The organism is Rhizobium etli 8C-3 (assembly GCF_001908375.1).
Lineage (GTDB): Bacteria > Pseudomonadota > Alphaproteobacteria > Rhizobiales > Rhizobiaceae > Rhizobium > Rhizobium etli_B.
Genome location: NZ_CP017241.1, coordinates 742,168 through 1,641,480 on the forward strand (window position 1 = coordinate 742,168; position 899,313 = coordinate 1,641,480).

General features: G+C 60.6%; 891 protein-coding genes, 13 tRNA genes and 16 pseudogenes (2 of these 920 cut by a window edge). 532 read left to right on the top strand and 388 right to left on the bottom strand.

Annotated features, from left to right (window positions below; genetic code table 11):
• The 3 genes from AM571_RS03775 to AM571_RS03790 form a co-directional block, all read left to right on the top strand.
• Position 1: a 1-nt sliver of a methyl-accepting chemotaxis protein gene (locus AM571_RS03775; protein ID WP_074060253.1), read on the top strand. 2,531 nt of this gene lie to the left of the window's left edge; only 1 of the gene's 2,532 nt is visible here; its start codon lies off the left edge, out of view; its stop codon straddles the left edge of the window (only 1 of its three bases is visible, at position 1).
• Positions 2-200: 199 nt separating this feature from the next.
• Complete coding sequence (locus AM571_RS03780; RefSeq protein ID WP_074060254.1) at positions 201-2,045, top strand: methyl-accepting chemotaxis protein; 1,845 nt, start codon at positions 201-203, stop codon at positions 2,043-2,045.
• 306 nt (positions 2,046-2,351) lie between these two features.
• The gene (locus AM571_RS03790) at positions 2,352-3,221 is read left to right on the top strand and encodes a LysR family transcriptional regulator (RefSeq protein ID WP_074060256.1); all 870 of its coding nucleotides are present in this window, start codon (positions 2,352-2,354) and stop codon (positions 3,219-3,221) included.
• 3 nt (positions 3,222-3,224) lie between these two features.
• Here the strand turns inward: AM571_RS03790 and AM571_RS03795 are convergent, their stop codons facing one another.
• The 3 genes from AM571_RS03795 to aceA all read right to left on the bottom strand — a co-directional run bounded on the left by AM571_RS03795 (position 3,225) and on the right by aceA (position 5,996).
• Complete coding sequence (locus AM571_RS03795; protein ID WP_074060257.1) at positions 3,225-4,316, bottom strand: helix-turn-helix transcriptional regulator; 1,092 nt, start codon at positions 4,314-4,316, stop codon at positions 3,225-3,227.
• Positions 4,317-4,423: 107 nt separating this feature from the next.
• Positions 4,424-4,660 (bottom strand): hypothetical protein, encoded by a 237-nt coding sequence (locus AM571_RS03800; protein WP_022717214.1) that lies wholly within the window; start codon positions 4,658-4,660, stop codon positions 4,424-4,426.
• 22 nt (positions 4,661-4,682) lie between these two features.
• Positions 4,683-5,996 carry an isocitrate lyase gene (aceA, locus tag AM571_RS03805; RefSeq protein ID WP_420493365.1) on the bottom strand — a complete coding sequence of 438 codons (1,314 nt, stop codon included), beginning with the start codon at positions 5,994-5,996 and terminating at the stop codon, positions 4,683-4,685.
• Positions 5,997-6,155: 159 nt separating this feature from the next.
• On the opposite strand from aceA, the gene AM571_RS03810 reads away from it, so the two are divergent.
• The 5 genes from AM571_RS03810 to AM571_RS03830 all read left to right on the top strand — a co-directional run bounded on the left by AM571_RS03810 (position 6,156) and on the right by AM571_RS03830 (position 11,780).
• Positions 6,156-7,568 (top strand): helix-turn-helix domain-containing protein, encoded by a 1,413-nt coding sequence (locus AM571_RS03810; protein WP_074060258.1) that lies wholly within the window; start codon positions 6,156-6,158, stop codon positions 7,566-7,568.
• 139 nt (positions 7,569-7,707) lie between these two features.
• Positions 7,708-8,805, top strand: a complete 1,098-nt coding sequence (locus tag AM571_RS03815; protein ID WP_074060259.1) for a polyamine ABC transporter substrate-binding protein — start codon at positions 7,708-7,710, stop codon at positions 8,803-8,805.
• A gap of 96 nt (positions 8,806-8,901) precedes the next feature.
• Complete coding sequence (locus AM571_RS03820; protein WP_074060260.1) at positions 8,902-10,044, top strand: ABC transporter ATP-binding protein; 1,143 nt, start codon at positions 8,902-8,904, stop codon at positions 10,042-10,044.
• Between the two features lie 2 nt (positions 10,045-10,046).
• On the top strand, positions 10,047-10,958 hold the full coding sequence (locus AM571_RS03825) for an ABC transporter permease subunit (RefSeq protein ID WP_074060261.1): 912 nt from the start codon (positions 10,047-10,049) through the stop codon (positions 10,956-10,958).
• Between the two features lie 3 nt (positions 10,959-10,961).
• On the top strand, positions 10,962-11,780 hold the full coding sequence (locus tag AM571_RS03830) for an ABC transporter permease (RefSeq protein ID WP_074060262.1): 819 nt from the start codon (positions 10,962-10,964) through the stop codon (positions 11,778-11,780).
• A gap of 3 nt (positions 11,781-11,783) precedes the next feature.
• Here AM571_RS03830 and AM571_RS03835 read toward each other — a convergent pair whose 3' ends face one another.
• On the bottom strand, positions 11,784-13,673 hold the full coding sequence (locus tag AM571_RS03835; RefSeq protein WP_074060263.1) for an AsmA family protein: 1,890 nt from the start codon (positions 13,671-13,673) through the stop codon (positions 11,784-11,786).
• A gap of 164 nt (positions 13,674-13,837) precedes the next feature.
• Here AM571_RS03835 and AM571_RS03840 point away from each other — a divergent pair, with 164 nt between their 5' ends.
• Complete coding sequence (locus AM571_RS03840) at positions 13,838-15,790, top strand: acetoacetate--CoA ligase (RefSeq protein WP_074060264.1); 1,953 nt, start codon at positions 13,838-13,840, stop codon at positions 15,788-15,790.
• 212 nt (positions 15,791-16,002) lie between these two features.
• Here AM571_RS03840 and AM571_RS03845 read toward each other — a convergent pair whose 3' ends face one another.
• Positions 16,003-19,539, bottom strand: a complete 3,537-nt coding sequence (locus tag AM571_RS03845; RefSeq protein WP_074060265.1) for a PAS domain-containing sensor histidine kinase — start codon at positions 19,537-19,539, stop codon at positions 16,003-16,005.
• Positions 19,540-19,753: 214 nt separating this feature from the next.
• Here AM571_RS03845 and AM571_RS03850 point away from each other — a divergent pair, with 214 nt between their 5' ends.
• From AM571_RS03850 to AM571_RS36855, 5 genes are all read left to right on the top strand, one after another.
• Positions 19,754-20,203 carry a phasin gene (locus tag AM571_RS03850; protein WP_039844018.1) on the top strand — a complete coding sequence of 150 codons (450 nt, stop codon included), beginning with the start codon at positions 19,754-19,756 and terminating at the stop codon, positions 20,201-20,203.
• 130 nt (positions 20,204-20,333) lie between these two features.
• Positions 20,334-20,410: transfer RNA gene (locus AM571_RS03855), tRNA-His, on the top strand.
• Between the two features lie 206 nt (positions 20,411-20,616).
• A complete protein-coding gene (locus tag AM571_RS03860; protein WP_074060266.1) occupies positions 20,617-20,862 on the top strand; it encodes a helix-turn-helix domain-containing protein in 246 nt (81 codons plus the stop codon).
• A 135-nt stretch (positions 20,863-20,997) separates the two neighbouring features.
• The gene (locus AM571_RS03865; protein ID WP_074060267.1) at positions 20,998-21,435 is read left to right on the top strand and encodes a DUF4174 domain-containing protein; all 438 of its coding nucleotides are present in this window, start codon (positions 20,998-21,000) and stop codon (positions 21,433-21,435) included.
• A 25-nt stretch (positions 21,436-21,460) separates the two neighbouring features.
• Positions 21,461-21,637, top strand: coding sequence for a hypothetical protein (locus AM571_RS36855; RefSeq protein ID WP_165921961.1), 177 nt, complete (start codon positions 21,461-21,463; stop codon positions 21,635-21,637).
• Here AM571_RS36855 and AM571_RS03870 read toward each other — a convergent pair.
• Both AM571_RS03870 and AM571_RS03875 read right to left on the bottom strand, forming a co-directional pair.
• Entirely contained in the window at positions 21,622-22,503 is an 882-nt protein-coding gene (locus AM571_RS03870; protein WP_074060268.1) for a LysR family transcriptional regulator, read from the bottom strand. The two genes, AM571_RS36855 and AM571_RS03870, sit on opposite strands and share 16 nt — an antisense overlap.
• A 32-nt stretch (positions 22,504-22,535) precedes the next feature.
• Positions 22,536-22,868 carry a putative quinol monooxygenase gene (locus tag AM571_RS03875; protein WP_074060269.1) on the bottom strand — a complete coding sequence of 111 codons (333 nt, stop codon included), beginning with the start codon at positions 22,866-22,868 and terminating at the stop codon, positions 22,536-22,538.
• 197 nt (positions 22,869-23,065) lie between these two features.
• Between AM571_RS03875 and AM571_RS03880 the strand changes: the two genes are divergently transcribed.
• The 9 genes and pseudogenes from AM571_RS03880 to AM571_RS03920 all read left to right on the top strand — a co-directional run bounded on the left by AM571_RS03880 (position 23,066) and on the right by AM571_RS03920 (position 32,240).
• Positions 23,066-24,562 carry a CoA-acylating methylmalonate-semialdehyde dehydrogenase gene (locus tag AM571_RS03880; protein WP_074060270.1) on the top strand — a complete coding sequence of 499 codons (1,497 nt, stop codon included), beginning with the start codon at positions 23,066-23,068 and terminating at the stop codon, positions 24,560-24,562.
• A 300-nt stretch (positions 24,563-24,862) separates the two neighbouring features.
• Positions 24,863-25,099: pseudogene (locus AM571_RS03885) on the top strand (M48 family metalloprotease); the annotation flags it as partial.
• A gap of 182 nt (positions 25,100-25,281) precedes the next feature.
• A complete protein-coding gene (gene rirA, locus AM571_RS03890) occupies positions 25,282-25,758 on the top strand; it encodes an iron-responsive transcriptional regulator RirA (protein ID WP_074060272.1) in 477 nt (158 codons plus the stop codon).
• A 342-nt stretch (positions 25,759-26,100) separates the two neighbouring features.
• Positions 26,101-27,696: an ABC transporter substrate-binding protein gene (locus tag AM571_RS03895; protein WP_074060273.1), complete on the top strand. Its 1,596-nt coding sequence runs from the start codon at positions 26,101-26,103 to the stop codon at positions 27,694-27,696.
• An 87-nt stretch (positions 27,697-27,783) separates the two neighbouring features.
• A complete protein-coding gene (locus AM571_RS03900) occupies positions 27,784-28,788 on the top strand; it encodes an ABC transporter permease subunit (protein WP_074060274.1) in 1,005 nt (334 codons plus the stop codon).
• A gap of 27 nt (positions 28,789-28,815) precedes the next feature.
• Positions 28,816-29,712, top strand: coding sequence for an ABC transporter permease subunit (locus AM571_RS03905; protein ID WP_074060275.1), 897 nt, complete (start codon positions 28,816-28,818; stop codon positions 29,710-29,712).
• Positions 29,712-30,728, top strand: a complete 1,017-nt coding sequence (locus AM571_RS03910; protein WP_074063057.1) for an ABC transporter ATP-binding protein — start codon at positions 29,712-29,714, stop codon at positions 30,726-30,728. Before AM571_RS03905 ends, AM571_RS03910 begins: the two co-directional genes overlap by 1 nt.
• On the top strand, positions 30,725-31,678 hold the full coding sequence (locus tag AM571_RS03915) for a peptide ABC transporter ATP-binding protein (protein ID WP_074060276.1): 954 nt from the start codon (positions 30,725-30,727) through the stop codon (positions 31,676-31,678). Before AM571_RS03910 ends, AM571_RS03915 begins: the two co-directional genes overlap by 4 nt.
• A gap of 28 nt (positions 31,679-31,706) precedes the next feature.
• Complete coding sequence (locus AM571_RS03920; RefSeq protein WP_074060277.1) at positions 31,707-32,240, top strand: gluconokinase; 534 nt, start codon at positions 31,707-31,709, stop codon at positions 32,238-32,240.
• Between the two features lie 24 nt (positions 32,241-32,264).
• Here the strand turns inward: AM571_RS03920 and AM571_RS03925 are convergent, their stop codons facing one another.
• The 3 genes from AM571_RS03925 to AM571_RS03935 form a co-directional block, all read right to left on the bottom strand.
• On the bottom strand, positions 32,265-33,512 hold the full coding sequence (locus AM571_RS03925) for an NAD(P)/FAD-dependent oxidoreductase (protein WP_074060278.1): 1,248 nt from the start codon (positions 33,510-33,512) through the stop codon (positions 32,265-32,267).
• A 76-nt stretch (positions 33,513-33,588) separates the two neighbouring features.
• Entirely contained in the window at positions 33,589-34,092 is a 504-nt protein-coding gene (locus AM571_RS03930) for an isoprenylcysteine carboxyl methyltransferase family protein (protein ID WP_074060279.1), read from the bottom strand.
• Complete coding sequence (locus tag AM571_RS03935; RefSeq protein WP_074063058.1) at positions 34,089-35,141, bottom strand: type III polyketide synthase; 1,053 nt, start codon at positions 35,139-35,141, stop codon at positions 34,089-34,091. The genes AM571_RS03930 and AM571_RS03935 overlap by 4 nt, the downstream gene beginning before the upstream one ends.
• A gap of 167 nt (positions 35,142-35,308) precedes the next feature.
• Here AM571_RS03935 and AM571_RS03940 point away from each other — a divergent pair, with 167 nt between their 5' ends.
• The 6 genes from AM571_RS03940 (at position 35,309) to AM571_RS03965 (ending at position 39,948) form a co-directional block, all read left to right on the top strand.
• Positions 35,309-35,854 (top strand): tetratricopeptide repeat protein, encoded by a 546-nt coding sequence (locus AM571_RS03940; protein ID WP_074060280.1) that lies wholly within the window; start codon positions 35,309-35,311, stop codon positions 35,852-35,854.
• Positions 35,855-35,893: 39 nt separating this feature from the next.
• Positions 35,894-36,499: an RNA polymerase sigma factor gene (locus AM571_RS03945; RefSeq protein ID WP_074060281.1), complete on the top strand. Its 606-nt coding sequence runs from the start codon at positions 35,894-35,896 to the stop codon at positions 36,497-36,499.
• Positions 36,496-37,290 (top strand): anti-sigma factor family protein, encoded by a 795-nt coding sequence (locus AM571_RS03950; protein WP_074060282.1) that lies wholly within the window; start codon positions 36,496-36,498, stop codon positions 37,288-37,290. The genes AM571_RS03945 and AM571_RS03950 overlap by 4 nt, the downstream gene beginning before the upstream one ends.
• A 78-nt stretch (positions 37,291-37,368) precedes the next feature.
• On the top strand, positions 37,369-37,896 hold the full coding sequence (locus tag AM571_RS03955) for a hypothetical protein (RefSeq protein WP_074060283.1): 528 nt from the start codon (positions 37,369-37,371) through the stop codon (positions 37,894-37,896).
• A gap of 77 nt (positions 37,897-37,973) precedes the next feature.
• Positions 37,974-38,138: a DUF1328 domain-containing protein gene (locus AM571_RS03960; protein ID WP_022717247.1), complete on the top strand. Its 165-nt coding sequence runs from the start codon at positions 37,974-37,976 to the stop codon at positions 38,136-38,138.
• Between the two features lie 187 nt (positions 38,139-38,325).
• Positions 38,326-39,948 (top strand): ABC-F family ATP-binding cassette domain-containing protein, encoded by a 1,623-nt coding sequence (locus AM571_RS03965; protein ID WP_074060284.1) that lies wholly within the window; start codon positions 38,326-38,328, stop codon positions 39,946-39,948.
• Between the two features lie 28 nt (positions 39,949-39,976).
• Here AM571_RS03965 and pepT read toward each other — a convergent pair whose 3' ends face one another.
• The 5 genes and pseudogenes from pepT to AM571_RS03990 form a co-directional block, all read right to left on the bottom strand.
• The gene (pepT, locus tag AM571_RS03970; RefSeq protein ID WP_074060285.1) at positions 39,977-41,209 is read right to left on the bottom strand and encodes a peptidase T; all 1,233 of its coding nucleotides are present in this window, start codon (positions 41,207-41,209) and stop codon (positions 39,977-39,979) included.
• A gap of 301 nt (positions 41,210-41,510) precedes the next feature.
• Complete coding sequence (locus AM571_RS03975) at positions 41,511-42,569, bottom strand: adenylate/guanylate cyclase domain-containing protein (RefSeq protein WP_074060286.1); 1,059 nt, start codon at positions 42,567-42,569, stop codon at positions 41,511-41,513.
• Between the two features lie 221 nt (positions 42,570-42,790).
• Positions 42,791-43,240, bottom strand: a complete 450-nt coding sequence (locus tag AM571_RS03980) for an SRPBCC family protein (protein ID WP_022717253.1) — start codon at positions 43,238-43,240, stop codon at positions 42,791-42,793.
• A gap of 239 nt (positions 43,241-43,479) precedes the next feature.
• Positions 43,480-43,716 (bottom strand): annotated as a pseudogene (locus tag AM571_RS03985) (hypothetical protein); the annotation flags it as partial.
• Positions 43,697-44,533, bottom strand: coding sequence for a DUF899 domain-containing protein (locus AM571_RS03990; protein WP_074060288.1), 837 nt, complete (start codon positions 44,531-44,533; stop codon positions 43,697-43,699). The pseudogene AM571_RS03985 and the gene AM571_RS03990, both read right to left, overlap by 20 nt.
• A 122-nt stretch (positions 44,534-44,655) precedes the next feature.
• Here AM571_RS03990 and AM571_RS03995 point away from each other — a divergent pair, with 122 nt between their 5' ends.
• Positions 44,656-45,876 carry a helix-turn-helix domain-containing protein gene (locus AM571_RS03995; protein WP_074060289.1) on the top strand — a complete coding sequence of 407 codons (1,221 nt, stop codon included), beginning with the start codon at positions 44,656-44,658 and terminating at the stop codon, positions 45,874-45,876.
• Between the two features lie 48 nt (positions 45,877-45,924).
• Entirely contained in the window at positions 45,925-46,566 is a 642-nt protein-coding gene (locus AM571_RS04000; RefSeq protein ID WP_074060290.1) for a PQQ-binding-like beta-propeller repeat protein, read from the top strand.
• 181 nt (positions 46,567-46,747) lie between these two features.
• Here the strand turns inward: AM571_RS04000 and AM571_RS04005 are convergent, their stop codons facing one another.
• From AM571_RS04005 to AM571_RS04025, 5 genes and pseudogenes are all read right to left on the bottom strand, one after another.
• On the bottom strand, positions 46,748-47,794 hold the full coding sequence (locus AM571_RS04005) for an adenylate/guanylate cyclase domain-containing protein (RefSeq protein WP_074060291.1): 1,047 nt from the start codon (positions 47,792-47,794) through the stop codon (positions 46,748-46,750).
• Complete coding sequence (locus AM571_RS04010; protein WP_074060292.1) at positions 47,791-48,168, bottom strand: response regulator; 378 nt, start codon at positions 48,166-48,168, stop codon at positions 47,791-47,793. The genes AM571_RS04005 and AM571_RS04010 overlap by 4 nt, the downstream gene beginning before the upstream one ends.
• The gene (locus AM571_RS37240; protein WP_420493377.1) at positions 48,161-49,681 is read right to left on the bottom strand and encodes a hybrid sensor histidine kinase/response regulator; all 1,521 of its coding nucleotides are present in this window, start codon (positions 49,679-49,681) and stop codon (positions 48,161-48,163) included. Before AM571_RS37240 ends, AM571_RS04010 begins: the two co-directional genes overlap by 8 nt.
• A 3-nt stretch (positions 49,682-49,684) precedes the next feature.
• A pseudogene (locus AM571_RS37245) lies at positions 49,685-51,379 on the bottom strand (PAS-domain containing protein); the annotation flags it as partial.
• Between the two features lie 86 nt (positions 51,380-51,465).
• Positions 51,466-52,560 (bottom strand): branched-chain amino acid ABC transporter substrate-binding protein, encoded by a 1,095-nt coding sequence (locus AM571_RS04025; RefSeq protein ID WP_074060295.1) that lies wholly within the window; start codon positions 52,558-52,560, stop codon positions 51,466-51,468.
• Positions 52,561-53,028: 468 nt separating this feature from the next.
• Between AM571_RS04025 and AM571_RS04030 the strand changes: the two genes are divergently transcribed.
• Both AM571_RS04030 and AM571_RS04035 read left to right on the top strand, forming a co-directional pair.
• Positions 53,029-54,423 (top strand): selenium-binding family protein, encoded by a 1,395-nt coding sequence (locus tag AM571_RS04030; RefSeq protein WP_074060296.1) that lies wholly within the window; start codon positions 53,029-53,031, stop codon positions 54,421-54,423.
• 29 nt (positions 54,424-54,452) lie between these two features.
• Positions 54,453-55,082 carry a hypothetical protein gene (locus AM571_RS04035; protein ID WP_074060297.1) on the top strand — a complete coding sequence of 210 codons (630 nt, stop codon included), beginning with the start codon at positions 54,453-54,455 and terminating at the stop codon, positions 55,080-55,082.
• Positions 55,083-56,182: 1,100 nt separating this feature from the next.
• Here AM571_RS04035 and AM571_RS04045 read toward each other — a convergent pair.
• Both AM571_RS04045 and AM571_RS04050 read right to left on the bottom strand, forming a co-directional pair.
• Entirely contained in the window at positions 56,183-56,686 is a 504-nt protein-coding gene (locus tag AM571_RS04045; protein ID WP_074060299.1) for an SRPBCC family protein, read from the bottom strand.
• Positions 56,670-57,026 carry an ArsR/SmtB family transcription factor gene (locus AM571_RS04050; RefSeq protein WP_074060300.1) on the bottom strand — a complete coding sequence of 119 codons (357 nt, stop codon included), beginning with the start codon at positions 57,024-57,026 and terminating at the stop codon, positions 56,670-56,672. Before AM571_RS04050 ends, AM571_RS04045 begins: the two co-directional genes overlap by 17 nt.
• Positions 57,027-57,511: 485 nt before the next feature.
• On the opposite strand from AM571_RS04050, the gene AM571_RS04055 reads away from it, so the two are divergent.
• The 6 genes from AM571_RS04055 (at position 57,512) to AM571_RS04080 (ending at position 64,396) form a co-directional block, all read left to right on the top strand.
• The gene (locus AM571_RS04055; protein WP_074060301.1) at positions 57,512-58,282 is read left to right on the top strand and encodes a FadR/GntR family transcriptional regulator; all 771 of its coding nucleotides are present in this window, start codon (positions 57,512-57,514) and stop codon (positions 58,280-58,282) included.
• A 63-nt stretch (positions 58,283-58,345) separates the two neighbouring features.
• Complete coding sequence (gene kdgD, locus AM571_RS04060; protein WP_074060302.1) at positions 58,346-59,251, top strand: 5-dehydro-4-deoxyglucarate dehydratase; 906 nt, start codon at positions 58,346-58,348, stop codon at positions 59,249-59,251.
• A gap of 88 nt (positions 59,252-59,339) precedes the next feature.
• Positions 59,340-60,848 carry an ABC transporter substrate-binding protein gene (locus tag AM571_RS04065; RefSeq protein WP_081377027.1) on the top strand — a complete coding sequence of 503 codons (1,509 nt, stop codon included), beginning with the start codon at positions 59,340-59,342 and terminating at the stop codon, positions 60,846-60,848.
• A gap of 79 nt (positions 60,849-60,927) precedes the next feature.
• Positions 60,928-61,842, top strand: coding sequence for an ABC transporter permease (locus AM571_RS04070; RefSeq protein WP_074063060.1), 915 nt, complete (start codon positions 60,928-60,930; stop codon positions 61,840-61,842).
• 11 nt (positions 61,843-61,853) lie between these two features.
• Positions 61,854-62,771 carry an ABC transporter permease gene (locus AM571_RS04075; RefSeq protein WP_074060303.1) on the top strand — a complete coding sequence of 306 codons (918 nt, stop codon included), beginning with the start codon at positions 61,854-61,856 and terminating at the stop codon, positions 62,769-62,771.
• Positions 62,768-64,396 (top strand): ABC transporter ATP-binding protein, encoded by a 1,629-nt coding sequence (locus AM571_RS04080; protein ID WP_074060304.1) that lies wholly within the window; start codon positions 62,768-62,770, stop codon positions 64,394-64,396. Before AM571_RS04075 ends, AM571_RS04080 begins: the two co-directional genes overlap by 4 nt.
• A 346-nt stretch (positions 64,397-64,742) precedes the next feature.
• Here AM571_RS04080 and AM571_RS04085 read toward each other — a convergent pair whose 3' ends face one another.
• A complete protein-coding gene (locus AM571_RS04085) occupies positions 64,743-64,904 on the bottom strand; it encodes a hypothetical protein (RefSeq protein ID WP_155774408.1) in 162 nt (53 codons plus the stop codon).
• Positions 64,905-65,304: 400 nt separating this feature from the next.
• Between AM571_RS04085 and AM571_RS04090 the strand changes: the two genes are divergently transcribed.
• Positions 65,305-66,288 (top strand): substrate-binding domain-containing protein, encoded by a 984-nt coding sequence (locus AM571_RS04090; RefSeq protein ID WP_074060306.1) that lies wholly within the window; start codon positions 65,305-65,307, stop codon positions 66,286-66,288.
• 93 nt (positions 66,289-66,381) lie between these two features.
• Here the strand turns inward: AM571_RS04090 and AM571_RS04095 are convergent, their stop codons facing one another.
• The 6 genes and pseudogenes from AM571_RS04095 to AM571_RS04120 all read right to left on the bottom strand — a co-directional run bounded on the left by AM571_RS04095 (position 66,382) and on the right by AM571_RS04120 (position 73,856).
• Positions 66,382-67,662: an ABC transporter substrate-binding protein gene (locus AM571_RS04095; RefSeq protein ID WP_074060307.1), complete on the bottom strand. Its 1,281-nt coding sequence runs from the start codon at positions 67,660-67,662 to the stop codon at positions 66,382-66,384.
• 55 nt (positions 67,663-67,717) lie between these two features.
• On the bottom strand, positions 67,718-68,566 hold the full coding sequence (locus AM571_RS04100) for a carbohydrate ABC transporter permease (protein WP_074060308.1): 849 nt from the start codon (positions 68,564-68,566) through the stop codon (positions 67,718-67,720).
• Complete coding sequence (locus tag AM571_RS04105) at positions 68,563-69,495, bottom strand: carbohydrate ABC transporter permease (RefSeq protein WP_420493378.1); 933 nt, start codon at positions 69,493-69,495, stop codon at positions 68,563-68,565. The genes AM571_RS04100 and AM571_RS04105 overlap by 4 nt, the downstream gene beginning before the upstream one ends.
• A 1-nt stretch (position 69,496) precedes the next feature.
• Positions 69,497-70,666, bottom strand: a complete 1,170-nt coding sequence (locus AM571_RS04110) for an ABC transporter ATP-binding protein (protein WP_074060310.1) — start codon at positions 70,664-70,666, stop codon at positions 69,497-69,499.
• A complete protein-coding gene (locus AM571_RS04115; RefSeq protein WP_074060311.1) occupies positions 70,663-71,505 on the bottom strand; it encodes a metallophosphoesterase family protein in 843 nt (280 codons plus the stop codon). Before AM571_RS04115 ends, AM571_RS04110 begins: the two co-directional genes overlap by 4 nt.
• A gap of 615 nt (positions 71,506-72,120) precedes the next feature.
• Positions 72,121-73,856, bottom strand: a pseudogene (locus AM571_RS04120) (adenylate/guanylate cyclase domain-containing protein).
• A gap of 470 nt (positions 73,857-74,326) precedes the next feature.
• On the opposite strand from AM571_RS04120, the gene AM571_RS04125 reads away from it, so the two are divergent.
• Both AM571_RS04125 and AM571_RS37250 read left to right on the top strand, forming a co-directional pair.
• On the top strand, positions 74,327-75,763 hold the full coding sequence (locus tag AM571_RS04125) for an adenylate/guanylate cyclase domain-containing protein (RefSeq protein ID WP_074060312.1): 1,437 nt from the start codon (positions 74,327-74,329) through the stop codon (positions 75,761-75,763).
• A 146-nt stretch (positions 75,764-75,909) separates the two neighbouring features.
• Positions 75,910-76,020: pseudogene (locus tag AM571_RS37250) on the top strand (EamA/RhaT family transporter); the annotation flags it as partial.
• A 309-nt stretch (positions 76,021-76,329) separates the two neighbouring features.
• On the opposite strand, the gene AM571_RS36860 reads toward AM571_RS37250, so the two are convergent.
• Positions 76,330-76,551 carry a hypothetical protein gene (locus tag AM571_RS36860; protein ID WP_074060313.1) on the bottom strand — a complete coding sequence of 74 codons (222 nt, stop codon included), beginning with the start codon at positions 76,549-76,551 and terminating at the stop codon, positions 76,330-76,332.
• A gap of 228 nt (positions 76,552-76,779) precedes the next feature.
• On the opposite strand from AM571_RS36860, the gene AM571_RS04140 reads away from it, so the two are divergent.
• Genes AM571_RS04140 through AM571_RS04155 form a run of 4 tightly spaced genes read left to right on the top strand, consistent with a single transcriptional unit; the run spans position 76,780 to position 82,099 of the window.
• Complete coding sequence (locus tag AM571_RS04140; protein WP_074060314.1) at positions 76,780-77,445, top strand: hypothetical protein; 666 nt, start codon at positions 76,780-76,782, stop codon at positions 77,443-77,445.
• A 7-nt stretch (positions 77,446-77,452) separates the two neighbouring features.
• The gene (locus tag AM571_RS04145) at positions 77,453-80,518 is read left to right on the top strand and encodes an OmpA family protein (RefSeq protein WP_074060315.1); all 3,066 of its coding nucleotides are present in this window, start codon (positions 77,453-77,455) and stop codon (positions 80,516-80,518) included.
• A 15-nt stretch (positions 80,519-80,533) separates the two neighbouring features.
• Complete coding sequence (locus AM571_RS04150; protein ID WP_237358528.1) at positions 80,534-81,025, top strand: Rab family GTPase; 492 nt, start codon at positions 80,534-80,536, stop codon at positions 81,023-81,025.
• Between the two features lie 3 nt (positions 81,026-81,028).
• Positions 81,029-82,099 carry an adenylate/guanylate cyclase domain-containing protein gene (locus AM571_RS04155; protein WP_074060317.1) on the top strand — a complete coding sequence of 357 codons (1,071 nt, stop codon included), beginning with the start codon at positions 81,029-81,031 and terminating at the stop codon, positions 82,097-82,099.
• A gap of 650 nt (positions 82,100-82,749) precedes the next feature.
• Here AM571_RS04155 and AM571_RS04160 read toward each other — a convergent pair.
• Entirely contained in the window at positions 82,750-84,435 is a 1,686-nt protein-coding gene (locus AM571_RS04160) for an adenylate/guanylate cyclase domain-containing protein (protein ID WP_237358547.1), read from the bottom strand.
• A 1,108-nt stretch (positions 84,436-85,543) separates the two neighbouring features.
• Complete coding sequence (locus AM571_RS04165; RefSeq protein ID WP_074060318.1) at positions 85,544-87,316, bottom strand: adenylate/guanylate cyclase domain-containing protein; 1,773 nt, start codon at positions 87,314-87,316, stop codon at positions 85,544-85,546.
• Between the two features lie 297 nt (positions 87,317-87,613).
• Between AM571_RS04165 and AM571_RS37255 the strand changes: the two genes are divergently transcribed.
• Entirely contained in the window at positions 87,614-87,700 is an 87-nt protein-coding gene (locus AM571_RS37255; protein WP_237358548.1) for a hypothetical protein, read from the top strand.
• A gap of 410 nt (positions 87,701-88,110) precedes the next feature.
• Here the strand turns inward: AM571_RS37255 and AM571_RS04175 are convergent, their stop codons facing one another.
• From AM571_RS04175 to AM571_RS04190, 4 genes are read right to left on the bottom strand one after another with little or no spacing between them, the layout of a single operon-like run.
• Positions 88,111-88,794: a transporter substrate-binding domain-containing protein gene (locus AM571_RS04175; protein ID WP_074060319.1), complete on the bottom strand. Its 684-nt coding sequence runs from the start codon at positions 88,792-88,794 to the stop codon at positions 88,111-88,113.
• Positions 88,781-89,572, bottom strand: a complete 792-nt coding sequence (hpaI, locus tag AM571_RS04180; protein ID WP_074060320.1) for a 4-hydroxy-2-oxoheptanedioate aldolase — start codon at positions 89,570-89,572, stop codon at positions 88,781-88,783. The genes AM571_RS04175 and hpaI overlap by 14 nt, the downstream gene beginning before the upstream one ends.
• An 8-nt stretch (positions 89,573-89,580) precedes the next feature.
• On the bottom strand, positions 89,581-90,363 hold the full coding sequence (locus AM571_RS04185) for a fumarylacetoacetate hydrolase family protein (protein WP_074060321.1): 783 nt from the start codon (positions 90,361-90,363) through the stop codon (positions 89,581-89,583).
• A 24-nt stretch (positions 90,364-90,387) separates the two neighbouring features.
• Entirely contained in the window at positions 90,388-91,281 is an 894-nt protein-coding gene (locus tag AM571_RS04190) for an intradiol ring-cleavage dioxygenase (RefSeq protein WP_074060322.1), read from the bottom strand.
• Between the two features lie 252 nt (positions 91,282-91,533).
• Here AM571_RS04190 and AM571_RS04195 point away from each other — a divergent pair, with 252 nt between their 5' ends.
• Genes AM571_RS04195 through AM571_RS04240 form a run of 10 tightly spaced genes read left to right on the top strand, consistent with a single transcriptional unit; the run spans position 91,534 to position 98,903 of the window.
• Entirely contained in the window at positions 91,534-92,271 is a 738-nt protein-coding gene (locus AM571_RS04195) for a GntR family transcriptional regulator (protein WP_074060323.1), read from the top strand.
• Positions 92,271-93,092 carry a sugar phosphate isomerase/epimerase family protein gene (locus AM571_RS04200; protein WP_074060324.1) on the top strand — a complete coding sequence of 274 codons (822 nt, stop codon included), beginning with the start codon at positions 92,271-92,273 and terminating at the stop codon, positions 93,090-93,092. Before AM571_RS04195 ends, AM571_RS04200 begins: the two co-directional genes overlap by 1 nt.
• A gap of 46 nt (positions 93,093-93,138) precedes the next feature.
• Entirely contained in the window at positions 93,139-93,807 is a 669-nt protein-coding gene (locus AM571_RS04205; protein ID WP_074060325.1) for an amino acid ABC transporter permease, read from the top strand.
• A gap of 9 nt (positions 93,808-93,816) precedes the next feature.
• Positions 93,817-94,467: an amino acid ABC transporter permease gene (locus AM571_RS04210; RefSeq protein ID WP_074060326.1), complete on the top strand. Its 651-nt coding sequence runs from the start codon at positions 93,817-93,819 to the stop codon at positions 94,465-94,467.
• Between the two features lie 41 nt (positions 94,468-94,508).
• Positions 94,509-95,333: a transporter substrate-binding domain-containing protein gene (locus AM571_RS04215; RefSeq protein WP_074060327.1), complete on the top strand. Its 825-nt coding sequence runs from the start codon at positions 94,509-94,511 to the stop codon at positions 95,331-95,333.
• Positions 95,334-95,339: 6 nt separating this feature from the next.
• Entirely contained in the window at positions 95,340-96,113 is a 774-nt protein-coding gene (locus AM571_RS04220) for an amino acid ABC transporter ATP-binding protein (RefSeq protein ID WP_074060328.1), read from the top strand.
• 18 nt (positions 96,114-96,131) lie between these two features.
• Positions 96,132-96,992, top strand: a complete 861-nt coding sequence (locus AM571_RS04225; RefSeq protein ID WP_074060329.1) for a shikimate dehydrogenase — start codon at positions 96,132-96,134, stop codon at positions 96,990-96,992.
• Between the two features lie 14 nt (positions 96,993-97,006).
• Positions 97,007-97,375 carry a 5-carboxymethyl-2-hydroxymuconate Delta-isomerase gene (locus tag AM571_RS04230; protein WP_015886723.1) on the top strand — a complete coding sequence of 123 codons (369 nt, stop codon included), beginning with the start codon at positions 97,007-97,009 and terminating at the stop codon, positions 97,373-97,375.
• 33 nt (positions 97,376-97,408) lie between these two features.
• Positions 97,409-97,858, top strand: coding sequence for a type II 3-dehydroquinate dehydratase (aroQ, locus tag AM571_RS04235; RefSeq protein WP_074060330.1), 450 nt, complete (start codon positions 97,409-97,411; stop codon positions 97,856-97,858).
• A 7-nt stretch (positions 97,859-97,865) separates the two neighbouring features.
• Positions 97,866-98,903 carry a Gfo/Idh/MocA family protein gene (locus AM571_RS04240; protein WP_074063062.1) on the top strand — a complete coding sequence of 346 codons (1,038 nt, stop codon included), beginning with the start codon at positions 97,866-97,868 and terminating at the stop codon, positions 98,901-98,903.
• Between the two features lie 832 nt (positions 98,904-99,735).
• Here AM571_RS04240 and AM571_RS04245 read toward each other — a convergent pair.
• The 3 genes and pseudogenes from AM571_RS04245 to AM571_RS04255 form a co-directional block, all read right to left on the bottom strand.
• Complete coding sequence (locus tag AM571_RS04245; RefSeq protein ID WP_257788691.1) at positions 99,736-100,845, bottom strand: sulfite oxidase; 1,110 nt, start codon at positions 100,843-100,845, stop codon at positions 99,736-99,738.
• Between the two features lie 182 nt (positions 100,846-101,027).
• Positions 101,028-101,699, bottom strand: a complete 672-nt coding sequence (locus tag AM571_RS04250; protein WP_074060332.1) for a DUF938 domain-containing protein — start codon at positions 101,697-101,699, stop codon at positions 101,028-101,030.
• Positions 101,700-101,947: 248 nt separating this feature from the next.
• Positions 101,948-102,320: pseudogene (locus AM571_RS04255) on the bottom strand (EamA/RhaT family transporter); the annotation flags it as partial.
• Here AM571_RS04255 and AM571_RS04260 point away from each other — a divergent pair.
• Entirely contained in the window at positions 102,301-102,780 is a 480-nt protein-coding gene (locus AM571_RS04260) for an SDR family NAD(P)-dependent oxidoreductase (RefSeq protein WP_237358529.1), read from the top strand. The pseudogene AM571_RS04255 and the gene AM571_RS04260 sit on opposite strands and share 20 nt — an antisense overlap.
• A gap of 60 nt (positions 102,781-102,840) precedes the next feature.
• Here AM571_RS04260 and AM571_RS04265 read toward each other — a convergent pair.
• Positions 102,841-102,914 (bottom strand) — tRNA-Gln (locus AM571_RS04265).
• 244 nt (positions 102,915-103,158) lie between these two features.
• Between AM571_RS04265 and AM571_RS04270 the strand changes: the two genes are divergently transcribed.
• From AM571_RS04270 to AM571_RS04280, 3 genes are read left to right on the top strand one after another with little or no spacing between them, the layout of a single operon-like run.
• Positions 103,159-104,727: a Ppx/GppA phosphatase family protein gene (locus AM571_RS04270; RefSeq protein ID WP_074060333.1), complete on the top strand. Its 1,569-nt coding sequence runs from the start codon at positions 103,159-103,161 to the stop codon at positions 104,725-104,727.
• A 7-nt stretch (positions 104,728-104,734) separates the two neighbouring features.
• Complete coding sequence (locus AM571_RS04275; protein WP_074060334.1) at positions 104,735-105,454, top strand: RlmE family RNA methyltransferase; 720 nt, start codon at positions 104,735-104,737, stop codon at positions 105,452-105,454.
• 58 nt (positions 105,455-105,512) lie between these two features.
• Complete coding sequence (locus AM571_RS04280) at positions 105,513-105,896, top strand: VOC family protein (protein ID WP_074060335.1); 384 nt, start codon at positions 105,513-105,515, stop codon at positions 105,894-105,896.
• Positions 105,897-105,902: 6 nt separating this feature from the next.
• On the opposite strand, the gene AM571_RS04285 is transcribed toward AM571_RS04280, so the two are convergent.
• Positions 105,903-107,324, bottom strand: coding sequence for an MFS transporter (locus AM571_RS04285; protein WP_081377030.1), 1,422 nt, complete (start codon positions 107,322-107,324; stop codon positions 105,903-105,905).
• 527 nt (positions 107,325-107,851) lie between these two features.
• Here AM571_RS04285 and guaB point away from each other — a divergent pair.
• From guaB to AM571_RS04310, 5 genes are all read left to right on the top strand, one after another.
• Positions 107,852-109,336: an IMP dehydrogenase gene (gene guaB, locus AM571_RS04290; protein WP_074060337.1), complete on the top strand. Its 1,485-nt coding sequence runs from the start codon at positions 107,852-107,854 to the stop codon at positions 109,334-109,336.
• Positions 109,337-109,338: 2 nt separating this feature from the next.
• On the top strand, positions 109,339-109,899 hold the full coding sequence (locus tag AM571_RS04295) for a hypothetical protein (RefSeq protein ID WP_074060338.1): 561 nt from the start codon (positions 109,339-109,341) through the stop codon (positions 109,897-109,899).
• Between the two features lie 67 nt (positions 109,900-109,966).
• The gene (locus AM571_RS04300) at positions 109,967-110,386 is read left to right on the top strand and encodes an MAPEG family protein (RefSeq protein WP_074060339.1); all 420 of its coding nucleotides are present in this window, start codon (positions 109,967-109,969) and stop codon (positions 110,384-110,386) included.
• 82 nt (positions 110,387-110,468) lie between these two features.
• The gene (locus AM571_RS04305; RefSeq protein ID WP_074060340.1) at positions 110,469-111,341 is read left to right on the top strand and encodes a dienelactone hydrolase family protein; all 873 of its coding nucleotides are present in this window, start codon (positions 110,469-110,471) and stop codon (positions 111,339-111,341) included.
• A 269-nt stretch (positions 111,342-111,610) separates the two neighbouring features.
• On the top strand, positions 111,611-112,240 hold the full coding sequence (locus AM571_RS04310) for a TetR/AcrR family transcriptional regulator (RefSeq protein ID WP_074060341.1): 630 nt from the start codon (positions 111,611-111,613) through the stop codon (positions 112,238-112,240).
• A gap of 3 nt (positions 112,241-112,243) precedes the next feature.
• On the opposite strand, the gene AM571_RS04315 is transcribed toward AM571_RS04310, so the two are convergent.
• Positions 112,244-113,200 (bottom strand): LysR substrate-binding domain-containing protein, encoded by a 957-nt coding sequence (locus AM571_RS04315; protein ID WP_022717281.1) that lies wholly within the window; start codon positions 113,198-113,200, stop codon positions 112,244-112,246.
• Between the two features lie 198 nt (positions 113,201-113,398).
• On the opposite strand from AM571_RS04315, the gene AM571_RS04320 reads away from it, so the two are divergent.
• A complete protein-coding gene (locus tag AM571_RS04320) occupies positions 113,399-113,698 on the top strand; it encodes a DUF1127 domain-containing protein (protein WP_074060342.1) in 300 nt (99 codons plus the stop codon).
• An 88-nt stretch (positions 113,699-113,786) separates the two neighbouring features.
• Here the strand turns inward: AM571_RS04320 and AM571_RS04325 are convergent, their stop codons facing one another.
• The 6 genes from AM571_RS04325 to AM571_RS04350 all read right to left on the bottom strand — a co-directional run bounded on the left by AM571_RS04325 (position 113,787) and on the right by AM571_RS04350 (position 120,268).
• Entirely contained in the window at positions 113,787-114,647 is an 861-nt protein-coding gene (locus AM571_RS04325; RefSeq protein WP_074060343.1) for a DUF937 domain-containing protein, read from the bottom strand.
• An 83-nt stretch (positions 114,648-114,730) separates the two neighbouring features.
• Positions 114,731-116,104, bottom strand: coding sequence for a glutamate--cysteine ligase (locus tag AM571_RS04330; protein ID WP_074060344.1), 1,374 nt, complete (start codon positions 116,102-116,104; stop codon positions 114,731-114,733).
• 148 nt (positions 116,105-116,252) lie between these two features.
• Positions 116,253-116,990, bottom strand: a complete 738-nt coding sequence (locus tag AM571_RS04335; protein WP_074060345.1) for a 16S rRNA (uracil(1498)-N(3))-methyltransferase — start codon at positions 116,988-116,990, stop codon at positions 116,253-116,255.
• Between the two features lie 15 nt (positions 116,991-117,005).
• A complete protein-coding gene (locus tag AM571_RS04340; protein WP_074060346.1) occupies positions 117,006-118,502 on the bottom strand; it encodes an inorganic phosphate transporter in 1,497 nt (498 codons plus the stop codon).
• Positions 118,503-118,566: 64 nt separating this feature from the next.
• On the bottom strand, positions 118,567-119,079 hold the full coding sequence (locus AM571_RS04345) for an NUDIX hydrolase (protein WP_074060347.1): 513 nt from the start codon (positions 119,077-119,079) through the stop codon (positions 118,567-118,569).
• A gap of 292 nt (positions 119,080-119,371) precedes the next feature.
• Positions 119,372-120,268, bottom strand: a complete 897-nt coding sequence (locus AM571_RS04350) for a LysR family transcriptional regulator (RefSeq protein WP_074060348.1) — start codon at positions 120,266-120,268, stop codon at positions 119,372-119,374.
• A 136-nt stretch (positions 120,269-120,404) separates the two neighbouring features.
• On the opposite strand from AM571_RS04350, the gene AM571_RS04355 reads away from it, so the two are divergent.
• The 4 genes from AM571_RS04355 to AM571_RS04375 all read left to right on the top strand — a co-directional run bounded on the left by AM571_RS04355 (position 120,405) and on the right by AM571_RS04375 (position 125,031).
• Entirely contained in the window at positions 120,405-121,844 is a 1,440-nt protein-coding gene (locus AM571_RS04355) for an FAD-linked oxidase C-terminal domain-containing protein (protein WP_074060349.1), read from the top strand.
• A complete protein-coding gene (gene glcE, locus AM571_RS04360; protein WP_074060350.1) occupies positions 121,841-123,040 on the top strand; it encodes a glycolate oxidase subunit GlcE in 1,200 nt (399 codons plus the stop codon). The genes AM571_RS04355 and glcE overlap by 4 nt, the downstream gene beginning before the upstream one ends.
• Positions 123,041-123,250: 210 nt before the next feature.
• The gene (gene glcF / locus AM571_RS04370) at positions 123,251-124,561 is read left to right on the top strand and encodes a glycolate oxidase subunit GlcF (RefSeq protein WP_074060352.1); all 1,311 of its coding nucleotides are present in this window, start codon (positions 123,251-123,253) and stop codon (positions 124,559-124,561) included.
• Between the two features lie 38 nt (positions 124,562-124,599).
• Entirely contained in the window at positions 124,600-125,031 is a 432-nt protein-coding gene (locus AM571_RS04375) for a hypothetical protein (protein WP_074060353.1), read from the top strand.
• Between the two features lie 85 nt (positions 125,032-125,116).
• Here the strand turns inward: AM571_RS04375 and AM571_RS04380 are convergent, their stop codons facing one another.
• Entirely contained in the window at positions 125,117-125,788 is a 672-nt protein-coding gene (locus tag AM571_RS04380; RefSeq protein WP_074060354.1) for a L,D-transpeptidase, read from the bottom strand.
• Between the two features lie 115 nt (positions 125,789-125,903).
• Positions 125,904-126,641, bottom strand: a complete 738-nt coding sequence (locus tag AM571_RS04385) for a L,D-transpeptidase (protein WP_074060355.1) — start codon at positions 126,639-126,641, stop codon at positions 125,904-125,906.
• A gap of 210 nt (positions 126,642-126,851) precedes the next feature.
• Between AM571_RS04385 and AM571_RS04390 the strand changes: the two genes are divergently transcribed.
• Positions 126,852-127,481 (top strand): DNA-3-methyladenine glycosylase I, encoded by a 630-nt coding sequence (locus tag AM571_RS04390; RefSeq protein ID WP_074060356.1) that lies wholly within the window; start codon positions 126,852-126,854, stop codon positions 127,479-127,481.
• Between the two features lie 32 nt (positions 127,482-127,513).
• Positions 127,514-127,981, top strand: coding sequence for a PPC domain-containing protein (locus AM571_RS04395; RefSeq protein WP_074060357.1), 468 nt, complete (start codon positions 127,514-127,516; stop codon positions 127,979-127,981).
• Between the two features lies 1 nt (position 127,982).
• On the opposite strand, the gene AM571_RS04400 is transcribed toward AM571_RS04395, so the two are convergent.
• On the bottom strand, positions 127,983-128,687 hold the full coding sequence (locus AM571_RS04400) for an HAD family hydrolase (protein WP_074060358.1): 705 nt from the start codon (positions 128,685-128,687) through the stop codon (positions 127,983-127,985).
• A gap of 238 nt (positions 128,688-128,925) precedes the next feature.
• Here AM571_RS04400 and AM571_RS04405 point away from each other — a divergent pair, with 238 nt between their 5' ends.
• The 4 genes from AM571_RS04405 to hisG all read left to right on the top strand — a co-directional run bounded on the left by AM571_RS04405 (position 128,926) and on the right by hisG (position 133,939).
• Complete coding sequence (locus AM571_RS04405) at positions 128,926-129,975, top strand: aldo/keto reductase (RefSeq protein WP_074060359.1); 1,050 nt, start codon at positions 128,926-128,928, stop codon at positions 129,973-129,975.
• Between the two features lie 389 nt (positions 129,976-130,364).
• On the top strand, positions 130,365-131,957 hold the full coding sequence (hisS, locus tag AM571_RS04415) for a histidine--tRNA ligase (RefSeq protein ID WP_074060361.1): 1,593 nt from the start codon (positions 130,365-130,367) through the stop codon (positions 131,955-131,957).
• Positions 131,958-132,125: 168 nt separating this feature from the next.
• Positions 132,126-133,247 carry an ATP phosphoribosyltransferase regulatory subunit gene (locus AM571_RS04420; RefSeq protein WP_074060362.1) on the top strand — a complete coding sequence of 374 codons (1,122 nt, stop codon included), beginning with the start codon at positions 132,126-132,128 and terminating at the stop codon, positions 133,245-133,247.
• Positions 133,244-133,939 carry an ATP phosphoribosyltransferase gene (hisG, locus tag AM571_RS04425; protein ID WP_074060363.1) on the top strand — a complete coding sequence of 232 codons (696 nt, stop codon included), beginning with the start codon at positions 133,244-133,246 and terminating at the stop codon, positions 133,937-133,939. The genes AM571_RS04420 and hisG overlap by 4 nt, the downstream gene beginning before the upstream one ends.
• A gap of 72 nt (positions 133,940-134,011) precedes the next feature.
• Here hisG and AM571_RS04430 read toward each other — a convergent pair whose 3' ends face one another.
• Positions 134,012-134,458: a DoxX family protein gene (locus AM571_RS04430; RefSeq protein WP_074060364.1), complete on the bottom strand. Its 447-nt coding sequence runs from the start codon at positions 134,456-134,458 to the stop codon at positions 134,012-134,014.
• Positions 134,459-134,676: 218 nt separating this feature from the next.
• On the opposite strand from AM571_RS04430, the gene AM571_RS04435 reads away from it, so the two are divergent.
• Entirely contained in the window at positions 134,677-135,387 is a 711-nt protein-coding gene (locus AM571_RS04435) for a glutathione binding-like protein (protein WP_074060365.1), read from the top strand.
• Positions 135,388-135,746: 359 nt separating this feature from the next.
• On the opposite strand, the gene AM571_RS04440 is transcribed toward AM571_RS04435, so the two are convergent.
• The 3 genes from AM571_RS04440 to groES form a co-directional block, all read right to left on the bottom strand.
• Entirely contained in the window at positions 135,747-136,208 is a 462-nt protein-coding gene (locus tag AM571_RS04440; protein ID WP_074063063.1) for a hypothetical protein, read from the bottom strand.
• Positions 136,209-136,837: 629 nt separating this feature from the next.
• The gene (groL, locus tag AM571_RS04445) at positions 136,838-138,478 is read right to left on the bottom strand and encodes a chaperonin GroEL (RefSeq protein ID WP_074060366.1); all 1,641 of its coding nucleotides are present in this window, start codon (positions 138,476-138,478) and stop codon (positions 136,838-136,840) included.
• 57 nt (positions 138,479-138,535) lie between these two features.
• The gene (gene groES, locus AM571_RS04450) at positions 138,536-138,832 is read right to left on the bottom strand and encodes a co-chaperone GroES (RefSeq protein ID WP_074060367.1); all 297 of its coding nucleotides are present in this window, start codon (positions 138,830-138,832) and stop codon (positions 138,536-138,538) included.
• 356 nt (positions 138,833-139,188) lie between these two features.
• On the opposite strand from groES, the gene AM571_RS04455 reads away from it, so the two are divergent.
• The 4 genes from AM571_RS04455 (at position 139,189) to AM571_RS04470 (ending at position 144,942) form a co-directional block, all read left to right on the top strand.
• Positions 139,189-140,037: a TIGR01459 family HAD-type hydrolase gene (locus tag AM571_RS04455; protein WP_074060368.1), complete on the top strand. Its 849-nt coding sequence runs from the start codon at positions 139,189-139,191 to the stop codon at positions 140,035-140,037.
• Positions 140,038-140,051: 14 nt separating this feature from the next.
• Positions 140,052-141,035, top strand: coding sequence for a bifunctional riboflavin kinase/FAD synthetase (locus AM571_RS04460; RefSeq protein WP_074060369.1), 984 nt, complete (start codon positions 140,052-140,054; stop codon positions 141,033-141,035).
• 244 nt (positions 141,036-141,279) lie between these two features.
• The gene (ileS, locus tag AM571_RS04465; RefSeq protein WP_074060370.1) at positions 141,280-144,180 is read left to right on the top strand and encodes an isoleucine--tRNA ligase; all 2,901 of its coding nucleotides are present in this window, start codon (positions 141,280-141,282) and stop codon (positions 144,178-144,180) included.
• Between the two features lie 138 nt (positions 144,181-144,318).
• Positions 144,319-144,942 (top strand): hypothetical protein, encoded by a 624-nt coding sequence (locus AM571_RS04470; protein ID WP_074060371.1) that lies wholly within the window; start codon positions 144,319-144,321, stop codon positions 144,940-144,942.
• Between the two features lie 309 nt (positions 144,943-145,251).
• On the opposite strand, the gene AM571_RS04475 is transcribed toward AM571_RS04470, so the two are convergent.
• On the bottom strand, positions 145,252-145,689 hold the full coding sequence (locus tag AM571_RS04475) for a nucleoside deaminase (protein ID WP_074060372.1): 438 nt from the start codon (positions 145,687-145,689) through the stop codon (positions 145,252-145,254).
• 91 nt (positions 145,690-145,780) lie between these two features.
• Between AM571_RS04475 and AM571_RS04480 the strand changes: the two genes are divergently transcribed.
• From AM571_RS04480 to AM571_RS04490, 3 genes are read left to right on the top strand one after another with little or no spacing between them, the layout of a single operon-like run.
• Complete coding sequence (locus tag AM571_RS04480; protein WP_074060373.1) at positions 145,781-147,682, top strand: pseudouridine synthase; 1,902 nt, start codon at positions 145,781-145,783, stop codon at positions 147,680-147,682.
• A complete protein-coding gene (rsmD, locus tag AM571_RS04485) occupies positions 147,663-148,223 on the top strand; it encodes a 16S rRNA (guanine(966)-N(2))-methyltransferase RsmD (RefSeq protein WP_074060374.1) in 561 nt (186 codons plus the stop codon). Before AM571_RS04480 ends, rsmD begins: the two co-directional genes overlap by 20 nt.
• A gap of 57 nt (positions 148,224-148,280) precedes the next feature.
• A complete protein-coding gene (locus AM571_RS04490; protein ID WP_420493379.1) occupies positions 148,281-149,132 on the top strand; it encodes a patatin-like phospholipase family protein in 852 nt (283 codons plus the stop codon).
• Here AM571_RS04490 and AM571_RS04495 read toward each other — a convergent pair.
• Positions 149,129-150,937 carry a monovalent cation:proton antiporter-2 (CPA2) family protein gene (locus AM571_RS04495; protein WP_074060376.1) on the bottom strand — a complete coding sequence of 603 codons (1,809 nt, stop codon included), beginning with the start codon at positions 150,935-150,937 and terminating at the stop codon, positions 149,129-149,131. The genes AM571_RS04490 and AM571_RS04495 overlap by 4 nt on opposite strands.
• Before the next feature lie 119 nt (positions 150,938-151,056).
• On the opposite strand from AM571_RS04495, the gene AM571_RS04500 reads away from it, so the two are divergent.
• The 6 genes from AM571_RS04500 (at position 151,057) to lpxK (ending at position 157,099) form a co-directional block, all read left to right on the top strand.
• On the top strand, positions 151,057-152,403 hold the full coding sequence (locus AM571_RS04500) for a TldD/PmbA family protein (RefSeq protein ID WP_074060377.1): 1,347 nt from the start codon (positions 151,057-151,059) through the stop codon (positions 152,401-152,403).
• 33 nt (positions 152,404-152,436) lie between these two features.
• Positions 152,437-153,246 (top strand): 3'(2'),5'-bisphosphate nucleotidase CysQ, encoded by an 810-nt coding sequence (locus AM571_RS04505; protein ID WP_074060378.1) that lies wholly within the window; start codon positions 152,437-152,439, stop codon positions 153,244-153,246.
• A 61-nt stretch (positions 153,247-153,307) separates the two neighbouring features.
• On the top strand, positions 153,308-153,556 hold the full coding sequence (locus AM571_RS04510) for a DUF4170 domain-containing protein (RefSeq protein WP_074060379.1): 249 nt from the start codon (positions 153,308-153,310) through the stop codon (positions 153,554-153,556).
• 177 nt (positions 153,557-153,733) lie between these two features.
• Positions 153,734-155,053, top strand: a complete 1,320-nt coding sequence (gene waaA / locus AM571_RS04515) for a lipid IV(A) 3-deoxy-D-manno-octulosonic acid transferase (protein ID WP_074060380.1) — start codon at positions 153,734-153,736, stop codon at positions 155,051-155,053.
• Complete coding sequence (locus tag AM571_RS04520; RefSeq protein WP_074060381.1) at positions 155,053-155,781, top strand: HAD family hydrolase; 729 nt, start codon at positions 155,053-155,055, stop codon at positions 155,779-155,781. The genes waaA and AM571_RS04520 overlap by 1 nt, the downstream gene beginning before the upstream one ends.
• Positions 155,782-156,055: 274 nt before the next feature.
• Positions 156,056-157,099 carry a tetraacyldisaccharide 4'-kinase gene (gene lpxK, locus AM571_RS04525; protein WP_074063064.1) on the top strand — a complete coding sequence of 348 codons (1,044 nt, stop codon included), beginning with the start codon at positions 156,056-156,058 and terminating at the stop codon, positions 157,097-157,099.
• A 340-nt stretch (positions 157,100-157,439) separates the two neighbouring features.
• Here lpxK and AM571_RS04530 read toward each other — a convergent pair whose 3' ends face one another.
• Positions 157,440-157,670, bottom strand: a complete 231-nt coding sequence (locus AM571_RS04530) for a DUF2093 domain-containing protein (RefSeq protein WP_022716573.1) — start codon at positions 157,668-157,670, stop codon at positions 157,440-157,442.
• 64 nt (positions 157,671-157,734) lie between these two features.
• Positions 157,735-159,549: a DNA mismatch repair endonuclease MutL gene (gene mutL / locus AM571_RS04535; RefSeq protein ID WP_074060382.1), complete on the bottom strand. Its 1,815-nt coding sequence runs from the start codon at positions 159,547-159,549 to the stop codon at positions 157,735-157,737.
• Positions 159,550-159,733: 184 nt separating this feature from the next.
• On the opposite strand from mutL, the gene AM571_RS04540 reads away from it, so the two are divergent.
• Entirely contained in the window at positions 159,734-161,455 is a 1,722-nt protein-coding gene (locus AM571_RS04540; protein ID WP_074060383.1) for a response regulator, read from the top strand.
• A gap of 114 nt (positions 161,456-161,569) precedes the next feature.
• Positions 161,570-162,934: a putative bifunctional diguanylate cyclase/phosphodiesterase gene (locus tag AM571_RS04545; protein ID WP_074060384.1), complete on the top strand. Its 1,365-nt coding sequence runs from the start codon at positions 161,570-161,572 to the stop codon at positions 162,932-162,934.
• Between the two features lie 200 nt (positions 162,935-163,134).
• Here the strand turns inward: AM571_RS04545 and AM571_RS04550 are convergent, their stop codons facing one another.
• The 5 genes from AM571_RS04550 to AM571_RS04570 all read right to left on the bottom strand — a co-directional run bounded on the left by AM571_RS04550 (position 163,135) and on the right by AM571_RS04570 (position 167,559).
• Positions 163,135-163,734 (bottom strand): PRC-barrel domain-containing protein, encoded by a 600-nt coding sequence (locus tag AM571_RS04550; RefSeq protein ID WP_074060385.1) that lies wholly within the window; start codon positions 163,732-163,734, stop codon positions 163,135-163,137.
• Between the two features lie 578 nt (positions 163,735-164,312).
• Positions 164,313-165,200, bottom strand: a complete 888-nt coding sequence (locus tag AM571_RS04555; RefSeq protein WP_074060386.1) for an SMP-30/gluconolactonase/LRE family protein — start codon at positions 165,198-165,200, stop codon at positions 164,313-164,315.
• Positions 165,201-165,204: 4 nt separating this feature from the next.
• Positions 165,205-165,837: a 2-dehydro-3-deoxy-6-phosphogalactonate aldolase gene (locus AM571_RS04560; protein ID WP_074063065.1), complete on the bottom strand. Its 633-nt coding sequence runs from the start codon at positions 165,835-165,837 to the stop codon at positions 165,205-165,207.
• 13 nt (positions 165,838-165,850) lie between these two features.
• The gene (locus AM571_RS04565) at positions 165,851-166,768 is read right to left on the bottom strand and encodes a 2-dehydro-3-deoxygalactonokinase (RefSeq protein WP_074060387.1); all 918 of its coding nucleotides are present in this window, start codon (positions 166,766-166,768) and stop codon (positions 165,851-165,853) included.
• Entirely contained in the window at positions 166,768-167,559 is a 792-nt protein-coding gene (locus AM571_RS04570; RefSeq protein WP_420493366.1) for an SDR family NAD(P)-dependent oxidoreductase, read from the bottom strand. Before AM571_RS04570 ends, AM571_RS04565 begins: the two co-directional genes overlap by 1 nt.
• A gap of 77 nt (positions 167,560-167,636) precedes the next feature.
• On the opposite strand from AM571_RS04570, the gene AM571_RS04575 reads away from it, so the two are divergent.
• A complete protein-coding gene (locus tag AM571_RS04575; protein WP_074060388.1) occupies positions 167,637-168,431 on the top strand; it encodes an IclR family transcriptional regulator in 795 nt (264 codons plus the stop codon).
• A gap of 234 nt (positions 168,432-168,665) precedes the next feature.
• On the top strand, positions 168,666-169,397 hold the full coding sequence (locus AM571_RS04580; protein ID WP_074060389.1) for a helix-turn-helix transcriptional regulator: 732 nt from the start codon (positions 168,666-168,668) through the stop codon (positions 169,395-169,397).
• 63 nt (positions 169,398-169,460) lie between these two features.
• Here the strand turns inward: AM571_RS04580 and AM571_RS04585 are convergent, their stop codons facing one another.
• Positions 169,461-170,435, bottom strand: a complete 975-nt coding sequence (locus AM571_RS04585; RefSeq protein ID WP_074060390.1) for a small ribosomal subunit Rsm22 family protein — start codon at positions 170,433-170,435, stop codon at positions 169,461-169,463.
• 501 nt (positions 170,436-170,936) lie between these two features.
• On the opposite strand from AM571_RS04585, the gene apbC reads away from it, so the two are divergent.
• The 12 genes and pseudogenes from apbC (at position 170,937) to AM571_RS04650 (ending at position 181,140) form a co-directional block, all read left to right on the top strand.
• Positions 170,937-172,094 (top strand): iron-sulfur cluster carrier protein ApbC, encoded by a 1,158-nt coding sequence (apbC, locus tag AM571_RS04590; RefSeq protein WP_074060391.1) that lies wholly within the window; start codon positions 170,937-170,939, stop codon positions 172,092-172,094.
• Positions 172,095-172,505: 411 nt separating this feature from the next.
• Positions 172,506-173,483, top strand: coding sequence for a magnesium transporter CorA family protein (locus AM571_RS04600; protein WP_074060393.1), 978 nt, complete (start codon positions 172,506-172,508; stop codon positions 173,481-173,483).
• 18 nt (positions 173,484-173,501) lie between these two features.
• Positions 173,502-175,400 (top strand): potassium transporter Kup, encoded by a 1,899-nt coding sequence (locus tag AM571_RS04605; RefSeq protein ID WP_074060394.1) that lies wholly within the window; start codon positions 173,502-173,504, stop codon positions 175,398-175,400.
• Between the two features lie 147 nt (positions 175,401-175,547).
• Positions 175,548-176,726 carry a cell wall hydrolase gene (locus tag AM571_RS04610; protein ID WP_074060395.1) on the top strand — a complete coding sequence of 393 codons (1,179 nt, stop codon included), beginning with the start codon at positions 175,548-175,550 and terminating at the stop codon, positions 176,724-176,726.
• 283 nt (positions 176,727-177,009) lie between these two features.
• Positions 177,010-177,354, top strand: a complete 345-nt coding sequence (locus tag AM571_RS04615) for an AtpZ/AtpI family protein (protein WP_074060396.1) — start codon at positions 177,010-177,012, stop codon at positions 177,352-177,354.
• A gap of 70 nt (positions 177,355-177,424) precedes the next feature.
• On the top strand, positions 177,425-178,177 hold the full coding sequence (locus AM571_RS04620; RefSeq protein ID WP_074060397.1) for a F0F1 ATP synthase subunit A: 753 nt from the start codon (positions 177,425-177,427) through the stop codon (positions 178,175-178,177).
• A gap of 68 nt (positions 178,178-178,245) precedes the next feature.
• On the top strand, positions 178,246-178,473 hold the full coding sequence (locus AM571_RS04625) for a F0F1 ATP synthase subunit C (protein WP_027507791.1): 228 nt from the start codon (positions 178,246-178,248) through the stop codon (positions 178,471-178,473).
• Between the two features lie 78 nt (positions 178,474-178,551).
• Complete coding sequence (locus AM571_RS04630; RefSeq protein ID WP_074060398.1) at positions 178,552-179,193, top strand: F0F1 ATP synthase subunit B; 642 nt, start codon at positions 178,552-178,554, stop codon at positions 179,191-179,193.
• A 3-nt stretch (positions 179,194-179,196) separates the two neighbouring features.
• Positions 179,197-179,682 carry a F0F1 ATP synthase subunit B gene (locus AM571_RS04635; protein ID WP_074060399.1) on the top strand — a complete coding sequence of 162 codons (486 nt, stop codon included), beginning with the start codon at positions 179,197-179,199 and terminating at the stop codon, positions 179,680-179,682.
• 160 nt (positions 179,683-179,842) lie between these two features.
• A complete protein-coding gene (locus AM571_RS37260; RefSeq protein WP_237358530.1) occupies positions 179,843-180,151 on the top strand; it encodes a hypothetical protein in 309 nt (102 codons plus the stop codon).
• A gap of 102 nt (positions 180,152-180,253) precedes the next feature.
• The gene (locus tag AM571_RS37270) at positions 180,254-180,697 is read left to right on the top strand and encodes a hypothetical protein (RefSeq protein WP_074060400.1); all 444 of its coding nucleotides are present in this window, start codon (positions 180,254-180,256) and stop codon (positions 180,695-180,697) included.
• 2 nt (positions 180,698-180,699) lie between these two features.
• Positions 180,700-181,140, top strand: a pseudogene (locus AM571_RS04650) (DUF4168 domain-containing protein).
• A gap of 100 nt (positions 181,141-181,240) precedes the next feature.
• Here AM571_RS04650 and AM571_RS04655 read toward each other — a convergent pair.
• Together AM571_RS04655 and AM571_RS04660 are read right to left on the bottom strand one after the other, a co-directional pair.
• Complete coding sequence (locus AM571_RS04655) at positions 181,241-181,960, bottom strand: ribonuclease HII (RefSeq protein WP_074060401.1); 720 nt, start codon at positions 181,958-181,960, stop codon at positions 181,241-181,243.
• A 186-nt stretch (positions 181,961-182,146) separates the two neighbouring features.
• On the bottom strand, positions 182,147-183,304 hold the full coding sequence (locus tag AM571_RS04660) for a PA0069 family radical SAM protein (RefSeq protein WP_074060402.1): 1,158 nt from the start codon (positions 183,302-183,304) through the stop codon (positions 182,147-182,149).
• Positions 183,305-183,440: 136 nt separating this feature from the next.
• Between AM571_RS04660 and AM571_RS04665 the strand changes: the two genes are divergently transcribed.
• Complete coding sequence (locus tag AM571_RS04665; protein ID WP_074060403.1) at positions 183,441-183,959, top strand: glycosyl transferase; 519 nt, start codon at positions 183,441-183,443, stop codon at positions 183,957-183,959.
• A 183-nt stretch (positions 183,960-184,142) separates the two neighbouring features.
• Positions 184,143-184,457: a hypothetical protein gene (locus AM571_RS04670; RefSeq protein WP_074060404.1), complete on the top strand. Its 315-nt coding sequence runs from the start codon at positions 184,143-184,145 to the stop codon at positions 184,455-184,457.
• Between the two features lie 42 nt (positions 184,458-184,499).
• Here the strand turns inward: AM571_RS04670 and moaB are convergent, their stop codons facing one another.
• The 4 genes from moaB to AM571_RS04690 form a co-directional block, all read right to left on the bottom strand.
• Positions 184,500-185,051 carry a molybdenum cofactor biosynthesis protein B gene (gene moaB, locus AM571_RS04675; RefSeq protein ID WP_074060405.1) on the bottom strand — a complete coding sequence of 184 codons (552 nt, stop codon included), beginning with the start codon at positions 185,049-185,051 and terminating at the stop codon, positions 184,500-184,502.
• The gene (locus tag AM571_RS04680) at positions 185,051-185,938 is read right to left on the bottom strand and encodes a 4-(cytidine 5'-diphospho)-2-C-methyl-D-erythritol kinase (protein WP_074060406.1); all 888 of its coding nucleotides are present in this window, start codon (positions 185,936-185,938) and stop codon (positions 185,051-185,053) included. Before AM571_RS04680 ends, moaB begins: the two co-directional genes overlap by 1 nt.
• 6 nt (positions 185,939-185,944) lie before the next feature.
• Positions 185,945-187,777 carry a tetratricopeptide repeat protein gene (locus AM571_RS04685; protein ID WP_074060407.1) on the bottom strand — a complete coding sequence of 611 codons (1,833 nt, stop codon included), beginning with the start codon at positions 187,775-187,777 and terminating at the stop codon, positions 185,945-185,947.
• A 132-nt stretch (positions 187,778-187,909) separates the two neighbouring features.
• The gene (locus AM571_RS04690) at positions 187,910-188,926 is read right to left on the bottom strand and encodes a polyprenyl synthetase family protein (protein WP_074060408.1); all 1,017 of its coding nucleotides are present in this window, start codon (positions 188,924-188,926) and stop codon (positions 187,910-187,912) included.
• Positions 188,927-189,034: 108 nt separating this feature from the next.
• Here AM571_RS04690 and AM571_RS04695 point away from each other — a divergent pair, with 108 nt between their 5' ends.
• Positions 189,035-189,262 carry a DUF2007 domain-containing protein gene (locus AM571_RS04695; protein ID WP_028739850.1) on the top strand — a complete coding sequence of 76 codons (228 nt, stop codon included), beginning with the start codon at positions 189,035-189,037 and terminating at the stop codon, positions 189,260-189,262.
• Positions 189,263-189,269: 7 nt separating this feature from the next.
• A complete protein-coding gene (locus tag AM571_RS04700; protein ID WP_074060409.1) occupies positions 189,270-190,061 on the top strand; it encodes a tRNA1(Val) (adenine(37)-N6)-methyltransferase in 792 nt (263 codons plus the stop codon).
• Here AM571_RS04700 and AM571_RS04705 read toward each other — a convergent pair.
• On the bottom strand, positions 190,039-191,379 hold the full coding sequence (locus tag AM571_RS04705) for an Nramp family divalent metal transporter (RefSeq protein WP_074063067.1): 1,341 nt from the start codon (positions 191,377-191,379) through the stop codon (positions 190,039-190,041). The two genes, AM571_RS04700 and AM571_RS04705, sit on opposite strands and share 23 nt — an antisense overlap.
• A 164-nt stretch (positions 191,380-191,543) precedes the next feature.
• Here AM571_RS04705 and AM571_RS04710 point away from each other — a divergent pair, with 164 nt between their 5' ends.
• The 8 genes from AM571_RS04710 (at position 191,544) to AM571_RS04745 (ending at position 199,925) form a co-directional block, all read left to right on the top strand.
• The gene (locus AM571_RS04710) at positions 191,544-192,404 is read left to right on the top strand and encodes a S49 family peptidase (RefSeq protein ID WP_074060410.1); all 861 of its coding nucleotides are present in this window, start codon (positions 191,544-191,546) and stop codon (positions 192,402-192,404) included.
• 19 nt (positions 192,405-192,423) lie between these two features.
• The gene (locus tag AM571_RS04715) at positions 192,424-192,615 is read left to right on the top strand and encodes a membrane protein (protein WP_027507774.1); all 192 of its coding nucleotides are present in this window, start codon (positions 192,424-192,426) and stop codon (positions 192,613-192,615) included.
• A 234-nt stretch (positions 192,616-192,849) separates the two neighbouring features.
• On the top strand, positions 192,850-193,809 hold the full coding sequence (locus AM571_RS04720; protein ID WP_074060411.1) for a glycine--tRNA ligase subunit alpha: 960 nt from the start codon (positions 192,850-192,852) through the stop codon (positions 193,807-193,809).
• Between the two features lie 326 nt (positions 193,810-194,135).
• A complete protein-coding gene (locus tag AM571_RS04725) occupies positions 194,136-194,687 on the top strand; it encodes a LemA family protein (protein WP_074060412.1) in 552 nt (183 codons plus the stop codon).
• A 93-nt stretch (positions 194,688-194,780) separates the two neighbouring features.
• On the top strand, positions 194,781-196,043 hold the full coding sequence (gene aroA, locus AM571_RS04730) for a 3-phosphoshikimate 1-carboxyvinyltransferase (RefSeq protein WP_074060413.1): 1,263 nt from the start codon (positions 194,781-194,783) through the stop codon (positions 196,041-196,043).
• Positions 196,044-196,085: 42 nt separating this feature from the next.
• Entirely contained in the window at positions 196,086-198,020 is a 1,935-nt protein-coding gene (locus AM571_RS04735) for a DUF2207 domain-containing protein (protein ID WP_074060414.1), read from the top strand.
• Positions 198,021-198,086: 66 nt separating this feature from the next.
• The gene (gene purD, locus AM571_RS04740; protein ID WP_074060415.1) at positions 198,087-199,358 is read left to right on the top strand and encodes a phosphoribosylamine--glycine ligase; all 1,272 of its coding nucleotides are present in this window, start codon (positions 198,087-198,089) and stop codon (positions 199,356-199,358) included.
• 105 nt (positions 199,359-199,463) lie between these two features.
• Positions 199,464-199,925: a plant virulence effector HPE1-like domain-containing protein gene (locus AM571_RS04745; protein ID WP_074060416.1), complete on the top strand. Its 462-nt coding sequence runs from the start codon at positions 199,464-199,466 to the stop codon at positions 199,923-199,925.
• Positions 199,926-200,272: 347 nt separating this feature from the next.
• On the opposite strand, the gene AM571_RS04750 is transcribed toward AM571_RS04745, so the two are convergent.
• Both AM571_RS04750 and glyS read right to left on the bottom strand, forming a co-directional pair.
• Complete coding sequence (locus AM571_RS04750) at positions 200,273-200,767, bottom strand: DUF523 domain-containing protein (RefSeq protein WP_074060417.1); 495 nt, start codon at positions 200,765-200,767, stop codon at positions 200,273-200,275.
• 204 nt (positions 200,768-200,971) lie between these two features.
• Complete coding sequence (gene glyS / locus AM571_RS04755) at positions 200,972-203,284, bottom strand: glycine--tRNA ligase subunit beta (RefSeq protein WP_074060418.1); 2,313 nt, start codon at positions 203,282-203,284, stop codon at positions 200,972-200,974.
• Positions 203,285-203,620: 336 nt separating this feature from the next.
• Here glyS and AM571_RS04760 point away from each other — a divergent pair, with 336 nt between their 5' ends.
• The 5 genes from AM571_RS04760 to ubiA all read left to right on the top strand — a co-directional run bounded on the left by AM571_RS04760 (position 203,621) and on the right by ubiA (position 209,525).
• Positions 203,621-205,930 (top strand): Tex family protein, encoded by a 2,310-nt coding sequence (locus AM571_RS04760; protein ID WP_074060419.1) that lies wholly within the window; start codon positions 203,621-203,623, stop codon positions 205,928-205,930.
• A 136-nt stretch (positions 205,931-206,066) separates the two neighbouring features.
• Entirely contained in the window at positions 206,067-207,326 is a 1,260-nt protein-coding gene (locus AM571_RS04765) for an SAM-dependent methyltransferase (RefSeq protein ID WP_074060420.1), read from the top strand.
• Between the two features lie 50 nt (positions 207,327-207,376).
• On the top strand, positions 207,377-207,958 hold the full coding sequence (locus tag AM571_RS04770) for a histidine phosphatase family protein (RefSeq protein WP_074060421.1): 582 nt from the start codon (positions 207,377-207,379) through the stop codon (positions 207,956-207,958).
• A 73-nt stretch (positions 207,959-208,031) separates the two neighbouring features.
• The gene (locus AM571_RS04775; RefSeq protein ID WP_074060422.1) at positions 208,032-208,517 is read left to right on the top strand and encodes a class I SAM-dependent methyltransferase; all 486 of its coding nucleotides are present in this window, start codon (positions 208,032-208,034) and stop codon (positions 208,515-208,517) included.
• Positions 208,518-208,568: 51 nt separating this feature from the next.
• The gene (ubiA, locus tag AM571_RS04780; protein ID WP_074060423.1) at positions 208,569-209,525 is read left to right on the top strand and encodes a 4-hydroxybenzoate octaprenyltransferase; all 957 of its coding nucleotides are present in this window, start codon (positions 208,569-208,571) and stop codon (positions 209,523-209,525) included.
• 58 nt (positions 209,526-209,583) lie between these two features.
• Here ubiA and AM571_RS04785 read toward each other — a convergent pair whose 3' ends face one another.
• Positions 209,584-210,150, bottom strand: a complete 567-nt coding sequence (locus AM571_RS04785) for a DUF6101 family protein (RefSeq protein WP_074063068.1) — start codon at positions 210,148-210,150, stop codon at positions 209,584-209,586.
• A 311-nt stretch (positions 210,151-210,461) separates the two neighbouring features.
• Between AM571_RS04785 and AM571_RS04790 the strand changes: the two genes are divergently transcribed.
• On the top strand, positions 210,462-212,675 hold the full coding sequence (locus AM571_RS04790; RefSeq protein WP_074063070.1) for a DUF1217 domain-containing protein: 2,214 nt from the start codon (positions 210,462-210,464) through the stop codon (positions 212,673-212,675).
• Positions 212,676-212,687: 12 nt separating this feature from the next.
• On the opposite strand, the gene AM571_RS04795 is transcribed toward AM571_RS04790, so the two are convergent.
• From AM571_RS04795 to AM571_RS04805, 3 genes are read right to left on the bottom strand one after another with little or no spacing between them, the layout of a single operon-like run.
• A complete protein-coding gene (locus AM571_RS04795; RefSeq protein WP_074063069.1) occupies positions 212,688-214,118 on the bottom strand; it encodes an FAD-binding oxidoreductase in 1,431 nt (476 codons plus the stop codon).
• A gap of 19 nt (positions 214,119-214,137) precedes the next feature.
• Positions 214,138-215,112, bottom strand: a complete 975-nt coding sequence (locus AM571_RS04800) for an L-threonylcarbamoyladenylate synthase (protein WP_074060424.1) — start codon at positions 215,110-215,112, stop codon at positions 214,138-214,140.
• A gap of 55 nt (positions 215,113-215,167) precedes the next feature.
• A complete protein-coding gene (locus AM571_RS04805) occupies positions 215,168-215,776 on the bottom strand; it encodes a DUF6656 family protein (RefSeq protein WP_074060425.1) in 609 nt (202 codons plus the stop codon).
• A 382-nt stretch (positions 215,777-216,158) separates the two neighbouring features.
• Here AM571_RS04805 and AM571_RS04810 point away from each other — a divergent pair, with 382 nt between their 5' ends.
• Together AM571_RS04810 and AM571_RS04815 are read left to right on the top strand one after the other, a co-directional pair.
• Entirely contained in the window at positions 216,159-217,403 is a 1,245-nt protein-coding gene (locus tag AM571_RS04810) for an aromatic ring-hydroxylating oxygenase subunit alpha (RefSeq protein WP_074063071.1), read from the top strand.
• 154 nt (positions 217,404-217,557) lie between these two features.
• The gene (locus AM571_RS04815) at positions 217,558-218,037 is read left to right on the top strand and encodes a BA14K family protein (RefSeq protein WP_074060426.1); all 480 of its coding nucleotides are present in this window, start codon (positions 217,558-217,560) and stop codon (positions 218,035-218,037) included.
• A gap of 204 nt (positions 218,038-218,241) precedes the next feature.
• Here the strand turns inward: AM571_RS04815 and AM571_RS04820 are convergent, their stop codons facing one another.
• Positions 218,242-219,237 (bottom strand): transporter, encoded by a 996-nt coding sequence (locus AM571_RS04820; protein ID WP_074060427.1) that lies wholly within the window; start codon positions 219,235-219,237, stop codon positions 218,242-218,244.
• A gap of 200 nt (positions 219,238-219,437) precedes the next feature.
• On the opposite strand from AM571_RS04820, the gene AM571_RS04825 reads away from it, so the two are divergent.
• Positions 219,438-221,216, top strand: a complete 1,779-nt coding sequence (locus AM571_RS04825; protein WP_074060428.1) for an acyl-CoA dehydrogenase — start codon at positions 219,438-219,440, stop codon at positions 221,214-221,216.
• Positions 221,217-221,224: 8 nt separating this feature from the next.
• Positions 221,225-221,977 (top strand): crotonase/enoyl-CoA hydratase family protein, encoded by a 753-nt coding sequence (locus AM571_RS04830; RefSeq protein ID WP_074060429.1) that lies wholly within the window; start codon positions 221,225-221,227, stop codon positions 221,975-221,977.
• A 349-nt stretch (positions 221,978-222,326) separates the two neighbouring features.
• Here AM571_RS04830 and AM571_RS04845 read toward each other — a convergent pair whose 3' ends face one another.
• Both AM571_RS04845 and AM571_RS04850 read right to left on the bottom strand, forming a co-directional pair.
• Positions 222,327-223,577, bottom strand: a complete 1,251-nt coding sequence (locus AM571_RS04845; RefSeq protein ID WP_074060432.1) for a class I SAM-dependent RNA methyltransferase — start codon at positions 223,575-223,577, stop codon at positions 222,327-222,329.
• A complete protein-coding gene (locus tag AM571_RS04850) occupies positions 223,574-224,320 on the bottom strand; it encodes a TlyA family RNA methyltransferase (protein WP_074060433.1) in 747 nt (248 codons plus the stop codon). The genes AM571_RS04845 and AM571_RS04850 overlap by 4 nt, the downstream gene beginning before the upstream one ends.
• A gap of 317 nt (positions 224,321-224,637) precedes the next feature.
• On the opposite strand from AM571_RS04850, the gene AM571_RS04855 reads away from it, so the two are divergent.
• The gene (locus tag AM571_RS04855; protein WP_074063072.1) at positions 224,638-226,563 is read left to right on the top strand and encodes a methyl-accepting chemotaxis protein; all 1,926 of its coding nucleotides are present in this window, start codon (positions 224,638-224,640) and stop codon (positions 226,561-226,563) included.
• 440 nt (positions 226,564-227,003) lie between these two features.
• On the opposite strand, the gene dxs is transcribed toward AM571_RS04855, so the two are convergent.
• From dxs to AM571_RS04880, 5 genes are all read right to left on the bottom strand, one after another.
• On the bottom strand, positions 227,004-228,920 hold the full coding sequence (gene dxs / locus AM571_RS04860; RefSeq protein ID WP_074060434.1) for a 1-deoxy-D-xylulose-5-phosphate synthase: 1,917 nt from the start codon (positions 228,918-228,920) through the stop codon (positions 227,004-227,006).
• A gap of 101 nt (positions 228,921-229,021) precedes the next feature.
• Positions 229,022-229,945 carry a pirin family protein gene (locus AM571_RS04865; protein ID WP_074060435.1) on the bottom strand — a complete coding sequence of 308 codons (924 nt, stop codon included), beginning with the start codon at positions 229,943-229,945 and terminating at the stop codon, positions 229,022-229,024.
• Between the two features lie 72 nt (positions 229,946-230,017).
• On the bottom strand, positions 230,018-230,785 hold the full coding sequence (locus AM571_RS04870; protein WP_074060436.1) for an SDR family NAD(P)-dependent oxidoreductase: 768 nt from the start codon (positions 230,783-230,785) through the stop codon (positions 230,018-230,020).
• 75 nt (positions 230,786-230,860) lie between these two features.
• The gene (locus AM571_RS04875; protein WP_022716503.1) at positions 230,861-231,112 is read right to left on the bottom strand and encodes an exodeoxyribonuclease VII small subunit; all 252 of its coding nucleotides are present in this window, start codon (positions 231,110-231,112) and stop codon (positions 230,861-230,863) included.
• Positions 231,113-231,114: 2 nt separating this feature from the next.
• Positions 231,115-232,050 (bottom strand): histone deacetylase family protein, encoded by a 936-nt coding sequence (locus AM571_RS04880; RefSeq protein WP_074063073.1) that lies wholly within the window; start codon positions 232,048-232,050, stop codon positions 231,115-231,117.
• Between the two features lie 161 nt (positions 232,051-232,211).
• Here AM571_RS04880 and AM571_RS04885 point away from each other — a divergent pair, with 161 nt between their 5' ends.
• Positions 232,212-232,613, top strand: a complete 402-nt coding sequence (locus AM571_RS04885; protein WP_074060437.1) for an acyl-CoA thioesterase — start codon at positions 232,212-232,214, stop codon at positions 232,611-232,613.
• 9 nt (positions 232,614-232,622) lie between these two features.
• Here AM571_RS04885 and AM571_RS04890 read toward each other — a convergent pair whose 3' ends face one another.
• The 3 genes from AM571_RS04890 to AM571_RS04900 are packed head-to-tail and all read right to left on the bottom strand — an operon-like array spanning position 232,623 to position 234,493.
• On the bottom strand, positions 232,623-233,186 hold the full coding sequence (locus AM571_RS04890; RefSeq protein ID WP_074060438.1) for a biotin transporter BioY: 564 nt from the start codon (positions 233,184-233,186) through the stop codon (positions 232,623-232,625).
• A 24-nt stretch (positions 233,187-233,210) separates the two neighbouring features.
• Complete coding sequence (locus AM571_RS04895; protein ID WP_074060439.1) at positions 233,211-233,819, bottom strand: energy-coupling factor transporter transmembrane component T family protein; 609 nt, start codon at positions 233,817-233,819, stop codon at positions 233,211-233,213.
• On the bottom strand, positions 233,819-234,493 hold the full coding sequence (locus AM571_RS04900; protein WP_074060440.1) for an energy-coupling factor ABC transporter ATP-binding protein: 675 nt from the start codon (positions 234,491-234,493) through the stop codon (positions 233,819-233,821). The genes AM571_RS04895 and AM571_RS04900 overlap by 1 nt, the downstream gene beginning before the upstream one ends.
• A 98-nt stretch (positions 234,494-234,591) precedes the next feature.
• Between AM571_RS04900 and AM571_RS04905 the strand changes: the two genes are divergently transcribed.
• Complete coding sequence (locus tag AM571_RS04905) at positions 234,592-235,782, top strand: winged helix-turn-helix domain-containing protein (RefSeq protein WP_074060441.1); 1,191 nt, start codon at positions 234,592-234,594, stop codon at positions 235,780-235,782.
• A gap of 92 nt (positions 235,783-235,874) precedes the next feature.
• Here AM571_RS04905 and ribB read toward each other — a convergent pair whose 3' ends face one another.
• Both ribB and aroC read right to left on the bottom strand, forming a co-directional pair.
• A complete protein-coding gene (ribB, locus tag AM571_RS04910; RefSeq protein ID WP_074060442.1) occupies positions 235,875-236,978 on the bottom strand; it encodes a 3,4-dihydroxy-2-butanone-4-phosphate synthase in 1,104 nt (367 codons plus the stop codon).
• A 10-nt stretch (positions 236,979-236,988) separates the two neighbouring features.
• Positions 236,989-238,086, bottom strand: coding sequence for a chorismate synthase (aroC, locus tag AM571_RS04915; protein WP_074060443.1), 1,098 nt, complete (start codon positions 238,084-238,086; stop codon positions 236,989-236,991).
• An 88-nt stretch (positions 238,087-238,174) separates the two neighbouring features.
• Between aroC and AM571_RS36075 the strand changes: the two genes are divergently transcribed.
• Complete coding sequence (locus AM571_RS36075; protein ID WP_132552031.1) at positions 238,175-238,426, top strand: hypothetical protein; 252 nt, start codon at positions 238,175-238,177, stop codon at positions 238,424-238,426.
• 6 nt (positions 238,427-238,432) lie between these two features.
• Here the strand turns inward: AM571_RS36075 and AM571_RS04920 are convergent, their stop codons facing one another.
• The gene (locus AM571_RS04920; protein ID WP_074060444.1) at positions 238,433-241,612 is read right to left on the bottom strand and encodes an EAL domain-containing protein; all 3,180 of its coding nucleotides are present in this window, start codon (positions 241,610-241,612) and stop codon (positions 238,433-238,435) included.
• A 245-nt stretch (positions 241,613-241,857) separates the two neighbouring features.
• Between AM571_RS04920 and AM571_RS04925 the strand changes: the two genes are divergently transcribed.
• Positions 241,858-242,118: a DUF1344 domain-containing protein gene (locus tag AM571_RS04925; protein ID WP_022716492.1), complete on the top strand. Its 261-nt coding sequence runs from the start codon at positions 241,858-241,860 to the stop codon at positions 242,116-242,118.
• A gap of 7 nt (positions 242,119-242,125) precedes the next feature.
• On the opposite strand, the gene AM571_RS04930 is transcribed toward AM571_RS04925, so the two are convergent.
• The 4 genes from AM571_RS04930 to AM571_RS04945 all read right to left on the bottom strand — a co-directional run bounded on the left by AM571_RS04930 (position 242,126) and on the right by AM571_RS04945 (position 245,547).
• A complete protein-coding gene (locus AM571_RS04930; RefSeq protein WP_074060445.1) occupies positions 242,126-242,716 on the bottom strand; it encodes a histidine phosphatase family protein in 591 nt (196 codons plus the stop codon).
• A gap of 28 nt (positions 242,717-242,744) precedes the next feature.
• Positions 242,745-243,563, bottom strand: coding sequence for an enoyl-ACP reductase FabI (gene fabI / locus AM571_RS04935; protein WP_074060446.1), 819 nt, complete (start codon positions 243,561-243,563; stop codon positions 242,745-242,747).
• A 122-nt stretch (positions 243,564-243,685) separates the two neighbouring features.
• A complete protein-coding gene (locus AM571_RS04940) occupies positions 243,686-244,837 on the bottom strand; it encodes a DnaJ C-terminal domain-containing protein (RefSeq protein WP_074060447.1) in 1,152 nt (383 codons plus the stop codon).
• 251 nt (positions 244,838-245,088) lie between these two features.
• Positions 245,089-245,547 (bottom strand): RT0821/Lpp0805 family surface protein, encoded by a 459-nt coding sequence (locus AM571_RS04945; RefSeq protein ID WP_074060448.1) that lies wholly within the window; start codon positions 245,545-245,547, stop codon positions 245,089-245,091.
• A gap of 66 nt (positions 245,548-245,613) precedes the next feature.
• Between AM571_RS04945 and pdxH the strand changes: the two genes are divergently transcribed.
• Positions 245,614-246,234 carry a pyridoxamine 5'-phosphate oxidase gene (gene pdxH, locus AM571_RS04950; RefSeq protein ID WP_074060449.1) on the top strand — a complete coding sequence of 207 codons (621 nt, stop codon included), beginning with the start codon at positions 245,614-245,616 and terminating at the stop codon, positions 246,232-246,234.
• 4 nt (positions 246,235-246,238) lie between these two features.
• Here pdxH and AM571_RS04955 read toward each other — a convergent pair whose 3' ends face one another.
• Positions 246,239-247,285 carry a polysaccharide deacetylase family protein gene (locus AM571_RS04955; RefSeq protein WP_074060450.1) on the bottom strand — a complete coding sequence of 349 codons (1,047 nt, stop codon included), beginning with the start codon at positions 247,283-247,285 and terminating at the stop codon, positions 246,239-246,241.
• Positions 247,286-247,505: 220 nt separating this feature from the next.
• Here AM571_RS04955 and AM571_RS04960 point away from each other — a divergent pair, with 220 nt between their 5' ends.
• Both AM571_RS04960 and AM571_RS04965 read left to right on the top strand, forming a co-directional pair.
• A complete protein-coding gene (locus tag AM571_RS04960) occupies positions 247,506-248,771 on the top strand; it encodes a D-alanyl-D-alanine carboxypeptidase family protein (RefSeq protein ID WP_074060451.1) in 1,266 nt (421 codons plus the stop codon).
• 73 nt (positions 248,772-248,844) lie between these two features.
• Entirely contained in the window at positions 248,845-249,144 is a 300-nt protein-coding gene (locus tag AM571_RS04965) for a pyrophosphatase (protein WP_074060452.1), read from the top strand.
• Positions 249,145-249,348: 204 nt separating this feature from the next.
• Here AM571_RS04965 and AM571_RS04970 read toward each other — a convergent pair whose 3' ends face one another.
• The 3 genes from AM571_RS04970 to AM571_RS04980 form a co-directional block, all read right to left on the bottom strand.
• The gene (locus tag AM571_RS04970) at positions 249,349-249,837 is read right to left on the bottom strand and encodes a GNAT family N-acetyltransferase (RefSeq protein ID WP_074060453.1); all 489 of its coding nucleotides are present in this window, start codon (positions 249,835-249,837) and stop codon (positions 249,349-249,351) included.
• A 17-nt stretch (positions 249,838-249,854) separates the two neighbouring features.
• On the bottom strand, positions 249,855-251,270 hold the full coding sequence (gene tldD, locus AM571_RS04975) for a metalloprotease TldD (RefSeq protein WP_074060454.1): 1,416 nt from the start codon (positions 251,268-251,270) through the stop codon (positions 249,855-249,857).
• A gap of 75 nt (positions 251,271-251,345) precedes the next feature.
• Positions 251,346-251,966 carry an invasion associated locus B family protein gene (locus AM571_RS04980; protein WP_074060455.1) on the bottom strand — a complete coding sequence of 207 codons (621 nt, stop codon included), beginning with the start codon at positions 251,964-251,966 and terminating at the stop codon, positions 251,346-251,348.
• A 340-nt stretch (positions 251,967-252,306) separates the two neighbouring features.
• Here AM571_RS04980 and coxB point away from each other — a divergent pair, with 340 nt between their 5' ends.
• The 6 genes from coxB (at position 252,307) to AM571_RS05005 (ending at position 257,626) form a co-directional block, all read left to right on the top strand.
• Positions 252,307-253,197, top strand: a complete 891-nt coding sequence (coxB, locus tag AM571_RS04985; protein WP_074060456.1) for a cytochrome c oxidase subunit II — start codon at positions 252,307-252,309, stop codon at positions 253,195-253,197.
• Positions 253,198-253,215: 18 nt separating this feature from the next.
• Positions 253,216-254,913, top strand: a complete 1,698-nt coding sequence (gene ctaD, locus AM571_RS04990) for a cytochrome c oxidase subunit I (RefSeq protein ID WP_074060457.1) — start codon at positions 253,216-253,218, stop codon at positions 254,911-254,913.
• A 67-nt stretch (positions 254,914-254,980) separates the two neighbouring features.
• Positions 254,981-255,937: a heme o synthase gene (locus tag AM571_RS04995; RefSeq protein ID WP_074060458.1), complete on the top strand. Its 957-nt coding sequence runs from the start codon at positions 254,981-254,983 to the stop codon at positions 255,935-255,937.
• Positions 255,937-256,074, top strand: coding sequence for a hypothetical protein (locus AM571_RS36865; protein ID WP_165918512.1), 138 nt, complete (start codon positions 255,937-255,939; stop codon positions 256,072-256,074). Before AM571_RS04995 ends, AM571_RS36865 begins: the two co-directional genes overlap by 1 nt.
• A gap of 4 nt (positions 256,075-256,078) precedes the next feature.
• Positions 256,079-256,687: a cytochrome c oxidase assembly protein gene (locus AM571_RS05000; RefSeq protein ID WP_074060459.1), complete on the top strand. Its 609-nt coding sequence runs from the start codon at positions 256,079-256,081 to the stop codon at positions 256,685-256,687.
• 60 nt (positions 256,688-256,747) lie between these two features.
• Positions 256,748-257,626 (top strand): cytochrome c oxidase subunit 3, encoded by an 879-nt coding sequence (locus AM571_RS05005; protein WP_074063074.1) that lies wholly within the window; start codon positions 256,748-256,750, stop codon positions 257,624-257,626.
• 54 nt (positions 257,627-257,680) lie between these two features.
• On the opposite strand, the gene AM571_RS05010 is transcribed toward AM571_RS05005, so the two are convergent.
• Complete coding sequence (locus tag AM571_RS05010; protein ID WP_074063075.1) at positions 257,681-258,322, bottom strand: chloramphenicol phosphotransferase CPT family protein; 642 nt, start codon at positions 258,320-258,322, stop codon at positions 257,681-257,683.
• A 127-nt stretch (positions 258,323-258,449) separates the two neighbouring features.
• Between AM571_RS05010 and AM571_RS05015 the strand changes: the two genes are divergently transcribed.
• The 11 genes from AM571_RS05015 to AM571_RS05065 all read left to right on the top strand — a co-directional run bounded on the left by AM571_RS05015 (position 258,450) and on the right by AM571_RS05065 (position 266,859).
• Positions 258,450-258,833, top strand: coding sequence for a DUF983 domain-containing protein (locus AM571_RS05015; RefSeq protein ID WP_074060460.1), 384 nt, complete (start codon positions 258,450-258,452; stop codon positions 258,831-258,833).
• A complete protein-coding gene (locus AM571_RS05020) occupies positions 258,826-259,581 on the top strand; it encodes an SURF1 family protein (protein WP_074063076.1) in 756 nt (251 codons plus the stop codon). The genes AM571_RS05015 and AM571_RS05020 overlap by 8 nt, the downstream gene beginning before the upstream one ends.
• A 61-nt stretch (positions 259,582-259,642) precedes the next feature.
• Positions 259,643-260,647, top strand: a complete 1,005-nt coding sequence (ispH, locus tag AM571_RS05025) for a 4-hydroxy-3-methylbut-2-enyl diphosphate reductase (RefSeq protein WP_074060461.1) — start codon at positions 259,643-259,645, stop codon at positions 260,645-260,647.
• Between the two features lie 173 nt (positions 260,648-260,820).
• On the top strand, positions 260,821-261,786 hold the full coding sequence (locus AM571_RS05030; protein WP_074060462.1) for a homoserine kinase: 966 nt from the start codon (positions 260,821-260,823) through the stop codon (positions 261,784-261,786).
• The gene (gene rnhA, locus AM571_RS05035) at positions 261,783-262,223 is read left to right on the top strand and encodes a ribonuclease HI (RefSeq protein ID WP_074060463.1); all 441 of its coding nucleotides are present in this window, start codon (positions 261,783-261,785) and stop codon (positions 262,221-262,223) included. Before AM571_RS05030 ends, rnhA begins: the two co-directional genes overlap by 4 nt.
• A 25-nt stretch (positions 262,224-262,248) precedes the next feature.
• On the top strand, positions 262,249-263,052 hold the full coding sequence (locus tag AM571_RS05040) for an endonuclease/exonuclease/phosphatase family protein (protein ID WP_074060464.1): 804 nt from the start codon (positions 262,249-262,251) through the stop codon (positions 263,050-263,052).
• Positions 263,053-263,214: 162 nt separating this feature from the next.
• Positions 263,215-263,961, top strand: a complete 747-nt coding sequence (locus AM571_RS05045) for a GntR family transcriptional regulator (protein ID WP_081377031.1) — start codon at positions 263,215-263,217, stop codon at positions 263,959-263,961.
• A 4-nt stretch (positions 263,962-263,965) separates the two neighbouring features.
• Positions 263,966-264,751, top strand: a complete 786-nt coding sequence (locus tag AM571_RS05050; RefSeq protein WP_074060465.1) for a transporter substrate-binding domain-containing protein — start codon at positions 263,966-263,968, stop codon at positions 264,749-264,751.
• Between the two features lie 77 nt (positions 264,752-264,828).
• Positions 264,829-265,497, top strand: coding sequence for an amino acid ABC transporter permease (locus AM571_RS05055; RefSeq protein WP_074060466.1), 669 nt, complete (start codon positions 264,829-264,831; stop codon positions 265,495-265,497).
• A complete protein-coding gene (locus AM571_RS05060) occupies positions 265,497-266,156 on the top strand; it encodes an amino acid ABC transporter permease (protein WP_074060467.1) in 660 nt (219 codons plus the stop codon). The genes AM571_RS05055 and AM571_RS05060 overlap by 1 nt, the downstream gene beginning before the upstream one ends.
• Complete coding sequence (locus tag AM571_RS05065) at positions 266,134-266,859, top strand: amino acid ABC transporter ATP-binding protein (RefSeq protein ID WP_074060468.1); 726 nt, start codon at positions 266,134-266,136, stop codon at positions 266,857-266,859. The genes AM571_RS05060 and AM571_RS05065 overlap by 23 nt, the downstream gene beginning before the upstream one ends.
• Positions 266,860-266,875: 16 nt before the next feature.
• On the opposite strand, the gene AM571_RS05070 is transcribed toward AM571_RS05065, so the two are convergent.
• Positions 266,876-267,655, bottom strand: coding sequence for an alpha/beta fold hydrolase (locus AM571_RS05070; RefSeq protein WP_074060469.1), 780 nt, complete (start codon positions 267,653-267,655; stop codon positions 266,876-266,878).
• Between the two features lie 256 nt (positions 267,656-267,911).
• On the opposite strand from AM571_RS05070, the gene AM571_RS05075 reads away from it, so the two are divergent.
• The gene (locus tag AM571_RS05075; protein ID WP_074060470.1) at positions 267,912-268,598 is read left to right on the top strand and encodes a GntR family transcriptional regulator; all 687 of its coding nucleotides are present in this window, start codon (positions 267,912-267,914) and stop codon (positions 268,596-268,598) included.
• 86 nt (positions 268,599-268,684) lie between these two features.
• On the opposite strand, the gene AM571_RS05080 is transcribed toward AM571_RS05075, so the two are convergent.
• A complete protein-coding gene (locus AM571_RS05080) occupies positions 268,685-269,884 on the bottom strand; it encodes an NAD-dependent formate dehydrogenase (RefSeq protein ID WP_074060471.1) in 1,200 nt (399 codons plus the stop codon).
• Positions 269,885-270,160: 276 nt separating this feature from the next.
• Here AM571_RS05080 and AM571_RS05085 point away from each other — a divergent pair, with 276 nt between their 5' ends.
• A complete protein-coding gene (locus AM571_RS05085; protein ID WP_074060472.1) occupies positions 270,161-270,469 on the top strand; it encodes a Dabb family protein in 309 nt (102 codons plus the stop codon).
• A gap of 18 nt (positions 270,470-270,487) precedes the next feature.
• Here AM571_RS05085 and AM571_RS05090 read toward each other — a convergent pair whose 3' ends face one another.
• Genes AM571_RS05090 through AM571_RS05100 form a run of 3 tightly spaced genes read right to left on the bottom strand, consistent with a single transcriptional unit; the run spans position 270,488 to position 273,013 of the window.
• A complete protein-coding gene (locus tag AM571_RS05090) occupies positions 270,488-271,387 on the bottom strand; it encodes a metal ABC transporter substrate-binding protein (protein WP_074060473.1) in 900 nt (299 codons plus the stop codon).
• 16 nt (positions 271,388-271,403) lie between these two features.
• A complete protein-coding gene (locus AM571_RS05095; protein ID WP_074060474.1) occupies positions 271,404-272,276 on the bottom strand; it encodes a metal ABC transporter permease in 873 nt (290 codons plus the stop codon).
• Positions 272,273-273,013: a metal ABC transporter ATP-binding protein gene (locus AM571_RS05100; protein WP_074060475.1), complete on the bottom strand. Its 741-nt coding sequence runs from the start codon at positions 273,011-273,013 to the stop codon at positions 272,273-272,275. Before AM571_RS05100 ends, AM571_RS05095 begins: the two co-directional genes overlap by 4 nt.
• Before the next feature lie 474 nt (positions 273,014-273,487).
• Here AM571_RS05100 and AM571_RS05105 point away from each other — a divergent pair, with 474 nt between their 5' ends.
• A complete protein-coding gene (locus AM571_RS05105; protein WP_074063077.1) occupies positions 273,488-273,970 on the top strand; it encodes a cupin domain-containing protein in 483 nt (160 codons plus the stop codon).
• 221 nt (positions 273,971-274,191) lie between these two features.
• Here AM571_RS05105 and AM571_RS05110 read toward each other — a convergent pair whose 3' ends face one another.
• The 3 genes from AM571_RS05110 to AM571_RS05120 form a co-directional block, all read right to left on the bottom strand.
• Positions 274,192-274,629 carry a winged helix-turn-helix transcriptional regulator gene (locus AM571_RS05110; protein WP_074060476.1) on the bottom strand — a complete coding sequence of 146 codons (438 nt, stop codon included), beginning with the start codon at positions 274,627-274,629 and terminating at the stop codon, positions 274,192-274,194.
• A 282-nt stretch (positions 274,630-274,911) separates the two neighbouring features.
• A complete protein-coding gene (locus AM571_RS05115) occupies positions 274,912-275,397 on the bottom strand; it encodes a peroxiredoxin (protein WP_074060477.1) in 486 nt (161 codons plus the stop codon).
• 69 nt (positions 275,398-275,466) lie between these two features.
• The gene (locus tag AM571_RS05120) at positions 275,467-276,309 is read right to left on the bottom strand and encodes a protein-disulfide reductase DsbD domain-containing protein (RefSeq protein WP_196776307.1); all 843 of its coding nucleotides are present in this window, start codon (positions 276,307-276,309) and stop codon (positions 275,467-275,469) included.
• A gap of 141 nt (positions 276,310-276,450) precedes the next feature.
• On the opposite strand from AM571_RS05120, the gene AM571_RS05125 reads away from it, so the two are divergent.
• Together AM571_RS05125 and AM571_RS05130 are read left to right on the top strand one after the other, a co-directional pair.
• Entirely contained in the window at positions 276,451-277,056 is a 606-nt protein-coding gene (locus tag AM571_RS05125) for a YqgE/AlgH family protein (RefSeq protein ID WP_074060478.1), read from the top strand.
• Positions 277,057-277,190: 134 nt separating this feature from the next.
• A complete protein-coding gene (locus AM571_RS05130; RefSeq protein WP_074060479.1) occupies positions 277,191-278,276 on the top strand; it encodes a zinc-binding metallopeptidase family protein in 1,086 nt (361 codons plus the stop codon).
• A gap of 157 nt (positions 278,277-278,433) precedes the next feature.
• Here AM571_RS05130 and AM571_RS05135 read toward each other — a convergent pair whose 3' ends face one another.
• The 4 genes from AM571_RS05135 to thrC are packed head-to-tail and all read right to left on the bottom strand — an operon-like array spanning position 278,434 to position 284,702.
• Positions 278,434-281,346 (bottom strand): sensor domain-containing phosphodiesterase, encoded by a 2,913-nt coding sequence (locus AM571_RS05135; protein ID WP_074060480.1) that lies wholly within the window; start codon positions 281,344-281,346, stop codon positions 278,434-278,436.
• A complete protein-coding gene (locus AM571_RS05140) occupies positions 281,343-281,957 on the bottom strand; it encodes a GNAT family N-acetyltransferase (protein ID WP_074060481.1) in 615 nt (204 codons plus the stop codon). The genes AM571_RS05135 and AM571_RS05140 overlap by 4 nt, the downstream gene beginning before the upstream one ends.
• A gap of 29 nt (positions 281,958-281,986) precedes the next feature.
• On the bottom strand, positions 281,987-283,285 hold the full coding sequence (locus AM571_RS05145; RefSeq protein WP_074060482.1) for a M16 family metallopeptidase: 1,299 nt from the start codon (positions 283,283-283,285) through the stop codon (positions 281,987-281,989).
• A gap of 25 nt (positions 283,286-283,310) precedes the next feature.
• Positions 283,311-284,702 (bottom strand): threonine synthase, encoded by a 1,392-nt coding sequence (gene thrC, locus AM571_RS05150; RefSeq protein WP_420493367.1) that lies wholly within the window; start codon positions 284,700-284,702, stop codon positions 283,311-283,313.
• Between the two features lie 205 nt (positions 284,703-284,907).
• On the opposite strand from thrC, the gene AM571_RS05155 reads away from it, so the two are divergent.
• Positions 284,908-285,558 (top strand): hypothetical protein, encoded by a 651-nt coding sequence (locus tag AM571_RS05155; RefSeq protein ID WP_196776325.1) that lies wholly within the window; start codon positions 284,908-284,910, stop codon positions 285,556-285,558.
• A gap of 22 nt (positions 285,559-285,580) precedes the next feature.
• Here the strand turns inward: AM571_RS05155 and AM571_RS05160 are convergent, their stop codons facing one another.
• Positions 285,581-286,270, bottom strand: coding sequence for an HAD family hydrolase (locus tag AM571_RS05160; protein ID WP_074060485.1), 690 nt, complete (start codon positions 286,268-286,270; stop codon positions 285,581-285,583).
• Positions 286,271-286,391: 121 nt separating this feature from the next.
• Positions 286,392-287,078, bottom strand: a complete 687-nt coding sequence (locus tag AM571_RS05165; protein WP_074060486.1) for an ArsR/SmtB family transcription factor — start codon at positions 287,076-287,078, stop codon at positions 286,392-286,394.
• Positions 287,079-287,150: 72 nt separating this feature from the next.
• Between AM571_RS05165 and AM571_RS05170 the strand changes: the two genes are divergently transcribed.
• The 3 genes from AM571_RS05170 (at position 287,151) to AM571_RS05180 (ending at position 289,100) form a co-directional block, all read left to right on the top strand.
• Positions 287,151-287,480 (top strand): NIPSNAP family protein, encoded by a 330-nt coding sequence (locus AM571_RS05170; RefSeq protein WP_074060487.1) that lies wholly within the window; start codon positions 287,151-287,153, stop codon positions 287,478-287,480.
• Positions 287,477-287,824, top strand: a complete 348-nt coding sequence (locus tag AM571_RS05175; RefSeq protein WP_074060488.1) for an antibiotic biosynthesis monooxygenase family protein — start codon at positions 287,477-287,479, stop codon at positions 287,822-287,824. The genes AM571_RS05170 and AM571_RS05175 overlap by 4 nt, the downstream gene beginning before the upstream one ends.
• A gap of 145 nt (positions 287,825-287,969) precedes the next feature.
• On the top strand, positions 287,970-289,100 hold the full coding sequence (locus AM571_RS05180; RefSeq protein WP_074060489.1) for a site-specific DNA-methyltransferase: 1,131 nt from the start codon (positions 287,970-287,972) through the stop codon (positions 289,098-289,100).
• A 120-nt stretch (positions 289,101-289,220) separates the two neighbouring features.
• On the opposite strand, the gene AM571_RS05185 is transcribed toward AM571_RS05180, so the two are convergent.
• Together AM571_RS05185 and mutY are read right to left on the bottom strand one after the other, a co-directional pair.
• Positions 289,221-289,838: an HAD family hydrolase gene (locus AM571_RS05185; RefSeq protein ID WP_074060490.1), complete on the bottom strand. Its 618-nt coding sequence runs from the start codon at positions 289,836-289,838 to the stop codon at positions 289,221-289,223.
• A 3-nt stretch (positions 289,839-289,841) separates the two neighbouring features.
• A complete protein-coding gene (gene mutY, locus AM571_RS05190) occupies positions 289,842-290,933 on the bottom strand; it encodes an A/G-specific adenine glycosylase (protein ID WP_074063079.1) in 1,092 nt (363 codons plus the stop codon).
• A gap of 97 nt (positions 290,934-291,030) precedes the next feature.
• On the opposite strand from mutY, the gene AM571_RS05195 reads away from it, so the two are divergent.
• The 4 genes from AM571_RS05195 to ppdK all read left to right on the top strand — a co-directional run bounded on the left by AM571_RS05195 (position 291,031) and on the right by ppdK (position 299,068).
• Complete coding sequence (locus AM571_RS05195; RefSeq protein ID WP_074063080.1) at positions 291,031-291,519, top strand: DUF721 domain-containing protein; 489 nt, start codon at positions 291,031-291,033, stop codon at positions 291,517-291,519.
• Between the two features lie 241 nt (positions 291,520-291,760).
• Positions 291,761-292,453, top strand: a complete 693-nt coding sequence (locus tag AM571_RS05200; protein ID WP_074060491.1) for a DsbA family protein — start codon at positions 291,761-291,763, stop codon at positions 292,451-292,453.
• A gap of 78 nt (positions 292,454-292,531) precedes the next feature.
• Positions 292,532-295,993 carry a chromosome segregation SMC family protein gene (locus AM571_RS05205; RefSeq protein WP_074060492.1) on the top strand — a complete coding sequence of 1,154 codons (3,462 nt, stop codon included), beginning with the start codon at positions 292,532-292,534 and terminating at the stop codon, positions 295,991-295,993.
• A 402-nt stretch (positions 295,994-296,395) separates the two neighbouring features.
• Entirely contained in the window at positions 296,396-299,068 is a 2,673-nt protein-coding gene (ppdK, locus tag AM571_RS05210; protein ID WP_074060493.1) for a pyruvate, phosphate dikinase, read from the top strand.
• Here ppdK and AM571_RS05215 read toward each other — a convergent pair.
• Both AM571_RS05215 and AM571_RS05220 read right to left on the bottom strand, forming a co-directional pair.
• The gene (locus AM571_RS05215) at positions 299,056-299,325 is read right to left on the bottom strand and encodes a hypothetical protein (RefSeq protein WP_074060494.1); all 270 of its coding nucleotides are present in this window, start codon (positions 299,323-299,325) and stop codon (positions 299,056-299,058) included. The genes ppdK and AM571_RS05215 overlap by 13 nt on opposite strands.
• An 86-nt stretch (positions 299,326-299,411) precedes the next feature.
• The gene (locus AM571_RS05220; RefSeq protein WP_074060495.1) at positions 299,412-299,801 is read right to left on the bottom strand and encodes a hypothetical protein; all 390 of its coding nucleotides are present in this window, start codon (positions 299,799-299,801) and stop codon (positions 299,412-299,414) included.
• Positions 299,802-300,029: 228 nt separating this feature from the next.
• Here AM571_RS05220 and AM571_RS05225 point away from each other — a divergent pair, with 228 nt between their 5' ends.
• Positions 300,030-300,935: a DUF1499 domain-containing protein gene (locus AM571_RS05225; RefSeq protein ID WP_074060496.1), complete on the top strand. Its 906-nt coding sequence runs from the start codon at positions 300,030-300,032 to the stop codon at positions 300,933-300,935.
• Positions 300,936-300,944: 9 nt separating this feature from the next.
• Here the strand turns inward: AM571_RS05225 and AM571_RS05230 are convergent, their stop codons facing one another.
• Genes AM571_RS05230 through AM571_RS05245 form a run of 4 tightly spaced genes read right to left on the bottom strand, consistent with a single transcriptional unit; the run spans position 300,945 to position 304,308 of the window.
• Positions 300,945-302,639, bottom strand: coding sequence for an SDR family oxidoreductase (locus AM571_RS05230; protein WP_074060497.1), 1,695 nt, complete (start codon positions 302,637-302,639; stop codon positions 300,945-300,947).
• Positions 302,636-303,088 carry a thiol-disulfide oxidoreductase DCC family protein gene (locus AM571_RS05235; RefSeq protein ID WP_074060498.1) on the bottom strand — a complete coding sequence of 151 codons (453 nt, stop codon included), beginning with the start codon at positions 303,086-303,088 and terminating at the stop codon, positions 302,636-302,638. Before AM571_RS05235 ends, AM571_RS05230 begins: the two co-directional genes overlap by 4 nt.
• Positions 303,085-304,008 (bottom strand): MBL fold metallo-hydrolase, encoded by a 924-nt coding sequence (locus AM571_RS05240; RefSeq protein ID WP_074060499.1) that lies wholly within the window; start codon positions 304,006-304,008, stop codon positions 303,085-303,087. The genes AM571_RS05235 and AM571_RS05240 overlap by 4 nt, the downstream gene beginning before the upstream one ends.
• Positions 304,009-304,011: 3 nt before the next feature.
• Positions 304,012-304,308: a cupin domain-containing protein gene (locus tag AM571_RS05245; protein ID WP_074060500.1), complete on the bottom strand. Its 297-nt coding sequence runs from the start codon at positions 304,306-304,308 to the stop codon at positions 304,012-304,014.
• Between the two features lie 163 nt (positions 304,309-304,471).
• On the opposite strand from AM571_RS05245, the gene AM571_RS05250 reads away from it, so the two are divergent.
• Positions 304,472-304,546 (top strand) — tRNA-Gln (locus tag AM571_RS05250).
• Between the two features lie 292 nt (positions 304,547-304,838).
• On the opposite strand, the gene AM571_RS36080 is transcribed toward AM571_RS05250, so the two are convergent.
• Complete coding sequence (locus AM571_RS36080; protein ID WP_155774410.1) at positions 304,839-305,081, bottom strand: hypothetical protein; 243 nt, start codon at positions 305,079-305,081, stop codon at positions 304,839-304,841.
• A gap of 828 nt (positions 305,082-305,909) precedes the next feature.
• Here AM571_RS36080 and AM571_RS05260 point away from each other — a divergent pair.
• On the top strand, positions 305,910-306,620 hold the full coding sequence (locus tag AM571_RS05260) for a Fic family protein (protein WP_237358549.1): 711 nt from the start codon (positions 305,910-305,912) through the stop codon (positions 306,618-306,620).
• Positions 306,610-307,188, top strand: coding sequence for a hypothetical protein (locus tag AM571_RS05265; protein WP_074060503.1), 579 nt, complete (start codon positions 306,610-306,612; stop codon positions 307,186-307,188). Before AM571_RS05260 ends, AM571_RS05265 begins: the two co-directional genes overlap by 11 nt.
• 733 nt (positions 307,189-307,921) lie before the next feature.
• Here the strand turns inward: AM571_RS05265 and AM571_RS05270 are convergent.
• Complete coding sequence (locus tag AM571_RS05270) at positions 307,922-308,332, bottom strand: hypothetical protein (RefSeq protein WP_074060504.1); 411 nt, start codon at positions 308,330-308,332, stop codon at positions 307,922-307,924.
• Between the two features lie 271 nt (positions 308,333-308,603).
• Between AM571_RS05270 and AM571_RS05275 the strand changes: the two genes are divergently transcribed.
• Positions 308,604-308,680, top strand: a tRNA-Pro gene (locus AM571_RS05275).
• Between the two features lie 139 nt (positions 308,681-308,819).
• Here the strand turns inward: AM571_RS05275 and cysN are convergent.
• The 3 genes from cysN to AM571_RS05290 form a co-directional block, all read right to left on the bottom strand.
• Positions 308,820-310,304 carry a sulfate adenylyltransferase subunit CysN gene (gene cysN, locus AM571_RS05280; protein WP_074060505.1) on the bottom strand — a complete coding sequence of 495 codons (1,485 nt, stop codon included), beginning with the start codon at positions 310,302-310,304 and terminating at the stop codon, positions 308,820-308,822.
• Between the two features lies 1 nt (position 310,305).
• Complete coding sequence (cysD, locus tag AM571_RS05285; RefSeq protein WP_074060506.1) at positions 310,306-311,259, bottom strand: sulfate adenylyltransferase subunit CysD; 954 nt, start codon at positions 311,257-311,259, stop codon at positions 310,306-310,308.
• Positions 311,260-311,358: 99 nt separating this feature from the next.
• The gene (locus AM571_RS05290) at positions 311,359-312,099 is read right to left on the bottom strand and encodes a phosphoadenylyl-sulfate reductase (RefSeq protein ID WP_074063081.1); all 741 of its coding nucleotides are present in this window, start codon (positions 312,097-312,099) and stop codon (positions 311,359-311,361) included.
• Between the two features lie 421 nt (positions 312,100-312,520).
• On the opposite strand from AM571_RS05290, the gene AM571_RS05295 reads away from it, so the two are divergent.
• The 3 genes from AM571_RS05295 (at position 312,521) to AM571_RS05305 (ending at position 313,958) form a co-directional block, all read left to right on the top strand.
• Entirely contained in the window at positions 312,521-312,967 is a 447-nt protein-coding gene (locus AM571_RS05295) for an RrF2 family transcriptional regulator (protein WP_074060507.1), read from the top strand.
• Between the two features lie 123 nt (positions 312,968-313,090).
• The gene (locus AM571_RS05300; protein WP_074060508.1) at positions 313,091-313,477 is read left to right on the top strand and encodes a DUF6152 family protein; all 387 of its coding nucleotides are present in this window, start codon (positions 313,091-313,093) and stop codon (positions 313,475-313,477) included.
• Positions 313,478-313,481: 4 nt separating this feature from the next.
• Positions 313,482-313,958, top strand: coding sequence for a DUF6644 family protein (locus AM571_RS05305; RefSeq protein WP_074060509.1), 477 nt, complete (start codon positions 313,482-313,484; stop codon positions 313,956-313,958).
• 202 nt (positions 313,959-314,160) lie between these two features.
• Here AM571_RS05305 and betA read toward each other — a convergent pair whose 3' ends face one another.
• The 3 genes from betA to betI form a co-directional block, all read right to left on the bottom strand.
• Positions 314,161-315,810, bottom strand: coding sequence for a choline dehydrogenase (gene betA, locus AM571_RS05310; protein WP_074060510.1), 1,650 nt, complete (start codon positions 315,808-315,810; stop codon positions 314,161-314,163).
• A gap of 62 nt (positions 315,811-315,872) precedes the next feature.
• Positions 315,873-317,336 (bottom strand): betaine-aldehyde dehydrogenase, encoded by a 1,464-nt coding sequence (betB, locus tag AM571_RS05315; protein WP_074060511.1) that lies wholly within the window; start codon positions 317,334-317,336, stop codon positions 315,873-315,875.
• Between the two features lie 62 nt (positions 317,337-317,398).
• Positions 317,399-317,983, bottom strand: a complete 585-nt coding sequence (betI, locus tag AM571_RS05320) for a transcriptional regulator BetI (protein WP_074060512.1) — start codon at positions 317,981-317,983, stop codon at positions 317,399-317,401.
• Between the two features lie 143 nt (positions 317,984-318,126).
• Here betI and AM571_RS05325 point away from each other — a divergent pair, with 143 nt between their 5' ends.
• From AM571_RS05325 to AM571_RS05345, 5 genes and pseudogenes are all read left to right on the top strand, one after another.
• Positions 318,127-318,681 (top strand): HdeD family acid-resistance protein, encoded by a 555-nt coding sequence (locus AM571_RS05325; RefSeq protein ID WP_074060513.1) that lies wholly within the window; start codon positions 318,127-318,129, stop codon positions 318,679-318,681.
• Positions 318,682-318,863: 182 nt separating this feature from the next.
• Complete coding sequence (locus AM571_RS05330; protein ID WP_074060514.1) at positions 318,864-319,106, top strand: ribbon-helix-helix domain-containing protein; 243 nt, start codon at positions 318,864-318,866, stop codon at positions 319,104-319,106.
• 148 nt (positions 319,107-319,254) lie between these two features.
• A pseudogene (locus AM571_RS05335) lies at positions 319,255-321,060 on the top strand (bifunctional diguanylate cyclase/phosphodiesterase).
• A 76-nt stretch (positions 321,061-321,136) separates the two neighbouring features.
• On the top strand, positions 321,137-322,135 hold the full coding sequence (locus AM571_RS05340; protein WP_074060515.1) for an NAD(P)H-quinone oxidoreductase: 999 nt from the start codon (positions 321,137-321,139) through the stop codon (positions 322,133-322,135).
• A 162-nt stretch (positions 322,136-322,297) separates the two neighbouring features.
• Positions 322,298-323,071 (top strand): class I SAM-dependent methyltransferase, encoded by a 774-nt coding sequence (locus AM571_RS05345; protein WP_074060516.1) that lies wholly within the window; start codon positions 322,298-322,300, stop codon positions 323,069-323,071.
• A 56-nt stretch (positions 323,072-323,127) separates the two neighbouring features.
• On the opposite strand, the gene AM571_RS05350 is transcribed toward AM571_RS05345, so the two are convergent.
• A complete protein-coding gene (locus AM571_RS05350) occupies positions 323,128-324,549 on the bottom strand; it encodes an MFS transporter (protein WP_074060517.1) in 1,422 nt (473 codons plus the stop codon).
• 104 nt (positions 324,550-324,653) lie between these two features.
• Here AM571_RS05350 and AM571_RS05355 point away from each other — a divergent pair, with 104 nt between their 5' ends.
• The 3 genes from AM571_RS05355 to AM571_RS05365 all read left to right on the top strand — a co-directional run bounded on the left by AM571_RS05355 (position 324,654) and on the right by AM571_RS05365 (position 327,255).
• Positions 324,654-325,274, top strand: a complete 621-nt coding sequence (locus tag AM571_RS05355) for a helix-turn-helix transcriptional regulator (RefSeq protein ID WP_074060518.1) — start codon at positions 324,654-324,656, stop codon at positions 325,272-325,274.
• Between the two features lie 95 nt (positions 325,275-325,369).
• Positions 325,370-326,377, top strand: coding sequence for an asparaginase (locus tag AM571_RS05360; RefSeq protein WP_074063082.1), 1,008 nt, complete (start codon positions 325,370-325,372; stop codon positions 326,375-326,377).
• A gap of 140 nt (positions 326,378-326,517) precedes the next feature.
• Positions 326,518-327,255 (top strand): hypothetical protein, encoded by a 738-nt coding sequence (locus tag AM571_RS05365; RefSeq protein ID WP_074060519.1) that lies wholly within the window; start codon positions 326,518-326,520, stop codon positions 327,253-327,255.
• Here the strand turns inward: AM571_RS05365 and AM571_RS05370 are convergent.
• Positions 327,230-327,985, bottom strand: a complete 756-nt coding sequence (locus AM571_RS05370) for a DeoR/GlpR family DNA-binding transcription regulator (RefSeq protein WP_074060520.1) — start codon at positions 327,983-327,985, stop codon at positions 327,230-327,232. The two genes, AM571_RS05365 and AM571_RS05370, sit on opposite strands and share 26 nt — an antisense overlap.
• Positions 327,986-328,103: 118 nt before the next feature.
• On the opposite strand from AM571_RS05370, the gene AM571_RS05375 reads away from it, so the two are divergent.
• From AM571_RS05375 to nadC, 7 genes are all read left to right on the top strand, one after another.
• Positions 328,104-328,469 (top strand): DUF4406 domain-containing protein, encoded by a 366-nt coding sequence (locus tag AM571_RS05375; protein WP_074063083.1) that lies wholly within the window; start codon positions 328,104-328,106, stop codon positions 328,467-328,469.
• 89 nt (positions 328,470-328,558) lie between these two features.
• On the top strand, positions 328,559-329,179 hold the full coding sequence (locus AM571_RS05380) for a glutathione S-transferase family protein (protein WP_074060521.1): 621 nt from the start codon (positions 328,559-328,561) through the stop codon (positions 329,177-329,179).
• Between the two features lie 423 nt (positions 329,180-329,602).
• Positions 329,603-330,499 (top strand): LysR substrate-binding domain-containing protein, encoded by an 897-nt coding sequence (locus AM571_RS05390; RefSeq protein ID WP_074060523.1) that lies wholly within the window; start codon positions 329,603-329,605, stop codon positions 330,497-330,499.
• Positions 330,500-330,605: 106 nt separating this feature from the next.
• Positions 330,606-331,493: an NUDIX hydrolase gene (locus tag AM571_RS05395; RefSeq protein ID WP_074060524.1), complete on the top strand. Its 888-nt coding sequence runs from the start codon at positions 330,606-330,608 to the stop codon at positions 331,491-331,493.
• A gap of 68 nt (positions 331,494-331,561) precedes the next feature.
• On the top strand, positions 331,562-332,533 hold the full coding sequence (gene nadA / locus AM571_RS05400; RefSeq protein WP_074060525.1) for a quinolinate synthase NadA: 972 nt from the start codon (positions 331,562-331,564) through the stop codon (positions 332,531-332,533).
• A complete protein-coding gene (locus AM571_RS05405) occupies positions 332,530-334,068 on the top strand; it encodes an L-aspartate oxidase (RefSeq protein WP_074060526.1) in 1,539 nt (512 codons plus the stop codon). Before nadA ends, AM571_RS05405 begins: the two co-directional genes overlap by 4 nt.
• Position 334,069: 1 nt before the next feature.
• Positions 334,070-334,939 carry a carboxylating nicotinate-nucleotide diphosphorylase gene (gene nadC / locus AM571_RS05410; RefSeq protein WP_074060527.1) on the top strand — a complete coding sequence of 290 codons (870 nt, stop codon included), beginning with the start codon at positions 334,070-334,072 and terminating at the stop codon, positions 334,937-334,939.
• A gap of 10 nt (positions 334,940-334,949) precedes the next feature.
• Here nadC and AM571_RS05415 read toward each other — a convergent pair whose 3' ends face one another.
• The 3 genes from AM571_RS05415 to AM571_RS05425 all read right to left on the bottom strand — a co-directional run bounded on the left by AM571_RS05415 (position 334,950) and on the right by AM571_RS05425 (position 338,066).
• Complete coding sequence (locus AM571_RS05415; RefSeq protein WP_074060528.1) at positions 334,950-335,609, bottom strand: glutathione S-transferase family protein; 660 nt, start codon at positions 335,607-335,609, stop codon at positions 334,950-334,952.
• A gap of 98 nt (positions 335,610-335,707) precedes the next feature.
• Positions 335,708-337,033, bottom strand: coding sequence for a TIGR03808 family TAT-translocated repetitive protein (locus AM571_RS05420; RefSeq protein ID WP_074060529.1), 1,326 nt, complete (start codon positions 337,031-337,033; stop codon positions 335,708-335,710).
• A gap of 85 nt (positions 337,034-337,118) precedes the next feature.
• On the bottom strand, positions 337,119-338,066 hold the full coding sequence (locus tag AM571_RS05425; RefSeq protein WP_420493380.1) for a glycerophosphodiester phosphodiesterase family protein: 948 nt from the start codon (positions 338,064-338,066) through the stop codon (positions 337,119-337,121).
• 162 nt (positions 338,067-338,228) lie between these two features.
• On the opposite strand from AM571_RS05425, the gene AM571_RS05430 reads away from it, so the two are divergent.
• The 6 genes from AM571_RS05430 to AM571_RS05455 all read left to right on the top strand — a co-directional run bounded on the left by AM571_RS05430 (position 338,229) and on the right by AM571_RS05455 (position 344,148).
• Positions 338,229-339,239 carry a ligase-associated DNA damage response exonuclease gene (locus tag AM571_RS05430; RefSeq protein ID WP_074063085.1) on the top strand — a complete coding sequence of 337 codons (1,011 nt, stop codon included), beginning with the start codon at positions 338,229-338,231 and terminating at the stop codon, positions 339,237-339,239.
• A gap of 169 nt (positions 339,240-339,408) precedes the next feature.
• The gene (locus AM571_RS05435) at positions 339,409-341,055 is read left to right on the top strand and encodes a cisplatin damage response ATP-dependent DNA ligase (protein WP_074060530.1); all 1,647 of its coding nucleotides are present in this window, start codon (positions 339,409-339,411) and stop codon (positions 341,053-341,055) included.
• Positions 341,056-341,146: 91 nt separating this feature from the next.
• A complete protein-coding gene (locus AM571_RS05440) occupies positions 341,147-342,073 on the top strand; it encodes an alpha/beta hydrolase family protein (protein ID WP_074060531.1) in 927 nt (308 codons plus the stop codon).
• A gap of 53 nt (positions 342,074-342,126) precedes the next feature.
• Positions 342,127-342,336 carry a hypothetical protein gene (locus AM571_RS05445; RefSeq protein ID WP_237358531.1) on the top strand — a complete coding sequence of 70 codons (210 nt, stop codon included), beginning with the start codon at positions 342,127-342,129 and terminating at the stop codon, positions 342,334-342,336.
• 115 nt (positions 342,337-342,451) lie between these two features.
• A complete protein-coding gene (locus AM571_RS05450; protein ID WP_074060532.1) occupies positions 342,452-343,258 on the top strand; it encodes a L,D-transpeptidase in 807 nt (268 codons plus the stop codon).
• 176 nt (positions 343,259-343,434) lie between these two features.
• Complete coding sequence (locus AM571_RS05455) at positions 343,435-344,148, top strand: L,D-transpeptidase (RefSeq protein ID WP_039844261.1); 714 nt, start codon at positions 343,435-343,437, stop codon at positions 344,146-344,148.
• Positions 344,149-344,198: 50 nt separating this feature from the next.
• Here AM571_RS05455 and AM571_RS05460 read toward each other — a convergent pair whose 3' ends face one another.
• Together AM571_RS05460 and AM571_RS05465 are read right to left on the bottom strand one after the other, a co-directional pair.
• A complete protein-coding gene (locus tag AM571_RS05460; protein ID WP_074060533.1) occupies positions 344,199-345,071 on the bottom strand; it encodes a cell wall hydrolase in 873 nt (290 codons plus the stop codon).
• A 151-nt stretch (positions 345,072-345,222) separates the two neighbouring features.
• Positions 345,223-346,188, bottom strand: coding sequence for a LysR family transcriptional regulator (locus AM571_RS05465; protein WP_074060534.1), 966 nt, complete (start codon positions 346,186-346,188; stop codon positions 345,223-345,225).
• 115 nt (positions 346,189-346,303) lie between these two features.
• Between AM571_RS05465 and AM571_RS05470 the strand changes: the two genes are divergently transcribed.
• The gene (locus AM571_RS05470) at positions 346,304-347,707 is read left to right on the top strand and encodes an MFS transporter (protein WP_074063087.1); all 1,404 of its coding nucleotides are present in this window, start codon (positions 346,304-346,306) and stop codon (positions 347,705-347,707) included.
• 40 nt (positions 347,708-347,747) lie between these two features.
• On the opposite strand, the gene AM571_RS05475 is transcribed toward AM571_RS05470, so the two are convergent.
• Complete coding sequence (locus tag AM571_RS05475; protein ID WP_074060535.1) at positions 347,748-348,215, bottom strand: MarR family winged helix-turn-helix transcriptional regulator; 468 nt, start codon at positions 348,213-348,215, stop codon at positions 347,748-347,750.
• A 123-nt stretch (positions 348,216-348,338) separates the two neighbouring features.
• Here AM571_RS05475 and AM571_RS05480 point away from each other — a divergent pair, with 123 nt between their 5' ends.
• Positions 348,339-348,761 carry an organic hydroperoxide resistance protein gene (locus tag AM571_RS05480; protein ID WP_074060536.1) on the top strand — a complete coding sequence of 141 codons (423 nt, stop codon included), beginning with the start codon at positions 348,339-348,341 and terminating at the stop codon, positions 348,759-348,761.
• A 201-nt stretch (positions 348,762-348,962) separates the two neighbouring features.
• Here the strand turns inward: AM571_RS05480 and AM571_RS05485 are convergent, their stop codons facing one another.
• Positions 348,963-349,409, bottom strand: coding sequence for a MarR family winged helix-turn-helix transcriptional regulator (locus tag AM571_RS05485; RefSeq protein WP_074060537.1), 447 nt, complete (start codon positions 349,407-349,409; stop codon positions 348,963-348,965).
• 89 nt (positions 349,410-349,498) lie between these two features.
• Between AM571_RS05485 and AM571_RS05490 the strand changes: the two genes are divergently transcribed.
• The 4 genes from AM571_RS05490 (at position 349,499) to AM571_RS05510 (ending at position 352,565) form a co-directional block, all read left to right on the top strand.
• On the top strand, positions 349,499-350,224 hold the full coding sequence (locus tag AM571_RS05490; protein ID WP_074060538.1) for a DUF899 domain-containing protein: 726 nt from the start codon (positions 349,499-349,501) through the stop codon (positions 350,222-350,224).
• Positions 350,225-350,255: 31 nt separating this feature from the next.
• Positions 350,256-350,723, top strand: coding sequence for a DUF1579 domain-containing protein (locus AM571_RS05495; protein WP_081377032.1), 468 nt, complete (start codon positions 350,256-350,258; stop codon positions 350,721-350,723).
• A gap of 47 nt (positions 350,724-350,770) precedes the next feature.
• Positions 350,771-351,559, top strand: a complete 789-nt coding sequence (locus AM571_RS05500) for a VOC family protein (RefSeq protein WP_074060540.1) — start codon at positions 350,771-350,773, stop codon at positions 351,557-351,559.
• 550 nt (positions 351,560-352,109) lie between these two features.
• On the top strand, positions 352,110-352,565 hold the full coding sequence (locus AM571_RS05510) for a hypothetical protein (RefSeq protein WP_074060542.1): 456 nt from the start codon (positions 352,110-352,112) through the stop codon (positions 352,563-352,565).
• A gap of 122 nt (positions 352,566-352,687) precedes the next feature.
• On the opposite strand, the gene AM571_RS05515 is transcribed toward AM571_RS05510, so the two are convergent.
• Positions 352,688-353,299 carry a GGDEF domain-containing protein gene (locus tag AM571_RS05515; RefSeq protein ID WP_237358532.1) on the bottom strand — a complete coding sequence of 204 codons (612 nt, stop codon included), beginning with the start codon at positions 353,297-353,299 and terminating at the stop codon, positions 352,688-352,690.
• A 364-nt stretch (positions 353,300-353,663) separates the two neighbouring features.
• Complete coding sequence (locus tag AM571_RS37275) at positions 353,664-353,816, bottom strand: hypothetical protein (RefSeq protein WP_237358533.1); 153 nt, start codon at positions 353,814-353,816, stop codon at positions 353,664-353,666.
• A gap of 101 nt (positions 353,817-353,917) precedes the next feature.
• Between AM571_RS37275 and AM571_RS38000 the strand changes: the two genes are divergently transcribed.
• Positions 353,918-354,046, top strand: coding sequence for a hypothetical protein (locus tag AM571_RS38000; RefSeq protein ID WP_257788692.1), 129 nt, complete (start codon positions 353,918-353,920; stop codon positions 354,044-354,046).
• A gap of 86 nt (positions 354,047-354,132) precedes the next feature.
• On the opposite strand, the gene AM571_RS05525 is transcribed toward AM571_RS38000, so the two are convergent.
• The gene (locus AM571_RS05525) at positions 354,133-355,674 is read right to left on the bottom strand and encodes an ABC-F family ATP-binding cassette domain-containing protein (protein ID WP_074060544.1); all 1,542 of its coding nucleotides are present in this window, start codon (positions 355,672-355,674) and stop codon (positions 354,133-354,135) included.
• Positions 355,675-356,121: 447 nt separating this feature from the next.
• Here AM571_RS05525 and AM571_RS05530 point away from each other — a divergent pair, with 447 nt between their 5' ends.
• Complete coding sequence (locus tag AM571_RS05530; protein WP_074060545.1) at positions 356,122-356,424, top strand: alkylphosphonate utilization protein; 303 nt, start codon at positions 356,122-356,124, stop codon at positions 356,422-356,424.
• A 111-nt stretch (positions 356,425-356,535) separates the two neighbouring features.
• On the opposite strand, the gene AM571_RS05535 is transcribed toward AM571_RS05530, so the two are convergent.
• Complete coding sequence (locus tag AM571_RS05535; RefSeq protein ID WP_074060546.1) at positions 356,536-358,101, bottom strand: helicase HerA-like C-terminal domain-containing protein; 1,566 nt, start codon at positions 358,099-358,101, stop codon at positions 356,536-356,538.
• Positions 358,102-358,330: 229 nt separating this feature from the next.
• On the opposite strand from AM571_RS05535, the gene AM571_RS05540 reads away from it, so the two are divergent.
• Positions 358,331-358,720 (top strand): hypothetical protein, encoded by a 390-nt coding sequence (locus AM571_RS05540; RefSeq protein WP_074060547.1) that lies wholly within the window; start codon positions 358,331-358,333, stop codon positions 358,718-358,720.
• 48 nt (positions 358,721-358,768) lie between these two features.
• Here AM571_RS05540 and zwf read toward each other — a convergent pair whose 3' ends face one another.
• The 4 genes from zwf to AM571_RS05560 all read right to left on the bottom strand — a co-directional run bounded on the left by zwf (position 358,769) and on the right by AM571_RS05560 (position 363,243).
• Positions 358,769-360,280, bottom strand: coding sequence for a glucose-6-phosphate dehydrogenase (zwf, locus tag AM571_RS05545; protein WP_074060548.1), 1,512 nt, complete (start codon positions 360,278-360,280; stop codon positions 358,769-358,771).
• 90 nt (positions 360,281-360,370) lie between these two features.
• Positions 360,371-361,141 (bottom strand): trans-aconitate 2-methyltransferase, encoded by a 771-nt coding sequence (tam, locus tag AM571_RS05550; RefSeq protein WP_074060549.1) that lies wholly within the window; start codon positions 361,139-361,141, stop codon positions 360,371-360,373.
• A 316-nt stretch (positions 361,142-361,457) separates the two neighbouring features.
• Positions 361,458-362,189: a metallophosphoesterase gene (locus AM571_RS05555; protein WP_074060550.1), complete on the bottom strand. Its 732-nt coding sequence runs from the start codon at positions 362,187-362,189 to the stop codon at positions 361,458-361,460.
• A 13-nt stretch (positions 362,190-362,202) separates the two neighbouring features.
• Positions 362,203-363,243, bottom strand: a complete 1,041-nt coding sequence (locus AM571_RS05560) for a zinc-dependent alcohol dehydrogenase family protein (protein ID WP_074060551.1) — start codon at positions 363,241-363,243, stop codon at positions 362,203-362,205.
• Between the two features lie 247 nt (positions 363,244-363,490).
• On the opposite strand from AM571_RS05560, the gene AM571_RS05565 reads away from it, so the two are divergent.
• Positions 363,491-364,384 (top strand): branched-chain amino acid aminotransferase, encoded by an 894-nt coding sequence (locus tag AM571_RS05565; RefSeq protein ID WP_074063088.1) that lies wholly within the window; start codon positions 363,491-363,493, stop codon positions 364,382-364,384.
• A gap of 34 nt (positions 364,385-364,418) precedes the next feature.
• Here AM571_RS05565 and AM571_RS05570 read toward each other — a convergent pair whose 3' ends face one another.
• Positions 364,419-364,997, bottom strand: coding sequence for a hypothetical protein (locus tag AM571_RS05570; RefSeq protein ID WP_074060552.1), 579 nt, complete (start codon positions 364,995-364,997; stop codon positions 364,419-364,421).
• Between the two features lie 24 nt (positions 364,998-365,021).
• Positions 365,022-366,290, bottom strand: coding sequence for an adenylate/guanylate cyclase domain-containing protein (locus tag AM571_RS05575; protein WP_074060553.1), 1,269 nt, complete (start codon positions 366,288-366,290; stop codon positions 365,022-365,024).
• A 567-nt stretch (positions 366,291-366,857) separates the two neighbouring features.
• Here AM571_RS05575 and AM571_RS05580 point away from each other — a divergent pair.
• On the top strand, positions 366,858-368,951 hold the full coding sequence (locus AM571_RS05580) for a catalase (protein ID WP_074060554.1): 2,094 nt from the start codon (positions 366,858-366,860) through the stop codon (positions 368,949-368,951).
• Between the two features lie 142 nt (positions 368,952-369,093).
• On the opposite strand, the gene AM571_RS05585 is transcribed toward AM571_RS05580, so the two are convergent.
• Both AM571_RS05585 and AM571_RS05590 read right to left on the bottom strand, forming a co-directional pair.
• On the bottom strand, positions 369,094-370,317 hold the full coding sequence (locus tag AM571_RS05585) for an MFS transporter (RefSeq protein WP_074060555.1): 1,224 nt from the start codon (positions 370,315-370,317) through the stop codon (positions 369,094-369,096).
• Positions 370,318-370,664: 347 nt separating this feature from the next.
• Complete coding sequence (locus tag AM571_RS05590) at positions 370,665-371,396, bottom strand: sulfite exporter TauE/SafE family protein (RefSeq protein WP_074060556.1); 732 nt, start codon at positions 371,394-371,396, stop codon at positions 370,665-370,667.
• Between the two features lie 118 nt (positions 371,397-371,514).
• Here AM571_RS05590 and AM571_RS05595 point away from each other — a divergent pair, with 118 nt between their 5' ends.
• From AM571_RS05595 to AM571_RS05605, 3 genes are all read left to right on the top strand, one after another.
• A complete protein-coding gene (locus AM571_RS05595; RefSeq protein WP_074060557.1) occupies positions 371,515-371,763 on the top strand; it encodes a hypothetical protein in 249 nt (82 codons plus the stop codon).
• Positions 371,764-372,017: 254 nt separating this feature from the next.
• On the top strand, positions 372,018-372,167 hold the full coding sequence (locus AM571_RS36085; protein WP_155774411.1) for a hypothetical protein: 150 nt from the start codon (positions 372,018-372,020) through the stop codon (positions 372,165-372,167).
• A 74-nt stretch (positions 372,168-372,241) separates the two neighbouring features.
• Positions 372,242-372,565, top strand: coding sequence for a GCG_CRPN prefix-to-repeats domain-containing protein (locus tag AM571_RS05605; RefSeq protein WP_074060559.1), 324 nt, complete (start codon positions 372,242-372,244; stop codon positions 372,563-372,565).
• A gap of 60 nt (positions 372,566-372,625) precedes the next feature.
• Here the strand turns inward: AM571_RS05605 and AM571_RS05610 are convergent, their stop codons facing one another.
• The 3 genes from AM571_RS05610 to AM571_RS05620 form a co-directional block, all read right to left on the bottom strand.
• Positions 372,626-373,429, bottom strand: a complete 804-nt coding sequence (locus AM571_RS05610; protein ID WP_074060560.1) for a hypothetical protein — start codon at positions 373,427-373,429, stop codon at positions 372,626-372,628.
• Positions 373,426-374,727 carry a hypothetical protein gene (locus AM571_RS05615; RefSeq protein WP_074060561.1) on the bottom strand — a complete coding sequence of 434 codons (1,302 nt, stop codon included), beginning with the start codon at positions 374,725-374,727 and terminating at the stop codon, positions 373,426-373,428. Before AM571_RS05615 ends, AM571_RS05610 begins: the two co-directional genes overlap by 4 nt.
• Before the next feature lie 116 nt (positions 374,728-374,843).
• On the bottom strand, positions 374,844-375,173 hold the full coding sequence (locus AM571_RS05620) for a hypothetical protein (RefSeq protein ID WP_074063089.1): 330 nt from the start codon (positions 375,171-375,173) through the stop codon (positions 374,844-374,846).
• A gap of 211 nt (positions 375,174-375,384) precedes the next feature.
• On the opposite strand from AM571_RS05620, the gene AM571_RS05625 reads away from it, so the two are divergent.
• The 3 genes from AM571_RS05625 (at position 375,385) to AM571_RS05635 (ending at position 377,509) form a co-directional block, all read left to right on the top strand.
• Positions 375,385-375,987 (top strand): superoxide dismutase, encoded by a 603-nt coding sequence (locus AM571_RS05625; RefSeq protein ID WP_074060562.1) that lies wholly within the window; start codon positions 375,385-375,387, stop codon positions 375,985-375,987.
• A gap of 106 nt (positions 375,988-376,093) precedes the next feature.
• The gene (locus tag AM571_RS05630) at positions 376,094-376,939 is read left to right on the top strand and encodes a metallophosphoesterase (RefSeq protein ID WP_074060563.1); all 846 of its coding nucleotides are present in this window, start codon (positions 376,094-376,096) and stop codon (positions 376,937-376,939) included.
• A 78-nt stretch (positions 376,940-377,017) separates the two neighbouring features.
• The gene (locus AM571_RS05635; protein ID WP_074060564.1) at positions 377,018-377,509 is read left to right on the top strand and encodes an anthrone oxygenase family protein; all 492 of its coding nucleotides are present in this window, start codon (positions 377,018-377,020) and stop codon (positions 377,507-377,509) included.
• A 33-nt stretch (positions 377,510-377,542) separates the two neighbouring features.
• On the opposite strand, the gene AM571_RS05640 is transcribed toward AM571_RS05635, so the two are convergent.
• Positions 377,543-378,244, bottom strand: coding sequence for a helix-turn-helix transcriptional regulator (locus AM571_RS05640; RefSeq protein ID WP_074060565.1), 702 nt, complete (start codon positions 378,242-378,244; stop codon positions 377,543-377,545).
• 121 nt (positions 378,245-378,365) lie between these two features.
• Here AM571_RS05640 and AM571_RS05645 point away from each other — a divergent pair, with 121 nt between their 5' ends.
• The 3 genes from AM571_RS05645 to AM571_RS05655 all read left to right on the top strand — a co-directional run bounded on the left by AM571_RS05645 (position 378,366) and on the right by AM571_RS05655 (position 380,677).
• Positions 378,366-379,004 (top strand): LysE family translocator, encoded by a 639-nt coding sequence (locus AM571_RS05645; protein WP_074060566.1) that lies wholly within the window; start codon positions 378,366-378,368, stop codon positions 379,002-379,004.
• A gap of 212 nt (positions 379,005-379,216) precedes the next feature.
• A complete protein-coding gene (locus AM571_RS05650; RefSeq protein WP_074060567.1) occupies positions 379,217-379,663 on the top strand; it encodes a c-type cytochrome in 447 nt (148 codons plus the stop codon).
• 102 nt (positions 379,664-379,765) lie between these two features.
• Complete coding sequence (locus AM571_RS05655; protein ID WP_074060568.1) at positions 379,766-380,677, top strand: c-type cytochrome; 912 nt, start codon at positions 379,766-379,768, stop codon at positions 380,675-380,677.
• Positions 380,678-380,817: 140 nt separating this feature from the next.
• On the opposite strand, the gene AM571_RS05660 is transcribed toward AM571_RS05655, so the two are convergent.
• On the bottom strand, positions 380,818-381,396 hold the full coding sequence (locus AM571_RS05660) for a type 1 glutamine amidotransferase family protein (RefSeq protein ID WP_074060569.1): 579 nt from the start codon (positions 381,394-381,396) through the stop codon (positions 380,818-380,820).
• 34 nt (positions 381,397-381,430) lie between these two features.
• Positions 381,431-381,925, bottom strand: a complete 495-nt coding sequence (locus tag AM571_RS05665) for a GNAT family N-acetyltransferase (RefSeq protein ID WP_074060570.1) — start codon at positions 381,923-381,925, stop codon at positions 381,431-381,433.
• Between the two features lie 286 nt (positions 381,926-382,211).
• Between AM571_RS05665 and AM571_RS05670 the strand changes: the two genes are divergently transcribed.
• The 4 genes from AM571_RS05670 (at position 382,212) to bla (ending at position 386,664) form a co-directional block, all read left to right on the top strand.
• A complete protein-coding gene (locus AM571_RS05670) occupies positions 382,212-384,041 on the top strand; it encodes a phospholipase D-like domain-containing protein (RefSeq protein ID WP_074060571.1) in 1,830 nt (609 codons plus the stop codon).
• Positions 384,042-384,435: 394 nt separating this feature from the next.
• On the top strand, positions 384,436-384,708 hold the full coding sequence (gene dmeR, locus AM571_RS05675) for a Ni(II)/Co(II)-sensing transcriptional repressor DmeR (RefSeq protein WP_074060572.1): 273 nt from the start codon (positions 384,436-384,438) through the stop codon (positions 384,706-384,708).
• A 20-nt stretch (positions 384,709-384,728) separates the two neighbouring features.
• Positions 384,729-385,697 (top strand): CDF family Co(II)/Ni(II) efflux transporter DmeF, encoded by a 969-nt coding sequence (gene dmeF, locus AM571_RS05680; protein WP_074060573.1) that lies wholly within the window; start codon positions 384,729-384,731, stop codon positions 385,695-385,697.
• Between the two features lie 76 nt (positions 385,698-385,773).
• A complete protein-coding gene (bla, locus tag AM571_RS05685) occupies positions 385,774-386,664 on the top strand; it encodes a class A beta-lactamase (protein WP_081377035.1) in 891 nt (296 codons plus the stop codon).
• 270 nt (positions 386,665-386,934) lie between these two features.
• Here bla and AM571_RS05690 read toward each other — a convergent pair whose 3' ends face one another.
• From AM571_RS05690 to AM571_RS05705, 4 genes are all read right to left on the bottom strand, one after another.
• Entirely contained in the window at positions 386,935-389,274 is a 2,340-nt protein-coding gene (locus AM571_RS05690; RefSeq protein WP_074060574.1) for a glucose/quinate/shikimate family membrane-bound PQQ-dependent dehydrogenase, read from the bottom strand.
• Positions 389,275-389,847: 573 nt separating this feature from the next.
• The gene (locus AM571_RS05695; RefSeq protein ID WP_074060575.1) at positions 389,848-391,350 is read right to left on the bottom strand and encodes a protein adenylyltransferase SelO; all 1,503 of its coding nucleotides are present in this window, start codon (positions 391,348-391,350) and stop codon (positions 389,848-389,850) included.
• 66 nt (positions 391,351-391,416) lie between these two features.
• Positions 391,417-391,659: a hypothetical protein gene (locus tag AM571_RS05700; RefSeq protein ID WP_074060576.1), complete on the bottom strand. Its 243-nt coding sequence runs from the start codon at positions 391,657-391,659 to the stop codon at positions 391,417-391,419.
• A 9-nt stretch (positions 391,660-391,668) separates the two neighbouring features.
• Entirely contained in the window at positions 391,669-392,625 is a 957-nt protein-coding gene (locus tag AM571_RS05705; RefSeq protein ID WP_074060577.1) for a homocysteine S-methyltransferase family protein, read from the bottom strand.
• A gap of 207 nt (positions 392,626-392,832) precedes the next feature.
• On the opposite strand from AM571_RS05705, the gene AM571_RS05710 reads away from it, so the two are divergent.
• Positions 392,833-393,462, top strand: coding sequence for a TetR/AcrR family transcriptional regulator (locus AM571_RS05710; RefSeq protein ID WP_074060578.1), 630 nt, complete (start codon positions 392,833-392,835; stop codon positions 393,460-393,462).
• A 223-nt stretch (positions 393,463-393,685) separates the two neighbouring features.
• Here the strand turns inward: AM571_RS05710 and AM571_RS05720 are convergent.
• Together AM571_RS05720 and AM571_RS05725 are read right to left on the bottom strand one after the other, a co-directional pair.
• Positions 393,686-394,209: pseudogene (locus tag AM571_RS05720) on the bottom strand (DUF1697 domain-containing protein).
• A gap of 201 nt (positions 394,210-394,410) precedes the next feature.
• Complete coding sequence (locus tag AM571_RS05725) at positions 394,411-396,519, bottom strand: S9 family peptidase (protein WP_074060580.1); 2,109 nt, start codon at positions 396,517-396,519, stop codon at positions 394,411-394,413.
• 245 nt (positions 396,520-396,764) lie between these two features.
• Here AM571_RS05725 and AM571_RS05730 point away from each other — a divergent pair, with 245 nt between their 5' ends.
• Positions 396,765-397,154, top strand: coding sequence for a DUF930 domain-containing protein (locus tag AM571_RS05730; protein ID WP_074060581.1), 390 nt, complete (start codon positions 396,765-396,767; stop codon positions 397,152-397,154).
• 316 nt (positions 397,155-397,470) lie between these two features.
• Here the strand turns inward: AM571_RS05730 and AM571_RS05735 are convergent, their stop codons facing one another.
• Complete coding sequence (locus AM571_RS05735; protein WP_074060582.1) at positions 397,471-398,637, bottom strand: AI-2E family transporter; 1,167 nt, start codon at positions 398,635-398,637, stop codon at positions 397,471-397,473.
• 174 nt (positions 398,638-398,811) lie between these two features.
• On the opposite strand from AM571_RS05735, the gene AM571_RS05740 reads away from it, so the two are divergent.
• Positions 398,812-399,873, top strand: a complete 1,062-nt coding sequence (locus AM571_RS05740; RefSeq protein ID WP_074060583.1) for a class I SAM-dependent methyltransferase — start codon at positions 398,812-398,814, stop codon at positions 399,871-399,873.
• A gap of 24 nt (positions 399,874-399,897) precedes the next feature.
• On the opposite strand, the gene AM571_RS05745 is transcribed toward AM571_RS05740, so the two are convergent.
• Complete coding sequence (locus AM571_RS05745) at positions 399,898-400,758, bottom strand: VOC family protein (RefSeq protein WP_074060584.1); 861 nt, start codon at positions 400,756-400,758, stop codon at positions 399,898-399,900.
• A 274-nt stretch (positions 400,759-401,032) separates the two neighbouring features.
• Here AM571_RS05745 and AM571_RS05750 point away from each other — a divergent pair, with 274 nt between their 5' ends.
• From AM571_RS05750 to AM571_RS05760, 3 genes are all read left to right on the top strand, one after another.
• On the top strand, positions 401,033-401,443 hold the full coding sequence (locus tag AM571_RS05750) for a universal stress protein (protein ID WP_074060585.1): 411 nt from the start codon (positions 401,033-401,035) through the stop codon (positions 401,441-401,443).
• A gap of 105 nt (positions 401,444-401,548) precedes the next feature.
• On the top strand, positions 401,549-402,217 hold the full coding sequence (gene trhA, locus AM571_RS05755) for a PAQR family membrane homeostasis protein TrhA (protein ID WP_074060586.1): 669 nt from the start codon (positions 401,549-401,551) through the stop codon (positions 402,215-402,217).
• Between the two features lie 86 nt (positions 402,218-402,303).
• Positions 402,304-402,810 (top strand): GNAT family N-acetyltransferase, encoded by a 507-nt coding sequence (locus tag AM571_RS05760; protein WP_074060587.1) that lies wholly within the window; start codon positions 402,304-402,306, stop codon positions 402,808-402,810.
• 142 nt (positions 402,811-402,952) lie between these two features.
• Here the strand turns inward: AM571_RS05760 and msrB are convergent, their stop codons facing one another.
• Positions 402,953-403,363 carry a peptide-methionine (R)-S-oxide reductase MsrB gene (msrB, locus tag AM571_RS05765; protein WP_074060588.1) on the bottom strand — a complete coding sequence of 137 codons (411 nt, stop codon included), beginning with the start codon at positions 403,361-403,363 and terminating at the stop codon, positions 402,953-402,955.
• A 355-nt stretch (positions 403,364-403,718) separates the two neighbouring features.
• Between msrB and AM571_RS05770 the strand changes: the two genes are divergently transcribed.
• From AM571_RS05770 to AM571_RS05820, 10 genes are all read left to right on the top strand, one after another.
• Positions 403,719-403,925 (top strand): hypothetical protein, encoded by a 207-nt coding sequence (locus AM571_RS05770; protein ID WP_237358572.1) that lies wholly within the window; start codon positions 403,719-403,721, stop codon positions 403,923-403,925.
• Between the two features lie 111 nt (positions 403,926-404,036).
• Positions 404,037-406,403, top strand: a complete 2,367-nt coding sequence (locus tag AM571_RS05775; RefSeq protein ID WP_074060590.1) for a putative monovalent cation/H+ antiporter subunit A — start codon at positions 404,037-404,039, stop codon at positions 406,401-406,403.
• A gap of 451 nt (positions 406,404-406,854) precedes the next feature.
• The gene (locus AM571_RS05780; RefSeq protein WP_074060591.1) at positions 406,855-407,274 is read left to right on the top strand and encodes a Na+/H+ antiporter subunit B; all 420 of its coding nucleotides are present in this window, start codon (positions 406,855-406,857) and stop codon (positions 407,272-407,274) included.
• Positions 407,274-407,651: a Na+/H+ antiporter subunit C gene (locus AM571_RS05785; RefSeq protein WP_074060592.1), complete on the top strand. Its 378-nt coding sequence runs from the start codon at positions 407,274-407,276 to the stop codon at positions 407,649-407,651. The genes AM571_RS05780 and AM571_RS05785 overlap by 1 nt, the downstream gene beginning before the upstream one ends.
• A gap of 268 nt (positions 407,652-407,919) precedes the next feature.
• On the top strand, positions 407,920-409,470 hold the full coding sequence (locus AM571_RS05795; protein ID WP_074060594.1) for a Na+/H+ antiporter subunit D: 1,551 nt from the start codon (positions 407,920-407,922) through the stop codon (positions 409,468-409,470).
• Entirely contained in the window at positions 409,467-409,940 is a 474-nt protein-coding gene (locus AM571_RS05800; RefSeq protein ID WP_074060595.1) for a Na+/H+ antiporter subunit E, read from the top strand. Before AM571_RS05795 ends, AM571_RS05800 begins: the two co-directional genes overlap by 4 nt.
• Complete coding sequence (locus AM571_RS05805) at positions 409,937-410,296, top strand: cation:proton antiporter (RefSeq protein WP_074060596.1); 360 nt, start codon at positions 409,937-409,939, stop codon at positions 410,294-410,296. Before AM571_RS05800 ends, AM571_RS05805 begins: the two co-directional genes overlap by 4 nt.
• Positions 410,293-410,625 carry a monovalent cation/H(+) antiporter subunit G gene (gene mnhG, locus AM571_RS05810; RefSeq protein ID WP_074060597.1) on the top strand — a complete coding sequence of 111 codons (333 nt, stop codon included), beginning with the start codon at positions 410,293-410,295 and terminating at the stop codon, positions 410,623-410,625. Before AM571_RS05805 ends, mnhG begins: the two co-directional genes overlap by 4 nt.
• A gap of 431 nt (positions 410,626-411,056) precedes the next feature.
• Positions 411,057-411,488, top strand: a complete 432-nt coding sequence (locus AM571_RS05815) for a MucR family transcriptional regulator (protein ID WP_022714520.1) — start codon at positions 411,057-411,059, stop codon at positions 411,486-411,488.
• Between the two features lie 371 nt (positions 411,489-411,859).
• Positions 411,860-412,801, top strand: a complete 942-nt coding sequence (locus AM571_RS05820; protein WP_074060598.1) for an ornithine cyclodeaminase family protein — start codon at positions 411,860-411,862, stop codon at positions 412,799-412,801.
• A 317-nt stretch (positions 412,802-413,118) separates the two neighbouring features.
• Here AM571_RS05820 and AM571_RS05825 read toward each other — a convergent pair whose 3' ends face one another.
• Entirely contained in the window at positions 413,119-414,012 is an 894-nt protein-coding gene (locus tag AM571_RS05825; RefSeq protein ID WP_074060599.1) for an NAD(P)/FAD-dependent oxidoreductase, read from the bottom strand.
• 175 nt (positions 414,013-414,187) lie between these two features.
• On the opposite strand from AM571_RS05825, the gene AM571_RS05830 reads away from it, so the two are divergent.
• The 4 genes from AM571_RS05830 (at position 414,188) to AM571_RS05845 (ending at position 415,916) form a co-directional block, all read left to right on the top strand.
• On the top strand, positions 414,188-414,646 hold the full coding sequence (locus AM571_RS05830) for an Rrf2 family transcriptional regulator (RefSeq protein ID WP_074063091.1): 459 nt from the start codon (positions 414,188-414,190) through the stop codon (positions 414,644-414,646).
• A 365-nt stretch (positions 414,647-415,011) separates the two neighbouring features.
• Positions 415,012-415,317 carry a hypothetical protein gene (locus tag AM571_RS05835; protein ID WP_074060600.1) on the top strand — a complete coding sequence of 102 codons (306 nt, stop codon included), beginning with the start codon at positions 415,012-415,014 and terminating at the stop codon, positions 415,315-415,317.
• Between the two features lie 2 nt (positions 415,318-415,319).
• Positions 415,320-415,556 carry a hypothetical protein gene (locus AM571_RS05840; protein ID WP_074060601.1) on the top strand — a complete coding sequence of 79 codons (237 nt, stop codon included), beginning with the start codon at positions 415,320-415,322 and terminating at the stop codon, positions 415,554-415,556.
• A 3-nt stretch (positions 415,557-415,559) separates the two neighbouring features.
• Positions 415,560-415,916 (top strand): hypothetical protein, encoded by a 357-nt coding sequence (locus AM571_RS05845; RefSeq protein WP_074060602.1) that lies wholly within the window; start codon positions 415,560-415,562, stop codon positions 415,914-415,916.
• 7 nt (positions 415,917-415,923) lie between these two features.
• Here the strand turns inward: AM571_RS05845 and AM571_RS05850 are convergent, their stop codons facing one another.
• Together AM571_RS05850 and AM571_RS05860 are read right to left on the bottom strand one after the other, a co-directional pair.
• Positions 415,924-416,346 (bottom strand): SufE family protein, encoded by a 423-nt coding sequence (locus tag AM571_RS05850; protein WP_074060603.1) that lies wholly within the window; start codon positions 416,344-416,346, stop codon positions 415,924-415,926.
• Positions 416,347-416,745: 399 nt separating this feature from the next.
• On the bottom strand, positions 416,746-417,237 hold the full coding sequence (locus AM571_RS05860; RefSeq protein WP_074060605.1) for a DUF5330 domain-containing protein: 492 nt from the start codon (positions 417,235-417,237) through the stop codon (positions 416,746-416,748).
• A gap of 452 nt (positions 417,238-417,689) precedes the next feature.
• Here AM571_RS05860 and AM571_RS05865 point away from each other — a divergent pair, with 452 nt between their 5' ends.
• The 3 genes from AM571_RS05865 to AM571_RS37280 all read left to right on the top strand — a co-directional run bounded on the left by AM571_RS05865 (position 417,690) and on the right by AM571_RS37280 (position 420,547).
• Positions 417,690-419,231 carry a sensor histidine kinase gene (locus AM571_RS05865; protein ID WP_074060606.1) on the top strand — a complete coding sequence of 514 codons (1,542 nt, stop codon included), beginning with the start codon at positions 417,690-417,692 and terminating at the stop codon, positions 419,229-419,231.
• Positions 419,203-420,132 (top strand): peptidoglycan-binding protein, encoded by a 930-nt coding sequence (locus AM571_RS05870; RefSeq protein WP_074060607.1) that lies wholly within the window; start codon positions 419,203-419,205, stop codon positions 420,130-420,132. The genes AM571_RS05865 and AM571_RS05870 overlap by 29 nt, the downstream gene beginning before the upstream one ends.
• 178 nt (positions 420,133-420,310) lie before the next feature.
• Positions 420,311-420,547 (top strand): hypothetical protein, encoded by a 237-nt coding sequence (locus AM571_RS37280; RefSeq protein ID WP_074060608.1) that lies wholly within the window; start codon positions 420,311-420,313, stop codon positions 420,545-420,547.
• Between the two features lie 83 nt (positions 420,548-420,630).
• Here the strand turns inward: AM571_RS37280 and AM571_RS05880 are convergent, their stop codons facing one another.
• Together AM571_RS05880 and AM571_RS05885 are read right to left on the bottom strand one after the other, a co-directional pair.
• Positions 420,631-421,596, bottom strand: coding sequence for a hypothetical protein (locus AM571_RS05880; RefSeq protein ID WP_074060609.1), 966 nt, complete (start codon positions 421,594-421,596; stop codon positions 420,631-420,633).
• 212 nt (positions 421,597-421,808) lie between these two features.
• Positions 421,809-423,149: a calcium-binding protein gene (locus AM571_RS05885; protein ID WP_074060610.1), complete on the bottom strand. Its 1,341-nt coding sequence runs from the start codon at positions 423,147-423,149 to the stop codon at positions 421,809-421,811.
• Between the two features lie 163 nt (positions 423,150-423,312).
• On the opposite strand from AM571_RS05885, the gene AM571_RS05890 reads away from it, so the two are divergent.
• The 3 genes from AM571_RS05890 to AM571_RS05900 all read left to right on the top strand — a co-directional run bounded on the left by AM571_RS05890 (position 423,313) and on the right by AM571_RS05900 (position 426,543).
• Positions 423,313-423,951 (top strand): class I SAM-dependent methyltransferase, encoded by a 639-nt coding sequence (locus AM571_RS05890; protein ID WP_074060611.1) that lies wholly within the window; start codon positions 423,313-423,315, stop codon positions 423,949-423,951.
• Positions 423,952-424,337: 386 nt separating this feature from the next.
• The gene (locus AM571_RS05895; RefSeq protein ID WP_155774412.1) at positions 424,338-425,114 is read left to right on the top strand and encodes a hypothetical protein; all 777 of its coding nucleotides are present in this window, start codon (positions 424,338-424,340) and stop codon (positions 425,112-425,114) included.
• Positions 425,115-425,445: 331 nt separating this feature from the next.
• A complete protein-coding gene (locus tag AM571_RS05900) occupies positions 425,446-426,543 on the top strand; it encodes a porin (protein WP_074060613.1) in 1,098 nt (365 codons plus the stop codon).
• Positions 426,544-426,628: 85 nt separating this feature from the next.
• Here AM571_RS05900 and AM571_RS05905 read toward each other — a convergent pair whose 3' ends face one another.
• Positions 426,629-427,207: a TetR/AcrR family transcriptional regulator gene (locus AM571_RS05905; RefSeq protein WP_074060614.1), complete on the bottom strand. Its 579-nt coding sequence runs from the start codon at positions 427,205-427,207 to the stop codon at positions 426,629-426,631.
• Between the two features lie 320 nt (positions 427,208-427,527).
• Here AM571_RS05905 and AM571_RS05910 point away from each other — a divergent pair, with 320 nt between their 5' ends.
• The 3 genes from AM571_RS05910 to AM571_RS05920 all read left to right on the top strand — a co-directional run bounded on the left by AM571_RS05910 (position 427,528) and on the right by AM571_RS05920 (position 430,050).
• The gene (locus AM571_RS05910) at positions 427,528-428,145 is read left to right on the top strand and encodes a TetR/AcrR family transcriptional regulator (protein WP_074060615.1); all 618 of its coding nucleotides are present in this window, start codon (positions 427,528-427,530) and stop codon (positions 428,143-428,145) included.
• Positions 428,146-428,219: 74 nt separating this feature from the next.
• Positions 428,220-429,656, top strand: coding sequence for a methyl-accepting chemotaxis protein (locus AM571_RS05915; protein ID WP_074060616.1), 1,437 nt, complete (start codon positions 428,220-428,222; stop codon positions 429,654-429,656).
• A 37-nt stretch (positions 429,657-429,693) separates the two neighbouring features.
• Positions 429,694-430,050 carry a DUF1491 family protein gene (locus AM571_RS05920; RefSeq protein ID WP_074060617.1) on the top strand — a complete coding sequence of 119 codons (357 nt, stop codon included), beginning with the start codon at positions 429,694-429,696 and terminating at the stop codon, positions 430,048-430,050.
• Between the two features lie 4 nt (positions 430,051-430,054).
• On the opposite strand, the gene AM571_RS05925 is transcribed toward AM571_RS05920, so the two are convergent.
• Together AM571_RS05925 and AM571_RS05930 are read right to left on the bottom strand one after the other, a co-directional pair.
• Positions 430,055-431,095 (bottom strand): DUF2336 domain-containing protein, encoded by a 1,041-nt coding sequence (locus AM571_RS05925; RefSeq protein WP_074060618.1) that lies wholly within the window; start codon positions 431,093-431,095, stop codon positions 430,055-430,057.
• A gap of 230 nt (positions 431,096-431,325) precedes the next feature.
• On the bottom strand, positions 431,326-431,532 hold the full coding sequence (locus tag AM571_RS05930) for a hypothetical protein (protein WP_074063092.1): 207 nt from the start codon (positions 431,530-431,532) through the stop codon (positions 431,326-431,328).
• 521 nt (positions 431,533-432,053) lie between these two features.
• Here AM571_RS05930 and AM571_RS05935 point away from each other — a divergent pair.
• Positions 432,054-432,233 carry a hypothetical protein gene (locus AM571_RS05935; RefSeq protein WP_074060619.1) on the top strand — a complete coding sequence of 60 codons (180 nt, stop codon included), beginning with the start codon at positions 432,054-432,056 and terminating at the stop codon, positions 432,231-432,233.
• A gap of 9 nt (positions 432,234-432,242) precedes the next feature.
• Here the strand turns inward: AM571_RS05935 and AM571_RS05940 are convergent, their stop codons facing one another.
• Positions 432,243-432,794: a DUF1254 domain-containing protein gene (locus tag AM571_RS05940; RefSeq protein ID WP_074060620.1), complete on the bottom strand. Its 552-nt coding sequence runs from the start codon at positions 432,792-432,794 to the stop codon at positions 432,243-432,245.
• Positions 432,787-433,374 carry a DUF1214 domain-containing protein gene (locus AM571_RS05945; protein WP_074060621.1) on the bottom strand — a complete coding sequence of 196 codons (588 nt, stop codon included), beginning with the start codon at positions 433,372-433,374 and terminating at the stop codon, positions 432,787-432,789. Before AM571_RS05945 ends, AM571_RS05940 begins: the two co-directional genes overlap by 8 nt.
• Before the next feature lie 3 nt (positions 433,375-433,377).
• Between AM571_RS05945 and AM571_RS36090 the strand changes: the two genes are divergently transcribed.
• Positions 433,378-433,518 carry a hypothetical protein gene (locus AM571_RS36090; RefSeq protein ID WP_155774413.1) on the top strand — a complete coding sequence of 47 codons (141 nt, stop codon included), beginning with the start codon at positions 433,378-433,380 and terminating at the stop codon, positions 433,516-433,518.
• Between the two features lie 98 nt (positions 433,519-433,616).
• Here AM571_RS36090 and AM571_RS05950 read toward each other — a convergent pair whose 3' ends face one another.
• Positions 433,617-435,755, bottom strand: coding sequence for a transglycosylase domain-containing protein (locus AM571_RS05950; RefSeq protein ID WP_074060622.1), 2,139 nt, complete (start codon positions 435,753-435,755; stop codon positions 433,617-433,619).
• A 183-nt stretch (positions 435,756-435,938) separates the two neighbouring features.
• On the opposite strand from AM571_RS05950, the gene AM571_RS05955 reads away from it, so the two are divergent.
• Positions 435,939-436,415, top strand: coding sequence for a YcgN family cysteine cluster protein (locus tag AM571_RS05955; protein ID WP_074060623.1), 477 nt, complete (start codon positions 435,939-435,941; stop codon positions 436,413-436,415).
• Positions 436,416-436,778: 363 nt separating this feature from the next.
• Here the strand turns inward: AM571_RS05955 and AM571_RS38005 are convergent, their stop codons facing one another.
• On the bottom strand, positions 436,779-436,910 hold the full coding sequence (locus AM571_RS38005; RefSeq protein WP_257788693.1) for a hypothetical protein: 132 nt from the start codon (positions 436,908-436,910) through the stop codon (positions 436,779-436,781).
• A gap of 129 nt (positions 436,911-437,039) precedes the next feature.
• Here AM571_RS38005 and AM571_RS05960 point away from each other — a divergent pair, with 129 nt between their 5' ends.
• Together AM571_RS05960 and AM571_RS05965 are read left to right on the top strand one after the other, a co-directional pair.
• Complete coding sequence (locus tag AM571_RS05960) at positions 437,040-437,681, top strand: hypothetical protein (protein WP_074060624.1); 642 nt, start codon at positions 437,040-437,042, stop codon at positions 437,679-437,681.
• 72 nt (positions 437,682-437,753) lie between these two features.
• Entirely contained in the window at positions 437,754-438,062 is a 309-nt protein-coding gene (locus AM571_RS05965; RefSeq protein ID WP_074060625.1) for a Dabb family protein, read from the top strand.
• A 214-nt stretch (positions 438,063-438,276) separates the two neighbouring features.
• On the opposite strand, the gene AM571_RS05970 is transcribed toward AM571_RS05965, so the two are convergent.
• Positions 438,277-439,491, bottom strand: a complete 1,215-nt coding sequence (locus AM571_RS05970; protein WP_074063093.1) for an MFS transporter — start codon at positions 439,489-439,491, stop codon at positions 438,277-438,279.
• A gap of 599 nt (positions 439,492-440,090) precedes the next feature.
• Here AM571_RS05970 and AM571_RS05975 point away from each other — a divergent pair.
• From AM571_RS05975 to AM571_RS06015, 9 genes are all read left to right on the top strand, one after another.
• Positions 440,091-440,339, top strand: coding sequence for a hypothetical protein (locus tag AM571_RS05975; RefSeq protein ID WP_022714559.1), 249 nt, complete (start codon positions 440,091-440,093; stop codon positions 440,337-440,339).
• A 52-nt stretch (positions 440,340-440,391) separates the two neighbouring features.
• Entirely contained in the window at positions 440,392-441,063 is a 672-nt protein-coding gene (locus AM571_RS05980; RefSeq protein ID WP_074060626.1) for a response regulator transcription factor, read from the top strand.
• Positions 441,053-442,456 (top strand): sensor histidine kinase, encoded by a 1,404-nt coding sequence (locus tag AM571_RS05985; RefSeq protein ID WP_074060627.1) that lies wholly within the window; start codon positions 441,053-441,055, stop codon positions 442,454-442,456. Before AM571_RS05980 ends, AM571_RS05985 begins: the two co-directional genes overlap by 11 nt.
• Before the next feature lie 118 nt (positions 442,457-442,574).
• On the top strand, positions 442,575-443,000 hold the full coding sequence (locus AM571_RS05990; protein ID WP_074060628.1) for a hypothetical protein: 426 nt from the start codon (positions 442,575-442,577) through the stop codon (positions 442,998-443,000).
• Positions 443,001-443,115: 115 nt separating this feature from the next.
• Complete coding sequence (gene ccmI / locus AM571_RS05995; protein WP_074060629.1) at positions 443,116-444,246, top strand: c-type cytochrome biogenesis protein CcmI; 1,131 nt, start codon at positions 443,116-443,118, stop codon at positions 444,244-444,246.
• Positions 444,243-444,695 (top strand): cytochrome c maturation protein CcmE, encoded by a 453-nt coding sequence (ccmE, locus tag AM571_RS06000; protein ID WP_074060630.1) that lies wholly within the window; start codon positions 444,243-444,245, stop codon positions 444,693-444,695. The genes ccmI and ccmE overlap by 4 nt, the downstream gene beginning before the upstream one ends.
• A complete protein-coding gene (locus AM571_RS06005) occupies positions 444,692-446,680 on the top strand; it encodes a heme lyase CcmF/NrfE family subunit (protein WP_074060631.1) in 1,989 nt (662 codons plus the stop codon). The genes ccmE and AM571_RS06005 overlap by 4 nt, the downstream gene beginning before the upstream one ends.
• The gene (locus tag AM571_RS06010; protein ID WP_074060632.1) at positions 446,677-447,132 is read left to right on the top strand and encodes a cytochrome c-type biogenesis protein; all 456 of its coding nucleotides are present in this window, start codon (positions 446,677-446,679) and stop codon (positions 447,130-447,132) included. The genes AM571_RS06005 and AM571_RS06010 overlap by 4 nt, the downstream gene beginning before the upstream one ends.
• Before the next feature lie 93 nt (positions 447,133-447,225).
• Positions 447,226-449,442, top strand: a complete 2,217-nt coding sequence (locus AM571_RS06015; RefSeq protein ID WP_074060633.1) for an adenylate/guanylate cyclase domain-containing protein — start codon at positions 447,226-447,228, stop codon at positions 449,440-449,442.
• A gap of 1 nt (position 449,443) precedes the next feature.
• On the opposite strand, the gene AM571_RS06020 is transcribed toward AM571_RS06015, so the two are convergent.
• The gene (locus AM571_RS06020; RefSeq protein WP_074060634.1) at positions 449,444-449,965 is read right to left on the bottom strand and encodes a YHS domain-containing (seleno)protein; all 522 of its coding nucleotides are present in this window, start codon (positions 449,963-449,965) and stop codon (positions 449,444-449,446) included.
• 41 nt (positions 449,966-450,006) lie between these two features.
• On the bottom strand, positions 450,007-450,597 hold the full coding sequence (locus tag AM571_RS06025) for an ankyrin repeat domain-containing protein (RefSeq protein WP_074060635.1): 591 nt from the start codon (positions 450,595-450,597) through the stop codon (positions 450,007-450,009).
• 252 nt (positions 450,598-450,849) lie between these two features.
• On the opposite strand from AM571_RS06025, the gene AM571_RS06030 reads away from it, so the two are divergent.
• The 4 genes from AM571_RS06030 (at position 450,850) to AM571_RS06045 (ending at position 457,674) form a co-directional block, all read left to right on the top strand.
• Complete coding sequence (locus tag AM571_RS06030) at positions 450,850-452,406, top strand: Do family serine endopeptidase (RefSeq protein WP_074060636.1); 1,557 nt, start codon at positions 450,850-450,852, stop codon at positions 452,404-452,406.
• Between the two features lie 151 nt (positions 452,407-452,557).
• A complete protein-coding gene (locus AM571_RS06035) occupies positions 452,558-453,235 on the top strand; it encodes a response regulator transcription factor (RefSeq protein ID WP_196776326.1) in 678 nt (225 codons plus the stop codon).
• Positions 453,232-454,638, top strand: a complete 1,407-nt coding sequence (locus AM571_RS06040) for a sensor histidine kinase (RefSeq protein ID WP_074060638.1) — start codon at positions 453,232-453,234, stop codon at positions 454,636-454,638. Before AM571_RS06035 ends, AM571_RS06040 begins: the two co-directional genes overlap by 4 nt.
• Positions 454,639-454,719: 81 nt before the next feature.
• Positions 454,720-457,674 (top strand): bifunctional [glutamine synthetase] adenylyltransferase/[glutamine synthetase]-adenylyl-L-tyrosine phosphorylase, encoded by a 2,955-nt coding sequence (locus AM571_RS06045; RefSeq protein WP_074060639.1) that lies wholly within the window; start codon positions 454,720-454,722, stop codon positions 457,672-457,674.
• On the opposite strand, the gene AM571_RS06050 is transcribed toward AM571_RS06045, so the two are convergent.
• The 3 genes from AM571_RS06050 to AM571_RS06060 form a co-directional block, all read right to left on the bottom strand.
• Positions 457,671-459,989 (bottom strand): PAS domain-containing sensor histidine kinase, encoded by a 2,319-nt coding sequence (locus tag AM571_RS06050; RefSeq protein WP_074060640.1) that lies wholly within the window; start codon positions 459,987-459,989, stop codon positions 457,671-457,673. The genes AM571_RS06045 and AM571_RS06050 overlap by 4 nt on opposite strands.
• A 183-nt stretch (positions 459,990-460,172) precedes the next feature.
• Positions 460,173-462,821, bottom strand: a complete 2,649-nt coding sequence (pepN, locus tag AM571_RS06055; protein WP_074060641.1) for an aminopeptidase N — start codon at positions 462,819-462,821, stop codon at positions 460,173-460,175.
• 176 nt (positions 462,822-462,997) lie between these two features.
• Complete coding sequence (locus AM571_RS06060; RefSeq protein WP_074060642.1) at positions 462,998-464,101, bottom strand: methyl-accepting chemotaxis protein; 1,104 nt, start codon at positions 464,099-464,101, stop codon at positions 462,998-463,000.
• Between the two features lie 303 nt (positions 464,102-464,404).
• On the opposite strand from AM571_RS06060, the gene AM571_RS06065 reads away from it, so the two are divergent.
• The gene (locus AM571_RS06065) at positions 464,405-465,343 is read left to right on the top strand and encodes a DMT family transporter (protein ID WP_074060643.1); all 939 of its coding nucleotides are present in this window, start codon (positions 464,405-464,407) and stop codon (positions 465,341-465,343) included.
• Positions 465,344-465,556: 213 nt separating this feature from the next.
• Positions 465,557-466,447, top strand: a complete 891-nt coding sequence (locus AM571_RS06070; RefSeq protein WP_074063094.1) for a hypothetical protein — start codon at positions 465,557-465,559, stop codon at positions 466,445-466,447.
• On the opposite strand, the gene AM571_RS36870 is transcribed toward AM571_RS06070, so the two are convergent.
• The 7 genes from AM571_RS36870 to AM571_RS06100 all read right to left on the bottom strand — a co-directional run bounded on the left by AM571_RS36870 (position 466,444) and on the right by AM571_RS06100 (position 474,808).
• Positions 466,444-466,593, bottom strand: a complete 150-nt coding sequence (locus AM571_RS36870; RefSeq protein ID WP_165918507.1) for a hypothetical protein — start codon at positions 466,591-466,593, stop codon at positions 466,444-466,446. The genes AM571_RS06070 and AM571_RS36870 overlap by 4 nt on opposite strands.
• Positions 466,594-466,636: 43 nt before the next feature.
• Positions 466,637-466,828, bottom strand: coding sequence for a hypothetical protein (locus AM571_RS06075; protein ID WP_074060644.1), 192 nt, complete (start codon positions 466,826-466,828; stop codon positions 466,637-466,639).
• Positions 466,829-466,962: 134 nt separating this feature from the next.
• Entirely contained in the window at positions 466,963-467,838 is an 876-nt protein-coding gene (locus tag AM571_RS06080) for a uracil-DNA glycosylase (RefSeq protein WP_074060645.1), read from the bottom strand.
• Positions 467,839-467,895: 57 nt separating this feature from the next.
• On the bottom strand, positions 467,896-469,188 hold the full coding sequence (locus tag AM571_RS06085; RefSeq protein ID WP_074060646.1) for an Hsp70 family protein: 1,293 nt from the start codon (positions 469,186-469,188) through the stop codon (positions 467,896-467,898).
• A 297-nt stretch (positions 469,189-469,485) separates the two neighbouring features.
• Positions 469,486-472,599, bottom strand: a complete 3,114-nt coding sequence (locus AM571_RS06090; protein ID WP_074060647.1) for an efflux RND transporter permease subunit — start codon at positions 472,597-472,599, stop codon at positions 469,486-469,488.
• A complete protein-coding gene (locus tag AM571_RS06095; RefSeq protein ID WP_074063095.1) occupies positions 472,596-473,858 on the bottom strand; it encodes an efflux RND transporter periplasmic adaptor subunit in 1,263 nt (420 codons plus the stop codon). Before AM571_RS06095 ends, AM571_RS06090 begins: the two co-directional genes overlap by 4 nt.
• Positions 473,859-474,019: 161 nt before the next feature.
• Entirely contained in the window at positions 474,020-474,808 is a 789-nt protein-coding gene (locus tag AM571_RS06100) for an SDR family oxidoreductase (RefSeq protein WP_074060648.1), read from the bottom strand.
• Between the two features lie 252 nt (positions 474,809-475,060).
• Between AM571_RS06100 and AM571_RS06105 the strand changes: the two genes are divergently transcribed.
• On the top strand, positions 475,061-476,722 hold the full coding sequence (locus tag AM571_RS06105; protein ID WP_074060649.1) for an electron transfer flavoprotein-ubiquinone oxidoreductase: 1,662 nt from the start codon (positions 475,061-475,063) through the stop codon (positions 476,720-476,722).
• A gap of 74 nt (positions 476,723-476,796) precedes the next feature.
• Here AM571_RS06105 and AM571_RS06110 read toward each other — a convergent pair whose 3' ends face one another.
• The gene (locus tag AM571_RS06110; protein ID WP_074060650.1) at positions 476,797-477,699 is read right to left on the bottom strand and encodes a DMT family transporter; all 903 of its coding nucleotides are present in this window, start codon (positions 477,697-477,699) and stop codon (positions 476,797-476,799) included.
• Positions 477,700-477,793: 94 nt separating this feature from the next.
• On the opposite strand from AM571_RS06110, the gene AM571_RS06115 reads away from it, so the two are divergent.
• On the top strand, positions 477,794-478,315 hold the full coding sequence (locus AM571_RS06115; RefSeq protein WP_420493368.1) for an Lrp/AsnC family transcriptional regulator: 522 nt from the start codon (positions 477,794-477,796) through the stop codon (positions 478,313-478,315).
• Positions 478,316-478,610: 295 nt separating this feature from the next.
• Here the strand turns inward: AM571_RS06115 and mgtE are convergent, their stop codons facing one another.
• Positions 478,611-479,987, bottom strand: a complete 1,377-nt coding sequence (mgtE, locus tag AM571_RS06120; RefSeq protein WP_074060652.1) for a magnesium transporter — start codon at positions 479,985-479,987, stop codon at positions 478,611-478,613.
• A gap of 269 nt (positions 479,988-480,256) precedes the next feature.
• Entirely contained in the window at positions 480,257-481,270 is a 1,014-nt protein-coding gene (locus AM571_RS06125; protein ID WP_074060653.1) for a zinc-binding alcohol dehydrogenase family protein, read from the bottom strand.
• A gap of 104 nt (positions 481,271-481,374) precedes the next feature.
• Here AM571_RS06125 and AM571_RS06130 point away from each other — a divergent pair, with 104 nt between their 5' ends.
• On the top strand, positions 481,375-481,767 hold the full coding sequence (locus AM571_RS06130) for a winged helix-turn-helix transcriptional regulator (protein ID WP_074060654.1): 393 nt from the start codon (positions 481,375-481,377) through the stop codon (positions 481,765-481,767).
• Here AM571_RS06130 and AM571_RS06135 read toward each other — a convergent pair.
• Positions 481,738-482,955 (bottom strand): MFS transporter, encoded by a 1,218-nt coding sequence (locus AM571_RS06135; RefSeq protein ID WP_074060655.1) that lies wholly within the window; start codon positions 482,953-482,955, stop codon positions 481,738-481,740. The two genes, AM571_RS06130 and AM571_RS06135, sit on opposite strands and share 30 nt — an antisense overlap.
• A gap of 310 nt (positions 482,956-483,265) precedes the next feature.
• Between AM571_RS06135 and AM571_RS06145 the strand changes: the two genes are divergently transcribed.
• Positions 483,266-484,210 carry a diacylglycerol/lipid kinase family protein gene (locus AM571_RS06145; protein ID WP_074060657.1) on the top strand — a complete coding sequence of 315 codons (945 nt, stop codon included), beginning with the start codon at positions 483,266-483,268 and terminating at the stop codon, positions 484,208-484,210.
• On the opposite strand, the gene AM571_RS06150 is transcribed toward AM571_RS06145, so the two are convergent.
• Both AM571_RS06150 and AM571_RS06155 read right to left on the bottom strand, forming a co-directional pair.
• Positions 484,176-485,042: a nickel-binding protein gene (locus AM571_RS06150; protein WP_074060658.1), complete on the bottom strand. Its 867-nt coding sequence runs from the start codon at positions 485,040-485,042 to the stop codon at positions 484,176-484,178. The genes AM571_RS06145 and AM571_RS06150 overlap by 35 nt on opposite strands.
• A 95-nt stretch (positions 485,043-485,137) precedes the next feature.
• Entirely contained in the window at positions 485,138-486,493 is a 1,356-nt protein-coding gene (locus tag AM571_RS06155) for a glutamine synthetase family protein (RefSeq protein ID WP_074063096.1), read from the bottom strand.
• Between the two features lie 80 nt (positions 486,494-486,573).
• Here AM571_RS06155 and AM571_RS06160 point away from each other — a divergent pair, with 80 nt between their 5' ends.
• Positions 486,574-487,941, top strand: coding sequence for an aspartate aminotransferase family protein (locus AM571_RS06160; protein WP_074060659.1), 1,368 nt, complete (start codon positions 486,574-486,576; stop codon positions 487,939-487,941).
• Here the strand turns inward: AM571_RS06160 and AM571_RS06165 are convergent.
• Positions 487,938-489,446: a glycosyltransferase family 39 protein gene (locus AM571_RS06165; RefSeq protein ID WP_074060660.1), complete on the bottom strand. Its 1,509-nt coding sequence runs from the start codon at positions 489,444-489,446 to the stop codon at positions 487,938-487,940. The two genes, AM571_RS06160 and AM571_RS06165, sit on opposite strands and share 4 nt — an antisense overlap.
• 126 nt (positions 489,447-489,572) lie before the next feature.
• Complete coding sequence (locus tag AM571_RS06170) at positions 489,573-490,586, bottom strand: glycosyltransferase family 2 protein (protein ID WP_074060661.1); 1,014 nt, start codon at positions 490,584-490,586, stop codon at positions 489,573-489,575.
• Positions 490,587-490,660: 74 nt separating this feature from the next.
• Here AM571_RS06170 and AM571_RS06175 point away from each other — a divergent pair, with 74 nt between their 5' ends.
• Entirely contained in the window at positions 490,661-491,623 is a 963-nt protein-coding gene (locus AM571_RS06175) for a lysylphosphatidylglycerol synthase domain-containing protein (protein ID WP_074060662.1), read from the top strand.
• Here the strand turns inward: AM571_RS06175 and AM571_RS06180 are convergent.
• The 3 genes from AM571_RS06180 to AM571_RS06195 all read right to left on the bottom strand — a co-directional run bounded on the left by AM571_RS06180 (position 491,591) and on the right by AM571_RS06195 (position 493,823).
• Positions 491,591-492,835 carry an RNA polymerase sigma factor gene (locus AM571_RS06180; RefSeq protein WP_074060663.1) on the bottom strand — a complete coding sequence of 415 codons (1,245 nt, stop codon included), beginning with the start codon at positions 492,833-492,835 and terminating at the stop codon, positions 491,591-491,593. The two genes, AM571_RS06175 and AM571_RS06180, sit on opposite strands and share 33 nt — an antisense overlap.
• Before the next feature lie 266 nt (positions 492,836-493,101).
• Complete coding sequence (locus tag AM571_RS06190) at positions 493,102-493,461, bottom strand: YciI family protein (protein WP_074060665.1); 360 nt, start codon at positions 493,459-493,461, stop codon at positions 493,102-493,104.
• 11 nt (positions 493,462-493,472) lie between these two features.
• Entirely contained in the window at positions 493,473-493,823 is a 351-nt protein-coding gene (locus AM571_RS06195; RefSeq protein WP_074060666.1) for a YciI family protein, read from the bottom strand.
• 154 nt (positions 493,824-493,977) lie between these two features.
• Between AM571_RS06195 and AM571_RS06200 the strand changes: the two genes are divergently transcribed.
• Positions 493,978-494,196, top strand: coding sequence for a hypothetical protein (locus AM571_RS06200; RefSeq protein ID WP_074060667.1), 219 nt, complete (start codon positions 493,978-493,980; stop codon positions 494,194-494,196).
• A 6-nt stretch (positions 494,197-494,202) separates the two neighbouring features.
• On the opposite strand, the gene AM571_RS06205 is transcribed toward AM571_RS06200, so the two are convergent.
• Positions 494,203-495,708, bottom strand: a complete 1,506-nt coding sequence (locus tag AM571_RS06205) for an AMP nucleosidase (RefSeq protein ID WP_074060668.1) — start codon at positions 495,706-495,708, stop codon at positions 494,203-494,205.
• A 62-nt stretch (positions 495,709-495,770) separates the two neighbouring features.
• Complete coding sequence (locus AM571_RS36875) at positions 495,771-495,941, bottom strand: hypothetical protein (protein WP_165918550.1); 171 nt, start codon at positions 495,939-495,941, stop codon at positions 495,771-495,773.
• A 164-nt stretch (positions 495,942-496,105) separates the two neighbouring features.
• Here AM571_RS36875 and AM571_RS06210 point away from each other — a divergent pair, with 164 nt between their 5' ends.
• Positions 496,106-496,807, top strand: coding sequence for a glutathione S-transferase family protein (locus AM571_RS06210; protein ID WP_074060669.1), 702 nt, complete (start codon positions 496,106-496,108; stop codon positions 496,805-496,807).
• 421 nt (positions 496,808-497,228) lie between these two features.
• On the opposite strand, the gene AM571_RS06215 is transcribed toward AM571_RS06210, so the two are convergent.
• Positions 497,229-497,567: a DUF2147 domain-containing protein gene (locus tag AM571_RS06215; protein ID WP_074063097.1), complete on the bottom strand. Its 339-nt coding sequence runs from the start codon at positions 497,565-497,567 to the stop codon at positions 497,229-497,231.
• A 441-nt stretch (positions 497,568-498,008) separates the two neighbouring features.
• Here AM571_RS06215 and AM571_RS06220 point away from each other — a divergent pair, with 441 nt between their 5' ends.
• Positions 498,009-498,275, top strand: a complete 267-nt coding sequence (locus tag AM571_RS06220) for a sel1 repeat family protein (protein ID WP_074060670.1) — start codon at positions 498,009-498,011, stop codon at positions 498,273-498,275.
• Positions 498,276-498,415: 140 nt separating this feature from the next.
• Here the strand turns inward: AM571_RS06220 and AM571_RS06225 are convergent, their stop codons facing one another.
• Both AM571_RS06225 and AM571_RS06230 read right to left on the bottom strand, forming a co-directional pair.
• Positions 498,416-499,528: a pyridoxal phosphate-dependent aminotransferase gene (locus AM571_RS06225; RefSeq protein WP_074063098.1), complete on the bottom strand. Its 1,113-nt coding sequence runs from the start codon at positions 499,526-499,528 to the stop codon at positions 498,416-498,418.
• Positions 499,529-499,620: 92 nt separating this feature from the next.
• A complete protein-coding gene (locus AM571_RS06230; RefSeq protein WP_074060671.1) occupies positions 499,621-500,028 on the bottom strand; it encodes a pilus assembly protein PilZ in 408 nt (135 codons plus the stop codon).
• Positions 500,029-500,286: 258 nt separating this feature from the next.
• Here AM571_RS06230 and AM571_RS06235 point away from each other — a divergent pair, with 258 nt between their 5' ends.
• Positions 500,287-500,733 carry a host attachment protein gene (locus AM571_RS06235; RefSeq protein WP_022714615.1) on the top strand — a complete coding sequence of 149 codons (447 nt, stop codon included), beginning with the start codon at positions 500,287-500,289 and terminating at the stop codon, positions 500,731-500,733.
• A gap of 43 nt (positions 500,734-500,776) precedes the next feature.
• Here the strand turns inward: AM571_RS06235 and AM571_RS06240 are convergent, their stop codons facing one another.
• Positions 500,777-501,643 carry a LysR family transcriptional regulator gene (locus tag AM571_RS06240; RefSeq protein ID WP_074060672.1) on the bottom strand — a complete coding sequence of 289 codons (867 nt, stop codon included), beginning with the start codon at positions 501,641-501,643 and terminating at the stop codon, positions 500,777-500,779.
• Between the two features lie 276 nt (positions 501,644-501,919).
• Positions 501,920-502,270 (bottom strand): hypothetical protein, encoded by a 351-nt coding sequence (locus tag AM571_RS06250; protein ID WP_074060674.1) that lies wholly within the window; start codon positions 502,268-502,270, stop codon positions 501,920-501,922.
• A gap of 340 nt (positions 502,271-502,610) precedes the next feature.
• On the opposite strand from AM571_RS06250, the gene AM571_RS06255 reads away from it, so the two are divergent.
• Positions 502,611-503,063 carry a glyoxalase superfamily protein gene (locus AM571_RS06255; RefSeq protein ID WP_074063099.1) on the top strand — a complete coding sequence of 151 codons (453 nt, stop codon included), beginning with the start codon at positions 502,611-502,613 and terminating at the stop codon, positions 503,061-503,063.
• On the opposite strand, the gene AM571_RS36095 is transcribed toward AM571_RS06255, so the two are convergent.
• The 6 genes from AM571_RS36095 to AM571_RS06280 form a co-directional block, all read right to left on the bottom strand.
• Positions 503,042-503,206 (bottom strand): hypothetical protein, encoded by a 165-nt coding sequence (locus AM571_RS36095; RefSeq protein ID WP_155774415.1) that lies wholly within the window; start codon positions 503,204-503,206, stop codon positions 503,042-503,044. The genes AM571_RS06255 and AM571_RS36095 overlap by 22 nt on opposite strands.
• Before the next feature lie 77 nt (positions 503,207-503,283).
• On the bottom strand, positions 503,284-504,081 hold the full coding sequence (gene iolB, locus AM571_RS06260) for a 5-deoxy-glucuronate isomerase (RefSeq protein ID WP_074060675.1): 798 nt from the start codon (positions 504,079-504,081) through the stop codon (positions 503,284-503,286).
• A 164-nt stretch (positions 504,082-504,245) separates the two neighbouring features.
• Positions 504,246-505,145 carry a myo-inosose-2 dehydratase gene (iolE, locus tag AM571_RS06265; RefSeq protein ID WP_074060676.1) on the bottom strand — a complete coding sequence of 300 codons (900 nt, stop codon included), beginning with the start codon at positions 505,143-505,145 and terminating at the stop codon, positions 504,246-504,248.
• A 22-nt stretch (positions 505,146-505,167) separates the two neighbouring features.
• Positions 505,168-507,012 carry a 3D-(3,5/4)-trihydroxycyclohexane-1,2-dione acylhydrolase (decyclizing) gene (gene iolD, locus AM571_RS06270; protein ID WP_074060677.1) on the bottom strand — a complete coding sequence of 615 codons (1,845 nt, stop codon included), beginning with the start codon at positions 507,010-507,012 and terminating at the stop codon, positions 505,168-505,170.
• Positions 507,013-507,036: 24 nt separating this feature from the next.
• Entirely contained in the window at positions 507,037-508,971 is a 1,935-nt protein-coding gene (locus tag AM571_RS06275; protein ID WP_074060678.1) for a bifunctional 5-dehydro-2-deoxygluconokinase/5-dehydro-2-deoxyphosphogluconate aldolase, read from the bottom strand.
• Positions 508,972-509,063: 92 nt separating this feature from the next.
• The gene (locus AM571_RS06280; RefSeq protein ID WP_074060679.1) at positions 509,064-509,936 is read right to left on the bottom strand and encodes a MurR/RpiR family transcriptional regulator; all 873 of its coding nucleotides are present in this window, start codon (positions 509,934-509,936) and stop codon (positions 509,064-509,066) included.
• Positions 509,937-510,145: 209 nt separating this feature from the next.
• Between AM571_RS06280 and AM571_RS06285 the strand changes: the two genes are divergently transcribed.
• The 3 genes from AM571_RS06285 to AM571_RS06295 all read left to right on the top strand — a co-directional run bounded on the left by AM571_RS06285 (position 510,146) and on the right by AM571_RS06295 (position 512,737).
• Positions 510,146-511,261 carry a Gfo/Idh/MocA family protein gene (locus AM571_RS06285; protein ID WP_074060680.1) on the top strand — a complete coding sequence of 372 codons (1,116 nt, stop codon included), beginning with the start codon at positions 510,146-510,148 and terminating at the stop codon, positions 511,259-511,261.
• Between the two features lie 85 nt (positions 511,262-511,346).
• Positions 511,347-512,564, top strand: coding sequence for an NAD(P)/FAD-dependent oxidoreductase (locus AM571_RS06290; RefSeq protein WP_074060681.1), 1,218 nt, complete (start codon positions 511,347-511,349; stop codon positions 512,562-512,564).
• An 82-nt stretch (positions 512,565-512,646) separates the two neighbouring features.
• Positions 512,647-512,737: transfer RNA gene (locus AM571_RS06295), tRNA-Ser, on the top strand.
• A gap of 53 nt (positions 512,738-512,790) precedes the next feature.
• Here AM571_RS06295 and AM571_RS06300 read toward each other — a convergent pair.
• Entirely contained in the window at positions 512,791-513,978 is a 1,188-nt protein-coding gene (locus AM571_RS06300) for an IS481 family transposase (RefSeq protein WP_074060682.1), read from the bottom strand.
• A gap of 107 nt (positions 513,979-514,085) precedes the next feature.
• Positions 514,086-514,630 (bottom strand): annotated as a pseudogene (locus AM571_RS38325) (IS481 family transposase); the annotation flags it as partial.
• Between the two features lie 873 nt (positions 514,631-515,503).
• Between AM571_RS38325 and AM571_RS06315 the strand changes: the two are divergent.
• The gene (locus AM571_RS06315) at positions 515,504-516,559 is read left to right on the top strand and encodes a porin (protein WP_074063100.1); all 1,056 of its coding nucleotides are present in this window, start codon (positions 515,504-515,506) and stop codon (positions 516,557-516,559) included.
• Between the two features lie 98 nt (positions 516,560-516,657).
• Here the strand turns inward: AM571_RS06315 and AM571_RS06320 are convergent, their stop codons facing one another.
• Positions 516,658-517,551 carry an alpha/beta fold hydrolase gene (locus tag AM571_RS06320; RefSeq protein ID WP_074060684.1) on the bottom strand — a complete coding sequence of 298 codons (894 nt, stop codon included), beginning with the start codon at positions 517,549-517,551 and terminating at the stop codon, positions 516,658-516,660.
• A gap of 58 nt (positions 517,552-517,609) precedes the next feature.
• The gene (locus AM571_RS06325; protein WP_074060685.1) at positions 517,610-519,685 is read right to left on the bottom strand and encodes a lytic transglycosylase domain-containing protein; all 2,076 of its coding nucleotides are present in this window, start codon (positions 519,683-519,685) and stop codon (positions 517,610-517,612) included.
• 215 nt (positions 519,686-519,900) lie between these two features.
• On the opposite strand from AM571_RS06325, the gene dapA reads away from it, so the two are divergent.
• The 3 genes from dapA to AM571_RS06340 all read left to right on the top strand — a co-directional run bounded on the left by dapA (position 519,901) and on the right by AM571_RS06340 (position 521,797).
• Positions 519,901-520,785, top strand: a complete 885-nt coding sequence (dapA, locus tag AM571_RS06330) for a 4-hydroxy-tetrahydrodipicolinate synthase (RefSeq protein ID WP_074060686.1) — start codon at positions 519,901-519,903, stop codon at positions 520,783-520,785.
• 112 nt (positions 520,786-520,897) lie between these two features.
• Positions 520,898-521,377 (top strand): SsrA-binding protein SmpB, encoded by a 480-nt coding sequence (smpB, locus tag AM571_RS06335; RefSeq protein WP_022714633.1) that lies wholly within the window; start codon positions 520,898-520,900, stop codon positions 521,375-521,377.
• A gap of 3 nt (positions 521,378-521,380) precedes the next feature.
• Entirely contained in the window at positions 521,381-521,797 is a 417-nt protein-coding gene (locus tag AM571_RS06340; RefSeq protein ID WP_074060687.1) for a DUF3830 family protein, read from the top strand.
• A 3-nt stretch (positions 521,798-521,800) separates the two neighbouring features.
• Here the strand turns inward: AM571_RS06340 and AM571_RS06345 are convergent, their stop codons facing one another.
• Positions 521,801-522,382: an NYN domain-containing protein gene (locus AM571_RS06345; RefSeq protein WP_022714635.1), complete on the bottom strand. Its 582-nt coding sequence runs from the start codon at positions 522,380-522,382 to the stop codon at positions 521,801-521,803.
• A 295-nt stretch (positions 522,383-522,677) separates the two neighbouring features.
• Between AM571_RS06345 and rpoZ the strand changes: the two genes are divergently transcribed.
• The 11 genes and pseudogenes from rpoZ (at position 522,678) to AM571_RS06400 (ending at position 532,013) form a co-directional block, all read left to right on the top strand.
• Positions 522,678-523,082: a DNA-directed RNA polymerase subunit omega gene (gene rpoZ / locus AM571_RS06350; protein WP_022714636.1), complete on the top strand. Its 405-nt coding sequence runs from the start codon at positions 522,678-522,680 to the stop codon at positions 523,080-523,082.
• Positions 523,083-523,202: 120 nt separating this feature from the next.
• Complete coding sequence (locus AM571_RS06355) at positions 523,203-525,410, top strand: RelA/SpoT family protein (protein ID WP_074060688.1); 2,208 nt, start codon at positions 523,203-523,205, stop codon at positions 525,408-525,410.
• A gap of 164 nt (positions 525,411-525,574) precedes the next feature.
• Positions 525,575-525,724, top strand: coding sequence for a DUF3563 family protein (locus AM571_RS06360; RefSeq protein ID WP_074060689.1), 150 nt, complete (start codon positions 525,575-525,577; stop codon positions 525,722-525,724).
• Between the two features lie 149 nt (positions 525,725-525,873).
• On the top strand, positions 525,874-526,464 hold the full coding sequence (locus tag AM571_RS06365; RefSeq protein WP_074060690.1) for a DUF2062 domain-containing protein: 591 nt from the start codon (positions 525,874-525,876) through the stop codon (positions 526,462-526,464).
• Between the two features lie 25 nt (positions 526,465-526,489).
• Positions 526,490-526,894 (top strand): holo-ACP synthase, encoded by a 405-nt coding sequence (acpS, locus tag AM571_RS06370; protein ID WP_074060691.1) that lies wholly within the window; start codon positions 526,490-526,492, stop codon positions 526,892-526,894.
• A gap of 114 nt (positions 526,895-527,008) precedes the next feature.
• Positions 527,009-527,752: a signal peptidase I gene (gene lepB, locus AM571_RS06375; RefSeq protein WP_074060692.1), complete on the top strand. Its 744-nt coding sequence runs from the start codon at positions 527,009-527,011 to the stop codon at positions 527,750-527,752.
• Complete coding sequence (gene rnc, locus AM571_RS06380; protein WP_074060693.1) at positions 527,749-528,468, top strand: ribonuclease III; 720 nt, start codon at positions 527,749-527,751, stop codon at positions 528,466-528,468. Before lepB ends, rnc begins: the two co-directional genes overlap by 4 nt.
• A 7-nt stretch (positions 528,469-528,475) precedes the next feature.
• Complete coding sequence (gene era, locus AM571_RS06385) at positions 528,476-529,417, top strand: GTPase Era (RefSeq protein WP_074060694.1); 942 nt, start codon at positions 528,476-528,478, stop codon at positions 529,415-529,417.
• A gap of 242 nt (positions 529,418-529,659) precedes the next feature.
• A pseudogene (locus AM571_RS35625) lies at positions 529,660-530,085 on the top strand (response regulator); the annotation flags it as partial.
• 54 nt (positions 530,086-530,139) lie between these two features.
• Positions 530,140-530,919: a DNA repair protein RecO gene (gene recO, locus AM571_RS06395; RefSeq protein ID WP_074060695.1), complete on the top strand. Its 780-nt coding sequence runs from the start codon at positions 530,140-530,142 to the stop codon at positions 530,917-530,919.
• Positions 530,920-531,017: 98 nt separating this feature from the next.
• On the top strand, positions 531,018-532,013 hold the full coding sequence (locus AM571_RS06400) for an aldo/keto reductase (RefSeq protein ID WP_074060696.1): 996 nt from the start codon (positions 531,018-531,020) through the stop codon (positions 532,011-532,013).
• On the opposite strand, the gene AM571_RS06405 is transcribed toward AM571_RS06400, so the two are convergent.
• The 3 genes from AM571_RS06405 to AM571_RS06415 all read right to left on the bottom strand — a co-directional run bounded on the left by AM571_RS06405 (position 532,010) and on the right by AM571_RS06415 (position 535,381).
• A complete protein-coding gene (locus tag AM571_RS06405; protein WP_074060697.1) occupies positions 532,010-532,861 on the bottom strand; it encodes an MOSC domain-containing protein in 852 nt (283 codons plus the stop codon). The genes AM571_RS06400 and AM571_RS06405 overlap by 4 nt on opposite strands.
• A gap of 9 nt (positions 532,862-532,870) precedes the next feature.
• Positions 532,871-533,515, bottom strand: coding sequence for an HD domain-containing protein (locus AM571_RS06410; protein ID WP_074060698.1), 645 nt, complete (start codon positions 533,513-533,515; stop codon positions 532,871-532,873).
• 72 nt (positions 533,516-533,587) lie between these two features.
• The gene (locus AM571_RS06415; RefSeq protein WP_074060699.1) at positions 533,588-535,381 is read right to left on the bottom strand and encodes a putative bifunctional diguanylate cyclase/phosphodiesterase; all 1,794 of its coding nucleotides are present in this window, start codon (positions 535,379-535,381) and stop codon (positions 533,588-533,590) included.
• Between the two features lie 80 nt (positions 535,382-535,461).
• On the opposite strand from AM571_RS06415, the gene AM571_RS36100 reads away from it, so the two are divergent.
• The 3 genes from AM571_RS36100 (at position 535,462) to AM571_RS06425 (ending at position 536,792) form a co-directional block, all read left to right on the top strand.
• A complete protein-coding gene (locus AM571_RS36100; RefSeq protein WP_132552105.1) occupies positions 535,462-535,719 on the top strand; it encodes a hypothetical protein in 258 nt (85 codons plus the stop codon).
• A 101-nt stretch (positions 535,720-535,820) separates the two neighbouring features.
• Entirely contained in the window at positions 535,821-536,150 is a 330-nt protein-coding gene (locus AM571_RS06420) for a hypothetical protein (RefSeq protein ID WP_074060700.1), read from the top strand.
• 126 nt (positions 536,151-536,276) lie between these two features.
• Positions 536,277-536,792 carry a superoxide dismutase family protein gene (locus AM571_RS06425; protein ID WP_074060701.1) on the top strand — a complete coding sequence of 172 codons (516 nt, stop codon included), beginning with the start codon at positions 536,277-536,279 and terminating at the stop codon, positions 536,790-536,792.
• A 22-nt stretch (positions 536,793-536,814) separates the two neighbouring features.
• Here the strand turns inward: AM571_RS06425 and AM571_RS06430 are convergent, their stop codons facing one another.
• The 9 genes from AM571_RS06430 to AM571_RS06470 form a co-directional block, all read right to left on the bottom strand.
• Positions 536,815-537,390 carry a hypothetical protein gene (locus AM571_RS06430; protein ID WP_074060702.1) on the bottom strand — a complete coding sequence of 192 codons (576 nt, stop codon included), beginning with the start codon at positions 537,388-537,390 and terminating at the stop codon, positions 536,815-536,817.
• Between the two features lie 66 nt (positions 537,391-537,456).
• Positions 537,457-538,356 (bottom strand): mechanosensitive ion channel family protein, encoded by a 900-nt coding sequence (locus AM571_RS06435; protein WP_074060703.1) that lies wholly within the window; start codon positions 538,354-538,356, stop codon positions 537,457-537,459.
• 32 nt (positions 538,357-538,388) lie between these two features.
• Positions 538,389-538,919, bottom strand: coding sequence for a tyrosine phosphatase family protein (locus tag AM571_RS06440; RefSeq protein WP_074060704.1), 531 nt, complete (start codon positions 538,917-538,919; stop codon positions 538,389-538,391).
• Complete coding sequence (locus tag AM571_RS06445) at positions 538,916-539,491, bottom strand: YfbR-like 5'-deoxynucleotidase (RefSeq protein WP_074063101.1); 576 nt, start codon at positions 539,489-539,491, stop codon at positions 538,916-538,918. The genes AM571_RS06440 and AM571_RS06445 overlap by 4 nt, the downstream gene beginning before the upstream one ends.
• A 26-nt stretch (positions 539,492-539,517) precedes the next feature.
• Positions 539,518-540,357, bottom strand: a complete 840-nt coding sequence (locus tag AM571_RS06450) for a YgfZ/GcvT domain-containing protein (protein WP_074060705.1) — start codon at positions 540,355-540,357, stop codon at positions 539,518-539,520.
• Positions 540,358-540,436: 79 nt separating this feature from the next.
• On the bottom strand, positions 540,437-541,186 hold the full coding sequence (locus AM571_RS06455; RefSeq protein ID WP_074060706.1) for a hypothetical protein: 750 nt from the start codon (positions 541,184-541,186) through the stop codon (positions 540,437-540,439).
• Between the two features lie 11 nt (positions 541,187-541,197).
• A complete protein-coding gene (locus AM571_RS06460; protein WP_027507415.1) occupies positions 541,198-541,455 on the bottom strand; it encodes a hypothetical protein in 258 nt (85 codons plus the stop codon).
• A gap of 100 nt (positions 541,456-541,555) precedes the next feature.
• Entirely contained in the window at positions 541,556-541,987 is a 432-nt protein-coding gene (locus tag AM571_RS06465; RefSeq protein ID WP_074060707.1) for a TIGR02301 family protein, read from the bottom strand.
• Positions 541,988-542,035: 48 nt separating this feature from the next.
• Positions 542,036-542,464: an NUDIX hydrolase gene (locus AM571_RS06470; RefSeq protein WP_074060708.1), complete on the bottom strand. Its 429-nt coding sequence runs from the start codon at positions 542,462-542,464 to the stop codon at positions 542,036-542,038.
• Between the two features lie 81 nt (positions 542,465-542,545).
• Between AM571_RS06470 and AM571_RS06475 the strand changes: the two genes are divergently transcribed.
• Together AM571_RS06475 and AM571_RS06480 are read left to right on the top strand one after the other, a co-directional pair.
• The gene (locus AM571_RS06475) at positions 542,546-542,866 is read left to right on the top strand and encodes a YnfA family protein (RefSeq protein ID WP_074063102.1); all 321 of its coding nucleotides are present in this window, start codon (positions 542,546-542,548) and stop codon (positions 542,864-542,866) included.
• 44 nt (positions 542,867-542,910) lie between these two features.
• Positions 542,911-543,672: an SOS response-associated peptidase gene (locus AM571_RS06480; RefSeq protein WP_074060709.1), complete on the top strand. Its 762-nt coding sequence runs from the start codon at positions 542,911-542,913 to the stop codon at positions 543,670-543,672.
• A gap of 236 nt (positions 543,673-543,908) precedes the next feature.
• On the opposite strand, the gene AM571_RS36885 is transcribed toward AM571_RS06480, so the two are convergent.
• The 5 genes from AM571_RS36885 to AM571_RS06500 form a co-directional block, all read right to left on the bottom strand.
• Positions 543,909-544,058: a hypothetical protein gene (locus AM571_RS36885; RefSeq protein WP_165918551.1), complete on the bottom strand. Its 150-nt coding sequence runs from the start codon at positions 544,056-544,058 to the stop codon at positions 543,909-543,911.
• 167 nt (positions 544,059-544,225) lie between these two features.
• The gene (pssA, locus tag AM571_RS06485) at positions 544,226-545,071 is read right to left on the bottom strand and encodes a CDP-diacylglycerol--serine O-phosphatidyltransferase (protein WP_074060710.1); all 846 of its coding nucleotides are present in this window, start codon (positions 545,069-545,071) and stop codon (positions 544,226-544,228) included.
• A 17-nt stretch (positions 545,072-545,088) separates the two neighbouring features.
• Positions 545,089-545,787 carry a phosphatidylserine decarboxylase gene (locus AM571_RS06490; protein ID WP_074060711.1) on the bottom strand — a complete coding sequence of 233 codons (699 nt, stop codon included), beginning with the start codon at positions 545,785-545,787 and terminating at the stop codon, positions 545,089-545,091.
• A 141-nt stretch (positions 545,788-545,928) separates the two neighbouring features.
• Entirely contained in the window at positions 545,929-547,806 is a 1,878-nt protein-coding gene (locus tag AM571_RS06495; protein ID WP_074060712.1) for an ABCB family ABC transporter ATP-binding protein/permease, read from the bottom strand.
• A 213-nt stretch (positions 547,807-548,019) separates the two neighbouring features.
• Positions 548,020-550,020 carry a LysM peptidoglycan-binding domain-containing protein gene (locus AM571_RS06500; protein WP_074060713.1) on the bottom strand — a complete coding sequence of 667 codons (2,001 nt, stop codon included), beginning with the start codon at positions 550,018-550,020 and terminating at the stop codon, positions 548,020-548,022.
• A gap of 155 nt (positions 550,021-550,175) precedes the next feature.
• On the opposite strand from AM571_RS06500, the gene AM571_RS06505 reads away from it, so the two are divergent.
• The gene (locus tag AM571_RS06505; RefSeq protein WP_074060714.1) at positions 550,176-550,799 is read left to right on the top strand and encodes a TIGR00730 family Rossman fold protein; all 624 of its coding nucleotides are present in this window, start codon (positions 550,176-550,178) and stop codon (positions 550,797-550,799) included.
• Between the two features lie 9 nt (positions 550,800-550,808).
• Here the strand turns inward: AM571_RS06505 and rarD are convergent, their stop codons facing one another.
• From rarD to cysS, 7 genes are all read right to left on the bottom strand, one after another.
• Positions 550,809-551,723, bottom strand: a complete 915-nt coding sequence (gene rarD, locus AM571_RS06510) for an EamA family transporter RarD (RefSeq protein ID WP_074060715.1) — start codon at positions 551,721-551,723, stop codon at positions 550,809-550,811.
• A 256-nt stretch (positions 551,724-551,979) separates the two neighbouring features.
• The gene (gene cimA, locus AM571_RS06515) at positions 551,980-553,596 is read right to left on the bottom strand and encodes a citramalate synthase (RefSeq protein ID WP_074060716.1); all 1,617 of its coding nucleotides are present in this window, start codon (positions 553,594-553,596) and stop codon (positions 551,980-551,982) included.
• A gap of 92 nt (positions 553,597-553,688) precedes the next feature.
• Positions 553,689-554,645 carry a prolyl aminopeptidase gene (gene pip, locus AM571_RS06520; RefSeq protein WP_074060717.1) on the bottom strand — a complete coding sequence of 319 codons (957 nt, stop codon included), beginning with the start codon at positions 554,643-554,645 and terminating at the stop codon, positions 553,689-553,691.
• Positions 554,642-555,118 carry a GFA family protein gene (locus AM571_RS06525; protein ID WP_074060718.1) on the bottom strand — a complete coding sequence of 159 codons (477 nt, stop codon included), beginning with the start codon at positions 555,116-555,118 and terminating at the stop codon, positions 554,642-554,644. The genes pip and AM571_RS06525 overlap by 4 nt, the downstream gene beginning before the upstream one ends.
• Positions 555,119-555,129: 11 nt before the next feature.
• Positions 555,130-555,621: a GFA family protein gene (locus AM571_RS06530; protein WP_155774416.1), complete on the bottom strand. Its 492-nt coding sequence runs from the start codon at positions 555,619-555,621 to the stop codon at positions 555,130-555,132.
• Complete coding sequence (locus tag AM571_RS06535) at positions 555,600-556,073, bottom strand: GFA family protein (RefSeq protein ID WP_074060720.1); 474 nt, start codon at positions 556,071-556,073, stop codon at positions 555,600-555,602. The genes AM571_RS06530 and AM571_RS06535 overlap by 22 nt, the downstream gene beginning before the upstream one ends.
• Positions 556,074-556,272: 199 nt before the next feature.
• On the bottom strand, positions 556,273-557,664 hold the full coding sequence (cysS, locus tag AM571_RS06540) for a cysteine--tRNA ligase (protein ID WP_074060721.1): 1,392 nt from the start codon (positions 557,662-557,664) through the stop codon (positions 556,273-556,275).
• Between cysS and AM571_RS36105 the strand changes: the two genes are divergently transcribed.
• Both AM571_RS36105 and AM571_RS06545 read left to right on the top strand, forming a co-directional pair.
• A complete protein-coding gene (locus tag AM571_RS36105; protein WP_132552114.1) occupies positions 557,663-557,980 on the top strand; it encodes a hypothetical protein in 318 nt (105 codons plus the stop codon). The genes cysS and AM571_RS36105 overlap by 2 nt on opposite strands.
• The gene (locus tag AM571_RS06545; protein ID WP_074060722.1) at positions 557,977-558,726 is read left to right on the top strand and encodes a GH25 family lysozyme; all 750 of its coding nucleotides are present in this window, start codon (positions 557,977-557,979) and stop codon (positions 558,724-558,726) included. Before AM571_RS36105 ends, AM571_RS06545 begins: the two co-directional genes overlap by 4 nt.
• Positions 558,727-558,729: 3 nt before the next feature.
• Here the strand turns inward: AM571_RS06545 and AM571_RS06550 are convergent, their stop codons facing one another.
• The 4 genes from AM571_RS06550 to radA all read right to left on the bottom strand — a co-directional run bounded on the left by AM571_RS06550 (position 558,730) and on the right by radA (position 563,370).
• Entirely contained in the window at positions 558,730-559,470 is a 741-nt protein-coding gene (locus AM571_RS06550; protein WP_074063103.1) for an SDR family NAD(P)-dependent oxidoreductase, read from the bottom strand.
• Positions 559,471-559,564: 94 nt separating this feature from the next.
• Entirely contained in the window at positions 559,565-561,055 is a 1,491-nt protein-coding gene (purF, locus tag AM571_RS06555; RefSeq protein WP_074060723.1) for an amidophosphoribosyltransferase, read from the bottom strand.
• Between the two features lie 175 nt (positions 561,056-561,230).
• Entirely contained in the window at positions 561,231-561,869 is a 639-nt protein-coding gene (locus tag AM571_RS06560) for a CvpA family protein (RefSeq protein WP_074060724.1), read from the bottom strand.
• Positions 561,870-561,966: 97 nt separating this feature from the next.
• Entirely contained in the window at positions 561,967-563,370 is a 1,404-nt protein-coding gene (gene radA / locus AM571_RS06565; protein ID WP_074060725.1) for a DNA repair protein RadA, read from the bottom strand.
• A 141-nt stretch (positions 563,371-563,511) separates the two neighbouring features.
• Between radA and AM571_RS06570 the strand changes: the two genes are divergently transcribed.
• Complete coding sequence (locus AM571_RS06570) at positions 563,512-564,147, top strand: LysE family translocator (protein WP_074060726.1); 636 nt, start codon at positions 563,512-563,514, stop codon at positions 564,145-564,147.
• Positions 564,148-564,155: 8 nt separating this feature from the next.
• Here the strand turns inward: AM571_RS06570 and alr are convergent, their stop codons facing one another.
• Complete coding sequence (gene alr, locus AM571_RS06575) at positions 564,156-565,316, bottom strand: alanine racemase (RefSeq protein ID WP_074060727.1); 1,161 nt, start codon at positions 565,314-565,316, stop codon at positions 564,156-564,158.
• 105 nt (positions 565,317-565,421) lie between these two features.
• The gene (locus AM571_RS06580; RefSeq protein ID WP_074060728.1) at positions 565,422-566,918 is read right to left on the bottom strand and encodes a replicative DNA helicase; all 1,497 of its coding nucleotides are present in this window, start codon (positions 566,916-566,918) and stop codon (positions 565,422-565,424) included.
• Between the two features lie 315 nt (positions 566,919-567,233).
• Here AM571_RS06580 and AM571_RS06585 point away from each other — a divergent pair, with 315 nt between their 5' ends.
• Positions 567,234-567,677 carry a MarR family winged helix-turn-helix transcriptional regulator gene (locus tag AM571_RS06585; RefSeq protein ID WP_074060729.1) on the top strand — a complete coding sequence of 148 codons (444 nt, stop codon included), beginning with the start codon at positions 567,234-567,236 and terminating at the stop codon, positions 567,675-567,677.
• A gap of 104 nt (positions 567,678-567,781) precedes the next feature.
• The gene (locus tag AM571_RS06590) at positions 567,782-569,152 is read left to right on the top strand and encodes an IS1182 family transposase (RefSeq protein ID WP_074063104.1); all 1,371 of its coding nucleotides are present in this window, start codon (positions 567,782-567,784) and stop codon (positions 569,150-569,152) included.
• A gap of 156 nt (positions 569,153-569,308) precedes the next feature.
• Here AM571_RS06590 and rplI read toward each other — a convergent pair whose 3' ends face one another.
• The 5 genes from rplI to AM571_RS06615 all read right to left on the bottom strand — a co-directional run bounded on the left by rplI (position 569,309) and on the right by AM571_RS06615 (position 573,259).
• Positions 569,309-569,887 carry a 50S ribosomal protein L9 gene (rplI, locus tag AM571_RS06595; RefSeq protein ID WP_074060730.1) on the bottom strand — a complete coding sequence of 193 codons (579 nt, stop codon included), beginning with the start codon at positions 569,885-569,887 and terminating at the stop codon, positions 569,309-569,311.
• A 20-nt stretch (positions 569,888-569,907) separates the two neighbouring features.
• On the bottom strand, positions 569,908-570,882 hold the full coding sequence (locus AM571_RS06600) for a DUF2232 domain-containing protein (protein ID WP_420493381.1): 975 nt from the start codon (positions 570,880-570,882) through the stop codon (positions 569,908-569,910).
• Positions 570,883-571,044: 162 nt separating this feature from the next.
• Positions 571,045-571,293 carry a 30S ribosomal protein S18 gene (gene rpsR, locus AM571_RS06605; RefSeq protein ID WP_004680498.1) on the bottom strand — a complete coding sequence of 83 codons (249 nt, stop codon included), beginning with the start codon at positions 571,291-571,293 and terminating at the stop codon, positions 571,045-571,047.
• A gap of 13 nt (positions 571,294-571,306) precedes the next feature.
• The gene (gene rpsF, locus AM571_RS06610) at positions 571,307-571,768 is read right to left on the bottom strand and encodes a 30S ribosomal protein S6 (RefSeq protein ID WP_022714687.1); all 462 of its coding nucleotides are present in this window, start codon (positions 571,766-571,768) and stop codon (positions 571,307-571,309) included.
• Between the two features lie 447 nt (positions 571,769-572,215).
• Positions 572,216-573,259, bottom strand: a complete 1,044-nt coding sequence (locus AM571_RS06615) for an aldo/keto reductase (RefSeq protein WP_074060731.1) — start codon at positions 573,257-573,259, stop codon at positions 572,216-572,218.
• Between the two features lie 201 nt (positions 573,260-573,460).
• Between AM571_RS06615 and fabD the strand changes: the two genes are divergently transcribed.
• The 7 genes from fabD to gmk all read left to right on the top strand — a co-directional run bounded on the left by fabD (position 573,461) and on the right by gmk (position 579,954).
• Positions 573,461-574,405: an ACP S-malonyltransferase gene (fabD, locus tag AM571_RS06620; protein ID WP_074060732.1), complete on the top strand. Its 945-nt coding sequence runs from the start codon at positions 573,461-573,463 to the stop codon at positions 574,403-574,405.
• Between the two features lie 30 nt (positions 574,406-574,435).
• Entirely contained in the window at positions 574,436-575,173 is a 738-nt protein-coding gene (fabG, locus tag AM571_RS06625) for a 3-oxoacyl-[acyl-carrier-protein] reductase (RefSeq protein ID WP_074060733.1), read from the top strand.
• Between the two features lie 287 nt (positions 575,174-575,460).
• Positions 575,461-575,697: an acyl carrier protein gene (locus tag AM571_RS06630; RefSeq protein WP_022714691.1), complete on the top strand. Its 237-nt coding sequence runs from the start codon at positions 575,461-575,463 to the stop codon at positions 575,695-575,697.
• Between the two features lie 88 nt (positions 575,698-575,785).
• A complete protein-coding gene (fabF, locus tag AM571_RS06635; RefSeq protein ID WP_074060734.1) occupies positions 575,786-577,048 on the top strand; it encodes a beta-ketoacyl-ACP synthase II in 1,263 nt (420 codons plus the stop codon).
• A gap of 117 nt (positions 577,049-577,165) precedes the next feature.
• The gene (mltG, locus tag AM571_RS06640) at positions 577,166-578,386 is read left to right on the top strand and encodes an endolytic transglycosylase MltG (RefSeq protein WP_074060735.1); all 1,221 of its coding nucleotides are present in this window, start codon (positions 577,166-577,168) and stop codon (positions 578,384-578,386) included.
• 14 nt (positions 578,387-578,400) lie between these two features.
• The gene (locus tag AM571_RS06645) at positions 578,401-579,288 is read left to right on the top strand and encodes a YicC/YloC family endoribonuclease (protein ID WP_074060736.1); all 888 of its coding nucleotides are present in this window, start codon (positions 578,401-578,403) and stop codon (positions 579,286-579,288) included.
• 3 nt (positions 579,289-579,291) lie between these two features.
• Positions 579,292-579,954 (top strand): guanylate kinase, encoded by a 663-nt coding sequence (gene gmk, locus AM571_RS06650; RefSeq protein ID WP_074060737.1) that lies wholly within the window; start codon positions 579,292-579,294, stop codon positions 579,952-579,954.
• Here the strand turns inward: gmk and rsmA are convergent.
• The 7 genes and pseudogenes from rsmA to AM571_RS06685 form a co-directional block, all read right to left on the bottom strand.
• A complete protein-coding gene (gene rsmA, locus AM571_RS06655) occupies positions 579,951-580,778 on the bottom strand; it encodes a 16S rRNA (adenine(1518)-N(6)/adenine(1519)-N(6))-dimethyltransferase RsmA (RefSeq protein WP_074060738.1) in 828 nt (275 codons plus the stop codon). The genes gmk and rsmA overlap by 4 nt on opposite strands.
• The gene (pdxA, locus tag AM571_RS06660; protein WP_074060739.1) at positions 580,778-581,800 is read right to left on the bottom strand and encodes a 4-hydroxythreonine-4-phosphate dehydrogenase PdxA; all 1,023 of its coding nucleotides are present in this window, start codon (positions 581,798-581,800) and stop codon (positions 580,778-580,780) included. Before pdxA ends, rsmA begins: the two co-directional genes overlap by 1 nt.
• A 5-nt stretch (positions 581,801-581,805) precedes the next feature.
• A complete protein-coding gene (locus AM571_RS06665) occupies positions 581,806-582,753 on the bottom strand; it encodes a SurA N-terminal domain-containing protein (protein WP_074060740.1) in 948 nt (315 codons plus the stop codon).
• A 175-nt stretch (positions 582,754-582,928) separates the two neighbouring features.
• Positions 582,929-585,295, bottom strand: coding sequence for an LPS-assembly protein LptD (locus AM571_RS06670; RefSeq protein WP_074060741.1), 2,367 nt, complete (start codon positions 585,293-585,295; stop codon positions 582,929-582,931).
• Entirely contained in the window at positions 585,295-586,383 is a 1,089-nt protein-coding gene (lptG, locus tag AM571_RS06675; protein WP_074060742.1) for an LPS export ABC transporter permease LptG, read from the bottom strand. Before lptG ends, AM571_RS06670 begins: the two co-directional genes overlap by 1 nt.
• On the bottom strand, positions 586,380-587,558 hold the full coding sequence (locus tag AM571_RS06680; RefSeq protein WP_074060743.1) for an LptF/LptG family permease: 1,179 nt from the start codon (positions 587,556-587,558) through the stop codon (positions 586,380-586,382). Before AM571_RS06680 ends, lptG begins: the two co-directional genes overlap by 4 nt.
• Positions 587,559-587,656: 98 nt before the next feature.
• Positions 587,657-588,431, bottom strand: a pseudogene (locus AM571_RS06685) (phosphatase PAP2 family protein).
• A 166-nt stretch (positions 588,432-588,597) separates the two neighbouring features.
• Between AM571_RS06685 and AM571_RS06690 the strand changes: the two are divergent.
• Together AM571_RS06690 and AM571_RS06695 are read left to right on the top strand one after the other, a co-directional pair.
• Entirely contained in the window at positions 588,598-590,091 is a 1,494-nt protein-coding gene (locus AM571_RS06690) for a leucyl aminopeptidase (RefSeq protein WP_074063106.1), read from the top strand.
• Between the two features lie 10 nt (positions 590,092-590,101).
• Positions 590,102-590,551, top strand: coding sequence for a DNA polymerase III subunit chi (locus AM571_RS06695; protein ID WP_074060745.1), 450 nt, complete (start codon positions 590,102-590,104; stop codon positions 590,549-590,551).
• A 9-nt stretch (positions 590,552-590,560) separates the two neighbouring features.
• On the opposite strand, the gene AM571_RS06700 is transcribed toward AM571_RS06695, so the two are convergent.
• The 3 genes from AM571_RS06700 to AM571_RS06710 form a co-directional block, all read right to left on the bottom strand.
• A complete protein-coding gene (locus AM571_RS06700; protein WP_074060746.1) occupies positions 590,561-591,112 on the bottom strand; it encodes a GrpB family protein in 552 nt (183 codons plus the stop codon).
• Between the two features lie 83 nt (positions 591,113-591,195).
• Positions 591,196-592,122, bottom strand: coding sequence for a Gfo/Idh/MocA family protein (locus AM571_RS06705; protein WP_074060747.1), 927 nt, complete (start codon positions 592,120-592,122; stop codon positions 591,196-591,198).
• A 117-nt stretch (positions 592,123-592,239) separates the two neighbouring features.
• A complete protein-coding gene (locus AM571_RS06710) occupies positions 592,240-594,123 on the bottom strand; it encodes an ABC-F family ATP-binding cassette domain-containing protein (protein ID WP_074060748.1) in 1,884 nt (627 codons plus the stop codon).
• 199 nt (positions 594,124-594,322) lie between these two features.
• On the opposite strand from AM571_RS06710, the gene AM571_RS36890 reads away from it, so the two are divergent.
• Both AM571_RS36890 and ndk read left to right on the top strand, forming a co-directional pair.
• A complete protein-coding gene (locus tag AM571_RS36890) occupies positions 594,323-594,481 on the top strand; it encodes a hypothetical protein (protein ID WP_196776310.1) in 159 nt (52 codons plus the stop codon).
• A 272-nt stretch (positions 594,482-594,753) separates the two neighbouring features.
• The gene (gene ndk, locus AM571_RS06715) at positions 594,754-595,176 is read left to right on the top strand and encodes a nucleoside-diphosphate kinase (RefSeq protein WP_022714709.1); all 423 of its coding nucleotides are present in this window, start codon (positions 594,754-594,756) and stop codon (positions 595,174-595,176) included.
• A 73-nt stretch (positions 595,177-595,249) separates the two neighbouring features.
• Here ndk and AM571_RS06720 read toward each other — a convergent pair whose 3' ends face one another.
• Positions 595,250-595,756 carry a hypothetical protein gene (locus AM571_RS06720; RefSeq protein ID WP_074060749.1) on the bottom strand — a complete coding sequence of 169 codons (507 nt, stop codon included), beginning with the start codon at positions 595,754-595,756 and terminating at the stop codon, positions 595,250-595,252.
• Positions 595,753-596,298, bottom strand: a complete 546-nt coding sequence (locus tag AM571_RS06725; RefSeq protein WP_074060750.1) for a CGNR zinc finger domain-containing protein — start codon at positions 596,296-596,298, stop codon at positions 595,753-595,755. Before AM571_RS06725 ends, AM571_RS06720 begins: the two co-directional genes overlap by 4 nt.
• Before the next feature lie 65 nt (positions 596,299-596,363).
• Between AM571_RS06725 and AM571_RS06730 the strand changes: the two genes are divergently transcribed.
• The gene (locus AM571_RS06730; RefSeq protein WP_074060751.1) at positions 596,364-597,260 is read left to right on the top strand and encodes a branched-chain amino acid ABC transporter permease; all 897 of its coding nucleotides are present in this window, start codon (positions 596,364-596,366) and stop codon (positions 597,258-597,260) included.
• On the opposite strand, the gene AM571_RS06735 is transcribed toward AM571_RS06730, so the two are convergent.
• The 5 genes from AM571_RS06735 to AM571_RS06760 form a co-directional block, all read right to left on the bottom strand.
• Positions 597,261-597,722 (bottom strand): molybdenum cofactor biosynthesis protein MoaE, encoded by a 462-nt coding sequence (locus AM571_RS06735; protein WP_074060752.1) that lies wholly within the window; start codon positions 597,720-597,722, stop codon positions 597,261-597,263.
• A gap of 247 nt (positions 597,723-597,969) precedes the next feature.
• A complete protein-coding gene (moaD, locus tag AM571_RS06745) occupies positions 597,970-598,224 on the bottom strand; it encodes a molybdopterin converting factor subunit 1 (RefSeq protein WP_074060754.1) in 255 nt (84 codons plus the stop codon).
• A complete protein-coding gene (gene pgsA / locus AM571_RS06750; RefSeq protein WP_074060755.1) occupies positions 598,221-598,811 on the bottom strand; it encodes a CDP-diacylglycerol--glycerol-3-phosphate 3-phosphatidyltransferase in 591 nt (196 codons plus the stop codon). The genes moaD and pgsA overlap by 4 nt, the downstream gene beginning before the upstream one ends.
• A 110-nt stretch (positions 598,812-598,921) precedes the next feature.
• Complete coding sequence (gene uvrC, locus AM571_RS06755) at positions 598,922-600,961, bottom strand: excinuclease ABC subunit UvrC (RefSeq protein ID WP_074060756.1); 2,040 nt, start codon at positions 600,959-600,961, stop codon at positions 598,922-598,924.
• Positions 600,958-601,725 (bottom strand): SDR family oxidoreductase, encoded by a 768-nt coding sequence (locus AM571_RS06760; RefSeq protein WP_074060757.1) that lies wholly within the window; start codon positions 601,723-601,725, stop codon positions 600,958-600,960. The genes uvrC and AM571_RS06760 overlap by 4 nt, the downstream gene beginning before the upstream one ends.
• Positions 601,726-602,089: 364 nt before the next feature.
• Here AM571_RS06760 and AM571_RS06765 point away from each other — a divergent pair, with 364 nt between their 5' ends.
• The gene (locus AM571_RS06765) at positions 602,090-602,725 is read left to right on the top strand and encodes an outer membrane protein (RefSeq protein ID WP_074060758.1); all 636 of its coding nucleotides are present in this window, start codon (positions 602,090-602,092) and stop codon (positions 602,723-602,725) included.
• Between the two features lie 95 nt (positions 602,726-602,820).
• On the opposite strand, the gene AM571_RS06770 is transcribed toward AM571_RS06765, so the two are convergent.
• Together AM571_RS06770 and AM571_RS06775 are read right to left on the bottom strand one after the other, a co-directional pair.
• Entirely contained in the window at positions 602,821-603,417 is a 597-nt protein-coding gene (locus AM571_RS06770; RefSeq protein WP_074060759.1) for a glutathione S-transferase, read from the bottom strand.
• Between the two features lie 54 nt (positions 603,418-603,471).
• Positions 603,472-604,341: a 23S rRNA (adenine(2030)-N(6))-methyltransferase RlmJ gene (locus tag AM571_RS06775; RefSeq protein ID WP_074060760.1), complete on the bottom strand. Its 870-nt coding sequence runs from the start codon at positions 604,339-604,341 to the stop codon at positions 603,472-603,474.
• Positions 604,342-604,424: 83 nt separating this feature from the next.
• Between AM571_RS06775 and AM571_RS06780 the strand changes: the two genes are divergently transcribed.
• The 3 genes from AM571_RS06780 (at position 604,425) to AM571_RS06790 (ending at position 608,479) form a co-directional block, all read left to right on the top strand.
• Positions 604,425-606,563 (top strand): molybdopterin-containing oxidoreductase family protein, encoded by a 2,139-nt coding sequence (locus AM571_RS06780; protein WP_074060761.1) that lies wholly within the window; start codon positions 604,425-604,427, stop codon positions 606,561-606,563.
• On the top strand, positions 606,560-607,153 hold the full coding sequence (locus tag AM571_RS06785) for an NUDIX domain-containing protein (RefSeq protein WP_074060762.1): 594 nt from the start codon (positions 606,560-606,562) through the stop codon (positions 607,151-607,153). Before AM571_RS06780 ends, AM571_RS06785 begins: the two co-directional genes overlap by 4 nt.
• Before the next feature lie 162 nt (positions 607,154-607,315).
• On the top strand, positions 607,316-608,479 hold the full coding sequence (locus tag AM571_RS06790; RefSeq protein WP_074063107.1) for an alpha-D-ribose 1-methylphosphonate 5-triphosphate diphosphatase: 1,164 nt from the start codon (positions 607,316-607,318) through the stop codon (positions 608,477-608,479).
• A 4-nt stretch (positions 608,480-608,483) separates the two neighbouring features.
• Here AM571_RS06790 and purN read toward each other — a convergent pair whose 3' ends face one another.
• Entirely contained in the window at positions 608,484-609,146 is a 663-nt protein-coding gene (gene purN / locus AM571_RS06795; RefSeq protein WP_074060763.1) for a phosphoribosylglycinamide formyltransferase, read from the bottom strand.
• Positions 609,143-610,216: a phosphoribosylformylglycinamidine cyclo-ligase gene (gene purM, locus AM571_RS06800; protein ID WP_074060764.1), complete on the bottom strand. Its 1,074-nt coding sequence runs from the start codon at positions 610,214-610,216 to the stop codon at positions 609,143-609,145. Before purM ends, purN begins: the two co-directional genes overlap by 4 nt.
• Positions 610,217-610,455: 239 nt before the next feature.
• Here purM and AM571_RS06805 point away from each other — a divergent pair, with 239 nt between their 5' ends.
• From AM571_RS06805 to ppx, 4 genes are all read left to right on the top strand, one after another.
• A complete protein-coding gene (locus tag AM571_RS06805) occupies positions 610,456-611,577 on the top strand; it encodes an AI-2E family transporter (RefSeq protein WP_074060765.1) in 1,122 nt (373 codons plus the stop codon).
• Positions 611,574-612,272, top strand: coding sequence for a DnaA regulatory inactivator HdaA (gene hdaA / locus AM571_RS06810; protein WP_074060766.1), 699 nt, complete (start codon positions 611,574-611,576; stop codon positions 612,270-612,272). The genes AM571_RS06805 and hdaA overlap by 4 nt, the downstream gene beginning before the upstream one ends.
• A 65-nt stretch (positions 612,273-612,337) precedes the next feature.
• Complete coding sequence (locus AM571_RS06815; protein ID WP_074060767.1) at positions 612,338-614,542, top strand: RNA degradosome polyphosphate kinase; 2,205 nt, start codon at positions 612,338-612,340, stop codon at positions 614,540-614,542.
• Between the two features lie 12 nt (positions 614,543-614,554).
• Positions 614,555-616,078 (top strand): exopolyphosphatase, encoded by a 1,524-nt coding sequence (gene ppx / locus AM571_RS06820; RefSeq protein ID WP_074060768.1) that lies wholly within the window; start codon positions 614,555-614,557, stop codon positions 616,076-616,078.
• A 217-nt stretch (positions 616,079-616,295) separates the two neighbouring features.
• On the opposite strand, the gene AM571_RS06825 is transcribed toward ppx, so the two are convergent.
• The 4 genes from AM571_RS06825 to AM571_RS06840 form a co-directional block, all read right to left on the bottom strand.
• Positions 616,296-617,654: an esterase-like activity of phytase family protein gene (locus AM571_RS06825; RefSeq protein WP_074060769.1), complete on the bottom strand. Its 1,359-nt coding sequence runs from the start codon at positions 617,652-617,654 to the stop codon at positions 616,296-616,298.
• A 53-nt stretch (positions 617,655-617,707) separates the two neighbouring features.
• Positions 617,708-618,772 (bottom strand): adenylate/guanylate cyclase domain-containing protein, encoded by a 1,065-nt coding sequence (locus AM571_RS06830; RefSeq protein ID WP_074060770.1) that lies wholly within the window; start codon positions 618,770-618,772, stop codon positions 617,708-617,710.
• A gap of 91 nt (positions 618,773-618,863) precedes the next feature.
• Complete coding sequence (gene rnd / locus AM571_RS06835) at positions 618,864-620,009, bottom strand: ribonuclease D (protein ID WP_074060771.1); 1,146 nt, start codon at positions 620,007-620,009, stop codon at positions 618,864-618,866.
• A 203-nt stretch (positions 620,010-620,212) separates the two neighbouring features.
• Positions 620,213-621,604, bottom strand: a complete 1,392-nt coding sequence (locus tag AM571_RS06840; protein ID WP_074063109.1) for a multicopper oxidase family protein — start codon at positions 621,602-621,604, stop codon at positions 620,213-620,215.
• A 258-nt stretch (positions 621,605-621,862) separates the two neighbouring features.
• Here AM571_RS06840 and aspS point away from each other — a divergent pair, with 258 nt between their 5' ends.
• Positions 621,863-623,653, top strand: coding sequence for an aspartate--tRNA ligase (gene aspS, locus AM571_RS06845; protein WP_074063108.1), 1,791 nt, complete (start codon positions 621,863-621,865; stop codon positions 623,651-623,653).
• A gap of 57 nt (positions 623,654-623,710) precedes the next feature.
• On the opposite strand, the gene AM571_RS06850 is transcribed toward aspS, so the two are convergent.
• Complete coding sequence (locus tag AM571_RS06850) at positions 623,711-624,898, bottom strand: hypothetical protein (RefSeq protein WP_074063110.1); 1,188 nt, start codon at positions 624,896-624,898, stop codon at positions 623,711-623,713.
• Positions 624,899-625,119: 221 nt separating this feature from the next.
• Here AM571_RS06850 and parC point away from each other — a divergent pair, with 221 nt between their 5' ends.
• Positions 625,120-627,375 (top strand): DNA topoisomerase IV subunit A, encoded by a 2,256-nt coding sequence (gene parC, locus AM571_RS06855; protein ID WP_074060772.1) that lies wholly within the window; start codon positions 625,120-625,122, stop codon positions 627,373-627,375.
• Between the two features lie 154 nt (positions 627,376-627,529).
• Positions 627,530-627,985: an SRPBCC family protein gene (locus AM571_RS06860; RefSeq protein WP_074060773.1), complete on the top strand. Its 456-nt coding sequence runs from the start codon at positions 627,530-627,532 to the stop codon at positions 627,983-627,985.
• 375 nt (positions 627,986-628,360) lie between these two features.
• On the opposite strand, the pseudogene AM571_RS06865 reads toward AM571_RS06860, so the two are convergent.
• The 4 genes and pseudogenes from AM571_RS06865 to hemB form a co-directional block, all read right to left on the bottom strand.
• A pseudogene (locus tag AM571_RS06865) lies at positions 628,361-629,217 on the bottom strand (DMT family transporter); the annotation flags it as partial.
• Positions 629,218-629,991 carry an arginyltransferase gene (locus tag AM571_RS06870; protein WP_074060774.1) on the bottom strand — a complete coding sequence of 258 codons (774 nt, stop codon included), beginning with the start codon at positions 629,989-629,991 and terminating at the stop codon, positions 629,218-629,220.
• A gap of 169 nt (positions 629,992-630,160) precedes the next feature.
• Positions 630,161-630,619: an RDD family protein gene (locus AM571_RS06875; RefSeq protein ID WP_074060775.1), complete on the bottom strand. Its 459-nt coding sequence runs from the start codon at positions 630,617-630,619 to the stop codon at positions 630,161-630,163.
• A gap of 71 nt (positions 630,620-630,690) precedes the next feature.
• Positions 630,691-631,704 (bottom strand): porphobilinogen synthase, encoded by a 1,014-nt coding sequence (hemB, locus tag AM571_RS06880; RefSeq protein ID WP_074060776.1) that lies wholly within the window; start codon positions 631,702-631,704, stop codon positions 630,691-630,693.
• A 133-nt stretch (positions 631,705-631,837) separates the two neighbouring features.
• Here hemB and AM571_RS06885 point away from each other — a divergent pair, with 133 nt between their 5' ends.
• The 7 genes from AM571_RS06885 (at position 631,838) to AM571_RS06915 (ending at position 638,658) form a co-directional block, all read left to right on the top strand.
• On the top strand, positions 631,838-632,275 hold the full coding sequence (locus tag AM571_RS06885) for a DUF6163 family protein (protein WP_028739575.1): 438 nt from the start codon (positions 631,838-631,840) through the stop codon (positions 632,273-632,275).
• Positions 632,276-632,406: 131 nt separating this feature from the next.
• Positions 632,407-632,922 carry a transcriptional regulator LdtR gene (ldtR, locus tag AM571_RS06890; protein ID WP_074060777.1) on the top strand — a complete coding sequence of 172 codons (516 nt, stop codon included), beginning with the start codon at positions 632,407-632,409 and terminating at the stop codon, positions 632,920-632,922.
• 450 nt (positions 632,923-633,372) lie between these two features.
• On the top strand, positions 633,373-634,674 hold the full coding sequence (locus AM571_RS06895; RefSeq protein ID WP_074063111.1) for a L,D-transpeptidase family protein: 1,302 nt from the start codon (positions 633,373-633,375) through the stop codon (positions 634,672-634,674).
• A 322-nt stretch (positions 634,675-634,996) separates the two neighbouring features.
• A complete protein-coding gene (gene glyA / locus AM571_RS06900; protein WP_074060778.1) occupies positions 634,997-636,295 on the top strand; it encodes a serine hydroxymethyltransferase in 1,299 nt (432 codons plus the stop codon).
• Positions 636,296-636,304: 9 nt separating this feature from the next.
• Positions 636,305-636,781 carry a transcriptional regulator NrdR gene (nrdR, locus tag AM571_RS06905; protein ID WP_022714748.1) on the top strand — a complete coding sequence of 159 codons (477 nt, stop codon included), beginning with the start codon at positions 636,305-636,307 and terminating at the stop codon, positions 636,779-636,781.
• Positions 636,782-636,784: 3 nt separating this feature from the next.
• A complete protein-coding gene (ribD, locus tag AM571_RS06910) occupies positions 636,785-638,038 on the top strand; it encodes a bifunctional diaminohydroxyphosphoribosylaminopyrimidine deaminase/5-amino-6-(5-phosphoribosylamino)uracil reductase RibD (protein ID WP_074060779.1) in 1,254 nt (417 codons plus the stop codon).
• Entirely contained in the window at positions 638,038-638,658 is a 621-nt protein-coding gene (locus tag AM571_RS06915; protein WP_074060780.1) for a riboflavin synthase, read from the top strand. Before ribD ends, AM571_RS06915 begins: the two co-directional genes overlap by 1 nt.
• On the opposite strand, the gene AM571_RS06920 is transcribed toward AM571_RS06915, so the two are convergent.
• The 3 genes from AM571_RS06920 to AM571_RS06930 form a co-directional block, all read right to left on the bottom strand.
• The gene (locus AM571_RS06920) at positions 638,621-639,157 is read right to left on the bottom strand and encodes a GNAT family N-acetyltransferase (protein WP_074060781.1); all 537 of its coding nucleotides are present in this window, start codon (positions 639,155-639,157) and stop codon (positions 638,621-638,623) included. The two genes, AM571_RS06915 and AM571_RS06920, sit on opposite strands and share 38 nt — an antisense overlap.
• 18 nt (positions 639,158-639,175) lie before the next feature.
• Positions 639,176-639,670, bottom strand: a complete 495-nt coding sequence (locus AM571_RS06925; RefSeq protein ID WP_074060782.1) for a cupin domain-containing protein — start codon at positions 639,668-639,670, stop codon at positions 639,176-639,178.
• A 111-nt stretch (positions 639,671-639,781) separates the two neighbouring features.
• Complete coding sequence (locus AM571_RS06930) at positions 639,782-640,141, bottom strand: hypothetical protein (RefSeq protein WP_074060783.1); 360 nt, start codon at positions 640,139-640,141, stop codon at positions 639,782-639,784.
• A 310-nt stretch (positions 640,142-640,451) separates the two neighbouring features.
• Between AM571_RS06930 and AM571_RS06935 the strand changes: the two genes are divergently transcribed.
• From AM571_RS06935 to AM571_RS06945, 3 genes are all read left to right on the top strand, one after another.
• A complete protein-coding gene (locus tag AM571_RS06935; protein WP_074060784.1) occupies positions 640,452-640,913 on the top strand; it encodes a 6,7-dimethyl-8-ribityllumazine synthase in 462 nt (153 codons plus the stop codon).
• Entirely contained in the window at positions 640,910-641,392 is a 483-nt protein-coding gene (gene nusB, locus AM571_RS06940; protein ID WP_074060785.1) for a transcription antitermination factor NusB, read from the top strand. The genes AM571_RS06935 and nusB overlap by 4 nt, the downstream gene beginning before the upstream one ends.
• Before the next feature lie 198 nt (positions 641,393-641,590).
• Complete coding sequence (locus AM571_RS06945; protein WP_074060786.1) at positions 641,591-643,726, top strand: sodium-translocating pyrophosphatase; 2,136 nt, start codon at positions 641,591-641,593, stop codon at positions 643,724-643,726.
• Positions 643,727-643,798: 72 nt separating this feature from the next.
• Here AM571_RS06945 and AM571_RS06950 read toward each other — a convergent pair whose 3' ends face one another.
• On the bottom strand, positions 643,799-644,323 hold the full coding sequence (locus tag AM571_RS06950; RefSeq protein ID WP_074060787.1) for an outer membrane protein assembly factor BamE: 525 nt from the start codon (positions 644,321-644,323) through the stop codon (positions 643,799-643,801).
• A 189-nt stretch (positions 644,324-644,512) separates the two neighbouring features.
• On the opposite strand from AM571_RS06950, the pseudogene AM571_RS06955 reads away from it, so the two are divergent.
• The 6 genes and pseudogenes from AM571_RS06955 to AM571_RS06980 all read left to right on the top strand — a co-directional run bounded on the left by AM571_RS06955 (position 644,513) and on the right by AM571_RS06980 (position 648,976).
• Positions 644,513-645,102 (top strand): annotated as a pseudogene (locus tag AM571_RS06955) (ubiquinol-cytochrome C chaperone family protein).
• Positions 645,103-645,112: 10 nt separating this feature from the next.
• Complete coding sequence (locus AM571_RS06960; RefSeq protein WP_074060789.1) at positions 645,113-645,667, top strand: YceD family protein; 555 nt, start codon at positions 645,113-645,115, stop codon at positions 645,665-645,667.
• Between the two features lie 104 nt (positions 645,668-645,771).
• Positions 645,772-646,818, top strand: a complete 1,047-nt coding sequence (gene plsX, locus AM571_RS06965) for a phosphate acyltransferase PlsX (protein WP_074060790.1) — start codon at positions 645,772-645,774, stop codon at positions 646,816-646,818.
• A 19-nt stretch (positions 646,819-646,837) separates the two neighbouring features.
• Entirely contained in the window at positions 646,838-647,809 is a 972-nt protein-coding gene (locus AM571_RS06970) for a beta-ketoacyl-ACP synthase III (RefSeq protein ID WP_074060791.1), read from the top strand.
• Positions 647,810-647,920: 111 nt separating this feature from the next.
• Complete coding sequence (locus AM571_RS06975) at positions 647,921-648,259, top strand: integration host factor subunit alpha (RefSeq protein ID WP_074060792.1); 339 nt, start codon at positions 647,921-647,923, stop codon at positions 648,257-648,259.
• Between the two features lie 180 nt (positions 648,260-648,439).
• Positions 648,440-648,976, top strand: a complete 537-nt coding sequence (locus AM571_RS06980; RefSeq protein ID WP_039844517.1) for a MerR family transcriptional regulator — start codon at positions 648,440-648,442, stop codon at positions 648,974-648,976.
• A gap of 76 nt (positions 648,977-649,052) precedes the next feature.
• On the opposite strand, the gene AM571_RS06985 is transcribed toward AM571_RS06980, so the two are convergent.
• Positions 649,053-649,367 carry a DUF1236 domain-containing protein gene (locus AM571_RS06985; protein WP_074060793.1) on the bottom strand — a complete coding sequence of 105 codons (315 nt, stop codon included), beginning with the start codon at positions 649,365-649,367 and terminating at the stop codon, positions 649,053-649,055.
• A 302-nt stretch (positions 649,368-649,669) separates the two neighbouring features.
• On the opposite strand from AM571_RS06985, the gene AM571_RS06990 reads away from it, so the two are divergent.
• The gene (locus AM571_RS06990) at positions 649,670-650,284 is read left to right on the top strand and encodes an HAD-IA family hydrolase (RefSeq protein WP_081377138.1); all 615 of its coding nucleotides are present in this window, start codon (positions 649,670-649,672) and stop codon (positions 650,282-650,284) included.
• Between the two features lie 244 nt (positions 650,285-650,528).
• Here the strand turns inward: AM571_RS06990 and AM571_RS06995 are convergent, their stop codons facing one another.
• From AM571_RS06995 to AM571_RS07060, 12 genes and pseudogenes are all read right to left on the bottom strand, one after another.
• Entirely contained in the window at positions 650,529-651,686 is a 1,158-nt protein-coding gene (locus tag AM571_RS06995; protein WP_074060794.1) for a tyrosine-type recombinase/integrase, read from the bottom strand.
• A gap of 65 nt (positions 651,687-651,751) precedes the next feature.
• Positions 651,752-651,871: pseudogene (locus tag AM571_RS37295) on the bottom strand (DNA-binding protein); the annotation flags it as partial.
• A gap of 280 nt (positions 651,872-652,151) precedes the next feature.
• Positions 652,152-653,279 (bottom strand): DNA polymerase III subunit beta, encoded by a 1,128-nt coding sequence (gene dnaN, locus AM571_RS07010; RefSeq protein ID WP_074060797.1) that lies wholly within the window; start codon positions 653,277-653,279, stop codon positions 652,152-652,154.
• Complete coding sequence (locus tag AM571_RS07015; protein WP_074060798.1) at positions 653,266-653,685, bottom strand: DUF4326 domain-containing protein; 420 nt, start codon at positions 653,683-653,685, stop codon at positions 653,266-653,268. The genes dnaN and AM571_RS07015 overlap by 14 nt, the downstream gene beginning before the upstream one ends.
• Before the next feature lie 2 nt (positions 653,686-653,687).
• A complete protein-coding gene (locus AM571_RS07020) occupies positions 653,688-654,641 on the bottom strand; it encodes a DUF2303 family protein (RefSeq protein ID WP_074060799.1) in 954 nt (317 codons plus the stop codon).
• 29 nt (positions 654,642-654,670) lie between these two features.
• Positions 654,671-655,012 carry a hypothetical protein gene (locus AM571_RS07025; protein WP_074060800.1) on the bottom strand — a complete coding sequence of 114 codons (342 nt, stop codon included), beginning with the start codon at positions 655,010-655,012 and terminating at the stop codon, positions 654,671-654,673.
• Positions 655,013-655,030: 18 nt separating this feature from the next.
• On the bottom strand, positions 655,031-655,540 hold the full coding sequence (ssb, locus tag AM571_RS07030; RefSeq protein ID WP_074060801.1) for a single-stranded DNA-binding protein: 510 nt from the start codon (positions 655,538-655,540) through the stop codon (positions 655,031-655,033).
• Positions 655,540-655,908 (bottom strand): hypothetical protein, encoded by a 369-nt coding sequence (locus tag AM571_RS07035; protein WP_074060802.1) that lies wholly within the window; start codon positions 655,906-655,908, stop codon positions 655,540-655,542. Before AM571_RS07035 ends, ssb begins: the two co-directional genes overlap by 1 nt.
• A complete protein-coding gene (locus tag AM571_RS07040; protein WP_074060803.1) occupies positions 655,905-656,603 on the bottom strand; it encodes a hypothetical protein in 699 nt (232 codons plus the stop codon). Before AM571_RS07040 ends, AM571_RS07035 begins: the two co-directional genes overlap by 4 nt.
• Entirely contained in the window at positions 656,603-656,818 is a 216-nt protein-coding gene (locus AM571_RS07045; protein WP_074060804.1) for a hypothetical protein, read from the bottom strand. The genes AM571_RS07040 and AM571_RS07045 overlap by 1 nt, the downstream gene beginning before the upstream one ends.
• A gap of 74 nt (positions 656,819-656,892) precedes the next feature.
• Positions 656,893-657,096, bottom strand: coding sequence for a hypothetical protein (locus AM571_RS07050; RefSeq protein ID WP_155774417.1), 204 nt, complete (start codon positions 657,094-657,096; stop codon positions 656,893-656,895).
• Positions 657,097-657,503: 407 nt separating this feature from the next.
• The gene (locus tag AM571_RS07060; protein ID WP_237358534.1) at positions 657,504-658,097 is read right to left on the bottom strand and encodes a LexA family protein; all 594 of its coding nucleotides are present in this window, start codon (positions 658,095-658,097) and stop codon (positions 657,504-657,506) included.
• 156 nt (positions 658,098-658,253) lie between these two features.
• Here AM571_RS07060 and AM571_RS07065 point away from each other — a divergent pair, with 156 nt between their 5' ends.
• From AM571_RS07065 to AM571_RS07200, 28 genes are all read left to right on the top strand, one after another.
• Complete coding sequence (locus AM571_RS07065; RefSeq protein WP_074060808.1) at positions 658,254-658,505, top strand: helix-turn-helix domain-containing protein; 252 nt, start codon at positions 658,254-658,256, stop codon at positions 658,503-658,505.
• 101 nt (positions 658,506-658,606) lie between these two features.
• Positions 658,607-658,682: transfer RNA gene (locus tag AM571_RS07070), tRNA-Met, on the top strand.
• Between the two features lie 136 nt (positions 658,683-658,818).
• Complete coding sequence (locus AM571_RS07075) at positions 658,819-659,328, top strand: hypothetical protein (RefSeq protein ID WP_074060809.1); 510 nt, start codon at positions 658,819-658,821, stop codon at positions 659,326-659,328.
• A 4-nt stretch (positions 659,329-659,332) separates the two neighbouring features.
• Entirely contained in the window at positions 659,333-659,554 is a 222-nt protein-coding gene (locus tag AM571_RS07080; protein WP_074060810.1) for a hypothetical protein, read from the top strand.
• The gene (locus AM571_RS07085) at positions 659,551-660,069 is read left to right on the top strand and encodes a GcrA family cell cycle regulator (protein ID WP_074060811.1); all 519 of its coding nucleotides are present in this window, start codon (positions 659,551-659,553) and stop codon (positions 660,067-660,069) included. Before AM571_RS07080 ends, AM571_RS07085 begins: the two co-directional genes overlap by 4 nt.
• A 52-nt stretch (positions 660,070-660,121) precedes the next feature.
• The gene (locus AM571_RS07090; protein ID WP_074060812.1) at positions 660,122-660,556 is read left to right on the top strand and encodes a hypothetical protein; all 435 of its coding nucleotides are present in this window, start codon (positions 660,122-660,124) and stop codon (positions 660,554-660,556) included.
• Positions 660,556-661,083 (top strand): hypothetical protein, encoded by a 528-nt coding sequence (locus AM571_RS07095; protein WP_074060813.1) that lies wholly within the window; start codon positions 660,556-660,558, stop codon positions 661,081-661,083. Before AM571_RS07090 ends, AM571_RS07095 begins: the two co-directional genes overlap by 1 nt.
• A gap of 3 nt (positions 661,084-661,086) precedes the next feature.
• Complete coding sequence (locus AM571_RS35630; RefSeq protein WP_081377041.1) at positions 661,087-661,590, top strand: hypothetical protein; 504 nt, start codon at positions 661,087-661,089, stop codon at positions 661,588-661,590.
• Positions 661,584-661,787 (top strand): hypothetical protein, encoded by a 204-nt coding sequence (locus AM571_RS07105; RefSeq protein WP_074060814.1) that lies wholly within the window; start codon positions 661,584-661,586, stop codon positions 661,785-661,787. Before AM571_RS35630 ends, AM571_RS07105 begins: the two co-directional genes overlap by 7 nt.
• 26 nt (positions 661,788-661,813) lie before the next feature.
• Positions 661,814-663,640 carry a DNA cytosine methyltransferase gene (locus tag AM571_RS07110; RefSeq protein WP_074063114.1) on the top strand — a complete coding sequence of 609 codons (1,827 nt, stop codon included), beginning with the start codon at positions 661,814-661,816 and terminating at the stop codon, positions 663,638-663,640.
• Positions 663,637-664,866: a DUF7146 domain-containing protein gene (locus tag AM571_RS07115; protein ID WP_074060815.1), complete on the top strand. Its 1,230-nt coding sequence runs from the start codon at positions 663,637-663,639 to the stop codon at positions 664,864-664,866. The genes AM571_RS07110 and AM571_RS07115 overlap by 4 nt, the downstream gene beginning before the upstream one ends.
• 8 nt (positions 664,867-664,874) lie before the next feature.
• Entirely contained in the window at positions 664,875-666,698 is a 1,824-nt protein-coding gene (locus AM571_RS07120) for a DNA primase family protein (RefSeq protein ID WP_074060816.1), read from the top strand.
• 313 nt (positions 666,699-667,011) lie between these two features.
• Positions 667,012-667,806: a hypothetical protein gene (locus AM571_RS07125; RefSeq protein WP_074063115.1), complete on the top strand. Its 795-nt coding sequence runs from the start codon at positions 667,012-667,014 to the stop codon at positions 667,804-667,806.
• A gap of 173 nt (positions 667,807-667,979) precedes the next feature.
• Positions 667,980-668,726, top strand: a complete 747-nt coding sequence (locus AM571_RS07130) for a hypothetical protein (protein ID WP_074060817.1) — start codon at positions 667,980-667,982, stop codon at positions 668,724-668,726.
• A 160-nt stretch (positions 668,727-668,886) separates the two neighbouring features.
• Positions 668,887-669,504 carry a hypothetical protein gene (locus tag AM571_RS07135; RefSeq protein WP_074060818.1) on the top strand — a complete coding sequence of 206 codons (618 nt, stop codon included), beginning with the start codon at positions 668,887-668,889 and terminating at the stop codon, positions 669,502-669,504.
• Positions 669,501-671,543: a phage terminase large subunit family protein gene (locus tag AM571_RS07140; protein ID WP_074060819.1), complete on the top strand. Its 2,043-nt coding sequence runs from the start codon at positions 669,501-669,503 to the stop codon at positions 671,541-671,543. The genes AM571_RS07135 and AM571_RS07140 overlap by 4 nt, the downstream gene beginning before the upstream one ends.
• A gap of 9 nt (positions 671,544-671,552) precedes the next feature.
• Positions 671,553-671,789, top strand: coding sequence for a gpW family head-tail joining protein (gene gpW, locus AM571_RS07145; protein ID WP_074060820.1), 237 nt, complete (start codon positions 671,553-671,555; stop codon positions 671,787-671,789).
• Complete coding sequence (locus tag AM571_RS07150; RefSeq protein ID WP_074060821.1) at positions 671,786-673,516, top strand: phage portal protein; 1,731 nt, start codon at positions 671,786-671,788, stop codon at positions 673,514-673,516. Before gpW ends, AM571_RS07150 begins: the two co-directional genes overlap by 4 nt.
• Positions 673,513-674,403: a S49 family peptidase gene (locus AM571_RS07155; protein WP_074060822.1), complete on the top strand. Its 891-nt coding sequence runs from the start codon at positions 673,513-673,515 to the stop codon at positions 674,401-674,403. The genes AM571_RS07150 and AM571_RS07155 overlap by 4 nt, the downstream gene beginning before the upstream one ends.
• Before the next feature lie 24 nt (positions 674,404-674,427).
• On the top strand, positions 674,428-675,000 hold the full coding sequence (locus tag AM571_RS07160; RefSeq protein WP_074060823.1) for a hypothetical protein: 573 nt from the start codon (positions 674,428-674,430) through the stop codon (positions 674,998-675,000).
• Positions 675,001-675,002: 2 nt separating this feature from the next.
• Positions 675,003-675,359, top strand: coding sequence for a head decoration protein (locus AM571_RS07165; RefSeq protein WP_074060824.1), 357 nt, complete (start codon positions 675,003-675,005; stop codon positions 675,357-675,359).
• Positions 675,360-675,387: 28 nt separating this feature from the next.
• Positions 675,388-676,419 carry a major capsid protein gene (locus AM571_RS07170; protein WP_074060825.1) on the top strand — a complete coding sequence of 344 codons (1,032 nt, stop codon included), beginning with the start codon at positions 675,388-675,390 and terminating at the stop codon, positions 676,417-676,419.
• A 65-nt stretch (positions 676,420-676,484) separates the two neighbouring features.
• The gene (locus AM571_RS07175) at positions 676,485-676,916 is read left to right on the top strand and encodes a hypothetical protein (RefSeq protein ID WP_074060826.1); all 432 of its coding nucleotides are present in this window, start codon (positions 676,485-676,487) and stop codon (positions 676,914-676,916) included.
• The gene (locus AM571_RS07180) at positions 676,916-677,275 is read left to right on the top strand and encodes a head-tail joining protein (protein WP_074060827.1); all 360 of its coding nucleotides are present in this window, start codon (positions 676,916-676,918) and stop codon (positions 677,273-677,275) included. Before AM571_RS07175 ends, AM571_RS07180 begins: the two co-directional genes overlap by 1 nt.
• Before the next feature lies 1 nt (position 677,276).
• On the top strand, positions 677,277-677,576 hold the full coding sequence (locus AM571_RS07185) for a hypothetical protein (protein ID WP_074060828.1): 300 nt from the start codon (positions 677,277-677,279) through the stop codon (positions 677,574-677,576).
• Between the two features lies 1 nt (position 677,577).
• Positions 677,578-678,042, top strand: coding sequence for a hypothetical protein (locus AM571_RS07190; protein WP_074060829.1), 465 nt, complete (start codon positions 677,578-677,580; stop codon positions 678,040-678,042).
• Positions 678,043-678,074: 32 nt separating this feature from the next.
• Positions 678,075-678,485: a phage tail tube protein gene (locus tag AM571_RS07195; protein ID WP_074060830.1), complete on the top strand. Its 411-nt coding sequence runs from the start codon at positions 678,075-678,077 to the stop codon at positions 678,483-678,485.
• A gap of 13 nt (positions 678,486-678,498) precedes the next feature.
• A complete protein-coding gene (locus tag AM571_RS07200; protein WP_074060831.1) occupies positions 678,499-678,900 on the top strand; it encodes a hypothetical protein in 402 nt (133 codons plus the stop codon).
• A gap of 242 nt (positions 678,901-679,142) precedes the next feature.
• Here the strand turns inward: AM571_RS07200 and AM571_RS36115 are convergent, their stop codons facing one another.
• On the bottom strand, positions 679,143-679,448 hold the full coding sequence (locus AM571_RS36115) for a hypothetical protein (RefSeq protein ID WP_074060832.1): 306 nt from the start codon (positions 679,446-679,448) through the stop codon (positions 679,143-679,145).
• Positions 679,449-679,598: 150 nt separating this feature from the next.
• On the opposite strand from AM571_RS36115, the gene AM571_RS07210 reads away from it, so the two are divergent.
• From AM571_RS07210 to AM571_RS07260, 11 genes are all read left to right on the top strand, one after another.
• Positions 679,599-681,428 carry a phage tail tape measure protein gene (locus tag AM571_RS07210; protein ID WP_237358535.1) on the top strand — a complete coding sequence of 610 codons (1,830 nt, stop codon included), beginning with the start codon at positions 679,599-679,601 and terminating at the stop codon, positions 681,426-681,428.
• Positions 681,428-682,087, top strand: coding sequence for a hypothetical protein (locus AM571_RS07215; RefSeq protein ID WP_074060834.1), 660 nt, complete (start codon positions 681,428-681,430; stop codon positions 682,085-682,087). The genes AM571_RS07210 and AM571_RS07215 overlap by 1 nt, the downstream gene beginning before the upstream one ends.
• A complete protein-coding gene (locus AM571_RS07220) occupies positions 682,077-682,658 on the top strand; it encodes a DUF2163 domain-containing protein (RefSeq protein ID WP_074060835.1) in 582 nt (193 codons plus the stop codon). Before AM571_RS07215 ends, AM571_RS07220 begins: the two co-directional genes overlap by 11 nt.
• Positions 682,655-683,059 carry a DUF6950 family protein gene (locus AM571_RS07225; protein WP_074060836.1) on the top strand — a complete coding sequence of 135 codons (405 nt, stop codon included), beginning with the start codon at positions 682,655-682,657 and terminating at the stop codon, positions 683,057-683,059. Before AM571_RS07220 ends, AM571_RS07225 begins: the two co-directional genes overlap by 4 nt.
• Positions 683,060-683,064: 5 nt before the next feature.
• Positions 683,065-685,515, top strand: a complete 2,451-nt coding sequence (locus AM571_RS07230) for a phage tail tip fiber protein (protein ID WP_074060837.1) — start codon at positions 683,065-683,067, stop codon at positions 685,513-685,515.
• Positions 685,515-687,071 carry a hypothetical protein gene (locus AM571_RS07235; protein ID WP_074060838.1) on the top strand — a complete coding sequence of 519 codons (1,557 nt, stop codon included), beginning with the start codon at positions 685,515-685,517 and terminating at the stop codon, positions 687,069-687,071. The genes AM571_RS07230 and AM571_RS07235 overlap by 1 nt, the downstream gene beginning before the upstream one ends.
• 78 nt (positions 687,072-687,149) lie before the next feature.
• On the top strand, positions 687,150-688,919 hold the full coding sequence (locus tag AM571_RS07240) for a pyocin knob domain-containing S74 family peptidase (RefSeq protein WP_074060839.1): 1,770 nt from the start codon (positions 687,150-687,152) through the stop codon (positions 688,917-688,919).
• A 178-nt stretch (positions 688,920-689,097) separates the two neighbouring features.
• A complete protein-coding gene (locus AM571_RS07245; RefSeq protein ID WP_074060840.1) occupies positions 689,098-689,598 on the top strand; it encodes a TIGR02594 family protein in 501 nt (166 codons plus the stop codon).
• Entirely contained in the window at positions 689,588-689,875 is a 288-nt protein-coding gene (locus AM571_RS07250) for a hypothetical protein (RefSeq protein ID WP_074060841.1), read from the top strand. Before AM571_RS07245 ends, AM571_RS07250 begins: the two co-directional genes overlap by 11 nt.
• Complete coding sequence (locus AM571_RS07255) at positions 689,872-690,342, top strand: hypothetical protein (protein WP_074060842.1); 471 nt, start codon at positions 689,872-689,874, stop codon at positions 690,340-690,342. The genes AM571_RS07250 and AM571_RS07255 overlap by 4 nt, the downstream gene beginning before the upstream one ends.
• Before the next feature lie 98 nt (positions 690,343-690,440).
• Positions 690,441-690,791 (top strand): DUF1515 family protein, encoded by a 351-nt coding sequence (locus AM571_RS07260; RefSeq protein WP_074060843.1) that lies wholly within the window; start codon positions 690,441-690,443, stop codon positions 690,789-690,791.
• A gap of 212 nt (positions 690,792-691,003) precedes the next feature.
• Here AM571_RS07260 and AM571_RS07265 read toward each other — a convergent pair whose 3' ends face one another.
• From AM571_RS07265 to AM571_RS07275, 3 genes are all read right to left on the bottom strand, one after another.
• Positions 691,004-691,894, bottom strand: coding sequence for a hypothetical protein (locus AM571_RS07265; RefSeq protein ID WP_074060844.1), 891 nt, complete (start codon positions 691,892-691,894; stop codon positions 691,004-691,006).
• A 384-nt stretch (positions 691,895-692,278) separates the two neighbouring features.
• Complete coding sequence (locus tag AM571_RS07270; RefSeq protein ID WP_155774418.1) at positions 692,279-693,466, bottom strand: hypothetical protein; 1,188 nt, start codon at positions 693,464-693,466, stop codon at positions 692,279-692,281.
• 8 nt (positions 693,467-693,474) lie between these two features.
• Positions 693,475-694,206 carry an SOS response-associated peptidase family protein gene (locus tag AM571_RS07275; protein WP_074063116.1) on the bottom strand — a complete coding sequence of 244 codons (732 nt, stop codon included), beginning with the start codon at positions 694,204-694,206 and terminating at the stop codon, positions 693,475-693,477.
• A 671-nt stretch (positions 694,207-694,877) separates the two neighbouring features.
• Here AM571_RS07275 and AM571_RS07280 point away from each other — a divergent pair.
• Both AM571_RS07280 and ligD read left to right on the top strand, forming a co-directional pair.
• Positions 694,878-695,108, top strand: coding sequence for a hypothetical protein (locus AM571_RS07280; protein WP_074060846.1), 231 nt, complete (start codon positions 694,878-694,880; stop codon positions 695,106-695,108).
• 54 nt (positions 695,109-695,162) lie between these two features.
• Positions 695,163-696,209, top strand: a complete 1,047-nt coding sequence (ligD, locus tag AM571_RS07285; protein ID WP_074060847.1) for a non-homologous end-joining DNA ligase — start codon at positions 695,163-695,165, stop codon at positions 696,207-696,209.
• 37 nt (positions 696,210-696,246) lie between these two features.
• Here ligD and AM571_RS07290 read toward each other — a convergent pair whose 3' ends face one another.
• The gene (locus AM571_RS07290) at positions 696,247-696,762 is read right to left on the bottom strand and encodes a hypothetical protein (protein WP_074060848.1); all 516 of its coding nucleotides are present in this window, start codon (positions 696,760-696,762) and stop codon (positions 696,247-696,249) included.
• A 26-nt stretch (positions 696,763-696,788) separates the two neighbouring features.
• Positions 696,789-697,073 (bottom strand): Arc family DNA-binding protein, encoded by a 285-nt coding sequence (locus AM571_RS07295; RefSeq protein ID WP_074060849.1) that lies wholly within the window; start codon positions 697,071-697,073, stop codon positions 696,789-696,791.
• A gap of 247 nt (positions 697,074-697,320) precedes the next feature.
• Between AM571_RS07295 and AM571_RS07300 the strand changes: the two genes are divergently transcribed.
• A complete protein-coding gene (locus AM571_RS07300) occupies positions 697,321-697,728 on the top strand; it encodes a hypothetical protein (protein WP_074060850.1) in 408 nt (135 codons plus the stop codon).
• A 161-nt stretch (positions 697,729-697,889) separates the two neighbouring features.
• Here AM571_RS07300 and AM571_RS07305 read toward each other — a convergent pair whose 3' ends face one another.
• A complete protein-coding gene (locus tag AM571_RS07305) occupies positions 697,890-698,531 on the bottom strand; it encodes a hypothetical protein (protein WP_074060851.1) in 642 nt (213 codons plus the stop codon).
• A 900-nt stretch (positions 698,532-699,431) separates the two neighbouring features.
• Here AM571_RS07305 and AM571_RS07310 point away from each other — a divergent pair.
• Positions 699,432-699,656 carry a hypothetical protein gene (locus tag AM571_RS07310; protein ID WP_074060852.1) on the top strand — a complete coding sequence of 75 codons (225 nt, stop codon included), beginning with the start codon at positions 699,432-699,434 and terminating at the stop codon, positions 699,654-699,656.
• Between the two features lie 14 nt (positions 699,657-699,670).
• Here the strand turns inward: AM571_RS07310 and AM571_RS07315 are convergent, their stop codons facing one another.
• Positions 699,671-700,177: a hypothetical protein gene (locus AM571_RS07315; RefSeq protein WP_074060853.1), complete on the bottom strand. Its 507-nt coding sequence runs from the start codon at positions 700,175-700,177 to the stop codon at positions 699,671-699,673.
• 283 nt (positions 700,178-700,460) lie between these two features.
• On the opposite strand from AM571_RS07315, the gene AM571_RS07320 reads away from it, so the two are divergent.
• Positions 700,461-700,534, top strand: a tRNA-Pro gene (locus AM571_RS07320).
• 309 nt (positions 700,535-700,843) lie between these two features.
• Here the strand turns inward: AM571_RS07320 and AM571_RS37300 are convergent.
• Positions 700,844-701,107: a hypothetical protein gene (locus AM571_RS37300; RefSeq protein ID WP_074063117.1), complete on the bottom strand. Its 264-nt coding sequence runs from the start codon at positions 701,105-701,107 to the stop codon at positions 700,844-700,846.
• A 302-nt stretch (positions 701,108-701,409) separates the two neighbouring features.
• On the opposite strand from AM571_RS37300, the gene AM571_RS07330 reads away from it, so the two are divergent.
• The gene (locus tag AM571_RS07330; protein WP_074060854.1) at positions 701,410-701,622 is read left to right on the top strand and encodes a hypothetical protein; all 213 of its coding nucleotides are present in this window, start codon (positions 701,410-701,412) and stop codon (positions 701,620-701,622) included.
• Positions 701,623-701,628: 6 nt separating this feature from the next.
• On the opposite strand, the gene AM571_RS36895 is transcribed toward AM571_RS07330, so the two are convergent.
• The 6 genes from AM571_RS36895 to AM571_RS07355 all read right to left on the bottom strand — a co-directional run bounded on the left by AM571_RS36895 (position 701,629) and on the right by AM571_RS07355 (position 706,785).
• The gene (locus AM571_RS36895; RefSeq protein WP_196776312.1) at positions 701,629-701,778 is read right to left on the bottom strand and encodes a hypothetical protein; all 150 of its coding nucleotides are present in this window, start codon (positions 701,776-701,778) and stop codon (positions 701,629-701,631) included.
• Positions 701,779-701,852: 74 nt separating this feature from the next.
• Positions 701,853-702,146, bottom strand: a complete 294-nt coding sequence (locus AM571_RS07335) for a helix-turn-helix domain-containing protein (protein WP_074060855.1) — start codon at positions 702,144-702,146, stop codon at positions 701,853-701,855.
• Between the two features lie 31 nt (positions 702,147-702,177).
• The gene (locus AM571_RS07340) at positions 702,178-703,428 is read right to left on the bottom strand and encodes an O-antigen ligase family protein (protein WP_074060856.1); all 1,251 of its coding nucleotides are present in this window, start codon (positions 703,426-703,428) and stop codon (positions 702,178-702,180) included.
• On the bottom strand, positions 703,425-704,975 hold the full coding sequence (locus AM571_RS07345) for an undecaprenyl-phosphate glucose phosphotransferase (RefSeq protein ID WP_074060857.1): 1,551 nt from the start codon (positions 704,973-704,975) through the stop codon (positions 703,425-703,427). Before AM571_RS07345 ends, AM571_RS07340 begins: the two co-directional genes overlap by 4 nt.
• A gap of 46 nt (positions 704,976-705,021) precedes the next feature.
• Positions 705,022-706,203: a glycosyltransferase gene (locus AM571_RS07350; RefSeq protein WP_074060858.1), complete on the bottom strand. Its 1,182-nt coding sequence runs from the start codon at positions 706,201-706,203 to the stop codon at positions 705,022-705,024.
• 6 nt (positions 706,204-706,209) lie between these two features.
• A complete protein-coding gene (locus AM571_RS07355) occupies positions 706,210-706,785 on the bottom strand; it encodes a polysaccharide biosynthesis/export family protein (RefSeq protein ID WP_022714777.1) in 576 nt (191 codons plus the stop codon).
• Between the two features lie 194 nt (positions 706,786-706,979).
• Between AM571_RS07355 and AM571_RS07360 the strand changes: the two genes are divergently transcribed.
• On the top strand, positions 706,980-709,115 hold the full coding sequence (locus tag AM571_RS07360) for a GumC family protein (protein ID WP_074060859.1): 2,136 nt from the start codon (positions 706,980-706,982) through the stop codon (positions 709,113-709,115).
• Here AM571_RS07360 and AM571_RS07365 read toward each other — a convergent pair whose 3' ends face one another.
• Together AM571_RS07365 and AM571_RS07370 are read right to left on the bottom strand one after the other, a co-directional pair.
• Entirely contained in the window at positions 709,116-710,339 is a 1,224-nt protein-coding gene (locus AM571_RS07365; protein WP_074060860.1) for a GNAT family N-acetyltransferase, read from the bottom strand.
• A gap of 123 nt (positions 710,340-710,462) precedes the next feature.
• Complete coding sequence (locus AM571_RS07370; protein ID WP_074060861.1) at positions 710,463-710,672, bottom strand: DUF2842 domain-containing protein; 210 nt, start codon at positions 710,670-710,672, stop codon at positions 710,463-710,465.
• Between the two features lie 111 nt (positions 710,673-710,783).
• Here AM571_RS07370 and AM571_RS07375 point away from each other — a divergent pair, with 111 nt between their 5' ends.
• Entirely contained in the window at positions 710,784-711,887 is a 1,104-nt protein-coding gene (locus tag AM571_RS07375) for a COX15/CtaA family protein (RefSeq protein ID WP_074063118.1), read from the top strand.
• A 21-nt stretch (positions 711,888-711,908) separates the two neighbouring features.
• Here the strand turns inward: AM571_RS07375 and AM571_RS07380 are convergent, their stop codons facing one another.
• The 4 genes from AM571_RS07380 to AM571_RS07395 form a co-directional block, all read right to left on the bottom strand.
• On the bottom strand, positions 711,909-712,700 hold the full coding sequence (locus tag AM571_RS07380; RefSeq protein WP_074060862.1) for a sulfite exporter TauE/SafE family protein: 792 nt from the start codon (positions 712,698-712,700) through the stop codon (positions 711,909-711,911).
• Positions 712,701-712,721: 21 nt separating this feature from the next.
• Entirely contained in the window at positions 712,722-713,654 is a 933-nt protein-coding gene (argC, locus tag AM571_RS07385; RefSeq protein ID WP_074060863.1) for an N-acetyl-gamma-glutamyl-phosphate reductase, read from the bottom strand.
• A gap of 49 nt (positions 713,655-713,703) precedes the next feature.
• Positions 713,704-714,684, bottom strand: a complete 981-nt coding sequence (gene speB / locus AM571_RS07390; RefSeq protein ID WP_074060864.1) for an agmatinase — start codon at positions 714,682-714,684, stop codon at positions 713,704-713,706.
• Positions 714,685-714,769: 85 nt separating this feature from the next.
• The gene (locus AM571_RS07395; protein ID WP_074060865.1) at positions 714,770-715,561 is read right to left on the bottom strand and encodes a phenylalanine 4-monooxygenase; all 792 of its coding nucleotides are present in this window, start codon (positions 715,559-715,561) and stop codon (positions 714,770-714,772) included.
• A 151-nt stretch (positions 715,562-715,712) separates the two neighbouring features.
• On the opposite strand from AM571_RS07395, the gene AM571_RS07400 reads away from it, so the two are divergent.
• Positions 715,713-716,174 (top strand): Lrp/AsnC family transcriptional regulator, encoded by a 462-nt coding sequence (locus tag AM571_RS07400; protein WP_039844539.1) that lies wholly within the window; start codon positions 715,713-715,715, stop codon positions 716,172-716,174.
• 76 nt (positions 716,175-716,250) lie between these two features.
• Here the strand turns inward: AM571_RS07400 and rpsI are convergent, their stop codons facing one another.
• The 3 genes from rpsI to AM571_RS07415 form a co-directional block, all read right to left on the bottom strand.
• Positions 716,251-716,718 carry a 30S ribosomal protein S9 gene (gene rpsI, locus AM571_RS07405; protein ID WP_022714787.1) on the bottom strand — a complete coding sequence of 156 codons (468 nt, stop codon included), beginning with the start codon at positions 716,716-716,718 and terminating at the stop codon, positions 716,251-716,253.
• A gap of 2 nt (positions 716,719-716,720) precedes the next feature.
• Positions 716,721-717,185, bottom strand: a complete 465-nt coding sequence (gene rplM, locus AM571_RS07410) for a 50S ribosomal protein L13 (RefSeq protein ID WP_022714788.1) — start codon at positions 717,183-717,185, stop codon at positions 716,721-716,723.
• Positions 717,186-717,414: 229 nt separating this feature from the next.
• Positions 717,415-717,840, bottom strand: coding sequence for a PaaI family thioesterase (locus AM571_RS07415; RefSeq protein WP_074060866.1), 426 nt, complete (start codon positions 717,838-717,840; stop codon positions 717,415-717,417).
• A 74-nt stretch (positions 717,841-717,914) separates the two neighbouring features.
• On the opposite strand from AM571_RS07415, the gene AM571_RS07420 reads away from it, so the two are divergent.
• On the top strand, positions 717,915-718,745 hold the full coding sequence (locus tag AM571_RS07420) for an enoyl-CoA hydratase (RefSeq protein ID WP_074060867.1): 831 nt from the start codon (positions 717,915-717,917) through the stop codon (positions 718,743-718,745).
• Positions 718,746-718,996: 251 nt separating this feature from the next.
• On the opposite strand, the gene AM571_RS07425 is transcribed toward AM571_RS07420, so the two are convergent.
• Together AM571_RS07425 and AM571_RS07435 are read right to left on the bottom strand one after the other, a co-directional pair.
• Positions 718,997-719,833 (bottom strand): EamA family transporter, encoded by an 837-nt coding sequence (locus AM571_RS07425; protein WP_074060868.1) that lies wholly within the window; start codon positions 719,831-719,833, stop codon positions 718,997-718,999.
• 460 nt (positions 719,834-720,293) lie between these two features.
• The gene (locus tag AM571_RS07435) at positions 720,294-720,617 is read right to left on the bottom strand and encodes a hypothetical protein (protein ID WP_074060870.1); all 324 of its coding nucleotides are present in this window, start codon (positions 720,615-720,617) and stop codon (positions 720,294-720,296) included.
• A 97-nt stretch (positions 720,618-720,714) separates the two neighbouring features.
• Between AM571_RS07435 and AM571_RS07440 the strand changes: the two genes are divergently transcribed.
• Positions 720,715-721,143, top strand: coding sequence for a CoA-binding protein (locus AM571_RS07440; protein WP_074063119.1), 429 nt, complete (start codon positions 720,715-720,717; stop codon positions 721,141-721,143).
• Positions 721,144-721,246: 103 nt separating this feature from the next.
• A complete protein-coding gene (locus AM571_RS07445; RefSeq protein ID WP_074060871.1) occupies positions 721,247-722,530 on the top strand; it encodes an O-acetylhomoserine aminocarboxypropyltransferase in 1,284 nt (427 codons plus the stop codon).
• A 127-nt stretch (positions 722,531-722,657) separates the two neighbouring features.
• Here the strand turns inward: AM571_RS07445 and AM571_RS07450 are convergent, their stop codons facing one another.
• Positions 722,658-722,921 (bottom strand): hypothetical protein, encoded by a 264-nt coding sequence (locus AM571_RS07450; RefSeq protein WP_074060872.1) that lies wholly within the window; start codon positions 722,919-722,921, stop codon positions 722,658-722,660.
• A 329-nt stretch (positions 722,922-723,250) separates the two neighbouring features.
• On the opposite strand from AM571_RS07450, the gene AM571_RS07455 reads away from it, so the two are divergent.
• Entirely contained in the window at positions 723,251-724,033 is a 783-nt protein-coding gene (locus AM571_RS07455) for a DUF1194 domain-containing protein (RefSeq protein ID WP_074060873.1), read from the top strand.
• 17 nt (positions 724,034-724,050) lie between these two features.
• On the opposite strand, the gene AM571_RS07460 is transcribed toward AM571_RS07455, so the two are convergent.
• A complete protein-coding gene (locus AM571_RS07460) occupies positions 724,051-725,295 on the bottom strand; it encodes a cytochrome P450 (protein WP_074060874.1) in 1,245 nt (414 codons plus the stop codon).
• 51 nt (positions 725,296-725,346) lie between these two features.
• Positions 725,347-726,600 (bottom strand): diguanylate cyclase, encoded by a 1,254-nt coding sequence (locus AM571_RS07465; RefSeq protein WP_074060875.1) that lies wholly within the window; start codon positions 726,598-726,600, stop codon positions 725,347-725,349.
• A 367-nt stretch (positions 726,601-726,967) separates the two neighbouring features.
• Between AM571_RS07465 and clpP the strand changes: the two genes are divergently transcribed.
• The 5 genes from clpP to AM571_RS07490 all read left to right on the top strand — a co-directional run bounded on the left by clpP (position 726,968) and on the right by AM571_RS07490 (position 735,011).
• Positions 726,968-727,597 (top strand): ATP-dependent Clp endopeptidase proteolytic subunit ClpP, encoded by a 630-nt coding sequence (gene clpP / locus AM571_RS07470; RefSeq protein ID WP_074060876.1) that lies wholly within the window; start codon positions 726,968-726,970, stop codon positions 727,595-727,597.
• Positions 727,598-727,899: 302 nt separating this feature from the next.
• Positions 727,900-729,177 carry an ATP-dependent Clp protease ATP-binding subunit ClpX gene (gene clpX, locus AM571_RS07475; protein WP_022714809.1) on the top strand — a complete coding sequence of 426 codons (1,278 nt, stop codon included), beginning with the start codon at positions 727,900-727,902 and terminating at the stop codon, positions 729,175-729,177.
• 399 nt (positions 729,178-729,576) lie between these two features.
• Entirely contained in the window at positions 729,577-731,994 is a 2,418-nt protein-coding gene (gene lon, locus AM571_RS07480) for an endopeptidase La (RefSeq protein WP_074060877.1), read from the top strand.
• Positions 731,995-732,199: 205 nt separating this feature from the next.
• Entirely contained in the window at positions 732,200-732,475 is a 276-nt protein-coding gene (gene hupB / locus AM571_RS07485; RefSeq protein WP_074063120.1) for a DNA-binding protein HupB, read from the top strand.
• A 325-nt stretch (positions 732,476-732,800) separates the two neighbouring features.
• Positions 732,801-735,011 carry an esterase-like activity of phytase family protein gene (locus AM571_RS07490; protein WP_132661245.1) on the top strand — a complete coding sequence of 737 codons (2,211 nt, stop codon included), beginning with the start codon at positions 732,801-732,803 and terminating at the stop codon, positions 735,009-735,011.
• Positions 735,012-735,066: 55 nt separating this feature from the next.
• On the opposite strand, the gene AM571_RS07495 is transcribed toward AM571_RS07490, so the two are convergent.
• A complete protein-coding gene (locus AM571_RS07495; RefSeq protein WP_074060878.1) occupies positions 735,067-736,053 on the bottom strand; it encodes an aldo/keto reductase in 987 nt (328 codons plus the stop codon).
• A gap of 210 nt (positions 736,054-736,263) precedes the next feature.
• Between AM571_RS07495 and AM571_RS07500 the strand changes: the two genes are divergently transcribed.
• The 26 genes from AM571_RS07500 to AM571_RS07625 all read left to right on the top strand — a co-directional run bounded on the left by AM571_RS07500 (position 736,264) and on the right by AM571_RS07625 (position 760,966).
• On the top strand, positions 736,264-736,665 hold the full coding sequence (locus tag AM571_RS07500; RefSeq protein WP_074060879.1) for a cupin domain-containing protein: 402 nt from the start codon (positions 736,264-736,266) through the stop codon (positions 736,663-736,665).
• Positions 736,666-736,882: 217 nt separating this feature from the next.
• Positions 736,883-736,959 (top strand) — tRNA-Asp (locus AM571_RS07505).
• 46 nt (positions 736,960-737,005) lie between these two features.
• Positions 737,006-737,082, top strand: a tRNA-Asp gene (locus AM571_RS07510).
• A 246-nt stretch (positions 737,083-737,328) separates the two neighbouring features.
• Positions 737,329-737,694 (top strand): NADH-quinone oxidoreductase subunit A, encoded by a 366-nt coding sequence (locus AM571_RS07515; protein WP_028739579.1) that lies wholly within the window; start codon positions 737,329-737,331, stop codon positions 737,692-737,694.
• Positions 737,685-738,269, top strand: coding sequence for a NuoB/complex I 20 kDa subunit family protein (locus tag AM571_RS07520; RefSeq protein WP_074060880.1), 585 nt, complete (start codon positions 737,685-737,687; stop codon positions 738,267-738,269). Before AM571_RS07515 ends, AM571_RS07520 begins: the two co-directional genes overlap by 10 nt.
• A gap of 18 nt (positions 738,270-738,287) precedes the next feature.
• Entirely contained in the window at positions 738,288-738,890 is a 603-nt protein-coding gene (locus tag AM571_RS07525; RefSeq protein ID WP_074060881.1) for an NADH-quinone oxidoreductase subunit C, read from the top strand.
• A gap of 385 nt (positions 738,891-739,275) precedes the next feature.
• A complete protein-coding gene (locus AM571_RS07530; protein WP_022714819.1) occupies positions 739,276-740,466 on the top strand; it encodes an NADH-quinone oxidoreductase subunit D in 1,191 nt (396 codons plus the stop codon).
• A complete protein-coding gene (locus tag AM571_RS07535) occupies positions 740,466-740,738 on the top strand; it encodes a hypothetical protein (protein WP_074060882.1) in 273 nt (90 codons plus the stop codon). The genes AM571_RS07530 and AM571_RS07535 overlap by 1 nt, the downstream gene beginning before the upstream one ends.
• Before the next feature lie 16 nt (positions 740,739-740,754).
• A complete protein-coding gene (locus tag AM571_RS07540) occupies positions 740,755-741,885 on the top strand; it encodes an NADH-quinone oxidoreductase subunit E (RefSeq protein ID WP_074060883.1) in 1,131 nt (376 codons plus the stop codon).
• A 12-nt stretch (positions 741,886-741,897) separates the two neighbouring features.
• Positions 741,898-743,202, top strand: a complete 1,305-nt coding sequence (gene nuoF / locus AM571_RS07545; protein ID WP_074060884.1) for an NADH-quinone oxidoreductase subunit NuoF — start codon at positions 741,898-741,900, stop codon at positions 743,200-743,202.
• Between the two features lie 4 nt (positions 743,203-743,206).
• The gene (locus AM571_RS07550; RefSeq protein ID WP_074060885.1) at positions 743,207-743,815 is read left to right on the top strand and encodes a 5' DNA nuclease; all 609 of its coding nucleotides are present in this window, start codon (positions 743,207-743,209) and stop codon (positions 743,813-743,815) included.
• A gap of 222 nt (positions 743,816-744,037) precedes the next feature.
• A complete protein-coding gene (gene nuoG, locus AM571_RS07555; protein ID WP_074060886.1) occupies positions 744,038-746,119 on the top strand; it encodes an NADH-quinone oxidoreductase subunit NuoG in 2,082 nt (693 codons plus the stop codon).
• A gap of 11 nt (positions 746,120-746,130) precedes the next feature.
• Entirely contained in the window at positions 746,131-747,174 is a 1,044-nt protein-coding gene (gene nuoH / locus AM571_RS07560) for an NADH-quinone oxidoreductase subunit NuoH (RefSeq protein ID WP_039844561.1), read from the top strand.
• A gap of 40 nt (positions 747,175-747,214) precedes the next feature.
• Positions 747,215-747,706 (top strand): NADH-quinone oxidoreductase subunit NuoI, encoded by a 492-nt coding sequence (gene nuoI / locus AM571_RS07565; RefSeq protein ID WP_028739580.1) that lies wholly within the window; start codon positions 747,215-747,217, stop codon positions 747,704-747,706.
• A gap of 141 nt (positions 747,707-747,847) precedes the next feature.
• Positions 747,848-748,462, top strand: coding sequence for an NADH-quinone oxidoreductase subunit J (locus tag AM571_RS07570; RefSeq protein WP_022714827.1), 615 nt, complete (start codon positions 747,848-747,850; stop codon positions 748,460-748,462).
• Between the two features lie 24 nt (positions 748,463-748,486).
• The gene (gene nuoK / locus AM571_RS07575) at positions 748,487-748,795 is read left to right on the top strand and encodes an NADH-quinone oxidoreductase subunit NuoK (protein ID WP_074060887.1); all 309 of its coding nucleotides are present in this window, start codon (positions 748,487-748,489) and stop codon (positions 748,793-748,795) included.
• A 7-nt stretch (positions 748,796-748,802) separates the two neighbouring features.
• Positions 748,803-750,803, top strand: a complete 2,001-nt coding sequence (gene nuoL / locus AM571_RS07580) for an NADH-quinone oxidoreductase subunit L (RefSeq protein WP_074060888.1) — start codon at positions 748,803-748,805, stop codon at positions 750,801-750,803.
• Positions 750,803-752,314, top strand: coding sequence for an NADH-quinone oxidoreductase subunit M (locus AM571_RS07585; RefSeq protein WP_074060889.1), 1,512 nt, complete (start codon positions 750,803-750,805; stop codon positions 752,312-752,314). Before nuoL ends, AM571_RS07585 begins: the two co-directional genes overlap by 1 nt.
• A gap of 18 nt (positions 752,315-752,332) precedes the next feature.
• Positions 752,333-753,778, top strand: coding sequence for an NADH-quinone oxidoreductase subunit NuoN (gene nuoN, locus AM571_RS07590; RefSeq protein WP_074060890.1), 1,446 nt, complete (start codon positions 752,333-752,335; stop codon positions 753,776-753,778).
• Positions 753,775-754,539, top strand: a complete 765-nt coding sequence (locus AM571_RS07595; RefSeq protein WP_074060891.1) for a biotin--[acetyl-CoA-carboxylase] ligase — start codon at positions 753,775-753,777, stop codon at positions 754,537-754,539. The genes nuoN and AM571_RS07595 overlap by 4 nt, the downstream gene beginning before the upstream one ends.
• 8 nt (positions 754,540-754,547) lie before the next feature.
• On the top strand, positions 754,548-756,218 hold the full coding sequence (locus AM571_RS07600) for a ribonuclease J (RefSeq protein ID WP_074060892.1): 1,671 nt from the start codon (positions 754,548-754,550) through the stop codon (positions 756,216-756,218).
• 3 nt (positions 756,219-756,221) lie between these two features.
• On the top strand, positions 756,222-756,626 hold the full coding sequence (mce, locus tag AM571_RS07605; RefSeq protein WP_074060893.1) for a methylmalonyl-CoA epimerase: 405 nt from the start codon (positions 756,222-756,224) through the stop codon (positions 756,624-756,626).
• Positions 756,627-756,749: 123 nt separating this feature from the next.
• The gene (locus AM571_RS07610; protein WP_074060894.1) at positions 756,750-757,025 is read left to right on the top strand and encodes a DUF1467 family protein; all 276 of its coding nucleotides are present in this window, start codon (positions 756,750-756,752) and stop codon (positions 757,023-757,025) included.
• Positions 757,026-757,619: 594 nt separating this feature from the next.
• Positions 757,620-758,942 (top strand): proline--tRNA ligase, encoded by a 1,323-nt coding sequence (gene proS / locus AM571_RS07615; RefSeq protein ID WP_074060895.1) that lies wholly within the window; start codon positions 757,620-757,622, stop codon positions 758,940-758,942.
• A gap of 17 nt (positions 758,943-758,959) precedes the next feature.
• Positions 758,960-760,267 carry a lipoprotein-releasing ABC transporter permease subunit gene (locus AM571_RS07620; protein WP_074060896.1) on the top strand — a complete coding sequence of 436 codons (1,308 nt, stop codon included), beginning with the start codon at positions 758,960-758,962 and terminating at the stop codon, positions 760,265-760,267.
• Positions 760,268-760,282: 15 nt separating this feature from the next.
• Positions 760,283-760,966 (top strand): ABC transporter ATP-binding protein, encoded by a 684-nt coding sequence (locus AM571_RS07625; RefSeq protein WP_074063122.1) that lies wholly within the window; start codon positions 760,283-760,285, stop codon positions 760,964-760,966.
• Here AM571_RS07625 and AM571_RS07630 read toward each other — a convergent pair whose 3' ends face one another.
• Positions 760,967-761,431 (bottom strand): DUF5680 domain-containing protein, encoded by a 465-nt coding sequence (locus AM571_RS07630; RefSeq protein ID WP_074060897.1) that lies wholly within the window; start codon positions 761,429-761,431, stop codon positions 760,967-760,969.
• A 503-nt stretch (positions 761,432-761,934) separates the two neighbouring features.
• Here AM571_RS07630 and dnaE point away from each other — a divergent pair.
• Complete coding sequence (dnaE, locus tag AM571_RS07635; protein WP_074060898.1) at positions 761,935-765,417, top strand: DNA polymerase III subunit alpha; 3,483 nt, start codon at positions 761,935-761,937, stop codon at positions 765,415-765,417.
• A 37-nt stretch (positions 765,418-765,454) separates the two neighbouring features.
• On the opposite strand, the gene AM571_RS07640 is transcribed toward dnaE, so the two are convergent.
• From AM571_RS07640 to AM571_RS07655, 4 genes are all read right to left on the bottom strand, one after another.
• Entirely contained in the window at positions 765,455-765,961 is a 507-nt protein-coding gene (locus AM571_RS07640) for an HIT family protein (RefSeq protein ID WP_074063123.1), read from the bottom strand.
• A 44-nt stretch (positions 765,962-766,005) separates the two neighbouring features.
• Positions 766,006-766,476 (bottom strand): hypothetical protein, encoded by a 471-nt coding sequence (locus AM571_RS07645; RefSeq protein ID WP_074060899.1) that lies wholly within the window; start codon positions 766,474-766,476, stop codon positions 766,006-766,008.
• A 188-nt stretch (positions 766,477-766,664) separates the two neighbouring features.
• Positions 766,665-767,903: a L,D-transpeptidase family protein gene (locus AM571_RS07650; RefSeq protein ID WP_074060900.1), complete on the bottom strand. Its 1,239-nt coding sequence runs from the start codon at positions 767,901-767,903 to the stop codon at positions 766,665-766,667.
• 139 nt (positions 767,904-768,042) lie between these two features.
• Complete coding sequence (locus tag AM571_RS07655) at positions 768,043-769,335, bottom strand: DNA polymerase IV (RefSeq protein WP_074060901.1); 1,293 nt, start codon at positions 769,333-769,335, stop codon at positions 768,043-768,045.
• Between the two features lie 78 nt (positions 769,336-769,413).
• Here AM571_RS07655 and AM571_RS07660 point away from each other — a divergent pair, with 78 nt between their 5' ends.
• The gene (locus AM571_RS07660; RefSeq protein WP_074060902.1) at positions 769,414-770,028 is read left to right on the top strand and encodes a GNAT family N-acetyltransferase; all 615 of its coding nucleotides are present in this window, start codon (positions 769,414-769,416) and stop codon (positions 770,026-770,028) included.
• Here AM571_RS07660 and AM571_RS07665 read toward each other — a convergent pair.
• Together AM571_RS07665 and AM571_RS07670 are read right to left on the bottom strand one after the other, a co-directional pair.
• Positions 769,976-770,621, bottom strand: a pseudogene (locus tag AM571_RS07665) (hypothetical protein). The gene AM571_RS07660 and the pseudogene AM571_RS07665 overlap by 53 nt on opposite strands.
• A 5-nt stretch (positions 770,622-770,626) precedes the next feature.
• Positions 770,627-770,935, bottom strand: a complete 309-nt coding sequence (locus tag AM571_RS07670) for a DUF3572 domain-containing protein (RefSeq protein ID WP_074060903.1) — start codon at positions 770,933-770,935, stop codon at positions 770,627-770,629.
• A 132-nt stretch (positions 770,936-771,067) separates the two neighbouring features.
• On the opposite strand from AM571_RS07670, the gene AM571_RS07675 reads away from it, so the two are divergent.
• The gene (locus AM571_RS07675) at positions 771,068-771,439 is read left to right on the top strand and encodes a response regulator (RefSeq protein ID WP_074060904.1); all 372 of its coding nucleotides are present in this window, start codon (positions 771,068-771,070) and stop codon (positions 771,437-771,439) included.
• Positions 771,440-771,457: 18 nt separating this feature from the next.
• Positions 771,458-772,831: a PleD family two-component system response regulator gene (locus AM571_RS07680; protein WP_074060905.1), complete on the top strand. Its 1,374-nt coding sequence runs from the start codon at positions 771,458-771,460 to the stop codon at positions 772,829-772,831.
• 749 nt (positions 772,832-773,580) lie between these two features.
• Here the strand turns inward: AM571_RS07680 and rpmG are convergent.
• The 8 genes from rpmG to AM571_RS07720 form a co-directional block, all read right to left on the bottom strand.
• Entirely contained in the window at positions 773,581-773,748 is a 168-nt protein-coding gene (gene rpmG / locus AM571_RS07685; protein ID WP_003547442.1) for a 50S ribosomal protein L33, read from the bottom strand.
• A gap of 93 nt (positions 773,749-773,841) precedes the next feature.
• On the bottom strand, positions 773,842-775,026 hold the full coding sequence (locus AM571_RS07690; protein ID WP_074063124.1) for an MFS transporter: 1,185 nt from the start codon (positions 775,024-775,026) through the stop codon (positions 773,842-773,844).
• 232 nt (positions 775,027-775,258) lie between these two features.
• The gene (locus AM571_RS07695; protein WP_074060906.1) at positions 775,259-775,717 is read right to left on the bottom strand and encodes a DUF983 domain-containing protein; all 459 of its coding nucleotides are present in this window, start codon (positions 775,715-775,717) and stop codon (positions 775,259-775,261) included.
• A 106-nt stretch (positions 775,718-775,823) separates the two neighbouring features.
• Entirely contained in the window at positions 775,824-778,196 is a 2,373-nt protein-coding gene (gene rnr, locus AM571_RS07700) for a ribonuclease R (RefSeq protein WP_074060907.1), read from the bottom strand.
• A 2-nt stretch (positions 778,197-778,198) separates the two neighbouring features.
• Positions 778,199-780,859: a type I DNA topoisomerase gene (gene topA / locus AM571_RS07705; RefSeq protein WP_074060908.1), complete on the bottom strand. Its 2,661-nt coding sequence runs from the start codon at positions 780,857-780,859 to the stop codon at positions 778,199-778,201.
• A 161-nt stretch (positions 780,860-781,020) separates the two neighbouring features.
• Complete coding sequence (plsY, locus tag AM571_RS07710) at positions 781,021-781,641, bottom strand: glycerol-3-phosphate 1-O-acyltransferase PlsY (protein ID WP_074060909.1); 621 nt, start codon at positions 781,639-781,641, stop codon at positions 781,021-781,023.
• A gap of 143 nt (positions 781,642-781,784) precedes the next feature.
• A complete protein-coding gene (locus tag AM571_RS07715; protein ID WP_074060910.1) occupies positions 781,785-783,077 on the bottom strand; it encodes a dihydroorotase in 1,293 nt (430 codons plus the stop codon).
• Positions 783,074-784,015, bottom strand: coding sequence for an aspartate carbamoyltransferase catalytic subunit (locus tag AM571_RS07720; protein ID WP_074060911.1), 942 nt, complete (start codon positions 784,013-784,015; stop codon positions 783,074-783,076). The genes AM571_RS07715 and AM571_RS07720 overlap by 4 nt, the downstream gene beginning before the upstream one ends.
• Before the next feature lie 177 nt (positions 784,016-784,192).
• Between AM571_RS07720 and AM571_RS07725 the strand changes: the two genes are divergently transcribed.
• From AM571_RS07725 to AM571_RS07740, 4 genes are all read left to right on the top strand, one after another.
• Positions 784,193-785,842, top strand: coding sequence for an acyl-CoA dehydrogenase family protein (locus AM571_RS07725; RefSeq protein WP_074060912.1), 1,650 nt, complete (start codon positions 784,193-784,195; stop codon positions 785,840-785,842).
• Between the two features lie 260 nt (positions 785,843-786,102).
• Positions 786,103-786,762, top strand: coding sequence for a TetR/AcrR family transcriptional regulator (locus AM571_RS07730; RefSeq protein ID WP_074060913.1), 660 nt, complete (start codon positions 786,103-786,105; stop codon positions 786,760-786,762).
• Between the two features lie 120 nt (positions 786,763-786,882).
• The gene (locus AM571_RS36900) at positions 786,883-787,053 is read left to right on the top strand and encodes a transposase (RefSeq protein WP_074060914.1); all 171 of its coding nucleotides are present in this window, start codon (positions 786,883-786,885) and stop codon (positions 787,051-787,053) included.
• Positions 787,050-787,376, top strand: coding sequence for a DUF6105 family protein (locus AM571_RS07740; RefSeq protein ID WP_074060915.1), 327 nt, complete (start codon positions 787,050-787,052; stop codon positions 787,374-787,376). The genes AM571_RS36900 and AM571_RS07740 overlap by 4 nt, the downstream gene beginning before the upstream one ends.
• Here AM571_RS07740 and ruvX read toward each other — a convergent pair.
• On the bottom strand, positions 787,319-787,807 hold the full coding sequence (gene ruvX / locus AM571_RS07745; RefSeq protein WP_074060916.1) for a Holliday junction resolvase RuvX: 489 nt from the start codon (positions 787,805-787,807) through the stop codon (positions 787,319-787,321). The genes AM571_RS07740 and ruvX overlap by 58 nt on opposite strands.
• Positions 787,808-787,922: 115 nt before the next feature.
• Here ruvX and AM571_RS07750 point away from each other — a divergent pair, with 115 nt between their 5' ends.
• From AM571_RS07750 to AM571_RS07765, 4 genes are all read left to right on the top strand, one after another.
• Entirely contained in the window at positions 787,923-788,627 is a 705-nt protein-coding gene (locus AM571_RS07750) for a metal-dependent hydrolase (protein WP_074060917.1), read from the top strand.
• Between the two features lie 70 nt (positions 788,628-788,697).
• Entirely contained in the window at positions 788,698-788,985 is a 288-nt protein-coding gene (gene gatC, locus AM571_RS07755) for an Asp-tRNA(Asn)/Glu-tRNA(Gln) amidotransferase subunit GatC (RefSeq protein ID WP_074060918.1), read from the top strand.
• A gap of 49 nt (positions 788,986-789,034) precedes the next feature.
• Positions 789,035-790,516: an Asp-tRNA(Asn)/Glu-tRNA(Gln) amidotransferase subunit GatA gene (gatA, locus tag AM571_RS07760; protein ID WP_074060919.1), complete on the top strand. Its 1,482-nt coding sequence runs from the start codon at positions 789,035-789,037 to the stop codon at positions 790,514-790,516.
• A gap of 199 nt (positions 790,517-790,715) precedes the next feature.
• Complete coding sequence (locus AM571_RS07765) at positions 790,716-790,991, top strand: hypothetical protein (protein ID WP_074060920.1); 276 nt, start codon at positions 790,716-790,718, stop codon at positions 790,989-790,991.
• Between the two features lie 54 nt (positions 790,992-791,045).
• Here the strand turns inward: AM571_RS07765 and AM571_RS07770 are convergent, their stop codons facing one another.
• Positions 791,046-791,303, bottom strand: coding sequence for a YjhX family toxin (locus AM571_RS07770; RefSeq protein WP_074063125.1), 258 nt, complete (start codon positions 791,301-791,303; stop codon positions 791,046-791,048).
• Between the two features lie 296 nt (positions 791,304-791,599).
• On the opposite strand from AM571_RS07770, the gene AM571_RS07775 reads away from it, so the two are divergent.
• From AM571_RS07775 to AM571_RS07800, 6 genes are all read left to right on the top strand, one after another.
• Entirely contained in the window at positions 791,600-792,115 is a 516-nt protein-coding gene (locus AM571_RS07775) for a GNAT family N-acetyltransferase (protein WP_074060921.1), read from the top strand.
• Positions 792,116-792,197: 82 nt separating this feature from the next.
• Complete coding sequence (gatB, locus tag AM571_RS07780) at positions 792,198-793,700, top strand: Asp-tRNA(Asn)/Glu-tRNA(Gln) amidotransferase subunit GatB (RefSeq protein ID WP_074060922.1); 1,503 nt, start codon at positions 792,198-792,200, stop codon at positions 793,698-793,700.
• 5 nt (positions 793,701-793,705) lie between these two features.
• Positions 793,706-794,209 (top strand): GNAT family N-acetyltransferase, encoded by a 504-nt coding sequence (locus AM571_RS07785; protein WP_074060923.1) that lies wholly within the window; start codon positions 793,706-793,708, stop codon positions 794,207-794,209.
• Between the two features lie 218 nt (positions 794,210-794,427).
• Positions 794,428-794,628, top strand: coding sequence for a hypothetical protein (locus AM571_RS07790; RefSeq protein WP_074060924.1), 201 nt, complete (start codon positions 794,428-794,430; stop codon positions 794,626-794,628).
• A gap of 102 nt (positions 794,629-794,730) precedes the next feature.
• A complete protein-coding gene (locus tag AM571_RS07795; protein ID WP_074060925.1) occupies positions 794,731-795,129 on the top strand; it encodes an NADH:ubiquinone oxidoreductase subunit NDUFA12 in 399 nt (132 codons plus the stop codon).
• Positions 795,130-795,244: 115 nt separating this feature from the next.
• A complete protein-coding gene (locus AM571_RS07800; protein WP_074060926.1) occupies positions 795,245-795,676 on the top strand; it encodes a DUF2155 domain-containing protein in 432 nt (143 codons plus the stop codon).
• Between the two features lie 160 nt (positions 795,677-795,836).
• Here AM571_RS07800 and aat read toward each other — a convergent pair whose 3' ends face one another.
• The 5 genes from aat to AM571_RS07825 form a co-directional block, all read right to left on the bottom strand.
• The gene (gene aat, locus AM571_RS07805) at positions 795,837-796,451 is read right to left on the bottom strand and encodes a leucyl/phenylalanyl-tRNA--protein transferase (RefSeq protein ID WP_074060927.1); all 615 of its coding nucleotides are present in this window, start codon (positions 796,449-796,451) and stop codon (positions 795,837-795,839) included.
• A gap of 5 nt (positions 796,452-796,456) precedes the next feature.
• Entirely contained in the window at positions 796,457-797,803 is a 1,347-nt protein-coding gene (gene accC / locus AM571_RS07810) for an acetyl-CoA carboxylase biotin carboxylase subunit (protein ID WP_074060928.1), read from the bottom strand.
• A gap of 10 nt (positions 797,804-797,813) precedes the next feature.
• Positions 797,814-798,290: an acetyl-CoA carboxylase biotin carboxyl carrier protein gene (accB, locus tag AM571_RS07815; RefSeq protein ID WP_074060929.1), complete on the bottom strand. Its 477-nt coding sequence runs from the start codon at positions 798,288-798,290 to the stop codon at positions 797,814-797,816.
• 20 nt (positions 798,291-798,310) lie between these two features.
• Positions 798,311-798,748: a type II 3-dehydroquinate dehydratase gene (gene aroQ, locus AM571_RS07820; protein WP_074063126.1), complete on the bottom strand. Its 438-nt coding sequence runs from the start codon at positions 798,746-798,748 to the stop codon at positions 798,311-798,313.
• A 144-nt stretch (positions 798,749-798,892) separates the two neighbouring features.
• Complete coding sequence (locus AM571_RS07825) at positions 798,893-799,651, bottom strand: DsbA family protein (RefSeq protein ID WP_074060930.1); 759 nt, start codon at positions 799,649-799,651, stop codon at positions 798,893-798,895.
• A gap of 210 nt (positions 799,652-799,861) precedes the next feature.
• Here AM571_RS07825 and AM571_RS07830 point away from each other — a divergent pair, with 210 nt between their 5' ends.
• The gene (locus tag AM571_RS07830) at positions 799,862-801,016 is read left to right on the top strand and encodes a pyridoxal phosphate-dependent aminotransferase (protein WP_074060931.1); all 1,155 of its coding nucleotides are present in this window, start codon (positions 799,862-799,864) and stop codon (positions 801,014-801,016) included.
• Positions 801,017-801,213: 197 nt separating this feature from the next.
• On the opposite strand, the gene AM571_RS07835 is transcribed toward AM571_RS07830, so the two are convergent.
• The 3 genes from AM571_RS07835 to AM571_RS07845 all read right to left on the bottom strand — a co-directional run bounded on the left by AM571_RS07835 (position 801,214) and on the right by AM571_RS07845 (position 805,002).
• Positions 801,214-801,882: a hypothetical protein gene (locus AM571_RS07835; RefSeq protein WP_132552185.1), complete on the bottom strand. Its 669-nt coding sequence runs from the start codon at positions 801,880-801,882 to the stop codon at positions 801,214-801,216.
• Positions 801,883-801,971: 89 nt separating this feature from the next.
• A complete protein-coding gene (locus AM571_RS07840) occupies positions 801,972-802,214 on the bottom strand; it encodes a hypothetical protein (RefSeq protein WP_074060933.1) in 243 nt (80 codons plus the stop codon).
• On the bottom strand, positions 802,162-805,002 hold the full coding sequence (locus AM571_RS07845) for an Rne/Rng family ribonuclease (protein WP_074060934.1): 2,841 nt from the start codon (positions 805,000-805,002) through the stop codon (positions 802,162-802,164). The genes AM571_RS07840 and AM571_RS07845 overlap by 53 nt, the downstream gene beginning before the upstream one ends.
• 726 nt (positions 805,003-805,728) lie before the next feature.
• On the opposite strand from AM571_RS07845, the gene AM571_RS07850 reads away from it, so the two are divergent.
• From AM571_RS07850 to AM571_RS07870, 5 genes are all read left to right on the top strand, one after another.
• The gene (locus AM571_RS07850; protein WP_420493382.1) at positions 805,729-806,889 is read left to right on the top strand and encodes an N-acetylmuramoyl-L-alanine amidase; all 1,161 of its coding nucleotides are present in this window, start codon (positions 805,729-805,731) and stop codon (positions 806,887-806,889) included.
• A gap of 238 nt (positions 806,890-807,127) precedes the next feature.
• Positions 807,128-809,587, top strand: a complete 2,460-nt coding sequence (locus AM571_RS07855; protein ID WP_074060936.1) for a penicillin-binding protein 1A — start codon at positions 807,128-807,130, stop codon at positions 809,585-809,587.
• Between the two features lie 99 nt (positions 809,588-809,686).
• A protein-coding gene (prfB, locus tag AM571_RS07860; RefSeq protein WP_132552188.1) for a peptide chain release factor 2 occupies positions 809,687-810,818 on the top strand; the annotation gives its coding sequence in 2 pieces (ribosomal slippage) (positions 809,687-809,755 and positions 809,757-810,818; 1,131 coding nt in all).
• A gap of 121 nt (positions 810,819-810,939) precedes the next feature.
• Positions 810,940-811,752, top strand: coding sequence for an APH(3') family aminoglycoside O-phosphotransferase (locus tag AM571_RS07865; protein ID WP_081377043.1), 813 nt, complete (start codon positions 810,940-810,942; stop codon positions 811,750-811,752).
• Positions 811,753-812,237: 485 nt separating this feature from the next.
• Complete coding sequence (locus tag AM571_RS07870) at positions 812,238-814,076, top strand: ABC transporter ATP-binding protein (RefSeq protein WP_074060937.1); 1,839 nt, start codon at positions 812,238-812,240, stop codon at positions 814,074-814,076.
• Positions 814,077-814,141: 65 nt separating this feature from the next.
• Here AM571_RS07870 and AM571_RS07875 read toward each other — a convergent pair whose 3' ends face one another.
• Positions 814,142-815,563 carry an MFS transporter gene (locus AM571_RS07875; protein ID WP_074060938.1) on the bottom strand — a complete coding sequence of 474 codons (1,422 nt, stop codon included), beginning with the start codon at positions 815,561-815,563 and terminating at the stop codon, positions 814,142-814,144.
• 237 nt (positions 815,564-815,800) lie between these two features.
• Here AM571_RS07875 and AM571_RS07880 point away from each other — a divergent pair, with 237 nt between their 5' ends.
• Positions 815,801-816,730, top strand: coding sequence for a LysR family transcriptional regulator (locus AM571_RS07880; protein WP_074063128.1), 930 nt, complete (start codon positions 815,801-815,803; stop codon positions 816,728-816,730).
• On the opposite strand, the gene AM571_RS07885 is transcribed toward AM571_RS07880, so the two are convergent.
• The 7 genes from AM571_RS07885 to AM571_RS07905 form a co-directional block, all read right to left on the bottom strand.
• Entirely contained in the window at positions 816,705-817,205 is a 501-nt protein-coding gene (locus AM571_RS07885; protein WP_074060939.1) for a hypothetical protein, read from the bottom strand. The genes AM571_RS07880 and AM571_RS07885 overlap by 26 nt on opposite strands.
• Before the next feature lie 4 nt (positions 817,206-817,209).
• Entirely contained in the window at positions 817,210-817,983 is a 774-nt protein-coding gene (locus AM571_RS07890; RefSeq protein WP_074060940.1) for an NAD kinase, read from the bottom strand.
• A 118-nt stretch (positions 817,984-818,101) separates the two neighbouring features.
• Entirely contained in the window at positions 818,102-818,437 is a 336-nt protein-coding gene (locus AM571_RS07895; protein WP_074060941.1) for a hypothetical protein, read from the bottom strand.
• Between the two features lie 25 nt (positions 818,438-818,462).
• Positions 818,463-818,600: a hypothetical protein gene (locus AM571_RS36120; RefSeq protein WP_155774419.1), complete on the bottom strand. Its 138-nt coding sequence runs from the start codon at positions 818,598-818,600 to the stop codon at positions 818,463-818,465.
• The gene (locus AM571_RS36125; protein ID WP_155774420.1) at positions 818,597-818,770 is read right to left on the bottom strand and encodes a hypothetical protein; all 174 of its coding nucleotides are present in this window, start codon (positions 818,768-818,770) and stop codon (positions 818,597-818,599) included. Before AM571_RS36125 ends, AM571_RS36120 begins: the two co-directional genes overlap by 4 nt.
• Before the next feature lie 102 nt (positions 818,771-818,872).
• Entirely contained in the window at positions 818,873-819,097 is a 225-nt protein-coding gene (locus tag AM571_RS07900; RefSeq protein ID WP_074060942.1) for a hypothetical protein, read from the bottom strand.
• A gap of 86 nt (positions 819,098-819,183) precedes the next feature.
• Positions 819,184-819,444, bottom strand: coding sequence for a hypothetical protein (locus AM571_RS07905; RefSeq protein WP_074060943.1), 261 nt, complete (start codon positions 819,442-819,444; stop codon positions 819,184-819,186).
• A 190-nt stretch (positions 819,445-819,634) separates the two neighbouring features.
• Here AM571_RS07905 and AM571_RS36905 point away from each other — a divergent pair, with 190 nt between their 5' ends.
• Entirely contained in the window at positions 819,635-819,808 is a 174-nt protein-coding gene (locus tag AM571_RS36905) for a hypothetical protein (RefSeq protein ID WP_165918553.1), read from the top strand.
• 81 nt (positions 819,809-819,889) lie between these two features.
• Here the strand turns inward: AM571_RS36905 and AM571_RS07910 are convergent.
• Positions 819,890-819,965: transfer RNA gene (locus AM571_RS07910), tRNA-Thr, on the bottom strand.
• Between the two features lie 182 nt (positions 819,966-820,147).
• Here AM571_RS07910 and AM571_RS07915 point away from each other — a divergent pair.
• Positions 820,148-820,465 carry a hypothetical protein gene (locus tag AM571_RS07915; protein ID WP_074060944.1) on the top strand — a complete coding sequence of 106 codons (318 nt, stop codon included), beginning with the start codon at positions 820,148-820,150 and terminating at the stop codon, positions 820,463-820,465.
• A gap of 136 nt (positions 820,466-820,601) precedes the next feature.
• Here AM571_RS07915 and AM571_RS36910 read toward each other — a convergent pair whose 3' ends face one another.
• Positions 820,602-820,760, bottom strand: coding sequence for a hypothetical protein (locus tag AM571_RS36910; RefSeq protein WP_165918554.1), 159 nt, complete (start codon positions 820,758-820,760; stop codon positions 820,602-820,604).
• A gap of 98 nt (positions 820,761-820,858) precedes the next feature.
• On the bottom strand, positions 820,859-821,749 hold the full coding sequence (gene rlmB / locus AM571_RS07920; RefSeq protein ID WP_074060945.1) for a 23S rRNA (guanosine(2251)-2'-O)-methyltransferase RlmB: 891 nt from the start codon (positions 821,747-821,749) through the stop codon (positions 820,859-820,861).
• A gap of 201 nt (positions 821,750-821,950) precedes the next feature.
• Here rlmB and AM571_RS07925 point away from each other — a divergent pair.
• The 14 genes from AM571_RS07925 (at position 821,951) to rpoC (ending at position 837,831) form a co-directional block, all read left to right on the top strand.
• Positions 821,951-822,035, top strand: a tRNA-Tyr gene (locus AM571_RS07925).
• Positions 822,036-822,060: 25 nt separating this feature from the next.
• Positions 822,061-822,134, top strand: a tRNA-Gly gene (locus tag AM571_RS07930).
• Positions 822,135-822,254: 120 nt separating this feature from the next.
• Positions 822,255-822,557: a hypothetical protein gene (locus tag AM571_RS07935; protein WP_074060946.1), complete on the top strand. Its 303-nt coding sequence runs from the start codon at positions 822,255-822,257 to the stop codon at positions 822,555-822,557.
• Positions 822,558-822,881: 324 nt separating this feature from the next.
• Positions 822,882-824,057, top strand: coding sequence for an elongation factor Tu (gene tuf, locus AM571_RS07940; protein WP_039844630.1), 1,176 nt, complete (start codon positions 822,882-822,884; stop codon positions 824,055-824,057).
• 329 nt (positions 824,058-824,386) lie between these two features.
• The gene (locus AM571_RS07945; RefSeq protein ID WP_074060947.1) at positions 824,387-825,280 is read left to right on the top strand and encodes an NAD-dependent epimerase/dehydratase family protein; all 894 of its coding nucleotides are present in this window, start codon (positions 824,387-824,389) and stop codon (positions 825,278-825,280) included.
• 143 nt (positions 825,281-825,423) lie between these two features.
• Positions 825,424-825,499: transfer RNA gene (locus AM571_RS07950), tRNA-Trp, on the top strand.
• A gap of 186 nt (positions 825,500-825,685) precedes the next feature.
• Entirely contained in the window at positions 825,686-825,886 is a 201-nt protein-coding gene (secE, locus tag AM571_RS07955; protein ID WP_039844632.1) for a preprotein translocase subunit SecE, read from the top strand.
• Between the two features lie 17 nt (positions 825,887-825,903).
• The gene (gene nusG, locus AM571_RS07960; RefSeq protein WP_074060948.1) at positions 825,904-826,434 is read left to right on the top strand and encodes a transcription termination/antitermination protein NusG; all 531 of its coding nucleotides are present in this window, start codon (positions 825,904-825,906) and stop codon (positions 826,432-826,434) included.
• A 177-nt stretch (positions 826,435-826,611) separates the two neighbouring features.
• Positions 826,612-827,043, top strand: a complete 432-nt coding sequence (gene rplK, locus AM571_RS07965; protein ID WP_022719203.1) for a 50S ribosomal protein L11 — start codon at positions 826,612-826,614, stop codon at positions 827,041-827,043.
• A 4-nt stretch (positions 827,044-827,047) separates the two neighbouring features.
• Positions 827,048-827,740: a 50S ribosomal protein L1 gene (gene rplA, locus AM571_RS07970; RefSeq protein ID WP_022719202.1), complete on the top strand. Its 693-nt coding sequence runs from the start codon at positions 827,048-827,050 to the stop codon at positions 827,738-827,740.
• A 328-nt stretch (positions 827,741-828,068) separates the two neighbouring features.
• Positions 828,069-828,587 carry a 50S ribosomal protein L10 gene (gene rplJ / locus AM571_RS07975; RefSeq protein ID WP_022719201.1) on the top strand — a complete coding sequence of 173 codons (519 nt, stop codon included), beginning with the start codon at positions 828,069-828,071 and terminating at the stop codon, positions 828,585-828,587.
• A gap of 58 nt (positions 828,588-828,645) precedes the next feature.
• The gene (gene rplL / locus AM571_RS07980; RefSeq protein ID WP_022719200.1) at positions 828,646-829,029 is read left to right on the top strand and encodes a 50S ribosomal protein L7/L12; all 384 of its coding nucleotides are present in this window, start codon (positions 828,646-828,648) and stop codon (positions 829,027-829,029) included.
• A gap of 257 nt (positions 829,030-829,286) precedes the next feature.
• On the top strand, positions 829,287-833,429 hold the full coding sequence (gene rpoB, locus AM571_RS07985) for a DNA-directed RNA polymerase subunit beta (RefSeq protein ID WP_074060949.1): 4,143 nt from the start codon (positions 829,287-829,289) through the stop codon (positions 833,427-833,429).
• A 190-nt stretch (positions 833,430-833,619) separates the two neighbouring features.
• The gene (gene rpoC / locus AM571_RS07990) at positions 833,620-837,831 is read left to right on the top strand and encodes a DNA-directed RNA polymerase subunit beta' (protein WP_074060950.1); all 4,212 of its coding nucleotides are present in this window, start codon (positions 833,620-833,622) and stop codon (positions 837,829-837,831) included.
• A 351-nt stretch (positions 837,832-838,182) separates the two neighbouring features.
• Here rpoC and AM571_RS07995 read toward each other — a convergent pair whose 3' ends face one another.
• Both AM571_RS07995 and AM571_RS08000 read right to left on the bottom strand, forming a co-directional pair.
• Positions 838,183-838,614: an NUDIX hydrolase gene (locus AM571_RS07995; RefSeq protein WP_074060951.1), complete on the bottom strand. Its 432-nt coding sequence runs from the start codon at positions 838,612-838,614 to the stop codon at positions 838,183-838,185.
• Between the two features lie 4 nt (positions 838,615-838,618).
• Complete coding sequence (locus AM571_RS08000; RefSeq protein ID WP_074060952.1) at positions 838,619-838,912, bottom strand: transcriptional regulator; 294 nt, start codon at positions 838,910-838,912, stop codon at positions 838,619-838,621.
• 501 nt (positions 838,913-839,413) lie between these two features.
• Between AM571_RS08000 and rpsL the strand changes: the two genes are divergently transcribed.
• From rpsL to AM571_RS08160, 32 genes are all read left to right on the top strand, one after another.
• Positions 839,414-839,785 carry a 30S ribosomal protein S12 gene (gene rpsL / locus AM571_RS08005; protein ID WP_022719193.1) on the top strand — a complete coding sequence of 124 codons (372 nt, stop codon included), beginning with the start codon at positions 839,414-839,416 and terminating at the stop codon, positions 839,783-839,785.
• 76 nt (positions 839,786-839,861) lie between these two features.
• Positions 839,862-840,332: a 30S ribosomal protein S7 gene (rpsG, locus tag AM571_RS08010; protein WP_022719192.1), complete on the top strand. Its 471-nt coding sequence runs from the start codon at positions 839,862-839,864 to the stop codon at positions 840,330-840,332.
• A 29-nt stretch (positions 840,333-840,361) separates the two neighbouring features.
• The gene (gene fusA / locus AM571_RS08015; RefSeq protein ID WP_074060953.1) at positions 840,362-842,461 is read left to right on the top strand and encodes an elongation factor G; all 2,100 of its coding nucleotides are present in this window, start codon (positions 840,362-840,364) and stop codon (positions 842,459-842,461) included.
• 68 nt (positions 842,462-842,529) lie between these two features.
• Complete coding sequence (tuf, locus tag AM571_RS08020; protein WP_039844630.1) at positions 842,530-843,705, top strand: elongation factor Tu; 1,176 nt, start codon at positions 842,530-842,532, stop codon at positions 843,703-843,705.
• 259 nt (positions 843,706-843,964) lie between these two features.
• Positions 843,965-844,273: a 30S ribosomal protein S10 gene (gene rpsJ / locus AM571_RS08025; protein WP_003547547.1), complete on the top strand. Its 309-nt coding sequence runs from the start codon at positions 843,965-843,967 to the stop codon at positions 844,271-844,273.
• 34 nt (positions 844,274-844,307) lie between these two features.
• Positions 844,308-844,949: a 50S ribosomal protein L3 gene (rplC, locus tag AM571_RS08030; RefSeq protein ID WP_022718392.1), complete on the top strand. Its 642-nt coding sequence runs from the start codon at positions 844,308-844,310 to the stop codon at positions 844,947-844,949.
• 12 nt (positions 844,950-844,961) lie between these two features.
• Positions 844,962-845,582: a 50S ribosomal protein L4 gene (gene rplD, locus AM571_RS08035; RefSeq protein WP_022718391.1), complete on the top strand. Its 621-nt coding sequence runs from the start codon at positions 844,962-844,964 to the stop codon at positions 845,580-845,582.
• Positions 845,579-845,872 carry a 50S ribosomal protein L23 gene (locus tag AM571_RS08040; RefSeq protein WP_022718390.1) on the top strand — a complete coding sequence of 98 codons (294 nt, stop codon included), beginning with the start codon at positions 845,579-845,581 and terminating at the stop codon, positions 845,870-845,872. The genes rplD and AM571_RS08040 overlap by 4 nt, the downstream gene beginning before the upstream one ends.
• Before the next feature lie 11 nt (positions 845,873-845,883).
• Positions 845,884-846,720 (top strand): 50S ribosomal protein L2, encoded by an 837-nt coding sequence (rplB, locus tag AM571_RS08045; protein ID WP_074060954.1) that lies wholly within the window; start codon positions 845,884-845,886, stop codon positions 846,718-846,720.
• A 15-nt stretch (positions 846,721-846,735) separates the two neighbouring features.
• Positions 846,736-847,014, top strand: a complete 279-nt coding sequence (gene rpsS / locus AM571_RS08050; RefSeq protein ID WP_007531666.1) for a 30S ribosomal protein S19 — start codon at positions 846,736-846,738, stop codon at positions 847,012-847,014.
• Positions 847,015-847,016: 2 nt separating this feature from the next.
• Positions 847,017-847,406 (top strand): 50S ribosomal protein L22, encoded by a 390-nt coding sequence (gene rplV, locus AM571_RS08055; RefSeq protein WP_074060955.1) that lies wholly within the window; start codon positions 847,017-847,019, stop codon positions 847,404-847,406.
• Positions 847,406-848,125 carry a 30S ribosomal protein S3 gene (rpsC, locus tag AM571_RS08060; protein ID WP_022718387.1) on the top strand — a complete coding sequence of 240 codons (720 nt, stop codon included), beginning with the start codon at positions 847,406-847,408 and terminating at the stop codon, positions 848,123-848,125. Before rplV ends, rpsC begins: the two co-directional genes overlap by 1 nt.
• Before the next feature lie 36 nt (positions 848,126-848,161).
• Entirely contained in the window at positions 848,162-848,575 is a 414-nt protein-coding gene (rplP, locus tag AM571_RS08065; RefSeq protein ID WP_022718386.1) for a 50S ribosomal protein L16, read from the top strand.
• 10 nt (positions 848,576-848,585) lie between these two features.
• A complete protein-coding gene (gene rpmC, locus AM571_RS08070; protein ID WP_022718385.1) occupies positions 848,586-848,786 on the top strand; it encodes a 50S ribosomal protein L29 in 201 nt (66 codons plus the stop codon).
• A gap of 12 nt (positions 848,787-848,798) precedes the next feature.
• Positions 848,799-849,038 (top strand): 30S ribosomal protein S17, encoded by a 240-nt coding sequence (rpsQ, locus tag AM571_RS08075; protein WP_003547557.1) that lies wholly within the window; start codon positions 848,799-848,801, stop codon positions 849,036-849,038.
• 264 nt (positions 849,039-849,302) lie between these two features.
• The gene (rplN, locus tag AM571_RS08080) at positions 849,303-849,671 is read left to right on the top strand and encodes a 50S ribosomal protein L14 (RefSeq protein ID WP_018900268.1); all 369 of its coding nucleotides are present in this window, start codon (positions 849,303-849,305) and stop codon (positions 849,669-849,671) included.
• A gap of 12 nt (positions 849,672-849,683) precedes the next feature.
• Positions 849,684-849,992 (top strand): 50S ribosomal protein L24, encoded by a 309-nt coding sequence (gene rplX, locus AM571_RS08085; RefSeq protein ID WP_022718384.1) that lies wholly within the window; start codon positions 849,684-849,686, stop codon positions 849,990-849,992.
• Entirely contained in the window at positions 849,985-850,542 is a 558-nt protein-coding gene (gene rplE, locus AM571_RS08090; RefSeq protein WP_022718383.1) for a 50S ribosomal protein L5, read from the top strand. The genes rplX and rplE overlap by 8 nt, the downstream gene beginning before the upstream one ends.
• A 32-nt stretch (positions 850,543-850,574) precedes the next feature.
• Positions 850,575-850,880 carry a 30S ribosomal protein S14 gene (rpsN, locus tag AM571_RS08095; protein WP_074060956.1) on the top strand — a complete coding sequence of 102 codons (306 nt, stop codon included), beginning with the start codon at positions 850,575-850,577 and terminating at the stop codon, positions 850,878-850,880.
• Between the two features lie 12 nt (positions 850,881-850,892).
• Positions 850,893-851,291: a 30S ribosomal protein S8 gene (rpsH, locus tag AM571_RS08100; RefSeq protein ID WP_022718381.1), complete on the top strand. Its 399-nt coding sequence runs from the start codon at positions 850,893-850,895 to the stop codon at positions 851,289-851,291.
• 42 nt (positions 851,292-851,333) lie between these two features.
• Entirely contained in the window at positions 851,334-851,867 is a 534-nt protein-coding gene (rplF, locus tag AM571_RS08105) for a 50S ribosomal protein L6 (RefSeq protein ID WP_022718380.1), read from the top strand.
• A gap of 12 nt (positions 851,868-851,879) precedes the next feature.
• Positions 851,880-852,242: a 50S ribosomal protein L18 gene (gene rplR, locus AM571_RS08110; protein ID WP_074060957.1), complete on the top strand. Its 363-nt coding sequence runs from the start codon at positions 851,880-851,882 to the stop codon at positions 852,240-852,242.
• Positions 852,243-852,373: 131 nt separating this feature from the next.
• On the top strand, positions 852,374-852,943 hold the full coding sequence (gene rpsE, locus AM571_RS08115; protein ID WP_022718378.1) for a 30S ribosomal protein S5: 570 nt from the start codon (positions 852,374-852,376) through the stop codon (positions 852,941-852,943).
• A 14-nt stretch (positions 852,944-852,957) separates the two neighbouring features.
• Positions 852,958-853,167: a 50S ribosomal protein L30 gene (gene rpmD, locus AM571_RS08120; RefSeq protein ID WP_022718377.1), complete on the top strand. Its 210-nt coding sequence runs from the start codon at positions 852,958-852,960 to the stop codon at positions 853,165-853,167.
• 16 nt (positions 853,168-853,183) lie between these two features.
• The gene (gene rplO, locus AM571_RS08125; protein ID WP_074060958.1) at positions 853,184-853,657 is read left to right on the top strand and encodes a 50S ribosomal protein L15; all 474 of its coding nucleotides are present in this window, start codon (positions 853,184-853,186) and stop codon (positions 853,655-853,657) included.
• Between the two features lie 236 nt (positions 853,658-853,893).
• On the top strand, positions 853,894-855,234 hold the full coding sequence (secY, locus tag AM571_RS08130) for a preprotein translocase subunit SecY (RefSeq protein WP_074060959.1): 1,341 nt from the start codon (positions 853,894-853,896) through the stop codon (positions 855,232-855,234).
• Positions 855,231-855,881 (top strand): adenylate kinase, encoded by a 651-nt coding sequence (locus AM571_RS08135; RefSeq protein WP_074060960.1) that lies wholly within the window; start codon positions 855,231-855,233, stop codon positions 855,879-855,881. Before secY ends, AM571_RS08135 begins: the two co-directional genes overlap by 4 nt.
• A gap of 227 nt (positions 855,882-856,108) precedes the next feature.
• Positions 856,109-856,477: a 30S ribosomal protein S13 gene (rpsM, locus tag AM571_RS08140; protein ID WP_022718373.1), complete on the top strand. Its 369-nt coding sequence runs from the start codon at positions 856,109-856,111 to the stop codon at positions 856,475-856,477.
• A gap of 132 nt (positions 856,478-856,609) precedes the next feature.
• Positions 856,610-856,999: a 30S ribosomal protein S11 gene (rpsK, locus tag AM571_RS08145; protein WP_022718372.1), complete on the top strand. Its 390-nt coding sequence runs from the start codon at positions 856,610-856,612 to the stop codon at positions 856,997-856,999.
• Positions 857,000-857,102: 103 nt separating this feature from the next.
• Positions 857,103-858,113 (top strand): DNA-directed RNA polymerase subunit alpha, encoded by a 1,011-nt coding sequence (locus AM571_RS08150; protein ID WP_022718371.1) that lies wholly within the window; start codon positions 857,103-857,105, stop codon positions 858,111-858,113.
• 45 nt (positions 858,114-858,158) lie between these two features.
• The gene (rplQ, locus tag AM571_RS08155; RefSeq protein WP_022718370.1) at positions 858,159-858,581 is read left to right on the top strand and encodes a 50S ribosomal protein L17; all 423 of its coding nucleotides are present in this window, start codon (positions 858,159-858,161) and stop codon (positions 858,579-858,581) included.
• A 130-nt stretch (positions 858,582-858,711) separates the two neighbouring features.
• Positions 858,712-859,092 carry a DUF4440 domain-containing protein gene (locus tag AM571_RS08160; RefSeq protein WP_081377044.1) on the top strand — a complete coding sequence of 127 codons (381 nt, stop codon included), beginning with the start codon at positions 858,712-858,714 and terminating at the stop codon, positions 859,090-859,092.
• Between the two features lie 10 nt (positions 859,093-859,102).
• Here the strand turns inward: AM571_RS08160 and msrQ are convergent, their stop codons facing one another.
• The gene (msrQ, locus tag AM571_RS08165) at positions 859,103-859,759 is read right to left on the bottom strand and encodes a protein-methionine-sulfoxide reductase heme-binding subunit MsrQ (protein WP_074060961.1); all 657 of its coding nucleotides are present in this window, start codon (positions 859,757-859,759) and stop codon (positions 859,103-859,105) included.
• Positions 859,759-860,706 (bottom strand): protein-methionine-sulfoxide reductase catalytic subunit MsrP, encoded by a 948-nt coding sequence (msrP, locus tag AM571_RS08170; RefSeq protein ID WP_074060962.1) that lies wholly within the window; start codon positions 860,704-860,706, stop codon positions 859,759-859,761. Before msrP ends, msrQ begins: the two co-directional genes overlap by 1 nt.
• A gap of 330 nt (positions 860,707-861,036) precedes the next feature.
• Between msrP and ilvD the strand changes: the two genes are divergently transcribed.
• Complete coding sequence (gene ilvD / locus AM571_RS08175) at positions 861,037-862,875, top strand: dihydroxy-acid dehydratase (RefSeq protein ID WP_074060963.1); 1,839 nt, start codon at positions 861,037-861,039, stop codon at positions 862,873-862,875.
• A 93-nt stretch (positions 862,876-862,968) separates the two neighbouring features.
• On the opposite strand, the gene AM571_RS08180 is transcribed toward ilvD, so the two are convergent.
• Entirely contained in the window at positions 862,969-863,319 is a 351-nt protein-coding gene (locus AM571_RS08180) for a lysozyme inhibitor LprI family protein (protein WP_074060964.1), read from the bottom strand.
• 32 nt (positions 863,320-863,351) lie between these two features.
• Positions 863,352-863,726: a YkvA family protein gene (locus tag AM571_RS08185; protein ID WP_074060965.1), complete on the bottom strand. Its 375-nt coding sequence runs from the start codon at positions 863,724-863,726 to the stop codon at positions 863,352-863,354.
• 117 nt (positions 863,727-863,843) lie between these two features.
• On the opposite strand from AM571_RS08185, the gene AM571_RS08190 reads away from it, so the two are divergent.
• Positions 863,844-865,247 (top strand): DegQ family serine endoprotease, encoded by a 1,404-nt coding sequence (locus AM571_RS08190; RefSeq protein ID WP_074060966.1) that lies wholly within the window; start codon positions 863,844-863,846, stop codon positions 865,245-865,247.
• Positions 865,244-866,560 carry a replication-associated recombination protein A gene (locus AM571_RS08195; protein WP_074060967.1) on the top strand — a complete coding sequence of 439 codons (1,317 nt, stop codon included), beginning with the start codon at positions 865,244-865,246 and terminating at the stop codon, positions 866,558-866,560. Before AM571_RS08190 ends, AM571_RS08195 begins: the two co-directional genes overlap by 4 nt.
• A 16-nt stretch (positions 866,561-866,576) precedes the next feature.
• Here AM571_RS08195 and AM571_RS08200 read toward each other — a convergent pair whose 3' ends face one another.
• The 3 genes from AM571_RS08200 to AM571_RS08210 form a co-directional block, all read right to left on the bottom strand.
• Positions 866,577-866,882 (bottom strand): DUF1883 domain-containing protein, encoded by a 306-nt coding sequence (locus AM571_RS08200; protein WP_074060968.1) that lies wholly within the window; start codon positions 866,880-866,882, stop codon positions 866,577-866,579.
• Positions 866,883-867,283: 401 nt separating this feature from the next.
• The gene (locus AM571_RS08205) at positions 867,284-868,282 is read right to left on the bottom strand and encodes a ketopantoate reductase family protein (RefSeq protein WP_074060969.1); all 999 of its coding nucleotides are present in this window, start codon (positions 868,280-868,282) and stop codon (positions 867,284-867,286) included.
• A 99-nt stretch (positions 868,283-868,381) separates the two neighbouring features.
• Entirely contained in the window at positions 868,382-868,600 is a 219-nt protein-coding gene (locus AM571_RS08210; protein ID WP_074060970.1) for a hypothetical protein, read from the bottom strand.
• Positions 868,601-868,798: 198 nt separating this feature from the next.
• On the opposite strand from AM571_RS08210, the gene ftsZ reads away from it, so the two are divergent.
• Positions 868,799-869,818 (top strand): cell division protein FtsZ, encoded by a 1,020-nt coding sequence (ftsZ, locus tag AM571_RS08215; RefSeq protein WP_074060971.1) that lies wholly within the window; start codon positions 868,799-868,801, stop codon positions 869,816-869,818.
• A gap of 62 nt (positions 869,819-869,880) precedes the next feature.
• Here ftsZ and AM571_RS08220 read toward each other — a convergent pair whose 3' ends face one another.
• Positions 869,881-870,726: an oxidoreductase gene (locus AM571_RS08220; RefSeq protein WP_074060972.1), complete on the bottom strand. Its 846-nt coding sequence runs from the start codon at positions 870,724-870,726 to the stop codon at positions 869,881-869,883.
• Between the two features lie 128 nt (positions 870,727-870,854).
• On the opposite strand from AM571_RS08220, the gene AM571_RS08225 reads away from it, so the two are divergent.
• Positions 870,855-871,742: a LysR family transcriptional regulator gene (locus tag AM571_RS08225; RefSeq protein ID WP_074060973.1), complete on the top strand. Its 888-nt coding sequence runs from the start codon at positions 870,855-870,857 to the stop codon at positions 871,740-871,742.
• 222 nt (positions 871,743-871,964) lie between these two features.
• Here AM571_RS08225 and AM571_RS08230 read toward each other — a convergent pair whose 3' ends face one another.
• The 3 genes from AM571_RS08230 to AM571_RS08240 all read right to left on the bottom strand — a co-directional run bounded on the left by AM571_RS08230 (position 871,965) and on the right by AM571_RS08240 (position 875,674).
• A complete protein-coding gene (locus AM571_RS08230) occupies positions 871,965-872,558 on the bottom strand; it encodes a carboxymuconolactone decarboxylase family protein (protein ID WP_074060974.1) in 594 nt (197 codons plus the stop codon).
• 133 nt (positions 872,559-872,691) lie between these two features.
• On the bottom strand, positions 872,692-875,079 hold the full coding sequence (locus tag AM571_RS08235) for a phosphoketolase (protein ID WP_074060975.1): 2,388 nt from the start codon (positions 875,077-875,079) through the stop codon (positions 872,692-872,694).
• Positions 875,080-875,338: 259 nt separating this feature from the next.
• Positions 875,339-875,674 carry a hypothetical protein gene (locus tag AM571_RS08240; RefSeq protein WP_074060976.1) on the bottom strand — a complete coding sequence of 112 codons (336 nt, stop codon included), beginning with the start codon at positions 875,672-875,674 and terminating at the stop codon, positions 875,339-875,341.
• A 357-nt stretch (positions 875,675-876,031) separates the two neighbouring features.
• On the opposite strand from AM571_RS08240, the gene AM571_RS08245 reads away from it, so the two are divergent.
• Both AM571_RS08245 and AM571_RS08250 read left to right on the top strand, forming a co-directional pair.
• Positions 876,032-876,691, top strand: a complete 660-nt coding sequence (locus tag AM571_RS08245) for a phytochelatin synthase family protein (protein ID WP_074060977.1) — start codon at positions 876,032-876,034, stop codon at positions 876,689-876,691.
• Between the two features lie 73 nt (positions 876,692-876,764).
• Positions 876,765-877,013, top strand: coding sequence for a hypothetical protein (locus AM571_RS08250; RefSeq protein ID WP_074060978.1), 249 nt, complete (start codon positions 876,765-876,767; stop codon positions 877,011-877,013).
• 231 nt (positions 877,014-877,244) lie between these two features.
• Here AM571_RS08250 and AM571_RS08255 read toward each other — a convergent pair whose 3' ends face one another.
• A complete protein-coding gene (locus AM571_RS08255; protein WP_074060979.1) occupies positions 877,245-877,886 on the bottom strand; it encodes a dihydrofolate reductase family protein in 642 nt (213 codons plus the stop codon).
• Positions 877,887-878,034: 148 nt separating this feature from the next.
• Here AM571_RS08255 and AM571_RS08260 point away from each other — a divergent pair, with 148 nt between their 5' ends.
• The 11 genes from AM571_RS08260 to AM571_RS08310 all read left to right on the top strand — a co-directional run bounded on the left by AM571_RS08260 (position 878,035) and on the right by AM571_RS08310 (position 886,000).
• Positions 878,035-878,370: an ArsR/SmtB family transcription factor gene (locus AM571_RS08260; RefSeq protein ID WP_074060980.1), complete on the top strand. Its 336-nt coding sequence runs from the start codon at positions 878,035-878,037 to the stop codon at positions 878,368-878,370.
• A gap of 3 nt (positions 878,371-878,373) precedes the next feature.
• Positions 878,374-878,853 carry an SRPBCC family protein gene (locus AM571_RS08265; RefSeq protein WP_074060981.1) on the top strand — a complete coding sequence of 160 codons (480 nt, stop codon included), beginning with the start codon at positions 878,374-878,376 and terminating at the stop codon, positions 878,851-878,853.
• A 54-nt stretch (positions 878,854-878,907) separates the two neighbouring features.
• Positions 878,908-879,213, top strand: coding sequence for a hypothetical protein (locus AM571_RS08270; protein WP_074060982.1), 306 nt, complete (start codon positions 878,908-878,910; stop codon positions 879,211-879,213).
• A 297-nt stretch (positions 879,214-879,510) separates the two neighbouring features.
• Positions 879,511-879,816, top strand: coding sequence for a hypothetical protein (locus AM571_RS08275; protein ID WP_074060983.1), 306 nt, complete (start codon positions 879,511-879,513; stop codon positions 879,814-879,816).
• A gap of 22 nt (positions 879,817-879,838) precedes the next feature.
• The gene (locus tag AM571_RS08280) at positions 879,839-880,213 is read left to right on the top strand and encodes a hypothetical protein (protein WP_074060984.1); all 375 of its coding nucleotides are present in this window, start codon (positions 879,839-879,841) and stop codon (positions 880,211-880,213) included.
• Positions 880,214-880,322: 109 nt separating this feature from the next.
• Positions 880,323-881,798, top strand: coding sequence for a multicopper oxidase family protein (locus AM571_RS08285; protein WP_074060985.1), 1,476 nt, complete (start codon positions 880,323-880,325; stop codon positions 881,796-881,798).
• A 56-nt stretch (positions 881,799-881,854) separates the two neighbouring features.
• Positions 881,855-882,118, top strand: coding sequence for a DUF2933 domain-containing protein (locus tag AM571_RS08290; RefSeq protein WP_074060986.1), 264 nt, complete (start codon positions 881,855-881,857; stop codon positions 882,116-882,118).
• Positions 882,111-882,791, top strand: a complete 681-nt coding sequence (locus tag AM571_RS08295) for a methyltransferase family protein (RefSeq protein WP_074060987.1) — start codon at positions 882,111-882,113, stop codon at positions 882,789-882,791. Before AM571_RS08290 ends, AM571_RS08295 begins: the two co-directional genes overlap by 8 nt.
• Positions 882,784-885,003, top strand: coding sequence for a copper-transporting P-type ATPase (locus tag AM571_RS08300; protein WP_074060988.1), 2,220 nt, complete (start codon positions 882,784-882,786; stop codon positions 885,001-885,003). The genes AM571_RS08295 and AM571_RS08300 overlap by 8 nt, the downstream gene beginning before the upstream one ends.
• Positions 885,004-885,098: 95 nt before the next feature.
• Positions 885,099-885,539 carry an EF-hand domain-containing protein gene (locus AM571_RS08305; protein WP_074060989.1) on the top strand — a complete coding sequence of 147 codons (441 nt, stop codon included), beginning with the start codon at positions 885,099-885,101 and terminating at the stop codon, positions 885,537-885,539.
• Positions 885,540-885,634: 95 nt separating this feature from the next.
• Positions 885,635-886,000 (top strand): hypothetical protein, encoded by a 366-nt coding sequence (locus AM571_RS08310; protein WP_074060990.1) that lies wholly within the window; start codon positions 885,635-885,637, stop codon positions 885,998-886,000.
• Positions 886,001-886,112: 112 nt separating this feature from the next.
• Here the strand turns inward: AM571_RS08310 and AM571_RS08315 are convergent, their stop codons facing one another.
• Entirely contained in the window at positions 886,113-886,616 is a 504-nt protein-coding gene (locus tag AM571_RS08315) for a cytochrome b (RefSeq protein ID WP_074060991.1), read from the bottom strand.
• 516 nt (positions 886,617-887,132) lie between these two features.
• On the opposite strand from AM571_RS08315, the gene AM571_RS08325 reads away from it, so the two are divergent.
• From AM571_RS08325 to AM571_RS08335, 3 genes are all read left to right on the top strand, one after another.
• Entirely contained in the window at positions 887,133-887,564 is a 432-nt protein-coding gene (locus tag AM571_RS08325; protein WP_074060993.1) for a DUF305 domain-containing protein, read from the top strand.
• Between the two features lie 11 nt (positions 887,565-887,575).
• Positions 887,576-887,908 carry a four-helix bundle copper-binding protein gene (locus AM571_RS08330; RefSeq protein WP_074060994.1) on the top strand — a complete coding sequence of 111 codons (333 nt, stop codon included), beginning with the start codon at positions 887,576-887,578 and terminating at the stop codon, positions 887,906-887,908.
• Between the two features lie 104 nt (positions 887,909-888,012).
• Entirely contained in the window at positions 888,013-888,567 is a 555-nt protein-coding gene (locus tag AM571_RS08335; RefSeq protein ID WP_074063130.1) for a cytochrome c, read from the top strand.
• A gap of 95 nt (positions 888,568-888,662) precedes the next feature.
• Here AM571_RS08335 and cueR read toward each other — a convergent pair whose 3' ends face one another.
• From cueR to AM571_RS08355, 4 genes are all read right to left on the bottom strand, one after another.
• Positions 888,663-889,127: a Cu(I)-responsive transcriptional regulator gene (gene cueR / locus AM571_RS08340; protein ID WP_074060995.1), complete on the bottom strand. Its 465-nt coding sequence runs from the start codon at positions 889,125-889,127 to the stop codon at positions 888,663-888,665.
• A 57-nt stretch (positions 889,128-889,184) separates the two neighbouring features.
• Positions 889,185-891,659, bottom strand: coding sequence for a heavy metal translocating P-type ATPase (locus AM571_RS08345; RefSeq protein WP_074060996.1), 2,475 nt, complete (start codon positions 891,657-891,659; stop codon positions 889,185-889,187).
• A 116-nt stretch (positions 891,660-891,775) separates the two neighbouring features.
• A complete protein-coding gene (locus AM571_RS08350; RefSeq protein ID WP_074060997.1) occupies positions 891,776-892,942 on the bottom strand; it encodes an FAD-dependent monooxygenase in 1,167 nt (388 codons plus the stop codon).
• 184 nt (positions 892,943-893,126) lie between these two features.
• On the bottom strand, positions 893,127-893,330 hold the full coding sequence (locus tag AM571_RS08355; RefSeq protein ID WP_074060998.1) for a heavy-metal-associated domain-containing protein: 204 nt from the start codon (positions 893,328-893,330) through the stop codon (positions 893,127-893,129).
• A 329-nt stretch (positions 893,331-893,659) separates the two neighbouring features.
• On the opposite strand from AM571_RS08355, the gene AM571_RS08360 reads away from it, so the two are divergent.
• The 6 genes from AM571_RS08360 to AM571_RS08385 all read left to right on the top strand — a co-directional run.
• Complete coding sequence (locus AM571_RS08360) at positions 893,660-893,950, top strand: hypothetical protein (RefSeq protein ID WP_155774421.1); 291 nt, start codon at positions 893,660-893,662, stop codon at positions 893,948-893,950.
• Positions 893,951-894,195: 245 nt separating this feature from the next.
• The gene (locus AM571_RS08365) at positions 894,196-895,188 is read left to right on the top strand and encodes a sugar phosphate isomerase/epimerase family protein (RefSeq protein ID WP_074061000.1); all 993 of its coding nucleotides are present in this window, start codon (positions 894,196-894,198) and stop codon (positions 895,186-895,188) included.
• A gap of 45 nt (positions 895,189-895,233) precedes the next feature.
• Entirely contained in the window at positions 895,234-896,298 is a 1,065-nt protein-coding gene (locus AM571_RS08370) for a substrate-binding domain-containing protein (RefSeq protein WP_074061001.1), read from the top strand.
• Between the two features lie 53 nt (positions 896,299-896,351).
• Positions 896,352-897,890: a sugar ABC transporter ATP-binding protein gene (locus AM571_RS08375; RefSeq protein ID WP_074061002.1), complete on the top strand. Its 1,539-nt coding sequence runs from the start codon at positions 896,352-896,354 to the stop codon at positions 897,888-897,890.
• Positions 897,883-898,857, top strand: coding sequence for an ABC transporter permease (locus AM571_RS08380; RefSeq protein WP_074061003.1), 975 nt, complete (start codon positions 897,883-897,885; stop codon positions 898,855-898,857). The genes AM571_RS08375 and AM571_RS08380 overlap by 8 nt, the downstream gene beginning before the upstream one ends.
• Positions 898,854-899,313, top strand: partial view of a MurR/RpiR family transcriptional regulator gene (locus AM571_RS08385; RefSeq protein WP_074061004.1) — the 5' portion only. 413 nt of this gene lie beyond the right edge of the window; the window shows 460 of its 873 coding nt (coding positions 1-460); its start codon is at positions 898,854-898,856; its stop codon lies off the right edge, out of view. The genes AM571_RS08380 and AM571_RS08385 overlap by 4 nt, the downstream gene beginning before the upstream one ends.

The following is an 899,313-nucleotide window of genomic DNA, read 5'->3' on the forward strand; positions in this document are numbered from 1 at the left end:
AACGCATCCGTCCGGCAATCACGTAGCGGCTTCGTTTCGGCAGGGTGCTTCCTGTGGTTGCAAATGGGCCGTACTTGTGGCGGGCACGAAAGCAGCTGTCAGAAGGCCCGTTGCGACTTTTTTCACGCAAAGCAACTGCTGGACAGATCCTTAACGCTTTTTGCCTATTCTTACTGTGGTTGTAAACACCGGAGGTCTTCATGCCGCGATTCTTTTCGACATCCATCGTGCGTCAGGTGGTTGCGATCACGCTTGCTCTGCTCGCCATCAGCACCGCGGCGATCGTCGCTGTCACACACCACAATCTCAGCCGATACGTGATGGAAAGCGCCGTTTCGGACGCAAGGGGTGCAAGCCGAACGATGGCGGTACTCTATGGAGCGGCGAATGCGAACGCGTCTGTCGGCGTAACGGCAGGTGAGCTTCTCGCCGTGACGGAAGATGACATTCCCGAATTCAAGGATCATGCCCTCGTCGATCGCACGGCCCAGTCGATCGCCGGTGTCGCGACGGTCTTTCAGAAGCAGGGCAATGACTATGTCCGGGTTTCGACCAACGTGAAGAAGGAAGATGGCAGCCGCGCTGTCGGCACCAAGCTTGCAGCCGATCATCCCGCGCAACCGGTTCTCGCCAACGGCAGGGCCTACTACGGTCCGGCGCAGCTCTTCGGCCGGAATTTCATGACTGGCTATTTCCCGGTCAAGAGTGCCGCCGGCGCCCATGTCGGCATCCTCTTCATCGGCATTCCGATGGAAGTCTATTTCGCCCGCACCAATCACCTGCAGACTATGGTCCTCGGCGTCGGTGCTGCCGTCATGCTGCTTGTCGGCGCGCTTGCGTTTTTTGCAATCCGCGCCTGCGTGAAGCCGCTTGTTGCGCTGACGCAGACCGTTCATTCGATCTCGGCCGGCGATCTTGACGGCACAATTCCCTGCCACGACAAGAAGAACGAATTTGGTGAGATCGGACGTGCCTTGGCCGCCTTCCGCGACAGCGCCCGCGCCCGGCAGGGTCTCGAGGCGCAGGCTGCAGAACAGCGGGCGCTGAGCGAAGCCGAGCGTGCCCGCAACGATGCCGAAAAGCGTTCGCTCGATGGTCAGATCGACTTTGCCGTGGACCAGCTCGCGGCGGGCCTCGGACGCCTCGCAAGGGGCGACGTCTCCCAGACCATCGAGACGCCGTTTGTTGGCCGGCTGGAGCAATTGCGCGTCGATTTCAACGCATCGCTTGTGCGACTGCAAGATACACTCGTCCAGATTCGCGAAAATGCCAATGCCATCCAGCGCAATAGCGGCGCGATGCTGACGTCAGCCGGCGAGCTTTCCAAGCGAACCGAAGCGCAGGCGGCCAGCCTGGAAGAAACGGCAGCCGCTGTCGAAGAGATCACCGTGACGGTGCGCTCGTCTGCAGGGCGTGCTCGCGAAGCAAACAACGCAGTCACTGCCACGAAGAAGACCGCCGATAGCTCCGGGGTCGTCGTCAGCGAGGCCGTGGCCGCCATGGGGCGCATCGAGCAGGCTTCTCGGCAGATCGAACAGATCATCGAAGTCATCGATGATATCGCTTTCCAGACGAACCTTTTGGCCCTCAATGCCGGTATTGAAGCAGCGCGAGCAGGCGAGGCGGGCAAGGGCTTTGCGGTCGTCGCCCAGGAAGTCCGCGAATTGGCGCAGCGCTCGGCAGATGCCGCCCGCGAGATCAAGGGTCTGATCGAAAAGTCCAGCCGGGAAGTGACGGCGGGCTCTGCGCTGGTGCAAAAGACCGGCAGCGTGCTCGCCTCGATCAGCGAGGAGATCATTGCAATCAGCAAGCATGTCGAAACCATTGCCACGGCGAGCCAGGATCAGTCGGCGGCGCTGCAGGAGGTCAATGGTTCGGTCAATGCCATGGACCAGATGACCCAGAAGAACGCTTCGATGGTCGAGGAAACCACACAAGCAAGCCGCCAGCTTGCCGACGAGGCCGACACGCTGATGAGCCTGCTGCAGCAGTTCCGCATCGAAGCGCATGCACAGTCTCATGGCCGGGCAAGGCAGGCTGCCTGATCCGGTTTGCAGCTTGAAGACATGGAGGAGGATCGCGCCGGTAAAGTGCGATCCTTCTGCTTTCTACGGCTGATGTTTGAAAGCCACGCGGTGAAGATTACGAAAGGCGAGCTTCCAAAAGTCCTGTAGAAGTCGTCCTCGGTCCTCTCCCGCCTTTGGATTGGTTGGCAGTTCTGCGAAAGGCCGATCAAATTGGCTATCATGATCTGCTCGATCATCGGTGATGTCCTCCGTTAAAGACATCCCTTCAACTACACATCAAAAATAGCTTCATAAACATCAAAGATCCGGCTATGTTTTTCACCAATGAAAAATACGCCATGGGACTCCTATCAGCTTTTCCTGCAGGTCGCGCGCCGCGGCGGGCTGACCGGCGCGAGTGTCGCGACCGGCTTGAGCCCGGCCACGATCGGACGGCGCATGCTTGAACTGGAGCAGGAGACGGGACGGATGCTGTTTGCCCGCAGCCAGACCGGCTACCGTTTGACCGGAGACGGTCAGACGCTGCTCGGCCATCTCCAGGAGATGGAAGCGGCGGCCCGGAAAGTCGATGCCTGGCGCCAGGCGGGCGAGGGCGGCGCAGCGGTAAAGATCGCAGCCGGGACCTGGGTGGCCTGGCTGCTGACAGAAAACTTCTCCGCAATCCGCATGCCCGCCGATGCTTTCAACATTGTGTTGACGATCGGGGAGGCGCGGGCCAATCTCGCCTACCGCGAGAGCGATATCGGCATTCGCGCTTTCGAGCCGGACGAAGCCAATCTCGCCGCCCGGCTTCTGGGCGAGGTCGCTTATGCGGTCTATGTCCGGCGCAATGCCAGCGAGCTGGAGAACCGATGGATAGCGGTCGCTGAGGACGAGGCCATTTCTGCCTATCTCCGATGGCCGTACCGCCAGACGTGGGAGCCGATCGTGGCGACGGTCAACCGGCCCCGTTCGCTGCCGGACCTCGTGCGTGCCGGTGCGGGAAAAGCGGTGCTCCCCTGTTTCGTGGGCGATCTCGATCCGGAATTGCAACGGCTCGGCGGCGAGCTTGCGGAGCTGCGCCACCGGCAATGGATCGTGTTGAACAACGAGGATCGCCATCGTCCGGAAATCCGAACTGTCGCGGATCGCATGACGAAGCTTTTGAAAAGCTATGCCGATCTCTTCGCCGGCAAGCGCGCCAGCCGCAGCTGAATTCTACGGCATCAGACGCCGCACAAGCGCGACCTGGCTGTTCACGCCGAGTTTTGAATAGATGTTCTTCAGATGCGTCCGGGCCGTCTCGTAGCTGATGCTATGCAGCTTGGCCGTCTCGCGCGGCGACAGACCCGCGGCGATGGAGGAGGCGATCCGCAGTTCGGCAGCAGTCAGTTGCAGCTTTGCAGGCAAACGATCGTTCAATTCGGGGCGCGCCACGGCCACCTGCTCGATGACGACCGCTGCGGTTGGCCCCTGCAGAAACTCGGTCATGAAATCGGAAGTGAGGCGCACGAGCGTGCATTTGAACGAGGCGCAGGAAGAACTGAACTTCGCGATGTACGGTCCTGCGGCGGCGGGGGGGCGGTAGCGTGAGAAAGAGGAGAGATGCTCGAGGAAATTTCGATCGCTGGAAATCAGACGTCCTGTTGGTGCGATGCTCAATCCGGCATCTGCGGCGAGCATCCTTTCTGCGGCAAGGTTCATCGATCGGACATGGCGGCCTTCACTGATATAGATGAGCCCGACGCCGATGGCGTCGAACAGCGAACGGCCTGTCTCATTGTCTGCTTTATCCCGGCGCATGAAGTCGAAGGCCCGCTGCAAATGCGGCGCGAGCCTTGTCAGGAGATCGGCGTTGATCCGGTTGAAGCCGGTGTCGGTGCTCGATGTTAGCGTCGACAGATTGAAGGACCGGTTTTTCTCGCGAAGGATCGTTACGCCAACGCTGCTGCGGCAGCCGATGCTGCGCAGAAAGTCATTGTAGAATTCCGTTTTGACGAGTTCGGCATGCGGCAGCATCTGGTCGGCGATGACGCCGAGGCCGACTGGCCGCACGGCTGCCTTCGGCATCCACGGGTTGATGGTGCAATAGTACCGATTGTAGCCTTCCAGGCCGGTATCGTCCAAGCCCGATGAGAGCGAAAAGGCACCGGCGCCCGCCACACTGTCGTGGTAAAAAAGCGTCGTCTTCGCATCAGGCATTCTCGTATTGAGCGTGTCGAGAAAGTCCTGCCAGTCCGTTTCGCCAAACAATGCGCCGTAGACCAGGTCCGTCAGAGATTCAAGATTGGCGTGTGTCGTGGCGGGCATCCGGCCTCTCATATGAGCGGAAGCTTATTATGCCCGCCTTTCGTGACAGTGACAATTACGTCGAATAGCGCAGATGGCGGCGCCAAAGGGCGCCGCCATCCTTGATCCTACATCCTGTTGGCGACGACGACAGGGATCAGGAGATCGCCCCAATTGCCGTCTCCGCCGTGGTGGCGGGCGGAGCGCACCAGTTCGACCGAGACCCCGGCCTCGACGGCCTTCATCACGGACTGATTCAGCCGGTGCAGGTCGTTTGCGAGCATGCGGATCGTGGCCTGCTGATCGGCGCTCATGCTGGAGGATTGTTCTTCCGCTCTTTCGCGGACACGTGCGATGGAAGCCATGGCCTTTTCTCCTTTGGTGTGGCTACTCGGCTGCGGGTTTGAATTGGGCATGTTCGGTCGATTCCTTCATTGCAGTCGTCGAGGACTTGCCGCCGGTGATGGCGAGCGAGACGGCATCGAAGTAGCCGGTCCCGACTTCACGCTGGTGCTTGGTCGCCGTATAGCCCCGTGCCTCGGCGGAAAACTCGGCCTGCTGCAGTTCCGAATAGGCAGCCATCTGCCGGTCCTTGTAGCCGCGCGCCAGTTCGTACATGCCGAAGTTCAGCTGGTGGAAGCCAGCGAGCGTGATGAACTGGAACTTGTAGCCCATCGCGCCGAGTTCCCGCTGGAACTTGGCGATCGTCGCGTCGTCGAGATTTTTCTTCCAGTTGAACGAAGGCGAGCAGTTGTAGGCAAGAAGCTTGCCGGGATGGACCTTGTGCACGCCCTCGGCAAATCGTCGTGCCTGCTCCAGATCGGGTTTGGAGGTTTCGCACCAGATGAGATCGCAATGCGCCGCATAGGCAACGGCACGGGCAATGCAGGGCTCCAGGCCATTGCGCACCTGGTAGAAGCCTTCGACCGTGCGCCCGGCATCGTAGTCGACGAAGGGCCGGTCGCGCTCGTCGATGTCCGAGGTCAGGAGCTTTGCCGCTTCTGCGTCCGTACGGGCGATGACGAGTGTGGGAACCCCCATGACGTCTGCAGCAAGACGCGCCGCGTTCAGATTGCGGATGTGGGCCGCGGTCGGAATCAACACCTTGCCGCCGAGATGCCCGCACTTCTTTTCAGATGCCAGCTGGTCCTCGAAATGGACACCGGCAGCGCCAGCTTCGATATAGGCCTTCATGATCTCGAAGGCATTGAGCGGTCCGCCGAAGCCGGCTTCGGCATCGGCAACGATCGGCGCGAACCATGTTTCGACGGATAGGCCGCGATCCTCCGATGTCTCGATCTGGTCGGCGCGCTGAAGCGTGCGGTTGATCCGCTTGGCGAGTTCGGGCCCGGCATTGGCGGGATAAAGCGATTGGTCGGGATACATTGCCGACGCTGTGTTGGCATCGGCTGCGACCTGCCAGCCGGACAGGTAGATTGCCTTCAGACCGGCACGCACCATCTGCATCGCCTGATTGCCGGAAAGTGCTCCGAGCGCGTTGACGAAATCGTCCTGATGCAGCAGTTGCCACAGCCGGTTCGCGCCGATCTCGGCGAGTGAATAGCGAAGTTCGACGGAGCCCCGCAACCTCTTCACGTCCTCAGGCAGATAGGGTCGTTCGATACCGTCAAAACGGCCTGCCGGAACATTGCGGATAAGCTTGTCAAATTCTGTCACGATTTCCTCCTTCGCGGTAGACATGGCTTCATGAGCTGTGTGACATAATTTACAAAACCGCGGGCAATTGCCAGGAAAAGCTTGATTTATAGGGGAGAATTGAGGTTAGGTTGCGGGAGCATTTACAAAGTCGTCGTGTAAAATTGTGAATGTTTGTAAATGTGTCGATACGGGAGCCGCCGAATGGTCGAGCGGAAGATATTTGCAGGTCCGAAGGTACGCCGGATTCGCAACGGCCTGGCGGTCACGCAGACGGCGATGGCCGAGGCATTGGGAATTTCGCCATCCTATCTCAATCTGATCGAGCGCAATCAGCGGCCATTGACGGTGCAGCTCCTCTTGAAGCTGGCCTCGGTCTACAAGGTCGACCTTGAGGAGCTGCAGAGTGAGCCTGGAAACAATCTTGCGCAGTTGCGCGAGGTTTTTGCCGATCCGCTGCTTTCGGGCGAACTGCCCGGAGACCAGGAACTCGTCGAAGTCGCAGAAGCCGCGCCAAATGCGGCAAGCGGTGTCGTGAAGCTCTATCGCGCCTATCGCGAGCAGGCTATGCGGCTTTCCGATCTGACGGTCCTGATGGCCGGAGAGGGGCAGGCGCCGGCCGCTGGCGCGCGGCTGCCGGCAGATGAAGTGCGCGACGTGCTGGAGCGCCGTTCTGCCTATTTCGGCGCGCTTGAAGAGGCTGCCGAGGCCTTTTTCGTGACTCTGCCGGCAGGTGAACGCGCGCAGGTTCTAAAGGACTGGCTGCAGAAGGAGCGTGGCATCGGCGTCCGCATCCTGCCGGTGCACGTCATGCCCGATCTGCGTCGCCGCTTCGACCGGCATTCCATGCGGCTTTTTATCTCGGAGCGCCTTGCGGCTGCCGATCAGCTCCAGGAAATCGCCATCGAGGTCTCGACGCTGGCGCTTCGCGATGCCATTGCGCGGGAACTGGAAACACTCAGCCTCTCGACGCAGGAGGCGAGACGCATTGTCCGTTTCGAGCTCGCACGTTACGCAGCACTTGCGCTGATGATGCCCTATGACGCGTTCCTTTCTGCAGCAAAAGCATCGCGCTATGACATCGATATCCTTTGCGCGCGCTTCGGCTGTTCGTTCGGCCAGGCTGCGACACGGCTGACGATGCTGCAGCGGCCAGCCAATGCCGGCGTTCCGTTCTTTGTCATGGAGGTCGATGCCGCAGGTCATCGGCTGCGGCGGGCAGGAGCGGCAGGTTTTCCCCACGCGCGCTTCGGCGGCGGCTGTCCCAAGCTCAACATCCACGCCGCCTTTCTCCAGCCCGGCCAGGTTCTGGCCGAGGCTGCCGAGATGCCGGACGGCTCCACCTATCTTACCATCGCGCGGACGCTTGACGGGCCGCATGCGCCCTTTGGCGAACGGGTCCGGCGCACAGCACTTCTGCTCGGCTGCGAGATCGCCCTCAAAGACAGCACCGCCTATGGCCAAGCCCTCTCTGCGACCCCGCATTCGGTGGCGATCGGGCCTGCCTGTCGCCTTTGCGAGAGGAAGGGCTGCCTTGCGCGCGCCGAACCGCCCGTTACCCGCCCGCTTGGGTTAGATGAGATGGTAGCAGGGCTCAGCGCCTTCGATTTTCAGTGACCGGTGAAATCATTGACAGTGCAGGATTTTGCGCTTGTCGCCTCACAAAATCCTTTCTAGTCTACCCGCAAATCCAGAGGGAAATGGTGTCCGGGGTGATGCCTGCAGCGCTTATAATAAATAACCGACAGGAGATAATATGAGGTCAAGAATCGCAGGACTTGCGGCCACGGCCGTCGTTGCCGTTTTCGCTGCAGCGCCGGGGTTTGCGCAGGAGCGTGTCGTCAACGTCTATAACTGGTCGGATTATATCGACAATTCCATCCTTGAGGATTTCACCAAGGAAACCGGCATCAAGGTCGTCTACGACACCTTCGATTCCAATGAGACGCTTGAAACCAAGCTTCTTGCAGGCGGGACCGGCTACGATGTCGTGGTGCCGACCGCCGACTTCCTGCAGCGCCAGATCCAGGCTGGCGTTTTCCAGAAGCTCGACAAGTCGAAGCTGCCGAATATCTCCAACATGTGGGATGTGATCCAGCAGCGCACTGCGCAATACGATCCGGGCAACGAATACGCCATCGACTACATGTGGGGCACCAACGGCATTGGCTACAACGTCAAGAAGGTTGCCGAAATTCTCGGTCCTGACGTCAAGCCGGGTCTCGAGGTGATCTTCGATCCGAAGGTTGCCGAGAAGTTCAAGGATTGCGGCATCTATCTGCTTGATGCGCCGAAGGACGTGCTCTCGGCTGCCTTCCAGTATATCGGCGTCGATCCGAACACGACCAGCGCGGAGGACTTCAAGAAGGCCGAGGACCTGATGACCTCGATCCGCCCCTTCGTCCGCAAGTTCCATTCGTCCGAATACATCAACGCGCTCGCAAACGGCGATATCTGCATCGCCTTCGGATATTCCGGCGACATGCTGCAGGCACGCGACCGCGCTTCCGAGGCCAATAACAATGTCGAAGTCGACTACTCGATACCTACTCAGGGCGCCCAGATGTGGTTCGACATGATGGCGATTCCGGCCGATGCGCCGCATGTTGCCGAAGCGCACGAGTTCTTGAACTACATCATGAAGCCGGAGGTCATCGCCAAGGCGAGCGACTATGTCTTCTACGCCAACGGCAACAAGACTTCGCAGCAGTTCATCAGCAAGGAGGTGCTCGAAGACCCGGCGATCTATCCGACCGAGGACGTGATGAAGAAACTCTTCACGGTTTCGCCCTGGGACCCGAAAACCCAACGCACAGCGACCCGGCTCTGGACAAAAGTTGTCACCGGCCAATAAACGAAATTCAGGCCCGGGCGGAAACGTCCGGGCCTTTTCTTGGCGACTGCCGGCCGTGGGGAGGGCCGGTTCTCAAATCATGTCTCGGGGAACCAAATGAAGTCACTTGGCAATATTCGCCGCACCTTCGCGCCTTGGGCCGATCCGGCTTCCAAGCCGTTTATCTCCTTCAAGAACGTGACGAAGAAGTTCGGCGACTTCACCGCCGTGAATGACCTGTCGCTGAATATCTATCATCGCGAATTCTTTGCATTGCTCGGCGCATCGGGCTGCGGCAAGTCGACATTGTTGCGCATGCTCGCCGGCTTCGAGCAGCCGACCTCCGGCGAAGTGATCCTCGACGGCACGAACCTGGCAGGTACTCCGCCCCACAGGCGGCCGGTCAACATGATGTTCCAGTCCTACGCGCTCTTCCCCCACATGACGGTCGAGAAGAACATCGCTTTTGGCCTGCGCCAGGACGGCATGCCGAAGGACGAAATCATCGAGCGCGTTATGCAGATGCTGAAGATGGTGAAGCTGGAGCAGTTTGCCTCCCGCAAGCCGAACCAGCTTTCCGGCGGTCAGCGTCAGCGCGTGGCGCTCGCCCGCTCGCTTGCCAAACGCCCCAAAGTATTGCTGCTCGACGAACCGCTTGGCGCACTTGACAAGAAGCTGCGCGAGGAAACGCAGTTCGAGCTCATGGATCTGCAGCAGAATCTCGGCCTCACCTTCGTCGTCGTGACCCATGACCAGGAAGAGGCGATGACGATGGCAGATCGCATCGCAGTCATGAGCCACGGCAAGGTCGTCCAGGTGGCGACGCCGGCGGAAATCTACGAAGCCCCGAATTCGCGTTTCGTGGCGGATTTCATCGGCGATGTGAACATCTTCGACGGCCAGGTTGCTTCCACCGAGGCCGGTACGGTCGAGATTGCGGTCGACAGCGGTTTCACCATCAAGGTCACGACATCCGATAAGCCCGCGACGGGCAGCAATGCCGGCTTTGCAATCCGACCTGAAAAAATGAAGGTGCTTCGTCATCCGCCGCGGAACTCTTCGGTAAATGCAGCGTCCGGCGAGCTTTGGGATATCGGCTATCTCGGCGATATGACGGTTTTCCATGTCAAGCTGAAGAGCGGAAAGGTCGTGAAGGCTTCCTCCCTCAATGCGCAGCGTGCGGTCGATGATCCCTTCACATACGACCAGGAAGTCTGGATCTCCTTCGCCGAAGATGCCGGCGTGATTTTGAGGGATTGACCATGGGCAGGCTTGGTTCCGCGATCTACAGCCGCCTCGTGATCATCGTTCCCTATGCTTGGTTGCTGATCTTCTTTCTCGCGCCGTTCTTCATCGTCTTCCGTATCTCGATGTCGGCAACGGCGATCGCGATGCCGCCCTATACGCCCGTCTTTTCGTTCGGCGATGGCTGGACGGGCTTTTGGGACAAGGCATCGACCTTCTCCTTCGAAAATTACAATTACCTCATCGACGATCCGCTGTATTTCAACGCCTACATCTCAAGCGTCGTTATCGCCGCGATCTCGACATTCCTGACGCTTCTCATCGCTTATCCGATTGCCTATGGCATGGCGCAGGCCCCTCGCAGCATTCGCCCGACACTGCTCATGCTCGTCATCCTGCCCTTCTGGACGAGCTTCCTGATCCGCGTCTATGCCTGGATCGCGATCCTGAAGCCGGAGGGCCTGCTAAATCAGGTGCTGATGGCCAGCGGGATCATCGACAGCCCTCTCATCATCCTGAACACCAACATCGCCGTCTATATCGGCATCGTCTACTCCTACCTGCCGTTCATGGTTCTGCCGCTCTATTCCTCGCTGGAAAAGATGGACGGGACGCTGATCGAGGCCGCGCAGGATCTCGGCTGCACGCCGATCACGGCCTTTTGGCGTGTGACGTTCCCGCTTTCGCTCCCGGGCGTTATCGCCGGCTGCATGCTGGTCTTCATCCCGGCCGTCGGTGAATTCGTCATTCCCGACCTGCTCGGCGGATCGCAGACTCTGATGATCGGCAAGACGCTCTGGAGCGAGTTCAACTCGAACCGCGACTGGCCGGTCTCCTCCGCTGTCGCGACGATCCTGCTTTTGATCCTGGTGATCCCGATCGTCTTCTTCCAGAACGCGCAGGCCAAAGCCGACGAGCAGGGAAGGTAAACCATGCTGCAATGGACCCGCTTCAACATCGTATCGGTCACACTCGGCTTTGCCTTTCTCTACCTGCCGATCGTGCTGCTCGTGATCTTTTCGTTCAACGAGTCGAAACTCGTCACCGTCTGGGGCGGTTTCTCGACCAAATGGTACGCGCAGCTGCTGTACAACCAGGCTCTGCTCGATGCAGCCTGGGTGACGGTACGCGTTGGCGTGGTCTCCGCCACGCTGGCCACCGTCCTCGGCACGCTCGCGGCGCTCACGCTGGTGCGCTACACGCGGTTTCGCGGCCGCATGCTTTTCTCCGGGATGGTCTACGCCCCGCTGGTCATGCCCGAGGTGATCACCGGCCTTTCATTGCTGCTGCTCTTCGTGGCGATCGGGTTTGACCGCGGCTTCTGGACGATCACGCTGGCCCATACGACGCTTACGATGTGCTTTGTCGCGGTCGTCGTGCAATCGCGCCTGGTGAGCTTCGATCATTCGATCGAAGAAGCAGCACAGGACCTCGGCGCTCCGCCGGTCCGCACCTTCTTCGAGGTGACGCTGCCGATCATTGCGCCCGCCGTCTTTTCGGGCTGGATCCTGGCATTCACCTTGTCGCTCGACGACCTCGTGATTGCGAGCTTCACCTCGGGCCCGGGCGCCACGACCCTGCCGATGCGAATCTACAGCCAGGTGCGCCTCGGCGTGACCCCGGAAATCAACGCGGTCTGCACGATTCTGATCGGTATCGTGACGGTTGGGGTCATCTGCGCCTCGATCGTCACCAAGAGCCGCGAGATTCAGCGCGAACGCGATGAGCGTGCGGCAGCCAATGCGCCGTGAAAATCACTGGAGGCCGGGTGCCTGCTGATTGATCAGCGGAACCGGCGAAATCACCGGGTTCGGCCAAGAGCCGCCGACGAAGAATGGCAGAAGCGGCAAAACTGCCCTTTTGGCGTCATCCGTGGCCAGCAGCGATCCGGAAAGGGCCAGTCCCCTGGATTCGTACGGGATGATGCCCGAAAGGGTCAGCGTCTCGTCTTTGCCTTGAACGCTGACGCCGCGAAGCTCGGCCGAGCCATCCGCGAGAGTGGCAACCACGTCGACCCGGTTGAATTCGAACGCGCGGCCCGAAACCGCGCTCAGCGGGAAAAATTTCTGCTGAGCGGCCTGGCTTCGGATGGCTTCGACGTCAAGGCCCGCGATCGAGCCCGCATTGCCGTGGAATGCCAGCTGTCCGCTCACGTCTCCAGCACCTGCCGTCCATATCGGCTTGTTGGTCTTCAGCGAAATGTCGAGCGATCCATTCGTGAGCGGCAATGGGCCCTTCAACTGCAGCCGTTCGATAAGCCCGGCAAAATCGGCACCGCGGATCGAGACCTGCAGCCTGCCGCCGCCGTCGAAGTTCCCGCGCATTGCCTCAAGATGCGCCGTCATCTCTCCGCCTTCGAACTGGCTGTCGCCGATATCGAATTTGGCTTCGTTGCTGGAAACGATGATGCTTGCCCCGACATCAAAGAGCTGAAAGGGCGGAAGCTGCATTTCCTTGGCGGAGAGCCTGAGGTCGACATCAAGCTTCTGCAGCGGACCGCCATCTTCGGGCGCGCCCGCTTCGCCGGCGGCCAGGCGCAGAGTAAAGGCATCGAAGAAAGGCTTGAGGTTCATATGGTCGAAGGCCAGCGTGCCGCCAAGCCTTGCCCGCGCGCTTGTGTCGATGGAGATGTCCATGACACCGGTTGCATTCGCACCGTTGAGTCCGAGCACGACGTCGTTGAAGCGCAGGCCGTTGGCGGCGGAAAATATGTCGCTCTCGATCGAAAACGCCCTCAGCGTCTCAACGTCCGCGATGGACTTGCCGGACCAGGCCAATAGCGCCGGCATGTCGGGAATATTGACCGACATGTTGCCGGATTGTCCCGCAAGGCCCGAGATCCCCCCGATACCGTTGAATTCTGCCGTGATCAGCCTGGAGGTAAGTGCGGTTTTGATCTGAGCAACCTTGCCGCCGAAGATCAGCAGCGGGCTATTGGACGAGAAGTCGAGCTTCAGGTCTTCCCCGCTCGTTCTCGCCATCAGCACCGCCGTCATCGGGCTTGAGAGTCGCGGCCAGGTGATATCGGCGGTCACGCCTTCGAAATGATAGGTCTTGCCACTTGCAAGATCGGCGACATTGAGCGTGCCGTCCTCGACGGTGATCGCACCGATCGTCGCATCAAGCCTTTGATCGAGGACCTCGGCTCCACCTTCCTGGCGCGCGCTGGTGATCGCCTTTGCAAGCTGCCCGGCATAGGTCCAGTCGATCAGCCCCTGTTGGTCGCGGGTGAGGGAAAGATTGGGGCGCAGCAGGTGGAATTCATGAAAGCGGGCGCTGCCGCGGATGGCGTCGATGAGGCTGAAATCGGCCGAAAGGCTCTCGATCGTGCCGAGCAGCTTGTTGCCGCTGCTTTCGGGCTGGCGGATGGCGATCTGGTTCAGCGTAATGCGCGGTGTCGGCCAGAATTCGAGAACCGGCGCGCCCTTGATCTCGGCCTGATAGCCGGTCCATTTCGACAATACGTCCTCGATGCCGGAGCGCACCAGTCCGCTCGAAACGAGGTAAGGGGCGGCAACGCGAAGCGCCACGAAAACGATGGCGGCGAAAAGGATAAGGCTCGTTGCAATTCGTGCGAAACCCGGCAGCCAGCGGGAAACGGGTAGCATCTTTCGCCGCCATTTTGGTTGTCTTGACGTACCCATAAGCCCCGCCAGGATTTTCAGCTGCTTATCCGTTATCTATCGATTTCGCCGGATATATGAAACGGGAGATATATGCAAATCGCCGGGAGCCTGCCTCCGCAGCGATGCACACTTTATAATGCGCTGCAGCATGGTATATAGCGGATAATAGGGGAGGAGATTGAATGAGTGACACCGTGCCGCTTTGGGTGCCTTCGAAAGAGTCGATCGAGGCAAGCCCGATGCATGCCTTCGCAAAGCGCTGCAGCGCCGAGTTTGGTCTGGAACTCAAAACCTACCTGGACCTTCATGCCTGGTCGATCAAGGAACCCGAAAAGTTCTGGACCTCGGTTTGGGCGTTTTGCGGTGTGAAGGGGGAGCAGGGCGCTCGGGCGCTGGCCGACGGCGACCTCATGCTCAAGGCTCGTTTCTTTCCTGATGCGAAGCTGAACTTTGCCGAGAACCTGCTTTCGGACAAAGGGCCGGCTGATGCGATCGTCTTCCGCGGCGAAGACAAGGTCGAGTATCGTTGGTCGTGGGACCGGCTGCATGCGCTTGTATCCCAGCTGCAGCAAGCCTACCGCGCGCTTGGCATCGGCGAAGGGGATCGCATCGCCGCGATGATGCCGAACATGCCCGAGACGGTCGCCTGCATGCTGGCCGCCGCCTCGATCGGTGCCATATGGTCGTCCTGTTCACCGGATTTCGGCGAACAGGGCGTGCTCGACCGCTTCGGGCAGATCGGCCCCAAGCTCTTCATTGCCTGCGACGCCTACTGGTATGGCGGCAAGCTGCAGGATGTGAAGGCGAAGGTTTCTTCTGTCGCAGGGAGCCTCGGTGTTCCGGCCGTGATTGTCCACTATGCCGGCGATGCCGCAACGGTTGCCAGCGAGACCCCGAAGGCCAAGACACTCGAAGAATTCGTCAAACCTCATCAGCCAAAAGCCGTCGAGTTCGTGCGGCTTCCCTTTGCCCATCCGCTCTATATTCTCTTTTCCTCCGGCACTACTGGCGTGCCGAAATGCATCGTTCATTCCGCTGGCGGCACGCTCTTGCAGCATTTGAAGGAGCATGTGCTGCATTGCGGCCTGAAGCGTGGAGAGAAGCTCTTCTATTTCACCACATGCGGCTGGATGATGTGGAACTGGCTGATGAGCGGCCTTGCCGCGGGCGTCACGCTTTGCCTGTTCGACGGCTCACCCTTCGCGCCGGACGGCAATGTGCTCTTCGACTATGCGCAGGCTGAAAACTTCGCGGTCTTCGGCACCTCCGCGAAATACATCGACGCGGTGCGCAAGAGCGGGCTGACGCCGCGCACCACCCATGATCTTTCGAGCCTGCGTCTCATGACATCTACGGGATCGCCGCTTTCGCCTGAAGGCTTTACTTTCGTCTATGAGGGCATCAAGCAAGACCTCCAGCTGGCCTCCATCTCGGGCGGCACGGATATCGTCTCATGCTTCGTGCTGGGCAATCCGCTGCAGCCGGTCTGGCGCGGCGAAATCCAGGGGGCTGGCCTCGGCCTTGCCGTCGACGTCTGGGATGATGAAGGCAAGCCAGTCCGCCAGCAGAAGGGCGAACTGGTCTGCACCAAGGCCTTCCCGTCGATGCCGGTCGGCTTCTGGAACGATCCGGATGGCACCAAGTACAAAGCGGCCTATTTCGAGCGCTTCGAGAATATCTGGTGCCATGGCGATTTCGCCGAATGGACGGAGCATGGCGGCCTTGTCATTCATGGGCGCTCCGACGCGACGCTCAACCCCGGCGGTGTACGCATCGGCACCGCCGAGATCTACAACCAGGTCGAGCAGATGGAAGAGGTGGCCGAAGCGCTCTGCATCGGCCAGGATTGGGAGGACGACGTCCGAGTGGTGCTTTTCGTTCGCCTCGCGCCGGGTGCGGCGTTGACGGACGATCTCGTCAAGGCGATCAAGACCCGCATCCGCACAGGGGCCTCGCCGCGCCATGTGCCGGCGAAGATCATCGCGGTCAGCGATATTCCGCGCACCAAATCCGGCAAGATCGTAGAGCTTGCGGTGCGCGAGGTCGTGCACGGGCGGCCGGTGAAAAACAAGGAGGCGCTCGCCAATCCCGAGGCGCTCGACCTTTTCGTCGGACTCGAGGAATTGCGCGTCTGATTGCAATCAAATGCAGTTATAGGTATGGCCTTCGATCGTTTCCGTCGCCTCGAAACCTTTCATTAAGAAAGGTTGGTCAAAGGTAAAGGAAGTTCGGGCTGCGCATGAGCAAAAAAGTTTGCCTGCGGGCTCGCAAGCATGATGCCGATTGACCAGGCTCTTGTTGAACAGCACCAAATTCCAGGCAGCCTTTCGCGGCTGCCTTTTTTGATTCAGCCTGCCAGCACGCGCTGCGACGGGAAGGTTACCTCAACCAGCGTGCCGTCGTTCGGCGTCGAATTGATCGCGAAGATCGCCCTGTTTGCATCCACCATCGCCTTGGTCAGCGGCAAGCCGAGACCCGTCCCGTCGCCGCGGTGCCGCGACTGGGCCGAAACCTGCCGGAACGGCTTCATTGCTTGGTCGAGTTCGCTGCGCGTCATGCCGATGCCGGTATCGCGCACACGCAACACGACGCTGCCATTTGCTTCATATGACGTTGAAACCACGATCTGACCGCCTGACGGCGTGAAGCGGATGGCGTTGGAAAGGATGTTGAGGGCGATCTGCTTGATGGAGCGGAGATCGGCAACGACATTCGGCACCGACTGCGACAGGGCCGTACGAATGATGACGCGCTGTCCGTTTGCCTGCGGCTGGACCAGAGCCACGGCCTCCGAAATCGCCTCGTTGAGGCCGACGGATGCGAAATCAAGATCCATCTCGCCCGCTTCGATCTTCGAAATATCGAGCAGATCGTTGACGATATCGAGAACATGGCGGCCCGAACGACCGATGTCGTTGGCATATTCGATGTATCGAGGATGGCCGATTGGTCCGAATCGCTCGCTCGCCATCATGTCCGAAAAACCGATGATGGCGTTGAGCGGTGTGCGGATTTCATGGCTGATTCGCGCCAGGAAATCGGTTTTGTGGGCATTTGCCGTTTCGGCGGCGCCCTTTGCGTTGCGAAGCTCCTCCTCGGTGCGCTTCCACTGGGTGATGTCGCGGATAACGGCGCAATAGCCGCTCGAGGAAGTAAGCTGGCCCATGGTCATGAACAGCGGAACAAAGCCGCCGGATGACTCGCGGCCGATGACTTCACGCCCGTCGTTCAGCACGCTTGCGACGCCATGGCCTGAGAGGCCGTTCAGATAATCGAGCACCGCCTTCTGGCTTTCATGCGCAAAGAGCATCACGAAGGGTTTGCCGCGGGTCTCTTCCTCATCGTAGTTGAAAAGCGCGCTTGCCGAGCGATTCATCGATCGGATATCGCCTTCTGCGCCGATGACGACCACGCCGTCCGTCGCCGTTTCCAGGATGGAGCGAAGTTCTTCCACCTCGACCTGCAGCTTGGCAACCTTTTCGACCATGCGGTCGGAACGGGTGTCCGGGCGGGTTTTTTCGTTCTGAGCGGGTGCGACGTCGCTTCCCTCGACAGGCATTAGCGCCAGCATGAGCGCGCTCGATTCCTCCCAGCGGATCGATTGCAGGCGGGCGGTGACCGGTACGAGCGAATCGTCGGCCGTCACGAGGACCATTGCGCCCGGGCGTCCCGCTTTCTCGTCCAAGTCTCGGCGTTGAAGCAGCGCGTCGATCCCGCCCACATCGCTGAGATCCTCAAGCGAAGAATAGCCGGTCAGGCGCATGAAATCGGGATTGGCGTGGATCAGCGCATCGCCGGCATGGACGAGCACGGCAACCGGCAACTGGTCGACGGTGGCCGCCGATAGCCCATCCGTCATCTTCACCCGCGGGGGGATGGCACTGTGCAGCACTTCGATCTGGCTAAAGGTTTCGTGCAGGCCCTCGGTAGCGTCGTCCTTACTCGGCTCGGGCGTTTCGGCGTGCTCCTCCGGCTTGGCTGCATCAGCCGGTTCTTCGACGGCCGTGCTCGCGCTCTCGAATATTGCCTCGTTCGGTGCGCCTTCGGATGCAGCTTCCGCCGGCTTTGTGGAAGCAGCGCTGCCTGCAGCACCGGGTTCGGCGGGAGCCGGCTCATCGTCGCGAACGCCGAAAGCTTCCAGGCGTTTGGCGATCTCGCGGAAGTTTGCCTGCTCGGCGGCACTCAGCGTCGGGCCTGCACCATGGAGTTGGATGATCTTGTCCGTCAGCCGGCGGCTCGGCGCATCCACCACGCGCAGGACCGGCGGCTCTTCGCGAGACACGGCTTGGGAGACTGCCTCGGGCTGCTCTATGGCTTCCGGCACGCCCGGTTGGCGCTCAGCGTCTGATGCCGGCGGAGCCGCCCCTTCCGGCAACTGCTCGGGGCCGGCCGTGTCGCGGCCGAAGGCATCGCCTCCCAGCGTCAGACCAAGTGCCAGCGGATCCTCGTTGGCATCGGAAAGCCGGACAACGCCGAAGCCGCGGAAGCCGTCGAACTCCCGGTTGCGCGTATAGGTCGGCAGTGCGGCGAGATCGACAGGAACGATCAGGCTCGTTCCCTCGATCGGCCAATGGATCGTCTTGCCCGACCATGTGTCTCGCCGCGCGAGTGCTTCGGCGATCTTGCCTTCGGGATCGAGGTTGAAGAGTGCGGCAATGTCGGAAAAGGCGACGCCGATGATATTGGCGGCGTGCGGACCAACGGCATCGGCGAATTCACTCGACACTTCGCTGAAGTGGCCATCGGCATCGATCTTCCACACAAAGCGCGTCGCACGACTGTTTGGCTTGAACGCGAAGCCGTTTGCTGTCGGCGGGGCGGCAACCTTGCCTTGGCCGCCATCTTCGGTTTCGTGCCCCGGATTTTTTCCGTCAGGTTCGATCTGGCGCTCCACCACGGCATCGGCAGGATCTGCTCCTGTCTCCGCCTCTATCTTATCGCCGGCGGCCGGGTCAGCGAAGTCAGCGCGCGGCATCTCGGGTTCGGACAGGACAAGCTCGTCCGGTCCGTGATCGATGAGCGGCTCGTCTGCCGCTTCGGCTGCGGGCTTTGTTTCCTCGCCGTCGACAATCTCCAGCGCTTCTTCGACGTCTTCGATAAGGGCAACTGCGTTGAGTGCGTCGTCGAGTTTCGCGCCCTTTGGCTGGTCGATATGGTTAACGGCGGCTGTGGATAACGGCTCATCCGGCACTGTCGCGTCGATCGGGTCGAGATTGCCAAGAACGGTTTCGACGGCAAAGAGAAGATTAAGCGCCGGTTCGTCGCTGAGCTTGCCGACGGCAGCGGGCAGGTAACCCTTGCCGGTTGCAACCGGCCGCTTGACGAGCCGGTCGGGATGGGCGCCTGCAAGGTTCGTCAGCGTCTTGGCGGTCTGCTGGGTGATGCCGAGCGACGCAAAGCCGGGCGAGGACGCAATGACTTCGCCTTCCGCGCCGATTACGGCCATATGCGTATCGGGATCGTCGAGCCCACGTAGCATTCTCGCTGCCGATTCTGCGGCAGGAAGCGGTTGTGAGGCTACGGGTACCGACAACAGGATGCCGCGCTCGCCGGACGACAGACCGATCATTTCGGCCGTTGCTTGGGCAGGAGCGCGCTGGAAGCCCTTGGAGATCCGGATCATTAGGCTTTTGGCGTCGCCGATCGTGGCGAGCTGGCGAGCGGTCGTCTCGATCTGGCGGAACGTGATGTCGGCACGATTCACGCCCTGATCGAGAAGATCGTAGACTGCGGTCTGGCCGAAGAGTTCCGCGCCGGCGCCGTTGGCCCAAAGCAGGCGGGAAAGGTCGGCCGAGAAAAGCACCATTGCTTCGCCACGCGAAAAGCGTTCCCGCACCCGTTGATGCACGGCAATGTCGATGAACGGGTACTGGACTGCGGGCATGTCGGAACCTTGTCCCTTTCGGCCTCTCAAAAATTAACGGTCTATTAATAACGACGCACCGGAAACGGGTCCAGCGGAGGGGTCGGGTTTCGGGTGAAAAGGTTAATGTGTTGTGCGGCGCACAATTATGTTGCAATGCACAATGGAATGCCTTATATAAGATATATCCAAACTAAGAAGGCATTGATCGCCTGAACCCAAGGAGCTTAATTCGATGGCTAACATAAAGATCGACGACGTTTTTTCAATGTCCTCCTTCGACCCGTCCAAGTTTGCCGAATCCTTCCGCGACTTCGCGGAAAAAGGTGCCCAGCAGTCGCGTGAGGCCTATGCAAAGATGAAGGCCGCCGGCGAAGATGCCGGCAAGACCCTCGAAGCCACGGTTCAGACCGCCCAGGCCGGCACGGTCGAAATCGGCCTGAAGGCGATCGACGCACTGCGCACGAACGCTGAGAATTCCCTCTCGCACATGGAAGCCCTGCTCGGTGTGAAGTCGATTGCAGAACTCGTCGAACTTCAGACCGCGTTCCTGCGCAAGCAGGCGGAACTGACCGTCGAGCAAGCGAAGTCGATGCAGGAAACCTCCAAGCAGGTTGCCGAGAAGCTCGCAAAGCCCAGCAAGGAAGCCGCTGAAAAGGTCATGGCCTCCTTCAAGGCTGCCTGACCGCTCCAGGGTGCAATCAGAAAAAAGGCTGGACCCTATGTCCGGCCTTTTTGTACATTGAGGGGAGATAGGGCTTGAATTCGTTTCCGAGTCCTCGTATGTGACCCCCGTCGCGCCGGGCGCGATTTGTGCGGTTGTAGCTCAGTTGGTTAGAGCGCAGGTTTGTGGCACCTGAGGTCGGTGGTTCGAGACCACCCAACCGTACCATACCATTCCTCTCAGAAACCGGAATTCGGCAGATGCACGTGGGCCGTCCGGCCTGTTATCTACTGAACTCTTGCCCTCTGGCACAGGCTCCCTATCTAGCCACCGCAGCCTTGGTAAACTTTGTGTTATATTGCGTTGCAAAATGTGAGCTGGAATGTCATTTTGTGCCGGGGGTTACATCAGAGTGCTTTTAGAAGGAGACATTAATGTCCATTTCTCTCAAGAATCTGGATGAATCCAAAGCGACGGTGGTTTCCGCGATGAATGTTGCCGCCGAGGTCAGGAAAGCGCGTGAGGCAGTTGGTTACAGCGTCGATGATCTGGCGGTCACCTGTGGACTCGTCACTCATGAAATCATCGAAATTGAAAACGGGGAAAATGCCGACCCTGCAAAGTTGCGACGTATTGCTGCCGCATTGCAGGTCCCGCCGTCCGATTTCGTTCCTCTGTAAGGCAACAATGTGAACGAACTAAAAAGCCGGTCAAATTTTGACCGGCTTTTTTTTTGCCTTCGGCCCTATTGCCTCGAAATTCATGGAACCTGGCCATCCCTCCTGCCGTTTAAAGTAGGACGGGAGAGAACCAGCATGTCAAAAACGCATCTTTACGGTGCAACCAAGGTCGAAGAGACGCAGGGTGGTCAGGCGCCGGTCGCGAGCCTCGAAGAGTTCCGGTGGAAGAGCCGGGTTCTGGTCATTTTCGCCGACACGGACAATAGCCGCGCTGCCCGCCAGGAAAACCAGTTGCTTGCCGATCGCACTGGCCTTCAGGAGCGCGACATGGTCGTTTTCAAGATCTCCGGCAGCACGGTCAAGCCGATCTTCGGCGCAGGCGGCGATCTGAATGAAACGGCGCTTCGAAAGGAGCTTCGTGGTCCAGAGGCTGGTGAATTCGCAGCCGCCCTTGTCGGCAAGGACGGAACCGTGAAGCTCAAGGTGAGCGAGCCGGTGAGCAACGGCGAACTCTTTGCCATCATCGACAGCATGCCGATGCGTGCAGCCGAAGCCCTGAAACCCGACAGATAAGCAAATCGAAGACGGAAGGAGCAGGATGTCCGTTCCCAACGAACCGATCCCCGATCAGCCGCCGATGCCCGGGCCTGGCTGGAAACCGGAGCCGCCTGTCAAGGAGCCGGAGCCCGATCGCCTGCCGGACGAGACGCCCGATCCCAATCCGGACGAAAACGAAGAGCCTCCGAAGCAGGTCGGCGGTCAGAGAAACATCTGACGTTCCGCGCCGACCAGTTCCTGAAGATAGTCGGCCACGGTGCGCACGCGCACCAGATCGCGGGCGCTCTCGTGATAGGTCGTCCAATAGGCACGCCGGATCGATACATCGGGCAGGATACGGACCAGTTCGTCATATTGCCTGGCGATATAGTCGTGCAGGATTCCGATGCCGGCGCCCGAACGCACCGCTTCGGTCTGACCGGTCGCCGAGGAGATCTCAAAGCCGGCGCTCCAGTTGCGCATGACCTCGCCGGTGAAATTCAGCGATTGGGAGAAGAGCAGGTCCTCGACATAACCGATGCGGCGGTGCTGTTTCAGCGCCTCGTTGTTGTCGGGCAGACCGTTGCGTTCGGCATAACCGCGCGAGGCATAAAGCCCCAGCGTATAGTCGGTCAGCTTCGATGATACGAGGCGACCCTGTTCGGGCCGTTCCAGCGTGATGGCGATATCCGCCTCGCGTTGGGAGAGTGAAAAGGAACGCGGCACTGGCACCAACTGGATTTTCAGCTCCGGATGACGCTCGATCAACCGTCCAAGACGCGGGGCCAAGAAGGAAACGCCGAAGCCGTCCGGCGCCCCCACGCGGACCGTGCCGGCGATAGCAGTGTCGGTGCGGCCGAGGTTGGCCTGCGCGGCGAGCATTTCCGTCTCCATCCGCTCTGCCGAGGAGAGGAACACCTGGCCTTCGGCTGTCAGTTCGCAGCCATTGGTGCGGCGAGTGAAGAGGCGAGTCTTAAGGGCCTCCTCGAGCGACGTCAGGCGCCGCGAGAGAGTGGCGTGGTTGAGCCCCAGCCGCTTGGAGGCGGCAAGGATCTGCCCCGTTCTGGCGACGGCGAGGAAGATGCGGACGTCGTCCCAGTTCATGTCCTTAATTCCCTGCCGACCAAGTTTTAAACCTACCTCGCCAGATCATCGCCGGTCTTGCCGCGCAGAATGATGGGATCGACATCAATGAGTGACAGCGACCTGACCATGCGCTCGCTCGACGTCTTGTACTTGAGGAAATGCGGCGTCTTCAGATGTGCTTCGTAGTCCTCCTGGCTGGCATAGACTTCGAAGATGCAGATTCTCTCCGGACGATCCTTGATGGAGACCGCGTAAAGGGTGAGCACGCCTGATTCTGACGCGGCCGAAGCCTCGATTTCTTCAGCCAGCAGCGCACGATAAGCATCGAGCTGGGTAGGGTCTATCTCCAGTTCCGCCATTCTCACGACACGTTTGCCGCTCATCGATGGACGGCCTCTCTTGAGTTCGGCCTCTCGGCGCGCGGCTGTCCAGGATTGCGCCTTTGCAGAAGGCCTCCTTGGAGCAGCTCGCACGCTTTGGCTTCGATTTTTGCACAACGGTTGCTTATCGCATTGCATTGATTTGTGCAAATTGAAGTGCGACTATGCGCCATCAACGGAAATAAATGAGGAGGACATCCATGCGAAAGATCGGTCATTTCATTGGCGGCAAGCATGTTGAGGGCACAAGCGGCCGCAGCAGCAACGTCTACAACCCGGCAACCGGTGAGGTCCAGGCAACGTTGGCGCTCGCAAGCGTCGAGGAAATCCGTGCCGCGGTCGAAAACGCCAAGGCGGCGCAGCCGAAATGGGCCGCAACCAATCCGCAGCGCCGCGCCCGAGTCTTCTTCAAGTTCGTGGAACTCCTGAACAAGCACATGGACGAGCTGGCCGAACTGCTCTCCAAGGAGCACGGCAAGACCGTCGAGGACTCAAAGGGCGATATCGTCCGTGGCCTTGAAGTCTGCGAATTCGTCTGCGGTATCCCGCACCTGCAGAAGGGCGAATTCACCGAAGGCGCAGGTCCGGCGATCGACATGTATTCCCTGCGCCAGGCCGTCGGCATTGGCGCTGGCATCACGCCGTTCAACTTCCCGGCCATGATCCCGATGTGGATGTTTGCGCCGGCAATCGCCTGCGGCAACGCCTTCATCCTCAAGCCCTCCGAACGCGACCCGTCCGTTCCTCTGCGCCTGGCCGAACTGATGATCGAAGCGGGACTTCCGGCCGGCATCCTGAACGTCGTCAACGGCGACAAGGCCGCCGTCGATGCGATCCTGACGGATCCGGATATCGGCGCCGTCTCCTTCGTTGGTTCCACGCCGATTGCCCGTTACGTCTATGGCACCGCCGCCATGAACGGAAAGCGTGCGCAGTGCTTCGGCGGCGCGAAGAACCACATGATCATCATGCCGGATGCCGACTTGGACCAGGCCGTCAACGCGCTGATGGGCGCAGGCTACGGTTCGGCTGGCGAACGCTGCATGGCGATCTCTGTTGCGGTTCCCGTCGGTGAGGAAACCGCAAACCGCCTCGTTGAGAAGCTGACCCCGAAGATCGAGTCGCTGCGCATCGGCCCCTATACCGATGATAAGGCCGACATGGGACCGCTCGTCACCAAGGAAGCCTATGCGCGCGTCAACAGCCTGATCGACCGCGGTGTCGAGCAGGGCGCGAAACTCGTCGTCGACGGCCGTGGCTTCAAGCTGCAGGGTTATGAAGACGGCTATTTCGTCGGCGGTTCGCTGTTCGATCACGTCACGCCCGACATGGATATCTACAAGACCGAAATCTTCGGACCTGTGCTTTCAGTCGTTCGTGCCAGGAACTACGAAGAGGCCCTCGATCTGCCGATGAAGCACGAGTACGGCAACGGCGTCGCCATCTATACCCGCGACGGCGATGCCGCTCGCGACTTCGCCTCGCGAATCAACATCGGCATGATCGGCATCAACGTCCCGATCCCCGTTCCGCTCGCCTATCACTCCTTCGGCGGTTGGAAGGCCTCCAGCTTCGGCGACCTCAACCAGCACGGTACGGATTCGATCAAGTTCTGGACCAAGACCAAGACCGTCACCGCCCGTTGGCCGTCAGGCATCAAGGACGGCGCCGAATTCGTCATGCCGACGATGAAGTAGTGTCGAAAGGCAAAAGAGTACCGATCTGGGGGCCACGGCCCCCATTTTGCGATTCGGATCGTTGCACCTGCATGCGCGTGCTCCTCAGTTCGGCGAGGGTGGCTAGCTTTCGCAAAGACGCCGGATAGGCCAGCAAAGGGCAGGCAAACCGCGAATGCTTTTAAGAACCAGATGCTGAAAGGCACGACCGGCAGATCCGTTTCAACGCGAGGAACAACCCGGAGCGCTTGGAATAGTTCGACATCTGGATCGTGATCGTGCTTTCTCCGATTGTTACGCCGTTATCTGTGTCGGCTGGTCCTGATTGCCGCCGTTCTTTCGCATGAAATCGTCCATGTCGAGCATAAGCACAGCCTGCGTCAGATCTATCGTGCCACCCCGGCATCGGCTCGCCCGGTCATACTGATTGCGAAAGATGTCGGCCCGGGTGTTGAAGGTGTCTTGGTCCAAGGCGGTGGATTGCTGGCGCTTTCCAACGCGCGACCCTGCGAAAGCGAAGCCGATCGCAGGTCCGCCGACCTCATGAGAAGGTTCGGCAGGTAGGCCAGAAATGAAAGAAGTCGTCCTGTAATATGCCAGGACGGCGGCTTTGATGGCGCGGGCGCGGCGGGCGGTGCAAACGTGAATGTGAATTTCATATTTTGGAATTGTTCAAAACTACGAAAGCCACTATATAGCTTCCATGCGGGCATCCAGCCCACGCGATTCAGGAGAACGGCATGCGATTGACGAAGCAGACCAACTATGCGGTTCGCATGTTGATGTATTGCGCGGCCAATGAAGGACATCTCAGTCGGATCCCCGAAATTGCCAGGGCATACGGGGTTTCTGAACTCTTTCTGTTCAAGATTCTCCAGCCGCTGAACAAGGCGGGCCTGGTCGAAACCGTCCGCGGCCGCAATGGCGGCGTCCGGCTTGGCAAGCCGGCGAAGGATATCAGCCTTTTCGACGTGGTCAAAGTGACTGAAGACAGCTTTGCGATGGCCGAGTGCTTTGAAGACGGCGCCGTGGAATGCCCGCTGGTCGACAGCTGCGGACTGAACTCGGCGCTGCGCAAGGCGCTTAACGCCTTCTTCGACGTGCTGACGGAATATTCGATCGACGATCTCGTGAGGGCACGCCCGCAGATCAACTTCCTCCTCGGCCTGACCGGCGAGGATTACCGCAAGCCCGCCATCAGCGTTCCGGCTGCCTGACCCCGGCACGCAGTAGTCGAACATGCTCGTTGGCCGCAGCTGCAGCATGCAGCTGCGGTTTTTGCGTTTTCGCTTCTCCAGATTGAATGTCCAGAGGCTTTTTCGGCTATCCAAAAAGCGCGAAATTATACCAAAAGCGACAAAAACTCAGCTTCTTACGTCCGATTATTTCCAAATGAGGCCGATTTTTGACCGAAAATTTCTAAAGTTGTCCAACTGGAAAAATTTTCTGCGGATACCGTTGCTTTCAGCAAATAAATATCGTTCCATCGGCCCGCTGATCGGGAATATTTGTGCTCGATCTCCAACGATCAAAAAAGAACAAACCTGGGAAACAAAATTATGAAAAAGCTCTCCGTCCTGCTGGCAGCGACGGCCCTGGCTTCGGTCATGGCGACGTCGGCCTGGTCAAAAACCCTTGTCTATTGCTCTGAAGGTTCGCCCGAAGGCTTCGATCCGGGCCTTTACACCGCAGGCACGACCTTTGACGCGACCTCGCGCACGGTCTACAACCGTCTCGTCGAATTCAAGCACGGCAGCACCGAGATCGAGCCGGGTCTCGCCGAAAGCTGGACCGTTTCCGACGATGGCACGGTTTACACCTTCAAGCTGCGCTCGGGCGTCAAGTTCCAGACGACCGAGTTCTTCACGCCGACGCGTGATCTCAACGCCGACGACGTCATCTTCTCCTTCGAGCGCCAGCTCAAGGCAGACAACCCGTGGAACAAGTATGTCGAAGGCGGTTCTTATGAATATGCCGCCGGCATGGGCTTCCCGGAGCTTATCAAGTCGATGGAGAAGGTCGACGACCTGACGGTCAAATTCACCCTGGCCCATCCTGAAGCGCCCTTCATGGCCGATCTCGCCATGGATTTCGCCTCGATCCTGTCGAAGGAATATGCCGACAAGCTCGCCGCTGACGGCAAGATGAACCAGATGAACCAGATGCCGCTCGGCACCGGTCCGTTCACCTTCGTCGCCTACCAGCCGGATGCCGTCATCCGCTACAAGGCCAACGAGAGCTACTTCAAGGGCAAGGAAAAGATCGACGATCTCGTTTTCGCGATCACATCGGACGCTGCCGTGCGCGCGCAAAAGCTGAAGGCCGGCGAATGCCACATCATGCCGTACCCGAATGCTGCCGACGTAGCCGAATTGAAGAAGGACGAGAACCTGACCGTTATGGAACAGGCCGGCCTCAACGTTTCCTATGTTGCCTACAACACTCTGATCCCGCCGTTCGACAAGGTTGAAGTCCGCAAGGCTCTCAACATGGCGATCAACAAGCAGGCGATTATCGATGCCGTGTTCCAGGGTGCTGCAACGGTTGCAAAGAACCCGATCCCGCCGACGATGTGGTCGTACAACGATGCCGTCGAAGACGACAAGTATGATCCGGAGGCCGCAAAGAAGATGCTTGCCGATGCCGGCGTCAAGGACTTCAAGATGAAGCTCTGGGCGATGCCCGTCTCGCGTCCGTACATGCTGAATGCTCGCCGTGCAGCTGAACTGATGCAGGCTGACCTCGCAAAGATCGGCGTCGAAGCCGAGATCGTGACCCATGAATGGGCCGAATACCTGAAGCTCTCGTCCGCCAAGGACCGTGACGGTGCCGTCATCCTTGGCTGGACGGGCGACAACGGCGATCCTGACAACTTCATGGACACGCTCCTCGGCTGCGACGCTGTCGGCGGCAACAACCGCGCGCAGTGGTGCAACAAGGAATTCGACGACCTGATGACCAAGGCCAAGACGACGGCAGATGTTGCCGAGCGCACCAAGGCTTACCAGCAGGCCCAGCTGATCTTCAAGAAGGAAGCTCCCTGGGCAACGATCAACCATTCGCTCGTCTTCATTCCGGTGAGCAAGAAGGTCTCCGGCTTCGTCCAGGATCCGCTCGGCTATCACCGCTTCGACGGCGTCGACATTTCCGAATAATAAGAACTATGCAAGAATGCCCGGTGAAAGCCGGGCTGGCCGGCGGTCAGGTTCTCCTGACCGCCGGAAACTATTGGAACATCTGCCATGTTGCGATTTCTCATCGGGCGCCTCGCGGTCCTGATCCCAACATTCCTCGGCGTCACGCTCATTGCCTTTTCGTTCATCCGCATGCTTCCCGGTGATCCCGTCATGCTATTGTCGGGCGAACGCGTGATGGCGCCTGAGCGTCACGCCCAGATCATGCATGATCTCGGCTTCGACCGGCCCATGTACATTCAGTACTTCGACTACCTCGGCAAGGTGCTGCAAGGCGACTTCGGAACATCGATCGTCACGAAGCGCCCCGTTCTCAGTGACTTTGGTGCGCTCTTCCCGGCAACGCTCGAGCTCTCGCTTTGTGCCATTCTCCTGGCGGTCTGTCTCGGCGTGCCCGCCGGCGTCTTTGCCGCCGTCAAGCGAGGCACGTGGTTCGATCAAAGCGTGATGGGGGTCGCCCTGGTCGGCTATTCGATGCCGATCTTCTGGTGGGGCCTGCTGCTCATCATCTTTTTCTCCGGCTATCTCGGTTGGACGCCCGTTTCGGGCCGCATCTCGCTGATGTATTTCTTCAAGCCGGTCACCGGCTTCATGCTGATCGACAGCCTGCTGTCGGGGCAGGCGGGCGCCTTCCGCTCCGCAGTCAGCTACCTGATCCTTCCGACGATCGTGCTTGCCACCATTCCGCTTGCCGTCATCGCACGCCAGACGCGCTCGGCGATGCTCGAAGTGCTCGGCGAAGATTATGTCCGCACCGCCCGCTCCAAGGGTCTGAAGCCGCTTCGCGTCGTTGGCGTGCACGCGCTGCGCAATGCCATGATACCGGTCGTGACAACGATCGGTCTGCAGATCGGCGTCCTTCTGGCGGGCGCGATCCTGACGGAGACGATCTTCTCCTGGCCCGGTATCGGCAAGTGGATGGTCGATTCGGTGTTCAAGCGGGACTATGCGGTTGTCCAGGGGGGTCTTCTGCTGATTGCCGGCATCATCATGCTGGTCAATCTGATCGTCGACATCACCTACGGCTTCATCAACCCACGTATTCGGTATTAGGAGCGGTCCCCCGTGAGTACCACAAATATGCAAACCGCAACGGCCGCTGCAAAAACCGCCCACCCATCGGCTCTTGCGGAATTCTGGTATTATTTCTCGCGAAACAAGGGCGCCGTTATCGGCCTCGCCGTTTTCATCTTGATTCTGGTCGTGGCGCTGTTTGCGCCCCTCGTTGCCCCGCATATGCCAAACGAGCAGAACCGGCAGATGCTGCTTCTTGCCCCATTCTGGATGGACGGCGGCAGCTTGTCCTTCCCGCTCGGGACGGACGCAGTCGGACGCGACATTCTCTCGCGCCTCATCTATGGCGCGCGCTTCTCGCTCTTCATCGGCGTTGTGGTCGTGACGCTGTCGGTAATCGCCGGCGTTCTGATCGGCCTCGTGGCCGGCTATTTCCGCGGCCGAATCGATATCGCCATCATGCGCCTGATGGATATCATCCTGGCCTTCCCGTCGCTGCTTTTGGCCCTGGTCCTGGTTGCGGTCCTTGGCCCCGGCCTCATCAATGCGATGATTGCGATCTCCATCGTCAACCAGCCGCATTTCGTGCGCCTGACGCGTGCCTCGGTCATGGCCGAGCGTGAGAAGGAGTATGTGATCGCCTCGCGCGTCGCCGGTGCGGGCACCTTGCGGCTGATGTTCAAGACCATCCTGCCGAACTGTCTCGGGCCGCTGATCGTCCAGGCTACGCTCGCCTTCTCGGCGGCGATCCTTGATGCGGCTGCCCTCGGCTTCCTCGGCATGGGCGCGCAGCCTCCGACACCCGAATGGGGCACGATGCTCGCCGAAGCGCGAGAGTTCATCCAGCGCGCCTGGTGGGTCGTAACGTTCCCGGGTCTTGCCATCCTCGTCACCGTTCTCGCCATCAACCTGATGGGCGACGGGTTGCGCGATGCGCTGGATCCCAAGCTGAAGAGGTCATGATGCCACTTCTCGATATTCAGAATCTGACCGTCGAATTCCAGACGTCTTCCGGTCTCTTCCGCGCCGTCGATGGCGTATCGCTGAGCTGCGACAAGGGCGAGATCCTCTCGATCGTCGGCGAATCAGGATCGGGCAAATCGGTTGCCATGCTCGCCATGATGGGTCTTCTGCCCTGGACGGCGAAGATCACCGCTGACCGCATGACTTTCGACGGCAAGGAACTCATCGGCATTTCCGGCCGGCAGCGCCGCAAGATCATCGGCAAGGACATGGCGATGATCTTCCAGGAGCCGATGTCGAGCCTTAACCCGTGCTTCACGGTCGGCTTCCAGCTCGGCGAGAGCCTGCGGATGCACATGGGCCTCAACCGCAAGGAGCGCCGGGAGCGCTCGATCGAGCTCCTGAACCTTGTCGGCATTCCGGCGCCGGAAGATCGCCTGTCGAACTTCCCGCATCAGATGTCCGGCGGCATGAGCCAGCGCGTGATGATCGCCATGGCACTCGCCTGCAACCCGAAGCTTTTGATCGCCGATGAGCCGACGACCGCGCTCGACGTGACGATCCAGGCGCAGATCCTCGATCTTTTGGTGCGCCTGCAGAAGGAGCAGGGTATGGCGCTGGTATTGATCACCCACGACATGGGCGTCGTCGCCGAAACTGCCGAGCGCGTTCAGGTTCAGTATGCCGGACAAAAGGTCGAGGAGCAGCCGGTCAAGGCACTCTTCCGCGACCCGCATCATCCCTACACCGCCGCATTGCTTTCCGCTCTGCCGGAGCGGGCCCAAGTCGGCCAGCATCTGCCGTCGATCGCCGGTGTCGTTCCCGGCCAGCATGACCGCCCGCGCGGTTGCCTCTTTGCGCCGCGTTGCGGCTATGCCACGGTGGAATGCGATCGCGGCGTCGTCCGCCAGGGGCCGGAACTCGGCCTTGCACTCTGTAACTACCCATTGAAAGACGGCAAGCCGCTCGGTCATCCCGGCGTTATGCCGAAGCAATCGGCTGGAGACTTCGTATGACCGGCGCCGTTCTCGAGGGCAAGGACCTTGCCCGTTTTTACACCGTCAATCGCGGCATGTTCAAACCGGAGGCGACCGTCAAGGCGCTGAACGGCGTAAGCTTCAGCCTCTATTCCGGCAAGACGCTTGCCGTCGTCGGCGAATCCGGCTGCGGCAAGTCGACGCTTGCCCGTCTCGTTACCATGATCGAGGATCCGACGGCCGGCACGCTGCTGATCGACGGCAAGCCTGCTCGCGTCGGCGACCGCAGCTTGCGCAGCCAGGTGCAGATCGTTTTCCAAAATCCCTATGGGTCGCTCAATCCACGCCAGAAGGTCGGTGCGATCCTGGAAGAGCCGCTGAAGATCAACACCGATCTCGATGCTGCGCGCCGGCGCCGCAAGGCGGAGGAAATGATGGCGCGTGTCGGCCTGCGGCCGGAGCATTACGATCGCTATCCGCATATGTTCTCCGGCGGCCAGCGCCAACGCATCGCCATTGCCCGTGCTCTCATGCTGCGGCCGAAGGTCCTGGTGCTCGACGAGCCGGTCTCGGCCCTCGACCTGTCGATCCAGGCGCAGGTGCTGAACCTGTTGATGGATCTGCAGAAGGAAATGGGGCTTGCCTATCTCTTCATCTCGCACGGGCTGTCGGTCGTTCGCCATATCGCCGACGATGTGATGGTCATGTATCTCGGCCGCCCGGTCGAGACGGGGCCGGCGGCCGAAGTCTTTGCGCATCCGCGTCATCCCTATACGGCCGCACTTCTGTCCGCGACGCCGATTGCCGATCCCGATCGCGCCAAGAGCCGCATCCGTCTGCAAGGCGAGCTTCCCTCGCCGTTGAAGCCGCCGAGCGGCTGTCACTTCAACCCGCGCTGCTGGAAGGCGCAGGACTATTGCCGCCGGGTGGAGCCTGAACTAAGTGGACAGGGCGAACAACAATACGCCTGCCATTTTCCGCTCGACTGAGCCGACGCAGGCGACGACGGAGGACTGAATGCGGGAGCGGACGAACAGGGCCCATGCCATCATTGTCATGGGCGTCAGCGGCTCCGGAAAATCCTCGATCGGCGAAAAGCTGGCGGAGGCATTGAACCTCCGCTTCATCGAAGGCGACCAGTTTCATCCGGCATCCAACGTCGAGAAGATGTCGAAGGGCATCCCGTTGACCGATGCGGATCGCATACCCTGGCTCGATCTCATCGGAAAGGCCATGAAGGCGGCCCTTGCAGAGGGAGAAGGCATCATTGTCTCCTGTTCGGCGCTGAAGCGCATCTATCGCGAGCAGCTACGCGCTGCGACCGGGGGCAATCTCTTCTTCGTCTATCTCCAAGGTTCCAAGGAACTGCTGAGCGAGCGGATGGGGCATCGCACGGGTCACTTCATGCCTGCGTCCCTGCTTGAAAGCCAGCTAGGGACCCTCGAGGTGCCGACCGGCGAGCCAGGCGTCGTGACGGTCGATATCGACGACACTGTCGAAGGCATTGCCGAAGAAGCCCGAAAGAAGCTCGCGCCGCTCGGGGTTGCCTGAAAAGCCGCCACGGTTGTCGTTCCGTTACGGATTGAAGCGCTGCGGCGAATAGGCGGAGATATCGATAAACGGTGTTTCGCCGGTGATGAGTTCGGCCAGCGCCCGGCCTGTTACCGGGCCGAGCGTCAGGCCGTGATGGGCATGCCCGAAGGCGAACCACAGACCGTTGTGCCGTGGCGCCTTGCCAATGATCGGCATCATGTCGGGCGTGCAGGGGCGCGCGCCCATCCACGGCTCTGGATCGAGCCGGGGGCCGAGCGGAAAGACGGTGCGCGCGACCTTTTCTGCCCGGTCGAGCTGAACGGGCGTCTTCGGCGCGTCGAGTGCTGCAAATTCCGCGCCGGTGGTCAACCGGATTCCACGTTTCATCGGCGCGAGGAAATAGCCTTGTTCAGCATCGAGCGTCCAGTTGTTGAGAATCGCATTGCCTTCGGCCGCATAGTGCATGTGGTAGCCGCGCTTGACGCCGAGGGGGAAGGAGTAGCCGAGACGCTTCGTCGCCACCGCAGCCCAAGGGCCGAGAGCCATCACCGCATCGTCGGCCCCGAGTGAACCTTCGGATGTCATGATTTTCCAGCCGGAACCCGACTGGCCGAGCGAATTGGCGTCGCCGGTGACAAAGCGGCCGCCGAGGCTTTCGAAATAGCTGCGGTAAGCGGCAGTCAGCGCCTGCGGGTCAAGGACAGACCAGGGATCGCGCCAGCGGATGCCACCGGCGAAGCTCTGCATCAGGCTCGGCTCCATGCGGGCAATGTCGGCGGAAGACAGTGTCTCATAGCTGACGCCGAATTCCTTCTGCCAGCTCTCGGCCTCGGCAAGCTCCGCATCGCGCTTCGGTTCGGTTCGGAAGATCTTCATCCAGCCGTCCTTGCGAATCAATTGCTCGGCATGCGACGCCTCGATCAAATCCTTGTGCTCGAGGATCGAGTTCTCGATCAGCGGCGCATAGGCACGGGTGATCATCTCGTGGCGCCGCGCATTGGAGTTCCACCAGTATCGCGCAAGAAACGCGAGCTGACCCGGCAGTGCCTTCAGGTGATAATGCGCGTCGATGCGGTTGTTCAGCGCATAGCGCAGCAGCAGGCCGATCTGTTGAGGAAAGCCGTAAGGCACGACACCTTCACGCTGGATTAGTCCCGCATTGCCGTACGAGGTCTCGCTGCCGGGATCCTTGCGATCGATCAGGGTCACCTGACGCCCACGCCGTTGCAGATGAATTGCCGCCGAGACACCGATGATGCCGGCACCGAGCACGATTGCGTTCTTGGTCATTTTTCCTTGCAGCCCACGAATACCAAGGGTCGAAAATGCCCTTAGGATCGCGATGGTGCAATTGAAAAATTGTATTTTATTTCAAAATCATTGCCGTTTTGAGTGCGGCATTTTCGGCACGGATGCGGATAGCGAGCATGAGCGCATTCAGGATCGTGAAGGCGGCTGCATAGAGCGGCATGCCGAACGCAAGCGGCAAAACGGCAATCTCGCCGGCGACGACCGCGTAATTGGGATGCCGCATGAAGCGATAGGGCCCGCTGCAGACGAGCGGCGCCCCCGGCAGAACGATGATCCTTGTCGTCCATCGCTCCTTGAGTGTCACGAGCACCCAGAGGCGAAAGATTTGCAGCAGCAGGAAGATGGCCAACCAAACAAGCTTCACCGGCCTGTCTGGGGCAAGCAGCCACAGGCCGCCGATCCAGGCCGAGTGCAGTGCGACCATGCAGGGGTAATGTTCAGCCCCGATCTCGCGCCCGCCTTTGGCAAGGAGCATGGCAGTGTTGCGCTTGGCCACAACGAGCTCGCCGAGGCGCTGGAACGTGATGAAGGTCAAAAGCGCGGTAGCGGCGAGCATCATGCCGTCCTCCGCAGCGTCACGCAGCTTGCGGAGAAGCCTGGTCCCATGGCGATCATCGCCGAGCGCTCGGGCAGGCCGGCGTGGATTGCGCGTTCCAGCACGAAGAGGACGGTTGGCGAGGACATGTTGCCATAGTTGGAAATCACCGCGCGCTCGTGATCCAGCGATCCTGGCGAGAGCGTCAGCGCGCTTTCCATCGCGGTGAGCACCTTCGTGCCGCCCGGATGACATATAAAGCGGCCAATATCCCGGCGCGACAGGCCATCGCGGGCAAGGATCATGTCGACAGCAGGACCGAGCTGCGTCTGCGCGAACGGCGGAAGCGACTGTGCAAGTACGATGCCGAAGCCTGTGTCGTCGATCTTCCAGCCCATGATGTCGAGCGTGTCGGGAAACAGATGTTCGCCGCTCGATGCCACTTCGCAGATGCCGTCTCCGCCGTTGCGCAACACACAGGCTGCGGCGCCATCGCCGAAGAGCGCTGTTGCGATGATGTTGGGCCGCGTCAGCTCATCTAGCCGGAAGGCGAGGGTGCAAAGCTCGATCGCCACGAAGAGCACGATCTTGCCCGGCCTTTCTTTTGCCAGACGCGACGCGATGCCGAGGCCAGAGACGCCGGCAGCACAGCCAAGCCCGAACACGGGTACGCGTTCTATATCCGCCCGGAACCCCATCTTCCTGGCAAGCTGCGCATCGAGGCTTGGTGTGGTAAACCCGGTGGAGGAGACGGTGACAACGCAATCGATGTCGCTTGCCTTTAGCTCCGCCTGCCGCAGTGCCTTGGCCGCCGTTTCGATGAAGAGATTGCTTGCGACCTCGGCATAAGCGTCCATCCGGTCCTGCCAGCCATGCGGCTCGTCGAACCATGAGAGCGGACGCGCGGCGTGCCGCTTGATAATGCCCGCATTGTCGAAGACCCCCGCCAGATGCCGAAAGTCCTTCAGGCGACCGGCAAAGAGCCGGGCCGAGGCCTCGGCTGCTTCTGCCTGCGTAATGATGTGTTCCGGCACGGCAATGGCGAGGCTCAGAAATTTGACCGTATGGTTCACGGCATTCTCCATTTGCCACTGGCGGTAAAGCGGAAAACACCTTTGACGCCGATTTATTCGCACTCGTCGCGTCACGATAAGGTGATGGAAAATGCCTTGTGCCGTTCGAATAAAATGCCGGGCAGGGGTGTTGTTTGGCGGCAACGTCATTTTCCTGGAGACATCCCATGACGACCACGATTGTCCGTATCGCTTCTCTCGTCCTCGGCGGCTGCATCGCCGCCTCCACCCTTTCCACCCCCGTCTTGGCCGTCGGCGGCGGTGGTGGCGGCGGCGCGAATACGCCCACCTGCAAGAAGGGTCAGATCTATGACAAGAGGTCGAAACAGTGCGTGAAGCAGCAGGGCGCCAACGTGACGGATGAGAACCGCACCGACTATGCCTATTCACTGGCGAAGGCCGGCCGATATGAGGAAGCGCTGGCGATACTCGACACCGTCAAGGATCAGAACAATGCGCAAGTGCTGAATTATCGCGGCTACGCCACCCGCAAGCTCGGCCGCACGGACGAAGGCATCTCGTACTACATTCAGTCGGTAAAGCTCGATCCCCAATATGCGAAGGTTCGTGAATACCTTGGCGAAGCCTACGTCGTCAAAGGCCGCATCGATCTCGCCAAGGAGCAGTTGAACATCATCAAGGCGATCTGCGGCACGGGTTGCGAGGAATATCAGGACCTCAACGCAGTAATCCTCGATCCGTCGAAGATATGAAATCGATGCGGGCGCGTGTCGGCAAGGAGGGATGATCGAATGCCGGTCGCGCGCACCACATTTCCTGCCTATAGTCGCCTGAAAACGGGATCGCCGCTTCGGCTGGCGATTACCGGGAGACGAACTGGGGCGGAGGCGGCCATCGCGAGCGAAGCGGACATCAGGAAAGGCCTGACAGACAATCTTGCCAGGCTCTGGCGTTATGGTCTCGTACTCTCGCGGCAGCGCGACGTGGCCGATGACCTCGTTCAGCAGACCTGTGTCCGGGCGCTGGAACGCTGCGGGCAGTTCGAACAGGGGACGCGGCTCGATCGCTGGCTGTTTTCGATCCTGCATTCGATCTGGCTGAACGAGGTCCGGTCCCGCAAGGTTCGCCAGGGCAGGGGATTGGCTGATCCGCTGGAAGCACTGGTTTTCGACGGAGCCCGCGACGCCGAAACGCATGTCATGGCAAATCAGGTGCTGCTGCAGGTGGACGCGCTTCCCGAAGCACAGCGCAGTGCCGTCTTCCTCGCCTACGTGGAAGGGCTCTCCTATCGCGAGGTGGCGGATATACTGGCCATACCGATCGGAACCGTGATGAGCCGGCTGGCGGCAGCACGCGCGACGCTTTCGGGCGCCTTTTCGGACGAGGGACGGCAATGAGCAACCATATCAACATACCCTCTGACGAAGAACTGACAGCCTTCATCGACGGCGAGCTGCCGCGGCAGGATGCTGCGCGCATCGAAGCGCTCGGCAATGCCGACGAACGCGTAGCCGCAAGGCTGGAATTCTTGTCTAAAAGCAACCTGCCGTTCAATGAGGCCTTCACGCCGCTTCTCGCCGCCGCGCCGCGGGCCAGGCTCGAATCGATGCTTGCCGCAATCCCCACACGGCGGGCAAGTAGGCAACAAAGCTTTGCGAGCCGCCGCGGCTTTGTCGGTGCGCTTGCAGCTTCGGTGGTCGCGGGAGTCATTGCTGACCGCGCCTATCTCGGCATCAGCCGCAGCCTTTCGAAGGACGAGGGGGACGCCGATTGGCGCGCTGTCGTTGCCGAATATATTTCGCTCTACACGCCGGATACTCTTGCAGGACCTGTTCCGCCTGGCGATGTGCAGAGCGTTCAGCTTGCTCAGATCGACCGAAAGCTTGGGCTTGCACTTTCCCCCAGGATGGTTGCGTTGCCGGGGGTCGACTTCAAGCGCGTGCTGCTCCTGGAATACGACGAACGACCTCTCGCCCAGATCGGCTACCTCGATCCCGAGACCGGCCCGATGGCGCTCTGCATCATCCGCTCGGACAAGGGTGAAAAGGCCCCGGAGATCGAAGGCCGTAAGGGCATGAACGTCATCTACTGGTCCAGCCGGAGCCATGCCTTCATGTTGATCGGCCATGCCCCGGCAGACCGCATGCAGGAACTCGTCGACAACCTCAGGTCAAAATTGACGGCATGAATGCCGTCCCGCCATCATGATGTCCAGATTGCATGGTGTTGCCGATCATCTCGATACGACAGGGGCCGGCATTTCAGCATGGATTGGATCAATCGTTATATCGACGAGCCGCTGCTTTCAGGCGCGGCGCGTACACTGCGGGTTTGGCATGTCTACGCGGCGCAGCATCCGGAGCATTTGGAGCCGGTGTGGAACCTGTTGGCGCTTTCGCTGCTGGCAATCGCAAGCCGGTACAATTTCTCAGGTCAGCCTCTTGTCCTCAGCCTCGCGGCATTGCTCATGCTGGCCCTGCCATCCATCTGGAAGCTGGCTTCCTCCGCAAGGGCGGGAAGAAGCGGCTATGACGCGCGGCGTTACAAAACGCTCCGAGCCAGAGCGATCAGCAAGCGTGAGGCGGAATGGTCTTTGCGGATGACCGTTCTCTTCGCCTCGGCCGGGCTTCCATTCGTGGCGCGCATTGATGATCCCATCGGATCGGCGTTCATGGCTGGTGCCTGCATCTGGTTCGTGCTCATAGCGCCGGTGAAGTTCTATCTCGAAGCAGCAGAGCCACCCGCCCCCGACGAAGGCGACCGCACGCGTCAGGGCATCCTCCAGTTCGGCTGATGCTTTGGACCAGGCGATCTGGAACCAATTGCCAAGGGTAGCCGTTGATAAATCAGAAATCGAAAGAGGAGTTCACCATGCTGTACTACGCTTTGGTATTTCTCGTCGTAGCCCTGATCGCCGGCGTCCTCGGATTTGGCGGGATCGCAGGCGCTTCGGCTTCCATAGCACAGGTTCTTTTCTTCATATTCCTGGTGCTGTTCGTCGTATCGCTCGTCATGCGCCTGATGCGCCGCGAATAGTGCGATGAAAATAGGTATTTGAAGAACCCGGCGTTATGGCGCCGGGTTTTTCGTGTCGATTGCGCCGGGGGTCATCGGGCATCAGCCGCGACCTTCGAAACAGATCTTAATGCGGAAAAACTTGCGACAGCCTTGCCGCCGCGTGGCATAAGGCCTCCGAAAAAACTTTCCTGGGTCCTCATCGCATATGATTCGAATCGAAAACATCAGCAAGCAGAACAGCCACCGCATCCTCTTCATCGAGGCGACAGCAGCGCTCAACAGAGGCGACAAGGTCGGCCTCGTCGGTCCGAACGGTGCCGGCAAAACGACCCTTTTCCGGATGATCACACAGGCCGAGCAACCCGACGAGGGGCAAGTATCCGTCGATAAGGGCGTCACCATCGGCTATTTCAATCAGGATGTCGGCGAGATGGAGGGCCGCAGCGCCGTGTCCGAGGTGATGGACGGCGCCGGACCCGTGAGCATCGTTGCTGCCGCATTGCGGGAGCTCGAGGCTGCCATGTCGGATCCTGCACAGGCCGACGACATGGACAGGATCATCGAGCGCTACGGCGAGGTCCAGGCGCGCTACGAGGAGCTCGACGGTTATGCCCTGGAAGGACGCGCGCGCGAAGTTTTAGGCGGTCTCAGCTTCAGCCAGGAAATGATGGACGGCGACGTTGGTGCACTATCGGGCGGCTGGAAGATGCGTGTGGCGCTTGCCCGAATTCTCCTGATGCGTCCCGACGTCATGTTGCTTGACGAGCCGAGCAACCATCTGGATCTGGAAAGCCTCATCTGGCTGGAGGAGTTTCTGAAAGGTTATGACGGCGCGCTGCTGATGACCTCGCACGACCGCGAGTTCATGAATCGCATCGTCACCAAGATCATCGAGATTGATGGCGGCAACTTGAACAGCTACTCCGGCGACTATGCCTTTTACGAGCATCAGCGGGCCCAGAACGAGAAGCAGCAGCAAGCCCAGTTCGAGCGCCAGCAGGCGATGCTCGCCAAGGAAATCAAGTTTATCGAGCGCTTCAAGGCCCGCGCCTCGCATGCTTCGCAGGTGCAAAGCCGCGTGAAGAAGCTGGAGAAGATCGACCGGGTGGAACCGCCGAAGCGTCGCCAGGTCGTTTCGTTCGAGTTTTTGCCGGCACCGCGCTCGGGCGAGGATGTCATCAGCCTGAAGAACGTGCACAAGAAATATGGGAGCCGAACGATCTATGAGGGACTGGATTTTTTGGTGCGGCGGCGCGAACGCTGGTGCATCATGGGTATCAACGGCGCGGGAAAGTCTACGCTTCTGAAGCTGGTCGCGGGTTCTGCAGAGCCGGATAGTGGCAACGTCGCTCTCGGTGCCAGCGTGAGGATGGGATATTTCGCCCAGCACGCCATGGATCTCCTGGACGGCGAACGCACCGTTCTCCAGTCACTGGAAGATAAATTCCCGCAGGCGGGGCAGGGCTCGTTGCGCGCGCTTTCGGGCTGCTTCGGTTTTTCCGGCGACGACGTCGAGAAGAAATGCCGGGTGCTCTCTGGCGGCGAGAAGGCGCGGCTCGTCATGGCAATGATGCTCTTCGATCCGCCGAACCTCCTCGTGCTGGACGAGCCGACAAACCACCTGGACCTGGACACCAAGGAAATGCTCATCAAGGCGTTGTCCGAGTACGAAGGAACGATGCTCTTCGTTTCGCACGACCGGCACTTCCTGGGCGCTTTGTCCAATCGGGTGCTGGAACTGACCCCCGACGGCATTCACCAATATAGCGGCGGCTACACGGAATACGTGGCGCGCACCGGTCATGAGGCGCCTGGCCTGCGTCGTTGAGTTCGAGAGGAATACGCGCTTAAGCGGCTTAAGCGCGCTCTTCCCAGATTTTCGCGAGCTCGACGATCGTCTTGACCGCTTTTTCCATATCTTGTCGGCTGACCCATTCGAGCGGCGAATGGAAGGCGTGGCCGCCTGCGAAGATATTGGGGCAGGGCAGGTTCATGAACGAAAGCCGCGAACCGTCCGTCCCGCCCCGGATGCTGCCGCGCACTGGCTCCATTCCGGCGCGCCGGATTGCCTCGACGGCGTTTTGGATGATTTCCGGATGGCGGTCGAGGATGGCCTTCATGTTGCGGTACTGCGGCTTGACCCTGAAGCCGTAGGAGGAGCCCGGATAGTCCGCCATCACCTCTTGTACGATCCTCTCCAGAATCGCTTCCTTGGCTGCGAGGCCATCGTCATTGAAGTCACGTACGATCAGGTTGAGGGCTGCTTTTTCCATCGAGCCGGTGACGCCTGTGGGGTGGACGAAGCCCTCTCTGCCCTCGGTCGTCTCCGGTGCCACGTTCTTCGGCAACCGATTGATGATGGCGCCGGCGATCTTGATGGCATTTTCCATTTTTCCTTTGGCGAATCCGGGATGGATGGCCACACCTTGAATAGTGATCTCGACACCATCGGCGGAGAAGGTCTCGTCTTCGATATGGCCTGCCGTCTCGCCATCCATGGTGTAGGCGAACCGGGCCCCGAGCTTTTCAAGGTCGACCTTGTCGACGCCACGGCCGATTTCCTCGTCCGGCGTGAAGAGGATCTTGATCGTGCCGTGCTTGATATCCGGATTGTCGACCAGGATTTGCGCCGCCGTCATGATCTCGGCAATGCCGGCCTTGTCATCTGCCCCGAGCAGCGTCGTACCGTCGGTCGTGATGATGTCGTTGCCGATCTGGTCGTTGAGCGCCGGATGGTCAACGACGCGAATGATCTGCTGCCGATCGCCTGAAAGCCGAATGTCGCCGCCGCCGTAGTTCCGTACGATTTGCGGGGTGACATTCGTTCCGGTGAAGTCAGGTGCGGTATCCATATGCGAACAGAAGCAGATGACCGGCACCGGCTTGTCCGCATTGGAAGGAATGGTCGCATAGACATAGCCGTGCTCGTCGAGATGCGCATCCGAAAGCCCGATTGCCAGCAGTTCCTCGACCAGCAAACGGCCAAGTTTCTTCTGCTTTTCGGTGGAAGGCTGCGTTGACGAGGTGGGATCCGATTGCGTGTCAATAACGACATATCGAAGGAAGCGATCGGTAACAGTATCGGTCATAGGCTCAAGTCCAGTGCATGATCGTCAGCGATGGACTGCTGTAACCTTCATCGGCATTTCGGTGAAGGCCTTTTTTTCCTCGCGCCTGTGTCAGCGACGCGGGGCCAGGTCCTGTATGGCGAGCATCGATAAGGACTGCCTATATGCCATTCGCAAACCTGATCGCCGTTTCGGCCTGGTCGCCCGGCCGGTGACACGAGGCCGAAGCGGCACCCGTACCTTGGCAGTCAACCGCAATGTCCTCGTCAGTCCGATCTCTCAGTCGCGCATTCGATGTCCTTACCGGCCTGGACGGCAGGGCTCATTCCTCCGGCAGGGTGAAGACCGCGCAGGGATCAGCGATGCCGCGCAATGCGTGTTCGCCCAGGGGAATCAAGGCCGTTGCCGTCTCCTTGGCGACTGCGCCTGAGATGAGCACGGTGTGACCAAGGGGCTTGCAGAGCCCTTCGAGCCGGCTGACCAGGTTGACCGCGGGGCCGATGGCGGTAAAGTCCAACCGGTCGGCAGCGCCGATATTGCCCCATAACATCTCTCCGAAATGCAGCGCCATGCCGAAGGGTAGCGATGGCAGGCCCTGCGCCTGGCGCGTCGCATCGAGGTGAACCATGCCTGCGCGGGCGGCGGCGACTGCGCGCAGCGCCGCCTCGCAGGCCTCGCCCGGCGCGCCGGCGGCCGGAAAGATCGCCAGCACGCCGTCGCCGATGAACTTCAAAACTTCACCCCCGAAAGCATGCACCGCCCCGGTGACGCGGTCGAACCAGGCGTCAAGGGCGGCGATCATGACGGAGGGTTCTGTCGCTTCGGACAGTGCTGTGAAATCGCGCAGATCGGCGCACAGCAATGCGGCGCGGATGGTCTCGCCGGCACCGCGGCAGAGCGCGCCCGCCTGCACCTGCGCGGCGCTGCGCCGTCCGAGATAGGCTTCGAGCAGTGTTGCCAGGGCCGCACGTGCTGCCAGCGCAGCCAGGGGCGCGGCGGCAAAGCGCGAGGCCTGCTTCAGCCGGTCGGCCTCGGCAGGTTGGAATGGTCGGCATCCCGCCCAGCCCAGCACCGGGCTGTCCGGAGCCCGGCCGACCGCCTCCTCGTGCACGGGGCCAAGTCCGGCAAGCCAGCCGCGGCCGGCCTGACCGGGCGGCCCGCCGGCAAAGCCGAGCGCCTCGATCACGACCCCGGATTCGGCCCGCCATAACCAGGTGCGGCGGGCAATGATCGGATGCGGCACGGCAAGCGTCAGGGCTGCGCCGGCCAGTGGCAGGCCGTCGGCCAGCAACCGGCCGCCGAGCTCGGCTAGGAACAATTCGGGGTCGGATGAGGCGCCGGCCTCGTCGACCAGCCAGGCGAGGTGCGCGGGCAGATCCATGCCTCGATCATGCCACGGGGGCCGAAGCCTGTCATCCACGCCGTGGCGAGGGCCTGTCAGTCTGCCCTGTGTCGGAGGACATTCCCGACAGGCCCGTCATCGAGGCGATGCCCCGGACGAAGCTACCTGCCGGTGTCGCAACAACTGCTTCGTCAAGGCCATGTGTTGCGCAGGCTGGCCGTGCCTGACTTCGCAAAAGGCGTGCGTTTCGGAAGCGAAGTTCAGTCGTATCTGCCATGCATCGGATCCGGGCCCGGGTCGCGTCCGGCTGCCACCTCGACTAGCCGACCGAGGTAGTGAGCCCAGCCTTCCGCATGACCGGCACATTGTTCGGCATTCGGCAGGCCAGTGTGGGTCAGGCGCAGCAGCGTGCCGTCCGGCTGCTCGATCAGGTCGATCTCGACCAGGCTCGACCCCGGCGGCACGATTTCGCTGCCGTCCCAGCCGAAGCTGTAGGCCAGACGGTGCACCGGCACCACCTCGCGAAAGGAACCGCGGGCGAAGCGAGCGCCGGTGACGTTGACCAGATAGATCCCCCCAGGCTGCGGCTCGATCTCCGCCTCGGTACCCATCCAGCGCAGGATTTTCTCTGGATCTGTCAACAGGGCAAACACCGCCGAGGGCGGCGCCGGGATATGCGTTTCGCGACGAACGACAAGGGCCTCTTGCATTGGTCTCTCCTGTGGTTGCTATTGCCTGCCTCGCATGAGGCGCAGAATGGCCGGGAGTCCCGCGTGGCCTAGACAGCATTTAGGCAACTGCTCACTCGCAACAAGGGCGCCATCGCTTCCAGGCGATGAGCAGATCAAGGCGCGCCTTCCGCAACTGCTCGTGCGAAATGACTTGATTCTCCATGGTTGTTGTCCGGTTCGTCGGTGTGTTGTTGGGCCAAAGCCGGATCGGGACGGCAGGCTCGCCGGCTGGAGATCAGCTTCAGCCAGGGCGACAGATGGAAGGCGCTCATCAGAAAGTACATCGGGATCATTCCGGTCAGCGGCGATGTATGAGACGCGGTAGAGCATATCATGTCCGAACCGCCGGAGACCGCGGTCAACAGCGCCATGACCGCGAAGGTCGGCGCCGCCGCAAGGGATAGCCAATCGGCGGCGCCGGAGGAGCCCAAGGTTTCACGCTGAGCAGCAATCATCGTTGCGGCCCCCCCGGCGAGATTCCGTTTCGTACTTGTCGTGGTGGCGCCACCACACGCCGTGCTCGTTGCGCCCCATAGGAGCACGGTCGAGCCATTGGTACATACCCCACAGACCGTCCAGACCGCGCGCATAGCTGGAATAGCTATGGTAGACGATGCCATCGTCGAGCACGAAGGCACTGAGGCCCGGCCTGTCGCGCGTATATGTGGCAACGTCGGTTCCCGTCATGGCTGCGATCTGCGCGACCGGCGCCTCGCTGCCACGCACCTGCCATTCCTGAACCGGTTTTTCAGCGAGCCGCTCAGGTGCCGGCGGCTCGCGGCGGAAATTGTAATCTATGCTGCCCTCGCGCTGCTCTTCTTCAGTGAACCAGACGCTGAAGTCACGATTGAAATCGCCGCCGTTCGACGAGGCCCAGGGAAAAGTCCAGCCCATCCGCCGCTTGAATCCCTGCAGCCTTGCAAGCGGTGCGCGCGAGACCGCCGAGAAGGCGACATCGTGGTTCTCCAGATGGACCACGATGCCGTTGAATCCATCGGCGATCGACGAGCAGGAGGGGCATCCGGCCGTATAGTCGGGGCCGAACATGAAGTGATAGACGAGAAGCTGCGAGCGGCCCTTGAATAGATCCGCCAGCTTGGCGCTGCCTTCTTCGGTCTCGAACCGGTATTCCTTGTCGATCCGAACCCAGGGTAATTCCTGACGCCGCAACGCCAGTGCGTCGCTGCGCCGGGTCAGCTCCTTCTCATCCTCGAGCAGGTCGAGCCGTGCCGACAACCACTCCTGACGTGTTCCTGTTACGTGTGCCGTCATCCTTTTTGCTCCTTTGGCTGTCTGTCGCCGTCTCATTTTCGGGGCGGCGTGTTGCTTGCTGGTCACGAATAGACTAGGGCCGGATATCGAATGGTGGGAGTTACAAGTGTGACGGGATTCCGATGGACTCGCTGATCACTGCTGCGGCACGCGCCCTTGCCGCGGGTGATCCCCTTGGCGCATTGAAGCGGGTCGCGCTTCGCGGCGACGCGCCGGCGCTTGCGCTCAGGGGTATTGCGATGGCGCAACTCGGCGATCTCGGCCGGGCCACGGCTCTGCTCAGGAGTGCGGCGCGTGCCTTCGGCCGCAAGGAGGCGGTGGCCCGCGCAAGGTGTGTCGTCGCCCAGGCCGAAATCGCCCTCGTCTCGCGCGACCTCACCTGGCCTGCGAAGGCGCTCGACGCAGCGCGGGCGACTCTCGAAGCCCATGGCGACCGCATCAATGCCGCACATGCACGGAATGTGGAGATCCGGCGCCTGCTCCTGATTGGCCGCCTCGACGAGGCAGAGAGTAAGCTGGCGGTGCTCGATTCAACGCCGCTCCCGCCCGCGTCGAAGGCCGCCCATGAGTTGGTTGTTGCCGGGATCGCCATTCGGCGTCTTCAAACGAAAGCGGCGCGCGAGGCTCTCACGCGGGCCAGACACGCCGCGAGCGAGGCAGACATTCCTGCACTCACCGCGGAGGTAGAACGAGCCTTTCTCCTCCTGGTAACACCTGCGGCGCGCCTGATTGCGCGTGGTGAGGAACGTCTGCTCCTACTCGAGGAGATCGAAGCGCTGCCGGGGTCCGGTGCGCTTGTTGTGGACGCATGCCGGAATATCGTGCGGGACGAGCGGCTGGCCGTCCCGCTCGCGTCGCGCCCGGTATTGTTCGCACTCGCCCGTGCGCTGGGCGAAGCCTGGCCTGGCGACGTTCCGAGGGCCATCCTCGTCGCCCGCGCCTTCCGGGCAAGACATGCCGATGAATCCCATCGCGCGCGGCTGAGGGTCGAGATCGGGCGGCTTCGCGCCGCAATCCGGACCCTTGCCGATGTGAAGGCGACGAAGCGAGGCTTTGCGTTGATGCCGCGCCGCGCTCGCGAGATCGCTGTACTGGCGCCGCCCGTCGAAGAACAGCATCCGGCGGTGCTTGCCTTTCTTGCTGACGGCGAGTCATGGTCGAGCTCAGCACTTGCGATTGCGCTCGGCGCAAGCCCGCGCACGGTACAGCGAGCGCTCGAGCAGCTTGCCGCAGCAGGCAAGGTGCAGTCTTATGGCCGTGGACGGGCGCGTCGCTGGATGACCCCTCCGGTGCCGGGATTCCCGACAATCTTGTTACTCCCCGGTCCGCTGCCGGGTGATTAAGGTCAGGTCCTGAGCCGAGTTGGAAACCTGGAAAGACAGGGTGGAATCATGAAGAAATCCGCAGCCGAAATTCTCCGCGAATATGGACCTTTTCCGGGTGCCGAGCAGGTGCATGGCGTCACTTTTGACGGCCGGCACGTCTGGTTTGCGTCCGGAGACAGGCTGAACGCCCTCGACCCCTCGAGCGGACAGACCGTTCGCTCCATTGACGTTGCCGCGCACGCAGGGACCGCCTTCGACGGAAAGCATCTGTTTCAGATTGCCGAGGACCGAATCCAGAAGATCGATCCGAAGACCGGCCACGTGGTCGCCACGATCCCGACGCCCGGCGGCGGCGACTCTGGCCTTGCCTGGGCCGAGGGCACGCTGTGGGTGGGGCAATACCGGGACCGCAAGATCCATCAGATTGATCCTGAGACAGGAGCAATTCTCCGTACCATCGAGTCCAGCCGCTTCGTCACGGGTGTCACCTGGGTCGACGGCGAACTCTGGCACGCCACCTGGGAAGGTGACGAGAGCGAGATCAGGCAAATCGATCATGAAACGGGAGAGGTCCTCGAAGTGCTCGCCATGCCTGCCGGTGTGAGTGTCTCCGGGCTCGAATCCGATGGCGGCGATCAGCTCTTCTGCGGCGGCGGAAGCAGCGGTAAGGTGCGGGCCATCCGCCGGCCGAGACGCGAGTCGCGGTGACGAAGACATAAGCCGATCTGATCGCGAATGGTCGACCGGCCTCGCGGACAACGGCGATCACTCTCGCTTCCGGCGCCAAATTTGCACCTTCAGCGTCTTGTCGCTGCTGCAAACGAAGCGTCGTCTCAGCCTGGCAAGACGAGCCGCATGTCAATGCTGTGGCTAGAGTTGTTCCGGTCCCTCAACGAAAAGCCTGGCATTCGATCAGTTCAATCCGACCCTTGCCCTTGATGTCTACGAAGCCCAGTGAGCGCCCGCGACCCCGCTCGCGGATGCGATGCCACGTGGCGCCACTGGTCGCTACCGTCCCCGGGCTAGCATGGGCTGCGATCCGGGAGGCCATATTCACCGTGTCGCCCCACAGGTCGAACACGTATTGCCGCTGCCCGATGATTCCTGCCACAACTGGACCGAATTGAACGCCGACTCGTACCTCCCATTTGGGCTCGATGCGGTGTGATGCCGCCACCATGTCGAGCCCGCATTGCAGGCTGGCAAAAACAGGATCCGGCATGCGATCAAACAGGCCGGCCGTAGCCATAAAGGCGTCGCCGATAGTCTTGATCTTCTCCATCCCATGCTGACGCACGATCCGTTCATATTCACCGATCAGCGCCTGAAGATCCTCCACCACTTTCTCCGGCGGATTCTCGTCGCAATAGGCTGTGAAGCCGACGATATCACAAAATAGCACCGCGACTTCGTTGTATCGGCGAGGCCGGACCTCATTGGTCGCTTTGAGCTCGCGCACCGCGCCGGCGGGTAGGATGGCGTACAGAAGCTCGTCGGCTCGGCGCTTCTCGTTTTCGATTTGCTGCATGTATACCGCCTCTTGGTCGCGCAGCCGCTTCTTTTCCAGGCACGCGGCCACGCGGGCGCGCAGCAGAACCGCATTGAACGGTTTGGCCAGATAATCCTCGGCGCCGAGGCTGATGCAGCGCGCAACACTGTCGATCTCATCGACCGCCGATATCATGACAACCGGAATGTTGCGCAGCGTTGTGTCGGCCTTCAGGTGCTCGAGCACCTGGTAGCCGTCCATTTCCGGCATCGTGATGTCGAGCAGCACGAGGTCGAATGGTCTCGTTGCCAGCATTTCGAGCCCCTCCCGGCCATTGCTGGCGCATGCGACGTTCCGGTAGCCTTCTCGCTTCAACCGCTCGGTCAGCGTAAAGCGGTTGTCCTCGTTATCATCAACGACGAGCAGGGCAGGTCCAGCCTCAATCATGGCATCGACTCCCTTGGGAGCAGGGCCCTGATCTTTCCAAGCAGGCGCGCGAAGTCGACAGGCTTGGTATCGAAGTCATCGCACCCGGCTGCCAGTGCTGCTTCGCGGTCGCCAGCCATCGCATGCGACGAGAGTGCGATTACAGGAATACCCCGCGTCTCAGCCAATGCCTTGAGACGCCTTGTCGCCTCCCAGCCGTCGAGGACGGGAAGGCTCAAGTCCATCAGGATTAGGGCCGGCGCATCCGATCGTGCACGCGCCAGGCCCTGATCGCCATCGGTGGCGACGATTACCTCGTAGCCTTTGCGCCTAAGCCGCGCGGACAACATGTAGATGTTGTCCTCGTTGTCCTCGACATAGAGAATCCTAACCATCGTGGCGATCCTCGTCAGGCGAACTTCTTTTGACAATGTATCGTGCAACCATCTTGCGCAATTCCTCCAGAAGCTCGTTGCGGCTGAAGGCGCTCTTGGCGAGCACGCGCTCGACGCCACCGTTCAGGCGCCGGTGGTCTTCCTCGCCAAGGGTCGCCGCCGTAACGACCACGACCGGCACCGCCTTGAAGGCTGGCTTCTTTCGCAATTCGACAAGGAACTCGAAGCCGTCCATCTCCGGCATGATGAGGTCGAGAATGATCAGGTCCGCAGGCGCGCCGATGAGCCGTTCCAGCGCGACCCGGCCATTTCCGGCCTCGTCCACATCGCAACCCTCAGTACTCAATATGCGACGCCATTGCTGCCGCGTGTTCTCATCATCTTCGACGATCAGAACTCGAAGCGCCGGGTTTGGCGCGCCCGACCAGAATTTGGCGATCAGTTTCCGGAGCGTGTCGCGGTCGATCGGCTTTATCAAGTAGTCGGCGGCACCGAGCGAATACCCCCGATTCCTGTTATCGGCCATGGTGAGCATCACCACGGGGATACTCGCGAGCTCAGGATCCGCCTTCAGTTCCTGCAGGACGCTCCAGCCGTCGCAACCCGGCATCAGCACGTCAAGGGTGATGAGCGAGGGTTTCACCTGCCGGGCCAGATCAAGACCTTCGGCACCGTCCCTGGCCGTTACGACATCGCAACCCTCGCGCGCGAGGAACCAGCGCATCTGGTCCCGCACCGCCTTATCGTCATCAACGACGAGGACGACGTTCGTGGCGAGGCGAACAGGATCATCAGAGGCAAGTCCGGTGTCAGGGGCCGGCAGCCCTTCTAGCGTGGGACTTAGCTCGATTGCCGATGGCAGCCACACCGTGAACTTGGTACCGGCGCCGGGAGTGCTGTCGACAGTTATCTGCCCATCCATCGCGCGGCATAGGCGTTGGCTGATGGCAAGCCCGAGCCCAGTGCCGCCGTACTTGCGGGTGGTAGAACTGTCGGCCTGACTGAACTCCTGGAACAGGTTCGTCATCTGCTGCGGCGTCATACCGATGCCGGTGTCGGCGACGGTAAATATCACGCCACCGCCTCCATTGGGCTTCGCGCAGGTCGCCTCAATCGTCACTTGGCCATTCTCGGTGAACTTGCAGGCGTTACTCAACAGGTTGAGGAGGATCTGACGCACCCGAAGCTGATCGGCGCGCATGCAGCCAATGTCATCCGGGCAGCGGACGATGATCCGGTTGCGGTTCTTCTGCGCAAGGGGCTGCGCGGTTGCCGCGGCATCTTGAACCATTCTTGCGACATCGAACTCCTCGATATGCAGTTCCAGGCGGCCGGCCTCGATCTTTGACAGATCGAGGACCTCATTGATGAGTTTGAGCAGGTGCTTGCCGGCGCGCGAGACGCGTTGAAGGGGTTCGACCAGTTCGCCTTGACCGGCTTCGCTGGCATCTTCCTCAAGCATTTCGGTAATGCCCAGGATGGCGTTCAGCGGCGTGCGCAACTCGTGGCTCATGCTTGCAAGGAACTTGCTCTTGGCCTGTGTCGCCGCCATGGCCGCGTCGCGGGCGATCTCGAGCTCCGTTTCATGCCTCTTAAGATTGCTGATATCGGTGTAGACCGCGACCGTGCCGCCGCCGGTAATGCGCCGCTCGTTGACCTGGACCCAGTGGTCATGACTGCGATGTTGAACCAGCGTCTGTTTAGGGTTGCGGTGTGCCTCAAGCCGCGCGGCGAGCCACTCCTCCTCCCGACCTTTGGCATCCTCGACGAGGCCCTGTTTGACGGCTTTACGGACAATCGTCTCAAATTGCGCACCCGGCACGACGGCATCGGCTATGCCGGGATAGAGGATTTCCCGGTAGCGGCTGTTGCACAGAACAAGCCGGTCCTCGGCATCGTAAAGGGCGAAACCCTCGGAGATGCTCTCGATTGCATCGACGAGTCGCTGGCGCGCTTCGGCGATCTCGCGCAGGTTTTTTTCCTTGACCTCGACTGCAGTGTCACGGAACAGCGCAAGCGCCTTGGTCATGCGACCGATCTCGTCGCGGCCCATGGCCGGCAGCGGTGCCCGAAGATTGCCGCCGGCGATGGCAAGCATGCTTTGGCTCAGACCCGACAAGCGGGCAAGAAGATTGCGGTCGACATACAACCATACGATCAGAACTGAACTCAGGAGGCTCAGGACGGCTGAGCCAAGAACAACACCGGTGCCGTAGCGCTGGACGGTCGCAGCTTCACGGCCGGCCTCGGTGATGTCGCGGTTGGCCGCAGCTACCAAGCGATCCACGGCAACGGTCAAATTATGCGAGAGCTGAGCGTTCTCCACCAAAAGCTTGCCGCCGTTTGCGAGTAATGCGAGCTCATCCTCACGCGCTTGTGCAATGCTCTTCGGTCCGTCGATCAGCCCTTTGAACTCGGCGACGCGCTGGCGGAACCGCGTCTGCAGCTTCTCATCGATCTCCGATGTCACCGCCGCAAGCGCCTCGACCGAGCGACGCAGCGGAAACGACATCAGCACCAGGTCGCCGGGCGTCGGCGCAACCGCCGTTTTAAGCAGGGCTTCGTTGATCGCCGAAATCTCCCGTTGTGCCTTCTGTTGTGGAATGTAGGCGGAAATTGCCTGCGCAAGCTCTGTCGTAGCCGCCGCTCGCGCTTCCGGTGGCACGGTGGCATCCGCCACGGTTATCTTCCATTGGGGAACCTTGGAGTTCATCACGAGGATGGCGGGTGCCACAAGGCGCTCGCTTGCGATTGTCGTAGTCGACAAACGGCTCAGTAGTTCCTCTTTGCGCGCAACCACACCGAGGCGCGCGGCGACAAGATCGTTAAGAGCTTTGAGATTGCGCCCCAGGCCAATCACCGCGGCTTCGATCTCAGCCACGGCCGCCGTATTTGCCGCGGTGCCTTTGAGCGCGGCTAGCAATTCTTCGAGGCGGGACATCTCCACTGCGATTGCAGCCGAGACCTCGTTGTGCTGGACCGTGCTGGTCGTGGCAAGTACGGCCGGCGTAGTGGCGGCGACCCGTTCGGCTTGGCGCGAGAGCTCGAGCGATGCAAGCGCCGACGGGACCCGGCGTTCTGTGATCCTCTCGACGACCTCGCCCACTTGCAGGAAGGCATATACGGCTGCAGCGGTCGCGAGCACCGCAAAGGTGCTGATGCCAAAGAAAGCAAAGAGTAAGCGGCCACGTATGCCGAGACGGTCAAACATCGCGGCGACCCATCGTCCGGCTGATGTGGTCAACATTGCCCGCACAGTTTTTTTCTCGAATGCGATCCCCAGTGATTAGCGTTGGGCTATTGCAATGGCACGTATTCGCCATCCTTCCAGATATACCATACCCAGCTCTGAACCGTGAGGTCGCCTTTGTCGTCAAAGTCGATGCGTCCCAATACCGTATCAAACGAGTGGCCGCGCAATGAAGCAATCACCTCGCGCAACTCCAGCGAACCGGCTTCCTTGAGCGCCTGCGCCCAGGTCTGAACGGCCCCGTAGCTCAGCAGCGTATAGCCTGCGGGTTCGAAGTTCTCTGCCCGGAAGCGCTCCACCACCGGGCCCGCTTGGGGGGTTCGCCGTGGGTCCGCGGAAAACGTGAAGAGAGTTCCCTCAGCGGCTGGACCGGCGATCAGCGCAAATTCTTCGGTCGCCAGGGCGTCGCCTGAGATGAACTGGCCTGGGTAGCCTTGGTCGTGCGCAGCGCGAACCATCAGTGCAACTTCAGCATGATAGCCGCCGACATAGACCACGTCGACTTTTGCAGCCTTTAGTGCAGCAATTTCAATCGAATAGTCGTTCTTCGCGGGACTGTAGGCCTCGTAGATCGTGTCGGTTACGCCTCGCTTGTTCAATTGTTTTTTGGTCTCATCGGCAAGGCCCCTGCCATAGGTGGTGCCATCGTGAAGGATCGCAATCTTCTTGTTGCCCCAATGATCGGCAAGGTAGTTGCCGGCGACGACGCCTTGCGCATCGTCGCGACCAATGACGCGGAACACGTTGGCGCGGCCTTGTTCGGTCAGCAGCGGATTGGTCGACCCCGGCGAAATCTGCAGAACTCCCGCCGCCTCATACACCTTTGATGCCGGGATCGAGGCTCCAGAGCAGTAGTGGCCGACGACGAGAACGACACCGTCAGCCACGAGTTTTTTGGCAACGGCTACCGCTTGCTCTGGATCGCAGAAGTCGTCGACCGCGATGAGCCGCACCTGCTGGCCCAGAACGCCGCCCGCCGCATTGATATCGGCCACGGCCATCTCTGCGCCACGCTGCCCCTGCTCGCCGATCCATGCGAGCCGTCCGGTCATCGCGGCTGAGACGCCGATCAGCACCTCAGCGTGCGCGGAATAACCGACCACGGCTGCAAGCGCGAAAACTGCGACGGCGATGCGGTGCATGAAACAGCCTTCCGCCTTGATAGCAATCTTGGGCACGAGAGCGGTACCGCGACTGCGCAGCCGGGCGCCTCGGTCATTATGGGTCACTCGCGAGCCGCCGCGATCAGCTGTCTGCTATTCCAGCGGCGCCTTAGTGGCCATGTCTCGAAATATACCATGCGGCGCTGAGGAGTGATATGGCCTTTGGTGTCGATGGCACTGAGGTGGGCGCGGCTTGCATAAAGCAATGAAGGGGAAGCCGCGAAGAGGGGGCGGCAAAAAAGGACTGCCCAAACCCGCCATTATCTGAGACAATTACGCGGGGAGGATTACCTCTACAGCTCGCCCAGCCGCAGAGGGCGGTTTCGAACCTGTATTCCGTCGAGACATCCTTGGATCCTGCCCCGTCCGCAGCGATGAGTCGGCTGTCGGCAAGCATCTAGCGAACATTTTCCATTGTTCAGCAAACGCGAGCCAGGAGCACTTCACATGGTAACGTGGAAACCCGATCCGAGCTTTTATCCGTCACCGCGAATGGCTATGAAGGCTGCACCGGAGACGCTTGCCTACGTCGTTGCCTTCGATCCGACGCGAGCAGTTCCCGACGAACTCGCGGTCGTCGATGTCGATCCTCGATCGGCCACCTATAGTCAGATCGTCACATCCCTCCCGATGCCCAATGTCGGTGACGAGTTGCATCATTTCGGCTGGAACGCCTGTTCATCCTGCCTTTGCCCGAATGCGCCGCATCCGCATGCAGAACGCCGCTATCTGGTGGTGCCGGGATTGAAATCCTCGCGTATCCATATCATCGACACCAAGCCCGATGGCCGCAGGCCATCGCTCTTCAAGGTCATCGAACCCGGCGAAGTCGCCGAGCGGGCCGGCTACTCCAGGCCGCATACTGTTCACTGCGGACCAGAAGGGATCTATGTTGCAGCACTCGGCAACGCCGAAGGTAAGGGACCGGGCGGAATTCTCCTCATGGATCACGAGACATTCGAGGTGCGCGGCCAGTGGGAAATGGATCGAGGTCCGCAACAGCTTTCCTATGACGTCTGGTGGCATCTCGGCCACGATACACTCGTCACCAGCGAGTGGGGCACGCCGGATACGTTCGAAAACGGCCTGATCCCGGAAGTCCTGCTCGGTGCGAAATACGGCCGCCGTCTGCACTTTTGGGATTTGCATAAGCGCAAGCACCTGCAGACGATCGATTTCGGTGACAAGTATCAGCTCGTATTCGAGCTCAGACCCGCGCATGACCCGACAAAGGCCTATGGTTTTGTCAATTGCGTTGTCAGTCTTGAGGACCTCTCCTCCTCGATATGGGTCTGGCACCGTGACGGAACCCAGTGGGCGGTGACAAAGGTGATCGACATTCCGGCGGAGCCCGCCGATCCAGACCTGTTGCCGCCGATGCTGAAGGGTTTCAGTGCAGTACCACCACTCGTCACCGACATAGACCTTTCGATGGATGACAGATTTCTCTACGTGTCGTGCTGGGGAACCGGTGACCTGCATCAGTACGATGTTTCAGATCCGTTCAAGCCAAAGCTGACAGGCAAGGTTCGGATCGGCGGCATCGTTTCGCGTGCGTCACATTCAGGAGCGAAGAATGGTGCGCTGAATGGCGGCCCGCAGATGGTCGAGATCAGTCGCGATGGACGCCGTATCTATTTCACCAACTCTCTCTACGGTGCGATCGACGAGCAGTTCTATCCCGATGGCATCTCGGGCTGGATGGTGAAGCTTGACGCGGAGCCTGACGGAGGCATTGCATTCGACGAGAAATTCTTCGTCGAATGGCCAAAATCACATCGCCCGCATCAGGTCCGCCTCCAGGGTGGGGATTGTTCATCAGATTCGTATTGTTATCCGTAAGGAGCAAAGGTTGGCCACAAGAGGCGCCCATGAACGAAATCTGGCCGTGGATTTTGCTGGCAGGACTAGGAGCCTTTCATGGTCTCAACCCTGCGATGGGATGGCTGTTTGCCGTGGCGCTTGGAGTTCACAGGCAGAGTTCTGCCGCCGTGGTCCAGGCAGTGCCCGCCATCGCCGTCGGACACGCCGTGTCGATCGCACTGGTGGCTGGAGTTCTGGTCGCAGCCGGGCTCTTCGTCGACCAGGATCGCGTACGCGCGGCGGCTGGAGCCGGCCTCATCGGCTGGGCCGTCTGGCATCATTTCGTCGGGCACGGGCGTCGCGTTAGGATCGGCATGCGCACGGGGCTTGCCGGCCTGGCGTTGTGGTCGTTTCTGATGGCGACGGCCCACGGGGCCGGGCTGATGATCCTGCCAGCGTTGATACCACTTTGTCTTGCGGATTCACCATTGCGCGAAATGGGCGGGGACGAGTCGGCTGCCATTGCGATCGCCGCAGTCGGCGTCCATACACTTGCCATGTTGGCGGTTACAAGTCTTGTGGCTTTGGCGGTCTATCGTTGGATTGGGCTCGAGATATTGCGCAGCGCCTGGCTTAACGTGGATCTCGTATGGACGCTGGTACTGCTTGGCACCGGTTGCGTGCTGCTGATCGTCTAGCGAAGGCGAAAAAGATGCGCTGAAGTCCGGGAGCAATCCGTGCGTGTGCGTCGATCGAAGTCGCCCCGAAGGCCAAGAGGTGCAGATAACTCTACGCCATGGACACATTCTTCGCTTCGACGACGTGGGGATGATCAGACAGCCGATAGAAGCGCACGAGTGTGTGGTGATCGTGGCCTGCCGCTTGCTTTCAAAGCTTGTCGAAAGAACCTTTGAATTTCCGCTGGTTTCCGTCGCGAGCGACCGCGGATGCCACCTACTTCTCGCTGCTTGACGTCAAGATCATCCGATAGGCGCACTGCGGAGCGAAGTTTTCTCCGTTTAGGGTATGGATACTACAGCTTCTACTAATGCACGGCATCGGATACGATCATGGCGCCAATCTTCTGGGGGAAGGGCATGCGCAAGAGGCGTTATCATTCAAGGCCGCGGCGGAAGTCACTATTTGCTGAGGCTCCGGCGCTGTTCCTGTGTCTTGTAGTTGCTGGAGTTGCAGGCGTCTGTTCGATCGACGATCTGGCTTCTGCTCCTTCGCAATTGTAAAATGCCCCGCCAGTTGACCAGTTCGATGTCGAGACCCTGAGCCTTGAGCGGCTTGGTTTTCCGCCGCCGTGGTACAGCGCGGCGCTTGGCAATGCGCTCTATATTCTTGGCCGCTACGAGGACGCTGCAGCGGCGCTCAAGGAGCTCCCCAATCCGGGCCTGTTTACCTGCGCGCGCCTAGCCGCCTGCTACGCACAGGCCGGCAACACGAATGCAACCGAGACCGCGAGGGCGCAGCTACTGAAACTGTGCCCCGACTTCTCCACGGAGGATTTCGTCAGGCGAGGTTTGCTGCCGGAGCGTCCGGAGCAATTGGAACTGTTCCGCCAGGGCCTGCTGAAGGCGGGATTGCCCAAATGAGCCAGGGATGGGAACCGGAAAGATCGAGCCGTTGCGGTCTTTACCAACAGACGCCGCGAACAGCTGATTGGGCCCGAAACGGGCTGTCAATTGGTTGCGCGTGGAGGGCTGCTTTGCGCCCCCGCTCCGGCCAGAAAGGCCGGTGGAGTCACTTCCCAAGACAAGACGTTCCCTCAAGCCGAGTTTCCCGACCCGCGCTACTGGTCTATGCTGGAGAGCAATTCGTCGAGCTGCTCCAACTGCTCCGGCAATGCGGCCGCCGAGCCCTGTAGTGCTTCCTCAAGCGCCTCCTTGGACGGATAGACTTCGTGGAAATTCAGCAGTGTCCTCCCGCCTTGGTCCTTGAAGGTCACGGTCGTGATCGCACCCTCTTCGCCCTCGTCGTTGGTCCAGACGATGCGCTCGTTCGGCACCACCTCGAGATACTTGCCATAGAAGGCCATGGTGTCCGAACCGCCGGCTCCGAATTCCAGCCGGTATTTGCCGCCGGTACGGACGTCCATATCGCACGATACCAGCGAAACGCCGGATACCGATTTTGGCACCCACCAGCGCTGGAACAGCTCGGGCTGGCTCCACGCCCTGTAAACCGTGCTCGGCGGCGCATTGAATGTCCGCGTTACCACGAGTTCGCGATCCCCTCTGCGCTCGACTGACGTGCGGTTTGGCCCACTACTTGCACTGTTAACTTGCTGAGTCATCGCTTTCCTCCTGTTTCATTTCGCTGATGATTTCGTCCAATGCTTCGAAGCGGGCCTCGAAGAGCTTGCGATGCGCCTCGATCCACTCGGCCTCCGCCTTGAGGCCGCGTTTCCCAAGCTTGCAGGTTCTCACCCGTCCGACCTTCTGCGTGACGACGAGCCCCGCCCGCTCGAGAACCTGGACGTGCTTCTTCATGCCGGTCAGCGTCATCTGGAAGTTATCCGCGAGACTGGTGATCGACGCGTCCCCTCGCCCAAGCTGATCGATGATCCCGCGGCGGGTCGCATCGGACAGCGCCGCAAACGAGAGATCGAGGGGAGGATCTAGATACTGAACCATCTAGTTCAGTGTATAACCTGCTCGCGCAGGAAGCACAAGTATCCCGAACTTTCCATTGCAGTAGACCGGTCGTCCGGCGGCAGCAAAAAAATCGTCTGCTCGGGGTCAAAAGCGGACCTTAGAGCCGCTGATGAACGAATGTCAGAATTCAACGCCTGCTCCCGACACCACTCCGCCGGCTAACGGCCCCATTCCGGCGCGGCCAACCTCATGTGCAGGCTAAAGGATCTGACACGGGTGGACACTGCAACGAGAGGGTCGTTAGTTCCTTCAAGAGCAGAAAAATCACCAATGCTCCTCGCAGAATAACCGTCAAGCGCGATGAAATGCGGCCACCGGAGAAAAGCAGGCTTTTATGATCAAGACCGCCTGCTAGGACAAAATCTGGAAGCGCAGTCCCTCCAGGTGTGATGTCACGGAGTTGCGGCCGCCGGCCATTCGAAATAAGCTGCGGCATTCGTTGTGGTCATAAGATGAATTAGCAAATGAATACAGAAGATCGTAAGCCTGCACCGAGGCGCTCGCGTGGTCGGAGATCCTTATCAGCGGATGTTGAAGACGCACTTCGAGCGCAAATCGATGCCGGCTACTATGCGCCTGGAGACAAATTGCCCACCGAACCAGCCTTGATCGATAAGTTTGGGGTGAGCCGAACAGTCGTGCGCGAGGCGATTGCGGCTCTGCGTGCCGATGGACTCGTCGAGTCGAGGCAGGGCTCGGGCGTATTCGTGATCGGTCCACGGCAGGCCGATCCGGGGCTCCGGCTATTCACTGGCGAAACGGACAAGATCTCTGACATCATTGAAGAGCTGGAACTGCGCATTGGCATAGAAGTGGAGGCGGCCGGGCTGGCGGCCGTGCGGAGTGCTCCGGCCCAGGAAGCAGAGATTCAGGCGCAGGTGGAGCGGTTTTCCCGCTTGGTTGCGGAAGGAAAGCCGACGGACGAGGCGGACTTCCAGTTCCATTTGGCTATTGCGACGGCGACCAACAATGCCCGCTTCCGCACCTTCCTCGAGCATGTCGGGCGGCGCATGATCCCGCGCGTGAAGTTCCGCACGGTGATGGGGGGCGTGGATCCGCTGCCGAGCAGGGATGCTCCGATTCTCGATGAGCATCGGGAAATCGCCGAGGCCATCCTGGCGCGCGACCCTGATCGCGCGCGAGAGGCGATGCGGCGCCACCTTGTTACGGGCATCAAACGCTATCGCTCACTGACCGCGTGGGGTCAGGGACAAAAAAAAGATGACATTGATTGACTCGTCTCAAAAGTCATCATATGAATTGCCCCGTCTTAAGCTTGCTGCACGGGAGGAAATTCGTTGTCGCCTGAAGAAATCAAGTCGCGTGTCGCTTCGGGGCTGCTGTCCTTTCCTGTCACGCACTTCACGCCGGATCACCAGCTCAACCTGAACAGCTATCGCCACCATGTGGAGTGGCTGTCGGGCTTCGAGGCCGCCGCCCTGTTCGCCGCCGGCGGCACTGGTGAGTTCTTTTCGCTTTCGCCGTCCGAAGTGGGAGAAGTAACGAAGGCCGCCAAAGACGTGTCGGGTAATGTGCCGATCATAGCGGGCTGCGGCTACGGCACCTCGCTCGCAGTCGAGTCCGCGGCGATCGTGGAAAGGGCGGGTGCCGACGGTATTCTCCTGCTTCCGCACTATCTGACCGAGGCGCCGCAGGAAGGAATCTACGCGCATGTCAAGGCGGTCTGCGATTCCACGAGCCTGGGCGTCATTCTCTACAACCGAGCCAATTCCGTAGCCAATGCCGACACGGTCGCGCGCTTGGCGGATGCCTGTCCCAACCTGATCGGCTTCAAGGATGGCACCGGCAAGGTGGATCTGGTGCGCCACGTGACGGCCAAGCTTGGTGAGCGGCTGTGCTACATCGGTGGCATGCCGACACATGAACTCTTCGCCGAGGGTTTTAACGGCGTGGGAGTGACCACCTATTCCTCGGCGGTTTTCAACTTCGTGCCCGAACTGGCGCAACGCTTCTACCGAGCCATGCGTGCTGGTGACCGGGCGACGATGGAGAACATTCTTCACACCTTCTTCTTTCCCTTCGCGGCGCTTCGCGATCGCAAGGCAGGCTACCCCGTCTCCATCATCAAAGCAGGCGTCGATCTGGTCGGCTACACGCCGGGCCCCGTTCGTCCTCCGCTGGTCGACCTGACGGGCGAGGAGCGAGAAATGTTGCGCAGCCTGATTGAGGCAGCGCGCGGCTGACGGGAACGGTGGGCGGACGCCGAGAGAACGGCGCCGTTCTATGACGCAAATTCCAAACTTCATCGTTTCACTTTCGGGAGGAGTGCAAATGGCAATAAAATCAGTTCACATCGTCGCGGGCGCAATGTTCCTTTCGGGTTTGGCCGGCCACGCCACTGCTCAAAACGCGTCCGAAATTAATATCGTCCTGCCGGAGCAGCCGGCGAACCTCGAGCCCTGCGGCACCATTATCACCAATGTCGGCCAGATCCTGAGCCGCAATGTCGTCGAGCCGCTGACGGTCATCGATCCCGCAAACGGTCAGGCGACCCCCAGTCTCGCCACGCAATGGACGCAGACCGACCCGAACACGTGGCGGCTCAAGCTACGCGAAGGCGTGAAGTTCCAGGATGGCGCCGCATTCGACGCCGAAGCCGTCAAGTACTCGATCGAGCGCATGACAGGCGGCAAGGTGACCTGCAGCAATATCGCCAAATTCGGCGCCGCCAAGCTCACGGTGACAGTGGTCGATGACCTGACGGTGGAGATCAAGTCGGATAAGCCGCAGCCGATCCTGCCCACGCTACTCAGCGTGGTGATGGTCGTCTCTCCGAACACGCCAGCGGACAAGGCGGTCAACGATCCGATCGGGACCGGCCCTTTCAAGCTCGCTAGCTTCACGCCGCAGACGGTGGTGCTGGAAAGTTTCGACGGTTACTGGGGCAAGAAGCCGGCAATCACCAAGGCCAGCTATGTCTGGCGTCCGGAATCCTCGATCCGCGCCGCCATGGTCGAAACCGGAGAAGCCGACCTGACGCCGTCCATCGCGATCCAGGACGCGACCAATCCGGACACGGACTTCGCCTATCTCAACTCGGAAACGACTGCGATGCGCATCGATGCCGGGTTCGCTCCCCTTGATGATGTTCGTATTCGCAAGGCGCTCAACCTCGCAATCGACTGGGAGGGACTCGCTCAACTCTTCGGAGACGATGTCCAACGTGCGTCGCAAATGGTCGTCGTTGGCATCAACGGCCACGATGATAAGCTCGCGCCATGGACCTTCGACGCCGAGCAGGCGCGCGCGCTGATTGCCGAGGCAAAGGCAGCAGGCGTTCCGGTCGACACTGAAATCGAGCTCATCGGTCGCAACGGCATCTATCCGAACGGTACGGAAGCCATGGAAGCCATGATGGCCATGTGGCAGGATGTCGGCCTCAACGTGAAGCTCACCATGCTGGATGTGAACGACTGGCTGCGTTACCTGCAGAAGCCGTTCCCCGAAGGCCGTGGGCCGAACCTCCTGCAGATGATGCACGACAACAACAAGGGCGACGCCGCCTTCACCATTCCGATCTTTTACACCTCAGAGGGCAGCTATTCGACGGTAAGAGAGCCGGCGCTCGACAAGGAGATCGCCGATGCCATGGCGGCCACCGGAGAGGATCGCACGACCAGGTTCAAGGCGATCTTCAACAAGGTACATGACGAACTGGCCCTGGACATCCCGATGTTCCACATGATCGGTTACACCCGCGTTGGCACGCGTCTTGACTGGAAACCGGACATTACGACCAACAGCGAGATTCCGCTCGCAAATATCGGCATCAAGAATTGAGCCGCAATATGCCGGGCGAGCGTGGAAGATACCTTCTGCGCTCGCTTGAACTCCTAGGTGAAACCAGAGGTTCCGGATGATGCTCGGTTATATCGGCCGGCGCGCGTATCACAGCATCATATCGCTGATCGGTCTGCTGACACTCGTCTTCTTCCTCACGCGCCTGACGGGTGATCCCTCGGCGCTCTATCTGCCACTCGATTCCAGCCTCGAGGCGCGAGAAGCCTTCGCGCGACTCAACGGTCTGGACCAGCCTATCCACGTGCAGTTCCTGCAATACCTGCAGAACCTGCTGTCGTTGGATTTCGGTCAGTCGCTGCGCCAGAACCGGTCCGCCATCGACGTGGCGCTCGAAGCTTTTCCGGCCACGTTGAAACTCGCCTTCGTCGCAATGACACTGGCAACGGCGCTTGCCATCGTCGTCGGGGCCCTGGCCGCCGCACGGCCCGGCAGCCTGTTTGACCGTACCGCCGGCCTTGTGTCGCTGGCCGGCGCCAGCACGCCGGACTTCTGGATCGCGATCGTCGGCATTCTTGTCTTCGCCGTCGGGCTCGGAATTCTGCCCACCTCCGGCACGGGCACCGGCCTGCACTGGATCATGCCGATCGCAGTGCTGATGCTGCGCCCCTTCGGTCTTCTGGTGCAGGTGGTGCGCGGCACGATGATCTCGGCGCTCGCCTCGCCCTACATCAAGACCGCTCATGCAAAGGGCATGATGCGCCGCAAGATCATCTTCGGTCATGCCCTGAGAAATTCGCTGCTTCCGGTCATCACAGTCGCGGGAGATCTGGCCACGGGCCTGATAAACGGCGCCGTCGTCGTCGAAACCATCTTCGGTTGGCCGGGCATAGGCAAGCTGATGATCGATTCCATCATCCAGCGGGATTTCGCCGTCGTGCAGTCGACGATTCTCGTCACCGCCGTCGCCATCTTCATCGTCAACATCGCGATCGATCTGCTGTATGTCACGCTCGATCCGCGTATCCGGTATTGAGGGAGCGGACCATGGCCGAAGTGACGGTGCTATCCGTGAAGTCGCCCGGCAGCCTTCGGCAGCTGGCCATATATCTTGCCCGCGACAAGCTGGCGCTGTGCGCGGCGCTCTTCCTCATCGTGCTCATCGCATGCGTGCTGGTCGGACCGCTCCTGGTGGGTGACCTCGCCGGCAAGCTCGGGCTGCGGCAGCGCAATCTGGCGCCATTTTCCCTGGAGCATGGTTTCATATACATCCTCGGCGCCGATACGCTGGGGCGCTCCATTCTGGCGCGGCTGATCGTCGGCGCACAGAATACGCTTGGCATCGCTGCCGCCGCTGTCTTCTGCTCCATGGTCGCAGGCGGCATGCTTGGCCTGATCGCCGGCTATTCGGAGCGCTGGTACAGCCATGTCATCCTGCGTCTCGCCGACGTGATCATGAGTTTCCCCTCGCTGCTACTGGCCCTGATCGTGCTTTACACGCTCGGCCCCAGCATGATGAACCTGGTCATCGTGCTGGCGATCACACGCATGCCGATCTTCATCCGCACGGCGCGCGCCGAAGTGCTGGAATTGCGCGAGCGCATGTTCGTCAGCGCCGCCCGCTCGATGGGTGCGAGCTCTGGCCGCATCCTGTTCCGGCATATCGCTCCGCTCGTGCTGCCAACGCTGGTAACGATCGCGGCAATCGATTTCGCGACCGTCATTCTGGCCGAATCCTCGCTCAGCTTCCTCGGCCTCGGCATCCAGCCGCCGGACTTCACGTGGGGGGCCATGGTTGCGAATGGCCGCGGCTATCTGGCATCCGCGTGGTGGATTGCCTTCTGGCCGGGACTTGCCATCCTGCTGACGACCCTTTCCCTCAACATTCTCGCCAGTTGGGCGCGGACCGTTGCCGATCCGCTGCAGCGCTGGCGCCTGCAATCGCTGCGAAAGGCCCCGCGATGACCGCGTCGGACAAGCCAATTCTTAAGATCGACAACCTGACGGTCGACTTCCTGTCCGAAGGCGATCCGGTTCGGGCCGTCGACGATGTGTCCTTCGATGTCTGCCCCGGGGAGACTTTGGTGATTCTCGGCGAAAGCGGTTCCGGCAAGAGCGTCAGTACCGGGACAGTCATGGGGCTTATCGACTGCCCGCCGGGCGACATCGTCTCCGGCTCCCTGATTTTCGATGGAACGGACCTGTCACGGCTCGATGAAGAGGAGCGGCGCGAGTTGAACGGGCGTCGCATTGCCATGATCTTTCAGGATCCGCTGGCCTATCTCAACCCTGTCTACACCGTAGGGCGACAGATCGCCGAAGTCTTCGAAAGTCATCGCGACGGCGATGCCGGTCCGGTGCGGGACAAGGTCGTCCATCTGCTGGAACGCGTCGGTATTCCGGAAGCGGAAAAGCGGATCGACTATTATCCGCATCAGTTTTCCGGTGGCCAGCGCCAGCGCGTGATGATCGCGATGGCAATCGCGCTGAAACCGGACATCCTGATCGCCGACGAGCCGACTACGGCGCTCGATGTGAGCGTCCAGTCGCAGATCCTCGAACTGTTGAGGGACTTGCAGCGCGAAACCGGCATGGCGCTGATCATGATCACTCACGATCTTGAAGTTGCCGCGGCAATGGCGGACCGCATCATTGTCATGAATGGCGGAAAGGTGGTCGAGAGCGGCCCCGCGCAGGATATTTTCACCAATCCGGGTCATGCCTATACGCGCCGGCTGATGTCGGCATTGCCGCATGCCGGTTCGTCGCCGAAACAGCCGCGAGCCGAGATCAAGGGCGAGATTCTGTTGCAGGTTGAACACCTGAGCAAGCATTACATACTCGGTTCCGGCCCTTTCTCGTCCAAACGGGAATTCCGGGCCGTCGACGATGTCAGTTTCACTGTCCGGCGCGGAGAGACAGTGGGTATCGTCGGCGAATCCGGTTCGGGCAAGTCGAGCATTGCGCGCATGTTGCTGCGGCTCAACGATCCGACGTCCGGCAAGGCGCTGTTCGCCGGCGCAGATATTTTCAAGCTGGAAGGCAAAGCGCTGAACGGCTTCCGACGGCGCGTGCAGATGGTGTTCCAGGATCCGTTCGGCTCGATGAACCCGCGCATGAACGTGCGCTCGATCGTTTCAGAGCCGTGGGTGATCCATCGCGACATTCTGCCAAGAGCGCGTTGGAAAGACCGTGTCGTGGAGCTTCTGGAACTCGTGGGCATGAAGGCCGAGCATGCCGAGCGCCATCCTCACCAGTTTTCCGGCGGCCAACGTCAACGCATCGCGATTGCTCGCGCTCTGGCCAGCGAGCCGGAACTGATTGTGTGCGACGAGGCGGTCTCGGCGCTCGACGTGTCGATCCAGATGCAAGTCATCGCGCTGCTGGCCGATCTCCGCGGCAGTCTGGGCCTCTCCTACGTCTTCATCACGCATGATCTGCCGATCGTACGGGAGTTTGCCGACCGGATACTGGTGATGCAGCAGGGCAAGGTCGTGGAGGAAAGCGAGACGGAGATACTTTTCAACAGTCCGAAGCACCACTACACAAAGTCGCTGCTTAATTCGGTGCCCCGGCCCAAATGGGCATGACATCCAGCTTCCCGCACAATCGCAGCACCGGTGTCGATTTGTGGCGCTACAGTACCGCGGCTCGTTGCTCCAACGTCGAGGAAGGAAGGTCAGCGTGGCTGAGGCAAAGGTGCGGGAAAATTAATCGTTCGAGAAGCAAGCGCAGTCATTTCCGACGGTCCCTGAAATGCAGGGGGATGACCTCGGCGTTCCTTGGTCCAAAATTGGCGGGCGTCATCCTGGGCGTCCGCCGTCTCTAGGGGAATACCAATTATTGTAGGGAGCCGGTGCTCGATCCCTAGGATCGCTGCCATTTCCCGAAACTGCGCCTCCACCCCGGAATTTGCGCTTCAGGGCTCGGTGCTTGTCAGGGGACGAGGTTAGAGGGAACGACGTAGTCGGCCAGGTAGGTCTCGAACGCTTCCGTCGTTCGATGGCGGTCGATCAGCTCGAGGAAGGCGACGGCCATAAGCTCGGTATCGGCTTCCGGCACGATGTCGTAACCGTTCACCTTCAGAATGGAAGCCACTATCGAAACCGGTTCGCTTGTTGCCCTGTTCAAACGGATGCGCCCTTGCGACGCCTCCATGTAGGAAACCGCGAGGGAGGGCGTCTACGCCAGGTTGGTATTCCCAGAAATTGTGGATGCCACCTTCGTGCCCCGGTTTTGGGCCTCAGTCGACCGCCGGTCACGGCGGCAATTATTTCCGTTTTCGGAGTGGAGGCCCCGGTCCGGCGACCACCACACGCATGGCCGCTTTGCGAAGCTAGGTGCGGAAGCTTTGCGCCTCAGCTTCGAAAGAAACTTTAGGAGGATAAGCTCAGCATGACATTGCTTTAGTGTACATGTTAGAGCTTCGGATCGAACCGTCTGCTGTTTGGGCGACGGAAAGATATCTCCAGATGGTGGAACGAAACGGGGTTGGTAATTGGCTACGCTACAGGACGTGGCTTCGAAGGCCGGATGTTCTCTCGCGACTGCAAGCCGGGCTCTCACGCTCAAGGGCTCCGTGAGCGAGGCGATGGTGCTCAAGGTCCGCCGCGCTGCCGCCGAGCTCGGCTACCGGCCGCTTGCTTCCACGGGCAAAGCCGAAAGGCGACACGTTGTAGGAGTTCTTATACCCAGCATCACAAATCCGGTTTTCTCCTCTTCCCTATCGAGCATCGAAAACCGCATGCTGATAGCCGGACATGGTGTTTTGATAGCTCAGTCTCATTACGATCCGGCGCGCGAATTGGATGCCGTCTCGGCTCTGCTCAACGAGAAGCCGACCGGCCTAATTCTGACGCTCTGCAGTGCCGACCGAAACAGTTGGCCAGCCCTGCCGCTACCACCGACCGTTCTGCTTCATAACCGCCCGGCGGAGCGTTTTCCCTCGGCAGTTACAGTGGACAATTTTAAGGCCGGGCGTGAACTTGCGATGCTGCTGAGAGAACTCGGGCACGAACGCATTCTGTTCGTATCCGGGAGCTTTGTTGCCTCCGACCGGGCACGCCTGCGCTACGACGGTTACTGTCAGGCAATGGCGGAGACGGGACTTGAGCCTTTGCGAGCGATGCAGATCGCCTTTATCGGCGAGTACGACATGCTCGACCTGGGGGTTGCCGTGGCCGATGTTCGGCCGACAGCGATAATTGCTTCCAACGATCTTCTAGCCTTCGGCGTCATAGGCGCCCTCCGCCGTGAGGGCTTGTCGGTCCCGGGCGATGTGTCGGTTGCGGGCTTTGATGGAATTTCTCTTGGGCGGATAATGGATCCGCCGCTTACCACAATTGAGATGCCGGATGCCAGCATGGGTGCGGCTGCCGCGTCGCTTTTGCTCGACATTGCCGAGAATGCTGCACCGCCCCGTCATCTTCAAGTGGACTACTCGTTACGACGCGGTGGCACGGTGCGAGCGATCTCGGAATAGTCCTCCTCCTCGAGCCCGACGTGCGCATGAAGTGACCGTGTAACCGCCGCCTCCCATTGGAAGAGCGGCGGCACGAACCTGTCAGGTACCCTGTCAGCTACGCGGCAGCAGTCGCTTCACGTCCTTTGCCGCGTCGTCCAAGGCTTCTTCCGGCGTGGCCGACTGGTCGACAACGCGGGCAGTGTTATCGACGATCGTCTGGGTGACGCGGACGCCGTTCGAGCCCGGAAAAGCGTACCACGGGATCATCCGCGGCATCTGCTTCAGCCCGGCCTGGAAGAGCGGGTTCTTCTGGTAGAACTCTCCGAGATACTCCGGCGACTTAGCGGCCAGTTCGTTGTTCGGAACGTAGCCCGTGCCCGGCACAACCACTGACGCGCCATACGGGCCGGCGGCGAACTTTGCGAACTTCCACGCAGCATTCTGCTTTGCTTCGTCACGGGTCAGGATGACGACGGCGTTGCCACCGGTCGGCAGCTTGCCGTTTTCCGGGTCGAGAAGCGGGATTTCAGCGGTACGAAGGTCGAACTTGTCGCCGACATTCTTGATCGTGTTGCGCAATGCTCCGGTGGTCTGGAAGGCAAAGCCTACCTTGCCGGCGACAAATGCCTGTTCGCCGGCCTGCTTGGTGAAGACCGGCATACCGGCTTCCTTGACCAAGCGATCGACGACCTTCATCGCCTTTTGGCCTTCCGGACCGTTGAAGGTGACCTTGCTTTCGTCTTCGGAGAGCATGGTGCCGCCGGCGCCGAAGAGAAGCGCGGAGAACATCCAGTCGTCACCCTGCCAGCGGAAGTCGACGGAATCGACGCCGTTGCCAAGGGCCTTGATTTTGGCGCCTAGGTCGATGACCTCGTCCCAGGTCTTCGGCGGCTGGTCTGGGTTGCCACCGGCAGCCTTAACCAGATCGGCATTGTAGTACATGATAGGGTTGGAGGTGGCGAATGCCAGACCGACCTGCTTGCCGTTGACCTGTGCGAGCTTCAGGATCGTATCCGAAAAACCCTGCTCGACCATGGACGCCTTGTCCTTGGCGATCAGTGGCCCGAGATCGACCGGGACATCGCGTTCATTAGCCATGCGCAGCCGGTTCAGGCCGATGAAAGTCAGGTCTGGCATTTCGGACGTGCCGACCTGGCGCATGATCGTCTGGATGCCTTCCTCATAGGTCGCGGAAGGATTGGCGAACTGAATCTTGATGTCCGGGTTCTCTTCCATGAACTTCTTCGAAATCGTGTCCATCACGTCCTTGAAGAAGCCCGGCATCGGATAATGCACGGTGAGCGTGGTTTCGGCATGGGCCGGAAGCGAGAACGTCATGGCGCCTGTTATGGCGACGCTCGCGGCGGCAAGGATCTTGGTGAAATGCTTCATCGCATGGCTCCTGGTTCGGGGCGGCTTGGGAGGAGACGACCGGTTAGCACAAGGGTCAGCCCTTGAGGCCGGTCATGGTGATCCCTTCGACGAAGCGCTTCTGGGCTAGCAGAAAGGCTACGACGAGAGGGGAAGTGATGATGAGGGTTGCGGCCATCAGGGCGCCGTAGTCGTCGCCGGCTTCCGCGGCGCGGAAGTAAAGAAGACCAAGTGGCGGCGTGGCATAGGCCTGGTTCGAAACGACGATCAGCGGCCAGTAAAGGTCGTTCCAGTGGGCGACGATCGAAAAGATTGAGAAGGCGGTGATCGCGGGCCAGGCATTGGGCACGATGACCCGGGCGATAACGCCGATCTCGCTCATGCCATCGAGGCGCGCAGCGTGGATCAGGTCGTTCGGCATGGCACGGAAGAACTGCAGGAACAGGAAGATGCCGAAGACCGAGATGGTGAAGGGGGCGACCAGCGAGACATAGCTGTTCAGCGCCCCCGCCCGATCGAAGGCGACATAGAGCGGCAGTGCTGTCGCGTGGATAGGCACCAGCAGACCGAGCATGATGAGAACCATCATCGCCTTGGCCGCGCGGAACTTCAGTTTTGCCATGGCGTAGGCGCAGGGGATGGCGACCACCACCTGGATCACGAGGATCATCAGGCAGACCAGGATACCGTTGAACAGCAGCGTCGGCATGTGCACGCGAGACCACGCCTTGGCGAAGTTTTGCCCGTAGAACCAGTGAGTCGGGATCAGGTTGAGTGACGACGTGAAGATGTCGCTCTGCGCCTTGCCGGCGGTCGAGATCATGAAGATGTAGGGCACCAGGAAAACGATGGCGCCGAGGCTGAGGATCGAGAGCCGGGCAACGCGGCCGAGCGACATGGAGGGGGTGAAAGCGTTCCGGCTCATACGTAATGCACCTGCTTGTCCTGAATGCGATATTGCAGAAACATCAGCACGACGAGGATGGCGAGGAAGACGACTGTCATGGCGGAGGCATAACCGACGCGCAGGTACACGAAGCCCTCCTGGTAGATCGTGTAGAGCAGCACTTCAGACGCCTTGTTCGGTCCGCCTTCGGTGAGCGTCTTGACCGTTTCGAACACCTTGACCGAGTTAACGACGCTGACCGTGGTGACGAAGAGCGTGGTCGGCCCGAGCATCGGCCACGTGACCAGCCTGAAGCGGTCCCAGGCGGTTTTGGCGCCATCGACTTCGGCTGCGGCGTAAAGTTCACGAGGAATGGCGGTGAGGCCGGCAAGGAAGAGCACGAGGTTGAAGCCGACCGACTGCCAGATGCCGATGATCGACAGGCTGTAGAGCACGGTGTTTGCGGCACCGAGCCAGTTCGGACCGGAGATGCCGATCATGGCGAGCATCGTGTTGATCGGGCCGATCGTCGGATGGAAGAGATATTGCCACACGGTTGCCATTGCGACGAGCAGCGAGGCGACCGGTAGGAAATAGGCCGTGCGGAAGAAGGAGCGACCGATACCTTCGGCCTCGATCAGCATCGCGAGCCCCAGCGCCATGAAGATCGAGATCGGCGTCACGATCACCGCATAGACGCTCGTGTTCCACAGCGACTTCATGAAGGTGCGGTCGCCGAAGAGCTCGACATAGTTGTCGAAGCCGACGAATTCGAAGCTCGGATAGCCGAGCTCAAAATTGGTGAAGGCGAGGGCGATCACCGCCACGACCGGCAGGATGACGAAAACGAAGACGAGGAGGATGGCGGGCAGCGAAAGGAGCATCCCGACGCGGGCCTCCTGCCGTTCGGCGGCAGAGCGCCGAGTCTTCGGGACGGCCGGAACCGCGCCGATAGAAGTTGCGGCCATGTTAGCCATGGGCCGCCTCCCGGACCGGGTTTTCGACAAGCGGCGCCGCGGCGAGGCGAGCGCCATCGGCGCCAAAGACGAAGATGTGTTGGGCGGCAGCTGAAAGACGCACGGCCGTACCGGCGGCAAGCCCTGCACCTTCGGCAGGGGTGACCTTGGCAATCATTGTTTCGCCGATCGTGTCAAGCCGGCAGTAGACGATGATTTCTGAACCGAGGAACTCCACCCGCGCGACGCGGGCAGGCAGGCCGGACTCGCCCGAGCGCAACACACGGACGAATTCCGGCCGGATGCCGAGCGTGACGGGCGTATCCGCGGGCAGAATTAGATCGAGAAGGACGCAGCGCTCGGTGCCGAGCGCGATGGCGCCTTTGGCTTCCACATGGGAGGCGATGAGGTTGATGCGCGGCTGGCCGACAAATTTGGCGACCTCGATATGCTGCGGATTGTCGTAGATCACCTGCGGCGGAGCAAGCTGGAGCAACGAACCGCCGATCATCACGGCGACGCGGTCGGCCATCGATAGCGCTTCCGCCTGGTCGTGGGTGACGTACACGGTCGGCACGCCGGCACGGCGGTGCATTTCGACGATCTCGCCGCGGGCATGGACGCGCAGGTTGGCGTCGAGGTTCGACAGCGGCTCGTCCATCAGGAAGACGGCCGGACGGCGCACCATGGCGCGCGCGAGTGCTACGCGCTGGCGCTGGCCGCCGGACATCTGGCCCGGCTTGCGGTCAAGAAGGTGGTCGATCTTCAGCGAGGTGGACATCTCGCGCACATCGCGATGAATGGCGGCGACCGCCTTGCGCTGGCCGGGCATCAGCGGTGCGAGGAAGGGGATGCGCTGCGCCCGCGTCAGGCGGCGCATGACGAGCGGAACGGCAATGTTCTGCGCTGCCGTCAGATGCGGATAAAGAGCGTAGGACTGGAACACCATCGCGATATTGCGATCGGCGGCTCGGACCTGGCTCACGTCGCGACCGTCGATGACAATCTCGCCGCTATCCGCACTTTCGAGCCCTGCAAGGATGCGGAGAAGCGTGCTCTTACCGCAGCCCGATGGTCCGACCAGCGCGATGAACTCGCCCGGCTGGGCATCAAGGCTGACGCTTTTAAGGATCTGGTTTTTGCCGAACGACTTGTGGATGTTAGTGAGGGTGAGTGCACTCATTCCGCCTCCTCCTGCGCTGCTCGCGCCTTCGGAGCGGAAGCGGGATAGACCTCATGGATGACGTCATCGATGACATGTGCCGTCATGCCGGGCACGGCGACGATCTCGCTCCTCACCTCGTCGCCGAGATGATGCAAAACGGCGCCGATCAGGCGCTCGCCGGGCATCTCGCGCTCTAACGTATCGATGACGAAGGCGGCCGATGGCCCCCATACGACGGACGTGTTCTCGAAGCGCCCCTTCCAGGCCCAGTGGAGGTGGCCGCTCGCATAGAGCGCCACGTCGTGGGCTGCCATCAGGTCGTAGACACGCTGGCGCTGCTTGGGGCGCAGGCCCCAATAACCCGTATCGCCCTCATGCGGTTCGTCAACAAACAGCGGCTTATGAGCAAACAGCGCCAGCCGGCGTCCATCACGTTCCTCGAATGCGGTCCGCAGCCATTCGAACTGCGCCTCTTCTTCCTCATCCTCGCGTCCGAAAAGAAGCGCATTGAGCCCGACGAGACGCCAGCCGTTCGCATCTTCTACAAAGCGGTCGCCGCCGGCGAGTGAGCGCCACCGGGCAAGACGCTCGGTATTCACCGGCTGGCTCATATGGGAGAAGTGGCCGACGTCATGATTGCCAGGCACGATCAGCATCGGTGTGGAGACCTGGCGCATCAGGTCCATCGAGAAGGAGATGTCATCCGCCTTGTCGGCGCCATCGACAGTCAGGTCGCCGGTGTGGACAATAAGGTCCGCCTCCTGGTCCTCAATCCAGCTCAGAAGTGGCGCCCAGTTGCCGTTGAAATGGGTCTTCTCGGGGCTGAAATGCGTGTCGGTGATCTGGATGATTTTCATAAATGGGCTCTCCGAGGTCATCGTCCGCCTGCGCTAAATGGCGGCGACGGCGTCTTCCTTAGAGCCCTCCCATGTCAGGCCTGTTACAGCCCTTCCACCTTTTCATCAATTCGGTCACAAAAGTTTCACGGGCTGTTGCCTCTGTGGGCACCATTTTGGGGATCAGGTTGCCAATGATGTCAAAACGGGATCCGGCACGACAGGAAAATCAAGGAATTAAGGGCTTCTGGAGAGAATTGGCTGAACCTTATAATTTCAATGACTTAGAAAAATCGCCTTTGAAATTCCTTATATTTTCCCGCCGCGAGCGACCGTGGATGCCACCTTTGCGCCCTGGCTTTGGGCCCCAGTCAATATGGGTGTGGAGCGGAAATAATTTCCGCTTCTGGGTCGAAGTTCCCGTCCTGCGGTCGCCGCGCGGAGGCCCCTTTGCGCCCTCTAGTCAGCCGTTCCGGCGGCTATGCCGAATCCCCGAAAGCAGACGTTGGGCTCGGGCCGTCTCAACATCCGATCTGGGGGTGGAGAGCGGCCACTTGCCAAGGTAGATTGGGACGACTCGAGCATGGAGCGGAAGTACAAGCGAACGGCTTCGGGCTTCGGGAGATTTGCCAAACGTCATTCCGGAAGCCCCGCTAGGCGATAGCCAGCCACGATATGCTGGCGCACGTCTTCCGCCGGGAAAGGCTGCGATGCCGACCAGTGCCGGATGGTGAAGTGCGGGTTGCTTATCATGAACATTTTCGCCTCCCAGCGCGCCTCCTCCAAGCGGCCAAGCTGCGCCAGACTCGCTGCCAGCAGGCGTCGTGAAGTCGTGCGATAAGTTTCGGGCCTGCGCAGCGTTTGGACCGCTGATTTGTAATCGCCGATGGAATATTGAGCCTGGCCCAACATCCAGTAATACCAACCGGGCGGATGAGGATTGAGCCGGAGCGCCTTCCGCACCTGCTCAATGGCTTCCGCAGGCCGCCCGTTTTCCGTCGTCAGTTCTGCCTGCATCGCCCATGCGTCGGCGTGGTTGGGGTCCAGCTTGTGGGCGGCGTTGAATTCGGCATCCGAATCCGCCCAGCGGCTCTCGTGGCCCAATATTACGCCCAATACCCAGCGATTCCCTGCATCGTTCGGGTCGAGTTCGACCGCGCGCTGTGCTTCGGCAAGGGCTTTTGCGCGGTTGGGATCCATCGGTTCGTCCCAGAACTCCCAGCCCAGCCAGAGGTTCAGTGCCAGCCAACGGTGCGCCTCCGCGTATTCCGGATCGAGCGCGATTGCCCGGTTCAGCAGGAAAATGGCTTCTTTCGCGGTGAGCGCCGTTTGCAGGCCAAGGGCCCGCGCGCGCACACAGAGGTCATAGGCTTCCAGGTTGCTTGGTCTGTTGCGCGCCGGCGCTGCGATCAGGCGGCCCACCAAAGCTTCGACAATTTTGCCGGTCACCTCGTCCTGAACGGCGAAGATATCTTCAAGGCTCCGGTCGAATCGTTCGGCCCAAAGATGGTCACCCGCGATCGCGTCGATCAGTTGGGCATTTATACGCACCCGCCCGCTGCCCGCCGTGCACTCCCTTCAAGAAGATGGCGCACTCCTAGCTCGCGCGCGATGCGACGCACATCCATGTGCCTGCCCTTGTAGGCAAATGCCGAGTTGCTGGCGATGACGAACAACTCACTGGTTCTCGACAGATCCGTGATCAGGTCTTCGGTGAGGCCATCGACAAATGCCTCCTGCTCCGGATCGTTGCTCATGTTCGTAAATGGGAGGACGGCGATGGAGGGCTTGGTGGGGAGCGGCAGCGGCGCTTTGTCCGCCGGCACGCCATCTTCCGATGCGGGCGACAACCGAATCCGGTAGACGGACACCGGTTCGGCGACGTTCTTGATCGATTGCGGACCAAGTTCGTCGAAGCCGCAATCAAGCTTCCGCTTGACCTGGTCGTAGATGCCGCCGGAGACACAGATTTCTCCCGCCCCGGCCATCGCCTGAAGTCGCACGGCGACAACGACGCCATCGCCGAACAGATCGCCGGCCTCGACAACGACGTCGCCCAGATTAATGCCGATATGAAGGTTGATTTGCCGGTCGGCAGGCATACCCTCGTTGGCGGCCACCATCCGCTTCTGGAGTTCGACGGCGCATAAGACAGCGTTCACAGCACTTCCGAACTCCACGAGAACGCCATCACCCATCACTTTTACGACACGGCCTTGGCGGTCGCGGACCAGTGGTTCGAGGATCTCCTTTCGCCGCCCCCTTAACGCGGCCAATGTTCCTTGCTCGTCCTGGTCCAGAAGTCGACTGTAGCCCACCACGTCGGCAGCCAATATGGCGGCAAGACGGCGCTGGGCTCGTTCTTCGGACATTTCACATTGCCTTCGTAGAACGCAGAGATCGGATTGTATGACGACTATTTCAAAAGTCTATTGGGGACTTCGAGGTTCGACCGCCAGCAGGCTACATGGGGTGATCCCGCCAGTCGATTGTCCCTTTGGGCTCATGACTTGCGCTTGGGCTTGCTTCGAAGAAGGTCCGCATTGGGTCGCAACGGGTCAGACTGCTTTGCGCCATCATTTCAGCCATTCGAGCAACCTCGGCGATTTTCTGAAAGCTGCCGGTCCGCTTGACCCATCCCGAAGTCGACAAGTGGGTGGGTCGGCGGACAGGCTCGTCGGCGCCAACTCCTGCACGTCCCGGGATCCTGGGGGCTTCCCACTACAATGAAGCCTTTCGCTATGGTAGACCTAGAATGCTGCGAACATGAAGAACCGCTGATGGTGGACGATCAACTGAACTCGTTCGGTTGACAATAGCGCAGTCCGGGGAGGAGGTCGCCATGGCATCGATCGACGAGAAGAACCTCGAAGAGAAGCTGACGGCGCTAGAGTCGGCCCGGACCTGGAGTGCGCGGCTCGTATCCAAGCTCGAGAGCAACATCCGTTCGGCAAGCGACGCCGAGCTCTTCCGCATCAATCCGATCAAATTCGCCGCCGACAAGAGCCTCAACGAGGAGGAGACGATTGTTCTCTTCCTGCACGCCACCGCCCTAGGTCTCTTCGATATGACCTGGATTCTGATCTGTCCGGTCTGCTCCTGTGTCATCGATAGCTTCCGGGCTCTCAAGAATCTCCGCAGTCACTGCCGCTGCACCCACTGCCATTTGGATTTCGTGGCGGCTCTCGACGACATGATCGCGATAACCTTCACCGTGAACCCGGCCATTCGCCGCATCTCCTATCACGATCCGCAGACGCTGACGGTGGAGGATTATCTTTTCCGCTACAGCTCGACGAGTGAGGGCTTGATCCCGGACGGAACCCCTTTCGTCCACCTGAGGGAGATGCTGAGCCGCGGATTAGCCTATATCGAGCCGGGCGAGACGACCGCTTTTGAGATAATCGCAGAGGCTGGCATATTACATGGCAGCAGCTCCGACAGCGACGCAGGTATCACATTCATTGTCGATCCCGCGCTTCCGACTGGCGAACAGCGCATTGCAATCCGTCTTGACCTCGAGTCCAGCACGCCGGACGCGGGCACCATCGCGGCCGGCAAGGTGATTTTCGAGATGTCCAATGTCGCGGACAAACGCATCGAGTTCGGGATCCTTCAACTGCCGCCCGGCGTCGACAGGCCGCCGCCGCTCCACTTCGCGCCGTTCCTCTCAGGGAAGCGGCTGCTCACGACCCAGACGTTCCGCGACCTCTTTCGCTCCGAGGTGATCCGCAGCCACGAAGGGCTCGGCGTCACGGACATCGCTCTCCTTTTCACCGACCTGAAGGGCTCGACTGCACTTTATGACCGGATCGGAGACCTGAATGCCTTTGCACTTGTGCAGCAGCATTTTGAGCGGCTGCAGGACGTGACGGTCCGCCACAACGGCGCGATCATCAAGACGATCGGCGATGCGGTGATGGCAGCGTTCCTGAGGCCTGCCGATGCCGTGCGCGCGGCGCTCGACATGCGCAGCGAAATCGCCTCGTTCAACAAGCGGCAGCCAGACAAGGCTCTGATCCTCAAGATCGGCGTTCACAGAGGCGCGGCAATTGCGGTCACGCTGAACGAGCGCCTCGACTATTTCGGCCAGACCGTGAACATTGCTGCGCGCGTCCAAGGCCTTGCCGACGCCGACGAGATTTTTGTCAGCCAGGACGTTTACGACGCGACCGGGGTTCGCGACGGACTGGCGGCTTTTGCGGTCGACCCGAGAACTGCACATCTTCGAGGCGTGCGGCAGGAACTGCCGGTGTTTCGGGTGGGAGGGGCCGTTTAAGGCGAGTAGAGCGATTGGCCCACGGGACCATGCGTCAGAAAAGCAGTGTGTGTGTGTGTGTGTCGAACCCCCGATCACCGAAAACTCCCGAGGGAATTGGTTCGACCCGCTCTGTTGACAACGCGACTTCGTTCGGGGAGGTCAAAGTGGCCAAGGTCAGCGCTGCGATCTATCTCAGCCCACCTGTGACGATGTCGTGGGGTTGGATGCTGTTTTCCGAACCGCTGACAACAGCGATGTTCGCGGGGCGCCCTGCACATTGCGGGGCCGCACCTCCCAGAACGATTTTCCGTGTTTCCAAGTTAAGCGGTCAGCTATACGCCGTCATGGCAGCCGTTGGACACAGACTTATTCGATCCCGTAAGCAGGCGTTCGGACATTGTAGCCGCACGAGTTGCGCCCGCACCTTTCGGCTCCGCCATGCTCGTCGACATGACTTTCGTCGCCTAGCCGCTGCCGGGCCAGTTCGGCGAGTTCAATCGCCTCGACTTCAAGGTAAGTATGGCCCAAATGGCAACGCAACAGCCCGTCTACCGACTTGGAATCCTGAGGCCGCTCCAGGGGCGCTACGACCCCTTCTTGACGTCTGGAAGGTTCGTCACGCCATCGGCGAGTGCGCGCGCAAACGCCCGCAGTGTTGCCGTGTAATTGGTGAAGCGCTTCTTATCGAGCTTGATGGGACCGCCCTCCTTGAGCGCGATATTGCGCCCTGCCGCCGTCGTTACTCGAGTGATCGCCTTGCGGATGAATACCGTGATGCCGCGAGCGCAGAGATTGCGGACCGTCACTGCTCGACGACCGTGCCGCTTGCCGCGATTGATCCCCGACCAGTCGCGGCCGCCCGCTAGATGGCATCGCCCCAAACTTCCATTGCTACGTCAGTGACGTAGCGCTCGGCTGCATCACGAATCGGCTTGAGTCAAGAAGATTCCGGCTTGTGGGCCGGCTATTTTGCTGACATTATTACCTGTTGACGGGGTTGCACCGTGGCAGGTGTTCAAATGGGGGGCATAAGGATGGCAAAGGAACCTTCGAGTACCGCTTCTTCTGCGAATAAGGCGGACGAAAATCTGATAGGTAATGCAGAGGGAAACGGGCTGAACTTCATGGCGGCCCAGGCCCGCGAGGGCGGGATCTCCGGTGACGCTGTAGGTGTCGACAAGATCCGCGATCTGCTGTTCGGCAACCAGATGCAGGACTATGACCGCCGTTTTTCCAAGCTTGAAGACCGGTTCTTGCAGCGCTTTAAGGATGTCGAATCCGAGGCCAAGCGCAATCTTGAAGCGTACGAGTCAAATGCAAAGAAGCAGGTCGAATCGCTCGCGGCGCAATTGCGGAGCGAAAAAGATGCACGAGCCGAGGCCGACAAGGAGATTGACCGGAATCTTCGCGAGCAAAATCAGGCACTTGAAAAGCAGGTGCGCGCGTTGTCGGATCAATTGAGCGAGCTTGAGCGCGACGTTGCGGACCGGATAAATCGAAGCGATCATTTGCTGCGTGAGGAAATCAAGCAAAAGAATGAAAGCATTCAGATGCTAATGGAGAAAATGTTTTCCGATCTCAGCAACGTCAAGACCGACAGAAATCTTTTGGCTGGCCTGTTTGTCGAGGTTGCAAAATGCATAAATCAGGATTCCGGCGGTAGCAAGAGCAACTCGGAACGTAGCTGGAAAGTGAGTTGATGGGAACTTGACGTCGACCGTCGACCCAATCAGACTTCCTCAAAAAGCCGCCTCGAACGATACCGAGATCGATCGCGCGGCTCTGGCTATTCTTTTGGTCGAAATTGCTCGGAACATTGATCCGGACCATCATGCGCGTTTCGACGGAGTTCCAACCGCCGATCGTCGCATGGAAACGCTGCGCCAGTTGCTGGTCGGCCGCGAAATTTCGGAGCTTTCACGAGTTACGCATCTGCTGGGCGAACCGGAGCAGCTTGCGGAAGCAGTGGGCGGCGTTCTTCCCAGTGCAGCCGCACGGGCGCCTCATGCGCAGCTCGGCGAGGCCCTTGCGCCAGCCGTCGAGAGGGCTGTGCAACGGTCGATCCAGAAGAGCCCGCGCACGCTGACGGATATATTATACCCGGTGTTTCTGCCGGCAATTCGCAAGTCGATCGGGGAAAAGATCGACCAGACCTTTCAGTCGCTGAATGAGACTTTAAGACATATATTTACCTGGCATGGGCTCAAGTGGAGATTTGAATCTTGGAGAACTGGTGCCAGCTTCTCGGAAGTTGTTCTGAAGCATTCTCTTGTCTATCGTGTAGAACATGTCTTTCTCATTAACCGAAATTCGGGGCTTTTGATCGCGCATGTAACTGCCGATAATGCAACGAGCGAGGATCCTCAACTCATTTCTTCGATGCTCAGTGCAATTCAAGACTTTGTTAAAGACTCATTTAACGAGAAAGAACAGAGCGGCCTGGACACTATCCGCTTTGGGGAGCTTCGTCTCTGGTCAGAAGTTGGACCGTTTGCGACCTTGGTTGCGGTGATCCGGGGAAATCCGCCAGAGGAATTACATGAAATAGTTCGCGATGTGTTGCTTCGCATCCATGATGAATACTCACAGGCTTTAGAGCAGTTCGACGGCGACGGTTCTCAGTTAGCCGGCATAGAGACGCAGTTGCAGACCTGCGTTGAACTGAAGCAGGAGGACTCAAACCAGGGATTTCCGTGGCTGGTGGTGGCTGCAGTCCTGCTGGTTTTGATTCCGGCAGGCGGTTGGTTCTTTCTTTCCTGGCAATCCGGGCAGCGCTGGCAAGCCTATGTTTCGCGACTGGGGACCCAACCGGGCATCATCGTCGCCCAACAAACGGTGCGCGATGGACATTTCTACATTTCCGGCCTGAGAGACCCGCTTGGCGCCGACCCGCAGTCGCTGTTGTCTGGAACGCATGTCGATCCCGCCCGCGTTCATTCGCAATGGCAATTCTATCAGAGCCTTGAGCCGGAGTTCGTGCTGAAGCGGCTGACGGCGTCGCTGGCTCCGCCGGATACAGTACGACTTTCGATCGTCAAGGATCGCATCGTTGCCGAGGGTGAGGCTGCCGACACCTGGATAGATCGGGCGCGCGCAGCGGCCCGACAGCTTTCGGCAGGCGGACCGGAATTCGACATCTCCAAGGTTCGTGATGTGAGCCCCGAAGCACGCGCGGCGGAGCACTGGCAGGCCTATGTGTCGCGACTTGAGGCCCAACCGGGCATCATCGTTGCGGAACAAAAGGTGCGCGATGGCCAATTCTACATTTCCGGCCTGAGAGACCCGCTTGGCGCCGACCCGCAGTCGCTGTTGTCTGGAACGCATGTCGATCCCGCCCGCGTTCATTCGCAATGGCAATTCTATCAGAGCCTTGAGCCGGAGTTCGTGTTGAAGCGGCTGACGGCGTCGCTGGCTCCGCCCAAATCTGTTCTGCTTTCGATCGTCCAGGGTCGCATCGTTGCCGAGGGTGAGGCTGCCGACACCTGGATAGATCGGGCGCGCGCAGCGGCCCGACAGCTTTCGGCAGGTGGACCGGAATTCGACATCTCCAAGGTTCGTGATGTGAGCCCCGAAGCACGCGCGGCGGAGCACTGGCAGGCCTATGTGTCGCGACTTGAGGCCCAACCGGGCATCATCGTTGCGGAACAAAAGGTGCACGATGGCCAATTCTACATTTCCGGCCTGAGAGACCCGCTTGGCGCCGACCCGCAGTCGCTGTTGTCTGGAACGCAGGTCGATCCCGCCCGCGTTCATTCGCAATGGCAATTCTATCAGAGCCTTGAGCCGGAGTTCGTGTTGAAGCGGCTGACGGCGTCGCTGGCTCCGCCGGATACAGTACGACTTTCGATCGTCAAGGATCGCATCGTTGCCGAGGGTGAGGCTGCCGACACCTGGATAGATCGGGCGCGCGCAGCGGCCCGACAGCTTTCGGCAGGCGGACCGGAATTCGACATCTCCAAGGTTCGTGATGTGAGCCCCGAAGCACGCGCGGCGGAGCACTGGCAGGCCTATGTGTCGCGACTTGAGGCCCAACCGGGCATCATCGTTGCGGAACAAAAGGTGCGCGATGGCCAATTCTACATTTCCGGCCTGAGAGACCCGCTTGGCGCCGACCCGCAGTCGCTGTTGCCTGGAACGCATGTCGATCCCGCCCGCGTTCATTCGCAATGGCAATTCTATCAGAGCCTTGAGCCGGAGTTCGTGTTGAAGCGGCTGACGGCGTCGCTGGCTCCGCCCAAATCTGTTCTGCTTTCGATCGTCCAGGGTCGCATCGTTGTCGTGGGTGAGGCTCCTGCCAACTGGATCAACCGGGCGCGGGCCGCCGCAGAACAACTTTCGGCGGACGGAGTGGTTCTGGATGTCTCGCAGCTGCGTGAGCTGAACCTTGCAGAACTTAATTATTTGAGAGAGGCCATCCAGGCGACCGATATTTTCTTCTATTCCGCCAAAGCTGTGCCGGGACCAGAGCAGATGCCGGTCCTCGACAGGTTGGCGGATCAAATAAAGGAATTCGCCAAAAATGCCCGCAAGTCAGGCGTAACAGCGCGGTTCATGTTGACCGGCCATGCAGACGCCACGGGCCGTGAGACGGCCAACGTGTCGATCAGCGCCGCCCGCGCCGAGGCAGTTCGTGCGCTTCTCAACAAGCGCGGCGTCGCTCCGGAACTGCTGCTGGTTCGGGGCGCTGGCACCTTTGAGCCGGTGGTGCCTGAAAATAGTCGAACTGGGAGCTCCACCAATCGCCGGGTTTCGATTACGGTAAGCCTGGAGTAGTGCGGAGCTAGGATATTGCAAAAAAAGATCTGCATGTTGGGTGGGTTCGCTGTCGGAAAGACGAGTCTGGTTCGCAGGTTTGTGCAAAGCATCTTTTCAGATACCTACTTGACCACGGTGGGAGTGAAAATCGACAAGAAGAGTGTCGCACTCCCGGACAAAACCGTGGATCTAATTTTGTGGGATTTGGCCGGCGAAGACGATATCGGCTCATTCCGCGTCAGCAATGTGCGGGGTGCGTCCGGGCTCGTGCTTGTCGTCGATGGAACCCGCGCCGCTACTCTTGCCGTGGCGCTCACTCTGCGCGAGCGGGCCGAGGCCGAATTCGGCGCTATGCCGTTTGTATTGCTGTTCAACAAATCCGACCTGGCCGATCGGTGGGCAATATCGGATAGTGAGATTAACGAACTCAGGCAACTTGGATGGCAAATCTATCGAACAAGCGCGCTTTCGGGTGAACATGTTGATGATGCGTTTCGTCAGCTTGCTTCGATGGTTACCAAATAGACCATGCATAGATTGCCAAAAGAAGTCGGAAGCTGGATTTACGATTTCTTCTACAATGAGCACTCTGTCGCATATCTGAAAATTGACGCCCAGCTTTGCATAGCTGCGAAGGGCGGTAACGTTAAACACTACGGGCTCTCATCGCTTCGCATTGGCAAGCCTGTTGCCGATCAGCTTGAATTTATGGAAGGTTTGCTGCCTTGCCCGGAGCTTCCATATCATATGGCCATGGTCGAACTGCCCAGCGGGCGTGTTGCGGACCTTCATCTTTTTGCCGGCAATGCCTGCGTGTGGCTGCTCTTTCTTGACGCCACTGCCGAACGCGACAACAAGCAGCGGCTTCAACAGAAGGCCTATGAAATGACGCTCCTGCAAGAGAGGGAGCGGCAACTCAACGAGAAATTACAATCGACGAACGAGGCGTTGAGGAAGAGCCAGGAGGGATTGTCGCGTGAATACCAGCGCGCCGAATCCCTACTCCTCAACATTCTTCCGGCGTCGATCGCGGAGCGGTTAAAAGCGCACAAAAAAATTGCAGACAACCACGCAGAGGTGAGTGTGCTTTTTGCCGACATCGTCGGTTTTACGGAAAGAACGCGGAGCGTCGGAGCCGTGACGACGCTCGCTATCTTAAATTACTTCTTCAAGGCGGCGGATCGGCTCTCGGAACGATACGGCTGCGAAAAGATCAAGACAATCGGCGATTGTGTGATGGTGGTCGCTGGCCTGCCCACCGCGCGATCCGATCATGCAGAAGCCCTCGCGCACTATGCACTTGAACTGCGGAAGGCGGTTAAGCGCGTACGCTTCGCAGGAGAACCGCTGAGACTCAGAATTGGAATTCACTCGGGACCAATCGTCGCTGGCGTCATAGGCAAAAGGCGCTTCGCCTATGACCTGTGGGGCGAGACCGTTAATCTCGCCTCACGCATTCAAACGTCCGCGGAGCCCGATGAGATCCGTATTTCGGATGCAACTCACCACCTGCTTGGACCAAAATTTGCTTGCGACCTACTCGAGGAAACGGAATTGCGTGGTACAGGTCGTGTGCGAATGTGGCGGCTCTCGGCTTGATTTGCCGCTTGGCCGCCGCCGACGTCCCGAGTGAACTAGGTTGCGCGACGGGGATCGAACGATGCGATTTCGTCGTTGCCGATTTAGATGCCCGGCTGATTGCAATTCGTCCGCACATCCCGGATCAATTGCGAAACTGTCGGACGGTTTCGCGTCAGGTAGCATTTGCTAAGGGTAACGCGGATGATCAGGCCGGTCGCGTTTACGGTCGACTAGAGAGGTGATCGTCCCAGCTGATCGAAACAGTTTGATAAGGCGGTAAACCCGTTGATCGGCTGACGTCGAGCTCAGTTGTAAGTTGTTTCACGTCTGCGGCGGTCATCGGACCAGTTCGATGCTTCAGGAATTCCCGAATGCCGTCTGCGCGTTTGCACGCTTCATCTCAAAGCGCTTCATCGACTTCATCAGGAAATGCGTCAATTTGCCAAGGCACCATCGATTATCTCGATCGCCTGAATCTCCCAAAAGCCAAGTCAAAATCTCACATTAACTGCTAAATCCCAAATTAAGTGGCACGGCAATCAATTGAAATCATTGGCCAACGAGTCTTACATTTAAAAACAAAGCGACACTCCTCACAGCCCTACCCGCCGGCATGACCGCGACATCGTCGAATTACGGTCAGGTTTCTCGCATAGCGAAATGAGTCGTCACGGTGGCAGGCCTGCGTTTCGCAAACCATCGGCCCATCGTGCGGCGTCTTCCGGTCGCCGGATCGGGAAGAAATCGTTGAGGCTGGAGAGGCGGAAATCGGGATCAAGCTGACGCAATCGTGTCATCGCCTCCGTAGCCTCTGGAGCTTGTCCAGCCAGTGCGTGGCTTGCTGCAGCGACGCAGGTTGCGATGAAGTGGACCGGCTGCTCACGAATGGCCGCGTGCGCCCATGATGACGCATCCGCGTATTGGCCAGCAAAGAAGTAGGCGGCGGCCATTGCGGCTTGCGCATTACAAATCTGGGGGTCTTGTGGGTTCAGCCGCATGGCCCGCGTGAGATGATCGATTGCCCCCTCCGGTTCGCCAAGCCAAATCCTGGCCCACCCGCTGAACAGCCATGCTGAGGCCAAATTGGGATTGAGCCCAAGAGCACGTTGCAATAAGTCTGCGCCATAATCGTGTGCGCCAAGAACATACGCGAAGGCGATTCCAGCGGTGCAGAGCGCCACCGCATCATCCTTGCCCAGGGCCGCTGCATGCCGGGCCAGCCGCTCGGTTTCGGCAGCCTCCTGCACGTGATCGACCATCCAACCACTTGCCTTCCGCTGAGAATAGCAGCGCGCCGCCATGCCGTAAGCCGCAGCAAATTCCGGATCGAGTTCGATGGCGCGGTAAAAGAGCCGCAGAGCCTCATTGTTGGTTTCTCGGCTCCAGCAATGCAAGGCTGCCAAGCCCCGCAGGAAGTAATCGTAAGCGTCGAGGTTCTCGGTAGGCTTGTGCTTGGCCCGCTTGATCTCAGCCTGCTCGAGCTTCGGTCCGATGGCGCCGACCACGCTCGAGGTTACTCGGTCCTGCAGTTCGAAAATGTCTTCCAGTTCCCCTTCAAAGCGATCCGCCCAAATATGTACGCCCGTCGTGGCCTCAACAAGCTCGGCAGATATGCGCACTCGATTGGCCGCCCTGCGCACGCTGCCTTCCAGCACGTAGCGCACGCCTAATTCGCGCCCGACCTGCTTCACGTCGACAGCGCGCCCCTTGTACGTGAAGCTGGAATTGCGGGCGATAACGAAGAGCCAGCGAATGCGCGACAGCCCGATGATAACCTCTTCGACGATGCCGTCGCCAAAATAGTCCTGTGCTGGATCGCTGCTCATGTTCCCAAACGGCAGTACTGCGATCGATGGCCGGTCCGGTAACGCGGGTTCAGGCGCCCGCAACGGGATGATCTGCTCGAGGTGCGCTCGGAAGGTCCTCAGCGGGCGCGCGATATTCTTAAGGTGGTGCAAGCCCATATCGGCAAAACTAATATCGACCTTGCCATCGATCTGTCGGTATACGTCTTCGGAGATGCAGATTCCGCCGGCCTCGGAAATCTCCTCAAGCCGGGTCGCCACGTTGACACCGTCTCCCAGAATGTCATCGCCCTCGATCAGGACGTCGCCGAGATTGATTCCGATGCGGAACAGCATCCGTTGATCGGCGGGTGCCACCGCATTTCGCTCCGCCATTAACTTCTGGATGGCCGCTGCGCACGCGACGGCCGCGACGACCGAGGGGAACTCCAGTAGCACGCCGTCGCCTATGGTCTTTACAATCCGACCGCCGTGGTCTGTGATAATCGGCGAGATGGCTTCGCGGTGGCCCCGCAGCGCACGCGCCGTTCCGGCTTCATCGACTCCCATCAGCCGACTGAAGCCCACGACGTCGGCAGCCAGAATAGCTGCCAGTCTGCGTTCCACCTGGGGCTGGCCCACGGACTCGTACCTTTCTTCCAGTTTTAAGGCACGCACTATAGCACGAGCCCCCCATGGGGCGCTCGGCTCAATTTCGAAAGTCCTTGGAAGAAGGCCGGTGCGTCGCCATCCAGCCCCTCTCTTGCTTTTCGACTAAGGTGTGAAGGCAGCTAATCCTGCTTGGTCACGTTCATTTCGCGCATCGCGCGCATGGCAAACAGGTCGCAATGACCGCGTTGGCGGAGCTGCCTGCCTCTGATCTGAATGGCATTGCGGCAAAGCCATCCTTTAGCGCACACTCGACGGCCTCGCGAAATCTGTCCCGCACAGCCATCCCCCAGTCATCGTCTTGTCAGGGCGGTCGAATCTCGCTGAATCGCGCGATCGAAGCCTACAGTCATATTTCGTCCCCACCTGCTGTAAAGGGCAATGTATTCCAATATTTCACCTCTTTCTATTTGTCAGCGCCGATCAAATACACCACGACCGCCGCTTCGATCGCGGTCTTGCTAGGCCTTCGGCGACAGCGATACGGCCGGCGGACCTGCCGTCTACCAGAACAAGCCCAGGCTACGGTCGTATTGGTCAACGTGGCGGCCATCCCGCCGCCTGACCGACACTGCGCCCGAATTCGCTAGGGGCGCCAGTTCGTAAAGAATCGCAGAGGAACTTCCGCTCCGGACCGTCAGCGAAGTGTCCGCTTGTTGCTGCTTCGTCCCGAACCCCGAAGGCAGGTACCGGCCTGTCGCACTCGCTCGCTGCTCGAACGGCAGCTTCCGGCAAACGGCATAGGTCCTTGAATGTCGAGATGTGGGCGGTTGCGGATCGGCCAGTTCGGGGTGGGAAACGGAATGGCAGGTTTCGGGCGGCTACGCCGCGAAAGCTGCCTTTCACCGGGCCAACGAGCTTCGGCCGGGAAGCGCCCGCATGTCGGCCGTAGAGGGCGGCTTCGCAGCTTCCTGAAAGCAGACCTTGCTGTCGATCACGCCCGCACTGGCTATTGCTCATCCTCTGTGCAAACGGCGGCAACAGGTTCAAGATCGGACATATTCACCCGTCATTGTACGACCCCGGCATTGCGTAGTCCCTCCAAGACGAGCTCGAAATCGGCGGGGTTCTTGAAGGGCAGGACTTTGCGACGGTATTCCAATGAATAGTCGGGATTGACGCGCAGCACCTCTTGCCACGTCGCGCGAGCCTCTTCGAAACGGCCGAGGTGGCCGTAGCAGGCGGCCAGAAGCGCGCGCGAGACATCGGTGAAGCGGTTGCGGCTCACGCGCTGCAGCAACAGTTCGACGGCCTCTTCGTACCTTCGCAGTTGAAACAAGGCCAAAGCCTGAAAGTGGAGAACGACATCCGGAAAGTACGGGTTCAGGACCCTCGCCCGATCGAAATAGGCGAGTGCCTCCTCGGATCTGCCTGAATAGATTAGTGCCTCGCCGAGGCTAACCTGCCCTTCGGCGAAGTTCGGATTGAGGACTATCGCACGCTCGGCCTCGCTGATGGCTCTATCGTGCTGTCGCGAGTAAAGCTTGACCACACTCAGTGCCCAGTGTGCAACGGGATCGCTATCATCCCGCGCTACCGCCAGCGTCGCAGCCTCTTCGGCTTGCTCGATAGAGCGCTGCGGCGACGCGCTCCACCGGTTCAGGTAGTCGAGCCCGTGGGTAAGGGCGAGGAAGGCGTGCGCTGAGGCGAAGTTCGGGTCCAGTTCGACGGCACGTTGCAAAAGGTCGCGAGCGTCGCTGTTCGTTTGCTTCGTCAGCCGGTGCCACAGCTCCCGGCCGCGCAAGAAGCAGTCATACGCCTCGGGGTGCCGGGTCTGCCCCGGCGCCAGTCTTTTCCGATCGCCCTCTGTCAGGTTGACCGCCAGTGCGTCGACAATCTGCTGTGTGACATCGTCCTGAACCGCGAATATGTCGGTGAGCTCGCGATCAAACCGCTCCGCCCATAGATGCCCGCCGGTGGTCGCGTCGATGAGCTGCGCGGTGATGCGTACCCTGTTCCCCGATTTGCGTACGCTGCCCTCAAGTACATGCCGCACGCCGAGCTTCGTGCCCACCTCCTGCACATGGACGTTCTTGCCCTTGAAAGTGAACGACGAATTGCGGGCGATGACGAAGAGCTGCGACAGCTTCGATAGCGCCGTAATGATGTCTTCCGAGATGCCGTCGGCAAAGTAGTCCTGTTCAGCGTCACCGCTCATGTTGGCGAACGGCAGGACGGCGATCGACAGCTTCGGTGACACCGCCGTCGCCGGTTGGCTCGTCGGCGTTTCCGAGCTCCCGGCTGCTTTGGTCCCGGCGCTGCCGACTTGCAGTGAATAGACCCGGATCGGCTCGGCGATGTTCTTGAGTTGCGTGTTGCCGAGATCGCTGACCGAGAGGTCGAGCCTCGCCTTGACTTGGCGATAGGCATCCTCGGACAGGCAGATCGCGCCCGCCGCGGCGACGCCCTCCAATCGCGAGGCGATGTTGACGCCGTCGCCCATCAGATCGCCGTCGCTTTCCTCGACGACGTCGCCCAAATGGATACCGATCCGGAATTCGATGCGACGGTCCTGCGGCACGCCGTCATTGCGCTCCACCATACCGTTCTGCACCTCAATGGCGCAGCGCACGGCGTCCACCACGCTGCGGAACTCGACCAGCGCACCATCGCCGGTTCGCTTCACCACCCGGCCATGGTGCACGGCGATCGTCGGATCGATGAGGTCGCTGCGCAGTGCCCGCAACCTCGCCAGGATGCGGTCCTCGTCGGCGCCGGCAAGCCGGCTGTACCCAACCACGTCCGCGGCCAGGATTGCAGCCAGCTTTCGGGTCTCGCTCATGGCGCCGTCTCCTCACTTCCACGATAGCAGGGAGACAGAAGGCAAGAAAGAACTTTGAGCCGCTGCTCAGAGCGATCTTAGTTGAGATCGAGTTGGCCGTGGCTCATGTGGACGCAGCCGAGGTGTAGCTCCACGCAATGACTGCTCTGTCAGGCTCCCAGCCGTTCGACGCGGTCGTTCCGAAAGCCCACTCAGGATCAGGTCACGACGATGTCCGCGCCCACCCGCATGTCCGCTCTTCGAAGATCCGCAGCCCATCGCCTCGCCCAGGCGATCGCCCATTCGACTGGGCAGAGTATGACCCGTGTCGTGACCGACGCTCTACGTGAGCGGTATGCGCAGATTGAAAAACAGAGAGGCAGGGCCTCTGTCGAAGAGAGGTGATACTGCTCGATCTGTCCGGAATGCTCTACGCCATGTTCCATGAGCACCGATTTGAGCATCCGCACCAGCGCCATGGCGTCTCGCCCCGTTTCCACTGTCCAGTCTTCGCCCATGTCATGATGAGCTTCTCGCACACTTGCTCGAAATCTGCGACGGCTACGACCCTCTGGCTTGCGCAACTACGGCGAGGACTTGCTGCGCCAGCACCACGAAGCACACGCCCATGATCCAAGGCACGGCCACCGCGAACCCTTATGAATAAGAGTTGCTCGACATCGTACCCAGAAGCTCAACGAACATGAACTTCCGAGTCGGAACGCTTGAGAGAGAAGAGGATTCCAATTGGCTATTCGGGGGTTAACGTGTCGCGTCGCCTCGACCTGGCTCCCTCGCATGTCCCGCCAACTGCTTCAATTGCCCGACTTACCCGCACTGCAATGCTGTTGGATGAAGTCCGACAGAAAGGTTGAAGCGTGAACGCACCTCCGATGCACAGCGATCGCTTGAGGCACTTTCGAGAATGTCCCCTCAACAACGCGGAAACCTGGATTCTCTTCGCAGAAACGTGACAGGGACTCGGTCAAGCCCGCAGCCGCATCGCACTGCGAGGATACAAGCATGTCCAGGGCGGAGGCGGGATTTTCGGTATGGAGTAGGATTGCATTTCTAACCTGTCGCTCAAGCTGCTTTGTATACGCAGCGGTTCTGGCGGCGGCAATGCGTACCCCTTTGACGTCGACATGCTCGACGTTGCCTAGCGGGCTACTGTCTGGCACCAGAAAGCTGGCGGTCACCGTGGTATAGGGTGGCGAGAAGGAGAACCTGTCGGCACGTGAGGGATCGGACGCAATGAATGCAACGTCCCACTCTTTGTCTTCGGCAGCCGCAAGAATGTCAGCGGCCGATCCGTATCGAACCAGCGACAAACTGCAGTCGAGTTCTGCCGCAAGTGCGATCGCGATCTGCGCGCTCGGCCCTGTTAGAACGCCTGTCACTGGATCGAGTTGGACAAGTGCGGCATTCGACATGTTGACCGCCGCTCTGATGACTCCCGTCGGTGCGATTTCAGTGAGGAGTTCATCACGTTCCGGCATCGCGGTACGCTCCGTGCGACGCAAATCGCGCCGCGAGTGCTTCCGATCCCCTTGCCAGAACAGCGACATCGACACCAACGGCAGTAAATAGTGTTCCGAGCGAGATGCACCGTGCCGCGAAAGTCTCATCCGGGGTAAGAATGCCCGCAGGCTTGCCCAACGCTTTCAGGCGTTCAATCGCGTCGACAATTGCATCGACCACCTCCGGGTGGCTCGGTTGGCCCCTGTGTCCGAAACTCGCTGCCAGGTCTGCCGGTCCTATGAATACCCCATCCACTCCCTCTACCGAGGAAATTGACTCGAGGTTGCCAAGCGCTTCCCGCGTCTCAACTTGCAGCAACAGGCAAACTTCCCGTTCCGCATTTTGTGCATAGTTCGCAACTCGGCCGAAACGAGTGGCGCGCGTCAGGGCAGAAACACCACGAATTCCATCCGGAGGATATCGCACCGCCGCGACTGCGGCTTTCGCCTCGTCCGCGTTCTGAACGTAGGGAATGAGCAGTGTCTGAACGCCGATATCCAGGAAACGCTTGATGAGAACGGGGTCATTGATGGCCGGGCGGACGACTGGGGAAACGTCGTATGGTGCGACCGCTTGCAATTGCGGCAGGACGGTCAGAACGTCACCCGGAGAATGTTCCGTGTCGAACAGGAGCCAATCGAAACCTGAAGGTGCGACGATTTCCGCGGCGTAGCTCCCCGGCAAGCCACACCACAGGCCGATCTGACTTTGACCAGCAAGAAGCTTCCGCTTGAAACGATTGATAGGATGTTCCATCCAGCACCTCACACGAACGACACGCCGAGGGCGCCAACAGGGCCGTAGTCGGCCTGAATGACATCACCTTTCGCGATATCGACAGGACGCGTGAAGGATCCGGCCAGGACTATTTGTCCCTTCTTCAGGCCACCGCCCACAGCATGAAGTTTGTTGACCAGCCACGCGATGCCGGCGGCCGGATGTCCCATGATCGCCGCCGACACGCCCGACTCCTCGATGATGCCGTTCTTGGAAAGAGTCGCTCCGACCCAGCGGATGTCAATGTCCATCGGGCGAAATATACGGCCGCCAACGACGATGGCGCCGAAAGCCGCGTTGTCCGCAATGGTGTCGGTGATAGCTCGGGGGACTTCGGTCCGGTAGTCGATAATCTCGAGCGCCGGGACAACGAACTCGGTCGCACGCAGGACGTCATAGATCCTGGTGCCGGGCCCGACGAGATCCTCCCCCATAACAAAGGCCAGCTCGACCTCCAGGCGCGGCTTGATAAACAAGTCAGCCCTGATCTGCGCTCCGTCGTTGTAAAGCGCATCGTCAAGAATGCAGCCGTAGTCCGGCTCCGTCATCTTTGAAGCCATCTGCATTGCGCGTGACGTCAGGCCAATCTTATGCCCGACGATCCGTGCGCCCTTGGCGACCCTCGCCTCCGCCCACAAAGCCTGAATTCGGTAGGCGTCCTCGAGTTCGAGGTTCGGGTAGGTCTCGCTAGGCTGTATGATCGGCTTGCGCTCGATTTCAGCTTTGAGCAGCGCGTCTGCCGCGGCCCGGCGTTCTTCTTCGGTGATCATATCGTTTGCTCTGCTGATCGTGATTTATTTGATCGGGGGACGCGGCAAAACGGCTTCGCCGGGCTCCATGACATAGGTGTAGTCGAGCGAGAACCACGGACCAGGAATATCCGCTTCGGTCGGATGGGGCTCCTCATGACGAATGAAGTTGCCGGTCAGCGCTGCCGTGACACCGAACTGAACATCGGAGTCGATGTTCGGGTCGCTGGGATCGAAGACCTGGGAAATCAGCGTCTTGTATCCGTGCTTGAAGATCAGTGCGTGCAGGTGCGCTGGTCGGTACGGATGGCGTCCCTGAGCTTTCAGCAGGCGTCCGACGACGCCATCGACCGGTATCGGATAGCCGACCATCTTGACGGTCCTGAACCAGAACCGACCTTGCTTGTCGGTCATGAATTTGCCGCGCAAGTTCATCTCGGCCTGGTCCGGGTCCTGGTTTTCATAAAGACCGACGGGAGATGCATGCCACACATCCACTTCGGCGCCGGCAATTGGCCTACCGTCGCGGTCAACGACCTTGGCATGCACGAACAAGGGAGTGCCCGGCGTCTCGGATCGGATAATCGACTCGCCATTTTCGACTCGCGGAGAGTTGAGGCGCCAGAATGGGCCCAACAACGACTGGGAGGTCTCAGTCTGTCCCTTGTCGCCATTGTTCAGCAGGCAGACAAGTGAAGATACGCCAAGAGAACCGGCCATCAGCACAAACTCGTTGTGGTGATCAGCATGCAGCTTCCCGATCTCATTCAGTATGGCTGTCGCCTCCCGAAACTCGACCTCCGTCAGTCGAACCTCGCGCACGAAGGCATGAAGATGCTTGACCATGGCCACGAGGATTTCTCGCAGGCGAGGGTCTTCAGTGCGATTCATCACAGCGAGGACGGCTGGCGTCAGATCGCTTTCAGTTTTGATCACCATGTGGATCACCTCCCGGTTTCCCGACTATCAAAATAATCGATTATTTGTCAAGGCCACGGTGCATCATCGCGGCGTCAGTTAGCCAAATGAAACAGGCTCTCTGCGTACAATCAATTGATTTTGTTAAATTTAACTAGTCGAAAAAGGGCTATGCTCCACTTATTCGCAGATTTCAGTGCTCTCAAGTTGACACGAATAATCGGTTATTGTATCGATCATCGACAATTAGCACGGGGAGCCTTAGGACGAACAATGATAGCGGATGACGACGGCGCATTTGCTCCGACGACAGAAGATGTTCCATCGTCTTCTGGCTTTCTTGACGACGGCAAAAACACGATCGGGAGCCAGCTTGCATCCCGCCTTCGTGAGGCGATCATCTCCGGCGAGCTTCAGGCCGGCAGCAAGATCAATCTCGACAAGGCGCGCAAGACGTTCAACGTAAGCCTCAGTCCGCTGCGTGAAGGGTTGGCGCGGCTGATATCGGACGGCCTGGTGGAGTTCGAGGACAATCGCGGCTATCGCGTTTCACCAATTTCCTTGGCCAATCTGGAAGAGATCACCACCCTGCGCGAAGAGTTTGAAGTCTTTGCGCTTCGCGAGTCCATGCGGCTCGGCGATGTGGAGTGGGAGGGTAACGTCATGCGCGCGCTGCATCGCCTTAACCGCACCGAGCGCGACGCGGCTCGGCCAGAGACACTGGAGCGCTGGGAAGAGCTCCACCGCGAATTTCATCTGACACTTATATCTGGCTGCGGGAAGCCGATCCTGCTCCATTTCTGCAGATTGCTTCTTAATCTCAACGACCGTTATCGCCGGGTGTTTCTGACCCGCACGTCGGGTGACCGCAACGTCAGCCAGGAGCACAGTGAGATTGCTCAGGGAGCCGTCGCGCGGGATATGGACTACTCGTGCGATATGTTGTGTCAGCATATCCACCGCACGGGAACCAATCTGCGCGATCACCTCGCGACAAAGGGGATCTCGTGATGACCATCGCGACGCCAGGACCGAGCATTGAACTGGGCGTGGCGCATTTTTCATCCATCGCGCTGCCGCCCAAGGAATTCGCCGTGATGGCTGCTCGGGCGGGTTTTGCGTCGATAGGTCTGCGTCTGCACCCTGCCTTTCCCGGAGCCCCTTTCTACGAGTTGCCGGTGGGCAGCCAGAGGGTCCAGGAGTTCAAGACAGTTGCCGATAGCGAAGGCATCAAGGTGTTCGATATCGAGTTCTTCGTGATCGACGACAACTTTGTTGCGGCCTCCCATGAGGCGACCGTGGCAGCCGCTGCGAACATAGGGGCGCGCCGGCTGAGTGTTTGCGGTGATGATCGAGACGGCGGCCGTCTTGCCACAAACCTCTCTGAGTTTTGCGCCCTCGCGGCGCGATATGGCATGTCAGTCGACATCGAAAACATGGGCTGGCGGACGGTAAGAACCTTTGGCGACAGTGTTGCGGTCGTGAATTCCTGTGGAGCAGAGAACGCTGGTGCCCTCGTTGACGGGATTCACTTCTTCCGAAACGGCGCCTCGATCGACGAGTTCCGCGCAAATTTAGGGAAGGTAAAACACGTCCAGCTTTGCGACGTCCGCGGGCCTGCTCCCAAAACATCGGACGCAATGATCGCCGAGGCGAGAAGTGGCAGGCTCGCTCCCGGCGAAGGCGAACTGCCGTTGATGGAGCTTTGGACCGCAGCCAAGCATAGCGCCGCTATCTCGGTTGAAGTGCCGATCGCCGGGCCGGTGGACCCGCAGGCACATCTGAAACATCTGCATGACAGCGCACTGGGGATTTTGAAACCGGATCATTGATCCGGCGCCGACGCGGCGCGAGCCGATCGGGAGGAGGAAGTCATACATGACTTATACGTTTGATTTCGGTGCGGTCCTCGACCGCGCCCCGGAATTGCTATGGGCTTCGTTTGGGACGCTCGGCCTTTCGCTGGCCGGGATGCTTCTCGCACTCGTCATCGGAATCTTGGGTGTCGTTGCCAGGACTTCAAAGAGCGACATCACGCGCACTCTCGTTATCGTGTTCGTCGAGGTCGTGCGTAATACGCCATTCCTGGTGCAGATCTTCTTCATCTATTTTGCCCTTCCTCTCATGGGCATCCGCCTCAATCCGACCGTCACGGCCATAATTGCTCTCGGCATCAACGGTGGCGCGTACGCGATCGAAATCATCCGAGGTGGGGTCGAGAGCGTGTCGCGTGGCCAGATCGAGGCTGGCTTCGCCCTCGGACTGCACAAGGCGGACGTCTTCCGGCTCGTCGTGCTCAAGCCGGCGCTGCGGGCGATTTATCCCTCGCTCACAAGCCAGTTCATCATGCTGACACTGACAACGTCTGTCTGCACGTCAATCGCCGCCTACGAGCTGACCTCGGCAGCTCAGCGAATCGAGTCAGACACCTTCCGCAGCTTCGAAGTCTATTTCACGGTGACCGCTATCTACCTGGTTATTTCGACGCTGATGATGGGCCTCTTTGCCCTCGTTTCCCGCCGCTACTTCAACTACCCGACACGATAGGAGGCAGCCATGGGTCCCATCGGCGAAAATGAATTCTTCTTTTTGATGCAGGGTTTGAAGTGGACCGTGCTGCTCGCGATCGTGGGCTTCATCGGTGGGGGGATATTCGGACTCCTGATCGCGCTGCTGCGCACCTCGCAGAAAAAGCCCGCCCGGACGATCACCGCAGGATATATCGGCATCTTCCAGGGCACGCCCCTTCTGATGCAGCTCTTCGTTGTCTATTACGGCGTGGCGCTGTTGGGCATCGAGGTCAACGCGTGGATCGCGGTCGCAATCGCCTTCACGCTCCATGCCAGTGCTTTCCTGGGAGAGATCTGGCGCGGCTCCATCGAGGCTGTGCCGAAGGGCCAGACGGAAGCCGCCAACGCCCTCGGTCTGCATTATGTCTCGCGGATGAAAGACGTCATCCTCCCGCAGGCCCTGAAAATCTCGATGCCGGCCACGATCGGCTTCCTCGTCCAGCTCATCAAGGGCACGTCGCTCGCAGCAATCGTCGGCTTCATTGAACTCACTCGCGCCGGCCAGATCATTTCAAACCAGACCTATCGACCGCTGCTCGTATTCGGGATCGTGGGCGCAATCTACTTCATCATTTGCTGGCCGCTCTCCCATGCCGGAAGTGGCCTCGAAAAACGGATGGCGAAAGCTGCCCGCTAACCGCTTCGCTCGAAGCAAAACTCTTGAGGAGGAGATTAAGCATGCATAACAATCGTAGGAATTTTCTCGGGCTTGCACTCGCAACCGTTGCCCTCGCAGCCGTTGGCGCTGCCGCCGCCTCTGCGGCAACTATAGAGGAAATCAAGGCAAAGGGGGCGCTTGTGGTCGGCATCCAGGGTGACAATGCGCCATGGGGGTTCGTCAACTCAAGCGGCGTGCAGGACGGCTTCGACGCTGACGTCGCCAACCTTTTTGCTAAGGAATTGGGCGTGAAGGTTCAATTCCAGCCGCTCGCCGTTGCCAACCGAATTCCGGCGCTTACGACCGGCAAAGTCGATATCCTGTTCGCAACGATGGCGATGACGGAAGAACGTGCGAAATCAATTCAATACAGCAAGCCCTATGCCGCTAACACGATTTCGCTTTATGCCGCGAAGTCCGACACGGTTACGAAGCCTGACGACGTTGCGGGATGGGAGATCGGCGTTCCGAAGTCCAGTTCGCAGGATAAGGCAGTAACGGACGCCGTCGGATCCACCGCAACAGTTCGCCGCTTTGATGACGACGCCGCAACCATCCAGGCTCTCATCTCCGGTCAGGTAAAGGCGGTTGGCGGCAACCAGTTCTATGGTCAGCGACTGGATGCGGCGAGTGCCGGCACCTATGAGCGCAAGATTAACTTTCTGACGACCTACAACGGCGTCGGGACCCGTCTCGGCGAGAAGGACTGGAACGAAGCCGTCAACGCCTTCATCGACAAGATCAAGGCCAATGGTGAGCTGGCCGCCATCACGAAGAAGTGGATGGCGATCGATCTGCCGCAGTTCCCGGAATCCATTCCGAACATCCCCTTCACCGTCAATTAAGCCCAAATGGAGAGTTCCGTGCTCAATTCCGCAAACGATCAACCGACGCTGATTTCCCTTGAGGACGTGCAGAAGTGGTACGGCGCTTTCCATGCCTTGAAATCCATCAGTCTGTCGGTCCGCAAAGGCGAAAAAATCGTCCTCTGCGGGCCGTCAGGCTCCGGGAAATCAACGTTAATTCGTTGCATCAATGCCCTCGAAACGATCGAGGACGGGAAGATCGTCGTGGAGGGTCAGGTACTGGACGGAAGCACCAAATCCGTCGATGCGATACGGCGCGAAGTGGGAATGGTCTTCCAGAGCTTCAATCTCTTCCCGCACATGACCGTACTTCAGAATTGTACACTCGCCCCGATGCGTGTTCGAGGCACAAGCCACGCTGACGCAGAGCGACTGGCTCGAAGATATCTCGAGCGCGTTCGAATCCTTGACCAGGCCGAAAAGTATCCTGCGCAGCTATCCGGCGGGCAACAACAACGCGTTGCCATTGCTCGCGCGCTCTGCATGGAGCCGAAGGTCATGCTCTTCGACGAACCAACCTCTGCGCTCGATCCTGAAATGGTGAAGGAAGTGCTCGACACCATGATCGGGCTCGCCCGTGACGGCATGACGATGATCTGTGTCACGCATGAAATGGGGTTTGCCCGACAGGTCGCTGATCGCGTCATCTTCATGGCCTCCGGAGAAATCGTCGAAGAGGCCGAACCGGAGATCTTCTTCAAGTCTCCCAAGCACGAACGCACAAAGACCTTCCTCGGCGAAATCCTAGCCCACCACTGACGTTCGAAAGGGATACCAATGCACGACAAGAAATTCCTCGTGGGACTGATCGGGGCCGACATTCAAATGTCGAAGTCCCCGACTCTCCACGAAACGGAAGCGCGACATCAGGGCCTCGATTACCGCTACGAGCTTCTCGACTTCGCCGAACGAGGCCTTCCCGCCTCGGCGCTGCCGGACCTCCTAGACGAGGAAGAGCGGCGCGGTTTTTCCGGGAGCAACATTACACATCCTTGCAAGCAGACGGTGATCGCCCACCTCAATCGACTTTCCGAGGATGCGGAGATGCTCGGTGCGGTCAATACCGTGGTCTTTCGTGACGGCGAGAGGATCGGCCACAACACTGATTGGTACGGTTTCTACGAGAACTTCCAGCGCGGCCTTCCGGACGTCGCGAAGTCGCATGCCATCCTGCTTGGCGCCGGCGGCGCCGGTGTCGCCTTGGCGCATGCCGCAATCAAGCTCGGGATCGAGAGATTATCGATCTTTGACCAGGATTCGAAACGGGCAGAAACCTTGGCTGGGCAGTTGAACGATCGGTTCTCAAGGGATTGCGCTCGTGCCACGACGGATGTCGGCAGCACCCTGCGCTCAGCGGACGGCCTTATCCACGCGACGCCGACGGGTATGAAGAGCCATCCTGGTTTGCCGATCGACCCGGAATGGCTTCTGCCACGGCATTGGGTCGCCGACATTGTCTACATGCCGCTCGTCACAGAGCTGCTTTCTCTCGCCGAAAGAAAAGGCTGCCGGACCCTTCGTGGCGGCGGCATGACCGTCTACCAGGCAGCAGCGGCTTTCGAATTGTTCACCGGGATTGCACCCGACGCAGAGCGGATGTCCCGTCACTTTATGGACTTGTGCCGCCTGTCGGCTTGATGGCGAGATCCCAAATGCCGCATATCATTATCGATTATAGCCGGGGCGCAGGCGAGCATGTAGCCATGGACCGGCTCACGCTGACCGTGCATCGCTGCGTTCGAGATGGCGGCCTTGTGAAACCTTCCGCCGTGCGCACGCTTGCGCGGGAGGCGACATACTCCTGCGTGGGCGATGAGCATGTCGATAATCATTTCATCCAAATCATCGTGCGGATGGCACCGGGTCGTACTGCAGAGACCAAGCAGAAGCTTCTCACTGCCGTTCTCGACGCCGCGCGGGCGATCGCCGCGCCTGCTCTCGAAGCGGGAAGGCTCGGCTTGCGCGCAGATCTCTACGAGTCGGACCCTGATTTTGCTGTTCAAGCAATCGCGTTCGTCTGACCAGGACGACGTGCTCAAGAAGGACACTATGCTATGAGCCTGATCTACGTTCTCAATGGACCAAACCTCAACCTGCTTGGCAAACGCCAGCCGCACATCTACGGGCATGAAACGCTCGCAGACGTAGAGGCGGACTGCCGCAAACTGGCAGCCGAACTCGGCCATGAAATCCGCTTTCATCAGAGCAACCGGGAATACGAGATCATCGATTGGATTCATGAGGCGCGCGAGGACGGTGCGGGCATCGTCATCAATCCGGCGGCCTTCACCCATACCTCACTCGCCATCCTTGACGCTCTGAACACATTTGAGGGGCCTGTGATCGAGATCCACATCTCCAATGTGCACAAGCGCGAAAGCTTCCGATACCATTCGTTCGTTTCGCACCGCGCGGACGGCGTGCTTTGCGGCCTTGGAACAGAAGGATACCAGCTTGGCATCCGGCGCGCGGCGACAATGATCAAGGCGGCGGGCAATGGCTGAGGTGACCATGACCAAACGGGTTAAGCTGGCCGTAGTTGGGGCAGGCCTCATCGGTAAGCGCCATATTCAGCACGTACTGGCCGAGCCCTCGGCGCAACTCAGTGCCGTGGTCGATCCCACGCCGGTTGGCGAGACCATTGCCAAGGAAGCCAGCGTGAAGTGGTTTCCAAGCTTCGCGGACATGATTGTCGCAGACCGACCTGATGGGATCATCGTGGCTACGCCCAACCCGGCTCACGTCCAGAACGGGTTGGAAGCCGTCGAAGCCGGCATTCCCGCACTCATCGAGAAGCCTATCGCCGACGACATTAAATCCGGGGAAAAGCTGATCGCAGCGGCTGAGGCAAAAGGTGTTCCTCTTTTGACCGGCCATCACCGCCGACACAATCCGGTGATGCATAAGGCAAAGGAAATCATCGAAAGCGGGAAGCTCGGCCGCGTTCTTGTTGTCAATGCGATGTTCTGGCTATTCAAGCCCGATGACTACTTCGACATCTCGTGGCGTCGTGAGCGCGGTGCGGGGCCGGTTTTCCTCAATCTCATCCACGATGTCGATAATCTGCGCTACCTCTTCGGCGATGTGGCTGCGGTTCAAGCACGCGAGTCCAACGCGGTGCGCGGCAACGCAGTTGAGGAAACGGCCGTGATCCTGATCGAGTTCAAGAATGGAGTTTTGGGAACTGCGACAGTCTCGGACGCGGTGGTCGCACCGTGGAGCTGGGAGATGACAACCGGAGAGAATCCGGCTTACCCCAAAACCGAGCAATCCTGTTACATGATTGGTGGAACGCACGGGTCGCTGGCTGTTCCGTCGCTCGAGGTCTGGCGCAATCCTGGTAAACGGAGTTGGTGGGAACCATTTGACCAAACGCGTATCGAGGTCGACGACGAGGACCCGCTCGGTCTGCAGATCAGGCAATTTTGCAAGGTGATCCGGGGAGACGAACCGCCGCTTGTCAGCGGGCGTGAGGGGCTCGAAACCTTGAGGGTAGTCGATGCGGTAAAACGCTCGGCGGCAACGGGAGAACGTATCGAGTTGAACTGACGCCTGAGTAATTTGACCGCCTTTCACCCTTCGCGTCTCCTGCATCCGATGTAACGAGAACGCCGGCTCAACACCGACGTTAGGCATCGCGCTTCTGGCGGAGGAAATCGTCGCCGCTCTGTCTTCGCCGCCATCGAAACGCGCCTGCTCTGGCAACGACGCAACGCTTCATCCAATTTCTGGGGTGACTGGTTGAAGCCGACTTAGGCAGAAATCAACGTCTGCCTTGACGTGCCTTTTTGTCTTTCGGTACTTGGAGCCGGATGACCGCAACGGGTCGAATCGAGCCATGCGCCGACTGGCCTGCTGATGACAGCTTTTAGTGCACAGCGGAAGAATTTGCCCCCTGACAAATTGGGTCCCCAGCTAGTTTTCGTGCGATCGTAGATTGCGACATCGGCGTAGCGCGAACCGGCGGGTGCCGGCGCTGGAGAAACTAGCATGTAGCTGTAAAATCTGCAGAATTTTTGGCTATGATCGTCAGATCACAATGAGGCGCTACAGGCTAATTGTGCTTACCTAGAAGGATTCGCACATAATTTCGATGACTTAGCCAAATCGCCTTTGATTTCCCTATATTTTCCTGCCGCGAGCGACCATTGGATGCCACCTTTGTGCCCTGGCTTTGGGCATCAGTCAACCGGCGGCGTAAGCGGAAATAATTTCCGCGCTGAGCGCCGCTACCGAACTGGCGACCACCGCGGCACGGCGGCTTCGCGCCCGCATAGTGGTCATCGAGCCACCGGCCGCCGTTGCTGCAAAGCGGCTATGACGCCGCGACAACGCGGGTGGCAGTTCCGCCAAAAGCCGCCATTCCGCCCCATGCGGGTGATTAGATCACGAATTCCTCCTCGTACGTCTGTGGCTCGGGAACGACCGTAACCTCCACCGGAACGATCCAATTGGCCGCGTAGCTCTCGCAGTCGGAACGCTGGAGGTCGGGCTGCACGCACCCCGCCCCATCGATCGCGCGACATCGCAGTATATATCGCCCCACTTCTTCAGGGGTCCACATGTACTCCCACAAGCGCCATGCAAAGGGACGTTCTGTTTCGAGGAGCCGTCCCTCGCGCCAGCCCCTGCCATCTCCCGTGCAGACGTGCACCTGCCGGATAACGGCCTCTCCGCTCCAGGCGGCTCCGAAAATCCGGTACGGTTGGCCGGCGATGAGACGCGCCCCCTGTACGGGACGCGCGATCTGCGCTTTGACCTCCATCTCCGCAAGAGGGACCAGCCTGGGTTCCCCGAGGCTGCGCTCCCAACGGAAATAGTCGCGCGCCTGCCAGTAGCCAAGGAACGGTTGTTCCACAACCGTGATATGCGTGATCCACTTGACCCAAGCCATGCCGAACCAGCCACCCACGACCGCGCGTAGCGGGTAGCCGTGATCGCGCGTCAACGGTTCCTCGTTCATCGAATAGGCAAGGATCGTGCTGTCAGCGATGGCCTTCTCAAGTGGTAAACTGCGCGCAAAAGCGATGGGGCCGGGAGAAGCCGTTTTCTTGTTCGTGTCGACGACGCCGCTGTCGGCGCCTACGAGCAGAACCTCACGTGCGGTTCGCTTAACGCCCGCCATTTCCAAAATATCGCGCAGAAGAACACCTGTCCACGCGGCATTCCCGACGGCTCCGTTCTGCCACTGCAACCCCTCCTTCGGAGGCACATAGTAGACGCGGCCGTTCCCTGCACACTCGACGACGGCGGTGAAAGTCGTGCTCCGCATCGCCTTGATGCTGTCGAGGTCAAGTTCGATCGGCCTCTCCACCGCCCCGCCAACGCGCAATCTCCAGTCTCGCGCATCGAGGTCCGGCGACGGGAAATGGTTTCGCACGAAGAACAGCTCGGTTGGGATCAGCCAATCGGAGAGCGACGCAAACGGAAACTCGGTGTTCTGTGGGGATTTCTGTCGAACTATTAGACTGGGTTGCTCTGGTGTCGGCATAGTCCTCGTCTCCCCTTCCAAGAGCACAACGTTGGCACTCGGTCGCGCGAATTCCGGTTCGATCACACCGGCCCTCGCAGTGCGTCTGTCGCGTTCCGCCTTCGGCCGCATTCTAGCAGATACCGCACGTTCCTCGGATCGACCTCGATTTGGCCCATGTCTCTTTCGCGCCCGCTTGTCGTTCAGGCACTACCGCTGGAGAAGACCAGCAACATATTGTTGGTAGGCATCTCGATCGTCTCGCGGAGATTAAGTCCAGCGGCCTCACCCACGTGTTCAAGATCAGCGATATCACGCACACCCCAGGATGGGTTGCGCTCCTTTAGAGCCGCGTCGAAAGCAGCGTTCGAGGGTGCGTTGTGTGCCCCGTCGCGCATGAATGGGCCGTAGAGAAGAAGAAGCCCACCAGCGTGAAGCAAACGGCCAGCTCCTGCGAACAATCCTAAGCTTGCCGCCCATGGCGCGATATGGATCATATTGATCGACACGATGGCGTCAAAATGCCCCGTTTGTTCGACGCCCCATTGGCCTGAGCACACATCAATATCCCGCGGTGCCAGCACATTCTTCAGCCCTGCGAATTTGATCCAGCTAGACGTGCTGGTGCGGGCGTCGGCATCCGGATCGCTCGGCTGCCAGGTGAGGTTGGGCATTGCTCCCGCAAAACACACGGCGTGCTCGCCGGTCCCGCATCCAATCTCCAGCACGGCGCCACGTGTGGGAAGGACACGTTTTAGGACCGCGAGGATCGGCGCCGAATTTCGCGCAACGGAAGGTGAGAACATGCGCTGGTCGGCGCTTACGTCGCGCTGTTCCAGCGCAACAGGCGAACGGTCCTTCTTCTCTGGGGGCATTGGCCTCGAAATCCCCTTTGGGCGATGTCTCCCACCTTATAGCTGAAATGATGGGACTGGAACCGAGGATTTCGGACTTACGAAGGGGTCGCCGGCGCGTGCGTTCGGCCGTGACTGCATCTCCGACTCAGTGTCTGTCATTGGTCCGGCCACAGCACGTCACTCATGCGCCAGTACTGCCTTTGCCGATGCGAATTGACGATCATAGAAAATCCGCACTGAAAGAACGACGCCCGCGATCAGGTATCGAACCAGCACCAAAGTCCCACCGCCGCGAGCGCCAGCGGCACGCCGATCCACAATGATCGAACCGAGTTCAATCCCTCGGCCGTGAACATTGACCAGAGCAAGGCCGACCATCACCAGCGCCAACGGCCTCATAAGCGATCGCCATGGCAATGACCCCTGGCGCTGGTTCCCAATGACCATCAAGACGATCGGCACCAGGCCGAGAAAGGCCGGAGCGATGACGGGACCGGCAAAGACCGCCGCTCCCGTCACCGTCAGGAAGTAGCCGACATATCCTATGAAAGCGAGCCAAATTGCCTGCAAACAGTTGCGAAGCGTCAGATGGAGCATGATGCCCTTCTGCGAAAGCAGAATGCAAAGCCCGACCAGCGACCGGATCGCTCGTTCGATCCGCGAGCAGACAGGCCACACCATCGAGACCGTCACCGCCGACCTGACATCGGCCGATGACGTGAACCGCGTCGCCAGCCTGATCGCCGACAATGCCGGGATCACCATGCTGATCAACAACGCTGGCGTGGGAGCGACCGCACCACTGCTGCAGTCCGACGTCAAAGCGATGAGCGCGATGATCGCCCTCAATGTCGAGGCGCTGACGCGGCTCACCTACGCGACCGTCCCCGGCTTCGTCGAACGCACCCGGGGAACGATCGTCAACATCGCATCGTTCGTGGCGATCACGCCCGAAAGACTGAACGGCGTCTACGGCTGGTCTAAGGCCTTCAGCCAGGCCTCCGGCAGGAGCTTGAAGGCAGCAATGTCCACGTGCAGGTCGTCCTTTCGCCTGGGCATCACCTTTGGGCATCAGTTCTGGGCATCAGCTCGCCATTGATGCCAAAACGGGATCCGGCACGACTTGAAAATCAAGGAATCAAGGGATTTTAGGGAGAATTGGCTGGGGAACCTGGATTCGAACCAAGATCGACGGAGTCAGAGTCCGCTGTTCTACCATTGAACTATTCCCCAGCAGAGTGCGGCCGGCATGGCGGCTCCGCTGGTGTGCGGCGCTTATAAACAAAAGCCGGAAGAATGCAAATACCTGTTTGGAAAAATTTCCGAACCCAATCGGGTGGGGCCGAGCAGGTCCCGGATTTGAATCCAAAAAGAATTTGGCGATTTTGCTTCGCGCTGGTATTCTCGCGGCAACGCAAAAACTAACGAGCGCCTGCTGCATACCGTCATGGACTTGCGCGGCGCGTGGAAAACAAACGTGGAAGACCCCGAAGGCGGCGCAAGGCCGCAATTTGACGGGGCGTCAGCGGCAGCGCGCAGGGATGGCAAAAAATCCCGGCGCCGGAAAGGCAAACGGGGCGGTCAGTCCCGCAATGCGCCTCATGCCGCTTCGCAGGCCTCCTCCGAGACATCCGGAGAGGCAGCGCGCCCGATGGAAGCTGCAGCCGGGAACCCGGCTCGCAAGCGCAAACGCCGGCGCCGCGGTAACAGCGGCCAGCGGCATGATGGCCCAGCGGTCCAGCATCATGAGAAGCCGGCTTTGGCCGCGCAAGCGGATGGCGGAGCTTCATCCAGCCGCCGCAACCGGCGCAAGCACCGTGGAAAACGCGGCCTGCAGGGTCGTCCGCTGGCGCCTGGCAAATCCATCGGCCAGCCGGGCATCGCTGCCCAGCCTGCCGCCATTGCCAGCGATCCCGTCATTGCGAGAGCCCCGACGATAGCAAAGGCCAATGGACATTCCGAGCCTCGAAACGATGGCCTCAATCGGGGCGGCCGGCCGCCTGAACGCGAGCGCCGCGATCACGCCGAGCATCCCTGGCCGGACGAACTTTATGCTGCGCTCGACCTTGGAACCAACAATTGCCGTCTGCTGATTGCCCAACCCACCCGACCGGGACAGTTCCGCGTCGTCGACGCCTTTTCGCGCATTGTGCGCCTCGGCGAGGGGCTGGGCGCAAGCGGCCGCCTTTCCAACGAGGCAATGGACCGCGCTGTCGATGCGCTGCGCGTATGCGCCGGGAAGCTGAAAAGCCGCGAAATCCGCCGCATGCGGCTGATCGCCACTGAAGCCTGCCGCCAGGCCGCAAACGGGGCCATTTTCCTTGATCGCGTCGTTGCCGAAACAGGCCTTGAACTCGAGATCATCGACCGCGAAACGGAGGCCCGCCTTGCCGTATCCGGCTGCTCGTCACTGGTCGGACGCGAAACGCGTTCCGTCGTGCTTTTCGATATCGGCGGCGGCTCCTCGGAAATAGCAGTCATCCGCATCGGCGAGAACCGGTTCAGCCGCCTTGCCAATCACATCACTCACTGGACCTCGCTGCCGGTCGGTGTCGTCACCCTTTCCGAGCGCCACGGTGGCCAGCATGTAACACCGGAAAGCTTCGAGACCATGGTATCGGAGGTGGGGGGCATGCTTGCCCGGTTCGACTGCCCGGAAATCGAGGTCGCACATTCTGGCGATTTTCACCTGATCGGCACGTCCGGCACGGTGACGACGCTGGCAGGCGTCCACCTCGACCTGCCGCGCTACGACCGCCGCAAGGTGGATGGCATCTGGCTTTCGGATGACGAGGTTTCGGCCATGCAGGCGAAGCTTCTCTCGTGGGATTTCGAGAGCCGCGCCGCCAATCCCTGCATCGGGCCGGACCGCGCTGACCTGGTACTTGCCGGCTGTGCCATTCTGGAGGCAATCCGCCGCCGCTGGCCGAGCCCGCGCATGCGCGTCGCCGACCGCGGGTTGAGAGAGGGCCTCCTGACCGACATGATGGCGGACGACGGCGTCTGGCGGCGCCATCGAAACCGCCGCGGCCAGCGCGCAAGGTAGGGAAAGAATGACCAAGGCACCGATCGCGGGCAACCGCACCGGCCGCAAGCTCGGCCAGCGCGTCAAGAAGAAGAAGCTCAAGGCCTCCTCGCGGCAATGGCTACAGCGCCATATCAACGACCCCTACGTGCAGCGCGCGCAGCTCGAGGGCTACCGGGCGCGGGCCGCCTTCAAGCTGCTGGAGATCGATGAGAAGCACAATATCCTGAAAGGCGCGCGCCGCATCATCGACCTTGGCGCCGCACCGGGCAGTTGGTCGCAGATCGCCGCCAAGGTGACGGGCTCGACCGACGAGGATATCCGCGTCGCGGCCATCGACTTTCTCGAAATGGCGCCACTTCCCGGCGTGAAGATCCTGCAGCTCGACTTTCTCGATCCCGACGCGCCGACGAAACTGATGGAAGCTGTCGGCGGTACGCCGGATTTGGTGATTTCGGACATGGCGGCCCCCACGACCGGTCACCACCGCACGGACCATCTGCGAACGATGCATCTTTGCGAAGTTGCCGCGCATTTTGCCGTCGACGTTCTGGGCGAAGGCGGCCATTTCCTCGCCAAGACCTTTCAGGGGGGAACGGAGCGCGAATTGCTCAACATGCTGAAGCAGCATTTCCGTCAGGTAGTGCACGTAAAGCCGGCTTCCTCGCGTGCCGAATCGGTTGAGATGTTCCTGCTGGCGAAGGGCTTCAAGGGCCGGAAGCCAGTCACGGACGCTGCGAAAGCTTGATCTTTGGCATCGTCTGTGGCGATGATGGCGGCTTGCAGGATTGGAATGCCACTATCTGATGCTACTTTACGTCACTCTCGGAACCAATGACATCGAGCGCGCCCGGCGCTTCTATGACGCCGTTCTGCCCGCGCTGGGTTACAAGCTTCAGCGTCTTTCTGACGAGGAGATCGGCTATTCCGCCGATGGCGACACGCGCTCACGCCTCTGGATCGTCACGCCGTTCAACCGCCGCCGTGCCACCGCCGGCAACGGCTCGATGATCGCGCTCAGCGCCGAAACGCGCGCCGATGTCGATGCGTTCTATGCGGCGGCACTCGCTGCGGGCGGTACTGATGACGGCAAGCCCGGCTTGCGCGCCTATCATGCAAATTTCTACGCCGCCTATATCCGCGATCCCGACGGCAACAAGCTTGCTGCCGTTTGCGAAAAGCCGGAATAGAAGGGCTTACTTCACCGCTTGTTGCTCGGTCTCTATGGCTGGGCCGATCCGCTTGACGCGATGGCCAGAAACCAGCGCCCCTGCATTTCTGTCCATGCGAATGAAGGGGATCGTCGCCACGACCGTCAGTCCTGCGATGACGTAGAAGGCTAGCTGGAAGTCGGCGACCTGCAGTGCCTCGCCGCGAAAATAGATGGATGTCTCAAGGATTGCTCCCGCCACTGCAACGCCGAGCGCGAGGCTGATCTGCTGCATTACCGAGCTCATCGATGTGGCCTGGCTTGCTTCTCGATCCTCAATATCGGCAAAGGCCAGTGCGTTCACGCCGGTGAACATGAACGAACGCGAGAAGCCGCCGATGAGCAATACCGTAATGATGACGAGATGCGGCGTTGCGGGCGTGAAGAAGCCGGTTACGATTGTTACGATCGTTGTGACCGAGGCTGCCGAAAGAAGCGTCGTGCGGAAGCCGGTGGCGGCGAAAACGCGCCGCGCCATGAATTTGGTAGTGATCGCGCCGATTGCTCCGGAAAAAGTGATGAGGCCAGACTGGAACGGTGTCAGACCAAAGCCGAGCTGCAGCATCAGCGGCGTCAGGAAGGGCATGGCACCGACGCAAACGCGGAACAGATTGCCGCCCGTCGTCGCAGCACGGAAAGTCGGGTTGCGGAAGAGGTTCAGGTTCAGGATCGGGGCTGGGTGGCGCTTGGCGTGACGCACGTAAAGATAGCCGCAAAGAAAGCCGGTCAAGGTGGATGTGACACCGATCGCCGGCGGCAGCGCCGGAAGGCTTACGACCGAGAGGCCGAAAACGACACCCGCTGCGGAAAGCGAAGTCAGCATGAACCCGGTGAAGTCCAGTTTCGGCGGCATGGTTGCTTCAATCTCCGGAAGAAAGATTGTTGCAAGCCAGACGCCGATGATGCCGACCGGTACGTTGATCAGGAAGATCCAGTGCCAGCTGAAATAGGTCGTGATGAAGCCGCCGAGCGGCGGACCGGCGAGCGGACCGACAAGGGCAGGGATCGTCAGCAGCGCCATGGCGGAAACCAGTTCGCTCCGCTGGGTCGTGCGCAGGAGAACGAGGCGGCCGACCGGCGTCATCATCGCGCCGCCCATGCCTTGCAGGAAGCGGGCGAAGACAAACTCGACCAGGTTGGAAGAGACCGCACAGAAGATCGAGCCGATGACGAAGACGCAGATTGCAAGCCGGAAGATGCGCTTGGCGCCGAACCTGTCTGCCATCCAGCCACTGACTGGAATGAAAACCGCAAGCGACACCATGTAGGAGGTCAGCGCCAGCTTCAGCGTAATCGGCCCGACATGCAGGTCGCTGGCGATTGCGGGCAGGGCGGTCGAAATGACGGTGGAATCCATCGGCTCCATGAAGAGCGCGACGGCGAGGATCAGCGGTACAATGCGGTTCATAGGCAAAAGCCTTGGCGACTCTTGGGGAGGGCGCGGAAGCCCGAGCTGTGTAGTCCCTGTTGCCTCCTCTGCCAATCCCTGAAACTGCGGGAGTTACGGGTTTGCATCACGTGTGCGTGAGTTGGCTGTCCGCGGCAACTTTTCCGTTCAAAATCGACATATGTTCGGCCGGGCAAGCAGAGATCCCGCACGAAGGGGAGGGGGGCGTGCAGCGCTGCCAGCGGCCTTGTTCGAAGGTATGATTTTTCTCGCATTGAAGCGGCCAGGCTTTTTGCTACACGCATTTCGGCCGGCCAAGTTCAAGAACGGCCTACCGTTTCGTGCCGAAGATCGACCAGTTCGTCATCTGATCCAGGCGCATGGCGGTTATTATGCGCCCGGTGCAGACGCCTGGCATTTTACTATTCCCTTCCTGTCATAGACGTGTTACGAGCCCTCGCCAACTTCCAAAGCAACCCTTGCACACCGCCGGTGCGGACGATTCGTTCCGGGTGGGTCGCATTTTTCTTGATTGAAGGAAATTGGCCATGGCTCGCATCATAGAAACGGCAACCGGAGCGGACGCGCTCACCTTTGACGACGTGCTCTTGCAGCCCGGTCACTCTGAGGTCATGCCCGGTCAGACGAACATCGCAACGCGCATTGCGACCGATTTCGACTTGAACATCCCGATCCTCTCCTCCGCAATGGATACCGTCACCGAAAGCCGATTGGCGATCGCCATGGCGCAGGCCGGCGGCCTCGGCGTCATTCATCGCAACCTGACCCCCATCGAGCAGGCCGAGCAGGTTCGGCAAGTCAAGAAGTTCGAAAGCGGCATGGTGATAAATCCGGTGACGATTGGTCCGGATGCGACGCTTGCCGAAGCGCTGTCTCTGATGAAGACGCACGGCATTTCCGGCATTCCAGTCGTTGAGAAGTCGGGGCGCCTCGTTGGCATCCTGACCAATCGCGATGTCCGCTTTGCGTCCGATCCGGCCCAGAAGGTCCACGAGCTGATGACGCGGGATAATCTCGTTACGGTCAAGGAGAATGTTGATCAACAGGAGGCCAAGCGCCTGCTGCATTCGCACCGCATCGAAAAGCTGCTGGTCGTCGATCCGGAAGGCCGCTGCGTTGGCCTCATCACCGTCAAGGATATCGAAAAGTCGCAGCTGAACCCGAACGCTTCCAAGGATGCGCAAGGCCGCCTTCGCGCTGCCGCCGCCATCAGCGTCGGCGATGATGGCTTCGAGCGTGCCGAGCGCCTGATCGAAGCCGGCGTCGACCTGCTCGTCGTCGATACCGCCCACGGCCATTCCCAGCGCGTTCTCGACGCTGTCGCCCGCGTAAAGAAGCTGTCCAATTCGGTTCGCATCATGGCCGGCAACGTCGCGACCTCGGACGGCACGAAGGCACTGATCGATGCCGGTGCGGATGCCGTCAAAGTCGGCATCGGCCCGGGCTCGATCTGCACGACGCGCATTGTCGCCGGTGTCGGTGTACCGCAACTCGCCGCCATCATGTCGGCTGTCGAAGCCGCGCGCGCTCAGGATATTCCGGTCATCGCGGACGGCGGCATCAAGTTCTCGGGCGACCTTGCCAAGGCGATGGCCTGCGGCGCTTCTGCCGTCATGATCGGCTCCCTGCTCGCCGGTACCGATGAAAGCCCGGGTGAAGTCTATCTCTATCAGGGACGCTCCTTCAAAGCCTATCGCGGCATGGGATCGGTCGGCGCCATGGCGCGCGGCTCGGCAGACCGCTACTTCCAGGCGGAAGTCCGCGACACGCTGAAGCTCGTGCCGGAAGGCATCGAAGGCCAGGTTCCTTATAAAGGGCCGGTTTCCGGCGTCCTGCACCAGCTCACAGGCGGCCTGAGGGCAGCAATGGGTTATGTCGGCGGTAAGGATATCAAGGAGTTCCAGGAACGCGCCACTTTCGTGCGCATCTCCGGTGCCGGCCTTCGCGAAAGCCACGCCCATGACGTGACGATCACCCGCGAGAGCCCGAACTATCCGGGTGTGGGCGCCTGATCGTGACTGCGGGCAGCCGGATACCGCCTTGGATGATCGGGCTGCTTGCTATTGTCTGCCTCGCAGTATTGGCATGGACGACCTTCGGCTTCGTCCTGCCGTTTCGGCATGAAACCGGAAAAACGGTGCTTGACGCCTATTTCACCGGCTATGATCACCCCGCTGTTAGCGCCATGCAGAAGGTGCTGGGCGAAAACGATGTCGCGCGTGCGCTGCTGCGAAGCATGTATCTTGGTCCGGAGCTCGTCCTGCCTGCGCTGATGACGATGCTTCTCTTCACGATTGTCCTGAAGCTCCAGCCGGGCGGTAGCTATTTCGGCAAACCGATGCATCCAGCTTTCATCAAGGCGATTTACGGCCTGCCGTTCATCTACGGTTTTGCCGATTATGCGGAGAATCTCTCCAGCTTGATTGCTTTCGGTGGCGGCAGCGCTGCATCATCCGCCGCTGCGTTGTTGCCTTGGATGACAAAGCTGAAATTTGCAGCACTCGTTGTCTCGGCAATCGTCATCCTTCGTTTCGTCCTGATCCGTCTGACGCCTGGAGATATCGACGATCGATAGGCTGGAAAGTGCCGGCATTTTCTTCTACTGCTTTGAAAAATATGAGAGAAGGAGCAGAGGAGACACTATGACCGGCACCGAAATCTTCTGGCCCATTATTGCCCATGTCGCGCTGGTCTATGGCCTCTACATGCTGCTCAGCCTCCGCCGCCGGAAAGCGGTGGAAGTCGGCAATGTGAATCTTTCGGATTTTCGCGAAAACCGTAGCGAGCCGCCGGAAAGCCTCTTCGTCAAGAACAGCATCGCCAATCAGTTCGAGCTGCCGGTTCTCTTTTATGTCTGCTGCATCCTGCTCTACATCACCGAGGCCGACAATATCGCCGCCCTCGTGCTCGCCTGGATTTTCGTGGCGTTGCGGTATGCCCACGCTTTCGTGCATGTCACGAGCAACCGCATGCGTTTCCGCAGTCCGCTCTTTGCAGCTGGCTACGTGGTGCTTGGTGCCATGTGGGCGTGGCTCGCCGGCTGGGTGGCCTTCAGCGGGTAACGCAGTTTTGTTCCTGCGTTATCGGAGGCTGACCTATCTTCTCTCATCGGGCTTTGGCTGAGCGAGAAATGAGGAGGTTTACATGGACAAGCCGGAAATCACGCAGGCTATGATCAACGCCTATGACGAATATACGCATCTGACGCTGGACCGGCGCAGTTTCATGGACAAGCTTACGAAGCTTGCAGGATCGGCGGGTGCTGCCGCCGTGATCGCGCCGATGCTGGCGGCAAGCAAGGCGAGCGCGGAAATAGTCCTGGCAAACGACGAGCGGCTGAAGGCGCAGGATGTCTCTTATCCCGGCGGCAGTGGCGAGATGAAGGGTTATCTGGTCGAACCGAAGGAGGCATCGGGAAAGCTCGGCAGCGTTATTGTCATTCACGAAAATCGCGGCCTTAATCCGCATATCCGCGACGTCGCCCGCCGCACAGCGCTGGAAGGCTTCGTGGCGCTGGCGCCGGATTTCCTGTCGCCGCTTGGCGGCACGCCTGAAAACGAGGATCAGGCGCGGGAAATGTTCGGCAAGCTTGAGCCTGCCGCAACCGTCGCGAATGCCGAAGCAAGTCTCAAGTACCTGAAGACGCTTCCTTCCGCCAATGGCAATGTCGGCGCTATCGGCTTTTGCTGGGGTGGCGGGGTCGTCAACAATTTGGCGACGCAATCGCCGGAGCTGAAGGCAGGCGTTGCCTATTATGGTGCGCAGCCCAAGGCTGGCGTGGCGAACATCAAGGCGGCGCTTATGTTGCACTATGCCGGTCTCGACGAGCGCATCAATGCCGGCATCGATGCCTACAAAAAGGAACTGGAGGCAAACGGCAAGAGCTTCCAGATCTTCGTATACGACGGCGTAAACCATGCCTTCAACAACGACACGTCCGCGGCGCGCTACGACAAGAAGGCAGCCGATCTTGCCTGGAGCCGCACCATAGAGTTCTTGAAGAAGAACCTGGCCTGATCATGATGCAACGGTCGTTTCGTGCTGCTCTGGAAACAGCACGGGCGAAGGCTCGATACGGTCCGTGCACAGCCGGCCGCTGCCGAACGATTGATCCGCAGCTTTGAGTGACAAAATCGGGGCTTGTCGCCCCGATTTTCATATGCTTCTGGCGTCTGTTAAAATGCAAGCTATTCGATTTACGGCGCATGAATACCTGCGTGCCATATCGCTCGGATGCGCCGGTTTGAGCCATTTTCCGTCGCTCAACGATAATTCATGGGAACGATATGAGCGCGCAGGGTATGGATCGTATCGGCCTTCGCCGGAAGCCGAAGCAGGAACGCAGCATCCAGAGACTTGATTTGATCCTCACCGCTGCCGCAGAGCTGATCGCACAAAAGGGCGTCAGCGCCATGCGCATGACCGAGCTCGCCGCCGCAGCCAAGGTGCCGATCGGCTCGGTTTATCAATATTTCCCGGAGAAGGCGGCGATTGTTAAAGCGCTCTTCGACCGGCATGCGGCTGCAGTGCAGGCGAAAACGGCCGTCATGTTTTCCAACGTCCAGTCCCTCGATGAAGCATTGGACCTGATCTCGGTGATGATCGACTGGTACTATAACGAGTACCGCAACGACGCCACTTATCTCGGCGTCTGGATGGGAACGGAGACCGACCAGGATCTCCTGCAGCTCAACATCCAGCACAGCAATAGCGTAGCCGAAATTTTCCTCGAGGCAATAAAGCGGATCGCTCCGGAGATGCCGGAAGTCGATATGCAAGCGCGCACTTACCTTTTCAGCCACCTGATCGGCGCCTCGATCCGCCTTGCGGTCAAGAGCGACGAAAAGCTGGCAAAAAGGATGCTGGACGAATGGAAGCACGTCATCCGCGCTTCGCTTTTCGCCGAGGCGGCCTGAATCCTACCAGCTCGGTACCATGTTGGCGGCCTTCAGGCGCGGATACTGCCGCGCATAGGCCGTTTTCACATCCGGTTCCAGATTGTCGTCGACTACCGCAGGCGTGATGTTGTCGAGGCAGGCGGTGATATGCGCCGTGATCGCATTCATCAGCGAGATTGAAACCCCCGGGCGCTTCATGATGCCGATCTGCACCGGCGGCAGGGCAGGAAAGCCGTCAGCCTGGCTCAGAACCTTCATGCCCGTCCGCAATGCCGATTCAGGCATCACTGAAACCGCCATGCCGGCGAGCACGGCAGCGGCAACCACCGTGCATGACCAGCTTGTGAAGAGGATCTGATGCTCGCGACCCACGGCATCGAGCGCCGAACAGGCAAGTTGCCGCCACTGGCAATCGCGGCGTCCGACAGCAAGCGGCACAGGAGCGTCGTCACGGATAGGGTGGTTGGCGGAGCCGACCCAGCAGAGCGGTTCGGTCCTGACGACGTCGGACATGCGTTCCCGCGGATTATGTGTCACCAGCGCGATGTCGAGTTCGCCTTTGTGCATACGCTCTGCCAGATCCACCGAAGGTTCGCACACGATGTATAGCTCCACATTCGGATGGGTCTTGGCGAAACGACCGATGATCTCCGGCATGTAGCGGTCGGCGTAGTCGTCCGGCGTGCCGATGCGCAGCATGCCTTCGAGACGGTTGTCGTCGAAAGCGGCGATTGCCTCGTTATTGAGGCGGATGATGCGGCGAGCGTAATTCAGAAGTTTTTCGCCCTCGACCGTCAAGCGGTTGCCGCGGCCGTCCTTGATGAAGAGCTGCTTGCCGATCCGCTCCTCGAGGCGACGCATCTGCATCGAGACAGCCGATTGCGTCTTGTAGACGCGATCGGCCGCCTTGGTGAAGCTGCCGGAATCTATGATGGCGATGAAAGTCTGCAACTGGTCGATATCAAGAGGCGCGGACATGGGATCACCTATAACGATTGCTGATAATAACCATTAGAAACATTCGTTGGACTGATCAATAGGTCTTTGGCATCTTCGGGATGCAAATCAAGCAAAGTGACGGACAGACACCTGCTGTCCTGCCTAGGTTTCAGCCCTCCCTCCCGCTCGACCTCGCGGGAGGGGTGGGCTGTTGCGCCCGAAAGAAAGGAGAGTTCAATGCGCATGATTGACCAGACTGTAGAACTCGACTGTGCCAAGCAGGCCGCGACGTTTTCCCAGCGTCTCGGAGGAACCCTCGCGCCGCTGACGGCTCTCTTTCGCGCATTCCGCAATCGCAGAGCGATCAATGGCCTGAATGACCTCGACGACAATCAGTTGCGGGATATCGGCCTGACGCGGGCCGATGTAACCGCCGCCCTGTTGACGTCGACCTTCTTCGAGGATCCGTCGGCACATCTGACGAACTCGGCGCGCCGTCGCTGGCGCCTTGCGATATTCCGCTCCTGCGTCGATTAGGAGCGGCCAGTTTCCCCGCAGGGTGATAGCCAATAGCCCTGCCGCTTGACCCGGTGACCGGCTTTCCCAAGCCGTCTCCGGGTTTTTTTCACGTCTTCGAGGAAGCCTGGCCCTTGTTAGGCAGATATGTCTCGAAGATTGATTCCATGCTTTTCTGGTAGCCCCTCTGCACCTCAAGCCCGCTGTCGAACATGGTGTTGAGCACCTTCAGATAATTTTCCGCCTGGTCCTTTGCCTCTTCCTTCGCAGGCTCTGGCGCCCTTTGCGCCGCCGGCTGATTGAGGGTCCCCATCATGTCCTGAAATGCCTTGACGAAGGGATTGTCGAGATACGGATTGGCTGGTGCGCTCTTGGATGCTGGCTGGGGCGTGCTGAACATCAGCTGCATCGCCTGCGTGAACGGATTGTCGAAGATGTTCGGCTCGGATGCCGTTTTCGGCTTTGGCGCAAAACCGGTACTTTCCAGCCATTTCTGAATCGTTTCGCCCATCTGGGTATTGACGAAGGGGTTGACGGGCGAGGCCATCTGTCCGGTCGCTTGCTTGAAGAGCCCGCCCATCAATGTATCGGCCATCACCGGCAGCATCTGCTTGTAGATCTCCTGGCCAATGCCGGTCATCTGGGCGGCTTGTGCTGCGACGGCGCGCGAAACCTCCTTGGAGCCGAAAAGTTGGCCGAGAATACTGTTACCGTCCGAGATGCCCTCCGGGGTGAAGGCCTTCGTCATATCCTCGAAGTATTTGGTATAGTTGCCGGACGCCACCGCCTGCATCAGGCCCATGAAGTCATAGGGATTGCTCGTGCTGCGCTTCAGCCCGGCGGAAAAGGCGGGCATTAGCGCCGCCATTGCCTTGGTCGCCTGTTCCTGGGCAAGGTTGAACTGCTTGGAGATGGCCTCCATCGCTGCGCCATTTTGTGCCTGCATCATCATGTCGAAGAGTGGCAACATGACATTCCTCCCCCGTTCTCGTGCTTGTGAATCGTCACTATAAACGGAAATCGGAATGCGCAAACGGCTTTTTGCCGACTACTTCAGTACTGATATTCCTCAAAGACCGGCTCGACGGAGTGCTGCCAGCGGCCATTGTAACGCGCCAGCAGGTCCTCGGCCAGCGTCGCTTTTTTCGCCATCACCTCGTCGAGCGGCGACAAGAAGATGCTCTCATCCTGGCCTTCCTTGTTCAGCCGGTTGCGCGACCTCAGACCCGCCTTCGAAATACCGATGACCTCGCGGGCGGTTTCGTAAAGGGCCTGGCCGCGGAACTCGGCCTTCAGGCCGGCCGTGGGGACGGCATCGCGCAGCGCGCTGACTTCGGCAAATGTCCAGTTCTTCGTCATCTGATCGGCCGCATCGAGCGCGGCGTCGTCATATAGAAGGCCCACCCAGAAGGCGGGCAGGGCACAGATGCGGCGCCACGGGCCGCCGTCGGCTCCGCGCATCTCGAGGAAACGCTTCAGGCGAACGTCGGGGAAGAGCGTCGAAAGATGATTCGTCCAATCGCCCATCGTCGGCTCCCACGCGGCGACCTCGCCCTTCAGCGCGCCGTTCATGAACTGGCGGAAGGTGACGTGGGTACAGTCATGGTAGTGGCCGTCGCGGACGATGAAGTACATCGGCACGTCGAGCGCCCATTCCATATAGTGCTGGAAGCCGAAGTCGTCGCGGAAGGTGAAATCGAGCAGGCCGGAGCGCCGGTTGTCCGTGTCGCGCCAGATGTCGCCGCGCCAGGAAAGCATGCCGTTCGGCTGACCTTCGGTGAAGGGCGATGAAGCGAAGAGCGCAGTTGCCAGCGACTGAAGCTTCATCGACACGCGCATCTTCTTCTGCATGTCGGCTTCGGAGGAGAAGTCAAGGTTCACCTGGATCGTGCAGGTGCGGTACATCATGTCGAGGCCCTTGGTGCCGACCTTCGGCATGTAGCGGGTCATGATGTCGTAGCGAGATTTCGGCATGCGCGGCGTCTCGGCGAGCGTCCACTTCGGGCTGCCGCCGATGCCGAGGAAGCGAATGCCCATCGGCTCGGCGATTTCGCGCAGTGTGGCGAGATGCGAATTGGATTCCCTGCAGGTCTCGTGGATCGTTTCCAGCGGAGCACCCGAAAGCTCGAATTGGCCGCCGGGTTCGATCGAGATCGCGCCCATACCCTGTTGCTCGGCAAGACCGATGATGTTTTCGCCGTCCATGATCGGATCCCAGCCGTTCTTTGCCTGCAGGCCCTTCAGAAGGGCCGAGATGCTGGCCGTGCCGGCATAGGGAACGGGGGTGTTGCCCGCACGGAAGAAGGCGAACTTCTCATGCTCGGTGCCGATGCGGAATTGCTCTTTCGGCTTGTTCCCCGCAGCAATGTAATCGGTCAGCTCCTGCACCGAAGATATCGGTGTCTGGTCGGTAGTATCGCGAGCCATTCAACGTAACCTGTATTCTGGGGAACGCCCGGTAGCCCGGACAATTGGAAGGGTGATTAGTGCCGGTCTCACGTATGTTGCAAGTGAAATTCTTTCAACGATGCATCAAAAAAATAGCGGGCTGTTTCAACAGAGCCTGATTTGAAGGTCAATTCCAGTCGCCGACAGCCGCCTGGATCACCGCCATGGCCGCAACCGCAGCCGTATCGGCGCGCAGGATACGGGGCCCGAGCGGAATGGCGGTGACGAAATCGAGGCCGCTCAGCCGCGCGCGCTCCTCCTCCGAAAAGCCGCCTTCCGGCCCGACGAGAAGCGCAAGCTGCTTTTCTTCGATCTTCTTCAGCAGTGGCAGCGGGTTTTGCCCCGCATCGCCCTCGTCGCAAAAAATGATCCGCCGATCTTGCGGCCAGCTGTCGAGCAAATCGAAGAGTTTCACCGGCTCGGCAATTTTCGGGATGGCGAGGATGCCGCATTGCTCTGCCGCCTCGACAGCATTGGCCCGCAGTTTATCGAGATTGGTGATCTTGCCCTGTACGTGTTGCGTCATCACCGGCTGCAGCACGCCGGCGCCCATCTCCACCGCCTTTTGCACGAGGTAGTCCAGCCGGCCGACCTTTAGCGGCGCAAAAAGATAGTGCAGGTCGGATGGGGCCGGCTGCTTCCGGGTCTGCTCGGTTGGCGTCAGCAGGATGCGCTTGCGGGTCGGGAAGGAAAGGTTCGCCTTCCACTCTCCGTCTCGGCCGTTGAATACCAGGATTTCGGCGCCTTCCGTCATACGCAGCACATTGGCGAGATAATTGTACTGGTCGGAACTTGCCTCCACCGCGGCGCCCGGCGACAAGGAAGAATCGACGAAAAGCCGTTGCATGCGGAAATTGGCGCGCATCTCAAACAATCCCGATCAAACGAAGAGGGCGAACATAACCAAATAGAGCAACGCCGCAAGCGCCGCCGACACAGGCACGGTGATGATCCAGGCGGCGATGATGGTCATGAAATGCGAGCGCCGCACAAGATAGCGGCGGCGCGCCTCATGCACGTTGGGATCTTCCGGTTCTTCGATCGCCCAGGCCTCGGCCTTGCTGCGCATATATTCGACGCGGCGCTTGGAATTGCGCGTGTACCATTCGCGAAAGAAACCGACGCCGAAGACGGCGCCAACGGCGATGTGCGTCGTGCTGACAGGCAGTCCGAACCAGGACGCGACGATGACGGTAAAGGCCGTCGATAGTGCGACGCAGTAGGCCCGCATCGGATTGAGTTTGGTGATCTGATCGCCGACAAGGCTGATGAGCCGCGGGCCGAACAGCAGCAGTCCGACGGATATACCGAGGGCACCGATCAGCATCACCCAGAGCGGCGGCGCATCACCGCCAGATGCAAGACTCGAGGTCGAACGCACGATCGCCGAAAGCGGTCCGATTGCGTTCGAAACGTCGTTGGCGCCGTGTGCGAATGAAAGCAGCGCTGCAGAGCCGATCAGCGGGAACTTGAAGAGAATGCGCAGCGAACTGTTGCGGTTTTCGAGGCCTTGCGATTGCCGTGCGACGATCGGCATTGACACTGCCCAGGCAACGAGGCCGGTCGACAATCCGAATGCAAGGATCGTCGGTGACGAATATCGCCCGGCGGGGGTAAGCTGCAAGATCATATAAGCTGCAAAACCGCCGGTCATCAGGCCAATCAGGGCCGGAACCCAGCGCCGTGCTGCCGCGATCTTGTCGACACGGTAGATGATCAAGGTCTTGACGAGGTAGAGCAGACCAGCGGCGATCACACCGCCGATCAGCGGCGATGTCATCCAGCTTGAGGTAATTTCCACCATGACGCGCCAGTTGACGGGGTCTGGTCCGACAGCGGCAATTCCGGCTCCGATCACCGCGCCGACAATCGCATGTGTCGTCGAGACCGGCGCGTTCAGCCAGGTGGCAAGATTGATCCAGAGCGCTGCGGCCATCAGCGCGGCCATCATGATCCAGGCAAGCAGGTCCTTGGGAAGCTGTACGGTATCGATGATACTCGAAGAGATCGTTCTGACCACCGCTCCGCCGGCGACCGTTGCTCCAAAAACCTCGAAGGCCGCCGCGATAAAGAGTGCCTGTGCCATCGTCATGGCACGCGCACCGACGGCAGCGCCGACATTGTTCGTCACGTCGTTCGCGCCAATGTTCATGGCCATGTAGGCAGCAAGCGCGGCAGCGGCGATGACGAGAACGGCGCCCTGCCGGTCGAAGACGTAGACGCCTGCAAAAAGCATCGCCAGGCCGAGAAAGATCAGGCCGAGGCCCGGCGCGACCAGCTTGCGCGCGACGAACTTCGCCGCGTCCTCGGCATGGGTGATTTTGTCGAGGTCCTTGTCGAGCGTTCGTTTGGTAAGAACGGGAGTTCGGCTGGGCATGCTGTTCCTTGGGTCAAATCCTGCTTTGGCGCCCCATTATCCTAGCAGCGCAAGAAGGCAGGAATCATTCCGCTGGAATCTGCCTGGGCAAGCTTGCCTGAGGCCGCTCGCCCATCCTTCGTTTGAAGAGTAGGAAGAGATCGCGAAGCTCGGGCTCGTTGACACGCTTGACCGCCTCGTCGCAGGATACCCACTCGATCACACGTTCGCCCTTTTCCTTGAAGTTCTTGACGACATCGGTGACCTCAAGCACGTAGACCTGGACCTTGCAGGTTACTTTCAACCCGTCCTTCAGCATCTTCGGATAGGTATAGGAGCCGAGTGGCTCGTGTTCGACGGCGCCGCGCGCGCCCGCTTCCTCAAGGGCCTCACGGGCCGCTACCTCATAGGAGCGCTTGCCGTTCATCGGCCAACCCTTTGGGATGACCCAGCGTCCCGTATCGCGGCTCGTCATCAAGAGAACCTCGACCTCACCGGTCTTCTTCTTCACCCGGTAGCAGAGCGCAGCATATTGCAGTCGCGGCGGACGACGGAACATTAGCTGCACATCAGAAGCCAGTCGGGCTAGAATCGTCAATTGTCGGGTCACCTTTAAGTCTGCCTCAGGAATCACTAATGTAAGCTTCGCACGGAAAGCTTACACGGTCCATGCGCCGTTTGACGGTAAGGGACACGATCTATACTTCGAATAAGGAAATTCGTTGCCGTTCCGCTTCGAAATTCCGTCAGATCGTGTTCTGATTCCGTCCTTGCACAGCTGTTCAATATGACGCCGGCGGACGTCTCATTCAATGCCGGGAAATCTTATCCTCCGAATTCTCCCAAGATATGGCGGCTATGTCTTCTGCTGCTCAACTCTCGTGCCTCGCCTAAAGTTCCCAGTACGGAACCGGACCGTAGAGGTCGGCGAGATAGTCGATGAAAAGGCGGACCTTGGCCGGTAAAAACTGGCGACTGGGGTAAACTGCCGAGAGCGCCAGATTGCGGGAACCCTCATAGTCTGGCAGCACCTGCACGAGGTTGCCGCTCTTGAGTTCATCGCCGATATCCCAGGTGGAACGCAGCGCGATGCCGAGCCCTGCGATCACCGTCTCGCGGATTACCTCGCTGGAATTGGTAACGAGCATGCCCTCTGGCCGAAGGCTCATCGCGCCGCCCGGTCCTTCAAGCCGCCATACGTCATTGTTGTGCGCCGGCAGACAGCGATGGTTCTTCAGGTCGTCGATGGCTTGGGGCGTCCCATGCATGTTGAGGTAGGAAGGGGCGGCACAAAGCAGGCGCCGGACCGGCGCGAGTCTTCGAGCGACGAGGCTGGAATCGGTGAGTTCGGCAATGCGGATAGCCAGGTCGAAGCCGCCGCCGACGATATCGCTTAGTTCATCCGTCAGCACGAGGTTGATCGCAAGCTGTGGGTGTTCATCCATGAACGCCTTGAGATGCGGCGCGATATGCATGCGGCCGAACGACGTGGGTGCCGATATCTTTAGCGTGCCGTGCATCATCGCCGAGCGGCCGGAGATGTAATATTCGGCTTCCTCCAGCCCGGCGAGAATGCCGAGCACGCGATCGTAGAAACCCTGGCCGGCCTCGGTCAACGAAATCTGGCGGGTCGTGCGTTGCAAGAGACGTGTGCCAAGCCTGTCTTCCAGCCGTTTGATGCGCTTGGAAACGACGGCCGGCGAGAAGCCGAGCAGCCGTCCGGCAAGCGACATGCTGCCGGTCGAAACGACCTTGGCAAATATCTCGAGATCACCCAGATTTGTCATAGCGGTTCTAGACTTTTTCCCTTTTGGCATAAATGCCTAGCATTTGCGCCAGTTTCGGGAAAGTGCTAAGCCAAAGAGCCGGTTGTCGTGGAGGACGCGCCGGTTTTCGCCGCCATTCGTCCGAAGGAAGCGCGCCATGTCCGAGGCCATCAGTTTTCTCGCTCCGCGCGCCGATGTGCTGGCCCGCCGCCGCCAGATCGTTGATGATCTCGTCGACCTGCTGCCGCCCGAATGTCTCGTTCACGAGGCGCGAGAACTCGTGCCCTTCGAAACAGATGCCTTCGTTGCCTATCGCCGGGTGCCACTTGCCGTCGCATTGCCATGCACCACCGTCGAAGTCGCAGCCGTGATGAAATACTGCCATCGCTACGGCATTCCGATCGTGCCGCGCGGGGCGGGCACGTCGCTCTCAGGCGGGGCCATCCCGCAGGAGGATGCGGTCGTGATCGGGCTTTCCAAGATGAACCGCATTCTGGAAATCGATTATCAAAACCGGGCAGCCGTCGTCCAGGCGGGCGTCACGAACCTGAATATCTCCGATTCCGTCTCCGCGGATGGTTTCTTCTACGCGCCCGATCCCAGCTCGCAGCTGGCCTGCACGATCGGCGGCAACATCGGTATGAATTCCGGCGGTGCGCACTGCCTGAAATACGGCGTCACGACCAACAACCTGCTCGGCGTGAAGATGGTGCTGACGGATGGAACGGTGATCGAGCTCGGCGGCAAGGCGCTTGATGCGGGAGGTTACGACCTGCTGGGCCTGGTTTGCGGCCATGAGGGACAGCTCGGCATCGTCACCGAAGCGACGGTTCGCCTGATCGCGAAGCCCGAGGGTGCGCGGCCGGTGCTCTTCGGCTTCGACAGTTCCGAGGAAGCCGGTTCCTGCGTTGCCGATATCATCGCGGCGGGCATCATTCCAGTGGCGATCGAGTTCATGGATAAGCCGGCAATCGAGATATGCGAGGCCTTCGCCCATGCGGGATACCCCCTCGATGCCGGTGCGCTGCTGATCGTCGAGGTCGAAGGCTCCGAGACGGAGATGGACGCCATTTTGAAGAACATCGTCGAGATCGCCCGCCGTCATGGCGTGACATCCATTCGCGAGAGCCAGTCGGCGACGGAGGCGGCACAGATATGGAAAGGTCGAAAATCCGCTTTCGGGGCGACGGGGCGGATTGCCGACTATATCTGCATGGACGGGACGGTGCCGCTCAGCCAGCTTTCCCATGTGTTGAAGAAGACCTCGGAGATCGTCGATCGCTACGGACTGCGCGTCGCAAATGTCTTTCACGCGGGCGATGGCAACATGCACCCGTTGATCCTTTTCAATGCCAACGACCCGCAGGACGCAGCGCGAGCCGAGGCCGCCGGAAACGACATCCTGAAGCTTTGCGTCGATGCCGGGGGCTGTCTCACCGGCGAACACGGCGTCGGCATCGAAAAGCGCGACCTGATGCGGCATCAGTTTTCCGACGTGGATCTCGCTCAGCAGATGGCCGTGCGCGCCGCCTTCGATCCGGGCTGGCTGCTCAATCCGTCCAAGGTCTTCCCGCTTGATGGGCGCGTGGCCTTATGAACGATTTTCTACCTAAGACGGAAGAGGCCGCAGCCTCGATCATTCGTGAACACGCGGCCGCCGGTAGGGCGCTTGCCATATGCGGCGGCAACACCCGCTCGGGGTTAGGAAATTCTGTTGCGACGAAGGACCGGCTGCGTTCGACCGGTCTGACGGGCATCGTCTCGTATAATCCCGGCGAGATGGTCATGACCGCGCGCGCCGGTACACCGCTTGCAGAGGTCGAGGCGGCGCTCGCGGAAAATGGACAGATGCTGGCTTTCGAGCCGATGGACCACCGTCCGGTCATGGGCACGTCCGGTGAGCCGACCATCGGCGGCGTCTTTGCCGCTAACGTCTCCGGTCCTCGCCGCTTCGTAGCAGGGGCGGCACGCGACAGCCTGCTCGGCATCCGCTTCGTCAACGGCAGGGGCGAGATCGTCAAGGCGGGCGGGCGGGTGATGAAGAATGTCACAGGCCTCGATCTCGTCAAGCTGCTGGCCGGTTCGCACGGCACGCTCGGCTTGCTGACGGAGGTCACCTTCCGCGTGCCGCCGCGCCCGAAAACGGAAGAGACAATGGTCATCTCAGGCCTCAACGATGCGGAAGCAGCCGCTGCGATGGCTTCGGCGATGGCGCAGCCGGTCGAGGTTACAGGTGCGGCCCACCTTCCTTTGACCGTCACCTTTAAATTTTTGGGCGGCAAGCTTGCTGAAGGCGGGGCGACCGCTCTGAGGATCGAAGGTCTGCCTGCCTCCGTTGAAGCGCGTGCTGAAAAGCTGGCGTCGGCGATGTCGGGCTTCGGCACGGTCGCAAGATTGGCCGATCCCGAAAGCCGCCAGCTCTGGCACGAGATACGCGACGTGCTTCCTTATGCCGATGAAACAATGCGCCCGGTCTGGCGCATCTCCGTCGCTCCGACCATCGGTCACCAGCTCGTCGCCGCCCTCCGCCTCGAAGCCGGCGTCGACGCCTTCTACGATTGGCAAGGCGGTCTGGTCTGGATGCGGATGGAGGCTGATGCGGAAGCGCAGCTCATCCGCCGTTTCATCAAGGCGCTGGGCGGCGGCCACGCCACGCTGATCCGGGCAACCGAGCCGGCGCGCGCTGCCATTTCGGCGTTCCAGCCGCAACCCGAAGCCGTCGCGCAGCTGTCGGCGCGGGTGAAAGAGAAGTTCGATCCGGCAGGAATACTCAATCAGGGAAAGATGGGGTGATATGATGGCCGTTATCCGCTTGTGGCAGCAGCCCCGCCTGCTCCGAGGGGACATCTCCCCCAGAAGGCAGGAGACTGGCAATGCATCGCGTGCGCTCTTTCCACTCTGGTCCAACTTCGACGGCAGGGCCGTCCCATCCGATCCTCCTTGTGCGCGAAACGTCGGGAAGGACAAAGGCGGGTATTTCTGCCCAATGCCGGGAGCTGCCTGATGCAGACCAATTTCACCGCCGAGCAGCTAAGCGATCCGCACGTCGCCGCATCCGAGAAGATTCTGCGCAAATGCGTCCATTGCGGTTTCTGTACCGCGACCTGTCCCACCTATGTGACGCTCGGCAACGAGCTCGATAGCCCGCGCGGCCGCATTTATCTCATCAAGGACATGCTGGAAAACGGCCGGTCCGCGGATGCCAGATTGGTTACACATATCGACCGCTGTCTCTCCTGCCTGGCATGCGTGACGACCTGTCCCTCCGGCGTCGACTACATGCATCTGGTCGATCACGCCCGGGCCCATATCGAAAAGACCTATAAGCGTCCTTTCATGAACCGGTTCACGCGCGCCATCCTGGCGGCGGTGCTGCCCTATCCGGGCCGCTTCCGCCTGGCGTTGAAGCTTGCGAAGCTCGCCAGGCCGCTCCAGGGGCTGATGCGTGCGCCGGCCTTGAAGCCCTTTGCCGCGATGCTGGCACTTGCGCCGAAACAGATTCCGGCGCCATCGCCCTTCTCGATGCCGGGAACTTATGCTGCGAGGGCGCAAAAGCGGGGCAGGGTCGCTATTTTGACGGGTTGCGCTCAGCCGGTTCTCGATCCCGCGATCAACGAGGCGGCGATCAGGCTTTTGACGCGCCTCGGCATCGAGGTCGTAGCGCCCGCCGGCGAGGTCTGCTGCGGCTCGCTGGTGCATCACATGGGCCGCGAGGGGCAGGCGCTTGCAAGCGCACGGGCAAATGTCGACGTCTGGACGCGCGAGATCGAGAAGGGTGGCCTGGACGCGATCATCATCACCGCCTCCGGCTGCGGCACTACGATCAAGGACTACGGTCACATGCTCCGGCTTGATCCCGCCTATGCACAAAAGGCAGCAGGCGTGGCGGCATTGGCCAAGGACATCACGGAGTTCCTGGCATCGCTCGACCTGCCTGCCAATGCGCCGAAGGGCCTGACGGTCACCTATCACTCTGCCTGCTCCATGCAGCATGGCCAAAGGATCACCATGGCGCCGAAACAGCTTCTGAAGGCGGCCGGCTTCACGGTGCGCGATCCGGCCGAAGGCCATCTCTGTTGCGGTTCGGCTGGAACCTACAACATCATGCAGCCGGATATCTCTGCGGCACTGAAGGTGCGCAAGGTGAAGAATCTCGAGGCGACGAAGCCGGATGTGATTGCGACCGGCAATATCGGCTGCATCACGCAGATCGCGACCGGTACGGCGATCCCGATACTGCATACGGTTGAACTGCTTGATTGGGCATATGGCGGCGATATACCGCAAAAATTAAGAGGTTTTCCGCTATCGTGAGTCGGGCCGGTTTTCGGCCGGTCACGGAGTTCGGCGCTATGCGGCGTACAATCATATCGCTTGCAGGTCTGCTCGGCGCGGCAGGGGCCGCTCACGCCGACAGCCGGTTTTTTTGCTCCACGGACGATAGTAGCGCGCGGTTCACGATCGAAAGTGGCTTTCAGGATGAGGCTGGCCACAGACTCAATCATTTCCGTGGCGCGCTGATCGTCAAGAACGAATCGGTTCCCGAGGTCTTCAGGAAACGCGTATTCGATTCCAGCAAACTCACGAACCGCTGGTCGCATGATGGTGAACTTCGCCTCGAGATTTTCGATGATGGCAGCGAAGATGCCAAGGACCAGTCACTCAGCCTCGTCATCCTGGCCGAGGGCCGCGGGAAGACCTTTTCGGGCACCTACGGGCTGATGGTCAGTGGCGACGGAAAGCCGTTCACCGCCAGCGGCAAGGTCAGCTGCGGATCCAAGTGAGGCGTCACGGCTTGAACAGGCCGCAACAATCTTGCCTGATGTCAATATGAAAAGGGCGGCACAAGGCCGCCCGTCATATCAGTTATCAGCCACCACCGAAGATGGTGCGCAGCACGTCGATGCCCCTGTCCTGGAAAGCGACGTTGCCTTGCTTGTTGCCGGGGCCGATGACGATCACCTTCGTGCCGACCGGCGCGCGCGAATAAAGGTGGATGACGTCGTTATTCATCATTCGGATGCAGCCGGAAGACATGTTGAGTCCGATCGTCCAGGGCTGATTGGTGCCGTGGATTCGGAAAATCGTGTCGCGTCCGCCCTTGTAGAGATACATGGCGCGCGCGCCGAGCGGATTGTCCTCGCCGCCCTCCTGAAAGGCGGGAATGATATGCCCCTTGCGGGCTTCGCGGATGCGCATCTCGGCCGGCGGCGTCCAGCTCGGCCACTCGGCCTTGCGGCCAACCCTGACGACGCCCGACCAGCCGAATCCATCACGGCCGACACCGATGCCGTAGCGGGTGGCGCGGTTCTTCGACTCGACGAAGTAGAGATACTTGTTGTTGGTATCGACGATGATCGTCCCCGATGCCTCGTCGGTCACAAGCCGCACGAGTTTGCGCTTATACTGCGGCTTGACGAACTTCGACTGCGCAACGTGAACGACCGGCGCGGCATCGTGGGCGGGTCGGGCAATGGCGGGCGTTATGGCGATGGAAAAGGCAATGCCGGCGGCCACAAGGCCGGAGGCGACTTTCAGCATGATCGATTCCCCTCAAAAGCAAGATCGGGCTGAAGCTACCTGAACTTCAGCCCGATTCAAGATCGGTTGCCCCTGCATTGCACTTTTCGAGTGTGGGGCCGGCTGAATCCCGGCGTTAGATGACAATAACCCGCGTACCGACGTTGACGCGTTCGTAAAGGTCGACCACGTCTTCGTTGCGCAGCCGGATGCACCCGGACGAGACGGCGCTGCCGATCGTCCAGGGCGCGTTGGTGCCGTGGATACGGTAGAGCGTCGAGCCGAGATACATGGCGCGCGCGCCAAGCGGGTTCTCTGGGCCGCCATCCATGCGCGCAGGCAGGTAATGGCCCTTCGCGGCTTCGCGACTGATCATGTCGGAAGGCGGCGTCCAGGCCGGCCATTCCGACTTGCGGGTAATCTTGTGCGCGCCGGCCCACTCGAAGCCCGGCTTGCCGACGCCGACGCCATATCGCCGGGCCTTGCCGTTTGCCATCACGAGATAGAGAAAGCGGTTGTTGGTGTCGATGACGATCGTGCCCGGCTTTTCCTTGGTTTCGTAATCGACCATCTGCGGCAGATATTGCGGCTCGATCTGATGGCGGATCACCGGTAGTCCGGGACGAACGGCCGCAACCTGCTGCACGGCCGGCGCCCGGCGGAAGAACCGGCGCTGGAAGAAGCCGCGCTGCTGCACGGCGGGGCGCTGGTAGACGACGGGACGAACGCTGCCGCCACCGAGCTGGTTGAGCCACGGCGCAGTGAGATCGGGGCTGAGAACAACCGGCGGGCGGCTCGCATATCGATCGTCGCCGAGCGCCGGCGAGACAAGAAGGCCGATCAGGCCGGCGGCAATCAAGACGGATTTCATCATCGGACGGACTCTCTACAAATGACCGAGAATGCATGAGGGCGGCATTTCTGCCTGACAGAATGCTGCCATCATCCAGCCAGCGAATGGTAAAGATCGATTCAGTAAAAGCCGGCCTTCGCGATAAAGTTTTCGTCAGGGTTACTCTTCGGTTTGGAAACAAGGTTTCTAAATGGTAAAGCCGGATTCTGAGCGCAGGAGCGGCGAAGAAGAATGAGCGAATCGGGTATCATCACCGGCAACGACGGCAAGAGCCGCTGCCATTGGCACGCAAATCTCCCCGACTACATGCGCTATCACGACGAGGAATGGGGCCGGCCGGTCACCGACGATATCCGCCTCTTCGAGAAAATCTGCCTCGAGGGTTTTCAGTCTGGCCTCTCCTGGCTGACGATCCTGCGCAAGCGCGAGAATTTCCGCGCTGCCTTTGCGGGCTTCGATTTCGAAAAGATTGCGCTCTTCGACGAGCGGGATATCGAGCGCTGCCTGAACGATCCCGGCATCGTGCGCCATCGCGGCAAGATCGTCTCGACGATCAACAATGCACGGCACGCGATTGCTTTGAGGTCAGAATTCGGTTCGCTCGCGCATTATTTCTGGAGCTATGAGCCGCAACTGCACGAACGTCCGGCCCTCGTCGACCGCCAGCATGTTGCCGCCAATCCGACGACGCCGGTATCGGTAAGGATATCGAAGGATTTGAAGAAGCGCGGCTGGACCTTTGTCGGTCCGACCACAGTTTATGCCTTCATGCAGGCAATGGGTCTCGTCAACGATCATATCGAAGGCTGCTTCTGTCGTGTCGAAGTGGAGGCGATGCGCGCGGCATTGGTACGCCCGTGAAAGTGTGGGTCCGAACCGTTGCGGCAGTCCTGATGTTTACCACGGCGGCACTTGCTCAGGCGCCGCAACTCGACCCTGGCGAAAAGCTCGAGAAGCTGCAGTTCCCGGCCGTTACAATGCAGATCAAAGGCTGGACCAAGTTCGGCAACAGCGATGTCTATACTCTGCCAGTGCGGGCCGGTCAGCGTGTGAAGATCAGCTTCACGACCAAGAGCCAGTTCGCGTTTCTTGCGATTTTCGATCTTTCGAAGACGGATGACGAAGCTTTCTTCGGGACGGACGAGGACGGCACGACGCTTGATGTGATCGTAAAGGATAACACCACGTGGTTTTTGCGGCCCTATTATTCCAAGGTCTCGCCACGCCGTGGTCTGGGAGCCCCGTATACGCTGCTGATCGAGCCGCAGCCAGTCGGCGAGCCGCAGCCCGCCACACCGCAAGAGCCGGAGCGCCCTTCACTCTTTCGGCCTGCACCCTCGAAATCCGGCACCGGCGAATAGGTCAAGACAGTTCGCCGAGCAAGCTGCCAAGCTCGCCAAGGTGGGCGATCTTGCGAAAGCGTGGCGCATCCTTGGGTTCGTCGACGTGCTCCAGAACCCAAGTCAGTTCATGCGGCACGAAGACGCCGTAGCTTCCGGCGGCAATCGCCGGCACGATGTCGGATTTCAGTGAGTTGCCGACCATCATCGCCCGCTCCGGACCATCTCCGACCTTCGAGAAAATCCGGCGATAGGTGACCGCGGACTTCTCCGAGACGATCTCGACTGCATCGAAGAAATCGCCGAGGCCGGACTGCGCGAGCTTGCGTTCCTGGTCGAACAGGTCGCCCTTGGTGATCAGCACGAGCAGGTAATTTCCAGACAGCTCTTCCAGCGTCTCGCGCACATGCGGCATTGTCTCGACCGGATGGGACAGAAGATCGCGGCCCGTATCGAGAATTTGGGCAATGACGCTCGTTGGCACCTTGCCTTCGGTGATTTCGATTGCTGTCTCGATCATCGACAGCGTGAAGCCCTTTATGCCGAAGCCATAGTGACTGAGATTGCGCTTCTCTGCCTCCAGTAGACGCTCCGAAATTTTCGGACCCTCGGCGAAATCGGCGAGCATTTCCCTAAATTGCGCTTCGGTCAGCCGGTAATATTGTTCGTTCTGCCAGAGCGTATCATCGGCATCGAAGCCGATAGTCGTCAGCGCATGTGTGCTCATCTCAAGCTCCTGCAATCCATGAAGCAATCTATTGAGCGGCTGCGTCGAGACAAGGGCTTTTGCTTTTTCGTCGCAGCACCGTGCATTGGCGTTGAAAAGCAGATGATCGGCATTAGGTAACTATCGCCCACCTGCAGCCAGCCCCCGGCTGTGCCTGACATGTGCGGGCCAACAATCAAAAAAATCGGTTCAGCAGTCCGCAAGCGGCCGCTTGCGGCCGACACAAGGAAATTTCTCCATGCGATACAATCAACTCGGAAATACGGGACTTTTTGTCTCGGAAATCTGCCTCGGCACCATGACTTTCGGCGAGGCGGTCAGCGGCACCATGTGGGGTTCCATTGCCGATGTGGACCAGAAGGCGGCAGACCAGATCGTTGAGCGCTCGCTCGCTGCCGGCGTCAATTTCATCGACACCGCAGATGTCTATTCCTCCGGTGAATCAGAAAGGCTGCTCGGCCAGGCGCTGAAGAACCTCGATGTTCCGCGCAAGGACGTCGTCATCGCCACCAAGGTTTACGGCGTGATGGGCGACAAGCCGAACGATCGCGGCGCATCGCGCGGTCACATCATGGATTCTGTCGAGGCCAGTCTGAAGCGGTTGCAGACGGACCATATCGATCTCTACCAGATCCACGCAACCGATCCCGTCACCCCGATCGACGAGACACTGCGCGCTTTCGACGATCTCATCTCGCGTGGCCTCGTGCGCTATATCGGCGTTTCCAACTGGCAGGCGTGGCGGATCGCCAAGGCGCTCGGCATTTCCGAGCGCCGCGGCTTGGCCCGTTTCGAAACCGTCCAGGCCTACTACTCCATCGCCGGTCGCGATCTGGAGCGGGAAATCGTGCCGCTGATGAATGAGGAGAAGATCGGCCTGATGGTCTGGTCGCCGCTCGCAGGCGGTTTACTCTCCGGCAAATTTGGCCCCGGCGCGCCAGGCAACGGCGAAGGCCGCCGCGCCAATTTCGACTTTCCGCCAGTGGACAGGGAAAAGGCCTGGGCCTGTGTGGCCGTCATGCGCGATATTGCCGAGAAGCACGGCAGCAACGTCGCAACCGTTGCGCTCGCTTATGTCCTTGCAAAACCATTCGTGACCAGCGTCATCATCGGCGCCAAGCGCATCGATCAGCTCGACCAAAACCTTGCCGCCGTCAGGCTGAAGCTCGATGCTGGCGACATGGAGAACCTCGATAGGGTCAGTGCGTTGGCACCGGAATATCCAGGCTGGATGCTGTCGCGCCAGGGTGCGGCCCGCCGGCCGGAACCGTTTGAGCCGAACGCCTAAGAACGGCGAACTGAAACGCCGGTGCGGGAAGCGCCGGCGTTTTTGCTGATGACGCTCATTGCCGCGGGCTTTCAGCCAGGCATTCATGTCTGCGATCTCCGCTTCCTGAGACTTGCCGCGCCGCGCCGGGGGAACCGTGGACGCGCCCGGATCGTGGAGGAAGGGCAGCGGCTCTGCGTTGAAGGGATACTTTGGGCAAAGCTTGGCGCCCGCTCGGAAAATCCTCCGCTTTCAAGCGGGCTAAGATGTTAAGGTCGTTCCCGCCCATTAGGTGGGCTGCCCTTCGATCTTCGATTCTGCCTTGCGCTTCAAGTCCCTGAGCCCTTGCCGCTATCCTTCCAATCCGCTAGGAAACCGCCACTGTCACGATTGAGCGGAATGCTTTGGAAATGAACGAGAAGCAGAAGAAACCACAAAAGCTCAAGGCTCGCTTGCCGCGCGGCTTCGTCGACCGTTCGGCCGCCGATATCCGCGCAGTCAACGAGATGATCGCAAGGATACGCGAGGTCTATGAGCATTATGGTTTCGATCCGGTCGAAACGCCGCTCTTCGAATATACCGACGCGCTCGGCAAGTTCCTGCCCGACAGCGACCGCCCGAACGAGGGTGTCTTCTCGCTGCAGGACGATGACGACCAGTGGATGAGCCTGCGCTACGACCTGACGGCGCCGCTTGCCCGCCACGTCGCAGAGAATTTCAACGAGATCCAGCTACCTTACCGCACCTATCGCGCCGGCTACGTGTTCCGCAATGAAAAGCCGGGTCCCGGCCGCTTCCGCCAATTCATGCAGTTCGATGCCGACACCGTCGGCGCGCCAGGCGTGCAGGCCGATGCCGAAATGTGCATGATGATGGCCGATACGCTGGAAGCCCTCGGAATCAAGCGCGGGGATTATGTGATCCGGGTGAACAACCGCAAGGTTCTGGATGGAGTGCTGGAGGCGATCGGCCTCGGCGACGAGGACAAGGCAGGACAGCGCCTCAACGTGCTGCGCGCCATCGATAAGCTCGACAAGTTCGGTCCCGAGGGTGTGCGGCTGCTGCTCGGCGAAGGCCGAAAGGATGAATCTGGTGACTTCACCAAGGGTGCGGGGCTGACGCCGCAGCAGATTGATCGATTACTTGACTTCATCAGTATCTTGCAAACGGCAGAAACGGCGCTCGGTTCTCACCCGTTGGTGCAAAACCCAGTGGCCGGTGACCAGGTTGACGTAGGGGCTATTTTTGACACGCTTCACAACAACTTCAAAGATTCTCCTAAAGGCATTGAGGGGGTTCTTGAGCTAAAGCAGATTTGGCAATTGGTTGAAGCAGCGGACTACGGTCCGGATCGCATCAAGATCGACCCCTCCGTCGTGCGCGGCCTAGAATACTACACCGGCCCGGTCTACGAAGCCGAACTGCTCTTCGACGTGACCAACGAAAAGGGTGAAAAGGTAGTCTTTGGCTCGGTCGGTGGCGGTGGCCGTTATGACGGTCTCGTCTCCCGCTTCATGGGCCAGCCGGTTCCAGCAACCGGCTTTTCGATCGGCGTTTCGCGCCTGATGACGGCGCTGAAGAACCTCGGCAAGCTTGGCCAGAGGGAGGTCATCGAGCCGGTGCTCGTCACAGTCATGGATGGCCAGGACATGGATGCCTTGGGCCGCTACCAGCGCATGACGCAAGAGCTGCGCGCTGCCGGCATCCGCGCCGAAATGTTCCAGGGCAACTGGAAGAAGTTCGGCAACCAGCTGAAATATGCCGACCGCCGCGGCTGCCCGATCGCCATCATCCAGGGCGGCGACGAGCGTGCGCAAGGCGTCGCGCAGATCAAGGACCTGATCGAAGGCAAGCGCCTGTCCGGCGAGATCGAGGACAATGCCAGCTGGCGCGAGGCGCGGGTGGCGCAGGAGACCGTCGCCGAGGCCGATCTTGTGGCCAAGGTGAGGGAAATACTGGCGGCTCAGGCGGAGGATCGCGCAAGGGCGGGCGGCAATGGGTGATTTTCCCCTCTCACCGCAAGGGCCATTGGCTTTGAGCCCTGCTGTCCTTCCCAACGCAGCCTTCGCTTGGTCGACTTGGCCGTTTTCCTCGTTCGGCAATCGCTGCGGCCTGGTCCTTTCCCCTTGTGGGGAGGGGTTGGGGAGGGATCTTTATCTGGGAGCCAGCCCATGGCCCTGATCAACCTCCCCGATTTCGCCAACGACCTCCTGGACGAATTTGCCGCCCGCAAGGCGGAGCGGATCGACACGCCGGTCATCCAGCCGGCCGAGCCCTTCCTCGACATTGCCGGCGAAGACCTGCGCCGCCGCATCTTCATGACGGAAAGCGAAACCGGCGCCAGCCTCTGCCTGCGGCCGGAATTTACCATTCCCGTCTGCATCCGCCACATCGAGACGGCAACCGGCACGCCGAAACGCTATTCCTATCTCGGCGAAGTCTTTCGCCAGCGCCGCGAGGGTGGAAACGAATTCTATCAGGCAGGCATCGAAGACCTTGGCGACATCAATATCGCCAGCGCCGACGCCCGCGCGGTCGGCGATGCGACCGGCATCCTGGCGCGGCTTCTTCCTGGCAAACGCATCACGGTCACGCTGGGCGATCAGGCCGTCTTCGAAGCTGTGGTCCAGGCGCTCGGCCTGCCGCTCGGATGGCAAAAGCGGCTGATCCACGCCTTTGGCAGTATGGGCCAGCTTGAAGCGCTTCTTGCGAGCCTCGTCAGTCCCCAATTCGTGACCGACCTCGATGACGATGTCGCACGGCTGATTACCGCCGGCGACGAGGCGGCGCTGATCGCCCACATCGACGCGACGATGAACAGAACAGGCTATTCCTCGAATGCCAGCCGCTCCCCGGCTGAAATCGCCCGTCGGCTGAAGGAGAAGCTGGTCCTTTCCGAAACGCGCCTCGATGATGCGGCCTTCCGCGTGCTCGAAGAGTTCCTGTCGCTGAGGGTGCCGCTCATCAATGCGTCGGCTGCTCTGGCCGGTTTTGCCGATGCGGCCGGATTGAAGCTCGGCAATGCGCTGTCTCGCTTCGATGGCAGGGTAGCCGCCCTCGGCAATGCCGGGATCGACCTCGGCTCCATCGATTATCGCGCAGCCTTCGGTCGCCCGCTCGATTATTACACCGGCCTTGTCTTCGAGGTGGGCATCCAGGGTTCGTCCGCCGTGCTCGCAGGCGGCGGACGCTTCGACAGGCTGTTGACGCTGCTGGGCGCCAAGGATCGTATTCCGGCCGTTGGATTCTCGCTCTGGCTCGACCGCATCGAAACGGAAAGGGCGGCCCCATGACCATCACCATCGCGCTGCCCTCCAAGGGCCGGATGAAGGACGATGCCTCCGCACTTTTCGAGCGCGCCGGCATGAGGATCATCGCCGTCGGCAACGACCGCTCCTATCGCGGCCGTGTCGAAGGTTGGGACGACGTCGAGATCGCCTTCCTGTCGGCCACAGAAATATCCCGCGAACTTGGCAGCGGCACCATCGATTTCGGCGTGACCGGGGAAGACCTGGTGCGCGAAGGGTTGGCGGAAGCCGACAAGCGCGTCGAATTCAGCGCCCGCCTCGGTTTCGGCCGCGCCGACGTGGTGGTTGCCGTTCCTGAGATCTGGCTCGATGTCGACACCATGGCCGATCTCGGTGATGTCGCGGCGGACTTCCGTGCCCGCCATGGCCGCCGTTTGACCATCGCGACCAAGTATTGGCGGCTGACGCAGCAGTTCTTCTCCAGCCAGCATGGCATCCAGCTCTATCGCATCGTCGAAAGCCTTGGCGCGACGGAAGGGGCCCCGGCCTCCGGCTCGGCCGATATCATCGTCGACATCACGTCGACGGGCTCCACCTTGCGGGCGAACCATCTGCGGGTGTTGAACGACGGTGTGATCTTGCGCTCGCAAGCCTGCCTCGTGCGCGCCCGCAAGGAGAGCCACGCGGGCGAGCCGTCGGTGGCAAGGGTCATAGAGGCGGTGCGCAGCGCCCTTTGATTTCAAAAATCCGAACGAAAAACCCGCCGTCTTCCGACGGCGGGTGGCTTATGCTTGGGAGGATTTTTGCGCTTAGGCGGTGAGCGCATATGCGCCGCGGCGTGCGTCGAGCGAATAGGCGCCCGGGCCGAAGGTGGCGAGGAGGATATAGGCGCCGGCAAGGGTAAGGTTCTTCATCAGCATGATCTGGTTGAGCACGTTGATCCAGCCATTGGCTGCAGCCGGGAAATCCGGAACATTGATCGTGCCGCTGTGGAAGACGAGGCCGGTGAAGGCGCAGAAAACGGCGAGCGCCCAGCCGACGATACGGGTCTGGAAGCCCACGAGGACGGCAAGCCCCGCAACAAGCTCAAAAAGGCCAGCGCCATAGGCCAGAAGCGTTGCGGCAGGAAGGCCGGCCCCGCTGATCATCCCGGCTGTGCCGGCCGGATCGGTGAGCTTACCGAAGCCGGACATGATGAACATAAACGAAAGCAGGATGCGGGCAACAAGAAGGACGATGCTGTTGGTATTCGACATGGACGCGATCTCCGTTTGAATTGATCTGGAGGTCCCCGTGCCCCGGCACCGTCTGAACCTCGATTGCCCGGTGTTGTCGCCTTTTTCGGCTGCGATGAAAAGATAAACAAAAGAGGATGCTTTGTTCACTAATCTGAAACAGTCTCCCCGCTGAGCGGCTTGTCTTTTTCGCCGCCGGTCTTCTATGTTCGCCCCCCAACCTCCCAGGAGACAAAAGCATGGCAGACCTTTCCGCATTTCCGATTACCAAGCGCTGGCCGGCGCAGAATCCGAATATTATCCAGCTTTATTCGTTGCAAACGCCGAACGGTGCGAAGATTGCGATCGCCCTGGAAGAGCTCGGTCTGCCTTACGAGGCGCATTACATCTCGTTTGCAACCAACAATCAGAAGTCTGCCGAATTCCTCTCGCTCAATCCGAATGGCCGCATACCGGCGATCATGGATCCGAACGGGCCGGGCGGGAAGCCGATCGGCCTTTTCGAGTCAGGCGCGATTCTCCTTTATCTCGCGGAAAAAACCGGCCAGCTCCTCCCGCCGGATGCTGTGGGACGCTACGAGACCATCCAGTGGGTGTTCTTCCAGATGGCGGGCATCGGCCCGATGTTCGGCCAGTTTGGCCATTTCTTCAAATTCGCGGCTGAAAAGATCGCCAATAATTCCTATCCGATGGAGCGTTACCGCGACGAAGCCAAGCGGCTGCTGGGCGTGCTGGAAGGCCGCCTTGAGGGACGGCAGTGGATCATGGGCGAGGCCTATACCATTGCGGACATCACCACATTCCCATGGATCCGCGGCGCCGACATCTTCTACGGCGGCCGGGAAGTCCTGGACTATGCAAAGTTCCCCTCCGTCATGGCCTGGCTCGAACGCTGCATCGCGCGACCGGCAAGCGCCAAGGGTCTGAACATTCCCGTAAAGCCGGAGTGATCCGACCCAAAGGAAGGGCGGGTCACAGGAAGCGGCGTGCCCGAAGCGTCGCTGGGACGACTGCGTCGGACCGGACAATCCGGTCCGCTTCATCGAAGCTTTCGTGGATCTACTGGATCCAACGATCATGGTGTAATCCGTGCGAGCCGAAGGCGAATGGGCGCCCGCGCCATGATCGAGCCACCTTCTGGCCGGCTGACCCGGCGCTCTTCGCGCACATTGACCAGATTGGCCGAAAATCCGACCATGGTCGCGGTCGATCACGAGATTCCTCCCAGTCTGCCTGACGCTCGCGCCCGATTTCGGTTGTCGTCAAGAGCCCGCTGTCTCGCTATGAGGGGTCGCAGGATCTGCTGTCCTCAAGATGCTTGCGCCTGATCCCGGCTTGCCGTCTGGTTTGATCCTTCCTGTGTGAAGCGCGGAAAGATGAAGACCCCCGCCATGCTACCACTGAACTTTTTCTCCACACCGCTCGACTGACCCATGCAGAAAACCGGCTGACACAGGCCGTTCGGCATCATGATCGTGGTGGAAAAGCAGAAGGACGATGAAACAGTTGTAGCTTGCTCGAGAAGCGCGATGATATGCCCGCGATCTTTCGGATCATAGCAGCGCAGCAGGCTCAGAAGGCCGCATTCATGTGCCGAAAGGCCATGCAGCATGCTACTCCAGTCGCCGAGGCGGATCATTCCGCTCGAAAAGTCGCCCTGCCAGGCCTCAAAGACCGAAAATTGAGCAAGCATTTCCTGGTGGCGATGGCTCAGATCCAGCGATTCAAGCATCAGGGGGGCGGCAAGAGCTGCATTGGCGATCTTAAACAAGAGGTTCCCCGGTTCAGGCGCAGTCTCGGCTGCGCTGCGGTCAGAGCGAAACAGGGTCATACGGCGCCAGGCATCCTGCCTGCGGTCTAAAACCTCGATCGCCGGGGCAACGAGGCTCGCTCTTGCTTGTCGCGGAAACATCCGTCGGCGAATGTTCACGCGGGTTACGATGGCGGTCCGGTCTCACTGGCGGGTGAGAACGATCCTCGAACGCAGATCGATTGCAGCGGATTTATAGGAGCTTTTCGCCAAACGGCAACGGCTTTTTCGGGGCTGATCCCAGTCCGCTCAATACGGCCTCATCAGGCAATTTGGCTGGAAAGCGTCGCAAGAGAAGTACAAAAACCAGTCTGTGATCGATTTCACGCGGTTTCAGGTCGCGACGCAACTTTTTTGCCCGCCGGATACCGGTCCAAGCGAAAATTCGAACATTTACTGAAAATCTGGCGGCGCAAGCTTCGCGAAAGCTCCGGCTGGTGGCGGCAAGAAGACAGGCAATGTCTAGACGTTTCGCCAGGTCGATGCCTTTGCCGGGTGCTGCGCAGCTGCGAATTCGCGCTCAAAAAAAGGGCGGTCAGAGACCGCCCTTCCTGAACTGAACCGGATGGCTCAGATGCGAGACCTCAGTCTCACATCATGTCCATTCCGCCCATTCCGCCCATGCCGCCGCCCGGCATTGCCGGAGCTTCCTTCTTGGGCAGCTCGGCGATCATGGCTTCCGTGGTGATCAGCAGCGAAGCAACTGAAGCTGCATTCTGCAGAGCCGTACGGACGACCTTGACCGGATCGACGATACCCATGGCGATCATGTCGCCATACTCGCTCGTCTGGGCGTTGTAGCCGTAGTTGTCGTCATTCTTGTCGAGGATCTTTCCGACGACGATCGAAGCTTCGTCACCAGCGTTGTCGGCGATCTGGCGAACCAGCGACTGCAGCGCCTTGCGAACGATGTTGATGCCGGCTTCCTGGTCGTCGTTCACACCCTTGGAGGTGATCTTGACGGAGGAGCGGAGCAGGGCAACGCCGCCGCCCGGGACGATACCTTCCTGAACAGCAGCGCGCGTCGCATTGAGAGCGTCGTCGATACGGTCCTTCTTTTCCTTCACTTCGACTTCCGTCGAGCCGCCGACGCGGATGACGGCAACGCCGCCGGCGAGCTTGGCAAGGCGTTCCTGCAGCTTCTCGCGGTCGTAGTCGGAGGTGGTTTCTTCGATCTGCGCCTTGATCTGTGCAACGCGGCCTTCGATGTCGGACTTGGCGCCGGCGCCGTCGACGATCGTGGTGTTTTCCTTGGAGATCGAAACCTTCTTGGTGCGGCCGAGCATGTCGAGCGTGACGGACTCGAGCTTGATGCCGAGGTCTTCGGAGATGACCGTGCCGCCGGTGAGGATCGCGATGTCCTCGAGCATGGCCTTGCGGCGGTCGCCGAAGCCCGGAGCCTTGACGGCAGCAATCTTCAGCCCGCCGCGCAGCTTGTTGACGACGAGCGTTGCAAGTGCTTCGCCTTCGACGTCTTCAGCGATGATGAGCAGCGGCTTGCCGGTCTGGACGACAGCTTCGAGAACCGGAAGCATCGACTGCAGGTTCGAGAGCTTCTTCTCGTGCAGCAGGATGTAGGCGTCTTCGAGGTCAGCAACCATCTTTTCCGGGTTGGTGACGAAGTACGGCGACAGGTAGCCGCGGTCGAACTGCATGCCTTCGACGACTTCGAGTTCGGTTTCGGCGGTCTTGGCTTCTTCGACGGTGATGACGCCTTCGTTGCCGACCTTCTGCATGGCCTCAGCAATGTCACGGCCGACCTGGCTGTCGCCGTTTGCGGAGATCGTGCCGACCTGAGCTACTTCTTCCGAAGTGGAGATCTTCTTGGCCTTGGCCTGGAGATCCTTGACGACTTCGCTAACGGCGAGATCGATGCCACGCTTCAGGTCCATCGGGTTCATGCCCGCTGCAACGGCCTTGTTGCCTTCGCGAACGATGGCCTGTGCGAGAACTGTTGCGGTCGTGGTGCCGTCACCGGCGATGTCGTTGGTCTTCGAAGCGACTTCGCGGACCATCTGGGCGCCCATGTTTTCGAACTTGTCGTCCAGTTCGATTTCCTTGGCGACCGACACGCCGTCCTTGGTGATGCGCGGCGCGCCGAAGGACTTGTCGATGATGACGTTGCGGCCTTTCGGGCCGAGCGTTACCTTGACTGCGTCAGCGAGGATATCGACGCCGCGCAGCATCTTTTCGCGCGCGGTGCGGCCGAACTTAATTTCTTTAGCTGCCATTTTGAAAACTCCTGAGAAGGGTTGTCAGCGATTTCGAGTAAAAAGCGACCGGCTGGATCAGCCGATAATGCCCATGATGTCGGCTTCCTTCATGATCAGAAGGTCTTCGCCGTTGATCTTGACTTCTGTGCCGGACCACTTGCCGAACAGAACGCGGTCGCCAGCCTTGACGTCGAGAGCGACGACCTTGCCGGCTTCGTCACGAGCGCCGGAACCGACGGCGACGATTTCGCCTTCCTGCGGCTTTTCCTTAGCGGTATCGGGAATGATGATGCCGCCTTTGGTCTTTTCTTCGGACTCAACGCGGCGAACGACGACGCGGTCGTGAAGGGGGCGGAAATTGGTGCTTGCCATTGTCTAATCCCTCGATCAAATGACATTCGCAGGCCGGGCGGCCCACATGGATAAGTGTTAGCACTCTCCGTAGAGGAGTGCTAGCGCCGAGCATTTAGGGATGGCTCCGGAAGGAGTCAAGAAGACCCATCACGGAATTTTGCGCCGGAATTGTGAAGAGGCCGGGAATTGTTGAATCATCGCCCGGTTCAACCCGTGTCGGTTGCCGGAGCTTCGGAGGCGCGCAGGCTGTCGACGGCGTGGCGTGACTCTGGTGCAATGTACGATGGTTTTTGCTGAAGAACGCCCAAAACCCCTTGCCATCGCGGCATGCCTTTGCAATGTCACGCCTGACTGAAAGCAAATCGGGAAATCGGATGGCCAAGCGGATTGGAAGTTTTGCGGAGATCACCAGCCAGTATGATGCGATTTTCTGCGATGTCTGGGGCGTGCTTCACAATGGCGTCGATCCTTTCCCCACGGCCGCTGCTGCTCTGGAAGCGGCGCGCGGCGAGGGGCTTGCCGTCATCCTCATCACCAATTCACCGCGAATCGCGCCGCAGGTCGTCGCCCAGCTTCGCCAGATCGGCATCCAGGACGGCGCCTATGACCGGATCGTCACCTCCGGCGACGTCACCCGCGGCCTGATCGCCCAAGGCCCGAAGAAGGTGTTCCTGCTCGGCCCGGATCGCGATCTGGCCATCATCGAAGGTCTCGGCGTCGAACGCGTCGATGCGAAGGACGCCGAAACCGTGGTCTGCACCGGTTTCTTCGACGACGAGACGGAAAAGCCGGAAGACTACACCGATATGCTGGAGGATTTTCAGGCGCGCAACGTGCCGATGGTCTGCGCCAATCCGGACCTTGTCGTTGAACGTGGGCACCGCATCATCCCCTGCGCCGGAGCCATGGCTGCCTATTACCACCAGTTGGGCGGCGAGATCCGCATCGCCGGAAAGCCGCACGCGCCGATCTACGACGCCGTGCTGGCAACTGCGCACGAGCTTCGCGGCGATTTCCCGAAAAGTCGCATTCTTGCCATCGGCGACGGCATGCCGACGGATGTGCACGGCGCTCTCGATTACGGTCTCGATCTCCTCTATATCAGCGGCGGCATCCACGCGAAGGAATACACGCTGAACGGCGAGACCGACGAGGCGATCCTGCATGCCTATCTCGAACGCGAGAAGGCCGCGCCCAAGTGGTGGATGCCGCGCCTCGCATAAGAAGAAGCCCGCCGATGACCGTTTTTCACCGCAATGAAACCCGCGAACCCCTGCCTGACCACTTGAAAGGCGGGGTAATTGCCATCGGCAATTTCGACGGCGTCCATCGCGGCCATCAATCGGTCCTGAACCGCGCGCTGGAAATCTCGAAGGAGCGGGAGATCCCGGCACTGGTGCTGACTTTCGAACCGCATCCCCGCACGGTCTTCAGGCCGGAAACACCGGTCTTCCGCATCACGCCTGCACCTTTGAAGGCCCGCATCCTGGAGGCGATCGGCTTCAACGCCGTCATCGAATATCCCTTCGACCGCGAGTTCTCGCAGCGCTCGCCGGACGACTTCATTCACGGCATCCTGAAGGACTGGCTGGGTGCCTCCGAAGTTGTCACCGGCTTCGATTTCCATTTCGGCAAGAATCGCGAGGGCGGCCCGGCCTTCCTGATGGATGCCGGCCATAAATACGGTTTCGGCGTCACTCTGATCGACGCATTTCGCGACGAGAATGCCGAGGTCGTCTCATCGAGCCGCATCCGCGAGTTGTTGAAGGAAGGCGATGTCGGCCAGGCGGCCGCGCTGCTCGGCTACCGCTATACAGTCGAGGCAGAGGTGATCGGCGGCGAAAAGCTCGGCCGCGAGCTCGGTTTTCCAACCGCAAACATGCAGCTTCCACCGGAGGCCGACCTTGCAGCCGGTGTCTACGCCGTTCGCTTCCGTCTGGACGACGCAAAGCTCTACGATGCAGTTGCGAGCTACGGCCGTCGCCCGACGGTGATCGAAAACGGTGCACCATTGCTGGAGACCTATCTCTTCGATTTCAGCGGCGACCTCTACGGCCGGACCTGTTCCGTCTCCTTCTTCGGCCACCTTCGGCCCGAACTGAAGTTCGACGGCCTGGACGCGCTCGTCGAACAGATCAAGCGTGACGAGCAGGAGGCGAGGGCGCTGCTTGCGGGTGTCCGGCCGCTCGGCGATCTCGACCTTAAGCTTTGTTTCGTCTGATGCCGCGATGCCGGCTGGCGCGGCCTCAAATCCCTCTTCCTTTTCCCGGCAAAAACGCCTATGAACCGCCGCTATGAATAAAGTCCGGCTGTCGAGTGCGATGCGAATTATCGGCCCGGCCTTCCGCGCGCGCTGAGCGGCCGGAAGGTCCGGGTTTTGGGCGCTTGGGCAAACGAGCGCTTCCGTCATCAAACATTTTTGAAGCCGTCGCGCCTTGAAGGCGCCCAGAAACGATTGCTGAAACATGACCGACACAGCCGAAAAGTTCGACTACTCGAAGACCCTCTACCTGCCCGAAACCGACTTCCCGATGCGCGCCGGCCTGCCGCAGAAGGAGCCGGAAATCGTTGCACGCTGGCAGCAGATGGGCCTCTACAGGAAGCTGCGCGCATCCGCCGCCGGACGCGAGAAGTTCGTCCTCCACGACGGCCCTCCCTATGCGAACGGCAACATCCATATCGGCCATGCGCTGAACAAGATCCTCAAGGACGTCATCAACCGCTCGTTCCAGATGCGCGGCTTTGACGCCAACTACGTTCCCGGCTGGGACTGCCACGGTCTTCCGATCGAATGGAAGATCGAGGAGAAGTACCGCGAGAAAGGAAAGAACAAGGACGAAGTTCCGATCAACGAGTTCCGCAAGGAATGCCGTGACTTCGCCGCAGGCTGGATCAAGGTTCAGTCCGAGGAGTTCAAGCGCCTCGGCATCGAGGGCGACTTCGATAATCCCTATACGACGATGAACTTCCACGCGGAATCGCGCATTGCCGGCGAGCTTTTGAAGATCGCAAGAAGCGGCCAGCTCTACCGCGGCTCAAAGCCGGTCATGTGGTCGGTCGTCGAGCGCACTGCGCTGGCGGAAGCCGAAGTCGAATACGCCGATGTCGAAAGCGACATGATCTGGGTGAAGTTCCCCGTCGCCGAGGGCCCCGCTGCACTGGCAGGCGCCTTCGTGGTCATCTGGACGACCACACCATGGACGATCCCGGGCAACCGCGCGATCGCCTTCTCCTCGCGCTACTCCTATGGTCTGTTCGAAGTTGCGACCGCCGAGAACGACTTCGGGCCGCAGCCGGGCGAGAAGCTGATCTTTGCCAAGCGCTTGGCTGAGGAATCCGCTGCCAAGGCGAAAGTGACCTTCAATTTCGTTCGCGATATCAAAGCGGATGAACTTGCCGCCGTCACCTGCGCCCACCCGCTGCACGGCCTCGGCGGTGGGTATGATTTCCAGGTTCCGCTGCTTGATGGCGAGCATGTGACCGATGACGCCGGAACCGGTTTCGTCCATACCGCCCCCAGCCACGGTCGCGAGGACTTCGATGCCTGGATGGACAACATGCGGGAGCTTGAAGCGCGCGGCATTTCGTCGACGATCCCGTTCCCGGTCGACGATGCCGGCTTCTTCACCGTCGATGCGCCCGGCTTCGGGCCGGATGCGGAAGGCGGCGCGGCGCGTGTTATCGACGACAGCGGCAAGAAGGGTGATGCCAACGAGCGTGTCATCAAGGCGTTGATCGCCCGTCACGCGCTCTTCGCACGGGGCCGCCTGAAGCACTCGTATCCGCATTCCTGGCGCTCGAAGAAGCCGGTCATCTTCCGCAACACGCCGCAGTGGTTCGTCTATATGGACAAGGAGCTCGGCGACGGAACGACGCTGCGCTCGCGTGCGCTGAACGCGATCGATGCAACCCGCTTCGTACCGGCTGCCGGCCAGAACCGCCTGCGTGCGATGATCGAACAGCGCCCGGATTGGGTGCTTTCGCGCCAGCGCGCCTGGGGCGTGCCGATCTGCGTCTTCGTCGACGAGCAAGGACAGATCCTGCAGGACGACGAGGTCAATACCCGCATTCTCGAAGCCTTCGAAAGCGAAGGCGCCGACGCCTGGTTCGCCGAAGGTGCGCGGGAGCGTTTCCTCGCCAACAAGGCGAACGAGCCGTGGAAGCAGGTCATGGATATCCTCGACGTCTGGTTCGACTCAGGCTCGACGCACACCTTCACGCTTCAAGACCGCCCGGATCTTAAATGGCCGGCCGATCTTTATCTCGAAGGCTCGGATCAGCATCGCGGCTGGTTCCATTCCTCACTGCTCGAATCGGCTGCTACCCTCGGCCGCGCGCCTTACGACGCAGTCCTCACCCATGGCTTCACCATGGACGAGAAGGGCGAGAAGATGTCGAAGTCCAAGGGCAATGTCACCGCGCCGCAGGAAGTGATGAAGGATGCCGGTGCGGATATCCTCCGCCTCTGGGTCATGACCTCCGACTACGCGGACGACCTTCGCGTCGGCAAGACGATCATTCAGACGAATGTCGATGCCTACCGGAAGCTTCGCAACACGGTCCGCTGGATGCTTGGCACGCTTTCCCACGACAAGGGCGAAGTGATCGCGCTCGCCGATCTGCCGGAGCTGGAACGGCTGATGCTCCACCGCCTGGCCGAGCTCGACGAGCTCGTGCGCGAGAACTACGATGGCTTCGACTTCAAGAAGATTGCGCGCGCGCTGATCGACTTTGCCAATGTCGAGCTCTCGGCCTTCTATTTCGACATCCGCAAGGACGCGCTTTACTGCGATGCTCCGTCGAGCCTGCGACGCCGTGCGGCTCTCCATGTCATCCGCAATATCTTCGATTGCATGGTCACCTGGATGGCGCCGATGCTGCCCTTCACGATGGAAGAGGCGTGGCTGTCGCGCGATCCAAAGGCGGTCTCGGTTCATCTCGAGCAGTTCCCGGCGATCCCGGCTGAATGGAAGAACGAAGCGCTGGCCGGCAAGTGGAAGAAGGTCCGTGCGATCCGTTCGGTCGTGACCGGCGCTTTGGAGATCGAGCGCAAGGACAAGCGGATCGGCTCGTCGCTGGAAGCAGCGCCCGTCGTGCATGTCACCGACAGCGTGCTTCGCGCGGCTCTTGACGGGCTGGATTTCTCGGAAATCTGCATCACCTCCGGAATTGCCGTCGATGTCACCGAGGGGCCTGCCGACGCTTTCCGGCTGCCGGAAGTTCCCGGCGTCAGCGTCGAGCCGGCACTTGCCGAGGGAACCAAATGCGCCCGGTCCTGGCGCATCACCAAGGATGTCGGCTCCGATCCGCAGTATCCGGATGTATCGGCGCGCGATGCCGCTGCATTGCGTGAACTCGGGTTGTAATACTGAAGAAAAATGCCGGATGAATTGCTCTTTTGCAGTTCATCCGGTAGAAGCTGCCTGAAAATGGCCGGATTTTTACGTCAGGGGGACGTCATCCGGTAGGGCGATGATTGCACCGGCATGGCTGGAAGGGTTTTCATGTTAGCGACGCGTTGGTTCCGTGTAGGCGCTTGCCTGACTGTTGTTGTGACAGCGGGTTCGATAGCTTCCGGCTGCAGCCCGACCTACGGTACAGGCACGTCGGCGATGGCCCAGCTTGGGGACGATCTCGGCCAGTCCGTTTCCCTGGCTCCCCGTGAGCCGAAGAACAAGGGCGTCAAGTACACGCCGCGCCCGACGCTGGTCTTGCCTGCCCAGGCTTCCAAGGAAGCGCTGGTCGAGCCGCAGCAGACGATCGCCAGCAAGGAAAATCCGCAGTGGGTCGAGTCGCCGGAAGAAACCCGTGCTCGCCTCGTCAAGGAAGCCGACGACAACGAAGACAAATATACCTATGTCTCGCCGCTCGCCAAGAACGGCGTCGAAGGCGGTCGCCAGACGACCGAAGCGCAGACCAAGGCCTACCGCGAAGCCCGTGCCCTGCAGAAGGGAGCCTATCTCGATCAGCGCCGCTACATTTCCGATCCGCCCACCACCTATCGCCAGGTCGACGATCCCGCCAAGCTCGAAGATCTTGGCGAGCCCGAGCTCAAGAAGGCAAAGCAGCGCAGGAAGGATGCCGCAGTTGCCGGCACCGGCAAGAAGTGGTGGAACTTCCTGCAGTAAGTTAAGGCCATATGAGGCTTGCCGCGCCGCAAACCAACGGCGAACGAGCGCGATGTGCAAAATCTGACATTTGAAAAGAATGCAGCCGGTGAAAGCGCGCTCGTTCCGGGGTGCCTGCCGTGCGCGATCACCAGGATGAAGATGGCGTCGTCAAGTGCCGGCACGAAGAGAAGGCCGTGAGCCGGCTCGCCGACCACTTCACCTTGTCCCGCCTAGCCCCGCATAGGGGTCCGCATAGACCTTTGCACGGTATTTTCTCAGCGCCGGGCGCCCCCTGCAAGCGAGGCGGCGAGAACAACAATGCTCGGGTCATGGAAGCTCTCTCTTTTCGGCAAAGAACGTTCTGAGGATGTCCGCCGATTCCGTTTCGTTCAAACCGGAATAGACCTCCGGAGCGTGATGGCAGGTCGGCTGGGCGTAAAACCGCACACCATTGTCGACTGCCCCGCCTTTGGGGTCTTCGGCACCGTAGTAGAGCCTGCGAATGCGCGCGAACGAAATAGCTGCGGCACACATGGTGCAGGGCTCCAGCGATACGTAGAGGTCGGCGCCAACCAGGCGCTCCTGCCCCAGGACTTCGCAAGCCATGCGGATCGCAGCCACTTCGGCATGGGCCGTGACGTCGTAGAGCTCCCGCGTCCGGTTGCCGGCGCGCGCAACGACGGCGCCATCGAGCACCACCACGGCGCCAATCGGCACTTCGCCACGCGCGCCTGCTGCTCGCGCTTCGTCAAGGGCCATCTCCATAAACCGATTTGTCTTCACGATCCGGCAATTTCCCACTTAACCGCAAGGGCGCGACCTGATAGACAGGCCCCAAAAGGCAGGCAAACAACAAATGACATTCAAAGACAAGCCAAAACGGCCGGGCGGCGGGCCCTCCGCGCACGATGGGCGGCCGAAAACCGAAGGCAAACCGGCAAGAAGCTTGCCCCCCAAGGTAGCAGTTGCCGAGACCGAAGGCGAAACCAAGGCGGAACGCATCTCCAAGGTCATGGCGCGCGCAGGCGTTGCCTCGCGCCGCGACATCGAGCGCATGATCATGGAGGGCCGAGTGACGCTGAACGGCAAGACGCTCGATACTCCGGTGGTCAACGTGACGCTTACCGACAAGATCGAGGTCGACGGCGTGCCGATCCGTGGCATCGAGCGCACGCGCCTCTGGCTCTATCACAAGCCGGCCGGTCTGGTGACCACCAATTCCGACCCGGAAGGCCGCCCGACGGTGTTCGACAACCTGCCAGAAGAGCTGCCGCGCGTCATGTCCATCGGCCGGCTCGACATCAATACCGAAGGCTTGCTGCTGCTGACCAATGACGGTGGTCTTGCCCGGGCGCTCGAGCTGCCGACCACCGGCTGGCTCCGCCGCTACCGCGTGCGCGCCCATGGCGAGATCGATCAGGAAGCGCTCGACAAGCTGAAGGACGGCATGGCCGTCGACGGCGTGCTCTACGGCTCCATCGAAGCGACGCTTGACCGCACACAGGGTTCCAACGTCTGGATCACCATGGGTCTTCGCGAAGGCAAGAACCGTGAAATCAAGAACGTGCTCGGCGCGCTCGGCCTCGACGTCAACCGTCTCATCCGCGTTTCCTATGGTCCGTTCCAACTCGGCGATCTGCCGGAAGGCCATGTCGTTGAAGTGCGCGGACGCACGCTGCGCGATCAGCTTGGCCCGCGCCTGATCGAGGATGCCAAGGCGAACTTCGATGCCCCGATCTACAACGCGCCTGCCCTTGCTGCCGAAGAAGAGGTGGAAACGAGGCCGGAGAAGCGCGAGCGCTCCTGGAAGCCTGAGGACAAGCGCGAGCGGGCCTTGAGCCGCCTCGACACCAAGCGTGACGATCGCCGCGATGACCGCCGGAATGGCAGGCGCGAAGGCGACCGCGATGTTGGCCGCAAGGAAGACGACCGGCCCAAGCGTCCGGCACTGGGCAGCCGCAGAAACGCCAACGTCTGGATGGCGCCCGGCGCCCGTCCGCTCGGTGAAAAGGCGGCAGCCAAGGCTGCGAAGAATGCCCAGACCGCCCGCAAGCGTGGCGAAAAGCCGGGCAGCAGTAAGCCGCAGCCCTCGGGCCATGGCGACGACCGGCCACGCGTGCAGATCAACCGCGCCCGCGACGAAGAAGGCGAGTGGATCCGATCCAGCGAAGTTTCGCCGAAGTCCAGGGATGACGGCGAGGGTTTTGGCCGCAAGCGCTCGTTCGGCGATCGTCCAGCACGCCCCGATCGTGGTCTTGGCGACCGTCCGGCGCGTGGCGAGCGCCCGTCCGGCGACCGGCCTTCGCGCGGGGACCGGCCTTTTGGCGACAAGCCTCGCGGCGAGCGCAGGCCACGTGCTGAGGGTGATGAGCGTCCCCGCTCTTTCAGTGACCGTCCGGCGCGTGGCGAGCGTGCGACCGGCGAGCGGCCTTCGCGCGGGGACCGGCCTTTTGCCGACAAGCCCCGTGGCGAGCGCAGACCACGCGAAGAAGGTGACGAGCGCCCCCGGTCCTTCGGCGATCGTGCGCGCACTGCCCGCAGCGCTGCCGGCGAGGGCCGCATTGAACATCCGCGCGGCGAAAGGCCTTTAGGCGACAAGCCCGGTGGCAAGAGCTTCGGCAAGCCGGGCGGCTCCAAGAAATTCTCAAGCAAGCCTAAGGGCGATCGGCCGGGCGGTGGCGGAAAGCCTTCGGGCGCGCCCTCGCGCGGTGGACCGAAAGGAAAGGGAACGACGCGCGGTGCGGATCGTCGGAGGTGAGTTTCGCGGACGGCCGCTCGCCGTGCCGAAATCGAACGACATCCGGCCGACTGCCGACCGGACGCGTGAGAGCCTGTTCAATATCCTGAGCCACGCCTATTCGGAATGCCTCGACGGCACCCGGATCCTGGATCTTTTCGCCGGCACCGGCGCCGTCGGGCTTGAAGCCATCTCGCGCGGCTGCCGTCATGCGCTCTTTGTCGAAAACAGTGTCGAGGGAAGGGGGCTTCTGTGGGAGAATATCGATGCGCTCGGCCTCCACGGCCGCACCCGTATTCTGCGGCGTGACGCCACGGACCTGGGTTCTGTCGGCAATCTCGAGCCTTTCAGCATGCTTTTCGCCGATCCACCCTATGGCAAGGGCCTGGGTGAAAAGGCAATGGCAGCGGCCGCCAGGGGCGGCTGGCTCGTTCCGGGCGCGATTGCCGTTCTCGAAGAGCGGTCGGATGTTGCCGTTTCGGTTGATCCTTCCTATCTCTTTCTCGAAGATCGCATCTTTGGCGATACAAGGGTTCATTTCTTCCGCTACCAGCCTGAATAGGGGCGGCGGGTTATCCGGAGTTGGGTTGTGCGGCAGGCGGTTATTGCAAATAACGAGATGCCTGTTGCGAGCCGCATGCCGACGGTTGCCATTGCCTTCGGCGGCGGCGGCGCCCGTGGGCTCGCCCATATCCACGTGATCGAAGCCCTGGACGAGCTCGGCATCCGACCCGTTGCGATTTCCGGCGCCTCGATCGGCGCCATCATGGGTGCAGGCATGGCGGCCGGCATGAGTGGCGAGGCGATCCGCGAGCACGCGCTGATGACGGTCGGTAACAAGACGGCTGTCGTCAGCCGCATCTGGGGTCTCCGGCCGCAGACGGTCCGCGATGCCGTCGCAAAGGGAATCCGTATCGGCCAGTTCAATCTCGAGCGCATCCTCAAGGCCTTCCTGCCGCCCGGCCTGCCGGATCGCTTCGAAGATCTGAATATCCCGATGAACGTCATCACGACCGATTACTACGGTCAGAGCGAAGTCATCATAGGCGAAGGAGCGCTGTTTCCGGCGCTTGCCGCATCGTCTTCCATTCCTGCAGTCTTCATGCCCGTTCGTCTGCACGGCCGGGTGATGATCGATGGCGGCATCAGCAATCCGGTCCCCTACGAGTGCCTGATGGATATTGCCGACATCGTCATCGGTGTCGATGTCGTCGGTGCGCCGGAAGGCGACGGCACACATATCCCCAACCGCATGGAAAGCATCTTCGGTTCCGGCCAACTGATGATGCAGACGGCAATCACGCTGAAACTCAAGCTCCAGCCGCCGCACATCTTCTTGCGCCCGGCCGTCGGCCGCACCGGCGTGATGGATTTTCTAAAGGCGCGCGAGGTATTGGCCATGTCTGCGGGCGTCAAGGATGAACTGAAGCGCGCGCTTGATCAGGAATTCGAAGCCCGCCTCAGAGCTTAGGCATCCGCCGTGACGTCGGCCGTTCCCGCTAGCGGATCTTCGTCAAAATCCATCGTTCGCTTGGGCTTCACCAGCGGTTCTGGCCGGACCGGCTGGGAAAAGAGCATGTCGCGGCCCGCCTGTAGCCCACCGGTTACCTGAAGCGCCAGGCGCTCCTCGTCGCGCTTGCGGATATCCTCGCCGATCTCCAAGGCGTCCGCCTCGTCGACTCCCAGCGCCTCTAGCGTGCGGCGGCCGAAAAGCAGGCCCGATTCCAGCGTTTCGCGCAATTCGTAGTCGACGTTGCGATTCCTGAGCGCGATTGAATGGACACGGTCGTAGGAACGTACGAAAAGCCTTGCATGCGGATATTCAGCCTGCACCAGGTCTACCACCTTATCGGTGATTTCCCGCTTGTGCGTGCAGACGACGACGATCTTCGCCTTGTCGATGCCGGCCGAGCGCAGCACGTCCTTGCGTGTTCCGTCGCCGAAATAGATACGGAAGCCGAAGGAGGACGCCTGTCGGATACGGTCGGCGGAGAAATCGATGACCGTCACGTCGCGCCCGCCCGCGAGCAGGATCTGCGCGGCGATCTGGCCGAAACGCGAGAAGCCGACCATCAGAACATCGGCGCCCGCACCCTTGAAGTCTTCATCGAGCTCCTCCTGATCCTCGCCTTTCAGCATACGTCTTGAAAGTGCGGCCCCGAGCGGAGTCAGCGCCATCGAGAGTGTGACGATGGCGACCAGGAGCGATGCCGTGCTCGAGGGCATCAGCCCCACCGCACCGGCAGTCGTGAACAACACGAAGCCGAATTCGCCGCCCTGCGGCAGCAGGAAAGCGATGCGGATGGCATCGTCTTGCGAAGAACCGCTCACCCGGCACAGGCCATAGATGATCACAGCCTTGACGGCCATCACGATCGGCACCGCGGCGACGATGAAGAGCGCGTTGTCGATCAAAACATCCAGTTCCAGAGACAGGCCGACCGCCATGAAGAAGATGGCGAGAAGCACGCCGCGGAAAGGTTCGATGTCGGCCTCAAGCTCATGCCGGTAGGAGGATTCGGCGAGCATGACGCCGGACAGGAACGCTCCCATCGCCATGGAAAGCCCGGCAAACTGCATCAGGCTTGCCGATCCCATGACCACGAAAAGTGCCGCGACGATCATCGCCTCGCGTGCCCCGGTCCTCGCGATCACCTGGAAGAGCGGCGTCAGCAGATAGCGCCCCATGACGATCATCGCACCGACGGCACCGATCGCGATCGCAAAGTCCAGAAGCGGCGTATTACTGCCGGTTCGTCCGTCGAGAACGGTAATCAGCGCCAAGAGCGGCACGATTGCCAGGTCCTGGAAGAGCAGCATCGAAAAGGACCGCTGCCCGTATCTGGTGTTCACCTCGCCAGCATCATCGAGGATCTGCATCGCAAAGGCAGTGGAAGAAAGCGCCAGCCCAAAGCCCGCAACGACGCTTCCGCGCCAGTCGAGCACGCCGGAGAAATAGGCAAGCGCCGTCAGCGCCAGTCCCGTCAGCATCACCTGCCCGATGCCGAGCCCGAAGATGTCGCGTCGCATCTGCCAGAGCCGCTGCGGCTTGAGCTCGAGGCCGATGATGAAGAGCAAAAATACGACGCCGAGCTCGGCAACGCCCAAAACCTGCTCGCCGTCTGTGATGCCATGGAATATCGGACCGATAACGACGCCCGCGGCAAGATAGCCGAGCACCGTGCCGAGCCCGAGCTTCTTGAAGATTGGGGCGGCAACGACCGCGCCGCCGAGCAGCAGGATCGTTTCGGAAAAGAGGGCATTGGAGGCGGACATGTCGCGGCGTTTCTTTCAATGAGGGGAAGCGCGCAAGCCGCGCGAAAAAGAATCGGCGGCGGCGGCCTTGATGCTTTCGGAAGTGCACAATAAATGGAAGCCCAAGGAAAGGCCAAATCATGTCCGCAGAAATAGATTCCTCGACACTTCTTTCCCGTGCAAGCCAGTTGATCGATCTTGCCAGGGCGGCCGGCGCCGATGCCGCCGATGCTGTTGTCGTGCGCTCGCGTTCGCAATCCGTCGCCATCCGCCTCGGCAAGGTCGAAGGCACTGAATCGTCTGAGAGCGACGATTTCTCGCTGCGCGTCTTCGTTGGCCGGAAGGTTGCGAGCGTTTCGGCCAATCCCGGCTTCGACCTCAAGGCGCTGGCCGAACGCGCTGTCGCGATGGCAAAGGTCTCGCCTGAAGACCCCTTCGCCTGCCTGGCCGACGAGCAGAAGCTTGCGAAGTCCTATCCCGATCTTGAGCTTTTCGACCCGACGGAAGTTTCCACCGACATGTTGCGCGAGGCAGCGCTTGCGACTGAGGCCGCCGCGCTTGAGGTCAAGGGGGTCACCAACTCGTCCGGCGGCGGAGCCTCCGCTGGATTCGGGGGGCTGGTGCTCGTCACCTCGCACGGCTTCCAAGGCAGCTATATGGGTTCGCGCTTCGGCCGTTCAGTCAGCGTCATTGCCGGCGAAGGCACAAACATGGAGCGCGATTACGATTACGACAGTCGCCTTTATTACGCCGAACTCGACGAGGCCGCAAAAATCGGCCGCCGCGCCGGCGAGCGTGCGGTCAAGCGCCTCAATCCGCGTCAGGTCGATACCGGCAAGGGGATCACTGTCGTCTTCGATCCGCGCATTGCTCGCGGTTTTGTCGGTCACATCGCTGGCGCCATCAATGGCGCGTCCGTCGCGCGCAAATCCAGCTTCCTGCGCGACAAGATGGGCCAGCAGGTGCTGAAATCCGGCCTTTCGATCACCGACGATCCGCTGATTGTCCGCGGCCCGTCCTCGCGTCCGTTCGATGGCGAAGGCATTTCCGGCGAGCGGCTGGTGATGATCGAGGACGGTGTCCTCAAGCATTGGTTCCTTTCGACTTCGACGGCCCGTGAAATCGGCATGGAAACCAATGGCCGCGGCGTGCGCAGCGGTAATTCGGTGACGCCCGCTTCGACGAACCTCGCGCTCGAACCGGGCGATATCTCGCCGGAAGAGTTGATCCGGAGCGTCGGGAACGGCTTCTACGTGACTGAACTTATCGGCCAGGGTGTCAATATGCTCACAGGCGAATATAGCCGCGGCGCGACCGGCTTCTGGATCGAAAACGGCGAGCTGACATTCCCCGTCTCCGAAGTGACGATCGCCTCGAACCTCAAGGAGATGTTCATGCGCGTAACGCCCGCAAACGACATCGATCGCAAGTATGGCGTAGCAGCTCCGACACTGGCGATCGAGGGAATGACGCTTGCGGGACGCTAGAGCGCCCCGACCTGTTGGAATTGGATTGATGTAATGTGTGACGTTCGGACGGCCCGCTGGCAAAGCGATCTCGAATTGATCGCGGGTGCCGCGAAAAAGGCGGGTGATGTTGCTCTCGGTTTTTTCAATCAGTCGCCCGAGGTCTGGTGGAAGAATGGAGGCCGCTCGCCCGTCAGCGCTGCCGATTTCGCCGCCAACGAAACGCTGGAATCCATCCTGCGCCGCGCCAGGCCGGATTATGGCTGGCTTTCAGAAGAGACCGAGGATAGCGCGGCCCGTCTGTCGGCCGAGACGCTTTTCGTCATCGATCCGATCGACGGCACGCGCGCCTTCCTCGGCGGCCTTAATCTGTGGTGCGTTAGCGTCGCCGTCGTCCATCGCGGCAGGCCGGTTGCCGGAGTACTGTATGCTCCTGCCCTCGACGAGCTTTTCGAGGCGGTCGAAGGCGGTGCGGCGATGAAGAATGGCAAGCCTATCGCCGTATCGGCCAGTGGGCCCGATACCGTCAGTCGATTTGCAATCGGTGAGGACATCCTGAAGGCGTTCCCCGATCCCTTCCGGCGGAAGATCGAAAGGGTGAAGCACGTGCCCTCGCTCGCCTACCGCATCGCGATGGTCGCCGATGGACGTCTTGAGGGTACCTTCGTCAAGCGCAATTCCCATGACTGGGATCTTGCGGCAGCCGATCTCATCCTCGAACGCGCCGGCGGCCGGCTGACCGATCTCGAAGGACGCTCGATTGTCTACAACCGTTCTGAAGTCAGTCATGGCGAGCTTTGCGGCGCCGCCGGCCCTCGCGTTGCGGAGTTCCTCGAAGGGCTTGCTAAAATACGAAGCAGTTGACGTTTTCGTCAAAATCCCGCAGATGAAAGCGCGGAGGAGACGAGAAAAGAAAGAGAAGAAAATGACGGAATCTGGCGACAAAAAGCAGCTCTTGCATCTCGTATTTGGCGGCGAACTGGAAAGCCTGACCGAAGTTCAGTTCCGCGATCTGAATGATCTCGATATTGTCGGTATTTTTCCTGATTACGCCTCGGCGCTAACGGCCTGGAAGGCCAAGGCGCAGTCGACCGTGGACAACGCACATATGCGTTACTTCATCGTCCATATGCATCGCTTGCTCGATCCGCAGAACAAGGCTGGAAATAACTGATTTCAGCCTCTCACGCGCCCGATACCGCCCCATTCGGCAGGGCCGCCCTTGCGCATTGTTGGATGGGCGCCACAGGCGATTGACGCATTCTGAACAAATTACTCGGTCATTCCGGCCGCAACAATAATTGATGGGAATGGGTTTGATGTCGATCATCGCTGATCGGAGGCATTTTAGATGAGTTCGCCAAGAGCGCGGTTCGCGCTGGGCCTCTATCGAACGGCAGGGGTCATCGCCTCTCCGATCGTCGGCGCCTATCTCGCCTACCGGACCGCGAAGGGCAAGGAAGAGCGTGCGCGTCGCACGGAGCGCTTTGGTTATGCCAGTGCAAACCGGCCGCAGGGACCGCTCGTCTGGTTCCACGCGGCGAGCGTCGGTGAGACCAACGCCGTCATTCCCCTTATCCGCGAAATCCGCCGCCGTGACATTCATGTGATCCTGACGACGGGCACGATCACCTCGGCAAGGCTCGCAGCCGAGCGCATCGGCAATGAGGCCATCCATCAATATGTGCCACTCGACCTGAAGCCTGCCGTCAGCCGCTTCCTCGAATACTGGCAGCCGGATTGCGCCATCATTGCAGAGTCGGAAATCTGGCCGGCGACCGTCATGGAACTCGGCCGCCGCCGCATTCCGCAGATCCTCGTCAATGCGCGCATGTCGGATCGCTCCTTCGCGCGCTGGCAGCGCCGCACGGCCATCGCCGAGGCGCTGTTCGAGAACCTCGCGCTTGTGATCGCCCAGTCGGATATCGATGCCGAGCGTTTTCGCGATCTCGGGGCAAGGCACGTGACGACCTCCGGCAATCTCAAGGTTGATACCGACGCACCGCCTTATGACACATCCGTCCTCGCCCGCTACAAGAAGCAGATCGGCAATCGCAAGACATGGGCTGCGATCTCCACTTTCGAAGGTGAGGAGAATGCCGCGGCGGTCGTTCATCGCACGCTGAAGGAGCGAAACGGCCAGCTGACGATCATCGTGCCGCGCCACCCTGAGCGTTCCGATGAAATCGAAGAAATGCTCGTCAAGCAGGGTCTCAAGGTTGCTCGCCGCACGCGCGACGACGTACTCTCGCCGGATGTCGATATCTTCCTCGGCGATACCATCGGCGAAATGGGCCTTTACCTGCGGATGACGGAAGTTGCCTTCGTCGGCCGTTCGCTCTTTGCCGAAGGCGGGCAGAACCCGCTTGAACCCGCGATGCTGGGCTGCGCTGTACTTTCCGGCAGCAACGTCCAGAATTTCCGCGACGCCTACCAGAAGCTTGCCCGCCGCGGCAGCGCCCGCATGGTGCGCGATACCGAGATGCTGGCCAAGGGGGTGCATTATCTACTCATCAATGGCGAGGCACGCCGCAGTATGATCGAGGCCGGCGTCGCGGCCGTGCAGGAAATGCGCGGCGCGCTGACGGCGACAGTAAAATCGCTCGAGCCTTACATCAATCCACTGACGGTGAAGGCAAGACTGCTGCCGAGGTCGATGGCAGAAGGCTGATGGAAAAGATGACGGCTACGCAAATCAAGGGCATCCTCTTCGACAAGGACGGCACCTTGCTCGATTATGATGAGAGCTGGCTGCCGGTGAACCGTGAATTGGCCCGCATCGCCTCGCAAGACGATCCGGTGCTCGCCGACCATCTGCTGCTGGCAACCGGAATGGACCCGGCGACCGGCCATATCGTGCCCGACAGTCTCTTGGCTGCCGGCAATACCCGGCAGATCGCCGAGGGGCTGGTGGCGGCGGGCTCCAGGATCGATGTCGTCGAACTGACGATCAAGCTCGACGCTCTCTTTTCCCATGCTGCCGACTTTTCCGTACCGGTCACCGATCTTGCCGCCTACTTCGGTCGCCTGCACCGCCGCGGCTTCAAGCTTGGCATCGCCTCCAGCGACAACGAACGCTCCATCCGCCAGACGGCACAGCGTTTCGGTTTCGCCGAGTTCGTGCACTACATCGCCGGTTATGACAGCGGCTTCGGAAGCAAGCCGGACGCTGGAATGGTCCTCGGCTTCTGCAAGGCGACCGGGCTAGAGCCGGCGCAAGTGGCGGTCGTCGGCGACAACAATCACGACCTGCACATGGGCCACAATGCCGAGGCGGGCCTGAAGATCGCCGTGCTGACGGGCACCGGCTCGCGGGAATCGTTGGCTGCCGCATCCGACTATTGCCTCAACGATATCACCGAACTCGAGGGACTGTTGCCGAACCTGCAACTGGCATGATTGCCGACCGTGCGGGCCCAGTCATACTTGCCGCGAGGTGCTCTCCCGATCTCTGTGCTCGTCAAGCCGCGCCATGTCCATGGCGCGGCAGACTTTTTTTATATCCTTGTTTCATTTGCAGCGCAGGCGCACCGTGGCTTCCTTTGACGAGCACGGCAATGAGGACTCTCGGGAGCAAAAGCTTGCTTTTTCTGCAATTTTGCCCTTTCTTTCCCGCCAGTCGAGGGGATGGCCGGTGGCCGGCACGGCACCGGAGGAGCATAGGGCGGCAGTGATGGTATCCGAAGCGCCGCCGTTTTGGTGGACGAAAGCTGATTGGCGGGCATGGGCGCTCTGGCCGTTTTCCTTCCTGTATGGACGGATCGCCGGCTATCGCATGACGCATGCACGCCGCGCTTCCGTCCTCGTTCCCGTCATCTGCATCGGCAATTTTACCGTAGGCGGCGCCGGCAAGACCCCGACAGCTCTGACGATCGCTCGTGCGGCCAAGGCCAAGGGGTTGAGGCCCGGCTTCCTCAGTCGGGGCTATGGCGGTTCTCTGGACGTCACCGTGGTTGTCGATCCCGCTCATCATCGCGCCGTTGCCGTCGGCGACGAGCCGCTGCTGCTTGCCCGCGAGGCGATGACGGTCGTTTCGCGCCGCCGCGTCGAAGGCGCCGAGCGGCTGGTCAAGGAAGGGGCCGACCTCATCATCATGGACGATGGTTTCCAGAGCGCCCGCCTGGCGATCGACTATGCCCTGCTCGTCATCGACACGACGCGCGGCCTGGGCAATGGGCATACCGTGCCGGGCGGTCCCGTGCGCGCACCGATCTCCGTGCAGATGCGCTATGCCAGCGCACTTTTGAAAGTGGGAAAGGGCAATGCCGCCGATGCAATCGTCCGCATGGCTGCCCGCGCCGCCAAACCGTATTTCACCGCATCGTTGAAGGTTTGCGGCGAAAACGACCTCGCCGGCCGGAAGGTGCTGGCCTTTGCTGGCATTGCCGATCCGGGCAAGTTCTTCCGGACGGTGGAATCACTCGGCGCCGAAATCGCGACCGGCAGGTCTTTCGGTGATCACGAGCACCTGAGTGACGATGAGATGGCGGACCTGCTGTCAATTGCCGAGCGCGACGATCTCCTGATCGTCACGACCTCGAAGGATTTCGTGCGGCTTGCCGGCCACCATGGCAAAGCGGAGGAACTCGCCGCCAGATGCCGCGTCATCGAAGTCGAAATGGCGTTCGAAGATCCGCAGGCACCCGGCCTCATCATCGATCGTGCCATTGAGGCCTGCCGAGAGCGGCGACTGAGAAAAAGCCGGAAGCCCGGCTGAGTTTACGGGCGCCTGCCGCGGATCTCGGAAAAACTCACTTTGCAAACCGCGGCCAAAACAGGCGCTGTCCAATTTCAATCGAATATCCCTCGGCATAGATGTCGCAATGAAGCAACGCGACGAAGGAACGAAATTCCGGAAGCCGGAAACGAGGCTATTAACAGCAGATACTCAAACGACGATGGTCGTTTTCTGCGGGCTGGACAGCACTTCGACAAGTGCCTCCTGAAAGACCCAAGAATAACCTTCAGGCCTTCGTGACCATTGCGCTGCGGGTAGCGTCTCGCCGCATCAATGATCGGGCGGCCGAGCGAGCGCTCTTTCAATGGCGTTTCCTTGATCAGCGCTTCTGGTTCGGCAGCACGCCGGCCCGCTTGTCGGCTTCGAGCGAAGAAACGACGTCGGCATAGGGTTCCTGGCGGGCAACGCTCCAGTAGCGTAGCTCGTCGAGCGGGATATGCTTGCCGGTCATGGCGCAGATGACGTAGGAACCCGGCGACAGGATCTGGAAATCTGCATCGAGATAGCGGATCTTCGCCTCGCGGTTCCCGTTTCCTTCAAACAAGTTCATCCTGCTCCGTTCCCTGTTGCCTTCGACTGCCAATATCGCGGGGCGGGCGTTATTGCCAGCGTTTTCAGTTGCGTCCGAACAGCCGCTCGATATCCGACAGCTTCAGTTCGATATAGGTCGGCCGCCCGTGATTGCACTGGCCGGAGCCCGGCGTCACTTCCATTTGCCGGAGCAGCGCATTCATTTCCTCCGGCCGGAGCCTGCGGCCGGAGCGCACCGAGCCGTGACAGGCCATGGTCGCGGCGACGTATTCGAGCTTGGCCGAAAGGCCACCGGCTGTGTCCCATTCGGAAATCTCGTCGGCAAGCTGGCGGATGAGGCCCTGCGCATCGACCTCGCCGAGCATGGCCGGCGTTTCGCGCACTGCAATCGCCCCCGGCCCGAAGCGTTCGATTGCAAGCCCAAGCTCTTTGAAGCCTTCGGCATGCGCCATCAGCCGGTCGCAATCCTCTTCCGGCAGGTCGACGATTTCCGGGATCAGCAGCACCTGTGACGGCAGCTGTTTAGATTGCAGCGCCTTTCGCATTGCCTCGAACACCAGCCGCTCATGTGCTGCGTGCTGGTCGACGATGACAAGCCCGTCATCCGTCTGCGCGACGATGTAGTTCTCGTGGATCTGCGCGCGCGCAGCGCCGAGCGGGTAACGGGGCGGCGGTTCTTCGCCTGGTCGGGGCTGCTGCCATGCCTGCGCCTGCGGTTCGGCGCGCGCAGCCGGCGTACTCAGTCCGTCGAAGGAGGCCTGCGGCCTTTCGCCAAAACCGCCGTTTGCAGAAAACGGACGCGATGGGGAGCTCCCGGCCGACCATGCGGCTTGCGCTGGCCGCTGGTAGCCCGGCTGGAAACCCGACCTGAAGGAGCGCAGCATACCGTCTGCGCCAGTCGTTGCCGCCCGGCTTCCGTCGCGCGCCAGCGCCTCGCGCACCGCACCGACGATCAACCCGCGCACGAGGCCCGGATCGCGAAAGCGCACGTCCGACTTGGCCGGATGGACGTTGATATCCACGAGCGCCGGATCGAGCGACAGCGACAGGACGGCCACCGGATAGCGCCCGGCCGGGATCGTCTCGGCATAGGCGCCGCGGATCGCCGAAAGGATCAGCTTGTCCTGGACCGGCCGGCCGTTGACGAAGGCATATTGATGGGCGGAGTTGCCGCGGTTGAAGGTCGGTACGCCGGCAAAACCGGTAAGCGCAATACCTTCGCGCTCGGCGTTGAGTTCGATTGCGTTATCGCGGAATTCCCTCCCGAGCACCTGCGCCATGCGCGCCAAATGGTCCTCTCCGGTTGCCGGAAACTCGAGCGTGCTGCGATCGGTGCCGGAAAGGACGAAGCGCACGCCGGGAAAGGCGATCGCCATGCGCTTGACGACTTCCGTGATGGCCGCCGCTTCTGCCTTCTCTGTCTTCAGGAACTTCAATCGCGCAGGTGTTGCGAAAAAGAGATCGCGCACTTCGACGATCGTGCCCGCATTGGAGGCCGAGGGTCTCAGATGCAGGATTTTGCCGCCAGCGACGGCGATCTCGTTGCCGCCCGCACTTTCCTTGCGGCGACTGGAAATACTGAGTTTCGCCACAGAACCGATGGAAGGCAGCGCTTCGCCACGAAAGCCGAGCGTGCGGATGTTGTCGAGCGTCGTGGAGATCTTGGAAGTACAATGCCGCTTCACGGCAAGCTCGAGATCGGCCGCATCCATGCCGGAGCCGTTGTCGCTGACCCGCAGCAAGCCTTTGCCGCCGCCGGACGTGGCGATCTCGATACGGGTCGCGCCGGCATCCAGCGCATTTTCGATGAGCTCCTTCGCCGCGCTCGCCGGGCGTTCGATGACTTCGCCGGCGGCGATCTGGTTGATGAGCGTTTCGGAGAGCTGTCTGATGGCCATGCGCCATTTTCGTGGATTCGCGTGTCCGAGGGAAGGGCGAAAAACGTTGCGCCTGCGAGCCATGTGATTTCCCCGTGAACCTTGCTTCCGCCTACCGTTAAGCCGCCGTTAGGAGAAAGCTGGCATTTTGATCGCACACAACCAGACAGTGCTATGAAATCGGATAGATGTGGGACGTGAAGGAATGAGTGCCGGCTTCGAAAAGGCGGACGCATCATCCGTGAGCGGTGAAATGCCGGCCGAAATCGACCTGCAGGCTGCGCTCTTCGATGCCTTTTCGGACGGTATTTCGGCCGCCCTCATTATCTACGACAAGAACGACCAGATGATTTTCGCGAGCCGCCAGGTGCTCGATTTCTTCCCGATTTCATCCGTGATGCTGAAGCCTGGAACCAGGCTTCGCGATTTTCTCGGCGCCGTCTATGACACAGGCGTGCGTCAGCAATATGTAGCCAGGCAGCCGGGCGTCCCGCTTGGTCGCGAGGACTGGTTGTCCCAGAAGATTGCCTCGCATTGGCGCGAGCGCTTCGAAATCGTGGAGCGCCATGGCAGCGACCGCTGGATCCGCCTGGTCAAGCGTCGTCTGCCGAGCGGCTATTGTGTATCGATTATTTCCAATATTTCCGAGGAAAAGAAGCGTGAGGAGCAGTGGCGCGCCGATCTCGAGCGTGTGCAACTGACCGAGGATATACTCGACAATCTGCCGTTCCCGCTCTTCGTCAAGGATCGCAACCTCACCTATGTCGCCGTCAACATTGCTTTCTGCGAAAAGTACCAGACGACTGTCGAGGAGGTGCTCGGCCGCAAGAGCGGGGATCTCTTTTCCCCCGAAGTCGCCAAGCGCTTCGAGGAGAGCGACCGACATGTACTGGAAACCGGCGAGATGTCCGTCGTGCGGCAGCGGCAGGTCGCCCGCGACGGTTCGGAGCGCGACATCGTCAGCCGCAAGCACCGTATCGGCAAGCCGGGACGCTATTTCATCGTATCCACGATGCAGGATCTGCCACGCGACGGCGCCGATCTCGACGAATTCGACCAGGCAACGTCCGTCACCACATCTAGCAGTCGATCCTATCGCCGCGCCTATGTGCCGCTGAATGGCGATTACGAGCGACGGCCGCCGGCCGCGATGGAAACGATCGTTCCGGAGAATTTCTCCGGCCGCAAGATCCTGGTCGTCACCGGCGACCTCGCTGCCGAAACCGCCGCCCTCCGTACGCTTGCGAAATACGGCTTCGAGGCCTGCTCGGTTCGCGGCGAGGACGAGGAAGAGCGCTTCCTCGAGATCGCAACCTCGTCCGGCATCGCGCTGGATCTTCTGGTCGTCGACAACCAGATGGGCATGCGCTGCCTGGAGCTTGCCGGACAATATGGCATCCCGGCGCTGGTCATGGATGGTTTCCAGCTTGCCAACGAGCTCACTTTCCAGATCGCCCGCCACTTCAACCGCAACAACAGCGCCGCCGCCCAAGGCGAGGCCGACTGGGAAATCAACACATCCTCCGAGGTGGATTTCCTCGAGGTGCTCGTGGCGGAAGACAACGACATCAACCAGATTGTCTTTTCCCAGATACTGGAAGGACTGGGTTACCGCTACCTGATCGCAGCCAGCGGCGACGAAGCTGTGCGACTTTGGGCGGAATACCGGCCGCAAATCGTGCTGATGGACATCTCACTGCCAGGATTGAATGGTTTTGAGGCGGCCCGCATGATCCGTCAGATGGAAGACAACCACGCGCACAAGACGCCGATCGTCGGCGTCCTGACGCAGGCATTCGAACGGGATCGCGCCGAATGTGCGAAGGCCGGAATGGATGACGTCATCATGAAGCCGGTCAGTCCGGACATACTGGAAACGCTGTTCCAGAAGCATCTTGCTGCAGAGCCGCTGCGGGCGCGCGTGTGAGCGCAACTCCTCAAATCTGGGGTATCAACTGAGCCGGACGGGGCCGGTTTACTATCGGTTTGTTAAGACTTGCCCGCCATTCTTCCGGGAGGGAGCGACGAAATCTCAGGTTGAATAATGAAGCCGGCGGACACACCCTTCTTGCCTGTGAGCCAGAATGAGCTTCAGGTCATGGCATACACCGATCCGCTGACTGGGCTCGGCAACCGCCATCGCATGCGCGATAGGGTCAGTCAGATCTCCACGGAACGCGCAAGCGATCCGGCTCCTTTCACCATCGGCATCGCCAATCTCGATTCATTCAAGCCCATCAACGATCTTTTCGGTTCTGCTGCCGGCGACGAAATTCTATGTCAGGTCGCCCACCGCCTGAAGGCATGTATTCCGGATGGCGCGCTGGTGACCCGCCACGACGGCGACGAGTTCGCTTTCGTGCTGCCGCTGATCTTCGAGCGCGCAAGCGCTGAAAAATTCGGCCAGATGATCCGCGAGGTGCTGTCTGCTCCCTATGATCTCGGCGACCGCAACGTGCGCCTTTCCGCCTCCTTCGGCTTTGCCATCTATCCTTTCGCCGGTGCGGAGTTCGATGAGCTCTTGAAAAGCGCTGAAACCGCTCTCTATCGCTCCAAGCGCCGCGGCCGCAGCCAGATCACCGTCTATTCGCGCGAGATCGCGCAGGAGATGAAGCGCGCAACGCAGCTCGAGCAGGCACTTCGAAACGCCATCATCTCGGACGCCATCGACGTACATTTCCAGCCGATCGTGTCACTGTCGAACAATCAGGTGGTCGGCTTCGAAGCGCTGGCGCGCTGGAACGATCCCGACCTCGGCTTTGTTTCGCCGGGCGTCTTCGTGCCGCTTGCCGAAGAGCGCGGCTTCATCGACGCGCTGTCGGAAACCTTGCTTCGAAAGGCTACCGAAGCCGCGCTCTCCTGGCCGCGCGAACTGTTCCTGTCGTTCAACCTGTCCTCCGCCCAGCTCATGGATCCAGGCACGAGCAGCAACGTGCTTTCCATCCTCGGACGCGTGGGCTTCGATCCGCACCGCTTGGAGTTGGAAATCACCGAAACGGCAGTCATGAGTTCGACCGATACCGCCCATCGCATCCTTTCCGATCTGCGCCAGGCAGGCGTGCGCATCTCGCTCGACGATTTCGGCACCGGACAATCGAGTCTCGGTCGCCTTCGCGACTTCATCTTCGACAAGGTCAAGATCGACCGCGCCTTCGTCTCGCGCATCAATTCAGACCGTGCCTCCGAGCATATCATCAAGGCGATCCTGACGATGTGCGACGGTCTCGATCTCGAAGTGGTTGCCGAGGGCATCGAAGATTATTCCGAAGCCGTGAAGCTGCGATCTCTCGGCTGCGGCATGGGGCAGGGCTACCATTTCGGCAAGCCGGCCGATGGCATCGCCACATTGCGTTTCCTCCACGAAAACTACTACGATTCGGCCGCTATCGATCGCGTTTCGGCCTGAGCCGTTCAAAGGCCGCACGAGGCTGTGCTGGCGCTGGCCGCGATGGTGTCGCGTCTGGGCCTGCCCTGATCCCTTTGTTCAGGCACCTGACGCTGGCGCGATGCGGCAATCGCTGCCCTGCGTTTGTCTGATCTTGCCGTAGAAAAAAGGCGGCGCCCGGTTGGGACGCCGCCGCCTAGAACATACGCACCGCGCTGGGATTACTTATTGGTCGAACCCGTAGCTGTCGGGTCTGACGGCATCGTGCCCGAAGGCGCCGGAGCCTTTTCAGCGGCCAGGGCCTGCAGGGTCTTGAATTCCGGAGCGGCCTTCAGAGATTCAGCCGTTTCCGTGGTCGTCAGCTTGAGGCTGCCGTCCTGGGTATTCTGTGTAACGGTGATCTTGTCCATCGGTACTGCAACGTTCTTTTCACCGATACCAATGAAGCCGCCGACACCGATCACAGCAGCAACCAGGCCACCATCCTTCTTCATGATCAGGTCGTTGACCTCACCGATGCTTTCGTTCTGACCGGTATAGACAGACTGGCCAATGTAGGAATTGGCGCTGATCTGGTCCGCACCCTGTTCTGTCAGGTATGCGCCTGAAGCGGCCATGTCGGTCGATGGAGCCGGCGCCGGAGCCTTAGCGTCACCTGCCGGAGCGGTTGCATCAGGCTTTGGTGCGGCCGGATCGGCCGGAGCCGTCTGGGTTGCATCGGGTGTTGCCGGCTGCGGTGCAGTCTGCGAGAATGCCGCCGGCGCGAAAGCCGTGGCAAACAAGGCGCCAGCGGCAACGGTCGTCAGAAGTTTGCGAGTCATTTCGAACCTACCTTTGTGTTCCTCGATTGGTCTTAAGCGCGGCCGCCGGTATTATTCTTTGGCGTCTTTTTCCGTGCCGGTTCACAAGGAAAATGGCTGGACAGGCTTTTGGTTCCGGAAACGGACATGGAAAGTTCGATGATTTTGCCAAAATTTAATCGAAATGCGTGTGATTTTGACTGTTACAACAATTGCGCCGCTCTTCGGATATCGATCAGGAGAGGCTCTCTGTGCGGCGGGCCACATAGCAGCCGATGCCGGTTCTAGACCAGCTAAAATCCCGCTGGGGGCAAGAGCGGTGCGGCAGTCATCGCCGTCGTGAAAGCATCCCTCTTGTCCTTTAGAATTGTGCCAACCTCAGTAAAAAAAGGCCATCGACCAAGCTCTGTCCAATGGCCCCTTTGCATGGCGGATCATCCTATAGCGAAGCTGCCGCACCTGGAGCAATCCGTCGGCGGCCGATCCCGCCAAGATCGGTCGTAGACGAAACCGCCGATCGCAATCGTTTTTCCTGGCGGAATGAAGTATGACTTAAGGCATATCCCACGAGCTTGCCTGAAACGTCTGCGTTTGGTCGTTCACAGCACATAGACTGGGTCGAAAACGCCCTTTACCGTCACACCAAGCTCCAGCAGCGCTCCGGCTTGCGGTTGCGACGAGCGTGCGGTGTCGTCGAGCCCTTCCCAGGCGGTCGTCACCGCCAGCCTGTCCGCATTGACGCCGATAAAGGCTGGGCAGGAGGGTTGTGCGGCAGGAACCTTGTAACGGGCGATGCGCAGGCCGTCCGGGCTGTACCGGTCGACGACGCCTGCACCCCAGCGGGCGTTCCAGATATAGCCATCCGAATCGCAGACGGAACCGTCTATGCCGCCGGGATCATCCATACTGTCGACCATGACGATCGGCTCGCCCGTCGGAAGCCCGCTCTGCGGATCGACCATGACGCGCATGAGACGGCTGATGCGGGTGTCCGTGTAATAGCCGATCGTGCCGTCGGGCGAAAAGCAGATCGAATTGGGAATGCTGATACCGCTGAAGATCTTCGTCACCCTGCCACCGGCGACGTGATAGATCGCGCCTGCCTGGGGTTCTGCCCGTTTGCTCATCGTGCTGATCCAGAGTGAGCCGGATGGGTGCGTGCGGCCGTCGTTCGAGCGGTTTTCCGGGTTGTCGTTTTCCAACGCGGCATAGAAGGTCAGATTGCCGCTGCCAGTATCGCGGACGAAAAGTCCTTCCTCGGTCGCAAGCAGCTGGCGGCTGGCGTCGATGCGTGCAAGCACGCTCGCCATCATCGGAAGCGGATGCACCTTCTTTTCCTCGGTGCTGAGGTTCAGTTCGTGCAGTTCCTTGCCGAGGATATTGAACCACCAGACGGTGTCGGTATCCGGATCGTAGGTCGGGCCTTCGCCAAGTACCGAATTGGTATTGCAAAGCGTCTTGCCCTCGAACTCGTAAATCTCGGTCATCTGCCTACGCTCCTACCGCTGCGTCATAGGCGTAAATGGTGGCCTTGGCGCGCTCGGCAACCTCTGCGGCCGTCATTCCGGGCTTGTAAATGCTGGTGCCGAGGCCGAAGGCAAGGATGCCCGCGTTTGTGTAATCGGCGAAATTTTTGTCGGAGACGCCGCCGACCGCCGCGATCACCAGGTCGGGCGGCAGAATGGCGCGGATGGCGGTGATGCCCGAGGGCCCGAGTACGCTTGCGGGGAAAAACTTCAGGCCGGTTGCCCCGGCGCGGGCCGCAGAAAGCGCCTCTGTCGGCGTGAAGACGCCCGGCATCGAGACCATGCCGTAGCTGCGCGCACGAATGATGACGTCTGGCTCGACATTCGGTGTGACGAGCAGCTTGCCGCCTGCATTGTGAAGGCTGTCGACTGCATCGACCGTCAACACGGTGCCTGCGCCTATCAGGCATTCCGGCGGCGCCATTTTGGAAGCGATCTCGATGGATTTGAAGGGCTCTGGCGAGTTCAGCGGGATTTCGATGGCGCCGAGGCCGTTCTCGATCAGCGCTCCGACGACGCTTTCGGTCTCCTCCGGCTTGATGCCGCGGAGAATGGCGATGAGCGGACGCTTCATGGAGGGAAAGGGAATGCGGTTGATCATGAGTATTTCCTCAATTCGGCCAGATGGCTTCGGCGGCGGCCGAAAGCCCACGGCGCACGGCGATATCGGCATCGATGACGGTATATTTCAGAGATAGGAACTTGAAGGCCGTTTCATAAAGGCCCCGAAGGCGGCCCGAAGCGACGAGCGTGACAGGCGTGTCGTTGGGTGCGTCGGAAAGCGCGCCGGCGATTTCAAGCCCGATCAGCGTGCCGGAAATCCTTGCCTGCGCGCCGGCGGCCGTCAATTTGTGAAGAAGCTGGCCCGAGCGTGCGGTAAAGAGAAGGTTCGACGCCATGGCAGGCTGCCTGAAAGCGGCCGAGACTGCCGCCCTGAAGGCGGAATGGTCTGCTTGAGCCTCTTCGGCGTTCGCAACGGCATGCGAAAGGATGGTATGCTTGCTGACCGCGTCGAAGAGTTCACCGGTCATGAAGGTCGAAAATCCGATCACTTCGCCGTCCTGAACATGAACCCATTTGGAGTGCGTGCCTGGCATGCACACGGCCTGCAATCCTTTGCTGTCCGGGCCAAGGGCGCCAAGCAGCTGTGTTTCCTCTCCGCGCATGACGTCGGGCGATGCCTTGTCGCGCTGGGCAAGGCCGGGGAGGATACGGACATCCCGGCTTTGGCCTGGAACGGAAACCGCGCCGGTGAGGATCGAGGAAATCGACGCGGGAACGTCAACATATCCCGCCTCGACCCAGCCCTGCTTTGCGCCGACCATGCCGCAGGCGATGACCGGAACGTTCTGTGGGACCGAAAGTGCGGCAAGATGCGAGGCCAGGACATCGGCAAAGCCGGTCTTGGCCGCCGTCGTCATTCCTTCGCCGCTGCGGCGTTCGCCGAGAATGCTGCCGTCCTTGCCGATCAGCCAGAGCCTGAAACTGCTCGTACCCCAATCCACCGCGACATAAACGGGATGTGCCATCAGAAAATGCCTCCGTCGACAATCAAGGACTGCGCCGTCACCGCGGCTGCGCAGTCGGATGCGAGAAACAGACAAGGGCCGACGATCGCGTCGGCATGCAGGACCTTCTTCAGGCATTGTCGCTTGATGGTCTGGGCAATGCCTTCTTCGGTTAGCCAGAGCTTCATCTGACGTTCCGTCACGATCATTCCCGGTAAGATGCAGTTGACGCGGATATTGTCGGGACCGAGCTTGCCAGCAAGGCTCTTGGTGAGACCGATTGCGGCTGCCTTGGCCGTGGAATAGGCCGGAAAGTCCGGCATGTTCAGGAGAAATGCGATCGACGACATGTTTATGATCGCGCCGCCGCCTGCCGCACGCATGGAAGGCGCTACTGCCTGGGCGGTAAAGAAGACATGGCGGAGGTTTGTTGCCTGGTTGTTGTCCCAGTATTCTTCGGTCACCGTATCGAAATCATGCCGGTCGTCCCAGGCAGCGTTGTTGACGAGAACGTTGATCGGCCCTGATTGCGCGACCACCGCGTCGACCGTCTGCCGGATCACGCCGACATTGCGAAGATCGGCCTTGAAGAAATGCACCGGATGTTCCGAATCGCGGGAAAGCCGCATGGCAAGTTCAACGCTTTCCGCTTCGGCTATGTCGATAAAGGAAACCTTCGCGCCCTGCCGGGCGAAGCCCTCGACGATCGCGGCACCGATGCCGGACCCGCCGCCTGTCACGAGTACGCAACGATCCCTGAATTCCGGAAACTGCGCGCCTACGCTCCTCACCGTATCCTCCCGATGTTCCATTATTCGGAACTCAATTTGACTATTTGGAATTATCTGATTACGCTGCCATTCGTGTCAAGGCCGACGGTAGGCGATCGATGGCTCCGCGAAAAGTTATATCGAGAGAAAGTGAAACGGGGACATTGGGTAAGGCGATCGCGCTGCTCGATCTCGTGACGCATTGCGAGCGTCCGATGCGCTTTACCGATATTTTAGCGCTTGCAGGCCAGCCGCGCGGCACGCTGCACCGCCAGCTTAGTCATCTTGTCGAGGAAGGGCTTCTGGAACTCGACACAGACGGCCGCTATGCGCCGGGGTTGCGGCTTCTCGACCTGGCGTCGCGAAGCTGGGCGAAGAATGAGTTCCGGCTGATAGCCGAACCGCATCTGAGGCACCTGCAGCAGATGAGCGGCGAGACCGTCCATCTCGGCGTCCTGCGCGAAACCTCCATTATCTACCTCGACAAGATCGAAGGTCAGCAGTCTGTTCGCATGTATTCCCAGATCGGCAATGCCTCGCCCGTCTATTGCACCGGCGTCGGCAAGGTTGCACTTTCGATTCTGCCGGACGATGCGCTGGAGGCGCTGGTGCAAAGACTCTCCTTCCATAGCTTCACGCCGCAGACGCTGGTCTCGGCCGAGGCATTGCTGAGCGAGGTGGCGGCAATCCGCAAAGCCGGCTTCGCCTTCGACCGTGAGGAGCATGAGCCAGGGATTTGCTGCATCGCGGCGCCAATCCGCATGGAGGATGGAAGCTTTACAGGTGGCGTTTCGATTACCGGTCCGGCTTACAGGCTGACGCTTGAGCGTCTGCAAGAATGGGCAGCACCCTTGAAGGAGACAGCGGAATGCATCGCGGATGCGATGCGGGTCCGTCTCGGCCCGCGCCGGTAGCAGCCTATGCGGCCAGACAATCGACTGGACGCTTCCGCAGAGCAGACTTATGATGCGTTCGATATTGAGATTTGGCTGCGAATCACGACAACTGCGGTAGCTTGTTAAAACGTATAGTCTCTTCGGCCATTGTATTCGGCCAGGTTGTTTTTGATTTCATGCGGGCGTGTGTTGACTTGCAGGCACAGATTGATCTGAAACGGCGCCGCCGCTCTTGAGAAGACAAAAAAGTAGATGACAGCACTGTCACGGGCATCCTTCGATGCGGATGGATATATTCAGGAAATCGCAAGCCTGAAGACCCAGTTCGATATCTTCCGCCTCATGAAGCGCCTGACGGAAGCTTGCCGAAGCCGCGCGTTCATGGTCCTCAACCTGCCGCCGGTCACGTCGTTCGAACTGCAAGGCGCGACTGTGATCACCAGTTGGCCGGCCGAGCTGCTGGCGCTTTATGATCAGGAAAACCTGCTGGTGAGCAGTCCCGTCATACGCCGGCTTCGTACGTCATCGGTCCCGTTTTTCGTCGATGTGACCAAGGGCCATAGGAGGGATGACGGCAAGACGGCGATGGCCGTGGCGCTTTTCGAGCGTTTCAAGATGATGCGCTGTGCCTTTTTCCCGACGCACGAGCCATCCGGCATGCGCGGCGCAGTCTCGTTTGCCGGTGATCGCGAGCAATTCGCGCCGGAAGAGATGCGCGACCTTTCCTATATCTCGATCCATGTCTTCGACAGGCTTGCCGAAATCCGCAGTCTCGATACGCGCATGACGGATGCGCTGACGGACCGCGAAGTCGATTGCTTGAACTGGACGGCGGCGGGAAAGACCAGTGCCGAAATTGCCGATATCCTCAACCTGTCGGAACATACCGTCAACCACTACCTGAACCGCGCAACGAAGAAACTCGACACGGTCAACCGGACGCAGGCGGTCGCCAAGGCGCTGCGCATCGGCATCATCAAGTAGAACTGCTGAAAATATTGGCAGTTTGGCTCAAAAGATGGGCACGGCCGCGTCTTTCGTCCGCTGCTATTGTCCGTCGCGTTCCTGCCCATCGCCCCAATTTGCCCGTCGCGCCCATTTGAAGGTGGCGCCGTCGCGTTTGGAGAAGGTGGGCTCGCCTGCCGTCCCGTCGCTTTGGCAGAGCTTCAGCCTGATCACCCCGCCCGAGCCGTGGGGCGGTGCGATGATGCGGGCCTGGGGGACCTCGCCGGCAAAACGGCTTGCGGCGACGAAGATATATTTCTCATCCTCCCACGGCACGTCCGCATCCTTGACCAGGCGGTGCATTTTTGAGCGGGCGACCCGGCGCGAAAAATGACACCAATCTGGCCGTGCGAGAGGACAGTCCGATGCATGCGGGCAGGGCGCGATCAGATGCGCCCCATTTGAGAGCAGTCGGTCACGCGCGGCAAGGATGCGGTTCCAACCTGCCGGCGTTCCAGGTTCGATGACGACGATCGTGTCGAGCGTCAGCGCCCAGAGCTTGTCGATCGACGCATCGATCTGATGCGGCTCTATCTCGTCGAGCACATAGGCGATAGTGACGAGACTGGCGGGCGCGATTTTCGGCAATACCTTGATAAGATTGCCATCGATCCATTCCGTCGGAAGGGCGAGCCGGCCCGACAGATGTCTTCCGACGTTGCGGATCGCGTCGCTTGCTTCCACCATCACGGCGCTTTTGATCTTTGGCCAGCAGTCCGTGGCCGCCCAAAGTGCCGAGCCTGGCCCAGCACCGATATCGACGAAATTCTCAGGGGCGAAATCGGGCCGGGCTTGCGAAATCATTTCGTATGCGGCGCGGATTGCGGCATATGTGGCGGGCAGCCTGGCGGCGAGATAAGCCTTGGCTGCGAGGCTATCGTTGATGTGGAAACTGCCGTCGCGCAGTTCCTGGCGATAGCGGCTGGAAAGGCGGGCTGCAGCCCGCTTCAGCCCATCGAGCGGCTGGCCCTCCAGCATCTCCTCCACCTGTTCCCGCAAGTCCCTTGGCAATTCCATCGCTGTCGCCCGCATTGATCATCACGCCATACAGCCGGGGGCGCCCCATGCCAAGCCGCATATGAAGCGCCTGCTTGAGCGTCATCTGGCACGGGCCTTGCTTCTTGTTTCGCAGAGGTCCAGAGGGGACTTTGGAAGAGCGCCACTAACAAACGGCGCCATCGGCAACCCGCCGTCGGCCAGCGTTGATGCATCTCTCCTGCATCCGTGGCCGGCGGCGGTTGTTGCCTTTTTGTAACGACCCTTTCGTGATGTCGCTCCAACCCCATGGTCTTGGGTGATTTTTCCTCTGGTCATTTCCGCACATTGTTCTACTTCGGCCTGCATTGCGCCGGGTATCGGGCAGACCGTTGCGGCCATCGGGGCGAAAGCCCGGCGGACCAGATGGCCGCAACGGTTTCGATAGCGCGCGATTTCCGTTGCCCTTGATGCCGATTTCATTTGGCTAAGCCGGAGCCCTCCACTATCTACGTCTCTTCAAAGACTATGCGTGAGGGTGGAATGACGGACGTCACCAAGGAACAAGTTCTCGAAACGCTGAAGACCGTGCGCGGACCCGACCTCGAACATAATATCGTCGAGCTCGGCATGGTTTCCGACGTCTTCATTTCGGACGGCAAGGTCTATTTCTCGATCACCGTTCCGGCCGAGCGCGCCAAGGAGCTTGAACCGCTGCGTCTGGCGGCCGAACGCGTCATCAAGGAACTGCCCGGCGTCAAGGGTGCGCTCGTGGCGCTGACCGCCGACAAGAAAGCGGCCCCTGCCTCCGCACCTGCCGCTAGTCCTGCTGCCCATGCCGGGCACGGCCACGAAGGCCATGCGCACGCGCCACAGCAACAGCCGCCACGCGCAGGCAAGATCGGCGTTCCCGGCATCAAGTCGATTATCGCGGTTGCCTCCGGCAAGGGCGGCGTCGGCAAGTCGACCACGGCGGTCAATCTCGCGCTCGGCCTGCAGGCCAATGGTCTGCGTGTCGGCATTCTCGACGCCGACATCTACGGTCCCTCCATGCCGCGCCTTTTGAAGATTTCTGGCCGGCCGACGCAGATCGACGGCCGCATCATCAATCCGATGGAGAACTACGGCCTCAAGGTCATGTCGATGGGCTTCCTCGTCGACGAGGAAACTGCGATGATCTGGCGCGGCCCGATGGTGCAATCGGCGCTGCTGCAAATGCTGCGCGAAGTCGCCTGGGGCGAGCTGGACGTGCTTGTCGTCGACATGCCTCCCGGTACCGGCGATGCGCAGCTGACGATGGCCCAGCAGGTGCCGCTGGCCGGCGCCGTCATCGTTTCCACGCCGCAGGACCTGGCATTGATCGATGCCCGCAAGGGGCTCAACATGTTCCGCAAGGTGGAGGTACCGGTTCTCGGCATCGTCGAGAACATGAGCTATTTCATCGCCCCCGATACTGGCACCCGCTACGACATCTTCGGCCATGGCGGCGCGCGCAGGGAGGCCGAGCGCATTGGCGTGAGCTTCCTCGGCGAGGTTCCGCTCACGGTGAGTATCCGTGAAACCTCGGATGCCGGCACGCCGCTCGTCGCGTCCGAACCGAACGGCATCGTTGCGGGCATCTTTCGCGATATTGCTGCGAAGGTCTGGGAACAACTCCACGGCCAGCCGCAGCGCCCCGCGCCGGCGATCATTTTCGAATAGCTGTTCGGTGCGCCGCATATCCCGAATTGTGGGGGAAATGTGGTGATATCGCCCAGTTCACCTAAGATGACTTGATTATTTCACAGCTTTCCGTCATATGGCCCGCCGTCGCCATGATGGCGGCTTCTGCGGATGCTCGATGATGGCCGCCCTTGCTTGAAAAGTTTCGGTCAGCCTGCATGTTCGGAGTTGTCTTGTCGATCGAAGGATTGGTGACTGCGATGCGGTTGAGCAGAATGCATGGCCGGGTTATGACCGGATGCAGCTGGAGTTTCATGAACCTTCTTTCGCCTTCGGCAAGATCGAAGACTATTGGCCTTGGCGGCGCCGTGACGAGCGCCATTCCAATGAAAGGCTCTCGATGACAAGCGCAGGCATTGCGGGACCTGCCGGCGGCTGGAGCAACGACCGGTGATCACTGCCTATTGTTCAAATTGCAAATCGGTCGAAATACGTGACCTGTCGCACGCCGCCGAGTTTCCGGACGATGTGGTATGGATCGACATGCTGGAGCCATCCCGTGAGGAGGAACTCTATGTCGAAAAGATCATTGGCATCGAGGTTCCGACCCGCGACGATTTGAAGGATATCGAGCCGTCCGCACGCCTGTATACCGAGAATGATGCGGTCTACATGACGGCTTCGCTCGTCTGGAAAGCTGAGACAGAGGCGCCGACGCTGACGGATGTCGCCTTCATCCTCGTTGGAAACCGGTTGATCACCATCCGCTACGCTCATCCGAAATCCTTTGCCCTGTTCATCGCCGCCCTCCATCGCGTGCCGGAAGAGTGGCGGAGCGGTGCCGCGCTCCTTGCCAAGCTGCTCGAGACGATCGCCGACAGGACTGCAGAAATTTTAGAACTCTCGGTCGCCCGCATCGACATCCTTTCGACGCACGTTTTCGGCGACCGCGCCAGAAAGGTTCGCAAGCCCTCGAACTATCTCGAAGAAAAGCTTCGCGATATTGCCGGCCACCACCGCCTTGTCAGCAAGGTGCGTGATAGCCTGGCCTCGCTCTCACGTCTGATGACCTTCTTCTACACCATCCCCGCAGTTCAGAAGGACCAGGCGACGAAGGAACTGTCGCGCACCGTCTCGCGAGATATCCAGTCGCTGACGGAGCATGCTTCCTACATCGCCGGAAACATCACCTTCCTCCTCGACGCTTCGCTCGGCCTCATCAACATCGAGCAGAACTCGATCATCAAGATCTTCTCGATCGCATCCGTCGTCTTCTTGCCGCCCACCCTTGTCGCGTCCATTTACGGCATGAATTTCGAATTCATGCCGGAACTGCACTGGGTCGCAGGCTATCCCTCCTCGCTGGGCCTGATGGTGATGTCCGCCATCATTCCGTTTTTCTTTTTCCGATGGAAAGGCTGGCTCTAAGGAGCCTGTTGTCACTTCATGTCCGACGAAAGCCATTCACACGATCGCCACATGACGCCGCGCAAGCTCTTCTATCTTACGCTCGGCTCCGTCGGCGTCGTCTATGGAGATATCGGTACCAGCCCGCTTTATGCGTTCCGCGAAGCGCTGAAGCCGGTCGCGCACGATGGCATCACCCGTTTCGAGATCATCAGCCTCATCTCGCTGATGCTCTGGGCACTGACGATCATCGTCACCGTCAAGTACGTCCTGCTGCTGCTGCGCGCCGATAACGAAGGCGAAGGCGGCACACTCTCCCTGCTTGCCCTGTTGATGAAGACGGCGAACGGGCACTCCGCATTGCTGCTTACACTCGGCATGGCAGGTGCGGCTCTGTTTCTGGGCGACGCGATGATCACGCCGGCGCTGTCAGTTCTGTCTGCCGTGGAAGGCGTTAAGCTGATGGCCCCGAGCCTGTCGGCCTACATCGTGCCGATTTCGGCGGGCATTCTTGTCATGCTGTTCGTTTTCCAGTCGCACGGCACCGGCGCCATGGCCCGTTTTTTCGGACCGATCACCGCGCTCTGGTTCATCGTCATGGCCATTGCCGGCATTTCGCATATCTCCGACGACTACGGCATCCTGGCAGCCTTCAATCCGTATTATGCCGTCAGTTTCCTGTTCGAAGAGGGATTCTTCGGTATCGTTGTTCTGGGTGCGGTCTTCCTGACGGTCACCGGCGCCGAAGCGCTTTACGCCGACCTTGGGCATTTTGGCCGCCGCCCGATCCAATGGGCCTGGTTCGCGCTGGTCTATCCTGCGCTCGCGCTGAACTATCTCGGCCAGGGCGCACTCGTGCTCGGCAATCCGGAGGCGATGTCCGACCCCTTCTATCTCATGTTCCCCAAGTGGGCGCTGCCTTTCGCCGTCATTCTTGCGATGGCTGCAACGATCATCGCCAGCCAGGCTGTCATCACCGGCGCCTTTTCGCTCGTACGCCAGGGGATCAACCTCGGCTTCCTGCCGCGCATGGAGATCCTGTTCACATCGGAGACCAATACCGGGCAGATTTTCCTGCCCACCGTCAATACCGTGCTCTTCCTGGGCGTCATGTTCCTGGTCATCACCTTCCAGACGTCCGAGGCTCTTGCAACGGCTTACGGTATCTCGGTCACCGGCGCGATGGTCGTCACCACAATCATGGCCTTCGAATTCGTGCGCACGCGCTGGAACTGGTCGATTCCGACGGCAACGGTCGTTCTGTTGCCGCTGCTCTTGCTGGAACTGATCTTCCTCGGTGCCAACCTGCTCAAGATCCACGACGGCGGCTATATCCCGATCCTGATCGCCACCGCCTTCATCGTGGTCATGTGGACCTGGCGCCGCGGCACGGCGCTCCTCATGGAAAAGACCCGCCATACGGACATCCCGCTGCCTTCCTTTGTCAGTTCGATCGAGCGCAAGAGCGATCACTCGCCTGCACAAGTGCCGGGCACAGCGATTTTCCTCACCAGCGATCCGGAATCGGCGCCTGCAGCCCTGCTCCACAATCTGAAGCACAACCATGTCCTGCATGACCGCAACGTCATTTTGACGATCCGCACGGTCAACAAGCCGCGCGTTGCAAACTCAGAACGCTACAAGGTCGAGCAGGTTTCCGAGCGCTTCTCGCGTGTCGAACTGCTCTTCGGCTTCATGGAAACGCAGAACGTCTCCCAGGCGCTCGCGGCACTCAGAAAGACCGGGTTGAAGTTCGACATCATGACGACTTCCTTCTATCTCGGCCGGCGCAAGCTGGTGCCGGACGCGAAATCTGGAATGCCTTACTGGCAGGATCGACTCTATATCGCGCTCGCCAACGCAGCAGCGAACCCTTCCGACTACTTCCGCCTTCCGGCCAACCGCGTAGTCGAACTCGGCTCGCACGTCATCATCTGACACGCTTCCCAACCATTCTCCTTTCCGCCGGGGAGGAGACGCAAAACCGCGCGCGGATGAATTCTGGGACACTTCATTAACCAAGCATCAAGGTTAATGGGCGATTTTCGTCTGACTGTTGAAGCGTCCCGTGTCCGGAGTCAGGCGTTGCGTCGATATCGCGTTGTCCGCAGCAAGCTGCGTTCCCTTCCTCACCGCTGGATTTCACCCGCCATCTTCGGCATTTGCGGGTGGCTCGCATTCCCCACCATCGCATCGCATGCCGATCTCGCCGCCATGCTCGCCGGGCTTGATCAAAGCCGCGACAACTGGCGCATGGTCATGACGAATTCTCCGGCTGGCTCCATTCATCAGGCCGAACTCGCGTTCGCGGATCCGATCGTGACGGGAACGATTGCGGCCGGCGCGGGCATGGTTCTTGCGGATGGCCGCAAGCTTGCCTTTGTCGCGAAGGCCAAGGGTCACGAGGAGACGCCCGACGAAGAACGCGTCAACCGGGCAACCAAGAAGGGCCGCATCGTTGCCGTCGAGAAGATGCAGCCGCCGAAGGATTTCTCCGCCGGCTCCATTCTCCAGCGCACGCAACTGCTTTTCCAGCCGAGCTTCGACATCAAGGACAAATCCGCCTTCGCAAAACCGAAGATCATGGGCAAGGAGATCGAGATCGCCACCAATTTCTACAGGAAGCAGCCGGTCATGCCGGAGCCCGGCGTCCCGGCAATGCTTGCAGGCCTTGTCACAAGCAACAAGGCCGATGTGCTGGCGACCGCCTATGCGCCGCCGGCCCCGGACTATGCCCGGCAATCGCCCTTCGATTCGATCCTCGGCGATCGAGCTGATGACGGCCGCTTCGTGCCGCAGATCGGCGCGGGCGATCACCCATGGGCGGCGAGCATCCTGCCTGCCAGCGTTTTTTCGGCGCGCGAGCAGCAGTGCCTTGCATCCGGCATCTATTTCGAAGCTCGCGGCGAATCGGTAAAGGGGCAGGCCGCAGTCGCTCAGGTCATTCTCAACCGCGTCAGGAACCCGGCCTATCCGAAAACCATCTGCGGCGTCGTCTACCAGAACGAAGACTGGCGCAACCGCTGCCAGTTTTCCTTTGCCTGCGACAACATCCGCGATCGCGTCAACTCCGAAAATCACTGGCACGTTGCCCGCGACGTCGCCATGGCAGTCACGGCCGGCAAGATCTGGCTTCCGCAAGTCGGCTCCGCTACGCATTATCATGCCGTCTATGTCCGGCCGAAATGGGCAAGGACCATGGAAAAGGTCGGCCGTATCGGCCTGCACGTCTTCTATCGCACCTATGGCGGCGGCTGGAGCTGAGGAAAAGGCGATCCGGCAGCGGATTTCCCCGCCGATGATCGGCTTCGAAAGCGGATTCTTTCGCTCGAATTTTGAAGGCGGTTTGAAATCCGGATCAAGCTATTGATTCGGAACGCTAATTTTATGGCTGGACATAAGCTTCCTACGCCTTGACTATGGTTTCCCCTAAAACTATGTTGCGCGCGACTTCAGAACGGGCCGAAAGGTTTTTCAGACCTTGTGTCCGTTGTCCTGAAAACCGGGGTAGCGGGGATCGCGGACAGCGGAAGACGAGGAGGAAGCCATGGCGGATGACCGCGAGGAAAGTCTAGAAAAGCGCCGTGCGCAGCTGGGAGCCAAGCTCAAAGCCAAGCGCATAGATGCGGGAGAGGACGAGGCGAACGAAGCCCGCGCCGAGGTAAGCCGCAAAGGTTATGCTGAGGCGATGAAGCTTTCGAGCGAGTTCATTTCCGCCATCATCGTCGGTGCCCTTCTTGGCTATCTTTTGGACCGTTTTGTCGGCACGGCGCCTTGGGGGTTGATTGTTCTTCTGCTTCTCGGATTCTGTGCCGGTGTTTTGAACGTTCTTCGTGCTGCAGGCAAGGTTGCAAAACCAGAGCCTGGAGAGGCCGAAAACGGCAAGAAATAGGGCAGGGTGCCAGGCGCTTTGTCCAGTGTGATGATCCCGCAGTCGCGGGCCAAAGAAGAGAGAACAAGCGGTGTCTAACGATCCGACCCATCAGTTCCTGATCCAGAAGATTGTGCCGATCGAAATCGGCGGGATTGATTTCTCGTTTACCAACGCTTCTCTCTTCATGGCGGCATCTGCTGCCGTTGCTGCAGGCTTCCTTTATTTCTCGACGTCGAATCGCGCGATTGTTCCTGGCCGCTCGCAGTCGGTCGCGGAAATGTCTTACGAATTCATCGCAGGAATGCTGAAGGAAGGCGCAGGAACCAAGGGGATGAAGTTCTTCCCGCTGGTCTTTTCGCTCTTCATGTTCGTACTGACGGCAAACCTGCTTGGCATGTTCCCGTATTTCTTCACGGTGACGAGCCAGATCATCGTCACCTTCGCCTTGGCGCTGCTCGTCATCGGCACGGTTCTCGTCTACGGCTTCTATAAGCACGGCTTCCATTTCCTGAATGTCTTCGTGCCCTCGGGCGTGCCGGGCATTCTTCTGCCGCTGGTGGTGACGATCGAAATCATCTCCTTCCTGTCCCGCCCCATTTCACTTTCCGTTCGTCTTTTCGCCAACATGCTCGCCGGTCACATCACGCTGAAGGTGTTCGCAGGCTTCGTCGCCTCGCTTGGAGCCCTCGGTGCACTCGGTGTCGGCGGTGCCGTTCTTCCCCTCATCATGACGGTCGCCCTGACCGGTCTCGAGTTCCTCGTCGCCTTCCTCCAGGCTTACGTCTTTGCGGTGCTGACATGCATGTACCTCAACGACGCAGTTCATCCGGGTGGCCACTAAGGATACCGACATTGACGTCAACGGGCGTCAGTCAATTCGCCGCAACAACCATTTCAAAGGAGTTCAACATGGAAGCGGAAGCAGCAAAGTTCATCGGTGCAGGTCTGGCTTGCTTTGGTATGGCCGGTACGGCTCTCGGCCTCGGCAACATCTTCGGCAACTACCTCGCCGGCGCGCTGCGCAACCCGTCTGCTGCCGACAGCCAGTTCGGCCGTCTGGTCTTCGGCTTCGCCGTTACGGAAGCTCTGGGCATCTTCTCGCTGCTCGTCGCTCTCCTTCTGCTTTTCGCCGTCTAATATCGGTGAATTGAAGGATCACGGCCTGCGACCAGCAAGCCGTGATCCTTTGTATTTGCAGTACACCTGGAGGTGAGCATGTTTTTTGTGACCCCGGCCTATGCTCAAGAAGCTCCGGCGGGAACGGCAGAACCGGGTGCAGCGCCCGCCACGGACCCGCATGCCGCCCCGGCGCCGGGCGAGGTCCATACCGAGACCGGCGTTCCCGGTGGCGAGCATGGCGGCGGTGTTTTCCCGCCTTTCGATTCGTCGACTTACGCATCCCAGCTACTTTGGCTGGCGATCACCTTCGCCATTTTCTTCTTGCTCATGCAAAAGGTCATTACGCCGCGCATCGGCGGAATCCTCGAGCAGCGCCATAAGCGCATCTCGCAGGATCTCGACGAGGCAAGCCGTCTGAAGGCGGAAGCCGATGCCGACGTTGCAGCCTATGAAGCTGAACTCGCTGCGGCCCGCGCCAAGTCGAACTCGATCGGCTCTGCCGCGCGCGACGCCGCCAAGGCCAGGGCTGAAGAGGAGCGCCGCGCCGTCGAAGCCAGCCTCTCGGAGAAGCTGAAAGCTGCCGAGGGCCGCATCGCCGACATCAAGGCGAAGGCATTTGCAGACGTCGGAACGATCGCCGAGGAGACGGCCTCTGCCGTCATCGAACAGCTGATCGGCGGCACGGCCGTCAAGACAGACGTTGCCGCTGCTGTCGCAGCCGCCAAGAAGGAGGCTTGATCGATGGTACTTGATGCAACTTTCTTCGCCCTTGTCGGCCTCGTCCTGTTCCTGGCCCTCGTCGTCTATCTGAAGGTTCCGGGCATGATGGCAAAGTCGCTCGACGACCGCGCCGATCAGATCCGCAACGAGCTGGCCGAAGCCAAGCGCCTGCGCGAAGAGGCTCAGCATCTGCTGGCCGAATACCAGCGCAAGCGCAAGGAAGCGGAAGCGGAGGCTGCGCATATCGTCGCTGCCGCCGAGCGGGAAGCCGAGATGCTGACTGCCGACGCGAAGAAGAAGACGGAAGAGTTCGTCGCCAACCGGACGGCCCTTTCGGAACAGAAGATCAAGCAGGCGGAAGCAGATGCGATGAAAGCCGTCCGCTCGGCTGCCGTCGATCTGGCGATCGCCGCGGCTGAAACGGTTCTCGCCAAGAAGGCCGACGGCAAGATACAGGCCGACCTCTTCAAGGGCGCCGTCGGCGAAGTGAAGACGCGCTTGAACTGACGTTCCTTTCATGCGGATCTGGAAAGGCCCCGGCAACGGGGCTTTTTCTATTGGCGGCAATGCGACTTGCCGGTAGTCCTGGTGTTGAAGGATAGCAGGTTCCGGACCGATCTTGCGTGACGGGCTTTTATGGCGCGCCACGCGCCCGTGGAGTGCGGATGTGCATTCTCTTCTTGGGCACCTCGTGGGGTGCGGCTTTGCTTCAGCACCACGATCGGCAGGCTATGATGTGTATTTCGAGCGTGTGACATTTATCGAGGGCGATTGCGGCGACCTCGATAATGTCCAAACGCACTACGACACGGTACTGACTTCTGCGGCGCGATTGCTGCGCATCTACCACGATTGCTCGGCATCCTTTCCGAAGTCCGCTGAAGGCGCCTGGCAGCTCAACCCGAGACCGCCGCTTGAAGCCTTCATGGCGATTTTGCGCCGTACAACGTCGTCACCTGCAACGGCAAGGCGATAGGCATCATCGATTTCGAAGCGGCTCATCCCGGCCGAGACTGGGATATTGCCTATGCTGTCTATCGATGGGCGCCGCTGTCGAGACATATCGCGGGAGGCAGCATTGTCGCGACAGGAAGATCAAATCGTCCGTGCGAGGGACTTCCTCGACGCTTACGGCGTGTCGGCCGATCAACGCGCCGCTTTTCCCGATCTTGTCCTCGAGCGCTTGAAGGCGCTCGTCGCCTTCATGGAGAAGGAAGCGGCGCAGGGATCGGAAAGGTACCTCAAGGATATCGACGAGGGACATCATCGGCTTTTTGCCGCTGACATCGGCTACATCCGTGTTCATCGGCGCCGAATCGCGGCCGGGGTCATGGCCACTTGGTCAACCGGTTGCAAGCCGAAAGGTCGATCCTGCCACAAAGCCGCCGCCCGATGGTCGGCAGATCGCCTTCCTATTGCCGCAGCGAAATCGTCTGAGAGTCACATTGTCGCCGGATCGTTCCTCAACCCTAGCCGACGGCCAAGGCAGTATGTCGCCGTCCACGCCATCACAGAGGAATGAATATGATCACTCGTTACACCCCTGTTGCATCGTTGACCGCTGCAGCTCTCAGCTTGATGTTTCTCACCAACGCTGCCTCTGCTCAGCAGTCAGCTCCAGCGCAGCAACCGGTTCAAGGGTAACCAGAAAGCAAAGGCGCGGCCGCAACCGTCAGCGATCAGAAAATCGAGGCCTTTGCGGTCGCCTATCTCCAGGTTGACCAGCTCAGGCAGGAATACTCGGCCAAGATCGGAGCAACAAAGGACACGGCAGCGAAGCAACAGCTGCAGACCGAAGCCAGTAAGCAAATGGTTCAGGCCGTGGAAGCCTCTCCAGGAATCTCGCTCGATGAGTATAACTCAATCCTGACCGCCGCGCAGAACGATCCGGCGCTCGTCAAGAGAGTTCAGGAAAAGCTCCAGGAATCTGCCCCCGCCCAGCGCCCGCCCGCCACTGAGCAGTAAGCTGTGCGCCGGGACTGCACTGTGGTGGTGTTCTGGTTCCGTTGAAGCGGTTTGAATGACCGCTTCAATCATCACCTGCGAACGGAAATGCTGCTTCTGCTCACGGACGCCTTTGCAGCAGCATAAGCTGTTCCTCCAGAATTTCGTCCATTGCGTCGCCTTCGGTGCCGTTCTTCTTCAACGGCCGGAAGCTCATGCGGTGAAGCGAGCAGGGGCCATGCTGCTCGATGCCGGCGCGGTGCTGCGCCGTGCCGTAACCCACATGCGCGGCAAATCCGTAATCGGGGAAGACGGCATCTGCACGCGCCATCATCCGGTCGCGAGTCACCTTGGCAACGATGGAAGCGGCGGCGATTGAGACCGAGCGCGCGTCGCCCTTGACCACCGCTTGGCCCGGGCACTCCAGCCCCGGCGGTACGTCGAGGCCGTCGGTCAGCACGTAACGTGCAGGGATAGCAAGGCCGCAGATTGCCCGGCGCATGGCATCAAGGCTTGCCTTGCGGATATCCGTGAGGTCGATGTGTGTGGAACTCGACGATGCGATGGAAACCGTCGCTGTTGCGAGGATTTGGTCGAATAGTTGTTCGCGCCGTTGCGCCGAGAGCTGCTTGGAATCGTTCAGCCCGTCCGGGATACGCCTGGGATCGAGAATGACGGCTGCGGCGACGACAGGCCCGGCCAGAGGGCCGCGCCCTGCCTCATCGGCGCCAGCGACCGGCCAGTGACCGGCCTTGCGTGCTTTCAGTTCCAGCTTGAAGTCCGGAACGAGCGGCACCTCTTCAAAAAGCAGAGGAGAATCGGGTGACGTGCGAGGTTTCATGCGGCTGAACCTCGCACGCCAACCCGATTTCCTGCAAGCCCCCGGATCAGGGCGGCGCACCGGGGGCTCAGGCCGCGGAACGGATAGGGGAGCCGTCCGCGGCGCAAGAGGCCAGGGCGGCGGCCTCCTGCGGGATAACTCGTTGTGGCATCCTGGGGCGGCCCCCAGGGAATGCCTGTGTTCGGCCTAAAGCAGCTTAAGCTGCACGCCGCTGCCATCCGGCGGCACGAAAATATCGTCACGAAGCGGTATGCTGCGCCTCGTCATGCCGAGTCGTTTCGTCGCCATCTCGAATCGGCGGGCGAGCTGCCATGCATATGGGCCGGCGCCTTTCATGCGCTTGCCGAATTCGGCATCGTAATCCTTGCCGCCACGCATCGAGCGCACCAGCGACATGACGTGCCGGTAGCGATCCGGATAGTTCTGAAGCAGCCAGTCGCGGAAGAGCGGAGAGACTTCCAGCGGCAGGCGCAGGATCACGTAGCCCGCCTCCAGCGCACCGGCAACCTTTGCCGCCTCGAGTATGCGTTCCAGCTCGTGGTCGTTCAGCGCGGGGATCATCGGGGCAGCCATTACCGAAGTTGGAATGCCTGCCTCTGCCAGGGCCTGGATCGCCTCCAGCCGGCGTGGCGGCGTGGCGGCGCGCGGTTCCATCACACGGGCAAGCTTGCGGTCGAGCGTGGTTACCGAAAGCGCGGTACGCACAAGGCCCTTGGCGGCCATCTCCTGCAGGATATCGATATCGCGCAGAATCAGTGCCGACTTGGTGACGATCGAGACCGGATGGTTTGCCTTGTTCAGCACTTCGAGGATCTGCCGCATGATGCGCCATTCCTTCTCGATCGGCTGGTAGGGATCGGTATTGGTTCCGATGGCGATGACCCGCGGCTTGTAGCCGGGCCTGGCAAGCTCGCGCTCCAAAAGTTTGGCTGCATCCGGCTTGGCAAACAGCCTGGCTTCGAAATCGAGGCCTGCCGAAAGCCCCATATAGGCGTGCGTCGGCCGGGCGAAGCAGTAGATGCAGCCGTGTTCGCAGCCGCGATAGGGATTGATCGAACGGTCGAATGGAACGTCGGGCGATTCGTTGCGAGTGATCGCCGTGCGCGGCTTTTCGATCTGCACTTCGGTCTTGAAGGGCGGCAGTTCTTCCAGCGTCTGCCAGCCGTCGTCGAAGGCCTCGCGGTGTATCGGCTCGAAGCGCCCTCCAGGATTCAGTCCGGCAGCGCGGCCGCGGCGCCGGTCGGCCTCGATGCGAAGGCCGGAAGAGGCGATCATCGCTTCGGCAATATCCGCCGTATTGGCAGGCGCAAACGCAGCCTGCCCCGCAAGGGACTGTTTGTTCATCGGATTCTCCCGCGACGACGCGTTTGCATTCGCCCGTCTTGATGATTAAATTCCTATCGGCAAAAAGAGAACAATGCAAGAACAAAATGAGGAAAGTCACACTGGCAATTTCTGTGCGGCGCTTTATAAATAAACAATGTTGACGGTTGTTTTGGAGTGCCAGGATCAGGAGCCTGAACTGGCGCAGACTTTGTCGGTGCTGGTGGCGGGTGCAGTCGAAGGGCTTGTGAGCGATGTAGTCGTGCTCGATCACGGCTCGCGCGATGGTACATCGAAGGTGGCCGATGCGGCCGGGTGCCGCTTCCATTCACAATGGGACATCAAGGATGTATTGCGCTCGGCCCGGGGCGAGTGGCTGCTTTTCGTCGAACCCGGCGCCCGGCCGCAGGCTGGTTGGATAGACGAAATCGCCGAATATGTCGCCCTTAACAAAGTTCCGGCGCGTTTCACCGCCTCGCGCGGATACAGGCGCCCGTTTTTCCAGCGGGTAGGACGGTCGCTGCCGCCGTTGGAGCTCGGCCTTCTCCTGCCGAAAAAACACGCGATTGCCGCCGCAAGAAGCGGAATGCGCCTCTCGGAATTTGCCAAGGGGCAGAAACTGCGCAAGCTTTCCAGCGAACTGATTCCCTCCTGGGTCGCCCGCTCCGCACGATAGCGCACAAATTGTTCGGCATTCGTTCTAAAGATGGCGCCCGATACGATTTCGCGCTATAATTCAGTCATGGCCCCGCCCGAGCGCGCCTCGCCTCCTGGCGGTCCATGGAATGCCGATAGACGGCAGAACAGGTCACAGCGGAAGTCTCCTCTTCTGCCGGGTTTCCGGCGAAGGAGGTGCGTCATGAAACGCAATATGATCCGCGGCCTTTTGGCCGTCATATTGGCGACATTGGTGTTCGCGCATCCGCACTCGGCAGCATCGCAGATGATGCGCAGTTGCGCAGACCGATCCGAGATCGTCAAGTTTCTGGACAAGAACTTTGCCGAAAAGCTCACCGCGGTCGGTCTGATCAACCAGAATGCCATTCTTGAGGTCTATGCCGCCAAGAGCGGCACCTGGACACTCATCGTCACGGATGTGCACGGCGTCAGCTGCTTTCTTCTGTCGGGTGACAGCTGGGAAACGATACCCGTTCCGCCGGGCCTCGATACATAGCGCAATCAGGCGGCCGCCGCCATCTCGCGCCGGGGCAGCAGTCTACTTGCCCAGGCCGCGCTTCATGTGCTCGTCGAGCCGCGGCATGATCTCCACGAAATTGCAGGGCATGTGGCGGTAGTCGAGCTGCGCCTTCAAGATGCCGTCCCAGGCGTCCTTGCAGGCACCGGGCGAGCCTGGGAGCACAAAGACGAAGGTAGCCTTGGCAACCCCTGCCGTTGCCCGTGATTGGATCGTGGATGTGCCGATCTTGTCGTAGGAGAGGCGGTGGAAGACAGCCGAAAAGCCATCCATGCGCTTTTCGAAAAGCGGCTCCAGCGCCTCGGGCGTGACGTCGCGGCCGGTCAGGCCGGTGCCGCCGGTGGTGATCACGACGTCGATGCCGTCGGCCTCCGTCCAGGCGTTGACCTTTGCTGCGATGGCCGCCTTGTCGTCGCGCACGATCGCGCGGTCCATCAGCTTGTGGCCGGCCTCGGCGATCCGCGCCACGAGCGTGTCGCCGGACTTGTCGTTCTCCAGCGTGCGCGTGTCCGAAACCGTCAGCACGGCGATGCCGACGGGAATGAACGGCCGCCGTTCATCGATACCTGCCATTACCTGCCTCCACAGAGCGTTTCCGTTGCCTGGAAATACCAGTCGGGCCGGTCGCTGTGAAGCTTTGCCGCGGCCGCTCGGGCTGTTTCGATCGAATCGAAGATGCCGAAACAGGTTGCGCCGGAGCCGGACATGCGGACAAGGCTTGCGCCTGCGTTCTTCAACGCAGCCGACACATCTTCGATCTCGGGAACAAGCCTGCGGGCAGGCGGCTCGAGATCGTTCCGGTTGGCCCTGATCGCCGCCAGCCAATCGCTGCCCCGCAAGGCAAGCGGCGGGTTGTTCTTGGCCGTCAGCAGCCGGAAGATCTCGGGCGTCGAGACCGCCTTCAGCGGATTGGCGAGCACGATTGCAAAAGAGGGCAAGGCAACGGGCTCGATCTGTTCGCCAATCCCGCGCGCAATCAGCGGCCGGTTCGCAAGGCACATGGGTACGTCGGCGCCAAGCCTGAGAGCGATCGTTGACAGCCTGCCGCCGGGCAGGCGGAGGCTCCAAAGCCGAATGAGACCGCGCAGGGCGGCTGCCGCATCCGCCGAACCGCCGCCGATACCGGAGGCGATCGGAAGGTTCTTTTCGAGATGAATATGGACCGGCGGTGCATGGTGGCCCTGCGCCACCGCCGCCTGCCGAAGCATGTCGCGCGCCTTGAGCACCAGATTGCCGCGGGAATCGATGTCGAGAGCGGCGCCGAATCGTCCGCTGATCGTGAATTGATCCGATGGCGAAGCTTCAAAGCCCAGCCTGTCGCCGTGGCCGGCAAAGGTCACCAGCATGTCCAGCAGATGATAGCCGTCGGCTTTCTGGCCCGTCACGTGCAGGGCCAGATTGATCTTAGCAGGAGCATTCTCGGTAACCGCAAAGCTGCCGCTCATGCCCGCATCCGGCATGGATTGTCAGGACTTCTTGTCGGCCGGCGGCGGCGTAACAGGCACCGGATCCGGCTGCTTCTTGTCGGCCGCCTTGGCGTCGTCGTTGTCCGTCGTCAGGCCGTTGGCAATCTTGTCCTTGATTCTCGGAATTTCGGTCTCTTCCGGTGCCGAACTCAGCGCCCGGTTCCACTGATAAACAGCCTCGAGCTTGCGTCCGACGCGCCAGTAGGCGTCGCCCAGGTGGTCATTGATCGTCGCATCACCGGCCTTGATCTCGGCGGCCTTTTCCAGTTCGGCAACGGCGTCGTCGTAACGGTTCAGGCGGTAATAGGCCCAGCCGAGCGAATCGATGATGTAGCCGTCGTCCGGACGCAGGTCGACGGCCTTCTTGATCATCGTCAGGCCTTCGTCGAGGTTGCGGTTCATGTCGATCCACGAATAGCCGAGATAGTTCAGAACCTGCGGCTGATCCGGATTGAGATCGAGCGCCTTGCGGAAGTTCGGCTCGGCCTTGTCCCACTTCTTCAGGCGCTCATAGGCGATACCGCGCTGGAAGAAGACCGTCCAGTCGGCGCGGCGCGGCAGCGGGCCAATCACCTCCACCGCCTTGTCGTAGTTCTCCGCCATTTCCGCATAGTCCTTGGCGTCGGAAAGCACGCTGCCATAGGCAAGATAAGAGCGGATGTCCTTCGGGTCGGAAACGATCAGCGCCTTGAGGTGTTTGCGTGCCTCGTCGGTCTTGCCGCCCTGTGCCAGGGCAAGACCGAGCTGAAGCTCCGAAATGCGTCGCATCGGCGAGTTTTCCGGCACGCGCCTGTAGAATTCGATGGCACGGTCCGTCTGTTCCTGTTTTTCAGCAATGCCGCCGAGAAGGACCAGCGTATCGGCGCTGTTCGGGTCAAGCGCATTTGCCGTCTGCAGATAGAGCGAGACGATGTCTTCGGCCCCGTCGCGGTTCAACGCGCTGCCGATGGAGAAAAGCACGGCGGCAGCGCCCTGGGCTGCGTTACGCACCTGCTGTTCCGGCTTTTCGCCCTTCTCTATGCTCTGACGCAGCGCATTCAGCGGCGCATAGTTGGGCAGCATGTTGTCACCGACCGAGATTGCGTCGAGCGCCTTCTGCCTGTTGCCCTGGGATGCTTCCAGGCGGGCAAGCGCCATGACAGAGCGCATGAAGGTGTCGGGTGCCGTGGCGCCGCCATCCTTGTCCAGAACCGCATCGTTCAGATGCTTGCGCGCGGCCGCCACGTTGCCGGTTACGATCGCAATTGCGCCTGCATGATAGTTCTGGAAAATCCCGAACCATTCGGGGCCTTTCATCTTCTCGACCATCGAAAGAGCTTCCTTGTTGCGGCCGGCGCCAGCGCGCGCCCAGGCAAGCAAAAGGTCGTTCATCATGCGGTCGAGGTCGTTCGGGCCGTCATATTTCAAAATAGCTTCGGCGGTCTTGAACTCGCCGCGGCGCATCGCGTCCATGCTGCGCACGACGGTGGTGATGCGCTCGACGGAAGGATCCTTCTTCAGGTCGTTGGCATATTTCACGCCATCTTCGATATTGCCGTTCAAAAGCAGCGAGATCATCAGGCGCTGGCGGATCTCCGGGTTACCCGGCTCGATCTGGAGGGCTTTCTTGTAGAGCTCGATTGCGGTCTTGTAGTCATGATCGACATCGGCCGTGCGGGCAGCGAGAAATGCGCCTGCAAAAGTACTGACCGTATCCGGGTCGAAGATCACGTTCTTGCTGCCATCGTCCGACTTGGCCGCTTCTTCGGCATTCACGCCGCCAAGCGCGCCGAGCGAAAGGACCGCTGCAAGGGCTGCGCTTGAAAGAAGACGGATGGCATTTCTCTGCCGCATTAGAAAACCTTTCATCAGGGCAGCCGGTTCATCCGGCCGGCTGCGAGATCAGTTGAAAAGACTGATTCACAATAGGATGGCTTTTTTGAAGCGGCCCTGCAAGAAAATCAGCCCACGATCAAGGAGCTTTGATCAGTTGACCCGCTCGATGCAGAAATCGATCACTTCCATAAGCGCCGATTTCCAGGCCGTTTCGGGCAGCGGCGCCAGTGCGTCGCGGGCGATCGTGCCGTAATGAACGGCCCGCGAGATCGTGTCGTTCAGCGTGCCGTATTTGGTGATCAGGCCGAGGGCTTTTTCCAGGTTCGCATCGGTGCTGTTGCCGCCTTCGATGGCATCGCGCCAGAAGGCGCGCTCGGCCTGTGTTCCGCGGCGATAGGCCAGGATGACGGGAAGCGTGATCTTGCCTTCGCGGAAGTCGTCGCCGACATTCTTGCCGAGATCGGCAGCCTTGCCGCCGTAATCCAGCGCGTCATCGACAAGCTGGAAGGCGAGACCGAGATTCATACCGTAGGATTTCAGCGCATTTCGGCCTGATTTTCCGGCGTCTGCGACGATCGGGCCGACTTCGCAAGCAGCGGCAAAGAGCGCTGCCGTCTTGGCCCGGATGACGGAAAGATAGTCGTCCTCCGTCGTCTCCATGTTCTTGGCGACCGAAAGCTGCAGCACTTCCCCTTCGGCAATGACGCAGGCGGCGGACGAAAGGACATCGAGCGCATCGAGTGAGCCGACATCCACCATCATGCGGAAGGCCTGGCCGAGCAGGAAGTCGCCAACAAGAACACTCGCCTGGTTGCCCCAGATCGTGCGCGCCGTTGATTTGCCTCGGCGCAGATTGCTTTCGTCGACGACGTCGTCATGCAGCAGCGTTGCCGTGTGCATGAACTCGACGCTGGTCGCGAGCTTGACATGGTTTTCGCCTCTATAGTCGAAGAGACAGGCAGATGCCAGCGTGAGCATCGGGCGCAGGCGCTTGCCGCCGGAAGAGATCAGGTGGTTTGCGACCTCCGGAATCATCTGCACGTCGGAACCGGCCTTCGAAAGGATAAGCTGGTTGACCCGCTCCATGTCCGCCCGTGTCAGATCGACCAGCGGCTTGACGGATGCCAGTTTGTTTTTGCTTTCTTCAAGCGGTATGACCACGCCCAACGACCCGGACTCCTGTTCATTCTTTGGGATTGACAATAGAAAGGGCAGATTGACGCGGCAAGGGGTGAATTGTCGCGCAACACAGAATTGAAAGGGAATTGATCGCAAATGCATGAACTTATCCGCGCCAATGACCCTGTTCTATTGTCCTATGCGCAGAGTCTTCTGAAGGATGCGGGGATTCACTGCTTTGTCGCAGATCAGGATATGAGCATTCTCGAGGGCTCGCTCGGCATGCTGCCGCGCCGTCTGCTCGTCGAGGAGGAGCGAGCCGATCAGGCCCGCCGCATCCTGACGGATGCCGGTCTCGCCGGCGAATTGCGCATCGCGAAATGACGTAGCCATGGCGGACGCTTCCGACACGATCGATGCCTTCCATCGCGGCCGCTTCCACATCGTCCAGCCGAAGGGCAGGGGGCACCGTTCGGGCATGGATGCCATGCTGCTTGCGGCACTCGTTGCCGATGACCGTGCTATCAAGGTTGCCGATCTTGGCGCCGGTGCCGGTGCAGCCGGACTGGCCGTGGTCTCCCGGCTACAGAAGGCGCAGGCCGTGCTTTTCGAACGCTCCGCGGAGATGGCCGATTATGCCCGCCGCAGCATTGCCTTGCCGGAAAATGCCCATGTGGCGGGCCGCGTTACGGTCGTGGAGGCGGATGTGACGCTCACGGCAAAGGCCCGCAACGACGCGGGCCTTGCCGACGAGGTCTTCCATCATGTCATCATGAACCCGCCTTTCAACGACGCCGCTGACCGGCGAACGCCGGATGCGCTGAAGGCTGAAGCCCATGCAATGACCGATGGTCTTTTCGACAGGTGGATTCGTACCGCCGGCGCGATCATGGTCCCCGGCGGACAATTGTCGCTGATTGCGCGGCCCGAATCGATCGCCGACATCATCACCGGTTGCGGCAGGCGCTTCGGCGGCATCGAGATAACTGCCATCCATCCGCGCAAAGGCGAGAATGCCGTCCGCATCCTGGTGACGGCGATCAAGGGGTCGCGGGCGCGGATTTCATTGCGCGCACCCCTTATCATGCACGAAGACGGAACGCATAAATTCTCCCCCTTCGTCGATGATCTGAACAATGGCCGCGCGGCCTATTCGAGGCTTAGCCGGTCACGAAATCGATAAGCAGCTTGATATTCAATCCGGCGATCACGATTGCGATCACATAGGCAACGGTGCTCAGCCAGCGCGGTGCGACGAGCTCGCCCATCTTCGCCTTGCTGGCGGTGAACATCACCAGCGGGAAGACGGCGAAGGAAAGCTGCAGGCTGAGCACGACCTGAGTCAGGATCAGCAATTGTGCCGTGCCCTGGTTGCCGTACCAGATCGTTACGATCGCTGCCGGCACGATTGCGATGGCGCGTGTGATCAGACGGCGCACCCATGGTTGAAGCCTGATCTTCAGAAAGCCTTCCATGACGATCTGGCCGGCAAGCGTCGCCGTCACGGTCGAATTCAGGCCGCAACAGAGCAGGGCGATGCCGAAAAGCGTTGGTGCGATTGCAAGCCCGAGCAGCGGTGACAGCAGTGAGTGTGCCTCGCCGAGTTCGACGACGTCGGTGCGTCCGTTGGCGTTGAATGCGGCTGCGGCCAGGATCAGGATCGAGGCGTTGATCAGCAGCGCAAAGCAGAGCGCAAAGGTCGAGTCGAGCGTCGCATAGGCCAGCGCTTCCCGCTTTTCCGGTACTGTGTGGCCAAAGGCGCGGGTCTGGACGATGCCGGAATGCAGATAGAGATTATGTGGCATGACGGTCGCTCCGAGGATGCCGAGCGCCAGATAGAGCATTTCCGGGTTGCTGACGATTTCCGTTGTCGGGAAGAAGCCGGTGATGACGGCGCCCCACTGCGGGTCGGCAAGGAAGATCTGTATGCCGAAGCACAACGCAATGACGCCGAGCAACGTGATGATGAACGCTTCGATCCAGCGGAAGCCGAGCTTTTGCAGATACAAGATGAGGAAAACGTCGAGCGCCGTAATCAGCACGCCGAGTTCCAGCGGAACGCCGAAGACCAGGTTGAGGCCGATTGCCGTGCCGATCACCTCGGCAATATCCGTCGCGATGATGGCGATTTCCGCAAAGGCCCAGAGCGGTACGGAGACGAATTTCGGGAAGGCGTCCCGGCAGGCCTGCGCCAGATCGCGGCCAGAAGCAATGGCAAGCCGGGCGCAAAGCGATTGCAGCACGATCGCCATGAGGTTGGAAAGCAGCGCCACGGTCAACAGCGCGTAGCCGAATTTCGAGCCGCCGGCGAGCGAGGTCGCCCAGTTTCCGGGATCCATATAGCCGACCGCGACCATGTAGCCAGGGCCGGCAAAGGCGGCAATCCGCCGGAGTTTCGACCCAGGGCGGCCCGTGCCGATCGTGCGATAAACGTCTGAAAGCGAGGCTTCCTGGCGATCGTGTCGCCAGCCGCTTTTTGGAGTACGATTTAAGACATCCATATCATTACCGCTTTTGGGACCAATGCCCGCACTATGCCCGATCAGAATGATAATGCAAGTCATTCGCAAAAGGAAAAATCGGATGCATGTTGGAAAGGTGGCCATTGCGTTTGCTGCTCCATTGCATACATGGATTGCGTTGCCGAGAGCGAGAAGGATTTGAAATGGCCGGATTTTTGAGAAAACTGGTACCGAAGCGCTTCCGAAAGGAAGGGGTGATCATCCCGGTCGTCAGGCTTCAGGGCGCGATCATGAGCGGCGGCGGTCAGTTCCGCCCGATACTCAATCTCGCCAATGTCGCACCGGTGCTGGAAAAGGCCTTCTCTGACAAGGAAGCTCCCGCTGTCGCCATTGTCGTCAATTCGCCGGGCGGTTCGCCCGTTCAGTCGCGGCTCATCTTCACGCGAATCCGCGAGCTTGCCCGTGAGAAGCAGAAGAAAGTGCTGGTCTTCGTCGAGGATGTGGCGGCCTCCGGCGGCTACATGATCGCGCTTGCCGGCGATGAAATCATTGCCGACCCGACGTCTATCGTCGGTTCGATCGGAGTCGTTTCCGGCGGCTTCGGCTTCCCCGAACTCCTCAAGAAGATCGGCGTCGAGCGTCGCGTCTATACGGCCGGTGAAAACAAGGTCATCCTCGATCCCTTCCAGCCTGAAAAGGAAAAGGACATTGAATATCTGAAGACCCTTCAGCTCGAGATCCACGAGATCTTCATCACCATGGTGCGCGAACGCCGCGCCGGCAGGCTGAAGGATGACGAAACCGTCTTTTCCGGGCTATTCTGGAGCGGCACGCGCGGGCTCGAACTCGGCCTCGTCGACAGCCTTGGCGACATGCGCCAGGAACTGAAAAGGCGCTACGGGCCGAAGACCAGGCTGCAGCTCGTCACCGCTGCGCGCAGCCTCTTCGGCCGGCGAATTCCCGGTGTCTCGCCCGTCTCGATGGATGGTTTTGCATCAGGTCTCGCGACGGGACTTGTCGAAGCGGCGGAAGAAAAGGCATTGTGGAGCCGCTACGGACTGTGAGAGGAGAAGAAAAAGGGAGATGGCGCAGCTTATCACAATCATAATCCTGGTCGGCGCCGCCTGGTGGCTCTACCGCCGCTTCATCTCCGATGCCAAGCGCCTGCAGGAAAAATCCCGCCGCGCCGAGAAGGAGCGCCAGACCGGCGCCGTCGGCACGCTTGTCAAGGATCCGGCGACCGGCGAATACCGCGTGAAGCGGGAGGATGAATGACGGTGACCGCTGAGGAACGCTTTTTCCCGCTTCGATTGCATCGTGTGTGTTCGGCTAAGGCCAGATGTCGACGAGCTCTTGCGAAAGCCTAAAAGCTCGTCTCGGGGTGGCGGCCGTCTTGACGGTCGTCACCGAACTCCTTCCAAAACATGGTCCCATCATAGGTTATGTATTGACCCTTGCCCTCTCCCATGGCACCTGTCCGGCAAAATACGCAACCGGTGGCTTGTCCTTATGTCTGCATCGATCCCCGACCATATGAACCCGAAGCGTTCGTTCCAGGCGCTGATCCTGACCCTTCATAACTACTGGGCGGACAAGGGTTGTGCGGTTCTGCAGCCCTATGACATGGAGGTCGGCGCCGGTACGTTCCATCCGGCCACCACGCTGCGCGCGCTCGGCCCGAAGCCGTGGAAGGCTGCCTATGTCCAGCCGTCGCGCCGTCCGTCGGACGGTCGCTACGGTGAAAACCCGAACCGTCTGCAGCATTATTACCAGTACCAGGTCATCCTGAAGCCGAACCCGCCGAACCTGCAGGAGCTTTACCTCGGCTCGCTGGCGGCGATTGGCCTCGATCCGCTGCTGCACGACATCCGGTTCGTCGAGGACGACTGGGAAAGCCCGACCCTCGGCGCCTGGGGCCTTGGCTGGGAGTGTTGGTGCGACGGCATGGAAGTCTCGCAGTTCACTTACTTTCAGCAGGTCTGCGGCATCGAATGCGCGCCGGTTGCCGGCGAACTGACCTATGGCCTGGAGCGTCTGGCGATGTATGTGCAGGGCGTCGACAACGTCTACGACCTGAACTTCAACGGCCGCGAAGGCGACGAAAAGATCAGCTACGGCGAAGTCTTCCTGCAGGCCGAACAGGAATACTCACGCCACAACTTCGAATTCGCAAATACCGAGATGCTGCATCGCCATTTCATCGATGCGGAGAAGGAGTGCCAGGCGCTCCTCGCCGCCGGTGCGCCGAGCGACAATGCCAATCAGCTGCTGCACAAATGCGTCTTTCCGGCCTATGACCAGTGCATCAAGGCAAGCCACGTCTTCAACCTGTTGGATGCACGCGGGGTGATCTCGGTCACCGAGCGTCAGAGCTATATCCTGCGGGTGCGCACGCTCGCCAAGGCTTGCGGCGAAGCGTTCCTGTTGACGGATGCCGGCGGCATGAATGTCGCCAGGGCCGCCGCCTGAGAATGCTTAGCGGCGGTGGTCGGACCGTACGACGACGCGCCGGGGTGCCGGGCCTGCGCCCTTTCGGAAATCGACGAGAGATGCGATCGCCGCCAGGCTCAATAGAAAGAATGCTGCGCTCATGGTCTGATCATTTCCTCGTCATGAGTTGCGAGTGCACCGTAACCAGCCGGCACAGTTAGCAAGATACAGCCGCCTTCATAGGTGCGGTATCGTGATATTTCGCTAGTCGTTGACGGGAATCGCGGCCTGGAAATGCGGGATGACAATCCAGCGCAAGCCGCATAGTCTCCGTCCAAACTTTGCGTCGTTGCGGGGGATTCGCGATGTATATCCTTCTCGGTGTGATCGTTCTGATCGCGCTTTATCTTGTCTTTATCTATAACGGTCTCGTCCGCGCCCGACAGATGGCCGAAGAGGCCTGGTCCGGCATCGACGTGCAGCTGAAGCGTCGCGCCGATCTGATCCCAAACCTCATCGAGACCGTCAAGGGCTACGCCACTCACGAAAAGAGCACGTTGGAAGAGGTCGTGGAGCTGCGCAACAAGGCGCAGGCGGTGCCTTCCGGCGATGTTGCGGGCAGGGCGCAGGCGGAGGGCCTTCTTGGCCAGGCGCTCGGCCGTGTGCTGGCGCTGGCCGAAGCCTATCCGGACCTGAAGGCGAACGAGAACTTCTCAGAGCTTCAGGCCTCGCTCGAAACGATGGAGAGTGAAATCCAGATGGCGCGCCGGTACTACAACGGCGCTGCCCGTGATCTCAACGTCAAGGTGGAAAGCTTCCCCTCCAATCTGGTCGCTGGGCAGTTCGGCTTCCAGAAGCGGGAATATTTCGAGATCACCAACGAGGCCGACCGCGCCGTCCCGGCCGTCAAATTCTGACATGGGCGTTTGCCTTTGCGCAAAAGCTGCTATGAGCAGGGCCGGTCAGTGGCCGCAGGGCGGCCAGCGCAATGGACGGAACAGACAAGCGTCATGAGCAAGGACAAGAAACTCACCATCATTCCCGCTAAGGCTCCGCTCGTGGGGCGCGCCGTGCCGCCGGGCTCGAAGTCGATCACCAACCGCGCACTCCTCCTGGCTGGCCTTGCCAAGGGGGTCAGCCGCCTGACCGGCGCGCTGAAGAGCGACGACACGCTCTACATGGCCGAAGCGCTTCGCGCTATGGGCGTCGTCATCGACGAACCGGACGATACAAGCTTCGTCGTCACCGGAAGCGGCAAGCTGCTGCCGCCGAAAGCGCCGCTCTTCCTCGGCAATGCCGGCACCGCAACACGGTTTCTGACTGCCGCTGCCGCACTCGTTGATGGCACCGTCGTCGTCGACGGCGATCAGCACATGCGCAAGCGCCCGATCGGTCCGCTCGTTGATGCGTTGCGCTCTCTCGGAATCGATGCGACGGCCCAGACCGGCTGCCCGCCTGTAACCGTGAAGGGCGCGGGCCGCTTCGAAGCGAGCCGTATCGGCATCGATGGCGGTCTCTCCAGCCAGTATGTGTCCGCGCTGCTGATGATGGCGGCCGGAGGCGACCGCCCGGTGGATATTGAACTCCTCGGCCAGGACATCGGTGCCCTCGGCTACATCGATCTCACGACCGCGGCGATGCAAGCCTTCGGCGCCAAGGTTAATAAGACGAGCGCGCTCACCTGGCGCGTCGAGCCGACCGGCTACACGGCAGCCGATTTCGTCATCGAGCCTGATGCATCGGCGGCAACTTACCTCTGGGCGGCCGAAGTCCTCACCGGTGGCTCCATCGATCTCGGCGTGCCCAACGGCGCGTTCACGCAGCCGGATGCGCGCGCCTACGACATCATCGCCAAGTTCCCGCACCTGCCGGCTGAAATCGACGGTTCGCAGATGCAGGACGCGGTTCCGACGCTCGCAGTCCTTGCCGCTTTCAACGAAACGCCCGTCCATTTCGTCGGCATTGCCAATCTGCGCGTCAAGGAATGCGATCGCATCCGCGCGCTGTCGACCGGCCTGACGCAGATTCGCCCGGATCTGGCACGCGAGGAAGGCGACGATCTCATCGTCCAGTCCGATCCGTCGCTTGCCGGAAAACGTCTGCCTGCCGAGATTGACACTTTCGCCGACCACCGCATCGCCATGAGCTTCGCGCTCGCCGGACTGAAGATAGACGGCATCACGATCCTCGATCCGGATTGCGTCGGCAAGACGTTCCCTGCCTACTGGCGGACGCTGGCAGGACTGGGCGTCGAATATGGGAACGAGGGCTGACATTATCTGAGGCGGCAGCGCGCCGCCGGCGGGGAGAGGTATATGATCCGGCGGCTTTTCGGCCTTTGCGTCATTCTGTTTATGGCGCTTGCAGCATATGCGGCAAGTGCTGCGGAGGTGATCAACTCCTTCGCATCGGATATAAGGCTCGAAAAGAGCGGCGCCATGACGGTGACGGAGACAATCACCGTCAATGCCGAGGGCAACCGGATCCGGCGAGGCATCTTCCGCGATTTTCCGCTGACTTTCGTCGATGAAGGGGGTCGCCGCCGCAGCGTCGACTTCGACGTTATATCGGTCAGACGCGACGGCAAGGACGAGCCTTGGAAGACGGAATCCGTCTCGGGCGGCATCCGTATCTATGCTGGGTCAGAAGACGTCATGCTTGCGCCGGGCCGCCATGAATATGCCTTCACCTACACCACCGATCGCCAGATCCGCTATTTCGCCGATTACGACGAACTCTATTGGAATGTGACCGGTAACGGCTGGATCTTCCCGATCATGGCCGCGACCGCGACGGTGAACCTGCCAGATGGCGTCACCGCAACCGATACGAATGTGTTCACCGGTGCGCTTGGCGCAAAGGACAAGAATGCCCGCGTGTCAGGCAGCAATGCCCGGCCGGTCTTCTCGACGACCATACCGCTCGATGCCAACGAAGGTCTGACGATTGCCGTCAAGCTTGCCAAAGGCGCGATCGATCCGCCGAGCAGATCGGATCAGAACATCTGGTGGCTGAAGGACAACCGCGACTATTTCATCGGTTTCGGCGGCCTCCTGCTTGTGTTCCTCTACTACACCCGCTCCTGGCTCAAGGTCGGGCGAGACCCTTCCCGCGGCGTCCTCGTGCCGCGCTGGGATCCTCCCGACGGCATCTCTCCAGCGCTCGTCAACTATATCGACAACAAGGGCATTTCAGGCGGGGGCTGGACGGCGCTTTCGGCAACGGCGCTGGACCTGGCGGTTCGCGGCTATGTCGTTCTTGAAGACCTCAAGCAATCGATCATCGTCAGGCGAACGGAAAAGCCGGTGGGTAAGGAGAAGCTGGAAGCCGCCGAAACCAGCCTCCTGAGCGCCGTCGGCAACAAGGGATCGCTGACGATCGACAAGGCAAACGGCGAACGCGTGAAGTCGGTCGGACAAAGCTTTCGGTCGGCGATCGAGCGGGAACATCGCGGCAAATACTACAATTCCAATAGCGGCTATACGGCTGGTGGCATCGCGCTCAGCGCTGCCGCACTTGTCGCGCTCTTCGTTTTCGGCACGCTGGAAACCGATGCGATCGTCCTGATGATCATTCCGATCGTCGTTTCTGTCTTCGTCGCCGTCTTCGTGGCCGGCTTTGCACGGTCCTTCCGCCCCGGCCAGTCCCTTGGAGGCAAGATCGCCGCCGTGATCGCGATCGCCGTCATCGTTTTTGTCGGCTTCAGCATCATTTCATCGCTGGCTCTGGCACTTTTCTCCACGCTTTTGGAATTCCACGAGACGCCGATGCTCTTTGCCGTCGGCGGCATCGTGCTGCTCAACCTGCTCTATGTTTTCATCATGGGTGCGCCAACGCCGCTTGGCTCGAAGATCATGGATGGCATCGACGGCCTTCGTCAGTATCTGACGCTTGCCGAGAAGGACCGGATGAACATGGCCGGTGCGCCGGAAATGTCGCCCCAACATTTCGAGAAGCTGCTGCCCTATGCGGTTGCGCTTGGTGTCGAGAAGCCCTGGACGCGCACCTTCGAAACCTGGCTTGCGGCGGCCTCTGCCTCGGCGGCTGCGGCTTATGCACCGTCCTGGTATTCCGGCAACTTCAAAAGCGGCAGCTTTTCCGATCGCATCGGCGGCTTCTCGTCGTCGATGGCGTCCACCATTGCCTCGACCATTCCCTCGCCCCCGCCCTCAAGTTCGTCTTCCGGTTTTTCCGGCGGCGGAGGTTCTTCGGGCGGTGGCGGTGGCGGCGGCGGCGGTGGCGGCTGGTGAGCTTTCCCGCTTGACCTTTGGCTTCACGCCCCTTAACCGCCAGACAGAAAACGGAAAGGATCAGGCATGAAGGTTCTGTTGATCGGCTCGGGCGGACGCGAGCATGCGCTTGCCTGGAAGCTGGCAAAATCGCCGCTGATGACCGAATTCTATGCCGCGCCGGGCAATCCGGGCATTGCGGAGCATGCAAGGCTCGTCAGCCTGAACGTTGAAGATCACGAGGCAGTCGCGGCCTTCTGCGTGCAAAAGGCCATCGATTTTGTCGTTGTCGGTCCCGAGGCGCCTCTGGTCGCCGGCCTTGCCGACCGCCTGCGAGCCGATGGGCTGAAGGTCTTCGGTCCGTCCGCTGCAGCAGCCCAGCTCGAAGGTTCCAAGGGTTTTACCAAGGATATCTGCGCCCGCTACAACATCCCGACCGGCGCCTACCAGCGCTTCAACAACGCCCCGAAGGCAAAGGCCTATATCCGCGAACAAGGCGCCCCCATCGTCGTCAAGGCGGATGGCCTTGCCGCCGGCAAGGGCGTGACGGTGGCGATGAGCGTGGGGGAGGCGCTTGGCGCAGTCGACGATTGCTTCGAGGGTGCGTTCGGCGCAGCCGGCGCCGAGGTCGTCATCGAGGCTTATCTCGATGGCGAAGAGGCAAGCTTCTTCTGCCTCTGCGACGGCAAGAACGCCCTGCCGCTGGCGACCGCACAGGATCACAAGCGTGTCGGCGAGGGTGATACCGGCGTCAATACCGGCGGCATGGGCGCCTATTCGCCGGCTCCGGTAATGACGCCCGAGATGATCGAGCGGACGATGAAGGAAATTATCGAGCCGACGATCTGCGGCATGGCCGAAAGCGGCTATCCTTTCTGCGGTGTTTTCTTCGCCGGCTTGATGATTACGGCAAAGGGCCCCGAACTCATTGAATACAATGTGCGCTTCGGCGATCCCGAATGCCAGGTACTGATGATGCGCCTGAAGAGCGATCTGCTGCCGCTTCTGCTGGCAGCGGCCGAAGGCACGCTCGACAAGGCCACAGCCGAATGGAGCGACGATCCGGCGCTGACCGTCGTGATGGCCTCCAAGGGTTATCCGGGCCCTTATGAGAAGAACACGCCGATCCTCTCGCTGCCGGAGGCAGGCGAGGGCGCGAAAGTGTTCCATGCTGGCACGTCTTTGAAGGACGGCGAGCTGGTCGCGACCGGCGGCCGAGTGCTGAACGTGACCGCCACCGGCAGAACAGTCGGCGAGGCTCAAAGCCGCGCCTATGCGCTGCTGGACAAGGTGGAATGGGAAAATGGTTTCTGCCGCCGCGATATCGGCTGGCGGGCGATCGAGCGCGAAAAAGCTTGAGCCTGGCCCGAAATCGGGTCAGATCCGTAAATTTCTAACCATTCCCCTGACGGGATGGAAATAAAGGCTCGCTATCTTGTTCCCATAGAGGTCGGAGCAGGTTCCATGCGTCAATTCATTCTCGGTGCGTCAATTCTTCTGGCATCTGGTTCGGCGATGGCCTCCTCGATCGAGGTGATCGGCTCGTCGCGCGCCGGCGGCGGCAGCATTGTGACCGAGACCTGCACGACCTGCCCACCGTTGCAATCGACCGAGCGCAAGAAGGACTACACGGTGCCGGCTTTGCCGCCCGGCGCCATCCAGGCCAGCGCGCTGCGTAATGTGGCCGGTGAGCAGAAGCTCTACCGCACCGAAGGCTGGATGGGCGGATCGCCCGTGGTTTTCGTGACCAAGGCGACCCCCGAAGTCCTGGCCGACTTCAAGGTGACGGTCCCCGACGAAGGCATCGACCCGACGGCGACGACCTCCCTCATCGGCGGTGATGCCAAGCCAGTTGTTGCAGGCATGTCCGCCCCTGCGGAACAAACGGTGCCGCTCGACGTTTCCGACTTTGAGCTTAGAATGTGATTTTTAGTTCCCTGCCCCTGACCCGGCCAAAGTTTTGGTCGTACGGGGTCCGCCGCATGGCGGATTGAATGCGCTCCTGAAGAGAAGCAGGAGCGCATTCTTTATTTTTTTATTTGGCTTTGAGCTACTCCATAGATGGATTACGGCGGCCGCAATGGGCGACGGCCGGCGAAACGCTTATGCGAATTTCGGATTAGGCAAGGCTTAAAACGCAATCGTCGGCAAGATCGCAGAAAGCGATTTTGAGCAAGACACGGGCGAGGTGGATCCCACCCGGGCCGGCGTGCGGCTCGAAAAATGGTTGGCAAAGGTGGTGAAGGCGCTGGCCCCAAGCACGTGCCTTCGGATCAGAGGGGCGTCGCGAGGCTTTCCTCAAGCCGGTCGATCTCCCGGTCCGAGAAGACCTGGATTCCCGCGCGCTTCAGCAGGGCAGCTGTAACACCATTGCCGTGGCGCCGCGCTCTTCTGAAAGATCCATCATAGATGAAACCAGAACCGCAGGAGGGGCTGCCGTCGATGAGCAGCGCGTGGGTGCAGCCCGTCTCCTGAGCCAGCCTGAGCGCATTCTGCGCTGCCTTTCGGAATGCAGCCGTCACATCGCCTCCGGTGATCTCCAACACCCGTGCAGTTGCCGACAGGACGTCCTCGCCGCTCGCGCCGCGCTCGATTTCCGCCGGCGGCCGCGGCACCGGCATGCCTGCCGAGATCTCCGGACAGATCGTCACGAGCCTTCCCTCTGCCCGCCACCGCTCGAGCGCCGGATGCGCGAGCGGCTTCGCCCGGGCGTCATAACGGACGGCATGGCCCATGAGGCAGGCGCTGACGAGGATTTTGTAGGTCATGATTGTCTGATAGCGCGAGTTCTGGTGAATGACCAGTGCGGTGCGCTTTCCTCCACCTCCTGCCTGTACCTGTCAGAGGGATCAATCAGCGCCATGTCCACCGGGCGGGGACCTGGAACCATTCATTCGGCGCAATGCGTCCCTGTCACAAGGACAGGAACGAGGCGAAGAGGTTGGCGCCAGGCCGCTGCCAGTCGGAAACCGTTACCCTGCGATCTTCGAAAAGTCCGCAACCGTGCCCGTAGCCTCGCGGATCAGCCGCAGCAGGGCCAGGCGGTTGGCGCGAATTGCCGCGTCCTCGTCATTGACGAGCACGTCGTCGAAGAAGCGGTCGACCGGGGTGCGGAGCTTCGAAAGCGCCTCCATCGCCGAGCGGAAGTCTTCCCTGGCGATTGCGGCGGAAGCCTCGGCCGAGGCTTTGGCGATGGCGGCAAAAAGCTCCCTTTCGGCATCGAGCCGGAAGAGTTTTTCCGAAACGCCGTCGGCGATGACGGTGCCCTTCTTCTCCTCGGCGGCCAGAATCTGCGTGGCGCGCTTGGTGCCGACCAACAGGTTCTTGCCGTCTTCCGAGGTAATGAAAGCCGTCAGCGCCTCGACACGGCGGGCGATCATGACGAGGTCGTCGGCCTCGGGTGTGACGACGGCATCGATCAGGTCGTAGCGCGCACCCTGGTCGCGGAGATAGACCTTGAGGCGGTCGTGGAAGAAGGCAAGGAGGTTGATTGCCAGTTCATATTCTTCTTCGATTGTCTTTGGATGGCCTTCAGCAAGATAATTCTTGCAATATTTGATTGCTGCGCGCTGTTCTTGCACGAGCCTCTCGTGGTCGAACCTTTCGTTGTCCTCGAGGATTTTAAGCTCGAAGAGTCTGATCGAAGCTTCGTGGCTAGCGATCGCCACAGCCCATTCGCTCCGAAATGCAGAGCGAAACAGCGGGATGAGAGGTGCTCTGATTTCCCGTTCCAACAGCAGCCGTATCGATCCCAGCGCTGCTCTTCTCAGCGCGAACGGATCCTTTGAACCGGTAGGCCTTTCGTTTATTCGCCAAAACCACACAAGTGTATCGATCTTGTCAGCAAGCGCTATGGTTATGGCAACGTTGTCGGTAGGCACTCGGTCGGTAGGACCTTGAGGCTTATAATGGTCCTCCAGTGCCGCCGCCACTGGTTCATCTTCACCTTGCAGCAGCGCATATTTCTTTCCCATTGCACCTTGCAGTTCGGGGAATTCGCCCACCACCTCAGTTCGAAGGTCCGCCTTTGCCAAGGCTGCGGCTCGGCTAACCTTCAGAGGGTCTGCATCGACGATTTTACCGATTTCGCCGGCCAGGGTGCGAATGCGTGTTACTCGCTCGCCCTGCGTTCCAATCTTCGCGTGGAACGTCACATGCAGCGCATCGAGCTTCGCCATCCGCTGATCGAGCGGTTTCCTCAGATCAAGCCCGAATTTCTTCGCCGACGCTTCCAGGGTTTCGAGGTCGGGCAAGTTCCCCTGGTCGCGCTTCCAGAAATGCAGCGCGTCGGAAAGGCGGGCGCGGACGACCTTGCCATTGCCGTGGACGATTTCCTTGCCGCCGTCGTTGGCCTCAATGTTGGAGACGAGGATGAACTGGTTCGAAAGCGTCTCTTCGCCCTGTTTACGCGTTACGAAACATTTCTGGTTCGTCTTGATCGTCAGCCTGATGATTTCGGAGGGGATTGAGAGGTAGTCCTCCTCGAAGCTGCCCATCAGCACTTGCGGCCATTCGACGAGCCCGGAGACTTCCTCCAGCAGACCTTCGTCCTCGACCAGTTCCAGTCCGCCCGCAAAGGCGATGTCGCGGGCGTCATGCAGGATGATGTTCTTGCGCCGCTCGGCATCGAGGATGACCTTCGCTTTTTCGAGGCTCGCGGCATAGTCGTCGAAACGCTTGACGGCGATGGCGCCTGGCGCATGGAAGCGGTGGCCGTAGGTCACGTTGGAGGCGACGATGCCGTCGATCTCGAAGGGGATGACGGATGTTTCTTCATGCTCGGTGCCGAAAGTGCAGACGATCGATTGCAGCGGGCGCACCCAGCGCAGCGAGCCAGGTTTGGAGGAGGCCTTTCCCCAGCGCATGGATTTCGGCCAGGGGAAATCGCGGATGATGCCGGGCATCACGTCGCCGATGATTTCTTCGGCAGCGCGCCCGGGCTTGGAAATCACGGCAATGTAGAAATCGCCCTTTTTCGGGTCGCTGCTTACCTGCGCCTCGGAAACCGAGGAAAGGCCGGAGCCGCGCAAAAAGCCCTCGATCGCCTTTTCGTTGGCATCGGTGCGCGGGCCCTTGCGCTCTTCGCGCACATCGGCGGACCGCCCGGTCAGTCCGCGGATATCAAGTGTTAGGCGGCGCGGCGTCCAGTATTCGCGGGCGCCCTCATAGGAAAGTCCTGCCTCCACCAGCGCATCGGTGACGAGCTTCTTCAGGTCGCCGGCAGCCTTGCGCTGCATGCGGGCCGGAATTTCCTCGGATCGAAGTTCTATAAGCAGATCGGGCATGTCACTTTTCCTTGCCTCCTTAAGGGAGGACGGTCCAAAACGGTCGCCTCTGCTACCAAAGAATGCCGCATCTGCACAACCGCAAAAACGGGAAATGCGGACGCGCGAGCCACGCGAGGAGGCAATCACCCTTGCGGTGGCAACGCGCCGCGCATCCACCTCGCGGCTGCGCTTTGCCGTCCCTTCTTTCCGGCGGGGAAAGGTCGGCCCGAAGGACCGGATCGAGCACGAACCCTCAATGATGCGCGTCAGTCTGCTGTGGAAAGCTCTGCGGGGCATTGCCTTGCCGCTTTTCGCCGCTATGGTCCCGCTACCTTCGTCAATTCAGGGAATCCCATGGCCGCAGACCTCCGCTCGCTTGCCGCAGTCATCGCCTCCGAAATCAATGCCCGGCCGGACCAGGCCAAAGCTGCGATCGAGCTGCTCGACGAGGGCGCGACCGTTCCCTTCATCGCACGCTACCGCAAGGAAGTGACGGGCGGCCTGGACGATACGCAACTGCGCAATCTGGCCGAACGCCTCGTCTATCTGCGCGAACTGGAAGCCCGCCGCGACACGATCGTCGAATCGATCGCCGGTCAGGGCAAGATGACCGACGAATTGATGGAGAAGATCGCCCGCGCCGCCACGAAGGCGGAGCTCGAAGATCTCTACCTGCCCTACAAGCCGAAGCGCCGTACCCGTGCCGAGATCGCCCGCGAGCGCGGCCTTGGACCGCTGGCCGAGGCGATTCTCGCCGATCGCTCGAAGGGACCGGCGGTGCTGGCGGAGAGCTATATCACTGCCGATGTGCCGGATGCGAAGACGGCACTCGAAGGCGCACGCGATATCATCGCCGAAGGCATTGCGGAAAATGCCGATTTGCTTGGCAAGCTGCGTGCCCATATGCGCAGCGCCGCGTTTTTGAAGGCCAAGGTCGTGGATGGCAAGCAGGCGGCCGGCGAGAAGTTCGCCGACTATTTTGACCATTCGGAGCGCTGGGCGACCGCACCCGGCCATCGCGCACTCGCCATGCTGCGCGGCTGGAACGAGGAAATGCTGACGCTGACGATCGAGGCTGACGCCGAGACCGCCTCTCCCAACAAACCTGTCGAGCGGATGATCGCTGCTGCCTATGAAATCGGCGCGAGCCGCCCCGGCGACCGCTGGCTGATGGATGTCGCAAGCTGGACCTGGCGCGTCAAACTTTCCATGTCGCTGTCTCTCGACCTGATGCGCGAACTGCGTGAACGCGCCGAAGAGGAGGCGATCCATGTCTTTGCGCGAAACCTGAAGGATCTGCTGCTGGCGGCGCCGGCCGGATCGCGCGCCACGATGGGCCTCGATCCGGGTATTCGCACTGGCGTCAAGGTCGCTGTGGTCGACGGTACCGGCAAGGTCGTTGCGACCTCCACGGTCTATCCCTTCCAGCCGCGCAACGACGTGCGTGGCTCTCAGGCAGAACTCACCGCCCTGATCCTCAAGCACAATGTCGAACTGATCTCGATCGGTAACGGTACGGGAAGCCGCGAAACGGAAAAACTGGTAGCCGAAATGCTGGCCGGTCTTGCGGGTGCAAAGCCCACCAAGGTCATCGTTTCGGAAGCCGGCGCGTCGGTCTATTCCGCCTCCGCGACCGCCGCGGCTGAGTTTCCGGATCTCGACGTGTCGCTGCGTGGCGCCGTTTCCATCGCCCGCCGCCTGCAGGATCCGCTGGCCGAGCTTGTCAAGATCGAGCCGAAATCGATCGGCGTCGGCCAGTACCAGCATGACGTCGACCAACAGAAGCTGTCGCGCTCGCTTGACGCAGTCGTCGAAGACGCGGTGAATGCCGTCGGCGTCGATCTCAACACGGCTTCGGCACCGCTGCTGTCACGCGTTTCCGGACTCGGCCCGTCGATTGCCGAAGCCATCGTCGTCCACCGCGACCAGAACGGTCCGTTTGAAAGCCGCCGCGACCTGCTCAAGGTTGCGCGTCTGGGAAACCGCACCTTCGAGCAGGCGGCTGGCTTCCTGCGCATCCCGAACGGCAAGGAGCCTCTCGATGCATCATCGGTTCACCCGGAAGCCTATGGCGTAGCAAAGAAGATCGTTGCCGCCTGCGGCCGCGACCTGCGGTCGCTGATGGGCGACAGTGCGGCGCTGAAATCGATCGATCCGCGCCAGTTCATCGACGAGAAATTCGGCCTGCCGACGGTCAAGGATATCCTCGCCGAACTGGAAAAGCCCGGCCGCGATCCGCGCCCGAGCTTCAAGACGGCAACCTTCGCCGAAGGCGTCAACGAAATCGCCGATCTCAAGCCCGGCATGGTGCTGGAAGGCACGGTGACCAACGTTGCGGCCTTCGGCGCCTTCGTCGATATCGGCGTGCACCAGGACGGCCTTGTGCATGTCTCGCAGCTTGCCGACCGCTTCGTCAAAGATCCTCACGAAGTTGTGAAGGCCGGCGATGTCGTCAAGGTGCGGGTCGTCGAGGTCGATGCAAAACGCAAGCGCATCGGTCTTTCAATGCGCAAGGACGATGGCTCCTCGGCTGCAGCCCCACGCGGCGAGTACCGTGGAAATCAGGGCGCGCGGCCGCAAAACGACCGGCGTCCGGCTGTCCCGAAACAGGAAAACCAGGGCGCCTTCGGTGCTGCTCTTGCAGAGGCCATGAAGCGAAAATAACGGCTTAACGGCAGGCATTGCAAAAATGTCACAGTTTGGCGACCTTGTTGCCGAACTGCCAAATACGGCGCTTGTGTGGCGGAAGAGAGCGACTAAGTTTAACGCGTATCATCCTGTCACATATGCGAGGCCTTTCATGGCGTCGGGATTTTTATCAATTGTCAAAAAAATCATCCGCAAGGGTAATCTGAAGCTCACGCTGGCCAATGGCGAGACATATGCGATTGGCGATGGCAGCGGGGATCTGGTCGTCGTGCGCGTTGCCGACGAGGAGGCGGAGAAGCTTATCCGCCGCGACCCCACCCTCAAGCTCGGCGAAATGTACATGGACGGCCGGTTCATTCTTGAACAGGGCAACATCTACGACTTCCTTTCGATGGTGAAGCAGAACACCACCAACGAAATCTTCGATATTCCGATGGCTGCACTGCTGGTCGGACGCATCGCACTGCAGCAGCTGAAGAGCCGGCTGCCGGTCAATCACAACAAGCGCAATGTCGCGCATCATTACGACCTCTCGGAAAAGCTTTTCGAGCTCTTTCTTGATGAGGATTGGCAATATTCCTGCGCCTATTTCGATCCGCCGGGCATCAGCCTGGAGGAAGCACAAGTCGCCAAGAAGCGGCATATCGCAGCCAAGCTCCTGCTGCAGCCCAACCAGCGCATCCTGGAAATCGGCTCCGGCTGGGGCGGCATGGGGATGTATCTGGCGGAATCGACGCAGGGCGTCGACGTAACCGGCATCACGCTCAGCGAAGAGCAGCTGAAGATCTCGCGCGAGCGCGCCCAAAAGCGCGGTCTCGCCGATCGCGTCCGCTTCGAATTGCAAGATTACCGCACGATGACGGGCATGAAGTTCGACCGCATCGTCTCGGTTGGCATGTTCGAGCATGTCGGCATCGGCAATTTCAACAAGTACTTCCGCAAGGTGCATGAACTTCTCTCCGACGACGGCGTCATGCTCCTTCACTCCATCGCGCGGCCGAAGCCGAGCTTTGCGACAAATGCGTTCATCGAGAAATACATCTTCCCGCAAGGCTACATCCCGTCGATCGGCGAGACGGTTCCTGCAATCGAGAAGGCCGGGTTGTTAATTCGCGATATCGAGGTCCTGCCGCTGCACTATGCCTATACGCTCCGCCATTGGCGCGAGCGCTTCATGGCGCGCAAGGCCGAGGCCGTCGCCCTTTACGACGAGCGCTTCTTCCGGATGTGGGAGTTCTATCTTGCCGGCTCCGAAATAGGCTTCCGCTGGGACGAACTCTTCGTCATGCAGATCCAGGTTTCCAAGAACCAGTATTCGACACCCGACAACCGCAATTACATTGCCGAGAACGAGGCGAAGCTGAAGGAATTCGAGGCCACGCGGCCTGCCCTGGAAAAGGTTGTCTTCTGATATCGCGGCGCGGCTTCGGCTGCGCTTTGTCGACGAAAAGAGGCGTGCAGATGAGCAGTGCATTTCCCCAAATCCATCTTGTCCGCCACGGCGAAACAGAATGGAGCCTCTCCGGCAAACATACCGGCAGAACTGACATCCCGCTGACCCTGAACGGCGAGACGGCCGCCCGCAAACTCGCCGATCGCCTGAAGGGACTGATTGTCTCTGCCGTCTGGTCGAGCCCTTCTCGAAGGGCGGCGAACACCTGCGCCCTTGCCGGTTTCGGCGTAGATGCCGTGATCAAGCCCGATCTTGCCGAATGGGATTATGGTGCCTATGAGGGCGTCACGACGAAGGAAATCCTCGCGGCCCGCCCCGGCTGGCAGCTCTTCCGCGACGGCTGCCCGGACGGAGAAATGGCCGCAGATGTCGGAGCAAGGGCCGACCGGATCATCCGCGAGCTTCGCCAAGCCGGCGCGCCGGTCCTGATTTTCTCCAGCTCCCACTTTCTGCGCGTTCTCGCCGCCCGCTGGCTCGGCCTGCCACCGCAAGACGGCTCGCTTTTCGTGTTCGATACTGCGAGCATCAGCATCTTAGGCTACGAGCACGATCTGACGGAGCCGGTGATCCGGCGCTGGAACCAGCAGTAAGGGACTGTTGCGTTCTGGAGCGGTGTGACGTTGGATTTAACGCTTGTTTCGAGTTCAAGCTCCGGAGCTGCCTATGCGAACACGTCTCGACGATTTCATCAGCAGGATTTCCGCACAGAGGGATATTCTCGATCACATCGCGGCAGGGCAGGCGAGCCTGCCCGATGGACCAATACTGGAAATCGGCCTTGGCAATGGCAGGACTTACAGCCATTTGCGGGTGCGCTTCCCGGGTCGGCACATCATCGCGTTCGATCGCGAAAACGGCGCGCATGGAAGCTGCCGGCCCGACGACGACGATGTCGTCATCGGCGACATCGCCGAGACTTGCCTGAGTTATACTGGCACCAGGGCAGCCGTCGTTCATGCCGATATCGGAACCGGCTATCGAGAGCAGGATGCAATCATCCGCGAGTGGCTGCCGTCGCGCGTGGTCGCGGTGCTGGCCCATGACGGGTTTGCAGCAAGCGGCCTGGAACTGAAGCATCCCGAACTGGAGGAAATGCCGCTGCCGGCGTCCGTGGAGAGCGGCCGCTATTTTCTCTATCGGCGAAGGTGAACAGGCCATGACGCTATTGACCCGCGCCTTTGCCGGTCGCTAGATGGCCCCATGCAACAGATTGGCTTTAACGGGCGCGTTGCCGATGCGCCCTCGGACAATTGGGTTTACCGGATTTTGCCTCCGTGGGTCTGGCCGTATGCGCAGCTTGCGCGCTGGGACAGGCCGATCGGCTGGCAGCTCCTGATGTGGCCCTGCTTCTGGTCGGTGGCGCTTGCCGCAAATGTGGCCGCAAAACAAGGCCTGTTTTCCGGCTCGCAGACGCTGGTTCACCTGTTTCTCTACTTCATCGGCGCCGTCGCCATGCGCGGGGCCGGCTGTACCTACAACGATCTTGTCGATCACAGGATCGACATGGAGGTCGCACGCACCCGCTCGCGGCCCCTGCCTTCGGGACGCGTCACGCGCACCCAGGCAAAGATCTTCATGGTGCTTCAGGCGCTTGCCGGTCTTCTGGTGCTTCTGCAGTTCAACTGGTTTGCAGTCATTCTTGGCGTGCTGTCGATCGCCATCGTCGCGCTCTATCCATTTGCCAAGCGCTTCACGGACTGGCCGCAATTTTTTCTGGGGCTTGCCTTTTCCTGGGGTGCGCTGATGGGCTGGGCTGGCATATTCGCCGGCCTGTCTTTCGCTGCGATTGCGCTCTACCTTTCTTCCGTTGCCTGGACGATCGGCTACGACACGATTTATGCGCATCAGGACAAGGAAGACGACGAATTGATTGGCGTGCGTTCCACTGCGCGGCTTTTCGGCGATCGGACGCGACAGTGGCTGATCGGCCTTTATGGCGCAACACTGGTCCTGATGATGCTCGCCTTTGTTTTGGCCGGCGTCGGTTTCGCGGCCTATCTCGGGCTGTTGACTGCCACCGGCATGTTCGCCTGGCAGATCGCCAGGCTCGACATCACCGATGCGACGCAATGCCTGGCGCTTTTCAAGTCGAACAACCGTGTCGGGCTGATTATCTTTACGGGACTGATCGTCTCGCTTTTCTTCCGCCTTGCCTGATTGAAACGAAAAAACCCGGCATTGGGCCGGGTTTCAGATTGGGTCATTCGCCGAATTCTTAATTGCGGGCGATAATTTCCTTGCCTTCGATCTTCATTGTCACGCCGAGCTTGCCGGTCGTGCGGCGCACGAGGAAGCGCGGACGGCGGTTGGCGAAATAGGAATGGCGCCGGCGCGGTTTCATGTGACTGGTACGCAAATCACCGAGGTGCTCCTCGAGCGGGCGTGCAATGCCGTCGGCCTCCACCATCAGCATCGGAATGCGGAATGCCTCCGACCAGCCCCGCCAGTCGGCCGCGATATCGCAGAGATCGTGGGCGACAAGCAGCGGAACGCAGAGATCAGGATCTTCGTGGTGCAATTCAAGCGTTACGGTCACTTCCCCGTTGCCGTGGTCGATCGCCCGGGCTGCAACGCCTTTGAAGGCACGCTTCGGCAGGGCAACGGAAAGCGGCAGGCCGCTGGAGGGAAGGGTCTTGCGGAGGACGGCGCCGCGTTCATCGATCGTTATGCTGACGTCACTTGTGGAGTCGTGGATGGCGTAGCTGACCTGCTGGGGAAAGCGCGACGGATCGAGACGCAGTGTCGTTCCAGCCCAAGCGGGCTTCATAACGGTGTTGTTCATTTTCATTTCTACCCTTGTCTTACCTGAGAGCCGGTTTCCGGTCTTCTCCTCGGGGCTTTTTCGCCCTCTACGCCCCGACAATAGGCGGGCCCCCTTCCGGACCACTTAAAATTTGCGGTTAAGAAAACTTTGCCTTCCCCGATGGTTATCAAAAACCAATGTGGCAGGGTTTCCGGACCATGAACGGACCGGAAAGGATGGCTGCGCCAAAGCGGAACAGCGTCGGGTAAGTCTCGAGTAAGCTTTGCATGGCAGAATGCACGCAGGATCCTGCATTATTCTTTTAGGTTTTGCTGTTTAAGGGCGCATTCATGATTTCCGCCTCCGTTGCCTACGCGATCATAAGTCGTGACCCGAAGACGAGTCTCGATCGCATTGCCTCGCAGGCGACGGTCAAACGGGACGCCGACTACTACGCCGAGAATATCAACAAGGTGAAGGACGTCGACGACTTCCTCGGCAACTACAAGCTCTACAGCTACGCGATGAAGGCCTATGGCCTCGACGACATGACCTATGCCAGGGCCTTCATGAAAAAGGTGCTGGAAAGCGACCTTACCGACCCCGACAGTTTCGCCAACAAGCTTTCGGACCAGCGCTACAAGCAGTTCGCGGCGGCTTTCAATTTCAATGCGCCGAAGCCCGATGCACAGACGGATGCGCAGGAAGACGACCTGATCGACAGGTATAACGCATCCTTCACCGATCAGGAAAAGCAGGCGATCAAGGACACCGACTACTACAGCGCGACGATCGCTGAGGTCCAGACAGTCGATGATCTCGTCAATGATACGCGGCTGCGCACCTATGTGCTGAAGACATTCGGCATCGATGCGACCTACGCGTCCAAAGAGTTTCTGCGCGATGTGCTGACCAGCGATCTCAACGATCCGAACAGCGTGGTGAACCTTCAGGGCGGTGAGAAGTACCAGGCGCTCGCTTTGCAGTTCAGTTTCAATGCAGACGGGACGGTGAATGGCTCGGCCCAGACCGCGACACAGAAAAACACGGTCATGGAGCAGTACAATCTGAATTCATCGACCGTCATCATCGACAACGAGATATTTCCCGATATCGTCTATACGACGAAGGCCGCTGCCGACTACAACAAGACCTATTACGAATCCAAGATCAAGACGATCACCAACGTTGACAGCCTCATCGCCGACGAGCGCCTGACGGACTACATCAAGGCTGCTTACAGTCTTGGGCCGAGCAGCTTCGGCACCGACTTGAGCGACACGGCCTTGAAGCAAATCCTTGTCGATCCGGCCTATGCCAATATGATGGACGCCACGGCTGTCCATCAGGCCTTCAGCTTTGAGGCTGATGGAAGCGTCCTCGGGCCTGACGGCCCCCAGTCGGATTCGCTGATCCAGGCAACGTCGGTAAACTACATGGCCCGTTACGATGACGAGGCGAAAGCCGCCATCGAGGAGATCGTCGCCAATTACAAGACGCGCATGTCCGATACCAGGACAATGGACAATTTCTCCGACATCGACAGCATCAACGATTTTCTGAAGACCAACAAGACCGGCGATCTGGACAAGACGAACGACGATCTGCCCGATCTCTATCAGGTTGCGCTTCAGGCTTACGGCTTGACGCAGGAAGAAGTGTCGAAATCGGTGATGCGCAAGCTGCTGGCAAGCGATCCTTACGACCCTGCGGGCTATGTCGCATCCTTCAAGGACGATCGGGTCACGCAATTGGCGAGAGCCTTCAATTTCGATGGCGAAGGTAACGCATCGATCCAGCTGCAGGCATTATCGCCCGCCGCGATGGCCAAATATGCGACGAACTACAAGTCACATGTCACCATGCTGATGAAGGACGGTCCCCTGAAGGACAAGGCATCCAAAGATGCGACCGAGGAAGTCGACTATTTCGCAAAGACCATGGAATCGGTGCAGTCTCTCGATGATTTCCTGGAGGACGACCGCTTGACCGGTCTCATTCTCAAGTCTGTCGGTCTCGATCCGAAGGACTACGACGAAGAGACGCTGCGGAAGATTTTCACATCCGATCCCGACGATGCAAACAGCTATCTGAACACCAAGGCGGACTCGAAATTCAAGAATATCGTCGCCGACTTTAACTTCGACACGGCCGGCAATCTCACGCGCGCCAAGCTGGGCATCGTCCAGGATCGGGGTGCGCTCGATCGCACGCAGGATGCCTATCTGCAGCAGACGCTCGAGACGCAGGAAGGCGAGACGAACGATGGCACCCGCTTGGCGCTTTACTTCGCCCGCAAGGCACCCGATATCACCTCGCTCTATTCCATCCTAGGCGACAAGGCGCTCTTCCAGGTCGTCACCACCGCCTACAACCTGCCGAGCCAGATCTCCAGCATGGATGTCGACAAGCAGGTTGCGCTTCTCGAAAAGTTCGTTGACCTCAAGGATCTCGGCGACTCGAAGAAAGTCGACAAGCTGGTGAAGCGGTTCACGGCGATGTACGACATCCAGAACGTGACGACCCAATCGCCGGCGCTTCAGATTCTGACGGGTGGCGGTTAAACCGCCACGTTCTTACTCAACGCTGACCACTTTCCCTGGGTTCATGATGTTTGCCGGATCAAAGGCACGCTTGATGCGACGCATCAGGTCGATCTCGATGGCAGGGCGGATCGCGGCGAGCTCGTCGCGCTTGAGCTGGCCAATGCCGTGCTCTGCCGAGATCGAGCCGCTGTGTGCCAGAACGATGCCGTGCACAATCTTGTTCATCTCATGCCACCGGCCGATGAAGGCGTCCTTGTCGGCGCCGACCGGTTGGGAGATGTTATAATGGATATTGCCGTCGCCCATGTGGCCGAAGGCGCATATGCGGGCGCCGGGCATGGCTGCCATGACGGCGTCGCCGGCCTCGTGCATGAAATGCGGGATCTTCGAAACCGGAACGGACACGTCGTGCTTGATCGAACCGCCTTCGGGCTTTTGAGCTTCCGACATGCTCTCGCGCATATGCCACAGCGCCTTCTGCTGCGCGACGGACGAGGCAATCGCCGCGTCCTGCACCAGCCCCGCCTCAAACCCTTGTTCGAGTAGCGCATTCATCATCCGCTCGGCGGTTTCGGCCGAATCCGAGGTCGAGATGTCGATCAGCACATACCACGGGTACGCCGCTTCCAGCGGATCGCGCACGCCCTCGATATGTTTGGCGGTGATCTCGACACCGAACCGCGGCATCAGCTCGAAGCCGGTCAGCGAGGTGCCGCAAAGGCTGCCCGCCAGATTGAAAAGGGCAAGCGCCTCCTCCACGGAGTTCAGTCCTGCAAAGGCGACCTGATGGCCGAGCGGCTGCGGGTAAAGCTTGAGGACGGCGCCGGTAATGATGCCGAGCGTGCCTTCGGCCCCGATGAAGAGATCGCGAAGGTCGTAGCCCGTATTGTCCTTCTTCAGGCGACGAAGGCCATCCCAGATTTCGCCGGTCGGCAGCACGACTTCGAGGCCAAGGCAAAGCTGGCGCACGTTTCCATAGGCCAGCACCGCAGTTCCGCCGGCGTTCGTCGACAGGTTGCCGCCGATGCGGCAGGAGCCTTCGGCGCCGAGCGAGAGCGGGAAAAGTCTGCCATGCGCCTCGGCTGCCTTCTGCACCTCGGCGAGGATTGCGCCGCCGTCGGCAACCAGCACGTTCGCCACCGGATCGACGTCGCGGATCCTGTTCATCCGCTCGAGCGAGACAATGATGTCCGATTTGCCCTCGCGCGGCGTCTGGCCGCCGACCAGGCCGGTATTGCCCGTCTGCGGCACGACCGCAGTTCCGGTTTGCGTCGCAAGCTTCAGGATGGCCGAAACCTCCTCGACATTCGCGGGCCTGAGCAGGAGAGGAGAGGAACCGTGATAGAGGCCTCGGTTCTCAATCAGGTGCGGGGCAAGCTCGGCCTCGCTGCGCAGCGCGTATTTCTCGCCGACGATTGCAGCAAAACGGTCGAGAACTTCGGGGGAGACGCTGGCGCTCATCGAGCTCATTCCTTCCTTGTTATTCGCGCGGCGCGGCAGCACGCCGCAAGCGGTCGTTGATCGCTTCGCCAAGACCCTCGTCCGGTATTGGCGAAAAGGCGATCGTCGCTGCGCCGCTGGCATCGGCTTTCTTCATGTAGTCGAAAAGATTGGCAGCCGCCTCCGCCAGATCGCCACAGGGGCTGAGGTTGAGCACGAGGGCCGCATCGCTTGCGCCCGCGACATCGACCGCGCCGAAGGCAATCAGGGCCTCGTCGGTTTTGACAGCCGCGGCATCGAGACGGACATTGGCACCGGGCGCATAATGCGAGGCGAGCATGCCGGGAGCCTCGATTGCCGCCGATGCCTTGCCGGCACGCTGCAGCCGCTTGCCGGCAACGCGCTCGATCTCGGAAGCCGGCAGCCCACCCGGCCGCAGCAGTTTCAGCTCGCCGTCCTCGACCTTGACGATGGTGGATTCGACACCGACCGTGCTGGCGCCTGCATCGACGATGAGCCGGATCTTTTCGCCGAGATCGGCGTCGACATGGTCTGCGCTGGTGGCGCTGATCCTGCCCGATGTGTTGGCGCTCGGTGCGGCGAGCGGTTTGCCGAAGGCGCGGATCAGATCGCCTGCAAACCCCTTGGGCACGCGGATCCCGACCGTGTCCAGGCCGGCCGTTGCAAGCGGATGGATCCGGCTCTTGGCCTTCAGGGGCAGGACGAGCGTCAGCGGGCCCGGCCAGAAGGCTTCGGCCAGTGCGCGCGAGAGCGGATCGAACTGCGCATAGTCTTCCGCCATCGCCAGGTCGCTCATATGGCAGATCAGCGGATTGAAGCGGGGGCGGCCCTTGGTCTCGTAGATACGGGTTATCGCCGCCGCATTGGTGGCGTCGGCAGCAAGGCCGTAGACGGTCTCAGTCGGGATGGCGACCGGAAAGCCTTCCGAGAGCACGCTCGACGCCGTTTGCAGCGCCTCGTGTCGATGTTGTGCGATGTCGATTATGCGTGCCATGTACCGCCCGTTGTTCCAGGCAGTCCCATAGGCCTTTGAAAGCCTGCGATCAATATCAGAGCTGGCGGATGATTTCGCGAAGCTGTTCGTTGCGGGCGCCAAGCAGAAGCACATTCCGGATGGCTACCTGCGGATCGTCGGTTCTGAAGAGCACGCCGTTGCCGCGAACGGAGCGGTCGATCGTCATCTTCTCCGGCGTATGCTCGCCGGGCTTGATTGCGACGGCGAAATACATGCGTGAATATTTGATATCGATATGATGGAAGAAATTGTCGTTGTCGCCGATGTCCGCGTAGAAATTGGCGATATAGAAGGCCCAGCTGACCTCTTCGTAGCGCGCGAATTTCGTCCGGGCTGCCGTGACATGGCAATAGCCGAGATGCGGGCTGTCGGCGAGCGTCCGGTGGAACACCATCTTGGGGAACTGGATCGTGCGGTGGAAGCCATTGATCTGCTGATGCGCCCTGATGCCTGCCGTTTGCAGTTTCCGGCCGGTTTTCTCGCTTACTTCATGGTAGCTCAGGTAGCGGCGTTCTTCGGCGAGCCAATGGGCACGATCGCGGGTGATCTTGCCGGTGCGGAGAAATTCGGAATGCGGCGCTGCAGGTTTCTTGTCCTGCGGCCTGGCATCTCCCTTGGCGTCGAAATAGCGAAGTTTCGCCATGGTTCGCATTCCATCTGCTTGTTCAATAAGGGAAACATAGAAGTTTATGCTTAATGGCCTGTTAAAGCGCGCGTCTTGTGCATGATGTCGGGAGCATGTGGCGAAAGGGAGTCGCAGATGCGACAATGACGGGGAATGCGGGTGGATTGTGCGGGTCAGGTTTGAGTTTGTCGGATGTCGCATTTGAAGGTTCTGTGGCGAAAGGGGAAAATCGCGTTGCCTCGCCACGCTGTCGTCAATTTCGAAGCCGATGTCGCATTACAACCAAGCGGCAGTCATGGCCGGTGTTTAAATGACGCCATGATAGTTCTCCCGCATGGAGAAGAAGCGGGCGCTTCCATCCCGCCTTCGCGGCGGCAGCCTATGGCACGAGGATAAACAGATGGATATTCGCAACAACGTTTTGCGGCAACTCAAGAACCGGCGCGCAGGCTTCAGCCTTGAGCAGCCCTTTTATATCGACGAAGATTATTTCAAGCTCGATATGGAGATGATCTATTATCGGGACTGGCTGTTCATGGGCCATGATTGCGAATTGCCCAAGCCCGGCGCCTATTTCACGGTTCAGATCGGCCAGTATCCCGTAGTGATCGTACGCGGCCGCGACAACGTCATCCGCGCCTTCCACAACAGTTGCCGCCACCGCGGCTCGCGTGTCTGCACGAAGGAGCACGGCTCGTCGGTGCGCCTTGTCTGTCCCTATCACCAATGGGCTTACGACCTCGACGGCAAGCTTGCCTTCGCCCGCCACATGGGCGACGATTTCGACAAGAGCGGCTACAGCCTGAAGCCCGTGCACTGCGAGAGCTTTGCGGGCTACATCTTCATCTGCCTGGCAGAAAAGGCACCGGACTTCCAGCCGATTCGCGACGTGGTCAGCCCCTATCTGCTCCCCCACCGACTGAGCGAAGGCAAGATCGCCTTCCAGAGCACCATTATCGAGAAGGGCAACTGGAAGCTCGTTTGGGAAAACAACCGCGAGTGCTACCATTGTGCCGCCAACCATCCGGAACTCTGCCGCACCTATCCGGAAGCCCCGAGCGTCACCGGCACGGACGGTGGCGCCGACGACCCGGAGATCGCCGGTCACTGGGCGCGCTGCGAGGCGGCCGGCCTTCCGAGCAGGTTCCAGATCTCGCCGGACGGCCAGTTCCGCGCCGCCCGCATGCCGCTGATCGAAGATGCCGAAAGCTACACCATGTCCGGCAAGAGTGCCGTCAAGCGTCCGCTTTCGGAGGATGTGAAGATCGACCGCATCGGTACCATGCTGCTTTTCCACTATCCGACGACCTGGAATCATTTGCTCGGCGACCACGCGATCTCGTTCCGCGTCTTGCCGCTCAGTGCCAACGAGACAGCCGTCACGACGAAGTGGATCGTGCACAAGGACGCCGTCGAAGGCGTGGACTACAATATCGAGGAACTCACGCACGTCTGGACGGAAACCAACGATCAGGACCGCCGCATCGTCGAAGAGAATGCCTTCGGCATCCACTCGCCGGCCTATGAGCCCGGTCCGTACTCGATGCTTCATGAAGGGGGCGTGATGCAGTTCCTCGAGTGGTATTCGACCTTCATGGTGAACCGCCTCCAGGGTGACCGGTCGAAGCTTTCCGACGTCGCCTGATGTTTCCCGTTCCAATTGCGGAAAATGAATCGGTTAATCCCCGGTTCATTTGCCTTGCGGTAGAAGGTCAGCCCGTGCCGAACCGCTCGTGTGGGGAAGAAACCCATACGTTACCGGCGAAGCCAGATTCGCGCCTTGGGGATTGGAGAATACAATGAACGTGTTCAGTAAGAGAATTGCGAGTGCCGTCTTTTCCGCCGCTGTTGTCCTGACGAGCTTCGTGCCGTCGCAGGCCATTCAGATGCCGGCAGCACCGCAGGTGGAAAAATCCTCGGACGTACACAACGTTCAGTACCGCCGTTACTATCGCCCGGGCTATCGTCCCGGCTACTATCCCGGTTACCGGCCCGCATATCGCGATGGTTACTACGGCGGCTATCGCGGCTATCGCTATTCGCGCCCTGGCTATCGTCACTATAACGGCTACTGGTATCCGCTGGCTGCTTTCGGTGCCGGCGCCATCATCGGCGGGGCGATCGCCTCGCAGCCGCGCTACGTAGCCCCGCCGGCCTATAGTGGCGGCGGCGGACACGTCGCCTGGTGTGCAAACCGCTACCGTTCATACCGTGCTTACGACAATACGTTCCAGCCCTACAACGGTCCGCGTCAGCAATGCTATTCGCCTTATAGCTAAGGCGTGATCCGATTTTTAAACCCAGCGGCCCGGCGGCAGAACCGCCGGGCTTTTAGCGCGCGTCAAGACGATCGAGTGCACGTAGCTTTGTGACCTTGTCCGACGAAGTGCGATCCGGCACGCAAAGCGCCCATCCACAGCAGTCACTTTGCACTATTTCGATATGCGGCCATGACAGCAGTTCGCACACAGCAAATTTTCTTGTCAAAGTATATTGACCCGCTTCAGCAGCCACCAGGCAAGCAGCACTGAAGCGACAAGGAGCGCCACCGCGTACTCCGTCCCGCCAGGTCCTTCGGCGAAGGGTAGATTTGCCGTATTCATGCCGAAGAAGCCAGTCACCAGAGTTGGCGGCAGAAGGAAGGCGGTCATGATCGAAAGGATGTAGAGGTGACGGTTGGTCTCGGAGGACTGCTTGGAATCGATTTCCTCGTGCAGCAAGCGGGCGCGTTCCTGCAATGCATAGATATCGTGGTCGACTGATTCCAGCCTGTTCGTTAGCCGGCCGGCGATATCCTCGAAGCCGAAGGGCATCTCGTCCTCGTCGGAGGCCGAGGCACGCCGCATGAGCGTCAACAGGTTTCTGAGGTGCCGGTGGAGGCGCACGATGGTGCGCCGTACCGGCGCCAGCCGCCGCCGCTCATCGCGCGAAACATTGTCGTAGACGAAGTCTTCGATGAGGTTCAGCTCTTCGGTAAGCTCCATGACAACGGATATCAGCGTGCGCTGAAACTCGATCACCAGCAGTTCGAAGAGGTCCACCGGCCGGGAGAATTTGGCCGGATTCTTCTCGATCATCGCACGCGCCCGCTCGACACTGCGCAGCGGCTGCAGGCGTGTGGTGATGATGAAGCGGTCGGAGATGGCGAAATGCAGCCAGCCGAGATCGTTGGTGTCCTGATCGAATTCACGCTGGCAATCGATGAGCGTACCGAAGAGCATCTGTTCGTCCACGGTGAGCGCTGCATGCGTATCGCGCGTTGTGAGAGCTGTTCTGGCATCTTCGGAAAGGCCCTCCAGCGTTTCGAGCAGGGCAGGGACCCGCGCATCGGCGAGGTTGAGATGCAGCCAGTAAAAGCCGTTGACGGACACCAGTTCTGCCGGAAACGCGCTGTTGTGCAGGCGAAGTGCCTTGCCGCCTGCTGCCGGGAAACTGTAGGCCCAGACGAGGCCGGGTATATTGGCAGGCAACGTATCCATCGGTCGCGATCCTTTCGATGCGATCAGTCTGTTTAGAGATTCTCCATGACCGTTGTTTGTGCAAGTGTGAAGATCTGCGAGCGGCAAGATGTCGTCAATTCTGACAGGTCGAATTCGAAATTGACGTTTACGTAAAAATCAATTAGCTCTTCCACCGGAGGCTCGGAATCACGGTTCCATTCGAAATGCGAGGAGATGACATGTACAAGGCGCCCGTCGAGGACATCGCGTTTACTCTGAGACACGTCGCAGGGTTGAGCGAGGCGATCGAAAAAGGCCTGCTCGGTGACCTCAGCGAGGATCTCGTCGATGCAATTTTGGGCGAAGCCGGTCGTTTCGCGACCGAAGAAATCGCCCCGCGGGCCGAGATCGGCGACAGGCAGGGTGCTCGTCTGGTCGACGGCGAAGTGAAGACCCCGGATGGATGGACGAAACTCTATAAGGATTGGACCGCAGGCGGCTGGAACGGACTGACGGGCCCCGAAGAATATGGTGGCCAGGGGCTACCCAACATGCTGAACGTCGCCGCTCTTGAAATGTGGAATTCCGGCGCTACCGCCTTCGCGCTCTGCCCGACGCTGACGATGGGCGCGGTCGAGGCACTGAGCACCCACGGTAGCCCGGAACTTCGGCAAAAATACCTGGCGAAGCTCATCTCCGGCGAGTGGACTGCCACCATGAACCTCACCGAGCCGCATGCCGGGTCGGACGTTGGTGCGCTGACGAGCCGGGCCGATCGGCGCGAGGACGGCACCTATCGCCTGTTCGGCCAGAAGATATTCATCACCTGGGGCGAGCACGACGCTACGGACAACATCATCCATCTCGTCCTCGCCCGTCTGCCTGATGCACCGGCCGGCACGCGCGGCATTTCGCTGTTCCTCGTGCCGAAGTTCCTTGTCAACGACGATGGCTCGCTCGCTCGCCGCAACGACGTCTTCTGCCATTCGCTGGAACACAAGATGGGCATCCACGGATCGCCCACCTGCACGATGATCTATGGAGACGGCAGGTTCGGCGGCGAGAGGGGGGCGGTCGGCTGGCTCGTGGGCGAAGAGAACAAGGGTCTCAACTGCATGTTCACGATGATGAACAATGCCCGCCTGACGGTCGGCATGCAGGGGGTGGCGATCGCTGAAGCCGCGACGCAAAAGGCGATCGCCTATGCCATGGAGCGCAAGCAGGGCAGGGCGCCCGGCTGGAGCGGCAACGGCATGAGCCCGATCATCGAACATCCCGACGTTGCCCGAATGCTGCTGACGATGAAGGCGCTGACGCAGGGCTCCCGCGCCATCTCCTATGCCTGCGCCCACGCGATCGACATGTCGCATCGCGTGGGCAAAGACCGGCAGCATTGGCAGGAACGCGCTGCGCTTCTGACGCCGATCGCCAAGTCGTTCGCCACCGATGCCGGCGTCGACGTCGCCTCGCTCGGCGTTCAGGTCCATGGTGGCATGGGCTTCATCGAGGAGACGGGCGCTGCCCGCTTGCTGCGCGACGCTCGGATCGCGCCGATCTACGAAGGCACCAACGGTATCCAGGCGATCGATCTCGTCACCCGCAAGCTACAGCTTTCGAACGGCGATCACGTGAAGGGCTTGCTGGCCGAACTTCGCGATATCGCCGATCAGGTGGGTAGCTCCAATCTCGATGGCTTCGGCAAAACGGCAGCGCGGCTCGGCTCGGCCATCGCCGATCTGGAACAGGCAACCGGCTGGCTTTTGAAGGTGCAGGCAGATGGCAGGATGGCCGAGGCGCTTTCGGGGGCGACGCCCTATCAGCGCCTCTTCGGGCTCGTCCTGACCGGCTCCTACCTCGCCAAAGGCGGGCTTGCCAGGGTATCTGACGGTGCGGACGAAAGCCGCATTGCGCTTTGCCGTTTTGCCGCCGAAAATCTGCTGTCGGAAACCGCAGCCTTGAAGGATCGCGTCATCAACGGCGCAGACAGTCTCGCGGCTGCCCGCGTCGCTCTTGCCTGAGGATCATCATGTCCGACCACATCATCGTTGAACAATCCACTGCCCATCCCGGCGTGCAGATCATTCGCTTCAACCGCCCGGAAAAGAAAAATGCGATCACCCGTGCCATGTACGTGCGGATGACCGAAGCGCTGAAGAACGCGAACGAGGACATCACCATCCGGGCGACGGTATTCCTCGGAACGGAAGGCGCTTTTTGCGCGGGTAACGACATTGGTGACTTCCTTGCGGCTGCAACGGGAGGGTCCCTTGGCCGGGAGCTTCTCGATTTCCTCAATGCGCTCGTCAATGCCGAAAAGCCTTTGGTTTCCGGCGTCGATGGGCTGGCGATCGGCATCGGCACGACGATGCACATGCATTGCGATTTGACAGTCGCCTCCGACCGCAGCCAGTTTCGCACACCCTTCGTCGATCTGGCGCTGGTGCCCGAAGCTGCCTCCAGCTTGCTTGCGCCGCGCATCATGGGTCATCAGCGCGCCTTCGCCCTGCTCGCTGCAGGTGAAGCATTCTCCGCGAAGGAGGCAAAGGATGCCGGGCTGGTCTGGAAGGTTTGCTCCGCGCCGTACGTTGAATCGCTAACCCTTGCGGCCGCCGCAGAACTCGCCCTCAAGCCGCCGGAGGCCCTGAAGATTGCTCGTGATCTCATCCGCGGCGACCGTGCCGAGATTACTGCGCGCATCGATGACGAGGCCCGGCATTTTGCCGCACAGTTGAAGAGCGCAGAAGCCCGCGCGGCTTTCGAGGCCTTCATGCGCCGCTGATGTCGGACAAGGGCTTCTTGCCGGATTTTAAGCCTGTCTCAAGCAAACCCCTAATAATCAGCGGCTGCCGAGCTGATTCTTTCGGTCGGTCGTCCAGGTGCATGAGGCGCCTTGCGCAGCCGGCGTGATCACCTTCTTCAGATGTCCTGACGAAGCAGTTCGTCATTGCCGCTTTCGGCAGACTACGATCCGCCCAAGCGCCCCTGGTATCGGGACGCAGCCAAGGCAGGAGCGCCCGTCCTCACCGAGCCCTACACCGACGCCTCGAGTGGCATCATCAGCGCTGCCGTTCCGGTCAAGCGCGACGTTCTTGCTGGAGCGCAATGGCTGCTCAGCGTGAGCCGCGCGCCTATTTTGCCAGCGTCGCCACCACCTCGACATGCGAGGTCCAGAGAAACTGGTCGATCGGCGTGACGCCGGTGATTCGGTAGCCGCCCTCGATGAGAATGGTGAGATCGCGCGCCAGTGTCAGCGGATTGCAGCTGACAGCGGCGATTTTCCTAACCGTCGAACGGGCGAGCTCGCGGCACTGGAACTCCGCTCCGGCCCGAGGCGGATCAAAGACCACCGCGTCGTAGACTTTCAGTTCGGACGTCATCAGCGGGCGGCGGAAAAGATCGCGCTTCTCGACGCTGACTGGCTTCAGGCCCTGTGTCTTGCGCGCCGCCTGGTCGAGCGCGGCGAGCGCCTTTTCCTCGCCTTCGACGGCATGCACGCGTCCGATCCGGGCAAGTCGAAGAGAGAAAGTGCCGGCGCCCGCAAAGAGATCGGCAATGCGCTTTGAATTGCCGACATGAGCAAGTACCAGCTCGGCCATCGCCTCTTCGGCTGGCTTCGTCGCCTGCGTGAAGCTGCCGGCCGGCGGCGAGACCTGCACACCGCCGAAATCGATGATCGGCTTTGATGGCTCTACCAGGATTTCGCCATTCAGCGAAACGCGCGCGATGCCGCGAAGGCCAAGCACGGTTTCAATCGCCTTGCGCCGCTGCGGGTCTGGCATTTTCTTGATCCCGTCGACGGCGAGATCGAGCCCGGAAAGTGTTTCGAGAACCGATATGCGAAAGGCCTCGGCGCTGGTCGCAAGCGCTGCGCCAATGGCCTTGATCGCCGGCAGTCGTGCAAGGATCGCTGCCGACGAGATGGGACACTCGTCGATCGCAACGATATGGTGGCTTTCGGCCTGGTTGAAGCCGATCAGCATATCCTTCTCTGTCTTGCGCGCCGCGAAGACGACGCGCCGCCGCTCGCCGGGATGTGCGGGGACGAGTGGGCCGACCTCAGCCGATATGCCCTTCGATTTCAGTGCGTCGATCACCAGCCGCCGCTTGAAGGCCCGGTAGGGCTGATCAGCCATGTGCTGCAGCGTGCAGCCGCCGCAAGTTCCGTTGACGCCGTCCGGGCCGAAATGGCGGCAGGGCGGCTCCTGCCGATCGGCCGAAGGCTTGGCAATCGACATGATCGTGCCGTGGTTCTTGACGCGCGCGATCGCCACGCTTTCGCCGGGCAGCGAAAAAGGCACGTAAATCGGGCCATCGGCGCCCTCGGCGATGCCGTCGCCCTGACCGCCGAGTTTCTGGATCGTGACTGTTTCGGTGCTCACGGCTTCGTTCCTGCGAGTAGAAATTCCTCATTGCCGTCGCCGCCGGCGATCGGCGAAGCGATGAGCCCGAGGCTCTTCCAGCCCATGTCTTCGACGAACCAGCGCTCAAGCTCGGCCGCGACCGCAGGTGCGGAGGAGGGATCCTTCAACAGTCCGCCCTTGCCGATTGCTTCGCGCCCGGCTTCGAATTGCGGCTTTACCAAAAGTGCTGCAATGGCGCCAGGCTCGGCGATTTGCAACGCAGGCGCCAACGCCAGTTTCAGTGAAATGAACGAAACATCCGACACGACGAAGGTGGTTGGCCGGCCGATATCGTCTGCCGTCAAGTGGCGAGCGTTCAGCCCCTCGATACTGGTGACTCTCGCATCGTCTGCGATGCGCGGATGCATCTGCCCGTGACCGACATCGATGGCGGTCACATGTGCCGCGCCGCGCTCCAGCAGCACTTCCGTGAAGCCGCCCGTCGAAGCGCCGACGTCGAGACAGTGGTGGCCCGAGGGATCGAGATGGAAATGATCGAGCGCCGCAATGAGCTTGAGCGCCGCACGGGAGACGTAATCCTGCGCCGGATCATCGACCTCGATCAGGGCGTCCTCGCAAAAGAGGGCCCCCGGCTTTGTCACGACAGCTCCGCCGACCTTGACTGTGCCACGGCTTACCGCATCTCGTGCCCGCGAGCGGCTGGAAAAAAGGCCGAGGCTCACGAGAAGCAGGTCGAGGCGCTGGGTATTCTGATTGGACATCGGCAGTCCATGACCGGCAAAGCCGCTGCTTGCAAGCCTTTTGTTGCGGTCGCTGCAGATGAGTGAGGTCTTTGGAGGAAGTGCAGAGCCCGTGGAAACGGTTCCTCCCCAATTTTGAGCAGGACAGATTAAGCAAATTTAAAGCCGGCGCCCGTAGCTTCGCGGTGATTGCAGCGGTCCGCCCGGGCCGTTCACTGCCATGATGGCATCATAACCTCCACCTGCAGATCATGTTTCAGTTTCATTCGCTCTGCCGCTGCGTCTCGCGCGGCTTGTTTCGCCGTTTTTGTCAGGAGAGTTGACCGGTGTTCGCCAACATGTCGTTGAAGGGAAAGCTTGCCGCAACTTTTGCCGCGCTGATTCTCATCTTCATTTCCGTCTCAGCCTATGTGCACAGCAAGGCGAACGCCTCGGCTGCTGCTGCCGCCGAACAGGAGAAATCGGAGCTCCTGGTCAATCACATCGATGACGCGCTGCAGGCAATGCTGGAGCAGGCCGTCAACCTGCGCGGCTTCATCCTTTTCCGCAGCGACAGCACCTATGGCGATATCTTCGCCAATCGCGAACGCATGCTGAAGGCGATTGCTGCCGCCAAGCAGACAGCTGCAGGCGAGGCGGAGCTGATCGGGATGATCGACGGCATGCAGAAGGCGGCCGATCTTTATTTCCACGAGCTTGCCGAACCGCAGGCCAAGGCGCGCAAGGAAAGCGAGACGCCGATTGCAGACGTCGTCAAGATCGGTGTGAACGCCACCAAAGGACAACTCGACGGCTTCCGTCAGGCGTCCGCCAAGATCAAGGCCGTCGCCCGCGAAAAGTCGGCGACATTTGCCGCAACCCAGCTCGACGCCAACGAAGATCTGACCTTCACGCTGATCGCCGGTGGCATTGCGGCATCGCTTGCCGCAGCCGTGCTCGCCTGGCTTCTATCGCGCACTATCGCGCAGCCGATCGTCGGCATGACCCTCGCCATGGGCCGCTTGGCAGCTGGCCACAACGATATCGACGTGCCGGCGCTCGAGCGCGGCGACGAAGTCGGCCTGATGGCGAAATCGGTGCTGGTCTTCAAGGAGGCCGCAATCGAAAAGCAGCGCCTTTCCGGCGAGACTGACCGAATGCGCGACGAGGCCGAGCGCCAGCGCCGGCTCTCCGACGAGGAAAAGGCCCGCGAGGCAGCCGAGATCCGCTTTGCGATCGACAGTCTGGCGGGCGGTCTTTCGAACCTCGCCAACGGCGATGTCGCAAGCCGGATCGCAACGCCCTTTTCCGCTCACTTCGACAGCCTGCGGAACGACTTCAACCATGCCGCTGAAAAGCTTCAGTCGGCACTCCAGGCGGTTGGCCGCAATGCCTCGGCGATCAATGCCGGCGCCGGCGAAATCCGCTCCGCCGCCGACGACCTCGCACGTCGCACCGAACAGCAGGCCGCCGCCGTCGAGCAAACCGCCGCAGCTCTCGAAGAGGTCACGACTACCGTCCGCGACAGCGCCAAGCGCGCCGAAGATGTCGGTCATCTGGTCGAGCGTGCGCGTCTCGGTGCCGAGCGCTCCGGCGATGTTGTCCGCAAGGCCGTTACCGCCATGCAGCAGATCGAAAAATCCTCGGGCGAGATCAGCAACATCATCGGCGTTATCGACGACATCGCCTTCCAGACGAATCTGCTTGCCTTGAACGCGGGCGTCGAGGCTGCCCGCGCAGGTGATGCAGGCAAGGGATTTGCCGTCGTCGCCCAGGAGGTGCGTGAACTGGCTCAGCGCTCCGCCAATGCCGCCAAGGAGATCAAGGCGCTGATCACGACCTCCGGCGACCATGTCAACACCGGCGTCTCGCTTGTCGGTGAAACCGGCGAGGCGCTTGCCGAGATCGTCAGCGAGGTCCAGGAGATCAACCGCCATATCGGTGCGATCGTCACCGCGACGCGCGAACAGTCGATCGGCCTGCAGGAGATCAACACCGCGGTCAACAATATGGACCAGGGAACGCAGCAGAATGCGGCCATGGTCGAAGAGCAAACGGCGGCAAGCCACGCGCTGGCCCAGGAAGCCAACGCGCTGGACGCCCTGCTGCAACAGTTCAAGCTCGGCCAGGCCGCACCGGCGGCCGTGCCCCGTGCGAAGGCCGCGCAGTCCGGCGCCCGCCCTGTTGCATCGCCCGCCCGAGCGCTGACGAACAAGCTCGCCAGCGCCTTCGGCGGCAAGGCGGCAACCGCCGCAGCCGTCCAAGACGATTGGACGGAATTTTGAGATCGCTGATCGATCTGAAATAGAAAAGGGCGGCCGGTTTTGCCGCCCTTCTCGTTTGTACCTGCGAGATGCGATTGAAGCCGCCCATCCGCTTGCCGTTGCGTTTTGGTGAAACATGGTCGAACCGGGTATGGTCACGGCCGACTGGGACGGCGCCATCCGTTTCCCCGCCGCCATGCCTTCGACGACTGTGAGGCGTTTCGCCTCCTGCGTGACAATCGATTGCGCCGCCGATCTGCTTCAGCCGGCTTTCACCATTGGCGGCAATCTGCTGCAGCAGAACGCATCCACAAGCAGCCGGTTCAGGAAGAGGGTTGCCTGGACCTGCGCATTGTGCGCATCGAGCAGACGCAGCAATCGCACGCCTGCGTCATCAGGTCGCGCCGCGTTATCACCTGCAGCTGACCCTGCCGCCTCGGTGAGGCCCCTACCGGATGGCGTCAGCCCGCAACTCCCACGGCCGCGCCGTGACCGAGTGTCCGGAAGACGGTGGAAACGATCCCTGCGCGGTCGAGGCCCGCATGGGCGTTCATCACCTCTGGTTTTGCCTGCTCCATCCAGATATCGGGCATCGTGAGCGAGCGGACCTTGAGGCCACTTTCGAGCAGGCCTTCCATCGCGAGGAAATGCAGCACATGACTGCCGAAGCCGCCGATGGCGCCTTCTTCGACGGTGATCAGCATTTCGTGGTGGCGGGCGAGCTGGCGGATCAGGCCGTGGTCCAGCGGCTTGGCGAAGCGCGCATCGGCAACTGTGGTCGAAAGGCCGGCAGCCTCAAGATCTTCGGCCGCAAGCAGGCAGTCGGAAAGCCGCGACCCGAAGGAGAGCAGCGCGACCTTGGTGCCTTCCTTGACGATGCGGCCCTTGCCGATCTGCAGGATTTCGCCGCGCGTTGGCATTTCGACACCGACACCTTCGCCGCGCGGATAGCGGAATGAAATCGGGCCGGTGTCATAAGCCGCCGCCGTGCGCACCATATGCTTCAGTTCCGCCTCGTCGGCCGCAGCCATGACGACAAAGCCGGGAAGCGTCGCAAGAAATGTCGTGTCGAACGAACCTGCATGCGTGGGGCCGTCGGCGCCGACGAAACCAGCGCGGTCGATCGGGAAACGGACCGGCAGGCCCTGGATTGCGACATCGTGGACCACCTGGTCGTAGGCGCGCTGCAAGAAGGTGGAATAGAGCGCCGCAAACGGCTTGTAACCCTCGGTGGCGAGACCTGCCGCGAAGGTTACGGCATGCTGTTCGGCGATGCCGACATCGAAACAGCGGGCAGGGAAGATTTCGGCAAGCTTGTCCAGGCCGGTGCCATTCGGCATGGCCGCCGTGATGCCGACGATCTTGTCGTCAAGCGTTGCCTCCTGCACCAGCGCCTCGGCGAAGACGCTCGTATAGCTCGGCGCATTCGGCTTCACCTTGGCCTGCGCGCCGGTGATGACGTCGAATTTGTTGACGCCGTGGTACTTGTCGGCGGCGGCTTCGGCAGGCGGATAACCCTTGCCCTTCTGCGTGACGACGTGGATCAGCACCGGGCCTTCGGCGTTGTCGCGCACATTGCGCAGTACCGGGAGCAGATGTTCGAAGGAATGACCATCGATCGGACCGATATGATAAAAGCCCATTTCCTCGAACATGGTGCCACCGGTCACGTAGCCTCGCGCATGCTCGACAGCGCGGGTCAGCGCCCGGTCGACTTTCTTGCCGAGATAGGCTGTCAGCTTTTTGCCGAAATCGCGAAAACCCATATAGGTTCGGCCGGAGGCGAGGCGGGCGAGATAGGCGCTCATGGCACCCGTCGGCGGGGCAATAGACATGTCGTTGTCGTTGAGGATGACGATGAGCCGTGCGTCGAGCGCGCCGGCGTTGTTCAGAGCCTCGTAAGCCATGCCGGCCGACATGGCGCCGTCGCCGATGACGGCAATCACGCGCCGGTCTGTCTTGCTGAGTTCCGCGGCGACCGCCATGCCGAGACCGGCGGAAATCGAAGTCGATGAGTGCGCCGCCCCAAAGGGATCATATTCGCTCTCGGCGCGCCGCGTGAACCCGGAAAGGCCGCCTTCTTGACGCAGCGTGCGGATCCGCTCGCGGCGCCCGGTAAGGATCTTGTGCGGGTAACACTGGTGGCCGACGTCGAAGATCAACCGGTCCTCGGGCGTGTCGAAGACACTGTGGATGGCGATCGTCAGTTCGACGACGCCAAGACCCGCGCCCAGATGTCCACCGGTGCGCGAGACCGCATCGATCATCTCGTCTCGGACTTCGCGCGCAAGTTGCGGCAGGTCGCGATCCTCGAGCTTGCGCAGGTCGGCGGGATATTTGACCTGGTCGAGCAGCGGGGTTTTCGGCTGATGTGTCACGGGCAGGAGCTCTTTCTTATGGTTCTTGCTTTGCTTATTCGATTAGATTGCGGCAAAACAAGTGCTTTTCAAGAACCGCAACCCCATAATCCTAAAGGAGTTCATCCTTCGGGCAAAGGCACGAATTCCTCTTCGTCCCCCGGAACGATGTCGAAGCGGCCGGTGCGCCACTCCTCCTTCGCCTTCTCGATCCGCTCCTTGGAGGAGGAAACGAAGTTCCACCAGATGTACCGCTTCGAATTCAGCGCCGCGCCCCCAAAGAGCATCAGATGACAGCCCGCAGGACCTGCCTCAAGGGTGATCGCATCGCCTTGCCGGAAGACGAGCAGCTGATCGGCGGCAAAGCGGTCGCCGGCGATGATGACTTCGCCCGAAAGCACATAGGCGGCGCGCTCTTCATGGGCCGCGCCGAAGGGGAACCTGGCACCGGGTTCGATATCGACGTCGGCATAGAGCGTGTCCGAAAATACGCTGACCGGCGATGTCATGCCTTCGAAGGAGCCGATGACGACGCGCCCTCTCACGCCACGTTCATCGATCAGCGGCATCTCGCTTTTTTCCGTATGGGCAAAGGAGGGGTCGATTTCTTCCTTGTCGTCCGGTAGCGCGAGCCAGGTCTGCAGGCCCGACATCAGCAGCGGGTGACCACGCAGATTGTCGGGCGTGCGCTCCGAATGCACGATGCCGCGCCCGGCCGTCATCAGGTTGATGTCGCCAGGCCGTATCACCTTTTCGGTGCCAAGACTGTCCATATGCCGGATTTCGCCATCGAAAAGGTAGGTGACGGTCGACAAGCCGATATGCGGATGCGGTTTCACGTCCAGCGCCTCGCCAGGCTTCAGAATCGCAGGTCCCATCCGGTCGAAGAAGATGAACGGTCCCACCAGCCGCCGCTGCCGCGTCGGAAGCGCCCGCCGCACCTGAAAACCGCCGATATCGCTGGTGCGCGGAATGATCAGATTCTCGATGGCGTCGCAGGCGAAGGCATCACCGGGCAGCGGGTCTTTACCGGGGAAGAAGGACATGGCGGTTCTCCGAGCAAGAGGGCGCGACCAGCAATAGCGCCTGGCGGGCCGCCGCGAAAGGGTTCATGTTCGTCAGATGGCTGTGAAGCCGTTATCGACAAAAAGATGGGCTCCGTTGACGAAGCTGGATTCGTCGCTCGCCAAGTAGAGCGCCGCCCTGGCCACATCTTCCGGTTCACCGATCCTGCCCTGCTGAGCAGCAATGGCGGCGTCGGAAACATCGACGCCAAGCGCTTGTAAGTCGGCAACCTCACGAAGCCCGTGCGGCGTACGGATGAAGCCGGGGCAGACAGCATTGCAGCGGATGTTGCGGTCGCGGAATTCCACCGCAATCGCTCGAGCAAACATATGCACTGCACCCTTGGTCGTGTCATAGAGCACTTCCATCGGCGTCGCGGCAACGGCGGAGATGGAGGAGGTACAGACGATCGATCCTCCGCCTGCCGCGATCATCTTCGGCAATACGGCCTTTGTCATCAGGAACATCGAGCGCACGTTGACGGCATGCAGCCAATCCCATTCCTCAGTCGTCGTTTCCAGAAATGGCTTGATGACGATGGTGCCGGCATGATTGAAGAGCACCGTAACGGCGCCAAAGCGCTCCTCGACACCGGCAACGGCCGTGTTCACCGCTTTCTCGTCGGAAACGTCGGCAATCCAGTAATCCGCTTCACCGCCTGAATTCCTAATGGCCATGACGGTCTGCGCCGCCGCCTCGCCATTGCGGTCTATGATCGCGACACGAGCGCCTTCGGCCGCAAACAGCTTCGACGCTGCGCCGCCCATGCCGGTCGCACCGCCCGAGACGATGGCAACCTTGCTCTTCAGCCTGTCCGTCATTCTGAACTCTTCCCTGTGCTGTTGGTGGGGATGTTAGACTGACGAATTTCTTCCGGCCAGAAGTCTTGGGAGATATCAGGCCCCGTCCAGTGGCTCCGTGCCCTGCGGTTTGCCGGCGCGGTCGAGCCGGATCTTCTCGATGCGGTTTTCTGCAGCCGAAAGCAGCGTCTCGCAATGCTTCTTCAGCGCTTCACCGCGCTCGTAGATCTCGATGGATTCATCGAGCGCCACGTCGCCGCGTTCCAGACGGGCAACGATGCTTTCGAGTTCGGCAACTGCCTTTTCGAAGGAAAGACCGGAAACCTCCGGCTTGGCGCTGTCAGTCATGCTCAACCCTTCATCAATCGAAGCACATGCAGGCCTGCCGATTCGGCAAGCCCTTCCAGATCATAGCCGCCTTCCAACAAGCTGACGACCCGGTTGGAGGCGCTTTTGTCGGCTATCTCCAGCAATCTTCCGGTCGCCCAGTCGAAATCCTCGCCGACGAGATTGATCTGCGCCAGGGGATCTCGATGATGCGCGTCGAAGCCGGCAGAGATGATGATGAGGTCCGGCCGGAAACCGACAAGGGCTGGCAGCACGCGCGATTTGAAAGCCTCGCGGAAATGATCGCTGCCGACATTTGGCGAAAGCGGCGCATTGATGATCGTGCCGTGCTTGCCGCTTTCCTCCTTCGCTCCCGATCCCGGATAAAGCGGCATCTGATGCGTCGAGCAGAAAAGCACGGAGGCGTCGTCCCAGAAGATGTCCTGAGTGCCGTTGCCGTGGTGCACGTCCCAGTCGACGATCGCCACTCGCTCGGCACCATAGCGTTTCTGGGCATGGCGCGCGGCGATCGCCGCGTTGTTGAAGAAGCAAAAGCCCATTGCCGTCGTCTTCTCCGCGTGATGGCCCGGCGGGCGGGCGGCGACGAAGACATTGTCGGCCTTGCCGGTGAAGACGTCATCCACCGCAGCCATCGCCGCACCGACGCCCGTCAGCGCCGCCTGCAGGCTCTTCGGGCTCGCATAGGTGTCAGCCTCGATCTGGTTGATCTCACCGTCTCCTTCCGGAATCTGGCGCATGACGGAGCGCAGATGTTCCTCGGGATGGGCAAGCAGCACGGCCTCCTCATTGGCCAGCGGCGCTTCCTTGCGCTCCAGCCTTTCAAAATTTGGATGGCCAAGTGCGACGTTGATTGCCCGCATCCGGTCCGGCCGCTCGGGATGGCCCGCGGGGGTGACATGTTCGAGAAAGATCGGGTGTTCGTAAAGGCGGGTGCTCATGCGCATACTCTTATCGCTTGCCCCAGTCATGATCCACACCAGATGGCGCAAATGTCGGCAATTTCAACATAGGCGCTCCTTCGTGCGCATGTCACCTCCACCGTTTACTTCGGCCTGTGTCGCCATTAGTCTTCAAGCAGGGATGTGAGGATAGGCAGGCGATGACAAAATCGGCGCGCTCGAACGTAGCGGAAATACGTGTGCCGTTCCGGGACGTCGACATGCATGGTGAGATGTTCATCTCGTCCTATATTTCCTATGCGGAATCCGTACTTGCAAATTTCTGGCTGACGCGTCCGGAAGTGGAAGGCGAGCCAATTTATACTGCAAGCAAGATTTCCTGCATCCTGCACCGGCCCTTGCACTACGACGAACTGGTGGAGTTCACCACCGCGGTCGACAAGATCGGCGTTCGCTCCGTCGGCTTTCTGATTGCCGTTGAGGCGGAAGGCGAACGCGCCGCCGAGGTGGAGATCATCTGGCAAGCGCGCAATCGCGAAGACCTGTCGCCGGCCGCGCTCCCTGAGGAAACGCGCGACTGGCTTTACACCTTCGTCGATTAGGCTCCGATCCTAGGCACGCGCAGGCAGAAGCGGATAGCCGACCATAACGGCGCGGCCGGCGAGTGCTGCGACGAAGGCCTTGATGACATCGCCGGGCACGAAGGCCATCGAACCGACGAACGCCTGTTGCAGGCCGACGCCGGCAGCAACCCAGAGATAGGCGATCCCCAAAGCATAGAGGACGACGATGCCGCCAATCGCGGATGCGAGGAAGAAGCCGACCGTCTGCACGAGGCCGGACTGCTCGGACTTCACCAGGCGCTCGGCGACATAGCCGGTGACGAAAGCGGCAAAGAGCCAGCCGATGAGGAAGCCGGTCGTCGGTGCGGCAAATGCCGCAAGGCCGCCGCGGCCGCCTGAAAGCACCGGAAGGCCGATTGCAACAAGAACCAGCACGATCAGCACGGCGATTGCACCGCGGCGCGCGCCGAGCACGACGCCTGCCATCATGACGCCGAGCGACTGGGCGGTGATCGGCACCGGAATGAAGCCGAGGGTGATCGGCGGTAGAATGCCGAGCGCCACGATGATTGCAGCAAAGAGGGCTGAGAGAACGAGGTCGCGGGTGCTCATCATGGGCTCCGTGTTTACAGAATGTTAACTGACATGCCGCCGAACGCCGCGCGCGTCAATCGCTGCGGCAATATTATCCGCATCTCTGAGCGTGAGGATGATCAACGGCGCAAGCACCGTGACGGGCCGCACCTTGATGCCGCGGGCTGTATGCGCCTCCTTGATCGCCTGGTAGCGGCCAAGGATTTCGGGCACGAAACGGACGACGAGGCCGACTGCAAGTCCCACATCGTTGGCAGCCACCAGGCCGGCCCGCTCCAATGGGCGGGCAAGCAGCGTGACCTCGTCGATGAATTCGCTGATCGTCGTTGTTGCCGTCACCGCCGCCGCAAAGAGCATCAGCGCCGTCAGCCGCAGCAGCGCCACGACCGCACCATGCCAGGGATTGAAGGCGAGGCTGAAAAGTGCCACGACGAGGATCGTCAGCAGCACTGGCTTCAGCCGCGCAATCGCCTGCCCGGAAGACAGGCCGACGCTGGAATAGACCGCCCCTGTGATCAGCACGCCGAGCGAAAGCAGCGCAATGTTGCGGGTCGTGAAGAGAATGACGCCGAGGATTGCGAGAACAAGCAGCTTCGAGCGCGCCGGAAGCCGGTGCATGATGCTGGTTCCCTCGACATAAAGCGATTGCATCAGGCGGTAATCTCCCGGTAGCGCGCGATTGCCTCGGCCGCCGGCGCATCGGCGGCAAGCCTGCCCTCGTGGAAGAGCAGGACACGGCCGAAATCGGCGACCAGTTCCAGATCATGGCTGATCACGATGGCATTTTCGGGCAGGCCCTCGATGATCTTCTGCACCAGTGCGCGATTCTTGAGATCGAGCTGGTTCGTCGGCTCGTCGAGGATCAGGATATCGGGGCCCGTCACCAAAACCGCAGCGAGGGCGGCGATCTGCAACTCGCCGCCAGAAAGCTCGTGCGCCCGGCGCGCTGCTAGATGGGTGGCACCGAAGCGGGCAAGTGCCGCTTCAACCTTCGCTTCGATCTCGGCTTTCGAAAAGCCGCGACCCTTCAATCCGAAGGCAATGTCGTCGCGCACGATCGGCAGGATGATCTGGTTCTGCGGCTGCTGGAAGATGAAGCCGACATCAGGAAGGGCCGAATGGGAGGCGGCCGTGTCCTGGCCATTGACGATCACGCGTCCGGCCGTCGGCTTCGTCAGACCGTTGATCAGCCGCGCGAAAGTGGTCTTTCCCGAGCCGTTGAGGCCGATCACGCCGATGCGGTTTTCCGTGAGAGTAAGGGTCAGCGGCAAAAGCGCTTCCCGCGCGCCATACGTGACTGCAGCCCCTTCGAAGCGGATTTCCAAATCATTCCCCCGTCACAATCCGATGCTGCTTCTATAGCCGCAGCGTCAAAAGTGCAAAACCGGGTGGCTAGGAACATCTTCCCGAATATGATGGACCGATGACGAATCTCTTTTCGAACAGCGATGCCCGCCGGGTTTTCCTCGCCAAACAGGGCCTCAGCTCTGCGCCGAACCGCGCCCTGACGAAGGCCGGGCTGCTGCAGCTGATCCATGACATCGGTTTCGTGCAGGTGGACAGCATCCAGACCGTGGAGCGGGCGCATCACCAGATCCTCTTTTCCCGCAACCAGACATATAGACGCGAACACCTGACCGCGCTCCTGGAAAAGGACGGCGCGCTGTTCGAGCATTGGACGCACGACGCCTCGATCCTGCCGAGCACCTTCTTCAAATACTGGAAGCACAAATTCAGGCATCAGGAAGAGGTGCTCGTCGAACGCTGGCGCAAATGGCGCGGCGAGGGCTTCGAGCATGCCTTCGACGAGACCTACGAGCGCGTCGTTCGCGACGGCGCGATCATGGCCCGCGAGATCAAGGCCGACGGACACACCTCCGGCGGCTGGTGGAACTGGCATCCCAACAAGACCGCGCTCGAATATTTCTGGCACACCGGCAAGTTCGCCATCGCCGGCCGCTCCAATTTCCAGAAGATCTACGATCTGGTCGAGCGTGTCATTCCCGCCCACTTCCGCGATCCGGAAGTAAGCCGCGAGGAGTTTGTCGATTGGGCGTGCCGAAGCGCGTTGGAACGGCTCGGTTTTGCGACACACGGCGAAATCGCCGCCTTTTGGGATCTGCTGTCGCCGGACGAGGCGAAGACCTGGGTTACAACCCATCGTGACGAATTGACCGAAATCCTGATCGAGCCGGCGCTTAGTGGCAAGCCGCGCCCGTCCTGGGCCTTCGCGGATTTCCTTTCGACAGTGGATGACTATTGCGAGGCTCCAGCGCGCGTTCGCGTCTTGAGCCCCTTCGATCCGGCGATCCGCGACCGCAACCGCACCGAACGCCTGTTCGGCTTCTTCTACCGCATCGAAGTTTTCGTACCCGAGCCGAAGCGCGAATACGGCTATTACGTCTTTCCACTGCTCGAAGGTGACAAGCTCATCGGCCGCATCGACATGAAGGCCGACCGCAAGAAGGGCACGCTGGATGTGAAGCGGCTATGGCTGGAGCCCGGCGTGAAGGCTTCTGCCGGACGGATGGAGAGACTGCGGGCAGAACTGGAGCGCGTGGCGAAGTTTGCGGGGGTGGAGAAGGTTGTGTTTGTCGAGGCATGGAGGGGTTAGCCGCGTGGCTATTCTGCCCGCAAGTGCCTGAGCTCACCCAGCCACGCATCCGGCCCCGCAAGCGGCCTTTCCCCTGGCCAAACGGAAACCTCTCACCAAATCTCCGTCTTTGAAATCTTGATTCCAAACCCCTCCAGGCCGACATAGTGTCGCTCGCGGCTGGTGAGCAGCCTGATCGAACTGACGCCGAGGTCTTTCAGGATCTGTGCGCCCAATCCGATTTCCAGCCATTCGCTTTCGCGGCTCTTGGCCTGCGCGTGGGCTTCGCGGCCCTGGCTGCGGGCCTTGCGGCCGTTGTCGTAGTGGCCGACGCCCACGGAGCCTTCACGGAGGTAGACGATGATTCCGCGGCCTTCCTCGGCGATCTTCTGCATGTAGTGGTCGACCGGGCTCTTCTTTCCGAAGAGGTCCTCGGCGACATTTTCCGGGTGAAGGCGCACCGGGATGTCGATGCCGTCGCGTATATCGCCGAAGACGACGGCGAGGTGCTGCATCGGATCCCAAGGGAGCGAATAGGTGTGCGCCTTGGCCTTGCCGAACGGGGTTTCGATTTCGAAGCTGGCGCCGAGTTCGATCAGTGTTTCCTTGCGCTGCCGATAGGCGATCAGGTCTGCGACCGAGACGAGCTTCAGGCTATGCTTTTGTGCAAAGTCGATGACCTGCGGTCCCCGCGTCACCGTTCCGTCGTCGTTGACGAGCTCGCTGATGACGCCGATCAGCGGCAGTCCAGCGAGCCTGCACAGATCGACGGCCGCTTCCGTATGGCCAGAACGCATCAAAACGCCGCCTTCGCGGGCAACAAGTGGAAAAATGTGGCCGGGCCGGACGAAATCGCTCGCACCGACATTCGGATTGGCGAGATTGCGCACCGTGAGCGTCCGGTCGTCGGCGGAAATGCCGGTCGTCGTGCCGTGCTTGAAATCGACGGAGACGGTGAAGGCCGTGGTGTGGGCGGAGTCGTTTTCCGCCACCATGGCGTTGAGGTTCAGGCGCTTCGCCTCTTCTTTCGGCATGGGCGTGCAGACGATGCCGGATGTATGGCGAACGATGAAGGCCATCTTTTCCGGTGTGCAATGGACCGCGGCAACAATCAGGTCGCCTTCGTTCTCCCGGTCGTCGTCATCCATGACGACGACGATTTCGCCGGCTTCGAAGGCTCGGATGGCATCGACGACACGCTTCTGGTCATAAGGCATGAGACGGTTCCTATTTCAGACGGCCGGTCTGGCCGCGGTCGCGGAGGTAGTGGTCGGCAATGGCGCAGGCGACCATGGCTTCGCCGATCGGCACGGCCCTGATGCCGACGCAGGGGTCGTGCCGGCCCTTGGTGCGGATATCGACATTATTGCCATCGGCATCAATCGAGCGCCGCTCGGTGAGAATGGAGGAAGTCGGCTTGATCGCAAAGCGCGCGATCACCGGCTGGCCGGTCGATATGCCGCCTAAGATCCCGCCGGCGTGGTTGGAAAGAAACAGCGGCTTGCCGTCATTGCCCATGCGCATCTCGTCGGCGTTTTCTTCGCCGGTGATCTCTGCAGCGCCGAACCCATTGCCGATCTCGACGCCCTTCACGGCATTGATCGACATCAGCAGCGAGGCGATGTCCTGGTCGAGCTTGGCATAGATGGGCGCACCGAGCCCGGCCGGAACATTTTCAGCCACGACTTCGACGACGGCGCCGATCGAGGAGCCGTTCTTGCGGATGCCGTCAAGATACTCCTCCCATACGGGCACGATTTCAGCATCGGGCGAGAAGAAGGGATTTTGGTTGACCTGATCCCAATCCCAGTTATGGCGGTTGATCTTGTGCTTGCCGATCTGCACGAGAGCTCCGTGAACTTTCATGTTCGGCACGACGAGACGGGCAATCCCGCCGGCCGCCACACGTGCCGCGGTTTCACGGGCGGAGGAGCGGCCGCCGCCGCGATAGTCGCGGATGCCGTATTTGACGTCATAGGTATAGTCGGCATGGCCGGGACGGTATTGTCGGGCAATCTCGCCGTAATCCTTGGAGCGCTGGTCCGTATTCTCGATCATCATCGCGATCGGCGTTCCGGTCGTGGTCATGGTCTCGCCGTCGGCATCCAGCATCACGCCGGACAGCACCTTCACGAGGTCCGCCTCGCGGCGCTGCGTGACGAAACGCGACTGGCCGGGCTTTCGCCTGTCGAGCCAGCCCTGAATGTCTTCGAGCTTGAAGCGCAGGCCGGGAGGGCAGCCGTCGACGACGCAGCCGAGGGCCGGGCCGTGGCTCTCGCCCCAGGTTGTTACGCGAAAGAGATGACCGAATGTATTGTGCGACATGTGTTCCGACCGCGCGCGGCAACCCGCGCCATTCTCCAAAATGCGCGACACTCATAGGCCAAAATGAGGTTGGGGCAAAAGCCTTTCTTTGCGTGAAAATGCATGTGAGGAAGAAATGCTGTTTGCGCAATTTGTGCCAGATGCGGCTTTTGGACGCCATCGGCATTGGGAAATGCCGCAGCGCTTCATCCGCCTGCCAGCACCTTTGCCCGTTCTGCGGGTAGAAGGGGACATGCCGTATTCTGCTGAAATCTCGGCGGTGGGGATGGCAGGTTCCCTCACCCGTTCAAGGAGGGGTAAACCAAAGAGAGCGGCAGCAGAATCGCAAACAGCTATTTAAAGCCGCTCATGAAGCCAGCCGCCATGCCGCACCATCTGCTGCGGCAGCCGTGAAGTCGTCGAAAGACAGGGGACGGGAGAAAGCGTAGCCCTGCAGCAGGTCGCAGCCAAGATCGCGCAGCATATCGGCATGCGCGATGGTCTCGATCCCTTCCGCCACCGTTTCGACGCCGAGAGAGCGGGCGATGTCGATGATCGAGCTTACCAGCGCGCGCTCCTGCGGAGAATTGAGGATCGGCTGCACAAGCTGGCGGTCGATCTTGAGCCGTTTGGGTTTCAGCTTGAGCAGGCTGACGATCGATGTATGGCCGGTGCCGAAATCGTCGATTTCGATGTCGATGCCGAGCGCCTTGATGCGGTCGAGGTTGTGCGCCGCCACATCCTCGCTCTCGTCAAGAAAGATCGATTCCACCAGTTCGAACGAAAGCTCGCCCGGGCGTATCTGAAGGTCGCTCAGCGATTCAAAGAGGCTACCGTCATGCAGGCGCCGGGCTGAAACATTGACGGAGACCTGCGGAACTGAAACGCCGAGCGCTGCCCAGCGCATCTTGTCCTTCAGTGCGGTTTCAAGAACGATACGGTCCAGCGCCTGGACCACGTTGATCTCGTCGGCGATGCGCAGGAACTTGTCTGGCGTCAGCAGTCCGCGGGTGGGGTGGTTCCAGCGCACCAGCGCTTCGACACCGGTGAGCCGCATCGTCCGGGCGCAAAATTGCGGCTGGTACCAGGCGGTGAATTCGCCATTCTCGATGCCGGCTAGGATCTCGTCGGCGATGCGCTTGCTGTTGATGATGTCGGCCTGGAGGTTCTGGTTGAAGAATTCAAAGCGGTTTCGGCCAAGGCTCTTTGCCCGGTAGAGGGCGATATCGGCGTTGATCAGCACCTTGCGCGCGTCGACATGAACACCGTTGGCAAGCGCGATGCCGATCGAAACGCCGCAACGGCAAGGAAAGCCCTGGAAATTGACGGGCTGGCGCATTTCTTCGATGATCCGGCCGGCCAGCGCGGCCATATCCTCGTCGCTCACATCGAGTGCGAGGATGACGAACTCGTCACCGCCGATGCGCGCAACGACATCGCTGCCGCCGACATTCTTCGAAAGAACCTTCGACGCATGCACCAGCATCGCGTCCCCGGCTGCGTGGCCAAGCGTGTCGTTGATCTGCTTGAAGCGGTCGAGGTCGATGTGGAGGATTGCGAATTTCTGCCGCTGCGACCGGCTGCCGGACGTCAAATTTTCGAGCGCGATGTCGAGCTTGCGGCGGTTGGCCAGCGCCGTCAGCGGATCGTGCAGCGAGTTGTGCTCGATGCGATTTTTGGCAAGTTCGAGCTCGATATTCTTGGCATCCGCTTCGTCCTTTGCCGCCTTCAGCTCGGCCGTCAGAAGCGCATCTTCAGTGACGTCGAGGGCTACGCCAATGAGCTTCATCTGACCTTTTGGCGTAAGGTGCACCTTGCCGGTCGAGCGGACGTAGCGAATGCTGCCGTCTTCGGCTGGCACGCGGCAAATGAGCGTGTGCTTGTCGCCGAGCTGCTTGAAATGCCGTGCGCTTTCCAGCGCCAGAGCGCGGTCTTCCGGGTGAATGCAGGAAATCCACATATCCTGGGACATGAAGCCCTGCCGTGGTTCCAGCCCGTAGAGCTCGTGCATGCGTTCGTCCCAGACTGAGCCTGCAGTGCCGAGCGTCGTTTCCCAGATGCCGCACTGGTAGGAATCGAGCGCCAGATCGAGGCGGGTTGAAAGCTCGGCAAGCTCAGTCTCGCGGCGCGAGAGCTCCTCCAGTGCCAGTTCGAGCTCGGCATTCTTGATATCGCTGTTTTCTTTTGCTTTGCGCAGCATGTCAGCTGCCTCCGCGTCTGCAGTCACGTCCGCGACGATACCGATCGTCCTGCCAGTTCCGCCCGCATCCGTGTAGAAGGAACCAACCGAGCGCAGATAGCGGATGCGACCGTCCGAAAGCCTGATACGGTACTGCGCCGTGCAGGATGTGCCTGCCAGGCTGCAGTTGAAAAAGTGCGTTTCGGCGATTGGCCGGTCTGCCGCCACGATTGCCTCGAGCCAGTTTTCAAGCGGATGGCTGCCCTCGCCGGAAGGCTGGCCGTGAAGGCCCGAGGCGCGTGTGTCCCAGTAGAGACTGTGCCCGTGATCCTGCAGTTCCCAGATGCCGATGTTGGAAGAATCAAGCGCCAGGTTCAGCCGCTGCGAAAGTTCGAGCAGCTTCTTTTCGCGTGCTACGAGTTCGTTGACATTGCGCGTGCGCTCGCCAAGAAGCAGGGTCGCGAGGAAGATCGGCACGATGATGACGCAACCGGCGGCGATGATGATCAAGCGAAGCTGAAGCTGGTTCGGCGGAGCTTCGTCCCATCCCGTCGTCGGAACGGCCGAAAGTTCCCAGCGCCCGCCTGCAAAGTTGATCTTGCGGCGGAGCGGCTGCTTGTCGAGCACATCGGCGCTGCCGAAGAAGGGAAGGGCGCGTTGCTCGGACACAGTTCCCAGGTCGCGCACCGCGATCGAAAGATGGTCGAGATGCGGGTAACGCTCCTGGTTTTCGCTATTTCGCGCGGGTTTGAGGCCAGTGTTCTCATAGAACATGTCCTGGTCGATCGTGACTTCGACCGCGCCCCAGATCTTGCGCTGCCCGTTCTCCTTGATGAAGATCGGGAAGAAGATCGCGAAGGCATTCCTTCCGCTGCCGATCTCGACCGGGCCGTAGAAACGGGCCTGTTGGTCTCCCGTATTGCGCCCGACAGACTGGCGCAGCATCAGCATTTCACGCACGTCCCTGCCGATGCGGTTCCTGCCGGACTGGGGCGGGAAGACATTGTCGACTACGAAATCCGGTGCGACGGCGATGTTGACGAAGTGGGGGTTCTGGATGAGCAGCCAATTGATCTGGCGCTCCATTTCTTCAACGCTTTCGTTCGCGCTCACGGAAATCATGTTGGACAGATCGCGAACGACGGTGACGTCCATATTGATCTGTGCCGCCATGCGGGCGCGAATGAGGTTCGTTTCGTTTTCTGTGCGGATCTGCAACTCTCGCAGATAGGCCGCAGTATTTGCACGGTCGAGCGTGAAGCCGACCGCAACGACCATAAATGCGACGAGGGTCGAAACCAGCAGTGAAACCCAGGTGTTCTTGAGTACACGCCGCAATCGAATATTGGCGCCCAGCCGGAAAAGCAAAAAAATGTCCCCCTGTTCGGCGGAACTCTAGGAGGAACCGGTTAATTTACGATTTCCTGATGGTTCATCTTTGCGGCTTGCAATCAAGAGCACTCAAATGGTTAGCGGCTGCTCAGGATTGTTGTTAAAATGCCATTCATCAATGAGGCGCGGAAAGCCATTCTTCCGGGCAATTTTCGCCATATTCGGAAGCTTATCTGTGTCTCACCGGATTTTCTGCGTCGAGTTTCAAGAGGGTTGCCGCGATGCGTTTTTTTGTTGCCACGCTGCTGGCCACAGCAAGTTTCCTGTCGCCCATCAGCAGCTTTGCCGAAAGCGCCGACGTCGAAGCGACCATCAAGAAAGTCGACATGAGCAGCCTCAGCCTGACGCTCGACGACGGCAAGACCTATCAGGCGCCCGAGGAGTTCAACTTCGATGGGCTGAAGGCCGGTGTGAAAGTGGTGATCTTCTACACGGAAGTCGACGGCAAGCGGGTGATCAACGACCTCGATATCGTGCAGTAAGTGGAGGCTATATCCAGCCGATCAGTCTTTTCGCGGTGTCGATTTTCAAGATTCGGTCCTGCGGAATTTCTCCCTCGGCAGCCTCATGCTTCGGCAGATCGGCGATCATCTTGAAAAGGCTGCGGATGACGCCGCCATGCGTGACGCAAACGGTCGGGCGCTCGATGGAGTTCAGCCATGAACGAATGCGCCACGACATGATTTCGTAGCTTTCGGCATGGTCGCCCGGCGGGATGAAATCCCATTTGTTGATATTGCGCTCGATGATGCGATCGCGCTGGGTCGCCTTCAATTCCCGAATGGTGAAGCCTTCCCAGTCGCCGAAGGAAACTTCGACCAGCCGGTCGTCGCTGCGGTAGTCCTTGGGCGGCAGGCCCATTGCCGTGCGCATGATCTCCATCGTCTCGCGCGTGCGCCGGAGCGGGCTTGCGACGAAATCGAAAACAATGCCTTCGACCCTGAGGATCTCCTCCATATCGATGCCGTTCAGCCGCGCCTGTTCGCGGCCGACGACATTCAGCGGAATATCCTTCTGGCCTTGCAGACGACGTTCGGCGTTCCAGTCGGTCTGACCATGTCGGACCACATAGATGAGCAAGGCAGGTTCCGTTTTGATTGGATTTCGATCAGTCCTTGATAACTGAAATATCCGGCGCGTCTACCGCCTTCATGCCGATCACATGATAACCGCTGTCGGCGTGGTGTACTTCACCGGTGACCGAACGCGAGAGGTCAGAGAGCATGTAAAGACCGACATCGCCGACGTCTTCGATGGTGACGGTGCGCCGTAGCGGTGCATTATACTCGTTCCACTTCAGGATATAGCGGAAATCGCCGATGCCGGACGCTGCCAGTGTCTTGATCGGACCCGCCGAAATCGCATTGACGCGGATGTTTTTCGGTCCGAGATCGACGGCGAGGTATTTGACGCTCGCCTCGAGCGCAGCCTTTGCGACGCCCATGACATTATAGTTCGGCATGACTTTCTCGGCACCGTAATAGGTGAGGGTCAGCAGCGAGCCGCCCTCCGTCATCAGCTTCTCGGCGCGGCGTGCGACGGAAGTGAACGAGTAGACGGAAATCTGCATCGTCTTGCAAAAGTTGTCGGGCGAAGTATCGATGTATCGGCCAGTCAGCTCATCCTTGTCCGAAAAACCGATCGCGTGAACGAGGAAATCGATCTTGCCCCACATCTTTTCGAGGTTCTCGAAAACCGCATCGATGCTCGCTTCATCACTGACGTCACAGTGGCCGGCGAGTACGCCCCCAAGCTCGCCAGCCAGAGGCTCGACGCGTTTTCTCAGGGCATCACCCTGATATGTAAAGGCAATTTCGGCGCCCTGCGCATGAATGGCTTTGGCAATACCCCACGCAATCGAACGATTGTTGGCGACGCCCATGATGAGGCCACGCTTGCCTGACATGAGGCCTGTTGCTTGAGCCATATTTTGCCCCCTAATGAACCAATTGGAAATTGCCTATGGCATAGGCCGTTAATCGGTTCAAGATTGCGAGCCATCATCAACTGTTAGGGATCGTAACAAAGGGTGCGCTTGTCACGAAAATTTCATAAAAACAGCCCTTCGCGCATGCTTCTCATGAGATCGGTGACCTTATCGTCCGGCTTTTCCCACAACATAATGCGCAGCTCGACGATCAGGTCGCCCTTTCCGCCTGTATCATCGGGCAGGCCCTGGCCGGAGATTCGGATCGTCTTGTCGGATCCTGACCAGGGGGGAACGGTGAGGTTGACCGGCCCGTTCGGTCCTTCGATGCGCGCTTCGGTGCCAAGGACGGCATTTTCGATCGTCACCGGCAGCACGGTACGCAGATCGAATCCATCGACGCTGAAACGCGCATCGGGTGCGATGTGGATGCTGACGACCGCGTCGCCTCGCTGCATGTTCGGCAGCCTGTAGCCTTGGCCCTTTAGCCGGACCTGATGGCCCTCCCGTGTCCCGGCCGACAATGCAAAGCTTGCCTCGCGGCCCTCGCCCAGCTCTACCGTGGTCCAGCTGCCCTTCAATATGTCCTCGAACGTGACCGTTACCTGCGCGAATTGATCCGGGGCCTTTTCCGGTGCGGGCGTGCTGCCGGTAAAGCGGCGCACGAGCGATGTCAGGATGCTCAAGGGTTGAAGTATGCCGCCAGCGGCCGCAACCGCCTCCGTGCTTTCTTCCTCGGGCTTTACTGCTTCCGCTTCGAGCTTGCCGGCCTCCGCCTCTGCCCGCTTGCCGGCATTTGCCTGTGGATGTGCGGTCGCCCCGGTGCTTGCCGTCTTGGCTTGCGCGCCGAAAATGCGCTCGACCATGTCTTCTGCGGATTCGGGGCTGGCGTGCTGCTGTCTTGCCGCCTCGGAGGCGGCCTTTGCCGCCTTCTGCGCGTTGGCGCGGGCGAGTTCTTCCATCACGCGTTCTGCATTCGCCTGTGCAGCCTGCGCCCGGAATGCCGCCTCTCGGGCTGCCTGGCGCTGCTGCATGATCGTCTCGCCGTTCGTTCGCGCCTCCGCCATCCGTGCGGCGGTATCGAACAGGCTGCGCTTCTTGGGATCCCTCAATGTCTCATAGGCACGACCGATCTCGGCGAAACGAGCCGTTGCCGTCGGATCGCCCTGGTTGTGGTCTGGATGAACGGCCTTGGCCATGTTGCGCCAGGCAGCCTTGATCTCGTCAGTCCCTGCGTCCTGAGGAACGCCCAAAATCTTGTAAGGATCGCGCATTTGTTAAACCGCCGGTGTTCCGATGCGGCGTGCCTGTCCTTGCCCAGCACCCCGAAGCCCATGACAACTCTCCGCCTGTTCCGGTCCTTTTCATGCAACCGGAACACGCCTCCATGAGCCAATCGTGCGTCAGAGTTACTAATCAGTCCTTATTTTTGGGGAGAGGAATGCGGCTTTCGCCGCAAATGGTTAGCTTTTTGCTAAGCATTGCGGCTGCGGTCGGGCTGTGATTAATCATGTCTTCAAGCGGGTCAGCCTTCCGGCTGGAAGCTCAGCAGTTGCCAATTGCCGCCGCCCACGAGGCAGGTCTTGCCGTAGAATTTGGCAATGCCCGCATAGGAGTGCCGCGTGGTGCGGAACTGGCGGCAGACCTGGCCCTGGTCGTTGTTTTCGACGATCGTGTCGATGACGCCGGCGCTGCCGGTCGAGGAATTCGCCCAGGGCAGCGGCTGGCCGGCCATCCTCTGGATGTCGGCAGATGTGACCGCGTTGCGAACCGTCATTTCGTCGGAAAGCGTATCGGTGCTCGGCGGTGTCTGCGGCACGGTTCCGGTGGCGACCGAACGGTCCACTTTCGAATCGCTCAAAAAGTCAAAACCGCCCGTCATGCAGCCGGAAAGCGGCAGCATCGTCGCACCGATGACGAACAACGTGGCACAACGGCACAGCAGGCCCTTTGTATGACGATTCGACTTTGCTATGACTTCCACCCTGCGTCCTGTCCAGTCGTGAGTAGCTGGGCATTAAACCGATAAACCCGGGGCATTTGAGCTAATATGTCGGCAAATGAGTTAATAAGCGGTGACTTCACCGAGCGCGACGAGCCCTTCAAGCTTTTCGCGGAATGGCTGAAAGATGCCGAGGGTTCCGAGATAAACGATCCGAATGCGGTAGCGCTTGCGACGGTCGATGAAGATGGCCTTCCCAATGTCCGCATGGTTCTCCTGAAGGGATTCGATAGCGACGGATTCGTCTTCTACACCAATTTCGAGAGTCAGAAAGGCCGTGAAATCCTGGGACAGAAAAAAGCGGCCATGTGTTTTCACTGGAAAGCGCTGCGACGGCAAGTGCGCCTGCGCGGTCCTGTGGAAATCGTGACCGACGAGGAAGCCGACGCTTATTTCCAGACGCGCGCCCGCGGCAGCCGCATCGGCGCCTGGGCATCCAAGCAGTCCCGACCGCTGGAAAGTCGCTTTGCGCTGGAAAAAGCCGTAGCCGAATATACGGCGCGCTATGCCATCGGTGAAATCCCGCGACCGCCCTACTGGTCTGGTTTCCGCATAAAGCCGGTTTCGATCGAATTCTGGAAGGACCAGAACTTCCGCCTCCATGACCGGGTCGAATTCCGCCGCCGGGCCCCGGAAGGCGATTGGGAAAAGGTCAGGATGTATCCCTGATCGGCTAACGGCCCATCAGCTTCAGGGGGATGCCTGAGACGAGCGCCGAGACATAGCGCGGTTTCTGGTAATAGCCATTGAGAGAGAGCCGCGGCAGATAGGTGGTGCTGCCGAAAAGGTCCGGCCGCATGACGCCGGGCCGGGTCGTCACCGTGACCTTGAACCTGAGCTCGGCTGCGATTGCCGCCTCGCGACGGGTTGCCGCTTCGGGCGTGCCATATGGGAATGCGAAGGTTTCCGGTCGTTTGCCGGTAATCATCTCTACGTGGTCGGCAGAAAGCGTCATTTCCTTGCGTACTTCTGCCTCCGCAAGCCGAGCGAGCGCGCGGTGGCTGACCGTGTGGGCGCCGATGGAGGCCAGGGGGCTAGCGTCGAGAAGGTTGAGTTCCGCCGCGCCCATCACGAGATCGTCGACGAGTTCGGCAGGATCGATCTCATGGTGACGGGCCAGCGCATCGATCTTCGCAACCGCCGAGGCTTCGTCGGTGCCGTGGACATGGGCTGCGAACCGCGAAAATGCCGCATGCTGATCGGCCAATGTGAAAAGCGCAATGCTCTCTTCGCCGCCGCCGAAATCGAAGTGGACCTTTTCGGCCTTGCGCAGGACAGCGGCTAGAGTCTCCCACCAGATCGTGTGCGTGCGCTCCGTCAGGCCCTTTGCCACGAACACGGTAAAGGGTGCCCCGTGCTTCTCGAAGACCGGATAGGCGTGAACGAGATTGTTGCGGTAGCCGTCGTCCAGGGTAAAGGCTGCAAAAGGCTGGTCGCTTGCCGGTGCGCAAAGCAATGCCGGAATCTCGTCCAGCGCGACGAAACGGTACCCGTCATGGGCAAGCCGCGTCAGTGCCGCATCGAGAAATGCCGGAGTGATTTCGAGGTGTGCATTCGGCTCGAAAGCATGCGGCTCGTGCGGCCTGACATGATGCAGGGTGAAGATCGCACCGCGCCCGCGCGCGTGGCGCATGAGCCCGAGAGCGGCAACGAGATGGGCAGCTTCGAGCCCGGCGGTAATGGCGATCCGTTTCGCGCGACTTTTCCACAGCCTGTGCATTACGCCTCCCTGAAGACGGGCGAGCCTATCAATTATGGTGTTAAGCGTTGTTGAACGTTGCATTTTCGGGTGAAATCTTTACGTTCCGTTCACCAAGAGCAAAGAAAACTCAAAAAATCGGTGTCCGTTGCGTCAAAGTCGCGCCAGATTAGCGGCGTCTGTCGCAGAACGGGACATGTTTAGGCTTCGCCGCAGACGGCACTTATATTGAGGGGACTTCATGAAAAGGTTGTTGGCCGCATTTCTAGCTGTGACGCTTGCCGTTTCGGCACCGATCGCGGCCATGGCCGGCAGCGCCTCCCTCATCCTCGACGCCCGGACCGGCAAGGTTCTCGCGTCCGAGAACGGCGATGTGCTGAACCACCCGGCGTCGCTCACCAAGATGATGACGCTCTACCTCACCTTCGAGGCGCTGAACCGCGGCAGGATCACCTGGGACACGCAGATCGTCATGTCGAAATACGCCGCCAGCCGCCCTCCGACAAAGCTCGGCGTGAAGGCGGGCGGGACGATCACCGTGCGCGAGGCCGTCTATGGGATGATCGTTAAATCTGCCAATGATGCCGCGGCCGCTATGGGCGAGATGCTCGCGGGCTCCGAAAGCAACTTCGCACGCGTAATGACGCAGAAGGCCCGGCAGCTCGGCATGAGCCGTACCGCCTTTTACAACGCGTCCGGCCTGCCCGATAAGCGGCAGGTGACGACGGCCCGCGACATGTCCACCCTCGGCGTCGCGCTGCTCAAGCACTATCCGAGAGAATACCGCCTCTTCTCGATGACGGCGTTCACCTTCCGCGGCAAGACCATCCGCGGCCATAACAACCTGATGGTTCGCTACCAGGGTATGGACGGCATCAAAACGGGTTACACGAACGCCTCCGGTTTCAATCTCGTGAGCGCCGTGCGCGACGGCAACCGCCGCGTCGTCGGCGTTGTTCTCGGCGGCCGCACGGCCCGCAGCCGCGATGCCCAGATGGCCGCACTGCTCGACAAGTATCTCGGCCGCGCTTCCAGCGGCGGCAAGCTGATTGCAAGCGTCGGCGCCAAGCTGCCGGTCGAAGTCGCCTCCGCCGCTGATGGGGATGCGCCTCTTGCAGCCGCCGCGCCACGAGGCGAAGGCGAAAGCGGCAAGGTTCCTTTCGCACTCGGTTACTCCGACACGGCAGCCGTTCCCCTGGAGCGTCCGGCAGCACTTGAGGAGATGGCCAATGCTGGCAGGCCGCAGCCGTCGACCCGCGGCTGGCAGATCCAGATTTCCGCCGCTCCAAGCGCCGATGCCGCCCGTGCACTACTTGCCCAGGCGAAGTCGGAAGGCGGCACGGCATTGAAATCCGCAACGCCCTATACGGAAGCCTTCGGCACCGGCGCCAACGCCATCTACCGCGCCAGCTTCGTCGGCTTCGACAGTGAGCAGGCCGCCACCGCCGCCTGCGAAGCCCTCAAGAAGCGCTCCTACGACTGCGTTCTGCTGGCCAATCAAGGCTAAGCTGCGGACATCCTTTGCTGGACAATCCGGACGAATCGACATTCTCCTGTTTTGGATCCGAAGGAGGGCGCCGATGCTGGCCGATCTCGCAGAACGGTTCGAATCCTCTTCCCGCCGTTATGCTGAGGTGAATGGCATCGAGCGGGATCCGGACTGGTATCTCCTGAAGCTGCAGGAGGAAATGGGCGAACTCACCCAGGCCTGGAACCGCGTGAGCGGCAGAGGGCGCCCGAAAGGCAAGACGCCGGACGAACTGAAGCAGGACCTCGCCGACGAGACGGCCGACATGCTCGGCCACATCCTGCTCTTTGCCCGCCAAAACGGCATCGACCTCGCACTGGCCATCGAGCGCAAGTGGCTGTTTAGGCCCTAAGCCAGGTGCGCTTCAAAAAAGTCGCCTTCCAGCCGCAACTCTTTGCGATCCGCCACTCGCGCCGATTTTAGTGTATCCGAGCAACAGCCTGGACGGTGATCGGTCCCGCGGCCCGGCTCGTTCATCAGCGCGGTGTGGGCATAAAACCGTCATTCCTCGCCCGGCAAGGAAAAGAGGAAGGCATAAGAATTCGGTTGAGGATCGCTAGACCGTCCGCCGGTAGAACTTGTTGTCCACGGCCATCAACGGGAAGGAGCGGGGGAGGTCGCTGCGCTTGATCTCGGTAAAGCCGTTCTTCTCGTAAAAGCGATGGGCGGCGAGGAATCTGTCGGTCGTGCCGAGGAAGATCTCCTGAATGCCATTTGCTTTGGCATGGGTAATGAGCGTGTCGAGCAGCTTGGCGGCAACGCCGTGCCGGGGGCCGCGCACGGGTGCGGCGACGAACATCTTGCGCAGCGCTGCCCGGTTGTTGCCGATATCCTTGAGGCCGATCGTGCCGACGATGACGCCCTCAAGCTCCGCGATCCAGAACTGGCCTTTGCCGGACTGGTAGAAATCCGGGATGACCTGCAGATCCGGTTGGTCGTCGGCTGTGATCGCGAAGCCGAATTCGTCGCGCTGGATCGGCAGGATGACCGAAAAGACGCCATCGATGTCAGGGGCGGCGAAGGGTCTGATCGCAATCTCGCTCATCGCCGCCTCCAAAATCCTCAGGCTTTCGTACCGCCGACGGTCACCTGGTCCATGCGCAGATGCGGCTGTCCGACGCCGACGGGAACCCACTGCCCGGCCTTGCCGCAATTGCCGATTCCGGTGTCGAGCTTCATGTCGTTGCCGATCATCGAGACGCGCTTCATCGCATCCGGGCCGTTGCCGATCAGCATCGCGCCCTTGATCGGAGCGCCGATCTTGCCGTTGTCGATGAGATAGGCCTCGGTGCAGCCGAAGACGAACTTGCCGGAGGTAATATCCACCTGGCCGCCGCCGAAGGAGACGGCATAGACGCCCTTCCTCACGGAAGCGATGATCTCTTCCGGCGTCTTGTCGCCGCCAAGCATATAGGTGTTGGTCATTCGCGGCATCGGCACATGGGCATACCCCTGGCGACGGCCGTTGCCGGTCGGCTGCATGCCCATCAGCCGGGCGTTCTGCCGGTCCTGCATGTAGCCGACGAGCTTCCCGTTTTCGATGAGCACGTTGTAGCCTGAGGGCGTACCCTCGTCGTCGATGGTGATCGAGCCGCGCCGGCTGTCGATCGTGCCGTCATCGACCACGGTGACGCCCGGTGCAGCCACCATCTGGCCAAGCAGGCCGGCGAAGGCCGAGGTCTTCTTGCGATTGAAATCGCCTTCGAGGCCATGGCCGACCGCTTCGTGCAGCATGACGCCCGGCCAGCCGGAGCCGAGGACGACATCCATCGTGCCGGCCGGTGCTTCGATCGCTTCGAGATTGACGAGTGCCTGACGAAGCGCCTCGTCGGCACCGTACTGCCAATTTCCCTCAGCAATAAAATCGCCGAAGCCGATGCGCCCGCCGCTGCCATAGGAGCCGCTTTCCTGCCGATCGCCTTCGCCCACGATGACGGAGATGTTGATGCGTGTCATCGGGCGGATATCGCGAACGCGATGACCATCGGCGCGCAAGATATCGACAACCTGCCAGCTTGCGGCGACCGACGCCGTCACCTGGCGCACCTTGTCGTCCTTGCCGCGCAGATATGCATCGATATCGGTCAGGACTTTAACCTTCTCTTCGAAGGTCGGCGAGCCGATGGGGTTCTCGTCTCCGTAGAATTTCTTGTTGGTGCGCTGGGGCGCTGCGGCGTAGCTGCCGCTATAGCCCTTCGTGACCACTCCGACGGCCTCTGCTGCGCGCTTCAGCGCTGCAACCGAAAGATCACCCGCATGCGCGTAGCCGACCGCTTCGCCGGCGACGGCGCGAAGGCCGAAACCCTGCTCGGTATTGAAGCTTCCGCCCTTGAGGCGGCCATTGTCGAACATCAGCGATTCCGCCTGCGCATGCTCGATGAAGAGCTCGCCGTCATCGGAGCCGGAAAGTGCGTCGGCAACGTGTTTGCGCATCGTCGTTTCGTCGGCGTCGAACAGCGTCAGCAGGTCGGTATTCATGGTCGTATTCTCCGCTTCGAAGCAGAAACGCTTCCAGGCCGATGTAGGTCCGCAGAGCTGTTCGAGCAAGCCCTATCAGGGCAGGGCGTCGTAGCCTTCTGCAAAGCCCTTGAGATCGACCGGAATGCCGATGCCTTCTTCGGGCGTCTGGAAGACGATGAAAGTGGCGCTGGTGCCGCTGCGGAACGTCTTCAGCAGCTCGTCCTCGAGCACGACTTCGGCGTAGCAGCCGTCGGCAAAGCAGCGCACGAAATAGGCGCGGCCGATATCCTTGCCGTCGACATTGAGGCCGAGGCCGTTCGGCAGCAGGACACCGAGCGGTGCCAGAACACGGAGGATCTTCGACTTGCGGTCGGCGGTCTTCAGCACGACGACCGAGAGGCCGACCTCCGGCCGATCTTCGGCGATGACGTTCTGCATCAGCGCGCATTGCTCGGCCGAAGCGCCGGCCGGCTTGTCGCAGACGACGGACCAGGCGCCGTGATTGGACTTCACGGTTCCGGGGGCCTGCGGCTGGCTTTGCCCGGGTGTTGCCTGCTGCGGGCGATCCGGTTGGGCTGGTGCCGGCTGTGTCGGCGCCGGTTGCTGGGCAGGCGGCTTCGGCGCAGGCTGCTGCTGGGCAAGTACGGGGGTTGTCGCCGCGGCTGCGATGCTGGTGGTCAGAATAAGCGACCGCGCGAGGGAACGGAAACCCATGGAAACCTCTGGAATTCGAATCAGTGCCGCTATTGTTGAAGGCCGCCATCGGAAATGAAAAGCCCCGCCCCGTCAAAACCGGGGGACTACGGCAGAAATAGGACTTTTCGCCGATATTGTCGGGAGGGCGGATCGGTTGCAGCGGTCTTTTTCATATGACCATGAAAATCTTCAGCAATGTTTTGCCCTGGCTGCGGAATTTGACTTTAGGCAAAAATGCCGCATAGACAATCGCTCTGGCCTGTTGCGGTAGATGGCAAACTGTGGTTTGAAGCGCTGAAGATGGCAAGGATTCTGCGTTCGATTTGTGGCAGATCAAGCGCTCGAGGGAGATACTAAGGTGATTAAGAAGGCTTATGCAGCCCTGGCCGCGCTGGTCTGTCTGCTTTTTGCTTCCGGCAGTTTTGCCGATCAGCCGCTGCCGTGGCAGGCAACGCTTCAGCCGGCGGCAACGCCGATCATGCGGGAAATCCGCTGGTTCGAACAATATACGCTGTGGTTCATCGTTCCGATCACGCTTTTCGTTCTCGTGCTGCTGGTCGTCGTCTGTTTCAAGTTCCGCGCCAGCGCCAATCCGGTGCCTTCGAAGACGAGCCACAACACGCTGATCGAAGTCATCTGGACCGTTGGGCCGGTTCTTGTTCTTCTTCTCCTTGCCGTTCCGTCGTTCAACCTTTTGACGGCGCAGCTCACCTTGCCGGAAAACCCGGATGTCACGCTGAAAGCGACGGCCACCCAGTGGCAGTGGAATTACGAATACTCAGGGACCGGCGAGACGCCGCTCACCTTTGATTCCTACCTGCTCAAGGATCCGGATCGCGCAGCTGCCGGCAAGTCCGACCTTGCCACCTATCCGCGTCTGCTCGCCGTCGACAACGAAGTCGTTCTGCCGGTCAACAAGACGGTCCGCGTTCTGGTGACTGCCGCTCCGACCGACGTCATTCACGCCTTCGCCATGCCGTCCTTCGGCATCAAGATCGACGCCGTTCCCGGCCGGTTGAATGAAACCTGGTTCAAGACGGAGCGCGAAGGCCTGTTCTACGGCCAGTGTTCCGAGCTCTGCGGCAAGGACCACGCATACATGCCGATCGCGATCCGCGTCGTCTCCGAAGACAAGTACCAGCAGTGGCTGACGGCTGCCGCTTCTGATCTTCCCGGAGCCTACAAGGCTCTCATGGCTGCCACCGACGGTCCTGCAAAGACCGTCGACGTCGCCGACAACGTTCAGTAATAGAAGGGGCTCGGGACAATGGCTGGACCTTCCGCTCACGATCATTCTCATGATCACTCGCATGGCGCCCATGCGCATGACGATCATCACGACCACTCGCACAAGCCGAGCTTCGTCAACCGCTGGTTCTTTTCGACGAACCACAAGGACATCGGCACGCTCTACCTGATCTTCGCCATCATTGCCGGCATCGTCGGCGGTGCTCTGTCTGTTGCCATGCGCATGGAGCTCCAGGAGCCCGGCATCCAGATCTTCCACGGCCTGGCCTCGATGGTCTATGGCTACGAAGGCGACGCTGCCATCGACGGCGCCAAGCAGATGTTCAACATGTTCACGACTGCGCACGCGCTGATCATGATCTTCTTCATGGTCATGCCCGCGATGATCGGCGGTTTTGCCAACTGGATGGTGCCGATCATGATCGGTGCGCCGGACATGGCATTCCCGCGTTTGAACAACATCTCCTTCTGGCTGATCGTTCCCGCCTTCCTTTTGCTCGTGCTTTCGATGTTCGTCGAAGGTCCGGCGGGGGCTTATGGTGCCGGCGGCGGCTGGACGCTCTACCCGCCGCTTGCCACATCCGGTATGCCGGGTCCGGCGGTCGATCTTGCGATCTTTGCGCTGCATGTCGCGGGAGCCTCCTCGATCCTGGGTGCGATCAACTTCATCACCACGATCCTGAACATGCGCGCTCCGGGCATGACGCTGCACAAGATGCCGCTTTTCGCCTGGGCCGTCCTGATCACCGCCTTCCTGCTTTTGCTCTCGCTGCCGGTTCTGGCAGGCGGCATCACCATGCTGCTCACCGATCGCAACTTCGGTACGTCGTTCTTCGCGCCGGAAGGCGGCGGCGATCCTATTCTTTACCAGCACTTGTTCTGGTTCTTCGGTCATCCGGAAGTCTACATCCTGATCCTGCCGGGCTTCGGCATGGTCAGCCACATCATCTCGACCTTCTCGCGCAAGCCGGTGTTCGGCTACCTTGGCATGGCATATGCGATGGTTGCGATCGGTGCCGTCGGCTTCGTCGTCTGGGCCCACCACATGTATACGGTCGGCCTGTCGCTCGATGCGCAGCGCTACTTCGTCTTCGCAACGATGGTCATCGCCGTCCCAACGGGCGTGAAGATCTTTTCGTGGATCGCAACGATGTGGGGCGGCTCGATCACTTTCCGCACGCCGATGATCTGGGCGATCGGCTTCATCTTCCTGTTCACGGTCGGCGGCGTGACGGGCGTTCAGCTCGCTAACGCCGGTCTCGACCGCTCGCTGCATGACACTTATTACGTCGTGGCTCATTTCCACTACGTTCTGTCGCTCGGCGCCGTCTTCGCCATCTTCGCAGGATGGTACTACTGGTTCCCGAAGATGACCGGCTACATGTACAACGAGTTCGTCGGCAAGCTGCACTTCTGGGTCATGTTCGTCGGCGTCAACCTGGTGTTCTTCCCGCAGCATTTCCTCGGCCTTGCCGGAATGCCGCGCCGTTACATCGACTATCCGGATGCATTTGCCGGCTGGAACTACGTATCCTCGATCGGCTCCTACATCTCGGCCTTCGGCGTGCTGATCTTCCTCTTCGGCGTTTTCGAGGCCTTCGCCAGGAAGCGTGTCGCCGGCGACAATCCATGGGGCGAGGGTGCCACGACGCTCGAATGGCAGCTGCCTTCGCCGCCGCCGTATCACCAGTGGGAGCAGCTCCCGCGCATCAAGTAAGGATGCCGACTTTGTGGGCGCCGCATGCAAATGCGGCGTCCGGCCTTGAAGAATGCAGGACGAGAGAATGAGGGTCATAAACAATCACGAGGTACTTGTGAACGACGGCGAACATCTCCTGTCGGAAGCCAGTGCGCGCGATTACTTCGAGCTTTTAAAGCCGCGCGTCATGTCGCTCGTGGTCTTCACGGCCTTTGCCGGCCTCATGCTCGCGCCCGGCCACATCAATGCCGTGCTTGGCCTGATTTCTATTCTCTGCATTGCCATCGGCGCAGGCGCCTCGGGTGCGCTCAACATGTGGTACGATGCCGATATTGACGCCATCATGACCCGCACTGCACGTCGGCCGATTCCGGCAGGTCGCATCACGCCGAAGGAAGCACTGGCCTTCGGCCTGATTCTTTCCTGTTTTTCGGTCGTGATCCTCGGCCTGGCCGTCAATTGGCTCTCGGCATCGATCCTTGCCTTCACGATCTTCTTCTACGTCGTCGTCTACACGATGTGGCTGAAGCGTTCGACGCCGCAAAACATCGTCATCGGCGGTGCCGCCGGCGCCTTCCCGCCGATGATCGGCTGGGCCTGCGTGACGAATTCGGTGACGATCGAAAGCACCGTCCTGTTTCTCATCATCTTCCTCTGGACGCCGGCCCATTTCTGGGCGCTCGCTTTGTTCAAGATGCGCGATTACGAGGCTGTCGGCGTGCCGATGCTGCCGAACGTATCTGGCGAGCGCGCCACCAAACACCAGATCGTCGCCTATGCCGTGTCGACGGCCGTGTGCGGCGTAGTTCCGACCTTCCTCGGCTTTGCGAGCGCCGGATACGGTCTTGCTGCTGCATCGCTCGGTGCGGTCTTCATATACTGTTCCATCGCCGTCTGGCGCATGCCCGATGGCGATCCGAAGATGATCCCGGCGAAGAAGCTTTTTGCTTTCTCGATCTTTTATCTGTTCGCCATCTTTTCTGCCCTGATGATCGACCGGCTCGCTTCCATGTTGGTTTCCCATGCAGGAGGTGTGCTGTGATGGAAACGGTCAAGCTCACGCAAGCCCAGCGCAAGTCGCGACGCAACCGGAACATCGCTCTCGGCCTTGCGCTTGCTGGCCTTTGCGTTCTTTTCTACGCCATCACCATCGTGAAGTTCACCGGGCACGGAGGCTGAAGCGATGAGCAATACCGCAAGCGCACGGAAGAAGCAGGGCCGCAGCAATGGTGCCGTCGTCTTCATGTGCCTGAGCTTCGTCGTCGGTATGACGGCGATGAGTTATGCCGCGGTTCCGCTCTACCGCATCTTCTGCCAGATGACGGGTTACAACGGCACGACCCAGCGCGTCGATCAGGCCTCGAGCGTCATCCTCGACCGCAAGATGCGCGTGACCTTCGACGCCAATGTGGCGCCGGGGCTTTACTGGGACTTCAAGCCGGTGCAGCGCGAGGTCAATCCGCTGATCGGCGAGACCATCCAGGTCAATTTCGTGGCGGAGAACAAGTCGAACGAGACGCAACGCGGCCGGGCAGTCTTCAACGTGACGCCGGGCGAGGCGGGCGTCTATTTCAACAAGATCCAGTGCTTCTGCTTCACCGAGACGGATCTGAAGCCGGGCGAGAAGCTTGAAATGCCGGTGGTCTTCTATATCGATCCGGATATTACCAAGGCCGTCGAGTCGAAAGACATCCACACGATTACGCTGTCGTATACGTTCTACCCGAAAGAGGGACCGAAGCCGGTGGCTTCGAACGAAGGTGGAGCGCAAAAGATTGAAAACAAACTTTGATTGAGGATCGTTTCCGGCTATGCCGGAGGCGAAGCGAAGGAAGACATCCGGGGATCTGACATGGCCGATGCGCATCAGAAAAATCACGACTACCACATCATCGACCCGAGTCCGTGGCCGATTCTGGCGTCGCTTGGCGCCTTCATCGTAACGTTCGGCGGCGTCGGCTATATGCGCTACCTCAACGGCGGATCTCTGCACCTCTTCGGTGTCGAATGGGCCCAGCCCTGGCTGTTTTACATCGGCCTCGTACTGATCCTCTATGTCATGTACGGCTGGTGGGCAGATACGGTGAAGGAGGCCCATGAGGGTGCCCATACCCGCGTCGTCTCGCTGCATCTGCGCTACGGCATGATCATGTTCATCGCCTCGGAAGTGATGTTCTTCGTCGCCTGGTTCTGGGCCTATTTCGACGCCAGCCTCTTTGCGAACGAAGCGATCCAGGCGTCGCGCCTGGCATATACCGGCGGCCAGTGGCCGCCGAAGGGCATCGAGGTTCTCGATCCCTGGCACCTGCCGATCTACAATACCGTGATCCTGCTCTTGTCCGGCACGACGGTCACCTGGGCGCATCACGCGCTGCTGCACAATGACCGCAGGGGCCTCATTCAGGGCCTGACGCTCACCGTCCTGCTCGGCATCCTGTTCTCCGGCGTCCAGGCTTACGAATACATGCATGCGCCCTTCGCGTTCAAGAACTCGATCTACGGCGCCACCTTCTTCATGGCGACCGGCTTCCACGGTTTCCACGTGCAGATCGGAACGATCTTCCTGCTGGTCTGCCTGCTGCGCGCACTGCGCGGCGACTTCACGCCAAAGCAGCACTTCGGTTTCGAAGCCGCCGCCTGGTACTGGCATTTCGTCGACGTCGTCTGGCTCTTCCTGTTCTTCTGCATCTACGTCTGGGGCGGCTGGGGTGCTCCTGTCGCGGCGGGCTGATCGGCCGAAAGAAAACCAAGAAGGCGGGACCATCGGCGCCCGCCTTTTTTATCGCTATCTTGAAGCGGCGATTCGCTCGAAGGCGGATGGTTCGGCAATCCCGAGATCGAGTTGGCGGCGGATCGCCTGGGCGCATTCATCTGGCGTCAGCACCGAGGTATCGAGCTCGAGATCGTAGATTCCCGGCCGGTGCACCTCCTCCTGCCAGCGCCGCACGGCCTCTGGTACAGGGACCTCGCCAGTCGCTCTTTCGTAAAGGTTCTCGCGGCCGGGCTCGTCGATGTCGCGGCGCTTCATGATGACGTCGAGCGGGCAGAGCACGCCGACGAAGAGAACCGGGAAACCTTCAAGCCGCCGAGCGCAATCGGTGAGAATCCCGAGCGGCCGCGAATAGGCGTCGTGATGACCGAGGTCGGCGACGACATTCAGCCCGAGCCCGGCATGGATTGCGATGGATTCGTAAAGTGCCGCATAGAAGAACGGCACCAGTTCCTCAAGATCGGGGCGTTCGCCGCCCGGGCGAAGGCCGATGCCCGGCAGGTAGCGCGCTGGCGTCGCGGCATTGTAGGTGTCGACGCCGAGGTTCATCCACGGTCCTTCGAACTGCTGCTGAATGGCTCTTGCGAGCGTCGTCTTGCCGCTTCGCGGCGCCCCGTTCAGGATCACGATCTGGCCTGCAGGATTTTCTTTGCTCATCAGCATCTTCTTCTGTTTGGCGCGAATCGCCTGGGCGAGATCGCGCAGCTATTTCCTTTCGTCCTGCAGATACTTTATGGGAGAGTTAAGGCGCGGCTGAAAACGAACTCCGGCCGAAAGGAAGACGATGAGCGAAGACCGTGCGCATTTTCCCCCTGTGGATCCGTTAAAGACCGGGATAAGGGGCTGCTGCCCGCGCTGCGGACAGGGCAAATTGTTCGATGGCCTGCTCTCGGTGAAGCCACGCTGTGCCGCCTGCGGCCTCGATTATTCCTTTGCCGATTCGGGTGATGGTCCCGCCGTCTTCGTCATTCTCATCGTCGGCTTCATCGTCATCGGTTCCGTGCTCTGGCTGGAGGTGAACTACTCGCCGCCGATCTGGCTGCACATTTTGCTGTTCGCTCCGCTGACGATCGCACTTTCGCTGGCGGCATTGCGCTGGTGCAAGGGCATCCTGATCGCCATGCAATACCGCCACAATGCCCGCGAAGGACGCATTTCCAGTGACTGATATCCAGGCCGTGGCTGCCCGGCGAAGGCTGCCGGTCTTGACCGGCATTGCCGTGCTGATTGCCCTTTCCATCCTCGTCTCGCTCGGCACCTGGCAGGTGGAGCGCCTGCATTGGAAGCAAGGGCTGATCGCCGATATTGCGGAGCGCCGCGCCTCGAGGCCGGTGCGGCTTGCCGATATCGAGCGGCTGCTCGCTTCGGGCGGCGACATCGAGTACCGGCCCGTCACGACAACCGGACGCTATGTGAACGACAAGGAGCGACACTTCTTCGCCACCTGGCGCGGCCAGACGGGCTATTACATCTACACCCCGCTTGAGCTTGCCGGCGGGCGCCATCTCTTCGTCAATCGCGGCTTCGTTCCTTTTGAGAACAAGGAGCCAAAAATGCGCATTCAGGGCCAACTGACCGGCGAGCAGACGGTCACCGGCCTGACGCGCAACAAGCTGCCCGGAAAGCCTTCCTGGCTCGTACCGGACAACGATGTCGCCAACAACATCTTCTACTGGAAAGACCTCGATGTGATGGCCGCAAGCACTGGCCTCGACAAGGCGAGCGTCTTGCCCTTCTTCGTCGATGCCGATTCGACCCCCAACCCCAAGGGGCTGCCGATCGGCGGCGTCACCGACGTCGACCTGCCGAACAACCACCTGCAATATGCCCTTACCTGGTATGGCCTGGCGGCGGTGCTGGTCGTGATCGTTGCGATCTCCTGGTTCCGCGGGCGAGGCAAGCCGGCTTCGCAATAGAATCGCTTCAATTTATTCTCATATTGGGCTAGACAGCCCCTACCAGATTACCGGACATGACATGAACATAGCGGCGAAACCTCCATTGACGATCAGGCTTTGCGGACCGCGGGGCTTCTGCGCCGGCGTCGACCGCGCCATCCAGATCGTCGTGCTGGCGCTGAAGTCCTACGGCGCCCCCGTCTATGTCCGCCACGAAATCGTGCATAACCGCTACGTCGTTGAGGGGCTGGAGGCCAAGGGTGCGGTCTTCGTCGAAGAACTCGATGAAATTCCGGCCGAACACCGCGCCCAGCCCGTCGTCTTTTCCGCGCACGGCGTCCCGAAGTCCGTTCCGGCTGATGCGAACGCCCGCAATCTCTTCTATCTCGATGCCACCTGTCCGCTGGTTTCGAAGGTTCACAAGCAGGCGATGCGACATAATCGCCTCGGCCGCCATGTCGTGCTGATCGGCCATGCCGGTCATCCGGAAGTCATCGGCACGATGGGTCAGCTTCCCGAGGGCTCGGTCTCGCTGATCGAGACGGTTGAAGACGCCGATGCCTATCAGCCTGCCGATCCCGACAATCTGGGCTACGTTACGCAGACGACGCTTTCGGTCGACGACACGGCCGGGGTGATTGCGCGTCTTGAGCAACGTTTCCCCAAGCTGACGGCACCCGCTGCCGATTCAATCTGCTATGCCACGACCAACCGCCAGGAAGTGGTCAAGCAGGCCGCACCCGGCTGCGACCTCTTCATCATCGTCGGTGCGCCGAATTCCTCCAACTCCAAGCGCCTTGTCGAAGTCGCGTTGAGGGCAGGGGCGAAGAAGTCGATCCTTGTGCAGCGCGCCGCCGAGCTGGACTGGAACGAGATCGGTCCGATTTCGACGCTTGGCCTTTCGGCCGGTGCCTCCGCGCCGGAAGTGATCGTCAACGAGATCATCGAGGCCTTCCGGGCGCGTTTCGACGCCCGGGTGGAGCTTGCAGAGACCGTGCAGGAAAACGAGCATTTCTTGGTCAACCGGGAGCTGCGCAACATCGAGCTGACGACAGCCGACATGGCTTTTGTGAACGGGGATTAGAGGCTTGGAGCGTGCCGCTTATTCTCCCTCGCCGTGCCGGGCATCTTCGCTCACCAGGGAAAAGACTGCCTGTGCCGATCTTTCCCTTGTGCGGGAGATGTCGCGAAGTACAGAGGGGGTTTCCCCATGCGCTTCATCGCTTCCTTCTAGCGTATTGAATGTGAGAGCCCGCCTTGGCAGTCTATACCGATATTTCAGAAGACGATTTGAAGTGGTTTTTGACGGAGTACGACGCCGGCACGCTGCTTTCCTACAAGGGGATTGCAGAAGGCGTCGAAAATTCCAACTTCCTGTTGCACACCACTAAAAAGCCGCTGATCCTTACGCTTTATGAAAAGCGCGTCGAAAAAGCCGACCTGCCGTTCTTCCTCGGCCTGATGCAGCATCTCGCCGCGCGCGGCGTATCCTGCCCTCTGCCGCTGCCGCGCAAGGACGGTGCGCTGCTCGGCACGCTTTCGGATCGTCCGGCGGCGCTCATTTCCTTCCTCGAAGGCATGTGGCTTCGCAAGCCCGAAGCCAGACACTGCCGCGAAGTCGGCAGGGCTCTGGCTCAGATGCATATCGCCGGCGAAGGTTTCGAACTGAAGAGGCCGAACGCGCTGTCGCTGGAGGGCTGGAAGTTGCTTTGGGATAAGTCCGAGGCGCGCGCCGACGAAGTCGAGACGGGCTTGTCCGCCGAAATCCGAGGCGAGATCGATTTCCTCACTGCCCACTGGCCGAAGGACCTTCCGGCCGGCATCATTCATGCCGATCTCTTTCCCGACAACGTCTTCTTCCTCGGCGATGAGCTGTCTGGCCTGATCGACTTCTATTTCGCCTGCAACGATCTGCTTTTTTACGACGTCTCGATCATTCTCAATGCCTGGTGCTTTGAAAAGGACGGCGCCTACAACATCACGAAGGGCACTGCCATGCTGGAAGGCTACCGGAGTGTGCGACCGCTCGACAGTGCCGAACTCGCCGCGCTTCCTGTGCTCGCGCGTGGTTCTGCGCTGCGTTTCTTCCTGACCCGGCTCTACGACTGGCTGACGACGCCGGAAGGTGCAATGGTCACCAAGAAGGACCCGCTCGAATACCTGCGCAAGCTTCGCTTCCACCGGCAGGTCGCATCGGCGGCCGAATACGGGCTTTCGGCATGAAGCACGTCGACATTTTCACCGACGGTGCGTGCTCGGGCAATCCCGGTCCTGGTGGTTGGGGCGCGATCCTGCGCTATGGCGACATCGAAAAGGAACTCTCCGGCGGCGAGGCGGAGACGACCAATAACCGCATGGAGTTGATGGCGGCGATTTCGGCGCTCTCGGCGCTGAAGACGCCCTGCGAGGTCGACCTTTATACCGACAGCGCCTACGTCAAGGACGGGATTTCCAAGTGGATCTTCGGCTGGAAGAAGAACGGCTGGAAGACTTCGGACAAGAAACCGGTGAAGAATGCCGAGCTCTGGCAGGCGCTCGAGGAGGCTCGCAACAAGCACAAAGTGACGCTCCACTGGATCAAGGGCCATGCCGGCCATCCGCAGAACGAGCGCGCCGACGAACTGGCACGCATGGGAATGGCGCCCTTCAAGAAGCGGTAGGGCGGCAAATCCGGGGGAGGCGATATTGCGCATCATCTCGCTGAATGTCTGGGGCGGCAAGCTGCATCTGCCGCTGATGGACTATCTGAGGGCTGCCGAGGCGGACGTGCTCTGCCTCCAGGAGGTCACCCGTTCCGTCACCGTCAAGAGCGACTGGCTTGAATATCGCGACGGCAGCCACATCCTGCCGCAGCGCGCCAACCTCTTCGACGAGATCAAGACGGTCCTTCCGGAGCATGACGCCTTCTTTGCGCCGACGGCGAGAGGCGAGCTTTTTGATGACGAAAACAGCGTGCCTTCGGAGTTCGGTCTTGCAACCTTCGTGCGACGGACGATTGCCGTCATCGGCCACGCCATGGATTTCGTCCATGGCGAATTTTCAGCAGATGGCTACGGAGAACATCCGCGCGCCCGCAACGCCCATGCCATGCGCCTTTTCGACTACGAGGCCGGGCACGTCATCACGATCGCCCATCTGCATGGCCTGCGCGACATGGCCGGCAAGGGTGATACCCCCGCACGCCGGGGTCAAGCCGATGCGCTGGTCGCCCTGATCGGGCAAATCTGGCGCAAGGGCGAGCGTCTCGTCGTCTGCGGCGACTTCAACGTGCTGCCCGCAAGCGTGATGTTCGATGTGCTCGGCGCACAAGGCCTCACCGATCTCGTCACTTCCTGCGGCTTCACAGATACGAGAACAACGCATTATGCCAAGGACGGGCGCTTTGCCGACTATATGCTGGTGACGCCTGAAGTCGGCGTCGTGAGCTTCGACGTCGTCCGGGAACCGGAAGTATCCGACCATCGGCCGCTCTTGCTGGAGATTGGGTAGCGGTCAGCAGGTTGCCTTAGATATCGACGCTCGTCGTTAGCCGGAATACGAAACTGCCTAAAGCGTGGGCATTGCAACGGACTGTTTCCCAGCCCAGGCGGGAAAGCCGTTGTAAATGAAGCATTTGCGAAAATTGGCATATGGCTTGCTTTTCCGTCTTGTATGCAAGATAGCCATACATCCGAGAGCACGCAGAGCAACATCGAAGAGGCGATCATTTCGGGCATTCTTTCCGCCCGGATCCGGCCCGGCACACGGCTGAGCGAAAACCAGCTTGCGTCGGTCTTCGGCGTTTCGCGCACCCGTGTGCGTGAGGCGATGATGAGGCTCGAAACGCGCGGCATCGTCACCGTGAGCCCGCGGCGAGGCTGGTTTGTAGTCGAGCCGTCAGCCGAAGAGGCGATGACCGTCTATGCGGCAAGGCGCGCCATCGAATCAGGCCTGCTGCGCGGCATGCGCGCCCTGACGGACGAGGGCCGTAAGGTTCTCGTCTGCCACCTCGAGGAGGAAAAGGCTGCGATGGCTGCAGGCGACCGCCAGCGCCTCACCTGCCTCATGGGTGACTTTCATATCCGCATTGCCGAACTCGGCGAAAACCCGATCCTTGTCGACATCCTGCGCGATCTTACCGCCAGGACGATCCTGATTTCGATGCTCTATCAGTCGGAATTTCACGCAGTGCAGTCTCATGACGGGCACTGCCGCATCTTCGAGGCGATGGCCGCAGGCAATTTCGTCAAGGCCGCCGAGCTCTCGGTCGAACACCTGGACGAGGTGGAAACGGGCCTGGACCTCACGACCCGCCCGGACCCGCTCTCGGAATTGCGCAGTTCCCTGTCGCTCCCTCCCAGGACCGTGTCTTCCCAACCGGCAGAAACACGAAAAACCGCAACTTCAAAGGAGAAATGAACATATGCTGACAAGAAGAACATTCTTTGCAATCGCAACCCTTGCAGCCGCCGCCAGCTTTGGCTCCGTCTGCCATGCCGATGCGCTTGCCGACATCACCGCGCGCGGCACGTTGCGCGTTGCCGTCCCGCAGGATTTTCCGCCCTTCGGCAGCGTCGGAACCGACATGGCGCCGATGGGCTATGACATCGACATGGCCAATCTGATTGCCGAAAAAATCGGCGTCAAGACCGAACTCGTGCCGGTGACCAGCGCCAACCGCATTCCCTATCTGCAGACGAACAAGGTCGATCTGGTTATTTCAAGCCTCGGCAAGAATCCGGACCGTGAAAAGGTCATCGATTTCTCGGCGGCCTATGCTCCCTTCTATAACGGCGTGTTCGCACCAGGCGATCTTTCCGTGGCCAAGGTCGAAGATCTTGCCGGCAAGACGATCGGCGTCACCCGCGGCGCCGTCGAAGACCTCGAACTGACGAAGATCGCGTCTGCCGATGTCACGATCAAGCGCTACGAGGATAACAACGGCACGATTTCCGCTTTCCTCTCCGGTCAGGTCGAGGCTGTTGCAACCGGCAATGTCGTTGCCGCCGCCATCCTGGCCAAGAACCCCCCGAAGCGGCCCGAACTGAAGTTCCTGATCAAGAACTCGCCCTGCTACATCGGCCTCAGCAAGGAGCAGCCTGCGCTTCTCGAAAAGGTGAACGGCATCATTGCCGCCGCCAAGACCGATGGTTCGCTGAATGCCATTGCCCAGAAGTGGCTCGGCGCAGACCTTCCGAAAGACCTCTAAAAAAACCGGTCGAGCATGGTCATCCCGCCGCTGCGGGGTGACTACCCGCCGTCGGTATTCAAAGAGGGGACAGTGTCTTGAGCTACCATTTCGAATTCAGTTGGCTGCTTCAATATTACCCGCAGATCGTCAAGGGCATCGTGATCACCATCGAGCTCATCTCGATCGGTGGCGTGCTCGGCATTTTACTCGGTACCTTCTGTGCCTGGGTGCGCGCGCTGGGCCCGGCGTGGCTGAAGCCGGTCGTTGCGGCCTATGTCGAGCTGATCCGCAATACCCCGTTCCTGATCCAGCTCTTCTTCATCTTCTTCGGCCTGCCGTCACTCGGTCTGCAGCTATCTGAGCTGACGGCCGCCAATCTCGCCATGATCGTCAACCTCGGGGCCTATAGCTGCGAGATCATTCGCGCCGGCATCCAGGCGACGCCGAAGGGGCAGTTCGAGGCGGGCGCAAGCCTCGCCATGACGCCCTTCGAAACCTTCAGACACGTCGTTCTGGTGCCGTCGCTCCAGCGCATCTGGCCGGCACTCTCCTCGCAGGTGGTGATCGTCATGCTCGGCTCCTCCGTCGTGTCGCAGATCGCCGCCGAAGATCTGACCTTCGCCGCCAACTTCATCCAGTCGCGAACATTCCGTGCCTTCGAAGCCTACATCGTCTCGACGGCCATCTATCTGGCGCTGGCGATCCTGCTGCGGCAGCTTTTGGCGGTCGCCGGTGGGTTCATCTTTCCGAGGAGGCTTGTCTGATGATCGAGTTCACACTCTGGGATATCCTGCGTAACCTGCTGCTCGCCGCGCGCTGGACGGTTCTGCTCTCGCTCGTTTCCTTCATCGGGGGCGGCGCTGTCGGGCTCGGCCTGCTCTTTCTGCGTATCAGCAAGCGCAGGTCGCTGCGGGCGCTTGCAAAATATTACATCGAGCTTTTTCAAGGCACGCCGCTCCTGATGCAGCTCTTCATTGCCTTTTTCGGTCTCGGCCTTTTCGGCATCGACGTGCCGGCCTGGCTTGCCGCCGGCCTGGCGTTGATCCTCTGGACTGCCGCCTTCCTCGCCGAAATCTGGCGCGGCTGCGTCGAAGCGGTCGGGAAGGGTCAATGGGAAGCCTCCGCCAGCCTCGGCATGGGACGGCTGCAGCAGATGCGCTATGTCATCCTGCCGCAGGCGCTGAAGGTCGCCGTGCCGCCGACGGTCGGCTTCTCCGTCCAGGTGGTCAAGGGGACGGCGCTCACATCGATCATCGGCTTCGTCGAACTGTCGAAGGCAGGCACCGTCGTCACCAACGCCACCTTCCAGCCCTTCACCGTCTACGGGCTCGTCGCCCTTATCTATTTTGCGCTTTGCTGGCCTCTGTCGAAGAGCAGCCAGATCCTCGAAAGGAAGCTCAATGTCGCTCATCGAAATCACTGAAGTCCGCAAGAGCTACGGCACGAACGAGGTGCTGAAGGGCATCAACCTGGATGTGGAGCCGGGCGAGGTCATTGCCATCATCGGCAAGAGCGGCTCGGGAAAATCAACGCTGCTGCGCTGTATCAACGGCCTTGAGACGATCACCAAAGGCTCCATCTCGGTGGCCGGCGCCCAGCTTCTGGACGACGAGTTGCATCTGAAGGCGCTCAGGCTGAAGGTCGGCATGATCTTCCAGCAGTTCAATCTCTTTCCGCACCTGACGGCTGGCGGCAATGTCATGCTGTCGCAGTCGGTGGTCAAAAAGACGCCGAAGGCAGAGGCGGAAGCGGTCGCCCGCAAGATGCTCGACCGCGTCGGTCTGGGCCACAAGTTCGATGCCTATCCCGACGAGCTGTCCGGCGGCCAGCAGCAGCGTGTCGCGATTGCCCGGGCGCTTGCCATGCAGCCGATCGCGCTGCTGTGCGACGAGATCACGTCCGCGCTCGACCCGGAACTCGTCGCCGAGGTTCTCGCCGTCGTGCGAGAGCTTGCCGCCGAGGGCATGACCTTGCTGATGGTGACGCACGAGATGAAATTCGCCCGCGACGTCTGCAGCCGCGTCGTCTTCATGCACCAGGGCCGGGTCCACGAAATCGGTCGGCCGGAAGATGTCTTCGCCAGCCCGAAGACCGCCGAGCTCAAGCAGTTCCTCGGCGTGCATTGAAGGGACTGCGGCCAGATCACGTGCGCCGTCCCGCGGCCTCGATGATCAGTTGGGTGATCTCGTCCGGGTGGGAAATCAGCGAGAGGTGGCTTGCCTTCAGTTCGATGGTCCTTGCTCCCATGCGCTTGGCCATGAAGCGTTCGAGATCAGGATTGATCGTGCGATCTTCCGTCGAAACGGCATACCAGCTTGGCTTTGAACGCCAGGCCGCCTGGGAGGTCTTGCCCGTAAGGAGGTTCTTTTTGAAGGGCGCCTGGACTGCATAAAGCACCTTCGCCCTTGCTTCCGGGAGATCGCCCGCGAAATCACGCAGGAATGCCGCCTCGCTGAGCTGTCCTTCGTCATCATCGAAGACGATGCCTGCGGCGGCCGGCGGCGCGGGAAATGTCTTGGCCAGTGCGGTGTAATCCTCGTCCGCATCCGGTGCCCGGGCTGCGACATAGACGAGTGCCGACACGTTCGGATGCATACCAGCTTCAGTTATGATCATCCCCGCGAAGGAATGCCCCACCAGAACCGTCGGACCATCCTGCCGTGCCAGCACCCGCTCAACGGCGGATACCGCCTCTGGCAGCGTCGTTAGCGGATTTTGCACGGCCGTGGCATGGAACCCGGCTGCTTGCAGTCGGGCAATCACCTCGGACCAGCACGATCCATCAGCAAAAAGCCCATGCGCCAAAACGACGTTGCGGGCCTTTGCCGCGCCAGCGGGCGCGGCAATGCTTCGATTTGAGAGAAGGGAGCTGGCCGCGCCGGCAACCATTGCGGTGGAGAAAGCACGTCTTGTCATCATCATCTGGCTTCCTTCTCAGTCGAACAGTTTCAAGCTTGCTTCAAAAGGGTCCCAAGTGTGGCTGCGAGAGCGCCTCAACTCCGCATTAAAATTTTGAGCTTGCGTATGCATTATGGCTGATGCACTAGTATTGTGTATTTCATAAGTGGATCGTTCTCAAGAATTGAGTGCGTAACAGTTCCGTGATAACGATCTTGTATGCGATTACCCGGTGTTGCATCATCGCGCCACAAAGCAACCCGAACAGTCAGGACGATGCATGGTCAAGGGATCAGACGCTGCAGATGATGTCGCTGATCGGGAGCTCCTGTCTGATCGCATTCGCAACGCACTGACGGATGAGATCGCTGCGGGCATGCTGACAGCGGGTGCTTCGCTGGACGAACAGCAGCTTGCCGACCGTTTCGGCGCCTCCCGCACTCCGGTTCGAGAAGCGCTGCGTCAATTGGCGGTCAGCGGGCTCGTCGAAGTTCGCGCACGGCGTGGCGTCGTCGTGGCTCGCATGACCCCCGAACGCATCATGGACATGTTCGAGACGTCGGCCGAGATCGAGGCCATGTGCGTGCGGCTTGCGACCTACCGCATGACTCCGCTCGAGCGAAGCCACCTGATCGGCTTGCACGACCTGTCCCGGGAGGTTGTCGAGAAGGGTGATTTTGACGCCTATGATGCGTTCAACCGCGAATTCCATGAGACGATCTATCGCGCGACCCACAACGGTTTTCTTGCCGAACAAGCGATTGCGGTGCGCACCCGGCTGAATGCCTTTCGGCGCACGCAACTTCGGCAAGGCGATCGGATGCGTAAATCCCGTGACGAGCACGATGCCATCATGCAGGCGATCGCGGAAGGCGACGGTGAAATGGCATCTCGGCGCATGCGAGCACATATGCTGAACGCTGCCACAGCGCTCGGTCGTTTCATCGAAGCGAACAAGTCGGCATAACAATCCTGACCATCACGCATGCCTGCAACCGATCCGGCTCTCGGCAAGCAACGAGAGCCGGTCGGGGCTTTTGAGCAACAGTGCCTTCAGCTCTTGAACCGCGCGGCCTCTTCGGATCCGCCCGTCGCGTCTCCGGCGCTGTAGGAATGAGCACCGGCGCCGGCGAGTTTGCCGCCGTCGACGATCAGATATTCCTCGCGAATAGGCTTGCCTTCGAACCAGCATTCGAGAATTTCCCGCGTGCCGGCGGCGTAGCGCGCCTGAGCGGAGAGCGACGAACCCGAAATATGCGGCGTCATGCCGTGATGCGGCATCGACCGCCATGGATGGTCCTTCGGTGCGGGCTGCGGGAACCACACGTCGCCGGCATAACCGGCAAGCTGGCCGCTCTCGAGCGCCCGCGCGACGGCATCGCGATTGCAGATCTTGCCGCGCGCCGTATTCACCAGATAGGCGCCGCGTTTCATCTTGGCGATCATCGCTTCGTCGAAGAGGTTTTCCGTCTCCGGATGCAGTGGCGCGTTGATCGTGACGACATCACAGACAGGCACCATCTCGGCTGGCGTCTTGTGGAAGGTGACGCCGAGTTCTTTTTCGGCTGCATCGGCAAGCCGGTGGCGGTCGGTATAGTGCAGCTTGACATCGAACGGCTTCAGCCGGCGAAGCACAGCACTGCCGATCCGACCGGCACCGACCGTGCCGATCTCCATGCCCTCGATATCGTACGAGCGCGCGACGCAGTCGGCTATGTTCCAGCCGCCCTTCACGACCCACTGGTAGGAGGGGATGTAGTTTCGCGCGAGACTGAGGATCATCATGACCACATGCTCGGATACGCTGATTGAGTTGCAGTAGGTCACCTCCGCCACGGTGATGCCGCGGTCCATAGCGGCCTGAAGATCGACGTGGTCGGAGCCGATGCCGGCCGTGATCGCGAGCTTCAGCTTGGTCGCCTTGGCGATCCGCTCGGCGGTCAGGTAGGCGGGCCAGAAAGGCTGAGAGATGACGATCTCGGCGTCGGCAAGCTCGCGTTCGAAGACGCTGCCGGCACCGTCCTTGTCCGAGGTCACGACCAGATCGTGCCCCTGGCTTTCGAGAAACGTCCTCAAGCCAAGTTCGCCGGAAACGCTGCCCAACAGGGCGCCCGGCTGAAAATCGACGGCTTTTGGGGTAGGAAGCGTCTGGCCGCCGGGATAGTGTTCGAGTTTCGGCAGGCCATCCCGCGCATAGGCGCTCGGATATCCATCGACCGGATCGTCATAGAGGACGCAAACGACCTTTGCCATTTCCATCTCCCTTCATTTGAGAACGAAGAGGGAGGGCCTCGAATTCTTTAAAGCTGCCGGTCAATGCAAACGAACAGCAGGGCAATGTGCTCTGTTGAATGATCTGTTGTGGCCAGCAGGTTCGCTCGCAGCGCTCCCGCGTTCGTGATTGGCACCATTTGGAAAGGTGGAGGAGCCGGACGCGGTTTCAAGTAGAGCAGCGGGAAGTCGCTGCAATCCCCTTGCCCTCTGGTCCGTTCCCTCTATTGTGCCGGCAACGCCATTGGAGACCACCATATGATCCTGCATTGCGTATTGCTGCGGCTGAAGGCTGCGATGACCGGCGAGGAGAAGCAGGCATTGCTCGCTTCGGTCGTGGCGCTGAAGGAGGTGATCCCGGGCATTCTCGATGTCAGATATGGTCCAAACGTCTCGCCGGAAGGGCTGCATGGCGGCTTCGTCGACGGCTTCGTGGTGACCTTCGAAAATGCCGAGGCGCGAGATGCCTATCTCGTGCATCCCGAGCATGTGGCCGTCGGCGAGCGCATCGTCTCCTCGACGGACGGAGGCCTTGCCGGCCTCCTGGTCTTTGATTTCAATCTCTGAGTCAGGCTGCGGCACCAATCAGCTCGATTTTGCCATCGCCGCGGCCAGCTGGTCGACATTGTAGCGGAACATCTTCTCGTAGGTCGGCGCCGGCCCCTTCTGATCCGAAAGCGATTCGACATAAAGCTCGCCGCCAGGTTCCGCACCCGTTGCCGTGGCGACCTGCCTGACGAGGCGGGGATCGTTCGAGTTTTCGAAGAAGTAGCTCTTCACGTGTTCGGCCTTGATCTGCTCGATCAGCTTGGCGACTTCTGCGGCAGACGCCTCCGTTTCGGTTGACATGCCCAGCGGCGCGAGGAAGCTGACATTGTACTCGCGGCCGAAATAGCCGAAGGCGTCGTGGCTCGTCAGTACCTTGCGCCGGTCGTGCGGAAGCGTGTCGAACTTGGAATGGGCATAAGCGTCAAGCGCGTCGAGCGTCTTCGTGTAGCGCTCGGCATTGGCCCTGAATGTGCCGGCATCCGCCGGATCGGCGGCCGACAGCGCCTTCTCAATACTGGCGACCCAGACCTTCACGTTGACTGGGCTGTTCCAGACGTGGGGATCGGTGACGGTCCTGCCGTCCTCCTCCATGGTGCGGGTCTTGATGCCCTCGGAAACGTTGACCGGCGCTTTCTTGTAGCCGGAAGCGGAAATCAACCGGTCCATCCAGCCCTCCAGGCCTTCGCCGCTGACGAAGGTCACCTGCGCGGCCTTCAGATGCTTCGCATCGGCAGGCGACGGCTCGAACTCATGGGGGTCGCCATTCGGGCCGACGAGGCTCGTGACTTTCACATTCTCGCCGCCGATCTGGCTGACGACGTCGGCAAGCACGGTGAAGGAGGCAACCACCTTCAGCGTTTCGGCACAGGCTGGCGCCGACGAAAAGGCGATCAGCGCGGGAAGGGCCGCGCAAGGAAGCAGTCTGCGGGGAATCATCGAAGTCTCCTTGGGTTCAGCCCGAAAGACGCGGGCGGGGAAAGAGGCGCCGGGCAAGGCCCGCCGGCGCGAGGAGGATGGAAAGCACGTAGATTGCCGCCGCCGTCATGATGATGGTCGGACCGGAGGCGAGCTCGAGATGGTAGGAGGCGACAAGGCCGAGATAGCCGGAGAAGGTGGCGCTGATCACCGCGATCGCCATCATCGATGGCAGGCGGCGTGACCAGAGCTGTGCGATTACCGCTGGCAGCATCATCAGCCCAACGGCCATCAGCGTGCCGAGGGCCTGGAAGCTGGCGACGAGGTTGAGCACGACGAGCAGCAGGAAAAGCACATGATAGACAGGTCCGCGGCCGCCGACGGCTTTGAGGAACCCTGGGTCGAAGCATTCGGCCACCAGCGGCCGGTATATGGCGGCGAGAACGACGAGCGTGACCGAGGTGATCGCCCCGATCTGGAGGAGAGAAGGAGCGTCGATCGCCAGAACGGTGCCGAAGAGCACATGCAGCAGGTCGATATTCGATCCGCGCAGCGAAACGATCAGCACGCCGAGCGCCAGCGAGGCGAGATAGAAGCTTGCGAAGCTGGCATCCTCCTGCAGCGCCGTCGTTCGGCTGACGATGCCGGAAAGCAGCGCGACGGAGAGCCCGGCGATGAGGCCGCCGATGCCCATGGCAGTCAGCGACAGCGATCCCGCAACCAGGTAGCCGATCGCCGCACCCGGCAGCACGGCATGACTCATCGCATCGCCCATCAGGCTCATGCGCCGCAGCATGAGGAAGACGCCGATCGGGCCGGCGCCGAGACCAAGGCAGAGGCAGGCGACGAGTGCGCGGCGCATGAAACCGTAATCGGCAAACGGCGCGAGGAAGATGTCGTAGGCCGTCATGCCGCAGGCTCGCAGGGTCTTGCATCCTCGTCCCAGCGCTCGGCCATGGCACGCGCCTTGAGGAGATTGGCGGGCGACATCACGTGGCCGGTCGGCCCCCAGCCGATCAGAGTCCGCGCGATCAGCAGCGTCTGCGGGAAATGCGCCCGCACCTGGTCGAAATCGTGCAGCACCGCAACGACGGTCCGCCCGCAGCCGTGCCAGCGCGCGACGATATCGAGCAGGTCCTTTGTCGTGCGGGCGTCGATGGCCGTGAACGGCTCGTCGAGCAGCATGAGCTTGGCATCCTGCAGCAGCAGCCGGGCAAAGAGCACGCGTTGGAACTGCCCGGCCGACAAAGAGCCGATATGGCGTTTCTCGAAACCCTCGAGGCCGACTGCGCAAAGCGCTTCGCGGGCCTTGTCGGCCTCATGGGCCAACACGCGTCCGAAGGCGCCGCTGCTTCGCCACGCACCGAAAAGCACGGCGTCGAAGACCGAGATCGGAAAGCGCCGGTTAATTTCAGCCGCTTGCGGCAGGTAGCCGAAATCGGTGCGCTGCAGCTTATGAGAAATCCGCCCCTCGGCCGGCCGCAGCTCGCCCATGATGGCTTTCAGAAGCGTCGATTTACCTGCGCCGTTTGGTCCCGCGATCGCCGTCAGGCTGCCGGCGAGAATGGAGCCGGAAACATGATGCACTGCCGGGTGGCGATCATAGGCGACGGTCAGGTTGTCGAGCGTGATCAACGCGCCGCTCATGGCAGGACAATAGCCCAATGGATCGCCGTCCAGAGCACACCGACGAGGATGAGCACGCAGGCGACACGCGAAACGGCGGAGGGCAGGAGCAGACCGGACACGAAAGGCAATCTCTTCATAGAGGATAGTTCATGAATGTAATAACGTTACAGTTATGTTATAACGAATATGGCAAATTGACGGCATTGGCGAGCCGGCCGAAAAATACGCACCGCGAAAAAGGGCTCGCCCTGTCATGCTGCAAAAGCCACACCTAGACGATTTCGATATTTCCCAGAATGCGCGGGAGGAGGGGCCAATGGATGGAGCGCTTCGAGGGCCTGGGCGCCGAGAGCTTCGCCCCTCCGACCTATGACGAGCCATCAGCAGCGACGTCAAAATTCGGGGGCACTTGCCACGAACGAAGCGGCTCTCACCGGATTAACCACCTTCCAGTGCTATGCTATATGGATTGCAACCGACGAGGAGCTGGCCATGTCACCTTTCCGGAATGCAGTTGTCTCTTTGCCTGGCAAGGAGCGCATAGCAAAGACGCCTTTTGGTGCAAAGATTGTAATTCATGCCACGGCCGCAGAGACTGGAGGCACTGTCGGAATGTGGGAAACCTTCACTCCGCCGGGTCAAGGCCCGGCTCCCCACACTCACACGCGAGAGACTGAAGTCTTTCGCGTGGTCCGTGGACTATATCGTTTCCAATGCGGTGACGAGGAGTTCGACGCACCTCCAGGAACTGTCGTCGTTCTGCCACCACATGTGCGACACGGTTGGCGAAATATAAGCGACGAACCCGGCCAGATGTTCGGCACCGTCACCCCTGGTGGTTGCGAGCAATTGTTTATCGACATCGAGGCTTCTTGTGCCGACACCCCCGAGAAAATCGCAGTGATCGAAGCGCGTCTAGGGATCATCAATGATATGACGCTGGCTCTCGGATTGGCAGGCTTGGATCAGAGCTGACCTATTCCGCCAAGGGCCGGAAAAGGCCGGAGTTACTGCCGATTATCGAGAAATTGTCCAGTGGACACAACTACCCGGCTGACGACTTGGCTCGGGTTCGAGTTCGATCAAAACTTTCATGCTCGCCCGAAGTCGGATTTTCAGCATCACCGTTCCGGACTCGCACGTAATATACTATTAGAAGGGCTTACCTGTGCGAACGGGATAAGCCATGCCTGAAATCATTCCGGCTTGACAACGCGTATCGCCCGAGACCCGATCCGTGCGCCGGTAACGCCATCCACGGCGATGGGATCAATCTCCGTTCCAGCTTCAGCGTCCACAAACCGTGTCAGCTTGCCGCCGCCGCGGTACTTGCATCCCCATGCGCCGATCATGAAGAGCACCGGTAGAAAGTCGCGTCCGGCAGCCGTCAGCACGTATTCTTCTCGCGGGGGCCGATCCAAGTAGCGCCGCTTTTCCAGCAAGCCCTCCTCCGTCAGCATCGCGAGACGACGTGTCAGGATCGTGGGTGCAATGCCGAGACTTTTGCGGAACTCGTCAAAACGAGTGAGGCCCGCATTCGCATCCCTGAGAATCAACATGCTCCACGCGTCGCCGATAAATGCCAGGCTGCGCGCGATGGGGCACGGCTCGTCTAGAAGATTCTGATTGTTCATAGCAATTCGATAGCGAGTTACTTTCGGAATGATAGTAACATCATGGTGACAGACAGTCCACCCCGTAGCAGGGAAATTGAAGTACGTGCAAGACGCAACGTGGCGGAGCCCCGGTCACAGGCGCATCATCAGGCAATTGGACCGGCAACGGCCAAAGCGCCTGGCTATCGCGTGTTCGCCACCGGGAATACCGGCAGGGCGGCAAGCACCTGCGCCAATAGAACGCTTACCGCTTTGAAGCGGCCGGGTCCGGTCGCCTCTCCACGCCTTCTGGCCGCTGCCTCAGAGCTGCTCTATCATCGTGGCCGCCCCTGAGATCGTGGCTTGGCCGGGGCTCTCTTCGACGTTCAGGGATTTGACGACACCGTCTTCGACGAGCATCGAATAGCGCTTGGAGCGGACGCCGAGGCCGCCGGCGGAAAGGTCAGCGTCCAGGCCGAGCGCCTTGGTGAAGCCGGCGTCCCAGTCGGCGAGGAAGTGGATCTTGCCCATGCCACCGGACTGTTCGGCCCAGGCGCCCATGACGTGCCAGTCGTTGACGGAGAGAACGGCGATATCGTCCACGCCCTTGGCAAGAATGGAATCGCGGTTTTCGAGATAGCCCGGCAGGTGGTTCAGCGAGCAAGTCGGCGTGAAGGCGCCGGGTACGGCAAAAAGCACGACACGCTTGCCCTTGAAGAGCTGATCCGTCGAAACTTCGACCGGTCCGTCGGCCGTCTTTTCCTTGAACGTGGCGGCAGGAAGCTTATCGCCGATCGCGATGGTCATGAGATTCTCCTCGGTGTTTATGATTGCGGCGGGGGCAGCCGCGGGGTTGCAGCCGACTATAAGAGCCGGTCAGTCAAAGGCAAGCAGCGTCTCCATGGCGCGGCCGCCGTCGATGATCAGAACGCTCCAGCTTTTGCGGGCGATCTCGTGGTTCTTCGGCAGCTTGTCGACGGCGATCGACGTTGAAAAAATCCTTCCGTCGCGCTTGCTCATCAGCTTCCTGGTGAAGGCATATCCGTTTGGCCCCGTAAGGATCACCTCCGGCGCGGTGTCGCCGCCATCAGGCAAGGCAACCTGCAGCCAGAGCTCTTTCATATCCTCGGAGAACTTGTGAGAAATCACCTTGAACTGCGACGACGGCTTTTCCGGCAGGGAGGCCTCGGCATTCTTCAAGATTGCCTCCTCTTCGGGCCGCGACTGATTGGCGGGCCCGATGGGAAGTGTGAATTCGGCCTGAAACGGAATGCAGATATCCTTGCAGATGCCGATGAACGCGCTCGCCTTCAGTTCGAGCGGCCGGGAGGCGCCTTTTGCCGAGAAGGTCAACGGCAGCGAAACGGGCCCGTCATAGGCGATGTCGTCTATCGTGCCGTCGACGAGATGTTTTGGCACGGGATAGCGTATTGCCGTCAGCGTGATGCCGCTTTCCGGGGCGACCGTGATCTGGGGTGGTATGCCGCTGTTGCCCGGCTCGCGCCAATAGGTGATCCAGCCGGGCTTCGGCTCGATCTGCAGCGCACCGTGTATCGTGCCGTCGTGGCCGGGCGGCAGCGCGACCAGCCGCATCCGGCCGCCCACATTGTCGATCCAGCCGCTCATCTCGGCGCGCGCCGGCCCGAGCGAACTGGCCAGCGCGGCGGCGCAGATGGCGGCGTTCAGAAACTGGCGAAACCTGCGAAAAATAATCGTCATGGAACAACGGTTTAACGAAAAACGCCTTTCGCTGCCAGAAGTTCGGCCATCTAATTCTTCATTTTCAGTTGATTGATCTGCGGCATTGCCCCATGTTCCTCTTATAAGGCTGTTGGTAGCGGTCTGGCAGCAGGAGGAAGTATGTCCTTATCCACGCTGAAAAACAGACGGGAACGCGGCTTTTTCGACGGGCAGTTCCTGATTGCGATGCCGGGCATGGAAGATAGCAACTTCTTTCGCACGGTCATCTATATCTGCGCCCATTCCGATGCTGGTGCCATGGGCTTCATCATCAACCGCCCCCAAAGCCTCACCTTCACGGACGTGCTGCTGCATCTCGAAATGGTCAACGACCAGGAGCCGATTGTTCTGCCGGAGCATGCGCGGGATTTCCCGATCCAGACAGGCGGACCCGTGGAAAGCGGCCGCGGCTTCGTGCTGCATTCCGATGATTATATAAGCGAATCCAGCATTCCGATCAGCGACGATATCTGCCTGACGGCGACGCTCGACATCGTCCGTGCGATTTCCAAGGGCGGCGGGCCGAAGAGGGCCATGATGATGCTCGGATATTCCTCCTGGGGTGCGGGCCAGCTGGAAATGGAAGTCGCCAGCAACGGCTGGTTGACCTGCGCTGCCAACGAGGCGCTGATCTTCGACCGCAATCTCGATGACAAGTACGAGCGCGCTCTCGCGGGCATGGGCATCACGGCCGCCATGCTCTCCGCCGAAGCCGGGCATGCGTGATATCTTAATCCAGGAACGATTTCGTTGACGTGACGTTTTCTTCCGGCAAGCGTGCCAGACGGCGCGCGGCCGAAATGCCTGTTGCGCGCTGCGCAGCAGGCATTTTGGTTCGTCACCATTCGTCGAGGTAAATCATGAGGCTCTTTGCCTGCGATAATTGCGACCAGGTCGTCCACTTCGACAACCGCCATTGCGTCCGCTGCAATCATCGCCTCGGCTTCCTGCCTGGCGATCTCTCCGTGCACGCGCTCGAGCCGCGCGACGAAATGCAGTGGCAGCTCGTCGCACGTCCGGAGCGCCAGATCCGCTTCTGCGCCAATGCCGGTCTCGATATCTGCAACTGGCTGCTGTCCGATGAGGACGCGCATGATTTCTGCATCGCCTGCCGCCACAACAGGCTGGTGCCGAATACCGGAACACAGGACGGCATCGCCCGCTGGCGCCGCATCAGCCAGGCGCAGCGCCATCTGTTCTATTCGCTGCTGCGCTGGAACCTGCCCCATCCGGATCGCCAGGAGGATCCCGTCGGCGGCCTCGTTTTCGATTTCCTCGAAGATACGGTTCAGACCGACGGCAATATCCTTCCCGCGATGACCGGGCATGAGGAGGGCCTGATCGCCATCCGTGCGGCGGAAGCCGACGACGCCACCCGCGAACAAGCGCGCACCATGATGAACGAGCCTTACCGCACGCTGCTCGGCCACTTCCGCCATGAGGCTGGCCACTTCGTCTGGAACAAGCTGGTGCGGGACAGGAACGGCTTGGATGCCTTCCGCGCCGTCTTCGGCGACGAACGACAGGATTACGGTGCAGCCCTTCAGAACCATTATGCCAGCGGTCCACCCTTCGGCTGGCAGGAGAGCTTCATCAGCGCTTATGCATCCTCGCATCCGTGGGAAGATTTTGCCGAGTGCTTCGCGCACTACCTCCATATCGTTGATACGCTGGAAACGGCACGCGCCTTCGGCATCGCCATCGATCCCCGCGGCCATGAGGAAATGGCCTCGGAAGTGGATTTCGATCCCTACAGGGCGCAAAGCGCCGAACAGCTCATCAGCGCCTGGGTTCCGCTCAGTGTGGCAATCAACGCTATTCAGCGCAGCATGGGCCAGCCGGATTCCTATCCTTTCGTGCTGTCGCAGGCTGTCGTCGCGAAGCTGGAATATCTGCACAAGCTCATTCAGCTCGCCAGTGCGATGTCGCGAAAGGCTGCGGCATAGCCCTCATCCGCCTGCCGGCATCCTTCCCCGAGGCAGAAGGTGCATGGGGTTGACGCTTGCAAAGCTCTCGGACCATCGAAAAGGCAGCGGGCATCCCGGTTTCCCCGCCCCCTCGGGAGATGACGGGGTAGGGTCGTTGCCGCGCCTGATTGTAAGCCTAAGCCCGTTTCGTCAGTGGAAAGCGTTCCTTCAGCAGGCGCAGCACCGAATCGGAGCCCATGGGCGGGCCGAAGAGGTAGCTTTGCCCGTAGCTGCAGCCCATCTTGGCGAGCTCGATGGCATCCTCATTGGACTCGATTCCTTCGGCGACCACCTGCATCCCCAGCTCGCGCGCCATGGAGATGACCGACCTCAGGATGGTTGCCTTCTTGTCGCTGTCATCGCGAACGAGCGCTTTGTCGATCTTGATCGTGTCGAAGGGGAAGCGGGTCAGATAGGCAAGCGACGAGTATCCGGTGCCGAAATCGTCGAGCGCCAGTCCGAGGCCAGCTTCCTTGAGCTTCTGCAGCACGAGCCGCGCCTGTTCCGGATTTTCCATGACCATCGATTCCGTCAGCTCCAGCTTCAGGCGCGACGGCTGGCAATGGGTTTTCGAAAGAACCGAACGCACGTCGTCATAGAGTTCGTTGTTGAGGAGCTGAACGCTCGACAGATTGATCGAGACGAAGATAGGCAGCTCGCCGGTCTGGTTCTGCCAGGCCATCAGGTCGCTGGTCGCCTGTTCGAGCGCGAACATGCCGAGCGGGCCGATGATGTCCGACGCCTCGGCGATCGGGATGAACTCAGACGGCGGGATGTTGCCGCGCTTCGGATGCTCCCAGCGCATCAGCGCCTCGAACCCGGCAATCTCGACATCCTCCAGCCGCGCGATCGGCTGATAGACCATCGAGAGCTCCTTGCGCTCGATGGCTCGGCGGAGATCGGATTCGAGCTGGAGGCGGTCGGCACCGAAGTCGCGGAAGGCGGGGCGGAAGGGTTCGACACGGTTGCCGCCGGCGCGCTTGGCGCGATACATGGCAAGTTCGGCATCGCTCAGCATTCCGGCTGCGTTTTCCTGCTGGTCTACCCAGGAGGTGAGACCGATCGAGGCCGTCAGGATGATTTCTCGATTGCCGAAGTTGATCGGCACCATGATCGCCTTGCTGACGGCATCGGCAAAATCGGCGACCTTCGCCGGATCGCGCTCGGAAACGAGAATGAGACCGAACTGGTCGCCCGCAAGGCGCGCCAGCGTATCCTGCGGCTTCAGCAGACGACGCAGGCGGCGGGTCAGCGCAATCAGAATGTTATCGCCGGCTGCAACGCCAAGCGAATCGTTCACCAGCTTGTAGCGGTCGATATCGATCACCATCACCGTCGGCCGGAGCGTTTCGCCGCCGGGCGCCAGCGCCAGCACCGATTGCAGGCGGTCGATGAAGAGCTGACGGTTCGGCAGGCCAGTAAGATTGTCGTGCAATGCGTCGTGCAGCAGTCGCTCGACGGAATTCTTCTGCTCGGTGACGTCAACGATCGTGCCGACGCAGCGGATGATTTCGCCGTTCGAGCCGAGCACCGGCCGCGCGCGGATCAGCAGCCAGTGGAAATGCCCGTCCTCGGCGCGGATGCGGAACTCGTGGTTCAACCGTCCGCGACGATGTTCGAGCAGCACGTCCAGCGTCGCGCGGAATCGATCGCGGTCGTCCGGGTGAAGCCGCGGCAGCCAGTTGCGGGCGGCGCCATGCATGGTCCCCGGCGACAAGCCAAGCTTGATGGAGACATCCGGAATGGTGACGACGCGGTCGCGCGCCACGTCCCAGTCCCACACCATGTCGCCGGAGCCGGTCAGCGCCAGCGACTGGCGTTCGAGATCGGAAAACAGACCCTGCTGAAAGGCACCGCCCGCAAAGGCGTGCTGCATCACCGTAAAACCCATCAGCAGAACGATGAGGACGAGGCCGCCGCCGAGCGCCGGCTGAATGATGTCGTTGTCGAGCCGGCCGGTCACGGTCAGCCAGGCTCCGAATATCCACACCAGGATCAGCGCCCAGGCAGGCACCAGCAAGATGGCGCGGTCGTAGCGGTTCAAGCCGAGATAGATGATGAGCACGATGCCCATCGTCGCCGTCAGCGCGAAGGAAAGCCGAGCAATACCGGAGGCGATCGACGGATCATAGATCGCGACGCCGAAGAGCAAAGCGAGGCCGAGCACCCAGGCAAGCGTCGCATAGCCGAGATGGGTGTGCCAGCGGTTGAGGTTCAGATAGGTGAACAGGAAGATCACGAAACTCGACGCCAGCGCCACTTCCGCGCAGGCGCGCCATATCCGCTGGTCCGCCGAGGCGACGCTGACGAGTTTGCCGAGGAAACCGAAGTCGACGCAGATGTAGCCGAGCACTGCCCAGGCAAGTGCGGCCGTTGCCGGCAGCATCGAGGTTCCCTTGACCACGAAGAGGATCGTCAGGAACACGGCCAGAAGGCCGGCGATCCCGAGCACGATGCCGCGGTAGAGCGTGAAGGCGTTGATGGTGTCCTTGTAGGCGTCCGGCTCCCACAGGTAGATCTGCGGCAGGTCGGGCGTCGCAAGCTCGGCGACGAAGGTGATGACAGCGCCGGGGTTCAGAGTGATGCGGAAGACATCGGCTTCGTCGCTCGGCTGACGGTCGAGCGCAAAGCCCTCGCTGGGGGTAATCGCCATGATCCGCTGCGAGCCGAGGTCCGGCCAGAAAAGCTTGGAATTCACGAGGCGGAAATGCGGAGCGACGATGACGCGCTCGAGCTGCTCTTCCGAGACATTGGCGAGCGCAAAGACGGCCCAGTCGCCCTGGTGGTTTTCGGAGCTGGCACGCACCTCGATGCGCCGGCGGATGCCATCTGCGCCTGCGGCCGTCGAGACCTGGAATGCCTCGCCCTGATTGGCATAGATTTCCGTCGTCGCGGTCAAATCGAGCGCGGTGTCGTCGCGGGAAATCTTCACGGGTTCCGCCGCCTGCGCAACGCCTGCAGCCAACGCAAGCATCGACAGGAAAAGAGCTGCGATCACCGCGATCAATCGGCCGGACGGTGATTTTGGCAGCATGCGGTTCGTGGTCATCGGCTGTCGGTTTTCCTGCCTCTATCCGTATCGGTGGCAAGCAGTGAATACATCACGTGATCATGCCACTGACCGTTTATTTTCAAGTATCCGCGCAGATAGCCTTCCCGGTGAAACCCGGCTTTCTCGAGCAGGCGAATGCTTCGTGCGTTCTCCGGAATACAGGCTGCCTCGATACGGTGCAACTCAAGCCCTGCGAAGATATAGGGTATAACCAACTGAAGTGCGGCGAACATATGGCCTTGACCGGCGTGTTTCTCGCCCATCCAGTAGCCGATCATGCAGCTCTGCGCCGCGCCGCGGCGGATATAGCCGATGGTGATCCCGCCAAGCAGTTCCATGTCCGGTTTCAGGAACAGGAACAGCGGGATCGCCTGGCCCGACGCGTATTCCTGCTTGCCGCGGATGACGCGGGCGCGATAGGCGCCCTCTGTCAGCTCGTCGCGACGCCATGTCGGTTCCCAGGGCTCCAGGAACTTGCGGCTGGCCGAGCGCAGCTTGTGCCACTGGTTGAAATCCTGATAGCGCGGAAGCCTCAGCGCATAGCGGTCGTTCTCGAGTTCCACCGCCTCCGGCTGCCGCGACAGGAATCGAAAAACCGATTTTGGCATCGATCACTCCCGGCAGATGGAACGAGGGCTCAGCGGCTTGCAGTTTTCGACTGCGGCTGGGGAGCGGACAGCGAGGCGACGATAGCCTCCGTCGGTGCCAGTTGCTCCAGCGGGCCGATTGCCGAAAGCGTCGGCACAGTGTCGAAGAACAGGCGGCCGGCGAGGTCGGTGAGACGCTCGACCGTGATGCCCTCGAGCCGTTCCATCATTTCCTGATTGGAGATCGGGCCGCCGTAGAGCATCATCTGGCGGGCGATCTGGCCGGCGCGGGCCGCAGGGCTTTCCTGTCCCATCAGAAGCTGGGCGCGAATCTGCGCGCGGGCGCGCTCGATCTCCTTCTGCTCGATGAAGCCGGCAGACTTATGCAACTCGTCAATGATCACCGGTACGAGTTCGGGAAGGTTTTCGCCGCCGGTTGCGGCATGGATGCCGAAGATGCCGGTGTCGGAAAAGCCCCAGTGGAAGGCATAGATCGAATAGCAGAGGCCGCGAATTTCGCGCACCTCCTGGAAGAGGCGGGAAGACATGCCGCCGCCGAGGATGTTGGCAAGGATCTGCGAACAGTAGAAGTCGCGGGCATGATAGGCCTTGCCCTCGAAACCGAGCAGGATCTGCGCGTCCATCAGGTCGCGCGTCTCGCGCACGCTGCCTCCGATATAGCGGGCGGTCTCGATAACCGGTGGAGCGCTTGGCGCGGTCGGCAGGCTCGCGAAGCGTTCTTCCACCATGCGCACGAATTCGTCGTGATCGACTGCGCCGGCGGCAACGACGAACATCCGATCGGTCGTATAGTTGCGGCCGAGATAGTTGCGAATCTGTTGCGGCGAGAAGGAGACGACGGTCTCGGGCGTGCCGAGGATGGCGCGGCCAAGCGTCTGGTTGCGATAGGCGATCTCGGAAAACTTGTCGAAGACCACGTCGTCGGGCGTATCGTTTGCCGCATTGATCTCCTGCAGGATCACCTGCTTCTCGCGTTCGAGCTCGTCTTCCTCGAAGGCCGATTCGGTCAGAATGTCGGCGAGGATATCGACGGCAAGCGGTACGTAATCCTTCAGCACGCGGGCGTAGTAGGACGTCGTTTCAGTCGAGGTGGCAGCGTTCACTTCGCCGCCTACATCCTCGATTTCCTCGGCGATGTCGCGGGCCGAGCGACGAGCGGTACCCTTGAACGCCATGTGTTCGAGCAGGTGGGCTATACCATGCTCGTCTTCCGTTTCGTTGCGCGAACCCGATTTTATCCAGACACCCAGAGCGACGCTTTCAAGATGCGGCATGGTCTGGGTTACTACTGTCAGCCCGGATTTGAGCCGGGTGCACTCAACTGTCATTGGCTATCTTTCTGCGCCTGCCGCATCACGTCCGGGTGTGCTTGCTGATGAAACCTTCAACGGCCTTAAGTTCCGGATCGACGACTTGGAAGCGCTCCTCCTTAAGCATCAGACCAGCAAGCCACGTCGGAAGCGTCGGGTCAATACCGGAGGCGGATTTTACCGCGGCGGGGAATTTTGCCGGGTGCGCGGTCGCAAGCGTCACCATCGGCGTGTTCGGCTTGTCGTGCTTGGCGGCAACGAAGGCGCCGATTGCCGAATGCGGATCGAGAAGATAGCCGGTGGCGGCGTAGGTATTCTTGATCGTCTGCGCCACCTGCTTCTCGCTGGCGCGACCGGCGCGGAAGTCCTTCTTGATGGCGGCAAGCGCCTCCGGCGCGATCTCGAATCCATTCGACTGCTTCAGGCTGTCCATTGCGTGGCGCACCTTGGAAGCGTCCCGATCATAGGCTTCGAAAAGCAGGCGCTCGAAATTCGAGGAAATCTGGATGTCCATCGACGGCGAAGTCGTGGCCTTGACCTCCTTCATGTCGTAGCGGCCGGTCTTCATCGTGCGGGCGAGGATGTCGTTCTCGTTGGTCGCGATCACCAGCTTGCCGATCGGCAGGCCCATGCGTTTGGCCGCGTAGCCAGCGAAGATGTCGCCAAAATTGCCGGTCGGTACGGTAAACGAAACCTTACGATCCGGTCCACCGAGTGCGATCGCCGTCGTGAAGTAATAGACGATCTGGGCCATGATGCGTGCCCAGTTGATCGAGTTGACACCGGAAAGGCGAACCTTTTGCCGGAAGGCGGCGTCGTTGAACATCGCCTTGACGAGGTTCTGGCAGTCGTCGAAATTGCCCTTGACCGCCAGCGCGTGAACATTGGGAGCCGTTGATGTCGTCATCTGCCGCTGCTGCACCGGCGAGACCTTGCCGTGCGGGAAGAGTATGAATATATCGGTGCGCTCGCGGCCGGCGAAGGCGTCGATGGCCGCACCACCCGTATCTCCCGAGGTTGCGCCGATGATCGTAGCCCGCTCGCCGCGCTTTTCCAGCGCATAGTCCATCAGGCGTGCCAGAAGCTGCATTGCCACGTCCTTGAAGGCGAGCGTGGTGCCGTGGAAAAGCTCCATGACGAAGCTGTTTTGTCCCGTCTGCACGAGCGGAGCGATCGCCGGATGGCGGAAAGTGCCATAAGCTTCGTCGATCATCGCCCGGAACGTGGAGGCGGGAATTTCGTCGTTCGTAAAGGGCGACAGGATCGTAAAGGCGATCTCCTGGTAGCTCTTGCCGCGCAGCGCTCGGATCTCCTTCTTGGAGAAATGCGGCCATTGCCGCGGGACATAAAGGCCGCCATCGCGCGCAAGACCCGTCAGCAACGCATCGCAAAAGCCGAGAGATGGGGCCTCGCCGCGGGTCGAGATATAGTCCACGTTCTTCATCCTTGAGGTTATGGCCGGAGGAAATCCGGATAGAGGAGCCCGGCGGCTGAATTGCAGCAGATCGAAATGTGCGTCAAAACGGTTCTACCCAATCGATTTTTCTTTGCGCCGCTGATATAGACCATCGCAAACTGTCACGAAAGGCCCTGCAAGCAAGACTTCGGGCCTGCCAGAAACTTTGTAAGAGGGTGGAATAATCGTGTTCGGCAAAGTCTCGCGTCTCATCGTTTCCGTATCAGTCGCCGCTCTTCTTGCCAGCTGCAATTCCCTGGGCGTCGGCGGTGAAGGCAAGTCTGCCGAAGCGCCTGCGCAGCCAAACGGCAATGCCCAGATCATGCCGCTTGCTCCCGCCAATCCATCTTCCAGCGACAAGCCGATCGGCACAGCGACCAACGTCCAAGGTACTGCGCAGCCGGTCGTCCAGGGCTCCTGCCCGCAGATCTACATGAAGGATCAGGACGCGATCTTCCGCACCTATGCCAAAGGCAAGACGGGTGACAACAGCCAGATCGTCCATCAGGCGGCAATCGGCGACTACACGCGTCAGTGCACGCTGAACGAACAGAACCTGACGATGACGATCGTGGCGCAGATCCGCCTGATCGCCGGCCCGGCCGGCGGCCCCGGCCGCATTACGCTGCCGGTCCGGATTACCGCCTTCGACGGCCAGGATGTGGTTACGACGGAAGTGGTTCCGTTTACTGCCGAAATTCCGGCGGGGCAGACGGCCGCCCAGGTCCTCTTCCGCAAGGACGGCTTCAAGCTGCCCGTCGGCTCCGGCGCGCTGGTCCGCGTCAATGTCGGTTTCGATCAGGGCCCGGCTGCAAAGACCAAGAAGAGCAGCTAAGAGCCGGCGCCGGCCCCCTTTTTCAGAAGACGCCAGCCCATTCCGAAAGAGCGGCAACGACTTCCGGCAGGTCCTTCATCCGCGAGATGACCGTCTCCGCTCCGGCATCCGTCAGGCGGTCGGCGTGCGAGGAATAGGTATGCGATGCGCCGGTGAAGCCGATGACGCGCATACCGGCATCGCGTGCCGCATGGACGCCATGGACTGAATCTTCGACGACGACGGTCTTCGACGGCGAGACGCCCATCTTTTCGGCGCCATGCAAGAAGATGTCCGGCTTCGGCTTGACGCGATCCGGCCCGAGATCTTTTGCGGAAAAGACGTTGGGATCAAACAGCTTTTTCAGCCCCACCTTTCCGAGCATCATGTCGAGCCGGTGCGTGCTGGAATTCGAGCAGACGCAACGCTTCAAGGCAAGGCGCGAGATGGCGAACTCGACACCTGGAATCGCCTGGACGTCCTGTTCGAGGCGCAGGTCGAGCAGCTTTTCGGATTTGTCGAGCAGCGAGGCGGAAAGTGGAATGCTCGCTTCGCGTTCCACCTGCAGAAGAATGTTCTTCCAGGTCATGCCTGCGAAGCGCTCCGCCATCTCTTCGCCACTGATCGGATAGCCTGCGTCAGTCAGAAGCTTGGACTCCACATCCGCCGCAATGATTTCGGAATCGACCAGAACGCCGTCGCAGTCGAAGATAATGAGGTCGAAGCCGTCCATGTACTCTCAAGCCTTGTTGGGGATGATGCGGACTTACACGATGGCCGTCGAAAGCTCAACCGGTACGCCGGCATGTCTGGAATGCGCCGCGCGGGCAGCTCGCGGCTGACGTTTTGGCAGCTCAGGCTTCCAGCGGAAAGAGTGACAGGAACTGCTGCTCGCCTTGGGGCGAAAAGTTCACGGTGCGGCTTTCCGCCGTCCGCCGCGCCCAACCCCTGTCGAAGAAAGTCGAAAGCAGCGCCTTGCCGAGACTGCCGGCCAGATGCGCGCGGCGTTCGCTCCAGTCGAGACATGAGCGGCAGAGCGGCCGGCGGGACGCTCTGAGGCCGGAGACATCTATGCCGATGCATTGGAGCCGGCTCTCGCCTTTCGGGGTGACCGCCAATCCTTCGCCGATTGCCTCGATCGCACCCGAAGCCACGAGACTGTCGAGCATGCGCACGCCGTAATCGCCGGCCAGATGGTCGTAGCAGATGCGTGCCTTGCGCAGCGCCGGTTCCTTCGGACCCGGCTGGTGGCGCAGATGTCCGCGGCTTGCAGCAAAACCCATCATGGTCTCGATCAAAAGGGCAGTTGCTTCGTCTGCAAGTTTGAAATAGCGGTGACGACCCTGCTTTCGCTGGGTAAGCAGGCCGCCGGTTTCGAGCTTGGCGAGATGCGTGCTTGCCGTCTGCAAGGTGATGCCGCCGACTGCCGCAAGCTCGGTTGCCGTCAAGGCCCGTCCGCTTGACAGCGCAGCCAGCATGTTGGCGCGTGCTGGATCGCCGATCAGCGCTCCGATCTGGGCAATATCCGGTCCTTCTTTCATACTTCGATCGTAACCGAAGCATTGTGGTCGCGCAATGTGCGAAAACTTCTTCACAAGCAAAGGAGAAAAGTGATGCTGACTTGCTTCATCCGCTACGAAATCGACCCCTTCAAAAAGGATGCCTTTACCGAGTATGCGCGTGCCTGGGGGCAGGCAATTCCACGCAACGGTGCCGATCTCATCGGCTATTTCGGCCCGCACGAGGGGTCCGCAACGACTGCCTACGGCGTCTACAATGTCGAGACCCTCGCTGCCTATGAGGCCTATCGCGCCCGCCTTGCAGCCGATCCGCTCGGCAAGGCGAACTACGAATTCGCCAAACGCGAGCGCTTCATCCTGAAGGAAGACCGCATCTTCCTGAAGAACGTGTCCGTTCCTCATTCTGCGCCGGTGCTGCCATGATCGCCGTCATCTTCGAAGTCGTGCCCGTTATGGGCGAACGCCACAAATACCTCGACCTTGCCGGCGAGTTGCGCGCCGAACTGGAAAAGATCGACGGCTTCATTTCGGTTGAGCGCTTCGAAAGCCTGACGATGCGCGGCAAGCTGCTGTCCTTGTCCTTCTGGCGTGACGAGGAGGCGGTCAGACAGTGGCGCAATCTCGACGCCCACCGCGCCGCGCAAAAGGCAGGCCGCAAGGGCATCTTCGCCGACTATCGCCTGCGCATCGGCAATGTCGTTCGAGACTACGGCATGTTCGAGCGGGAGGAAACGCCGGTCGATAGCCGGCAGGAGCATGCGGCTTAGCCAGGTTCATTCATGAAAGATGCAGCGTTTACTTCTGCGTTCTGCATTTTGTTTCTCGAAATCATCCACCGGTTCAGGCTTTGGTAACCAACTTGAGTAACCATAACGGCGAGTAAAAGCGTAACGTGTATAAGCGAGTATCCATATGGCGTCAGTTTTTCCGCTTGCCGATCTCAAGACCTCTGCGACCCCGGGTTCTTGGATCGACACGATCATCAAGGGTGATTGTGTTGCAGCCCTCGAAGCTTTGCCGACCAATTCCGTCGATGTCGTATTCGCCGACCCGCCCTACAATCTCCAGCTGGGCGGCACGCTTCACCGTCCGGATCAGTCTCTTGTCGACGCCGTCGATGACGCGTGGGATCAGTTCGCATCATTCGACGCCTATGATGCCTTTACCCGCGCTTGGCTGCTTGCCTGCCGCCGCGTGCTGAAGCCGACCGGCACGATCTGGGTCATCGGCTCCTATCACAACATCTTCCGCGTCGGCGCGACCCTGCAGGATCTGAACTTCTGGATTCTCAACGACATCATCTGGCGCAAGACCAATCCGATGCCGAATTTCAAGGGCCGGCGCTTCCAGAATGCGCATGAGACGATGATCTGGGCGAGTCCGGACGCGAAGGCCAAGGGCTATACCTTCAACTACGACGCGATGAAGGCTGCCAACGACGACGTGCAGATGCGCTCCGACTGGTTGTTCCCGATCTGCAGCGGTGGGGAACGGCTGAAGGGCGACGATGGCAAGAAAGTTCATCCGACCCAGAAGCCGGAGGCGCTGCTTGCCCGCGTCATCATGGCGTCTTCGAAACCCGGCGACGTCATACTCGACCCGTTCTTCGGCTCCGGCACCACTGGCGCTGTCGCCAAGCGCCTCGGCCGCCACTTCGTCGGCATCGAGCGCGAACAGGACTATATCGATGCGGCCTCTGCCCGCATTGCCGCCGTCGAGCCGCTCGGCAAGGCAGAGCTGACCGTGATGACCGGCAAGAAGCAGGAGGTCCGCGTCGCCTTCAATGCGCTGTTGGAAAGCGGCCTCATCAAACCCGGCCAGGTGCTGACCGATAACCGCCGCCGCTACAGCGCGATCGTCCGCGCCGACGGCACGGTTGCCTCGGGCGGAGAGGCTGGTTCGATTCATCGTCTCGGCGCGAAAGTGCAGGGGCTTGATGCATGCAACGGGTGGACATTTTGGCACTTCGACGACGGACAGTCGCTACGCCCCATCGACGATTTGCGGTCTGTGATCCGCAGTGATCTGGCGAAGGCGGAATGAGCAGCGGCCTGACCTGATCGAGACTACCTTCTTCCGGTTTTAGTACCTCCAGTCGCGGAAGAAGGCCTACGGCGCCCGGGATCAACACCCCGGGCGCCTTTTCTTTTCAGCGCCAGTTCGTCACCTTGTTCTTACGCCATAGTCGGCAAGATCGCTGCGCAGCTTGTCGGCACCGGTGAATAGCACCGCGTTCCACCCTGCCGCCCTTGCGCCCTCGACATTGGCAGGCGCGTCGTCGATGAAGATCGTCGCCGCCGGTTCCAGGTTGAAGCTCCTCATATGCGTTTCATAGATCGCGATATCCGGCTTGATGAGTCCGACATCGCCAGAAACGGTAACGCCGCGCGGTTTCCTCAGGAAGGCAAAGCGCTTCTGCGCCTCGCGGAACGTATCGGATGCGAAATTCGTCAGCATTGTCACATCGCGGCCCTCCGCAATCAGCGCTTCCATGATTGCGACACTGTCCTCGTAGGCATGGGGCACCATTTCGTGCCAGTACTTGCGGAAGGCGCGGATATGCTCTTCACGCGTTGGATGGGTTTCAATCAGCAGCGCTTCGGCATCCGGCCAGGTGCGTCCGCGGTCCTGCTCGATGTTCCAGTCATGCGTGCAGACGTTGTCGAAAAACCACTTGCGTTCGGCCGCGTCTGGAATGAGGCGGCTGTAGGGAATATTCGGATCGTAGTGGATAAGAACTTTGCCAATATCAAAAACGATATGGCGGATTGATGCAGTCATGGGTCATCCCTTGGGCATTGCAAACACAAGAGGAATAGCCGTGGCGATCGCTTTTTTCATGATGGTCGGCAGCGCCTGCGCTTCAAGATTTGTAACCGGCTCCCACCATTTGTCATCAGTCGGAATTTGCGATGGGATCGCGGCGCGGTAGATCGAAAGCCGGAGTTCGAAATGTGTGAAGACATGGATGACGCTGCCGCATGGTTCCCATTGTGCCGGAAAGGGCGCTGCATCCGCGGAAGTTTCCCCATCCGCGCGCGATGTCCAAGCGGTCGTCGGCACCTCCGTCATGCCGCCGAGCAGTCCGCTTGCGATCCGCCGCCCCAGGAGGATTTCGCCGTCAGCGGTCACGGCGACGAAAGCGGCACCGCGCCGGACCGGCTTTTGCTTCTTTGCCGCCTTCACCGGAAACTGCTCGGGATCATGCAGGCGAAGCGCCTCGCACGATCCCCTGAACGGACAGAGCGAACAGGCCGGCCGTTTCGGCGTACAGATCGTCGCGCCGAGATCCATCATCGCCTGCGCGAAATCCCCGGGTCTGTCGGCCGGCGTCAGGTGCGCCACCTTCTGCTTCATCAGCGGCTTGCCGGCCGGAAGCGGTGTCGCGATCGCATACAGCCGGGAGATCACACGCTCGACATTGCCGTCCATGACGGCAGCCTGCCGATTGAAGGCAATGGCCGCGACCGCCGCAGCCGTATAGTCGCCGATGCCCGGCAGTGATTTCAGACCGTCCTCCGTATCTGGAAAGATGCCGTCATATTGCGTGGCGACCGCTTCAGCGCATTTCTTGAGATTGCGGGCGCGGGCGTAGTAGCCGAGCCCTGCCCAGGCTGCCATGACATCGTCGTTCGGCGCCTCGGCGAGGTCGCGAACCGTTGGCCAGCGCGCCAGAAAATTGGCGAAATAGGGCTTCACGGCCCGCACGGTCGTCTGCTGCAGCATGACTTCCGAAAGCCAGACGCGATAGGGATCGGCCCTTACGCCGCGCGCTGCCATCGCCGGGCACACGCGCCAGGGCAGGTCGCGGTGATGCCGGTCGTACCAGTCGAGAAGGTGCGTTGCGCAAGGGGCGTCGAGTGTCGTTGATGTCATCATTTGCCGCGGCACGGGGAAGTGACCTATACTTGCCGGAGCAATGCTGCGCGATCAAGGCGGCAGCGCCGAATGGCGGCGGCATCGGAAGGTTTCGATGAGTTATCCACGTAAAGCTGAAAAGCAGATATCCGAACTGGCGAACGGCCTGATCGACCCGGTGCTTGCAAAACGGGCGGGCATCAACACCGCGCTGCTCGGTTGCTGGGATGAAATTGCCGGCGCGGATTTCGCCGACTGCACACGTCCGGAAAAGATCGCCTGGGCGCGCAGCAGCGAAGGCGGCACCTATAAGCCCGGTGTCCTGACGATCGCCTGCGAAGGCGCCCGCGCTCTGTTTTTGACGCACGCGCAGGGCGAGCTCATCCAGCGCATCAACAGCTTCTTCGGCTTTGCTGCCGTCCACCAGATCCGTATCGTCCAGAAGCACGTTTCGCAAGCTCCAAAGCGCTCCCGCACTCCGCCGCCACTGAAGGGCGAGGCTGCCCGCAAGCTTGAAGACATGATGGAAGGCATCGAGGACGACAAGCTGCGCCAGGCGGTGAAGCGGCTGGGAACTGCGGTGCTGGGGAAGGGGCGCAGATAGCGGACTTTGAAGAACCGTCGTCGACTTTACAAAAGCAGCGTTCAAAGACTGAGGCTGTTCGATACCTGCAGAAATACGCCTGCCGCTTTTTGTCCAAGCTGAATGCAGATGCGACGCACAACGCAAGCTTTCGTCCCACCAAGGTCACAATTCTTTGAAGTAAGTTGCCGAAGCGTGCCTTGTTCGCGGCCGCGTGCCGTTATATCGCACATTGAGCCGCCACTCTCGATTAGGGGAACCCATGCTGATCTCTGAAATGCAACTGACGAAACGCCAGCTTCTGAGCGGCATGGCCGCCGCGACCGCGACGCTTGCGATTACCGGCACGGCAAATGCAGCAGCCGAACTTCCGCAGCCGGCTGGCGATGTCGACATGACGGAGGTGCTGAAGCCCGGCCCGCTGCCAGAAATGGCGCTCGGCAAGCAAGATGCGCCCGTGACCATCGTCGAATATATGTCGATGACCTGCCCGCATTGCGCCAACTTCCACAACACGACCTTCGACGAGATCAAGAAGAAGTACGTGGACACCGGCAAGGCGCGTTTCATCATCCGCGAATTCCCATTTGATCCGGCGGCAGCAGCAGCCTTCATGCTGGCTCGCTGCAACGCCTCCAAGCCGGAAGAATTGAGCGCGCCGGAACAGTATTTCCCGATGGTTTCCATGCTTTTCAAGCAGCAGGAAACCTGGGCCGCCGCTGAAGATCGCCGTGCTGCACTTCTCCAGATGGCCAAACTCGCCGGATTTAGTGAGGATAGTTTTACGAAGTGCTTGACGAACCAGAAGCTTCTGGATGAAGTGAACGCCACGCGGGAAAGGGGCTCCAAGGAGTTCGGCATCGATGCCACGCCGACTTTCCTCATCAACGGGAAGCGTTATTCTGGAGACATGCCGGTTGACACCATGTCGGCCCTCATCGACAGCCTGCTTTGATCCGCACCGTTTCAAGATGACGGGCGACGGCGAAAGCCGTGCGCCCGTTTTTTGTTCTGCGCGCCGTGAGGGCGCCGCATGAAGTTCAACAAGCTCCGCCTCATCGGCTTCAAATCCTTCGTCGAGCCGACCGAATTCATCATCGAGCGGGGTCTGACCGGCGTTGTCGGGCCGAACGGCTGCGGCAAGTCCAATCTTGTCGAGGCGCTGCGCTGGGTGATGGGCGAGAACTCGTACAAGAACATGCGCGCCTCCGGCATGGACGACGTGATCTTCTCCGGTTCGGGAAACCGCCCGGCGCGCAACACGGCCGAAGTCGGGCTCTATCTCGACAACAGCGAGCGTACGGCGCCTGCCGCCTTCAACGATAGCGACGAGATTCAGGTGACCCGTCGCATCGAGCGCGAACAGGGTTCGATCTATCGAATCAATGGCAAGGAAAGCCGTGCCAAGGACGTGCAGCTTCTCTTCGCCGATGCGTCTACGGGCGCCCGCTCGCCTTCGATGGTCGGGCAGGGGCGCATCGGCGAGCTGATTTCGGCAAAGCCCCAGGCCCGCCGCCAGTTGCTGGAAGAGGCCGCCGGCATTTCTGGCCTGCATTCGCGCCGCCATGAGGCCGAACTGCGGCTGCGCGCCGCTGAAGGCAACCTCGAACGCCTTGATGACGTGACCTCGCAGCTTGAAGGCCAGATCGAGAGCCTGAAGCGCCAGGCGCGTCAGGCAAACCGCTTCAAGACGTTGTCTGCCGAAATCCGCGCGCGCGAAGCCACACTGCTGCATATCCGCTGGGTACAGGCGAAGGAGGCGGAAGCCGATGCAGACAGCGCCCTCAATCAGGCGACCGTCGTCGTTGCCGAAAAGGCCCAGATCCAGATGGAGGCCGCAAAGGCTCAAGGGGTGGCCAGCCTGAAGCTTCCGGAGCTTCGCGAGAGCGAGGCGCGTGCCGCCGCTGCCCTCCAGCGGCTGCAGATCGCAAAATCCCAGCTCGAGGACGATGCGAACCGCATCCTGCGCCGTCGCGACGAACTGACGCGTCGCCTGGCGCAACTCGCCGAGGACATTCAGCGCGAGCAGCGGCTGGTGTCGGACAATGCTGCGATCCTTTCGCGGCTCGATGCCGAGGAGACGGATATTGCGGAGATATTGGCAGATTCTGGCCGCCATGCCGACGAATTGCGCGAGGCGTTCGAAGGGGCTGCGGCAAAGCTTGCCGACAGCGAGCGCGTTTTCGCAGCGCTGACCGCCGAGCGCGCCGAAGCTGCCGCTGGACGCCATCAGTTGGAACGGGCGATCCGCGATCTTGCAGACCGCAAGACGCGCCTCGAACGGCAGATGAACGAAGCCAACCGCGAGTTCTCCAGTGTGGCTGAAAAGATTGCTGCGCTGCCCGATCCCGATGAGAAGCGGGCCGTTGTCGAAGCTGCGGAGACGGCTGTCGCCGAAGCCGAAGCGGTCATCCAGGCGGTCGAACAAGCGCTCTCCGCAGCGCGCGAGAAAGAAGCGCTTTCACGCGCGCCGGTCGATCAGGCGCGCTCGAAGTTGAATGCGCTGGAAACCGAGGGCCGGACGATCTCGCGCATGCTTGCTGCAGGTGCGGCGGCAGGGGAATTTTCGCCGGTTGCCGATGAGCTCCGCGTCGATCGCGGCTTCGAAACGGCCTTGGGCGCTGCCCTCGGCGACGATCTGGAATCGCCACTTGATCCGAAGGCGCCCGCCCACTGGTCGGGAAATGGTGATGGCACTTCCGATCCCGCACTGCCGACCGGGGCCGTGCCCTTGCTGAACCATGTCGGCGCCCCGGCTGCATTGACGCGCCGCTTGAAGCAGATTGGCCTGGTCGCCGACGGCGACGCGATGCGGTTGATGAACGACTTGAAGCCCGGTCAGCGCCTGGTGACCAAAGATGGCGCCGTCTTCCGCTGGGATGGCCATGTGACCGGTGCCGATGCCCCGAGTGGCGCCGCCTTGCGCCTCGCCCAGAAGAACCGCCTCGGCGAGCTGGAAAGAGAAGTGTCGCTTGCTCGCGATGTTTTGGCTCAATCGGAGGAACGGCTTGCCATGGCGGGCGAAGCCATTCGCGGCGAGGAACGCAGGCTTGGCGAAGCGCGTGACATGAACCGCCTATCGGTCCGTCACCTTGCTGAAGCGCGCGACGCGCTGGCTGCCGCCGAACGAGCCTCCGGCGATCTCATCCGCCGTCGCGACGTGGTTGCAGAAGCCGTCAGCCAGCTCCAGTCGCAGCAGGAAGACCTCGCCGTTCAGGAAGAGACCGCGCGCATCGAGCTCGAGGACGCGCCGGATCTCACCACACTCGACGGCAGGCTGCGCATTCAACAGGCAGAAGTCGCGACTGATCGCGGTCTTGCGGCCGAAGCGCGCGCCCGCCACGAAAGCCTGAACCGCGAGAACGAAGCCCGAAAGCGCCGCATCATTGCGATCGGCCAGGAGCGCGAGACCTGGCGCCAGCGCGCCGCAAGCGCCGAGGATCACATCGCGACCCTGCGCGATCGCGAGGAGGAGGCCCGCGAGGAAGCGGCCGAACTCGAAATGGCGCCGGATGAGTTCGAAGACAAGCGCCAGGCGCTGCTGAACGAACTGCAAAGAGCAGAAGCCGCCCGCCGTGGGGCCGCCGATCTTCTCGCTGCGGCCGAACTCGTGCAGCGCGAAGCCGATCATAAGGCCGCCACCGCGCTTTCCGAGCTTGCCGAAAGCCGCGAGCGCCGCGCCCGCGCCGAAGAACGCCTCGTCTCTGCGCGCGAGAAGCGGCAGGAGAGCGAAAGCCGAATTCGGGAAATGCTCAATGTTGCGCCGCATGAAGCCTACCGCCTGACAGGCCTGCAGGCCATGCAGTCCGTTCCCGACTTGCGCGATGTCGAGCGCGAGCTGGAGCGGCTGAAGATGGAGCGCGAGCGCCTCGGTGCCGTGAATCTTCGCGCCGAGGAGGAGCAGAAGGAGCTCACCGAGAAGCTCGAGGCGCTGATCAAGGAGCGTGACGACGTCATCGACGCCATTCGCAAGCTCCGCGGTGCGATCCAGAGCCTCAACCGCGAGGGCCGCGAACGTCTGATCGCTGCCTTCGATGTCGTCAACGGTCAGTTCCAGCGCCTCTTCACCCATCTTTTCGGTGGCGGCACGGCGGAGCTTCAGCTGATCGAATCCGATGATCCTCTGGAGGCGGGCCTGGAAATCCTCGCCCGCCCGCCCGGCAAGAAGCCGCAGACGATGACACTGCTTTCGGGCGGCGAGCAGGCGCTTACGGCCATGGCCCTGATTTTTGCCGTCTTCCTCACAAATCCTGCGCCGATCTGCGTGCTGGACGAGGTGGATGCGCCGCTGGACGATCACAACGTCGAGCGCTATTGCAATCTGATGGACGAAATGGCTGCCTCGACGGAGACTCGATTCGTGATCATTACTCACAATCCGATCACCATGGCGCGCATGAATCGACTCTTTGGTGTAACGATGGCCGAGCAAGGTGTATCGCAGCTTGTTTCCGTCGACTTGCAAACCGCCGAACGCCTTCGCGAAACGGCCTGAAAAACAAGCGTTTTTATAAATACCCAAAAAAGGTCACGTCTGAAAGGACACCTTAACCCAATTGGGTGATGCTCTTTTTTTAGAATTGAATTAGAAGTTGTTTCTAAATGGCGGACCTGAGATGCGGGTCTATGCGCATGTTGGATCGACCGGGTGGCATACCGACTAAGGGCAGTCGGATTTATCCGGTTTAGTGTACCCCCCGTCCAGTTTCCTGGCTGGACGGAAACAAGGCTTTGCGGGAAGGTTGTTGCAGTCCCGCAAAGCTTTTTTCTTCCCCATTCCAATCAATCGGTTCGAAACGGCGAGCATCCGTTGTGCGGTGCAATATTTCGCCGTATTTGTCGATTTTCATTTCAGGACCAAGGGAATAAGCTGGTCCTGATTTTGATCGGGGGGAAGATGACCAAACTGGTCTATACGTTCGGCAGCGGTCAGGCGGAAGGTCGCGCGCGCGACCATGACGTTCTCGGCGGTAAGGGCGCCAATCTGGCCGAGATGTGCAGCCTTGGCCTGCCGGTGCCGCCAGGCTTTACCATTGTCGCCGATGCCTGCAGCGCTTATTACACGCTCGGCAGACGGATCGATGCGGGCCTGAAAAATGAAGTCCGCCGGGGACTGGAGACGATCGAGAGGGCGACTGGTCGGCAGTTCGGCGCAAAGGATCGGCCGCTGCTCTTGTCCGTCCGCTCAGGCGCCCGCATTTCCATGCCGGGCATGATGGACACGGTTCTCAATCTCGGCCTCAACGACGAAACCGTGCAGGCGTTGGGACATGATGCGGGCGACGCCCGTTTTGCCTGGGATAGCTACCGCCGCTTCATCCAGATGTATGCTGATGTCGTCATGGGCCTCGATCACGAAATTTTTGAGGAGATCCTGGAAGACCAGAAGGCGCGTCTCGGCCATGAGCTCGAAACCGAGTTGACAGCCGGCGATTGGCAGCATGTCGTTTCCCTTTATAAGGAGCTGATCGAGGAGGAACTCGGTGAGGAATTCCCGCAGGATCCCGAAGAGCAACTGTGGGGTGCCATCGGTGCCGTATTCGCAAGCTGGATGAGCGCGCGCGCCGTCACCTATCGCCAGCTCCATAACATTCCGGGAGGCTGGGGCACGGCCGTCAACGTCCAGGCCATGGTCTTCGGCAATCTCGGCAATGCGTCGGCAACCGGTGTCGCCTTCACGCGCAATCCCTCGACCGGCGAAAGGTCGCTCTACGGCGAATTCCTTGTGAATGCGCAAGGCGAAGACGTCGTCGCCGGCATCCGCACGCCCCAAAGCATTACGGAGGAGGGCCGCATCAACTCCGGTTCCGACCGCCCGTCGCTGGAAAAGCTGATGCCGGAGGCTTTCGAGGAACTCACCGGTATCTGCGCCGAGCTCGAAGCGCACTACCGCGACATGCAGGACATCGAATTCACGATCGAGCGCGGCAAGCTATGGATGCTGCAGACGCGCTCCGGCAAGCGCTCGACAAAGGCAGCGATGAAGATCGCCGTCGATATGGTGGATGAGAAGCTTATAACCGAAGAGCAGGCGGTGCTGCGCATCGAGCCGTCAACGCTCGACCAGCTTCTGCACCCGACGATCGATCCTCGCGTGGACCGCCAGGTGATCGGTACCGGATTGCCGGCTTCGCCGGGGGCTGCGACCGGTGCGATCGTCTTCACCGCGGAAGAGGCAGTCGCGGCGGAAGAGGAGGGCCGCAAGGTCATCCTGCTTCGCGTCGAAACGAGCCCGGAGGACATCCACGGCATGCATGCCGCAGAAGGTATCCTCACCACGCGCGGCGGTATGACCAGCCACGCAGCGGTGGTTGCCCGCGGCATGGGCGTCCCCTGCGTGGTCGGTGCGGGAACGATGCGCATCGATCTCCGCAACGAGCGCCTTATTGGTGTTGGCGTGACGCTGAAAAAGGGCGACATCATCACCATCGACGGCTCGGCCGGGCAGGTATTGAAGGGCGAGGTTCCGATGATCCAGCCGGAGCTTTCCGGGGATTTCGGCCGCATCATGGGCTGGGCCGACAGGCTCCGCCGCATGACGGTGCGCACCAATGCCGATACGCCCGCCGACGCGCGCGCTGCGCGTGCCTTCGGCGCGGAAGGCATCGGCCTTTGCCGCACCGAACATATGTTCTTCGAAGGCGAGCGCATCCATGTCATGCGTGAGATGATCCTCGCCGAAGACGAGAAGGGCAGACGTGCTGCGCTCGACAAGCTGCTGCCAATGCAGCGGTTGGATTTCACGGGCCTCTTCACCGTCATGCACGGCCTGCCGGTGACGATCCGCTTGCTCGATCCGCCGCTCCACGAATTCCTGCCGAAGATTGAGGAAGAGATCGTGGATGTCGCCGCTGCCATGGGCATGGAGGCGGCCGCACTCCGCCAGCGTGTGGAGGCGCTGCACGAATTCAACCCGATGCTCGGCCACCGCGGCTGCCGGCTTGCCATTTCCTATCCCGAGATCGTCGAAATGCAGGCGCGCGCCATTTTCGAGGCGGCCGTTGCCGCCGCGCAGGAAACGGGGTCGGCCGTCGTCCCGGAAATCATGGTGCCGCTCGTCGGCCTGCGTTCAGAGTTGGATTACGTGAAGGAACGGATCGACGCGGTTGCCGGGGAGGTGATGGCCGAGGCTGGCATGAAGATCGACTATCTCGTCGGAACCATGATCGAGTTGCCGCGGGCAGCCCTGCGCGCACACAAGATCGCCGAGGCAGCCGAGTTCTTCTCCTTCGGCACCAATGACCTGACGCAGACGACCTTCGGCATTTCGCGTGACGATGCCTCCGCCTTTATCCCGACTTACCAGCGCAAGGGGATCATCGAGCACGATCCTTTCATCTCCCTGGATTTCGACGGTGTCGGCGAGCTGATCAGCATCGCTGCAGAACGCGGCAGGCGCACACGCAATGACATGAAGCTCGGCATTTGCGGCGAGCACGGCGGCGATCCTGCCTCGATCCATTTCTGTGAGACGATCGGCCTCGATTATGTCTCCTGTTCGCCGTTCCGCGTGCCGATTGCGCGGCTCGCGGCGGCTCAGGCCGTCATCAGTAACGGTCAGCGGCGGTAATAGCGAGGATAGTAGATCGGGCGGGTGAAGTCGTCGAAGTTTTCGTCTGCCTGGGCGCGAAACGCGCGCGCGTCAGCGCGCCTGTCGAGATCGATGCGCTGCAGGCAGGTGGCAAAAGCGTCGGTGCCGCGCCTGAAGCCGTAGCCGAGGCATCGCCGCTCGTCGGCAGCCCGCCGTTCTTCCGGCGTGAGAGTCTGGCAGGCCGACAGGCTGATCGCGATGGCGGCGAGGGACAGGGAAAGAGCGGAAATACGCATTCACATTCTCCGATGCATGAACCGGTCGCCAGACAAAAGGCGATTTGCCGGCTCACGTCAACAAACATCGGAAAACGCGGCTGAGATCAGATTCGTTCCAGCACCTCGATGAAGGCATCGGCGAACTGCACGAGATGTGCGGTTTCCTCATCCGGCGCCTGCACGCGGATTTCCGAGCCATTGCCATCGAGAACGGCAAGCACGACGCGCATTTTGGTGCTCGCCGACGGGATGCGCAGAACGGCGATGCGCCGGCAATTCTCGATCAGCCCGGCTGCCGGAAGATCGAACAGGAATTCGCCGTCTGCATTGGCGGCAGCTGCGCGCACGGCCTCGCAAAAGCCCTCTTCGCCGCCGTTATAGCCTTCGAGCGAAAGCTCGAGCTCGAGAAGCTCCATCGGCAGGAAGGACTCGGATGGATCGCTTGCCCCAAGCGATGGTACCTGTGGTCTTTCTGTTGTTTCCGATGAAAGCATCGATTTTCTCCTGATCCTTCCCGTTGGCGGCAATCCGCCGGAGCTGTGTTTCTAAGTCACATGTCACATATCAGATGTTGCTTATTAAAGCCACCGTCGCCTTTTGGTGGATTGCAGCCCTTGCGCGGAGACAACAGTTTCAATTTAGGCGAATCTTGCCATAAACAAGTGTGGGTGCTTCTTGCGCCTTCGCAGGCGGTTTGCGCCTGCGAATAACCGGTAAGTTTGATGGCCATCCGCTTTGACCGCCCCGTTTCCAGTTCGGCCCGCTTCGCGCGGCGCTTCGGGGCGTTTGCACTGGTCCTCTGGGTCGCGGTGCTGGTCGCGCACCGCTTCGGCGGGCTTGCCACGCCCTATCTCGTGCTGCTCTTGCTTGTCTCCATCGGCTTTGCGCTGCTTGCCGCCTTGCTTGCGGCCATCGGTCTTAGAAGCCTCTGGGTGTCCGGAGCCGAAGGCGGCCTCGATGCGTTGAAAGCGCTGATCTTTGCGATCCTTCCCCTGGGTTTCGGCGGATTCATCGCAGAGCGCTATTTCACGCTGCCGGCCATCTACGACGTGTCGACGGATGTCGTTTCAGCGCCAGACTGGCTTTCGCCGCCACATGCAGATCAGATCTGGATGAAACGCAATCCCGACGGGTCGCCGCAGGCGCGCGACCAGCAGCTCCTCGCCTATCCGGAACTGACCGGTCGGCGTTATGAAGGCGCGATCGACCGCGTCCTCGAAGCGGTCAGGAAAGTGGCGAAGCTGGATGGCATCACGATCACCGCAAGTGCTGGCGAAGGCGAACCGGTCCGCGATCTCGAGGATGCGCCGGCAAGGCCGCAGCCGGATGGCGATGCCGTCGCCGAAGCGCCCGATCAGGTTCCCGTTCCCACGCCGAGGCCCTATGAGGACGATGTCGCAAAGCTCATTCGCGACGCAAACGGCGTGACGCTTCAGGGCGAAACGCGCACGCTCATCATCGGCCTGCACTTCGACGTCGTCATCCGGCTGCGGGAAGAAGCCGAAACCACTTTCGTCGACCTCCGCGTCGCCTCCCGCTACGGCCAGCACGACCTTGGCCTCAGCGCCGAAATCGCCGACCATTATCTCGAAGCCCTCGACATGGAACTTCTGGGCATTGCGGGGTAAGAAGAAAGCTCAAACGCCGTCTTTTTCCAGCCATCCGGCATAGCTCACGATCAGCCCGGTCAGAGGACCGCCCACCTCCACATGGAAATGGAACCGGCCTTCGCGCTCCTCCTCGTAGGTATCCCCGCGAGGCGCCAGCACCAAAGGCAGGGGGATCCCGAAAAATCGCCAGCCGCGAACGATGAAACGTAGCTTTGCGCCATCCGGCACCACAGCCATCAGAATCCGGAAAGGCCCGAAATCTTCAGCGAGCAGATGCGCATCGCGCCCATTTCCCTCCAGTTGCACGCTGCCAAACCCAGCACCGCCGAAATCGCGTGTCCACAGCTCTGTTCTGCCTTTGGTGGTGAAACATACGCTGACCGCAACATCATCCTGCGCTTTCGGAAAGCCCACGGCGGCAGCGATGATCGAGGCAAGCAAACCGGTACCACGCTCCACGCTTGCACGGCCCGAGAGCTTGTGTCCGCCTTCGCTTGTGTCATGCGTCGCGGCAATCGCACGGGGTAGCCGTTCCCAGGCCGAGCCGAGCAGGCGCCGATAGAGGGGCAGGTCCACATCTGCCGGCCCAACCTGGCGTGTGCCGCTTTGGATGGCGAAACGCTTGAAACATCTTTCGAACGCCTGGAGAGGAAACTCGCCGTCCGCCGAACGCGCACCATCGGCCGGTCGATTGCCATTCGCAAGCTTTCGGATCAGGGCCTCCAGCCCGGCGACAGGAATGAACGGCCCGTCATCGCCTTCCGCGACCAGATGCCAGCTCGCTTCAAGCGGCTTGCCGCCCCGATCCGCTCCCGAGACGTGGACGAACATGCCGCCCCGGTGTTCGCCGGTGGCGAGGAGCTTGCTTGCCCGATGCATCAACGGGGCAATCGCCAGCAGCGAGGAAAGAAGCTTGATCCGCACCAGTTGCGCCGTTGCGGCCAGCAGCCGTTGCAGGATCTGTGGAGTTGTTGCCGCACCGGTGAATACAGAGCAAAGGCCTTCGAACCGTTGAGGCAAGAGATCGAGATCCGGCGCGTCAACCAGTCTGAAACATCTGCTTTTGAGCGGGATGCATCCGGGCGGTGCGACCGTCACTCGATGCCAGTCGATCAGCCCATGGCCAGTCGCTGAACGGCCGTTGCGCAGGATCGGCACGGGCTTTCCTGCATAGCTCGCAATCGCCTGGACGACGTTGGGACCGACGTCGGCATGCGGCGAGGGCGCAATACCCGATGAAACGTGGTCGATCCGCGAAAAATCCTGTGCCAGACGGTCGAGCGCGGCAAAGGAGAGAGCAGGAAAGCTGCTCAGCCCCGACAGCACGAATACGCGCGCCGCCCGCGCTTCCGCATCAAGCGCTGCGATCTTGCGGACGAATTCGCGGCTGTCTGCCAGATCGGCGTAATCGATGCCGAGCGATATGCAGGCCCTCGGCACGCGAAAGCTATCGCCCATCGTCTGGAACGGTCCGGAAGCGTCTACGGTCACGGCGGGCCGGAGCGCAGACAGCTGCTTGTAAACATCGCCGTTGCGGTCGAACTCCACTGGCTCCTTGCCGGCTTTGCCGCCCAGACTGGTCACGAAAGCAACCGCCTTGGCAAGCGAACGTCCTGCGATCAGCAGGCAGAAACGCTCGTCGTCGCAAAGAAGCTGCGCCAGCCTGGCGCCGAACGTTCCATAGCCGCCTATGATGAGAATGCGAAGTGCTGCATCGCTCATGCCAGGAAGCGGCTCCGCTCCTCGGGCGAAGGCACGTAGCAGGTTGTCCGGCGCCCGGCGATTTTCAGGCGGTTCCTGGCGACGAACTCATAGAGCCGGTCGGCAAGCGGGCGCGGCAGGATATAAAAGATACTGACGAGCGACCAGGGAAAGCCGAGCCGCGCAATCATGCGGATCGAACCCTCGGATTTGAAATGCGCACGGCCGTCTTCGATCAGGATATTCGTCTCGTAGTCCCGCTCATCCAGGCCGTAGTGCCGGTAGAGTGCCGCGCCGAGCGGCGATTGCGCGGCAAGGAAGCGGTACCGCCCGGCCTTGTCGTGCCTCAGCGCGAATTTCACCCAGCCGGAGCAGAAGACGCATTCGCCGTCGAAGATGATGACCGGCTTGTCATCCGGAAAGGTCGGAACAGCAGCATCGCTCCGATAGCTATAGTCATTGCGTCTCATCGCCCCGCTCCAGCTGACAGTCGATAGGCCCCGAAGAGCGAAGGGGGTCCGTTGGCCTGCACGATCCCGCGTTCCACCAAATCCTCGATATGCGCGAAGACGGAGAGTGCGGCGGCGCCGTGCAGCCTGGGGTCTGTGTCGCGGTAGATCACCTTCACCATGTCGGGGATCAGCTGGTCGCCCGCCTTGATCCGCTCCACGATGGCGCGCTCACGCATGCGCCGGTGCGTCTTTAGCGCCCGCACGAAGGAGGCGGGACGTTTCACCGGTCCGCCATGGCCGGGGAAAAGCAGGTGATCGCGGCGCGCGATCAGCTTGTCGAGCGAGGCCATGTAGTCGGCCATCGAGCCATCCGGCGGCGCTACGATGGAGGTCGACCAGGCCATGACATGGTCGCCGGAAAAAAGGATGCCGGTTCCTTCAAGCGCGAAAGCCGCGTGGTTTGCGGCGTGTCCCGGGGTCAGCACCGCCGTCAGCGCCCATCCGTACCCCTTGATGGTCTCGCCGTCGCCAAGCGCGATATCCGGCACGAAATGCATATCGGCGCTTTCGGCAAAGGGATTGACCTCGCCATCGTAAAGCGGCCTTGCTACCCGGTGACTACCTTCGCCGACGGTAACGGCGCCTGTCTCTTTCTGCAACTTCGCGGCAAGCGGTGAGTGGTCGCGATGCGTATGGGTGATGACGATATGCGTGACAGTCCGGCCCATCAAGGCCTTGATCAGTGCCTCAAAATGCGCCTCGTTCTCAGGTCCCGGATCGATGACTGCGACGGCCGAGGTACCGACGATGTAGCTGTTGGTGCCGTGGAAGGTGAAAGGGCTCGGATTGTTGGCCGTGATGCGCTGGACCCCCGGCGCAACGTTCACCGCGCGTCCATAGTGAGGGTCGAAGGCAAGGTCGAATGTCGGGCTGGGCATCGTTTATTTGTATTCTATCTCGATAAAGGACATCGGCTCGCTTCCGGCATTGACGACATTGTGCTCCGCTCCCGCCTCGCGCCGGTAGGCAGCACCCATGGCCACGTCGACGCGCCGACTGCCGTCCCGGTCCTCGAGCAGGAATTTGCAATCAGTCATCGGCACGACGACATAGCCGAGTCCGTGAGTATGCACGCCGGTATCTGCACCCGGCTCGAAGTCCCAGCGCGTGATGCGCACGACGGCATCATCGAGAAGAAGCGTCGCAAGGGCAGGCGGGCGGGCACGGTAGTTGCTCATGATCTCTCCTGAGACTTTGATCGGGCGAACCAAGACGTAGCACGACACAGGAAAAAGCACACAGAAATACGCCGGTAGCGCAAGTTAGTGATTGTGAGGCAGCCGGACCTTTGCTAATCAGGCCTCGCTTCCGGCAAAGCGGGCTTCCGCTTTCAAGCTCTGGTGGGGCGTCGCCAAGCGGTAAGGCACCGGTTTTTGGTACCGGCATTCCCAGGTTCGAATCCTGGCGCCCCAGCCACGTATGTGTAGCTCGCCACATACGTTTGAACTTTCGCCACTAGATTTGAGCAAAATGGCCGTTAAAGGCTGCTCGGCAGACTTTTTTTGCGCTTTTTCGCGTCAAGACTCGCGTCGTTGGTGGCTGATGACGATCTAACCGAGAAGGCTCTTTGCAGTAAACAGCTCATTAATGTGAGGGTTAATGCCGGAGGCGTTTCTACCTGTGTTGGAGAGTTCCTCACAGACCGCTTCCAATGTTATCGATTCGCGAATCGGTCTGTCCGGCCAGAGGGCCACTGAGATGCCCCTCTTCATGCGTGCCGGTCTGTTAACCACAGCTTCGGGCCGTCCGTTTCGAAGGGTCCGCTCTCCCGGGCGATACCGGCGTGTATCACGGCAATCTGGACGATGTAGACCGCGTCTTCACGGCGATCATGCAAATGGCAGCCGCCGACAATGGCAAGCAGCGCGACAACGGTATCGGGACCGCCTTCAAGCTTTCGGAAGCAGGCGAGGCAAAGGCCAAGCGCTATATCGGTTTCATCGTACGTCACGCGCGAGACGCTTTCACGGCTTATCGAGGATGCCCATCTGGATGAGCGGGCTGATGGCGCGTCGGGAAAATTGACATCAGACGCTCTTGGGACGGCCGGATTCTGAGCTTAAACAGCAAATCTTGACAATTCAGTCCTCTTAAGTGGCAAAAGTTGTCAAATCCGTCGGCGTTAAGCATGGCAACCCTTAAGTCGTGAATCTTGACGCTTGTTGCGCCTTAAGTCGCAAAAGTTACCAGAAATCGATTTCCGAAGCGGTCTTAAGGTACTAAAATGGCTGAATTCGCTGAGTTCGTTCTCTCGACAACGGAAACTTCCAAGGCAATTGCGAGAGCTGTGGAAGCAAAGCAGCTCCGTGCGCTCGGCAGTCGCTTGTACACGACCAATATGCGCGATGATCCTGAGCAGCTTGTGAAGCGAAAGCTATGGGACATTGTAGCCGTTATGGGTGCCGAATGCGGTCATCGTCGACAGGACGGCTTTCGAGCGAAAACCTGCAGACAATGGTTCGGTCTTCTTGCTTGGCCCTACAAACCGGGAAATAGAACTACCAGGCGTCACGTTGAAAGTGCGTAAAGGCACACCCTTGCCAGAAGATGACCGGCCGATGCGGACTGGTCCACTGAATTCGAGGTTGCCGAAGCGGAGGACATCATCTTCGGGGGTCGCATTCCCAATGACCGACCTGCGGATGCGCACGAAATACGTGGAACCTTCGATATCGTTTCCAGCCCTGAGGAAATGGTAAAGACGCCGAAGACTGTCGATGAACTTATCGAACTCTTGAAGCACAGGCATGCATTGATGATGGGTGGCAGGCCAGAAACGATGCCTGGTCAGTTCAAGTCGACTTCGAACCGCGCTGGCGGGACCACGTTTGTCAGACCACCGGACGAGGTTCTCGGCACCTTCGATAAGGGGTTTGAAATCTACAGCCGCCTCGACGTCCCATTTGATCGAGCGGTTTTCATGATGTTCATGGTTGCGGAGGTTCATCCCTTCTCAGACGGAAATGGCCGATCCGCGCATATCATGATGAATGCTGAGCTTGCGGCAGCGAACGAGTCGCGAATTATTATCCCGACCATATATCGCTCGAACTACCTGGAAGGCCTGAGCCTGATGTCCAATCATGGAAATCCGGACACGCTCATTAAAACGTTGGAATTCGGTCAGCGATATGTTCACAGCTTCGATTGGTCCAACTTTGATCAGTCGCTCAATGTCCTTAAGAAAACCAATGCTTTCATGCGTCCCGAAGAGGGAGACCGCGACGGTATCCGTCTGCGTTTGCCGAGGGCAGTCGATTTTGCTCCGGACAATGATGAAAACGATGGCGGCGACGGCTCCGGCGGCGGAGCTTCTGGTGGCGTCAGCCGTACGCAACGAGGTGCGCGGGCATCGTCTAAGAAGAGCGCTTCCTCCAGCGAGCGGCAGGGCGTTGAATCCATGGATCAGGTGAACCAGGGAGTTGGCTTCGCAGGTCAGCTACGGCGATTGGGGACATCGCTCTGGTCGGGGTTGATGGGTGGGGGGTGACAGCGGCGCGGTCGCCATAGCTGCTTCCCAGGTTTCCGGTCCTGAACGCCTCGTGCAAGCGGTGGAAGAAATCATTGCTCCCGTTCTCGACCAGCATCTCGCTGAAATTCGGGTATTCCCCCGAGATGGCGGCGGCGGTGGTGAAAAGTGGCAGGCTCACCGAGTAGTGTTCGAGAAACTTGCGGCAGAGCTAGACGACCGTTACCTGCGAGGAAATCATCTGCTTATGCTCGCTGCCCAAAAGCAACTGGATCGCCTTGGGTCGGTTGAAAGGCAAGAGATGAATCTGCTTCCATCTGTAATGCGGGCAGTTTCCGAAGAGCCGCTTGAGGAACGTCGGGTGCTGGAGTCGATGAAGACCTATTCGTTCGAGGATGTTGAGAAAACGATCTTTGAACTCCAACAGCGAGTAAAGCGTGCTGTTGATGAGACTTTAGTCAGTGTCGAGGAATATCCGAGTGTTCCTCGACCAGGAAAAACCATCAAGGAGCGAGCATTGGATTTGAAGGAGAAGCTGGTTCCTGATCCGTCTTTCGATCCAGGCCTCGAGCTTAGGCCCAAGTTCTGATCGCCTTGACGGAACGACGCCGATGGCGTCTGATTGCTATGAGAGGTGCGCTGATCGACTGGGAAGCGCTCCCATCGTCACGTTAGTGATCCGGCTGGTATAGCGGATAGAACGTATGTTCGAAGAGTTGTCGAGTTTCCGAGGGGACTGCTGGTGGTCCCCTCGATGGTTTTCATGGCTCTAAGCAGCTTGCGAACTGGACGGCCAGCCTTCCTTAACCTGCTTTTCAATGTGATCGAGGTTGATAATCACCGCCATCTTTGCGGGGCCTATGTTGTTTTCAGAGTTGTACCGCCCTGCCTCCTCGCTATAGCCCGACATTAAAACCTTCGGGATGAAACATCCCTCGGAGACCTCCGTGAGACAGCAATCAGTAACAGTTCTCCCGGCTGTGAATTGCGCGAGCGATTGGCTTCGTAAGTGTCTGGCGCGAGATAGTCGAGGGCCGAGTCCAGGCGCTGCGTGTTGTAGACCACCTGGACGAATTCGCCGATTCTAGTCCTTCAATCGTCCAGGCTGCGATAGGATCATGGTGAAGCGTGGTAGTCTCCTGGGCACGCCATGTCGGGCCATGGCATGAGCCGGCGCGTCCTTCTTCACCTCCGATGAACCACGGCGTCAAAGACAACCCAATCCACAAAACAACCCGCCGAAAAAATCGGCGGGTTCGTCAGCGGTGTCACGGCGGCCTGAGGCTGTCTTTCCCGGACTGATGCCGGCCCCAGAAATTCAGCTACTGAGCCGTTTCCGGTGCCAGAAACTCCGCACAATAGGATTTGCTGTTTTCGCCCGGAATGTCGCCGACGGTCCGGATGCTTCGAATGGTGTAGCTGGAATCGGCGGTGACTTCGGCCTGGCAGCGGAGATAGAGCGTTCGGGCGGCAGCGATCTGCTTGCCGCGCTTGCCGTTTTCGCCTTCGGCATATTTCGCCGGGACGCGGATCCTTTTGTAGCCGCCCTTCCAAGTGTAGACGGTCGCCGAGCCGTTTTCGGTATCGGCTATCGGCGGACCGTAGGCTGCGAAGAACTTGCCGGCCGACTGGCCTGTCCAGCGTGCGGAGATCGGATCGGCTGCAGAAGGAATGGTCGTGCAGCCGGCAAGCGCAGCGGCAAGCCCGACCGCGGCAGTGGTGCGGAGTTTCATCTAGTGTCGTCCCTGAATTTGTCGCGCATTCGACGGCGGGAATCGCTGTCAGCCAACGGTTTCCGCTTGTCCCGTGGAGCGCTTTAGCGCGGAACCCGGCAAAAGAAAATTGCCCTGTCTTCGCGATTGCGAAATTTGCCGTGAGTGTGGCTTTTTGTTGCAGTTTCAGGCTGAGGCGGGGCCTGTCACCCCTCTGTCAAAAATGCGCCGGGTTTTGAAAATTGGTGCTTGCGCAATAAGATGGGCCGGTCTATAGAGGCGCCGCTGGTCACGGAGTGTAGCGCAGTCTGGTAGCGCACCACGTTCGGGACGTGGGGGTCGAGTGTTCGAATCACTCCACTCCGACCAGCCGATTTTTCCCGATTTTCCTGATGCCCGGCAGTATTTGCGACGCATACTACGTGTAGCTATTCGTTTTCGCCAGCCCGCCTCGGCACAGCAAGAAAAAAGGGGCCTCCCGGCCAGCCTCCCGGCCCCATCTTCAATCTCAGATATCGCTTGCGGCGTTCTTCCAGAGTTCCGCCGCTTCTGCCGCGGTCATCCGGTGCACATGCGCCTCGTCGCGGCGGTTTGCGAAGATTTCGCTCGCCATAATCTGCTCGGCGAGGTCGGCGGGCAGCGAGAGGATGACGCGCGCGTCTCCGGCGTGAAGTCCGCCGAGTTCCGAGCGCTTGCCGGTCACCATGCCGCCGGCGACCGTATTGTTGGTGTCCGGGTCGATGAGGATGAAGGAGCCGGAGGAGCGGTTCTGCTCATAAGGATCGAAGATCGCCGCCTCCTCGAAGGCGAGGCGCACTTTGCCGATGGCATTCATGTAAAGCCGCTCGGCCACATGCCAGGCGCCGGTCTTCAGTTCCAGCTGGCTGATGGGCTGCACCTGGACGCGCTGGCGACGGCTGCCGCTCTTCAGCCAGTAGCGCTTGCCGGCCTCGATGCCTTCCGGCTGCAGCGCCACGATTTGCGCGTCGAAGGCAAGGCCGACCTGCGGCTGGCTGTCGATCGAAACGATCATGTCGCCGCGCGCGACGTCCACCTGTCGGTCGAGCACGAGAGTGATTGCGTCGCCCGCGACGGCTGCGTTGCGCACGAGGTCGAAGGTGACGATCTTGGAAACATTGGCAACCATGCCCGATGGCAGGATCATGACGCTGTCGCCGGGCTTCACCGACCCGCCGGCAACCGTGCCCTGATAGCCGCGGAAGCTTTCGCCGGGACGCGAAACGCGCTGCACCGAGAGACGGAAGCCGACGGTCTGCGACGAGCGCACCGTGGCAAGCTCCAGCGTCTCGACCAGCGTCGGACCCGTGTACCAGGGCATGGAGGCCTGGCCGGAATAAACGACGTTTTCACCCTTCAGCGCCGACATCGGGATCGCAGTGATCTGCTTGATGCCGAGCGACAGGGCAAATTCCTTGAACTCGTGCGTGATCTTCTCAAATCCAGCGCGGTCATAACCCGTCAGGTCGATCTTGTTGACGGCAAGCACGAACTGCTTGATGCCGAGGAGCGAGGCGATCGTCGCGTGGCGGCGCGTCTGCTCCAGGATGCCGGCGCGGGCATCGACGAGCAGCACGGCAAGATCGGCGGTCGAGGCGCCGGTTGCCATGTTGCGGGTGTACTGTTCATGGCCGGGCGTGTCGGCGACGATGAAGGCGCGCCTGTCGGTTTGGAAATAGCGATAGGCGACATCGATGGTGATGCCCTGTTCGCGCTCCGCCTGCAGGCCGTCCAGAAGCAGCGCAAAGTCGGGCAGGCCGAGATCGTTTTGCTTGCCGGTGGAATCGCGCTGGAGCGTCGCCGCCTGGTCTTCCTTGACCGCCTTGGTGTCCCAGAGCAACCGGCCGATCAGCGTGGATTTTCCGTCATCGACGCTGCCGCAGGTGATAAGGCGCAACGGCCGCGTGTCGCGCGTGGCCTTCAACGGCTCGGCGGCAGGCAGGGCGATGGCGGTTGCAGGTGCTGCTGCAGTCATCTCAGAAATATCCTTCACGCTTCTTCTTTTCCATGGAGCCGGACTGGTCGCGGTCGATGGCGCGGCCCTGGCGCTCGGAAACGGTTGCGATTTCCAGCTCCGCTATGACGTCTTCAAGAGTGGTGGCGGTGGAGCGGATGGCACCCGTCAGCGGGAAATCGCCGAGGGTGCGGAAACGTATCATGCCTTCCTGGCGGACTTCGCCGGGAAGCAGTTCCAGCCGCGGGTCCTCCGCAAGGATCATCATGCCGTCGCGCTCAACGTAGGGGCGCTTCTTCGCATAGTAGAGCGGCACCAGCGGAATTTCTTCGGCCTGGATGTAGCGCCAGATATCAACTTCGGTCCAGTTCGAAAGCGGGAAGGCGCGTACGCTCTCACCCTTGCGGATCTGGCCGTTGTAGATGTTCCAGAGCTCTGGCCGCTGGTTGCGCGGATCCCAGCGGTGATCGGGCGTGCGGAAGGAGTAGATGCGTTCCTTGGCCCGGCTTGCCTCCTCGTCGCGGCGCGCGCCGCCGAAGGCTGCATCGAACTGTCCAGCGTCGAGCGCCTGGCGCAGCCCCTCGGTCTTCATGATGTCGGTGAAGGTCGCCGAGCCATGGGTGAAGGGTGTGATGCCTTCGGCTGCTCCGCGCGGATTGATGTGCTCGATCAGGTCCAGGTCGTACTTCTTCGCGGTCTCGTTGCGAAACGCGATCATCTCCTGGAATTTCCAGCCGGTGTTCACATGAAGAAGCGGGAAGGGGACGCGGCCCGGATAAAAGGCCTTACGTGCCAGGTGCAGCAGCACCGAGGAGTCCTTACCGATCGAATAGAGCATCACCGGACGCTCGAATTCGGCTGCAACCTCGCGGAAGATATGGATGGACTCGTTTTCCAAAGCCTTGAGGTGCGGATCGAGCGGCGGCTTGGCGCTCTGGGGATTGTTGAGTTCCGTATCCGGACGGCTATCGGGCATTTCCTACTCCAGACTTTCGATCATTGGCAAGGAGGCATTTGCCCCTCACACCAACCCTCTCGGGGAGAGGGAGTTTAAATGCCGCGCTTGGCGGCTCGACTATCGTGCGGCAACCGCTGTCGCCTCTTCGCCGACATGCAAGCCGCATTCGCGCTTTTCATCCTGTTCCCACCACCACCGGCCGGCGCGCTCCGGCTCGCCGGGCTTGATGGCGCGCGTGCACGGCTCGCAGCCGATAGAAGGGTAGCCGCGGGCATGCAGCGGATTAACCGGCACGCTGTTGTCGGCGACGTAGGACTTGATTGTGTCGATATCCCAGTCGGCAAGCGGATTGATCTTCAGGAGGTGCCGTTCGGCGTCATATTCCGCAAAAGGCGTTTCCGCGCGATTGGCGGACTGACCGCGGCGCAGACCGGTGATCCAGATCGTTGCGCCTGCCAGCGCCCGCGCAAGCGGCTTCAGCTTGCGCACGCCACAACAGGCATGCCTGGCCTCGACGCTGTCGTAAAAGCCGTTCATGCCGTATTTCGTCGCGTAAGCGTCGATATCGGCCTGCTCCGGCTCGTAGCGGATGATGTGGATCCCGTACTGGTTTTCGGTTTCCGCAATCAGCGCCAGCGTCTCGGGGAAGAGGCGGCCTGTCTGCAGCGTGACGACGTCGATCGGCAGGCGATGATTGCCGATTTCGGCGGTGATCACCTGGTCTTCGATACCAAGCGATGTCGTGAAGACCACTCTTACGTCAAGACCGGCGACAAACGACAGACGTTCGGCCAGGCTCAAGGTCGCAAGTTTCGTATTCAGCGTTTCCGCTTCTTCGATGAGATTGACAACAGTCATGGGAATCCTGTCCTCGATGTGGCCGGAGTATCGCAGCTTGAGGGCAGATCGCACAGAAAAACGGATTTCGAAAGCAGCGCATGCTGGAGCAAATATCTCTCCGTAGCCGCTGCAATGCAGAAAAGCAGCCGCGTCAGGCAAATGATCCGTCGAGGCTGGATTAATCTCCATAAAATTAGTAGAGTAACACGCTGCCTGTCAATTGGAAATCTGAAGTGATGTCGGAAAAGATGCAGGAACCCCGATTCCAGAGTAGAATTCACTCCGTTGGCCGAGCAAGAAAAACAAGGCCAAAATGCTTGTCTTCCAAGGCTTTCACTGGCGCGTTCAAATTCCGTTCATGCTGGCTGTGCAATAGGAGATAGGTAAGCTTGTGAGGTGATGCTTCAAGTTGCATCGCTCGTGTGTGTGACGGTCCAAAATGATTACGCAGAAGGCAAAATACGCGCTCCGGGCGCTGACGGTACTGGCGGAAGCCGATGCCGGCGAGCCCGTCATGATTTCCGACATCGCAGCGCAACAGAAAATTCCAAAGAAGTTTCTCGAGCAGATCCTGCTCGATCTCAAGCATCAGGGCATTGTTGCGAGCCGACGCGGCAAGGCGGGCGGCTATCTGCTGTTGAAGCCCGCCGACATGATCACCTTTGGCGAAATCCTGCGCATCGTCGACGGCCCGATCGCGCCGCTCCCATGCCTATCGATCACGGCTTATCGCAAGTGCGACGATTGCGACGGCGAGCAGACCTGCGAAATTCGCAGCGTCTTTGCCAAAGTGGCGGATGCAACGCGCAAGGTTCTGTTCTCGACGACGATTGCCGACGCGGTCGCGCCGGCAAAAGGCGCAGAGGTCACCCGGCTCCTCGCCTGACCAGTCATAGGCAGCCGCAGGTCGCGAAGTCATGGACCTGCTTCAAGATTTGGTGAGTAGCCTTTCAAAGCCGCTGGCAAGCGCCAATTCGGACCTGTTCGAAAAAGGGCAGGGAGAATAGAAATGCGTGTCTTATCCAGAAAGCAGATCGTCTTGTGCGCGGCCCTTGCGGCAAGTTTCGCGACTGGCGCTGCGGCCCATCACGGCTGGTCATGGGCCGAGGCCGAGCAGATGGAGTTGAGGGGGACGATACAGAAGATTTCCATGGGCGGCCCGCATCCCGCGCTAGACGTTGCGACCGTCGATGACGGCGTGTGGCGCGTCGAACTCGGCAATCCGCGCCAGACGGAGCGGTCCGGCTTCGTCGAGGGCTCGGCGAAGACCGGCGATCCGATCATTGCGATCGGAAACCGTTCGCTGGATCGGAATGAAAAGCGCATGAAGGCCGTGAGAATCACAGTCGGCGAGAAGCGCTACGATATCTATCCTGATCGAATCCAGACGAACTGACCGCATGGCGATCGAGCTTCTGGAATGCATTGCCGCAACTCCGATCGCCGCCGGGTTGCGGCGGTCAGCGCTGCTTTACATGTTCGTTAACGCTTCGCATATTTTGTCCATCGGCTTGCTGCTCGGCGCCATCCTGCCGCTCGATCTCAGGTTGACGGGCTTCTTTCCGTTGGTCCCGCTTTCGGTGGTCGGGCCATTCCTGTCTCGCGCAGCCGCCGTCGGTTTGACGGGAGCGATCGTCACAGGCTTCTGCCTCTTCAGCGTCAGGCCGATCGAATATGCCGGGAATCCGGCATTTTTGGCAAAGATCGGATTGCTGGCAGTGGGCGTTGCCAACGCCGCCATCGTGCATGCCAGGGATAGCTGGCGAAAGGCGATTGCCGGTATGGCTGTTGCAGCGAGCTTGCGCATTGCAGCCATGGTTTCGGCGTCGGTATGGATTAGCGCTCTCATCGCCGGACGGTGGATTGGTTTCATATAGTCCTGGTTGCGTGCGTCTATAAACGGCGCATTGTTCGAATCCGGATCGGTATCGGCGAAACCGAATTGAAGGAGCCTGGACAAGAAGGCGGCCAAGCGGTCCATCTGGCAGCGTCATCACAAGGCCTGCCGGAGGCCGGTCGGGTCAGCTGCGGAAAGATCCCACGCGAGGATTGGGCATTCCCGTGTCTTGTCGGCGGTGATTACCGGTCGCTCAGTTTCCAGCGTGGATTGACCCAAGGCTCCTGGTTCGAGCGCGGCAGCGGCTGTTTGCCGAGAATATGGTCCGCCGCCTTCTCGCCGGTCATGATCGAGGGGCCATTGAGGTTGCCGTAGGTGATGTGCGGGAAGATGGACGAGTCGGCAACGCGCAGGCCGTCCACCCCGATAACACGCGTCTCGGGGTCGGTCACGGCCATTGGGTCGTTCTTATCGCCCAGCTTGCAGGTGCCGCAAGGGTGGTAGGCGCTTTCCAGATGCTCGCGCAGGAAGCCATCGATCTCTGCGTCCGTCTGCACCTTCTCGCCCGGTTGGATCTCCGGCCCGCGATATGGGTCGAAAGCTTGCTGGGCGAAGATCTCGCGTGTGAGGCGCACACAGTGGCGGAATTTCTCCCAGTCATCCGGATGGCTCATATAGTTGAAGCGGATGACGGGGTCGGACTTCGGATCGGGCGAGCGCAGGGTAACGGACCCGCGCGACTTCGAGAGATTGTAGCCGACATGTACCTGGAAGCCGTGGCTCTTTGCCGCCGCCTTGCCATCATAGCTGATCGCCACAGGCAGGAAGTGATACTGGATGTCCGGCTGCTTGATGCCGGCTGCCGAGCGCAGGAAGGCGCATGCTTCGAACTGGTTGGAGGTGCCGAGGCCGGATCTCGTGAACATCCATTGCGCACCCGCGACACCTTGCCAGAACCATGGCAGCCAGGAATAGAGCGAAACCGGCTTGGTGCTGACCTGCTGGAAATAGAATTCCATATGGTCCTGCAGGTTGGCGCCGACACCTGGCCTGTCGGCCTTCACCTCGATGCCGTGCTCCTGCAAATGAGCGCCCGGGCCGATGCCGGAAAGCATCAACAGCTTCGGCGAGTTGAAGGATGAGGCGGAAACGATCACCTCGCGGTTCGCCTTGATGATTTCGACCTTGCCGCGGCGCTCGATCTCGACGCCGGTCGCACGGCCGTTCTCGATAATGACCCTGCATGCCAGGCCGTAGGCGATGTCGACATTCGGCCGCTTCAGCGCCGGCTTGAGATAGGCGCTCGCCGCAGACCAGCGACGGCCGCGGAAAATGGTCTGCTCCATCAGCCCGAAGCCTTCCTGCTTCGAGCCGTTGTAGTCGTCCGTCGCCTCGAAGCCCGCCTGTTTGCCGGCTTCGATGAATGCATGGAACAGCGGATTGCGAAAGCCGCCGCGTTGCACATGCAGCGGGCCGTCGGTGCCGCGCCAGCCTTCCTCGCCGCCGTGCGAATGCTCCATGCGCTTGAAGTAGGGCAGCACGTCGGCATAGGCCCAGCCGTTGGCGCCGAGCTCTTCCCAACGGTTGTAGTCCTCGGCATGGCCGCGCACATAGACCATCCCGTTGATCGAGGAGGAGCCGCCGATCACCTTGCCGCGCGGCGCGGTGATGCGCCGGCCGTTGAGGTTGGGTTCGGGTTCGGAGAGGTAGCCCCAGTTGTAGCGCCTCATGCTCATCGGCCAAGCAAGGGCTGCCGGCATCTGGATGAACGGCCCGAAGTCGCTGCCGCCCGCCTCGATGACGATCACGCTGTTTCTGCCGTCTTCGGAGAGACGATAGGCAAGGGCCGACCCTGCCGAGCCGGAGCCTATGATGACGAAGTCTGCCTGCATGATTGTGCACTCGGTATGTGTTGATCTTCGCCTCACCACAAGCGGGAGGGCGTAACCTCTTCTCAGTAAGGCGCCGCCACCGGCCCCATGCCCACGTAGACCGTTTTCAACTCCGAATAATGCTCCAGCGCCGCCAGCGAGTTCTCCCGCCCGAAACCGGATTGCTTCGAGCCGCCGAAGGGAATTTCGACCGGGCAGAGATTGTAGGTGTTGATCCAGAGCGTGCCGGCCTCGAGCTGGTCGGCGACGCGGTGGGCGCGCGTCAGATCGGCGGTGAAGACGCCACCCGAGAGGCCGAATTCGGTGGCGTTCGCACGTCCGATGACTTCGCCTTCGTCATCGAAGTCGAGCACGCACATCACCGGTCCGAAGATTTCCTCGCGGGCAATGGTCATGCCGTCGGTCACGTCGGCAAACACGGTCGGCTGGACGTAATAGCCCTCGCCGGAAACATTGTTCGGAATGCCACCGCCGGTGATGAGCGTCGCACCCTCGGAGTTGCCCTTGTCGATGTAACTCAAGACCTTCTGTCGCTGGTCGAAGGAAACCATCGGGCCGAGCTGCGTCGACTCGTCCATCGGGTCGCCGATCAGGATCGCCTCGGTGCGAGCCTTCAGCCGCTTCAGGAACTCGCCCTTGATGTTCCTTTGCACAAAAACACGGGTGCCGTTCGAGCACACCTGGCCCGTTGAATAGAAGTTGCCGAGCATGGCGCCGCCGATTGCGCTGTCGATATCGGCATCGTCGAAGACGATCAGCGGCGACTTGCCGCCGAGCTCCATCGTCACATGTTTGAGGTGGCTGGCGGCGGAGGCGGCGACCTTACGGCCGGTCGGCACGGAGCCGGTGAGCGAGACTTTTGCCACGTCCTTATGGTTGACGAGCAGCGGGCCGGTGTCGCGGTCTCCCTGGATCACATTGTAAAGACCCTTCGGCAGGCCTGCTTCGAAAAGGATTTCGGCAATCTTCAAGGCCCCAAGCGGCGTGTTTTCCGAAGGCTTGAAGACCATCGCATTGCCGGCGATCAGCGCCGGCGCCCCTTTCCAGCAGGCGATCTGCTGCGGATAGTTCCAGGCGCCGATGCCGACGCAAACGCCGAGCGGCACTCGCTTCGTATAGGCGAAATCGCCGCCGAGCGGGATATAGGAACCGTTGAGTCCGGCTGCCGCGATGCCGCCGAAGAATTCGAAGCTGTCGGCGCCGGACGTCGGATCGGCGACGATCGTTTCCTGGATCGGCTTGCCGGTATCGAGCGTTTCGAGCTCGGAAAGCTCGCGATTGCGCTCGCGCATGATCTCGGCGGCGCGCCTTAAGATGCGGCCGCGGGCCGTCGGGCTCATCGCCGCCCACTCCGGCTGCGCGCGCTTGGCGGCCGCGATCGCCTTCTCGACGATGGCAGGCGTTGCCGCATGCAGCCGCGCGATCACTTCGCCGGTTGCCGGATAGATGCTTTCGATAACGCTTCCCGCTTCGTCCTCGACATATTCGCCGTCGATGAAGTGCGACGCTTTCGGCTGGGCTTTCATAATTCAATCCTTTGCTTTGTCCGACAGGGCAAAAAAAGCTCCTCATTCCTGCGCGGTTAGCCTCATTCGATCCTCCTTAATTGCATCGTCACGTAATCCTCTGTCAGCCCGATCGAAGCCTCGATGTTGATCGGCGCCGATTTCAGACTTTGGCGGATATAGAGTCCGTCGATCATCGCAGCAGCGCCTTCGGCGATGCGCCCTGCGGCATCCGGCGAACAAAGCTTCTTGAGGTTGGCCAGCAGGTTCGAACGCAGCCGGCGGGAATAGATGACGAGGAAACGGCGCGTTTCCTCCGAGCGCTGCGCCTCGGCATAAAAGGCAAGCCATGCGGCAATCGTTTCCGGCGCGAACTGATCGGCCTGGAAGCTGATGCGGATGACGGCAGAGAGCTTTTCGCGTGGGGTCCGGGCAGCCTTCAGCGCCGTCACCGTATCGTCACGCAACTGCTTGAGCAGCGAACGGACCGTCTCGATCAATAGTTGCTCCTTGCTGCCGAAATAGTGGTGCGCAAGGGCTGGAGACACGCCGGCCTGGCGGGCGATATCGGACATGGTGACGCTCAGCGAGCCTTGATCCGCGATGACGCGCAGCGCAGCGTCGACGAGCGCCTTTCGGCGTAGAGGTTCCATTCCGATTTTGGGCATGAAGGCCGGCTCCGAAAGTTCAGCGCATATTATTTTTGATTGACTAATCAATCAACAAAAATCTTTTTTGGCGGAGTTTGCGAAACCCCAACCCTTTCCGACGCGCAATTCTGCAGCATATCAGGCCTATCAGGAGGTGTGTCATGGCTAACGTCTTCGATGGAGCGCCGTCCTCGTCCCTGCAGTCGAAATGGATATGGTTCGTGGGTCTCGGCGTGCTGCTGTTGATCTGCGGCCTGATCGCGGTCGGAAATCTGCTTCTGGCCACAGTGGTGTCGGTCTACTCCGTGGGAATGCTGATGGTGTTTGGCGGGATCGTTTATCTCATCCACGCCTTTCAAGTGCGCGGCTGGGAGCACATCCTTTTCTGGGCGCTGAGCGGCATGCTTTACGTGCTCGCAGGCATATTCGCCTTCATCAATCCGATCCTGACCTCGGCTGCTCTGACGCTCTTTCTCGCTATCGCTTTGCTTGTCGCCGGCGTCTTCCGCGTCTTTATCGGCCGCCGCATGAAGCCGCTCAAGGGTTGGGGCTGGATCGTCGTAAGCGGTGTAGTTACCGCGCTTGCAGGCTTTATCATCGCACTCGGCTGGCCAGTGAACAGTCTCTGGGTGCTCGGTCTTTTCCTGGCGGTGGATCTGATCTTGCAGGGATGGACGATGATTGCGTTCGGCATCGGCCTGCGAAGCGTGCAATGACCCTGTCCACAGGCCCTGCTCACGGAATGTTTCTTTTTTGACAAGCATGTGAGGCGGGACTAAAATTCAAACAGATTACCCGAGACGCCGGCAGACAATCATTGCCGGATCAGATGTCATGAGTGGTCATGCGTCCCGCGTAGGGCAGGTTCTGCCCCATAGAAAACGAAGGGAGGAAGTTCATGCCGATGGTCACAGTTTCCATATCACCGGTCCAGGCAGCCGGCATTCGCGATGCCGTCGATCATGGCGGCTATGCATCGAGCAGCGAAGTTGTCCGTGAGGCGCTGCGCCTCTGGGATGCCGCCCGCAAGCTCGCAGAATATCGCAATGAGGTCCTAAATGACGAAGATCGCGCGAGTGGAGGCCGCTGCGTTGCAGACATGTTTGCCGATCACGAAGCGGAGCGTCGCCGATCCGCCTGATGAGGATCGGGACCTATGCCATTGATCGGAATGCTGAAACATTCCGGTCCGCAACTTTCACAAAAGCTTCACATTGGCGAAAGGGTTCATTGATGCTTTTTCACCATCTTCGCTGCGAAAAAGAAGACTTCGCAGTGGAGAATTTGGCATGTCTTTGGCTGCCGCCGTCGAACCGGACGTATTGCGCCGTTATGCCAGCGATCAGATCGTGACGCTTGCGAAACTCGTCATCGAAAATGCTTTCCAGCCGATCGTCGAGGCAGGGACAGGCACAGTCTTCGGTTACGAGTCCCTGATGCGCGGGCAGGAGCGCATGGGCTTCGATTCCCCCGTTGAAATCCTCGATGAGGCCCATCGCGCCGGCCAGCTGCTGCAGCTGTAGCAGATGGTCGCCAGCCGCGCGCTCGCAAAGTTCGCGACGCTCGGCAATTGTTCGACCTCGACGCTTTTCCTCAATCTCGACGTCCGGCTGATCCCGCACGGCGACCGTCTGGTTGAGACCCTTCTCCAGCACCTGAAAGCCGCCAACATCCCACCCTCCTCGGTCTGCTTCGAATTCTCCGAGCGTTTCGACAATACCAGCGTGCCGGAATTCGAGGCGCTGGTTTCCAATCTTCGCAAGACCGGCTTCAAGCTGGCAATCGACGACTTCGGCGTCGGTCACGGTGAGATGAAGCTGCTCTGCGACTATGCCGTCGATTACCTCAAGATCGACCGTCACTTCGTCGCCGACATCGACTGCAAGCCGCGCAAGCGCCACCTGTTGAAGAACATCGTCAACATCGCCCATGTGCTCGGAACCCGGGTCATCGCGGAAGGCGTTGAAACCGAAGCGGAGTTCCTGGCTTGCCGCGAATATGGCGTCGATCTCGTCCAAGGCTGGTTCATTGCCCGGCCGACGCAGCATACGTCGGAACTCGTGTCGTCGTTTCCGCATCTTCAGGATCTCGGCAAAAGCAAGCACAACACGCAATCGCTCGATGAAATCCTTATCCGCAAGCAGATTGAAGTGCTGCCGACGGTCTATGAGAACGACAGCATCGACACGGTCTTCGAGCTCTTTCGCCGCAATCCGCGCCAGGCATTTTTCCCCGTTTTGAATGCCAATGGCGAGCCGCGCGGCATCATCCATGAGCATCATCTCAAGGAATATATCTACCAGCCTTTCGGCCGCGATCTCCTGAAGAACAAGATCTATGGCCGCACGATTTCGCACTTCGTCGAAATGGCACCGATCGTCGGTCTCAATTCCGACGCCGAGCGGTTGATGACGATCTTCGCCAATATGGAAGGCAGCAACTGCCTGATCCTTACTGACAACATGCGTTATGCCGGCGTCGTCTCCGCTGCCTCCCTCATCAAGGTCATCAACGAAAAACAGTTGAAGACCGCACAGGACCAGAACCCGCTGACCGGCCTGCCGGGCAACCGCGCCATCCGCGATTTCATGCGCCAGGCCGGTCGCGACGGCGACGAGGTGCGGCATTTCTGCTATTGCGACTTCGACAACTTCAAGCCTTTCAACGATACTTATGGTTTCCATCTCGGCGACCACGCGATCTCGCTCTTCGCCGCTCTGATGCGCCGCTACTTCTTCGCCGAGCGCCATTTCCTCGGCCATGTCGGGGGCGACGACTTCTTCATCGGCGTCATCGGATGGACGAAGGAGGAACTGACCGAGATTCTTGATCGGCTCATCACTGATTTTCGCGAAGACGTCCGCGATCTCTACTGCGACGAGGACCGCGCGGCCGGAGGCATTGCCGGTCATGACCGCGCAGGTGCAGAAGCGCGTTTTGCGCTGATGCGCTGCTCGATTGGTGTCCTTGAACTGTCGGAAGGCTTGGTGATTGAGGACATCAATCGTGTCAGCGCCGAGATCGCACACATCAAGGCCGAAGCGAAGGAAAGCGCCGACGGGCTGATCTTCCATCCACTGGGCGAGGCGAATTGACGCCTTTGCCACTTCTCTCCTTCCCAATCACGGGGCGCTGAATTATCTCCTGGGCTTTCGGAAAGAGGAGACCGTCATGCCTTTGCCAACGAACATGCGTTTCGTCGACCTGCCGAGCTTTGGCGGGCCGGAAGTCATGAGGATCGGGACCGGACCTGTTCCAGTGCCCGGCGAGGGGCAGGTCCTCGTACGCGTGCAGGCTATCGGCATCAATCGCCCGGATGTGGCCCAGCGTCAGGGAACATACCCGCCGCCCAAGGATGCGAGCCCCATCCTCGGGCTTGAACTTTCCGGCGAAGTGGCCGCAATCGGTCCGGGCGTTTCCGGATACTCGGTCGGCGACAAGGTCTGCGGCCTCGCCAACGGCGGTGCCTATGCCGAATTTTGCCTGCTGCCCATTGGCCAGGTCTTGCCGTTTCCGAAAGGCTATGATGCGGTGCAGGCCGCAGCCCTGCCGGAGGCCTTGTTCACCGTCTGGGCGAACCTTTTCCAGATGGCCGGCCTGACGGAGGGCGAAAGCGTTCTCATCCACGGCGGCTCCAGCGGCATCGGCACCACGGCGATCCAGCTCGCCCGCGCCTTCGGCGCCGAGGTCTATGCGACCGCAGGTTCGGCGGACAAATGCAAGGCCTGCGAAAAGCTTGGCGCGAAGCGGGCGATCAACTACAAGAGCGAAGATTTCGCCGAAGTCATCAGGGCCCAGACCGGTGGCCATGGCGTCGATGTCGTACTCGACATGGTCGGCGCTGCCTATTTCGAAAAGAATATCGCATCGCTTGCCAGGGACGGCTGCCTGTCGATCATCGCCTTGCTGGGTGGGGCCGTCGCTGACAGGGCCAACCTCGCGCCGATCATGGCCAAGCGCCTCACCGTCACCGGCTCGACAATGCGCCCGCGCACTCTAGAAGAAAAGCGCGCCATTCGCGACGACCTTCTCTCCCAGGTCTTTCCGCTCCTCGAAGCCGGCAAAGCCGCCCCCGTCATCCACAGGACCTTTGCCTTCGAAGATGTCGTCGAAGCACACAAGCTGATGGAAACGAGCAGCCATATCGGCAAGATCACCCTGACCGTTTAAGGTCAGCTTCGGACCAGCATCGGTGCGCACAAGTAAAACTGATCCTGGCCGTATGTGAGTCTCCGGGGTCGCTGAACTGTCGTCTGAGCGAAACCCGGGTCTGAACTGCGCATCTTGATGTGGCGTTGATTGCGCGTGGCAGGGCCCCCCACGAGGAATGCAATGGCTCTATTCCACTCTTGCCCCGTCTGCCGCAGCAGGATACCGCATTTCGTGCCGCTTCCGCGGTATTACATCGACAAGGCGACCGAACACGGCTTTCCCTATCGGGTCGATGAATTCGAAACGATCAATCATCAGGCCTATAGCTGCCCCAACTGTCACTCGAGCGACCGGGACAGGCTCTATGCCCTGTTCCTGACGCCTGTGTTTCAGCGCCTCAACCAGGCGCAGCCGTTCCGGTTTCTGGATATTGCCCCCGGCCGCTCTTTGAGCTTCTGGCTGAAAAGCCACCCACACATCTTTTACCGCAGCTGCGACATGTATATGCCGGAGGCGGACGACAAGGCAGACATTCACAATCTACCTTATGCGGACGAGACTTTCGATTTCGTTCTGTGCTCGCACGTGCTCGAACACGTCGACGATCCGGTGCGAGCCGCCTCCGAAATTCGCCGCGTACTCAAGCAGGACAGCATTGCCATCCTGATGGCGCCGATCTGCCTTTCGATCCAGGACAATTATGAAAATCCCGAAGTGACGACGCCTGAGGGGCGCTGGCAGCATTTCGGCCAGGATGACCATGTGCGCATCTTCTCGAAGCCGGGATTCGTCGATGTGATCCGGCAGTCGGGCCTTGCGGTGCAGGAGGTTCCGGTCAACGAATTCCTGACGCCCGAGGTCTGCGACACCTACGGGATCGGCCTCCGCTCCGTTCTTTATCTCGGCGTGAAGCAGCAGGCTGTCCAGCAAGAGCCGGAGCGCAGCGTCGCCTGAGGTCGCTCTCAGTGATGGAAGAGGCGCCCCGGGCACTCGCCCTTAGGCGCTTCTTTTCAATCTCGGCCTTCTCTCAGCGTCAGCGCCGCTGCGATCGTAACGATGCCGGGAAGCGCCATGGCGGCGTAGAGCCAGTGGGCGGCCGATATGCTGCCGGAAATGCCGCCCGGTGTAACGAGCCCTGTGCTGTTGGCAATGACGCCTGCGACCGCAGCGCCGAAAGCGCCGCCGAGCGACTGCACGGTCGAGATCGCGGCCGATGCCTTGTCCTGCTCGGCGCTGCCGACAAGGCGCAGCACCTTTGTCACCAGATGTGCCCATCCGAGGCCGACGCCGAAACCCATCATCAGCATTGCGACAGCCGCCGGTCCGAGAATTGCAAGGCTCGCAATATGGTTGTCCCGAGCGAGAAAGATCGCCAGGAAAACGGTCGCCAGCGCTTCGATGATACAGCCGGCGACGATCGCGTTGCTTGCGTGCCTGCCGGTCAGGGAGCCGCTGAAAAAGGCGGCGATCGTCCAGCCGAGCGCGACAAGGGCGGTCAGATAGCCGGAAATCAGCGGCGTCACGCCATGTAGGGCCTGCAGGAAATAGGGAATATAGATGTCGCTGACGAGGATGAACAGCAGCACGAACATGATGAGGTAGACGCGCGCAACCGGCTTTGCCAGCATGACGGCGCCGGTCGGCAGAAGCCGGTTGTTGCCTCGCCGCTCCGTCACCAGCATCAGCGAAATCGAGATGACGGAAAGGGCAATCAGTGCAGTCTTGGCGGGGATAGGCTCGACGGTGCCTGCGATGCTGACGAACAGCACGGCGACAAGCAGCAGGCAGATCTGCAAGACCGGCGTCTTGGCGTGCGCGCGGTCGTCCGTCGCTTTCGGTAGCAGCCATGGCGCAAGAACGGCCATCAGCAGGCCGAGCGGCACGAGGATGATGAAGGCGTATCGCCATGCACTGCCTTGCGAAAACACGCCCCCTGCAGTCGGCCCGAGTAGGGTCGCAACGCCCCAGATCGCGGCATAAAGCGTGGAGGCTTTCGGCCAGAGCGGCTCCGGATAAGCGAAACGAACGAAAGCATAGGCAAGCGCTGCAAGGATGCCGGCCCCGAAACCCTGAACGGCGCGCCCGGCGAGAACCATTTCCATGACATGTGCGGCCGCGCAGATGAGGCTGCCTATGGCGAAAATCAGGGCGCCGCAGACATAGGCGCCGCGCAAGCCCATGGATCGCGGCCGCATGGCGACGAAGATCGAGCCGAGCACGGCGGCGGCAACGAAAAGCGTCGTTACCCAGGCAAGTAGCGGCAAGCCGCCGATATCGCGTACGATAGAGGGGGCGACCGTGGCGGTGATGTAGCTCTCGATGGCATAGAGCGTCACGCCGCCGCCGAGCATCAGCGTGGCGGGCAGCAGGGACGGCGTGAAAAGCCTGAAGACGGATGACTTGGGTGCAGCGGCCCGATCGACACTGGTCATGACAATACCTTGATGTTTTCCCTAGCGGATCATTATTTTCCAAGTTATAAATAGGAAAATTGCATGCCTGCTTTTTTAAAGCAAGAATCACCTTGGAAAAATAAATGCGTCACTCGCCTGCCAGCCGCATCCTGCTTCTGATAAAGACCGATGGGCCGCAACGCGCAGCGTCGATCGCCGATGTGCTGGGCATCACCTGTGAAGCGGCACGCCAGCAGCTGACGAAGCTTGCCACAGACGGTCTTGTCGAGCCGCTTACCGAGCCGGGCTCGGGCAGGGGGCGGCCAGGCCAGCTCTGGCATCTGACCCCCGCCGGCAACCAGACCTTTCCGGACGGGCATGCGGAATTGACCGCGAATCTTCTGAGCACGATGGTCGAGACGCTCGGCAGGGATGCGCTGGATACCATCATCTCGGCACGCGAGGCAGAAACCGTGAAGCGCTACCGCAAGGAGGTCTCTTCGTCCGAGCTCGCTCTGCGCGTCCGACAGCTGTCGGCGATCCGGACGCGCGAAGGTTACATGGCCGATAGCTGGATGGAAGATGACGGCTCGTTCATGCTTGTCGAAAACCACTGCCCCATCTGTGCGGCGGCCCGGGCCTGCGCCGGCTTCTGCCGATCCGAGCTCGAGACCTTTGGCAATGTGCTCGGCGCCAAAGTCGAGCGGTGCGAGCACATTCTCCTCGGCGCCCGCCGCTGCGCCTACAGGATCAGTCCGCTTTAGGCCTTCGGTGCGCCGCAGCCTGGCCGAAAGGCGTTGCTTTATCGGCGCAACGCGCTATGGGTTTGCTCTGCCAAAACCGATCCGGATTCCTGCCCATGTCCAATCCCGTCACTGTCGAAGTCACGCGCGGCTCGCTCGTCGAAAGCTGTCATCGCGGCACGGTCGTTGCCGTCGACGGCGACGGCAAGGTGGTCTTCGGGCTTGGCGATATCGATGCCGGCGTTTTCCCGCGGTCCTCCTGCAAGGCAATGCAGGCGCTGCCGCTGGTCGAAAGTGGCGCGGCCGATGCCTATGGCTTCGGAAGCAAGGAACTGGCGCTCGCCTGTTCTTCACATAACGGCGAAGACGAGCATGTAGGGCTTGCCGCCTCAATGCTGGCGCGCGCTGGACGCAGCGCTGAAGCGCTCGAATGCGGTGCCCACTGGTCGTCGGACCGCAAGACTCTCATCCACCAGGCGCGCACGGTCACAGCACCGACGGCGCTGCACAACAATTGTTCCGGCAAGCATGCGGGCTTCGTCTGCGCCTGCTGCCATCGGGATATCGATCCGAAGGGTTATGCCGGCTACGACCATCCGCTGCAGCAAGAGATACGCGGTACGATGGAGAGCCTCAGCGGCGCCGTGCTTGGCCGCGACAATTGCGGCACCGACGGCTGCTCGATCCCGACCTATGCAGTCCCGCTCCGCGGCCTTGCGCATGGCTTTGCCAAGATGGCGACCGGAAATGGCCTCGAGCCGTTGCGCGCCAAAGCCGCGCGACGCCTGTTCGACGCCTGCATGGCGGAGCCCTTCTATGTCGCAGGTACGGGACGCGCCTGCACGGAGCTGATGCAGATCGCGCCGGGCAGGATTTTCGCCAAGACCGGCGCCGAAGGCGTCTTCTGCGCTGCAATTCCCGAAGAAGGGATCTCGATTGCCGTGAAGTGCGAGGACGGGACAACCCGCGCTGCCGAGGCCATGGTGGCGGCAGCACTCGCCCGGTTCTTCGAGAGGGGCAGCGAGGTTCACGCGAAGCTGATTTCGATGGCAGTCAAGCCGATGTACAATTGGAACGGCATCCATGTCGGCGACGTTCGCGTCACGGCTGCGCTCGTTGCATAGTCGTGCCGTTACGGCACAGAGCGCCTCTGATAATCAGTAATTCCTAATATACATTAAACCAAATCCTGCGGGAGGAGATGCGCGGCGGCGCAATTGTCCTACTATGGTGCGGCGTTCAACCCGTGCCACGAGGGCAGGACATGTTTGCAGGCCGCTATCTCTGGTGGATGCTGATCGCCGTCGCGATCTTCCTGTTCTTTTCCATGTGCTTCGATTACGTGACCTGGGCGATCATCGCCATGTCCGGCTGCGCCGAGATTGCCGGTTCGTGCGGACCAATCGTGCTTGCCATGTCCGGCACGATGAAGCCTTCGGGTATTGGGCTTGCGGGGGCCATCATGGTGATCTGCACATTCGCCCGTTTGCGCTACCTGTCGGTCCACTGGCTTTGGGCGCCTGTCGCGCTTGTCTGGTTTTCGACGTCGGCGGCCTTTCCGGGGATTCTCGCGGGTGGCTGGACGGGCCAGTTACGGCCGGAAATGGTGGTCGAAAGCCTGCCGGTGGCGTTCCTCTTCGTCACGGTGTTCTGCGGTTATCTCTTCATCGCCTTCGAAGAGGGGAGGATAACTCCCTTTGGCCAACGGGCCTGGCTGCGGGCCGCCATCTGGATTGCCGCAGGCTACGGCGTGCTTGCGGCGATCGCGGAAACGCCAGGCTTCGGTGCGTTTGCGGCCCGCATGTTCGGCATGCCGTGGATCGCCTTAACGATCGCGGCATTCCAGCCGCATTTGGCGGCGATCTGCGATCTCGGAACCGGCAGCATGATGCCGGCCTATGCTATGCTGGCCGTCTTCGTGGCGGCACTTTCGGCAAGCCTACTGCCGCAGGACATCGCGCGGCTCGCTGCGCCCTTCATGCTTCGAAGATCGCGGCATTGAGCGCCCGATAGGGCGCAAGCCGCTCTTTTGGCACTCCGGCCGAAACGATCAGTCCCGCAACGTCTGAAATGGCGAGCACAGGGCAAGGCGAAACGCGATCGAATTTCTCCTCGGTCAGCAGGGCATATGTTTCGGCCGCGCAACGAGCGATATGGCGCTTGATCGCCGCCTCCTCGTAGTCGCCCGTCGACAGCCCGTGCACGGGATGGGCCGCGGTGACGCCGAGAAAGAAAATATCGGGCCGAAGCTGCGAAATCGCGGCCATGGCCGCAGCGCCGGTTGCCACCATCGAGTGCTTGTAGAGCCGCCCGCCTGTGAGAATGATGTCGGCGGTCGGGTGATGTTCCAGTTCCGCTGCGATCGTCGGGCTGTGCGTTGCGATGGTAAAGGCGATGTCGCGTGGCAGACACCGGGCGATCTGCGCCGTCGTCGTCCCGCCGTCGAGAAAGATCATCTGCCCCGCTTTGACCATTTGCACCGCCCTGGCGCCGAGCCGCTGCTTGGCATCGGACGACACGCTCCTCCGCGCCGAGAAATCCGGCAGGTCGGGTGCGATCGGCATCGCGCCGCCATGCACCCGTTTCAAGAGCCCGTCGGCCGCCATCTCCCGCAGGTCGCGCCGGATCGTATCTTCCGACAGCGCCAAATCTTGGGCGACGCGCTTGGCGATGACCTGGCCGTCACGACGCAGGATGTCGAGTATCAGTGATTTGCGTTGGGTGGTCAGCATTTCTCCACACGAAAATCCACGAAACATCACGATAATGCCTGAAATGACTCGACATGCAAGCATATTTGCGCATTATCGTGAGATCCCGTGCATGAGGCCGGGAGTGATGGAGTTGACGATGTTGATCCTGATTGCAGGGCCATACAGGTCCGGAACCGGCGATGATCCGGGAAAGATGGCGGCCAACCTGAAGCGGCTGGAGGAACCTTCCTACGCGCTCTTCAGGGCGGGCCATGTGCCGATGATCGGCGAATGGGTGGCCTTGCCGGTCTGGAATGCAGCCGGCGGCAAGTCGACCGGCGATGATCTCTACGAGGAGATCTTCCACCCCGTCGCCCACCGGCTTTTGGAGCTTTGCCAGGGCGTGCTGCGGCTGCCGGGGAACTCCAAGGGAGCTGACAACGACGTCCGCATCGCGCGCGAGCGCGGCATTCCGGTCTGGTACAAGCTGGAAGATGTGCCCGGCTGCGCGAGGGCCGCATGATTGGCCGGGGCCGGCAACGGCCCCGAATTCGCCCATGGGCACGGCGCGACGGCTACGCTATATAAACCTGCCGAAAGGGAGTCTCGACCATGCTGACATTTTATTTCGCGCCAAGCACCTGTGCGCTAGCAAGTCTCATCGCGCTGGAGGAATCCGGCCTTGCCTATGAAGCAAGGATGATCAGCTTCAAGGACAACGAGCAGCGTTCGCCGGAATATCTGAAGATCAACCCGAAGGGCCGCGTCCCCGCCCTCGTCACCGATCGCGGCGTAGTCACCGAAACGCCGGCGATCCTCGCCTATATCGCGCAGACCGTCCCGGCAGCCAGGCTCGCGCCGCTCGACGACCCGTTCGAGTTCGCCCGCCTGCAGTCCTTCAACAGCTACCTCTGCTCGAGCGTGCATGTGAACCATGCACACAAGCGCCGCGGTTCCCGCTGGGCAGACGATCCCGCCGCGCACGAAGCCATGCAGGCCAAGGTTCCCCAGACCATGACGGAAAGCTTCGAACTCATCGAGGAGACGATGCTCGCCGCCCCTTGGGTCATGGGCGAGCAGTATTCAGTCGCCGATCCATACCTTTTCACGATGACCGGCTGGCTGCGCGGCGATGGCGTCGATCCGATGCGATTTGCCAAGGCGAGCGCCCACTACGCCCGCATGATGGACCGCCCTGCAGTGCAGCGGGCGCTGACGATCGAAAAGGGCTGAGGGCGCCCCTGTGCCCTCCTCATCTCGTCGGCACAGGAGATGGGAGGGCTGGTGGCATCCGGTCCATTGCCGTTGTCTGCGCGAAAGATCCAGGTTGCAATCAGGCACATTTCGTAAGCGGCCGCGTCTCGTATCGCGTTGGCTTCGGCGCTGCATAGTTTGAAGGCAGATCGGCCATTTGCCGCAGCGACATTGTGGCGATCTGCGGATGCGACAGCGGATCATCGCCCTGAGGAGATGCCGCCTCGGATGACCTATTCAAGAAAAACTTCAGCAATGACATTGCATGCCTCGCTTTCTCTGGCTCAAAAATGCACAGTGTACGGCGAAATTCCTCGCCGTTTCAGGTGCTGCGCCTCAATATCGGAGCCACGAGAAACCTTTTCAATTGAGATTATCAACGACCCGCTATAGAAAATATATATGCGCAATCTCAACTCGGTGCATTTGAATGGGCTGCGCGCGCTGGAGGCGGTCGGGCGTCTCGGTTCGCTGCAGCTTGCTGCGGAGGAACTCGGGGTCTCGATCGGTGCCGTCAGCCAGCAGGTCATCAAGACTGAAGCGCAGCTCGATCAGCTGATATTCGAGCGCACGTCGAAAGGCATGGTGGTGACGCAAGCGGGCGCGCCGGTGCTTGCGGCCCTGACGGAGGGCTTCAACCGCATGTCGCAGGCCGTCTCGATTGCGCAGCGCCGGGACGACGCCACGCTGACGATCTCCGTAGCACCCGTCTTCGCTGCCCGCTGGTTGGTGTGGCGGCTCGATCGTTTCGCCGCGCGTTTTCCGGATATCAAGCTGCGCATCGATGCAACGACTTGCCTGGTCAATCTTTCGACATCCGACGTCGATATCGGCATCCGCGTCGGTGCCGGGCAGTGGCCGGGTGTCAAGGCCGAACTGATTGTGGAGCAGGAAGTATTCCCGGTCTGCGCACCGCAGATGGCGCGCGATCTGAAGGAGCCTGCAGATATCCGGAAGCTGCCGGCCGTCATCGATGGCCGCGCCATGTTCGGCTGGGAGGTCTGGATGCAGGAGGCGGGCCTGTCGGGTTCGGCGCCGGCGACGCGCCACGTCTTCAACGACGCATCGCTCTGTCTCGATGCGGCCATCGCCGGGCAGGGCGTCATGCTCGCCTGGCAGACGCTGGCAGACTATTCGCTGCAGGCCGGCCAGCTCGCCGTCCCCTTCACCATCCGTGCCAAAACCGGCTTCGGCCACTATTTCGTGACCGCCGAAGGCGCGCGCGAGCCGAAGAAGGTGCGCGACTTCAAGGCCTGGATCCGCGAGGAGATGGCCGGAACGGTGAAGCTGTTTGCTTGACGGCGTGGCTGGCAGTGCGCTGTGCTTCACGCTGCATTGGCTTTGTATAGCTCGTGTGGCAAAGCTGTTGGTGAGAACCCCATTTGCAGAGGAGTGATCCTTCACAGTGCCCATCGGCGTTGCACACGCAGAACTGATCGCCGTCCTTGCCGCCGTAACCGACGACGACCCGCGCGTCATGACGGTCAGGAGCGGCGAAGCGTTGCCATCCGGATCCTTCGAGATGGGGCACCGCACGCTGCAGAGCGGGCTGCGGGAGTGGATTCAGGAGCAGACGGCGCATCCGGTGGGCTATCTTGAGCAGCTTTATACCTTCGCCGACCGCGACCGGCAGAATGAGATCCTCGGTGGACGGACGATCTCGATCAGCTATCTGGGGCTGGTGCGGGAGCACCCGGCGCCGGGCTGGCACAGCTGGTATGAATATTTTCCATGGGAGGATCACCGCAAAGGCAAGCCGCCGGTCTTCGACGCGCTTGTCGACGGGCTGCGGCGCTGGGAAACGACGGATGCGGCTCGCCAGCAGAACCGCAAGCGCCGGATCGCCTTTACCTTTGGCCTGGATGGCGCCGCGTGGAACGAAGATCTCGCCCTGCAACGCTACGAGCTGCTGTACGAGGCGGGTCTGGTGGCAGAGGCCGGCGCAACCGTGGCGGAAAACCCGGGCCGGCGGATGTTTGCCGATCACCGGCGGATCCTTGCGACGGGAATAGCCAGGCTTCGGGCGAAGATCAAGTATCGTCCGGTCGTCTTCGAGCTCATGGCGGAGAGCTTCACGCTGCTGCAGCTTCAGCGCAGCGTCGAAGCACTGTCGGGCCTTACTCTTCATAAACCGAATTTCCGCCGGCTGATCGATCAGCAGCAGCTGATCGAGGAAACCGGCGAAACGACCAGCGAAACCGGCGGCCGGCCCGCGAAGCTCTTCCGCTACCGGCATGCCGTTGTCGAAGAGCGGGCGCTGTCCGGCTCGAAACTTCCGCTCTCCCGCGCTTGACATAAACTCAAATTGAGAATAATCAGCTCGTCCACGAAATACTCATTTCGAGTATAAAGGAGCTCGCCGTGAATCCTCCCGTGTCCGCGTCCTCTCTCTATGATCGCGTTAGCCGCGTCATTCCCAAGGCGGAATGGCTGACCTTCCAGGACGATGTCGAGGCGATCCTCGATCTGAAGCGCCGCCGCAACGCCGTCATCCTCGCCCACAATTACCAGACGCCGGAGATCTTCCACGGCGTTGCCGATATCGTCGGCGACAGCCTGGCGCTGGCGCGCAGGGCGATTGAGGTGGATGCCGAGGTGATCGTGCTTGCCGGCGTCCACTTCATGGCCGAAACAGCCAAGCTGCTTAATCCTGGAAAGACGGTGCTCATTCCCGATATGGGCGCCGGTTGCTCGCTGGCCGATTCGATCACGCCAAAGGATGTCGCGCTTTTGCGCCAGGCCCATCCCGGCGTGCCGGTCATCACCTATGTCAATACCTCGGCGGCGGTGAAAGCCGCTTCGGATATCTGCTGCACCTCGGGCAATGCCAAGGAGGTGGTCGAATCGCTTGGTGTGCCGCGCGTGCTGATGATCCCGGACGAATATCTTGCCCGCAACGTCGCAAAGGACACCGATGTCGAGATCATCGCCTGGCATGGCCACTGCGAGGTGCATGAGCTCTTCAACGCCGATGACGTCCGTAAGCTTCGGGAAAACTATCCGGGCGTCACCGTGCTCGCCCATCCGGAATGTCCGCCCGATGTGGTCGCCGAAGCGGATTTCGCCGGCTCCACCGCCATCATGTCGGACTATGTCGGCAAGAAGCGACCGGCCCGCGTCGTGCTGCTCACCGAATGTTCGATGAGCGACAACGTCGCCGTGCACCATCCGGATGTAGAATTCATCCGGCCCTGCAATCTGTGCCCACACATGAAGCGGATCACGCTTTCGAACATTCGCACGGCGCTTCAGGAAAACCGCCACGAAGTCACCGTCGAGCCCGCCATTGCGGACGCGGCGCGGCGTGCCGTCGAAAGGATGCTGGCGATATGACCGAAATCCTCACCGATCTTGCCGGCCGCCCGGTCATTGTCGGCAGTGGCATTGCCGGGCTGATGGCGGCGCTCACACTGGCGCCGAAGCCGGTCGTCCTGGTCACGCAAGCCGCCCTGGGTGCCGGGACCTCGAGCGCCTGGGCCCAGGGCGGCATTGCCGCAAGCATCGGCGCGGATGACAGCGCAAACCTCCACCTTGCCGACACGCTTGCTGCCGGTGACGGCCTTTGTGATCGTGAGATCGCCGCAGATATCCTGCGCGAAGCGCCAGCGATGATCGGGTTGCTGGAGAAACTGGGCGTCTGCTTCGACAGGAGCGGCGAAGGTCGGCTTGCGCTCGGGCTGGAGGCCGCCCATTCCCGCCCGCGCATTGTCCATGCCAAAGGTGACGGCACCGGTGCCGCCATCATTCGCGCTCTGGTACAAGCCGTCTCGGCCACGCCGTCGATCACCGTGCTTGCCAATTTCGAGGTCCGGCGTCTGGCGCTCGCAGACGGTGCGATCGGCGGCGTCCTTTGCGCGTCCGGCGGAAGGGCCTTCATCGTGCCGACGCCGCATGTCCTCCTGGCAACCGGCGGCCTCGGCGGCCTTTACGAGGCGACGACCAATCCGGTCATCAATTTCGGCCAGGGCATTGTCCTTGCTGCAAGGGCAGGTGCCGAGCTTGCGGATATGGAATTCGTGCAATTCCACCCGACCGCACTGCGTTCGAAGCGGCGGCCGCTGGCGCTCGTCAGCGAAGCGGTGCGCGGCGAGGGCGCGTTTCTGATCAACGAGCGCGGCGAGCGCTTCATGGCGGATCAGCCTGCTCGGGAACTTGCACCGCGCGACGTGGTGGCGCGCGCAATCAGCGCCGAGATCGCCCGCGGCGGCAAGGTCTATCTCGATGCCCGCGAGGCCCTCGGCGCTCGCTTTTCAAGCCGCTTTCCGGTGATCGATACCTTGTGCCGCGGGGCCGGGGTCGATCCGGCGCGGCATCTGATCCCGGTTGAACCGGCCGTGCATTACCACATGGGCGGTGTCGCCACAGACAAGAACGGCCGCAGTTGCGTCCCCGGCCTCTGGGTCGCCGGCGAAGCGGCTTCGACTGGCCTGCACGGCGCCAACCGCCTTGCCAGCAATTCGCTGCTCGAAGCCGCAGTCATGGGCATGCGCTCTGCCCGGGATATCGCCGGCACGACCGCATGCCTGCGGCCCACAGTGATCGAACCGCTGCCGCTGCAACCCGACGCATCGCCTGTCCGGCCGATTGTCTCTGCGCATCTTAGCGTGCTGCGCAATGGCAGGTCGATCCACGGCGCGATCGGCGCGCTCCTTCCCTTCGTCGAGAAGGAGGGGCCGGCAACGGATCCGGCCACCGTCGGGCTGTTGATTGCCGTCTTTGCGGCGCTGCGGACGGAATCGCGCGGCGCCCACGCCCGAACCGATTTTCCGCTGAAGCACGTACATGCCAGGCGCCAAAGGATGAACTTATCTCAGGTTTTGAATTTTGCGCGCGCCGTCGCATCCGACCCCCTTGAAAGGAGTGCTTGACATGACGCTTGTTGGCCTGCCGCGGCTGCTGATCGAGCCGCTCGTGCGCAATGCGCTGCTGGAAGATCTCGGCCTTGCTGGCGACATCACCTCGGCGGCCGTCGTTCCGCAAGATCACCGCTCCACGGTCGTCATGGTGGCCCGCCAGCCTGGGGTGATCGCCGGGCTTTGCGCCGCTGCGCTGGCGTTTGAGCTTGTCGATCCCGCGATCATCATGACCTTTCATGTCGCGGACGGCGCGGCGGTGAAACCCGGAGACGTCATCGTCACGGTCGAAGGTCCCTCTCGCGCCATTTTGACGGGAGAGCGGACGGCGCTGAACTTTCTTGGCCATCTTTCGGGCATCGCCACGGTGACGGCCGGGATCGTGGCCGCGATCGCCGGTACGAACGCCTCGGTCGCCTGCACCCGCAAGACGACGCCGGGACTGCGCGCGCTGGAGAAATATGCCGTGCGCGCCGGCGGCGGCGTCAACCATCGCTTTGCGCTTTGCGATGCCGTGCTGATCAAGGACAATCATGTCGCCATTGCCGGCGGCGTCGCCGAAGCCATTTGCCGGGCCAAGGCCGGTGCCGGCCATATGGTGAAGATCGAAGTGGAGGTCGATACGCTCGATCAGTTGCGCGAAGCGATGGAGACCGGCGTCGATGCCGTCCTGCTCGACAACATGACCCCGGACCAGCTTCGCCGGGCAGTCAAAATCGTCGCCGGACGCGCGATCACCGAAGCTTCCGGGCGGGTGACGCCGCAGACCGCAGGTGCGATTGCCGCTTCCGGCGTCGATCTGATCTCGGTCGGCTGGCTGACGCACAGCGCCCCGACGCTGGACATCGGGCTCGACTGGAAATCCAGCCAATCGGCAGGACGATAACGGCTTTGGGTCAGACCGGCTCTTTCGAGCGTGTCGCCTGCATGGCGAGATAGGCGGGGCGGGATTGGCAGCGCTTCAGCCAGGCGCTGACCTTCGGATGAGCGTCGAACAGCGCCTGTTCCGTTTGGCCATAGCGCAGCACTTCCGCAACGTTGAGATCGGCAACGGTGAAGCGGTCGCCGACGATCCATTGATTGTTGGTGAGGTGTTTTTCCAGCACGGCGAGCGGACGCTTCATCGAGCGGCAGGCGACGTCGATTGCTGCCTTTCCGGCCTCGGTGTTTTCGTGCTCGTTGTCATAGGTCACGACGATCCTTACCGTATGCGGCTCGAGTTCTGCCAGCGCCCAGACGGTCCACATCGTCAGCAAACCGTCTTCCTCGACGGTTTTGCCGGAAATCGGCCCGCCGTGCTTGCGCACAAGATAGAGATTGATCGCCAGCGACTCGTGCATCACCAGCTCGCCGTCCTTGATCGAAGGAATCTGCGCCATCGGATTGATGGCGATGAACTCGGGCGAGAGCGTATTGATCGGTGCATCTGGCGCCAGCGGATTGTCAAGCCGCTTCGCCTGGATCACCGGAACCGAGGTGAAGGCGATGTTGAGTTCCTCGGCCGTCCAGTAGACGCGCGCGGCGCGCGAACGGTAAACGCCGTAGATTGTCAGCATGCTTTTGTCCCCCTTGAACGTTGCGCGCAAAGTAGAGCGCGGCCGTGCGAAGCGAAAGCGTCTGGTCCTGATGGATCAATGAAAGCTTTTGATGTGTCTCAGCTGCTGCGGTTCCGCTCGATGGTCAGATGCGGGTATTGTTCGCTGCCTGCTTGCGTAAGGTCGCCGGAGACCTTTTTCTCCCATTCGAAGCCCAAGACTGCCCCCTCGGTGATTTCCTGGAAGACGTTGTCGGTGATCACCGCCGTGCCTGAGCCTTGTGCCACCGAAACCGCACAGCCGACGGGGGCCTTGCGCAGGACATTTCCGGTAACAACGAGATTGCGCAGATAAGGCCCCCAGCCGAGCTGCATCGCAAAGAGCGGGGCGTCTTCGACGACATTGCCCGAGATGGTCGTGTCGGCTTCGGCGGCAATTCCGATGCCGAAGCCGACCTCGGGTTCGTAGGGGCCGTCGCGCCTCAGGTTCCGCACGATGTTGCCGATGATGGTGGCCAGCCTTCCGCCTTCGTTGAAATTGGCGATCGATATGCCGTTTGCAGCACCATCGACGAGATTGCCGGACAAGACGGCACCTTGAAAATCGAATTCGGCATAGATCGCCGTCTCGCCGGAGCGCAGGCATTGATTGCCGGTGATCTGGACGTTGTCGCCGGAATTGGCTCGCACGGCGCTAAACGCGCAATCGGCGATCTGGTTATCTGCCACCATCACGCCGCCGGCGCGAAAGACATTGATGCCGTTGCCGTTCTGCCCCGTACCGCCGTCATTGGCCCTGATGCGTCTTACGCGGTTGCCGGTAATGGCGGTGCCATCCTCGCCCTTTTCCCAGCGGTGCACGAGAATGCCGCCGTTGCCGCAATCGGCAACCGTATTTCCGGTGATCGCAATGCCGGTGGAATCGACTGCGAAGATGCCGGCCTGCGCCGCCCCCGAAATACGGCTGCGTTCGATCCGGCCGCCGCAGCGCTCAAGGCGCAGTCCATGCTTGCCGGATTGCCTGATTTCGCAGTTGTCGATCTGCACGTTGGCAATGCCGGTCAACTGTAACAGGCCGCTGTTGACCTCGCCGCTCATCCCGCCGCTACCCTCGATGACGATACCGGAAAGCTCGATCCGCCGGGCGCCTTTCGCTGAATTGACGCTGCCTCGATGAAGAATGCGCGATGCACCCGAAACGCCGAAAATGCGGGCATTGTCCGGAAGCACGAGGTTTGAAGCTTCATAGGTCCCGGCCGGAAGATAAAGCGGCATGTCGTTGCGTGCCGCCTCGTCGATCAGAGCCTGCAGGTTGCTGTTTGCCGCGCCCGATGCATCCAGCGCCCAGCCGGATGCGGACCGTTTTGAGCTAGCGAAGGCAAGACCGGCCATCGGCAGGACCAAAGCTGCACCGGCAAGGCCGAGCATATTGCGCCGCAGATACATCAAGGACCCTTTCGCCGTTCATCATCCGTGCCAGACATATATCCGTTCTGACACAGAATCCTTGCCGCGAAGTATCTTGGGGAGCCTAATTTCCGCTGAGCTTGCCGATCGCCTCGATTTCGTTCGTCCAGATGCCACCGGAATAGTCGACGGGCAGCTTTGCCAGCAGTTCGGGCGTATCGATCCCCGTCGAAAAATCGCCGCCGCGATAGGGGCCGAGCGCAAAGACCACGCTGTTTCCAGCCTCCATGCGGTTGAGGAAACGGTCCGGCCAGCCCCAGAGCCACGGGGCGATATTGACCGGAACAAGAACCATCGTGTTCTTGCAGGCTTGCGGCAGGATGCCCGTCCAGCCGTAGCCGATATATCCGAGCAGGCAGGCTTTGAGGCTCGCGCGCGATGCCGTCTTGACGTCTGGCGCCAGGCGCTGAATGGTTTGGACGGGCTCGTTGCCGCCATAGACCATGATCAGTTCAAGGCGCGCGGCAGAAAGAGCGTTGAGGACGGCAGCCAGTTTCTCGCCTTCGGAGGGATCCCGGCTTTTGACATTGATCAGCAGCCGCCTGTCCGGAAACGTCTGAAGCACCTCGTCAAGCGTCGGCATCTGGCCAATGCCGGTCCCTCGGAAAGGAAAGGTCTTGCCGCCGTCGGCCGTGTAGCCATAGCCGATATCGAGCGCCTTCATTTGCGCCATCGAGTGCGCGCGGGTGAGGCCGTGCCCGTTCGTGCGGCAGTCGAGCGTCCAGTCGTGGAAGATCGCGAACTGCCCATCCGTCGTCGGATGGACATCGACCTCGACGATATCCGCACCCGCATCGAAGCCCGCGCGAATCGAGCGAATGGTGTTTTCCAGATAGTCGTGCTTCGGCGGCAGCATGCGCGCTGCCGTGCAAGTGTCGTTCGTCAAATCCCGCTCGTCGAAACGCTGGGCGATCCCGCGATGTGCCAAAAGCACGGGCATGCCTTGCCGGTGCGATGCCAAAAGACTGGTATTGTTCAGATATACGGCTGCGGCGAAGACGGCGATTGCCATAATGCTATAACGAATTTTCCTTCTCAAATCGGTTGCCTCCAAACGAATCTGGCCAATCGCAAAGGCGAGATATGGGTCGATCTGCGGCAGCAGGCAGCAGGCAGACGGAATTGCAGGAAGCTACTGGCTCTCGGCCCATTTCCCGCTATCTTCTCGCTGATGATGCGACCCGATGCTCTTCTTTTTCCGGCTCCTGAAGGGCTATATTGCCCGCAGGGCGGATTCTATGTCGATCCGGTGCGGCCGGTGGAGCAGGCGCTCGTTACGCATGGCCATTCCGATCATGCCCGCCCTGGCCACCGGCATGTTCTTGCGACGCGCCAGACGCTTGACATCATGCGCCTGCGCTGCGGTGAGGGGTTCTGTGCCAGCGAGCAGGCCGTCGAATACGGCGAAAAGCTGGAATTGAACGGCGTCAAGGTAAGCTTTTATCCGGCAGGCCACGTCCTCGGCTCTGCTCAGATCGCGATTGAGAAGAACGGCACCCGCATCGTCGTTTCCGGCGACTACAAGCGCCGTGCGGACCCGACCTGTGCGGCCTATGTGCCGGTGCCGTGCGACGTCTTCATCACCGAAGCGACCTTCGGGCTGCCGGTGTTCCATCATCCCGATCCGATGGAGGAGATCGGCAAGGTGCTTGGCTCGCTCCGGCAGTTTCCGGAGCGCACGCATCTGATCGGCGCCTATGCGCTCGGCAAGGCCCAGCGCGTCATCCGTCTGCTGCGCGATGCCGGTTTCGACGAGCCGATCTATATCCACGGTGCCATGGAGCGGCTTTGCGAATATTATGCCGGGCAGGGCATCGACCTCGGCGACCTGCGGCCGGCGACCGTTGAAGGCCGCGACAAATCCGCCTTCAGGGGCGCCGTTGTCGTCGGTCCGTCCTCGGCCTTCGCCGATCGCTGGGCGCGCCGCTTCAACGAGCCGCTTCCCGCCTTCGCATCCGGCTGGATGATGGTGCGCCAGCGCGCCAAGCAGCAGGGTGTCGAACTGCCGCTCGTCATCTCCGACCATTGCGACTGGCCGGAACTTGCCGACACGATTAACGAACTCAGCCCCGCCGAAGTCTGGGTCACCCACGGCCGCGAGGAAGCGCTGGTCCGCTGGTGCGAGCTGCACGGCATCAAGGCGAGGCCGCTGCATCTGGTAGGCTATGAGGACGAGGGAGATTGACGCAGATGTGTGGGACCGGCTCCCTTTCGCCCCAATACAGCGTTGCTTCATGCTGCGTCGATGCGAGATGGACGCGGTGGGCACGGCGTGTGAGACCCTCGTGCGTGCGGGGAGCGGTTGGGAAGGGACCTTCAGAAGAAATGGCTTTTCCACCGGTTGGAGCGGTCGCATGAAACCCTTTGCCGATCTCCTCGACCGTCTTGTCCTGACGCCCAGCCGCAAGGGCAAGCTGAAGCTCCTGACCGACTATTTCCGCGACACACCCGACCCGGACCGCGGTTATGGGCTTGCAGCGATCGCCGGGACGCTCGAAGTGCGCAACGTCAAGCCTGCCATGCTGCGCGATCTGACGCTTGAGCGGATGGACGAGGTGTTGTTCCGCTACTCCTACGACTATGTCGGAGACCTTGCCGAAACGATCTCACTCGTCTGGGACAACGAAAAGGACGTCGATCGCTCCGCCTTTGTCCAGCCGCGCCTCGGCGAGGTCCTCACCCGCATGAATTCGCTCGGCCGCACCGAAGTCCGCAGTTTCGTCCGCGATACGCTCAACCGGCTGGATCCGTCTGGCCGCTTCGCCTTCATCAAGCTCGCCACCGGCGCCATGCGCATCGGCGTCTCGGCGCGGCTTGCCAAACAGGCACTGGCCGATCTCGGCGGTAAGGACATAATCGAGATCGAAACGCTATGGCACGGTCTGGAGCCGCCCTATGAATCGCTCTTCGAATGGCTGGAGGGCAGGGGCGGCAAGCCGGTGCTCGCGACGCCCGCGATCTTCCATTCCGTCATGCTCGCCCATCCGGTGGAGGACAACGATCTCAGCGGCCTCGACCCGGCCGATTATGCGGCGGAATGGAAGTGGGACGGTATCCGTGTCCAGCTTTCGCGCTCCGGCGAAACGCGCAAGATCTATTCGCGCTCCGGCGACGACATCTCCGGTGCCTTCCCGGATATTGTGGACTCCATCAGCTTCAACGGCGTACTCGACGGCGAACTGCTCGTCGGCGGGACCGCACGCTCGAACAGCCCGACGAGAACCTTTTCCGACCTTCAGCAGCGCTTGAACCGCAAGACGGTGACGGCGAAGATGCTCGACGAATACCCGGCCTTCATCCGGGCCTACGACTTGCTGTTCGACGGCCAAGAGGATGTGCGCGGCAACAGCTTCATCGACCGGCGCGACCGGCTCTCGGAGATCATCGAGCAGGCGCCGCACGATCGGTTCGACCTTTCGCCGCTCGTCGCCTTTTCGACATGGGATGAATTGGACAAGCTGCGTACTTCGCCGCCGGATCCCGTGATCGAGGGCGTGATGATCAAACGCCGGGACAGCATCTATCAGGCGGGCCGCATGAAGGGCCCGTGGTTCAAGTGGAAGCGCAATCCTTACAACGTCGACGCCGTCTTGATGTATGCCCAGCGTGGCCATGGCAAGCGCTCGAGCTACTATTCCGACTTCACCTTCGGTGTCTGGACCGAGACGCCGGACGGCGAACAGCTGGTGCCAGTCGGCAAGGCCTATTTCGGCTTCACCGATCAGGAGCTGGAACTGCTCGATAAATTCGTCCGCAACAACACCGTCGAGCGTTTCGGTCCGGTTCGGGCCGTGCGCGCAGATCGGGAGTTCGGCTTCGTCGTCGAGGTCGCCTTCGAAGGCATCAACCGCTCGACGCGGCACAAGTCCGGTGTGGCGATGCGCTTTCCGCGCATCTCGAGGCTGCGGCCGGACAAGCCTTCCTACGAGGCAGACCGCCTTGAAACGCTGGTCGCGATGATCGACGAAAGCCGTGGTACTGGCCCGCCTGCGCGACAATGACGCAGGGGCGGATTTCAACGCAATGTGTATTGGCCCGAATGCGGTTCTGGTGCAGATATTTGGGTGCCCGGGGGCTATCGGGTGCTGTGTCATGTCCTTTGACGACGATCGAAATGCCTCTTTCCGCCAACGCCGCGCGATCATCGCCGGTATGGCGGGTGCCCTCATGCTTCCCCGCGCCGCCTCTGCCTTCAATGTTCCGGATCAGCCACGCCTGATCACCCACGACTATGCCAAGGTCCGCCGCCGTTTCCGCACGAAGCTGCTGCAGAAGGGTCCTGCGCCGGACAAGTACGAGGCATTGGGCGCGCCGCCGGATGGCGAACAGATATTCTACCGCTCAGGCGCCGGCGGCGAGCTCGAACTGGCGGCCTGGGTCAGCAAATACAAGCGCGGGCACCATGCAAGGCCCGGTGTGCTTTTCCTTCACGGCGGCAATGCCATGGGCGTTGGCCAGTGGCAGCTCCTGAAACCCTATTGCGAGGCCGGTTTCGTCGTGCTGATGCCGTCTGTGCGCGGTGAAAATGGCCAGATGGGCAATTTTTCCGGCTTCTACGACGAGGTGGACGATGTTCTTGCCGCAGCCGAGCGACTGGCGCATCTGCCGGGTGTCGATGCGAACCGGCTGTTTGTGGCAGGCCACAGCATCGGCGGCACGCTGACCATGCTTGCCGCCATGAGCACGCACCGTTTCCGCGCCGCCGCCCCGATTTCCGGCAATCCGGACGCCTTCCGATTCTTCAATCGCTACCCGCAGGACATCCGCTTCGACGACGGCAACAAGCACGAATTCGAGGTTCGCTCGGCACTTTGCTACGCACAAAGCTTCAAGTGCCCCGTCCACCTCGTGCACGGCACGCAAGAGGATCAATTCAACGACCGTGCCGTCCTGCTCGCTGCCCGCGCCCGTGCGGCCGGTATCCGCATCGAAACCGACAGGGTGGCCGGCAACCACACATCCGCGCTGCCGGCCGAAATCGATCAAAGCATCCGCTTTTTCCGCAGTGTGGCCGCTTGAACGCGTCTTCAATTTTCGCCGCGACGGTCTATATTGGACGGATGATGGCGCAAATGACAGACGAGATCATTCCGAACGACTTCCCGGTGCTGAAATCGCTCCTGATGGATCGCGATCCTCTATGCGCAATTTCCGCAAAGGAAGCCTTCGCCCTTTATGAGCGCAACTGGCGCTTTGTCGATGTTCGCAAGCTCACCGAACATGAAGCGCAGCTTGTGCGTGAATTGGCGACCGTCTACGGCCACGGCGTTGTGCTCGTCTGATGTAGAGTCGCGCGAAGCCTGGCAGTCTTTGGTGCTGACGCCAGCTTCACGCCAGCCGCAAATGCCATTCTTCCGCCAGATATCGCTCTGCTGACAATGGATGAAGGGTGGGTTTATGGATTCTTCGCGCCGGGTGTTTGTCTTTGCCGGCCTTGCCGTGGCGGCTCTGGGTCTCGGCGGCTGCAACATCCTTGTTCCGGATACGGCTGCGACCGATCCGGCCCGCTTCGTGCAGGAGACTTCGCCGGTTTTCTATGAGCCGCCGGGTGTTGACCCGCGCAAGGTGAGGGCGATTTCCGATCCGCCGGTGCCGCAGGTGCGCGATCTCTACTCGACGCAATTCAACCAGACCTACGGCCTGCCGGTCACCAGTCCGGTGAACGCTGCCCTTTACGGCGAGCTTCGCGATGGCGATTTCCTTTTGCCGGCCATTCCGGTGAGCCGCCTTAGTCCCGAGCATCTCCGGCAGGAGGTCGACTACCCGACGCAGGAAAAGCCCGGCACCGTCATCGTCGATACGCGCGCGCGCCACCTCTATCTCGTCGAGCCGAACGGCAAGGCGATCCGCTATGGCGTCGGCATCGGCCGCGAGGGCTTTGCCTGGTCGGGCCGCGGCGTCATCCAGTGGAAGCAGAAATGGCCGCGCTGGACGCCGCCTGCCGAGATGGTCTCGCGCCAACCGGATATCCGCCCCTTCTCGGCCGAAAACGGCGGTATGAATCCGGGTCTCGGAAACCCGCTCGGCGCCCGCGCCATGTACATCTTCAACGATGGCAAGGATACGCTCTATCGCGTGCACGGCACGCCGGATTGGCAATCGATCGGCAAGGCGACCTCGTCGGGCTGCGTGCGCATGCTCAACCAGGACGTCGTCGACCTTTACGAGCGCGTTCCATCCAAGGCCGAGATCGTTGTGATGTAGCGGCGCAACAGGGCGAACGATATCGTCTGCCCGCACGGGGACACGACTTCGTGAGGGTATGGTTTATTTGGCGGCGGCAGATAGATTTCCGAGTCGTCACCTGGCATTGAATGAACCAACCGGGGTGGGTGCCGCATCCCGGCTCTCCCCGCGACAGAAGGAAATCCGTCCCGCGCATGAGTCTCGAAAAATCTCTCTCCCGCCGCAACTTTCTCTCCTTTTCGGCTTTGACGGCGGCCTCCGCGCTCGCCGGCTGCGCTTCCACTTCGGCACCGAGCGTACAACCCGTCGGTTTCCGTTTCCCACGCCCTTTCGAGACGACGCCCGCTCCTACGGATGCCGAGCTTGACGTGATTTACGGCCCCATCGAGGACGGAGGCTTCCTGATCCCCGCCGTCCCTTACCAGCAGATCGATCCGCGCTACTATCGCCAGCAGGTCATCGATCCGACAGGCGAGCGTCCAGGCACGATCGTCGTCGATACGCCGTCGCGCTTCCTCTATCTCGTCCAGCCGGGCGGGACAGCCATGCGCTACGGCGTCGGCATCGGACGCGAAGGCTTTGCCTGGTCCGGCAACGGCGTCATTCAATGGAAGCAGAAGTGGCCGCGCTGGAAGCCGCCGAATGAGATGGTTGCCCGGCAGCCAGAACTTGCAAAATACTCGATCGAACGCGGCGGCATGGAGCCTGGCCTCCTGAACCCGCTCGGCGCCCGCGCGCTCTATATCTTCTCGAATGGCGAAGATACGCTCTACCGCCTGCACGGCAATCCCGAATGGCGCTCGATCGGCAAGGCTGTCTCGTCCGGCTGCGTGCGCCTGCTCAACCAGGATATCATCGATCTTTACGACCGCGTACCGAACAAGACGCCGATCGTCGTCTGGCAGTGATGAATGGACATGACTTCCTTCCGCTCCGGAAGGAAGTCTTTTGACCGGTCTCAGCCGCCCGCCGGCAGATGGCCGGCAGCCAGTCCTGCACTGTTGTAGGAGGGGCGGGGTGTCGGCAGTGCGATTGGTGAACCTTCCGGCGGCATGACCGTGCCTGGAGCCGTCGATGCCGGTGGAACGGCCGGAATGGCGGAAGTCGTGGTGGCATCCGGTATCGAGGCCAGGTCGGGCATGGCCCTCGGGATTGGCCCCTTCTCCGGCAGCAACACTTCGATTTGCGCGGAGGTCGCGAACGGCTGCACGCCTGCGAACTGGACCGGGCCTGACAGCCGCGGGTCGGAAACGTAGTTCATTGCCACTTCATAGGCCGGCAGCGGTGCCGGCGTTTGCAGTGTTCCGTCCCTGCCGCGCTTTTCATAAAAGACGTTGCCGCCGGCTTCGACGACATAATGCATGTTGCGATAGGGGAATTTCAGGCCGTCGGTGTGGAAGAACATGGCGTTCTGCACGCCGGGATGCCGTTCCCCGCGCAAGATCCCGTCCACGGCAGAATCGAGTTCCGGTCCGGCCATCGGATCGACGACCCTGGTCATGACGCCGGGCGCGAACTGCTTTTCCTGCGCTACGACCTCGCAAATCGTGTCGGGATAGGCGGGCGAGGTGAGCCGGTTCATCACGACTGTTCCGACCGCGACATAGCCATCGCGATCGGCGTGTTCGGATTCGAAATACATGGCGCGCTTCAGACAATCGCGGTCCCGTGCCGTGTAATTATAAGTCACTTTGGCTGATGCTGGTTTGGCGGTGGAAGAAGGACGTGCAGTCGGCGGTGGCGCCTTGGCGGCCGTCGTGCACCCTGTTGCAGCCAGTCCGGCGAAGAGAATCCCGGAGATGGTTTTGCCCAATTCGTATCGCGCCCTCAACGGCCGGTGCCTCCTATTTGTTATAGTCCAGCCCAAATCACGTCGCGGAAACGTTTTAACTCACGTTCGTAAATAATCCAAACACATTTCGTGATTCACCGGAAAACCATTATGATTCAAAGGGAAGAGGCGCGCGAAAGCGGATATTTCGCTAGGCGGCCGCGCTGGAAATGCCCATCCGGCAGCCCGATGCTTGAAGTGCGGCGCTGGCAACATCGATGAAGAGCCGGCGCAACCAGACGGAACGTCCGTCCGCCCGGTCGACGCGGCGGTAGAGCATCGTGACCGGTTCGGCAGGCAGCGGGATCGGCGGCACTGAAACCGTCAGTCCATGCAATTGCGCCATGCAGCGGGCGATCGATTCCGGGATCGTCGCGATCACCGGCATGGCCCGCAGCGCCGTCGGCAGGGCGGAAAAGCGGGGCACCGTGGCCACCACCTGCCTGCTGTGCCCCAATCGGGCAAGGGCGATATCGACATTGGTCGAGCCGTTGCTGCCTTCGAACGAGACGCCGACATGGTCTGCCCTGGTGAAGTCCTCGAGGGTCAGCGGGGTCTTCAGCCTGAGCTGCTTCGGATCGAAGATCGAGATCGAACACTGGTCGAAGAGCGGATGGCGGACATGCCAGGAGGCGGGCTCGTCGTGGATCGAGACGCTGAAATCATAGGCGCCCTCGTCGAGCAGGCGTGCGGCGTCGCGTTTGTGGAAAGCCACACCGACCAGCCGGGCGCCCGGCGCCAGTTCCCGCAGGCGCGCCGCAAGCGGGCCGAAGAAGGCTGATTCGAGATTGTCGCACAGGCCGATGCGGAATTCGCCTTTCCAGCTGGCGGGGTCAAAGGCAGCGGGCGGGCGGATGGCCCGCTCGATGCCGGAAAGCGCATCCTCGATTGCCGGTGCGATGGCAAGCGCGCGCGGCGTCGGCTGCAGGCCGCGTCCTACGCGGACGAACAATTCGTCGTCCAGCGCTTCTCGCAGCCGCCGCAGCGCTGCCGAAAGCCCCGGCTGGCCAAGCAGTAGCCGCTCGGCCGCGCGGCTGACATTGCGTTCCTGCATCAGCACCGAAAAGGCCAGCAGGAGGTTCAGGTCGATTTTCCGAAGGATCGCGTCATTTATCATTTCCAGTAATACCTGGCATGGTTACTATCAATTTGCAATAGGATTGGAGATGATCATTTTCTCGTTCCTCTGCCGCTTCCTTCCAACTGCGCGGCACCAACAAGGAACGATCTCGATGACTTTCACAAAATCTCGAAGTGGGCCGAGGCTGGCATTGCTATTGCTCTGCGCCGCCAATTTCCTGGACGCCATGGACGTTTCGACCATCGGCGTTGCGCTTCCTGCCATTCAGATCGAACTCGGCATGCAGGCAACCTCGCTGCAATGGGCCGTCAGCGCCTATGTCCTCGGCTATGGCGGCTTCCTGCTGCTCGGCGGCCGTGTTGCCGATGTTTTCGGTCACCGCCGCGTCTTTCTCTGGTCGCTTGCCGTCTTTGCGGCTGCGAGTATCGCGGGCGGCTTCGTCGACAGCGGGCCGACGCTGATTGCCGCCCGCCTGATCAAGGGCATCGCCGCGGCCTTTACTGCACCGGCCGCTTTGGCGCTACTGCTTTCCGTCTTCGGGGAGGGCAGCGCCCGCGCAAAGGCGCTTGGGATCTTCTCCTCCACTGGCGCGGCCGGGTTCGTGCTTGGCATGGTGCTCGGCGGTGCGGCCACGATTTTCAGCTGGCGGGCGACGCTCGTCATGGGCGCTCCTGTGGCGATTCTCACGCTGGCGATCGCGCCATTCGTCCTGCCCGCAGACGAGCGCCGGGGAGCTGACCGTCCGCGTTTCGACTGGGCAGGCGCCTTGACCATCACCCCCGGCCTGCTGCTCTTCGTCTTCGGCATCACCAACGCCGCAGCCGACGGCTGGAGCGCCTTTCCCACCTGGGGTGCACTGACTGCGGCGGCCGCCCTGATCCTGATCTTCCTTGCCGTTGAGGCCCGGCATGCTGATCCGATGGTGCCGCTTGCGATGTTCGGCCGGGCAAGACTCAGCCATGCCAATGCCGTTGCCGCCCTCTTTCAAGGCGTCTATGTCGGCTTCCAGTTCATCGCGACGCTCTACTATCAAAACGAGCTCGGCTGGTCGGCCTTCGGCACCGGCTTCTGCTTCGCTTTAGGCGGCGTCTTCGTCATGTTCCTGGCGCCACGCTTTGCCGCGATCGCGCAAAATCGCGGCACTACAGGCCTCATGGCGGTCGGCGTGGCACTGCAGGCAGCAAGCTACATCTTCTGGGTGGCGGCTGTCGGCGACATCAATCCGGTCCTGCTCGTCGTCCTGTCGCAGGTCCCGCTCGGCCTCGGTTACGCACTGACCTATCCCTCCGTTCAGGTCGCGGCACTCGCTGATGTCGAGGAAGACAAATCCGGCCTGGCTTCCGGCATGCTCTTTGCCGCCTTCCAGATCGGCGGCGGCATCGTGCTCGCTGCCGCCTCCGCCGTCTTCGGCGCGGCGCCGTCCTTCGGCCTTGATCCCTATGTGGCAGGCGTCGCCTTCACGGCGCTGCTTGCCGTCGCGGTCGTGCTTCTCGCTGCCCTCGGTCCAAGGACGTCGCCGCTGCGCGCCGCAGCAGCCTATCAGGCGGCCGAGTAATCGGCAAAAGCCCGCGCTTGTAAAAGGCGCGGGCGATTTCTCACACGGCTGCGTTCAGGTTCGCGCGCAACTTTTGTAAAGATCCGCGGATCTGCGCCATTTCCTCGAGCGTGCAGCCGGCCGCCTGGCCGATGGCCGCCATGATCATTGCCGCCTCGCTCTTCATCGACCGGCCCTTCGGCGTCAGCGAAACGATCACCTGACGCTCGTCCCGTGCATCCCGCGTACGCTTGATGAGCCCGGTCTGCTCCAGCCGCTTGAGCAACGGTGAGAGCGTGCCCGAATCGAGGTCGAGCTGCTCGCCGATCGTCTTTACCGGAAGTTCGGCTTTTTCCCAGAGCACGAGCATCACCAGATATTGCGGATAGGTGAGGCCGACCTTGTCAAGGATCGGCTTATAGGCGCGCGTGAAGGCATGCGCCGTCGCGTAGACCGCGAAACAGAGCTGTTTCTCCAGCCGCCTCTCCTCTTGCGGGATATCCATCGTCTTTGCCATCTGCGCTTTCATGATCCTGTTCCTTTGAGGGCAATTCTCCTCTTTTCAGATTCCGAATGCAATTTGCGAAATTCACTTGCGTACAATTTAATTGTGCAATATACGAAATCCAGCCCCAACGCAAAGGAGACTGACATGCCTATCCTCTATACGACCCAAGCTTCCGCCACCGGTGGCCGCGCAGGCCGCGCCGTTTCCGAAAACGGCGTTCTCGACGTGACGTTGACTGTTCCCAAGGAACTCGGCGGCGATGGCGCCACCGGCACCAATCCCGAACAGCTCTTTGCGGCCGGCTATTCCGCGTGCTTCCTCGGTGCCCTGAAATTTGTCGCGGGCCAGCAGAAGGTCAAGATTCCGGAAGACACAACGGTTTCCGCCAAGGTGGGAATCGGCCCGCGCGAAGACGGCACGGGCTTCGGCATCGACGTGGCGCTCACCGTCAACATTCCCGGCCTGGATAAGGCCGAGGCTGAAAAGCTTGCCGCCGCCGCCCACATCGTCTGCCCCTACAGCCACGCCATGCGCACCTCGACCGAAGTTCCAGTCACAGTGGCCTGAAGCAGAACCACCTTCTTCCCGGCGGGGAGAAGGTGGTCCAAGGGGCCGAACGAGGGAGCGACATGGCAAACTTGTCCTCGATTTTCACTCAAACGCTCGCTTGTTACGTCGCCCACCCCATCGCTCCGGGTGGAATTTTCGAAGATGCCGATCGGCTTTTCCAGGAGCGATTTCGGCAACGATCCGCGCGTCGCCTGTTGGTCAGGCGAGCGCCTGCAGCTCGCTTCGCAGCCGCTCGCTGCCGCCACCAGGCAGCTTCTCATCCAGCGCTGCATGCGTCTTTCGCCAGATCGGCAGCGCTGCGGCGAGTACCGCCTTGCCCTCCGGGGTCAGGCTGAGCAGCCGGCCCCGCTTGTCTTTCGGATTTTGAGTTACATTTACCCAGCCACGACGTTGCAGCGGTTTCAGCGCTGCCGTCAGCGTCGTCTGGTCCATGGCGAGAAGATTGGCCACGGGCCCCATCGGCGGCGGCTCCGGCCGGTTGAGGGACATCATCAGCGAGAACTGCCCGTTGGTGAGCCCCACTGGACGAAGCGCATCGTCGAAAAGCCGTGCGAGTGCTCGAGCGGCCCGCTGAACATGCAGGCACAGGCAGGTGTCCCGTACCAGCAGCGTCGTCGAAAAGGGAATTTCAATCGCGTTTGACATGCTCTATTTCTATTGATATCAATCTATTTAGTCAAGCGAATGAGGACGAATGCCGGTCTTGCCGGCGGCGCCGGAGGAGGGCGCTCGCGATGCAGAATCAAGTCGTTTCCCGTGAACAATGGCTCGAGGCCCGCCGGGCGCTGCTCCTGAAGGAGAAGGAAGCAACGCATCTCAGAGATAGGATCAATGCCGAGCGCCTGGCCATGCCCTGGGTCAAGGTCGACAAGGACTACGTCTTCGACACGCCCCAGGGAAAGAGAAGTCTATCCGATCTCTTCGACGGCCGCAGCCAGCTGATGATCTACCATTTCATGCTGGGTCCGGATTGGGATGCCGGTTGCCCGGGCTGCTCGTTCCTTTCCGATCACGTGGACGGCGCGCTGCCGCATCTCAACCATCACGATGTCACCTGGGTCGCGGTTTCGCGCGCGCCCCTCGCCAAGATCGAGGCCTACAAGAAGCGCATGGGCTGGAAATTCCCCTGGGTTTCGTCCTTCGGCAGCGATTTCAATTTCGACTACCACGTTTCCTTCAGCCCGGAAGATCTCGCCAAGGATAAGGTCTTCTACAATTTCACCGCGATCGAACCCGCCGAGGCCCATGACGAACTGCCGGGGCTGAGCTCCTTTTACAAGAACGAGCAGGGTGAAATCTTCCACACCTACTCCAGCTATGCCCGTGGGCCGGAGGAACTGATCGGCACGCTGATGATCCTCGACCGTGCGCCGAAGGGCCGCAATGAGCAAGACACGATGGATTTCGTCAAGCGCCACGACGAATACGAGGGCGCTCAAAAGACGCAATCCTGTCACTGAAATCTGCGAACATCCCCAAGGGAGAAGGATGATGGAAACCGCAAGAGCGTTGGAGGAGCATCGCTTCCTCGAAAGGCTGGTGGGCGTCTGGGATGTCACGGCATCCGAAATGACGGCCGACCAGCAATGGACCGAGATCGTGCGCTCGCTGCACGGCATCTGGTTCGTTGCCGAAGGCAATGGCGAAATGCCGGGCGGCGGGGCTGCCACCACCATGCTCACCCTCGGCTACAATGCGGCCAAGGGCAAATATGTCGGCAGCTGGATCGGCTCGATGATGGACTACATGTGGGTCTACGAGGGTGATGTATCGCCGGACGGCAAGGTGCTCAGCCTCTATACCCGTGGCCCTGATTTCCAGAACCAAGGGGCCGAGCAGGACTACCGTGAGCAGATTATCTTCACCGATGACGATCACCGAACCTTCAACTCGGCAGCCAAGCAGCCGGACGGCAGCTGGAAGCAGTTTATGGAGGCGCATTACACGCGCAAGCCGTGATCGAGAATCGAACCCGATCCCATATACGCACGAAAAGGAAAAAGATCATGGCTTCCGATACCCATGGAAAATTCATCTGGTGCGAACTGATGACGGCGGACACCGAGGCTGCCGCCCGCTTCTACAGCTCTGTCGTCGGCTGGACGACGAAAGAGATGCCGATGGAGGATCTTCCTTCTCCCTACACCATCTTCGAGGCGTCAGGTCGCGGCGTCGCCGGCATGATGACCTTTCCGGCCGAGCTGGAAGGGCAGGGCATTCCGCCGAACTGGACAGGCTATGTCTGTGTCGACGATGTCGACCAAACCGCGAAGGATTTCGAGGCGAACGGCGGCCAGATCCGCCGCCCCCCGCAAGACATCCCGACCATCGGCCGCTTCGCCGTCGTCGCTGATCCACACGGCGCCGTCCTATGCATCATGACTCCTTTGCCGATGGAGGGCGATAGCGGCTGGGAGCCGGAAATGAATACGCCCGGCCACGTCGGCTGGCACGAACTGATGGCCGGTAATATGGAGGAAGCGTTCACTTTCTACTCGAAGGTCTTCGGCTGGACCAAGGACCACGATTTCGACATGGGCGAGATGGGCGCCTACCGCATCTTCGCCGAACATGGAAAACAGATCGGCGGCATGATGACCAAACCCGCCAATGTGCCGATGTGCTATTGGGGCTATTACTTCAATGTGCCCGGGATCGACAGCGCTATCGAACGCGTCAATGCGGGCGGCGGCAAGGTAATCGTCGGTCCGATGGAAGTGCCCGGCGGCAGCTGGATCATCAATGCGACGGACCCGCAGGGCGCTTTCTTCTGTCTCGTCGCGCCGGGCCGCTGACCTCGCAGCAATTCCCGGAAATGGCGAATCGAGATACGGAAATTGATCGGCGGCGGCCCTGGAAGCGGGGCTGCCCTTCCGTTTGAGCGTCAAAATCCGTCCCGCTAATATCTTGATTTTATTCAAATTTTACCATTCAAACCCGAAGAGCGCCCGGCAAGGTTAAACCTTCCTGAACATTTGGGTGGATGCATAATCAGCTATATCTGCGTGGTTACGGGAGCCGACGCAGACAAGTTCAATGTTTCGCCAACCGGTGCGGTGACCTTCAAGACTTCACCGAATTTCGAGGCTCCGACCGATGCCGCCGGCAACAATGTCTACGACATCATCGTGCACGCCACCGATGGGATCGCCGATACGACAAAGGCGGTCGCGATCACGGTCACGAACCTTGCGGAGGCTTCTCCGCTATCCGTCAACGAGGCGGCCAGCCTGACCGGGCGATATGCGTTCGCTGACAACACCGGCTCGCCGAACAGCATCAATTTGTTGCGAGCCTGTCGGTCAGCCACAGCTTGGAAAGTGTCCATTCCACGAACTTCGATGATTGGCTCTCCAACAGCGCAGCGCTGTCACAGGCAATCCAAGTGCCGGCGATGTCGGCCTTTACATCTTCCGGGTGACTGCCGCCGATTCCCAGCGCAGCCAGCAGTCGACCTATGTTGCTTTCAGCGCGATCGAGGATGGGGGCACGACCTATTCCATCACCAACAACGGCAACGGAAATGAGAACGGCTTGGCCTGGGTCAACGCATCTAGCTCGGGCGGCGATCTGACCTTCATCAACAGCAATCTGAACGGCGCCTTGAATGCAGGTGGAGGGGACGATGTGGTGATCGGCTCCGGCAATCCCGAGACGGTAAACGGCGGCTCCGATCATGATGCGCTTTATGGCATCGGCGGAGGCGACATGCTTTATGGCGGCGGTTCCACAGACTTCATTGACGGTGGAGACGGAAATGGCACGATGTCGCGGTGCTTCAAAACTATACGTCGACTGTGAAGATCATCTACGATGACGATCATCACTCGACCACGACGCCGGTCGCTTGACGGGCGCCCCGTTTCGGTCTTGGTAGGGTTGAACCTGGAAAAGGCGCTTCGGCGCCTTTTCTGCGTTCTGCTTCACGCCGCGGGAAGCCTTGCAATCGCGATCGGCTCGCCATCCTCCGTCTCGCTGTCGAACGCCATCTCATCTGCAAGCTGTCGGATCCTGTTGAAATCCTCCGGCCCCTCAAAGAGGGCGCCGCCGAGCTTGATCTTGAGGTCAAGCGGTGCTTCCTCGGTCTCGAAGGCGGCCTGCGAGACCCGCCTGCGGATGCGGGCGCCGATGTCCTGGGCGTTTTCGGGAGTGGCGCCGGGCAAGAAGATGCCGAGCTCGTTCGAGGCGAGGCGGGCGACGAGGTCGCCGCTTCTGACCGAACTCTTGATGATGTCGGCCAGCGATAGCATCACCGTGTCGGCCCATTGCGGGCCGTAGCGGCGGCTGATTGCGTCGAGCGTCTCGATGACGACGGCGATCATGATGCCGCCGGTATCCGTGGCGATCTTCCGGCGGCGCTCGGAATAGTTCTGCATCGCGGCGGCAAAGGCGGTGCCGTTGAGCGCATTCGTCACCGGATCATGGCGAGTTACATGGTTCATCTTGGTGCGCAGCGCCGCAAGCTCCGACTTTTGCAGCTGAAGCGCCAGAAGCAGCGGAAATGCAACAAGGAACGAAATTGGAGGGATGCTCACAAATCCTACCAAAAATGGTTTATCCGGGACTAGAAGGTTTAAGATAAGTAAAACACCGAGCGATCCTGCCATGCAGAACGATGCGCCAAATGCGGCGAGCAGCAAGGCGGGTTTTATTGTGGCTGGGGAGTAACGGTTAATAAAAATCATGGGGTGGCATACTCATTAGGGATGAGTGTCAAGCTAACCGTGAGCGCAACAAGTACCGGTTAAAAAATCCTGTAAAATTGTTATTTTAGAGGCCTCATGGATTAACTGTCTTCGCAGGGAGACGGCTGGGCAATATTTCCCGCTACTGAGCGCCCCAGGAAACGAAAAAAGCGGCCGCGTCGTGCGGTCGCTTCGGACATCCTGCGTTCTGGTCTCAGTGTGCCGCGCCTTCGCCCGGTGCGACCTTTTCCAGCGGCATGCGCGAGGCAACCTGCTTGTTGCCGGCCCGCAGCTCGTGCAGATATCCCTTGCCGTCGGCGATTGAAAAGGGCGGCTGGTAGTCGGGCAGGCGGCTGTCGGGTAGCACCGGGTCGCGCTTGTTGTCGAGGATGAACTAGTTGCCATCGACGGCAACCGAAAGCACCGCATGATAGAAGTGACGCTTCTGGTCGAAGAGCACGACGACACATGTCCTTCATGTCGACGCCCTCGGCGCGCAGTGCTGCCATCTTCAGGATCGCACCGGGCTCTTATCTGTTCGCGATCGCCGGCAGCGGCAACCTGAACCTGCTGGGTGTTGCGCCGAAGGTGTTTTGAGGCCTTTTGCTCGCTTGGCCACGGAGGCTGGGCGGTCAACGACGACCCGCTGACGTCTGCAGCAACCGCTCCTTTTGCTCCGGCGATCAGCCCTTCGGCAAATCTTCCCCACCTCCTGCCGACGCAAAGAACCCCTCGGGGTCTTCCACTTCCACCAGCCGTCGCTTTTCGATGAGCCAGAACCGGTTGCCAACCGCGCGCACGAAGCTGCGGTCGTGGGAAACGAGCAGGCTGCTTGCCCTATGCGCGATCAGCTCGTTTTCCAGCGCTTCCTGCCCGTCGATGTCGAGATGGTTGGTGGGTTCGTCAAGCAGATAGAAGTTCGGGTTGGACAGCCGGAGCACCAGCATGCCGAGCCTTGCCTTCTGCCCGCCGGAAAGTTGGCCGATGGGGCGGCCTTGCATTTCGATTGACATGCCGGCGCCCGCCAACAGTGCGCGCGCCCGCACGTCACCGACATCGAAGCGGCGGATGATGATGCCCATCGGCGTATCGACATCGCGCAGGTCGGCAAGCGCCTGGTCGCCGTAGCCGAGCGCCAGCGAAGGCGTGGCCTTGATGCCGTTCCGGGCCGTCTCCGGGTTCGCAATCGCTTGGCGCAACATGGCGATCAGCCGCGTCTTGCCGGTGCCGTTTTCGCCGAGCAGCACGATCCGGTCTCCCTGGCAGATGAACTGCCTGCCGGTCTTGAAGAGCAGCGTGCCGTCTGGCGCCTCTACCGCCGCATCCAAGAGCGTCACCAGCACCTTGGCATGCGTGCCGCGATTGGCAAGCCGGATCGCACCGGCTGAACGCTCCATATGCGCGGGTTTCGCCGCATCCTCGAGTTTCTCGGCGCGCTGCTTCAAGTGCTTGGTCTTGACGACGAGAAGGTCGCTGCCGGAATTGATGCCGATATTGTTGAGCTTGGCGGCCTGCTTGCGCAGTTGCTCGGACGTCTTCATGTCGCGATCGTAGCGGCGCGCATCCGCCGCATCGAGCTCGTCGATTGAAGTCCGCGCCCGGGAATAGGGCAGGGCGAAGATGTGCGATTGCTCCGGACGCAGGAAGAGCGTGCGGTTCGTCACGGCGTCGAGGAAGGCGCGGTCATGGCTGGCCAGAATCACCACCACGTCGCGGGGGAGGCCATTCAGCCATTCCTCCAGCCGTGCGATCTTGCCGAGATCAAGATGGTTGGTCGGCTCGTCGAGCAACAGGAGGTCGGGTTCGGTCACCCATACGCGGGCAAGCATCGCCAGGCGCTGCCATCCGCCGCTGAGCGCCGAGAGCCAACGCCAGCGCAATTCCTCCGGTACCTGCAGAGATCCCAGCACGACATCGACGCGCCAGCTCTCCGTTTCCGCCTGCTCCGGAGCGAGCGCATCGAGAACGGCCTCGTAGAATGGCTTGGCCAACAGGGCAGGAGGCACATTCTGCTCGACATGACCGATCGTCAGCCCGCGCGCCCGAGTGATTTCGCCTTCGCTCGGCTCCAGCGTGCCGGCCACGCAGCGCAATAGCGTGGATTTTCCGCGGCCGTTGGCGGCCACGATGCCAATGCGGTCGCCGGCATTGACGACGAGATTGAGCTTGGAAAACAGCGGGCTCGACAAGGTCATGCCGAGATTGCGAATATTGAGGAGGGTCATGATCGTTCTCTGGTCTCGACCGCGCGATCATCCATCGAGGGCTCCCGGGCCATCTTCGATGCGATGTGTCAGCGGTGAATGGATAGTCTCAGACGCTCAAGCGACAAAGCTTGGCGCCGCGGGCCACATGGGCCGACCAGAAGAGAGGTTTTGCGAGAAACGGTCCCTGGTCAGCCCTGCAAACGCATTTGCAGGGCGTCGACGGGGCCGCGCTGCCGGTTGAACCGGAAATAGTAATTATGCACGCGACCCTCCTTCCTCTTAGAGTGCAGGCGTTGAAATATCATCGCCCTTGCCTGAATGCAACCATGGCGGCCGCCATCGGGCCTGTTACTAATAGCGCCGCACCGAGTGCGACACGTTGCTCTTCGCGGCCGAACTTGCGCAGGACGGGCTTGCTGCTATAAGCGGCCCGACCGGTTAAGTCTTGAAGTAGGAGCAACGACCATGGCGGGCAATGACGACGAGTACGTCTATGACGAAGTAACGGGTGAATGGCGCCCGGCTTCGGAATTGACTGCCGCCGCGCAGGTGGCCGCCGAGGTCCGCGACTCTGCCGGAAACGTCCTCAAGGACGGCGATTCCGTCACGCTCATCAAGGATCTGAAGGTCAAGGGCGCCAATCAGACGCTGAAGCAGGGCACCGTCATAAGGTCGATCCGGCTGACGGACGACCCGGAAGAGATCGACTGTCGCCACGATACCATCAAGGGCCTTGTTCTGCGCACGGAATTCGTTCGCAAGCGTTGAGGATCACTCGGCGAGCCAGGCATGATATAACCTCATAGCAGCTCCTCTGCCCGGCAGCAAAGAGCAGGCTAAGCTGCCGAATGCCCACCATTTGGCATCTGCCTCCGCGACCTACCGCTTCAAACTCCCCAGAATGCCCCGCACCAGCGCCCGGCCGACCTGCGTCGCAACCGTCCGCGCCACGCTTTTCATCGCCGCCTCGACGACTGTCTCTCGCTGATAGCCGGACGAACGTCCGCGCGATTGACTGCGGCTCGGCTGTTCGTCATCGCTGCCGAAGCCGGGCAGCGTCCAGCCAGAGGCCGTGCCGGCACTCGTCTGCTGCGCTTCGGCCTCCTCCTGCGCCCGCTTGGCGGCTTCCGCTTCGGCAGCCTTCCTCGCGCGGGCGGCGAGCATTTCGAAAGCGGAGTCGCGGTCGACATCCTCGTCATAGATGCCAAGTACCGGGCTCCGGTCCATGATCTGACGGCGTTCCGCTTCCGTTACCGGGCCGACGCGGCCCGATGGCGGGCGGATCAGTGTGCGCTCGACGATCGATGGCGCGCCCTTGGTCTCCAGCGTCGAAACCAGCGCCTCGCCGGTGCCGAGATTGGTGATCACGGTGGCGCAATCGAAGGCCGGATTGGGGCGGAAGGTGTCGGCGGCTGTCCTTACCGCCTTCTGCTCTCGCGGTGAGTAGGCGCGAAGAGCATGCTGCACGCGGTTGCCGAGCTGGGCGAGGACTGTTTCGGGCACGTCGAGCGGGTTCTGCGTGACGAAATAGACGCCGACGCCCTTCGAACGGATCAGCCGCACGACCTGCTCGACGCGCTCGGTCAAGACACGCGGGGCGTCGTTGAAGAGCAGATGCGCCTCGTCGAAGAAGAAGACGAGCTTCGGCTTGTCCGGATCGCCGACTTCCGGCAACTCTTCGAAAAGCTCGGAAAGCAACCAGAGCAGAAAGGTGGCGTAGAGCCTGGGGTTCATCATCAGCTTGTCGGCGGCAAGCACCGAAATCTGGCCATAGCCGTTAGTGCTGGTGCGCATGATATCGGTGATTTTCAACGCCGGTTCACCGAAGAAATGCTCGGCCCCCTGCTGTTCGAGGACGAGCAGCGCACGCTGGATCGATCCGATGGACGCCTTGGAGATCAAGCCGAACTGGCTGGAAAGCTCGCTCGCATTCTCGCCCATGTAGTTCAGCAGCGAGGAGAAATCCTTGAGGTCGAGCAGCGGCAGGCCCGCCTGGTCGGCAATCTTGAAGGCGATATTGATGACGCCCTCCTGTGGCTCGGAGGCATCCATGAGGCGGGCCAGAAGAAGCGGCCCCATTTCGGCGATCGTGGTGCGGACACGGTGGCCTTTCTCGCCGAAGAGATCCCAGAAGATCACCGGGAACTGGTCGAATCCGTAATCGGCAAAGCCGATCTGCTCAGCCCGCTTGGTGAGGAAATCCTTTGCCTCGCCCTTGGCGCCAATGCCGGAAAGGTCGCCCTTGATGTCGGCGGCAAAGACCGGGACGCCGGCCTTGGAAAAGCCTTCCGCCAGCACCTGCAGCGTCACGGTCTTGCCGGTGCCGGTCGCGCCCGTCACCAGGCCGTGGCGGTTGCCGAATTTCAGGTCGAGATATTCCGGCTTGTTGATACTGTCGTCCGGATTGCGGCTGGCGCCGATGAAAATCTTGCCTTCCTCGAGCATGAAGCAGTTCTCCCTTCGGCCGATCCGCCGCTTGCGTGAAATGCGGAGATAGCAACAACCCGCATTCATCTTACTATCGTCCTCCTGTTATAAGCAGGGACCAGGATGCCGACAACTGTTTGCATTGAAAGCAAATCCGGGGAAAATGCCGGCTCTCGCGGCGCGGCTTGAGTTGCGGACGAAACTCTAATAACGTTGACGTCAACGTCAAAATAACGGGAGACTGATGATGAATGAAGTTGTGACCCAGATTGCCGATCGCGTGGGCATCGCGCCCGATCTGGCGGAGAAGGCGCTCGGCATGATGCTCGGCTTCCTGCAGCGTGAAGGGGATGATGCAGCAGTCGCCAAGATGATCGAAGCCATCCCCGGCGGCGCCGATCTCGTCGCCCAGTATAACGGCGAAGGTGCCGGCGGCGGTCTGCTCGGCGGTTTGATGGGTGCGCTCGGCGGGGGCGGAATCATGGGCCTTGGCCAGCAGCTGATGAGCCAGGGCCTCGGCATGGGCGAAATCACTTCGCTTGCCAAGGAAACTATCGCCATTGCCAAGCAACATGCCGGCGAAGAAGTCGTCGACGAGGTCGTCGCCTCGGTGCCGGGATTGAGCCAGTTCGTTTGATCGGGTCATTTCGAACGAAACCCCGCTTCCACAGGCGAAGCGGGGTTTTTATTTATGCTTCGCATGCACCAGGTTCAGCGCATGCCATTGCCGCCCGTCGCGTTCGATGAGGCCGTCGGCGCAGGCCGGCCCCATGCTGCCGGGGGCATAGGCTTCCGGCTCGCCGCCCTTTGCCCATAGGTCGAGGAAAGGCTGCACCGCCGCCCAGCCGGCTTCGATGCCGTCGGCCCGCTGGAACAGCGTCTGGTCGCCGATCAAGAGGTCGTAGATGAGGGATTCGTAGCCGGTCATCTTACCGATGTCGAACTGGTCGGCATAGCGGAAGTCGAGCGAAACCGGGACGGTATCGACCGAAAGTCCTGGTGATTTGATGGAAATTTCCAGGCTCATGCCTTCGTCCGGCTGCACTTGTATGACCAGCCTGTTCGGCGGAAGCCGGCGCGTGACCTCGGTCTCGCGGAACTGGGCGAACGGCACGGGCTGGAACTCGACGACGATTTCCGTGTCGCGCGCCGTCATTGCCTTGCCGGTCCGCAGATAAAATGGCACGCCCGCCCAGCGCCAAGTATCGGCATAGAGCTTCAGCGCCACGAAGGTCTCGGTCCTGCTGTCGGGCGCTACTTGCGGCGTCTGCCGATAGGCGGGGATTTCAGCCCCGTTCAGAGTCCCGCCGGAATAGACGCCGCGAACGCCGTGTGTTGCCGCCTCCTCGGGCGTAAAGACGCGCAGCGCCTTCAGCACCTTGCTCTTCTCGTTGCGGATCGCCTCTGCGTCGAAGCTGTTCGGCGGCTCCATGGCGATCATGGCGAGCAACTGGAACAGATGGTTCGGCACCATGTCGCGCAGCGCGCCCGTCGCGTCGTAGAAGGCGCCGCGGCTGCCGACATCGACGGTTTCGGACGCGGTAATCTGGACATGGTCGATATAGCGGCTGTTCCACAGCGATTCGATCATCATGTTGGCAAAGCGCGCCGTCAGCAGATTCTGGACGGTCTCCTTGCCGAGGAAATGGTCGAGCCGGTAGATCTGGCTTTCGTCGACCTTGCTGAGGATCTGCGCGTTCAGCGCACGGGCAGAAGCGAGGTCCGTTCCAAACGGCTTTTCGATGGCGATGCGGCGGAAGCTATCTTGGCTCTCGGCAGCAAGTCCGTGAGCGGCGATCTTTTCCACGATACCGCCGAAGAACCGGGGCGGCACGGCGAGATAGAAGGCGGCATTGCCGCCCGGTGCGGAAGTGAGGCGTTTGGAAATCTTAAGATAGATATCGTCGCCGGTGAAATCGCCGGAAATATAGCTGATCCGCTGCCGCAGCCGCGCCCAGGCCGGATCGTTGACGAGCGGTTCGCCGTCCCCGAGACCGGCCAGGAAATCGTCCAGCCGTTTGCGCAGCATCTCGTCGCCGCCGGGCTCGATGCCGATGCCTAAAATGTCGAGATCGTCGCCGACCATGGCGCCGCGGGTGAGATTGATGATCGCCGGAACGAGAAGCCGGCGGGTAAGGTCGCCGGTCGCCCCGAAGATGACCAGAGTGGTGGGCGGCGTAGGCTTGGCGTCTGCCATAGGGATCGCTTTCCGTGATTGTCAGCGCCGGAATATAAGAACGCCGGGCGCTACAGCAAGCGCAGGCTGTCCCCACCAGCATGTGTGCGCCTAAGACTTCACCGCCACCATGAAAACCCGCGGGAAGCGGAGCAGCACACGCCCGTCCGGCATCTTCCGATAGGCCTTCTCGACACGCGCAAGATAATCCGCGAGAAACGCCTCGCGATGCTCTTGGCCGGCAGCTGCGAGGTAGGGCATCAGGCCCGTTCCCTTCACCCATTCGACGATGGCCTCGGCATCCGCCATCGGATGGTTGTAGATCGTGTGCCAGATATCCACGCGCGCCGATTTGCCGATCAGGCGGCTGTAGTAGGCCGACGGCGGAGGAAGGGGATTGCGGCGCGGGGTCTTGATTTCAAAGGCCGTCTTCCATGGTCCGGCATGAGCGCTTTCCTCCATCAGCAGATGCGTCGGCTCGCCGAGATTGTCGGGCATCTGCACGGCGAGCACGCCGCCCCTGGCAAGCCCGTCCATCAGCCGGTCGAAGATGTCGAGATGATTGGGCAGCCACTGGAAGACGGCATTGGCGAAGAAAAGGTCGGCGGGCTCATCCGGCTGCCAGGTGGCAAGGTCAGCCTCGGTGAAGGTGGTGCCCGCAAGGCGCTTGCGCGCCGCTTCCAGCATGTTCAGATCGCTGTCGAGGCCGGACACGGCTTCCTTGCCGTAGCGGTCGATGATGAGTTCGGTCGAATTTCCCGGTCCGCAACCGAGATCGATCGCCTTGCTGATCCTTTCCAGCGGCACCTGCGCCAGGAGATCGCGCGCCGGGCGCGTCCGCTCATCCTCGAACTTCACATACTGGCTCGCAGACCAGGCCATGGGCACCTCCTGTTTTCCCAGTTCCGATGCGGCAATGTTTCAAGTGCGTCATGCTAGCAGCAATTCTCGGCCGCTTGTATGCGGCGTGTTGCGGCTGTCTTCAAATCACTTGCACGAATGGGTTGCGTAATTGATGTCGCTTCGGGTTTGGGAGATTCACGAGACCCGGTTTCGTCTTAGCGCAGTCTGCCGATCGGTCGCTGAAAGACATGGCAATGCGCGCGGTTCCGAGCCGATCTTTGGCGCGGAGGCCGACGATATCGCTGGCGGATGCCTTGGTCTTACAGGCCCAAGATTGGCGCTCCAGATCGTTCGATCAGGTGGAGACGTGACTGCTGATCAGCCGGCCATTGCGGAGATCATGGATCATGAGGGCTGGAGGATCGGTGACAGGTGGTTCACGTGCGGGATCGAGCAGCAAGGGATTGGCGGGACAGATCGAGCCGCATATGTGGGCCGGAATGCCTGCGATCAGGCTCGACATCTGCCGATGGACGTGGCCGCTGCAGACTGCGATGGGGCGCCTTATGCCAGTCGATAGCAGGTCGCCCAAGGCATCTGCACCCCTGCACATGACGCCATCCAGAGGCGATATTCCGGTGGGGAAAACGTGATGATGCGTGAAGAGCAGGGGTATACCGGGTCGACCGCTCGCCAGCGTCTGCCGCAACCAGGCAAGATGCTCCGCAACGTCACCATGGGCATATCCGTCGACGCATGTGTCTAGGCCGACGATCAAAGCATCTCCATGGGGTTCAGCAAAGTGCGTTTTCCCGTCGCCTCCCCAATAGTCGGCCACGGGCATTTCCTCGCGCATGACGGTGCGGTCGTCCGCGTTGCCGGGGAGCATCAAAGTGCGGCACGCGAGGCTTTGCAACGCGGCAAGGATCTGCCGGTAGCCCTCCCTCCAGCCGCCGTTGACAAGGTCCCCGGACACCACGACGATATCCGGCTGCATAGTGGCTAGCCAGGAAATAGCCCTTTTAAGCCGGGCAAGGCCGTCATTGCCGGGGCTGGCGTGGATATCGCTTATCTGGGCGATGAGCATGGCACCACCTCATTCAAAACCGCGTAATCACGCTGATGCCGGTTCCGTCTGCCCGGTCCATCCCCATCAGCGCTGGCACGGCCTCTTCCAGGGTGATAGTCCGGCCGATCAGTTTCTGAGGCGCGATCTTGCCGGCTGCAAGCATGGCGAGCATGGCGTCGTAGCGCCAGGCCTGCATGCCGTGGCTGCCGTAGATTTCCAGCTCCTGGCCGATCACCTGCGCCATCGGGATCTGCGGCGTGGCATATTCGCCGAGCATCAGGCCGATCTGCACATGGCGGCCGCGGCGGCGCAGGTTCTTGATCGAATTGAAGCAGGTTACGGGATGGCCAAGCGCGTCGATCGAGACATGCGCGCCGCCCTTGGTGATCTCGCGCACGGCTTCGGCGACATCGGCAACAGCCGCCGCATTGATGGTCGCCACCGCCCCGCATTCGCGCGCAAACGCAAGCTTCTCCTCCGAAATGTCGATGGCGATCGGATTGGCGCCGAGTGCGCTGGCGATCATGATCGCCGAGAGGCCGACGCCACCCGCGCCATGAATGGCGATCCACTCGCCGGGGCCGGTGCGTGCCTGGTCGGCAACGGCGCGGAAGGAGGTGGCGAAGCGGCAGCCGAGGCTCGCCGCCGTCGCATCATCGACGCTGTCGGGCAGATGCACGAGATTGGTGTCGGCATAGTCGATAGCGACATATTCGGCGAACGAGCCCCAATGCGTGAAGCCGGGCTGGAACTGGTTGGGGCAGACCTGCTGATTGCCGGAGTGGCATTCGCTGCAATGGCCGCAGCCGGAAACGAACGGCACCGTCACCCGATCGCCTGCCTTGAAGCGCACTACGCCCTTGCCCGTGGCGACGATCTTGCCTGCAAGCTCGTGTCCGGGCACATGCGGCAGGCGGATATCCGGATCGTGCCCCATCCAACCGTGCCAGTCGCTGCGGCAAAGACCGGTTGCGCCGATTGCAATGACGACACCATCCTCGGTCGGCGTCGGGTCGGGCACCATGCGGATGTCTGGTGTCTGCTCGAAGGCTTCGTAGTACATGGCTTTCATCGGACGGCCTCCAGCTCTTTTGTTCGAGATTGCGCCATGATGCCACGCGGGAGCCTGCCGCTCCAACCCTCTGTTCGATCATTTTCGCTGATGGAACCATCGCTTCCATGCGGGGAACACGCATGATTGTTGCGGCAGCATGGGCGGTTGCGGCATTTTTCTTGCGTCCCTCTTGAGCGGCCGAATTTCCGCTTGACCCTGATTGCAGGGAAGGATTTTGCTTGTCGGGCTTTGGAAGGAGAAGATCATGCCCGTCGACACATCGCCTCGAACGACCACCTGGACCCATGTCGAGGGCGAGTGGCTTCCTGGCAACCCGCCGTTGATCGGCCCGACCTCGCATGCCATGTGGCTCGCGTCGGTGGTCTTCGACGGTGCCCGTTGGTTTGATGGCATCGCGCCGGACCTCGACCTGCACTGCCAGCGTGTCAACCGCTCAGCCGTCAATATGGGGCTGAAGCCCATCAAGACGGCCGAGGAGATCGAAGCGCTCGCCTGGGACGGCATCAGGAAATTCGACGGCAAGACGCCGATCTATATCAAGCCGATGTATTGGGGAGAGCACGGTTCGCCGGGCAGCGTCGTCTGCGTCGATGCGGAATCGACCCGCTTTGCGCTCTGCCTTTTCGAAGCTCCCTTGGGCGTTCATAGCGGTTCGTCGCTGACCGTTTCGCCCTTCCGCCGCCCCTCGCCGGAAACTGCGACGACGGATGCCAAGGCGGGCGGGCTCTACCCGAACAGCGGCCGCGCGATCGCAGAGGCGCGAAGCCGCGGCTTCGACAATGCCCTGATGCGCGACCTGAACGGCAATGTCGCCGAAACGGCATCCTCCAACATCTTCATGGTGAAGGAGGGCGTCGTCTTGACGCCGGTTGCCAACGGCACTTTCCTAGCCGGCATAACCCGCGCCCGCGTCATGGGGTTGCTGGGCCAGGCAGGATTCGACGTGCGCGAGAAAACGCTCTCGGTCGAAGACTTCATGAATGCCGACGAGATATTCACCAGCGGCAACTATTCCAAGATCGTCGGCGTCAACCGGCTCGACGGCCGCGATTTCCAAGATGGCCCGGTCACCCGCAAGGCGCTTGATCTCTACATGGATTGGGCCAACGGGCGAAGCCACAGCCACAGCAGCGAGTAGCGATCCGCGCAGAAAGTGCGAACCGGTTGCAGTCTCACGAGAAAGGTACGCGCGGATCCTGCACCAGGTAGAACTCGGTAACCGGCGTGACGTCGGTGATGAAGAAGCCAAACGCCGGTCGGTCGAGGGGATCAACGTGGCCGTTGGCGAAGCGCAGCCGGTCGAATTTCTCGAAGTGGCTCTCGAACCGGGCAAAACGGTTGGACGAAATGAGGTCCGGATTGGGATTGGTCTGATCAAATGACAGACCGTCGTAAAAGTCGCTCGGTTTGCCGAGTATCTCTTGAAGTTCGAATTCGAACTCGATCCAGGCCAATCCGCTGTTGTTCTCAGTGACAACGCGCAGGTGGAAGGCGCCCTCGGGAAACCCGTGATGTTGAATTGGCTTTGCGGCCCTAATCACCAGAGTGACGGGGCTTTCCGAGTTCAGTACTTCGTTGATGACGATCGGATCGACTTTTGTACCTGTGCCTGTAACTGAAAGGATGTGGAAGCCGCCAAGCTCGTCTGAGAAGGAATAATCCCCAGCATACCAACGTCCGTCGTCGGCCGGTCCGGCACTGATGAGTGCCAGTGCGAGCAACGCTGCCAGGATTCGCAAGTGACGCTTCATCGTTAGTACCTCTGGGAGCGCAGTCTATCCGTGCAGCGACCAAGTGAGCGAAGTGCCGGCGAGAGCCTTCCTCAGATGCTCGTTCGCCTCCACACCCGCGGCATCCGCGGCATATTCCGGTTTCAGCCGGTCGAGGAAGTACATCGTCATCTTACCCTTGTTTTTCACCTCAAGGGCGCCTCGCGGGGTGCAGTCGAAATAAGATTTTATGTGTTGATAGGTGTTCTCGGAGATGTTCACCCGGTCTGCTTCGTCCGTGCTCTCCATACGAGCCGCGATATTCACCGCGTCGCCCCAGACGTCGTAGGTGAATTTCTTCCGGCCGACGACGCCGGACATCACGCTGCCTGTATGCAGGCCGACGCGGAGGTGCCAGGGCCGCTGCCCGATCGCGGTCCAGCGCTTGTTCGACGCCACGACAAAGCGTCGAATCTCGAGAGCAGCAAGGCAGCTGCGGATCGCATGATCCTTGCGGCCCTGCATCAGACCGCCGGCGCACATGTAGGCGTCACCGATGGTCTTGAGTTTCTCCAGCCCATGCCGTGCGACGATGGTATCGAACTCGGAGAAATACATGTCGAGGTCATCGACCAACTCCCGGGGTGACAGTTCCACGGCTGATTTGGTGAAGTCGACGAAGTCCGTAAAGAGGATCGTCGTGGAAGGGTGGTGGCGGGGCTCGACCGAGCCCTTCGCCGTCAATTCGGCGGCTATCTTGAGCGGGAGGATATTGAGGAGCAGGTCGTCCGAGCGCTGCTTCTCAGCGGCGAGTTCCTGCTGCGAGCGCAGCACTTCGGCCATCCTCAGGCGCAGTTCGAGCTGGGCGATGGTCTGGCGCGCGAGGCGACGGATGCCTTCGGCGGCCTCGAAGGCGAGCTCGCGCGGAGCGACGTCCAAGATGCAGAGCGTGCCCAGCGCATGGCCGCCTGAATCGATCAGCGGCATGCCTGCGTAAAAGCCGAAAAAGGGTTCAGTCGCGATGAACGGCAGCTCCTTGAAGCGATCGTCGGCGTGGGTGTCGGGAACCACAAGAATGTCACTACGGCAGAGCGCATGGGCGCAGCAGACGTCGCCGCGGGACACTTCCTCGATGCCGGGAGGAACGCCGTGACGGGATTTGAGCCAAATCTTGGTGTCGCCGACGATGTTGACCATGGCGATCGGGGCACTGGCGATCAAGGCGGCGAGATCGGTGAGATCGTCGAATCCGGCTTCCGGATCGGTGCCGTAAACGTCATACTCCCTTACCGCGGCCAAGCGTTCAGCCTCGTTGTCAGGTAGAGGGAAGTCCATGCCGGCGCCCTCCATTGTGCGAAGCCAAAATGGGCGCGCCCGTTCAGATCGGGCAGGGCTCCACTTTGACGATTTATCTGCTGTTGTTTCCGGGCTGCCTGACAAAGCAGCTTACGCCGCCCGTCCGACGCCGACTGCCAGCCAAAAACTTACTCTCGCGATCTCACTTAATCAATGATGGGGGCCGCTATCTGGAGAAGCTGCTTGTCCTTCGATTGCGATCCGTTCGATCGGGGCAACCAGCCGCGCCTCGCTGCTTGGTTGCAAGCAATGAGAGCTCGACCCACATCTTGCAAGTGTCCGCTTCGGCGTGTTGGCGGACGGTGCGCCACCGTCACCCATGGGCCGACCCCCGACCGTTTGACGGGAACGATGCAACGGGGAAGCTTTCGATGCGCAAACGTGCCACTCACCGCTGTTTTGCGCTAGCCGAGCTCGATTGGTGGCTACCGAATAGCGGAGATGGAAGGCTCGTCCGATTGCCTTTCGCCTTGCCCGACCGTCATCTCAGGAACATTAGCCCAGTGTCCTCGTTTGGCGTCTATCACCCTAAATGAGGGACGTATCATGTCCGACAACCCGTTCGACACCAGCCGCGGCAATGGCGGCGAGACGCATCAGCATATTCCGGAAAACGGTCCGCACCCGGATGTCGACCATCTGACCACCAATCAGGGCATCCGTATTTCCGACAACCAGAACAGCCTGCGCTCCGGTGCGCGTGGCCCGACGCTGCTCGAGGACTTCGTGCTGCGCGAGAAGATCTTCCATTTCGATCACGAGCGCATTCCGGAGCGGATCGTGCATGCCCGTGGTTCGGCGGCACACGGCTATTTCGAGTTGACCGAAAGTCTTTCCGGTATCACCAAGGCCGATCTCTTCCAGCGCAAGGGCGAGAAGACGCCGGTCTTCGTGCGCTTCTCGACGGTCGCCGGCGGCGCCGGTTCTGTCGACACGCCGCGCGACGTGCGAGGCTTTGCTGTCAAGTTTTATACGAAGGAAGGCAATTGGGATCTGGTCGGCAACAACATCCCGGTCTTCTTCATTCAGGACGCCATCAAGTTTCCCGATCTGGTCCACGCGGTGAAGATGGAGGCTGACCGCGCCTATCCGCAGGCCGCCAGCGCCCATGACACTTTTTGGGACTGGGCGTCGCTGATGCCCGAAAGCACCCACATGCTGATGTGGGCGATGTCAGATCGCGCTATCCCGCGCTCTTTCCGGATGATGCAGGGCTTCGGCGTGCACACGTTCCGCTTCGTCAACGCCGAGGGCAAATCGACCTTCGTGAAGTTTCACTGGAAGCCTAAGCTCGGTCTCCAATCGACCGTCTGGGACGAGGCGCTGAAGCTGCAGGCGGCCGACAACGATTTCCATCGCCGTGATCTTCACGAGGCGATCGAAGCCGGGAACTTCCCGGAATGGGAACTCGGCCTGCAGCTTTTCGACGAGGATTTTGCCAGCAAGCAGCCTTACGACGTGCTCGATGCGACCAAAATCATTCCGGAAGAAGTGCTGCCGCTGAAAATCGTCGGCCGCCTTGTGCTGGACCGCAACCCGGAGAATTTCTTTGCCGAAACCGAGCAGGTCGCCTATTGCCCCGCCAATATCGTGCCCGGCATCGATTTCACCAATGACCCGCTGCTTCAGGGACGCCTCTTCAGCTATCTCGATACTCAGAAATCGCGTCTCGGCACCGCCAACTTCCACCAGCTGCCGATCAACGCGCCGAAATGCCCTGTCATGAACTTCCAGCGTGACGGGCAGATGCAGATGAACGTGCCGACGGGGCGAGCCAATTACGAGCCGAACAGCCTTGGTGCGCATGGCGAGGGAGGCGGGCCGCGCGAATGCCCCATCACCGGCTTCCCGACATTCAGCTCCGCGTCCGGGAAACAGGAGCAGGGTGACAAGCTGCGCATCCGCGCCGAGCTCTTTGCCGACCACTACAGCCAGGCTCGGCTGTTCTGGAAATCGCAGACTCATTCGGAACAGGCCCATATCGCCTCTTCCTTCGTCTTTGAGCTGTCCAAGGTCGGCCTGAAGCAGGTGCCACCACGCATGGTCGGCAACCTGCTGAACGTCGATGCGGAGCTCGCCAAACGTGTCGCCGAAGGCCTGGGCATCGAACTGCCGCAGAAGAACCCGGCCGCTCGCGAGCCGGTCGACATGGCTCCGTCGCCGGCGCTCTCGATTCAGAAAAACATGAGGCAGACGATCGAGGGCCGCAAGATCGGCATTCTGATCGCCGACGGCAGCGACGCTCATGCCCTGCAATCCCTGGTGAATTCGATTGAGGATGCGAAAGCCACGGCTTTCGTCGTTGCCCCGAAGGTCGGGAAGGCGAGGCTGTCTGACGGCAGCACGATCAAGGCCGACGGCCAGCTCGCCGGTTCTCCGTCACAGTTATTCGATGCGGTCGCAGTCCTCTTGTCCGGGGAGGGCACCGGAATACTCATGAAGGAAGGTGCCGCCGTGCAATGGGTGATGAATGCCTTCGTGCACCTGAAGGCGATCGGCTACACGCCGGAAGCCTTGCCTCTGCTCCAAAGGGCGGGCGTCGAACTCGACGAAGGTGTCCTCGCGCTGGACGGCGCTTTTTTCGAGGCCGCCGCCAAGCGCTACTGGTACCGCGAGCCGAATGTCCGCATGCTGGCATAGAGGTCTCGCCGCCGGGGCGCTTTCTGGCCGAGACAAGTGACTGGACGTCACGTCAAATCACCTTCTCCCTGCGGTGAGAAGGTGCCCGGAGGGGCTGCTTCCTCGAGCCTTGCGGGTTGCGATGCACAAGCAGCCACTGAAGTTAGCTCGCCCTCGGTCTCGCCATCCACGCATAAGCAGCACCCGCCAACAGCAGCGCGCAGGTGGCGAGAAAAACAGCCCGCATGCCGATATGCCCGCCCACGAAGCCGCCGAGCACGGGGCCTGCGACCTGGCCGACATATTGCGTCGAAATGGAATAGCCTAGTATGCTGCCTGCGGCACGGTCCGGCACGCTATGTCGGATGACGGCGGCGATGCAGGGCAACAGCCCGCCGAGCGCAATGCCCATCACGAAGCGCAGCGCAATCAACTGCAACGAATTGGTGACGAACGCCTGCGGGATCAGGAGCAGCGCCGCAACAGCAAGCGCGCCTGCAATCACTGGCCAATGCCCGATCCTGTCGGCGAGCTTGCCGAGGCGCGAGGCCGAAAGGATGCTGCCGAGTGCTGTCGCCGACATGACGATGCCGGCAGTCATCGTCACGCGTCCCTGGTCTTCGACCAGTTGCGCCACGTAGACGGCTATGATCGGTTCGATCGACATGTTGGCGAGCATCAGAAGCAGGCCGGTCGCGAGCATCGCGACCACCGGGCCCTTGTCAGGGATCGCGCGCCAGCCGCCGCTTGTCTTCGTCGCTTGTCTGCGGGCGGGGGACTTTTCCTCCTTGATCATTAAGGCGGTCGCCAGGAAGGCGAAGAAGATGACGCCTCCCGCCGCCAGGAACGTGCCGCGGATGCCGATGATGGGCGGCAGCGCCCCACCGATCAGCGGTCCGACGAGATTGCCCGCCATGATGCCCGACGACAGCACGCCGAGGGCCCAGGCCGAGCGGTCTTTTGGCGTCTGCGTCGCGACCAGCACCATGGAGCCCGAGGCGTAGCCGCCTGCAAGTCCGACGAAGAGCCGGAGCGCCACCAGCTGCCAGACGTTCTCGGCCATGCCCATGAGCGAGATTGCGATCGTCATGCCGAAGCTGGCGCGCACCAGCATCAGCTTTCGCCCGTAGATATCACCGAGCCGGCCCCAGAGAGGCGCGACGATCGCGGCGGCAAAAAAGGTCGCGCCATAGGCGATGCCCGACCACTGCACGATCGCGGCATGCTCGCTGACGCCGAGTTCCGCGACATAAAGCGGCAGGAAGGGGAGCAGCAGCGTCATTGCCACGATCGTGGTGAAAGAGCCGGCCAGCGAAATCACGAGGTTTCGTTTCCAGTAGGCCGACCCGGCCGCCGCTTCTGCCGCGTCGATCTGCGTCTCTGTCATGTGGGGATCTCTGTGGGTACCGGTTTGGAAGAAGCGGGAACTTACGCCCCGCCGGCTCCGGCGCCAAGGACGAATCGAGCTTGATTCGTCGCAATTTGCATTCCCCCATTTTGATAGACTGGGGCGCTGCGCTTCAAGGATGGCAAGCTTGCTTCGGTGGAGGTCTAGTATCGGGAGGTTGTCCAGCCGCATCGCCCTGGCCGCCTGATCGGTAGCCGAGCGCGAAATGCGGACGATTTGAAGCATTGATCGAGCCGTATCTCGGCAAACAGCGATCCATGGGATCTGGGAGCTCGCGCCAGATTCGGAAATCGACCGTCGTGAAGCTCATCATGCTTCATTCATGCCTAGAAAAACCGGATCGCCGACGTCGAGATGATGACGAGCGAGACGGCGATCATCAAGGGCCTCACCGGTAGGCGCTTGACGAGCATGGCGCCGAAGGGCGCGGCGATCACGCCACCAACGATGAGGCCGACAGCCGAACGCAGTTCCGACCAGCCGAGGGTCAGAACGAAGGTCAGCGAGATGGTGAGCGTCACCGCGAATTCCGTAAGGCTGGTAGAGCCGATCACTTTCTTCGGATCGTGCCCGCGGCTGACCAGCGTGCTGGTGACGATCGGCCCCCAACCACCGCCGCCGATCGCATCGAGCATGCCGCCGCAAAGCCCGGCCGGTGGCACGATCCAGTCCTTGACATCGCGCGGCCAGCGCGGTTGGAACGCCTTGAAGAGGATGACGAGGCCGATGGCGATCAGATAGGCCGAAACGAAAGGCGCGATCGCCTTGCCGTCTACATTGGCGAGGATATAGGCTCCAACCGCCCCTCCGACCATCCCTGCAGGTGCCAGGCGCGCCACGAGTTTCCAGTCGACATTGCGGTGGTAGACATGCGATGCGCCTGAGGCTGCAGTCGTGAAGATCTCCGCCACATGTGTCATCGCGCTGGCATTGGCAACCGGCACGCCAAGCGCCAACAGGCTCGTCGTCGAAAGCACCCCGAACGCCATGCCGAGCGCGCCATCGACGATTTGCGCGCAGAAGCCGACCAGCACGAAAAAGAACAAATCGAGCGCCATCAAACTCCCCGACCGGCGGCTTCGCAAGGCAAAAACAAAAAGGCGAAGTAACTTTCGCAATCTCCGGCGGCTCCGAGTTTCGCTCGATAACGGCTTTGGAGCAATGGAAGAATCATGCGTGGCTGAAGCGGTCGAACGGTTCATCCAGCGCTGGCAAAGTGAAACAACCGCAAAGACCCCTGCGTTCCAAGGGGGTGGGGGCTGGGTTATAAGGTTTTGGCAAAACCTTATAACCGTTGGCAGCAGCGAGGGGAGCTATAAGGTGGCAGACACTTATAAGGGCGGTGTGATGAGCGAAGAGGGCTTCATCAAGCACGTGCGCAGAGCCCGACTTGGAGAAGATGAAGCTGATCAACGTTCCAAATGACTTCTCCGGGAAAGCGAAACGGGAACGGCAAGAAGCTGCTCGGCATGGAGGCCCGCCGCTCTGCTGCAATAGTTGCCGAAATGGAAGAAAAGGCCCATTCAGGCCGCAAGATGTGCAGCCGTGGCATTCGGAATCGACGTTGTGGCAATTTGCGACAATATTTTGCGCTTAACCATATCGCTTAGGCTTTCGTTCATCCTCCCGCATCAGTTTCGCCCGGGTGGCTGGGAACCAACCATTGAGGATCGGAAGCTATGACCCATGCACTGGTGCTTTTCTCGGCCGTAACCGCGATCGTCGTATCGATATCGGCGATCGGAAGTCAGCCGGCGCCAAACAATCCGAAATGGCCGGAAATTCATCTGGCGAAGACCTCGCGCGTTCTGCCCGCGCCTGGGCATTGATGAACGGGCAATTCATTACCGGTTCAGGACGGCAGGGCTAAATCTCGCTTCGGCTGGATTTATGGAGACTCGCAATGAAGATTATCTCGCTGGCAGCAGCGCTCGTTATCGGAGGCCTTTCGGCAGTTTCCGCCGAAGCGATGCCGATGGCGCCGGCGCGTGCCGAAACCCCCGCTCCGTCTGCGATCACGAAGGTCGATTATGCCTGCGGGCCCGGATGGCGCCTGAACCGCTGGGGCGAATGCCGCCCGCGCTTCTATCGTCCGCCGCCGCCGCGCTACTGGCATCGCCCGCCGCCGCCACGCTGGGGCTGGGGCTGGGAGCGCCCGCACCATCGCCGCGACCGCGACTGGGGCCGCTACGACCGCTATGACCGCTACGAGCGCAGCAGCTTTTGAGCGGTGCAGCGATCGGTAAGCGCTGAGATTGAGGAAGCCGGGACGAATGTCGCCCCGGCTTTATTTTGCTTTACCGGTCGCCACCTTCTGCGGCGTCGCCGCTAGCGCGAATTTCTTGATTTCCTCCGGCGTCAGATAGTAGAGCCGGTCGGGTGGCGTCTCCATCGCATGCAGCCAAAGGCCGGGCTTGATGCCCATGTCGCCGAGGTGGCGAGTGACGCTGGCGGTCGTGCGTTGCGCCTCCGACATGGCGCGCTCCGGCGAAAGCTTCTCCTTCGAGCCGTTGAAGACTTGATGCACGCCGATGACGGCGCCGTCCTCGGCCTCGCGGGTCACGCCACCGGCCATGATGATCGGGCAGGAGGAGGCGCAGAGCGCGCCGCTTGCCACCCTGGTACCGATCTTCCGTTCGCGAATGAGCTTCGACATCGCCAGCGCATCCCCGACGGCGCCGCCCGGCGAATCCAAGGAAACGGTCTTCACATATTCGCCGCGCGCCGCAATCTCCTGTTCGAAGCGGGCGGCTGCGCCGAGCTCGATTGCCCCCTGCGCCAGAAGGACACCGCCCGGCTGTAGCTCGAAACGGATCGGCTGCTTGAGCTGTTCGACACTCGTCGTGATCTCGGAAGGTGGCGCCTGCGGTCCACCCTCCGTCAGCGCCGGCGGCAGCACCGGCATGGTCTGCGGCTGTGCCGGATCGAAGCCCGGCAGTTCGGCGTTGGCGGCGCTGATCTCGCGCCAATCGATGACCGCAAGCACGATCGCCGCGGCAAGCAGGGCGTGGAAGGCGTGGCGTATCAGCGTGCCGTCATCTGTGGAAAGCACGTAATCTTTCAGCCGCTGCCCTGCCGTTTGCAGCATCATACCGGCGGTCCCTTCCTCGGTCCCTTGCCCGAAAGATCGAAGCTCGCAATATTCGATTGGTCCGGCGGTTCCGTTTTCTCTGCCTCGGTGAGTGCGGTTTCGAGATCGACGCCGCGCTGCTGAACGGCTCGTTGGACCTCCAGCGCCTGCAGAAGCTCTGCCGCGGTGATCCGCTCGGCAAATGGCAGGCGCTGTTCCTGGCGCCGCAGCGTCGAGTGGACGATCGACAGCATGAAGATCAGCACCGCCGGCAGGATATCGATCGAGATTGCGCCGGCCCAGCTCGGGATGAAGTCCGAAGCATAGCGCAGCACCGCTTCGGCCGAAGAGAGGGGCACGAACCGCCGCTCGGCGACCGGTTCGCGCGAAAGGATCTGGTCGGCTGCCTGCGACAGCACCTTGGATTGCGCCGCAACCGAGGAGCGGATCGTCTCCATAACCTGATCCTGCCGGTTGGCGAGATCGGCCTCGCGGCCGTCGGCGACTGGGGCGATGAAGCCGAGCGAAAGGTCTTCCGCCGCACGCTTCACCGAAGGGGCGATGGAGGTCTGCTCCAGCGAGGTGATGACGCCGGATAGCCCGACAACCTCGGCGGCAAACTGGTCGGCGCGCGGATCGATAGCGCCGGGGGCCGAAACCAGAGTACGCATCGTTTCCAGGTGCTTGCGGCCCTCGTCGAAGAGCGAGGTGACACGTTCGCGCGAGGCATCGATGCCGTTTTCGAGCTCCGTTAGCTGCGAGGCCATCTGCGAGAGGAGCTGCACGACGCTACCTGCGCCGGTCGTGCCCGTCAGCGCGCCGGTTTCCCGCTCCTGGTCCGCCAGCCGCTCGAAGCGCTCCTGCGTGCGCTGGATGTCCGGCAACAGGCTCTGGGCCGCAAGAGCGTTCTGATGGGCCTTGTCGAGGTCGGCGGTATAATCCTCCAGCGTCTCGGCAAGATGCTGTTCGAGTGCGGCCGATCCTGCAAGCGCAGCCGCATTCAGCCAGCTCGACATGGCGATGATCATCGCGCAGCCGAGCGCCATGACGCCAAGCATCGCGCCGCGTCCTGCCGCACCCGTCACATGCGGATAAAAGCGCGCCATATAGGTCCAGAAGGCATAGATCGCCACCGAGACCGCGCTGGAATAGATGAGGGCGGCGAAGAACACGGCCGTTGCCGAACCGTCGAGGATGCTGCGCACGCCTAGATAGGTGTAGACACCCGACGCAAGCGCCAGGACGGCGAGCGCGAAACGCGTCATTGTTTCGACGGCGTCGATGCCGTCCTGCAGGCGATGGGATGCGCCGAGGGCCATGGGTTTCCTCCCGCTGGTATCCTCTTAAGAAACCATTAAAATCCCGGCGAAAACAAGGCCCGCAAAAGCAGCGGATGGCTTACACCGCAGGAGGTACGCCTGAGAGGCGCCGCACCTTACTCTTCCGGCAGCAGGTCGAGCCTCTGCGTGTCCAGTTCGCTGCCGATTTCCGCGATTTTCGATTGCTTGTCGTAGACACAGATATGGGTGACAAACCCATTGGCGCCCTTCGGCCTGCCGGTTAACAGCGCCAGCCCATAATGCGCGCTGCCGACGGGATCGACGACCGCCCTTGCGTCCGCGATGGATGCGGCCGCCGCTTGGCGGCATTTTGCCTCCACTTCCGCGGCAAATTCGCTCCATGCCTCGTCAGAGGAGGCGAGCGCACTGCCTGCGGTCATGAAAAGGAGGATCGTCGCGGAATGGCGGATATTATTCCTCTGCATCGTAATTCCCTTGGGCGTAGTGTGTGCCGGAAGCGCGGTTATATGCCGATGATGAGCGATTTTTGTCACCGAAGCCAGGCCTGCAGGCGAGGCAAATTTTCCTCGGAGGCGGCCGTTTTTTGATGTTTCCACCGTTGCCTCCCTACGTTTCCGCTCCTATGTTCCGCCTCACCTGCCGATCCCGCAATCTATTGCCAAGAGGAGATCTACAATGGCTTTCGAATTGCCCGCACTCCCGTACGACTACGAAGCTCTCGCACCTTTCATGTCGAAGGAGACGCTGGAGTTCCACCACGACAAGCACCACAAGGCTTACGTCGACAACGGCAACAAACTGGCGGCTGAAGCAGGCCTGGCCGATCTTTCGCTCGAAGAGGTCGTGAAGAAGTCCTTCGGTAGCAATGCCGGCCTCTTCAACAACGCGGCTCAGCACTACAACCACGTCCATTTCTGGAAGTGGATGAAGAAGGGCGGCGGCGGCAACAAGCTGCCGGGCAAACTTGAAGCGGCCTTTAACTCCGATCTCGGCGGCTATGACAAGTTCAAGACTGATTTCGCCAATGCCGGCGCCACGCAGTTCGGTTCGGGCTGGGCCTGGGTTTCCGTCAAGAACGGCAAGCTTGAAATCTCCAAGACCCCGAACGGTGAAAACCCGCTCGTGCACGGTGCCACCCCGATCCTCGGCGTCGATGTCTGGGAGCATTCCTACTACATCGACTACCGAAACGCCCGGCCGAAGTACCTTGAAGCCTTCATCGACAGCCTGATCAACTGGGACTACGTCCTGGAGCGCTACGAAGCGGCCACCAAGTAACGGTTTCATAGCGTCGATTCCAGCACCCGGCGCCTTGAAACGCCGGGTGTTCTTATTTTTGCTCACCGTCACTGGCCTGTCATGCGACGCTCCTAAGGCAACCGCCATGCCTTGTTCGGACACTTTCCTTTTTCGCTTCGGCATCATTGCCGACCCGCAATATGCAGCGATCGCTCCGAATGCCGCGATGGATCGCTACTATGCCAACAGTCTCGCAAAGCTCGCCGAAGCGATCGAGGTTTTCAACGCCCAGGAGCTCAGCTTCGTGATGACGCTCGGCGATATCATCGACGGGATTTGGGAGAGCTTCGACGACGTCCTGCCGGTCTACGAAAAGCTCCGCCACGAGAACCTTTTCCTTCTCGGCAATCACGATTTCGCGGTCCCGGCGGAGCATCTTGCCGCTGTTTCCACACGCCTTGGCCTGCCCTCGCCCTATTACGCCTTCTCGCACCGTGGCTGGCGTTTCGTCGTTTTGGACGGCAACGAAGTCAGCACCTGCGCGCCGCCGGCAGACCATCCATACCGCCAAATGGCGGCCGAGCGTCTGGCGGCGCTGACGGCACGGGGTGCGGTAAACGCCCATCCCTGGAACGCATCACTGAGCGACGAGCAATTCGCATGGCTTGCTGCCCAACTCGATGCTGCAGAAGCCGTCCGCGAGCGCGTGATCGTGATGAACCACTATCCCGTCTACCCGCCGAACGAGCACGACATGTGGGACCGGGAACGCATCATCGATCTGCTCTGCGGCCATGACAACGCCGTTGCCTATTTCTGCGGCCATAACCACGCGGGCAACTACGGCAAGACCGGCGGCTGCCACTTTGTCAATTTCAAGGGAATGGTCGAAACCGAAACGGAAAACGCCTTCGCCATCGTCGAGGTTTGCGAAGGACGCCTCGAAATCCGCGGTTTCGGCCGCGAAGAAAGCCTCTCGCTTGCCTTGTAGAGCCGCGCCGTTATCCGCCGGATGGAACCGATGCCACTCCTGAAAAGTTAGGATAAGACCCTTCAGGAGGCCAAACCGATGTTCCAGGCTCTTGAAATACTGACTGTTCTCGTCGTCGCCGTCGCGATGGCACTGGCCCTTGCCCATGCGCTCGAGCTGCCGGGCAAGATGCGGCTGTCGAAGGAGCAGTATCTTGCCGTGCAGCCCATTTACTATCCCGGCTTTACCTTCGGCGGCATCGCCGAGCCGCTCGGCCTGATCATGACCCTGGCATTGATCGTACTGACCCCGCCTTTCAGCGGCACCTACTGGCTGACCGCCGGCGCATTCGTGTCGCTGCTCGCCATGCACGCGATCTATTGGATGGTGACGCATCCGGTAAACAATTATTGGCTCAAGGAACAACAGCCGGAAGGAGCCGGGAAACGCTTTTTCAGCTTCAGGTCCCATCGTGACGCCAATGAGCCGGACTGGACCGTCCTGCGCGACCGGTGGGAGCGCTCGCATCTTCTGCGGGCCATCTTCGGCCTGGTCAGCCTGATCTTGCTCGTCGCCGCCGTCGCCGCCTGACAAATCTGGGCAGCGCCTGGTCACGTCTCAGCGTTAGGATGAGACGCCAGGCGGTCTTTCGGCCCAGCCGTTCATCCAATCTTCGCGCAACCCGTCGCCTTCGCCCCGGAAGAAGGCCCCAGCCGCTTCGCAATCCTCGACGCGGTCGCTGCGGAAATTGCGGATCGCCTGACGCAGTTCGCACCAGCCGACGATATTGGAGTAGTGTGAATAGTAGATCAACGCGATCGGGCGGATGGTGCGCTCGGTGGCGCGTCCCAGTTCGTCGCGGTAGTTGAGCGCCAGCTTCTGCTCGTCGCGGATGGCCCGGCGCACCATGGCGAGATCCAAGCCGGCAGGCGGCTGTGCGACAGTGCCCCAGGCAAAGAGCGCCTTGTTCTCCATCGCCTGGCGCAGAGGTATCGGCACTGCGCCTGCGATCTTCTGGTTCACCCGCTTTGCCGCCTGCTTTAGCTCTGCGTCGCCGGTCCGTTCCAAGAGCGCCAGCGACAACACGATCGCCTCCAGTTCCTCGATAGAAAACATCAGCGGCGGCAGGTCGAAGCCGGGGCGCATGATATAGCCGATGCCGCGCCCGCCTTCGATCGGCACGTGCATCGACTGCAGTGCGGCGATGTCGCGATAGATGGAGCGCACCGTCACTTCCAGCGCGTCCGCCATCGCCTGGGCCGTCACCGGTCGTTTTGCCAACCGCAGGATCTGGATGATCTCGAACAGGCGAGAGGCCTTTCGCATTCTCTCCTCCAAGGCTCCTGACAATACACTGTCAGTTGGGCTTTGATATAGCACAGCCTATCGAATTGAAATCAAAAGCGGTCCGGGAAAATGGCCGCCGCTTCGAAGGCAGGCAACTGACATGACTTACACGGAAAACCTCTGGCTCTACTTCACCCTCCTCTTCGGCATCATCATCGTGCCGGGCATGGACATGCTCTTTGTGCTCGCCAATTCCCTGACCGGCGGCAGGAGCCGCGGTATGGCGGCAACGGCAGGCATCATGGCGGGCGGCGCGGTTCATTCGCTTTACGGCGCAATCGGCGTTGGCATTCTTGCGAGCCTGCTGCCTTCGCTCTTCAACCCGCTGCTTTTCCTGGGCGCCGCCTACATGATCTGGATCGGCTTCACACTGATCCGCAGCTCGATAACGGTGGATATGGTCGGCGAGGGAAGCCTGCGCTCCGGATGGCGCGCCTTCCGGCAGGGCGCGATCACCTGCCTCATCAATCCGAAGGCGTACCTCTTCATGCTTGCCGTCTATCCGCAATTCCTTAAACCCGTCTACGGGCCGATCTGGCTGCAAGGCCTTGTCATGGGCGCTATGACACTCGTGACCCAGTTGGCGATCTACGGCGCGGTGGCGCTCACCGCCGCGCGAAGCCGAACGCTGCTGGTCTCCAATCCCCGTGCCACAATCATGGTTGGCCGCGCTGCCGGAGCACTGCTGATCGCCGTCGCGCTGGTGACTGCCTGGCATGGCTGGAAGGCGGTCGCATAATGTAAGGAGGATATCTCCCGCGCCATGGACATGGCGCGCTTTGTACCTTGCGACAGGAACAGGCAAGTGGGTCAGGGGGTGCATTACCATTTTGAATTCCTTGTCATATCACCCATTTGTTACTTCGCGCTCATTATAAATTTGCCATCATGCGGCCGCGAATATCAGGCGCCGGTCTCGGAGAGACCTCGGTATCGAAGAGGAGTGGATACATGAAATTCAAAACAATTACGGCGGCTGTGCTGGTTGCCGGCATGGGGGTGACGGCGGTCTTCGCGCAACAGGAGGGCACGCATGAAGCGCGCGAGGCTCTGATGAAGAAGGTCGGCGGCTCGGCCGGCGTCATGACGGCAATCGCCAAGGGCGAAAAGCCCTATGATGCCGAGGTGGTGAAGGCAGCGCTGACGACGATCTCTGAAACCGCCAAGGTCTTCCCCGACCAATTCAAGCCGGGTACGGAAACCGGCGACAAGGCGGCGAGCCCGAAGATCTGGGAAAACATGGAGGACTTCAAGGCGCGCGCCGCAAAGCTTAGTACCGACGCCGAAAAGATCCTCGCACAGCTTCCAGCTGACGCTGCCGGCGTTGGCGGCGCTTTGAAAACGCTCGGCGCCAACTGCGGCGGCTGTCATGAGAACTACCGTATAAAGACGGACTAAGCGGCAGCCGTCCCCGTTCGAATCCATTGGTCCGCGCCTGCCTTGCTGCGGGTGTGGACCGGCTTATCTTAGACCCTTGCAGTCGCTGAAAAGGGGAGCGGCATGGTCCGCAGGTTCATCCGGTTTGTGCTCTGTCTCGTCGGCGTCATCGCCCTCGGCGGTGCGGTGTTCTATTTCGTCACCGCGCCGAACCCGCTGCCAGAAAGCCATTGGGCCAATCTCGGCGCGCCCGACGTGAAGAACGGCGAGACGGTGTTCTGGGCGGGCGGCTGCGTCGGCTGTCATGCCGCGCCCGGTTCCGAAGGCGATGCCAAGCTCACGCTGTCCGGCGGGCTTGCGCTGAAGAGCCCCTTCGGCACTTTCCATGTTCCGAACATATCGCCGGACGAGAAGGCCGGCATTGGCGCCTGGTCACTCGCCGAGTTCGGCAATGCGATGAAGCGCGGCATCGCCCCCGGGGGCCAGCACCTTTATCCGTCCTTCCCCTATGGCTCCTATGCCCGCATGAGCGACAAGGACGTCAACGATCTTTTCGGCTATCTCAAGACGCTACCCAAAAGCGGCAATGTCGCGCCGCCGCACCAATTGTCGTTCCCCTATGATATCCGGCTCGCACTTGGAGGCTGGAAGCTCCTCTATTTCAACGACGCGCCGCACATCGTGCTCGCCAACGACGACAAGCTGAAGCGCGGCCGGTATCTCGTCGAGGGCCCAGGCCATTGCGGAGAATGCCATACGCCGCGTGACGCGCTCGGCGGCTTTGAGCCGGATATGTGGCTTGCAGGCGCTCCAAATCCGGAAGGCCGTGGCCGTATCCCCAACATCACCCCGGGCTCCAAGGAGATCGGTTCCTGGAGCGAGGCCGATATTGCCAACTACCTCGAAACCGGCTTCACTCCGGACTTCGATACCGCCGGCGGCTCGATGGCCGAGGTACAGCGGAGTCTCGCGCATCTTCCCAAAAGCGATCTCGAAGCGATCGCCGCGTATTTGAAGGCAGTGCCGAGCCGATGACGCTTGCAATAAGCGACAGCATCTCATTCGGCCAAAGTGATTTTTTGCTTTGACCCTCAGATCCATGCACGCGCAGCCAAGGCCGGGGGGCTTGCCGGCAAGGGCTGCGACAATGGGAGGAGGAAATGCTGTCGGGAGACTCACGCCGCCTTGGGCTGGTGCTCCGCGCCAAACATCAAAAGATACTGGTCGAGATCCTCATTGCGGAAATTGAGGGCCCGGTAGATTTCGGCGGCAAAGGTGGTCGGGGCCGAACCGGGGGCGGTGACCAGCATGCCGTCGCGCACAGCCGCCGACGCGTCCTTGTAATGGGCATGTCCGCAATAGCCGGGCAGGTCGGCGATGAAACGCAATGCATTGCTCGTATGCGCCGCATTGTTCAGCGCGCCTGCCTTGGCAAGCGCCAGTGTTGCGCCACAGATCCCCGCAACCAGTTTGCCGCGGGCCATGAATTCGTCGATGACCGGCTTTAGATCCGGGGCCTTCTCGGTCTCCCAGATCATGCCGCCGCAAAGCACCAGGCCGTCGAAAGCCTCGGCCCGAAGCGCTTCGGCCGCCGTATCGGGCGTCACGCGCAGGCCGCCCATGGAACGCACTTCGGCGCCACCGGGTGTCGCCGTCACCACGTCGAAGCCGAACTCGGTGCGGGCTGAAGCCGTCAGTTGCCCGACCTCCCAGTCCGCGAAAGCCTCCGTCAGAACCACAGCAAGCCGTGTCATGTGTATCTCCCTTGTCCGTTGGAGCGGCAGACGCTCAAGCCAGCGCCTGCATATAGCGCATGCCGGTAACCGGGCGAGGGGTGAAGTCCATATGCTGGTAGAAACGGTGTGCCTGGATGTTTCCGGTCGCCGCACTTACGGAAAGGTAATCGCAGCCGGCACTCCTGGCGGTTTGGCGGGCGCGGTTGACGAGGTGCTGGCCGATGCCGTGGCCGCGATGGCCGTCGCGCACGAAAAGGTGGTGCAGGTCCATGCCACGCTTGCCTTCCTGCGCCCTGTAGAGCGGCACCAGGATGGCGTAACCGATCAGCCCGTCGCCGGTTTCGGCAACCAGTGCGGTGATCCACGGAACCGGGCCGAAAAGGTCGCGTTCCAGCTGCTCGGGAGTGGTGATCGCTGCATCTCCGTGATGGGCGGCAAGCAGCGCGATCATCTCGTTGAGTGCTGGCAGGTCCCGCGGTTTTGCCGTGCGGATCGTCACCACCGGCGGGCGGATCAATGAAATTTCGCTGTCTTCGATTGCAATCATGGTCTTTGCGTCCTTGTTTGGTAATTCTGCCGTCAGGACGCCGCTGAATACAACAAAGCCGCCTGACGGCGGCTCGTTGACAATATGATCTGTCCGGCCGCCTTTACAGGTACAGCCAAAAATACGTGCGAGTGATGTGCGCGTTGTTGATCATGCGCGATAGATTCTCCAGAACGCGCAATTTGTCAATGGGGCGTCATCCGCTACTGATAAGTTGTGTAGAGTATCTCTGCAGCTTTATGTAGAAAATCGATAATTCCAGACGAACGCTTTTACGGAGGGCATGATGCGTTTCGTTTCCAATGAGGTTGAAGGATATCGCATTTTCGCGGTCACCGGTGTCAACACCATCTCATTCGCCGTCGACTACCAGAACGCCGATACGAAAGGCCTGCTGGGCTTCGCAGTCGAGCGTCACGACCCCACCGAAAACCAGCGGTATTTCGTCTATGGCATGAAGGTCTTCGCAAGCGTCATCCCGCAGCCGGACGAAAAAACGGTCGTCACGACCTACGATCACCCGGTACAGAGTTTCGTCTGGGACGACTTCACGGCAAAGCCGGACCGGCGGTATGAGTATTTATTCTATCCGCTGAAAGGCAAGCCGAAGAACATCGACCGCAGCGCGCCGCCAGTGAAGATCGTGGTCAGGACCGAGCCGCTCTTCACGGAGCTTGAACACGATATCTTCTTCAACCGCGGCGTTGCCAGTAGCCAGGCCTATCAACGCCGCTTCGGCAACGAAAGCCCTGACGATCTGCAGCCGGCGCAGAAGCGTCTTGAAGCGTTGCAATGGCTGAGCCGCGATCTCGACGAGGCGCTGTTCAGGTTCATCGATCAAGCGCAGGCCGGCGACAGGCTCCTCGGATGTTTCTACGAATTCCGCTATCTGCCGGTCGCCAAGCGCCTTAAGGCCGCCATCGACCGCGGCGTGGTGGTAAAGCTCATTCTCGACGGGAAGATCAATGAACACACCGACAGCAAGGGCAAGTTCCATCCGAGTTTTCCGCGCGAGGACAACAGGGCCATGGTCGAAGAGGCCGGGCTTCCGGCGACGGCGATAGCCCGATGGCGGGAAAACAATCCGAACAACATCCAGCACAACAAGTTCATGGTCCTGGTGAGAGGTGCTGCTCAGAAGCCGGCGGAAGTCTGGACCGGCTCGACCAACATGTCGCCGGGCGGCATTCACGGGCAGACGAATGTCGGCCATTGGGTGCGCAATGCGGACGTTGCTGCGGCCTTTGAGGCTTACTGGAGGACACTTGAAAGCGATCCGGGCGCAGTCGAGGGCGAAACGAGAGCCGTATCCGATGCCAAGCGCAAGGCCCATCGCGACGCCGTGATGGCGCTGGCGCCGATACCGGCAGACTGGGAGGATATTGCCAAAGGTGTAACGAGCGTCTTCAGTCCGCGGTCGGGAAGCAAGGTGCTCGACATGTATGTCGACGCACTCGATTCTGCCACTGATTACGGCGGCATCACGCTTGCCTTTGGAATCGGCAAGAAATTCAAGACGGCGCTGGTCAACAACACCGAAGCCGAAATGCCGCAGCGGCCCGTGATCTTCCTGCTCTTGGAAAAGCAGGACAAGCCCAATCCGCGAGCCAGCGAGCCATTCGTGCCGCTGAATGCAAAACATAACGTCTATCAGGCATGGGGATCGTTCCTGCGCGATCCGCTCTACCAGTGGACGCGCGAAACCAATGCCCGGGCGCTCGGGCTCAACCAGCATGTGGCTTACGTCCACTCGAAATTTCTGCTGAAGGACCCGCTCGGGGCCGACCCGATCGTCGTGTCCGGTTCGGCGAATTTTTCAGAAGCGTCCACCAACGACAACGACGAGAATATGCTGCTGATCCGCGGCAGCGAACGCGTGGCCGACATCTACTTCACCGAGTTCAACCGGCTCTTCAACCACTATTATTTCCGCTCGATCCAGGAGGTCATGGCCGGGCGGAGCGACGGGCAAGCGAATGCCTCGGCCGACACCAGTGCAAGCCTCTTCCTGGACGAGAGCGAGACCCAGGAGTGGTTGAAGAAATACAGACCCGGCACGCTGCGCTGGAAGCGCGTGCAGGTGTTCACCAAGATGGCTGGTGCGAAGACGTTGTAACGTTTTGGAAACGGATAGAATATCCCAGGATGCTGTGCCGCCCAAGGTGCGGGCTCATCAATCCGGTTGATGTGCAAGGAAACCATACCCATCGCCCGCCTCGTTCTTCGAGGCTGCGCCCTGGGGTCTTTCCGCACTTCACGATGAAGGCTGATCGACGGCGCCAGCGGCACTGCCCTCATCCTGAGGGCGAAGCGAAGTCGCAGGGGCCCCCGAAGGATCACCAGCTTGTATGCCGACGTGTCGAAATGGATCGGCTAAACGCACACCTCGTATCCGCGCCAGTCAGCAACATGGTCTTTCCTGTTGTCCGTCGAATGTCACATGCCAAAGACATGCTTCCCTTTCGTAGCTACCCATACTATACCCCCCTATATTAAAAGGAATGCACTCCTTGTCGCACACGACTCGTCAGAAGAAAAAACTCATCGCCCGTGTCAGCCGCCTCAAGGGTCAGCTGGAAGCGGTTGAGCGCGCGCTGGAGGCCGAGCGCCCCTGTGGCGACATCCTGCAGCTGCTGGCCTCGATCCGGGGCGCACTGAACGGGCTGACCGGCGAGGTGCTGGAGGATCACCTGCACGAGCACGTGCTGCATGCGGCCGACGAGAAGGCCCGCGCAGAGGCGGTCGAGGAAATTTCGCAAGTGCTGCGAACCTATATCCGCTGAAGAGATCGAAGGAGACCGCGATGAGCACACAAACGCTGGAACACGACCATGTCTTCCTCGGGGCTGGCCACGAGCGCAACGAGCGCCGCGTCTGGTTCGTGATCGCGCTAACGGCGGTGATGATGGTCGTTGAAATCGGCGCGGGCACCCTATTCGGCTCCATGGCGCTCGTCGCCGACGGCTGGCACATGTCGACGCATGCCAGTGCCCTTCTGATCTCAGCCGTTGCCTATTTCTATGCCCGCAAGCAGGCTCGCAATCCGCGCTTTACCTTCGGCACCGGCAAGCTAGGCGATCTGGCGGGTTTCGCAAGCGCCATCATTCTCGCGATGATCGCGCTGCTGATGGCCTGGGAGAGCGCCTTGCGCCTCGCCAACCCGGTCCCCATCAGCGTCGCCCAGGCGATCGGCGTCGCCGTCATCGGCCTTGCAGTCAATCTCGTCAGCGCCTTGCTGTTGAAGGATAGCGGCCCTCATCATGGGCACAGCTACCATCATCATCATCATCACGGCCATCACACGCATCATGATCACCGGGACCATTCCCACCACGGCGGGGGCATCGACAACAACATGCGCGCCGCCTACACCCATGTCCTCGCCGATGCGCTGACCTCGGTGCTTGCGATTGCCGCACTTTCCTTCGGCAGCCTTTACGGCTGGATCTGGCTCGATCCGCTGATGGGCATCGTCGGCGGTTTCATCGTCGCGCAATGGGCCTGGGGCCTGATGAAGTCCTCCGGCCGCGTTCTGCTCGATGCGATCGCGGAAGGCGAGGAACTGCCCGGCGAAATCCGCAAGGTGATCGAAACCGGCGGCGACCGCATCACGGACCTGCATGTCTGGCAGGTCGGCCCCGGCCATCACGCCGCGATCGTCGCCGTCGCGACGTCCGAGCCTCGCGAGCCTGCTTTCTACAGGGCGAAGCTCGAAAGCCTGGACGAGCTCTCGCATGTGACCGTCGAGGTCACGCAATTGCAGGCGGCCTGATGAGGCCGCAAAGGCGACGACAAGGTGCCACAATCGCAGCCTAGCTCTTTGTCGTTGATTGAGCCGGAGTGACTTAATGACTGACTTTTCGATCCATCGCCGCACCATCTTGCAGGCGGCGATGCTCTTTCCCGCATTTTCCCTTGCCTCATTCGCCCGCGCCTCCGAAACCGACGACGACATTGAGCGCCGGTTGGGGGAGCTCGAAAAGCGCACCGGCGGCAGGCTTGGCGTTTCCGTCATCGACACCGAAACAAAGGTCACGCTTGGCTATCGCGAAACCGAGCGTTTCCCGATGTGCAGCACCTTCAAGGTACTCGCCTCGGCCATGGTGCTTTCGCGCGTCGACAAGGGCGAGGAGAATCTCGAGCGCCGCGTGATCTATGACCGGGACAAGCTCGTCTCCTACTCGCCGGAAACGGAAAAACACGTCGGCGGGGAGGGGATGAGTGTGGGCGATCTTTGCAAGGCGGCGATTACGCTGAGCGACAATACCGCCGGCAACCTGTTGCTTGAAAGCGTCGGCGGTCCGAAGGCGCTCACCAAATGGTTGCGCTCGATCGGCGACCGCGCGACCCGCCTCGATCGCTGGGAGACTGCGCTGAACGAGGGCAAGAAAGGCGATCCGCGCGACACGACGACACCGGACGCGATGCTCGACACGCTCGGCAACGTCGCGCTTGGCTCAGTGCTATCCGAGCCTTCACGCGAAAAGCTCATCGCATGGATGCTGGCGAACACCACCGGCAATGCGCGTCTTCGCGCCGGTCTGCCGGGAGACTGGAAGGTAGGCGACAAGACCGGCACTGGCGACAATGGTAGCGCTGCAGACATCGCCATCATCTGGCCGAAGGGCCGCGGCCCGGTCCTCGTGACGGCCTATATCGCCGAGGCGAGGGCGCCGGTGAAGGAATTGAACCTCGTCTTTGTCGAAGTCGCGAAGATCGTCGCGGGCATGGCGGGATAATCAGCGAATTCAAGACGATGCGGCGGAGATATGAATCTAAGACGCATCGTCTTGAATCATTTTGCGAACTCAATGCGGTTTTTCGTTCGGATCGTGGACTGGGCTCGATAAGCGGGGCTCCCGTATAGTCCGCCCCGTTGATGCCGGATAACTCGTGTTTGATTGGCCGGGCAATCTGCTTTTCGATCGCGTTCCTCAGGCTACTTCTGATTTCCATCGAAAGACTCTCCTTAAAGATTGCAGGCAGACCACAGGCGCCAAAGCTTTTGCCTACGGCAGCGTATAAGCGATCACGTAATCGCCGGGCTTTGTTCCCACCGACCCATGCCCGCCGGCAACCATGACGACATATTGCTTGTTGTCGCTGGTCGTATAGGTCATCGGCGTTGCCTGGCCGCCGGCGGGCAGACGCGCTTGCCAGAGCTGGTTGCCGTTGGTGGCGTCGTAGGCGCGAAGGTAGTTGTCGACGGCAGCGCCGAGAAAGGCGATGCCGCCCTTGGTGAGTATCGGCCCGCCGATACCCGGCACGCCGACCTTGAAGGGTAGCGGCAGCGGCGTCATGTCGTGCACGGTGCCGTTCTTGTGCATATAGGCGATCTTGCCGGTCCGCAGATCGACGCCCGCGACATAGCCCCATGGCGGCGCCTGGCAGGGGATTTGCAGCGGGCCGAGGAGCGGTCCCATGAACACGCCGTAGGGCGACCCGTCATTGCGGTTCAGTCCCTGCTCGCTGCCCTTTTCGTCCTGCCCGCGCGGGGGAACCTCGGCGGCCGGAACGAGCCTTGAGGTGAAGGCGAGATAAGTCGGCATGCCGAACATGATCTGCCGCTCCGGATCGACCGCGACGCTGCCCCAGTTGAAGGTGCCGAAATTGCCCGGATAGACGATCGTTCCCCCTATCGAAGGCGGCGTATAGCGGCCCTCGTATTTGTAACGGTGAAAGGCGATGCGGCAGGCGAGCTGGTCGAGGAGCGTGATCCCCCACATGTCCTTTTCCTTCAGCGGATCGGGTGAGAAGGTGAGGTCGGAGATCGGCTGCGTCGGCGCTGTGTGGTCCTCGGGGATCGCACCGCCCGGTGCCGGGATTTCCTTGAAGGGAATGATCGCCTCGCCGGTGCGCCGGTCGAGGACGTAGATGTCCCCCTGCTTCGTGGGGGCGACGAGAGCGGGAACGACGCTGCCGTCCGGCTTCGTGATGTCGACGAGAACGGGCTGGGCCGGTACGTCCATATCCCAGAGGTCGTGATGGACGAACTGCTGCACCCATTTCAGCTGGCCCGTATTGATGTCGAGTGCCACGACGGAGGAGGAGAATTTTTCGACATTGGCGCTGCGGTTCATGCCGAGCTGGTCCGGCACCTGGTTGCCGAGCGGGATATAGACGGAGCCAAGCCCTTCGTCGACACTGAAGACGGACCAGCTGTTCGGCGAGTTGGTGACGTAGGTCTGGCCCTCGGGAAGTGGTGCGGTCTGATCCGGGTTGCCTGAATCCCAGTTCCAGACGAGTGCGCCGGTGTTGATGTCGAAGGCGCGGATGACGCCGGATTGCTCCTGGGTAGAATAATTGTCGTTGACCGCCCCGCCAATGATGAGCTTGCCGGCGACCGCGACCGGCGGCGAGGTGGAGTAATAATAGCCGGCCGGGTTGTATTTCATGCCGGTCTCCAGCTGGAGCACGCCGTTGTCGGCAAAGCTTTCGCAGATTTTGCCGTCGGATGCATCAAGCGCGATAAGCCGCGCATCGGAGGTCGGTAGATACACCCGCGCGGCGCAGGGCTGGCCGGCGGCGACGGCCGGATCGGCATAGTAGGTCACGCCGCGGCAGGTCTGGTGCTGCCGGTCCGGGTTCATGCCGGAGTTGGCGTCATATTTCCATTTCTCCTTCCCGGTCTTGGCGTCGAGCGCGATCGCCCAGTTGTGCGGTGTGCACAGATAGAGCGTTTCGCCGACTTTGAGTGGCGTCACCTGATAGGTCGTCTCGCCGACGTCGTCCGGCCGCTTCACGTCGCCGGACTGGTACTGCCAGGTGACCTTCAAATCCTTCACATTATCCTTGTTGATCTGGTCGAGCGGCGAATAGCGCTGACCGAAAGGCGTGCGGCCATATTGGTGCCACTCGCCGTCAGGCACATTGCCGCCGAAGCGCGGCGCGGCCGCCACGACCTCGTCGGGAAGATCGCCGGCAAGATCATGCGGATCGGTCGTCATCGAATAACCGGCAACGAGAATGGCGATGATCACCGGCACGGCGAGTGGCCAAGGATTGGCAGGGTAGGGAAGGCCGCTCGGGCTCGAAAAGCCGAGCGGCCTCCGGATCTGCGGCGTCAGCAGCCAAAGCCCGAGCAGAATGATCATTCCGCCGCGCGGCCCGAGCTGCCACCAGTCGAACCCGGCTTCCCACACCGCCCAGACAAGCGCTACGGCAACCAGCGCCGCATAGACCCAGAGCGCCACGGCGTTGCGCATGAAAAGTAGCGCTGCGGTGATGAGGAACATCAATCCTGCAAACAAATAGAAGACGCTGCCGCCGAGCATCACGAGCCAAAGCCCCCCGCCGCTGAGAGCCAGTCCGATGATAAGAAAGAGGATGGAAGTTATAACGATCGCCATAAAAGCCGGTCTCCCGCTAAGGTGAGCTGGGCATGGTGGGATGGGGACAATTCCGCCGAATCAGCGACTTAGGGCGAAGGGACTGTCCTTCAATGGCCACATTTGACGCAGGAAGGCATGGATGGCCGGCGGTATCGGCTCGCATGCAACGCTTCTCGTGGCGGCCATCCCCTCTCCATCTTGCCGGAGGTGGCCGACAGGCGCCATGGTGCAACAGGCACCTCCTTGAGCGCCAGTCATTTCACGATGAAACGCGCTATGGCTGGATTCTACTGGCAAGCACAGGAATGAAAAAGGTGAGGATTGCTCACCTTCTCAAGGCGCCTGTCCTTTCTGCTTCTTGGCTACCGAAGCGGGAAGCTACAACAAACCCGGCTTCTCGTTTTCAAGACACGCGCAGGCGTCGTATGCGTTTGCATCATCCGAGACGGGAACTGCGATGCCGCTCCGGCATGGGATGCGGCTGGGGTGGAGGCCCTAACTATGCGTCGCTTCGGCCTTCCGCCAGATGCCAGGCAGCATTCGCGCATCTCATGTCGCGGCCGGTCTGACCAGGCGCTGCGCGGAGAAATATCACGTCCCGCAAAACGTCTGCAGCACCCGCTCTTGCGGCTTCGGCGGCTCCATATAGGCTGCAAACATCGGCTGGTCGTCGTAAGGCTTGGAAAGAACCGTCAGCAGCGTCTCGAAGAGCGTGAAGTCGCCATCGTCGGTTGCGGCAACGATCGCCTGCTCGATGCGGTGATTGCGCGGGATGAACGCCGGGTTGACCTTGCGCATCGCCTCTGCGCGTTCGGAAGGTGATTGCAGATCGCGCCGCAGCCGCTCGCGCCAGCGTGCCAGCCATTCGCCGCAGGCCTCCGGCTCGCGGAAGCTCGCGGTAAAGGCGGTCTCGACCGCATCGTCGCCGCCAAGCGCAGAAAGCCGCCGGAAGGCCAGCGTGAAATCCGCCTTACCCTCCTGCATCAGCGCCAGCAGCGACTGAATCAGGTCCAGATCGCCGTCCTCTTCCGAGACGAGCCCAATCTTGCGGCGCATGCCGGAAAGCCAATGCGCCTGGAACCGCTTGCCATAATCCGTAATGACGTCGTTGGCGCGTTCGACAGCCGTGTCCTGATTCACATCGATCAGCGGCAGCAGCGTCTCGCCAAGGCGCGCAAGATTCCACTGGCCGATGCCAGGCTGGTTTGCATAGGCATAGCGACCGTGATGGTCGATCGAGGAGAAGACGGTTGCAGGATCATATGTATCCATAAAGGCGCACGGCCCGAAGTCGATCGTCTCGCCGGAGACTGACATGTTGTCGGTATTCATCACGCCGTGGATGAATCCGACATGCAGCCAGCGGGCAATCAGCGCCGCCTGCCGCTCGCAGATCGCTTGGTAGAGCGCAAGATATCGATTTTCGGCAGCCTTCAGCTCCGGGTAGTGCCGCTCGATCACATAGTCGGCGAGAGCCTTGATGCCGTCGGCATCGCCGCGGGCCGCGAAGAACTGGAAGGTGCCGACGCGGATGTGGCTACCCGCAACACGGGTCAAGACCGCACCCGGCAGCACCTCTTCGCGATAAACGGGCTGACCGGTCGAAACTGCGGCAAGGGCCCGTGTGGCCGGAATACCGAGCGCATACATCGCCTCGCTGACGATATATTCGCGAAGCACCGGCCCGAGTGCTGCACGCCCGTCGCCGCGGCGTGAGAACGGTGTCTGTCCGGCGCCCTTCAGCTGGATGTCCCGTCGCTTGCCGTTGCGGTCGATCACCTCGCCAAGCAGGATGGCGCGGCCGTCGCCGAGCAACGGCACGAAGCCGCCGAACTGGTGCCCGGCATAGGCCATGGCCAGCGGTTCGGCGCCTTCCGGCAAGAGATTGCCGGAAAAAATCGCCGCACCCTCGCGCCTCAGCAAATCCACATCGAGGCCCAGTTCGGCGGCGAGTTCCTCGTTCAGCTTGATCAGCCACGGCTCGGCCGCCTGGGACGGTTCCTGCCGCGCGAAGAAATGCTGCGGCAACCGCGCATAGCTGTTGTCGAATGGAAAGGCGCACACGGGCGCAGCTTTTTCAAGAACAGAGGTCATAGGCCATAGGTAGGGCCGTGCAGCCGAGCATGCAAGCCGCACGGCAGCCTGCACATCTGCCGGCGGTCAAGAAGCATGAACCGGCCCTGGTTTGTCGGGAACGGCTGGCTGATCGGCAACATGCGCATGATACCCATTCGGACCGATGCCGATGTCCTGCAACAGGTGACCGTCGAGGCCCTCAAAGGGTATCAGCCCAGCATCGAAAAGCTCGAAGGCTTCGTGCTGATGCTTGTGCTTGTGGCTGAAAGCATAACGCACTGCTTCCTGGAGCAGGTGGCTCGGCCGCCATTGTTGGATCAAAACCATTATTATACCTCATGCGCTCACTGCTTGCGGCGGTAGGCAGGCTTCGCAGATTGCCGTAACATGCCGGTGATCGGTGCCGCAGCAGCCGCCCAGCACGCGCAGATGCGGCATGCGCGACAATAGCCTCCGGTAGCGGTTGCCGAGATCGATCGGGTCGCCCGCGTCCAGCATCTCGCTGTCGTCGAGCTCGGTATGGCTCATCATCGAGGCATTGGCGCGGATGCCGTAGATGCGCTTCACCCAGCCGCTGTCATGATCAAGTGCGGCCTCGAAATGCGTCGGATGCGCACAGTTGATCATATAATAGACTGGGGCGCCGCCGGTCGCCCAATCCGTCGTTTCGATCGCATCCTGGATGCTGCGCCCGGTCACGAGCCTACCATCCGTTTCCACGGTAAAGGAGATCGCCGACGGCATGCCATGGGCCTTGGCGGCGCGGGCAACGCCGATCGCCTCGTCGATATTGGTGAGCGTGAAGGCCGTTACCATGTCCGCCTCCGTCCCGGCGAAAGCCGCGATCTGGGCGCCGTGATAGTCTTCGGCTTCTGAAGCGTTCATCGCGCCTGCTTTGTAGCCGTCGCCGCGCGGGCCGATCGCGCCGCTGAGGACGATTGGCATTTGCGGCCGCTCGTATTCGCCTCTAAGTCCGGCGAGCAATTCGACGGCGTCCTCGTTTGCAGCCTTCAGCGCTTGCGGTGAATAGCCGAGCCTGTTGCCCCAGTCGGCGTTGGCGCGCCAGGTCGCCGTGTCGAGCACGAAGCCGATGCCGTGCTGCCGTGCGATATCGAGATAGCGCCCGTAGTATTCCTTCAGCTTCCTTCGTCCTTCCGGCGAGGCGAGAAGGACAAAGGAAGCGAAATGCGGAAGCTCCATGCCCTCGTGGAAGATCAGCGTGGTTTCCATGCCGCCGTCGGTGATGAACGTGCCACCGTTTAACTGCGGCAGTCGGTCTCTGTATTTGCTCATCGGTGGGTCCGCCCTCGTTTGACCGGTCAGCGCGATCGATCAGGTGCGATTTCTCCTCTTTTAGAGCCTGCTAAACTAGCCGGCTTGCGGTATACTGGTTGCGATTTCCCGAGTTGACGTTTGAAACCAATCGGTTGGGAAGATGAGGCGGCATGGGTGATGCGTTGAGCCGCGATGAAAACTGTACCGGCGGTACAGGAGGGGCTGATGCGCAAGGGCGAGGAAACGAGAACCCGCATTCTCGATGTGGCGGAGGCAGCCGTACTCCTGAAGGGCTTCGGCGGCACCTCCATCGAGGAGCTGATTGCCGAGACCGGCATTACCAAGAGCGGATTTTTCTATCATTTCAAGGATAAGAACGAGCTCGCGAAAGCACTGCTCAAACGCTACATCGAAAACGACGAGCGGATCTACGACGAGATCTTCGGCCGCGCCCGCGACTTGATCGACGATCCGCTCCAATCCTTCCTGCTAGGCCTCAAGCTTCTGTCCGAACTGCTCTCAGATCTGCCGAACGGCCATCCCGGCTGCCTCGTCGCCACCGTCTGCTACTACGAACGGCTTTTCGACCGTGAGATACGGGAGACGAACAGGAACGCGGTTCTCGCCTGGCGCCGCCGCTTCCGCGGCATGTTCGAAGAGATCATAGCCGTCTACACGCCGCGCGAGCCGGTGCAAATCGACCAGCTCGCCGACACGGTCTCCTCCGTCCTGGAAGGCGGCATCGTACTGTCGAAGACCCTCAAGGAACCGAACATGCTTGCCGAGCAGATCCTGATGCTCAGGATGTTCGTCAAGCTGCTGTTCCAGCCCGCCTTGGAGGTGTCGAGGGCGTAGGATTAGCGAGAGGCGGCGGATGTGGCCATAGCGTGGGGCTTTGCGGTAGAGAAGCTCTCGGGCCTTCCACATTCTCGCTGATCTCCGGGCTTGTTACGGTGATCCAGCCACGGCGCGTCTTTGCCAGTGACGTCTTGTTTGAAGGTGTCTCTCGCGTATCCAGCGGGAACAATATCACCGAAGCGTGCGCACGGCGCAGCCTCGAGATACATTGCGGAACGTCTCACCCACCATCTTCCATCGCCGCCGCCATCTCGGCCAGCTTGCGCACGGTTTGAGGTTCCGCGACGTTCCCGCGTTCAGCGCTTTAAGCTTGAGCTTCGATTTTCCGGAGCCGATCGGATAGTGCACGTAGATCTCGCGCCCGGCGACCTTCGCCTCCTCGCCGTCCGGCGCCGCCATATTGTCAAGGGCATTCTTGGGGGCAGCCTCGGGCAGGAAGGTCACCAGCAGGAAATTCGGCTTGGCATGGGGAAAGGGCGCCTCCTCGACGATCTTCTGCAGTTCCTTTCGGCTGCGGATCATCACGCCTGGCTTCTTGCCGAATTTCTTCGCCAAGGCCTCGTCCAGCCGCCTTTCGACCGTCGCCTCGGTCTCGGCCGAGCTGAAAACCACATTGCCGCTCTGGATATAGGTCTCGACGTTGGAAAAGTTCAGCCCCTCGCAGATCGCCTTGAGCTCCGCCATCGGCAGACGGCCCGTGGCGCCGACGTTCACGGCGCAAAGCAGCGCTACATAGACCGGCATGGGACTGCTCCCTTTCATGATTCGGTATCGGGACAGGCGCCCGCCCGGCGCCCCTCATATCCGTGCTCGTCAGAGGCGCCAGCGCGCCCAGGTTCCTGAGGCGCAGGACGAGGGCCATTCACTGCACCGGCGCGCCGTGGTCAGGTTGCCGTCAAATGGAGAGGAATGAAGGAAGGCAACGTGCGTGCCGTCTTCCGCCGCCTACACCTTCCCCGCTACCTTGAGTGCAAACGCATACTCAAAGGCGATCTCCTCCAGCCGCTGGAAGCGGCCGGCGGCGCCGCCGTGGCCGGCATCCATGTTGGTCTTGAGCAGGACCGGCGCTGCGCTTGTAGACTTGTCGCGGAGCTTGGCGACCCACTTTGCCGGCTCCCAATAGGTGACGCGGGGGTCTGTCAGGCCACCGAGTGCGAGGATCGGCGGATAGGCCCTCTCGCTGATGTTGTCGTAGGGCGAATAGGACGCGATCTGCTCGTAATCCTCGCGCCTTTCGATCGGGTTGCCCCATTCCGGCCATTCGGGCGGCGTCAGCGGCAGGCTGTCGTCCAGCATGGTGTTCAGCACATCGACGAAAGGAACGGCGGCGATAATGCCTGCGAACTTTTCCGGCGCCATGTTGGCAATGGCGCCCATCAGCATGCCGCCTGCCGATCCGCCCTCGGCGACGATCTTCGCGTAGGACGTGAACTTCTGTTGATTCAGATAGTCAGCGGCGGCGATGAAGTCCTTGAACGTATTGGTCTTGAAGGCCATCTTGCCGTTCTCGTACCAGGCAAAGCCCTTGTCCTTGCCGCCGCGGATATGGGCAATGGCATAGACGAAGCCGCGGTCGGCGAGCGACAGGCAGTTGGTGTTGAAACCGGCCGGAATGCTGATGCCGTAGGCGCCGTAGCCATAGAGCAGGCAGGGCGCCGAGCCGTCGAGCGGCGTATCCTTGCGGTAAAGGAGAGTGACCCGCACCTGCTCGCCGTCCCATGCCGGCGCAAAGACGCGCCGCGTGACGTAGTCGTCCGGATTGTGGCCCGAAGGCACCTCCTGTGTCTTCAACAGCGTCCGCTCGCGCGTCATCATGTTGTAGTCGTAGAGCTGCGAGGGCGTCGTCATCGACGAATAGGAGAAGCGGATGACGTCGGTGTCGTATTCGGCAGCGCCCTGCAGCCCGAGCGAATAGGCTTCCTCGGCAAAGGCGATCGCGTGTTCCTCGCCGGTCTTGCGATCGCGGATGATGATTTGCGGCAGGCCGTCCTTGCGCTCCAGCCATAGCAGGTGGCGGGCATAGGCCATGTGGTTGATGATCAGCGTTCCCGGCTTGTGCGGTACGACCTCGCGCCAGTTCTCCTTGCCGGGATTGTCGACCGGCGCCTCCATGATCTTGAAATCCTTGGCGCCGCCGTCATTGGTGAGGATGTAGAAGACATCGCCGCCTTCCGTCAGCGTATATTCGATGCCTTCCTGGCGCCTGGCGACAAGCTTCGGCTCCGCCGCCAGATCCTTGGTCGAGAGCAGCCGGTATTCGCTGGTTTCGTGGTCGTGAATGTCGATGAAAATGAAATCGTCAAGCAGCGAGCCGCCGACGCTCATGAAGAAGCCGGCATCCTTTTCCTCGTAGACGAGCCGGTCCTGGCTCTGCGGCGTGCCGATGATGTGGTGAAACACCTTGGAGGGGCGGTGGTTCTCGTCGAGCGCAGAGTAGAAGAAGCTCCTGCCGTCCGGCGCCCAGACTCCGCCGCCGCCGGTGTTCTCGATCACGTCGGGCATGTCTGCCCCGGTTGCAAGGTCGCGCACCTTAAGGGTGAAGAATTCCGATCCCTTGTCGTCATAGCCCCAGATGGCGCGGCTGTGATCAGTCGAGTGATCGAGGCCGGCGAGCCGGAAGTAGGATTTGCCGACCGCCTCCTTGTCGCCATTGAGCAAAACGGTGCGGATCGTCTCGTCCTTGAAGTCGCCATCGCGCGGGATCCGGAAGTAGCGCGGCTGTTCGCCGCCGGTAACGAAGAATGTGCCGTAGGCGTGAGCGCCGTCCTTCATGGGCACTGAGCTGTCGTCCTCCTTGATGCGGCCGCGCATCTCGGCAAAAAGCGTCTTCTGCAGTGGCTTTGTATCTTCCATCGCCGCGTTCATATAGGCGTTTTCCGCCTCCAGGTGCCTGCGGATCTCGGGGTCGAGGAGTGAGGGGTCCTTGAACATCGCCTGCCAGTTATCGGCGCGCAGCCAGGCATAATCGTCCGATCGGGTGATGCCGTGGCGGGTATCGGAAACGGGCTTCTTGGTGGCTGAGGGCGGGGTCGGCAGGTTCTTGAAAACAGGCAAGGAAAGGCTCCGGATCGGAATTGCGGGGTGGAGAAGAGATAGAGTTGGAGGCGGGCTGGATCAAGCGTCAAGGATCGCCGATGACCCCTGCGGCAAATCGGAGCCTTCCTCACGTTGCCTTGATGTCACCACATTGTTTAACAAAGTCCGCTACCGTCGCGCGGAATTTACGCCTCGTTTCGGCTTGGGCTGAGGGCCACGACCGGGCGGATTCTGCCATGAGCACAAAGAGGAATTTGCCCGTAATGCCGAAATGTCTGGTCCTGTCAGTGTCCCTCGTCAGCTTTGCCTCTTGCGCCTTCGCCGTCGATCCCGCCATCAAGAAGCAGCTGGAAAAACTCGATCCCGCCACCCGCCTCGAACAGAGCTGCGATACCGAAGCAATGAGCCGCATCAACAAGGACAAGACCGGCTTCAGACCGGACAAGGTGATCGCCTACACCTTCAAGGACCCGATTCCCAGCGACGACAAGCTCGAAGCCCCCGGCGCCGTCTTCCGCAGCCAGGGAGACTGGTATCACCTCTCCTACACCTGCATCACAGGCCCCCAGCACATCAACGTGCGCGAACTGCAATACGAAATCGGCGAGAAAGTGCCGCGGGAAAAGTGGAGCACGTATTACTTGTATGATTGAGCGGCTGCCGTGTTGGCCCCTTGCTGCCGATATCGAAAGGATATTGGCAGGACGGGCACTAGGTGGCGGTTCTTCCGAAAAAGCTCGATGACGGCAGCAACTGGAGCCGTCTTTTGATTTTCGTTTTCGCTTGGATTTGATCCTCACGGCGACTGAATCGGGCTCATAGGTTGGAACGACGGTCTCAAGCCCGGTCCCGGTAAGAAGTATGCCGCCACGCTTCCACGAGCGCGCTCATCTCGCAAGCAAATCCGCTGCTCCGCCAAAACGATAGAGGGGTAGGGTAATGGGCATAAACGGCCATCGCCCCACCCCGTCACTTCGGCAATTGCGGCAGCACTTTCTCCTCGATGAACAGTTCATCGACGATGGTCATGACGATCAGCGAAAGCGGCAGGGCGAGCATGGCGCCGACGGCACCCCACATCCATGTCCAGAAGATGATGGCGACGAAGACGATGAAGGGATTGATTTCCAGCCGACGGCCCATGACGGCGGGAAATACCAGATTCTCCATGACGAGGTGCACGATGAAGAAGGCGGCCGCCGGTATGAGGCCGATGATGATGCCGTCATGGATGAGGATGCCCGCGACCGCGATGGAAAACGTCATCATGGTGATGCCGAGATAGGGAATGAAGCTCGATAGGAAGGCGAAGAAGCCCCAGAGTGCCGGCGCCGAGAGCCCGCCTGCCCAGGCAATCATCGCCATGATTACGCCGAGCGCCGCATAGATGACCGAGGCGGTTGCAAAATAAAAGCCCAGCACCTGCTCGACGGAGCCGATGACGCGGATGGCCGTGAGCCGCTGCTGGCGGGTGCGGAAGGTGAGGATGATCGCCTTGCGCAGGCTGACGCGCCCGGAGAGAAAAAGCAGCAGGGCCGCAAAGAAAATCAGCGCCTGCACGAGCGCCGGCGTGAGGTTCGTCGTCACCACATGCAGTACGTTGCCGGTGTTTTCAAGCAGCGCATTGATCGAGACCGGCCCACTTTGGAAGCTTGCCGGGGTAATGCGCAACCAGCGTATCTGCTCCAGATAGGGCATGATCCGATTGATCGTTTTCTCGATGAACGCAGGAGCTTCGTTGGTCAGCGTCGTCAAGGGTCCCGAAAGCGAGCTGATGACGAAGAAGATGACCAGTGCCACGGCGCTTGAAAGGATGATGGCAACGGTGACGCGCGGCACGCCGAGCTTGCTCAAATTTTCCGCCGCCATGCCGAGGATCATGCCCACCACAACGGCGAGCGTGATAGGGATCAGGATCAGCGACATCTGGTAAAGGACGGCAAGGCCAAGGATCGCGAAAATCCCGATGATCGCCCAGGCCATGCTGACATCGAGCGCATCCTTCTGGACGCGGTGCGCCGGCGCCTGCGGCATCTCTTCCGTCGCGGTGGTGAGGGTGTCTTCCAGTGCGCTCGTCCGCCGCTCGCCCATTGCGATCTTCTTTGCTTGTTTGCGGATGCCGTTGGCAAAGCCCATTTATGGAATGTCCCCGAAAGCCTCATTGGCCCGGACCGGAAACGCACGGAATGCGTGGAGGTTCCCGCCAGGGCCCGGGCGTGTCGGATACCCAGTTTGGGCAAATTGACAATCGCGCCGCCTACTCGGAATAGTTTGCCAGGCTGGTCTTTCCTTGGTGGATTGGAGGGTGCCATGCGCAAGGCCGATATGCAGAAACTTGATGGACTCGTCGAACGGCTGGTCGGTGATGTCGGAGCCGCCGTCTCCGGCGCGCTCGTCGTCCTTGGCGATGATCTCGGTCTGTTCAAGGCCATGGCGGACGGCGAGCCCCGCGATGTGGCGCGCCTGGCGAAGGAGACCGGGCTCAACGAGCGCTATCTCCGCGAATGGCTTTCTGCTATGGCCGCGGCCGACTACATCACCTATGACGACGGGACCGAGCGTTTTTATCTCACGCCCGAGCAGGCGATGGTGTTTGCGCAAGAAGACAGCCCCGCCTTTTTCGCCGGCGCATTCCAGGTGACGCAGTCCATGTGGATGGACGAGCCGAAGATCGCCGAAGCTTTCCGCAGCGGACAGGGCCTCGGCTGGCATGAACATAGTGTCTGCCTCTTTCGCGGCACCGAACGCTTCTTCCGGCCCGGCTACAACACGCACCTGATTTCAAGCTGGATACCGGCCCTGAACGGCGTCGAGGCGAAGCTCAAGGCTGGCGCCAAGGTCGCCGATGTCGGCTGTGGCCATGGTGCGTCGACGATCCTGATGGCGCAGGCCTATCCCTCCTCGCGTTTCTTTGGTTTCGATTACCATGCTCCCTCGATCGAGAAAGCCAGAGCCGCGGCCGAGGCGGCAGGCGTCGGTGACCGCGTCACCTTCCAGCAGAGCACCGCGGCCGAATTCGGCGCGCACGGATATGACATGGTCGCAATGTTCGATTGCCTGCACGACATGGGGGACCCGGTCGGTGCCGGCCGTCATGTCAAGGAAACGCTGGCGCCCGACGGCACCTGGTTGATCGTCGAGCCATTTGCCCACGACAATCTGAAGGACAATCTCAATCCGGTTGGACGCGTCTATTACGGCGCTTCGACGATGATCTGCACGCCGGCATCGCTCTCGCAGGAGGTCGGCCTCGGCCTTGGCGCCCAGGCGGGCGAGATGAGGCTCAGGAAAGTAGCGCTCGACGCCGGCTTCTCGCATTTCCGCCGGGCGACGGAAACGCCGTTCAACATGGTCTTCGAGGCGCGGGCTTAGCGCCTCGAGGAAAGGAGGACCGCTTCAGGCCGAAAGCGTCAGCCCGATGCCCCACGGATCCTTGAGGAACACGCCGCCGTCGCGCTTTGCGCTTTCGATTTCCAGCCGGTCGAGTGCCGCCACCGCATTGTCGAGCGCCACCTTATCGTTGAAGCGCAGGGTGTATTCGGAAAGGCCGGTCATGCCATCGGCGCGGGTTCCGGCGCCGCGGCTGTTCCAGATGTTGGCGGCGATGTGATGGTGGTAGCCGCCGGTCGCAAAGAAGCTCGCGCCGGGATAGCGCGCCATCAGCTTCAGGCCGAGGACGTCGCGATAGAAGGCATCGGCCAAAGGAATATCGCCAACCTGCAGATGGATATGCCCGATCGCGGTGCCGTCGGCCATGCCACCCCAGGCATCGTCCGGCGCACTGTCGTAAAGCGCCTGCAGATCGAGGCGGATCGTTGCCATCTCGACCTGGCCGTCCTGGTGGAATTTCCAGACCTCGTGCGGCCGGTCGGCGTAAATCTCGATGCCATTGCCTTCGGGATCGGAGAGATAGATGGCTTCGCTGACGAGATGATCGGAAGCGCCGTCGAGAACGACGTCCATATGCGCCGCATGGCGCAGCCAGCGGGCAAGTTCCGTGCGGTTCGGCATCAGGAAGGCGGTGTGGAAGAGGCCGGCCGCATTGCGCGGAGCGACCTTCGCCTTGCCGTCCGTCGCCAGCGTCAGGAGCGGCAGACCGTTGACGCCCAGCACCTCGCCGCTTGGCGCCTTTTCGATCACCTTGAGGCCGAGCATCGACTGATAAAAGCTCGAGACCAGCGCCAGGTCGGTCACGACCAGATGCGCCTGGCCGACATAGGCAGGGCGGCTCAGCGCATAAGAGGTTTCGGTCGTCATAGATCTATCTCCTGCCATGGTAGAAAAAGGCGCACCGGCGGCGGCAGCGAGAGCGCTGCCCGTGGCAAGCTCGAGAAATGTTCGCCGGTCCATTTCGCCTCTAAGTCCCTCGAGCCACCGTACTTGTCCTTTATATGGCGGATTCCGATTGTTCACAGAAGATCTGTTTTTGAGGATAAAGCGTTGAACCCTTGTTGACGATCGCTTGTGCCCACTTGAACCTGTTTACCGCGCGTTATCTTCCTTTGTAGGCAAGCCCGCTGTGGAGGAAATCATGTACAAGAAGATCATCGTCCCTATCGAAATGGGCACGATCGAGAGGGGGGAAAGGGCATTCCGCAAAGCCGCGACGCTGCTCGATGCCGGCGGCCAGATCATCCTGCTCAATGTCGTGCAGGACGTGCCGACCTATATTGCCGTCGACCTCCCCCCTGAACTGATCGACAATGCGATCGATGATGGACGTGCGCAGCTTGAGCAGCTGCGGCTGAAGACCGCTATCCCGGCGAAGGTGGAAATTGGCCGCGGCCCGCCGGCACACGGCATCCTCGCCGCCGCCGAGGCGCATCAGGCCGACCTCATCATCATCGCCTCGCATGTTCCGGATTTCTCGAACTATTTCATCGGTGCGACAGCCGACCGGGTGGTACGACACGCCAAGTGCTCGGTGCTGGTGGATCGGTAAGGATTAAAGCGTTTCATGAAGTTTTACCGCGCACGGTGCTGCCGCCTGTTGCGCCACCGGCCGTTCAGTGAGAGCATCGGCAGGTCGAGGAATGGGTGTGCATGAATGGGCGAGTTCAACGGCATTCGCTGGGCTTACGACAGGTATGAGCTGATCGCTGATGGCATCGTGCACGGCGTCGGCCTGGCTCTCGCGCTCGTCGGTGCAACCGTGCTGATCTTCTATGCGACGGTCTGGAGCTCCTACGGCGAGATCGCGGCCGCCTGGATTTACGGCGTCGGCCTCGTGCTGACACTCGGCATTTCCTTTTCCTACAATGCCTGGCCAGTCTCTCCCACCAAATGGTACCTGCGCAGGCTCGATCATTCGGCGATCTTCATCCTGATCGCCGCGACCTATACGCCGTTCCTTGAACGTGGTGCCGACGACCCGCTGCTGTTTGCCATGCTGATTGGCATCTGGGCGATGGCGGCGGCCGGCATCTTCCTGAAATGCGCCTTTCCGGGCCGCTACGACAAACTTACGATCCTGCTCTATCTCGCGATGGGCTGGAGCGGCATTCTGGTTGCCGGGCCGGTCGCCTCGCGCATACCCTTTGCTTCGATGCTTTTGATCGTCATCGGCGGCATCATCTATTCGGCCGGCGTAATTTTTCACGTCTGGGAAAAGCTGCGCTTCCAGAACGCCATCTGGCACGGCTTCGTGGTTGCCGCCGCAGCGGTACATTATTCGGCCGTACTCACCTGCTTCAGCATGGGCGCGGCCAGGCTCTGATCGTTCTTTCTTCGCGCCAATTCGCCGTTTACATCGCCGAAGGGCGGGCGTATGCGCTTTTGCCGAACGAACGGAATGGACATGACATGACCGACGCAGTCCTCTTGCGCGACGCCACCGAAGCCGATCTTGCGGCGATCCTCGACATCTACAACCACGCTGTCCAACATACGACGGCGATCTGGAACGAAACCCTCGTTGATCTCGAAAACCGGGCTGAATGGTTCCGGGCGCGCAAGGCGAGGGGCTTTCCGGTTCTGGTCGCGGACAAGGCCGGGCAGGTGGCAGGCTATGCCACCTACGGCGACTGGCGGGCCTTCGAAGGCTATCGCCATACGGTCGAGCACTCCGTCTATGTCGACAAGGACTGCCGCGGCAGGGGCATTGGAAAGCTTTTAATGCAGGCGCTGGTCGAGAAGGCAAAAGTGGACGGCGTCCACGTCATGATCGCCGGTATCGAGTCGGAAAACGTCGCTTCGATCCGCCTGCACGAGAAGCTCGGCTTCCGCGTCGCCGGCACCTTCTCCGAAGTCGGCACCAAGTTCGGCCGCTGGCTCGATCTCACCTGCATGGAACTCAGGGTTTCGAAGTGAGCCTCGTCACGGCGCCTAACTTGCGGCAATGCCCGATGTTGGATGCGGGCGAGACAATGAAACCAGGTGGTCCGATCGTCTCGGCCGGGCGGTCGATCGCATCGCGAATTGCCGGCCGTGGTGATGAGGCGCCGTGCAGGACCTATTTCACCGGCTCGAACACCATGGAATGTCCGTTGATGCAGTAGCGCAGGCCCGTCGGTGGCGGGCCGTCGGGGAAGACGTGGCCGAGATGTGCATCGCACCTGCTGCAGCGAATTTCCGTACGGACCATGCCGTAGGAGCTGTCGCGATGCTCCGTCACGGCATCCGGCGAGACCGGTTCGAAATAGCTCGGCCAGCCGCAACCGGCATCGAATTTGGTATCGGAGCGGAAGAGCGGCGCGTTACAGCCGACGCAGCGATAGAGGCCGGTCTCGAAGCTGTCCCAGTAGGGGCCGGTAAAGGCGCGTTCCGTGCCGTGCTGTCGCGTGATGCGGTATTGCTCCGGCGTCAGGTGCTCTTTCCATTCTGCATCGGTCTTGCGGACCTTGGCGGTCGTGGTGTCGGACATCAGGCATGCTCCTTTCGCGCCGGAGGGGCGATTCCGTCTTGGCCAGAATGTGGGGCGCAAGACAGGCGGGATCAAGGCAAGCGGAATCAAGACAGGGCGGATTGGCCCGGCGCTCATCTTCTAATGCGGCCCCTGAAATTTCTCCAAAGGCCTATCCAGTGTGCAATCGCGATTTCGCGCAAAGGCTGCTTCGTTGCAGAAGGTCCCTCGTTCCTCGCGGAGCGGGGGAATGCCTGGGCTGGGGGCTAATCCGCGGGATTAGGAATTCCGCTAATCCGAATTGATGGTTTGATCCAGACGGCGCCGTTAACGTACTCTCAACGACGGCGACTGATGCCAGGCGGGGGATATGGACGTGTTCATCGTTGTTCTGCCATGGGCGGCCTATTTGCTTGTGGCTGTGATTTTTCTGACGATGACTTTGCTGGAAGGCTGGGCCCATCACGACGGTTGGACGTTGGCCCGCCTTTCAGGCGCCGTGGCATGCATTTTCTGGCCGCTGACGGCGGTTGTCCTGCTGGTTCACATACTTGCTTCTGCCGCAGCGCTCCGCCAGGCCTGATCGGTCCGCCTCCGATCATTCATCAAAACCTCCTGCGAAATTGCTTGAGGGCGCTTGCCGATTACCCTAAGTTCGCGCCAACGCATCACTTTCTGGCAATGAGGAGGGGACATGGCCGGTGTCACTGGTCTGACATTTTTGGCCTTGTGCCTGCCGCTTCTCGGCGCCTTGCTTTCCCCTTTCGTCATCCGCCGCCTCGGCGCAAACGGCGCCTGGCTGCTGGCGGCCGTGCCGTTCCTGTCGTTCCTGCACTTGCTCCGCTTCATACCTGGCGTGGCCCGCGGCGAGGTGGTGACCGGCGGATATTCCTGGGTTCCGAGCTACAATGTGAACTTCTCCTGGCTTCTGGACGGCCTCTCGCTTACATTTGCGCTGTTGATTACCGGCATCGGCACGTTGATCGTCCTTTATGCCGGCGGTTACCTGAAGGGACATCCGCAGCAGGGGCGCTTCTTCTCCTTCATCTTTCTGTTCATGAGTGCGATGCTCGGCGTCGTCGTCTCGGACAGTTTCCTGATGTTCTTCGTCTTCTGGGAGCTTACCTCGATCACCTCCTTCCTGCTGATCGGCTTCGACCATGAGCGGGAGGCGGCACGGCGGGCGGCACTTCAAGCGCTGGTGGTGACCGGTGGTGGCGGGCTTTGCCTGCTGGCCGGCCTCATCTTCTTGTGGAACATCACCGGCGTCGCACAGATGTCGCTGCTTTTTCCGTTCGCCGATGTGGTGCGCGGCAGTCCATATTATCTGGCAGCGCTCGGTCTCGTGCTGTGCGGCGCCTTTACCAAATCCGCGCAGTTTCCATTTCACTTCTGGCTGCCGAACGCCATGGAAGCGCCGACGCCGGTATCGGCCTACCTGCATTCCGCAACCATGGTGAAGGCTGGCGTCTACCTCCTGATGCGGCTTAACCCGGTGATGGGCGACACCCCGGCCTGGGAATTCCTGCTGCCGTTATTCGGCGGCATGACCCTGGTTGCCGGTTCGGCACTCGCCATTGCACATGCCGACCTGAAGCTGAAGCTCGCCTATACGACGGTTTCTTCGCTCGGCCTTCTCGTCCTGCTTACCGGTTTCGGTTCGCAATACGCCATAAAGGCCGCGGTGCTTTACCTGGTGGCGCACTCGCTCTTTAAGGGCGCACTTTTCATGATCGCAGGCGTCCTCGACCATGAGACAGGCACCCGCGACATCACGAAGCTTGGTGGTTTGCTGAGCGCCATGCCGCTGACCTTCGCGATCGCCATACTCGCCGCGATCTCGATGGGCGGCCTTCCGCCCTTCTTCGGCTTCCTTGCCAAGGAGGAGATCTACGCAGCGCTCGCAGGTGGCAACCTGCGCTCGCTGGTGTTTACCGCAGTCGCCATCTTCGGCAATGGGCTGATGTTTGCAATTGCCTTTTCGGTCGGCTTGAAGCCCTTTGTCGGTCAGCCGGCCGAAACGCCGAAACACCCGCACGAGGCACCTGTCCTGCTGTGGCTCGGGCCTGGAATTCTTGCGGTGCTTGGGCTTGCTGGCGCGATCTTTTCCGGTGTCACGCATCACTACGTCTCGTCGCCCATGGCTTCGGCCGTTCAGGGGGGTGCAATCGACGTTGCGATCTCACCGATGCCGCATCTCGGCCTCCCGCTTGCGCTTTCTGCATTGACCGTGATCCTCGGCGTTGGGGTCTACTGGAAGATGGGGCAGGCCCGGGCGCTGATGGTGTCTTTCCTGCAGGCGGCAGGGCCGGGGCCGGACCGAGGCTTCGACAGCTTCATTGCCGGGCTCGTCCGCCTTGCCTGGCGCCTCACCCGCATCGTCCAGCCGGGGCGGCTGGAAATCTACGTAACCTGCACCCTTGTCTGCCTCGCCCTTGTTCTCCTCGTGCCGCCGCTGATTTACGGCGAACTGCCGTCGGTTTTCGTCTGGCCGCGCGACGTCCAGCTCCACGAATGGGCGGTCTTCCTGCTCGCCGTGATCGGCCTTGCGGCAGTGCTTTCGGCCCGCGACCGGCTGACGGCAATCATCTCGCTTGGCATCCAGGGTTTTTCCGTGGCGTTGATCTTTCTGCTCTTCGGAGCGCCGGACCTTTCCTTCACCCAGTTCATGGTCGAGACGCTGTCCGTCGTCATCCTGGCGCTCGTCATGACGAGGCTCCGCCTCTCGCCGACCGACCCGCGTCCGCTGCTCCAGCGGCTTGGCGACGGCTCGATCGCGCTTGCCTGCGGCCTCGGCTTTTCGCTGCTCCTGATGCGAGCGACGGAGGGGCCGTTCAATGCGGCGCTGACGGATTTCTTCAACACCTATTCGAAGACTATCGCCCACGGCGCCAATGTCGTGAACGTCATCATCGTCGATTTCCGCGGAACCGACACCCTCGGCGAGATCGCAGTCGTCGCCATCACCGGCCTCGCCATCATTGCACTGATCCGCATGCGGGCGGGGGGAGAGCGCAAGCTGGTCGCGCATGATCCTGACCGAGTGGAGGTGGCGGAGTGAAAGGCGTTTGTTTCCACCTCCTGGGTTTCCATTCCGGCAGGCTTGAAATGCCAGCTGCCGCGGTCTGGATACGGCATTTTCTCAACCGCCCCCGTTCCCATGCCTGTCGATGGAATCCAGCGCGCCCAAGGACTTGGGCGCGGGTTGCTCATTCAAAAGGCGGTCCATTCACGGCGCTCGCGCGCCGTAGCCACATTCCTGCGGCGAGCACAGGGATGCGGGGAGCATGGCATGAGCGCTGGAGGCAAAGGCGGCGCCTCGAGCGGGGTTCAGATCGCCGAGGCGGCGCACGCGGGGGTCATCCTTACGGACCCTGCGGCTTCGCCTTCCGGCACTTTAGGATGAGGGACGGTGAGGAGGTGCGGTTTGCCTTGCGCGTCGCATCGTCCGGCTTGATGAGCGATGCAGTTAACCTCTCCCGCCGGTCGCCGCCAAGGGGAGCACCCACCCGATGAACACCCTCATCTTCCGCACCATCGCCCCCTTCCTCGTCGCGCTCATGCTGCTCTTTTCGGTCTTCATCCTGCTGCGCGGCCACAACGAGCCGGGCGGCGGCTTCATCGGCGGGCTTATCGCCGCTTCGGCACTGGCGATCTACGGCATCGCGGGCGGGGTGCCGGCTGTGCGCCGGGCGATCCTCTTTCATCCGCTGTCGATTGCCGGCGCCGGGCTGATGATGTCGGCGGTCGCCGGCCTGATCTCGATCGTCGCTGCCGTGCCCTTCATGACCGGTCTTTGGGTTTATCCCTCGATCTTCGGCGTCGAGGTGCCGCTGTCGACGGTCATGCTCTTCGATATCGGCGTCTATTTCGTCGTCGTCGGGGCGATCACCGCCATTGCGCTGGCCCTTGAGGAAAGGGAGGCAAAGTGATGGAGCCGCTTTTTGCGATCCTTGTCGGCCTGTTCTTTTTCGCCGCAGTGTACCTGCTGCTGTCGAAATTCTCGATCCGCATCATGCTCGGTATCGCGATCCTCGGAAATGCCGTGAACCTGCTGCTTTTTACCGCCGGCCGCCTGACGCGCGAGGTACCGCCGATCATTCCGGCGGACCTCGACGCGCTGCCCGCCGGTGCCGCCAATCCACTTCCGCAGGCCCTCATCCTGACGGCGATCGTGATTTCCTTCTCGTTCCTCGCCTTCCTGCTGGTGCTGACCTACCGCGCCTATCAGGACATCGGCACGGACAACACCGACGAGATGCGCGTCGCCGAGCCCGACGATCCGCCGCTTCCGCCAGTGGGGTATTGAGATGAGGATGGTGCAAATGATAACCCCCCTCCGTTCTGCCGGACAGCTCCCCCACAGCGGGACGGATCGACTGATGGCGCTGGCTTCTTCCAGTAGCTTGCTGCCGGCAGCGAGAAGGTGGCCGCAAGGGTTGGACAAGGGGCGAGGTTCGGCATTTGGTGTGCGTGGCTTGCGCGCCGGATGGTTGCGGCCTGCGCCGCTCGCCCCCCTCATCGCCTTCATCCGCGCAGCTGGTCTGCCCGCTTGGAAGAAGAGGAGGAGGCATTAAATGGCCGCGCCCATCGGCACGGATCTTTCCGCTGCGCTCCTCACCGCACCCGTCCCGGCCAGCGATTGGCTGGTAATCCTGCCGGTTGTGCATTGCATCATGCTCGGCGCGCTCATGCTGATGCTGCGCGCCCATGTCCGCCTACACGCCGTGATCGCGGTTCTCGGCCTTGCGGCCTTGGTAGTGATCGACGCGGTGCTGTTGAAACGGGTGATGGACGACGGCCCGGTCACGATGGTGATGGGGCGCTGGCTGCCGCCTTTCGGCATTGCCTTCACCGTCGACCTTTTCGGGGCGCTGATGGCGCTTGCGGCCGCGATCGCAGCGCTCGCGGGCAGCCTCTATGCGCTTACCGACATCGATGCGGGCGGGCGGCGCTTTGGTTTCTTTCCTTTCCTGATGCTCCTGATGGCAGGCGTGTCGGGAGCGTTTCTCACCGGCGACATTTTTAATCTCTATGTCTGGTTCGAGGTGCTGCTGATCTCGTCCTTCGGCCTGCTGATCCTCGGATCCGAGCGCGAGCAGATCGACGGTGCGATGAAATATGCGGTGCTGAACCTGATCGGCACGACGCTCTTTTTGATCGCCGTCGGCTACCTCTATGCGATCTTCGGCACGCTCAATATGGCTGATATCGCCCTCAAGGCCGCTGGCCTGCGCGATGCCGCGCCGCTCGTGACGCTGGCGGCCCTCTTCCTGCTTGCCTTCGCCATGAAGGCCGCGGTTTTCCCGGTAAACTTCTGGCTGCCGGCCTCCTATCATACGCCGCGCATCGTCGTCTCGGCGCTCTTTGCCGGTCTGCTCACCAAGGTCGGAATCTACGCGCTGATCCGGGTGATGGTGATGCTGCTGCCGGTGGAGCGCGAGGCGCTGAGCCTGATGATCGCGCTCGTGGGTGCGGCAACCGTCATCATAGGCGCACTCGGCGCGCTGGCGCAGACCGATATCCGCCGCATGCTCGGCTATGTGATCATCTCGGGCATCGGCAACATGCTTGCCGGTATTGCGGTCGGCACGCCCGATGGCGTCAGCGGCTCGGTTTTCTACGCGCTGCATTCCGTCGTGCTGATGATGGCGCTCTATCTCCTGGCGGGGCAGGCGGCCTGTCTCGGCGGCAGCTTCCAGATCGGCGCGCTCGGCGGGCTCTATCGCGAGCGTGGCTGGTTTGCCGCCGTGTCGCTCATTCTCTTCCTTGCCGCCTGCGGCCTGCCGCCGTTTTCCGGCTTCTGGCCGAAGGTCATCCTCGTCAAGGCCTCGCTCGATATCGGCGCATGGTGGCTTGCCGCCGCCCTTTTGACCGGCGGGTTCCTGACGACCATCTGTTTCGGCCGTGTCTTCCTGCTTGCCTACTGGCGCCCGGCGCAGGCGCCTGTCAAGGCGGTTGCGATCGGCTGGCAATCGGCGCTGCCGCTTCTGGCGCTGACCGGGCTCGTTACCGGTTTCGGCATCTTGCCGGAGCCGTTGCTGTCGCTGGCGCAGGCAGCCGCCGGAAGCCTCGCCGATCCGGCAGCCTATATCCATTCTGTTTTCCCGGAAGGAGCGCCGAATTGATCGCATTCCTCTTCAATCTGCTGCTCGCCATTGCCTGGGTCGCCGTTTCAGGCAGCGCCTCGCTGCACAATCTCGTCTTAGGCTTCGTTCTCGGCACCATCGCTTTGGCGATCGTGCGCGAGCCTCTGGGCAGCAAGGGCTATCTTCGCCGCACGCGCCTCGTCCTGTCACTGACGCTGCTTTTCCTGAAGGAACTGGCGCTTTCGGCTTGGACCGTCGCACGCACGGTGCTGCGGCCGCGCATGGAGATCCGGCCCGGAATCTTTGCCTTTCCGCTGACCGTCGATCGCGATCTCGAGATAACGCTGCTTGCCAATCTCATCACGCTGACGCCCGGCACGCTGTCTGTCGATGTTTCGCAAGACCACAGGACGCTTTATGTCCACGCCCTCGACTGCTCCGACCCGGAGGCGACGAAGCGCGCCATTGCGAGCGGCTTCGAACGCAAGATCATGGAGGCTTTCCGATGATTGCGCCGTTTGTGCTTGTTTCGGCCGCCGCCGCGGTCACGCTTGCGATCCTCGGGATCGCTTTTGTGCTCACCGCCTATCGGGTGATCACCGGACCGACGCTGCCGGACCGCATCCTTGCCCTCGATACGCTGACCGGCATTGCCATAGGCTTCATCGCAGTAATCGCCGTCAAGACGCGCTTTACGCTTTACATCGACATTGCGATCGCACTCGGCCTGGTCGGTTTTCTCGCAACGGTTGCCTTCGCCCGCTTCGTTCTGTCGCGGGGCAGGCCAGAAACCAGGCCGTTGCCGGCCGGGGATGAACAGGCAGTGACGCCGGTGCCGGGCGACACGGCAGGAAAGGCACGATGATGGAATACGTTATCGCCACGGCAACTGCCCTCACGATGCTTGGCGGTGCCTTTTTTGCGCTCTCGGCGGCGATCGGCGTCGTCCGATTGCCGGACGTTTACTCGCGCATGCATGCAGCCTCCAAGGCGGGTTCGGTCGGCTCCGGCCTGCTGCTGCTTGCTGCCGGCCTTTATTCCGGCGAGCTTGCAATTTTTGCGCGCGCTGCTGCCGGCGTCGTCTTTCTGCTGCTGACCGCCCCGGTCGCGGCACACCTCTTGGCCAAGGCGGCGCATGACACGGGGCATAAATTGTGGGAACTCTCGGTCGGCGACGACATGGAAGGCCGATGAGAGTATAACGGTCAGCGATTTAGCTCGTTCTACGCAAGTTATGCACGCGATCGTGAACTAAAGCTGCAGCCTTGCTTGCAAAATCTTAGTGTTTTGAACTTTTTAAGTAGAAAAACCGCAAATAAGAATTGGACTTTCGGTAAAACAGTGATAATTGAAGTGTAAGTAGAGTTCTGATTTCGAATTAGAATCGTTTCGCCTATTCCATCTGTAGCTTTGATTTCGAATGTCTAATGAAGGCTGTGGTCGAAGAGTGCAGCGATTGTGATTCGTATTCGGGCAGTATTAGAGCAGATTTCGGTCTCAAGAATCTAGGGGTGGATTCGCGTTTTAGGACATGATGCCGCTGTCTGGGCCTTTTACTGTTTGCCTCTACGAAGGCGATCCTCCGAAAGAGGGTCATCCACGCATGCGAACAGGAGAAACAGAATATGACGGATACCGCGACCGGCAACGGGCCGGAATTGCTGGTAGAACTGACGGCCGATATCGTAGCGGCTTATGTCAGCAATCATGTGGTCCCGGTCAGTGACCTGGCCAATTTGATTTCCGACGTACATTCCGCACTGAGCAACACGTCTGCACCGCAACCCGCCGCAGCCACCATCGAAAAGCAGAAGCCCGCCGTTTCGGTACGCAAGTCAGTACAGGATGATCAGATCACCTGCCTGGAATGCGGCGGCAACTTCAAATCGCTCAAGCGCCATCTGATGACCCATCACAGTCTCTCGCCGGAAGAGTACCGCGAGAAATGGGATCTTCCCGCCGATTATCCGATGGTCGCTCCCGCCTATGCCGAGGCGCGTTCGCGCCTCGCCAAGGAAATGGGCCTCGGCCAGCGCCGCAAACGCGGCCGCGGCTGAGCCAAGCACGTTCCTAAGCGCAGAAGCCGGGCCTCGAGCCCGGCTTTTTTGTGCCTCCAGCGCGAAAATGGAGGAAATGATCCGGGCGGCGCCAGTCTTGCTCTTCGGCCAATGCACCAACCCGTTCGCCCATCGCCCTGGAGGTTACCTCGAAAATGCGCTCGGGCCGCGACTGGCGCTGCAGCTCTGCCGGGCATGGTGCTTCGGCGGGTGTGCCCACAGGGCGGGATGAGCGACGACACGAGCAAGTGTGCCTGGGCGAGCGAAGCCCAATTTGACCTGCCTTTTGCCGGAACCGCTGAAAATCCCTGTTGACCTCGATCTAGGTTGAGATCCGAACTTGATGCAGTCCGTCAACCGAGGAGGCGCCGATGGCCATCATTTTAAGCGACAGCGACCTGGACTGCGGCACGACCATGCAGATCGCCATCGAGGCGATCGAGGAAGCAATGGCGGCGCGATCGGCAGGGGCATTGGTTTCGCCGCCCAGGCATAACGTGTCCTTTGGCTGCAAGGGCGACCTTGTCTTCACCGTCGGCGGCACGATCGGCGAGGATCCGATTGCGGGCTTCAGGGTTTATGGGACATTCAAAGGGCTGCGCCGCGAGCAGATCGTCGCGGTCTGGTCGACTGAAACGGCAGAACTTCAAGGGCTCGTCATCGGCAGCCGGTTGGGAGATATCCGGACCGGCGCGATTGGCGCCATCGCCATCCGTCATATGTCGTCGCCTGACGCCCGCACGGCAGGCGTCATTGGAAGCGGGCAACAGGCGCGAACACAGTTGGAGGCCGCAGCGCTGGTCCGCAGGCTGGATCGTGTGCGCGTCTATAGCCGCCACGAACAGAACCGCCGCACGTTTTCAGCGGAGATGGAGCAGCGCCTAGGTATCCCCGTAGAGCCCGTGGCTTCACCTCGGCGCGCCGTGAGCGAGGCCGATATCGTCATTTGTGCAACGACAAGCCGAACGCCGGTGATGGAGGCAGCCTGGCTGAAGCCCGGAGTTCACATCAACACCGTCGGCCCGAAGACCGTGGATGAACACGAGTTGGGCCTGGATGTCGCCGCCGCCGCTCATCTCATCGCCACCGATTCCCTTGAGCAGACGCAAGCCTATAAGGCTCCATTCTTTCTGAGTGAATCGTCCGATGCCGCCCGTATGGTTGATTTGGCAGCGATCGTCGGCGGCAGGTTGCCTGCTCGCCAAGCGCGCGATCAAACGACGTTGTTCTGCTCGGTGGGCCTTGCAGGTACCGAAGTCCTGGTGGCATCGAAGCTGCTTGCGGCTACCGGCGGTAAGGCTCCTGCGGGCTGAGGCGGGCCGAGAGCTGATTATCACGGGCGACGGTCGCCACCCTGGCAACCTTGGCACTCATGCAGTCAACCGAGACCCTTTTATACCCGGCATCATAGGTAACGATGCATGGCTTCGCCAGGACCATGGGGAAGATCGCCTCGCTGAGGACACAGCCGGCTTGTCGGTTTTGCCGATCAGCCGAATAGCTTGTCTGCGCTCCAGCTCGAAGTCGTCATCGATGCGGTCGATGGACCTCAAAAACGATTGCACTGTTGTGACGCCGGGTAGCATGCCCGTGTGGAACGTTTCTCGTTCTGCCGGGGCATGAGAGGCCGTCAATCAATCCCGAACATCAGCGACCGATGCGCCGCCGTTCCGGCCAGCATCCCGTCACCAACGGCAAGAGCCACGGAACCAGCGGCCCTTGCCACATCGCCGCAGGCGAAGATGCCCTTCGCTGTCGTCTGCTTTACGCCATCCGTCCTGATGAACTGGCCGAGTGGCCCCTCTTCGAGCGCGCAGCCCAGCTGCTCGGCCCAGGGGATTTGCACTGAAGTCTGCGTCATGGCGAACAGGCCGTCCATTGTGACAATCCTGCCGTCTTCCAGACAAACATCCGCACGCTTGCCTGCGATCTCGCGCACTGGTGTCGTCTCGACCTTGACTGCGCGCGCACGCAATTGCGCTGCCTGGTCGGCATTCGGGACGAAAAGGCCGTTGGTAAAAAAAGTCGTTTCGCCCCAGTCAGGAAGCATGAGGGCCTGATGCATGGAATGTTCCCCGGATGCGATGACGCCGATCCGCCCTCGGTTCAGTTCGTATCCGTGGCAATAGGGGCAATGGAAGACAGATTTTCCCCAGCGTTCCTGCAGGCCTGGAATGGCGGGCAGTCGATCGGCAACCCCTGCTGCCAGGATCAGACGCCTGGCTTGCTTCACAGACTTGCCATCGATTTCGATAGCAAATCCATTGCTGGTCCTCTTTGCAGTTTGCGCCTTGGCATTCATCCATTGGACTGTCGGATAGCGTTCGAGCTGTTTGCGGGCCTCGGACACGATCTGGCCGGGTTCACGGCCGTCCTGGCCCAGAAAACCGTGCGAGACAGCGGCAAAGCGATTGCGGCGCTCACCGGCGTCGATCACCAGGATCTCTTGTCTGGCACGGGCGAGCGGCAGGGCTGCTGAAATGCCGGCAAAGCTGCCGCCGATAATGATGACGTCAAAATGCATGAATGATCCTCTCACTTTCGTTCCGTTTCATCGCCCGGCGGGACGGCCGAACGTCAAGTCATGAAACTTTTTAAGTTACGTGAAATCGATCTGTCAATGGATCATGCAACTATTATTGTTGCGTGATCAGGTCTCTCTGCTACATCTGAGATCCGCAAACGAACTCGGCCAGGCCATGAGACACGACACCCGCCTATCCCGCATGCTGCATGTGCTTGTTCACATGGATCGCCACGAAGGCGCCGCAACCTCCGAGACCATTGCAGCGATGCTGGGCACCAATGCCGTTGTCGTGCGCCGAACCATGGCCGGCCTGCGGGATCAGGGATATGTCCGGTCCGAAAAGGGGCACGGCGGCGGCTGGGTCCTGGCCCGCCCCTTGCGGGAGATCACCTTGCTCGACATCCACAATGCATTGGGCGCGCCGCAACTCTTCTCGATCGGACTGGCGGGCGACAATCCGAACTGCGTCATCGAACAGGCCGTCAACGCTTCGCTTGCCGGGGCGATGCATGAGGCGGAGGCGATCTTGCTTTCGAAATTCGCTCAGGTGACATTGGCCGCGCTTGCCGAAGCTTCCTCCAAGCAATGGGCGAAGCCTGCACACTGTGCCTTGGCAATGGAGCATTCATAGACTGCCGCCTTAAGGTGATTGTCTTGACCAAAGGTGCTGCCGCCCTCAAGGGCGCGCTCGAAGGCCGGCAGGACAGCCATGCCGAAGAATGCAGGCAATGAAGAAGGGCTGTGGCGAAACCGCCCCGACCTCCCGGCTCCTTTCAGCGCCAGTGCAGATACAAGGTGGGCAAAAGACCGAAGCGAGTGCGGCCATCGAAATCGGCCGCACGAGCCTGCGAACCGCGTGACGATATGGGGGAATGCAAAAGATATCGTTTGCTTTGTATTTTCTGAAAGCGCACTCTCCGGCCTCCAGCAGCCATTTTTACGGGCGCTGCTGTTTGAGGGCGACCATGCCCTAGCCCCGACCGAAAGGAGGACTGCATGTCTTCCGACGTCACCATGAAAAACCTGACAAGCGATGAACTTGGCATGCTGCAGCAGGTGCTGAGCGATGCAGGCTATACCGGCGATATGCTTTTCGATCAGCCTCGGACTTTCAATGCCGCGGCACTGCTGCTCATCCAGTTGTTCCAGGAGGGCACGACGTTGCCAGCCGAACTTGCAAGTGGACTTGACCGCCACTTCGGCAAGGCAAAGCGTACGGTCGCCATGCCTCCCACTGTTGCGCCGTTTCACCGTTTTGCCATTCAAGGCCTTCCGTCATCCGTTTCCGGGATCGTTCACTGAACATGGACATAAGGCCCCCCAACTTCGACATCGACGATGCCCGGCGGACGAACGAGTGCGCCTGCGTCTTCGACCGTCTGGCGATGCAGATTGCGATCGAAGCCGAAAACGCGGGGTGGCTGCAGAGCGAGGTTGCGCTGGCTCTTGCTGACGCCGCCGAGCGCTACGTCATGCATGTCGCAGCCTGCACCCACGAGACGCCGGTTGCGGCCAACAGCAACGCCGCTCGGGAGGCCTGACGCATGCGCAGCGGTCTTCTCATCACATTCTTTTGCACTGCCGCGGCGCTTTATCTGGGATGGGGACAGGTCGCTGCCTATCAGGAGCGGGAGCGCGTTCGAACCGCCGATGCCGCCGAGCGCCGAACACGGCTGGCGAAACTTTCCGCGGACGGCTGCAACGGTGCCGTTGGCTCCCTTTCGGCCATGGAGCATCGGCTCCTCAAGGCCGGAGGCATCGAGATCCCTGAGGCTCTGGCGAGCGACATCACCTTGTGTCTCGAAGAGAACATCATGTCCGGCCGTTCACGCCTGCAGATGGAGCGGACGCACTTGATCAGGCTGTTTCCACGCGAGACGAGCCTGTTGCCGAACGAATGAGAGGCGCTTAAGCCGCCACTCTCACCCGCGCTTCTTCCCGGATGCGGTTCACCATGGACCTCAGCCCGTTGGAGCGCTGCGACGACAGGTTCTCGACCAGGCCAATCTTGGAGAAGATATCGAAGGCATCGAGGCCTGCAATTTCCGAGGCCTTCTTGCCGGAATAGGTGGCGAGCACGATGGCGACGAGGCCACGCACGATATGCGCGTCCGAATCGCCCTCGAAGATCAGCACCGGATTTTCAGGATTGCCCTGGGGATGCGTCACGAGCCAGACCTGGCTGGCGCAGCCCATCACCTTGTTGGCAGACGTCTTCTTGTCGTCCGGCAGGTCCGGCAGCCCCTTGCCGAGCTCGATGACATAGCGGTAGCGATCCTCCCAGTCGTCGAGGAAGGAGAAGTCGTCGATGATCTCTTCGAGAGATGCCATAAGCGGCCCTTTCACTATTGTGAGTGATATAGGTGAACTGCCGCTGCTTTTGAACCATTAAAAAGAAAAACCCGATATTAGGCAGATCCAATGAGGAGGGTGGATAGCGATCAGCGCTGTGGCAAAGCGAGGTCGCTAAACACAAACCCCCGACCTTGGAGACAAGCCGTTGGCGTCGCCCACCGATCCGAAACGGCGACCGCCTCAAGATCAAGGGCGGCCTCCGTGGCCAGTATGCCTATCCCTGGAATGCAGAAAAAAACGCCGTGAAGGATGGGCATCCTCACGGCGCAGCAAAAAATGCTGAAATCAAACAGGGCAGGCACGTCAGGCACGGGGGATCTCCGTATCGACGGGGATCGCCTGTGCAAGCTTGGGCGAAAGAACTCCGCGGATTTTTTATAGGACCGGCTTCGGTGTCGGCAACGGAATGGCGCCCGTTACGACCTTGTCGGAAACCGATTCGTCCTCCACCGGGGGGCGGTAGGGCATCGGCTGGTTCAGTGCGGCAGCCCTCTGCTCCTTTGCAAGAGGAGCAGAGGCTGCAACGGGAGCCTCGGCAAGCGGTGCGGCCGGTGTCGCCTCGGCAAGCTTTGGAGCCGGTGCCTTGTCGTCCGAGAACTGGCCGTCCAGCAGCTCGTAAGCGACGCGGGCGCCTTCGCGGGCCCGGTAGCCGAGGGCGGTGAGTGTTTCTGCGCCCTTGGCGCAGACCTCCGGCTTCTCGTTGCACATGCCGGTGAGATAATCATAGGCGCCGCTTGCGGCGGTGAAGGCGTCGAAAAACTGGATTTGCGGGTCGTTGGCAAGCCGCGTCGAGCTTTCCGAGCTGAAGAGCGGCAAGAGGACCAGTACGAGGCCGAACCAGAACGATCCTTTGATCAGAAACCACATTGTCGTTGCCCATCCTGTTTTTCCCGTCCGGTCTTTTCGCCGAATCAGGCCCGGTCTTCCGGTGTGCTTCCACCCTAGCGGGGAAATGCGAATGCCACTTTTCGAAACTTGACGGCATTTGCGGCAAATTTAGTTCGAATTTTAAATAAAGGCATTCCGACCGCATTTCAGTCAAATTGCAGCCATCGGGGTTAAGCATAGCGCAGACGGCTGCCTGGAAAAGCGGCTATTTGCTGAGTGCTGCGTGCCACAAAGGTTAACGCAAGTCCGAAATGTGAGCGAAATCCATCGCTTACCCGCTATTAACCACAAAGACCAAAGGGTCCTGCGGATGGCTCAAAATGGGATTTTTACAGCTTTTGGGCTGTGGAGAGCCGCTTTGCCTTATCCTTTCCTTAAGCGGCCGGGGCCTATTGTCCGCACTGTGTAAAGAGCCTTTCGGCGGGTATCGTGTGCGCGTATTGAGTAACATTGGCGGACGGGCGGCAGCCCTGGTGGACCGGGCAGCGGCAGGCTGGCTTTCCCGCGCAGGAAGCGGTGAAGCTGTTGCCGAGCGCGAGCTTGCGATCCTGCGCCGCCTGGTTTTCCTCTCTTCCGCGGCCTTGATTGCAGCGCCTGCCGGCCTCTCCTTCGTCACCAGCCCGGCCGTGGCTCTGCCCGCAGGTGTCGCGACCGTCTGCGCTGCCTTTCTCTTTTCAGCCGTCGGCAGCATAGCGCTTGCCCGCCAGAGCGCTGTCGTTTCGGCCGCCGCTGCGGCACCGGCGGAAGACTTCTTCATGCAAAACAGCGCCGGCCTCGTCCTCTTCCTCGATCCGCAAGGCAACGTTACCACGGCCGGTGGCCGCGACTGCTTCGAGTTCCTCGCCTGGATGCGCGATCCGAAGGGCAGGGGCTTCATAGAGCAGGTGCATGTCTCCGACCGCATCTTCGTCCTGCAGGCGCTCGACCGGCTGCGCCAGGGCGATGAGCGTGCCAGCGTCGACCTTCGCATCGACCGCCCCTGCGTTTCCCGTGATCTTCGCCAGTTCGCCCATCTCAGGATGGACATGACGGCGCGGCGCGATGAGGACGGCGAGCTCGTGGCCGTCGTCGCCCAGCTCCGCGACGTCTCGGTCGAACAGGAGCTGCGCATGGAAGCCCAAAGCCGGGCGGCCGATGCCGAATCCGCCAACGATGCCAAGTCGCGCTTCCTCGCCGCCGTCAGCCACGAGCTGCGCACGCCGCTGAACGCCATCCTCGGCTTCTCCGATATCCTGCTCGGCGAATATTTCGGCAAGTTCGACAATGAGCGCCAGCGCGAATACGTGACGCTGGTACGCGAGTCCGGCGCGCACCTGCTTTCCGTCGTCAATACCATGCTCGACATGAGCAAGATCGAGGCCGGCCGCTATGAGCTTGTGCTCGAACCGTTCGATATCGCCGCCTCGGTCCGTTCCTGCGAGGCGATGCTTGCGCTACAGGCCAAGGGCAAGGGCGTGACGTTGACGAGCCGCATCCAGCGCGGCCTCGACGAGGTCGTCGCCGACCAGCGCGCCATCCAGCAGATCCTCATCAATCTCGTCGGCAATGCCGTGAAGTTCACCGATGCCGGCGGTGCCATCACCGTCGATGCGGCGGTGCGCGACGGCATCCTGCAGATCAGCGTCGCCGACACCGGCATCGGCATTCCCGCCGACAGGCTTGAATCGCTCGGCCAGCCCTTCATGCAGGTGCAGAACGATTATACACGTCATTACGAGGGCACAGGCCTTGGCCTGTCGCTGGTGAAGGGCCTCGTGGCGCTGCATGGCGGACATTTCGCGATTGCCAGCATTCCCGGCGAAGGCACGGTCATCACCATTTCGATCGCGGCGGATGGTTCCGGCGCCGGTGGCGCGCATGCGGAAAAGGCCGGGGCACTCGATTTCCCGCCGCGCCTGAAAATTGCGACGACGAATGTCGCCGGACTAAAAGAGGGGCTTTTCGATGGCCGCGCGCAAGCGAAAATTGCCTAAGGGAAGGAGAGGCCGGCAGCAGCCGAGCCTGCTTCTTACAGGAGCTGCCGCGCTCGGCGGCTTGGGCATGACCGGCGCATCCGCGCTGGGCGGCGTCATTGCGCGCAATCCCTCGGTCGCAGGCGGCACCACAGCCTTTATCGTCATCTTCAGCTTCGTCGCCGCCAATGCGCTCTGGTATCAGCCGGGCACGCATCCGCATCCCTTCTTCCGCACCCGCGACGTGCTAGCGCCCTTCTCGATCGGCCGTCCGGCCGTAGAAGAGCCGCATCCAGGCGATGTCACGACTTTCAAGATCGAACGTCCGGGCGATGATGGCGCTGCAACGACCACCAACGCGACGCCGCCGGCCGCAGCACCCGGCCAAGAGCCTAGCCAGCTCGTCATGGACATCCAGAAGGAGCTCATCCGCCGCGGCCTCTATAACGGCGCGGCCGACGGCATCATCGGCCCGCGCACCAGCGCGGCCATCCTCTTTTTCCAGGAAACCGTCGGCATGCCGCAGAGCGGCGATGCGACGGTGGACGTGCTTGCCGCGCTGAAGACCGATTCCATCGGCACTTCGGCCGTCCCCGCCGAGAAACCGCGCGAGGACGTGACTTCGAAAGCCTCGACCGAGGATCCGGTGGCTGCCGCCATCCGCAGCGCCGAAAAGCAGATCAAGACCGCGCCTTCCGCCCCGAAGCAGGTTCCATCATCCGAGCTCACCAATGTCGATCTGGTACTGAAAATCCAGAAGGGCCTTTCCAACATGGCCTATGCAAATGTCGGCGTCGACGGTGTCGCCGGCGAACAGACCCGAACCGCCATCCGCCGCTTCCAGAAGCATTACAACCTGCCCGAAACCGGTGAGCCCAACGAGGCGGTGTTGAAGAAGTTGAAGGAAATCGGGGCGATCTAAGGCGAGGCATCTTTCGCGCCGGAAGCGCAACTTGAAGCGATAAAATCCGTCCGGCGCCCTGAGCCGCCTGGGGGCCGAGGTCATGCCCGGCAAGGTTCGATGGTTGCTGAAGCTGCCGTTCAGGCAATGAGCCACCTTGCTTCGTGCCAAGCGAGAACATTTGCGCTATGCTCGGTCTATGGAACGCCAGCACGCCAGATTGATTGCAACGCTATCATTGGCCGTGGCCGCAGCGAGCGTCGCTGCGGCGCACCCTGAATCTCGCTGCACCTGCCGCAATCGGGATGGCACGAAGTACGAGCTTGGCCAGACTGTCTGCATCAGGGTGGGCGGGGCGTCTTATCTCGCGCGCTGCGAGATGGAGCTGAACGTCACCACATGGCGTAAATTGCGGGACGGTTGTCCGGAGGCCTGACCGCAGCGGCGGCCGCACTTGAAAGCGCATCCAATCAGCCGAGGCCGGTCCAGGCGTGCCGGGTACAGAACATCCGGGGACCGTTATCTGATCACCGGCTCGCCGTGATAACGGCGCTTTGACGGCTTCGACACGCCGAATCCGACTTCCATCATCAGGCGCGGCGTATGCTTGGCGAGCGTTCCCATATGGAATCCGAATGGATCCTCGACAAAGCCGGTGCCTGCCTTTCCCATCAGCGTGAGCGCGCTCTCCTTGCCGTAGAAGCCAAGCACGTCTTCGGCCGGATGCCCGACAAGCAGCGTCAACTGATGCTTCATCCGGCGACGGTTGTGGCTGCCTTGGACATAGACATGCGGACCGGCATCTGCGTCGACGTCGGAAAGATAGAAGAAGAATTTCAGCATCCGCCAGTCGTCGAGATCGAAGTGGAACTTGAACGAGGCGCGGCTGAGATCGGCTTCCGAGGCAGACGTCGTCGGGAAACTCCACCATGTTCGCGTGGTGATCAACTTTGCCTCGCCGCCGAGATAATGCCGGGCGATATCGAGAAGCAACGGGTCTTGCTGCACGGCGACCGCTGCCTTGCATTGCAAAACCCGCTCGAAATGATGGCCGCTCAATATCGTGCGCCCGAAGCGGCGTTCGGCTTCGGCATGCTCTGCGGCAAGAAACTCGATCTTGCGCTCGAAATTACCGAAACACGGGGTCTCGCGTGCAAAACGGGCGATTTCCTCATGGACGGCTGGCGGCAAAGTGAGGCCGGTGAAGATGCCATTTCTTCGCAGTTCCGCGGCTGCTTTGTCCGCCTTGATCCCGCCAAACATTGACGGTGCTGCCGTTGGCGAAGACGGAGCTGGTCTGGCGGTCAGCCAATGGGCGCGGCGGAAAGGCATCGTGCGCGCCAGCAGGAACATCGGCAGCCAGGCGGGATTTTCCTTGAAGTCGGTCAAATAGGTTGGTACGCGCGCTGCCATGCGGCGAAAGGCCCCGCCTGTGCGGGCAATGGCTTCGAGGTCTTTCGGCCGAGATTTGGGAGTATCAAACATCTGACATCCTTATTCGAACATGGTTTCCATGGCGTTGCCCGCGGCCTCGCCACATGGTAGAAGGTTTTGGATCATGATGCAATGCAACATGGGAACTGCCGCCCGCTAAAAATTTTTATAACAAATTGAATCAATTGAGTTAATCTCAAACATTGGTCGAGCCATCCCGGACAGGAAGCTACACCCATGTGTAAGTGGGCAAAAATTCTCGCCTAGAAGAAGTGGAAGTCGTCGGCTACAAGTGATGTGCCACGGCTCACGGCCGCAAAGGCCACCGCTGCCGCATCGCCGCTCCCGTCTGCATCGAAGAACAGGCGGCCGGAGCATGTATCGTAGATGATGTGGTCGTCCTCATCCAGCGCGGCTCTGCCCTTGGCGAAGGCATCGGTGTCGAGCGCGCCCGCCGCAACTCCGACGAAAACGGAGCTGTCCAGCCTGAAGACGTCGTCAGCGGAGCTGAAGTCGAGGATTTTGTCGCAGTTCGCCGGGCCGGGTTCGCTGTCGAAAACGAATATGTCGCCGCCCGCCCCGCCATAGATCCTGTCGTGGCCGGTTCCGCCGTTGAGAGTGTCGTTGCCGCTGCCGCCGCGCAGGCGGTCCTTGCCAGCGCCGCCATCAACGGTATCGTCGAACGCGCTGCCGGTGATCTGGTCATTGCCGCCCATCGCGGCAACGAGAACCGGGTGATCGTAGGCCTCATAGCTGGCGACGTCTTTCGCATCGGTGAGCGCGACCTCTTCGGCCGGCGGCCCGATCATGATGGTGATCGTCGCCAGACTGCTGTTGCCCTGGCCGTCTGTGGCATAAACCGTGAAACTGTCGGTGCCGGTGAAGCCGGCCGATGGAGAATAGTCGAAGAGGTTGCCGTTAAGGTAGTCCTGGTGATAGTGCAGGCTGCCCGCATACTGGCCCTGGTGGAACGGGTAATAGCCTGCTTCATATCGCGTCTCCTGCTGCAGCGTGCCGTGGTCCGGTCCGTCCACGACGACGAAGCTCAACAGGTCGAAATCGGCATCCGTCGCGCTGAACTCGATGTCGTCTAGCGATTGGCCCGGCGAAAGCGTGAAGCTCATGTCGGCGGCGCTGGGCTGATGGTTGACGAAGGTGTCGGACTGCAGCGCGCCGCCTTCCAGGATGATCTGATGCGGACCGTACTGGGTGTTTTCGCCGCCGAAATATTCGTTGGCGCCCTGCCATGTCACCACTATGTCGTCGGGGCTTTCGGCAGCGACGGAGACAATCTCGGTCGAAAGATAGGCTGCCTGGTCCGAAAGCGTGCGGATATAGCGGCCTTCATTGTCGAAGACGATAGTTTCCACAGTCGTGAAGATCTCAGTCCTGCCGTCATTGGTAAAGGTGGTGACGGTAAAGAAGCCGTCGAACACGTCGACCGAGGCAAGATCGACCCAGCCAAACGGATAATCCGTATGTGCGCCCCCCGGTCCGAGGACGTCGCCGTCCGTTTCCGTTATGCTGAAAAGTATCGCATCGGGGCTCTCGTTGTTGATGTCTTCCCATACGGCAAGCTCACTGCCATTGCTCAAAGTGGGCATCGTGTTTTCCTTCGTTGCAGGGAAACGGCACTGCGGACACCTTCACGGACAGGCAAGGATAGGCTGGGATGCGGGCCGATCAAGCTTCGTAATGGGTTTGGCGCTTCCTTCGGCACGCTTGCTGGAAATCTGGTAAACTTTCTTCCTCAACAAGGAGTGGGTTATGTCCACAAGTGACCGGCAAGCCCACTGGCAGACTGTCTACACGACCAAGGCGGACAGCGAAGTCAGTTGGTACGAGGAGACGCCGGAGCTCTCGATGGTCCTTCTGCGTCAAGCCGGGCTGACGCCGGAAATGTCCGTGATCGACATCGGCGGCGGAACCTCGCGGCTGGTCGATGCACTTGTGGCATCGGGCCAGGCCCATATCAGCGTCCTCGATCTGTCTGCCGCGGCCATCGAGACGGCTAAGTCGCGACTGATGGATGCAACGCGTGTCGAGTGGATCATATCGGACATCACCGCCTGGACGCCGGGTCGCCAGTATGATCTCTGGCACGATCGCGCCGCCTTTCACTTCCTGACGGAGGCGGCCGACCAAGAGGCCTATGTCCGGGTGTTGTGGCAGGCTCTCAAGAATGGCGGCAAAGCCGTGATCGGCACCTTTGCGCCCGACGGACCGGAAAGATGCAGCGGCCTGCCGGTCGCCCGCTACGATGCGCAAGGTCTGCAGGCGGTTCTCGGCAGCGGCTTCAAGCTTGCCGCAACGTGCCGGCATGAACACACGACGCCATGGGGATCGGTGCAGCAATTCCAGTTCTGCACTTTCGAGAAGGTCGCTGGCGCGCGACCATTTGCCTGATCGATCCGAAACGCCGGCACGGCCGGCTCTGCCATCGCCGTCCCATCGATCGAGGTGTTGCGGCGCGTTGTCGCGTCTCCTTCCGTCTTCCGTGTGAAGCCAGGTGAGGGGAGCTTCGAAGCCTGAAAGGAACCAACGATCTGGCGGTGACGTACCGGTGTTCGCACCGTGGAAATTTGCAACGACAATGCCTGCAGGGGCCTTGAAATTCGTTAGGGCAATATCGAAATGTAATCCTGATTGTCATCGGCCGCTGGTTGGCGAAGAGTTGCGTTTCGAGACCGTGGTCGGCTACGCTTGAAAGATACCAGCCGTATGGTATCTTTATTCGATACTGTTGGCCGACGGCCCATGGTCGGCCAGGTCAAAGATTTTTGCCTGCCGGGATGGCCCGAATGTTGTTTCAAGATTCCGGCAGCGCCCTATCCGAAACAAACATTTCTGATCGCGTCATGTATAAATCAATCGCCTCCCTGAGCAGCGCGGACAACCCGCGGCTTTACAAGGTTCTTTTCGACCATTTCTCCTCGCTCTATCCGGCAATAGCCAAATCGAGCGTGGCTGAGTTTCACCTGGGGGGCGATCAGACTTTTCGGCTCCTTCGAGGGGCAAAGGACCTCACTTTCGAGGTTGTCTACTCCGACATTTCCCGGTTCGCCTCGATCACCCGATCGTTGAACTCACGAGCACGAAATTACATCACGGGCTTCGCTCTTCAGTGGAGCACTTCTCGCGTGGCACCGCCACGAAGACTCCTTCAGCTTCCTCGTCCGCTTGATGAAACGCGGGTTCCTGAAGATGTCCTGATGGTGATCTTCCATCTTGACCAAGCCGACCCGGCCGAAGTCGAGCGAAAGATCAAGGGATGCATCAGCGCGCTCTATCCCCCCGGGTCGAAATTGCAGCGAGAAGCGCAGGACTGCAACGGGCAAAGAGCGATAGCGCAGCTGGCCGACTGGCTGTCGTTTCAGGATGCAAAGCGCGTGCTTGACATCGAAGACCCGGACCATGCGGCAATGATGCTCATCTCGATGATGTTTGGAGGAATGGCATCCCGGTTGACCGCAGGTGGCGGCTTGCCGGACAGATCGAGCCTTATTGGCTATCTCAAAGGGTGCATCCACCTCTTCGTGAGAGGTTGCCGCTGCAAAGAGGCCGCCTGACCGGATGGGCCTGCACGGCGCCCGACTGGCTGCTGTTCACGACCCGTGCAGAGGCCTCGTCAGCTTGTGCGGGGCAGGGCGATATTGACGTCTAAATCCTGTTCGTTCCGCGCGATTGTGGCAAAAATACAACGTGAATTGGTTGGAAATTAATTTGGGTACGAAGGCGTTTATTAAATAATTGACGGGCTGGCGCATCGCCTGTTCTAAAGGTTGCGTTGCCGCAGCAAATTGCCCCGGCAACTCCTGGCGGACTGAAATTTCAGGGGACCGCATCCATCGCGCTAGCAAGAGCCAACCTTGGCGGTTGGCCTCTGGAACGGAGACAAAAATGAACATTAAGAGCCTTCTTCTCGGCTCCGCTGCTGCCCTCGCAGTAGTTTCCGGTGCTCAGGCCGCCGACGCCATCGTCGCTGCCGAACCGGAACCGGTCGAGTACGTCCGGGTCTGCGACGCCTACGGCACCGGCTACTTCTACATCCCGGGCACCGAAACCTGCCTCCAGATCGGCGGGTACATCCGTTTCGACGTTGGCTTCGGTGCTGGCGACGCATTGAAGAACAACGGTTCTGAGGACTGGGATGCCCGCACGCGTGCGCACATCAACGTCATCGCAAAGAGCGATACGGAATATGGCGTTCTTACGAGTGCGATCATTCTTGAATCCAATTTCCGCCCGAACGAAGTTGACAGCGACGCTCGTTCGGCTGGGGCATCGTCGACGTTCGGCAGTTCTCAAGACAGCACCGGCATCGACGAAGCTTACATCGATCTCGCCGGCTTCCGTGTTGGTAAGTTCGCCAACTGGTGGGATGATGACTTTTCGGGTGAAACCGATGTCATGACGACTCTCGATGGTTCGACAAAGCAGAATTCCATCCGCTATCAGTACGACGCTGGCGACTTCTATGCCGGTATTGCTCTCGAAGAACTGGTCCAGACAGAGGGCGGCAATGCCAACAACCTCGGCATCGACGGTTCCATCGGTGGCAAGCTCGGCGGCTTCACCTATGCGATCATCGGCGCTTACGATACCGACGCCCAGGAAGGTGCGGTACTTGCAAAGGTCGGTGTTGACGTTGGCCCGGGAACGCTCTCTGTTGCCGGTATCTATTCGACCGGTCTCGGCGATCAGGGCTTCAACGGCTATTACGATGCCGGCGAATGGTCCGTGGCTGCCCAGTACGCGCTCAAGGCCACCGACAAGTTCACGGTCACACCGGCTGTCCAGTACATCGACAACATCGATGCCGACGCAAGTGGCAGCTGGGACAGCGGCAGCGAGTTGCGCGCCGGCGTTACGCTCGATTACGAGGTCGTGGAAAATCTTTCCACAAAGCTCACTGCAACCTATGTTTCGGACGATCACGACAATGCGGCCGATCAGGACTGGGTCGAAGGCTTCTTCCGCCTTCAGCGCGACTTCTAGTCAAACGCTATAAAACTGATCCGAATAGACCTCTGATCAGTTTCGAGGGAAGAGCCCGGTATCCCAGCCGGGCTCTTCTTCACTTTCAGGCAGTCAGTCCATTGGCGAAAATCCTGAGGCTCGAACGAAGATAGGCCCGAGTCCGTTTCGCGCGTTCTTCCAGGTCCATTTCCGCCCGGCCGATGCTCAGGCTTCCGAAGACGATGCCGACCAGCATGGTGGCTGCAGCGTCTGCGTCATCAACCGTTATGCGGCCCTTCTGCTTCATCTGCCTGAGCCATTCGGCGAGGTCTGCACGTGCGAGGCTGAAATCGTCCCGCAATTGCGCAACCTGCTCCGCCGCTTCCCAGCCGACCTCGAGCATGAAGTAGTGCTTCATGGCGGCCGCGTCTGCCGAATCGTCTTCACCGATAAAGAAGATGCCGGCGAGCTGTTCCACCAGCGGAAGGTCTTCGGTTTCCGGGACGAGGAAAATGGATTGGCTTCGGGATTTCAGTACATCGCCCAGAAGGTCAGCTTTTCCATTGAAGAACTCGTAGAAGGTTCTTTTGGAAATGCCGCATCGGGCCGCTAGCAAATCAACCGTCGTGTTGATGTATCCGTATTCGATAAAGACATCGCATCCCACGGCGATTATCTCATCCCGTCGCTGATCGGTGTCCACGCTTTTAGGACGCCCGCGCGGCCTCTTTACATTTTCCCCAGTTTTTGAACGCACGATCCCTCATCGCTTATGATTTCTTTCCGCCCGGCTCTCGACTGATACATGAACCGGGCTGGCGGGTACAGGTCGTCCGGACCTCGCAGGCGCCGCCCTCACGCCCAGCTCACGCATTGTCACCGCTGCGTTACGATCTCGAACTTCTCAAAAGAATTTGCCCGAAGCAATACAGATGTTATTTTGTGCGACACACACAACAGCCATCGCGCCGCACGCTCTGATTGCGTGCGCTGATTGCGTGCCGGGGGGCAAGAGACAAGACGATGGAAAGTTCATACAGGCGCAGGAAACAGCCGGAGCTGGTCAAGCGGACCCTGATCGATGAAGCGGCAAAACTTGCCGTGCGGGAAGGGCTTGCCTCTGTGACCGTTCAGGCCGTGTCCGACGCAGCGGGCGTGACCAAGGGCGGCTTCATCCATCATTTTCCGAGCAAGAAGGACCTGATCGACGCCGTCTTCGCTGAACTTCTCGAAGCGATCGATGACGATATCGATGCCCGCATGGCCAATGACCCCGAGCCCTATGGCTCGTTCACGCGCGCCTACATCGACTCGGTCTTCCAAAACAATCTCTGCACCAAGGGCGGCCAGTGGGCGCCGCTGACGATTTCGGCGCTGACGGATCCGTATCTGCGCGACCTCATGGCAAGCTGGACCGAGGAAAGGGCGCGGCGCCACAACGAGACGGATGGCGATACGCATTTGAGGATCGCGCGCCTTGCTGCCGACGGCATCTGGCTCGCCCATCTCTATAAGATCAGGATCACCGATCCAGAGAAGCTGAGGTCCGAGCTTCTGGCAACCACCAGAAAGGCGCATGCTGAGCGCAAGAACCAGGACACTTTGACCCGAATCGGGCATTGCCCTACAACCCAAGTCTAAGCCGTCGCCTGTGTTTGCAACTTATTAACCATATTACCCGAAGCTTTCCCAATTTGCTTGGGGGAGCCGGGGTCATGTATGCGCTGAAGACGGTGGAGGGGGTTGCCGATGAGCCGGCTGGACACAGCGCGGTGGCATTGCGGCATGTCCTTTCCAAACTCGCCGAAGAGGCATCCACGCTCGGCATCGATCTCGTCGATATCGCCGGCGCCATCCAGGATATGGCGGCGATGTCGGCGCGCCATGCGACGGCGTTCGACCATGTGACGCGGACAGCCCTTTCGATCGCCGAGACGAACCGGGCAGTTGCCGTGTCGCTCAACGAGACGGACCGGACGGCAGCGGAGGCCCGGCACATGCTGAAGGAATCGGCCGGCCGTCTGTCGGGCTCGGTCGAAGAGATCGGCCATATGGTGGAGTCCTCCGAGGAGATCAGCGCCGAGATCAATACCTTCTCCAAATCGCTTGCCGATGTCGACAAGGTTGCCGCAGAAATCAGCACGATCGCGCGGCAGACGAACCTTCTGGCACTCAACGCCGCAATCGAGGCGGCGCGCGCCGGCGAGGCGGGCAAGGGCTTTGCCGTCGTCGCCTCGGAAATCCGGGCACTATCGCTGCAGACCTCCAAGGCCACTGGCTCGATCCAGGAAACGCTGGACGAGCTGCGCATCAGGATCGACCGTCTGTCGGCGGCAGGCAGCGGTGCGCGCGAAAGTGCTGCCGGCGCCAAGGACAAGTCCGAGGCAATGCGCGGCGCATTCGGCAAGATGGAGCATGTGATCACCCGCATCCTCGACAGCTCGACGGTCATGGCAAGGACGACCGAGGCCGTCGACCAGCAATGCGCCGGTTTTGTCGCCAAGCTCGGCGAGATGTCGGCCGAAGTGCTGAATTCCAACGTGAAGCTCCAGCATGCCGCAAAGCGCGTCGACAGCGTCGTCGGCCTTTCCGAGAAACTGGTGCAGTTGACCGCGAGCGCCGGTGTGCAAACGGCAGACAGCCTCTGGATCGCCAAGGCGCAAGGGGTGGCCGCCGCGATTTCCGATGTTTTCGAACATGCCCTCGCCGAAGGGCGCATCGGCCTCGAGGCGTTGTTCAACCGGCAGTACCGGCCGATCCCGGGAACCGATCCGGTGCAGCTCATGGCGGCATTCACGGAGCTCACCGACCGCCTGCTGCCGCCGATTCAAGAGCCCGTCGCAGCCTGCGACGAGCGCATTGCCTTTTGCGCGGCGGTCGACGAGAACGGCTACCTGCCGACGCACAACCGGAGATTCTCCGAACCCCAACGGCCCGGCGATACGGTGTGGAACACCGCCAACTGCCGCAACCGGCGCATCTTCAACGACCGCGTCGGCCTTGCAGCGGGAAAAAGCACGGCACCTTTCCTCGTGCAGACCTATCGCCGCGACATGGGCGGCGGCAATTTCGTGATGATGAAGGACATTTCCGCGCCGATCACCGTCTGCGGGCGGCATTGGGGCGGACTGAGGCTGGCGGTAAAGGTCTAGCGTTGCCGCCCGCACTCCGCCGGTCTATACCGCGCCCATGAGATTGCGCACCGACATCTTCGTTTCCGCCCTCGTGCGCCGCGTTTTCGCCAGGGGAAATTTCGCCGCTGTCGAGAAGAAGGGGGCGCAGGAAGCGGGTGCCGTCTTCATCCGCCAGCTTTTCCGCGACGGGCGCGAAACGCTCTACGCGCCTGCCCCGCAGAGCTTCTTCGACGAGGAGGAGAGCGGCATGCGTCTTTTCGAGATCAGGCTTGACAAGGTGGAGGCCGAGACGGTGCGCGAACTGCTCGACCGCGAGCGGAAATTCGATCCGGATCTCTGGATTGTCGAGCTCGAAGCCGACGACGTCGCGGAGATCGTGCCGCTTGTCGACGAGCGGAAGAACCCTCTCTAAGAGTTTACCGGCGGCCGACGATGCGGATGTGGCGTGCCGGCGGCACCTGGCGCACGGCCGGCGGGACGGGAGCGGCGGCCTGCTCCGCCGGCGCCTGGTCTTGCGGACCGTAGGTGTAGCTGTCGGCGCGACGCCAGGCTTCGACCCGGTGATGGCATTCCTCCGGATCGAGCGCATCCAGCACCATCCAGGCGCGGGTGACGTTATGCTGGGCCTCGGCAAGGTGCGGGTACAATCTCTCCAGTACGAAGACGGCATCGAGAAAGCCCATGCCGAGGCTGGTCAGTGTCGTTGCGAGCTGCTGGCCGGAGATATCGAGCATGATGCGCTCGGCAAGCCAGCGGCTGGCCGAAAGCGCATCGGCAAGCGCCGTTGCGAAGGACCCGGCCTGCCGTTCGCGGGCAAAGCGCACGAGCAGCGCCTCTTGGATCTTGGACAGCGTGCGCAGACCGAGGCGGTTGGCGTCATTGCGTCCGAGATGTCGTGCCAGCCCCTTGATCCTTTCGCGCATCGCCTCTTCTTTGGCGAGGCGCTCGCTGAAATCGGTCGCGTCCATTGCGGCAGCGCTCGGCGGGAGGGCAAGCGTTTCTGCCGGTATGTCGGCGACGGCGGCAGGCGCAGTCTGGCGCGGCTCGGCCTGACGAAGCGCCACGAGCGCATCGATGACCTTCGGCGAAAGGCTGTCGCGGCTGACGATCGCCCGGGCGTGGGCGGTTCCCTGCGATCGGGCGATGATGACCAAGGTGTCATCGTCGATCGCCCGCGAGGCCGTCAGGAACGGCGCGGCGATTGCAATCGGCTGGCTGCCGATGAAGAGGGCAACGGCCGGCGGTATCGTCTTGCACTGGGAAAGTGCGGCAACCGCCTGGCGGCGCGCTTCTTCGGAAGAGGCCTGAAAAAGCGGCATGAACAGTTCGGCGAACTGTCGCAGCTCGGATCGGGTTGGGTGCGCCAATCCTTCGAAGCTGCTGACTGTCGCCATCAATACCACATCCTTTTTCCGGATGGCCAAAGGCCGCTCTAGGTCTCGAAACCGGTCACGCACACGAACACCCTGGGAAACGCGGAACTCGGGTCCTCATGCGCTGGCGGAACGCACATCAACCCATGCGAAGATGAACAAATCCTACAGCGGCACGGTTAACGGTTGCTGAAGAATTTAATCAAATGCGATCTGATGATACACGCAGGACGTGCAATGCGAAGGGACTGCCGGCGCGATGAACAAGCGCCCTTGCAGAGGCAGGGCGCTCAAGGCATTGCTTGGATTGCAGCTCAAAGGCGCTTGTGCGAACGCATGGCCGTCAAGAGCTTTTCGCTATCGCTATGGCCAGCCTGGTAAAGATCGAGCGCAGTAGAGGCGGCAAATTGCGCTTCGGGGCTTTTGATATCGATCCGCTTTTCCGCGCACCAAGCGTCCAATGCGAATCTCAGCACATCGATATCTTCCGGAGAATATGACGAGTTCAACATCAAAGACATCATCTGCCCTCCGTTGTTGCGGCAAGAGCATATCTGGTCTTCCACCCGGCCGTTGCCCTGAAACCTCGACCGGCAAAAACACGATACGCGCAAATGGCGCGGCTGCAATTAATATTTCTCGTGGCGCAAATATGCAACAGTCGTGCTTTCGCGTGGCTTCGTCGAGTGGTGAAAGTAAGCATATGAAATGATTGGGAAATTTTATTTGTCGTTTTGATTCCGTTCGATTGAAACCAAACGGCTGCTAACCGCGTTTAGTAACCGGTGTCGTGCAGACGCCGCGAGCGTGCAATATTAGTAAACTGTTAACTATCGTGTGTCTCAATTCGGATAGGAACGGCGCGATTGAGTGCTTCGGTCGTCAAGATTCCGCTTCACGGTATTTCGAATAGGTGCCGTGAGAAAGGCGCGAATGCCCTCGGTCCGGGATATCCGGTGCCGCAGGACGCGCTGGCCCGTGCAGGCGGGCAGGGTGAAATCCGCTTACGTTCATCCGTCTCGGGCAGTGCATGGAGACGAGAATGGCCATAGTAGTCGCATTGGCGGACCGGCGGCCACAGGCGCCACGCCGCAAGGAAAAGGAGCCTGTCAAGGCTCAGATTCTGCTGTTTACGGGAGTGCGTTACGAGCGCCTCCCAGAGATGCCGAAGCGCCCGGCGCAGCACGCATCGCGTGTGGAGAGCCGCGTGGAGAACGAATGAGGCCAAGCCTCAGTCGGCGGGTGCATAGGCCTCACAGCCGGCGCCCGCGAGGAAGCTTCTGGCTGCCTCGTCGAAGCTTGCCTGTGGGGCAAGCGTTCTTAGCACAGCATAGCCTTGCGGGTGGCTCATCTCGACAAGAATCGTCGGCTGCAATTCCGCCGGCAGGGATTTTCGCAAGCCGGTAAGCTGGATCGGCGTGGCGACGAGTACATCCAGCGCTCCCCCCACAGATGTCCTGTCATTCATGCTGAAGACTTCGTTGGAGGCGCCGTCATAGACGGCGATCGACCAGAACGGCACGTTGCCTTTTGCCGTGAAGCGGACGGGGTTGTCTTCCAGATCGAAGGCGCAGACGGCGGTACGAAGGAAAGGATCGCTGTTTGCCAGCCCCGCATCGTCGTTGTGTGCCGACAGCAGATAGAAACGGTTCGGATCACCCTCAGCAAGCACCCGCGTCTGGGCGTCTTTGCCGGTGTAGTGCGGCAGCGCGAGAATGATGACGAGATGGAGCAATGCGGCGCCGAAGAGGCCGGTCAGGACTGAGAAAATCAGCCTAAGCATTGCCGCATCCGATTTTCGAAAGCCTCGGCATCGCGAGATCGATCACCCCCGAACTGCCGGCAGTCGGCGTGTCGAACAGCGTCAGCACCAGCCGGAACGTGCCGGCGGCGGGAAGTGCCAGCCAGTTGCCCGCTCGTGCATTGGCGGAGATGTCGATCGTGAAGCTGCTGTCGGCTCGGCGCAGGATTGTCCAGGAGTTCAGCGCCGCGGGCAGCCCGGGACGGATGGAGGCGGGATTGCCGCTGTTGTCGGAGGTAAACAGCGTCCACAGGCGGGCAGGCGGCGTCTGGCCGCTGATGCGGTAGCTGCAGGCCGCGTTCAATCGCTCGCCGCTGTCGTCGACGCTTGCCGTGAATGCCAGCCCCTCGGCGCTGCCATAAAGCAGCTTGCCGGCGCGGGCGCGGTGGGACTTCGCGTAAGGATCGGCATTTGCCGTCTGCAATTCGGGAAAGGCCTCCCAGGCGCCGAGCTTGATGGCGCCAAACCCTTGCGTTGCGTCCAGCGCATAGAGCGAAACAACGATCCCGCCGCCGAAAGCGACAATCAGCGTGATCGCGATAAAAAGCGGGAATCGAAACACTGCATGCCCTTGGAAACAAATCAGGTGAAAGGGTTAGCATTGATTGCGGCGGTGTGGAATGGCGCGGGCGCGGCCGCGGCTGAAAACGCGGTGGAGGATAGGGAGTTGCTGCCCGATCCGCATCCAGGGGAAGCCAACGAATGACCCCGGCGATGGAAGCTCAATTTGGTGCAGGCGAACTGTTGCGAGCGCAGGAGGTGGGTGGGGTGAAACACGCATCGACCCACAGCCTTGCAGAAGACCTAACCTGCGCTCGCCACCTTCTGCGCTTCGAGCGGCGGGGCGGATTTCAGCTTTTCGCCGAGGTCCTTGAGGATCCTGGTCGATTCCACCGAGAGCATGCGGGGACGGATGAGCTGCGGGATGCTGTCTTCGGGTTTGGCGGCGGCGGTCTTGGCGGTGTCCTTGGCCGGCGGCGCTGGGTTTTCGACGCCGGGAATGGGGCGCAGCACGATGCCCTGGTGGGCGTAATCCATGGCGCGCTTGAAGGTCATGGCGGGAAGCGAGCCGCCGGTCATGTTGTTCGTCGAGGTGTAGTCGTCATTGCCGAACCAGACGGCGCAGGTGTAGTTGCCGGTGAAGCCGACGAACCAGGCGTCGCGATAGGCCTGTGTCGTGCCGGTCTTGCCGCCGGTCAGGATGCCGTTGTCGAGTGCTGCCTTGCGGGCGGTGCCGAAATAGGGGATGCGGGTCAGCATCTGGTTCATGTAAAAATCGGCCTTTTCCGACAGCACGCGCTTTGCCGGCGGCTCGTCGCGATCGAAATCGTAAAGCACGTCGCCGCCGTAATCGAGGATCTGCGCGATTCCATGGCGACGTGACTGATAGCCGCCTGCCGGAAACACCGCATAAGCCGTCGCCTGATCGAGAACGGTGACTTCCGAGGTTCCAATCGGGATCGTCACGTCGTCGCGCACCGGCGATTCGATGCCCATCGCCTTGGCCATTGCGCGGATCGGCTGGATGCCGAGCTTGTCCTTGGCGAGCCGCACCGGGATCGTGTTGATCGATTGGGCGATCGCTGTTTCGAGCGTGACGCGCCCGGCATAGCGGTTCGCATAGTTGTGCGGGCTCCAGTTGCCCCAATAGATCGGCGCATCGACGATGGTCGTCTGCGGGGTCATGCCGCTTTCCATCGCCACTGCATAGGTATAGACCTTGAAGGAAGAGCCCGGCTGGCGCAGCGCCCGCGTCGCGCGGTTGAACTGGCTTTCGCCATAGTCCCGCCCTCCGACCATGGCGCGCACCGCACCGCCGTTTTCAAGCATCACCATCGCACCCTGCTTGGCGTTAAAGGACTCGCCATATTCTCGCAGCGACGTTTCGACGGCATCTTCCGCCGCCTTCTGGATACCCATGTCGATCGTGGTGCGCACGATCAGTGAATGCTGGTGGAAGCGGGCGGCAAGACGTTGGACCTCCTCGAAGGCCCAGTCGAGGAAGAAATCGGGCGATTCCTGCTCGTTGCGGTCGACGATCGTGGCCGGACTGCGACGGGCGGCAATCACCTGGCCCTCGGTCATCAATCCGCTCTGCACGATATTGGTAAGCACTTCGTTGGCGCGGGCGCGCGCCGCGGGCAAATTGACGTGGGGCGCATACTTTGCCGGCGCCTTGAAAAGGCCGGCAAGCATTGCCGATTCTGCGAGGTTCACATCGGTGATGTTCTTGCCGAAGTAGAACTGCGAGGCTGCCGCCGCACCGAAGGTGCCGCCGCCCATATAGGCGCGGTCGAGATAGGTGGACAGGATCTCCTTCTTCGACAGGTTGGCTTCGAGCCAGAGCGCCAGGAAGGCTTCGGTGATCTTGCGATCGATCGAGCGCTCGTTCGACAAGAAAAGGTTCTTGGCAAGCTGCTGCGTCAGGGTCGAGCCGCCCTGGACGACTTCGCCGGCGCGGGCATTTTCGCTCATGGCGCGGAACAGGCCGATGAAATCAATGCCGAAATGGTCGAAGAAGCGGCGGTCCTCGGTGGCGAGCACCGCCTTGATCAGCGAATCCGGCAATTCGTCGATGGGCACTGAATTCTGATGGATGACACCGCGGTGGCCGATGACATTGCCGTAGCGGTCGGTGAAGGTGACGGCGAAATCGCCGCGATTGCGCCAATCTTCCTTGGTAGCCTCGAAGGCAGGCTGGGCAAGGAGGAGCATCAGAACGGATCCGGCAGCGCCGAGCGTCAGCGCTTCGCCGCTCAGTTCGAAGACAAAGCGCTTCCAGCCGCGCACGCGGAAACGGCGGAAAAAAATGGTGGCGTCTTCCCAGATTTCGGCGGAGCGGAACCCGGCGTTCCAGAGGGTGGAATCGATCCATGAATCGATCTTCAGCAGGATGTGCCGGCTTCTGCGCGGGCGCTCTTCTGGATTGTCCGGATCCTGCACGTTCTATATTCCCGCCTGATCGCGCTTGACGGCTGGCCAGCCAGGCGTCAGAGCACAGCCATCCTTCGGCATTGCGCTTTTCGATAAACGAAGCATGCTCAATGATTGATTGATTTGGCGCCCGATAACAAGAGAATTGAAGGCGGCTCACGCGGATTTGCGGACGCTGTTGCAAGAAAACGAATGACGAACGAACGACCCTTCTGGAAGCGGAAAACGCTGAACGAAATGAACCAAGAGGAATGGGAAAGCCTCTGCGACGGCTGTGGGCTCTGTTGCCTCAACAAGCTGGAGGAGTGGGATTCGGGGGACGTCTATTTCACCTCCGTTGCCTGCAGGCTCCTTGACGGCCAAACTTGCCGTTGTTCGAACTACGAGAAGCGGCGGGATTTCGTGCCGGACTGCGTGCAGCTGACGAAGGCGAACGTGCAGGAGATCGCCTGGTTGCCACCGACCTGTGGCTACCGTCTGGTGAACGAGGGGCGCGATCTTTACTGGTGGCATCGGCTGGTTTCCGGCGACCCGGAAACAGTGCACCTGGCTGGCATTTCCGCTCGCGGGCGGACGATCAGCGAGACGGAGGTAGATCCAGGCGACCTGGAAGATTATATCGTCGACTGGCCGCTGACGGTGGGCGACGGCGAGCGGGCGAAAAGATAGATCCCGGCTCAAGCGGCCGCGCGACGCTTTCGAAGGCGCAGGGCGGGAAGTGGCAGCCGACTCAAGGGAAAGGCGGCACTCGCTGCCGGCGGAACGCGCAGTGCCGGACCCTGGATGACCGTGGAATTCGGCGCGGCGGGCGACACTTAGGCGACCGGGCGCACGACAAAGGGTGGCAATCGGGAGACTGGAGGCCGGAGACGATCGAGGAAACGGCGGAGTTGGTGACGGCTGCCGGTGCGGCCGCTCGCCGCACAGGCTCGATGCGTTCGTCGCTGACGGCGCCGATACTGGACGGCCGCGGCGAGCCAATGGTGCGGCGGTTTGAAGGATCCGCCGTCTCGCCTTTTGAGATTTATCGGGTTATCGCTGCTTGGGCGGCTGCGGCGCCGGGCGCGGCATTTCGCGCGTCGGGCGGATCTGGCGCCATTCGTTTTCCATCTGGTCGACGAGGTGCTGGGGAATAGTGGGCTGGCTGTTGGCGGGCGCTTGCATTCGGTCTCCTGTCCTTCGGCGAGCTTCGACAGAAAACGAATGACATAGGCCAAATGCGGTGTAAATCAGGGGTTTAAACGCTTTAAACGATTGAATTTATTTTAATCGATTAGGACCGGGTCAAATTTCATGGTTATCCACATCGATCGGACGTTCTTCTTCGATAGTGTGCGGCAAAGCCTGTTCAATGGTGCCCTTTGCGCGGGTCAGGTCGAGGGCATGACGGCGATTCTGGACGTCTTCGAGGAACGCATGCCGCAGGCGGACTGGCGGTGGCTGGCCTACATCCTGGCGACGGCTTTCCACGAGACGGCCTTCACGATGCAGCCGGTGCGCGAGACGCTGGCCGACAGCGACGCAAAGGCGATCGAAATTCTCGATAACGCCTATGCGGCGGGCAAGCTTTCCTGGGTGAAGACGGTGTACTGGAAGCCGGACGAGACCGGAAAGTGCTGGCTGGGGCGCGGGCTGGTTCAGCTCACCCACAAGCGCAATTACGAGGCGATGAGTGCAATCACCGGCATCGACCTCGTCGCCGAGCCGGACCGGGCGATGGAGATGGCGGCCGCCGTGACGATCCTGGTCGAGGGCATGCTGGTCGGCAGTTTCACGGGGCACAGGCTTGCAGACCACCTGAACGCCGAAAAGGACGACTGGGTGAACGCACGCCGCATCGTCAACGGCACGGACCGGGCCGAGAAGCTCGCCGGATACGGCCGGACCTTCCATGCGGCCATGCGCCCGCAAGAGGCCCCGGGCACGAGCAGTTGATGGGGTGGCTTGCGCGTGCTATCGCGCCGCTTTGTTGAGGCCGAGACTTTGTTGAAGATGAGGAGTGCCCCGGTGATCCGCCATATCGTTTTCTTCACCGCAAGCGCAAAAAACCTGGAGGCGGTGCGCGCCGGGCTTTCGGTGCTGACGGCGATACCGCATGCGCGGCTGCTGGAGATCGGCACCAATGTGAAGACCGATCAGCTCGGCACCGATGTCGACCTGGTAGTCTACGGCGAATTCGACGACGAGGCGGCGCTTGCGGCATACAAGGCGCATCCTGATTACCAGCGCTCGATCGAACTCGTGCGGCCGGTCCGGGAAATGCGGATCGCCGCCGATTATGATGTTGAGACAGCGGTAAGGCAGCCGCTCGGCTGATGCAAACCATGGTCCGCGACTGTGGCTCCTGACGCTTGAGCTTGATTGCGACCATTTGAAGTTTCGCTCCGTACTTGAATTTTTGGGTCCCGTCACCCTCACCCGTCTTGCGGTGCGCGGGAGGCTCCTTGAAGGCCACGGCGGCGGATCGTTGCGCGCGGCTGACGCGCATGTAGCCGCAGGCGAAGACCAATGACGGAGCAAAGATGCGCCTTCAGGGTCGTGACGGAACCAGCTGCTTTGCCGACCTGACCATTCCGGCCAGCATGAAAACGAAGATCAGGGCGAGGGCGGCAAGCACTGCGCAGACGGTAAGCGTCAACCCGGTACCGGCGCGGTCGAGGGCGGCGGTGAATATGACGGGGGCGATGGCGTTGGCGAGGTTTTGCGGCAGCGAGAGGCGGGCGGCTTGCAGGCCGTATTCGCGCGGCGAGAAGAAGGCGAGCGGCAGCAGCGCACGGGCAACGGCAAGCACGCCGGAGCCGAAGCCATACATTACGATGAAGGCGACAAGCAGCGGCGTCGAGGCGCTGCACAGCAGAAGCATGAGAAAGCTCGCCAGCATGAGGCTGATGCCCATGAACGAGGTGAGGATCGGATTGCCGCGTTTGCCAAGCAGCATGTCGAGCCCGCGGGCGGAAATGCCGATGAGGCCGCGGGCCGACCCGAGCTGCAGGGCAAGCGCCGGCGACGCCCCGGACTGGCGAAAGATTTCGATCAGCGACGGGGCAATGCCAAAGCTGATGAAGGTGCCGAGCGTCGTCGAGGTGGCGATAAGCAGGAAGGCCTTGCGGCGCTCACGCGGCGACAGTGCAATCGGTGGCGTATCCGCGGCAGTACCTTGGCTGTGCGTTGCGGCGGGCTTCGGCAGCGCGAAAAGATGAAGCGGCAGGCAGACGAAAACGTGAAGTGTTGCCGAAAAAAGGGAGGCGGCTCGCCAGCCATAGGCGTCCGTCATCAGCGCCAGGACCGGCCAGAAGAGCGTTGCCGACAGGCCGGTGAAGAGCATGAGGATGGCGATGATCCGCTTGCCGTTCAGGCCCTCTCGCTCGACGACGGCGGTATAGGCAGGCGCTGAAAGACCAAGCGCGCCGCCGAGACCGATGACGATCCATGAAGCCGCATAAAGGACGATCCCATGCGTGGCGGCAAGCATGAGCAGGCCCGCCGCGAAGGTGACCGAGGATGCGGCGAGCACGCGGGCAGCACCAAAGTGCGCGAGCCAGCGGCCGGTCGCGGGGCCTGCGAAGGCGCTGACGACCATCATGACGGTGAGGCCGGCGAATACCACTTCGTTGGGCAGGTCGAGATCGGCCGCCACGACGCGGCCCATGACGCCGAGCATGTCGAAGGTGGTGCCCCAGCCGATGAGCTGGCTGACGGCAAGCACGGCGATCGTCTGCGCCGAGCGCGAGGGAAACTTGAACATTCGTGCTGGAACGGATTCGAGGGCTGAGGACCTGGGCCATAGCAGTTTCGCATGTGCGGCGAAAGCCGCGGAAGCCATTTGCGGAAAACGGCCTCACCTGACTGGCAAGAGGGGTGGCCGCTCATCTCCGGCTCTCAATCAAGACGTTTCGTGAAGGACAAACATGACGGCACGCGTCACCGCCCTCGTCCCTGGAGGCTGCGCTGGGACACGCTCGTTGGCGAAGCCCATCTGACGCTGCGAGCGTGGGGCGCTTGCCGATGCGAGGGCGCGGGGGTTGAGATATCTTTGTCCCTTTCGTGTCGACGGACATCAGTTCGCCGCCCGATCCTTTGGGTGGCGCAGGCCAGGCAGCCTGTTGGTTGCGCGGGTGCGCGACCGGCCGTGGCGATCGGGCAGGTCGCTCACTGAGGAAATCTCGGGGCGGGATTTCTGTGTTTCAAGGGTATCGCGCGCTTTCGTCTTTTCTGCGGTGGAGCTTGTTGGAAAATACAGTCCAGAATTGTTCTAAACATCCGGCGCTACAGGGCATTCATTTGCCATTCAGGTCACGTGAGTACATAGTCGGACCAAGTTGGAATTACGTTGGAAGCATGCACATGGCCTCTCCCTTGAGCGTCGTAGTTTTGGCCGCCGGGCTGGCGGTATCGGCGCCCTCACCGGACGAACCGCGCGGTCTGATCGTGCGCGTCGCAGGCGATTGCAGCGCCGCGGCCGAGCAGGTCGTCGAGCAGACGGGCGGGCAGCTTCTTTCCGTGCAGCCGTCCGGCAACACCTGCATCATCACGGTTCTCGTCCAAGGCAATGGCCAGCGTCCACGCAAGGTGACAGTCAGGGTTCCGATGTAGGCGGAATCGGCCTATGAAGCACCAGTGATACACTTGAGGTGAGAGCGGACCGATGCGCATTCTGGTAGTCGAAGACGATGTCAATCTGAACCGTCAGCTCGCCGATACGCTGAAGGAGGCGGGCTATGTCGTCGATCAGGCCTTCGACGGCGAGGAAGGGCATTTCCTCGGCGACACCGAGCCTTATGACGCGATCATCCTCGACATCGGCCTGCCGGAGATGGATGGCGTGACCGTCCTTGAAAAGTGGCGCGGTGCGGGCCGCGGCGTGCCGGTTCTGATCCTGACGGCCCGCGACCGCTGGAGCGACAAGGTCGCAGGCATCGATGCCGGAGCCGACGACTACGTGACAAAGCCCTTCCATGTCGAGGAAGTGCTGGCGCGCATTCGCGCCCTGATCCGCCGTGCGGCCGGGCATTCCTCCTCCGAGATCATCTGCGGGCCGGTGCGGCTCGACACCAAGACGTCCAAGGCGATGGTCAACGGCGTGACGCTGAAGCTCACCTCGCACGAATACCGGCTGCTTGCCTATCTGATGCACCATATGGGCGAGGTGGTCTCGCGCTCGGAGCTGGTCGAGCACATGTACGACCAGGATTTCGATCGCGATTCAAATACGATCGAGGTGTTCGTCGGCCGCCTGCGCAAGAAGATGGGCGTGGATCTGATCGAAACGGTGCGCGGTCTCGGCTACCGCATCCAAGCGCCGAACAATGCGCATTAAGTCGCTCACCGCCCGCGTTCTGCTCCTGACGACCGTCTGGTCGACCGTGGCGCTTGTGGTGATCGGCCTGCTCATCTCCACGCTTTATCGCCGCAGCGCCGAGCGCGGTTTCCAGGATCTGCTGCGCGCCCAGCTCTATAACGTCATCAACTCCGTGACCATCGGCGATCAGGGCGCGCTGAGCGGCAGCCCGCAACTCGGCGACCTGCGCTTCGCCCAGCCGAGGACGGGCTGGTACTGGGTGGTGGAACCGCTCGGGACCTATACGGCGGCGCCGCTGGTTTCGCCGTCGCTGGGATCGGCGACGATCCCTGTTCCCTCCGTGCTGGAAGCGCCCTTCGACAAGAACTACGAGCGCTACTACCAGGTGACGGACGCGACCGGAAACCGCGTGCAGGTGGCGGAAACCGAAGTGGTGCTCGACACCGACGGACGCGCTGCACGCTTCAGGGTGTCGGGCAATGTCGAGGTGGTCGAGAGCGACGTCAGCAACTTCTCCCACAGTCTCTATCTGGCGCTTGCCGGTTTCGGGGTCGGAAGCCTGATCGTCAATGCGCTTGCCATTCTCTACGGCCTGAAGCCGCTCGACAAGGCGCGCGCGGCGCTGGAACGCATCCGGGCGGGAGAGAGCGAACTGCTGAAGGGCGATTTCCCGCGGGAAATCCTGCCGCTTGCCAACGAGGTGAATGCGCTGATCGACAGCAACCGGCGCATCGTCGAGCGCGCCCGGATGCAGGTCGGCAACCTGGCGCATTCGCTGAAGACGCCGATTGCGGTTCTGCTCAACGAGGCGAGGGTGCTGGAGCGCTCGCACGGCGAGCTGGTGCGCAGCCAGGCAGAAGCGATGCAGGGCCAGGTGCAATCCTACCTCAACCGGGCACGTATCGCCGCACAGCGCGAATCGGTACTGGCGCGTACCGATGCCGAACCTGCACTCGAGCGGCTGGTGCGCGTGATGCGGCGGCTCAATGGCGACAAGGAGTTCGAGCTCAACGTGACGCCCCAGAACCTCGCGGTCGCCATGGAGCAGCAGGATCTGGAAGAGACTGTCGGCAACCTTTTGGAGAATGCGTCGCGTTTTGCCACGACAAAGGTGCGGCTCAGCGCAGTCGAAGCAGCCGAGGACGTGAAGGGTGCCGAGGCAAGCGCGCGGCGGCACTGGGTGGAGCTCGTCGTCGAGGACGACGGACCTGGACTGGAACCCGACCAGATTCGCGAGGCGCTGAAGCGCGGGCGGCGACTGGACGAGAGCAAGCCGGGAACTGGCCTCGGGCTTTCGATCGTCACGGAGATTTCCCACGAGTATCAGGGCCGCCTCGAACTCTCCCGCGGGGAGTGGGGAGGCCTGAAGGCGCGGCTAATCCTGCCCGGCGTCACAAAGGATGTTGCATGAGCAATTGCTTGATGCCACAAAGACATAGGCAATTGCATAGCATGCTTTGCCTTAATGCTGACATGGGGCGATGCGCATCTGGCGGCACTGATTCACACCCCGATGCTGGTTTGACCGAATGATGTTACGACCGAGTGTTTTGATCGTTTCTTCGCTTCTCGTTGCCGTTGCGCTGTCTTCGTGCACGACCTCCAAGAGCGGCGGCTCGGGCGGACTGTTTTCCCGCAAGCCTTCGGCATCGGCGGCTTTCATCACGGCGCTGCAGGGCGGAATTGCCGGCCGCAGCGGCGTGCAGCTGAGCGACAGCGACAAGCAGCGGGCTCTGGAAGCCGAATACCGGGCGCTTGAAGGCGCCGGTGTCGGCCAGCCGGTCGTCTGGAGCGGGCGCAATGTAAGCGGCAAGGTTGTGGCCGCCGCCCCCTATCAGGTGGGGTCGCAGAACTGCCGTCAATACACGCATACTCTGAGTGCGCAAGGCAGGGACACCGTCACGCGTGGCGCGGCCTGCCGCAACAGTGACGGAAGCTGGTCGCCGCTCGGGTGATTTCGGCCGGTGCTGCCGGTGACGTGCTGCTGAAATTGCGGCGAAACGCCTCAAATCTTCGTCATTCCGACTTTGCCAGTTGGAATGGTCCCGCGCTTCAAGTATTTGAGCCGATATGATGTTCTGGATTCTGGTGGCCGTGATGACCGCGGCTGTTGCCGCCTGTCTGCTTTATCCGCTCTTGCGCGGCGCAAAGGCGGCTGACGACGACCGTGCCGGCGAGGCGGCGGTCTACCACGATCAGCTGCGAGAACTCGATCGCGATTTGGCTTTCGGATTGATTTCCTCCGACGAGGCGGATTATGCGCGGGCCGAAATCGGCCGCAGGCTGATTGCCGTGTCGGCTGCCGAGCCGAAGGCGGAACGCAAGCCCGTTCGCCCCCACCGTTTCAGCGAGGCTTTCGTTCTCCTGATGCTGCCGGTTCTCGGGCTCTGTCTTTACATCACCCTCGGCCGCCCTGATCTTCCGTCGCGGCCGTTGGCGGATCGGCTGGCCGATCCCGGCAACGACATGGCGATGCTGATCGTGAAGGCGGAGCGGCATCTGGCGGAGGATCCGGAAGACGGCAGGGGCTGGGACGTGCTGGCGCCGATCTATTACAATGCGGCGCGGCTTGCCGAAGCGGAGAAGGCCTACCGAAATGCGATCCGGCTGCTCGGGGCGAGCCCGATCCGCCTCGACGGGCTGGCCGAAACGCTGATAGCTGGTGCCAATGGCGTGGTGACCGAGGAGGCCCGCAAGGTGCTGGAGCAGTCGCTTTCGCTCGAGCCTGACAATCCGCGCGCGCGGTTCTACGTGGCGCTCGGCCTGGAGCAGGCGGGGCAAACGGGGCAGGCGAAGGCGGCCTTCGAGGCGCTGGCGAAAGGATCGCCTGCCGATGCGCCATGGCTGCCGCTCGTCAACGAGCATATCGCCAAGAACGGCGGCGCTCCGGTGGTGGCGGATGGCAAGGGCAATCCGACAGAGGAAGATGTCGCAGCGGCGCAGGATATGAGCAGCAGTCAACAGCAGCAGATGATCCGCGCCATGGTGGAGAGCCTCGATGCAAAGCTTGCCGCAGACCCGAACAATTTCGAGGGCTGGATGCGGCTTGTCCGCTCCTATGCCGTCTTGAACGACAAGGATCGTGCCGCAAGCGCGCTGAAGCGCGCGCTGGCGACCTTTCCGGCCGACGGCCAAGAGGGCAGACAGCTGATGGCGCTGGCCCGCGAACTCGCCATTGCGGCGGAAGGAGGCACGCAATGACGCGCAAGCAGAAGCGCCTGGCGGTGATTGGCGGCGGCATGGGCTTCATCCTCGCCGCGGTACTGCTCGTGATGTTCGCCTTCAGCCAGTCGGTCGCTTATTTCTACATGCCGGCCGACCTTGCCAAAACACCGGTGGCGCCGCAGACGCGCATCCGCCTCGGCGGGCTGGTCGGCGAGGGCAGCGTCGTGCGCGGCGCAGGCTCGACGGTGGAATTTGCCGTCACCGACGGCAGCGGCGACGCGGTGAAGGTCAAATATACCGGCATCCTTCCCGACCTGTTCCGTGAGGGGCAGGGGGTTGTGACGGAAGGCACGTTTGCAGCCGGCAGCCGGGAGTTCATCGCCGACACGGTGCTTGCCAAGCACGACGAGAAATACATGCCGAAGGACGTTGCCGACCGGCTGAAGGCGCAGGGTCTGTGGCAGGAAGGCGAGGATACGCAATGATCATCGAGATCGGCCACTACGCACTTGTCCTGGCGCTGGCGGCAGCGATCGTTGTTTCGCTGGTTCCGGCAATCGGCGCGCGCAGGCTCGACCAGGCGATGATGGATGTCGCCCCGCTCGGCTCCGTCATGCTCTTTGGACTGGTGAGCTTCTCCTTCGGCGTTTTGACCTATGCCCATGTGGTCTCCGACTTTACCGTCCGGAACGTCTGGGAGAACTCGCATTCGCTGGTGCCGCTGATCTACAAGTATTCCGGCGTCTGGGGCAATCACGAAGGCTCGATGATGCTGTGGCTGCTGATCCTTACGCTGTTCAGCGCCCTGGTGGCGCTCTTCGGCCGCAATCTGCCGGACAGGCTGATGGCCAATGTGCTTTCGGTTCAGGCCTGGATCTCCTCCGCCTTCATCCTCTTCATCCTGTTGACCTCCAACCCGTTCGTCCGTCTCGACCCGGCACCGGCCGAAGGCCGCGACCTCAATCCGGTGCTGCAGGATATCGGGCTCGCCATCCATCCGCCGCTGCTTTATCTCGGTTATGTCGGCTTTTCGGTATGCTTCTCCTTTGCCGTCGCCGCCTTGATGGAAGGCAGGATCGATGCAGCCTGGGCGCGTTGGGTCAGGCCCTGGACGCTGGCGGCCTGGACCTTCCTGACCCTGGGCATCGCCATGGGCTCCTACTGGGCCTATTACGAACTCGGCTGGGGCGGCTGGTGGTTCTGGGATCCGGTCGAAAACGCCTCCTTCATGCCGTGGCTTGCCGGTACCGCGCTGCTGCATTCGGCGCTGGTGATGGAAAAGCGCGAGGCGCTGAAGATCTGGACCTTGCTGCTGGCGATCCTCACCTTCTCGCTGTCGCTGCTCGGCACCTTCCTGGTGCGCTCCGGCGTCTTGACCTCGGTGCATGCCTTTGCCAGCGATCCGAGCCGCGGCGTCTTCATTCTTTGCATTCTCATGCTCTTCATCGGCGGGGCGCTGTCGCTGTTTGCGTTTCGCGCACCGCGTTTGAGTGCGGGCGGCCTGTTTGCGCCGGTCTCGCGCGAAGGTGCATTGGTGCTGAACAATCTGATCCTGACGGTTGCCTGCGGCACGGTCTTGACCGGGACGCTCTATCCGCTGCTTCTGGAGACGCTTACCGGCGACAAGATCTCCGTCGGCGCGCCGTTCTTCAACATGACCTTCGGGCTATTGATGGCACCGTTGCTCGTCGCCGTGCCGTTCGGGCCGCTGCTTGCCTGGAAGCGCGGCGACCTTCTGGGCGTGCTGCAGCGCCTTTATGCCGTGGCAGGGATTGCCTTGGCCGCGGCGCTCGCCGTCTTCTACATCGAGCACGGCGGGCCGGTGCTGTCGGTGCTCGGGCTGGCGGCCGGGCTCTTCCTGGTCGCAGGCGCGCTCGCCGATCTCTGGTACCGCGCCGGCATCGGCAAGGTGAAGGCGCATGTCGCCTGGAAGCGGCTTTCGGGCCTGCCGCGCTCGGCCTTCGGCACCGCACTTGCGCATGCCGGGCTTGGCGTCAGCGTCATCGGCATCGTTGCGGTGTCGGCCTTTGCAACCGAGCATGTGCTCGAGATGAAGCCGGGCGAGACCACCGAGGCGGGCGGCTACACGCTTTCCTTCGACGGCCTGAAGCCGGCGAAAGGGCCGAATTATACCGAGGAGCGCGGGCATTTCACCGTGCGGCGGGGCGGCGCCGAGGTCGCCGAGACCTGGTCGGCAAAGCGCCTTTATGCCGCCCGTCAGATGCCGACGACGGAAGCCGGCATCCTGACCTTCGGGGCAAGCCAGCTCTACGTGTCGCTCGGTGATCCGACCAGCGACGGCGGCATCGTCGTGCGCATCTGGTGGAAGCCGTTCATCCTGCTGATCTGGGGCGGGACGCTGCTGATGGCGGTGGCCGGCTTCGTGTCGCTCTCCGACCGGCGGCTGCGCGTCGGCGCCCCGCGCCGAAAGGCAAAACCGGCAAAACCGGCCATGGAGGCGGCTGAATGATCCGGCCGCTCCTGCTTGCCATCGCGCTGTTTCTTACTGCAGCACCAGCCTTTGCCGTCAATCCCGACGAGGTGCTGGCCGATCCGGCGCTTGAGGCGCGCGCCCGGGCGCTGTCGGCTGAACTGCGCTGCATGGTCTGCCAGAACCAGTCGATCGACGATTCCAATGCCGATCTCGCCAAGGACCTCAGGCTGCTGGTGCGCGAGCGCATCACCGATGGTGACAGTGACGAGCAGGTGCTGAACTACATCGTCTCGCGCTACGGCGAATTCGTGCTGCTGAAGCCAAGGCTTGGCATCCGCACCCTCCTGCTTTGGGGTGCGCCAGTGCTCCTGATCGTCGTAGGCGGCATCTCGCTGCTGGTCTTTGCCAGGCGGCGCGCCGGAAGGCCGACCGGTAGCCCGCTGACGGCGGAGGAAAAGGCAAGGCTCGACGAACTGCTCGGCAAGTGATTACGCCCGTATCCTTTTGACAGCATAATGGCTTCGCCGATCAACCTGCGGTAAGATGCGCGCCCGGAAGCCATCGCAGCATGCGGGGAAGACATGGAGCGCCGTCTTGCAGCAATTCTGATCGCTGACGTCGCGGGTTACAGCCGTTTGAGCCAGATCGACGAAGAGGGCACGCGTCGCTGTTTCCAGGCGGATATGGACGACATCATCCTGCCCAAGATTGCCGAACATCACGGCCGGCTGGTGAAGACCATGGGCGACGGCCTGCTTGTTGAATTTCACAGCGTTGTCGATGCCTTGCATTGCGCAATCGACGTCCAGCGCGAAAAGGCTCTGCAAGAAGCAGCAAGGTTGACGCCGATGCGGCTCGATTTCCGCATCGGCGTCAACCTTGGAGACATCATTGTCGAGGGCGACGACATTCACGGCGATGGCGTCAATATCGCGGACCGCATACAGGCGCTGGCCGAGCCGGGCGGGATCGCCATCTCCGGCACGACTTTCGATCAGGTAAAAACCAAGCTCGACGTGGGCTTTATCTCGCTTGGAAGGCAGAAAGTCAAAAGCATCGCCGAGCCTATCCGCGCCTACCGCATCGTGCTGGATCCGAACAAAGCGCGGATATTGCAGACGAGCTTCAGGCGTCTCTTGAGGATGCCTTCCGGCTTTGCGGCTGCCATTGCCGTCCTGCTTTCGGCCGCTCCCACAGCCTACTGGTGGCAACCTTGGGACCTTGGCCCGACGCCAACGGCGGTCGAGCGCTTCGCCTATCCCCTGCCGGACAAACCTTCCGTGGCGGTGTTGCCGTTCATCAATGTCAGCGGTGATACCGAGCAGGATCATCTGGCGCAGGGACTGACCGACGACCTGATCACGGAGCTGTCCAAGGTCTCGGGGCTCTTCGTCATCGCCAGGCATTCGGTATTTGCCGTTCAAGTCGGTGCAGGCAAGATCCAGGATGTTGCAGCGGAGCTGGGCGTCCACTACGTGCTCGAAGGCACGTTGCAGCGCGCGGGACCGCGTCTGCGCATCAACGTCAAGTTGATAGACGCGCTGAGCGGGCTTTCGGTTTGGGCCGAGCGCTACGACCGCCAATATGCCGATCTGTTCGCAATTCAGGACGACGTCACCGGCAAGATCATCTCCGCGCTCGCGGTAGAACTGAGCGATGGCGAGCGCACGCAGCTGGAGCGGATACCGAGCGACAATCTTGAAGCCTATGATTACTACATGCGGGCCGAGCAGGAGGGCCTTGCCTATAGCGACGTGGAAACCTATCGCCGCACGCTATCCTATTATCAGAAGGCGATCGATCTCGATCCGGACTTTGCCGATGCGCATGCCGGCATTGCGCGCGTTGCCGTCGACGTCTGGCGCAATGACTACAACTTCTTATGGTCGGCGGCGGTGGCGCGCAAGATCGCCTATGATGCGGCCGGACAAGCGCTCAAGCTCGACCCCGACAACGCGCGCGCCCACACCGTTCTTGCCCTGCTGCAGCTGGTTGACGGTCGGGCCGCGGAGGCGCGCGACTCGGCAAAGCGGGCGGTGGAGGCGCAGCCCAACAGTGCGGAAGCCTTCGGCAACCTGGCTTTGATCCTCGTCCATACGGGAAGTCACGAAGAAGCGGTCGCTGAGCTGGAAAAGGCTTTGCGGCTCGATCCCGCTCCCCCGCCGAGCTTCCAGCTGCTGGCCGGAATCGTCTTTTACACCGCGCGGGAAAACAGGCGCGCAATTCCGCTCATCGAGGCGGCGCGGGATGCGCTGCCCAACGCGGAGCCTGCACGCGAGTACCTGACGGCAGCCTATGCCCATGAAGGGGACCTGGCTCGCGGCGCCCAGGAAAAGGCCAAGCTTCTGGAACTGTTTCCGGACGCCAACCTTACCTACTACAACTATCTCTACGACTATTGGCGCGAAGACGACCTGGAGCATCATCTGGCGGGATTGCGCGCGGCCCGGATTCCGGAATGGCCGTTCGGTTTTGCCGGTTCGCAAGCCGATCAGCTTGATGCAGAAGCCCTGCGCAACCTGATCGGCGACAAGACATGGAACGGAAAACACAAGAACGGGACGGTGTTCGTCCAGTATTTCGACAAGGCGGGCAATACCGCCTACCGCAGCGCCAATACCAACATCACCGGCACGGTGGAGGTGCAGGGAAACCGGCTCTGCGAGCGCTTCGGCGGCTATTTTCTCGATCGCATGGTGTGCGGGCAGGTCTACAGAAACAAGGACGCCGCCCAAGGCGGCGCCCAGTATGTTCACGTAACCCCGCAGGCGCTGAAGTTCTTCTCGCTGAACCCGTGAATCACTTGGCCGACATATGCTGCCAGTCCTTGCGCGCTTTGTCGGAAATCAGGGTGCTTTGTACCTGCGACCAGTGCTTTTGGGAATTGACCACCTTGGTCGGCTTTTTCTCGAACCCTTCCGCGGCACCGGGATCGTAACTCAAATAGAGCTTGCCATCGATGATCCGCCATGCCTTCGGATCGATATTGGTCGTGACGGTTCCGAAGGAAACGCCGTCAGCGCAATAGCCGCCGTACTGAGGCGCATATCTGCCGGGTTCGGCAATGAAGCGGTCGCGGTTTTCGGAACTGGTGAAATGCCATTCGGCACCCAGCCACCGATACGAATGGGCCGGAGATCCTTCCACGGCCCTGTTCTCGGTAAAATAGGCCACCGGATCGTAGCCCTTGATCGCCACGTCCCCGAAATAGCCGGTGTTCACCGGCTCTTGCGCAAATGCCGGCTGCGCAAATGCCAAGAGCATCGCGGCGCCAGCGATAATATAGGCGACGGTGCCGCCTGTCTGCTTGCGATATGACATGTGTCCATTCTCCCAGTTCGGGCAATGAGATGCAGCAAGCGTTATTTCCGCTTCGTGCACTCGCCGTATAGCCAGTCGCCGACCAGGTCGGCCTGCTGGCAAACAGCGCCCGCTTTCAAAAGCAGATCTGCGGCATCCCAATGGGATCGCCATCCGGCCTGCGTCAACGGCGTGTAGCCGTTGCGTTCCTTCGCCTCTATGTTTGCCTTGTGCGAGACGAGAAAGGCGACGACATCGGCATGCCCTTCTTCGGCCGCCGCATGAAGCGGCGACATTTGGTAGAAGTTCTTTTCATCATTGATCGACGCACCCTTCGATACGAGCAGTTCGACGACATCAAGATGTCCGCCATAGGCGGCCGCGTGCAACGCCGTCAGCCCGCCTTTGTTTCTGATCTGGATATCGGCGCCTTCTTCGAGCAGAAGCGCGACGATATCCTTGTTGCCGGCAAGTGCCGCGATCAGTAGCGGCGGCTCTCCTGCCGCATCCGGCTCGGCGATGTTCGCGCCCTGACCGACAAGCTTGCCGGCATGTTCAAGATTGCCGTCCCTTGCCGCTTCGTGCAGAGGACTAGCCCAAGCGAGCGATATTCCAAGCAGGATGCCCAACGCAGATGTGCCGACGACCCTCATCGCATGCCCCTTGCCCGAAGGCGACCTCGTAGAAGCGGAGAATATTTAAGGTATCATGAATATATCTGAGGGAGCAAGGAGTACGGCGCGCAACCCGTCGAGGCGCCCCGGACACCGGGATCTGTACGGCCTTTGTTCCTACATTACGAATTTTTCATTGAGCGGACAGTTCGCAGTAAGGTGCGGCATCCTATATGTCCATCCATAGACCTATCCGGCATTGGCCGGGACGAAGACAAGAAGGTGCCTAAGATGTTCAAGACTCCCTCCCTCAAAACGATGCTGAAGGCGTCCACAGTCGCAGGTCTCGCTGCCGCCGTGTTTGCAACCGGTGTGCCGCTTGAGATCACGCGTTCCTACGCCGAAGCCGTCAATGTTCAAGCTCCGTCGGTCCCGAGCTTTGCGAATGTCGTCGACGCCGTTTCCCCTGCCGTCGTTTCCGTTCGCGTCGAATCGCGGATCAATCCGGCCTCCGACAGCACCGATGGCTTCGCGTTCGATTTCAACGGCCGCGGTTTCGACGATCTTCCGGACGACCATCCGCTGAAGCGCTTCTTCAGGCAGTTCGGCGAACAAGGCCCGAACGGTCCGCAGGGCGGCCCGAACAGAAGGTTTGGCCCGCCCGATGGCAAGGGTCGCCTGCGCCCAGTCGCACAAGGCTCCGGCTTCTTCATTTCCGAAGACGGCTATGTCGTCACCAACAATCACGTCGTTTCCGACGGCTCGGCCTTCGTTGCCGTCATGACCGACGGTACCGAGTTTGACGCCAAGCTGATCGGCAGGGATCCGCGCACGGACCTCGCAGTGCTCAAGGTTGACGGCAAGGGCCGCAAGTTCACCTATGTCAACTGGGCCGACGACAACAACGTGCGCGTCGGTGACTGGGTCGTGGCGGTCGGCAATCCGTTCGGTCTCGGCGGCACGGTAACGGCAGGCATCATCTCGGCCCGTGGCCGCGATATCGGTTCCGGTCCTTATGACGACTACCTTCAGGTGGACGCAGCCGTGAACCGCGGCAATTCGGGTGGTCCGACCTTCAACCTCAGTGGCCAGGTGGTTGGCATCAACACCGCCATCTTCTCGCCGTCGGGCGGCAGCGTCGGCATCGCCTTTGCGATCCCGGCTTCGACTGCCAGGGACGTCGTTGCCGACCTGATGAAGGACGGTACGGTTTCGCGCGGCTATCTCGGCGTGCAGATCCAGCCGGTTACCAAGGACATCGCCGATTCGCTCGGGCTGTCGGAAGCCAACGGCGCGCTGGTCGTCTCGGCTCAGGATGGAACGCCGGGCCAGAAGGCGGGCATGAAGGCTGGCGACGTCGTCACTGCCGTCAACGGCGAAACGGTCAAGGATGCCCGCGATCTCAGCCGCCGAATCGGCGCCATGCAGCCTGGCAGCAAGGTCGAAGTGTCGGTCTGGCGCGACGGCAAGGCTCAGTCACTTACCGTTGAGCTCGGCACCTTGCCGGTTGACCAGAAGGACGCTTCCAACGACGACAATCCGGCACCGCAGCCCGAGGCGCCGGCATCCGAAAAGGCGCTCGCCGACCTTGGCCTGACAGTCGGTCCCTCCGATGACGGCAAGGGTCTGACGATCACCGGCATCGACGCGGATTCGGATGCTGCCGACAAGGGCATCAAGCAAGGCGAAAAGATCACCTCGGTGAACAACCAGCAGGTCTCGAGCGCCGATGATGTCGTCAGGGTTCTGAACCAGGCGAAGAAGGACGGCCGAACCCGGGCTCTCTTCCAGATCCAGTCCCAGGAAGGCAGCCGCTTCGTTGCGCTGCCGATCAACGGCCAAGGCTGATCCTCCCCCTTGGCCTAAAAAGGGAGCCGCGATCCGAGCTGCGCGCGGCTCCCTTTCTCCATCCTTTTCAAGGACGACGGCGATGACCCCACTGCAACAGGATGACGCTTTGAGCTTTGCCCAAACGCAACCGGCAGGTAATGTCGGCCGCATGAAGATTCTCATCATCGAAGACGATCTTGAAGCCGCGGCCTACCTCACCAAGGCCTTTCGCGAGGCGGGCATCGTCGCCGATCACGCAAGCGACGGCGAAAGCGGGCTCTTCATGGGGTCCGAAAACAGCTACGACGTGATCGTCATCGACCGCATGCTGCCGCGCCGCGACGGGTTATCCGTCATCAGCGAGTTGCGGCGCAAGGGCATTCATACGCCGCTTCTCATTCTTTCCGCCCTGGGCCAGGTCGATGACCGCGTGACCGGACTTCGCGCCGGCGGCGACGACTATCTGCCGAAGCCCTATGCGTTCAGCGAGCTTCTCGCCCGGGTCGAAGTGCTCGGCCGCCGCAAGGGGACGCCGGAGCAGGACGTGGTCTACCGCGTGGGGGACCTTGAACTCGACCGGCTTTCCCATGAAGTCCGGCGCGGCGGCAAGGAAATCCCGCTGCAGCCGCGAGAATTCCGCCTTCTCGAATATCTGATGAAGAATGCCGGTCAGGTCGTCACGCGCACGATGCTGCTCGAGCATGTCTGGGATTACCACTTCGATCCGCAGACGAACGTTATCGACGTGCATGTCTCGCGCCTGCGTTCGAAGATCGAGAAGGACTTCAGCCGGCCGCTGCTGAAGACGATCCGCGGTGCGGGATACATGATCAAGGACGAGGGATGAGCCGTTTCTGGGTTCTCTTCAAGTCCACCGCAGTCCGCCTTTCGGCCCTTTATATCCTGCTTTTCGCAATCTGTGCCGCAACGCTCGTCTTCTACGTGACGGCGATGTCGCAGCGACTGCTCAGCGGACAGATCCGCGAGGCCGTCCAGCAGGAAGTCGATGTCGTCAGGCGTGCGTATGATCTTGGGGGCATGAACGCGCTGCTGCGCGCCATGGAGCGGCGCACGCGCCAGCCAAGCGCCAATCTCTATGTCATTGCCGGCCCGTCGGGCGATATCCTTGCCGGCAACGTCGCCTCGGTGCAGCCGGGCGTCTTTGAGGAAACCGGCTGGACCTCCGTTCCCTTCTTCTATCAACGCTACGCCGACAGCGGGGTCGATCGCCGCCACATGGCAATCGCCAATATCTTCGTGCTCGACAACGGCCTGCGCATTCTCGTGGGCCGCGATCTCGGCGAGCCAGAGCGCTTCCGCGTGCTGGTGCGCCAGGCGCTGATGATCGCGCTTGCGATCATGGGCCTCGGCGCCATCATCATCTGGTTCGGTATCGGACGCAACGCGCTGAGGCGGATCGATCGCATGTCCGCCGCAAGCAAGAAGATCATGGCGGGCGATCTCTCGCAGCGCCTGCCGGTCGGCGGTTCGGGCGACGAGTTCGACCGCCTGTCGGTTTCTCTGAACACGATGCTGGAGCGCATCGAAAAGCTGAATGAAGGTCTGCGGCAGGTTTCCGACAATATTGCTCACGACCTCAAGACGCCGTTGACTCGCCTTCGCAACAAGGCCGCGGATGCGATTGACACGGTCAATGAGGATCAGCGCCGCCTGGCCCTGGACGGCATCATCTCGGAATCCGATCAATTGATCCGAACTTTCGATGCGCTACTTATGATCTCGCGCGTGGAAGCGGGTTCTGTCGCAGCGGAGATGTCGCCAATCGAGCTTTCGACGATCGTTGCCGACAGCGCAGAACTTTACGAGCCGGTTGCCGAAGAGGCCGGACTGGTGCTGACATCCAGTATCGAACCCGGCATATCCATCCAGGGCAACCGCGAACTGATCGGCCAGGCGATCTTCAATCTGATCGACAACGCGATCAAATATTCCGGGGATGCCAAGGGCGGTGAAATCAGCCTGAAGCTGCTGCGCCGGCCCGACGGCATTTGCCTTTCGGTGGCCGACCACGGCCCAGGCATTCCCGCCGACAAGCGCGAGGATGTCGTCAAGCGCTTCGTGCGGCTTGACGAGAGTCGGTCGAAGCCCGGCACGGGCCTTGGCCTTTCGCTGGTCGAGGCAGTGATGGAACTGCATGGCGGCACGCTGGAGCTTTCCGACACAGATCCAGGAAGACGAGACGGTCGTGGCCTTACCGTCAGCGTGATTTTCCCCTTCAAGCCTGCTTAGGGTTGGCCGCCCCGCGTTGTGACCCTAGGTTAGGGGGTCGTATGGCAGCGCTGATTGCGGGCGCGGCCACCGGGAGGTGAAATGCTGACGAAATCGACACATAGCCTGAAGGATGTGGCTGGCGGTCTGTTGCGCCCGTTGAACCATTCCGAGCTCAAGCTGGCGCTCGCCGACCTTCAGGATATCGGCAGACACGAACCGTCGGTCGCCGCGATGCTGAAGGCGGGTGGTCCGCTATCGGACTTCATCGCAGCGGTACTGACGCTTTCGCCCTATCTTCGAGAGATTGCCAATATCGACAATGCGGTTGTCGCTGCTGCGATTTCATCGCCTATCGAGCCGCAGATCGAAGAGCTGATTGCAAAGGCGCGCGACTGCTGGAAGCCCGAAGAGGGGATTTCGCCCGCAGAATCTGCCGTCATGAGCCGGTTGCGGATCATCAAGCGGAAAGTGGCGTTTCTGGTGGCTCTCGCCGATCTCGCCGGGCTCTTCGACGGCAGGCAGACGACGGCCTGGCTGAGTGCCCTGGCCGAAGCCTCGGTCAAAGCCGCGATCGACCATCTGCTTTTGTCTGCCCATGATGCCGGCAAACTGCAATTGAAGGACGCCCACAATCCGAGCGAGGGTTCCGGTCTGGTCGTGCTGGGGATGGGAAAGCTCGGCGCATCGGAACTGAACTATTCGTCCGATATCGATCTTGTGGTTTTCTTCGACGAGCATGCCGGCATCGTGCCTGATCCGGATGATGCGATCGACGTCTTTCCGCGGCTGATGCGCCGGCTGGTGCGAATCCTTCAGGAGCGGACGGCCGACGGATATGTCTTTCGCACCGACCTGCGCCTGCGCCCAGACCCCGGTTCGACGCCGCTTGCGATCCCGGTCGATGCGGCGATGATTTATTATGAGGGGCGCGGCCAGAACTGGGAGAGGGCAGCCTTCATCAAGGCGCGGCCCGTTGCCGGGGATATGAAGGCGGGAGAGGGGTTCGCGCGCGGGCTTGCGCCCTTTGTCTTCCGCAAATACCTGGATTATGCGGCGATCGCCGACATACATTCGATCAAGCGGCAGATCCACGCCCACAGGGGTCACGGGGCAATTGCGGTCAAGGGGCACAATGTCAAGCTCGGCCGCGGCGGCATCCGCGAGATCGAGTTCTTCGTGCAGACACAACAGCTGATCGCCGGCGGTCGCATGCCGGCGCTGCGCAGCCGTGGCACGGAAGAGACGCTTGCCGAACTCACCAAGGCGAAATGGATCGATGCGGAAACGCGCGACGAACTGACGGAGGCCTACTGGTTTCTCCGTGATGTGGAACACCGCATCCAGATGGTGCGCGACGAGCAGACGCATTTGCTGCCGGAGACAGAGGCCGATCTGAAGCGCATCGCCTTCATGATGGGATTTACCGATACGCAAAGTTTTGCTGAGCGGTTGGTGGAGGTGCTGCGGACCGTCGAGCGGCGCTATGCGCGGCTCTTCGAGCAGGAGAACAAACTGTCGGCCGATACCGGAAATCTGGTGTTCACGGGCCAGGCCGACGATCCGGATACGCTTGAGACGCTGAAGAAGCTCGGCTTCAAGCGTACGTCCGATATTTCCCGCATTATCCGCACCTGGCATTACGGCCGCTATCGTGCGACGCAATCGGTCGAAGCGCGCGAGAGGCTGACGGAGCTCGCGCCGGAACTGCTTCGCGTCTTCGGCGAAAGCAAGCGGGCCGACGAGGCGCTGCTGCGCTTCGACAGCTTCATTTCCGGCCTGCCTGCCGGCATTCAGCTTTTCTCCTTGCTCGGCAGCAATCCGGCGCTGCTTTCGCTGATCGTCAACATCATGTCCTCGGCGCCGAAGCTTGCCGAGGTGATCGCCGCCAAGCCGCATGTCTTCGACGGCATGCTCGATCCGGGACTGATGGCGGAGCTGCCGACGCGTGAGTATCTGGGCGAACGTTTAAGGGCATCGCTGGCGCAGGCGGGCCATTACGAGGAAGTGCTGGACCGGCTGCGCATCTTTGCGGCCGAGCAGCGCTTCCTGATCGGCATCCGGCTGTTGACCGGCGCGATCAACGGGCTGATGGCAGCCCGCGCCTTCACCCATCTCGCCGACCTTGCGATCGAAGCAGCCCTCGATGCGGTCAGGCAGGAGATGCGGGCGGTGCACGGCGATTTTCCCGGCGGCAAGGTCGTCATTGCCGGCATGGGCAAGCTTGGCAGCTTCGAATTGACGGCGGGCTCAGACATCGATCTCATCCTGCTCTACGACTATGATGATGCCGCTTCAGAATCCGACGGCGTGAAGCCATTGGATGCCGTGCGTTACTTTACCCGCTTGACGCAGCGGCTGATCGCGGCGTTCTCGGCGCCGACCGCCGAAGGCGTTCTCTACGAAGTCGACATGCGGCTTCGCCCGTCGGGCAACAAGGGCCCGGTCGCCACGCGCATCAGGTCTTTCGAGAAATACCAGCGCGACGAGGCTTGGACATGGGAGCATATGGCGCTCAGCCGCGCTCGTTTGATCTGTGGTGATCAGAGCCTGATGAGCGAGGCGGAACGGATCATCTTGGATGTGCTCTCAAAGAAGCGCGATGCGGCAAAGGTGAGCCGCGACGTCGCGGAGATGCGTGAACTGATCGACAAGGAGAAAGCGCCGGACGGGATCTGGGATCTGAAACTTGTTCCGGGCGGCGTGATCGATATCGAATTCATCGCGCAATATCTGGCGCTGATCGCGCCGGCCAGAAACGTCCCTGCGACGATCGGCGGGATGAATACCGGCGAGGCGCTGAAGACGCTCGGCGGCAAGCTCATGCCGGCGGCAGACCTCGACCTCTGCCTGGAGGCGTTCACGCTCTATACCGAGCTGTCGCAGCTGATTCGGCTTTGCATCGACGGGCCCTTCGATCCCGCCGAGGCGCCGTCGGGTCTGACCGAGCTGGTGTGCAGGGCAGGGGATTGCCCGGACGTCAAGACGCTTGAAGGTGAGGTCAGACGGCTTTCGAAGGCTGTCCGGAAGATATTCCAGACGACGGTGAATTCCTAGCGCGCTTTATCGGGAATTCGGAACGAGACGACGGTGCCGACCGCCTCACGTGAACGGATGCGCATCTTGCCGTCGTGAAGCGCCGTCAGCGAGCGGGAAATGGCAAGGCCAAGACCTGAACCGCCCTTGCTCTTGGCATATTGACTCTGAACCTGCTCGAAAGGCTGGCCGATCTTCGTGAGCGCTCGCTGCGGGATGCCGATCCCGGTATCGGCGATCGTGACGATGACGCCTGCTGCGTCACGTCGGGTGCGCAACGCGATACGGCCGCCGTCGTTGGTGAACTTCACCGCATTGGAGAGAAGGTTGAGGAGGATCTGCTTCATGGCGCGGCGGTCTGCCGTCAGTGTCATGCCATCACAGACGCGCTGCTCGATGACGATGTTCTTCTGGGCGGCGGGAATGGCGGTGAAGCGCAGGCTTTCCTCGATCAGCGGTGCAAGATCGATCTTCTCGCGGTGCAGTTTCATGTGTCCTGCCTCGATCTTCGACATATCCAGGATATCGTTGATGACGTTGAGCAGGTGCTTGCCGCTGTCATGGATGTCGCGGGCATATTCGTCGTATTTCAGTGAACCGAGCGGACCGAACATCTGGTTCTGCAGAATTTCGGAGAAGCCGAGGATGGCGTTGAGCGGCGTGCGCAGCTCATGCGACATGTTGGCAAGGAATTCCGACTTCGCCTTGTTCGCCGCTTCCGCGCGTTCCTTCTCGGCCTGGTAGTTGGCGTTTGCCACCGAAAGAGCAGCTTTTTGACTTTCCAGCGTCTGACGCGATGCCTTGAGGTCGCCGATGGTCGCGATGAGACGCCGCTCGGACTCGCGCAGGCGCTCCTGGTTGCGCTTCAGAAGCGTAATGTCGGTACCGACCGAAACCATGCCGCCGTCGCGGGTGCGGCGTTCGTTGGTCTGCAGCCAGCGCTCGTCGGCAAGCTGGACCTCCGTCGTGCGCGAATGGCCGGCGCCATCGGCGTCAGCCATGCGTCGCTCGATGACTGGCCGGGCGGCTGCGGCGTTGACGACGCTGCGCTCGGTGCCTGGAACGAGGACGCTGTCGGGAAGCCCGTAGGCCTGCTGAAAGTGGGCGTTGCACATCACCAGGCGGTCGTTCTTGTCCCAGAGAACGAAGGCTTCCGAGGTGCATTCGATCGCGTCCGCAAGGCGCTGGTCGGCCTCGGCGTAGCGCTGCGCGAGGCGATGCTGTTCGGTCACGTCCATCGCGATGCCGATCATGTGCACGCGGCCCGAATTGCTGCGGATCATCTGGGCGCGGGCGCGCATCCACACATAGTGGCCGCCGGCATGGCGCATGCGGAAGATCTGGTCGACCTGGCCGGAACTGCCCTTGGCAATCGAGCGTGCGATCTCGTGCAGCCCACCGTCTTCCGGATGCATTAGCCGTGCCGCGTCGCCGAAGGAAATCGTCTTGTCGGAAGCCGGCAGGCCGAGCATGCCATACATCGAACGCGACCAGAAGAATTCGCGGCTGTCGAAATCGAAATCCCAAAGCCCGCAGCGGCCGCGCGAAAGTGCCGTCTCGACGCGCTGGTTCGATTCGACGAAGATCTCGTCGGCGTCCCGGGCACGCTTGACCTGCATGTAGTAGGCATAAAGGATCACCAGCAGGATCGAGGAAATGCCGGCAAACAGCGTCACGTTGAGCGTCAGCTCCTCGCGCCAGAGCCTGCCGATCTCGTCAAGCGAGGTTGCAGCGATGATATAGCCGCCGGTGCTTCCGACAAGGGTGATTTCAGCGTAATGCGGATTGCCGCTGATCGTCGTTTCGATGACGCCGGCCCGATCCCCGAAACGGCGGATGGCGGAAACCTCGGGAAAGAAATCGCCGGCATTCGATCCAACATAGGCAAGGCCTGCAGTAGATGCGGCGAAGACTTTGCCACTCGTCTGCACCAGCAGAATGAAGGAGCCGCTGCCGAGACGGTCCTGCGGCAGGAATTTTGCAAGTTTTGCTTGGGCTTCGGCGGCTTTGCCGTTGTCGAAGAGATCGCTGGAATCGGCAAATACGGCTGCGGCGGTCGCCGCCGAAAGTGCGGTTGCATGCCGGGCGGCTGCGCCCATGCGGGCATATTCCGACATCATACCGAAAAGATGCGAGGCTGCGACGACGGCAAGGAAGGCCACGATCAGTGCCGGGATGGCGCGCTTTAAAACGACTTCGGTTTGCGGAAGGCGGCTCGCTATCGGCTTGGAAATCGCCGCGCTACGATTGGAGGCATTGCCGTGCCAGGCACGAAGCCCCTCAAAATCAACACGCAGCCGCCCTCCGGCCGCAGTTGCCCGCCGCACGTTCATCATCACTAGCCTTGATCCCTCGTGCGATTCGCAGCGCCGCTCGCTCGAACCTCACTCACTGAATCATTACTGATTCGCCGTGTCCAGAGGGAAAGGTAAAAATCTGTTAACTATCTATACGTGCTAGTTTTTTTGTCGACCCGTTTCGGGGGCTGGCTGGATCGCGTGATGCCTTGGGCAAGCAAATCACCCCTTGAGCGTGCGTTCGACGATGTCGCGCACGTCCGTCGAAAGGGCGGGTGCCTGTTCGATCTGCATCAGGGCGGCGCGGGCCAAACCGGCGCGTACCGGCTCAAGCGACCGCCATGAACGCATGGATGTCAGAATGCGGGCGGCAAGCTGCGGATTGCGCTGGTCGATATCGAGAATCTCGCGGGCCAGGAAGCGATAGCCTTCGCCATCAGCCCGGCCGAAGCCGGTGGGATTGGTGAAGGCAAACGTGCCGACGAGGGCACGAACCCGGTTCGGATTGGTGCGATTGAAGAGCGGATTCTTCATCAGCTTGCGGACCCGGTCGAGCGCGCTGGCGCCAGGGATGGTCGCCTGCACTGAGAACCACTTGTCGATGACGAGGGCGTTCTGCGCGAAGTGGTCCCGGAATGTCGAAAGGGCGGTGATCGCTTCACCGCTTTCGGGAAAGCGGTGGGCAAGGACCGTCAGCGCGTGCAGCTTTTCGGTCATGTTGTTGGCGGCGTCGAACGCGGCCTTGGCGCGTGCCGGGCTGTTCTCTGCATAGGAAAGATAGGTCAGCGCAGTATTGCGTAGCGCCCGGCGCCCGGCACTTTTTGCGTCAGGGCTGAAGTCTCCCGGCGTTGTCATTTTCTCGAAGAGACCGGTAAAGATTGCCACGCCACGATCTGCAATCTGCTTCATGACGGCCTGGCGACCGGCATGGATCGCGTCCGGGTCGTTGTTGCTGCCGAGTTCGCGGGAGATATCGGATTCACTCGGCAGGGCGAGTGCCTGGGCGCGGAAGGCGGGTTCAAGGCCCTCGTCGGCGGCGGCATGCAGCAGTGCATCGACGGAGGTCTGTTCGCAGTCAATCGCCTTGCCTTCACGCGCATCGCGCGCAGCCTTCAGCAGGTTCGGCAATGCCAGATCGGTCAGCGCCTGCCATCGAGCGAAATGGTCCGTCTCGTGGCGGGCGAGCAGCGCAAGGTCGGCGGGGCTTTGGTCGAGGTGCAGGTTGATCGGCGCCGAAAAGCTGCGGTTGATCGAGACGACCGGCCGCGAGCCGATGCCGTGGAAGACAGCGGTCTGCGTTCTGCCGGTGAGATGCAGCACCTCGCCGGTATATTCGGCTCCCTCGACAATGGCCGGTTCGATCTTGCCGCCGTTCTCGCCGAACAGGGCGAGGCTGAGCGGGATATGCATCGGCTTCTTGTCGGTTTGGCCCGGCGTCGCAGGAACCATCTGCTCCAGCGACAGGCTGAAGGTCCTGGCGGTCGCATCGTAGCTGCCGGAGGCGGTGACGAGCGGCGTGCCGGCCTGGTGGTACCAAAGGGAGAACTGCGCAAGGTCGCGGCCGCTTGCATCCTCGAAGCACTTGACGAAATCCTCGATCGTGACCGCCTGGCCGTCATGGCGATCGAAATAGATGTCCATGCCCTTCTTGAAGGTCTCCCTGCCGAGCAGGGTAGCGATCATGCGGGTGACCTCGCTGCCCTTCTCGTAGACCGTTGTCGTATAGAAGTTATTGATTTCACGATACTTCGTCGGACGAACCGGGTGGGCAAGAGGGCCGGCGTCTTCCGGAAACTGCTCCGACTTCAGATGCCGGACCTCGGCAATGCGCTTGACCGGACGCGAGCGCTGATCGGAGGAGAACTCATGGTCGCGATAGACGGTCAGGCCTTCCTTGAGGCAGAGCTGGAACCAGTCGCGGCAGGTAATGCGGTTGCCGGTCCAGTTGTGGAAATATTCATGCGCGATGATCGCTTCGATATTGGCATAGTCGGCATCGGTTGCGGTTTCCGGATCGGCGAGAACGTATTTGTCGTTGAAGATATTGAGGCCCTTGTTCTCCATTGCCCCCATGTTGAAGTCGGAAACGGCGACGATCATGAAGATGTCGAGATCGTATTCGCGTGCGAAGACCTCCTCGTCCCACTTCATGGAGCGCTTCAGGGCATCCATGGCATAGGCTGCACGCGGCTCCTTGCCGTGCTCGACGTAGATCTTCAGCGCGACCTCGCGGCCGGACATCGTCGTGAACGTGTCATCGACGACGCCGAGATCGCCGGCGACGAGCGCAAAGAGATAGCTCGGCTTCGGATGCGGATCGAACCAGGCGGCGAAATGCTTGCCGTCGCCATAGCCGGCGCCGCCGAGGAAGTTGCCGTTGGAAAGCAGAAGCGGGTTGGCGGCCTTATCGGCGATGATGTTGACAGTATAGGGCGCCAGAACATCCGGACGGTCCGGGAAATAGGTGATGCGGCGGAAGCCTTCGGCCTCGCATTGGGTGCAGTAGATGCCGCCCGTGCGGTAGAGGCCCATAAGCTGGGTATTGGCTTGCGGATTGATGATCGTCGTGATCGTCAGTTCGAAGGGATCGGCTGCGGGAAGGTTGTAGACGGTCAGGCTATCGGCTGTCGCCGTATACTGTTTTGCCGGCATTTCCATCTGGTCGAAGAGCAGGCCGGAAAGGGAAAGCTCGTCGCCGTCCAGAACAAGCGGCGCTTTCGGATCGGCACCTTCGCGGCGATGGAAGATCAATCGCGCTTCGACTTTTGTTTCTGTGGGATCGAGCTCGAAGGTCAGGTCCACGCGTTCCAGGACGAAATCGGTGGGGCGGTAGTCTGCCAGATTGATGACCTGGCCCGTGTCTGTACGCATGGTGTTCCCTGAAGACCTTCATCGATATGGGCTGGGACAGACGCGAGTGCTCTGCCATAGGTTTTGCAGCATCATCACATCAAAGTCTGAACCAAACTTAAAGCGAAATGGAGGCAGTGCAAGTTTTGATGGCCGCAATTGGCCGAGGCTCCTGGATACAAGCGGACGAGCGTGCACTACCTGAAATTGAGCGCGGCCTTTATGGCAGCATCGTCTTCCGTCTGCTGGACGACGACGCCGTGCCACCCGAGACCGTCATAATCCTCGTATCCCAGGGTCTTCGCAAAGGCGACGATCGATCCGTTGTTGTCATAGTAGCTGCCGCGGGATCGGCCTGTGTGATTTTGCAGTGCGAAGTGGGTAAACAGGAGCTCCGGTTTGCTTGCGGCGATGATCCTGCTTGCGCCGTCGAGCAGCATGACGGTCGTCTTGTCCGCGACCTGCGGCGGCAGGTTGGCCTCCTTGTCGACGATCGCCTGCCCCTGGTTCTGCCAATCGAAATAGACGCCGAGCATCCCGACGATCGGCCCGTCGACTTTGCCGCCTTCGCGGACGCCGGTGGCATAGACGAGCGCAGTCCGGCCGTCGTGCAGCGGGCTGGGGCCCACCTCGCCGACGATGTAGTCGTCGCCGCACCTGCAATGCGCCGCCGCTTGGAACCAGGCGTCGCCGGCAAGCGAACGATTGGCGACCTTGCGCTGGAACTCGGGATTTGCCGAGGCGACGATACGCCCCGAAAGATCGGTCAGCACGAGGTCAAGATAGACCGTGTAGAACCGCTTTATCACGCCGAGCCGCTCGGCCGCAAAGCTCGCCTTGTCCTTGCCCGGCTCCTGCAGGGCCTGCCACAATGCGGTATCGGTTGCCCACCATCTCACGTCAGCCGTCCGTTCGAACAGGTTGCGCACGATAAGCTGGACGAGTGTTTGCGCAAGGTCGGTCAACCTGACGCCTTCCATCTCCTTCACCAGCGATTCGGCCATCGAGCGCGACAGCCCGATGCGGCCAAGGACGTTGTTCTCGAATTTTCCAGCGATGTCGCTTGCGACCTGCGCCAGGCGCTGTACTTCGTTGGCAACGACGGCAAAGCCCTTGCCGGCCTCGCCTGCGCGGGCGGCCTCGATCAGTGCGTTGATCGCCAGCAGCTTGATCTGCTTGACCACATGCGTGTTGGCTGCACTGAAGTGCTCGAGATCGGTACCGATGCCCTCGGTCACGATGCGCATGGATCGCGGTGTTGCGGTCTGCTGTGTCTGATCGCTTGTCTTCAGCGGCATCATGGAGGTGATCCTGGCAACTGTTGAAGTGGCAGTTATGAAAATGATCGCTGCGTCTTGGTGAAATCAATGCGAGTTTATGGTTCTCAAAAGATTAAGACTTGAAATGTCCAATCAAACATTTTTGGGCAGGTCTCTTTTGTGCCGATTTTTTGTGCAGTTTTGCGTCGAAATGCGGGGGTGTTGGATCCGCTGTGTTTTTTTCTGATTTTGGCCTGTTCTTCGTGCGCAGGGCCTGCCACAGTTACGGCGCGTCGAGTCTGACGTGTTTCCCCGCTCCAAGCTACTGACGCGCGAGTTTCTGACATGCAGTCGGCTTTCGAAAATCCGATGAGAGGAATCCTGATGAAGGTCTCATCGGTGGTGGTCTTTCTCGGTATGCAGACCTTCATCAAGCTTGCCGGTGCCGATGTCGCGCCGGGGCAGGTGACCTTCTATCGCTCTTTCTTCGCGCTCTTCCCGATAATGGGTTATCTTGCCTATCGCCGACAGTTGCGGGTAGCCTTCCACACGGCAAATCCGATTGGCCATCTGAAGCGGGGCACGATTGGCATCCTTTCCATGGGCTTCGGCTTTTACGGCCTGCTGCACCTGCCGTTGCCGGAGGCGATTGCCCTTGGCTATGCGACACCCTTGGTCGCGGTCATTTTCGCGGCAGTCTTTCTCGGGGAGACGGTCAGAATATACCGTTGGAGCGCGGTTTTCTTCGGTATCATAGGCGTTGCCATCGTCTCATGGCCCAAGCTTACGCTTTTCAGGCAGGGCGGCATGGCGGCAGAGCAGGGGGTCGGAGCGTTATGTGTCCTGATTGCCGCCGTGCTTGCCGGCATGGCGATGATCCAGGTCCGCAAGCTCGTCGAGGAGGAGAGGACAGCGACGATCGTTCTCTATTTCTCGATGATCGCATCGCTCTTTTCTCTCGCGACGCTGCCGTTCGGCTGGGCCTCGCTCGACCTCAAAACGATGCTCCTGCTGGTCTGCGCGGGCTTTTGCGGCGGCGTGGGACAAATCCTTCTGACGGAGAGCTATCGTCACGCTGATGTATCGACAGTGGCGCCGTTCGAATACACGTCGATCCTGCTTGGCGGCATTGTCGCCTATTTCTTGTTTGGCGATGTTCCTGGCGTCCATATGATGGTGGGAACGGCGATCGTCATCGCCGCCGGCATATTCATCATCTACCGGGAGCATCAACTCGGGTTGGAGCGCCGCAAAGCCCGCAAGGCCGGCACGCCGCAGCCCTGATCGGATCCAGGTGGAAATCCGCCTGACTATTGTCCGACCCCGGCCGGAATGCACTGGCGAAATTTAAGGATACCAATCGGCTTCCAAATGTGGTTTCTGAATATGACGAAACTTCATTTATTCAAAGCCTTGCATGTCTGATTGGCCGCTGATGCCCGGACGCTGGTCCCCCTGCTTGGCTGCTTTGAACCCTGGCTTGCGAGCGGGACGCCCATGAAATTTACGGCAGAAGAGCTGGCGCGGCACCCTGATTTTCTGCTCAGCATCCGTCACCTGGCCGGGACTTTGCGCGGCATGTTCCAAGCCGGTCCGCGCCTTGCCCGTCTGCTCACATCGCACCAGCGCTGGCTCCTCACCCAGACGGCCTATGCGCTCGCCATGCACTACGATCCTGGCGACCCCTCTTCGGGTTTCTCCGCAGTTTCGCTGACGACGCTGATAACGAAACACAAGGTCGCGAGCCGCAACACGGTTTTGAACTTCATCGAAGAGCTCCTCACCTATCGCTTCATCACCCATGCGCCCGGAGAAGAGCGCCGCCGCCCGCGCCATTTCGAACCGGCCGAAGTCAGCAACCAGGCAATGTACGGCTGGCTTCTCGCCAATCTCGTCGCGCTCGACATGTTAGACGACGGCGACCGCGCCGCCTGCCTGCAGGCGCATCCGCAACTCCTTCGGATTGCCCAGCCGCTGGTTGCCCGCGCCTGCCTCGAAGATGCGGCCTGGCGGGAGCCGCCGGAGCCAATTGCGCTCTTTCTTTGGACGGAAGCGGGCGGTCTGGTCGTCGACCAACTCATGGCTCGAATTGACCTTGACGGTGCCGACACGGAAAGGTTCGACGTCGGCCGCGTCGAAACGCGCAATCTGGCAGGCGATTTCATGATGTCGCGAACGCACCTTCAGCGCCTCTTTGCCAAGGCGGTGCAACAAGGCTGCCTTGGCTGGTATGACGAGCCCAGGAAGACGCGGTTATGGGTGTCGCGCAATTTCGTCTGGCAATATTGCGGCTGGCAGGCGATCAAGTTTGCCTATGTCGAGCACGCATTTCACATTGCCCGGGCAAAACTGGAGGGCGTGCCGGTCAAAGTGCTGGCGCAAGCCTAAAGCGCGATCGCCGAGATTTCTTCGACCGGCGAATCCTGCCTGGCGGTCGAAAGTTCGCGCTGATATTCCTTGGCGGCGCAGACGGCAGCGCGGATATGCTCGATCGTGTCGATATTGCGCAGAAGCGAAACGAGAACTGCAGACATCACAAAACTCCGATCGCGCGCCCGAAGCAGGGCCGCGCGCTCATCAGTATTCCTGGAAATCCACGAAGATTGCCGAGGGCCGGGTGGTGCGGCCGCCGATACCGGTCCCGCGGGCGATCATTTGCTCGTTGGTCGCAAAGCCGAAGCGGCTGTAGCCCTGCGTGATGCGAGCCGGATCGCTTGCAAGGCGGAGGGTTTCAAACCCGCTATGAATAGGACGAAAACTTGCGTTCATTGCCTTGGTTCCTGTCAGATTCCTCCCAAGACAAGATCATATATTGCAGTGCAGCATCGATTCTGCAATGCGTCATAATAGGATACAGCCATGCGGGAAATGCATGGGTTGTTTCATGAAAACTTAATGATTGGCTATTTTCTAATCAGGCCGAGCGACTTGAGCCGTGCCTGAAACGCCAGGAGATCACTCCAAGCCAGTCGCTTGTTGATCGGCGCGGTCAGGAGATCCTGCGGGTGAAGCGTCGCGATTGCCGGTATCGTCAGCGGCCCGGCACCGATCTCCTTCCACTGCCCACGCAGGCCGTGGATGGTGTCGTTCTCTCCGAAGAAGAAGCGGGCGGCGAAATTGCCGAACAGCAGGATGACCTTCGGTTCGGCAAGCGCGATCTGGCGTTCGATGAAGGGACGGCAGATTTCCATCTCGGCGACAGAGGCGACACGGTTGCCCGGCGGGCGCCAGGGAATGACCTGCGTCAGAAGAATGCTGTCGCGATCGAGCCCGATGGCCGACAGCATCCTGTTGAGAAGCTCTCCACCGCGCCCGGCAAAAGGCCTACCTTCGCGGTCGTCGTCGGCGCCAGGTGCCGAGCCGATCACCATAATGCCGCTTGCGGCGTTGCCCGTCGCAAAGATCGTCGAACGCGCACTGTGCTTGAGATTGCAGCCGTTGAAGGCTTCGATCGCGGTCTTGAGCTCGGCGAGCGATCGCGCACTCTCGGCCGCAAAGCGGGCGTGCTGCACGGCTTCGCCATCAGGAATGGCAGGCTGCGGCCGAGGGGCTGGGCGCTCAGCCGGCGCTTCGCCTTGACGTTGCCTCGCCGCTGGCCGCTCGGACCGGATCGGGCTTTGCGCTGGAGCGGCGGCGCTTCGCCGCGCCGCCTTCATCGCCTCGAACTCGGCGAAGCGGTCGACTGCATCTTCCTCCAGCAGCCATTCGACACCGGCTTCTGCATGGAAGTGCAGAAGCGCGGCAAGCTCGGCCGGGGAGAGTTCGTCGACGCAGACCATAGGGCGACCTTAGCGAAGTGGCAGCAGCAAAGATAGGGCGGGCGCCGCGCTCTGGGACTATTGCACAGTCCATTGGCCGATGTCGTCGCGTTCGCCGATCAGGGCAAGTCCGTGGGCAACGGAGAGAAGCTCGCCCCCGGTCTCGATCCTGCCAACGTCAAAGCGTTCGGTGAAGATGCGGCGGACGGCAGGTACGAAGGATGTGCCGCCGGTCAGGAAGACCTTGTCGATTTCGCCGGGCTTGGTTTTTGTCTTTTCCAGCACTTCGTCCAGCGTGCATTCGATACGGGCCAGATCCTCGGCGATCCAGCTTTCGAAGTCCTTCCGGCGAATGATGCGATGGCCGCCGCCGCCGAGCGGGCCGAAATCGAATGGTGCTTCGTCTGCCGAAGACAGTGCCATCTTGGTGGCTGAGATCGCCTGATAGAGGGGATATCCCTCGTCGTGATCGACGAGATCGATGAACGTCTCGAGCTTCTCCGGTTCGAGTGCCGTGCGGACCAATTTCTTCAGATCCTTGAATTCGCGCGAGGTCTTGAAGATCGAAAGCTGGTTCCAGCGGCCGAAGCTCGAATAGTAGTTCGACGGCACCTCAAGAATCTTGTCGAAGCTCTTGAAATGACTCCCCTTGCCGATCTGCGGCGCGACGATGTTATCGATCATCCGGTAGTCGAAATGATCGCCCGCGACGCCGACGCCTGAATGGCCGACCGGCGTTGCCATGAGATTGCCGGCAACCGTTTCGAAGCGGATCAGCGAATAGTCCGTCGTGCCGCCGCCGAAATCGGCAACGAGCACGGTGGCGTCCGACGTCAGGTTTTGCGCGAAGTAGAAGGCGGCGGCAACCGGTTCGTAGACGTAGTGGATTTCCGGAAAGCCGAAGCGCAAGAGCGCTTTGTTGTAGCGTTCCGTTGCGAGCGCCGGATCGGGATTGGCGCCGGCGAAGTGCACTGGCCGCCCCGTGACGATACGCGCCACATCCGTCGACCAGTTTTCGCCCGCATAGGCGCGCAGCCGCCGAATGAAGACCTCCATCAGGTCTTCGAAGCTGTGGCGTTTGGCAAAGATCAGCGTGCCCTGGAAGAGGGCGCTTGCAGCAAAGGTCTTGATCGACTGGAGGAAGCGGCAATCGCCGGGATTGTCGATGAACTGGCGGATCGCCGCATGCCCGGCCTCGACCTTCAGGGCCGATGTGCCAAGCTGCGGATCCTTCATGAAGGAAAGCGCAGTGCGCATGCTGTCGGATGCGCCTTCGGCGCTGGTGAACGCCATGGAACGGGTCTTCCCGCCATGGGCCGTGGCCAGAACCGTATTCGTCGTGCCGAAGTCGAAACCCAGCGCCTGAGCCATGCCCGCACCTCTTCATGCCGATTGTGATTGAGACCGGAGCCTTGCTCCGCATGAAGGACGCACGCGCGCCCGGAATTTAGGAGGCGCGTGATGCCATAGAGGGGCGACACATTCAAGAGGGAATGTAAGGGGCCCAGTGTCACCAGTAAAGGCTCCTCGTCTGGCTGCCGCCGCCCGGTAAACGCGAAAAAAGGGTGTGCCGCTTGTCCATCTTCCGACGTCGAGTGAACGCGTCGTCTCTCCCTGCAAGCGCGAAGAGAAAGTGAGGGCAATGTTTCAATGTCGGAGTTGGCTAGATCACTCCGCCGCGATCGCCGTCGGTTCCACTTCGTCCCGCACCGCTTCCTTTCGCCGCAACAGCCTTTGGAGCCAGCTGTTCAGCCGGCCCATCTCGACGAAGATGACGGGCGAGATGAAGAGCGTCAGAGCCTGGGACACAATGAGGCCGCCGACGACGGCTATCCCCAAAGGCTGACGCAGCTCGGAGCTGGCACCGGTGCCGAGCGCGATCGGAAGGGCGCCGAGAAGCGCACAGAAGGTCGTCATCATGATTGGCCGGAAGCGCCGCACGCAGGCCTCGTGAATGGCCTGCGTAGGCGACATCGATGTGGAGCGCAGGTTCTCCAGTGCCACGTCGATCATCATGATCGCGTTCTTCTTCGCGATGCCGATCAGCATCAGGAGGCCGATGAGCGCGATGATCGAGAGGTCGAAGCCCATTACCTTCAGAGCCAGCAATGCGCCCAGAGCGGCGGCCGGCAGGCCGGATAAAATGGTGAGCGGGTGGATGAAGCTCTCGTAGAGAACGCCAAGGACCACATAGATTGTCGCCACCGCGGCGAGGATCAGAAGCGGTGTGTTGCCTTGCGACTGCTCGAAGATCTGCGCCGTACCGCCATAGGACGTGAAGACGTCCGCCGGCACGTTGATGTCCTTCTTGATCTGATCGATGGCGGCTGTTGCATCACCCAATGCCTCACCGGCAGGCAGGTTGAACGAAACGGTCGTCGAGACGAGCTGACCCGTCTGGTTGATCGTCACCGGCCCGGTGTTTCGTTCGACCCTTGCGAAATTCGACAACGGGACCAGCGTGCCGTTGATTGAGGCGACCCGGATATCCTGAAGCTTCTGATCGTCCCAGGGCTTGCTGGTATCTACTTCGACGATGACGTCGTAGCTGTCGCCGGTGGATTGGATTTGGGCAGCCGTATAACCGCTGAAGGACTCCTGCAGCGTCGTGCGCAGCTGGTCGTTGTCGATGCCGAAGGCGGCTGCCTTTTCGGAATCGATGACGATATTGGCCTGCAGCGCGTCGTTCTGCGCATCGGTTGTCACGTCGGTGAAGCGCCGATCGCCGCGCATGGCCTGCTGGATATTATTGGCCCAGAGATTGGTCTGGTCGGCGCTGAGTGCCTGAACGACCAGCTGATACTGGCTTGCGGTCTGACGGCCGCCGAAGCGCAGGCTCTGCTGCGGCGTGATGAAGGCTTGCAGGCCGGGCACCTTGGCGATGTTGGCCCGTAATTCGCGCAGGGTCTGGTCAAGCGGCGGACGCTGCTCCTTGTCCTTCAGCTCGACATACATCGTGCCATTGTTGAGCGAGCTGCGGGCGTTGCCGCCGACGATCGACATGACGTGATTGACCGCCGGATTCTGTTTCACGATCGCTGCGGCCTGGTTCTGCAAGGCGACCATCGCCGGATAGGAGATGTCCTGGCGTGCCCTTGTGGAGATGTTCAGCCGGCCGATGTCCTCGGTCGGGAAGAAGCTCGAGGGCAACGTCATGAACAGGTATGCGTTCAAGCCGACCGAAGCGAGGAACAGGCAAAGGATCGCAGGCCGGTGGCCGAGGCACCAGCCGACCGCCCGATCGTAACCTCTGAGCGTGCGTTCAAAGCCCGCATCGAACCAGCGGACGAAGAGGGGCGGGGTGCCCTTACCGCTGGAAAGCCGCGAACCGAGCATTGGCGTTACCGTCAGCGAAACGATGGCGGATGCGACGATCGCCATTGCGACGACCATGCCGAATTCGTTGAAGATGCGACCGACGACCCCACCCATCAACAGGATCGGGATGAAGACGGCAATCAGCGACACCGACATCGAGATGATCGTGTAGCTGACTTCGCCGGCGCCCTTGATCGCCGCATCGAAAACCGGCATCCCCTCTTCGACATGCCTGAGAATATTCTCCAGCATCACGATTGCATCGTCCACCACCAGACCGACCGCAAGCGTCAGTCCGAGAAGCGAGATGTTGTCGACGCTGTAGCCGAGCACGTACATCATGCCGAAGGTCGAGATCAGCGAGAGCGGAACGGCAAGGCCCGGTATGATCGTTGCGGTCAGGTGGCCGGTGAAGAGGTAGATCACGAGCACAACGAGGCCGATCGTCAAGAGCAAGGTGAACTTGACATCGGAAATCGCGTCGCGGATCGGCTTGGCGGAATCGTTCATGACCGTGGTGGTGACCGACGAAGGGATCTCGGCATGCAGCGTCGGCAGTCTGGCGTTGATCGCATCGACGACCTCGACCGTGTTCGCATCCGGCTGGCGCTGGACGGCGAGGATGATGGAGCGATTGCCGTCGTACCAGCTGCCGGTATTCAGATTCTCGACACTGTCTTCCACCTTGGCGATGTCGCCGAGATGAATCGGCGCCCCGTTCGGATTTGCGATCACCAGCGAGCGGAATTCGGCGGCGTTGGTGCGCTGCGTGTCGGCGTTGATCGTCATGGCTTGCGCGTCGTTCTGCAGCGTGCCGACCGGCACCTGGCTATTGGCCGCACTGATTGCCTGGTTGACCTTATCGATGCCGATGTTGCGGGCAAGCAGCTTGTCGGGATCGACCTCGACGCGGACGGCATATGTCTGTGCGCCGAACACGGTCACTTCGGCCACGCCGGGCAGGGTGGACAGCGACGGCGAGATGATGTCTTCGGCAATGGCATCGAGCTTGCTGCGCGGCATCGTGTCGCTCTGCACCGCAAGCAGCATCACCGGTGCGTCGGCCGGGTTCGTCTTACGATAGCTCGGCGGCGTGGTCATGTTGTCCGGCAACTGCCGTGTCGCATGCGAGATGGCGGCCTGCACGTCTGCGGCGGCCGCATCGATGTTGCGGTTGAGGTCGAACTGCAAAATGATGCTGGTATTGCCGAGTGAATTGGTCGCGCTGATTTCGCTGATGCCGGGGATGGTCTGGAACTGCTTGATCAGCGGCGTTGCGACCGAAGTCGCCATGGTCTGAGGCGAGGCGCCGGTGAGTGCGGCCGAGACGTTGATGGTCGGGAAATCGACCTGCGGCAAGGCAGCGACCGGCACGAGGCGGTAACCTGCAAGACCTGCAAGGATTACGCCGATGGCGAGAAGGGTTGTCGCAACCGGCCGGCGGATGCAGAAATTCGCGATCATTGTTCTGCCTCCGCCGCCAGGGTCTTTGTCTGGTGAGCCGGTTGGTCGGCGGAGACGACGTTCAGCGCCTTGTCATCGAATTGCTCCTCGACATGCTGCTGGTCTAAAAGCTGCGCCTGTCCCTCGATGACCACGTGATCGCCTTGCGAGAGCCCGGCGGAAACGGCCGTGAAACCGCCGCTTGCGCGAGCGACGGTGACGGGCGTCATCTGCGCCTTTCCATTCTTCACGACATAGGAAAAGAACCCGTCGGCGCCGGGGCTGACGGCGACGGTCGGTACGACGACCTGCTGTTCTTTATTGTTGAAGTGAACGGCGAGATTGACGGATTGCCCGGGCCAGAGCGCCCCGGTTGCGTTTTCGAAGCGCGCCTTTGCGAGGATCGTGCCGGAAGCAGTGTCGACGGTATTGTCGTAGAAGCTGATCGCGCCGTGGCGCACGCTGCCCTTCGTCGAATCCGGTGTGGTCGTCACCTCGACGGGTCCCGTGGCGAGGGACTGCTTCAACTGGCGCAGATCGCGTTCCTGCAGATGGAATTTCACATAGATCGGATCATATTGGGCAATCGTCACGATCGCCGTTCCGGCGCCGACGAAAGCCCCCGGGCTGATCGCGATGTCGCCAAGGCGGCCGTCGAACGGCGCGCGGATCTGCGTGTGTTCGAGCAGAATCTGATCGGAGGCGAGCGCGGCCCTGTCGGCCTCGACGGTGGCGGCAGCCGTGTCGCGAGCGGCCTTGGCCTGGTCGTAGCTCTGCTGCGTGCCGGCCTTTTGCGCCAGGAGATCGGCTGCGCGTGTGAGAGCGGTTTCGGCTTCCCAGAGCGTCGCTGCGTCCCGCGTGATCGTCGCTTTGTCCTTGTCGACCGCCGCTTGGGCCGGCCGGTCGTCGAGCCTGGCGATCAGTTCGCCTTGCTTGACCGTTGCGCCGTCGGTCGCGACGATCGCGGTGACAAGACCCTGTTCCTGTGCGGCGATCGTGGTGGTGTTTTCGGCTTCTGCCCAACCCGAGGCCGTGACGTCTCGCGGCAGCACCGTCTTTATGGCGGCGACCGTTTTCACGAGCGTCGGGCCGCTGCCTCCCCGCCGGTTATGCTGCCCCCCGCCTGGCTGGTCCGCTTGCGCCTTGCCGCCTTGTTGCGCCGGCGCCCCGACCAGCTGAAAGGCATATGCGAGCGGGTCGAGGAGGGGAATTCTTCGGAATTGCCAAATGCTGACGGCAGTCACGGCAATAATGCTGAAGGTAATCCAAAATTTCTTCATTGTGAGACCGGTCTTGACGTGTCGCGCGAAGTTTCCGGTCCCGATTGAGCCGCCCGCATTGCGGCGCAAAAAAGACATAATCCGCCGGCCACAATCACTAAGTGGTTATAACTGCTTAAATTTTTGTAATGATCGGCGTTGCGCCGATCGCGCGATTTCGGTTAAACCGAACGCGCTGCACCGCCGTCGCAACGCAACAGCGAGCCGGTGATGTAGCTTGCCGGCTGGCTGCAGAGGAAAGCGGCGGTTGCTGCGAATTCCTCCACCTTGCCGTAGCGTCCAACGGGAATGCGTGCTTCCTTGTCGCTGCGGACGTCTTGCATGCTTTTGCCGGTGCGCTTGGCGGCCGCGCCATCAAGCTCGTCGAGGCGCCCGGTGAGGATACTGCCCGGCAGGAGCAAATTGGCCGTCACGCCGTGGCTTGCGACTTCCGAGGCGAGCGTTTTCGACCAGCCGGCAAGGGCAGGGCGCAGCGTGTTGGAAAGCGCCAAATTGGCAATGGGCTCTATGACGCCCGACGATGCGATGGTGAGGATGCGGCCCCAACCTTGCGCCTTCATGCAAGGTAGCAGCGCATTGGTCAGTGAAATGACGCGCAGCACCATCGAGAGGAAATAGGTCTCCAGCTTCTCAGGCGTCATGTCCTCGGTCGTTCCGGGCGGCGGGCCGCCGGTATTGTTCACCAGGATATCCAGGCCACCGAACTTTTCCTTGACGGCGGCAGTCACCGTCTCGACGAATTTCTCGTCAGACAGATCAGCCCAGATCCAGTCGGCCTTGCCGTTGCCCTCGGCGTTGATCGCCTTGCAGTTCGCCTCCAGCTGCTCACCGCTTCGGCCGCAAAGAAGCACGTTTGCGCCTTCACGGGCGAGTGCGACCGCAATGCCATGGCCAAGCCCGCGCGACGAAGCCAGAACGAGTGCGCGTTTGCCGTTGATTCCGAGATCCATGATGTCCTCCAGCTGCTTCGGCTTCTGTATAAGGCCCAGCCGACGGAAAAGGGAAGGGTGCGTTGCTTTCATTATCGAGGAACAATTGACGTTAACGTAAGCGTTATATACTCTTGCGGTGGAGGAGATAATCATTGTGCGAATTGGAGGATCGGCTGTCGCTTCCCGGCTCGACAATGCTTTCCGGTTTTGACAAGACAATGTCCCGACACGGGGATAATGGCCGCGCGGGCGGCAAGTGGAGACGGATTAATGACCGAGACGACTGAGCTGCCGGAACGTGAGTCGATGGAATTCGACGTTGTGATCGTCGGCGCGGGTCCGGCCGGTCTTTCGGCGGCCATCCGTCTGAAGCAGGTCAATCCGGAGCTTTCGGTCGTCGTGCTCGAAAAGGGTGCGGAAGTCGGCGCGCATATCCTGTCGGGCGCCGTCGTCGATCCGATTGGCATCGACCGCTTGCTTCCTGATTGGCGCGATGAGGCCGATCATCCGTTCAAGACCGAAGTGACCGACGATCATTTCCTGGTGCTCGGTCCGGCCGGTTCCGTCCGCCTGCCGAATGCCTTGATGCCGCCGTTGATGAACAACCACGGCAACTACATCGTCTCACTTGGGCTTGTCTGTCGCTGGCTCGCCACGAAGGCCGAGGCACTCGGCGTCGAGATCTACCCGGGCTTTGCGGCAACCGAGGTGCTCTACAACGGAGGTGCGGTCATCGGGGTTGCCACCGGCGACATGGGTATCGACAAGAGCGGCGAGCCTGGCCCCAACTATACCCGCGGCATGGCACTCATCGGCAAGTACACGCTGATCGGCGAGGGCGTGCGCGGCTCGCTCGCCAAGCAGCTGATCGCCAAGTTCGACCTTTCGAAGGATCGCGAGCCGCAGAAGTTCGGCATCGGCCTCAAGGAGCTTTGGCAGGTCAAGGCCGAGCACCACAGACAGGGCCTGGTGCAGCATTCCTTCGGCTGGCCGCTCGGCTTCAAGACCGGCGGCGGCTCGTTCCTCTATCATCTGGAAGACAATCTGGTGGCGGTCGGTTTCGTCGTCCACCTCAACTACAAGAACCCCTATCTCCATCCGTTCGAGGAATTCCAGCGCTTCAAGACGCATCCGGCGATCAAAGGCACCTTCGAGGGGGCCAAGCGGCTCTCCTATGGTGCGCGCGCCATCACCGAGGGCGGCTACCAGTCGGTGCCGAAGCTGTCCTTCCCCGGCGGCGCGCTGATTGGCTGTTCGGCCGGCTTCGTCAACGTGCCGCGCATCAAGGGCAGCCACAATGCCGTGCTGTCGGGCATGCTGGCGGCCGAGCGCATCGCCGAAGCGATCGCGGCGGGCCGCGCCAACGACGAAGTGATCGAGATCGAAAACGGCTGGCGCCGAAGCGATATCGGCAAGGACCTGAAGCGCGTCCGCAACGTCAAGCCGCTGTGGTCGAAGTTCGGCACGGCGCTCGGCGTGGCGCTTGGCGGCCTCGACATGTGGACGAACACGCTGTTCGGTTTTTCCGTCTTCGGCACGCTCGGCCACGGCAAGACGGATGCGCAGTCGCTGGAGCCGGCCGCAAAGCATAAGCCGATCGCCTATCCGAAGCCCGATGGAGTCCTGACATTCGACCGGTTGTCGTCGGTGTTCTTGTCGAACACCAATCACGAGGAGGACCAGCCGGTGCATCTGCAGGTGAAAGACATGGCGCTGCAGAAGTCGTCCGAGCACGATATCTTTGCCGGACCGTCGGCGCGCTACTGTCCGGCCGGGGTCTATGAATGGGTGGAGAAGGACGGCAAGGACACCTTCGTCATCAACGCCCAGAACTGCGTCCACTGCAAGACCTGCGACATCAAGGACCCGAACCAGAACATCAACTGGGTGCCGCCGCAGGGCGGCGAGGGGCCGGTCTACCCGAATATGTGAGGTCGAGCAGGCTCGATTTTCAAAACACAGGGAGCCCCGGCAAGGCCGCCGGGCTCCGTGTGTCTGGGTCTTGTTCAGCGCCGGGCGGCGATCCCCGTCGACAACGCTACGCCCGTTCCCGTGATGACAGCGGCTGCGATTTCTGCCAGGCCGATTTCCTCGCCCAGCAAGATTGCCCCGCCAATCGTTGCCAACACCGGCGTGATCGCCGTAAAGGCAGCTGCCTGCGTGCTGCCCAGCGTTCTGACGGCAGTGCCGTAGGCAAGCATCGCGACAAGCCCGGACAGGATGCCCTGGCTCAGGACCTGCAGTCCCAGATCCTCGGCGCTTGCCCGGGCCAGCGAGGTGCCGAAGCCGGCGGCAAGGCCTGCAATGATCAGGAACGACCAGACGGCGATCAGGGCGCTCGCCTGAATGGCGGTGAGCCCGCTGCGGCGGAAGGCGTGCGTATAGCTTGCCCAAAGAACGGCGCCCGCCGGCAAAAGCACGAAGCTCGTCCACGGCAGCGATGCATCCCCCAGGCTTTGTACAAGCAGGACGAGCACGCCGCCGACGATCGCGGTGAGGCCGATCGCGCGGGTAATGTCCGGCCGCTCCCCGAAGACGAATATGCCGATGAGTGCCGTCGCAAGCGGCATGGAGCCGCCGAGCAGGATGCCCGAGGAACCTGCCGGGGTCGCATGGATGGCAAGCGTGGTGACGAGAAAGAAGACTGCACCTGCGCCGGCCACCATCAATGCCAGCAGATGTAGCCGAACGCCCTTCGGCAGCAGGCCGGTCTTGAGCCAAACGGGCGAAAGGGCAAGCGCAGGAATTCCGTAGCGGATGAGTCCGATATCGATCGCGCCAAGCGGCGTTGCTGCGCTGTGGCGGGTCGCAAGAAGCCACGTCGCCCAGATGAGCACGGTGATGGTTGCGCCCGCATAACCGGTGAAGAGGGATGGGGACTTCTCGTTGGTGATGCCAAAGCTGGTCATCGGTCTGTCCTTTCTTGTCAGGGGTGGTGTCCGACCGAGAAAAGGATAGGCCCGATGGTCAGGGCATGTCCTTGCTATCTGTAGCGTCAAAAACATGCTACCAGCAATTATCTGCCAACAATCAAGGCTCAAGTTAGGAATTATGCCGAATCTCGATAAATTCGATCTGGCCATCCTCGAATGCCTGCAGGAGGATGCACGCGCCACCAACGTCGAAATCGCCGAAAGGGTGAATCTCTCGCCATCGCCTTGCCTGCGGCGGATCCGCAACCTCGAGAAGGCCGGTGTGATCCGAGGCTACCGCGCCGATATCGACCGGAAGGAGGTAGGGCTGGGGCTGACGGTGCTGGTCGAATTCAAGGTGGCCCATCACAGCCGTGAGAATTCTGAAGCCCAGCAGGCGGCTCTTCTTGCGATCCCTGAGATCGTATCCTGTTTCCTGATTTCTGGAAGCGCGGATTTTCTGGCAGAAGTCGTGGTGGAGGACCTTGCTGCCTACGAACGGCTTCTCACCGATACGTTTCTGAGGCTGCCGAACGTCAGCGACATCCGCTCGAACTTCGCCATCCGCAGCATGAAGACCAACGGGCCCTTGAAGCTGCCGAAGGGGAAGTAGATCTGCACGCCCGCCAGGTCAGCCGGTGAAGCAGATGGAGGCAAAATGCGAGCGAGCCTTGATTTTGGCGAAAGGCTCGTCCTCGATTTTTCCTGTCGTTGTCAGGACAATCCAGCCATGGCGGGTCCGACTGCCTCATCCCTGTGGCAACCACAGGGATGAGGGATCAACAGCACGGGACAAGGTTGTGCATGCCGACCGTAGCCTTGGTCGATTTCCTTCGGCGCTCGACCCTCATCGGCTCTGAGGACGAGCCACCGGCCATTCTGCGCCAGAAAAGAAGGGGATGGCCTGGCTAGAGCAACGTTCCGCTGAGGATGAGCAGGGCGACGGAGAAGTAGATCACCAGGCCGGTCACGTCGACCAGTGTCGCGACGAACGGTGCCGAGGCGCTGGCGGGGTCCAGGCGAAGCCTTTGCAGCAGGAACGGCAGCATCGAGCCGCAGAGCGAGCCGAACGTGACGATGCCGATCAGCGCGGCGAAGACGGTGGCGCCGACGAGCAGCCAATGTTCGCCGTAGTCGTAAAGGCCGATTTTCTGCCACAGCACGATGCGGCCGAAGCCGACGAGCCCGAGGATGGCGCCAAGCATGATACCGGTCGGCAGCTCGCGCAAGAGCACGCGCCACCAGTGCGAAAGCTTGAGCTCGCCGAGCGCCAGGGCACGGATGATGAGCGACGTCGCCTGCGACCCCGAATTGCCGCCCGAGCTCATGATGAGAGGGACGAAGAGCGTCAGCACGATCGCCTTCTCCAACTCCCCTTCGAAATACTGCATGGCGCTTGCCGTCAGCATCTCGCCGAGGAAAAGGGCCGAAAGCCAACCGGCCCGTTTACGGATCATGCCGGCAAAACCGATCTTCATGTAAGGCTTGCCGAGGGCTTCCATGCCGCCGAACTTCTGGGCGTCCTCGGTCGTATCTGCGATCATCGTGTCGATGACGTCATCGACGGTGACGATGCCGAGCATGTGGCCGTCGTCGCTGACGATCGGCAGGGCCAAAAGATTGTGCTTGCGGATCAGCCGGGCGACGTCCTCCTGCGTCATCAGCGGATCGCAGCAAACGACGCCGCCCTTCTGGGCCACGGAAAGAACCGATGCCTGCGGTTCGCCGGTGATCAGGCGGCGCAGTGTCACGACATCGCTCAGCCGTTGCGTTGCCGTGTCGAGGATGTAGATCGCATAGACCGTCTCGCGCGAGCGTTCGACCTGGCGAACATGGTCGAGCGTCTCGGCAACGGTCCAGGCGTCCGGAACGCTCACGAACTCGGTCGTCATGATGCTGCCGGCCGTGCGCGGCGGATAGCCCATCAGGTGCTTGACGGCGAGCGCCGTCGCGCGATCGAGCTTTGCGAAAAGAGTGGCGCGGGAATCCTCGTCCAATTCATGGAAGAGATCGGCGACGCGATCGTTTGCCGTGGCATTGAGCAGCCGAGCGGCATGCTCGAGCGGCATCTCGGCAAGGATTGCGGCAGCGTTGTGCAGCTCCGGCCTGCCGAGAATGCGGACGGCCTTGTGCTGCGGAAGCGTGGCGAGGATGGCCGCTGCCTCCGGGATGTCGAGTATGTTGAGACGCTCGACGCGCTCTGCCGTGGTGACCACTGCGAGACGGTCGTTGGCAAAGAAGCGGGCAGCATGGTCTGTCCGCAGGGGGAAGCGATTGATGTTCACTGGCTCGCCTTTCCGTCGATCCGCCGCAGCGTCCGGCGGGCGAGCCCGACAGGGGTCGGTCAGCGCACGGCGGCCGCGTACGGCAAGGGCAATCGACTGCTACTGTCGCTTGACATCGGGTTGATGGCTCCGTTGATATCCGCGGAAAAAGCGCTGTCATCCGCGTGCCGTAAGACCTGCTCCTCCGATTGACAAAAGTCAAGCGGCGGTGGTTTGCGAGCACAATACCGCGCCCGAGTGCGGCAATATGCGCGGAATATCGGTGCCCCTCAGAAGCCGGCCAGCACGGCCTTGCCCTTCATCCTGCCGCTCTCGATCATCGAATGCGCCTTTCTCAAATTGGCAGCATTGATCGCGCCGACGGTCTGGCTGAGTGTCGTGCGGATTTTGCCGGCATCCACAAGCTCCGCCACCTTGTTGAGGAGGTTGTGCTGCTCGATCATATCGGGCGTCGAAAAGAGCGCCCGTGTGAACATCAGCTCCCAATGCACTGAAACGGCCTTGCGTTTGAAGGGCACGACGTCGAGGAACGTCGGATCGTCGATCAGCGCGAAACGGCCCTGCGGTGCGATTGCCTCGACGATGCCGGCGATATGGCTGTCGGTGTTGGTTGTCGAAAAGATGAAGCCCGGAGCTCCGATGCCGAGAGCTGCGACCTGCGGGGCGATCGGCTTGGAGTGATCGACGACGTGGTGCGCGCCAAGTTCCTTCACCCAGACCTGTGTCTCGGGACGGGAGGCGGTTGCGATGACCGTCAGATCGGTCAACGCGCGGGCAATCTGGATGGCGATCGAGCCGACGCCGCCGGCACCGCCGATGACGAGGAGCGCGCGAGCAGCACCCGGGACCGCGTCGCGAACCTTCAATCGATCGAACAGTGCTTCATAGGCTGTGATCGAAGTCAGCGGCAGTGCGGCGGCGGCCGCGAAACCTAGGCTTTTCGGCTTGCGGCCAACGATGCGCTCGTCGACGAGATGGAATTCCGCGTTCGTGCCCGGGCGATTGATGGCACCGGCGTAATACACTTCGTCTCCGGGCCTAAAGAGCGTGACGTCCGGACCCACGGCCTTGACGATGCCAGCTGCATCCCAGCCAAGAATCTTCACTTCATCTGCCGGCGGTGCCGAATGTGCCCGCACTTTCACATCGACCGGATTGACGGAAACGGCCTTGATCTCGACGAGCAGGTCATGCCCGATCGCCTCCGGAACCGGCAGGTCGACATCGATCAGCGAGGTTTCGGCGGAAATAGGCTGCGGGATCTTGTAGGCGACGGCGCGCATTGGAAAACTCCCATGTTCGTTGCACGGAGGCTAGATGCGCCTTATGTCCAACGACTGCAAGAATGCACCAATTCTGTACGTAGTACCAAAAAGGATACTGTAAAATGTCGTTGCCCCGCGCGAAGCTGACCAAGAATTTCCCCGGCTGTCCGGTCGAGGCGACGCTGAGCCATCTTGATGGAAAATGGAAAGGTGTCATCCTGTTCCACCTCATGGACGGAACGTTGCGCTTCAACGAATTGCGCCGGAAGCTGCCAGCGGTGACGCAGCGCATGCTGACCAAGCAGCTGCGGGAACTGGAACAATCCGGCCTGGTTTCGCGCACGGTCTATCCAGTCGTGCCGCCGCGTGTGGAATATGCGCTGACGCCGCTTGGCGAAACGCTGAAGCCGATCATCCGCGCATTGGCGGCCTGGGGCGAAGAATATGTCTTCTGCCGTCCGCAAGGCCACGAACTGCGCGATCCTTCATGCGCGCCGGCTGCGCTCCAGGCGTAGCGAGGCGGCGTAGACGAGCAGGCCGAACAAGGACAGCACGGCGCCGACATAGCCCGTTGCCGCAAAGCCGTAGCCCCAGGCGATCACAAGGCCACCGAGCCAGGCGCCGAGTGCGTTTGCGATGTTGAAGGCAGAGTGGTTTGAGGCGGCGGCAAGCGTTTGCGCATCGGCGGCGACGTCCATCAGCCGCGTCTGCAGCGCAGGACCGGCCGCAAAGCCGCAGCCAACGAGGAACACGCAGATCGCCAGCATAAGGGGGCTTGATGCCGTCAGCGAAAACAGCGTCAGCACGACGATGTTGAAGACCAGCGAGCCGCCGATCGTCCCCATGATCGATTTGTCGGCAAGCCGTGAGCCGACGATGTTGCCGGCATTCATGCCGACGCCGAAGAGGACCATCATGACGGCAACCATGCTTTCCGGCAGCATTGCGACCTTCATGGTCGTACCGGCGATATAGCTGAACATCGCGAACATGCCGCCATAGCCGACGGCTGCGATGGCGAGCGTCAGGAGGACCTGCGGACGCTTGAAGGCGCCAAGCTCGCGCAGGAAGCCGGCACCGTCCGCGACCTGGTCGCGCGGCACGTAGTACCAGATGAGCGCCACGGCCACGAGGCCGATGACGCCGACGCAGGTGAAGGCGACGCGCCAGTCGAGCGACTGGCCGAAGACCGTCGCAAGTGGTGTGCCAAGGACGGTTGCGATCGTCAGACCCAGCATCACCCGGCCGACAGCTCGTGCCCGCTTGTGCACCGGCACCATCGAAGCAGCGACAATCGCGGCGACGCCGAAATAGGCACCGTGCGGCAGGCCGGTGATGAAGCGCATCACGGTGAAGCTCTCGAAGGTCGGGGCCAGTGCGCTCAAGATATTGCCGACTGCAAAAATGCCCATCAACAGCAGGAGCAGTGAGCGTCGTGTCGTCTTGGCGGCGAGGACTGCGATCACGGGTGCGCCGATGACGACGCCGAGCGCATAAGCGCTGATGACGTAACCCGCCTGCGGGGTGGTAACCGAAAACGTGTCCGCCACGTTCGGCAGCAGGCCCATGATGGCGAATTCTCCGGTGCCGATGCCGAAGCCGCCGCAGGCCAGCGCCAGCTGCACCAGGGCGATCGCCAGCGGGGAGGGGGCTTCGCCAGCCGGACTGGAATCGATGGAATGGTCTACGGCGATCTGGCTCACGCGAGCTCCTGAGGCATGTCTGGAGGGAGGCCATCCGGAGAGCGGGCGCTGAGGATGTCGGCCGTTTCTTTGGCGGGAGACGGAGAACAGGTTGTCTCCATCATTGAAATCATCGGGGATCGTGCCATCAGCGTCGAGTGCGTTTTTTGCAGTGCAGCGTCCTGCTATGTGCATACGTGCATTGCAATATTCAGGCCGGCCGGCTCGCTGCCAGGACGGTCGCCTGCATGGCGCGCTTGAAAACGAAGTGGGTCCAACCATCTTAAGGAGCACTGACTGAGACGCCACGACCCGAGGAACGGCACCCCTGATGAAGCTTGTAGGTTTTTTCAACAGAGACGGCGGTATTTTCCGTACCACCGATATGGAGGCCTACGAAAAGCGGGCAGAAGCGACCTTCCGGGAAGCGGGACATGATTTCGAGGCCATCGTCTTTTCCGGCAAGGAGATCGTTCCGGCGATGGAGCGGGCCGCCCGGCGCGACGATATCGACGGTATCGTGGCGGGCGGCGGTGACGGCACGATATCGGCAGCGGCCTCGATCGCCTGGAAGAACGGGGTCGCACTCGGTGTCGTACCGGCCGGAACCATGAACCTGTTTGCCCGCTCGCTGAAAGTGCCGCTTGATATCTGGCAGGCGCTGGATGTGTTGGCTACCGGCGAGGTCGATCATGTCGACATTGCAAGCGCCAACGGCCGGCCCTTTATCCACCAGTTCTCGGCAGGACTTCATGCGCGCATGGTGCGATACCGCAACTCCTTCAGCTATCGCTCCCGTTTCGGCAAGATGCGCGCCAGCCTCCGCGCAGCCTTCGGCGTCGTGCTCAACCCGCCGGAATTCGAGGTCGAGTTCCAGGCGCTCGGCGTGCGCGAGACGCGCCGCGTATCGGCCGTTTCGGTTTCCAACAATCCCTTCGGCGAGAACGCGCTTCTTTATGCCGATGACCTGCGCAGCGGCGAGCTTGGCTTCTACACTGCAAAACCGCTGAAGCCGATCGGCGTCGCCCGTCTTGCCGTCGACATGCTGCGCGGCAAGGTCCGCGAAAATGCCGATGTGATGGTCATGCATCCGGCCGAAGTGCATCTGCATTTCCCGAAGCTGAGGGCAAAGGCCAATTGCGTCATGGACGGCGAGCTTCTGCCGCTCGAACGCGACATTGCCATCAAGCTGCATCCAGAAGAGCTGAAGGTGCTGGTCAAGCAGGGCCTTGCCGCGCAGGTCAATGAGGCCGAGCGGCGGGAGCCTGCTGCTTAGTCTGCCGCTTCACGCCAGCATCGGTCCATTCGCATCGGAATGCCAATACGGGCTTTGCAAATCCTTTCAAACGCCGGCGCGTTGCGTGAGTAAAGAGATCAGCGGTGCCGTACTCCCGGAAAATATTCTCCGACACGAGGATATGGTCGGCGGAGGCGGCCGAGCACAAGCGCGCTGCAAGTTGCACGGTGGAGCCGAACAGGTCGTCGCTGTCCTCGACGGGCTCGCCGCAGTCCACTCCGATGCGAACATGGATCGGCTCAGGGTTTCCGCGGTTGTAACGTTTGAATTCCTGCTGGATCGTCCTTGCGCAATCGACGGCTGCCGCTGTCGAGGCGAATGTCGCCATGATGCCGTCGCCGGTGTGCTTCACCTCGCGGCCTGAACAGTGGCTGAGACATCTGTGCACGATCGAATCATGTGCCCTGACCAGTTCGGTCGCCATGCGGTCGCCAAGCCGCGATGTCATCGCGGTCGAGCCGACGATGTCGGTGAACAGGATGGCCCGGTGGCCGGAATCCATCTCGCCTGAGGCTTGTCCAGGCGCCGGCTCGGGATCGTGAATTCGGCCAAGAAACGCCTCGACCGCCGACAACGCGACCTCGACAACCTCGCCAGCGACGAAGCCATGCGCTTCGCGGTGCACGCATTGGGCTGTTTCCGCGTCGGGCGCGTCCATGAGGCAAAAGGCTGTCCCGCGCCGCTGGTCGAACCAGTAGGTGAGGAACTTAACGCCATACCGGTCCTGAATCTCCAGGTCTCTGCGATGCGCCTCGGCAACGTCGGCGGCCGTCGTTCCTGTAAGTTCATGCCGGTCCATGAAGATAGCCATTTGCGCGATCCTTTCGGAAACCTCCGCTTCTTGGAAGTTTCATTCTACGACTTGGATACCGCCGGGTCCACCTTTGACATGGCCGCCGGCAGGCCCTAGACGCGCGGCAGATATGTCCGATAGTCGAAGTCGGAGACCGTGCGCAGATAGGTGATGGCTTCCTTGTATTTGGTGTCGCCGTAGAGCTTCTGATAGCGCTCGCCGAAGATATCGGCGATGAAGGACGATGCGCGAAAGTTTTCCACGGCCGAAAGGAAATCATGCGTCAGCCGCGCCGAGTTTTTGGGCACATGCGACGGCGTTGTCTCCTCGCCGGGATCGAGATCGGCGTCGAGGCCAAGCAGCATGCCGCCGAGGATGGCGGCCAGAAGCAGGTAAGGATTGGCATCTGCACCGGCGACGCGATGCTCGATGCGCGCTGCCGGCCCGTTCTTGTCCGGGATGCGGATCGCCGTGCCGCGATGGCCGCTGCCCCAGGTGAGGTCGATGGGGGCAAAGGACCCAGGCTGGAAGCGGCGGTAGGAATTGGCGAAAGGCGCAAAGATCAGCTGCGCCTCGCGCATCGTGTTCAGCATTCCGGCGCACACGGATTTCAGCCGCTTCGGCTCGCCGCCCCCGGCATCGAGAATGTTGCGGCCCTGCCCGTCGATGACGCTCGCATGCACATGCAGGCCGGAACCGGCATGTTCGGAATAGGGCTTGGCCATGCAGGTCGATTTGAGGCCGTGCTTGCGGGCGGCCTGCTCGGCGATGCGCTTCAGGTAAATGCAGTCGTCGGCGGCGGCCAAGGCATCCGGCCGGTGCAGCAGGTTGATTTCGAACTGGCCGGGACCGAATTCGGCCGACGTCGCCTCAAGAGGCAGGTTCTGCGCCTTGGCATAGGCGCGCACCGTCTGCAGGTAAGCGCCTAGCGCATCGACGGCGCTCATGTCGTAAAGCTGGAAACCGTTCGGCTCTCCGCGATAGGTCAGGCTTTTGGGCGGCGAGGGACGGCCGGTATCGCGCCAGTCCTGTTCCATCACGTAAAATTCGAGTTCCGTGGCGACGACCGGCGTGAGGCCGCGCATTTCGTAGCGCCTCAGCACCGCCGCCAGGATCGCTCGCGGATCCATGAAGCTCGGGCTGCCGTCGAATTCGTGCATCGTCGCCAGCACCTGCATGGAGCCTTCCGGCGCCACCCAGGGCATCGGCGCCAGGCTGCGCATATCGGCGATGCACTTTCCGTCCGGATCGCCGATCGTCAGCGACAGGGCGGTGATGTCGTCATTGTCGTTGCCCCAGATATCGAGCGACTGCGTCGAGGAGGGGAGACGCACCTCGCCTTCCCAGATTTTCTTCTGGGCATCCAGCGGGATCTGCTTGCCCCGCAAATCCCCATTCATGCCGACCAGCAGGATCTCGATCCCCGGTTCGCCTGTCGCAGCTTTGCCGTTTGTGATGTCAGCCGTCATCTTGAAAATCCCCTCGGACAGGGCCAAGGTCGTAGCTCATTGAGACGGACCTTTCAATCTTCGCAGGTGTTTTGCAAATCATGTCCGATACTTACCAGCGCTCAAATCTCGCCGCCATCGATGCCGCCCATCATCTACATCCCTTCTCCGACATGAAGAAGCTGAATGCCGACGGCACGCGCATCATTCAGCGCGGCGAGGGTGTCTACATCTGGGATACGCACGGCAAGAAGTATCTGGACGGTTTTGCCGGGCTCTGGTGCGTCAATATCGGCTACGCCCGCAGGGAAATCACAGATGCCGTCGCGCGGCAGATGAACGAGCTGCCCTACTACAATACCTTCTTCGGCACCACGAGCACGCCGACGACGCTGCTTGCGGAAAAGGTGACTGCTCATGCCGGCCCGCGCTTCAACCATGTCTTCTTCACCAGCTCCGGCTCAGAGGCCAACGATACCTGGTTGCGCATGGCGCGCGTCTATTGGAGTGCAGTCGGCAAGCCTTCGAAGAGGATCGTGATCGCCCGCAAGAACGGCTATCACGGTTCGACGGTTGCCGGTGCCAGCCTCGGCGGCATGAAATACATGCACGAGCAGGGCGACCTGCCGATCCCCGGAATCGTCCATATCGGCCAGCCCTACTGGTACGGCGAGGGCGGCAACCTGTCGCCTTGCGAATTCGGCCTTAAGGTGGCGCTCGAACTGGAGGCGAAGATCGACGAGCTCGGCGAGGAAAATGTCGCCGCTTTCGTCGCAGAGCCGGTGCAGGGTGCAGCGGGCGTTATCATCCCGCCCCAGACCTATTGGCCGGAGATAGACCGCATCTGCAAGGCGCGCAACATCCTGCTCGTTGCCGACGAAGTCATCTGCGGCTTTGGCCGTCTCGGCGAATGGTTCGGCCATCAGCATTTCGGCGTTGAGCCAGATCTGGCGCCGATCGCCAAGGGCCTCTCATCGGGCTACCTGCCGATCGGCGGCGTGTTGGTCAGCGGCCGCATCGCCGACGTGCTGATCAACGAGGTCGGCGACTTCAACCACGGCTTCACCTATTCCGGCCATCCCGTCTGCGCTGCGGCGGCTTTGGAGAACTTGCGCATCATCGAGGACGAAAAGCTGGTCGAGCGCGTCCGCAATGACATCGGGCCTTATTTTGGCAAAGCCTGGGGCGCTCTCGGCGACCATGATCTCGTCGGCGAAGCAGTGAGCATCGGCCTGATGGGTGGGCTGCAGCTCACTGCGGAAAAGAAGACCCGCACGCGCTTCGAAAAGCCCGACGCGGTCGGAGCACTCGTGCGCAACCATGCGCTCGGAAACGGCCTCGTGCTGCGGGCCACCGGCGACCGGATGCTGGCTTCCCCGCCACTTGTCATCAGCCATGATGAGGTGGACGAAATGGCTCGGATCGCAAAGATCGCTCTGGATGCGGCCTGGAAGGAACTGAAAAACTAGTCCGCAGGCGCGACCCACGCGTAGCCAAAACGATAGGAATCGCCATTGCGAGCGTAGTAATACGGAACCTCGATCGTCGAAACCTTAGGCGCGATGCTGCCGAGCTCCGGCATCGATTTCAGCCACTCGGCGGCTTTGGCGGGCAGGGCATTGCCTTGGGAAGTTGTAAGCGGCCAGACTACGAGCAGCGGGCGTTGCTTCGAGATCGAGACCACAGGCTTGAACCCCGGATAGTCGGTAGAAATCACGGTCGCCGGAAGAAGGTCCTTCCGCAAATTCCCCGCAAGCAGGCTGCCTTCCGCCAGTATGGCGGCAGGCTCGCCCTGTTGCCGGAGCGCTGCGGCGAGTTGAGCGTAGGGCACGTTCAATCGCTCGTAATCGCCGTTCAAAGTGGAAGCCGCGATGCGTCCGAAGAGAACGCTTGGAACGGTGATCATGATGATCGCGACGATCGGCATGAAGCGGCGCAAAGGATCTGAAACCGCAACTTTCGATGCCTCGACCTTGAGACAAAGATAAAGCGGGAAGATGAAGAAGAGCGGCACCAGCCACCGATCCTTGATATGGGCTGCTCCGCCGAAGATGACGAGAAGCAGGATGCCAAGGGTGGAAAAAAGCATGATGCGCTCAAGGAGCTGCGTCCACTGGGACCTGCCGGAAAGGGCCGAGGCAAACGGCTTGCCGAAGGCGATCGCAAAGACGAGCAATGTGACCGCGCAAAAGCCGATCACTGCAAGAACGAGCATGCCTGAACCCGTGGCGACCTGAGAAACGTAGCTCGCATTGCCGCCGTCGGTCAGCTTTTTCAGTGTCCGGGCCGTTGCAAAGCCGAGATTGTCCTTCAGCCAAAAGAGATGCGGCAGTACGATGACGAGAGCGGTGATTGTGGTCAGGGCCATGCGCCGGTCGAAGACGCGTTTGCGCATCTGCGGATCCATCAGTGCCGCCAAGAGCGCCGAAGCGGGCAGAAGGGCGAAATTGTATTTGGACAGCAGGCCGATGCCGATGCCGATGCCGGTCACGAGATATGAGAGCACATCCGGCTTCTTGAGCGATCGGACAAATCCATAGAGGAAGACGCAGCCCGAGAAGAACACCGCGACCGTATGCGTCAGGTCGCGCTGCATTTCGAATGCGACCTGCGGAAGCGTCAGGAGCCCGAGCGTTGCGATCATCGCCAGTACGCTGTCCTTCAGGATCATCCGTGCTGTCAGGCCGTAAATTACGTAGGATGTGAAAAGAAGCGCATTCTTGACGACGGCAAGCGAAAGCAGCGAGACACCGCTGATTAAAAAGGCGGCATATTGCAGCCAGTTGTAGAAAGGCGGCTGCGGGCCATAACCGGCGGCAAGCCATTGCGAGCGGAAGGCCTGCTCGGCTTCGTCGAGCCCGAGCGTCGGCGGCATCGCCACGCGAACGGCAATCTGTAGGAGAAAATATGCGGCGAGCACCGCGAAAATCCACCGCATGTCGACGTTGCGGGCCTTTTGCGTGTCCTCGTTCATTTCACTTCCGTTTAGGCCAGAGATAGCCGAGCGCAAAGGTGTTACCGCTCTTGCAAAAGTGGTGCGGGAGCGTCAGCGAGCCGTTGGCGTCCGGTTCGATGCCGCATCGAGTTGCCCCTTCGCCTCTCAAGTGTCGCTTCCATCGAAGATCTGCCGCACGATGTAATTCGGAGAAGCGTCGTCGCGATAGTAGGTGCGGGCAATCATCTCCGCCAGAATGCCAGTCGTGATCAACTGCACGGACGACAGCAGCAGCACGACGCCGACCATGAGCATCGGGCGGGTGCCGATATCGTTGCCGAGAATGAACTTGTCGAAGAACAGGTAAAGCAGGATCAGCGTTGCGAGTGCTCCCAGTCCGAGGCCGAGCGATCCGAAGAAATGGCCGGGCCGGGCCTTGTAGCGCATGAAGAACATCACCGACAGCAGGTCGAGGATAACCCGGAAGGTCCGCGAGATGCCGTATTTCGACTGGCCATGCTGGCGGGCATGGTGCGTGACGGCCATTTCGCCGATACGTGAGCTCGGGACGACGCCGGCGACCCAGGCGGGGATGAAGCGGTGCATTTCGCCCATCAGCTTTACCTGCTTGATGATCGAGGCGCGATAGATCTTCAGGCTGCAGCCATAGTCGTGGAGCTTGACGCCGGTGATACGACCGATCAGATAGTTGGCGCACCATGAGGGAATCTTGCGCAGCAGCAGGCCGTCCTTGCGGTTCTTGCGCCAGCCGACCAGGAGATCGAGTTCACGGCGCTCGAGTTCGGAAATCATCGAAGGAATGTCCTTCGGATCATTCTGCAGGTCGCCGTCCATCGTCGCAATCAGCCGGCCCTTTGCCGTATCGATGCCTGCCTGCATCGCAGCGGTTTGGCCGAAGTTGCGCTGCAACTCGACGATCCTGAGCGCCAGGCCCTCACGCCCTAGATACTTGCGGGCATTGACGAGGGTGGCATCCGTGCTGCCGTCATCGACCAGGATAAGCTCCCACCGGTAGGGATAGGCGACCATCGCGTCGCATATCCGTTCGACAAGCGTGCCGACGCTTTCTTCCTCGTTGAAGACCGGCACCACAAGCGAAAGTTCGAGCGACTGCGTTAGATCATTTGCGCTTTGCAGCGACTCTGACGTTGTCTGCAACTGTTATTGCTCCTAAAAGGCCGTGACGGCCAGTCGAGCGGCGTTTTGGCCACTGAAGTCAGGAAGCCTAGTACATGAACTCTCCGGCTGGCGCCAGTCGACAATCCTGGTTCGGGCGCAATCGAATGACACTGCTGACGATCGTCATCGTCGCAGCCTATGCGCTTTTCATCGAGTGGTTCTGGGGATGGTCGGCCATCATCGCCCAATGGGCGGCCGTCGGCGTTATGCCGATCCTCGTTGCTCTTGCATTGTTGACCAGTACCTATTTCCTGCGGACATGGCGCATTCTCGATTACTTCCCACGCGAGACGGCGGGCAGGTTCGGCACGCTTTTCCGCGTGACGCAGGTTCATAACCTGCTCAACATCATGCTGCCGTTGCGCACCGGAGAGACGAGTTTTCCGGTTCTCATGCGCGCGGAATTCGGCATTCCGCTGACGCGTGCAACCTCCGCTCTCCTTGTCATGCGTCTCCTCGATCTGCATGCGCTGCTTGCCGCAGCCGGCATCGGATTTGCGGCAGCCGCTCCGGATGCCGTTCTGGCCTGGCTTTTGTGGACCGCATTCCTGCTTTTGCCGATCACCGCTTTCCTGGTCCGCAAGCCTTTGCTTCGCTTCGGCTTGCGGATCTTTCCCGCCAAGGCGCAGGGCTTCCTGACGGAAATCGACAGCGGCCTGCCCGCAGATGCCACAGCCTTCGGGCGAGCCTGGGCCATGACGGCGGTGAACTGGTTGGTGAAGGTCGTCGTGCTCGTCTGGGCGCTCAGCCTCATGGGCGTTTCGCCGCTCACGGCCAGTTTCGGCGGCGCGCTTGGAGGCGAGCTTTCGTCGGTTCTTCCGGTCCATGCGCCAGGCGGGGTCGGCACCTATCCCGCGGGCATCACCGCAGGCGCCGTTGCATTGGGTGCACCGGGCGGAAAGGCGGCGCTTGCGGCCCTGGCGCAGGCGAGCGTCAATGCACATCTGTTGATCATCGTCTCTGCCTTGACGGGAACCGCAATCTCACTGCCTTTCGGGCGGCGCCGTCAGCTGTGATATCCTCTTGCGCAGGAAAGCCAGCTCTGGCCCTTGCTGACAAAGGGACAGCGCGCGTTCATAGGCGGTGATCGCCTCTGCCTTGCGGTCGAGCTGGCGCAGGAAATCGGCGCGTGCGGCATGCGCAAGGTGATAGCTGCCGAGCTTGCCCGATGCCAGAATGCAGTCGATGATCTCGAGGCCCCTTTGTGGTCCTTCCGACATTGCGATCGCCACTGCGCGGTTGAGTTCGACGATCGGCGAGGGTTGGGCCGTCATCAGCAGGTCGTAATAGGCAGCGATGCGCGGCCAATCCGTTGCCTCCGGCGTTCTGGCCCTGGCATGTTCGGCGGCAATGGCGGCCTGGACAGTGTAGAGGCCCACCTCGCCAGGTTCCATCGCCCGCCGCAGCAGGTCCATACCTTCTTCTATCTTCCCGCGGTCCCAGGTCGATCGATCCTGTTCTGCAATGAGGACGAGGCTGCGGTCGTCTGCGCGCCGTGCCAGCCCGCGGGAATCCTGCAGCAGCATCAGCGCCAGCAGGCCCTCGACATCGGGATGTGGCAGCAAGTCGGCCACCAGCCGCGCCAGCCGGATCGCCTCGGCAGTCAGGTCGGCCCGGACCACTTCCGTGCCCCAAGAGGCCGAATAGCCTTCGTTGAAGACGAGATAGATGACGTGTAGCACGCGCTCGAGGCGCTGCGGCAGTTCGTCGAGGTCGGGAACTTCGTAAGGGATGCGATCTGAACGTATCTTGCTCTTCGCCCGCACGATCCGCTGTGCGACGGTCGGGGTAGGAACGAGGAATGCATGGGCGATTTCCTCGGTCGTCAGGCCACAGACTTCGCGCAGCGCCAATGCCATCTGGGCCTCACATGGAATGGCCGGATGGCAGCAGGTGAAGATCAGTCGCAGCATGTCGTCGCCGACAAGCTCCATGTTGCCGATCTCCGCAGCGTCGGCCTCGCCATACAGGCTGTCTTCGATGTCCTTCAGGGACGCATCGAAGCGCGAGCGCCGCCGGATACGGTCGATTGCCTTGTGGCGCCCGGTGGAAACGAGCCATGAAAAAGGATTGCCGGGAACACCGTCGCGCGGCCATGCGCGCGCGGCTGACGCAAAAGCGTCGTGCAGGGCCTCCTCAGCCTGGTCGAAATCGCCGAGCAGGCGGATGAGAGTTGCCAGCACCCGTCTCGATTGGGCCCGGTAGATGTCCTCGATCAGTTGCTCCAAATGCTACTCCGGTAAAGTGAGTATCCGCGCCGGCCGCAGTTTACGGCGCCGACGCGTGCGGCAATCTCCTGGACGCTGCGGAGTCCGTTGCTTGACACGTAGGAAACCCCCAAGATGCTTCTTGGTTCGACATGAGCCCCATCGGTCGCCTGCCGTCGTTGTTGCGGAACTGCAGCTGAAATGCGCGCTCTGGCGAGTTCGCCGGTCTCTTTCGGCGTCATCGCGCCGCCAACGTCTGCAGAATTCTCGAAAACATGCCGCATGGACTAATCTTCATCCTTGATGGAATAGGCAGGACGGATCTCGACAGAGGCGTATTTCAGGATCGGGAAAGTCGAAACGATCGATTTCGCTTCCTCCATGTCCCTGGCTTCGAGCAATACGAAACCGCCGAGGTGCTCCTTGATTTCTGCGAAAGGACCATCGGTCGCAACCGTCGTGCCCTTGCGGATGCGCAGAGTGACTGCCGAGGCGGGCTCGCGCAGCGCAAGCGCTTCCTGAAGAAAACCGCGATCGTGCCAGAGATCGTCACTGACGATGCATTCTTTAGTCAGCGCCTCCCATTCTTCCTGCGGGACCAGCTTGCTTTTTTCGGTATCGAACCAGACCTGGCAAAGAAACTTCATGGCGTGCTTCCTCAGTCGAACGTGTGGACAGGATGAATTTCAATGCTGCCGAACTTTGCCAGTCGAATACCGGCTGGGACACGGATCGCGTCGCTGAGGTCATTGGCCTCGATCAGGCTGAGGCCGCCGATCTGTTCCTTCGTCTCAACATAGGGGCCATCGGTCACCGACACCATTCCATTGCGCACATGGCTGGTCACGGCACTCATCTGCGATTGCAGAGGCTCGGCGCGGATCATGTGGCCGCATGCGACGAGGTCCCCTTCATAACCAGGCAAATCCCTGTCGAGGCTCGTCTTCTCCTCTTTCCTCATGCGCTCGAGCGCGGATGGCCCAAACCACCCCTGACACAGATATTTCATCGCTTGCCTCCTGCTGGCTGCCTCTCACGGCATGTTGACGAAGAGACTAGGCGGAAATCGACAGCAAAGAAAAAAATCTTTCCTTCACCCGGCCTGTCGAAATCGTCGGCGTGCATTCGACAAAGCTCCATCGACAAATGAAGGAGTGAAGGACATGGGAGTTCTGGAAATAGCCATTGCAAGTCTCATCTGGGCGCGCCACAGGCAGGAGTCCCGCGATGAGCTTTACGAGACGGATACTGGCCAGATTCTTGGGCGGATGATGGTTGCCTTTGCGGTGTTTGCCGTGGTCATCGCAGGACTGGAGATTGCGGCCGCAAGCCCTGGCGCCCCGCAAATGATTGCGGATCGCACGGTGGCAGAAGTGAAGTGAAGCGGATTACTGGAAGGCAGTCTCGAAGAAGCTGCGCAGCTTGCGTGAATGCAGTGCCTCCGGCGGCATGGCCGCAAGCTTCTGGATGGCGCGGATGCCGATCTGCAGGTGCTGGTTGACCTGTGTTCGATAAAAGGCGGTCGCCATGCCCGGCAGTTTCAGCTCGCCATGCAGCGGCTTGTCGGAAACGCAAAGAAGTGTGCCGTAGGGCACGCGGAAGCGAAAGCCGTTGGCCGCGATCGTTGCCGATTCCATGTCGAGCGCGATGGCTCGCGCCTGGGAGAGCCGCTTCACAGGGCCGCGCTGGTCGCGCAATTCCCAGTTGCGGTTGTCGATCGTGCCGACGGTGCCGGTGCGCATGATGCGCTTGAGCTCAAAGCCTTCGTAGCCGGTGATTTCGGCGACAGCTGCCTCCAGCGCCACCTGCACTTCGGCAAGCGCGGGGATCGGCACCCAGACCGGCAGGTCGTCGTCGAGGACATGATCCTCGCGCATATAGGCGTGCGCCAGGACATAGTCACCGAGGCGCTGGCTGTTGCGCAAGCCGGCGCAGTGACCAAGCATCAGCCAGGCATGTGGGCGCAGAACGGCCACGTGGTCGGTGATCGTCTTGGCGTTGGAGGGGCCGACGCCGATATTGATCATGGTGATGCCGGCATGGCCCTTTTTCTTCAGGTGATAGGCAGGCATCTGCGGCAAGCGGGGGGCCGTGGCATCGGTTTCGGGCTGGCACGATCCGGCATGGGTGATGATGTTGCCTGGCTCGACGAAGGCCGTATAGCCGTCTTCGCCGCCGCCTTTGGCTATCGTCTCGCGCGCCCAGGAGCAGAATTCGTCCATGTAGAACTGGTAGTTCGTGAAAAGCACGAAGTTCTGGAAGTGCTGCGCGCTCGTTGCTGTGTAATGGGCAAGGCGGGCGAGCGAATAATCCATGCGCTGGGCCGTAAAGGCCGCAAGCGGCGAAGGCTCGCCCGGCGCCGGGATATATTCGCCGTTGGCGATCTCGTCGTCGGTCGTATTGAGGTCCGGCGTGTCGAAGAGGTCGCGCATCGGGATGTCGATGAAGGTCGAGGCCGACGCCTCGACATGGGCGCCTTCGCCGAAGGCGAAATGCAGCGGGATCGGCGTCGAGGATTCGGACACGACGATCGGAACGTTATGACTTCTCATCAAGAGCGCCAGCTGTTCCTTCAGGTAGTGACGGAAAAGCTTCGGCCGGGTGACGGTCGTCGTATAAACACCCGGCGCCGTCACATGCCCGTAGGAGAGGCGGGAGTCGACATGGCCGAAGCTGGTCGTCTCGATGCTGACCTGAGGGTAGAAGGCGCGGTAGCGCGAGGAAATCGGCGCGCCCTTGGCAAGCTTCGAAAAACTGTCGATCAGGAAGGCGGTATTGCGTTCGTAAAGCGCAGTCAGCGCATCGACGGCCTGCGCTGGATCGTCGAAGCTTTGCGGTTCAAAGGCAGGTGGCGAGGAAATATCAAGAGGTAATGGAGAGATTCGTTTGCTCATGGCGCATTATAGGTTGCCCTTTTTAACAAGCAAGCGACGCACCTTCGGCCCGCGTCAGAAATTCAGCGGACACTCGTACAGAAGGGGCTGGTCACGTTGAGGCAGGTGTAGTTCGCACCGAAATGCGATTGTGCTCCGCCCCCGCCACCGCGCACGACCGCGGCCGAGAATGTGATCGCGAAAACCGCCGCGAACAGCGTGATGACGGTGAAGCGTCTTGCGAGAATAAGCACGTCCATGTTCCTTGGGGCCGATATGCGTCTTATCGTTGAGTCAAGTCTTGCCACACGCCGGCTGAACGGGTGCTGAGGTTCCGGTTCATTTGGCGTTCACAATGGTTGACGACTTGAAGGCGCCGCTTGGCAACTTATGTGTCTAGTCCCGCAAAGGAGATTTCATGACCGCACCGATTGAACTTTATTATTGGCCGACCCCGAACGGCTTTAAGATCAGCATCATGCTCGAGGAGCTGGGCGTTCCCTACGAGGTGAAGTACGTCAATATCGGCAAGGGCGAGCAGTTTGCGCCCGACTTCCTGAAAATCGCGCCGAACAACCGCATGCCGGCGATCATCGATCCGGACGGCCCCGGCGGCGCGCCGATCTCCGTCTTCGAATCGGGTGCCATTCTCCAATACCTCGGCCGCAAATACGGCAAGTTCTATCCCCAGGACGAGCGCACGCGCGTGCAGGTGGAAGAATGGCTGTTCTGGCAGGTCGGCGGCCTCGGTCCGATGGCAGGCCAGGCGCACCATTTCCGCAGCTATGCGCCGGAAAAGATCGAATACGGCATCAACCGCTACACGAACGAAGTGAATCGCCTCTACGGCGTGATGAACAGGCGGCTGGAAGGCCGCGGCTACTTCGCCGGCGACTATTCGATCGCCGACATGGCCTGCATCGGCTGGGTGATCCCCTACGAGCGGCAGGGACAGGACCTTAATGATTTTCCGAACCTCAAGGCTTGGTTCGAGCGCATGCATCAGCGCCCGGCGGTTCTAAGGGGCATCGAGGTCGGCAAGCAAGAGCGCGAACGCCAGACGAATCTCGCCGAGGACAAGGAAGCGCAGAAGGTTCTCTTCGGCCAGCGCGCCCGCTGAAGGCGGCACCTCGGAACATGGCTGGAATGTCGAATTAAAAAAGAGGACGCCCGAAACACGTTGTTGGGGCGTCCTTCCTTGTTCGAGAAGCTTCAGCGGTGAGTTTGCAGATTTTGCTTGTGGCTGAGAGCCGGTCAGAAGGCCGGAACGACCCAGCAAGCCATCGTGAAGTCAATTGATGCCGCCGATCGACAGGAAGGACGACTGCTCTTGCCGAAATTGCCGATGAACGGTCATCTTTCAGTAAGATGGCGGTCATCGTGTTGCGGGCGCATTGTTCAGTCGGGGTCGCTTAATGGAGCGCAGCACGTGGGCCTCGCAACACGCTGCAGCCGCATTGCTGGCATGTTCATCGGTTTTTGCATTCAGGCACGCTTTCGGTCGCTGAGGCCGGGCAGCGATTGCCCAACTGCTTTTGATTTCAAAGCCGCGTCCAGGTCTGCGACTTGCACAGCACCTTAAGCACGCAGCCCTTCATCTTCAGCGAATTGCCGGAGAGGCTTCCCGAGCCGCTGTAGGTCTTGTCGCTTTTAGGGTCGGTGATCTCACCGTCATAGGTGGCGCCGGTGCCGGCAAGCGTGCCGATCTTCTTGCCCGCGAATTTGCCGGTTTTCAGCGTCACGCAATAGCCGCTGCCGCAAGGAGCGATCTGGGCGGTTTCGCCCGAGGCGGTCCTCCAGGTGCCGACGATCGGCTCCTGAGCGCAAGCAAGGCTGACTGAAAGCGTCGCGGCGCCGGCGAGAACAAGTATGCGGATCATCATTTCCTCCCTGATGTCCTGAGCGCGGCGAAAATAACTTACGCGGACGTAAAGGTAAACAGCCGGCAATCGTGAAATTTTGCCGATTTCCAAGACCCTTCGTCGCCGAATTGTTTCCAGCTCGCTTCTTGCCGACTGTTTTCGTGGTGAACGAAGGGTTGATTTTCAAAAATGAATCTTTCGTAAAATTGTCCGGAAAGTCCTTAATGCGCAGGGACTCGGATGTTTAACGAAAACCCAATTTTACCAAGCGTTTGGACTTTGTTTGTCTCAAATTAATCATGCATTTTAGGCGTTTTTTGAAAGCGGAGCGGCATAGTGGAGCCATCAAACGAGCGGGGCAAACTCGCCGGACCGAAGGGACCCAAAGCTGCAATAGACGGCAGGGCCTGGAAGGTAAAACAGGGCAAGTCGAAAATAGACTGAACAGGGATTAAACCGATGGCACGCTTTGAAATGCACAATGCTGAAATGGCCACCATGGGTGGCGACAACAACGCCGATATCTTCTGCGAAATGGGCCTCATGTATGCAACAGGCCGCGGCTGCGACATCGATCTCGTCGCTGCGCACAAGTGGTTGAACATCGCCGCGATCAAGGGCAACGACCGCGCTGCCGAGCTTCGCGCCGATGTCGCCGCCACGATGGACAAGATGCAGCTCGCCGCGGCACTCCGCGCCGCCCGTGAATGGATGACGATCCACTGAGACCGTCTTCGGCGCGAGGGCGCAAGGGAAAGAAACAACAACCTCAAAAGAGGGGACGGGCGGAGCGCTTTGGACGGCGCTCGGGCCAGGGAGAACGAAAACCGCGACCGGCAGGAACAAGGCCGGCGCGGTTTTTCCATTTAGTCCAGCAAGCGGAGAATCCGGGGCAGGGCTTCCTCCAAGCGTGCCATATCCCGCTCCGGCCCGACGCTGACGCGGATGCAGCGGTCGAGCGGCGCCACGCCCGGCATGCGGATGAAGACGCCGTGCTGCATAAGCCCATCGACGATTGAGCGGGCATGGGCACCGTCGCGTCCGGCGTCGATTGCGACGAAGTTCGTGGCTGATGGAAGCGGCGAAAGCTGGTTGGCGCGGGCGATTGATGCGATGCGCTCGCGCGCAGCATGGATATTGCCGACAACCTGAGCAAGATAGGCCTGATCCTTGAGCGCGGCCAGTGCCGCCACCGTCGCCAGCCGGTTCATGCCGAAGTGGTTCCTGATCTTGTCGAAGGCCAGCGCCGTGCCGGGCGTCGAGATGGCATAGCCGACGCGAGCCCCGGCCAGACCATAGGCCTTCGAGAAGGTACGGGTGCGCACGACGTTCGGAAGGCCGATCAGCGCCTCGATCGAGGGAAGTGAACCGCCAGGGCCGGTTTCGCTATAGGCCTCGTCGAGCACCAGAAGGCAGGTTTCCGGAAGGGCGCGGGCGAAGGCGACGATGCTGTCGGCATCCCACCAGCTTCCCATCGGATTGTCCGGATTGGCGAAGTAAACGAGCGGGGCGTTTTCGCGCTTTACCGCATCGAGCAGGCCGGAGAGATCCTCGCGATCGTCGATGTAGGGCACTGTCACCAGCCGTCCACCGAAGCCCGCGACATGGAAATTGAAGGTCGGATAGCCACCGAGCGACGTGACGACCGGCATTCCCGGTTCGATCACCATGCGAACGATCTGGCCGAGGAGTTCGTCGATGCCGCCGCCGATCGCGATATTGGCTGCCGTGACGCCAAGATGGGCAGCCAGCGCCTCGCGGAGATCGAAGTTTTCCGGATCGTTATATTTCCAGATATCGCCCGCCTGCTCGCGCATGGCGGCAAGCACGGAGGGCGCGGGGCCGAAGCCGTTTTCATTGGCGCCGATGCGGGCCTCGACCTTGAGACCGCGCTTTCGCTCGATGGCTTCGGGACCGACAAAGGGAACGGTGGAAGGAAGGGCGCTGACAAGCGGCGTGAAGCGCGAGAAGGCGGACATCGAAATGCAGGTTCCCGGGATGATGAAAAATCGCGCCAACAATAGGCACTGCCATCCTCAAGGCAAGGAAGATTATTCTATCGCCTGCTGGCTTACGGCCTGCTTTGGATGCGCGGTGCGCGATATGCCTCGATCGCTTCGAGATTGCCAGCCATGAAGTCGGCGCGCACGACGCGCCGAAGCACTTCGGGGTCCAGCGTGTTGATGAAGCGGACACCGATGCGCTCGTTGTTGCGATAAACCTCCGCGCAGCCGATGCGATATGCAAGGCCCAGAATATTGAGATAGTAGTGTTTCGGCAGCCCGGCCGCCGAGGAGACGACGAAAGTGGCACCGCCGCGGGAAATATCCAGGATCTCGGCGCTTCGAAGCGAGATGCCGGTCAGGCAAGGGCGCACGGCGACGATGCGGGCCGGGCGCCGCACGTTGAACTGTTCCCAGCGTACGTCATAAACTTCCGATCTGACCGTCGCAAGGTGGGTTCCTCGGAGCATGGACATGACGCGGCCCTCCCTGGGCCAAGCTCGTGCTGGCCCTGTTGTCGCACAACGTCACATGAATGTTTTTCGCATTCGTCAAACGGATCGGGACAATTTTAACAAAGGCCGATTTTGTTTTGTGCGCAAAGGGCAGTTCCGGTATCGCATTACCCTTGCGAATCGATTTATCCGTGGACCCTCCGAACTCTTTCAATTACTGTACGTTTTGCCTCTGTCGATGAAGCATTTCGCTTCGAATTTCATTAAGAGGAAACGAAAATGGCTGACATCAAAGTGCCGTGGGAATCATGGGTCGTGGTCTGTGATGGTGCGAAGGCTTTGATCATGCGCAACGCAGGCAATGCGCTTCTCATGAACCTGCAGGTGCATGAAACGCTGAGCCAACCCAGCGAGCCCACCCGCGAACTCGGCACCGATAAGCCTGGACGGGCCCATGCTCCCGACGGCACGAGCGGCAGCGCCATGGAGCAAACAGATTGGCAGGAGCAGGCGGAGGCCGATTTTTTGAGGCGGATCGCCGCGAAGTTGGACAAGCTGGTCCGTGAACGAAACGGTAGCCGCATCATTCTGGTTGCACCGCCCAAGGCGCTGGGTACCTTGAGACCGAACCTGAGCGCCGAAGCGCAGGCAGCCATTTCCGCGGAAGTTCCCAAGGATTATACCAACATGCCGGTCGATGAGATCGAGCGCCGCCTGGCTGCCTGATCATTTTCCGGAAGAGGAGCGCGGGCAAAGGCTCGCGCTTTTTTCATCCACCGCTCTTTCGTCCTGCAAACAAATCTTCGTTCTCACCCAAAAGCGCGGCAAGTCTGTCGATGACCGTGCGAACTTCCGCACGCTGGCGCTCGTCGTCATGGGCCGTGATCCACATGTCGTAGGTGAGCGGCTCGATGATCGGTCCGGCGCGCGTAAGGCCGGGCTCAGCATCGCCTATGAAACATGGCAGCACGCCGCGGCCGGCACCGCCCCTAATCAGGTGAAAGAGCATATGCGGCGTGTTCGTCCAGCCGGTGATCCAATGGTCTAACTGCTCGAAGGTCCATTTGTCCGCCGGTGTGATCGCGATGTCGGTGCCCAGGGATATCCAGTTGCGGTTGTCATTGTCGAAGCTTGCCGCCTGGTAAGCCGCGTGCGCCACCGTTACCGAACGCCGGATCGCGATATTGCCGTTTTCGGGACGGCTGCGCCTTATGGCAATGTGCGCTTCCCGATAGGTGAAATCGACGCCCGCGTCGCAGGTCTTGTAGCACATGCGGAATGGGTCTTTCGGCGTCCAGATTCTTGCCAAGTGATCGGCGATGAAACGCGACGTCCAGCTGTCGGCGGCCGTCGAAACGATCGGCAGTGTGAGCACTTCGCCGCGCCAGTCGGAGATCGACTGCGCGGCCTCCTGCATCAGGCGCACGCGCTCCAAAAGCGCCGTGCCGTCCTTTGCCAGCAGATAGCCGGTTGGCCCGCGTGTGAAGAGCGCCCGGCCCGTTGCGCGCTCGAGCGCCAGCATGCGACGGCCGATCGTGGGCGCGCTGAGGCCGGTCTTTGACGCAGCCGCCGACAGTCCGCCGGCGGTCGCGACATGGAAGAAGAGTTGAAGATCGTCCCAGTTCGCGTCTTTCATTTTTGAAAACCCCCTTTCTTCCGCAGGCTCTACATTCGGCTGCGGCGAAGGCCTAGTTCAAGCGCTCCAACAGATAGATGGAGAACCCGACAATGCTTCTCAACTGGGTAGTTCTTTGCAACGAGCTGGAGACAAGAAACAGGAGCCGCCGCCGCGATCCACTGGCAGACCCGCTCGACGGGCCGGACTGGGAGGGCCTGCGTTGGCTCCTGCCGCTGATCGTGTGGTTTGGCGCGCGCGACAGTGCCCGCGCGCCCGGCGGCACGGCATGGCGCGTCAGACGTCCGCTTCGAAGCTCAGGCGCAGCACATGGTGCAGGAATTCAGCATTGATCAGCATGTTGAAGCTGATCGTTACCAGATCGCCTTCACGCTTGACCACCGTCGAGCCGATCTCGTCGCGGATGCCGAGGATTTCTAGGAAGAAGTGGTTCGGAACCTCGACCATCCGGCTCACTTCGAGGACGGCGCCGGCGAGATTGATGGTGCGGATCAGGCAGCGGACCTGTGTGCCGGTGCTGAGGTGATGGCCGACGAAAATGATCTTGCCGGGTCGGTCGAGCGAGAAATCCCGGTAGGATTTCTCCCGCTCGTTAGTGTCGTCGTTGAGGTGCGTCTGAAAGGCCATCATCAGCCTCCGCTCGTTTCACGATTGAAAGGTAACGCATGAATGCTGACAGGTACTGAACGGGATCAATTGCATTTGAGGCTTATGCGTAGCTGGACGCAAAAAGCCCCTGATATCGGCAAATGGCGCGCGAGCCGGGCGGTCCATTCCGGGGCAATCTTGACAAAGCGGGCCGCCTGGCGGATATCAGGGCCGGTTTAGAGGCGCCGGCCGCTCGCGGGTGAAAATCCACGGTGAAGTCCTCGAAGTTCGTCGCAGCCAAATCGGTGCATGCTGACTGACGGCAATGCGAGCTCCCCTTTGCAGTCAAAATGGCATGCCTTCCGAAAAGGCTCAGCACATGACGACCGATCTTACCATCGATGAACTGAAGGCGCAGGCAAAGCGGCTTCGCCAGGCGATCGAAACGCGCGGTACTGCGATTTCGCACAGTGCCGCACTCGAACTCGTTGCCCGGCAACTTGGCGTGCGCGACTGGAATACGCTTTCGGCTCTGGCAACAAAGCCCAACGCGGATCGCGTTTCTGCGCTGTGTGTCGGCTCGCAGGTGCGCGGCCGCTACCTGAACCAGCCGTTTGTCGGCAAGGTTCTGGCACTTGCAGAGACCGGCGGCGGGTTTCACAAGATCACCATCCATTTCAATGAACCGGTGGATGTCGTGACCTTCGAGAGCTTCTCTGCGTTCAGGCAGCGCATCAATGCGCAGATCGACACGAACGGCATCTCGCCCCGCAAGACATCGAACGGACAGCCGCATCTGATACTCGACATCTATCCGCGGCAGAAGTCCTGACCTTGGTTCTTGATCGTCGCTGCGGTTGCAGCGGCGTCGGCCTCCTTCAGCGCCGCGGCGTGCGCCATCCAGCCCGCTGCTGCGATGAGGGTTGCAAGCCGCGATGGCTGCAGCGAGGAACGGAGCCGCCCGGACGGGCGCATGTCCTCCATCCTTTCTGATGAAGTCAGCAAACCACCGGCTCTTCTTTCGCACAGTCAGATCATTTAGCGAGGCAGCGCTACGCCTTCAGCAGCCATTCGTGCTCGGGCGCATTGTGGAACTTCCAGATGCGCTTCGGACCAGCCATGACGTTGAGATAGTAAAGGTCGTAGCCGTGGCAGGCAGCACAGGGGTGGTAGCCCTTCGGAACCAGGGTCACGTCGCCGTCTTCCAGCACCATCACCTCGTCCAGCGATCGGTCGTCGGTATAGACGCGCTGGAAGCCGAAGCCTTGCGGCGGGTTCAGGCGGTGGTAATAGGTCTCTTCGAGGAAGCTTTCGTTCGGCAGGTTGTCCTGGTCGTGCTTGTGCGGCGGATAGGAAGAGGTATGACCGCCCGGCGTGATGACTTCGACGACCAGCAAAGAATGCGCCGAACTGTCGTTCTCCGGCATGATGTTGTTGACGTAGCGGACATTCGTGCCCTTGCCGCGCGTGAGCGCGGGATGCGTGCCCGGCGGAATGGCCTTCGCCTCGTAGGTGCCGCCGCCCGGTGCCGAGCAGACGGCGAGTTCCAGATCGGTCTCGGCCGTCACCGACCAGGTCGATTCCATCGGGATATAAAGCGCATGCGGGCTGCCCTCGAACGGGCTCATGCGTTCGCCGAGCGTCCCGAAATCCTTTGTGCCGGCCTTCGCCTTGCCCTTGCCACTCACCCAGACGAGGCAGACCTCGCGGTCGGCGGTCTCGCCGGATGCAGTTTCGCCCGGCTTCAGCCGGTGGAGGTCGAAGCCCACATAGGTCCAGCCGGCATTCTCCGGCGTGACATGGGTGACGCAGCCGTTCATGCCGTTCGGCTTGACCTTGAGATTGGGCATGGTGGTTTCTCCTTGTAAGCTCAGGGCAGGGGCCCTCATCCGGCTGTCGCCACATTCTCGCCTAAGGGCTGAATCGATATGCCGCGCCGCAGCGTTGTTCTCTCTCCCCGGTGGGAAGAGTGCCAGAAGGGCAAATGAGCGGGAGCGTGGCTCCGGCTATCCAATCAACCCTTGTCCAATCCAGCTTCCTTCGCAAGACTCTTCAGTGCCTTCAGCCCCATCGACTGATACTCGAACGGATTGCGCTTGAGCGGGTCCTGCTCGGCTTCGATAACCAGCCAGCCCTCGTAACCGTGTTCGGCGGCGACCTTGAGGACCGGTAGGAAATCGACGCCGCCCTCCTTGTCGCCGGGAACCGTAAAGACGCCGCGGCGCACGCCTTCGAGGAAGGAGAGTTTGTCAGCCTCGACCTGGTTGCGGATTACCGGGCGAACGTTCTTCGCGTGGATATGGCGCACGCGATGCATGTACTTCTTGGCGACTTCCACCGGATCTGTGCCGCCGAACCAGGCGTGTCCCGTGTCGAGCAGCAGCTTCGTTGCCGGGCCGGTATTTTCCATCAGCTTGTCGATCTCGGCACCTGTCTGCACGACCGTGCCCATATGGTGATGATAGACGAGATCGATGCCCTGAGCAGCACAATATTGGGCGATCGCCTCTATATCGGCGCCGAACTTCTCCCACTGATCGTCGGCGAGAACCGGCTTGTCGACAAGAGCCTTGCTGTCGTTGCCGTGGATGGCGTTCGACGTTTCGCAGACGATGCACACTTTGCAATCATTGGCCTTGAGCATGTCGAGATGCGGCTGGATCGCTTGTCTTTCGTCCTCAACGCTGTGGTCGAGGAGGTTCAGCGAGTGCCAGCCGGATACGAATACGAGTTTGTGCGCGGCGAGCACTCTTTTCAGTTCGTGGCCGTCGGACGGCATCTTGTGGCCCTTCTCGATGCCATCGAATCCGATCTTCTCGCAATCGCTGAGGCAGTCCTCGAGCGTCAAATGGGCGCCGATCGTGCGGTCGTCGTCATTGCTCCAGGCGATGGGGTTGGTCCCGTAGCGGATCATCATTGTCTCCGGGTATCGTGATTTAGCGTTGATGCTTGCGCGCTTCGACATAGCTCTTGCGCGCCTTGTTGACCTGTTCGCGCGGGCTCACCTCGGGAACGGCGACATCCCACCAGTGACCGCCGGCTTGTGTCGTGATCAGCGGGTCGGTATCGATGACGAAGACCGAGGTACGGTCGTTCTTCTTCGAATCGGCAATCGCCCTCTCCAGTTCGGCAATCGAAGAAACCTTGACCGCGATGGCGCCCATGCTCTCGGCATGCGCCCGAAAGTCGATCTCCGGCGTTACCTGGTGGTAGGAGTCCTTCAGCAGGTTGTTGAAGTTCGCACCGCCCGTTTCCATCTGTAGGCGGTTGATGCAGCCGTAGCCGCGATTGTCGAGCAGGACCACGTTCACCTTGACGCCCATCATCACCGAGGTTGCGAGCTCGGAGTTCAGCATCATGTAGGAGCCGTCACCGACGAGGACGAAAACCTCCTTGTCCGGCTTCGCCATCTTTGCGCCGAGTCCGCCGGCGATTTCGTAGCCCATGCAGGAGAAGCCGTATTCCATGTGGTAGCTGCCAGGGGCTGTTGCCGGCCACAGCTTGTGCATCTCGCCCGGCAGGCCGCCAGCGGCGCAAAGGCCGATCGCCTTTTCCAGTTCGATCGAGCGTGTCACCGCGCCGATCACTTGCGCATCCGAGGGGAGGGCGACGTTGCTGGAAGCCATCGCCTTGTTGGCGGCATCCATCCAGACGTTCTTTTCCTGCATTGCTCTTTGCGCGAGTGCCGCCGGTGCCTTCCAGCCGCCAAGCCCTTTCGACAGCGCTTTCAGGCCTTCGCGGGCGTCGGCGACAAGCGGCTGAGCGTCATGCTTGTAGGCATCGTAGGCGGCGATGTTGAGGCCAAGCATCTTCAGCTTGTCGTTCTTGAACAGCGCCCAGGAGCCGGTCGTGAAGTCCTGGCAGCGCGTGCCGACGGCGATGATGAGGTCGGTTTCTTCGGCAATGGCGTTGGCAGCCGAAGTGCCCGTGACGCCGACGGAGCCGAGCGCCAGAGGGTGGCGCTCGTCGATCGAGGATTTGCCGGCCTGGCTGACGACGACAGGAATGCCGTGGGCCTCGGCGAAGGCTTCAAGTTCCTGCGTCGCCTGGGAATAGAGAACGCCCCCGCCGGAGATGATTACCGGCTTTTCGGCTGATTTGACGAGCGTGATCGCAGAGGCAAGTTCATCGGCGTCCGGCTGCGGACGGCGGATCGTCCAGACCTTTTCTTCGAAGAGGCTCTCCGGATAGTCGAAGGCTTCCGCCTGGACGTCCTGGCAGAGCGAGAGCGTAACCGGGCCGCAATCCAGCGGATCGGTCAAGACCTGCATGGCGCGCTTCAGCGCTGTGATGATCTGCTCGGGGCGGGTAATGCGGTCGAAATAGCGCGAGACCGCGCGAAAGGCATCGTTGGCCGATACCGTGCCGTCGCCCCAGTCCTCGATCTGCTGCAGCACCGGATCTGGCGCGCGGTTGGCGAAGACATCGCCCGGCAGGAAGAGCACCGGGATGCGGTTGACATGTGCGACACCGGCCGCCGTCACCATATTCAGTGCGCCGGGGCCGATCGAAGTCGTGCATGCCATGAACCGCTGGCGGAAGCTTGCCTTTGCATAGGCGATCGCCGCATGCGCCATGCCCTGTTCGTTATGGGCGCGATAGGTGGGCAGCTCGCCGCGCACCTGATAGAGCGCTTCGCCGATGCCGGCGACATTGCCATGGCCGAAGATCGCCCAGACGCCACCGAAGATCGGCACCTTTTTGCCGTCGACGACGCTCATCTGCTTCTTCAGGAAATGCGCAACAGCCTGCGCCATCGTCAATCGGATCGTCTTGCCCATCGGGCACCTCCCAAATGCTCTTAATTAATGCAGGCCGCGGGTTTTCAACCAGGCCTCGGTCAGTCGGCGGAAGCGTCCGGCCATATCGGCGATCGCTTCCTCGTCATCCATGTTGCCGGAGAGCCAGGCGCGCGCTGCGTCGGCAAATATGGTGCGCCCGACGGCAAAGCCTTTTACCGAGGGGGCGGCAAGCGTCGCCTCGAAGCCCTTCACGAGCTCTTCGGCCGGCGCCTCCAGCCCGAGCAGCACGATACCGCGGCACCACGGATCGTTCCTGGCGATCACGGCGTCGATCTTCCTCCAGGCAGACGTCGAAGCCTGCGGCTCCAGCTTCCACCAGTCCGGCTTGATACCGAGCGCGTAAAGCTCTTCCATCGCCGTCGAGATCGTGTCGTCGCCCAGCGGGCCATTCTTGCTGGCGATGATTTCCACCAGCAGTTCGCGGCCGACCTTGCGCGCAGCCTCAAAGAGTGTGCGCAGCTTCTCCTGCTGCTCGCCCTTTAGATCAGCCGGATCGTCTGGATGATAAAAGCACAGGCACTTGATGCAGTGGTCGAGCGGCCATTCGACAAGCTGCGAGCCGATATCCTGGCTGAACTCGAAGCGCAGTGGCTTGGAACCTGGCAATTCGACCGGCCGGCCGATCCAGGAAAAATTCTTGCTCGCCGCATCGAAGAAGGCGTCACGGCCGAACCGCTCGTCGATCAGCATACCGTAGCCGTCGCGGCCGCCGGCAACGCGCGCTGCCGCTTCGACGGCCAACCGCTTGAAGGCGACGATCTTCTTGTAGTCGACGCCCAACTCGTCGCAAACGCTGGTGAGTTGCGACCGATGGTCGATCGCAAGTGCCATCAACAGCGGAATATCGCCCTTTCGAGTCGAAGCCCAGTGAATGTGGTTGATCGCCTCGTCCTTGCGTAGCGCACGCTGCTCGCTACCGTTCTTCAGGAAGAAATCGAGCTCTGCCCAGGTTGGATATTCCGGCGAGCAGAGCAGGCGGGAGACGGCGAAGGCACCGCATGCGTTGGCCCAGGTGGCGCAGGTCTTCAGCGGCTCGTCCTTCAGCCAGCCGCGCAGGAAACCGGACATGAAGGCGTCGCCGGCGCCGAGCACGTTGAAGACCTCGATGGGGAAGCCCTGGCCGATGATGCCTGTTTCCAGATCGTCGGCAATCGGTCCGTCGTAGACGATGCAGCCCATCGCGCCACGCTTCAGCACGATCGTTGCCGGCGAGAGGCGGCGGATTTCCTTGAGCGCGCCGAGCACGTCATCCGCGCCGGAGGCGATCAGGATTTCCTCCTCTGTGCCGACAATGAGGTCGCAATCGGCCAGCGTCTCCTTCATCTTGGAAGAGACGCGGTCGGACTTCACATAGCGCTCGAAGCCTTCGGCATGGCCGGCAAGTCCCCAGAGATTCGGCCGGTAGTCGATGTCGAAGATCACCTTGCGGCCATTCGCCTTGGCGATCCGGATCGCCTTTCGCTGCGCAGCCTCGGTGTTCGGTCGCGAGAAATGTGTGCCGGAAACGAGAACGGCGCGTGACGACCGGATGAAATCCTCGTCGATATCGCCTTCGTCGAGCGCCATGTCGGCGCAGTCCGAGCGATAGAAGATCATCGGCGAAACGCCCTCGGCCTCCACCGCAAGCAAAACGAGTGCCGTCAGCCGCTCGATGTCTGTCCGGATACCCTTAGTCTCCACACCTTCGCGCGCTGACTGCTCGATGATGAAGCGGCCCATCTGTTCGTTGCCGACGCGGGTGATCAGGGCGGACTTGAGGCCGAGGCGCGCCGTGCCGATGGCGATATTGGCCGGGCAGCCGCCGACGGATTTGGCGAACGATCCGATGTCTTCCAGCCGCGAACCGATCTGCTGGCCGTAAAGATCGACGGAAGAGCGGCCGATGGTGATTACATCAAGATACGGCTCGGGCTGCAGACCCGGATTGAATTGTGCCATGATGTCCTCCCGCTAGATTACTGCAGGACCCTGCCGCCTGCTGATTTTGAATAATGAAACATCGGTTCCGAGTTTTTGTCAATTCGGAATGTTTATTCCATTTTTTCTTTTGCGGTTTTGGGATGGTGAAGTTTGCGCCGGCGCTCGGCGATCGCCACCGGCAGCGCCATGACCAGCGCCATGGAGGCCGAGAGCGAGCGGAAGCCGGCAAAGTCAGCTTCGGCAACCTCAAACCAGCAGGCGGCGCGGGCCGCAAGCGGCGAGAAAGCCGAATCGGTGATCGCCACGACCGGCACGCCGCGGTCGGCCAACCCTTCGGCCTGGCTGAGGCTGTCGGCAGCATAGGGCGAAAAGCTGGCGGCGATCGCCGCATCCTTCGGCGTTGCGAATTGCACCATCTCCGGATCGACCCCATTCGGCGAAGCGACGATCTGGTGGCGGATCCCGAGTTTCGAAAGGGCATAGGCCATGTGTGCCGTGAGCGGATAGGAGCGGCGTTTCGCTATAAGATATATGGTGTCGGCCGCCGCCAGGATGTCGACGGCCCTGGTGAAGGTTTCCGTCTCGACGCTCGCCGCCATGCGGTTGATGGATTGGATAGCTGCGGCGATGAAACCGGAAAGCAGGTTGGCATCTTCGTCACCTTCGGATTGCTCCAGCGTGACGAGGCGCTCCTCGTAGCTCAGCGTCCGGTCCCGCAGCCGCTCGCGGAAAATACTTTGGAGATCGGAGAAGCCCTCATAGCCCAGGTGGCGCGCGAGCCGCACCAGCGTCGACGGCTGGACGTGCGAAGCCGCCGCGATGCTCGCCGTCGTGCCGAAGGCGATCTCGTCGGGATGGCCGAGCGCAAAGGCGGCGACCTGGGCCAGCCGCTTCGGCATGCTTGCCTTGCGTTCGATGATCGTGCTGCGCAGGCTTTCGAAATCGCGAGGCACGCGCACAAGTCTCTTGGTGTCGTTATCCATGCGGGCGGTCCATCGGATGAAACAAATATTCCATATTTGAAAAGCATAAATGATTTCGCTTTTCGATCCTAACTGTTTTTAATCCACCGGAATCGAAGGTTTTTGAACATGTTCGACGTCAACTGACGCAAATGAGGCGGTCGTATCGTCTTGTCAAAACGGTCCAGATATTCCAAAAATCATGACGGACATGGAGGAGAGGACGGAAAATGAAGCCACTCGGCATCGGTTTGATCGGCACCGGATATATGGGCAAGTGCCACGCGCTGGCCTGGAATGCGGTGAAGACCGTCTTTGGTGACGTCGAGCGTCCAAGGCTCGTGCATCTCGCCGAAGCCAACGCAGACCTGGCGAATTCGCGCGCCGCCGAATTCGGTTTCGAAAAGGCGACGGCCGACTGGAAAGTGCTGATCGCCGATCCGGAAATCGATGTCGTCTCGGTTACCACACCCAACCAGTTCCATGCCGAAATGGCGATTGCGGCGCTCGAGGCCGGAAAACATGTGTGGTGCGAAAAGCCAATGGCTCCCGCCTATGCCGATGCCGAGCACATGGTGAAAACGGCGAGGGCTTCCGGCAAGGTGGCCGTTCTCGGATACAACTATATCCAGAACCCGGTCATGCGGCACATCAAGACGCTGATCGGCGAGGGTGCGATCGGCGCCGTCAACCACATCCGCGTCGAGATGGATGAGGATTTCATGGCCGATCCGGACGGCCTCTTCTATTGGAAGAGCGAATTGTCTTCCGGTTACGGTGCGCTTGACGACTTCGCCGTACATCCGCTCTCGCTGCTGTGGTATCTCTTCGGTCACGTCGAAGCGGTTATTGCCGACATGGTGAAACCTTATGCCGACCGCCCGCTCAAGGAAGGCGGTCGCCGTGCGGTCGAAAATCACGATGGCGCAAACGTGCTGATGCGTCTTGGCGGCGGCATCTCCGCCGTACTGATGGCAAACCGTGCCGCCTGGGGGCGCAAGGGCCGCATCGCAATGCAGATTTTTGGATCGAAAGGATCGATCGCCTACGATCAGGAACGCATGAACGAATTCGAGCTCTATCGGGCAGAGGGCCGCAGCACGGAGCAGGGCTTCCGCAAGATCCTCGCAGCGCCCGCCCACCAGCCTTACGACCGCTTCATTCCAGCCCCCGGCCATGGCCTTGGCTTCAACGACCTGAAGATCATCGAATGCCGCGAGCTGATCGGCGCCATTTCCGGTCAGCCGTCGTCCTTGGTCACGTTCGAAGACGGTCTCAGGATAGAGAGGTCGGTGCATGCCATGGCACAGTCCTTCCACGAGCGCCGCTGGATCGAGATCGGCTGACGGGCAAGATCGCTTCCTGTTGACGGCGCCAAGGGCGGGGGCTACGTCTCGCCTTCATAACAACACTGCTTCTGGGAGTGGGATCGTGACGGACAGACTGGTAATCATCGGTGCGGGGCAGGCGGGCTTTGCGATGGCCGCAAAGCTGCGCGCGCTGCACGACACCCGCCCAATCACCATTATCGGGGCCGAGGACGTTCTGCCTTACCAGCGGCCGCCGCTTTCGAAGAAATACCTGCTCGGCGAGATGACCTTCGACCGCCTGCTGTTCCGCCCCGAGCACTGGTACCCGGACAATAATGTCGAAATCCGCCTCGCGACCTGGGTCGAGCAGATCGACCGCGACAAGAAGCAGGTCGCATTGCAGGACGGTTCGATCCTTGACTACGGCACGCTGGCGCTGACAACGGGTTCGACGCCGCGCAGGCTGCCGGCAGCCGTCGGCGGCGACCTTGACGGCGTCTATGTCGCCCGCGACAAGCGCGATGCGGATCTTCTCGCCGATGAGATGCGGCCCGGCCGGCGCGTCCTTATTATAGGCGGCGGTTATATCGGTCTCGAAGCGGCAGCCGTTGCGCGCTACCGCGGTCTCGAAGTGACCGTCATCGAAATGGCCGACCGCATTCTCCAGCGCGTTGCCGCCAAGGAAACCGCCGACATCATCCGCGCGATCCACGAGAGCCATGATGTCGTGATCCGCGAAAGGACCGGGCTTAAGCGTCTCGTCGGCAGGGATGGGCATGTTTGCGGCGCTGAGCTCTCTGACGGCTCGATGATCGAGATCGATTTCGCCGTCGTCGGCATCGGCGTCGTGCCGAACGACCAACTGGCAAAGGAAGCCGGTCTTGACGTTGCCAACGGCATTCTCGTCAACGAATTCGCCCGCACTTCCGACCCCTCGATCTTTGCCGCCGGCGATTGCGCCGTACAACCCTGGCAGGATGGGCAGATAAGGCTCGAGTCTGTGCAGAATGCCGTCGACCAGGCTGAAGCCGCCGCTGCGGTCATCGCTGGCGGTCTTTCACCCTATGACCCGAAGCCGTGGTTCTGGTCCGATCAGTATGACGTGAAGCTGCAGATCGCCGGCTTCAACCTCGGCTACGACGAAACCCTTCTGCGCCCCGGCACCCGCGAAGGCGCGCATTCCATCTGGTATTTCAGGAACGGCCAGTTCATCGCCGTCGACGCGATCAATGATGCAAAGGCCTATGTGACGGGCAAGAAGCTGCTGGAAACAGGAATCAATCCCGACAAGGCAGTGCTGGCAGACGCGGCGGCCGATCTCAAGCAGTTGCTGGCTTGAGATCACGGCATTGTTTTCTCCCGGGTGGAAGCTGAAAAAGCGCTTGCTTCACCTGCGGAATGACTCTATCAGGGCTCCCACCGGAGAGGTGGCCGAGTGGTCGAAGGCGCTCCCCTGCTAAGGGAGTATACGTCAAAAGCGTATCGAGGGTTCGAATCCCTTCCTCTCCGCCACCAAGCAATTGGTGTCCGATGTCCGACCCGGAGACATCGGTAACAGATCGTACCTAAGACATGGGTGACAACCTCGTGCCGAACGGGTTGTCGATGGTTTGCAAGGTCCTCTGCTCCAGGTCGATATATCCCAGATCATACTGCATGAAGCTGACGAGCCAAATACCGTCGTCGACTTCCTTGAGTCCCAGTTTCTGTCCTGCCAGCACGGTCGAGATGTTGACCTTCTTGCGGTAGATGCAGATGCGGCCGCAATTGGTCACCAGCGCATCGCGATCGTGGAAGGGGTAGTCGATCTCCGGCAGGCCCTGATAGGGGCGTGACGAAGCGACGTAGAGATCTGCCGGCACCTTCATGTTGAGCGCCTCGTGCGGCCGCTCCTGATTGAATTCGCTGACGAAAGCGTCGAAGCGGGCCTGCTGCTGGAGGATGTTTTTGCCCGGTGGTCTGGTCGCCTCTTTCTTCAGCGTCAGGTGCATGCGCTCATGCCGGCCGTTTTCTTGGGGACGGCCCGGCCTGATGCGCTCCAGCGTGATCCCGAGCCTCAGCCACCACACCGACAGCTTCGACAGATTGTAGAGCCCGTTGGGGCTGGCGAACGGCAAGCCGTTGTCGCTGCGGATCGCCGTCGGCAGGCCGCATTCCGTAAACAGCCGCCGGAACGCGTCGAAGACAGCCCGTTCTCGTGTCGATTCAAAGGCTTCGCAGGCGAGAAGATAACGTGACGCCTGGTCGGTGACCGTCAGCGGGTAACAGTATCGGCCATCGCCGAGCTTGAACTCGCCCTTGAAGTCGGCACACCACAGATCGTTCGGCAGTAATGCCTGTGACAAGGCTGTCCCTTCGGCTCGATGTCGTTGCCGCTTGCGGGCATGGGCGACCAGACCATGTCGATCGAGAACGGCATGCACCGTACTCTTCGACGGCACGCGCACATCGCCGGCCAGGCGCTTCACCAAAAGCTCCCTGATCTTCCTGGCACCCCAATGCGGCTTGCTCTTCTTGCACGAGACGATCATCGCCTCGACCGGCTCAGGCAGCTGGTTGGCATAACGCACCGGCCGTCGAGACCGATCCGTCAGTGCCTCCAGGCCGTCGTCCTTATAGCGATTGAAGATTTTGTAGCCGGTCTTGCGCGAGATGCCGAATGCACGGCACACATCGCTCATGCCTTCGCCCTCTAATAGCCGGGCGACAAATCGTAGACGTTCCTCCATCACCGAAGTCTCTTTCCACGGCATCAACACCTCCCGCCAAAAAGCGAAAAGTGTCACCCATGTCTCCGGTACAAAACGTCACCTATCTCTCAGGTCGGGCACGACCCGGAGACATCGGTAACAGAACGTACCTAACACATGGGTGACAACCTCGTGCCGAACGGGTTGTCGATGGTTTGCAAGGTCCTCTGTTCCAGGGCAGATCATAGTGCATGAAGCTGACGAGCCGAATGCCGTCGCCGACTTCCCTGAGTCCCAGTTTCTGGCTGGCTGGCACGGTCGAGATGTTGATCTTCTTGCGATCGATGCAGATGCGACCGCAATGGGTCACCAGCGCATCGCGATCGTGGAAGGGGTGATCGATCTCCGGCAGACCCTGATAAATGCGTGACCAAGCGGGGCGGAGATCTGCCGGCACGTCATCGAAAGCGCCCCCCGTGCGGCCGCTCCTGATAGCATTCGCTGACGAATGCATCCAAGCGGGCCTGCTGCTGGAGGATGTTGTTGCCGAATGGTCTGGTCGCCTCCGTCTTCAGCGTCAGGTGCATGCGCTGATGGGCTCCTGCGTGATTTGCCGAGCCTCAGCCGCCACACCGACAGTTTTAGACAGATTGTAGAGCCCGTTGGGGCTGGCGAACGGCAAGCCGTTGTCGCTGCGGATCGCCGCCGGCAAACCAGGGCATCCAGCCGAGCATGAGCCGCGTCGATAATCCTACGATGATGCGAGGCCAAAAAATCCATGAGGACCCTGAAGCAGGAGGAGGTGGATGGTCAGGCGTATCGCGGCCTGGACGATGAAAGGACCAGGATCGGCGAATTCTCCGAGGCGGTCTGCAACAGGCAGCGCCTGGCCCTCGACTATCTCGCGCCGGAGCTTACGGAACCGGTCTCATCAACTAGGGCCAGAGACACCAAATGCAATTCACAGCCGGGATAACTGTTACTGACTGCTGTCTCACCAAAGGACGGGGCCTATCACGTGTCCTGTAGAAAACGTCACCCATCTCAGGTCGGGCAGAAAAATCTCGAAAATCGGTTCGGTCTGCTCTTGGCCAAAACGCGTCCCGTGTAATCGAATCTCTCCGGGCCAGAATCGCCTGAAGAGAATCAATCCTCATCCGAAAGTGATTCCTGCAGAGGGGCATCGTCAATTCGGGTGTTCCTTCATCCGCGGCCGCATTGCGGGGCCGTCATAAAGTCCGCCGAATCTGGCTGGAAATTGGTATCAATGCGGCACAGGATGGGTCGTGCAATAGGCGCGAGGCGATGCTAAACCCCTGCAAAAGCGGCAGTTTCTTAACAAACCATAAAGAAATGCGGCGGCGCCTGCCCAACTTGTGGCCTTTCAGCAACAGGACGCCGGTAAGGCTGATGCAAATACCACAAAGGAGTAAGTTGGTGATTGCGTGACAGGCGCGGTCTTGTATTTTCAACCTCGGAAGCGAGGGCGGTTGATCGTCCGACTTCTTGAAACATGGGGATGGGGCAGGGAACGCTGCTCAAGGCGAAAAATCCCAGACCCGATCGAAACTTTGAATTGGAGGTCACTATGAACATCAAGAGCCTTCTTCTCGGCTCCGCTGCTGCTCTCGCAGTAGTTTCCGGTGCTCAGGCCGCTGACGCTATCGTCGCTGCTGAGCCGGAACCGGTTGAATACGTTCGCGTCTGCGACGCTTACGGCACCGGCTACTTCTACATCCCGGGCACGGAAACCTGCCTGAAGATCGAAGGCTACATCCGCTTCCAGGTTGATTGGTCTGCTGGTGACATCGCTGACAACGGCGGCGGCGAAGACTGGTCGGCCCGTACCCGCGGTCAGGTTGCCTTCACGGCGAAGAGCGACACTGAATACGGTCCGCTCACCGGCGTTATCGTTTACCAGGCGAACTTCCGCCCGAACGGTGTTGCCAACAGCCAGGCTGATCAGAACGACACGGTAATCGACGAAGCCTACATCGATATCGCAGGCTTCCGCGTTGGTAAGTTCGTCAACTGGTGGGATAACGACTTCTCCGGTGAAACGGAAGTCATCAACAACAACACCAACTTCAACGCGATCCGTTACCAGTACGACTCTGGCGACTTCTACGCCGGTATCGCTGTTGAAGAGCTGACCCGTACCGGTCTGGGTAACGACAACGGTGGCAACAACGTCGGTATCGACGCTGCTGTCGGCGGCAAGTTCGGCGCCATCAGCTGGGAACTTCTCGCTGGCTACGACCTCGACCGCGCCGACGGTGCTGTCCGCGGCATCATCTACGCAGACATCGGCCCGGGCACCTTCGGTCTTGCCGGCGTATATGCCAGCGGCCCGAGCGACTACTACGACAACGGCGAATGGGCGATCGCTGCTCAGTACGCTGTCAAGGCAACTGACAAGTTCACCATCACCCCGGCTGTTCAGTACACCGACAACATCGACATCGACGCCGATGAAGATTTCGACGGTGGCAGCGAATGGCGCGCTGGCGTTACGCTCGACTATGAAATCGTCGAGAACCTGACGACGAAGGTGACCGTTAACTACATCAGCCAGGACCACGACAACGGCGATGAAGACGAAGACGGCGTAACGGGCTTCTTCCGCCTGCAGCGTTCGTTCTAATCTAGTCTGATCTGACTTCGGTCAAATCGTGAAGCCCGGCTTTCGAGCCGGGCTTTTGCTTTGCAGGTGTCTGCTTCCGGCGGTACCGGGACGGACCTTCAGAGGTCGCGGAAAAAGCGACGGAGTACCTGCGCCACATCCTGGAGATGCAGCAGTGGCGCATGTCCCTGACGTTTTGCCGTGAACTGCCGTGCTGCCGGGTGCCGCCGCAGCATCTCTTCGACCGTTGCCTTTGACAGCAGTTTTGAATTCTCGCCGCGGATGACGAGCAGCGGTATCTTCGCCATTGCGTCGAACTGCTTCCAAAGATCCGGCAGCAGCGTGCTGAAATCGGCAGCGATCACTGCCTCGGCGATGGCCGGATCGATATCCGCGACCAATCCATCATCAGTCTTGCGATAGATCGCATGGGCCATGGCGCGCCAATCGTCGACGGAAAGAGCAGGAAATTCCGCCTCGTGCAGTTCGCGAAGCAATCCGGCCGCATCGTCCCAGTCACGCGGCTTTCGCGGATTCGCGAGATAGGCTTGAATATGGCGAAGCCCTTCCGGTTCGAGCACCGGGCCGACATCGTTGAGCACGACGGATGCCAGCAGTTCCGGCTTCATTTCGGCGATGAGATGCAGGAGAAGCCCGCCACGTGAGGTTCCGATGAAGGCGGCTTGCGTGATGTTGAAGGCGGCGCAGGCGGTCAGAACGTCGTTTGCTTCCACGCCGAGATTGTAATTCTGCTTGCTGTGGTCCCACGCCGAGCGGCCTCGTCCCCGATAGTCGATCGCAATCACGCGTCTGGGGCGCTCCCGGTCCTTCGAAAGGATCAGCGCAAGCTGATGAAAATCGCGGGAATTGCGTGTCAGGCCGGGCAGGCAGATCACCGGCGCGGCGCCGGATGCGGAGGGATTTCCGGCCCCATAGTCACGGGCGTAGAGCTTGAGCCCGTCGACCGACTGGTATGTCTTGTCCTCGAAGCCTTCAGTGGTGTTCAAAAACATTGCGATTTCCCAGTTGCGGTCAGGAAATCTAGCCTGCTTCAGCGTCAAAGCAAATCGCTCAGGATGACGATCGCCCGCCGGTCAGGTCGCGCTCGATATCCGGCGTCTGCCCGAGCCTTGCCTTGTAGACCTCGTAATTCTCCATCACGCGCTGGACATAGTTGCGTGTTTCCGGAAAGGGGATGCGCTCGATCCAGTCGACGATTTCATTGATGGATTTGCCGCGCGGGTCGCCGTAGCGGCTGATCCATTCGGGCACGCGCTTCGGCCCGGCATTGTAAGCGATAAAGGTCAAGATGTAGGAGCCGCCGAAGGCGTTGATCTGTTCGCCGAGATAATGCGCGCCGAGCGTGGCATTGTAGCCGGCGTCGCCTGTCAGCTTGTCGGCCGAATAGGTGATGTTGTGGCGCTTGGCGACTGCCTTGGCGGTCCCGGGCAAGAGTTGCAGTAGGCCACGGGCGTTTGCGGACGAGACGGCGGCGGGGTTGAAAGCGCTTTCCTGCCTTGCGATGGCATAGGCGAGCGCTTTGCCCGAGCCGGAGATATTCGCGTTCGAGGGAATGACGCCGACAGGAAAGGCCAGCGCCGCGACGTCCATCCCGCGCGCATAGGCGATCTTGCCGACCTGCAGCGACAGGTGATGGTTGCCGGAGCCTTCCGCCTGCGCCGCCAGGATGGCAAGTTCGCCGGCGCTTTGAAGCTGCTCGGCGAGCGCCAGGTAAAGACTTGCCGCACGCCAGCCATGACCCGCAGCCTCAAGGCGCGAAATCGCCTGAATGGCTTCGCGCGACTGCAGGCTCTGGCGGTCTTTGCTTGTGGGCGACGGATAGGAGACATTGAGTGTCTTTCGCCCCAGCCGCTCTGCTGCGAGCTGACCGTAGAAAGTACTCGGGAAGTTTGCTGCTTTTGCGTAGAATTCGCCGGACTTGCCCGCCCCACCGGCTTCTGCGGCACGGCCCAGCCAATACCAGGCCCGCGAAACGGAAATCGGACCGTTCGAAACCTGAAGAATCTTGCGGAAATGCGCTTCGGCCGTCGCCGGATCCTGCAGCCCGCGCAACGCATACCAGCCGGCATGGAATTCGGCTTCGACAATATCTGCCGGGTTCGTCGCGACGTGATTTTCGACCACGCGGTAGGCGGCCTTGAATTGGCCCTGGTCGACAAGACCGCGGCTGACGATGCGCTGCTCGTTCCACCATTCGCCGGAATTCACCAGTTCATCGCGCGCTGAAGGTACTTGCGCCAGAAGCTTGGCGGCTTCGGCATATTTGTCCTGCTTGCGCAAATATTCGATGCGGGCAAAAAGATAGCCCGGATCATTCGACCATTTGCCATCGACTGCATTCAGGAGTGCCCCGGCATTGGCCGCCTTGCTCGCAACAGCCGACCACGCCTTGTAGAGGGACTGCGCCTGGCCCATCTCACCAAAGCGCTTGGCCTGCGCCGTCCGGCCCCGATACATCAGATATTCCATGCGCGCCTTGTGGTCGGCGGCGCCGAGAAGTGCTGAGAACTCCGAGAGCACCTTGTCTTCGGTCTCCGTGTCGAGTGCTTCGCTGCGCCAGATCTTGCGGATATGTTTTGCCGCCTGTGTCTGTCTGCCGGCAGAGACCAGCGCTCGAGAGAGGATCATTGCGCCGGGGGTCGTTTCCGGTGCGGTGTCGCCGAAAGCCGCGAGAATCGCAGCCGGGTCCGGATTTTCGTCGTAGAGCGCCCGCTCGGAATAAGCGCGCAGCTTGGAAAGTCCCGGCCAGCCTTTGAGTTCCTGAGCCGCGCCTGCAATTTCATAGGAAGGCACGCCCTTGATGCCGGAAACGGCGATCGCCCATGTCAGGACATGCCGGTCGAGCGTGCCATTGCCCATGCCGTTGCGGATCGAGATGGCCTGCTGTGGATTCTTGCTGGAAAGCGCGTCTAGCCCAGCCTTCAGGTTTGCGCTCACGGGCGCGACCGTCGTGCTGCGCGGGATGGCGCCGGTCATGATCGACTCAGGTGCCGAGGTTTGCGGCACAAAGCCGATTGGCTTTAGCTCCGCTACCGGAGCGCGCCCGTCAGGCAGCGGCGAGGCGGCGCTGCTCCACGCGGCGGCCGCAAGACCGAAGGTGGAGAAGATCAACACAGCTCTTTTCATCCGGTATACTCGCCAGGAAAATATGCCTCGAGTTTCGCCACAGGCCTCTTAATGAAACCTTACCGAAACCAGTAAAATTCGTTCACATTTGATGTCGGAATTTGCCCTAAACCGATCCATGCGCGCTTGTCGCGGCGATTTCGCCGCTTTATGGTGCGCAACCTATATTCAAGGAATGCGGCTGAAGCGTGGATATCGGCCGTGAGGAGTTGCGCATGTTCAAGGGATCCATTCCCGCCCTCGTCACCCCCTTCACTGATGCCGGACTGGTTGATGAAGCGTCCTTCGCTTCCCATGTGGACTGGCAGATCACGGAAGGCAGCAGTGGTCTCGTCCCTGTCGGCACGACGGGCGAGTCACCGACGCTGTCGCATGGCGAGCACAAACGTGTCGTGGAAATCTGCATCGAAGCGGCGGCCGGGCGGGTACCGGTCATGGCAGGCGCCGGCTCGAACAATACGCGCGAGGCGATCGAGCTTGCCCAGCATGCCGAAAAGGCGGGCGCAGATGCCGTGCTCGTCGTAACGCCCTATTACAACAAGCCGACCCAGAAGGGTCTGATCGCGCATTTTTCGGCCATCGCCGAGGCCGTCAGGATACCGATCTACATCTACAACATTCCCGGCCGCTCGGTGATCGACATGACGCCGGAAACGATGGGCGCGCTTGCCAAGGCGCATTCCAACATCGTCGGCGTCAAGGATGCAACCGGCAAGATCGAGCGCGTTTCCGAACAGCGTATCACCTGCGGCAAGGATTTCCGCCAGCTCTCGGGCGAGGACGCAACGGCACTCGGCTTCAACGCCCATGGAGGCGTTGGCTGCATTTCGGTAACGGCCAATGTCGCGCCGCGTCTCTGTGCCGAATTCCAGGCGGCAACGCTTGCCGGTGACTACAACAAGGCGCTCGAATATCAGGACCGCCTGATGCCGCTGCACAAGGCAATCTTCCTGGAGCCCGGCCTCTGCGGCGCGAAATACGGCCTTTCCAGGCTCGAACGCATGAGGCGCAACGTGCGCTCGCCGCTGCTCTCCACACTGGAGCCGCCGACAGAAGCGGCAATCGATGCCGCGATGCGTCATGCCGGGCTGCTGAACTGAGCGGAGCTGGAAGTCGGGGCTGCGTCCGTCTTCACAAGTTTCGGCTGTTCTCCTACATATGGGCGTAATGAGGGCGCGTGGTTTTGCGCGCCCGCAAGGATTGGATTGAGTCATGGCCCCCAAAGGCAGCCAGCGTATCGTGAAGAAGGTCGTGGCCGAAAACCGCAAGGCCCGCTTCAACTACGAAATCATCGATACATATGAGGCCGGGCTCGTTCTGATGGGCACCGAAGTCAAGTCCTTGCGCGAGGGCAAGGCCAATATCGCTGAATCCTATGCTTCGGATGAAGGCGGCGAGATTTGGCTCATTAATTCCTACCTGCCAGAATATCTGCAGGCCAACCGCTTCAACCACGAGCCGCGCCGCCGCCGCAAGCTGCTCTTGTCGAGCCGCGAGATCAACAGACTGCGTGCCGGCATCAATCGCGAAGGCATGACGCTGATCCCGTTGAAAATCTATTTCAACGACCGCGGCCGGGCGAAGATGGAACTGGCGCTGGCCAAGGGCAAGAAGCTGCACGACAAGCGCGAGTCTGAGAAGGAGCGCGATTGGAACAGGCAGAAGAGCCGCCTGCTGAAGGACAATGGTTAAGCGATGCGAAGGCTGAAGATTTCCGTAGCGTCGCAAGTCTTCGTGGCGAAGCTGGAGGTGGAAAAGGCTCCGAGAACCTGCGCGGCGTTCACGTCGCTGCTGCCCTTTCGAAATCAGACCATCCATTCGCGATGGAGCGGAGAGGCGATCTGGGTACCGCTCGGCGATCATCAGTTCGGAGTGGATTTCGAAAATCACACCTGCCATCCGTCGCGCGGCGATATCCTGCTTTATCCGGGCGGGTACAGCGAGACAGAACTGCTCTTTGCCTATGGCAGCTCCTCATTTGCGAGCAAGATGGGCGCTCTTGCCGGCAATCATTTCCTGACGGTCGTCGAAGGCCGCGAACAGCTCGATGACATGGGCAAACTGGTACTGTGGAAAGGCGCCCAGCCGATACTGTTTGAGGCTTTGGATTGAGAATTACTCCTCGAAGTCGCTCGCCGGGGCGATCTCGACGGGCTTCTGCGGGCGTTCGGACGGGTCGCGGCCGATCTCGCTTTTCAGCGACAGCAGATCGATGAAGTGATCCGCTTGGCGGCGCAGGTCGTCGGCGATCATCGGCGGCTGCGTCGCCATCGTGGAGATGATCGACACCTTACGGCCCTTGCGCTGAAGGGCTTCCACCAGGGTGGTAAAATCTCCGTCGCCGGAAAAGATGACGAGGTGGTCGACGGTTTCGGATTGCTCCATGGCGTCGATCGCCAGTTCGATGTCCATGTTGCCCTTGATCTTCCGACGGCCCATGGAGTCGGTGAATTCCTTGGCAGGCTTGGTGACGACCTTGTATCCGTTGTAGTCGAGCCAGTCGATCAGCGGGCGGATGGAGGAATATTCCTGATCCTCGATCAGCGCGGTGTAATAGTAAGCGCGCAGCAAGTATCCGCGTTTCTGAAACGCTTTCAATAGTTTGCGATAATCGATATCAAAGCCGAGACTCTTGGATGCAGCGTAGAGGTTGGCGCCGTCTATGAAGAGTGCAATCTTTTCGCGTGGGTCGAACATCGCTTGCCAATCCAATTAGAGTAATCCAAATCTTCTTCGGTCAAAATTCCATAAAAACAATGGCTTAACTAGCGAAGAAAGAATAATTCTTAATTTATGAATTATTCATATAAAGGAGATTTAGGGCACGATTCGGCATATTCCAAGCAACTAACGGTGGAATTGTCACATTCGCTCGAAAATTTTAGCAGGTCGGCCCATAAACGGCGGGGCCGCGCACGAAAAACTTGAATTCGCCTGCTTTTAATTGTATCGGGCGTTCTAATCCCGAAATCACGACCGTAAAGGACAGGCAATGGCCCGTGTCACAGTTGAAGATTGCATCGACAAAGTTGAGAACCGCTTCGAGCTGGTTCTGCTTGCCAGCCACCGCGCCCGGCTGATTTCCCAGGGTGCCTCGATCACCATCGATCGCGACAACGACAAGAACCCCGTCGTGGCGCTGCGCGAAATCGCCGATGAAACGCTGTCTCCCGACGATCTGAAGGAAGACCTCATCCACTCGCTGCAGAAGCATGTCGAAGTCGACGAGCCCGAACCGGATCCGGCAAGCCTCATTGCCGCTGGTGGCGTTGCGGCTGCGGAAGGCGAGGAGCAGGACGATCAGCCCGAGACGATCACTTTCGACCAGATGTCGGAAGAAGAGCTTTTGGCGGGTATCGAAGGTCTCGTGCCTCCGGAAAAGAGCGACGACTACTGATACGTCGCGAGACGATTACCAATCGTCAATCTTGCGCCTTTATTGCTAAGGCATATTATTACCAGTGCGTGCGCCAATCGGTGATTGGCGCGCTTTTGTTTTTATTGGAGTAGTCCCGGGATGATGCGGCAGTACGAGCTCGTGGAGCGGGTGCAAAAATACAAGCCCGACGCCAATGAAGCTCTGCTGAACAAAGCCTATGTCTATGCCATGCAGAAGCACGGACAGCAGAAGCGTGCCAGCGGTGATCCCTATATCTCCCATCCGCTCGAAGTCGCCGCGATTCTGACAGACATGCATCTCGACGAGTCGACGATTGCCGTTGCTCTGCTGCATGATACGATCGAGGATACGACGGCGACACGCGCCGAGATCGACGAGCTCTTCGGCGAGGATATCGGTCGGCTGGTCGAGGGCCTGACGAAGATCAAAAAGCTCGATCTCGTCACCAAGAAGGCCAAGCAGGCGGAGAACCTGCGCAAGCTGCTGCTTGCGATCTCCGACGATGTGCGCGTGCTGCTCGTCAAGCTGGCCGACCGCCTGCACAATATGCGAACGCTCGACCACATGTCGGCGGACAAGCGTGCCCGCATCTCCGAGGAGACGATGGAAATCTATGCGCCGCTTGCGGGGCGCATGGGTATGCAGGACATGCGCGATGAGCTGGAGGAGCTTTCCTTTCGCCACATCAACCCGGAGGCTTACGAAACCGTCACGAAGCGTCTGCAGGAGCTCTCGCAGCGTAACGAAGGCTTGGTCAAGAAGATCGAAACGGAACTTCGCGATCTCCTGGTGGCCAACGGCTTGACGACAGCCAAGGTCAAGGGGCGCCAGAAGAAGCCGTATTCGGTTTTCCGCAAGATGCAGTCGAAGTCGCTTTCCTTCGAGCAGCTTTCGGATGTCTATGGCTTTCGCATCCTCGTCGAGGACGTTCCGGCCTGCTATCGCGCGCTCGGCATCGTTCATATGCGCTGGCGCGTCGTGCCTGGCCGCTTCAAGGACTACATCTCAACGCCAAAGCAGAACGACTACCGCTCGCTGCACACGACGATCGTCGGCCCCTCCAGCCAGCGCATCGAGCTGCAGATCCGCACCAAGCGCATGCATGAGATCGCCGAATACGGCATTGCCGCGCACGCCCTTTACAAGGACGGCGCGACCAATACCGAGGGCGATATTCTCTCGCGCGAATCCAATGCCTATTCATGGCTGCGCCATACGATTGAGGCGCTGGCCGAAGGCGATAGCCCCGAGGAATTCCTCGAACACACCAAGCTTGAGCTGTTCCAGGACCAGGTCTTCTGCTTCACGCCGAAGGGCAAGCTGATCGCCTTGCCGCGTGGCGCAACCCCGATCGATTTTGCTTACGCCGTTCACACCAATATCGGCGACACGACGGTTGGTGCCAAGATCAACGGCCGCATAATGCCGCTGGTAACAAGACTTGCAAACGGCGACGAGGTCGAGATCATCCGCTCAGGCGTACAGGTTCCGCCAGCTGCGTGGGAGGAGATCGTCGTCACCGGCAAGGCGCGTGCCGCAATCCGCCGCGCAACGCGCCTGGCGATCCGCAAGCAATATGCAGGCCTCGGCCATCGCATTCTGGAGCGCACCTTCGAGCGGGCGGGGAAGATATTCTCCCGGGACGCGATGAAGCCGGCGCTGCACCGCCTGGGCCAGAAGGACGTCGAAGACGCAATTGCCGCCGTCGGCCGGGGCGAGATGTCCTCGCTTGATGTTTTGCGCGCTGTCTATCCTGACCATCAGGATGAGCGCGTCACCGTCAAGCCGAGCGGCGATGACGGCTGGTTCAACGTCCGCAGCGCCTCGGGGATGATCTTTAAGGTCCCAGACAAGAACAAGGCGGAGACGGACGCCGATATGGGACCGATCCGCGGCATTTCCGGCAACATCGCCGTGCAGTTCGCGCCCGCAGGCGCCGTGCCCGGCGATCGCATCGTAGGCATCATGGAGAAGGGGAAGGGCATCACCATCTACCCGATCCAGTCGTCGGCGCTGCAACGTTTCGATGATCAGCCCGATCGCTGGATCGATGTGCGCTGGGACCTGGACGAGGCCAACAAGTCGCGCTTCATGGCGCGCGTGCTCATCAATGCATTGAACGAGCCGGGCACGCTGGCCAAGGTTGCGCAATCGGTTGCAGGCCTTGACGTAAATATCCGTTCCTTGAACACGGTTCGCGTCGCCGCCGACTTCACCGAAATGGCGGTCGATGTCGAAGTATGGGATCTCCGCCAGCTCAACCAGCTGCTTGCGCAACTGAAGGATCTGGATTGTATCGCGACGGTGCGGCGCCTTTACGACTGAGGCGTCTGCACATTTTATAACCTCTTTGTTGCGGAATACGCGTGCCGAAGAGGCAAGGCATGCGCAGCTTGCATGGCTGTGCCTATATTAGAGCGTTGGTAATTGTGCACTGCAGCACCTATCTTCTGGTCGTCAGAGAATGAACAAAAGAAAGAGCCAACGCTATGTTTAGTCCGATCAAGAAAATCGCCCGCGCCCTTCGCGTCCCGAGCCTACAGGAACGTGAAATGGCATACCTCAACGGTTCGTATGACCGTATCGATCTTGAATATCGTCAGCGTCAGGTTGACCGTGGCCTGTTCCGTGGCCGTTGATTGCGGCTCGATACTTCCAAGGATGTGAAAGGGCGCCAAGCATGAGGTGCGCCCTTCGGTGACGAACTTTGACGGCGGCTTTGGCGCGCGCGCCCCGAGAGTCTTTCCTGCTCTTGTCATGGCAACATGCGCTGTCCTAAATAGCCGCCATGCTGTTTCGCCGTAGAAAACCTGCAGGATTTCGTGAAAGGACGCGGGAGTTGTTCTGGCCCCGCAAGGGCTTTCTGCGTCCGCTGCGCTATCTGAAGATGCGCATCCTGCGCCTGACGGCTTCACCGCATGCCGTGGCAATGGGTGTTGCAGCGGGCGTTTTCGTATCCTGGACGCCGTTCATCGGCGTGCATTTCATCATGGCTTTCGTGCTTGCCTATTTCCTCTCCGGAAACATGGTTGCGGCAGCGCTCGGCACGGCGGCATTCGGCAATCCCCTCACATATCCGTTCATCTGGGCGGCAACCTGGGAGATCGGTCATCTGCTGCTCAGGCGCCAAAATGCAATGGCCGGGCAGTCCGTCGATCTGATGGAGCTTTTTCACAAGCTCCGTTTCAACGAGCTCTGGAAACCGGTGCTCGAGCCAATGCTGGTCGGTGCCATTCCTCCGGCCGCCATTACCTCCGTTGTGCTTTATATCCTGACGTTCTACACCGTGAAGGGCTTTCAAGTCCGCCGCCGCGAGAGGCTGATGGAGCGGGCGCGCCTTCACCTTGCCCATCCCGCGCGGGATACTCCGACGGTATGATTTCGTTTCGACAGAGAGGCATCGCATGATCATCGGCATTGGCAGCGACCTGATCGACATCCGCCGTGTCGAAAAGTCGCTCGAGCGCTTCGGCGAGCGCTTCACCCACCGTTGCTTCACCGAGATCGAGCGGGCGCGCTCCGACCGCCGCGCCAACCGCGCCGAATCCTATGCCAAGCGTTTCGCCGCCAAGGAAGCCTGTTCGAAGGCGCTCGGCACGGGCATGGCGCAGGGCGTTTTTTGGAAGGATCTGGGTGTCGTCAACCTGCCGAGCGGCAAGCCGACGATGCAATTGACGGGGGGCGCCGCTGTCGTGCTTCAGTCCATGCTGCCCGCCGGACACAAGGCGATGGTACATTTGACGATCACCGATGATTACCCGCTTGCCCAGGCGTTCGTGATCATTGAAGCGCTGCCGGAAAGCCTGTGAGGAGCGGCGTGTCGTCGCTTTTCATGTTCGCGGCATTGCCGCCACCGGCCGAAGCCGCTAGAGAGAAGCAAACAGAGATTGCGCCGCTGCGGCGCCTTTAAGGAACAAGACTGCGTGTCCGAAAAAGCCGATACTAAGCCGAACGCCCTTTGGGAAAATATTAAAGTCATTATTCAGGCATTGTTGCTGGCGATGGTGATCCGGACGGTCTTCTTCCAGCCGTTCACGATTCCATCCGGCTCGATGATGCCGACCCTGCTCGTGGGCGACTACATCTTCGTCAACAAGTTCGCTTACGGCTATTCGAAATATTCGCTGCCTTTTTCGCCAGATCTCTTCAGCGGCCGCATCTTCGGCTCCGAGCCGAATCGCGGCGATATCGTCGTCTTCCGCTTCCCGCCGAACCCGGATATCGACTACATCAAGCGCGTCGTCGGCCTGCCGGGCGACCATGTCCAGGTCACGGATGGCGTGCTCCATATCAATGGCAAGCCGGTTCCGAAGGTGGCGGACGGCGCCTTCACCTCCGATTACAAGCTCGATCCGGGCGAAGACGTGCCGGTATTCCGCGAAACGCTCGACAATGGCAAGACCTACGACACGCTCGACCAGTCGCCCGTCTCGCGCGGCGACAACACCCAGGATTTCGTCGTGCCGGAGGGCCATTACTTCATGATGGGCGATAACCGCGACAATTCTCTCGACAGCCGTTTTGACGTCGGCTTCGTTCCGGCGGAAAACCTCGTCGGCCGCGCCAGCGTCATCTTCTTCTCGCTCGGCAACGACACGTCGTTCCGCGAAATCTGGAAATGGCCGACCAACATGCGGTGGGACCGCCTCTTCAAGGTTGTTGAATGAGCAAAGTGCAGACGCTTTCGGCGGCGGACCGGACGAGGCTTGAAGCCTTGATCGGCCACGAGTTCGCCGGCAAGGAGCGCCTGGACCGGGCTTTGACGCATGCGAGCGCCCGCACGCAGAAAGGCGCCAACTACGAACGTCTGGAGTTCCTGGGCGACCGTGTGCTGGGCCTGTGCATCGCCGAACTTCTGTTTCGCACTTTCGGGACGGCCGGGGAGGGCGAGCTGTCGGTGCGCCTGAACCAGTTGGTCAGCGCCGAAACCTGCGCGGAAGTGGCCGACGAACTGGGCCTGCACCTGTTTGTCCGTACAGGCGCTGACGTCAAGAAGCTCACCGGCAAGCGCATGATGAACGTGCGCGCCGATGTCGTTGAAAGCCTGATCGCGGCACTCTATCTCGACGGCGGTCTTGAAGTCGCCCGCCGCTTCATCCTGAATTACTGGGAAAAGCGGGCGACCCGCGCCGACGGCGCAAAGCGCGACGCCAAGACCGAACTGCAGGAATGGGCGCACGCGAAATTCGGCGTCACGCCGCAATATCGGGTTGAAGAACGCACCGGGCCGGATCATGATCCGCGCTTCACGGTGACGGTTGAAGTCGTCGGCGTGAAGCCGGAAACGGGCGTTGAGCGCTCGAAACGTGCAGCCGAACAGATCGCCGCAGCAAAGATGCTGGAACGCGAAGGCATTTGGCAGAAAACCTCTGCCGGAAATTGACGGGACAATGACGAACGAAAACGATATGGCGCATGAAGTCGCCGCTGAAACCAATGGCGAAACGCATTCCGGCTTCGTCGCCCTGATCGGCCCGACCAATGCCGGGAAATCGACCTTGGTAAACCGCCTTGTCGGTGCCAAGGTGTCGATTGTCAGCCATAAGGTGCAGACGACGCGTGCCATTGTCCGCGGCATCGCCATTCATGGCAATGCGCAGATCGTCTTCATGGACACGCCCGGAATCTTCAAGCCGCGCCGCAGGCTGGACCGGGCCATGGTGACGTCGGCCTGGGGCGGTGCCAAGGATGCCGATCTCATCATGCTGCTGATCGACAGCGAGCGCGGCCTGCGCGGCGACGCGGAGGCGATCCTTCAAGGCCTCAAGGAGGTGCGGCAGCCGAAGATTCTGCTGCTCAACAAGATCGACCGCGTCAAGCGTGAAGACTTGCTGGCGCTGGCCGCCGCGGCGAACGAGAAGATCGCTTTCGAGCAGACCTTCATGATCTCGGCAGAGAACGGCTCGGGCTGCGACGACGTCATGGATTATCTCGCCAAGACGCTGCCCGAGGGCCCCTGGTATTATCCGGAGGATCAGATCTCTGATCTGCCGATGCGCCAGCTCGCTGCCGAGATTACCCGCGAAAAGCTCTTCCTGCGACTGCACCAGGAGCTTCCCTATTCCTCCCATGTCGAAACGGAAAAGTGGGAAGAGCGCAATGACGGTTCGGTCCGTATCGAGCAGGTGATCTACGTCGAACGCGACAGCCAGAAGAAGATCACGCTTGGCAAGGGCGGCGAGACAATCAAGGCGATCTCCTCGGCATCCCGCAAGGAGCTCGCCGAAATCCTCGAGCAGCCAGTGCACCTCTTCCTCTTCGTCAAGGTTCGCGAGAACTGGGGCGATGACCCGGAGCGGTTCCGGGAAATGGGACTCGACTTTCCGCGCTGACCGATTGAAAAAGACCGGCTGGAATGGGGCTTGGCGACACCAGGCGGCCGCTCATAAAATTTATGCGGCCACGTCTTTTTTGAATGCAAAATGCTCAAACAGAAAATAAGGTCGGTGATGCCACTTTTCATCCGATTTTGTCTCTTATCGACAGAATCGGAAAAAGCGGCTCACTCAGGTCGCATGGCTTATAGCCCGCTAACCGGGCATAAGGGGGTACCAGAGGTAGAGATGCGGGTTAAGCAGGCGGTGTGCGCCGTAAACGGCGTTCAGCGAAGGGCGCGGAGATCATGAACGCAAGCCGTGTTCTGATCCTTGAAGACAGTCTCATCATCGCGATGGAGGCGGAAGATATGCTCCGCGCCGTCGGCGTGGAGACCATCGATATCGCAGGCGACCTCGATCAGGCGATGGATGCCGTGAAATCAAAAAGCTATGATTTCGCGCTGCTCGACGTCAATCTCGGCGAGGCGATGAGCTTCGGTTTTGCGCGGCATCTGAATGATATGGGCATCCCTTTCGGCTTCGTCAGCGGCTATTCCGATACGCGAGACTTCCCGCCGGACCTCCAGGATGTGCCGCTTCTCGTAAAGCCCTTTGATGAAGGTGCGATGCGCGAATTCCTCGAGAAGCTCTTTCCGACTGCCGAATTGGACCCGGCTCCATGACATAAGGCCGTGCTTGCTTTAGGATCAATTCGGCAAGCCCGAGGTTCGTTCGCCATGCAGTGGCAGGATCATGCAATCATTCTTGGCCTCAAGCGCCACGGCGAGACCAGCGTCATTGCCGAAGTGATGACGCGTGCTCGCGGCCGGCATCTCGGCATGGTGCGTTCCGGCCGTTCGCGCGCGATGCAGCCGGTGCTGCAGCCGGGCAACGAGGTGGATGTCATCTGGCGCGCGCGCCTCGACGAGCATCTCGGCGAATTCCGCATCGAGCCGCTGCGGTTGCGCGCAGCACAGCTCATGGAAACAGCCACCGCCGTCTATGGCGTGCAGGCAATGGGCGCTCTTTTGCGGCTTTTGCCGGAGCGCGACCCGCATCCCCATCTTTACGATGCGCTCGAAGTCATCCTCGACAATCTCCACAATCCGGCGGATGCCGGTGAACTTTTCGTCCGTTTCGAGCTTGCCGTCCTCAACGACCTCGGCTTCGGCCTTGACCTTGACGAATGCGCTGCAACCGGCGCGCGGACCGACCTTGCCTTTGTCTCGCCGAAATCCGGCCGGGCGGTGAGCCGGACAGCCGGGATCCCCTGGGCGGACAAGATGTTCGTGCTTCCGGCCTTTCTGCGCGCCGACGGCAATGATGCCGCAGACTTCGACGGTCTGAGCGCGGCCTTTCGCCTGACGGGCTTTTTCTTGCATCGCCACGTCTACGAGCCGCGCGGCATCGAGGCGACGGCCGCCCGCGATGGCTTCATTCAGGCAGCCCTGAAGGCACTCAAATCGAGTTCGTCTCCCGCGGCCGTTCCTGCCGCGCCGGACGAGCGCTCGGCCTAAGGGTTGTCTTTCACTGCGGAAAAACATGCTGCGGAATTGGAGGTTTATCCGTTCCGGCGTCCTGCCTATGTCTGCTCATGTTGCTTTGGAGGACTTTCATGCTGACGAAGACAGATAATGCGACAATGATCAAGCTCTGGAATGGCCGCGAAATCCCGAGGCTCGGCATGGGCTGCTGGGCGATCGGCGGGCCGTTCTTCTCAGGTGATGTGCCACTCGGCTGGGGGGAGGTCGACGACGACGAGTCGATCGAGGCCATACATTGCGCCGTCGATCTCGGAATCCGCTTTTTCGACACGGCTTCGAACTATGGCGCCGGGCATTCGGAAGAAATCGTTGGCCACGCGATTGGCAATCGAGACAATATCATTATTGCCACGAAATTCGGCTTTGCCACCGACGAGAAGACGAAGCAGGCAACTGGCGCCTTTGCCGATCCGGCCTTCATCCGCCAATCGGCGGAAACGTCGCTGCGCCGGCTGAAGCGCGAGCGGCTCGATCTCCTGCAGTTCCACCTGAACGATTTTCCGCTGGAAGCGTCGGACGAAGTTTTTGATGTACTCGAGGCTTTGAAGGGCGAAGGTAAGATTGACGCCTTCGGTTGGAGCACGGACTTCCCCGATCGCGCTGCCCGTCATGCAGGTCGCAAGGGATTCGTATCCGTACAGCACACAATGAATGTCTTCGAGCCGGTGCCGGCCATGGTCGATGTGATAGAGATGAACGGCCTTTTGTCGATCAACCGCGGGCCGCTGGCGATGGGGCTCTTGAGCGGCAAATTCACGCCGGAGACGACGGTCGGCGTCAAGGATGTCCGCGCCTCGAGCCTCGACTGGATGGTTTATTTCAAGGATGGACGCATCGCGCCGCAATTCGCAGCCCGCCTGGAAGCCGTCCGCGACCTTTTGACCACGGGCGGCCGCACGCTGACGCAAGGCGCTCTTGCATGGTTATGGGCACGCTCGCCACGCACGCTGCCCATTCCCGGCTTCCGCACAGTCGCCCAGGTCGAGGAAAACGCCGGCGCTTTGGAAAAGGGACCGCTGTCACGGGACCTGATGGCACGGATCGATGCGGCGCTCGCGGGCCGTTAACCCGACGCGCGCACCTTGAAAGCCCAGCCTTCCGGCCGTTCCTCGATGATGGTGACAGCATCGCCGATGGCGATCCGGCCGGAGCCGCGCGGTACGGCATTCCAGCCGAAAATCGGGCCGGGCACGCGGCGGTCTGCCGACATGCGGATGCGGCTCATGGCGACCATCGGGTTTGGCACATCGCGAGAGCCCGTCACCTGGTCCTGCGTCGTCATGATGCAGCGCGAGCAGGGTTTCACCAGATCGAAACGGATTGCGCCGATCTCGATTGCCGCCCAGCGGTCCTCCAGCCAGGCTTCGTCCGTATCGATAACGATGTTCGGCCGAAAGCGCTCCATGCCGACGCTGCCCTGCTCAAGCGAGGCGAGGTTGGCGTTGAGCGCTTTCAGCGAACCGGTCGTCGTCACCAGGATCTGATAGCCGTCAGCGAATGTCATGGGAGTCTCACCGCCTGCCCATTCGGGATTGGCGATGCGCTGTGCCTGGCTATCGAAGAAGACCAGTCTCACCTCCCGTCCGAGCCATTGGGAAAGCCGAGCATTGCTTTCGTCGTCGGCAACTGCGGCGTTCACCAGGGATTTCCAGACGACGACGTCCATGCGGCGCTCCGGCTGCGGGACGGCGATATCCGGCTTGCCCGTCATCACCAGCCGAAAAGTCTCCGGCTCGGGTCGGACTTCGATCCGTGCGAGTGCCGGCAATTCGCGTTGCGTGATGAAATGACCGTCAGGATCCGTCACCATCGCGCGCCGGTCGCCGGAAAGGCCGAATGCATCGACCGCCGAGAAAGGGATGGCAATGGCGCGAGCGCTCTTGAGCGGATAGATGAAAAGATCGCTGACGCGCATTTCGTTCTCCTAGATCTCGTCCATGAATGCTGTGAGAAAGTCGCGCAGACGCTTGTCGCGTTCGGCGGCAAGGGCGCGCCCCGCCGCCGTCTGGAATCCGTCGGCAAGTTTGAACAGCTTTGTCTGGAAATGGTCAATGGCATAACGCCGATCGTCGAGGGGGCGTCGTTCGGCAGCCGGATCGAATGGATCATAAAGGCCAGACGCCATGCGACCGCCGATATAAAAACAGCGCGCCGCGCCCACCATGCCGATTGCATCGAGGCGGTCGGCGTCCTGCAATATTTTCGCTTCCAGGGTTTCGGGCGTGATGTTGGCAGAAAAGCTGTGGGTGGTGATCGCATGCGCGACGGCCGCGATCTCATCTGCCGCCCAGCCCAGTCTCTCCAGGATGCTGGATGCCTTCTGTGCCGCGAGTGTCGAAGCTTTGGACCGCAACGGGGAGCTCTTTTCGACTGCGACGCAGTCATGAAGCAAAACGGCGGCGGCGAGGATCCGACCGTCTCCGCCCTCTGTTGCATGTATCCGCATCGCATTGCGGAAGACGCGCAGGATATGGGCAAGGTCATGCGACCCGTCATCGCCTTCCGTGGCGTAGAAAGTGAGTTTGGCCGCGAGACTCTCGAAAGGAGAAAAGGCCTTGGCGTCGAACATGCCTGTCACCGGAATTTTGGAAGCGCTGGGACTTTCGCATAAAGCTTCCCGGCACGAGTCGCAATGAAGCTCTCAACCCACCTTCTCCATGGATCCGGAGCGCGATGCTGAAAGCAGCCGCGCGATGTCCCGGGCAGGTGCCGGCGGGCTGATGTAGTAGCCTTGAATCTCGTCGCATTCCTCACTTTCGAGCAGGCTCTTCTGTTCGGCCGTCTCGACGCCCTCGACGGTGACGCGCATGCCGAGTGCGTCGCCGAGCAGGATGATCGCGTGCATGATGGCATAGGCTTCCTTGTTTTCGGATATTCCGCAGACGAACGATTTGTCGATCTTGATCTTGTCGAAAGGAAAGCTGCTCAGGTAGCTCAGCGACGAATAACCGGTACCGAAATCATCCATGGAAATGCGGATGCCACGTTCCTTCAGGGCATGAAGGATCGGCAGCGTATCGTCGAGATTTTCCATCAGCACGCTTTCGGTGATTTCCAGTTCCAGCCGCGCCGGGGATATCGCAGCCTCAGCAATGGCCTCATCGACATCGGCTACAAGATTGCCGCTGGTGAACTGGATCGCCGAGACATTGACGGCGATCTTGATGTCTTCCGGCCAGCAGGCAGCCTCGCTGCACGCCTTTCTGAGAACCCAGCGCCCGATATCGACGACGATGCCGACCTCTTCGGCAAGTGGGATGAACTCCATCGGCGGCACGCGGCCGCGCGTCGGATGGTTCCAGCGCAGAAGGGCTTCGAAACCGCAAATGCGCTGCTGACGCAGGTCGTAGAGCGGCTGGTAATGCAGTTCGAATTCGTCGTTGTGGGATGCCAGCCGAAGGTCGGCTTCGAGCGCGTGGCGGGCCTGGATGCTTGATGCCATCTCGGTGGTGAAGAAGCGCTCATGCTTGCGTCCGTCCGCCTTGGCCTGCGAGAGCGCGACGCCGGCATTGCGGAGCAATACGTCGGTCTCGGCGCCATCTTCTGGCGCCAGTGCAATTCCCATCGAGACGCTGAGCTCGATCTGCTTGTCGCCGCGAAAAAAGGGCTCGGAAAGCTCTCGACGGATCTGGTCGGCAAGCGCCGTGACATTCCACGGCTGCTGCCTTCCGCGTTGAAGAATTGCGAATTCATCGGAGCCGAGGCGGGCCAGCGTGTTCTCGCTGCTGGCCGATGCACGGATGCGTTCGGCAACCTGGCGAAGGATGGTGTCGCCGGTCGAAACGCCCATCGTATCGTTGATGGCTTTGAAGCGGTCGAGGTTCAGGTGCACGAGCGCGATCTGCTCGTCCGGCGCACGCTCGGAAAGAGCTGCGTCGACCTGCTCACGAAAGCGGATGCGGTTCGGCAGGCCGGTCAGCGGATCATGATGCGCGAGGTGGGCGATTTGCTCGGCGGCCTTCCGCTCTTCGGTAATGTCGGAATGGATCGCGATGTTGCTGCCATCCGGTAAGACGGTCACAACGCTGAAGATAACGCGGCCGTCATCCATCAGCCATTCGCGCCGGCGGATTCTACCTTGACCGGGCGGCACTGCGGGCGCCTCTTTGGATCGGTATTTGGATCGCACCATCTTCCTCTCTTTTCCGCGGATCCTGGTACTGAGAGCTCGCACCGAAACTCCAGGGACCGCCTGATCGGCGGAGAAACCGAAGAGCTGGCGGAACCGGTCGTTGCAAAGGATCAGGCGCTGTGCCGCGTCGAAGACGCTGAGACCGAGCGGCAGGTTATCGAGCACGAGGGCGAAAAGGGCATGGTTGCGGCCATGGCTTCGATAGGACTCGATGACCAGCGCCATGAGGCGCTTGGCGTCGACTGAACCGTCGCTGCCTACGGCTTGGGTGCATTGCTGCCAAAAAAGCGTTTCAGCATCCATGAGGGCAATTACTCCTGCATGCAGGCCACTACGAATCACCGCTGATCCCACAGCTCAGATCCGAGCAGGAAACGCCGCGCTTGGCGCCGGGCATGCAAGCCTTTCTCAAAAATTTTGAATATTCATTTAAACTATTAAACAATACCGGAAACGACGGGTTACGCTGCGGCAACCCGGTGCAATCATTATCTGTTGGTCGAATTAACAATCGGTTGCCTGCGACGTATATCAAAAATCGCATGTTTTTCGCAATGCCGCATGCACGCGGGATGCGAGGCGGCAAGCTTCGCGTAAAAGCTTTGTCAATCTTGATTAATGAGAAGTTAACAACTTATTGACCCGACTCGCAAAACAGTTTACCCACCGAGTCAGTTTTTGGTTTTCCCGATCGTATTGCGTACAGACATCACCGAAAAAAAGGCGGTGAACGGAGGTTTGTATGACTCATGTTTCATCTGTTTCAGAAACGTCTTATGCCTATTTGGCGACCCTTTCGCGGCTGGACGCGAATGGAGACGGCGTATTGAGCCGCGGGGAACGCGCAGCTGATGAAAAGCCCGGCATTTTCAAGCGGTTCAGTGAAGACGATGCCGGAGGCCAGCCGCGCTCTACAGCTGGCGACAATGTTCTTGCGCTGATGATCGAACTTGGCGATAGCGGCGCCGGGAGCGTTGCATCGAATTCTCAAAATGCGGCGGGCGAGAGCGATCACGCCTCCGAAATCTACCGAAATACATACGGCCAGTACGACCTCGACATCGCGTCCTGAGCTTGACCTGCAGCAATCGACAGCCGGCCCCGATGGCCGGCTTTTTCTTTGCCTGGTCTGCAGCAGGAACACCTTCCTCCATGAGGCGTTGGGAACAATAAGCTCTCAAAAATGGAAGGAATCCGGATGGCCAGGATCGTCACAATCGCGGCATTTGCCGTTGCCGCAACGGCTTCGATGGCAATTGCGCAGGACAAGCAGACGGCAGTTGCAAATTTTGTCGGAGAGGACGGCAAGGAAAACGGCCGTGCTACGCTGACGGCTGCGGCCAGCGGCGGTGTATTGATCGAGCTGGAGGTCTCTAACCTTCCGGCAAACCGATGGGTAGGTTTCCATGTCCACGAAGTCGGCAAATGCGACCCGGCCACCCATCATGAATCGGCAGGCAAGCATTTCGATCCGACGAAGGCCGAGCACGGCATCCTGACAGCCAAGGGTCCGCATGCCGGCGATATGCCGAACCAGTTCGTCGATCAACATGGCGTCCTGCGCGCACAGGTTTTCAACAGCATGGCCACGCTTGACGGCAAGGAGGACGGCGTTCGCGGCCGTGCCCTCATGATCCACGCAAATTCGGATGACTATCGCAGTCAGCCGGCGGGCGATGCAGGCGCAAGGCTGGCTTGCGGCGTTATCGAATGAAGGGGCAAGACGCGCCGTCTTCTCAACTGTAGTAGAAGCGCTCGGCGTACCAGTCCGTCGAAGCCATCGGTTTTTCCTGCGCTACCCAGCGAGCGATATCGCTTTCCTCCAGCAAATCCGCCGTCACCTGGTCTTCAACGCCGACAAAGATGAGATTGGTATTTTCCCTGAGGCGCGGATCGAGCGTAAAGCCCATCCGGCTGTCATTGGCGCTGTGTAGCAGGTTCATCCGGACATAGAAGAATTCCGGATGGTAGCTCATCTCGCTTGCCTCGTTGAAGGCATGTGCGACGTCGATGACCGACTTTGCCGGACCATTATAGGCGGTGATTGCCTCGTTAAGCCCGAAGGTCGCCCCGTAAAGCGCGGCGGAACGGGCGGGAATGAGGGTTATTTCGCCGTTGGTCAGATCGATCTGCTGTCCGGAAAAGCCGTTGACCTGACCGTCGAGCGCGCCTTGGAAGAAATAGGAGAAGCGTCCGCGCGTCAGATAGATCGCCTGCCAGCGAAACCGGACATATTCTTCCGACGGCCCGGTAAGTCCCTTCAGGGTCTGCAGGCACTGCACAAACGTATCGCGGTAGTTCGGCAGCGGCATCGGTCAATCTCCTTGGAAGGGTAACCGACAGAGCGTCAAAACGTTCCGCGGCGGAGCACCGGTTGCCTACCGGCGGCCTTGTCTTTCGGACATCGCCGGCTCGCCGGCTATCCCTTCGGCGTCGGCGTCCGCCGGACTGGGCGGCACTTGCGTGCCGTAGGGGGGAATGAGATGCCCGTTTCGGTCTACGGCGAGCTTGGCGCGTTTGATCATGTCGCGGCTCACGCCCCACCAGTCCCCGGTCTTGGCCCAGTAGCGCAGCGTGATACCGATCGTGGCGCCGCTCATGCTGTCGATGAAGACGGCAGGGGCCGGCGTTCTAAGGATGCGCGGGTCGGCCTTGGCAAAGCCGAGCAATCGCTCCATGGCGGCATCGGCATCGTCTTCATAGGCGAGGCTTATCTTCAGCTCGTTCTGGCGCGTTGGTTCACGACTGTAGTTGGTGATCGGCGTGTTCCAGAGGATGGAATTCGGAGCGAGCCGATAGAGCCCGTCGGATGTCTTCAATTCCGTGGCGAAGAGACCGATCTCGCGAACGGTGCCCGAGACGCTGCTCGTCTCGATATACTCCCCGACCCGGAAGGGGCGCAGGATGAGCAGCATGATGCCCGCTGCAATATTCTGCAGCGTTCCCTGCAGCGCAAGGCCGATCGCCAGGCCCACAGCGCCAAGAGCAGCGATGATCGACGCAGTCTGAACGCCGAATTGGGCAAGAACCGTAACAAAAACGAGGATCAACAGTGCATAGCGCAAGACATTCGTGAAGAAACGCGCCAGCGTCTCGTCGATGCCACGCACCCGCGACATGCCTTCATAGGCCCAACGGCTCACGAAGCTTGCCATGATCCAGCCGGCGATCAGAAGGATCATCGCTCCAAGGATCGAGAACGCATATTGCACGGCAAGCGCGCTTGCCTCGTTGAGCGCCGTGCGGGTTGCCGCGATGACGTCCGTTGCCTGCTCCATGCCGAGGCTAGATGGGGCAGGAGGCGGAAGCGTCAACCGACCAATTCGGTCTTTACCGAGAACACGAAAGGCGCATTGCCATCGGCATCGGCACCGCGTCCGATGGCGCGCACGGCATCCACCAGACGGCCCTTTCGTCGAAGCAGCACATCGCCGATTTCGACAATGCGGGCATTTGGCGTCGCATAGGGCGAGGCGATGCGCAGGCGCTTTGCCAGCGCCATCTCGTCCTGCTCAGGCGCAAGCGAAAGCGCGGCGATCAGGGCGGCGGCGGGGGAGCGGGATACGCCCATCCAGCAATGGATCAGCAGAGGAGAGCGCTGGTCCCAGGCGGCGGCAAAATCGATCAGCCGGCGCACATGCTCCTCCTCAGGCGCGACCAGCTTTCCCGTTCCCTTGAAGGCAATGTCGTTCATATACAGAAGTAGATGGCGGTCGGCGGCAATCACGCCGGGCCGGTGGAAGGCCTGTTCCTTTGCCATCAGGCTGATCATTTCCCGCGCGCCGTGGCGCACCGCCATTTCGGCGATCCCGGAAAGGGGCGAAACGACGATCCTCGTCATAGTTTCGTGCTCCTCCGCATCATTTCGATCGCCTCGAAGCGCTCGCAGAAGAGTCGCTGCGCATCCAGCGCCGGAAGCGGCTCGATCAACAGCATGTCCTTGCTGATGCCGCGCGGCTGGCCGAAGAATTTCCGGGCTTCGACAGGCGTGAAACCGGCAAGGCAGGTCGCCTCGAAATATGCCGCGATCGTATCGGCCTTCTTGATCTTTTCCTTGAGTTCCCGTGACGGGTGCGGCGGCAGGCCGAAGCGCAGGTGAACGGCCGCCTCGAGACGCTTTTCCACGGCCTTATAGCCGCCGCCGACGACTGACTTGAACGGCGAGATCATGTCGCCGATCACATATTCGGGGGCGTCGTGCAGCAGCGCCATCAAGCAATCGTCAGGCGTCGCATGGTTGAACCGCCGGAAGATGTCCTCGACGACGAGGCAGTGCTGGGCGACGGAGAAGGCATGGTTCCCGCGGGTCTGGCCGTTCCAGCGCGCGACACGCGCCAGCCCGTGGGCGATATCGCTGAGTTCGACATCCAGCGGCGAGGGGTCGAGCAGATCCAGGCGTCGGCCAGACAGCATGCGCTGCCATGCGCGCGGCTCCTTGTTCACGCGCTTACCTCGTTTGCGACGGCAGGGAAGGTGAGGCCGGACCACGGCGGCAGTCTCAGCGAAACGGTCGTCTCTCCCGCCAGCAGCGGAATGCCGTTTGCGATGGCTTCGCCGGCGCGATCGATGCGGACGATCGCAAGCCCATTGCTGCCGATGACGGTGCCCAACGCGCCGAGCGGCTTTCCGGCAGCCGTGATCTCGGTCCCCGTGGCGGGCAGTTCGGCATCGGCGCTGACTGATACGACACGTCGGCGCGCGGTGCCGCGGTGCTGCATGCGGGAAACGACTTCCTGACCGACATAGCATCCCTTCCTGAAGGAGAGGCCACCGTTCAGATCCAGCAGCACGTCATGCGGAAACGCGTCCTGCAGGGTGAAATCCCGACCGGAAATCGCAACGCCGTGCTCGGCGCGCAGGGCATCGTAAAGCATGGCATCGGCCGCACCATGATTGCCACCGCGGCGAATCAGTACCCCGCCGGCCTTCGCAAAGCGGCTGTCGGCCACCCCTTCCGCGGCTTGTTCGTCCCAGGAAACGGTAACGCCCTGGTCTTTGTCCGGTTCAAGTGTCACGGCGGCGCGCAGCTTGTAAATGGCCAGCCGCTTCAAGAGTGCATCCTGCTGGCCGGTGTCCGTCTCGATGATGAAATCGGCGCCGTCGCGCCAGATCATGAAGTCGAACAGGATCTTGCCCTGCGGCGTCAGCAGCGCGCCCGGCCGCGCTTCGCTTGCGCAAAGCGAGACGACGTCGGTCGTAATGAGATTGTGCAAAAAGGCCTCGGCGTCGGCCCCGCTGACGCGGATGAGCGCGCGATCCTTCAGAAAGACGGCTGGCATGGCTGAACCTGTCGCGTTCGTTATCGCTCAGAAGTAGGTCTTCCGTGCGCTGGCTGCAAGCGGGATTGAAAAGCCAAGCTCAGTCGCCGGCCGTGAAGAACTTCCATTTGCCGGCCGGCGTAATGCCGAGACGGTAGAAATTGTAGCCGCCGAATTCCTGCATGTCGGAAAAATCGCCCGCAGTGACGATTCGCAACAGTTCCACGCGTTCCGGCGGGGTCAAAGCCTTCAGATCCTTCTCGGCGAAATAAGGCCAGACATACATCTCGTCCGGCGTGCCTGCGCCGACATGCACGAAACCGGTCGAGATCACGTCGAGCATGATTGCGAGGATTTCGTCGCCGTCAGGGTCGCCCGATAGGTCTTTCAGCGTGCCGATCGGGTCGTCCGTGGGTTCGCCCACGGACACTTGCGTCTGTTCCGCACCGCTGCCGAAGAGCGGTCGCAGACGCTCCAGGTCGCCGGATGCTGCGGCTTCTACGATCTGCTCGCGCATGCGGCGCACAGGCTCTGGAGCCTTGCTGATGTCGTAGATCACTTCGACAGGCTTCGATTGGTCATCAGCGCCGGGCGTCATGTCGCTCCCTTGGCTGCTGTCCTTGCTGATGAGGGGGTCCGGCATCGGCACGCCCGGAGGCGTTGAAGACGGTATCTGGGACTGTCCGGAATTTTCCTGATCGGCCGCCTGCGGGTCGGCTTGGCCCGGAATCTTCTGGAGTTCAGAAAGAGCACTTGCCGAAGGAGCCGCCAGAATGCCGGCGCTGAGGCAAACAGCGAGCAGGAGCGGCGCGATCGGTAGCCGCGATTCGGTGTCCTTACCGGTACGCATGAGACTCTCTGTTATTGCAGGGTGCGGTTCGGAGAAAATTCGCCACCCAGCATTCGTTCGCGCAGCGAATCAAGCAGCGCTTCTGCACCCTTTTCGCCATGGCGGCGGATCGTTTCGCGCAGCGCTTGAACGATTGCCGTATCGGCAATGATCTCTGGCTCGATACCGTCAGCCATACCGTCGGCCCAGGCTTCGTTGTGGTATTCCAGAGCCGCCTGCATCTTTTCGTGGACGATCATGTCGTCGATGTCATTGAGGCTTGGTTCCATTATCTCTTCCTCAAATTGCATGCCTTACTGCCTGGTTAACAAGTCTATCAGCCTTTTCCCAAAACGACACGTGCGGGAGTGAAAACAGGTTAATTTATCCCTAATTTCCAAAGCGCGAGGTAATTTCCGTGGCGAGTGTTGCACCTTCGTTACGGTAGCGCTCTTCTGCCACGATGGCTGACGGAGTGCAATCGGTGTAGACTGAAGCAAAAGCGCGGTAGCCGCGGTTGAACGCCGCCGTCAGCTTTTCCTTCCGCTGCGGTTCATCCCTCGTCTCCGAATCCAGCAGCTTTTGCATGTCGCTTCGCCATTCGCTGCCGCCCGGCGCCTTGCAGAGCGTGCGCAGGTAGTGGACCGAGCCGATCACCTCCGCCAGCCGCGAAAGCTTGTCGTCATAAGGCACGACGACGGGCGCTGCCGGCACCGATTCGCTCACCGCCGGCGGAGCCTTGTCCTGCGCCCATGCCGCAGCAGCCATTGCCGAGCCGGCGCAGACAGCGAGAGACAGAAAAACGCGTCGAACGGGAATCATGTTGATAGATGATACCTGCGCCGTGACCGGAACAAGGCAGGCTGATGACTATCCACGCCGATATTGTTGCACGCAGAGCCGTTCGGCACATTCAAGCACCGACTGCGGCACCGGCAAGCGACGGATTTCCTTGACGGTGTACCAGCCGAGAGCCGCTGCGTCGTCCGACGCCTCGGCTACAGCTTCCGCGTCAGCCTTTACGGTGAAGACCGAAAGGAGGAAGTGGCTGCTGACGCTGCCGTCGGCGGCATGGGCCTTCAGGTCGTAGGTCGCAAGGAGCTGCGGGCTATAGGCGCGGATGCCGGTCTCCTCCTCAAGTTCCCTCAGGGCCGTTTGGTCAGGCGTCTCGCCGTCCTCCGCCCGGCCGCCGGGGAAAGCATACATGTCCGCAGACGGCGGGTTGCGGCGGAGCACGAGGAGAAAGCGGCCGTTGCGCTCGAGGATTGCTGAAGACGCTGCTCTTGGTTTTGAGGTCATGACCTGTCGTCTCTACACTCGGTCGCGGATTTCCGTATTCTCGTTTTGATATTCAATCGCCGATTCGAAGGAAAGGGAACCCTGACCTATATCATCTACGCATTTGCAGCCCTTTTCGAAATCGCGGGCTGCTTTGCCTTCTGGGCCTGGCTGAGGCTGGGCAAGCCGATTGCTTGGCTCGCGCCGGGCATGGTCTCGCTTGCCCTCTTTGCCTGGCTTCTGACGATGGTGCCGAGCGAGGCGGCCGGGCGCACCTTCGCGGCCTATGGCGGCATTTATATCGTCGCATCGCTTGTCTGGCTGTGGCTTGCAGAAAACCGTGTTCCGGACCGCTGGGATATCGGTGGGGCGGCCGTCTGCCTTGCCGGTACGGCGATCATCCTCTTCGGCCCGCGCAGCTAGGGCTGCGACTTGACCGTTGCGAAACAGGGTGAAAGGACAACTTCATGTGCGGACGCTACGCCTTGACGCTGAGCCCGGAGGAGTTGAAGGAGATACTTGGGCTGCTGGAGCTTGAGGACTTTCCCGCGCGCTACAATATTGCGCCGACGCAGCCGATCCTCGTCGTTGCTTCCGGCGAGGCGCAGGAGCGCGGCAGCAATCTTCCGGATCGCCGCGCCGTGCTGGTGCGCTGGGGCTTCACGCCGTCCTGGGTCAAGGATCCGAAGGTATTTCCGCTGCTGATCAATGCGCGGGCCGAGACCGCAATCGGCAAGGCATCCTTCCGCGCCGCCATGCGCCATCGCCGCGTGCTCGTTCCGGCTTCCGGCTTCTACGAATGGCATCGTCCCTCGAAAAAAAGCGGCGAGAGGCCCCAGGCTTATTGGATCCGGCCCCGCGGCGGCGGCGTGGTTGCCTTCGCCGGCCTGATGGAGACCTGGTCGTCGGCCGACGGCTCGGAAGTCGATACGGGGGCAATCCTGACCACGGCGGCAAACGCTTCCATCGCATCGATCCATGATCGCATGCCGGTCGTCATCAAGCCGGAGGATTTCGCCCGATGGCTCGACTGCAGGACGCAGGAACCGCGCGACGTCGTCGGCCTGATGCAGCCGACGGACGAGGATTTCTTCGAAGCGATCCCCATCGCAGACAAGGTCAACAAGGTCGCCAACATGGGAGCCGACCTGCAGACGCCGTTGGTGATCGACAAACCGCCGAAAGCGCCCGGCAAGGAAGCTGGCGACGGCCAGCTCAGCTTGTTCTGAAACCTTGTACCCTTGAGCATATTACGGAAAACCAGGTGTTCTCGATCGCGACCGCCCCTTTCGGGTTTGGAGGGGACCGCCTACGGATGGCCGTGGCGGCATCTGCTGGATTTTTTGGATTGGATGGCGTGTGTCTGCTGCAGCCGGTGCTCCAAGACCCGCCGCGTTGGGCGGGTTCTCGATGTCGTCTTACTGACGAGCCTTTTGGAGATCAGCCTGCTCGTTCGTTTTTTCCGTCAGGCCTGGGCGATCTTCTTGACGAGGGCCGGCTTGCTCTTCAGCATCAGCGCGGCGGCCAGAACGGCCTTGAGCCCGAGCGGGCGGTAATGTGAGCTCAGATCCGGCTTTGCCGCTTGTTCCGCCTGGTCTGTCTTCTTCGAGGTCACGATACTCTCCTTACGCGATTCCCTAGACTCTTCATTGATCTGCTCTTTTGTTGCCAAAAACGACGAAATAGAGGCATGATCTATCAGGAATTGTGTACGCAATGCACATTGCGCGAGGCTTGATGCGAAGCCTCGGGTCCGTCGGGCCTTACCGGGAGACTGCTAAATCAGATGTGGCGGCCCATATCGTCGTCACCGTCGCCCGGTTCTTCGATCGTGAGCGTACCGTATTTCAATCGCCACCTCCGTGCTCCGAAGGGCAGCGACAGCAGGTAGACGATGACGGTAAACACCATGACTTCCCAGGTGAAACTCATCAGCAGAGCGACATAGAGCACGACGCCGAGCATCAGCGGCAGCACCAGATCGCGCCGCAATCGGCTGCCTTCCGACTTGCCGGACCAGACCGGCAGGCGGCTGATCAAAAGGAAAGCGATCAGGACCGTATAGGCCGAAGAGATATAGGCGAAGGTGCGGTCTTCGGTGAGGCCGAGGAAGCCGAGATAGACGGGCAGCAGCACCAGCATGGCGCCGGCAGGAGCAGGCACGCCGACGAAATATTCAGATTGCCAGGGCGCGCGATTTTCCCGTTCCGCCATGACATTGAAGCGGGCAAGGCGGAGGCCTGCGGCGATTGCATAGATCAGCGCGGCGATCCAGCCGATGGAGCGGGCGCTGTCCAGCGCAAAGACATAGACGACGAGAGCGGGCGCGACACCGAAATTGACGATGTCGGCGAGCGAATCCATCTGCGCGCCGAATTTGGAGGTTGCTTTCATCAAGCGGGCGACGCGCCCATCGATGCCGTCGAGAAAGGCGGCCAGCAGCACCATTATCACCGCCAGCTCGTAACGGCTCTCGAAAGCGAGGCGGATGCCGGTGAGGCCTGCGCAGATCGCCAGTATCGTGATGAGATTGGGAACGACGAGGCGCAGCGGAATTTCGCGGAGCCGGGGACCGCGTGCCGAATCGTTCGGACCGTTCGGTTCGAAGGGCGGAAAAGGCGTCTCCATAGCGCGCTCCATTCGATCTAGCTGCGGCGGCTGATGACCGGTCCCTTGGGGGAGCCGAATTCAGCAAGTACCGTTTCGCCTGCAATCGCCGTCTGGCCGAGCGAAACACGTGCTGCTGCGGCGGCCGGCAGGAAAACATCGAGCCTGGAGCCGAAGCGGATAAGGCCGAAGCGCTCGCCGGCATCCAGCGGCTCGTTATTATTGGCCCAGCACAGAATACGGCGGGCGACGAGGCCCGCGATCTGCACGACGCCGATCTGGCCGCGGACAGTCTCGATGACCAGACCATTGCGCTCGTTGTCTTCGCTGGCCTTGTCGAGCTCGGCATTCGCGAAGCTGCCAGACCGGTAGTTGATGCTGACGACGCGGCCACGCATCGGTGCGCGGTTTACATGGCAGTTGAAGACGTTCATGAAGACGGAGATGCGCAGCATCGGCTCGTTGCCGAGGTTCAGCTCGGCGGGCGGCGTCACCATCTGGATCGAAGAGACCTTGCCATCGGCAGGCGAGATCACCAGGTCATCGTCCTGCGGGGTCATGCGCTCGGGATCACGGAAGAAGTAAGCGCACCAGAGCGTCAGGACGAGACCGACCCAGAAGAGCGGCTCGAATATCCAGCCAAGGATCAGCGACGCTACGAAGAAGGCGGCAACGAATACATAACCTTCCTTGTGCACCGGAACGATGGTGTTTCGAACGGTATTGAGCAAGCTCATCGACGCTGATCTCCTCGCGCTTTTTTCGTTCCCGCTGGTTACAGAAAAAGTCCTGCGGGAGCAATGCCGTGCCGCTACCGCCCGACCTTATGGCATGGTTCTAAACAGCAAAACGACAGAGCGGCTCTTTGGTTCGAACGATCAGCTTGCCGGCGCCAGACGGGCAACAATGCCCAGGTCGTCGCTTTCGCGCACTTGCTTCAGATGCTCCTCCGCCTGCGTTGCTTCGCGCTGGCGGTTCCACATCGAGGCGTAGAGGCCGTTTTTCTCGAGCAGCGCCGCATGCGTACCGCGCTCGGCTATCTCGCCACCTTTCAAGACGATAATCTCATCCGCGCCGATGACAGTGGACAGGCGGTGGGCGATGACGAGTGTCGTGCGGTTCTTCGAAACGACGTCAAGGGCCTCCTGGATTTCCCGCTCCGTCGTCGTGTCGAGCGCCGATGTCGCCTCGTCGAGGATCAGGATCGGGGGCGCCTTGAGGATGGTGCGGGCTATGGCGACGCGCTGTTTCTCGCCGCCAGAAAGCTTCAATCCGCGCTCGCCGACCTTGGTTTCGAAACCCTCCGGCAATAACTCGATGAAATGCGCGATCTGGGCAATTTCAGCAGCCGTCTTCACCTCGGCATCGCCGGCCGACGGGCGGCCGTAGCGGATATTGTAGGCAACCGTGTCATTGAAGAGCACGGTATCCTGTGGAACCATGCCGATCGCCGATCGAAGGCTCTTTTGGGTGACATGGCGAATATCCTGGCCGTCGACGGTGATCGCGCCGCTCTGGATATCGTAAAAACGGTAGAGCAGGCGCGAAAGCGTCGATTTGCCGGCGCCGGACGGGCCGACGACTGCGACGGTCTTGCCGGCGGGGACTTCGAAGGAAATTCCCTTAAGGATCGGGCGCAGCGGATCGTAGGAGAAATGCACGTCCTTGAAGCTGATGGCGCCCTGATCAATCCTGAGCGGGGCAGCGTCGGGCGCATCGGTTACCTCGGGCGTCACGTCGAGCAGGTCGAACATCTGCTCGATATCAGTCAGTCCCTGGCGGATTTCGCGATAGACGAAGCCGATGAAGTTCAGTGGCACGGAAAGCTGCAGCAGCATGGAATTGACGAAGACGAAGTCGCCGATGGTCTGCTCGCCGCGCTGGACGGCAAAGGCTGAAAGCAAAAGCATGGCCGTCGTGCCGAGGCCGAAGATGACGCCCTGGCCGAAGTTCAGCCAGCCGAGCGAGGTCCAGACATCGGTCGCTGCCTTCTCGTAGCGTTCCATCGACCTGTCGAAGCGTTTTGCCTCCATCTCTTCGTTGCCGAAATACTTGACGGTCTCGAAGTTGAGCAGCGAATCGATCGCCTTGGTGTTGGCGTCGGTATCGCTTTCGTTCATCGTCCGGCGGATGGCGATGCGCCAGTCCGACGCGCGGATCGTGAACCAGATATAGGCCCAGACGGTGAAGGCGGTCACTGCGAGATAGGAAAAACCGTAGCCCCACCAGAAGATCACGGCGGTCAGCAGGAATTCTATGACGGTCGGAACCGAGTTCAGGATCGTGAAGCGCACGATCGTCTCGATACCCTTCGTGCCGCGCTCGATGATTCGCGACAAGCCGCCGGTCTTGCGCTCCAGATGGAAGCGCAGCGAGAGTTCGTGGATGTGCACGAAAGTCCGGTAGGCGAGCTGGCGCACGGCGTATTGGCCGACGCTTGCAAACAGCGCGTCGCGCAGTTGATTGAGGCCAAGCTGGATCAGGCGGGTGAGGTTATAGGCGATGACCAGCACGGTCGCCCCGACGAGGAGCGGGGGCAGGGTTCCGGCGAGATCCACGCGGCCATTCAGGGCATCGGTCGACCATTTGAAGAAATACGGAACGAGCAGCAGCACAAACTTGGAGACGAGCAGATAGACCGTTGCCCAGACGACGCGCATCTTGAGGTCCGTCCGGCCGGAAGGCCACATGTAGGGCCAAAGATTGAAGAGCGTCCGCAGGAGGTTGGATTGCGAAACCGTCTTGCTGTTTGCCATGCTTATCTCCAGCCCGGTCGGGCTCGGCCGCTGATGCGGTGTTTCGATACGGCAAAAGTGCAAAAAGCGGAGATGCCCGCTTGAGCCTCCGCAGACAGGATCGCCGTCTCCGCCACATAGGGTGCGCGGCATGCGAATGCAACATGTGAAAACCCAGGGGAAGACAAAGGCCGGGCGCGATATCGGCCCGGCCTTTCCATCACCTGGTCCGGCTTAGAGGTGCTCGCCGGAAATACGCTTGCGATGAAGCTCTTCGGCGTTCGGCAGGGCTTCCTTCGGCAGGCCGAAAATCTGGCCGGGCAGGATGCGGTCCGGATTGTTGATCTGGGTTTCGTTCGCCATGTAGATCGTCGTGTAGCGCACGCCGAGGCCATAGACGCGGCGCGAAATCTGCCACAGCGTGTCGCCGCGGCGGATGATGACGGCGGTGTTATTTGCCGTCAGTGGCGCCTGCTCGATCGTCTTCGGCTGGTTCGGATCGGCCGCAACTTCGCTTGAAGCCGGTGCACTGCCAGCCTTTGGCGCAGGCGAGGCTGTAAGACCATCAATCGCCGTCCCAAGCTTTGCGAGAGCGTCGCCTACGGATTGTGTATCCTTCGGCAGTGCCTGGAGCATGGCGAGCGCGCTTGAGGCCGACTGCGAGGCTGCGCCTGCCGTCTGCTTGAAGGCAGGCGTTGCTTCTGCTGCCGGACGGAATTCGACGACAGAGCGAAGCGCGAATTCGGTTGCTGAACGGGCTGCCGCAAGCTGCTCGGCGCCGGGAAGCTTGCCGTCGGCAAAAAGGCCCTTCAGCAGCCCAAACGCCTTGCCCGCATCTGCTCTCAACTTGCCGAGTTCGCCTTCATCGAGAGGAACCATCGCGACACCAGCGTCGGGTAAGGGTGGTCTGGCGGGCTGGGCTGCTACGGTGACCTGGTCGCCTGCCGGGCGGGTGAAATTGACGGAGGCGCGAATGAGAACCTTGCCGCTGCTGTCGACGACATCGACGCGGATCTTGTGGTCGCCGACCGAAAGGTCCATCACGCCGTCGATGACGAAATGCCCGTCGCCGCCTGCGGTTGCCTTGCCGATCAGGGCGTCGTCCGCATAGGCGATCACGTTGGCGTTCGGCTTGGCGGTGCCAGCGATGAAGATCTTCTTGCCTTCGATTTCAACCGCGTTGACCATCACTTCGGCCGGAGCTGCAGCACTTGCGCCTGCCTGCGGCGCATCGGGAACTACCGGTGCGTTATTGGCGATCTCCGGCGAGCCGGCCGGCAAACCGGGCTGAGCGGAAGCCTGTTCGCCTGCTGCGGGCTGAGCAGCCGGCGTGCCGGCCGTGGGCGCCGTGATGATGCGGCTTGCTGCGCCTGGCTTGGAAACCATGGCGAGCAGCTCGGAGCTGCTGCCGTCCTTCGGCACGGAAACGGTTGCGACTTCTTCGGAAGTCAGGCTCTTGCCGTCCTTGCCGGTCGCCTTGAGCACGAGCTGGTGGTCGCCAGGCGCCAGAGGGTTGTCGAGGACGGCGGCAAAATCACCGGTCGGCCCGACATTCGTCGTGGTGACGACCTTGTCGCCGTCCATGACTTCGAGCTTGCTGTTGGGCGTGGCCGAACCAGCGATGACGGTGGATCCGTCCGGCTCTACGCGCAGGACGTCGAAAGCGGGGAGCTTTGAGCCGATATTCGCATCGGTCGCCGGTGGGGTCGCCGCAGGCTGGCTTCCCATCGCGCCGGTCAGTTCGGCTTCGGCCTTGGTAATGGCGGCAAGCGCGTCGGCGGTGTTTTCCGGCAGGGCCTGGACGATTGCAAGCGCCTTTACCGCGCCGACCTTGGCTTTCGTGGCGGCAGTCGCGGTCGCCGGATCGGTGCCTTCGGGGATTGCGAAGTCGGCGAGCGCCTTCAGCGAGCCAGCCGCCTTCGTCCTGGCGGCATCGAATGCTTCGACGGTCGGACCCTTGCCGTCCGCAAAGAGCGCCTTAAGTTGCGTGAGAGACTGACCTGCGTCGGCCGAAAGACGGCCGAGCTTCTCGGTCGTAGCCGCGTCGGCAGCCGCGTTCCGCGCGCTCTTGCCGGCTTCTTCAACCGTGTTCTTGACCTCGGAGCCTGCTTGATTGATGGCATCGCCGATTTTCGACGTGTCTTCGCCGATCCGGGGCATGACCACGAAGACCATCAGAAGGATCGCAACTGCAAGCACTGCGAAGGCCAGCAAGCCGGCACGATTTCTCATCATTCACTCTCCCCAGACGGCAAATGTGCCGTAGTATTAAAAATTGCTAGCGATTCCCGTTGCTTTTCACAAGCATTCAAAGCAGAGACGCAGGCTCAACGCGCAGCTTTTGTGTCATTTTTCTTGACTGCGCAGGCATGGAATAGTTGTTTTCCCATATGAGCGATCAATCTCACTCAATTCAGTCCATCTGTGTCTACTGCGGGTCGAGGCCCGGACGCGATACGGCATACATGGCCGCCGGGCGCTCGCTCGGCAAGGAAATCGCCGAATACGGCCTGCGGCTCGTCTATGGCGGCGGCACCAAAGGCATCATGGGTGCTGTTGCGAGCGGCGTGCTTTCCAATGGGGGGCAGGTGACCGGCATCATCCCCGAATTCCTGATCGACATGGAGGCGACGCGCCATTCCCTCGGCCAGCTCAACGAGCTCATTGTAACCCCGGACATGCATGCGCGCAAACACCTGATGTTCGAACGTTCCGATGCCTTCGTGGCACTGCCGGGCGGGATCGGCACGCTGGAGGAGATCGTCGAGATCATGACCTGGGCGCAGCTTGCCCGTCACGAAAAACCGATGGTCTTCGCCAACATCAAGGGCTTCTGGGACCCGATGATGGAACTGATGAAGCACATGACGGATGAGGGCTTCGTGCACACCGCCCATCGCGTGCAGCCGCTCGTCATCGACGACGTCTCCGGCATTATTCCAGCCATCATGGCACAGGCAGCCGAACTCGCTGCCGACCGTGAGGGCGAAGATGCCGTGATTTCGAAGATGTGAGACGCTTGCTCAGCGCCCGCGGTTTGCGATCAGCATCGACCACGTATAGAGCACGAGGCCTGCCCAGATGAGCGGGAAGGCGATCATGCGCGCCGTATCAAGCGGTTCGTGGAAGACGAAGATCGCGATCAGGAAAATCATCGTCGGCGCGATGTACTGCATGATTCCGATCGTCGAGAGCTTCAGAAGCTTTGCGCCGTTGGCGTAGATCATCAGCGGCGCGGCAGTGACGATACCGCAGCCGAAGAGCAGCGCTGTATCGCTGAAGCCGGTCTGAACGAAGTGGCCTTCGCCACTGAACAACTCCAGATAGACGATGTAGAGGACGGCCGGAACGCTCAGAATCAGTACCTCGAGCAGAAAGCCCTGGTTGGGGCCGAGCGGCAATGTCTTGCGGAAGAAGGCATAGAAGGCCCAGCTGAAGGCGAGGGTCAGCGCCACCCACGGAAGCCCGCCTCCGTCGACGGCAAGAACGACAACGGCAATGGCCGCAAGGCCGATTGCGACGATCTGGGCGGGGCGCAGCTTCTCCTTGAGCAGCACCGAGCCCATGAAGATGCTGATCAGCGGGTTTATGAAATAGCCCATGGCGGCATCGAGCGAATGTCCGGCGCCGATCGCCCAGACATAGGTACCCCAGTTAACGGTGATGAGGGCTGCCGTCAGTGCAGCCATTGCGAGCATGCGCGGCGAACGCAGCGCGTCCCGGATGTCCTGCGTACGTCCGAGCGCAAGCAGCACGAGGCCGGCAATCGGAACAGACCAGAGCACGCGATGGGCAATCACCTCCGCCGGCGAAATATGCGCCAGCGCCTTCATGTAGATCGGCAGGAATCCCCACAGAAGATAAGCCGTCAGTGCAAAGGCGAAGCCGCGTGCACTATCTTCGTTCTTGATGGCAGGAGAGCTCGCTTCGGCAGACATCAGGTGTTTCCAGTTTTGTTCTTCTTCTGATCTCGATTAGCCTAAGTGCCATGAATAGACCAATTCATTTCGGTGAATGGATTGTCAGCGGATTTGAGGCGGGGGACTTGCCCGGCTTTGGAGAACGAGCCGCCATACCGGCAGATTGATGCCCGCAAGATACTGGCAAAGCCAGGTGTTGCGAGGAACCGCAGGCTGGTTGCGGCCCTAGCCAAAGCGGCGCGTGATAAATTGTCAGGTTTTCTCGTGGAGATCTTCACTGCGCCGCGATCTTGCCTGCCAGCTGCCGGTTCTTCATCAGCTTGTAGATTACGGAATCCATCAGCGCCTGGAACGAGGCGTCGATGATGTTTTCCGACACGCCCACCGTCCACCAGCGCACGCCGTCGCTGTCGGTGGATTCGATCAGCACGCGCGTGATGGCTTCGGTGCCGCCATTGAGGATACGCACCTTGAAGTCGGCGAGAACCAGGTCGTCGATCTCGTGCTGATACTTGCCGAAATCCTTGCGTAGCGCCAGGTCGAGCGCGTTGACCGGGCCGTCTCCTTCCGCCACCGACATGATCGTGTGGCCGTCGATCACCATCTTCACGACGGCTTCCGAGACGATCTTTACCCGACCGTGCGAGTCGAAACGGCGCTCGACCATCACGCGGAAGCCTTCGATTGCGAAGAACTCCGGGATGGTGCCAAGTGTGCGGCGGGCCAGAAGCTCGAAGCTCGCATCCGCCCCCTCATAGGCGTAGCCGGAAGCTTCGCGCTCCTTGACGATGGAAATCAGCCGATCGAGCTTCGGATCGTCCTTGGCGACCTCGATGCCACGGCGTTTCAGGGCATTGATGAAGTTCGCCTTGCCGCCCTGGTCGGAGACCATGACCTTTCGGAAATTGCCGACGCTTTCCGGCGGCACATGCTCGTAGGTGCGCGGGTCCTTGAGCAGGGCGGAGGCATGGATGCCAGCCTTGGTGGCGAAGGCCGAAGCGCCGACATAGGGCAGTTGATGATCCGGTGAACGGTTCAGAAGCTCGTCGAAAGCGTGCGACAGGCGCGTGAGGTTCACCAGCCGATCCTGATCGATGGTAGTTTCGAAGCGGGTGCTATAGGTGTCCTTCAGGGCCAGCGTCGGGATCAGCGTCACCAGGTTGGCATTGCCGCAACGCTCGCCGATCCCGTTGAGCGTCCCTTGGATCTGGCGCACGCCGGCCTCGACGGCCGCCAGCGAATTGGCAACTGCCTGGCCGGTATCGTTATGCGCGTGGATGCCGAGACAGAGGCCGGGAACGCCTGCTGCAATCACCGCCTCGACGACGGCGTGGATCTGCGGGGGCTGCGCGCCGCCATTGGTGTCGCATAGCACGACCCAGCGCGCTCCCGCTTCATAGGCGGTCGTCGCGCAGGCAAGCGCATAGGCGGGATTGGCCTTGTATCCATCGAAGAAATGCTCGCAATCGACCATCGCTTCCTTGCCGGCGGCGACGGCGGCCTTCACACTCTCGGCGATGCATGCGAGGTTTTCCTCGTTGGTGCATCCGAGGGCGACCTTGACGTGGTAGTCCCAGCTCTTGGCGACGAAGCAGATCGCGTCGCTCTTTGCCTGCAACAGCGCTGCAAGCCCCGGATCGTTGGAGGCTGAAACGCCGGGCCGCTTCGTCATGCCGAAGGCGACGAATGCTGCCTGGCTGGTGCGCTTTTCTGTGAAGAAGGCGGTATCGGTCGGGTTCGCGCCCGGATATCCGCCCTCGACATAATCGATGCCGAACTCGTCCAGCATGGTTGCGATTGCAATCTTGTCCTCGACCGAGAAGTCGATCCCGGGCGTCTGCTGCCCGTCGCGCAGGGTCGTGTCGAAGAGGTAGATTTTTTCTCTGGTCACCGAGGTGCCTCCGAAGCATTTTATCTTGTGCAGTGCGGCTCGATCCCTCTGTCGGCTCTAAGAGGGGTGTCCACAACGCGCATCATGTGGCTCTATTTCCCCGCAAACCTGTCCGTTGCCCGGATCAGCTGATCCAGGATGCCTGGTTCCGAAAACGCGTGGCCCGCACCTTCGATCAGGTGGAATTCCGCCTTCGGCCAGGCCTTGTGCAGCGCCCAGGCAAAGCGGGCGGGGCAGGGCATGTCATAGCGACCTTGCACGATGACGCCTGGAATATCCTTGAGCTTGTGCGCCTCGCGGATCAGCTGGCCCTCCTCCAGCCAGCCGGCATTGACGAAGAAGTGGTTCTCGATGCGGGCGAAGGCATAGGCGAACTCGGCCTCCTCGAACTTGCCGCTCGTCGATGGCTCGGGCAGCAGCGTGATCGTCTCGCCCTCCCAGATGCTCCAGGCATGCGCGGCCTTGAGCGCAATTGCCTTGTCGTTGCTCGTCAGGCGGCGGTGGTAGGCCTGCATCATCTCGTGACGCTCTTCCGCCGGAATGGGCGCAATGAAGCGTTCCCACTTGTCCGGGAACATTTCCGAGACGCCGAACTGGTAGTACCAGTCGAGTTCCGCCTTCGTAAGCGTGTAAATGCCCCGCACGATGAGTTCGGAGACCCGCTCGGGATGCTTTTCGGCATAGGCGAGCGCCAGCGTCGAGCCCCAGGAGCCGCCGAAGACCTGCCATTTCTCGGCATCGACCATATTGCGCAGCCGCTCGATGTCGGCAACGAGATGCCATGTCGTGTTGGCGTTGAGATCCGCATGCGGCGTGGATTTGCCGCAGCCGCGCTGGTCGAACAGCGTCACGTCGTAGAGCACCGGGTCGAAGAGGCGGCGATGCACCGCAGAAATACCGCCCCCAGGGCCGCCGTGCAGGAAAACGGCCGGTTTGGCCCCCGGCGTTCCGCAGCGTTCCCAGTAGATCACATGGCCGTCGCCGACATCGAGATGGCCCGAAGCATAGGGTTGGATTTCAGGATAGAGGGTACGCAACACTTCGGTCATATTTTCAAGCCTTTCGCGGGCCATACGTCGGTATCGTGGTCGGGATGCTGGAAGGAGATGATCTGCTCCTGCCGGGCATAGTAATCGGGATCCCGATGAACCGGTGTATCGAAGATCGTTTCGACCCAGGGCAGACGCGAGTCGTAGTTCACTTGGATCTGCGGCGCGAGATCGCTGCGGTCATCGAACGTGCCGATTGCAAGCTCCAGCCCGCCGGGATGCCGATAGGTCATTGGCGTGCCGCAACTGCTGCAGAAACCCCGGTCGATATTGATCGAGGACTGGAAATAGCTCGGCTCGCCGCGCGTCCATTCCACGCCCTCCTCCGGCGCGGTAACGAGCGCGGAAAAGAAGCCGCCGAACTGCTTCTGGCACATGCGGCAATGACAGATCGACGGACGCCCCAGCTTGCCGCTGATACGAAAGCGTACGGCGCCGCACTGGCACCCGCCTGTTCTTGTAGGTTCACTCATGTCTGTGCTCCTCATGGCCAGTGGTTCGTATCGTGATCGGGATGCTGACGATTGCTGGCTGAGATCGCGTCTTCACGCTCCGAGCTCAAGGCGGCGGGCTCTATCGGCAGGGTGTCCAGTGCGTGGAGCCAGTTCATCTTGCGGCCGGTATTCGATTGCATCACCGGCCTGACCGCATCTGGATCGTCCAGTGAGCCGAGTGTAACGTTGACGGATACGGCTCCAGGTATGTCGTAAAAGAGCGGCGTGCCGCAATCGCCGCAGAAGCCGCGTCGCACGAGATCGGAGGAGCAAAACCACTTCGGTGTTCCGCGTGTCAGCGTAAAGTCCGTTCGCATGACCGCTCCAAGCGGCAGGAAATAGTTCCCCGCCGCCTTCTGGCACATGCGGCAATGGCAGATATGCGGATAGCCGAGCTCGCCGGCGGCGCGATAGCGCACTGCGCCGCATTGGCATCCGCCGCTATGAAATGTTCCTGCCGTCACTTGCGCTCCTCTGGCCATTCTGTCGTGTCGTGATCTGGATGCTGATAGGAAACGATCTCGCTGATGAATGGGGCGTTTTCGACGTCGTCCTGCGTCCGCATCCCCGGAAGCTCGTGCAGTTTGTCCGTGAACGGCAGCTTGCCTTCGATGCCATACTGGATCGTCGGCGGCAGAAGAGCCGGATCATCGAACGCGCCCGCTGCAATCGCCATCCCATCCGGCGCTTCATAGGTCAGCGGTGTGCCGCAATCGCCGCAGAAGCCGCGCTCGACGAAATTGGACGAACGGAAGGTCTTCCGCTTACCCCGCGTCCATTTGAAATCAGCCCCGCGCACGGAAACCAGCGGTGCATAATAGCCACCGAACGCCTTCTGGCACATGCGGCAATGACAGATCGACGAATGCGAAAACTCGCCTTCCACCCGGAACCGGATCGCACCGCACTGGCAGCCACCGGTGTAGACCGTCATCGATACTTCCTCCCGTCTTGCATGTGAACAAAGCCCTCTTCCAACCCTGCCAACAAGGCACAGGTCTGGTTCGCGCCGCCGCGGGGATTGACAGCGGCAACATCGGCGGATGCTGCATGCTCGACACGTTTTCCAAGCGGCACGGCCCAGCAGCCCATCGGATGGGGTCGAGGAGCGGCATTTTCCGGTAACATTGACCTCACCGCTTCACCTCCCAGGTCGTTAAGCGCTCGCCAGTGACCGCATCCTTGCCGTCCTTGAGCTGGATGCCCTCGGCAAGCAGCGTCTCGCGGATCTTGTCGGCCTCAGGGAAGTTCCTTGCCTTCAAGAGTTCGAGGCGGGCGCGCACGCGGCTGTCTATCTCGGCGGCGACTGCCTCGTCCACTTCCGTTTCCTTCGGCTCCACGCCGAGAAGGGCAGCGCTCGCGGCGAAGGCGGCGGCGTTGCCGGACTGGGCCAGGGCATGAAGCGCCTGAACGGCGGCGACGGTGTTTAAGTCGTCGGCAAGCGCGTTCAGTACGGTCGGGTCCGGCGACGCGTCGCCGGCATCACCGGCTGGCCACTTCGAAAGCAGGCGTTCGGCCTCTTCCAGGCGCTTGATCGAAAAATCGATCGGCTCGCGATAGTGCGTCATCAGCATCGCAAGCCGCAAAACTTCGCCCGGCCATTTCCGGCCGCCGAATTTTTCGGTGTGCAGCAGCTCGTAGATGGTGACGAAGTTGCCTTCGGATTTCGACATCTTGCGACCTTCGACCTGCAGGAATCCGTTGTGCATCCATATATTCGCCATCACATCCGTGCCGTGAGCGCAACGAGACTGGGCAATCTCGTTTTCGTGGTGCGGGAAGATCAGGTCCAATCCGCCGCCGTGAATATCGAAGACCTCGCCGAGATAGCGCTGGCTCATCGCCGAGCATTCGATATGCCAGCCAGGACGGCCGCGGCCCCAGGGGCTTTCCCAGCCGGGTTCGTTATCGCTTGAAATCTTCCAGAGAACGAAGTCGCCGGGGTTCTTCTTGTGCGCATCGACGGCGACGCGCGCCCCGGCCTGTTGCTCATCGAGATTGCGCTTTGAAAGCGCGCCGTAATCCGCCATGGATTTCGTGTCGAACAGGACTTCTCCCTCCGCCTGATAGGCGTGGCCCCTGGCAATCAGCTTTTCGATGATTTCGATCATCTGCGCGATGTTTTCGGTCGCGCGCGGCTGGATGGTCGGATCGAGGCAGCCGAGAGCCGTGGCGTCTTCGAGATACTGTGTCTCGGTTTTTTCGGTGACCAGGCGGATAGCCTCGTTCAGCGGCAAGCCGGGATGGTCGCGCAACGCCCGTAGGTTGATCTTGTCGTCGACGTCGGTGATATTGCGGGCATAGGTTACGTGCTCGGCGCCATAGACGTGCCTGAGCAGCCGGAAAAGCACGTCGAAGATGATGGCGGGCCGCGCATTGCCGATATGGGCGTAGTCGTAAACAGTCGGGCCGCAGACGTACATGCGGACGTTTAGCGGGTCGATGGGCTTGAAGACCGTCTCCTCGCGCGTCAGCGTATTGTACAGCTTGATTTCCGGCTTCTTCAGTTCCGGCTGGCCGGCCATGTCTATTCTCCCAAAATGCAATGATCCGAAAAATATCGCCGCCGGCGGGCCGGGGCGTTTCTCATCTTTGGGTATTTGGGAGACGAAAACGGCCAGGCCAGCGGGCGCGCTAGCGAATAATCTTCCGGCAGATAATGCAGATAACCGTTTTCATGGCGGGTTTTATGGCGCGGGAACGATGTTTGGTCAAGTGCTGCGTAAAGACGAACATCGCGAGCGCCAGTCAGGGCTGGCGCGGCAGATAATCCGCTGTCTGCAGCATAAGCCTTTTTCTTGCCAAAGGGGCGGAAGCGGTGGAGCGAGAGGGTACCAGTGAAGAAAGAAGTTCAGCGAGCCGTCCTCGGCACAGCGATCCTGGCGGTCGCATCCGCTTTCTATTTGGCTTACGATTTCGCCATGGTCCGCTTCAATCATCCATCCATCAGGGACTATCCGATCCAGGGCATCGATGTCAGCCACCATCAGGGCGACATCGACTGGAAGAGGCTCGCTGCTCAACCGAATGTGCGCTTCGCCATCATGAAGGCGACAGAGGGCGGGGACCATAAGGACACCCGATTTGCCCGCAACTGGCAGGCTGCAAAACAGGCCGGCATCGTTCGTGGGGCATATCACTTCTTCACCTTTTGCCGTCCGGGCCGTGAGCAGGCACAGAACCTATTGGCGACAGTTCCCAAAGAGCAGGGCACGCTGCCGATTGCGATCGATCTCGAATTTGTCGGCAACTGCGACAAAGTTCCGACGGTCGAGCAGCTGAGCGCCGAGGTCAAGGCCTTCGTGGCCGAGATGAAGAGTACATATCCGGGAAAGCCGATATTCTACGTCACGCAGGAATTTTTTGACACGTATCTGAAAGGCAACGAATTCCGCTTCCCGGATCATTATCTCTGGCTGCGCAGCCTATTCAAAGAACCAGAGCAGCAAAAATGCGGCCGCTGGTCGATATGGCAGTTTGCCGACAACGGCAAAGTCGATGGCATCGACGGGCCGGTCGACCTCAACGCGCTATGTCCTGAGGAAACGGACCTTGCGACGCTGTTTGATGAAACAGCGGGCCGGTAGCCCTTATTCCGGCGGCCGGTAATCAACGAGCCTGTTGTCGCGCACGATGAAGAGCTTGCCTGTCTCGACTACATCCGGACCGACGAGCGGCAGGATCGCCCTGGCGACTTCGGAAGGATGCGGCAGCGTCGCGGGATCTTCGCCGGGCACGGCCTGCGCGCGCATTGCGGTGCGGGTGGCGCCCGGATCGACGCTGGTGATGCGAAGAGGCGTCGACCGGCTTTCGCCGGCCCAGGTGCGCGCGAGCGCTTCGACTGCGGCTTTGGACGCGGAATATGGGCCCCAAAAAGGCCGGCATTTGTGAGCGGCAGCCGAAGAGATGATCACGGCGCGGCCGGCCTCGGAGCGCGCCAGCAGCGGATCGACGGAGCGGATCAGCCGCCAGGTGGCCGTGACGTTGATGTTCATCACCTTCTCGAAGGTCTTTGCCTCGATATGACCGATCGGCGAGATGACGCCGAGCACGCCGGCATTGGCAACGAGGATGTCGAGCTTGCCCCAGCGGTCGAAAATCGAGCCTCCGAGCGCGTCGATGGCGTTCATATCCGCAAGATCGAAAGGCACGAGCGTGGCGCTGCCGCCCGCAGCCTTGATCGCGTCGTCAAGCTCCTCGAGACCGCCGACCGTGCGGGCGCAGGCAATCACGTGGGCTCCGGCCTTCGCCAGTTCCAGTGCCGTGAAATAGCCGATGCCGCGCGATGCACCGGTGACGAGAGCGATGCGGTTCTTGAGGTCGATGGTCATGATCGTGTCGTCCGTATCGGTTTGCGCGAAAAAGCATCCCACCCTGACGAGGGGAAGAGGAGGCGTCGGCGTTCATTCAGATTTATGAAATCCCTCAGCCGTTGCTGGCCATCACGGCGAGCTTGCGCACGTTGCTCGTGCTTTCCTTGTCGAGCAGGCGCGTCGGGTAGTCGCCCGTGAAATAGTGGTCGGTGAACTGCGGATTCTCGTTGTTGCGATCTTCCCCGCCGACTGCACGATAAAGCCCGTCGATCGAGAGGAATTCGAGCGAATCGGCGCCGATGTAATCGCACATCGCCCTCAGGCTGTTGTACTGGTTGGCAAGCAGCTTGTCGGCGTCTGGCGTATCGATACCGTAAAAATCCGGGAAATAGATCATCGGGCTTGCGACGCGGATATGGACCTCCTTGGCGCCTGCGTCGCGGATCATCTGGACGATCTTCAGCGAGGTTGTTCCCCGCACGATCGAATCGTCGACGAGGACGACGCGCTTGCCTTGGATCATCGCCCGGTTTGCCGAGTGCTTCAGTTTGACGCCGAAGGCGCGGATCTGCTGCGTCGGTTCGATGAAGGTGCGGCCGACATAGTGGTTGCGGATGATGCCGTATTCGAAAGGAATGCCGCTCTGTTGGGCATAGCCGAGCGCTGCCGGCGTACCGCCGTCGGGAACCGGCACGACGACATCGGCATCGATCGGGGATTCCTTGGCGAGATTGATTCCCATGTTCTTGCGGGCGACATATATGCTGCGACCGCCGACGACGGAGTCAGGGCGAGCAAAGTAAACAAATTCGAAAAGGCACAGACGCTCCGGCTTAGGCGCTTCGGGCTTGCGGGCGTCGATGGTGATCGAACCGTCCGGCTGGATTTCGCAGATCACGACTTCGCCGTTCTCGACGTCGCGGATGTACTTGGCGCCGATGATGTCGAGTGCACAGGTTTCCGAACAGAAGATCGGCTTGCCGTCGAGCTCGCCCATGACGAGCGGACGGATGCCGATCGGGTCGCGCGCGGCGATCAGCTTCGTGCGGGTCATGGCCAGCATCGAGTAACCGCCTTCCATCTGGCGGATCGCATCGATGAAGCGATCGGACGAGGAGGCCTGTTTGGAGCGGGCGATCAGGTGGAGGACGACTTCGGTATCCGATGTCGACTGACAGATGGCGCCGTCGGCAATCAGTTGACGGCGAAGGGTCAGGCCGTTGGTGAAGTTGCCGTTATGGGCAACGGCGATGCCACCGACTTCCAGTTCGGCAAAGAGCGGCTGGACGTTGCGCAGGGCCACTTCGCCAGTCGTGGAGTAGCGCGTGTGGCCGATCGAGATGAAGCCTGGCAGCTTGGCGAGCGTTGCAGGATCGGTGTAGTGGTCGCCGACGAGCCCCATGCGCTTTTCGGTATGGAACTGGCGGCCGTCGAAGGTGACGATACCGGCCGCTTCCTGTCCGCGGTGCTGGAGGGCGTGAAGTCCGAGAGCCGTCAGCGTTGCTGCATCGGGATGGCCGAGAATGCCGAAGACGCCGCATTCCTCGTGGAGGGTATCTCCGTCGAGTTCATCGTTGAGCGTGGAGGAATGGGACTGGTTCATTGATGCGGGCCTTTGCTCTCACAAGAATGGATCGGCTTTTTCCATAGCATGATGCCGGATTCAGGGCATTTTAAACGGCGGAGGCCCGGCCGAGCAAATGCCCGGCCGGACCCTTATGTCACGTCCCGCTCAAATGGCAATTGCCACGCGGCAGGTCAAGCTGTTGAACACTGTGTCAATTCGACTGCGGCTGCGCGCCGCCTGACGGGGCTGCGCCGCCTGCAGGCGCTGTATCATCCGCCGGGGCTTGTTCGCCGGCCGGTGCATTGCTGCCTTGCGAGCCTCCGGCCGGCGGCTGAACCTTCTCGAGCACGCTGGCTTTGACCATCTGTGCGAATTCCTCGGGCAGAACCGATTGCAGCTTTACGACCATCGAGTCAAGGAACGGCTTGGACTTGGCATTGTTCACCCAAGTGGGCCGGTGATCGGCATCGACGAGCCAGTTCCAGAAGGCCACTGCCACGACGAGAAGCAGTATGCCGCGTGCCGCGCCGAAGAGGAAGCCCAAAGTGCGGTCGAGCGCGCCGATCCGGCTATCGATGATGAAATCGGCAATCTTCATGGTGATGAAGGAGATGACGATCAGCGCAATCAGGAACACGACGGCGGCGGAGCCGACGATCGCGATGCGGTCATCATCGGTATACCTCTTCGCGTAAGGCACGAGGTACGGATAGAGGTAGTAGGCAGCGGCAGCCGAGCCGCCCCAGCTTGCGATCGACAGCACCTCACGCGAAAAGCCGCGGACCATCGCCAGAACGGCGGAGAAGAGGACGACGCCGATGACAATACCGTCGAAAATCGTGATGGGCATATAAATTCAACTCCAGGACCGCCGCGTGAGTGATGCGGTTCGGTCGGGCCTCATTCGTGTGCATCCTATATCATCACCGTTTGTGGCAATGAAAGGATCAAACCTCGTCTTCCACACGTCGTAGCGCACCTTTGGATCCGGCAATGCGCACGACCAGGTCCGGCAGGCTCTCGATCTCGCTCCAGCGCCCGCCCGAACCCTTTGGCAAATCGGCGGAGGCTGACGGAAGAAGCGCTGCAGAAAATCCCAGCTTCTCGGCTTCTTTGAGGCGCTGAGGGGTATGCGCAACCGGTCGGACGGCCCCCGACAGGCTGACTTCGCCGAAATAGACGCAATCGGCCGGCAGAGCAATACCGGCAAGAGAGGAAACCAATGCGGATGCGACGGCAAGATCAGCTGCCGGTTCGCTGATACGATAGCCGCCGGCGACATTCAAATAGACGTCATGCTGGCCGAGCCGTACGCCGCAATGGGCCTCGAGCACTGCAAGGACCATCGAAAGTCTGGCCGAATCCCAGCCAACCACGGCACGGCGCGGCGTTCCGAGCGATGTCGGCGCCACCAGTGCCTGCACTTCGACGAGGATCGGGCGTGTTCCTTCCATGCCGGCGAAGACTGCCGCTCCCGGAGACTTTTCATTGCGCTCGCCCAGGAAAAGTTCAGATGGATTGCCGACCTCACGCAGGCCGCCGTCGGACATTTCGAAAACGCCGATCTCGTCCGTTGGCCCGAAGCGGTTCTTGACCGTGCGCAAGATGCGGTAGTGATGGCCGCGGTCGCCTTCGAAGTAGAGCACGGCGTCGACCATGTGTTCCACCACTCGCGGACCGGCGATCTGGCCGTCCTTGGTGACGTGGCCGACGAGAACCATGGCGGCTCCGGTCTGCTTGGCGAAGCGGATCATCGCCTGCACGCCGGTGCGCACCTGCGTCACCGTTCCGGGCGCCGATTCCGCCAGTTCGCTCCACAGCGTCTGGATCGAGTCGATGATGACGAGATCCGGCCGCTTGCCCTCCGCAAGCGTCGCCAGGATATCCTCGACATTGGTCTCCGCGGCAAGCATCACGTCGGTGTCGGCCGCACGCAGGCGCTGGGCGCGCAGCCGCACCTGCGCCACGGCCTCTTCGCCCGAGACGTAGATGATCTTGTGACTGCGGCGCGAAAGCGCTGCTGCCGCCTGCATCAGCAGCGTCGACTTGCCAATGCCCGGATCGCCGCCGACCAGCACCGCCGAGCCGCGCACGAAACCGCCTCCGAGCGCCCGGTCGAGTTCCGAGATGCCGGTATGGATGCGCGGCGCTTCTTCGATCTCGCCGGAAAGCGCCGTCAGCGTCACCGGGCGGCCCTTCTTCGGCGTCCTTGCCGGTCCGCCGCCGATCCCGCCCATCGGGTCTTCTTCGACGATGGTGTTCCACTCGCCGCAGTTCTCGCATTTGCCTGCCCAGCGGTTGTGGATCGTGCCGCAGCTCTGACAGATGAATTGGGTCCTGGCCTTCGCCATCAATGATGCTTTCGTCCATGAGCGCCGGCGCGCCCGAATCACATTTGCCCTAGATAATGGCTTGCGGGACCGATCAAAACTAATGATTTTCCCATCAGGCGTCCAAGTGGCAGCATGGAAGGATCATCCGACGGATCGCCAATGCTCGATTATTCGCCCGCCCACTGGATCGCCTTCTTTACCGCCGCCGTGCTCTTGAACCTGTCGCCGGGTCCGGATATGGCATTTATCATCGGCCATACGATCAAGAGCGGCACGCGTGCCGGATTCTCCGCCGTCTTCGGCATCTGGACCGGCGCCTGCCTGCATGCGCTTTTCGCAGCCTTCGGCCTTTCGGCGGTACTTGCCGCCTCTGCCGTTGCCTTCTCGGCAGTGAAGTGGATCGGTGCGATCTATCTCGTCTGGCTGGGCATCCAGGCCCTGCGGTCGAGCGGCGAGGGCGGCCTGGTCGGGGCGGCAGGCGAAGGGCTGGGCTCGGGACGGATCTACCGGCAGGGCGTGCTCGTTTCGCTGCTTAACCCGAAGGTTGCGATCTTCTTTCTCGCCTTCCTGCCGCAGTTCGTCGTCGAAGGCGCCGGGCCTGCCTGGCTACAGCTTTCCGTGCACGGTGGGCTGATTATCGTCGTGGCCGCATTCATCGAGCCGCCGCTGATTTTGGCCGGAGGGCGGCTTGCCGGTCTGATCAAACGCAACAGGAGGGTCGGCCTCTGGCTCGATCGCGGGCTTGGCGCACTATTCGTTGCCCTTGGCGTGCGGCTTGCGCTGACAAGCCGCTGAGCGGGAACTCAGTCTTCGCTGACGTATTTTCGCTCATGCCGCAGGCCGACGCTTGCCAGCATCTCATAACCGATCGTGCCTGCCGCCCGAGCCACATCGTCCACGGGGATATTCCTGCCGAACAGCTCGATGTAATCGCCGGCACGGATGAGGTTTTCCGGCAGGTCGGTCACATCGAAGATGGAAAGGTCCATGGTGATGCGCCCGGCGACCGGCACGGTGTAGCCCTCAAAGAAACCTTGGCCGCCCTGCGGCACGATTTGGCGAAGCGGAACGCCGCCGCTCGACTGGCTTCGCATGTAGCCGTCCGCATAACCGGCCGAAACGATGGCGAGGCGGCTATCGCGGTCAAGCTTCAGCGCCCGACCATAACTCACGGATTCGCCAGCGCGCACGGTTCGGACCTGGATGACGCGCGCCTCCGCGGTCGCAACTGGGCGCATGGGATTTGGCACGCCGCTCACCGCTTCGCCGCCGTAGATGGCAATGCCGGGGCGCGTCAGGTCGAAATGATAATCCTCGCCGAGAAAGATCCCGCCGGACGCTGCGAGGCTTGATTCGATACCTTCATAAGCGGCGCTGACCTTGCGGAATGATTCGAGCTGCTGCTTGTTCATCTGCGATGAGGGATCGTCGCCGCAGGCAAGATGGCTCATGACGAGGACAGGGGCGAAGCTGGCTGGGCGGGAGACGTCGTCAGCCAGCGCGAGCGCTTCGTCGATTTGAAGGCCGAGGCGGTTGAAGCCGGTGTCGACATGCAGGGCACAAGGGTAGTCACCATACTCCGAAAGCACCGCCATCCAGAAGGCGAGCTGTTCCTCGGAGGAGATGACCGGCACGAGGTCGTTGTCAAAGAAGCGTCGTTCAGTGCCTGACCAGATGCCGGCGAGCACGAAGATGCGCGCGTCGGGAGCGTAGAGGCGCAGCGTCACGCCTTCATCGACCGTTGCGACGAAGAAGTCGCGCGCACCCGCGAGGTAGAGCGCTTCGCCTGCGTCCTCGATGCCCATGCCGTAGGCGTCCGCTTTCACGACCGCGGATGTGCGCGCCCTTTTGGAGCGTCGGGCCATGTCGCGCCAGTTTTCCGTCAGCGCAGTGAGGTCGACCGTCAGCCGCACGCCGGCGGAAGCAAAACTGTCTTCTTCGGAGGCGGCGGAAATTTCAGTCATGAATCCACGTCAAAAAATGGCCGGAGATGAGTCTGCGGCCAGTCTAGAGGTCAATTTCGTCAATAGGAAGTCCGCCGCCGCACTGCAGCAAGAAATCAAAAAAGCTCAGTGTTCCTCGTACTGGATGAAGGACGGGTCGGCGAGGTCGGCAAAGCGCGTGAATTCCGCCTGGAACGCAAGCTTTACTGTGCCGGTCGGTCCGTGACGCTGCTTGGCGATGATGACGTCCGCCGTGCCCTTCACCTTGTCGAACAGCGCTTCCCACTCCGCATATTTCGGGTCGGCCGGATCGCGGGGTTCCATGTTCTTGACGTAATACTCTTCGCGGAACACGAAGAGCACGACGTCGGCGTCCTGTTCGATCGAGCCCGATTCACGCAGGTCGGAGAGCTGCGGGCGCTTGTCATCGCGGCTTTCGACCTGACGCGAAAGCTGTGAGAGCGCGATGATGGGAACGTTCAGTTCCTTGCCGAGGGCTTTCAGGCCGGTGGTGATCTGGGTGATTTCCTGGACGCGGTTCTCGTTCGACTTGCCCGAGCCGGTCATCAGCTGCACGTAGTCGACGACCAATACGTCGAGCCCGCGTTGGCGCTTGAGCCGCCGGGCGCGGGCGGCAAGCTGGGCGATGGAAATGCCGCCGGTCTGGTCGATATAGAGCGGCACCTTCTGCATCATCATCGAGCAGGCGACGAGTTTTTCGAAGTCCGCGTCGTTGATGTCGCCGCGACGGATTTTCGAGGAGGAGACCTCGGTCTGCTCGGAAATGATGCGGGTGGCGAGCTGTTCCGACGACATTTCGAGCGAGTAGAAGCCGACGACGCCTCCGTTTTTCGCCTTCATGCTGCCGTCGGACTGGACCTCGCCCTCATAGGCGGCGGCGATATTGTAGGCGATATTGGTCGCAAGCGATGTCTTGCCCATGCCCGGGCGTCCGGCAAGGATGATCAAGTCCGAGCGCTGCAGGCCGCCCATCTTCGAATCGAGCGAATGGATGCCGGTCGAGATGCCCGAGAGGCCGCCGTCGCGCTCCTTGGCGACCGCCGCCATGTCGATCGCCAGCGCCACGGCGTCGTTGAATGCCTGGAAGCCGCCGTCGTAGCGGCCGTTTTCGGCAAGCTCGAAAAGGCGGCGTTCGGTATCTTCGATTTGCGTCTGCGGCGGCATGTCGAGCGGCGCGTCATAGGCGATGTTGACCATGTCCTCGCCGATGGTGATCAGCGCCCGGCGCAGCGCCAGATCGTAGATCGCGCGCCCATAGTCCTCGGCGTTGATGATTGTCACCGCTTCGCGGGCAAGGCGCGCGAGGTATTCGGAGACCGTCATGTCGCCGACCTTCTCGTCGGCCTTCAGGAAGGTCTTGATCGTCACCGGATTGGCGATCTTGCCCATACGGATGATGTCGCCTGCGACCTCGAAAATCTTGCGGTGAAGCGGTTCGTAAAGATGGATCGGCTTCAGGAAGTCGGACACCCGGTAATAGGCGTCGTTGTTCATCAGGATGGCACCCAAAAGCGCCTGCTCGGCCTCGATGTTGTTGGGTGCTTCGCGGTAGTGCTGCTCTGCTGGAGCAACGGCGGCAATCTTTCGCGCGGCGTCGTTCATCTTGATCCGTTCTGTCTTTTCCGTTGACGGATTTGAAGGCTCGTCAGGGCAAATGCAAGTGCAGCTCAGCAACAGCCTCTGGCCTGCCGTGAAATCCGTGACGCTTTGCACATTGTTCGACTTCTCCACAGCGCTGAAGCCGCCGGGGAGAAAATATCGCCGGTGTCACCTTGAGGACACGGCATGAAGACCGCGACTCATCCAACCCATAATATTTTAGCCTGAATGCCTCGAGCGTGGCACTTGAAAAGACGCCTGAACTCAATTAGACAGAGGAAAATATAATTAGTGCGCTAACTAAATAATGGGGAATTCATGGCGAATATGCTTCTCAGGCGGGAACTCATTGAGGACATCGCTGCGTTTACCCGGAAATTGAGGGCGACGTTCGATTCCCTTGTGCGGGAGAGAAACATGACATTGCCGCGCGCGCGAGTCTTTTTCACCCTCAACAAGAAGGACGGCATCAATCAGCGAGAACTGGCCGAACGGCTGGAACTCGAAACGCCGACGCTGGTGCGGATCCTGGACGCAATGGAGGCGCAAGGCTTCCTGGAACGCCGCGTCGCCGGTTCCGATCGCCGCGCCAAGGAGATCTACATAACGGATGCGGGAAGGGCAGTTGCCAGCGAGGTCGAGGATCTTGCCGCAGACGTGCGCGCCCGGGTCGTCGCCGGCATTTCCGAAGGTGACTTGAGGACGACCCTGAGCGTCGTCCGCGCCATGCAGGCAAACCTGCTTGCATTTCGGGGCCAATGAGAACCAGGCCGACTGACAAACGCAAGAAGCCCGGCATCAAGCCGGGCTTCTCAGACTGCTGACAAACCCCTGGCTTAGCTGGGGGTTTTATGATTCTGTGGGACATGTTGAAGAAACCTGCCCCCACCCAGACGGCTCTTGAGATGGTGACGCTCGACAGCCTGGTGCCGAAGGATCATCTGCTTCGCAGGATCGATGCGGTTATCGACTTTTCTTTCATCCATGACCGCGTTGCCGGACTTTATTGCGCCGACAACGGCCGGCCGCCGCTCGATCCGACCTTGATGTTCAAGGCTTTGTTCATTGGCTACCTGTTCGGCATCCGCTCGGAGCGTCAATTGGTGCGCGAGATCGAGGTCAACGTCGCCTATCGCTGGTTTCTGCAGATGAAGCTGACGGATGGTGTGTTTGACGCCTCGACGCTGTCGCAGAACCGCCGCCGGCGTTTCAACGACACCTCGGTCGCCCAGGACATTTTTGATCATATCGTTGAGCAGGCAATCGGCCACGGGCTGGTCGATGGTACGGTGCTTTATACGGATTCAACGCATCTGAAGGCGAACGCCAACAAGGGTAAATACGACCTTCAGATGATCGAGAAGTCACGCTCCGATTACTGGGCCGATCTCGACCAGGCGATTGAGGTCGAGCGGGCAGTGCATGGCCAAAAGCCTTTGAAGGAGAAGGAGCGTCAGCCGGAGGTGAAGGAAACCAAGGTGTCGCGCACCGATCCCGACAGCGGCTACATGGTGCGCGACGGCAAGCCGAAAGGCTTCTTCTACCTCGATCACCGCACGGTGGATGGCAAGCTTGCGATCATCACCGACACCCATGTCACGCCCGCCAATGTGCATGACAGTATCGTCTATCTCGACCGGCTGGACCGCCAGCGTCAGCGCTTCGACTTCGAGGTCGGTGCTGTCGGGCTGGATGCCGGCTATGCCACGTCCGGCATCGCCAAGGGTCTCGAAGACCGCGACATTCTCGGCGTCACCGGCTACCGCAATCCGACCCCGCCCAAGCCCGGCATGATGCGCAAGTCGAAGTTTGACTATGAGCCCGAGACAGACGGCTATCGCTGCCCCGAAGGCCAACTCCTGACCTATGCCACCACCGACCGCAACGGCTATCGGCACTACCGCTCCGATCCGGCCATCTGCGGCGATTGCCCGTTGCTGGCTTCCTGCACCACTAACGCCGCGGCGACACGCACCATCACCCGCCATGTCTGGCAAGACGCCCGCGAGCGGACCGACGACCACCGCAAGACACCTTGGGGCAGGGCCATCTACAAGCGGCGAAAGGAGACGGTCGAACGCTCGTTTGCCGATGCCAAGCAGCTTCATGGCCACCGCTATGCCCGCTTCCGAAGTCTCACCCGCGTCGCATGCCAGTGCCTACTGGCCGCCGTTGCCCAGAACATCAAGAAGATCGCAATGGCACTCACAAAGGCTCCAAAACCAAGCCTGGCGTGAGGGCACGAGCCCCTCTTCGGCCCCGCAAACATAACCCCACCCAAAATCCGCTATCCAAAACAAAACAAACCCGCCGAAAAATCGACGGGTTTGTCAGCAGTCTGAGAAGCCCGGCATCAAGCCGGGCTTCTGCTTCGTGAAGCAAGCTTGCGAAGCTTATGCTTCGTCTTCGGCGTTGCCGTCGGCATCCGGATCAAAGAAGTCTTCGGCACGCAGGGCGTCTTCATCAACGCCGTAGATGGCGTCGACGGAGGTGAGCGTTTCGCCCTTTGCCTGGCGCTCGGCTTCGTCGGCGGAGCGGGCAACGTTGAGATTGACGTGGATTTCGACTTCGGCGTGAAGCTGCAGTTCGACCTTGTGGATACCGATCGCCTTGATCGGCGTGTTCAGGTGAACCTGGTTGCGACCGATGTTAAAGCCTTCGGCGGCCAGGATTTCCACGACGTCGCGGGCAGCAACCGAGCCGTAGAGCTGGCCGGTTTCGCCGGCCGAGCGAACGACGATGAAGGACTTGCCGTCGAGGACGTCGGCGACCTTCTGGGCTTCCGACTTGCGCTCGAGATTGCGGGCTTCGAGCGTTGCGCGCTCGGATTCGAATCGGGACTTGTTGGCGGCATTGGCGCGCAGTGCCTTGCCGAGCGGCAGGAGGTAGTTGCGTGCAAAACCGTCGCGAACCTTGACGGTTTCGCCCATCTGGCCAAGCTTGGAGATGCGTTCGAGAAGAATGACTTCCATCTTCGTTTCCTTTCGTGTCTCTAGGTTTTCTTGTCTGTGGGTTGAGGGGTGTCGGCACTCTTGTTCGGGGTCAGGGCAATCGCCTTGCGCGTATCGGACAGACCGACGACGAGAATGAAAAGAGCTGGCAGCATCAGAACGAGCGATGCCAGGTAGCAAAGGACGAGCGCCGGCAGGCGCCAGTCCTTGCCGCGCGTGCGGAAATGCAGCGCGGCGAAGCCGGAAAGCAAAAAGCCGGCGCCAAAGGTGCCGACGACGGTTGCTCCGATCATCGCCGGGACGCCGCCGAAGAAGGTGGCGGCCAGACCGGCGAGGAAGACGAAGATCGCGTTGCGGTTCATGCGCAGCGCGGACGGAATGTCCTCTCTCGGGCGAAGTGCCCGGCCGGAGGCATTCACGATGCGTGCCGCGATATAGTAGGCCGCAAACAGCATCAAAACCCACATTGCGCCCTGGATGGCGGGCAGCATCAGGAGAAGGAGCGACTTGGTCTGCGCGGTGGCCGTGTCATTGAACGTGAAATCGGGCTGTTGCTGCGCAAAGGAACCGAAGAGTGCGTCGACCATCTGGCCGATAAGTTCCGGGCCATAGCCGATCATGTAGCCCGTCACGATGACGGCGAGCGTCACCAGGCCACAGAGATGTAGCAGGATGTCGGAGAGCGGATACCAGGCCGTCAGGTGTTCCGGGCCGCCGAGCTCTGCGGCGGGACGAGCAAGGTTTGCCAGGTGGCTGATCCAGCCGGCGGGAATAAGCGTCACCAGCGTCATCATCAGCGCGAAAGCCGGGGAGCCGGCGACTGCACCGAAGGCGGCAGCGGTGACGACGGCAGAGATTGCCGCGGCATTGCCCCAGCCGAGACCTACGAGAAGGATGGGCAGAGCGGAGGCGGCGTAGAGCAAGGCGCTGAACGACAACTGGGCGCTCGCGCCGAGCGCCAGGAGCGCGGCGGTCAATCCGGCGAGCGCGCCGGTCAGCAGCCTCTTGAAGTTCATTTTTGTCACGTCGCTGTCCTGCTTCATCGAGCAGTTAGAGGATGTCTCCTGAATCGAATCCAGAAAGACCGCCTCAACATGGGTTTTCAGGGTTCCGATCCGCGCCCATCGCGGAAGGGATGCGACCCTCTGATTTGGCAACCAGAGGGTCGCGATAGCAAATTAAGCTACGACGTACGGCAGCAGGCCGAGAAAGCGGGCGCGCTTGATCGCCTGGGCGAGCTCGCGCTGCTTCTTCTGCGAAACAGCGGTGATGCGCGACGGAACGATCTTGCCGCGCTCGGAAATATAGCGCTGCAGAAGACGGACGTCCTTGTAGTCGATCCGCGGCGCATTCGCGCCCGAGAACGGGCAGGTCTTGCGACGGCGATGGAACGGACGGCGGACCGGAGCGGAGGAAGCTTCAGACATATCTCAAATCTCCTTATACGCGGTCTTCGCGCGGACGGCGCGGACGGTCTTCACGGTCGCCAAAGCCACCCTCACGCGGCGGGCGCGGGCCACGGTCGAAACCGCCTTCGCGCGGGCCACGGGCGCCGTCACGCGGGCCGCGATCGTCGCGGTCGCGCTTCTGCATCATGGCAGACGGGCCTTCTTCGTGCTTTTCGACAGCGAGCGTCATGTAACGCAGAACATCTTCGCTGATGCGCATCTGGCGTTCCATTTCCTGGACGGCAGCTGCCGGTGCATCGATGTCCATCAGGGCGTAGTGAGCCTTGCGGTTCTTCTTGATGCGGTATGTGAGGGACTTAAGCCCCCAGTTTTCAATGCGCCCGACTTTGCCGCCGTTAGCTTCGATCACGCCCTTGTACTGTTCTACGAGGGCATCGACCTGCTGAGCGGAAATATCCTGCCGGGCAAGGAATACATGTTCATAAAGAGCCATGACAGCTTTGCCTTTCTTGCGTTGGTTCAACCCGATATTCGGCGGCTAAGCCTCAACGACTGCTCCTGATTGGGCTGAACCCAGGCAAGAAAAGCGTTCCGAGACGGTCGAGAGCGGAGACACGGGAGGCTGGAACGCTTCCGTTCCGAACGATTTCCGAAGAAACCGGCCCTCCGTTCAGCCACCAGCCAGAAGACCGGGTTTGCGAACAGGGGCGCTTATACGGATTTTTCGGCGAAAGGCAAGCGTTCGGATACGATCAACAGGCCATCGTGCCCTTTATAGTCCTCTTGAGGGCAAATTCTGCACGTGCCGGAAAGGCAGGATCCGGCCCCGCCACGCGGTCATCGAGGAAGGGCGACGCCCTTCACATGTCCGGACTTTCATTCTCCGCAGCGTTGGTAGAGATGTTTTGGGCCTGGTTTGATCCTAAGCCTGCAGCACTGGTCACAGCGGCATCGGATACTGCCGGTGGACCTTCTCGATCTCGCCGAGGACGTCGCTCGACAGTTTCGCCTCGACGGCGCTCAGGTCGATCATCAGCTGCTCAATCGTCGTTGCGCCGATGATGACGGAGGTCATGAAGCGGCGGGTGAGGCAGAAGGCAAGCGCCATGGCTGCCGGATCAAGCCCGTGCATCGCTGCAATTTCGACGAAGGCCCTGGTGGGCGCTTCCTGCAGCGGCTGCAACCGGCCGCCGAGATCGCCGTTGATCGTAGCGCGCGATCCGGCTGGCCTTGCGCCGTCAAGATATTTTCCGGTGAGCAGGCCAGCCGCAAGCGGTGAATAGGCAAGCAGGCCGACATCCTCGTGATGCGACAGTTCCGCCATGTCCAGGTCGAAGTGGCGGTAGAGGAGGCTGTATTCGTTTTGGACGCTGGCGACGCGTGGAAGGTCGTTTTGCTCGGAGAGCGTCAGGTATTTCTGCGTGCCCCACGCAGTTTCATTGGACAGGCCGATGGCGCGCACCTTGCCTTCCTTCACCAGCATGTCCATCGTTTCGAGGATATCGGTGATATTGGCGACCGCCTTGGCCCGATCCTGCTTGAAGGGGTCGTAGTGCCAGTTCTGCCGGAAGTGGAAATGCCCGCGGCTCGGCCAATGAATTTGGTAGAGGTCGATGTAATCGGTCTTGAGCCGTTTGAGGCTCGCTTCGACGGCAAGCTTGATATTCTTGGCGTCGGCACCTTCGCCGCCCCGGATATAGGAGCGTCCAGGCCCGGCGACCTTTGTCGCCAGCACGATGCGGTTTCGCTTGCCGGTCCTTGCGAACCAGCTGCCGATATAATCCTCCGTGCGCCCCTGCGTTTCCGCCGAAAGGGGGGTTGTCGGGTAAAGCTCGGCGGTATCGAAGAAGTTCACGCCGTTCTCGACGGCGTAATCCATCTGCTCGTGCGCTTCGGTTTCGGTATTCTGCGTGCCCCACGTCATGGTGCCGAGGCAGATTTGCGAAACCGAAATATCGGTGCGACCTAATCTATTAAACTTCATTGGAACCTTGGAATTGGATGAGAGGACGTAGCGGGAAAGGGCGGCGCAAATTTAGGCGCCAATTGCGCAAGCGCAAGGAAAAAAATCGCGACTTTTGGCGCCAGCAAAGGCTTTGGAGACCCTGGCAGCACTATTGACTCTGCCCGCAAGAACGTCAATTGGAGGCGAAACAGTCCAAATTGACATAATAAGGGACATGAGATGACCGTCGCTTTCACATTTCCCGGCCAGGGAAGCCAGGCCGTGGGCATGGGCAAGGAGCTCGCGGAAAATTTTTCCGAGGCGCGTTCCGTCTTCGAAGAGGTTGACGATGCGCTCGGCCAAAAGCTTTCAGCAATCATCTTCGAGGGCCCGGAAGAAACGCTGACGCTGACGGCCAATGCCCAGCCTGCGCTGATGGCGGTATCGCTTGCGGTGGTTCGTGTCCTTCAGGCGAAGGGTCTCGATCTCAAGTCGAAGGTGTCCTATGTTGCAGGTCATTCGCTCGGCGAATATTCCGCACTCTGTGCCGCCGGCACCTTCTCGCTGGCCGAAACCGCGCGTCTGCTGCGTATCCGCGGCAACGCCATGCAGGCTGCCGTTCCTGTCGGCGTTGGTGCCATGGCGGCGATCATCGGGCTGGAACATGCCGACGTCGTGGCCGTTTGCCAAGCTGCTTCGGCCGATGGTGCCTGCCAGATCGCCAACGATAACGGCGGCGGCCAGATCGTCATCTCCGGCGAAAGGGCCGCGGTCGAAAAGGGCGCGGCACTGGCAACCGAGAAGGGCGCCAAGCGCGCGATCCTTCTGCCGGTTTCCGCTCCCTTCCACTCCTCACTGATGGCGCCGGCTGGCGAGGCGATGCGCGAAGCGCTCGCGGGCGTTTCGAAGTCCAACCCTGTCGTTCCACTGATTGCCAACGTTCGCGCCGCGCCGGTGACAGACGCCAATGAGATTGCAAGGCTCCTTGTCGAGCAGGTCACCGGCCAGGTCCGCTGGCGTGAAACGGTAGAATGGTTTGCCGCAAACAATGTCACGACGCTTTATGAACTCGGCTCGGGCAAGGTACTGACCGGCCTTGCGCGGCGCATCGACAAGACGGTGAACGGTATTGCCGTCAATACGCTCGCCGATATCGACGCGGCCATCGCCGCCCTCACGGCCTGATTGGTTTCACCAGATATAAGGAACGCATCCATGCTCGATCTTTCCGGCCGCAAGGCGCTCGTTACCGGTGCATCCGGCGGCATCGGCGAGGAAATCGCCCGCATTCTCCACAAACAGGGAGCCGTCGTCGGCCTTCACGGCACGCGGGTCGAAAAGCTCGAAGCGCTGGCAAACGAGCTTGGCCACCGCGTCAAGATATTCCCGGCGAACCTCTCCGACCGTGACGAGGTCAAGGCGCTCGGCGTCAAGGCCGAAGCCGAACTCGAAGGCGTCGATATCCTTGTGAACAACGCAGGCATCACCAAGGACGGCCTGTTCGTACGGATGAGCGACGAGGACTGGGACAACGTCATCGAGGTCAACCTGACCGCGATGTTCCGCCTGACGCGCGAGCTGACGCATCCGATGATGCGCCGCCGCTACGGGCGCATCGTCAACATCACCTCGGTGGTCGGTGTCACCGGCAACCCGGGTCAGGCGAACTACTGCGCTTCCAAGGCCGGCATGATCGGCTTCACCAAGTCGCTCGCCCAGGAGATCGCGACGCGCAACGTGACCGTCAATTGCGTCGCGCCGGGCTTCATCGAATCGGCCATGACCGGCAAGCTAAACGACAAGCAGAAGGAAGCGATCATGGGCGCAATCCCGATGAAGCGCATGGGCACGGGTGGCGAAGTGGCGTCCGCCGTAGCCTACCTCGCCTCCTCGGAAGCCGCCTATATGACGGGTCAGACGCTGCACGTAAACGGTGGCATGGCCATGATCTGAAACAGAAACTGGCCCTGTTTGCGTTTTTCGGCGGAATAGCGTGTTGACCAATGGAACAGGGTTGATTTTCAGGCTTTGCGGCAGACATAAACCGTGTTAAGCGGGCCATGACTGTCACAGTCGTTCCGGGAAACAAGGCGGACCGGCAGGCTTTTTTGCCAGCGGGGAACATCTTAGAGAGCCGGGCTAACGAGTTTGCTGAAAGTGCCGAGAGGGCGCCGAAGGCTGAACCAGGGTAGGGATGCCGGAAGGCATTCTCATCAGGATATAAGGTCGAGGAAACCGACATGAGCGATATCGCAGAACGCGTAAAGAAAATTGTTATTGATCATCTTGGCGTCGATGCCGAGAAGGTTGTCGAGAGCGCCAGCTTTATCGACGATCTGGGTGCTGACTCGCTCGACACGGTCGAACTGGTCATGGCCTTCGAGGAAGAATTCGGCGTAGAAATTCCGGACGACGCAGCAGACTCGATCCTCACGGTCGGCGACGCAGTAAAGTTCATTGAAAAGGCCCAGGCTTAATCCTGTGTGATTTTCAAAGGGCGGGCCATGAGTCCGCCCTTTTTGTTTGTGCATTGCTTTAGCGAAAGAACAGGCGGGGAAGCTGTCGATGAGGCGGGTCGTCATCACCGGTACCGGAATGGTATCACCCTTGGGATGCGGAACTGAAGTGACCTGGTCGAGGTTGCTCGCTGGCCGCAGTGGCGCCCGCCTTGTCACCGAATTCGAGGTGGATGATCTCCCTGCCAAGATTGCCTGCCGCATCCCGGTCGGTGACGGCGCAGACGGCACCTTCAACCAGGATGACTGGATGGAGCCAAAGGAACAGCGCAAGGTCGATCCCTTCATCATCTACGGAATGGCCGCTGCCGACATGGCGTTGAACGACGCCGGCTGGCATCCTGAGAACGACGAGGACCAGATCGCGACCGGCGTGCTGATCGGCTCCGGCATTGGCGGCATCGAGGGTATCGTCGAGGCGGGCTATACGCTGCGCGACAAGGGCCCGCGCCGTATCTCGCCCTTCTTCATTCCCGGCCGCCTGATCAACCTCGTATCCGGCCAGGTTTCGATCCGCCACAAGCTCAGAGGACCGAACCACTCGGTCGTCACCGCCTGCTCGACTGGCGCGCACGCAATCGGCGATGCTGCCCGTATGATTGCGTTCGGCGATGCCGACGTCATGGTCGCGGGTGGTACGGAATCGCCGGTGAGCCGCATCTCGCTTGCCGGCTTTGCCGCCTGCAAAGCGCTTTCCACGCAGCACAACGACGATCCTGAGAAAGCATCGCGTCCCTATGATCGCGACCGTGACGGCTTCGTCATGGGCGAAGGTGCCGGTATCATCGTCGTCGAGGAACTGGAACATGCCAAGGCGCGTGGCGCGAAGATCTATGCCGAGATCGTCGGCTACGGCCTGTCGGGTGACGCCTACCACATCACTGCGCCGGCGGAAGACGGTGACGGCGCGCAGCGCTGCATGGCCATGGCGCTGAAGCGCGCCGGACTGACGGCTGCAGATGTCGACTATATCAACGCGCACGGGACGTCGACCATGGCCGATACGATCGAGCTTGGCGCCGTCGAGCGTCTGGTCGGCAACGCGGCATCGAAGATTTCGATGTCTTCGACCAAGTCGGCGACGGGCCATCTGCTGGGCGCAGCCGGTGCCATCGAGGCGATATTCGCGACGCTTGCGATCCGCGACAACGTCGCTCCGCCGACCCTCAATCTCGATAATCCCGAGCGCGAAACGGCAATCGATCTTGTTCCGCACAAGGCCCGTCAGCGAGAAATCAATGTTGCACTCTCGAATTCCTTTGGATTCGGCGGTACGAATGCATCGCTGGTGCTGCGCCGCTATAGTGCCTGACGGCGGTTTTTGACACGACGGGAGGATTGGCCAGTACCTCTCGCGACGGTAGCCTACCTGTTTTTTGCCGTATTGCTTCTTAAAACAACGGACAGGGCCAAGTTTAGAGGATTGCCGGTGAGCGATACGAATCAGAGCAACGACGCGGCGGGCCACAACGGCCATCCGGCGCAGAACGGGCCGATCATTCCGAAGTCGCCCAGTGAAGCGCTGCGCCCGGAACGCGTTCCGGAGCCGCCGAAGCGTTCGAAGAAGGCGCGCAGCCAGGTCGTGATCTTCTTGAACTTCCTGATGACGATGGTCGTGCTTGCCTGCGCCGCCGGCATCTTCGCCTTCTATTACGCGATCTCCAGTTACCAGGAGCCCGGTCCGCTGGAGACGAACACCAATTTCATCGTGCGCAGCGGCGCAGGCCTTTCGGAAATCGCCACCAATCTTGAGCGCAACAACATCGTCTCCGACGCCCGCATCTTCCGCTATCTCACGGCGACGTACCTGAACGAGGGGGAGAGCCTGAAGGCCGGCGAATACGAGATCAAGGCAAAGGCTTCCATGAATGACATCATGGAACTGCTGAAGTCCGGCAAATCGATCCTCTATTCGATATCATTCCCGGAGGGCCTGACGGTGCGCCAGATGTTCAACCGCATGAACGCTGATACCGTCCTGGAAGGCGAATTGCCGACGGCATTGCCGCCCGAAGGCAGCCTGCGTCCCGACACCTACAAGTTCTCGCGCGGCACGAAACGCTCCGAAATCATCGACCAGATGGCTGCAGAGCAGAAAAAGCTCGTCGACCAGATCTGGGAAAAGCGCGACCCTTCGGTCTCGCTGAAAACCAAGGAGGAGTTCGTGGTGCTTGCTTCGATCGTCGAGAAGGAAACCGGCATTCCCGACGAGCGTGCGCATGTCGCATCCGTTTTCCTCAACCGGCTCGCCAAAGGCATGCGGCTTCAGTCCGATCCGACCATCATCTACGGGCTCTTCGGTGGTGACGGCAAGCCCGCCGACCGCCCGATCTACCTGTCGGACCTGAAGAAGGAAACGCCTTACAACACCTACGTGATCAAGGGCCTGCCGCCGACGCCGATCGCAAATCCCGGCCGTGATGCCCTGGAAGCGGCGGCCAATCCCTGGAAGACGGACGACCTCTATTTCGTCGCCGACGGCACGGGCGGTCATGTTTTTGCGGCGACGCTCGAAGAGCACAATGCCAACGTCAAGCGCTGGCGCAAGCTCGAAGCTGACAAGGGTGCCGATCCGAATATCGTGGTTGACGGCCAGCCGGAGGCTCAGGCCGAGCCGGCGGCCCAGCAGAAGAAAAAGAAGACGAACTGATTTCGGAGGCTCGGATGGCGTTGCAGTCCATGACCGGTTTTGCGCGGCGCGAGGGAACGAGCGGCCGCTGGCGCTGGGCTTGGGAACTGCGGTCGGTCAACGGCAAGGGGCTCGACCTGCGCCTTCGGCTGCCGCCAGGACTCGAGCGCATGGAAACAGACGTTCGCCGCATTGCGGGCGAACAGTTCAGCCGTGGCAACATGCAGGCCAACCTCTCGGTTTCGGCAGCCGAAAACCGCTTCGAGACGGTTCTCAATCAGGACGCTCTGGCCAATGTGCTTGCAATGCGTGACCAGCTTGCGGGCGTCATCGATCCGGCGCCTCTGACCCTCGATACGCTGCTTTCGATCCGCGGACTGGTGGAATTTCGCGAGTCGGAGGATAGCGAAGAAGAAATCGCCGCCCGCGATGCCGACGTCACCAAAGGCCTGCTGGCCGCACTTGCTGACCTCAAGCTGATGCGGGAACAGGAGGGTGCTGCCCTGTCTCGCGTGCTGCTCAACCATGTCTCGACGATCGAGGACTTGACGCATACGATCGAACGCGACCCGTCGCGCACGCCGCAGGAGATTTCCGCCCGCATCAAGGCGCAGGTTGCCTTGCTGATGGACGGAGCGGGCGCGCTTGATCGCGACAGGCTGCATGCCGAGGCGGCTCTGCTTGCGACGAAGGCCGACCTGCGCGAAGAAATCGACCGGCTGAAGGCGCATGTGGCGGCCGCACGGGATCTGTTGGGCCGCGGCGGCCCGGTCGGCCGCAAGCTCGATTTCCTTGCACAGGAATTTAACCGCGAATCGAATACCATCTGTTCGAAGTCGAATGCCTCGGCGGTCACTGCCGCCGGCATCGAACTGAAAGTCGTCATCGACCAGTTCCGCGAACAGGTCCAGAATCTGGAGTAGGACATGAAACCGGCGAAAGCTTCGCCCGTTCCGATCGCTCGCCGCGGTCTGATGCTCGTCATTTCGTCGCCCTCGGGCGCGGGAAAGTCGACGATTGCGCGGACACTGCTTGCGCAGGATAGCCAGATCGGCCTCTCCGTCAGCGTGACGACCCGCCAGCGGCGCCCGAGCGAGGTCGAGAGCATTCACTACCACTTCAAGAGCATCCGCGAATTCGAGCGACTGCGCGATTCCGATGCGTTGTTGGAATGGGCTGAAGTGCACGGCAATTTTTACGGAACGCCGCGCGAACCGGTGGAAGCAGCGATGGCGGAAGGCCGTGACATGCTTTTCGACATCGACTGGCAGGGCGCCCAGCAGCTGCAGGAGAAAATGTCGGCAGATGTCGTATCCATCTTCGTGCTGCCGCCGACCATGACCGAGTTGCAGTCAAGGCTTCACCGCCGTGCGGAAGATTCGGAAGAGGTCATCGCAAAGCGGCTTGCCAATTCGCGCGCCGAAATCGCGCATTGGCGGGAATATGACTATGTCATCGTCAATGACGATCTCGATACTGCCTTCGACGCCGTGCAGTCGATCGTGAAGGCCGAGCGCTTGCGCCGCGACCGGCGGCACGGCATCTACGATTTCGTCACAAAACTGCTGGAAGAGACGCCGGTTCTTTAAAGCGAATTGGCAAGCAGGCAGAATTCCTGGACTGAAAGCGTTTCCGCACGGCGCTGCGGGTCGATGCCCACCTTGTTGAGGAGACTCTCGCCGCCGAGCGGCTTGAGGCTCTGGCGCAGCATCTTGCGCCGCTGACCGAAGGCCGCATGCGTTACTCTTTCGAGATTGGCGACGTCGCAGGGGATGGGATTTGCCTTCGGCGTCAGATGCACCACCGTCGACGTCACCTTCGGCGGCGGCGTGAAGGCTTGCGGCGATACGTCGAAAGCCATGCGGGCATCGGCGCGCCAGCCGCAGAGTACACCGAGGCGGCCATAGTGGTCGTCATCCTGTTTGGCGACGATGCGCTCGCCGACTTCCTTCTGGAACATCAGCGTCAAGGATTCCCAAAACGGTGGCCACTTTTTTGGCAGAAGCCAGTTCACCAGGAGTTGCGTGCCGACGTTGTACGGAAGATTGGCGATGATCTTGACGGGCCCCTGAGGCGCCAGCGCCTCGAAATCGGTCTTCAGCGCATCGCCGCCCATGACTTCGAGCCTGGCAGGATAGTGAGCGGATATTTCCGCCAGCGCAGGCAGGCAGCGCGGATCACGCTCGACGGCGACCACCTTCTTCGCACCCAGCGCCAGGATGGCGCGCGTCAGTCCGCCGGGTCCGGGTCCCACTTCGAAGACGGTGCAGCCTTCCAGCGATCCTGCCGTGCGGGCGACCTTCTGCGTCAGGTTGAGGTCGAGAAGGAAGTTTTGCCCGAGCGCCTTGCGGGCATCGAGGCCGTGACGGTGGATCACGTCGCGAAGCGGCGGCAGACCATCGAGCGCGGCCATCAGCGGTGTTCCGCGGGACGGCTGAGATGGGCTGCAAGCTTGAGGGCGGCAATCAAGCTCTTTTCGCGCGCGATGCCCTTGCCGGCAATGCCAAAGGCAGTGCCGTGATCCGGCGATGTCCTCACGAAAGGCAGGCCGAGCGTCACGTTGACGGAATCGTCGAAGCCGAGCGCCTTGACCGGGATCAGGGCCTGATCGTGATACATGCAGACTGCGACATCATACCGGGCGCGAGCCTCGTCGTGGAACATGGTATCGGCGGGCAGGGGACCGATCGCGTCGACGCCCTCAAAGCGTAGAAGCTGTATGGCGGGATGAATGATGTCTTCGTCCTCGCGCCCCATCGTTCCGCTTTCGCCGGCATGCGGATTAAGACCAGCGACGGCAAGGCGGGGCCTTTCGATGCCAAAGCGGTGCCTGAGATCGGAATGCGCGATACGGCAGGTCTCTGCGATCAATTCACCGCTCAAGGCCTGCGGCACGTCCTTGATCGGGATGTGAATGGTAACGGGTATCGCCCGCAGCTTCGGTCCGGCAAGCATCATCACCGGCCTGACCGGATTGCCGGTCGCGCGGGCTGCGAGATCGGCAAGGAATTCGGTGTGGCCCGGAAACTTGAAGCCGGCCTCGTAAAGAACGGCTTTGGCGATGGGATTGGTAACGACGCCCGCTGCCAGTCCCTTCACGACCAGCGATACGGCCGTTTCGATCGCAGCGATCGTACCTGTTGCGGTCGCGGCATGCGGCTCGCCGGCAGCCACCTCGACGCCGGCAGGAACGGGCAGGACGGGGAGAGCGTCGGCAAAGACATCCGCTGCCGTTGCGGCGTTCGCTTCGGCTATCTTGACGGAAAGATCCAGCTGCCGTGCTCTTGCCTCCAGAACGTCAGGATCGCCGATCAGAAAGAAGGGAGGAAGGCCGAGCTCACGCCGCCTCAGCCAGGCCATCAGGGTTATGTCCGGGCCGATGCCAGCCGGATCGCCTTGCGTCAGCGCAAGCGGGCGCGAAAACGGGGAAGCCACGGCGGTCAGCGATAGATGATCTGCGCCTTCTTGCGCAGCTCTTCGAGATATTTGGCAGCGTTTTCGTTTTCCGGTGCGCTCTTGCCGGCCTTGGCCTTGTTAAGATCCTCCTGGCGGAAAACGATCTCAGCGGCCGTGTCGTCGGATACCTCACGCCGGCTGCAGATTGCCAGATACTCCACGCCCTTTTCTGTCACGCGGGTCGCCGTGGTATTGCCCTTGGCCTGCTCGATCAACGGCTTCCATTCGGCCGGAAGTTCCGGAGCCAGCACGCGGCCAAGTTCGCGGACCGAAACGTCACGCATCGTTGCTGCAAAGACCTTTGCCTCTTCGCAGCCCGGGTATTTCGAACGGGAGGCTTCGGCTTCGCTCTTGCGCTTTCCCGTAATGCCTTTCTTCGATTGCGGCACAACGAAGATGATCTGCTGAAGCATGTATTCGGTCGTGACCGGCTTCTGCTTGTTGTTTTCCATCATGCGGCTGACAAGGTCGCTGCTCGACATGCGCGCGCTCGACCCGTAGCGCGCATTGACGACGCGCGGCCAGCTCATTTGCACGGCAATATACTGCTTGAAATGATCCGCCCCGACACCGGCCTGGGTGAGAATTTGCGTAAGCTGCTCGGTCGAGATCTTGTTTCCGGACGCAAAACGCGCGAAGGACGCATCGACTTCGTCCTTGGAGACGGACATGCGGACACGCGAAATTTCCTGACGTTTCAAAGTCTCCTCGACGAGCGATTCTTCCGCCGTCTTCGCATCGGCTTTCTGGTGCTGGAGACGAAGGAATGCCTGCCGCCTTGCGACGTCGCCCGTGGTCAGTGCCACCCCGTTGACGACGGCCTTGACTTCGCTTGCTGCAAATGCCGAACCGCTTTGTGGCTGCAGCGCCGCGAGCATGCAGAACGCAGCTCCGGCAAACAGGAACGTGACAATCTTTCTCGCGCCAATCATGTATCGATCCTTCCCATAGACGCTGCGGTGGCAAGTGCACGCATACACAGCTTCACCGAGGTCGGTGCCGCCCCAAGGCGACATTCCTATGCCTCATAACCCGATTGACGGCAATGTCCTGCATAGTGTTGCGGCGAAAGAAAGGCTCGCTTTCTTTCGCCGTCCAATATCGCAATCAATTATTGTAGATATTCTTTTCGATATCGTCAGAATATCCGACGTTGACATCACCGAGAGTGCGGAAGGTAAGTCTGGCGCCAATGCTCCAGTCGCTTGCCGACTCGTCGCTTGTATCGCGTTTTGAAGTATAGGCGATCGTGAAGATCGTGCATTCGTCTTCATAGGAGAGGCCGAGCGTCTTCCTGCTGACGACGTCGTTGTTGAGATCCCATGCAATGCCGCCGAAGACGGACCAGTAGTCCCTGAACTTGACCGTTGCCCTGGTCTGGATTTCATCACCGTCTTCGGCCGAGCCGTAGTCGGGCTGAGCCGAGATATGGGTGTAAAGAAGCTGGCTCTGGAACGTATCGGTCTGGAAACCGGCCGTCAGATCGCCGCGGCGAAACGAGAGATCCTTCTCGTCCAGACGGTACGAGGCGGCGAGGGAAAGGCCTTGCGGCGTCTCGATTCCGCCCAGCCCGACATAGTCGGAACGGTCGGTCTCAAGTCCCGAATTCGCTCCAGCGTTCACGAGATCGTCCGTGGCGAACGAGTTCTGGCCGGCAAGATGATAGGACTGGCCAAAGATACCGTGAAGTTTGTAGCCGTTGTCGAACGTGCCGGTGTACTGGAAGCCGATATTGGCACGCGTGCCGCCCTCGATGCGATCGTAACCGGAGAATTTGTCGCGCTCGAAGAGCGACGTCGCGTCGAAGACGAAGCTCTGCGCGTCCTCGTTGGGCAGGGCGCCCGCAAGAGATTCATCGGGACGGGCGTAGATTTGGGCAATCGGCTCGAAGACATGCGTACTGTTGGCCGTCGTCATCAGGAGCGGATAGCGCGCTTCCAGGCCGGCCGTAATCATCCCGCGTGTTGCGCCATCACCGTTTTCGAAGTCGCCGTCGTATACGGACGTCCCGCTGATGGAGTTGGGATCGTCCACATTCAGCGCCAGCGCATCGCCACGCGCGGCAAAAAGAGGCGTGATGAGTACGCCCTGCGGCGTCACGAAAGTTCGCTTCCACTCAAGTTCCCCGGTCAGACGCGATGTCTGCCCCTTCAGTGAGAAGCGATCGTCGCCTACGGGGTTGTCGAAGAAACTGTCATGCGTGCGCGAAATATTCGTGAAGTTGACGTCGAGCGACAGTTCGCCGCCGGCCAGCGGCTGCGGAGCCACGGCATGATAGTCAATTACCGGATAGACGATCGCCTGCTGTTTTTCCTCCTCGCTATCCGGATCGGAGTCCTGAACGTCGAAGTAGAACGATCTGATGTCGAAGTAATTCCGCTTCCCGAGGCCGGTCAGGTAGACTTGATTGACATGGGTTGTCTCGTTGAAGCCCTCGAGTTCGTAGGTACGCGAGAAGTTGTTATCGCTCTGCACCATGACATCCCAGCCGAATGCCCAGCGGGGATTGATCTTGAACTCGGCCTTCGATCCGATCATTCCGCGGTCATCGGCCTCCTGATCGCTTGTTCCCTCGGTAAAGCTCTCCGGGTGCATCTGGTTGATGCCTGCTACGCGCAGGGTATGCGTGCCGTTCTCGAAACGCTGGCGGAACTCCGCGTCGAGCAGGAAGCCCTGATTTGTGTAGCCGGTGCCGCTGACCGTCACGTCCATGCTTGGCGAGAACACGTAGTAGTAGGGAACGGTAACGCCGAAGCCGAGGTTCTCCGATGTACTGAAACTCGGAAACAGAAAGCCGGACTTGCGCTTGACCGTCTGGTCCGGGACCTCGATCCAGGGGAGGAAGGCGATCGGATGGCCGAACAATTCGAAGCGGGCCTTTTCCAGCCGGATCGTATGTTTTTCGCCGTTCTGAATGACGCGCTCGGCCTTGACTTGCCAGAAGGGCGGTCGTTCCGGCCGTTCGGCGCAAGGCAGGCATGCGGTGTAGACGCCCTTGTTGAGGATCATCAGATTATCGTTGACGCGCTCGCCGCTTTCGGCCGCGATGCGTGTGTTGTCGGTGGTCTCGATACGCAACGCATTGACGAAGCCTTCGGCGAAGTCGTCGGTCACATCGAGCTTGTCGGAATACATGCGGTTGCCGTCGGGGCTGATCAGCTCGATATTGCCGACAGCCATCATGCGGCCCGTCTTCTGGTTGTATTCGACGCGCTGGGCCACCATTTTGTAGCCCGCATAGTTGATCTGGACGCCCCCGACTGCGGAGACGATCTGCTGGTCCCTGTTGTAGACGAGCTCGTTGGCCGAAAGCATCATTTTCGCTTCCGGATCGATCTTCGGCTGCAGCTTCTGCAACGTCGAATTCTCCTGCGCGAACGCAGCAGGAATGCTTCCAGAATAGCCAAGCAGAGTCGCCCCTGCGAGCAGGGCAACCAACTGTTTACTAAAAGTCTTGCGGTCGCCTGCCGCCACTAGCCGTCCTCCTGATGAAGCAGAATCGTTGCGCCCAGAGCCAGCGCGACGACTACCGGAATCCACGCCGCCACGAAAGGCGGTACGACTCCGCTGCTTCCAAATGCCTTTACAAGCACGTTGACGACATAAAGCACGAAGCCCGAAAGGATTCCACCCAGAATCACCGACCTCGACTGGTTGAACCGGCTAAATTTTAACGACACTGTTGCAGCAATGAGAGTCATCGCGACAAGCAGCAGTGGTTGAGAGAGCAATGAGTGAAATTGCGTCTCCAGCGCCTTCGTCGGCACCCCGAAGGATTTGGCGATGGCTATTCGATTGGAAAGATCAAAAAAAGCAATGGTTTCGGGCGATGTCAGGCGCTCCTGGACGAAGTCTTGTTTCAAATTGGTGCGAAGCTGGACCGTATCCCGGCGTACGGCGATTTCGCCCGGCCGGCGCTCGGTAACGTTCTTAAGGAGCCAGTAACCATCTTCCAATTTTGCAGAAGCTGCATCCTGGCGCAGAATCACGCGGCCGTCCGAATCGAAGTGGATCAAGACGGCATCGATCAGCAGCGTTCCGTTCTCCTGAATCGTACGAGCGCCGATGATGACGTCGTCCTTTCCGCTGATCTGGCGCAGCCAGGGAACCTGCGGCTTGCTGCTTGTGGCTTTCTCCTGGCCGCGCCAATCGGTCTCCACCAGTGCCGCCTGACGCTGGCCCCAGGCCGCCAGCGGATTGATGACGGTCATCGTCAGTATGCCGAGAAGGAAGGCACCGACGATGAAGGGCGACATGAACTGCCATACCGAAATGCCGGCTGCGCGCGCCACAACGAGTTCATACTTGCGGTTCAGCCCGATCAGCACTGTCATTCCGACAAAGAGGGCAATGAACGGGACCGTCTGCTGGATGATGAGCGGCAGTCGGACGGCCGTCATCAACAGCCCACCGGCAACCGTATAGCCCGGAAGACCCGACATTCGGCCTGCCGTCTCGCTGAAATCGATAAGAAAGACAATCGAGATGATTCCAAGGAAGAACCAGATCGTTATCGCAAGGTAGCGGCGGAAGAAGTAGCGTCCCAAGGTGCCGAAGATCATAGGCTGCCTCCGGGCGTTTTTCCGAGCGCAGAAGGTAGCCGCCGCTCGATTCTGTGCCAGATGCCGGCGGCACGTTCGCCCACGGCGGCCGGAATCGAAAGGCGCTTGTGCATATTGAGGAAGCCGCTCGCCGCGACGCCGGCCACCACCGGAATCGCGTAGAGCACGCCGATGTAAAACGGATTGGTGTCGATCTGGTTCGCAGCGTAGAACGACGCCCAGCGCAGCGCAAAGGCAAAGGTCAAAGCCGTGACCATCGGGTGCAGACGCGCCTCGCGATGCGAACGTGCGTCACCGGCGATCGCCAGGGAAATCAGCGCCAAAACGAAAGGCAAGACCCAGTCCGTCAGCCGCCTGTGAAGTTCGGCGCGATATGATTGCGGCTTGGCGATGTAATCCTTGTCGGCCGGATCCGGATTGAGCAGAAAGCCCAGGTCGCGGTCGCTGGCGCGCAGCGTCGCCTGTCCGCGGTTCTGCGTCAGATCGGAGAGATCGAAGGAATATGAGTCGAATTTGATGATCGAGACATTGCCGTCCCGGGCTTTGCGCTGAACCTCGCCGTCGCGCATGATGAGCGACGTTCCCGTATCGTCGACGGCGCCCTCGCGTGCATAGTAGATCATGTCGAAGGCAGGATCGCGCTCGTCGACGACGAACAGGCCCCTCAACACGCGGCCGGCCAGCCGCTCGGAAATCTGCACATAGAGACCCTCATCGATCCTGCGGAAGTTTTTTTCTTCGATGACGGTGGACAGGAGATCGGCATAGGCCGCAGCAATCATCTGGCGCGCACCGGTCTTTGCCTTCGGCTCGACGACGTTATCGACGAAGAAGGAGAACGCGCTGATGACAGCTGCAAGCAGCAGGATCGGGCGGATGATGATGTTGCGCTTGGCGCCGGCCGCATCGATGACTGTCAGCTCCGAATCGTTGTTCATCGTCGTCAGCGTCTGCGTGACGCCGATCACAAGGGCGAACGGCAAGACGACAGGAATGATCGACGGCAGGATCAGCGTCGCAAGCTTGGCGAACGAGCCGATCGACTGACCGCTGTCGGTCACCAGGTTGATGCGCTGCAGGACCTGGGTCGTCCATATGATTGCGAGCACCGGCAGCAGCGCTACGAGAAACATCTGGCCGACGCGCCGCAATATGTAGATTTCGAGTAGTTTCATGCCTGCCCTTGAACGCACCTGCGAAGAGAAAGCATCGCAGCGGGAACCATCTAAGCTCTTTGCTGCGCTTTTGCGACAAGCAGGTGTCAAAATTTCATTCAAAATTCAGAATTTTTTGGCCGGTGTGACGAATTCGGTAAACGCGTAAACGCCGGCAAAAACGACAATCGCCAATAGCCAGCCGAGAACGATATCGGAAAGATAGTGCGCGCCGAAGGAAAGCCGCATCAGCGGCGTGAGGATAGAGATCGCCAAGATCGGCAGGAATAGTCCTGTTCGTGCCGGCTGCGGTATCAGCATGACGAGACAGAGCAGCCAGCCGGCGCTTGCTGCCTCTCCGGAGACGAACGAGCAGTTCGAAATGCACTTTCCGGCGAGCGATCCCGCCTGCACGAAGTCGAGGGTGCCGCCGAAGGTGAGGGTCTCGATCGGCCGCGGCCGGCCCCAATGCTCCTTGAGGATGACGTTTGCGATAAAGCCGGGTCCGAGCAGCAGCGATGTCAGAGCGATCTTGAGATTTCGAGCCCGAAGCGCGTTGAACGTTGCAGCGCGATGCCAGTAGCACTTGATCAGCATAAAGAGTTGAACGGCCGCCACAACATAGGGCAGCCGGAAGAAGATCGTTCTGAGCGCGTCCAGAAGGGCTGTCTGACGGGAGGGGAAATGTCCGCATATCTGTGCCGCTGTATCCGGGGCTTTGCAAGTGTCGACGAGAAAGAAATGCCATGACGTAACGATGTCGACCTGCGGGAAGGTATGGAATACCAGAAGCAGTGCCCACCACAGACACAAGAGGCCGATGAAGATACCTCCCGCGCTGGACGGAAATCGAACTTGGGAGCCGGATAATTTGTCTGCAAGACTAGCGGTCACGTCGGGGGCGTTCTTCTCGTGGTTTTCGGCACCGTTTCAAGCACAGTTGCTTTTTGACTCGCTATCGCGGATTTGTCCATGGCTTCCCGATCAAGCCTTGTTTTCGACGCTGAAACCCGAAATTATCGCCGCCGGTTGGATTCCGCAGAATCCGAATGGAGAAAACATGGCAGCCAAGTTCGATATCTCATTTTCAAAGTCAGCCAAGATCAGCGGCGGACTGACCATTCTGTTGAAGGCAAGCGACGGCGATCTGGCTGCGGGAGCTGAGTTCGCCGATCCGGCCGGTGTTATCGCCAGGGCCGCGAAAATAGCGAAATTCTCGGCAAAGCTAATGAGTACGCTTGATCTTGTCGCCCCGGAAGGCTCGCCGGCCGAACGCGTCATTGTGGTTGGTCTCGGCAAGGCCGAAGAAATGACGGCGCATGACTGGCTGAAGGCTGGCGGTACGGCTGCCTCGAAGATCAAGGGAGCCGAGAAGGCGACGGTCTTCATCGACGCGCCAGGCGCTAGCGTCGATGCCAGGGCCGGGGCCGATTTCGCGCTCGGCATGCTGCTGCGGGGCTACAGCTTCGACACCTACAAGACGAAGAAGAACGATGACGAGGACAAGCCGAGCGGCAAGGTGGCCAAGATTACCGTTGTTACCGCCGATGCGGCTGGCGCAAGAAAGGCATTCGCCGATGCCGAAACTGTCGCCGATGGCGTCAATCTGGCGCGCGACCTCGTGAACGAACCGCCGAACGTTCTTGGCCCCGTCGAATTCGCAGCCAAGGCAAAGGAACTGGAAAAGCTCGGTGTCGAGGTCGAGATTCTGACGGAGCGCGAGATGAAGCGCCTTGGCATGGGGGCGCTGCTGGGTGTTGCCCAGGGTTCGGTGCGACCGCCGCGCCTTGCCATCATGCAGTGGAAGGGAGGAAAGTCGAAGGAGCGTCCCGTCGCTTTTGTCGGCAAGGGCGTCGTCTTCGATACAGGCGGCATTTCTATCAAGCCGGCAGCGGGCATGGAAGACATGAAGGGCGACATGGGCGGTGCGGCCGCCGTAACCGGCCTCATGCATGTGCTTGCGGCGCGCAAGGCGGCCGTCAACGCGGTCGGGATCATCGGCCTTGTCGAGAACATGCCGGACGGCAATGCCCAGCGCCCGGGTGATATCGTCACCTCGATGTCTGGCCAGACGATCGAGGTCATCAACACCGATGCCGAGGGCCGTCTCGTGCTGTGCGACGCGCTTTGGTACTGCAACGACCGCTTCAAGCCGCAGTTCATGGTCAACCTTGCGACGCTGACGGGCGCTGTCGTCGTGGCCCTCGGCAGCGTCTATGCCGGCCTTTTCTCGAACGACGACGCGCTTGCGGGCCAGTTGACGGAGGCCGGCTTCTCCACAAGCGAGAAGGTCTGGCGCCTGCCGCTCAGCAAGGAATACGACAAGATGATCGACAGCAAGTTCGCCGACATGAAAAACACCGGCGGCCGCTATGCAGGTTCGATCACGGCGGCGCATTTTCTCAAGCGCTTCGTACAGGACACCCGCTGGGCGCACCTCGATATCGCGGGCACCGCGATGGGTTCGCCGCTGGATGAGATCAACCAATCCTGGGGCTCCGGCTTCGGCGTGCGCCTGCTGGATCGCCTGGTGCGCGACCACTACGAAGCTTGATCCCGCGCACATGACGGAAGTCCTGTTTTATCATCTGACCGAATCCAAGCTGGAGGACGCGTTGCCGCCGCTCGTCGACAAGAGCGTCGGGCGCGGCTGGCGCGTCGCAATCCAGGTGAAGGAAACGGCTCGAAGGGATGCGCTCGATGCGCATCTGTGGACTTTCCGTGAAGACAGCTTTTTGCCGCACGGTACGGACGAGGCTGAATTCGCCGAAGACCAGCCCGTCCTGTTGACGGCATCAGCCGGAAACGCCAACGCTGCGACCGTGCGTTTCGTCGTCGACGGCGCAGAACCGCCGTCGGTGGACACTTATGAGCGCATCGTCTTCATGTTCGACGGATACGACCGGGAGCAGCTCGAAGCCGCGCGGGTCCAGTGGAAGAGGTTGAAGAGTGAGGGGCACAGCCTCACCTATTGGCAGCAGACGCCGGAGGGACGCTGGGAGAAGAAGGCCTGAGCGCCAAGATCAGGCAAGACCGCCGTCGGCCACGATCTTGTCGATGAAAGTCTTCTTCGACGCGGTATAGGCGGCACGATTTCGGGCATATTTTCGGGCAAGATCGACCTTCAGCTCTTCGTAGGCTTGGACGAGCGTGGGATCGCTTCGAAGCCTATCGCGAAAAAGTATGTTCCGTTTCCAGTTGTGACCCTGATATTCGACGACATGGGCAAGGTGCGTGCGCGTCTCGCCCTTGATGCCGCGGCCGAAGATGTGGTCGTCTGGCACGATATCGGCTCCAGCATAATCGTAGCCGATCTGTTCCATCGGGCCGATACAGGTCGCCCCGTCTTCGAAACGTCTGACGCCGATCAGAATGTCGATGATTGGTTTTGCTTTGATCGCCGGGATGGCGGTACTGCCGAAATGCTGGATGTCGAGCGCCAGAGATCCGAGCGCGCCCCGGATTCTATGCTCTTCCAGCTGGTAAGCTTCCCGCCATCTGGCGTCGGGAGCGGCGAGCCTGACGGTCAAATGCCGCACGCCCAACCCAAATGATTCGTCTTGCGCCTGCGGCATTATATTGAACGTCCTTGGCAAGGGTCGATCTCGCCACTCTAACATCCATCGGCGGCACTGGCATCCGGCCGACGATCCGGAGGTCAGTCGTGGAATGCTTCGACCAACTTCCGCTTGCCGAGCATGAAGGCGTCGGCAACGTGGCGTAGCGGTGCGACGTCGACATCCGAGTTGCCTGCCTTGATGATTTCTGCGAAGCGCCTGTAGAGCGTTGGATATTCCTCTTCCGGAGCGGAGAATTTCAGTTCGCCGTTGACGGAAAGCTTCGATCCGCCTTCCGCAAGCTCCATCCTGCCGGCTGCCGTTTCGGCAATGATGTCCCAACTCTGTTTGCCGGTTTGGCGCCAGTCGAATTCGCCGTGGACCGGAACATCGTCAGCATTCTTGAAATGCAGGTCGGCCGCAATCGGCGCGTCGCGGTTTTCCGGAAACTCGAGCGTGGCGCTCGTCAGGAAGATCGCCTTCGGCAGGATATGGGTGACGATTGAAAGCGCATTGATACCCGGATCGAAAACGCCGAGCCCGCCCGCCTGCCAGATCCAGTCCTGGTTCGGATGCCAGTGGCGCACGTCCTCCTTCCAGATGACGTGGACGCTTTCGATCCTCGCCGAGGCGAGGAAGGCCTTCGCGGCCTCGACCGCAGCCGCATAGCGCGAATGCCAGCTTGCAAAGAGCGAGACGCCTTTTTCGGCGGCAAGCGCTTCGAGATCGGCGACTTCGCTCAGCGTCGCGCCCGGCGGCTTTTCGAGGAAGACGTGCTTGCCGGCAGAAAGCGCCTTATGGGCTGCCTCGTAGCGATATTGCGGCGGCATGCAAAGCGACACGGCGTCGATCGCAGGCACGGCGTCGAGCATGGCTTCGATGCTTGTGAAACTCTGGATGCCGTCGACGGTGCCATGGCGGCTTGCCGTCGCAACAAGCTTGAAATCGGAGTTCTTGGCGATCGAAGGGAGGTGCTGGTCGCGGACGATCTTGCCCACTCCGACGATGGCGAGGTTGATGGGTGACATGGCTGAAGCTCGCATTCGGTGTTTCGCTCAAAAGTATGATTTATTGGGCGCTGTTTTATCAGAATGTTATCGCCGGGCAAGCGGAGTTGTCACGTGGAGTTCGACAAGGCCCGACGCCTAGCCCGCCATGGCGTCCTCATATTCGGCCGAAAGCTCCAGCCACTGTTCTTCGGCGGCTGCGAGCTTTGCGGCTGCCTCGCCGCGCTGCTTGGCTTTCTCGCTGGCCTTTGCCGGAGCCTTTTCGTAGAGCGTCGGATCGGCAAGTTCGGCATCGAGCTCCTGAATCTGTTTCTCCAGCTTCGCAGTCAACGATTCGATTTCGTTGATCTTTTTCCTCAGCGGCGCGAGCGAGGCACGCTTGCCGGCATTGGCCTTGCGCTGATCCGCCTTGGAGGAGGGCTCGTCGCTTAGATCAGGCTTTTCGTCTTTTTTTTTGCCCGCAAAGACGACCAGGTTGCGGTATTCCTCCATATCGCCTTCGAAATTCGAGACCGTGCCGTTGTTGATGAGCCAGAGACGGTCGACCGTCGCCTCGATGAGATGGCGGTCGTGCGAGATGAGGATGACGGCGCCATCGTAGTCGTTGAGCGCTTCTATCAAAGCGCGGCGACTGTCGATGTCCAGGTGGTTGGTCGGCTCGTCGAGAATGAGAAGGTTCGGCGCGTGGAATGCGGCAAGCCCCATCAGCAGGCGGGCCTTCTCGCCGCCGGAAAGATCCTTGGCAGCAGTCGACATCTTTTCCGTCGAGAGCCCCATCTGCGCCACGCGGGCGCGGACCTTCGCCTCGGGCGCTGCCGGCATCAGGCGGCGCACATGCTCGACCGGCGAGTCGTTGGGAACAAGGTCGTCGAGTTGGTGCTGGGCAAAAAAGCCGATCTTCAAGCTCGGTGCGAGCTTGATGTCGCCGCTTTCGGCCGAAAGCCGGCCGGCGATGAGTTTGGCGAAGGTCGACTTGCCGTTGCCGTTGGCGCCGAGCAGCGCGATGCGGTCGTCGTTGTCGATGCGAAGGCTGATATTCTTGAGGATCGGCTTGCCCGGTTCGTAACCGACGGCGCCGCTCTGGATCGCGACGATCGGCGATGCCGGCTGCTTTTCCGGCTCGGGGAACGTGATCGGCTGCACATGGTTTTCGATCACCGCGGCGACCGTGCCCATGCGTTCGAGCGCCTTGACGCGGCTCTGCGCCTGGCGCGCCTTGGAAGCCTTTGCCTTGAAGCGGTCGATGAAACTCTGGAGATGCTTGCGCGCGGCTTCGTTCTTGGCCTTCGCTTTCGTCTGTAGTTCGTCGGCTTCCGCCTTCTGCCGCTCGAACTGGTCGTAGCCGCCGCGGTAGAAGGTCAGCTTCTTCTGGTCGAGATGGATGATCGAATTGACGGCATTGTTCAGGAGGTCGCGATCGTGGCTGATGATGATGACCGTGTGCGGATAGCGCCGCACATAGTCTTCCAGCCAGAGCGTACCTTCAAGGTCGAGATAATTCGTCGGCTCGTCGAGAAGCAGCAGATCGGGTTCGGCAAAGAGTACTGAGGCAAGGGCCACGCGCATGCGCCAGCCGCCGGAAAAGGCCGAGGCCGGGCGCTGCTGGGCATCCTGGTCGAAGCCGAGGCCAGCGAGAATGCTTGCCGCCCGCGCTTCTGCCGAATGCGCATCGATATCGACAAGGCGCATCTGGATTTCGGCAATCCGGTGGGGATCGGTTGCGGTCTCGGATTCGGCAAGCAGCGCGGCGCGCTCCTTGTCGGCGGAAAGCACGATCTTGATCAGCGGCTCTTCTGTGCCAGGCGCTTCCTGCGCCACCTGGCCGATGCGTGCATTCTTCGGTATGGAAACTGAGCCAGTCTCTGCGCCGAGATCGCCGGTGATGATCCTAAAGAGCGTAGATTTGCCCGCGCCGTTGCGCCCCACAAGGCCAGCCTTCGTGCCCGCCGGAAGCGTCACGCTGGCATTGTCGAGGAGAAGGCGCCCGGCGATGCGGGCAGAAATGTCGGTAATCGTGATCATGCGCGGCGTTTTGGCCGAAAGCCGCGATCAAGGCAAGACCGTGTCGATGGAAGCGGGCTGAAAGCTTGCACCGGTTGGTGGCGATTGGACCCGGGCGGCAATTGGCGCTGCTCGGGCGTTTGGCTTGCAGTTGTGCGGCCGTTGCCGATCGCAGCAAGCCCGTCAACGCATCGGTTACCGATGCCGATTGCACCATCGCGTGTTCCAGCGTCTCGATCCGTTCGACATCGGCAAGCAGCTTGGCCCTTATTTCGGTTTCGGCCAAAAGCACGTTCGCAAGCGATTCCGCCAGAAATTCCATCTCGCTCATCAAGGCCGCAAGACCTTGGTCGCCATTGCCGCAGATATGCGGCTTTGAGCCCGCGGAGTGGTCTTTTCCCCGCATTTGATAGCCACGGCGCGCACTGCGCGGCCCTCGCAACAGCCGTCCTCAAAGACCTTAAAGTTCAGGACGCACCGGCCCAACGGCGGATGGTCCGGTCATGAGCCGGTTCGAGCGCTGCCTTGATCTGCATGAAGGAAGGGGCTCACCATGACAGCGGCGTGAAATTGCCGCGTCCCCCTTGTTTTCGGGGCTAGGGGCGGGTAAAGACCGCCCACTTTTCCCGCTAAACCAGAGGATTTGACCCAATGGCGATTGAACGCACCTTTTCGATGATCAAGCCGGATGCAACGAAGCGCAACCTGACGGGCGCTATCACCAAGATGCTGGAAGATGCCGGCCTGCGCGTCGTTGCTTCCAAGCGCGTCTGGATGAGCAAGCGCGAAGCTGAAGGCTTCTACGCCGTTCACAAGGAGCGGCCGTTCTTCGGCGAACTCGTCGACACGATGACGTCTGGACCGACCGTCGTTCAGGTTCTCGAGGGCGAAAACGCAATCCTCAAGAACCGCGAGATCATGGGTGCGACCAACCCGGCAAACGCTGACGAAGGCACGATCCGCAAGGTGCACGCCCTTTCGATCGGCGAAAACTCTGTTCACGGCTCCGATGCTCCGGAAACGGCCGCGCAGGAGATCAAATACTGGTTCTCCGACACCGAGATCGTCGGCTGAATCGAAATTTCAGCCGGGAGGCTGAAGCCTTTGAAGTGACACTGAAAGCCGGGGCCTCGCTCCGGCTTTTTCGTTACGCGGCCGGGCACTTGTCTGTATTGCTGAAGTCCGTCGTTCCGTCCGGCTTGAAGACTTCCGGGTTCTGCGTATAGAGCGGTCCGACGACGAGCGGCTTGCTCGGCAGGATCGATTGATCGACGTCCGAGACCAGTTGTGTCTTCAGCTCCTGCAGCGTCGTGCCCCCGGCATCGACGAGACGGATCTTGACGGAGTAAGGCCTGTCCTTGCGTATGCAGTGGACGTTCGGGCTCTGGAGAGTGATCTTGTCCCAGGCCGGATAGATTTTCTCGGTGAGCACGATCGGGTCGCCGCCGGCCGGGTTCTCGAATTCGGCTATCGCCACTGCGCCATCCGGAATGGCCGCGGTCTTTTTCAAGGTGACGAGGTAGGTCGCGCTTGCGACGCGGTAATTGAACACGAAAATATGGCCGCTTACTTCGACCATTTTCTCCATTTCGCGCTGGCAGGCGGCGATCAGCGCGGCGCTCAGGGCCAGCGCCCAGACAACCTTGGTCCTCATATCGCGTCCTCCTTCTTGCGGCGGTAGTGCCTGCTTGCCTTGGCGCGGTTGCCGCACACGCCCATGTCGCACCAGGCACGGCTTTTATTCTTGCTGCGGTCTATGAACAGCCAGCCGCAATTGCGGCATATCTTCAAGCGCTGCGGAACAGGCATCGCGATCAGGCGAAGCACCGAATGAGCGGTCGCAACGTCGAGCCCGTTGGGCCTGGAATTTCGCAGGGTTACGGCAAGTTTCGAAAGCAGGTCCGCAAGGAGTCGATCATCATTGCCTGTCAAAACCCGTTGTCGGAAATAGCGGTCCGTGGCTTCGCGCAGCGCGATGAAATTCGGCCTGTTTTCCGGCGGCACCGGCAGCACCCGACCGAAAAGGGCACGCTCGGCGCAAAATTCTGCCGCCGCATCCGGAAAGCTCGTGAACGGTTCATCCGCCGCAAAGCGGTCGATGCTGCGGGCTTTATCATGGCGCAGAACGACGCTGTTGGCGACATCCAGCGCCAGCGCGCCGCCAGAAAAACGATGTGCGGTCCAGGCAAAGATCATAGTGAAAATATAACTGGTAAAATGGGGTTTGCCAGTTATTATTTGCAGACGATCCGGAGTTTCCGATGGGTTATCTTTTGCAGCAGCTGGCAAACGCGGTGCCGTTGGCAGCGCTCTACGCGGCGCTTGCCTTTGGCTATGCGCTTGCCTTCGGCGTCACCAAGCGAGCCGATATCACCTATGGTGCCGTCTTCGCTTTCGCGGGACAGATCCTGCTGCTGTTCACCGATTTGGCCTATAACCGCCTCTGGCTGGTCCTGCCCGCATCGCTCGCGCTCGGCGCTGTCATGTCGTTCACCTATTCGCTCGGCGCCGGCTTCTGGATCGGCCGCTCCGTCATGCAGCCGCTCGTGCGACGCTCGCCGAACACGGTCATCGTCGCAGCCCTCGGGGTGACCATCCTGCTCATGGAGACGGCGCGGCTGGCCTCCGATACGCGGGAGCTCTGGCTCTCGCCATTCCTCAACAGAACCGTCGTTTTCTGGAGCGACGCATCCTTCAAGGTGACGCTGACCTACATCCAGCTGATCAATACCGGGCTGATGTGTGCGTTGATTGCGGTGGGCGGTCTGGTGCTCCGCCGCACCGCCTGGGGTCGCGTCTGGCGCGCAGTGACGGACGATCCATTCGCCGCTGAACTTTGCGGCGTGAGCGCAACCGGCGTTTTCCTCGCTGCCTACGTGGCCGCCGCCTTCGTCGCCACCTGCTGTGGCATCCTGACGACCTTCTATTACGGTTCGATGGATTTCGGTGCGGGCCTGCTCTTCGGCCTCAAGGTGCTGATGATCGCCGCTGCCGGCGGCTATTCCGATCCCCTGAAATCGGCAGGCGGTGCCGCAGGCATCGGTTTTGCCGAAACCCTCTGGACCGCCTACGGCCCCTTCCTCTGGCGGGATTTCGTCATCTTCTCGCTGCTCGTCTTCCTGCTGGTGCTGAGCCGGCGCGAGCGCGCCATTCCGTGACTACTTCCACTTGTCGCGCGCTTTCTCGTCTGCATCCTTAGCAGAGACCCAATCGCCTGCCGAGCCATCCGTAAAATGTTCCTTCTTCCAGAAGGGGGCGGAGGTTTTCAGGAAATCCATGACGAAGTTGGCGCCGTCGAATGCCGCCTGCCTGTGCGGCGCGCAGGCAATCACCAGCACGATATTTTCCTTTGCGCTGATTCTTCCGAAGCGGTGGATGGCGGTGAGCCCAAGCAGGCCGAAACGCTCGATCGCCAACGTGGCGACGCGCGTCATCTCCGCCTCGGCCATGCCCGGATAATGTTCCAGTTCCAGCGCTGCCAATGTGCCGCCTTCGTCGCGGCAGAGACCGGAAAATGTCACGATCGCTCCAACGCCGGGTGCGGCCTTCGCCAGACGGTCGACTTCAGTCTGCAGGTCGAAGTCTTCGCGCTGGACGCGGATAGTCGGGGCCGGGCTCACGACATGCTTTCCCTTTGCTGATGCGCGATAACCTTAAACCGCACGCCTAAATCCTCCTGCTTGTCACAGCAATCCGGTGCTCCCGGCTCCTTGGGGCGAAGGGAAAGAGAGTGATCGACAGCGCGGACGGGTCGCGGCTGGCTTGCGGCGACAAGCACAGGAATGACGCAGGAGCGTTGGCCAGCCGTCTTGATACGCAGTGTTTCCATTCGTCTTCTCGCAAGCGCGAGCGTGCGTCCGTTATCCGTCACCCGCCCGTCATCGGCGGAAAAATCCCGATCTCACGGGCATTGCCAATCGGTTCGTCGTGTTCGGCGTGTTCCTGATCGAGGGCCACGCGGATGACGTTTTCGTATTGCAGCGCCGTCTCATATTCCTCGCCCAGTGTCTTCAAGTGACCGAGAAGATCGGCAACGGTGAGGACGGAGGCGGGAAGGGCGATCTCTTCCTCGCTCTTGCCGATCCGTTCCCGCACCCAGGCAAAATAGACGAGGCGCGTCATTCTTCGTCATCCACGATATGTTTCAAGCCGGCGCGGAAATAGTCATAGCCGGTATATATGGTCAAAATGGCCGCGATCCAAAGCAGGCCGATGCCGATCTGCGTCGTAAAGGGAAAAATCGCATCGCCCGCCGGACCGGCAAGCAGGAACGCGATTGCCACCAGTTGCAGCGTTGTTTTCCATTTGGCGATCCGCGTGACGGGAACGCTGACCTTGAGGGCGGCCAGATATTCGCGCAGTCCCGAAACGAGGATTTCGCGGCAGAGGATGGTGATTGCCGCCCAGATCGACCAGCCGGCGATTGTCTGATCGGCGGCAACCAGCAGCAGGATCGAGGCGACCAGGAGCTTGTCGGCGATCGGGTCGAGCATGCGACCGATATTCGAAGTCTGGTTCCAGATGCGCGCCAGATAACCATCCAGGAAATCGGTGAGAGAAGCGATGATGAATATCCAAAGGGCGACCCATCGCGCCGTGTTGCTGATCGCAAGCCGCCCCTCGACAAAGAAGCACAGGACGATCAGCGGTACCGCGAGAATGCGGCCGTAGGTCAGCAAATTGGGAATATTATACGCGCGCGATGCCATGAAACCGTTCTCTGAATTTTTGTGATTGTAGATGACGGGTTTGACCGCAAGCCGTCAACATTCTTTCTGTTTTTCTGCCGCCTTTGCGTGGAATTTGCGACCGTTGCCGCCTATTTCGCGGCATCGTCGTGAAAATGGTTATAGACCTGCTTTGCGACCGTCTCGGAAATGCCGTCGACTGCCATGAGATCGGAAAGCGCTGCCCGCGAAACGGCTTTTGCGGTGCCGAAATGCTGCAGCAGCGCCCGCTTGCGGGAAGGGCCGATGCCGCCGATCTCGTCGAGCGGGTTCTTCACCATCTCCTTCTTGCGCCGCGCGCGATGGGAGCCGATGGCGAAGCGGTGGGCTTCGTCGCGCAGGCGCTGGATGAAATAGAGCACGGGATCGCGTGGCGGCAGCGTGAAGCTTTCGCGCCCCGGCGAAAAGAAGCGCTCGCGCCCCGCATCGCGGTCGACGCCCTTTGCCACGCCGATGGCAATGACGCTGTCAGTGATGGCGAGTTCTTCGAGGATGGCGCGCACTGCCGTCATCTGGCCCTGGCCACCGTCGATCAGGATCACGTCCGGCCAGGCAGGGAAGGGCAGATCGGCGGCCTCAGCGCTCGATACCGTCTGCGTCCGGTCCGGAATGCCTTCCTCCTTGATCAGCCGCGAGAATCGCCGGGTCATGACCTCGCGCATCATGCCGAAGTCGTCTCCGGGCGTGATGTCGGTCGATTTGATGTTGAACTTGCGGTACTGGCTCTTGACGAAACCTTCTGGCCCGGCCACGACCATGCCGCCCACCGCGTTCGTGCCCATGATATGCGAGTTGTCGTAGATCTCGATCCGCTGTGGCGCATAGGGTAGGCCGAACGTTTCCTTGAAGCCCTCGAGCAGGCGCGATTGCGAAGCGGTCTCGGCCAGCTTGCGGCCATGTGCCTCGCGGGCATTGGCAACGACATGGTCGACCAGATCGCGCTTTTCACCGCGCTGCGGCACCAGGATCGACACCTTGTGCCCGGCCTTTTCGCCGAGCGCCGCCGCCAGCAGTTCCATTTCCTCGATTGTTTCCGACAGCATGATCTGCTTCGGCACCGGCTTGTCGTCGTAGAATTGCGCCAGGAATGCATTGAGAACCTCGGCGCTCGAAAGCTGCGGGTCGGCCTTCGGAAAGTAGGCGCGATTGCCCCAGTTCTGGCCCGTGCGAAAGAAAAAGACCTGGATGCAGGAAATACCGCCCTCGTGGTGGATCGCAAATACATCCGCTTCCTCGACGCCTGCGGGATTGATGCCCTGATGGCTCTGGACGTGCGACAGCGCCGCGAGGCGATCGCGATAGATCGCCGCACGCTCGAAATCGAGATCTTCGGCGGCGGCGTTCATCTCCTCTGCCATGTGCTCCTTCACCTTCTGGCTTTTGCCGGAAAGGAAATCCTTGGCCTCCTGCACCAGTTGCGCATAGTCTTCGTCGCTGATCTCGCGGGTACAGGGGCCAGAACAGCGCTTGATTTGGTAGAGCAGGCAGGGGCGCGTACGCGTCTCGAAGACGCTGTCCGTGCAGGTGCGGATCAGGAAGGCGCGCTGGAGCGAATTGATCGTGCGCCCGACGGCGCCGGCGGAAGCGAAGGGACCAAAATAATCGCCCTTGCGGGCGCGGGCGCCGCGATGCTTGAAGATCGACGGGGCGCGATGATCGCCGGTGATGAGGATATAGGGAAACGACTTGTCGTCACGCAAAAGCACGTTAAAGCGCGGCCGCAAGCGCTTGATCAGATTCGCTTCCAAAAGCAGCGCCTCGGTCTCCGTGCGCGTCGTCACGAATTCCATGTGCGAGGTCAGGCGGACCATCTGCGCGATCCGGTTGGAATGGACCCGGCCCATCGCATAGTTGCCGACGCGCTTCTTGAGGCTGCGCGCCTTGCCGACATAAAGCACGTCGCCATCTTCATTGAACATGCGGTAGACGCCGGGGCTGTTCGGCAGCCGCTTGACGAACTCGCCGATCAGTTCCGCGCCGGCAAGCCCGCTCTCGTTGCCGCCGCCTTCGTTCCAGTCGATCGCAGCCGGAAGCGGCGAGGCGGAAAGGTCGCTTTCCACCTCGATATCGTCTTCGTTTTCATCGGTTTCATCATAAAGAACACCGCCATCGGGCAGCTTCTTGGCATTCATTCCTTGATCTCCAGCACATCCGGCGTCTGCCACGCAAGATGCTGGCCGCCGTCGAGTGCAATCATCTGACCCGTGATCGAAGGCGTCTCGAACAGAAAACGAATCGTTCGGCCGAATTCCTCCAATTCAGGTCCTTGCTTCAAGATAAGGGCTGCGACCTGTGCTTGAAAGTCTTCCTGCAACTGCCGTTCGCTCGGCATCGAGGGGCCAGGCCCGATGGCGTTGACACGAATCTTCGGAGCAAGTGCCTGCGCCATCGTCTGCGTTGCGGTCCAAAGTGCCGACTTCGACAGGGTATAGGAATAAAAGCTCGGCCGCAGCGCCCAGACGCGCTGGTCGATAACATTGACAATGAGGCCAGTGCAGGTTTCCGGCAGCTGGGCGGCGAACTGGGCAGACAGGATCGAAGGGGCCCGCACATGCACCGCGAAGTGCTCGTCCCAGGCAGCATCGTTCGTCTTTCGCACCGAATCTTCGCGGAAGACCGAGGCATTGTTGACGAGCAGATCAATGGGTCCAAGGCGATCCGCGGCCCTTTTTACCAGCGTTTCCGTGTCGCTTGTTTTGGTAAGGTCGGCTTGCACTGCAAAGACGTACTTGCCTCCTTGCCGCAATTCCGCCGCAACCGCCTCCGCCTCGTCGATCGAGCGATTGGCATGAATGGCAACGGAAAAGCCGTTTTCCGCCAGATCCTCGACTATCGCCCGGCCTATTCTCTTGGCAGCCCCGGTTACGAGCGCGGCCTTAAGTCTTTTCTCGTTCAAATGCGTGCCTTCTGGTCCCGCGACTCTAAGTGCGCTTCTATATAGCGGCAGGCACAGACTATATAAATAGGCTGTGAGATTGCCTTTTCGGCAGGCCTATTCTATGTATTATTTGAGAATTAAATTTCCTAAAATAAGTATTGACAATTTAACCAACCGTTATGGTTAACAAATATTCTGTTGCGCTATAGCAACATCAAATTTCAGCCGCTTCTCTGCCTCAATCATTTCACAATTTGGCTCTCTCAAATCCGCAATTGCGCTCCACTTTCGGCCTCGATCCGAGAGGGACATCTAGTAATTTCTCGCGAATGCTTCGACTCAGGACAGTTACGAAGGGCGCGAGATCGAAAGGAGAATGAGTATGCGTACATTTATTGCTAGTCTGATGGCGTCCGCCTTCGTGATCGCCGGCTTTTCTGCCGCCAATGCCGCCGACGCAGTCGACCAGGTTCCGGAAGCTCCGGTAGCACAGGCCGAGCCGGCCGCTCCGGCAGGCAACTGGGAAGGCTTTTACCTCGGCGGCGCAGGCACCTATAACAAGGGCAACTTCGGTGGAGACCGCGACGGTTACGCAATGGGCGGGCAGCTCTACACCGGCTACAACTGGCAGAGCGGCCAGATCGTTTACGGTGTTGAAGCCGATCTCGGTTATTCAGGCCTCGACAGCACGTCAAACGGCATCACTAACAAGAACCGCTTCAACGGCTCCGTTCGCGGTCGTGTCGGTTACGACCTGAACCCCTTCCTGCTCTATGCCACGGCTGGCGCCGCTGCGGCGAACAACAAGGTCAGCGGCTTCGGTGATTCGGAGTCCAAGACGGCTTTGGGTTACACAGTCGGTGCCGGTGCTGAAGCGTTCGTGACGAACAACATCACGGCACGTGTTGAATATCGCTTCAGCGACTATCAGAACAAGGACTTCGATCTCGGCGCCGCCAACGTATCGCGCGGCTATGATGAACACAGCGTGAAGGTCGGTATCGGCGTCAAGTTCTAAGTCTGCCGAACACCATCCGATGAAAGCCGGGCCTTGCGCCCGGCTTGAACATGAAGAGGCCGGAACATCGGATATGATGATCGGCCTCGTTTTTGTCAGCCGTGCGGCTTGAGTTCCTGATAGGCTGGAAATTTCTTCTCGAATTTGCCTGCCCAGTCGATCAGTTCCGGATGCTCGGCTTCCCACTCGCCCTTGAAGCGCAGTTGCAGATAGCCGATCGTCGCAGCAAGCGCGAAGTGACCGCCATTCAGCCTGCGGCCGATCTTCGGTGGATGCGCGCTGATGTGGTTCAGGCCGCTGACGGCCTTCTTCCACTGGCGGTCGATCCAGGGCTGGTGCACCTTCTCCTCGTCGCGGAAGCGGCGCTCGTAAACGATCGCCAGCAGGCAGTCGCAGATGCCGTCGCAGAGTGCTTCGAGAATTTCGGCATCGGTTCGCTTGCCGTTCTTCGAAGGGTAGAGCTTGCTGTTCTTGAGCCGTCCGAAATAGTGCATGATCGCCACGCTGTCGAAGACCGAAACTCCGTCATCGGTCAGAAGCGTCGGTATTTTGCCGAGCGGGTTGTTGTCGACGAGGATCGCCGGGCCGGCATTGGTATCGACGCGGATCTCGGCGACGCCGAGTTCCAGATAATGCGCGGCCATCAGCACCTTGCTGGAATAGGGCGATGTCGGGGAGCACAGCAGCTTCATGTTTCACCTCTAGAGCAGATTCGGCGCGGACTATTTCGCACCTGCAGCAAAGGGTCAATCGGCCTTTGCGGTCGTCGCTTCACCACGCAGCCAGAAGGCACGCTGTGAGGCGAACCGATCCTGGGCGAGACAATCCTTGAGCGCCGGCAGCAGCACGTGCAACTCGTCCTTCAGTGTGAAGGGCGGGTTGACGATGATGAGACCCGAGCCCGTCAACCCGGTCACGCCGCGATCGCTGCGCACGCTGAGTTCAGCGCACAGCATCTTCGGAATTTGGGTCAGTTGCATCCCCTCGTGAAATTCCTTGATGGGAGCGCCCCTTTTCAGCGGATACCAGAGGCAATAGGTGCCCCCCGGAAACCGCCGGTATGCTTTGGTCAGGCCCTCGACCAGGCGCTCGTATTCGCCGTCCTCCTCGAACGGCGGATCGACAAGCACGATGCCGCGCTTTTCCTTCGGCGGCAGATGCGCGCCGAGCGCCAGCCAGCCGTCGAGCTCGGTGATACGGGCATGGTGATCTCCTTCGAACAGCCGGTGAAGGCGGACGTAGTCCTCCCGATGCAGTTCCATCGCCGAAAGCCTGTCCTGTGGGCGAAAGAGCATGCGCGAAAGCTTCGGCGAACCGGGATAGAAGCGCACGCCGCCATCCGGGTTGAGTTCCCGCACCGCGGAAAGATAGGGTTCGAGCAGCTCTGCCACCTGCGGCGCAAGCTCGGCCTTCATGATCCTGCCGATGCCGTCCTGCCACTCGCCGGTCGTTTGCGCCTCTTGCGAGGAGAGGTCGTAAAGGCCGACGCCGGCATGCGTGTCGAGCACGCGGAAAGCGCCGTCCTTCTTCTGCAGATAGCGGATGAGACGCGCCAGAACGGCGTGCTTCGGCACATCGGCAAAGTTGCCCGCGTGATAGATGTGGCGGTAGTTCATTTTCGCTGATGCCTGTTATGAATTCATGTCATAGCCGTCATTTCCGGCTTTTGGCGGATGACGCCTTGGAATATAGAAAAGCCATGAACATTGCGACCCCCATGCACGCCAAATCCGCCGACCCCGGCAAGAGGGTCGGGCACACTGCCTGTCCGCACGACTGTCCCTCCACCTGCGCACTGGAAGTGGAGATCGCAAATGACGGCCGCATCGGCCGTGTGCGCGGTGCCAACGACCACACCTATACGTCCGGCGTCATCTGCGCCAAGGTCGCCCGCTATGCCGAACGCCTCTACCATCCGGACCGGCTGATGCATCCTGTGCGTCGCATCGGCGCAAAAGGCGAGGGGCGCTGGCAGCAGATTTCCTGGGACGCGGCCCTGGACGAAATCGCCGAAGCCTTCGTGAGGGCGGAAGGGAAGGATGGCAGCGAGGCGGTCTGGCCATACTATTATGCCGGCACCATGGGCTGGGTGCAGCGCGACAGCATCGAGCGGCTGCGCCACGCCAAACGCTATTCCGGCTTTTTCTCGTCGATCTGTACCAACCCGGCCTGGACCGGCTTCACCATGGCGACGGGCACGCTGCGCGGTCCCGATCCGCGCGAGATGGGCCGCACCGATTGCGTCGTCATCTGGGGCACGAACGCGGTCGCGACGCAGGTCAATGTGATGACGCACGCGATCAAGTCGCGCAAGGAACGCGCCGCCAAGATCGTCGTCGTCGACATCTACGACAATCCGACGATGAAGCAGGCCGACATGGCGCTGATCGTCAGGCCTGGCACTGATGCGGCACTTGCCTGCGCCGTCATGCACGTCGCCTTCCGCGACGGTTACGCCGACCGGGCCTACATGACGAAATATGCCGACGATCCGGCAGGTCTCGAAGCGCATCTCAAATCGAAGACGCCGGAATGGGCGGCCGCGATCACCGGCCTGACGGCCGACGAGATCGAAGCCTTTGCAAAGCTCGTCGGCACGACGAAGAAAACCTATTTCCGCCTCGGCTACGGCTTTACCCGCCAGCGCAACGGCGCAGTCGCCATGCATGCCGCCGCCTCGATCGCCACTGTGCTCGGCTCCTGGCAGTATGAGGGCGGCGGCGCCTTCCATTCGAACAGTGACATCTTCCGCATGAACAACGCGGAGCTGACCGGCAAGTCGATGAAGGATCCGGATATCCGCATGCTCGACCAGTCGCAGATCGGCCGCGTGCTGACCGGCGACGCCGCATCACTGCGCCATCGCGGACCGGTCACCGCCATGCTGGTTCAAAACACCAATCCGATGAACATCGCGCCTGAGCAGCGCCTGGTGAAGCGCGGCTTTGCGCGTGACGATCTCTTCGTGGCCGTGCACGAGCAGTTCATGACCGAGACGGCAGAAATGGCCGATATCGTCATTCCGGCCACGATGTTCGTCGAGCATGACGACATCTACCGCGCGGGCGGGCAGAACCATATCCTGCTCGGCCCGAAACTCGTCGAACCGCCGCCGACGGTGCGCACCAACCTTTTCGTCATCGAGGAGCTTTCAAAGCGCCTCGGGGTCGCGCACCAGCCAGGCTTCGGCTTTAGCGCCCGGGAAATGGTTGACCGCATTCTCGAAACAAGCGGCCTGCCGGACTACGACCACTTCCTCGAGCATAAATGGTTCGACCGCCAGCCTGACTTCGAAGACGCGCATTTTCTCAACGGTTTCGCGCATCCCGACGGCAAGTTCCGCTTTCGGCCGGACTGGGCGAACCAGCCGGCGCCTAACCGTCCACCGGAATCCGTCGGCCTGCTCGGCCCGCATCCCGAGCTGCCGGCTTTTCCGGACCAGGTGGACGTCATTGAAGTGGCCGATGCCGAACATCCCTTCCGGCTTGCAACGTCGCCCGCCCGCAACTTCCTGAATTCCAGCTTTTCCGAAACAAAGACGTCGCGGCAGAAGGAGGGGCGTCCTGAACTGATGATCAATCCCCAGGATGCCGACATGATCGGCATTGCCCACGGCGATCGCGTCCAGATCGGAAACCGGCGCGGAGAGGTGCGCCTGCACGCAAACGTCACGAACGAGGTCAAGCCGGGCGTTTTGATTGCCGAAGGCTTGTGGCCAAACAAAGCGCATCTCGACGGCGAGGGCATCAATGTGCTCACCGGCGCAGACCCCGTCGCGCCCTATGGCGGTGCGGCGGTTCATGACAATAAGGTCTGGCTGCGCAAGGATGCCGTATGACGAAGTTCGCGAAGGCAAAGGCGCAGGTCGTCGAGGAAACGACGCTTGCGGAAGGCTGGACACGGTTGAGCGCTTACAAGCTCGATTACACGGACTCGAAGGGCCTCACCCATCGCCTGCATCGCGAGGTCTATCACCGCACGCCGGCCGCGACGATCCTGCTCTACGATCCGAAACGCGGCTCCGTCATCCTCGTCAAGCAGTTCCGCCTGCCGCCCGATCTTCGGGGCGAGCCCGCCTTCATGATCGAAACGCCGGCCGGTCTCCTCGACGGCGAGGAGCCGGAGGCAGCGATCCGCCGCGAAGCGATGGAAGAGACGGGTTTTCGCGTCCGCGACGTCCGGTTCCTCTTCAGGGCCTACAGTTCGCCGGGTTCGAACAGCGAAGTCGTGCATTTCTTCGCCGCGCCGATCGATACGTCCGACCGCGTCTCGAACGGCGGTGGCCTGGACGAAGAGCATGAGGATATCGAAGTGCTGGACGTGCCGCTGGACATTGCAATCACCATGATCCAAAGCGGTGATATCTGCGACATGAAGACGATCGTCCTGCTGCAATGGGCGGCGATGAACAGGAATAGCTTGACCTGATTGGCATTTCTTCCAAGCGCCGTCGATCTTTCGGCGTTCTACCCAATCATGCCCGACCGTTTCCAGGATGCCGGATTGCCGTTTGCTCGCGAGTGCAAAGGCCGTCACGACAAGGCCGCTCATATTCGTGCAGCGCATAGAAACGCCATCAGGAGAGTGCCCATGTGGCTCAGCAATTTCACGCTCGTTCTTCCCCAAGAGGTGGTGAGCCGGGGCTCAATCCGGATAGAGGACGAGGCGATTGCCGAGATACGGCCGGAGCCGGTCGGCAATGCCGCGATCGACGGCGGCGGGCGCTTGCTGATGCCGGGATTCGTGGATCTGCATGGCGACATGATCGAGCGCGAGATCGCGCCGCGCCCGAACGCCATGATGCCGATTGATTTCGGCATCCATGAGCTCGACAAGAAACTCGCGGCCGCCGGCGTGACGACGGCTTTTGCGGCGGTTTCCTTCGCGACCGAGAGCGTCTACGGCTATGTCCGTTCGCTCGAAACAACGGGTGCGATCATCGAGGGGATCAACCGGCTCAAGCACGATCTCTTGATCGACCATCGCGTCCATGCTCGTTATGAGATCACAAACACGGGTGCCGCGCCCGCGCTCGAAAGGCTGCTTCAAGCCGGTCATGTCGACATGGTGTCGCTCACCGACCATACGCCGGGGCAGGGGCAGTACAACAACATCCAGAGCTACATATTGAGCATCGCCGAGCGCCGGGCGATCTCCGAGGAAATGGCAGCGGAAATGGTCGCCCGGCGCATCGCCATGCGCAACAATCCGGAGATCGAGGCAAGGCTGAGGGAGATCGTCGCCCTCTCGCTCAAATGGAAGCTGTCGCTTGCTTCGCACGATGACGATAGTGCGGAAAAGGTTGCCAGGATGCATGATCTCGGTGTGACGACCAGCGAGTTTCCCGTCACGCTGCCAGCTGCCTTGGAGGCCCGCCGCCGCGGGCTCTGGACGCTTATGGGGGCGCCTAATGCGCTTCGCGGCCAGTCGATGTCCGGCAATCTGAGTGCGCTCGATGCCGCAAGGGCCGGGCTACTGACGGTGATTGCTGCCGATTATCACCCGGCGGCTTTCGTGCCCGGCATCTTCAAGATCGCCGAGTATACCGCAATGCCGGCCGCGGTCGCCATGGCGACCGAAAATGCCGCCCGTTCCGCAGGTCTGACCGACCGCGGCGCAATCGCCGTCGGTCAGCGCGCCGATCTTGTCGTCGTCGAGCCAGGCGATGTGCACCGCATCCGCGCCACCTTCTGCGGCGGACGCTTCGTCTACAGCGACGGCACCTTGCATCAGCTTCGGGCACGCGCTGACTGAAGGATCAGGCGATCAGCGAAATTATGCGATCGGCATTCGGGCGGGCGGATATCTCGGCGCCGACTGCCCTGCCGCCTTCCATCCTCACCTTGCCTTCGGCAAGGAGCCGCAGCGCCTGGGGATAGAGCTGATGCTCGACCGTCAGGACACGCGCGGCGAGCGCTTCGGCGGTATCGCTGGACAGAACCGGTACGGCGGCCTGTCCGATCACCGGCCCTTCATCCATGCCTTCGGTCACGAAATGCACGGTGCATCCGGCGATCCGCATGCCGGCGTCGATGGCGCGCTGGTGCGTATGGAGGCCCGGGAAGAGCGGCAGAAGGGAAGGGTGGATGTTGATCATCCGGCCCTCGTAACGTTGGATGAATTTCGCGCTCAGAAGCCGCATGTAGCCCGCAAGGCAGAGAATATCGGGCGAGAGGCGGTCGAGCGCTTTGAAGATCGTCGCCTCGTGGGCCTCCTTGCTGTCATAGTCCTTGCGGACGAAAGCAAAGGTGGAAATGCCTTGCGCGGCAGCTTTTGCAAGGCCGCCCGCATCCGCCTTGTCGGAAATCACGCCGACGATTTCAGCGGGAAAGTCCGGAGCTTTCGCTGCCGCGACGAGCGCCATCATGTTGGAACCGCCGCCGGAAATGAAGACGACGACGCGTTTGCGCGGCATGGTCATAGAGCGAGCGTGCCCTTGTAAACCGTTCCCTGCGCAGCTTCTGCGCGAGCGATCATGCGGCCGAGCGCGATGATCCTTTCGCCTTCCGATTCCAGGACGGCAGTCACCGCAGCGGCATTTTCAGCCGAGACGACGGCGATCATGCCGACGCCGCAGTTGAAGGTGCGCAGCATTTCCTTCGCCTCGACGCCGCCCGTCTTGGCAAGCCAGGAAAAGACCGGCGGAACCTTGACCGCGGCAAGATCGATCTCGGCGGCGAGATGCTTCGGCAGTACGCGGGGGATATTTTCGGGGAAGCCGCCGCCGGTGATATGCGCCAGCGCCTTGACGGCGCTGGTTTGGCGGATCGCCTTCAAAAGCGGCTTTACATAGATGCGGGTCGGCGTCAGCAGCGCCTCGCCGAGAGCCGTGCCTTCGGCGAAAGGCGCCGGCGCCTCCCAGCCGAGACCCGAAAGCTCAACGATCTTGCGCACCAGAGAAAAGCCGTTCGAGTGAACGCCGGAGGAGGCGAGGCCGAGGATGATATCGCCTTCGGCGATATCGCCTGCCGGCAGAAGCTGGCCGCGCTCGGCAGCGCCAACGGCAAAGCCTGCGAGATCGTAATCGCCGGAAGAATACATACCGGGCATTTCCGCCGTCTCGCCACCGATCAATGCACAGCCCGCCTCCCGGCAGCCCGCAGCAATACCGCCGACGATCGCCGCACCCTGATTTGGATCGAGCTTGCCGGTCGCGAAATAGTCGAGGAAGAAAAGCGGCTCAGCACCCTGCACGACAAGGTCGTTGACGCACATGGCAACGAGATCGATGCCGACCGTTTCGTGATAATCGGCGTCGATGGCGATCTTCAGCTTGGTGCCGACGCCGTCATTGGCGGCGACGAGAACCGGATCGGTGAAGCCGGCAGCCTTGAGATCGAACAGGCCGCCGAAGCCTCCGATTTCGCCATCGGCGCCTGGCCGTCTTGTCGAGCGTACGGCAGGCTTGATCTTCTCAACCAGAAGATTGCCGGCATCGATGTCCACGCCTGCGTCGCTATAGGTCAGGCCGTTTCTTCCAGACTGGCTCATGCTGATCTCCGATGGCTGGTTCGGGCGGTTTAACGAACCGCGTCACATGCGGGTCGCAATTGCATGAGAGTGCGCTTTATGCAAGGCGGCTATGGAGAAAAGCCCCAATTTCCCGCTCTTTCCATAGGCCAGGGTTGGATTTTCCGCCGCAGGGTTGACCATCTTCGGGCCTGCATCCTATGTGCTTCGAGTAGCGGCGCGAAATGATTGCGTCACTGGGCAGACAAACGGGGAAAGCGATGCCACATCAAGTCAGCGGAGCAAGTCTCAAGCGGCAGGTCTTCTTCTGGCTGGGCGTGCTCGCCTTCTTCATCGTCTTTCTCTATATATTCAGCTCCATCTTGCTGCCCTTCGTCGCCGGGATGGCGATCGCTTATTTCCTGGATCCCGTGGCCGACCGTTTGCAGCGTCTGGGGCTCAGCCGCCTGATGGCAACAATCGGCATCCTTGTCGCCTTCGTCATCATCTTCGCGCTGGCGCTGATGATCCTCATTCCGGTCCTGATCAATCAGTTCAACGATTTCGCCCAGCGGCTCCCCGGCTATATCAGCCAGCTGCAGGCCTTCATCGCCGATGTGCAGGATTCGGTGCTGCCGGGTTGGGTCGCAAACCAGCTCGGCACGATCAAGGACAATTTCTCCGGAATATTGTCGGAAGGCATGGGCTTCCTGACCGGCCTCTTTGGCCAGATCTGGAATTCAGGCAAGGCCATCGTCGACGTCATCTCGCTGCTGGTCGTGACGCCGGTCGTTGCTTTTTACATCCTACTCGACTGGGATCGCATGATTTCAAAGGTCGATCAGTGGATTCCGCGCGATTATGTAAAGGACGTTCGCCAGATCGCTCATGAGATCGATCAGGCGATCGCCGGCTTCATTCGCGGGCAGGGCTCTCTGTGCCTGATCCTCGGAATCTTCTATGCCGTCGGTCTTTCGCTCATCAGCTTGAACTTCGGCCTGCTCATCGGCCTGTTTGCCGGGATGATAAGCTTCATTCCCTATGTCGGTTCGCTGGTCGGGCTGGTCCTTGCCGTCGGCGTGGCGCTCGTCCAGTTCTGGCCGGACTACCTCTGGGTCGGCGCCGTGCTCGTTGTCTTCTTCAGCGGCCAGTTCCTGGAAGGCAATATCCTGCAGCCGAAACTCGTCGGCCACAGCGTCGGACTTCACCCGGTCTGGCTGATGTTCGCACTCTTTGCGTTCGGCGCGCTTTTCGGCTTCGTCGGCCTGCTCGTTGCCGTGCCGGCCGCTGCCGCTGTCGGTGTCCTTGTCCGCTTTGCGCTCTCGCGCTACCTTCAGAGCGATCTTTATGCGGGCCGCTCGCAACCTGCCGACGCCCGGACGACAAAAGCCGAATCCAAATGAACGACGTGAAGCGCAAGGCGGGGGAACAGCTTCCGCTGGTCTTTTCCCATGATGCAGCAAGCGGCCGAGACGACCTTTTGGTCTCCGACCGACTGAGTGCTGCGGTGACCATCATCGACGCCTGGCCGCAATGGCCGTCGCCGGTCGTCATCCTGGCCGGGCCGGTGGGGTCGGGAAAGTCGCATCTCGCAAGCATCTGGAAAGAGCATAGCGGTGCCGTCTGCATCCATCCGAAGCGGGGATCGGAAGCCGCCGTTACTGCGGCAAACGGACCTGTCCTTTTCGAGGATGTCGACCGCCTCGGCTTCGATGACACGGAGCTCTTTCACGTCATCAACAGCGTGCGCGAAAACGGCAACAGCCTGCTGATGACGAGCCGACTCTGGCCGATGTCGTGGCCGGTGGAGCTTCCGGACCTGCGCTCCAGGCTCAAGGCTGTGACCGTCGTCGAAATCGGCGAGCCGGACGAGGAATTGCTGTCGCAGGTTATCGTCAAGCTCTTCTCCGACCGGCAGCTTAATATAGATGACAAACTCGTCCTTTATATCGTGAACCGGATGGAGCGATCGCTGAACGCGGCCCAGACGATCGTCGAAAGGCTCGACCGGCTGGCCCTTGCGCGCGGCACGAAGATCACCCGGGCTCTCGCTGCTGAAGTGTTGAATGAATTGGGCAATTCGGCCTCTTCCGATTGACTGTCACAGTTCCGTCGTGAAACTGATATACTGCGCATGGACGAAGGAAACGGGGTTATCTGAACATGGACAGTGCGGTTGCGGAGCATCAGGAACCCATTCGGGAGACGTCGGCAGCTGTCCCGCCACTGGAAGACCTGCTCGCTAGTCCCGAACGTTTCATCAACCGCGAATTTTCCTGGCTGCAGTTCAACCGTCGCGTTCTGGAGGAAACGCTGAACACTGAGCACCCGCTGCTCGAGCGCGTCCGGTTCCTGTCGATTTCGGCGGCCAATCTCGACGAATTCTTCATGGTGCGCGTCGCCGGCCTCGAAGGCCAGGTGCGCCAGAACATCGTGGTTCGCACGCCGGACGGGAAGACGCCGGCAGAACAGCTCGACGCAATCCTGCAGGAGATCGACAATCTGCAGATGGAGCAGCAGGCTTCGCTCGCCGTCCTGCAGCAGTATCTCGCGAAGGAAGACATTCTGATCGTCCGTCCCGGCGCTCTCAGCGACGCCGACCGGCAGTGGCTGGCTGCAGAGTTCGAGCAGGCGATCTTTCCGGTTCTGACGCCGCTGTCGATCGATCCGGCTCACCCGTTCCCGTTCATCCCGAACCTCGGTTTCTCGATCGGCCTGCAGCTTACCAGCAAGCACGGGCGCGAGCCGATGACTGCGCTGCTTCGCCTGCCGCCTGCGCTCGATCGCTTCGTGCGGTTGCCCGATGACGCTGGCACGATCCGCTACATCACGCTGGAGGATGTCGCCAACATATTCATTCACCGGCTCTATCCCGGTTACGAGGTGCAGGGCTCCGGTACATTCCGCCTCATTCGCGACAGCGATATCGAAGTGGAGGAAGAAGCCGAAGACCTCGTGCGCTTCTTTGAAACCGCCTTGAAGCGCCGTCGCCGCGGCAAGGTGATCCGCATCGAGACGGATTCCGAGATGCCGGCATCGCTTCGCCAGTTCGTGGTGCAGGCGTTGAACGTTCCAGACAATCGTGTCGCCGTTTTGCCGGGCCTGCTCGCTCTCAATACAGTCTCGGAGATCACCAAGGCGCCGCGCGACGACCTTCGGTTTCCACCCTACAATGCGCGATTTCCCGAGCGCGTTCGGGAACATGCGGGAGACTGCTTTGCGGCCATTCGCGAAAAGGACATGGTGGTTCATCACCCCTACGAGTCTTTCGACGTGGTGGTCCAGTTTCTTCTCCAGGCTGCGCACGATCCTGACGTTCTGGCCATAAAGCAGACCCTTTACCGCACCTCGAACGACAGCCCGATCGTGCGTGCCCTCATCGATGCTGCCGAAGCCGGTAAGTCGGTGACTGCACTCGTCGAACTCAAGGCCCGTTTCGACGAAGAGGCGAACATCCGTTGGGCGCGCGACCTCGAGCGCGCCGGCGTGCAGGTCGTCTTCGGCTTCATCGAGCTCAAGACACACGCGAAGATGTCGTTGGTCGTTCGCCGCGAGGAAGGCAGGCTCCGCAGCTACTGCCATCTCGGCACCGGCAACTACCATCCGGTTACCGCAAAGATCTATACCGACCTCTCGTTCTTCACCTGCAATCAGGTGATTGCCCATGATATGGCGAACATCTTCAACTTCATCACCGGTTACGGCGAACCGGAGGAGAGCATGAAGCTCGCCGTCTCGCCTTATACGCTGCGCTCGCGCATCCTCCGTCACATCGACGAGGAGATCAAACATGCCAAGAACGGTGCGCCGGCAGCGATCTGGATGAAGATGAACTCGCTCGTCGATCCGGAAATTATCGACGCGCTCTATACGGCAAGCCGGGCAGGCGTTGAAATCGATCTGGTCATTCGCGGCATCTGCTGCCTGCGCCCGCAGGTGCCGGGCCTGTCCGACAATATTCGCGTCAAGTCGATCGTCGGCCGCTTCCTGGAGCACAGCCGCATCTTCTGCTTCGGCAATGGATACGGGCTGCCGTCCGACAAGGCGCTCGTCTATATCGGCTCCGCCGACATGATGCCCAGAAACCTCGACCGCCGCGTCGAGACGCTCGTCCCGCTCATCAATCCGACTGTGCACGAGCAGGTTTTGTCCCAGATCATGCTGGGCAATATCATTGACAATCAGCAGAGCTACGAGATATTGCCCGACGGCACGTCTCGGCGCATGGAAGTGCGCAAAGGCGAAGAGCCGTTCAATGCGCAGCAGTATTTCATGACCAATCCCAGCCTTTCCGGCCGTGGTGAAGCCCTGAAATCCAGTGCGCCCAAGCTGATTGCCGGTCTGCTTTCCGGCTGGACCAAGAGATAAAACTGGACCTGCATGGTTGAATCAGAAGCCCAGGGGCGCCTGCCAGGGATTGCCCCGGTCTCCGTCGTCGATATCGGGTCGAATTCGATCCGCGTGGTCGTCTACGAGGGCATGTCCCGCTCGCCGGCGATCCTTTTCAATGAAAAGGTGCTCTGCGGCCTCGGTAAGGGAATTGCCCTCAACGGCAGGATGGATGAGGAAAGCGTCGCGCGCGCGCTTTCCGCACTGCATCGTTTCAAGGCCCTTTCCGACCAGGCCCGGGCGGCGACTATGTATGTGCTGGCCACGGCTGCCGCGCGCGAAGCCTCCAACGGGCCTGATTTCATCCACCAGGCCGAAACGATCCTCCAACGCAAGATCCGGGTGCTTTCCGGCGAGGAGGAGGCGAAGTTTTCCGCGCTCGGGGTCATCAGCGGCTTCTTCCATCCCGACGGCATCGCAGGCGATCTCGGCGGCGGCTCTTTGGAACTCATCGACATCAAGGAGCGCGAGATCGGCAGGGGGATCACCCTGCCGCTCGGGGGACTTCGCCTTTCCGAATATGCCGGTGGTTCGCTGGCGAGAGCCCGCACTTTCGCCCGCAAGCATGTTCGAAGCGCCGCAAAAATCCTGGAGAAGGGGACCGGACGGACCTTTTACGCGGTTGGTGGCACTTGGCGCAACATCGCCAAGCTGCACATGGAACTTACCCAGTATCCGCTGCACATGATGCAGGGCTACGAGGTTTCTTTCGAAGGGATGATGCAGTTCCTCGATCAGGTGGAAGTGGCCAGGGACTCCAAGGATCCAGCCTTCCAGGCGGTTTCGAAGCATCGCCGTGCACTGCTGCCCTTCGGCGCCGTTGCCATGAAGGAAGTGTTGAGCGCGATGAATCCCGGCGTCATTTCCTTTTCGGCGCAGGGCGTCCGCGAAGGTTATCTCTACTCGCTGCTGTCGGAAGGCGAGCGCCGCGCCGATCCGCTGCTTTCGGCGGCCGGCGAGCTTGCCATCCTGCGCGCGCGTTCACCTGAGCATGCGCGCGAGCTTGCGGGATGGACCGGCTATATGATGCCCTATTTCGGCGTCGTGGAAACGGAAGAGGAAGCGCGCTACCGCCAGGCGGCGTGCCTGCTCGCCGACATCAGCTGGCGCGCGCATCCGGACTATCGCGGCCTGCAGGCGCTGAACCTGATTGCCCATTCCTCCTTCGTCGGCATCAGCCATCCCGGCCGGGCGTTCATCGCGCTCGCCAATTACTACCGCTTCCAAGGCCTTCATGACGACGGCTCGACGGCACCGCTTGCCACGATCGCCGGCTCGCAATATGTCGAGCGAGCCAAGCTGCTCGGTGGCATGCTGCGCGTCGTTTATCTCTTCTCGGCCTCCATGCCGGGCGTGGTGAAGAATCTGACATTCCGCAAGTCCTCAAATCCAAACATCGACCTCGAATTCGTCGTGCCGTCGGAATATCGCGACTTTGCCGGAGAACGCCTCGACGGACGCCTGCAGCAACTTTCGCGGCTGACGAACAGACGGCTGGCGTTCAGATTCGAGTAGGGGCAAGCAAGCCAGCCACAGCGGCCTGCGCCCTGAGCGGTTCTCCCGCAACTCAAAATGAGTTTCCCGCGCCCAAGGACTTGGGCGAAAGCCTGCTGTGACAGGCACCACGGATGAGACGAACGACCGGTGAAACGGTTTGCCCGGGGGATGCCTTATAGCCGCAAGAAAGAAGAGGATGGAACTTGCGCGCCACCCTCTTACTGGGGGCGTAAAGCTATCTTGCACTCAAAAAGTCACCCACCTCCAGCAGGCTGAACTCGTTGTCATCTGCCTTGTCGACGGCACGGCCGGCGGAGAAGGGAAGGTTGTTGTCGTTGCCGACGATGATGTGCGTGGCATCGACGCGGTCGACATTCTCGATCGTCACGAAGGGCATGTCGTAGAAGCCTTCGCGGCCGCCCTTTTTCTTCTTGTTGTCCGGGTCTTCGATATGCATCAGGTCGATATAGCCGATCTTGCGCACGGCCTTGCCGACCTTGGCATCGTCGAGCTCGATTTTGTAGATGCGCTTGAATTCGGCCGGAGCTTGGAAGCAGTCCGGCCTGGGCTCCTTGGGATCGGCACAGACCTTGTCCTTCGTACCGGCGCCATTGTCGCGTTCTATGACGAGGGCGGTCGTGTCGTCGAGCATGTTGAAGTCACCGATCGCAGCACCCTTGTCCTCGAATGGATAGAACCAGCTGCGGCCCGTCCATTTCTTGGAGGCGATCTCGAACTCGATGACGCGGATGGCAGTCTTGCCGTCAACGGACTCCATCTTGCCGTCGTCCTGATAGAGCGAGCCTTCCAGAAGGCCGTAAAGCTTGGTTCCGTCCTTCGACATGGCAAGACCCTCGAAGCCGCCGGAGCGCTTCAAGTTGAAGGCAGGCAACTTGGCGGCCGGATTTGCCGGAACCGAAAGCAGCGGGTTGTCGGGCGACATCACCGGCTTTCCATCGGCCGTGGTGGCAATCACGTCGGTCAACTGTCCTTCGGTATCGACTTTCAGTAGATAGGGACCGAACTCATCGCCGAGCCAGAAGCCGTCGGCGACCGGCTGGATGGATTCGATGTCGAAATCCCCGCCGGTCAGATAGCGTTTCTCTGCACCTTCGAGAGTAATCGGGAAGGGTGCGATCTTGTTTGGATCGGAGAGGAAGATATTCTTGACGATGTCGGCTTTGCCGGTCGTCCAGTCCAGTTTCATCTGGTGCAGGAAGAGCATCGCATCGCTGGAGTTGCCCTTGGAGCCGAAACCGTTGTCGGACAGTGTCCAGAACGTGCCGTCTTCCATTGTCTTGATGCCGGAAAAGCCTTGGACAGGCTGGCCGTCGAGCGGCAGCTTGATGTCGGTGATGCGCTGTCCGTCCTTGCCGGGAACCGAGCCGAGCGCTTCGGTTCGCTTGCGGTCCGCAGTCGTGAACTTGCCGGCGTGCTTCAGGAATTGAGGCGCGTCGGCGGGCGCGGGAACCAGCGTGTTGGCAGGCAGGATCGCCTGGCCTGCGAGCTTGGCCGGAAAAGCCTGCTGGTCGGCGGAAGCGGAGGCGGCGGCGAGGAAGAAGAGAAAGACGGAAGTAAAAAGCGCAGCTTTCATGGAAACCTCCAGAAAATGAATGGCGGTTTCGCTTAGCAGTCCATTGATGGCGCTTAGTTGAAGGTTGAATGAAGCTTTGGTGACGTTGTCGACGTGGGCAGGGCCTGTGCCAGCGTCATGACGCCCAGTCCCTGGCCCCGGCCCTTGAGGGCATGAACACCCAGGTCCTGCGCGCTGATCCTTTCGGGCAGCGTCAGGCGTTGGGCAAGCTCGCTCGAGATCAACACCGGCCGGTTCAGTGTCTTGCAAAGGGATTCAAGTCTTGAAGTTGTATTCACCGTGTCGCCGAAATAGGTGATCTTATGGTGATCGACTCCGATTTCGGCTGTGATGACCAAGCCGCCATGAAGTGCCGCGCGCAGGCGGGGCACCTGCCCATACTGCTTCAGCCAGCTTTCCGCATCGGCTTCGATATCGTTGAGGATGTCGAAGATGCAGCGCACGCAGCGGCCGTCCTTCAGCCCGCGCGCGAGCGGCCAGGTTATGATTGCAGAATCGCCGACGTAATCATCAATCGCACCTTTGTTCCGCCGCACCGGTTCGGCAAAAGCGGCAAACAGCGAGTTCAGCAATTGCTGTGCTCGAAGATCACCGTGTTTTTCGGCAAAAGGCGTCGAATCGACGAGGTCGATAAAGAGGAAGATGCGTTCCTCCTGGACGGGGGTCCGGTAGCGTCCGGAGAACATGCTGAGAAAAACATCGCGGCCGAGCAGCTCGCGCACGCGCAAGACGAAGATGATGACGGCGCAGACAGCCAGTGCATACATGAAGACGTTGAACGGCATCACCAGGATGTTCAAGAGCGACTGAGGCTTGATCAGGCCGACCGCCGACAGCAGCGAGGCGGCCAGCGCATAGCCGATGTTCATGAAGATTTCATAAATCAGCAAAGCCGAAATGATGAACGCCGCCGTTGGAAGTTTCTGGAGCCGTCGGTAGAGCGGGCGCAGGAAGGCTCTGCGCTCGAAGGCCAGAATCGGCATGCCGATAAAGACCGCAAAGACCGCCCCGATGATGACCGGTTCGTCGGGAAAGACCACCAGGCTATAGGCTACGCCGCTTGCAGCCATCACGGCCGTTAAGAGAAGCCAGTTCTGCGCTGGAGAAATCTCTTTCATGACATCTGACCTGTGTTGGTACCCGCGGGCATTTTTCCACGCGAGACGCTTCGGTCAAGCGATTTCGCGAGCCGGCTCGAGGGGCAAGGCATCAAAGCGAAACGGTATCGACTCTCTTGCCGACGAAACGAAGCGCGATCTCGCCCTTGATGAGCTGGAGAGCGGGCACGCCGAACAATTCGCGGCGCCAACCGCTAAGTGCCGCGACCTGCGCCTTCTCGCCGTCCGCGGCAATCTTGTCGAGGTCTTCGCTGTTGGCGATGACTTTCGGCGCAACGCCGTGTTTTTCCGAAATCAGCTTCAACAGTACCTTGAGCAATTCGACCGCAGCGGCAGCACCCTCAGGCGCTTGCGTGTGGCGGGGCACATGGGGCATCTCGGCTTTCGGCAGGGCAAGGGCCGCATTGACGGCTTCGAGAACCGCCGTACCGGCGGCAGAACGCTCCCATCCCTTGGGGATCGTGCGCAGGCGGCTCAGGGCGTCGGTGTCCTTTGGCTGCTGCTGGGCGATCTCGTAGATCGCATCGTCCTTCAACACGCGCGAACGCGGCACGTTGCGCGATCGCGCTTCTCGCTCGCGCCAGGCCGCGACGAATTTGAGGGTTGCGAGTTCCTGCGGTTTGCGCAGCCGCATCTTCAAACGTTGCCAGGCGTCATCCGGATGCATGTCGTAGGTCTCGCGCGATTCAAGAATATCCATCTCCTCCGAGAGCCAGGACGAGCGCCCCTCGCGCTCGAGTTCGGCCTTGAGATAGAGATAGGCGTCGCGCAGGTGTGTGACGTCCGCCAATGCATAATCGAGCTGCTTTTCGGAAAGTGGCCGGCGGCTCCAGTCGGTGAAGCGCGAGGATTTATCGATCTGCACGCCCTTGGTCCGGCTGATGAGCTGGTCGTAGGAAACGCTGTCACCGAAGCCGCAGACCATGGCGGCGACCTGCGTGTCGAAGATCGGATGCGGGATCAGCCCGCCGCGATGGAAAATGATTTCGATGTCCTGGCGCGCCGCATGGAAAACCTTCAGCACGTCCGCGTTGGCCATCAGTTCGAAGAAGGGTGCAAGGTCTATGCCCTTAGCAAGTGGATCGATGATGACTTCCTTCGTCAAGCTTGCCATCTGTATCAGGCAAAGCTCCGGCCAGAATGTCGTCTCACGCAGGAATTCAGTGTCGATTGTAATGAAGTCGGACTTGGCCAGCTCTTTGCAGGCGGCCGCCAGTTCGGCGGTTGTTTCTATCATGTCAATTCATTCGCAAGGAAAAAGGTCGGTTAAACCTTCCTTCTCCTTTACGCTCGATATGTCAATACGTTGAAGGTGCCTATACTGGCGTCTCCGGCGGCGATCATCGCTGGCAGACAATGAAAGCGTAGATTTGCGGCATATCCGTTCCTTGCGTAAGGCCGGAAGAAGGTGGCGGAAGGCGGAGCGGCCAGTAGCTTACCTTAAGCAACCCGCAGATAACTCGTCATGCCCGTCTTCTGATGCTCGATGATATGGCAATGAAGCACCCAGTCGCCCGGATTGTCGGCGACAAAGGCGAGCTGGACCTTCTCATCGGGCTGGACGAGATAGGTGTCGGAAACGAGGGGCATCACCTTGCGTGTCGAGGACGAAATGACCGTAAAGCTCATGCCGTGCAGATGGATCGGATGCAGGTGCGGCGTCACGTTCTCGAGCTGGAAGATGTAGCTCTTGCCAAGCTTCAGTTCGGCAAGCGGGGCGGTCGGATCGGCAATGTCGCCCGGCCACGGCAACCTGTTGATCGCCCAGAAACTGTAGCCGAGTGTACCGCATATGCTGTCGACGGAGGCGTTTTCCGCTGTGGCGCTGAGCACCAGCGGGATCTTCTCGGCGGCGGAAAGATCGGCGTGCGGGACCGGATTGGCGGCAAGCGGAGCAAGGTCGCCGACGTTGCGTTTCAGCGACTGACCGACGGCGCGCAGGCAAGCGATCGTTTTCGGCGCGGTTCCCCTGATATCCTCCAGTATCGCTACACCGCCTTCGCTGTCCGGCATCCGCACGGCAAGATCCAGCCGCTGTCCCGGACCGATCTGGAGCAGGTCAAGCCGAAAGCGCTGCGGCACCGGATTGCCGTCGATGGCGATCACCGTCGCCTCGACGCCTTCCATCCGCAGCGAATAGACGCGGGTCACATCCGTCACGGCGATGCGCAGGCGCACAAGGCTGCCGGCTGGTGCATCATATTGCGGCTCCTGCTGCCAATTCGCCGTGCGCACCGTTCCATAGGTGCCGGTCTTTGCCGCGTCGCGTGGACGGAAGGGTGCAATGAATTGCCCATCTGCGCCGAGCCGCCAGTCGCGAAGGTTGAGCACGATCTCGGCATCGAATGTCGGATCGGCCGGATCCTCGACGAGGATCACGCCGGTCATGCCGCGGCCCATCTGGGTGAGCGTGTTGCAATGCGGGTGATACCAGAAGGTGCCGGCATCGGGCGGCGTGAAGGCATAGTCAAAGCTGTCGCCCTTATAGACGTAGGGCTGCGTCATGAAGGGCACGCCGTCCATCCTGTTGTCGATGCGAAGGCCATGCCAGTGGATCGTCGTCGGCTCGTCGAGAGCATTGGTCAGGCGTGCGGCAAAGGGTCTGCCACGGGTCATGCGAAGCACCGGCGGCGGGCCGCCATCGCCCCAGGTCATGACATCCCTTGTCGGGCCGGCAGCGGTGAGCAAAGCCTCTGTCATGGCCGCCTTCAGCACCTGCGGTTGGGGCGTCGAACCGGCCAAGCCGGACCTGCCGGCAACGCCCATGCCGGCACTGTAGGCGCCGGCGACGGCGGACGCCTTCAACAGATTGCGGCGGGTGAGTATGGGCATCTGGCGCTCCGGCAACAAGAATGGAGCCATCTTTAAAGTTGACTGGGGTTTTCATCAATAAGGAAGTGGGGGCCAAACTGCCGCAGTTGCCTTGCATCAGGCGCGCCGAATAAAGGCGCCAAAGTGGTGCTCAATGCGGCCCAAGCCTTGACAAATCAGACCGTCCATGCGCTTTTCCGCCCGATTTTCTTGTCGGCACCGGAGAGCCATTCGAGCCCCTTGCTGCCGTCTCAAGCCAAAATACCAGGATTAGACAATATGCATCGCTACCGCAGCCACACATGTGCAGCCCTCCGCAAGTCGGATGTTGGCTCGAATGTCCGGATTTCCGGCTGGGTCCACCGCGTTCGCGACCATGGCGGCGTTCTCTTCATCGACCTTCGCGATCATTACGGCATCACGCAGGTTGTTGCCGATCCGGATTCGCCGGCTTTCAAGATCGCCGAAACCGTTCGCGGCGAATGGGTCATCCGCATTGACGGCCTCGTAAAGGCGCGTACTGAAGACACCGTCAACAAGGCGATGGCGACCGGCGAGATCGAGCTCTACGCGCAGGAGATCGAAATTCTCTCCGCCGCCAAGGAACTGCCGCTGCCGGTCTTCGGCGAGCCGGACTATCCCGAAGACGTCCGCCTCAAGTACCGCTTCCTCGACCTTCGCCGCGAAACGCTGCATAAGAACATCGTCAAGCGCACGCAGATCATCTCCGCCATGCGCCGTGAAATGGGCAATATCGGCTTCACCGAATATTCGACGCCGATCCTGACGGCCTCCTCGCCGGAAGGCGCGCGTGACTTCCTCGTGCCGAGCCGCATCCATCCAGGCACCTTCTACGCCCTGCCGCAGGCGCCGCAGCTGTACAAGCAGCTCTTGATGGTTGCCGGGTTCGACCGCTATTTCCAGATCGCTCCCTGCTTCCGTGATGAAGATCCGCGAGCCGACCGCCTGCCCGGCGAATTCTATCAGCTCGACCTCGAAATGAGCTTCGTGACCCAAGAAGACGTCTGGAATGCCACGGGTCCTTTGATGACCAAGATTTTCGAGGAGTTTGCCGAAGGCAAGCCGGTGACGAAGGAATGGCCACGCATTCCTTATGACGAGGCAATTCGCAAGTACGGCTCCGATAAGCCGGACCTGCGCAACCCGATCGTCATGGAGGCCGTGACCGAACACTTCGCCGGCTCCGGCTTCAAGGTCTTCGCGAACATGATCGCATCCAACCCGAAGGTCCAGGTCTGGGCGATCCCGGCAAAGACCGGCGGCTCCCGCGCCTTCTGCGACCGCATGAACGCTTGGGCGCAGAGCCAGGGCCAGCCTGGCCTCGGCTACATCTTCTGGCGCAAGGAAGGCGAAAAGCTCGAAGGAGCCGGTCCGCTCGCCAAGAACATCGGTGAAGAGCGCACGGATGCGATCCGCACCCAGCTCAGCCTCGATGACGGCGACGCCTGCTTCTTCGTCGCCGGCGAGCCGGACAAGTTCTACAAGTTCGCAGGCGAAGCGCGCAACCGCGCAGCCGACGAGCTGAACCTCATCGATCGCGACCGTTTCGAACTCTGCTGGATCGTCGACTTCCCGTTCTTCGAATGGAACGAGGACGAGAAGAAGGTCGATTTTGCGCACAACCCCTTCTCGATGCCGCAGGGCGGCTTGGAGGCGCTGCAGAAGCAGGATCCACTGACGATCAAGGCCTTCCAGTACGATGCCGTGTGCAATGGCTTCGAAATCGCTTCGGGTTCGATCCGCAACCAGTCCCCGGAACTGATGGTGCAGGCCTTCGAAAAGGTGGGCCTCAGCCAGGCAGACGTCGAGGAACGCTTCGGCGGTCTCTATCGCGCCTTCCAGTACGGCGCACCGCCACATGGTGGCGCCGCCTTCGGTATCGACCGGATCGTGATGCTGCTCGCTGGAGCGAAGAACCTGCGCGAAATTTCGCTCTTCCCGATGAATCAGCAGGCCCAGGACCTCCTGATGGGCGCACCGTCGCCGGCAACGCCTGCGCAGCTGCGCGAACTGGCGATCCGCCCGATCCCGCCGGTCAAAAAGGACTGATACAACTTGAAAAGCCCGGTGCCGTTACCGGGCTTTTCTGTTGGTGGAGTTCAGACCTTACTGGTTCGCCGTCACCTTCACGCCAAGCACGCCGGGCAGCGTGTTCGGAGCGCCCATGGCAGCGCCCATGATGGTCGGGAAGGGGACCGGCTTGGCCGGTGAGGCGCTGACGGCGAAGCTTTTCGGGTCGTCAAGATAAGTGTTGACCGCTGCCGAAATCGCATTCTGCAGTTCCGGAACGTTAAGCTGCGCCAGGGCAATCGGCGTCATAGCCTTCAGCGCATCCGCCATCTGCTGTGCCGAAATGTTCTGCTTGGAGCCAGCATATTCCAGCGCACGCTTCGTGATCGATGCGTCATCGAATCGGATTTCGGCGCCGTTGAACGAAAGTTGCTGCATCAGGCCGAGCATGGCGAGGCCAAGCGCCTGCTGCGCTTCTTCCTTGTTTGGGTTCGCTTCGGAAGCCTTCGCCGCTTCCTGCAGCGACTTCATGAAGGGCAAGGTGTATCCCGAAATCTTGAGGGCAAGGTTCAGGCGGCCGACATTCGTCACGTCGAAGGCGAATTCGGAGATGTCGATCGTGCCGGGCCCGAGATCCCAGGCACCTTTCATCGTGATGTCGCCGTTGACGTGCTGCAGGGCTAGCTTCTCGATCGCTTCCTTCGCCTGCGGGTCCGTAGCATCGCTGAGATCCGCTTTCATGCTCTTGAATGCGCCGTCGAAGTCAAAACCGGATTCGTCTTCGCGAAGCGAAAGGTTCATCTGGGTTTCGCTCAGCGAGAAGACGTCCTTGCCATTCTTGGTGACCTTGAACGGGCCGACATGCGCCGTTTCGTAAATCAGCATGGAGTCGAGGCCGTCACCGCTGACATCGGCCGGAATGGATATGCCGCCGAGGGTCATTTCGGAGGCGCTGACGGTTGCGCCGTCTTGCGTGACGTTGATGTCGGGAAAGGCTGCTTCCTCGATGTAGTAACCACCGTCTTCGTCTTCCTCGACGCCGGTCATCGTGATGTCGCCGATGGCGAAGGCCTCGCCGCCGGTCGGTTTGAAGCGCGCATTCTTCAGCGTTACCGTCGTGTCGCTTACATCGACACCATCGGCAGCGATCGTTCCGCCTTGGGAACTATAGGCGGCGTTCAGCTTCTTCAGGAGATCCTGCCCGTCAAGCGCGAACGCGGAGCCGGCGAGTGACAGGAAAGCGGCGCCAGACAGCATCAGCCGGGTTGTCCGGTAAAAGGTCATGGATAAGTCCTTTTGGTGGCGGTTGCGAATTGCAGCGAAATTACTGCGAATCGACTGCGTTTTATATTTGCAGGTTTCTAAATTTCTGTTGAACGGGAAAGCAAACAAAGTCCAAATTGGTGGCGATGCTTGATGACCTTTTCATGTCATTCCAGGACGTCATCCACAGGGCCACCTCCTCATTCCTTGCCGTGAATCGCCTTCTGGGCTAGGCAAGGCACATGGGACAAGAGATTTTGCCGCCTTCCGGCGGAGACGACGACAGCATTCACCCGGTTGATCTGAAGGCCGCGCTCGAGGAGCGTTACTTGGCCTATGCACTTTCAACCATCATGCACCGCGCGCTTCCAGACGTCCGCGACGGCCTGAAGCCGGTTCATCGGCGCATCATTCATGCCATGAGCGAGATGGGCATACGCCCGAACGCTGCCTTCAAGAAATGCGCCCGCATCGTCGGCGACGTCATCGGTAAGTTCCACCCTCATGGCGACCAGTCAGTCTACGATGCGCTGGTGCGTCTGGCGCAGGATTTCTCCCAGCGTTATCCGCTCGTCGACGGACAGGGAAACTTCGGCAATATCGATGGTGATAACGCCGCCGCCTACCGTTACACCGAAGCGCGCATGACAGAGGTCACGGCGCTGCTTCTCGAAGGCATCGAGCAGGATGCCGTCGATTTCCGCCTGACCTATAACGAGGAAGACGAGGAACCGACCGTTCTTCCGGGCTCTTTCCCGAACCTGCTCGCCAACGGCTCCTCCGGCATTGCCGTCGGCATGGCGACTTCCATTCCTTCCCATAACGCCCACGAGCTTTGCGATGCGGCACTGCATTTGATCAAGCATCCGGATGCGACTGTCGAAAAGCTCGTCGAGTTCATTCCGGGGCCGGATTTTCCGACAGGCGGCATCATCATCGACGGTCGCGAAAGCATCATCGAAAGCTACCGCACTGGCCGCGGCGGCTTCCGCGTCCGCGCCAAGTGGCAGATCGAAGATCTCGGTCGTGGCGGCTATCAAATCATCGTCACCGAAATCCCCTTCCAGGTGCAGAAGTCGCGATTGATCGAAAAGATCGCCGAGCTGCTGATCGCCCGCAAGCTGCCGCTGCTGGAAGACATACGCGACGAGTCTGCCGAAGACGTCCGTGTCGTGCTGGTGCCGAAGAGCCGTACAGTCGATCCGACGATCCTGATGGAATCGATGTTCAAGTTGACGGAACTGGAGAGCCGCTTTCCGTTGAACATGAACGTTCTTTCCATGGGACGCATTCCGCGCGTCATGGCGTTGAACGAGGTGCTGAAGGAGTGGCTGAATCACCGCCGGGAGGTCCTGCAGCGTCGTTCACGCTTTCGCCTTGCCGCAATCGACAGACGCCTCGAGATCCTCGGCGGCTTGCTCATTGCCTACCTGAACATCGACGAGGTGATTCGAATCATCCGCGAGGAGGACGAACCGAAGCCGGTGATGATGGCCCGCTGGGGACTGACTGACAACCAGGTCGAGGCGATCCTCAACATGCGGCTGCGCTCTTTGCGCAAGCTCGAAGAGTTCGAAATCCGAACCGAGTTTGACGAACTCACCAAGGAGAAGTCCGGCATCGAGGCGCTGCTCGCCTCCGAGGAAAAGCAGTGGCATACGGTCGCCTGGGAAATTGGCGAAGTGAAGAAGAAGTTTGCCAAAGCAACCGAAATAGGCCGCCGCCGCACCCAGTTCGCCCAGGCGCCCGAAGCCGACGAGCAAGCCATCCAGCACGCGATGATCGAGAAGGAGCCGATTACCGTCGTCGTTTCCGAAAAAGGCTGGATCCGTGCGCTGAAGGGCCACATCGCGGACACCGCGAGCCTGACCTTCAAGGAAGGCGATGCGCTGAAGATTGCCTTCCCGGCCCAGACGACGGACAAGATCCTTGTGGTCACGACCGGCGGCAAGGTCTTCACGCTTGGCGGCGACAAGCTGCCCGGCGGGCGCGGCCACGGCGAGCCGCTGCGCATCATGGTCGACATGGATAACGATCAGGATGTGCTGACAGCCTTCGTCCACGATCCGGCGCGCAAGCAGTTGATCGTCTCGACGGCCGGCAACGGCTTCGTTGTGGCGGAATCCGAAATGGCTGCGAACACCCGCAAGGGCAAGCAGATCATGAATGTTGCGATGCCGGACGAGACCAAGCTCATCGTTCCTGTCAGTGGCGATCACGTCGCTGTCGTCGGCGAGAATCGCAAGATGCTGGTCTTCCCGCTGGCCCAGGTTCCGGAGATGGCCCGCGGCAAGGGAGTGCGCCTGCAACGATACAAGGATGGCGGCATTTCCGACGTCCGTTGTTTTGCCGTTGTCGACGGTCTCGTCTGGGAAGACAGCGCAGGCCGTACGTTCACAAAAAACAAGGAAGAACTGGCCGAATGGTTGGGCGACCGCGCTTCGGCGGGCCGCACGGTCCCAAAGGGCTTCCCGCGCAGCGGCAGATTTGCCGGCTGAGGCGATAACAAATTGGCGATCCGCTCTTGGCGAGCGGGTCGCATCCTCTATTTCATTCCTGTTATCAAAATCGGGAGCAGGTTCATTCCGAGGACGGACGGAATGGCCGTCGGGCATTGCGCTCGCAGCGCAGCCCCCACACGGAGGAGCATCAATGTCTGCCAACACCATCAAGCTGCATGTCGATCACACTTATAATGCGCCGCCTTCCGTCGTCTACGACGCATGGCTCAACCCGCAAATTGCCAGGCGCTTCCTTTTCGCGACGAAGGATGGCCATGTTATCCGAGCCGAGATCGATCCCCATGTCGGTGGCCGCTTCCTGATCATCGACAGGCGCCCAACCGGCGACGCATGCCACTGCGGGATATTTCTCGAACTTCGCAGGCCAAGACGCATGGTGTTCAGCTTCTCGGCGGAGGAGCACGATCACAATCCCGACCGCGTCGAGATCGACATCGAGCCGCTGGGCGAGGGCTGCCGCCTGACGCTTTCCCACGAGATGTGCGCCGAATGGGGCGCCTTCGAAGAGAAGACCCGTCAGGGTTGGACGAATGTGATGGACGGCCTGGAACGGGTGTTGGAACAGACGGATCGGTTAGCGAGCTAGGAAGACGCTGACAACGCGCAGAAAGAGCCTCACGCCCTCGTCTATTTCGCAGGCGGCGAGGGAGGCGAAGTAGCCAGTGCGCTTGTTGCCGTCGACAAGGGAATGGCATCGGACAAACTCAGAAGATGTGCAGCGGCGAGGACTCGGCCCTGCCCCAACAGCCGGCCCGACGGTTCGGCGAACTCTTCGTCATGAATTCTTGCGATTGCCTCGCGGCTCAGTCATTTTGACATGGCTGATTTGGCAGGTTCGCCGATGTTTCTCCATGCCAACTCCGGCAGTGCACAACTCATCCGACAGGTGCAAAGACTTTCGCGTCAACTGAATGCCGCCGACGTTGTCCCGCACCTCAAGGTCTATCGCTGCTGCTGAACACTGCTTTCGCGCGACATAAAGAGCGAGCGTCATGATCGCGATGATGAGGATCGCGCCGCCGACGAGCGTCATCGCGGTCGGAAATTCGGCGAAGATGAGCCAGACCCATATCGGAGCACCGTTTCCAGCAGGTAGAACATGCCGACTTCGGGGGCAGAGAGATAGCGCGGGCCGGTTGCCAGACACCAGAAGGCGACGGGCATCACGATGGCGCCGTTGACGATGATCCAGCCGGGATGATCGATCCAAACGCCCGAAGGCAGCGCCATGCCGAAGCCGAGGATTGCCGGGAACATCGCGGCAAGGAGGGGTACGAAGCCCATGTCGCGCCGAGAGGCCCGGCCGACTGTGATTGCCGCGGCAAGGATGAGCGCGCTGAGCACCGCCATCGCGTCGCCGAAGGTGTGGCCGCTCGAAATTCCGTCATGCACGATCACTCCCACGCCGACGATCATGGCGGCCATCGACAGCAAGGTGGAAACCGGCGGCCGCTCTTTCAGGAATACCCACGAAAGGAGCGCGCCGAACATCGGATTGAAGGCAACGATGAAGACGACGTTGGCCGTCGCCGTATTGAAAACCGAAAGCAGGAAAGTCAGCGTGGACAGGCCGTAAAGCAGTCCTGCAGCGATGCCGTGCCGGCCCGGTATCAGAACCGGCCATTTCCCTTTCAGCACGCGGATCGCTGCTATGACAAGCAGCGTCACGAGAACCGTCGTGATGCTGCGAAGACCGAGGATCGGCCAGATCCCTCCTCCGGCCAGTCGCACGAGCGGAATGTCCATGGAAAGGGCCAGGCCACCGATTGCGGTCAGGGCAAGGCCTTTCCGATGACCGGAAAGGGTAGGAGGGGACATTTAGTCGTGCGTTTCGGGCATCGTGGAAGGATCGAAGCGTTCCCAGCCGCGCGGCGTCAGGTGCTCTTGCGGCTGGAACCGCGTCTTGTAGTCCATTTTGCGCGAACCCTGAACCCAGTAGCCGAGATAGACATGCGGAAGGCCGAGCGCCTTCGTGCGCTTCACATGATCGAGGATCATGAAGGTGCCGAGCGAGCGCTTGTCATATTCGGGATTGAAATAGGAATAGACCATGGAAAGACCGTCGCTCATCGTGTCGGTCAGAGCGGCAGCCAGGAGCTCGCCTCGTGGACGGGTCTCCAGCCCTGAACCTTCCTCGCGCTTGCGGTATTCGATGATCTTGGTGTTCACATGTGTATCTTCCACCATGATCGCATAGTCGAGCACGGTCATGTCGGACATGCCGCCTTGCTGATGGCGGTCGTCGAGATAGCGGCGGAAGAGTGAATACTGCTCGCTGGAAGGCTGCGCCGGAAATTCGGTCGCCATGACGTCGACGTTGTGGGCGAGCACCCGTTTCATCGAATTTGTCGGCTGGAACTCCTGCGCCAGGATACGCACCGAGACGCAGGCACGGCACGCTTCGCAGGCGGGGCGGTAAGCTATGTTCTGTGAACGGCGGAAGCCGCCCTGTGTCAGAATGTCGTTCATTTCTGCTGCGCGCGGACCGACGAGATGCGTAAAGACCTTACGCTCCATCTCATGCGGCAAATACGGACATGCAGCCGGAGCCGTCAGATAAAACTGCGGTGATGGCGAGGCCTGCGTATTCATCTGCCGGGGAAATGTCCTTTCGCACTGACTATTTTATGACAGCATGAACTAAGAATAGAAAACGTCAACAGCGCGGCTAGTCTATCCGCGCTATCAATTTTTCTGTTCTTTTTTGATATGGCGCCGCGGGCCGGCCGGCAAAGGCCGGCGGCGGATTTTATTTGCCGCCTCAGTCGGTGCGTACGGTCACGGTGCCGACAAGCAGGTCGTGGATCAGGCGGCTGCGCTCGGTAAAAAGGCCAGCAAGCAGAATCAGCGGCGTCAATAGCGAATTAAGGATCCAGAACAGCGCCAGATGAGCAATCGCCAAAAGGAAATCCATCGGGCGGCCATCGACGCGCGCAATTGCAATGCCCATCGCCCGCATGCCGGGCGAAGCCTGGCTCGGCCCGCCGACCGTCAAGCCGAAATAAAGGCCGGCAACCAGCACGAACAGCGCCGGATAGAGAAAGAAGCCGAGGCCGAGCGTCAGAATCGACAGGAAAAACAGCACGACTGCCGCAGGGATGCAGAGCAGCAGCACAATGATGTAGTCGAGAATGAACGCGAAGACCCGCCGGCTCAGCGTGCCGCTATAGGCGCGCCAGTCTTCCGGTGCGGCATAAAGCGGGTTCGGGTTAAGGCTCATTTGCGGTCTCCTTTGGAAATCGATGCCACTGATATGGTGTCGGCCGTCGGAGATACAATAATGGGCGAAGTTCAGCGCTTTGCCAGCAGTCTGGCGACCTCGATCGCGAAATAGGTCAAGATCCCGTCGCAGCCTGCGCGCTTGAAGGCAAGCAGCGTTTCCAGCATCGCCCGTTCGCCGTCGATCCAGCCGTTCATTGCGGCAGCCTTGATCTGCGCATATTCGCCGGAAACCTGATAGGCGAAAGTCGGCAGTCCGAAGGCCTCCTTCATCCGCCAGCAGATGTCTAGATAGGGCAGGCCCGGCTTGACCATCAGCATGTCCGCACCCTCTTCGACATCAAGTGCTGCATCGCGGATCGCCTCGGTGCCATTGGCGGGATCGATATAGTAGGTCTTCTTGTCGCCCTTCAGCAGGCCGCCGGTCGAGATCGCCTCTCGATATGGGCCGTAAAATGCCGAGGCAAACTTGGTCGCATAGCTCATGATCCCGACATTCTGGTGCCCTGCGGCATCGAGTGCCCGGCGGATCGCGCCGATGCGACCGTCCATCATTTCCGACGGGGCAATGATATCAGAACCGGCATCAGCCTGCATGACGGCGGCGCGCGCCACCTGATCGACAGTCTCGTCGTTGACGATTTCGCCATCGTACAGGATACCGTCATGGCCGTGACTGGTGAAAGGATCGAGAGCCACGTCGGTGATCACGCCGATGTTCGGAACGGCTTTCTTGATGGCGATGGTCGCCTGATTGATGAGATTGTTGGCCTCCAGGCTGTTCGAGCCCGTTTCGTCACGTAGTGTCATCTCAATATTCGGGAAGGTGGCGATTGCCGGGACGCCGAGGTCAGCCGCTTCCCTGGCCGCATCCGTCAGCTTGTCGATGCTCATGCGGTTGACGCCGGGCATGGAGGGAACAGGCTCCAAGATGCCGGAACCTGGGATCACGAAGACCGGCCATATCAGGTCATCCACCGTCAGCCGGTTTTCCTGCACCAGCCGGCGCGTCCAGTCCGCCTTGCGGTTGCGGCGCATGCGGCGGTGTCTGGTGATCTCGTCGACGAGGTGCGTCTTGTCCTGCATTGTCTTTCGTCCCTGGCCATTCCATTTCTTGGTCCGCTCATTATCATGACGGACCCGAAAACCAAACCGGGGCGATTAGCCGCGGCGGCTCGGCCGCTGGTGGAACTGCAAAGGGAATTCTAGAGTCTGCGCCATGGAAAATGATTCTCCGACGATGCCGAAGCGGACGCTGATAGACATCCTGTTCATCCTCTTCCTGAGGCTGGTCGCGATCTCCTGCTTCTGGTTCGGCCTGCAATATTGGGCGATGCTTGTTGGCTATTCGCTGGTGGGGGCAGGGCGATTTGATCTTTTGAGCTTGCCGTGGAAAGTTGCTGCCACCAGCCTTGCCGTCCTCTTCCCCGTCGCTTCGCTCGGCCTCTGGCTGACAGTATCCTGGGGCCCGGTCGTTTGGGTGCTCGCCGCAGGCGGACAAATCCTCATGTATGGCCTGCTTCCGCAGACCTTCGGCTCCAACCGGCTGATCCTTCTGATGCATGGCGCGGTTGCCCTGGTCTACTTGGTTTTCCGCCTGGCGCTCTGGCTGGAGAAACGCCGCCAGCGTCGCAAAGTAAGCGTTGATTTACCCTGATACAACGCGGGGTTTCCGGTAAGGTGCTGTTAAGCCTGCAGTTTAAGTAGAATTTTATTTGTATTCGATAGGGTCTGTCTCAAGGCGGGAAGAAAACCAACACCGCCAAACAAAACAGTGAGGCAGTCATCATGAATACGAAAATCAAGCCGCAGGCGGTATCGAACTTCCGCGATCAGCAGGACCAGGACATCCGTAATCTCTACATGGAATCCCTTCACCTTGTTGAACGTCTTCACCGCCGCCTTCTGGATGTCATCAAGGACGAGTTCGACCGTCAGGGCCGCAGCGACGTCAACGCCATCCAGGCTCTGCTCCTTTTCAACATCGGCAATTCCGAGCTGACCGCCGGCGAGCTGCGCTCGCGTGGCTACTATCTCGGCTCGAACGTGTCCTACAACGTCAAGAAGCTCGTCGATCTCGGTTTCATCAACCACCAGCGTTCACGCATCGACCGCCGCTCCGTCCGCATCAGCCTGACGGAAACCGGCACAGAGGTCGCCGAAACAGTCGCCAAGCTCTACGAGCGCCACATCGCCTCGATCGACAAGGTCGGCGGCATCGGCACGGACGAGTTCACCCAGATGAACAAGCTCCTGCAGCGCCTCGACCGCTTCTGGAACGACCAGATCCTTTACCGGCTCTAAGGACAAGAGACCTCCTCCAGGGTCGAAGAAAACCGGATGCGTCCCTGCGCGTCCGGTTTTGCCGTTCCGGCCAGGCGTGTCATCTTTGCAACGCGTCGCACCCAAGCACAGCAGCCTGTATTCAGGTCGTTTTTTAGCCGTTATTAACCAGCACCGTTCAACATGGTTCGATATGGCTTCGTCCGTGCCGCTCCCGACCATCGGTAGGCATATGGGGCGTCGGGCGACACGAATTGGCCATATTGGTATGACAGCGGACATGCACGGCAAGCGGCGCTTCTTGTATGGTCGTTCAAATTCGTCCGCGCTTCCGGCTCGCAATCTTATGGGGCCGGGCGCAGAAAATTTGCGATGCGCCGGAAAACGGAATGGTAGTGATCTGTGCCGTGGCGCAGTGAATCGCAAAGCCCGCGGTTTTCCTTCAAGCTGCGGCATTGAGTGGTTGGGATGATGTCGAAGAAAAACCGAATTGAAGCTCTTTCGCGCCGCGCCTTTCTTGCGTCTGCGGCAACCGTCGGTGCTGGTGCAATCGCCGCCCCGGCCTTTGCGCAGTCGGCGCTCGACGCGCTGATCAACGCACCACGCCGCGGCACCTGGGATGACCAGTTCGATGCCAAGGCTGCCTCGCGCACCGCGAGTGCCGCCGTCTCCAATACCCCGATCCTCAGCCCGCAATCGGTTCCGAGTATCCAGCAGGCGATCGTGGAGTATCAGCAGATCGCGTCCGCTGGTGGTTGGCCCGAGGTCAATCCGGCCGGCCTGCGTCTTCAGCTCGGCGTGACCGATCCTTCCGTCCAGGCTCTGCGCCAGCGCCTTGCCATTACCGGTGACCTGCCGCGCGAAGCAGGCATGTCTTCCGCCTTCGATTCCTATGTCGACGGTGCGGTCAAGCGCTTCCAGGCTCGTCATGGGCTTCCGGCAGACGGCGTCATCGGCGAATTCACGCTGAAGGCGATGAACATTCCGGTTGACGTGCGCCTGCAGCAGCTAAACACCAACCTCATCCGCCTGCAGACCTTCCCGGAAGATCTCGGCCGCCGCCACGTCATGGTCAATATTCCGGCCGCCTATGTCGAGGCGGTCGAGGACGGTAGCGTGGCGACACGTCATGCGGCGGTCGTCGGACGTATCAGCCGCCCCACGCATATCGTCAACTCGAAGATCTACGAGGTCATCCTCAATCCTTATTGGACCGCGCCGCGCTCGATCGTCGAGAAGGACATCATGCCGCTGATGCGCAAGGACCCGACCTATCTCGAGAAGAACGCCATTCGCCTGATCGACGGCAAAGGCAACGAAGTCGCCCCCGAGACCATCGACTGGAACGGCGAGGCGCCGAACCTGATGTTCCGTCAGGATCCGGGCAAGATCAATGCCATGGCTTCGGCGAAAATCAACTTCCATAACAAGAACGGCGAATACATGCACGACACGCCGCAGCAGGGCTTGTTCAACAAGTTGATGCGCTTTGAGTCGTCGGGCTGTGTGCGCGTCCAGAATGTCCGCGACCTGACGACGTGGCTGCTGCGCGACACGCCGCCGTGGTCGCGTCAGCAGATGGAGCAGGTGATCGCCAGCCGGGTCAACACGCCGATCACGCTTGCCGAGGAGATCCCGGTCTATTTCGTCTATATTTCCGCCTGGGGCATGCCGGACGGCCTCGTGCAGTTCCGAGACGACATCTACCAGATGGACGGCAACGCCGAGCTCGCGCTCGATACGACCGCCGGAATGGAACAGCCGGTTCAGTAAGTTTCATGCAGATCAATTGGAAACCGCGCTGAAAGGCGCGGTTTTTCTTTGCCAGCGGTGGCCCTTCATCGGCTTGCCGGGACCTTCCTGCGGCAATGGGGCCGAATGGGATATGTCGCAAGGCTTCGGTTGATCTCTTGGGTTTGCGAGGCGCGTGCCTTCAAGTTGGCGCATGGTGGATCAGGGTGAGGGCCATTCCACGGCAACCAGCCAAGTCCACGACACTGCTGCGCGTAGATTGCCCAGCAAATGTCGTTCTTCGTATTGCTCTCGGCAGGGCGGAACGCTAATACCTTCGCGCATTCCAGTTGAGGAGCCTCCCATGACAAATGCTTCCACGCAGACCTTCTTCAATCGCTCGCTTGCAGACACCGATCCGGATATCTTCGGCGCGATTGAAAAGGAGCTCGGCCGCCAGCGGCATGAGATCGAATTGATCGCATCGGAAAACATCGTTTCCCGCGCGGTGCTGGAAGCCCAGGGCTCCATCATGACGAACAAATACGCGGAAGGCTATCCGGGCAAGCGCTACTACGGCGGCTGCCAGTTCGTCGATATTGCTGAAGAGCTGGCGATCGAACGTGCAAAAAAGCTCTTCGGCGTCAACTTCGCTAACGTCCAGCCCAATTCCGGCTCGCAGATGAACCAAGCGGTCTTCCTGGCGCTGCTGCAGCCGGGCGACACATTCATGGGCCTCGACCTGAACTCGGGCGGTCACCTGACGCATGGTTCGCCGGTCAACATGTCCGGCAAGTGGTTCAACGTCGTGTCCTACGGCGTTCGCGAAGGCGATAATCTCCTCGACATGGACGAAGTGGCCCGCAAGGCCGAAGAGCACAAGCCGAAGCTGATCATTGCCGGTGGCACCGCTTACTCCCGTATCTGGGACTGGAAGCGTTTCCGCGAGATTGCCGACGCCGTCGGCGCCTATCTCATGGTCGACATGGCTCATATCGCCGGCCTCGTTGCAGGCGGCCAGCATCCGTCGCCGTTCCCGCACTGCCACGTCGCAACGACCACGACCCATAAGTCGCTTCGCGGCCCGCGCGGCGGCGTCATCCTGACGAACGACGAGGATCTGGCGAAGAAGTTCAATTCGGCTGTCTTCCCAGGTCTCCAAGGTGGTCCGCTGATGCACATCATCGCCGCCAAGGCCGTCGCCTTCGGCGAAGCGCTGCAGCCGGAATTCAAGGACTACGCCGCACAGATCGTCAGGAACGCAAAGGCGCTTGCCGAGACGCTGATGGCCGGCGGACTCGATGTCGTCTCCGGGGGTACCGACAACCACCTGATGCTCGTCGATCTTCGCAAGAAGAACGCGACCGGAAAGCGCGCCGAAGCAGCGCTCGGGCGCGCCTACATCACCTGCAACAAGAACGGTATTCCGTTCGATCCGGAAAAGCCCTTCGTCACCTCCGGCGTCCGGCTCGGTGCACCGGCAGGCACGACGCGCGGCTTCAAGGAGGCGGAATTCAAGGAAATCGGCAACCTCATCGTGGAGGTTCTCGACGGCCTGAAGGTCGCCAACTCCGACGAAGGCAACGCTGCTGTCGAAGCAGCCGTTCGTGGCAAGGTGGTCGACCTTACCGGCCGCTTCCCAATGTACGACTATATCGGCTAAGGATAGCGCATGCGCTGCCCATTCTGCGGATCGGAAGACACACAGGTCAAGGATTCACGCCCGGCGGAGGACAATACGTCCATCCGCCGCAGACGTATCTGTCCCGACTGCGGCGGCCGCTTCACGACCTTCGAGCGCGTGCAACTGCGCGAGCTCATGGTCGTCAAGAAGACTGGCCGCAAGGTGCCTTTCGACCGGGACAAGCTGGTGCGGTCCTTCGAGATCGCGCTGCGCAAGCGTCCGGTCGACCGTGACCGCATCGAAAGGGCTGTTTCGGGCATCGTCCGTCGCCTCGAAAGCTCCGGCGAAGTCGAAATCAGCTCCGAGGCGATCGGCCTTCAGGTGCTTGAAGCTCTCAAGAGTCTCGACGACGTCGGCTTTGTTCGGTATGCCTCGGTCTATCGGGACTTCTCGCATGCCGAGGATTTCGAAAAGGTCATCTCCGAAATCAACGCCAAGATCAGCCGCGACACTTTGGAGACCTGAGCCGTGAGCGCCGGGCCGCATGACGAGCGTTGGATGGCCGAGGCAATCGAACTTGGCCGTCTGCATCTCGGCCAGACCTCCACAAATCCTTCCGTCGGCTGCGTCATCGCCAAGGACGGCGAAATCGTCGGCCGCGGCACCACGGCGATCGGCGGGCGCCCGCATGCCGAGCCGCAGGCGCTTGCCGAGGCCGGCGAACTGGCTCGCGGCGCCACCGCCTATGTGACGCTCGAACCCTGCGCTCATCACGGCAAGACGCCGCCCTGCGCCGAAGCCTTGATTGCCTCTGGTGTGGCGCGCGTCGTCATCAGCGTGACCGATCCCGATCCGCGCGTCTGCGGCCGTGGCATTGCGCTTCTGCGCGAAGCCGGCATCGAGGTTGAAACAGGCGTGCTGGAACAGGAGGGCAGGCGCTCGCTCGCCGGCTATCTCACCCGGCAGACGAAGAACCGGCCCTATGTGATTCTGAAGCTTGCCGTTTCCGCCGACGGCATGATCGGCCGCAAAGGCGAGGGACAGATCGCCATCACCAGTCCTCTCGCCCGCGCACAGGTCCACGCGCTCCGCGCCCAAACCGATGCCATCCTCGTCGGCATCGGCACGGCGATTGCCGACGACCCGGAACTGACGGTGCGCGTGCCGGGTCTGCAATCGCTGTCGCCGGTGCGTGTCGTGCTTGATCCGCGGCTTGATTTGCCGCTCGGCAGTAAACTTGTGCGTTCAGCAAGAGAGGTGCCGACCATTGCCGTTGCAGGCGAGGCACCCCCTTCTGTGGTGGTGGACACCTCCCTTACGAATGGCGACATAGACGGGGTGAGCACTCTTTCGCCGTCTTTCGACCGGGTCGACGCCACTGTTGAGGTGCCAGTAGAAACGAACTACAGCAATCTGCCGATCTCCCCCCTGGCGGGGGAGATGTCGGGCATGGCAGAGGGGGGTGAGGCACGCGCCGAAGCACTGCGCGATGCAGGCGTCGAAATCCTCTACTGCCATCCTTACCATCCCGAAGTATTGCTTCCCGCGCTAGCCTCGCGCGGCATTTCCTCGCTCCTCGTCGAAGGCGGTGCGAAGACGGCGCGGCTTTTCCTTGACGCCGGTCTCGTCGATCGGATCCAGCTTTATCAGGGCCAGATCATCATCGGCGAGGGCGGTATTGAATCGCCTCTGAGGAAGACCGATATGCCATCCGGTTTTGCCCATCGAGGCACATTCATGTTCGGCGACGACAGGCTGGACGAATACGAAAGAGAATTTTGATGTTCACCGGAATTGTAACCGATATCGGCACGATCGAATCCATTTCACCCATGAACGAGGGTGTGAAGCTCCGGGTCGCCAGCGATTACGACCCTAAGACCATCGATATGGGCGCCTCGATTTCCCATTCGGGCATCTGCCTGACGGTGACCGGCCTGCCGGAGGAAGGCAGCAACGGGCGTTGGTTTGAGGTGGAGGCCTGGGAAGAGGCGCTGAGGCTCACGACGCTTGCAAGCTGGAAGGAAGGCACCCGCCTCAATCTGGAGCGCTCTTTGAAGATCGGCGACGAACTCGGTGGCCACATCGTCTCCGGGCATGTCGACGGCAAGGCAGAAATCCTGTCGGTGACGGCCGAAGGCGATGCGACCCGCTTCCGTCTGCGCGCCCCGGAGCATCTCGCGAGGTTCGTGGCGCCCAAAGGCTCGATCGCGCTCGATGGTACGTCGCTGACTGTCAATGCCGTCGAAGGCACCGATTTCGACGTGCTTCTCATTCGCCATACTTTGGAAGTCACGACATGGGGCGAGCGAGGGGCCGGCGACTTCGTCAATTTCGAGGTCGATACGATGGCGCGTTATGCAGCTAGGCTGGCTGAATTCCCTGCCGCGAAAGCAGAATGATTTCGCCGTGATAATCAATGCGCGTCACCTCGCGGAAGCCGAGCTTTTCGGCGACGCGTAGCGAAGCTGCGTTTTGCGGGCTGATGATGCAGGTCATCTCTTTGCCGGGGAAATGACGGTCCGCCCATGCAATCAGCGCTGTGAGCGCTTCTGTCGCATAGCCCCGTCCGTGTGCGCAAGGCAGCAACACCCATCCGGTTTCCAATGTTTCCTCGATAGATGGAGACATCTCACGTCGGGCTTCGTGGAAGCCTGCTTCGCCGATCAGCCGCCCGCTTTGCTTTTCCTCGACGATCAGAAAGCCGAACCCCATATGATGCCACATGCCGCTCGCCCTCATGAGGCGGGACCATGTCTGCTCGCGTGTCGATGGCACGCCGCTGATATGTCGGACGACGTCTTCATCGGCCCACAAGTCCATATAGGCATCGAAATCGTCGAGCCGGTGCGGCCGCAGTATCAACCGCTCGGTTTCAATGGTCGGAATGTTGATCGTCATGATTCTGTAAAGCCTGCCTCACGCGCCTGCTTCGCCGTCCCAGTAGTCGAGATCGCTTGACGCGCGCCCGATGAAGCGGAAGCGCCAGCCGTCGTGATTGGTCTTGGCGAGGAATTTTTGGGAATCGGGGTACTCGACGATCTCCGTTTTCGCCATCGTGGAGATGCCAAGATAGATCAGCGTCGTCCGGCCGGTATTGAGGATTTGATGTGCCGTTTCCTTCCCGCCGGCAGGTGCGCCGAGCGTGTCGCCTTTTTTGATAGGGTAACGGCTGGTTCCAAAACGGTATTCGCCGGTCCCTTCGATCACGAAGAACAGCTCGTCCTCGACATGGTGATTGTGGAACGGACAGCTCGATTTGCCGGGAGGCACCTCGTTGTAGCTGATCCCAAGATTGGAAAGGCCAAGCAGGCGGCCGAAGGATGCGTCGGCGCCTTCGTAGAGCGAGCCCTGTTGCCACCGCTCCAGCGTCAGGTCGGCAATATTAAGAACCGGTTTCATGTTCCGTGTCATGTCTTTTCCCTTTTGCAGGGAGAAGAGACCATCAATTCGATCTGGTTTTCAATAGGCGTCGGTTGAATTGTCGGGCAGGGCGGTGCAGCGATCTGCACCGCCCCTGCGCGATCAGTCGGTAAATAGGGTAATGCTGCCATCGGCTGCCTGTTCGGCATTGATGACGTTGCGGACATTCACGCCGTCATTACCGAGCTTGCGCATCAGCACCTTGTTGGCGTCGATCGATGCCTGAATCTGGCGCACATCCTGTGCCGAGCGTGGCGGAGCGGAGCGCGGACCATTTGCTTCGGGACTTACGTCGTGAAAGTTGTAGAAATGCCTTACGGTGAAGTCGTTACCCCGGAAATTGCGGAGCGTCTGTTCGATGCCCGATGGGCTGTTCATGCCAAAGCTTTCCGCACGGCTGACGCCGGCAAGCGCGAGGGAGGAGAAGGCGGAAACGAGGGCGAGTGTGGCAACGCGGTTCATGATGGTATCCTTTCATCTGCTATGACGGTCGGCTGTCGTGCAGGGGATCGTCGGCGTTACGCTTGTTGAATTGGGTCGGCCACAGCGTCGAATCAATAGCTAAACACCTGAAATAACATTACAAATTGTTCATGGCGATTGCCTTCGATTTGCCGTTTTCGAGGTGCGCGCGAGCGTGGCCGGCATATATTTTCCCTATCCTTTTATAGAGATTTCCGGCCATGATCCGAATTTGCTTGCCATTCATCGAAAGGCATGTTTTGACCGCGGCCTGCCAAATGGCAAAGTCCTCAGAAACCGAAGGTGATGCATGGCGCGAGATAACGCTCCCCATATTTTGATCGTCGAAGCGCGCTTCTATGACGACATGGCCGACGCTCTTTTGGACGGGGCAACCTTCGCGCTCAAGGAAGCCGGCGCGACCTACGATGTCGTGACCGTTCCAGGAGCCCTGGAGATTCCGCCGGCGATTGCCATGGCGCTCGATGGCGCCGACAATGGCGGCAGTCAATACGACGGCTATGTCGCTCTCGGCATGGTCATCCGCGGCGAGACCTACCATTTCGAGATCGTGTCGAACGAATCCTCCCGCGCATTGATGGACCTCGCCGTCAGCGAATCGCTTGCCATCGGCAATGGCATCCTGACGGTTGAAAACGATGAGCAGGCATGGGCACGCGCCCGCCGCTCGGACAAGGACAAGGGCGGGTTCGCCGCTCGCGCAGCTCTCACGATGATCGAGCTGAAGAAGAAACTGGGTGCATACGAATGACTAGCGAAAATCCGGAGCGTCAGGTAAAGACAGCAAATCAGCGCGGCGCTGCGCGGCTGGCTGCTGTTCAGGCGCTCTACCAGATGGATATCGGCGGCACCGGTGTTTTGGAAATCGTCGCCGAATATGAGGCTCATCGCCTCGGTCAAGAAATCGACGGCGAGACCTATCTCAAGGCAGATGCCGCGTGGTTCCGTTCCATCGTTTCCGGCGTGGTGCGCGAGCAGCTGCGCCTGGATCCTTTGATCGCCTCTGCCCTGCAGGACGACTGGGCATTGTCGCGCCTCGACAGCACCGTGCGCGCGATCCTTCGCGCCGGCGTTTTCGAGCTTCTCGATCGCAAAGACGTACCGGTAGCCGTGATCGTTACGGAATATGTCGAGATCGCCCGGGCTTTCTTCGAGGATGACGAGCCGAAGCTCGTCAATGCCGTGCTCGACCGCATCGCCAAACAGGTGCGCGGCGAACTGAAGAAGTAAGTCTTCCGTCCGCTATCGGACCATTTCGCGCTTTATGCTGCGCTGCAAGGGTTTTCGTCCCTCGCGGTCTTGACGTCGTGTTTCCCACCCCGCAATCTCCGCACGCAAAGCTAGAGCGTTCCTGTGGAGAGAAGACGATTCGGCTGCGTCCGTGGCCGGAGGGAGGAGTGCTCCGGCACTTTTGGAGGAAAGAGCGAAATGATCATTCTTTTATGCGTAATTGCATGCGGTCTGCTCTCGGTGGTTTATGCCATCTGGGCAACCCGCTCGGTTCTGGCAGCCGATCAGGGAAACAGCCGCATGCAGGAAATCGCGGGTTATATCCGTGAAGGCGCGCAGGCCTACCTCATGCGCCAGTACAAGACGATTGCGATCGTCGGCATCGTAGTTTTTATCGCAGCCTGGCTGCTTCTCTCCGGCATGGCTGCCATCGGCTTTCTGATCGGCGCCGTGCTTTCCGGTGCTGCCGGCTTTATCGGGATGCACGTCTCCGTCCGCGCCAACGTCCGCACGGCGCAGGCCGCATCGCACAGCCTCTCGGCTGGCCTCGATATCGCCTTCAAATCCGGTGCCATCACCGGCATGCTCGTCGCCGGTCTGGCTCTGCTCGGCGTATCCATCTATTATTTCATCCTGACCGGCATGCTCGGCCATGAAAGCGGTTCGCGCGAAGTCATCGACGCGCTTGTTGCGCTCGGCTTCGGTGCCTCGCTGATCTCGATCTTTGCTCGTCTGGGCGGCGGCATCTTCACCAAGGGTGCCGATGTCGGCGGCGATCTCGTCGGCAAGGTCGAGGCAGGCATTCCGGAAGACGACCCGCGCAACCCGGCGACGATCGCAGACAATGTTGGCGACAATGTCGGCGACTGCGCCGGTATGGCCGCCGACCTTTTCGAGACCTATGCCGTTTCCGTCGTCGCAACCATGGTTCTCGCCTCGATCTTCTTTGCCGGTGCACCGATCCTGCAGTCGGCGATGATCTATCCGCTGGCAATCTGCGGCGCCTGCATCCTCACCTCGATCGTCGGCACCTTTTTCGTCAAGCTTGGATCCAACGGCTCGATCATGGGCGCACTTTACAAGGGCCTTATCGTCACCGGCCTCCTGTCGATTGTCGGTCTAGGCGCTGCAACATCGTTGACGGTGGGCTGGGGATCGCTTGGACAGGCCGGCGGTGTGGATGTCACCGGAACCAACCTCTTCTTCTGCGGCCTCGTCGGCCTCTTGGTAACGGCGCTCATCGTCGTCATCACCGAATATTATACCGGCACCAACAAACGCCCGGTCAATTCGATCGCCCAGGCATCCGTGACAGGCCACGGCACCAACGTCATCCAGGGACTTGCCGTCTCGCTGGAATCGACGGCGCTGCCTGCGATCGTCATCGTCGCCGGCATTATCGGCACCTACCAGCTCGCGGGCCTCTTCGGCACCGGCATCGCCGTCACCGCTATGCTCGGCCTTGCCGGCATGATCGTCGCCCTCGATGCCTTCGGCCCTGTGACCGACAACGCCGGCGGCATCGCCGAGATGTCCCACCTGCCGCCGGAAGTCCGCAAATCGACGGACGCGCTCGACGCCGTCGGCAATACGACAAAGGCTGTAACCAAAGGCTACGCGATCGGCTCTGCCGGTCTCGGCGCGCTGGTGCTCTTTGCTGCCTATTCCTATGACCTCAAATATTTTGCGGCAAATGGCGACAGATATCCCTACTTCGCAGGCATAGGGGAGATTTCATTCGATCTCTCCAACCCCTACGTAGTGGCCGGATTGATCTTCGGTGGACTCATTCCCTACCTCTTCGGCGGCATCGCCATGACGGCCGTCGGCCGTGCCGCCGGCGCAATCGTCGAGGAAGTGCGCCGCCAGTTCAAGGAAAAACCGGGCATCATGCAGGGCACGGAAAAGCCGGATTACGGCAGGGCGGTCGACCTTCTGACCAGGGCCGCTATCCGCGAGATGATCATCCCGTCGCTGTTGCCGGTCCTGGCTCCGATCGTCGTTTATTTCGGTGTTCTGCTGGTTTCCGGCTCCAAGGCCTCGGCCTTCGCCGCACTCGGCGCATCGCTTCTTGGCGTCATTATCAACGGTTTGTTCGTCGCCATCTCGATGACGTCCGGCGGCGGGGCATGGGACAACGCGAAGAAGTCCTTCGAGGATGGCTTCGTCGACAAGGACGGCGTCCGCCACATGAAGGGTTCGGACGCACACAAGGCCTCCGTCACCGGCGATACGGTCGGCGACCCATACAAGGACACTGCAGGACCGGCCGTCAATCCGGCGATCAAGATCACCAATATCGTCGCCTTGCTGCTCTTGGCGGTCCTGGCCTGATCGAAACCATGGAGACAAAGAAGAAACCCGCCGGAGCGCTGATCCGGCGGGTTTCTTTGTCGAGTCGGATAATCATCGAATACTTGCAGGATTCTGCGGGTTGCCAGAGGGCGTTCCAAACAGGCTCTTTGCTGCACCGCCTGCGCCGCCTGCCAGAATCTGCTGCAGGAAGGTGAGTTCACGGCCGCCGGTCGGGGTCACGCGCGAAATCGTATCGAAGACCCTGCCGTCCTGAAGCGTGTAATTCGCGCGGCGCGTGACGACGCCGTCCTTGTCGAAGTAGATCGCAAGTACGCTCTGATCGACGACCTTGAGTTTCTGGAAGGCGACGGAGCGCGTGCGCTTCTGCGAGATGTAATAGAAGACCTCGGTGTCGAACGTTGCCGTCGTCGAAGGCGTGCCTAGAGACAGAAGCACCTGTTCGCGGCTCGAGCCTTCCGGAACGAGATTGAGGGATTGCTCGTCGACAATATAGCCGCCGTTAAGCACTGTTCCCGTTTGGCAACCTGTAAGGCCGGCTGAGGCAATCATGATGGCGATGGCTGCGTTGCTGAAGAATTTTATGTCAGACTTGAAATACCGTTTCTTCAACGACATCTACTCCCTTGAGGTATCGATAGGCAGCTTTCGGGGCCCTGCAATCACCGCTGATGCAAAATCTTTGTGGCCTTTCCGGGGTCGAACAGTCCTAAATCCCCCAGATCGGACCTACGGGGCACTGTCTCGAAAGTGGCCACCTTCGGCATTGCAATTCGCGCCTGCTTCGGTAAACCAGCTTTCGAAATCATGCAACACGGCCCACGCAACTGCGCGTGAAGAACGAGGCTTTTCCGGAAGAAACAATGGTCTTCGGGCTCTTTCGCAAGAAAAACAACAACCAGGCGATCGTCGAACGGCAGTATTCGGTACTGACCACCGCAGCCCGTATGCCGGAATTCTACGAGGCCATGCATGTCCCAGACACCGTGATGGGCCGTTTCGAGATGCTGTCGCTGGTGATGATCCTCTTCTTCCGTCGCACACGTTCGTCCGGAACCAGCGGACAGGAGATTGCCCAGGAGATCGTCGATGCCTTCTTTGAGGATATCGACCATTCCATCCGCGAACTCGGTATCAGCGACAACGGGGTGCCGAAGCGCATGAAGAAGCTTGCCGGCATGTTCTACGGGCGTCTAAAATCCTATTCGGCGGCAATGGACACCGGTGACCGCGCGGCCCTTGCCGCAGCCCTTAACCGCAACATCCATCCGCAGGCCGCCGATGCTTGCGACATGACGGCGCTTGCCAACTGGATGTTTGCCGCAGAAGCCGATCTGTCGGCGCAGACCGAGGACCGGATCACCACCGGCTCGGCGACGTTGCCACAGGCAGCGTGAGGAGGACGCCATGAAACATCGCAGTGACGACATTCCATTTTCCTACCTTGTCAAGGTCGGCCATATCTCGGCAAACCCTGTCGAAGTTCACCTCAAAGCGGACGAGAAGGAGCGGAAGGCGCTTGCCGAACGCTGGGATGTTCTGTCCGTCGACGATCTGCATGCGGATCTGCAGATCAATCGCTGGAAGAAGGATGGCATCCGCGTGAAGGGCAGGGTGCAGGCAAAGATCGTTCAGGCCTGCGTCGTGACGCTCGACCCGGTACCTGCCGATATCGACGAGCACTTCGAGCAGATCTACGTGCCCGAGAATTCGAAACTCGCCCGGCACCCGGCCAATGATGCTGGCGAAATGGTTCTCGATCCTGACGGGCCGGACCTGCCTGAAACCTTTGCCGGCGACACGATCGACGCGGGAGAGGTGGTGATGGAATTCGCCGCGCTGGCGATTGATCCCTATCCCCGCAGGAAGGGCGCCGAGTTCTCCGGCCATATGGAGGATACCGGCGAAAACGATAAGAAGCCTTCTGCCTTTGCTGTGCTCAAGGATTGGCAGAAGGACTGAAACCCGTGGGCTATTTGACACAATTCAGTTGTAAGCGATAGGAAAACCGGTATTTTGGCCGAAATTTTCGCTCCCCTCAGGCGAAACAAAAGGATCAGGGACGCGTGATCAGAATATCTCTCGACCTCATGGGTGGCGACTTTGGTCCCGAGGTTGTCATCCCCGGTGCCGCGAAAGCGTTGGAACGGCATCCAGATATCTCCTTCGTCTTTTTTGGCCTGAAAGAGCAGTGCGATCCTGTTCTCGCCAAGTTTGCGAAAGTCAGGGAAAAGTCGGTCTTCCACGATTGCGAACTTGCCGTTCGCATGGACGAGAAGCCCAGCCAGGCGCTGCGCCGCGGCCGCTACATTTCCACCATGTGGCGCTCGATCGAGGCCGTGAAGACGGGCGACGCGGATGTGGCCGTTTCGGCGGGAAACACCGGCGCGCTGATGGCCATGGCAAAGTTCTGTCTGCGCACGATGGCCAACATCGAGCGCCCGGCGATTGCGGCCATTTGGCCGACGCTGCGGGGCGAGAGCATTGTTCTCGATGTCGGGGCGACGATCGGGGCCGATTCTCAACAGTTGATGGATTTCGCCCTGATGGGTGGCGCCATGGCACGCGCCCTCTTCGAACTCGAACGGCCGACGATCGGCCTTCTGAACGTCGGTGTCGAAGAGGTCAAGGGCCAGGAAGAAGTCAAGGAAGCAGGCCGGCTGCTTCGCGAGGCCAACATAGATTCGCTCGAATATTCCGGGTTCGTCGAAGGCGATGACATCGGGAAAGGCACCGTCGATGTCGTCGTGACCGAAGGCTTTTCCGGCAATATCGCCTTGAAGGCGGCAGAAGGTACGGCAAAACAAATGGCCGCATATCTGCGTGCTGCGATGTCGCGCACGCTGCTTGCCAGGATCGGCTATCTCTTTGCCAAGAGTGCTTTCGACATGCTTCGCGAAAAGATGGACCCGAGCAAAGTCAACGGCGGCGTATTCCTTGGTCTCAACGGCATTGTCATCAAGAGCCATGGCGGCGCCAATGCAGACGGCATCGCTGCTGCCATCGAGGTCGGCTATGATATGGCCAAGAATGGCCTCAATCAGAAAATAGAAAACGATCTTAAGAAATATCATGCCAAGCGGTTACCCCCGATGGGGCCGGAAGCCGCATGAGCAAAGAGGTTTAGCCAGAATGATCCGTTCAGTGGTTCGCGGGTTCGGAGCCGCACTTCCGAAACGCGTAATGACCAATCGCGAGATGGAAGATGTCGTCGATACGTCTGACGAATGGATCGTCCAGCGCACCGGCATCCGCCAGCGACATATCGCAAGCGATGACGAAACCACGTCTTCGCTTGGCGAGCGGGCTGCGCGTGCGGCGCTCGACAAGGCCGGCCTGACGCCTTCCGATATCGATCTCATCATCTGCGCCACCTCGACGCCGGACAACACCTTCCCGGCCACGGCGGTCAATATCCAGAACCGTCTCGGCATGCACCACGGCTTCGCCTTCGACGTTCAGGCAGTCTGCACAGGCTTTGTCTATGCCGTGACGACGGCCGACGCCTATATCCGTGGCGGCCTCGCCAGGCGTGCCCTCGTGATCGGTGCGGAAACCTTCTCGCGCATCCTCGACTGGAACGACCGCACCACCTGCGTGCTGTTCGGCGACGGCGCCGGCGCGATCGTGATCGAGGCTGCCGAAGGGGAGGGTACGACAGCTGATCGAGGCATCCTGACGGCGCATCTTCGCTCCGATGGCTCGCACAAGGAGAAACTTTTCGTCGATGGCGGCCCGTCTACCACCGGCACGGTCGGCAAGCTGCGCATGGAAGGCCGCGAAGTCTTCAAATATGCCGTCGGCATGATCACTGACGTAATCCAGGCCGCCTTCGATTCGACCGGCACGACCGCAGAAGATCTCGACTGGCTGGTGCCGCACCAGGCCAACCGTCGCATCATCGACGGATCCGCCAAGAAGCTGCACATCGCCCCGGAGAAGGTCGTCATCACAGTCGATATGCACGGCAACACCTCAGCCGCCTCGATCCCGCTCGCACTTGCCACTGCAGCAGGGGATGGACGCATCAAGAAAGGCGATCTGGTGATGCTGGAGGCAATGGGCGGCGGCTTCACCTGGGGTGCTTTGCTGCTGCGCTGGTGACGGTGAAGAATCGCAAAAAACTGGCGACGAACAAGAGCTTGACCGTAAGGCGCAAGACAAATAGTCTTTGCTCGCTTTTAAAAAATATTTTGTAGAATTGGCGGGGAGACCATGAGCGGAAAGACAGTGACGCGAGCAGACCTGGCGGAATCGGTTTTCCGGAAGGTCGGTCTCTCCAGGACCGAATCCGCCGAACTCGTCGAGACCGTCCTCGACGAAATCTGCAACGCCATCGTCCGTGGCGAAACCGTCAAGCTTTCCTCCTTCGCAACCTTCCAGGTCCGCGATAAGAACGAGCGCATCGGCCGCAATCCCAAGACGGGCGAAGAAGTGCCGATCTCGCCCCGCCGGGTGATGACCTTCAAGGCTTCGAACGTCCTGAAGACCCGTATTCTCAAGGCGCACACCCTGCGCAAGGTCAAGCAGAAGCCCGCAAATCCTGCCATGTAAGAGCGCAAGGGGATAAGGTGATTTCCTGTTCCTGATTGCTGCTTCCCGATCATTTTTCCAACCGCACTTTCCCGCTTGTGGGCTATGCGTAGACATGACTTGAATTCAACGCCGCAAACCGTTGAAATATGATGAGTCGCGGTTTGGACCGCCACCGGTGATCGCGTAGGGAGTACGACCTTGGACAAGAGCCCCGATGCTTTCCGAACAATCAGCGAAGTTGCTGACGATCTCGATCTGCCGCAACACGTTCTGCGTTTTTGGGAAACGCGCTTTCCGCAGATAAAGCCGATGAAAAGGGGCGGAGGGCGCCGCTATTACCGGCCGGAAGACGTGGATCTGCTGAAGGGTATCCGGCATCTCCTTTACGACCACGGCTATACGATCAAGGGCGTTCAGAAGCTCCTGAAGACCAACGGCAACAAGTTCGTCGTCGCTGTCGCGCAGGGTGATCTTGCCAGCGTCGAGGCGCTTGCCGCCGGTGGCAGGGACAGCGCCCCGGGCGAACCGCGCGTCGGCATTGCGGAGGAGGATCAACTGGTCGGCCGTGCAAAGCCGCCGATTACCCGCCGCTTCTTCAATTTCGTCGCCGGTGACGACGATCAGTCTGAAGTTTCGATCGGCAAGTCGAGCGTCAGCAAGGAGGACAGGGCGCTTCTGCAGGAGGCACTCTACGATCTTCTGGAATGCAAGCGCCTTCTCGATCAGGTGCGCTAAACGCCTTGTCCGCCGAGAATGTCATTGCCGGCTCGCCGGAGGCGGGCGCGAAGCTCTGGCTTCGCGCCCGATCGCATCACTCGAGAATCTGGATGACGCGGTGCGTCTGGGGTTCGACGATTACCCTGCGATTGTTGACGACTGTATAAGCATAGCCGTCCATCTCCGGGACCTCGTGAATTTCGACGGTTTCCGGAAGCGTCGTTCCAACAACGACGTCGCCCTCATAGACGACAGAAGGGACCTGCTGCTCCATCACATAGGTGCGAACTTCCCCCGGCAGCACGATGGAGCCGGTGGGCGCGGGGTCGACGATTATCGTACTCTGCGCGAGGGCGGCAGAGCAGACCGTCAGCGTTGCGGCGGCCGTAGCCAGCATGGTCTTGCGCATAGGACAAATCTCCTTTTCCTACCCAGCCTTGATGAAAAACGCCCGCATGGATCGGATGTTCCGGAAAAGGACCAGTTGCTGGTGCTCCTGCGCGCGTGGCACTGACCTTGGCAAAGCCACCGGCATCTGTTTAGAGAAGAGCGCACGAAGGTTCGTGCGCTGAGAACCACCAGGAGAACCAGGAAGATCCAACCTTGATCTCCGTCCGAATTTCTGTTTCCAGAGCCCCATCTTCACAAGGAATTCCCCCCGTGTCCTCTTCCAATGTACCCGGCAAGGCCTACGATGCATTTCTCTTCGACATGGACGGCACGCTGCTTAACTCGATAGCGGTCGTCGAGCGTGTCTGGGGCGATTGGGCAAAGGATCACGGCCTCGAGCCGGAAGTGTTCCTGAAGACGATCCACGGCGTGCGTGCCAGTGACACCATCCGTCAACTGGCACTTCCTGGTGTGGATGCGGTGCTTGAAGCGAAAAAACTGTTGATCGAGGAAATGGCAGACGTCGACGGTATCGTGCAGATCCCCGGCGCAATCCGCTTTCTGGACGGCATTCCCGCCGACAGATGGGCTATCGTGACTTCCGCCCCATTTGAACTCGCCAAGCGACGCATGGCCGCCGCCGGTATCCCGATGCCGAAGGTCATCGTCACCGGCGAGGAAGTCCAGGCAGGCAAGCCCAGCCCCGAATGCTACCTGCTCGGCGCCAGCCGCCTGGGTGTCGATCCGAAACGCTGCTTGGTCTTTGAAGACGCGGTTGCGGGCATACTTGCGGGAGAAGGTGCAGGAGCCGATGTGACCGTCATTACCGCGACACATGCCACGCCCTTCGAAACGCCGCATTTCTCGATTGCGGATTACGAGGCATGGACCGTAGAGACAGTCGGCGGCATCGGCATCGGAATCGTCGGAGCCTAAGCGGCACATCGGCTTTTTGCGCGCAGTGCGGCTTTTTCCGCTTGCATTGGGCGACACGAAAAACTAAACGAAACAAGCTGTTTCGGCAGGTCGAGGCGTTGCGCAATCACGTAGCGAGCTTGACCGGGTCAAGCGGGCGCTTGGTTCGACAAAAGGACCGGCGAGACGTTGAGGCCTACCGAATGAGGCATGTGACGGAATGTAGCGCAGTCTGGTAGCGCACTTGACTGGGGGAAATAGTCCTTCAGTCTGAATTCCCTCCTGATTTCAATTCCTTAGAAGACATACTTGAATCTGTCGTGGGACTTTTGGTGGGACTTGATGTCGCCTCCAGAGCGTTCCGGAGATCGTCGTCCAGGGCGTGGGCATACTTTGCCGTCGTTGCTACGTCGGCATGGCCGAGGAGCTTCTGAGCGACGCGGAGGTTCGATGCTCGCAGCACCCTCGTTGCGGCCGTGTGGCGCGTGTCGTGGAATCGGAAGTTGGTGACGCCGGCGCGCGGGACGGCGCGGCGCATCGCCGATTTGAGGCCGCTTTCGGTCAGCGGATATCGCTGATCGCGCACATAGCCGACCTTCTTCATGGTCTTCTTCGCGACGAACGTGAAAACCTTAATGGGGTGGAAGTCCTTCTGAGCCCAAAGGAGATCGAATGTCTCCTGCGACATCGGAAGGGTGCGCTCTTTGTTGCCCTTGCCGATCACTGTGAAGCGGCGGGAGAAGAAGTCGACGCGAGACCATTCCAGGCCGAGGATCTCCATGCGGCGGCAACCATTCAGGAAGGCAAAGCGCACGGCATCATCGTAGCCGCGCTCCAGCTCGCCCATGATGGCGTCTTCCTCGCCGAGCGATGCCTCGCGTACGCGTTCCTTCGGTTCCTTCAGGATATGCTTTCCGAAGTCGACATCGCCGACGGTGACCTTCCAGACGTTCTTGGCACGGAGGATGATCTCGCGCAGCGGCTGAGTGCAGGTTCGATTGACTGTCGCAGGTCCGACAAGGGCGCCGAGATGGACCTTGCCCTTTTTGCCGAGGCGGCGAACGCGCTCGCCTCGACGCTTGGCGACGATCGCCGCCACCTTCTCGTCGCTGATGTCACGAAGATCGGTGGATGCGCCGACATTGAGTTTCAGCCATTCGAGATTTTTCAGCGTCGTTTCAAAGTTCTTATGATGCTGCCCGACCTCGTTGTACCAGCGCAGCGCGGCAACCTCGAAGGTCATGGTCGAAGAGCTGAAGGCTTGCTCGACGCTCAGTTGCGCCTTGGCAAGTTCCCGCTCGGTGTCTTCGAAGGCTTTTGCGTCTCGCTTTTTCGTTGCGCGAGTATCGCCAGAAAATCGACGGCCCCCGACGATGAAGTCGTACGAATAAGTTTCTTTACCGGGACGTTTATAGACCGACATTTCTGCGCCCGCTCTCTTTTGAATTCCTCGACATCTTCATTTGTGTATCGCCGTGTCGGCCGTTTTTTGCCGAGTCCGATGTTAATCCAGCGCAAAAGACCCTCGTCGGTCAAGTCGCGAAGCTGGCGCGTCGAGATGCTGAGCAGCTCGGCGGCTTGCTGTGGCGTCAAAAGAGGCTCTGTCATTTCATCCTCCCTTGAACTTCGATCGTCATCAGATCAGCCGCGAGAACCGATCTCGCGGGACAAGGATAGATCAGTGAAATTCCGTCTGACGAGGCTCGGAAGGTTGCGTCGCATTCAAATTCCAGCACGGCCTGGTGCAGCACGTAGCCGCCGTTAGGCACGGTGATGAACTCTGAACGCGAGCTGCCGCAGGCCGGGCAGCTTTCGCGTTCGGACAGCTTCGATATGAAAGACTGAGCCGTCATTTCAGAAGAGGCTCCGCTGCGCTGGCATGGCTTCCTCACACGCGCATCGGCATAAGCACGATCAGGTTTTCGGGATGGGCTCCGATGCTGCGGAGCACGGCGGGGGAATTCGTGTCGCCAAGCGCCATGGTCAGCTGTTCGCCGGGCAGGTGAGACAGCGCGTCGTTGACGTATCGTGCGTTAAAGCCGATCTCCAATTCGGCGTGGCCGTCGTAAGACAGCGTGTCCGAGGCGTCGCCGGCATCCGGGTTCTTGACTTCAAGGTGCAGCTGGCCGCCGGCGAAGCTGAAGCGGACGGCGCGACCGCGCTCGCCGCTGACCGTGGCGACGCGATCGATGGCGGCGGCGAGCGTCGGCGCATCGAGCGTCGCTTCCATGTCGTGGCCGTTTGGCACGACGCGGACGTAATCGGGGAAGGTGCCGTCGACGAGCTTAGAGGTGATCAGCGACGAGCCGCCCGAAAGCCGGATCAGGTTTTCGGAAAGCTCGACGATGATCTCGCCCGCCTTTGGCAGGATCTTCTCGATTACCTTTATGGACTGGCGGGGAATGATGACGCCAGGCATGGCGGGGTCCATCTCGGCCTTCACGTAGCGCTTCGACAGGCGATGGCCGTCGGTCGCGACGAGAATGACGCCTTGGTGTTCGGCGTCTGCCGCCGTCGGATGCAGGAAGATGCCGTTCAGGTAGTAGCGCGTCTCTTCGGTCGAGACGGCGAAACCACAGGCAGTAATCGCCGCGGCAAAGTCGCCGGCGGCGATCGTGAAGCGGTGCTGAAAGCCGCCTGGTACCTTCATTTCGTGAAAGTCGGACGCGGGCAGAACCTGCAGGCTGAACTTCGAGCGACCCGCCTCGATCACCACGGCATCGAGCTTTCCGCCCTTGCGCTTGACCGTGACGTCGCAGCCGTCCGGCAGCTTGCGGACGATATCAGCGAGCAGCCCTGCGGGGACGGTGAAGGGCTCGAAATCGACATCGGCGATGGCCTTGAACGGCGTCGATGCCTCGATGTCGAGATTGGTGAGGCGCGCCGAGAGCGAGCCCGGCGCCGCACCTGCCTCGATCAGCACGTTTTGCAGGATCGGGATGGTATTGCGCTTCTCGACGACATTGGCCGTCAGGGCGAGCGCCGCCATGAGAGCGGACTTTTCAGCCGTGAACATCTTCAATTGTCTCCGGATTGGCGAGACGCAGGAGAACGTCCGCGTGGCAAGGCATATCGAGGCTGCACCAGCATGCGAGGTTGCTCCCTCGTAGCTCGGTGACCTCTTCGATCTTCACCCTCGTCAGGCGGCCTTCGCAAAGGGCGCTCTCGTAACATTCAGCGGCGCGCCGCGCGGCGTCTGCCTGCGTTCGATGAAAGGGGTAATTGATCTCCTGGTCATGAGCGCCGGCCCACGCCGCAGCATTCGTGTCGTGGAAGCGCCCGCGGACCTTTACCTTCCACGGATTGCCCCATCGGCCCGGGCGCGCGACATTCATAGCCAGCAGCCCATTGGCTGCCAGCGATGCTTCTTCGAGGCGAAACCCACGCTTGCGCAAAAGCTGGATGCGGACCGGCTTTGTCATGGTCAGACGCCAGTCATTTCCGGCGCGCCCTGGAAATGCGGCAGACCGGTTTCGGAAGCGGCGCGTTCCATGTCACGCAAGACCTGCTGGGTGATGTAGACGTCCGGGCGGTAGAGTTTGACGATCCACTTGATGCTGCCGCCGGAAAGGCGATAGCGCAGGCGCACGGGAATGCGGGCAGGATCGCCCATGAAGAAGGGTGGAACGGCGAGGATGAACATGCCCGGAACATCCATCTTGTTGCCGTTGGAGTCGCGGTGCTCTTCTTCAAAGGTGATCTGGCCTTCGCCGCTCTGCAGCGTGACGGCGTTCTTGACGCGCGTTTCGGAAAAGACCTGGAGGCCGCGCGAAAGCGTCACCAGCTCGGTCGGATACGCGACGCGGAAGCTGAACTTGTGGCGGAAGTCCTCGCTTTCCTGATCGTCTGGCGCGGCCAGTTCGGCGATATGGTCTTCGATGAATTGGGCGAACTGCTCCTGCTCAAGCGGCTTGCCGTCGATAGCGTTCCACGCCTGCCACTCCTCGGAGAGCGGGAACTCGTAGTGGATGCGGTGCTTGCCGTTATCAGCCGCCCCGCCCGGCGTCGTTCTGTGATAATCGATCACGGCCGTGAGCGACGGCTTCTGCCAGTTTGTGTTGGCGAAGATGGCGCTGTCATTCGTACCGTGCCGGGTGACCAGGTCGATGAAGCTTTCCAGAGTCGTAACTTTCGCCGTGCCGGTTTTGCGCGCAGGTGAGAAGCGGTAGTGCTCGAAGAGGCTGTGAACGCCACCGATCACGCCCCGCTCGCGATCGACGAAGACTGGGATTTCGGTTGGGACACCCGGGATCGGCTGCGTCAGCTTCACCGTCGCGAGCTGCGAAGCGGCCTTGTCGGCAAGCGACGTGATTTCGTCGATGGCGATGCCGGTGATGCTCTTGAACGGTTCGAGCACTTCGATGTTTCCATCTTGCATGTGTCAGGTCCTTTGCGGGTTGGGAGAGGTCAGGCGGTTTCGCGGTCGCGCACTTCGCGCGGCGAGAACATGTCGTGCTGCTGGGGATGCTCGGTCGAGAGCGCGCCACCTTCGGTGACCCAGTAGACGGAGGCGCGGCGCGGCCGCTTCGGCGTCTTGGTTGCAACGTCGGCGTTGATCGTCACCATGCCGTTGGCGACGGCGAAATCGAGCTTCAGCGTAAGGTTGCCCTTGAACGTAGATTTCGGGCTATCGTTCGACAGGTCGGCGAGCTCTTCGAGCACTTCCTGAAGCTTGGCGGAAAACTCCTTGTTGAGTTCGCCGCCTTCGAGCATGCCGATCAGCGCGTGGCTGTCGCGGATGATTTTCATTGAGAGGTCCTTTCAGGGTTATCCGCGCCATTCCGGCGCAAAGGGAATGTCGTCATCCATGTCTCGGGAGAAGTTGGCAGGCGCGCCGCTGGAGCCGGAGGCCGCGCGCGTGGCGCGATCCCCATCGAGGCCGTAATCACCCGGACCGTCGCCGCCGGCGCGGTAGCCGGAGCCTTCGCGCTTGTCGAGCAACTGAATGGAGGTGTTGAAACCCTGCAGGACGATCTCGGTCGAATACCGATCTTGGCCGTCGCGGTCTTGCCACTTGCGCGTCTGGAGCTGGCCCTCGACGTAGATTTTCGAGCCCTTCTTCACGAACTGCTCGACGAGCTTCACCAGCGGCTCGGCGAAGACGACGATGCTGTGCCATTCGGTCTTTTCGCGGCGCTCGCCGGACGTGCGGTCGCGCCAGCTTTCCGAGGTAGCGAGCCGGATCGAGGCGATCGAGCGGCCGTCTTGCGTCCGGCGGATTTCGGGATCGGCGCCGAGATGGCCGAGGAGAATGACTTTGTTGACGGAGCCGGCCATCACGCCACCTCCGCTGCAGTTGCCGGCACGTCCGGCGACGGGAGCTTTTCGCTGCCGACGTAGAGCAAGGCGAGGAAGACACTGGCGAGTAGCAGGTCGGAGCCGCTTTCAGTGCGGGCGTAGGGATCGCCGTCTATAATGCGGCGCGCGAAATGTTCGGCGGCAACCAGGTCGACCGGCGCGATCAAGCAATCAAAATGCTGGTCGACGAGTGCGACGGCTGAGGTGCCGAAGGTTCGCGTCACCGGCGTGCCGTCCTTGGCGGTGCCTGCCGGAAGCTCGCCGGAAACGTCGGTCAGGACGATCTTGCAGCCGGAGCGGCCGAAGCTGTCGTCGATGACGGTGCAGGGAATCGGTGATTTCTTCACAGACGATACTCCATCGTGCCGCGATGGGCGGCGTTTGCGGCGGCTGCGCCGTAGAACTGGTCCTCGCCGATCAGCCTCTTGAAGCAGTCGACGAAGGCCTCTTCCGCCTTCATCGCGCCCCATGGCTTGATGGCGCCCTTTGTCTTCGGCGTAGGGTAGCGGTCGAGCGGATAGGCCTCGATGGCGCGTGGGCCGCACAGCGCGCGCGCCTCGGCACCCGCCATGCGCTTGTCCATGTTCTTAACCATGGACTTCTGGCTGTTTGTCCAGACAGCAGGGATTGGCAGCCCCGCCGCGGCATAGATCGCCTCGTCCCATGACGATTTCACCATGTCGACGATGCGGCGATAGAGGGCGGCTGCCTTCGGATCGACCTCGCGGATCGAAGCCTCGATCAGGTGCATCGTCGGCTCGATGATGTCGCCGATCAGCCCCTCGTGCGCATCATGCAGCAGGAAGAGCGCTGCCGTGCGGGCATCGGCGCCCTCGTTGATCAGCGCCTCGGCGCCCATGACGCAATGCTGAGCATCGCTGTATGCGGTGCCGATGCGGCTTCCCGCGAAACGCGGGATAACGGAAAGCCGCGCGGCGATCTCCGCGAAATTGATTTCGCAGGCAAGCGGCGCAGCCAGATCCATCAGCGATCCATCGGCGCGGAAGGAAGGAATGGGGGAGGAGGCGAGGCGGGCTGTCATCAGCGGCGGTCATCCCATGCGAGCTGCTGTTCATAGGAAGCCAGCGCGCGGTAGGACTGCGCGCCGACATTGATGATGGCGAGGATCGCGAGTGCCCACGACAGCGAGCAAATGAGCGCCATCGTCTTGTAGGGAACGCGCTGCATCTGCTCGATCGGGATGACCGGCGGCGGTTCGACGCGCGCGCCGAAGGGTGTGAAGTGATTGCTGTCCATGAGAAGAACCCTCGCATCGGTTTCGATATGACCGCGCCCGAGGGGTGACGAGCGGGCCATACCGAAGCCGATAGTCAGGCGACGCGGCGCACGGAGCGCTTGTCGGCGATTATCTTCGCTTCGCTGGCGTAGCGATTGATCTGGCGATCAGAGAATTCTTCGCGCAATTCATCGCGGGTACAGCCCGGCCGGACCAGCATGAAGTCGGAGATTTCGCGGGCAATATCGCGGCCGATTGCAGCGCGGACAGGTTCGACGATAGGGGGTTGGGTTTGCATCATTGCTCCTCGAAGCGTTGCTATCGGGAGGCAATATGTCGAATATCGACAATAGATGTCAAGCCGTATGTTGTCGATTATCGTCAATAGCGTCGGCTTAGAAGATAAGCGTATGTTGTTATTCGACAAATATAGAATCACAAAAGGCGGCATGCTAGCCGCCTTTTGTCTGTTAGCCGTGTTGGCTTAAGACTTAGTCGAGGAGTAAACGCCGAAGGGCTGATCTAACCGAGAGACGATGCGGCTGGCCGCAAGTATCAACCATCCTCCGCACCAAAGAATGCAGCCGCCGATCTCCTGGATAGCGCTCGGCCCTACAATGAAGACCAAGACAGATGCCGCCAGCGTGAGAATGCTGATGACAAAAAGCACAGCTGGCATGCGTTCCTCCGGTCTCGTTCCCTCAGCTATTCCTCGCGTTGTACGCTAAAAACTACCTTGCCGACAACCCGAACGATGTTTCCGTCGCCTTCGAATGGATCGATCGGGACTTGGTGACGTGGGTCATTAGATTCGGGAAGCAGCCAGAGCTTGCCTGTGTCATCCTTGAAGAGCTTTTTGACGGTGGCCTCGCGTAAGCCGTCGGGCCGTTCGACCTCTATAATGTAGCGCTTTCCGGGCACGGGTGTCTCACCCGTTTCCAGGATGTCCGTATAAATAAGCGCGGAGCCATCCGGGTAGCGCAGGTTCATCGACGGGCCGCGGGACTCCGCGCCATGTAATGTAAAAGGGCGCAGGTCCGGATCGTCCGGTACCTGGACGTCGTAGCAGTCTTCCTCCTCCCAGAGGTGAGATTCTGCCCAATCTCCCGCTTGAACATGCTGCCTGACGCGGACCGTCCTGACGTTGCCGTGGTCAGCAATCAACTCGGCCGGCTCACGATTGAAGATCTCGGCGAGCTTGCGCATTTTAGTTAGCGTCAGCTCGGTCTTCCCCTTCTCAAGGCGATTGTAATTTTCTGTGGAAATGTCGAGCGCGGCCGCAACGTCAGCCTGCGTCATTCCACTCAACTCCCTGATTTTCTTCAGTTGATTTGTCATGCGTCACTTATAACGATTATCGTCAAGTCATGTATGACGATAAACGACAATATAGCGTCTTGCGTTTATTGTCGAATATCGACATATTGACGATATGGAGTTGGACGAATTGATTAGATGAAGCTGAAAGAGTGGCGACTTACGCGAGAGCTAACGCTGGCTGAAATGGCATCTGCGCTCGAAATCGAAAACGCGCGGACCTACCAGCGTTATGAGGACGGCGAAAACCGCACTGACGCTCCGCTCGTAGAGCGCATTATCGCGTTCACGGGCGGAAGCGTCTCTCTCGACGACCTTCACGCTCAACGCCTCGACTGGCTTCGCGCAAACCGCCCCGAAGCTTTTGGTCGACGGGAGGCCGCAGAATGATGGCCTCGACGATTTCTCCGCCGCGCCGCCCATCGCCACGGGCAGGCGCGCACCTCGGCCGGAGCTTGCTCTCCTCCTGGCGCTCCGGCCGCCTTCTATTCCGCAGGGTAGGGAAGCGGTCATCCCGCGTGGTTCATACCCACGAGAGCGCAGGTTCAAATCCTGCCCCTGCAACCAGTTTCGATGTCCGTTTCGCATGTGGTCCTCCGTGACCTGCTGACGGACTGAAGCTCACATTTTCGGAACCTTCCCACCACGGGAAAACACGCCGGGATTTCCCGGCGCGGGAAACCTTTTGTCTTTGCGAGGCCCCATGACCAACGACACGATGACGAACGCTTGGTTCCACCGGCTCAAGGCTGCGAACCGTATGTTGATCAAGCTGAACGGCGGGATCGAGGCCTCTGCCGAAATCACTTCGCTTTCGAAGAGCCAGATCGGCCGCTGCCACAGCGACAGCGATACGGAGCTGCTGCCGCTGCCCGCCGTCATGCGGCTTGAGGCCGAATGCGGCAACTATGCTGTGACCCGGGCGCAGGCCGAGTTGCACGGTTGCAAGCTCTCCGATCCGCGGGAAGGGGCCGCAGATGGTGCTACCGTCATGCGTGGTGCCGCCGAACTTGGCGGCCGCGTGGCGCAGTATCAGCACAATCACGCCATCGCCTCGCTCGATCTGAAGCTTTGCCGTTCCGAGCTGCTGCAAGGCGTGCGTGACCTGCAATCGGTCATCGAGAGCGCCAGCCTCCTCTTGAACTCCTATGCATCGGCGCTAGCCAAGGGCGGCGAGGACGCGCCGGCGCTCCGCCTGGTCGGCGAGGATTAAGCCGATGGCGAAGAGCAATCCCACGTCCATCACCTTCAGAAACATGAAGATGAAGCCGGAGCATGTGGCGCAGCTGATGCGCGACCTGAACCGTCATTCAATCCCCGCCGCTTCCGCGACAGGCTACGAGTGCCCCAAGTGCGGGCATGTTCTCGCCATCGCCGAGATTGTCGAGCGCTACTGCGCCAAATGCGGCGACATCGAGCCTCGCGAGGTGCGGGCATGAACGTCCACGTCACCGGCGCCTGGACCGAAGAGCGCACCCGGCATGCGGCCAAGCTGTGGCGGGACGGACTTACCGCCTCGCAGATTGCCGCTGCACTTGGCGGCATCAGCCGCAATGCCGTCATCGGAAAGGCAACCCGCAATCCTGATCTATTCGCGCCGCGCCGCGGTGTTGCGCCGCGTATCGCCAGGCCTGCGAATGTGAAGCAGCACGCGCCGAAGCCGAAGGCCACTGCCGCGATATTCCGCGCGCCGCCGAAGAGGGTCGCGGCGCCACCTGTGACGGCGCCCGAGCGGCCGCACGGTCTATTCCGCCACCGCGATCTTTCGATCGATGGCGCCACTCCCATCGCCTTCGCGCTGATCGATCGCCTCCAGTGCTCCTGGCCTTTGACCGACTTCGAGGACGGGGACGGTCCGGACATGCCATGCTGCGGCCGACCACGCCGCGGCGGCCTCGCACCGGACAGCGCGTATTGCGCCGAGCATGCCGCCGTTTCGCGAGGAGCCGCCTGATGGATTATGGCTCCTTCCTGCACGCGAAGATCCAGATGGTGGAGGCCGCCGAGTGAGCGAGCCGGTCCACCTGTTCATCGTAACCGACGATGCGTACCAGGCGAGCTATGACGTGATCGGCGTCCACCTGGTCGAGCTTCCGTCCTTTGTCCGCATCGTCACCAAGGCCGACGACATCAGGCGCCTGCCGACGGGTGTGCGTTGCTTCGGCTGCTGGTTCGCCTGGGGCGCCCGCGAGCATGACGAGGCGCAGCTTGCCTGGCAGGAGCGGAAAGACCGGGGTGGCCTTGAAGGCGTCACCGTGACCTTCTTGGAAAAGCTCGACGACTGGCGGGCGAAGCGCCGCGTCGCCGAGGAGAATATCCTCGCCGAGCAGAATGACGCGGCGGTCATGAGCTTCGAGGAATTCTCCAACGCGCATGCGGCGGCTCATGCCGTGCCCTCCGAAAAAGTCACTCTCATGCCTAAGCAGCAAAGGTGGTCCTGATGCTAGCCGTCGACCGTTTCGGCTTTCCGCCCGTCGTCTCCAAAGATGAGCTTATCGCAATGGCGCCGCATGTCCGCTCGGAATGTGTCGCGCTGATGCGCGAGAGTGGCTTGAGCGAAGAGTTCATTGGTCGGCAGTTCAATGTGCGCGAGCACGTCATCCGCCACATCGCCGACGCCCGCCACGCCTTCAGGCTGCCGAAGATCCTCTTGGCGGGCGAGATCGATGAGGAAGATCAGCCCGCCGCAACGCCTTCTAAAAAGACGACCGGGTTGCCGAAGAGCGCTTTTGCGATCCTCAAGTTCATGGCTGGTCAGGGTGGTCGGATCACGGCCAGCAAGGCCACGATTGCGCGCGACCTCGATATGCCGCTCGGGAGTGTCGACAACGGCATGATGCGGCTTCTCGACGATGATTTCGTCATCCGGGAAATGGCGGGCGTCGGCGGGAAACCCCCAGTCTACTGCATGACAGACAAGGCGACCGCGATTGCGGCTGTGCTCTTTCCTATGACGTCGGTGGAGTGACCGATGCTCTCCGACTCGATCCGGCAGATGCGCGAGCGAATGAAACAGGATGGCGGCGCGGCCGGCACCCTGCTCGCGCTGCAGGCTTTCGAGATCGAAGCGAAGAACATGGAAGAGCGGCTGCACCTGCTGCTCGGCCGACCGCACGTGGCGCTCGACGGAAACCTCATCTCGGCGCCGGAGCCCGTCATCGAAATCTCGGGAAGCAGCACCGTGAAGGAACGCAGCACGCGCATTCTGCTCATCGTCGCGCCAAGCAAACCAGAGTGCTTTTCGACGGCGAAGGCCTTCGAACTCGACATGCAGCACGTCGGCGAGATGCGCTTCGTCAGCAATCCCTATCACCTGCGCGGCTGGTCGCGGGGAACGCCGTTCATTGCGCTTCATCGCGAGCGTTGGCCCGAAAATCTGGACGATGCGCTGCACGCACTGACCGTTGCTGGGCAGCTCCGCATCGCCAACGAAAAAGACCTCAAACACTTGAAGGAAAGGGCGGACGCGTGCTGAGCAAGGCAGATCCGAGACATTCCACCTCGTCCGCAATGAGCGGCGCGATTGACGAGCGCCAGGCGCTCGCCGCCATCATTCTCTGGAATTCAGGGCATTTCGACACCTTCGATATCAGCAAACTGCTTGACGTGAAGGAAGACGCGGTTTGCCGGACGCTTCATGCCGCGCGGCACATTGCCGGAGCGCGCGCATGACCGCGATGCCGACGCTCTTCGACGGCATGTCGATCGATGACATACATGCATTCGCAGAAAAGCAGGGTTGGGCAGATCCTATCATCTTCGACAGTTTCGCCGGTGGCGGCGGCGCTTCGGAAGGGATCAAGCAAGCGCTCGGCCGGTCGCCGAATTATGCGATCAATCACGATGCCGACGCATTGGCTCTGCACGAGGCAAACCATCCGGAGACGGTCCATCTCTCTGAAAACGTCTACAAGATCGACCCGCTCGACTATTTGCGCGGCAGGCATGTCGGCCTTGCCTGGTTCTCCCCCGATTGCAAGCACTTCTCCAAGGCCAAAGGCGGAAAGCCGGTCGCGCGGAACATCCGAGATCTCTGCTGGATCATTCCCGGCTGGATCGATCGTATCCAGCAGAGTGGTGGCAGGGTCGATATCGTCATCATGGAGAATGTCGAGGAATTCAAGGATTACGGCCCGCTGATCACCACAGATCGCGGCGAAGTGCCGGACCCGGCCCGCAAGGGTGAGACTTTTCAGAAATGGTGCAAGAAGCTACGCGGTCTCGGTGCCAAGATAGAGATGCGGGAACTTCGCGGCCGGGACTATGGTGCGCCGACCATCCGCAAGCGGCTCTTCATCATCATGCGTTTCGACGGGCAGAAGATCGTCTGGCCGAAGCCGACGCATGGGAGCCCGGATGATCCGGAAGTGATCGCTGGCCGCAAGTTGCCCTGGCCGATCGTCGCCGACTGCATCGACTGGAGCATACCGTGCCCGTCGATCTTCGATACGGCGGACGAGATCTGGCAGAAGTACGGCGTCAGGGCACAACGGCCGCTGGCCGACGCTTCCCATGCCCGTATCGCCCGCGGGATGGATCGCTTCGTTATCAGGGCAAAGCGCGCATTCGTTGTCGATCTGGCTAGTGACGTGCGCATCGCACCGTCGATCCAGCGCTTCAACACCGGTGCAACTGGCAATGACATGCGTGGTCAGATGCCTACCGTCACGGCCAACGGGTTCATAAAGCGGCCCGGCGGCGCGGCACCTTTAGGACTGCTCGCGCCGGTTCTGACCTATGCACAGCAAGGCGGCGCTAACCGTCCGGTCGACGGGCAGGCCCACACGATCACCGCCAGCGACAAGGATCAGAATTCGGTCATGTGCGCCTTCATGGCGCAGCACAACAACGATAGCCGCCGCATCGGAGGGGTAAATCCCGGCCGGCCGATCAATGAAGCCGCCTCGACGATCACTCACCATCAGCAGCTGGTTTCGGCGTATATCGCGCGCCAGTTCGGCACCTCGACGGGACACGGGGTCGAGGTACCGTCTGCGACTATCATGGCGGACGGGCAAGGCAAGAGCCAATTGGTGATGCCTTACCTCCAGTCCTATTACGCCACGGGCGAGGGCTCACGCGAGGACGAGGCGATGCGGACTGCCACCGTCAAGCCGCGCCACGGCCACATCGAGGCGGCGCTAGGTGCGCCGCCCTTCACCGATCAGCAGGCGGTAAGGGCTCGCCAGGTAGCGGGGTTCATGCGGGCGCACAATCTATGGGATGACCGCGAGTTCGTCACCGTGGAAGTCGACGGCCAGACATTCGTTATCGTCGATATCGGTATGCGCATGCTCACGCCGCGGGAACTTTACAACGCACAGGGCTTCCCACCCGACTACAAGATTGACGGCTACTTCGATGTCACGCGGATAGGTCATAACGGCGGCCCCTTGTGGGTGCCGTTCCCTAAATCGGTTCAGGTCTCCTGCGTTGGCAACAGCGTGTGCCCGCCGGTCGCAAAGGCGCTGGTGGCAGCGAACGCCAGTCATCTCGCCGTCAGGGATGTGAGGGTCGCGGCATGAGCGATCCCATCATCGACGATTTCGTTTTGCGCGCGCAGGCGGTCACGGTGACCGAGGCTGCCGCCAGTCTCGATATTCGCGTTCCGAAAGGCGACAAGGGACAGCCTTGCCCGCAATGCGGCGGCAAGGACCGGTTCTCGATCAATGCCACAAAACAGGTCTGGAATTGCCGTGGCTGCGGCAACGGCGGTCGAACGGGCATCGGTCTTGCTGGTCATGTGCTGCGCTATGACCTGCATTCGCGATCCGGTTTCCTGGAAGCCTGCGCCGCCGTGCTCGGAGAATCGATCCCTGAAGGCGGAGAGCGGGAGAGCGCGGAAGAGCGGGCCGCTCGCGAAACGCGCATGGCGGAAAGCCGGGCGCGGATCGCGTCAGAGGAGGCCGAGCGCGAGCGACAGCAGAATGACTTCCGTGATCGCGAGATGCAGCGGGCACGCGGCATTTATTTCAATGCGCAGGAATGCCTCGACGAAACCCTGTATGGCGCCCGGATGGTCCGGGCCTATCTGCGCCGCAGGACCGGCTATATGGTGCCGATGGAGACATTCATCAACCTGCGCTTCGACGGCAACCATACATACTGGCACGGACAGGACGAGTTCGGCCGTCCTGCTTCGATCCATTCCGGCCCGGCAATGATCGCGCCATTCGTCACCCTCGATGGTCAGGTCACGGGCTGCCATGAGACCTGGATCGATATGCAGAACGCGCCGAAATTCCGGCCCGATCTCGGACGGGACGACAAGGGCGAGACACTGACCACCAAGAAGATGCGCGGTACGAAGAAGGGATCGCTGATCCCGATCCTTGGTGACATGGAGGCTCAGCGCTGGCTTGGTGGCGAGGGGATCGAGACGGTCGCGGCGGTTGCCGGTTACGAAGGCTTCCGTTCCGATACCTTCTATTTTGCTGCCGGCGACCTTGGAAATCTGGCTGGCCCTGCTGATCGCTCGAAGGGGCGCAGCGAGAGCCATGTCGGAGCCAACGGCAAGAAGGTGCGCGTCTATCCGTACCCGAAGTCCGACCAGGACGCGGCCGAGGCGATCCAGCTGCCGCCGCATGTCAATGCGTTCGTGCTGCTCGCCGACGGCGACAGCGAATTTTACTTCACCGCGGCCGCGATGGCACGGGCGAAAGCCCGCCTCGCAAGGGACGGCCGCAGCATCCGCATCTGGTGGCCCCCGCAAGGGATGGATTTCGCCAGTCTGCTTTCCGAAAGGGCTTGAGGGTACGCATGCAAGATAATCTATCGACCGCTATGCCGGACGGCCTGCGCGAGATCGTCCAGGAGGCGCTCATTCAGCGCGGCATGGATGACCCCGAAACCCCACCCGTCTCAGACGATTCGGATGAAACTATCGAGCAAGGGCCTCCACCGCCTGCCGATGGTGAACTGAAGGCGACACTCGAATATTGCGCCGGGCTCGATCATTCCGATACCGACAACGGCAAGCGCCTGCTGAAGCATTTCGGGCAAGATCTACTTGTCGTCAGCCAGGAGAAGGCGAAGCAGGCGCTCTATGGTGTCTGGACCGGCACGCATTGGGATATTTCGAACGGCGGGCCGAAAGCGCTTGCGATCGCGCAGCAGCTCGGCGACCGGATCGCGCAGGAGCGCCATTACATCAAGCCGTCGCAATCCGAGCAGGAGAAGATCGAGGCTGGCAAGGCGGCGGCTGACGCCGACGCGGCGGGCGAAGATATCGACGTCGGAAAGCGCCGGTTGCTCGCGGCGCGCGAGAAGGCGCTCGAAGCCTTTGGCAAGCGCGTGAAGCGGCGGATGGATCATGCCGTCTCGTCGAAGAACATCGCGCGCATGAACGCTGCGCTCGCCTGCGCCGCTCCGCATATCATCCGTTCGCCCGACGATCTCAACGCCGACCGCATGCGCTTCGCCGTCCAGAATGCCACGTTGCGCTTCGAACGGCAGATGCAGCGGCAGAAGAACCCGAAATTCGTCAGCCGGGAGGAAACGCCGAATGTGCCGGAGACTGTCGACGTCTGCGTTGCTGCCGACGTCAAGGTGACGAAGGGCCATCGCCGCGAGGATCTGATTACTCACGTCGCGCCTGTGCGCTACGAGCCTAAGGCGGCATGCCCGCGATGGATGAGATTCCTCGAGACTATGCTGCCCGACCCTGCCGTGCGGCGCCTGGTGCAGGTCTCGTCAGGCCTCGGCCTCGTCGGCATCACGGTCCAGTATTTGTTCTTCCACTACGGCGACGGCGCCAACGGCAAATCGGTCTACATGGAAACGCTCTGCCGCCTGCTCGGCGAGGTGGCGGTAACCCTGCCGGCGACGAGCTTGATCGGCGAGAGCGGATCGTCCGGCGGCGCTTCTCCGGACCTCGCCCGCCTGCTCGGCCGTCGCCTGCTGCGCGTCAAGGAACTGCCGGAGGGCGAGGACCTCAAGGAAAACCTCGTCAAGGAACTGACGGGCGGCGAGACGATCACGGCACGCGATCTATTCGCGGGGTATATGGACTTCGATCCGATCTTCGTCGTCATCATGAGCGGCAACGGCTATCCGAAGATCAGCGGCAATGACGACGGCATCTGGCGACGCATGGCCGTGGTGCACTGGCCGGTGAAGGTGCCGGAGGCTGAGCGGCGCGAATTCGAGGAGATGCTCGGCTATTTCCGCCCGGAATATCCCGGCATCCTCAACTGGCTGATCGAGGGCGTGAGGATCTACCTCAAGGAAGGCCTCGTCATCCCTGATGCGGTCAGGAGCGCGACACAGGACTATCGCGACGACATGGACCGGACCTCGGCCTTCGTGGCGCGATGTGTGGTGAGGGACGAGACGGCCGATCCGCTGCAAGCGAAGTTCCTCTACTCGGCATATTGCCGCTTTACCGAGGACGAGGGCGGTAAGCCGATGAACGTGACAGCGTTCGGTCGCGCCATGTCGAAGAAGTTCAAGAAGGACACCTCGCAGCGGCTTCACTACTACAACGGCATCAGGTTGCGCGACGTTCCGGAGCCGCACCACGACACGCCAGAGCCGCCGCCCGGACGCTTCAGTGACGACGAGCCCTTGCCGGAGGTCTTTTGATGATCCCCGAAACCCCACCCGATACCTCCGAAACCATCGCTGTAGCGCGCTCGCGCTGCGATAGTTGCGATAGTTCGGGCGAGAGTTTTGCGACAGTTGGCAGGGGGTGAGGGGTGAACGAAATCAATGGCTTGCGATAGTTGCGATAGTTTTCGCGTGCGTACCTATGAAAAAAAACGGCGGGGTATGGGGTGAGAAAATACCAACGTAATACGATGAAACTATCGCAACTATCGAACGCTTTGAAATCATTAAGTAAAACTATCTCTAAAACTATCGCAGAACTATCGCAACTATCTCCGAAGGAATGAAAATGAGGAAAGTAACCATTGAACAATTCCTGACCTGGGCTTTCACGCAGGAGCTTTGCAAGGTTGGAGCAGGGGATACTGTGAGCTTTGGTTTTAGCCAGGCATGGAACGTCATGAGCGAGGTCGCGGTGCTCGGCACGCTGATCGACCGTTCTCCGAACGCTTACGGCGTCATCCCGGACTTCATCACGACGACCGATCCGCATCCGGACGCTATGCTGGCCGGTGATGCGGTGAAGGCGCTGGCGGCGCGTGGTGGCTTCGAGGTTGCCAGTGACTGGAATCCCTTCCCGGAATGGCAGGACCCGCATGGTCTTGTTGAGATCGAGGTTCGCCGCGTCGTCGACGAGTTGATGGCCAAGCGCGACGCATTGAACGGGCGGTATGTCGTCAACCTCGTCGTGACGCGCGCGATCCTCGATCGGGGTCTCGATTGGGCAGCGCAGGAGCCGGAATACAAACCGGTGCTGCGGTTCGGAAACCCGGCATGGTTTGTGAAGCGCCGCATCCGCAACAAGCTGAACCGCGTCGAGGAGATCGAGGATGATGGGTTTGACCGGAAGAAGCGGCGCCCGAAGAAGGGCGCATATCGGAAATGGGAAATGAAGGGGTCGATCCGCGGGCCGATCCTTGCTCGTTTGGACTGGCAACTGATGCAGGATGCCTTTGCCACGTTGCATTCGGAGCTTTCCCGGCGGCTTCATTCGCACGAGTTGATGCCGTTTACGCCGAACCGGCAACCATGGGCGACCCTTCTTTTTTCTCGCATTTCCTCTCAAGTAACTGAAAACGCTTGATATAAGTTTTCAAAATCCATCTTGAAGTGCGACGGCTGGTTGACATACAGTAAGCACACTGAAAAAGATCAGAAAACCCGCTCGGCAATCGCCCGGCGGGTTTTGCGTTTCCAGAGCATGGAGGCGGCCATGAAACCCGCCGCTGTAATGGCGGCAACCTCTTCGGCAAAAGCATGATCGAGGCGTCCATCAAGTTCGATCTCCATGAGTTCGAGCGTGGTCTGAACAACATTGAGCGCAAGCAGTTGCCTTATGCCGTGATGTTGACTTTGACCGAAACGGCCAAGGGCGGGCGCCTCGAAGTTCAGCGCGAGATGGACAAGGTCTTTGACAGGCCGACGCCTTATGCAAAGCGCGGTGTCGTTTATGATAGGGCGACCAGGCAGAACCTGACGGCCGCCGTCGTCATCACTGGCGACAGGACGAAGGGCGGCCTTCCTGCTACCGCATTCCTCGGCCCGCAAATTGAGGGCGGCATGCGCACGCACAAGGCTTTCGAGCGGCAGCTGATACAGCGCGGCTTGATGGACAAGCGCATGGTTGCCGTTCCTGCGAAGCGCGCGACGCTCGATCGCTATGGCAACATGACCCAAGGTTTCTTGAACCGGATCATGGCTGATCTGCAGATCGACTATCGTGGCGCAGGCGCGACGCGTGTTCGCAGCGATCAGTCGCTGAAGCGGAATAAGAACTACAAGAAGGCGCGGTACTTCGTGCCGAAGAAGGATAGCCACCTCTACCCGGGGGTCTATCAGCGCGATCCCTCTTCGAACGCGATCTTCCCGGTCATCCTGTTCATTCCGTCGGAGAGTTACAAGGTCCGCCTCCATCTGAAGGATGTCATCGCCCGCTATGTCGAGGCGAACATCCATCAGAACTTCGAGCTGGCATTCGCCCGCGCCTTGTCGACGGCACGGTGACCGTTCGCTCTCGGAAGGCTGGCCTTCGAAAGTCGCGGGTCCTTCCTGGCAGAAACCACGCCCACGGGTATTTGGCACCGCAGGGGATGGCCAGTGTGAGTGATTTTTTGAAGCCTAAAGTCAGGGCCTAAAGTTAAAACCGGCTAAAGTTGATCCTAAAATGAGCGTTGCAGCGCAGACGATGAGCAAGGGCGACTTTGCCCGTCACATCGGTGTCACGCCGGGCCGGATTTCGCAGTACATCGCCGAAGGTAAGATTTGCGGCGACGCCCTCGACGGCGAGGGTCGCCTGGCCAAGATTGTGCCGGACGTCGCCAAGGCGCAGCTTCGCAAGACGCTTGAGCCGGGCCAGCGATTCGGTGCCAACGGCAGTGCCTCAATCAGTGCGGCAAGCGTGCCGTCCGGAGACGAAGCTTCGCCGCCGCCTGCCGGGATCTTCATCGATCCGACGCAGGACGAGCTGGCGCAGCTGCGGCTTCGGCGAGAACGCGTCAAGACCGAACAGGCCGAGCGCGAAGATCAGCTAGAGATCGGCCGCTACATGCTGTCGATTGATGCTCGGCGCGAAATGGGCAAGGCCGTCGCCGAGGCCTTCAAGGTCATGGAGCTCGGATTGAGCGAGATGGCGAAAGAATTGGCCGAGCAGTTCGGCATCCCGCAGCATGACAGTCATCATGCGCTGCAGAAGGCATTCCGGAACGTCCGCGCCAAAGCGGCCGAGACTTTCCGGCAGAAACAGCAGGAGACGCCGGAACACGTCGAGGACGACGCTGAATGACGGTGCTCTACAATCCGGAGCGTCTCGTCTTCGACGTTCTCGCCGAAGCGACAGAACCGCCGCCTGCTGTCGACTATCTCGCATGGGCGAAGAAGAACATCGTGTTCTCGGAGCGCATCACGGACCATCCCGGCCCGTATAGCGAAGAGCTGGTGCCGTTCTTCTCGGAGATCCTGCGGGCGCTGTCGCCGGAAGATCCGTGCAACATCGTCAGCTTGGCGAAGTCGGCGCAGATCGGCGGGACGATCTGCGCGAACATTTTCACGCTCGGCTCGCTGGATATGGCGCCCGGAGATTTCCTCTACGTCCATCCGACGGAGGAGAATGCGGCGCGCTGGTCGAAGACGAAGCTGATGCCGCTCGTGAGGGAGACGCCGTCGATTGCGGCGCTCTTCTCGCAAAACAGCCGCGATGCCAGCAATTCCGTTCTCTACAAGGAACGGATCGACGGCCGCGGCGCCATCCAGGCGGCCGGCGCGAATTCGCCGGCGGGCCTGTCGATGATCTCGCCGCGAAAGCAGGTCCAGGACGACCTGGCCAAGTGGCAGATGAACGAAGCGGGCGATCCGGAAGTTCAGGCGGACAGCCGAACTAAGGCCTTCTTCACCGGCAAGATATTCAAGATATCGACGCCGATGGTGGCTCCTGGCTGCAAGATCACGCAGAACTACCAGGAAGGCACCCAGGAGAGCTACCACGTTCCGTGCCCGCACTGCCACGAGCTGCAGGAGCTGAAGTGGGAGAACATGCGGGATCACATCGATCCCGAGCATCCGGAAAAAGCGCACTTCGTCTGTGTTCATTGCGGCTGCGAGATACACGAGTATCACCGCGCCTGGATGGTGAAGCCGGAAAATGGCTCGAAGTGGGTTGCCAAATATCCCGACCGCGCCCGCCGGCATCGCTCGTTCCGGATCTGGATGGCTTATTCACCATTCGAGCGCTGGGAAAATCTCGCCCGCGAGTGGCTGACGCTTCAGCAGGGTGGCCCGGAACGTCGCGAAAATGGATCGGGCGCTGAGCAGACGTTCTTCAACGATTGGCTCGGCCTGGCCTATGAGGCCGACAATCGGGCGATCGAATGGGAAACGCTGCGTGACCGGGCCGAAGAAAAGGGCTTTAAGCGTGGCGTCATCCCGGCCGAGGCCTTGGCTCTTGTCATCGGTGCCGACGTGCAGGGCGACCGTGTCGAATGGCTGCTCGTCGGCTACGGCCGGAACCGGTACCGCGCCGTCATCGACCATGGCGTCATCGACGCGCGGGCCGGGAGCCATCAGCCGGGCTTCAAGGAACATTCCGGTCACATCTCGGAGCCGGAAGTTCGCGCTGCGCTTGACAGATTGCTGGTCCGCGAATGGATCGATGAATCTGGACGCAAGCGCACCGCCGACAGGCTTGCTATCGACGGCAATGCCTATACCGAAGATGTCTGGTCTTGGGTAAAGCGTCATCCGAAGTCTCGCGTCCTGATGGTGCGCGGCGGCAACGTCGAAGCCGCGCCGCCGATCGCGCAGGTGAAGGAATACGACAAGCGCGGCAAGCCGAAGAAGTCGAAGTGGACGTCGCGGTTCTTCAGCTTCAACGCCTCGCAGTTCAAGCTTCGCCTCTATCGCGATTTCCGCAAGGATGAGCCGGAGCGGCCGGGCTATATCCGCTTCGCCAGAGGCTTCGGAGACGACTTCTATCAGCAGGCAACTGCTGAAAACCGCGTCGCCGAGAAGACCCGCACCGGCCACTCCCGTTATGTTTGGGTGCTGCCGCCCGGCAAGCGGAACGAAATCATGGACATGCTCAACCAGAGCCTCGCAGGCGCCTATCGCTTCGGCCTTCCTTACTGGACCGACGAGGAATGGGACGCAATCGAAGACCGGTTGAGCAGGATCGAGGCGCCCGCACAAGGCGATCTCGAAGATCACATCGCGGCGCAGACGACCGCGCCGGTACCGAAGAGGGCCGCGCTGGAAGGCGAGGCCGATCAATCACCGCTTCTTGCCGCCGCACTCGCCCGTGCGGCCCGCGCAGCCCAGCGAAACCGATAGGAAACTTTCATGGCCCTGACAGAAGCCGAGCGCGCGCTCGCCCAAGCGCGGCTGGATGAAGCGCGGGCGGCGTTGCACCGCCTGACGATCGGGCAGGCGGAAGTAAGCCTCGTCTATAACGGCGAGAGCATCACCTATAGCGCCGCCGATGCCGGCCGGCTTCAGACGTACATCCGTCAGCTCGAAGCGCAGCTTGGACTGCGTTCGTCGGCCCGTGCGCGCAGCCGCGGCGTGATCTTCGGATGAGCGCGCAGATGCTGATCCTCGGTCCCGATGCAAAGCCGATTGCTCCAGAAGTGAGGGCGGCTGCGCGCCTGCAGATGGCAAAGAACCGGGCCATGTCTTCGGCGGCCTATGTCGGCGCCTCCTACGATCATCCGAACTTCGCCAAGTGGAAGCCGGGCACCTGGTCCGGGCAGACGGCGCTCAACTGGTCGCGCACCGAGCTCGTCGACCGTTTGAACGACGTTGCCAGAAATGATGGCTGGGGCGCGGCTGGAACCTCTCGACTTGTCGACAACATCGTCGGTTCGGGCTGGCGTCTGGCGTCCCGGCCGAACCACGTGTCATTGAACATGACGTTCGAGCAGGCCGACGAGATCGCCGATCAGATCGAAGCGCTGTGGCGCGACTATACCCATGACGTCGACATGTGGTGCGACGCGGAGCGGAAGAAGACGATGGCCGGCATCCTCGGCCTTGCTGCTCGCCAGCGCTTCGGTCCAGAAGGGGAAACCTTTGCGATCGTTGTCTGGCAGGAGGACGCGCCGCTCTTCAAGACAGCTGTTCATGTCATCGATCCCGCGCGCTGCTCGAACCCAATGGGCCGCATGGACGAAGAGTTCCTGCGCGACGGCGTCGAGATCAACGGCTACGGCGCGCCGCAGGGGTATCACTTCCGCAAGTCGCATCCTGGCGACGTCTATGCGGGAAACCGCGGCGTCTGGACTTGGGAGTATGTCGAGCGGGAAACCGAATGGGGCCGCCCGGTCGTCGTTCACAGCTTCGAGCAGAAGCGCGCCGGCATGACCCGCGGCGTCTCCGATTGGGCGCCCGTCATGCGTTCGATCAAGCAGTCGACCGATTATGAAGACTTCGAAAGCCAGGCGGCGCTTTTGAATGCCGTTATGGCGGCCTTCATCGAGACGCCGTTCGATCCGGAAGAGCTGCTAGATGCCATGGATGCCGACGTGAATACTGGCAGCATACAGAAGCTCTATTCGGAAATCTCCGAAGCGCAGTCGGCCTATTACAAGGCAGCGCCGATCGAGATCCCTGGCGTTCGCGTCAACATGCTGCAGCCCGGCGAGAAGGCGACGCTGACAAAGCCGGAGCATCCGAACGCCAATTTTGAGGCGTTCGTGAACGCGGCGCTCCGCAAGATCGCCAGCGCCGTCGGTCTGACTTACGAGCAGCTGACGATGGACTGGAGCCAGGTGAACTATTCCTCGGCACGCGCAGCGCTCTTGGAAATTTGGCGTGGTTTTACGGCCAAGAAGGGCAATTTTGCAGCGCAGTTCATGGCGCCGATCTATCGCGCGTGGCTGGAGGAAGTGTTCGACCTCGGCCTCATCAGGCTACCAGCCGGTGCGGTTTCCTTCCACGAAAACCCCGCCGCATGGTGCCATGCGGAATGGATCGGCCCCGGCCGCGGCTGGATCGACCCGCTCCGCGAAGCGCAGGCCGCGACCGAGCGGCTTAGCAGCGGCCTTACCACGCTGCAGCAGGAAGCGGCCGAGCAGGGACGCGACTGGAAGGTCGACGCCGACCAGACGGCCCGCGAGGTGCGCTACTACGAGGAGCGAGGCCTTAAGCATCCGGCGACGGCACAGGCGGCACCGAGACCGATCGCAGCAGCTCCCGACGATCGCGATCAGGACGAGGAGATTGAGCAGGCGGTGAACGGCAAGCCGAAACAGGCACGCCGTCACCCGGTCGGCATCCCGGCCATCCGCAGGAGGAAACCGGCATGACGAACTATCCCGAAATCGCCAGCCGCATGTTCAACACGCCGCTGATGCTGCACCCCGCGAAGGGCGACATCATCGCCCGCGCCTTCGGGCCGCGCGTTCTCGGTTTGCCGGACGTTGCGTTGCAGGTCGCCGGCGGCGAGGAAATGGGCCTTGTCGGCAATCCCATGGGCGAATGGGTGCGCGAGGATGGTGATAGTGCGAGAGGACCTCGCGACATAGCATTCATCGACATCGAGGGATCGCTCGTCAACAAGGGCAAGTGGCTCGGAAAATCGTCGGGAATGACGAGCTATGAGGGCATCATCGCGCAGGCGCTCGCTGCGAAGGACGATGCCTCGGTTCGCGGCGTCGTCTACGAAGTGGACAGCTTCGGGGGCGAAGTTACCGGCGCGTTCGATTGCGCCGAGGTGCTTTACGAGGTTTCGCAGACGAAGCCGACGATCGCAGTTCTAACGGATCACGCCTGTTCGGCGGGCTATTTGCTTGCGTCGGCGGCCCGGCAAATCGTCATTCCGGCGACCGGCATCTGCGGCTCCATCGGTGTCATTTCGATGCACGTCGATATGAGCGCCTGGCTCGCGAAGGAAGGACTGAACGTCACGATCCTTAAAGCCGGTGCCCGTAAGGCAGATTTCAATCCTTATGAACCGATCCCGAAGGAAGTCCTTGAGCGCGAGCTTGCCGAGCTGGAGGAGCTTCGCGTCGAGTTTGCCGCGACCGTCGCGCGATACCGTGCAGGTCGCCTTTCCGAGCAATCCGCCCTCGCGACCGAGGCGGGTGTCTACCGTGGGCAGAAAGCGGTCGAGGCTGGCCTCGCCGATGCAGTGGCACGGCCTTCGCAGGTCCTAGCAGCCTTCGAAGCTGAACTGAGCCGGTCCGCCGGCTGATTTCCAACATCACAGGAGACAGCAATGTCAAATCTGACGCGCAGAAACGCGCTCGCACAGAGCGTGCTCGCCGCCGTTCGCGGGAAACTGAACGGCCGGGACACGGAAGAAGAGCGTCCCGAAGACATGGAAGATGACGCCAAGCCGGAAGGCGAAGAGGACGCGGACGCGACCGATACCGATCCGGATGCTGAAGCTGAGCAGGGCGACGAACAGGCCGAGAGCGATACGGAAGAGCCCAAGGATGACGAGGGCGACACGGAAGAGCCGAAGGCCAGCGCCAAGCAGACGGCTGGAATCCGCCGCGCCGAGCAGGGCCGCATCCAGTCGATCCTGAACCATCCGAAGGCAGCGTCCAATCCCGGCCTCGCCGCGGAACTCGCCTTCGGCAAGAAATTCTATTCCGCGGAGGAAGCGGGCGCGCTGCTCGATTCTTCGGCGGCTGGCGGCTCGCGCCTCGCGGACCGCATGCAGGGCCGGAGCCCGCAGCTTGGCTCCGGCAATAGCGGCGGCGCGCAGACGGAACGCCAGTCCGTCGTCGCGGCCGTCGGCAACGTCGTCCAGGCCATGCACGGCCGCAAACAGAAGGGAGCCTGACAATGGCTACAGCGACTTATGCACCGAATGACCTGCTCGTTTCCGACGTGCCGGTCATCGTCCGCAAGATCACTCTCTTGTCCGGACAGAACCTCAAGCGCGGCGCCGTGCTCGGCAATATCACCGCGTCCGACAAGTACACGCTCTCGGCCTCTGCGGCAGCCGATGGCTCGCAGGTTCCCTCTGCGGTTCTCGCCTTCGACGTCGACGCCAGCGCCGGCGACGTCGATTGCGACGCCTATTTCTCCGCCGCCTTCGACAGCACCAAGCTCATCCTTGGCGCTGGCCATACCGCCGCGAGCGTCGAGGCAGCTTTCCGCAAGGAAGGCGCGCCGCTCTACGTCCGCGTGCTGAAGTAACAGCCGAAACATCGAAAGGACCACCTTCATGGCTGATATTCTCCTCAATACCGCCGAACTGGTCACGGTGCTTCCGCCCCGCGACCGTCCGGAGGCATTCCTCCGTGACCGATACTTCGGCACGACCATCTTGTCGGATTCTGAAGAAATCGTCTTCGACAACATCCTGCCGGACCGCGAACTGGCGCCCTTCGTCCATCCGGACGTTCCGGGCCGTGATAGCGCCAACCGCGGCTTTAAGGTCACCAGCTTCGCGCCGGCCTATGTAAAACCGCAGAACACGCTGCGTCCGCGAGGCAACATGATCCGCCTTCCTGGCGAGCGCATTGGTGGCGAACTAACGCCGGCACAGCGCTACGCCTATAATCTCGCGACGATCATCGAGGATCAGGATCTTCGCGTTACGCGCCGCGAGGAGTTCATGTGCTCGCAGGCGCTGCGTACGGGTTCCGTGATCGTTCAGGGCGAGGATTATCCGACCCAGACGATCAATTACGGCCGTGACCCGGCCCTGACGATCGCATTGACAGGTGCGGACCGCTGGGGCGAAGTCGGCGTCGATCCGATGGACGACATCGAAGAGTGGGTGCAGCTTCTTGTCGACACCGACGGCTTCACGGCACGCGAGGTCCTGCTCGGCGGCGGCGCTGCCGGTTACCTCAAGAAGAGCCTAAGGTTCCTCGAAGCGCTCGACAACCGGCGCCAGGACGGCGGCGTGATGCAGCTCGGTCCGGTCTCGACGGGCGCAGAGAACAAGTACTTTGCGGTGCTCGGCTCGATCGGCGAAATCACTTTCGTCCAGTATTCGCAGCCTTATACGGTTGCCGGCGTGAAGAACAACTTCTGGCCGTCCATGGGTGTCGGCGTCTTCGATCCGTTCGGCTTCATGGGCCGCATGGCTTATGGCGCGATCCTCGACAACCAGGTGCTTCGCGCCATGGAGCGCTTTCCCGACATGTGGATGGAGCGTAACCCGTCCCGCACTGTCATCCAGACCCAAGCGGCTCCTCTGCCGATCGCGCCGAACGCGAACGCCAGCTTGTTCGCGCTCGTCCGTTAAACCTGAAACCTCGGAAGCCTGCCGCTTGTCGGCAGGTTCTTTCCCCAAGATAATGGAGGCTCCCAGTGAGCAAGACAGACCGTTTCAACGTCAGCGTCAAAGCTGGCGGCAAAACTTATGCGCCGGGTCAGGCGGTTCCGATCGGCGGCAAGGGCGGAATGACGGACGAGGATGCAGCGCGGATCCGATCGGAATTCGGCACCTTCACCGGCTCGCCGGAAGTGAATTCTGACGCCGGCGGTCTGCTCGGCACAGCAGAGATCGAGGCGCTCAATCAGCGCAACGACACGCTTGTGACCGAAAAGCGCGAGCTTGAGGGCAAGCTGGCGGCGAAGACGCAGGAATACGAGCGCCTCGTAGCTGAAAACAGCAAACTGGCAGCGAAGTATGAAAAGCTCGACGCTGATCATACGCAACTCGGCAAGGATAACATCGCACTCGGCGAACGCATCACGACGCTCGAAGCCGAGATCGTCAAGCTGAAGAAGCCCGCCTGATGAACCCGCGTTCCGCCATTTTCGAGAGGATGGGCGCGAGCTTCGACAGGGCCTTCGGCAATGTCGACGCCGTTTTCACCATCAACGGTGAAGCACGGCCAGGCGTGCGCGCCATCTTCCGGAAGTGGCGGGATGTCGATGAAGGCGAAGAGCAGGGGCAGGCCGTCGAAGGCACAACGCACCTCCTTTCCGTCGCGCATTCCAAGGTGCCCGATCTCGTCAGCCAGCGCGACAGCGTGACGATCTTCGAACTCGACGCCCTGCAGCAGCGGATCGAGCCCGGCAGCACCTTTCAAATCAAGAACCACGCCGACGATGCGCGCTCGATGCTCCGCATCTATCTCTCGGGAGACATCTGACATGAGCAAGACCGATCAGATCGAAGAAGCGAAGGTCGTCCGCGAGGATCCTGTTGCCAAGCTCTATCGCGACCTTCGCACCGCGGGTGACGGGCCGGACAAGACGGCTGCTCGAAAGCTGGTCGCCGGTATGACGCAGCGTCCCTGGGAACAGCTGCCACCAGGCTTGAAATCGGCCATCCGCGCCGATATCGGCCGCTTCGTCGACGACAAGAAGACGATAGAAAACATGTTCGAGGCCGGCTATTCCGCGACGCTCGTCCGCCGCGCGCTGCGCGATCTCGGCAAGGGATCGCTGTAGCGTGGCGCACGTTCGCAGTCAGGCATTCGCGGCGGTCAAAGCGCAGCTGGCCGCCATTCCGGAATTCGCCGGCGCGGGCAAGGTGGCGCGCGGCCGCGCCGCGGCCATTCCGCAGGAACTCCTCCCGGCTCTCACGCTGACGTGGGCTGAGGCCAACGAGGCCGCTACGATGCGGCCATGCTCCGGGCCAAATGGCGAGGACGGCTATGACCGGCAACTGCCGCTCTCAATCATCATTCACCTTCGGGACGACGATCCCGAGGAGGAGTTTGACCGGATCTGCGTTCTCGTAGAGTCGGCGATGGGCGGCGACATTCTGCTCGGCGGCACGGTTATCGAGGCCCTGCTTCAGACGTCCCGCTTCTACGTCAACCCGCAGACGGGCCTCGCACTCTGCGTCGGCGTGCTGAACTACATGGTCAGCTACAAAACCGTCGCGGCCAATCCCGAAATCACCGCCGCCTGAGCGGCTTCCTCAACCAGCTGAAAGGACCTGTCATGGCACTCGGCCGTACACTCACGCTTGCCCGCGAAGACGGCGCCGCCGCCTTCGATCTCGTCTGCATCACCGAGCAGCGGTCTCTCGAAATCAACAACGAAGAGATCGACATCACCAAGCCATCCTGCACAGATCCGGGCTCGAAACTCGTCCTGGCGCTGATGTATGGCGTCCAGTCGATCCGCTTTTCGGGGCAGGGCGCCTTCGTCGACAACGCGACGATGAAGGCCGTCTCGGCCGATGCCGTCAACCAGGTCGTCAAGACATATCAGGTAACAGTGCCAGGCGTCGGCACCTTCGAGGGCGATATGCTCATCTCGATGACGTTCTCCGGCGACAAGACCAACGAGCTGCAGGCTGATATCCGCTGCTCGATGACCGGCACTGTGGTGTTCGTCGCGGCGGTGTAAGGGGAGAATTCTCATGCAATTGCCAGCCAACACCCTTCGTGGTGAAGCGCCGTTGAAGATCGGTTCGGTAGACTTGATAGTTGTCATCGAATTCGGGCGCCTCGTTTCCCTTTCGAAAGCCGTCGGGACTGATAGCCTCGATGAGCTCTACCGCCGACTTCTCGGTTTCGAACCGTGGACTGTCGCTTGCGCGTTGCGATGCCTCGTGCTGCATGAGGACGGACCGGAAAAGGAAGCGGCACTCGCCGCAAAAGCAATTAGTGAATTGAGTGTCGCGGACGAGGCTGCCTGGCAAAAGGCAATGAACACCGCGATGCTCTCTCATATCGAGGCTGGCCGAAAGATCAGGAACGACGCGCCGCTCTTCGATCAAGTGGAGACAGCCGTCTCGGGGGAGCGAGCGAGCCCCTCCTAATCGATCATATTCGAACGCTATTTCGAATTGCGACGGCGCCAGGTCAGTTAGGGTGGACACCATCGACCTTCTGGAAAGCAACCGCCCAAGAATTTGAAATGGCCATGGAGGGGCTCTCCGGCAAATTCCGTCATCAACCGCTGGTATCTCGCGAACAGATGAGACGGCTGGCTCTAATGCATGGCAAGAAAAAGTCGCTTCGTGACCATCCTCGCCACACAGTCATCGGTGCGCGATAGTCGTTACAGTTCACCCCCGCTCAAACGGTGGAGGATCGAACTATAGGGAAGTCGCGCGATGACCGTTGCGGTCGTTCCCAGCCGCGCCGTCACCATTGCCGCGCATAGCGGCGATGGCTGGCCTATCCTGATGCAGAAGCTTGTCGGGCTGTCGATAAAGTTCATGCCGCGGACATTCGCCGCCAAGATCGTGCGGCCGTCGGGTGCAGCTTTGATCGGCGGAATGACGATGAACCTCATGCCGCCGATCCAGATAGCCATGATCGACAACAGCACCAGCAATAGCAGAACAGGCATCAGCGTTTTCATCTCTTCCCCCGGCTGTACCGGCAGAGATTAGCGAAAGCCATCCGCTTAACAAGAAGGCTGAAAATGACGCGTCCAGATATCCCGATTACGTTTACTGCGAATGCGAGGTCAGTAAGGGCTGCTTTTGCTCAGGTGCGAGCGGAAGCAGCGATGACGGCATCATCAGTCGCTGGTCTCGCGACCAAACTTCGGTCTGGCATCTCGGGTCTAGCGGGAGTGGTGGCGAGTGGTCCCGCCGGGATCGTGGCGTCTTTGGGCATCAGCGGATTAGCGACCGCCGTGCAGGCTTCGATTGAATCGATCGTCCAATTGGGCAAGACGGCAAAGCTCGCTGGCGTCAACTTCAAGGATTTTCAGGAGCTGAAATATGCTGCTGACCAAAACCTGATTGGCGTGGACGCTTTGGCGGACGGGCTAAAGGAACTGCAGCTCCGAACGGATGAATTCGTACAGACTGGGCAAGGACCGGCTGCCGAGAGCTTTCAGCGGTTGGGGCTTGACGCAAAGACGCTCGCGGCGGGTCTCAAGGATCCCGCGAAACTATTCGAAACCGTGATCGACAGAATAAAGCAGCTCGATAAGGCTGCTCAAATCCGCATCATGGACGAGTTGTTCGGAGGCACTGCCGCCGAACAATTTATAGGCTTCGTCGAGAAGGGATCGCGCTCGATCAAAGATCTTCGCTCCGAAGGCGAGGCTTTCGGTATCGTCATGGACGAGGAGTTCTTGAAGAAGGCTGAGGAAGCCAACCGGAAGTTCAACGCGCTATCCACTGTCGTCGGCGTAACGCTCAAAAGTGCGATCGTTTCCGCCGCCGACAGCCTCTATGAATTCATTGACGGCTTCCGCGATTTCCAGAACCAGCAGAGCAGCACTCTTGAAACTCGCATCAAAGAGATAGGCGAGCAGAGCCTCGAACTCGAAACGCAAATTCTGAAGTTGAAGGATGCCGGTCGGAACGGGTCGGAGAAGCTTTCCGATACCGCGCGCGATCTTGGATTTGAGACGAGTAAGAACACTTTACTAGCTGGAGTGGAAGGACAGGTCGCAGCGCTTGAGGAGCAGCGGAAACAGCTGACCGATGAGGCTGCAAAAATCACTGATGTCTTGAATGGGCGCATTAAGCCCATGGATCGCCCCGCAGGCGAGACGTGGACGCCGCCCGTCGTTCCGCCTGCAACATCGAACTCAGGTCGATCGGGATCAACCAAGGCTGCGAGGGAAGAGAAGAATGCCGTCGACGATGTCATCGCATCGCTGAAGGAAGAAATCGCACTTGTCGGTGCCTCCGATGTTGAACGCGAAAAGATGGTGCAGCTGCGTCGCGCCGGCGTCGAGGCGACGTCGGCCGAGGGAAAGCAGATTTCATCGCTTGTCGAGCAGCTGCACCGGCAGGAAGAGGCCGAGCGGTTGGTGACCGAGCAGCGGGAACGCGGGATCGAGGCCGCGGAACGGCTCGGCCAGACGATGGACGACCAGTTGCTGCGCATCGTCGACGGCACATTCGACGCCCGCGACGCTCTTGCCGCGCTGGTGCAGGAGATCCTTAATGCGACAACGAATGGCAAAGGTCTGTTCGGCTCGCTGTTTAGCGCTCTGGCAAGCGGTTTCGGGGGTGGCAACGCATCCTCGCTGAATTCCTCCATCAACTTTACCGGCGCGAACACGACACTCAGCGATTTTCTCGGCTATGGCGGCGCGCGCGCAGGCGGCGGCGACGTGACGCCGGGTCGCATCTACCGGGTGAATGAGTACGAGGACGAGTTCTTCGCCCCGTCTCAACACGGGCGCATCATCGCGCCCTCTAAGCTCCGCGGGACCGCTGCGGCATCCGAAACCGGCCGCTCTCTCGTCGAAATCCGTCTTGGCGAAGGGCTCGTCGGCGAAATCCTGCAGCAAAGCGCTGATCAGTCTGTCCAGATCGTGCGGACGAACAACGAGGCGCAGGCGAATTACCGGCAGAACGGCGGGACACTCTGATGGCGGCGCAAATCATCACGCTTCCGAGCGTCATCTATAGCCAGGTCGACTTCAAACCCGTGCGGCCGGGCGATACGAACCAGATGGACGGCCGTCGCAGCGAAAGCCAGATCTTCGGGACGCCCTACTGGATCGCCAAATACACGGCGGAGAGGCTGACGACCGTCGAGGCAGCGACATTCGATGCCTTTGAGATGGATATCGAGGATGGCTGTCTCATCGAGGCCTATGACGCGCATCGTCCTCGACCGATCGCTTACCAGGGCAGCAATCCACTTTCCGGCGTGAAGGCGGGCGGGGGTGCCTTTAATGGTGATGCCGTCCTGCAGTCGATCACGAACAGCCGGGCGATCGTCGTCAGTGGGCTGCCCGCGAATTTCCAGCTGTCAAAGGGCGACTATCTGGAAATCCGCAAATCGACCTACAAGCGGTCGCTGCACAGAATAATGGCGAACGCCGTTGCCAGCGGTGCTGGCGTCGTCGCGCTCTCGATCCGCTTCGGCCTAGATCTCGGCGTCTTCACGCTGCCCTGCACAGTGCGCTTCGAAAAGCCGACCTGCCTGATGATGGCCAACAAGGGCAGCTTCAGCATGCCGAAGACATGGCCGAACTACACCGCAAGCTTTTCCGCAACGGAGTTTTTCCCCAATGAGCCTTGATCCTGCCGTCCAGGCCGTTGTCGACAAGGGGCGCATCGTCCGTCTCGATCTCATCCGCTTCGATATTCCCGGCAAGACTGTCGGCTATCATCGCGGCGGCCGTCCCTACACCTATAACGGCCTCACCTATCTACCGAACCGATACCTGCAGATGGGCGGGGCGAGCAGCGCACTTGGCATTGCCGTGACGACGCGGACGATTGTGTTTTCGAATATTCCGGTCGCCGATCCTGACGACGCCATTGCGCAATTGGAGAACTATAACTATCCGAATGCGCCGGTGATCATCTCGCACCTGGCAGGCGATCCGGACACCGATGAAGTCCTCGGCGTGCTGGCCTCGACGATCTATGAGATCGACCAAGTGCGCTACAACAAGGGCGCGCTTACCGGTTCCGAACGGACATTGACGCTCTCGATCGATCTGCAGCCGCCCGGCCGATCGGCGCGCGGCACAACGGGCGCCAAGCGCAGCCAGGCCGAACAGCAGTTCGACAATCTGGCGAGCGACACATTCTTCGAATATGCGGCGACGATCGGCAGCATGCCGGAAGAGTGGGGGCAGCGATGAACCGTTTCCGCATCGTGGAAGCTGCCCTGGATCGCGAGGATGCGAAGCCGTATCTGCCCGGCGTTTCCGACTGCCTGTTCATGGGCTTTGCCGTTGTCGACGATCTGACGGGCTCTTCGTTGGCGAAGAAATTTGCCAGGGCCTACCGGACGCTCGCCAGTTCGCAGCGGGCGCTTCGCAGGCGCGGCTTTTCGAGCTTGGTCGACGCATGGTCGGCGGAACTTCAGCAGGAGCCGAGGGCGCCGGCGGCTGCGCGCTTCGGCGACATCGCTATCGTCCGCACCGCCGATGGCGTCGAACATGTCGCCGTCTGCATCGGAACGCGCTTCCGTTCAAAGACCGAGAAAGGCCGTGTTGATTTTGGCCTCTCGGATGTCATCGCATCCTTTCACATCGGTTGATCTGAATGCCCATTTTCACAGGTATTGCGGCCGCCATTAGCGGCGCGCTGTTTGCTGGCTCGGCGATAGCGACGTCGCTCATTGCGGGCGGCCTGGCCTTTGCTGTGCAGCTCGGCATGAGCTACCTCAATCGGCAGAAAAAGCAGAAATACACGGCCGTTCAAGGCGAGGTGCAATTTGGAGCCGACGTCCCGGCTGGGACCGGCTTCGGACTTCTGCCGGTCATGGGGCAGCGCGTCTATTATGCCAAGTGGGGGAAGGGCAACAAGTTCAATGCCGATGTCTTCGCGCTGGCAAACGGCTGGTGCGATGGACTTGAGCCCTACGTCTATTTCTACGGCCAGAAGTACAATCTGATTGCTCGCGATATCATCGACAATGAGGTGGCACATTATTGGGTCGAGGGCTTTGAGTCGCACATTTCCATCCGCTTCTATGACGGAAGGCCGGGGCAGGGGCCGGATACCAAGCTTGTCGCCGACACCGCCAATCTCGGCAAAACATGGAAGGCGACCAGCGTTGGCGCCGGCATCTGCTATGTCGTTGTCGAGCGCAGGTATGATAGCGACAAGTTCTCGAAGGGGCGCCCGGATTTCAAGTGGGTCTTACGCGGCCTTCGCGAATATGATCCGCGCAAGGACTCGACGGTTGCGGGCGGGTCCGGCCCGCAGCGTCTCGACAATCCTGCGACCTGGGCGCACACGACGAACCCTGCCGTTCACCGGCTGAACTACCAACTCGGCCTTCGCGGTCTGCTTTCCGGCCGCACGTTGATCGGCGAAGGCAAAAGCCTCGGGCAGATCGACCTTGCGACTTACTTCCTGTCGATGAACGTCTGCGACACGGTTCGCGCCGGCAAGAAGACCTATGAATGCTCGCTGTGGGTCGATGGCGAGATGGACCATACAGAGATCCTGAAAGAGTTCGACGACGCCATGGCGGGCTACGGGCTCAACCGGCGCGGCCTCTCCGGTGTCATTCCCGGCGCGCCGCAAATCCCGGTGCTGACGCTCACTGCCAATGACATTCCCGTTGACCGGCCTCAGGAAATCCAGCGGCGCAAATCGGCCTTCGATCTCTACAACTATATTTCCGGGCAGTTTACCTCGATCGAGAGCATGTGGGAGCCGGAGAGCCTGAAGCCGGTCACCGTTAACGCGGATATCGCGGCCGACGGCCGCCGGCGGCAGACGACGAACGATTTCCTGCAGGTGACCGATCCGGACATCGCGCAATACCTGCTCAACATTCGCTACCGGCAGAACCGTAAGGGCGGCAGTGCCACGGTGCCGGTGAGCCGTCGCGTCGGCCTCGCCGTGCAGGAAGGCGAGTGGATATCGTTCGAGGGCGTGACTTGGCTGATCACTGAATGGCAGTGTGACGAGAACTTCCGCTTCACGCTGAAGTTGGCCGAAACTGGTTCCGATATCTATGACGATGGCGACATCGAGCCGGGTCCGATCGTCATCCCGCCGACGCCGCCGATCAATCCGTCGATGCTGTCGACGGTGCAAAACTTCAATGTTCAGGGTGGCATGATCACCGGCGACGGCGGTTACGACCAGCCCGCATTGAAGTTCACCTGGGACCCGCCGGATGATCCGACGATCACGGCCGTGCGCATCCAGTACCAGATCAACGGCGGCGGAGAGATGTTTCAAGAACAGTCGCTTGATCCGGAGAGCGGCGAATACACGACGACGAAGAATGTCCTGTCGGATGAACTCTACGCCGCGCGTGCGACGATCACGACGGTGCCTGATCGGCTGAAGACCTATACACCGTGGATTTTCGCGGCGACAAAGACCGGCATCATCGATCTCAATGTCGGGCTCGGCCAGGTCAACCAGGATGTGCTCGATCGCTTCCATCAGCTGCAGCAGGAGCTCGACGATAACCGGCCGCTGCTCGTGCAGCTGCAGGAGGCGTTCCAGTTGGCGACTTCGGTGTTCGAGCAATCGCGGCGGCGCCTGACAGCAGAGGTCGGCAGCAACAAGGCGATCTTCGACGAACAGATCGTCGCCATTGCCGACGATCTGAGCGCTGCGGCGGCGCAAACCACGACGATCTCTGCGAGCGTGGCGGGCCTTTCCGGTGAGGTCAGCAGCGCCACGGCACAAGGCCTCGTCAAATTCGGTGTTGCCGCCAATCAAAGCGGCGTCGATGCCCGGTTCTCCGTCTTCCTGCGCGGCTCGATCAATGACGTCTACAAGGAAAGCGGCTTTTACCTTGAACTCTACACCGAGGGAGGCGTGCAGAAGTCGCGCTTTGCGGTGCTTGCCGATCAGTTCGTCGTCACCGATGGCAGCATATCGACGCTGCCGATGGTGTTCGAAGGCGGCGCTTTGAAACTGCAGATCGCCAACATTGGGACGGTGACAGCTGGCATCCTGCAGAGCCCGAACGGCAAGATGGTGATTAATCTCAACGCGGGAACGATTGAGGTTTTCAGCTAATGGTGCGCCTGAAGTGGGGGCCGGATTATGAGGGCGTGGCGGCTCTGAAGATCACTAAGAACAACGCCGATGACCCGCTTACTACACCTGATTCTGCTGTTTCAAAGTTTCACTTCAACAGCAAATGGGACGCGAACGTCAGATTCGTCGGTCAGGACAAGCAAACTTATGCCGGGGGGAATGTTACAAGTTGGTATCCAGCGGGGACGAACAAGAACACATTCAAGCGGCTGAAGTGGGGTTCGGACCTCGGTTACAATAACGTCTTTTGGAAGGGTTCTTATTTTCAGGAATCCGGACAGCTTGATTATGAATTGCCACTGTTCGACCTCAAGCCGGTCACAAGCGACGGGTGGACAATTTATTGTAACATTCAAAAAGCGACAGGGGAGCTAGACACCAAGTGGTATAGCTACCCAATGATCTATGCCGGGTGGGCCAAAGGGTACTTGCTGGACATCGGCGGTGACTTCCCACTTGACGGAGTGTCTTTTACCGCCTTGTGCGCGTACTGCGAAGGCTCAACGTGGGGTCCGGGCCGCAGTGTGCAGGCCATCGTTTATAACCTGCCCGGCGACGATGCGGACATCCTGTATCCGGCGACGACACCGGTTCCGGGACAAAAAGTCGTGCAGATAACGAGTGATTTCTGTCGCGTGGCAAAGCCGGGCTACGCTGTGACCGACATTGCGGCAAAGCTCGCCTTTGACAGTTCGAACCGCCCGGCCAAAGTCATCGCGTCCGGTGATATCGCGCTTCCGAGCGGTGTCGTCACGACGTTTGATTTCTCCGCTAACCTTGTGGGAATTAACGTCGATTCCTCATCGATCGTTGTCGATGTTATTCAGTACAAAGGATCAACGATTGTCTTTCCGGCAACCATCCCCGATGACGAGGACGACTATGGTTGCCCCTACCGCGTCAACGGGCAAACGATCGAATTCAATAATACCGGTTCCGCTTGCCGCGCACGCTTCATCGTCATCGCACAGGACGATTCCCCACCGACGTCCGGTTCAAACAAGGTATTCAGACAGGTCACTATTGGCGGCGATCCGGTGTTTCAGTTTCTCCGTCCCGGAGCGGCAAGCACTCCCAATCTTGCCGATGTGATCATAGATAGCCGCTGGCCGTGCCTCCAGATTATCAAGACCGGCGTCTTTTCCATCCCGAACAGTAGCGGCGCGGCACATAATACTGACATAGCATTCACAAGTGCGGGGCTGTTTCCGTTCGTCAAATACCATACGATTCATCCAGCGGGGCCGCTCCCATTTTCAAACAGTCTCGGCACGGTCAACAGTTCCGCGTCGGTCCAGAAAATCATTCGCCTTCCGCAAGTTGCCGCAGGTTTCGTCAGAAACGGGGAGTCGGGGGCGAAAACTTCTTACATCAGCGGCGAAACGACAGTTTGCGAGTTGACGACAAACCGGGCTCGATTCGTGACGTATCGCGGCGGTCCCTATCGCAAACAGTATGACGACGGGATTGAAACGATCTCCGTCAGGAACCCCGCGACGCAAATTCGCTATTACATCTTCGGCATCCCGGCTTGATACAGCCATTCCCGTTGCGGGGCGTTTAGGCACCTGCAACGAAATTCGCGACTGCAATCCCAGCTCAGAGGCACCTGAATGACCGCACCCTACACATCGGGGCAAGTAACCCTTGTCAATGGATCGGCCGCCGTGGTCGGCGTCGCAACCGGCTGGGCAACCGCGTTGATCGCCGGCGGCGTGCTGTTCGTCGAGGCGGACGGCAACGCGCTCCCGATCCTCGGCATCACCGACGACACGCACCTGACGGCCGCCGTGAAATGGAAGGGTGCCAGCGGCACCTATCCGTATGCGATCGTCCGCGACACCGCCTACCTGCAGCAATTGACGACCAATAGCCAGGCGCTGGCCGCGCTTGTTCAGGAGCTCGGCGGAGATGCCTTGACGGCGCTTGCTGCGCTTACGCCTGCGGCCAACAAGGTTCCGTACTTCAACGGTGAGGGGTCCGCCACATTGGCGGATTTCAGAACGAAGGGCCGTGCGATCGCCGCTGCGAATACGATGTCCGATCTGCTTTCGGAACTCGGTCCGGTGTTCGGCGGTATCTGCCCCGTCCCGTCCGCTGCCGGTGTCGGTCTAGCTGACGGAAACATGAACACAATCAACGTTCGAGGTGAATACACCATTGCGGGCGATTGGACCAACGGACCTGACGGGGCGGGTGCGGTCACGTACTCAGGTGTGCTTGATGTCATGGTGCGGACGTTCAATAACTTCTTTAAGCAAATATTCTATCGTTCAGGCGGTCGCATATATTCACGCGAATCGACCGATGGCGCGACTTGGACTACTTGGCTTCTTGATCCTGCGCTTAACACCGCTAACACCTGGACCGCGATACAAACGTTTTCCACCGCAACGGCCTTCAGTGCTTCGATAACGGTTGATGCCGGATCAAGTTACAGTGCGATACTCTTAAATCGATCTGGCATGAATGCCGCGATTGAGGCTCTTGCATCACCTGCTTTCCAACTTGGAACGCAAACAGCGCATCCCGTGATTTTTCGGGTTAACAACGTAGAGCGCGCCCGATTCGAGCCGACAAACGGTGACTTTCTAATTGGCACAACTGCGACGATCGACCCTGCGAGCGGTTCAACGGTAGGCTTGAACGTGCGTTGTTCAACCGGGCGCATGTGGCGGCGGGTGAGCGGCTATAATCCGTTTATTCAGGCGCGGCTTGTTTCTGAGGGCACTCTTCAGGAATTTTACTACGGTGCGTCGAGCGTCGGAACAATTGCCGTTACGTCAACATCGACAACTTTCAACACGACGTCGGATTACCGCCTGAAGACGAACGTTGAACCGCTCGTGACGTTCTCGGTTGAGCCGGAAGATTTCGCATCACTTAATAACGCGTTGCTCCGCGTTCTCGCATATCGCCCCGTTTCCTATAACTGGATTGCCACAGGTGAGCTTTCTCACGGGTTCATTGCTCACGAGCTACAAGGGGCGGCACCGCACGCTGTCACGGGTGAAAAAGACGCGATACGCAAGATTGGCAGAATAACGCTGCCAGATCGCGAAGAACAGCGCGAAATCCTCTTGCCGGATCGCATCGGGGAACGCGAAGTAATCGATCCGGTGACCGGTGAAACATACGTCGAGACGTACACGATCAAGGGTGAGACTCGCATAGAGACGTATACGGTCAAAGGGTCCGTACTGGAGAACGTTGACCAAAGTGAAATGGTCGAGGGCGCGACCTGGGAAGAAACCGGGGAAGTCCCGGTGTATCAGGTCGTTGACCACAGCAAGCTCGTTCCCGATCTCGTTGCCGCCGTTCAGGCGCTGACCATGACGGTGCTCGAATTGCGCCGGGAAGTGGACACTCTAAAGAGCGCCTAGCAGAACATCGCGGCGTTGTGGTTTTTGCAAATGAAACGGGCCGCACCCCAGCCGATGCGACCCGTCCTAATGGAGCGACGGTACACATTACAGCCGCCGCACGGTTAGGTAGCATAAGCGCTAGCTAATTTGAACTACCTCTTTTGGCGTAGTTTTCCCTTCCAATCTGGAGACTGAAATGTCTGAACCGCACTGGATCACCAGGGCGCGCAGCTTTATTGGCATGCGCGAAATTCCCGGCCCGAAACACGAGCCTCGCATCCTGAAATTCTGGGAGCTGATCAAGGCGCCCTTTCGCGACGACGAAACGAGCTGGTGCGGCGCTTTCGTCGGTGGCGTCCTGTCGGCTTCCGGCCTGCCGATCGTCGGCGGTGCTGCCGCGGCGCGTTCGTGGTTGAAGCTGCCGACGAAGCTTTCCGGTCCCGTCGCCGGCTGCGTCGTCGTCTTCTGGCGCGGCTCTCCGCAAGGATGGTCCGGTCACGTGGGTTTCGTCGTGGGCCGCGATCGGAACGGCAATCTCATGGTGCTCGGCGGCAACCAGGCAGACATGGTAAGCATCAGGCCTTTCGCCAAGGCACGTGTCCTCGGCTATCGCTGGCCCGATCCGGATACCGCGCCGCAGGCGCGTGAGCTGCCGATCCTGTCCAGCGACGGCAAGGTCTCCACCAATGAGGCGTAGGAACCCGCATGGGCTCTTCGAGTGGGGCCGACGGCGCCTGCTGATCTACCTGACGCTACTTTTCTGCGGCGTTGCGGCGACAGCCATCCTTGTCGTTGCGCTACAGGGGACGAGTACGGCGCTGCTGATCGCTCTCGTCGGCGCGATCTTCAGCCTCGCTGGAGCGACGCTCGGTTCATACATCTTCGGCGCCCAATGGGACACGAACAACGCCCGCAACGCCGGCGTGACCGAGTTGACTATCGGCGACGACCCTCCGGAAGGATATGCCGGATGATGGCAAAGATCCTCATGTGGCTGACGATTGCGCTGGCGGCCGTCGCAGTCGGCCTCGGCGTCATGCTTGCAATCAGCTGGGGCAATGTCGACAAGCTGGAGGCGGAGAAGGCCGTCATTCAGCGGGAGCTCGATGAGACGGCGGCCGATCTCAAGGTGTCGACCGACAACCACAATCGCATGCTGTCGGAGAAGAACCGCATGCTGGCGTCCGAGCGCGAGCGCGCCGCCGCTGAACAGAGCGCCGCCGTTCAGAGCGCGCGCATAGCCAAGGATATCGAATATGCGACGGACGGTACGAAATGCCGTGATAGCGATCCTATGCAGCGCGTTTTGCGCGGGCTGTGGAACGCAGAACATCGTCAAGGTGCCGGAGGCGTCGATCCGTTACCAGACGCAGGACGATCCGGAAGCGCAGCTGGTGTGTCCGGAGCCGCCGGCGGCGATCAATCCCGACACGGCAACTGACCGCCAGGTCGCAGGCTACGTGCTCGGTCTGCGCGACGGATACGGCACCTGCTACCGCTCGGTCACGACATATAAAATCTATCGCAAGGGAACAGCGAATGTCGCCAACTGAATTTGATCCCCGGATGCATCAGCAAATGGGGGAAGTGCTTGCCGAAATTCGCAATCTTCGCGACGCCTTTCGCCAATCGGAGATCAAGTCGGACAATAGTCGTGCCACCATGCATCAGCGCATGGATATGCTGGTCGACCGCGTAGGCAAGGTTGAAGGCAACGTCGCGGCCGTTCAGGAAGATATTTCAGAGATGCGGCCTGTAACGGACGATGTGAAGCGCTGGAAGCTTATGGGAATCGGTGCTCTTGCCGTAATCGGCATCGGCGGCATGGCGATGGGTGTGACGTTCGCGGACGCTATCCGGCGGATCGGGTCGATTATCCTAGGACGCTAGTGGCGAAACATGTGCTCTGACGTAGAGACTTTTGCCCTGACGAACGGTTGATAACCGCGGCGCACGGCCATGCTCCTTGGGCAGGGTAACACTGCGAACGGGAAGAACATGTTGCGCATGCTCGAATTGCAGACAACATCTTGCGTCCCGTTTTCGCTGAGTTGGAGGCTTTTATGCGGAGGTTGCCCTGATTTCTGGTTGCGGCGAGGGAGTTAAACCAAGGCCGCCATCTCAGCATCGAGAGCCCAACTGTGTAATCCTGGATTCATCGCAATCATCCCGGAGATACCAAAGCTGGCGAGTATCACGATGTAAGTGAATGTGCAGTTCGCCTGATTGGCTCTCTCCATAATGCCGTCCATGTATTCCGCCAAGCCTTCGATGATCGAGGAGACAACGACTTGAAACCGCCAGTGATGTCCGATTATCGCGGATCGAATTTGGCCGTCGGGGGAGGCCTCCATTTCTGCGGCTGAATTTGTGATGAAGATTACAGCGCTGAAAATTTCATCCCAATTCAGATCCGAGAAGTCATTGGGTATTTGGCCGTGACGTCTCTTGCCTTCAAAGATGACTCGGAACTCGTCAAACCAAGTTACAGGCCGCCCCTTGATGATCGTCGCCCCGAGCCATTTCGGTTCGTTCGGAATTTGGGCCTTAGCCCAACGCACGCGGCCATCATAACGCCAGCTAAGGAGGCTGCGAGCGTTTTCCGCCGTTACAACTCCATATTCCGATATTGATTTGCAAAAAGCGAGGAGGTCCCGGGCTCCACCTCCGAGTCGTGCAAGATCCCGCATAACGTCAGACGTGATTGTGCAACAGATGCGGACCTTTTCAGGCATCCCCTCCGTTATGATCGAATGAGCGAGGCAAGCCGCATGGGGCCCGTCTACTACACTTATCACGGCAATATGATCGATATCTTCCCAAGCAATTGCGAACGATTGGAATTCGTTCTGCCCCCTGATTGGACGCCCACCTTGCCATTCGAGAATTCTTGCGCGTGCCTGGTTCAAGTTGTGATCGCAAAGGTTCTCGAAATAGGATTTGCCTTCTGTCGCATTGATAAAGAGCAGGGATCTGCCAACAGCGATTATCATGTCAGCCGGCTCTCTACCGTTCCCCCATAGGGCTGGATGAAATGTCGACCTCGAACTAATCGAATGCTTCGAATACGAGGCTACAAGTTCTTCTTGAAGTGTTCTCGATTTTTTCCTGGCCACCGGCCCCTCCTTCAACGGAAGCTAAGGAAGCAGGGAGATGGAGAGAAGTCTAGGCGGTAGATGCGGTTGTCCCCGCTTTGAGGTGGTTCCAATCGAGAGCCGAAAATGTCCGGAATGCCGTGTCAAATTTCCGAATTTGGGCGTCCTGTGCGTCGACAGTCGGCTGATAACCGCGGCGCAGGGGAAATATTCCTGTAAGGCGGAAAATAGCCCGGCCTACTACTAACTTGATGTTGAGCGCCTCGATGCGTCGGTAGGCTACTACGAACTCAGCCTGCCTGAAGCTGGCGCAAGATTTCCGCCGCGAACGAAGGGCAAAAGTTCGTCCCGTATACCCGCCCATGCATCCAAAACGGCTTGCAGATGCTCAGTCGACAATGAGTTGCCAACTACTGACTGGATTCCCCGAAAATCAGGCTCGTCATTTAAAATTGCCGCTATTCCGAATTCCGATCTACTGATGAGGTGTGCCACATCATTCAAAGCAGTATCGGCATCGTAGGCATAGTAAGAATTGTTTTTGAATATCTCCGCTATCGTCAGAGCGATCCAATGCTGTCGCAAGGGCGACTGGGGATGAGTAAAAAGATGCTGGTTGAATGGGTCCCATTCTTTGCAGTCAAACAGGCGAAACAAAATGTAGACCGAGCTAAAAATCAGGCGGACGACTTTCTCAGGCGATCCATAGGCTTCCTGTAATGCTTGCTCCGCTTGCAAATTTGGCGGACGCGGCACTCCCTCGCGCATAACATCATAGGCCTTGTTTAGCGTGTATAATATTGCACCGGCGTCCGCGTCCATTTCGAGCGCCTGACGGATCAGTCCACCCTCAGAGCTTGTTTCACCGATAGCCTCACCTAAGACGGACGCCCCTTCTCGCTGTCGAAGCCAGTCCAAATGTCCAAATCGCAGATGTGTTACTTCATGAAAAAAAAGGAAGTCGAGGGCGGCGCCAAGCATGTAGTGAGCATAGATAGCGCGTACAGGGCACAGCGGGACAACACCTTGCCGATCGCGCGCTTGATTGATCAGATCGGTGACCAGATAGGGGATGTGTGCCCTCGATGCGTCTTCTTTGTTTGAATCCCCGATGTCTTTGAGAAATTGAGGCAGACTTAGTAAACGGCTAAACGTGTCCCGCAGGGTGAAATAGACACCGATGTTAAGCCCTACAAAATCAAAGTCCTCGGTAGGAGACGCGTAAGCAAATGCATTCAGCGAAGGGTGCGATGTCAGCCCATATGTAATAGGCCTGGGTCTGGCTGTGTAGTATTTATCAAGTGTAATATTACAATTATGCGTAAGTCTCATATGCAGACCAAGCATAAGCTTATACATATTTATTCGATGTCGACCTTCAAGAAAAAATATTCCTCCTTTGTTGTTGATAATTGATAGAATTTCGCTGTTTTCATGCTGCGGCAACGGTGGTATATAAATTTTATTCATGTTTCACATCAAGCCACGGCGGCCTGCTCAACGGGCAAGAGCACGAGTTTGTCATTTGTCAGCGGACGCTGCAACCTCCTTGCCTCCTCCCATGGTGCTGTCAGCCAGGTTTCGATTTCATCCACGTTCGACAAGATGACCGGCATGGCCTTCTCGTGGATCGGCGCCACGATGGCGTTCGGCTCGGTCGTCAGGAAACCGTAGAGATCCGCAGTCACCAAGCCTTCCTTGATCTTGCGGACGCTCTGCCATTGCGGCACCCAAAATCCAGCGAAGAACATCAGCGGACAATCCGGATCGGCCGCAAACCAGGCATTCGGCGTTCTGCCACCTTCGGGCTTGCTGGCCGAGTCCGGCTCGGCGAAGGCCGTGAAAGGAACGACGCAGCGAAATTCGACGCCGTGCCAGCGCTTCCAATGCTTGCTTTCGACATTGCGAACATTGGTGGTTCCGCCATCCGGCTCCATTTTCAGAAGCTCCTGGAAATCGACGTCCTTGCCTTTCTTTCGCAGGCTGTCCGCTCGTTTGGTCGCCGCCTGAAACAGCGCCTGTGACGAGCTCGGAAGGCCCCATCGCACGTTTGCCAGCTCCCGGCCGGCCGGTGTGTTGCGGACGATGGGCGCCATCCGGTCGGGCCATATCTCTTCGATCGGCTGCAGATTGCCGGTGCTGTCGATCATCGCGCGTGTGATCGCGCGGATTGCCTCCTGGTTACTCAGCATCCGGTAGAGATTGCACACATTTCCCTCCCTCGGCTCCCAATAGCCGCGTTTTGAAACTTCGTCAGTGTCGATGAACTGGCCGTTCCAGCGTGATTGAAATTCTGAGGCAGCTTCGCGAGTCGGGAAGCAAAAGACAAGATAGGCGTCCCCGTCGAGTTGCGCGCGATACTGCCGGCACCTGCTATCGATTTGCACACATGATGACAGGACCTCGCCACGAATTTAAGTCGTATAGTGATTGGCATGACGAAGCTGCGTCAATCAAAACCTCTCCTCCGGGAGCCGTGTCTGGCGCGTCGCAAACCGACGCCGCCGAAGGGAGAGCTGCGGCTTAGGAAATCAAAAGGAACGGGTGAATTGCCTGGCGGTGCAGTGACGACTGGGCTCGCCGTTGAGGAAGGTTCGAGACGAGCCCGTCGCACCCTGTGCCGTAGCTGATCCAACGTCACGGCGCAGATATCGATCGCGCGACGAAGTTGGGCGAACGGGGGGCGGACGCCATCCTTAAGTGATCAGCGGGCAACTGATCAACGGGCGACTTCGTCGCGCGACGTTTGGTGAACGGTCGATGCATCAAAACGTTCCAGTGCGCTAACGTACAGAAGAGGTTCCGCTTTGCGCCTTGGTATATGCTGTTTTACCGGCCCCGAATTGACGGCTAAGACCGGTTAAGCACGGAGGAGCACAAGATGTCCCTTCTAGATTTACTTCCCCTCGATGAAAGCCAGATCGACACGGTCACCACGGTGGTTCACCAGTGGTGCAAAAGTCATCATGTTCCGATAGAGAGCGGCCGTGGCCGTGTGGCGATGACGACCGCCGTTAGTCTCGCAATAGGGGGCGAGCATTCATCTCAAGCGCTCGCCGAGGCCCTCAGCCGCTCGATGCGGATCGAGCAGTTCAAGCGGCCGATAGAATAGTATTCATGCTGAATTCTCGGTGGATATTTGCTTATTGCGTGATTTAATTGTCGGATGGCAAAGCCCCCGCGTTCCAGGTCTCTTCAGGCCACCGATCAACCATTGCGATCCCGGCCGCGCAAGCTGCGCGATCCGGCGCAACCTAATCTTCCCCTCGATCCCTTGCCAGAACGCGTTGAGCCGTGCCTCGCGCTGTTGAAAGCAAGGCCGCCCAAGGGGCCGCGGTGGGCTTTCGAAATCAAATGGGATGGATATCGCCTGGCTGTACATATCGAGCCGAAAGGCGTTCGCATTATCACCAGAGGCGGCCATGATTGGACGGATCGCTTCCCGGCCATCGCAAAAGCGGCGAAGAAGCTCGACGTCGCGACGGCTATCCTTGATGGCGAGGCTGTCGTTCTCGATGAGCAAGGAAGGTCGGACTTCGGACTGCTTCAGCAATCGCTCGGCGACCGGAGCGGCAAGCGCATCTCAACCGAAGCGATCTTCATGGCGTTCGACCTTCTCTATTTCGACGGTCATGATCTGAGAACATTGGAATTCACCGCTCGGCGGCATCTCTTGGAGGGGCTGATCAAGAGCCGGGACGATGTCATCCGGCTTTCTGAAGAGATCGAGGCAGACGGAGATAGGCTTTATTTCGCCGCCTGCGAACACGGCCTTGAGGGAATCATCGCGAAAGATCGGGAGAGCCCATATCGCTCCGGCCGGCGCGGCGACTGGCAGAAAATCAAATGCATCCAGAGCGACGGCTTCGCGATCGTTGGATACGAGCATTCTTTCGTCGCGCGGGCTGGGATTGGCTCACTGCTGCTCGGAGCGCGTCACGGTCGCAAGCTGGTCTATGTCGGATCGGTCGGGACTGGCTTCAATGAGCGAACGGCACATGAACTCCGCGCCGCTCTCGACAAACTCAAGGTCAAGAAGCCGCCTGTCGAATATTCCGGTCGGCGCAAATATATTGTTTGGGTGAAGCCGACGCTGGTGGCCGAGATCGAATATCGCGCCTGGACGCATGACGGCAAGCTGCGGCAATCATCCTATAAAGGGCTGCGCGATCTGGAGGAGAACGCCGCAATTTACGAGATCCTTGCCAATTGAGCGCTCCCTCACCGCTCGACGCGTCGGTACTGTGGCATTAGCGGGAGGCACCCGATGATTTCGCAGACATCAATTGTGCGCGAAGTAATGCATCTTGATGGCGTTGGTGTAGAAGATACCAAAGCAGGATGCCCAGCGCAGCCGCAACGAGCCCGCCAATTTGGCCCACTTTCAGCGACCACTTCTCATCTTCCAGATATTGAATCTGATCGAGCGTAGCGCGGGATATCGAAGTGTGAACCTTTTCCCATTCCGGCATCAGCCCATCGTTAGATTTGCTTACTTGATCCAACCGCGCTATCCACTCCTGCCGTCGTCGCTCAAATTCCTCAGGCTTCATCGCTTCATTCGTTTCAGCTTTCAGCTCCGCGATCGTATCCTGATTATCTTTGAGGCGGAGGTTTAGGATTTCTTCTTGTAACCGCGCATCAAGTAACTGGCTTTCAATTTTTTGGTATCGTTCCGTAGACTGCCAAGTGCAAAATACAAACAACGCAATGCCTAGGAAGGTTGCAAATTTGTAGAGATTGTCTGTCGGCGCATTTGCTAGCATCGATAACTCTTGTTTGCTGGCAGCCGTCAGTCGCGATTTGGCACGGGAATCGGCCGCTGGAACGTGACTTCCTGAATACCGTCGCGTTCCTTTACCTCGACAACAGAGCCGGCCAGCGCCTTCAGCACGTCGATGAGTTCGACCGAAATAGTCTGTTGCGCAAAGGAATTCTGAAGCCTGTGGATGATCTCCACGTTCATTGACCGTCCGCTCTCTTCGGCCGCCTTGCGGATGAGTTCGCGCATGCCGCTGGGAAGGCGGACATTGAATTTCTCGGCGACCTCGCTTGGATACTTCGGCTCTTTACTCATTAGAAATTGTGATTGCAACAGGGCTCCAAAAAATCAATGGTGTCGACTTGCCACCATAGGAGCCCTATGCAACACATTAGAAATCGCTGAGGCATGGGCCGCTGGTCCCGCGAAATAAGAAGAAAGACGAACGCCTGTCTCGGTGAAATGGGTCTCCTGAAAGAAACACGAGGACATGCGACATCACCCGGGGCACTGCCGCGGATGTTTGTCGCATTGATGAATGAAAATCTAGGAAACAAGAAACATGCAAAGCGATGCATCACGTGCCGTGGCGGACGGCGGCACGAACGGTTCTCCTTGCCTTGGGCGGCGGGGACTTGTCACTGGTTTTGCGGCGTTTGCTGCTACATCGGGCCTGGCTGCGACGGCGCCTGTAAACGGGCCGTATGACCAGGCTATCCACTATCTGGGCAGGAGTTTTCAGACGGCAGCCAACCAGATGCTCGCCTCAGCGGGTAGAGAGCAGACGCAGGCTTTCTTGAAGATGATCGCTCTCGCAAATGCGATGAGCCTTGTTCCCGCCGTCGAACATCGAGCGATCGAGATAAAGCGCGGTACAGCCGCGTGGTCTCATCGGGAAGGAGAACTGCACTTCTGTCTGCCTATGGAAGTCGTCGATGCCTTGAACGCGTCGGCTCGGAGGGACGGATAGGATGAACGTTGGCCTACCGAGAAAGCGAACATGGCCCTCATGATAAGGGCCGGGTGCGAATGGGTCGAAACGCACCCTGAAAAGAAGACGTAGCCAGCAGTTCGGTCACTCTACACGGCATACGAATCCGCGTGGCCCTGCGACGAAAAATAGGCGACCTTCTATTTGCCGCGTCCGGACACCGAGCCCGTCGCCAAGCCGAAGAGGAAACCCACGATGCTGGTGATTATCTTTTCGGCAAACACCTTCTTAGATTTGTCCTCGGTTCGAAAATAGAGGACGGTGAACACCAGAAGCATCAGCGCAATAAAGCCAGTGAGCCCCAGCGCAATAATATCTTGGACGCTGCTACCTCCGGAGGTTTTGCCGCCTCTGATTTCCTGCGCCACTGCCTGCGTAACGAGCGAGGGAAGGGAAATAACCTCCGCTCGGCTCTCAACTACAGGCAAGCTGTCAAGAAGGTGGATTACGGCATTGACATCCGCTTGCGCCTTCTCAGCGTTGGCAGCTGCGTCAGGCTGACTCGCCACGAGCTTCTGAAGGTAGGCTAGGTTCTCGCTCGTCCCCCGCAGCTGTGCAACTATCCGTGTGGCATCGCCCTCGGGTAACTGGCGGAAATGTTCGACAGGCGTCGAAGTGATAAGCCAGCCGGTAACGACGGCGCTGAGGGAATAGCTCACCGCCATTGCACCAAGGCCGAAAGCCACAGCCGGAATTATGGAGCGAATGAGCGAACGAGCGCGCTGCTTCGGTGTACCAAGTGTGCCAGTTGCTTCAAGTGTGTCGTCGTCTTCTTGTGCCATGATGAAATCCCCTTCGCCCGTATGACTGCCCGACTTGCGTGGCGTTGGGAAGTACCACCGCCAGGTTGTCCCGAAAATATTGCCAGCCGACTGGCGCGCCGATTAAGACCAGCTGTGAGAAAAGGCAGCGGAATCTTGATTGGGAGAAGTCATCTTTGAAAACCCGAAACGTGTAAAACATGTGCATCCGTCATGTATCGGGACGTTCTTGCTAAGTCGTGAAAACGGCGCAATTGAAAAAGGGCCGGTTTTCACCGGCCCCCTCAGTCTCGTGTATCTGTTTACTTACATGAAGTAGGTCAGGATAAAGGCGGCAATCCAGTAGATCGTCCGCAACTCCACCGTACCTTCAACTTCCAACCGTACCCGCATTCCTGCGTCTCCGGTTCGTCAGGCGCCCTCGGAACCCTAAAAGGGGATTGAGGATAACTTCGAAGTCGTTCGGTCATTTCAACGGAAGGTGGGGTGGCCACCCCTAATCTTCCTCCTGTGAGGTTCGATTGGCTTGGAGCGTTGTTTCGTTTGTCAGCTTTGGTTCGTTGAGCGCGTGTTAATCAGTGAGCGTGAGAGCGTTGTTTTCACAGATACTTGTTGCTTTGAGACTTTGGGAGCGTTGTTCGTTGGTTTTCAGCGGTGTTCAGCGTTGTCATATCAAGGTTTGCGGCCGGTGCGTCCACCGGCACATAGAATGTGGATTGGAGCTGGTAAATCTGCAAGGGCGGGTTTGTGTTTTCCACACTGCTCAACTCGACCCGGCTGCAATTGTTTTCCAGCGGAATCGAGCTGCGGCGGGAGCAAAGAAGCACTGATCGCCACCGACCTCACCCTTACCGAGGGTGAGATCTATGCAATCATCGGATCGGCGGCTAGATCTAGGGCAAACCAATGAGGAACTGAGAAATGCTTCAGGAAACCGATCGAATTCAGGCGCGTGGAGAGTCCGGCCGCATTTATACGGTAATAGAGCGAACGAAAATCATCTCGATGAGGATGCTGGACGGCAGCGTGTCGCAAGCGAAGGGCACCAAGCAACTATCCACCGCTGATGGTCAGCATGTGAACTGGATCGACGAAAACACATTCCAAATTGTATTGACGGATGAGATATTGCATCGGATCACGTGAGGTCCAACCCGGTGTTAGTTTGCAGCTGATCCTCGATGCTTTTTTGCCTGTTCAGCTGCCTTTAGCATCTCTTTTCGATCGGCCCAGTGTATTTTTCCAAACCCATCTGAAACACCGACCTGACTAAATCCCGCGTCAAGGAACGTGTTGGTCGACAGTGGAAATACGAAGGTTGCGCCGTTGCCTACCTCAATGCGCTCTTTCGGAACATTGTTGGCGATGTGCGTATAGTCGGGATGAATATAGGCGGAACGCTTTCCTAATTTCCGATTGAGCCAACTTGGGCGAGCGAAGACAGCCACCGCACGATTGGGGGATGGCCCAAGGTTTAGAGCCTCCACGAATATGTCGGGCCCGATCGTTTTAATGCCGTCTGGCATGAAAACCTTCTTTATCGAAATCGTCACGCGAAATTTCGGCTTTTGAATAGCGTCCCTGAAGACCGTCCAGCCGGCAATGAACAATGAAACTGCGAATGACGCCGTTGAAAGCACAAGAGTGATAAGCTCATTGTTTGTCACGTCAGATTCCTTTGTCGAAACTGGTTGAATAGGGCCGATATCGCCGTCCGTCCAGGTTGAATGGCAATGATTGTCTTATGAGTTCCTCAAGGGGCGCTGCTCCGTGATGGCAGCGCGGATGGTAAAGGAACGCATCAAGAACTTCTGGTGGGACTTCGGTGGGACTTTCTGCACCAGTTGGCGCTTTTCCGTATATTTCGTTCCATTTTTATTCTGCGGGACCATTTTTTCCCTTGCGCCAAAAAACCCAAAAGACTAACAGGATCAAGCCGTTTCGGCGTGACGGAATGTAGCGCAGTCTGGTAGCGCACTTGACTGGGGGTCAAGGGGTCGTCGGTTCAAATCCGGCCATTCCGAGATTTTCACTCGTTGGTTCAACGAGTATGTTCGGGCATCCGGAAAAGCGGCTGGTTGGGCAACGCCCGACTGGCCGCTTTTTCTGTTCGGAGCAGTCACTTCCGGCTCTGAGCCAGCCTGAAATAGCCATGCGCCTGCTGCGGTTGATCCCACTGTAGCCGCGAGCACGACCACGACACGTGGAAGTTCCATGCAAAGCAATTGCTCTGCCTTGGACAAGTCGCGGACTGTCGCTGGGGGCGGCGACGTCCAATAGCGATCTGGTCCAGGGAATGGCCGAATCGCATCGCCTTTCTTGCTTGTGTCCACTCAATCGACGCTGTCGACCACATCGCGCCGTCTTACGAGCTTGAGGCTCCGGTCCGGCTGAATGATGTAGGTTTCCTCCACCCATCGGCCGGTCGGGTCGATAAACTGATGGGGGAGAACAGAGCCGGGCGGCGATTTGGTAAGGCGCGCCTGTGGCTGGCCTCCATATGTGATGCTTCCGCGTATTGGCTCAATTCCTTCCGAGTCGCTGGTGCAGCCAGACAACGCCAATGCAGCTATCAAAGTCGTCCGTCGAATTCCCATTACAGTCGGCCCTCTAATGTTTTTCTGCGCAACGGCGCAATGTTTCCCTATCGCGCGCCTCCGGCGCAGGAAGTAAATGGTGCGCTGTTTTATATGGGAAAGCATAAGCTTGATTGGCATGCAAAATAAAAACAGGCAGAACGCCAGTCAGGAGGCGCACCGGAAACCAGCCTGCGACCGCAGAAATTTGTACCAGTTGCCAAGCCTGAAATCGGCGCGCATATTATCTGCATCGTCGGCCATGGATGGGCGCCTGGCGAATGATGCGGTTGTGCTTTCGCCCTCATGGGAAGTGCGGCTTGATGCTCGATGCAACTTTTCATCCCCGTGATCTGCCGCTCTTTTCGGAGGACCTGGATCTGATTTCCGAAGTGTTGGATGTCGTCTGCAAGGCGAGGGGCCTAAGCCGCAACACGCCGGAAGCCGAACACCTCGGCGCGCTGATTATCCAACTCTATCGCCAGGGCGCCAAGGACAGCACCAAACTCACCGCTCTTGCGAAAGCCTATCTCTAGAAGCCCTCATTTTTCCTCGACCGAAATGCCGTTCTGGCCGATGCGGAGTTCGATGCCATCGGGCTTGCGCTCCTCATTGAAAACATAAGCGCCAAGGCCGATGATGACGACGACCAGGGCGCCGATGACGAAATAGAGACCATTGTAGCGGTTCAAGATGTTTTCCCCAACGTTTTGATATCGAAGAAAAAACGCGTGACGAGCCGGTTGGTTCCCCGTGCGGGCCGCCCTCAGTCGTCGTTTGCGGCGTTGAGGTTTTCGGGGCGAATGCCGTCATCGTTTGACGTTCGCGCCCGCAGACGCACGCCGGGGCCGCCTTCGTCCTGATTGCCGCTTGCGATAAAGATCACGCCGGCTGCTTCCAGCGCGTGCTTGGCGGCTAGGAATGCGCCAGGCTCGCCCATTCCGTCGCCGTCTTCGAGTGCCTCTACAGCTTCCGGCGTCAGGCCGGACGCAGCGGCTAGTTCATCGATGCTCATACCGGTCATGGCGCGAGCGCCGCGTATCTGCATTCCTGTAATCATGCTTGGAAGTTTAGCGCGAATGCCGCCGTTCTCAAGTAGTTAGGCCGCTATGTCCGGGGAAATTCTGCCGATAGCGATGTTCGAGTGCTGCGCACCCCCAGACGATGCCGAAGAGCAGATAGACATGCCGCCAATGGTCGATGTCGATCACGTTGCCGATGACCGCGTGGCCGATGACGCAGATCCAGGCGATCATCAGATAAGGTTGCCAAGGCCGGTTCCTGAGCAGGTTCTTGAAGCCGAGGTAAAGCGTCCACACAAGCAGCGACACATAGGAGACAAAGCCGAGCCATCCGTAGGTCGTCAGCGTCTTCAGCCAGATATTGTGCTCGTCTTCCGGAAAGATGGTGCCGAACACCATTGGGCCTAGACCGAGCGGTCTCTCCATCATCATCTGAAAACCGATCCGGTGGCGGTCGAAACGACCGAGATACTCGCCGTCATACTCCTGGACGAGTTGTGCGCGCGTGCTGAACAGATCGGCAACTTGCGGGAGTTGAAGCGCGATTAGAAGGGCTGCCACCATCAAAACGATCGCCAGAAGCGAGAGGATGAGGATGCGCAGCCGGAATGCGCCGCTTCGCTCCTTCAGCAGCATCAGGAAGATGAGCAGCACCACGCCGAGCAGGAAGAGACCCCAGGCGGCGCGCGAGAATGACAGGAATACTCCGAGCGCAACGATCAGCAGCGCGGCGGCGCGGACCGGCGAGGTCTTCAGGTCGCGCGTCAAAATGCCGTGGATCAGATAGAGAGACGGTACCACGAGGAACGGTCCGAAGACGTTCGGATCCTGGAATGCGCCCTTTGCGCGGTCGTAGAGCGTAAAGACCTCGGCGCCGGGAAAGGCATGGAAATATCCAAGTATGCCGAGCAACGAGGTGATGACGGCTGCAAAGACCCAAGCATTGAAGATCAGCGGCAGCCGCTTGGCGCTGTCTTCGATGATGGCCGCATAGAAGACCGAGGTCAGGGCAAGGAAGGTAGAGACCGCGACATACATCGGCCCGCCAGTCAGGTCCTTCATTTGCGTCAGCGAAAGCATGCCGCCGACATTGAAGGTCACGAGCAGGGTCAGAAGCATCGCGGTGAAACGCGAGATCCGCAGACCGAGGATGAACCAGATGCCGACGAGGCCGGCCATCCACAGTTCGTAAGGGGCAGGTTCATTGATGACGAAGCCAGCGAGGAAGACGCCGAAGGCAACCATCGCCGAGCCGATCAATCGCAGTGCGGCGCGCTGCGGTTGGGCGACGCGCGAATATGCCGCCTCGATCGCGCTCAATAGGCGTTTTCCGTGTTGAGCAGCCGCACCGGCGTCAGGAACAATATCTTGAGATCGAACCAGAGCGACCAGTTCTCGATATAGTAGAGGTCGTAGGCAGTGCGGAACTTGATCTTGTCGTCATTGTCGATCTCGCCGCGCCAGCCGTTGATCTGCGCCCACCCGGTCACGCCGGGCTTGACGCGGTGACGGGCGAAATAGCCTTCGACGATGTCGCCCCAGGCGCGATCTTTGGTCTGGGCAAGCACTGCGTGCGGCCGGGGCCCGACGAGCGAGAGATCGCCTTTCAGCACATTGAACAGTTGCGGTAATTCATCGATCGAGGATTTGCGGATGAAGCGGCCGACCGATGTCACGCGCGGATCGCCCTTGGTCACAACGACCTTGGCGTTGTGATCGCTCATGTTTGTGTACATCGAGCGGAACTTGAAGACGTTGATGACCTCATTGTTGAAGCCGTGCCGCTTCTGCATGAAGAAGACTGGACCCTTGGACGTCAGCTTGATTGCAATGGCCGTCAGGATCATCACCGGCCAGAGCAGGGCAAGCGCAAGCGATGCGAAGAAGAGGTCGAAGCCGCGTTTGGCGACCGAGTCCCAATCGCGGATCGGCTTCTTGAAAATGTCGAGCATCGGCACGGAGCCGATATGCGAATAGGCACGCGGCCGGAACCGCAGGCGGTTGGCGTGTGCAGCAAGGCGGATATCGACCGGCAGGATCCAGAGTTTTTTGAGAAGCTGCAGGATGCGGGCTTCGGCGCTGAGCGGCAATGCGATGATCAGCATGTCGATCCGGGTGAGCCGTACGAATTCGACCAGTTCGGCAACGGTGCCGAGCTTCGGATAGCCGGCGACCATGATCGGCGAGCGCTTTTCGCCCCGGTCGTCGAAGATGCCGCATATGCGGATGTCGTTGTCCGCCTGCTGCTCGAGAACGCGGATCAGATCCTTGGCAGGTTCGCCGCCGCCGACAATCACGGCGCGACGCTCCATGACGCCGTTGCGAGCCCAGTTGCGAATACCGTAGGCGACCAGGAAGCGTGAGCCGAGCAGGAAGGTTGAAGCAAGCGTGAACCAGGCGACATGCAGGCTTACCTGGCCCCAGGCAAGATCGCGGAAGAGCGAAAAGATCGGTTCCGTTGCGGCAAAGCCAGCCGCCCAGGCGGCGAAGATGCGCGGCAGCAGGCGAACGCGAGCCCGCAGCGCGGGAATGGAATAGGTATCGGCAAGCTGGAGCGCCAAGACGCCAAAGGCCGCCGCGGCGGCTGCGATGCCCGCCCGCTCGCCAAGGCTTTCGCTGCCGTCTCCAGGCCAGATCAGGAAGGCGAGCAGCCCGATTGCGAATTGCGAGAAGAATTCGAAGAGGCGCAGCTGGCCGATGACCATCGATGGCGAACGTGTTGCCTTGCGGAACTGTTCGGCGATCTGCCGGGCATAGGCGTTGATCTCTCCGGGCGTTTCCTTCCCGCCACCGTCTGTGTTGGCAGCGGAAACCCGCTTGCGCAGGGCCTCCACGTCGAACTGATCGCTCTTTTCTGCTTTGTTCATGGGGCTTCAGTCGCTCGTTGTTTCGAACGGCATTAGCAGAAAGGCACTAAGAAAGATTTACGGATGCCTCGTGGGTTTCGGAGGCTGAGGGCCCCTCGACGAGCGCGTGGTACAGCTTCAGGACATCTCTTGCCATCACCGACGAGGAAAAAACGGACTTCACCGAGTCGATCGAAGGCATGACGGCATTGTGCCAGCCCGGTGTCGTCAGCGCATCGGCCATGACGCGGGCTAGGTCATCCGCGTTGTCGGGCGCGACCAGGGCAGGGCTGCTCCTGCCGAGCACTTCCGGAATGCCGCCGACGCGGCTGGCAATGACGGTCTTTCCGGCGCCAAGTCCTTCCAGGATGATGTAGGGCATGGCTTCGGCGCGCGATGGCACCACCAGGGTTTGCGCCATTGCGAAGGCTTCCTGCACACGCATCGGCGGCAGCATGCCGATACGCTTGCCGAGGCCGCGCTCGACCATCATGTCGCGATATTTCTCGCGATCCGGCCCGTCGCCGATCATCAGCGCGGAAAGAGGGCGCCCAATCAGCCGCTCGGTCCTGGCAAATGCATCCACAAACAGATCAGGACCCTTAAGGTCCCGGAGCATTCCGACATAGATGAAATGGACCGCATCGGATCGTGTAGGAATGATCTGGAAATCCCGCTCCCCGATCCCGTTGTAGATCAGCCGCGTCATGGATCTCGGCCGGCCCACTTTCTTTGCATAGGTGTCTCGTTCGTATTCGCAGATGAAGACGAGGGCATCGGTAAAATATTCCTGCAACCGCTCCATCCGCAGAACGAACTGTCCGCTGAGCGACGAACGGGAGTAGTGCAGGCTTCCGCCGTGGGCGGTATAGAGGCGGGCTACGCGATACCTGTTCACCCGCAAGGCTGAGCCGACAAGGCGCGCGAGCACGCCGCCCTTGGCGCCGTGTCCGTGCAGCACGTCCGGCCGCAAACTTTTGATCTTCTTGTATGTCTCCCATATCACGCCGATATCGGAAAGCGCGACGGAACGCCGGATCGGTATGCGCGTCAGCCCGAGCGAGAGAAAGGGACGGATATCGTCGAAAAGCCGGTCCTCGTGCTCGCCGCCGGTGGAACTGTCGCAGAGGATGCCGATCTCATGCCCGGCCGTGCTGTGTTCTTCCACCAGATCGCGGACGTGGCGAAATATCCCGCCTACGGGCGATCTGAAACAATGGAGTATGCGGAGGGGGCGCGGTTCTGCCATCAGCGATCAGAACAGCCGTTCGCGGACATAGATCGTGTCACCGGCGATGATCGAGGACGAAATGTTGACACGCCCGGTCAGCACCTGACCGTTGATCTTGCGAGTGACGTCGACCGTGCCCTGATTGGCGCGGGAGGTGAAGCCGCCGGCAACGGCGATCGCGTTCTGCACCGTCATGCCCGGCACATAGGAATACTGGCCCGGCTGGCCGACTTCACCCATGATGAAGATGGAGCGGTAGCGGTCGACATCGATCGTCACATCGGGATCGCGCAGATAACCCTGCTGCAGCTTCTGGGCGATTTGGCCGGAAAGCTGCTGCAGCGTGCGTCCGCGCGCCGGCACCTGTCCGACGAGCGGGAAGGCGATGTAGCCTGCCTGATCGACCATATAGGTATTGGTCATGCTCGGCTGATCGAAAACGGTGATGCGCAGGCGGTCGCCGCTGTCGAGCGTATAGGGCTGGATCGTTGCCTGATTGAAAGCTCTCGGCGCTGGCTTATAGGTGTTGCAGCCGCTCAGTGCCGCCGTCATGGCGACAAGGCTCAGAGCCAGAAGCGTCTTGGGCTGGACAAAAAGCATCCGCGTTATGCTCACAGGAAACGAACTCGATCCTGCCGTTATCGATCCGTTAGGGTTAATGGCTGGTAAAAGATGCACGGCATTTTTTTGCTTTCTGCCCGGCCACGCTTTGCTCTGCTAATGCGGGCAACATTAACCGTCGGGTTACTATAGTCCTTTACGCTTCGCGCCATGTTTGTTCTCGGAGTACGAGTATGTCCGGCGTGACGGGTAATCAGGATGTGGACATCGACCTTGGCCAGCTCGTTCGAGCCGTCTGGGCCTTCCGGCTGAAAGTCCTCGCCGTCACGCTGATCGGGGCAGGGGTCGCATTTGCCGGCGCCAAGATGATCTCGCCGAAATACAGAGCCGAAACGCGTCTGCTGATCGAGCAGCGTGCACCGGCTTTCGCAAACACCCAGTCGAACGACGGCAACGGCGGACCGCTGCTCGACGAGTTGAACATTGCGAGCCAGGTTCAGCTTCTGCAGTCTGCCGATATCATCAAGCAGGTCATCAACAGCGAAAAGCTCTATGAGCTGCCCGAATTCGACGATGCCGTCAACGGCTCTGCGTTGAGCGACATCCTTGTGGCACTGCATCTCAAGAAGAACCCGCTTGAAAATCTGCCCGAAGAACGCGTGATCGATGCATTCATCGAGCGTCTTCAAGTCTACCAAGTCCCCGGTTCGCGCGTCATCGGCATCACCTTCACGTCGAAGGATTCGAAGATTGCTGCGCGCATTCCGAATGCCATGGCGAATGTCTATCTCGCGACGCAGAGCGGTGCCAAACTCGATACGAACTCGGAGGCCACTCGTTGGCTTGAGCCGGAAATCGAGAACCTTCGCCAGAAGGTAAACGACGCCGAGCAGAAGGTTGCCGAGTACCGCGCCAAACACGGTCTCCTGCCGACGAACGGTGGCAGCAACTTTCCGCAGCAGCAGCTGAACGATATCTCCGTCGAGCTGACCCGCGTACGCGGCGAAAAGGCCAATGCCGAGGCGCGCGCCCAGTCCGTCCGCAACGCGCTCGCCTCCGGTGAGGCGTCCGACACGTTGCCGGACATCATGTCCTCGCAGTCCATGCAGCGGCTGAAGGCTACTGAGTCGGGCCTACAGTCGCAGATTTCCGATCTCAGCACGTCGTTGCTCAACAACCATCCGAAGTTGAAGAGCCTGCGGGCGCAGCTTGCCGACATCAAAGCTCAGATCCGCCAGGAAACGCAAAAGATCCTGGCCAGCGTCGAGAGCGAGGCGAAGGTCGCCGGTCTTCGTGCTGCCGAACTCGAGCGCCAGTCCGGCACGTTGCGGGCAAACAGCGCACAGGCGGGCGAAGACGAGGTCGGCCTCAACGCCCTGCAGCGCGAGGCAAATGCCCAGCGCCAGCTGCTTGAAACCTACCTCGCTCGCTACCGGGAAGCCGCTTCCCGCGCCGACAGCAATTCGAGTCCGGCAGATGCGCGCATCGTCTCGCGCGCCATCGAGCCTGTCGATCCTTTTTTCCCGAAGGTCGTGCCGATCGTTGCCGTCGCTGCCGTCGCGACGTTGATCATGAGCGCCATCGTCATCATGCTCGTCGAACTCTTCAGTGGCCGGGCGCTGCGTCCGGTCGACGGCAACGTCGAGCCTGCCTCGCCGATCGAAGAAAAAACGCAGGCCGCCGTGCCGAAAGCCAAGCGTGATATCAAGCCCAGCATGCTTTCGGCACCGGTGGAAGAGGAGCCTGGGCCGCAGGCGCCTCCACCTCTGCAAGACGAAAACGAATTCTCGATCAGCTCTGTCGCCGATTATCTCACGAGCAGCCGGGCAACGCTCGCTGTTGCGATATCGCCGACTGGTGACGACGGTTCCGCGGCGACCGTTTCGCTCGCCCGTGCGCTTGCCGATGTCGGTCAGCGCATGGTTCTGGTCGACATGACCGGCTCCGGCTATCCGACCAAGCTGATGGGCGACGACCCGAATGCGCCGGGCGTGACCGATCTGCTGTGCGGCGCTGCCGCTTTCGGCGAAACGATCCACGGCGACCGTTACTCAGACGCTCATCTGATCCCGCAGGGCATCAGCGACATCCGCCAGGCGATGCGCGGGGCAGACCGGCTTTCGCTGCTGCTCGACGCATTGGCCTCAGCCTATGATCTCGTGATTGTCGAGTGCGGCGCAGCCGATGTTGCCGGTGTCTCCCGCCTGACGCGCAGCAAGGATGTCGAGATCATCCTTTCGATGCCAGTCGTGATCGAAGAGGACTTCGTCTTCGCGATGACGGAATTCGAAAGGGCGGGTTATCAGCGCGTCGTGTTGATGTCGGGCGACGAAACAATAGCGCAGGACCTCCCGCGCCGCGCGGCCTGATCAGACGCCGATCTTTGAACGAGCGCGCTGTGCGAATTTATAGAGGCCGGGCCGTGCCTTGATGTGGGCCTTGCTCCGCGTGATGGCCCAATGCGCAAGTCCGGCGATATTTCCTAGCAAGGACAGCGGCAGCACCACATCGTGATGATCCGTTTCGATCGGTGCCCAAGAACGTTTGTAGACCTGATCGCCGAGACCGAAATCGAAGAGCGCGACGCCTTTCCCGTGCAATCTCGAAATCATCTGCCAAAAGAGGAATTCACCCGGACTTGCATCCTTTGCAATGCTTTCGTTGATCGAACTGAACTGGCAGATCACATGATCACCCTTGCGCGAGATGCCGGATAGCGCGGCGATATGCCCTTCGTTTTCGCCCTTGAGGCGGATCGCGTGCATCTCGAGGCCGAAGTCGTCGCCGTGGCGAATGTCGATCAGGCCATGGAGAAAAGTCCGTGTTTTGGGGTCGGCAAACACGTCGGGCAGCCCGAGCGCCTTGAAGCGCTCGGCCTTTTGAGCGAAGAACTGGTCAAGAAGGGCGTGCTGCTCGCCGGCCGTCCCGCCAGCGACATAGTCGAATCCGCCGATGGATTCGAGCCGCTTCGACTGCACCCGGAACTTCTTCCGGCGGCTCTTGGAGTTCAACTGCTTGAGCGTCGCCTCGAAATTTTCAAGCAGCGGCAGCTGATAGGCGTGGTTCTGGTTCTGCACCAACGGCAACAGACCGAGCAAGCTCTTCCGGCCGCGCCATTCCAGCGGGATGTTCTGCAAGAGCAGCAGATCGGCCTTGCCGCGAAGGGTGTGACGAAGGCTCTCGGCAAAGCGATACGCGTCAAGGTCAACGGCGCCTTGGAGAAAACGCTTCGTGAAAAGTCCGGTATTGATATTGCTGTGATCGGCGCCGATGAACTTCGCGATCCGCACGCCATGGCTGCGCTCGATTTCGATCGGCAGGATAAAGGCCGTTTCTGACCCGCAAACGCCCCGCAAAATGACGAGCGGTCGCCGATGGGCCTCGATCCAGCTACGGCACCAGTCATAGCCCTGATGGAGAGAGGCCAGATTGTCCCGCTCCAGGGCGCGCCAATCCTTTTCCAGCATCGCAATCGTGTCGAAGACCGAGACATCCAGTTCCGCGTTCGGCGAGCGAAGGCTCGCAGAGCCTGCCTCGGCTTTCGCCGCTTCGTCGAGCAGCTGTTGATGGATATCGAGCTTGTGCGTCTGCACGGGTCTTCTCCGGTCAAGATGGCTTGACGGGAAGCATAAGGGGCGAGCGCCTTCATTTGGCTTAAATGCAAAAGGGCGGACTGTCTTTTCCGCGGATCACGGTTATTTCGGCGTTAACGGCGTTCACTTCTGCCGCGGACCGGCCATCCATTTGATGATCAGCATCGCCGGCAGGACCCAGACCAGGCCCGTCAGCGAGAAATAGAGGAGGTGAACCCGCCACGACGATCCCCCGAGTGCCGCGACGGCGATCGTGTTCGCCAAAAGCGCATAAAGAAGCACGAGAACGACGATGAGGATCGTGCCGATGAATTTGCGCAAGCGGACGGGCATGAATTCTCTTTCCGGGCTGTGTGGACCCGCGCGACGGCATGCCGCAAAGGTTCGGGGCTTGTTTTGCATGAGGCGTTGGGGCAAATCAACTGCCGGAAAGAAGGAGTGATCATGGCCGTCGCGAATTTGACCACGGAACAGTCGATCTTGAGCGAGGTCCGCAGGTTGGACCGGAACCGCCGTGCATTGCGCGTCTGGCTGGGATTCGTGCTCGTCGCGCTCGTCTGTCTCGTGCTCGTCGGCGGCGCCACGCGTCTTACCAATTCGGGCCTTTCGATCACGGAATGGAAGCCTATCCACGGCGTCGTTCCGCCTGTCACTGCTGCTGAATGGGAGGAGGAATTCAAGCTCTACCAGCGCATTCCCGAATTCCAGCAGCTAAACAGCCACATGACCGTGGAGGATTTCAAGACCATTTTCTGGTGGGAATGGGCGCACCGGCTGATCGCCCGCGCGATCGGGATCATCTTCGCTCTGCCGCTTGTTTTTTTCTGGCTGACGGGCATGGTCGAGCGGCGGCTGCGCTGGCCGCTAGCCGGCATCCTGGCGCTCGGCGGCCTGCAGGGTTTCATCGGCTGGTGGATGGTCTCATCCGGTCTTTCGGTGCGCACCGACGTCAGCCAGTATCGCCTCGCGACGCACCTCGTCATGGCCTGTCTGATCTTCACTGCCTGCATGTGGATCATGCGCGGACTTTCCCCGCATTCGAACGACGCCGCGCCGACCGAAGGCTCGCGGACATGGGCGGCGGTAATTGCTGTTTTCGCGCTCTTCCAGATCTATCTTGGCGCGCTGGTGGCCGGCCTTGATGCCGGCTTCGCCTACAATACCTGGCCGCTGATGGATGGCGCGATCATCCCCTCCGATCTTCTCATCCAAAAGCCCGCCTGGATCAACTTCTTCGAGAATCCGAAGACCGTTCAATTCACCCATCGCGCCGGCGCCTACGTGCTTTTCGCGCTCGCTTTCATCAACATGGTGGTTGCGCTTCGCGCAGCTCCCCAAACCACCCACGCCCGCCGTGCTGTCGTCCTCTTCGCACTCGTCACGCTGCAGGCGGCAATCGGCATCGCCACTCTCCTCCTGCAGGTCCCGCTTCATTGGGGTCTTTTGCACCAGGCAGGCGCCTTGATCGTTTTGGGCTTCGCCGTCGCCAACTGGCGCGGCTACTACGGTGAGTTTTCGCACGACACGATGATTGCGGAAAGGGACTGAGCCGGAGGGTGCGTCAGGCGCTTACCGCAAAGCTCCGTCGAGCGCCGGCATGCCGATGATGGCGGCCGCAGCGATGAGCAGATAGCAGATCAGCCGGAACGTGCTTTCCTTCGCCAAGCCGAACAGCTTCGAGCCGCCATAAAGGCCGAGCGCGTAGCCCGGCAGGATGACGAGCGTCAGAGCAAAGACGGGCTGCACGAAAAGTCCCAAGGCATAATAGCTGATTGCGCTGAAGCAGGTGGAGATCGAGAAGTAGAGGATGACATTCGCCCGCACGCGGGTGAAGTCGCTCTTGCCGCCGAGCCAATAGGCAACGACCGGCGGGCCGCCAAGCTGTACCGCGCCGCTGAAAAGACCGGCGATCAGGCCTACCCCGGCGCTCAGCGGCGCTCGCGGCTCGCCATGATGACGCCAGCCCGACACCAGGAGCGCCAGCAGCGAGATGGCGACGGCGGTGATGATCCATCGGAGCGTCAGAGGATCCATCAGCGCAAGCGCAACTGTGCCCGCAGGAACGCCGAGAGCAGCGCCGATCGCCATTGCGAAGACTTCAGGCCGGTTGGCGCTGCGCCAGGCAGGCGGGATCATTCCAAGTGTCGCAAGCCCGTCGATGATAAGCAAAACGGGAGAAACCAGCTTCGGGCCGACGATCGCGCCGCCCAGTGGAATGAAGATCAGCGCCGCCCCGAAGCCCGAAAAGCCGCGTGCGAGCCCGGCAATGAAGGCAAAGAGGATCAGCCCATAGATGCCGTGATCCGGCAGCGCAGCGCAAAACCATTCGGCAACGCCGGCCGAAAGCGTATCGATCGGCATGTCCGCGGAGCTCCGGAAGGCTTACGAGGCGAGCATCAGATCCATGTTTTGGACGGCCGCACCCGAGGCGCCCTTGCCAAGATTGTCGAGCAGAGCGACGAGGTTGACCTGACTGGTGCCCGGCGTGCCGAACACGAAGAGCTTCATCGTGTCCTTCCCGGCAAGCTCGACGGCATCGATCCGGGCAAGTGCCCGACTCTCCTCGAGCGGGACGACCGTGACGATATCCTGACCGGCATAATGGGCCGTCAGGGCCGCATGGATGCTTTCGAGCGTCGCATTACCCGAGAGAGCGTCGAGATGCAGCGGCACCTGGACGATCATGCCCTGCGGGAATTTGCCGACCGAAGGCGAAAAGATTGGCGCTCGGTCGAGCAGGCCATGGATTTTCATCTCCGGCACATGCTTGTGTGTCAGCGGCAAGCCATAGAGGAAATGCGGCGCGGTGATTTTATCGTCGCGGCTCTGGTCTTCGATCTGCGCGATCATCTGCTTGCCGCCGCCGGTATAGCCGGAGACCGCATTGACGGTAACTGGATAGCCGTCGGGCAGAATGCCTGCAGCTCGCAACGGCCGGATGAGGCCGATGGCGCCTGTCGGGTAGCAGCCGGGGTTGGCGACAAAACGGGCGGCCCTGATCTTTTCGGCCTGCTCCTTGTCCATTTCGGCAAACCCATAGGCCCAGCCGGGATTGACGCGGAAGGCGGTCGACGTGTCGATAACGCGGACATTGTTGTTGGCCGAAACCATCTGGACGGCTGCCTTCGACGCATCGTCGGGCAGACATAGGATGGCGATATCGGCGCTGTTCAGCATGTCCTCCCGCATCGCGGCATTGCGGCGCTCAGCTTCCGGAATGGACACGAGCTCGACATCGCGGCGGCCGGCCATGCGCGTGCGGATCTGCAGGCCCGTCGTGCCGTGTTCGCCGTCGATGAAGATTTTCGGTGCCATGATAATCCTGCGCTTTCAACGAGTTCGAATTGCTTCCGGAATCAGTGTGTCATGAAGTTGATTCAGTCTGATAACCGCCCAGGGCGGCTGCGTGCCTCTCGGCGCAGAGGCCCAGCATATACATCGCGACCGTCGCCCCTGCAATGGCGGTGATATCTGCGTGATCATAAGGCGGCGAGACCTCGACCACGTCTGCGCCGCGGATATCGAGCTGCTGCAGGCGCTGCAGGACCGAAAGGATCTTGGCGCTCGACGGCCCCCCTGCAACTGGCGTGCCGGTACCTGGGGCATAGGCCGGATCGAGGCAGTCGACATCAAAAGTCACATAGGCCGGAGCGTCCCTGGTGTGCGAGACGATTGCCGAGGCGATCTCAGCGCCATTCATTTCTTCGATCTGATGGCCGTAGAGGATGCGGATGCCGCAATCCTCCGGCGCGTGGGTACGGATGCCGATCTGGATGGATCGCTCCGGATTGATTATGCCGTCGCGGGCAGCGCGTGCGACGAAGGAGCCGTGATCGATCCGCCGATTGTCGTCGAGCCAGGTATCCTGATGCGCGTCGAACTGCACCAGCGCCAGCGGACCGTGCCTGGCTGCATGCGCCTTCAGGATCGGCCATGTGACATAGTGGTCGCCGCCAAGCGTGAGCAGGAAGGCGCCGCTATCAAGAATCGTATTCGCCTGCCGCTCGATTGCCGCCGGCGCCTCCTGGTGATTGCCGTAGTCAAGCAGGCAGTCGCCGTAGTCGATCACCGCCATTTCGGCGAAGAGATCGCGATTGAAGGGATATTGTGGATCGTTGTCGAAGATCGCCGAGGCGCGGCGGATCGCCTGCGGCCCGAAGCGCGTTCCTGGCCGGTTGGAGGTTGCCGCATCGAAGGGGATGCCCCAGACGACGGCGTCCACGCCTGAAAGAACCTTGGTGAACCGACGCCGCATGAAGGAGAGGGCTCCAGCAAATGTCGGGTCAGTGGCCGAGGATGTGAGGCTGGTCGCCATAAAGGCGTGATCGATCGACTTCTCTGCCATGGCGTCCCTCCATCACATGTTGGCGGGACGTTGGACCAATCAGCCTCGACAAGGCAAGCCCCGAACGAAACGTAATTCCTGTCGCTCAGGACGCCTTGGCTTCGAATGCCGGCGGAAAGTCGCCGAGAGCCTTGGCCTCGTTGATGCGGGCACCGATATCTTCCTCGATGATCGACTCCAACTGCGAAAAGCTGTCGATCACGTAGTAGATCGGCTGGACGATATCGATCCGGTAGGGCGTTCTCAGCGCTGTCATCAGGTCGAAGGACCGGAATTCGCATGCCTTGCCTTCCATTGCTGCCCGCGTCTCGCTGGGCGAGGAGACGATACCGGCGCCGAAGCAGCGGCGCCCCTGCGGCGTGTTGATGAGACCGAATTCCACAGTGAACCAGAAAATCCGAAACAGGTGCCAGGAATACCCCTTGCCGAGGCCGACGGCCTTCTCGCCGAAGCGGCGCACGAAATTGGCGTAGCTTTTGTTGGTCAGCAGCGGGCAATGGCCGAAGACCTCGTGGAAGATGTCCGGCTCTTCGATATAGTCGATATGCTCGCGACGCCGGATGAACGTCGCCAGCGGAAACTTGCCCTGCGACAGCAATTCATAGAAGCGCGACGGCGGGATGAGGGCTGGGACGCCTTCGACGCCGAAGCCGGTGGTCTCGCTCAGACGCCGATTGACGTCGCGAAGCTGCGGAACCTTGTCCGGCTTCAGCCCGAGAGTCGTCACGCCGTCCAGATATTCCCGGCAGGCCTTGTCTGCGAGCAGCGTCATCTGGCGCTGATAGAGCTCGCTCCAGATTTGGTCTTCCTCAGCGGTGTAGTGATAGATGCCGTGCGCATCCGGCAGATTTGCCGTGTAGGTGCTCTCCTTGGTCATGAGCGGCCTCCCGTCCTCTGATCCAATGAGCCGGGTAATTCCGACCCCGGCTGTCATGTCACCATTATATCCCTGGGAATGCGGGTAAACATTTCAGCATTGCCGGATTATGGTTAGAAAATGGGAGAAAAATCCGTGAGGAGGGTAAAGAGTGAAAGAAAACTTGAAGGCGGCCCGCAAGCTCCTGCAGCTTGTGCAGGCCGGCAGCAGTCTGTCGCTCGCCGAGCTGGCGGAAAAGGCCGGCATGTCGCAAAGCACCGCATGGCGCAAGATGCAGGAACTGGAGACGGAAGGCGTCATTCGCAAGCGTGTGGCGCTGCTCGATCCGGCAAAGCTCGATCTCAAGCTCTGCATCATCGCCCATGTAACCTTGGAGGACCACCACGAAGAGGCGATCGAAGCCTTCGCCGCCGCAGTGCGCGACCGGCCCGAGATCATGGAATGCTATGCGCTATCGGGGACGTTCGACTATATGCTGAAGATCAGGGCGCGCGACGTCGAGGCCTACGAGGCGTTCATGACGCGCTACCTGATGCGCAATCCACATGTTCGCAATGTGGTTTCGAGCTTCGTCCTGCGCGAACTCAAGTCGACGACAGAGCTGCCGATCTGAGGGCCGGCTGCGATCGGTGGCAAATGAAAAGGCCGGGGAGAACCCGGCCTTCGCAAAAATCCGTAGTCTGGAGCGATTAGCGCTTCGAGAACTGGAACGAGCGGCGGGCCTTGGCCTTGCCGTACTTTTTACGCTCGACGACGCGGCTGTCGCGGGTCAGGAAGCCGCCCTTCTTGAGCACGCCGCGAAGGCCCGGCTCGAAGTAGGTGAGGGCCTTCGAGAGACCGTGACGAACGGCACCGGCCTGGCCGGAAAGACCGCCGCCTGCAACCGTTGCGACAATGTCGAACTGGCCGTCGCGGGCTGCAGCGACAATCGGCTGGCGCAGGATCATCTGCAGGACCGGACGGGCGAAGTATGCCGTGAAGTCCTTGCCGTTGACGGTGATCTTGCCGGAGCCGGCCTTGAGCCAAACACGGGCTACGGCGTCCTTACGCTTGCCGGTCGCATAGGAGCGGCCAAGCGAGTCGACCTTGCGGACGTGAACCGGAGCAGCTGCTTCCGACGACGTGCCGAGATCCTTCAGGGAAGAGAGGTCAGCCATTATCAGGCGCTCCTTACGTTCTTCTTGTTCAGCTTGGCGACGTCGAGGACGGTCGGCTGCTGTGCTTCATGGGGATGGTTGGAACCGGAGTAAACGCGGAGGTTCTTCATCTGGCGACGGCCGAGGGGACCACGCGGGACCATGCGCTCGACGGCCTTCTCCAGGACGCGTTCCGGAAAGCGGCCTTCGATGATCTGGCGAGCGGTGCGCTCCTTGATGCCGCCGGCATAACCGGTGTGCCAGTAGTAGACCTTGTCGGAATACTTCTTGCCGGTGAAAACGACCTTGTCGGCATTGATGACAATTACGTTGTCGCCGTCGTCAACGTGAGGGGTGAAGGTTGCCTTGTGCTTGCCGCGCAGACGCATGGCGATGAGGGAAGCTAGGCGGCCAACGACAAGCCCTTCGGCGTCGATGATCACCCACTTCTTCTCCACCTCTGCGGGCTTCTGGGAGAAGGTTGCCATAGTAATTCTCTCTTTTGGATCCCTGAGCCCGAGGGCCAAGGGCGTTTCTTGTTGCTTGGTTTGACGCGCTCAAAAGCCCGCCAAAAAGAAAGCAGCCGGGAAAGGCTGCGTTTCTGGTGCGGTGTATAGAGGGAAAGCCCCTGGCGGTCAATATCACCTATCTGCGCCAGTGTAAAAAATGCAATGTAAAATCAACGTGTTGGTAATGTGGTAATATGATACCGCAAATTTATCGCGGTGGAATCGAATAAGTTGCCGTCGCATGGGCCACCAATTCGGCGGGATCTTCCTGGAAAATGCTGGCTTCGATAACGGCGAGACGCTTTCCGAGCTTGAGGATCCGGCAGGTGCAGGTGGTCGGCTGCGGCTTAGGCAGGCGCAGGAAATTGATGTTGAGGCTGGTGGTCACGGCAAGTGCGACCGGGCCGACATGGGCAAGCACCGCGGCATAGGCGGTGACGTCAGCCAGCGTGAAGAGGGCAGGACCGGACACGGTGCCGCCAGGGCGCAGATGCCTTTCGGACGGATCGAACCGCGTCGAGACGCTGCCGGGGGTAATGTCCGTCACGGTAAAGACGCGCCCGTCCGTGTGGATCTGCGGGAAATCGGTCTCCAGAAACTGGTGGACCTCCTCGATCGTCATGACCGGCTGCATCGCTTCTCCTCGAAATTGCCGATAGCTTGTGACAGAACTGTTAGCACGAAATCGCAATGCAAGGAGTTCGTACCATGGCCGAAGTCGTATCCTTCCGGAAGGGCGCAAACGAGGATGGGAGCGTCCCCGTTACAAGCTCGCTTTGCGATGGCGTGCTGCGGCTTACGCTCAACAACCCGCCGGCGAACGTCCTCTCGATCGCGGTGATGGAACTGTTGATGGGCGAGCTTCAAAAAGCTGCTGACGACGGCGAAGTCCGCGTCGTGGTCATTGCCTCGACCGGAAAGGTGTTCTCTGCGGGGCACGATCTCAAGGAGATGACCGAGCATCGGGCCGACGCCGATGGCGGGGTAGCCTTTTTCGAGGAGACATTCGCGCTTGCAGCCGATCTCATGCTGGAGATCACCCGCCTGCCGAAGCCGGTGATCGCCGAGATCGACGGGCTTGCGACCGCAGCCGGCTGTCAGCTCGTAGCCTCCTGTGATCTTGCGATCTGTACCGACACCGCGACCTTCTGCACACCCGGCGTCAAAATCGGGCTGTTCTGCACGACGCCAATGGTTGCCGTTACCCGCGCCGCGCACCGCAAGCAGGCGATGGAAATGCTGCTGACCGGAGAAACCATCGATGCTTCGACCGCCAAGGACTTCGGCCTCGTCAACCGTATCGTGCCCAAGCAGTATCTGACTCAGGTCGTGGCCAAATACGCTTCCGTCATCGCTTCGAAATCACCCTTGACACTGAAGATCGGCAAAGAGGCCTTCTACCGCCAGCTCGAAATGCCGATAGAAGAAGCATATGGCCATGCGGCCCAGGTGATGGTTGACAACATGATGACTGCGGACGCCGAAGAGGGCATCGGCGCCTTTCTTGCAAAACGGATGCCGCGCTGGACCGGCGAGTAGCGCTCGACATTTTCCGCGACGCGTGGACAAGGCCAGTCGTTGCTCCATCATGCGAAATCGCTCGACGAGTTAGCGATCGGAAAGGTCAGTGGGCAATCCACATTCGATGGCGCTTGGTTCGCTTCGAAAACGTCAAGCAATCCGCAGCTTGGGCAAACGGCAATCTGCTTTCGATCTGGCTGTAAAAGGGCGTGGAGATGGGCGGTCGGCTTTCAAGAAAGGGTCTTCAAACGCAATCTGCCGCGCAGCTTTTACCCGAGCTTCAGGATCAACCCGCCGCTCGCGATGATCACGCCTGCCAGATAACGCCACGGGCCGGCTTTCTCCTTCAGGACCAGCACCGAAATGATGAGGGCAAAGAGGATCGACGTTTCTCGCAGCGCGGCGACTGTGGCGACGGGCGCCTTGGTCATGGCCCAAAGGGCAAACCCGTAGGAGGCGATCGAACCGGCGCCGCCAATCAGACCGCGCCACCAATTGCAACGGAAATGGATCGCGACTGGAACAAGGCCGCGGCGTGAGATCGCCCATCCGAAGAGCAGCACAGGCGGCAGCAGCGCCATCCACAGCGTATAGGACACGGCATTGCCGGAAACGCGCGCGCCGATGCCGTCGACATAGGTATAGGTGGCGATAACGCAGGCATTGACGAGCGCAAGCATGATGGCATGCTTGCTGCCGCCCCGCGCCTCGAAGGCAAGGGTCAGAATGCCGGCGCAGATCGTCATCGTGCCGATGAGCGCGCCGCCCGACAGGCTTTCGTTCAACACCAAGGCGCTTGTGGCGCTGATGAGGAGCGGCGCGCAGCCGCGCATCAGCGGATAGACGAGACCGATATCGCCTGCACGGTAGGCGGCCGCGACCAATTGAAAATAGGCAAATTGCAAGACGGCCGACGCGCCGATGAAAGGCCAGGCCGCTGGCTGCGGCAGCGGCAGGAAGGGCAGGAGCGGCAGCGCCGCCACTGCTCCGCCGGCCGACACGAGCGCCGCGTCCAGCGACTTGTTGGTCCCCGCCTTGATGATCGCGTTCCATGTTGCATGCAGGAATGCACCGAAGAGAACGAGCAGAATGACGTCGAGGGGCACGATGCGGACCGGAATGGGAGAAATGAAAAGGCCATCTGGGGAGAATGGGTATGGGCCGTGTTGATGCGAAAATCAATCTTGCGATCGGATTATGCAACCAGCAGGTTGTCTCCTGTTTGGAATTGACAATTGTCATGCTCGGTTCCGCCGTTAACGCGCAGCAACGACAGGCTCGGGGCGCGCGCTCGAAATACGTTTATTTTAGCTGCGCACACTCAACTATGAGGTGTTACTAATGGACACAAGAACGGAATAGGAACAAAGCAAATACAAAAGAAGTCTAATAGGTGATGATATTTCTCCGCTTAGTTCATCTCAAATTATACTTCTGTAATAAAGATATTATTCTATAATATTGCTATATCCATATTGATACAAATCCAAGTAGCAATCGAACCGCTTCTCCGGAAGCTGGGTGTTTCCGGCACCTGCGAAATCGTTTCCGGGTGGCGATCGAAAGCTACAGGGAGTTGTTTGGTACGAAGAACATCCCGTCAAGATTGTCGATACTCTGGCAGTTGAGGACCGGGCACGAACGGTCGTCTCTCGTCGGTATGTTCTTCCACTCCGCATATTCGTTGGAATCGCAGTACCGACTGTTGCGGACGTAGCGATCGTAAATCGGCAGGCCGCGAGGCGAGGTCCAGCGGAAGATGACGGCGCCCTGATTGTGGATGGCGGCGCGTGCACTTTGGCAGGTCATGGACATCGGATTGTAGCGGGAGATTGCCAGCGATGGTGAAGCCGCAAGAAATATTGCCGCGGCGAGAGCGAGTTTTTTCATCGTTATTCCTCCCTTGGGAACCCGGACGCCTATATATACGCCCGAAGGAACTGTCAGTTTCAACTCTCTGCAAATAATGTCGACTGGAGGAAAGATGATGAATCACGACCGTTATCCGGACGATTACATTGCCGGAATTTTGAACTCCGTAAAGACGATCGCGCTGACCGGGGCGTCGCCTAATCCGGCCCGCCCGAGCAATGGCGTGATGGGCTATCTCCTGTCGCGCGGGTACAATGTCATTCCCGTCAACCCCGGGCAGGCGGGTAAGCAGATCCAGGGCCAGCTCGTCTATGCCCGGCTTGCCGATATCCCGGTGCCGTTCGATATGGTCGATGTGTTCCGCGCCTCGGAATATCTCCATGGCGTCGTGGATGAGGCACTGGCTCTTGCCTTGCGACCGAAGGTGATTTGGTCGCAGCTCGGCGTGCGTGATGATGCAGCCGCGGCGAAGGCGGAGGCAGCTGGCATAAAAATCGTGATGGACCGCTGCCCGGCAATCGAAATCCCGCGCCTTGCCGCGTGAGTGCACGGATTTTTCCCCAGACGTCCGATGGTTGAAATGCAAGGCTGTTAACATTTGCACATCGTAGTCTATGCTCCGCCATCGATAGCGACGGGAGGACGTAATGGCGACGAGCGATCCGGGTTTCAACACGCTGGCAATCCATGCCGGTGCACAGCCGGATCCGGTGACGGGCGCGCGCGCAACGCCGATCTATCAGACGACGGCCTTCGTCTTCAACGATTCCGATCACGCGGCCTCGCTCTTTGGCCTGCAGGCCTTCGGCAATATCTATACGCGCATCATGAACCCCACGCAGGCGGTTTTGGAGGAGCGCGTGGCAGCCCTTGAAGGCGGAACGGCAGCGCTTGCGGTAGCTTCGGGTCACGCGGCGCAGGTCATTGTCTTTCATACGATCATGCGTCCGGGAGAGAATTTCGTCGCCGCCAGGCAGCTTTACGGCGGCTCGATCAATCAGTTCGGCAATGCCTTCGGGAACTTCGGCTGGCAGGTGCGCTGGGCCGATTGCGACGATCCGGCAAGCTTCCAAAACCAGATCGATGAGAAGACACGGGCGATCTTCATCGAAAGCCTGGCCAATCCCGGCGGGACCTTCGTCGATATCGCAGCGATCGCCGAGGTGGCCCATCGGCACGGCCTGCCGCTGATCGTCGACAACACGATGGCCACGCCTTACCTCGTCCGGCCGATCGAGCATGGCGCCGACATCGTCGTGCATTCGCTGACGAAGTTCCTCGGTGGCCATGGCAATTCCATGGGCGGCATCATCGTCGATGGCGGCACCTTCGACTGGTCGAAGTCCGGCAACTATCCGATGCTGTCCGCCCCGCGCCCGGAATATAACGGCATGGTACTGCATTCGACCTTCGGCAATTTCGCCTTCGCGATCGCTGCCCGCGTGCTCGGCCTTCGCGACCTCGGACCGGCCATTTCGCCCTTCAACGCCTTCCTGATCCTCACCGGCATCGAAACACTGCCGCTCAGAATGCAGCGCCACAGCGACAATGCCATAGCGGTCGCCAGATGGCTGAAAGCCCACAGCAAGATCGCCTGGGTGAACTATGCGGGTCTCGAAGACCATGCAAACCACCCCCTGCAGCAGCGCTATTCGCCGAAGGGTGCTGGCTCGGTCTTCACCTTCGGTGTCAAGGGCGGCTATGAGGTGGGTAAGGCCTTGGTGGAAGGCCTGGAGCTCTTCTCACACCTCGCCAATATCGGCGATACGCGCTCTCTGGTCATCCACCCGGCTTCGACCACCCATCGCCAGCTCACCGACGAACAAAAGACCGCTGCCGGCGCCGGTCCCGATGTCGTCCGCATCTCGATCGGCATCGAGGACGTGAAGGACATCATCGCCGACCTCGAACGATCGCTTTCGAAGATCTGATATCGTCTGACGCGTACAGCAGGTTGTATTCGATTTCACCGCCCAGAAACCCCCGAAAACAGGGCGCTCTCGGCGGTCAAACTTTTCCTCAACCTACTTCGTGGACCGGCCGTACGTCTTATGGTTACTAAGGGGTCGTGCCGATCTTGTTGGACGAACCAGGTTCGTAAGCACAAACCGCTTCAAGCAATTTGATCGTTAGCTCGTGAGCCTGGCCCGGGATGTGGGAGAACTTTTCGCGAATGAAAAGCTTGCCCATCATCGTCTCGGCAAATCGCGAGTCCATCTTCCCGGCGACATCCAAAACAACGGCGGCAAGTGGCCAACGCCATCGAGTATCCTGCGAGAGCAGAGAACTTCCGAGCGATGTCAGATGCTGCGGAATGATCAATATGCACTTCGTTCAGGAACGAATTCTGGAGGCCTTCATCTTGTCCACGGGCGGTCCACAGTCGAGATTGACGTATTCACCATCTCTGGAGATCAGCCGTCCGCCTTTAGTGGGGTTGGCATCGGCCGGACTCTAATCAATTTGGAAGAAACTACCCGGCCAGGTCAGCGGCGAGCAGATTGTGTTCGCTCATTACATTATAATTAGCTAATTTAAATTGAGATGGTTTTCCACTATTGAAACCGCCATCCGGTCCTATTCTCGCGCCGGCCAATTCGTCCGTACGCCTCTTTTTTTCACACATTAATCGACTTTTTGGGGAGGGTGACATGCACGTGTGGAGAAAAGCATCCACAGGGCACCGCATTATCGCTGAACTGCTTGGCGGTCTTTTGATGGCTGCGACAATATTCGATGTCGCCTTGGCCGGCGAGCTTGTGGATATGCAGCTAGTGATCGCGGCTGACGTTTCGACATCAATGGATGCGGAGGAAAAGGCGCTCCAGCAGCGGGGCTTCGTCGAGGCGTTTCGGCGCCCGGAAATTATCGAAGCAATCATTGCAGGCAGGAACGGCCGGATCGCCGTCGCATATGTCGAATGGGGCGGCGATGGACAGCGAAGGCTGGTCATCCCATGGACCACCATAACGAGTGAGATGGATTCGTGGCTTTTTTCGCTGAAGCTTGAGGCGAATTTACCGGCAACGATAAGCCGGGGCACGTCCATCAGCGGCATGCTTTCCTATGCCGATTATCTGATCCGCTCCAGCGGCTATGAGGCGACGCGCTCGCTCATCAATATCTCCGGCGACGGCGTCAACAACAAGGGGCGCGATGTCATGCCCGTCCGCGCCGGCGTCCTTGCCCGCGGCATCACCATCAATGCCTTACCTGTTGTGTATGGCGGATTGCCGGGGGATGAGGAAGAGGCCATATCGCCCGAAAAGCTGCTTGCCTATTTTAGGAGCGAGGTGATCGGCGGGCCAGACGCCTTTGCGGAACCGGTCGCAGCTCCCGAACAGTATTCGCCGGCAATCTACCGAAAACTTTTGCGCGAAATCTCCAACATGAGCGAAATCGCAGCGATCGGTGACAAGGCCCTTCATCGCTGAGCTTTGGCCGATAACCGTCACCACGCCAGATTCAGCGCATCCAGCCCGTGGAAGTGGTAGACGTCCTTCACAGACGGCGTCTTTGCCAGCTTGAGGCCGGGCAGCCGTTCGAAGAGGATCGGCAGGACGACATTGAGTTCGAGCCTGGCGAGCGGCGCGCCGATGCAGAAGTGGATGCCGGCGCCGAAGGAGAGGTTCGGCGCTTCGTTGCGGTCGGGCCTGAAGCTCAGCGGATCGGTGAATTTCGCCGGATCAAGATTGGCGGCGGCAAGGATCAGGCTCACCTTGTCGCCGCGCTTGAAGGAGATGCCATCGATCTCGACGGGCTCCAAGGCCCAGCGCTGGAAGATATGCACCGGCGCGCAGATACGCAGCGTTTCCTCGATGGTTCGCTCCGTTGCCGCTTCGTCTTTGAACAGTTCGGCGGCATCACAGCCGCTTTCCAGGATAACGCGGACCGAGTTGCCTATCTGATGCACGGTCGCCTCGTGGCCGGCATTGAGAAGCACGATGGTCGTCGAAACCAGCTCGGCATCGGTCAGATACTGGCCCTTGTGCTCCGTGTGGATCATGTGCGTCAGCAGATCGTCTCTCGGGCTGGCGCGACGCTCGGCAATCACCGTCTTCACATAATCAGAAAAATCGCTTGCGGCTCGATCGGCGCCGTCTTCGTCTTGGCGCGTGCGGCCGAAAAGATACATGCGGATGTAGGCATGTGACCATGCAAGGAGCTGCGGTCCCATCTCTTCCCGAATGCCGATCATGCGGGCGATCATCGTCACGGGGATGATATCGGCGAAGGCAGAAAGCAGCTCGACCTCGCCCCTGTCCTTGAAACCGTCGATGAGCCTGTTGGCGAGCTCCGCAAGCTCCGGCTTCATCTTCTCGACATGGCGTGAGACGAAGGCGCGGTTGACGAGGGTGCGCAGGCGCGTGTGCTCCGGCGGCTCGAGTTCGAGCAGCGAGTAGCGCTCGGCCAGATCGAAATTTGCCAGATGCTGCTCCGGCTCGGCAAGGCCCAGCTCTTCGCGCGTCGCGATATGCAGGATCTGGCGGCCGAAGCGTCGGTCGCGCAGCAATGCGTTCACATGGTCGTAGCCGGTGAAGAACCATTGCTTCTGCTGTTCCCAGTAAAAGGTCGGACAGTGGCGGTGCAGCGCTGCATAGACGGCGTTCGGATTGCCGTAGAAAGCCGGATCGCTGCTGTCGAGAAAAACGCGGCGGGTGGCGGGGTCGATCGAGAAAAAGGGCGCTATCATCATGGTTCCGAGGCTTAGCGGATTTGACGGGCCCCGAAAAGATGGATCGGAAGGTCAGCCGGCCCGTGACAGCGAACCCATCCGCCGGAGCGCGTCGACCTGATCGTCAACCGTCGGGACCAGTTCGCCCGCATTCCTATCCGTTTGCGCAGGTGCGGGGGCTGCGGCTTCTTCCGCTCCGAAAATGACGCTGCAATTCCGGCCAGCGGCCTTTGCCGCATAGAGTGCCCGGTCGGCTGCGGAAATCAGCTTGTCCATATTGGTTTCGGCCGCAGAGCTCAGCGCAATGCCGATGCTGACGGTAGCCGGCACGATCGCCTCGCCGGTTGCGACCGGCACGCGGCAGAATTCGGCACGGATCGATTCGGCAAGCGCCTCTGCCTCTATCTGGTCGGCAACGATCGCGAATGCCGCGAATTCCTCGCCTCCCATGCGGCCGAAGACGCTGTCCGGCACGAACTGGCGCGCGGTCCTCGCAAATGCCGAAAGAACGGCGTCGCCCGCCTGATGGCCGAAACGGTCGTTGACGCGTTTGAAATGATCGAGATCGAAAAGCAAAACCGCGACCTGCCGCTTGTCGTTGAAGGCCTTCTCCTGCATTGCATCGAACCGGGTGAAAAGGCCGCGCCGGTTCCAGACGCCGGTTAGTGAATCGGTGAGGCTCAAGGCGCGCAGGTGCTTTTGCGAACGTTCCATGATCATGCGGCAGGTGAGTGCGAAGGCGATCGTCAGCAGGAAGGCACTCGCCATCGCAGCCGCGCCGCTGTAATTGGTCGCTTCCGCGTCGCTCGGCAAAGTCACGGCCATCGTCAAAGCCACGGCGAAGCAAAGCCATGCCTGGACGATGAAGACGGCGGCAAGTTTGCCGCGCGTCGGTTCGCGACGCATGCCGGCGCTGCAGACGGCCATGGCAAGGCCGGTGGCGCCGGTCGCCGAAGCAAGATTGTAAAGGATGACGCGGTTGCCGTAGTCGTCGTGGACCCAGGGCAGGTAAACGCCGCCAAGCCATATCGCCGGCGGCAGCAGCGCCCACCATTCGATCTTCCGGCGATCGAGCGCCATGAAGCCTGCAACCCAGGCGCTCTGGCCGAGGAGTGCGGTCGCGTTGCCCGCCTCGATCGACAGGATATCGGGGATTTGGTTGCGCAGCGCGATCATGGCAAAACCGGTGCCGCTCAGAAGGAAGCCTAGTCCCCAATAAAGATAGGCTCTGTTACGCACGTTATGGCGCCATGCCATGAACAAAAGCAAAGCGAGCGTCATGGCTTCCGAGCACCAGATGGCTAATCCTGTCGTAACATTAAACACGGCAACACCCCTTGAAATGCGGGCATTCTCGCCGCTGAAATTCTCCAGTCGATTAATCCCGGAACGCCTTGTGCCCTATATTCGCCATTAGGCTTTCCACAATGTAAACCGCCTTACAGCTGTCCGAAATGCATTTAGCTTTCGTTCATCCTGTCGCGGACAAAAGCTGTGAGCGTTCTTGCCGGCCCCTCCCGGTCAAGCGGCAACTGGGAGATAGCCCTGTCAAGAGGTTCATCTTTCGAAGGCTCGCCTTCTTAACGTTATCCTTATGCGTGTCTTGAAGAAGAGGGCGGTGACACTCTATGTAGGGATGAAGCATTTTCTTTGATTCCCGGCGGCAGCCGGCAGACGTTGGCAAAGGACGCACATGAGAAACCCAGTCGATACCGCTATGGCCCTCGTGCCGATGGTCGTGGAACAGACCAATCGCGGTGAACGCTCCTACGACATCTATTCCCGCCTGCTGAAGGAACGCATCATCTTCCTGACCGGGGCTGTCGAGGATCATATGGCGACGCTCGTTTGCGCCCAGCTTCTCTTCCTCGAGGCCGAAAACCCGAAGAAGGAAATCGCGCTCTATATCAATTCGCCGGGCGGCGTCGTGACTGCCGGCATGGCGATCTATGACACGATGCAGTTCATCAAGCCCGCGGTTTCGACCCTGTGCATCGGCCAGGCTGCCTCGATGGGCTCGCTGCTTCTGGCCGCCGGCCACAAGGATATGCGCTTTGCCACCCCGAATTCCCGCATCATGGTTCACCAGCCCTCCGGCGGCTTTCAGGGGCAGGCATCCGACATCGAGCGCCACGCCAAGGATATCCTGAAGATGAAGCGCCGGCTGAACGAGGTCTACGTGAAGCATACGGGCCGCAGCTACGAAGAAGTTGAAAAGACCCTCGACCGCGACCACTTCATGGATGCCGACGAGGCTCAGATCTGGGGCGTGATCGACAAGGTCCTGACGTCGCGCATCGAAATGGAAGGCGATCAGGCCTAGTAATTAATAGGGATGGTGTTTTTGCCGCCACAGTTCTATCCCATTTGTGATTGAACAAGGGGTTTCATGCGGTAGCGAAGACGCTAATAGTAACTATTAATGCTATGTTGAAATTCTATGACATAGCATTCGGCATTCGAAGGGGAGTTCGTTGCCGCCGGAACCCGGGCATGTTTTGGTTGGGTACCGGTTTTTACCCCTTAAAGCCTTGGCCGGCTGATGCTCCGGTGGGAGCAGGCCGGCGGGCCATTGAGTGGACCGCGATTTCACCTTGAAATGCGGCGTGCTGGAAGGAAAGTGATATGAGCAAGGTCAGCGGCAGCAACGGCGGCGACTCCAAGAATACCCTGTATTGTTCGTTCTGCGGAAAGAGCCAGCACGAAGTCCGGAAGCTAATCGCCGGGCCGACCGTCTTCATCTGCGATGAATGCGTCGAACTGTGCATGGACATCATCCGCGAGGAGAACAAGTCCTCGATGGTCAAGTCCCGCGACGGCGTTCCCACGCCCCAGGACATCATCAAGGTTCTCGACGAATACGTCATCGGCCAGCGGCAGGCGAAAAAGATACTGTCGGTTGCCGTCCACAACCATTACAAGCGCCTGGCACATGCCACCAAGAACAGTGAAGTCGAACTGGCGAAGTCGAACATCATGTTGGTCGGCCCGACCGGCTGCGGCAAGACCTATCTCGCCCAGACGCTCGCCCGCATCATCGACGTTCCCTTCACGATGGCCGATGCAACGACGCTGACCGAAGCCGGCTATGTCGGTGAAGACGTCGAAAACATCATCCTGAAGCTTCTGCAGTCTGCCGACTACAATGTCGAGCGTGCCCAGCGCGGTATTGTCTATATCGACGAGGTCGACAAGATTTCCCGCAAGTCCGACAATCCCTCGATCACTCGCGACGTGTCGGGCGAGGGCGTGCAGCAGGCGCTTTTGAAGATCATGGAAGGCACGGTCGCTTCCGTTCCCCCGCAGGGCGGCCGCAAGCATCCGCAGCAGGAATTCCTGCAGGTCGACACGACGAACATCCTGTTCATCTGCGGCGGCGCCTTCGCGGGTCTCGACAAGATCATCTCGGCACGCGGTGAAAAGACCTCGATCGGCTTTGGTGCGACCGTCAAGGCTCCGGACGACCGCCGCGTCGGCGAAGTGCTGCGCGAACTCGAGCCGGAAGATCTGGTGAAGTTCGGCCTCATTCCGGAATTCATCGGGCGTCTGCCGGTTCTGGCAACGCTCGAAGACCTTGATGAGGATGCGCTGATCCAGATTCTGTCGGAACCGAAGAACGCCCTCATCAAGCAGTATCAGCGCTTGTTCGAGATGGAAGACGTCGAACTCACTTTCCACGAGGATGCGCTGCGCGAAATCGCCCGCAAGGCGATCGTACGCAAGACGGGTGCCCGTGGCCTTCGCTCGATCATGGAGAAGATCCTGCTCGATACGATGTTCGAACTGCCGGCGCTCGAAGGCGTTCGCGAAGTTGTTATCTCCGAGGAAGTTGCGCGCGGTTCTGCCCGTCCGCTCTACATCTATGCGGATCGTCAGGAGGAAAAGGCAAACGCCTCGGCCTGATGCCGGTCCTCGTATGGTTAGATTTAGGGGCTTGCCGAAGGCGGGCCCCTTTCTATTTGAAAAACCGTGAACGGTCCTGTTAATAATGGCTGGCAAGACTGGGAAAATACTATTGTTGACGTTGCGGAATGCTCCGTCCTTGGCGATGATGGAACGATTCCATAGCGGGTTCTCCGGCCTTGTGTTTTAGCCGGTTCGGAAGGGTGAGCTCCGATCCAGTTAGGTGTTTCATTGTACTAGCATTGCGTTGTAATAAAGCTGTCACAACCGTGGAGCGCGGACAGTAGCGTGGCTTGAAATGCATAGTCAGAACCTCCACTTGTAGCCCAAGTGAGAGTGCCGCCGGTCGCATGCGGCCGCGCAAAGAGCCCGGAAACGGGACGATGGAAAGGAAATAAAATGACGAAGAAAACGTCTGTAGCGAGCAGCACTGCCTATCCTGTTTTGCCCCTGCGCGACATCGTGGTCTTCCCCCATATGATCGTGCCGCTGTTCGTCGGACGGGAAAAGTCGATCCGGGCGCTTGAAGAAGTCATGGGGTCTGACAAGCAGATCATGCTGGTCACCCAGATCAACGCGAGCGACGATGATCCGGATCCTTCAGCAATTCATAATGTCGGCACGGTTGCCAACGTTCTTCAGCTCCTGAAGCTGCCCGACGGCACCGTGAAGGTTCTAGTCGAAGGCCGCGCCCGTGCCGAGATCGATGCCTATACCAGCCGCGAGGATTTTTACGAGGCGCTCGGCCATGTGCTCGAAGAGCCGCATGACGACCCCGTCGAGCTCGAAGCACTGTCGCGCTCCGTCGTTTCGGAGTTCGAGAGCTATGTAAAGCTCAACAAGAAGATCTCGCCTGAAGTGGTCGGCGCTGCCAGCCAGATCGACGATTATTCAAAACTCGCCGATACGGTGGCGTCGCACCTGTCGATCAAGATTACCGAAAAGCAGGAGATGCTGGAAACCACGAGCGTCAAGGCTCGCCTCGAAAAGGCGCTCGGTTTCATGGAAGGCGAGATTTCGGTCCTGCAGGTCGAAAAGCGCATCCGCTCGCGCGTCAAGCGCCAGATGGAGAAGACCCAGCGCGAATACTACCTGAATGAGCAGATGAAGGCGATCCAGAAGGAGCTCGGGGACGGCGAAGAAGGCCGCGACGAGATGGCCGAACTGGAAGAGCGCATTTCAAAGACCAAGCTTTCCAAGGAAGCGCGCGAGAAGGCCGACGCCGAGCTGAAGAAGCTGCGCCAGATGAGCCCGATGTCTGCAGAAGCAACTGTCGTGCGCAACTATCTCGACTGGCTGCTCGGCATTCCGTGGGGCAAGAAATCGAAGATCAAGTCGGACCTCAACCACGCAGAACAGATCCTCGAAGCCGATCATTTCGGCCTGGACAAGGTCAAAGAGCGGATCGTCGAGTATCTCGCGGTGCAGGCGCGTGCAGCCAAGCTCAAGGGCCCGATCCTGTGCCTGGTCGGACCTCCGGGCGTCGGCAAGACCTCGCTTGCGCAGTCGATTGCCAAGGCGACCGGCCGTGAGTATGTCCGCATGGCGCTTGGCGGCGTTCGCGACGAAGCCGAAATCCGCGGTCACCGCCGCACCTATATCGGCTCGATGCCAGGCAAGGTCATCCAGTCGATGAAGAAGGCCAAGAAGTCCAATCCGCTCTTCCTGCTCGACGAGATCGACAAGATGGGCATGGATTTCCGCGGCGATCCGTCCTCGGCCCTGCTCGAAGTTCTCGACCCGGCCCAGAACTCGACCTTCATGGATCACTACCTGGAAGTCGAATACGACCTGTCGGACGTGATGTTCATCACGACTGCGAATACGCTGAACATTCCGGCGCCTCTGATGGATCGCATGGAGATCATCCGTATCGCCGGCTACACCGAGGACGAAAAGCGCGAAATTGCCAAGCGGCACCTGCTGCCCAAGGCCATCAAGGAACATGCGTTGCAGCCGGAAGAATTTTCGGTCAGCGACGATGCCCTGATGGCAATCAGCCAGCAATACACCCGCGAAGCCGGCGTGCGTAACTTTGAACGCGAACTTATGAAGCTCGCCCGCAAGGCAGTGACCGAGATCATCAAGGGCAAGGCGAAGTCGGTCGCCGTCACGGCTGCCAACATCGACGACTATCTGGGCGTTCCACGCTTCCGCCACGGCGAAGCCGAGCGCGAGGATCAGGTCGGCGTGGTCACCGGTCTTGCCTGGACGGAAGTCGGCGGCGAACTGTTGACGATCGAAGGCGTGATGATGCCGGGCAAGGGCCGCATGACCGTCACTGGCAACCTGAAGGAAGTCATGAAGGAGTCTATCTCCGCTGCGGCCTCGTACGTTCGTTCGCGCGCTGTCGACTTCGGCATCGAGCCGCCGCGCTTCGACAAGAGCGACATCCACGTGCACGTGCCGGAAGGCGCCACGCCGAAGGATGGTCCGTCGGCCGGTGTCGCCATGGCAACCGCGATCGTCTCGATCATGACCGGTATTCCGGTCAACAAGGATGTCGCCATGACCGGGGAGATCACCCTTCGCGGCCGCGTTCTACCGATCGGCGGCCTGAAGGAGAAGCTGCTTGCAGCGCTTCGCGGCGGTATCAAGAAGGTGCTAATTCCGGAAGAAAATGCCAAGGATCTGGCGGAGATTCCGGACAACGTGAAGAACAACATGGAGATCATCCCGGTATCCCGAATGGGCGAGGTGATCAAGCATGCGCTGGTTCGCAGGCCCGAGCCGATCGAGTGGGATGGAACGGTTGAAACTCCGGTCATCGCGACCGTTGAGGGCCTCGACGAGACAGGTGCGGCCATCGCTCACTGAGCGCTGCCTGCCACATTTATGTCAAAATGCTGCAAAACTCGGAAAAGGCTGGCTTAAAACGCCAGCCTTTTTTGTGAAAACGTCACAGAACCGCTTGCTTTTCCTTGATTTGCAGGGCTTTTGGGTTGCGGCGGGCCTGATGAAACTTATTCTGTGCCTGGCTTACAGATTTGAGTCGTTTCGAACCATTGAAAGGGGTGGAAACATGAACAAGAATGAACTCGTGTCCGCAGTTGCCGAAAAGGCTGGCCTCACCAAGGCTGACGCTGCTTCTGCTGTCGACGCTGTTTTCGACGTTGTCCAGGGTGAACTGAAGAAGAAGGGCGACATTCGTCTCGCCGGCTTCGGCAGCTTCACCGTTTCTCATCGCGCTGCCACCAAGGGCCGCAATCCGTCCACCGGCGCCGAAGTCAATATTCCGGCTCGCAACGTGCCGAAGTTCACGCCCGGAAAGGGCCTGAAGGATGCCGTTAACGGCTAATCAGATTTCTGGCCGCCGGATAACGAGACCGGCAGCCCAGGTTTGGAAGGGTTCGGCGAAAGCCGGACCCTTTTCAGTTTGCCGCAGGTCTTGCCGGCTCTTCAATTGTTCGACGCTGCTCTGGGGCGCATCCTCGCCGATCAACCAGGTCTAATGGGCATCGAGCGGAAGCTGTCGCGGTCTGGCTGCTGGTTTGCTTCTGAGGCATGCGCAACGAACTGCCGCGCGCAAACGCTGCATGGACAAGTCGCTTCAAATCGCGCCGCCTGTCATGTGTCTGTCATCAGCGTCCCTCAAAGATCCACCGTTTCGAAATGTTCGACATATGGGGGATTTCATGACCATTTCATCGCGCAAGGCGACGCTGGCTGCCATGCTGATCGCGTCCGTTGCTTCCCCGGCCGCTGCGGAGCCTGTTTTCAATCGTATTGCGTCCTTCCCGGTTGCCGCAAACCTGCCCGCCGGCAAGGACAAGCTTTCCACGACATCCGCCGAAATCATCACCGCCACTGATGACGGCAGGACGCTGATTTACAGCGACAGCCCCCTCGGTGCGATCGGCTTCGTGGACATCGTCGATGCCATGGCCCCCAAGGCCGGGGGCGTATTGATGATGGACGGCGAGCCGACATCCGTTACGTCGGCCGCCGGCAAGGTGCTGGTTGCCGTTAACACCGGCGAAAGCAAGCAGAAGCCTTCCGGCCGCCTGGCAATCGTCGACGTTGTCACAAAAAAGATCGAGAACACCTGCGATCTCGGCGGTCAGCCGGATTCGATCGCGCTCAACAAGGACAAGACGCTCGGAACCATCGCCATCGAAAACGAGCGCGACGAAGACGTCAACGACGGCAAGATCCCGCAGATGCCGGCAGGTGGTCTCGTTATTTTCCAGGTCAAGGACGGAACAGTCGATTGCGGCACGATCAAGCACGTTGCGTTGACCGGTCTCTCGGCCATCGCGCCCGAGGACCCGGAGCCAGAATTCGTCGCCTTCAACGGTCAGGACGAGATCGCACTGACACTGCAGGAAAATAACGAGATCATCATCATTGACGGCAAAACCGCACAGGTGAAGACGCATTTCTCCGCAGGCAGCACGGACCTTTCCGGTATCGACACGAAGAAGGACGGGGCGCTGAGGTTTGCTGGCGAACTGAAAGGCATTCTGCGCGAACCCGACGCTGTGAAATGGCTGGACGACAACCGTATCGTCGTCGCCAACGAAGGCGATTACGAAGGCGGCTCGCGCGGATTCACGATCTTCGACAAGGCCGGCAAGCTTCTCTACGAATCCGGCAGCACTTTCGAGCGTGCCGTGGCTGATCTCGGCCATTATCCGGACGGCCGCTCTTCTTCGAAGGGCGTCGAAGCGGAGGGGCTGGAAGCAGCCACCTTCGGCGGCCAGCAATATTTCTTCGTGCTTGCAGAACGCGCTTCTGTTGTCGGCGTCTACAAGGACACGGGCGCCGACCCGGAACTTTTGCAGATCTTGCCATCTGGCGTTTCGCCGGAAGGCGCTGTCGCCATTCCCTCGCGCAACCTCCTTGCGACCGCCAACGAAGTCGACCTCGGCAAGGACGGCGGCCCGCGCTCGCATGTCATGATCTACGAGCTTGCCGAAGGCGAGAAGGCCTATCCGCAGATCGTCGCTGCCCAGAAGGATGGCAACCCTGTCGGCTTTGCCGCCCTTTCGGGCCTTGCTGCCGTTCCGGAAATGCCCGGCAAGGTCTTTGCGGTCAGCGACAGCGTGCTCGGCATGCAGCCGACGATCTACACGATCGACGCGACGCACAAGCCCGCCGTCATCACCCAGACGCTGACGGTCAAGCGTGACGGTGCTTTCGCCCAGAAGCTCGACATCGAGGGGATCGCCGTCGATGAGAAGGGCTGGTTCTGGCTCGCTTCCGAAGGCAATAGCGAAAAGCTGCTGCCTCACGCACTCTACCACGTCAATCCGAAGGGCGAGATCAAGGCCGAGATCGCCCTGCCGAAGGAGCTGATCGCCAACGAAATCCGCTACGGTTTCGAAGGTGTGACGATCATCGGCTCGGGAGATGATGCAACGCTGTGGATGGCAATTCAGCGCGAATGGAAGGACGACGAAAAGGGCTTCGTCAAGCTCGTCTCCTACAATCCGAAGACCAAGGAATGGGGCGGGGTGCGCTATCCTCTCGACAGGTCCGAAAACGGCTGGGTCGGCCTTTCGGAAATCTCTGCCCACGGCGACAGCGTCTATATCATCGAGCGCGACAACCTCGTGGGCGATGCAGCGAAATTGAAGAAGCTCTATAAGGTGGCGATCGCCGACCTCAAGCCCGCCAAGCTCGGCGGCGAGCTGCCGACAGTCAAGAAGACAGAAGCCTACGACTTCGTAAACGAGCTGAAGAGAGCCACCAATGGCTACGTGCTCGACAAGATCGAGGGCTTCACCTTCGACGCCGGCGGTAAGGTCTATGCCGTCACCGACAACGACGGGGTGAGCGACTCCTCAGGTGAAACCCTGTTCTTCCCGGTCAATTTGGTCGGCATGAACTGAGGTCCCCGAAAGAAATGGCCGGTAGCCCGGCCATTTCCAAGGCCGATCGGTTGCGTTACCAGCGCTGATGCACATGCGGTGCAACCAGCCGCTCATAGATCTCGCGCGTCGCATCCATCACGTCGTGGGAAAGCGGCGCAAGATCTGCGGCGGCTGCGTTTGCCCTTGCCTGTTCGGCGTTGCGCGCGCCGGGGATGACCACGGTCACGGCATCGTTCATCAGTATCCAACGCAGCGCAAAGGCTGCCATGGAGGTGCCCTGCGGCACCAGCTTGCGCACCTCCTCGACCGCCTGCAGGCCGACTTCGAAGGGCACGCCCGCGAAAGTCTCACCGACATCGAAGGCCTCGCCATGGCGGTTGAAATTGCGGTGGTCGTCGCTTGCAAACTTGGTGTCGCGGCTGATCTTGCCGGAGAGCAGGCCGCTTGCGAGCGGCACGCGGGCGATCACGGCGACGTTCCTGCGGCGGGCTTCCTGGAAGAACAGGCGATCGGGGCGCTGACGGAATATGTTGTAGATGATCTGGATGCTTTCAACGCCCGGAAACTCGATCGCTTTCAAGCCTTCCTCCACCGTCGAAACGCTGACGCCATAGCCCTTGATCTTGCCGGCCCTCTGCAGCTCGTTGAGACCGTCGAAGGCTTCCTGACGGTAAAGCACCTCCGTCGGCGGGCAGTGGAGCTGGACGAGATCGAGACTGTCGACCTGCAGGTTCTTCAGGCTGCGGTCGATGAAGCCCTCGAGATTGGCCTTGGTATAGCCGCCCGCGACATGCGGGTTCAGCCTACGGCCGGCCTTGGTGGCGACCATCGGGCGCGTGCCGCCACGGTTTCTTACAACGTCGGCGACGATTTTCTCTGACCGGCCGTCGCCATAAACGTCCGCCGTGTCGATGAAGGTGACGCCGGCATCGAGTGCCGCGTTGAGGGCCGTCCGGCCGTCAGTCACGCTGACATCGCCCCAGGAACCGCCTATCTGCCATGCGCCGAACCCGACATTGCTGACTGAAAACGGCATGCGGCCGAAAGAATGCTGTTTCATGGGAATCCTCCATTCGTGATGAAAAGCTCGCGGCGTATCAGCCGGGCACCGGGCGGGTAAGCGCTTGCGGGGAAAATAGGGCGCAGACCTTGCTTATTCGAGAACGGTGCCGATGGTCTGGCATATCTTCCCGCTCCACTTCAAATGGTTCGACTGTTGACCTACTTTCTGCAGAGGACGCGCCGGATCAAACAACCAAGAGGCAACGGCATGGAAATCAAGACAGCCGGTTCCCGGCCATCGGCGAAGGCTTCGCCGGACTATTTCGCTGGCACCGTACGGCTCGATCCGTTGATCGAAGCGCCGGATCCGGCCCGCGTGAGGGTCGTGCACGTGACATTCGAGCCGGGAGCACGCACCGCCTGGCACACGCATCCTCTGGGCCAGACACTGATCGTCACGTCCGGCAAGGGGCTTGTGCAGAGCTGGGGCGGCGAAATCCGAGAAATCCGGCCGGGCGACACCGTCTGGTTCGCCGCGGGCGAAAAGCACTGGCATGGCGCAGCCCCGGAAACGGCGATGACGCATATCGCCATCCAGGAATCACTGAATGGCAGCGTGGCCGACTGGATGGAACAGGTCAGTGACGAGCAATATGCCGGAAATGCCTGAAGCGGCTTCAGACACGAGAAAAAGGGTCGGAAGTCCTGTCAATGTTAAGCTCTTGTGCGAGGGCTGGACTTCGCTTTGAAAACAATTTCCGGACTGTCATGGTTTTGTCTCCAAACCTGCTTGACACTCAAATGCGAACCCCTTAGTTAGCCGCTCATCGAAGCGGCCTGTCCGTTTTGACAAGGATGCGAAAGCTCCGGATGACTTGAAATGAAGTGCGGGTGTAGCTCAGTCGGTTAGAGTGCCGGCCTGTCACGCCGGAGGTCGCGGGTTCGAGCCCCGTCACTCGCGCCATTTTAAGATGTGCCGCAAGGCGCTTCCGGTCTTTCCGTCAAGATGCGCGGGTGTAGCTCAGTCGGTTAGAGTGCCGGCCTGTCACGCCGGAGGTCGCGGGTTCGAGCCCCGTCACTCGCGCCATTCTTTTCTCCGAGCCATGCAGTTTTTGGTTGGCTGCCATGCATCCTCCCGCAACTTGTGCGTATTTGTCGCGACATCGTTGCATCTGCTTGATAATGTCGCATCCTCGCAGGTGGAATTGGCTTTCTAAAAGTCTTGCGCCATGGCTCCGGCTGCGCTAACGACGGCTTGTTGCAACGCACGTTCGCTTGCCGGGCATTTGCCCGTTGCGCTGCCTGGCGCATTCGGCAAGCAGGGATGAACATGATGACTGAACTGCTCAGTTCCTATATTCCGATCGCCATCTTCATCGGCATTGCCCTCGTCATCGGCCTGGCGCTTCTGATTGCGCCGTTTGCCGTGGCCTTCAAGGCGCCCGATTCGGAAAAGCTTTCCGCATACGAATGCGGCTTCAACGCCTTTGACGATGCTCGCATGAAATTCGACATCCGCTTCTATCTCGTGTCGATTCTCTTCATCATCTTCGACCTCGAAGTCGCCTTCCTCTTCCCATGGGCCGTTTCCTTCGGCGCCATCGGCTGGTTCGGCTTCTGGTCCATGATGGTGTTTCTTCTCGTGCTCACCGTCGGCTTTATCTATGAATGGAAGAAGGGAGCCCTGGAATGGCAGTGACCCCCTCAAGCAACCACGCGCTCGTGGCGCCGCAGCCGAAGGGGATCCTCGATCCCGCAACCGGCAAGCCGATCGGCAGCAACGACGCGTTCTTCGGCGAGATCAACAACGAACTGGCCGACAAGGGTTTTCTCGTCACCTCGACCGACGAACTGATCAACTGGGCGCGTACCGGCTCGCTGATGTGGATGACCTTCGGTCTAGCGTGCTGCGCCGTCGAAATGATGCAGCTGTCGATGCCGCGTTACGACGTCGAACGTTTCGGCTTTGCACCGCGCGCTTCGCCGCGCCAGTCGGACGTGATGATTGTCGCTGGCACGCTCACCAACAAGATGGCGCCCGCGCTGCGCAAGGTCTATGACCAGATGCCCGAGCCGCGTTACGTGATCTCGATGGGCTCCTGCGCCAATGGTGGTGGATACTATCACTATTCTTATTCGGTGGTGCGCGGCTGCGACCGCGTCGTGCCGATCGACATCTACGTGCCTGGCTGTCCCCCCACAGCGGAGGCGCTGCTTTACGGCGTGCTTTTGCTGCAGAAGAAGATCCGGCGCACCGGCACGATCGAGCGGTAAGGGTTAAGGACAAGACACATGAGCGAAGCCCTCACTGAGCTTTCGTCCTATCTCTCGGAAGCGCGTGGCAGCCTGATTGCCGCGACGCAACTGAAATTCGGCGAACTGACACTGACGACGACGGGCGAAAACCTGATCGCGCTTCTGACGTTCCTGCGCGATGACGCCAAGTGCGGTTTCATCAATCTGACGGACGTCTGCGGCGTGGATTGGCCGCAGCGCGAAAAGCGTTTCGACGTTGTGTATCATCTTTTGTCGCCGAAGCAGAACTCGCGCATCCGCGTGAAGGTCGCGACCGACGAGGATACGCCGGTTCCTTCGGCCTGCGCGGTCTATCCCGGCGCCGACTGGTTCGAGCGCGAGGCCTGGGACATGTACGGCATTCTCTTCACCGGGCACCCGGATCTCCGCCGCATCCTGACCGATTACGGTTTCGAAGGACATCCACTTCGCAAGGACTTTCCGACGACCGGCTTCGTCGAAGTCCGTTATGACGATGCGGCAAAGCGGGTCGTTTACGAGCCGGTGGAACTGAAGCAGGAATTCCGCAACTTCGACTTCATGTCGCCTTGGGAGGGCACCGAGTACGTGCTGCCAGGCGATGAGAAGGCGAAGCAGTAGAAGCAAATAGCGAGCAGCGACCAGCTGGAAGGGGTGGCAGACGATAAACTTCTACAAGGATCTCAAGGTCTGGCAGTTGTCGATCGGCGGCAGACTGCTATCGAATGACCGGGGATTTTTCCAAGGAGGAGATTTACGGTCTGACGACCCAGATTTGTCCAGGTTCGTCGAAGGAATCGGAAACAAATATTCATTTCTCACCGCGTTGTTTTGCTCGGCGAGATTGAGTTCAGGCAGATGACCGAAAACTGCGACGAGATCAGAGGGATGTTCACGGCGCTGTTACGGAGTCTCCAGGAGAAACAATGAAACGGAACGAAACTTTTCGCTATTCGCCATCCGCCATTCGCCTAACCAGCGGCGCACTTGGCCTGGAGTTCGCAGCATGACCGAACATAACGTCCGCAACTTCAACATCAATTTCGGACCACAGCATCCGGCGGCGCACGGCGTTCTTCGTCTTGTCCTGGAGCTTGACGGCGAGATCGTGGAGCGCGTCGATCCGCATATCGGCCTGCTGCATCGCGGTACCGAGAAGTTGATCGAAACGAAGACTTACCTGCAGGCCGTTCCCTATTTCGACCGCCTCGACTATGTGGCGCCGATGAACCAGGAACATGCCTACGCGCTGGCCGTCGAAAAGCTGCTCGGCATCGAGATCCCGATTCGCGGTCAGCTGATCCGAGTCCTCTATTCGGAAATCGGCCGTATCCTGTCGCATCTCCTCAACGTCACGACCCAAGCCATGGACGTCGGCGCGCTGACGCCGCCGCTTTGGGGCTTCGAAGAGCGTGAAAAGCTGATGGTGTTTTATGAGCGCGCGTCCGGCTCGCGCATGCATGCGGCTTATTTTCGTCCAGGCGGCGTCCATCAGGATCTGCCGGAAAAACTCGTTCAGGATATCGGCGACTGGTGCGATCCGTTCCTGAAGGCGTTGGATGACATTGACGATCTTCTGACCGGCAACCGCATCTTCAAGCAACGCAACGTCGATATCGGCGTCGTATCGCTGGAAGATTGCTGGGCTTGGGGCTTCTCGGGCGTCATGGTCCGCGGTTCGGGCGCGGCCTGGGATCTTCGCCGCGCGCAGCCTTACGAGTGCTATTCCGATCTCGAGTTCGATATCCCGATCGGCAAGAACGGCGACTGTTATGACCGTTATCTGATCCGCATGATCGAAATGCGCGAATCGGTCCGCATCATGAAGCAGTGCGTAAACCGCCTGCTTGGCGATGCAAGCACTGGACCGTTCTCGTCGGTCGACGGCAAGGTCGTGCCGCCAAAGCGCGGCGAGATGAAGCGCTCCATGGAAGCTCTGATCCATCACTTCAAGCTCTATACCGAAGGCTACCACGTTCCCGCCGGCGAAGTTTATGCCGCCGTGGAGGCGCCGAAGGGCGAGTTCGGGGTCTATCTCGTCTCCGACGGCTCCAACAAGCCGTATCGCTGCAAGATCAAGGCTCCGGGCTATGCCCATCTTCAGGCGATGGATTTCATGTGCCGCGGCCACCAGTTGGCTGACGTCGCTGCCATTCTCGGCTCGCTCGACATCGTGTTCGGCGAGGTTGACCGCTGATGCAGCTTGCCGCGCTTTCAGCCGCCGTTTTCCTCATGGCATCCGGAGCGTTCGCTCAGGATAATCAGGGATTCGGCCAGAAGCTGGGCGCGCAGGATGTGGCGCCTCCGAGCGGCCAGGCCTCCATGGGCGAGCTATTGTCCAGGGGCTATGAAATCAAGGCTGCCGTTCCGAACGGCAACAAGTTCGTTGTGTTTATGCAGAAAGACCAGTCGGCCTATGCTTGCGAGATGCAGTCTCTGACCGCCTCGCGGTGTGGGACCCTAAACTGACAAGGCGTGAGGAAGAATGTCCGTTCGTCGACTAGCCGAAGATCAATTCCAGCCTGCCGCATTCGCCTTCAATGACGAAAACGCGGCTTGGGCGGACAAAACGATCAAGAAATATCCCGCAGGCCGTCAGCAGTCGGCGGTCATCCCGCTGTTGATGCGGGCGCAGGAACAGGACGGCTGGGTCACCCGCGCGGCGATCGAGAAAGTCGCCAACATGCTGGACATGGCCTATATCCGTGTCCTCGAAGTCGCGACCTTCTACACCCAGTTCCAGTTGGGTCCGGTCGGCACGCGTGCGCACGTCCAGGTCTGCGGCACGACGCCCTGCATGCTGCGCGGATCTGAGGGCCTGATGAAGGTCTGCAAGAGCAAGATCCACGATCATCCGTTCGAGCGCAATGCCGAAGGCACGCTCTCCTGGGAGGAGGTCGAATGTCTCGGGGCCTGTGTGAACGCACCGATGGTGATGATCGGCAAGGACACCTACGAAGACCTGACGCCGGAGCGCCTGGAAGAGATCATCGACACGTTCAATGCCGGCAATGGGGCGAGCATCAAGCCCGGGCCGCAGATCGACCGTCATTTTTCCTCGCCTGAAGGCGGTCCGACGACGCTTCTGGCGCCGGATCCCAAGCCGAAGGCTTCCGCAAGGAAGGCCATCAACGATGCCGTCAGTCTTCCGCCTTCCGAGGCCGGCCGTCCAAGGAGCGGGGACGCTGAAACCAATCCGGTGCTGAAGACGCCCCATACCGCGCCGAAGGCCGCGGCCAAGAATGTCAAGGCCGTCGAAGCTGCGCCGCTGCCTGCACCGGCCGAAAAGCCCGCAAAGGCAGCCGCTGCTCCAGCCGCCGGCAAGCCGGCGCTGACCGACAAGAACCGCCCGGTCGGCATCGAAAAGCCGGCAGCTGCGGACGATCTCAAGCTGATCTCGGGCGTCGATCCGAAGATCGAGGCCATTTTGAACGAACTCGGCATCTTCACCTACGCGCAGGTCGCAGGCTGGAAGAAGGCCGAACGCGAGTGGGTCGATGGATACTTGAACTTCAATGGCCGCATCGAGCGCGACGACTGGGCCAAGCAGGCCAAGGCGCTCGCCAAGGGCGGCGAAGCGGAATATATCAAGGTCTTTGGCAAGAAGCCGCGGTAAGAGGTGTGAACAATGTTACAAGATAAGGACCGCATCTTTACCAACATCTACGGCCTCAAGGACAAGTCCCTGAGAGGCGCGATGAGCCGCGGCCACTGGGACGGCACCAAGCAGATCCTCGAAAAGGGCCGCGACTGGATCGTCAACGAGATGAAGGCGTCCGGCCTTCGCGGCCGTGGCGGCGCAGGTTTTCCGACCGGTCTCAAATGGTCCTTCATGCCGAAGGAAAGCGATGGCCGGCCGCACTATCTCGTCGTCAATGCCGACGAGTCAGAGCCCGGCACCTGCAAGGACCGCGACATCATGCGCCACGATCCGCATACGCTGATCGAAGGCTGCGTGATTGCGAGTTTCGCCATGGGCGCCAACGCCGCCTACATCTATGTCCGCGGCGAATACATCCGTGAGCGCGAGGCGCTACAGGCGGCGATCGACGAATGCTATGATGCGGGCCTTCTCGGCAAGAACAACAAGCTCGGATGGGACATGGAAATCTATGTCCATCACGGCGCCGGCGCTTACATCTGCGGCGAAGAAACCGCACTGCTCGAAAGCCTTGAGGGCAAGAAGGGGCAGCCGCGCCTGAAGCCGCCGTTCCCGGCCAATATGGGTCTCTACGGCTGCCCGACGACTGTCAACAACGTCGAATCGATCGCCGTTGCCCCGACGATCCTTCGCCGCGGGGCCGGCTGGTTCTCCTCGATCGGCCGTCCGAACAATGTCGGCACCAAACTTTTCATGCTCTCCGGCCACGTCAACAAGCCGTGCACGGTCGAAGAGGAAATGGGCATCACCTTCCGCGAGCTTGTCGACCGTCACGCCGGTGGCATTCGCGGCGGCTGGGACAACCTGCTCGCCGTCATTCCGGGCGGCGCCTCGTGCCCGATCGTGCCCGCCAAGGACATCATCGACTGCCCGATGGATTTCGACGGCCTGCGCGCTGTCGGTTCGTCCTTTGGCACGGCCGCCGCGATCGTCATGGACAAGTCCACGGACGTCATCAAGGCGATCGCCCGCATCTCGGCTTTCTTCAAGCACGAAAGCTGCGGTCAGTGCACGCCGTGCCGCGAAGGCACTGGCTGGATGTGGCGCGTGATGGAGCGTATGGCCAAGGGCAATGCCCACAAGCGCGAGATAGACATGCTCTTCCAGGTCACCAAGCAGATCGAAGGCCACACCATCTGTGCGCTCGGCGATGCTGCCGCATGGCCGGTGCAGGGTCTGATCCGCAACTTTCGTCCGGAGATCGAAGCGCGCATCGATCAGTATACGGCGAGCGCTTTGGATCACGGTGCGGTTCTCGAGGCAGCGGAGTAGGAAGATGACGAAGGCATCTGGCAGCACAGGCAAGGATGGAGTGGCCGATTTCCAGGCGGACTTCGGCCGTCTTGCAGCCGAGATGGTGGAGCGGGCTCTGCCGATGCATCCCCTGATGGCCCCGCCTGTAGCGGCGATGGCTGCGGCAACTGCGATCGGCTTTGGTTTCTCGACGCAGCTTGCTGGCGCTTTCTTCGGCGCTCTGCAGGGTGTGTTTGAGGAGTCCAACAGGCTGGCGGAAGCGCTTGACGACACGCCGCCGGAAGAGCCAAAGCCGGAAGTGCGCGTCAAGCCGGAGAATATCCGGCCGGCAGTGGTTAAGAAGGCCAAGCTCTCGATTGTCGGCGAAACGGGATCAAAGCCTACTGAACCGAAGAAGCCGCCAGCACGTGCGAAGAAGGCAGACGACCTGAAACTGATCGCCGGCATCGGTCCGAAGCTCGAGCAGGTGCTGAATGCGAAGGGCATCCGGACCTTTGCCGAGATTGCCGGCTGGACGGATGCGGAAATCGCAAAGCTCGACGCCGAACTTGGTTTCAACGGCCGCATCGCACGCGACGATTGGACCGGACAGGCCAAGGCGCTTTCTGCCAAGGGCCGTAAGCGGACGTGATTTTTCGGCTGACCCAAGCAGCCGGAGGGGAATGGCGAAGTGGCAAGCGGGCAGGGGCCGGCGAACTGCGCGCCGATCGGGTTTCGGGCTCCCCGATTCCTGGAAGGACAATTTGGGCGACAACCGGTGCCTGCGGGGGCAAAATCCCGCCCGGCAGCGGTCGTGTTGCAAAATAGGTTTGTTTGCCGCCATCCGGCGAACGGGAAACAGGACTGAGTGACGATGGCAAAACTGAAGATAGACGGCAACGAGATCGAAGTTCCGGATCATTACACGCTCATCCAGGCGTGTGAGGAAGCCGGCGCTGAAGTTCCGCGCTTCTGCTTCCATGAGCGGCTGTCGGTCGCCGGCAACTGCCGTATGTGCCTTGTTGAGGTGAAGGGCGGTCCGCCGAAGCCGCAGGCATCCTGCGCTATGGGAGTTCGCGACATTCGCGGCGGCCCGAATGGCGAGCTCCCGGAAGTCTTCACCAACACGCCGATGGTCAAAAAGGCCCGCGAAGGCGTCATGGAATTCCTCCTGATCAATCATCCGCTCGATTGCCCGATCTGCGACCAGGGCGGCGAATGCGACCTGCAGGACCAGGCGATGGCCTTCGGAATCGACACGTCGCGCTATCAGGAAGACAAGCGCGCCGTCGAAGACAAGTATATCGGTCCGCTCGTAAAGACGGTCATGAACCGCTGCATCCACTGCACGCGCTGCGTCCGCTTCACGACGGAAGTCGCCGGCATCTCGGAACTCGGCCTGATCGGCCGCGGCGAGGACGCCGAAATCACCACCTATCTCGAGCAGGCGATGACCTCCGAGCTTCAGGGCAACGTCGTCGACCTTTGCCCGGTCGGCGCGCTGACCTCGAAACCCTTCGCCTTCACCGCCCGTCCGTGGGAGCTGAACAAGACGGAATCGATCGACGTCATGGACGCGCTCGGCTCCGCCATCCGCGTCGATACCCGCGGCCGCGAGGTCATGCGCATCCTGCCCCGGGTCAACGAGGCGATCAACGAGGAGTGGATATCCGACAAGAGCCGCTTCATCTGGGACGGGCTGAAGACGCAGCGTCTCGACAAACCCTATGTCCGCAAGGGTGGCCGCCTGCAGCCTGCGAGCTGGGCCGAAGCCTTCGGCGCGATCAGGGCTGCAGTTTCCAAGACGACGGGCGAAAAGATCGGTGCGATCGCCGGCGACCTCGCCTCGGTCGAGGAAATGTACGCGCTCCGTGAACTGGTGAAGTCGCTCGGTTCGGAGAACCTCGACTGTCGCCAGGATGGGACGGCACTCGATCCGTCGCTCGGCCGCGCAAGCTACCTCTTCAACCCGACGATCGAAGGCATCGAACGGGCTGATGCGCTGCTCATCATCGGCGCCAACCCGCGCTTCGAGGCTGCCGTGCTCAACGCCCGCATCCGCAAGCGCTGGCGCCGCGGCGGCTTTCCGATCGGCGTGATCGGCCAAGGCGGTGACCTGCGTTACGATTACGAATATATCGGTGCTGGAGGGGATACGCTGAAGGATCTGGTGGATGGCAACCATGCCTTCGCCAAGGTTCTGGCAGAGGCCAAGAAGCCGCTGATCATCATCGGCCAGGGCGCGCTTTCCCGCACGGATGGCGCGGGTGTCCTGGCAAGCGCTGCAAAGCTCGCCGTCAATGTCGGCGCCGTGGCCGAAGACTGGAACGGTTTTGCCGTCCTGCACACTGCCGCATCGCGTGTCGGCGGCCTCGATCTGGGCTTCGTGCCCGGCGCCAAGGGCGTCAACGCGGCTGCCATGCTGGCCTCCATGGACGTGCTTTTCCTGCTCGGCGCTGACGAACTGGACTTTAGCGCCAAGAAGGCCAAGCTCACGGTCTATATCGGCTCGCACGGCGACAGCGGCGCGCACCATGCCGACGTCATCCTGCCGGCTGCCGCCTATACTGAAAAGTCGGGCACTTGGGTCAACACCGAAGGCCGCGTCCAGATGGGCAGCCGCGCCGGTTTCGCACCGGGCGATGCCCGCGAAGACTGGGCGATCCTGCGTGCGCTTTCCGACGTCCTGGGCAAGAAGCTTCCCTTTGATTCGCTTGGCGAACTGCGCTCGAAACTCTATGCGGCGTTCCCCCATTTCGCCGCCGTCGACGAGATCGCCGTAGGCGACAGCGCCAAAATTGCCGCACTGGCCAAAAAAGCCGGGAAGATGAACAAATCCGGGTTTGCGTCACCGGTCAAAGACTTCTATTTGACGAACCCGATCGCACGCGCCTCGGCTGTCATGGCCGAATGCTCGGCATTGGCCCGCAACAACTTCAAAGTTGCGGCAGAGTAAGGGCAGGGACTATGGACTCTTTCTTTTCCACATATGTCTGGCCGGGGATCATCATGGTCGGCCAGTCGCTTCTCCTGCTGGTCTGCCTTCTGATCTTCATCGCCTACGTGCTGCTTGCCGACCGCAAGATCTGGGCGGCGGTGCAGCTTCGCCGCGGCCCGAACGTCGTCGGCCCCTTCGGCCTGTTCCAGTCCTTTGCCGACCTTTTGAAGTTCGTCTTTAAGGAGCCCATCATCCCGGCGGGCGCCAACAAGGTCGTCTTCCTGATCGCGCCGCTCGTCGCCGTGCTTCTGGCGCTGTCCACCTGGGCGGTCGTGCCGCTCGCAGACGGCTGGGTGATTGCCGACATCAATGTCGGCATTCTCTATATCTTCGCGATCGCCTCGCTCGAGGTTTACGGCATCATCATGGGCGGCTGGGCTTCAAATTCGAAGTATCCGTTTCTCGGCGCTCTTCGCTCTGCCGCACAGATGGTGTCCTACGAAGTCTCGATCGGCTTCGTCATCGTCAGCGTTTTACTTTGCGTCGGTTCGCTGAACCTGACCGACATCGTCAACGCGCAGCATGACGGCCTTGGAACGATGCTCGGCCTGCCGGCCTCCTTCCTCGATTGGCATTGGCTCGCGCTGTTTCCGATGTTCATCGTCTTCTTCGTTTCCGCGCTCGCCGAAACCAACCGGCCGCCCTTCGATCTTCCGGAAGCCGAATCGGAGCTGGTCGCCGGCTTCATGGTCGAGTACGGCTCCTCGCCGTACATGATGTTCATGCTTGGCGAATACGCGGCCGTCTGCCTGATGTGCGCGCTGACGACGATCCTCTTCCTCGGCGGCTGGCTGCCCCCGGTCGACGTTTGGTTCCTGAACTGGGTACCGGGTATCATCTGGTTCACGCTGAAGGCCTGCCTGGTGTTCTTCATGTTCGCGATGGTCAAGGCCTTCGTGCCGCGCTACCGCTACGACCAGCTGATGCGCCTCGGCTGGAAGGTTTTCCTTCCGCTGTCGCTTGCCATGGTGGTCATCGTTGCATTCGTGCTGAAGCTGATGGGATGGGCATGATGACGTTCCCCCGCGTTTTCAGCAATTTTGGAGGTTGAAGATGGCAAGCTTGTCCAACGCCGTCAGCTCGCTGTTCCTCAAGGAATTCGTTGGCGCATTCTTCTTGTCGATGCGCTATTTCTTTCGCCAGAAGGCGACGATCAACTACCCCTTCGAAAAGGGTCCTGTCAGCCCGCGCTTCCGCGGCGAACATGCGCTGCGCCGCTATCCGAACGGCGAAGAGCGCTGCATCGCCTGCAAGCTCTGCGAGGCGATCTGTCCCGCTCAGGCGATCACCATTGAAGCTGGACCGCGCCGCAATGACGGCACGCGCCGCACGGTGCGCTACGACATCGACATGGTGAAGTGCATCTATTGCGGCTTCTGCCAGGAGGCTTGCCCGGTCGACGCGATCGTCGAAGGCCCGAATTTCGAATTCGCCACGGAAACCCGCGAAGAGCTTTATTTCGACAAGCAGCGGCTTTTGGACAATGGCGACCGGTGGGAACGCGAGATTGCCCGCAACATGGCAATCGACGCACCGTACCGCTGATTGGATTTGAAATGCCGCTGGGCAGGCACTCGCCTCCCCGCGGTCAACATGCACCGGAGCTTGCGGGCTTGACGTCACGCCAGGCTCCATTCGGGCAGGGAAACTCCCGGCTGCCCGGGGGAAGATGAAAAAGGCACCAACATGGGTCTGCAGGCTCTATTTTTCTATCTTTTCGCCTTTGTCGCGGTAGCGTCGGCGTTCATGGTCATCTCGGCGAAGAATCCGGTTCATTCGGTTCTTTTCCTCATCGTGACCTTCTTCAATGCCGCAGGCCTCTTCCTGCTGCTCGGCGCCGAGTTCTTGGCGATGATCCTGCTCGTTGTCTATGTCGGCGCAGTCGCGGTCCTCTTCCTCTTCGTGGTCATGATGCTCGACATCGACTTCACGGAGCTGCGAGCGGGCGTTCTCGAATACGCTCCGATCGGCGGTCTGATCGGTCTGGTTCTTGCCGCCGAGCTCATCGTCGTTGTCGGCGGCAGCGTGATCTCTCCGGAAGTCGCAAAGACCGTTGCGATGCCGATCCCGGCCATTACCGAGCGCACGAATACCGCCGCCCTCGGCGACGTGCTCTATACGAATTACGTCTATTTCTTCCAGATCGCCGGCCTGGTGCTTCTTGTCGCGATGATCGGAGCGATCGTGCTGACGCTCAGGCACCGTACCAATATCAAGCGGCAGAATATTCCGAGGCAGGTTGCCCGCACGCCCGCAACTGCCGTCGAGGTGGTCACGGTCAAGCCGGGGCAGGGCCTCTAAAGGCAGGGACAAGGAACAAAGAACATGGTCATCGGTCTTTCCCATTACCTGACGGTTAGCGCCATCCTCTTCACGATCGGCATTTTCGGCATCTTCCTCAACCGGAAGAACGTCATCGTCATCTTGATGTCGGTCGAACTCATCCTGCTTGCGGTCAACATCAACATGGTCGCCTTCTCGTCGTTCCTGAACGACATCGTCGGCCAGGTCTTTGCACTGTTCATTCTGACCGTTGCTGCGGCTGAGGCAGCAATCGGTCTTGCAATTCTCGTTGTCTTCTACCGCAACCGCGGCTCGATCGCGGTCGAAGACGTTAATATGATGAAGGGCTGAGTGGCTCATGTTCCTCTATAAGGCTATCGTCTTTCTTCCCTTGATCGGCGCAATCATCGCCGGCCTCTTCGGCCGTGCGATCGGCGCCAAGGCATCGGAATACGTCACCTGCGGCCTGATGATCCTCGCTGCCGTCCTGTCCTGGTACGTCTTCGTCACCGTCGGGATGGGGCATCTGGAAGGCGGGCCGATCAAGGTCGAGGTCCTGCGCTGGATCCAGTCGGGCGGCATCGACGTCTCCTGGTCGCTGCGCGTCGACACGCTCACCTCCGTCATGCTGATCGTGGTCAATACGGTCTCGACGCTGGTGCATATCTACTCGATCGGATATATGCACCACGATCCGCATCGTCCGCGCTTCTTCGCCTATCTCTCGCTGTTCACTTTCGCCATGCTGATGCTGGTGACCTCCGACAACCTCGCCCAGATGTTCTTCGGCTGGGAGGGCGTGGGTCTGGCTTCGTATCTGCTCATCGGCTTCTGGTACAAGAAGCCTTCTGCAAACGCGGCCGCAATCAAGGCCTTCGTGGTCAACCGCGTCGGCGACTTCGGCTTCGTGCTCGGTATTGCCGGCATCTTCGTTCTATTCGGTTCGATCAACCTCGACACGATCTTCGCCAATGCCTCGAGCTTTGCGCCGCATGAAGGTGCCGGAGCCGCAGGTGAAGTTGTTCTTAACCTCTTCGGCATGCAGCTCGACAAGGCGCATGCGCTGACCGGCATTTGCCTGTTGCTCTTCATGGGCGCGATGGGCAAGTCCGCTCAATTCCTGCTGCACACCTGGCTGCCGGACGCTATGGAAGGTCCGACTCCGGTTTCGGCACTCATCCACGCCGCGACCATGGTCACCGCTGGCGTCTTCCTCGTTGCGCGCATGTCGCCCCTCTTCGAATTGTCGCCCGATGCACTGGTCTTCGTCACCATGATCGGCGCGATCACCGCCTTCTTCGCGGCGACCGTCGGTCTCGTGCAGAACGACATAAAACGGGTCATCGCCTATTCGACCTGCTCACAGCTCGGCTACATGTTCGTGGCCCTCGGCGTGGGAGCTTACGGCGCGGCGATCTTCCACCTCTTCACACACGCCTTCTTCAAGGCGCTGCTCTTCCTCGGCGCCGGCTCGGTGATCCATGCCGTCGACGGCGAGCAGGACATGCGTTACATGGGCGGCCTTCGTACGCACATTCCGGTCACGTTCTGGATGATGACGATCGGCACGCTGGCCCTGACCGGTGTCGGCATTCCGTTCACGCCGGTCGGTTTCGCCGGCTTCTTCTCGAAGGACGTGATCATTGAAGCGACCTATGCCTCGCATTCGCCGGTTGCAGGCTTTGCCTTCACGCTTCTGGTGATTGCGGCCCTGTTCACGAGCTTCTATTCCTGGCGTCTTGCCTTCCTCACCTTCTTTGGAACGCCACGTGCCTCGCACGAGGTGATGCACCACGTTCATGAATCGCCGCAGGTGATGCTGGTGCCCCTCTATCTTCTGGCGGTCGGCGCGGTTTTTGCGGGTATCCTGTTCGAGGGCTATTTCTACGGCCACCACTATGCCGATTTCTGGAAGGGCGCGCTCTTCACCGGCGCCGAGAACGAATTGCTCGAAGAATTCCACCACGTGCCGGCCTGGGTGGCACTGAGCCCGTTCATCGCCATGCTCGTCGGCTTCGTGACGGCTTGGTACATGTATATCAAGTCGCCCTCGACCCCGCGCGTTCTTGCGCAGCAGCACCGCGTGCTCTACCAGTTCCTGCTCAACAAGTGGTACTTCGACGAGCTTTACGATTTCCTCTTCGTCCGTTCCGCCAAGGCGCTCGGCCGCTTCCTGTGGAAGAAGGGTGATATCGGCGTCATCGACGCTTACGGGCCGAACGGCGTTGCCGCCCGCGTCGTCGACGTCACCAATCGCGTCGTGCGCCTGCAGACCGGTTACCTCTATCACTATGCCTTCGCGATGCTGATCGGCATTGCCGCACTCGTTACCTGGATGATGCTCGGGAGTTCCTTCTGATGACCGATTGGCCTATTCTTTCAACGGTCACCTTCCTGCCGCTCGTGGGCGTGGTGCTTCTGCTGCTGATGAGCGAAAACGGCCCGAGCGGCAGGCGCAACGTGCTCAACATCTCGTTGATCACGACCATCGTCACGTTCATCGTTTCGCTGTTCATCTGGATCGGTTTCGACAATGCGAATCCGGGCTTCCAGATGGTCGAGAAGCATGGCTGGCTCGGCACGGGCATCGGCTATCATGTGGGCGTCGACGGCATCTCGATGCTGTTCGTCATCCTGACGACGGTCCTCATGCCGTTCTGCATCCTGGCGAGCTGGCTTTCCATCGAAAAGCGGCTGAAGGAATACATGATCGCCTTCCTCATCCTTGAAGTGATGATGGTCGGTGTCTTCGTGTCGCTCGATATCGTGCTCTTTTACGTCTTCTTCGAAGCGGGCCTCATTCCGATGTTCCTCATCATCGGCGTCTGGGGTGGCAGGGACCGCGTTTATGCAAGCTACAAGTTCTTCCTTTACACGCTGCTCGGTTCGGTACTGATGCTGCTCGCCATCATGGCGATGTACTGGCAGGCCGGCACGACGGATATTTCCGCGCTGCTCGCCTACAAGTTCCCGCCTGCCATGCAGACCTGGCTGTGGCTTGCCTTCTTCGCCTCCTTTGCGGTGAAGATGCCGATGTGGCCGGTTCACACCTGGCTGCCGGATGCGCACGTCCAGGCACCGACAGCCGGATCCGTCATCCTGGCAGGCGTACTGCTGAAGCTCGGCGGTTACGGCCTCATCCGCTTCTCGCTGGGCATGTTCCCGGTCGCATCCGATTTCTTCGCGCCGCTGGTCTTCGCCCTGTCGGTGATCGCCATCATCTACACCTCGCTGGTCGCGATGATGCAGGACGACATCAAGAAGCTGATCGCCTACTCGTCGGTTGCCCACATGGGCTACGTCACCATGGGGGTCTTTGCTGCGAACATGCAGGGTGTGCAGGGCTCGATCTTCCAGATGCTGTCGCACGGTATCGTTTCGGGCGCGCTCTTCCTTTGCGTCGGCGTCGTCTACGACCGCACCCATACCCGCGAGATCGTGGCCTATGGCGGCCTAGTCAACAACATGCCGAAATACGCCGTCGCCTTCATGGTCTTCACCATGGCGAATGTCGGTCTTCCGGGCACCTCGGGCTTCATCGGCGAATTCCTGACGCTGATCGGCGTCTTCCGCGTCAATACCTGGGTAGCGCTGTTTGCGGCAACCGGCGTGATCCTGTCGGCAGCCTACGCTTTGTGGCTCTATCGCCGCGTGATCTTCGGCGCGCTGGAAAAGGAAAAGCTGAAGGCGCTTCTCGATCTTTCGCCGCGCGAGCAACTGATCCTCTATCCGTTGGTGGCGCTGACGATCTTCTTCGGCGTTTATCCGGCACCGGTCTTCGATGCAACGGCCGCCTCCGTGGATATGCTGGTGAACAACTATACGGCTGCCGTAAACGCTGCGCACGACGTTGCGCTGTCGATGAATTGATGACGGGACTTTTTGGACATGACCGCTGAAACCATTCTCGCAAGCCTGCATCTTTCCGCGCCGGAGATCATCCTCGCGGTCGGTGCCCTTGTCCTGCTCATGATCGGCGTCTTTGCGGGCGAGCGATCGGGCCGTATGGTGAGCGTTCTGGCGCTGATCTTGTTTGCGGCCTCTGCGCTGTGGCTGATCTTCGTGCCGGGCGATGGCCTCGCTTACGGCGGCGTCTACCAGGCGGACGGTTTCTCCCGCTTCATGAAGATCACCGCGCTCGTCGGCTCCTTCGCGGCGCTCTTCATGTCGATCGGTCTTGCCAGGGAAAATCAGCTCGACAAGTTCGAGTTCCCGGTCCTGCTCGTGCTCTGCACCCTGGGCATCTTGCTGATGATCTCGGCAAACGACCTGATCGCGCTCTATCTCGGCCTCGAGTTGCAGTCGCTGGCGATCTATGTCGTGGCGGCGATCAACCGGGAGAACCTGAAGTCCACCGAAGCGGGACTCAAGTATTTCGTTCTCGGCGCGCTTTCCTCGGGCTTGCTGCTTTACGGCATGTCGTTGGTCTACGGCTTCACCGGCCATACGCATTTCGACGATATCGCCCAGGCGCTTTCGGCTGAAGGTGCCCGCTCCCTCGGCCTCGTCTTCGGCCTGGTCTTCATCCTCGCAGGCATCGCCTTCAAGATCTCGGCAGTCCCCTTCCACATGTGGACGCCGGACGTTTACGAAGGTGCGCCGACCCCGGTCACCGCCTTCCTGGCGAGCGCGCCGAAGGTTGCGGCCATGGCGATGATGACGCGCATCGTCATCACCGCCTTCCAGCCGGTCATTGCCGACTGGCAGCAGGTCGTGGTCTTCATCTCGATTGCCTCGATGGTGCTCGGTTCCTTCGCCGCCATCGGGCAGCGGAACATCAAGCGCCTGATGGCCTATTCCTCGATCGGTCACATGGGCTATGCGCTCGTCGGGCTTGCCGCGGGCAACCAGACCGGCGTAACGGGCGTGATGCTCTACATGGTCATCTATATGGTCATGACGCTCGGCTCCTTCGCGATCATCATGTCGATGCGCCGCAAGGACGGCACGGTCGTCGAAGCTGTCGACGATCTCGCCGGTCTTTCCAGCACGAATCCCTTCATGGCGACGGTGCTGACGATCCTGATGTTTTCGCTCGCCGGCATTCCGCCGCTTGCAGGCTTCTTCGCGAAGTACTTCGTCTTTGTCGCTGCCATCGAAGCCAGGCTCTATGGGCTCGCCATCATCGGCGTTCTCGCGTCGGTCGTCGGAGCTTACTATTATCTGCGTGTCATCAAGCTGATGTGGTTCGACGAAGCGACGGATGAGTTTGCCCGCGTTTCCGGTCCGCTTCGTCTCGTCTTCGGGCTTTGCGGCCTGTTCGTTCTTGCCTATGTCGTCATCGGTGGCCCGATCGGCGGTGCGGCAGAACTCGCGGCTGCGACGCTGTTTTGATGAGTCCCCTGCGGCGCCGGATATCGCTCGGCGATTTCCGGCACGAGGCGCTGTCGGAAACTTCCTCCACCAACAGCGAATGCCTTGCCCGAGCCAGGGCAGGGGACGATGGTTTCCTGTGGGTGACTGCGGAGAAGCAGACCAGTGGCCGCGGCCGCCGCGGCCGCGCCTGGGCTTCGGAACGCGGCAATCTTTACGCTTCCCTTCTCCTGATCGATCCGGCGCCGATGGAGCGCCTTTCGTCGCTTCCGCTGGCAATCGCGGTTGCCGTGCATCAGGCAATCCGCATGGTTCTGCCGCCAGGCGCAGCACCCCTCGAGGTGAAGTGGCCGAACGACATCCTGATCGGCCGCAGGAAGACCTGCGGTATCCTCGTCGAGGGCGAAAAGCTTGCAGATGAACGCCATGCTCTGGTGATCGGGATCGGCATCAACGTCTCCCTCATGCCCGACAATCCGCTCTACCCGGTGACCTGTCTGCGCCAGGAAGGAAGCACCGCCGCCCCCGAGGAACTCTTTGCCCATCTTTTTGCTTCGATGGCAGAGGTGCTCGACATTTGGAACGAAGGGCGCGGCGTTCGCGAGATCACTGCCCGGTGGCGGGATGTCGCCTGCGGCATCGGCGAGAAGATCACGGTCAATCTGCCGGACCGCTCGATTTCCGGACAATTCGCCGGGATTGATGATAATGGCTTGTTGATGCTCGAAACCGGCACGGGCAAGATGATGCAGATTGCCGCCGGGGATGTATTTCTTGGATAGTGGAGCTTATGGCTAAGCAGGACGAACTGGTATTTCTGCCTCTGGGCGGTGTCGGCGAGATCGGCATGAATCTCGCGCTGTACGGCTACGGCCCGGCCGATCGCCGCCAGTGGATCATGGTCGATTGCGGCGTCACCTTCCCGGGTCCGGATCTTCCCGGTGTCGATCTGGTGCTGCCCGACATCCGCTTTCTCGCTGCAGAGCGCAAGAACCTCAAGGCGATCATCATCACGCATGCGCACGAGGATCACTACGGTGCACTGGCCGACCTCTGGCCGGGCCTGAATGTTCCCGTCTACGGCTCGCCCTTCACCGCGGGCCTGCTGGAAGCCAAGCGCAATTTCGAGAAGGATGCGATCGGCGAGGTGCCGGTGACGATCTTCAAGGCAGGCGATACGATCAATGCCGGGCCCTTCAGTATCGAAGGGGTGGCTGTCAATCACTCGATCCCCGAGCCGATGTCGCTGATGATCCGCACGCCGCTCGGCAATGTGATCCACACCGGCGACTGGAAGATCGACCACGAGCCGTCGCTCGGACCGCTGACGGACGAAATGCGCTTCCGCCAGCTTGGCGACGAGGGCGTCTTAGCGCTGATGTGTGACTCCACCAATGCGCTGCGCGACGGCGTTTCGCCGTCCGAAAAGGACGTTTCGGAAAGCCTGAGCAGGATCATCGAGAATGCCGAAGGCCGCGTGGCAGTCACCAGCTTCTCCTCGAACGTCGGCCGTATCCGCACCATTGCCGAGGCCGCTGAAGCTGCAGGCCGCGAAGTCTTGCTGCTTGGAAGCTCGCTGAAGCGCGTCGTCGATGTCTCGCGCGAGATAGGGCTGATGGAAGGCGTCAAACCCTTTATCTCCGAGGACGAATATGGCTATATCCCGCGCGACAAGGTCGTGGTCATCCTGACCGGGAGCCAGGGCGAGCCGCGTGCGGCGCTTGCCAAACTGTCGCGCGACGAGATGCGCAACGTCGCACTCGCCGCCGGCGACATTGTCGTCTTCTCCTCCCGCGCCATCCCAGGCAACGAGAAGGCGATCCAGGATATCAAGAACGGTCTCACCGAGCAGGGTGTGCACGTCATCACAGACAACGAGGCGCTGGTTCACGTGTCCGGTCATCCGCGACGCAACGAGCTGCAGAAGATGTACGAGTTGACCCGCCCGAAGATCGTCGTGCCCGTGCACGGCGAGGCGACCCATCTGACAGCCCACAAGGAACTGGCCGAACAATCGGGCATCGGCATCGTGCCGCGCGTGCGCAACGGCGATATTCTGCGGCTTGCGCCCGGTCCGGTCGAGGTCATCGATGAGGCGCCGCACGGACGCATCTACAAGGACGGCATGCTCATCGGCGATTTCGACGAGATGGGTATTGGCGAGCGCAAGAAGCTGTCCTATGTCGGCCATGTCGCGGTCAGCCTCGTCATCGACAGCCGGTACGACATCGTCGGCGATCCCGATCTCGTGGCCATCGGTCTGCCGGTGTATGATGACGAGGGCGACGAGATGGAAGACACGCTCTTCGACGCCGTCGTCGGCGCTATCGAGAGCATCCCGCGCGCCCGCCGCAAGGACCTCGACATGATGCAGGAAGCGGTGCGCCGCGCAGTCCGGGCTGCGGCGAACCAGACCTGGGGCAAAAAGCCGATAGTCACGGCGTTCATCACAAAGGTCTGATCGATGCTCGGCCGCGTCAACCACATCGCCATTGCAGTCCCCGAGCTTGCCGCAGCAACGGCAGGCTACCGCGACACGCTGGGTGCCAGGGTCTCGCAGCCGCAGGCTTTACCTGAACACGGCGTCACCGTCGTCTTTGTCGAATTGCCAAACACCAAGGTCGAACTGCTGGAGCCCCTCGGCGAAAATTCGCCGATCGCCGCCTTCCTCGAAAAGAACCCTTCCGGCGGCATGCATCACATCTGCTACGAGGTGTCGGACATCCTTGCGGCGCGCGATCAACTCGCAAGATCGGGTGCGAGGGTCCTTGGCAGCGGCGAACCGAAGACCGGCGCCCATGGCAAGCCGGTGCTGTTCCTGCATCCGAAGGACTTCTTCGGCACCCTGATCGAGCTGGAACAGGTCTGAGGCAGGCTGCGGCAGACTGACCCGACTGCGGGATGCGTCGGTATACGGGATTTGAGCTAACCACCATTCCGCTCTATAAGTGCGTCTGCTTTAATGTTTGCAACGGCGTCTCGGGACACAGAAATGCTGCAGATTTTTCTACAGGGCTTTGCCGTCTACTTCATCGTCTGGTGGATCACGCTTTTCGCCGTGCTGCCGATTGGCCTGCGCACGCAGGCGGAGGACAATGACGTGGTTCTCGGCACAGTTCCGAGCGCGCCGACGCGTTTTCGGGCGCTCTTCATCTTCTCACTGACGACCCTCGTTTCCGCTGTCGTCTATGGCGCCTGGTATGTCTCCTCGACCTATTTCGGCTGGGGTTTCGACGCCCTGCCGCAGATCGGCCCGAGCTTTCGATAGGAATGGAGCTTTTGCTCAATCTTTGAGCATATGTAATAATTCGCAGAATTCCGGAGCTACAGACGGACCTCGTGGGAAGGCACGGGTGAACTGACGCAACGGCACGATACTTGCCGTAAGGTAAGGCGAATGGTGTCTTTGTGGGCGCGGGGAGTGGAAAAACCAAAAAAAAACAAGGCTGAAAGCCTTGTTTTTAAGTATCGCGTGATCTGTAACCGTTGCCGGGGCTGCGACGAGCGCGCCTAAGATCTGATCCTCCCAAGACTTGACCGCGAATTCGACAGGAATTTAATCTCCCTGCCTGTTTTGTGAGCTAAAGCTAGCTCAAAGATTAAGCTTTGTCATCAGCTTTTTTTGCATTTTTGCTACACTTGAGAAAAAAATACCTGTTGACAAGATTTTGATCCAAACCTTTAGAAATGCCCGCTTTTTTTCGCATAGGCATTTTTCGGCCGCAAACTTGCGTCTACGATAGGCGGCTCGCGCGCCACGCGGGTTTCTTTCCGGCCGCGAAGCGGTTATGAACGCTCCCGATATCAACGATCGCCGTCGATTCCGCATGAGAGCGGAATCCCAACTGCTCTGGAATCCGTCATGCGTCTGTCCCGCTATTTCATGCCCATCCTCAAGGAAAACCCCAAGGAGGCGGAAATCGTCTCCCACCGACTGATGCTGCGCGCCGGCATGATCCGCCAGCAGTCGCAGGGCATTTATTCCTGGCTGCCGCTCGGCAAGCGCGTTCTCGACAAGGTGAACTCCATCATTCGCGAGGAGCAGAATCGTAGCGGCGCGATCGAGCTTTCCATGCCGACGCTGCAGTCGGCCGAACTCTGGCAGGAGAGCGGGCGCTACGATGCCTATGGCAAGGAGATGCTGCGTATCAAGGACCGCCAGGACCGGCCGATGCTCTATGGACCGACGAATGAGGAGATGGTGACGGATATCTTCCGTTCCTACGTCAAGTCCTACAAGAACCTGCCGCTGAACCTCTATCATATCCAGCTGAAGTTCCGCGACGAGATCCGCCCGCGTTTCGGCACCATGCGCTCGCGTGAGTTCATGATGAAGGATGCCTATTCATTCGATCTGACGCGTGAAGGCGCCGAGCACTCTTACAAGAAGATGTTCACGGCCTACCTGCGCACCTTCGACCGCCTGGGCCTGCGTGCCATTCCCATGCGCGCCGACACCGGTCCGATCGGGGGCGATCTCAGCCATGAATTCATCATTCTCGCTGAGACCGGCGAATCCGAAGTGTACAGCCACAAGGATTTCGTCAATTTCGATATCCCGCCGGCCGATACCGATTTCGACGATGCCGCCGGCCTGAATGCCATTTTCGACAAGTGGACCTCTGTTTACGCAGCCACCTCGGAGATGCACGACGAAGCAGCGTTCAAAGCCATCCCGGAGACCGAGCGTCTTTCGGCGCGCGGCATCGAAGTCGGCCACATCTTTTATTTCGGTACAAAATATTCCGAGCCGATGGGCGCCAAGGTGCAGGGTCCAGATGGCAAGGAACATACTGTCCACATGGGCTCCTACGGTATCGGGCCGACACGCCTTGTTCCCGCCATCATCGAAGCATCGCATGACGACAACGGAATCATCTGGCCGGCTTCTGTTGCGCCGTTCGATGCGATCGTGATCAACATGAAGGCGGGCGATGCCGCTTGCGACACGGCTTGCGAGAAGATTTATGCGGCGCTTTCCAAGGCCGGCAAGGACGTTCTCTATGACGATACCGATGATCGCGCCGGCACGAAATTCGCCACCGCCGACCTGATTGGCATACCCATGCAGATCATCGCCGGCCCGCGCGCGGTCGCGAACGGCGAGGTGGAAATCAAGGACCGCAAGACCGGTGCCCGCGAAACGATGACGATCGACGCGGCAATCAACAAGCTCTTGGCGTAAGGCCGAACGGAGGCGAAATGGCAGATGCGGCGGTGGACCAGCGGGGTTCGAAATCCGGCTTCGGTCCGGCGGTCAGGCCATTTTCCGCTTTCGAACGGCTTGTAGCGTGGCGTTATCTGCGCGCCCGCCGCAAGGAGGCCTTCATCTCGGTCATCGCCGGCTTTTCCTTCGTCGGCATCATGCTGGGCGTCGCGACGCTGATCATCGTCATGGCGGTCATGAACGGTTTCCGCACCGAGCTGATCTCGCGCATCCTCGGCATCAACGGCCATATGATCGTGCAGCCGGTTGACGGACCTTTCACGGATTATGCGGCATTGACCGACAGGTTTTCGGCGGTGCCCGGCATCAGGATGGCGCTGCCGTTGGTCGAGGGCCAGACGCTGGCGTCGGGCCAGGCCGGTGCTGGAACCGGTGCCCTGGTGCGCGGCATCCGCGCCGACGATCTGACCAAGCTCAAGACGGTTTCCGACAACATCAAATCGGGAGACCTTGTCGGATTCGCTTCGGGGCAGGGCGTTCTTGTCGGTTCGCGCATGGCGGAGCAGCTCGGTCTGCAGGCCGGCGATACCATCACGCTCATTTCACCGGAAGGCGACGTGACGCCGATGGGCATCAATCCGCGCGTCAAATCCTACACGGTCTCCGGCATCTTCGAGATCGGGATGTCGGAATATGACGCGGCGATCATCTATATGCCGCTTGAAGAGGCGCAGCTCTATTTCAATGCCGAGGGCCTCGTTCAGTCGATCGAGCTCTTCGCCAACAACCCCGACGATATCGACAATCTCCGTCCAAAGGTGGAGGAAGCGGCAGGCCGTCAGATCGCTATCACTGATTGGCGACAGCGCAACCAGACCTTCTTCTCCGCCCTGCAGGTGGAGCGCAATGTGATGTTCATGATCTTGACGCTGATCGTTCTGGTCGCGGCGCTGAACATCATTTCCGGCCTGATCATGCTGGTGAAGGACAAGGGCAGCGATATCGCCATCTTGCGCACCATGGGAGCGACCTCCGGCGCCATCATGCGCATCTTCTTCATGACCGGTGCTGCGATCGGCATCGTCGGCACTATTGCCGGCGTGCTGCTCGGCGTCGTCGTCTGCATCAACATCGAATCGATCCGGCAGTTCTTCTCCTGGGTCACGGGCACCGTGCTCTTCAATCCGCAACTCTATTTCCTCAGTCAGCTGCCGGCCGAGATGAGTCTCGGTGAGACGGTCTCTGTCGTCGTCATGGCGCTGGCGCTGTCTTTTCTCGCGACCATTTTCCCCGCCTGGCGGGCCTCGCGGCTCGATCCGGTGCAGGCGCTCCGCTACGAATAAGGAATGCTGATTTCAATGAAACGGAACGTCGTTCTCAAGCTTTCGGGGGTCGAGCGTCACTATGGCCAGGGCGATACCGTGCTCACCATTCTGAAGGGGGCAGATTTTACCCTTCACAGCGGCGAGATCGTCGCGTTGGTCGCTCCTTCGGGCACCGGCAAGTCGACACTGCTGCATGTCGCGGGCCTCCTTGAGCACCCAGACGGCGGCGAAGTCATTGTCAATGGTCAAGTCTGCGAAGGGCTGAGCGACGACAAGCGCACCGCAATCCGCCGCAGCGAGATTGGCTTCGTCTACCAGTTCCACCATCTGCTCCCGGAGTTTACGGCCCTCGAGAACATCATGATGCCGCAGATGATCGCCGGACTGCCGCGAAAGGAGGCCGGCGAACGTGCAAAGCAGCTGCTCGACTACATGCGTATTGGCCATCGCGCCAGCCATCGTCCCGGCGAGCTTTCGGGCGGCGAGCAGCAGCGGGTCGCGATTGCGCGCGCAGTTGCCAATGCGCCGACCGTGCTTCTGGCCGACGAGCCGACCGGGAACCTCGATCCCGAGACCGCAAGCTACGTGTTCGATGCGCTGGAGGCGCTCGTCCGCCAGTCAGGACTTGCAGCGCTGATCGCCACTCATAACCACGAGCTCGCCGGCCGCATGGACCGTCGCGTGACGATCAGCGACGGTAGGGTTGTCGAGTTCTGATCAGCAGCGGACGAGGCCGCCTCGGTAGTCCAGCTCGTAAGCTCTCCGCTCTTCAACGATGATGATTTCCCGTCCGCTGAAGTGATCGCAATCGCCAATGCTGTGGTCGGCATAAAAGCCGAAGGGATGCTCGAATTCCATGCCGCCCAGGAAGCGCCCGTATTCGGCATACATAGTCGAAAGCGCCGCTTTGATGACGGCGCCTGCCTTGTCCCCATCGATCAGGGCCGGCTCGACGATGCGGCCGAAATAGTTCATTACCCAGACCGGCTCGCCGCCCAGCCAAACGACTTCTTGACCGGCAAAATCCGTTCCGCCGAAATAGCTGTCGAGATAGCGCCAGTCTTCGCGCTCGTAGCCTATGTCGTGCGATCCGCTGCGGCAGCCGCCCAATTTTTTCCCGCCGCCGACATAGGTATTGGCCTTCGCTTCGACGATGAAGTGGTTCAATGCAGCAAGATTCATGGCTTTCGGCCTCCCGCGCTGAAGCTCTCTGAAAAACGTATGGCTGTAAAGAACAAAATGAGAACTTGCGACGAATGACCGCAATTCGACCGACCGCTTCACCGATCGCGTGGTGCTCGTTCTACTGGAACTTGCCGGCAGGAGAACCGTCGGCATTGTCGGCAGCCGATGCCGCTTAGAAACGAGGCGATGACGTTAATTCTCGTGCCGCCCCGCCGTTAACCATGCGGAAACGATTCCTGTTGACAACGGAACAATAGCGGAACAAATTGGAAACATAACGAGTAAAGGAGAGCCAGATGACTGACATGATCCGTGATATCGCAGCATTCACCTCCATTGCGATGTTCGTTGCCAGCTTTTCATTGATCCTCATGGCAATGTAATTTTTCAGGGGACCGCATCGCATTCTTGCGGTCCCCACAAGGGGCTGCTTCTGGACATCGCTTTCATCAACACCGACAATGCAAACCGATTCATTCGGGCTATTGGAAGGGTATGAGATGGCGGATGCGGAGAGCGGCTTCGTCGGTGGTACGCCGGGTTTCGTGCATCTGCGTGTCCACTCGGCCTATTCGCTCCTTGAAGGGGCGCTGCCGCTGAAGAAGATCCTTTACAAGGCAACCGGCGATAGCCAGCCGGCGATCGCCATCACAGACACCAACAACCTGTTCGTCGCCCTCGAATTCTCGCAAAAGGCGATGGAGGAGGGGTTGCAGCCGATCATCGGCTGCCAGCTGTCGATCGATATGGACGACCTGGAGACAGAAAGGCGCGGCGGCCAGCAGGGTCTGCCCAAGCTGCCTTCGATCGTCGTGCTCGCCGCGACCGCGGCTGGCTACGAGCGGCTCGTCGATCTCGTCAGCCGCGCTTATCTCGGCGGCGACGACAACCAGGCTGTCCATATCAGGGCCAACTGGCTGGAAGAGGCGGGAACCGAAGGGTTGATCGCGCTGACGGGTGCGCTTGGCGGTCCCGTCGATATGGCACTGAAGCAGGGGCATTCCGCACAGGCGCAAACCCGGTTGCTTGCCCTGAAGCACCTCTTTCCAGACCGGCTATATGTCGAATTGCAGCGCCACGGAACCTATGACAAGCGCCATGAACAGAGGGTCGTGGGGCTTGCATATGAGCACGATCTTCCGCTGGTGGCGACGAACGAGGCGTTTTTCCCGACGCGTGACGACTATGATGCCCACGATGCCCTGATGGCCGTTGCCCATAACGCCATCGTCTCGGACGACAGCCGCTTCCGCCTGACGCCGGACCACTATTTGAAGAGCCGCGCCGAGATGGCGAAGCTCTTTGTCGATCTGCCCGAAGCGCTGCAAAACACGGTGGAGATCGCCCGGCGCTGCTCCTTCGTACTGAAGACCCGCAAACCCATCCTGCCGCGCTTTACCGGTGCCACCGACGATCCCGAGGAGGCGGAACGCGCCGAAGCGCTGGAGCTCCGCCGGCAGGCGGAGGAGGGGCTCGACATGCGCCTTTCGACACTCGGCATGTCGCCCGGCTATGAGGAGAAGGATTACCGTGAACGGCTGGAATTCGAACTCAGCGTCATCGAGCGCATGCGGTTTCCGGGCTACTTCCTGATCGTTGCGGACTTCATCAAATGGGCAAAGCAGCATGATATCCCGGTTGGCCCCGGCCGCGGTTCCGGTGCAGGCTCGCTGGTTGCTTATGCGCTGACGATCACCGACGTCGACCCGCTGCGCTTTTCGCTGCTCTTCGAACGCTTCCTCAATCCCGAACGCGTCTCGATGCCCGACTTCGATATCGACTTCTGCCAGGATCGTCGCGAAGAGGTGATCCGCTACGTGCAGCAGAAGTACGGCCGCGCGCAGGTGGCGCAGATCATCACCTTCGGGTCGCTGCAGGCGCGCGCTGCCCTGCGCGACGTTGGCCGTGTGCTGGAAATGCCTTATGGCCAGGTCGACAAGATCTGTAAGCTGGTACCGAACAACCCGGCCAATCCGACGCCGCTCTCCAAGGCGATCGAGGAGGAGCCGAAGCTTCAGGAGGAGGCGGCGAAGGAGCCCGTGGTGGCGCGCCTGCTCGATATCGCCCAGAAGATCGAGGGCCTCTACCGCCACGCCTCGACGCACGCCGCCGGCATCGTCATCGGCGACCGCCCGCTTTCGAAGCTGGTTCCGATGTATCGCGACCCGCGCTCCGACATGCCGGTTACCCAGTTCAACATGAAGTGGGTCGAGCAGGCCGGCCTTGTTAAATTCGACTTCCTCGGCCTGAAAACGCTGACGGTACTGAAGGTCGCGGTCGATTTCGTCGCCAAGCGCGGTATCAAGGTGGACCTCGCCGCGATCCCGCTCGATGACAAGAAAACCTACGAGATGCTCTCGCGCGGCGAAACGGTCGGCGTGTTCCAGGTGGAAAGTGCCGGCATGCGCAAGGCGTTGATCGGCATGAAGCCGGACTGCATCGAGGACATCATCGCCCTCGTCGCGCTTTATCGACCGGGCCCGATGGAAAACATCCCGACCTACAATGCCCGCAAGCATGGGGACGAAGAGATCGAGTCGATCCATCCGAAGATCGATCACCTGCTCAAGGAGACACAGGGCGTCATCGTCTATCAGGAACAGGTGATGCAGATCGCCCAGGTCCTGTCCGGCTATTCGCTCGGCGAAGCCGATCTTCTGCGCCGCGCCATGGGCAAGAAGATCAAGGCGGAAATGGACCAGCAGCGTGAACGCTTTGTCGACGGCGCCATCAAGAACGGCGTGTCGAAGCCGCAAGCCGATAATATCTTCGAATTGCTGGCAAAGTTCGCAAACTACGGCTTCAACAAGTCGCACGCTGCCGCCTACGCTATCGTTTCATATCAGACTGCCTATATGAAGGCGCATTACCCGGTCGAGTTCCTGGCCGCGTCGATGACGCTCGATATGTCGAACACCGATAAGGTCAACGATTTCCGGCAGGATGCCAAGCGCCTCGCCATCGAGGTCATTCCACCCTCGGTTCAAAGCTCGTTCCGACAATTTGAAACCGGCGACAACCGCATTTACTACGCATTGGCGGCGCTGAAGGGCGTCGGCGAAAATGCCGTCGATCACATTGTCGACGTGCGCGGCGACAAGTCTTTTGCGAGCATCGAAGACTTCTGCCTGCGCATCGATCCGCGCCAGGTCAACCGGCGCGTGCTGGAAAGCCTGATCTATGCCGGCGCCTTCGACTGCTTCGGCCAGGATCGCGCTCAGCTCGCAGCCGGCCTTGATCGCATTTTGGGCTATGCCCAGCGCGCGCAGGAAAATAAGCTGAGCGGCCAGTCGGATATCTTCGGCGGCGCGCTATCGTCCGGGCCGGAGAAAATCGCGCTGCCGCCGTTTTCGCCCTGGCTCGCTTCCGAGCGGCTGCTCAAGGAGTTCCAGGTGCTGGGCTTCTACCTGACGGCGCATCCGCTAGACAGCTACAACAACATCCTGCAGAAGATGCGGGTGCAGACCTTTGCGGATTTCTCCGCTGCCGTGAAACAGGGCGCAACCAATGCCCGGCTTGCCGGAACGGTCATTTCGAAGCAGGAGCGCAAGACGCGCACCGGCAACAAGATGGGCATCATCGTCTTTTCGGATTCGTCGGGCCAGTTCGAAGCCGTGCTGTTCTCCGAAATGCTCAACCAGTACCGCGACGTGCTGGAACCCGGGAAGTCCTTTGTGCTAACCGCCACCGGCGAGGAGCGGCCGGAGGGCGTCGGTCTGCGCCTGCAGACGATCCAGTCTCTGGAGGAGAAGTCGCTCCAAATGCAGAAGTCGCTGCGCGTTTATGTCCGCGATTCCGGTCCTTTGCGCTCCGTTGCGGCGCACCTGAACGCCAAGGGTGACGGCCTCGTTTCCTTCATCGTCATCAAGGAGGACGGCAAGCGCGAGGTCGAGGTCGAATTGCCGCAAAAATACCGCATCACACCGGAAATCGCCGCCGCATTGCGCGCTGCCCCCGGCATTGTCGATGTCGAGCTTGTCTAGGTCATGAACTGCAAGGCCGGCAGCCGCTGAACCAGAATCAGAAAACGCCCCGTTCCTGAAGAAAGGCTTTTGCGATCTGCTCTGCGAGCCGTGCCATCTCGTCGGCGGGAATCTTCAGCACGCCATGCTCGACCATCAGCGCGTGGTACTGCTGCTCTTCGAGTGGTAGGCCTGACGGCAGAGGAACCACATGGAAATGGAGATGGCTGTTGGCTTGCCGGCTTCCGAGTGAAAGAACGTAGATTCTTTCAGCCTCGAATGTGTTTTTCAGCGCCCGAGACAAGTGGTGAACATGCCGTTGCAGTCGAAGGTATTCTTCGGTGGAGAGATCCCCGGCCAAGTCCTCGCGGTGTTTCCTTGGGGAAACAATGCAGTATCCGGGCAGCGTTGGATACTTGCTGAGAAAGATGATCGTCTCCTCATCCTCGAAAATGCGATGATGGAAGAATGCAGGATCTCCGCCCACCAGCCCGCAGATAAAGCAGGGCCTTGTCTCTATGTCGCGCAGGTAGGCATCGAGATTGAACGGCTGGCGTTTGCTCATGCTGAACATCATCGAAACGTTAAATCAAATACGCGCGCTTCCGTTCAATTTTGGACGAAGGTTGTCTTGAGCGCCTTGGCAGCATCCTGGGCGTGGTCTCGGCGGTCAATGAAGTTGCGTGCCCGAGGGATCGGGTCGTGCAGATACTGATCGGGGCCGAGCATCTTGCGCCGATTTAGCTCGACCGTGCTGAGCGGATCGAAATCGACCCCCACGATTGCGTAACCCCACCCGGGGTTATGAGATGCCCACCCCTTCCGATGGTGTTCCAGAAGCCGTTCGCGCCCGCAATAACCGTGATGATCGAAGGCGATGATGCCGTTCGTCACATACATATGAGCTCCTGCAAAACCCTCGTTCGGAATGATCCGCTCAGCATGGAAATCTTCGAGCGGCGGACGCCGAAGGAAGACACCGGCGAGGATGTGGCAGGCGCCATAGCCAAAAAAGATCCGGTCCGGCAGCGCCCACCGTTTTTCAGGATTCTTCTTGATGCCGTGTTTCAGGACGTACATTCGTGAGCATTTCCGTTTTCGATCCGGCCAACCACTTGGTTGATCGAACGTTCCGAACGAGACGCTTTATTTGCAACCAGTATGGCATTGTTTGCAACGAGATCGCAACTGGAAGGCAGCGCCGGAACCGACTGCAAAGGCCTGACGGCCACCACGTCCGTGCCGCCTGCTATCGATGGCTTTGCGCTCTAGCGCGTAATGGTGATGAAATCCGTGCCGGCGCCGGTCTCTGGGCCGATGCCGGTGTCGGAAATCGTCAGCGTCGAGCCTGCCGCCAGCATGCCGTCGATCCGTCGGCGTGTTTCTGCGGGTATCGTGATGCGGTCGAGCGCGTTGGCGATCGGCGTGCCGGTTACGATCGAACTCTCGTTGGCGACGATCCCGAGCCGCTTCATTGCTTGCCTGGAGAGATCATTCTTGAGCGTCACGCCGAGCCAGTCGGCCTTGCCGGCCTTGGCGTCGACGGCGTGCAGCACGAAGAAATGCGCGCCAAGTGCCTGTCGTGCATTGTCGATCGAAACCGGTGCCTCGAAGACCGGCATGAAGTCCTGCCGCACCATGATGACGCCGTTCGGCGGCTCGCCTTTGCCGGTCGCAGCGTAAACTTCCCTGAGGAGAGTGTCGCTGACGAGCACCCTGTCATCTTTGAATTGCGCCGGCCGCAGCGATTTGAAGGTGTTGATCGCCTGAATGGTGGCCGGCCCGACAAGACCGTCAGCTGTACCCGTCGAAAAACCCAGCTGGTTGAGATGGGTCTGGATGTCGATCACTGTCTCGCGCTGGGTTCGACGGGTAATGAGGATGCGGATCGGATCGGTGTTTTGCGGTGCCGCGACCTGCGCGACAGGCGACGGCGCGGCGCTGTTCATCGCCAGCTGAACCGGCTCTCCGCCGTACTGGCCGATCGCCGGGCGCAGTTCCGCATCCGAAAGCAGCAGTGGCGGTTCCGGCTGCTCGGGACGGAAGAGATTTGCATGCGCGATCGGCTCAGGCACCACTTCGGCATCGCTGATGATGACCGGCACGCTGAGATCCGTCATCTTGTAGAGCTGCTTGGCAAAGGTTGCGGGCATGCGCACGCAGCCGTGAGAGGCCGGATAGCGCGGGACGGAATTCGATTCATGAAGGGCGATGCCGGACCAGGTCAGCCGCTGCATCCACGGCATCGGAGCTGCCGAGTAGAGGTTGGACTCGTGGTACTTCTTCTTTTCGAGTATTGAAAAGATACCGTTCGGTGTCGTGTGACCGGCCTTTCCGGTGGAGACTTTCGAGGTCGCGATCACCTCTGTGCCGTCATAGACGACAAGCGACTGCTTGTCCTTGGATACAAAGATTTGCAAGGTGCGGGCATCCACCGCAAACGCCGGGTGATGCACGAGCGCGGTCGCCGACAAAAAGCCGAGGCCGAAAACAAAACGCGAGAACATGTGAGCCAACCAATACGCAATACTTGCCCGTAAGATTACGGCACGATTCCTTAAGGAAGGCTTGAGCATCCGTCGTGGGATCGGCGCTCACGCATCGGTGATCTTTGGCCGGCACAGTCGCGTTCTTGCCATTGCCGGACTATCCGTCGCGTTTGCCGCTGCCGAACGTATAGCCGGTCTCCACGGTCTTCTTGCCGAACTTCTCGCGCAGTTTGTCCATCGCGCCTTCCGCCGCCGCGCGCCGCATGGACTGCTTGTCGATGAGGTCGGGCGGGTCGGCCCGCACCGGATCGCAAAGGTCGGTGACGCCGATGCCGATCAGGCGGAATTTCGTGCCGTCGGTCTCCCTCTCCAGAAGCTCGATGCCGGTCCGGAAAATCCTGTCGGCAAGCTGCGTCGGATCTTCCAGCCTACGGTTGCGGGTGCGGGACCTGAAGTCCGCCGTCTTCATCTTCAAGACAACCGTATTGCCGGCAATGCCGCTCTTCTTAAGCCGCCAGGAAACCTTCTCGGAGAGGCTGCGCAGGATCGGCACCAACTCGTCATAACGTGAAATATCGTCGAAGAAGGTCGTCTCTGAAGAAACGCTCTTTGCCGGATCGTTGAGGTGAACCTGGCGATCGTCGATGCCGCGCGAAAGGCGCGCAAGCCTCTGGCCGATACTGCCGTAACGGCGCATCAGGTCCGTTTCCTCCATCGTCTGCAATTGCCCGATTGTGCGGATGCCGTCCGCTTCGAGCATTGCCGCGAAAGACTTGCCAACGCCCCAGATCGTCGTCACCGGTCGCGGCGCCAGAAAATCCACGGCTTCTGCACGGCCGATGACGGAAAAGCCGCGCGGCTTTTGCAGGTCTGAGGCCACCTTGGCGAGGAACTTGCAGTAGGACAGCCCGACCGAAACCGTGATGCCGATCTCGTTTTCCACACGGCGGGCGAATTTCGCGAGCGTTCGCGCCGGCGTGTCGCTGTGCAGGCGCTGGGTGCCGCCGAGTTCGAGGAATGCCTCGTCGATTGAAAGCGGCTGCACAAGCGGCGTCAGTGCCTGCATCATGGTGCGGACCTCGCGGCCGACCTTGACGTATTTTTCCATATCGGGGCGGATGACGACCGCCTGCGGGCATGCCTCCAGCGCCTTGTACATCGGCATGGCGGAGCGAACACCATGGATGCGGGCGATGTAGCAGGCGGTGGACACGACGCCGCGCTTGCCGCCGCCGATGATGACCGGCTTGTCGGCCAGTTCAGGATTGTCGCGCTTTTCCACTGCCGCGTAGAACGCGTCGCAATCGATATGTGCGAGCGTCAGATCATTAAGTTCCTCGTGCCGCACGACACGCGGACTGCCACAGGCCGTGCAGCGGCGTGCAAGGCCCTTCTGCTCGGCAAGGCAGTCGCGACAGAAGCCGGGTGTCTTGTCAGGGTTGGGCGTCATCGTGGTGAGAACAAAGATTGAACATTGTCAGACTACGCCTTAAACTTCCGAGTCTCAAGAGACGGGAGAGGTTTGGCTTTGGATATCGATCTGCGTTTTGAGCCGGTGACGCCGGAGCGCTGGACAGATTTCGAGAGACTTCTCGGTCCGCGCGGCGGCTTCTGTGACTGCTGGTGCGTGGCACTCAGGTTGCCGCATGCAGTGCGCACCAAAATGCGGCCGGATGAGCGGAAAGAGCATATCAAAAACCGCATCGCCGCCGGTCCGCCACCCGGAATTCTCGCATATGCGGGTGGCCAGCCGGTCGCCTGGGTGCAGGTGGGGCCGCGCCATGATGTTGCCCAATTCAACTCGCCGCGCACAGTTTCCCGGCCGCTGGAGGAGGGTGATGTGCTGGATCCGTCCATCTGGGCTGTGAGCTGTTTCTTTCTCTCGCCGCCCCTGCGTGGCATTGGTCTTAGCCATCGCCTTCTGCAAGGCGCGATCGATCACGCGCGGCAAAACGGCGCGGGCTATCTCGAAGGCTGTCCCATCGACCACTCGAGACAGTCGAAGTCGGTCACGCTGTGCATTGGCTCGACCGCGATCTTCGATGCGGCGGGCTTCGAGCCGGTGGCGCGGCGAAAGGACGGGCGGCCGCTCATGAGGCTCGATTTGCGGCAGCGAGGCTCCGAGCCGCATCAGCTTCAGTGAAATGTCGGCCGATCAGCGATGCAGCCTCGTTCCAGTCGTGAATACGGCCGAATGCCGTCCATGGCCGCAGGCGCGAAACGGTGACGATCAAAGACCGGCATCGGTTGCAGCACAAAACAATTGCAACATGATCGCGCACCGAATGAAGATTGACCGCCATGTCGTCGATGAAAGCGACCGGCCCTTTCGCCTGACAGGTGCCAAGCAGCGGGGAGGGGAGGTTGAAGCGGTCGGCCCAACCGCAGCCGTTGATCCGCATAGACCGGCGGCATTGCGGTCAGGAAAACAATATCGACAGTGGCGGAGAACCTGCCGGGCGCCTTTGCGGCCAGAAAAAGGGGTAACGCCACTCCTCCTGCCGTTCGAAGAAGATTTCGACCGGCCGACGGACATGGATAAGATCGAGCGCAACCCCATCTTTAGAAACGATATTGCCATGAAGATGAAAGGATCGCGGCAAAAGCTCATGCCCTTCGCTGAGCAGGAACCGCTGAAAGGGATCGATGGACTGCAGCACGAAGGCGTCGACCTCGCAGACGATCAGCGGGGTCGCCGAGCCGCACATGCGAGAGATCGAAAGCTCCGGTCTCCATTGCGCTCAGTATTCTCCCGAATCGAGGCCGGGAGAGGAGAAATGCCGCCATACGGCAGCGAGCGTATCGGGCTTCGTCCCGGTCGCCTCGCAAAATGCCACCGCCGTTGGCTCGTGGTTCATCAGGAAATCGAGCAGTCCGGCGAGGAAGCCCGGATCGTGGACGGCGTTGCGGACCTGGGCAGGCTCCACGCCGGTCAGTGCCAGGAAACGCGAGAACATGTCGGGTTCGTTCGCCAGCCAGCTCAGAACGGCAATCGCCGTTTCCTGCGGGTCTGCGGCTAATTGTTTGGAAGTCTTGAAGTTGCTTTGCATTTCGCTGGGTAAGTTACCTTTTCTTCAACCAAATACCGGTAGTTTGCCACTATCGGTTTCCTGGATTCGCGCGCGCAGGCTTATGTCACGGCGCGATCGGCTGCAGGGACGAGACGTAGGGACACGCGTGCCATGCCCAAACAGGTGATGATTGTAGAAGATAACGAGCTTAACATGAAGCTCTTTCGCGACCTGATCGAGGCGTCCGGCTATTCGACAATTCAGACCCGAAACGGCATGGAAGCGCTTGATCTTGCTCGAAAGTATAAGCCAGACCTGATCCTTATGGATATCCAGCTCCCGGAGGTTTCCGGCCTGGAGGTCACCAAATGGCTGAAGGAAGACGATGAGCTGCATGTCATCCCGGTGATTGCGGTGACGGCCTTTGCAATGAAGGGCGACGAGGAGCGTATCCGCCAGGGCGGCTGCGAAGCCTATGTCTCCAAGCCTATCTCGGTTCCGAAGTTCATTGAAACGATCAAGACCTATCTCGGTGATGCCTAGCGCATCTGAAAGACGTTTATGACTGCGCGCATATTGGTGGTTGATGATGTTCCGGCGAATGTGAAGCTGCTCGAAGCGCGGCTTCTCGCGGAATATTTCGACGTGCTGACGGCGGCGGACGGCTATCAGGCACTGGCGATCTGCGAGCGCAACCAGGTCGATCTCATCCTGCTCGATGTGATGATGCCGGGGCTTGATGGCTTCGAGGTCTGCGCGCGACTGAAGGCGAGTTCGAAGACTTCGCATATTCCCGTCGTGATGGTGACGGCACTGGATCAGCCGGCTGACCGCGTGCGCGGCCTCAAGGCGGGTGCCGATGATTTCTTGACCAAGCCTGTAAACGACCTGCAGCTCATCTCCCGCGTCAAGAGCCTTCTGCGCCTGAAGACGCTGAGCGATGAACTGCGCATCCGTGCCGAAACGGCCGAGACCATGGGAATCGACGATCTGCTGCGTGCCGGCGAAGGGCGCCCGGAAGAGGCCGGACAGATTCTGCTGGTCGACGGCCGCGCCAATTCGCAGGAGCGTATCATCAAGGCGCTGAAGCCGATCGCCGATGTGACGGCCATCTCCGACCCGCAGGCAGCCCTGTTCGAAGCTGCCGAGAACGCCTTCGAGCTCGTGATCGTCAATGCCAATTTTGACGATTACGATCCCTTGCGGCTCTGCTCTCAGTTCCGCTCGCTGGAACGTACCCGCTTTCTGCCGATCCTGATCATAACGGAGCAGGGCGCAGACGACATGGTCATCCGGGCTCTCGATCTCGGCGTCAACGACTACATCGTCCGCCCGGTCGATCCGAACGAACTCGTTGCCCGCGGGCTGACGCAGATCCGCCGCAAGCGCTTCAACGACCGCCTGCGGGCCAGCGTCAAGCAGACCATCGAGCTTGCCGTCACTGATCCGCTCACGGGCCTCAACAACCGCCGTTACCTCGACAATCATCTCAAGGTCCTCTTCAACCGCTCGATGGCCCGGGGGCGACCGCTGTCCGTGCTGATCACCGACATCGACCGCTTCAAGCAGGTGAACGACACGCACGGCCATGATGCCGGCGACGAAGTGCTCAAGGAATTTGCCAACCGCATCCGCTCGACCGTCCGCGGCGCCGATCTTGCATGCCGCTATGGCGGGGAGGAGTTCGTCGTGGTGATGCCCGATACGTCGCCTGAGGTGGCTGCAGCGGTTGCCGAGCGTCTGCGGGCCTCGGTCGAAAGCATTCCTTTTGGGTTGAAATCGGCGGGGCAGGAGCTGAAAGTCACCGCCTCCTTCGGTATCTCTTCGCGCCTGTCCTCGGTCATCACACCGGACCAGCTTATGAAGCAGGCCGATCTTGCCCTTTATGAAGCGAAAAACACTGGCCGGAACCGGGTTGTTGCTGCTGCAGCCTGACGGCAATACTGTCTCGTAACCGGCGCAGGACATGGTTTTCCACCGGAAAACATCGAATATTACAAATTTGTAATCGTGCTCCTGGCAATGGACGCGCTTCTTTTGTGGAAAAGGCCTGGAAATGGATCACTGCCTTCAGTGAGGTTCTGGGCCTGCATTTGCCACGGCTAAAAGAACAACGCCACACTGTCGAAGAATACACGGATTGCGGCAGGCCACTATGCAAGCGGTGCTATTTTCCGAAACGGAAATGTGCGACCTCACGTAACGTCAGCGTCCAGTGAAGTTACTGCTATGTGCCTATCGGTTTCTTTGGAAATCTGGTTCATTTCCTGAACGCCTAAGTCATTCGGCTGAGCTCCACCTGCCCCAAAATTGGACTTTTAACCATAGGAGCAGGCAGGAATTTCTCATCATTAAGAATTTGTTGATTTTCTTTCATTTCTGCGCAAACAATTGGCTCATAAGAGAAAAGCACTCCCTCTATAGGAGTCGGAATACCCCATGATGCTCAGGTCCGCCGCATCTCCTGGGTCGTGGGGTCCGGTCGGCTAGCTCGCAACTTTTCGCGGTTCCTCGTGCCGCCTTGCCTGCTGGCCGACCCCCTTTGCCTGAAAACGCCGTCTTGTGCCATTGCGGAGCAAGGCGGCGTTTTTCATTTTGGACTGGTGGGCAAAAAAGACAATCCAGGAATGAAAAAAGCGCGCAGCCGGACGGCGCGCGCTCTTCCATCAACCTGAGGTCAAGAATTACTTGATCTTAGTTTCCTTGAACTCGACGTGCTTCTTGGCGACCGGGTCATACTTGGTCTTCGTCATCTTGTCCGTCATCGTCCGGCTGTTCTTCGTCGTGACGTAGAAGAAGCCGGTGTCGGCCGTCGACAGCAGCTTGATCTTGATTGTGGTAGCCTTGGCCATGGTTGTCCTGCCTTTAAGAAAATGAAAGCCGTGGAAAGCCGGATGGGCTCCACGGCAAATTCTGGCGCGAAACTACGAATCCGGCCCGAAAAGTCAAGCCCGCTTTCGCAGGAAAAGCAGCCTTATGCCTGCCAGCAAGGCATAAAGCCCGAAGAAACAGGCAATCGCCCATGCAAAACCATTGTTTCCGGCAACGTCGATAGCAACCCCGATCGCCTGCGGGCCGGCCACGGTGCCCACGGCATAGCAGAAGACGAAGGCGGCATTAGCCGCTGCAAGATCGGAGCCTTTGAGCCTGGAACCGAGGTGGCTGAGGCCGACGGTATAAAGGCCGGCAACGCAACCGCCCCAGAAAAGCAGGACTCCTGCCATCATGATCCAGCTGTGGGAGAGCAGCGGAAGCATCAGCGAGCCGATTAGGCCCATGAAGGCCATTGCGGCAAGCAGCGGGCGCTTGTCGGAAATCCTATCGGAGAGCATTCCGACCGGGATTTGAAAGATCACATTGCCGATGCCCATGACCGTCAGCAGCAATGCCGCCTGCGATTCGGTGAAGTTCGCGCGGATCGCGTAGATCGGGAACAGTGAAAGGCCGCCCGCCTCGACCGCACCGAAAATGAAGACTGCGGCCGTTGCCGTCGGTACCAAAAAGACGTAGCGCATGAAGTGCAGCTCCGGCTTCTCCTCTAGGATAGGGCTTTCGTGTCGCGCGATAAAGATCGGAATGGCCGCAAGCAGGATCGCGGCTGCACCAACCAGAAACGGCAAAATGCCTTCGCTGCCGAGAATCGAAAACAAGAGGGGGCCGGCCGCGAAACCGAGCGAAAGCACTGTCGCGTAGATGCCAAGCACGAAGCCTCGTTTCGTCGGAGGGGAGGCGGCATTGATCCAGAACTCCGACAGGATGAACAGGGTCGTCGTCGCGCCGTGGAATGCAAATCGCAATGGGAACCAGAGCCAGAAATTTTCGGCGTAGTAAAATCCGAGTGAGCTGAGCGCGGAAATCACTACGGCCCAGAGCATTGTCGGGGCGACTCCGTATTGATGAGCGAGTTTTGTGGTGATCGGGGCGGCAGCCATGGCGGCGATCCCCGCCATGGCCGTATTCAGGCCGATGAGGGTTGAGGGAATACCGCGCTTTTCCAGGATGATGCTGAGAAGCGGAAGGCCAAGGCCGATCGCGATGCCGACAGCGGAAATCGACGAGACGGCGGCAACCAGCGACGGCCAATGGATTTCCTCGACATCGCCTGGTGTGCCGTTTCTCGGCTGAGACATGAATCCATCCTTGAATGACTGAAACGAATCGCCCGTTTTGTGGCACATAGAAAGGCACACGCGTGCCAAATCCAAGTGACGGGCTGTGCTTTACGGAAAGTCCGGTGCCGATGGCAATAGATCAAATAGTCCAGCTCATGTTCACTAGGGACTGGTGCTGCAATCCTGCAGCGCCGGCGAGCGTTGCCCACTACACGCGAATTATGTCTGGACGGTGAAGGTGCAGGATTGCTTACGATGAGCGCCCGCCGGGGATATCGTAGTCGTCGTGATCATCGTTCTGGCCGCCGAAACCATGCAGGCGAAGCGCCCATTGCAGGCCGATCACGCCGCCCTTGATCGGCTGGATCGCGACGAGGGCGGTGACAACTGTGACGGGAGCCCAGATCGCCAGCGTCAGCCAGAGCGGCAGCGGCCAGATCATGTCGGTCATCATGTAGCCACCGACCACGACGTGGCCGAGAACGAGGATGACGAGATAGGGCGGAAGGTCGTCGGAGCGGTGATGGTGCATGGCCTCGCCGCAGGCGGCGCAATGGTCGACGGGCTTGAGAAAAGCTCTGAAAAGCCTGCCGCTGCCGCAATGTGGACAACGGTTGAGCATGCCGCGCATGATGGAGCGGCCGAGCGGGCGCTCCGTCGTTTCTGCGTCCCCATGACGGACCGGTTGTTCGGTCGAGGCAGTTGTCATGATCGTTCCCTTTCGAGCGTCCCTACACGCATGGAGCACCGCCGTCCGCCTGGCGGAGAAGGGACGCTGCTTGTTTCAAATGCAGAACATCCCATGAAAGGATGTTCTATCGCCGCCCCCTTGGCGGCCTTGTCCCGGCCGCCTTGCGGGCCTGGCGGTTGTCGCGGCGGCCTGCCTTGTGGAACGAGCGCACCGCCGTCGGCATGTTGCGGCCTTCGCTTATCATCTCGAAGCGAAGGGCGCCGGCAAGCGGGATCGCTTCGGCAAGCTTCACGGTGACATCGTCTCCAAGACGGTATCCCAGACCGGTCCTTTCACCTGACAGCGCCTGATGCGCCTCATCATAGATGAAGTAGTCCGTGCCGAGCGTGGATATAGGTACGAAGCCGTCGGCTCCATAGTCAGGGAGGGCGACAAATAGTCCCGATTTCGTGACACCCGATACGCGCCCCTTGAATTCTTCCCCGACACGCGTGCTCAGATGATGAGCGACCAGCCGGTCGACCGTCTCGCGCTCGGCGGCCATTGCACGGCGCTCGAACGTGGAGATTTCGGCGGCGATGTCGTCGAGTGCGGCTTCTTCCTCCGGTGTGATACCGCCTTCGCCAAGACCGAGCGAGCCGACCAGAGCACGATGAACGATCAGGTCCGCATAGCGTCGGATCGGCGAGGTGAAGTGCGCATATTTCATCAGGTTCAGCCCGAAATGGCCGATATTTTCCGGGCTGTAGATCGCTTGGCTCTGCGAGCGCAGAACCATCTCGTTGACCATCGTCTGATGCGGCGTGTTCTCGGCTTTTGCCAGGATGCCGTTGAAGCTGTTCGCACGCACATTGCCGCCTTTGGCAAGCGAGATGCCGAGCGTTGCCAGAAATTGGCGCAGGATCTCCTGCTTGGCGAGCGTCGGACCGTCGTGGACGCGATAGATCAGCACCTGACGCTTCTTCTCGAGCGTTTCGGCCGCGCAGACATTTGCCTGGATCATCATTTCTTCGATAAGCTTGTGCGCGTCGAGCCGCGGCGGCACGAAGACGCGGTCCACCGTGCCGTCCGGTTTCAGCAGGATCTTGCGCTCGGGCATATCGAGTTCGAGCGGCTGGCGCCTTTCACGGCCGCGCTTAATCACCTCGTAGGCGTGCCACAGCGGCTTGAGGATCGGCTCCAGCATCGGCCCGGTCTTGTCGTCGGGCTTGCCGTCGATCGCTGCCTGCGCGTTGCTGTAGGAAAGCTTCGCCGCACTTTTCATCATGATGCGGTGGAACGTATGCCCGGCCTTACGGCCTTCCTTCGAGAAGACCATGCGCACGGCAAGTGCCGGTCGGTCGACGCCTTCCTTCAGCGAGCAAAGATCGTTGGAGATGCGTTCCGGCAGCATCGGCACGACACGATCGGGGAAATAGACCGAATTGCCGCGCTTCAGCGCTTCGCGGTCGAGTGCTGAATTGGACCTGACATAATAGGAGACATCGGCGATCGCCACGGTGATGATCACGCCGCCGGGGTTGTCGGGGGAGGGGTCCTCTTCGGCATAGACCGCGTCATCGTGATCCTTCGCATCGGCCGGGTCGATGGTGATCAGCGGCACGTCGCGCCAATCCTCGCGATGCGACATCGTCGCGGGCCTGGCCGCCAAGGCTTCGTCGATCACCGGCTGCGGGAAGACATGCGGAATGCCGTGCGCGTGGATCGCGATCATCGAGATCGCCTTTTCCGAGGCGACGGAACCGACGACCGACAGCACTTTTGCGCGCGGCAGGCCGAAGCGTCCGAGGCGCGCGATCTCGACTTCGACGAGATCGCCGTCCTTGGCATCGCCCGTATAATCCGGATCGATCAGCATCTCTTCGCCGCGTCGTTCGATCGGCAGCAGCCGTCCAGCGCCGCCGGGGGCGGTGCGGAAGACCCCCATGGTCGCGCCGCGGCGCTTGTCGATGATCTTGATGATGCGCGCGGTATAGGCCGGTCCGCCGCGGTCAGCCGCCGGAAAGATCTTCGCCACGACGCGATCGCCCATTCCGGCAACGGGTGTCTTGCCCTTGCCCTGGCGTCCGGCAGGCGACGTCTGGCGGATCGCGACGGCAGGTGCAACGCCCTGATCCTCAGGCCACTCCGCCGGCCGGCCGATCAATTCGCCGTCCTTGTCGCGTGTCGTGATGTCGAGAACGGTTACCGGCGGTAGTGCGCCCGGCCGGATCAGCGATTTCCGTGTCTTCTGCAGCATGCCTTCCTGTTCGAGGCCTCGCAGCATGTGCTTGAGTTCGACGCGGCTGTCACCCTTGAGGCCGAAGGCCTTGGCGAGCTCGCGTTTGGACGCCTTTTGCGGATGCTCGGCGATGAAGCGCAAAATGACTTCGCGCGACGGCAATGCGCCGTGCACGATGTTCAGCGGTTCGACGGGAGCGGCTTCGCGGCTCGCGCGGCCGAGCTTGCCCGAGCGCTTGCCCAAGGTCTTCGTTCTTTCGCGCGGAATCCTGCTCACTCTCAGCTCTTCTTCGTTTTGGCGGGCGCTTTCGCTTTCGCAGCGGCTTTGGCCTTGGGCTTGGCGGCGCTTTTGGTCGCCTTGCCTTGTGAAGCGGCAGCCTTTGCCTTCGGTTTTGCCCTGCCCTTGGCCGCCGGCGCCTTGCCGGCCTTGGCGGCGATCAGCGCCAGCGCTTCCTCGACCGTGATTGCCTGCGGATCCTTGCCCCTAGGCAGCGTGGCATTCACCTTGCCCCAGCTCACATAGGGACCATACTTGCCGTCACGAACGGTGATTGCGCCACCATCGGGATGGTCGCCCAACTCCTTGAGCGCGGCCGGTGTTCCACGCCCACGGCCGCCCGGAGCCTTGTTCGCCTTCTCGGCGATCAGCGTTACGGCACGGTTGAGGCCGATCGAAAACACGTCCTCGACGCTTTCCAGATTGGCATAGCCGCCGTCATGCAGCAGGAATGGCCCGTAACGCCCGATGCCGGAGGAGATCATCTTGCCGGTTTCCGGATGCTTGCCGATGTCGCGCGGCAGCGAGATCAGCGCCATGGCCTTCTCGTAGTCGATGTCTTCCGGCTTCCAGCCCTTCGGGAGCGAAGCGCGCTTGGCATCCTTGCCGTCGCCGCGCTGGATGTAAGGGCCGAATCGACCGGAGCGCAGCGTCAGTTCCACGCCGGTCACCGGATCGATGCCGAGGTTCTTCGGTTCGTTTTGGACCCCCCCTTCGGCTTCTCCGCCGTTTTCGGAGGTGAGCTGACGGGTGTAGTTGCATTCGGGATAGTTCGAGCAGCCGACGAAGGCGCCGTATTTGCCGAGCTTCAGCGACAGGTTTCCGGTGCCGCAGACCTGGCAGATGCGCGGATCGCTACCGTCCTCCCGCTTCGGGAAGACGAGCGGCGCCAGCTGTTCGTTGAGCGAATCGAGCACATTGGTGACGCGCAGTTCCTTTGTATCTTCGATCTGCGAGAAGAAATCCTTCCAGAAATCGCGTAGCACCTGTTTCCAGTTGAGCTCGCCTGCCGAGATCCGGTCGAGCTTCTCTTCCAGGTCGGCAGTGAAATCGTATTCGACATATTTGGTGAAGAAGCTTTCGAGGAACGCCGTCACCAGGCGTCCCTTGGAATGGGGGATCAGCTTGCGCTTGTCGATCGTCACATATTCGCGGTCGCGGAGCGTCGCGAGGGTCGCGGCGTAGGTGGAGGGACGGCCGATGCCGAGCTCTTCCATCTTCTTGATCAGCGTCGCTTCCGAATAGCGAGGCGGCGGTTCGGTGAAGTGCTGCGTCGAGTTGATCTTCTGCTTTGCGAGGTTTTCGCGCGCATTGATCTCCGGCAGGCGGCCGCCTTCGTCGCCTTCGTCGGTCTGTTCGCCGTCTTCCTTCTGGTCGGTGTAAGCGGCAATGAAGCCGTCAAACCGGATGACGGATCCGACGGCGCGCAGGCCGGCCTTCTTTCCATTGTTGTCAGCAGCGATTTCGGCCGTCGTGCGCTCGATTTCGGCAGAGGCCATCTGGCTCGCGATGCCGCGCTTCCAGATCAGGTCGTAGAGCTTGATCTGATCGGCATCGAGGAATTTCCGCACACGGTCGGGCGAACGGTAGAAATCCGTCGGACGGATTGCTTCGTGGGCTTCCTGTGCGTTCTTCGCCTTGGTGGAATAGAAACGGGCCTTTTCCGGCATGTAGCGCTCGCCGAACTGATCGACGATGGCGCGCCGGGCCGCATCGATCGCTTCTGGTGCCATCTGCACGCCATCGGTACGCATATAGGTGATGAGACCGACCGTCTCGCCGCCGATATCAACACCTTCGTACAGTCTCTGGGCGATCTGCATCGTGCGCGATGCAGAAAAACCAAGCTTGGAGGAGGCTGCCTGCTGCAGCGTCGATGTCGTGAACGGCGGTCCCGGGTTACGCTTGACGGGCTTTGCCTCGATGCTGTCGACGACATAGGCTGCACCCTCGAGCAGGGCTTTCAGCTTGCCGGCGTCGTCGCCGTTGGCGATCGATCGCGCCTGCAGCCGTTTGCCATCGGCTGCAACCAGCTTGGCCTCGAATTCATCACCGCGCGGCGTCTTCAAAAGAGCCGAAATGTTCCAGTATTCTTCCGAAATGAAACGCTCGATTTCGGTTTCGCGGTCGCAGACGAGACGCAGCGCGACCGATTGTACGCGGCCGGCCGAACGGGCACCCGGCAACTTGCGCCAGAGTACCGGCGAAAGATTGAAGCCAACGAGGTAATCGAGCGCGCGTCGTGCGAGATAGGCATCGACCAGCGGTACGTCGATGTCCCGCGGTTCGGCCATCGCATCCAGGACCGCCTTTTTGGTGATGGCGTTGAAGACGACGCGCTTCACCGACTTGCCGTTCAGCACGCGCTTCTTGTTCAGGACGTCGAGGACGTGCCAGGAGATTGCTTCACCCTCGCGATCCGGGTCGGTTGCCAGGATGAGCCCATCGGAAGACTTTACCGCATCGGCGATGTCCTTCATGCGCTTGGCCGAGGCGCTGTCGACCTCCCAGAGCATTTCGAAGTCCTGGTCAGGAAGAACAGAGCCGTCCTTGGCAGGCAGATCGCGCACATGGCCGAAGGAGGCGAGCACCGTGTATCCGGAGCCCAGATACTTGTTGATCGTCTTGGCCTTGGCAGGCGATTCCACCACTACAACATTCATCATGATTCTCTAAAAAACCACCGCGCCCGGCGAGGAGAAGAGCGTAATACTTGCCGCTCGAAGATTACCGGCACTCCGACATGGACAGGGAAATCGCTCCGGTCAAGGGGTTTGCTGAATTTTAGAGCTCCCGCAGCACCGGGAGGGCGGCTTCGTCCAACTTACCCTTTTGCCCCGATCTTGCTCTCCGTCCCACTCATGAGGCGGGAAATGTTGGCCTTATGCTTGTAATAGGAGATGACAGACATCACCGCCATGACGGCCGCAACTTTCTCGACCCCCAATATCCACAGTGCAACCGGGACGACAAGCATCGCAACCAGCGCCGACAGCGAGGAATAACGGGTCGTAAAGGCAACCGCGAGCCATACGGCGCCGAAAAGCAGAACCATGACCGGCGCGACCCCTAGCAGCGTGCCGATATAGGTGGCAACGCCTTTGCCGCCCTTGAAGCCGATCCAGACGGGGAAGAGGTGGCCGATGAAGGCAAAGAAGCCGGCAATGATGCCCGCTTCCCCGCCAAGGAAATAACCGACGATCCAGGCTGCGGCCGACGCCTTCAGCGCATCGAGCAACAGGGTCGCAGCCGCAAGCTTCTTGTTGCCGGTACGCAGCACATTTGTCGCGCCGATATTGCCGGAGCCGATGCTGCGCACATCGCCGAGCCCTGCCGCCTGCGTCAGGATGAGACCGAAGGGGATCGAGCCCAGCAGATAGCCGATAACGGCCGCCGCAAACGCCAGCGGCAGTGTGATCTGCCAGGTCAACACGTCAGAGATCATATAACTCCATCCCTTTCGTCCAATGGACTTACCCCACCCGCAGACCGTCTCGCCCAAAGGGGAAAGCATCTCTACAGCGCCTTGCGAAGGACCAAACGCCTCTGCCAGCCGCCTTCACCACGCCTGCGGGGGCAACACCCGCCTTATTCCACTCCGTAAACAAGCTTACCCGCGACATAGGTCGCGACAGCCCGTCCGCTGAAGCGCGCATCCTCGAAAGGCGTATTCTTCGAGCGCGAGAGAAGCATGTCTTCTGAGACAAGCCAAGGCTCGTCGAGATCGATCAGCGCGATATCGGCTTTGGCACCGGGCTTCAGCGTGCCGGCATCGAGGCCGAAGATCTGCGCAGGGCGCGTCGACATCGCATCGATCAGCCGCATCAGACTCACCTGGCCGCTATGGTAAAGGCGCAAGCCCGCCGCAAGCATCGTCTCAAGACCCACTGCACCATCAGCCGCTTCGCCGAAAGGCAGCCGTTTGGTATCGACATCCTGCGGATCATGCGAAGAAACGATGATGTCGATTGCCCCTCTCGCCAGCGCATCCACCATCGCCACGCGGTCGTCTTCGGAACGCAGCGGCGGATAGAGCTTGAAGAAGGTGCGGTACTCGCCGATGTCGTTTTCGTTAAGCGTCAGGTTGTTGATCGAGATGCCGCAGGTCACCTTGGCGCCGCGGCTCTTGGCAAGTTCGATCGCCTCGACCGACTCCGGTACCGAGATCATCGCTGCGTGATACGTGCCGCGGGTCAGTTGCGCGATGCGAAGGTCTCGTTCAAGAGGAATGAGTTCGGCTTCCTTCGGAATGCCCCCGAGGCCGAGCCAGCTGGCAAGCAAGCCTTCATGCATGACGCCGGTGGCGCCGAGATATTTGTCGCGGGTCTCGCAGGAGATGACGGCGCCGAATTCGCGCGCATAGGTCATCACTCGCCGCAGCACCTGCGTGTCATGAACGCTGGAACGGCCATCTGTGAAGGCGACGGCGCCGGCTTGCATCAGCAAGCCGATCTCAGTCATTTCCTCGCCGGCCAGGTGCTTGGTGATCGCCGCAGCCGGATAGATGTTGACGAGCGCCGTGTCCCTGGCCGTTTTCTTGACGAATTCGACCAGTGCGATGTCGTCGATGACAGGATCGGTGTCTGGCATCATGATGATCGAGGTGACGCCTCCTGCGGCCGCCGCCCGGCTCGCCGAAGCGATCGTCTCGCGATGTTCGGCCCCCGGCTCGCCGATATTGACGCATGCATCGACCAGACCCGGGGTTGCGACAAGGCCGTTGCAATCGCGAACCGCGGCACCTTCCGGCGCCCCCTGGTTCTGCGCATCCTTACCGGCTGCGGCAATCACGCCGTCCTTGACGATGATCGTGCCGATCTCGTCGAGATTTTTCGAAGGATCGATGATACGAACATTCTTGAGAACGATCGAGTTCGTCATGCCCGCGGCCCCCGGTTCTGAGACACGAGCAAAATCTCCATCACCGCCATGCGCACCGCGACCCCCATTTCCACCTGTTCGGCAATCACGCTTTGCGGTCCATCCGCCACTTCGGATGAAATTTCCACCCCACGGTTCATAGGTCCCGGATGCATCACCAGGGCGTCGGCCTTGGCAGCTTTGAGGGTTTCCGCATCAAGCCCATAGAAATGGAAATACTCGCGCACGGAAGGCACGAAGGCGCCGGACATCCGCTCGCGCTGGAGGCGCAGCATCATCACCACGTCGGCGTCCTTGAGCCCTTCCTTCATCGAGTGGAAGACCTCGACACCCATCTCCGCAATGCCGGCCGGAAGCAGCGTCGCTGGTGCGACGACACGGACCCGCGCGCCCATGGCATTCAGAAGCAGGATGTTTGAGCGCGCCACCCGCGAATGGAGCACGTCGCCGCAGATCGCCACGATGATGCGCGACAACCTGCCCTTGGCACGGCGGATCGTCAGCGCGTCGAGCAGCGCTTGCGTGGGATGCTCGTGCTGGCCGTCGCCGGCATTGACCACCGAGCAGGAGACTTTTTGCGCCAGGAGTGCAGCGGCACCGGCGCTCGAATGGCGGATCACCAGCACGTCCGGCCGCATCGCGTTCAGCGTCATCGCCGTATCGATCAGCGTTTCGCCCTTTTTCACCGAGGAATTGCCGACCGACATGTTCATGACGTCGGCGCCGAGGCGCTTTCCGGCGAGTTCGAAGGAGGCTTGCGTGCGCGTGGATGCTTCGAAGAAGAGGTTGATCTGCGTCAGGCCGCGAAGGGTCGATGTCTTCTTCTCGCGCTGCCGGCTGATCTTGACGGCCTCATCCGCCTTGTCGAGCAGGTAGGTGATATCCTGCTCCGTGAGGCCTTTTATGCCGATGAGGTGGCGGTGGGGAAAGAAGACCATGAACCTGCCTCTTGCTGTGTCACGCGCTCTATAATGAGTGGCGCGGTAAGGGGCAAGCACGTGCTGCGGACAAAGGCTTACGTCCCCACGCAATTTGTCGTAAATCCGTAAGAGCAGAAGCGGGAAAGCTCGAACTTCCGCTTTCCCTTTGCCTGCCTCTTGCAATAGAAGCGACTCATGACATCCGCTGAAGAAAAACTCGCCGAGCTGAACCAGCCTAGTCTCTGGTCCGGCATCAATGCCTACCGGTCCGATCCGCTGATCGTCGACCTGACTGCGGCGCTGCCGCGCGGCACGCGCGAGGATCTGGAAAACATGGGCCGTTACGTGACCTCGCCGGAGGCGCAGGAGCTGGCGCGCATGGCAAACCAGGGCACGCCACAGCTTCGCACCCATGGCCCGCGCGGCGAGCGTCTGGATGTCATCGAGTTTCACCCGGCATGGCATGCACTGATGCGCCGCTCAATGTCCGTCGGCTTGCATTCCTCCGTCTGGGATCCACAGGCCGATGCCGACGCCAAGGATCAGGCGCACAAGATCCGCGCGGCCCGCTTTTACCTGACTGCCCAGCTCGAATCCGGCCACCTTTGCCCGCTGACGATGACGAGTGCTTCGGTGGCAGCACTGTCGGCTTCGCCTGCCGTGCAGAAGGACTGGGCGCCGAAGATCCTCTCGCGCAAATATGATTCGTCTAACAAGCCCGCCATGCAGAAGTCTGCCGTGACAATCGGCATGGGCATGACCGAGAAGCAGGGCGGCACCGACGTCCGCTCCAACAAGAGCACGGCCGAAAAGGTCAGCGAAGGCATTTACCGACTGTCGGGGCACAAATGGTTCATGTCTGCGCCGATGAGCGATGCCTTCATCATGCTGGCGCAGACGAAGGAAGGCATGGGCTGCTTCCTCGTTCCGCGTCTGCTGGAAGACGGTTCGGCCAACGGCCTGCGGTTCCAGCGGCTCAAGGACAAGGTCGGCAACCGCTCGAACGCCTCCTCCGAAGTCGAGTTCAGCGACACCTTCGGCTTCCTGCTTGGCGGCCCGGATGCAGGCATCCGCACGATCCTCGACATGGTGACGTTGACGCGGCTTGACTGCGCGCTTGCCTCGTCGGGCATCATGCGCGCCTCGCTTGCCGAGGCCGTCCACCATACCCGCGGCCGCAGCGTCTTCGGCAAGATGCTCGTCAACCAGCCGATCATGACCCGCGTGCTGGCCGATATGGCGCTCGACGTCGCGGCCGCAACGGCGCTGTCCTTCCGCCTCGCGGATGCTTTCGACAAGGCCCGCGGCAATGCGGAAGAGGCTGCCTACGCCCGCGTCATGACGCCGGTTGCGAAATACTGGTGCTGCAAGATCGCGCCGGCGCTGATCTATGAGGCGATGGAATGCATCGGCGGCAGCGGCTACATCGAGGAGCGCCCCATCGCCCGCCACTACCGTGAAGCCCCGGTCAACGCCATCTGGGAAGGCTCAGGCAACGTGATGGCGCTCGATGTGCTGCGCGTGTTGACGCGCGGCAAGGATCTGTTCGAAACGGTGTTCACCGGCCTTGCCCGCGATCTCGGTCCGGCCGGCAAGAAGACGATTGACGTCCTTCGCGCCGCAATGGCGCTTTGCGAACGGGACGAGGGCGCAGCCCGCCTTCTGGTCGAACAGCTTGCGCTCGCCGCGGCTGCTGCCGAGCTCTACCGCCTCGGTGCCGGTCGCATCGCCGACGCCTTCATCGAAACCCGCCTCGCAGGCGGCTGGCGCGCGACATACGGCATGCTCGATTCCCGCTTCGACGCGACCTACATCGTGGACCTGCTTTATCCGCCGGCAGGATAGCGCAAGATCACCTACAGCCCTTGCCTGCGCTTGGATAGTGATCGTGATGCAGCAGGGTTTGACGATCTTCAATGCCAGGTGGCGGGGTCGATGATCCTGCGGATGCGACGCATCTTCCGCGCACGGGCCCATATGTTTTTTTTGGCCGGTGACACATTCGTCCATTTCAAACGATATCCCCAGGCTTTCCGAGCCTGCCCCATTGTCGGCAAGCAAAGGCTTCGCTACTCACCGCATAGTGACAGGCTGGGCGATCCGACATGTTGAATGAACCCGCGGTTCTTGAAGCTCTTCCGCAGGCTGCAAGCGAAGCCGAAAAGCGCGTCCGCGACCGCGGTGCGACCGAAAAGGCGATCCTCAGGGCGGCCAAGGCGCTGCTGTCCGAAGAAGGGTTCCAGAATTTCGGCATTAACGCGGTTGCCCGCCGGGCCGGATGCGACAAGCAGCTGATCTATCGCTATTATGGTGGCCTGAACGGCCTTGTCGAAGCGATCGGCTCCGATCTCGGCACCTGGGTCAGGGATCGCATTCCCGAAGATACCGGCGGCATGTTTCTGCTCACCTACGGCGACCTCATGGAGCGCCTGGCGTTGCTTTTTCTCGAGGCGCTTCGCGACGACCCTCTGATGCGCCGCATCGTCGCCTGGGAGGTATCTGAGAATACGGAGCAGGTGAGGCGGCTTGCCGAATCCCGCTCGAAGGCGCTGTCGCAATGGCTGGAGCGCATGAAGGGCTCGCTTTCGCCGCCGAAGGGCGTCGATGCCGCCGCCGTCAACGCAATTCTCATTGCCGCGATCCAGCACCTCGTCCTCTCGGCTTCGGCAGGCGGCCAGTGTGCGGGCCTGGCGCTGAAGTCCGCCAAGGATTGGGAAAAAGCCGCAACCGCGTTGAAGCGCATCGTTCGCGGCGTTTACGGCTGACGCGGCTTCGCGTCATCCACAGGCGGCGACTTGGGTGTTAACCTTAACGAATGGTTTACATTGCACGCTGCGGGGTAACGGGACAGGGTATCGGCAGTTCAAATCTCAGTTGTCGGAATCATGGGAACCAAAGCTGCCAACGCCATTCTGCTCTTTGCCGCGATGATATTTTTCGCGGTGCTTGCGATGGATATCGCCGTGCCCGCACTGGTTCTGAGCCTCATGGCGTTGTCGACACGGGCAGTCACCCTGGAGGCGTCTTTGAGCCGACAGGAAGGGGAGTCCTCATGAGGTGGTTCCTGGTCTTCTGGCTGGGACCGATCGCCTTTTTGGGCGGCTGGTACTGGCTTTCTTACTACGACATGAATTTCGGCATTTTCATGCTGACGCGCCAGGTTCATGACCTGACCTTCCAGATTTACGGCAATGCGCTCGGCGTACCGCCGGAAACCATCCCGCCGCTTGTCGCCCGCGCGATCGCTGTCGACAGCCTTGTCGTCTTCGCAATCATTGGTTTTCGCAAGCGCAGGAAGCTCGTTGCATGGTGGAGGGCGCGTCAGGCCTCCAGATCGTCCGATCTGGCGAGCAGCGAGAGCCTGTCCAGGGCTCCCTGAAGGATGAAGCTGGCGGCGGCTGAATCGATCCGCCCGGCACGTTTGGCACGCGACACATCCATCTCGATCAGCGCCCGTTGCGCTGCGACCGTCGAAAGCCGCTCGTCCCAGTAGACAAAGGGCAGGTTCGTCTTTTGCTCCATGTTGCGCACGAAGGCTCTCGTCGCCTGAACGCGCGCACCGGCCGAGCCATCCATGTTCATCGGCAGCCCTATGACGAAACCGGCTGCTTTTTCCTTCGCGGCAAAAGCAAGCAGCAATTCGGCGTCAATCGTGAACTTCTGCCGTTTGATGACAGGCCGCGGCGTTGCAAAGCGCCGCCCGAGATCTGACATCGCAAGGCCAATCGTCTTTGTGCCGAGGTCAAGCCCGGCGATCGCCTGTCCGGACCGCAAGACAGCCGCCAGTTCCTCGATCGTCAGCACCGTCATCGTCGTTCGTCCCGTCAAAAGAAATTGAAGCGCTGGCCGCTTTTCTTTGCGGTCATACCGGATATGTCCTTAGCATCCAATTCTGCTTTTGCATCACCTATTGAGGAGCGATTCCATGAAGATCACCTGGCTCGGCCATTCCGCCTTCCGCATCGAGACGAAAGCGGCAAGGATACTGATCGACCCGTTCCTCACCCACAACCCGTCCTTTGCAGGTCAGGACATTAAGCAGGTTGCGAGCGGCATCACACATATCCTCCTGACGCACGGCCATGGCGACCATGTCGGCGATACCATTTCGCTTGCAAGCGAGACCGGTGCCGTTGTGCTCGCCAATGCAGATCTGGCCGCCTGGCTCGGCTCCAAGGGCGTCGAGAGGATCGAGATGGGCAACACGGGCGGCACGGTTTCGCTTGGAAGTTTCACCGCCACCTTCACCAATGCGCTGCACTCCTCCGCCCAGATCACCGAGGACGGCGTTTCCCATTCGCTCGGCAACCCCAATGGCCTGATGCTGCATTTTGACGACGAGGCGAGCCTGCTCCATATGGGCGATACCGACATCTTCTCCGACATGGCACTCCTCAACGAGCTGCACCAGCCGGATGTCGGCATCGTGCCGATCGGTGACCGCTTCACCATGGGCGGCGCCGTTGCAGCGCTCTCCTGCCGGCGTTACTTCAACTTCAAGACGGCAATCCCCTGCCACTACGCCACCTTCCCGATCATCGACCAGACGCCGGAAAAATTCGTCGCCGGCATGGAAGGCTCGAAGACGCAGGTCAGGACGCCGAAGCTTGGCGAGACGCTGTCCATCTAAGCAAAACGCCGTTGCACTGGGCGGACAGGGCCTTTATAGCGGGTGGGAAATTTCCCATTCGGAGAATGCCATGTCCGTCGATCTTGCCACCGTTAAGCGCGTTGCGCACCTTGCCCGCATTGCCGTTTCAGAAGAAGAGGCAAATCGCATGGTCGACGAGCTGAATGGCATCCTCGGTTTCGTCGAGCAGCTTTCCGAGGTGAATGTCGAAGGCATCGAGCCGATGACCTCCGTCACGCCGATGGCGATGAAAAAGCGGAAGGACGAGGTCACCGACGGCAGCAAGGCCGAGGACATCGTCGCCAATGCGCCGGTCAGCGACCACAATTTCTTCCTGGTGCCGAAAGTCGTCGAATAAGCGATCGCTTTTTCCGACCCCGTTGCATTCAAAAATCCGAGCGAACACGATGAGCGAACTCACCAGCCTGACCATTGCCGAATCCCGCGAGAAGCTGCGCGCTAAGGAAATCACCGCGACCGAACTGACGGAAGCCTACATCTCGGCTATCGATGCGGCCAATGACCGGCTGAATGCCTATATCAAAGTCACGCCCGATCTCGCCCGGGTCATGGCGAAGAACTCCGACGAGCGCATCGCCGCAGGCCGGGCCGGCGATCTCGAGGGTATCCCCCTCGGCATCAAGGACCTCTTTGCGACAGTTGGCGTCCACACCCAGGCCTGCAGCCACATCCTCGACGGCTTCGAGCCGCGCTACGAATCGACCGTCACCCAGAACCTTTGGAACGACGGCGCCGTCATGCTCGGCAAGCTGAACATGGACGAGTTCGCCATGGGCTCCTCCAACGAAACCTCGCACTACGGCCCGGTCATCAATCCATGGCGCGCGAAGGGCTCCAACCAGCAGCTCGTTCCGGGCGGCTCTTCAGGCGGCTCGGCGGCGGCGGTTGCGGCCCATCTTTGCGCCGGCGCCACTGCCACCGATACCGGCGGTTCGATACGCCAGCCGGCCGCCTTCACCGGCACCGTCGGCATCAAGCCGACCTATGGCCGCTGCTCGCGCTGGGGCACGGTCGCCTTCGCGTCCTCGCTCGATCAGGCCGGCCCGATTTCCCGCGACGTGCGCGATGCCGCGATCCTCTTGAAGTCGATGGCAAGTGTCGATGCCCAGGATACGACCTCCGTCGACCTGCCGGTGCCGGACTACGAAGCCTCGCTCGGCAAGTCGCTGAAGGGCATGAAGATCGGCATTCCGAACGAATACCGCGTCGAGGGCATGCCGGAAGAAATCGAGACGCTTTGGCAGCAGGGCATCGCCTGGCTGAAGGACGCCGGCGCCGAGATCGTCACCATCTCGCTGCCGCATACCAAATACGCGCTGCCGGCCTATTACATCGTTGCTCCGGCCGAAGCCTCCTCGAATCTTGCCCGCTACGACGGCGTGCGCTACGGCTTGCGCGTCGACGGCAAGGATATCGTCGACATGTACGAGAAGACCCGTGCCGCGGGCTTCGGCAAGGAAGTCAAGCGCCGCATCATGATCGGCACCTACGTGCTGTCGGCCGGCTACTACGACGCCTATTACCTGCGTGCCCAGAAGGTCCGCACGCTGATCAAGCGCGATTTCGAGTTCGCCTTCGACGCCGGCGTCGATGCCATTCTGACGCCCGCCACCCCGTCTTCGGCCTTCGGCATTGCCGACGAGAACCTCGCCTCAGACCCGGTCAAGATGTACTTGAACGATATCTTCACCGTGACGGTCAACATGGCGGGTCTCCCGGGCATCGCCGTGCCCGCCGGCCTCGATCACAAAGGCCTGCCGCTCGGCCTCCAACTCATCGGCAGGCCCTTCGACGAAGAGACCCTCTTCAAGACTGCGCATGTCATCGAACAGGCCGCCGGCAAGTTCGCGCCGGCGAAGTGGTGGTAACGGTTCGTCATCTGCAAGATGACGGCACATTCGCTGCATGGAATTTGGCGGCGAAGATGAGCCCCGCGCCGCGATCCGTTTGGAGCGGTCGGGCTTTCAAGTGGCTGGGCGCTCAACTGGATTTGAGCCTTGGTACCGTTCTCGATAAGATGCATCTTGAACCGGTGCTCAGTCGTCAATAGCGGTGCCGGAGGGCTTCATGGACAAGACAGATCTCGCGCCGTTGATCCAGGCATTCGATCGTCTCGCAGGCGGCGATTTCCACATGGGCGGCGAATGGCGGGCCGTGCACGAAATCTGCCAGGCCCACGAGGGGGAATGGCCCTTCGACTGGGGTCATGCCCTTTGCCATCGCATCGAAGGCGACGACTGGAATGCCGATTACTGGTACCGCCGGGCGGGTAAGAGGCGCCCAGCCGGTACCGTGGCTGAAGAGTGGTCGGCGATGAAGGCCGAGCTTTCGGCGCATCTCTGACATCGCGGAGGGGCGCGCGCCGATCAGAACGCGCGGCCAGGGCGATGTGAAAAACTATCGATTGTTCTGCTCGGCTCTTACCAGCACCAAGCCCCGCTCCGTGATGCGGTAGGGTTTACCGCTCGAAGATTTGATCGCCTTCTTCTGTTTGAGTTTGCGGAAGGTGATCAGGTCAAGGCCTGAAAATACCCAGCCTTCGCGGGTATAGAGCTGCAGCTTTTCGATCCTTTTCTTTTCGTCGCGTGTGATTTCGATGCGGCCGCCCTGGGCCAATAGGTGCAGGATGCGTTGCTCCGTGCGGGAAATATCCATTTGAATGTTGATCCGGTCTTGGCGCCGAAAAAGCGCATAAAAAAACGATCCGGCGTTCGGGGCGAGCGTCGGGGCTTCGTTCTTTTTCTGGCCCATGCACGCAAGCAGGCTTGCAGGCAGGGCCCTTACCGGGTCTGAGAATGGCTCAACATAAGGATTTGGTAGCTCGCCTCGAACAGGAGGTCAAGCAGGCGCCGGGGGGTTGAAAACCGGCTGGTAACGATTGCGCGAGCGAGCAAATCATTGGAAAAACCGCCGATTCGGTGCTCTAGTGAAAGTGTAGAGCGGAGGTGCCATTGATCCACATTCGCAATGCTCGCGAGGGCGAAGCGGACCTTTTGAGTGAGATCGGCCTCAGAGCCTGGCAAAAGGCGATGAGGGCAATGGGCGAGTCGGACGCGCTGCTGGATGCGGCGCGCAGTGCCTTCGTCAATTTTACGCAAGGCACGTGGCTGACGATCACCGTGATCGAGCTCAACGGTTTGGTTGCCGGCTGGGCGGCGCGCGAACACCTGGACGAGACGATATCCGATTTCTGGATCGATCCGGCCTATACTTGCCAGGGCCTAGGCTCTGCGCTTCTGGAAGCGATCGAAAAGGACATTGCCGAGCAGGGTTTCGCCAAAGCTGCAATGCAGACGCATTCGGGAAATACCGAGGCGATCAGTTTTTTCCAGAAGCACGGTTACGCCATCCACTGGCTTTCGATCGCCTATAATCCGAAGCTCGACCGCGACGTACCATCGCTCGGACTGGCAAAGGACCTCGAAACCGGGGGCGACGGAGCCTACGGGCCCGGCTCCAGCTTCTGACTTGACGTGCCGAAAGCCTTGCACCGGCAGACCATTTCCTTTACCTCACCAGTTGAAAAGAACAGCCTCCAAAGAGCATCAAATGACCATTGTCGACGTTCGTACGCCTGATCCGAAACGCTTCATTCCCGGCGCCACCGGCGATTGGGAAGTCATCATCGGCATGGAAGTCCATGCGCAGGTGCTGTCGAATGCGAAGCTCTTCTCGGGCGCCTCGACGCAATTCGGCAAGCCGCAGAATTCGAACGTCTCGCTGGTCGATGCTGCCATGCCCGGCATGCTGCCGGTCATAAACGAGGAATGCGTCAAGCAGGCGGTGCGCACCGGCCTTGGTCTGAAGGCTCAGATCAACAAGCGTTCGGTCTTCGATCGCAAGAACTATTTCTATCCCGACCTGCCGCAGGGCTATCAGATCTCGCAGTACAAGGATCCGATCGTCGGCGAGGGCACGATCGTCATTTCGCTTGGTCCTGACCGCCAGGGCCAGTTCGAGGATATCGAGATCGGCATCGAGCGCCTGCATCTGGAACAGGATGCCGGCAAGTCGATGCACGACCAGCATGCGACGATGTCATATGTCGACCTCAACCGTTCCGGCGTCGCGCTCATGGAAATCGTCTCGAAGCCCGATATGCGCTCGTCGGACGAGGCGAAGGCATACATGACAAAGCTGCGCTCGATCGTGCGGTATCTCGGGACCTGTGACGGCAATATGGACGAGGGCTCGATGCGCGCCGACGTCAACGTCTCCGTCCGCCGCCCCGGCGAGCCCTTCGGCACGCGCTGCGAGATCAAGAATGTCAACTCCATCCGCTTCATCGGCCAGGCGATCGAATATGAAGCCCGCCGCCAGATCGGCATCCTGGAGGACGGCGGTACGATCGATCAGGAAACTCGCCTTTTCGACGCGAACAAGGGTGAAACGCGCTCCATGCGTTCCAAGGAAGAAGCACATGATTATCGCTACTTCCCCGACCCGGACCTGCTACCGCTCGAATTCGACGAGAGCTTCATCAAGGATCTTGAAGCCCACCTGCCGGAGCTGCCGGACGACAAGAAGGAGCGCTTCGTGCGCGAACTCGGCCTTTCGGTCTACGATGCTTCGGTGCTGGTCTCCGAAAAGGCGATAGCCGATTACTTCGAGGCCGTGGCCGAAGGCCGCGACGGCAAGACGGCTGCAAACTGGGTGATCAACGACCTGCTCGGCGCCTTGAACAGGACCGGCAAGGACATCGAGGAGACGCCGGTTTCACCGGCCCAGCTGGGCGCGATCATCGATCTCATCAAGGCCGAAACCATCTCCGGCAAGATTGCCAAGGACCTCTTCGAGATCGTTCTCAACGAAGGCGGCGATCCGGTTGAGATCGTCGAAACCCGCGGCATGAAGCAGGTGACCGATACCGGCGCCATCGAAAAGGCCGTCGACGACATCATCGCCGCCAACCCGGATCAGGTTGCCAAGGTTCAGGCAAAGCCGACGCTTGCCGGATGGTTCGTCGGCCAGGTGATGAAGGCAACCGGCGGCAAGGCCAATCCGCAGGCCGTCCAGGCGCTCGTCAAGGCCAAGCTCAAAATCGAGGAGTAAGGGCCGTGTATTTCGTGCGCACGGCAAGCGAGCGGGACCTCGACACGGTCCGCGCCCTGCTGGCCGAGGCGTTTCGTTGCGCCTATGCCGATCTCTACGGCGAGGCGAAGGTGAGCGAGCTGATCGCGCATCTGTTTTCCCCGGCAGCGCTCCAGGCGCGGCTGGCGAGGAAGAACGCGGAATTCCTCGTCGCCGATAACGGCAAGACCCTCGGCGGCATAGGCTATGCCGCCATGTCGGACGAGATGACGAAGACGGTCATGCTGCACCTGCTCTACGTGCGGCCATCGCTGCATCGCCAGGGCATCGGGCGCGAAATCTTCGCCGAGCTCGAGACCTGCTTTCCGGATGCAGAGATCATGCGTCTCGAGGTCGAGCCGAGGAACGAGAAGGCAATCGCCTTTTATCACGCACATGGTTTTACCGATGCTGGCCGCCAGGAAAACGACGGACCGGGCCAATCCGGGATTGCGACGCTGATCCTCGAAAAGCGGCTCGAAACCCATTGAGCCGGCAATGATGGCCCGGCGCGCATCGCGATCTTTGCTGCCGAGGCCATTCGGCGCTCATGGCGACGCGGTCGCGGCGGACGCATTCCGCATCAAAGGGCGTTGTGAAGGATTGCCGCGCTGCCCGATCCGCGCCTTACCGAGCCGATCATCGCGCCGAGGTGGTCTTACTTTAAAAGTTCATCGCTGCGACGGTTAAGGTTTGCGGCGTCTCCTCCATGATCATCGAAGCGCTGCAGGCACGTGGCGACATGTGCGGCAAAGGAATTGCTGCACAGAATTCTGCCTCGCCAAGGCGAAAGGACGCATCAATTTCGCCTTTGCAAAGCATAAACGCCGGAGGCCGGGATGCGCATGGTTTCTACGAGCGGCTCAGTCATTGCCCGTTGCATTTGCGCTTCAAGATGGTCCTGAAATAGGGTCTCGCCCGATCGGAATCGCTGGACAATCCACCAATCCGGCGGCATAAGCGAAGGATCGAATTCCAGTCCGCTCGCCTTCGGCAGGCACAAGGAAAAGACATGAAGAATCTACTTTTGCAAATCTTCACCTGGTGGAACGGCCAGACGCTGGGCACGCGTTTTGCGACCTGGCGTTTCGGCAAGCGCGTCGGTGAGGATGAATTCGGCAACGTCTATTATGAAGGCGGGATGTCCTCCTACGGACTGCCGAAGCGCTGGGTGATCTACAAGGGATATGCCGAAGCCTCCGCCATCCCCCCCGGCTGGCACGGCTGGATGCACCACCGCACCGATGTTCCGCCCTCGAAGGAAAGCTACGTCGCCAAGGAATGGCAGAAGGCGCACCGTCAAAACCTCACCGGCTCCGCGCAGGCTTATCGCCCGCCGGGCTCGCTTGCCGTTGCCGGCGAACGTCCGCGGGTGACCGGCGACTACGACGCCTGGACGCCCGGCAACTGATATCGCGTTGCCGGGGGGGCCGTCCGGCCCCGCTTTTGGCCACAATTGACCTTTACCCGCAGATTGGTCGCAGGACCTGCGACCACGATCTGAAATGCGCTGGAGACGGGTAGATATGAAGCTTTTCACGCGCAATCATGTCCTGCGTGCTGCCGGGTTTGGCCTGGCGCTTGGTACTTCCTTCTTGCCGCAGGCGGCGTCTGCCGCACGCATCGACAATCCCGTTGCCGTCTTCTCCGGCCTCGACAAAATCACCGGCCGCATCACCACCTTCGATGTCTATGTCAACGAAACCGTGCAGTTCGGCGCACTTCAGGTCACGCCGAAGGCCTGCTATTCGCGCGACCAGGCAGAAGCCCAGAAGATCGACGGTTTCGTCGAAGTCGACGAGATCACCCTCGACCGAAAGATCCGTCGCATCTTCACCGGCTGGATGTTCGCAGACAGCCCCGGCCTCAACGCTGTGGAACACCCGATTTACGACGTTTGGCTGAAGGACTGCAAGGCGCAGTCCGAGGTGCCGGCGCCCGAAGGGGCGGCGAAGTAGAATAGCGACATCGTGGCCATCCTCGTCCTTCGGGGCTACACCGTGCCGGCTTGCGCCTCCAGATGAGGAGGGGTGGCGGCGCCGACATTTGCCAAGCGCCTCAAAAGACAAAAGCGACCTTTACTAAGGGGCGAGGGCGGTAAGACTTGGGCCGCAGCCCTCAGAACTTCAGTTGCGGTGAATCCATCGCCGCGGCGAGCATTACCGCATATTCGTCCTTGGGCACGTCGATGGCGCCGAAAGTCTTCAGGTGCTCGGTAGTGAATTGCGTGTCGAGCAGGGTGAACTGCCTGTCGCGCAGACGCGCGACCAGATGAACAAGACAGATCTTCGAGGCGTCGGTGCGGCGCGAGAACATGCTCTCGCCGAAGAAGGCCGAGCCGAGCGAGACGCCATAGAGGCCGCCGACCAGTTGATCGTCGTGCCAGGCTTCGACGGAATGGGCATGGCCCATGCGGTGGAGTGTCGAATAGAGCGATCTGATCGTATGGTTGATCCAGGTGCTCGGCCGGTCTGAAGTCGCCTCGGCGCAGGCCGCGATCACGGCGTCGAAATCATGATCAAAGCGGATCTCGAAGGGATGCCTGCGGATCGTCTTCGCAAGGCTTTTCGAGACGTGGAAGCTGTCGAGAGGCAGTACGCCGCGAAGCTCCGGCTCGACCCAGAAGATTTCCGGATCGTCGGCGGATTCGGCCATCGGAAAGAGGCCGATGGAATAGGCGCGCAGAAGAATCTCCGGGGTTATGCCTGGGGACTTCCTGCGCGAACCTGCCATTTCCGTTATGCCGGATGGTTGGCCAGGTAGTGTTCCAGCCAGTGGATATCATAGTCGCCGTTGGCGATATCCTGATTGGACACAAGATCCTGGAACAGTGGTAGCGTCGTCTTGATACCGTCGACGACAAATTCGTCAAGAGCACGGCGCAGACGCATCATGCATTCTACTCGGGTGCGTCCATGCACGATGAGCTTGCCGATGAGGCTATCATAGTAGGGCGGGATCTTGTAGCCCTGATAGGCGCCGCTGTCGATGCGCACACCAAGGCCGCCCGGCGCATGGAAATGCGTGATCGTGCCGGGCGAAGGCACGAAGGTGCGCGGGTCCTCGGCATTGATGCGGCATTCGATGGCGTGACCCTCGAAGGTGACCTCTTCCTGCGTGACGGACAGGCCTCGGCCGGAGGCGACGCGGATCTGTTCGTGAACGAGATCGATGCCGGTGATCGCTTCGGTGATCGGATGCTCCACCTGCAGACGGGTGTTCATTTCGATGAAATAGAATTCGCCGTTTTCGTAGAGGAACTCAATCGTTCCGGCGCCGCGATACTTCAGCTTTTTCATGGCCTCGGCGCAGATCTGGCCGATCTTCATGCGCTGCTCGACGTTGAGCGCCGGAGAGTTTGCCTCTTCCCAGACCTTCTGGTGACGGCGCTGCAGCGAGCAGTCACGTTCGCCAAGGTGGATCGCATTGCCTTCACCGTCGCCAAACACCTGGATTTCGATGTGGCGCGGCTTGCCGAGATATTTTTCCATGTAGACGGCGTCGTTGCCGAAGGCTGCCGCCGCTTCCGCGCGTGCCGTAGACCAGGCCTCGACCAGGTCGGCTTCGGATTTTGCGACCTTCATGCCGCGGCCGCCGCCGCCTGCCGTTGCCTTGATGAGCACCGGATAGCCGATCAGGGCGGCCGTCTTGATCGCATCTTCCTCGGTCTTCACTTCGCCGTCCGAACCCGGAACAACCGGAATGCCGAGTTCCAGCGCGGTCGTCTTGGCGGTGATCTTGTCGCCCATGATGCGGATATGGTCCGCCGTCGGACCGATGAAGGTGATGTCGTGGGCATCGAGGATGTCGGCGAACTTGGCATTTTCCGAAAGGAAGCCATAGCCCGGATGCACGGCATCCGCGCCGGTGATTTCGCAGGCGGCAACGATCTGATGGATGTTCAGATAGCTATCGCGCGAGGGCGGCGGGCCGATGCAGACGCTCTCGTCGGCAAGGCGCACGTGCATGGCATCGGCATCAGCGGTGGAGTGAACCACGACGCAGGGGATGCCGAGCTCTTTGCAGGCGCGCAGCACGCGCAGCGCGATTTCCCCGCGATTGGCTATGAGGATTTTGGAGACCATGACGCCCGCCTTATTCGATGACGACGAGGAGTTGGCCGTATTCGACGGGCTGACCATCCTCGACCAGGATCTCCGTGATCGTGCCGGACTTCGGAGATGGGATCTGGTTCATCGTCTTCATTGCTTCGATGATGAGAAGCGTTTGGCCTTCCTTGACCGTCGCGCCGACTTCGATGAAGGCACGGGCGCCGGGAGCCGGGGCCATGTAGACGGTGCCGACCATCGGCGCGTTGACGGTGTTGGCCGGGTTGCGCACTGCAGCGGCCGCAGCAGCGGGAGCAGGCTGCGGTGCGGATGCGGAAGAAGCGGCTTGAGCATAGGCAGGAACACCGATCGGCGCCTGGACATAATGCGTATTGCCGGCGCGCGAAACGCGGATACGCAGATCGTCCTGCTCGACCTCGATCTCCGTCAGGTCCGTGTCGTTTAGGATATTTGCGAGATCGCGGATCAGCGCCTGATCGATACTTTTTTTCGTCTCAGCCATGAGTGTGCCCTGTCTTCTTCTTATGCCGTGAGGTTCTTCAGCGCGTGGAGCGCCAGGATATAGCTATGGGGACCAAAACCGCAGATGACGCCCTTCACAGCGGGTGCAATCAGCGACTTGTGGCGAAAGTCTTCGCGAGCATGAACGTTGGTGATATGGAGTTCCACCACCGGAATGGAAATAGCACGGATTGCATCGTGCAGTGCGAGCGAGGTGTGCGTAAAAGCCCCGGCATTGAGCATGACGCCCGCCGCCTTGCCGTTTGCCTCGTGGAGCCAGTCGATGAGGACGCCTTCATGATTGCTCTGGCGGAAGTCGATCTCCAACCCGAGCTCGCCGCCTGCCACCTTGCAATCCGTCTCGATATCCGTGAGCGTCTTTGCGCCGTATATGCCGGGCTCTCTGGTGCCCAGCAAATTCAGGTTAGGTCCGTTCAGGACGAAAATGGTCTGCGTCATCGAATGTTCCGTCAAAAGCACGAGGGCCACCTATAGACTCCCCATGCCTTGATTGAAAGCCCTTTGGGGGAGGCAGCCGGAATCGTGCCATATTTGTCCACATGGCTGAAACATTTGGATTTTGGCGAATTGATGGGCGCGGCCTCAGCAGCTCGTCTTGCCGCAGGTGCGCATGTTCTTGACCTTGGCCTCGAGGTTGTCGAAGCCGACCGCACCCTGCACCAGCTCGTTGCCGATCACATAAGACGGCGTGCCGGTGATGCCGAGGTTCTGCGCAAGCTGGTAGGTCTTTTGAACGCTCTCCTCGCTTGGGCTCTTCTTCATCTCCGCGAGGATCTGCTCCTTGCTGATGCCGAGCGATTCCGCAACGGCGAGAGCCTTCTCCTCGTCAGCGCGTCCACCGCTGCCGAGCAGGGCGACGTGGAACTCGCCGTATTTTTCGGGTGCAAGCTTTCGCAAGGCGTCCGAGACCTTGTGGGCGGCAGCCGATTCCGGCCCGAGGATCGGAAGTTCCTTCAGCACGAAACGGACATTCTTGTCTTTTTCGAGCATGGTCTGCATGTCGGAAAGAGCCTGGCGGCAATAACTGCAATTGTAGTCGAAGAACTCGACGATCGTGACGTCGCCCTTGGGATTGCCGATGGCCGCGTCGTATTTCGCGTCGAAGATTTCCTTCTGGTTGTCTTCGATCGCCCTGTTGGCTTTCACCAGGCGAGCCTCTTCCTGCTTCTTCTGCAGGGCATTCTGGACGTCGATCATGATTTCGGGGTTCTCAATCAGGTATTCCTTGATGAACTCGCCGAACTCCTTCTTCTGCGCGTCGTCGAGGGCTGCTGCCGGAACGGGCAGCGCAACGCTCGCTGCGAGCGCAAAAACGGCGAAGGCTTTCGGGAAGAAGGTCATGTTATCCTCGTCTACGGCAGATGGGGCGCGAAATTTGCTGCATCTTATCATTGCCGTGTTAACAGGTAGAACTGCAAAGCACCAAATTACGGCGCATGGTTCCGTCCTCAAACAGGATTTTTCGCAGGCGCGACGCAATCGCGGGATTGTGATGACCCGATTATTGCGGCAATTGTCTGGCCGCAAGTGAAACTTCCGGAGATATCCAGCTTGTTTTCCATATCGAGACGCAGCGAAGTCGAACCCTTCCACGCCATGGACGTGCTCGCCGAGGCGACCAGACGGCGCGCCAGCGGTCATCCGGTCATTTCGATGGCGGTCGGCCAGCCGTCCCATCCGGCGCCGCAGGAAGCACTCGATGCAGCACGAGAAGCGCTCGCCAAGGGCAGGGTCGGCTATACAGACGCCCTCGGCACCGCACGTCTGAAGCAAGGAATCGCTGCGCACTATCGCGGCCGGCACGGGCTTGACATCGACCCGCTGCAGATCGCCGTCACCACGGGTTCGTCTGCGGGTTTCAACCTTGCCTTTCTTTCGCTCTTCGATGCCGGCGATGCCGTGGCGATTGCCAGGCCCGGTTATCCGGCCTACCGCAACATCCTCGGCGCACTCGGCTTGAAGGTTGTCGAAGTGCCGGTGACGGCCGAGACGCATTTCACACTGACGCCTCAAAGCCTGGAGGCGGCGCAGCAGGACGGCGTCAGGCTGAAAGGCGTACTGCTCGCAAGCCCGGCCAATCCGACGGGCACGGTGACGGGCAGGCAGGCGCTGAAGGAGCTCGCCGATTATTGCGCCGCCAACTCGATCGCCTTCATATCCGACGAAATCTACCACGGACTGACATTCGCGGGCGAAGAGACGAGCGCGCTGGAACTGACCGGCGAAGCGATCGTCATCAACTCGTTTTCGAAATACTATTGCATGACCGGCTGGCGCATTGGCTGGATGGTGCTGCCTGAGCGTCTGATCCGGCCGATCGAGCGGGTGGCCCAAAGCCTCTACATCTCGCCCCCGGAGCTTTCCCAGATCGCGGCGACGGCAGCGCTCAACGCGACGGCGCAGCTCGACGTCTACAGGGCAAGCTATGCCAGGAACCGCGAGTTCCTGATGCGGCGTCTCCCAGAGATCGGGCTCTCGATCGCTTCGCCCATGGATGGCGCCTTCTATGCCTATGTCGACGTCACCCGTTTCACCAATGACAGCATGGCCTTTGCCAAACGCATGCTGGCGGAAATCGATGTCGCTGCCACACCCGGTTTCGACTTCGATCCACTGGAGGGCAACCGGACGATGCGCATGTCCTATGCGGGCTCAGAGGCCGAGATCGCCGAGGCGGTGGAGCGCATTGCCGCCTGGCTGAAATAGAGTCTGATTTCCGAGGCTTGTCGAGGATTTCGAAAGGATTTTTGAAAGGACTTGAATCAAATTATTCGCAAATCACGGTCTCGACGAGAAGCCATTGCCACTAGGATCCAGGCCTTTGGCCGATGGCCAAGGGCACGATTTTAGAACGCTCCGACGAGGGACAGCCAGGGCGTCGAGAGGTCAGGCGAGCTGGGCCGTCAATGCCAAGCTGGTGTTGACAACAGGGTAGCCGGGCGCAGTCCGCCGCCCATCCGAACTCGCTGTTGTGCAGTCAGGAGAAACAGGCTTGCCGCAAGCTCAACGGCTTCTTCGAAGATCTGCCCGTTACCCACGACCGCATCCAGCGACATGCCCATGTGATGCTCCGCGGCAGTCATGAGAATAACGCTCACAACCGTCATCCCGCATTCGAGAACTGGCAACTGGTTGTTGCCCTGAACAGCCGGCAGGAGCCTCCAAACCCGACCTCTGATCACCGTTATGAGCGAAAATAGCAGCAGCGCAGCCACGATCGGCGTCACCGCACCGTTGTACCAAAGCAACTTGCTGGCCTGATACATGGGACCGTTCGCTGAAAAATGCGTCGGCTCATGGAAGACGGCAGCCCAGCTCAATTCACGCGCGACGAGAATGAACCAGACCGGCATAAGGGCAATCCATAATGCCCTCCAGGCTCCGCTCGTCCGTGAGGCCAAGATGCCTGCTTGTACGAAGCCGAAAGCGTAGGCGACAACTTGCAGGTTTTCGAACGAACCGTTCTCCCAGCCCATTTGCTGTGGCAGCACGAATGAAAGTGGATAGGCCGATGCAAATACTGCAAATGCCAGCAGCCTATATGGCCAAACAGATTGAATCACGTCCCACATCCTCCCCACTGATCAGAAACTGTTTATGAAGGAAATGTGACAGGGGCAATCTGATTTTGCATCGATCCCCAATGTAAATAAGAAAATGCTTAAAAGAAGCCCGCCAGCATGTGTTGCTCACGCGCGGCGTGGCTGTCGACCAGGGGGTGCAGCTTCAAGAGACTGACGGATGCCGCCAGAGCGTCTTGCTTGCCTTTCCCGTACATGCAGATGAGCAGATAAAAAAATCCGGCCGCGTTGCGCAGCCGGATTTTACCTTCAAGGTTTTGTATCGGCTTCTCAGAAGAAGCCGCGGCGTTGCCACCAGCCGGCTTTTTTCGGCTTTCCGTCATTGTCGGCCTCGGCAGGCTCGCTGCGCGTGGATTTGACGGTCGGGATCGACGAAGAGGAGATGTTCGATTCGCGATTGGCGCGGACCGGCTTGGCTTCGTCGTCTGCCGGCGTGGCGAGATCGGCGGAGGCTTCGACCGTTTCGGCTTCCGCTTCCGCAGGTACGGCTTCGACAACCGGTTCCTCGACGGGAGAGGGGGCCGCCTTGCGGCGGCTGCGGCCCTTGACGGGCTTGGCTGCGGCGACAAACGCGCCGGTTTCGACGGCTGCCATCGCCGGCTGGCCATCGCCGGCTTCTTCGGAGAACGCCTCGACGATTTCGGCCTGCGTTTCAGCCTCGGTGCCATCCCCGGCATCAGCGGCATTTTCATTGTCGGCTTCAGCGCCGGCGCTCACTTCTTCGCCTTCCTCGCGGTTGCGGCGCCCGCCACGCTTGCCGCGGCGCCGGCGTTTGCGGCGCTGGGATTCTTCGCTTTCAGCCCCCGTTTCGAAGGTTGCTGCGGCTGTATCATCGCCCTCGCTACCTTCTTCGTCGCCTTCATCCTCGTGACCGGTTTCGCCGGAAACGGTATCCTGAGCGGCGATTTGCTCACCAGCACCATTGCGTCCACGCCGGCGGCGGCGGCGCTTGCGCTTGCGGCTGCCTTCGCCGTCACCTTCGGCGCGCTGCTGGGGCGCACGCTCGGCGGCTGGGGGCTTTTCATCCACATCCTCGTCTTCTTCCTCCTCCGTCTCGATGACGATATCTTCGTCGTCATCATCGGGAATGGCTGCGAAGTTGAAGAGGGTTTCGATCTTGACCGGATTTTCGACCGGCTCGCCGCGATCGATCGCAAAATGCTGCGAACCGACTGCGCTATCGGCATCGACGACAATCGCGACGCCGAAACGGGTTTCATAATCGATGATCGACTGGCGCTTGTGGTTGAGCAGGTAGAGCGCGATTTCGGGCGTGGTGCGCACGGTGATGTCGTGCGTCGTGTTCTTCAGCAGGTATTCCTCGATGCCGCGCAGCACATGCAGGGCGACGGAGGACTGCGAGCGCACATGGCCGGTACCGCCGCAATGCGAGCAGACCTGAGTCGTGGATTCGAGCACGGAAGCGCGGATGCGCTGGCGCGACATTTCAAGCAGGCCGAAATGCGAGATGCGGCCGACCTGGATGCGGGCACGGTCGTTCTTCAGGCATTCCTTCAGTTTCTTCTCGACGGCGCGGTTGTTGCGCTTTTCTTCCATGTCGATGAAGTCGATGACGATGAGACCGGCAAGGTCACGCAGGCGAAGCTGGCGGGCGACCTCATCGGCCGCTTCGAGATTCGTCTGAAGTGCGGTGTCCTCGATCGAATGTTCACGGGTCGAGCGGCCGGAGTTGACGTCGATCGAAACGAGCGCTTCCGTCTGGTTCATGATCAGGTAGCCGCCGGACTTCAGCGTCACCTGCGGCTGCAGCATGCGGTCGAGTTGCGCCTCGATGCCGGAGCGCGAGAAGATCGGATGGATGTCGCGGTAAGGCTGAACGACCTTGGCGTGGCTCGGCATCAGCATCTTCATGAAGTCTTTCGCCTCACGATAGCCTTCCTCGCCGGAAACGATGATTTCGCTGATGTCCTTGTTGTAGAGGTCGCGGATCGAGCGCTTGATGAGCGAGCCTTCCTCGTAGACGAGGCAGGGGGCCGTGGACGCGAGCGTCAGCGTGCGGACGTTTTCCCACAGGCGCATCAGATATTCGAAGTCGCGCTTGACCTCGACCTTGGTGCGGTTGGCGCCAGCCGTGCGCAGGATGACGCCCATGCCCTGCGGGACTTCGAGCATCCGGGCGATTTCCTTGAGACGCTTGCGGTCCTGCGGATTGGTGATCTTGCGGGAAATGCCGCCGCCGCGAGCCGTGTTCGGCATCAGGACCGAGTAGCGGCCTGCGAGCGAGAGATAGGTGGTGAGCGCCGCGCCCTTGTTGCCGCGCTCTTCCTTGGCAACCTGCACAAGCAGGATCTGGCGACGCTTGATGACTTCCTGAATGCGATACTGCTTGCGCGGCTTGCGCTGCACGCGGTCGGGAACCTCTTCCATCGCATCTTCGGCGCCGACCGATTCGATCACTTCCTCCTCATGATCGTCATCGTCGTCGTCGTCATTGCCGCGGCGGCGGGAATCGACGTCTTCGGAGATCGAGTCGGTCTCCACAGCAGCAGCTATGCTGCCGCCGACAGGCCCCTCGTCATCATCGTCGACGACGGAGGCGGAAGGTGCTTCGACATCGGTCGGGACGGCGTCTTCGGTCGGCGTGGTTTCGACGACCTTCTTGCGGCTGCGACGCGGCTTGGCCTTCTTGGCCGGAGCCTCTTCTGCGGCCGGAGCGCTTGCTTCAGCCGGAGCGGCGTCTTCGGAAGCCTCTTCGGCGGCCGGCTCCTTTGCCGGCAAGATGCCGGTGTCGGGCTGCTCCTGGGTCGACGGGTCGCTCACGGGTGCGGTTTCGACATGCTCGACGTCGTCGTCTCGGCGGTGCTCCTCGGCCTCGGCGCGAAGCAGGGCCTGACGGTCGGCCAGCGGGATCTGGTAATAGTCGGGATGGATTTCGGCAAAGGCCAGGAAGCCGTGCCGGTTGCCGCCGTAATCGACGAAAGCGGCCTGAAGCGAGGGTTCGACCCTCGTTACTTTTGCGAGATAGATGTTGCCGCGTATCTGCTTCTTGTGCTGCGACTCGAAGTCAAATTCTTCTATACGGTTTCCGCGAACGACAACGACACGTGTCTCTTCCTCGTGAGACGCGTCGATAAGCATTTTGTCTGCCATGTAAGGTGTGCTCCTCGGCGCAGCCGCAGACACCCATTCCCGCCCGTATTGATAACAGGGGGCATGCGGTCGAGCGTGGGTGCGCCGGATAATGAAAGTCGCGATTGGTTCGGGCGGGACAGCAGCAGCCAGGCGACAGCGGGGAATTCATTCTCCCGGGGCCTGTAGACTTTGGATAAAACCTGCTGCGAAACCATTATGACCAAGCGAGATCGACAATACTTAAGACCCCTGGGGGTCCGATGAGTTTGCTCCTCGGAGCGTTTGGTGGCTATCCACCGATGAAGTTTCCGCATACGCCGGAAAATTCAGGATCCAGTTTACTATGGAGAGAAGCGCGTAAGACGGCGGACGATTGCCGGTTGTGGCGCCAGGTCCTCGTGGGGTTGGCAGCCGCGCGGCGACTCTATCCCGTCAACACTTTCTAACCTGAAAATCGTTGTATGGTTTCTCTGTCACAATAGCAAGGGAAAAGCCAAATGCGCCATAATATTGATGGATTTGGAAATGCATAGACAATCGGGGAATTGGCGGTCCTGATTCGGCGGTGGCGGACAATCGCTCAAGCGGGCGGTGCGTGCATGAGGCTGCAAGGATCCATCGCAATGACAGATAGGGTGTGGCGGTCGAGTGTTTAAGAGGGTGCGGTCCGCAGCGGGGGAATCCGGCAAGCGGAAGACGAAATTCGTAGGCGTGCTCGCTGCAGCGGCGGTTTCGCTTCATGCCATGGTCGCGCTTGCCGCCGGTCCGAAGAAGCCAGAGGCGCTGCTTGCCTATGGCGCACGCATCATCGGCGACGACGCCCGTACCCGCGTCGTCATCGATTTCGACCGGCAGCCGAGTTTTTCGGTCCACTATATCGCCAATCCCGAGCGCATCGTCGTCGATCTGCCGGCGACCGCGTTCGGTTTCCAGGCCAAAGATCTGGCGGCGAGGGGGCTTTTCAAGGACATCCGCTACGGCACGATGGACGAAGGCAGCGCCCGCATCGTGCTGAGCGCCGTCAAGCCGGTGAAGCTGGCCACGGCCAAGGTGCAGGCCGACGAGGATGGCAGGGGTTACCGCCTCGTGCTCGATGCCGAGATGACCGGCAAGGAGGAGTTCGCGGCCCTCGTCAAGGCGCAGTCCTGGAGCGATCCGGCAGACCGTCCGCAGTCGGGTCCAATACCGGCGCCGCAGGCGGCACAGCCTGGCGACTTCATCATCGCCGTCGATGCCGGCCATGGAGGCATCGATACCGGCGCGATCGGCGTCGATACCAAGACCGAGGAAAAGCAGGTGACGCTTGCCTTCGCCAAGGCGCTGGCCGACCGGCTGAACCGCGAGCATGGCATCAAGGCCTTCCTCACCCGCAGCGAGGATGAATTCCTGTCGCTTGCCGAGCGCGTGCAGATCGCCAGGCAGAACCATGCCGGCCTCTTCATCTCGCTGCACGCCGATACGCTGAAGCAAAAGGATATCCGCGGCGCGACGGTATATACGATCTCCGACAGGGCCTCCGACAAGCTCGCCGCCGATCTTGCCGAGCGCGAAAATCTTTCCGATCAGATCGCCGGCAAGGAAACCGCCGCCGAACCACCGGAAGTGGCCGATATCCTGCTCGACCTGACGCGCCGCGAGACTCAGGCCTTCTCGATCTCGCTGGCCGAAAGCGTGCTCGGTTCGTTCAAGGATCAGATCAGTACGATCAACAATCCGCATCGGCATGCAGGCTTCCAGGTTCTGCGGGCGCCCGATGTGCCCTCGATTCTGCTCGAACTCGGCTTCCTCTCCAACGCGGAAGACGAAAAGCTGCTGCTCGACGAGAAATGGAGGGTGAAGATCGCCGAGCTGTTGACCGATGCCGTCAAGCGCTATCGCTCTTCCGTGGTTGCCAATGGCGGCTGAGGCCGTGGCTGAGATGTGACACCCGCGGCGAAAGCAAAGCGGAGCATGTGAATGGGGCAGGGGAGCCCTATTTTGCTCACATTCAGGCCGTTACTCGCCGCTATGTTTTCGACTAGCCAGGCTGGACGGCTTGTCGCGATGGCGCTCATGGAGTATGCCCGCGCGATGTGCAAATCGCCCGCTTCCATGCAAATATAGTGCCTGCACCGATTGAAATTTGGAATACCGGTAGCTCAATATGATCAGACTCCTTGGATATTTCTTCGGAATTGCTTGCGTCCTGTTTCTGGGCGCTGCTGCCGTCGTTGCCGTCTACCTGGCAAACGTCGCGAAGGATCTCCCCGATTACGCCGTCCTGAACAGCTATGCGCCGCCGGTCACCACCCGCGTTCATGCCGGAAACGGCGCGTTGATGGCCGAATACGCCAAGGAAAAGCGTCTTTTCCTGCCGATCCAGGCGATCCCGGATCGGGTCAAGGCCGCCTTCCTTTCGGCCGAAGACAAGAATTTCTACAACCATCCCGGCGTCGATCTCAGCGGGCTTGCGCGCGCCATCGTCGTCAACCTGCAGAATTTCGGCTCCGGCCGGCGTCCCGTGGGCGCCTCGACGATCACGCAGCAGGTGGCCAAGAACTTCCTTTTGACATCCGACCAGACGATCGACCGCAAGATCAAGGAAGCCATCCTCTCCTTCCGCATCGAGCAGGCCTACAGCAAGGACAAGATCCTCGAGCTCTATCTGAACGAGATCTTCTTCGGCCTGAACTCCTACGGCATCGCCGGGGCGGCGCTCACCTACTTCAACAAGTCGGTCACCGAACTCACCGTTGCCGAAGCCGCCTATCTCGCCTCGCTGCCGAAGGGCCCCGCGAACTATCATCCCTTCCGCCATCCAGATGCCGCGGTGGAGCGCCGCAACTGGGTCATCGACCGCATGGTCGAAAACGGCTATGTGAGCCCGAGCGACGGGGCGGAAGCCAAGAAGCAGCAGCTCGGCGTGACGGCCCGCAGCACCGGCCCCTCGCTCTTTGCTTCTGATTATTTCGCCGAAGCCGTTCGCCGCCAGCTCATCGGCCAATATGGAGAAAAGGCGCTCTACGAAGGCGGCCTTTCGGTCCGCACCTCGCTCGATCCGCAGATGCAGCTCGCCGCCCGCAAGGCGCTGCAGGACGGCCTGACGACCTACGACGAACGCCGCGGCTTCCATGGAGCGCTGAAGGCGATCGACACTACCGCCGATTGGGGCAAGGCGCTCGCGGAAATTCCAGCGCTTTCCGACGTGCCCGAATGGCGCCTCGCCGTCGTGCTTGCCGTTTCCACCGAAAGCGTCGACATCGGCCTCCAGCCCCGCAGGGACGGCGCCGGAAAGGCTGCCGCCGAGCGCGAGCATGGCACGATCGAGGCGAAGAACATGCAGTGGGCCTACCGCTCCTCGACCGGCGAGCGCAAGACGGCCAAATCGCCCGAAGGCGTGCTTTCGCCGGGCGACGTCGTCTATGTCGAGCGGTTGGGAGGCGAAGGCTCGACGTCTTACCGTCTGCGCCAACCGCCGAAGGTTCAGGGCGGCCTCGTTGCCATGGACCCCAAGACCGGCCGCGTCCTTGCGATGGCAGGCGGCTTCTCCTATGGGCAGTCGGAATTCAACCGCGCGACGCAGGCGATGCGCCAGCCCGGCTCCTCGTTCAAGCCGTTCGTCTATGCTGCGGCCATGGACAATGGTTATACGCCCGCCTCGGTGATCATGGACGCGCCGATTGAGGTCGTCTCCGGCGGCCAGGTCTGGAGGCCGGAAAACTACGGCGGCGAATTCAATGGTCCGTCGACGCTGCGCTCCGGCATCGAGCACTCGCGCAACCTGATGACCGTGCGCCTTGCCAATGACCTCGGCATGAACATCGTTGCCGAATATGCCGAGCGCTTCGGCATCTACGACAAGATGCCGGCATTGCTTGCCATGTCGCTCGGCTCCGGCGAGACCACCGTGTTGCGTATGGTTTCGGCCTATTCGGTGATCGCCAACGGCGGCAAGCAGATCAAGCCGACGCTGATCGATCGCATCCAGGACCGCTACGGCAAGACGATCTTCAGACATGAGGAACGTCTCTGCGACAGCTGCAATGCCGGCGACTGGCAGAATCAGGAAGAGCCGAACATCGTCGACAACCGGGAACAGGTTCTCGACCCGATGACGGCCTATCAGATCACCTCGATGATGCAGGGCGTCATCGCCCGTGGCACTGCGGCCGGCAAGATCGACCTCGGCGGGCGCGACGTGGCTGGCAAGACCGGCACCACCAACGACGAGAAGGATGCCTGGTTCGTCGGCTTCACGCCCGACCTCGTGGCCGGCCTCTACATGGGCTTCGACAATCCGGCGCCGCTTGGCCGCGGCGGTACGGGCGGCGGCCTCTCGGCTCCCATCTTCAACGAATTCATGCAGGCAGCCGTCAAGGACATGCCGGAATCGAAATTCGTCATCCCGCAGGGCATGAACCTGATCCCGATCGACCGCAAGACCGGCATGGCGGCGATGGAGGGCGATCCGAACACCATCATCGAGGCCTTCAAGCCCGGCACCGGCCCGGCCGACAGCTTGTCCGTCATCGGCATGGACAGCACGATGGCGCCGGAGGAGATCCTGAAGACCTCGCCGCAGGCGAACCAGGCCGTGCAGTCTGGCGCAGGCGGCCTCTACTGAACAATCCCAGCACCGATGCGGCGGCCGCGGCTCTTTACATCCGCGGCCGCCGCAACTATTTGACGGACCAACTCAAGACCAACGCAAAGAAGCAGGAAAATGCGAGCGGAAATCGAAAACGTAGTCGATGAAACCAAGCAGGCTATCACCCTGCTGAGGAGGCATCTTTGACTGGGACCAGGCGATAAGACGGCTGGACTGGTTAAACAACAAGGCAGAAGACCCGAATCTCTGGAACGATGCTGCCGAAGCTCAGAAGCTGATGCGCGAACGCCAGCAGCTCGATGACGGCATCAACGGCGTGAAGCAGCTCGAACAGCAGCTGAACGACCATGTCGAACTCATCGAGATGGGTGAGGAAGAGGGCGATGAAAGCATCGTCAAGGAGGCCGAGGACGCGCTGAAGAGCCTGAAGGCCGAGGCCGCGCGCCGCCAGGTGGAAGCCATGCTTTCAGGCGAGGCCGACGCCAACGACACCTATCTCGAAGTGCATTCGGGTGCCGGCGGCACCGAAAGCCAGGACTGGGCGAACATGCTGCTTCGCATGTACACGCGCTGGGCGGAACGCCAGCGTTTCAAGGTCGAGCTTCTCGAAGTCCATGACGGCGAAGAGGCGGGGATCAAGTCGGCGACGCTGCTGGTCAAGGGCCACAATGCCTATGGCTGGCTGAAGACGGAGTCGGGCGTGCACCGGCTCGTACGCATTTCGCCCTATGACAGCAATGCGCGCCGCCACACGTCCTTTTCGTCGATCTGGGTCTATCCGGTGGTCGATGACTCGATCAACATCGAAATCAACGAAAGCGACTGCCGCATCGACACCTACCGCTCGTCGGGCGCGGGCGGACAGCACGTGAACACCACCGACTCGGCAGTGCGCATCACGCATATTCCGACCGGCATCGTCGTTGCCTGCCAGCAGGAGCGCTCGCAGCACAAGAACCGCGCCAAGGCCTGGGACATGCTGCGCGCGCGCATGTATGAAGCGGAACTGAAGAAGCGCGAAGAGGCAGCAAGCGCCGAAGCGGCATCCAAGACGGAGATCGGCTGGGGCCATCAGATCCGCTCCTACGTGCTGCAGCCCTATCAGCTGGTCAAGGACCTGCGCACCGGCGTTTCGAGCACGGCACCTGGCGACGTACTCGATGGCGACCTCAACGAGTTCATGGAAGCAGCGCTTGCGCACCGCATCAGCGGCAAGCCGGACGCAGTGCTCGAGGACGTTGATTGACAACGAGGGGAAACGGTCAGGGACGGTCAGTGTCTGGATTAAACGCCTTTCGTCCGGCTTAGTGCCAAATCCGCTTGCAGCATGTGGTCGCAAGCGGCCTTGGCCTGTAGGCGCAAAGCCAATGGCAGACAATCATCAAGATGACGTGCCGATGGATAACCTTGCCTTACCTCCCGATTTAAGGGCGCTGCTATCTCGACACGAGTGGAGGCAGGTCGATCTGGGATGTTCGTCTGCAGCCGTGTTCGGGCTCGCTGAAGGTGGCAGGACGCAGTTTTTCCTGAAAGGCGAAATTGCGGGTCCCTTTGCGGAATTGCCGTTGGAGGCGGAGCGTCTGCTGTGGCTTGCCGAGCAAGGGCTGGCGTGCCCCAGCGTCGTCGCCCTGGAAAGCCATGAGGGCAGAAACTGGCTGCTGCTGAGCGCGCTTGACGGAAAAGACCTGGCTTCGTCCAGGTCGACCCCTGATGGGCAGCGCATCGAGATCCTGGCGGCCGCTTTACGTCGATTGCACGAACTTGATCCTGCAAACTGCCCTTTCGACCACAGGCTGACGGTTCGTTTGAGGCTTGCCAAGGCGCGGATGGAAGCAGGCGCCGTAGACGAGAGTGATTTTGACGAGGAGCGGCTAAACGCAACCGCTGCGAGCCTTTTCGCCTACCTTGAAGCCAACGAGCCTGACGTGACGGATCCCGTCGTTGCCCATGGCGACGCCTGCTTGCCGAACTTCATGACGCATGAGGGCCAATTCAGTGGATATGTCGATTGCGGCCGTCTGGGGGTTGCCGATCGATACCAGGATATTGCGTTGGCACTGCGCAGCATCCGATACAACGTCGGTCAAACATGGGTTCAACATTTCCTCGATTGTTATGGGCTTTCCGGCATCGATGACGCGAAAGTCGCCTACTATGTGGTGCTGGACGAGTTCTTCTAATCGCGGAAATCCCTTTCGACAAAAAAGGCCGAGCGCCGGAGCCAGGGGTCTCTTCGGCAACCCGGCCTGCTTCGATCAGACGGCAGATTGCTGAACTTCGTCGCATGCCTGCCATGATGTGGCGCGCAATTTCCGGCAGTCGGACGCAATTGCGTTCAGTTCGATCCGAGCGCTTGTCTCGATAAACCGTTTCAGCCTCTAATGGCAGTCCTTCCCCGTCGTTGTTCGATGCGACCAGACGCTCGCGTCCTCATGCCGGGCCGTGCAGACAGTGACTTTGCAGACAGCGACAGCCGAGCAGCAGTCGCCGACCTCGGGCTGTTGCATGGGGACAACACCGGCCGATCTCTTTACGCGGCGGGGTTGATCCGGTTTCGGTTGTCCGCGATGCTTGGGCTCCAATTGGTCCGATCCCCGGGAGACTGACATGAAAGCGAACCTGTCCAACCAGAAAGGAAACATCGCCCACAAGGACATTCTGCTTCATGCACATTCTGTTTTCCCGCGCGAGGAAAAGCCCGCCGCGCCATAACCGCTTTCTGAAATTCTTCCGCGTCTCTCCAAGCAAGGCCGACCGCGACAGGCGCTGCTTGCGCATGCGCAAGTTCCTCTCCTACTATCGCCCGCACCTGCCTTTGCTGCTGGCGGATCTGCTCTGCGCGATCGTCGTCGCCGGCACCGCGGTGGCGCTGCCGCTCTGCGCCAACTTCGTCACAAGCCGCCTTCTGGCTCTGCCCAACATGCCGGAGGCCTACGAGCAGATCCTTGCCGTCGGCGCCTTCATGCTTGCCATCCTGGCGATCCAAACCGTTGCCATCTTCTTCGTCGACTATCAGGGGCACGTGATGGGCGCCCGTATCGAGGCCGCCGTCCGCCAGGAGCTCTTCGAACACTGCCAGAAACTCTCGTTCAGCTTCTACGACCGCCAGCGCACGGGGCAGTTGATGAGCCGCATCACGAACGATTCCCTGTGGCTGGGCGAGCTTTTCCACCACGGCCCGGAGGACCTCTCCATCGCCGCACTCAAATATGGCGGCGCCATGCTGGTGCTGTTTTTCATCGATCCACCTCTGGCCAGCCTCATCCTGCTGCTCACGCCGGTGGCGGCGGCCTATGCGTTGCATTTCAACCGGCGCATGAACCGCGCGCTCGAAGCGAGCAAGCGGCAGATCGCCGCCGTCAATGAACGCGTGGAGGACGCCCTGGCGGGCATTCGGGTCGTCCAGTCCTTCGCCAACGAGGCGCTGGAGCAGGAGCGCTTTGCCAAGCTGAACCTTCGGTTCCTGAAGGGCCGCGCCGACGGATACCGCAGCGAGGCCTGGTTTTCGGTGGGTATCGAGACCTTTGCACAGCTCATCACGATACTTGTCATCGTGATCGGGGGGCTGCGCATCCTGACGTCGGAGCTGTCGGTGGCGGACATCCTCACCTTTCTGCTCTGCGTGGCGGTGCTGGTCGATCCGATGCAGCGGCTCGCCAATTTCGTCCGCCTTTGGCAGGAGGGCTACACCGGCTTCGTTCGGGCCATGGAGATCCTGGAGATCGCACCCGACGTCTTCGACCGCCCTGCCGCCCGCCCGATGCCGGCTCCAGCGGGCGAGATCAGTTTTTCCGACGTCGACTTCGGCTACGAGGCCGATGGTCCAAAGGTGCTCGAGCGGCTCTCGTTCACCATTGCCCCTGGCGAGTTCGTGGCCCTGGTTGGCCCTTCAGGGGTGGGTAAGAGCACGCTTTGCGCGCTCATACCGCGCTTCTACGATGTGCAGGCCGGAGCGATCCGCATCGACGGCACCGACATTCGCGACGTGACGCTGGCGTCACTGCGGCGACATGTCGGGGTGGTGCAGCAGGACGTCTATCTCTTTGCCGGCACCGTGGCGGAAAATCTGCGCTACGGCCGGCCCGACGCGACCGATGCCGAGGTGGAGGCCGCCGCTCGTGCCGCCAACGCTCACGACTTCATCGCGGCTCTGCCCAATGGCTACGCGACCGATATCGGTCAACGCGGTGTCAAGCTTTCGGGTGGCCAGCGGCAGCGCCTTACGATAGCGCGCGCCTTTCTCAAGGATCCGGCGATCCTGATCTTCGACGAGGCAACCAGCGCGCTCGACAACGAAAGCGAGCGGGCGGTCCAAAAGGCGCTGCTCAGTCTGGCGAAGGGCCGCACCACCCTGGTCATCGCCCACCGCCTGTCCACCGTCCGCCATGCCGACCGCATCCTGGTGCTTACGGGCGATGGCATCATCGAACAGGGCACCCATAACGACCTCATGGCGCAGGAAGGCGTCTATGCCAACCTGCACAGCGTGCAGGCAAGCATTTGACCATTGGCCCGCCCCAAACGGCGGTGGGACAGGGGTCGAAAGGCGGCGGTACGGGTTCGGGCCTCTTAGCTCGACGGACGCGTGGCAAGGGCGGCGATGGCGATCGCGGTGGCGCTTAGAGCCGCCGCGACGGCGAAGGTGAACTGCATGCCTGTGGCAACGGCTTCGGGAGGTGCCGTCGTGATATCGGCCGTCATCGCGCCAAAGGCGAAGACGGCGCCCATGACGGAAGCGCCGGTGATGAGCCCGAGATTGCGCGACAGGCTGAGAAGGCCGGAAACGACGCCCCGCCGATCGGCGGGGATGTCCATCATGACGGCGGTGTTGTTGGCTGCCTGGAACAGCTGATAACCCGGGGTCAGGACGGCAATGGCGGCAATGTAGCCCGCAATGCCGAACATTGCCGGAAGCACGGATAGGGCAACTGCACCGACGGTCATCTCGATCAGTCCGGCGATGACCACGACCGGCGCGCCCAAACGGTCGACAACACGGCCAGCCGGGGCGCCGGACAGCGCCGAGACAAGCGGGCCAATCGACATGACCATGCCAACAAGCGCCGCGTCGAGCCCGAGCACGCGGGAGAGATAGAACGGGCTCACCACCAAGGTCGCCATCATTGTCGTCGAGACGAGGGCATTCATGGCGAGGCTGGCGCTGAACTTTGAATCGCGGAATGCTGTCAAGCGGATCAAAGGCGATGCCGCCTTCGCCTCAGTGAGAAAGAAGAGGACGATGCCCGTAAGTGCAGCCATCAGGAGCGTCGCATTCAGCGTGCCGAAATCGCCGCGCCCTGCCGTCGTGGCGAGCGCATAGGCAGCGAGCGTGCCGGCAAGCAGCAGCGTGCCCAGAGCGTCGAATCCAGGGCGATCGGTTTTCGGCGAATCGCCGTCGACGGGCAGGAACCGGTGGGCAAGAAAGTAGGCCAGCAGACCAAGCGGGATGTTGGCGAGAAAGATCGCCCGCCAGCCGAACCAGGCAATGACAATGCCGCCAAGGGACGGACCGAGCGCGGTTCCGATTGCCGACATCGCTCCGAGGAGGCCGATGGCGCGGCCCGTTCTTTCCCTTTGGACCGTCTCGAAGACGAAGGTCATGGTCAGCGCCATCAGGATGGCTGCGCCGAGGCCCTGCGCGGCCCGGGCAGCAATCAGCCACCAGAGCGAGGGCGCAAGCCCGCAGAGCGCCGAGGCGGCGGCAAACACGAGCAGCCCTGCCAAGAGAACCCGCCGGCGCCCGGCAATGTCGCCCAGCCGTCCAACGCCGACGATCAGGATCGTGATCGCCAGGAGGTAGGAGAGCACAACCCACTGCACCTGTTGGAATGGTGCGGCGAACACCTTGGCCAATGTCGGCAAGGCGACATTGGCAACGCTCGTGCCGAGCGAAGATAGCAGCATGGATAGGCAAAGGGCGGCAAGCGCCCATCGAACCGAACTTGCCGGGATTGCCCCATCCTCGGTGGCGTCATTTGTGCAGGAGGTCATCGCCGCTTCCCTCAGGCCGCTGCGCTGTTGACGATCCAGCGCGCGAACGGAGCGATCACGATGGCGATAGGGAAAGCGGCAGGGGCAAATCGGACCGATATCATGAAGAGCTACTCCAAATCTGTGGTTTGGGTAGAGGTAGCCCGCGGCATGATGGGGCGGTAGGCGCATCATATGCATTCCATTCGTGCGTTTGACGCCATGTCAAATTGCGCCGGCCGTGCTATGGTCGCCCATATGTCGCATCCCGATCTCAATCTGCTTATCACCCTTGATGTGCTTCTGGCGGAAGGCAGCGTCGCCCGCGCCGCCAAAAGGCTGCGGCTAAGCCCGTCCGCGATGAGCCGAGCGCTGGCGAGAGTGCGCAAGGCGACCGGCGATCCGCTGCTGGTCCGGGCCGGGCGCGGCCTTGTTGCGACGCCGCGGGCGCTCGAGCTTCGCGAGCGCGTCTGCCAGCTCGTGCAGGACGCCGAAGACGTCCTTCGCCCCGCAGAGACACTCGACCTGACACGGCTTGTGCGGACATTCACCCTCAGAAACCAGGATGGCTTTGTCGAGAATTTCGGGCCCGATCTCATTGCGCGCGTCGGCCAACAGGCAAAAGGCGTGCAGTTGCGTTTCGTACCAAAGCCGGACCGGGACAGCGCGGCGCTGCGCGATGGCAGCGTTGACCTGGAAACGGGCGTCGTGGGACAAGCCATGGGGCCGGAGGTGCGCGCGCAAGCGCTGTTTCGAGACCGCTTCGTCGGCGTTGTCCGCATGGGGCATCCGTTGTGCGAAGTCGCGGTCACGCCTGCCCGTTACGCTGCCGGGCGGCATATTCTCGTTTCGCGGCGCGGGCTCGACAGGGGCCCGATCGATGATGCGCTTGAGCCATTGGGTCTGAAACGGGAGATCGTAACGGTCGTCGGCGGCTTTTCGGAAGCTCTGGCCCTGGCGCGTGCCTCGGATCTGATCGCCAGCGTCCCCGAACGCTACACGGGAAACCTGCGTGACGGGCTGTTCTCTTTCCCTCTGCCGGTTTCGCCGCCGGACATTACGATCTCGCTGTTGTGGCACCCCCGGACGGACCTCGATCCGGCGCATCGCTGGCTGCGCGAGTGCGTTCGAACGGTTTGTACGGGCAGGCCGGTTCAAGCAGTCAGTTCGTCGCCTTCTCGACGGTGATCTCGCCGAACTCGTCGATCAGCACGGTCCAGCCCTCGGATTCGGCATTCGGATCGGTCTTCAGATAGACCGTGGCGAAGAGGCCCGGCTGCTTGCTCATGCCCGTGGAACTTTCCGGCCGGATATCGGTGACATAGGGTTTGAGCTGCGTGAATTCTTGCAGCTCGACGCTGGAGACGATTTCCGGGCCGCCGTCTGCCTGCGCGATTTGCTGCAGGTAGATTTTCGACGTCTTGTCCGGCTGGCGGACGGAAAAGAGCTTGTAATAGCCGCGGCGCGGTTGAGGCTTCGCTTTTTCCGGATCGCTTGCTGCGCCCGGCGCACGCTCGATCGCGATATCGGCGCGGCTTTCCTCCCAATAGCCGGTGCTGGTTGCAAAGATCACGGCGGGCGGAAGGATCGTGTCGGCCGGCCTCGCAAGGCCTGGGTGGCCGGTGACGAGCGCTGCGGCAAGAAAAGCGAGCCGAAGCTGCATGGCCTCAATCCTCGAACTGTTCGGCAAGAATGCGATCCGACCATGAGCGGTCCGGATCGGAAAGGATGCGCGCCGTCATGTGCTCCGACTGGGCGATGCGGATATGCAGCACGGACTTGACCTCGGCATTGTCGGCAACTGCATTCACAGGCCGCTTTTCGGCCTCGAGAATATGGATGTCGACCGTCACCTTGTTCGGCAGCAGCGCGCCGCGCCAGCGCCGGGGGCGGAAGGCGCTGACCGGCGTCATGGCAAGCAGCGGTGCTTCCAGCGGCAGGATCGGGCCGTGGGCGGAAAGATTGTATGCGGTGGAGCCCGCCGGGGTTGCCACCATGAGGCCGTCGCAGATCAGTTCCGCAAGACGCACATGCCCGTCGACCTCGACGCGCAGCTTGGCGGCCTGGTAGGACTGACGGAAGAGCGAGACTTCGTTGATCGCGAGTGCCGTGGAATTGGTGCCGTCGGCGTTGGCCGTCGTCATCTGCAGGGGATGGAAGGCATTCTCGACGGCCGCGCAGATGCGATCCTGCAGTTTCTCGGTGCGAAAGTCGTTCATCAGGAAACCGACGGAACCGCGGTTCATGCCATAGACGAGCTTGCCGGAATTCATCGTGCTGTGCAGCGTCTGCAGCATGAATCCGTCGCCTCCGAGCGCCACGATGACATCGGCTTGTTCGGCGGGAACCTCCCCGTAGAGCCGAATCAACTCTTCGCGCGCAGCAAGCGCCTCGGTTGCCGAGGAAGCGAGGAAACAAAGCGTCTGAAACGAACGGCCCATGTGATGCCCTTTATGATTTTCGCCTAGCTAAAGGATAAAGGGCTTATGCGACAAGGTTTTTTGCACGCAAGCAACTCTGCCGCCTCCGCGGGGCCTGGCGAAGAGGCGACGGCTGTCGCTATTTCTGCTCTCGCGCCCCCGGCGCTGCTTCGCGCTGATCCCGCTCTTCCAGGTCCGGTTCGACGATGTAGAGATCGCCGTTCACGCCGGCCTGCTCCTTCAGGGCGGCCCGTTGTTCGCTTTCGTCTGGCCCGATTTCTCCAATGGGGCGCTCGCGCGCTCGGTTGACCTGCTGCGGCTCGATATCCAGCGAACCCTCGTGATGGCCCATCCCGCAGGCAAGCCCGCGCGCGGCCTGCAACTTGGCCTCCTCCCGACGCTCGGCAGCGGCCGCAGTGTCCGAGCAGCGTGCATCATCCGTGCCGGAATCAAACCTGTTGTCCTGACCTTGCATGTCGATCTCCTGCTGTGACTGGCTGCTACTGTGACTGGTTGATTGCATGGGGGGAGGGCCGGCCGGGCGTCTGGGCCGTCTCGAAATAGCCGGCGCTCTCGGCGGCAAGAACGGCGGCAATCGCCAGCGCGATGGCGACCGCCCAAGCATACCGCCGACTCATCGAGATGCCTCATGCGGCGGCTTGTCGTAGAGTTTCCTCACCTGGCGGTCCTGCGCGTCCTGCTCGCTGCGCGAGAGCTTGCGGTTTGTGAGCATTCCGTAAGCGATCGCGCAACCGAGAAGGAAGGTGCCGCCGGCGATAGCGAAGAGCCAAAGATAATCCGCAACCATGCTTCGATCCTCCTTGACGATTCGAACCGGTGGACGGCGGATTTGTTCCCTTGCGGCAGCAACAAGACCTGGAGGGGCCCCTGCCAGCTGCGGCTGCGGATTTCAGGAGGCTGAAAGGCGTCCGTCAGGGGCTCCGGCGGAAGCCGCGTAGCGATCGGCTGCGCGTTCGATGCTGTCGAGGGTATTCATAAGATCGACCATGTCGCAGGCCTCCGCCCACTGCATGCCGCAGATCGGGATACCGTCCAAGGCGGCTGGCTGCATTGTCATTCCATCAACAACAAGCCAGCGATCATCGGCTTCATGCCGGAGATTATACCGTCGCATCACCTCACTCCCGTGACGACCATATCATAAGTTTGGCAAGAGCGCGAAGACGCCCGGTCAATCGGTGGATAGCGAATTCAGGCCGGTCAGTGCACGGATTGCTCGGTATCGTCCAGAAACGAGCGAATGCCATCACGGGCGATTGTTGCCAGGAACTCGTCAAACGCCTCGCGGTCGGTCGCAAACGGTTCGTCCCAGCGGATGAGGTCTTCCTCCTGCGTCACGACTTCCATCGACCAGTCCTCGTTGGAGCCGGCTGTCCGGAAGATATCGACGAGCACGGTAACGCCGTCCTCGGTGAATTCACCGGCAAATTCGGAGTATTCGAGTTTCGGCTTTTTAGGCATTCGATATCGCAATCCATAATTGTCGTAGCGTCGACGAGCGAGGTACTTTCACGTGCGCCGGGTCGATTTGTCAAGGAAACAGCCAATCAAAGCAACGCCGCGGTCCGTTGCGCCGGGTCCCCGGGAAGACGGAACTCTCTTGGCCGCGTGTCGTTGTGTCCAGGTCACCACCAGCCAATGGAGCGGCAAGATGAGCAAGACAGACGTCAAAAAGCTAGTGAAGCGGGCCGAACGCCAGGTCGAAAACACCAGCGCCGGCGGCCATCTCGGCGGCACCTATTTCGGCCAGCAGGCCGACGGAAAAACGGCATCCTCGACCAATAGCGAGGCGCGAAAGTCACGCTCGAACGACGGCAGCAACTGACGCAGTGCAAGGCACCAGGCTTCGGCAGACGATTGCAACCGGGACGTGGGGACGGGGATGGGGCGCGTATGGTGAAGCAATTGGTGCCCCCGGCAGGGTTCGAACCCGCGACCCCCTGATTACAAATCAGGTGCTCTACCAACTGAGCTACAAGGGCAATGCGTGCCAACTAGCAGATTCTTCGGCTCTGTAAAGAAAAAATCCGGCCTGGGCGCGATTTCGTGATCGATTATAGACCCGATCCGTCTCCATTTCATGAACAAAAGCTGAAGTAGCGATTCAGGAGGAGTTCAGGGCAGGAAGCGCAGATTTGGCTCACCTTCATCAAGGAGATGAGCCATGAGAATTGCCCGTTTCGCCATTGCAGCCCTTCTGTCGCTCGGATCGCTCGCCGTTGCCGTTGAACCCGTGGTTGCCACTCCCGCATATGCACCTGTTGCTTCCGTCGACAAGAGCGACGTCGTGAAGGTGCACTACCGTGATCATCGCCGCCATTGGCGCCATTCGTGGCGACATGAGCGCCGTTACGGGCGCCATCATCCGTATGCCTATGAGCGCCACTATCGGCCCTGGCGTGCCGAACGCAGGTGGAGGGAACGCCAATACTGGGGGCATCACCACCGGCCGCAACACTTGTATTTCAGCATCGATCTGTGATCGCCGGAGGGCTTGTTGATGCAACCTTCGTGTGGGTCGCCCTCAAAAAGGGCGGCAGCATCGGGATAGCGAGGATCGGGCTGGCGGAGGCGGTCGACGATCAGCAAACGCAATAGCCGCCGGTGCCAACCGGCGGCTATTGCGCCGGTGGTGTCGGTGTGGGTGCGGGCGTCACAGGCGCCAGAGGATCCGGCTGGCGCGTCGGCTGGATGGGATCGACCCATATGATACTGAGAATGATGGCGACGAAGACTGCGATGAACAGGATGCCGAACAGGAGGGGCCGGATTGCCATGCCGGGTATTTTCCTTCTCTCTTGCTGTTGCGCGCGCTCCTTGAAGCTGCGCTCCGGCGAGCCTTAGGCCCGCGATTCGTTCATTTTGAGACGCCGGCTCATTTCTTCAGATGAAGGCGGGCGGCATACATCGCGATCGCAGCCGCGTTCGAGACGTTCAGTGATTTGATCTCCCCCGGCATGTCGAGCCGCGCAAGCGCGCTGACGGTCTCGCGCGTCTTCTGCCTGAGGCCCTTGCCTTCGGAACCGAGGACGAGCGCAACCTTCTCGCCCGAGAACGTGCCCTCGATCGGCTCCGGTCCTTCAGAATCCAGGCCGATCGAGAAGAAGCCGAGCCGGTGCAATTCACCGAGCGCGTCTGCAAGATTGGTGATCTGTATATAGGGAATGAGTTCGAGCGCGCCGGAAGCCGATTTCGCAAGCACGCCCGATTCGGTCGGGCTGTGTCTTTGCGTGGTGATAACGGCGCCTGCATTGAAGGCGACGGCCGAGCGCATGATAGCGCCGACATTGTGCGGATCGGTGACCTGGTCGAGCACCAAAAGCAGGGGGCTGTCCTTCAGCGCCTGAAGTCGACGGACGGGCAGCGGGCGGGTCTCCAGCATCACGCCCTGATGGATCGCATCGGGGCCGAGCACCTTGTCGATATCCTGCGGCGAGACGATCTCGATCGGAATGGCAAGGTGACCGGCATCGATTTCGAGGCGGGCGAGCGCGTTCTGCGTCACCGTCAGCTTGACGTTTTTCCGCTCGGGATTTTCGATTGCGGCGCGCACTGTATGCAGGCCGTAGAGATAGACCTGGTCGGCGGCGAGTGCGGGCGCCTTCCAATCCTGGCCGCCGCGTTTACGCTTTTGCGGATGCGGCGTCGGAATTTCGCCGCGCTCGCGCTTGGCATCGCGGTGGGCACGCCGCAAAGTGGCGTAGTGCGTATCCTTGGGGGACTTGTCGGTTGCGGGCTTGCCGCCGGATTTGTTGTCTTTGCTCATGCAGCTTTATAACGGCGGTGCTTGCCGGCGCATAGGGTTTCTTTGCCGGCGGCGGCTTTCAACGGCCGACGAAATTTTTCGTGTTTTTTCTATTGTCCTCATGTTGACATGGGCAAATGCTCCGGTCATATACGCGGCGCAGATCGAGGGGCGGCAATGCTCCTGGGTCTTCGAGCTTGGTTACGATCCAGACGAAGAACTGGAGAGATGCCCGAGTGGTTAAAGGGGACGGACTGTAAATCCGTTGGCTCAGCCTACGTTGGTTCAAATCCAACTCTCTCCACCATTCGTCACTTGGATCGGACCACCCCGCGGGTATAGCTCAATGGTAGAGCAGCAGCCTTCCAAGCTGAATACGCGGGTTCGATTCCCGCTACCCGCTCCAAGCCTTTCGGTTCTTCGCCAAGGCGCGCGTTCCGCGCGGTTTTTGGCGTGCCTTCAGGGGCAAAATTTCCGTTTGAACGACCCGGATACTGCTGCTTAACTGGGCTCCATGAGAGGCATCATGCGAAACTTGATCTTGGCCGCTGCATTTTTGCTTCCCTCGGCAGCCCTTGCCGCCGAGGCCGTGGAAATCAGGGCCCGCGATCACAGCTGTGGCGAGCTCGCCCAGTTTATCCGGCAAAACAAAACGGTATTTGTCCGAATAGGTATCGGCGGTCGCAGTTTCCGCTATCCGCCGGCGCGCTGCAGGCTGGGCGACAAGCGTTCGACGACCAGTTTGCGGGATGCCGGTGGTAACCTCTGTGTCCTCGACTATGCCTGTGTCTATGATCCAGAGTCGTTTTATAACAAGATCCCGAATTAGGCTCACGCCAGGCCGTGCGACCAGCCGCCAAAGCTTGAAGCGCTTTTGCTCGTTTGGGAGTTTTGGGATCGCGTCAGCTTGAACGACGTGCCTGCGGGATCACGCATGGATACCGCTGCCCGGCCGCGATTTTCCCTTGGTTTCAACGATTTTCGCCGGGTTCCTGGCGAATCGTCTTGCTCGGCGCGAATTGTCTCCCATATGCGCTTGCAAGCCAAGAATGGCGTTCGCAATTAGGTCTTGCGCAATCCCGCCGAAAGCCTTAAACGGCGGCACTAAACCGGCTCGCCGGGGTCACCCATTTCGTTCACAGGAAGCATTCAAATGGCAAAGAGTAAGTTTGAGCGCAACAAGCCGCACGTTAACATCGGCACGATCGGCCACGTTGACCACGGCAAGACGTCTCTGACGGCGGCGATCACGAAGTATTTCGGCGAGTTCAAGGCGTATGACCAGATCGACGCTGCGCCGGAAGAAAAGGCCCGCGGCATCACGATTTCGACGGCGCACGTCGAGTACGAGACGGCCAACCGTCACTACGCGCACGTTGACTGCCCCGGCCACGCCGACTACGTCAAGAACATGATCACCGGTGCCGCACAGATGGACGGCGCGATCCTGGTCTGCTCGGCTGCCGACGGCCCGATGCCGCAGACCCGCGAACACATCCTGCTCGCCCGCCAGGTGGGCGTTCCGGCAATCGTGGTGTTCCTGAACAAGGTCGACCAGGTTGACGACGCCGAGCTTCTCGAACTCGTCGAGCTGGAAGTGCGCGAACTGCTGTCGTCCTACGACTTCCCGGGCGACGACATTCCGGTCGTCAAGGGTTCGGCGCTGGCTGCTCTTGAAGATTCCGACAAGAAGATTGGCGAAGACGCGATCCGCGAGCTGATGGCTCAGGTGGACGCCTACATCCCGACGCCTGAGCGTCCGATCGACCAGCCGTTCCTGATGCCGATCGAAGACGTGTTCTCGATCTCGGGCCGCGGTACGGTCGTGACCGGCCGCGTCGAGCGCGGTATCGTCAAGGTTGGCGAAGAAGTCGAGATCGTCGGCATCCGCCCGACCTCGAAGACGACGGTGACCGGCGTTGAAATGTTCCGCAAGCTGCTCGACCAGGGCCAGGCCGGCGACAACATCGGCGCACTGATCCGCGGCGTGAACCGCGACGGCGTCGAGCGTGGCCAGATCCTGTGCAAGCCGGGTTCGGTGAAGCCGCACAAGAAGTTCAAGGCTGAAGCCTACATCCTGACGAAGGAAGAAGGCGGCCGTCATACGCCGTTCTTCACCAACTACCGTCCGCAGTTCTACTTCCGCACGACGGACGTGACGGGCATCGTGACGCTGCCGGAAGGCACGGAAATGGTGATGCCGGGTGACAACGTCACGGTTGACGTCGAGCTGATCGTGCCGATCGCCATGGAAGAAAAGCTGCGCTTCGCCATCCGCGAAGGCGGCCGCACCGTCGGCGCCGGTATCGTTGCATCGATCGTAGAGTAAATTCCGGGATCGGCCTGAATTGAGGAAGCCCCGCTGGAAACGGCGGGGCTTTTGCGTTGAATTGCTGTTGACGTTCGGACGTAGAACAGCGCCGATACCCCTGTTCGGCTCGGCAAGTTCTTCAAGAGCCCGCTGGAATTGTGCATGTATGCAGGTGGCCGACGACGTCAAGATTCGTGCGCGCGGGCAGGAGAAGTGGCATGAATCATGGACGTTGAGGCAGCTCAGGCGAAATTTGATCGTTGGTTCTCGATCACCACGCCTTAACCTTGCCCCCTGTTGCGGAGCCTTTATCTATTCCTTCTATTTCATGATGCGGAGGAGATTTCATGAAGAAGCGCATACTTTTTACGGGCGGTTCGGGTAAGGCCGGACGTCATGTCGTGCCGTGGCTGGTGAATGCCGGCTATGAGGTTCACAACGTCGATCTGGTGCCGCTCGACAGCCCCGGCGTCACCAACCTGGTTGCCGACATCACCGACAGCGGCGAGGTCTTCAACGCGCTGTCCATGCACCGCGATCTTCCCGACCTGGAGACGGGAAGCGGCGTCCAGGGCTTCGACGCTGTCGTGCATTTCGCTGCGATACCGCGCATTCTGATCAAGACCGACAACGAGACGTTCCGGATCAACACGATGGGCACCTACAATGTCCTCGAGGCGTCGGTGAAGCTCGGCGTCAGGAAGATCATCCTTGCCTCCAGCGAGACCACCTATGGCGTCTGCTTTGCGGAGGGGAAGAAGGATTTCCATCAGTTTCCGCTGGAGGAAGACTACGACGTCGATCCAATGGACAGCTATGGCCTGTCGAAGGTGCTGAACGAAAAGACGGCGCGCGCTTTCGCCGAGCGGTCCGGTGCCGATATCTATGCCCTGCGCATCGGAAATGTCATCGAGCCGCATGAATACGACAGGTTTCCCGGCTTCATCGCCAATCCGGAGACGCGTCGGCGCAACGCGTGGAACTATATCGACGCGCGCGATCTCGGGCAGGTCGTCCACCTGTGTATCGAAAAGAGCGGATTGGGTTTCCAGGTCTTCAATGCAGTGAACGACACCGTAACCGCCAATATTCCATCGAAGGAACTCGCCAAGCGCTTCTTTCCGAACGTGCCCTTCACCCGCGAGATCGGCGAGCATGAGGGCCTGCTTTCCAACCGCAAGATCCGCGAAGTCCTTGGCTTCAAGGAAGAGCACGACTGGCGCAAGTATGTGAAGCTCTGACCGCTGCCCATGCCGGGGTGACGGCGGATTGGGAAAAATCGAAAATCGCACTTGCATATCCCGTGCCACCGTCTTAAAGGGAGCGCCATGCTTTCAGGAAGCGCTTCGACCTCCATGGTCAAAGGGCTGAATGTAAAGCGTAAAGGGGTATAGCTCAGCTGGTAGAGCGGCGGTCTCCAAAACCGCAGGTCGGGGGTTCGAGCCCCTCTGCCCCTGCCATCTTCTTCGAAGGAAGCGCGGACGTTCTCGCAGCGGTCCGTCGGGGAGGGCACTATGGCTAATTTCGCTAGACGTCGGTTTTCCTCTTGTGCATTTGGGAATCGGTGTTTATGTAGGGTTCAACAGACACGCGGTGCGTGGGGCTGATATGTTCAGCTTTACGCGCCGTAATTGCGTGGGCAGTCGATGGCATCCAAATCCAATCCGTTTGCGTTCCTGCAGCAGGTTCGCACCGAAACGTCCAAGGTTACCTGGCCGTCTCGCCGCGAGACCATGATCTCGACGATCATGGTTCTGGTGATGGTCGTCTTTGCCGCGCTGTTTTTCTTTGCTGCTGACCAGCTGATTGGCTGGGCTTTGAGCTACGTGCTCAACACCGGCAACTGATCGGGTGGAGATATAAGATGGCGGCACGTTGGTATATCGTCCACGCGTATTCGAATTTTGAGAAGAAGGTGGCTGAATCCATCGAGGAGAAGGCCAGGCAGAAGGGGCTCGAGCATCTCTTCGAAAAGATCCTCGTGCCGACCGAGAAGGTGGTTGAAGTGCGCCGCGGCCGCAAGGTCGACAGCGAGCGCAAGTTCTTTCCGGGCTATGTCATGGTTCGAGCGAACCTGACGGACGAGGCCTACCACCTGATCAAGAACACGCCGAAGGTCACAGGCTTCCTCGGCTCCGACAACAAGCCCGTTCCGATTCCCGATTCCGAAGCCGAGCGCATACTCGGCCAGGTCCAGGAAGGTGTCGAGCGGCCGAAGGCTTCGGTGACCTTCGAAATCGGCGAGCAGGTCCGCGTTTCGGATGGCCCGTTCGCATCGTTCAACGGCACGGTTCAGGATGTGGACGAAGAGCGTTCGCGCCTGAAGGTGGAGGTGTCGATCTTCGGTCGGGCCACGCCGGTCGAGCTGGAATACGGTCAGGTCGAAAAGGTCTGATTCTCGAGATGGAAGCCGGTCGGTTACTGACCGGTTCCCGCGCGGCGGTAGCCGCCAACCGCGTGGAAGGTGAGGGGTCTTAGCCGGGCCTTAAAATCCGCACCACGCAACCGCAGCCGCCGGAGAAATCCGGCATCACTGGCCGGGCAACCGGTCATCAATGAAAGGCAGAGAGTTATGGCTAAGAAAGTTGCAGGCCAGCTCAAGCTTCAGGTCAAGGCAGGATCGGCAAACCCGTCCCCGCCGATCGGCCCGGCGCTTGGTCAGCGTGGCATCAATATCATGGAATTCTGCAAGGCGTTCAATGCCGCCACGCAGGAAATGGAAAAGGGTATGCCGATCCCGGTTGTCATCACCTACTACCAGGACAAGTCCTTTACCTTCGTGATGAAGCAGCCGCCCGTCAGCTACTTCCTCAAGAAGGAAGCGAAGATCCAGTCCGGTTCGAAGACGCCCGGCAAGGGCTCCGTCGCAGGCAAGCTGACCAAGGCTCAGGTCAAGGCGATTGCCGAAGCGAAGATGAAGGACCTGAACGCAGCAGATATCGAAGGTGCAATGGCGATGATCGAGGGCTCTGCCCGCGCCATGGGCCTGGAAGTGGTAGGTTAAGACCATGGCTGGCAAGCGCACCAAGAAGATCAACGAAGGTGTTGATCCCACGAAGCTCTATGCACTGAACCTTGCGATCGGCATGGTCAAGGACCGGGCTGTCGCCAAGTTCGATGAAACCATCGAAGTCGCCATGAACCTCGGCGTCGATCCGCGTCACGCAGACCAGATGGTTCGCGGCGTGGTCAACCTGCCGAACGGTACGGGCCGTGACGTTCGCGTCGCCGTTTTCGCTCGCGGCGCCAAGGCTGACGAAGCCAAGGCGGCCGGTGCTGACATCGTCGGCGCAGAAGAGCTGGTCGAAATCGTCCAGGGCGGCAAGATCGATTTCGATCGTGTCATCGCGACCCCGGACATGATGCCGCTCGTCGGCCGTCTCGGTAAGGTACTCGGCCCGCGCGGCATGATGCCGAACCCGAAGGTCGGAACGGTCACCATGGACGTTGCCGGGGCGATCAAGGCCTCCAAGGGCGGCGCCGTAGAGTTCCGGGTCGAGAAGGCTGGCATCGTTCACGCCGGCATCGGCAAGGCATCCTTCGACGCAAAGGCGCTGGAAGAAAACATCCGTGCCTTCGCTGATGCCGTCATCAAGGCGAAGCCGGCTGGCGCAAAGGGCAACTACGTCAAGCGCGTAGCGATCTCTTCGACCATGGGCCCGGGCGTCAAGATCGATCCGTCGTCGGTCACGGCCGCTTAACGAATTTCATCGGGCTTTGCCCGGTGGCAAGAATTCCGGCCTCGAAAGGGGCCGGAATATTCCGGAGAAATCCGGAATCCTGTCCGAGATTGCAGGTGGTTTTCCCTTAATCACTTTTGGCCTGCATGAGACGGGTAAGACCCGAATTTCGATGAAGCTCAGCTTCATGGATTTGGTTCGAGCCTTGGATGCCTTGTGCCTTCGGCCTTTTTGGCGCGAAGCGCGAGGGGGCAGGATCCTCAAGCGCCGCTTGGGATCACTTCTGATCCCGGGAGGCAAAGGCAACCCGGTGGGTCCGTTTCACGGTCCCGCCAACTGGAGATAGGCAGTGGAAAGAGCGGAAAAACGCGAATTCGTCACGGAACTGAACGAAGTCTTCAAGGCTTCGGGCTCGGTTGTCGTGGCCCACTATGCTGGTGCTACAGTCGCGCAGATGAACGACTTTCGTTCCAAGATGCGCGCTGCTGGCGGCACCGTCAGAGTCGCGAAGAACCGCCTGGCCAAGATCGCCCTTCAGGGTACGGAGGCGGAAGGGATTTCCAATCTCTTCACCGGTCAGACGCTGATTGCATACAGCGCCGATCCGATCACCGCTCCGAAAGTCGTCGTGGATTTCGCCAAGGGCAACGACAAGATCGTTGTGCTCGGCGGCGCCATGGGAACAACCACGCTCAACGCCGATGCAGTCAAGTCGCTTGCGACCCTGCCGTCGTTGGACGAACTGCGCGCGAAGCTGCTGGGCATGATCCAGACACCGGCTACCCGCATCGCAGGCGTTGTTGCAGCACCGGCAAGCCAGCTTGCCCGCGTGTTTTCGGCTTACGCCAAGAAGGACGAAGCCGCTTAAGGCGGTTTTTCGCTGTTTATAGAAAACCGGTTCGAACCGAACAAAAGGAACTGATAAAATGGCTGATCTCGCAAAGATCGTAGACGACCTCTCCTCGCTGACCGTTCTGGAAGCTGCAGAACTGTCCAAGCTTCTCGAAGAAAAGTGGGGCGTTTCCGCTGCTGCTCCGGTAGCTGTTGCTGCCGCTGCTGGTGGTGCTGGTGGCGCTGCTGCCGCTGCTGAAGAAGAAAAGACTGAGTTCGACGTCATCCTCACGGATGCCGGCGCCAACAAGATCAATGTCATCAAGGAAGTCCGCGCCATCACCGGCCTCGGCCTCAAGGAAGCCAAGGACCTCGTTGAAGCCGCTCCGAAGGCTGTCAAGGAAGCCGTTTCCAAGGCTGAAGCCGCTGACATCAAGAAGAAGCTTGAAGACGCTGGCGCAAAGGCCGACGTCAAGTAATCTTGAACTGCATCTGGGAGGCGGTCTTCACCGTCTCCCATTTGCCGTTTTTGTGAACGAATTACCCAAAAGCCGCGTGAAAACGGCTTTTGGGTAATGGGTTCTTCAAGAGCATGGTCTCGAACCGAAGCGCAGGGCAATCCGGCCATGTGGCTTCGGGAAGTGGGACGAGATTGGATTATCCATTGATCGACGGGATCGCCTGGCCAGCGGTTCCCGTCCGTTGCAGGCCCGGATGCAATTTTGAAGGAGCGACGATGGCTCAGACCCTTTCGTTCAACGGTCGTAGGCGCGTACGCAAGTTTTTTGGTAAGATCCCCGAAGTCGCAGAAATGCCGAACCTCATCGAGGTTCAAAAGGCGTCCTACGACCAATTCCTGATGGTTGAAGAGCCCAAGGGCGGCCGCCCTGACGAAGGCCTTCAGGCCGTCTTCAAATCAGTTTTCCCGATCACGGATTTCTCCGGCGCTTCGATGCTGGAATTCGTGTCCTACGAGTTCGAACCGCCCAAGTTCGACGTCGACGAATGCCGCCAGCGCGACCTGACCTATGCGGCGCCGCTGAAAGTTACCCTCCGCCTGATCGTGTTCGATATCGACGAGGATACCGGCGCCAAGTCGATCAAGGACATCAAGGAACAGTCCGTCTACATGGGCGACATGCCGCTCATGACGAACAATGGCACGTTCATCGTGAACGGTACCGAGCGCGTGATCGTGTCCCAGATGCACCGGTCGCCGGGCGTCTTCTTCGACCACGACAAGGGCAAGAGCCATTCTTCCGGCAAGCTGCTCTTCGCCGCCCGCGTTATCCCGTATCGCGGCTCCTGGCTCGACATCGAGTTCGACGCCAAGGACATCGTCTACGCCCGTATCGACCGCCGCCGCAAGATTCCGGTGTCGTCGCTGCTGATGGCCCTCGGCATGGATGGCGAGGAAATCCTCGACACTTTCTACACCAAGTCGCTCTACAAGCGCGACGGCGAAGGCTGGCGCATTCCCTTCCAGCCCGAGGCGCTGAAGGGCGCCAAGGCAATCACCGAGATGGTCGACGCCGACACCGGCGAAGTCGTGGTCGAAGCGGGCAAGAAGCTGACCCCGCGTCTGCTCCGCCAGCTTTCCGACAAGGGGCTCAAGGCTCTGAAGGCGACGGACGACGACCTCTACGGCAACTACCTTGCAGAGGACATCGTCAACTACTCGACGGGTGAGATCTATCTCGAGGCCGGGGACGAAATCGACGAGAAGACCTTGCCGGTCATCCTCGCCAACGGTTTTGACGAAATCCCGGTTCTCGGCATCGACCACATCAATGTCGGCGCCTACATCCGCAACACGCTCAACGCCGACAAGAACGAGAACCGCCAGGATGCGCTGTTCGACATCTACCGTGTCATGCGTCCGGGTGAACCGCCGACCATGGAATCGGCCGAAGCCATGTTCAACTCGCTGTTCTTCGATGCGGAGCGTTACGATCTCTCCGCCGTCGGCCGCGTAAAGATGAACATGCGTCTCGACCTCGACGTGGAAGACACTGTCCGCGTCCTGCGCAAGGACGACATCCTGGCCGTGGTCAAGATGCTCGTCGAGCTGCGTGACGGCAAGGGCGAGATCGACGATATCGACAACCTTGGCAACCGCCGCGTCCGTTCGGTCGGCGAGCTGATGGAGAACCAGTACCGTCTGGGCCTTTTGCGCATGGAGCGCGCGATCAAGGAGCGCATGTCCTCGATCGAAATCGACACGGTCATGCCGCAGGATCTGATCAACGCGAAGCCGGCAGCTGCCGCCGTTCGCGAATTCTTCGGCTCCTCGCAGCTCTCGCAGTTCATGGACCAGGTCAACCCGCTGTCGGAAATCACCCACAAGCGTCGTCTCTCGGCACTTGGCCCGGGCGGTCTGACCCGTGAGCGCGCCGGCTTTGAAGTCCGCGACGTTCATCCGACCCACTACGGTCGTATTTGCCCGATCGAAACGCCGGAAGGCCCGAACATCGGTCTCATCAACTCGCTGGCGACCTTTGCGCGCGTCAACAAGTACGGCTTCATCGAAAGCCCGTATCGCCGCATCGTCGACGGCAAGGTGACGAACGATGTTCTTTATCTGTCGGCCATGGAAGAGGCGAAGTACTACGTCGCACAGGCCAACGCCGAGCTCGACAAGGATGGTTCGTTCGTCGACGAATTCGTCGTATGCCGTCACGCCGGCGAGGTCATGCTCGCTCCGCGCGACAGCATGAACCTGATGGACGTCTCGCCGAAGCAGGTCGTTTCGGTTGCAGCCGCTCTTATCCCGTTCCTTGAAAACGACGACGCGAACCGCGCCCTCATGGGCTCGAACATGCAGCGTCAGGCTGTTCCGTTGCTGCGTGCCGAAGCTCCGTTCGTCGGCACCGGCATGGAGCCCGTCGTTGCTCGCGACTCCGGTGCAGCTATCGGTGCGCGCCGCGGTGGCGTCGTCGACCAGGTCGACGCCACGCGTATCGTTATCCGCGCAACGGAAGACCTCGAGGCCGGCAAGTCCGGTGTCGATATCTACCGGCTGCAGAAGTTCCAGCGTTCGAACCAGAACACTTGCGTCAACCAGCGTCCGCTGGTCACCGTCGGTGACGTTGTCAACCGCGGCGACATTCTCGCGGACGGTCCGTCGACCGATCTCGGCGACCTGGCTCTCGGCCGCAACGCACTCGTCGCGTTCATGCCGTGGAACGGCTATAACTACGAAGATTCGATCCTGCTCTCCGAGCGTATCGTTGCCGACGACGTGTTCACCTCCATCCACATCGAAGAATTCGAAGTGATGGCGCGCGACACGAAGCTTGGTCCCGAAGAAATCACGCGCGATATCCCGAATGTTTCGGAAGAAGCGCTGAAGAACCTCGACGAAGCAGGCATCGTCTACATCGGCGCCGAAGTTCAGCCGGGTGATATCCTTGTCGGCAAGATCACGCCGAAGGGCGAAAGCCCGATGACGCCGGAAGAAAAGCTCCTGCGCGCCATCTTCGGCGAAAAGGCGTCCGACGTCCGCGATACGTCGATGCGCATGCCACCAGGCACTTACGGCACGATCGTCGAAGTGCGAGTTTTCAATCGCCACGGCGTTGAAAAGGACGAGCGCGCGATGGCAATCGAGCGCGAAGAGATCGAGCGTCTTGCCAAGGACCGTGACGACGAGCAGGCGATTCTCGACCGTAACGTCTACGGCCGTCTGATCGAGATGCTCCGCGGCCAGATGTCCATCGCCGGCCCGAAGGGCTTCAAGAAGGGCACAGAGCTATCGAACGCCGTCGTCTCCGAATACCCCCGCTCGCAGTGGTGGATGTTCGCAGTCGAGGACGAGAAGGTCCAGAGCGAACTCGAAGCACTCCGCGGCCAGTACGACGAATCGAAGTCGCGCCTTGAGCAGCGCTTCATGGACAAGGTCGAAAAGGTCCAGCGCGGCGACGAAATGCCTCCGGGCGTCATGAAGATGGTCAAGGTCTTCGTCGCAGTGAAGCGCAAGATCCAGCCGGGCGACAAGATGGCCGGCCGTCACGGCAACAAGGGTGTTGTGTCGCGCATCGTTCCGGTCGAAGACATGCCGTTCCTCGAAGACGGCACGCATGTCGACGTCGTTCTGAACCCGCTCGGCGTGCCTTCGCGCATGAACGTCGGCCAGATCCTCGAGACGCACCTCGGCTGGGCTTGCGCTGGCATGGGCAAGCAGATCGGTGACCTGATCGAAGCCTACAAGGCGAACGGCAATATCGAACCGCTGCGCAAGACGATCGGCGACGTTGTCGGCGACGGTCCGAAGGCCGAGCAGGTCAAGGACTTCGACGATGACTCGGTTCTGCGTCTTGCCGACCAGTGGAAGCGCGGCGTTTCGATCGCAACGCCCGTCTTCGACGGCGCCCATGAAGGCGATGTCAACGACATGCTGCGTCTGGCGGGTCTCAAGGACTCCGGTCAGTCGACGCTGTATGACGGCCGTACCGGCGAGCAGTTCGACCGTCAGGTGACCGTGGGCTACATCTACATGCTGAAGCTCAACCATCTGGTCGACGACAAGATCCACGCCCGTTCGATCGGTCCTTACTCGCTCGTGACCCAGCAGCCGCTGGGCGGCAAGGCCCAGTTCGGCGGCCAGCGCTTCGGCGAAATGGAGGTCTGGGCTCTGGAAGCATACGGCGCAGCCTACACGCTGCAGGAAATGCTGACGGTGAAGTCGGACGACGTTGCCGGCCGCACCAAGGTCTACGAAGCCATCGTCCGGGGCGACGATACGTTCGAAGCGGGTATTCCCGAAAGCTTCAACGTCCTCGTCAAGGAGATGCGCTCGCTCGGCCTTTCCGTCGAACTGGAGAACTCGAAGGTCGAGGATCTGCAGCAGGCGAGCCAGTTGCCGGACGCAGCCGAGTAACCACTTGATAGGGGTGTGCGCCTTAAGAGGGCGCACGCCGTTCCCGCCATGGCCCCGTAATGAGGCGGCCGGGCAGGGACGTTTCCGCCGCATTGTGCGGTTATTGTCGTTTTGAGCGTTGGCGCGGCTCCCGGGATTTGCCGCCGACCATCGCAAGCTAAGGGCGCTTTCGCCCATGAAGGAGACAGGCATGAACCAAGAGGTCATGAATCTTTTCAATCCGCAGGTGCCTGCACAGAATTTCGACTCCATCCGGATTTCGATTGCCTCTCCGGAGAAGATCCTTTCCTGGTCCTACGGTGAGATCAAGAAGCCGGAAACCATCAACTACCGCACGTTCAAGCCGGAACGCGATGGTCTCTTCTGCGCGCGCATCTTCGGGCCGATCAAGGATTACGAGTGCCTTTGCGGCAAGTACAAGCGCATGAAATACAAGGGCATCATCTGCGAAAAGTGCGGCGTCGAAGTTACACTGTCGCGCGTTCGCCGCGAACGCATGGGCCATATCGAGCTTGCAGCACCCGTTGCCCACATCTGGTTCCTGAAGTCGCTGCCGAGCCGCATTTCCACTTTGCTCGACATGACGCTGAAGGATGTCGAGCGCGTCTTGTATTTCGAAAACTACATCGTCACCGAGCCTGGCCTGACGGCTCTTAAGGAGCATCAGCTTCTCTCTGAAGAAGAGTACATGCTGGCCGTCGACGAATATGGCGAAGACCAGTTCACGGCGATGATCGGCGCTGAAGCCATCTACGAGATGCTGGCATCGATGAACCTCGAGAAGATCGCCGGCGATCTGCGTTCCGAGCTTGCCGACACCACGTCGGATCTCAAGCAGAAGAAGCTGATGAAGCGGCTGAAGATCGTCGAGAACTTCATGGAATCCGGCAACCGTCCGGAATGGATGATCATGAAGGTCGTTCCGGTGATCCCGCCGGATCTGCGTCCGCTGGTTCCGCTCGATGGTGGCCGCTTCGCGACGTCGGACCTCAACGATCTCTATCGCCGCGTCATCAACCGCAACAATCGTCTGAAGCGCCTCATCGAGCTTCGTGCGCCGGGTATCATTATCCGCAACGAAAAGCGCATGCTGCAGGAATCCGTCGATGCGCTGTTCGACAACGGCCGCCGCGGCCGCGTCATCACGGGTGCCAACAAGCGCCCGCTGAAGTCGCTCTCCGACATGCTCAAGGGCAAGCAGGGCCGCTTCCGCCAGAACCTGCTCGGCAAGCGCGTCGACTATTCCGGCCGTTCGGTCATCGTGACCGGCCCGGAGCTGAAGCTGCACCAGTGCGGCCTGCCGAAGAAGATGGCGCTCGAACTCTTCAAGCCGTTCATCTACGCCCGCCTCGACGCCAAGGGTTATTCCTCGACGGTCAAGCAGGCAAAGAAGCTGGTCGAGAAGGAAAAGCCGGAAGTCTGGGATATCCTCGACGAGGTCATCCGCGAGCATCCGGTTCTCTTGAACCGCGCACCGACGCTGCACCGCCTGGGCATCCAGGCCTTCGAACCAACCCTGGTCGAAGGCAAGGCGATTCAGCTGCATCCGCTCGTTTGCACGGCCTTCAACGCCGACTTCGACGGTGACCAGATGGCCGTCCACGTGCCGCTGTCTCTCGAAGCCCAGCTTGAAGCCCGCGTCCTGATGATGTCGACGAACAACATCCTGCACCCGGCAAACGGCGCACCGATCATCGTTCCGTCGCAGGACATGGTTCTCGGCCTCTACTATCTCTCGATCATGAACCAGAACGAGCCGGGCGAAGGCATGGCCTTCTCCGACCTCGGCGAGCTGCATCATGCACTCGAAAGCAAGGTCGTCACGCTGCACACCAAGATCCGCGGCCGCTTCAAGTCGATCAGCGAGGACGGCAAGCCGTACTCCAAGATCTATGAAACGACCCCGGGCCGCCTGCTCATCGGCGAACTGCTTCCGAAAAACGGCAAGGTTCCCTTCGACATCTGCAACCAGGAAATGACCAAGAAGAACATCTCCAAGATGATCGATACGGTCTACCGTCATTGCGGCCAGAAGGACACGGTCATTTTCTGCGACCGTATCATGCAGCTCGGCTTCTCGCATGCCTGCCGCGCCGGCATCTCCTTCGGCAAGGACGACATGGTGATCCCGGATACCAAGGTGAAGATCGTCGGCGATACCGAAGCACTCGTGAAGGAATACGAGCAGCAGTATAACGACGGCCTCATCACACAGGGCGAAAAGTACAACAAGGTCGTCGATGCCTGGGGCAAGGCCACCGAGAAGGTCGCCGAAGAGATGATGGCCCGCATCAAGGCTGTCGAGTTCGACGAAAAGACCGGCCGCCAGAAGCCTATGAACTCGATCTACATGATGAGCCACTCGGGCGCCCGCGGTTCTCCGAACCAGATGCGTCAGCTGGGCGGCATGCGCGGCCTGATGGCCAAGCCGTCGGGCGAAATCATCGAGACTCCGATCATCTCGAACTTCAAGGAAGGTTTGACCGTCAACGAGTACTTCAACTCGACGCACGGCGCCCGTAAGGGTCTGGCAGACACCGCCTTGAAGACGGCGAACTCGGGCTACCTGACCCGCCGCCTCGTCGACGTCGCGCAGGATTGCATCGTCAACTCCGTGGATTGCGGCACCGACAAGGGCCTCACCATGACCGCCATCGTCGATGCCGGTCAGGTCGTTGCCTCGCTCGGCGCACGTATCCTCGGCCGTACGGCACTCGACAACATCGATCACCCGGTCACCGGCGAGCGCATCGTCGATGCCGGCAAGATGATCCTCGAGCCAGACGTCGTCGAGATCGAAAAGGCCGGTATCCAGTCGATCCGCATCCGTTCGGCACTGACCTGCGAGATCCAGACCGGCGTCTGCTCGGTCTGCTACGGCCGCGATCTTGCTCGCGGTACGCCGGTCAACATGGGCGAAGCAGTCGGCGTCATCGCGGCTCAGTCGATCGGCGAGCCAGGCACACAGCTCACCATGCGTACCTTCCACCTTGGCGGTACGGCAACCGTGGTCGACCAGTCGTTCCTGGAAGCTTCCTATGAAGGTACGGTTCAGATCAAGAACCGCAACCTTCTGCGGAACTCCGAAGGCATCCTCGTTGCCATGGGTCGCAATATGACCGTCCAGATCCTGGACGAGCGTGGCGTCGAGCGTTCCTCGCAGCGCGTTGCATACGGTTCGAAGCTTTATGTGGACGAGGGCGACAAGGTGAAGCGCGGCCAGCGTCTTGCCGAGTGGGATCCCTACACCCGTCCGATAATGACGGAACTGGCCGGTACGGTTCAGTTCGAAGACGTTGTCGACGGTCTCTCCGTGCTCGAAGCGACCGACGAATCAACGGGTATCACCAAGCGTCAGGTCATCGACTGGCGTTCGACCCCACGTGGTTCGGACCTCAAGCCGGCAATCGTCATCAAGGACGCAAGCGGCAACGTCGCCAAGCTGTCTCGCGGCGGCGATGCCCGCTTCCTGCTTTCGGTCGACGCGATCCTTTCGGTCGAGCCGGGCCAGAAGGTCTCGCAGGGTGACGTACTTGCCCGTTCGCCGCTGGAAAGCGCCAAGACCAAGGACATCACCGGCGGTCTGCCGCGCGTTGCCGAACTCTTCGAAGCCCGCCGCCCGAAGGATCATGCCATCATCGCTGAGATCGATGGTACGATCCGCCTCGGCCGTGACTACAAGAACAAGCGCCGCGTCATCATCGAGCCGGCGGAAGACGGTGTCGAGCCTGTCGAATACCTGATCCCGAAGGGCAAGCCCTTCCACCTTCAGGAAGGCGACTATATCGAAAAAGGCGACTACATCCTCGACGGCAACCCGGCACCGCACGACATCTTGGCGATCAAGGGCGTGGAGGCGCTGGCTTCCTACCTCGTCAACGAAATCCAGGAAGTCTACCGCTTGCAGGGCGTTGTCATCAACGACAAGCACATCGAAGTGATTGTCCGTCAGATGCTGCAGAAGGTGGAAATCACCGATGCGGGCGACTCGACCTATATCGTCGGCGACAACGTCGACCGTATCGAGCTCGAGGACGTCAATGACGGCCTGATCGAGCAGGGCAAGAAGCCTGCCTATGGCGAGCCGGTTCTACTGGGCATCACCAAGGCGTCGCTGCAGACCCCGTCCTTCATCTCCGCCGCTTCCTTCCAGGAAACGACGAAGGTGCTGACGGAAGCTGCTATCGCGGGCAAGACCGACGGCCTGCAGGGTCTCAAGGAAAACGTCATCGTCGGACGGCTCATCCCGGCCGGTACCGGCGGCACCATGACGGCAATCCGCCGCATCGCGACGTCGCGCGATGAGATGATCCTCGAAGAACGCCGCAAGGGCACGGGCGCGGATGCCGCAACTCCGATGCTCCAGGACATGGCCGGCGAAAACGCTTCGGCTGCCGAATAGTAGGCGGCCTGCCTCAGAACTGACAACCGCCCGGAGCGATCCGGGCGGTTTTTTTGTTTGATCGCGCGGCCAGGGGCAGCGATCTCCATTTTTCTTGCAGCCGCCTCCACCTATCCTGCGGAAGTCGTTCACAGGGCTCAAAACCTCATGCGGCTTTCCAATGAGGAAAAATCACCTGGGATCGCTCGATGCCGCCCTGGCCGCCGCATGGCCGACGTCGAAGCCGTTCGTGTTCACCGGCAGGACGCTTTTGTTAAGTTGAAATACCGATCAGCGTTTCGTTGGGGGCACTTTCAGCACGTTGCCAAAGCGCGATGAACGCTCAGCGATCAATTTCCCAGCTTGCACCGGTTAGGCAAGCAGGACGAGGCAATTGTGCATTCCATAACCGAGCTTGGCCTTCGCTGCTGCGACATCAATCCAGAAAAAGCGGAACAGGATCGGACAGTCACCGTCGAACGGCGTCATCTCGTGATGAAGCCAGGTGTCGGGGTAGGGACCTTCCAGATCGACGTGAAAGTAATGCCGCCGGTGGCAGATGGCGGCTCCGTTCTTGATAAAGCGGTAATCATCGATTGCAAGCGGGCGAAGAGTATTGGGCAGCGCAAGACCTGTCTCTTCGGCGAATTCGCGGGCTGCAGCTTGCTCAAGGCCCTCGCCGGGTTCGACCGTCCCGCCCGGAACCTGCAGTTCGATGTCCGGAAAATCCGGTTCGTCGAAAACAAGGAGCCGGCCGCGCCAGGTGGCATAGATCAGCACCTTTAGCGCATCCGGCCTCGCCATGTCTTCAGTTGAAGCGGATGATGGCGACTTCGCCTTCGAGCGCGCCTTGGTAAGCCGAGGCATGCGGCTCTTCTTCGGGAACGTCGGTCAGCATACCGATCTGGTCGAGGTCGGCCTCGATGAAGCCCTCTTCCGCGAGGGCGTTCAGCGCCTCGCGCACGGCGCTGTCGTCATCGGCGGCCTTCAACATCACGTGCAGGTCGACACCCTCGGCGCCATCGGACTCGTAGCCCTTGCCGATAATGATGAAGATCATCGGGCCTACGGAATTGTTGTCGTTGTCGGGCTTCTCGATCATTCATCGGTCCTTTGGATATTTAGCGATTCGAAACTCGAATCCGCATTTGACAGGCGCGGGGCCCGCGAGCGCTGATTCCTTATCCGTTTTTGCAGCGATGCCCAAGTTCAACTTGGCATGCGGTATCGGTTGCGTCTAAAAGCCTTCAAAGAGCGCACGGAGCAAGGGTTTCAAGCCGATCCGCCCAAGATTATTTGTTAACCGGCCTTGACGAACCAGCGGGAAACCAGTAGTACCCGCGCCATCGGAACCCATGTGAGGCATGGCTGTCCGGGACGTCTCGTCCTGGAGTTCTCCTCAAACAAGGTTCGAAACGCACGTTGAAGATATGATGCCTGCACGCACGACGCATGTCTTTTTTGCGTCCTCTGCCTTCAGTGGTCCATCTGCGCAAGCGGATCGGGCCACATTTTGCGCATTGACGACAGCCGTGTGATCTTGCCGGAGACGGCGCGAGTTACGCCCGCAAGGGTTTGAGAGATAAACGTAAGGGATGGTTGAATGCCTACCGTAAACCAGCTGATCCGCAAGCCTCGCCAGGCAAGTGTAAAGCGTAACAAGGTTCCTGCCTTGCAGGAAAACCCGCAGAAGCGCGGCGTTTGCACCCGCGTCTACACGACGACGCCGAAGAAGCCGAACTCGGCTCTGCGTAAGGTTGCCAAGATCCGCCTCACCAACGGCTTCGAAGTCATTGGTTACATTCCCGGCGAAGGTCACAACCTTCAGGAACACTCCGTCGTCATGATCCGTGGCGGCCGCGTGAAGGACCTTCCGGGTGTCCGTTACCACATCATCCGCGGCGTTCTCGATACCCAGGGTGTCAAGAACCGCAAGCAGCGCCGTTCGAAGTACGGTGCGAAGCGTCCGAAGTAATTCGGTTTTTGTTTTCCGGCGCTGCGCGAGGTTCTCCGCGTGGTAAAGCGCCTTAACAGTTGAAGAGACGAGAAGTATGTCCCGACGTCACAGAGCAGAAAAGCGCGAGATCAACCCGGACCCGAAGTTCGGCGATCTGGTTGTCACGAAGTTCATGAATGCCATCATGCTCGACGGCAAGAAGTCCGTTGCTGAAAACATCGTATACGGCGCATTCGACGTCGTGCAGGGCAAGTCCAAGCAGGAGCCGATCGCGGTCTTCCACGCTGCGCTCGATAACATCGCCCCGCACGTTGAAGTCCGCTCGCGCCGCGTTGGTGGTGCGACCTACCAGGTCCCGGTCGACGTCCGTCCGGAGCGCCGCCAGGCTCTCGCCATTCGCTGGCTGATCGCTGCTGCCCGCAAGCGCAACGAAACGACCATGGTTGACCGCCTTTCGGGCGAGCTTCTCGATGCATCCAACAACCGCGGCAGTGCCGTCAAGAAGCGCGAAGACACGCACAAGATGGCCGATGCTAACCGTGCGTTCTCGCACTATCGCTGGTAATTCCGAACGGTATCGAAAGGCAGTCCACAATGGCTCGCGAATATAAAATCGAAGACTACCGCAATTTCGGTATCATGGCGCACATCGACGCCGGCAAGACCACGACGACCGAACGTATTCTTTATTACACCGGTAAGTCGCACAAGATCGGCGAAGTCCACGACGGCGCAGCCACCATGGACTGGATGGAGCAGGAGCAGGAGCGTGGCATCACGATCACCTCCGCTGCGACCACGACCTTCTGGAAGGGCCGTGACGGCAAGATGCGCCGCTTCAACATCATTGACACCCCCGGACACGTCGACTTCACGATCGAAGTCGAGCGTTCGCTGCGCGTTCTCGACGGCGCCATCGCGCTTCTCGATGCCAACGCCGGTGTCGAGCCGCAGACAGAAACCGTCTGGCGCCAGGCCGAGAAGTATCACGTTCCGCGCATGATCTTCTGCAACAAGATGGACAAGACCGGTGCGGACTTCTACCGCTCCGTCGAGATGATCAAGACCCGTCTTGGGGCGACGGCGGTCGTCATGCAGCTGCCGATCGGCGCAGAAACCGAGTTCAAGGGCGTTGTCGACCTGATCGAGATGAACGCGCTCATCTGGCGCGACGAATCGCTCGGCGCTCAGTGGGACGTCGTCGAAATCCCGGAAGACATGAAGGCCAAGGCTGAAGAATATCGCGAAAAGCTGATCGAGACGGTTGTCGAGATCGACGAAGCCGCAATGGAGGCCTATCTCGAAGGCAACATGCCGGACAACGATCAGATCCGCGCGCTCGTTCGCCGCGGCACCATCGACGTCAAGTTCCATCCGATGTTCTGCGGTACCGCCTTCAAGAACAAGGGCGTTCAGCCGCTGCTCGATGCCGTCGTCGACTACCTGCCGTCGCCGCTCGACATCCCGGCGATCAAGGGTATCGACGTAAAGACGGAAGCTGAGATCGAGCGTCATCCCGATGACGCCGAGCCGCTCTCCATGCTCGCCTTCAAGATCATGAACGACCCCTTCGTCGGTTCGCTCACCTTCGCCCGCATCTATTCCGGCAAGCTCGAAAAGGGCGCGTCGGTCATGAACACGGTCAAGGACAAGCGCGAGCGCGTCGGCCGCATGCTTCAGATGCACTCCAACTCGCGTGAAGACATCGAAGAAGCCTTCGCAGGCGATATCGTTGCTCTCGCAGGCCTCAAGGAGACCACCACTGGCGATACGCTGTGTGATCCGCTGAAGCCGGTTATCCTCGAGCGCATGGAATTCCCCGAGCCGGTCATCCAGATCGCCATCGAGCCCAAGACCAAGGGCGACCAGGAAAAGATGGGCCTTGCGCTCAACCGCCTGGCTGCCGAAGACCCGTCCTTCCGTGTGAAGACGGACCAGGAGTCAGGCCAGACGATCATCGCCGGCATGGGTGAACTTCACCTCGACATCATCGTTGACCGCATGCGTCGCGAGTTCAAGGTTGAAGCAACCGTCGGCGCGCCGCAGGTTGCCTACCGCGAAACCATCACGAAGACGCACGAGGAAGACTACACGCACAAGAAGCAGTCCGGTGGTACCGGCCAGTTCGCGCGCGTCAAGATCATCTTCGAACCGAACCCGGAAGGCGACGACTTCAAGTTCGAGTCCAAGATCGTCGGCGGTGCTGTTCCGAAGGAATACATCCCGGGCGTCCAGAAGGGCATCGAGAGCGTTCTGACCTCCGGCCCGCTCGCAGGCTTCCCGATGCTCGGCGTCAAGGCGACGCTGGTCGACGGTGCCTTCCACGATGTCGACTCGTCGGTCCTGGCATTCGAAATCGCCTCGCGCGCTTGCTTCCGCGAGGCGGCAAAGAAGGCTGGCGCTCAGCTGCTCGAGCCGATGATGAAGGTCGAAGTCGTGACGCCGGAAGACTATGTCGGCGACGTCATCGGCGACCTGAACTCTCGTCGTGGGCAGATCCAGGGCCAGGAGAGCCGCGGTATCGCTGTCGTCATCAACGCGAACGTTCCTCTGGCGAACATGTTCAAGTACGTCGATAACCTGCGCTCCATGTCGCAGGGCCGCGCTCAGTACACGATGACCTTCGATCACTACGCGCCGGTTCCGTCGAACGTCGCAACCGAAATCCAGGCAAAGTATTCCGGTCAGAAGTGACCGGAATACCAATTGACCGATAACAAGAATTAGATCCCTTCGGGGACTAGCAGAATGGAGAGCCGAAAATGGCAAAGAGTAAGTTTGAGCGCAACAAGCCGCACGTTAACATCGGCACGATCGGCCACGTTGACCACGGCAAGACGTCTCTGACGGCGGCGATCACGAAGTATTTCGGCGAGTTCAAGGCGTATGACCAGATCGACGCTGCGCCGGAAGAAAAGGCCCGCGGCATCACGATTTCGACGGCGCACGTCGAGTACGAGACGGCCAACCGTCACTACGCGCACGTTGACTGCCCCGGCCACGCCGACTACGTCAAGAACATGATCACCGGTGCCGCACAGATGGACGGCGCGATCCTGGTCTGCTCGGCTGCCGACGGCCCGATGCCGCAGACCCGCGAACACATCCTGCTCGCCCGCCAGGTGGGCGTTCCGGCAATCGTGGTGTTCCTGAACAAGGTCGACCAGGTTGACGACGCCGAGCTTCTCGAACTCGTCGAGCTGGAAGTGCGCGAACTGCTGTCGTCCTACGACTTCCCGGGCGACGACATTCCGGTCGTCAAGGGTTCGGCGCTGGCTGCTCTTGAAGATTCCGACAAGAAGATTGGCGAAGACGCGATCCGCGAGCTGATGGCTCAGGTGGACGCCTACATCCCGACGCCTGAGCGTCCGATCGATCAGCCGTTCCTGATGCCGATCGAAGACGTGTTCTCGATCTCGGGCCGCGGTACGGTCGTGACCGGCCGCGTCGAGCGCGGTATCGTCAAGGTTGGCGAAGAAGTCGAGATCGTCGGCATCCGCCCGACCTCGAAGACGACGGTGACCGGCGTTGAAATGTTCCGCAAGCTGCTCGACCAGGGCCAGGCCGGCGACAACATCGGCGCACTGATCCGCGGCGTGAACCGCGACGGCGTCGAGCGTGGCCAGATCCTGTGCAAGCCGGGTTCGGTGAAGCCGCACAAGAAGTTCAAGGCTGAAGCCTACATCCTGACGAAGGAAGAAGGCGGCCGTCATACGCCGTTCTTCACCAACTACCGTCCGCAGTTCTACTTCCGCACGACGGACGTGACGGGCATCGTGACGCTGCCGGAAGGCACGGAAATGGTGATGCCGGGTGACAACGTCACGGTTGACGTCGAGCTGATCGTGCCGATCGCCATGGAAGAAAAGCTGCGCTTCGCCATCCGCGAAGGCGGCCGCACCGTCGGCGCCGGTATCGTTGCATCGATCGTAGAGTAATCTTTTAAGCAAGCGGCCCAGGGCCGCTTGCTTATGACATAAAAATGTAGCAAATGGCGCGCGAGCGCGATTTGCTTCTGCTTCGGCTTCGAGGCAGGCAATGAACAGATAAGGTGGGCCTTAAGGCCTGGAGACTGGAAAGGGACATCGTTTCGGTGTCCCCTTCGATCTTTGAAACCGGTGGTCCGCCTTAGGAAAAAGTAGAACAGCCCGTGCCGTTTTGTTGGCACGCGAAGAACAAACACAAGGATAACGTCGAATGAACGGCCAAAATATCCGCATTCGCCTGAAGGCGTTCGATCACCGAATTCTCGATGCTTCCACGCGCGAGATTGTGTCGACGGCGAAGCGCACCGGAGCTAGTGTCCGGGGCCCCGTTCCGCTTCCGACCCGCATCGAGAAGTTTACGGTCAACCGGTCCCCGCACATCGACAAGAAGAGCCGCGAGCAGTTCGAGATGCGCACGCATAAGCGCCTCCTCGACATCGTAGACCCGACCCCGCAGACGGTGGACGCGCTGATGAAGCTCGATCTGGCCGCCGGTGTCGATGTTGAGATCAAGCTCTGAGCCTGGCTCGAGCGGATTTGGAAGGATTGAACCGATGCGTTCAGGTGTGATTGCACAGAAGGTGGGAATGACCCGCGTCTACAACGACGCTGGCGAGCATGTCCCGGTAACAGTATTGCGTATGGAAGGCTGCCAGGTCGTTTCCACGCGCACTGTAGAAAAGAATGGCTATACCGCAGTTCAGCTCGGTGCTGGCCAGGCGAAGGTTAAGAACACGTCCAAGGCGATGCGCGGCAACTTTGCTGTCGCCAACGTCGAGCCGAAGGCCAAGCTCGCAGAATTCCGCGTTTCGGAAGACAATCTGCTCGAGGTCGGCACCGAGCTCAAGGCTGGTCACTTCGCTGCAGGTCAGCTCGTCGACGTGACGGGTACGACCATCGGTAAGGGTTTTGCCGGCGCCATGAAGCGCCACGGCTTCGGCGGTCTGCGCGCCACGCACGGCGTGTCGGTTTCGCACCGTTCGCATGGTTCGACGGGTTCGCGCCAGGATCCGGGCAAGGTGTTCAAGAACAAGAAGATGGCTGGTCACATGGGCCAGACGCGCGTAACGACTCAGAACCTGGAAGTGGTTTCGACCGATGAAGATCGCGGTCTGATCCTGATCAAGGGTGCAGTACCCGGTTCCAAGGGTGCCTGGATCATCGTGCGCGATGCCGTCAAGTCGGCAGCGAAGTAAGGAGCCGGACCAATGGAATTCAACGTCAAGACCCTCGAGGGAAAAGACGCAGGGAAGGTTTCTCTCTCTGACGCGATTTTCGGCCTCGAGCCCCGCGAAGACATTCTTGCCCGCGTCATCCGCTGGCAGCTTGCCAAGAAGCAGCAGGGCACCCACCAGGCAAAGGGCCGCGCGGACGTTTCGCGCACCGGCGCCAAGATGTACAAGCAGAAGGGTACGGGCCGCGCTCGTCACCATTCGGCTCGCGCCCCGCAGTTCCGCGGCGGTGGTAAGGCTCACGGTCCGGTCGCCCGCAGCCACGAGCACGACCTTCCGAAGAAGGTTCGCGCGCTGGGTCTGCGTCACGCACTGTCGGCCAAGTTCAAGTCCGAGGACGTGATCGTCATCGACAATCTGGTCGCTGCTGAAGCAAAGACCAAGGCTCTCGCATCCGTTTTTGAGACGCTGGGCCTGACCAATGCGCTCTTCATCGGCGGCGCTGAGCTTGACGGCAACTTCAAGCTTGCAGCGAAGAACATCCCGAACATCGATGTTCTGCCGATCCAGGGCATCAACGTTTACGACATCGTGCGCCGCGGCAAGCTCGTGCTTTCCAAGGCTGCCGTTGAAGCTCTAGAGGAGCGTTTCAAGTGACCGATCTTCGCCACTACGATGTGATCGTCTCGCCGGCGATCACCGAAAAGTCCACGCTGGTATCGGAAAACAACCAGGTTGTTTTCAACGTCGCCAAGGCGGCCACGAAGCCGGAAATCAAGGCTGCAGTCGAGGCGCTCTTCGGCGTCAAGGTCACGGCCGTCAACACTCTGCTCCGCAAGGGCAAGACCAAGCGTTTCCGCGGTTTTGTCGGCAAGCAGAAGGACGTGAAGAAGGCTGTCGTGACGCTGGCTGAGGGCCAGACGATCGACGTCTCCACCGGTCTCTGAGGAATAAGAAAATGGCATTGAAAACATTCAATCCTACGACCCCGAGCCAGCGCCAGCTCGTCATCGTTGACCGTTCTGGCCTGTGGAAGGGCAAGCCGGTCAAGGTGCTGACGGAAGGCCTGACCTCCAAGGGTGGCCGCAACAACGCCGGCCGCATCACGGTCCGTTTCCAGGGCGGCGGTCATAAGCGCACCTATCGTCTCGTCGACTTCAAGCGCCGCAAGTTTGACGTCGAGGGCACGGTTCAGCGCATCGAATATGACCCGAACCGTACGGCATATATCGCGCTCGTAACCTACACGGACGGCGAACAGGCCTACATCCTCGCTCCGCAGCGCCTCGCTGCCGGCGACAAGGTCGTCGCTTCCGACAAGGCCGTCGACGTGAAGCCGGGCAACACCATGCCGCTTCAGTTCATCCCGGTCGGCTCCATCATCCACAACGTGGAAATGAAGCCGGGCAAGGGCGGTCAGATCGCACGTTCGGCAGGCGGTTACGCACAGCTCGTCGGCCGCGACCAGGGCATGGCGATCCTTCGCCTGAACTCGGGTGAACAGCGCCTCGTCCACGGCACCTGCCTGGCGACGATCGGTGCGGTTTCCAACCCGGACCACGGCAACATCAATGATGGCAAGGCCGGCCGTTCGCGCTGGCGTGGCAAGAAGCCGCATAACCGCGGCGTCGTCATGAACCCTGTCGACCATCCGCACGGTGGTGGTGAAGGCCGCACCTCGGGTGGCCGTCATCCGGTTACCCCGTGGGGCAAGCCGACCAAGGGCAAGCGTACCCGGTCGAACAAGTCGACCGACAAGATGATCATGCGCTCGCGTCATCAGCGTAAGAAGTAAGAGAGGAAGTCTCCAATGGCTCGTTCAGTATGGAAAGGTCCGTTCGTTGACGGCTATCTTCTCAAGAAGGCTGAGAAGGTTCGTGAAGGCGGACGTGCAGAAGTAATCAAGATCTGGAGCCGTCGCTCCACGATCCTGCCGCAGTTCGTCGGTCTCACCTTCGGCGTCTACAACGGCAGCAAGCATGTTCCGGTCAGCGTCAATGAAGACATGGTCGGTCACAAATTCGGTGAATTCTCTCCGACCCGGACCTATTACGGTCACGGTGCGGACAAGAAGGCAAAGAGGAAGTAACGATGGGCAAGGCAAAAGCCGAACGCCGGCTGAAGGACAACGAGGCGCAAGCAGTCGCCCGCACGCTCCGCGTCAGCCCACAGAAGCTCAATCTGGTTGCTGCGGCCATCCGCGGCAAGAAGGTTGACCGCGCACTCGCTGAGCTGGAGTTCTCTCGCAAGCGCATCGCAGGCGCCGTCAAGAAGACGCTCGAATCTGCGATCGCCAACGCCGAGAACAACCACGATCTCGACGTCGACGCGCTGGTCGTAGCAGAAGCCTATGTCGGCAAGTCGATCGTCATGAAGCGTTTCCACGCTCGTGGCCGCGGCCGTGCATCTCGCATCGAGAAGCCGTTCGCCCACCTGACGATCGTCGTCCGCGAAGTGCAGGCACAAGAGGAGGCCGCATAATGGGTCAGAAAATCAATCCAATCGGTTTCCGTCTTGGCATCAACCGCACCTGGGATAGCCGCTGGTTCGCGGACAATGCCGAGTACGGCCAGCTCCTGCACGAAGACCTGAAGATGCGCAAGTTCGTCATGAGCGAACTGAAGCAGGCTGGTATTGCAAAGGTCGTCATCGAGCGTCCGCACAAGAAGTGCCGCGTCACGATCCACTCGGCTCGCCCGGGTCTGATCATCGGCAAGAAGGGTGCAGACATCGACAAGCTCCGCAAGAAGCTGTCGGACATGACGAACTCCGAAACGCACCTCAACATCGTCGAAGTGCGCAAGCCGGAAGTCGACGCGACGCTCGTCGCCCAGTCGATCGCCCAGCAGCTGGAGCGCCGCGTGGCTTTCCGCCGCGCCATGAAGCGCGCAGTTCAGTCTGCAATGCGTCTTGGCGCCGAAGGCATCAGGATCACCTGCGCAGGCCGTCTCGGCGGCGCGGAAATCGCTCGTACCGAATGGTACCGCGAAGGCCGCGTTCCGCTGCACACCCTGCGTGCGGACATCGACTACGGTACGGCTGAAGCCGAAACCGCATTCGGCATCTGCGGCATCAAGGTCTGGATCTTCAAGGGCGAAATCCTTGAGCACGATCCGCTGGCCTCCGAGCGCCGCGCACTCGAGGGTGACGCTCAGGGTCCGGCAAGCCGTGATCGCGATCGTCGCCGCGACAACGCTTGATAGCGTTGGTGGCAGATAAGTTCGGAGAATAAGAAAATGTTGCAGCCAAAGCGTACCAAGTACCGCAAGCAATTCAAGGGCCGCATCAAGGGCGTCGCCAAGGGTGGTTCCGACCTCGCCTTCGGTGAATTCGGCCTGAAGGCTCAGGAGCCCAACCGCGTCAATGCACGTGAAATCGAAGCGGCCCGCCGCGCGATCACGCGTTACATGAAGCGCGCCGGCCGTGTATGGATCCGCGTGTTCCCGGACGTTCCGGTAACCGCAAAGCCGACCGAAGTCCGCATGGGTAAGGGTAAGGGCTCCGTCGAATATTGGGCATGCAAGGTCAAGCCTGGCCGAATGATGTTCGAGATCGACGGCGTCACCGAAGAGATCGCCCGCGAGGCGCTTCGTCTCGGCTCGGCCAAGCTCTCGGTCAAGACGCGCTTCGTTCAGCGCATTGCAGAGTAAGGAGAGGCAGATGAAAGCCGAAGAAGTCCGCGGCCTCACGGCCGATCAACTCAAGGACAAGCTCGCCAACCTCAAGAAGGAGCAGTTCAACCTGCGCTTCCAGAAGGCAACCGGCCAGCTCGAAAAGTCCTCGCGCATCAACGAAGTCCGCAAGGACATCGCCCGCGTGAAAACCATTGCCCGCCAGAAGGCGGCAGAAGCAAAGGCGTAAAGGAAGAACAACATGCCGAAGCGCATTCTGCAGGGCGTTGTCGTTGGCGACAAGAACGAGAAGACTGTCGTAGTTCGCGTTGAGCGCCGTTTCGCTCACCCGCTGCTTCAGAAGACCGTTCGTCGTTCCAAGAAGTACAAGGCCCACGACGAAAACAACCAGTACAAGATCGGCGATACCGTATCCATCGAGGAATGCGCGCCGATTTCCAAGGACAAGCGCTGGACGGTGATTTCCGCCCAGGGCAAGTAACAGAATTTTGCGCGAGGCCTTGCGTCTCGCCGAAATTTCTGTATGAAGCAGCGTCAGAACGCTCGAATGCCGGGCGTTCTTTTGCTTTGAGCGCATGGAAGGTCCCGTCGGGAAACCACCTTGGCACGATTTTTCCCGCGCTATTCAAGCTATTGCCGTGTCTGTACCCGCCCTTGAGGCGGGTTCGGCGGGCTGACAATTTTCATGAGCCGGGGTAGGGGGCGCAAGCCCAACCATTCCGGTAAAACAAGAAGGCGACCTGATATGATTCAGATGCAAACAAACCTCGACGTCGCGGATAATTCCGGCGCACGTCGTGTCATGTGCATCAAGGTGCTGGGCGGCTCGAAGCGCAAGTATGCCTCGATCGGCGACGTCATCGTCGTTTCGATCAAGGAAGCGATCCCGCGCGGCCGCGTGAAGAAGGGTGACGTGATGAAGGCGGTGGTAGTTCGTACCGCCAAGGAAATCCGTCGCGTGGATGGCAGCATCATCCGCTTCGACACGAATGCAGCAGTCCTCATCGACAACAAGAAAGAGCCGATCGGCACCCGTATCTTCGGACCGGTTCCGCGCGAACTTCGCGCCAAGAACCACATGAAGATCATCTCGCTGGCTCCCGAAGTACTGTAAGGAGCGGGAACGATGCAGAAGATTCGTAAAGGCGACAAGGTCGTCATGCTCGCAGGCAAGGACAAGGGCCGCACCGGCGAAGTCCTCCAGGTTCTGCCGAAGGAAGATCGCGCGGTCGTGCGAGGCGTCAACGTCGTCAAGCGCCATCAGCGCCAGACGCAGACGCAGGAAGCCGGCATCATCAGCAAGGAAGCCTCGGTTCACCTGTCCAACATTGCAATCGTCGACAAGGACGGCAAGCCGACCCGCGTCGGTTTCAAGGTCGTTGACGGCAAGAAGGTCCGTGTGGCCAAGCGTTCTGGAGATGTGATCGATGGCTGAGGCAAAGTATGAGCCGCGGCTCAAGAAGGAATATGTCGAGCGCATCCGCAAGGCGATGCAGGAGAAGTTCTCCTATGCCAACGAGATGCAGATCCCGAGGCTCGACAAGATCGTGATCAACATGGGTGTTGGCGAAGCAACGGCTGATTCGAAGAAGCCGACCATTGCTGCAGCCGACCTGGCAGCGATCGCCGGCCAGAAGCCGGTGATCACCCGTGCACGCAACTCGATCGCTGGCTTCAAGGTCCGCGAGCAGATGCCAATCGGCGCCAAGGTCACCCTGCGCGGCGCCCGCATGTACGAGTTCCTGGACCGTCTCGTGAACATCGCGCTTCCGCGCGTTCGCGACTTCCGCGGCCTGAACCCGAAGAGCTTTGACGGCCGTGGCAACTTCGCCATGGGCATCAAGGAGCACATTGTGTTCCCTGAGATCAACTACGACAAGGTTGATCAGATGTGGGGCATGGACATCATCGTTTGCACGACGGCAACGAAGGACGACGAAGCACGGGCTCTGCTGACAGAGTTCAACTTCCCGTTCCGTCAGTAACCGTAACGACGAGCGTAGAAAAGGAACCTGACATGGCGAAGACAAGCGCAGTTGAAAAGAACAAGCGCCGCCGTACTGCGGTCGCAAATCAGGCTGCCAAGCGCGCAGCCCTGAAGGCGATCATCATGAACCAGTCTCTTCCGATCGAAGAGCGGTTCAAGGCCTCGATCAAGCTGGCATCCCTGCCGCGCGATGGATCGAAGACCCGCATTCGCAACCGTTGCGAAGTATCGGGCCGCCCGCGCGCGTACTACCGCAAACTGCGCATGTCGCGTATCGCGCTGCGTGAACTGGGCAATCTCGGCAAGGTGCCGGGCATCGTCAAGTCGAGCTGGTAAGGAGCAGGTTAGATGACAATGACTGATCCGTTGGGCGATATGCTCACTCGCATCCGCAACGGCGCTTCCCGCCGCAAGTCGTCGGTTTCGACGCCTGCGTCCAAGCTCCGTGCACGCGTTCTCGATGTCCTGCAGTCCGAAGGCTACATCCGTGGCTATTCCGTTGTCGATTTCGGCAATGGCAAGTCGGAACTCAGCATCGAGCTGAAGTACTACGAAGGCACATCGGTGATCCGCGAGATCGGCCGTGTGTCCAAGCCGGGCCGCCGGGTTTATGTCTCGGTCAAGTCCATTCCGCAGGTCGCGAACGGTCTCGGCATCACCATCCTTTCGACCCCGAAGGGCGTGATGGCCGATCACCAGGCTCGCGAACAGAACGTTGGTGGCGAGGTTCTTTGCTCTGTCTTCTAAGACAGGGCAGAAACCTCCATTGCGAACAGACAGGATTTAAAAATGTCTCGTATCGGTAAGAAGCCCGTTCAGGTACCTGCTGGGATCACGGCTACGGTCGATGGCCAGAAGGTTACTGCAAAGGGCCCGAAGGGCGAGCTGTTCTTCGTCGCAAACGACGAAGTCGGCGTAAAGCTCGAAGATAACGCGGTCGTGGTCACGCCGCTCAACCAGACCAAGGATGCTCGCGCAAAGTGGGGCATGTCCCGCACGATGATCGAGAACATCTTCAAGGGCGTCAAGGACGGTTACGAGCGCAAGCTCGAAATCAACGGCGTTGGTTATCGTGCGTCCATGCAGGGTAAGAACCTGCAGCTGGCTCTCGGTTTCAGCCACGACGTGGTCTATGAGCCGCCGGTCGGGATCTCGATCGCTGTTCCGAAGCCGACGGAAATCGTCGTCACCGGCATCAACAAGCAGCAGGTCGGCCAGGTCGCCGCCGAAATCCGCGAATATCGCGGTCCCGAGCCCTACAAGGGCAAGGGCGTGAAGTATGCTGACGAGCGCATCGTCCGCAAAGAAGGCAAGAAGAAGTAAGGATCACGCGAAATGGCTAGCAGGAAAGAAGCACTTGCACGTCGTGCCAACCGCGTGCGCCGTCAACTCAAGGCGGTGGCCAATGGCCGTCCGCGCCTGTCGGTTCATCGCTCCTCGAAGAACATCTACGCACAGATCATCGATGATGTGGCCGGCAAGACGCTTGCGGCTGCCTCCACGCTCGATAAGGATCTGCGCGGTTCTCTGAAGACCGGTGCCGATACCGCGGCAGCTGCCCTCGTCGGCAAGCTTGTCGCAGAGCGCGCCTCCAAGGCAGGCGTCAAGGAGGTCGTATTCGACCGTGGCGCCTTCATCTATCACGGCCGCATCAAGGCACTTGCCGAAGCGGCCCGCGAAGGCGGTCTGACCTTCTAAAGAGGTTTCCGGCCGCGCGTCTTTTGACGGCGGCCGGATTTTCACCGGGCCGCAAACGCTTCCTTACGGGAGACTGATGCGGTCCTCGTTTATTCGCCGATTGCACCCGGAAAAGAAAAAGGAAGAGGACAATGGCACAGGAAAGAAGGGGTTCTCGCGAAGATCGCCAGAGCCGCGAAGAGCGCGACAGCGAATTCGTCGACAAGCTTGTCGCGATCAACCGCGTCGCCAAGGTTGTTAAGGGTGGCCGCCGTTTCGGTTTCGCCGCTCTCGTCGTCGTCGGTGACCAGAAAGGCCGCGTAGGCTTCGGTCACGGCAAGGCACGCGAAGTACCCGAAGCGATCCGCAAGGCTACGGAAGCCGCCAAGCGCGAGCTGATCTTCGTTCCCCTGCGTGAAGGCCGCACTCTGCATCACGACGTCCATGGCCGCCATGGCGCCGGCAAGGTTCTGCTGCGCTCGGCCAAGGTCGGTACCGGCATCATCGCCGGCGGTCCGATGCGCGCCGTTTTCGAAACGCTCGGCGTTCACGACGTTGTCGCCAAGTCGACCGGTTCCTCGAACCCGTACAACATGGTTCGCGCAACCTTCGACGCCCTGAAGCACCAGGTTCACCCGAAGGACATCGCAGCTCAGCGCGGCATCAAGTATGCTACGCTTCAGGCTCGCCGTGCCGCCTCCGGCAACGCCTCTGAAGAATAAGAGGAGTCTGACCCATGGCTAAGGCTACCAAGAAGACCGAAGCGAAGACGGTTACCGTCGAGCAGATCGGCAGCCCGATTCGCCGGCCGGCTGTACAGCGCCAGACGCTGATCGGCCTCGGCCTCAACAAGATGCACCGGACCCGCACCCTGGAAGATACGCCTTCCGTTCGCGGCATGATCCGTGCTGTCCAGCATCTCGTTCGCGTCGTCGACGAGAAGTGAGACGGAGGTTATCATCATGAAACTCAATGAAATCAGAGATAACGAAGGTTCGACCCACAGCCGCAAGCGCCTCGGCCGCGGTATCGGTTCGGGCTCGGGCAAGACCGGTGGTCGCGGTGTGAAGGGTCAGAAGTCCCGTTCCGGCGTCGCCATCAACGGTTTTGAAGGCGGTCAGATGCCAATCTACCGCCGTCTGCCGAAGCGCGGCTTCACGAACATCTTCAAGGCGGACTTCGTCGTCGTCTCTCTCGCACGCATCCAGGCTGCGATCGACGCCGGCAAGCTCGACGCCAAGGCGACTGTCGATGCCGCAGCCCTCAAGGCCGCCGGTGTGATCCGCCGTGCCAAGGACGGCGTTCGCGTTCTCGCCGACGGCGAACTGAAGGCAAAGATCAAGCTCGAAGTCGCAGGCGCTTCCAAGCCCGCCATCGAGAAGATCGAAAAGGCCGGTGCTTCGATCACGCTTCTTTCTGCCGCAGCGGCAGAATAATAATCTTATGATATGTCGCCCGGGGTGGCTTCACACCGGGCGATTTTGCTCCCATATGTGGGCCTCACAAGAATCTGCATCGTTGCACCTCCGCAGCATGCCGGTTTTGACGAAATCAAGGGTGAGGCATTGGTTGCGCCAGCAATCCGTCCGTAGCCCGATTGTGAATAATTTGAATACTGATTCCGGGTCCGGCACTCGCACGAAGCGCCCGAATTGGTAGCGCGGAGAATCGCATGGCGTCTGCAGCGGAACAATTGGCTTCCAATCTAAGTTTTTCGACCTTCGCCAAAGCCGAGGATCTCAAGAAGCGACTGTGGTTCACGCTTGCAGCTCTCCTCGTCTATCGTCTTGGAACGCACATTCCGCTTCCGGGCCTCAATCCCGAAGCCTATGCCCAGGCCTTTCGCGGCCAGGCGGGCGGCATTCTCGGCCTCTTCAACATGTTTTCGGGTGGCGCCGTCGAGCGCATGGCGATCTTCGCGCTCGGCATCATGCCCTATATCTCCGCTTCGATCATCGTACAGCTGATGACTTCGGTCGTGCCGGCGCTCGAGAACCTGAAGAAGGAAGGCGAGCAGGGCCGCAAGATCATCAACCAGTACACCCGATACGGCACCGTGCTGCTCGGCGCGCTGCAGGCCTATGGCATTGCGGTCGGCCTTGAAAGCGGCAGCGGCCTCGTGGTCGATCCGGGCTGGTTCTTCCGTATTTCCACCGTCATCACGCTGCTCGGCGGCACGATGTTCCTGATGTGGCTCGGCGAGCAGATCACCTCGCGCGGTATCGGCAACGGCATTTCGCTGATCATTTTCGCAGGCATCGCTGCCGGTCTTCCGAGCGCACTTGCCGGCACGCTCGAACTCGGCCGCACCGGTGCGCTTTCGACGTCGCTGATTCTCGCCGTCATCGTGATCGCGATGGCCGTTATCGCCGTCATCGTCTTCGTCGAGCGCGCCCAGCGCCGGCTGCTGATCCAGTATCCGAAGCGTCAGGTCGGCAACCGCATGTTTCAGGGCGATACGTCGCACCTGCCGCTGAAGCTGAACACCTCGGGCGTCATCCCGGCAATCTTCGCCTCGTCGCTGCTGCTTCTGCCTGCGACCGTGGCGGGCTTTGCAAACACGACGTCGCTGCCGTCCTGGGCGACGGCGATCGTTGCGGCGCTCGGCCACGGCCAGCCGCTCTACATGCTGCTCTATGCGGCGCTGATCGCCTTCTTCGCCTTCTTCTACACGGCCATCGTCTTCAATCCGAAGGACACGGCCGACAATCTGAAGAAGCATGGCGGCTTTATCCCCGGCATCCGTCCAGGCGAGCGCACCGCCGAATATATCGATTTCGTCCTGACCCGCATCACGGTCATCGGTGCGATCTATCTCGTCTTCGTCTGCATCCTGCCTGAGATCCTCGTGTCGCAAACGGGCATCCCATTAGCCCTTGGTGGTACTTCGCTTTTGATCGTGGTTAGCGTAACTCTTGATACGGTGGCTCAGATCCAGGGTCATCTGATTGCACAGCAGTACGAAGGCCTGATCAAGAAATCGAAGTTGCGTGGAGGAAAGAGGGGGCGATGAGACTCATACTTTTGGGGCCGCCGGGTGCGGGCAAGGGTACCCAGGCCCAGCGGATCGTGGAGAAGTACGGCATTCCGCAGCTTTCCACGGGTGACATGCTTCGTGCAGCCGTTCACGCTGGAACCGAGGTCGGCAATCGGGCCGATGCCTTGATGAAGGCAGGCAAGCTTGTCCCCGACGAAGTCGTCAACGCCATCGTCTCCGAGCGCATCGATCAGCCCGACTGTGCAAACGGCTTCATCCTCGACGGTTTTCCCCGGACGCTCGTCCAGGCGGATGCGACGGAAACGATGCTTCGCGCAAAGGGCCTCGACCTTTCCGTCGTGATCGAGCTGAAGGTCAATGACGACGAACTCATTCGCCGTGTTGCGGGGCGTTATTCATGCGCACAATGCGGCAGCGTCTACCACGACACCGACAAGGCTCCGGAACGCGAGGGTGTGTGCGACAAGTGCGGTTCGACGCATTTCAAGCGCCGGCCGGACGACAACCCGGAGACGATGACGGCGCGGCTTCAGGTCTATTACAAGGAAACTTCTCCGTTGATCGGCTATTACTACGCCAAGGGCAAGCTCAAGAGCGTGGACGGCATGGCCGACATAGATCACGTCACCGGAGAGATCGAAACCATCCTTTCGAAGCTTTAAGGCTTTGAAAATAAACTTGGCGGGACCGGTTGCCTTTCAGCGCTGATTCCGCTAAACACCGCGCCAACTCGCGATATTCGATGCGATCGGCGCGGATTTCCCAAAGGAAGTCCGGGTTCGGTCGTTTTGACATGTTACGAACCCAAATTTGAACGAGCGGCCCTTCGGAGGGCGGCATAATCGAAGCCCTCTTGCCTGATGGCAACTGGAACTCAAGGAGAATAGGCGTGGCACGTATCGCTGGCGTCAACATCCCGACTGCGAAGCGCGTCGTTATCGCGCTGACCTACATCCACGGGATCGGTTCGAAATTCGCACAGGAAATCGTCGAGAAGGTCGGAATCCCGGCTGATCGCCGCGTGCACCAGCTCACGGACGCTGAAGTTCTTCAGATCCGCGAAACGATCGATCGCGACTATCAGGTCGAAGGTGATCTTCGTCGCGAAACCTCGATGAACATCAAGCGTCTGATGGACCTGGGCTGCTACCGCGGCCTGCGTCATCGCCGCGGCCTGCCGGTTCGCGGTCAGCGCACGCACACAAATGCCCGCACCCGCAAGGGTCCGGCAAAGGCGATCGCTGGTAAGAAGAAGTAATTTCCGGGAAACCGGGAGTTGGAGGCTGGCGGTCTGCGCCGGCCTCTTTTGAGTTTGGGGCGGAGCTTTAGGGCGCCGTTCCGGTGTAGCCGCTGGCATTACGGCGGTGAGGATATCCAAGAAAGGGATACAATGGCCAAGGAAGCCGTCCGCGTTCGCCGTCGCGAACGTAAAAACATTTCGTCGGGTGTGGCTCACGTCAACTCGACCTTCAACAACACGATGATCACCATCACTGACGCGCAGGGCAATGCCATCGCCTGGTCGTCCGCCGGTGCCAAGGGCTTCAAGGGTTCGCGCAAGTCGACCCCGTTCGCGGCCCAGATCGCTGCTGAAGATGCTGCCAAGAAGGCGCAGGAACATGGCATGAAGTCGCTGGAAGTCGAAGTTTGCGGTCCAGGTTCTGGCCGTGAATCCGCTCTGCGCGCGCTCCAGGCTGCCGGTTTCATGATCACGTCCATCCGCGATGTGACGCCGATCCCGCACAATGGCTGCCGCCCGCGCAAGAAGCGCCGCGTCTGATCATCGCCACTCACAACACCGGTGAGCGTCTTGTCGACGCTCCCGGTGCTTCTCAAGCTCGGTTGCCACGATTGGATGGTGGCAACGAACGGAAGGCAAAACCATGATTCAGAAGAACTGGCAGGAATTGATCAAGCCGAACAAGGTCGAGTTCTCTTCGAACTCGCGCATCAAGGCGACGCTCGTTGCAGAGCCGCTGGAGCGCGGTTTCGGCCTGACCCTCGGCAACGCGCTTCGTCGCGTTCTGCTCTCCTCGCTGCGCGGCGCCGCGGTGACGGCCGTGCAGATCGACGGCGTGCTGCACGAATTCTCCTCGATTCCGGGCGTCCGCGAAGACGTGACGGATATCGTGCTCAACATCAAGGAAATCGCCATCAAGATGGATGGCGATGACGCAAAACGCATGGTCGTGCGCAAGCAGGGCCCTGGCGTTGTAACGGCTGGCGACATCCAGACGGTCGGCGATATCGAGATCCTCAACCCCGAGCATGTCATCTGCACGCTCGACGAGGGCGCCGAAATCCGCATGGAGTTCACCGTCAACAACGGCAAGGGCTACGTTCCGGCCGAACGCAATCGTGCGGAAGATGCTCCGATCGGCCTGATCCCGGTCGACAGCCTTTATTCGCCGGTCAAGAAGGTGTCCTACAAGGTTGAAAACACCCGCGAAGGACAGGTTCTCGACTACGACAAGCTGACGATGACCATCGAAACCGATGGTTCCGTTTCCGGCGAAGACGCCGTCGCTTTTGCGGCGCGCATCCTCCAGGACCAGCTTGGCGTCTTCGTCAACTTCGACGAGCCGCAGAAGGAAGCCGAAGAAGAAGCAGTCACCGAACTCGCTTTCAACCCGGCACTCCTCAAGAAGGTAGACGAACTCGAACTGTCGGTCCGCTCGGCAAACTGCCTGAAGAACGACAACATCGTCTACATCGGCGACCTCATTCAGAAGACCGAAGCAGAAATGCTCCGCACGCCGAATTTTGGTCGCAAGTCGCTGAACGAAATCAAGGAAGTTCTCGCTTCCATGGGCCTGCATCTCGGCATGGAAGTGCCCGCATGGCCGCCTGAGAACATCGAAGATCTCGCCAAGCGGTACGAAGACCAGTACTAACCATCAAACGGCGGGCGAGATGCCTGCATGTGAAGGAGAATAGCAATGCGCCACGGTAAAGCCGGCCGCAAGCTGAATAGAACCGCAAGCCACCGCAAGGCGATGTTCGCCAACATGGCGGCTTCGCTCATCACGCATGAGCAGATCGTGACGACCCTGCCCAAGGCAAAGGAAATCCGTCCGATCGTTGAGAAGCTCGTTACCCTGGGCAAGCGGGGCGACCTGCACGCTCGCCGTCAGGCGATCTCGCAGATCAAGGACGCCGCAGTCGTTTCGAAGCTGTTCGACACGATCGCTTCGCGCTATGCAACCCGCAACGGCGGCTACCTGCGTATCATGAAGGCCGGCTTCCGCCAGGGCGACAACGCCGCACTCGCCGTCATCGAATTCGTTGACCGCGACACCTTCGCCAAGGGCGCAGCCGACAAGGCACGCACCGCCGCCGAAGAGCAGGCTGTCGCTGCCTGATATTGTCCGGTTCACCGGAAGCAGAACAGCCGGGCTGACAAGCCCGGCTGTTCTTGTTTGTCGCCTCTGGTCGTGTTTGGAGGCTGATGACGCTATCTGAAGCTGGCGATTTCAACGCGGGATAGGGGTCATGGAAAGATTGCCCGAACTGCTGAGCGAGATCCGGGTTCTCGAAGAGGCGCTTCACCGCCTCGACATCCGCCGCTCAAGAACGGCACTAGAAAAGTTGCTTTCCGAGGACTTTTTAGAGTTCGGCAGTTCCGGAGCGATCTATCGCCGTAAGGAGATCATCGATCTTCTCGTGCGGGAAAGCGACAGCGAAGATCCTGGCGAATTGCTGGCCTACGATTATTCGCTCACCATCATATCTTCGGACGCGGTTTTGTTGACCTATCGAACTCGCCGCACAAGAGGGGATGGATTTGAGCGACATGTTTTGCGCAGCTCAATTTGGAAGCACTCGGAAACCGGATGGCAAATGCTGTTTCATCAAGGGACCGTGATAGGCTGATGCTGCAGGCTCAAGCTGCGGTCGCCGCCGCCCGGCCGGCTTGCCGTCCTTGCCCGCGTTTCCTGCTGCGGGCGATCGGTCGCCAGGAGCGGTAGAGGATCAGCAGGATCAGCAGGCCGACATAGATGTATTGCTCGAGGCCGAGGACCTTGGTCGAGAGGGCGAAGTGCAGTGCGCCGCAGGCTGCCACGATGTAGACGAGGCGGTGCAGGCGGACCCAGTTCGGCCCGAGGCGGCGGATCGAGAAACTGTTGGATGAGAGCGCAAGTGGAATGAGCAGCGTCAGCCCCGCCATGCCGAACATGATGAAAGGCCGTTTCACGACATCATCGATGACAGCTTGGATGATCAATGCCTGGTCGAGCACCATGTAGACGGTGAAATGCATCGCCACATAGTAGAAACATAGAAGGCCGAGGGAACGGCGGTAGCGCAGATAATTCCAGCCGAAGAGTTCGCGGGCAGGGCTGACGGCGAGCGTCAGGATCAGGAAGCGGATCGCCCATATGCCGAGGAGCAGTTCGAAGGTCTTCACCGGATCTGCGCCGAGGCCGTCGGTGGCGCCGAGGTAGAAATACCAGGCAGCAGGCAGAAGCCCCGCCACGTAGAGCAGCCACACGGATGCCGGCTGCCAGCGTTTCGCAAGCCTAAGGGAAAAATCCGTCATCAGAAATTCGCCTTCAGGTCCATACCGGAGTAGAGGCTTGCGACCTCATTGGCGTAACCATTGAAGGGCAGCGTCGGATGGCGGCTGGCGCCGAAGAAGCCGCTTTCGCCGATGCGCCGTTCGCTTGCCTGGCTCCAGCGGGGATGATCGACCGCCGGATTGACGTTGGCGTAGAAGCCGTATTCCTGCGGATTGGTGACCTGCCAGGTGTTCTTCGGCTGCTGGTCGGTGAGCGTGATCTTCACGATCGACTTGATGCCCTTGAAGCCGTACTTCCACGGCACGACAAGGCGGATCGGCGCACCGTTCTGGTTCGGCAGCGTTTCTCCATAGAGCCCGACGGCAAGTAGCGTCAGCGGGTGACGGGCCTCGTCGAGGCGCAGGCCCTCGACATAAGGCCATTCGAGTGACTGGAAGAGGCCTTTCTGGCCCGGCATCTCCTCCGGCCGGACGACGGTTTCGAAGGCGACGTATCTGGCGCTGCCCAGCGGCTCCACCTTGTCGAGCAGGGCTGCCAGCGGGAAGCCGTTCCATGGGATCACCATCGACCAGGCTTCGACACAGCGCATGCGGTAGACGCGCTCCTCGATCGGAAACTCCTTGATCAGTGCCTCGATATCGAAGGTGCCCGGTTTGCCGACCATGCCGTCGACCTTGACGGTCCAGGGCAGAGGCTTGAAGTCGCCGGACAGGGCTGAGGGATCAGCCTTGTCGAGGCCGAATTCGTAGAAGTTGTTATAGGTCGTCACATCCTTCAGCGGCGTGGTCTTTTCATCGACCTTGTACTTGCTCTCAATGACGGAAAGTGCCGCAGCGCTCGCCTTGCCTGCCCCATAGAGCGCCATGGCGCCGAGCGTTGCAGCCCCAAGCAACTCGCGGCGGCGGAGATAGACCTGGCGCGGCGTGACCTCCGTGGAGGGGATCTTTGGCGGATGATAAGCCGGCATTTCGAAATCCTCCTGGGCCGGGAACGGCCCGTTATCTCGGTAAACGCATCAGCAGCGTCTTTGGATGACTGTGTAGGCCTTGAAGATTGCTTTCGGGAAGCCAATTTTTTGTGTTCGGGTGTGATGGAATAGCCTGTAACAAAAGCCTACGATCCACCGTATATGTCCGATGCGCGCAAATGGGCGGCGTACCGGATTTGCAGTTGCTGGTAGTGACAGCCCCGGCCGATTGGATTAGGACAATTCCAAAATGCAGCGGCTGCCCGGTCTGCAAGCTTTCTTGCCGTTCCGCATCGTCCGCGCAATTTCCGCAGATCAAGGAAGAAACCGATGCCAGCTTACCGTTCCAGAACCACGACTCACGGCCGCAACATGGCGGGCGCGCGCGGCCTTTGGCGCGCAACGGGCATGAAGGACTCGGATTTCGGCAAGCCGATCATCGCGGTGGTGAATTCCTTCACCCAGTTCGTGCCGGGCCACGTGCATCTGAAGGATCTCGGCCAGCTGGTCGCCCGCGAGATCGAAGCGGCCGGTGGCGTTGCCAAGGAATTCAACACGATCGCCGTCGACGACGGCATCGCCATGGGCCATGACGGCATGCTCTATTCGCTGCCGTCGCGCGAACTGATCGCCGACAGTGTCGAATACATGGTCAACGCCCATTGCGCCGACGCCATGGTCTGCATCTCGAACTGCGACAAGATCACCCCCGGCATGCTGATGGCGTCTCTGCGCCTCAACATCCCGTCGGTCTTCGTTTCCGGCGGCCCGATGGAAGCCGGCAAGGTCGTGCTGCAGGGCAAGAAGCATGCGCTCGATCTGGTCGATGCCATGGTTGCCGCCGCTGACGACAAAATCAGCGACGAGGATGTACAGACGATTGAGCGCTCGGCCTGTCCGACCTGCGGCTCGTGCTCGGGAATGTTCACGGCCAATTCCATGAACTGCCTGACCGAAGCGCTCGGCCTGTCACTGCCGGGCAACGGCTCGACGCTTGCAACCCATGCCGACCGCAAGCGCCTCTTCGTCGAGGCTGGGCACCTCATCGTCGATCTTGCCCGCCGCTACTACGAGCAGGACGACGTCAAGGCGCTGCCGCGCACGATCGCTTCCAAGCAGGCCTTTGAAAACGCCATGGCACTCGATATCGCCATGGGCGGCTCGACCAATACCGTTTTGCACATCCTGGCTGCCGCCCATGAAGGCGAGGTCGATTTCACGCTCGCCGACATCGACGCGCTGTCGCGCCGCGTGCCGTGCCTTTCCAAGGTGGCGCCGGCCAAGGCCGACGTGCACATGGAAGACGTCCACCGCGCCGGCGGCATCATGTCGATCCTCGGGGAACTGGACAAGGGCGGTCTGCTGAACCGCGACTGCCCGACCGTTCATGCCGAGACCCTGGGTGACGCTATCGACCGCTGGGATATCACCCGCACCAGCAGCGAAACGGTTCGCGACTTCTACCTCGCGGCCCCCGGCGGCATTCCGACGCAGGTCGCCTTCAGCCAGAGCGCGCGCTGGGAAGAGCTCGATACCGACCGGGAAAAGGGTGTCATACGCTCGGTCGAGCATCCGTTCTCAAAGGATGGTGGCCTGGCTGTCCTCAAGGGGAACCTCGCGCTCGACGGCTGCATCGTGAAGACGGCGGGCGTGGATGAATCGATCCTGAAATTCTCCGGTCCGGCCAAGGTCTACGAAAGCCAGGATGCTGCGGTCAAAGCAATCCTCAGCAACGAGGTCGTCGCGGGCGACGTCGTCGTCATCCGCTACGAAGGGCCGAAGGGCGGCCCCGGCATGCAGGAAATGCTCTATCCGACGAGCTATTTGAAGTCGAAGGGCCTCGGCAAGGCGTGCGCGCTGATCACCGACGGCCGCTTCTCCGGTGGCACCTCCGGCCTCTCGATCGGCCACGTTTCGCCGGAAGCGGCGAACGGCGGCACGATCGGCTTGGTGCGCCCGGGTGACATGATCGATATCGACATCCCGAACCGCACGATCGGCCTGCGCATCAGCGATGCCGAACTTGCGACCCGCCGTTCCGAACAGGAAGAGCAGGGCTGGCATCCGGCCGAACATCGCAAGCGCAATGTCACGACGGCGCTGAAAGCCTATGCGGCTTTCGCCACGAGCGCGGACCGCGGCGCGGTGCGCGACCTGGGCGGCCGCTGAGGAACTGCAAGGCTCAATCAGGAGACGCGCCTTGCGGAATTGGGGCGCCGTCTCGTCCGTCTCTGTGCCTTAAAGAACGCTGAGCAGGCGCGGCTATAGCGGCCGGTTGACGTTCTTGTAGGTCTCGCCGAGCTGTTTTATCCGCTCGTCATAGGCGGCCTTGATGCAGGCGGCATCAGCCCCGCATTCCTGCCGCTTCTTCAGCCAGGCCGTTTGCTCGTCCTGCAGCGTGCCGCGCGAGCCCATGGCGAGCAGGCCGGAAAGGAGATCGAACGTCGTCGTCATCTTCACGTCGGCGTCATTGAGCTCGCGGTTGCCGCAGATTACCTTTTCGTCCGGCTTCAGCTCCTTTGCATCGCAGTCGAAGCTCGCGGCAGGGGCGACGCCAGAGCTCAGACATGCCGCGGACAAGGCAAGTATGGCAAGGGTGAGGGAACGTCTCATGCAAATTGTCCTGCTTTCGGGGAGGTGGCGCCTCAAAGGAACGCCAGTACCAGAAAGATGAAGCAGAAAATCCAGACGGCAAGGACGAAAAGGAGCCCCGCTCTGCTAGTGGCCGGATGGTTGGCGCGCAATGCGGCCTCCTTGCGGAGTTCGGCCATGATTTTTGGCGGGACGAGCTTGACGGCCAGCCAGATGCCGAGCGGCACGATGACGAGGTCGTCGAGATAGCCGAGGACGGGCACGAAATCCGGGATCAGATCGATAGGAGAAAGCGCATAGGCCGCCACTGCTGCGGCGGTCGCTTTTGCAAGCCACGGAACGCGTGGATCGCGGGCGGCAAGCCACAATGCGGAAATGTCACGCCTCAGTGACTTCGCCCATGTTTTCGCTTTTGATATCAGTTCCATGCCGCAAGTTCCTCACGTGCTTTCAAACCTGCCTTATTCCTTCATGCTTCCGCCCTCTTTCCTTTCTAACGTCCAGCGCTACAACACTTTCTCAATACGAATTCAGAAGGGAATCCGATGCAAGGCCTGTTGAAACGCGCTTCCATTTCGCTCTTTGCGCTGGTCGTCGCTTTGCCGTTCGGCGCAGATGCGCAGGACGCGAAGATTGTGCCGCAAAGCCGGGCGGAGCTGCAGCTTTCCTTCGCGCCGCTTGTCAAGCAGACATCAGGCGCCGTGGTGAACGTCTATGCAGAGAAGTTCATCCAGCGCCAATCTCCTTTCGCAGGCGACCCTTTCTTCGAGCAGTTCTTTGGCCAGCAAATGCCGAATCGCACCGAGAAGCAATCCTCGCTCGGCTCCGGCGTCATCGTTGAAGCAAACGGCACAGTGGTGACGAATAACCACGTCATCGAGGGCGCGGACGACATCAAGGTGGCGCTGTCGGACGGCCGCGAGTTCCCGTGCAAGGTCGTGCTGCGTGACGATCGGCTCGATCTTGCGGTGCTGAAGATCGACGCCAAGGCGAGTTTTTCTACGCTGACGATCGGCAACTCGGATGCCGTCGAGGTCGGCGATCTCGTGCTTGCGATCGGCAATCCCTTCGGCGTCGGCCAGACGGTGACGAGCGGGATCGTTTCAGCGCTGGCGCGCAATCAGGTTGTCAAAAACGAGTTCGGCTTCTTCATCCAGACCGACGCGTCGATCAATCCCGGCAATTCGGGTGGTGCGCTGATGAACATGAAGGGTGAACTGATCGGCATCAATACGGCGATCTTCTCGCGCGGCGGCGGCTCGAACGGAATCGGTTTCGCTATCCCCGCCAACCTGGTAAAGGTGTTTCTGGCATCGGCCGACGCTGGCGTGAAGTCGTTCGAACGCCCCTATGTCGGCGCCACCTTTGACGCGGTCACCTCCGAGGTTGCCGAGGCGCTTGGTCTCGACAAGGCACGCGGCGCACTGATCGTGAAAGTGACGGATGGCGGTCCTGCATCCAAGGCGGGTCTGAAAGCCGGCGAGATCGTCACGGCGGTGAACGGCGTTCCGGTCGAGCATCCCGACGCACTTCTCTATCGCCTGACCACGGCAGGTCTCGGCAGCTCCGTGAACCTGACCGTGGCCGAGAATGGCGGCGAGCAGCAGGTGGCGCTGAAGCTCGACCGGGCGCCGGAAACCTCGCCGCGCGACCAGCGTACCATTGGCGGGCGCACGCCCTTCACCGGAACTGTCGTCGAGAACTTGTCGCCGCGCGTTGCCGACGATCTGCGCATGCCCACGGAATCGACCGGCGTCGTCGTTGCCGATGTGCAGGATGGCTCACCTGCAGCGCGTCTCGGTTTCGAGCCGAAGGATATCATCGTTTCGATCAATGGCGTACCGGTACAAACAACTGAGGAGCTGGAACAGATGGCCGACGCCGACCCGGGGTTCTGGCGCGTCGAGATCGAGCGCGACGGCCAGCGGATAAGGCAGTTCTTCCGATGAGTGACGATCTCTTCGCACCGCGTGTTCCTGAGGAGGTCGCCAACAGGCGGCCTCTTGCCGATCGGCTCCGGCCGCAGACGATTGGCGAAGTCACCGGCCAGGAACATCTGACGGGCGAAGACGGCGTGTTGCGCCGGATGATCGCGAGCGGTTCGCTTGGGTCCATGATCTTCTGGGGGCCGCCCGGCACCGGCAAGACGACAGTTGCCCGGCTGCTTTCGGGTGAAGCAGGCCTCGCCTTCGAACAGATCTCGGCGATCTTTTCCGGCGTCGCCGACCTCAAGAAGGTTTTCGACGCCGCGCGCCTGCGCCGCATGGACGGCCGGCAGACGCTGCTTTTCGTCGACGAAATTCATCGCTTCAATCGCGCCCAGCAGGATAGTTTCCTGCCGGTCATGGAAGACGGCACGATCATCCTTGTTGGTGCCACCACAGAGAACCCGTCCTTCGAGCTCAACGCTGCTCTCTTGTCTCGCGCTCGCGTGCTGACCTTCAAATCCCATGATGAAGAAAGCCTGGAAGAACTGCTGAAGCGCGCCGAGACGGCCGAAGGCAAGGTGCTGCCGCTGACGGCGGACGCACGCGCCAGCCTCTTGCGCATGGCAGACGGCGACGGCCGTGCGGTACTCACGCTTGCCGAGGAGGTCTGGCGCGCCGTCCGCGACGGTGAGACGTTCGACACCGAAGCACTGACGCGCATCGTGCAGCGCCGTGCTCCGGTCTACGACAAGGCACAGGACGGCCACTACAACCTCATTTCCGCGCTGCATAAGTCCGTGCGCGGCTCCGATCCGGATGCAGCGCTCTACTATCTCGCTCGCATGTTCGATGCCGGCGAGGACCCGCTCTATCTCGGGCGACGGCTGGTGCGCATGGCGGTAGAGGATATCGGACTTGCCGATCCACAGGCGCTGGTCATCTGCTACGCCGCCAAGGACGCCTATGATTACCTTGGGTCACCGGAAGGTGAATTGGCGCTCGCGCAGGCCTGCGTCTATCTGGCGACCGCCCCGAAATCCAATGCCGTCTACACGGCATTCAAGGCCGCCACGCAGGCGGCAAAAGCAAACGGCTCGCTGCTGCCGCCGAAGCATATCCTGAACGCGCCGACCAAGCTGATGAAGGGCGAAGGTTACAGCGAGGGCTATCGCTACGACCACGACGAGCCCGACGCCTTTTCGGGCCAGGATTATTTTCCGCAGAAGATGGGGCGCCAGACCTTCTACGATCCGCCGGAGCGCGGCTTCGAGCGCGATATCCGCAAGCGGCTGGAATATTGGGCAAAGCTCAGAAAAGAGCGCAATCCGCGCTAATTGCCGCCGGTGACTTCTATGACGCCTGCTTCTGGCCCGCCGGCGCGGCGATCACCTTCACTGAGGATTCGGAAAGCCCGTGATGGCCTTCCATGTCCACGACCAGGTGCCAGTTTCCGCTTTCGGGAATGGCGAGCCTGATGGGTGATTTCTTGGCAACTCCGCCGATATACTTGAAATCGAGAACCTCGGTGAATCGCTGGTAGTTCGGCGCCGTCATGAGCCGCACATTGTTCACCGCTTTCAGCGTCACCTCGATGACGGTTCCGGCGCGCTGTTCGTGAAGATCATAATGGGTAAAGCGGAAGTTCGGTTTCGGCATCGGTCTTTGCGGATTGAGATGTCTCTTGCCGCTAATGTAGGGGACGCCGGTTAAGGAAGAGTTGGGCTGCGCGCGGGTGTGAAGCGCCGGACGCTCCCGCTCTGAAACAGCGGGAGGTCAGCGCTTCGGGCATCTGAGCTCAAGACAACTGCCAGAGGTCTACGATGACGATGTAGAGTTCGACCAGGCCAGCACGAGGCCGAAGATCACCAGGATTTGCGCCCTGGGACGTTCGCGCGTCTGGCGCACTCCGGTCTTGTGGCCAAATAAAAAGGGCGGAAACATCAGACGCAGCGCTCACCTTTGCATGATGACACAAAAGGTGGCGCCGATGCGGATAGGAAGTCCATTGTCGCTCACGGGTAATGGATATTGGAACGCTCCGGCGGGAGCCGCACAGTCTATCGCTGGTTTTCGCGATCGAGCTGCGAGACCAACGCAAGTACCGTTTCGCACACCGGTGTCGGCACCGACACAAGCCGTCCCAGCGTGACGATCACGCCGGTCAGGGGCGCGATTTCGAGCGGCTTTCCGGCCAAAAGATCCTGCAGCATGGAGGTGCGCACTGCGCCTACGTGCCGGGATTGCTCGAGCCGCTCTTCGATGGTGGTGTCAAAGCGGGCACCAAGCGCGCGGCCGACGGTACGCACTTCGGTCATCACCTTGCCGACGGTTTCGGCAAGCGGCGGATTGGCCATGATGTCGGTCATCAGGGCTCGCGTCAGGGCGCTGATCGGATTGAAGGCGGCGTTGCCGGTGAGCTTGTTCCAGATTTCGTCGCGGATGGCTTGCGTGGCCGTAATACTGAGGCCGGCGCGGGAGAGAAGCGCAGCGATCGCTTCGAGGTCGGCGGATGGTTCGCCGGAGGGCTCGCCCAGGATGAAGCGGCCATTGTTCGAGAGTTTCACCTGACCGGGATTGATCACTTCCGCGCCCTGATAGGCAACGCAGCCGATCACGCGTTGCGGACCGATCAGGCGCCAGAGCCGGCCTCCCGGGTCGAGTTCCTCCAACTGAAGCTCGGCATACGGGCTTTGCCTGTCGCGGTGAAAATACCACCACGGAATGCCGTTCAAGATCATGACGACCCGCGTGCTGTCCTTCAGCAGGTTCGCGATGCCTTCGGCTGCCGCGCCAAGCTGGTGGCCCTTAAGACCCGTAACGATCAGATCCTGTGGTGGAAGCGCCGATGGATCATCCGTTGCGGTGATGTGGGCATTGATCGGCGTTTCGGAGCCGGCTTCGAAAAGATCAAGGCCGTTCTTCTTCATAGCGTCGAGATGGGCGCCTCGCGCCACCACGGAAATCCTCGCTCTGGTGCCGAGTCCGGCTGCAAGTTTCACCGCCATGGCACCGCCAAGCGCGCCGGCGCCATAGATACAGATGGTCGTAAAAGGCATTGGGTGGGCTCCGCGATCATTGCTGTCGCGCAAGACTTAGGACGCGCTCGCGCGATGGCGAGCGAAATTATCGCTTACTGAACCGCTATTTGACGCCTCTTAATGGGAGGTGACGTCCGCAACAAGCTCATTGCGGCGGAGCTCATCGATCGCGGTTACGGCATCCTCTGCCGACCATCCGGCGCGGATAGCAGCGGCGATGATTTTCACCTCAACTTCCTGCTCCAGAGCCAGAAAGAGCGGCTCCAGCGCTTCCTGGACTGTCAGAATATGCTCGCGCGGCGAGGCGATAGTCTGGCTTACGGCTGACAAGGGCATCTCAGCAGTTCTCCTCCCGTCGAATTATGCATGAATCAAAGCAACTATGCCACCAGGAAAAAAGTTCCATGGGGTCTTTCACAACGCATACGGCTTGTTCTTTCGCCCTGCCTCTGCCTTGTTGCTCGCTTAGCCTGACACTCGATTCGGTTTGCCGCAACGAGGGCGGGACGAGAGATGGCATCAAAGGAGAACATGATGACGGACGCCAAGAGCGGGATTTCGGGATTGCGGCCGCGGATCACGGTGATCGGCGTTGGCGGCGGCGGCGGCAATGCGATCAACAATATGATTTCCGAGAATCTGGAAGGTGTCGATTTCATCGCCGCCAATACGGATGCCCAGGTGCTGGCGACCTCCAAGGCGTCGCGCCGCATCCAGCTCGGCGCACACGTGACAGAAGGGCTCGGTGCCGGATCCCTGCCGGAAGTCGGCCGTGCAGCCGCCGAAGAATCGATCGACGAGATCATGGATCACCTTGCAGGCTCGCATATGTGCTTCGTCACCGCCGGCATGGGTGGCGGCACGGGCACGGGTGCTGCGCCGGTGATCGCGCATGCGGCACGCTCCGCCGGCATCCTGACGGTCGGCGTCGTCACCAAGCCCTTCACCTTCGAGGGCAACCGGCGTCTGAGGACGGCAGATATCGGCATCGAAGCGCTGCGACAGGCAGCCGACACCGTGATCGTTATTCCGAACCAGAATCTTTTCCGCATCGCCGATGCGAAGACCACCTTCGCCGACGCCTTCATGACCGCCGACCGCGTGCTCTTTGCCGGTGTCGGCTGCATCACCGACCTGATCGTCAAGGAAGGCCTGATCAATCTCGACTTCGCCGACGTCAAATCGGTGATGCGCGGCATGGGACGGGCGATGATGGGAACGGGTGAGTCATCCGGCGACGAGCGTGCGCTGAAGGCAGCCGAAGCGGCGATCGCCAATCCCTTGCTCGACGACATCTCGATGAAGGGCGCCAAGGGAGTGCTGATCTCGATTTCCGGCGGTTCGGACATGACGCTCTTCGAAGTGGACGAGGCCGCAAGCCGCATCCGCGACGAAGTCCAGGACGACGCCGACATCGTCGTCGGCGCCATCTTTGACCGCAATCTCGACGGTAAGTTCCGCGTGTCCGTCGTCGCAACGGGCCTCGACGCTGAGCTCGCCACATCTGCACCGGATGCCGTTGCAAAGCAGATCCATACGCGCACGCTTCAATAAGACACGATTTCGCTCCGCCCTCGGCTTTTCCGCAGGCGGAGCGAATTACTGGCACAGTCCGGTCAAGCGGCCGCGTCTGCTTGAAAATCCGTCGAGACGGCGAGTTCGCGCCATTCGGCAAGTTCCTTGGAAACGCTCGCGTTCTGCTCCTCGATCTTTGCGACAGTATCGCTGCCGAAGGGCATGCGCAGCGGCGGATTTGCCGCGTTCGCAAGAGTGATTATGCCGGCTGCCAACCTTGTCGGATCGCCCGGCTGGGCATGGTTTGCATCGGCTGCGAAATCGCGCATCTTGCCAGCCGGCGTGTCGATATAGTCCGAAATCGAGGCCGGGCTTATCGTCAGCGAGTTGTCGGCGAGGAAATCGGTGCGGAAGAAGCCGGGCTCGACGATCGTCACCTTGATACCGAAGGGTTCGAGTTCGGCGGCCAGGGACTCCGACAGGCCTTCGACGGCGAACTTGGTCGAACCATAAACGCCCCAGCCTGGATAGCCGAAATAACCGCCGATCGACGAAAAGTTCAGGATGTGTCCCGAACGCTGCCGGCGCATATAGGGCAGGACGGCGCGGGTGACCTTCAGGAGGCCGAAGACGTTGGTGGCGTAAAGTCTTTCGACTTCCTCGGCGGTTGCTTCCTCCACGGCGCCGAGCAGGCCGTAACCCGCATTGTTAGCGAGTACGTCGATGCGGCCGAAGCGTTCGACGGCTTTTGCCGCGGCCTCCTCCGCTTGTCCCTCATTGGTGACGTCAAGGGCGGCGGCGACAAGGTTCGGGTGGTCGCCGAATGTGTCGGTGACGTTCTTTGGATTTCGGGCTGTGGCGACGACCGCATCGCCGGCTGCAAGTGCTTCCTTCGTCATCAGCGCGCCGAAGCCGCGGGATGCACCAGTGATGAACCAGACTTTCATGACACGTTCCTTTCAAGCTCTCAGATCCTTCGTGCCTGCATCTTTGTGCCGACGGGAGGAATTTGACCGAAAACGCGCTACTGTATAAGATTCGTTATTATCGAAACTATGATGAGTGACATTTAGCAATGCACGCCGCCCAGCTTTCCGAACTGGCAACTTTTGCCGCCGTTGCGCGGCACCGGAGCTTCAGAAAGGCGGGCGAGGAGAGGGGCGTGACGGCCTCCGCCGTTAGCCATGCGGTTCAAAACCTCGAGGACAGGATCGGCCTGCGGCTTTTGAACCGCACGACGCGCAGCGTCTCGCTGACGGAGGCGGGCGAACTGCTCAAGTCGCATCTCGATCCGGCCTTCGGTGAGATCACCGCAGCGCTCGATGCGCTCAATCGCTTTCGCGACACGCCCTTCGGCAAGGTCAGGATCAACGTTCCGAATTCGATCGCGCCTTTCGTGATCGGCCGGGTGATAGGCCCGCTGCTCGAAAAGAACCCGAACCTGCAGCTCGAAATCAGTGCCACGGACCGCCTGGTCGATATTGTCGAGGAGGGTTTCGACGGCGGGATAAGGTTTGGGGAGCGGGTGACGGAGGGCATGATCGCCTTGCGCATCAAGGCGCGGCTGCGCTTGGTGGTCGTCGGCTCGCGCGCTTATTTCGAGCGGCGGCCGAAGCCCGTGACACCGCACGACCTGAAGCGTCATCTCTGCATCCAGAACATGTTTCCCTCCGGTGCACGTTACCCATGGGTTTTCGAGAAAGACGGGCAGGCGGTGACCTTCCACCCGGCAGGACCGCTTTCGCTCGACGACCACGAGCTGATGACCCAGGCGGCCCTTGGCGGTGTGGCGCTCGCCTATGTCTGGGAAGACCGCGTGGAGAAGATGATTGCGGCCGGCGAACTCATTCAGGTGCTCGACGACTGGTGCCAGCCGGAAGAGCCGCTCTACCTCTACTACCCCAGCCGCCGCCACATGCCGGCAGGGTTCAGGGCACTGATCGAAGCGATGAAGGCGGAATAGCCCCGGCGTTCCGGGGCACGACCTGGACCTCGTCAAGTCAGCTGGCGAGCTTCGAAAGCGCCGTGGGCCAACCCTTACCGCACCAATGCCAGCTGTCCTTTTCCTTGGGTTTCCCTGATGCCATTTTCGTCCTTCCCTTATCGGGCAAGGAAGCTGGGAAAGATCACTCGCTGGCTCCAGCCAGATGAGTGGGATAAAGCGATAGCGCGATTTAAGGTTTCGTCAGGCGAGCCCCGTGACCGGGCGGCCCACGGTGAGAGCCTTGCGCAGACTGGGGTCGAGCCGTTCTGCATAGACGTGGTCCGGTGCCGCACCCAGCGCATCCAGCATCTTCGAGAAGAAGCAGCGGGCCGCCGCCGCCGCGGTGATGTCGAAGATCTCTGCGTCGGTGAGCTGGTGCTTTTTCAATCCGTCGACATCCTGCTGCGTCACCGAGGTCGCGTCGCGCACCACTTTGGCGGCAAAGGCCATGACGGCGCGCTCGACGGCATCAATCGGCGCCTTTTCCGTGTCGTTGGCAACGGCAGCCAGCCCGTCATTGGTAAAGCCCTCGCGCAACAGCACAGAACCGTGCGCCAGCATGCAATACGAGGATTTGAGCTCCTTTGCCGCCGCCAGCGTCACCAGTTCGTAGCGCCTGGGGCTCATGTGACTGCGGATGCTCGATAGCAGGGCACCCCAGTTCTCCATCACCTCGGGCCGGTGCCCGAAGGCGCGGTACATGTTTGGCAGATAGCCGTAGTTCGATTCGGCGGACGCGTACATGGACGCGGTCTTGTCGCTGGCGGACGCATCGGGGGTGTGGATGAAGGGCATGACGTAATCCTCCTCTATGATGCATCAAGGATAGGCGGAAAAATGCGGACGGCAATCTGCGGCACGGTCTTTGTGTGGGCCGGCGTGCCTTGCCGTTCGGCCGAGCTCCAAATTGCAGGGTCCGCCGCCCGCCTCATGAGGCCGGCCACTTCCAGTTTCTGACCTCGGGCATGTCCTCGCCATACTCCCGGACGTAGGCGTGGTGTTCGGCGAGTTTTCCATGCAGCCGGTCGAGAACATCCGGCACCTTTTCCTTCAATCCGGGCACGCGCTCGATGGCCTCGATGGCGAGATGGAAGCGGTCGAGCTCGTTCAGTACCGTCATGTCGAACGGCGTCGTCGTCGTTCCTTCCTCGATGAAGCCGCGCACGTGGATGTTTTCGTGGTTCGTGCGTTTGTAGGTGAGCCGGTGGATGAGATAGGGATAGCCGTGATAGGCGAAGATTACCGGTTTGTCCCTTGTGAAGATGCGGTCGAACTCGTCGTGCCCCAGCCCGTGCGGATGCTGCTCCTTGGCCTGCAGCGCCAGAAGGTCGACGACATTGACGACGCGCATTTTCAGATCTGGGATCAAGTCGCGAAGGAGGCTGACGGCGGCAAGCGTTTCCATCGTCGGAACGTCGCCGGCGCAGGCCATGACCACGTCGGGTGCGATCGTGTTGTCCTCGTTGCTGGCCCATTTCCAGATGCCGATGCCGGCCTTGCAGTGCTCGATCGCCTCATCCATCGGCAGATATTGCGGCTCCGGCTGCTTGCCAGCGACGATGACGTTGACGCGGTCGTACGTCTTCAGGCAATGGTCGCCGACCCAGAGCAGTGTGTTGGCATCCGGCGGCAGGTAGATGCGGACAGTATCGGCCTTCTTGTTGGCGACGAGATCGACGAAGCCCGGATCTTGATGGGAAAAGCCGTTGTGATCCTGCCGCCAGACATGCGAGGTGAGCAGGTAGTTGAGGGAGGATATCGGCTTTCGCCACTCAAGTTCGCGGGTGACCTTCAGCCATTTGGCGTGCTGGTTGAACATCGAGTCGATGATGTGGATGAAAGCTTCGTAGCACGAGAACAGGCCATGCCGGCCGGTCAGGAGGTAGCCTTCCAGCCAGCCCTGGCAAAGATGCTCGCTCAAGACCTCCATGACGCGGCCGTCGCGGGAAAGATGCAGGTCATAGGGCTCGATGTTCTCCATCCAGACGCGGTCCGTCGCCTCGAAGACGCTGCCGAGGCGGTTCGATTCCGTTTCGTCGGGGCCGAAGATGCGGAAATTCGCGTTCTTGGCGTTGAGCTTCAGCACATCGCGCAGGTACTGACCGAAAATCTCGGTCGACTGCACGGCCTGGCTGCCGCGGTCCTCGATACTGATCTCGTAGTCGTGGATATCGGGGACAGAGAGCTCCTTGCGCTGCAGGCCGCCATTGGCATGCGGATTGGCCCCCATCCGGCGGTTGCCCTCGGGCGCCAGCGCCTTCAGGTCGTCCTTCAGGCGTCCGTCCGCGTCGAACAGCTTTTCCGGCTCGTAACTGCGCATCCAGTCCTCGAGGATCTTCCGGTGGCCGTCGTCGCCGCGGCAGTTTGAGACCGGCACCTGATGGGCGCGCCAGAAGCCCTCGACCTTCTTGCCGTCGACTTCCTTCGGCCCCGTCCAGCCTTTCGGGCTGCGCAGCACGATCATCGGCCAGCGCGGCAGGCCCGTGCTGCCTGCGCGCGCGGTCGCCTGGATGTCCCTGATCTGGTCGAACACGGCGTCGAAGGCGGCCGCCATCTTGCCGTGCATGTCGGCCGGCTCGTGTCCCTCGACGAAGAAGGGCTGGTAACCATATCCCCGAAAGAGATCGCGGAGGTCCTCGTTGCTGGCGCGGGCGAGAATCGCGGGATTGGCGATCTTGTAGCCGTTGAGATGCAGGATCGGCAGCACCGCGCCGTCGCGGGCAGGGTTCAGGAACTTGTTCGAATGCCAGCTGGCGGCAAGCGGGCCGGTCTCGGCTTCGCCGTCGCCAACGACACAGGCGACGATCAACTCGGGATTGTCGAATGCGGCGCCATAGGCGTGGACGAGGGCATAGCCGAGCTCGCCGCCTTCATGGATCGAGCCGGGCGTTTCTGGTGCTGCATGGCTTGGAATACCGCCGGGAAAGGAGAACTGACGGAAGAGCTTGCGCATGCCGTCCGCATCCTCGGAAACATCCGGATAGATCTCGCTATAGGTGCCTTCGAGATAGGTGTTTGCGACCATGCCCGGCCCGCCATGACCGGGTCCGCACATGTAGATGATGTCGAGGTCGCGGGCTCGGATCATCCGGTTGAGGTGCGCATAGATGAAGTTCAGTCCCGGCGTCGTGCCCCAGTGGCCAAGCAGGCGCGGCTTGATATGCTCGGGCTTCAGCGGTTGGCGCAAAAGCGGGTTGTCCAGGAGGTAGATCTGGCCGACGGAGAGATAGTTGGCGGCCCGCCAGTAGCGGTCGAGCAAGTCGACGTCGGGGCCGGAAAGCGTGGAAGGGGCAGTGTTCGAGGCGTGCTGTTCCATGGATTTCACCTGTTCGAAACGTGGTCAGGTTCAACTCTATCGGCTTGGGCCGGGTCGTTTCTTGATCTGGATCAGCGCACGGAGAATAGCCAGCGCCTCCCCGGCGATAATCTGCTCCCCGTCCGTGCGGAGTGAGCGTGGCGATCCTGCTGGCCGGCGCGCTGGTGACCGTCATGTTGGCACTGTTCCTGCCGTCGTCGAGATGAAGATCCATCCAAAAGAGGTGAGAGGCGACGCAGCGCCCGGTCTCGGGCAGGTTTCACCGATGCGCAAAAAACGCTCGCGTCCAGGCCGCCGAACGCCACCGACGCGCGGCCGATCTCGCCGGCGATGCGGAAGCAAAAAAAGGTGATGGCAGTCGAGCCAGCAGGTGATCCGGCGTGCCTTTCATGACCTCGGCAAGCCGCTCGCCACCGTCGCCCGAAAAAGGGCGCTCGAAGCTGTCGTCGCCTAGCGAATGACGAAGGACGAGCGCGCTGTCTTCGAAGTCGATCGTTCCCTTGCCGATCGGCCGGGCGGCGCCTGTGCCGGCATCGAAGATCATCACTCTCGATGATCCGGCATTGAAACTCAGGTGGACTGTCCCCGCATCCATGCTCGCATCTCCCCACCGAAGAGTGGCCGCAAGAACCGCCGCCGTTTTCGTGATCTAGGGCCTTTCACGCCCGCGTAAACCATGGCGGCTGCCGGAGTGCGAGACAACTGTGAACTGCCGTTGCGAGCCGGACAGCCGAGGCAAGAAGAAGCCCGCCGGAGCGGGCCAAGGTTGGGAGGTCTTCCCGAGGGAACTGGAGTCACAGCCTGATGTTAGGCTACCGCGGGCCCAAATTGAAGTACGTTCGGCAAGTTTCAGCGAATTTGGAAAGCCACGCCTTGCCCGACTGTGGCATCGCGTTGCTGTTGCTGCTGCTTCGAAGTATCGTCTGGTGCTCATCCATGTCGAGGTTCGGCAATGAAGCGCGGATGGATCTTCAGTTTGATTGCCGGCCTCGGCCTGTCGGCCGCAGCCGCACTTTACCTCATCAGCCCGTCGACTGTTTCGCCTGATCAGATCCGGGCCTCGGTCACCCAGGCGCCGGATCTGATCAACCGCGCCTGGGGACTCCCGGTCGCCGCCGCTTTCAAGTCGACAGTCACATGGCAATCGAACGGTTCGCGTTGTGGTCCGGCAAGCGTGGCGAACGTGCTCCGATCGATCGGCGAGGAGGAGACAACGGAAGCTGAAGTCCTCGACGGCACCGGAAAATGCTGGACAGGCATCTGCATCATGGGCCTGACACTTGATGAGCTCGCCGAAGTCGCAAAGGCACAGACTACAAGAAGCGTTTCGGTCCTTCGCGACCTTACGAGCGAGGCGTTTCATGATCATATGAGGCGAGCCAACGATGCCGACCGCCGCTATATCATCAATTTCAGCCGTGAGAGGATTTTTGGCGCCGGCGTCGGCCACCATTCGCCAATCGGCGGCTATCTGGAAGCCGAGGACATGGTGTTCGTTCTCGATGTGAACGAGAACTTCAAGCCCTGGCTGATCGAGCGCGAGCGCCTTTTTTCTGCGATGGACACCATGGACGGCGACAGAAAGCGAGGTCTGTTGCTGATCGATGAATAGCGTTTTCCAAGGCGTCATCATCTCGTCATCTTTAAGAGCGAGCGTTTGGCATGGACGAGCTTGAGAGGCTTCCGTGGATCACCGTCTCAACCACTACATAGAGATCACCAGCCGCATCAGATCGGGCAGGAGGTTCTGCGAGTTCATTGCATCCGGCGGAACGGTATGGGACCAGCCGGCCGGATCTCCATGGCGCAATGTGACGAGCGAGGTGATGGAGCGGGAGCGGCGGAACGTGGCGGAGCTGGAACGCATCAGGCTCAGACTCTATCCCGATCTGGCCGCCGAAGACGCGTCGCCGCCGCTCTACAACAGCCACTGACAGGTATGGCATTTCGCCTTGGGACCGAAGGCGCAACGATCGGCCCGAGTGGCCGGGATCCAATCGAAGAGCAAAGTGAGACCGAAGCTTGGCGGAGCCTCAAGCCCCGCCTCCTGCGGATGAGCGCTATGGGCGGCCGAAGGCGACGAGCGTCAGGGCAGGGAAGCGTCGCCAATAGGAGATATCATGGACCGTCTGTGGACAGTCCATGCGCCAGGCCACAGCGAGTGGCTAGCGCTTGAAGGCAAGATGGATGGTGCCGCTAGGTGCCGCTTCTGCCTTAACTGTATAGCCGATTTCGAGGCCACGCATATCGTCCCAGAGGCGGATGCCACGTCCGAGTAAAATCGGAGTGATGGCGACGTGGAGGCGATCGACAAGTCCTGCCTTGAGGAAGTCGCGAACGACGGTAGGACCACCCCCAACCCGCACATCCTTGCCGCCCGCGACATCAACTGCTCGCTGCAACGCATCAGCAGGCGTGGTGCCAAGGAAATGAAAAGTCGTCCCACCGGCCATCACTATGGAGGGCCTTGGCTTGTGGGTGAGGACGAAGACCGGAACCCGGAACGGTGGCTCATCGCCCCACCAGCCACGCCAGTTCGGATCGTCTGGAAAGTTGTGAAGCCCGAACATGCCAGCGCCCATTATCTCGGCACCCACGTTTTCGAAGTACTCCTTGGCGTAACTGTCATCGACGCCCATGGTCCCGGCCCCGCTGGTATCCTTGAGCACACGCTCACGGAACGTTCGGGTTGCGGCATATGCACCGACGAGACGCGGCCAGTCCTCGCCGAACGGGACTTCCGGAGTCTGATCCGTGGTTGTTGCGAAACCATCGAGCGAGATCATGAGATCGACACGAACTACCACTGTTGTTCTCCTTACGAGTGGTTGCAGCCTGGCGCCCCGATCTGCCGAGCACAGACACTAAGGCACTTGCCTTTGTATCAAAGCAAAATAGTAAGGCAAATGCCTTTCTATTATTGACCCTGGGCCCGAGGTGTCTTAACAAGCCACGATGCCCTACCACTCGACTCCTCTCGATCTCGCCTTTCACGCTCTCAGCGACCCAACCCGCCGCGCGGTGGTATCGCGGCTGGCTGCGGGCGAGGTGCCTGTCAGGGTGCTGGCTGAGCCTTTCGACATGACGCTGCCCTCCTTCGCTCAGCATCTCAAGGTGCTGGAAGACTGCGGGCTGATAGCAAGCGAGAAGCGCGGGCGCAGCCGCTGGTGCCGTTTGGTCCAGGCGCGCTTCGACGAGGCGGCGGACTGGATGGCGTCAGAGCGCCTCCGCTGGACCCAGAGGCTGGATCGCCTGGAAGTGTACCTGGACAAGACGCAAGAGGATGTTTGAGACATGGCAGATCCGTTTCAGACCTGGTCGCTCGATCGCGAAATCGTGCTGGTCAAGTTGCTGAATCACCCGCGCGACAAGGTTTTTGCAGCTTGGATGGACCCGAAAGCGCTCGTCGAATGGTACGGTCCGGCAGGCCTGAAGATCGAAAGTCACGAGGCCGATATCCGTGAGGGTGGGGTCTGGCGGTTCGACATGGTGGGAGTGTTCGAAGGCAAGGAGCAGCGCTTCCCGAACCTCATGCGCTTTCTGGAGATCGTGCCGAATGAGCGGATCGTCATGGACTATGGCACCCCTGACCCTGAGGACCCTGACCGCTTCCGAGTTACGGTGACCTTCGATGAGCAGGCCGACGGCAAGACGGTGCTGACCATGCGCCAACTCCATCCCACCCGCGAGCGGCGTCAGTTCGTCATCGGCTTCGGGGCGGTCGAATATGGCCTGCAGACTTTGGATGGCCTCGCAGCGTGGCTTGACGGTTGACCGTTGCTACTCTCCGCGCGACATTCGATTGCGCAGTACGGCAGGAGTGAAAAGATGGGCGAACCGAACCGCTGGCGGCATATGCGAAGCGCACCGAGGGACGGGAGTCGCATCCTCGTTACGATCCGTGCGTCCGAACAGGGGCCAGGTACCGTTGACCTCGCCTATTGGTCGAATGGCGATCAGTTCGGCGGAGATGCCTGGCGGTCTTCGGATTCCGCGCCCGGCCGGATTATCGAATATGCAGAGACGGAACTGAAGTGCTGGATGCCAATGCCTTCAGCCAATCTCGATCGGTTGTCATTGCCCTCCGCCTGGGAGGGCAATGACGAGCAGGAACTCGACGGGTCAGGAATTTGAACTGTCTGCGGCTATTCGCATCGCGAAGATCCGAAACCTATCGGTTCTCGGTAGACGTCATGCTGCAAGAATTGACAAGTAGCATGACCGGTCTGGGCCGGCTGCGGGCATGATGCATCTGCTACACACGCGGGGTTCGGTGGATGACCGAACACCAAGGAAACGAAATGGCGCCGGGGAGTGCCAGGCTGTGTGAAATTTCCGCATTCTTGATTTGCGTCAAAGAAGGACGCAGCTGGCGAGTTCACTGTTGAATTGTCAACGTGGCGGCACAAACAGCCAGGCGAGGATCGTTCGATGGCGAACACAATCCTGCATGCTCATTCCGAAAGATCTTCGGCGGGTCCGGCGCATGTCTCCGTTCCGGTACTAGGCGCCACGATCGCCGCCTTCGCTGCAATTTCGTTCCTGCTATGCATGCTGCTTGGCCTCGTCGCTCCCGAATGGGGCCAGCATACACCATGGCTGCAGTTCTATCTCGGTCTGACGGGCTTCGATCCTCGAAGCCTGGCCCTTGGCCTCCTTCAAAGCGTCATCTTCGGCGGCTATACAGGAGCATTGATCGCTGCGATCTTCAACTTCATCAGCCGGCGCTTCGGCTGAGCAGGGGAACGGAGCCGCGCATATGGCCGCCGCCGACAGCCGCAGGTTCGCATTAGTGAACGCAGTGCTGACCTTCCTGGTCGCATTCGCGCTTCTCTTCGCGCCCGCGGCGCAGGCGATGCAGTGCCATGAACGTCCGGCCCACGGACACTCAGGGTTCGAGCATTCCTCTGTCGTGACAAAGGACGCCCACGCTTCACTTCTAGGCGGCCTTCACACTCCTGACCACAAAGGCTGCTGCACAGTCCAGTGCGGCTTCTGCATCGTCCTGACCGGCATGGTCAGGACACAAGCCCCCGCAACCACGGCTTCGTCCCTTCGCTTCGCATGGGGCGACCAGATCGGCAGCGGTCTGGCGCTTCCGCCGACGCTCGGTCCTCCTCGTCTTCCGGTCTGAGGATGCCGGAGGCCGCCTCGTCGCGGCATCCGGTTGCTTCGACGGGCTCCCTCCGGACGCCCACGACCAATGGTCGGGAAAGCCGACCCGGAAATCAGGACCAACTGCAATGAAACGCCGTGAATTTCTCAACGATCTGATGGTTGGCGCAGCCTTGCTCGGCACATCGACCATCCTAACCCCCATGCGCGCCTTTGCTCAGCCCGCTACCCCCAAAGCGTCTGCGCCGCGCGCCTTGTCGGTCGGCTACAGGACCATCGACGTCAAGGGCAGATCCGCCCGAGTCTTCGGCCTCGTCCAGATGGACGGCAGACCGGGTCTGGCGCTGGACGCGGGAAGCGAATTCGACGTCGCTCTGTCGAGCGCCATCGACGAGCCGACGCTGATCCACTGGCATGGTCTGACGCCGCCCTGGGCGGCCGACGGTGTGCCGGCCAATCCGGCGGCACTGCTGCGGCCGTCCGAAACCCGCCGCTACACCTTTCCGGTCGGCGCCGGCGGTACGCACTGGATGCACGCCCACACGCTTCAGGAGCAGAACCTGCTGGCCGCCCCGCTGATCGTGCGGACCGCCGACGACCTGAAGCGGGACGAGCAGGACGTCATCGTCCTGCTGCACGACTTCTCTTTCCTGTCAGCGGAGGAACTGCTGGCGAAGCTGAAGGGGAATGCCGCGCCCGGCGTCATGCCGATGGATCACGGTTCGATGAATGGCATGGCCGGCATGCAGCACATGATGCCCGGCAACGGCATGACGGGCATGGCGATGCCGGGAATGGCGGCCATGGACATCAACGATATCGACTACGACGCCTATCTCGCCAACGACCGCGCGCTCGACGATCCCGAAATCGTCAGGGTCGACAAGGGCGGCCGCGTCCGCCTGCGCATCATCAACGGCGCGACGGCGACCGCTTTCACCATCGACACCGGCCGCCTTTCCGCAGAGCTGGTCGCCGTCGACGGGCAGAACGTGGAGGCTGTCGCCGGGACGACCTTCCCCGTCGCCATGGGCCAGCGTCTGGACATCCGCCTGAACCTGCCGAAGGAAGGTGGCGCCTTTCCCGTCCTTGCCCTCCGCGAGGGGGCGTTTCAACGCACCGGAATCGTCCTGGCCACCGCTGCGGCGGACGTCCGCAGGATTCCTGTTGCAGGCGAAGCGGAAGGGCCGGTCCTGGGGCTTGACCTCGAGCAGCGGCTGCGCCCTGTCAGGCCCCTGGCCGCCAGGCCGGTCGACCAACGCTTCGAACTCTCGCTGACGGGCGACATGGCCGCCTACACCTGGGGCGTCGACGGCGCGGACGGTCTCATCGTGAAGCGTGGCCAGCGGATCGAGGTAACGATCCGGAACATGTCGATGATGGCGCATCCGATGCACCTGCACGGACATCATTTCCAGGTGGTCGGCATCAACGGAGCGCCGGTCGTCGGCGCGGTGCGAGACACCGTCATGCTGCCGCCGATGGCGAGCGTCGTCCTGGCCTTCGACGCCGACAATCCCGGCCGCTGGCCGCTGCACTGCCACCACCTCTATCACATGGCGACCGGCATGATGGCCTATGTGACCTATCACGGCATCGGCTGATGCGTTCTCGAAGCCGCAAAGCCCTTTCTCCAACTTTAAGGAACCGAGGCAACCTCATGCATCAGAACCATTCATCTCCGTCGGCCTGGAGCACGTACAGCCGAACCGTCTTCGTCGCCTTCGCCGTCGTCGCGACAGGGCTCATCGCCTACGAGCACCGCGTACACGTCCTCGGCGTCCTGCCCTGGCTTCTCATCCTGGCCTGTCCCCTCATGCATCTGTTCATGCATCACGGACACGGCGCCCACTCCGGTCCTGATCATTCGGACCAAGATGCGCGCATGACGCTGCACAAGCCGACGGAGAAAGAAGATGTCTGACACCCCCGCCTATGGACTCTGGAGCCTCGTGATCATCAATTCAGTGGTGTTCATCGCCTTCGCCGCGAGCTTCACCAGGCTCAAGACCAAGCGCGACTGGCGATCGCTCGGAGCGTTTTGCGCCTTCGTCGTGGCGTTCTTCACGGAGATGTACGGCTTCCCACTGACCATCTATCTGCTGTCCGGCTGGCTCGGCCGTCGGTTTCCAGGGGTCGACTTCTGGTCCCACGACGCCGGCCACCTGCTGGAAATGATGTTCGGCTGGCGCGTCAACCCGCATTTCGGGCCGTTCCATCTCCTGAGCAACATCCTGATTGTCGCCGGCTTCTGGCTGCTCGCGTCAAGCTGGCATGTCCTCTACGCCGCCCAGCGTGACCGCCGTCTGGCAACCACGGGAGCGTACGCGCAGATCCGGCACCCGCAATACGACGCCTTCGTCATCATCATGATAGGATTCCTGCTACAGTGGCCGACCGTGGTGACACTTGTCATGTTCCCGGTTCTGGTGTGGGTCTACGTGCGCCTTGCGAAACGGGAGGAGGAGGAGGCCGCGCGGGCGGAATTCGGAGCTGCGTGGGACGCCTACGCCAGTGCGGTCCCCCGCTTCCTTCCAAGGTTCGGCCGAGGAGCGGATGCCGCTGGAAGCCATCGCGGAGGAGCTGTCCATGACTGACCACAACGTCCATGAAGGCCATGCCCATGGCGGCCATCACCATCACCAAGAGGGGCGGCCGGCCACGCAAGCGGCCCCAGGGGAGGAGGCTCGGGAGGGCGTGATCTACACCTGCCCGATGCATCCGCAGATCCGGCAGATCGGCCCCGGCACCTGTCCGATATGCGGCATGACGCTCGAGCCGGAGGTCACCACGAGGCAGACCGGACCAAGTGCCGAACTTGTCGATATGACCCGGCGGTTCTGGATAGGACTGGCCTTGTCACTGCCCGTTCTCGCGCTCGAGATGGGCGGCCATCTGACGAACCTGCACATGGTGCTCGGTGCGCAGCTCTCGAACTGGATCCAGCTCGTGCTCGCGACACCCGTGGTTCTATGGGCCGGATGGCCGTTCTTCGAGCGGGCCTGGGCCTCGCTCGCCAACCGCAGCCTCAACATGTTCACGCTGATCGCCATGGGCACGGGCGTCGCCTGGATCTATAGCGTTGCCGCCACGGCGGCGCCGGACATCTTTCCTGCCACCTTCCGCGCCGCCGACGGTTCGGTCGCAATCTATTTCGAGGCGGCCTCCGTCATCACCGTCCTGGTGCTGCTGGGGCAGGTGCTGGAGCTCAGGGCGCGGGAGCAGACCGGCGGCGCCATCCGGGCGCTGCTTGACCTTGCGCCGAAGACGGCCCGCCGCATCCGGGAAGACGGTTCGGACGAGGATGTCGGACTGGACGCGGTCGCGGTCGGCGACCGCCTGCGCGTGCGGCCGGGCGAGAAGGTTCCCGTCGACGGGGAGTTGTTGGAGGGGCGCAGCTCCGTGGACGAATCCATGATCACCGGCGAATCCATGCCGGTGACCAAGGAGGTGGGCGCGAAGGTGATCGGCGGCACGATGAACCAGGGTGGCGGCTTCGTCATGCGGGCCGGCAAGGTGGGGCGCGACACGATGCTCTCGCAAATCGTCCGCATGGTCGCCGAGGCCCAGCGTTCCCGCGCGCCGATCCAGCGGCTCGCCGACCAGGTGTCCGGCTGGTTCGTCCCTACCGTTATCCTCATCGCGGTCGCCGCTTTCTTCGCCTGGGGCATCTGGGGGCCGGAGCCGCGCTTTGCCCACGGCCTCGTCGCCTCCGTCGCCGTGCTGATCATCGCCTGCCCCTGCGCTCTCGGACTGGCGACGCCGATGTCGATCATGGTGGGCGTAGGACGCGGTGCCAGAATGGGCGTTCTTATCAAGAATGCCGAGGCGTTGGAACGCTTCGAGAAGATCGACACGCTGGTCGTCGACAAGACGGGCACGCTGACGGAAGGCAGGCCGAAGGTGACCGCATTGAAGGCCGTCCAAGGTTTTGACGAACCAGAACTCCTGAGGCTGGCCGCCACACTCGAGCGAGGCAGCGAACATCCCCTGGCCGCGGCCATTGTGGCCGCAGCGCAGGAGAGGAACCTTGCCCTGAGCGAGGCCCGCGGGTTCGACAGCCCCGTCGGCAAGGGCGTGACCGGTACTGTCGATGGGAGGAAACTGATTATCGGCAGCCATCGGATCATGGCCGAGGCAGGCGTCGACCTTGCCGCTCTCATCGCCGACGCCGAGGCGCTTCGCGGTGAGGGCGCGACGGTGATCTTTGTCGCCGTCGACGGCAAAGTGGGTGGACTATTCGCCATCGCCGATCCGATCAAGGCGACGACGCCGGAGGCGCTGCGCTTGCTCAAGAAGGAGAATATCCGCGTGGTCATGCTGACCGGCGACAACAGGACGACGGCGGAGACGGTGGCACGGAGGCTCGGCATCGACGAGGTCGAGGCGGAGATCCTGCCGGAGGACAAGGGAAAGGTGGTCGCCAGGCTTCGAAGCGAAGGACGCATCGTCGCGATGGCCGGCGACGGGGTCAATGACGCCCCGGCGCTTGCCGCCGCCGACGTCGGCATCGCCATGGGCACAGGAACGGACGTCGCGATCGAGAGCGCCGGCGTGACGCTGCTCAAGGGCGACTTGCAGGGCATTGCCAGGGCGCGCAAGCTCAGCCACGCGACGATGAGCAACATCCGCCAGAACCTGTTTTTCGCCTTCATCTACAATGCAGCCGGCGTGCCGGTGGCGGCCGGCGTACTCTATCCGGCACTTGGGCTGCTGCTCTCGCCGATCATCGCGGCGGCCGCCATGGCGCTGTCCTCCGTCAGCGTCATCGGCAATTCCCTGCGCCTGCGCCGTTCGTCGTTGGACTAGGCGCCGACGCCGGTTGGAGCACGATGTGCGAATGCCTGTCCTGCACAGGATGGAGGAGGCAGGTGAAAAGTGGATCACGCAAAAGGAGAATGGACATGACGACGACAAGATTTCTACAAGCGGCCACGCTGGCCGCGCTGACTGCTGTCGGCGGAGCTGGTCTGGCGCACGCGCAGACAAACGGTGGTGACCCGCATCATCCTGGCACATCAGCCCAGGCAGCTCCCCCGTCCGATGCGGACGACGGAATGACGGAAGAGGGCCAGAAAACCATGCCCGGCGGATCCGGCATGATGCCTGGCGGGATGATGGGGCGGAACATGATGATGCCGTCCGGCATGATGGGCGGCATGCCGATGATGGCCATGCGCGGGCATGTGATGAAGATCATGTTCGCGGTCGCCGACGCCGACGGAGACGGCGCGCTTTCCTTCGAGGAGGTGACGGCGATCCACAAGCGGATCTTCGACAGCGTGGACGCGAACAACGATGGCAAGGTCACGACCGAGGAGATGCAGGCGTTCATGCGGCCGTAGCGGGGGCAAGGTGAAAGCCTCCGAGACACCGCAAATAGTCGCGGAGTCTCCGAGGATATGATAAGCTCGAGGTGCATTGACCACGGGAGGGGGAGATGCGCCGAATCCTTCTGTCTCTGATCCTTTGCGTGCAGTCCGCATCGATCTCAGCGTCCGGACCTGCCGTCTTCCACACCGCTTCGTTCGGCGGCAGCCGGTCGGTCAGCCTCAGTCTTGCGGAGGGCGGGCCCGCCCGCGACCGGGCCTTCGATTTCGACGTCGTCATCACGCTGTCCGAATTCGACAGTGGCGGGACGGTGCTTTATCGGGACGGAGGAAGACACGAGGCGAGCGTTCGCTGCGTTTCTCCCGCCATGGTGCGGATCAATTCCGCCGACTATGCGATCGACGTATCGGCGCGGCCGGGAGCAGACTGGAAGCACGATCTGTGGGCTGCGCTCTGCTCTGCTCCGGTTTCGTGAGCGGCAGCTTGGCTGGGTTGATCGAGGCGTCAGCTCTTTCGGGGCAGTCTCGTTCACGATCCTGGCGTTCGTCGCCAAGACTGGCCGCCACGTCGTTCTGACATCGGCCGCCTTACAGATTTTCAGCTGACCTTTTCCGGCGCGGGAACACCATCCGGTCGACTGTGTCGTCGCGAAGGATGAGTGTGTGCCAGGCCGCGGCGGCGAGATGTAGCGCGGCCATCGCAAGGATGATCCTCGACCCGACGACGTGGTACGGCGCGATCGCGAACCAGAAGTAGCTTGCGACGAATCCCATGCAGGCCTGTCCGATGATCGCGGCGTAGAAAGCGCCATGAAGCGCAGTGGCGGCCCGCTTGGACCATGTTGCGCGCGCGGTGATCTCGGGAGGCTGGAGGAGACGAAGAACCAGCCGCGTGCCCATCAGCGCGCCGATGGCCATTCCCGCGTAGTTGTGAAGGTGGTGCTGGACGACGTCCCAGTACGACGGCGTCAGGCCCATATGGGCAGCGTGATGGGTTCTCTCGATGCTGCCGCCCGTCAGATACTGGACCGGCACCAGGAGGGCCACCAGCCAGTGAAGTCCTATCTGGGCCAGCGAATAGCCACCGTTCATCGATCCTCTCCAAGCAAGAGGCGCAGACTAGCCGGTCGCAGTTAACGCTTCCTCATCGACCGTTGCCAAAACGCCGGGCTGCCACAGATCAATCGGGGACCTGGAACATTTTTGCTGCCGTACGCTTCTTCGGTGGAAGGGAAAATCAGCCAAATGAGGTCTGGGAGCATATACCGCTGTGCACAGGTGTTCGTCACCGCCTTACTGTTGGCGGTGAATTCCTTTGGCCTGGCCCAGGCGACCAGCTTTCAGAGCCAGTACTGCACCGTCGCTGCAGAGCATAGTCACCAAGGCGGGCATGCGTGCGGGCCGCAGACTGCGTGCTGTTCGGCGATGCACTGTTGTCCGATCCTCACGGAGCTCACCGCGGTTGCGGCTCCGCGCCTCCAATCGGGGCGGCATGAACGGATGTCGTGCGCATATCGGCCGCTGCTGCTGATCCGCGCGATCGATCCGCCGCCCCGATCTCCGGCAGGCTGAACCGAGCAACCACAACCTGATTTCGGAGATAGAAACATGAAGACGTTCACAAGCCTTTCCCTGTGCGCCGCGGCAGCCGCGGCTTCTCTAGCTTTCTCCGCCACGGCCCGGGCCCAGAGCACGATGGCCTACCCGGAAAAATGCAGGTCCCACAGCATGGACATGTCGAAGACGGACATGTCGTCGGGCGGCACGCAGATGGGCGAGATGACCGATTACCGGAAGGCGTCCATGGACGGGATGAAGGACATGAACATGAACATGATGCAGGGGATGATGAAGAAGGACGCCGACGTGTCCTTCGTGTGCGGCATGATCGCCCATCACATGGGCGCGATCAGCATGTCGGAGGTTGAGCTCAAGTACGGCGACAACGAAGAGGCCAAGCAGATGGCCCAGAAGATCATCGAAGCCCAGAAAAAGGAGATCGAAGAGATGTCCAAGTGGGTGGACAAGGAAGCCAAGTAGGAGATTACGCCATGCATCACATGTCGACTGAAATGAAGGCCTGCATCGACAACTGCCTGGCCTGCTACGGCGAATGCCTGTCGATGGCCATGGGCCATTGCCTGGAACTGGGCGGGGAGCACACGAAACCCGCGCACTTCAAGTTGATGATGGCTTGTGCTGAGATCTGCCGGACCTCTGCGCATTTCATGCTGATCGGCTCGGAGCACCACAAGCACGTGTGCCGGGAATGCGCCGAAATCTGCGCCCAGTGCGCCGACGACTGCGAGCGGATTGGCGACATGCAGGGCTGCGTCGACGCCTGCCGCCGCTGTGCAGAGAGCTGCCGCAAGATGGCTGCGTGATCGAGGAGGGCGTTCGCCCTCTTCCTGCCCAGATGAGAACGGATATCGGTTACCAACGGATATCCGTTGCAAGCAACAAGGCATTTGATACTGACGGCGGGTCGATGAGGCAGCCTAAGTCCTGGAACAAGTTCGGACTGCCCTCCGCCGTGGGAGCCGTCCTGATGACGGCAATCCCGTCACCGGCCGCGGAAGATGTCGTGGGCCGCCGGCAGGCGGACATGAAAGCCATGGCAGCAGCGGCAAAGACCATCTCCGGCATGTTCAAGGATCCCGAAAGCTACAAGGCCGTCGAGTTCAGGTTGGCGGCCGACACGATCCGCGACAGGTCCGGGGGCATCCTTTCCGGACACTTCGCGTCCGAGGACGCCAACCCGCAGTCGAAGGCAAGGCCGAACATCCCCGAGGAGCGCGACCGGTTCGACCGCATCGCGAACGACCTGCGCGGCTACGCGGCCGCACTGGACGTCGCGGCGGAGCAAAACCCCGGACCGATGCCGGCCAGCATGCGCATGAAGCCTGGAGAGGCAATGGGCGGCGGGCCGCTCGGCACCCACATCCGTAACGAGCAGGAGCTGTCGGCGATGCCTGCGGAACACGTCTTCCACCTCATGATCCAGACCTGCACGACCTGCCACGCCAGGTTCAGGATGGAATGAGGACCGCTCGGCCGGCGATTGCTCGCCCTGTTCAAGCATTCGCGTAAACCTACAACAAGGACGGCCCGGGCCGGGACATGTGAATGGTTGGTGGGCTATCGTCCGCCGAGGTCCGTCTTTAGCCCGTGGAGGCCGAAGCGGGCGTTGATCGCGGGCGGCGGCGCATCATCGTCCGGATTGGCAAACTCCTCGATGATCGGGCAGTCGGGCCGGTCGTTGCCCTGGCAGTGCTTGACCAGGTGCTTGAGCGTGGCCGTCATAGCGTGGATCGCCGCCGCCTTCCGCTCGAGTTCCTCGATGTGTTCTCGGGCAATGCTCTTCACGTCGGCGCTCGCTCTCGACCTGTCGCGCCACAAAGCCAGCAGCGTTTTCATCTGTTCTACCGAGAAGCCGAGGTCGCGCGCCCTGCGTATGAACCGCAAGGTGTGGATGTCGTTGTCGCCGTAGGTGCGATAGCTGGATTCCGTGCGATGTGCCGGCGAGATCAGCTTTATCTGCTCGTAGTACCGGATCATCTTGGCCGATACGCCACTGGCTTTGGCTGCATCTCCAATGTTCATTCTGTGCTCCTGTCGATACGGAAGTCGCGCCGATGGCATCGACGCCCACATCTGGTTTCAAGGTTGGGTTCGGCGAAGGCGAAGGGCGTTGGCGAGGACGAACACGCTCGACATGGCCATCGCGCCAGCGGCGAAGACCGGCGAAAGCAGCGTGCCGTTGACCGGGTAGAGAAGGCCGGCCGCGACCGGCACGAGGCCGGCGTTGTAGACGAACGCCCAGAACAGGTTCTGCTTGATGTTTCGGATTGTTGCGCGGCTGAGCCCGATTGCCGTGACGACTGCGGTAAGGTCTCCCGACATCAGGACGACGTCGGCGCTCTCGACGGCGACGTCGGTGCCGGTGCCGACGGCAAGCCCAACGTCGGCTTCCGTGAGGGCCGGGGCGTCGTTGATGCCGTCGCCGACAAAGGCGACCTTGCCATGCTCGCGGAGGCGTTTGACGGCCTCCACCTTGCCTTCCGGGCGCACCTGCGCGACCACCCGGTCAATGCCGAGCTCAGCGGCGACGGCCTCCGCGGTGCGACGGTTGTCTCCAGTGATCATCGCCACTTCGAGCCCGAAGGCGTGCAGGGCCCTAATCGCTCCGGGCGTCGTTTCCTTGATGGGATCCGAAACGGCGACGATCGCCGCGAGCCGACCGTCCACAGCAACATAGAGCGGCGATCTGCCCTTGCGGGAAAGTTCCTCGTCGACGAGGGCAAAGCCTTCTACGGAAATGCCCTCGCGCACCAGCGCCCGATCCGCACCCACGAGCAATGATCGACCTGCGACGGATCCTTTCACACCGTAGCCTGGGGACGCCTCGAAACCCTTCACATCGGCGAGCGCCAGCCCTTCGCTGTCGGCGGCCTTGACGATGGCTTCGGCGATCGGATGTTCTGACAGCGCCTCGATGCTTGCCACCCAGCCGAGGACGTCCTCGCGCAGGAAGCCATCAGCAACCTGGAAATCGGTGAGTTCCGGCTTGCCCTTCGTCAGCGTCCCGGTCTTGTCCAGAGCGACGATGCGGACCTCACGCAGGCTCTGCAGCGCTTCGCCCTTGCGGAACAGGATCCCTAGTTCGGCCCCGCGGCCCGTACCGACCATGATCGACGTCGGCGTGGCGAGGCCCATCGCGCACGGGCAGGCGATGATCAGGACGGCGACGGCGTTGACGAGGGCAAAGCTCAGCGCCGGTGAGGGGCCAAGGATCATCCACGCGCCGAAGGTCAGCAGCGCGACAACAATGACGGCGGGGACGAACCACCTGGTCACCCTGTCCACCAGAGCCTGGATCGGCAGCTTCGAACCCTGCGCTGCCTCGACCATGCGGACGATCTGGGCGAGAACGGTGTCGGCGCCGACTTTCGTCGCGCGGAATGTGAACGAACCCGTCTTGTTGATCGTGCCGCCCACTACCTCGCTTCCAATCGATTTCGAGCGAGGAAGGGGCTCGCCGGTGATCATGGCCTCGTCGACGTAGGACTCCCCGGAAACAACAGTGCCGTCGACCGGCACCTTTTCGCCGGGACGGATGCGGATCACGTCTCCAACCACGACGTCGTCGATCTCGGTCTCCACGAACGTCCCGGATCGCTCCACGAAGGCGGTCTTGGCCTGCAGGCCGAGGAGGCGCTTGATGGCCTGGCTCGTCTTGCCCTTCGCGCGGGCTTCCAGGTACCGGCCAAGCAGTATCAGGGTCACGATGACGGCCGCTGCCTCGTAATATACGTTGACGGTTCCGGCAGGCAGCGCGGCGGGGGCGAATGTCGCCACGACGGAGTATGTCCAGGCCGCCGAGGTTCCGAGCACCACGAGCGAGTTCATGTCGGGAGCCAGCCGCAGGAGATTGGGTACGCCCTTCTGGAAGAAGACCAACCCAGGCCCGAACAGGACGACGGTCGCCATCATGAACTGCAGGTAGAGGCTCCCCCCCATCCCGAAAGTCTCCATCACGAACGCGTGGACGCCCGGTATGAAGTGGGAGCCCATTTCGATCAGGAACAGCGGCAGGGTGAGAATGACGGAGACGCCAAGGCGAAGCGCGAGCTTGTGTATTTCGACGTCGCGGCGGTCGTCCCCGTTGGCGTTCTCGGCTCCGCTTTCGGTTTTCGGCTGGTATCCAGCCGCGCGGATGGCGTCCTTCAATGCGCGTATGGACGCCGCACCAGCAGCGTAGCGGACGGTCGCCTTCTCGGTCGCGAGATTGACGGATGCGTCGACCACCCCTGGTAACGCCTTCAAAGCACGCTCGACGCGGGAGACGCACGCGGCGCACGTCATGCCGTCGACAAGCACCTCCAGCGTCTCGGTCCTGGCATGGTAGCCTGCGCCTTCGATGGCTTGCAGAACGGCAGCGGCGTCCGTTCTGTCCTTGAACGTCACGCTCGCACGTTCGGTCGCGAGGTTCACAGACGCCCCGACGACACCCGGGACGGCCTTGATCGCCCGTTCCACTCTGGCGCCGCATGAAACGCACGTCATGCCCTCGATCATGAACTCGGTCGGAATCGGCAATGCTGTCGACTTTTCAATCTTGGATATGGCAGTCATGGGAGGGGACCCTTGTTGAACTGCACACATAGGTAATCCTTCCGATGATGGGAAGGTCAAGTCCTTTTTCCAGCATGTCTTTCCGCATCCATCGACCACGTCGGACGAGGAGACCGCTAGGCTGCTGTACGGATCGGATCGAAGGCTATGTCCAGGATCGCATCGAGCTGCCGGTCCATGAAGTGCTGCGGGATGTTACTCACAAAGAAGTTGCGCAGTGGGACGACGAGCGGATTGTGCCATTGCGCCACACGCGCGTAGAGACGGGATTTGATCGTTATCAGGCGCGCACGGCCGACGCGGCGGGCATCGTATTCACGCAACGCGTTTTCAATTGGAAGACGCGCCATCAAAGCGCAAAGGACGGCGGCATCCTCGATGGCGAGACCGGCTCCCTGGCCGAGGTCCGGGGTCACCGCGTGGGCCGCATCCCCAAGCAGCACGGTCTTGCCTCGTGTGAACGAACGCATCGGATCGAGGTCGAGGATGTCTGTCCGGATCAGCGAGGTCGGAGGCGTGCGCTCGAGCACTTCCGGGATCGGCTCGTGAAAATCTGCAAAGATGGCTTTCAAATCGTCAAGTTCGATCCCGGCCAATGCGGGATCATCTGTAATCTCGGCGCCGCGGCAGGCAAACCAGTAGATTCTGTCGCCTGGGATGGCGGCGAGGCCAAACCGCTTCCCCGCTCCCCAAGTCTCGGTAAGCTGGGCGCGATCCACTCCGCGAGGCAGGCCCGGCGAGATCGCCCGCCAGCACGTGTAGCGGGCAAAACTTTCATGTGACTGCGCAAACAGCGCCTTGCGCACCACAGAGTGGATGCCGTCACAGGCGAGGACGAAATCAGCCTCGACCGCATCGCCATTTGCAAAGTCGAGCACCACCCGATCGCCAGCCTCGCGCGCACCGACACACTTCATGCCCGTCCGGATCGTCCTCTCAGGAAGCTTCGAAAGAAGCGCCTGATGGAGATCGCCACGATGGAGCACCGCCATCGCGAGATGTCCGTAGCGGCGGCTGACCTGCTGCAAGTCGGTGGTTTGCAGCACCTTCCCCCACTGGTCCAGGAGGTCGAGCCTCCGCATCGGCTGAGCCTTGGGAACCACCCCATCGTAGAGTTGAAGCGCACGAAGGGCACGAAGCGCGTTCGCGCTGAGGCTGAGACCGGCTCCGAGCGGCTCGAGCCTCACCGACTGTTCATAGACGTCGACATCCGAGCCGATGAGACGCAGGCCCTGCGCCGCCGCCAGTCCGGCAATGCCTGCGCCAACAATTACCGCGTGCATGCGTGACCGTCCCTTTTTTAGTCTGGCCAACGTCCTGCATGAGCGAATGTTCCCGGCCGGCAATGCATGCCTGTCGACGGCTGGTAAAGGTCGGTGGAGCTTCGCACGAAGGTTTTCAGGCGCCACGCTCTTCTATCGGGAGCTTGAAATTGGTTGGAAAGCGCCGTTCCGGCGGCCTCAACAATCAGATCCGCGTGAAGCTGGAAGGGTAGCCGGCTGTTTCGATGGCGGCGTTGATAGCCGATGGATCCAGCCTTGTCGCGACCTTCGCGGTCTTCGAAGCAAGGTCGATGACGGTCGAGGCTTCCGGATCGGCAGTCTTGATCGCCTTTTCCACGGTGCTTGCACAATGGCCGCAGGTCATATTCTGAATTTCGAATTCGTACATCATGGTCTCCAAATCTTCTGACCGCTTCGATATGGAGCTTCCAATCATGGGAAGGTCAAGATCCTGCACAAAAGAACTGCGCCGGTTCGACAGCTCCCGTTAGAGGCGCTTGCGGTGACACGACGAAATAACCCGCCAGTGCGTTCCATTCTCCTTCGACGGCACCTCGCCGTCTTGCCATGCGGGGCAAAGAAACCTTTTGCAGGCTCGAGGACGTGAACCTTCGATGTCTCGCGCGATAGCCGGCGAGTTTGACCAGAAGCGCCGATGTGTAGGCCCCACGCATTCCACTGCTGTCGTTTAAACTGTGCGGATTTGAAGTGCTTTCGTTGATCACGAGAAAGGACTTCTTCGGCAGCCGCGCTCAGCCTGCGACTTCACCGGGCGGTGACGGCAAGCATTTGAGTTCAAGCCGCATATCTCTTCTCGCAGCTTGGCATCGCGAGGCGATGAATTTAACCAAGCTCGGGCAAGAGACTTCTGATGGCTCGAAGTCGATAATTCGCGTCTCCTGTCGGGGCACAAGGGATATCGCAAGCCTAGTCGAATGGCCTGGTCTCATCCGCAACTCTGCCGAACGTTCCGTCTGGATGATTTCACCAGAAGAAGAAACACTGTGAAGTTTTGGCCGTCCCTTGGCGAGACGAGTGCGTTTTTTCGTGCTTTTCTCAATGGCGGATCCCAACGGCATAAGTCGCACAACTCGTTGATTTATAAAGATTTGTTTTCTTTCTAGATTGGATGTTTCAATCTGCTCGCTAGAGCGGCGCGGGAGGTTTTGATGCACTGCAAGAACTATTTTACTTTACAAAAGCATATTTATTTGTGAGGTTGTGGCAGACGAAGTTCAAATAGGGCCGAGATATTGTCCACCTTACGCTTTGCCACACGTCTCAATTCCTTTGCGTCAAATCCTCAGGCGGAATGGCCGGAATTGAACGGGAAGCCGTCGGTTTTGCAGATGGCCGCGCGTGCCGCCAAGGTCGACGGCCTGACCGACCTCGATCTCAATTATCCCGACCACGTCGGCGAGAAGCCGTCCGGACTCGCTGCCAAACTTCAGGATATGGGATTGGCTATCAACGGGTTCGCTATGCGCTACTACACGAACCCCGCCTTCAAGATCGGAGCATTCACAAATCCCGACGAAAAGGTTCGCCGCGAGGCGATCGACCTGACGAAGGCGGGGATCGACGCGGCTCGTGACGCGGGCTCCAACCTGATGACAATCTGGCTTGGTCAGGACGGGTTTGACTACGCCTTCCAGGCGGACTACGACCGCCTGTGGCAACACGAAATCGATGGAATCCGGGAAGTCTGCGAGCATGACCCGGAATGCCTTGTCAGCATCGAATACAAGCCAAACGAACCTCGCTCTTACAGCCTTCTGCCAGATTGTGCGACGACACTGCTTGCCATAAAGGAAGCGGGCTGCGCCAACCTTGGCGTCACGCTTGACTTCGCCCACGTCCTTTATGCCGACGAGCAGCCGGCCTTTGCCGCCGCAATGATCGCCCGCCACAGCCGCGTGCTCGGTGTTCATCTCAACGACGGGTATGCAAAGCGTGACGATGGCCTGATGGTCGGTGCGGTCCACTCGATCCAGACGATCGAACTTCTCCGCCAAATCCGCCGCGACGGATACGATGGCGCATTCTATTTCGACACGTTCCCAGACATGACCGGCCTTGATCCGGTTCACGAATGCGAGGTCAACATCAAGACCGTCAAGCGGATGCTCGACGTCGTCGATCGCCTCGAGCAGGACAACCGCCTTGCAGGCGCGATTGACCGACAAGACGCCGTTTCTGCCCAGGCAATTCTTCAGGAAACCATGCTGGGCGCCTCGGCGCAGTAATCCGGCCTTTGGCCATTTTTCCAACGACCCATTCGGGAGGAACCGATGAAGAGACTTTTGACGTCAGCTATCGCCGCAGGCTTTGCAGCTGCTCTTTGGGCTCATGCCGGCTTTGCGCAGGAGCTTGCTCCACTGGACTCCGACACCGAAAAGAACCGCATCGACTGGTCGCAGCTCGAAATGAAGTTCGGTGCGCTTCCCAAGCCATCGGAAGGCACCAAGGCGGGCGGCGTTTCAAAGACGCTGACCAACGAATACTGGCGTTCTCTCGGCGAGGGTTACAAGAAGTTCGCCGACAAGGCTGGCGTTACCGTCGCCTATCAGGCGGCACAGAGCGAGGGCGATCAGTTGGGTCAGCTCACGATCGCGGAAGGCATGGTGACACAGGGCTTCAAAGTGCTCCTCCTCTCGCCTCAGACCGATGCGAACCTCCAGCCAGTGATGGAGCAGGCCAAGGCCGCCAATATTCCGGTGGTCAACGTTAACGATGCGGTCATTCCCCAGGCCGAACATTATGTCGGCAACGTGCAGCGCGACAACGGAGTTCGCGTCGCCAAATGGTTCAAAAAGAACCGCCAGGAAGGCGGAAAGGTCGCTGTTATCGAGGGCCAGGCCGGCGTCTATGCCGCTGTGCAAAGGACAGACGGCTTCAAATCGACGATTGGCGAGAACGGCAAGTTTCAGGTCGTGGCAAGCGTTCCCGGAAACTGGGATCGCCAGCAGTCCTACGATGCGGCTACGAACATCCTGCAGCAGCACCCCGATCTGATCGGCTTCTACTGCAACAACGACGGCATGGCGCTCGGCGTGGTGGAAGCAGTCAAGGCGGCAAACCTGCTTGGCAAGGTCGCAGTGTTCGGTACCGACGGGATTTCCGACGCCTATGCGTCGATCAAGGCAGGCGAACTCACCGGGACGGTCGATAGCTTCCCGGTTCTGACCGGCGAGGTTGCGATGGAAACCGCTCTGCGCCTGGTTGCCGGCCAGCAGCTGCCACGTGTCGTCGCCACACCACAGGCACTGATCACGAAGGACAACTTCGCCAACTATCAGGGTGATGAAGCCAAGGTGCGCGAAGTCCTGCTGAAGGACGCCGCAAGCGCGCAGTGACCGAAACACGAGCCGGTCGAAATGGCCGGCTCGCTTTCATCGAGTGTATTGAGATGGCATCGACAGCACGATTGAAATTCGAAGGCATCACGAAGGAATTCCCGAGCGTCAAGGCGCTGTCGCACGTCTCCTTCGAGATCATGCCGGGCGAGATCCACGCATTGCTCGGAGAAAACGGCGCAGGTAAGTCGACACTTCTGCGCATCCTTTCAGGAGTTTTTCGACCGACGAGTGGCGAGATCCACGTGGACGGTCGGATGACCCAATTCAAGCGTCCAGAGAGCGCACGGGCGGCCGGCATCGCAATGATCCACCAGGAACTCCAGCAGGTTCCGCACCTCACGGTCGCCCAGAACATGTTTCTCGGGCACCCGATCAAGAGGGCGGGCGGTTTGCTTGTAAACCAGCGGGAACAGGAGCGGCGGGCGGGCGAAGCGCTTGCCATGATTGATCCGTCTATCGATCCATCGCAGCCCATCAAGAATCTCAAGGTCGCCCAGCGTCAGATCGTAGAGATCGCGCGCGCACTTCTCGACAATTCGAAGATCGTCGCAATGGACGAACCGACGTCCAGCTTGACGCCGGCTGAGTTCGCCAGCCTGGCGGCGGTCATCGAAAAGCTCGCCGCCTCAGGCGTCTCGATCATCTATGTCTCGCACAAGATGGACGAAGTGTTCCGGATCTGCCATCGCGGCACGGTCATGCGCGACGGTGCGGTCGTCGGCGTCGTGGATCTCAAGAGGACGCCCGAAAAGGACGTCATCGCGATGATGGTCGGTCGCGAACTGATGCACGAGGCACATCACTCGCACGCGGCAAGCAATATCCGCCTCGAAGTCCGCGGTCTGTCTTCGGCAACCACCCACGTAAAGGACATCTCCTTTGACGTGCGCAGGGGCGAGGTTCTCGGCATTGCCGGCCTTGTGGGGTCGGGGCGTACGGAGTTGCTTCGTCTTCTCGCAGGCGTCGACCCGATCGCGTCCGGTACCGTAATATTCGACGGCAACATCCTCAAGCTCACCAATCCGCGCTCGGCGATCGCCGCCGGCATCGGCCTTCTTCCCGAAGAGCGCAAAAGGGAGGGTATCATCCCAGTTCGACCGGTCGCCACCAACATGGCATTGCCGTCGCTTGGAAAATTCTCCCGCGCAGGAGTGATCCAGCACTCCCAGGTCAACAGGACCGCCAACGACCTCCTCAAGCAGGTCAACCTGCGGCCTTTCCAGATCGATCGCCCAATCAAGCTCTTTTCGGGCGGCAATCAGCAGAAGGCGATCATTGCGCGCTGGCTTGCTGCCGGCTCCGAAATCCTCCTCTTCGACGAGCCGACGCGCGGTATCGACGTCGGCGCTAAGGCGGAAATCTATCATCTCATCGAGCAGCTCGCTTCCGAAGGAAGGTCGATCATCGTCGTCTCCTCGGAGCTTCCGGAAGTCATGCGTGTATCTGACCGCGTCGTCGTGATGCGCAACGGAAAGATCGCGGCTCAACTCGACCGCGACCAACTCTCAGAGCAGAGCATCGTCGCTCACGCTATCGGTGAGGCCGGCCCCGACGCCCATTCCTGCGAGCAGGAGCATTCCCATGTCTGATATCACCACCGGGGCGCCTGCGCGTTCCTCCAGGCTCTTGTCTTCGTTCTCCGTCCGAGACGCAGGCACGCTGATCGGCCTGATTCTCATCATGGCGGTTTTCGCGGTCCTTGTCCCTGGCTTCATCTCCGAGCGAAACCTGATCAACATTTTGCAGCAGTCGAGCATCAACGCCTGCCTTGCACTGGGTATGACACTCGTCATCATCTCAGGCGGCATCGATCTCTCGGTCGGACCGACCGCTGCGATCGCCGCCGTCATCAGCGCGTCACTGATGGTTGCAGGCTTCCCCATCCCCATCGCCATTGCAGCGGGTCTCGCAATCGGTGTTGTGTGTGGTCTCGTGAACGGTTTCCTTGTCGCCTATGTCGGACTGCAGCCCTTCATCGTCACTCTTGGGACGCTCAGCACGTATCGGGCGATCGCCCTCATCTATACCGGCGGCAATCCCGTACTCGGCATCCCGCAAGGCTTCCGCAGCATCTTCAACGGCTCGGTCGCGGGTATTCCGAACTCGGTGGCCATCGTTGCGGTGGTCGCGGTACTTGCATGGGTGCTGCTCAAGAAGACGCCGATTGGCGAATACCTTCTTGCCGTCGGTGGGAACGAGGAGGCCTCCTACGTTGCGGGCGTTCCAATCGCGCTTACCAAAGTGACCGCCTACGTCATCTCGGGCACGCTTGCAGCGCTTGCGTCGCTGATCCTTATCGGACGCCTCGGTGCAGCCGAACCGATCCTCGGCAATCTCTGGGAGCTTGACGCAATTGCGGCAGCGGCGATCGGCGGAGCCTCTCTCATGGGAGGCAAGGGCAGCGTTATAGGCACGATCCTCGGTGCGATCATACTCGGCGCCATGCGCAACGGTTTGACCTTGATGAACGTCCAGGCTTTCTATCAACTGCTGGCAACTGGCCTTATAATTCTGGTTGCGATGATGATCGATCGCCTGACGAGGGGACGTGGATGAACCTGGAAACTGATCTGAAGGCCGTCGGCCCACGCATACGCATGATGATGCCGCTTCTGACACCGTTGGAAGCGCGCGTCGTCGAGACCGTCTTCGCATTGCGGACCTTCGACGACGAGACGTCGCTCAAGGAAATCGCAGCCGAGGCCGGCGTCTCCGAGGCAATGGTCGTCAAGATCACCAAGAAGCTTGGGTTTGCGGGCTATCGCGAATTCCGCAGCGCGGTCACCCAGTACAATCGGCTGCCGACGGCGGAGATGCATCAGGAACTGTCAATCGAAGATACATCGCAGGAGATCATCCAGAAGGTCTTCCGGACTTCGATCCACGCACTGGAGGAGACGCTCTCCATTATGAACGTGGAGGCCTTCGACAGAGCCGCAGATCTGATCCACGGCGCGCGCAACCGAGATTTCTATGGAGTGGGGGGATCGGCACAGATCGCCCGGGACACGT

Bases quoted from the DNA above. Each gene is read 5' to 3' on its own strand.
- hemB (WP_074060776.1), bottom strand. From the start codon at position 631,704: ATGCAGGACAAGACGCACCTCGTCGACGAGATCACCAGACACCGCCGC.
- AM571_RS06765 (WP_074060758.1), top strand. From the start codon at position 602,090: ATGCGTACATTTATTGCTAGTCTGATGGCGTCCGCCTTCGTGATCGCC.
- AM571_RS06025 (WP_074060635.1), bottom strand. From the start codon at position 450,597: ATGAGGGTCGTCGGCACATCTGCGTTGGGCATCCTGCTTGGAATATCG.
- dnaN (WP_074060797.1), bottom strand. From the start codon at position 653,279: ATGTTCACGGCTGAAAAGTCCGCTCTCATGGCGGCGCTCGCCCTGACG.
- radA (WP_074060725.1), bottom strand. From the start codon at position 563,370: ATGGCGAAGGCCAGGACCCAATTCATCTGTCAGAGCTGCGGCACGATC.
- AM571_RS05475 (WP_074060535.1), bottom strand. From the start codon at position 348,215: ATGAAAGCGCAGATGGCAAAGACGATGGATATCCCGCAAGAGGAGAGG.
- msrB (WP_074060588.1), bottom strand. From the start codon at position 403,363: ATGTCCGACACCACGACCGCCAAGGTCCGCAAGACCGATGCAGAATGG.
- AM571_RS04285 (WP_081377030.1), bottom strand. From the start codon at position 107,324: ATGAACCGCATTGTACCGCTGATCCTCGCCGTCGCGCTCTTCATGGAG.
- AM571_RS07375 (WP_074063118.1), top strand. From the start codon at position 710,784: ATGGCCGTCGCGAATTTGACCACGGAACAGTCGATCTTGAGCGAGGTC.
- AM571_RS05200 (WP_074060491.1), top strand. From the start codon at position 291,761: ATGCTGATCTCTGAAATGCAACTGACGAAACGCCAGCTTCTGAGCGGC.
- rpoB (WP_074060949.1), top strand. From the start codon at position 829,287: ATGGCTCAGACCCTTTCGTTCAACGGTCGTAGGCGCGTACGCAAGTTT.
- AM571_RS06550 (WP_074063103.1), bottom strand. From the start codon at position 559,470: ATGACCATCGACCTCAAGAACCGCATCGCTCTCGTCACCGGTGCATCG.
- AM571_RS06160 (WP_074060659.1), top strand. From the start codon at position 486,574: ATGTCCGATACTTACCAGCGCTCAAATCTCGCCGCCATCGATGCCGCC.
- AM571_RS37255 (WP_237358548.1), top strand. From the start codon at position 87,614: ATGACCCGTGTCGTGACCGACGCTCTACGTGAGCGGTATGCGCAGATT.
- mce (WP_074060893.1), top strand. From the start codon at position 756,222: ATGCTCGGCCGCGTCAACCACATCGCCATTGCAGTCCCCGAGCTTGCC.
- AM571_RS08265 (WP_074060981.1), top strand. From the start codon at position 878,374: ATGGCAGATCCGTTTCAGACCTGGTCGCTCGATCGCGAAATCGTGCTG.
- cueR (WP_074060995.1), bottom strand. From the start codon at position 889,127: ATGAACATTGGAGATGCAGCCAAAGCCAGTGGCGTATCGGCCAAGATG.
- AM571_RS05585 (WP_074060555.1), bottom strand. From the start codon at position 370,317: ATGACAGAGACGCAGATCGACGCGGCAGAAGCGGCGGCCGGGTCGGCC.
- AM571_RS03910 (WP_074063057.1), top strand. From the start codon at position 29,712: ATGCCACTTCTCGATATTCAGAATCTGACCGTCGAATTCCAGACGTCT.
- AM571_RS04670 (WP_074060404.1), top strand. From the start codon at position 184,143: ATGAAACGCAATATGATCCGCGGCCTTTTGGCCGTCATATTGGCGACA.
- AM571_RS05915 (WP_074060616.1), top strand. From the start codon at position 428,220: ATGTATGCGCTGAAGACGGTGGAGGGGGTTGCCGATGAGCCGGCTGGA.
- AM571_RS05105 (WP_074063077.1), top strand. From the start codon at position 273,488: ATGTCACCTTTCCGGAATGCAGTTGTCTCTTTGCCTGGCAAGGAGCGC.
- AM571_RS03980 (WP_022717253.1), bottom strand. From the start codon at position 43,240: ATGCAAGAGGCCCTTGTCGTTCGTCGCGAAACGCATATCCCGGCGCCG.
- AM571_RS05940 (WP_074060620.1), bottom strand. From the start codon at position 432,794: ATGCTTAGGCTGATTTTCTCAGTCCTGACCGGCCTCTTCGGCGCCGCA.
- AM571_RS06220 (WP_074060670.1), top strand. From the start codon at position 498,009: ATGGCACGCTTTGAAATGCACAATGCTGAAATGGCCACCATGGGTGGC.
- tuf (WP_039844630.1), top strand. From the start codon at position 842,530: ATGGCAAAGAGTAAGTTTGAGCGCAACAAGCCGCACGTTAACATCGGC.
- glcE (WP_074060350.1), top strand. From the start codon at position 121,841: ATGAACGATTTTCTACCTAAGACGGAAGAGGCCGCAGCCTCGATCATT.
- AM571_RS05445 (WP_237358531.1), top strand. From the start codon at position 342,127: ATGACAGACGAGATCATTCCGAACGACTTCCCGGTGCTGAAATCGCTC.
- plsY (WP_074060909.1), bottom strand. From the start codon at position 781,641: ATGATCTCTGACGTGTTGACCTGGCAGATCACACTGCCGCTGGCGTTT.
- AM571_RS05705 (WP_074060577.1), bottom strand. From the start codon at position 392,625: ATGAGCAAATACAGAGACCGACTGCCGCAGTTAAACGGTGGCACGTTC.
- AM571_RS05185 (WP_074060490.1), bottom strand. From the start codon at position 289,838: ATGACTGCATCAATCCGCCATATCGTTTTTGATATTGGCAAAGTTCTT.
- AM571_RS07915 (WP_074060944.1), top strand. From the start codon at position 820,148: ATGAGAATTGCCCGTTTCGCCATTGCAGCCCTTCTGTCGCTCGGATCG.
- AM571_RS05805 (WP_074060596.1), top strand. From the start codon at position 409,937: ATGATTGCGCCGTTTGTGCTTGTTTCGGCCGCCGCCGCGGTCACGCTT.
- rplO (WP_074060958.1), top strand. From the start codon at position 853,184: ATGAAACTCAATGAAATCAGAGATAACGAAGGTTCGACCCACAGCCGC.
- apbC (WP_074060391.1), top strand. From the start codon at position 170,937: ATGACGGACGTCACCAAGGAACAAGTTCTCGAAACGCTGAAGACCGTG.
- AM571_RS07625 (WP_074063122.1), top strand. From the start codon at position 760,283: ATGAAACGGAACGTCGTTCTCAAGCTTTCGGGGGTCGAGCGTCACTAT.
- AM571_RS04350 (WP_074060348.1), bottom strand. From the start codon at position 120,268: ATGACAAATCTGGGTGATCTCGAGATATTTGCCAAGGTCGTTTCGACC.
- AM571_RS05110 (WP_074060476.1), bottom strand. From the start codon at position 274,629: ATGAACAATCAGAATCTTCTAGACGAGCCGTGCCCCATCGCGCGCAGC.
- AM571_RS04385 (WP_074060355.1), bottom strand. From the start codon at position 126,641: ATGATGAAATCCGTCTTGATTGCCGCCGGCCTGATCGGCCTTCTTGTC.
- betI (WP_074060512.1), bottom strand. From the start codon at position 317,983: ATGCCCAAAATCGGAATGGAACCTCTACGCCGAAAGGCGCTCGTCGAC.
- rplR (WP_074060957.1), top strand. From the start codon at position 851,880: ATGGCTAGCAGGAAAGAAGCACTTGCACGTCGTGCCAACCGCGTGCGC.
- AM571_RS07995 (WP_074060951.1), bottom strand. From the start codon at position 838,614: ATGGCGAGGCCGGATGCGCTAAAGGTGCTGATCTATGCCACCTGGCGC.
- AM571_RS07135 (WP_074060818.1), top strand. From the start codon at position 668,887: ATGAGCGTTGCAGCGCAGACGATGAGCAAGGGCGACTTTGCCCGTCAC.
- AM571_RS06005 (WP_074060631.1), top strand. From the start codon at position 444,692: ATGATCATCGAGATCGGCCACTACGCACTTGTCCTGGCGCTGGCGGCA.
- AM571_RS06215 (WP_074063097.1), bottom strand. From the start codon at position 497,567: ATGATCCGCATACTTGTTCTCGCCGGCGCCGCGACGCTTTCAGTCAGC.
- AM571_RS08345 (WP_074060996.1), bottom strand. From the start codon at position 891,659: ATGACTGCCATATCCAAGATTGAAAAGTCGACAGCATTGCCGATTCCG.
- AM571_RS06885 (WP_028739575.1), top strand. From the start codon at position 631,838: ATGGAAAATGATTCTCCGACGATGCCGAAGCGGACGCTGATAGACATC.
- ispH (WP_074060461.1), top strand. From the start codon at position 259,643: ATGAACATAGCGGCGAAACCTCCATTGACGATCAGGCTTTGCGGACCG.
- AM571_RS05990 (WP_074060628.1), top strand. From the start codon at position 442,575: ATGATGTTACGACCGAGTGTTTTGATCGTTTCTTCGCTTCTCGTTGCC.
- AM571_RS04160 (WP_237358547.1), bottom strand. From the start codon at position 84,435: ATGGGAGTCGATGAAGCCGGAACGGCGCGTGCGCTGCGGGGCCACCGC.
- AM571_RS03820 (WP_074060260.1), top strand. From the start codon at position 8,902: ATGAAGTCACTTGGCAATATTCGCCGCACCTTCGCGCCTTGGGCCGAT.
- AM571_RS06325 (WP_074060685.1), bottom strand. From the start codon at position 519,685: ATGAAAAGAGCTGTGTTGATCTTCTCCACCTTCGGTCTTGCGGCCGCC.
- AM571_RS07040 (WP_074060803.1), bottom strand. From the start codon at position 656,603: ATGACAGCCCGCCTCGCCTCCTCCCCCATTCCTTCCTTCCGCGCCGAT.
- AM571_RS04460 (WP_074060369.1), top strand. From the start codon at position 140,052: ATGACCGTTTTTCACCGCAATGAAACCCGCGAACCCCTGCCTGACCAC.
- AM571_RS03845 (WP_074060265.1), bottom strand. From the start codon at position 19,539: ATGCCCGCAGTCCAGTACCCGTTCATCGACATTGCCGTGCATCAACGG.
- AM571_RS05225 (WP_074060496.1), top strand. From the start codon at position 300,030: ATGGCCATCCGCTTTGACCGCCCCGTTTCCAGTTCGGCCCGCTTCGCG.
- hpaI (WP_074060320.1), bottom strand. From the start codon at position 89,572: ATGGAACATCCTATCAATCGTTTCAAGCGGAAGCTTCTTGCTGGTCAA.
- AM571_RS04185 (WP_074060321.1), bottom strand. From the start codon at position 90,363: ATGATCACCGAAGAAGAACGCCGGGCCGCGGCAGACGCGCTGCTCAAA.
- lptG (WP_074060742.1), bottom strand. From the start codon at position 586,383: ATGATCTTCGGCACCTTGGGACGCTACTTCTTCCGCCGCTACCTTGCG.
- AM571_RS03895 (WP_074060273.1), top strand. From the start codon at position 26,101: ATGAAAAAGCTCTCCGTCCTGCTGGCAGCGACGGCCCTGGCTTCGGTC.
- gmk (WP_074060737.1), top strand. From the start codon at position 579,292: ATGAAACCGGCGAAAGCTTCGCCCGTTCCGATCGCTCGCCGCGGTCTG.
- AM571_RS07895 (WP_074060941.1), bottom strand. From the start codon at position 818,437: ATGCAAGGTCAGGACAACAGGTTTGATTCCGGCACGGATGATGCACGC.
- AM571_RS04355 (WP_074060349.1), top strand. From the start codon at position 120,405: ATGTCCGAGGCCATCAGTTTTCTCGCTCCGCGCGCCGATGTGCTGGCC.
- AM571_RS04250 (WP_074060332.1), bottom strand. From the start codon at position 101,699: ATGCCCCCAGAGAAGAAGGACCGTTCGCCTGTTGCGCTGGAACAGCGC.
- rplE (WP_022718383.1), top strand. From the start codon at position 849,985: ATGGCTGAGGCAAAGTATGAGCCGCGGCTCAAGAAGGAATATGTCGAG.
- rpsK (WP_022718372.1), top strand. From the start codon at position 856,610: ATGGCCAAGGAAGCCGTCCGCGTTCGCCGTCGCGAACGTAAAAACATT.
- AM571_RS04495 (WP_074060376.1), bottom strand. From the start codon at position 150,937: ATGTCCGCCTCCAATGCCCTCTTTTCCGAAACGATCCTGCTGCTCGGC.
- AM571_RS04220 (WP_074060328.1), top strand. From the start codon at position 95,340: ATGGAGAGTTCCGTGCTCAATTCCGCAAACGATCAACCGACGCTGATT.
- AM571_RS06430 (WP_074060702.1), bottom strand. From the start codon at position 537,390: ATGCCGCTGCCGAACTACCGCGATACGTTTGTGCAGTGCCTGCAGACC.
- AM571_RS07210 (WP_237358535.1), top strand. From the start codon at position 679,599: ATGACGGCATCATCAGTCGCTGGTCTCGCGACCAAACTTCGGTCTGGC.
- AM571_RS07585 (WP_074060889.1), top strand. From the start codon at position 750,803: ATGACCGATTGGCCTATTCTTTCAACGGTCACCTTCCTGCCGCTCGTG.
- AM571_RS05325 (WP_074060513.1), top strand. From the start codon at position 318,127: ATGGCTAACGTCTTCGATGGAGCGCCGTCCTCGTCCCTGCAGTCGAAA.
- AM571_RS05330 (WP_074060514.1), top strand. From the start codon at position 318,864: ATGCCGATGGTCACAGTTTCCATATCACCGGTCCAGGCAGCCGGCATT.
- AM571_RS06020 (WP_074060634.1), bottom strand. From the start codon at position 449,965: ATGTCATATCGCAAGCAGACAGGCGGCACCGTCGCCTATATTATCGCT.
- AM571_RS07865 (WP_081377043.1), top strand. From the start codon at position 810,940: ATGGCAGACAATCATCAAGATGACGTGCCGATGGATAACCTTGCCTTA.
- AM571_RS07855 (WP_074060936.1), top strand. From the start codon at position 807,128: ATGATCAGACTCCTTGGATATTTCTTCGGAATTGCTTGCGTCCTGTTT.
- AM571_RS07185 (WP_074060828.1), top strand. From the start codon at position 677,277: ATGAGCAAGACCGATCAGATCGAAGAAGCGAAGGTCGTCCGCGAGGAT.
- groL (WP_074060366.1), bottom strand. From the start codon at position 138,478: ATGGCAGCTAAAGAAATTAAGTTCGGCCGCACCGCGCGCGAAAAGATG.
- AM571_RS07885 (WP_074060939.1), bottom strand. From the start codon at position 817,205: ATGCAGCTTCGGCTCGCTTTTCTTGCCGCAGCGCTCGTCACCGGCCAC.
- AM571_RS05010 (WP_074063075.1), bottom strand. From the start codon at position 258,322: ATGAGCAAAGAAAATCCTGCAGGCCAGATCGTGATCCTGAACGGGGCG.
- argC (WP_074060863.1), bottom strand. From the start codon at position 713,654: ATGGCACCGAAAATCTTCATCGACGGCGAACACGGCACGACGGGCCTG.
- rpsI (WP_022714787.1), bottom strand. From the start codon at position 716,718: ATGGCTGACCTCTCTTCCCTGAAGGATCTCGGCACGTCGTCGGAAGCA.
- AM571_RS08355 (WP_074060998.1), bottom strand. From the start codon at position 893,330: ATGTACGAATTCGAAATTCAGAATATGACCTGCGGCCATTGTGCAAGC.
- AM571_RS06850 (WP_074063110.1), bottom strand. From the start codon at position 624,898: ATGACCTTTTACCGGACAACCCGGCTGATGCTGTCTGGCGCCGCTTTC.
- AM571_RS03995 (WP_074060289.1), top strand. From the start codon at position 44,656: ATGGACTCGCTGATCACTGCTGCGGCACGCGCCCTTGCCGCGGGTGAT.
- AM571_RS05775 (WP_074060590.1), top strand. From the start codon at position 404,037: ATGGCCGGTGTCACTGGTCTGACATTTTTGGCCTTGTGCCTGCCGCTT.
- AM571_RS07235 (WP_074060838.1), top strand. From the start codon at position 685,515: ATGGTGCGCCTGAAGTGGGGGCCGGATTATGAGGGCGTGGCGGCTCTG.
- AM571_RS05065 (WP_074060468.1), top strand. From the start codon at position 266,134: ATGTCGCTCATCGAAATCACTGAAGTCCGCAAGAGCTACGGCACGAAC.
- AM571_RS06155 (WP_074063096.1), bottom strand. From the start codon at position 486,493: ATGACGGCTGACATCACAAACGGCAAAGCTGCGACAGGCGAACCGGGG.
- AM571_RS06065 (WP_074060643.1), top strand. From the start codon at position 464,405: ATGCAGTCGGCTTTCGAAAATCCGATGAGAGGAATCCTGATGAAGGTC.
- pip (WP_074060717.1), bottom strand. From the start codon at position 554,645: ATGACCGAAGTGTTGCGTACCCTCTATCCTGAAATCCAACCCTATGCT.
- AM571_RS04100 (WP_074060308.1), bottom strand. From the start codon at position 68,566: ATGAGCCGGAACGCTTTCACCCCCTCCATGTCGCTCGGCCGCGTTGCC.
- AM571_RS06725 (WP_074060750.1), bottom strand. From the start codon at position 596,298: ATGATCTTTGCCTGGACCGCACATCGTTTTTCTGGCGGCGCGCTGGCG.
- AM571_RS07330 (WP_074060854.1), top strand. From the start codon at position 701,410: ATGCTCGATGCAACTTTTCATCCCCGTGATCTGCCGCTCTTTTCGGAG.
- AM571_RS07765 (WP_074060920.1), top strand. From the start codon at position 790,716: ATGGACAAGACAGATCTCGCGCCGTTGATCCAGGCATTCGATCGTCTC.
- AM571_RS03815 (WP_074060259.1), top strand. From the start codon at position 7,708: ATGAGGTCAAGAATCGCAGGACTTGCGGCCACGGCCGTCGTTGCCGTT.
- AM571_RS04215 (WP_074060327.1), top strand. From the start codon at position 94,509: ATGCATAACAATCGTAGGAATTTTCTCGGGCTTGCACTCGCAACCGTT.
- AM571_RS05910 (WP_074060615.1), top strand. From the start codon at position 427,528: ATGGAAAGTTCATACAGGCGCAGGAAACAGCCGGAGCTGGTCAAGCGG.
- proS (WP_074060895.1), top strand. From the start codon at position 757,620: ATGCGTCTGTCCCGCTATTTCATGCCCATCCTCAAGGAAAACCCCAAG.
- AM571_RS04405 (WP_074060359.1), top strand. From the start codon at position 128,926: ATGCGATACAATCAACTCGGAAATACGGGACTTTTTGTCTCGGAAATC.
- AM571_RS07120 (WP_074060816.1), top strand. From the start codon at position 664,875: ATGCAAGATAATCTATCGACCGCTATGCCGGACGGCCTGCGCGAGATC.
- AM571_RS05195 (WP_074063080.1), top strand. From the start codon at position 291,031: ATGAGTTATCCACGTAAAGCTGAAAAGCAGATATCCGAACTGGCGAAC.
- AM571_RS04625 (WP_027507791.1), top strand. From the start codon at position 178,246: ATGGAAGCGGAAGCAGCAAAGTTCATCGGTGCAGGTCTGGCTTGCTTT.
- AM571_RS04565 (WP_074060387.1), bottom strand. From the start codon at position 166,768: ATGGCACATCCCGTTTATGTCGCGGTGGATTGGGGTACGAGCAGTTTC.
- AM571_RS05070 (WP_074060469.1), bottom strand. From the start codon at position 267,655: ATGATGATGACAAGACGTGCTTTCTCCACCGCAATGGTTGCCGGCGCG.
- ruvX (WP_074060916.1), bottom strand. From the start codon at position 787,807: ATGACGGTGCTGACGATCGAGGAACTGGCGGCTGTCTTGCGGTCCGGA.
- AM571_RS05590 (WP_074060556.1), bottom strand. From the start codon at position 371,396: ATGGCGCTCGATTTGTTCTTTTTCGTGCTGGTCGGCTTCTGCGCGCAA.
- AM571_RS07675 (WP_074060904.1), top strand. From the start codon at position 771,068: ATGCCCAAACAGGTGATGATTGTAGAAGATAACGAGCTTAACATGAAG.
- clpP (WP_074060876.1), top strand. From the start codon at position 726,968: ATGAGAAACCCAGTCGATACCGCTATGGCCCTCGTGCCGATGGTCGTG.
- AM571_RS06190 (WP_074060665.1), bottom strand. From the start codon at position 493,461: ATGAAGTTTCTTTGCCAGGTCTGGTTCGATACCGAAAAAAGCAAGCTG.
- AM571_RS05260 (WP_237358549.1), top strand. From the start codon at position 305,910: ATGCCTGGTCAGTTCAAGTCGACTTCGAACCGCGCTGGCGGGACCACG.
- AM571_RS04095 (WP_074060307.1), bottom strand. From the start codon at position 67,662: ATGAAGCATTTCACCAAGATCCTTGCCGCCGCGAGCGTCGCCATAACA.
- AM571_RS04785 (WP_074063068.1), bottom strand. From the start codon at position 210,150: ATGAACAACACCGTTATGAAGCCCGCTTGGGCTGGAACGACACTGCGT.
- AM571_RS07395 (WP_074060865.1), bottom strand. From the start codon at position 715,561: ATGACCAAGGAGAGCACCTACACGGCAAATCTGCCGGATGCGCACGGC.
- AM571_RS06785 (WP_074060762.1), top strand. From the start codon at position 606,560: ATGACGAAGTTCGCGAAGGCAAAGGCGCAGGTCGTCGAGGAAACGACG.
- glyS (WP_074060418.1), bottom strand. From the start codon at position 203,284: ATGCCCGATCTGCTTATAGAACTTCGATCCGAGGAAATTCCGGCCCGC.
- AM571_RS04225 (WP_074060329.1), top strand. From the start codon at position 96,132: ATGCACGACAAGAAATTCCTCGTGGGACTGATCGGGGCCGACATTCAA.
- AM571_RS04810 (WP_074063071.1), top strand. From the start codon at position 216,159: ATGGATATTCGCAACAACGTTTTGCGGCAACTCAAGAACCGGCGCGCA.
- AM571_RS05095 (WP_074060474.1), bottom strand. From the start codon at position 272,276: ATGACGGCCTACGACATCTTCCTCGCGCCGTTTGCCGATTACGGTTTC.
- AM571_RS06585 (WP_074060729.1), top strand. From the start codon at position 567,234: ATGGCGAATATGCTTCTCAGGCGGGAACTCATTGAGGACATCGCTGCG.
- AM571_RS06580 (WP_074060728.1), bottom strand. From the start codon at position 566,918: ATGAACGACGCCGCGCGAAAGATTGCCGCCGTTGCTCCAGCAGAGCAG.
- AM571_RS36125 (WP_155774420.1), bottom strand. From the start codon at position 818,770: ATGGTTGCGGATTATCTTTGGCTCTTCGCTATCGCCGGCGGCACCTTC.
- AM571_RS07435 (WP_074060870.1), bottom strand. From the start codon at position 720,617: ATGAAAAAACTCGCTCTCGCCGCGGCAATATTTCTTGCGGCTTCACCA.
- AM571_RS05205 (WP_074060492.1), top strand. From the start codon at position 292,532: ATGAAGTTCAACAAGCTCCGCCTCATCGGCTTCAAATCCTTCGTCGAG.
- nusB (WP_074060785.1), top strand. From the start codon at position 640,910: ATGACTAGCGAAAATCCGGAGCGTCAGGTAAAGACAGCAAATCAGCGC.
- iolE (WP_074060676.1), bottom strand. From the start codon at position 505,145: ATGATCCGCTACGGGACCAACCCCATCGCCTGGAGCAATGACGACGAC.
- AM571_RS08305 (WP_074060989.1), top strand. From the start codon at position 885,099: ATGACGACGACAAGATTTCTACAAGCGGCCACGCTGGCCGCGCTGACT.
- AM571_RS04880 (WP_074063073.1), bottom strand. From the start codon at position 232,050: ATGAGCACCCGCCTTTACGAACACCCGATCTTTCTCGAACATGTCACC.
- AM571_RS06645 (WP_074060736.1), top strand. From the start codon at position 578,401: ATGGCGTTGCAGTCCATGACCGGTTTTGCGCGGCGCGAGGGAACGAGC.
- AM571_RS06770 (WP_074060759.1), bottom strand. From the start codon at position 603,417: ATGAAGCTGCTGTGCTCCCCGACATCGCCCTATTCCAGCAAGGTGCTG.
- AM571_RS04905 (WP_074060441.1), top strand. From the start codon at position 234,592: ATGACGAATCTCTTTTCGAACAGCGATGCCCGCCGGGTTTTCCTCGCC.
- AM571_RS06805 (WP_074060765.1), top strand. From the start codon at position 610,456: ATGCCACATCAAGTCAGCGGAGCAAGTCTCAAGCGGCAGGTCTTCTTC.
- AM571_RS07740 (WP_074060915.1), top strand. From the start codon at position 787,050: ATGAGGTGGTTCCTGGTCTTCTGGCTGGGACCGATCGCCTTTTTGGGC.
- AM571_RS04770 (WP_074060421.1), top strand. From the start codon at position 207,377: ATGAGCAGTGCATTTCCCCAAATCCATCTTGTCCGCCACGGCGAAACA.
- AM571_RS06455 (WP_074060706.1), bottom strand. From the start codon at position 541,186: ATGCGTACCGGTAAGGACACCGAATCGCGGCTACCGATCGCGCCGCTC.
- AM571_RS06950 (WP_074060787.1), bottom strand. From the start codon at position 644,323: ATGTCGTTGAAGAAACGGTATTTCAAGTCTGACATAAAATTCTTCAGC.
- AM571_RS06080 (WP_074060645.1), bottom strand. From the start codon at position 467,838: ATGGTCTGCGTCGACGAACTCTCCCCGGCCGAGCTTGCCGCGCTTCTG.
- ssb (WP_074060801.1), bottom strand. From the start codon at position 655,540: ATGGCCGGCTCCGTCAACAAAGTCATTCTCCTCGGCCATCTCGGCGCC.
- AM571_RS05140 (WP_074060481.1), bottom strand. From the start codon at position 281,957: ATGCCAAAATCGGTTTTTCGATTCCTGTCGCGGCAGCCGGAGGCGGTG.
- AM571_RS06790 (WP_074063107.1), top strand. From the start codon at position 607,316: ATGTGGCTCAGCAATTTCACGCTCGTTCTTCCCCAAGAGGTGGTGAGC.
- ftsZ (WP_074060971.1), top strand. From the start codon at position 868,799: ATGACGGACGCCAAGAGCGGGATTTCGGGATTGCGGCCGCGGATCACG.
- hdaA (WP_074060766.1), top strand. From the start codon at position 611,574: ATGAACGACGTGAAGCGCAAGGCGGGGGAACAGCTTCCGCTGGTCTTT.
- AM571_RS06990 (WP_081377138.1), top strand. From the start codon at position 649,670: ATGGACGGCACGCTGCTTAACTCGATAGCGGTCGTCGAGCGTGTCTGG.
- AM571_RS08230 (WP_074060974.1), bottom strand. From the start codon at position 872,558: ATGCCCTTCATCCACACCCCCGATGCGTCCGCCAGCGACAAGACCGCG.
- AM571_RS05005 (WP_074063074.1), top strand. From the start codon at position 256,748: ATGGCCGATGCGCATCAGAAAAATCACGACTACCACATCATCGACCCG.
- gpW (WP_074060820.1), top strand. From the start codon at position 671,553: ATGGCCCTGACAGAAGCCGAGCGCGCGCTCGCCCAAGCGCGGCTGGAT.
- AM571_RS05630 (WP_074060563.1), top strand. From the start codon at position 376,094: ATGCCTTGTTCGGACACTTTCCTTTTTCGCTTCGGCATCATTGCCGAC.
- AM571_RS04955 (WP_074060450.1), bottom strand. From the start codon at position 247,285: ATGCACAGGCTGTGGAAAAGTCGCGCGAAACGGATCGCCATTACCGCC.
- AM571_RS07305 (WP_074060851.1), bottom strand. From the start codon at position 698,531: ATGGCACAAGAAGACGACGACACACTTGAAGCAACTGGCACACTTGGT.
- AM571_RS05120 (WP_196776307.1), bottom strand. From the start codon at position 276,309: ATGACGATTATTTTTCGCAGGTTTCGCCAGTTTCTGAACGCCGCCATC.
- AM571_RS06165 (WP_074060660.1), bottom strand. From the start codon at position 489,446: ATGAACGAGGACACGCAAAAGGCCCGCAACGTCGACATGCGGTGGATT.
- AM571_RS06825 (WP_074060769.1), bottom strand. From the start codon at position 617,654: ATGAAAGCTGCGCTTTTTACTTCCGTCTTTCTCTTCTTCCTCGCCGCC.
- rplC (WP_022718392.1), top strand. From the start codon at position 844,308: ATGCGTTCAGGTGTGATTGCACAGAAGGTGGGAATGACCCGCGTCTAC.
- AM571_RS04705 (WP_074063067.1), bottom strand. From the start codon at position 191,379: ATGGATGTCTTAAATCGTACTCCAAAAAGCGGCTGGCGACACGATCGC.
- AM571_RS07840 (WP_074060933.1), bottom strand. From the start codon at position 802,214: ATGACGGAAAGCCGAAAAAAGCCGGCTGGTGGCAACGCCGCGGCTTCT.
- AM571_RS06840 (WP_074063109.1), bottom strand. From the start codon at position 621,604: ATGCCCATACTCACCCGCCGCAATCTGTTGAAGGCGTCCGCCGTCGCC.
- AM571_RS04530 (WP_022716573.1), bottom strand. From the start codon at position 157,670: ATGAACTTGTTTGAAGGAAACGGGAACCGCGAGGCGAAGATCCGCTAT.
- AM571_RS06710 (WP_074060748.1), bottom strand. From the start codon at position 594,123: ATGATCACGATTACCGACATTTCTGCCCGCATCGCCGGGCGCCTTCTC.
- AM571_RS07935 (WP_074060946.1), top strand. From the start codon at position 822,255: ATGCGAAACTTGATCTTGGCCGCTGCATTTTTGCTTCCCTCGGCAGCC.
- AM571_RS04615 (WP_074060396.1), top strand. From the start codon at position 177,010: ATGGCGGATGACCGCGAGGAAAGTCTAGAAAAGCGCCGTGCGCAGCTG.
- AM571_RS07345 (WP_074060857.1), bottom strand. From the start codon at position 704,975: ATGAACAAAGCAGAAAAGAGCGATCAGTTCGACGTGGAGGCCCTGCGC.
- AM571_RS05450 (WP_074060532.1), top strand. From the start codon at position 342,452: ATGGATTCTTCGCGCCGGGTGTTTGTCTTTGCCGGCCTTGCCGTGGCG.
- AM571_RS05170 (WP_074060487.1), top strand. From the start codon at position 287,151: ATGCTGACTTGCTTCATCCGCTACGAAATCGACCCCTTCAAAAAGGAT.
- rpmD (WP_022718377.1), top strand. From the start codon at position 852,958: ATGGCTAAGGCTACCAAGAAGACCGAAGCGAAGACGGTTACCGTCGAG.
- AM571_RS05235 (WP_074060498.1), bottom strand. From the start codon at position 303,088: ATGAGACGCAATGACTATAGCTATCGGAGCGATGCTGCTGTTCCGACC.
- AM571_RS06110 (WP_074060650.1), bottom strand. From the start codon at position 477,699: ATGACCAGCTTTGGCATCACCAACGAGAAGTCCCCATCCCTCTTCACC.
- AM571_RS07075 (WP_074060809.1), top strand. From the start codon at position 658,819: ATGACCAACGACACGATGACGAACGCTTGGTTCCACCGGCTCAAGGCT.
- AM571_RS06570 (WP_074060726.1), top strand. From the start codon at position 563,512: ATGCTCGATTATTCGCCCGCCCACTGGATCGCCTTCTTTACCGCCGCC.
- AM571_RS07420 (WP_074060867.1), top strand. From the start codon at position 717,915: ATGGCCGAAGTCGTATCCTTCCGGAAGGGCGCAAACGAGGATGGGAGC.
- moaD (WP_074060754.1), bottom strand. From the start codon at position 598,224: ATGACGCGCCTCGTCTATTTTGCCTGGGTGCGGGAACGGATCGGCAAG.
- AM571_RS05175 (WP_074060488.1), top strand. From the start codon at position 287,477: ATGATCGCCGTCATCTTCGAAGTCGTGCCCGTTATGGGCGAACGCCAC.
- AM571_RS06895 (WP_074063111.1), top strand. From the start codon at position 633,373: ATGTCGAAGAAAAACCGAATTGAAGCTCTTTCGCGCCGCGCCTTTCTT.
- AM571_RS05345 (WP_074060516.1), top strand. From the start codon at position 322,298: ATGGCTCTATTCCACTCTTGCCCCGTCTGCCGCAGCAGGATACCGCAT.
- AM571_RS04200 (WP_074060324.1), top strand. From the start codon at position 92,271: ATGACCATCGCGACGCCAGGACCGAGCATTGAACTGGGCGTGGCGCAT.
- AM571_RS06470 (WP_074060708.1), bottom strand. From the start codon at position 542,464: ATGACCTCAAAACCAAGAGCAGCGTCTTCAGCAATCCTCGAGCGCAAC.
- AM571_RS06040 (WP_074060638.1), top strand. From the start codon at position 453,232: ATGAGCCGTTTCTGGGTTCTCTTCAAGTCCACCGCAGTCCGCCTTTCG.
- AM571_RS07845 (WP_074060934.1), bottom strand. From the start codon at position 805,002: ATGGCAGACAAAATGCTTATCGACGCGTCTCACGAGGAAGAGACACGT.
- AM571_RS05815 (WP_022714520.1), top strand. From the start codon at position 411,057: ATGACGGATACCGCGACCGGCAACGGGCCGGAATTGCTGGTAGAACTG.
- AM571_RS05820 (WP_074060598.1), top strand. From the start codon at position 411,860: ATGGCCATCATTTTAAGCGACAGCGACCTGGACTGCGGCACGACCATG.
- AM571_RS04320 (WP_074060342.1), top strand. From the start codon at position 113,399: ATGCGCATGATTGACCAGACTGTAGAACTCGACTGTGCCAAGCAGGCC.
- AM571_RS04720 (WP_074060411.1), top strand. From the start codon at position 192,850: ATGTCTGCATCGATCCCCGACCATATGAACCCGAAGCGTTCGTTCCAG.
- AM571_RS06345 (WP_022714635.1), bottom strand. From the start codon at position 522,382: ATGTTCGACCCACGCGAAAAGATTGCACTCTTCATAGACGGCGCCAAC.
- AM571_RS04110 (WP_074060310.1), bottom strand. From the start codon at position 70,666: ATGAGTGCACTCACCCTCACTAACATCCACAAGTCGTTCGGCAAAAAC.
- AM571_RS07380 (WP_074060862.1), bottom strand. From the start codon at position 712,700: ATGCCGATCGATACGCTTTCGGCCGGCGTTGCCGAATGGTTTTGCGCT.
- AM571_RS04715 (WP_027507774.1), top strand. From the start codon at position 192,424: ATGGCGCAGCTTATCACAATCATAATCCTGGTCGGCGCCGCCTGGTGG.
- fabF (WP_074060734.1), top strand. From the start codon at position 575,786: ATGAGGCGGGTCGTCATCACCGGTACCGGAATGGTATCACCCTTGGGA.
- pssA (WP_074060710.1), bottom strand. From the start codon at position 545,071: ATGGAGACGCCTTTTCCGCCCTTCGAACCGAACGGTCCGAACGATTCG.
- AM571_RS04010 (WP_074060292.1), bottom strand. From the start codon at position 48,168: ATGGTTAGGATTCTCTATGTCGAGGACAACGAGGACAACATCTACATG.
- gatA (WP_074060919.1), top strand. From the start codon at position 789,035: ATGAGCGAACTCACCAGCCTGACCATTGCCGAATCCCGCGAGAAGCTG.
- AM571_RS08295 (WP_074060987.1), top strand. From the start codon at position 882,111: ATGTCTGACACCCCCGCCTATGGACTCTGGAGCCTCGTGATCATCAAT.
- AM571_RS04890 (WP_074060438.1), bottom strand. From the start codon at position 233,186: ATGAGCACCCGCGACCTCGTTCTCTCAGCCCTCTTTGCTGCAATCATC.
- AM571_RS08300 (WP_074060988.1), top strand. From the start codon at position 882,784: ATGACTGACCACAACGTCCATGAAGGCCATGCCCATGGCGGCCATCAC.
- AM571_RS05690 (WP_074060574.1), bottom strand. From the start codon at position 389,274: ATGGCGATCGTTATAACTTCCATCCTCTTTCTTATCATCGGACTGGCT.
- AM571_RS03800 (WP_022717214.1), bottom strand. From the start codon at position 4,660: ATGGCTTCCATCGCACGTGTCCGCGAAAGAGCGGAAGAACAATCCTCC.
- AM571_RS04655 (WP_074060401.1), bottom strand. From the start codon at position 181,960: ATGAAACCTCGCACGTCACCCGATTCTCCTCTGCTTTTTGAAGAGGTG.
- AM571_RS06695 (WP_074060745.1), top strand. From the start codon at position 590,102: ATGACGGAAGTCCTGTTTTATCATCTGACCGAATCCAAGCTGGAGGAC.
- AM571_RS07880 (WP_074063128.1), top strand. From the start codon at position 815,801: ATGTCGCATCCCGATCTCAATCTGCTTATCACCCTTGATGTGCTTCTG.
- mutL (WP_074060382.1), bottom strand. From the start codon at position 159,549: ATGGCCATCAGACAGCTCTCCGAAACGCTCATCAACCAGATCGCCGCC.
- AM571_RS04240 (WP_074063062.1), top strand. From the start codon at position 97,866: ATGACCAAACGGGTTAAGCTGGCCGTAGTTGGGGCAGGCCTCATCGGT.
- AM571_RS04790 (WP_074063070.1), top strand. From the start codon at position 210,462: ATGATTTCCGCCTCCGTTGCCTACGCGATCATAAGTCGTGACCCGAAG.
- AM571_RS05930 (WP_074063092.1), bottom strand. From the start codon at position 431,532: ATGTCTTTGATGTTGAACTCGTCATATTCTCCGGAAGATATCGATGTG.
- AM571_RS04605 (WP_074060394.1), top strand. From the start codon at position 173,502: ATGTCCGACGAAAGCCATTCACACGATCGCCACATGACGCCGCGCAAG.
- AM571_RS04315 (WP_022717281.1), bottom strand. From the start codon at position 113,200: ATGTCCGCGCCTCTTGATATCGACCAGTTGCAGACTTTCATCGCCATC.
- AM571_RS07310 (WP_074060852.1), top strand. From the start codon at position 699,432: ATGCTTCAGGAAACCGATCGAATTCAGGCGCGTGGAGAGTCCGGCCGC.
- AM571_RS06010 (WP_074060632.1), top strand. From the start codon at position 446,677: ATGATCCGGCCGCTCCTGCTTGCCATCGCGCTGTTTCTTACTGCAGCA.
- AM571_RS06125 (WP_074060653.1), bottom strand. From the start codon at position 481,270: ATGCGCGCCGTCGCCTACAAGATCCCGCAGCCTATTTCCGCCGAAACC.
- secY (WP_074060959.1), top strand. From the start codon at position 853,894: ATGGCGTCTGCAGCGGAACAATTGGCTTCCAATCTAAGTTTTTCGACC.
- AM571_RS04375 (WP_074060353.1), top strand. From the start codon at position 124,600: ATGCGGCGTACAATCATATCGCTTGCAGGTCTGCTCGGCGCGGCAGGG.
- AM571_RS08260 (WP_074060980.1), top strand. From the start codon at position 878,035: ATGCCCTACCACTCGACTCCTCTCGATCTCGCCTTTCACGCTCTCAGC.
- ccmI (WP_074060629.1), top strand. From the start codon at position 443,116: ATGATGTTCTGGATTCTGGTGGCCGTGATGACCGCGGCTGTTGCCGCC.
- AM571_RS07125 (WP_074063115.1), top strand. From the start codon at position 667,012: ATGAGGAAAGTAACCATTGAACAATTCCTGACCTGGGCTTTCACGCAG.
- AM571_RS07280 (WP_074060846.1), top strand. From the start codon at position 694,878: ATGTCCCTTCTAGATTTACTTCCCCTCGATGAAAGCCAGATCGACACG.
- AM571_RS03880 (WP_074060270.1), top strand. From the start codon at position 23,066: ATGCGAAAGATCGGTCATTTCATTGGCGGCAAGCATGTTGAGGGCACA.
- AM571_RS07200 (WP_074060831.1), top strand. From the start codon at position 678,499: ATGCAATTGCCAGCCAACACCCTTCGTGGTGAAGCGCCGTTGAAGATC.
- AM571_RS03825 (WP_074060261.1), top strand. From the start codon at position 10,047: ATGGGCAGGCTTGGTTCCGCGATCTACAGCCGCCTCGTGATCATCGTT.
- AM571_RS05060 (WP_074060467.1), top strand. From the start codon at position 265,497: ATGATCGAGTTCACACTCTGGGATATCCTGCGTAACCTGCTGCTCGCC.
- AM571_RS04175 (WP_074060319.1), bottom strand. From the start codon at position 88,794: ATGCCGGAACGTGATGAACTCCTCACTGAAATCGCACCGACGGGAGTC.
- AM571_RS06285 (WP_074060680.1), top strand. From the start codon at position 510,146: ATGAAGCCACTCGGCATCGGTTTGATCGGCACCGGATATATGGGCAAG.
- tuf (WP_039844630.1), top strand. From the start codon at position 822,882: ATGGCAAAGAGTAAGTTTGAGCGCAACAAGCCGCACGTTAACATCGGC.
- AM571_RS35630 (WP_081377041.1), top strand. From the start codon at position 661,087: ATGCTCTCCGACTCGATCCGGCAGATGCGCGAGCGAATGAAACAGGAT.
- rplX (WP_022718384.1), top strand. From the start codon at position 849,684: ATGCAGAAGATTCGTAAAGGCGACAAGGTCGTCATGCTCGCAGGCAAG.
- AM571_RS05605 (WP_074060559.1), top strand. From the start codon at position 372,242: ATGAAGATTATCTCGCTGGCAGCAGCGCTCGTTATCGGAGGCCTTTCG.
- AM571_RS06705 (WP_074060747.1), bottom strand. From the start codon at position 592,122: ATGTCACCCATCAACCTCGCCATCGTCGGAGTGGGCAAGATCGTCCGC.
- AM571_RS08285 (WP_074060985.1), top strand. From the start codon at position 880,323: ATGAAACGCCGTGAATTTCTCAACGATCTGATGGTTGGCGCAGCCTTG.
- AM571_RS06420 (WP_074060700.1), top strand. From the start codon at position 535,821: ATGACTCATGTTTCATCTGTTTCAGAAACGTCTTATGCCTATTTGGCG.
- hupB (WP_074063120.1), top strand. From the start codon at position 732,200: ATGAACAAGAATGAACTCGTGTCCGCAGTTGCCGAAAAGGCTGGCCTC.
- AM571_RS05455 (WP_039844261.1), top strand. From the start codon at position 343,435: ATGAGTCTCGAAAAATCTCTCTCCCGCCGCAACTTTCTCTCCTTTTCG.
- AM571_RS04800 (WP_074060424.1), bottom strand. From the start codon at position 215,112: ATGGCACGCATAATCGACATCGCACAACATCGACACGAGGCGCTGCAA.
- AM571_RS06985 (WP_074060793.1), bottom strand. From the start codon at position 649,367: ATGCGCAAGACCATGCTGGCTACGGCCGCCGCAACGCTGACGGTCTGC.
- AM571_RS04490 (WP_420493379.1), top strand. From the start codon at position 148,281: ATGCCTGTTGCGAGCCGCATGCCGACGGTTGCCATTGCCTTCGGCGGC.
- AM571_RS04580 (WP_074060389.1), top strand. From the start codon at position 168,666: ATGACAGCACTGTCACGGGCATCCTTCGATGCGGATGGATATATTCAG.
- AM571_RS06860 (WP_074060773.1), top strand. From the start codon at position 627,530: ATGTCTGCCAACACCATCAAGCTGCATGTCGATCACACTTATAATGCG.
- AM571_RS07645 (WP_074060899.1), bottom strand. From the start codon at position 766,476: ATGTACGTCCTGAAACACGGCATCAAGAAGAATCCTGAAAAACGGTGG.
- AM571_RS04735 (WP_074060414.1), top strand. From the start codon at position 196,086: ATGATCCGGCGGCTTTTCGGCCTTTGCGTCATTCTGTTTATGGCGCTT.
- nuoL (WP_074060888.1), top strand. From the start codon at position 748,803: ATGTTCCTCTATAAGGCTATCGTCTTTCTTCCCTTGATCGGCGCAATC.
- rpmG (WP_003547442.1), bottom strand. From the start codon at position 773,748: ATGGCCAAGGCTACCACAATCAAGATCAAGCTGCTGTCGACGGCCGAC.
- AM571_RS07550 (WP_074060885.1), top strand. From the start codon at position 743,207: ATGACGAAGGCATCTGGCAGCACAGGCAAGGATGGAGTGGCCGATTTC.
- AM571_RS36085 (WP_155774411.1), top strand. From the start codon at position 372,018: ATGACCCATGCACTGGTGCTTTTCTCGGCCGTAACCGCGATCGTCGTA.
- AM571_RS04115 (WP_074060311.1), bottom strand. From the start codon at position 71,505: ATGAAAATCATCCAGATCACCGACACGCATTTCAGCCCCGAGAAGACC.
- AM571_RS07370 (WP_074060861.1), bottom strand. From the start codon at position 710,672: ATGCCCGTCCGCTTGCGCAAATTCATCGGCACGATCCTCATCGTCGTT.
- AM571_RS04570 (WP_420493366.1), bottom strand. From the start codon at position 167,559: ATGGAACATCGGGAGGATACGGTGAGGAGCGTAGGCGCGCAGTTTCCG.
- AM571_RS04815 (WP_074060426.1), top strand. From the start codon at position 217,558: ATGAACGTGTTCAGTAAGAGAATTGCGAGTGCCGTCTTTTCCGCCGCT.
- ribB (WP_074060442.1), bottom strand. From the start codon at position 236,978: ATGCCTTATGACCAGAAGCGTGTCGTCGATGCCATCCGAGCCTTCGAA.
- AM571_RS06360 (WP_074060689.1), top strand. From the start codon at position 525,575: ATGTTTAGTCCGATCAAGAAAATCGCCCGCGCCCTTCGCGTCCCGAGC.
- AM571_RS05885 (WP_074060610.1), bottom strand. From the start codon at position 423,149: ATGCCCACTTTGAGCAATGGCAGTGAGCTTGCCGTATGGGAAGACATC.
- AM571_RS08350 (WP_074060997.1), bottom strand. From the start codon at position 892,942: ATGCACGCGGTAATTGTTGGCGCAGGCATTGCCGGACTGGCGGCGGCG.
- AM571_RS07715 (WP_074060910.1), bottom strand. From the start codon at position 783,077: ATGACGAACTCGATCGTTCTCAAGAATGTTCGTATCATCGATCCTTCG.
- AM571_RS05160 (WP_074060485.1), bottom strand. From the start codon at position 286,270: ATGGACGGCTTCGACCTCATTATCTTCGACTGCGACGGCGTTCTGGTC.
- AM571_RS04075 (WP_074060303.1), top strand. From the start codon at position 61,854: ATGGCCGAAGTGACGGTGCTATCCGTGAAGTCGCCCGGCAGCCTTCGG.
- ligD (WP_074060847.1), top strand. From the start codon at position 695,163: ATGGCAAAGCCCCCGCGTTCCAGGTCTCTTCAGGCCACCGATCAACCA.
- AM571_RS07640 (WP_074063123.1), bottom strand. From the start codon at position 765,961: ATGAGCAAACGCCAGCCGTTCAATCTCGATGCCTACCTGCGCGACATA.
- AM571_RS05760 (WP_074060587.1), top strand. From the start codon at position 402,304: ATGACCGACGCAGTCCTCTTGCGCGACGCCACCGAAGCCGATCTTGCG.
- cysN (WP_074060505.1), bottom strand. From the start codon at position 310,304: ATGACTGCAGCAGCACCTGCAACCGCCATCGCCCTGCCTGCCGCCGAG.
- AM571_RS07445 (WP_074060871.1), top strand. From the start codon at position 721,247: ATGGCGACGAGCGATCCGGGTTTCAACACGCTGGCAATCCATGCCGGT.
- AM571_RS06130 (WP_074060654.1), top strand. From the start codon at position 481,375: ATGTCGTTGCCCCGCGCGAAGCTGACCAAGAATTTCCCCGGCTGTCCG.
- rpsF (WP_022714687.1), bottom strand. From the start codon at position 571,768: ATGGCTCTTTATGAACATGTATTCCTTGCCCGGCAGGATATTTCCGCT.
- AM571_RS05845 (WP_074060602.1), top strand. From the start codon at position 415,560: ATGCGCAGCGGTCTTCTCATCACATTCTTTTGCACTGCCGCGGCGCTT.
- AM571_RS04005 (WP_074060291.1), bottom strand. From the start codon at position 47,794: ATGATTGAGGCTGGACCTGCCCTGCTCGTCGTTGATGATAACGAGGAC.
- ileS (WP_074060370.1), top strand. From the start codon at position 141,280: ATGACCGACACAGCCGAAAAGTTCGACTACTCGAAGACCCTCTACCTG.
- AM571_RS07225 (WP_074060836.1), top strand. From the start codon at position 682,655: ATGAACCGTTTCCGCATCGTGGAAGCTGCCCTGGATCGCGAGGATGCG.
- era (WP_074060694.1), top strand. From the start codon at position 528,476: ATGACGAACGAAAACGATATGGCGCATGAAGTCGCCGCTGAAACCAAT.
- AM571_RS07270 (WP_155774418.1), bottom strand. From the start codon at position 693,466: ATGAATAAAATTTATATACCACCGTTGCCGCAGCATGAAAACAGCGAA.
- AM571_RS07630 (WP_074060897.1), bottom strand. From the start codon at position 761,431: ATGAATCTTGCTGCATTGAACCACTTCATCGTCGAAGCGAAGGCCAAT.
- AM571_RS04395 (WP_074060357.1), top strand. From the start codon at position 127,514: ATGTTTACCACGGCGGCACTTGCTCAGGCGCCGCAACTCGACCCTGGC.
- msrP (WP_074060962.1), bottom strand. From the start codon at position 860,706: ATGCCGGCTTATCATCCGCCAAAGATCCCCTCCACGGAGGTCACGCCG.
- AM571_RS04805 (WP_074060425.1), bottom strand. From the start codon at position 215,776: ATGGCGAAACTTCGCTATTTCGACGCCAAGGGAGATGCCAGGCCGCAG.
- AM571_RS06340 (WP_074060687.1), top strand. From the start codon at position 521,381: ATGCGAAGGCTGAAGATTTCCGTAGCGTCGCAAGTCTTCGTGGCGAAG.
- AM571_RS06870 (WP_074060774.1), bottom strand. From the start codon at position 629,991: ATGAATACGCAGGCCTCGCCATCACCGCAGTTTTATCTGACGGCTCCG.
- AM571_RS37240 (WP_420493377.1), bottom strand. From the start codon at position 49,681: ATGAGCCACGAGTTGCGCACGCCGCTGAACGCCATCCTGGGCATTACC.
- clpX (WP_022714809.1), top strand. From the start codon at position 727,900: ATGAGCAAGGTCAGCGGCAGCAACGGCGGCGACTCCAAGAATACCCTG.
- AM571_RS07610 (WP_074060894.1), top strand. From the start codon at position 756,750: ATGCTGCAGATTTTTCTACAGGGCTTTGCCGTCTACTTCATCGTCTGG.
- lpxK (WP_074063064.1), top strand. From the start codon at position 156,056: ATGGTATCCGAAGCGCCGCCGTTTTGGTGGACGAAAGCTGATTGGCGG.
- AM571_RS08200 (WP_074060968.1), bottom strand. From the start codon at position 866,882: ATGCCGAAACCGAACTTCCGCTTTACCCATTATGATCTTCACGAACAG.
- nusG (WP_074060948.1), top strand. From the start codon at position 825,904: ATGGCGGCACGTTGGTATATCGTCCACGCGTATTCGAATTTTGAGAAG.
- AM571_RS03955 (WP_074060283.1), top strand. From the start codon at position 37,369: ATGGATTGGATCAATCGTTATATCGACGAGCCGCTGCTTTCAGGCGCG.
- dmeF (WP_074060573.1), top strand. From the start codon at position 384,729: ATGAGCACACAAACGCTGGAACACGACCATGTCTTCCTCGGGGCTGGC.
- AM571_RS07850 (WP_420493382.1), top strand. From the start codon at position 805,729: ATGGTCGCGCTTGCCGCCGGTCCGAAGAAGCCAGAGGCGCTGCTTGCC.
- AM571_RS07245 (WP_074060840.1), top strand. From the start codon at position 689,098: ATGTCTGAACCGCACTGGATCACCAGGGCGCGCAGCTTTATTGGCATG.
- AM571_RS05575 (WP_074060553.1), bottom strand. From the start codon at position 366,290: ATGGACTTCCCTCTACCTGACAACGAGGCTGAACGCTTGGCCGCGGTA.
- AM571_RS05045 (WP_081377031.1), top strand. From the start codon at position 263,215: ATGCAAGATAGCCATACATCCGAGAGCACGCAGAGCAACATCGAAGAG.
- AM571_RS06070 (WP_074063094.1), top strand. From the start codon at position 465,557: ATGAAATTTACGGCAGAAGAGCTGGCGCGGCACCCTGATTTTCTGCTC.
- AM571_RS07655 (WP_074060901.1), bottom strand. From the start codon at position 769,335: ATGACGCCCAACCCTGACAAGACACCCGGCTTCTGTCGCGACTGCCTT.
- AM571_RS07265 (WP_074060844.1), bottom strand. From the start codon at position 691,894: ATGATAATCGCTGTTGGCAGATCCCTGCTCTTTATCAATGCGACAGAA.
- AM571_RS04855 (WP_074063072.1), top strand. From the start codon at position 224,638: ATGTCGTTGAAGGGAAAGCTTGCCGCAACTTTTGCCGCGCTGATTCTC.
- AM571_RS05300 (WP_074060508.1), top strand. From the start codon at position 313,091: ATGCGTGTCTTATCCAGAAAGCAGATCGTCTTGTGCGCGGCCCTTGCG.
- AM571_RS05125 (WP_074060478.1), top strand. From the start codon at position 276,451: ATGTCCTTATCCACGCTGAAAAACAGACGGGAACGCGGCTTTTTCGAC.
- AM571_RS36105 (WP_132552114.1), top strand. From the start codon at position 557,663: ATGTCTATTCTCCCAAAATGCAATGATCCGAAAAATATCGCCGCCGGC.
- AM571_RS05080 (WP_074060471.1), bottom strand. From the start codon at position 269,884: ATGGCAAAGGTCGTTTGCGTCCTCTATGACGATCCGGTCGATGGATAT.
- AM571_RS05535 (WP_074060546.1), bottom strand. From the start codon at position 358,101: ATGCTCGAGGAAGGCAAGATTTTCATCGGCGCCAGCCGCAATCCGGAC.
- AM571_RS04480 (WP_074060373.1), top strand. From the start codon at position 145,781: ATGACATTCAAAGACAAGCCAAAACGGCCGGGCGGCGGGCCCTCCGCG.
- AM571_RS07250 (WP_074060841.1), top strand. From the start codon at position 689,588: ATGAGGCGTAGGAACCCGCATGGGCTCTTCGAGTGGGGCCGACGGCGC.
- betA (WP_074060510.1), bottom strand. From the start codon at position 315,810: ATGCAGGCAGACTTCGTCATCATAGGCTCCGGCTCGGCAGGGTCGGCC.
- nuoK (WP_074060887.1), top strand. From the start codon at position 748,487: ATGGTCATCGGTCTTTCCCATTACCTGACGGTTAGCGCCATCCTCTTC.
- AM571_RS05900 (WP_074060613.1), top strand. From the start codon at position 425,446: ATGAACATTAAGAGCCTTCTTCTCGGCTCCGCTGCTGCCCTCGCAGTA.
- AM571_RS05435 (WP_074060530.1), top strand. From the start codon at position 339,409: ATGAAACCCTTTGCCGATCTCCTCGACCGTCTTGTCCTGACGCCCAGC.
- rplI (WP_074060730.1), bottom strand. From the start codon at position 569,887: ATGGAAGTCATTCTTCTCGAACGCATCTCCAAGCTTGGCCAGATGGGC.
- AM571_RS07490 (WP_132661245.1), top strand. From the start codon at position 732,801: ATGGGGGATTTCATGACCATTTCATCGCGCAAGGCGACGCTGGCTGCC.
- AM571_RS07875 (WP_074060938.1), bottom strand. From the start codon at position 815,563: ATGACCTCCTGCACAAATGACGCCACCGAGGATGGGGCAATCCCGGCA.
- AM571_RS07015 (WP_074060798.1), bottom strand. From the start codon at position 653,685: ATGACAAAGCCGGTCCGCATCCAGCTTTTGCGCAAGCGTGGGTTTCGC.
- ccmE (WP_074060630.1), top strand. From the start codon at position 444,243: ATGACGCGCAAGCAGAAGCGCCTGGCGGTGATTGGCGGCGGCATGGGC.
- AM571_RS04660 (WP_074060402.1), bottom strand. From the start codon at position 183,304: ATGAACAAACAGTCCCTTGCGGGGCAGGCTGCGTTTGCGCCTGCCAAT.
- AM571_RS07295 (WP_074060849.1), bottom strand. From the start codon at position 697,073: ATGAGTAAAGAGCCGAAGTATCCAAGCGAGGTCGCCGAGAAATTCAAT.
- AM571_RS05980 (WP_074060626.1), top strand. From the start codon at position 440,392: ATGCGCATTCTGGTAGTCGAAGACGATGTCAATCTGAACCGTCAGCTC.
- AM571_RS08335 (WP_074063130.1), top strand. From the start codon at position 888,013: ATGAGGCAGCCTAAGTCCTGGAACAAGTTCGGACTGCCCTCCGCCGTG.
- AM571_RS06600 (WP_420493381.1), bottom strand. From the start codon at position 570,882: ATGAACTTCAAGAGGCTGCTGACCGGCGCGCTCGCCGGATTGACCGCC.
- AM571_RS05085 (WP_074060472.1), top strand. From the start codon at position 270,161: ATGATCCTGCATTGCGTATTGCTGCGGCTGAAGGCTGCGATGACCGGC.
- AM571_RS06415 (WP_074060699.1), bottom strand. From the start codon at position 535,381: ATGGATGCTGAAACGCTTTTTTGGCAGCAATGCACCCAAGCCGTAGGC.
- AM571_RS05425 (WP_420493380.1), bottom strand. From the start codon at position 338,066: ATGGCAATCGCCGTCTTCGCCGCAGCCGTATATCTGAACAATACCAGT.
- AM571_RS07220 (WP_074060835.1), top strand. From the start codon at position 682,077: ATGAGCCTTGATCCTGCCGTCCAGGCCGTTGTCGACAAGGGGCGCATC.
- AM571_RS36870 (WP_165918507.1), bottom strand. From the start codon at position 466,593: ATGTCTGCAGTTCTCGTTTCGCTTCTGCGCAATATCGACACGATCGAG.
- AM571_RS07870 (WP_074060937.1), top strand. From the start codon at position 812,238: ATGCACATTCTGTTTTCCCGCGCGAGGAAAAGCCCGCCGCGCCATAAC.
- guaB (WP_074060337.1), top strand. From the start codon at position 107,852: ATGGCTCGCATCATAGAAACGGCAACCGGAGCGGACGCGCTCACCTTT.
- ppx (WP_074060768.1), top strand. From the start codon at position 614,555: ATGGTTGAATCAGAAGCCCAGGGGCGCCTGCCAGGGATTGCCCCGGTC.
- AM571_RS07790 (WP_074060924.1), top strand. From the start codon at position 794,428: ATGATCATCGAAGCGCTGCAGGCACGTGGCGACATGTGCGGCAAAGGA.
- AM571_RS05655 (WP_074060568.1), top strand. From the start codon at position 379,766: ATGGTCCGCAGGTTCATCCGGTTTGTGCTCTGTCTCGTCGGCGTCATC.
- AM571_RS07130 (WP_074060817.1), top strand. From the start codon at position 667,980: ATGATCGAGGCGTCCATCAAGTTCGATCTCCATGAGTTCGAGCGTGGT.
- AM571_RS04260 (WP_237358529.1), top strand. From the start codon at position 102,301: ATGCAAAGCCCGACCAGCGACCGGATCGCTCGTTCGATCCGCGAGCAG.
- AM571_RS04995 (WP_074060458.1), top strand. From the start codon at position 254,981: ATGAGGGTCATAAACAATCACGAGGTACTTGTGAACGACGGCGAACAT.
- AM571_RS06045 (WP_074060639.1), top strand. From the start codon at position 454,720: ATGCTGACGAAATCGACACATAGCCTGAAGGATGTGGCTGGCGGTCTG.
- AM571_RS05340 (WP_074060515.1), top strand. From the start codon at position 321,137: ATGCCTTTGCCAACGAACATGCGTTTCGTCGACCTGCCGAGCTTTGGC.
- AM571_RS05710 (WP_074060578.1), top strand. From the start codon at position 392,833: ATGCGCAAGGGCGAGGAAACGAGAACCCGCATTCTCGATGTGGCGGAG.
- AM571_RS03875 (WP_074060269.1), bottom strand. From the start codon at position 22,868: ATGAGCGGCAAACGTGTCGTGAGAATGGCGGAACTGGAGATAGACCCT.
- AM571_RS04520 (WP_074060381.1), top strand. From the start codon at position 155,053: ATGGAAAAGATGACGGCTACGCAAATCAAGGGCATCCTCTTCGACAAG.
- AM571_RS04765 (WP_074060420.1), top strand. From the start codon at position 206,067: ATGGCGTCGGGATTTTTATCAATTGTCAAAAAAATCATCCGCAAGGGT.
- AM571_RS08150 (WP_022718371.1), top strand. From the start codon at position 857,103: ATGATTCAGAAGAACTGGCAGGAATTGATCAAGCCGAACAAGGTCGAG.
- AM571_RS07240 (WP_074060839.1), top strand. From the start codon at position 687,150: ATGACCGCACCCTACACATCGGGGCAAGTAACCCTTGTCAATGGATCG.
- AM571_RS07440 (WP_074063119.1), top strand. From the start codon at position 720,715: ATGAATCACGACCGTTATCCGGACGATTACATTGCCGGAATTTTGAAC.
- AM571_RS08205 (WP_074060969.1), bottom strand. From the start codon at position 868,282: ATGCCTTTTACGACCATCTGTATCTATGGCGCCGGCGCGCTTGGCGGT.
- nadC (WP_074060527.1), top strand. From the start codon at position 334,070: ATGACGCTTGTTGGCCTGCCGCGGCTGCTGATCGAGCCGCTCGTGCGC.
- AM571_RS04630 (WP_074060398.1), top strand. From the start codon at position 178,552: ATGTTTTTTGTGACCCCGGCCTATGCTCAAGAAGCTCCGGCGGGAACG.
- ctaD (WP_074060457.1), top strand. From the start codon at position 253,216: ATGGCTGGACCTTCCGCTCACGATCATTCTCATGATCACTCGCATGGC.
- AM571_RS04965 (WP_074060452.1), top strand. From the start codon at position 248,845: ATGCTGGCCGATCTCGCAGAACGGTTCGAATCCTCTTCCCGCCGTTAT.
- rplP (WP_022718386.1), top strand. From the start codon at position 848,162: ATGTTGCAGCCAAAGCGTACCAAGTACCGCAAGCAATTCAAGGGCCGC.
- AM571_RS04960 (WP_074060451.1), top strand. From the start codon at position 247,506: ATGAAAAGGTTGTTGGCCGCATTTCTAGCTGTGACGCTTGCCGTTTCG.
- msrQ (WP_074060961.1), bottom strand. From the start codon at position 859,759: ATGACGGATTTTTCCCTTAGGCTTGCGAAACGCTGGCAGCCGGCATCC.
- AM571_RS04065 (WP_081377027.1), top strand. From the start codon at position 59,340: ATGGCAATAAAATCAGTTCACATCGTCGCGGGCGCAATGTTCCTTTCG.
- rnc (WP_074060693.1), top strand. From the start codon at position 527,749: ATGAGCAAAGTGCAGACGCTTTCGGCGGCGGACCGGACGAGGCTTGAA.
- AM571_RS03795 (WP_074060257.1), bottom strand. From the start codon at position 4,316: ATGCCCGCCACGACACACGCCAATCTTGAATCTCTGACGGACCTGGTC.
- accB (WP_074060929.1), bottom strand. From the start codon at position 798,290: ATGGCTGAGACGAAAAAAAGTATCGATCAGGCGCTGATCCGCGATCTC.
- AM571_RS07300 (WP_074060850.1), top strand. From the start codon at position 697,321: ATGCAAAGCGATGCATCACGTGCCGTGGCGGACGGCGGCACGAACGGT.
- AM571_RS08240 (WP_074060976.1), bottom strand. From the start codon at position 875,674: ATGGATGCGGGGACAGTCCACCTGAGTTTCAATGCCGGATCATCGAGA.
- AM571_RS03850 (WP_039844018.1), top strand. From the start codon at position 19,754: ATGGCTAACATAAAGATCGACGACGTTTTTTCAATGTCCTCCTTCGAC.
- AM571_RS04025 (WP_074060295.1), bottom strand. From the start codon at position 52,560: ATGCACCGCATCGCCGTCGCAGTTTTCGCGCTTGCAGCCGTGGTCGGT.
- AM571_RS04325 (WP_074060343.1), bottom strand. From the start codon at position 114,647: ATGTTGCCACTCTTCGACATGATGATGCAGGCACAAAATGGCGCAGCG.
- nuoF (WP_074060884.1), top strand. From the start codon at position 741,898: ATGTTACAAGATAAGGACCGCATCTTTACCAACATCTACGGCCTCAAG.
- AM571_RS06450 (WP_074060705.1), bottom strand. From the start codon at position 540,357: ATGCCAGCCGTCTTTCTGAAGGATCGCGCGCTCATCCGCGTCAGCGGG.
- AM571_RS05000 (WP_074060459.1), top strand. From the start codon at position 256,079: ATGAGCAATACCGCAAGCGCACGGAAGAAGCAGGGCCGCAGCAATGGT.
- rpsS (WP_007531666.1), top strand. From the start codon at position 846,736: ATGGCTCGTTCAGTATGGAAAGGTCCGTTCGTTGACGGCTATCTTCTC.
- purF (WP_074060723.1), bottom strand. From the start codon at position 561,055: ATGAACCAGTCCCATTCCTCCACGCTCAACGATGAACTCGACGGAGAT.
- AM571_RS06145 (WP_074060657.1), top strand. From the start codon at position 483,266: ATGAAGCTTGTAGGTTTTTTCAACAGAGACGGCGGTATTTTCCGTACC.
- AM571_RS04850 (WP_074060433.1), bottom strand. From the start codon at position 224,320: ATGTCCAATCAGAATACCCAGCGCCTCGACCTGCTTCTCGTGAGCCTC.
- AM571_RS07525 (WP_074060881.1), top strand. From the start codon at position 738,288: ATGAGCGAAGCCCTCACTGAGCTTTCGTCCTATCTCTCGGAAGCGCGT.
- dapA (WP_074060686.1), top strand. From the start codon at position 519,901: ATGTTCAAGGGATCCATTCCCGCCCTCGTCACCCCCTTCACTGATGCC.
- AM571_RS05985 (WP_074060627.1), top strand. From the start codon at position 441,053: ATGCGCATTAAGTCGCTCACCGCCCGCGTTCTGCTCCTGACGACCGTC.
- AM571_RS04340 (WP_074060346.1), bottom strand. From the start codon at position 118,502: ATGCCCAGCCGAACTCCCGTTCTTACCAAACGAACGCTCGACAAGGAC.
- nuoG (WP_074060886.1), top strand. From the start codon at position 744,038: ATGGCAAAACTGAAGATAGACGGCAACGAGATCGAAGTTCCGGATCAT.
- rpsN (WP_074060956.1), top strand. From the start codon at position 850,575: ATGGCGAAGACAAGCGCAGTTGAAAAGAACAAGCGCCGCCGTACTGCG.
- AM571_RS04080 (WP_074060304.1), top strand. From the start codon at position 62,768: ATGACCGCGTCGGACAAGCCAATTCTTAAGATCGACAACCTGACGGTC.
- AM571_RS06960 (WP_074060789.1), top strand. From the start codon at position 645,113: ATGAAACATCGCAGTGACGACATTCCATTTTCCTACCTTGTCAAGGTC.
- AM571_RS06425 (WP_074060701.1), top strand. From the start codon at position 536,277: ATGGCCAGGATCGTCACAATCGCGGCATTTGCCGTTGCCGCAACGGCT.
- AM571_RS04190 (WP_074060322.1), bottom strand. From the start codon at position 91,281: ATGGTGATCAAAACTGAAAGCGATCTGACGCCAGCCGTCCTCGCTGTG.
- aroQ (WP_074063126.1), bottom strand. From the start codon at position 798,748: ATGACGCAGACCATTTTCGTCCTGAACGGACCTAACCTGAATTTGCTG.
- AM571_RS06240 (WP_074060672.1), bottom strand. From the start codon at position 501,643: ATGAAAGACGCGAACTGGGACGATCTTCAACTCTTCTTCCATGTCGCG.
- AM571_RS05115 (WP_074060477.1), bottom strand. From the start codon at position 275,397: ATGACCATCGCGATCGGCGATAAGCTTCCTGCCGCCACGTTCAAGGAA.
- AM571_RS06665 (WP_074060740.1), bottom strand. From the start codon at position 582,753: ATGATTGGCGCGAGAAAGATTGTCACGTTCCTGTTTGCCGGAGCTGCG.
- AM571_RS06490 (WP_074060711.1), bottom strand. From the start codon at position 545,787: ATGAGCTTGCTCAATACCGTTCGAAACACCATCGTTCCGGTGCACAAG.
- rplV (WP_074060955.1), top strand. From the start codon at position 847,017: ATGGGCAAGGCAAAAGCCGAACGCCGGCTGAAGGACAACGAGGCGCAA.
- betB (WP_074060511.1), bottom strand. From the start codon at position 317,336: ATGAAAGCCCAGCCGAAAGCGTCGCACTTCATCGACGGCGAATATGTC.
- AM571_RS04330 (WP_074060344.1), bottom strand. From the start codon at position 116,104: ATGGCTCGCGATACTACCGACCAGACACCGATATCTTCGGTGCAGGAG.
- AM571_RS37280 (WP_074060608.1), top strand. From the start codon at position 420,311: ATGGAACGCCAGCACGCCAGATTGATTGCAACGCTATCATTGGCCGTG.
- AM571_RS06090 (WP_074060647.1), bottom strand. From the start codon at position 472,599: ATGATCGCGAATTTCTGCATCCGCCGGCCGGTTGCGACAACCCTTCTC.
- AM571_RS07620 (WP_074060896.1), top strand. From the start codon at position 758,960: ATGGCAGATGCGGCGGTGGACCAGCGGGGTTCGAAATCCGGCTTCGGT.
- AM571_RS05780 (WP_074060591.1), top strand. From the start codon at position 406,855: ATGAACACCCTCATCTTCCGCACCATCGCCCCCTTCCTCGTCGCGCTC.
- AM571_RS04575 (WP_074060388.1), top strand. From the start codon at position 167,637: ATGGCTCCGCGAAAAGTTATATCGAGAGAAAGTGAAACGGGGACATTG.
- AM571_RS08275 (WP_074060983.1), top strand. From the start codon at position 879,511: ATGGCGAACACAATCCTGCATGCTCATTCCGAAAGATCTTCGGCGGGT.
- AM571_RS06780 (WP_074060761.1), top strand. From the start codon at position 604,425: ATGAACATTGCGACCCCCATGCACGCCAAATCCGCCGACCCCGGCAAG.
- AM571_RS03950 (WP_074060282.1), top strand. From the start codon at position 36,496: ATGAGCAACCATATCAACATACCCTCTGACGAAGAACTGACAGCCTTC.
- AM571_RS07725 (WP_074060912.1), top strand. From the start codon at position 784,193: ATGACATCCGCTGAAGAAAAACTCGCCGAGCTGAACCAGCCTAGTCTC.
- AM571_RS08225 (WP_074060973.1), top strand. From the start codon at position 870,855: ATGCACGCCGCCCAGCTTTCCGAACTGGCAACTTTTGCCGCCGTTGCG.
- AM571_RS06830 (WP_074060770.1), bottom strand. From the start codon at position 618,772: ATGAAAGAGATTTCTCCAGCGCAGAACTGGCTTCTCTTAACGGCCGTG.
- AM571_RS07415 (WP_074060866.1), bottom strand. From the start codon at position 717,840: ATGCAGCCGGTCATGACGATCGAGGAGGTCCACCAGTTTCTGGAGACC.
- AM571_RS03965 (WP_074060284.1), top strand. From the start codon at position 38,326: ATGATTCGAATCGAAAACATCAGCAAGCAGAACAGCCACCGCATCCTC.
- AM571_RS04820 (WP_074060427.1), bottom strand. From the start codon at position 219,237: ATGGATACGTTGCCTGCCAATATACCCGGCCTCGTCTGGGCCTACAGT.
- nuoH (WP_039844561.1), top strand. From the start codon at position 746,131: ATGGACTCTTTCTTTTCCACATATGTCTGGCCGGGGATCATCATGGTC.
- gatC (WP_074060918.1), top strand. From the start codon at position 788,698: ATGTCCGTCGATCTTGCCACCGTTAAGCGCGTTGCGCACCTTGCCCGC.
- AM571_RS08290 (WP_074060986.1), top strand. From the start codon at position 881,855: ATGCATCAGAACCATTCATCTCCGTCGGCCTGGAGCACGTACAGCCGA.
- AM571_RS06445 (WP_074063101.1), bottom strand. From the start codon at position 539,491: ATGCTGTCTGGCCGACGCCTGGATCTGCTCGACCCCTCGCCGCTGGAT.
- purD (WP_074060415.1), top strand. From the start codon at position 198,087: ATGAAGGTTCTGTTGATCGGCTCGGGCGGACGCGAGCATGCGCTTGCC.
- mnhG (WP_074060597.1), top strand. From the start codon at position 410,293: ATGATGGAATACGTTATCGCCACGGCAACTGCCCTCACGATGCTTGGC.
- AM571_RS03790 (WP_074060256.1), top strand. From the start codon at position 2,352: ATGAAAAATACGCCATGGGACTCCTATCAGCTTTTCCTGCAGGTCGCG.
- AM571_RS05580 (WP_074060554.1), top strand. From the start codon at position 366,858: ATGTCCGACAACCCGTTCGACACCAGCCGCGGCAATGGCGGCGAGACG.
- AM571_RS03835 (WP_074060263.1), bottom strand. From the start codon at position 13,673: ATGGGTACGTCAAGACAACCAAAATGGCGGCGAAAGATGCTACCCGTT.
- AM571_RS06815 (WP_074060767.1), top strand. From the start codon at position 612,338: ATGGACAGTGCGGTTGCGGAGCATCAGGAACCCATTCGGGAGACGTCG.
- AM571_RS07290 (WP_074060848.1), bottom strand. From the start codon at position 696,762: ATGCTAGCAAATGCGCCGACAGACAATCTCTACAAATTTGCAACCTTC.
- AM571_RS08210 (WP_074060970.1), bottom strand. From the start codon at position 868,600: ATGCCCTTGTCAGCCGTAAGCCAGACTATCGCCTCGCCGCGCGAGCAT.
- AM571_RS07060 (WP_237358534.1), bottom strand. From the start codon at position 658,097: ATGACGCAGGCTGACGTTGCGGCCGCGCTCGACATTTCCACAGAAAAT.
- AM571_RS06255 (WP_074063099.1), top strand. From the start codon at position 502,611: ATGACGACCGATCTTACCATCGATGAACTGAAGGCGCAGGCAAAGCGG.
- AM571_RS05670 (WP_074060571.1), top strand. From the start codon at position 382,212: ATGCGTTTCGTTTCCAATGAGGTTGAAGGATATCGCATTTTCGCGGTC.
- rpsL (WP_022719193.1), top strand. From the start codon at position 839,414: ATGCCTACCGTAAACCAGCTGATCCGCAAGCCTCGCCAGGCAAGTGTA.
- AM571_RS05635 (WP_074060564.1), top strand. From the start codon at position 377,018: ATGTTCCAGGCTCTTGAAATACTGACTGTTCTCGTCGTCGCCGTCGCG.
- AM571_RS06440 (WP_074060704.1), bottom strand. From the start codon at position 538,919: ATGACGAGGATCGTCGTTTCGCCCCTTTCCGGGATCGCCGAAATGGCG.
- AM571_RS07905 (WP_074060943.1), bottom strand. From the start codon at position 819,444: ATGCCTAAAAAGCCGAAACTCGAATACTCCGAATTTGCCGGTGAATTC.
- AM571_RS06210 (WP_074060669.1), top strand. From the start codon at position 496,106: ATGACCGCACCGATTGAACTTTATTATTGGCCGACCCCGAACGGCTTT.
- AM571_RS06405 (WP_074060697.1), bottom strand. From the start codon at position 532,861: ATGCGCGTCAGCGATCTTTTCATCTATCCGCTCAAGAGCGCTCGCGCC.
- AM571_RS04745 (WP_074060416.1), top strand. From the start codon at position 199,464: ATGCGTCAATTCATTCTCGGTGCGTCAATTCTTCTGGCATCTGGTTCG.
- AM571_RS05740 (WP_074060583.1), top strand. From the start codon at position 398,812: ATGCGCAAGGCCGATATGCAGAAACTTGATGGACTCGTCGAACGGCTG.
- AM571_RS04980 (WP_074060455.1), bottom strand. From the start codon at position 251,966: ATGGGTTTCCGTTCCCTCGCGCGGTCGCTTATTCTGACCACCAGCATC.
- topA (WP_074060908.1), bottom strand. From the start codon at position 780,859: ATGAATGTTGTAGTGGTGGAATCGCCTGCCAAGGCCAAGACGATCAAC.
- tldD (WP_074060454.1), bottom strand. From the start codon at position 251,270: ATGAATACCGACCTGCTGACGCTGTTCGACGCCGACGAAACGACGATG.
- pdxH (WP_074060449.1), top strand. From the start codon at position 245,614: ATGTCGGCAAATGAGTTAATAAGCGGTGACTTCACCGAGCGCGACGAG.
- AM571_RS04230 (WP_015886723.1), top strand. From the start codon at position 97,007: ATGCCGCATATCATTATCGATTATAGCCGGGGCGCAGGCGAGCATGTA.
- AM571_RS04695 (WP_028739850.1), top strand. From the start codon at position 189,035: ATGCATGAACTTATCCGCGCCAATGACCCTGTTCTATTGTCCTATGCG.
- AM571_RS06945 (WP_074060786.1), top strand. From the start codon at position 641,591: ATGATCATTCTTTTATGCGTAATTGCATGCGGTCTGCTCTCGGTGGTT.
- AM571_RS04210 (WP_074060326.1), top strand. From the start codon at position 93,817: ATGGGTCCCATCGGCGAAAATGAATTCTTCTTTTTGATGCAGGGTTTG.
- AM571_RS08000 (WP_074060952.1), bottom strand. From the start codon at position 838,912: ATGATCGAGAAGCCCGACAACGACAACAATTCCGTAGGCCCGATGATC.
- AM571_RS08370 (WP_074061001.1), top strand. From the start codon at position 895,234: ATGAAGAGACTTTTGACGTCAGCTATCGCCGCAGGCTTTGCAGCTGCT.
- AM571_RS06730 (WP_074060751.1), top strand. From the start codon at position 596,364: ATGGGTTATCTTTTGCAGCAGCTGGCAAACGCGGTGCCGTTGGCAGCG.
- moaB (WP_074060405.1), bottom strand. From the start codon at position 185,051: ATGGCAGGTATCGATGAACGGCGGCCGTTCATTCCCGTCGGCATCGCC.
- AM571_RS07110 (WP_074063114.1), top strand. From the start codon at position 661,814: ATGTCGATCGATGACATACATGCATTCGCAGAAAAGCAGGGTTGGGCA.
- parC (WP_074060772.1), top strand. From the start codon at position 625,120: ATGGGACAAGAGATTTTGCCGCCTTCCGGCGGAGACGACGACAGCATT.
- AM571_RS08270 (WP_074060982.1), top strand. From the start codon at position 878,908: ATGGGCGAACCGAACCGCTGGCGGCATATGCGAAGCGCACCGAGGGAC.
- AM571_RS07520 (WP_074060880.1), top strand. From the start codon at position 737,685: ATGGCAGTGACCCCCTCAAGCAACCACGCGCTCGTGGCGCCGCAGCCG.
- AM571_RS05015 (WP_074060460.1), top strand. From the start codon at position 258,450: ATGAGCGAAGACCGTGCGCATTTTCCCCCTGTGGATCCGTTAAAGACC.
- AM571_RS04400 (WP_074060358.1), bottom strand. From the start codon at position 128,687: ATGAGCACACATGCGCTGACGACTATCGGCTTCGATGCCGATGATACG.
- lon (WP_074060877.1), top strand. From the start codon at position 729,577: ATGACGAAGAAAACGTCTGTAGCGAGCAGCACTGCCTATCCTGTTTTG.
- rplQ (WP_022718370.1), top strand. From the start codon at position 858,159: ATGCGCCACGGTAAAGCCGGCCGCAAGCTGAATAGAACCGCAAGCCAC.
- AM571_RS04050 (WP_074060300.1), bottom strand. From the start codon at position 57,026: ATGGTTCAGTATCTAGATCCTCCCCTCGATCTCTCGTTTGCGGCGCTG.
- alr (WP_074060727.1), bottom strand. From the start codon at position 565,316: ATGACTGAAATTTCCGCCGCCTCCGAAGAAGACAGTTTTGCTTCCGCC.
- rpsH (WP_022718381.1), top strand. From the start codon at position 850,893: ATGACAATGACTGATCCGTTGGGCGATATGCTCACTCGCATCCGCAAC.
- AM571_RS06300 (WP_074060682.1), bottom strand. From the start codon at position 513,978: ATGCCGTGGAAAGAGACTTCGGTGATGGAGGAACGTCTACGATTTGTC.
- AM571_RS05565 (WP_074063088.1), top strand. From the start codon at position 363,491: ATGCCCGTCGACACATCGCCTCGAACGACCACCTGGACCCATGTCGAG.
- AM571_RS08185 (WP_074060965.1), bottom strand. From the start codon at position 863,726: ATGGAACTGATATCAAAAGCGAAAACATGGGCGAAGTCACTGAGGCGT.
- AM571_RS06615 (WP_074060731.1), bottom strand. From the start codon at position 573,259: ATGAAGTTTAATAGATTAGGTCGCACCGATATTTCGGTTTCGCAAATC.
- AM571_RS05960 (WP_074060624.1), top strand. From the start codon at position 437,040: ATGGTTATCCACATCGATCGGACGTTCTTCTTCGATAGTGTGCGGCAA.
- AM571_RS06030 (WP_074060636.1), top strand. From the start codon at position 450,850: ATGTTCAAGACTCCCTCCCTCAAAACGATGCTGAAGGCGTCCACAGTC.
- AM571_RS38005 (WP_257788693.1), bottom strand. From the start codon at position 436,910: ATGCAAGCGCCCGCCAACAGCCAGCCCACTATTCCCCAGCACCTCGTC.
- AM571_RS08310 (WP_074060990.1), top strand. From the start codon at position 885,635: ATGCGCCGAATCCTTCTGTCTCTGATCCTTTGCGTGCAGTCCGCATCG.
- AM571_RS05745 (WP_074060584.1), bottom strand. From the start codon at position 400,758: ATGACGACCGAAACCTCTTATGCGCTGAGCCGCCCTGCCTATGTCGGC.
- AM571_RS05880 (WP_074060609.1), bottom strand. From the start codon at position 421,596: ATGTTTGATACTCCCAAATCTCGGCCGAAAGACCTCGAAGCCATTGCC.
- AM571_RS04505 (WP_074060378.1), top strand. From the start codon at position 152,437: ATGTGTGACGTTCGGACGGCCCGCTGGCAAAGCGATCTCGAATTGATC.
- AM571_RS04045 (WP_074060299.1), bottom strand. From the start codon at position 56,686: ATGACTCAGCAAGTTAACAGTGCAAGTAGTGGGCCAAACCGCACGTCA.
- rarD (WP_074060715.1), bottom strand. From the start codon at position 551,723: ATGTCTGCCGAAGCGAGCTCTCCTGCCATCAAGAACGAAGATAGTGCA.
- AM571_RS05730 (WP_074060581.1), top strand. From the start codon at position 396,765: ATGCCGAAATGTCTGGTCCTGTCAGTGTCCCTCGTCAGCTTTGCCTCT.
- AM571_RS03960 (WP_022717247.1), top strand. From the start codon at position 37,974: ATGCTGTACTACGCTTTGGTATTTCTCGTCGTAGCCCTGATCGCCGGC.
- AM571_RS05795 (WP_074060594.1), top strand. From the start codon at position 407,920: ATGGCCGCGCCCATCGGCACGGATCTTTCCGCTGCGCTCCTCACCGCA.
- hisS (WP_074060361.1), top strand. From the start codon at position 130,365: ATGAACGAGAAGCAGAAGAAACCACAAAAGCTCAAGGCTCGCTTGCCG.
- AM571_RS07460 (WP_074060874.1), bottom strand. From the start codon at position 725,295: ATGATGATAGCGCCCTTTTTCTCGATCGACCCCGCCACCCGCCGCGTT.
- nrdR (WP_022714748.1), top strand. From the start codon at position 636,305: ATGCGCTGCCCATTCTGCGGATCGGAAGACACACAGGTCAAGGATTCA.
- AM571_RS06400 (WP_074060696.1), top strand. From the start codon at position 531,018: ATGCTGACGAAGACAGATAATGCGACAATGATCAAGCTCTGGAATGGC.
- AM571_RS03990 (WP_074060288.1), bottom strand. From the start codon at position 44,533: ATGACGGCACACGTAACAGGAACACGTCAGGAGTGGTTGTCGGCACGG.
- AM571_RS08160 (WP_081377044.1), top strand. From the start codon at position 858,712: ATGGAAAGATTGCCCGAACTGCTGAGCGAGATCCGGGTTCTCGAAGAG.
- AM571_RS07085 (WP_074060811.1), top strand. From the start codon at position 659,551: ATGAACGTCCACGTCACCGGCGCCTGGACCGAAGAGCGCACCCGGCAT.
- rpsR (WP_004680498.1), bottom strand. From the start codon at position 571,293: ATGTCTGAAGCTTCCTCCGCTCCGGTCCGCCGTCCGTTCCATCGCCGT.
- AM571_RS05860 (WP_074060605.1), bottom strand. From the start codon at position 417,237: ATGTGGTTTCTGATCAAAGGATCGTTCTGGTTCGGCCTCGTACTGGTC.
- smpB (WP_022714633.1), top strand. From the start codon at position 520,898: ATGGCCCCCAAAGGCAGCCAGCGTATCGTGAAGAAGGTCGTGGCCGAA.
- AM571_RS07360 (WP_074060859.1), top strand. From the start codon at position 706,980: ATGTCCGGCGTGACGGGTAATCAGGATGTGGACATCGACCTTGGCCAG.
- glyA (WP_074060778.1), top strand. From the start codon at position 634,997: ATGACAAATGCTTCCACGCAGACCTTCTTCAATCGCTCGCTTGCAGAC.
- AM571_RS03975 (WP_074060286.1), bottom strand. From the start codon at position 42,569: ATGGATCTGCCCGCGCACCTCGCCTGGCTGGTCGACGAGGCCGGCGCC.
- AM571_RS03860 (WP_074060266.1), top strand. From the start codon at position 20,617: ATGTCCATTTCTCTCAAGAATCTGGATGAATCCAAAGCGACGGTGGTT.
- AM571_RS07140 (WP_074060819.1), top strand. From the start codon at position 669,501: ATGACGGTGCTCTACAATCCGGAGCGTCTCGTCTTCGACGTTCTCGCC.
- AM571_RS07260 (WP_074060843.1), top strand. From the start codon at position 690,441: ATGTCGCCAACTGAATTTGATCCCCGGATGCATCAGCAAATGGGGGAA.
- AM571_RS07770 (WP_074063125.1), bottom strand. From the start codon at position 791,303: ATGGATATTTCCCGCACGGAGCAACGCATCCTGCACCTATTGGCCCAG.
- AM571_RS04070 (WP_074063060.1), top strand. From the start codon at position 60,928: ATGCTCGGTTATATCGGCCGGCGCGCGTATCACAGCATCATATCGCTG.
- AM571_RS06525 (WP_074060718.1), bottom strand. From the start codon at position 555,118: ATGAGTGAACCTACAAGAACAGGCGGGTGCCAGTGCGGCGCCGTACGC.
- AM571_RS06075 (WP_074060644.1), bottom strand. From the start codon at position 466,828: ATGAACGCAAGTTTTCGTCCTATTCATAGCGGGTTTGAAACCCTCCGC.
- AM571_RS36090 (WP_155774413.1), top strand. From the start codon at position 433,378: ATGCCCTTGGAAACAAATCAGGTGAAAGGGTTAGCATTGATTGCGGCG.
- rpoZ (WP_022714636.1), top strand. From the start codon at position 522,678: ATGGCCCGTGTCACAGTTGAAGATTGCATCGACAAAGTTGAGAACCGC.
- AM571_RS03865 (WP_074060267.1), top strand. From the start codon at position 20,998: ATGTCAAAAACGCATCTTTACGGTGCAACCAAGGTCGAAGAGACGCAG.
- AM571_RS07215 (WP_074060834.1), top strand. From the start codon at position 681,428: ATGGCGGCGCAAATCATCACGCTTCCGAGCGTCATCTATAGCCAGGTC.
- AM571_RS06535 (WP_074060720.1), bottom strand. From the start codon at position 556,073: ATGACGGTCTACACCGGTGGCTGCCAGTGCGGTGCGATCCGGTTCCGG.
- AM571_RS06930 (WP_074060783.1), bottom strand. From the start codon at position 640,141: ATGAACCGCGTTGCCACACTCGCCCTCGTTTCCGCCTTCTCCTCCCTC.
- AM571_RS05135 (WP_074060480.1), bottom strand. From the start codon at position 281,346: ATGACCACGAACCGCATGCTGCCAAAATCACCGTCCGGCCGATTGATC.
- AM571_RS05785 (WP_074060592.1), top strand. From the start codon at position 407,274: ATGGAGCCGCTTTTTGCGATCCTTGTCGGCCTGTTCTTTTTCGCCGCA.
- AM571_RS04195 (WP_074060323.1), top strand. From the start codon at position 91,534: ATGATAGCGGATGACGACGGCGCATTTGCTCCGACGACAGAAGATGTT.
- AM571_RS05420 (WP_074060529.1), bottom strand. From the start codon at position 337,033: ATGTATCTGCGGCGCAATATGCTCGGCCTTGCCGGTGCAGCTTTGGTC.
- AM571_RS05240 (WP_074060499.1), bottom strand. From the start codon at position 304,008: ATGCCCAGCCCGACATTCGACCTTGCCTTCGACCCTCACTATGGACGC.
- AM571_RS07155 (WP_074060822.1), top strand. From the start codon at position 673,513: ATGACGAACTATCCCGAAATCGCCAGCCGCATGTTCAACACGCCGCTG.
- AM571_RS05485 (WP_074060537.1), bottom strand. From the start codon at position 349,409: ATGTCAAACGCGATTGAAATTCCCTTTTCGACGACGCTGCTGGTACGG.
- AM571_RS08245 (WP_074060977.1), top strand. From the start codon at position 876,032: ATGAAGCGCGGATGGATCTTCAGTTTGATTGCCGGCCTCGGCCTGTCG.
- fabD (WP_074060732.1), top strand. From the start codon at position 573,461: ATGACCGTCGCTTTCACATTTCCCGGCCAGGGAAGCCAGGCCGTGGGC.
- AM571_RS04875 (WP_022716503.1), bottom strand. From the start codon at position 231,112: ATGACTGACAGCGCCAAGCCGGAGGTTTCCGGTCTTTCCTTCGAAAAG.
- AM571_RS06590 (WP_074063104.1), top strand. From the start codon at position 567,782: ATGTTGAAGAAACCTGCCCCCACCCAGACGGCTCTTGAGATGGTGACG.
- AM571_RS05920 (WP_074060617.1), top strand. From the start codon at position 429,694: ATGAGATTGCGCACCGACATCTTCGTTTCCGCCCTCGTGCGCCGCGTT.
- ldtR (WP_074060777.1), top strand. From the start codon at position 632,407: ATGAATACGAAAATCAAGCCGCAGGCGGTATCGAACTTCCGCGATCAG.
- AM571_RS04725 (WP_074060412.1), top strand. From the start codon at position 194,136: ATGTATATCCTTCTCGGTGTGATCGTTCTGATCGCGCTTTATCTTGTC.
- AM571_RS38000 (WP_257788692.1), top strand. From the start codon at position 353,918: ATGTCCTTCATGTCGACGCCCTCGGCGCGCAGTGCTGCCATCTTCAGG.
- AM571_RS04470 (WP_074060371.1), top strand. From the start codon at position 144,319: ATGTTAGCGACGCGTTGGTTCCGTGTAGGCGCTTGCCTGACTGTTGTT.
- AM571_RS05230 (WP_074060497.1), bottom strand. From the start codon at position 302,639: ATGAGCGATGCAGCACTTCGCATTCTCATCATAGGCGGCTATGGAACG.
- AM571_RS36120 (WP_155774419.1), bottom strand. From the start codon at position 818,600: ATGAGTCGGCGGTATGCTTGGGCGGTCGCCATCGCGCTGGCGATTGCC.
- AM571_RS06095 (WP_074063095.1), bottom strand. From the start codon at position 473,858: ATGAAGAAATTTTGGATTACCTTCAGCATTATTGCCGTGACTGCCGTC.
- AM571_RS05270 (WP_074060504.1), bottom strand. From the start codon at position 308,332: ATGAAACTCCGCACCACTGCCGCGGTCGGGCTTGCCGCTGCGCTTGCC.
- AM571_RS05640 (WP_074060565.1), bottom strand. From the start codon at position 378,244: ATGCGAAAGGCCTCTCGCCTGTTCGAGATCATCCAGATCCTGCGGTTG.
- AM571_RS04585 (WP_074060390.1), bottom strand. From the start codon at position 170,435: ATGGAATTGCCAAGGGACTTGCGGGAACAGGTGGAGGAGATGCTGGAG.
- AM571_RS06970 (WP_074060791.1), top strand. From the start codon at position 646,838: ATGATCCGTTCAGTGGTTCGCGGGTTCGGAGCCGCACTTCCGAAACGC.
- AM571_RS07255 (WP_074060842.1), top strand. From the start codon at position 689,872: ATGATGGCAAAGATCCTCATGTGGCTGACGATTGCGCTGGCGGCCGTC.
- AM571_RS04665 (WP_074060403.1), top strand. From the start codon at position 183,441: ATGTTGACGGTTGTTTTGGAGTGCCAGGATCAGGAGCCTGAACTGGCG.
- AM571_RS07050 (WP_155774417.1), bottom strand. From the start codon at position 657,096: ATGCAAACCCAACCCCCTATCGTCGAACCTGTCCGCGCTGCAATCGGC.
- AM571_RS05430 (WP_074063085.1), top strand. From the start codon at position 338,229: ATGCGACCCGATGCTCTTCTTTTTCCGGCTCCTGAAGGGCTATATTGC.
- rpoC (WP_074060950.1), top strand. From the start codon at position 833,620: ATGAACCAAGAGGTCATGAATCTTTTCAATCCGCAGGTGCCTGCACAG.
- AM571_RS06480 (WP_074060709.1), top strand. From the start codon at position 542,911: ATGTGCGGACGCTACGCCTTGACGCTGAGCCCGGAGGAGTTGAAGGAG.
- AM571_RS07570 (WP_022714827.1), top strand. From the start codon at position 747,848: ATGGGTCTGCAGGCTCTATTTTTCTATCTTTTCGCCTTTGTCGCGGTA.
- AM571_RS05145 (WP_074060482.1), bottom strand. From the start codon at position 283,285: ATGACAGTTGAGTGCACCCGGCTCAAATCCGGGCTGACAGTAGTAACC.
- AM571_RS05180 (WP_074060489.1), top strand. From the start codon at position 287,970: ATGGCGTCAGTTTTTCCGCTTGCCGATCTCAAGACCTCTGCGACCCCG.
- AM571_RS07535 (WP_074060882.1), top strand. From the start codon at position 740,466: ATGCAGCTTGCCGCGCTTTCAGCCGCCGTTTTCCTCATGGCATCCGGA.
- AM571_RS37300 (WP_074063117.1), bottom strand. From the start codon at position 701,107: ATGGGAATTCGACGGACGACTTTGATAGCTGCATTGGCGTTGTCTGGC.
- rplL (WP_022719200.1), top strand. From the start codon at position 828,646: ATGGCTGATCTCGCAAAGATCGTAGACGACCTCTCCTCGCTGACCGTT.
- ppdK (WP_074060493.1), top strand. From the start codon at position 296,396: ATGACCAAACTGGTCTATACGTTCGGCAGCGGTCAGGCGGAAGGTCGC.
- AM571_RS06150 (WP_074060658.1), bottom strand. From the start codon at position 485,042: ATGGCTATCTTCATGGACCGGCATGAACTTACAGGAACGACGGCCGCC.
- AM571_RS08315 (WP_074060991.1), bottom strand. From the start codon at position 886,616: ATGAACGGTGGCTATTCGCTGGCCCAGATAGGACTTCACTGGCTGGTG.
- pepN (WP_074060641.1), bottom strand. From the start codon at position 462,821: ATGCGTACAGACACGGGCCAGGTCATCAATCTGGCAGACTACCGCCCC.
- AM571_RS04680 (WP_074060406.1), bottom strand. From the start codon at position 185,938: ATGCCGGATGCGGGCATGAGCGGCAGCTTTGCGGTTACCGAGAATGCT.
- AM571_RS05100 (WP_074060475.1), bottom strand. From the start codon at position 273,013: ATGAGCGGCGCGTTGATCACGCTCGACAACCTGACCGTCGCCTATGAT.
- AM571_RS07170 (WP_074060825.1), top strand. From the start codon at position 675,388: ATGGCTGATATTCTCCTCAATACCGCCGAACTGGTCACGGTGCTTCCG.
- AM571_RS04885 (WP_074060437.1), top strand. From the start codon at position 232,212: ATGACAAAATCGGCGCGCTCGAACGTAGCGGAAATACGTGTGCCGTTC.
- pgsA (WP_074060755.1), bottom strand. From the start codon at position 598,811: ATGGCATCGCGCGCGTATAATATTCCCAATTTGCTGACCTACGGCCGC.
- AM571_RS06530 (WP_155774416.1), bottom strand. From the start codon at position 555,621: ATGGCCAGAGGAGCGCAAGTGACGGCAGGAACATTTCATAGCGGCGGA.
- AM571_RS03840 (WP_074060264.1), top strand. From the start codon at position 13,838: ATGAGTGACACCGTGCCGCTTTGGGTGCCTTCGAAAGAGTCGATCGAG.
- AM571_RS06275 (WP_074060678.1), bottom strand. From the start codon at position 508,971: ATGGCACAATTCAATCCGGGTCTGCAGCCCGAGCCGTATCTTGATGTA.
- AM571_RS06035 (WP_196776326.1), top strand. From the start codon at position 452,558: ATGAAGATTCTCATCATCGAAGACGATCTTGAAGCCGCGGCCTACCTC.
- AM571_RS04775 (WP_074060422.1), top strand. From the start codon at position 208,032: ATGCGAACACGTCTCGACGATTTCATCAGCAGGATTTCCGCACAGAGG.
- AM571_RS07690 (WP_074063124.1), bottom strand. From the start codon at position 775,026: ATGTCTCAGCCGAGAAACGGCACACCAGGCGATGTCGAGGAAATCCAT.
- AM571_RS05440 (WP_074060531.1), top strand. From the start codon at position 341,147: ATGTCCTTTGACGACGATCGAAATGCCTCTTTCCGCCAACGCCGCGCG.
- AM571_RS05165 (WP_074060486.1), bottom strand. From the start codon at position 287,078: ATGAAAGAAGGACCGGATATTGCCCAGATCGGAGCGCTGATCGGCGAT.
- AM571_RS07835 (WP_132552185.1), bottom strand. From the start codon at position 801,882: ATGTGGGACGTGATTCAATCTGTTTGGCCATATAGGCTGCTGGCATTT.
- AM571_RS06690 (WP_074063106.1), top strand. From the start codon at position 588,598: ATGGCAGCCAAGTTCGATATCTCATTTTCAAAGTCAGCCAAGATCAGC.
- rplF (WP_022718380.1), top strand. From the start codon at position 851,334: ATGTCTCGTATCGGTAAGAAGCCCGTTCAGGTACCTGCTGGGATCACG.
- AM571_RS05130 (WP_074060479.1), top strand. From the start codon at position 277,191: ATGAGGCTCTTTGCCTGCGATAATTGCGACCAGGTCGTCCACTTCGAC.
- AM571_RS04865 (WP_074060435.1), bottom strand. From the start codon at position 229,945: ATGTCCTTCTTCCCCGGTAAAGACCCGCTGCCCGGTGATGCCTTCGCC.
- AM571_RS05645 (WP_074060566.1), top strand. From the start codon at position 378,366: ATGACTTACACGGAAAACCTCTGGCTCTACTTCACCCTCCTCTTCGGC.
- AM571_RS03900 (WP_074060274.1), top strand. From the start codon at position 27,784: ATGTTGCGATTTCTCATCGGGCGCCTCGCGGTCCTGATCCCAACATTC.
- AM571_RS04925 (WP_022716492.1), top strand. From the start codon at position 241,858: ATGCGTTTTTTTGTTGCCACGCTGCTGGCCACAGCAAGTTTCCTGTCG.
- AM571_RS06200 (WP_074060667.1), top strand. From the start codon at position 493,978: ATGGGAGTTCTGGAAATAGCCATTGCAAGTCTCATCTGGGCGCGCCAC.
- AM571_RS06085 (WP_074060646.1), bottom strand. From the start codon at position 469,188: ATGGCTCAGGCGCTGGGTTTCGACTTCGGCACGACGAATACGGTTCTG.
- AM571_RS07165 (WP_074060824.1), top strand. From the start codon at position 675,003: ATGGCTACAGCGACTTATGCACCGAATGACCTGCTCGTTTCCGACGTG.
- AM571_RS05955 (WP_074060623.1), top strand. From the start codon at position 435,939: ATGACGAACGAACGACCCTTCTGGAAGCGGAAAACGCTGAACGAAATG.
- AM571_RS04550 (WP_074060385.1), bottom strand. From the start codon at position 163,734: ATGACTCGCAAACTTCTGACGACCGTTGCCGCTGGCGCCTTGTTTGCC.
- aroC (WP_074060443.1), bottom strand. From the start codon at position 238,086: ATGTCGCACAATACATTCGGTCATCTCTTTCGCGTAACAACCTGGGGC.
- AM571_RS07455 (WP_074060873.1), top strand. From the start codon at position 723,251: ATGCACGTGTGGAGAAAAGCATCCACAGGGCACCGCATTATCGCTGAA.
- AM571_RS05375 (WP_074063083.1), top strand. From the start codon at position 328,104: ATGTTGATCCTGATTGCAGGGCCATACAGGTCCGGAACCGGCGATGAT.
- AM571_RS06630 (WP_022714691.1), top strand. From the start codon at position 575,461: ATGAGCGATATCGCAGAACGCGTAAAGAAAATTGTTATTGATCATCTT.
- pepT (WP_074060285.1), bottom strand. From the start codon at position 41,209: ATGACCGATACTGTTACCGATCGCTTCCTTCGATATGTCGTTATTGAC.
- AM571_RS04970 (WP_074060453.1), bottom strand. From the start codon at position 249,837: ATGAGCGAGATTGCGATCAGACCCTTCGCCGCCCCTGACATCGATGGC.
- AM571_RS05750 (WP_074060585.1), top strand. From the start codon at position 401,033: ATGTACAAGAAGATCATCGTCCCTATCGAAATGGGCACGATCGAGAGG.
- AM571_RS03830 (WP_074060262.1), top strand. From the start codon at position 10,962: ATGCTGCAATGGACCCGCTTCAACATCGTATCGGTCACACTCGGCTTT.
- AM571_RS05500 (WP_074060540.1), top strand. From the start codon at position 350,771: ATGGCTTCCGATACCCATGGAAAATTCATCTGGTGCGAACTGATGACG.
- AM571_RS05615 (WP_074060561.1), bottom strand. From the start codon at position 374,727: ATGGCCCTCGGCGCATCCCATCGCCTGCAGGACGGCATCGACGCCGTC.
- AM571_RS05495 (WP_081377032.1), top strand. From the start codon at position 350,256: ATGGAAACCGCAAGAGCGTTGGAGGAGCATCGCTTCCTCGAAAGGCTG.
- AM571_RS03920 (WP_074060277.1), top strand. From the start codon at position 31,707: ATGCGGGAGCGGACGAACAGGGCCCATGCCATCATTGTCATGGGCGTC.
- AM571_RS07115 (WP_074060815.1), top strand. From the start codon at position 663,637: ATGAGCGATCCCATCATCGACGATTTCGTTTTGCGCGCGCAGGCGGTC.
- AM571_RS07670 (WP_074060903.1), bottom strand. From the start codon at position 770,935: ATGCAAAGCAACTTCAAGACTTCCAAACAATTAGCCGCAGACCCGCAG.
- AM571_RS07230 (WP_074060837.1), top strand. From the start codon at position 683,065: ATGCCCATTTTCACAGGTATTGCGGCCGCCATTAGCGGCGCGCTGTTT.
- AM571_RS06225 (WP_074063098.1), bottom strand. From the start codon at position 499,528: ATGTCCGCCTTCTCGCGCTTCACGCCGCTTGTCAGCGCCCTTCCTTCC.
- ndk (WP_022714709.1), top strand. From the start codon at position 594,754: ATGGCGATTGAACGCACCTTTTCGATGATCAAGCCGGATGCAACGAAG.
- rpsE (WP_022718378.1), top strand. From the start codon at position 852,374: ATGGCACAGGAAAGAAGGGGTTCTCGCGAAGATCGCCAGAGCCGCGAA.
- AM571_RS04035 (WP_074060297.1), top strand. From the start codon at position 54,453: ATGAACGAAATCTGGCCGTGGATTTTGCTGGCAGGACTAGGAGCCTTT.
- AM571_RS06560 (WP_074060724.1), bottom strand. From the start codon at position 561,869: ATGCCCATCACGATTTTCGACGGTATTGTCATCGGCGTCGTCCTCTTC.
- AM571_RS04335 (WP_074060345.1), bottom strand. From the start codon at position 116,990: ATGCGCGCCAATTTCCGCATGCAACGGCTTTTCGTCGATTCTTCCTTG.
- AM571_RS05215 (WP_074060494.1), bottom strand. From the start codon at position 299,325: ATGCGTATTTCCGCTCTTTCCCTGTCCCTCGCCGCCATCGCGATCAGC.
- rnhA (WP_074060463.1), top strand. From the start codon at position 261,783: ATGAAGCACGTCGACATTTTCACCGACGGTGCGTGCTCGGGCAATCCC.
- rlmB (WP_074060945.1), bottom strand. From the start codon at position 821,749: ATGAGCAAAGACAACAAATCCGGCGGCAAGCCCGCAACCGACAAGTCC.
- AM571_RS06495 (WP_074060712.1), bottom strand. From the start codon at position 547,806: ATGGCAAACAGCAAGACGGTTTCGCAATCCAACCTCCTGCGGACGCTC.
- AM571_RS06115 (WP_420493368.1), top strand. From the start codon at position 477,794: ATGCTACCAGCAATTATCTGCCAACAATCAAGGCTCAAGTTAGGAATT.
- AM571_RS36855 (WP_165921961.1), top strand. From the start codon at position 21,461: ATGTCCGTTCCCAACGAACCGATCCCCGATCAGCCGCCGATGCCCGGG.
- nuoN (WP_074060890.1), top strand. From the start codon at position 752,333: ATGACCGCTGAAACCATTCTCGCAAGCCTGCATCTTTCCGCGCCGGAG.
- AM571_RS05840 (WP_074060601.1), top strand. From the start codon at position 415,320: ATGGACATAAGGCCCCCCAACTTCGACATCGACGATGCCCGGCGGACG.
- AM571_RS07080 (WP_074060810.1), top strand. From the start codon at position 659,333: ATGGCGAAGAGCAATCCCACGTCCATCACCTTCAGAAACATGAAGATG.
- rpsQ (WP_003547557.1), top strand. From the start codon at position 848,799: ATGCCGAAGCGCATTCTGCAGGGCGTTGTCGTTGGCGACAAGAACGAG.
- AM571_RS07180 (WP_074060827.1), top strand. From the start codon at position 676,916: ATGAACCCGCGTTCCGCCATTTTCGAGAGGATGGGCGCGAGCTTCGAC.
- AM571_RS36910 (WP_165918554.1), bottom strand. From the start codon at position 820,760: ATGGCAATCCGGCCCCTCCTGTTCGGCATCCTGTTCATCGCAGTCTTC.
- AM571_RS06465 (WP_074060707.1), bottom strand. From the start codon at position 541,987: ATGATTCCCGTTCGACGCGTTTTTCTGTCTCTCGCTGTCTGCGCCGGC.
- AM571_RS06720 (WP_074060749.1), bottom strand. From the start codon at position 595,756: ATGAGGACCAAGGTTGTCTGGGCGCTGGCCCTGAGCGCCGCGCTGATC.
- AM571_RS06320 (WP_074060684.1), bottom strand. From the start codon at position 517,551: ATGTTTTTGAACACCACTGAAGGCTTCGAGGACAAGACATACCAGTCG.
- mutY (WP_074063079.1), bottom strand. From the start codon at position 290,933: ATGACATCAACGACACTCGACGCCCCTTGCGCAACGCACCTTCTCGAC.
- aroA (WP_074060413.1), top strand. From the start codon at position 194,781: ATGAGCAAGGACAAGAAACTCACCATCATTCCCGCTAAGGCTCCGCTC.
- AM571_RS07730 (WP_074060913.1), top strand. From the start codon at position 786,103: ATGTTGAATGAACCCGCGGTTCTTGAAGCTCTTCCGCAGGCTGCAAGC.
- AM571_RS05480 (WP_074060536.1), top strand. From the start codon at position 348,339: ATGCCTATCCTCTATACGACCCAAGCTTCCGCCACCGGTGGCCGCGCA.
- AM571_RS04510 (WP_074060379.1), top strand. From the start codon at position 153,308: ATGACGGAATCTGGCGACAAAAAGCAGCTCTTGCATCTCGTATTTGGC.
- AM571_RS06050 (WP_074060640.1), bottom strand. From the start codon at position 459,989: ATGATGAACGTGCGGCGGGCAACTGCGGCCGGAGGGCGGCTGCGTGTT.
- AM571_RS05090 (WP_074060473.1), bottom strand. From the start codon at position 271,387: ATGATTCCCCGCAGACTGCTTCCTTGCGCGGCCCTTCCCGCGCTGATC.
- AM571_RS06250 (WP_074060674.1), bottom strand. From the start codon at position 502,270: ATGGCCTTTCAGACGCACCTCAACGACGACACTAACGAGCGGGAGAAA.
- AM571_RS07695 (WP_074060906.1), bottom strand. From the start codon at position 775,717: ATGACAACTGCCTCGACCGAACAACCGGTCCGTCATGGGGACGCAGAA.
- AM571_RS05490 (WP_074060538.1), top strand. From the start codon at position 349,499: ATGCAGAATCAAGTCGTTTCCCGTGAACAATGGCTCGAGGCCCGCCGG.
- AM571_RS07900 (WP_074060942.1), bottom strand. From the start codon at position 819,097: ATGCGACGGTATAATCTCCGGCATGAAGCCGATGATCGCTGGCTTGTT.
- AM571_RS05970 (WP_074063093.1), bottom strand. From the start codon at position 439,491: ATGTTCAAGTTTCCCTCGCGCTCGGCGCAGACGATCGCCGTGCTTGCC.
- AM571_RS04245 (WP_257788691.1), bottom strand. From the start codon at position 100,845: ATGCCGACACCAGAGCAACCCAGTCTAATAGTTCGACAGAAATCCCCA.
- AM571_RS08330 (WP_074060994.1), top strand. From the start codon at position 887,576: ATGCATCACATGTCGACTGAAATGAAGGCCTGCATCGACAACTGCCTG.
- dnaE (WP_074060898.1), top strand. From the start codon at position 761,935: ATGGCGGATGCGGAGAGCGGCTTCGTCGGTGGTACGCCGGGTTTCGTG.
- AM571_RS03940 (WP_074060280.1), top strand. From the start codon at position 35,309: ATGACGACCACGATTGTCCGTATCGCTTCTCTCGTCCTCGGCGGCTGC.
- purN (WP_074060763.1), bottom strand. From the start codon at position 609,146: ATGACCATGCCGCGCAAACGCGTCGTCGTCTTCATTTCCGGCGGCGGT.
- AM571_RS07515 (WP_028739579.1), top strand. From the start codon at position 737,329: ATGACTGAACTGCTCAGTTCCTATATTCCGATCGCCATCTTCATCGGC.
- AM571_RS07890 (WP_074060940.1), bottom strand. From the start codon at position 817,983: ATGGGCCGTTCGTTTCAGACGCTTTGTTTCCTCGCTTCCTCGGCAACC.
- AM571_RS04105 (WP_420493378.1), bottom strand. From the start codon at position 69,495: ATGGCCGCAACTTCTATCGGCGCGGTTCCGGCCGTCCCGAAGACTCGG.
- rpmC (WP_022718385.1), top strand. From the start codon at position 848,586: ATGAAAGCCGAAGAAGTCCGCGGCCTCACGGCCGATCAACTCAAGGAC.
- nuoI (WP_028739580.1), top strand. From the start codon at position 747,215: ATGGCAAGCTTGTCCAACGCCGTCAGCTCGCTGTTCCTCAAGGAATTC.
- AM571_RS04305 (WP_074060340.1), top strand. From the start codon at position 110,469: ATGGACAAGCCGGAAATCACGCAGGCTATGATCAACGCCTATGACGAA.
- AM571_RS04390 (WP_074060356.1), top strand. From the start codon at position 126,852: ATGAGCGAATCGGGTATCATCACCGGCAACGACGGCAAGAGCCGCTGC.
- AM571_RS05220 (WP_074060495.1), bottom strand. From the start codon at position 299,801: ATGCTTTCATCGGAAACAACAGAAAGACCACAGGTACCATCGCTTGGG.
- AM571_RS04055 (WP_074060301.1), top strand. From the start codon at position 57,512: ATGAATACAGAAGATCGTAAGCCTGCACCGAGGCGCTCGCGTGGTCGG.
- rplM (WP_022714788.1), bottom strand. From the start codon at position 717,185: ATGGCAACCTTCTCCCAGAAGCCCGCAGAGGTGGAGAAGAAGTGGGTG.
- speB (WP_074060864.1), bottom strand. From the start codon at position 714,684: ATGGCAGAGAAGTCGATCGATCACGCCTTTATGGCGACCAGCCTCACA.
- AM571_RS05360 (WP_074063082.1), top strand. From the start codon at position 325,370: ATGTCCAATCCCGTCACTGTCGAAGTCACGCGCGGCTCGCTCGTCGAA.
- iolB (WP_074060675.1), bottom strand. From the start codon at position 504,081: ATGCCCAATCTCAAGGTCAAGCCGAACGGCATGAACGGCTGCGTCACC.
- rplD (WP_022718391.1), top strand. From the start codon at position 844,962: ATGGAATTCAACGTCAAGACCCTCGAGGGAAAAGACGCAGGGAAGGTT.
- hisG (WP_074060363.1), top strand. From the start codon at position 133,244: ATGACCATCACCATCGCGCTGCCCTCCAAGGGCCGGATGAAGGACGAT.
- AM571_RS05825 (WP_074060599.1), bottom strand. From the start codon at position 414,012: ATGCATTTTGACGTCATCATTATCGGCGGCAGCTTTGCCGGCATTTCA.
- AM571_RS05890 (WP_074060611.1), top strand. From the start codon at position 423,313: ATGTCCACAAGTGACCGGCAAGCCCACTGGCAGACTGTCTACACGACC.
- AM571_RS06230 (WP_074060671.1), bottom strand. From the start codon at position 500,028: ATGTCCATGCTCCGAGGAACCCACCTTGCGACGGTCAGATCGGAAGTT.
- AM571_RS03925 (WP_074060278.1), bottom strand. From the start codon at position 33,512: ATGACCAAGAACGCAATCGTGCTCGGTGCCGGCATCATCGGTGTCTCG.
- AM571_RS08375 (WP_074061002.1), top strand. From the start codon at position 896,352: ATGGCATCGACAGCACGATTGAAATTCGAAGGCATCACGAAGGAATTC.
- AM571_RS04455 (WP_074060368.1), top strand. From the start codon at position 139,189: ATGGCCAAGCGGATTGGAAGTTTTGCGGAGATCACCAGCCAGTATGAT.
- fusA (WP_074060953.1), top strand. From the start codon at position 840,362: ATGGCTCGCGAATATAAAATCGAAGACTACCGCAATTTCGGTATCATG.
- AM571_RS06700 (WP_074060746.1), bottom strand. From the start codon at position 591,112: ATGCCGCAGGCGCAAGACGAATCATTTGGGTTGGGCGTGCGGCATTTG.
- rpsC (WP_022718387.1), top strand. From the start codon at position 847,406: ATGGGTCAGAAAATCAATCCAATCGGTTTCCGTCTTGGCATCAACCGC.
- aat (WP_074060927.1), bottom strand. From the start codon at position 796,451: ATGGCAGGTTCGCGCAGGAAGTCCCCAGGCATAACCCCGGAGATTCTT.
- rpsJ (WP_003547547.1), top strand. From the start codon at position 843,965: ATGAACGGCCAAAATATCCGCATTCGCCTGAAGGCGTTCGATCACCGA.
- AM571_RS05870 (WP_074060607.1), top strand. From the start codon at position 419,203: ATGGCCGCGCGCAAGCGAAAATTGCCTAAGGGAAGGAGAGGCCGGCAG.
- AM571_RS04555 (WP_074060386.1), bottom strand. From the start codon at position 165,200: ATGACCGAGATTTACGAGTTCGAGGGCAAGACGCTTTGCAATACCAAT.
- AM571_RS04635 (WP_074060399.1), top strand. From the start codon at position 179,197: ATGGTACTTGATGCAACTTTCTTCGCCCTTGTCGGCCTCGTCCTGTTC.
- rplB (WP_074060954.1), top strand. From the start codon at position 845,884: ATGGCATTGAAAACATTCAATCCTACGACCCCGAGCCAGCGCCAGCTC.
- rsmA (WP_074060738.1), bottom strand. From the start codon at position 580,778: ATGGCCGCGCTCGATGGTCTGCCGCCGCTTCGCGACGTGATCCACCGT.
- AM571_RS04825 (WP_074060428.1), top strand. From the start codon at position 219,438: ATGTACAAGGCGCCCGTCGAGGACATCGCGTTTACTCTGAGACACGTC.
- AM571_RS08180 (WP_074060964.1), bottom strand. From the start codon at position 863,319: ATGAGACGTTCCCTCACCCTTGCCATACTTGCCTTGTCCGCGGCATGT.
- AM571_RS04275 (WP_074060334.1), top strand. From the start codon at position 104,735: ATGACCAAGGCACCGATCGCGGGCAACCGCACCGGCCGCAAGCTCGGC.
- AM571_RS08220 (WP_074060972.1), bottom strand. From the start codon at position 870,726: ATGAAAGTCTGGTTCATCACTGGTGCATCCCGCGGCTTCGGCGCGCTG.
- AM571_RS05625 (WP_074060562.1), top strand. From the start codon at position 375,385: ATGGCTTTCGAATTGCCCGCACTCCCGTACGACTACGAAGCTCTCGCA.
- AM571_RS05620 (WP_074063089.1), bottom strand. From the start codon at position 375,173: ATGCAGAGGAATAATATCCGCCATTCCGCGACGATCCTCCTTTTCATG.
- AM571_RS07335 (WP_074060855.1), bottom strand. From the start codon at position 702,146: ATGATTACAGGAATGCAGATACGCGGCGCTCGCGCCATGACCGGTATG.
- AM571_RS06435 (WP_074060703.1), bottom strand. From the start codon at position 538,356: ATGGAGCAGGCAACGGACGTCATCGCGGCAACCCGCACGGCGCTCAAC.
- AM571_RS06500 (WP_074060713.1), bottom strand. From the start codon at position 550,020: ATGATGAGAAATCGTGCCGGCTTGCTGGCCTTCGCAGTGCTTGCAGTT.
- tam (WP_074060549.1), bottom strand. From the start codon at position 361,141: ATGGCCTGGTCTGCGAGCCAGTATGTGAAGTTCGAGGATGAGCGGACG.
- bla (WP_081377035.1), top strand. From the start codon at position 385,774: ATGACTGACTTTTCGATCCATCGCCGCACCATCTTGCAGGCGGCGATG.
- AM571_RS05660 (WP_074060569.1), bottom strand. From the start codon at position 381,396: ATGACACGGCTTGCTGTGGTTCTGACGGAGGCTTTCGCGGACTGGGAG.
- AM571_RS04795 (WP_074063069.1), bottom strand. From the start codon at position 214,118: ATGAGCGCCAGCGTCTCCCCCGAAGTTCTCGACCGTTTTGCTGCAATC.
- cysS (WP_074060721.1), bottom strand. From the start codon at position 557,664: ATGGCCGGCCAGCCGGAACTGAAGAAGCCGGAAATCAAGCTGTACAAT.
- AM571_RS06100 (WP_074060648.1), bottom strand. From the start codon at position 474,808: ATGGATCTCGGAATCAACGGCAAACGCGCACTCGTTCTGGCTTCGTCG.
- AM571_RS06875 (WP_074060775.1), bottom strand. From the start codon at position 630,619: ATGAGCCTTAACCCGAACCCGCTTTATGCCGCACCGGAAGACTGGCGC.
- AM571_RS06365 (WP_074060690.1), top strand. From the start codon at position 525,874: ATGCTGTTTCGCCGTAGAAAACCTGCAGGATTTCGTGAAAGGACGCGG.
- AM571_RS36900 (WP_074060914.1), top strand. From the start codon at position 786,883: ATGGGAACCAAAGCTGCCAACGCCATTCTGCTCTTTGCCGCGATGATA.
- AM571_RS05610 (WP_074060560.1), bottom strand. From the start codon at position 373,429: ATGATGCTGCAAACGGCAGGGCAGCGGCTGAAAGATTACGTGCTTTCC.
- AM571_RS06925 (WP_074060782.1), bottom strand. From the start codon at position 639,670: ATGACACGGAACATGAAACCGGTTCTTAATATTGCCGACCTGACGCTG.
- AM571_RS07020 (WP_074060799.1), bottom strand. From the start codon at position 654,641: ATGCAAGATGGAAACATCGAAGTGCTCGAACCGTTCAAGAGCATCACC.
- AM571_RS03930 (WP_074060279.1), bottom strand. From the start codon at position 34,092: ATGATGCTCGCCGCTACCGCGCTTTTGACCTTCATCACGTTCCAGCGC.
- AM571_RS05050 (WP_074060465.1), top strand. From the start codon at position 263,966: ATGCTGACAAGAAGAACATTCTTTGCAATCGCAACCCTTGCAGCCGCC.
- AM571_RS04710 (WP_074060410.1), top strand. From the start codon at position 191,544: ATGGCCGGATTTTTGAGAAAACTGGTACCGAAGCGCTTCCGAAAGGAA.
- AM571_RS06355 (WP_074060688.1), top strand. From the start codon at position 523,203: ATGATGCGGCAGTACGAGCTCGTGGAGCGGGTGCAAAAATACAAGCCC.
- gatB (WP_074060922.1), top strand. From the start codon at position 792,198: ATGACCATTGTCGACGTTCGTACGCCTGATCCGAAACGCTTCATTCCC.
- AM571_RS07795 (WP_074060925.1), top strand. From the start codon at position 794,731: ATGAAGAATCTACTTTTGCAAATCTTCACCTGGTGGAACGGCCAGACG.
- AM571_RS36905 (WP_165918553.1), top strand. From the start codon at position 819,635: ATGAGCAAGACAGACGTCAAAAAGCTAGTGAAGCGGGCCGAACGCCAG.
- aroQ (WP_074060330.1), top strand. From the start codon at position 97,409: ATGAGCCTGATCTACGTTCTCAATGGACCAAACCTCAACCTGCTTGGC.
- AM571_RS06195 (WP_074060666.1), bottom strand. From the start codon at position 493,823: ATGAAATATCTGTGTCAGGGGTGGTTTGGGCCATCCGCGCTCGAGCGC.
- rplA (WP_022719202.1), top strand. From the start codon at position 827,048: ATGGCTGGCAAGCGCACCAAGAAGATCAACGAAGGTGTTGATCCCACG.
- AM571_RS05365 (WP_074060519.1), top strand. From the start codon at position 326,518: ATGTTTGCAGGCCGCTATCTCTGGTGGATGCTGATCGCCGTCGCGATC.
- AM571_RS06235 (WP_022714615.1), top strand. From the start codon at position 500,287: ATGGCTGACATCAAAGTGCCGTGGGAATCATGGGTCGTGGTCTGTGAT.
- AM571_RS08380 (WP_074061003.1), top strand. From the start codon at position 897,883: ATGTCTGATATCACCACCGGGGCGCCTGCGCGTTCCTCCAGGCTCTTG.
- AM571_RS05835 (WP_074060600.1), top strand. From the start codon at position 415,012: ATGTCTTCCGACGTCACCATGAAAAACCTGACAAGCGATGAACTTGGC.
- fabG (WP_074060733.1), top strand. From the start codon at position 574,436: ATGCTCGATCTTTCCGGCCGCAAGGCGCTCGTTACCGGTGCATCCGGC.
- AM571_RS07025 (WP_074060800.1), bottom strand. From the start codon at position 655,012: ATGAAAATCATCCGCGACAGCCACGCGCTGATCGGCATGCTCGAAGGC.
- AM571_RS05405 (WP_074060526.1), top strand. From the start codon at position 332,530: ATGACCGAAATCCTCACCGATCTTGCCGGCCGCCCGGTCATTGTCGGC.
- AM571_RS05465 (WP_074060534.1), bottom strand. From the start codon at position 346,188: ATGATAAATGACGCGATCCTTCGGAAAATCGACCTGAACCTCCTGCTG.
- AM571_RS05830 (WP_074063091.1), top strand. From the start codon at position 414,188: ATGAGACACGACACCCGCCTATCCCGCATGCTGCATGTGCTTGTTCAC.
- AM571_RS06680 (WP_074060743.1), bottom strand. From the start codon at position 587,558: ATGAAACTACTCGAAATCTACATATTGCGGCGCGTCGGCCAGATGTTT.
- AM571_RS06505 (WP_074060714.1), top strand. From the start codon at position 550,176: ATGAGCGATCAATCTCACTCAATTCAGTCCATCTGTGTCTACTGCGGG.
- AM571_RS04310 (WP_074060341.1), top strand. From the start codon at position 111,611: ATGAGCGCGCAGGGTATGGATCGTATCGGCCTTCGCCGGAAGCCGAAG.
- ilvD (WP_074060963.1), top strand. From the start codon at position 861,037: ATGCCAGCTTACCGTTCCAGAACCACGACTCACGGCCGCAACATGGCG.
- AM571_RS07540 (WP_074060883.1), top strand. From the start codon at position 740,755: ATGTCCGTTCGTCGACTAGCCGAAGATCAATTCCAGCCTGCCGCATTC.
- AM571_RS04870 (WP_074060436.1), bottom strand. From the start codon at position 230,785: ATGACGGACAGGCTGAAGAGCAAGGTTGCCATCGTCTCGGGCGGTGCG.
- rpsG (WP_022719192.1), top strand. From the start codon at position 839,862: ATGTCCCGACGTCACAGAGCAGAAAAGCGCGAGATCAACCCGGACCCG.
- rplK (WP_022719203.1), top strand. From the start codon at position 826,612: ATGGCTAAGAAAGTTGCAGGCCAGCTCAAGCTTCAGGTCAAGGCAGGA.
- AM571_RS05935 (WP_074060619.1), top strand. From the start codon at position 432,054: ATGGCCATAGTAGTCGCATTGGCGGACCGGCGGCCACAGGCGCCACGC.
- AM571_RS06975 (WP_074060792.1), top strand. From the start codon at position 647,921: ATGAGCGGAAAGACAGTGACGCGAGCAGACCTGGCGGAATCGGTTTTC.
- AM571_RS07600 (WP_074060892.1), top strand. From the start codon at position 754,548: ATGGCTAAGCAGGACGAACTGGTATTTCTGCCTCTGGGCGGTGTCGGC.
- AM571_RS03870 (WP_074060268.1), bottom strand. From the start codon at position 22,503: ATGAACTGGGACGACGTCCGCATCTTCCTCGCCGTCGCCAGAACGGGG.
- AM571_RS07065 (WP_074060808.1), top strand. From the start codon at position 658,254: ATGAAGCTGAAAGAGTGGCGACTTACGCGAGAGCTAACGCTGGCTGAA.
- AM571_RS05650 (WP_074060567.1), top strand. From the start codon at position 379,217: ATGAAATTCAAAACAATTACGGCGGCTGTGCTGGTTGCCGGCATGGGG.
- AM571_RS06060 (WP_074060642.1), bottom strand. From the start codon at position 464,101: ATGATGCCGCTGAAGACAAGCGATCAGACACAGCAGACCGCAACACCG.
- AM571_RS36865 (WP_165918512.1), top strand. From the start codon at position 255,937: ATGGAAACGGTCAAGCTCACGCAAGCCCAGCGCAAGTCGCGACGCAAC.
- AM571_RS06205 (WP_074060668.1), bottom strand. From the start codon at position 495,708: ATGAGCAAACGAATCTCTCCATTACCTCTTGATATTTCCTCGCCACCT.
- AM571_RS07150 (WP_074060821.1), top strand. From the start codon at position 671,786: ATGAGCGCGCAGATGCTGATCCTCGGTCCCGATGCAAAGCCGATTGCT.
- AM571_RS04280 (WP_074060335.1), top strand. From the start codon at position 105,513: ATGCTACTTTACGTCACTCTCGGAACCAATGACATCGAGCGCGCCCGG.
- AM571_RS05380 (WP_074060521.1), top strand. From the start codon at position 328,559: ATGCTGACATTTTATTTCGCGCCAAGCACCTGTGCGCTAGCAAGTCTC.
- AM571_RS05415 (WP_074060528.1), bottom strand. From the start codon at position 335,609: ATGCTGACAATCTACGGCGTTTACCGTTCGCGCGCCGCGCGCGTCTAC.
- aspS (WP_074063108.1), top strand. From the start codon at position 621,863: ATGCATCGCTACCGCAGCCACACATGTGCAGCCCTCCGCAAGTCGGAT.
- AM571_RS04155 (WP_074060317.1), top strand. From the start codon at position 81,029: ATGCATAGATTGCCAAAAGAAGTCGGAAGCTGGATTTACGATTTCTTC.
- AM571_RS04000 (WP_074060290.1), top strand. From the start codon at position 45,925: ATGAAGAAATCCGCAGCCGAAATTCTCCGCGAATATGGACCTTTTCCG.
- AM571_RS04125 (WP_074060312.1), top strand. From the start codon at position 74,327: ATGGCATCGATCGACGAGAAGAACCTCGAAGAGAAGCTGACGGCGCTA.
- AM571_RS03945 (WP_074060281.1), top strand. From the start codon at position 35,894: ATGCCGGTCGCGCGCACCACATTTCCTGCCTATAGTCGCCTGAAAACG.
- AM571_RS06460 (WP_027507415.1), bottom strand. From the start codon at position 541,455: ATGGAACCAAGCCTCAATGACATCGACGACATGATCGTCCACGAAAAG.
- AM571_RS05570 (WP_074060552.1), bottom strand. From the start codon at position 364,997: ATGAAGCGTCACTTGCGAATCCTGGCAGCGTTGCTCGCACTGGCACTC.
- AM571_RS06315 (WP_074063100.1), top strand. From the start codon at position 515,504: ATGAACATCAAGAGCCTTCTTCTCGGCTCCGCTGCTGCTCTCGCAGTA.
- AM571_RS07750 (WP_074060917.1), top strand. From the start codon at position 787,923: ATGAAGATCACCTGGCTCGGCCATTCCGCCTTCCGCATCGAGACGAAA.
- AM571_RS04430 (WP_074060364.1), bottom strand. From the start codon at position 134,458: ATGTCGAATACCAACAGCATCGTCCTTCTTGTTGCCCGCATCCTGCTT.
- AM571_RS06015 (WP_074060633.1), top strand. From the start codon at position 447,226: ATGGAGCGCCGTCTTGCAGCAATTCTGATCGCTGACGTCGCGGGTTAC.
- AM571_RS05695 (WP_074060575.1), bottom strand. From the start codon at position 391,350: ATGACCTCTGTTCTTGAAAAAGCTGCGCCCGTGTGCGCCTTTCCATTC.
- AM571_RS05305 (WP_074060509.1), top strand. From the start codon at position 313,482: ATGGCGATCGAGCTTCTGGAATGCATTGCCGCAACTCCGATCGCCGCC.
- AM571_RS06175 (WP_074060662.1), top strand. From the start codon at position 490,661: ATGAACTCTCCGGCTGGCGCCAGTCGACAATCCTGGTTCGGGCGCAAT.
- AM571_RS06280 (WP_074060679.1), bottom strand. From the start codon at position 509,936: ATGGATAACGACACCAAGAGACTTGTGCGCGTGCCTCGCGATTTCGAA.
- AM571_RS03810 (WP_074060258.1), top strand. From the start codon at position 6,156: ATGGTCGAGCGGAAGATATTTGCAGGTCCGAAGGTACGCCGGATTCGC.
- rplN (WP_018900268.1), top strand. From the start codon at position 849,303: ATGATTCAGATGCAAACAAACCTCGACGTCGCGGATAATTCCGGCGCA.
- groES (WP_074060367.1), bottom strand. From the start codon at position 138,832: ATGGCAAGCACCAATTTCCGCCCCCTTCACGACCGCGTCGTCGTTCGC.
- AM571_RS05540 (WP_074060547.1), top strand. From the start codon at position 358,331: ATGAATGAAGTTGTGACCCAGATTGCCGATCGCGTGGGCATCGCGCCC.
- purM (WP_074060764.1), bottom strand. From the start codon at position 610,216: ATGAGCCAGTCTGGAAGAAACGGCCTGACCTATAGCGACGCAGGCGTG.
- AM571_RS05075 (WP_074060470.1), top strand. From the start codon at position 267,912: ATGGTCAAGGGATCAGACGCTGCAGATGATGTCGCTGATCGGGAGCTC.
- AM571_RS04165 (WP_074060318.1), bottom strand. From the start codon at position 87,316: ATGAGCGAGACCCGAAAGCTGGCTGCAATCCTGGCCGCGGACGTGGTT.
- ubiA (WP_074060423.1), top strand. From the start codon at position 208,569: ATGCAACAGATTGGCTTTAACGGGCGCGTTGCCGATGCGCCCTCGGAC.
- AM571_RS08195 (WP_074060967.1), top strand. From the start codon at position 865,244: ATGAGTGACGATCTCTTCGCACCGCGTGTTCCTGAGGAGGTCGCCAAC.
- cysD (WP_074060506.1), bottom strand. From the start codon at position 311,259: ATGCCCGATAGCCGTCCGGATACGGAACTCAACAATCCCCAGAGCGCC.
- AM571_RS07530 (WP_022714819.1), top strand. From the start codon at position 739,276: ATGACCGAACATAACGTCCGCAACTTCAACATCAATTTCGGACCACAG.
- AM571_RS05355 (WP_074060518.1), top strand. From the start codon at position 324,654: ATGCGTCACTCGCCTGCCAGCCGCATCCTGCTTCTGATAAAGACCGAT.
- AM571_RS05530 (WP_074060545.1), top strand. From the start codon at position 356,122: ATGGCGGGCAATGACGACGAGTACGTCTATGACGAAGTAACGGGTGAA.
- AM571_RS07500 (WP_074060879.1), top strand. From the start codon at position 736,264: ATGGAAATCAAGACAGCCGGTTCCCGGCCATCGGCGAAGGCTTCGCCG.
- AM571_RS07825 (WP_074060930.1), bottom strand. From the start codon at position 799,651: ATGACCTTCTTCCCGAAAGCCTTCGCCGTTTTTGCGCTCGCAGCGAGC.
- AM571_RS04420 (WP_074060362.1), top strand. From the start codon at position 132,126: ATGGCCCTGATCAACCTCCCCGATTTCGCCAACGACCTCCTGGACGAA.
- AM571_RS36095 (WP_155774415.1), bottom strand. From the start codon at position 503,206: ATGCGCCCGTCCGGGCGGCTCCGTTCCTCGCTGCAGCCATCGCGGCTT.
- AM571_RS05735 (WP_074060582.1), bottom strand. From the start codon at position 398,637: ATGGGCTTTGCCAACGGCATCCGCAAACAAGCAAAGAAGATCGCAATG.
- fabI (WP_074060446.1), bottom strand. From the start codon at position 243,563: ATGGCTCAAGCAACAGGCCTCATGTCAGGCAAGCGTGGCCTCATCATG.
- AM571_RS05525 (WP_074060544.1), bottom strand. From the start codon at position 355,674: ATGACCCTCCTCAATATTCGCAATCTCGGCATGACCTTGTCGAGCCCG.
- AM571_RS06935 (WP_074060784.1), top strand. From the start codon at position 640,452: ATGGCGCGAGATAACGCTCCCCATATTTTGATCGTCGAAGCGCGCTTC.
- AM571_RS04830 (WP_074060429.1), top strand. From the start codon at position 221,225: ATGTCCGACCACATCATCGTTGAACAATCCACTGCCCATCCCGGCGTG.
- AM571_RS06915 (WP_074060780.1), top strand. From the start codon at position 638,038: ATGTTCACCGGAATTGTAACCGATATCGGCACGATCGAATCCATTTCA.
- AM571_RS08190 (WP_074060966.1), top strand. From the start codon at position 863,844: ATGCAAGGCCTGTTGAAACGCGCTTCCATTTCGCTCTTTGCGCTGGTC.
- AM571_RS04500 (WP_074060377.1), top strand. From the start codon at position 151,057: ATGTCCGCAGAAATAGATTCCTCGACACTTCTTTCCCGTGCAAGCCAG.
- AM571_RS08325 (WP_074060993.1), top strand. From the start codon at position 887,133: ATGAAGACGTTCACAAGCCTTTCCCTGTGCGCCGCGGCAGCCGCGGCT.
- acpS (WP_074060691.1), top strand. From the start codon at position 526,490: ATGATCATCGGCATTGGCAGCGACCTGATCGACATCCGCCGTGTCGAA.
- AM571_RS06410 (WP_074060698.1), bottom strand. From the start codon at position 533,515: ATGTTCGACGCCAAGGCCTTTTCTCCTTTCGAGAGTCTCGCGGCCAAA.
- waaA (WP_074060380.1), top strand. From the start codon at position 153,734: ATGAGTTCGCCAAGAGCGCGGTTCGCGCTGGGCCTCTATCGAACGGCA.
- AM571_RS05290 (WP_074063081.1), bottom strand. From the start codon at position 312,099: ATGACTGTTGTCAATCTCATCGAAGAAGCGGAAACGCTGAATACGAAA.
- AM571_RS03915 (WP_074060276.1), top strand. From the start codon at position 30,725: ATGACCGGCGCCGTTCTCGAGGGCAAGGACCTTGCCCGTTTTTACACC.
- AM571_RS04435 (WP_074060365.1), top strand. From the start codon at position 134,677: ATGGCAGACCTTTCCGCATTTCCGATTACCAAGCGCTGGCCGGCGCAG.
- glcF (WP_074060352.1), top strand. From the start codon at position 123,251: ATGCAGACCAATTTCACCGCCGAGCAGCTAAGCGATCCGCACGTCGCC.
- AM571_RS36115 (WP_074060832.1), bottom strand. From the start codon at position 679,448: ATGAAAACGCTGATGCCTGTTCTGCTATTGCTGGTGCTGTTGTCGATC.
- AM571_RS04750 (WP_074060417.1), bottom strand. From the start codon at position 200,767: ATGACCTACAAAATCCTCGTCAGCGCCTGCCTCATGGGCCATGCCGTC.
- AM571_RS07800 (WP_074060926.1), top strand. From the start codon at position 795,245: ATGAAGCTTTTCACGCGCAATCATGTCCTGCGTGCTGCCGGGTTTGGC.
- AM571_RS05245 (WP_074060500.1), bottom strand. From the start codon at position 304,308: ATGAGCAACTACCGTGCCCGCCCGCCTGCCCTTGCGACGCTTCTTCTC.
- AM571_RS07945 (WP_074060947.1), top strand. From the start codon at position 824,387: ATGAAGAAGCGCATACTTTTTACGGGCGGTTCGGGTAAGGCCGGACGT.
- AM571_RS04540 (WP_074060383.1), top strand. From the start codon at position 159,734: ATGAGTGCCGGCTTCGAAAAGGCGGACGCATCATCCGTGAGCGGTGAA.
- AM571_RS06920 (WP_074060781.1), bottom strand. From the start codon at position 639,157: ATGACGATCAACATTCCGACCATTGAAACCGAGCGGTTGATACTGCGG.
- AM571_RS04380 (WP_074060354.1), bottom strand. From the start codon at position 125,788: ATGCTGAAAGTCGCCTCCGGCCTTGTGGCCGCCGGCATTGCCTTTTCC.
- AM571_RS07680 (WP_074060905.1), top strand. From the start codon at position 771,458: ATGACTGCGCGCATATTGGTGGTTGATGATGTTCCGGCGAATGTGAAG.
- rnd (WP_074060771.1), bottom strand. From the start codon at position 620,009: ATGATAGAAACAACCGCCGAACTGGCGGCCGCCTGCAAAGAGCTGGCC.
- AM571_RS05555 (WP_074060550.1), bottom strand. From the start codon at position 362,189: ATGCTCATCGCCCAGATAAGCGATATCCACGCCAGCCCCGGCAATGAC.
- AM571_RS04940 (WP_074060447.1), bottom strand. From the start codon at position 244,837: ATGCGCGATCCTTACAAGATTTTGGGCGTTCCTCAGGACGCAGGGACT.
- AM571_RS05700 (WP_074060576.1), bottom strand. From the start codon at position 391,659: ATGGTTTTGATCCAACAATGGCGGCCGAGCCACCTGCTCCAGGAAGCA.
- AM571_RS05665 (WP_074060570.1), bottom strand. From the start codon at position 381,925: ATGATTGCAATCGAAGACAGCGAAATTTCATTGATCCGCCCGCCGGTG.
- AM571_RS04140 (WP_074060314.1), top strand. From the start codon at position 76,780: ATGGCAAAGGAACCTTCGAGTACCGCTTCTTCTGCGAATAAGGCGGAC.
- AM571_RS04760 (WP_074060419.1), top strand. From the start codon at position 203,621: ATGGCCGCAGACCTCCGCTCGCTTGCCGCAGTCATCGCCTCCGAAATC.
- trhA (WP_074060586.1), top strand. From the start codon at position 401,549: ATGGGCGAGTTCAACGGCATTCGCTGGGCTTACGACAGGTATGAGCTG.
- AM571_RS07355 (WP_022714777.1), bottom strand. From the start codon at position 706,785: ATGCTTTTTGTCCAGCCCAAGACGCTTCTGGCTCTGAGCCTTGTCGCC.
- AM571_RS05850 (WP_074060603.1), bottom strand. From the start codon at position 416,346: ATGGCATCTCTCGAAGAGATCATCGACGACTTCTCCTTCCTCGACGAC.
- AM571_RS04300 (WP_074060339.1), top strand. From the start codon at position 109,967: ATGACCGGCACCGAAATCTTCTGGCCCATTATTGCCCATGTCGCGCTG.
- AM571_RS04475 (WP_074060372.1), bottom strand. From the start codon at position 145,689: ATGGAGATGGCCCTTGACGAAGCGCGAGCAGCAGGCGCGCGTGGCGAA.
- secE (WP_039844632.1), top strand. From the start codon at position 825,686: ATGGCATCCAAATCCAATCCGTTTGCGTTCCTGCAGCAGGTTCGCACC.
- AM571_RS07160 (WP_074060823.1), top strand. From the start codon at position 674,428: ATGTCAAATCTGACGCGCAGAAACGCGCTCGCACAGAGCGTGCTCGCC.
- AM571_RS06105 (WP_074060649.1), top strand. From the start codon at position 475,061: ATGACCGAGACGACTGAGCTGCCGGAACGTGAGTCGATGGAATTCGAC.
- AM571_RS06775 (WP_074060760.1), bottom strand. From the start codon at position 604,341: ATGAACTACCGCCACATCTATCACGCGGGCAACTTTGCCGATGTGCCG.
- AM571_RS04685 (WP_074060407.1), bottom strand. From the start codon at position 187,777: ATGCGGCAGAGAAATGCCATCCGTCTTCTTTCAAGCGCAGCCCTTGCA.
- recO (WP_074060695.1), top strand. From the start codon at position 530,140: ATGCAGTGGCAGGATCATGCAATCATTCTTGGCCTCAAGCGCCACGGC.
- aceA (WP_420493365.1), bottom strand. From the start codon at position 5,996: ATGTCTACCGCGAAGGAGGAAATCGTGACAGAATTTGACAAGCTTATC.
- AM571_RS08280 (WP_074060984.1), top strand. From the start codon at position 879,839: ATGGCCGCCGCCGACAGCCGCAGGTTCGCATTAGTGAACGCAGTGCTG.
- AM571_RS04205 (WP_074060325.1), top strand. From the start codon at position 93,139: ATGACTTATACGTTTGATTTCGGTGCGGTCCTCGACCGCGCCCCGGAA.
- AM571_RS07650 (WP_074060900.1), bottom strand. From the start codon at position 767,903: ATGTTCTCGCGTTTTGTTTTCGGCCTCGGCTTTTTGTCGGCGACCGCG.
- AM571_RS07720 (WP_074060911.1), bottom strand. From the start codon at position 784,015: ATGGTCTTCTTTCCCCACCGCCACCTCATCGGCATAAAAGGCCTCACG.
- AM571_RS05370 (WP_074060520.1), bottom strand. From the start codon at position 327,985: ATGCTGACCACCCAACGCAAATCACTGATACTCGACATCCTGCGTCGT.
- AM571_RS04030 (WP_074060296.1), top strand. From the start codon at position 53,029: ATGGTAACGTGGAAACCCGATCCGAGCTTTTATCCGTCACCGCGAATG.
- AM571_RS05975 (WP_022714559.1), top strand. From the start codon at position 440,091: ATGGCCTCTCCCTTGAGCGTCGTAGTTTTGGCCGCCGGGCTGGCGGTA.
- uvrC (WP_074060756.1), bottom strand. From the start codon at position 600,961: ATGAATGCCAAGAAGCTGCCCGATGGCGGTGTTCTTTATGATGAAACC.
- zwf (WP_074060548.1), bottom strand. From the start codon at position 360,280: ATGGCAGACGCCAAGCCTACGCCGCCCACCACTCTGGTCATCTTCGGG.
- AM571_RS05295 (WP_074060507.1), top strand. From the start codon at position 312,521: ATGATTACGCAGAAGGCAAAATACGCGCTCCGGGCGCTGACGGTACTG.
- AM571_RS03780 (WP_074060254.1), top strand. From the start codon at position 201: ATGCCGCGATTCTTTTCGACATCCATCGTGCGTCAGGTGGTTGCGATC.
- AM571_RS04895 (WP_074060439.1), bottom strand. From the start codon at position 233,819: ATGCAATCGCTTTATGTCGAGGGAACCAGCATCATGCACCGGCTTCCG.
- AM571_RS07195 (WP_074060830.1), top strand. From the start codon at position 678,075: ATGGCACTCGGCCGTACACTCACGCTTGCCCGCGAAGACGGCGCCGCC.
- AM571_RS07045 (WP_074060804.1), bottom strand. From the start codon at position 656,818: ATGGACAGCAATCACTTCACACCCTTCGGCGCGCGCGTCGAACCGCCG.
- AM571_RS07095 (WP_074060813.1), top strand. From the start codon at position 660,556: ATGCTAGCCGTCGACCGTTTCGGCTTTCCGCCCGTCGTCTCCAAAGAT.
- AM571_RS07350 (WP_074060858.1), bottom strand. From the start codon at position 706,203: ATGGCAGAACCGCGCCCCCTCCGCATACTCCATTGTTTCAGATCGCCC.
- rirA (WP_074060272.1), top strand. From the start codon at position 25,282: ATGCGATTGACGAAGCAGACCAACTATGCGGTTCGCATGTTGATGTAT.
- AM571_RS04700 (WP_074060409.1), top strand. From the start codon at position 189,270: ATGGCGGACGCTTCCGACACGATCGATGCCTTCCATCGCGGCCGCTTC.
- iolD (WP_074060677.1), bottom strand. From the start codon at position 507,012: ATGGGCAAGACGATCCGATTGACGATGGCGCAGGCTGTTGCGCATTTC.
- accC (WP_074060928.1), bottom strand. From the start codon at position 797,803: ATGGTCTCCAAAATCCTCATAGCCAATCGCGGGGAAATCGCGCTGCGC.
- AM571_RS05390 (WP_074060523.1), top strand. From the start codon at position 329,603: ATGCGCAATCTCAACTCGGTGCATTTGAATGGGCTGCGCGCGCTGGAG.
- AM571_RS07495 (WP_074060878.1), bottom strand. From the start codon at position 736,053: ATGAAACAGCATTCTTTCGGCCGCATGCCGTTTTCAGTCAGCAATGTC.
- AM571_RS03905 (WP_074060275.1), top strand. From the start codon at position 28,816: ATGCAAACCGCAACGGCCGCTGCAAAAACCGCCCACCCATCGGCTCTT.
- AM571_RS05470 (WP_074063087.1), top strand. From the start codon at position 346,304: ATGACTTTCACAAAATCTCGAAGTGGGCCGAGGCTGGCATTGCTATTG.
- AM571_RS05895 (WP_155774412.1), top strand. From the start codon at position 424,338: ATGGCCCGAATGTTGTTTCAAGATTCCGGCAGCGCCCTATCCGAAACA.
- AM571_RS05560 (WP_074060551.1), bottom strand. From the start codon at position 363,243: ATGAAAGCCATGTACTACGAAGCCTTCGAGCAGACACCAGACATCCGC.
- AM571_RS06995 (WP_074060794.1), bottom strand. From the start codon at position 651,686: ATGTCGGTCTATAAACGTCCCGGTAAAGAAACTTATTCGTACGACTTC.
- AM571_RS05350 (WP_074060517.1), bottom strand. From the start codon at position 324,549: ATGACCAGTGTCGATCGGGCCGCTGCACCCAAGTCATCCGTCTTCAGG.
- AM571_RS08235 (WP_074060975.1), bottom strand. From the start codon at position 875,079: ATGGAACAGCACGCCTCGAACACTGCCCCTTCCACGCTTTCCGGCCCC.
- AM571_RS08135 (WP_074060960.1), top strand. From the start codon at position 855,231: ATGAGACTCATACTTTTGGGGCCGCCGGGTGCGGGCAAGGGTACCCAG.